This is a genomic window from Streptomyces sp. NBC_01216 (genome assembly GCF_035994945.1).
Lineage (GTDB): Bacteria > Actinomycetota > Actinomycetes > Streptomycetales > Streptomycetaceae > Streptomyces.
The window spans coordinates 115,344-1,032,436 of sequence record NZ_CP108677.1; the positions used below are offsets into that span (position 1 = coordinate 115,344).

Annotated in this window: 781 protein-coding genes, 3 tRNA genes, 31 pseudogenes and 2 riboswitches (2 of these 817 cut by a window edge); of the genes and pseudogenes, 405 read left to right on the plus strand and 410 right to left on the minus strand. The window is 72.0% G+C overall.

Going from position 1 to position 917,093, the window contains the following annotated elements:
* On the plus strand, window positions 1–3,490 hold the 3' portion of the coding sequence (gene eccCa / locus OG393_RS00460) for a type VII secretion protein EccCa (protein ID WP_327378268.1). 470 nt of this gene lie to the left of the window's left edge; the window shows 3,490 of its 3,960 coding nt (coding positions 471–3,960); the start codon falls outside the window, past its left edge; it ends in the stop codon at window positions 3,488–3,490.
* A 403-nt stretch (window positions 3,491–3,893) separates the two neighbouring features.
* On the opposite strand, the gene OG393_RS00465 is transcribed toward eccCa, so the two are convergent.
* On the minus strand, window positions 3,894–5,090 hold the full coding sequence (locus OG393_RS00465) for a S8 family serine peptidase (RefSeq protein ID WP_327372477.1): 1,197 nt from the start codon (window positions 5,088–5,090) through the stop codon (window positions 3,894–3,896).
* Between the two features lie 177 nt (window positions 5,091–5,267).
* Here OG393_RS00465 and OG393_RS00470 point away from each other — a divergent pair, with 177 nt between their 5' ends.
* The 3 genes from OG393_RS00470 to OG393_RS00480 all read left to right on the plus strand — a co-directional run bounded on the left by OG393_RS00470 (window position 5,268) and on the right by OG393_RS00480 (window position 10,620).
* Window positions 5,268–8,591: a right-handed parallel beta-helix repeat-containing protein gene (locus OG393_RS00470; protein ID WP_327372478.1), complete on the plus strand. Its 3,324-nt coding sequence runs from the start codon at window positions 5,268–5,270 to the stop codon at window positions 8,589–8,591.
* Window positions 8,592–9,635: 1,044 nt separating this feature from the next.
* Window positions 9,636–10,382 carry an RICIN domain-containing protein gene (locus OG393_RS00475; RefSeq protein ID WP_327372479.1) on the plus strand — a complete coding sequence of 249 codons (747 nt, stop codon included), beginning with the start codon at window positions 9,636–9,638 and terminating at the stop codon, window positions 10,380–10,382.
* A 100-nt stretch (window positions 10,383–10,482) separates the two neighbouring features.
* The gene (locus OG393_RS00480) at window positions 10,483–10,620 is read left to right on the plus strand and encodes a hypothetical protein (protein WP_327372480.1); all 138 of its coding nucleotides are present in this window, start codon (window positions 10,483–10,485) and stop codon (window positions 10,618–10,620) included.
* A gap of 6 nt (window positions 10,621–10,626) precedes the next feature.
* Here the strand turns inward: OG393_RS00480 and OG393_RS00485 are convergent, their stop codons facing one another.
* Window positions 10,627–11,244: a YbhB/YbcL family Raf kinase inhibitor-like protein gene (locus OG393_RS00485; RefSeq protein ID WP_327372481.1), complete on the minus strand. Its 618-nt coding sequence runs from the start codon at window positions 11,242–11,244 to the stop codon at window positions 10,627–10,629.
* Window positions 11,245–11,388: 144 nt separating this feature from the next.
* Between OG393_RS00485 and OG393_RS00490 the strand changes: the two genes are divergently transcribed.
* The 3 genes from OG393_RS00490 (at window position 11,389) to OG393_RS00500 (ending at window position 13,995) form a co-directional block, all read left to right on the plus strand.
* Complete coding sequence (locus tag OG393_RS00490; protein ID WP_327372482.1) at window positions 11,389–12,321, plus strand: helix-turn-helix transcriptional regulator; 933 nt, start codon at window positions 11,389–11,391, stop codon at window positions 12,319–12,321.
* 61 nt (window positions 12,322–12,382) lie between these two features.
* Entirely contained in the window at window positions 12,383–13,285 is a 903-nt protein-coding gene (locus OG393_RS00495; protein ID WP_327372483.1) for a LysR family transcriptional regulator, read from the plus strand.
* Between the two features lie 317 nt (window positions 13,286–13,602).
* A complete protein-coding gene (locus OG393_RS00500; RefSeq protein ID WP_327372484.1) occupies window positions 13,603–13,995 on the plus strand; it encodes an ATP-binding protein in 393 nt (130 codons plus the stop codon).
* A gap of 259 nt (window positions 13,996–14,254) precedes the next feature.
* Here the strand turns inward: OG393_RS00500 and OG393_RS00505 are convergent, their stop codons facing one another.
* Entirely contained in the window at window positions 14,255–15,469 is a 1,215-nt protein-coding gene (locus tag OG393_RS00505) for an RICIN domain-containing protein (protein WP_327372485.1), read from the minus strand.
* Complete coding sequence (locus tag OG393_RS00510; protein ID WP_327372486.1) at window positions 15,439–16,920, minus strand: sigma-70 family RNA polymerase sigma factor; 1,482 nt, start codon at window positions 16,918–16,920, stop codon at window positions 15,439–15,441. The genes OG393_RS00505 and OG393_RS00510 overlap by 31 nt, the downstream gene beginning before the upstream one ends.
* Before the next feature lie 292 nt (window positions 16,921–17,212).
* On the opposite strand from OG393_RS00510, the gene OG393_RS00515 reads away from it, so the two are divergent.
* The 3 genes and pseudogenes from OG393_RS00515 (at window position 17,213) to OG393_RS00530 (ending at window position 20,303) form a co-directional block, all read left to right on the plus strand.
* On the plus strand, window positions 17,213–18,079 hold the full coding sequence (locus OG393_RS00515) for a CAP domain-containing protein (RefSeq protein ID WP_327372487.1): 867 nt from the start codon (window positions 17,213–17,215) through the stop codon (window positions 18,077–18,079).
* A gap of 220 nt (window positions 18,080–18,299) precedes the next feature.
* Window positions 18,300–19,500 (plus strand): annotated as a pseudogene (locus OG393_RS00525) (ISAzo13 family transposase); the annotation flags it as partial.
* 311 nt (window positions 19,501–19,811) lie between these two features.
* The gene (locus OG393_RS00530) at window positions 19,812–20,303 is read left to right on the plus strand and encodes a DUF4142 domain-containing protein (protein ID WP_327372489.1); all 492 of its coding nucleotides are present in this window, start codon (window positions 19,812–19,814) and stop codon (window positions 20,301–20,303) included.
* A 1,115-nt stretch (window positions 20,304–21,418) separates the two neighbouring features.
* Here OG393_RS00530 and OG393_RS00535 read toward each other — a convergent pair.
* From OG393_RS00535 to OG393_RS00570, 8 genes are all read right to left on the minus strand, one after another.
* Window positions 21,419–22,519 carry an endonuclease/exonuclease/phosphatase family protein gene (locus OG393_RS00535; RefSeq protein WP_327372490.1) on the minus strand — a complete coding sequence of 367 codons (1,101 nt, stop codon included), beginning with the start codon at window positions 22,517–22,519 and terminating at the stop codon, window positions 21,419–21,421.
* Window positions 22,520–23,163: 644 nt separating this feature from the next.
* Window positions 23,164–26,160, minus strand: coding sequence for a condensation domain-containing protein (locus OG393_RS00540; protein ID WP_327372491.1), 2,997 nt, complete (start codon window positions 26,158–26,160; stop codon window positions 23,164–23,166).
* Window positions 26,150–28,036 carry a non-ribosomal peptide synthetase gene (locus OG393_RS00545; protein ID WP_327372492.1) on the minus strand — a complete coding sequence of 629 codons (1,887 nt, stop codon included), beginning with the start codon at window positions 28,034–28,036 and terminating at the stop codon, window positions 26,150–26,152. The genes OG393_RS00540 and OG393_RS00545 overlap by 11 nt, the downstream gene beginning before the upstream one ends.
* 1 nt (window position 28,037) lies before the next feature.
* Entirely contained in the window at window positions 28,038–29,972 is a 1,935-nt protein-coding gene (locus OG393_RS00550) for a non-ribosomal peptide synthetase (protein WP_327372493.1), read from the minus strand.
* Window positions 29,972–33,151, minus strand: coding sequence for a non-ribosomal peptide synthetase (locus tag OG393_RS00555; RefSeq protein ID WP_327372494.1), 3,180 nt, complete (start codon window positions 33,149–33,151; stop codon window positions 29,972–29,974). Before OG393_RS00555 ends, OG393_RS00550 begins: the two co-directional genes overlap by 1 nt.
* 211 nt (window positions 33,152–33,362) lie before the next feature.
* Window positions 33,363–34,658 (minus strand): condensation domain-containing protein, encoded by a 1,296-nt coding sequence (locus OG393_RS00560; protein ID WP_327372495.1) that lies wholly within the window; start codon window positions 34,656–34,658, stop codon window positions 33,363–33,365.
* 81 nt (window positions 34,659–34,739) lie between these two features.
* Window positions 34,740–36,137 carry an MFS transporter gene (locus OG393_RS00565; protein ID WP_327372496.1) on the minus strand — a complete coding sequence of 466 codons (1,398 nt, stop codon included), beginning with the start codon at window positions 36,135–36,137 and terminating at the stop codon, window positions 34,740–34,742.
* 370 nt (window positions 36,138–36,507) lie between these two features.
* Window positions 36,508–36,753: a hypothetical protein gene (locus OG393_RS00570; RefSeq protein ID WP_327372498.1), complete on the minus strand. Its 246-nt coding sequence runs from the start codon at window positions 36,751–36,753 to the stop codon at window positions 36,508–36,510.
* 119 nt (window positions 36,754–36,872) lie between these two features.
* Between OG393_RS00570 and OG393_RS00575 the strand changes: the two genes are divergently transcribed.
* Window positions 36,873–37,235 carry a DUF2255 family protein gene (locus tag OG393_RS00575; protein WP_327372499.1) on the plus strand — a complete coding sequence of 121 codons (363 nt, stop codon included), beginning with the start codon at window positions 36,873–36,875 and terminating at the stop codon, window positions 37,233–37,235.
* Here OG393_RS00575 and OG393_RS00580 read toward each other — a convergent pair.
* On the minus strand, window positions 37,197–39,860 hold the full coding sequence (locus OG393_RS00580; protein ID WP_327372500.1) for an ATP-binding protein: 2,664 nt from the start codon (window positions 39,858–39,860) through the stop codon (window positions 37,197–37,199). The genes OG393_RS00575 and OG393_RS00580 overlap by 39 nt on opposite strands.
* A gap of 142 nt (window positions 39,861–40,002) precedes the next feature.
* Here OG393_RS00580 and OG393_RS00585 point away from each other — a divergent pair, with 142 nt between their 5' ends.
* The 4 genes from OG393_RS00585 (at window position 40,003) to OG393_RS00600 (ending at window position 45,619) form a co-directional block, all read left to right on the plus strand.
* Window positions 40,003–41,286, plus strand: a complete 1,284-nt coding sequence (locus OG393_RS00585; protein ID WP_327372501.1) for an MFS transporter — start codon at window positions 40,003–40,005, stop codon at window positions 41,284–41,286.
* A 2-nt stretch (window positions 41,287–41,288) separates the two neighbouring features.
* Entirely contained in the window at window positions 41,289–42,653 is a 1,365-nt protein-coding gene (locus OG393_RS00590) for a carotenoid oxygenase family protein (protein ID WP_327372502.1), read from the plus strand.
* Window positions 42,654–43,117: 464 nt separating this feature from the next.
* Window positions 43,118–43,456, plus strand: a complete 339-nt coding sequence (locus OG393_RS00595; RefSeq protein ID WP_327372503.1) for an SCO0607 family lipoprotein — start codon at window positions 43,118–43,120, stop codon at window positions 43,454–43,456.
* A 297-nt stretch (window positions 43,457–43,753) separates the two neighbouring features.
* Complete coding sequence (locus OG393_RS00600; protein WP_327372504.1) at window positions 43,754–45,619, plus strand: HEAT repeat domain-containing protein; 1,866 nt, start codon at window positions 43,754–43,756, stop codon at window positions 45,617–45,619.
* A 251-nt stretch (window positions 45,620–45,870) separates the two neighbouring features.
* Here OG393_RS00600 and OG393_RS00605 read toward each other — a convergent pair whose 3' ends face one another.
* Complete coding sequence (locus OG393_RS00605) at window positions 45,871–46,377, minus strand: nuclear transport factor 2 family protein (protein WP_327372505.1); 507 nt, start codon at window positions 46,375–46,377, stop codon at window positions 45,871–45,873.
* Between the two features lie 73 nt (window positions 46,378–46,450).
* Complete coding sequence (locus tag OG393_RS00610) at window positions 46,451–47,482, minus strand: medium chain dehydrogenase/reductase family protein (protein ID WP_327372506.1); 1,032 nt, start codon at window positions 47,480–47,482, stop codon at window positions 46,451–46,453.
* A gap of 125 nt (window positions 47,483–47,607) precedes the next feature.
* Between OG393_RS00610 and OG393_RS00615 the strand changes: the two genes are divergently transcribed.
* The 6 genes from OG393_RS00615 (at window position 47,608) to OG393_RS00635 (ending at window position 55,386) form a co-directional block, all read left to right on the plus strand.
* Window positions 47,608–48,264, plus strand: a complete 657-nt coding sequence (locus OG393_RS00615) for a TetR/AcrR family transcriptional regulator (RefSeq protein WP_327372507.1) — start codon at window positions 47,608–47,610, stop codon at window positions 48,262–48,264.
* A 753-nt stretch (window positions 48,265–49,017) separates the two neighbouring features.
* Window positions 49,018–50,253 carry a cytochrome P450, cyclodipeptide synthase-associated gene (locus tag OG393_RS00620; protein WP_327372508.1) on the plus strand — a complete coding sequence of 412 codons (1,236 nt, stop codon included), beginning with the start codon at window positions 49,018–49,020 and terminating at the stop codon, window positions 50,251–50,253.
* A gap of 86 nt (window positions 50,254–50,339) precedes the next feature.
* On the plus strand, window positions 50,340–50,732 hold the full coding sequence (locus OG393_RS00625; RefSeq protein ID WP_327372509.1) for a nuclear transport factor 2 family protein: 393 nt from the start codon (window positions 50,340–50,342) through the stop codon (window positions 50,730–50,732).
* Window positions 50,733–51,030: 298 nt separating this feature from the next.
* Complete coding sequence (locus OG393_RS00630) at window positions 51,031–53,034, plus strand: ATP-binding protein (protein ID WP_327372510.1); 2,004 nt, start codon at window positions 51,031–51,033, stop codon at window positions 53,032–53,034.
* Between the two features lie 198 nt (window positions 53,035–53,232).
* Complete coding sequence (locus OG393_RS35380; RefSeq protein WP_442817237.1) at window positions 53,233–53,667, plus strand: MFS transporter; 435 nt, start codon at window positions 53,233–53,235, stop codon at window positions 53,665–53,667.
* Window positions 53,668–54,021: 354 nt separating this feature from the next.
* Complete coding sequence (locus OG393_RS00635; protein WP_327372511.1) at window positions 54,022–55,386, plus strand: carotenoid oxygenase family protein; 1,365 nt, start codon at window positions 54,022–54,024, stop codon at window positions 55,384–55,386.
* Between the two features lie 663 nt (window positions 55,387–56,049).
* Here OG393_RS00635 and OG393_RS00640 read toward each other — a convergent pair.
* Window positions 56,050–56,616 (minus strand): DUF3152 domain-containing protein, encoded by a 567-nt coding sequence (locus OG393_RS00640; RefSeq protein WP_327372512.1) that lies wholly within the window; start codon window positions 56,614–56,616, stop codon window positions 56,050–56,052.
* A 1,083-nt stretch (window positions 56,617–57,699) separates the two neighbouring features.
* On the opposite strand from OG393_RS00640, the gene OG393_RS00645 reads away from it, so the two are divergent.
* The gene (locus OG393_RS00645) at window positions 57,700–58,020 is read left to right on the plus strand and encodes a hypothetical protein (RefSeq protein WP_327372513.1); all 321 of its coding nucleotides are present in this window, start codon (window positions 57,700–57,702) and stop codon (window positions 58,018–58,020) included.
* A 258-nt stretch (window positions 58,021–58,278) separates the two neighbouring features.
* On the opposite strand, the gene OG393_RS00650 is transcribed toward OG393_RS00645, so the two are convergent.
* The 6 genes and pseudogenes from OG393_RS00650 to OG393_RS00675 form a co-directional block, all read right to left on the minus strand.
* The gene (locus tag OG393_RS00650) at window positions 58,279–59,760 is read right to left on the minus strand and encodes an alpha/beta hydrolase (protein ID WP_327372514.1); all 1,482 of its coding nucleotides are present in this window, start codon (window positions 59,758–59,760) and stop codon (window positions 58,279–58,281) included.
* A 131-nt stretch (window positions 59,761–59,891) separates the two neighbouring features.
* Window positions 59,892–60,398 carry a nuclear transport factor 2 family protein gene (locus OG393_RS00655; RefSeq protein WP_327372515.1) on the minus strand — a complete coding sequence of 169 codons (507 nt, stop codon included), beginning with the start codon at window positions 60,396–60,398 and terminating at the stop codon, window positions 59,892–59,894.
* A 73-nt stretch (window positions 60,399–60,471) separates the two neighbouring features.
* A pseudogene (locus OG393_RS00660) lies at window positions 60,472–60,660 on the minus strand (zinc-binding dehydrogenase); the annotation flags it as partial.
* 59 nt (window positions 60,661–60,719) lie between these two features.
* Window positions 60,720–62,084, minus strand: a complete 1,365-nt coding sequence (locus OG393_RS00665) for a carotenoid oxygenase family protein (RefSeq protein WP_327372516.1) — start codon at window positions 62,082–62,084, stop codon at window positions 60,720–60,722.
* Window positions 62,085–62,154: 70 nt separating this feature from the next.
* Complete coding sequence (locus OG393_RS00670; RefSeq protein WP_327372517.1) at window positions 62,155–62,595, minus strand: SRPBCC family protein; 441 nt, start codon at window positions 62,593–62,595, stop codon at window positions 62,155–62,157.
* 99 nt (window positions 62,596–62,694) lie between these two features.
* On the minus strand, window positions 62,695–64,161 hold the full coding sequence (locus tag OG393_RS00675; protein ID WP_327372518.1) for an MFS transporter: 1,467 nt from the start codon (window positions 64,159–64,161) through the stop codon (window positions 62,695–62,697).
* 260 nt (window positions 64,162–64,421) lie between these two features.
* On the opposite strand from OG393_RS00675, the pseudogene OG393_RS00680 reads away from it, so the two are divergent.
* Window positions 64,422–64,621: pseudogene (locus tag OG393_RS00680) on the plus strand (IS3-like element ISRhosp1 family transposase); the annotation flags it as partial.
* 148 nt (window positions 64,622–64,769) lie between these two features.
* Here OG393_RS00680 and OG393_RS00685 read toward each other — a convergent pair.
* Entirely contained in the window at window positions 64,770–65,162 is a 393-nt protein-coding gene (locus OG393_RS00685; protein WP_327372520.1) for a nuclear transport factor 2 family protein, read from the minus strand.
* A gap of 102 nt (window positions 65,163–65,264) precedes the next feature.
* Between OG393_RS00685 and OG393_RS00690 the strand changes: the two genes are divergently transcribed.
* Entirely contained in the window at window positions 65,265–65,708 is a 444-nt protein-coding gene (locus OG393_RS00690; RefSeq protein WP_327372521.1) for a MarR family winged helix-turn-helix transcriptional regulator, read from the plus strand.
* A 230-nt stretch (window positions 65,709–65,938) separates the two neighbouring features.
* Here the strand turns inward: OG393_RS00690 and OG393_RS00695 are convergent, their stop codons facing one another.
* The 4 genes from OG393_RS00695 to OG393_RS00710 form a co-directional block, all read right to left on the minus strand.
* Window positions 65,939–66,214 (minus strand): hypothetical protein, encoded by a 276-nt coding sequence (locus OG393_RS00695; RefSeq protein WP_327372522.1) that lies wholly within the window; start codon window positions 66,212–66,214, stop codon window positions 65,939–65,941.
* A gap of 96 nt (window positions 66,215–66,310) precedes the next feature.
* Window positions 66,311–66,661 (minus strand): SH3 domain-containing protein, encoded by a 351-nt coding sequence (locus OG393_RS00700; RefSeq protein WP_327372523.1) that lies wholly within the window; start codon window positions 66,659–66,661, stop codon window positions 66,311–66,313.
* A gap of 533 nt (window positions 66,662–67,194) precedes the next feature.
* Window positions 67,195–67,683, minus strand: coding sequence for a carboxymuconolactone decarboxylase family protein (locus tag OG393_RS00705; RefSeq protein WP_327372524.1), 489 nt, complete (start codon window positions 67,681–67,683; stop codon window positions 67,195–67,197).
* A gap of 743 nt (window positions 67,684–68,426) precedes the next feature.
* Window positions 68,427–69,374, minus strand: coding sequence for a hypothetical protein (locus tag OG393_RS00710; protein ID WP_327372525.1), 948 nt, complete (start codon window positions 69,372–69,374; stop codon window positions 68,427–68,429).
* Between the two features lie 364 nt (window positions 69,375–69,738).
* On the opposite strand from OG393_RS00710, the gene OG393_RS00715 reads away from it, so the two are divergent.
* From OG393_RS00715 to OG393_RS00725, 3 genes are all read left to right on the plus strand, one after another.
* The gene (locus OG393_RS00715; protein WP_327372526.1) at window positions 69,739–70,305 is read left to right on the plus strand and encodes a TetR/AcrR family transcriptional regulator; all 567 of its coding nucleotides are present in this window, start codon (window positions 69,739–69,741) and stop codon (window positions 70,303–70,305) included.
* Between the two features lie 148 nt (window positions 70,306–70,453).
* Window positions 70,454–71,491: an NAD-dependent epimerase/dehydratase family protein gene (locus tag OG393_RS00720; RefSeq protein ID WP_327372527.1), complete on the plus strand. Its 1,038-nt coding sequence runs from the start codon at window positions 70,454–70,456 to the stop codon at window positions 71,489–71,491.
* Window positions 71,488–72,063, plus strand: a complete 576-nt coding sequence (locus OG393_RS00725) for a peroxiredoxin-like family protein (protein WP_327372528.1) — start codon at window positions 71,488–71,490, stop codon at window positions 72,061–72,063. The genes OG393_RS00720 and OG393_RS00725 overlap by 4 nt, the downstream gene beginning before the upstream one ends.
* Window positions 72,064–72,175: 112 nt before the next feature.
* On the opposite strand, the gene OG393_RS00730 is transcribed toward OG393_RS00725, so the two are convergent.
* Both OG393_RS00730 and OG393_RS00735 read right to left on the minus strand, forming a co-directional pair.
* The gene (locus OG393_RS00730; RefSeq protein WP_442817389.1) at window positions 72,176–73,018 is read right to left on the minus strand and encodes an NPP1 family protein; all 843 of its coding nucleotides are present in this window, start codon (window positions 73,016–73,018) and stop codon (window positions 72,176–72,178) included.
* 667 nt (window positions 73,019–73,685) lie between these two features.
* Window positions 73,686–74,567 carry an SDR family NAD(P)-dependent oxidoreductase gene (locus OG393_RS00735; protein WP_327372530.1) on the minus strand — a complete coding sequence of 294 codons (882 nt, stop codon included), beginning with the start codon at window positions 74,565–74,567 and terminating at the stop codon, window positions 73,686–73,688.
* Between the two features lie 74 nt (window positions 74,568–74,641).
* Between OG393_RS00735 and OG393_RS00740 the strand changes: the two genes are divergently transcribed.
* The gene (locus tag OG393_RS00740; RefSeq protein ID WP_327372531.1) at window positions 74,642–75,118 is read left to right on the plus strand and encodes a MarR family winged helix-turn-helix transcriptional regulator; all 477 of its coding nucleotides are present in this window, start codon (window positions 74,642–74,644) and stop codon (window positions 75,116–75,118) included.
* A gap of 275 nt (window positions 75,119–75,393) precedes the next feature.
* Here the strand turns inward: OG393_RS00740 and gap are convergent, their stop codons facing one another.
* Together gap and OG393_RS00750 are read right to left on the minus strand one after the other, a co-directional pair.
* Window positions 75,394–76,392, minus strand: a complete 999-nt coding sequence (gene gap, locus OG393_RS00745; RefSeq protein ID WP_327372532.1) for a type I glyceraldehyde-3-phosphate dehydrogenase — start codon at window positions 76,390–76,392, stop codon at window positions 75,394–75,396.
* A 113-nt stretch (window positions 76,393–76,505) separates the two neighbouring features.
* Window positions 76,506–77,462: a GlxA family transcriptional regulator gene (locus OG393_RS00750; protein ID WP_327372533.1), complete on the minus strand. Its 957-nt coding sequence runs from the start codon at window positions 77,460–77,462 to the stop codon at window positions 76,506–76,508.
* Window positions 77,463–77,675: 213 nt separating this feature from the next.
* Here OG393_RS00750 and OG393_RS00755 point away from each other — a divergent pair, with 213 nt between their 5' ends.
* The 13 genes from OG393_RS00755 (at window position 77,676) to OG393_RS00815 (ending at window position 87,781) form a co-directional block, all read left to right on the plus strand.
* Window positions 77,676–78,500: a MerR family transcriptional regulator gene (locus tag OG393_RS00755; RefSeq protein ID WP_327372534.1), complete on the plus strand. Its 825-nt coding sequence runs from the start codon at window positions 77,676–77,678 to the stop codon at window positions 78,498–78,500.
* 165 nt (window positions 78,501–78,665) lie between these two features.
* On the plus strand, window positions 78,666–79,274 hold the full coding sequence (locus OG393_RS00760) for a DUF6230 family protein (protein WP_327372535.1): 609 nt from the start codon (window positions 78,666–78,668) through the stop codon (window positions 79,272–79,274).
* Entirely contained in the window at window positions 79,265–79,798 is a 534-nt protein-coding gene (locus tag OG393_RS00765; protein WP_327372536.1) for a DUF6114 domain-containing protein, read from the plus strand. The genes OG393_RS00760 and OG393_RS00765 overlap by 10 nt, the downstream gene beginning before the upstream one ends.
* 71 nt (window positions 79,799–79,869) lie before the next feature.
* Window positions 79,870–80,520, plus strand: a complete 651-nt coding sequence (locus tag OG393_RS00770) for a hypothetical protein (protein WP_327372537.1) — start codon at window positions 79,870–79,872, stop codon at window positions 80,518–80,520.
* Window positions 80,521–80,904: 384 nt separating this feature from the next.
* On the plus strand, window positions 80,905–82,548 hold the full coding sequence (locus OG393_RS00775) for a sensor histidine kinase (RefSeq protein ID WP_327372538.1): 1,644 nt from the start codon (window positions 80,905–80,907) through the stop codon (window positions 82,546–82,548).
* Window positions 82,545–82,946 carry a roadblock/LC7 domain-containing protein gene (locus tag OG393_RS00780; RefSeq protein ID WP_327372539.1) on the plus strand — a complete coding sequence of 134 codons (402 nt, stop codon included), beginning with the start codon at window positions 82,545–82,547 and terminating at the stop codon, window positions 82,944–82,946. Before OG393_RS00775 ends, OG393_RS00780 begins: the two co-directional genes overlap by 4 nt.
* The gene (locus tag OG393_RS00785) at window positions 82,943–83,296 is read left to right on the plus strand and encodes a DUF742 domain-containing protein (RefSeq protein WP_327372540.1); all 354 of its coding nucleotides are present in this window, start codon (window positions 82,943–82,945) and stop codon (window positions 83,294–83,296) included. The genes OG393_RS00780 and OG393_RS00785 overlap by 4 nt, the downstream gene beginning before the upstream one ends.
* On the plus strand, window positions 83,277–83,906 hold the full coding sequence (locus OG393_RS00790; protein ID WP_327372541.1) for a GTP-binding protein: 630 nt from the start codon (window positions 83,277–83,279) through the stop codon (window positions 83,904–83,906). The genes OG393_RS00785 and OG393_RS00790 overlap by 20 nt, the downstream gene beginning before the upstream one ends.
* Complete coding sequence (locus OG393_RS00795) at window positions 83,903–85,132, plus strand: cytochrome P450 (protein ID WP_327372542.1); 1,230 nt, start codon at window positions 83,903–83,905, stop codon at window positions 85,130–85,132. The genes OG393_RS00790 and OG393_RS00795 overlap by 4 nt, the downstream gene beginning before the upstream one ends.
* Window positions 85,129–86,370: a cytochrome P450 family protein gene (locus OG393_RS00800; RefSeq protein ID WP_327372543.1), complete on the plus strand. Its 1,242-nt coding sequence runs from the start codon at window positions 85,129–85,131 to the stop codon at window positions 86,368–86,370. The genes OG393_RS00795 and OG393_RS00800 overlap by 4 nt, the downstream gene beginning before the upstream one ends.
* A gap of 140 nt (window positions 86,371–86,510) precedes the next feature.
* Window positions 86,511–86,762, plus strand: a complete 252-nt coding sequence (locus OG393_RS00805) for an antitoxin MazE7 (RefSeq protein WP_327372544.1) — start codon at window positions 86,511–86,513, stop codon at window positions 86,760–86,762.
* 4 nt (window positions 86,763–86,766) lie between these two features.
* Window positions 86,767–87,144 (plus strand): toxin Doc, encoded by a 378-nt coding sequence (locus OG393_RS00810; RefSeq protein WP_327372545.1) that lies wholly within the window; start codon window positions 86,767–86,769, stop codon window positions 87,142–87,144.
* Window positions 87,145–87,178: 34 nt separating this feature from the next.
* A complete protein-coding gene (locus tag OG393_RS00815) occupies window positions 87,179–87,781 on the plus strand; it encodes a GNAT family N-acetyltransferase (RefSeq protein ID WP_327372546.1) in 603 nt (200 codons plus the stop codon).
* Window positions 87,782–87,808: 27 nt separating this feature from the next.
* Here the strand turns inward: OG393_RS00815 and OG393_RS00820 are convergent, their stop codons facing one another.
* On the minus strand, window positions 87,809–88,441 hold the full coding sequence (locus tag OG393_RS00820) for a DUF4232 domain-containing protein (protein WP_327372547.1): 633 nt from the start codon (window positions 88,439–88,441) through the stop codon (window positions 87,809–87,811).
* A gap of 186 nt (window positions 88,442–88,627) precedes the next feature.
* The gene (locus OG393_RS00825) at window positions 88,628–89,068 is read right to left on the minus strand and encodes a MarR family winged helix-turn-helix transcriptional regulator (RefSeq protein ID WP_327372548.1); all 441 of its coding nucleotides are present in this window, start codon (window positions 89,066–89,068) and stop codon (window positions 88,628–88,630) included.
* A 138-nt stretch (window positions 89,069–89,206) separates the two neighbouring features.
* Here OG393_RS00825 and OG393_RS00830 point away from each other — a divergent pair, with 138 nt between their 5' ends.
* Window positions 89,207–90,736 carry an MFS transporter gene (locus OG393_RS00830; protein WP_327372549.1) on the plus strand — a complete coding sequence of 510 codons (1,530 nt, stop codon included), beginning with the start codon at window positions 89,207–89,209 and terminating at the stop codon, window positions 90,734–90,736.
* Window positions 90,737–90,860: 124 nt separating this feature from the next.
* On the opposite strand, the gene OG393_RS00835 is transcribed toward OG393_RS00830, so the two are convergent.
* Entirely contained in the window at window positions 90,861–91,688 is an 828-nt protein-coding gene (locus OG393_RS00835; protein ID WP_327372551.1) for an alpha/beta fold hydrolase, read from the minus strand.
* A gap of 324 nt (window positions 91,689–92,012) precedes the next feature.
* On the opposite strand from OG393_RS00835, the gene OG393_RS00840 reads away from it, so the two are divergent.
* Together OG393_RS00840 and OG393_RS00845 are read left to right on the plus strand one after the other, a co-directional pair.
* On the plus strand, window positions 92,013–92,483 hold the full coding sequence (locus OG393_RS00840) for a cation:proton antiporter regulatory subunit (RefSeq protein ID WP_327372552.1): 471 nt from the start codon (window positions 92,013–92,015) through the stop codon (window positions 92,481–92,483).
* A gap of 4 nt (window positions 92,484–92,487) precedes the next feature.
* Window positions 92,488–93,750 carry a cation:proton antiporter gene (locus OG393_RS00845; protein ID WP_327372553.1) on the plus strand — a complete coding sequence of 421 codons (1,263 nt, stop codon included), beginning with the start codon at window positions 92,488–92,490 and terminating at the stop codon, window positions 93,748–93,750.
* Window positions 93,751–93,801: 51 nt separating this feature from the next.
* On the opposite strand, the gene OG393_RS00850 is transcribed toward OG393_RS00845, so the two are convergent.
* The 3 genes from OG393_RS00850 to OG393_RS00860 form a co-directional block, all read right to left on the minus strand.
* Complete coding sequence (locus OG393_RS00850) at window positions 93,802–94,587, minus strand: anti-sigma factor (RefSeq protein ID WP_327372554.1); 786 nt, start codon at window positions 94,585–94,587, stop codon at window positions 93,802–93,804.
* Entirely contained in the window at window positions 94,584–95,150 is a 567-nt protein-coding gene (sigK, locus tag OG393_RS00855) for an ECF RNA polymerase sigma factor SigK (protein WP_327372555.1), read from the minus strand. Before sigK ends, OG393_RS00850 begins: the two co-directional genes overlap by 4 nt.
* A gap of 149 nt (window positions 95,151–95,299) precedes the next feature.
* Window positions 95,300–95,860 carry an ATP-binding protein gene (locus tag OG393_RS00860; protein ID WP_327372556.1) on the minus strand — a complete coding sequence of 187 codons (561 nt, stop codon included), beginning with the start codon at window positions 95,858–95,860 and terminating at the stop codon, window positions 95,300–95,302.
* A 308-nt stretch (window positions 95,861–96,168) separates the two neighbouring features.
* On the opposite strand from OG393_RS00860, the gene OG393_RS00865 reads away from it, so the two are divergent.
* The 4 genes from OG393_RS00865 (at window position 96,169) to OG393_RS00880 (ending at window position 99,580) form a co-directional block, all read left to right on the plus strand.
* Window positions 96,169–96,552, plus strand: a complete 384-nt coding sequence (locus tag OG393_RS00865; RefSeq protein ID WP_327372557.1) for a hypothetical protein — start codon at window positions 96,169–96,171, stop codon at window positions 96,550–96,552.
* A gap of 252 nt (window positions 96,553–96,804) precedes the next feature.
* Entirely contained in the window at window positions 96,805–96,996 is a 192-nt protein-coding gene (locus OG393_RS00870) for a hypothetical protein (RefSeq protein WP_327372558.1), read from the plus strand.
* The gene (locus tag OG393_RS00875) at window positions 96,993–97,607 is read left to right on the plus strand and encodes a sigma-70 family RNA polymerase sigma factor (RefSeq protein WP_327372559.1); all 615 of its coding nucleotides are present in this window, start codon (window positions 96,993–96,995) and stop codon (window positions 97,605–97,607) included. The genes OG393_RS00870 and OG393_RS00875 overlap by 4 nt, the downstream gene beginning before the upstream one ends.
* Window positions 97,604–99,580 (plus strand): IclR family transcriptional regulator domain-containing protein, encoded by a 1,977-nt coding sequence (locus tag OG393_RS00880; protein ID WP_327372560.1) that lies wholly within the window; start codon window positions 97,604–97,606, stop codon window positions 99,578–99,580. Before OG393_RS00875 ends, OG393_RS00880 begins: the two co-directional genes overlap by 4 nt.
* Before the next feature lie 126 nt (window positions 99,581–99,706).
* Here the strand turns inward: OG393_RS00880 and OG393_RS00885 are convergent, their stop codons facing one another.
* Entirely contained in the window at window positions 99,707–100,045 is a 339-nt protein-coding gene (locus tag OG393_RS00885; RefSeq protein WP_327372561.1) for an ArsR/SmtB family transcription factor, read from the minus strand.
* A 195-nt stretch (window positions 100,046–100,240) separates the two neighbouring features.
* A complete protein-coding gene (locus tag OG393_RS00890; protein ID WP_327372562.1) occupies window positions 100,241–100,615 on the minus strand; it encodes a hypothetical protein in 375 nt (124 codons plus the stop codon).
* Between the two features lie 479 nt (window positions 100,616–101,094).
* Here OG393_RS00890 and OG393_RS00895 point away from each other — a divergent pair, with 479 nt between their 5' ends.
* On the plus strand, window positions 101,095–101,529 hold the full coding sequence (locus tag OG393_RS00895) for a hypothetical protein (protein ID WP_327378269.1): 435 nt from the start codon (window positions 101,095–101,097) through the stop codon (window positions 101,527–101,529).
* Window positions 101,530–101,687: 158 nt separating this feature from the next.
* Here OG393_RS00895 and OG393_RS00900 read toward each other — a convergent pair whose 3' ends face one another.
* Window positions 101,688–102,920 (minus strand): MFS transporter, encoded by a 1,233-nt coding sequence (locus tag OG393_RS00900; protein WP_327372563.1) that lies wholly within the window; start codon window positions 102,918–102,920, stop codon window positions 101,688–101,690.
* 113 nt (window positions 102,921–103,033) lie between these two features.
* On the opposite strand from OG393_RS00900, the gene OG393_RS00905 reads away from it, so the two are divergent.
* On the plus strand, window positions 103,034–103,597 hold the full coding sequence (locus OG393_RS00905; RefSeq protein ID WP_327372564.1) for a MarR family winged helix-turn-helix transcriptional regulator: 564 nt from the start codon (window positions 103,034–103,036) through the stop codon (window positions 103,595–103,597).
* 46 nt (window positions 103,598–103,643) lie between these two features.
* On the opposite strand, the gene OG393_RS00910 is transcribed toward OG393_RS00905, so the two are convergent.
* A complete protein-coding gene (locus tag OG393_RS00910) occupies window positions 103,644–105,467 on the minus strand; it encodes a glycoside hydrolase family 15 protein (RefSeq protein ID WP_327372565.1) in 1,824 nt (607 codons plus the stop codon).
* Window positions 105,468–105,637: 170 nt separating this feature from the next.
* Complete coding sequence (locus OG393_RS00915; RefSeq protein WP_327372566.1) at window positions 105,638–106,717, minus strand: alpha/beta hydrolase family protein; 1,080 nt, start codon at window positions 106,715–106,717, stop codon at window positions 105,638–105,640.
* A 98-nt stretch (window positions 106,718–106,815) separates the two neighbouring features.
* Here OG393_RS00915 and OG393_RS00920 point away from each other — a divergent pair, with 98 nt between their 5' ends.
* From OG393_RS00920 to OG393_RS00935, 4 genes are all read left to right on the plus strand, one after another.
* On the plus strand, window positions 106,816–107,454 hold the full coding sequence (locus OG393_RS00920; RefSeq protein WP_327372567.1) for a GNAT family N-acetyltransferase: 639 nt from the start codon (window positions 106,816–106,818) through the stop codon (window positions 107,452–107,454).
* Window positions 107,451–108,398, plus strand: coding sequence for a PaaX family transcriptional regulator C-terminal domain-containing protein (locus OG393_RS00925; protein WP_327372568.1), 948 nt, complete (start codon window positions 107,451–107,453; stop codon window positions 108,396–108,398). Before OG393_RS00920 ends, OG393_RS00925 begins: the two co-directional genes overlap by 4 nt.
* Before the next feature lie 225 nt (window positions 108,399–108,623).
* A complete protein-coding gene (locus OG393_RS00930) occupies window positions 108,624–109,943 on the plus strand; it encodes a radical SAM protein (protein ID WP_327372569.1) in 1,320 nt (439 codons plus the stop codon).
* A 102-nt stretch (window positions 109,944–110,045) separates the two neighbouring features.
* Entirely contained in the window at window positions 110,046–110,891 is an 846-nt protein-coding gene (locus tag OG393_RS00935) for an alpha/beta fold hydrolase (protein ID WP_327372570.1), read from the plus strand.
* A gap of 93 nt (window positions 110,892–110,984) precedes the next feature.
* On the opposite strand, the gene OG393_RS00940 is transcribed toward OG393_RS00935, so the two are convergent.
* Together OG393_RS00940 and OG393_RS00945 are read right to left on the minus strand one after the other, a co-directional pair.
* Window positions 110,985–111,671 carry a ribonuclease H family protein gene (locus tag OG393_RS00940; RefSeq protein WP_327372571.1) on the minus strand — a complete coding sequence of 229 codons (687 nt, stop codon included), beginning with the start codon at window positions 111,669–111,671 and terminating at the stop codon, window positions 110,985–110,987.
* A gap of 87 nt (window positions 111,672–111,758) precedes the next feature.
* A pseudogene (locus tag OG393_RS00945) lies at window positions 111,759–112,346 on the minus strand (dienelactone hydrolase family protein); the annotation flags it as partial.
* 565 nt (window positions 112,347–112,911) lie between these two features.
* A riboswitch (cyclic di-AMP (ydaO/yuaA leader) is annotated at window positions 112,912–113,096 on the plus strand.
* 3 nt (window positions 113,097–113,099) lie between these two features.
* Between OG393_RS00945 and OG393_RS00950 the strand changes: the two are divergent.
* Window positions 113,100–113,966: a transglycosylase SLT domain-containing protein gene (locus tag OG393_RS00950; RefSeq protein WP_327372572.1), complete on the plus strand. Its 867-nt coding sequence runs from the start codon at window positions 113,100–113,102 to the stop codon at window positions 113,964–113,966.
* 203 nt (window positions 113,967–114,169) lie between these two features.
* Here the strand turns inward: OG393_RS00950 and OG393_RS00955 are convergent, their stop codons facing one another.
* The 4 genes from OG393_RS00955 to OG393_RS00970 all read right to left on the minus strand — a co-directional run bounded on the left by OG393_RS00955 (window position 114,170) and on the right by OG393_RS00970 (window position 118,695).
* Entirely contained in the window at window positions 114,170–115,240 is a 1,071-nt protein-coding gene (locus OG393_RS00955) for a FecCD family ABC transporter permease (RefSeq protein ID WP_327372573.1), read from the minus strand.
* Window positions 115,237–116,274 carry a FecCD family ABC transporter permease gene (locus tag OG393_RS00960; RefSeq protein WP_327372574.1) on the minus strand — a complete coding sequence of 346 codons (1,038 nt, stop codon included), beginning with the start codon at window positions 116,272–116,274 and terminating at the stop codon, window positions 115,237–115,239. Before OG393_RS00960 ends, OG393_RS00955 begins: the two co-directional genes overlap by 4 nt.
* A 16-nt stretch (window positions 116,275–116,290) precedes the next feature.
* Window positions 116,291–117,343: an iron-siderophore ABC transporter substrate-binding protein gene (locus OG393_RS00965; protein WP_327372575.1), complete on the minus strand. Its 1,053-nt coding sequence runs from the start codon at window positions 117,341–117,343 to the stop codon at window positions 116,291–116,293.
* A 224-nt stretch (window positions 117,344–117,567) separates the two neighbouring features.
* The gene (locus tag OG393_RS00970) at window positions 117,568–118,695 is read right to left on the minus strand and encodes a hypothetical protein (protein WP_327372576.1); all 1,128 of its coding nucleotides are present in this window, start codon (window positions 118,693–118,695) and stop codon (window positions 117,568–117,570) included.
* Between the two features lie 365 nt (window positions 118,696–119,060).
* On the opposite strand from OG393_RS00970, the gene OG393_RS00975 reads away from it, so the two are divergent.
* Both OG393_RS00975 and OG393_RS00980 read left to right on the plus strand, forming a co-directional pair.
* Window positions 119,061–121,100 carry a phosphocholine-specific phospholipase C gene (locus tag OG393_RS00975; RefSeq protein ID WP_327372577.1) on the plus strand — a complete coding sequence of 680 codons (2,040 nt, stop codon included), beginning with the start codon at window positions 119,061–119,063 and terminating at the stop codon, window positions 121,098–121,100.
* 419 nt (window positions 121,101–121,519) lie between these two features.
* Window positions 121,520–122,440, plus strand: a complete 921-nt coding sequence (locus OG393_RS00980; RefSeq protein ID WP_327372578.1) for a universal stress protein — start codon at window positions 121,520–121,522, stop codon at window positions 122,438–122,440.
* A 46-nt stretch (window positions 122,441–122,486) separates the two neighbouring features.
* On the opposite strand, the gene OG393_RS00985 is transcribed toward OG393_RS00980, so the two are convergent.
* From OG393_RS00985 to OG393_RS00995, 3 genes are all read right to left on the minus strand, one after another.
* The gene (locus OG393_RS00985; RefSeq protein ID WP_327372579.1) at window positions 122,487–122,927 is read right to left on the minus strand and encodes a GNAT family N-acetyltransferase; all 441 of its coding nucleotides are present in this window, start codon (window positions 122,925–122,927) and stop codon (window positions 122,487–122,489) included.
* Window positions 122,928–123,027: 100 nt separating this feature from the next.
* Window positions 123,028–123,294, minus strand: coding sequence for a hypothetical protein (locus OG393_RS00990; protein ID WP_327372580.1), 267 nt, complete (start codon window positions 123,292–123,294; stop codon window positions 123,028–123,030).
* Window positions 123,295–123,447: 153 nt separating this feature from the next.
* Window positions 123,448–123,714 (minus strand): hypothetical protein, encoded by a 267-nt coding sequence (locus OG393_RS00995; RefSeq protein WP_327372581.1) that lies wholly within the window; start codon window positions 123,712–123,714, stop codon window positions 123,448–123,450.
* Window positions 123,715–123,965: 251 nt separating this feature from the next.
* Between OG393_RS00995 and OG393_RS01000 the strand changes: the two genes are divergently transcribed.
* Window positions 123,966–124,253 (plus strand): glutaredoxin domain-containing protein, encoded by a 288-nt coding sequence (locus OG393_RS01000; protein ID WP_327372582.1) that lies wholly within the window; start codon window positions 123,966–123,968, stop codon window positions 124,251–124,253.
* A 225-nt stretch (window positions 124,254–124,478) separates the two neighbouring features.
* Complete coding sequence (locus OG393_RS01005) at window positions 124,479–127,073, plus strand: SpoIIE family protein phosphatase (RefSeq protein ID WP_442817238.1); 2,595 nt, start codon at window positions 124,479–124,481, stop codon at window positions 127,071–127,073.
* A 36-nt stretch (window positions 127,074–127,109) separates the two neighbouring features.
* Here the strand turns inward: OG393_RS01005 and OG393_RS01010 are convergent, their stop codons facing one another.
* The 5 genes from OG393_RS01010 to OG393_RS01030 form a co-directional block, all read right to left on the minus strand.
* On the minus strand, window positions 127,110–127,325 hold the full coding sequence (locus OG393_RS01010; RefSeq protein WP_327372584.1) for a hypothetical protein: 216 nt from the start codon (window positions 127,323–127,325) through the stop codon (window positions 127,110–127,112).
* A 333-nt stretch (window positions 127,326–127,658) separates the two neighbouring features.
* Window positions 127,659–128,162 carry a peptidylprolyl isomerase gene (locus OG393_RS01015; RefSeq protein WP_327372585.1) on the minus strand — a complete coding sequence of 168 codons (504 nt, stop codon included), beginning with the start codon at window positions 128,160–128,162 and terminating at the stop codon, window positions 127,659–127,661.
* Window positions 128,163–128,306: 144 nt separating this feature from the next.
* The gene (locus OG393_RS01020) at window positions 128,307–128,525 is read right to left on the minus strand and encodes a hypothetical protein (RefSeq protein ID WP_327372586.1); all 219 of its coding nucleotides are present in this window, start codon (window positions 128,523–128,525) and stop codon (window positions 128,307–128,309) included.
* A 134-nt stretch (window positions 128,526–128,659) separates the two neighbouring features.
* Window positions 128,660–129,625: a YhjD/YihY/BrkB family envelope integrity protein gene (locus OG393_RS01025; protein WP_327372587.1), complete on the minus strand. Its 966-nt coding sequence runs from the start codon at window positions 129,623–129,625 to the stop codon at window positions 128,660–128,662.
* An 82-nt stretch (window positions 129,626–129,707) separates the two neighbouring features.
* Window positions 129,708–130,181 carry a winged helix-turn-helix transcriptional regulator gene (locus OG393_RS01030; protein WP_327372588.1) on the minus strand — a complete coding sequence of 158 codons (474 nt, stop codon included), beginning with the start codon at window positions 130,179–130,181 and terminating at the stop codon, window positions 129,708–129,710.
* Window positions 130,182–130,290: 109 nt separating this feature from the next.
* Here OG393_RS01030 and OG393_RS01035 point away from each other — a divergent pair, with 109 nt between their 5' ends.
* Window positions 130,291–130,779, plus strand: coding sequence for a PaaI family thioesterase (locus tag OG393_RS01035; protein WP_327372589.1), 489 nt, complete (start codon window positions 130,291–130,293; stop codon window positions 130,777–130,779).
* Between the two features lie 132 nt (window positions 130,780–130,911).
* Here OG393_RS01035 and OG393_RS01040 read toward each other — a convergent pair whose 3' ends face one another.
* On the minus strand, window positions 130,912–131,280 hold the full coding sequence (locus OG393_RS01040; protein WP_327372590.1) for a luciferase domain-containing protein: 369 nt from the start codon (window positions 131,278–131,280) through the stop codon (window positions 130,912–130,914).
* A gap of 663 nt (window positions 131,281–131,943) precedes the next feature.
* Between OG393_RS01040 and OG393_RS01045 the strand changes: the two are divergent.
* Window positions 131,944–132,285 (plus strand): annotated as a pseudogene (locus OG393_RS01045) (VWA domain-containing protein); the annotation flags it as partial.
* Between the two features lie 237 nt (window positions 132,286–132,522).
* Window positions 132,523–132,891, plus strand: coding sequence for a hypothetical protein (locus OG393_RS01050; RefSeq protein ID WP_327372591.1), 369 nt, complete (start codon window positions 132,523–132,525; stop codon window positions 132,889–132,891).
* Between the two features lie 66 nt (window positions 132,892–132,957).
* On the opposite strand, the gene OG393_RS01055 is transcribed toward OG393_RS01050, so the two are convergent.
* Window positions 132,958–133,161 carry a cold-shock protein gene (locus OG393_RS01055; RefSeq protein WP_327372592.1) on the minus strand — a complete coding sequence of 68 codons (204 nt, stop codon included), beginning with the start codon at window positions 133,159–133,161 and terminating at the stop codon, window positions 132,958–132,960.
* 192 nt (window positions 133,162–133,353) lie between these two features.
* Between OG393_RS01055 and OG393_RS01060 the strand changes: the two genes are divergently transcribed.
* Window positions 133,354–133,938 (plus strand): nucleosidase, encoded by a 585-nt coding sequence (locus OG393_RS01060; RefSeq protein ID WP_327372593.1) that lies wholly within the window; start codon window positions 133,354–133,356, stop codon window positions 133,936–133,938.
* Window positions 133,939–134,064: 126 nt separating this feature from the next.
* Here OG393_RS01060 and OG393_RS01065 read toward each other — a convergent pair whose 3' ends face one another.
* Window positions 134,065–135,126 carry a GlxA family transcriptional regulator gene (locus OG393_RS01065; RefSeq protein WP_327372594.1) on the minus strand — a complete coding sequence of 354 codons (1,062 nt, stop codon included), beginning with the start codon at window positions 135,124–135,126 and terminating at the stop codon, window positions 134,065–134,067.
* A gap of 52 nt (window positions 135,127–135,178) precedes the next feature.
* Here OG393_RS01065 and OG393_RS01070 point away from each other — a divergent pair, with 52 nt between their 5' ends.
* Window positions 135,179–135,613: a cupin domain-containing protein gene (locus OG393_RS01070; RefSeq protein WP_327372595.1), complete on the plus strand. Its 435-nt coding sequence runs from the start codon at window positions 135,179–135,181 to the stop codon at window positions 135,611–135,613.
* A gap of 55 nt (window positions 135,614–135,668) precedes the next feature.
* Here OG393_RS01070 and OG393_RS01075 read toward each other — a convergent pair whose 3' ends face one another.
* The 3 genes from OG393_RS01075 to OG393_RS01085 form a co-directional block, all read right to left on the minus strand.
* Entirely contained in the window at window positions 135,669–136,715 is a 1,047-nt protein-coding gene (locus OG393_RS01075) for a PP2C family protein-serine/threonine phosphatase (RefSeq protein ID WP_327372596.1), read from the minus strand.
* Window positions 136,716–137,016: 301 nt separating this feature from the next.
* A complete protein-coding gene (locus OG393_RS01080) occupies window positions 137,017–138,510 on the minus strand; it encodes an MFS transporter (RefSeq protein ID WP_327372597.1) in 1,494 nt (497 codons plus the stop codon).
* On the minus strand, window positions 138,507–139,265 hold the full coding sequence (locus OG393_RS01085; RefSeq protein WP_327372598.1) for a TetR/AcrR family transcriptional regulator: 759 nt from the start codon (window positions 139,263–139,265) through the stop codon (window positions 138,507–138,509). Before OG393_RS01085 ends, OG393_RS01080 begins: the two co-directional genes overlap by 4 nt.
* A gap of 331 nt (window positions 139,266–139,596) precedes the next feature.
* On the opposite strand from OG393_RS01085, the gene OG393_RS01090 reads away from it, so the two are divergent.
* The 3 genes from OG393_RS01090 (at window position 139,597) to OG393_RS01100 (ending at window position 142,517) form a co-directional block, all read left to right on the plus strand.
* Complete coding sequence (locus tag OG393_RS01090) at window positions 139,597–140,181, plus strand: TMEM165/GDT1 family protein (RefSeq protein ID WP_327372599.1); 585 nt, start codon at window positions 139,597–139,599, stop codon at window positions 140,179–140,181.
* Window positions 140,182–140,257: 76 nt separating this feature from the next.
* Window positions 140,258–140,875 (plus strand): TetR/AcrR family transcriptional regulator, encoded by a 618-nt coding sequence (locus OG393_RS01095; RefSeq protein WP_327372601.1) that lies wholly within the window; start codon window positions 140,258–140,260, stop codon window positions 140,873–140,875.
* Window positions 140,859–142,517: an acyl-CoA dehydrogenase family protein gene (locus tag OG393_RS01100; protein WP_327372602.1), complete on the plus strand. Its 1,659-nt coding sequence runs from the start codon at window positions 140,859–140,861 to the stop codon at window positions 142,515–142,517. Before OG393_RS01095 ends, OG393_RS01100 begins: the two co-directional genes overlap by 17 nt.
* Window positions 142,518–142,602: 85 nt before the next feature.
* On the opposite strand, the gene OG393_RS01105 is transcribed toward OG393_RS01100, so the two are convergent.
* The 3 genes and pseudogenes from OG393_RS01105 to OG393_RS01115 all read right to left on the minus strand — a co-directional run.
* Entirely contained in the window at window positions 142,603–142,944 is a 342-nt protein-coding gene (locus OG393_RS01105) for a DUF5713 family protein (RefSeq protein ID WP_327372603.1), read from the minus strand.
* A 192-nt stretch (window positions 142,945–143,136) separates the two neighbouring features.
* Window positions 143,137–144,876, minus strand: a complete 1,740-nt coding sequence (locus tag OG393_RS01110) for an FAD-dependent oxidoreductase (RefSeq protein ID WP_327372604.1) — start codon at window positions 144,874–144,876, stop codon at window positions 143,137–143,139.
* Window positions 144,877–144,913: 37 nt separating this feature from the next.
* Window positions 144,914–145,150 (minus strand): annotated as a pseudogene (locus OG393_RS01115) (diiron oxygenase); the annotation flags it as partial.
* Between the two features lie 44 nt (window positions 145,151–145,194).
* On the opposite strand from OG393_RS01115, the gene OG393_RS01120 reads away from it, so the two are divergent.
* Window positions 145,195–146,775, plus strand: coding sequence for a recombinase family protein (locus OG393_RS01120; RefSeq protein WP_327372605.1), 1,581 nt, complete (start codon window positions 145,195–145,197; stop codon window positions 146,773–146,775).
* 852 nt (window positions 146,776–147,627) lie between these two features.
* Here OG393_RS01120 and OG393_RS01125 read toward each other — a convergent pair.
* Window positions 147,628–147,828, minus strand: a complete 201-nt coding sequence (locus OG393_RS01125; RefSeq protein ID WP_327372607.1) for a hypothetical protein — start codon at window positions 147,826–147,828, stop codon at window positions 147,628–147,630.
* Between the two features lie 220 nt (window positions 147,829–148,048).
* On the opposite strand from OG393_RS01125, the gene OG393_RS01130 reads away from it, so the two are divergent.
* Window positions 148,049–148,393, plus strand: a complete 345-nt coding sequence (locus OG393_RS01130; RefSeq protein ID WP_327372608.1) for an HNH endonuclease — start codon at window positions 148,049–148,051, stop codon at window positions 148,391–148,393.
* A gap of 53 nt (window positions 148,394–148,446) precedes the next feature.
* Here the strand turns inward: OG393_RS01130 and OG393_RS01135 are convergent, their stop codons facing one another.
* Both OG393_RS01135 and OG393_RS01140 read right to left on the minus strand, forming a co-directional pair.
* Window positions 148,447–148,746, minus strand: a complete 300-nt coding sequence (locus OG393_RS01135) for an EF-hand domain-containing protein (protein WP_327372609.1) — start codon at window positions 148,744–148,746, stop codon at window positions 148,447–148,449.
* 913 nt (window positions 148,747–149,659) lie between these two features.
* Complete coding sequence (locus OG393_RS01140) at window positions 149,660–150,043, minus strand: hypothetical protein (protein ID WP_327378621.1); 384 nt, start codon at window positions 150,041–150,043, stop codon at window positions 149,660–149,662.
* 188 nt (window positions 150,044–150,231) lie between these two features.
* On the opposite strand from OG393_RS01140, the gene OG393_RS01145 reads away from it, so the two are divergent.
* Window positions 150,232–151,260, plus strand: a complete 1,029-nt coding sequence (locus tag OG393_RS01145; protein WP_327372610.1) for a methyltransferase domain-containing protein — start codon at window positions 150,232–150,234, stop codon at window positions 151,258–151,260.
* Here the strand turns inward: OG393_RS01145 and OG393_RS01150 are convergent.
* Window positions 151,153–152,022: an AurF N-oxygenase family protein gene (locus OG393_RS01150; protein WP_442817239.1), complete on the minus strand. Its 870-nt coding sequence runs from the start codon at window positions 152,020–152,022 to the stop codon at window positions 151,153–151,155. The two genes, OG393_RS01145 and OG393_RS01150, sit on opposite strands and share 108 nt — an antisense overlap.
* A gap of 222 nt (window positions 152,023–152,244) precedes the next feature.
* Here OG393_RS01150 and OG393_RS01155 point away from each other — a divergent pair, with 222 nt between their 5' ends.
* On the plus strand, window positions 152,245–152,562 hold the full coding sequence (locus OG393_RS01155; RefSeq protein ID WP_327372611.1) for a cupin: 318 nt from the start codon (window positions 152,245–152,247) through the stop codon (window positions 152,560–152,562).
* A gap of 62 nt (window positions 152,563–152,624) precedes the next feature.
* Here the strand turns inward: OG393_RS01155 and OG393_RS01160 are convergent, their stop codons facing one another.
* The 3 genes and pseudogenes from OG393_RS01160 to OG393_RS01170 form a co-directional block, all read right to left on the minus strand.
* A complete protein-coding gene (locus OG393_RS01160) occupies window positions 152,625–153,140 on the minus strand; it encodes a tetratricopeptide repeat protein (RefSeq protein ID WP_327372612.1) in 516 nt (171 codons plus the stop codon).
* A gap of 165 nt (window positions 153,141–153,305) precedes the next feature.
* A pseudogene (locus OG393_RS01165) lies at window positions 153,306–153,597 on the minus strand (AAA family ATPase); the annotation flags it as partial.
* Window positions 153,598–153,606: 9 nt separating this feature from the next.
* Window positions 153,607–154,092 carry an SRPBCC family protein gene (locus OG393_RS01170; RefSeq protein WP_327372613.1) on the minus strand — a complete coding sequence of 162 codons (486 nt, stop codon included), beginning with the start codon at window positions 154,090–154,092 and terminating at the stop codon, window positions 153,607–153,609.
* Between the two features lie 275 nt (window positions 154,093–154,367).
* Between OG393_RS01170 and OG393_RS01175 the strand changes: the two genes are divergently transcribed.
* The 6 genes from OG393_RS01175 (at window position 154,368) to OG393_RS01200 (ending at window position 158,937) form a co-directional block, all read left to right on the plus strand.
* The gene (locus OG393_RS01175) at window positions 154,368–154,940 is read left to right on the plus strand and encodes a PadR family transcriptional regulator (RefSeq protein WP_327372614.1); all 573 of its coding nucleotides are present in this window, start codon (window positions 154,368–154,370) and stop codon (window positions 154,938–154,940) included.
* Between the two features lie 46 nt (window positions 154,941–154,986).
* The gene (locus OG393_RS01180) at window positions 154,987–155,946 is read left to right on the plus strand and encodes a LysR family transcriptional regulator (RefSeq protein WP_442817240.1); all 960 of its coding nucleotides are present in this window, start codon (window positions 154,987–154,989) and stop codon (window positions 155,944–155,946) included.
* Between the two features lie 99 nt (window positions 155,947–156,045).
* Window positions 156,046–156,501 carry a peroxiredoxin gene (locus OG393_RS01185; RefSeq protein WP_327372616.1) on the plus strand — a complete coding sequence of 152 codons (456 nt, stop codon included), beginning with the start codon at window positions 156,046–156,048 and terminating at the stop codon, window positions 156,499–156,501.
* A 155-nt stretch (window positions 156,502–156,656) separates the two neighbouring features.
* Entirely contained in the window at window positions 156,657–157,052 is a 396-nt protein-coding gene (locus OG393_RS01190; RefSeq protein WP_327372618.1) for an SHOCT domain-containing protein, read from the plus strand.
* 155 nt (window positions 157,053–157,207) lie between these two features.
* On the plus strand, window positions 157,208–157,660 hold the full coding sequence (locus OG393_RS01195) for an RrF2 family transcriptional regulator (RefSeq protein WP_327372619.1): 453 nt from the start codon (window positions 157,208–157,210) through the stop codon (window positions 157,658–157,660).
* A gap of 80 nt (window positions 157,661–157,740) precedes the next feature.
* Window positions 157,741–158,937 (plus strand): globin domain-containing protein, encoded by a 1,197-nt coding sequence (locus OG393_RS01200; protein ID WP_327372620.1) that lies wholly within the window; start codon window positions 157,741–157,743, stop codon window positions 158,935–158,937.
* A 281-nt stretch (window positions 158,938–159,218) separates the two neighbouring features.
* Here OG393_RS01200 and OG393_RS01205 read toward each other — a convergent pair whose 3' ends face one another.
* Together OG393_RS01205 and OG393_RS01210 are read right to left on the minus strand one after the other, a co-directional pair.
* On the minus strand, window positions 159,219–160,004 hold the full coding sequence (locus tag OG393_RS01205) for a polysaccharide deacetylase family protein (protein ID WP_327372621.1): 786 nt from the start codon (window positions 160,002–160,004) through the stop codon (window positions 159,219–159,221).
* A gap of 327 nt (window positions 160,005–160,331) precedes the next feature.
* On the minus strand, window positions 160,332–160,709 hold the full coding sequence (locus tag OG393_RS01210; protein WP_327372622.1) for a hypothetical protein: 378 nt from the start codon (window positions 160,707–160,709) through the stop codon (window positions 160,332–160,334).
* Window positions 160,710–160,958: 249 nt separating this feature from the next.
* On the opposite strand from OG393_RS01210, the gene OG393_RS01215 reads away from it, so the two are divergent.
* Entirely contained in the window at window positions 160,959–161,459 is a 501-nt protein-coding gene (locus tag OG393_RS01215; protein WP_327378270.1) for a DUF6328 family protein, read from the plus strand.
* Between the two features lie 125 nt (window positions 161,460–161,584).
* Here OG393_RS01215 and OG393_RS01220 read toward each other — a convergent pair whose 3' ends face one another.
* Both OG393_RS01220 and OG393_RS01225 read right to left on the minus strand, forming a co-directional pair.
* Entirely contained in the window at window positions 161,585–163,132 is a 1,548-nt protein-coding gene (locus OG393_RS01220; RefSeq protein ID WP_327372623.1) for an ATP-dependent DNA ligase, read from the minus strand.
* A 100-nt stretch (window positions 163,133–163,232) separates the two neighbouring features.
* Window positions 163,233–163,646: a roadblock/LC7 domain-containing protein gene (locus OG393_RS01225; protein ID WP_327372624.1), complete on the minus strand. Its 414-nt coding sequence runs from the start codon at window positions 163,644–163,646 to the stop codon at window positions 163,233–163,235.
* Between the two features lie 135 nt (window positions 163,647–163,781).
* On the opposite strand from OG393_RS01225, the gene OG393_RS01230 reads away from it, so the two are divergent.
* Complete coding sequence (locus OG393_RS01230) at window positions 163,782–164,207, plus strand: PPOX class F420-dependent oxidoreductase (RefSeq protein ID WP_327372625.1); 426 nt, start codon at window positions 163,782–163,784, stop codon at window positions 164,205–164,207.
* A 157-nt stretch (window positions 164,208–164,364) separates the two neighbouring features.
* Here OG393_RS01230 and OG393_RS01235 read toward each other — a convergent pair whose 3' ends face one another.
* The 6 genes from OG393_RS01235 to OG393_RS01260 form a co-directional block, all read right to left on the minus strand.
* Window positions 164,365–164,976 carry a GTP-binding protein gene (locus OG393_RS01235; RefSeq protein ID WP_327372626.1) on the minus strand — a complete coding sequence of 204 codons (612 nt, stop codon included), beginning with the start codon at window positions 164,974–164,976 and terminating at the stop codon, window positions 164,365–164,367.
* Window positions 164,957–165,373: a DUF742 domain-containing protein gene (locus OG393_RS01240; protein ID WP_327372627.1), complete on the minus strand. Its 417-nt coding sequence runs from the start codon at window positions 165,371–165,373 to the stop codon at window positions 164,957–164,959. The genes OG393_RS01235 and OG393_RS01240 overlap by 20 nt, the downstream gene beginning before the upstream one ends.
* Window positions 165,374–165,402: 29 nt before the next feature.
* Window positions 165,403–165,840, minus strand: a complete 438-nt coding sequence (locus tag OG393_RS01245; protein ID WP_327372628.1) for a roadblock/LC7 domain-containing protein — start codon at window positions 165,838–165,840, stop codon at window positions 165,403–165,405.
* Entirely contained in the window at window positions 165,837–168,614 is a 2,778-nt protein-coding gene (locus OG393_RS01250; protein WP_327372629.1) for a sensor histidine kinase, read from the minus strand. The genes OG393_RS01245 and OG393_RS01250 overlap by 4 nt, the downstream gene beginning before the upstream one ends.
* A gap of 145 nt (window positions 168,615–168,759) precedes the next feature.
* Window positions 168,760–168,936, minus strand: a complete 177-nt coding sequence (locus OG393_RS01255) for a hypothetical protein (protein ID WP_327372630.1) — start codon at window positions 168,934–168,936, stop codon at window positions 168,760–168,762.
* Complete coding sequence (locus tag OG393_RS01260) at window positions 168,933–169,865, minus strand: MHYT domain-containing protein (RefSeq protein WP_327372631.1); 933 nt, start codon at window positions 169,863–169,865, stop codon at window positions 168,933–168,935. Before OG393_RS01260 ends, OG393_RS01255 begins: the two co-directional genes overlap by 4 nt.
* A gap of 151 nt (window positions 169,866–170,016) precedes the next feature.
* Here OG393_RS01260 and OG393_RS01265 point away from each other — a divergent pair, with 151 nt between their 5' ends.
* The 4 genes from OG393_RS01265 to OG393_RS01280 all read left to right on the plus strand — a co-directional run bounded on the left by OG393_RS01265 (window position 170,017) and on the right by OG393_RS01280 (window position 173,652).
* Complete coding sequence (locus tag OG393_RS01265) at window positions 170,017–170,616, plus strand: class I SAM-dependent methyltransferase (protein ID WP_327372632.1); 600 nt, start codon at window positions 170,017–170,019, stop codon at window positions 170,614–170,616.
* Window positions 170,617–170,722: 106 nt separating this feature from the next.
* A complete protein-coding gene (locus OG393_RS01270; protein WP_327372633.1) occupies window positions 170,723–171,046 on the plus strand; it encodes a hypothetical protein in 324 nt (107 codons plus the stop codon).
* Window positions 171,047–171,259: 213 nt separating this feature from the next.
* Window positions 171,260–172,138, plus strand: coding sequence for a hypothetical protein (locus OG393_RS01275; RefSeq protein ID WP_442817241.1), 879 nt, complete (start codon window positions 171,260–171,262; stop codon window positions 172,136–172,138).
* 137 nt (window positions 172,139–172,275) lie between these two features.
* Entirely contained in the window at window positions 172,276–173,652 is a 1,377-nt protein-coding gene (locus OG393_RS01280) for a tannase/feruloyl esterase family alpha/beta hydrolase (protein WP_327372635.1), read from the plus strand.
* Between the two features lie 182 nt (window positions 173,653–173,834).
* On the opposite strand, the gene OG393_RS01285 is transcribed toward OG393_RS01280, so the two are convergent.
* The 4 genes from OG393_RS01285 to OG393_RS01300 all read right to left on the minus strand — a co-directional run bounded on the left by OG393_RS01285 (window position 173,835) and on the right by OG393_RS01300 (window position 177,486).
* Window positions 173,835–174,017, minus strand: coding sequence for a hypothetical protein (locus OG393_RS01285; protein WP_327372636.1), 183 nt, complete (start codon window positions 174,015–174,017; stop codon window positions 173,835–173,837).
* 37 nt (window positions 174,018–174,054) lie between these two features.
* On the minus strand, window positions 174,055–175,185 hold the full coding sequence (locus OG393_RS01290) for a fatty acid desaturase family protein (RefSeq protein WP_327372637.1): 1,131 nt from the start codon (window positions 175,183–175,185) through the stop codon (window positions 174,055–174,057).
* A 516-nt stretch (window positions 175,186–175,701) separates the two neighbouring features.
* Complete coding sequence (locus tag OG393_RS01295; RefSeq protein ID WP_327372638.1) at window positions 175,702–176,451, minus strand: hypothetical protein; 750 nt, start codon at window positions 176,449–176,451, stop codon at window positions 175,702–175,704.
* Window positions 176,452–176,667: 216 nt separating this feature from the next.
* Window positions 176,668–177,486 (minus strand): bifunctional 5,10-methylenetetrahydrofolate dehydrogenase/5,10-methenyltetrahydrofolate cyclohydrolase, encoded by an 819-nt coding sequence (locus OG393_RS01300; protein ID WP_442817390.1) that lies wholly within the window; start codon window positions 177,484–177,486, stop codon window positions 176,668–176,670.
* Between the two features lie 119 nt (window positions 177,487–177,605).
* On the opposite strand from OG393_RS01300, the gene OG393_RS01305 reads away from it, so the two are divergent.
* A complete protein-coding gene (locus OG393_RS01305; protein WP_442817242.1) occupies window positions 177,606–179,009 on the plus strand; it encodes a GAF domain-containing protein in 1,404 nt (467 codons plus the stop codon).
* 45 nt (window positions 179,010–179,054) lie between these two features.
* Window positions 179,055–180,578, plus strand: a complete 1,524-nt coding sequence (gene exaC, locus OG393_RS01310) for an acetaldehyde dehydrogenase ExaC (RefSeq protein ID WP_327378272.1) — start codon at window positions 179,055–179,057, stop codon at window positions 180,576–180,578.
* A gap of 172 nt (window positions 180,579–180,750) precedes the next feature.
* Here exaC and OG393_RS01315 read toward each other — a convergent pair whose 3' ends face one another.
* Window positions 180,751–181,464, minus strand: coding sequence for a hypothetical protein (locus tag OG393_RS01315; RefSeq protein WP_327372639.1), 714 nt, complete (start codon window positions 181,462–181,464; stop codon window positions 180,751–180,753).
* 193 nt (window positions 181,465–181,657) lie between these two features.
* On the opposite strand from OG393_RS01315, the pseudogene OG393_RS01320 reads away from it, so the two are divergent.
* Together OG393_RS01320 and OG393_RS01325 are read left to right on the plus strand one after the other, a co-directional pair.
* Window positions 181,658–182,062, plus strand: a pseudogene (locus OG393_RS01320) (hypothetical protein); the annotation flags it as partial.
* A gap of 29 nt (window positions 182,063–182,091) precedes the next feature.
* Window positions 182,092–182,523 (plus strand): hypothetical protein, encoded by a 432-nt coding sequence (locus tag OG393_RS01325; protein WP_327372641.1) that lies wholly within the window; start codon window positions 182,092–182,094, stop codon window positions 182,521–182,523.
* A gap of 193 nt (window positions 182,524–182,716) precedes the next feature.
* On the opposite strand, the gene OG393_RS01330 is transcribed toward OG393_RS01325, so the two are convergent.
* The 3 genes from OG393_RS01330 to OG393_RS01340 all read right to left on the minus strand — a co-directional run bounded on the left by OG393_RS01330 (window position 182,717) and on the right by OG393_RS01340 (window position 185,886).
* Window positions 182,717–184,894: a hypothetical protein gene (locus OG393_RS01330; RefSeq protein ID WP_327372642.1), complete on the minus strand. Its 2,178-nt coding sequence runs from the start codon at window positions 184,892–184,894 to the stop codon at window positions 182,717–182,719.
* Window positions 184,891–185,595: an ABC transporter ATP-binding protein gene (locus OG393_RS01335; RefSeq protein ID WP_327372643.1), complete on the minus strand. Its 705-nt coding sequence runs from the start codon at window positions 185,593–185,595 to the stop codon at window positions 184,891–184,893. Before OG393_RS01335 ends, OG393_RS01330 begins: the two co-directional genes overlap by 4 nt.
* A gap of 84 nt (window positions 185,596–185,679) precedes the next feature.
* Entirely contained in the window at window positions 185,680–185,886 is a 207-nt protein-coding gene (locus OG393_RS01340) for a hypothetical protein (RefSeq protein ID WP_327372644.1), read from the minus strand.
* A gap of 161 nt (window positions 185,887–186,047) precedes the next feature.
* Between OG393_RS01340 and OG393_RS01345 the strand changes: the two genes are divergently transcribed.
* On the plus strand, window positions 186,048–186,437 hold the full coding sequence (locus OG393_RS01345) for a hypothetical protein (protein ID WP_327372645.1): 390 nt from the start codon (window positions 186,048–186,050) through the stop codon (window positions 186,435–186,437).
* A 166-nt stretch (window positions 186,438–186,603) separates the two neighbouring features.
* Here the strand turns inward: OG393_RS01345 and OG393_RS01350 are convergent.
* A pseudogene (locus OG393_RS01350) lies at window positions 186,604–186,993 on the minus strand (transposase); the annotation flags it as partial.
* 125 nt (window positions 186,994–187,118) lie between these two features.
* Here OG393_RS01350 and OG393_RS01355 point away from each other — a divergent pair.
* Complete coding sequence (locus OG393_RS01355; RefSeq protein WP_327372646.1) at window positions 187,119–188,330, plus strand: ISAs1 family transposase; 1,212 nt, start codon at window positions 187,119–187,121, stop codon at window positions 188,328–188,330.
* Window positions 188,331–188,340: 10 nt separating this feature from the next.
* On the opposite strand, the pseudogene OG393_RS01360 reads toward OG393_RS01355, so the two are convergent.
* Window positions 188,341–188,796 (minus strand): annotated as a pseudogene (locus OG393_RS01360) (transposase); the annotation flags it as partial.
* 292 nt (window positions 188,797–189,088) lie between these two features.
* Here OG393_RS01360 and OG393_RS01365 point away from each other — a divergent pair.
* The 4 genes from OG393_RS01365 (at window position 189,089) to OG393_RS01380 (ending at window position 192,781) form a co-directional block, all read left to right on the plus strand.
* A complete protein-coding gene (locus OG393_RS01365) occupies window positions 189,089–190,117 on the plus strand; it encodes an IS630 family transposase (RefSeq protein ID WP_327372647.1) in 1,029 nt (342 codons plus the stop codon).
* 117 nt (window positions 190,118–190,234) lie between these two features.
* A complete protein-coding gene (locus OG393_RS01370; RefSeq protein WP_442817243.1) occupies window positions 190,235–191,089 on the plus strand; it encodes an IS5 family transposase in 855 nt (284 codons plus the stop codon).
* Window positions 191,086–191,484 (plus strand): hypothetical protein, encoded by a 399-nt coding sequence (locus tag OG393_RS01375; RefSeq protein ID WP_327372649.1) that lies wholly within the window; start codon window positions 191,086–191,088, stop codon window positions 191,482–191,484. The genes OG393_RS01370 and OG393_RS01375 overlap by 4 nt, the downstream gene beginning before the upstream one ends.
* A 568-nt stretch (window positions 191,485–192,052) precedes the next feature.
* On the plus strand, window positions 192,053–192,781 hold the full coding sequence (locus OG393_RS01380; RefSeq protein WP_327372650.1) for a uridine kinase: 729 nt from the start codon (window positions 192,053–192,055) through the stop codon (window positions 192,779–192,781).
* A gap of 68 nt (window positions 192,782–192,849) precedes the next feature.
* On the opposite strand, the gene OG393_RS01385 is transcribed toward OG393_RS01380, so the two are convergent.
* Entirely contained in the window at window positions 192,850–193,026 is a 177-nt protein-coding gene (locus OG393_RS01385) for a helix-turn-helix domain-containing protein (RefSeq protein WP_327372651.1), read from the minus strand.
* Between the two features lie 367 nt (window positions 193,027–193,393).
* Here OG393_RS01385 and OG393_RS01390 point away from each other — a divergent pair, with 367 nt between their 5' ends.
* The gene (locus OG393_RS01390; RefSeq protein WP_327372652.1) at window positions 193,394–193,798 is read left to right on the plus strand and encodes an FKBP-type peptidyl-prolyl cis-trans isomerase; all 405 of its coding nucleotides are present in this window, start codon (window positions 193,394–193,396) and stop codon (window positions 193,796–193,798) included.
* A 329-nt stretch (window positions 193,799–194,127) separates the two neighbouring features.
* Here OG393_RS01390 and OG393_RS01395 read toward each other — a convergent pair whose 3' ends face one another.
* Both OG393_RS01395 and OG393_RS01400 read right to left on the minus strand, forming a co-directional pair.
* Window positions 194,128–194,379, minus strand: coding sequence for a DUF6308 family protein (locus OG393_RS01395; RefSeq protein ID WP_327378273.1), 252 nt, complete (start codon window positions 194,377–194,379; stop codon window positions 194,128–194,130).
* A gap of 1 nt (window position 194,380) precedes the next feature.
* A complete protein-coding gene (locus OG393_RS01400) occupies window positions 194,381–194,884 on the minus strand; it encodes a DUF6308 family protein (RefSeq protein ID WP_327372653.1) in 504 nt (167 codons plus the stop codon).
* 260 nt (window positions 194,885–195,144) lie between these two features.
* On the opposite strand from OG393_RS01400, the gene OG393_RS01405 reads away from it, so the two are divergent.
* Complete coding sequence (locus tag OG393_RS01405; RefSeq protein WP_327372654.1) at window positions 195,145–196,359, plus strand: metallophosphoesterase; 1,215 nt, start codon at window positions 195,145–195,147, stop codon at window positions 196,357–196,359.
* Between the two features lie 277 nt (window positions 196,360–196,636).
* Here the strand turns inward: OG393_RS01405 and OG393_RS01410 are convergent, their stop codons facing one another.
* Both OG393_RS01410 and OG393_RS01415 read right to left on the minus strand, forming a co-directional pair.
* Window positions 196,637–196,774 (minus strand): hypothetical protein, encoded by a 138-nt coding sequence (locus OG393_RS01410; RefSeq protein ID WP_327378622.1) that lies wholly within the window; start codon window positions 196,772–196,774, stop codon window positions 196,637–196,639.
* A 3-nt stretch (window positions 196,775–196,777) separates the two neighbouring features.
* Window positions 196,778–198,169, minus strand: a complete 1,392-nt coding sequence (locus OG393_RS01415; protein WP_327372655.1) for an NAD(P)-binding domain-containing protein — start codon at window positions 198,167–198,169, stop codon at window positions 196,778–196,780.
* Window positions 198,170–198,401: 232 nt separating this feature from the next.
* On the opposite strand from OG393_RS01415, the gene OG393_RS01420 reads away from it, so the two are divergent.
* Both OG393_RS01420 and OG393_RS01425 read left to right on the plus strand, forming a co-directional pair.
* Window positions 198,402–198,770, plus strand: a complete 369-nt coding sequence (locus OG393_RS01420; RefSeq protein ID WP_327372656.1) for an ArsR/SmtB family transcription factor — start codon at window positions 198,402–198,404, stop codon at window positions 198,768–198,770.
* The gene (locus tag OG393_RS01425; RefSeq protein WP_327372657.1) at window positions 198,767–199,273 is read left to right on the plus strand and encodes a GNAT family N-acetyltransferase; all 507 of its coding nucleotides are present in this window, start codon (window positions 198,767–198,769) and stop codon (window positions 199,271–199,273) included. Before OG393_RS01420 ends, OG393_RS01425 begins: the two co-directional genes overlap by 4 nt.
* A gap of 195 nt (window positions 199,274–199,468) precedes the next feature.
* Here OG393_RS01425 and OG393_RS01430 read toward each other — a convergent pair whose 3' ends face one another.
* On the minus strand, window positions 199,469–200,950 hold the full coding sequence (locus OG393_RS01430) for a condensation domain-containing protein (RefSeq protein ID WP_327372658.1): 1,482 nt from the start codon (window positions 200,948–200,950) through the stop codon (window positions 199,469–199,471).
* A 168-nt stretch (window positions 200,951–201,118) separates the two neighbouring features.
* Between OG393_RS01430 and OG393_RS01435 the strand changes: the two genes are divergently transcribed.
* Window positions 201,119–201,340 (plus strand): hypothetical protein, encoded by a 222-nt coding sequence (locus tag OG393_RS01435; RefSeq protein ID WP_327372659.1) that lies wholly within the window; start codon window positions 201,119–201,121, stop codon window positions 201,338–201,340.
* Here the strand turns inward: OG393_RS01435 and OG393_RS01440 are convergent.
* Window positions 201,337–202,533 carry an FAD-dependent oxidoreductase gene (locus tag OG393_RS01440; RefSeq protein ID WP_327372661.1) on the minus strand — a complete coding sequence of 399 codons (1,197 nt, stop codon included), beginning with the start codon at window positions 202,531–202,533 and terminating at the stop codon, window positions 201,337–201,339. The two genes, OG393_RS01435 and OG393_RS01440, sit on opposite strands and share 4 nt — an antisense overlap.
* Window positions 202,530–203,174, minus strand: coding sequence for a TetR/AcrR family transcriptional regulator (locus tag OG393_RS01445; RefSeq protein ID WP_327372662.1), 645 nt, complete (start codon window positions 203,172–203,174; stop codon window positions 202,530–202,532). Before OG393_RS01445 ends, OG393_RS01440 begins: the two co-directional genes overlap by 4 nt.
* A 191-nt stretch (window positions 203,175–203,365) precedes the next feature.
* On the opposite strand from OG393_RS01445, the gene OG393_RS01450 reads away from it, so the two are divergent.
* The 4 genes from OG393_RS01450 to OG393_RS01465 all read left to right on the plus strand — a co-directional run bounded on the left by OG393_RS01450 (window position 203,366) and on the right by OG393_RS01465 (window position 206,999).
* Window positions 203,366–204,769: a CBM96 family carbohydrate-binding protein gene (locus OG393_RS01450; protein WP_327372663.1), complete on the plus strand. Its 1,404-nt coding sequence runs from the start codon at window positions 203,366–203,368 to the stop codon at window positions 204,767–204,769.
* Window positions 204,770–204,855: 86 nt separating this feature from the next.
* Window positions 204,856–205,140, plus strand: coding sequence for a hypothetical protein (locus tag OG393_RS01455; protein WP_327372664.1), 285 nt, complete (start codon window positions 204,856–204,858; stop codon window positions 205,138–205,140).
* Window positions 205,137–206,213 carry a hypothetical protein gene (locus tag OG393_RS01460; protein WP_327372665.1) on the plus strand — a complete coding sequence of 359 codons (1,077 nt, stop codon included), beginning with the start codon at window positions 205,137–205,139 and terminating at the stop codon, window positions 206,211–206,213. Before OG393_RS01455 ends, OG393_RS01460 begins: the two co-directional genes overlap by 4 nt.
* A 288-nt stretch (window positions 206,214–206,501) precedes the next feature.
* Complete coding sequence (locus OG393_RS01465; RefSeq protein WP_327372666.1) at window positions 206,502–206,999, plus strand: hypothetical protein; 498 nt, start codon at window positions 206,502–206,504, stop codon at window positions 206,997–206,999.
* A 143-nt stretch (window positions 207,000–207,142) separates the two neighbouring features.
* Here the strand turns inward: OG393_RS01465 and OG393_RS01470 are convergent, their stop codons facing one another.
* Complete coding sequence (locus OG393_RS01470) at window positions 207,143–207,613, minus strand: hypothetical protein (protein ID WP_327372667.1); 471 nt, start codon at window positions 207,611–207,613, stop codon at window positions 207,143–207,145.
* 600 nt (window positions 207,614–208,213) lie between these two features.
* Here OG393_RS01470 and OG393_RS01475 point away from each other — a divergent pair.
* Window positions 208,214–208,888 carry a DUF4389 domain-containing protein gene (locus tag OG393_RS01475; RefSeq protein WP_327372668.1) on the plus strand — a complete coding sequence of 225 codons (675 nt, stop codon included), beginning with the start codon at window positions 208,214–208,216 and terminating at the stop codon, window positions 208,886–208,888.
* A 396-nt stretch (window positions 208,889–209,284) separates the two neighbouring features.
* On the opposite strand, the gene OG393_RS01480 is transcribed toward OG393_RS01475, so the two are convergent.
* Window positions 209,285–209,713 carry an SsgA family sporulation/cell division regulator gene (locus OG393_RS01480; protein ID WP_327372669.1) on the minus strand — a complete coding sequence of 143 codons (429 nt, stop codon included), beginning with the start codon at window positions 209,711–209,713 and terminating at the stop codon, window positions 209,285–209,287.
* 402 nt (window positions 209,714–210,115) lie between these two features.
* Window positions 210,116–210,820 (minus strand): response regulator transcription factor, encoded by a 705-nt coding sequence (locus OG393_RS01485; protein ID WP_327372670.1) that lies wholly within the window; start codon window positions 210,818–210,820, stop codon window positions 210,116–210,118.
* A 263-nt stretch (window positions 210,821–211,083) separates the two neighbouring features.
* On the opposite strand from OG393_RS01485, the gene OG393_RS01490 reads away from it, so the two are divergent.
* Window positions 211,084–211,566 carry a pyridoxamine 5'-phosphate oxidase family protein gene (locus OG393_RS01490; protein ID WP_327372671.1) on the plus strand — a complete coding sequence of 161 codons (483 nt, stop codon included), beginning with the start codon at window positions 211,084–211,086 and terminating at the stop codon, window positions 211,564–211,566.
* 94 nt (window positions 211,567–211,660) lie between these two features.
* Here OG393_RS01490 and OG393_RS01495 read toward each other — a convergent pair whose 3' ends face one another.
* Window positions 211,661–213,397 (minus strand): sensor histidine kinase, encoded by a 1,737-nt coding sequence (locus OG393_RS01495; protein ID WP_327372672.1) that lies wholly within the window; start codon window positions 213,395–213,397, stop codon window positions 211,661–211,663.
* Window positions 213,398–213,649: 252 nt separating this feature from the next.
* Between OG393_RS01495 and ppk2 the strand changes: the two genes are divergently transcribed.
* On the plus strand, window positions 213,650–214,453 hold the full coding sequence (gene ppk2, locus OG393_RS01500; RefSeq protein WP_327372673.1) for a polyphosphate kinase 2: 804 nt from the start codon (window positions 213,650–213,652) through the stop codon (window positions 214,451–214,453).
* 78 nt (window positions 214,454–214,531) lie between these two features.
* On the opposite strand, the gene OG393_RS01505 is transcribed toward ppk2, so the two are convergent.
* Complete coding sequence (locus OG393_RS01505) at window positions 214,532–215,800, minus strand: ATP-binding protein (protein ID WP_327372674.1); 1,269 nt, start codon at window positions 215,798–215,800, stop codon at window positions 214,532–214,534.
* A gap of 304 nt (window positions 215,801–216,104) precedes the next feature.
* Between OG393_RS01505 and OG393_RS01510 the strand changes: the two genes are divergently transcribed.
* From OG393_RS01510 to OG393_RS01565, 12 genes are all read left to right on the plus strand, one after another.
* Window positions 216,105–216,275 carry a thiazolylpeptide-type bacteriocin gene (locus OG393_RS01510; protein WP_112471283.1) on the plus strand — a complete coding sequence of 57 codons (171 nt, stop codon included), beginning with the start codon at window positions 216,105–216,107 and terminating at the stop codon, window positions 216,273–216,275.
* Between the two features lie 570 nt (window positions 216,276–216,845).
* Window positions 216,846–218,756: an AfsR/SARP family transcriptional regulator gene (locus OG393_RS01515; RefSeq protein ID WP_327372675.1), complete on the plus strand. Its 1,911-nt coding sequence runs from the start codon at window positions 216,846–216,848 to the stop codon at window positions 218,754–218,756.
* Window positions 218,757–218,883: 127 nt separating this feature from the next.
* Entirely contained in the window at window positions 218,884–221,154 is a 2,271-nt protein-coding gene (locus OG393_RS01520; protein ID WP_327372676.1) for a TOMM precursor leader peptide-binding protein, read from the plus strand.
* Window positions 221,144–223,090 carry a TOMM precursor leader peptide-binding protein gene (locus tag OG393_RS01525; protein WP_327372677.1) on the plus strand — a complete coding sequence of 649 codons (1,947 nt, stop codon included), beginning with the start codon at window positions 221,144–221,146 and terminating at the stop codon, window positions 223,088–223,090. Before OG393_RS01520 ends, OG393_RS01525 begins: the two co-directional genes overlap by 11 nt.
* Before the next feature lie 54 nt (window positions 223,091–223,144).
* The gene (locus OG393_RS01530) at window positions 223,145–224,776 is read left to right on the plus strand and encodes a nitroreductase family protein (RefSeq protein WP_327372678.1); all 1,632 of its coding nucleotides are present in this window, start codon (window positions 223,145–223,147) and stop codon (window positions 224,774–224,776) included.
* Between the two features lie 16 nt (window positions 224,777–224,792).
* On the plus strand, window positions 224,793–227,597 hold the full coding sequence (locus tag OG393_RS01535) for a lantibiotic dehydratase (RefSeq protein WP_327372680.1): 2,805 nt from the start codon (window positions 224,793–224,795) through the stop codon (window positions 227,595–227,597).
* An 8-nt stretch (window positions 227,598–227,605) separates the two neighbouring features.
* Entirely contained in the window at window positions 227,606–228,730 is a 1,125-nt protein-coding gene (locus OG393_RS01540; protein ID WP_327378274.1) for a lantibiotic dehydratase C-terminal domain-containing protein, read from the plus strand.
* On the plus strand, window positions 228,727–229,839 hold the full coding sequence (locus OG393_RS01545) for a M50 family metallopeptidase (protein WP_327372681.1): 1,113 nt from the start codon (window positions 228,727–228,729) through the stop codon (window positions 229,837–229,839). Before OG393_RS01540 ends, OG393_RS01545 begins: the two co-directional genes overlap by 4 nt.
* A 47-nt stretch (window positions 229,840–229,886) precedes the next feature.
* A complete protein-coding gene (locus tag OG393_RS01550; RefSeq protein WP_327372682.1) occupies window positions 229,887–230,849 on the plus strand; it encodes an ABC transporter ATP-binding protein in 963 nt (320 codons plus the stop codon).
* Window positions 230,846–231,601 (plus strand): ABC transporter permease, encoded by a 756-nt coding sequence (locus OG393_RS01555; protein ID WP_327372683.1) that lies wholly within the window; start codon window positions 230,846–230,848, stop codon window positions 231,599–231,601. The genes OG393_RS01550 and OG393_RS01555 overlap by 4 nt, the downstream gene beginning before the upstream one ends.
* The gene (locus tag OG393_RS01560) at window positions 231,598–233,556 is read left to right on the plus strand and encodes a TOMM precursor leader peptide-binding protein (RefSeq protein ID WP_327372684.1); all 1,959 of its coding nucleotides are present in this window, start codon (window positions 231,598–231,600) and stop codon (window positions 233,554–233,556) included. The genes OG393_RS01555 and OG393_RS01560 overlap by 4 nt, the downstream gene beginning before the upstream one ends.
* 69 nt (window positions 233,557–233,625) lie before the next feature.
* Window positions 233,626–234,960 (plus strand): amidohydrolase, encoded by a 1,335-nt coding sequence (locus OG393_RS01565; protein WP_327372685.1) that lies wholly within the window; start codon window positions 233,626–233,628, stop codon window positions 234,958–234,960.
* A gap of 117 nt (window positions 234,961–235,077) precedes the next feature.
* On the opposite strand, the gene OG393_RS01570 is transcribed toward OG393_RS01565, so the two are convergent.
* The 3 genes from OG393_RS01570 to OG393_RS01580 form a co-directional block, all read right to left on the minus strand.
* A complete protein-coding gene (locus OG393_RS01570; protein ID WP_442817391.1) occupies window positions 235,078–235,764 on the minus strand; it encodes a 4'-phosphopantetheinyl transferase family protein in 687 nt (228 codons plus the stop codon).
* 67 nt (window positions 235,765–235,831) lie between these two features.
* Complete coding sequence (locus tag OG393_RS01575) at window positions 235,832–236,089, minus strand: acyl carrier protein (protein ID WP_327372687.1); 258 nt, start codon at window positions 236,087–236,089, stop codon at window positions 235,832–235,834.
* Window positions 236,090–236,165: 76 nt separating this feature from the next.
* Window positions 236,166–237,023 carry a hypothetical protein gene (locus OG393_RS01580; RefSeq protein WP_327372688.1) on the minus strand — a complete coding sequence of 286 codons (858 nt, stop codon included), beginning with the start codon at window positions 237,021–237,023 and terminating at the stop codon, window positions 236,166–236,168.
* Window positions 237,024–237,540: 517 nt separating this feature from the next.
* Between OG393_RS01580 and OG393_RS01585 the strand changes: the two genes are divergently transcribed.
* Genes OG393_RS01585 through OG393_RS01600 form a run of 4 tightly spaced genes read left to right on the plus strand, consistent with a single transcriptional unit; the run spans window position 237,541 to window position 243,091 of the window.
* A complete protein-coding gene (locus OG393_RS01585) occupies window positions 237,541–238,662 on the plus strand; it encodes a phytanoyl-CoA dioxygenase family protein (RefSeq protein WP_327372689.1) in 1,122 nt (373 codons plus the stop codon).
* Entirely contained in the window at window positions 238,644–240,053 is a 1,410-nt protein-coding gene (locus OG393_RS01590; protein WP_327372690.1) for a DUF6271 family protein, read from the plus strand. Before OG393_RS01585 ends, OG393_RS01590 begins: the two co-directional genes overlap by 19 nt.
* Window positions 240,046–241,809: a condensation domain-containing protein gene (locus tag OG393_RS01595; protein ID WP_327372692.1), complete on the plus strand. Its 1,764-nt coding sequence runs from the start codon at window positions 240,046–240,048 to the stop codon at window positions 241,807–241,809. Before OG393_RS01590 ends, OG393_RS01595 begins: the two co-directional genes overlap by 8 nt.
* Window positions 241,802–243,091 carry an MFS transporter gene (locus OG393_RS01600; RefSeq protein ID WP_327372693.1) on the plus strand — a complete coding sequence of 430 codons (1,290 nt, stop codon included), beginning with the start codon at window positions 241,802–241,804 and terminating at the stop codon, window positions 243,089–243,091. The genes OG393_RS01595 and OG393_RS01600 overlap by 8 nt, the downstream gene beginning before the upstream one ends.
* Before the next feature lie 284 nt (window positions 243,092–243,375).
* Here OG393_RS01600 and OG393_RS01605 read toward each other — a convergent pair whose 3' ends face one another.
* A complete protein-coding gene (locus OG393_RS01605) occupies window positions 243,376–243,729 on the minus strand; it encodes an MmcQ/YjbR family DNA-binding protein (protein ID WP_327372694.1) in 354 nt (117 codons plus the stop codon).
* A gap of 167 nt (window positions 243,730–243,896) precedes the next feature.
* Here OG393_RS01605 and OG393_RS01610 point away from each other — a divergent pair.
* Window positions 243,897–245,358, plus strand: a pseudogene (locus OG393_RS01610) (DUF4139 domain-containing protein); the annotation flags it as partial.
* Between the two features lie 112 nt (window positions 245,359–245,470).
* Here OG393_RS01610 and OG393_RS01615 read toward each other — a convergent pair.
* Complete coding sequence (locus OG393_RS01615; RefSeq protein ID WP_327372695.1) at window positions 245,471–246,952, minus strand: glutamate--cysteine ligase; 1,482 nt, start codon at window positions 246,950–246,952, stop codon at window positions 245,471–245,473.
* 269 nt (window positions 246,953–247,221) lie between these two features.
* Here OG393_RS01615 and OG393_RS01620 point away from each other — a divergent pair, with 269 nt between their 5' ends.
* Complete coding sequence (locus OG393_RS01620) at window positions 247,222–247,536, plus strand: hypothetical protein (protein WP_327372697.1); 315 nt, start codon at window positions 247,222–247,224, stop codon at window positions 247,534–247,536.
* A gap of 108 nt (window positions 247,537–247,644) precedes the next feature.
* Here OG393_RS01620 and OG393_RS01625 read toward each other — a convergent pair whose 3' ends face one another.
* The 3 genes from OG393_RS01625 to OG393_RS01635 all read right to left on the minus strand — a co-directional run bounded on the left by OG393_RS01625 (window position 247,645) and on the right by OG393_RS01635 (window position 253,006).
* Window positions 247,645–249,843: a SpoIIE family protein phosphatase gene (locus OG393_RS01625; protein WP_327372699.1), complete on the minus strand. Its 2,199-nt coding sequence runs from the start codon at window positions 249,841–249,843 to the stop codon at window positions 247,645–247,647.
* Window positions 249,844–250,239: 396 nt separating this feature from the next.
* Window positions 250,240–252,000 carry a cation:proton antiporter gene (locus tag OG393_RS01630; RefSeq protein ID WP_327372700.1) on the minus strand — a complete coding sequence of 587 codons (1,761 nt, stop codon included), beginning with the start codon at window positions 251,998–252,000 and terminating at the stop codon, window positions 250,240–250,242.
* Window positions 252,001–252,085: 85 nt separating this feature from the next.
* Window positions 252,086–253,006, minus strand: a complete 921-nt coding sequence (locus tag OG393_RS01635; protein ID WP_327372701.1) for an aldose 1-epimerase family protein — start codon at window positions 253,004–253,006, stop codon at window positions 252,086–252,088.
* Between the two features lie 291 nt (window positions 253,007–253,297).
* On the opposite strand from OG393_RS01635, the gene OG393_RS01640 reads away from it, so the two are divergent.
* From OG393_RS01640 to OG393_RS01655, 4 genes are read left to right on the plus strand one after another with little or no spacing between them, the layout of a single operon-like run.
* Entirely contained in the window at window positions 253,298–255,118 is a 1,821-nt protein-coding gene (locus OG393_RS01640; RefSeq protein WP_327372702.1) for a glycoside hydrolase family 15 protein, read from the plus strand.
* A gap of 3 nt (window positions 255,119–255,121) precedes the next feature.
* Window positions 255,122–256,066, plus strand: a complete 945-nt coding sequence (locus OG393_RS01645) for a cyclase family protein (RefSeq protein WP_327372703.1) — start codon at window positions 255,122–255,124, stop codon at window positions 256,064–256,066.
* 36 nt (window positions 256,067–256,102) lie between these two features.
* Entirely contained in the window at window positions 256,103–256,717 is a 615-nt protein-coding gene (locus OG393_RS01650; RefSeq protein WP_327372704.1) for a gluconokinase, read from the plus strand.
* A 14-nt stretch (window positions 256,718–256,731) separates the two neighbouring features.
* Entirely contained in the window at window positions 256,732–258,312 is a 1,581-nt protein-coding gene (locus OG393_RS01655) for a GMC family oxidoreductase (protein ID WP_327372705.1), read from the plus strand.
* Window positions 258,313–258,368: 56 nt separating this feature from the next.
* Here OG393_RS01655 and OG393_RS01660 read toward each other — a convergent pair whose 3' ends face one another.
* The 3 genes from OG393_RS01660 to OG393_RS01670 all read right to left on the minus strand — a co-directional run bounded on the left by OG393_RS01660 (window position 258,369) and on the right by OG393_RS01670 (window position 261,746).
* Window positions 258,369–259,412 (minus strand): cytochrome d ubiquinol oxidase subunit II, encoded by a 1,044-nt coding sequence (locus OG393_RS01660; RefSeq protein WP_327372706.1) that lies wholly within the window; start codon window positions 259,410–259,412, stop codon window positions 258,369–258,371.
* Window positions 259,409–260,890, minus strand: a complete 1,482-nt coding sequence (locus tag OG393_RS01665; protein ID WP_327372707.1) for a cytochrome ubiquinol oxidase subunit I — start codon at window positions 260,888–260,890, stop codon at window positions 259,409–259,411. The genes OG393_RS01660 and OG393_RS01665 overlap by 4 nt, the downstream gene beginning before the upstream one ends.
* Window positions 260,891–260,957: 67 nt before the next feature.
* Complete coding sequence (locus OG393_RS01670) at window positions 260,958–261,746, minus strand: SDR family oxidoreductase (RefSeq protein WP_327378275.1); 789 nt, start codon at window positions 261,744–261,746, stop codon at window positions 260,958–260,960.
* Window positions 261,747–262,123: 377 nt separating this feature from the next.
* On the opposite strand from OG393_RS01670, the gene OG393_RS01675 reads away from it, so the two are divergent.
* From OG393_RS01675 to OG393_RS01685, 3 genes are all read left to right on the plus strand, one after another.
* The gene (locus OG393_RS01675) at window positions 262,124–264,496 is read left to right on the plus strand and encodes a SpoIIE family protein phosphatase (protein WP_327372708.1); all 2,373 of its coding nucleotides are present in this window, start codon (window positions 262,124–262,126) and stop codon (window positions 264,494–264,496) included.
* A 277-nt stretch (window positions 264,497–264,773) separates the two neighbouring features.
* Complete coding sequence (locus tag OG393_RS01680; protein ID WP_327372709.1) at window positions 264,774–265,808, plus strand: YihY/virulence factor BrkB family protein; 1,035 nt, start codon at window positions 264,774–264,776, stop codon at window positions 265,806–265,808.
* A 370-nt stretch (window positions 265,809–266,178) separates the two neighbouring features.
* Complete coding sequence (locus tag OG393_RS01685) at window positions 266,179–268,719, plus strand: discoidin domain-containing protein (RefSeq protein WP_327372710.1); 2,541 nt, start codon at window positions 266,179–266,181, stop codon at window positions 268,717–268,719.
* A gap of 135 nt (window positions 268,720–268,854) precedes the next feature.
* Here the strand turns inward: OG393_RS01685 and OG393_RS01690 are convergent, their stop codons facing one another.
* Window positions 268,855–269,538 (minus strand): DUF4230 domain-containing protein, encoded by a 684-nt coding sequence (locus OG393_RS01690; RefSeq protein ID WP_327372711.1) that lies wholly within the window; start codon window positions 269,536–269,538, stop codon window positions 268,855–268,857.
* Between the two features lie 303 nt (window positions 269,539–269,841).
* Here OG393_RS01690 and OG393_RS01695 point away from each other — a divergent pair, with 303 nt between their 5' ends.
* From OG393_RS01695 to OG393_RS01710, 4 genes are all read left to right on the plus strand, one after another.
* The gene (locus OG393_RS01695; RefSeq protein ID WP_327372712.1) at window positions 269,842–270,528 is read left to right on the plus strand and encodes a response regulator transcription factor; all 687 of its coding nucleotides are present in this window, start codon (window positions 269,842–269,844) and stop codon (window positions 270,526–270,528) included.
* Window positions 270,525–271,973: a HAMP domain-containing sensor histidine kinase gene (locus OG393_RS01700; RefSeq protein WP_327372713.1), complete on the plus strand. Its 1,449-nt coding sequence runs from the start codon at window positions 270,525–270,527 to the stop codon at window positions 271,971–271,973. Before OG393_RS01695 ends, OG393_RS01700 begins: the two co-directional genes overlap by 4 nt.
* A gap of 223 nt (window positions 271,974–272,196) precedes the next feature.
* Entirely contained in the window at window positions 272,197–274,428 is a 2,232-nt protein-coding gene (locus OG393_RS01705; RefSeq protein WP_327372714.1) for an MMPL family transporter, read from the plus strand.
* Window positions 274,425–275,186 (plus strand): hypothetical protein, encoded by a 762-nt coding sequence (locus OG393_RS01710; RefSeq protein WP_327372715.1) that lies wholly within the window; start codon window positions 274,425–274,427, stop codon window positions 275,184–275,186. The genes OG393_RS01705 and OG393_RS01710 overlap by 4 nt, the downstream gene beginning before the upstream one ends.
* Window positions 275,187–275,268: 82 nt before the next feature.
* On the opposite strand, the gene OG393_RS01715 is transcribed toward OG393_RS01710, so the two are convergent.
* Together OG393_RS01715 and OG393_RS01720 are read right to left on the minus strand one after the other, a co-directional pair.
* The gene (locus OG393_RS01715; RefSeq protein ID WP_442817244.1) at window positions 275,269–276,168 is read right to left on the minus strand and encodes an RNA polymerase sigma factor SigF; all 900 of its coding nucleotides are present in this window, start codon (window positions 276,166–276,168) and stop codon (window positions 275,269–275,271) included.
* Window positions 276,169–276,368: 200 nt separating this feature from the next.
* Window positions 276,369–276,800 (minus strand): ATP-binding protein, encoded by a 432-nt coding sequence (locus OG393_RS01720; protein ID WP_327372717.1) that lies wholly within the window; start codon window positions 276,798–276,800, stop codon window positions 276,369–276,371.
* Between the two features lie 319 nt (window positions 276,801–277,119).
* Here OG393_RS01720 and OG393_RS01725 point away from each other — a divergent pair, with 319 nt between their 5' ends.
* Window positions 277,120–277,347: a DUF5133 domain-containing protein gene (locus tag OG393_RS01725; RefSeq protein WP_327372718.1), complete on the plus strand. Its 228-nt coding sequence runs from the start codon at window positions 277,120–277,122 to the stop codon at window positions 277,345–277,347.
* Window positions 277,348–277,594: 247 nt separating this feature from the next.
* On the opposite strand, the gene OG393_RS01730 is transcribed toward OG393_RS01725, so the two are convergent.
* Both OG393_RS01730 and OG393_RS01735 read right to left on the minus strand, forming a co-directional pair.
* Window positions 277,595–279,325: an acyl-CoA dehydrogenase family protein gene (locus tag OG393_RS01730; RefSeq protein WP_327372719.1), complete on the minus strand. Its 1,731-nt coding sequence runs from the start codon at window positions 279,323–279,325 to the stop codon at window positions 277,595–277,597.
* Window positions 279,326–279,385: 60 nt separating this feature from the next.
* Window positions 279,386–280,009, minus strand: coding sequence for a PadR family transcriptional regulator (locus OG393_RS01735; protein ID WP_327372720.1), 624 nt, complete (start codon window positions 280,007–280,009; stop codon window positions 279,386–279,388).
* A gap of 177 nt (window positions 280,010–280,186) precedes the next feature.
* Here OG393_RS01735 and OG393_RS01740 point away from each other — a divergent pair, with 177 nt between their 5' ends.
* Window positions 280,187–281,026: a dienelactone hydrolase family protein gene (locus OG393_RS01740; RefSeq protein ID WP_327372721.1), complete on the plus strand. Its 840-nt coding sequence runs from the start codon at window positions 280,187–280,189 to the stop codon at window positions 281,024–281,026.
* A 24-nt stretch (window positions 281,027–281,050) separates the two neighbouring features.
* Here the strand turns inward: OG393_RS01740 and OG393_RS01745 are convergent, their stop codons facing one another.
* Both OG393_RS01745 and OG393_RS01750 read right to left on the minus strand, forming a co-directional pair.
* On the minus strand, window positions 281,051–283,096 hold the full coding sequence (locus OG393_RS01745) for a prolyl oligopeptidase family serine peptidase (RefSeq protein WP_327372722.1): 2,046 nt from the start codon (window positions 283,094–283,096) through the stop codon (window positions 281,051–281,053).
* 274 nt (window positions 283,097–283,370) lie between these two features.
* The gene (locus OG393_RS01750) at window positions 283,371–283,532 is read right to left on the minus strand and encodes a hydrophobic protein (RefSeq protein ID WP_327372723.1); all 162 of its coding nucleotides are present in this window, start codon (window positions 283,530–283,532) and stop codon (window positions 283,371–283,373) included.
* A 194-nt stretch (window positions 283,533–283,726) separates the two neighbouring features.
* On the opposite strand from OG393_RS01750, the gene OG393_RS01755 reads away from it, so the two are divergent.
* Window positions 283,727–283,900, plus strand: a complete 174-nt coding sequence (locus OG393_RS01755; protein ID WP_327372724.1) for a CsbD family protein — start codon at window positions 283,727–283,729, stop codon at window positions 283,898–283,900.
* Window positions 283,901–284,149: 249 nt separating this feature from the next.
* Here the strand turns inward: OG393_RS01755 and OG393_RS01760 are convergent, their stop codons facing one another.
* Window positions 284,150–286,318, minus strand: coding sequence for a glycoside hydrolase family 2 protein (locus OG393_RS01760; protein ID WP_327372725.1), 2,169 nt, complete (start codon window positions 286,316–286,318; stop codon window positions 284,150–284,152).
* Between the two features lie 1,151 nt (window positions 286,319–287,469).
* Here OG393_RS01760 and OG393_RS01765 point away from each other — a divergent pair.
* The 3 genes from OG393_RS01765 to OG393_RS01775 all read left to right on the plus strand — a co-directional run bounded on the left by OG393_RS01765 (window position 287,470) and on the right by OG393_RS01775 (window position 292,258).
* Complete coding sequence (locus OG393_RS01765; RefSeq protein ID WP_327372726.1) at window positions 287,470–287,958, plus strand: ATP-binding protein; 489 nt, start codon at window positions 287,470–287,472, stop codon at window positions 287,956–287,958.
* Window positions 287,958–289,184 carry an ROK family transcriptional regulator gene (locus tag OG393_RS01770; RefSeq protein ID WP_327372727.1) on the plus strand — a complete coding sequence of 409 codons (1,227 nt, stop codon included), beginning with the start codon at window positions 287,958–287,960 and terminating at the stop codon, window positions 289,182–289,184. Before OG393_RS01765 ends, OG393_RS01770 begins: the two co-directional genes overlap by 1 nt.
* Before the next feature lie 191 nt (window positions 289,185–289,375).
* On the plus strand, window positions 289,376–292,258 hold the full coding sequence (locus OG393_RS01775; RefSeq protein WP_327372728.1) for an AAA family ATPase: 2,883 nt from the start codon (window positions 289,376–289,378) through the stop codon (window positions 292,256–292,258).
* Between the two features lie 237 nt (window positions 292,259–292,495).
* Here OG393_RS01775 and OG393_RS01780 read toward each other — a convergent pair whose 3' ends face one another.
* The gene (locus tag OG393_RS01780; protein WP_327372729.1) at window positions 292,496–294,217 is read right to left on the minus strand and encodes an alpha-galactosidase; all 1,722 of its coding nucleotides are present in this window, start codon (window positions 294,215–294,217) and stop codon (window positions 292,496–292,498) included.
* Between the two features lie 565 nt (window positions 294,218–294,782).
* On the opposite strand from OG393_RS01780, the gene galT reads away from it, so the two are divergent.
* Window positions 294,783–295,889, plus strand: coding sequence for a galactose-1-phosphate uridylyltransferase (gene galT / locus OG393_RS01785; RefSeq protein ID WP_327372730.1), 1,107 nt, complete (start codon window positions 294,783–294,785; stop codon window positions 295,887–295,889).
* Between the two features lie 139 nt (window positions 295,890–296,028).
* Window positions 296,029–297,162 carry a galactokinase gene (gene galK / locus OG393_RS01790; protein ID WP_327372731.1) on the plus strand — a complete coding sequence of 378 codons (1,134 nt, stop codon included), beginning with the start codon at window positions 296,029–296,031 and terminating at the stop codon, window positions 297,160–297,162.
* A 275-nt stretch (window positions 297,163–297,437) separates the two neighbouring features.
* Here the strand turns inward: galK and pgm are convergent, their stop codons facing one another.
* A complete protein-coding gene (gene pgm / locus OG393_RS01795) occupies window positions 297,438–299,081 on the minus strand; it encodes a phosphoglucomutase (alpha-D-glucose-1,6-bisphosphate-dependent) (RefSeq protein ID WP_327372732.1) in 1,644 nt (547 codons plus the stop codon).
* Between the two features lie 1,146 nt (window positions 299,082–300,227).
* On the opposite strand from pgm, the gene OG393_RS01800 reads away from it, so the two are divergent.
* The 4 genes from OG393_RS01800 to OG393_RS01815 all read left to right on the plus strand — a co-directional run bounded on the left by OG393_RS01800 (window position 300,228) and on the right by OG393_RS01815 (window position 304,760).
* A complete protein-coding gene (locus OG393_RS01800) occupies window positions 300,228–301,277 on the plus strand; it encodes a substrate-binding domain-containing protein (protein ID WP_327372733.1) in 1,050 nt (349 codons plus the stop codon).
* A 196-nt stretch (window positions 301,278–301,473) separates the two neighbouring features.
* On the plus strand, window positions 301,474–303,057 hold the full coding sequence (locus tag OG393_RS01805) for a sugar ABC transporter ATP-binding protein (protein ID WP_327372734.1): 1,584 nt from the start codon (window positions 301,474–301,476) through the stop codon (window positions 303,055–303,057).
* Window positions 303,054–303,266, plus strand: a complete 213-nt coding sequence (locus OG393_RS01810; protein WP_327372735.1) for a hypothetical protein — start codon at window positions 303,054–303,056, stop codon at window positions 303,264–303,266. Before OG393_RS01805 ends, OG393_RS01810 begins: the two co-directional genes overlap by 4 nt.
* 102 nt (window positions 303,267–303,368) lie before the next feature.
* Window positions 303,369–304,760 (plus strand): IS1380 family transposase, encoded by a 1,392-nt coding sequence (locus OG393_RS01815; protein ID WP_327372736.1) that lies wholly within the window; start codon window positions 303,369–303,371, stop codon window positions 304,758–304,760.
* 124 nt (window positions 304,761–304,884) lie between these two features.
* Here OG393_RS01815 and OG393_RS01820 read toward each other — a convergent pair whose 3' ends face one another.
* Entirely contained in the window at window positions 304,885–305,028 is a 144-nt protein-coding gene (locus OG393_RS01820; RefSeq protein ID WP_327378623.1) for a hypothetical protein, read from the minus strand.
* Between OG393_RS01820 and OG393_RS01825 the strand changes: the two genes are divergently transcribed.
* Entirely contained in the window at window positions 304,964–305,755 is a 792-nt protein-coding gene (locus OG393_RS01825) for an ABC transporter permease (protein ID WP_327378277.1), read from the plus strand. The genes OG393_RS01820 and OG393_RS01825 overlap by 65 nt on opposite strands.
* 176 nt (window positions 305,756–305,931) lie before the next feature.
* Here the strand turns inward: OG393_RS01825 and OG393_RS01830 are convergent, their stop codons facing one another.
* The gene (locus tag OG393_RS01830) at window positions 305,932–310,098 is read right to left on the minus strand and encodes a beta-galactosidase (protein ID WP_327372737.1); all 4,167 of its coding nucleotides are present in this window, start codon (window positions 310,096–310,098) and stop codon (window positions 305,932–305,934) included.
* 613 nt (window positions 310,099–310,711) lie between these two features.
* Here OG393_RS01830 and OG393_RS01835 point away from each other — a divergent pair.
* Entirely contained in the window at window positions 310,712–312,760 is a 2,049-nt protein-coding gene (locus OG393_RS01835; RefSeq protein WP_442817392.1) for an NPCBM/NEW2 domain-containing protein, read from the plus strand.
* 138 nt (window positions 312,761–312,898) lie between these two features.
* Here the strand turns inward: OG393_RS01835 and hypE are convergent, their stop codons facing one another.
* The 19 genes from hypE to OG393_RS01925 all read right to left on the minus strand — a co-directional run bounded on the left by hypE (window position 312,899) and on the right by OG393_RS01925 (window position 331,361).
* Window positions 312,899–313,960, minus strand: a complete 1,062-nt coding sequence (gene hypE, locus OG393_RS01840; RefSeq protein ID WP_442817245.1) for a hydrogenase expression/formation protein HypE — start codon at window positions 313,958–313,960, stop codon at window positions 312,899–312,901.
* Window positions 313,953–315,098 carry a hydrogenase formation protein HypD gene (hypD, locus tag OG393_RS01845; protein WP_327372739.1) on the minus strand — a complete coding sequence of 382 codons (1,146 nt, stop codon included), beginning with the start codon at window positions 315,096–315,098 and terminating at the stop codon, window positions 313,953–313,955. The genes hypE and hypD overlap by 8 nt, the downstream gene beginning before the upstream one ends.
* The gene (locus OG393_RS01850; RefSeq protein WP_327372740.1) at window positions 315,095–315,370 is read right to left on the minus strand and encodes a HypC/HybG/HupF family hydrogenase formation chaperone; all 276 of its coding nucleotides are present in this window, start codon (window positions 315,368–315,370) and stop codon (window positions 315,095–315,097) included. Before OG393_RS01850 ends, hypD begins: the two co-directional genes overlap by 4 nt.
* Window positions 315,339–317,726 carry a carbamoyltransferase HypF gene (gene hypF / locus OG393_RS01855; protein WP_327372741.1) on the minus strand — a complete coding sequence of 796 codons (2,388 nt, stop codon included), beginning with the start codon at window positions 317,724–317,726 and terminating at the stop codon, window positions 315,339–315,341. Before hypF ends, OG393_RS01850 begins: the two co-directional genes overlap by 32 nt.
* Window positions 317,726–318,511: a hydrogenase nickel incorporation protein HypB gene (gene hypB / locus OG393_RS01860; RefSeq protein ID WP_327372742.1), complete on the minus strand. Its 786-nt coding sequence runs from the start codon at window positions 318,509–318,511 to the stop codon at window positions 317,726–317,728. The genes hypF and hypB overlap by 1 nt, the downstream gene beginning before the upstream one ends.
* A gap of 2 nt (window positions 318,512–318,513) precedes the next feature.
* A complete protein-coding gene (locus OG393_RS01865; RefSeq protein WP_327372743.1) occupies window positions 318,514–318,918 on the minus strand; it encodes a hydrogenase maturation nickel metallochaperone HypA/HybF in 405 nt (134 codons plus the stop codon).
* A 114-nt stretch (window positions 318,919–319,032) separates the two neighbouring features.
* The gene (locus OG393_RS35385) at window positions 319,033–319,137 is read right to left on the minus strand and encodes a DUF6893 family small protein (protein WP_442817246.1); all 105 of its coding nucleotides are present in this window, start codon (window positions 319,135–319,137) and stop codon (window positions 319,033–319,035) included.
* Entirely contained in the window at window positions 319,137–319,733 is a 597-nt protein-coding gene (locus OG393_RS01870) for a hydrogenase maturation protease (RefSeq protein ID WP_327372744.1), read from the minus strand. Before OG393_RS01870 ends, OG393_RS35385 begins: the two co-directional genes overlap by 1 nt.
* Window positions 319,730–321,163, minus strand: coding sequence for a hypothetical protein (locus OG393_RS01875; RefSeq protein ID WP_327372745.1), 1,434 nt, complete (start codon window positions 321,161–321,163; stop codon window positions 319,730–319,732). Before OG393_RS01875 ends, OG393_RS01870 begins: the two co-directional genes overlap by 4 nt.
* Entirely contained in the window at window positions 321,160–321,858 is a 699-nt protein-coding gene (locus tag OG393_RS01880) for a DUF6084 family protein (protein ID WP_327372746.1), read from the minus strand. The genes OG393_RS01875 and OG393_RS01880 overlap by 4 nt, the downstream gene beginning before the upstream one ends.
* On the minus strand, window positions 321,855–322,508 hold the full coding sequence (locus OG393_RS01885) for a DUF5947 family protein (RefSeq protein WP_327372747.1): 654 nt from the start codon (window positions 322,506–322,508) through the stop codon (window positions 321,855–321,857). Before OG393_RS01885 ends, OG393_RS01880 begins: the two co-directional genes overlap by 4 nt.
* Window positions 322,505–323,029: a hypothetical protein gene (locus OG393_RS01890; protein ID WP_327372748.1), complete on the minus strand. Its 525-nt coding sequence runs from the start codon at window positions 323,027–323,029 to the stop codon at window positions 322,505–322,507. Before OG393_RS01890 ends, OG393_RS01885 begins: the two co-directional genes overlap by 4 nt.
* Entirely contained in the window at window positions 323,026–324,810 is a 1,785-nt protein-coding gene (locus OG393_RS01895) for a nickel-dependent hydrogenase large subunit (RefSeq protein WP_327372749.1), read from the minus strand. The genes OG393_RS01890 and OG393_RS01895 overlap by 4 nt, the downstream gene beginning before the upstream one ends.
* 70 nt (window positions 324,811–324,880) lie before the next feature.
* The gene (locus tag OG393_RS01900; protein WP_327372751.1) at window positions 324,881–325,939 is read right to left on the minus strand and encodes a hydrogenase expression protein HypE; all 1,059 of its coding nucleotides are present in this window, start codon (window positions 325,937–325,939) and stop codon (window positions 324,881–324,883) included.
* Window positions 325,940–326,016: 77 nt separating this feature from the next.
* Window positions 326,017–327,786: a hydrogenase maturation protein gene (locus OG393_RS01905; RefSeq protein WP_327372752.1), complete on the minus strand. Its 1,770-nt coding sequence runs from the start codon at window positions 327,784–327,786 to the stop codon at window positions 326,017–326,019.
* A 200-nt stretch (window positions 327,787–327,986) separates the two neighbouring features.
* The gene (locus OG393_RS01910) at window positions 327,987–329,231 is read right to left on the minus strand and encodes a PP2C family protein-serine/threonine phosphatase (RefSeq protein ID WP_327372753.1); all 1,245 of its coding nucleotides are present in this window, start codon (window positions 329,229–329,231) and stop codon (window positions 327,987–327,989) included.
* 266 nt (window positions 329,232–329,497) lie between these two features.
* A complete protein-coding gene (locus OG393_RS01915; RefSeq protein ID WP_327372754.1) occupies window positions 329,498–329,902 on the minus strand; it encodes a VOC family protein in 405 nt (134 codons plus the stop codon).
* A 75-nt stretch (window positions 329,903–329,977) separates the two neighbouring features.
* Window positions 329,978–330,658 carry an NADPH-dependent FMN reductase gene (locus tag OG393_RS01920; protein WP_327378279.1) on the minus strand — a complete coding sequence of 227 codons (681 nt, stop codon included), beginning with the start codon at window positions 330,656–330,658 and terminating at the stop codon, window positions 329,978–329,980.
* 292 nt (window positions 330,659–330,950) lie between these two features.
* Window positions 330,951–331,361 (minus strand): Fur family transcriptional regulator, encoded by a 411-nt coding sequence (locus OG393_RS01925; protein ID WP_327372755.1) that lies wholly within the window; start codon window positions 331,359–331,361, stop codon window positions 330,951–330,953.
* Window positions 331,362–331,772: 411 nt separating this feature from the next.
* Here OG393_RS01925 and katG point away from each other — a divergent pair, with 411 nt between their 5' ends.
* Entirely contained in the window at window positions 331,773–334,001 is a 2,229-nt protein-coding gene (katG, locus tag OG393_RS01930; RefSeq protein WP_327372756.1) for a catalase/peroxidase HPI, read from the plus strand.
* A gap of 121 nt (window positions 334,002–334,122) precedes the next feature.
* On the opposite strand, the gene manA is transcribed toward katG, so the two are convergent.
* Window positions 334,123–335,331, minus strand: a complete 1,209-nt coding sequence (gene manA / locus OG393_RS01935) for a mannose-6-phosphate isomerase, class I (protein WP_327372757.1) — start codon at window positions 335,329–335,331, stop codon at window positions 334,123–334,125.
* A 635-nt stretch (window positions 335,332–335,966) separates the two neighbouring features.
* On the opposite strand from manA, the gene OG393_RS01940 reads away from it, so the two are divergent.
* Entirely contained in the window at window positions 335,967–336,662 is a 696-nt protein-coding gene (locus tag OG393_RS01940) for a type 1 glutamine amidotransferase domain-containing protein (RefSeq protein ID WP_327372759.1), read from the plus strand.
* A gap of 100 nt (window positions 336,663–336,762) precedes the next feature.
* Here OG393_RS01940 and OG393_RS01945 read toward each other — a convergent pair whose 3' ends face one another.
* The 8 genes from OG393_RS01945 to OG393_RS01980 form a co-directional block, all read right to left on the minus strand.
* Entirely contained in the window at window positions 336,763–337,158 is a 396-nt protein-coding gene (locus OG393_RS01945) for a nuclear transport factor 2 family protein (protein ID WP_327372760.1), read from the minus strand.
* Between the two features lie 100 nt (window positions 337,159–337,258).
* On the minus strand, window positions 337,259–337,990 hold the full coding sequence (locus OG393_RS01950) for a class E sortase (protein ID WP_327372761.1): 732 nt from the start codon (window positions 337,988–337,990) through the stop codon (window positions 337,259–337,261).
* 367 nt (window positions 337,991–338,357) lie between these two features.
* Window positions 338,358–338,531 carry a hypothetical protein gene (locus tag OG393_RS01955; RefSeq protein ID WP_327372762.1) on the minus strand — a complete coding sequence of 58 codons (174 nt, stop codon included), beginning with the start codon at window positions 338,529–338,531 and terminating at the stop codon, window positions 338,358–338,360.
* A gap of 52 nt (window positions 338,532–338,583) precedes the next feature.
* Window positions 338,584–339,864 (minus strand): sugar ABC transporter permease, encoded by a 1,281-nt coding sequence (locus tag OG393_RS01960; protein ID WP_327372763.1) that lies wholly within the window; start codon window positions 339,862–339,864, stop codon window positions 338,584–338,586.
* On the minus strand, window positions 339,864–340,640 hold the full coding sequence (locus tag OG393_RS01965) for an ATP-binding cassette domain-containing protein (protein ID WP_327372764.1): 777 nt from the start codon (window positions 340,638–340,640) through the stop codon (window positions 339,864–339,866). The genes OG393_RS01960 and OG393_RS01965 overlap by 1 nt, the downstream gene beginning before the upstream one ends.
* 71 nt (window positions 340,641–340,711) lie before the next feature.
* Window positions 340,712–341,806: a substrate-binding domain-containing protein gene (locus OG393_RS01970; protein ID WP_327372765.1), complete on the minus strand. Its 1,095-nt coding sequence runs from the start codon at window positions 341,804–341,806 to the stop codon at window positions 340,712–340,714.
* Window positions 341,807–342,103: 297 nt separating this feature from the next.
* Window positions 342,104–343,324, minus strand: a complete 1,221-nt coding sequence (locus tag OG393_RS01975) for an MFS transporter (protein WP_327372766.1) — start codon at window positions 343,322–343,324, stop codon at window positions 342,104–342,106.
* Window positions 343,325–343,470: 146 nt separating this feature from the next.
* Window positions 343,471–344,325, minus strand: a complete 855-nt coding sequence (locus tag OG393_RS01980) for a DMT family transporter (protein ID WP_327372767.1) — start codon at window positions 344,323–344,325, stop codon at window positions 343,471–343,473.
* 172 nt (window positions 344,326–344,497) lie between these two features.
* Here OG393_RS01980 and OG393_RS01985 point away from each other — a divergent pair, with 172 nt between their 5' ends.
* A complete protein-coding gene (locus tag OG393_RS01985; protein ID WP_327372769.1) occupies window positions 344,498–345,562 on the plus strand; it encodes an AI-2E family transporter in 1,065 nt (354 codons plus the stop codon).
* A gap of 245 nt (window positions 345,563–345,807) precedes the next feature.
* On the opposite strand, the gene OG393_RS01990 is transcribed toward OG393_RS01985, so the two are convergent.
* Both OG393_RS01990 and OG393_RS01995 read right to left on the minus strand, forming a co-directional pair.
* A complete protein-coding gene (locus tag OG393_RS01990; RefSeq protein ID WP_327372771.1) occupies window positions 345,808–346,854 on the minus strand; it encodes a M4 family metallopeptidase in 1,047 nt (348 codons plus the stop codon).
* A 232-nt stretch (window positions 346,855–347,086) separates the two neighbouring features.
* Window positions 347,087–347,422, minus strand: coding sequence for a hypothetical protein (locus tag OG393_RS01995; protein ID WP_327372772.1), 336 nt, complete (start codon window positions 347,420–347,422; stop codon window positions 347,087–347,089).
* A gap of 269 nt (window positions 347,423–347,691) precedes the next feature.
* Here OG393_RS01995 and OG393_RS02000 point away from each other — a divergent pair, with 269 nt between their 5' ends.
* Both OG393_RS02000 and OG393_RS02005 read left to right on the plus strand, forming a co-directional pair.
* Window positions 347,692–348,081, plus strand: a complete 390-nt coding sequence (locus OG393_RS02000; protein ID WP_327372773.1) for an STAS domain-containing protein — start codon at window positions 347,692–347,694, stop codon at window positions 348,079–348,081.
* Between the two features lie 32 nt (window positions 348,082–348,113).
* Window positions 348,114–348,587, plus strand: coding sequence for an ATP-binding protein (locus OG393_RS02005; protein ID WP_327372774.1), 474 nt, complete (start codon window positions 348,114–348,116; stop codon window positions 348,585–348,587).
* Here the strand turns inward: OG393_RS02005 and OG393_RS02010 are convergent.
* Window positions 348,532–349,440, minus strand: coding sequence for a SigB/SigF/SigG family RNA polymerase sigma factor (locus tag OG393_RS02010; RefSeq protein ID WP_327372775.1), 909 nt, complete (start codon window positions 349,438–349,440; stop codon window positions 348,532–348,534). The genes OG393_RS02005 and OG393_RS02010 overlap by 56 nt on opposite strands.
* Window positions 349,441–349,574: 134 nt before the next feature.
* Here OG393_RS02010 and OG393_RS02015 point away from each other — a divergent pair, with 134 nt between their 5' ends.
* Both OG393_RS02015 and OG393_RS02020 read left to right on the plus strand, forming a co-directional pair.
* On the plus strand, window positions 349,575–350,108 hold the full coding sequence (locus OG393_RS02015; protein WP_327372776.1) for an ATP-binding protein: 534 nt from the start codon (window positions 349,575–349,577) through the stop codon (window positions 350,106–350,108).
* Between the two features lie 120 nt (window positions 350,109–350,228).
* Complete coding sequence (locus OG393_RS02020; protein ID WP_327372777.1) at window positions 350,229–353,183, plus strand: hybrid sensor histidine kinase/response regulator; 2,955 nt, start codon at window positions 350,229–350,231, stop codon at window positions 353,181–353,183.
* Window positions 353,184–353,220: 37 nt separating this feature from the next.
* Here the strand turns inward: OG393_RS02020 and OG393_RS02025 are convergent, their stop codons facing one another.
* Window positions 353,221–355,572 (minus strand): SpoIIE family protein phosphatase, encoded by a 2,352-nt coding sequence (locus OG393_RS02025; RefSeq protein ID WP_327372778.1) that lies wholly within the window; start codon window positions 355,570–355,572, stop codon window positions 353,221–353,223.
* Window positions 355,573–355,770: 198 nt separating this feature from the next.
* Here OG393_RS02025 and OG393_RS02030 point away from each other — a divergent pair, with 198 nt between their 5' ends.
* Window positions 355,771–356,229, plus strand: coding sequence for a DUF3040 domain-containing protein (locus OG393_RS02030; RefSeq protein WP_327372779.1), 459 nt, complete (start codon window positions 355,771–355,773; stop codon window positions 356,227–356,229).
* 74 nt (window positions 356,230–356,303) lie between these two features.
* Window positions 356,304–356,627, plus strand: coding sequence for a plasmid stabilization protein (locus tag OG393_RS02035; protein WP_327372780.1), 324 nt, complete (start codon window positions 356,304–356,306; stop codon window positions 356,625–356,627).
* Window positions 356,628–356,765: 138 nt separating this feature from the next.
* On the opposite strand, the gene OG393_RS02040 is transcribed toward OG393_RS02035, so the two are convergent.
* Both OG393_RS02040 and OG393_RS02045 read right to left on the minus strand, forming a co-directional pair.
* Window positions 356,766–358,913 carry a SpoIIE family protein phosphatase gene (locus tag OG393_RS02040; RefSeq protein ID WP_327372781.1) on the minus strand — a complete coding sequence of 716 codons (2,148 nt, stop codon included), beginning with the start codon at window positions 358,911–358,913 and terminating at the stop codon, window positions 356,766–356,768.
* A gap of 315 nt (window positions 358,914–359,228) precedes the next feature.
* Window positions 359,229–360,980, minus strand: a complete 1,752-nt coding sequence (locus tag OG393_RS02045) for a S8 family peptidase (RefSeq protein ID WP_442817393.1) — start codon at window positions 360,978–360,980, stop codon at window positions 359,229–359,231.
* A 458-nt stretch (window positions 360,981–361,438) separates the two neighbouring features.
* On the opposite strand from OG393_RS02045, the gene OG393_RS02050 reads away from it, so the two are divergent.
* Together OG393_RS02050 and OG393_RS02055 are read left to right on the plus strand one after the other, a co-directional pair.
* Window positions 361,439–361,564 carry a hypothetical protein gene (locus OG393_RS02050; protein ID WP_327372783.1) on the plus strand — a complete coding sequence of 42 codons (126 nt, stop codon included), beginning with the start codon at window positions 361,439–361,441 and terminating at the stop codon, window positions 361,562–361,564.
* Window positions 361,561–361,755: a hypothetical protein gene (locus OG393_RS02055; protein WP_327372784.1), complete on the plus strand. Its 195-nt coding sequence runs from the start codon at window positions 361,561–361,563 to the stop codon at window positions 361,753–361,755. The genes OG393_RS02050 and OG393_RS02055 overlap by 4 nt, the downstream gene beginning before the upstream one ends.
* Before the next feature lie 283 nt (window positions 361,756–362,038).
* Here the strand turns inward: OG393_RS02055 and OG393_RS02060 are convergent, their stop codons facing one another.
* The gene (locus OG393_RS02060; protein WP_327372785.1) at window positions 362,039–362,317 is read right to left on the minus strand and encodes a hypothetical protein; all 279 of its coding nucleotides are present in this window, start codon (window positions 362,315–362,317) and stop codon (window positions 362,039–362,041) included.
* 578 nt (window positions 362,318–362,895) lie between these two features.
* Here OG393_RS02060 and OG393_RS02065 point away from each other — a divergent pair.
* From OG393_RS02065 to OG393_RS02075, 3 genes are all read left to right on the plus strand, one after another.
* A complete protein-coding gene (locus OG393_RS02065) occupies window positions 362,896–363,087 on the plus strand; it encodes a hypothetical protein (RefSeq protein ID WP_327372786.1) in 192 nt (63 codons plus the stop codon).
* 132 nt (window positions 363,088–363,219) lie between these two features.
* A complete protein-coding gene (locus OG393_RS02070; protein WP_327372787.1) occupies window positions 363,220–364,005 on the plus strand; it encodes a VOC family protein in 786 nt (261 codons plus the stop codon).
* An 89-nt stretch (window positions 364,006–364,094) separates the two neighbouring features.
* Window positions 364,095–365,042 (plus strand): oxygenase MpaB family protein, encoded by a 948-nt coding sequence (locus tag OG393_RS02075; protein WP_327372788.1) that lies wholly within the window; start codon window positions 364,095–364,097, stop codon window positions 365,040–365,042.
* Here the strand turns inward: OG393_RS02075 and OG393_RS02080 are convergent.
* Window positions 364,999–365,718 (minus strand): DUF6197 family protein, encoded by a 720-nt coding sequence (locus OG393_RS02080; RefSeq protein ID WP_327372789.1) that lies wholly within the window; start codon window positions 365,716–365,718, stop codon window positions 364,999–365,001. The genes OG393_RS02075 and OG393_RS02080 overlap by 44 nt on opposite strands.
* Window positions 365,719–365,961: 243 nt before the next feature.
* Here OG393_RS02080 and OG393_RS02085 point away from each other — a divergent pair, with 243 nt between their 5' ends.
* Window positions 365,962–367,494 (plus strand): GMC oxidoreductase, encoded by a 1,533-nt coding sequence (locus OG393_RS02085; RefSeq protein ID WP_327372790.1) that lies wholly within the window; start codon window positions 365,962–365,964, stop codon window positions 367,492–367,494.
* A 52-nt stretch (window positions 367,495–367,546) separates the two neighbouring features.
* Here OG393_RS02085 and OG393_RS02090 read toward each other — a convergent pair whose 3' ends face one another.
* The gene (locus OG393_RS02090) at window positions 367,547–368,026 is read right to left on the minus strand and encodes a carboxymuconolactone decarboxylase family protein (RefSeq protein ID WP_327372791.1); all 480 of its coding nucleotides are present in this window, start codon (window positions 368,024–368,026) and stop codon (window positions 367,547–367,549) included.
* Window positions 368,023–369,102: an NAD(P)H-dependent amine dehydrogenase family protein gene (locus OG393_RS02095; RefSeq protein WP_327372792.1), complete on the minus strand. Its 1,080-nt coding sequence runs from the start codon at window positions 369,100–369,102 to the stop codon at window positions 368,023–368,025. The genes OG393_RS02090 and OG393_RS02095 overlap by 4 nt, the downstream gene beginning before the upstream one ends.
* 204 nt (window positions 369,103–369,306) lie before the next feature.
* Here OG393_RS02095 and OG393_RS02100 point away from each other — a divergent pair, with 204 nt between their 5' ends.
* Together OG393_RS02100 and OG393_RS02105 are read left to right on the plus strand one after the other, a co-directional pair.
* Window positions 369,307–370,545, plus strand: coding sequence for a phosphodiester glycosidase family protein (locus OG393_RS02100; RefSeq protein WP_327372793.1), 1,239 nt, complete (start codon window positions 369,307–369,309; stop codon window positions 370,543–370,545).
* A gap of 163 nt (window positions 370,546–370,708) precedes the next feature.
* A complete protein-coding gene (locus tag OG393_RS02105; RefSeq protein WP_327372794.1) occupies window positions 370,709–371,506 on the plus strand; it encodes a VOC family protein in 798 nt (265 codons plus the stop codon).
* A 264-nt stretch (window positions 371,507–371,770) separates the two neighbouring features.
* Here OG393_RS02105 and OG393_RS02110 read toward each other — a convergent pair whose 3' ends face one another.
* The 5 genes from OG393_RS02110 to OG393_RS02130 form a co-directional block, all read right to left on the minus strand.
* The gene (locus tag OG393_RS02110) at window positions 371,771–371,965 is read right to left on the minus strand and encodes a hypothetical protein (RefSeq protein WP_327372795.1); all 195 of its coding nucleotides are present in this window, start codon (window positions 371,963–371,965) and stop codon (window positions 371,771–371,773) included.
* A 206-nt stretch (window positions 371,966–372,171) separates the two neighbouring features.
* Window positions 372,172–373,257 carry an acyl-CoA dehydrogenase family protein gene (locus OG393_RS02115; RefSeq protein WP_327372796.1) on the minus strand — a complete coding sequence of 362 codons (1,086 nt, stop codon included), beginning with the start codon at window positions 373,255–373,257 and terminating at the stop codon, window positions 372,172–372,174.
* The gene (locus tag OG393_RS02120) at window positions 373,254–374,441 is read right to left on the minus strand and encodes an acyl-CoA dehydrogenase family protein (RefSeq protein ID WP_327372797.1); all 1,188 of its coding nucleotides are present in this window, start codon (window positions 374,439–374,441) and stop codon (window positions 373,254–373,256) included. The genes OG393_RS02115 and OG393_RS02120 overlap by 4 nt, the downstream gene beginning before the upstream one ends.
* Window positions 374,438–375,406 carry an NADPH:quinone oxidoreductase family protein gene (locus tag OG393_RS02125; RefSeq protein ID WP_327372798.1) on the minus strand — a complete coding sequence of 323 codons (969 nt, stop codon included), beginning with the start codon at window positions 375,404–375,406 and terminating at the stop codon, window positions 374,438–374,440. Before OG393_RS02125 ends, OG393_RS02120 begins: the two co-directional genes overlap by 4 nt.
* An 81-nt stretch (window positions 375,407–375,487) precedes the next feature.
* Window positions 375,488–376,069, minus strand: coding sequence for a helix-turn-helix domain-containing protein (locus tag OG393_RS02130; protein ID WP_327372799.1), 582 nt, complete (start codon window positions 376,067–376,069; stop codon window positions 375,488–375,490).
* Window positions 376,070–376,163: 94 nt separating this feature from the next.
* Between OG393_RS02130 and OG393_RS02135 the strand changes: the two genes are divergently transcribed.
* Together OG393_RS02135 and OG393_RS02140 are read left to right on the plus strand one after the other, a co-directional pair.
* Window positions 376,164–377,129 carry an NAD(P)/FAD-dependent oxidoreductase gene (locus tag OG393_RS02135; protein WP_327378280.1) on the plus strand — a complete coding sequence of 322 codons (966 nt, stop codon included), beginning with the start codon at window positions 376,164–376,166 and terminating at the stop codon, window positions 377,127–377,129.
* A gap of 189 nt (window positions 377,130–377,318) precedes the next feature.
* Complete coding sequence (locus tag OG393_RS02140) at window positions 377,319–378,098, plus strand: VOC family protein (protein WP_327372800.1); 780 nt, start codon at window positions 377,319–377,321, stop codon at window positions 378,096–378,098.
* Between the two features lie 91 nt (window positions 378,099–378,189).
* On the opposite strand, the gene OG393_RS02145 is transcribed toward OG393_RS02140, so the two are convergent.
* The 3 genes from OG393_RS02145 to nadE all read right to left on the minus strand — a co-directional run bounded on the left by OG393_RS02145 (window position 378,190) and on the right by nadE (window position 381,769).
* Entirely contained in the window at window positions 378,190–379,494 is a 1,305-nt protein-coding gene (locus OG393_RS02145) for an alpha/beta fold hydrolase (RefSeq protein ID WP_327372801.1), read from the minus strand.
* Window positions 379,495–379,711: 217 nt separating this feature from the next.
* Window positions 379,712–380,665 (minus strand): class A beta-lactamase, encoded by a 954-nt coding sequence (gene bla / locus OG393_RS02150; protein ID WP_327372802.1) that lies wholly within the window; start codon window positions 380,663–380,665, stop codon window positions 379,712–379,714.
* A gap of 273 nt (window positions 380,666–380,938) precedes the next feature.
* Window positions 380,939–381,769 (minus strand): ammonia-dependent NAD(+) synthetase, encoded by an 831-nt coding sequence (nadE, locus tag OG393_RS02155; RefSeq protein ID WP_327372803.1) that lies wholly within the window; start codon window positions 381,767–381,769, stop codon window positions 380,939–380,941.
* Between the two features lie 241 nt (window positions 381,770–382,010).
* Between nadE and OG393_RS02160 the strand changes: the two genes are divergently transcribed.
* Window positions 382,011–383,537, plus strand: a complete 1,527-nt coding sequence (locus OG393_RS02160; protein WP_327372804.1) for a bifunctional phosphatase PAP2/diacylglycerol kinase family protein — start codon at window positions 382,011–382,013, stop codon at window positions 383,535–383,537.
* Window positions 383,538–383,738: 201 nt separating this feature from the next.
* On the opposite strand, the gene OG393_RS02165 is transcribed toward OG393_RS02160, so the two are convergent.
* From OG393_RS02165 to OG393_RS02215, 11 genes are all read right to left on the minus strand, one after another.
* Window positions 383,739–384,869, minus strand: a complete 1,131-nt coding sequence (locus OG393_RS02165; protein WP_327372805.1) for a sulfite oxidase — start codon at window positions 384,867–384,869, stop codon at window positions 383,739–383,741.
* Between the two features lie 139 nt (window positions 384,870–385,008).
* A complete protein-coding gene (locus OG393_RS02170; protein WP_327372806.1) occupies window positions 385,009–385,416 on the minus strand; it encodes an STAS domain-containing protein in 408 nt (135 codons plus the stop codon).
* A gap of 129 nt (window positions 385,417–385,545) precedes the next feature.
* Window positions 385,546–386,205: an alpha/beta hydrolase gene (locus OG393_RS02175; protein WP_327372807.1), complete on the minus strand. Its 660-nt coding sequence runs from the start codon at window positions 386,203–386,205 to the stop codon at window positions 385,546–385,548.
* On the minus strand, window positions 386,202–387,011 hold the full coding sequence (locus OG393_RS02180; protein ID WP_327372808.1) for a DUF1295 domain-containing protein: 810 nt from the start codon (window positions 387,009–387,011) through the stop codon (window positions 386,202–386,204). The genes OG393_RS02175 and OG393_RS02180 overlap by 4 nt, the downstream gene beginning before the upstream one ends.
* Window positions 387,008–388,294: a cyclopropane-fatty-acyl-phospholipid synthase family protein gene (locus OG393_RS02185; RefSeq protein ID WP_327372809.1), complete on the minus strand. Its 1,287-nt coding sequence runs from the start codon at window positions 388,292–388,294 to the stop codon at window positions 387,008–387,010. Before OG393_RS02185 ends, OG393_RS02180 begins: the two co-directional genes overlap by 4 nt.
* Window positions 388,291–389,598, minus strand: a complete 1,308-nt coding sequence (locus OG393_RS02190; protein WP_327372810.1) for a cyclopropane-fatty-acyl-phospholipid synthase family protein — start codon at window positions 389,596–389,598, stop codon at window positions 388,291–388,293. The genes OG393_RS02185 and OG393_RS02190 overlap by 4 nt, the downstream gene beginning before the upstream one ends.
* Window positions 389,595–390,356 (minus strand): DUF1365 domain-containing protein, encoded by a 762-nt coding sequence (locus OG393_RS02195; protein WP_327372811.1) that lies wholly within the window; start codon window positions 390,354–390,356, stop codon window positions 389,595–389,597. The genes OG393_RS02190 and OG393_RS02195 overlap by 4 nt, the downstream gene beginning before the upstream one ends.
* On the minus strand, window positions 390,353–391,609 hold the full coding sequence (locus tag OG393_RS02200) for an NAD(P)/FAD-dependent oxidoreductase (RefSeq protein WP_327372812.1): 1,257 nt from the start codon (window positions 391,607–391,609) through the stop codon (window positions 390,353–390,355). Before OG393_RS02200 ends, OG393_RS02195 begins: the two co-directional genes overlap by 4 nt.
* 249 nt (window positions 391,610–391,858) lie before the next feature.
* Window positions 391,859–393,934 (minus strand): ATP-binding protein, encoded by a 2,076-nt coding sequence (locus tag OG393_RS02205; RefSeq protein WP_442817247.1) that lies wholly within the window; start codon window positions 393,932–393,934, stop codon window positions 391,859–391,861.
* 30 nt (window positions 393,935–393,964) lie between these two features.
* Window positions 393,965–395,551: a molybdopterin-dependent oxidoreductase gene (locus OG393_RS02210; RefSeq protein ID WP_327372814.1), complete on the minus strand. Its 1,587-nt coding sequence runs from the start codon at window positions 395,549–395,551 to the stop codon at window positions 393,965–393,967.
* Between the two features lie 327 nt (window positions 395,552–395,878).
* Complete coding sequence (locus tag OG393_RS02215; protein ID WP_327372815.1) at window positions 395,879–396,472, minus strand: sigma-70 family RNA polymerase sigma factor; 594 nt, start codon at window positions 396,470–396,472, stop codon at window positions 395,879–395,881.
* A 133-nt stretch (window positions 396,473–396,605) separates the two neighbouring features.
* Between OG393_RS02215 and OG393_RS02220 the strand changes: the two genes are divergently transcribed.
* On the plus strand, window positions 396,606–397,649 hold the full coding sequence (locus OG393_RS02220) for a MerR family transcriptional regulator (RefSeq protein WP_327372816.1): 1,044 nt from the start codon (window positions 396,606–396,608) through the stop codon (window positions 397,647–397,649).
* Window positions 397,650–397,736: 87 nt separating this feature from the next.
* Here the strand turns inward: OG393_RS02220 and OG393_RS02225 are convergent, their stop codons facing one another.
* A complete protein-coding gene (locus OG393_RS02225; protein WP_327372817.1) occupies window positions 397,737–399,113 on the minus strand; it encodes a cryptochrome/photolyase family protein in 1,377 nt (458 codons plus the stop codon).
* 243 nt (window positions 399,114–399,356) lie between these two features.
* On the minus strand, window positions 399,357–400,982 hold the full coding sequence (locus OG393_RS02230; protein ID WP_327372818.1) for an SDR family oxidoreductase: 1,626 nt from the start codon (window positions 400,980–400,982) through the stop codon (window positions 399,357–399,359).
* A gap of 131 nt (window positions 400,983–401,113) precedes the next feature.
* Here OG393_RS02230 and OG393_RS02235 point away from each other — a divergent pair, with 131 nt between their 5' ends.
* Together OG393_RS02235 and OG393_RS02240 are read left to right on the plus strand one after the other, a co-directional pair.
* The gene (locus OG393_RS02235; RefSeq protein WP_327372819.1) at window positions 401,114–401,608 is read left to right on the plus strand and encodes a MarR family winged helix-turn-helix transcriptional regulator; all 495 of its coding nucleotides are present in this window, start codon (window positions 401,114–401,116) and stop codon (window positions 401,606–401,608) included.
* A gap of 298 nt (window positions 401,609–401,906) precedes the next feature.
* Window positions 401,907–404,042: an MMPL family transporter gene (locus tag OG393_RS02240; protein WP_327372820.1), complete on the plus strand. Its 2,136-nt coding sequence runs from the start codon at window positions 401,907–401,909 to the stop codon at window positions 404,040–404,042.
* An 88-nt stretch (window positions 404,043–404,130) separates the two neighbouring features.
* Here the strand turns inward: OG393_RS02240 and OG393_RS02245 are convergent, their stop codons facing one another.
* Window positions 404,131–404,772 (minus strand): fasciclin domain-containing protein, encoded by a 642-nt coding sequence (locus OG393_RS02245; RefSeq protein ID WP_327372821.1) that lies wholly within the window; start codon window positions 404,770–404,772, stop codon window positions 404,131–404,133.
* A 222-nt stretch (window positions 404,773–404,994) separates the two neighbouring features.
* Between OG393_RS02245 and OG393_RS02250 the strand changes: the two genes are divergently transcribed.
* Together OG393_RS02250 and OG393_RS02255 are read left to right on the plus strand one after the other, a co-directional pair.
* The gene (locus OG393_RS02250) at window positions 404,995–405,579 is read left to right on the plus strand and encodes a sigma-70 family RNA polymerase sigma factor (RefSeq protein ID WP_327372822.1); all 585 of its coding nucleotides are present in this window, start codon (window positions 404,995–404,997) and stop codon (window positions 405,577–405,579) included.
* 5 nt (window positions 405,580–405,584) lie between these two features.
* On the plus strand, window positions 405,585–406,331 hold the full coding sequence (locus OG393_RS02255; protein WP_442817394.1) for an anti-sigma factor: 747 nt from the start codon (window positions 405,585–405,587) through the stop codon (window positions 406,329–406,331).
* A 62-nt stretch (window positions 406,332–406,393) separates the two neighbouring features.
* Here the strand turns inward: OG393_RS02255 and OG393_RS02260 are convergent, their stop codons facing one another.
* The 5 genes from OG393_RS02260 to OG393_RS02280 all read right to left on the minus strand — a co-directional run bounded on the left by OG393_RS02260 (window position 406,394) and on the right by OG393_RS02280 (window position 411,436).
* Window positions 406,394–407,308, minus strand: a complete 915-nt coding sequence (locus tag OG393_RS02260) for an amino acid ABC transporter permease (protein ID WP_327372824.1) — start codon at window positions 407,306–407,308, stop codon at window positions 406,394–406,396.
* Window positions 407,305–407,970 carry an amino acid ABC transporter permease gene (locus tag OG393_RS02265; RefSeq protein WP_327372825.1) on the minus strand — a complete coding sequence of 222 codons (666 nt, stop codon included), beginning with the start codon at window positions 407,968–407,970 and terminating at the stop codon, window positions 407,305–407,307. Before OG393_RS02265 ends, OG393_RS02260 begins: the two co-directional genes overlap by 4 nt.
* 10 nt (window positions 407,971–407,980) lie before the next feature.
* On the minus strand, window positions 407,981–408,823 hold the full coding sequence (locus tag OG393_RS02270; protein ID WP_327372827.1) for a glutamate ABC transporter substrate-binding protein: 843 nt from the start codon (window positions 408,821–408,823) through the stop codon (window positions 407,981–407,983).
* A 43-nt stretch (window positions 408,824–408,866) separates the two neighbouring features.
* The gene (locus OG393_RS02275) at window positions 408,867–409,622 is read right to left on the minus strand and encodes an amino acid ABC transporter ATP-binding protein (protein ID WP_327372828.1); all 756 of its coding nucleotides are present in this window, start codon (window positions 409,620–409,622) and stop codon (window positions 408,867–408,869) included.
* A 134-nt stretch (window positions 409,623–409,756) separates the two neighbouring features.
* Window positions 409,757–411,436, minus strand: a complete 1,680-nt coding sequence (locus tag OG393_RS02280) for an IclR family transcriptional regulator domain-containing protein (protein ID WP_442817395.1) — start codon at window positions 411,434–411,436, stop codon at window positions 409,757–409,759.
* Window positions 411,437–411,784: 348 nt separating this feature from the next.
* On the opposite strand from OG393_RS02280, the gene OG393_RS02285 reads away from it, so the two are divergent.
* On the plus strand, window positions 411,785–412,225 hold the full coding sequence (locus OG393_RS02285; protein ID WP_327372830.1) for a protein-tyrosine phosphatase family protein: 441 nt from the start codon (window positions 411,785–411,787) through the stop codon (window positions 412,223–412,225).
* 339 nt (window positions 412,226–412,564) lie between these two features.
* The gene (gene rox, locus OG393_RS02290; RefSeq protein WP_327372831.1) at window positions 412,565–414,001 is read left to right on the plus strand and encodes a rifampin monooxygenase; all 1,437 of its coding nucleotides are present in this window, start codon (window positions 412,565–412,567) and stop codon (window positions 413,999–414,001) included.
* 185 nt (window positions 414,002–414,186) lie between these two features.
* Here the strand turns inward: rox and OG393_RS02295 are convergent, their stop codons facing one another.
* Window positions 414,187–416,556 (minus strand): collagenase, encoded by a 2,370-nt coding sequence (locus OG393_RS02295; RefSeq protein ID WP_327372832.1) that lies wholly within the window; start codon window positions 416,554–416,556, stop codon window positions 414,187–414,189.
* Between the two features lie 215 nt (window positions 416,557–416,771).
* Here OG393_RS02295 and OG393_RS02300 point away from each other — a divergent pair, with 215 nt between their 5' ends.
* The 8 genes from OG393_RS02300 (at window position 416,772) to OG393_RS02335 (ending at window position 425,766) form a co-directional block, all read left to right on the plus strand.
* The gene (locus OG393_RS02300) at window positions 416,772–418,151 is read left to right on the plus strand and encodes an aminopeptidase P family protein (RefSeq protein WP_327372833.1); all 1,380 of its coding nucleotides are present in this window, start codon (window positions 416,772–416,774) and stop codon (window positions 418,149–418,151) included.
* Window positions 418,152–418,282: 131 nt separating this feature from the next.
* A complete protein-coding gene (locus OG393_RS02305) occupies window positions 418,283–419,563 on the plus strand; it encodes an NAD(P)/FAD-dependent oxidoreductase (protein ID WP_327372834.1) in 1,281 nt (426 codons plus the stop codon).
* 44 nt (window positions 419,564–419,607) lie between these two features.
* On the plus strand, window positions 419,608–419,955 hold the full coding sequence (locus OG393_RS02310; protein WP_327378281.1) for a (2Fe-2S)-binding protein: 348 nt from the start codon (window positions 419,608–419,610) through the stop codon (window positions 419,953–419,955).
* Window positions 419,956–420,037: 82 nt separating this feature from the next.
* Complete coding sequence (locus tag OG393_RS02315; protein WP_327378282.1) at window positions 420,038–421,564, plus strand: FAD/NAD(P)-dependent oxidoreductase; 1,527 nt, start codon at window positions 420,038–420,040, stop codon at window positions 421,562–421,564.
* A gap of 141 nt (window positions 421,565–421,705) precedes the next feature.
* Complete coding sequence (locus OG393_RS02320) at window positions 421,706–422,569, plus strand: dihydrodipicolinate synthase family protein (protein ID WP_327378283.1); 864 nt, start codon at window positions 421,706–421,708, stop codon at window positions 422,567–422,569.
* Window positions 422,570–422,598: 29 nt separating this feature from the next.
* Window positions 422,599–423,600 carry a proline racemase family protein gene (locus OG393_RS02325; RefSeq protein WP_327372835.1) on the plus strand — a complete coding sequence of 334 codons (1,002 nt, stop codon included), beginning with the start codon at window positions 422,599–422,601 and terminating at the stop codon, window positions 423,598–423,600.
* The gene (locus OG393_RS02330; protein WP_327372836.1) at window positions 423,597–425,006 is read left to right on the plus strand and encodes an aldehyde dehydrogenase family protein; all 1,410 of its coding nucleotides are present in this window, start codon (window positions 423,597–423,599) and stop codon (window positions 425,004–425,006) included. The genes OG393_RS02325 and OG393_RS02330 overlap by 4 nt, the downstream gene beginning before the upstream one ends.
* A 73-nt stretch (window positions 425,007–425,079) precedes the next feature.
* Window positions 425,080–425,766, plus strand: a complete 687-nt coding sequence (locus OG393_RS02335; protein WP_327372837.1) for a GntR family transcriptional regulator — start codon at window positions 425,080–425,082, stop codon at window positions 425,764–425,766.
* 30 nt (window positions 425,767–425,796) lie between these two features.
* Here the strand turns inward: OG393_RS02335 and OG393_RS02340 are convergent, their stop codons facing one another.
* Entirely contained in the window at window positions 425,797–427,119 is a 1,323-nt protein-coding gene (locus OG393_RS02340; RefSeq protein ID WP_327372838.1) for an ROK family protein, read from the minus strand.
* A gap of 193 nt (window positions 427,120–427,312) precedes the next feature.
* Here OG393_RS02340 and OG393_RS35390 point away from each other — a divergent pair.
* Both OG393_RS35390 and OG393_RS02345 read left to right on the plus strand, forming a co-directional pair.
* A pseudogene (locus tag OG393_RS35390) lies at window positions 427,313–427,560 on the plus strand (sugar ABC transporter substrate-binding protein); the annotation flags it as partial.
* Window positions 427,560–427,771: pseudogene (locus OG393_RS02345) on the plus strand (sugar ABC transporter substrate-binding protein); the annotation flags it as partial. The pseudogenes OG393_RS35390 and OG393_RS02345, both read left to right, overlap by 1 nt.
* 326 nt (window positions 427,772–428,097) lie before the next feature.
* Here OG393_RS02345 and OG393_RS02350 read toward each other — a convergent pair.
* Window positions 428,098–430,296 carry a discoidin domain-containing protein gene (locus OG393_RS02350; RefSeq protein WP_327372839.1) on the minus strand — a complete coding sequence of 733 codons (2,199 nt, stop codon included), beginning with the start codon at window positions 430,294–430,296 and terminating at the stop codon, window positions 428,098–428,100.
* A gap of 270 nt (window positions 430,297–430,566) precedes the next feature.
* Between OG393_RS02350 and OG393_RS02355 the strand changes: the two genes are divergently transcribed.
* Window positions 430,567–431,532, plus strand: a complete 966-nt coding sequence (locus OG393_RS02355; protein WP_327372840.1) for a pirin family protein — start codon at window positions 430,567–430,569, stop codon at window positions 431,530–431,532.
* A gap of 90 nt (window positions 431,533–431,622) precedes the next feature.
* Here OG393_RS02355 and OG393_RS02360 read toward each other — a convergent pair whose 3' ends face one another.
* On the minus strand, window positions 431,623–433,077 hold the full coding sequence (locus OG393_RS02360) for a SulP family inorganic anion transporter (RefSeq protein ID WP_327372841.1): 1,455 nt from the start codon (window positions 433,075–433,077) through the stop codon (window positions 431,623–431,625).
* A gap of 64 nt (window positions 433,078–433,141) precedes the next feature.
* Entirely contained in the window at window positions 433,142–433,735 is a 594-nt protein-coding gene (locus OG393_RS02365; protein ID WP_327372842.1) for a carbonic anhydrase, read from the minus strand.
* Window positions 433,736–434,554: 819 nt separating this feature from the next.
* On the opposite strand from OG393_RS02365, the gene OG393_RS02370 reads away from it, so the two are divergent.
* From OG393_RS02370 to OG393_RS02380, 3 genes are all read left to right on the plus strand, one after another.
* Window positions 434,555–434,710 carry a hypothetical protein gene (locus OG393_RS02370; protein WP_327372843.1) on the plus strand — a complete coding sequence of 52 codons (156 nt, stop codon included), beginning with the start codon at window positions 434,555–434,557 and terminating at the stop codon, window positions 434,708–434,710.
* A gap of 121 nt (window positions 434,711–434,831) precedes the next feature.
* Window positions 434,832–436,088, plus strand: a complete 1,257-nt coding sequence (locus OG393_RS02375) for a hypothetical protein (RefSeq protein ID WP_327372844.1) — start codon at window positions 434,832–434,834, stop codon at window positions 436,086–436,088.
* A gap of 93 nt (window positions 436,089–436,181) precedes the next feature.
* Window positions 436,182–436,715, plus strand: coding sequence for a hypothetical protein (locus OG393_RS02380; RefSeq protein ID WP_327372845.1), 534 nt, complete (start codon window positions 436,182–436,184; stop codon window positions 436,713–436,715).
* 171 nt (window positions 436,716–436,886) lie between these two features.
* Here the strand turns inward: OG393_RS02380 and OG393_RS02385 are convergent, their stop codons facing one another.
* The 4 genes from OG393_RS02385 to OG393_RS02400 form a co-directional block, all read right to left on the minus strand.
* Window positions 436,887–437,471 (minus strand): HAAS signaling domain-containing protein, encoded by a 585-nt coding sequence (locus OG393_RS02385; RefSeq protein ID WP_327372846.1) that lies wholly within the window; start codon window positions 437,469–437,471, stop codon window positions 436,887–436,889.
* Complete coding sequence (locus OG393_RS02390) at window positions 437,468–437,842, minus strand: PadR family transcriptional regulator (protein ID WP_327372847.1); 375 nt, start codon at window positions 437,840–437,842, stop codon at window positions 437,468–437,470. The genes OG393_RS02385 and OG393_RS02390 overlap by 4 nt, the downstream gene beginning before the upstream one ends.
* 215 nt (window positions 437,843–438,057) lie before the next feature.
* On the minus strand, window positions 438,058–438,924 hold the full coding sequence (locus tag OG393_RS02395) for a 3'-5' exonuclease (RefSeq protein WP_327372848.1): 867 nt from the start codon (window positions 438,922–438,924) through the stop codon (window positions 438,058–438,060).
* A 29-nt stretch (window positions 438,925–438,953) separates the two neighbouring features.
* Window positions 438,954–440,405, minus strand: a complete 1,452-nt coding sequence (locus OG393_RS02400) for a dihydrolipoyl dehydrogenase family protein (RefSeq protein WP_327372849.1) — start codon at window positions 440,403–440,405, stop codon at window positions 438,954–438,956.
* Window positions 440,406–440,561: 156 nt separating this feature from the next.
* On the opposite strand from OG393_RS02400, the gene trxA reads away from it, so the two are divergent.
* Window positions 440,562–440,939, plus strand: a complete 378-nt coding sequence (trxA, locus tag OG393_RS02405) for a thioredoxin (RefSeq protein WP_327372850.1) — start codon at window positions 440,562–440,564, stop codon at window positions 440,937–440,939.
* A 114-nt stretch (window positions 440,940–441,053) separates the two neighbouring features.
* Here the strand turns inward: trxA and OG393_RS02410 are convergent, their stop codons facing one another.
* The 3 genes from OG393_RS02410 to OG393_RS02420 form a co-directional block, all read right to left on the minus strand.
* Window positions 441,054–442,241 (minus strand): thiolase family protein, encoded by a 1,188-nt coding sequence (locus OG393_RS02410; protein WP_327372851.1) that lies wholly within the window; start codon window positions 442,239–442,241, stop codon window positions 441,054–441,056.
* 198 nt (window positions 442,242–442,439) lie between these two features.
* The gene (locus tag OG393_RS02415) at window positions 442,440–442,709 is read right to left on the minus strand and encodes a hypothetical protein (RefSeq protein ID WP_327372852.1); all 270 of its coding nucleotides are present in this window, start codon (window positions 442,707–442,709) and stop codon (window positions 442,440–442,442) included.
* A gap of 166 nt (window positions 442,710–442,875) precedes the next feature.
* Complete coding sequence (locus OG393_RS02420) at window positions 442,876–443,898, minus strand: LacI family DNA-binding transcriptional regulator (protein ID WP_327372853.1); 1,023 nt, start codon at window positions 443,896–443,898, stop codon at window positions 442,876–442,878.
* A gap of 190 nt (window positions 443,899–444,088) precedes the next feature.
* Here OG393_RS02420 and OG393_RS02425 point away from each other — a divergent pair, with 190 nt between their 5' ends.
* Window positions 444,089–444,796, plus strand: coding sequence for an alpha/beta fold hydrolase (locus tag OG393_RS02425; RefSeq protein ID WP_327372854.1), 708 nt, complete (start codon window positions 444,089–444,091; stop codon window positions 444,794–444,796).
* A gap of 149 nt (window positions 444,797–444,945) precedes the next feature.
* Here the strand turns inward: OG393_RS02425 and OG393_RS02430 are convergent, their stop codons facing one another.
* The gene (locus OG393_RS02430) at window positions 444,946–445,116 is read right to left on the minus strand and encodes a hypothetical protein (RefSeq protein ID WP_327372856.1); all 171 of its coding nucleotides are present in this window, start codon (window positions 445,114–445,116) and stop codon (window positions 444,946–444,948) included.
* Window positions 445,117–445,373: 257 nt separating this feature from the next.
* On the opposite strand from OG393_RS02430, the gene OG393_RS02435 reads away from it, so the two are divergent.
* A complete protein-coding gene (locus OG393_RS02435) occupies window positions 445,374–445,838 on the plus strand; it encodes a type II toxin-antitoxin system PemK/MazF family toxin (protein ID WP_442817396.1) in 465 nt (154 codons plus the stop codon).
* Between the two features lie 46 nt (window positions 445,839–445,884).
* Here OG393_RS02435 and OG393_RS02440 read toward each other — a convergent pair whose 3' ends face one another.
* Complete coding sequence (locus OG393_RS02440) at window positions 445,885–446,709, minus strand: TIGR02452 family protein (protein WP_327372859.1); 825 nt, start codon at window positions 446,707–446,709, stop codon at window positions 445,885–445,887.
* A 131-nt stretch (window positions 446,710–446,840) separates the two neighbouring features.
* Here OG393_RS02440 and egtA point away from each other — a divergent pair, with 131 nt between their 5' ends.
* From egtA to egtD, 4 genes are read left to right on the plus strand one after another with little or no spacing between them, the layout of a single operon-like run.
* Window positions 446,841–448,100 carry an ergothioneine biosynthesis glutamate--cysteine ligase EgtA gene (gene egtA, locus OG393_RS02445; RefSeq protein ID WP_327372860.1) on the plus strand — a complete coding sequence of 420 codons (1,260 nt, stop codon included), beginning with the start codon at window positions 446,841–446,843 and terminating at the stop codon, window positions 448,098–448,100.
* Complete coding sequence (gene egtB / locus OG393_RS02450; RefSeq protein ID WP_327372861.1) at window positions 448,097–449,416, plus strand: ergothioneine biosynthesis protein EgtB; 1,320 nt, start codon at window positions 448,097–448,099, stop codon at window positions 449,414–449,416. The genes egtA and egtB overlap by 4 nt, the downstream gene beginning before the upstream one ends.
* Window positions 449,416–450,183 (plus strand): ergothioneine biosynthesis protein EgtC, encoded by a 768-nt coding sequence (gene egtC / locus OG393_RS02455; protein ID WP_327372863.1) that lies wholly within the window; start codon window positions 449,416–449,418, stop codon window positions 450,181–450,183. Before egtB ends, egtC begins: the two co-directional genes overlap by 1 nt.
* Window positions 450,180–451,145, plus strand: coding sequence for an L-histidine N(alpha)-methyltransferase (gene egtD, locus OG393_RS02460; RefSeq protein ID WP_327372864.1), 966 nt, complete (start codon window positions 450,180–450,182; stop codon window positions 451,143–451,145). The genes egtC and egtD overlap by 4 nt, the downstream gene beginning before the upstream one ends.
* Here egtD and OG393_RS02465 read toward each other — a convergent pair.
* From OG393_RS02465 to OG393_RS02475, 3 genes are all read right to left on the minus strand, one after another.
* Window positions 451,040–451,933: a lysophospholipid acyltransferase family protein gene (locus OG393_RS02465; RefSeq protein WP_327372866.1), complete on the minus strand. Its 894-nt coding sequence runs from the start codon at window positions 451,931–451,933 to the stop codon at window positions 451,040–451,042. The two genes, egtD and OG393_RS02465, sit on opposite strands and share 106 nt — an antisense overlap.
* The gene (locus OG393_RS02470; RefSeq protein ID WP_327372867.1) at window positions 451,930–452,787 is read right to left on the minus strand and encodes a GNAT family N-acetyltransferase; all 858 of its coding nucleotides are present in this window, start codon (window positions 452,785–452,787) and stop codon (window positions 451,930–451,932) included. The genes OG393_RS02465 and OG393_RS02470 overlap by 4 nt, the downstream gene beginning before the upstream one ends.
* A gap of 137 nt (window positions 452,788–452,924) precedes the next feature.
* Window positions 452,925–454,175 (minus strand): extracellular solute-binding protein, encoded by a 1,251-nt coding sequence (locus tag OG393_RS02475; RefSeq protein ID WP_327378284.1) that lies wholly within the window; start codon window positions 454,173–454,175, stop codon window positions 452,925–452,927.
* 253 nt (window positions 454,176–454,428) lie between these two features.
* On the opposite strand from OG393_RS02475, the gene OG393_RS02480 reads away from it, so the two are divergent.
* Complete coding sequence (locus OG393_RS02480) at window positions 454,429–454,644, plus strand: dodecin (RefSeq protein WP_327372868.1); 216 nt, start codon at window positions 454,429–454,431, stop codon at window positions 454,642–454,644.
* A gap of 22 nt (window positions 454,645–454,666) precedes the next feature.
* On the opposite strand, the gene OG393_RS02485 is transcribed toward OG393_RS02480, so the two are convergent.
* A complete protein-coding gene (locus OG393_RS02485) occupies window positions 454,667–455,155 on the minus strand; it encodes a phosphatase domain-containing protein (RefSeq protein ID WP_327372869.1) in 489 nt (162 codons plus the stop codon).
* Between the two features lie 151 nt (window positions 455,156–455,306).
* Between OG393_RS02485 and OG393_RS02490 the strand changes: the two genes are divergently transcribed.
* Window positions 455,307–456,335, plus strand: a complete 1,029-nt coding sequence (locus tag OG393_RS02490; RefSeq protein WP_327372870.1) for an LLM class flavin-dependent oxidoreductase — start codon at window positions 455,307–455,309, stop codon at window positions 456,333–456,335.
* A gap of 244 nt (window positions 456,336–456,579) precedes the next feature.
* Window positions 456,580–458,951 (plus strand): annotated as a pseudogene (locus OG393_RS02495) (ATP-binding cassette domain-containing protein).
* Window positions 458,952–459,084: 133 nt separating this feature from the next.
* Here OG393_RS02495 and OG393_RS02500 read toward each other — a convergent pair.
* Genes OG393_RS02500 through OG393_RS02510 form a run of 3 tightly spaced genes read right to left on the minus strand, consistent with a single transcriptional unit; the run spans window position 459,085 to window position 462,510 of the window.
* Window positions 459,085–459,834 (minus strand): succinate dehydrogenase/fumarate reductase iron-sulfur subunit, encoded by a 750-nt coding sequence (locus OG393_RS02500; protein WP_327372871.1) that lies wholly within the window; start codon window positions 459,832–459,834, stop codon window positions 459,085–459,087.
* Complete coding sequence (locus OG393_RS02505) at window positions 459,831–461,774, minus strand: fumarate reductase/succinate dehydrogenase flavoprotein subunit (protein ID WP_327372872.1); 1,944 nt, start codon at window positions 461,772–461,774, stop codon at window positions 459,831–459,833. The genes OG393_RS02500 and OG393_RS02505 overlap by 4 nt, the downstream gene beginning before the upstream one ends.
* Window position 461,775: 1 nt before the next feature.
* A complete protein-coding gene (locus OG393_RS02510) occupies window positions 461,776–462,510 on the minus strand; it encodes a succinate dehydrogenase (RefSeq protein WP_442817248.1) in 735 nt (244 codons plus the stop codon).
* A 72-nt stretch (window positions 462,511–462,582) separates the two neighbouring features.
* Here OG393_RS02510 and OG393_RS02515 point away from each other — a divergent pair, with 72 nt between their 5' ends.
* A complete protein-coding gene (locus OG393_RS02515) occupies window positions 462,583–463,482 on the plus strand; it encodes a LysR family transcriptional regulator (RefSeq protein ID WP_327372874.1) in 900 nt (299 codons plus the stop codon).
* Window positions 463,483–463,566: 84 nt separating this feature from the next.
* On the opposite strand, the gene OG393_RS02520 is transcribed toward OG393_RS02515, so the two are convergent.
* The 3 genes from OG393_RS02520 to OG393_RS02530 all read right to left on the minus strand — a co-directional run bounded on the left by OG393_RS02520 (window position 463,567) and on the right by OG393_RS02530 (window position 467,781).
* Complete coding sequence (locus tag OG393_RS02520) at window positions 463,567–465,732, minus strand: putative bifunctional diguanylate cyclase/phosphodiesterase (protein ID WP_327372875.1); 2,166 nt, start codon at window positions 465,730–465,732, stop codon at window positions 463,567–463,569.
* Window positions 465,729–466,541: an SAM-dependent methyltransferase gene (locus OG393_RS02525; protein ID WP_327372876.1), complete on the minus strand. Its 813-nt coding sequence runs from the start codon at window positions 466,539–466,541 to the stop codon at window positions 465,729–465,731. Before OG393_RS02525 ends, OG393_RS02520 begins: the two co-directional genes overlap by 4 nt.
* Window positions 466,542–466,809: 268 nt before the next feature.
* Complete coding sequence (locus OG393_RS02530; RefSeq protein ID WP_327372877.1) at window positions 466,810–467,781, minus strand: SCO0930 family lipoprotein; 972 nt, start codon at window positions 467,779–467,781, stop codon at window positions 466,810–466,812.
* Window positions 467,782–467,987: 206 nt separating this feature from the next.
* Here OG393_RS02530 and OG393_RS02535 point away from each other — a divergent pair, with 206 nt between their 5' ends.
* The 3 genes from OG393_RS02535 to OG393_RS02545 all read left to right on the plus strand — a co-directional run bounded on the left by OG393_RS02535 (window position 467,988) and on the right by OG393_RS02545 (window position 470,074).
* The gene (locus OG393_RS02535; RefSeq protein WP_327372879.1) at window positions 467,988–468,548 is read left to right on the plus strand and encodes a hypothetical protein; all 561 of its coding nucleotides are present in this window, start codon (window positions 467,988–467,990) and stop codon (window positions 468,546–468,548) included.
* A 24-nt stretch (window positions 468,549–468,572) separates the two neighbouring features.
* Window positions 468,573–469,337, plus strand: coding sequence for a bestrophin-like domain (locus OG393_RS02540; protein WP_327372880.1), 765 nt, complete (start codon window positions 468,573–468,575; stop codon window positions 469,335–469,337).
* 173 nt (window positions 469,338–469,510) lie between these two features.
* Window positions 469,511–470,074, plus strand: coding sequence for a hypothetical protein (locus tag OG393_RS02545; protein ID WP_327372881.1), 564 nt, complete (start codon window positions 469,511–469,513; stop codon window positions 470,072–470,074).
* A 122-nt stretch (window positions 470,075–470,196) separates the two neighbouring features.
* On the opposite strand, the gene OG393_RS02550 is transcribed toward OG393_RS02545, so the two are convergent.
* Complete coding sequence (locus OG393_RS02550) at window positions 470,197–470,724, minus strand: hypothetical protein (RefSeq protein ID WP_327372882.1); 528 nt, start codon at window positions 470,722–470,724, stop codon at window positions 470,197–470,199.
* Window positions 470,725–471,090: 366 nt separating this feature from the next.
* Here OG393_RS02550 and OG393_RS02555 point away from each other — a divergent pair, with 366 nt between their 5' ends.
* Window positions 471,091–471,750 (plus strand): class F sortase, encoded by a 660-nt coding sequence (locus tag OG393_RS02555; protein WP_327372883.1) that lies wholly within the window; start codon window positions 471,091–471,093, stop codon window positions 471,748–471,750.
* A 59-nt stretch (window positions 471,751–471,809) separates the two neighbouring features.
* On the opposite strand, the gene OG393_RS02560 is transcribed toward OG393_RS02555, so the two are convergent.
* On the minus strand, window positions 471,810–472,661 hold the full coding sequence (locus OG393_RS02560) for a polysaccharide deacetylase family protein (RefSeq protein WP_327372884.1): 852 nt from the start codon (window positions 472,659–472,661) through the stop codon (window positions 471,810–471,812).
* A gap of 316 nt (window positions 472,662–472,977) precedes the next feature.
* On the opposite strand from OG393_RS02560, the gene OG393_RS02565 reads away from it, so the two are divergent.
* The 3 genes and pseudogenes from OG393_RS02565 to OG393_RS02575 all read left to right on the plus strand — a co-directional run bounded on the left by OG393_RS02565 (window position 472,978) and on the right by OG393_RS02575 (window position 474,638).
* Complete coding sequence (locus OG393_RS02565) at window positions 472,978–473,535, plus strand: sigma-70 family RNA polymerase sigma factor (RefSeq protein WP_327372885.1); 558 nt, start codon at window positions 472,978–472,980, stop codon at window positions 473,533–473,535.
* 34 nt (window positions 473,536–473,569) lie between these two features.
* Window positions 473,570–473,953 (plus strand): annotated as a pseudogene (locus OG393_RS02570) (PaaI family thioesterase).
* Window positions 473,954–474,149: 196 nt separating this feature from the next.
* Window positions 474,150–474,638 (plus strand): hypothetical protein, encoded by a 489-nt coding sequence (locus tag OG393_RS02575; RefSeq protein ID WP_327372887.1) that lies wholly within the window; start codon window positions 474,150–474,152, stop codon window positions 474,636–474,638.
* A 66-nt stretch (window positions 474,639–474,704) separates the two neighbouring features.
* Here OG393_RS02575 and OG393_RS02580 read toward each other — a convergent pair whose 3' ends face one another.
* The 7 genes from OG393_RS02580 to OG393_RS02610 form a co-directional block, all read right to left on the minus strand.
* A complete protein-coding gene (locus OG393_RS02580) occupies window positions 474,705–475,916 on the minus strand; it encodes a sensor histidine kinase (protein ID WP_327372888.1) in 1,212 nt (403 codons plus the stop codon).
* Window positions 475,913–477,664, minus strand: a complete 1,752-nt coding sequence (locus OG393_RS02585; RefSeq protein ID WP_327372889.1) for a sodium/solute symporter — start codon at window positions 477,662–477,664, stop codon at window positions 475,913–475,915. Before OG393_RS02585 ends, OG393_RS02580 begins: the two co-directional genes overlap by 4 nt.
* Before the next feature lie 16 nt (window positions 477,665–477,680).
* The gene (locus tag OG393_RS02590; RefSeq protein ID WP_327372890.1) at window positions 477,681–478,073 is read right to left on the minus strand and encodes a hypothetical protein; all 393 of its coding nucleotides are present in this window, start codon (window positions 478,071–478,073) and stop codon (window positions 477,681–477,683) included.
* A 221-nt stretch (window positions 478,074–478,294) separates the two neighbouring features.
* Window positions 478,295–479,050 (minus strand): LytR/AlgR family response regulator transcription factor, encoded by a 756-nt coding sequence (locus tag OG393_RS02595; RefSeq protein WP_327372891.1) that lies wholly within the window; start codon window positions 479,048–479,050, stop codon window positions 478,295–478,297.
* A 56-nt stretch (window positions 479,051–479,106) separates the two neighbouring features.
* A complete protein-coding gene (locus OG393_RS02600) occupies window positions 479,107–479,979 on the minus strand; it encodes an Fpg/Nei family DNA glycosylase (RefSeq protein ID WP_327372892.1) in 873 nt (290 codons plus the stop codon).
* Window positions 479,980–480,016: 37 nt separating this feature from the next.
* Entirely contained in the window at window positions 480,017–481,366 is a 1,350-nt protein-coding gene (locus OG393_RS02605; RefSeq protein ID WP_327372893.1) for a wax ester/triacylglycerol synthase family O-acyltransferase, read from the minus strand.
* A 78-nt stretch (window positions 481,367–481,444) separates the two neighbouring features.
* Entirely contained in the window at window positions 481,445–483,550 is a 2,106-nt protein-coding gene (locus OG393_RS02610) for a SpoIIE family protein phosphatase (protein ID WP_327372894.1), read from the minus strand.
* A 714-nt stretch (window positions 483,551–484,264) separates the two neighbouring features.
* Here OG393_RS02610 and OG393_RS02615 point away from each other — a divergent pair.
* From OG393_RS02615 to OG393_RS02630, 4 genes are all read left to right on the plus strand, one after another.
* A complete protein-coding gene (locus tag OG393_RS02615; RefSeq protein ID WP_327378286.1) occupies window positions 484,265–485,155 on the plus strand; it encodes a YndJ family protein in 891 nt (296 codons plus the stop codon).
* Window positions 485,152–485,694 carry a DUF1990 family protein gene (locus OG393_RS02620; RefSeq protein WP_327372895.1) on the plus strand — a complete coding sequence of 181 codons (543 nt, stop codon included), beginning with the start codon at window positions 485,152–485,154 and terminating at the stop codon, window positions 485,692–485,694. Before OG393_RS02615 ends, OG393_RS02620 begins: the two co-directional genes overlap by 4 nt.
* Before the next feature lie 105 nt (window positions 485,695–485,799).
* Window positions 485,800–485,964 (plus strand): hypothetical protein, encoded by a 165-nt coding sequence (locus OG393_RS02625; protein WP_327372896.1) that lies wholly within the window; start codon window positions 485,800–485,802, stop codon window positions 485,962–485,964.
* 45 nt (window positions 485,965–486,009) lie between these two features.
* The gene (locus OG393_RS02630) at window positions 486,010–487,605 is read left to right on the plus strand and encodes a lipase maturation factor family protein (RefSeq protein ID WP_327372897.1); all 1,596 of its coding nucleotides are present in this window, start codon (window positions 486,010–486,012) and stop codon (window positions 487,603–487,605) included.
* A gap of 715 nt (window positions 487,606–488,320) precedes the next feature.
* Here the strand turns inward: OG393_RS02630 and OG393_RS02635 are convergent.
* The 4 genes from OG393_RS02635 to OG393_RS02650 form a co-directional block, all read right to left on the minus strand.
* Complete coding sequence (locus tag OG393_RS02635; protein WP_327372736.1) at window positions 488,321–489,712, minus strand: IS1380 family transposase; 1,392 nt, start codon at window positions 489,710–489,712, stop codon at window positions 488,321–488,323.
* A 121-nt stretch (window positions 489,713–489,833) separates the two neighbouring features.
* Window positions 489,834–490,004 carry a hypothetical protein gene (locus tag OG393_RS02640; RefSeq protein ID WP_327372898.1) on the minus strand — a complete coding sequence of 57 codons (171 nt, stop codon included), beginning with the start codon at window positions 490,002–490,004 and terminating at the stop codon, window positions 489,834–489,836.
* Window positions 490,005–490,298: 294 nt separating this feature from the next.
* Window positions 490,299–491,768, minus strand: coding sequence for an SDR family NAD(P)-dependent oxidoreductase (locus OG393_RS02645; protein ID WP_327372899.1), 1,470 nt, complete (start codon window positions 491,766–491,768; stop codon window positions 490,299–490,301).
* Between the two features lie 62 nt (window positions 491,769–491,830).
* Complete coding sequence (locus OG393_RS02650) at window positions 491,831–492,544, minus strand: (2Fe-2S)-binding protein (RefSeq protein WP_327372900.1); 714 nt, start codon at window positions 492,542–492,544, stop codon at window positions 491,831–491,833.
* Between the two features lie 326 nt (window positions 492,545–492,870).
* Here OG393_RS02650 and OG393_RS02655 point away from each other — a divergent pair, with 326 nt between their 5' ends.
* On the plus strand, window positions 492,871–493,857 hold the full coding sequence (locus OG393_RS02655) for a DMT family transporter (protein WP_327372902.1): 987 nt from the start codon (window positions 492,871–492,873) through the stop codon (window positions 493,855–493,857).
* On the opposite strand, the gene OG393_RS02660 is transcribed toward OG393_RS02655, so the two are convergent.
* The 3 genes from OG393_RS02660 to panD all read right to left on the minus strand — a co-directional run bounded on the left by OG393_RS02660 (window position 493,738) and on the right by panD (window position 496,212).
* On the minus strand, window positions 493,738–495,018 hold the full coding sequence (locus OG393_RS02660; protein ID WP_327372903.1) for a transglycosylase family protein: 1,281 nt from the start codon (window positions 495,016–495,018) through the stop codon (window positions 493,738–493,740). The two genes, OG393_RS02655 and OG393_RS02660, sit on opposite strands and share 120 nt — an antisense overlap.
* A gap of 403 nt (window positions 495,019–495,421) precedes the next feature.
* Entirely contained in the window at window positions 495,422–495,766 is a 345-nt protein-coding gene (locus OG393_RS02665; protein ID WP_442817249.1) for a GNAT family N-acetyltransferase, read from the minus strand.
* Window positions 495,767–495,786: 20 nt separating this feature from the next.
* On the minus strand, window positions 495,787–496,212 hold the full coding sequence (gene panD, locus OG393_RS02670) for an aspartate 1-decarboxylase (RefSeq protein WP_327372905.1): 426 nt from the start codon (window positions 496,210–496,212) through the stop codon (window positions 495,787–495,789).
* A 1,618-nt stretch (window positions 496,213–497,830) separates the two neighbouring features.
* Between panD and OG393_RS02675 the strand changes: the two genes are divergently transcribed.
* Complete coding sequence (locus tag OG393_RS02675; protein ID WP_327372906.1) at window positions 497,831–498,586, plus strand: transposase family protein; 756 nt, start codon at window positions 497,831–497,833, stop codon at window positions 498,584–498,586.
* A gap of 14 nt (window positions 498,587–498,600) precedes the next feature.
* Here the strand turns inward: OG393_RS02675 and OG393_RS35395 are convergent.
* The 3 genes and pseudogenes from OG393_RS35395 to OG393_RS02690 all read right to left on the minus strand — a co-directional run.
* A pseudogene (locus tag OG393_RS35395) lies at window positions 498,601–499,281 on the minus strand (IS701 family transposase); the annotation flags it as partial.
* A gap of 44 nt (window positions 499,282–499,325) precedes the next feature.
* On the minus strand, window positions 499,326–500,231 hold the full coding sequence (locus tag OG393_RS02685) for a universal stress protein (protein ID WP_327372908.1): 906 nt from the start codon (window positions 500,229–500,231) through the stop codon (window positions 499,326–499,328).
* A gap of 471 nt (window positions 500,232–500,702) precedes the next feature.
* Window positions 500,703–501,095: a cation-translocating P-type ATPase C-terminal domain-containing protein gene (locus OG393_RS02690; protein ID WP_327372909.1), complete on the minus strand. Its 393-nt coding sequence runs from the start codon at window positions 501,093–501,095 to the stop codon at window positions 500,703–500,705.
* A gap of 167 nt (window positions 501,096–501,262) precedes the next feature.
* On the opposite strand from OG393_RS02690, the gene OG393_RS02695 reads away from it, so the two are divergent.
* Window positions 501,263–501,556, plus strand: coding sequence for a hypothetical protein (locus tag OG393_RS02695; protein WP_327372910.1), 294 nt, complete (start codon window positions 501,263–501,265; stop codon window positions 501,554–501,556).
* A gap of 98 nt (window positions 501,557–501,654) precedes the next feature.
* Here OG393_RS02695 and OG393_RS02700 read toward each other — a convergent pair.
* Window positions 501,655–502,075: pseudogene (locus OG393_RS02700) on the minus strand (AraC family transcriptional regulator); the annotation flags it as partial.
* A 226-nt stretch (window positions 502,076–502,301) separates the two neighbouring features.
* On the opposite strand from OG393_RS02700, the gene OG393_RS02705 reads away from it, so the two are divergent.
* On the plus strand, window positions 502,302–503,762 hold the full coding sequence (locus tag OG393_RS02705; protein WP_327372911.1) for a hypothetical protein: 1,461 nt from the start codon (window positions 502,302–502,304) through the stop codon (window positions 503,760–503,762).
* A gap of 441 nt (window positions 503,763–504,203) precedes the next feature.
* Here the strand turns inward: OG393_RS02705 and OG393_RS02710 are convergent.
* Window positions 504,204–504,476 (minus strand): annotated as a pseudogene (locus tag OG393_RS02710) (alcohol dehydrogenase catalytic domain-containing protein); the annotation flags it as partial.
* Window positions 504,477–504,696: 220 nt separating this feature from the next.
* The gene (locus OG393_RS02715; protein ID WP_327378287.1) at window positions 504,697–505,326 is read right to left on the minus strand and encodes a hypothetical protein; all 630 of its coding nucleotides are present in this window, start codon (window positions 505,324–505,326) and stop codon (window positions 504,697–504,699) included.
* Window positions 505,327–505,597: 271 nt separating this feature from the next.
* On the opposite strand from OG393_RS02715, the gene OG393_RS02720 reads away from it, so the two are divergent.
* A complete protein-coding gene (locus OG393_RS02720; RefSeq protein WP_327372912.1) occupies window positions 505,598–505,942 on the plus strand; it encodes a hypothetical protein in 345 nt (114 codons plus the stop codon).
* A gap of 87 nt (window positions 505,943–506,029) precedes the next feature.
* On the opposite strand, the gene OG393_RS02725 is transcribed toward OG393_RS02720, so the two are convergent.
* The 4 genes and pseudogenes from OG393_RS02725 to OG393_RS02740 all read right to left on the minus strand — a co-directional run bounded on the left by OG393_RS02725 (window position 506,030) and on the right by OG393_RS02740 (window position 510,182).
* Window positions 506,030–507,787 (minus strand): sensor histidine kinase, encoded by a 1,758-nt coding sequence (locus OG393_RS02725; RefSeq protein ID WP_327378288.1) that lies wholly within the window; start codon window positions 507,785–507,787, stop codon window positions 506,030–506,032.
* Between the two features lie 120 nt (window positions 507,788–507,907).
* Window positions 507,908–508,033: pseudogene (locus tag OG393_RS02730) on the minus strand (type I glyceraldehyde-3-phosphate dehydrogenase); the annotation flags it as partial.
* Between the two features lie 210 nt (window positions 508,034–508,243).
* Window positions 508,244–508,942: a response regulator transcription factor gene (locus OG393_RS02735; protein WP_327372913.1), complete on the minus strand. Its 699-nt coding sequence runs from the start codon at window positions 508,940–508,942 to the stop codon at window positions 508,244–508,246.
* 298 nt (window positions 508,943–509,240) lie between these two features.
* On the minus strand, window positions 509,241–510,182 hold the full coding sequence (locus OG393_RS02740) for a universal stress protein (protein ID WP_327372914.1): 942 nt from the start codon (window positions 510,180–510,182) through the stop codon (window positions 509,241–509,243).
* Window positions 510,183–510,411: 229 nt separating this feature from the next.
* Here OG393_RS02740 and ppdK point away from each other — a divergent pair.
* The 3 genes and pseudogenes from ppdK to OG393_RS02755 all read left to right on the plus strand — a co-directional run bounded on the left by ppdK (window position 510,412) and on the right by OG393_RS02755 (window position 514,198).
* A pseudogene (gene ppdK, locus OG393_RS02745) lies at window positions 510,412–513,107 on the plus strand (pyruvate, phosphate dikinase).
* Window positions 513,108–513,241: 134 nt separating this feature from the next.
* Window positions 513,242–513,538 carry a hypothetical protein gene (locus tag OG393_RS02750; RefSeq protein WP_327372915.1) on the plus strand — a complete coding sequence of 99 codons (297 nt, stop codon included), beginning with the start codon at window positions 513,242–513,244 and terminating at the stop codon, window positions 513,536–513,538.
* A gap of 12 nt (window positions 513,539–513,550) precedes the next feature.
* A complete protein-coding gene (locus tag OG393_RS02755; RefSeq protein ID WP_327372916.1) occupies window positions 513,551–514,198 on the plus strand; it encodes a CBS domain-containing protein in 648 nt (215 codons plus the stop codon).
* 559 nt (window positions 514,199–514,757) lie between these two features.
* On the opposite strand, the gene OG393_RS02760 is transcribed toward OG393_RS02755, so the two are convergent.
* From OG393_RS02760 to OG393_RS02770, 3 genes are read right to left on the minus strand one after another with little or no spacing between them, the layout of a single operon-like run.
* Window positions 514,758–515,189 (minus strand): PRC-barrel domain-containing protein, encoded by a 432-nt coding sequence (locus OG393_RS02760; protein ID WP_327372917.1) that lies wholly within the window; start codon window positions 515,187–515,189, stop codon window positions 514,758–514,760.
* A complete protein-coding gene (locus tag OG393_RS02765) occupies window positions 515,189–515,746 on the minus strand; it encodes a PRC-barrel domain-containing protein (RefSeq protein ID WP_327372918.1) in 558 nt (185 codons plus the stop codon). The genes OG393_RS02760 and OG393_RS02765 overlap by 1 nt, the downstream gene beginning before the upstream one ends.
* The gene (locus tag OG393_RS02770) at window positions 515,743–515,889 is read right to left on the minus strand and encodes a hypothetical protein (RefSeq protein WP_327372919.1); all 147 of its coding nucleotides are present in this window, start codon (window positions 515,887–515,889) and stop codon (window positions 515,743–515,745) included. The genes OG393_RS02765 and OG393_RS02770 overlap by 4 nt, the downstream gene beginning before the upstream one ends.
* Window positions 515,890–516,247: 358 nt before the next feature.
* Here OG393_RS02770 and OG393_RS02775 point away from each other — a divergent pair, with 358 nt between their 5' ends.
* The 3 genes from OG393_RS02775 (at window position 516,248) to OG393_RS02785 (ending at window position 519,588) form a co-directional block, all read left to right on the plus strand.
* Complete coding sequence (locus OG393_RS02775) at window positions 516,248–516,823, plus strand: SRPBCC family protein (RefSeq protein ID WP_327372920.1); 576 nt, start codon at window positions 516,248–516,250, stop codon at window positions 516,821–516,823.
* Between the two features lie 192 nt (window positions 516,824–517,015).
* Complete coding sequence (locus OG393_RS02780; protein WP_327372921.1) at window positions 517,016–518,614, plus strand: radical SAM protein; 1,599 nt, start codon at window positions 517,016–517,018, stop codon at window positions 518,612–518,614.
* Entirely contained in the window at window positions 518,611–519,588 is a 978-nt protein-coding gene (locus OG393_RS02785; protein WP_327372922.1) for a class I SAM-dependent methyltransferase, read from the plus strand. The genes OG393_RS02780 and OG393_RS02785 overlap by 4 nt, the downstream gene beginning before the upstream one ends.
* Window positions 519,589–519,750: 162 nt before the next feature.
* On the opposite strand, the gene OG393_RS02790 is transcribed toward OG393_RS02785, so the two are convergent.
* A complete protein-coding gene (locus OG393_RS02790; protein WP_442817250.1) occupies window positions 519,751–520,908 on the minus strand; it encodes a S1 family peptidase in 1,158 nt (385 codons plus the stop codon).
* A gap of 322 nt (window positions 520,909–521,230) precedes the next feature.
* Window positions 521,231–521,674: an SRPBCC family protein gene (locus OG393_RS02795; protein ID WP_327372924.1), complete on the minus strand. Its 444-nt coding sequence runs from the start codon at window positions 521,672–521,674 to the stop codon at window positions 521,231–521,233.
* 452 nt (window positions 521,675–522,126) lie between these two features.
* Here OG393_RS02795 and OG393_RS02800 point away from each other — a divergent pair, with 452 nt between their 5' ends.
* A complete protein-coding gene (locus tag OG393_RS02800) occupies window positions 522,127–522,531 on the plus strand; it encodes a DUF427 domain-containing protein (protein ID WP_327372925.1) in 405 nt (134 codons plus the stop codon).
* Window positions 522,532–522,678: 147 nt separating this feature from the next.
* Here the strand turns inward: OG393_RS02800 and OG393_RS02805 are convergent, their stop codons facing one another.
* Complete coding sequence (locus tag OG393_RS02805) at window positions 522,679–523,935, minus strand: NAD(P)/FAD-dependent oxidoreductase (RefSeq protein ID WP_327372927.1); 1,257 nt, start codon at window positions 523,933–523,935, stop codon at window positions 522,679–522,681.
* 309 nt (window positions 523,936–524,244) lie between these two features.
* Between OG393_RS02805 and OG393_RS02810 the strand changes: the two genes are divergently transcribed.
* The 3 genes from OG393_RS02810 (at window position 524,245) to OG393_RS02820 (ending at window position 525,898) form a co-directional block, all read left to right on the plus strand.
* Window positions 524,245–524,475: a chaplin gene (locus OG393_RS02810; protein WP_442817397.1), complete on the plus strand. Its 231-nt coding sequence runs from the start codon at window positions 524,245–524,247 to the stop codon at window positions 524,473–524,475.
* A 341-nt stretch (window positions 524,476–524,816) separates the two neighbouring features.
* On the plus strand, window positions 524,817–525,386 hold the full coding sequence (locus tag OG393_RS02815) for a DUF4383 domain-containing protein (protein WP_327372929.1): 570 nt from the start codon (window positions 524,817–524,819) through the stop codon (window positions 525,384–525,386).
* A gap of 140 nt (window positions 525,387–525,526) precedes the next feature.
* A complete protein-coding gene (locus OG393_RS02820; RefSeq protein ID WP_327372930.1) occupies window positions 525,527–525,898 on the plus strand; it encodes a DoxX family protein in 372 nt (123 codons plus the stop codon).
* A gap of 111 nt (window positions 525,899–526,009) precedes the next feature.
* Here the strand turns inward: OG393_RS02820 and OG393_RS02825 are convergent, their stop codons facing one another.
* From OG393_RS02825 to OG393_RS02840, 4 genes are all read right to left on the minus strand, one after another.
* Window positions 526,010–526,753 (minus strand): hypothetical protein, encoded by a 744-nt coding sequence (locus tag OG393_RS02825; RefSeq protein WP_327372932.1) that lies wholly within the window; start codon window positions 526,751–526,753, stop codon window positions 526,010–526,012.
* A gap of 446 nt (window positions 526,754–527,199) precedes the next feature.
* Window positions 527,200–527,631, minus strand: a complete 432-nt coding sequence (locus OG393_RS02830) for an STAS domain-containing protein (RefSeq protein ID WP_327372933.1) — start codon at window positions 527,629–527,631, stop codon at window positions 527,200–527,202.
* Window positions 527,632–527,892: 261 nt separating this feature from the next.
* A complete protein-coding gene (locus OG393_RS02835) occupies window positions 527,893–528,744 on the minus strand; it encodes a SigB/SigF/SigG family RNA polymerase sigma factor (protein ID WP_327372934.1) in 852 nt (283 codons plus the stop codon).
* Window positions 528,745–528,964: 220 nt separating this feature from the next.
* Window positions 528,965–531,085, minus strand: coding sequence for a hypothetical protein (locus tag OG393_RS02840; RefSeq protein WP_327372935.1), 2,121 nt, complete (start codon window positions 531,083–531,085; stop codon window positions 528,965–528,967).
* Between the two features lie 380 nt (window positions 531,086–531,465).
* Here OG393_RS02840 and OG393_RS35400 point away from each other — a divergent pair, with 380 nt between their 5' ends.
* The 4 genes and pseudogenes from OG393_RS35400 to OG393_RS02860 all read left to right on the plus strand — a co-directional run.
* The gene (locus OG393_RS35400; protein WP_442817251.1) at window positions 531,466–531,975 is read left to right on the plus strand and encodes a helix-turn-helix domain-containing protein; all 510 of its coding nucleotides are present in this window, start codon (window positions 531,466–531,468) and stop codon (window positions 531,973–531,975) included.
* On the plus strand, window positions 531,972–532,637 hold the full coding sequence (locus OG393_RS02850) for an SDR family oxidoreductase (RefSeq protein WP_327372936.1): 666 nt from the start codon (window positions 531,972–531,974) through the stop codon (window positions 532,635–532,637). The genes OG393_RS35400 and OG393_RS02850 overlap by 4 nt, the downstream gene beginning before the upstream one ends.
* Window positions 532,638–532,780: 143 nt before the next feature.
* On the plus strand, window positions 532,781–535,702 hold the full coding sequence (locus OG393_RS02855) for a glycoside hydrolase family 2 TIM barrel-domain containing protein (RefSeq protein WP_327372937.1): 2,922 nt from the start codon (window positions 532,781–532,783) through the stop codon (window positions 535,700–535,702).
* 236 nt (window positions 535,703–535,938) lie between these two features.
* Window positions 535,939–536,523, plus strand: a pseudogene (locus tag OG393_RS02860) (glycoside hydrolase family 6 protein); the annotation flags it as partial.
* Between the two features lie 296 nt (window positions 536,524–536,819).
* Here the strand turns inward: OG393_RS02860 and OG393_RS02865 are convergent.
* Entirely contained in the window at window positions 536,820–537,860 is a 1,041-nt protein-coding gene (locus OG393_RS02865; protein ID WP_327372939.1) for a LacI family DNA-binding transcriptional regulator, read from the minus strand.
* A 419-nt stretch (window positions 537,861–538,279) separates the two neighbouring features.
* On the opposite strand from OG393_RS02865, the gene OG393_RS02870 reads away from it, so the two are divergent.
* From OG393_RS02870 to OG393_RS02885, 4 genes are all read left to right on the plus strand, one after another.
* The gene (locus OG393_RS02870) at window positions 538,280–539,608 is read left to right on the plus strand and encodes an ABC transporter substrate-binding protein (RefSeq protein ID WP_327372940.1); all 1,329 of its coding nucleotides are present in this window, start codon (window positions 538,280–538,282) and stop codon (window positions 539,606–539,608) included.
* Window positions 539,609–539,696: 88 nt separating this feature from the next.
* Complete coding sequence (locus tag OG393_RS02875) at window positions 539,697–540,704, plus strand: carbohydrate ABC transporter permease (protein ID WP_327372941.1); 1,008 nt, start codon at window positions 539,697–539,699, stop codon at window positions 540,702–540,704.
* Window positions 540,705–540,708: 4 nt separating this feature from the next.
* Window positions 540,709–541,602: a carbohydrate ABC transporter permease gene (locus tag OG393_RS02880; RefSeq protein WP_327372943.1), complete on the plus strand. Its 894-nt coding sequence runs from the start codon at window positions 540,709–540,711 to the stop codon at window positions 541,600–541,602.
* Window positions 541,603–541,695: 93 nt separating this feature from the next.
* Entirely contained in the window at window positions 541,696–543,138 is a 1,443-nt protein-coding gene (locus OG393_RS02885) for a GH1 family beta-glucosidase (protein WP_327372944.1), read from the plus strand.
* Between the two features lie 76 nt (window positions 543,139–543,214).
* On the opposite strand, the gene OG393_RS02890 is transcribed toward OG393_RS02885, so the two are convergent.
* Together OG393_RS02890 and OG393_RS02895 are read right to left on the minus strand one after the other, a co-directional pair.
* The gene (locus OG393_RS02890) at window positions 543,215–544,537 is read right to left on the minus strand and encodes a cytochrome P450 (protein ID WP_327372945.1); all 1,323 of its coding nucleotides are present in this window, start codon (window positions 544,535–544,537) and stop codon (window positions 543,215–543,217) included.
* A 51-nt stretch (window positions 544,538–544,588) separates the two neighbouring features.
* On the minus strand, window positions 544,589–545,116 hold the full coding sequence (locus OG393_RS02895) for a DoxX family protein (RefSeq protein WP_327372946.1): 528 nt from the start codon (window positions 545,114–545,116) through the stop codon (window positions 544,589–544,591).
* A gap of 385 nt (window positions 545,117–545,501) precedes the next feature.
* On the opposite strand from OG393_RS02895, the gene OG393_RS02900 reads away from it, so the two are divergent.
* Both OG393_RS02900 and OG393_RS02905 read left to right on the plus strand, forming a co-directional pair.
* The gene (locus OG393_RS02900; RefSeq protein ID WP_327372947.1) at window positions 545,502–546,122 is read left to right on the plus strand and encodes an HdeD family acid-resistance protein; all 621 of its coding nucleotides are present in this window, start codon (window positions 545,502–545,504) and stop codon (window positions 546,120–546,122) included.
* A gap of 127 nt (window positions 546,123–546,249) precedes the next feature.
* Window positions 546,250–546,672, plus strand: a complete 423-nt coding sequence (locus OG393_RS02905) for a DUF350 domain-containing protein (RefSeq protein WP_327372948.1) — start codon at window positions 546,250–546,252, stop codon at window positions 546,670–546,672.
* 54 nt (window positions 546,673–546,726) lie between these two features.
* On the opposite strand, the gene OG393_RS02910 is transcribed toward OG393_RS02905, so the two are convergent.
* The 5 genes from OG393_RS02910 to OG393_RS02930 all read right to left on the minus strand — a co-directional run bounded on the left by OG393_RS02910 (window position 546,727) and on the right by OG393_RS02930 (window position 552,364).
* Window positions 546,727–547,191 carry a hypothetical protein gene (locus OG393_RS02910; protein WP_327372950.1) on the minus strand — a complete coding sequence of 155 codons (465 nt, stop codon included), beginning with the start codon at window positions 547,189–547,191 and terminating at the stop codon, window positions 546,727–546,729.
* A complete protein-coding gene (locus tag OG393_RS02915; protein ID WP_327372951.1) occupies window positions 547,188–548,624 on the minus strand; it encodes a WGR domain-containing protein in 1,437 nt (478 codons plus the stop codon). The genes OG393_RS02910 and OG393_RS02915 overlap by 4 nt, the downstream gene beginning before the upstream one ends.
* Window positions 548,625–548,783: 159 nt before the next feature.
* Window positions 548,784–549,482, minus strand: coding sequence for an ABC transporter ATP-binding protein (locus tag OG393_RS02920; protein ID WP_327372952.1), 699 nt, complete (start codon window positions 549,480–549,482; stop codon window positions 548,784–548,786).
* Between the two features lie 36 nt (window positions 549,483–549,518).
* Window positions 549,519–550,967, minus strand: a complete 1,449-nt coding sequence (locus tag OG393_RS02925; RefSeq protein ID WP_327372953.1) for an ABC transporter permease — start codon at window positions 550,965–550,967, stop codon at window positions 549,519–549,521.
* Window positions 550,968–551,056: 89 nt separating this feature from the next.
* Window positions 551,057–552,364, minus strand: a complete 1,308-nt coding sequence (locus OG393_RS02930) for an ROK family protein (protein ID WP_327372954.1) — start codon at window positions 552,362–552,364, stop codon at window positions 551,057–551,059.
* A 292-nt stretch (window positions 552,365–552,656) separates the two neighbouring features.
* Here OG393_RS02930 and OG393_RS02935 point away from each other — a divergent pair, with 292 nt between their 5' ends.
* Window positions 552,657–553,874 (plus strand): FUSC family protein, encoded by a 1,218-nt coding sequence (locus OG393_RS02935; RefSeq protein WP_327372955.1) that lies wholly within the window; start codon window positions 552,657–552,659, stop codon window positions 553,872–553,874.
* Window positions 553,875–554,067: 193 nt separating this feature from the next.
* Here the strand turns inward: OG393_RS02935 and OG393_RS02940 are convergent, their stop codons facing one another.
* The 6 genes from OG393_RS02940 to OG393_RS02965 form a co-directional block, all read right to left on the minus strand.
* The gene (locus OG393_RS02940) at window positions 554,068–554,556 is read right to left on the minus strand and encodes an iron chaperone (RefSeq protein ID WP_327372956.1); all 489 of its coding nucleotides are present in this window, start codon (window positions 554,554–554,556) and stop codon (window positions 554,068–554,070) included.
* Window positions 554,553–555,044: a helix-turn-helix domain-containing protein gene (locus OG393_RS02945; RefSeq protein WP_327372957.1), complete on the minus strand. Its 492-nt coding sequence runs from the start codon at window positions 555,042–555,044 to the stop codon at window positions 554,553–554,555. Before OG393_RS02945 ends, OG393_RS02940 begins: the two co-directional genes overlap by 4 nt.
* A gap of 130 nt (window positions 555,045–555,174) precedes the next feature.
* The gene (locus OG393_RS02950; protein WP_327372958.1) at window positions 555,175–555,585 is read right to left on the minus strand and encodes a VOC family protein; all 411 of its coding nucleotides are present in this window, start codon (window positions 555,583–555,585) and stop codon (window positions 555,175–555,177) included.
* A 104-nt stretch (window positions 555,586–555,689) separates the two neighbouring features.
* A complete protein-coding gene (locus OG393_RS02955; protein WP_327372959.1) occupies window positions 555,690–556,733 on the minus strand; it encodes an SPFH domain-containing protein in 1,044 nt (347 codons plus the stop codon).
* A gap of 3 nt (window positions 556,734–556,736) precedes the next feature.
* Window positions 556,737–557,168, minus strand: a complete 432-nt coding sequence (locus tag OG393_RS02960) for an NfeD family protein (protein WP_327372960.1) — start codon at window positions 557,166–557,168, stop codon at window positions 556,737–556,739.
* Window positions 557,169–557,463: 295 nt separating this feature from the next.
* Entirely contained in the window at window positions 557,464–558,156 is a 693-nt protein-coding gene (locus OG393_RS02965) for a CDP-alcohol phosphatidyltransferase family protein (protein WP_327372961.1), read from the minus strand.
* A gap of 229 nt (window positions 558,157–558,385) precedes the next feature.
* On the opposite strand from OG393_RS02965, the gene OG393_RS02970 reads away from it, so the two are divergent.
* Window positions 558,386–559,735, plus strand: a complete 1,350-nt coding sequence (locus OG393_RS02970; RefSeq protein ID WP_327372963.1) for a nicotinate phosphoribosyltransferase — start codon at window positions 558,386–558,388, stop codon at window positions 559,733–559,735.
* A 129-nt stretch (window positions 559,736–559,864) separates the two neighbouring features.
* Here OG393_RS02970 and OG393_RS02975 read toward each other — a convergent pair whose 3' ends face one another.
* Complete coding sequence (locus tag OG393_RS02975; protein WP_327372965.1) at window positions 559,865–560,770, minus strand: universal stress protein; 906 nt, start codon at window positions 560,768–560,770, stop codon at window positions 559,865–559,867.
* Window positions 560,771–560,994: 224 nt separating this feature from the next.
* Between OG393_RS02975 and OG393_RS02980 the strand changes: the two genes are divergently transcribed.
* Window positions 560,995–561,852: a universal stress protein gene (locus OG393_RS02980; protein ID WP_327372966.1), complete on the plus strand. Its 858-nt coding sequence runs from the start codon at window positions 560,995–560,997 to the stop codon at window positions 561,850–561,852.
* 115 nt (window positions 561,853–561,967) lie between these two features.
* On the opposite strand, the pseudogene OG393_RS02985 reads toward OG393_RS02980, so the two are convergent.
* Window positions 561,968–562,165, minus strand: a pseudogene (locus OG393_RS02985) (DUF1918 domain-containing protein); the annotation flags it as partial.
* 637 nt (window positions 562,166–562,802) lie between these two features.
* On the opposite strand from OG393_RS02985, the gene OG393_RS02990 reads away from it, so the two are divergent.
* The 3 genes from OG393_RS02990 to OG393_RS03000 all read left to right on the plus strand — a co-directional run bounded on the left by OG393_RS02990 (window position 562,803) and on the right by OG393_RS03000 (window position 567,510).
* The gene (locus OG393_RS02990; protein WP_327372968.1) at window positions 562,803–563,660 is read left to right on the plus strand and encodes a universal stress protein; all 858 of its coding nucleotides are present in this window, start codon (window positions 562,803–562,805) and stop codon (window positions 563,658–563,660) included.
* Between the two features lie 164 nt (window positions 563,661–563,824).
* On the plus strand, window positions 563,825–564,571 hold the full coding sequence (locus tag OG393_RS02995; protein ID WP_327372969.1) for an ABC transporter ATP-binding protein: 747 nt from the start codon (window positions 563,825–563,827) through the stop codon (window positions 564,569–564,571).
* Between the two features lie 2 nt (window positions 564,572–564,573).
* Window positions 564,574–567,510: an ABC transporter permease gene (locus OG393_RS03000; RefSeq protein WP_327372970.1), complete on the plus strand. Its 2,937-nt coding sequence runs from the start codon at window positions 564,574–564,576 to the stop codon at window positions 567,508–567,510.
* Here OG393_RS03000 and OG393_RS03005 read toward each other — a convergent pair.
* The 3 genes from OG393_RS03005 to OG393_RS03015 all read right to left on the minus strand — a co-directional run bounded on the left by OG393_RS03005 (window position 567,500) and on the right by OG393_RS03015 (window position 572,067).
* The gene (locus OG393_RS03005; RefSeq protein ID WP_327372971.1) at window positions 567,500–568,648 is read right to left on the minus strand and encodes a PP2C family protein-serine/threonine phosphatase; all 1,149 of its coding nucleotides are present in this window, start codon (window positions 568,646–568,648) and stop codon (window positions 567,500–567,502) included. The genes OG393_RS03000 and OG393_RS03005 overlap by 11 nt on opposite strands.
* Window positions 568,649–569,125: 477 nt before the next feature.
* Window positions 569,126–569,773, minus strand: a complete 648-nt coding sequence (locus OG393_RS03010; protein ID WP_327372972.1) for a YbaB/EbfC family nucleoid-associated protein — start codon at window positions 569,771–569,773, stop codon at window positions 569,126–569,128.
* 206 nt (window positions 569,774–569,979) lie between these two features.
* A complete protein-coding gene (locus OG393_RS03015; protein ID WP_327372973.1) occupies window positions 569,980–572,067 on the minus strand; it encodes an RICIN domain-containing protein in 2,088 nt (695 codons plus the stop codon).
* A gap of 1,061 nt (window positions 572,068–573,128) precedes the next feature.
* On the opposite strand from OG393_RS03015, the gene OG393_RS03020 reads away from it, so the two are divergent.
* Together OG393_RS03020 and OG393_RS03025 are read left to right on the plus strand one after the other, a co-directional pair.
* Window positions 573,129–573,431, plus strand: a complete 303-nt coding sequence (locus tag OG393_RS03020) for a trypco2 family protein (protein ID WP_327372974.1) — start codon at window positions 573,129–573,131, stop codon at window positions 573,429–573,431.
* Between the two features lie 39 nt (window positions 573,432–573,470).
* Complete coding sequence (locus tag OG393_RS03025; protein ID WP_327372975.1) at window positions 573,471–577,097, plus strand: serine protease; 3,627 nt, start codon at window positions 573,471–573,473, stop codon at window positions 577,095–577,097.
* Between the two features lie 220 nt (window positions 577,098–577,317).
* Here OG393_RS03025 and OG393_RS03030 read toward each other — a convergent pair.
* Window positions 577,318–577,391 (minus strand) — tRNA-Pro (locus OG393_RS03030).
* A gap of 331 nt (window positions 577,392–577,722) precedes the next feature.
* On the opposite strand from OG393_RS03030, the gene OG393_RS03035 reads away from it, so the two are divergent.
* On the plus strand, window positions 577,723–578,250 hold the full coding sequence (locus OG393_RS03035) for a DUF309 domain-containing protein (protein WP_327372976.1): 528 nt from the start codon (window positions 577,723–577,725) through the stop codon (window positions 578,248–578,250).
* 55 nt (window positions 578,251–578,305) lie between these two features.
* Here the strand turns inward: OG393_RS03035 and OG393_RS03040 are convergent, their stop codons facing one another.
* From OG393_RS03040 to OG393_RS03065, 6 genes are all read right to left on the minus strand, one after another.
* Window positions 578,306–579,025: a LutC/YkgG family protein gene (locus tag OG393_RS03040; protein ID WP_327372977.1), complete on the minus strand. Its 720-nt coding sequence runs from the start codon at window positions 579,023–579,025 to the stop codon at window positions 578,306–578,308.
* Window positions 579,022–580,452 carry a lactate utilization protein B gene (locus tag OG393_RS03045; protein ID WP_327372978.1) on the minus strand — a complete coding sequence of 477 codons (1,431 nt, stop codon included), beginning with the start codon at window positions 580,450–580,452 and terminating at the stop codon, window positions 579,022–579,024. The genes OG393_RS03040 and OG393_RS03045 overlap by 4 nt, the downstream gene beginning before the upstream one ends.
* Window positions 580,449–581,165: a (Fe-S)-binding protein gene (locus OG393_RS03050; RefSeq protein ID WP_327372979.1), complete on the minus strand. Its 717-nt coding sequence runs from the start codon at window positions 581,163–581,165 to the stop codon at window positions 580,449–580,451. Before OG393_RS03050 ends, OG393_RS03045 begins: the two co-directional genes overlap by 4 nt.
* 85 nt (window positions 581,166–581,250) lie before the next feature.
* Window positions 581,251–582,492, minus strand: a complete 1,242-nt coding sequence (locus OG393_RS03055; RefSeq protein WP_327372980.1) for a cytochrome P450 — start codon at window positions 582,490–582,492, stop codon at window positions 581,251–581,253.
* Between the two features lie 139 nt (window positions 582,493–582,631).
* Window positions 582,632–583,009: a DUF488 domain-containing protein gene (locus tag OG393_RS03060; RefSeq protein WP_327372981.1), complete on the minus strand. Its 378-nt coding sequence runs from the start codon at window positions 583,007–583,009 to the stop codon at window positions 582,632–582,634.
* Window positions 583,010–583,159: 150 nt separating this feature from the next.
* Window positions 583,160–583,780, minus strand: coding sequence for a TetR/AcrR family transcriptional regulator (locus OG393_RS03065; protein WP_327372982.1), 621 nt, complete (start codon window positions 583,778–583,780; stop codon window positions 583,160–583,162).
* Window positions 583,781–583,927: 147 nt separating this feature from the next.
* Here OG393_RS03065 and OG393_RS03070 point away from each other — a divergent pair, with 147 nt between their 5' ends.
* From OG393_RS03070 to OG393_RS03105, 8 genes are all read left to right on the plus strand, one after another.
* The gene (locus tag OG393_RS03070) at window positions 583,928–584,776 is read left to right on the plus strand and encodes a phosphatase PAP2 family protein (protein WP_327372983.1); all 849 of its coding nucleotides are present in this window, start codon (window positions 583,928–583,930) and stop codon (window positions 584,774–584,776) included.
* Window positions 584,773–585,903, plus strand: a complete 1,131-nt coding sequence (locus OG393_RS03075; protein WP_327372984.1) for a DMT family transporter — start codon at window positions 584,773–584,775, stop codon at window positions 585,901–585,903. Before OG393_RS03070 ends, OG393_RS03075 begins: the two co-directional genes overlap by 4 nt.
* A gap of 176 nt (window positions 585,904–586,079) precedes the next feature.
* A complete protein-coding gene (locus tag OG393_RS03080) occupies window positions 586,080–587,084 on the plus strand; it encodes an SPFH domain-containing protein (protein WP_327372985.1) in 1,005 nt (334 codons plus the stop codon).
* A complete protein-coding gene (locus OG393_RS03085) occupies window positions 587,081–587,974 on the plus strand; it encodes a hypothetical protein (protein WP_327372986.1) in 894 nt (297 codons plus the stop codon). Before OG393_RS03080 ends, OG393_RS03085 begins: the two co-directional genes overlap by 4 nt.
* Before the next feature lie 464 nt (window positions 587,975–588,438).
* A complete protein-coding gene (locus tag OG393_RS03090) occupies window positions 588,439–589,314 on the plus strand; it encodes a GNAT family N-acetyltransferase (RefSeq protein ID WP_327372987.1) in 876 nt (291 codons plus the stop codon).
* A gap of 625 nt (window positions 589,315–589,939) precedes the next feature.
* Window positions 589,940–591,637 (plus strand): S8 family peptidase, encoded by a 1,698-nt coding sequence (locus OG393_RS03095; protein ID WP_327378289.1) that lies wholly within the window; start codon window positions 589,940–589,942, stop codon window positions 591,635–591,637.
* Between the two features lie 204 nt (window positions 591,638–591,841).
* Window positions 591,842–594,865 carry a helix-turn-helix transcriptional regulator gene (locus OG393_RS03100; protein WP_327372988.1) on the plus strand — a complete coding sequence of 1,008 codons (3,024 nt, stop codon included), beginning with the start codon at window positions 591,842–591,844 and terminating at the stop codon, window positions 594,863–594,865.
* A gap of 230 nt (window positions 594,866–595,095) precedes the next feature.
* A complete protein-coding gene (locus tag OG393_RS03105) occupies window positions 595,096–595,992 on the plus strand; it encodes a DNA/RNA non-specific endonuclease (protein ID WP_327372990.1) in 897 nt (298 codons plus the stop codon).
* Between the two features lie 117 nt (window positions 595,993–596,109).
* On the opposite strand, the gene OG393_RS03110 is transcribed toward OG393_RS03105, so the two are convergent.
* On the minus strand, window positions 596,110–597,561 hold the full coding sequence (locus OG393_RS03110; protein ID WP_327372991.1) for a glyceraldehyde-3-phosphate dehydrogenase: 1,452 nt from the start codon (window positions 597,559–597,561) through the stop codon (window positions 596,110–596,112).
* 373 nt (window positions 597,562–597,934) lie between these two features.
* Here OG393_RS03110 and OG393_RS03115 point away from each other — a divergent pair, with 373 nt between their 5' ends.
* The 3 genes from OG393_RS03115 (at window position 597,935) to OG393_RS03125 (ending at window position 600,321) form a co-directional block, all read left to right on the plus strand.
* Window positions 597,935–599,017 carry a baeRF3 domain-containing protein gene (locus OG393_RS03115; RefSeq protein WP_327372992.1) on the plus strand — a complete coding sequence of 361 codons (1,083 nt, stop codon included), beginning with the start codon at window positions 597,935–597,937 and terminating at the stop codon, window positions 599,015–599,017.
* Between the two features lie 75 nt (window positions 599,018–599,092).
* Entirely contained in the window at window positions 599,093–599,740 is a 648-nt protein-coding gene (locus OG393_RS03120) for an FxLYD domain-containing protein (RefSeq protein ID WP_442817252.1), read from the plus strand.
* A gap of 80 nt (window positions 599,741–599,820) precedes the next feature.
* Window positions 599,821–600,321, plus strand: coding sequence for a DUF1269 domain-containing protein (locus tag OG393_RS03125; RefSeq protein ID WP_327372994.1), 501 nt, complete (start codon window positions 599,821–599,823; stop codon window positions 600,319–600,321).
* 112 nt (window positions 600,322–600,433) lie between these two features.
* Here the strand turns inward: OG393_RS03125 and OG393_RS03130 are convergent, their stop codons facing one another.
* Entirely contained in the window at window positions 600,434–602,092 is a 1,659-nt protein-coding gene (locus OG393_RS03130) for an FAD-dependent oxidoreductase (protein ID WP_327372995.1), read from the minus strand.
* Window positions 602,093–602,344: 252 nt separating this feature from the next.
* On the opposite strand from OG393_RS03130, the gene OG393_RS03135 reads away from it, so the two are divergent.
* The 7 genes from OG393_RS03135 (at window position 602,345) to OG393_RS03165 (ending at window position 607,652) form a co-directional block, all read left to right on the plus strand.
* Window positions 602,345–603,469 (plus strand): SchA/CurD-like domain-containing protein, encoded by a 1,125-nt coding sequence (locus tag OG393_RS03135; protein ID WP_327372996.1) that lies wholly within the window; start codon window positions 602,345–602,347, stop codon window positions 603,467–603,469.
* Between the two features lie 68 nt (window positions 603,470–603,537).
* Complete coding sequence (locus OG393_RS03140; protein ID WP_327372997.1) at window positions 603,538–604,017, plus strand: cupin domain-containing protein; 480 nt, start codon at window positions 603,538–603,540, stop codon at window positions 604,015–604,017.
* Window positions 604,014–605,282, plus strand: coding sequence for a beta-ketoacyl-[acyl-carrier-protein] synthase family protein (locus tag OG393_RS03145; protein ID WP_327372998.1), 1,269 nt, complete (start codon window positions 604,014–604,016; stop codon window positions 605,280–605,282). Before OG393_RS03140 ends, OG393_RS03145 begins: the two co-directional genes overlap by 4 nt.
* The gene (locus OG393_RS03150) at window positions 605,279–606,526 is read left to right on the plus strand and encodes a ketosynthase chain-length factor (protein WP_327372999.1); all 1,248 of its coding nucleotides are present in this window, start codon (window positions 605,279–605,281) and stop codon (window positions 606,524–606,526) included. Before OG393_RS03145 ends, OG393_RS03150 begins: the two co-directional genes overlap by 4 nt.
* Before the next feature lie 26 nt (window positions 606,527–606,552).
* Window positions 606,553–606,813, plus strand: coding sequence for a phosphopantetheine-binding protein (locus tag OG393_RS03155; protein ID WP_327373000.1), 261 nt, complete (start codon window positions 606,553–606,555; stop codon window positions 606,811–606,813).
* Between the two features lies 1 nt (window position 606,814).
* On the plus strand, window positions 606,815–607,294 hold the full coding sequence (locus OG393_RS03160) for an SRPBCC family protein (RefSeq protein WP_327373001.1): 480 nt from the start codon (window positions 606,815–606,817) through the stop codon (window positions 607,292–607,294).
* Window positions 607,295–607,319: 25 nt separating this feature from the next.
* Complete coding sequence (locus OG393_RS03165; RefSeq protein WP_327373002.1) at window positions 607,320–607,652, plus strand: TcmI family type II polyketide cyclase; 333 nt, start codon at window positions 607,320–607,322, stop codon at window positions 607,650–607,652.
* Between the two features lie 79 nt (window positions 607,653–607,731).
* Here OG393_RS03165 and OG393_RS03170 read toward each other — a convergent pair whose 3' ends face one another.
* Together OG393_RS03170 and OG393_RS03175 are read right to left on the minus strand one after the other, a co-directional pair.
* Window positions 607,732–608,760, minus strand: coding sequence for a methyltransferase (locus tag OG393_RS03170; RefSeq protein ID WP_327373003.1), 1,029 nt, complete (start codon window positions 608,758–608,760; stop codon window positions 607,732–607,734).
* A 46-nt stretch (window positions 608,761–608,806) separates the two neighbouring features.
* On the minus strand, window positions 608,807–609,868 hold the full coding sequence (locus tag OG393_RS03175) for a right-handed parallel beta-helix repeat-containing protein (protein ID WP_327373004.1): 1,062 nt from the start codon (window positions 609,866–609,868) through the stop codon (window positions 608,807–608,809).
* Window positions 609,869–610,105: 237 nt separating this feature from the next.
* Here OG393_RS03175 and OG393_RS03180 point away from each other — a divergent pair, with 237 nt between their 5' ends.
* On the plus strand, window positions 610,106–611,140 hold the full coding sequence (locus tag OG393_RS03180; RefSeq protein ID WP_327373005.1) for an LCP family protein: 1,035 nt from the start codon (window positions 610,106–610,108) through the stop codon (window positions 611,138–611,140).
* Between the two features lie 162 nt (window positions 611,141–611,302).
* Here the strand turns inward: OG393_RS03180 and OG393_RS03185 are convergent, their stop codons facing one another.
* The 4 genes from OG393_RS03185 to OG393_RS03200 all read right to left on the minus strand — a co-directional run bounded on the left by OG393_RS03185 (window position 611,303) and on the right by OG393_RS03200 (window position 616,195).
* Entirely contained in the window at window positions 611,303–612,190 is an 888-nt protein-coding gene (locus OG393_RS03185) for a geranyl diphosphate 2-C-methyltransferase (RefSeq protein ID WP_327373006.1), read from the minus strand.
* 16 nt (window positions 612,191–612,206) lie between these two features.
* Complete coding sequence (locus tag OG393_RS03190; protein ID WP_327373008.1) at window positions 612,207–613,625, minus strand: family 2 encapsulin nanocompartment cargo protein terpene cyclase; 1,419 nt, start codon at window positions 613,623–613,625, stop codon at window positions 612,207–612,209.
* Between the two features lie 365 nt (window positions 613,626–613,990).
* Window positions 613,991–615,403 carry a family 2B encapsulin nanocompartment shell protein gene (locus OG393_RS03195; RefSeq protein ID WP_327373009.1) on the minus strand — a complete coding sequence of 471 codons (1,413 nt, stop codon included), beginning with the start codon at window positions 615,401–615,403 and terminating at the stop codon, window positions 613,991–613,993.
* A gap of 525 nt (window positions 615,404–615,928) precedes the next feature.
* Window positions 615,929–616,195, minus strand: coding sequence for a hypothetical protein (locus OG393_RS03200; RefSeq protein ID WP_327373010.1), 267 nt, complete (start codon window positions 616,193–616,195; stop codon window positions 615,929–615,931).
* Window positions 616,196–616,395: 200 nt separating this feature from the next.
* Here OG393_RS03200 and OG393_RS03205 point away from each other — a divergent pair, with 200 nt between their 5' ends.
* Window positions 616,396–616,719: a YkvA family protein gene (locus OG393_RS03205; RefSeq protein WP_327373012.1), complete on the plus strand. Its 324-nt coding sequence runs from the start codon at window positions 616,396–616,398 to the stop codon at window positions 616,717–616,719.
* A 194-nt stretch (window positions 616,720–616,913) separates the two neighbouring features.
* Here OG393_RS03205 and OG393_RS03210 read toward each other — a convergent pair whose 3' ends face one another.
* Window positions 616,914–617,654, minus strand: coding sequence for an NAD(P)-dependent oxidoreductase (locus OG393_RS03210; protein WP_327378290.1), 741 nt, complete (start codon window positions 617,652–617,654; stop codon window positions 616,914–616,916).
* A gap of 96 nt (window positions 617,655–617,750) precedes the next feature.
* On the opposite strand from OG393_RS03210, the gene OG393_RS03215 reads away from it, so the two are divergent.
* Entirely contained in the window at window positions 617,751–618,437 is a 687-nt protein-coding gene (locus OG393_RS03215) for a TetR/AcrR family transcriptional regulator (RefSeq protein WP_327373013.1), read from the plus strand.
* Window positions 618,438–618,773: 336 nt separating this feature from the next.
* Window positions 618,774–621,362 (plus strand): SpoIIE family protein phosphatase, encoded by a 2,589-nt coding sequence (locus tag OG393_RS03220; RefSeq protein WP_327373014.1) that lies wholly within the window; start codon window positions 618,774–618,776, stop codon window positions 621,360–621,362.
* Between the two features lie 397 nt (window positions 621,363–621,759).
* Here OG393_RS03220 and OG393_RS03225 read toward each other — a convergent pair whose 3' ends face one another.
* The 3 genes from OG393_RS03225 to OG393_RS03235 all read right to left on the minus strand — a co-directional run bounded on the left by OG393_RS03225 (window position 621,760) and on the right by OG393_RS03235 (window position 629,732).
* Window positions 621,760–623,976: a hypothetical protein gene (locus tag OG393_RS03225; protein WP_327373015.1), complete on the minus strand. Its 2,217-nt coding sequence runs from the start codon at window positions 623,974–623,976 to the stop codon at window positions 621,760–621,762.
* A gap of 348 nt (window positions 623,977–624,324) precedes the next feature.
* On the minus strand, window positions 624,325–625,212 hold the full coding sequence (locus tag OG393_RS03230; protein WP_327373016.1) for a hypothetical protein: 888 nt from the start codon (window positions 625,210–625,212) through the stop codon (window positions 624,325–624,327).
* The gene (locus OG393_RS03235; protein WP_327373017.1) at window positions 625,209–629,732 is read right to left on the minus strand and encodes a DEAD/DEAH box helicase; all 4,524 of its coding nucleotides are present in this window, start codon (window positions 629,730–629,732) and stop codon (window positions 625,209–625,211) included. The genes OG393_RS03230 and OG393_RS03235 overlap by 4 nt, the downstream gene beginning before the upstream one ends.
* A gap of 1,190 nt (window positions 629,733–630,922) precedes the next feature.
* Between OG393_RS03235 and OG393_RS03240 the strand changes: the two genes are divergently transcribed.
* Window positions 630,923–631,375, plus strand: coding sequence for a hypothetical protein (locus tag OG393_RS03240; protein WP_327373018.1), 453 nt, complete (start codon window positions 630,923–630,925; stop codon window positions 631,373–631,375).
* Window positions 631,376–631,504: 129 nt separating this feature from the next.
* Here OG393_RS03240 and OG393_RS03245 read toward each other — a convergent pair whose 3' ends face one another.
* Entirely contained in the window at window positions 631,505–632,308 is an 804-nt protein-coding gene (locus OG393_RS03245; RefSeq protein WP_327373019.1) for a class I SAM-dependent methyltransferase, read from the minus strand.
* A 165-nt stretch (window positions 632,309–632,473) separates the two neighbouring features.
* Here OG393_RS03245 and OG393_RS03250 point away from each other — a divergent pair, with 165 nt between their 5' ends.
* From OG393_RS03250 to OG393_RS03270, 5 genes are all read left to right on the plus strand, one after another.
* Window positions 632,474–633,142, plus strand: coding sequence for a GNAT family N-acetyltransferase (locus OG393_RS03250; protein WP_327373020.1), 669 nt, complete (start codon window positions 632,474–632,476; stop codon window positions 633,140–633,142).
* A gap of 110 nt (window positions 633,143–633,252) precedes the next feature.
* Window positions 633,253–635,805 carry a valine--tRNA ligase gene (gene valS / locus OG393_RS03255; protein WP_327373022.1) on the plus strand — a complete coding sequence of 851 codons (2,553 nt, stop codon included), beginning with the start codon at window positions 633,253–633,255 and terminating at the stop codon, window positions 635,803–635,805.
* 373 nt (window positions 635,806–636,178) lie between these two features.
* Window positions 636,179–636,535: a hypothetical protein gene (locus OG393_RS03260; protein ID WP_327373024.1), complete on the plus strand. Its 357-nt coding sequence runs from the start codon at window positions 636,179–636,181 to the stop codon at window positions 636,533–636,535.
* A gap of 111 nt (window positions 636,536–636,646) precedes the next feature.
* Window positions 636,647–638,503, plus strand: coding sequence for a hypothetical protein (locus tag OG393_RS03265; protein ID WP_327373025.1), 1,857 nt, complete (start codon window positions 636,647–636,649; stop codon window positions 638,501–638,503).
* Window positions 638,493–639,527: a hypothetical protein gene (locus OG393_RS03270; protein WP_327373026.1), complete on the plus strand. Its 1,035-nt coding sequence runs from the start codon at window positions 638,493–638,495 to the stop codon at window positions 639,525–639,527. Before OG393_RS03265 ends, OG393_RS03270 begins: the two co-directional genes overlap by 11 nt.
* A 2-nt stretch (window positions 639,528–639,529) precedes the next feature.
* On the opposite strand, the gene OG393_RS03275 is transcribed toward OG393_RS03270, so the two are convergent.
* Window positions 639,530–639,703 (minus strand): hypothetical protein, encoded by a 174-nt coding sequence (locus OG393_RS03275; protein WP_327373027.1) that lies wholly within the window; start codon window positions 639,701–639,703, stop codon window positions 639,530–639,532.
* Here OG393_RS03275 and OG393_RS03280 point away from each other — a divergent pair.
* A complete protein-coding gene (locus tag OG393_RS03280; protein WP_327373028.1) occupies window positions 639,689–640,690 on the plus strand; it encodes a JmjC domain-containing protein in 1,002 nt (333 codons plus the stop codon). The genes OG393_RS03275 and OG393_RS03280 overlap by 15 nt on opposite strands.
* A 61-nt stretch (window positions 640,691–640,751) precedes the next feature.
* Here the strand turns inward: OG393_RS03280 and OG393_RS03285 are convergent, their stop codons facing one another.
* Both OG393_RS03285 and OG393_RS03290 read right to left on the minus strand, forming a co-directional pair.
* Window positions 640,752–641,216 (minus strand): SAM-dependent methyltransferase, encoded by a 465-nt coding sequence (locus tag OG393_RS03285; protein WP_327373029.1) that lies wholly within the window; start codon window positions 641,214–641,216, stop codon window positions 640,752–640,754.
* 31 nt (window positions 641,217–641,247) lie between these two features.
* Window positions 641,248–642,471: a Tat pathway signal protein gene (locus OG393_RS03290; protein WP_327373030.1), complete on the minus strand. Its 1,224-nt coding sequence runs from the start codon at window positions 642,469–642,471 to the stop codon at window positions 641,248–641,250.
* Between the two features lie 218 nt (window positions 642,472–642,689).
* Here OG393_RS03290 and OG393_RS03295 point away from each other — a divergent pair, with 218 nt between their 5' ends.
* The gene (locus tag OG393_RS03295) at window positions 642,690–643,520 is read left to right on the plus strand and encodes an IS5 family transposase (protein WP_327372459.1); all 831 of its coding nucleotides are present in this window, start codon (window positions 642,690–642,692) and stop codon (window positions 643,518–643,520) included.
* On the opposite strand, the gene OG393_RS03300 is transcribed toward OG393_RS03295, so the two are convergent.
* The gene (locus OG393_RS03300; RefSeq protein WP_327373031.1) at window positions 643,438–644,004 is read right to left on the minus strand and encodes a hypothetical protein; all 567 of its coding nucleotides are present in this window, start codon (window positions 644,002–644,004) and stop codon (window positions 643,438–643,440) included. The genes OG393_RS03295 and OG393_RS03300 overlap by 83 nt on opposite strands.
* Before the next feature lie 479 nt (window positions 644,005–644,483).
* Window positions 644,484–644,798: a hypothetical protein gene (locus OG393_RS03305; RefSeq protein ID WP_327378624.1), complete on the minus strand. Its 315-nt coding sequence runs from the start codon at window positions 644,796–644,798 to the stop codon at window positions 644,484–644,486.
* On the opposite strand from OG393_RS03305, the gene OG393_RS03310 reads away from it, so the two are divergent.
* From OG393_RS03310 to OG393_RS03360, 11 genes are all read left to right on the plus strand, one after another.
* Entirely contained in the window at window positions 644,682–645,095 is a 414-nt protein-coding gene (locus OG393_RS03310) for an ATP-binding protein (RefSeq protein ID WP_327378291.1), read from the plus strand. The genes OG393_RS03305 and OG393_RS03310 overlap by 117 nt on opposite strands.
* Window positions 645,096–645,312: 217 nt before the next feature.
* Window positions 645,313–645,777 (plus strand): NUDIX hydrolase, encoded by a 465-nt coding sequence (locus OG393_RS03315; RefSeq protein WP_327373032.1) that lies wholly within the window; start codon window positions 645,313–645,315, stop codon window positions 645,775–645,777.
* A gap of 8 nt (window positions 645,778–645,785) precedes the next feature.
* Window positions 645,786–646,427 (plus strand): hypothetical protein, encoded by a 642-nt coding sequence (locus tag OG393_RS03320; RefSeq protein WP_327373034.1) that lies wholly within the window; start codon window positions 645,786–645,788, stop codon window positions 646,425–646,427.
* Entirely contained in the window at window positions 646,424–648,226 is a 1,803-nt protein-coding gene (locus OG393_RS03325; protein ID WP_327373035.1) for a DUF4254 domain-containing protein, read from the plus strand. The genes OG393_RS03320 and OG393_RS03325 overlap by 4 nt, the downstream gene beginning before the upstream one ends.
* A 47-nt stretch (window positions 648,227–648,273) precedes the next feature.
* The gene (locus tag OG393_RS03330; RefSeq protein WP_327373036.1) at window positions 648,274–648,846 is read left to right on the plus strand and encodes a phosphoribosyltransferase; all 573 of its coding nucleotides are present in this window, start codon (window positions 648,274–648,276) and stop codon (window positions 648,844–648,846) included.
* Window positions 648,843–650,021 (plus strand): glycosyltransferase family 9 protein, encoded by a 1,179-nt coding sequence (locus OG393_RS03335; protein WP_327373037.1) that lies wholly within the window; start codon window positions 648,843–648,845, stop codon window positions 650,019–650,021. Before OG393_RS03330 ends, OG393_RS03335 begins: the two co-directional genes overlap by 4 nt.
* Window positions 650,018–651,139, plus strand: coding sequence for a hypothetical protein (locus tag OG393_RS03340; protein WP_327373038.1), 1,122 nt, complete (start codon window positions 650,018–650,020; stop codon window positions 651,137–651,139). Before OG393_RS03335 ends, OG393_RS03340 begins: the two co-directional genes overlap by 4 nt.
* A complete protein-coding gene (locus OG393_RS03345; RefSeq protein ID WP_327373039.1) occupies window positions 651,124–651,885 on the plus strand; it encodes an SDR family NAD(P)-dependent oxidoreductase in 762 nt (253 codons plus the stop codon). The genes OG393_RS03340 and OG393_RS03345 overlap by 16 nt, the downstream gene beginning before the upstream one ends.
* The gene (locus tag OG393_RS03350) at window positions 651,878–652,480 is read left to right on the plus strand and encodes a histidine phosphatase family protein (RefSeq protein WP_327373040.1); all 603 of its coding nucleotides are present in this window, start codon (window positions 651,878–651,880) and stop codon (window positions 652,478–652,480) included. Before OG393_RS03345 ends, OG393_RS03350 begins: the two co-directional genes overlap by 8 nt.
* 53 nt (window positions 652,481–652,533) lie before the next feature.
* Window positions 652,534–653,019 carry a response regulator transcription factor gene (locus OG393_RS03355; RefSeq protein WP_327373041.1) on the plus strand — a complete coding sequence of 162 codons (486 nt, stop codon included), beginning with the start codon at window positions 652,534–652,536 and terminating at the stop codon, window positions 653,017–653,019.
* A 49-nt stretch (window positions 653,020–653,068) separates the two neighbouring features.
* Window positions 653,069–653,734, plus strand: a complete 666-nt coding sequence (locus OG393_RS03360; RefSeq protein ID WP_327373042.1) for a DUF402 domain-containing protein — start codon at window positions 653,069–653,071, stop codon at window positions 653,732–653,734.
* Between the two features lie 13 nt (window positions 653,735–653,747).
* Here the strand turns inward: OG393_RS03360 and OG393_RS03365 are convergent, their stop codons facing one another.
* From OG393_RS03365 to OG393_RS03375, 3 genes are read right to left on the minus strand one after another with little or no spacing between them, the layout of a single operon-like run.
* Window positions 653,748–654,521 carry a 2'-5' RNA ligase family protein gene (locus OG393_RS03365; RefSeq protein ID WP_327373043.1) on the minus strand — a complete coding sequence of 258 codons (774 nt, stop codon included), beginning with the start codon at window positions 654,519–654,521 and terminating at the stop codon, window positions 653,748–653,750.
* 52 nt (window positions 654,522–654,573) lie between these two features.
* A complete protein-coding gene (locus OG393_RS03370) occupies window positions 654,574–655,308 on the minus strand; it encodes an HAD family hydrolase (RefSeq protein ID WP_327373044.1) in 735 nt (244 codons plus the stop codon).
* Between the two features lie 2 nt (window positions 655,309–655,310).
* Window positions 655,311–656,825 carry a helix-turn-helix transcriptional regulator gene (locus tag OG393_RS03375; protein WP_327373045.1) on the minus strand — a complete coding sequence of 505 codons (1,515 nt, stop codon included), beginning with the start codon at window positions 656,823–656,825 and terminating at the stop codon, window positions 655,311–655,313.
* Between the two features lie 292 nt (window positions 656,826–657,117).
* On the opposite strand from OG393_RS03375, the gene OG393_RS03380 reads away from it, so the two are divergent.
* From OG393_RS03380 to OG393_RS03425, 10 genes are all read left to right on the plus strand, one after another.
* Window positions 657,118–657,312: a hypothetical protein gene (locus OG393_RS03380; RefSeq protein WP_327373046.1), complete on the plus strand. Its 195-nt coding sequence runs from the start codon at window positions 657,118–657,120 to the stop codon at window positions 657,310–657,312.
* A gap of 336 nt (window positions 657,313–657,648) precedes the next feature.
* Complete coding sequence (locus tag OG393_RS03385) at window positions 657,649–658,521, plus strand: hypothetical protein (protein ID WP_327373047.1); 873 nt, start codon at window positions 657,649–657,651, stop codon at window positions 658,519–658,521.
* Window positions 658,522–658,597: 76 nt separating this feature from the next.
* On the plus strand, window positions 658,598–660,133 hold the full coding sequence (locus tag OG393_RS03390; protein ID WP_327373048.1) for an amino acid permease: 1,536 nt from the start codon (window positions 658,598–658,600) through the stop codon (window positions 660,131–660,133).
* Window positions 660,133–661,578 carry a glutamine synthetase family protein gene (locus OG393_RS03395; RefSeq protein WP_327373049.1) on the plus strand — a complete coding sequence of 482 codons (1,446 nt, stop codon included), beginning with the start codon at window positions 660,133–660,135 and terminating at the stop codon, window positions 661,576–661,578. The genes OG393_RS03390 and OG393_RS03395 overlap by 1 nt, the downstream gene beginning before the upstream one ends.
* A 105-nt stretch (window positions 661,579–661,683) precedes the next feature.
* Window positions 661,684–662,157, plus strand: coding sequence for a hypothetical protein (locus OG393_RS03400; RefSeq protein WP_327373050.1), 474 nt, complete (start codon window positions 661,684–661,686; stop codon window positions 662,155–662,157).
* Between the two features lie 131 nt (window positions 662,158–662,288).
* Window positions 662,289–663,158 (plus strand): phosphotransferase enzyme family protein, encoded by an 870-nt coding sequence (locus OG393_RS03405; RefSeq protein WP_327373051.1) that lies wholly within the window; start codon window positions 662,289–662,291, stop codon window positions 663,156–663,158.
* A 107-nt stretch (window positions 663,159–663,265) separates the two neighbouring features.
* Window positions 663,266–664,750 (plus strand): NUDIX hydrolase, encoded by a 1,485-nt coding sequence (locus OG393_RS03410; RefSeq protein ID WP_327373052.1) that lies wholly within the window; start codon window positions 663,266–663,268, stop codon window positions 664,748–664,750.
* A gap of 46 nt (window positions 664,751–664,796) precedes the next feature.
* The gene (locus OG393_RS03415; protein WP_327373053.1) at window positions 664,797–666,068 is read left to right on the plus strand and encodes a methyltransferase domain-containing protein; all 1,272 of its coding nucleotides are present in this window, start codon (window positions 664,797–664,799) and stop codon (window positions 666,066–666,068) included.
* Window positions 666,069–666,126: 58 nt separating this feature from the next.
* Complete coding sequence (locus OG393_RS03420; protein ID WP_327378292.1) at window positions 666,127–666,495, plus strand: GFA family protein; 369 nt, start codon at window positions 666,127–666,129, stop codon at window positions 666,493–666,495.
* 189 nt (window positions 666,496–666,684) lie between these two features.
* A complete protein-coding gene (locus OG393_RS03425) occupies window positions 666,685–666,909 on the plus strand; it encodes a hypothetical protein (protein WP_327373055.1) in 225 nt (74 codons plus the stop codon).
* A gap of 835 nt (window positions 666,910–667,744) precedes the next feature.
* Here OG393_RS03425 and OG393_RS03430 read toward each other — a convergent pair.
* Window positions 667,745–668,614 carry a serine hydrolase gene (locus OG393_RS03430; protein WP_327373056.1) on the minus strand — a complete coding sequence of 290 codons (870 nt, stop codon included), beginning with the start codon at window positions 668,612–668,614 and terminating at the stop codon, window positions 667,745–667,747.
* Complete coding sequence (locus OG393_RS03435) at window positions 668,611–669,576, minus strand: LysR family transcriptional regulator (RefSeq protein ID WP_327373057.1); 966 nt, start codon at window positions 669,574–669,576, stop codon at window positions 668,611–668,613. Before OG393_RS03435 ends, OG393_RS03430 begins: the two co-directional genes overlap by 4 nt.
* 299 nt (window positions 669,577–669,875) lie before the next feature.
* On the opposite strand from OG393_RS03435, the gene OG393_RS03440 reads away from it, so the two are divergent.
* Both OG393_RS03440 and OG393_RS03445 read left to right on the plus strand, forming a co-directional pair.
* Window positions 669,876–671,504 (plus strand): penicillin-binding transpeptidase domain-containing protein, encoded by a 1,629-nt coding sequence (locus OG393_RS03440; protein ID WP_327373058.1) that lies wholly within the window; start codon window positions 669,876–669,878, stop codon window positions 671,502–671,504.
* A 51-nt stretch (window positions 671,505–671,555) separates the two neighbouring features.
* Window positions 671,556–673,034: a peptidoglycan D,D-transpeptidase FtsI family protein gene (locus OG393_RS03445; protein WP_327373059.1), complete on the plus strand. Its 1,479-nt coding sequence runs from the start codon at window positions 671,556–671,558 to the stop codon at window positions 673,032–673,034.
* Window positions 673,035–673,188: 154 nt separating this feature from the next.
* On the opposite strand, the pseudogene OG393_RS03450 reads toward OG393_RS03445, so the two are convergent.
* Together OG393_RS03450 and OG393_RS03455 are read right to left on the minus strand one after the other, a co-directional pair.
* Window positions 673,189–673,399 (minus strand): annotated as a pseudogene (locus OG393_RS03450) (fasciclin domain-containing protein); the annotation flags it as partial.
* Between the two features lie 55 nt (window positions 673,400–673,454).
* A complete protein-coding gene (locus OG393_RS03455) occupies window positions 673,455–674,219 on the minus strand; it encodes an LDL receptor domain-containing protein (protein WP_327373060.1) in 765 nt (254 codons plus the stop codon).
* 468 nt (window positions 674,220–674,687) lie between these two features.
* On the opposite strand from OG393_RS03455, the gene OG393_RS03460 reads away from it, so the two are divergent.
* Entirely contained in the window at window positions 674,688–675,020 is a 333-nt protein-coding gene (locus OG393_RS03460; protein ID WP_327373061.1) for a penicillin-binding transpeptidase domain-containing protein, read from the plus strand.
* Window positions 675,021–675,470: 450 nt separating this feature from the next.
* Here OG393_RS03460 and OG393_RS03465 read toward each other — a convergent pair whose 3' ends face one another.
* The 3 genes from OG393_RS03465 to OG393_RS03475 all read right to left on the minus strand — a co-directional run bounded on the left by OG393_RS03465 (window position 675,471) and on the right by OG393_RS03475 (window position 678,236).
* Window positions 675,471–676,697: a beta-ketoacyl-[acyl-carrier-protein] synthase family protein gene (locus tag OG393_RS03465; RefSeq protein ID WP_327373062.1), complete on the minus strand. Its 1,227-nt coding sequence runs from the start codon at window positions 676,695–676,697 to the stop codon at window positions 675,471–675,473.
* A 198-nt stretch (window positions 676,698–676,895) separates the two neighbouring features.
* Window positions 676,896–677,225 (minus strand): acyl carrier protein, encoded by a 330-nt coding sequence (locus OG393_RS03470; RefSeq protein ID WP_327373063.1) that lies wholly within the window; start codon window positions 677,223–677,225, stop codon window positions 676,896–676,898.
* Window positions 677,226–677,243: 18 nt separating this feature from the next.
* Entirely contained in the window at window positions 677,244–678,236 is a 993-nt protein-coding gene (locus OG393_RS03475; RefSeq protein ID WP_327373064.1) for a 3-oxoacyl-ACP synthase III family protein, read from the minus strand.
* Window positions 678,237–678,532: 296 nt separating this feature from the next.
* On the opposite strand from OG393_RS03475, the gene OG393_RS03480 reads away from it, so the two are divergent.
* Together OG393_RS03480 and OG393_RS03485 are read left to right on the plus strand one after the other, a co-directional pair.
* On the plus strand, window positions 678,533–679,456 hold the full coding sequence (locus OG393_RS03480) for an AurF N-oxygenase family protein (protein WP_327373065.1): 924 nt from the start codon (window positions 678,533–678,535) through the stop codon (window positions 679,454–679,456).
* Window positions 679,457–680,463: 1,007 nt separating this feature from the next.
* Entirely contained in the window at window positions 680,464–681,219 is a 756-nt protein-coding gene (locus OG393_RS03485; RefSeq protein ID WP_327373066.1) for a transposase family protein, read from the plus strand.
* A gap of 240 nt (window positions 681,220–681,459) precedes the next feature.
* Here the strand turns inward: OG393_RS03485 and OG393_RS03490 are convergent, their stop codons facing one another.
* On the minus strand, window positions 681,460–688,800 hold the full coding sequence (locus tag OG393_RS03490; protein WP_327373067.1) for a LamG domain-containing protein: 7,341 nt from the start codon (window positions 688,798–688,800) through the stop codon (window positions 681,460–681,462).
* 337 nt (window positions 688,801–689,137) lie between these two features.
* Between OG393_RS03490 and OG393_RS03495 the strand changes: the two genes are divergently transcribed.
* The 5 genes and pseudogenes from OG393_RS03495 to OG393_RS03515 all read left to right on the plus strand — a co-directional run bounded on the left by OG393_RS03495 (window position 689,138) and on the right by OG393_RS03515 (window position 694,081).
* A complete protein-coding gene (locus OG393_RS03495; RefSeq protein ID WP_327373068.1) occupies window positions 689,138–689,350 on the plus strand; it encodes a hypothetical protein in 213 nt (70 codons plus the stop codon).
* Window positions 689,351–689,544: 194 nt separating this feature from the next.
* A pseudogene (locus OG393_RS03500) lies at window positions 689,545–690,513 on the plus strand (methyltransferase, FxLD system); the annotation flags it as partial.
* Window positions 690,506–691,312 carry a PIG-L deacetylase family protein gene (locus OG393_RS03505; protein ID WP_327373069.1) on the plus strand — a complete coding sequence of 269 codons (807 nt, stop codon included), beginning with the start codon at window positions 690,506–690,508 and terminating at the stop codon, window positions 691,310–691,312. The pseudogene OG393_RS03500 and the gene OG393_RS03505, both read left to right, overlap by 8 nt.
* Window positions 691,313–691,377: 65 nt before the next feature.
* Entirely contained in the window at window positions 691,378–691,839 is a 462-nt protein-coding gene (locus tag OG393_RS03510) for a hypothetical protein (RefSeq protein ID WP_327373070.1), read from the plus strand.
* 466 nt (window positions 691,840–692,305) lie between these two features.
* Window positions 692,306–694,081 carry a reverse transcriptase/maturase family protein gene (locus OG393_RS03515; protein ID WP_327373071.1) on the plus strand — a complete coding sequence of 592 codons (1,776 nt, stop codon included), beginning with the start codon at window positions 692,306–692,308 and terminating at the stop codon, window positions 694,079–694,081.
* A gap of 129 nt (window positions 694,082–694,210) precedes the next feature.
* Here the strand turns inward: OG393_RS03515 and OG393_RS03520 are convergent, their stop codons facing one another.
* Window positions 694,211–695,050: a transposase family protein gene (locus OG393_RS03520; RefSeq protein ID WP_327373072.1), complete on the minus strand. Its 840-nt coding sequence runs from the start codon at window positions 695,048–695,050 to the stop codon at window positions 694,211–694,213.
* A 64-nt stretch (window positions 695,051–695,114) separates the two neighbouring features.
* Complete coding sequence (locus OG393_RS03525; protein WP_327373073.1) at window positions 695,115–695,570, minus strand: hypothetical protein; 456 nt, start codon at window positions 695,568–695,570, stop codon at window positions 695,115–695,117.
* Between the two features lie 388 nt (window positions 695,571–695,958).
* On the opposite strand from OG393_RS03525, the gene OG393_RS03530 reads away from it, so the two are divergent.
* The 11 genes from OG393_RS03530 to OG393_RS03580 all read left to right on the plus strand — a co-directional run bounded on the left by OG393_RS03530 (window position 695,959) and on the right by OG393_RS03580 (window position 711,990).
* Window positions 695,959–696,261, plus strand: coding sequence for a hypothetical protein (locus OG393_RS03530; RefSeq protein ID WP_037645701.1), 303 nt, complete (start codon window positions 695,959–695,961; stop codon window positions 696,259–696,261).
* A gap of 39 nt (window positions 696,262–696,300) precedes the next feature.
* The gene (locus OG393_RS03535) at window positions 696,301–696,696 is read left to right on the plus strand and encodes a hypothetical protein (RefSeq protein ID WP_327373075.1); all 396 of its coding nucleotides are present in this window, start codon (window positions 696,301–696,303) and stop codon (window positions 696,694–696,696) included.
* A 416-nt stretch (window positions 696,697–697,112) separates the two neighbouring features.
* On the plus strand, window positions 697,113–697,934 hold the full coding sequence (locus tag OG393_RS03540; RefSeq protein ID WP_327373076.1) for a class I SAM-dependent methyltransferase: 822 nt from the start codon (window positions 697,113–697,115) through the stop codon (window positions 697,932–697,934).
* 11 nt (window positions 697,935–697,945) lie between these two features.
* Entirely contained in the window at window positions 697,946–698,638 is a 693-nt protein-coding gene (locus OG393_RS03545) for an SDR family oxidoreductase (RefSeq protein WP_327373077.1), read from the plus strand.
* Window positions 698,639–698,880: 242 nt separating this feature from the next.
* Window positions 698,881–699,633 (plus strand): site-specific integrase, encoded by a 753-nt coding sequence (locus tag OG393_RS03550; RefSeq protein ID WP_327373078.1) that lies wholly within the window; start codon window positions 698,881–698,883, stop codon window positions 699,631–699,633.
* A complete protein-coding gene (locus OG393_RS03555; RefSeq protein WP_327373079.1) occupies window positions 699,630–699,869 on the plus strand; it encodes a hypothetical protein in 240 nt (79 codons plus the stop codon). Before OG393_RS03550 ends, OG393_RS03555 begins: the two co-directional genes overlap by 4 nt.
* A gap of 35 nt (window positions 699,870–699,904) precedes the next feature.
* Window positions 699,905–700,507, plus strand: a complete 603-nt coding sequence (locus tag OG393_RS03560) for a hypothetical protein (protein ID WP_327373080.1) — start codon at window positions 699,905–699,907, stop codon at window positions 700,505–700,507.
* Between the two features lie 790 nt (window positions 700,508–701,297).
* Complete coding sequence (locus OG393_RS03565; protein WP_327373081.1) at window positions 701,298–704,576, plus strand: DUF6603 domain-containing protein; 3,279 nt, start codon at window positions 701,298–701,300, stop codon at window positions 704,574–704,576.
* 6 nt (window positions 704,577–704,582) lie between these two features.
* A complete protein-coding gene (locus OG393_RS03570; protein WP_327373082.1) occupies window positions 704,583–706,814 on the plus strand; it encodes a hypothetical protein in 2,232 nt (743 codons plus the stop codon).
* Window positions 706,814–710,455 carry a hypothetical protein gene (locus OG393_RS03575; protein WP_327373083.1) on the plus strand — a complete coding sequence of 1,214 codons (3,642 nt, stop codon included), beginning with the start codon at window positions 706,814–706,816 and terminating at the stop codon, window positions 710,453–710,455. The genes OG393_RS03570 and OG393_RS03575 overlap by 1 nt, the downstream gene beginning before the upstream one ends.
* 26 nt (window positions 710,456–710,481) lie before the next feature.
* Window positions 710,482–711,990 (plus strand): hypothetical protein, encoded by a 1,509-nt coding sequence (locus OG393_RS03580; protein ID WP_327373084.1) that lies wholly within the window; start codon window positions 710,482–710,484, stop codon window positions 711,988–711,990.
* Window positions 711,991–712,028: 38 nt separating this feature from the next.
* Here the strand turns inward: OG393_RS03580 and OG393_RS03585 are convergent.
* A pseudogene (locus OG393_RS03585) lies at window positions 712,029–712,404 on the minus strand (transposase); the annotation flags it as partial.
* On the opposite strand from OG393_RS03585, the pseudogene OG393_RS35405 reads away from it, so the two are divergent.
* Window positions 712,399–712,543, plus strand: a pseudogene (locus OG393_RS35405) (IS5 family transposase); the annotation flags it as partial. The pseudogenes OG393_RS03585 and OG393_RS35405 sit on opposite strands and share 6 nt — an antisense overlap.
* Window positions 712,544–712,702: 159 nt before the next feature.
* Here OG393_RS35405 and OG393_RS03590 read toward each other — a convergent pair.
* A pseudogene (locus OG393_RS03590) lies at window positions 712,703–713,802 on the minus strand (IS3 family transposase); the annotation flags it as partial.
* A gap of 120 nt (window positions 713,803–713,922) precedes the next feature.
* Between OG393_RS03590 and OG393_RS03595 the strand changes: the two are divergent.
* Entirely contained in the window at window positions 713,923–715,314 is a 1,392-nt protein-coding gene (locus tag OG393_RS03595) for an IS1380 family transposase (RefSeq protein ID WP_327372736.1), read from the plus strand.
* Between the two features lie 120 nt (window positions 715,315–715,434).
* On the opposite strand, the gene OG393_RS03600 is transcribed toward OG393_RS03595, so the two are convergent.
* A complete protein-coding gene (locus tag OG393_RS03600) occupies window positions 715,435–715,650 on the minus strand; it encodes a hypothetical protein (RefSeq protein ID WP_327373085.1) in 216 nt (71 codons plus the stop codon).
* Between the two features lie 163 nt (window positions 715,651–715,813).
* Here OG393_RS03600 and OG393_RS03605 point away from each other — a divergent pair.
* The 6 genes from OG393_RS03605 (at window position 715,814) to OG393_RS03630 (ending at window position 723,017) form a co-directional block, all read left to right on the plus strand.
* Window positions 715,814–716,640, plus strand: a protein-coding gene (locus OG393_RS03605; RefSeq protein WP_442817398.1) for an IS5 family transposase whose coding sequence is annotated in 2 segments (ribosomal slippage) — window positions 715,814–716,165 and window positions 716,165–716,640 — 828 coding nt in all. Because the reading frame shifts where the segments join, the coding sequence is not laid out codon by codon here.
* Window positions 716,641–717,547: 907 nt separating this feature from the next.
* Entirely contained in the window at window positions 717,548–717,670 is a 123-nt protein-coding gene (locus OG393_RS03610) for a hypothetical protein (protein ID WP_327373086.1), read from the plus strand.
* Window positions 717,671–717,893: 223 nt separating this feature from the next.
* On the plus strand, window positions 717,894–719,264 hold the full coding sequence (locus OG393_RS03615; protein WP_327373087.1) for an IS256 family transposase: 1,371 nt from the start codon (window positions 717,894–717,896) through the stop codon (window positions 719,262–719,264).
* Window positions 719,265–720,067: 803 nt separating this feature from the next.
* Window positions 720,068–721,096 carry an IS630 family transposase gene (locus OG393_RS03620; protein WP_327373089.1) on the plus strand — a complete coding sequence of 343 codons (1,029 nt, stop codon included), beginning with the start codon at window positions 720,068–720,070 and terminating at the stop codon, window positions 721,094–721,096.
* 369 nt (window positions 721,097–721,465) lie between these two features.
* Window positions 721,466–721,780, plus strand: coding sequence for a helix-turn-helix transcriptional regulator (locus OG393_RS03625; RefSeq protein WP_327373090.1), 315 nt, complete (start codon window positions 721,466–721,468; stop codon window positions 721,778–721,780).
* A gap of 1 nt (window position 721,781) precedes the next feature.
* Entirely contained in the window at window positions 721,782–723,017 is a 1,236-nt protein-coding gene (locus OG393_RS03630) for a tyrosine-type recombinase/integrase (protein ID WP_327373092.1), read from the plus strand.
* A gap of 99 nt (window positions 723,018–723,116) precedes the next feature.
* Here the strand turns inward: OG393_RS03630 and OG393_RS03635 are convergent.
* A tRNA-Pro gene (locus OG393_RS03635) sits at window positions 723,117–723,190 on the minus strand.
* A gap of 223 nt (window positions 723,191–723,413) precedes the next feature.
* Here OG393_RS03635 and OG393_RS03640 point away from each other — a divergent pair.
* The 3 genes from OG393_RS03640 to OG393_RS03650 all read left to right on the plus strand — a co-directional run bounded on the left by OG393_RS03640 (window position 723,414) and on the right by OG393_RS03650 (window position 726,806).
* Complete coding sequence (locus OG393_RS03640) at window positions 723,414–724,064, plus strand: transketolase (RefSeq protein WP_327378294.1); 651 nt, start codon at window positions 723,414–723,416, stop codon at window positions 724,062–724,064.
* 33 nt (window positions 724,065–724,097) lie between these two features.
* The gene (locus tag OG393_RS03645) at window positions 724,098–724,991 is read left to right on the plus strand and encodes a transketolase family protein (RefSeq protein ID WP_327373093.1); all 894 of its coding nucleotides are present in this window, start codon (window positions 724,098–724,100) and stop codon (window positions 724,989–724,991) included.
* A gap of 615 nt (window positions 724,992–725,606) precedes the next feature.
* Window positions 725,607–726,806, plus strand: a complete 1,200-nt coding sequence (locus OG393_RS03650) for an acyl-CoA dehydrogenase family protein (protein WP_327373094.1) — start codon at window positions 725,607–725,609, stop codon at window positions 726,804–726,806.
* Window positions 726,807–726,918: 112 nt separating this feature from the next.
* Here the strand turns inward: OG393_RS03650 and OG393_RS03655 are convergent, their stop codons facing one another.
* From OG393_RS03655 to OG393_RS03675, 5 genes are read right to left on the minus strand one after another with little or no spacing between them, the layout of a single operon-like run.
* Window positions 726,919–727,488 (minus strand): GAF domain-containing protein, encoded by a 570-nt coding sequence (locus OG393_RS03655; protein ID WP_327373095.1) that lies wholly within the window; start codon window positions 727,486–727,488, stop codon window positions 726,919–726,921.
* Window positions 727,485–728,108 (minus strand): GTP-binding protein, encoded by a 624-nt coding sequence (locus OG393_RS03660; protein WP_327373096.1) that lies wholly within the window; start codon window positions 728,106–728,108, stop codon window positions 727,485–727,487. Before OG393_RS03660 ends, OG393_RS03655 begins: the two co-directional genes overlap by 4 nt.
* The gene (locus OG393_RS03665) at window positions 728,086–728,460 is read right to left on the minus strand and encodes a DUF742 domain-containing protein (RefSeq protein WP_327373097.1); all 375 of its coding nucleotides are present in this window, start codon (window positions 728,458–728,460) and stop codon (window positions 728,086–728,088) included. The genes OG393_RS03660 and OG393_RS03665 overlap by 23 nt, the downstream gene beginning before the upstream one ends.
* The gene (locus OG393_RS03670) at window positions 728,457–728,891 is read right to left on the minus strand and encodes a roadblock/LC7 domain-containing protein (RefSeq protein WP_327373098.1); all 435 of its coding nucleotides are present in this window, start codon (window positions 728,889–728,891) and stop codon (window positions 728,457–728,459) included. Before OG393_RS03670 ends, OG393_RS03665 begins: the two co-directional genes overlap by 4 nt.
* A gap of 7 nt (window positions 728,892–728,898) precedes the next feature.
* The gene (locus OG393_RS03675) at window positions 728,899–730,785 is read right to left on the minus strand and encodes a sensor histidine kinase (protein WP_327373099.1); all 1,887 of its coding nucleotides are present in this window, start codon (window positions 730,783–730,785) and stop codon (window positions 728,899–728,901) included.
* Window positions 730,786–731,422: 637 nt separating this feature from the next.
* On the opposite strand from OG393_RS03675, the gene OG393_RS03680 reads away from it, so the two are divergent.
* The 3 genes from OG393_RS03680 (at window position 731,423) to OG393_RS03690 (ending at window position 735,580) form a co-directional block, all read left to right on the plus strand.
* On the plus strand, window positions 731,423–733,747 hold the full coding sequence (locus OG393_RS03680) for a protein kinase domain-containing protein (RefSeq protein WP_327373100.1): 2,325 nt from the start codon (window positions 731,423–731,425) through the stop codon (window positions 733,745–733,747).
* A 338-nt stretch (window positions 733,748–734,085) separates the two neighbouring features.
* Window positions 734,086–734,874: a hypothetical protein gene (locus OG393_RS03685; protein WP_327373101.1), complete on the plus strand. Its 789-nt coding sequence runs from the start codon at window positions 734,086–734,088 to the stop codon at window positions 734,872–734,874.
* Window positions 734,875–734,914: 40 nt separating this feature from the next.
* The gene (locus OG393_RS03690; RefSeq protein WP_327373102.1) at window positions 734,915–735,580 is read left to right on the plus strand and encodes a hypothetical protein; all 666 of its coding nucleotides are present in this window, start codon (window positions 734,915–734,917) and stop codon (window positions 735,578–735,580) included.
* A gap of 6 nt (window positions 735,581–735,586) precedes the next feature.
* Here the strand turns inward: OG393_RS03690 and OG393_RS03695 are convergent, their stop codons facing one another.
* Together OG393_RS03695 and OG393_RS03700 are read right to left on the minus strand one after the other, a co-directional pair.
* Window positions 735,587–737,443: a hypothetical protein gene (locus OG393_RS03695; RefSeq protein ID WP_327373103.1), complete on the minus strand. Its 1,857-nt coding sequence runs from the start codon at window positions 737,441–737,443 to the stop codon at window positions 735,587–735,589.
* Between the two features lie 256 nt (window positions 737,444–737,699).
* Window positions 737,700–738,899: an MBL fold metallo-hydrolase gene (locus OG393_RS03700; RefSeq protein ID WP_327373104.1), complete on the minus strand. Its 1,200-nt coding sequence runs from the start codon at window positions 738,897–738,899 to the stop codon at window positions 737,700–737,702.
* A gap of 236 nt (window positions 738,900–739,135) precedes the next feature.
* Between OG393_RS03700 and OG393_RS03705 the strand changes: the two genes are divergently transcribed.
* The 6 genes from OG393_RS03705 to OG393_RS03730 all read left to right on the plus strand — a co-directional run bounded on the left by OG393_RS03705 (window position 739,136) and on the right by OG393_RS03730 (window position 745,316).
* A complete protein-coding gene (locus OG393_RS03705) occupies window positions 739,136–739,786 on the plus strand; it encodes a TetR/AcrR family transcriptional regulator (RefSeq protein WP_327373105.1) in 651 nt (216 codons plus the stop codon).
* 232 nt (window positions 739,787–740,018) lie between these two features.
* Window positions 740,019–740,978 (plus strand): STM4015 family protein, encoded by a 960-nt coding sequence (locus tag OG393_RS03710; RefSeq protein WP_327373106.1) that lies wholly within the window; start codon window positions 740,019–740,021, stop codon window positions 740,976–740,978.
* Window positions 740,975–742,102, plus strand: a complete 1,128-nt coding sequence (locus OG393_RS03715) for an STM4014 family protein (RefSeq protein ID WP_327373107.1) — start codon at window positions 740,975–740,977, stop codon at window positions 742,100–742,102. The genes OG393_RS03710 and OG393_RS03715 overlap by 4 nt, the downstream gene beginning before the upstream one ends.
* A gap of 62 nt (window positions 742,103–742,164) precedes the next feature.
* Window positions 742,165–743,079 carry an STM4013/SEN3800 family hydrolase gene (locus OG393_RS03720; protein WP_327373109.1) on the plus strand — a complete coding sequence of 305 codons (915 nt, stop codon included), beginning with the start codon at window positions 742,165–742,167 and terminating at the stop codon, window positions 743,077–743,079.
* A complete protein-coding gene (locus OG393_RS03725) occupies window positions 743,076–744,413 on the plus strand; it encodes an STM4012 family radical SAM protein (RefSeq protein ID WP_327373110.1) in 1,338 nt (445 codons plus the stop codon). Before OG393_RS03720 ends, OG393_RS03725 begins: the two co-directional genes overlap by 4 nt.
* A 9-nt stretch (window positions 744,414–744,422) precedes the next feature.
* Window positions 744,423–745,316, plus strand: coding sequence for an STM4011 family radical SAM protein (locus tag OG393_RS03730; protein ID WP_327373112.1), 894 nt, complete (start codon window positions 744,423–744,425; stop codon window positions 745,314–745,316).
* Here the strand turns inward: OG393_RS03730 and OG393_RS03735 are convergent.
* Window positions 745,303–746,097, minus strand: coding sequence for an SGNH/GDSL hydrolase family protein (locus OG393_RS03735; protein ID WP_327373113.1), 795 nt, complete (start codon window positions 746,095–746,097; stop codon window positions 745,303–745,305). The two genes, OG393_RS03730 and OG393_RS03735, sit on opposite strands and share 14 nt — an antisense overlap.
* Before the next feature lie 148 nt (window positions 746,098–746,245).
* On the minus strand, window positions 746,246–747,181 hold the full coding sequence (locus OG393_RS03740; RefSeq protein WP_327373114.1) for a M23 family metallopeptidase: 936 nt from the start codon (window positions 747,179–747,181) through the stop codon (window positions 746,246–746,248).
* Window positions 747,182–747,183: 2 nt separating this feature from the next.
* Window positions 747,184–747,340, minus strand: a riboswitch (cyclic di-AMP (ydaO/yuaA leader).
* Window positions 747,341–747,731: 391 nt separating this feature from the next.
* On the opposite strand from OG393_RS03740, the gene OG393_RS03745 reads away from it, so the two are divergent.
* Window positions 747,732–748,544 (plus strand): tyrosine-protein phosphatase, encoded by an 813-nt coding sequence (locus tag OG393_RS03745; protein ID WP_327373115.1) that lies wholly within the window; start codon window positions 747,732–747,734, stop codon window positions 748,542–748,544.
* Between the two features lie 2 nt (window positions 748,545–748,546).
* Here the strand turns inward: OG393_RS03745 and OG393_RS03750 are convergent, their stop codons facing one another.
* The 18 genes from OG393_RS03750 to OG393_RS03835 all read right to left on the minus strand — a co-directional run bounded on the left by OG393_RS03750 (window position 748,547) and on the right by OG393_RS03835 (window position 767,658).
* Window positions 748,547–748,702 (minus strand): DUF6126 family protein, encoded by a 156-nt coding sequence (locus tag OG393_RS03750; RefSeq protein ID WP_327373116.1) that lies wholly within the window; start codon window positions 748,700–748,702, stop codon window positions 748,547–748,549.
* 20 nt (window positions 748,703–748,722) lie between these two features.
* Window positions 748,723–749,373, minus strand: a complete 651-nt coding sequence (locus OG393_RS03755) for a helix-turn-helix domain-containing protein (protein WP_327373117.1) — start codon at window positions 749,371–749,373, stop codon at window positions 748,723–748,725.
* Window positions 749,374–749,486: 113 nt separating this feature from the next.
* Complete coding sequence (locus tag OG393_RS03760) at window positions 749,487–750,917, minus strand: aspartate aminotransferase family protein (RefSeq protein WP_327373118.1); 1,431 nt, start codon at window positions 750,915–750,917, stop codon at window positions 749,487–749,489.
* 204 nt (window positions 750,918–751,121) lie between these two features.
* On the minus strand, window positions 751,122–752,144 hold the full coding sequence (gene hpnH, locus OG393_RS03765) for an adenosyl-hopene transferase HpnH (RefSeq protein WP_327373119.1): 1,023 nt from the start codon (window positions 752,142–752,144) through the stop codon (window positions 751,122–751,124).
* A 7-nt stretch (window positions 752,145–752,151) separates the two neighbouring features.
* On the minus strand, window positions 752,152–752,817 hold the full coding sequence (locus tag OG393_RS03770) for a phosphorylase family protein (RefSeq protein ID WP_327373121.1): 666 nt from the start codon (window positions 752,815–752,817) through the stop codon (window positions 752,152–752,154).
* Window positions 752,817–754,802 carry a squalene--hopene cyclase gene (gene shc / locus OG393_RS03775; protein ID WP_327373123.1) on the minus strand — a complete coding sequence of 662 codons (1,986 nt, stop codon included), beginning with the start codon at window positions 754,800–754,802 and terminating at the stop codon, window positions 752,817–752,819. Before shc ends, OG393_RS03770 begins: the two co-directional genes overlap by 1 nt.
* Before the next feature lie 104 nt (window positions 754,803–754,906).
* Entirely contained in the window at window positions 754,907–756,007 is a 1,101-nt protein-coding gene (locus tag OG393_RS03780) for a polyprenyl synthetase family protein (protein ID WP_327373124.1), read from the minus strand.
* Entirely contained in the window at window positions 756,004–757,422 is a 1,419-nt protein-coding gene (gene hpnE / locus OG393_RS03785; protein ID WP_327373125.1) for a hydroxysqualene dehydroxylase HpnE, read from the minus strand. The genes OG393_RS03780 and hpnE overlap by 4 nt, the downstream gene beginning before the upstream one ends.
* Window positions 757,423–757,504: 82 nt before the next feature.
* The gene (hpnD, locus tag OG393_RS03790) at window positions 757,505–758,455 is read right to left on the minus strand and encodes a presqualene diphosphate synthase HpnD (RefSeq protein WP_327373126.1); all 951 of its coding nucleotides are present in this window, start codon (window positions 758,453–758,455) and stop codon (window positions 757,505–757,507) included.
* A complete protein-coding gene (hpnC, locus tag OG393_RS03795; protein ID WP_327373127.1) occupies window positions 758,452–759,369 on the minus strand; it encodes a squalene synthase HpnC in 918 nt (305 codons plus the stop codon). Before hpnC ends, hpnD begins: the two co-directional genes overlap by 4 nt.
* A gap of 372 nt (window positions 759,370–759,741) precedes the next feature.
* Window positions 759,742–760,437, minus strand: coding sequence for a TetR/AcrR family transcriptional regulator (locus tag OG393_RS03800; protein ID WP_327373128.1), 696 nt, complete (start codon window positions 760,435–760,437; stop codon window positions 759,742–759,744).
* A 159-nt stretch (window positions 760,438–760,596) separates the two neighbouring features.
* Window positions 760,597–761,397, minus strand: a complete 801-nt coding sequence (locus OG393_RS03805; RefSeq protein WP_327373129.1) for an ABC transporter ATP-binding protein — start codon at window positions 761,395–761,397, stop codon at window positions 760,597–760,599.
* Window positions 761,390–762,319: an ABC transporter permease gene (locus OG393_RS03810; RefSeq protein WP_327373130.1), complete on the minus strand. Its 930-nt coding sequence runs from the start codon at window positions 762,317–762,319 to the stop codon at window positions 761,390–761,392. The genes OG393_RS03805 and OG393_RS03810 overlap by 8 nt, the downstream gene beginning before the upstream one ends.
* Before the next feature lie 49 nt (window positions 762,320–762,368).
* Window positions 762,369–763,247, minus strand: coding sequence for a glycosyltransferase family 2 protein (locus OG393_RS03815; protein ID WP_327378295.1), 879 nt, complete (start codon window positions 763,245–763,247; stop codon window positions 762,369–762,371).
* A 20-nt stretch (window positions 763,248–763,267) separates the two neighbouring features.
* On the minus strand, window positions 763,268–764,047 hold the full coding sequence (locus OG393_RS03820; protein ID WP_327373131.1) for a CDP-alcohol phosphatidyltransferase family protein: 780 nt from the start codon (window positions 764,045–764,047) through the stop codon (window positions 763,268–763,270).
* On the minus strand, window positions 764,025–765,086 hold the full coding sequence (locus OG393_RS03825) for an iron-containing alcohol dehydrogenase family protein (RefSeq protein WP_327373132.1): 1,062 nt from the start codon (window positions 765,084–765,086) through the stop codon (window positions 764,025–764,027). The genes OG393_RS03820 and OG393_RS03825 overlap by 23 nt, the downstream gene beginning before the upstream one ends.
* The gene (locus tag OG393_RS03830) at window positions 765,074–765,811 is read right to left on the minus strand and encodes a phosphocholine cytidylyltransferase family protein (protein ID WP_327373133.1); all 738 of its coding nucleotides are present in this window, start codon (window positions 765,809–765,811) and stop codon (window positions 765,074–765,076) included. The genes OG393_RS03825 and OG393_RS03830 overlap by 13 nt, the downstream gene beginning before the upstream one ends.
* A complete protein-coding gene (locus tag OG393_RS03835; protein ID WP_327378296.1) occupies window positions 765,808–767,658 on the minus strand; it encodes a DUF5941 domain-containing protein in 1,851 nt (616 codons plus the stop codon). The genes OG393_RS03830 and OG393_RS03835 overlap by 4 nt, the downstream gene beginning before the upstream one ends.
* Before the next feature lie 443 nt (window positions 767,659–768,101).
* On the opposite strand from OG393_RS03835, the gene OG393_RS03840 reads away from it, so the two are divergent.
* Both OG393_RS03840 and idi read left to right on the plus strand, forming a co-directional pair.
* The gene (locus tag OG393_RS03840) at window positions 768,102–769,043 is read left to right on the plus strand and encodes a cation diffusion facilitator family transporter (protein WP_327373134.1); all 942 of its coding nucleotides are present in this window, start codon (window positions 768,102–768,104) and stop codon (window positions 769,041–769,043) included.
* A gap of 351 nt (window positions 769,044–769,394) precedes the next feature.
* Window positions 769,395–770,018, plus strand: a complete 624-nt coding sequence (idi, locus tag OG393_RS03845) for an isopentenyl-diphosphate Delta-isomerase (RefSeq protein WP_327373135.1) — start codon at window positions 769,395–769,397, stop codon at window positions 770,016–770,018.
* 148 nt (window positions 770,019–770,166) lie between these two features.
* On the opposite strand, the pseudogene OG393_RS03850 reads toward idi, so the two are convergent.
* Window positions 770,167–770,649: pseudogene (locus tag OG393_RS03850) on the minus strand (ATP-binding protein); the annotation flags it as partial.
* A gap of 212 nt (window positions 770,650–770,861) precedes the next feature.
* Here OG393_RS03850 and OG393_RS03855 point away from each other — a divergent pair.
* Window positions 770,862–771,605 carry an enoyl-CoA hydratase/isomerase family protein gene (locus OG393_RS03855; protein WP_327373136.1) on the plus strand — a complete coding sequence of 248 codons (744 nt, stop codon included), beginning with the start codon at window positions 770,862–770,864 and terminating at the stop codon, window positions 771,603–771,605.
* Here OG393_RS03855 and OG393_RS03860 read toward each other — a convergent pair.
* Both OG393_RS03860 and OG393_RS03865 read right to left on the minus strand, forming a co-directional pair.
* Window positions 771,589–772,269 carry a DJ-1/PfpI family protein gene (locus OG393_RS03860; RefSeq protein ID WP_327373137.1) on the minus strand — a complete coding sequence of 227 codons (681 nt, stop codon included), beginning with the start codon at window positions 772,267–772,269 and terminating at the stop codon, window positions 771,589–771,591. The two genes, OG393_RS03855 and OG393_RS03860, sit on opposite strands and share 17 nt — an antisense overlap.
* A 173-nt stretch (window positions 772,270–772,442) precedes the next feature.
* Window positions 772,443–773,420, minus strand: coding sequence for a GlxA family transcriptional regulator (locus tag OG393_RS03865; RefSeq protein ID WP_327373138.1), 978 nt, complete (start codon window positions 773,418–773,420; stop codon window positions 772,443–772,445).
* A gap of 188 nt (window positions 773,421–773,608) precedes the next feature.
* On the opposite strand from OG393_RS03865, the gene OG393_RS03870 reads away from it, so the two are divergent.
* Both OG393_RS03870 and OG393_RS03875 read left to right on the plus strand, forming a co-directional pair.
* Window positions 773,609–774,472 carry an SCO6745 family protein gene (locus tag OG393_RS03870; RefSeq protein WP_327373139.1) on the plus strand — a complete coding sequence of 288 codons (864 nt, stop codon included), beginning with the start codon at window positions 773,609–773,611 and terminating at the stop codon, window positions 774,470–774,472.
* 147 nt (window positions 774,473–774,619) lie between these two features.
* Entirely contained in the window at window positions 774,620–777,016 is a 2,397-nt protein-coding gene (locus tag OG393_RS03875) for a Tex family protein (RefSeq protein WP_327373140.1), read from the plus strand.
* 84 nt (window positions 777,017–777,100) lie between these two features.
* On the opposite strand, the gene OG393_RS03880 is transcribed toward OG393_RS03875, so the two are convergent.
* The 3 genes from OG393_RS03880 to OG393_RS03890 are packed head-to-tail and all read right to left on the minus strand — an operon-like array spanning window position 777,101 to window position 779,336.
* On the minus strand, window positions 777,101–777,508 hold the full coding sequence (locus tag OG393_RS03880) for a hypothetical protein (RefSeq protein WP_327373141.1): 408 nt from the start codon (window positions 777,506–777,508) through the stop codon (window positions 777,101–777,103).
* Window positions 777,505–777,699 carry a hypothetical protein gene (locus OG393_RS03885; RefSeq protein WP_327373142.1) on the minus strand — a complete coding sequence of 65 codons (195 nt, stop codon included), beginning with the start codon at window positions 777,697–777,699 and terminating at the stop codon, window positions 777,505–777,507. Before OG393_RS03885 ends, OG393_RS03880 begins: the two co-directional genes overlap by 4 nt.
* Entirely contained in the window at window positions 777,699–779,336 is a 1,638-nt protein-coding gene (locus OG393_RS03890; RefSeq protein ID WP_327373143.1) for an ABC-F family ATP-binding cassette domain-containing protein, read from the minus strand. Before OG393_RS03890 ends, OG393_RS03885 begins: the two co-directional genes overlap by 1 nt.
* A 133-nt stretch (window positions 779,337–779,469) precedes the next feature.
* Here OG393_RS03890 and OG393_RS03895 point away from each other — a divergent pair, with 133 nt between their 5' ends.
* Complete coding sequence (locus OG393_RS03895; protein ID WP_327373144.1) at window positions 779,470–780,426, plus strand: FAD-dependent oxidoreductase; 957 nt, start codon at window positions 779,470–779,472, stop codon at window positions 780,424–780,426.
* 98 nt (window positions 780,427–780,524) lie between these two features.
* Here OG393_RS03895 and OG393_RS03900 read toward each other — a convergent pair whose 3' ends face one another.
* The 3 genes from OG393_RS03900 to OG393_RS03910 all read right to left on the minus strand — a co-directional run bounded on the left by OG393_RS03900 (window position 780,525) and on the right by OG393_RS03910 (window position 784,460).
* Window positions 780,525–780,824, minus strand: coding sequence for a hypothetical protein (locus OG393_RS03900; protein ID WP_327373145.1), 300 nt, complete (start codon window positions 780,822–780,824; stop codon window positions 780,525–780,527).
* 337 nt (window positions 780,825–781,161) lie between these two features.
* Window positions 781,162–782,427, minus strand: a complete 1,266-nt coding sequence (locus OG393_RS03905) for a M14 family metallopeptidase (protein WP_327378297.1) — start codon at window positions 782,425–782,427, stop codon at window positions 781,162–781,164.
* A gap of 32 nt (window positions 782,428–782,459) precedes the next feature.
* Window positions 782,460–784,460 carry a Xaa-Pro dipeptidyl-peptidase gene (locus OG393_RS03910; RefSeq protein WP_327373146.1) on the minus strand — a complete coding sequence of 667 codons (2,001 nt, stop codon included), beginning with the start codon at window positions 784,458–784,460 and terminating at the stop codon, window positions 782,460–782,462.
* A gap of 240 nt (window positions 784,461–784,700) precedes the next feature.
* Between OG393_RS03910 and OG393_RS03915 the strand changes: the two genes are divergently transcribed.
* The 6 genes from OG393_RS03915 (at window position 784,701) to OG393_RS03940 (ending at window position 792,301) form a co-directional block, all read left to right on the plus strand.
* Window positions 784,701–786,248 carry a M1 family metallopeptidase gene (locus OG393_RS03915; RefSeq protein WP_327373147.1) on the plus strand — a complete coding sequence of 516 codons (1,548 nt, stop codon included), beginning with the start codon at window positions 784,701–784,703 and terminating at the stop codon, window positions 786,246–786,248.
* A gap of 214 nt (window positions 786,249–786,462) precedes the next feature.
* The gene (locus OG393_RS03920) at window positions 786,463–787,488 is read left to right on the plus strand and encodes a LacI family DNA-binding transcriptional regulator (RefSeq protein ID WP_327373148.1); all 1,026 of its coding nucleotides are present in this window, start codon (window positions 786,463–786,465) and stop codon (window positions 787,486–787,488) included.
* A gap of 167 nt (window positions 787,489–787,655) precedes the next feature.
* Window positions 787,656–788,960, plus strand: a complete 1,305-nt coding sequence (locus OG393_RS03925; protein WP_327373149.1) for an ABC transporter substrate-binding protein — start codon at window positions 787,656–787,658, stop codon at window positions 788,958–788,960.
* A 133-nt stretch (window positions 788,961–789,093) separates the two neighbouring features.
* Window positions 789,094–790,059, plus strand: a complete 966-nt coding sequence (locus tag OG393_RS03930) for a carbohydrate ABC transporter permease (RefSeq protein WP_442817253.1) — start codon at window positions 789,094–789,096, stop codon at window positions 790,057–790,059.
* Window positions 790,059–790,895 carry a carbohydrate ABC transporter permease gene (locus tag OG393_RS03935; RefSeq protein WP_327373150.1) on the plus strand — a complete coding sequence of 279 codons (837 nt, stop codon included), beginning with the start codon at window positions 790,059–790,061 and terminating at the stop codon, window positions 790,893–790,895. The genes OG393_RS03930 and OG393_RS03935 overlap by 1 nt, the downstream gene beginning before the upstream one ends.
* 38 nt (window positions 790,896–790,933) lie before the next feature.
* On the plus strand, window positions 790,934–792,301 hold the full coding sequence (locus tag OG393_RS03940) for a GH1 family beta-glucosidase (protein WP_327373151.1): 1,368 nt from the start codon (window positions 790,934–790,936) through the stop codon (window positions 792,299–792,301).
* Here the strand turns inward: OG393_RS03940 and OG393_RS03945 are convergent.
* The gene (locus OG393_RS03945) at window positions 792,273–793,247 is read right to left on the minus strand and encodes an oxygenase MpaB family protein (RefSeq protein WP_442817254.1); all 975 of its coding nucleotides are present in this window, start codon (window positions 793,245–793,247) and stop codon (window positions 792,273–792,275) included. The genes OG393_RS03940 and OG393_RS03945 overlap by 29 nt on opposite strands.
* 135 nt (window positions 793,248–793,382) lie before the next feature.
* Entirely contained in the window at window positions 793,383–793,871 is a 489-nt protein-coding gene (locus OG393_RS03950; protein ID WP_327373153.1) for a F0F1 ATP synthase subunit B family protein, read from the minus strand.
* A gap of 125 nt (window positions 793,872–793,996) precedes the next feature.
* Between OG393_RS03950 and sph the strand changes: the two genes are divergently transcribed.
* From sph to OG393_RS03965, 3 genes are all read left to right on the plus strand, one after another.
* On the plus strand, window positions 793,997–795,034 hold the full coding sequence (gene sph / locus OG393_RS03955; RefSeq protein ID WP_327373154.1) for a sphingomyelin phosphodiesterase: 1,038 nt from the start codon (window positions 793,997–793,999) through the stop codon (window positions 795,032–795,034).
* Between the two features lie 205 nt (window positions 795,035–795,239).
* Window positions 795,240–796,166: a MurR/RpiR family transcriptional regulator gene (locus tag OG393_RS03960; RefSeq protein ID WP_327373155.1), complete on the plus strand. Its 927-nt coding sequence runs from the start codon at window positions 795,240–795,242 to the stop codon at window positions 796,164–796,166.
* 272 nt (window positions 796,167–796,438) lie between these two features.
* Window positions 796,439–796,831 (plus strand): hypothetical protein, encoded by a 393-nt coding sequence (locus OG393_RS03965; protein WP_327373156.1) that lies wholly within the window; start codon window positions 796,439–796,441, stop codon window positions 796,829–796,831.
* A gap of 44 nt (window positions 796,832–796,875) precedes the next feature.
* On the opposite strand, the pseudogene OG393_RS03970 reads toward OG393_RS03965, so the two are convergent.
* Both OG393_RS03970 and OG393_RS03975 read right to left on the minus strand, forming a co-directional pair.
* A pseudogene (locus tag OG393_RS03970) lies at window positions 796,876–797,000 on the minus strand (enoyl-[acyl-carrier-protein] reductase FabV); the annotation flags it as partial.
* 15 nt (window positions 797,001–797,015) lie between these two features.
* Window positions 797,016–797,495: a hypothetical protein gene (locus OG393_RS03975; protein ID WP_327373157.1), complete on the minus strand. Its 480-nt coding sequence runs from the start codon at window positions 797,493–797,495 to the stop codon at window positions 797,016–797,018.
* A 404-nt stretch (window positions 797,496–797,899) separates the two neighbouring features.
* Between OG393_RS03975 and OG393_RS03980 the strand changes: the two genes are divergently transcribed.
* A complete protein-coding gene (locus OG393_RS03980; RefSeq protein WP_327373158.1) occupies window positions 797,900–798,688 on the plus strand; it encodes a MerR family transcriptional regulator in 789 nt (262 codons plus the stop codon).
* Window positions 798,689–798,785: 97 nt separating this feature from the next.
* Here OG393_RS03980 and OG393_RS03985 read toward each other — a convergent pair whose 3' ends face one another.
* Genes OG393_RS03985 through OG393_RS04000 form a run of 4 tightly spaced genes read right to left on the minus strand, consistent with a single transcriptional unit; the run spans window position 798,786 to window position 804,571 of the window.
* Window positions 798,786–800,960 (minus strand): 3-hydroxyacyl-CoA dehydrogenase NAD-binding domain-containing protein, encoded by a 2,175-nt coding sequence (locus OG393_RS03985; RefSeq protein WP_327373159.1) that lies wholly within the window; start codon window positions 800,958–800,960, stop codon window positions 798,786–798,788.
* A 38-nt stretch (window positions 800,961–800,998) separates the two neighbouring features.
* Window positions 800,999–802,216, minus strand: a complete 1,218-nt coding sequence (locus tag OG393_RS03990; RefSeq protein WP_327373160.1) for an acetyl-CoA C-acetyltransferase — start codon at window positions 802,214–802,216, stop codon at window positions 800,999–801,001.
* A gap of 55 nt (window positions 802,217–802,271) precedes the next feature.
* A complete protein-coding gene (locus tag OG393_RS03995) occupies window positions 802,272–803,414 on the minus strand; it encodes an acyl-CoA dehydrogenase family protein (RefSeq protein WP_327373161.1) in 1,143 nt (380 codons plus the stop codon).
* Window positions 803,411–804,571, minus strand: a complete 1,161-nt coding sequence (locus tag OG393_RS04000; protein ID WP_327373162.1) for a CaiB/BaiF CoA transferase family protein — start codon at window positions 804,569–804,571, stop codon at window positions 803,411–803,413. The genes OG393_RS03995 and OG393_RS04000 overlap by 4 nt, the downstream gene beginning before the upstream one ends.
* Before the next feature lie 179 nt (window positions 804,572–804,750).
* On the opposite strand from OG393_RS04000, the gene OG393_RS04005 reads away from it, so the two are divergent.
* On the plus strand, window positions 804,751–805,956 hold the full coding sequence (locus tag OG393_RS04005; protein WP_327373163.1) for a saccharopine dehydrogenase family protein: 1,206 nt from the start codon (window positions 804,751–804,753) through the stop codon (window positions 805,954–805,956).
* 256 nt (window positions 805,957–806,212) lie between these two features.
* On the opposite strand, the gene OG393_RS04010 is transcribed toward OG393_RS04005, so the two are convergent.
* The 4 genes from OG393_RS04010 to OG393_RS04025 all read right to left on the minus strand — a co-directional run bounded on the left by OG393_RS04010 (window position 806,213) and on the right by OG393_RS04025 (window position 808,727).
* Entirely contained in the window at window positions 806,213–806,596 is a 384-nt protein-coding gene (locus OG393_RS04010; RefSeq protein WP_327373164.1) for a VOC family protein, read from the minus strand.
* Window positions 806,593–806,733, minus strand: a complete 141-nt coding sequence (locus OG393_RS04015; protein ID WP_327373165.1) for a hypothetical protein — start codon at window positions 806,731–806,733, stop codon at window positions 806,593–806,595. The genes OG393_RS04010 and OG393_RS04015 overlap by 4 nt, the downstream gene beginning before the upstream one ends.
* Before the next feature lie 156 nt (window positions 806,734–806,889).
* Window positions 806,890–807,588, minus strand: coding sequence for an endonuclease V (locus OG393_RS04020; RefSeq protein ID WP_327373166.1), 699 nt, complete (start codon window positions 807,586–807,588; stop codon window positions 806,890–806,892).
* A gap of 377 nt (window positions 807,589–807,965) precedes the next feature.
* Complete coding sequence (locus tag OG393_RS04025; protein WP_327373168.1) at window positions 807,966–808,727, minus strand: SDR family NAD(P)-dependent oxidoreductase; 762 nt, start codon at window positions 808,725–808,727, stop codon at window positions 807,966–807,968.
* Window positions 808,728–809,012: 285 nt separating this feature from the next.
* Between OG393_RS04025 and OG393_RS04030 the strand changes: the two genes are divergently transcribed.
* The 3 genes from OG393_RS04030 (at window position 809,013) to OG393_RS04040 (ending at window position 810,365) form a co-directional block, all read left to right on the plus strand.
* Window positions 809,013–809,588 (plus strand): TetR/AcrR family transcriptional regulator, encoded by a 576-nt coding sequence (locus OG393_RS04030; protein WP_327373169.1) that lies wholly within the window; start codon window positions 809,013–809,015, stop codon window positions 809,586–809,588.
* 111 nt (window positions 809,589–809,699) lie between these two features.
* Window positions 809,700–809,978, plus strand: a complete 279-nt coding sequence (locus tag OG393_RS04035) for a transposase family protein (protein ID WP_327373170.1) — start codon at window positions 809,700–809,702, stop codon at window positions 809,976–809,978.
* 87 nt (window positions 809,979–810,065) lie between these two features.
* Window positions 810,066–810,365 carry a YciI family protein gene (locus OG393_RS04040; protein ID WP_327373171.1) on the plus strand — a complete coding sequence of 100 codons (300 nt, stop codon included), beginning with the start codon at window positions 810,066–810,068 and terminating at the stop codon, window positions 810,363–810,365.
* A 57-nt stretch (window positions 810,366–810,422) separates the two neighbouring features.
* On the opposite strand, the pseudogene OG393_RS04045 reads toward OG393_RS04040, so the two are convergent.
* Window positions 810,423–811,503 (minus strand): annotated as a pseudogene (locus tag OG393_RS04045) (WD40/YVTN/BNR-like repeat-containing protein).
* A 264-nt stretch (window positions 811,504–811,767) separates the two neighbouring features.
* Between OG393_RS04045 and OG393_RS04050 the strand changes: the two are divergent.
* The 3 genes from OG393_RS04050 to OG393_RS04060 all read left to right on the plus strand — a co-directional run bounded on the left by OG393_RS04050 (window position 811,768) and on the right by OG393_RS04060 (window position 815,410).
* Window positions 811,768–812,184 carry an SsgA family sporulation/cell division regulator gene (locus tag OG393_RS04050; RefSeq protein WP_327373172.1) on the plus strand — a complete coding sequence of 139 codons (417 nt, stop codon included), beginning with the start codon at window positions 811,768–811,770 and terminating at the stop codon, window positions 812,182–812,184.
* 259 nt (window positions 812,185–812,443) lie between these two features.
* Window positions 812,444–814,087, plus strand: coding sequence for an ABC-F family ATP-binding cassette domain-containing protein (locus tag OG393_RS04055; RefSeq protein ID WP_327373173.1), 1,644 nt, complete (start codon window positions 812,444–812,446; stop codon window positions 814,085–814,087).
* A 348-nt stretch (window positions 814,088–814,435) separates the two neighbouring features.
* Window positions 814,436–815,410: an acyl-ACP desaturase gene (locus tag OG393_RS04060; RefSeq protein ID WP_327373174.1), complete on the plus strand. Its 975-nt coding sequence runs from the start codon at window positions 814,436–814,438 to the stop codon at window positions 815,408–815,410.
* Between the two features lie 115 nt (window positions 815,411–815,525).
* On the opposite strand, the gene OG393_RS04065 is transcribed toward OG393_RS04060, so the two are convergent.
* The gene (locus tag OG393_RS04065) at window positions 815,526–815,783 is read right to left on the minus strand and encodes a WhiB family transcriptional regulator (RefSeq protein WP_327373175.1); all 258 of its coding nucleotides are present in this window, start codon (window positions 815,781–815,783) and stop codon (window positions 815,526–815,528) included.
* 415 nt (window positions 815,784–816,198) lie between these two features.
* Between OG393_RS04065 and OG393_RS04070 the strand changes: the two genes are divergently transcribed.
* Window positions 816,199–816,882: a TetR/AcrR family transcriptional regulator gene (locus tag OG393_RS04070; protein WP_327373176.1), complete on the plus strand. Its 684-nt coding sequence runs from the start codon at window positions 816,199–816,201 to the stop codon at window positions 816,880–816,882.
* A 207-nt stretch (window positions 816,883–817,089) separates the two neighbouring features.
* Here the strand turns inward: OG393_RS04070 and OG393_RS04075 are convergent, their stop codons facing one another.
* Entirely contained in the window at window positions 817,090–817,971 is an 882-nt protein-coding gene (locus OG393_RS04075) for an alpha/beta fold hydrolase (RefSeq protein ID WP_327373177.1), read from the minus strand.
* 153 nt (window positions 817,972–818,124) lie between these two features.
* Window positions 818,125–819,144 (minus strand): non-homologous end-joining DNA ligase, encoded by a 1,020-nt coding sequence (ligD, locus tag OG393_RS04080; protein WP_327373178.1) that lies wholly within the window; start codon window positions 819,142–819,144, stop codon window positions 818,125–818,127.
* A 372-nt stretch (window positions 819,145–819,516) separates the two neighbouring features.
* On the opposite strand from ligD, the gene OG393_RS04085 reads away from it, so the two are divergent.
* Window positions 819,517–819,729: a hypothetical protein gene (locus OG393_RS04085; RefSeq protein WP_327373179.1), complete on the plus strand. Its 213-nt coding sequence runs from the start codon at window positions 819,517–819,519 to the stop codon at window positions 819,727–819,729.
* 328 nt (window positions 819,730–820,057) lie between these two features.
* Here OG393_RS04085 and OG393_RS04090 read toward each other — a convergent pair whose 3' ends face one another.
* Entirely contained in the window at window positions 820,058–820,264 is a 207-nt protein-coding gene (locus OG393_RS04090) for a hypothetical protein (RefSeq protein ID WP_327373180.1), read from the minus strand.
* Window positions 820,265–820,275: 11 nt separating this feature from the next.
* A complete protein-coding gene (locus OG393_RS04095) occupies window positions 820,276–820,479 on the minus strand; it encodes a hypothetical protein (protein ID WP_327373181.1) in 204 nt (67 codons plus the stop codon).
* Window positions 820,480–820,654: 175 nt separating this feature from the next.
* Between OG393_RS04095 and OG393_RS04100 the strand changes: the two genes are divergently transcribed.
* The 5 genes from OG393_RS04100 to OG393_RS04120 all read left to right on the plus strand — a co-directional run bounded on the left by OG393_RS04100 (window position 820,655) and on the right by OG393_RS04120 (window position 824,551).
* Window positions 820,655–820,888 (plus strand): hypothetical protein, encoded by a 234-nt coding sequence (locus tag OG393_RS04100; protein WP_327373182.1) that lies wholly within the window; start codon window positions 820,655–820,657, stop codon window positions 820,886–820,888.
* Window positions 820,869–821,393, plus strand: coding sequence for a DUF6879 family protein (locus tag OG393_RS04105; RefSeq protein ID WP_327373183.1), 525 nt, complete (start codon window positions 820,869–820,871; stop codon window positions 821,391–821,393). Before OG393_RS04100 ends, OG393_RS04105 begins: the two co-directional genes overlap by 20 nt.
* A gap of 11 nt (window positions 821,394–821,404) precedes the next feature.
* On the plus strand, window positions 821,405–822,250 hold the full coding sequence (locus OG393_RS04110; RefSeq protein WP_327373184.1) for a helix-turn-helix domain-containing protein: 846 nt from the start codon (window positions 821,405–821,407) through the stop codon (window positions 822,248–822,250).
* Window positions 822,251–822,615: 365 nt separating this feature from the next.
* Entirely contained in the window at window positions 822,616–823,680 is a 1,065-nt protein-coding gene (locus OG393_RS04115; RefSeq protein WP_327373185.1) for an ATP-dependent DNA ligase, read from the plus strand.
* A 673-nt stretch (window positions 823,681–824,353) separates the two neighbouring features.
* Window positions 824,354–824,551 (plus strand): hypothetical protein, encoded by a 198-nt coding sequence (locus tag OG393_RS04120; protein ID WP_442817399.1) that lies wholly within the window; start codon window positions 824,354–824,356, stop codon window positions 824,549–824,551.
* Window positions 824,552–824,728: 177 nt separating this feature from the next.
* Here OG393_RS04120 and OG393_RS04125 read toward each other — a convergent pair whose 3' ends face one another.
* A complete protein-coding gene (locus OG393_RS04125; protein ID WP_327373186.1) occupies window positions 824,729–825,166 on the minus strand; it encodes a YchJ family protein in 438 nt (145 codons plus the stop codon).
* Between the two features lie 170 nt (window positions 825,167–825,336).
* Between OG393_RS04125 and OG393_RS04130 the strand changes: the two genes are divergently transcribed.
* Window positions 825,337–825,615 carry a hypothetical protein gene (locus OG393_RS04130; protein ID WP_327373187.1) on the plus strand — a complete coding sequence of 93 codons (279 nt, stop codon included), beginning with the start codon at window positions 825,337–825,339 and terminating at the stop codon, window positions 825,613–825,615.
* Window positions 825,612–826,016: a hypothetical protein gene (locus OG393_RS04135; RefSeq protein WP_327373189.1), complete on the plus strand. Its 405-nt coding sequence runs from the start codon at window positions 825,612–825,614 to the stop codon at window positions 826,014–826,016. The genes OG393_RS04130 and OG393_RS04135 overlap by 4 nt, the downstream gene beginning before the upstream one ends.
* A gap of 289 nt (window positions 826,017–826,305) precedes the next feature.
* On the opposite strand, the gene OG393_RS04140 is transcribed toward OG393_RS04135, so the two are convergent.
* The gene (locus OG393_RS04140) at window positions 826,306–826,698 is read right to left on the minus strand and encodes a VOC family protein (protein ID WP_327373190.1); all 393 of its coding nucleotides are present in this window, start codon (window positions 826,696–826,698) and stop codon (window positions 826,306–826,308) included.
* 17 nt (window positions 826,699–826,715) lie between these two features.
* Here OG393_RS04140 and OG393_RS04145 point away from each other — a divergent pair, with 17 nt between their 5' ends.
* On the plus strand, window positions 826,716–828,059 hold the full coding sequence (locus OG393_RS04145; protein WP_327373191.1) for a 6-phospho-beta-glucosidase: 1,344 nt from the start codon (window positions 826,716–826,718) through the stop codon (window positions 828,057–828,059).
* A 68-nt stretch (window positions 828,060–828,127) separates the two neighbouring features.
* Window positions 828,128–830,029, plus strand: a complete 1,902-nt coding sequence (locus OG393_RS04150; protein WP_327373192.1) for a M64 family metallopeptidase — start codon at window positions 828,128–828,130, stop codon at window positions 830,027–830,029.
* Between the two features lie 77 nt (window positions 830,030–830,106).
* Here the strand turns inward: OG393_RS04150 and OG393_RS04155 are convergent, their stop codons facing one another.
* The 3 genes from OG393_RS04155 to OG393_RS04165 all read right to left on the minus strand — a co-directional run bounded on the left by OG393_RS04155 (window position 830,107) and on the right by OG393_RS04165 (window position 832,100).
* Window positions 830,107–830,913, minus strand: a complete 807-nt coding sequence (locus OG393_RS04155; protein ID WP_327373193.1) for an SAM-dependent methyltransferase — start codon at window positions 830,911–830,913, stop codon at window positions 830,107–830,109.
* Between the two features lie 77 nt (window positions 830,914–830,990).
* Window positions 830,991–831,227, minus strand: a complete 237-nt coding sequence (locus OG393_RS04160) for a DUF397 domain-containing protein (protein ID WP_327373194.1) — start codon at window positions 831,225–831,227, stop codon at window positions 830,991–830,993.
* A complete protein-coding gene (locus OG393_RS04165; RefSeq protein WP_327373195.1) occupies window positions 831,228–832,100 on the minus strand; it encodes a helix-turn-helix domain-containing protein in 873 nt (290 codons plus the stop codon).
* 210 nt (window positions 832,101–832,310) lie between these two features.
* On the opposite strand from OG393_RS04165, the gene OG393_RS04170 reads away from it, so the two are divergent.
* Genes OG393_RS04170 through OG393_RS04180 form a run of 3 tightly spaced genes read left to right on the plus strand, consistent with a single transcriptional unit; the run spans window position 832,311 to window position 833,977 of the window.
* Window positions 832,311–832,784: an ATP-binding protein gene (locus OG393_RS04170; protein WP_442817255.1), complete on the plus strand. Its 474-nt coding sequence runs from the start codon at window positions 832,311–832,313 to the stop codon at window positions 832,782–832,784.
* A 5-nt stretch (window positions 832,785–832,789) separates the two neighbouring features.
* The gene (locus OG393_RS04175; RefSeq protein ID WP_327378301.1) at window positions 832,790–833,194 is read left to right on the plus strand and encodes a hypothetical protein; all 405 of its coding nucleotides are present in this window, start codon (window positions 832,790–832,792) and stop codon (window positions 833,192–833,194) included.
* 51 nt (window positions 833,195–833,245) lie between these two features.
* Complete coding sequence (locus OG393_RS04180) at window positions 833,246–833,977, plus strand: class I SAM-dependent DNA methyltransferase (RefSeq protein ID WP_327373196.1); 732 nt, start codon at window positions 833,246–833,248, stop codon at window positions 833,975–833,977.
* 21 nt (window positions 833,978–833,998) lie between these two features.
* Here the strand turns inward: OG393_RS04180 and OG393_RS04185 are convergent, their stop codons facing one another.
* The gene (locus OG393_RS04185; protein ID WP_327378302.1) at window positions 833,999–835,024 is read right to left on the minus strand and encodes a TolB family protein; all 1,026 of its coding nucleotides are present in this window, start codon (window positions 835,022–835,024) and stop codon (window positions 833,999–834,001) included.
* 2 nt (window positions 835,025–835,026) lie between these two features.
* Window positions 835,027–836,481: an MFS transporter gene (locus OG393_RS04190; protein WP_442817256.1), complete on the minus strand. Its 1,455-nt coding sequence runs from the start codon at window positions 836,479–836,481 to the stop codon at window positions 835,027–835,029.
* 563 nt (window positions 836,482–837,044) lie between these two features.
* On the opposite strand from OG393_RS04190, the gene OG393_RS04195 reads away from it, so the two are divergent.
* The 9 genes from OG393_RS04195 (at window position 837,045) to OG393_RS04235 (ending at window position 846,654) form a co-directional block, all read left to right on the plus strand.
* Window positions 837,045–838,187 (plus strand): hypothetical protein, encoded by a 1,143-nt coding sequence (locus OG393_RS04195; RefSeq protein WP_327373197.1) that lies wholly within the window; start codon window positions 837,045–837,047, stop codon window positions 838,185–838,187.
* Window positions 838,184–838,954 (plus strand): WecB/TagA/CpsF family glycosyltransferase, encoded by a 771-nt coding sequence (locus OG393_RS04200; protein ID WP_327373198.1) that lies wholly within the window; start codon window positions 838,184–838,186, stop codon window positions 838,952–838,954. The genes OG393_RS04195 and OG393_RS04200 overlap by 4 nt, the downstream gene beginning before the upstream one ends.
* The gene (locus tag OG393_RS04205) at window positions 838,954–840,210 is read left to right on the plus strand and encodes a nucleotide sugar dehydrogenase (protein WP_327373199.1); all 1,257 of its coding nucleotides are present in this window, start codon (window positions 838,954–838,956) and stop codon (window positions 840,208–840,210) included. The genes OG393_RS04200 and OG393_RS04205 overlap by 1 nt, the downstream gene beginning before the upstream one ends.
* Before the next feature lie 4 nt (window positions 840,211–840,214).
* Window positions 840,215–841,321, plus strand: coding sequence for a non-hydrolyzing UDP-N-acetylglucosamine 2-epimerase (gene wecB, locus OG393_RS04210; RefSeq protein ID WP_327373201.1), 1,107 nt, complete (start codon window positions 840,215–840,217; stop codon window positions 841,319–841,321).
* Between the two features lie 151 nt (window positions 841,322–841,472).
* Window positions 841,473–842,330, plus strand: a complete 858-nt coding sequence (locus tag OG393_RS04215; RefSeq protein WP_327373202.1) for a chain length determinant protein — start codon at window positions 841,473–841,475, stop codon at window positions 842,328–842,330.
* Between the two features lie 39 nt (window positions 842,331–842,369).
* Window positions 842,370–843,929 carry an oligosaccharide flippase family protein gene (locus OG393_RS04220; RefSeq protein ID WP_327373203.1) on the plus strand — a complete coding sequence of 520 codons (1,560 nt, stop codon included), beginning with the start codon at window positions 842,370–842,372 and terminating at the stop codon, window positions 843,927–843,929.
* A 1-nt stretch (window position 843,930) separates the two neighbouring features.
* Window positions 843,931–845,070 (plus strand): hypothetical protein, encoded by a 1,140-nt coding sequence (locus tag OG393_RS04225; RefSeq protein WP_327373204.1) that lies wholly within the window; start codon window positions 843,931–843,933, stop codon window positions 845,068–845,070.
* An 89-nt stretch (window positions 845,071–845,159) separates the two neighbouring features.
* Window positions 845,160–845,834 (plus strand): class I SAM-dependent methyltransferase, encoded by a 675-nt coding sequence (locus OG393_RS04230; RefSeq protein WP_327373205.1) that lies wholly within the window; start codon window positions 845,160–845,162, stop codon window positions 845,832–845,834.
* A gap of 28 nt (window positions 845,835–845,862) precedes the next feature.
* Entirely contained in the window at window positions 845,863–846,654 is a 792-nt protein-coding gene (locus tag OG393_RS04235; RefSeq protein ID WP_327373206.1) for a glycosyltransferase family 2 protein, read from the plus strand.
* On the opposite strand, the gene OG393_RS04240 is transcribed toward OG393_RS04235, so the two are convergent.
* Both OG393_RS04240 and OG393_RS04245 read right to left on the minus strand, forming a co-directional pair.
* On the minus strand, window positions 846,633–847,604 hold the full coding sequence (locus OG393_RS04240) for a glycosyltransferase family 2 protein (RefSeq protein ID WP_327373207.1): 972 nt from the start codon (window positions 847,602–847,604) through the stop codon (window positions 846,633–846,635). The genes OG393_RS04235 and OG393_RS04240 overlap by 22 nt on opposite strands.
* Window positions 847,604–849,646, minus strand: coding sequence for an O-antigen ligase family protein (locus tag OG393_RS04245; RefSeq protein WP_327373209.1), 2,043 nt, complete (start codon window positions 849,644–849,646; stop codon window positions 847,604–847,606). Before OG393_RS04245 ends, OG393_RS04240 begins: the two co-directional genes overlap by 1 nt.
* A 59-nt stretch (window positions 849,647–849,705) precedes the next feature.
* On the opposite strand from OG393_RS04245, the gene OG393_RS04250 reads away from it, so the two are divergent.
* Window positions 849,706–850,368: a hypothetical protein gene (locus tag OG393_RS04250; protein WP_327373210.1), complete on the plus strand. Its 663-nt coding sequence runs from the start codon at window positions 849,706–849,708 to the stop codon at window positions 850,366–850,368.
* Window positions 850,369–850,396: 28 nt separating this feature from the next.
* Here the strand turns inward: OG393_RS04250 and OG393_RS04255 are convergent, their stop codons facing one another.
* The 8 genes from OG393_RS04255 to OG393_RS04290 form a co-directional block, all read right to left on the minus strand.
* On the minus strand, window positions 850,397–851,005 hold the full coding sequence (locus tag OG393_RS04255; protein WP_327373211.1) for an acyltransferase: 609 nt from the start codon (window positions 851,003–851,005) through the stop codon (window positions 850,397–850,399).
* An 80-nt stretch (window positions 851,006–851,085) separates the two neighbouring features.
* Entirely contained in the window at window positions 851,086–852,132 is a 1,047-nt protein-coding gene (locus OG393_RS04260; protein ID WP_327373212.1) for a glycosyltransferase family 2 protein, read from the minus strand.
* 95 nt (window positions 852,133–852,227) lie between these two features.
* Window positions 852,228–855,488 carry a DUF4082 domain-containing protein gene (locus tag OG393_RS04265; RefSeq protein ID WP_327373213.1) on the minus strand — a complete coding sequence of 1,087 codons (3,261 nt, stop codon included), beginning with the start codon at window positions 855,486–855,488 and terminating at the stop codon, window positions 852,228–852,230.
* Between the two features lie 60 nt (window positions 855,489–855,548).
* Window positions 855,549–856,664, minus strand: coding sequence for a DegT/DnrJ/EryC1/StrS family aminotransferase (locus OG393_RS04270; RefSeq protein WP_327373214.1), 1,116 nt, complete (start codon window positions 856,662–856,664; stop codon window positions 855,549–855,551).
* Window positions 856,661–857,386 (minus strand): NeuD/PglB/VioB family sugar acetyltransferase, encoded by a 726-nt coding sequence (locus OG393_RS04275; RefSeq protein WP_327373215.1) that lies wholly within the window; start codon window positions 857,384–857,386, stop codon window positions 856,661–856,663. Before OG393_RS04275 ends, OG393_RS04270 begins: the two co-directional genes overlap by 4 nt.
* Entirely contained in the window at window positions 857,383–859,563 is a 2,181-nt protein-coding gene (locus OG393_RS04280; protein ID WP_327373216.1) for an aminotransferase class I/II-fold pyridoxal phosphate-dependent enzyme, read from the minus strand. Before OG393_RS04280 ends, OG393_RS04275 begins: the two co-directional genes overlap by 4 nt.
* Window positions 859,560–860,669, minus strand: coding sequence for a Gfo/Idh/MocA family protein (locus OG393_RS04285; RefSeq protein WP_327373217.1), 1,110 nt, complete (start codon window positions 860,667–860,669; stop codon window positions 859,560–859,562). The genes OG393_RS04280 and OG393_RS04285 overlap by 4 nt, the downstream gene beginning before the upstream one ends.
* 16 nt (window positions 860,670–860,685) lie before the next feature.
* Window positions 860,686–862,155, minus strand: coding sequence for a sugar transferase (locus OG393_RS04290; protein WP_327373218.1), 1,470 nt, complete (start codon window positions 862,153–862,155; stop codon window positions 860,686–860,688).
* A gap of 349 nt (window positions 862,156–862,504) precedes the next feature.
* On the opposite strand from OG393_RS04290, the gene OG393_RS04295 reads away from it, so the two are divergent.
* A complete protein-coding gene (locus tag OG393_RS04295) occupies window positions 862,505–863,482 on the plus strand; it encodes a glycosyltransferase (RefSeq protein WP_327373219.1) in 978 nt (325 codons plus the stop codon).
* A gap of 418 nt (window positions 863,483–863,900) precedes the next feature.
* Here OG393_RS04295 and OG393_RS04300 read toward each other — a convergent pair whose 3' ends face one another.
* The 3 genes from OG393_RS04300 to OG393_RS04310 all read right to left on the minus strand — a co-directional run bounded on the left by OG393_RS04300 (window position 863,901) and on the right by OG393_RS04310 (window position 866,459).
* Window positions 863,901–864,173: a hypothetical protein gene (locus OG393_RS04300; protein ID WP_327373220.1), complete on the minus strand. Its 273-nt coding sequence runs from the start codon at window positions 864,171–864,173 to the stop codon at window positions 863,901–863,903.
* A gap of 363 nt (window positions 864,174–864,536) precedes the next feature.
* On the minus strand, window positions 864,537–865,715 hold the full coding sequence (locus OG393_RS04305) for a sensor histidine kinase (RefSeq protein ID WP_327373221.1): 1,179 nt from the start codon (window positions 865,713–865,715) through the stop codon (window positions 864,537–864,539).
* Between the two features lie 93 nt (window positions 865,716–865,808).
* Entirely contained in the window at window positions 865,809–866,459 is a 651-nt protein-coding gene (locus tag OG393_RS04310; protein WP_327373222.1) for a response regulator transcription factor, read from the minus strand.
* Between the two features lie 789 nt (window positions 866,460–867,248).
* Between OG393_RS04310 and OG393_RS04320 the strand changes: the two genes are divergently transcribed.
* A complete protein-coding gene (locus OG393_RS04320) occupies window positions 867,249–867,629 on the plus strand; it encodes a hypothetical protein (protein ID WP_327373223.1) in 381 nt (126 codons plus the stop codon).
* Window positions 867,630–867,792: 163 nt separating this feature from the next.
* On the opposite strand, the gene OG393_RS04325 is transcribed toward OG393_RS04320, so the two are convergent.
* From OG393_RS04325 to OG393_RS04340, 4 genes are all read right to left on the minus strand, one after another.
* Entirely contained in the window at window positions 867,793–868,158 is a 366-nt protein-coding gene (locus OG393_RS04325) for a 6-pyruvoyl trahydropterin synthase family protein (protein ID WP_327373224.1), read from the minus strand.
* Window positions 868,159–868,237: 79 nt separating this feature from the next.
* On the minus strand, window positions 868,238–869,086 hold the full coding sequence (locus OG393_RS04330) for a GTP cyclohydrolase I FolE2 (protein WP_327373225.1): 849 nt from the start codon (window positions 869,084–869,086) through the stop codon (window positions 868,238–868,240).
* 871 nt (window positions 869,087–869,957) lie between these two features.
* A complete protein-coding gene (locus OG393_RS04335) occupies window positions 869,958–870,797 on the minus strand; it encodes a hypothetical protein (protein ID WP_327373226.1) in 840 nt (279 codons plus the stop codon).
* 474 nt (window positions 870,798–871,271) lie between these two features.
* A tRNA-Leu gene (locus OG393_RS04340) sits at window positions 871,272–871,359 on the minus strand.
* Between the two features lie 376 nt (window positions 871,360–871,735).
* On the opposite strand from OG393_RS04340, the gene OG393_RS04345 reads away from it, so the two are divergent.
* A complete protein-coding gene (locus tag OG393_RS04345) occupies window positions 871,736–873,037 on the plus strand; it encodes a DUF2254 domain-containing protein (protein WP_327373227.1) in 1,302 nt (433 codons plus the stop codon).
* Between the two features lie 59 nt (window positions 873,038–873,096).
* Here the strand turns inward: OG393_RS04345 and OG393_RS04350 are convergent, their stop codons facing one another.
* From OG393_RS04350 to OG393_RS04360, 3 genes are all read right to left on the minus strand, one after another.
* Complete coding sequence (locus OG393_RS04350) at window positions 873,097–873,822, minus strand: class F sortase (protein ID WP_327373229.1); 726 nt, start codon at window positions 873,820–873,822, stop codon at window positions 873,097–873,099.
* 143 nt (window positions 873,823–873,965) lie between these two features.
* Window positions 873,966–874,694 (minus strand): hypothetical protein, encoded by a 729-nt coding sequence (locus tag OG393_RS04355; protein ID WP_327373230.1) that lies wholly within the window; start codon window positions 874,692–874,694, stop codon window positions 873,966–873,968.
* A gap of 254 nt (window positions 874,695–874,948) precedes the next feature.
* Entirely contained in the window at window positions 874,949–875,896 is a 948-nt protein-coding gene (locus OG393_RS04360) for a beta-ketoacyl-ACP synthase III (protein WP_327373231.1), read from the minus strand.
* Window positions 875,897–876,222: 326 nt separating this feature from the next.
* On the opposite strand from OG393_RS04360, the gene fdhD reads away from it, so the two are divergent.
* Entirely contained in the window at window positions 876,223–877,071 is an 849-nt protein-coding gene (fdhD, locus tag OG393_RS04365; RefSeq protein WP_327373232.1) for a formate dehydrogenase accessory sulfurtransferase FdhD, read from the plus strand.
* A gap of 20 nt (window positions 877,072–877,091) precedes the next feature.
* On the opposite strand, the gene OG393_RS04370 is transcribed toward fdhD, so the two are convergent.
* The 3 genes from OG393_RS04370 to OG393_RS04380 form a co-directional block, all read right to left on the minus strand.
* Window positions 877,092–877,493, minus strand: coding sequence for a (2Fe-2S) ferredoxin domain-containing protein (locus OG393_RS04370; protein ID WP_327373233.1), 402 nt, complete (start codon window positions 877,491–877,493; stop codon window positions 877,092–877,094).
* Window positions 877,490–877,639: a hypothetical protein gene (locus tag OG393_RS04375; RefSeq protein ID WP_327373234.1), complete on the minus strand. Its 150-nt coding sequence runs from the start codon at window positions 877,637–877,639 to the stop codon at window positions 877,490–877,492. The genes OG393_RS04370 and OG393_RS04375 overlap by 4 nt, the downstream gene beginning before the upstream one ends.
* 216 nt (window positions 877,640–877,855) lie before the next feature.
* On the minus strand, window positions 877,856–878,902 hold the full coding sequence (locus tag OG393_RS04380) for a bile acid:sodium symporter family protein (protein WP_442817257.1): 1,047 nt from the start codon (window positions 878,900–878,902) through the stop codon (window positions 877,856–877,858).
* A gap of 306 nt (window positions 878,903–879,208) precedes the next feature.
* On the opposite strand from OG393_RS04380, the gene OG393_RS04385 reads away from it, so the two are divergent.
* The 3 genes from OG393_RS04385 (at window position 879,209) to OG393_RS04395 (ending at window position 883,353) form a co-directional block, all read left to right on the plus strand.
* Window positions 879,209–880,102, plus strand: coding sequence for a LysR substrate-binding domain-containing protein (locus tag OG393_RS04385; RefSeq protein WP_327373235.1), 894 nt, complete (start codon window positions 879,209–879,211; stop codon window positions 880,100–880,102).
* Window positions 880,103–880,529: 427 nt separating this feature from the next.
* Window positions 880,530–882,359, plus strand: coding sequence for an AMP-dependent synthetase/ligase (locus tag OG393_RS04390; RefSeq protein WP_327373236.1), 1,830 nt, complete (start codon window positions 880,530–880,532; stop codon window positions 882,357–882,359).
* Between the two features lie 199 nt (window positions 882,360–882,558).
* A complete protein-coding gene (locus OG393_RS04395; RefSeq protein WP_327378305.1) occupies window positions 882,559–883,353 on the plus strand; it encodes an aldo/keto reductase in 795 nt (264 codons plus the stop codon).
* Between the two features lie 190 nt (window positions 883,354–883,543).
* Here OG393_RS04395 and OG393_RS04400 read toward each other — a convergent pair whose 3' ends face one another.
* Window positions 883,544–884,512 (minus strand): NADP-dependent oxidoreductase, encoded by a 969-nt coding sequence (locus tag OG393_RS04400; RefSeq protein WP_327373237.1) that lies wholly within the window; start codon window positions 884,510–884,512, stop codon window positions 883,544–883,546.
* 279 nt (window positions 884,513–884,791) lie between these two features.
* Here OG393_RS04400 and OG393_RS04405 point away from each other — a divergent pair, with 279 nt between their 5' ends.
* Window positions 884,792–885,904 (plus strand): GlxA family transcriptional regulator, encoded by a 1,113-nt coding sequence (locus tag OG393_RS04405; RefSeq protein WP_327373238.1) that lies wholly within the window; start codon window positions 884,792–884,794, stop codon window positions 885,902–885,904.
* Between the two features lie 67 nt (window positions 885,905–885,971).
* Here OG393_RS04405 and OG393_RS04410 read toward each other — a convergent pair whose 3' ends face one another.
* Together OG393_RS04410 and OG393_RS04415 are read right to left on the minus strand one after the other, a co-directional pair.
* Complete coding sequence (locus OG393_RS04410) at window positions 885,972–886,928, minus strand: class I SAM-dependent methyltransferase (RefSeq protein WP_442817258.1); 957 nt, start codon at window positions 886,926–886,928, stop codon at window positions 885,972–885,974.
* Window positions 886,929–887,007: 79 nt separating this feature from the next.
* Window positions 887,008–887,940: an AraC family transcriptional regulator gene (locus tag OG393_RS04415; protein ID WP_327373239.1), complete on the minus strand. Its 933-nt coding sequence runs from the start codon at window positions 887,938–887,940 to the stop codon at window positions 887,008–887,010.
* Between the two features lie 530 nt (window positions 887,941–888,470).
* Here OG393_RS04415 and OG393_RS04420 point away from each other — a divergent pair.
* The gene (locus tag OG393_RS04420; protein ID WP_327373241.1) at window positions 888,471–888,938 is read left to right on the plus strand and encodes a DUF2785 domain-containing protein; all 468 of its coding nucleotides are present in this window, start codon (window positions 888,471–888,473) and stop codon (window positions 888,936–888,938) included.
* Between the two features lie 320 nt (window positions 888,939–889,258).
* The gene (locus OG393_RS04425) at window positions 889,259–890,110 is read left to right on the plus strand and encodes an NmrA family transcriptional regulator (protein ID WP_327373242.1); all 852 of its coding nucleotides are present in this window, start codon (window positions 889,259–889,261) and stop codon (window positions 890,108–890,110) included.
* Between the two features lie 186 nt (window positions 890,111–890,296).
* Here OG393_RS04425 and OG393_RS04430 read toward each other — a convergent pair whose 3' ends face one another.
* Window positions 890,297–890,602: a 4a-hydroxytetrahydrobiopterin dehydratase gene (locus OG393_RS04430; protein ID WP_327373243.1), complete on the minus strand. Its 306-nt coding sequence runs from the start codon at window positions 890,600–890,602 to the stop codon at window positions 890,297–890,299.
* A 301-nt stretch (window positions 890,603–890,903) separates the two neighbouring features.
* Here OG393_RS04430 and OG393_RS04435 point away from each other — a divergent pair.
* Window positions 890,904–891,720 (plus strand): annotated as a pseudogene (locus tag OG393_RS04435) (helix-turn-helix domain-containing protein).
* Window positions 891,721–891,933: 213 nt separating this feature from the next.
* Here OG393_RS04435 and OG393_RS04440 read toward each other — a convergent pair.
* From OG393_RS04440 to OG393_RS04455, 4 genes are all read right to left on the minus strand, one after another.
* Window positions 891,934–892,092 (minus strand): hypothetical protein, encoded by a 159-nt coding sequence (locus OG393_RS04440; protein ID WP_327373244.1) that lies wholly within the window; start codon window positions 892,090–892,092, stop codon window positions 891,934–891,936.
* 216 nt (window positions 892,093–892,308) lie between these two features.
* Window positions 892,309–892,749, minus strand: a complete 441-nt coding sequence (locus OG393_RS04445; RefSeq protein ID WP_327373245.1) for a hypothetical protein — start codon at window positions 892,747–892,749, stop codon at window positions 892,309–892,311.
* A 338-nt stretch (window positions 892,750–893,087) separates the two neighbouring features.
* Complete coding sequence (locus OG393_RS04450; protein WP_442817259.1) at window positions 893,088–895,172, minus strand: phage holin family protein; 2,085 nt, start codon at window positions 895,170–895,172, stop codon at window positions 893,088–893,090.
* Between the two features lie 129 nt (window positions 895,173–895,301).
* Complete coding sequence (locus OG393_RS04455; protein ID WP_327373248.1) at window positions 895,302–895,706, minus strand: hypothetical protein; 405 nt, start codon at window positions 895,704–895,706, stop codon at window positions 895,302–895,304.
* A 288-nt stretch (window positions 895,707–895,994) separates the two neighbouring features.
* On the opposite strand from OG393_RS04455, the gene OG393_RS04460 reads away from it, so the two are divergent.
* Both OG393_RS04460 and OG393_RS04465 read left to right on the plus strand, forming a co-directional pair.
* Window positions 895,995–896,768, plus strand: coding sequence for an MBL fold metallo-hydrolase (locus OG393_RS04460; protein ID WP_327373249.1), 774 nt, complete (start codon window positions 895,995–895,997; stop codon window positions 896,766–896,768).
* Between the two features lie 11 nt (window positions 896,769–896,779).
* Window positions 896,780–897,424 (plus strand): DedA family protein, encoded by a 645-nt coding sequence (locus OG393_RS04465; protein WP_327378307.1) that lies wholly within the window; start codon window positions 896,780–896,782, stop codon window positions 897,422–897,424.
* On the opposite strand, the gene OG393_RS04470 is transcribed toward OG393_RS04465, so the two are convergent.
* From OG393_RS04470 to OG393_RS04480, 3 genes are all read right to left on the minus strand, one after another.
* Window positions 897,404–898,432 carry an MBL fold metallo-hydrolase gene (locus OG393_RS04470; protein WP_327373250.1) on the minus strand — a complete coding sequence of 343 codons (1,029 nt, stop codon included), beginning with the start codon at window positions 898,430–898,432 and terminating at the stop codon, window positions 897,404–897,406. The two genes, OG393_RS04465 and OG393_RS04470, sit on opposite strands and share 21 nt — an antisense overlap.
* 43 nt (window positions 898,433–898,475) lie before the next feature.
* Window positions 898,476–899,729, minus strand: a complete 1,254-nt coding sequence (locus OG393_RS04475; RefSeq protein WP_327373251.1) for an aminotransferase class I/II-fold pyridoxal phosphate-dependent enzyme — start codon at window positions 899,727–899,729, stop codon at window positions 898,476–898,478.
* A 225-nt stretch (window positions 899,730–899,954) separates the two neighbouring features.
* Window positions 899,955–903,128, minus strand: coding sequence for an FG-GAP-like repeat-containing protein (locus OG393_RS04480; protein ID WP_327373252.1), 3,174 nt, complete (start codon window positions 903,126–903,128; stop codon window positions 899,955–899,957).
* 570 nt (window positions 903,129–903,698) lie between these two features.
* Here OG393_RS04480 and OG393_RS04485 point away from each other — a divergent pair.
* The 7 genes from OG393_RS04485 to OG393_RS04520 all read left to right on the plus strand — a co-directional run bounded on the left by OG393_RS04485 (window position 903,699) and on the right by OG393_RS04520 (window position 916,313).
* A complete protein-coding gene (locus OG393_RS04485) occupies window positions 903,699–911,480 on the plus strand; it encodes a ricin-type beta-trefoil lectin domain protein (RefSeq protein WP_327378308.1) in 7,782 nt (2,593 codons plus the stop codon).
* Between the two features lie 4 nt (window positions 911,481–911,484).
* Window positions 911,485–912,198 carry a DUF6193 family natural product biosynthesis protein gene (locus OG393_RS04490; protein ID WP_327373254.1) on the plus strand — a complete coding sequence of 238 codons (714 nt, stop codon included), beginning with the start codon at window positions 911,485–911,487 and terminating at the stop codon, window positions 912,196–912,198.
* A gap of 557 nt (window positions 912,199–912,755) precedes the next feature.
* The gene (locus OG393_RS04500) at window positions 912,756–913,586 is read left to right on the plus strand and encodes an IS630 family transposase (RefSeq protein WP_327373255.1); all 831 of its coding nucleotides are present in this window, start codon (window positions 912,756–912,758) and stop codon (window positions 913,584–913,586) included.
* On the plus strand, window positions 913,547–913,783 hold the full coding sequence (locus OG393_RS04505; protein ID WP_327373256.1) for a transposase: 237 nt from the start codon (window positions 913,547–913,549) through the stop codon (window positions 913,781–913,783). The genes OG393_RS04500 and OG393_RS04505 overlap by 40 nt, the downstream gene beginning before the upstream one ends.
* Before the next feature lie 556 nt (window positions 913,784–914,339).
* Window positions 914,340–914,876, plus strand: coding sequence for a GNAT family N-acetyltransferase (locus OG393_RS04510; protein ID WP_327373258.1), 537 nt, complete (start codon window positions 914,340–914,342; stop codon window positions 914,874–914,876).
* Between the two features lie 225 nt (window positions 914,877–915,101).
* A complete protein-coding gene (locus tag OG393_RS04515) occupies window positions 915,102–915,938 on the plus strand; it encodes a methyltransferase domain-containing protein (protein ID WP_327373260.1) in 837 nt (278 codons plus the stop codon).
* A 27-nt stretch (window positions 915,939–915,965) separates the two neighbouring features.
* Window positions 915,966–916,313: a VOC family protein gene (locus OG393_RS04520; protein WP_327373261.1), complete on the plus strand. Its 348-nt coding sequence runs from the start codon at window positions 915,966–915,968 to the stop codon at window positions 916,311–916,313.
* A gap of 65 nt (window positions 916,314–916,378) precedes the next feature.
* Here the strand turns inward: OG393_RS04520 and OG393_RS04525 are convergent, their stop codons facing one another.
* Window positions 916,379–917,093: the 3' end of a DUF5107 domain-containing protein gene (locus tag OG393_RS04525; protein ID WP_327373263.1), read on the minus strand. 1,235 nt of this gene lie beyond the right edge of the window; only the last 715 of its 1,950 coding nucleotides appear in the window; its start codon lies off the right edge, out of view; it ends in the stop codon at window positions 916,379–916,381.

Sequence of the window (917,093 nt, forward strand, 5' to 3'; positions counted from 1 at the left end):
CGAGGTGCGGGTGGCGGTGGGAGACCAGAAGCTGGGCCTGCGCCTGGCTCCGGTGACGGGCACCCCGGTCGAGGATCTCGAACCGCTCGCCGCACACGCGCTGCGCAGCTTCATCCGCGCCTACGGCGTCGTCCCCGACCAGCCCATCGCGATCTTCCTGCGAGCCTGGGCACGGGTGCTGTTTCGCGGCGACGAGGACCGCATCCGCGCGCTGGCCCGGTCGGTCGTCGCGCAACTCGCCGCGTTCCACTCCCCCGACGACCTCTGGATCGCCCTGTGCCTGTCGGACGAGCGGCGAGCCGACTGGGAATGGGCCAAGTGGCTGCCGCATCACCTGCACCCGCAGGAGAGCGACGGCGCCGGACCCACCCGGATGAACGGGTCGGCGTTCAACGAACTGGAGGACCTGCTGGGCGCCGAGTTCCTGGAGCGCCCGCCCTTCGACCCGGACGCCGTCCCCGGACGCGAGGAACCATTCACCGTGATCGTCGTCGACGGTGGCACCGTGCCCAGCGGCCACCGTCTGGACGGCCCCGGGATGCGCAACACCGTCATCCTGGACCTCAGCGGCACCCTGACCTGGCGGCCCGGCCGGGTCACCCTCCGCTTCGACGTGAACGGCGACGACTTCTCCCTGGTGCGCACCGACCGCGACCGCAAGGAGCAGTCCACCCGGCTGGGCCGCCCCGACGTCTTCGGCGTGCACGGCGCGACCGCGCTCGCCAAGCGGATCGCGCCCTATCGCATGGGCATGGCCACCGACAGCAGCGAACCACTCGCCACCGACGTGGAACTGACCACTCTGCTGGGCATTCAGGACCTGCACCGGCACGACCCGCGGACCCTGTGGCAGCGAAGCACCGGCCCCAGCCGTCTGCGGGTGCCCATCGCCGTGGGTGTGGACGGCCAGCCGGTGGAACTCGACATCAAGGAGTCGGCGCAGGGCGGCACGGGTCCGCACGGCATGCTGATCGGCGCCACCGGCTCGGGCAAGAGCGAACTGCTGCGCACCCTGGTGCTGTCACTGGCCCTGACGAACTCCTCGGAGACTCTCAACTTCGTCCTGGTCGACTTCAAGGGCGGTGCCACCTTCCTCGGACTGGACGAGTTGCCGCACGTGTCGGCCGTCATCACCAACCTCGCCGACGAGGCGGCGCTGGTGTCGCGTATGCAGGACGCCTTGCACGGTGAGCTGATCCGCCGCCAGGAACTGCTGCGCGCCGCCGGCAACTACACCTCCGCGCTGGAGTACGAGAAGGCGCGCGCCGCCGGCACCCCGCTGGCGCCGCTGCCCAGCCTGTTCGTGGTGGTCGACGAGTTCAGCGAACTACTCGCCGCACACCGCGAGTTCATGGAGCTGTTCGTGATGATCGGCCGACTCGGCCGAAGCCTGGGTGTGCACCTGCTGCTCGCCTCGCAGCGACTGGACGAGGGCCGTATGCACCAGCTGGAGAGCCATCTCTCCTACCGGATCGGCCTGCGCACGTTCTCCGCGATGGAGAGTCGCGGCGTCCTCGGCGTACCGGACGCCTACGAGCTGCCGTCGGCGCCGGGCAGCGGCTTCCTCAAGTCCGGGGTCGAAGCGCTGACCCGGTTCCGGGCCGCCTATGTCTCCGGGCCGTACCGGCACCGCCGCGGCAGCGCCAACCAGGCTCGAGCCGCGGGACAGACGGTGCCGTGGACGAGCGGCTACGTCGTACCGCGCGCCATGCCCGACCTGCCAGAACCCGAGCCGGAGGCCGAGGAGAGCGTGGAGACGCTGCTCTCGGTCGCCGTCGACAAGCTACTGGGAGCGGGCCCGCCCGCGCACCAGGTGTGGCTGCCGCCGCTGGATCTGCCCGCCACCCTCGACCAGGTGCTGCCGCCGCTCACCCCCGACCCCGAGCTGGGGCTCACTACCGTGGGCTGGCCGGACCGGGGCGGGCTGAAGGTGCCGATCGGGATCGTGGACCGGCCGTTCGACCAGATGCGCGACCTGCTGACCGTGGATCTGGCCGGCGTCGGCGGGCACATCGCGATCGCCGGCGGTCCGCAGAGCGGCAAGAGCACCATGGTGCGAACGATCCTCACCTCCCTGGCCCTCACCCACACCCCGCGGGAAGTGCAGTTCTACTGCCTGGACTTCGGCGGTGGCGCCCTGGCCGGTCTGGACGGCCTGCCGCATATGAGCGGGGTCGCGGCACGGCTGGACTCCGAGCGGGTGGGCCGCACGATCGCCGAGGTGAACACGCTGCTGGCGGCCCGGGAGAAGTTCTTCCTGGAGCAGGGCATCGACTCCATGGCCACCTTCCGGCGGCGCCGTGCCGCCGGCGAGTTCGCCGACCACGAGCACGGAGACGTGTTCCTGGTGATCGACGGCTGGTCCACGGTCCGCCAGGACTACGACCGGCAGATCTCCAACTTCACCGCGATCGCCGCCCGCGGCCTGAACTACGGTGTCCACCTCATCGTCACCACCGCCCGCTGGGTGGAGCTCCCCTCCGCGGTGCGCGACCAGGCGGGCACCCATCTGGAGCTGCGGATGGGTGATCCGATGGATTCAGAGATCGACATGCGGCGGGCTGGGACCGTTCCCCGGGTCCCGGGACGCGGTATGACCAGGGAGGGCAAGCTGCACTACCTCACGGCGCTGCCCCGCATCGACGGCGGCGAGCGGGCCGACGACCTCGGCGAGGGTGTCGCCGGACTGGTGTCCGCACTGGCCGAGAGCTGGCACGGCCCCGTCGCGCCCCGGGTGCGGATGCTGCCCACCGAACTGCCGGTGTCCGCACTGCCCGCACCAGAAGGAGACTTCCGCTTCCCGCTGGGTCTGGAGGAGGACGAACTGGGCACGGTGTGGCACGACTTCTCCGAGAGCCCGCACATGGTCGTGATCGGCGACACGGAGAGCGGCAAGACAAACCTGCTGCGGCTCACCGCCCAGGCGGTGATGCAGCGGTACTCCCCCGACGAGGCACGGATCATGGTCGTGGACTACCGACGTGAGCTGGTCGCGGCGATCCCCGACGAGTACCGGCTGGGCCACGCCGTCTCCATCGACGCACTGCGCGACCTGGTCGACGGGGCGGCACGGGCGGTGAAGACCAGGGTGCCGGGCCCCGAGATCTCCCCTGCCAGGATGCGTACGGCGGACTGGTGGTCCGGGCCGCGGCTGTTCATCCTCGTCGACGACTACGACATGATCGGCTCAGGGCCGATGAACGCCCCGTTCGAGCCGCTGCTCGACCAGTTGGCGCTCGGCTGGGAGGTGGGCCTGCACATGGTGGTGGCCCGCGCTGCCTCCGGCGCGAGCCGTGCCATGGGCGACCATCTGATGCGCAGGCTCCAGGAGGTCAACACACCCACGCTGATGATGTCCTGCCCGCCGTCCGAGGGCTATGTCATCGGCAACGCCAAGGGCCGCCTGCTGCCGCCGGGCCGCGCCAGCCGGATCGCCCGACGCCGAACGGTCCAGGTGCAGACCGCGTTCCTGGGATCCAGGGAGGACTGAGCGCTCCGTCCCAAGGTGCGGTTCCCTGGTCCTTGAGGAACCGCACCCGCGAGCATCCGGCCCGGGTCCTCCCGGGCCGGGCCGGATCCGCACGGGTTCCCGGGGCGTAGGTGTGCTCTGCCCGGCCGTCCCGCACTCCGCGGTGGACGAGCGCGGCGCCGGCGTCATGGGGCCTCGCCCCGGCGGAGTCAGGGGGTCGCGGAACAACCCACGTTGCCGCGCTCCTCACCCCCACAGGACCCGGCAAAGCCTGCCGGGACCCCGTCCGTCCGGGGCTCTACGGTCTCCATCGGCAGCCAGGTTGACCGCTGGCGCCGCCGAGGGTTCCGGAGCGGCTCCGCCCGTGGCGGGCGCGGGCGGGGCGATCGGAAGCTCCCGGCGCCCACGGTGCCACCGGCGCGGGTCAGTCCGCCGGCCGCCACCGGCGGGCTCGGCCGAGGGGGATCACCACGGCCGCGACCGCCACCAGCAGCACCAGCCCACCGGCCGCCGAGGCGACCAGCACGGCACGGTGCCGAGGGGCCGGGGAGGGCGACTCGGGCAGGCCGGCGGGGGGCTGCTTCGGCACCGTGCCGGCGGCGTCGGTGAGGACGGCCGTGAGCGCGCCGTAGACGTCCAGGCGCGGGGGCGACGCCGGATACGCGGTGCCCAGCAGGCGGCGCGTCACTTCGGCCGCGCTCAGCTCGGGATGACGCGCCCGGACGAGGGCCGCGGCCCCCGCCACATGAGCGGCGGCGAAGGAAGAGCCGGAACCCAGGTAGTGGCCGCTGCCCTTCGGCCCGTTCCCGACCACCCCGATGCCGGGGGCGGCGAGGTCCGCGGAGAGGGCCATCGGCGCGCCGGCGGGGCGGTCGCCACCGGCGCCGTAGTCCATCACCGAGAGCACGTCCGGCACCGCGGCGGGCCAGTACCAGAGAGGCGCGGCCTTCCCCTTTTCTTCCTTGCCCTGTTCTGCCTTGTCCTGCGGCACCGTGTCCGGGGCGAACGGGGCCACCACCAGGGCGTCACGTCTGGTCGCGTAGGCGACCGCGGTGGTCAGCTCCTCCCTGCCGGTGGGCAGCGCCCGGGCGACGTAGATCACCTTGGCGCCCTGGTCCGCGGCCTTCCTTATGCCGTCGGCGAGCAGATCCGGGGTGGTCGTGCCGCGCTCCTCGGTGCCCCGCACCGCGAGGATCCGTGCCGCCGGCGCCACACCCGCTGGGCCCACTCCCTTGGTCCGTGCCGCGGCGATGAGCCCGGCGGCGAAGCTGCCGTGCCCGACGCAGTCGTCGTCCGCGCTGCCCACCGTCTCCACTCGGCCGGCCAAGGCCGGAATCGAGGTGCCGACGCCGGTGTCCACCACCGCCACGGTCACCCCGGCGCCCTGGGACTGCTGCCAGGCACGGGACAGGCCGAGGGCGCGAATGGTCCAGGGTTCGCGCTCGGCGGGGCGTTCGGACGCCGCCGCGCATGACTCATTCGCCCTCAACTCCGCACGCGCAACGGGAAGTTCCACCGGATCGGAGTCGGCAAGCGCAGGTCCGGACCCGGCCAGGAGCAGGGGGAGAGTGGCCATCAGGACGGCCGCAGCCGCGCGTGCGGAGGTGGGGTCTCGTCGCATGGCGGGCATCCTATGGTGATCGCCCGAGCGTTACGACGAGCACCCGGTGCGCGACGTTCCACGGGAAGTGCGCTGTCCCGCCTGGAAGATGACGGTCTCGCTCACGTAGCCTGCACCGGTACGCGTCCCGACGTCCCACAGGGCCGAACAGTGGCGCCGGAGCCAGGAGGATCAAGCTTGTCACGGCAGTTGCTCATGGTCTGCCCGGAGCAGCCGGGAAGTTTCCGGACCATCGGTGAGGCGCTGGCTCAGGCGCGCAGCGGCGCGGTCGTCAGGGTACGGCCCGGCCGCTACCCGGAGAACCTGACCATCCGGACCCGGGTGACCATCGTCGCCGAGGGCGAACCCGGCAGTGTCGAGATATGCCCGCGCCGCGGCAGCGCCGTCGTGCTGGTCGCCGACGCGGTCATGCTCACCGACCTCACCTTGCGCGGTGGTTCCGAGGACGTGCCGGTGGTCGACGCGGCGCGCGGGCAGGTCGCCATGGACGGCTGCACCATCGCCGGCGCCGGCTGGACCGCCTTGCTGGCCCGGGAGTCGGGCTCGCTGGCTATGCGGGGCTGCCGGGTCAGCAACCCGGACGGGGCCGGCATCGTGGACACCACCGACACCGGCAGCGTGATCTCCGACTGCGTGATCGAGAACCTGGCCACCACCGGTGTCGTGATCAGTGCGAACGGCCGCACCTCGGTGCGGGAGTGCCGTATCCGCGGCGCCCGCGGCAACGGCGTGCTCGCCAACGGCGAGGCCCAGGGAGTCGTCGAGGACTGCGACATCTCCGGCACCGGGAAGCCCGCCATCGCCCTGGAGGGCGACAGCAGTACCCGGGTGCGGCGCGTGCGGGTGCACGACGCGGCGGTCGGTGTGTACGTCACCAGCAGCTCGCGTCCGGTGCTGGAGCAGGTGACGGTCAGTGACACGGCCGGTCCCGGTTTCGTGCTGGCGTCGGGGGCCGACGTGGAGGTGCTGCGCTGCCGCACGTCGCGTACCAAGGGCAACGGACTGGCCGTCACGGAGCGCTCACGCGGCACCTTCCGTGAGTGCGCGTTCGACACCTCGGGCGGAGCGGCGATCCGGGTGATCGGCTCCAGCACCCCGACTCTGACCGACACCACGGTCCGCGACTGCGCGGACCGGACGGGCGCCGTCCTGCTGGACGAGGAGTCGGCCGCCGAATTCGACCGGCTGGAGATAGTCGACCCGGCCGGTGTCGGCATCCTGATCCGCGGCGGCGGAAACCCGCTGCTCCGCCGTGCCCGGGTCACCAAGTCCGTTGGGCACGGTGTGGAGGTCGCGGACGACGGTCGCGGGCGGCTGGAGCACTGCGAGATCGAGAACGCCGGCGCGGTCGGCGTCCGGGTGTCCGGCGGTGGCAATCCGCACCTGCGGGACACCACCGTGCTCGGCGCGGCCGACGCCGGGATCCGGATCGGCGCGGAGGGGCTGGGCACCGTCCGCGACTGCCGGGTGCACGCCTCGGGCGCCTCCGGCATCGCCGTGGACAAGGGGGGCGAACTGTCGGTGCTGCGCACCGAGGTGACCGGCTCGGGGGCCCACGGTGTGATGGCGGTGGACGGGGCCCGGCTGAGCCTCAACGCCTGTGTGATCACGAGCAGTCTCGGCGACGGCGTCCGGATCGACACCGCCGAGCAGGTCACCGCGGCGGGCTGCACCGTGCGGGAGAACCAGGGCGCGGGGCTGAAGCAGACCCGCGGCAGCGACCGGTTGACGGTGGAGGACCTGACCAGTGGGGACAACGGCGCTCCTGACGTATGGGGAGCGGACGTCACCGGCGTCGTACCGGCGGGCGAGCCGGGTGGCCGAGGCGGGTCCGCGAAGGCCGCACCGTCGGGACCGCTTGAGGAGCTGGACTCGCTGATCGGCCTGTCCGATGTGAAGCACCAGGTCCGCACTCTGGTCAACCTCAACCAACTGGCGCAGCGCCGCGCCCGGCTCGGCATGCCGGTGCCGCCGATGAGTCGCCATCTGGTCTTCTCCGGTCCACCCGGCACCGGCAAGACGACCGTCGCCCGGCTCTACGGCGGCATCCTCGCCGAGTTGGGTGTGCTGGGCTCAGGGCACCTGGTCGAGGTCTCCCGGGCCGACCTCGTCGCCCAGGTCATCGGCGGCACGGCGATCAAGACGACGGAGGCGTTCAACGAGGCGCTGGGCGGTGTGCTGTTCCTGGACGAGGCGTACACGCTGCTGTCGGACGGCAAGGGCGGCGGCGCCGACTTCGGCCGCGAGGCGATCGACACCCTGCTGAAGCTGATGGAGGACCACCGCGAGGAGGTGGTGGTGATCGCCGCGGGTTACACCGGCGAGATGTCCGCCTTCCTCAACTCCAACCCCGGCCTGGCCTCCCGCTTCACCCGCACCATCGAGTTCGCCAACTACACAGCGGAAGAACTCGTCACGATCACCCAGCGGATGTGCGAAGCACACCGTTACGAGCTGGACCCGCGCACTCTGGACGCCCTCGCCGAGCACTACGGGCGGATGGAGCGGGGCGCCACCTTCGGCAACGGCCGCGCCGCGCGCCGGGTGTTCGAGGAGATGGTGGACCGGCAGGCGTTCCGGCTCGGCTCGATGGTGGACCCGGCCGAGGCCGACCTTTCGCTGCTGCTGCCCGCGGACGTCGGCGTCGAGCCCGGCGACGCGGCCCAGGCGGCGGGGAGTTCCGATGAGCTGCTCGCGAAGCTGGACGCCATGGTCGGCCTCGGGGCCGTCAAGCGGGAGGTGACCGATCTGGTGAACCTGCTGGCGACCATGCGGCAGCGGCAGGCGGCCGGACTTCCCACCCCGAGGATCAGCCAGCACCTGATCTTCTCCGGCCCACCCGGCACCGGCAAGACGACCGTCGCCCGCCTCTACGCCGAGCTGCTGCACTCCCTGGGGGTCCTGCCCAAGGGGCAGCTCGTGGAGGTCGCCCGCGCGGACCTCGTGGGCCGGTACGTCGGTCACACCGCGCAGATCACCAAGGAGGTCTTCGAACGGGCTTTGGGCGGTGTGCTGTTCATCGACGAGGCGTACACCCTCACTCCCGAGGGGTCGACGTCCGACTTCGGCCGGGAGGCGGTGGAGACCTTGCTGAAGCTCATGGAGGACCACCGCGACGAGATCGTGGTGATCGCCGCCGGGTACACCGCCGAGATGCACCGGTTCCTGGACTCCAACCCGGGCCTGTCCTCGCGGTTCACCCGCACCGTGGAGTTCGAGAACTACTCGACCGAGGAACTGGTCGGGATCATCACGGCACAGGCCGCTGACTCCGGCTACGACTGCCCACCGGAGACCGTCGGGGCGCTGGGCCGGTACGTGGCCGCCATCCCGCGCGACCGCGCCTTCGGCAACGCCCGTACCGGGCGGCGGCTGGTGGAGTCCATGATGACCCTGCAGGCCAGGCGTGTCGGCGCGATACCGGCGCCCGGCCTGGACGACCTGCGGCTGCTGCTCCCCGAGGACCTGCCGTCGGACGGCCCCGTCGGGACGGCGCGCTGAGACAGCCGTCGGAGGCGGGTTCAAGGCTCAAGCAGGTGGCGTCCGGCTTCTCCCGGCGGCACTTCCCCGGGCACTGAGCCCGCCCCTTCCTCGCGGGCCCCGGCGAGGAAAGGGGGTGGCGTACACCGCCCTCGCCGATGCGGTCCTTGTTGGCAAAAGCAGAAAGGCTGTGAGCGCGGTCGATGTGCAGCACTGCGTCGCCGCCGACCTTCCCGAGATCCGGCCTCCTCGATCGCTGACGAGAACACCTTCCCATCGACATCAACTACCCTGGCCCGAGCCACATAGACGTGTCCAAACTCCGGGGTCAAGGCCCGGCGCCCGCACGTGACACCGGTCGGTTCCCACCCACCGGTCTCGATCTGATCCCTCGTTGGCTACGCTTCGGCCTACGCGTTCGCCGGAGGGGAGAGCCGACGGCGAATCGGTTGCGCACCTCGACATCGGTGGTTCCTCCCGGGTTCCCGTCACCTGAGCCGCTGAGCACCGCGTACGCATCCCCCACAAGCCGACAACGGAGTACGGATGCCACCTCAGAACAACGGAGCCCAACCGGCTGCCGCATCGTCCCAGGCGACCGGTCCCGGCGCACCCAAGGTGCGCCAGGCGGTCGCCTTGCCCGCAGTCGCCTGCGAGGCGGGAGCGGAACTCACCCCCGCCGGCAGGCGGGGGCCTTCAGGTGACAGTGCCGGCGCGACAGAAGAGGCTTCCCCCAGGGAGACCGGCCGGGGGGACACGGGGACGGACGAGGCCGCCGAGGAGACAGCGGGGAGCGCGGGAACCGGCCCGTCCCGGCGGGCTGCGGCGTCGGGCGGTACCCGCCGGACCGGATCGGGCAACGCTTCCGGCCGAGCCGCCGCTACGGAATCCACGCCCGTTCCGGGGTCGGACCCGACTTCCGGACCAGACTCTGACGCTGCGTCAGGTCTCGTCTCCGGGCCCGCCGCCGAAGGCGCCGAGGCTCAGGCACTCTCCGGCTCCTCGGGAGGCCCGTCCTCCGGTACCGCAGCGGCGGGAACCGAGCCCGGACGTCCCAAGAAGCCGATGCTCGCGGCCGCGGTGATCGTCGGCGCACTCCTGGTCACCGTCCCCCTGGTGGTCCTGGCCAAGGACGACCGCGACGCCCCCTCGGCGAAGAACACCGCTGCCGCAGGGCCTGCCGACGACACCGTGCTCGGGGCGGCACTCCCGTCCGCTCCGGGCGACTACACCCCCAAGGCCCGGCCGGCGAAGGGCGCGGCCTCGCCGTCCGTCTCCGCTTCCAAGCCGGCGACGAAGGCGTCCCCGAGCAAGGGCGCCGGGGACGCCAAGTCGGCCGAGCCCAGCAGCAAGCCCAAGACCACGCCCAAGAAGTCGCCGCCGGCCAGCTCTCCTCCCAAGAGCGACGAGGGGAACGGCAAGAACTCGTCGAAGACCGGCTACTTCCTGATCGCAGGGGGTGCCGGATTGTGTCTGAACCCGTCCTCCGCCGGCAGCCAACTGCGAATCGCGAAGTGCAACGACCGGGACGAACAGCGCTGGGATCTCCGCTCGGACGGCACCGTCCGTGCCAAGGGGCTGTGCATGACTTCGGCTTCGTCGGCCAGCGGGGCGGCGATAGAGATAGCCCCGTGCAACGGCAGCCGAGGGCAGCAGTTCTATCTGAACAAGACGACCCACGACCTGGTCTCGCAGTCCAGCTCGAAGTGCGTGGTCGTCTACAACCTCGGGAAGACGGAGGGCACCCCGGTCATCGTGTGGCCGTGCGACGGCGCCGAAAACCAGAAGTGGTACCAGTGGATCGACCACTGAGGCTCCGCCAAGCTCGTTCCCGCGGTTCAGTGGGGCTGGTGAGGTCCTCACGCGGGTCTGAACGGTCAACGGTGCATCTTCGAAAAGGAAGTGACACCTGATGACCGACGTGATCGTCTCGGCTGAGGCCGTGAAGGAAGCACAGCTGGCCGGGCTGGCACCCGACGTACTTACACGGACGCCGCCGCGGGGGGGATCAGCCCGGCACGTCGCCTTCGAGGGCGCCTCCCGTCGCTGACCGAAGTCAGCGTCGAGCTGTCCCTGTGATCCGGGCGTGGCCGATGACGTGACCGGACATCGTGAACGAGGCGACGGTCGGCGGCGTCGACGCGGGCAGGTCCAGCGTGGGCACGTCCAGCGCGTACACCGTGATGTCGTAGTGGTGGGTGAGGTCGCCGCCCGGCGGGCAGGGCCCGAGGTAGCCGGCCTTGCCGGAGTCGCCGGTGCCTGCGACCGCGCCGGTCGGCAGCGCGCCGTCCAGACTGGTGTGAGTGGTGGGGATGTCCCAGACGAGCCAGTGCCAGAATCCGGATCCGGTGGGAGCGTCGGGGTCGAACATGGTGATCGCGTAGCTACGGGTGGCCTGCGGTGCGCCGCTCCATGACAGCCTGATCTGCCGGTTGCCGCCGGTGCAGCCGAAGGCGTCGGCCCAGAAGTCGGCCGGGAATGCCTCGCCGTCGCGCAGGTCCGGGCTGGCCACGGTGAAGCGCGCTGCGGAGTCGGGTACTCCCTTGCGTATCTCGGTGTAGCCGAATCCCGCCTGATCGACCGGGGCCGCCTTCGCCGCGGCGCTCTCGCATGCGGTCACGGCGGTGGGCGCGGTGACGGCCGCGGCCACGCCGGTGCGCAGGGACTTGTTCATCTGATCTCCTGAGATTCGAGGGTGGGCGAATCGATGTTCGGGATCCGGACAGAGGGGAGGGAAGGCCCTTGCGATGCTGGTAGGCGCCGTACCCCTTTCCGCTCTGGACGCGAAGGTACGGCGCGGGGCGATGATGGAGGCGTGGTGAATCGTCGAGCGGGACGCAACGAGGAGTTGGCGCAGTTCCTGCGGGCTATGCGGGCGCGGCTGAGGCCGGAGGATGTCGGGCTGCCGGACCGGGAGCGTCGCCGGACGCCGGGACTGCGGCGCCAGGAGGTCGCCCAGCTGGCGGCCGTCAGCGTCGAGTGGTATGTGCGGCTGGAGCAGGGACGGGCGAGCGCTCCCGGCGCTGCGGTGCTCGACGCTCTCGCCCGCGCGCTGAGGCTGTCGCCCGTCGAACACCGGCATCTGCACCTGATCGCCCGGGGGGAAGCGCCGGTATCCCGCCCTGTGAGCCTGCCCGTGAACAAGTCCCTGCGCGTCATGATGGACGGAATGCCGCTCCTGCCGGCCTATCTCGTCGACTTCAGGTTCGACGTCCTGGCCCACAACAGCGCCGCCGCGGCCTTGTTCGGCGAGGACTTCGGCTCAGGCGACGCGGACAACGTCGCTCGCATGCTCTTCCTGCCGTCCCATATGCGGGAGATGCAGCGGGACTGGGCCCGGGTGGCACAGGAGGCGGTGGGCAATCTCCGCGCCACGTTCGCACGCCACCCCGACGAACCGCGGTTGCTCGAGGTGATCAGAGAACTACGTTCGGCGAGCCCGGAGTTCGCGGTGTGGTGGGACGACCACACGATCGGTGAGCGGGCCCACGGCACCAAACGGATCAGCCACCCCTCGGTCGGCGAGCTGACCGTCCACTACGACACCTTGGCCACCCTGGACGGAGCCGGACAGAGCCTGATCGTCCTGACCCCGGCCGACACGGCGGCCGAGAAGTGTCTGCGCGTGCTGATGGTCGATCGCGCAGGAGCCCTGGGCGGCCCCGGTCTGCATGCCCTGCCCGCCCAGCACCGGCACCTCGAGGTGCCCGGCGGTGGCGCACGACCCGAGTCGGCTCCCCGCAGCGGGTGACGTCCCTCCCGCCCCGGTCCGCCACCGCCGCGCGATCGCCTCCTCCCCATAAGGTGGTTCCATGGAGATCCGCGAGTTGCAGTGGTTCGTGGCACTTGCCGAGTCCGAGCACGTGACCTCTGCCGCCGAACGCCTCACCATTGCCCAGCCCACCCTTTCCCGTGCCCTCGCCCGCCTGGAGAAACGAGTGGGTGTGGCGTTGTTCGACCGCCAGCAGAACCGGCTGCACCTCAACAAGTACGGCGAGGTGTTCCGGGCGCATGCCGTCCGTGCCATCAGCGAGATCGACCGTGCCGAACAACGCATCGCCACGCTGATCGATCCCGACACCGGGACCATCGCCCTCGGCTTCCTCCACTCCTACGGGACCTGGCTGATCCCCGGGCTGCTCGCCGGGTATCACGCCATCGCACCGGCGACCACGTTCGAGCTGCGCGGGAGCGCCGCCGACTCCGTCGTCGACGAGGTGCGACGCGGCCGGCTGGACCTCGGGGTCACCAGTCCCCGCCCCGCCGACGACACGCTGCGCTGGACCCCGCTTCAGGAAGAGCCGCTGTCTCTTCTCGTGCCGTTGGGCCACCGGCTGGCCTCCCGGCACCGGGTACGGATGGCCGAACTGGCCGCCGAGGAGTTCCTGGCGCTGCGGCCGGAGTTCGGCCTGCGCCAGGTCGCGGACCGGTTGTGCCAGGCGGCAGGGTTCACTCCGCGGATCGTCATGGAGTGCACCGAGCTCAGTACCCTCCGCTCACTGGTGTCCTCAGGGCTCGGTGTGGCCGTGGCGCCCGCCACCGGTGACGCGTCCGCCCGCCCGGCACGCACCGTCTCCGTACCCCTGGCGGATCCGAGGGCGTTCCGGACGATCGGCGTGATCGCGCCGGCCGGGGGCCCGCGTGCCGCGGTCGTGACGCGGTTCTACGAGTATCTGCGTTCCACCGCCCAGCCGTCCCCCAAGGACGTCCTGTAATCCCCGGTGGATCAGCGCGCGGCGTCCGATGTGGTGTGGCACGGCGGAGGTCCGTCCTCATGCCGGTACACCGTGCAGCTTCGCCCCGGTGACCTGGGAAGATGCTCACCGCGCATCAGGTCGCCGGATAAGCGTCATTTCACAGGGCGAATCCCGGGGCCGAGCATTGTTCCATGAACACTCCTACCACCACCGTGGCTGTGGAGCCGTGGGGAATCCGGAACCCGAGACGGGACCCGGCTTCCACGCCCGTTACAGCCGAAACAGTCCCGGCACCGAAGCCATGGTCCCTTGCACACCGGCGGGGAGCGGTCTTCGTGGCGGCCGAGAAGAGCATGGTCCGCGAGGTGCGGCAGTTCACCTCGTCCCTCCTGACCTCCTGGGGTGTGGCCGCCTCCGACCGCGAGTCGGCCCTCCTGATCATCGGCGAACTAGGCGCCAACGCAGCTCGGCACGGCGGTATGGAGCTCGCCGTATGCCTGTCCCTGCGGAATCAGAATCTCCGCATCGACGTACGCGACTCCGGCAGGCTCCCCACAGCCCGGCCGACCAGCTCCGCCCCCACGGCCCGGTCGGCCGGAGAAGGCGGCTGGGGGCTGGCCATCGTCGGTCACCTTGCCGACCGCGTCGAGACGTCGGTGTCCGAAGAAGGGCGTACGGTGCGGGCCGATCTGTGCCTCACCGCTCCCACTCCGGGCGGGGTCCTGTGATGCCCCTCGCTCCCCGTCACGCCCGCTCGTGGCTGTGCACTCCGGGCCGACCGACCCTATCGCTACCCCCGCGGGGACAGCCGCGGTGCGGAGGCCGTCGTTCTCGACCTCGAAGACGCCGTCGCCCCCCAACGGAAGGACCTCGCCCGCCACCGCCTCACCCGGCCCGGCGGCGTCGAGACACCGGTCAGGGTGAGGATCAAAGACCGGACCAGCGGCGCACGACCCGGCCGCCGCCCACGTCACCGGAGAACATGCGTCACGAGTCGGTGCGGAAGTGCAGTGACGGGGACGCGTAGTAGTGGCGCTGCGTCGTGATCAGCGAGTCGTGCGGTTCCCCCCGCGCGGCCGGTGCCCACTTCTTGAGTCCGAGGAACATCCTGTCGCTGGTGAAGATGGCGACCGCTCCGTCACCCCGGTGCTTCATCGTCCAGACCCGCAGGGGATCCCCGGGCACGCAAGGGGCCTGCCGGACGAACGCCCCGTCCTTGGTGGTGCCGGAGTGCGACAGGCACTTGCCCGTACCCGCGTTCCTGAGCACGACCTTCCGGGATTGCTCCTGCGCGACCACGTCCCAGTCCTGCCAGGCCGCTCCCGTGCAGGTCGACTCCCTTGGCTGGACTCCGTCGCTGCCGCTGCCCATGGGAATCCCCATGCACATCCCCGTGGAGTCGATGCGCAGCCTGGTCCTGTCCCCCGTGGGCGCCTCCTCGGACGCGTAGTACTCCGCGCCCGTCGCCGCGCGCGCCGACGGGGACGCACTCCCGCCGGGCCCCCGGTGGCGGAGGGCGCGGGCAGCGGTGATCCCGACGGCACGGGTGCGGACGGGGACGCGGAGGCCGGAACTGAACCGGAGGCGGAAGTGGAGACCGACACGGAAGCGCTGGCGGAGGCCGTCGTCCGTGCGGGAGACCGGGCGAACGCCGGCGCGGTTCGCCCGGGGTCCCGGCCGTCGGGCACAACGGCTCACGACCAGAACGTGACGACGGCGACCGCCGCGGCCTCGCCGCCCACCACCGCGGCCGTGGAGAGGCCACCGGAGGAGGCCCCCGCCTCGGGGAAGACGGCCTCCCCTTGGTACGGCGACCCTTCCAGCCCCCGAGCGCCGCCTCGCCGAGCAACTCTCCGCGTGCCGGTCGTGCCGCCACGCGTTCCGGGACCTGTCGGATGCTCTGGGGCGCCGAGGGGTACACCGCGTCGTACGGCAGTGCCGCGGTCGCGGCGACGGCACCGGCCAAGGACGTCCTCCATGAGTTCGATGCGCCGAGCGGTGTCCGTCCACTCCATCGCCGTGCGCCGCACCACGGTCAGCGGATACGGCCGCAACGGCCCGGTCGGCCCTCCGCCGACCAGCACCGCTTCGACCGTCCTGGTGAACGCCTCCGCAGCCAAGTCCTCGGCCGTGTGCGCGTCCCTGCAGCAGGTCGACGCCCGGCCGGCGTCTCAGGCGGGACCGGCCAGGGTCTGCACCCACACGGTGCCCTGCGGCCCCGGCACGGCCGCCAGCCCCATGTCCCGGTACCGGCAGTCGAGCATGTTCTCCTCGTGGATCGAGCCGTCCATCCAGTCCTCGACCACCGTGGCCGCGCCCCGAGGCCCCCGGTGCAGGTTCTCCGCCCACGGCCCCACGTCGTATCCCGCGGCAGCGATCCGGTCGTCCGCGTGCCGCCCCTCCGGGCTCTCGTGCTCGAAGTAGCCCCGGTCCACCATGTCGCGCGCGTGCGCGCGGGCCGCGGCCGTCAGCCGGTCGTCCAGGCGCAGCGGGGCGCACCTGGCCTCGGCCCGGTGGGCATTGACGAGGTCGGCCACCTGGCGCGCCAGGCTCGGCCGCGCGGCAGTGGAGGCGGGCGTGGGTCTCGCGCTGTGCGTCGGCGGCACGGCGGACGGCGACGGCGACGACGACGGCGCACGGGAGGGGGCCGGCGGGGCCGACCGCGCCACGGCCGGTGCTTCCTGCGGACCCGGCGCGGGCGGGGACGGGGCCGTCCCGGGCCACAGCAGTGCCATCGCCAGCGCGCCGGCCACCGCCCCGCCCGCGGCCGCGGGCGCCTTCCACCGCGCCCCCTCCCGTACCGTGCCGCCATCGGGCCCGCCCGGCGGAGCCCACCCCGCCTCGGCACCGGTGAACGCCGTGTCCGCCACCCCCCGCAGCGACGCGAACCCGGCCACGGGCACGACCAGCGCAAGACCGGCCAGCAGACCCTCCGCCGGGACCAGCCCGCAGAGGTGGCCCTCACACGCGCCGCACCCCCGGGCATGGCGGGCGACCCGCTTGCGCCACACCGAGGACGGACGGCCGTCCCACTCCGCCGTGAGATCGGCCAGACCAGGGCACATCGGCCGCGTCGCGAGCGCCCGGACCACCAGACGCCCCGTCTCCAACTGCGCCTTCATCCGCTGCACCCGCACCGCCGCATGGCGGTCGGAGACCCCCAGCGCCTCCGCCAGCTCCGCACGCGTCAGCCGCCCCGATGCCTCCTGCCACCACAGGGACAGCAGCGCCCGGTCGTCCTCGTCGAGCCACCGGGTGGCCTCGGCTACCTCATGGCGCTGCCCCGACAGCCCCAGCCGCAGGATCGTGAGGTCCACGAAGTCACCCGCGGGGTCCGGATGCTCTGCCAGCCGCTCCAGCGAGGCGGCGGCCGCCTGCCGCCGATCGGTCCAGCGCCGCCGTATCTGGTTCATCGCGATCGCGACCAGCCACGACCGGAACCGCGACGGCTCCCGCAGCCCGCCCAGCCCGTCCAGTGCCCGGAGCATCGTGTCCTGCACCACGTCGTCGACGTCGGCGTGCCCGTCCAGGGCCCGCCCCACGATGTTGTAGACGAGCGGGAGGTAGTCGGCGACGAGCAGCTCGCGCGCCCGGCCGTCACCCGCGCGTGCCGCGCTCACCAGCTCCCGGGTGTGCTCGCTGTCCGTGTGCATCCTTGCCCTGCCCGTCGTTTAGTACGTCCTGTCGTCGGGAGACCCGTCGGCGCGCCGGCGACAACAGAAAGAACAGCCGGACCCTACGCATCCCGGCGCGGGAACGAAAACCCCCTTCCGGCCTCCCACCCCCGGGGACACCACCCGCGCCGTGTCCGCGGCCCCCCGAGCGCCCGCGGACCGCAGCGCGCCCGGACGTCCGGTGGAAAAAACCGTTGTCCGGCCGCGGCCCGCCGGTCTCCCGGAGGCCGGGCACCGTGCCCGGCGGGTCCGCACCACCACGGAGCACAGCATGCACCTGCACGACGAGCAGCCCACCACAAAGACGGAGACCGCACACGAGGAGCCCCGCCGCCACCGCCACGGCAGGCGTCGCCGCCGCGCGGCGATCGGGGCGAGGACGGGCGCGGCGGCCCTGTGCGCCGCGGGGGTGGCCGCCCTGGTGGCCGGCGCGGTCGTGCTCACCCACGGGGACGACGACGCGGCGGACACGGCCGCCACCGCCCCCACCACCGCCTTCGCGGCCGCTCCCAAGGACCGGCTGCCGCTGTCCCGGACCGCCAGCCCGTCCGCCTCCCTGTCCCCGTCCGCGACCGCCTCGCCGTCGACCTCACCGTCCCCGTCCACCTCCCGGACCCCCACCCCCGCCCGCAGCCGCACCACGACCACCCGCCCCAAGAGTCCCTCACCGGCACGGACCACCTCCCCGAAGGGCGGCCCAGTCGGCCCCGACCCCAGACTCCCCGGCCCCCGAACGACGACCCAGAGCACCACCGAGGCGGAAGCCATGTCGCTCAAGCTGCTCAACGCCGAGCGCGCCACAGTCAACCTGCCGCCCCTGAGCCTGCGCACGGACCTGAGCGACTTCGCCCGGCGATGGGCCCGGCACATGAGCACCTCGGGCTTCGGCCACTCCGACGACTCCGACACGCGGTACCTGGTCACCGGCGGCCGCACCTGGATAGGCGAGAACATCGTTTGGTGGAGCGACAAGTCGATGACCGCCCAGGAGGCAGCCGAGAAGTTCCAGTCCATGTGGCGCCACAGCCCCGGCCACTACAAGAGCCAGACAAGCACCTCGTTCACCGAGGTCGGCATCGGCATCTACCACGACGACTCCGGCTGGTGGGGCGTGCACAACTTCTCCGACGCCCCCTGAGCCCCCGCACCCCCTCCCATCTCGGTTCGGATCGCAAGCGTGCAGTCCGCCTTGTGGTGAGGGCGGGCTACTCGGCCACGTTGTCGGGGTCGGGCCGCCGGGGTGGGAAGTGCCGCTCCAGGATCTCCGCCCATCGGTCCAGGACGACGAAGCCGGTGGTGTCGGCCTGGGCCTGGACCACCTCGGTGAGCGACGAACGGCTGGGCAGGCGTGTCCGGGGGCGCCCGAGCTGACGCGGCAGGGGCGGCCGGGTCGGCTCGGACACGGTGCTCTCACTGCTGAAGGCGGAGGGGTTCCCTTCGCCGAGCGCCTCGAGGAGCACCGAGGGAGCCCGGCACCCGGACCGGGACGCCCAGTTCCGTCACATCAACAACCAGGTCACGGCATACCTCGCCGACGGGCGGCCGGTCATCAGCACGGACGCCAAGAAGAAGGAGACGCTGGGCAGCTACGCGGCCATCGGACGCGCATGGCACCGCGCCGGGCAGCCGGTGCAGGTCCGCGCGCACGATTTTCCCGGGAAGGGCGCCCAGAAGGCGGTGTCCTGCGGAATCTACGACATCGGCACCGACGCCGGCTGGGTGTTGGTGGGCTGCGACGGGGACACCTCCCCCTTCGCCGTGGCCGCCTTGCGCCGTTGGTGGGACGGTGCGGGGCGACGCCGCTACCCGCACGCTTCCCGCCTGTTGGTCACCGCCGACGCCGGAGGCTCCAACGGCTACCGCGTGCGCGCCTGGAAGAAGGAACTCGCGGACTTCGCCTATGAGACGGGTGCCGAGGTGACGGTCTGCCACTTTCCGCCGGGAACTTCGAAGTGGAACAAAATAGAGCACCGGCTGTTCTCGCAGATCAGCGTCAACTGGCGCGGCAGGCCCCTGACCAGCCACGAAGTCGTCAGCACCATCGGAGCGACCACCACGCGCAATGGACTGTCCGTCCACGCCGACTTCGACCCTGGCACTTACCCCACCGGGGTCACCGTCCCTGACAGTGTCATGGACCGCCTGCCCCTCACGCCGCACGACTGGCACGGCACCTGGAACCACACCGAGCGCCCCGAACCCCTCGCCCATGAACCGCCCCCCGCCCAGTGCCGAGTTCGGGCACTTCCCGGCCGGTGACAGGCTGCCTGCCTGGCTGCGGCACCCCAGCCTCCCGGACTCGAGTCCGCCGCCTTTGACGATCTCGCCGTCCGCTACCGAGCCTGGTGCACCGAGCGCCCGCCGATCTTCCTGCCCGGCAAGCGCCCCGGCGGAGGCCCCGGCGCCGTCGGCAGGCGGCTCTCCATCGCCGACCAGCTCGTCGTCTTTCTCCTCAAGAAGCGCTGGTCCATGGACCAGGCACCGCTCGCCGAAGCAACCGGCCTGCCCAAGAGCAGGATCGGCGCGACCCTCCGGGAGGTCACCCCCGCTCTCGCCGCGCCCGTATGCGCGCGGACCGGGCGCCGACGTTACGTTCGCCCGGTGCATCCCGACACGCATCCGACACGCGGACCGATACGTTTGGGGCGTGAGTGAACGCGGGCCGCCCCGCATCCGTACGAGACGCCATGAACGCACACGCGCGAAGCCTCACCTCCCGGTACCCACGCGGTCTTGTCATGGCTGTCGTGGCGACGCTCGTCATGATTCTCGCCGCCGCGGCCCTATGGGCCACGCGCGGCAGCGCCAGCGCCTCGGAGCCGATAACCGCCGACTTTCCCAGTGCGGCGCCTGCCACCCCCGGTAGGGAGGTGACCACGGGTGGCGAGATCAGTGAGCTGGACAAGACACTGCTGACGAAGGTGCGGCAGGCCAATCTCTGGGAGGCGCCGGTCGGTCGGCTTGCCCAGACCCATGCGTCGAGTGAAGCGGTCAAGCGGGCCGGGCTCCACCTGATGGAGGGGCACAGCAAGCTCGACGGGAAGGTCCGCGAGGCCGCCCAGACCCTGAACGTCACCATCCCCGACGAAGCCACGCCCGAGCAGCAGGCCCTCGTACGGAAGCTGCAGAACGCCCGTGGCGCGGAGTTCGACAGGCACTTCGCCAACATCCTGCGCGCCTCGCACGGCAAGGTGTTCCTCACGATCGCCCAGGTCCGAGCCACCACCAAGAACTCGGTGGTCCGTGACTTCGCCAGCCAGACCAACCTCACCGTGCTCGACCACCAGAACGTACTGGACGACACGGGCCTGGTCAGTGACGCGACCTACGACGAGATCGCCGCGGCCGTCGTCCCGCAGTGATCCTGCGGTGTCCGTAGACGCGCCTGCGGTGCCCCGCAGTGATCTTACGACCGCCCGCAGCGCCCTACGGCCGTTACGGGCGGTCGTCCCACAGCGGTCGCTGCGGAAGATCACGCCGCGGACGTCGCCGCCGGGGGTGGCCGCTGCCATTTCGCGACGGTGTTCGCCGAGACCCGCCAGCCCCTGCGGACCAGCAGGATGAAGATTTTCGGTGATCCGTAGGTGCGACCGTCTCGTCGACCCCACTGGAGGTGGCGATCGGGGGCAACCGCGTCCAGTACAGCTCCCACTCGTCCTCTCCCCCGCGCTGGGCGGCGAGGGCATCGAGGTGGGCCAGACCGTCGGCGGGGCGGCCCTGGTCGAGGCACAGCTCGGAGAAAGCGTCGAGAATCCAGTCGTCGCCGTGATTGAACACTCCCTCCCGGTGCGGTTCAGCCGATGCCGTTGAGAGGGAGCGAGTGCTGAGCGACAGAACCAGGTCGACGTAGGTGGCGCGGTACGGGTCTCCCGCGTGGCGGATGAAGGCCCTCGCCTGGCACGGCCCCGAGACGCAGGCGGCCACCGCCTTCGCGGAGGGACGCTGGTCGCGGTGCGGACCGCCTGCGGCGAGGAGTCGGGGCGCCCCGTCGGCTGGGACGACCCCGCCTCCTATCGGGACGATCTGGAACGGGAGTACGAGGCGCCCTCCGAGCCGTGGACAGCCGGCGGTGGGCTGGCTGCCTGGTGGCGGCCCATGTGTTCCTCGCGATCTGGGTGAACGGACTCGTTGCCCTCTTCGACTGACTCAGGTCACCGTGGCCTGGAGCGCCGCGCAAGGTTCGGTGAGACCGTCCGGGACTGCCGTGAACGGGGATGCGGGCTGTGGGCGAACACCCACTTGTCGACGCGCTTGCCGGACTCATCCACGATGGTCACGTCATGGATCTCGGGCGCCCAGTCCCTTCCGACCTCGGTGGCCCCGAGCCGGGCCGCTTCTGCCTCGGTGTCGGCCAGCTGCTCGCGCCGCTACGCGGCGCGTTCTTCCAGCACCACCCGGCACTCCCGTCCGGGAGACGACCATCGCGGGAGGAGCATCTGTTCGGCATGCCGACAGCCGGAAGGTGCGGCGCCTCCGTTCAGCACGTGGACACCCGGAAGGTGCTGAGGACGGCCTTGTGGTCGCTCGGCCAGGTCCAGGTGGGCTCCCAGAACTTGTCCCTGCCTGACTCCCTCACCCGCTCGCTGCGCACGATGGTGCTGGACGGCCCGACGATCACACTGTCGAGCAGGTGGATCCGCCGGTCCGGGTGGTAGAAGACAAAGTCGATCCGGTCCCGCTCGTCAGCCTTGGGCGCCCAGGTGAGCTTCCCGATGCCGACGCCCGGATTGTCGCTCGGCCAGGTGAAGCCCGGCGTCCGGACGGGGTTGGGGTGTGCCGCGCGGTAGCTGTCGCGGAAACCGGCGTCCTCGATGGCCTTGGTTGTCGACCACTCGACGACGGCACCATTGTGGTCGAACAGGTTCCGCGTGCGGTGGCCCCAGTCCCGATGCGAGGGCTCGTTGAAGTCCCCGGCCAGCAGCGTCAGTCGCCCCTTGGCCCGCTCCTTCTCGGCGTCCGCGAGCACCGTCCGCGTCACCTTCGTACGCCCCGATGCCTCGTTGAGCCGCATGATCAGGTCGACGTCGGTGATCGGACCGGTCGGGATCTCGCCCCAGCCGTACTCCGAGGTCTCCAGGGGCGCCGGCGTGCCACCGCCGTAGGCGCGCGGCAGGTAGTTGGCGTAGTAGCGGTACTCCAGGTGCCCGGAGTATGCCGCCACCTCAGTGCCGTCGACAGAGACGACCGCCTTCGACCAGGACGGGAAGGAGGCGCGCTCAATGATCGGGTGGCGCGAGATCACTCCGGGATCGGTCGGGTTCTCGTTGTCGAAGTAGGTCAGCCCTCGCTCGGCAAGGTCGGTCAGGAGGTTGGCCACCCTGGTGGGGTCCGACTCGCTGAGCATTACCACGTCCGGCTCGACCGCGGCGATCGTGTCGGCTATACCTGCCCGACCACCCGGCACCTGGCTCCCGCCGTGCCAGATGTTGAACTGCATGACCTTGAGCGTGCGCTTCGAGGGACGGCGCCCCTTCCCTGCCCCCTTGCCCTGCGGCACGGCCTCGGCCGCGCCCGTCCCCAGCACTCCCACCGCCACGGTCGCACCGACCATCCCGAGCAGTTCGCGACGCCTGACCATCCATGACCTCCAGCTGTTGCCCCGACCATGGCCCAGGAACGATTCCGCACGGGCCAGGACAAGCGTTGAGGCACCTCGTGTATGACGCATGAACCCGGCCGCAACTTCGGATGATTGAACGATCAAAACCGCGCCCGCCACCCGGTCACCTATCCACTGCGGGCTGATCGGCGGCGGCTTGGCCGCCGGCTCCTGGAACCTCCGCCAGGTCGTCCCGCCGTCGTGTGTCTCCTCCGGCATCTCGCCGGAGGAGACACACGACGGCGGGATGACGGTGCTGGCCCAGGCGATCGGCTGGGAGAGAAGGTCACCGTCAAGGATGCCCAGGGCACCGTGAAAGGCGGCCATCGAGTTCGATCACGGCGCCGAACTCGTACGGGGCGATCTCCAGTACGCCGTCCGTCGGTGGTCGCCTCAGGGCTCCGCTTGAGGGCGAGGGCGGCGGCGCCGCAGGCACGGGGCCTGCTCGCGACCGGAGGCACCGGGGTGAAGGTGCTCGCGGTACTGTTCGCTTCTCCTCGACAGTCCGGCAGGTCCCCGAGCAGGGCAACCGGAGTGCGGCCGGAACAGCGCTCGCGAACAAGCGGTGCGGGCGGCGGGCCGGGCCCGGAACCCCCGCAGGGGCTCCGGGCGTGGCCGGTGGGTCAGGCGGTGTCGGGGGTCATGCCGCCGATCATCTCGGCCAGCACGGTCCGCCGGTCCTCTCCCGGCCGTGCCCGCAGGGGGCGGGCCAGGCGGGAGCCGTCGTAGTGCCAGCGGTGATCGAGGTCCCGGGTGACCTCCTCGGTGTGGCGGAGGTCGGCGCGGGTGTCGAGCAGTTCCGTGAGGTCGAGGGCCAGGTCACGCCAGGACACGTGGCCGCTCGCCGCGTTGGCGACCCCGTGCACGGGACGGACCAGGCTCTCGGCCACCGCGCGGGCCAGGGCGGCCGCGTGCACCCAGGCCACTCCGTACCAGGGGTGTCCACCGGTACCGGGCCGCGGTAGTTCGATCGGCCGGCCCTCGCGGGCGGACTGGTAGAGCGTGCCGATGGCACCCCAGCGCAACTGTTCGCGCAGCCGGTCGTGCGCTCCCCACACGATCGGTGACCGTACGGCGCTCGCGCCGCCGCGTCCCTCGGTTCCCGCGGCGCGCAGCAGCATGGCCTCGCAGCCGAGTTTGGCCCTGCCGTACGGGCTGACGGGATCGTGGGGCGGCGCTTCCTCGGCGACCCGGTCCGTGACGGGGTGCCCGTAGGCGTCGACGCTGCTGACGAAGACGAACGGTCCGCGCCGCCAGGCGTCGACCATCGTCTCCATCGCCGCCAGGTCCACGTCGTGCCGGGTGAAGGTGCAGGCGGAGTGGACGATCGCGTCGGCGTGCGCGACGGCGTCCCGCAGCCCGGCCAGGTCGGAGAGGTCGCCCTCGATGACGTCGACGCCCTCGCCGGCGATCAGGTGGGCGGACTCGGGCCGGGCCAGGGCCAGGACGCGGCGGCCCTGTGCGGCCAGTTCGCGTACGACGAACGCGCCGACGCCGCCCGTCGCGCCGGTGACCAGGACCATGCCCGGGCGGATGTCCCGGGAGCGCGGGGCCGGCCTGCTCGCGGCCTTCGCGGCGCTCTGCCGTGCCGCGCGTTCGTCGAGAAGCGTGGTCAGCGCCCGGGGCGTACGGGTCTGGAGGACGTCGAGTCCCGTGAGGGGCAGACCGAGGTCCGTACGGAGCCGTTCGGCGAGTTGTACGGCCTTCAGGGAGTGGCCGCCGAGGGCGAAGAAGTCGTCGTCGGGCGAGGGGAGGACACCGAGCACGGCGGCGAAGGTCTCCGTGACCACTTCGGCCCGGGGGTCGGACGGGGCGCTCGGCGTCGACGACCCGGGCAGCCGGCCGTGGTCGAGGGGCCCGGCGGCCAGGCGCGGGAGCGCGTCGAGCAGGGTGACCGTGGCGGGCACGGCCTCGGCGGCGAGCGAGCGGCGCAGCAGGCCGAGCAGTTCGTGGCCGGAGGGGCCGACGCTGTCGCGCAGGACGGCGTAGGCCACGGGCGGCCCCTGGGCGGGCCGCACCACCGTGGCGTCAGCGACCTGCGGGTGGGCGCGCAAGGCCCGCGCGGCCGGATGACCGTCGCCGTCTGGGTCTGCATTCGCTTCCCCGCTGTCCGGGCCGTCACCGTGGTCCGGTTCGGCGTCGGGGTCCGGGCCGGCCAGGGGCAGTTGGTCCAGGGCGTTTTCCGGGTCGGCCGCCACCGCGTGGAGCAGGGCCGCGTAGTCGCGTACAGCCGCCTCCGCCACGGTGTCGTCCAGCGTGTTCCCGTCGTACTGGACGAGCGCTACCGGCTGTGCGGCGTCGCCCAGGCCCAGGCCGTAGGAGAGGGTGAACTTCGCGCCGTCGGTGGCTACGTCGACGTACTCGGCCGACGTGCCCGGCAGGCGCAGGACCGTCGGCTCGCCGAGGACGTCGGAGGTGACGCGGATCAGCGCGGTGCCGTCGGCGCCGCGTGCCCCGGCGCCGAGGCGTTCGAGGACCAGGTCGAAGGGGATGTGCCGGTGGCTCTGGGCTTCGAGGAGTGCGGCGCGTACCCGGTCCAGCAGTTGGACGAAGGTCGGGTCGCCTGCGACGTCGACGCGTACGGGCAGGGTGTTGACGCACAGGCCGACCAGGCCGCGCATGGCCGTTCCGCTGCGGTGGGTGCCCGCCACTCCGATGACCAGGTCGTCGTCGCCGGTGAGACGGTGCAGTGCGGCGAAGGCCGCGGTGAGCGACACCGCGAAGAAGGTGGCGTTGCGCTCCGCGCCCAGCGCGCGCAGGGCGTCGGGCACGGCCGCGGCGAGGGGTACGGTGCGCACAGCCGCGGGCCGGGCGGCGGTGGGCGGCGCGGACGCCGTCGTTCCGGGCAGGCGCGGTGGCGCGGCGTCGGCCAGCAGGTCGCTCCAACGGCCCAGTTCCGTCTCGAAGCCGGGTAGGGCGTCGTGCTCGCGGCGTGCGTGGTCGGCGTACTGCGGTGGCGCGGCGAGCGCGTGCCGGCCCGTCCCGTCGGTGGCCGCCGTGTAGAGGGCGGTGAGTTCGGCGGCCACCGTCTCCAGTGAGCCGCCGTCCACCGCGATGTGGTGGAACGTCACCAGCAGGGTGTGGTCCTGCGGGCCGTGGCGCAGGACGAGGGCCCGTACGGCCTGGCCGGCCGCGAGGTCGAACGGCCGGGCCGACTCGCGCCGCAGCAGCCCGGGGGCGTGCTTCGCCTCGGTGTCCACGACAGGTACGGGGACCGTCCTCGGCGCCGGCAGCACCTCCTGGCAGGGCTCTCCCGCGCGCTCCGTGTAGCGGGTACGGAGGATGCCGTGCCGGGCCATCAGCGAGGTGAGGGCGTCGGTGAACGCGGCCACGTCGAAGGGGCCGCGTACCCGAGTGGCGAAGGGTACGTGGTACGAGTCGCCCGCGCCGCCGAGCCGCTCCATCAGCCACATGCGGCGCTGGGCGCGGGAGAGGGGGGCGCTGCCGGCCCACGGGACGGTACCGGAGGCGTGGCCGGTGTCCGGGGGTGCGGGGCCGGTCGCGCCGGCGGCGGGTTCGGCCGTCACGCGTCGGGCGGTTCCGGCGCGTGCCCGGCGCAGCAGTTCCCGCTGGAGATGCTGTTGGCGCTCGCGGGCCGCGGAGTCGGCGTCAGTGGACATCGCTGTGCTCCGGGGTCTCGGGGTGGAGGTCGCCGTGGGCGGCCAGGAGGGCTCGTTCGACCAGTTCGGCCTGTGCGGCGACCGTCGGGGCGGCGAAGAAGTCGGCGAGGGAGAGTTCCACGCCGAGTTCCTCGCGCAGGTCGTCGGTGACGGCGAGGGCGAGCAGGGAGTGGCCGCCGAGGGCGAGGAACTCCGCGTCTGCCCGGGTGACCTCGCTGCCCAGTTCCCGGCTCCACACGTCGGCGACGGCCTTTTCCAGCGGGGTCATCGGCTGCCCCGGCGCCTCGGCGGGCCTGCTCTCGGCCGCGTGCGCCGCCTGGGCGGTGAGCGCGCGTCGGTCGACCTTGCCGGCCGGGGTGAGGGGAAGCCGTTCCAGGACGGTGACCGCGTCGGGCACCAGGTGGGCGGGCAGGACCCTGGTGAGCCGCTCGCGCAGTGCTCCGCCGGACGGCACGGGGCCGGGCGCGGCGACGACGAAGGCGACGAGGGACGCCTCGGGGGTGCCGGCGGCGTCGACGGTGACGGCGGCGTCGTCCACGTCCGGCTGCTCGCGCAGGGCGTGTTCGACCTCGGCGGGTTCGATGCGGAAGCCGCGGACCTTCACCTGGTCGTCGTTGCGGCCGTGGAACAGGAGGATGCCGTCGGTCCGGAGGGAGACGATGTCGCCGGTGCGGTAGAGCCGGCCGGCGTTGGGCTGCTCGACGAAGCGTTCGGCGGTGAGTTCGGGCAGGCCCGTGTACCCGTGGGCGAGCCTGCTGCCGCCGATCCACAGTTCGCCCCGGTCGCCGTCGGCCACCGGCCGGCCGTCGGCGTCCAGGACGTGCGCCGTGGCCCCGGCGATGGGCCTGCCGATCGGTATCGGCGCTTCGCAGTCCTGCTCGGTGACCCGGTGGGCGGTGGCGAAGGTGGTGGTCTCGGTCGGCCCGTAGCCGTTGACGAGCTCCAGCCAGGGGAAGGCGGTGAGCACCTCACGGGCCTGTGTGGCGGCCATCGCCTCGCCGCCCACGACGACCGAGCGGAGCTGGGCGAAGACGCGGGAGCGGCGTGCGGCGAGCTGGTGGAAGAGGGCCGTGGTGAAGAACGCCACCGTCACGCCGTGCCGCTCGACGTGCCGGGCCAGGTCCTCCAGGGTGGGGCGCCGCTCGGTGCAGACGACGACCGCGGCGCCGTTGGCGAGGGCGGCCCAGATCTCGAACGTCGAGGCGTCGAAGGTCATGGGCGAGTGGAACAGGACGCGGTCGCGGCGGGTGAGGGTGACGTAGTCGGGTGCGGTGACCAGCTCGGCGATGGCACCGTGCGGCACGGCGACGCCCTTGGGGCGGCCGGTGGAGCCGGAGGTGAACATGACGAACGCCGCGCTGTCCGGCTCGGACTCGTCGACCGGTCGGCCGCTGGTGAGCGGCTCCTCGGACAGGGCGAGGACGCGGCCGGGGAGCCTGGCGGCCTCCAGCGGTTTCGCGTCGCCGACGGTGAGCGCCACCTCGGCGTCGGTGATCATCGCCTCGGTTCGCGGCCTGGGTTGGGCGGGGTCGAGCGGTACACAGACCGCTCCGGCGAGCCACAGCCCGAGCTGGGCCACGACCGTGCGGGACGACCGCGTCGTCAGCAGTGCCACCCGGTCGCCGCGCGCCACCTCGTGGTCGCGCAGGCGGGCCGCGAGGGCGTGGCCGGCCTGGAGGAGTCGGCCGTAGGTGAGGACACTGTCACCGTCCACGACGGCGAGGGCGTTCGGGGTGAGTTCGGCGTGCCACGCGACGAGCGCAGGCAGGGTGGCCGCCCGTGCCGACGGCGGTACGGGTGTGGTGGTACGGGCGGCGGGCGGCGACAGGGGCGTGCCGTTCGCAGGGTCGACGGGCCGCAAGGTGGTGGGGGTCATGTCAGGCTCCTTCCGGGCGCGGGGTCCGGCGCTGGTCGAGGAGGGCTGCGAAGGCCCTCAGGTCGGTGCTGAGGAGCAGCTCGTGGGCGCGCGGGCGTACTCCGGTCTCGCGTTCGACGATCGCCAGCAGCCGTGCGGCGACGACGGAGGTGCCGCCGGCGTCGCTGAAGTGGTCGCCGAGGGAGGTGGCGGGACGGCCGAGGAGGTCGCGCACGGACGTCAGCACGAGCCGCTCGGTGGTGGTGGCGTCGGCGAGGTCGTCCGTGTCGGCGGTCCGTGACGGCACGGGGAACGGGGCCTGGGCCTGGGCTGCCAGGGCTGCCCGGTCCACCTTGCCGTTGGCGTCGAGCGGGTGGCCGTCGACGATCCGTACGGCGGCGGGCACGGCCTGCTCGGGGAGCCAGGCACGGACCGCGGCGAGGAGGTCCTCGGTCGTGGGTGCGGCGCCGTCGGCGGGCCGTACGTGTGCGACGAGGCGGCTGTGGCCGGAGCTTTCGCACAGCACGGTGACGACGGCGCTGCGCACCCGGTGGTCCTGCTCGAAGGCGGCTTCCACCTCGGCCGGTTCGATCCGCACCCCGCTGATCTTCACCTGGTCGTCGAGGCGGCCGAGGAAGTCCAGGGTGCCGTCGGCGTTCATCCGTACGCGGTCGCCGGTGCGGTAGAGGCGGTCGATCCCGGACCGCGCCAGTTCGCGCGGAGCCTCGGTGAACCGGCGTGCGGTGAGTTCGGGGTCGAGGTAGCCGAGCGCCAGGCAGTGGCCGCCGACGCGCAGTTCACCGTCCTGCCCGCGGGCGACGGGCCGACCCTCGTCGTCCGTGACGACGAGGGTGACGCCCGGCAGCGCGGTGCCGATGGGCGGCGGTGTCGGGTCGCCGGCCTCCGGATCGGTGCCGCGCATGGCGTGGGTGGTGGTGACGACCGTGGCTTCCGCGGGGCCGTAGGCGTTGTGGACGGTGGCGGTGACGTCGGCGCCGGGGCGGCGGCGCATGCGGTCACCGCCGACGACGAGGTGACGCAACATCAGGTTCGGCGGCCACGGTCGGTCCAGGAGCGGTTCGATGGTGGGGGTGGCCGCCACGGCGTGGGTGAGGCCGGTGTCGCGCCACCAGTCGGTGAGCACGTGCGAGTCCCAGCGGGTGTCGTCCGGGGCCGGGACGAGGGCCGCGCCCGAGGTGAGGGCGGCCCACAGTTCCAGCAGGTGCGGGTCGAACGCGACACCGATGAGCAGGGACTGGCGGTCCCCCGGCGCCAGGGCGGTCTCGGCCCGGTACCAGTCCAGGGCGACGGACAGCGAGGGCTCGGCCACGGCGACCGCCTTGGGGCGGCCGGTGGAACCGGAGGTGAGGACGGCGTACAGGGCGCCTTCGGGCGCGCGCCGGGTGCCGCGGCCGGAGCCGGCGAAGGCGGCCACCGCTGCGGCGGGGGCGTTGACGCCGTCGGTGGGCAGCGGCAGCGGGGCGTGCTCCCCGCTCCGGTGTTCCGCAGGCAGGACGGCGGGGTCGCCGATGAGGCAGGCGACGTCGAGGTCCTCTGTGACGGCCTGGGTGCGGCGTTCGCCGGGGCGGGGGCCGAGCGGCAGGTAGACGGCGCCGATCCGGGCGAGCGCGACGGCGGTGACCACGAGGGCGGTGGAGCGGTCGAGGCAGACGCCGACCAGGTCACCGGGCCGTACGCGGTCGGCCAGGGCGGCGACGACCCGCGCGGCCGCCGCGTCGAGGTCCTGGTACGTCCAGGTCCGCGTTCCGTCGATCACGGCCGGGGCCTGCGGGTCGCGCCGGGTCTGCTCCTCGAAGCGGGCGAGGACACCGGTCGGTTCGGCGGCGGGGCCGTGGGTGACGCTCGGCACGGCGCCGGTGTCGGTGCCGTGCATGGTGGCGAGGCCGGTGTCGACGGGCGTGGCGGGCGCCACGGGAAGGCTCGGGGACTGGGTCATCACGACTCCGTGGAATGGGTGGTGGTGGCGAGGGCCTCGGCCTGGTCGGCGAGCACGGGGTTACGGAAGAGCACCTTCAGCGGCGGGCGCGTGCCCAACCGGGGCTCCAGCCAGGCGGCCAGTTCGGCGGCGAGCAGGGAATGGCCCCCGCTGTGGAAGAAGTGGGAGCGGGCGTCGAAACGGCTGTGGCCGAGGACCTCGCGCCAGCCCTCCGCGAGCAGCGCCGTCATCGGATCGTCGGACACGGCGGTAACCGCGGTCCCGGTTCCGGGACCGGGCTCGGAACCGGGTTCGTCCTCGGACGTCACGGCGTCGTCGGGGTCGTCGGGGTCGAGCGCCGCCGCGCGGCGGGACAGCGCCGTACGGTCGGGCTTGCCTCCGGCGAGGGTCGGCATGGTCTCCAGCCGTGCCCACCGAGCGGGTATGAGCGGGCCTGGGAGGCGCAGGCTCAGTTCGGCGTGCAGCGCCTTCTCGTCGAAGTCCGCGCCGCCGGCGCCGTCTTCGAGGAAACCGACGAGCCTGGGGCCGCCCGTGCGCTCACGGTCCAGGACGACGGCGCAGGACCGGCCGCCGAGCACCGCGCACGCCGCGGCCTCGATCTCCTCCAGCTCGATGCGGTGCCCGCGCAGCTTGATCTGGTTGTCTCGCCGCCCCAGGAAGTACAGCAGCCCGTCGAGACCGCGGTAGCCGAGGTCGCCGGTGAGGTAGACGCGCTCCCCGTCGAGCGCGTCGACGGGGACGAACCGGGATGCCGTCACCTCCGCGTTTCCCGGGTAGCCCTCGGCGAGACCGGGTCCGGCGACGGCGAGTTCGCCGACGGCGCCGGACGGCAACGGGCGGTGGTGGGCGTCCAGGACGAGGACCCGCTCGCCCGGGAGCTCGGTGCCCAGGGGGATCTCGGCGCCTTCGGCGAGGGCGCCGCGGGAGACCTCATGGACGGTCGAGCTGATCGCCGCCTCCGTGACTCCGTACACGTTGAGCACGGTCGCGTCGGTGTCGGCGAGGACGCCGCGCAGTGCCTCCGCGGGAAGGCGTTCGCCACCGAGGACCAGGAGCCTCGGCGTCCAGCTCTCGTCGCGCAGCGCGGGACGCAGGTCCTCGCGGATGGCGAGGAAGTAGCTGGTGGGCAGGTTGGCGACGGTGACCCTGGCGGACACGAGCAGTTCGGCGAGCTCCGCGCCCGTGGGCACCTCGTGCTCGGGCAGGACCAGGCACGCCCCGGCGTGCAGGGTCGGCAGCACCTCTTCCAGCGCCACGTCGAAGGACGGCTGGGCGAACATCAGGACCCGGTCCGAGGTGACGAGGCCGAACCGGTCGGCGGCCGCCGTCATGTGGTGCGTCAGCGCCGCGTGGCCGACGGCGACGGGCTTCGGCGTGCCGGTGGAGCCCGAGGTGTGGATGACGTACGCGGCGCCGGGGAGTTCGGCGCCCTCGCGCGCGGCGGGCAGTGCCGGGGCGTCGATCCGGGCGATCGGCAGTGCTTCCGGCAGGGCCGGGGCACCGTCACCGGTGAGGACCAGGGCCGGGGCGAGGCGCTCCAGCAGCAGTCCGAGGCGGGCCGGCGGGTCGGAGGGGGAGAGCGGGCAGTAGACGGCGCCGGTCCGCAGGCACGCGAGGAGGGCGACGACCGAGTCGGTTCCCCTGGGCAGGACCACGGCCACCGACCGGCCGGGTGTCACACCGGCGGCGCGCAGCCGCTCCGCGAGCGAGCCGACGCGGTCGTCGAGTTCGCCGTAGGTGAGGCGGCGCGCGCCGCACAGCAGGGCGGGCAGCGTCGGGTGGTGCGCGGCGACGGGGTCCAGCGGATCGCGGTCGGTCGGCACAGGAACCGTCTCGGCGGCCGGTTCCACGGCGGTCGGTGCCAGGTCGGCGAGCGGGATCTCGGGGCTGTCGAGGTAGGCGCGCAGCAGGTCCAGGAAGCGGCCGGAGAGCAGCCGGGCGACGTCCTCGCCGAGGAGGTCCGTGTCGTAGTCCCAGACCAGGGTCATGCCGGGCGCGCCGTGGCGCGGTGTGACGCCGCGCCGGTCGTCGGGGAGCAGCACCACGTCGAGGTCGAAACGGGTGGTGCCGGTGTTGAACCCCTCGAAGAGGGTGATGTCGAGACCGGGTACCTCGATCTCGGGCAGCGGTGCGTCGTGGGCGCTGAACATGACGGAGAACAGCGGGTTGTCGGCGCCGGAGGTGTGCCTGCCGAGCGCCCGAGTCAGCTCCTGGACCGGCACGTCCTGGTGCGGCAGGGCCCGGATGAGGGTGTCGGTGACGTCGTACATGGTCTCCTGGGCGGAGACGGCGCCGTCCAGGGCGAGCGGCAGCGGGATGGTGTTGACGAACATGCCCACGGCGTCCTCGTAGCCGAGGGGGCGGTTGCCGACTGCGGTGCCGATGACCATCCGGGAGCGGCCGCTGTGCCGGCGCAGGAGTTCGGCGAACAGCCCGAGGAGCGTGGCGAACGGGGTGAGACCGCGTGAACGGGTGTGGCCGCGCAGGCGTTCGGCGAGATCGGCGCCGATCGTCTGCCGCAGCTGGCCGCCGTTGTGCCGGCGACGGGCACCGGGGCGGGCGAGACCGGGCAGCGGCAGGTCGTGGGGCTGGTCGGCGAGTTCGGCCCGCCAGAAGTCCAGCGATTCGGGAGCGTACGCGGCCTCGTCCCGGGCCCGGACATGGTCCGCGTACGACGAGGCGGGCGGGAGCTCCAGGGTCTCGCCGAGGACGTGGGCGCGGTAGACGCGGAAGACGTCGTCGAGCAGGATCGCGAAGGAGTGCCCGTCGTGGATCAGGTGGTGCTCTACGTGAACCAGCCGGTGATGGCGCTCGGCCAGCCGCACGAGCGTCCAGCGGATCATCGGTGCCTCGAAGGTGTCGAGCGGTGTCTCGGCCTCGACGCGCAGGAGATCGGCGAACGCCGCCTCGGGGTCGGCCTCCGTGCCGAGGTCGATGGTGCGCAGCCTCGGCTGACACCGCGGCGCGACCCGCTGGCCCGGTACGGACCCGGCGGACGCGACGAGTTCGAGGCGCAGGCCGGGGTGGCGTGCCAGGGTGGCGGCGAGTCCCAGCCGCAGCGCCTCGGCGTCGAGCGGGCCCCACAGGTCCAGCGCGGCGGTGAAGTTGTAGGCGCGACTGCCGGGCTGCATCTGTTCGTGCAGCCAGACGATCTCCTGCGAGGAGGAGAGGGGGAGCATGGGCGATCCCTGAGGTTGTCGGGTCGGTTTCCGGTGCCGGTCACGGTTGTGTCCGGTGGTCGTGATAGCGGCTTCGCGGGTCGCGCGGTGCCCTTGCGGGCGTGGGGGGATGCCATGGGGGTGCGCGGCGGTGTGGGACGCGCGGTGCGCCGGTGCGGGGGCTGCGGCGCGGTGATGCCCGGAGGGGCCGGGGCCGGGGTCCGGGGCGGGGTCAGACCGCGGTGTGCGAGGCGGGGCGCAGCGCCTGGGTGAGCGCGTCGAACGCCCGGTGCGCGGCGTCGTCGTCGAGTACCGCGCGGTCCCACACCATCCGCAGGCGGATCTCCGCTCCCTGGGTGACGGAGACGGCGAAGGGACCGCGGACCGGTCTGCCGTCGACGTGGACCTCCCGTCCCTCGACACCGGCCAGTGTGAGGGGCGGGCGACGGCTGTCGTCGTCCACGGTGAGCAGTCCGTCGAGGCCGCCGGTCCAGCCCGAGCCGGCGGCCCGCACCGCGGTCACGACCGCGTCGAAGGGCATGTCGGCCCGGTCGAGGTCGTCCCACCAGGCGTCTGCCGTCGCCTCCGGGTCGGGTGCGGGTCCGGTGTCGGCGGGGAAGACGACGGTGTTGAGAAAGCAGCCGATGACAGGCTCCGCCCCCGGGGGACGGCCGCCCCACGGGTAGCCGAGCGGGATCACGAGGTCCGGGCCGTACAACGCGCGGGCCGCGGAGCGGCAGGCGTCGAGCAGTCCGGGGAAGGGTATGCCGCCGTGGTGCGCGGGCAGCCGGGTCTGCGCGGCGCCGCTGGACGACCCGCCGCCAGGCACGCGCTCCGGACGGGGTGCCGGGGCGTGGGCCTGGAGCGGACGCAGCCGGTCCGCCCAGTACGCGGCCGCCTCGGGCGTCTCCGCCCCTTCCTCGGCGGCGAGTTGCCGCAGGACCGTGTCCCGGTAGGCGGCGAGCTCGGCATCCGTCTCCCCCGGTGCGACGCGGGAGGCGGTGGTCTCCTCGCGGTACGCGGCTCCGAGTTCGTCGACGATCCGCGCCAGCGACTGGCCGTCGCAGGCGGCGTGGTCCAAGACGACGGCGAGGATGTCCTCCTCCCGTTCCTCGTCGTGTACGAGGAAGAGCCGCAGGGGGGAACCCTGTGCGTCCCAGGAGGCCAGCGCGCGCCGCAGCGTGTCGGCGGGCCGCCTCCCCGGCATCGGAGCCGGCCGGGCCACAGCCACGTCCGGATCGGCGACGCGCAGGACGGGAGTACCGCGCACGACGGCGGGCCGCGAGCGCAGGGCGGTGTGCCGTGCGGCGAGCCTGTGGGCCGCTGCCCGCAGGCGTTCGATGTCGATGGTCCCGTACGGGAAGGCGAAGAACATCGGCACCAGGTCGGGACGGCCCGACGGGTCCAGCGAACGCACCAGGAGGAAGCGGCGCTGTGCTCCGGTGACCGGCAGCAGGACGTCGGACCGGTCGCCGGCGGCGGTGAGACGCCGGTAACGGGCCAGGTACTGACTCGTGATGCTGAGCACGTGGTTCTCTCTGTCGAGGCCGCGGTCGCGGTCGCGCGGAAGGGTGTGGCGGTGCGGGTCGTCCCCGCGCGGTACGAGTGGTCAGCCGGTGGGTGCGGGGGCGGGCCGTTCGCCGCCGTCGGCGGTGGAGTTCCCCCGCGCCGTCTCCTCGGCGGCGCGGGCGCCGTCCTGCGGACGGGGGTCGTGCGGGGCCTCGTCCCGCGGACCGGGGTGCTGCGGCGCGTCTTCCTGCGGGTCGGGCAGGTCCCGCAGCCGGCGCAGCGGGGAGAGCAGCAGTGGCAGCGGTACGGCGAGGATGCCGACGGCACACCAGGCGAGTGCCGTGCGCGACCCGTAGGACTGGGCGAGGATGCCGCCGATGAGCGCGCCGAGCGGCAGGGTGCCCCACATGAGGAAGCGCAGGGTGGCGTTCATCCGGCCGAGCAGGCGTGGCGGGCAGAGCCCTTGGCGGAAGCTGACCTGGGCGATGTTGTAGACGACGGCGCCGAAGGAGACGACCGCCGATCCGGCGGCGAACAGCACCGCCCCGGAGAGGCCGTGCCCGGACAGGGGCCACAGCAGGGCGAACGGTCCGGTCACCAGGACGGACAGGAGGATGACCCGGGCCTGTCCCAGCCGGGCGGCTAGTCGTCCGGCGCAGAGGGCACCCAGCAGCCCTCCGACGGCGGAGGCGGACAGCACCAGCCCGAGCCCGCCGGGCTCCAGTCCGACGACGCGGACGAGGTGCACGGTCTGTGTCGCCATGAGGACGGCGGTGCAGAGGTTGGCGAGGCCGGTGGTGAGGGCGATGACCCGAAGCAGCGGATGGCCGAAGACGAAGCGGACGCCTTCGGCGATCTCCTTGCGCAGGGAGGCTCCGGCGGCGGGCTCGGGTGTCTCCTCGGGCTGCTTGACGCGCAGGAGGAACAGGGCGGAGAGCAGGTAGCCGATGGCGTCGGCGACGACGGCGAGGTGCGCTCCGACGAGCTGGACCAGTCCGCCGCCGACGCCGGGGCCGGTCACCTGGGCGGTGGAACGGACCGTCTCCAGCGCGCCGTTGCCGGCCACGAGTTGGTCCCGGGGCAGGATCTGCGGCAGGTAGCTCTGATGGGCGACGTCGAAAAACACGGTCGCCACGCCGATCACGAGCGCGACGACGTAGAGCTGGGCCATGGTCAGGGCGTGGGCGAGCGCGGCGGCGGGGATGCTCGCCATGGCCACGGCGCGGACCAGGTCCGCGCGGATCATGAGAGACCGCTTGCGCATGCGGTCGACGAGTGCCCCGGCGGGCAGCCCGACGAGCAGGAAGGCGGCGGTCTCCGCAGCGGTCAGGAGGCCCACCTGGAAGGCGGGGGCGTCGAGTTCGAGCACGGCCACGAGGGGCAGCGCCACAAGTGTGACCTGGGCACCGAGCTGCCCGGTGGCGGCTCCCGCGAGCAGCAACCGGAAATCGCGCACACGAAGGGGGCCACCGGCGGCGGCTCGGGATGTTTCGGACATGTGACCGACATTCACCGACCCACCGATCAGGAGTCAAAGCAACCCTGCCAGTTTCGGACTTCTTTTGCGTCACCGTGGGGGCAACTCAGGAAATCCTTCGCCCTACCCGGGGTGCGGCAGCGTGAATTCCTGCAGTTCGGGCTCGAACGCGGGACAGCTGGAGCAAGGGGGAGGCAAGGGGCGCGGGGAACACCCGAACGACCCACCTCACGCAGAGTGACTGGTTCGATCATGACCGAAAACGCTCGCCCATGATCACATCCCTCCGGAATCACTCATTCCGCCCGCTATGAACATCACGCACCGTCGATCAAGGCCGTATGGCGTCGACGCCGCGTCAGCGGAGGGTTCGCTGCCCGGCGGGGCCCGGTCAGTCCCAGAGGGAGATCGCCAGGGCAAGGACGGCAACCGGGACCAGCAGCCACGGCTCGGCCAGGATCAGGAGCCCCGTGAAGGCCAGGGCGAGGTACGCCAGTGCCTTGGCCATGCGCCGCCGGCCCTTGTTCCTCTTCGTGCCCTTGGTCTTCTTCGTGCCCTTGTCGTGAGACGCCTCCGGGCCGGGGGCCACCTCGAGCAGGCCGGTTGCGATTGCGGGGTTCGTGTCGTTGTTCGTCATGGCACTCAGCTTCGTCGCGTGAGCACCGCCCTCGCGTCGGCGATGCCCGCCTACGTAGGTGATGACCACCGACGCGTACGTAGTGGCGGCGCGGCGAATGTGGGTCCATGGACAGTGTCATGAATCGCTCGGAGATCGTTTTGTGGGTACGGGATGCGGACGGCCGGTGGTCGGCCAGGACGGTCTGGGTGGTGGTGCTCGGCGGGGAGGCGTATGTCCGCTCGGCCTTCGGACGGCGCAGCGGCTGGTACCGGCGGGTCCTGCGGAACGCGGCCACGGAAGTGGAGGTGGCCGGGGTCCGGCTTTCGGTGACCCTCCAGCCGGTGGCGGACCCCGCGCTCGTCCAACGCGTCTCCGGCGCCTACCGAACCAAGTACGGGCTGAGCTGGCCCGGCCCCGTGGAGTCGATGAACGGGCACGAGGCCGCGGCAACCACCATGCGGCTAGCGGATGTCGGGCAGGTCTCGCAGTTGCCTGCGTGAGGTGAGCCCGAGCTTGCGGAAGATGTTGCGCAGGTGCGCGTCGACCGTCCGCGGGCTGAGGAACAGCTTCGCGGCCACCTCCTTGGAGGTGGCGCCGTCGGCGACCAGACGTGAGATGTGCACCTCCTGCATCGTCAGCTGGTCGTATGCCTTCGTCGTACGGCTGCGGGCCTGTTCGCCCGTGGCGCGCAGCTCGCCGGCGGCGCGCTCGGCGAGCGCCTCCACGCCGAGGTCGGACAGCGGCTCGTGCGCCAGTCGCAGCGCTGAGCGGGCGTCACGCCGTCGGCCCTGGCGGCGCAGCCACTCTCCGAACAGCAGATGTGCCCGAGCACGGTAGACGACCAGTGTGCTGTCGTCGAGCAGGTCGATCGCCTCCCGGTAGGCGGACTCGTCTCCGGTGACCAGGGCCCGCGCGTATGCCTCGACGCCGAGGCCCCACGCCTGCCCGCCGGCCTGCGTGCGCTCCTGGAGTGACGCGAGGGCCGTGGCGGCGACCTCGGTCTCGCCGCACCGCGTGGCCGCCTCGACCAGCTCGGGCAGGGCCAGTCCGGCCGTGCCGACGGCCCCGTACTCGACCGCCAGCTTCGCCGCCTTCAGCGCGGCCGGGTAGTCGGCCAGGCCGTTGCTGAGGACGGCGGTCGCCCACTGCACGCTGAGACTCATGCGGTGGTCCACCGACACGAACAGTTCGACGGCGTCCGTGCGCCGCCCGCGTATCGCGGCCAGGTGAAGGCGTGGGTAGACCAGCGGCGCCGCGCCGGTGGCGTCGGCGATCGCCTCCTCCTCGGAGATCAGCTCCATCGCGGCGCCGAAGTCGCCCTTGTGCGCGGCCGCGGTGGCCTGCATGGCCAGTCCGATGGGCAGCGCGTGGAAGGAGCCCGACTCGCGACCGGCGGTGACGGCACGGGTGGCGATGGCGTGCAGGGCGTCGAAGTTCCACAGTTCGGTGGCCGCCATGAAGCCCAGTGACGGGCGCCTGACCCAGACCTCGTGGTCGGCGTCGCCGACGACGGGCCTGAGGATCTCCCCCGCAGCCCGGTGCCCGTCGCTGACCAGACTGATCAGACCGGTCAGGACCACCGCCGCGCCCGATGCCGGCTCGCCCGACGGCGGGGCGTTCCTGGCGGCCTCCACCACGTGGTCGAGGCCGCCGATCAGGAGGCCCATCTCGATGGCGTCCAGGTAGCACTCCCCTGACCAGGCGGGGTCGGTGGCGGCCAGCCGGGCGGCGGCGCGCAGCAGGTGCTCGGTGGGTCCTTCGTCTCCTCGGCGGCGGACGAAGGACAGCCTGCCGCGGAGGAGGTCGGCCCTGGCCGCCTGGCGGGGATCGTCGGTCCGGAGGGTGGTGAGCAGATCCGCCGACGTGTCGAAGTCGCCCACCGAGAGTTTCGCTTGGGCGGCGGCGAGGACCCGCTCGGCGCGTTGGACCGGGCTGGTCGTGAGGGCGGCCGAGCGTTCGAGGAAGGCCGCCGCCGCCGCGACGCCGCCGCGTTCCTGGGCACGGGTGGCGGAGGCTTCGAGCTCTGTGGCGACTTGCTCGTCCGGGCCGGCACTGGCCTGGGCGCGGTGCCAGGCCCGTCGGTCGGGGTCGGCGACCGGGTCGGTCGCGGCGGCCAGCGCCTCGTGCGCCCTGCGCCGATCCTCCGGGGCCGCGGCGCGGTAGGCGGCCGAGCGGGCGAGGGGGTGGCTGAATCGGATCCGGGTGCCGAGCTCGAGCAGCGGGACGGACTGCGCGGCGGCGGCCGCGTCGACACCGAGGAGTTCGGCCGCGCGCCACAGCAGGCCGGGGTCGCCGATCGGGTCGGCGGCGGCGATGGTCACCAGAAGCCGGGCGCCGGGCGGCAGGAGCTCCAGCCGGGTCCGGAAACTCTGCTCGATGACGCCGGGTACCGAGTCGGGCTGGGCGAAGCCGCCCGCCATCCCTGCGAGTCCGGCGGTCCTGGGGAGCTCCACCAGCGCGAGGGGGTTGCCGCGCGCCTCGGCCAGGATGCGGTCGCGGACGTGCTCGTCCAGCGGGGCGCGGACCGCTGCGGCCAGCAGCGCGCGGGCCTCCGATTCGCCGAGTCCCAGCAGTGTACGGCTGGGCAACTCGTCCAGTTCGGGCGGGCGGCCCGGCTCGCGCGCGGCGAACACGAGGGCGATCGACTCGGCCGGGATCCGGCGGGCCAGGAAGGCCAGGGCCTTGGCGGACGCCTGGTCCAGCCACTGTGCGTCGTCGACGACGCACAGGAGCGGGCGTTCGCGCACGGTCTCCGTCAAGAGGCCCAGCGACGCGACGCCGACCAAGAACGGATCGGGTGCACCGGTGTCGAGGCCGAAGGCGATCTCCAGCGCCTTGCGGTGCGGCGCAGGCAACGCCGCCAGCCGCCCGGTGACGGGCGCGAGCAACTGGTGCAGCGCGGCGAACGGCAGCTCCATCTCGAACTCCGCGCCGGACGCCTGCATGACGAGGAATCCGGTCGCGGCCTCGTCCAGTCGTCTCAGCAGCGCGCTCTTGCCGATGCCCGGCTCGCCGCGCAGGACCAAGGCGCCGCCCCGGCCCTCCCGTGCTGCTTGGAGCAGCGCGTCGAGCCGGCGCATCTCGTCCTGCCGGCCGATCAGCACATCCGTGTTCGTCTCGAGCATGTCCGAAAATCTATGCGGTCGTACGCGGCAGGGAAATCCGGGAACGCCCCCAGTCGCCCGAGGGCCTCCCCGCGGGCCTTCGTAGTCGTATAGGCGATGACTACCGACGCGAGCGGGAGGCGCCCCCTGCGAGTGTCCATCCATGACCCGCACCGCGATGCAACGGACCACCACCACCGGCTGGATGCCGCTGGCGGCCCTGGCCACGGCCCAGTTCCTGGTCGTGCTGAGCGCTTCGATCGTGAACGTCGCCCTGCCCCGGATCCGGGCCGGGCTCGAGCTGTCGGAGACGGGCCAGGCATGGACGGTCAACGCCTACGTACTGGTCTTCGGCGCACTGCTGCTGCCGGGCGGGCGGGCAGGCGACGTATACGGCCTTCGCCGCGTGTTCCTTGTCGGCACCGGCCTGTTCGCCCTCTCCTCCCTGGGCGCGGCACTGGCGCCGACGGCGGGCACCCTGATCGCCTTCAGGGCCGTGCAGGGAGTCGGGGCCGCACTGCTGGCACCCACGGCGCTGGCTCTCGTGCTGACGCTCTCTCCCGACGAGAAGCGGCGTGGCGCCGCGCTCGGAGTGTGGGGCGCGGTCTCCGGCGCCGGCGGGGCGGCGGGCGTGCTGCTGAGTGGGCTGCTCACCGACCTGTACGGCTGGCGTGCGGTGTTCGTCGTGATGGCGCCCCTGGCCCTGGCCGCGATGGCGGCCACCTGGCTGCTGGTCGGGGCCGACCAGCCACGCGGCGGAAGCCTGGACGCGCCGGGCGCGGTGACGGTGACGGCAGGTCTGGTCGCGCTCACCTACGGCCTGTCCGGCCCTTGGCCGCTCGCGGTGATAGGTCTGGCGCTGCTCGGCCTGTTCGCGGTGCTTCAGCGCCGTTCCGCCGACCCGCTGCTGCCTGCGCGTATGAGCGTGGTGGCGGCGTCCAATGTACTGATGGCGCTGCTGGGCGCGGTCTGGCTCGGCCTGTTCTACTTCCTGCCCCTCTACCAGCAGGGCACGCTGGGCTACTCGCCCTTGGAGGCAGGACTGACCCAGCTTCCCCTCGCCCTCGTGATCGCCCTCTCGTCGTGGGTCACGGGCAAGGTCTCCGGCCGCCCCGTACTCCCCGTGGGTCTGCTGGTCCTCGCGGCCGGGCTGGCATGGCTGTCCCGAGCACCGGCCGACGGAAGCTTCCCCGTGGACCTGCTCGGCCCGACGCTCCTCATCGGCACCGGCCTGGGGGTGGCCTTCGTCCGGCTCACCGCGATGTCCTCCACGGGCGTCCCGGCCGCCGACAGCGGCCTGGCCGGCGGGCTGGTCAACGCCACCCGGCAGATCGGCGGAGCCCTCGGTCTGTCCTTCCTGACCCTGCTCCCCTCCTCCGGCGCGGCCTTCCTGGCCTGCGCCGCCCTGACGCTGCTCATCTCGGCTCTCTCGACCCGGAAGGCATGACCATGACGCTGGAAAAGCCCTACATCAGCGGCCACTTCACTCCCGTCACCGACGAGATCACCGGCCACGAGCTGAAGGTACGCGGCACTCTCCCGCCCGAGCTGAACGGCCGCTACTTCCGCAACGGTCACAACCCGAAGCCTGGCATCACCCCCACCCACTGGTTCCGCGGTGAGGGCATGCTCCACGGCGTCCGCCTCAAGGACGGCCGGGCCGAGTGGTACCGCAACCGCTGGGTGCGCACCCCCTTCCTGGACGGCGTGCCGTTCACCGGAACCGAGCTCGACGTCAGCGCCGCCGCCACCAACATCATTTTCCACGGAGGCCGCTACCTGGCCCTGCAGGAGGCCAACCTGCCCTGGGAGGTCAGCGCCGGCCTCGACACGATCGGTGTCTACGACTTCGGCGGCAAGCTCACCAGCTCGATGACCGCCCACCCCAGAGAGGACCCGCAGACCGGCGAACTGCACTTCTTCAGCTACAGCCCCTTCCCGCCGTATCTGACCCACTACGTCGCCGACGCCTCCGGCGCCATCGTCAGCTCCCAGGTCGTGGACGGCTCCGGCCCGTCGCTGATGCACGACTTCGCCATCACCCGTGAGCACGTCGTCTTCATCAACTCGCCGGTGGTCTTCGACCACGCCGAGCACTCCGGCATCCCCTACCGCTGGCACGACGACGTCCCGCTGCGCATCGGCGTGATGCCGCGCGCCGGAGGCAGGACCACCTGGTTCGAGGCACCCGACCAAGCGGCCCTGCTGCACGTCGCCAACGCCTACACCGACGCGCAGGGCCGGGTCGTCCTCGAAGCACCGCGCTTCGACCGTTCCGCCTGGGAGAACTCGTGGAAGTGGTGGGTCGGTGCTCCCGGCTACGGCACCAGCCCCGACGCCGGCTCGACCTTCCACCGGTGGATCATGGATCCGGCCACGGGCAAGGTCACGACCGCGTCCCTCAACGACCTGGTCACCGAGTTCCCGTCGATCAACGACGTCCACACAGGCTCGGACTACCGCTACAGCTACGCCATCGCCTTCCCCGGCGCGGGCCTGTCGGGCTACCACACCGTCAGACTCGACTCCCGGACCGGCGAGCAGAAGCTGCTCGCGCACGGCGAGGGCCGGATGCCCGGCGAGGCCGTCTTCGCGCCCGCCGACGGCGGTACCGCCGAAGACGACGGCTACCTGCTCACCATCGTCAGCGACCTCAAGACCGACACCTCGGAGCTGCTCGTCCTGGACGCGAGCGATCTGAGCACCGTCGCCGCCGTCGAGCTCCCCCGCAGGGTACCCGCCGGCATCCACGGCGACTGGATCCCCGACTCCGAGACACCTGCCCGCCCCACCTCGGCCGAGATCACGGCCTGACCACCCCAGCCGCCCGGGCCGCCGCTGACTCCCCCGCAGCAGCGGCCCGGGTTCCTGTCCATCGAATCCACCGTCTACGCGGTCGACACAAGCGACGCCCCGCACCGCATCCTGCGGGGCGGCCCCGCGCACGCCGTCATCGGCGCGCACCAGTGGACCTTCGCCGAGGACGGCGACGCTGTCGTCGTCCGTACCCGGGAGTCCTGGGCGGGCGAGGCCGTCGACACCGACCGGGATCTTCATCCGCTGCCGCGCCGGGCAGAGGGAGAGAAGAGGGAAGGAGAGGGGGGCGGACTCCGCCCGGGGATGCTGACCCGCGGTGAATCACTCGGCCACCTTCGCGAGGTAGCCGTGCGCCATGTTGAGTATCCGCACAAACGTTTCTGAGCACGCGTACTCACGGTTCGACAGCCACCAGGCGGCGAGAGTGAGAACAGACCAAACAACGGGAGAAGATCGTGAGCATGCCCCACAGGACGAGCCGGCCTATCACCGCCTTCCGGCCGGGAAGGTCCCGCGTCGTTGCTGCTGCTCTTGTGAGCGTGGCAGCGGTCGCGTCACTCACCGGCTGTGCCGGTTTCAGCTACCAGGACGACATCTGCAGCAGCGGTGAGTACCCCGTCATGAGCGTGGGCGGAACCGGCTCCGCGTGCGTCTCGGACGGGACGGAGCCACCGGCGGGATACGTGCGCTACCCGGAGGGCAAGGTGCCGCAGCAGGTCGACGACACGTGGGACACGTACTGGAACACCCACACACTCGACAAGGACGGCAACATCATCGACGTACCGGACGCGGGCTGACCGGACGGGACGAAAGGCGGGAGAGCGCGGTACAGCGCGGCCTCGAGCGCGCTTCGAAAGTGCTGGTCGCAGCCACTCAGCTCAGCTCAGTTGGTGTGTCTCCCCACTCGCCGTCGAAGTCGAAGGGGAAGGGATCAGGCTCGGGCAGTATGAGCACCCATGACAGGTGGGAAAGGCGAGTTGATGGAGATGCCGCGGCGCGCCGGGCTGCGCGTCGCGGGTGACTGGAAGACCGAGGAGGTATTGCCTCCCCGTGCTGTGTGGCGCTCGGTCGTCGCGGGAGAAGCCAGGCCGACCGTGAGTGTGAGGGCAGACCGAGCGGACCTGGTCGCCGAGCTCAATGCGCAGTGGCACCGGCTCGGGACCGAGAGCGGGATCTTCGGCGGGAACGGTGTCTTCCTGATCGACGTCGCGGGCAACTGGACAGGCTGCGCGCCCAGGCCCTGGACGCGGGTGCAGCTCACGGAGCAGTGGGACCTCGCCGGAGTCTTGGGCGAGCGACCCGGGCAGCCGGAGTTCGTCACCCTCTCGATGGACGGGGACACCCTGCTGGGGGCGACGACCGAAGAAGACGAGGTATGGCTGATCGGCGTGAGGCATCTGCGAGAGCGGCAGGAAACAGCCGCTCTCGCGGCGGCCCAGGAGAGCCCGCAGGAGCGGGCAGCCGCTTGGACATCGCTGTTCCAGGCGCCGGGGCCTTCGGAGAGGGTGCGTGAGATGTGGGCGCACGGGCTCGCACTCAACTCGGCCACCCCCGATGACCTGCGTGCCCGTCTCCTCGGTGTGTCGCACTTCCTCCTGTGGCGGCGGCTGCCCGCGGCGGTCGTCGAGGCGGCCATCGTCCACCCTGACGGGAAGGTGAGGCAGCTGCTGGCCGAAGCCCAGCCGGACCTCACAGCCGAGCAGTGGACTCGCCTGGTCCTGGGTGAGCGGGAAGCCCGGTCCCGCTGGATCCTCACCCTGCTCGCGGCTGATCAGCGCGCCGAGCTCACCGACACCGCGTATGAGCAGCTCGCCGCGGATCGTTCCGTCCGAGTCCGCGAAGAGACAGCCCGCCTGCGCGGACTGCCCATACGGATTCTGACCGCGCTGGTCGGCGACGAGGATCCCTCCGTACGCGCCTCGGCCTGCCGAAGAGCCTGGCCTCATCTGGACGGCCCGGCGCGGCACAGGCTCCTGAGTGATCCTTCCGGCAAAGTACGTGTCGAGGCGCTGTTGCGGCACCATCGAGAGCACCCGATGCCCCGCTCGGTGTTCGATACCGAAGGAGTCGAAGAGCGCGCGACGGAGACCTGCCGCCTCGAACGCGGTATCGCCGAACACCTGGCCCGCCACGGAGAGCCGGCCCAGCGCAGCTCGCTCGCGGGCAACCCGCACCTGGACCCGGATCTGGTCGAACTCCTTGCCCAGGACCCCGATGAGAACGTCCGCTTCGTGGTGGCCACACGCGCGGACATCACCGAGGAGCAGCGGGCGGGCATCCCGATCGACTTCGACCCGCGCGGACACTACTACCCACTCGACTGGGTCATGGCACTGCACGAGGATCCCGGCGCCATGCGCCGCTTGGCCGCCTCGCCTCACCCCCTGATACGCAGGAGCGTCGCCCGAGCCCGGCACCTGCCTGCGGACGTCGTCGAACGCCTCGCCCGCGACGACGACCGCGTCGTCCAGCTCTTCCTCGCGGAATCCTGCGACGACGCGCCCGCCGACATGCTCCTGCGGGTGTGGCGGTGGTGGACCGGCAGCCTCAGCACCCCCGACCGCCCCCACGGCCACCCCAACTTCCCCCGACGCGACCTGCTCCGCTACGCCGACGACCCGAACGCCAGAATGCGCCAGCTTGCCCTGGACGACCCCAAGTCCACGCCGGAGCTGGTGGAGAGATTCAGCCGGGACAGCGACGCGGAAGTACGGCACCGGGCCGCGTCCGACCCACGCCTTTCGCCCGCGTCGGCGGTCCGACTGCTCGACGACCCGCACGAACGTGTCCGCTACGCCGCCGCCCTGCATCCCAGGCTGCCCGCCCAGGTGATGGTCCGGTTGCTGCGGGACACCGACACCGCGCAAACCGCGGCCCGAAACCCGGCACTGCCCGTCCCCGTCATGGAACGGATGCTCCAGCGGATCCAGCCGCCGGCCACGGCCACACCGGGACCGTAGGGGGCCGTTGTCAGCAGGAGCGGGGGCGGCGCCGACAGCAGGGGCGGGCGCGGGTACCCGGAGCCGGGGCGGGAGTGGGCGCGGCGCCCGGAGCAGGAACGGGGATGGAGGGGTGACGCGCGTCTGGTTGGCCGGGGTGGCCTGAGCCGCGGCCGCGGCTGTGAGCCTGTCTGCTGGTGACGTTGCTCTGGCGGGGGGGCGAGCAACCCGGCAGGGGCGAGCTGAACCGGTGAGTGTTCGGGAGCGTCGTCTCACGGGGTGGGCGGGGTCCAGTCGGCGGGCAGGCCGGACTGGGAGAGGACGGAGTTGAGGCTGTAGTAGTCCTGGTCGGAGGCGATCCGGTGGTGGGCGTCGAGGTCGAGGAGGGTTGCCATCGGCACGGCGAACGGCTTGGGCGCACCTTTCAGGTGGCCGGAGTAGACCGATTCGACGGTGATGTGGTCACCGTCGCGGTGGGTGGCCTTCACCGTGACGTGGACGTCGTCGATGAGGCTGTCGGTGCGGGCCTTCCAGCCGGAGACGTCCTGGCGGCCGTGGAAGGTGACGCCCAGGCCCTGGTCGGTGTAGGTGCCGTCCGCGGTGAACAGGTCGCCGAGCGCTTGGGGGTCGGCGCCGTTCCAGGCGGCGGCCCACGCGGTGACGGCCTTCGGCGGGCGCTCCTGGTCGGGCCACGCGACGGCGGCGGTGGTGCCGAGTACGGCGCAGACGGCCGTGGCGCTGATCAGCACGGTCAGGATACGGCGCGGGCTGGACTTCATGATGGGGCTCCTTCGAGTGGCGACTGTGGTCGAGGTGGCCGGTCGGGACAGGGGAACGTTCGATGAGTACGTGTCAGGGGACCAGGACGACCTTGCCGGAGACGGTGCCGGACTCGGCCAGCCGCAGCGCCTCGGCAGCCTCGACGAGCGGCAGTCGGGCGGCGATACGGGCCGTGACCTCACCACGGCGCACGGCCGCGAAAACCTCGGCGAGATCGGCGCCCGACCGAGCCCGGAAACGATCCCCACCCAGCACCCGGCCGGCCCAGATGTTGTAGAAGTGGGCGCGGCGTCCATTGGGCAGGGTGTTCCAGAGCCAGGTGCGGGCGAGGATCTTCAGGACGGGCCACTGCTTGGAGCCGGTGTCGTCGCGGGTGGAGGCGCTGCCGTAGGAGACGAGGGTGCCGCCGGGGGCGAGCAGGTGCCAGGAGTCGACGACGCTCCGGCCGCCGACGTGGTCGAAGACGGCGTCGACCCCGCCGGGTGCCAGTTCGCGGACCCGCGTGGGCACGTCGCCGGCACGGTAGTCGACCGGGAGTACTGCCAGTTCCCGCAGGGCTTCGTGGTGTCGGGCGGAGGCGGTGCCGATGACCTTCACGCCCGCCGCGCGGGCGAGCTGGACCAGGACCGAGCCGACACCGCCGCTGGCGCCGTGCACCAGGACGGTCTGTCCGGCCCGTACCCGGGCCTTGCGGTGCAGCATCTGCCAGGCGGTGATGCCGTTGACCACGACGGTCTCGGCCTCGGCGGCCGTGAGGCCCTCCGGGACTCGGACCGCGTCGTCGGCGTCGACGACGACGTGGCTGGCCCACCCGCCGACCTTCACCAGCGCGGCCACCCGCTGCCCGGTCAGGGCCGGGTCGACGCCCTCGCCGGTGGTCAGCACCCGGCCGACCAGGTCATAGCCGGGTACGAACGGGAAGGCCGGCTGGTCGTAGTAGCGTCCGCGGCGCATCTGCTGCTCGGCGAACGAGACGCCGGTCGCCTCCATGGCGACCACGATCTGCCCCCGGCCCGCCTCCGGAACGGCACTCTCGTGGATTTCCAGGCCCTCCGGCTCCACGATGCCCGGCAGGACGACCTCGATGCGACGTTCGGTGCTCATGACCGCCTCTTCCTCCTAGATACTTTCGCGTTCGTTAGAAGTTATAGCGCGACCAGGTCGCGAGAGTCAAGAACGATGGTGATAACCTCTAACCATCAAAGAGTGAAGAGAACGGAAGGCGGGTCATGAGCGAACCGGACACAAGGACACCGAGGGAGCGATACCGGGCGCAGGTGCAGGAGGAGATCAAGCGGCACGCCTGGGGGCAGATCGCCACCGCCGGCGCCTCCGCGCTGTCCCTCAACGCCATCGCCAAGCAGATGGGCATGAGCGGGCCGGCCCTCTACCGGTACTTCGCCAACCGCGACGAGCTGATCACCGAACTCGTCAAGGACGCCTACCGCGGCCTGGCCGACACCTTCGCCGCCCGCGTCGAGGCCGGCGCCGACCTCGACGACCTGGCGGACGCACTGCGCAGGTGGGCCCTGGACAACCCCCAGCGGTACTTCCTGCTCTACGGCACTCCCGTGCCCGGGTACCGAGCGCCCGGGGACACCACGCGCATCGCCGACGAGATCATGGCGCACCTCCTCGACGTCTGCGCCGCCGGGCAGCCGACCACCACGCCGCACCCACTCGACAGCCACGTCGCCGAGCACCGCGACGGGACCGACGAACGCCCGGCCCCGTCGCGGACGACCGGCAGCCGGGCCCTCGCCTTCTGGACCCGCCTGCACGGCGTCCTCTCACTCGAACTCGCCGGACACTTCACCGGCATGGGACTCGACCCCGCCGAGCTCTACGCCGACGAGGTGCGAGCACTCGGGGACCAGTGGGGCTGACACCGCGCTGCCGGCCGAGGCGAAGCAGCACCACACCAACGTCGACGGCGGCCCGCTTCGGGAGACCGCCCCCTGCACCCAGGGTGGTTCCACGCTCGCCGCTCCCGGGCCGGAGCGTGCGGCGAGGCGACGGCGCAGGCGTCCAGCCACGGACAGCGCGTCTTCGCCACCGGGCCCCTTTCGGGCACCGGCGCCGACGCCGTGTGTCCGGAAGCAGGGTGGAGAGCCTGACGCCGGAGCTCGGCGTGCGTACGCGTCCGGCACGGTGGGGACCGCCGGCGAGGCGGGCACGTGCCGATCTCCGCAACGCCCGGGGTGTTCGGCCCGGTTCGCGGCGTCAGGCTATAGTGCCCTCGGCGATCTCCACTGCGATCACCATCGAACCACTCCGAAGACGGCCCAAGCGGTCGGGCCGACGCAAAAGATGACAACGTTGCCCAGTACACGAGTTACCCCCCCGGTCGCGGCGCGGAAGACGGCGATCTCCCCTCGGCACGCTGCGCGCCGGGCCCGGGAGTGCCGCGCACCGACGAACGAGGCACGGTGTAACCTGCCCGGCTCCCGTCCGTTTTCCCCTCCGGTGCTGGTCACAGGAGACGGCCGAGCAGCCACCGCCGGGACCGGGAATCCAGCGGCGCATCCTCATCGGCCGGAGACGCCGTACACGGGGGTACGGCCGCCGAGCGTCGGCGTAGCCCCTTCTTCGCGCGGCGTCCCCCGTCGGCCCGTTCTCCCCGAGAGGTACCCGCGTCCATGGCCGAGTCCCCCTTCAGCATCCTGTCCGAGAGCTTCGGCGCCGCACCCGATCGGTACTTCAGCCGGCTGAGGGAGCAGTCGCCGGTGCACTACGAGCCGTCGATCGACAGCTACTTCCTCTCCCGCTACCGCGATGTGAAGCGGGTGCTGACCGACCATGAGGCGTTCACCACCGAGACGTTGCAGACGCGCGCCGAGCCGGTGATGCGCGGGCCGGTCCTCGCCCAGATGACCGGGGCGGAGCACACCGCCAAGCGGAAGGCAGTCGTCCGGTTCTTCACCGGGGAAGCGCTGCGGCATCAGGTACGCGCGATCCGGGCCAACGCCGCCGAGCTCGTCGCGCCCTTCCTGACCCGCGGGGAGATGGACCTCGTCAACGACTTCGGCAAGCCCCTGGCCGTTCAGGTGACGCTGGAGGTCCTCGGCCTGGACAAGCGGGACTGGCGGCGGGTCTCCGGGTGGCTCGACGGGGTCACCGAGTTCATCACCAGTGTCGCCCTCACAGCCGAGCGGCGCCGACACTGTCTGGAGCGCGCCTCCGCGCTGGAAGGCTACCTCGTCCCGATCATCGAGGAGCGTCGCCGCCGCCCCGGCGAGGATCTGATATCGGCCCTCTGCGCGGTCGAGTTCGACGATGTCGTCATGAGCAACCGGGACGTCACCGCGCTGATCACCAATGTTCTGGTGGCCGCCGTGGAACCCGCCGACAAGACCCTCGGCCTCCTCTTCCGACACCTGATCGAGCATCCCGGTCAGCTGGCGGAGGTCCGCAGGGATCCCGCCCTGCTGCCCGCCGCGATCGCTGAGACGCTGCGCTACACGCCGCCGGTGCAGCTCATACCCCGGCATGCGGAGAACGAGGTCGTGCTCGCCGGCACCCCCATCCCGGCCGGCGCCACCGTCTTCTGCATGATCGGCGCCGCCAACCGTGACCCCGACGCGTTCAGCGCCCCGGACACCTTCGACATCCATCGCTCGGACCTGGGCACCGCCCGCTCCTTCACCGCCGCCGCCCAGCACCTGTCCTTCGGCAGCGGACTCCACCAATGCGTCGGCACGGCCTTCGCGCGGGCGGAGATCGAGACGGTGGCCGCGTTGCTGATCCCCCTGCTCGACCAGGTCCGCTACAGCCCGGGTTTCCGCTACCGGGAGACAGGCATCTACACGCGCGGCCCCGCCGCCCTTCGGCTGGACTTCACCGCTTCCACGAAAGCGCTCGCGGCCCGTCCCTGACCGCTACCCTCACCCGGCTCCCCGGGCCGGGCCTCGCCCTTGACCACCACAGCCACGACCACCCGTACCTCCGGGAGGAGCACGCGATGACGCCGACCGACATCACCCGCGCGATCAACGACCTGCTGTTCACTCCGGGCCTCGATCTCGACACGGCCCTCGAGCGTCATTTCAGCACCGACTACCGCCAGCGCACCGACGGCGTGTGGAGCGACCGGTCCGCCTTCGCCCAGCACATCGACCGCCTCCGGTCCCTGATCCACAGCGGACACGTCGAGGTGCACGACGAGTTCCGCGACGGTCCACGCTACGCCGACCGTCACACCGTCACCCTCACGCTCCGCGACGGCCGTACCTCCCGCACCGAGGTGTACCTCTTCGGCCGCTTCGCTCCCGACGGACGCTTCGAGAGCGTCGAGGAGACCACCCTCCTGCTGTCCGGCAACGCCGAGGACAGGAAACTGGGATCGGTCAGATGACACCGAAAGAAACGTTCAGGCTGAATCGGGCCGCTCCGTCCGCCCCTCCGGGCGGTCCGGGTCCCCACGCGTCTGGACACCGCGGCGCAGGCCCCCACCGCGTCCACGACCGCCCGGCGGTTCCACCGGCCGCCGGCATGCCGGGTGCACCCGGCGCCCCGGTCAGAGGCCGCGCCTCGGTGGCCGCCCGCGCGGACCGACGCCGCGGCGATCGCGCCAGGCCCGAGGGCCTGACGCGAGGCCAGGCCGCCGAGGCGGCTCGCACCCGGCCCCGTCACCGCACAGAGGAAGGACCGTCATGGCGTCCGTCGAGAAGAGACTGAGCAGCGCACGTGTCCGGTTCTTCATCGCCCGGGAGGAGGAACTCGACCGCTTCGCCAAGGCCTTGGCCGGTGACGCGCAGGCGCCGTTCGCCTTCTGGCTCTTCGGACCGGGTGGCATCGGCAAGTCGACACTGCTGCGTCGCCTGGCCGACGACACGCGTGCCGAGGACCGGCCGCTCCTGGAGATCGACGGCCGCTTCGTGAGCCGCGACCCCGCCGATTTCGAACGTCTCGCCCGTCCTTTCCTGGAGGTACCCGGCACCGTCCTGTTCATCGACTCCTTCGAGCACTGCCAGTGGCTGGAGAGCTGGCTGTGGCAGCGGTTCCTGCCCCGCGCCGCCGACGACACCCTGGTGGTCCTGGCCGGCCGCCACGCACCGCAGCCCCAGTGGACCGCCGACCCGGCCTGGGCCGGGCTGCTGCACGTCCGTGAACTCGAACCGTTCTCCGCGGAGCAGGCCCGGAACATGCTGGCCACCGCGCAGGTGCCGCCCCCCTTGCGGGAGCGGATACGGCGGTTCGCGGGGGGCAACCCCCTGGCCCTGTCCCTCGCGACCGCCGCCAAGGCGGCGGACTGGAACCGGGAGGAGGTCTGGTCGCCCTCCGCCGACGTCCTGCGCACCCTGCTGTCAGGCCTGATCGGGGAGGTACCGAGCCCGGCCCACCGCCGTGCCCTGGAGGTGGCGGCCCAGTCCTACTCGACCTCCGAGGAGCTGCTCGCCGCGGTGCTCCCCGACGAGGACGCCCACCGGCTCTTCGACTGGCTCAGGAACCTGCCCTTCATGGAGCCCACCCACCGCGGGCTGCACCCGCACGACGCCGCACGCGAGACGCTCTCCGCCGACCTGCGCTGGCGTGCCCCCCACGCATTCCTGACGATGCGCCAACGACTCGCTGACGAGTACCTGCGTCTGCTGCGCGAGGCACCCGACGAAGAACGGGTGTGGACCGTCACCGACGAACTCTTCTACCTCTTCCGCGAAGGAGAGATCGTGGCGCGCCTGCGCACCTGGTCCCGTGAGGACGAGGTGCACGACCGGCCCCTCCACCCGGACGACCTGGACGTGGTGCTGCGCATGGCCGAGCAGACCGAGGGACCGGAGTCCGCCGCGCTGGTGCGCTACTGGGCACGACGCCAGCCACAGGCGTTCAGCGTGTACCGGCTGGTGAGCACCGGCAGGATCGTGGCGTTCACCGCCCGCCTCGCCCTGCCCGCTCCCGCCGACCCCGAGGACCTGGCCACCGATCCCGTGGTGGCGGCCGCCTGGTCGTACGCCGACGCCACCGCACCGGTGCGTTCCGGCGAGCACATCGGCATCAGCCGCTTCTCGGTCTACCCCGAGCGCTACCAGGTTCCGTCACGCGTCATCGACCTGAGCAGTTCCCGCGCGCAGGCGGAATCCGCCCGCGCCGTCGGACGCGCCTACGGCTTCGCCGTCTGGCAGGACGCCGAGACGTGGTCCGCGCGCGTCCGGGGCAGTCTCGCCGATACCGGTGCGCGGCCTCGGGTCGGCGCGCATACGTACGGCGTGTTCGCCGTCGACTGGCGCCAGGTGCCCGTGGAGACCTGGCTGCGTCACTTCATCGCGGACACCTCCATCCCCACCCAGGCCGGGCCGTCCGGCGTCTCGCGCGACATGTTCGACCAAGCCGTACGCGAGGCCCTCGCGCACTGGCGCGACAAGGGCGCCTTCGCCGCCTGCGCCCTGACGCGCACCCGTCTGGCGGCCGATCTCGGCGAACCCGCCGAGGAACTGCGCACCCTGCTCCGCCAGGCCGTGGACGACCTCGCGCACGACCCGCGCGGGGTGCGTGCCCGCGACGCTCTGACGGCCGGCTATTTCTCCGGTGCGCCCACCCAGGAGGCGGCCGCCCGCCGCCTGGGCTTGCCGTACGGCACCTACCGGCGCCACCTGCGCCAGGGTCTGGACCTGCTCAGCGAGGCGCTGTGGCAGCAGGAGTTGCACGGGCCCCGGTGACCGCGAGGAACCGGGAGCCGGTCGTATCGCCCTTGGAACGAGTGAGCAGGGGTGGACAGTGATGGACAGTGCCCGCCCGCTCCCGGCCTGGCAGGTGGACAGCGGTCGAGCCGAGTCTGTGTGCCATGAACGTCGGACGCACGCCGAGGGATTCGGCAGCCGCAGCGGGTCACCGGCCGAGCGTGCTGATCGCCGCGCGTGCCGTCCAGGGACTCGCCGCATCGGCGCTCGCCCCGGCCCTCGCTCGCCCCGGCCTTGGCCCGGTTCCCCTCCGAACCCGGGCGCGGCGAGGCGCTGGGTATATGGGGTGCGGTCACCGGGGCCGGCGGAGCGGGCGGCGTCCTGCTGGGAGGGGCCCTCACCCAGACGTGGGGGTGGCCCTGGATCTTCCACTCGGTCGCCCTCGGATCGGTGCTCGTCCTGGCCTTCGTGTCGGCCGCGGTCCCGCCTGGGGCCGGGCGAGGAGCGGGACGCGCTGCCGGGCGAGCGGCCGGGCGAACGGTCGGGCGAACGGTCGGGCGGTTCGATCTGACAGGCACCATCACCGTCACTCTCGCCCCGACGTGCCTGGTGGGGTGCCTGGCCACCGCGCGGAAATCCGGCTGGACGGAGGCAGAATGCTGGGCGCCGTGAGCTCCGCCGCCGTCCTCCTGGCGGCCTTCGCCGTGATCGAGGTCCACCGGCGGGACGCCCCGGTGTCGCCGCGGCTGCTCACCACCGGCCGGTGGCCGCCGGAGGGACGGTCCCAGCGGAGGCGTCACCGGCATCCACGTGCTGGCCGTTCGAACAGACCGGCGACCACGCCATCGTCCGCATCGAGGAGTCCTGGAGCGGTGCCCCGGTCGTCGCCGCTCCCGCCGCTCCGGGCAAGGCATCCACTACTCGCCGCTGGGGAGCTGGATCGGTCGACTCAGGACCCGTGCCGAGCAGGGTGTCTGACTCCCTGTCGCCACCCCGCGGTCGCCCGTGCACCGAAAGGTTCCCACCATGACCTCCTCCCAGCCGTACCTGACCGGCCACTACACTCCGGTCGCCGATGAGATCACCGTCACCGGTCTGACCGTCGACGGCAGCCTGCCGCCGGAACTGACCGGCCGCCTGCTACGCAACGGCCACAACCCCAAGCCGGGTGTGACCCCCGCGCACTGGTTCAAGGGCAGCGGCATGGTCCACGGCATCCGCCTGCGTGATGGGCGGGCCGAGTGGTACCGCAACCGGTGGGTCCACACTCCCGCCCTGGACGGCGCCCCCTACATGACCCCACACGGGCCGGACTTGACCGTCAGCACGGCCGGCACCCACGTCATCGAGCACGCCGGACGGCTGCTCGCCCTGTGCGAAGCGAACCTGCCCTTCGAACTCACCCGGACACTGGACACCGTCGGCGCCTATGACTTCCACGGAAAGCTGCGCACCGCGATGACCGCTCATCCCAAAGAGGACCCGGTGACCGGCGAACTCCACTTCTTCGGCTCCTCGCCCTTCCCTCCGTTCCTCACCTACCACGTCGCGGACGCCAAGGGCGAGATCGTCCACAGCGCGGAGGTGCCCGGCGCCACCGCAGCCCTCAAGCACGACTTCGCCGTCACCCGGCACCACGTGGTCTTCGTCGAGGGCAACGTCACCTTCGACCCGACCGATCGGTCCGGCATCCCCTACGGCTGGAGCGACCGGCAGCAGGCGCGCATCGGCATCCTGCCGCGCGGCGCCGACGGCGCCCGGCTCGTCCGCTGGTTCTCCATCGAGCCGGGAAACATGCCGCACATCGCCAACGCCTACGAGGACGGCCAGGGCCGCGTCGTCCTGGAAGGCCCCGCCGTGGACCGAGAGGGTTTCCGGCTCTCGTGGAACTGGTGGACCGGCGCACCCGGCCGCGGGGCCGAGCCCACCTCCCGCTCCTACACCCGCCGCTGGATCGTGAACCCGGTGGCCGGCAGCGTGGACGAACAGATCATCGACGACCTGCCCGTGGAGTTCCCCACCCTCAACGGGAACCGCCTGGGCTCCGAGCACCGCTACCAGTACGCCGTCTCCTTCCCGGACGAGGCGGGCTACGGCGGCTACGGCGTGGTGAAGTACGACCGGACCACGGGCGCCCGCCGCATCCACCAGGCCGGCGACGCCCGCATGCCCGGCGAAGCCGTCTACGTCCCCGCCGCCGGAGCCACACGGGAGGACGACGGCTATCTGCTCACCGTCGTCTCCGACCTCAAACAGGACGCCTCGCAACTCCTCGTCCTCGACGCCTCCGGCCTCGATCGCATCGCCACCGTTCATCTCCCCCGCCGCGTCCCCGCGGGGGTCCACGGCTCGTGGATCCCCGACGACGGCACGACCGACGATCAGAACTGACCCACCGCCGGTCCGAGCGCCTCCGGCACGACCCCACTCGCCCCGATCCCCCGGGCACAGTCCGATGACGCACGAGATATCTCCCGTGGAGAGCACCCCGAGGGCCCGCGGCTGAATCAGCCGTCTACTCGGACATACCCCGACGGTGGCCGTCGCGCGGGATCCGTCGTGGGCGGTCGCGGCTCAACCGGCACGGCTCTGTGTCCAGTCCTCGCGCGGGACGAGGCCGGACCGGCCGCCGCCGGCGTCAGCGCCGGGCGCGCTTGCGTCGGCCGGTCAGCAACAGGAAGGCGCCGAGGGCCAGCAGTGCGGCGCCCGCCGGGGAGCGCGGCCGGTACGCCGCCCGCACTCCCGGTACGCCGAGACCGCGGCCGCTGTGTACCCGGCGGCGTGCCCACCACGCGGTACACGGCAGCAGACCCGGAGGCCGGACGGCACGGTGCCGGATGCCGCGGAAGGCAGGGCAGGGTGAGGCCAGGTCACCAGTCGGTGCGGAAGTGCAGGGGCGGGGTTCGGACGGTCCGCAAGTCGCTCTCCAGATCGCCGGTGCGGCGCGCGTACTCCGGCGGGAGACCGCAGGCTCCGCGACCGACACGCCGTCAGCTCTTTCGATCTGGTGACCGTTGTCCGTGTCCGAGCGTTCCCGCGCTGTTGCTTCTTCCCCTACGGGACCGGTGGTCCGTGCAGGTAGTCCCCCCTCTCGTCGTAGGGCCAGGCGTTGGGATGACAGCCCCGCAATCCCTTGATCTGCTGCATCATGGCCGGTGCCGGCTGGTTCGGACCGGGACAGGTCTCATGGCCCCGGCCGATCTCGTGCCCCACCTCGTGGTTGATGATCAACGCCCGGTATTCCTCTATGGGGCCGTCGAACCGGGGTGAACCCCGCACCCATAGCTTCAGGTTGACCACCACCGAGTGATCGATACGGCAGTTGACGTTTCCCTTGCTGCTCGGCGTGGTCACGTGACAGAGCCGGTCGGTGGTGCCGGGGGTGGCGACGCGCACGGTGAAGTCCACAGGCCCGGACGCGACGAGCCGGAACCCGTACGCGGGGTTCCTGGTCCATCCCCGCCGGTCCCCGAGGACCGCGGCGACCGTCCGGGCGGCCTCGTCCGGATCGAGCGCGACGCCGTCCTCCACCTCCACCCGGTAGGTGCGGGCGCGCCCGCGCCCCTGCCGTTCGCCGGCGACGCGCGAGGCGGAGAAGGTGCCCGGTCCGTTCCGCGGCACGGGCACGGAGGGCGCGGGCCCGGAGCTCTCCGCCGGCGGAGTCGTATCCGGTGCGGCCGTCGGAACTGTCGGAACCGTCCGGCCCGGAGTCACCGGCGGGGTGCGGGAGGGGGTCGTGCCGGGCGGTTCCGCAGGCGGTGCGGACCGCGCCGCCCCGTCCTCCTGTCGCTGCGACACGGCCACACCGCCCGCACCGAGGAGCAGCGCGGCCACCGTGGTCAGCAGAACCCTTCTGTTGCGTCTTCGCCGGCGCCTTGCGGCTGTACGGGTGGTGCGAGAAGCGCGTCGGTTCATGGTGCCGTTCGCCGATGTCGAAGGAGGTACCCACGGACAAGATCGTGTTCTTGAAGGCCGCGGAGCCGTTTCCGCGGGAGCCCGCCGGGATGTACCCGCGGCCGCCCGTGAAACTGGTTCCGTGTACATGTGGAGGGTGTTATCCGTCGTGCGGTTCCGGTGGGAGGCGGTGTTGCTGTCGACCTTCTGGCGAGCCCAGCTCGGTGAGGCGTCCCCCGGAGTGTGGACACGGGGACTCGTGCCGCGCGTGTGAGCGTACGTGCTCTCCGCTGTTGTTGTTCGCATTCGGGTGCTGAGAGGTAGGGGCCTTCCCCGGAAGCGTGGACACTGTTCGCCACGCGGCACCGGCCGGCGTAACTGATCGCCGTTCAAAGGCGATCGGGCTGAGGCGGCCAAGCCTTTCGCTCCGTCAGGTGTTGTGGCGGGTGACCCACCGGAACACGACGAGACGGGCCGCACCCACCCCTGACCAGCGTTCCTTTCCTTGCGGGGTCTCCCTCCGACGGGCAGATACGTGATGTCGCCGACGAACTCGGTGTTCGGCCCGCCCGCGGTGAACTCACGCGGCAGCGGGCCCAGCCCCTGCTGGAGTACTGATGCCGCAACCGCAGGTGGGGTCGTGGCCGCGTCGTTGGTGGTGGCAGCGGCGGGCTTGGGCCTGACTGCGGCGCCGGATGTGCGACCGGTCCGGCCCGGTCCCGAGGAGCTTGAACGTCGGCCTTCGCAACCCGTTTCGACGCCCCGGCGTCCAACTGCATGACGAACGAGTGCGATCACCAGGGAGGGCACGTGGCGAAGAAGAACCTGACGGCGGACGCGGCGGAGGAGAGGGACCGCGAGAAGTGGATGGCGCGTTTCCAGGTACGGCTGGCCATGCAGCCGGGCGTGGACCGGGCCGTCGTGCTCCAGGCGGTCAAGGAGGTCACGGCCCACTGCGGGGACACGGGAGAGCACCCGCAGAGGGCCTTCGGCGACCCGGACGCCTACGCCGTACAGGCCGCCGCGCGGCTGGTACCGGCGGACAGGGCGGCGCGCACGAGGCGGCAGGACGCCGTGGTGGAGGCGCTCGGCTCCGCACTCAAGAAGGCCGGGGACGTCGCCGGTCTGTGACTGGTCGAAGTGACGTCCGCCCGGGCCGGGCGGCCCCATCGACGGGGCCGCACCGCGCTGGTTCGAGCGGTACCTCGACCCGGGAGAGGGCCTCTGCCTGCCGAGCGGCCAGGACGCCGCTTGTGACCCCTGGCCTGTGCAAGCAGCTCTCATGATGGAGGGAGCGGCGGAGCTGCCGGAGCCGGTTGGTGTGCCGTGTCGGCCGCCGTCACTCCCTCCAGGCGAGGTGGTGACGGCGACCGGCGGTGCGGGCCTGGTTCAGGTGGTGCATACGGTGCCGGGGGCGGGGAGTTCCCCGGTGGTCAGGTAGTGGTTGGTGGCTTTCTGGACGCACTCGGATGCCAGGAACATGCTGTAGTCGTCTCCTTCGTGGGCGAGGACGACGCTGCCGGGCAGCTGGGCGGCCATGGCCGCACCCGCCTGGAACGGTGCGAGGGCCTGGTGGGTGGACTGGAGGACCAGTGCGGGCGGAGCGCCGTGGATCGGGGCGCCCGCTGTGACGGTCTGGGCCGGGGTGGGCCAGCCGAGGCAGCCGGCGATGGCCTTGTAGGAGCGCACGGCACCGCCGAGGTGCGGGGATACCCGGGCGAGAGCCTTCCCCAGACGGGCCAGCTGGGCGAAAGTGCGCACAGGGCGGGCGGTGTCGAGACAGGCGGGCACCTGTACCTGGACCGGGTCGAGGGTGTCGTCCGGGTTGATGGTGAAGTCGGTCGAGTCACCCGACTGAGCCTTGACGATGGCGTTCGCGAAGTCCGGCCAGGTCCGTCCGGACAGGGTCAGGTAGTCCTGGGTGGCCTCACGGATGTCCTCACCGCTCAGCGGCTGGTGGGCCCTGCCCCCGGTCGGGATCGGGGCGCGGTCCGCACGGGCGACGAGGGCGTCGTACTCGGCCGCGGCGTCCTTGCCGTGCAGCGCGCAGTCCTTCGACGTGGCGCACCACGCGGTGAAGCGGTTGAAAGCCGTCTCGGCGGTGGCCGCCTCCTGGGTGACCCGGGTGAGAGGCGAGACGGTGTCGTCCAGAGCGGTGTCGAGGACCATGGTGCGCAGCCTGCCGGGGAACAGCTTGGCGTAGGTGCGCCCGAGCAGCGTGCTGTAGTGGATGCCGTACCAGTTCAGCTGCTTTTCGCCCAGCCCGATCCGCACCGCCTCGAAGTCCCGTGCGGTGCTGGTCTGGTCGACGTGGGCGGTGAGCCGGCCGTTCCGGCGCCCACAGTCCTCGGCGAAGGCCCGGTTGTGGTTCACCAGCGCCTTGAACGCGGCCTTGTCCTTCGGGAAGTGGCTCACTGAGGCGGGCTTGAGCGGTTTCGCGCAGAGGATCGGCGTGCTGTGCCCCACTCCACGCGGGTCCACCGCGACCACGTCGAAGTTCTGGGTCATGGCACCGGCGAAAGACGGGAAGTGGATGTGCATCGCCAGTCGCAACTGCTCGATGGAGGAACCGCCGGCTCCGTCGTTGAGAAGCAGGGTGCCCTGACGGTGCGCCTGGTCATCCGCCGGACGGCGGACCATGGCAAGGGTGGTGCTCCCGGCGCGGGGGCGGGACCAGTCCACCGGAACCTGAAGCGATCCGCACTGCATGCCCGCGAAATCAGTGTCCGCGCAAGGACGCCAGCTGATAGCGCTCGCGGATTGCCGGTAGTCGGCGTTCTCCGTCGTCGCGAGCGCCGGTACGGCGATGGTGGCTGTGAGCGCGGAGAGGACCGCGACGGTCCAGGCTGCGGTCTTACGGGTTCTTGTCATGGCGACTTTCCTTGGTCGGGGCCTCGTCCTGTGCGGATTCAAGGCGTTGTTCCGGGTGCTGTGGAGCGTTGTTCCGGGTGCTCGGGGAGGAGACGGGCGAGCTGAACCGGTGAGTGTTCGGGAGCGTCGTCTCACGGGGTGGGCGGGGTCCAGTCGGCGGGCAGGCCGGACTGGGAGAGGACGGAGTTGAGGCTGTAGTAGTCCTGGTCGGAGGCGATCCGGTGGTGGGCGTCGAGGTCGAGGAGGGTTGCCATCGGCACGGCGAACGGCTTGGGCGCACCTTTCAGGTGGCCGGAGTAGACCGATTCGACGGTGATGTGGTCACCGTCGCGGTGGGTGGCCTTCACCGTGACGTGGACGTCGTCGATGAGGCTGTCGGTGCGGGCCTTCCAGCCGGAGACGTCCTGGCGGCCGTGGAAGGTGACGCCCAGGCCCTGGTCGGTGTAGGTGCCGTCCGCGGTGAACAGGTCGCCGAGCGCTTGGGGGTCGGCGCCGTTCCAGGCGGCGGCCCACGCGGTGACGGCCTTCGGCGGGCGCTCCTGGTCGGGCCACGCGACGGCGGCGGTGGTGCCGAGTACGGCGCAGACGGCCGTGGCGCTGATCAGCACGGTCGGGATACGGCGCGGGCTGGACTTCATGATGGGGCTCCTTCGAGTGGCGACTGTGGTCGAGGTGGCCGGTCGGGACAGGGGAACGTTCGATGAGTACGTGTCAGGGGACCAGGACGACCTTGCCGGAGACGGTGCCGGACTCGGCCAGCCGCAGCGCCTCGGCAGCCTCGACGAGCGGCAGTCGGGCGGCGATACGGGCCGTGACCTCACCACGGCGCACGGCCGCGAAAACCTCGGCGAGATCGGCGCCCGACCGAGCCCGGAAACGATCCCCACCCAGCACCCGGCCGGGGCGGAGATCGACTCACGGGCCGGGCAGCTGCCCCGGCGGTGCGTCGTCGCTGTCGATCAGCCCTCGGCGGCCTCCAAGGCGGTGTCGGGGATCCAGGACCCGTGAATGCCGGCGGTCACACGGCGGGGCAGGTGAACGGTGGCGATCCGGTCGAGGCCTACGGCGTCCAGGACCAGCAGCTGTGAGGCGTCCTGCTTGAGGTCGGAGACGACGGTGAGGAGATAGCCGTCGTCCTCGTTGGTGGCACCGGCGGCGGGAACGAACACCGCTTCACTGGGCAGCCGGGCATCGCCGATCTGGTGGATGCGGCGGGCGCCGGTGGCGCGGTCGTACTTGACGACGCCGTAGCCGCCGAAGCCTTCCTGGTCCGGGAAGGACACCGCGTACTGGTAGCGGTGCTCGACACCGAGACGGTCCTCGTTGAGGGTCGGGAACTCCACCGCGAGGTCATCGATGATCTGCTCGTCGACCGTGCCGGCCACCGCGTCGATCACCCAGCGGCGCATGTAGGAGCGGGTGTTGGGCTCGGCGCCGCGGCCGGGCGCGCCGACCCACCAGTTCCACGAGAGCCGGAACCCCTCGCGGTCCACGGTGGGGCCTTCCAGGACGATGCGTCCCTGGCCGTCCTCATAGGCGTTGGCCGCGTGCAGCATGTTGCCGGGTTCGACGGAGTACCAGCGGATGTGCTGGGCACCTTCGCCTCCCCGGGGCATGACGCCGATGCGGGGCGGCCACTCGTCGCTCCAGCCGTACGGAATGCCGGAGTGCTCGGCGGGGTCGAAGGTGACGTTGCCTTCGATGAAGACCACGTGGTGGCGGGTGATGGCGAAGTCGTGCTTGAGAGAGGCGGTCGCTCCTGGGACCTCGGCGCTGTGGACGACCTCGCCCTTGGCGTCCGCGACGTAGTACGTCAGGAACGGCGGGAACGGTGAGGAGCCGAAGAAGTGGAGCTCTCCGGTCACCGGATCGACTTTGGGGTGCGCGGTCATGGCGGTGTTCACCCGGCCGTTGAAGTCATGGGCGCCGACCGTCTCCAGGCTCCGGGTGAGCTCGAAGGGCAGGTTGGCCTCACAGAGGGCCAACAGGCGGCCGGCGTGCTCGATGACATGGGTGCCGGCGGTGCTCGCGGTCAGGTCGGGCCCCCTGTCGGTCATGTAGGGGGCGCCGTCCAGGGCGGGAGTGTGGACCCACCGGTTGCGATACCACTCGGCACGGCCCTCGCGGAGCCGGATCCCGTGGACCATGCCGCTGCCCTTGAACCAGTGCGTCGGGGTGACGCCGGGCTTGGGGTTGTGGCTGTTGCGGATCAGGCGGCCGGTCAGCTCCGGGGGAAGGCTGCCTTCGACGGACAGATTGGTCGCGGTGATCTCATCGGTGACGGGGGTGTAGTGGCCGGTCAGGTAAGGCTTCGTAGCAGCCATGGCAGAGAACTCCCTCAGTGGATGCGAGGTGCGAGACGTGCGAGGTGTGTGGTGCACGGTGTGATGTTCGTCAGGCAAGTTGTTCCGAACGGGTCTTGAGGTGGGTGAGCCAGTTCTCCAGGGAGTCGTGAAGGGCCCTGCCGAGGTGGTCGGTCGCGGCGTCGACCGGTGCGCCGCTCCAGGACTCCTCGGTGCGGACGATGACGTGATCGCCGACCTGCTCGAATGTCCACACGTGGACGCCGGTGATGCCGTTGGCGGGACCGCCCCAGACGATCCGCTCGCCGGGGACCAGTTCGTGCACGGTGGAGGTGATCTCCAGGCCGTGGGTGCGCCAGCGGAAGGAGTCGCCTGGCACCAGCAGACCGTTGAGTTCGGCCTGGTCGATGTCCGTGTTCCAGGTGGGCCAGGCGGCGATGTCGGTGTGCAGGTCCCACACCGTCGCGAGCGGGGCGTTGATCACGATGCTCAGACGGACACGGACGGGGGCGGTCTCGTCGATGGTGAACATGACTGCGGGTTCCTCTCTCTGGATGACACGTTTCGGTGAAGCGGCTGATCCATGGCGCGGCTGGTCCGTCGATTCGGCCTGATCCGGATTTCCGGCGGTTCAGGCGGGTCGCGGGCCGGAAGCAGGGCCGGGTGTGGAAGCACCGGCCGTGGCGGTGATGGTGGTTGTGGTCCGCTGGCTGATGCGGCGGGTGAGGAACTGTGCGAGAAGGGCTGTCAAGGCCAGGACCCCGGCGGCGACGGTGAAGGCCGCGCGGTAGCCGGCGGTGAGGGCCTCCGGATGGGGTTGGCGGGTGGCCGCGTGGGCGGTGACGGAGCCGGCCAGGGTGGTGAGGGCGGCGAGGCCGATCGCGCCTCCGACCTGGCGGGTGGTGTTCACCAGCCCGCCGGCCAGCCCCGCGTCCTGTCGCGGAACGCCCTCCACGGCGAATGCGGTGAGCTGCACGAAGGCGATGCTCAGACCGAGGCCGATCAGGATGCTCGGGCCGAGGACGTCGGCGAGGTAGCTCCCGTCGGCGCTGATCCGTGACAGCCACAGCAGCCCGGCCGCCTCGGTGAGCAGGGCCGCCGTCACGGTCGCGGGGCCGCCGATGCGCCGGGAGATGCGAGGCGCCAGGGCGGCGCCGAGCATATTGGCTCCGGCGAGGGGGAGTTGGCCTGCACCGGTGACCAAGGGATTCGATCCGAGTACCAGTTGCTGATAAAGCGGCAGGAAGAAGAACAGGGCGATCCAAACAGACCCGAGCAGCGCCATGAGCAGGTTGCCCGCCGCGACCCTGCCGGTGGTGAACAGCCGCGGTGGCATCAGCGCGTCCGGTCGGCGAAGCTCGATCACCACGAAGGCACCGAGCAACGCGACGGCACCGAGGAGGGCCCCGAGGACCCGGGCGTCCGCCCAGCCGGCCCCGCGTGCGGTGGTCAATCCCCAGACCAGGCAGGTCAGGGCGAGTGTGACGGTGGCAGTCCCCAGCAGGTCGAACCGCCCGGCGTTCCGGCCGGCCGTCGCCCGTGGCACGAGGGTCGCCACGGCGACCAGGACCAGCGCCGCCCCGAGCGCGACGGCGTGGAAGATCCAGGGCCAGCCCCATGCCTGGGTGAGCAGACCGCCCAGCAGGACGCCGCCCGCCCCTCCCGCGCCGGAGACCGCGCCCCACACGCCCAAGGCCCGGCCACGCCCGGGGCCGGACGGATACAGGTCCATCGTCAGAGCGAGCGCGGCTGGGGCGATGGCGGCGGCTCCGAGGCCCTGTACGGCGCGGGCCGCGATCAGCACGCCCGGGGAGGCGGCCACGCCGGCCGCCAGCGAGGACACCGCGAACAGCGCGAGGCCGGCCATCAGCACCCGGCGGCGCCCGAGCAGGTCGGCCGTCCGTCCACCCGCCAGGAGCAGCGCACCGAACGCGAGGCCGTAGGCGTTGACCACCCACGTGGTGCCGCCGTCCGACAGGCCCACACCGGCACGAATCTGGGGCAGTGCCACGTTCACGATCGAGGTGGCGAGCATGACGGTGAACTGGGCCGCGGCGAGTGCCGCGAGCACGGCCGCCGGCCGAGGTGTCGGGGGCATCCGGCCCTTTTGTATGCGTCGGAGGTTCATGACGCAGAGCTTCGTGCCGAGCGCCGCCCACTTTCCAGGCCCGGCAGGCGCGGACACTGCCCACTCCTGTCCGCACCTGTCCGCCCGGCCCTGCCGGAGCCAGGCCCCTCACTGAGCCTTCGCCACCTTGAAGACGCAGGTCAAAGGGCTGGTGTGACCGGTCCTCGGGGTACTCGTGCTGGTCGTGGGCGGGAGACCACGGAGAAGATCACCCGTCAGCGGTTGAACTCGCCCAGTACAGCGCGGCCGCCTTCGCCGACGTCTGCCGCCGGCACGGCATCCGCCGCAGCATGGGCCGGGTCGGCTCGAGCTGTTCCGCTGGCTTTCGTACCGCCACCTGCGCCGTCGCCACTCCGAGCTCGGCTACCTCACACCAGCCGAGTTCGAACAACGACTGATCACGACACGTACGCGGTCACTCGTCGCATGAAACCCGGTGTCCGCTCCCAGGGATCAACCTCATGCTCGGCCTCGCCCGCCATCCCCACCTCGCTCTTGCCGGATAGCGGGGGAGAACGAGAAGCCCAGCCACAGAGCTGCCTGCCTCAGCTATTCGATCATTGCCGGACAAGCCTCAGCTAACGGGCGCTGCCGATCGTGCGGTCGACGCTGGAGCCCTGGAGCATCAGGGTGGTCTCCTCGATGCGGCTGAACCGGCCGTCAGCTGCCAGGTCGGCGAACACGTACACCTCCATGCGCACGCTCGTGCCGTCCTTCTTCGTGATGTGGGCGGTGTGCCGGTCGGCGTACCTGCTGCCGTCGTACAGCTCCTCGTGGACCTCGACATGGCCGTCGGCGACGAGGGTGCGCAGGTGAGCGATGTGCTCCAGGAACTCGGTGCGGTCCGCCCACACCCCGTCGGTGCGCTGGCGGTACTCCGGGGTGAAGTGGCGGTCGGCTGCCTCCCGCGGGGTGAGGTCGCCGTTGAAGAGCAGGTCGGTCAGAGCGGCCTTGATACCGGTGCGGGTCATGGGACTTCCTTTCGATAGATACGCACAGGAATGCGTGCGTCGCGCACGCTTCTTCTTGACCGTAGCAGCAAGTGCGTGCGCCACGCACGCTATTGTTGGGGAGTGGAGAAAGAAGTAGGACACGAGATCGCGGACGCGCTGGGCATCCTGCTGCGGCGCACCACCCGCACGAAGCTGCACAGGAAGCTGACCGAAGGCATGGGCGAGGCGGTGGACGAGCTCACTTACCCCGTGCTCAGCGCACTCGACCGGACCGGGCCCTGCAGCGCGGCCGACCTGGCGCCCGACGTGGGGCTCGACCGATCCGGCGTCACGCGCCGGGCCTCCCGGCTGGAGGACGCCGGCCTCATCCGACGCGAACCGGACCCCGTCGACCGGCGCGCGCATCTCCTCGTCCTCACCGAGCAGGGCAGGCTCACCGTGGCCGAACTGCGCGCACGCCTTGCCGCCCACATCATGGCGAGCCTGTCCTCATGGCCACCGGGCGAAGCCCAGGCGTTCGCCCGCCATCTGCGCTGCTTCACACTCGACGGCCCGTTCACCTGACAAGCCGACAGGGCGACACCCGACGGGAGCTGTTCGCCACCTGGGCACGTTCCCGCGTGCCTGGCCAGGATCCGGGGCCTGCCTCGAACGCCGTCGAGCTGACCGTTGACGAACGATCTGCTCCGCAGACCCTCGCCCACGACCAGCACGAGACTTCTGATGAGGGGCCTGACGACCGCCCGGCCCGGTGCAACGCCGGACTGGACCGCCGCGAGTTCGGTAGAGAGATCTCAGTTGGTGGTGCTGACCAGGGGTTTCGTGGTCGTCAGAAGCCGTATCCTCTGCGCGACGATCAGCCCGTCCTGGACCCGGGGACGGCACCCGCCGCCGCCTTTCCAGCGGATCTCCGCGTCCGGCTCCCCCAGCCACACGAGCGTCGTGTCCGGGGCGACGACCTGCCACAGTTCCAGCACCCGGCGGTGCTCGTCGTCCGTCCAGGCCCGGTGTGACCGGTCGTGCGGGCGAGATCCGGGTGCCCCCTCACGAGGGTGACGCCGTGTCCGCATCGACGGAGGGTGGCGTCCCTCCGTGTCGTGTCCGTCAGGCCCGCGGGCCGGCCACCCGGTGAAGCCAGGTGGCCCGTGTCATCCGGCTCGCTTCGGTCAGCAGGGGCGCACCGGCTGGTGGTTGTGGACGAATCGGGCCGATACCCATCCGTTGAAGCCGTGGATCCGATACCAGACGGGGTTGCCGTCCACCCATCCGCCTCGCTTCTGGCAGTCGAGCAGGATGCGCTGGTGCGGACGGAGCGCCTTGGCGATGTCCGCGGACATCGTGGGCTTGCGCCGCACGTTGAGAGACGCGTCGGAGACCACTTCACCGGTCGGGTACTTGGCCGCCGCGGCCATGGGCCGGGGGGTGGGTGCGGCCTGTGCGACTGCCCAGCCGGGGGAGGTGACCGGGCCGGCCCACACAGCGGCACCGACCATGAACACGAGTGCTGTCTTCTTCATGTCTTGGCTTCTTTCCCTCAGGCCGGCGCCGGGGGCGCGCCGGTGGGCGTGAACGGCCCGACGCCACGCAGCCACTATCCGCACGACCGCTCCGGCCGCCGGGCGGACACGCCCGGCGGCCACCGGATGGGACCATCGCGCGGGTCGGACGCGCACCCATAAGGGTCCTTCGCCGCGGGCAGGAGGGCCGTTCCCGGTCGGAGGAGCGCGGCCGGTACGGCACCCTCTGCGGCGGATGCGACGACGATGAGAACGCTGATCACGCAAGGTGTCGGGGTCACGGAAGCGTGCGTCGCCTGTGGCGGTGTACTGATCCGCGACCTCGGCCAGGTCATCGGTGGGGGACGGCTGAGGCGGGGGAGCTCTCGGGTGCCTGCCAGGCCCGCCCCCTCCTGGTGCGGAGGGGGCAGCGGTATCGCGACTCCCGAGGGGATACGGCAGGCACTCCTCTCGCAACACGGATCTTCCCGTCACGTCCCGCCCCTCCCCCTGCCCCGTTCCATCCCGTGCGGGGGGCCGGTTCAGGTCAGAGGTCAGTCCCACTGTTCGTCCGCGAGGGAGGCGACCGGCTGTGGCTTGCCGATGACGGCCAGGGCGATGAAGAAGTTGACCTGGCCGATCGCGATGGTGAGGGTGGCCAGCGCCTTCTCGTCGTAGTGCCGGGCCGCCTCCGCGTACAGTGCGTCGGGAACCCGCTCCTTGCCGTACGGGGCGGGCTGGAGCGTGGCTTCCACCAGGGCGAGAGCGGCGCGTTCCGCGTCGGTGAAGTACGGCGCGTCCTGCCAGGAGGAGACGGCGGTGATGCGCTCCTCGGTCTCCCCCGCCTTACGCAGGAAGGCGGTGTTCAGGATCGTCAGATAGGTGTTGCCGACGATCTGCCCGGCACGCAGGTGCATCAGACTCATCGTCGCGCGGGGGACGGAACGGTTGCCCGTCGCCCGGAAGAGAGCGGCGCTGACCTCGTGCAGTTCCGGCACGAACTCGGCGGGATTCGGCATCCGGGAGATCGAGACGTCGTTCATGATCGGTGCTCCTTCGCATCGGCCTGTATCGGCGGCTTCACAGCACTGACGGAACGGCCCGCCGAAACGTGACCGAGCCCCCGAAGAATCTTTCCGGCATGCCGTGTGCGTCCCGGGACAGCCGAGCCCTCGGCCCCCGCCGGAGCGGACCGGTACACCTGGTGCCGTGCCCCCGGACCCGGGTGCGGAGGTGCTTCGGCGGCACGGAACCGGTCGGAGGCACGTGCCCGCGCCGGTCCTGGGCCGTAAGGTGTCGGGGCGACGGGCGGAGCGGCGAGAGCCGGCGCACGGCCGCGAGGCGGAGCGCTCACTCGAGGACGGCGGTGGCCTCGATCTCCACCGGTTGGCCGGGGACGTCCAGGCGGCGCCCGTCCCCGACGATCCAGGGACGGCGTGAACTCCGCCCGGGTCAGGGCCGATGGACGGGCCGGTGAAGCGCGGGAGGATATCCGGTGGTGGCCCGGTCGCGCCGATGACAGGGTACGCACCATGCCGCGTCCCATGATCGATCCGGCGAGGATCGAAGCGGTGATCCGCCGTGTGGGCGAGGAGATCGGCCGCGCGTACGATCAGGCTCTCCGAGCCTGCCGGGTGACCTTCGATCGACAGACGGGCGCGGTCTGGTGCGTGCGATCCCAAGGCGCCGGGATGCCGCTACGGGGGAGTCACAGGGGCGTGTCGGCAACGCCGGCAGCGTGCGTGCCAGGGCGTGACCGCCCGGTCAGAGGCCACCCGACGGGCTCTCAGCCGAGAAAGACCCGGCCGCCGCAGACGGGACGTTCGTCCACCCCGTGCACGGAGGAGGAGTTGACGCTCCATCGGTACCCCGCGAAGACCCCGGTGACGTCGTCGGAGTAGAAGATCATGTGGCCGTAGCCGACGCCCGTGCCGTTGTCCCATCCCGTCACCGTCCCCTCCGGGTCGAGGACGGGTGTGAAGCGGGAGTCGGGGAACGCCTGGTAGTTGGCGAGATTTCCGTTGTCCGGGTCGCCGTGCGGCTGGTGGGTGCAGTCGATGATCTCGAAGACGCGCGGTGTGACGTCGCCTGTGAGCTTGGTGTCGACGGCGTGCCGGAAGACACCCTTGGCCTTGCGGATCATGACGATGTGTCCGGTGTAGGGGCTGCCGGGGTCGTCGTAGTCGATCGCGACCAGGTCACCCGGCCTGAGATTGGCCGGCTTGCGGACCCGCTGGATGTGGAGGATGTCCGCGGCGTTCTCGAAACCGGCGCGGTACTGCTCGGCGCTCGGTGCCCATTTCGATGCGTCCGGACCGGGCGGGCCCGGGAAGAAGTTGTCGCGGAAGTACTCCTTCGTCGCCCAGCCGGCGGAGGTACCTTCCCCGTACGCGCGCATCAGCGTTTTCGTCACGAACGTCGAGCACTGCGCCAGGGCCCGGTACTCCTCGGCGCGACCGGGGCCACCCCAGTTCAGGACGGTCGACCTGGTATCGGAAGCCAGTTTGTACTGGTTGCGGTCCGTGTCCCGCGCGTCGGACATCCTCAGATAGTCGATCATCTGCTCCGCTTCCGTCTGATGCGGGAGCGTCGGCAGGTACGGGTCGGCGGCGGGTGCCGGGGGCGACGCGGCGCGTGCGGTACCGGCGGCGGCCAGGGCGCCGCCCGCGGCCAGGCCCGCGCCACCGGTGATCAACGTGCGTCGGCCCAGCCGGGGGAGGCCATTCGAAGGCATGGCGGTGCTCCGATCGGTCGGTGAAGAAGGACGCGGCACCCGGACGAGGTGCTCGGCGCACGCAACGATAGAAGATCGATTCCGCGCCGCCCGGACCGAGGTACAGGGCCGGCCGTTCACCCCGGCATCGCGCCGTTCGCTCGCACGGAGGGCTCCGCCGTCCACGGGGAGCGGCTCCCGAGGGAGTTCTCCCGGGAGGCGGACGCGGCCCGACGGGCGCGGGCGTCCCGCACCGCAGGCGAGCGTGCCACCCCCGAACCCCCGCTCCGCCGCGCTCGGCGATCCGCCCTCTCCGGTCTCGGCCCGACAGGAGCGGGACCGTGCGGGGTTGACATCACCTCAGTTAGTCAGTTGACTAACTGACATGGTTCGAACGCAGACCGGAAAGCGCCCCCGCCTGGTGCAGGCCGCGGCGAAACTCGTGCATGAACAGGGCTTCCATCGGGCGACGCTCGCGGACATCGCCCGAGAGGCGGATGTCCCCCTGGGCAACGTCTACTACTACTTCAAGTCCAAGGACGAACTCGGACAGGCCCTGATAGACGAACAGGCCGAGCTCTACGAGGGCCTGTGCCGGTCGTGGGGGGCGTCCGGCGAGCCCCGCGCGGAGCTGGACTCCTTCATCCTGATGACGCTCGACAGTCGGGACTCGCTCGCGCGCAGCGGGTGCCCCGTGGGCACACTCTGCGCCGAACTCGGCAAGGAGGGAGGTCCGTTGGCCGAGCGGGCGGGCGGAGTCCTCGCGGGCATGCTCGGCTGGCTCACCGAACGCTTCCACGCCCTGGGGAAGGAACGGGAGGAGGCGCGGGCCTTGGCCGTGCACCTGCTGTCGGCTCTGCAGGGAGCCAGCCTGCTGACCCACACCTTCGGTGATCCGCGTCTCGTCGAGGGCGAGGCCGTACGCCTCCGCCGATGGGTGGCCGAGCTGTGAGGCGCACCGCCCGGCGCCCGGTCTCCGGCGCCGCGCCGCCCCTGACCCCTGCGGCGCGCCAGGGCCGGTGGAGCCGTCCGGGTGCCGCCTTCCCCGCCGCCGGACCCGCCGGCCTCGTTCCACGACGGAAAGACAGGGAAGTGATCGCGTGACCGGGCACGACGGCAGGACCCGGGTCCTGGTGACCGGGGCGACCGGATTCCTCGGTGGACAGGTACTCCGTGCGCTGGCGGCCGACCCCAGGGCCGAGCCGGTGGCGGCCTGCCGCACTCCTGAGCGGCTCCCGCCCGGCTTCCCGGGAGAGGTCCGGGCGGGAGACCTGAGGGACGCGGGCTATCGGCGGGCCGTGGTGCGCGACGTGGACGTGGTGTGCCATGCGGGGACGTGGGGGGCCTTCTGGGGCCACGCCCGGCAGGAACAGACACACTTCCTGGACCCCGCCCTCGACCTGCTCGAACAGGCGTGTGCGGCGCGGGTGCGTCGTTTCGTCGTGGCATCGACCGTGGCCGTCGGCACCCCGTCCCAGGACGGCGGGCCGGTGGACGACTTCTCAGCCCTGCGGTACACGGGATTCTGGCCGCACGCGGACAGGCTCATCGACCTGGACCACCACATGCGCGAGGCCGCCGGCCGGGGCACCGGCATGGTCGTCCTGCGGCTGGGGCACTTCGTCGGCGCCGGGAACTCCCTCGGCATGATCCCCGCCCTCGTGCCGCGGCTGCGGTCCCGCATGGTGCCCTGGCTCGCCGGCGGCCGCGCCCGTCTGGCGCTCGTGGCGGACACCGACCTCGGGCAGGGCATGGCCCTGGCGGCGCTGGCCGAGAGCCTGGACCCGTACGAGTCCTTCAACATCTGCGGTCCCGAGTTCCCCACCATGCGGGAGGTCCTGGAGTTCGTCGCGCGGGAGACGGGCCTGCCCCTGCCGCGCTTCAGTGTCCCGTACCGCGCCGGCTACGCCTTCGGTCGTCTGATGGAGGCGCTCCACCCCGTACTTCCGGGCCGGTCCCCGTTCCTGACCCGCTCCCTGGTGCACGTGGCCGAGGACTGGTACTGCGTCGGCGACCGGGCCGCGGAGAAGCTCGGCTACGTGCCGGTGAAGGACTGGCGCACCGCTGTGCGGGAGACCCTCGCGGTACGGGCACCGGACGGATTTCCCTGGCCATCGCTCGCTCAGGAGACAGCGTGAAGAACGTGTCGTCGATTGAGCGGCCCGCCGTGCGGTCCGCCCGCAGACTCACCCCCGGGGACGTGGTGAGCCCGAGGGCCGTGGAGACCATCACCGCGCGGACGACGCGTCTGCCGGACCCGGAATCCCTGGTACATCTCCAGTTCCGGCGTTTCGCGGGATGCCCCGTGTGCAACCTCCACCTCCGGTCGGTGGCCCGGCGCCACGACGAGATCCGCGCCGCCGGCGTGGTCGAGGTGGCGGTGTTCCACTCCCCCGTGGAGGCCATGCTTCCGTACCAGGGAGACCTGCCGTTCGCCACCGTCGCGGACCCGGACAAGAAGCTGTACGTGGCCTTCGGCGTGGAGTCCTCACCACGGGCCCTGCTCGATCCCCGAGCCTGGCCGGCGCTGGTGCGCGGTGCCCTCACCCGTCGGCCGGCCGGCCCTGACGAGGGCGGGGGCGGTCTCGGCCTGCCGGCGGACTTCCTGATCGGACCGGAAGGCGGCATTCGCGAGGTCCGCTACGGTCGGCACGCCGACGACCAGTGGCCGGTGGAGGAGCTCCTGCGCCTCGCCGCCGTCCACCGGTAGGACCGGTGGCGGTGACGGTCCTACCGGGGCCGGACGGCGAGGGAGCCACCGCGTCGCCTCCCGGCCCCGGCGATACCGGGCCGGGAGGCGCGGCGGGCCGCCGGTGGTCCCGCTACAGGTACGGGTCGAAGGGGATGCCCGCCGGTTTGGCCTTCGCCAGATGGGACGCGAAGGAGCCGTCCTTGAGTCCGAAGTGCGCGCTTCCGAAATCGGCCCCGGTGAGCTTGTCCCGTACCGTCGCCGGGTAGCCCGACCAGCCGACGAGCGTGGGGAACTGCCAGGCGCGGTGGTGGTTCTCGGGCGGCTCGTCGTTGCTGTTCGCCGCCCGGAAGCAGTGGGTGCCGATACCGTCCTTGTGATAGACGATCTTGGGGTGGCTGCCGTCCCAGCGGATGCGGTCGCGCGTATGGACGTCGAAGTCGCCGTGCGCGGAGGTCGCGACGTACTCCGCCACGCCGTCCCGTATCCAGACCACCACGTGCTCCCAGTCGTGCCGGTGCCCGCCGAGGCTGATGACGGGGAGGGCCTGGTCCTTCTCGAAGTACAGTGCGTAGATGACGGCACACCAGCCGTTGTTGCACTTCCAGCGGGAATAGCCGTTGGTGTTGTCGAGGTCGGAGGCGTCCCGGCAACCGCCGTTGAGGGCACCGGTGGGCTTGAGTCCGCCGTTCAGGGTTCCGTTCGCCGCGATGGCGGGCGTCGGATAGCAGCCGTCGGTGTCGTAGTCGTAGGCCGGTTGGAACGTCCGCTCGATCGCTTCTGCCTGGCCTGGCAGGGCCGGCGGTGGTGCGGCGAAGGCCGTCTGGGCCACGCCGACGACCAGCGCGAGCGCTGCGCCGACGACCACTAAAGGTCGGGTGATATGCCGGTTCGTCCGCAAAGGAGGGCTCCTGACCGATCGGTTCGGGGGTGGCGGGCGGGCCGCGACCGTCGTCGGCGGATACGCCCGGAGCATCATTCGCGAACCGAGGGCCTCACAGCAAGAGCCCCGGCGCCTCCTCTTGAGCGCGCCGGGATTCTCGTAGTACCGCATGACCGGGCAAAACTGACGATACGTCAACTAGGGGGTTCCTGAAGGGGTGACGAGAGACCGCCGTGGGCGCAGACGTCGCGCGCGGCCTTGGGCACCGCCCTTCGACGGGTCGGCCGCGACGAGCGGGGGGACTCCGGTGGGTGGCGCCGGCGGGCCGGCCCTCCACGGCGGCGGGGCCGACGTCAGGCGGAGTCGACCGCCTCCGTCACCGACCGAGGGTGTTCATCAGGATGATGGCCACGAGGTTTCCGAGGATGACGGCGACGACGCCACCGATCACGAGCCAGGCTCTGCGTGATTCGTCCATGCGTGCGCCACACCTCCCGGCTCGGTTCGGAAGCCTCGGTGGCGGCGATTCGGCGGCGACGGCTCGGCGGGTACCGCGCGCCACCGCCACACGGGCTTCCACCGGCTTCCACCGGCTTCCACCGGCTTCCACCGGCTTCCACCGGCCATGATGCCTTGGATCCGAGCGTGGCACAGATCGGCCCGGGGCCGCGCCACGACTCCGGGACGGCACACCACACCTCCCCCGCCCCGCGGAGGGGATGTCCTGCTGCGGCCGGCCCCAGCGGGCGCGACCGCCCCGTCAGGAGACCCAGGTCCGGGTCGTCCCCACGACGGCCGAACCATCCTGGTCAGCCAGCTTCAGGCCGGTGAAGTCACGGGCCCACGGCGAGGTCTGGATGCGGAAGGCGGGGGTTTCCGCGGTCAGCGCCTCCATGACGGACTCGGCGGCGCCGGCCGGACTCTGGGCCCCCTCCAGAAACCGGCCGGCGGTACGGTCGACATAGCGGCGCATCGCCTCCGCGTACGGGCCGGCCGCGGCCATACGGGCCTCGACGTCGAGTCCGATGTTGCCGACGAACTCCGAGGCCACGGCGCCGGGCTCGACGACGGACACACCCACCCCGACGGCGGCGGCCACGGGTGCCAGGCTCTCCATGTACCCCTCCACCGCGAACTTGGCCGCGCAGTAAGCCTCGTTGAAGGGCTGGCCGACGACGCCGCCGACGCTGGTGACCGTGATCAGGCGGCCTCCGGCGGTGCGCAGATGGGGCAGTGCCGCCTTGGTCACGTTCAGGACTCCGAAGAAGTTCACCTCCATGACCTCACGGACATCGGCGACCGTTTCGAGTTCGAGCGTGCCGACATGCCCGGCACCGGCGTTGTTGACGACCGCGTCGAGACGGCCGTAGTCCGCGATCACGCCGTCCACGGCGGCGGCCACGGAGCGCTCGTCGACGACGTCGAGCTGCCGGATGTCGAGCCGGACGCCCGCTTCGGCGGCGGCCGCACGGAGGCTCTCGGCCCGCCCGGTGTCCCGCAGGGTGGCGACCGTGCGCCAGCCGGCCCTGGCGGCCGCGATCGCGGCCGCCAGGCCGATGCCGGAGGAGGTGCCGGTGATCAGGACGGTGCGGGGGCGGTCGGAGGAAGCGGCGGAGCGGTCGGACACGAGAATGCCTTTCACGGAGGGGGAAACTATGTGCGTGCACACACACCATACGATTATGTGTACATACACACAACCTCTAGACTGCGGGAATGCCGAAAAAGCTCACCGAGGCCGCGATGCCGACGGCCGACTCCGCGTTCTACGGCCTGGTCTGGGCCGGCACCGTACTCACGGACCGCGTGGACCGGGCGCTGGTCAAGGCGCACGACCTACCGGTCTCCTGGTTCGAGGTCATGTTGTGGCTGTCTTCCAGCCCCGAACCCGTGCCCGCCTCCGTTCTCGGCAACAGCACCCTGCTCAGCCGCAGCCAGGTCTCGCGTGTCGTGGACGCGCTCGGGGCACGCGGACTGGTGACCCGTGCGCCGTCGGCCCGTGACGCCAGGTCCGTGGAGATCTCCCTGACGGACGCGGGACGAGAGGTGTTCGCCGAGGCCGACGCCACCCGGCGCGCGACTCTGGCTCCGGTGTTCACCGAACTCCTCGACGAGCGGGACCTGGAGTCGCTGGCCGGCGTGTGGCGCAAGCTGAAGGCCGGGAAGGACACGCGGCCCGGGAGTGGCACCTGATCGGAAGTCCGGAACGCGTGCCGTCGGGCGTGCCCCCGACGCACCGCGCTTCCGGTGTGCCGCCGTATCCTCCGCCGCGTCCCGGCACGCCCGCGGCGGTGATGGTCTCGGCCGGGGACCCGGGCCACTGTCGCGACGGAGTGTGGCGACGGGGCCGGGGTGTACGTGTGCCGTGAGGCGCCCGCGGCTCCGGCAGGACGGGGAGCGCCCGCCGGAGCGTCCGAGGAACCTCTCAGTCGGCCGGGCCGGGCCGGTGGGCGCGGCCCGGTCCGTCGTCAGTGCCCGGCGAGCAGTTCCAGCGTGTCGATCACACGGTTCGAGAAGCCCCACTCGTTGTCGTACCAGGCGACGACCTTGACGTGGCGGCCCTCGACGCGGGTGAGCTCCGAGTCGAAGATCGACGAGGCGGGGTTGCCGGTGATGTCGGAGGACACCAGCGGGTCGTCCGAGTACTCCAGCACGCCCTTCAGCGGGCCGTCGGCCGCGGCGCGGTAGGCCGCCAGCACGTCCTCGCGCGTCACGTCACGGGCGACCGTGGTGTTGAGCTCGACGATCGAGCCCACCGGAACGGGCACCCGGATCGAGTCGCCCGAGAGCTTGCCGTCCAGGTTCGGCAGCACGAGGCCGATGGCCTTCGCCGCGCCCGTCGTGGTGGGCACGATGTTCACGCCGGCGGCACGGGCGCGACGGGGGTCGCGGTGCGGACCGTCCTGGAGGTTCTGCTCCTGCGTGTAGGCGTGCACCGTCGTCATGAAGCCGTGCTCGATGCCGGCCAGTTCGTCCAGCACCGCGGCCAGCGGTGCGAGCGCGTTGGTGGTGCAGGACGCGTTCGACACGATCGTGTGCAGATCGGGGTCGTAGGCGTCGGTGTTGACGCCGTACGCGAGCGTGACATCGGCGCCGTCGGCGGGCGCGCTGACCAGCACCCGCTTCGCGCCGGCGTCGAGATGGGCGCGGGCGGCCCCGGCCGCCGTGAACCGTCCGGTCGCCTCCAGGACGATGTCCACACCGAGTTCGGCCCAGGGCAGTCGCGCCGGGTCACGCTCGGCGAGCACCTTGATGCGGCGCCCGTCGACGACCAGGGTGTCACCCTCGACGCCGACCGGACGGCCGAGGCGGCCGGACGTCGAGTCGTAGGCGAGCAGGCGCGAGAGGGCGACCGGCTCGGTGAGGTCGTTGACGGCGACGATCTCCAGGCCACTGTCGCGCTCCAGCAGCGCGCGCAGCACGTTGCGGCCGATGCGGCCGAATCCGTTGATGGCGATACGAGTCATGAGAGGTGTCCCTTCGGTTCGGAACCAGCGTCCCTCGCGGCGCCGCCGCCTCGACAGCGGCGAGATCGCCACCATCCGCAAGGATCACGCCACCACGGGTGGGCGGAGGACGGCTATTCGCCGCGGGCGAAGGTGCGCCGGTACTCGGTGGGTGACGTGCCAAGGATCCGCTGGAAGTGAAGCCGAAGGTTCGCGCCGGTACCCAGCCCCACGTCCGCGGCGATCTGTTCCACGCTCCGTTCGGAGCGCTCCAGGAGTTCGCGCGCCACATCGATCCGTGCGCGCATCACCCACTGCATCGGCGTGTAGCCGGTGTCCTCGACGAACCGCCGGGAGAACGTCCGTGCCGACACGCCGGCGTGTCGCGCCAGCACCTCGAGTGTCAGTGGTTCGCCGAGGCGGTGGAGCGCCCATTCGCGGGTGGCCGCGAACCGCTCACCGAGCGGTTCGGGAACGCTGCGCGGCACGTACTGCGCCTGGCCACCGCTGCGGTAGGGAGCCGCCACCAGTCGTCGGGCCGTGTGGTTGGAGGCGGCCACTCCGAGGTCGCCGCGCAGGATGTGCAGGCAGAGGTCGATTCCCGAGGCCGCGCCGGCGGAGGTCAGCACGCTGCCCTCGTCCACGAACAGGACGTTCTCGTCGACGCGGACCCGCGGGTGCCGGGCCGCGAGCGCCCGCGCGTAGTGCCAGTGCGTGGTCGCCCGCTTCCCGTCCAGCAGGCCCGTCGCCGCCAGCGCGAACGCGCCCGTCGAGATGGCGGCCAGCCGCGCGCCTCGGCCGTGCGCCGCGACCAGTGCCTCGACCACGGCCCGGGGAGGACTTTCCCGGTCCGGAAACCGGTAGCCCGGCACGAAGACGATGTCCGCCCAGCGCAGCGCCTCCAGGCCGTGCGCGACGAAGTACGAGAGGCCGTCGCCCCCGGTGACCAGGCCGGGCTCCGCTCCGCACACTCGCACCTCGTAGGGCATGCTCCCCCGCGTGGTGAACACCTGAGCAGGAATGCCGACGTCGAGGGGCTTCGCCCCTTCCAGGACGAGGACGGCGACACGAAACAAGGCGATATCCGGCACAGTCGCAAGACTACGCAGCCACGGCGGAGCCGCCGCCCGGCACGCGTCCCGGTCGGCCGGCGCGCCGCCCGGTCCGGGCGGTGTTCCGCCGCGGGGGCGAGCGGGGCGGGGCGAAGTCGGCCCACACCGAAGGGAGTCGGCCACGACGGCGTGCCCCGGGGGCCGTGTGCGAGGACACGACGGCCGCGCGGAGCACCCTTTAGGCTCGAGATCGTGAGCAGCGAAGTGGCAGGTCGGACGGCGGCGGACGAGGCGGCGGACGGAACGGTCGGCGTGGGGCCGGGGGCGGCGGAGGAGGCCGCCCGAGGTGACGGGGGCGTGCGCTACCGCCGTGAGGAACTGGCCACCGCGGCGGGTGTGAAGGTGCGCAACCTGCGCTACTACCAGGAGCGCGGGCTGCTGCCCGCGCCACGCCGGGAGGGGCGCGTCGCCTGGTACTCCGAGGAGCATCTGGCCCGGCTGCGGCTGATCGACGATCTCCTGGGCAGGGGCTACACGGTGAACGGCATCGCCGAGCTGCTCGCCACCTGGGAGCAGGGTGGGACTATCGCGCAACTCCTCGGGGTGGAGAGGGAGATGACGCGTGACTGGGTCCAGGAGGAGCCCGTCACCGTGAGCCTGGCCGAGCTCCGGCGGATGTTCGGGCCGGCCGCGACGCCGCGGGACACCCGGCGGGCCGCGGCGCTGGAGTACGTGCGGGTCGACGGCGACACCGTCACCTTCCCGAGCCGCCGGCTCCTGGAGGCGACACTGACGCTGGTGCGGCAGGGGGTACCTCTCGCGGAGATCCTCGACGCCGGGGACTTCGTCCAGACCCAGGCCGCGGCGCTCGCGGACCGGTTCGTCGCCCTCTTCCGCCGGCACGTCATCGGCCCCGAAGGTCTGGGCCGGCTTTCGGCCACCCAGTTGGATCGGGTCGCGGAGGCCGCGGGGGCCCTGCGGCCGGTGGCGGGGGAAGTCGTGGCCGCGGAGTTCGCCCGCGCGATGGCCCGGCGGGTGGAGGCCGAGGTCGCCGCGCTGCTGCGTACGGAGCAGTAGGACTTGACCGAAAGGGGACACTCACACAACCTTGCCAACCACCATTGGCACTCTTACATTCGACTCCACGGTCATACCGGTGAGTAACGATCACGTCTGTCATGGTCACCCCGGTGGTCGACCGGTTCGCACTCCACCTCATCCACCCGTCCGAGGGGATTCGACATGGAGCACGACTCAGACGACGGCCGCGTCAGATGGCGGCGCTTCGCGGTCCTGACGATTCCGGCCGTCGCCGTGACCGCCGGACTGGGCATCGCACTCGCCCAGGGAGCGCTCGCCGCCTCCTTCGCGGTGTCGGGCCAGCAGTTCAAGGTCTCCGCCGAGAGCCTGAGCGGCGAGGGTTTCGCCCAGTACGGCAGCGTGGACGTCAACGCGCGGGACGAACTCATCCCGGTCGCCGTCACCGCCATCAAGAAGGCCGAGCTTCACAGCCTCTGTCAGTCGGTGGTCACCTCGCTCCCGCTGATCGGCGACATCTCACTGAACCTGACCGCGGGCCGGAAGACGCCGGTCAAGGCGACGAACCTCTTCGTGGACGCCACGCAGCTCTCCGGCGACGCGAGCTTCACCGACATCGAGATCGGCCGGGACGCCTCGACCCTGGACAAGGGACCGGACGACGCCCAGGGCATGCAGGACCTGTTCGCGCAGCAGGCCGACACCGTACGCATCACCGACCTCAGGCAGACGGCATGGGCCACCAACGCCGGCACCTTCACCCTCTCCGGCCTGGACCTGAAGATCAGCAAGGGCAAGAAGGAATGCTTCTGACCGCCGTCCGGGCACGCTTCCGGAGGTGGCGCCGCAGCCGGCCCTTCTGGGGCGGCCTCTTCGCCACGCTCGCCGGGGCCGAGATCTGCGCCCTGCCGCTCGCCCCGCTGAAGGTGATGCTCACCCAGGGCGTGGCGGGCATCCCGTCCGTCCTGATGGGTCTCGTGGTGATCGTGCTCGGCATATCCGTCTGGTGCGCACCTCACTACCGCGCGCTCGCCGGGATCGTCACCACCCTCATCGCCACCGCGGCGCTGGTGCTGTCGAACCTCGGCGGCTTCCTGATCGGGACCCTGCTGGGCATTCTCGGCGGCGGACTCATGTTCGCCTGGCAGCCCCGCTCCCGCGAGCGCGGCGATTCCACGGCAGCCGGGACCGGGACCACCGGAGACCGGGGGCGGACGACGGACCCCGGACCGGCGACGGAACCGGTCACCACGGCGCCGTCTCGCGGGACAACGCTGTCAGAGCCGGAGGCGCCGGCCGCACCGCCGGCGGGTTCCGCCGGTACGGCGGGACCGTGAACGGCCGCCGCGCACTCCCCCCACGAAAGACACCACCCCACACCGCACGACCATCCCCAAGGAGCACCGACATGAGCCGCACACGCACGTCCATGGCCCTCGGCCTCGTCGCCATCGGCACGCTGACGCTCGGGGCCGCCGCCGCCACCGCCGCGCCGTTACCGGCGGCCGGCCCGACCACGGTCGCCCCGGCCGGCCACGCCTTCCAGGCCACCCTCAGCGGGAAGGCCACCCTCAAGGCCGGCTCGGTCACGGTGACCTGCGCGGTCTCCGTCTCCACGGGCAGTGTCCCGGCCGCCCCCGGCAACCACAACGCCTCCGGACCGGTCTTCTCGCCGATCTCCGCCCCGACGTACAGCTCCTGCAGGTCGAGCCTGCCAGGTGTCACCCCCACGGTGACGACCAGCGGGGCCTGGACGGTCTCGATGCAGCACGGCGCTCCGGTCACCGCCACCATGACCGTCCCGCCGGGCGGCCTCGTGGTCACCACGTCCGGCCTGGCCTCGTGCACGGTCGTCGCCGCGCCGGCCGCGGCGGCGAACGTTCCGGGCATCTGGGCCAACGGCACGCCGTCCACTCTGACCTTCACCAACGCGTCCGTCCCGGTCACGGTCACGGGCGGGTTCGGCTGCCCGACGAGCGCGACGAGTTCCACGTTCAACGCCGTCTACGACGTGGCCGACACCACCGATCCGGCGCAGCAGATCACCGTGACCCCGTAGGCCGTGGCCCCTCCGCCCCGTGCCGCGCGGGACCGCGCTCTCGGGGCGGCGGGGGTCCTCGGCGTCGTACGGATCCCTACCGGGTCCGTACGGCGGTCCGCCCTCCGGTAGCGGACACGTCGGATGAAAGGACGAGGCACGGGCGTCACGGAGCAGCGCCGCGGAAGGGCCGGCGGGTCACCCGACGGCCACTCAGGAATGCGGCATCGGAAGGGCTTTCCCCGAAACATGCGGCAATGGCCGCTCAGCGCACGCGCATTGATCACACGCAATCGAAGTTCCCTACCGATTCAGTCAGGAGAGTTCCTAACTGATCAACAACTCACTTATAGTGCCGTCGTTGCGACTCCCCTTCCTGTGTGCCCGCTCCCGAGAGTCTGGTCGATGTCGGCGTCACCCTCCCCCTTTCGTCCTGCCCTGACCGCCTCCCTGCTGACGGCCGCCGCTGGTGCCGCGCTGACCGCGGCCGCGGTCAGCGCGGCACCAGCCGGAATCCGTCCCACACTGAGCTGGTTCACCGTCTGCGGTGTCCTGCTGCTCTCCGCCGCGGCGTTCGCCGTGACCTGGTACGGGCGGACAGCGCGCACGCTGAACCGGCGGGCCGAGACCCTCGCCGCCGAGATCGCCTCCCGGGACGCGTACGCCGTCCGGCGCACGGAGGACCTCGAACGCGAGGCCGCCAGGCTGAAGGAGTGGTACGCGGCGGAGTCGGCGGCCGCGGAGGCGTCCTTGAACGCGCGCACCGAGGAACTGGCCCGGACCCACAGGGCCCAGACGGAAGCGCTGGTCAGGGAGAGGGCCGCCGATGTCGAACACCTGGAGTCCCGGCTGCGCCGCGCGGAGTCCGGGCGGTCCGCGGCCATGGCCGCGGCGGCCAACGCGGCCGGCCGGATGCAGGCACTCGCCACGAGCATGCTCGCCGACCTGCGGGAGATGGAACACCGTCACGCCGACGAGGACGTCCTGACGGACCTGTTGCACCTCGACCACCGCACCGCCCAGGCCGGCCGACTCGCCGACTCCGTCGCCGTGCTGACCGGAGCGCGTTCCGGGCGACGCTGGGCGCGTCCGATCGTCATGGAGTCGATCCTGCGCGGCGCCATGGGGCGGATCAGCGGCTACCAGCGCGTGCGGCTGCACTCCAGCAGCGACGCGGCCGTCGCGGGACACGCGGCCGAGGGTGTCATGCACGCCCTGGCCGAGCTCATGGACAACGCGGCGAACTTCTCGCCGCCCACCGCCGAGGTCCACGTCTACGTCGAAGAGGTCCCGGCCGGGATCGTCATCGCCGTCGAGGACAGCGGACTGGTGATGAGCGACGTGCAGCTACGCCGTGCCGAGGCCGCCGTGAGCGCCGCGACCCGCGATCTGGCCGGCCTGTCCGGCACCCGGCTCGGACTGGCCGTCGTGGGGCGGCTGGCGCGCAAGCACGGACTGACCGTGTCCTTCCGGCCCTCGGCGCGCGGAGGCACCGGCGCCCTGCTGATGCTGCCTCAGGAGCTCGTCACCCGTACCCCGGCGGAGCCTCGGGTTCCCGCGGCCGAGCCGCTGCCTCCCGTGGCGAGCCGCGGCGTGTCCGTGCCCACACCGGTCACGCCCGCGGACACCCCGGCCCCGGAAGCCGAGACCGTCCACGACACCGCGTCCGAGAGCACGGGCGAGCACCCGCGGTTCGGCGAGAGCGGCCTGCCGCGACGCCGCCGCGGCAGGGCGCTGGCCGCGGCGCACCCCGAGGGGCCGGAGTCCGCCGGCGAGAGGACCCCCAGGCCGGTTCCACGCACCCGCGCCGCGGCCGACGCGGCGAACCGGTTCGGCACCTTCCGCCAGGCCGTGCGCGCCGCCGGCCGGACGGACGCCGGGCCCGAGGGCGACACCCCGGCGACAGCCGACGGCCATCCGGTGCCCGGTAGCCCGGCCGCCCCCGTGCCCGACGCCCCGTCCGTACCATCCGACCCGGCCGGCCGGACGTCCGCCCCGCGGACGTCTCCGTCCTCGAACCCCTCGCACCCGGAAGGCAATCCGCAATGACCGGCACCACCACCGACGAGAAGCTCAGCTGGCTCCTGGAGGGTCTGCTGGAACGCACCCCGGCCACCCGCCACGCCCTGGTGCTCTCCCGCGACGGCCTCAAGCTCTGCCGTACCCCCGAGCTGTCCGTCGACCAGGCCGACCAGCTGGCCGCGATCGCCGCGGGAATCCAGAGCCTGTCGCACGGTGCCTCCGTGGAGTTCGGTGACGGCACCGGCGGGGTCCGCTCCGCGATGGCCGAGTTCTACGGCGGCATCCTGTTCATCGTCGAGGCCGGAGAAGGCGCCCATCTCGCGCTCGTCGCGGACGAGGACGCCGACGCGGGGCTCGTGGGCCACAACATGTCGGAGCTGGTCGAACAGTTGGGCGAGCACCTGGTGGCGAGGCCACGGGGATGAGCCGCGGCAGGCCGGGCCGGGACGATTCCCCCGATCGGCTCTACACCCTGACGGGCGGCCGGAGCCGCGCCGGGTCGGACGCCTTCGACCTGGTGACCCTCGTGGTCTCCGAGAGCGACCCGGCGCCCGGTATGCAGTCCGAACACGCCGCCATCCTGCGCCTGTGCCGCTTCCCCACGGCGGTGGTGGAGGTGGCGGCCGGACTCGGTCTGCCGGTGTCGATCACCCGGATCCTGCTGGCCGATCTGCACGACACCGGCCGGATCAGCGCCCGTCACCCCCGCACCTCGTACCGCCTTCCCGATCCCGACATCCTGGAGCAGGTGCTCGTTGGACTCCGTAACCTCTGAACAGCGCCGGACTCTGCACAGCACCGCCGACAACGGTCTGAAGATCGTCGTCGTCGGCGGTTTCGGAGTCGGCAAGACCACCATGGTCCGCTCGGTCAGCGAGATCCGTCCGCTGAACACCGAGGAGACGATGACGCAGGCGGGCGAGAGCGTCGACGACACCGAAGGGGTCGCCGGGAAGACCGCCACCACCGTGGCCTTCGACTTCGGCAGGATCTCCCTGGACGCCCGCAACGTCCTCTACCTGTTCGGCGCGCCGGGGCAGGAGCGCTTCTGGTTCCTCTGGGACCGGCTCTTCTCCGGGACGCTCGGCGCGGTCGTGCTGGTCGACACCCGTCGGCTCGCCGACTCCTGGTACGCGATCGACCGCCTGGAGCACCACGGCACGCCGTTCGTCGTCGCCTGCAACGACTTCGGGGGCCCCGCCCACACCACCGCCCAGATCCGCGAGGCCCTCGACCTCGCCGACGAGGTACCGCTGGTCCTGTGCGACGCCCGCTCGCGCGAGTCCAGCAAGCAGGTCCTGATCTCGCTCGTCGAGCATCTGAGGACCGTCGTCGCCTCGGACCCGCAGCAGAACCCTCAGCCGACCCCGGAGCCCGCCCCGTGACTTCCCCCGCGCCCCAGCCCGTCCTCCTGAGCGGGCCCCGGTTCCAGACCGATCCGGTCGAGCTGTACCGGCAGATCCGGCGCGAACACGGCGCCGTCGCGCCGGTCCTGCTGGACGGGGACGTGCCCGCCTGGCTGGTCCTCGGCTACCGCGAACTGCACCAGGTCACCAGTGACCCGGTGCTCTTCTCCCGCGACTCCGAGCTGTGGAACCAGTGGGAGAACATCCCGGCCGACTGGCCGCTGCTCCCCATGATCGGCCGCAAGCAGCCGTCGATCCTGTACACCGTCGGCGAGCGGCACCGCGAGCGGGCCGCCGTCGTCTCCGGTGCCCTGGAGGCGATCGACCCGTTCGTCCTCAGGGAGCGGGCGGAGCGATTCGCGGACGAACTCATCGACGGCCTGTGCGGCAGGGGCTCGTGCGACATCATCGCCGAGTACGCGATGCTGCTGCCGGTGCGCGTCCTCGCGAGCGTCTACGGCTTCGCCGACGAGCAGGGTCCGGGCCTGGTCACCGCCATGAATGACATGATCAACGGTCAGGAGGGCGCCCTGGAGGGCCAGCGCCACCTGGGCGAGTCGATGTTCGCGCTGCTCGCCGCGAAGTCCGAGCAGCCGGGCGACGACGTGGCCTCCCGGATGCTCGGCAACCGCTCCGGCTTCACGTTGGAGGAGGTCGCCCAGGACCTGATGGTGATGATGGCCGCCGGCCACCAGCCCACGGCCGACTGGATCGGCAACTCGCTGCGCCTCATGCTCACCGACGACCGGTTCGCCGCCTCGCTGTCGGGCGGACGCCACAGCGTCGGCGAGGCGATGAACGAGGTCCTGTGGGAGGACACCCCGACCCAGAACGTCGCCGGCCGGTGGACCTCGCGCGACACCCGTCTCGGCGGGCGGCGGATCGGCCGCGGGGACCTCCTCCTGCTGGGCCTGGCCGCCGCCAACTCCGATCCGCACGTCCGGGCCGACGCCGGCGCGCTGACCGGTGGCAACAACGCGTACCTCTCGTTCGGCCACGGCGAGCACCGCTGTCCCTTCCCCGCTCAGGAGGTCGCCGAGACCATCGCGCGGACGGGCATCGAGGTACTGCTCGACCGGCTGCCGGACGTGGACCTCGCGGTGTCCGCGGACGCGCTCTCCCGACGCCCCTCGCCCTGGCTGCGCGGCCTGTCCGCGCTCCCCGTGACCTACACCCCGACTCCCGCCCTTGGAGCCTTCCGATGAGCTGCCCGCACGATCCCGCCGCGTCCGTGACCGACGCTCTCGTCCTGGACCCGTTCGTGACCGACCTCGACGGGGAGAGCGCCCGGCTGCGCGACGCGGGCCCGCTCGCGCGTGTGGTGCTGCCCGGCGGGGTGGCCTGCTGGGCGGTCACGCACCACGCCGAGGCCCGGCGCCTGCTCACCGACTCCCGCCTGGTCAAGGACATCGACGCGTGGGGGGCCTGGCAGCGTGGGGTGATACCCCTGGACTGGCCGCTGATCGGGCTCGCCAACCCCGGCAAGTCCATGCTGACCGTGGACGGCGACGAGCACCGTCGTCTGCGCGCCCTGGTCGCGCAGGCGCTCACCGCGCGCCGGGTGGAGCGGCTGCGCGCGGGCATCGAAGCCCTGACGGAGAGCATGCTGGACCGGCTCGCCGAGCGCCCGGCCGGTGAGGTCGTCGACCTGAAGGCGGAGTTCGCGTACCCGCTTCCGATGAACGTGGTCGGTGAGCTGATGGGCGTCGACCGCGCCGACCACCCCCGGATGAAGGCCCTGTTCGACAGCTTCTTCTCCACGCAGACTCCGCCGGAGGAAGTCCCGCGGATGATGGCGGACCTCGGCGCGCTGTTCGCGGGAATCGTGGCGGAGAAGACGGCACGGCCGGGCGATGACCTCACCAGTGCCCTGATCGAGGCGTCCGAGGGCGGCGACCGGCTCAGCACGGAGGAGATCACCAACACCCTCCAGCTGATGGTGGCGGCCGGGCACGAGACGACGATCAGCCTGATCGTGAACGCCGTCGTGGCCCTGGAGACCCACCCCGAGCAGCGCGCCCTGGTCCTCAAGGGCGAGGTGCCGTGGGAGAACGTGATCGAGGAGACCCTGCGGTGGTCGACGCCGACGTCACACGTCCTGATCCGGTTCGCCACCGAGGACATCGAGGTGGGTGACCGGGTGCTGCCGCAGGGCGACGCCCTGATCGTGTCGTTCGGGGCGATCGGCCGGGACGAGCGGCAGCACGGTCCGACGGCGGGCGCGTTCGACGTGACCCGTACGCCGAACCGTCACCTCTCCTTCGGTCACGGCCCGCATGTGTGTCCGGGGGCCGCACTGTCCCGGCTGGAGGCGTCGGTGGCGCTCCCGGCGCTGTACGCGCGCTTCCCGGAACTCGGGCTGGCCGTGCCGCCGGCGGAGCTGCGCAACAAGCCGGTCGTCACGCAGAACGACCTGTTCGACCTCCCGGTCGTCCTGGCCTGACCTCGCGGCCCGCTCCGCCGACCATGCCCGCCCCTCGTCCCGGCCCCTCGTCCCGGCCCGCGGGCCGGGACGAGGCGGGGCGGCGGAGCGGGCGGACCGCACGGTAGCCGCGGCCGTATACCGTGCGGCATACTCGGCTCATGGCAGACACGACCGTCAAGATCGACGACACGACACGGAACCGGCTCAAGGCCCTGGCCGATGCCGTCGGCCTGTCCATGAAGGACTATCTGGCGCAGCTGGCCGTCGAGAAGGAACACGAGCGGCGGCTGGACACCGCGACCGCGGCGTTCCGCAGGGCCATCGGCGCCCCCGGGATCACGGACCGTTTCGACGCCGACTTCGGGGGTCTGCCGAAGCCCGTCGGCCACGCGACGTCCCGGGCGGCCTGAACCGGTGGAGCTGCATGTCGACCACCGCTGGCTGCTGGCGCGTCAGGAGGACATCCTGCGCGCCGACCTCACCGTCGACGACCTGTCCGTCCTGGTCGGCATGGCGGCCCGGCACCGCGTGAACACCCCGCGTCTCGACCAGGCCGACCCGGACGCCTTCTGGCGCGCCGCGGTGTTCCTGGAGGAATGCGTGCTGCTGCGCCCGCTGCCCGCCCGCAACGAGCTCTACGGGTACGGCCTCGCCGTCGCCTACCTGGAGGCTTCCGGGCACCGCGTCGACACCACGTACGAACCCTGGCGCGACCTGATCCGGGACATCCGCGCGCTGCGTGTGGACGTGTTCGAGGTCGCCGGGCGCCTGCGGGCGTGGCGGCTGCCGTAGCCGACGACCCGCGCTCGCTCCCGGAGGAGACTTGATGATCACCTGGCGTCGGCTGACCGAGGAGGACTTCCCCCTGCTCCGGAAGTGGCTGGCCGAGCCCCATGTGGCGCGCTGGTGGAACCACGAGACGTCCGCCGAGGCGGTCGCCCGCGACTTCGGTCCGGCCGCCCGTGGCGAGGAACCCTCGGAGGACTGGCTCGCGTGCGTGGACGGCGTGCCCGTGGGTCTGATGCAGCGGTGCCGCTGGGGGGACTACCCGGAGTACCGGGAGGAACTCGCCGCGGTGCTGTCGGTCCCGCAGGAGGCGACGTCGCTCGACTACCTGATCGGCTCCCCGGCACTCACCGGCCGGGGTCTCGGGCCCCGTGTGATCCGGGCGATGGTCGAACGCACCTGGCACGACCGGCCCCGCAGCCCGGCGGTCGTCGTGGCGGTCGTGGCAGCCAACCGGGCATCGTGGCGGGCGCTGGAGAAGGCCGGCCTGGAACGGGTCGCCGAAGGCGACCTGGAGCCGGACAACCCGGTCGACGATCCGCTCCACTACGTCTACCGGATCGACCGGCCGCAGGGGGCCCGGGACACCGGACCGGAGCGGCGGGGGAACGGAGCGGTGCCCCGCGGGACGGACACCCCCTGACCGGGCCGCGGCTCTCCGTGAGGTTTCCTAGAGGCTGAGCGCGTCCTCCGCGTTGTCCGTCCACACGGTCACGGAGTTCCTGTCGGGCGAGACGTGGAGCCCGGGGGTGGACACCGCGAGCGGCGACTGCTCCAGATCGGAGGCCGTGTACATCGTCATCGCGATGGAGTCCACGGTCCTACCCCTGCCGTCGTCGAGTCCACCCATCAGCCCGGCGTACGCCGACCGGCCGGGGGCGAGCGTGAGCGCGTCCGCGGGCCCGGGGGCCGTGCCCCGTTCGGTGGCCTGCCCGTCGAGGTCGCCGAAGGTGACGACGGGGTGGCCCAGCGCCTTGCACGGACGGGTGCCCCGGTTGGTGATCGTCAGCAGATAGCTGCTGGTCGTGGGCTCCGCCAGGGTCGCCGTGAAGGTGACGTCGGCGGTGCCGCACGGGTGGACGCCGGACGGACCGGCCGGGGAACCACCGCCACCGGAGGCGCCCTCGTCGGGGGTAGCCGAGGGCGGGGCCTTCGTGGGGGCCGCCGATGCCGTCGGCGTCGAGGGCGTCACCGGCGGACGTTCCTGACCGCCCGCGGCCCCGTCATCGCCGGGCCCGCAGGCGGTCAGGACGAGCGCGGACACGGCAACGAGGAGGGCTGCGGCTCTGCGAACGGTGCTCATGACGGTGACCCCCGAAGGTGTGACGCGCCCGGCACGATGCCGAGCGGAGCTCCAGGGTCGTGGAGAAAGTTCACAGCCCGGTGACGAGGTCTCGCCGAAATCACCACGGTCGCCGGGGGGTCGTCCCCCGCCCGAGGGCGGCGGGGGACGTTCCCCCGGAGGGCCGGCCGGGGCCGGAGGCGGGACTCAGGCGTTCTTCTCCATGGTGGGGCGCAGACGCTCGAGAAGGGCGAAGAGCGTCGCGCTCTCGTTCTCGTCGAGGATGTCCAGCGCGCTGTGGGTGGCCTGCATCTCCTCGCGCACACGGCGGATGGTCTCGCGGCCCTCGTCGGTCGCCACGACGTTCTTCACCCGGCGGTCCGACGGATCGGGCTCACGGCGTACCAGCGCACGGGCCTCAAGACGGTCCACGATCCCGGTGACGTTCGAGGCGTCGCACACCAGCCGGGTGGCGAGTCCCCGCATCGGGACCGGCCCGTCGAGCTGGGCCAGGACCTTGGCCTGGGTCGAGGTCAGACCGTGGCGCGCGGCGGCGGCCGCGAAGTCTCGCCACTGGGCGGTGCCGATGACGGCGAGCAGCTCCAGGAGCTGGAGTTTCGTCGGGGCGAGGGGGGCGCTGGCGCTCATGGTGGCCATCCTACGCAGGATGCTTCACATTATCAATTATTTACTTGACGACCTTAAATATGTACCTCTACCGTCGACGGAGTTGCTTGATGTACTCAAAGATCAACCCCTTGAATCGTCGAGAAGGACCTCCTCTTCATGAGCCCCGCCTCCCCCTCCGTCGCCACCGGGCGCAGAAGCGAGACGGTCATCGTCTTCGCCCTGAGCCTCGCCGCCATGGTCGTGTCGATGATGCAGACCCTGCCGGTCCCCATCCTGGGCCTGATCCGCCAGGACCTCGGGGTCTCGACCAGCGAAGTCAGCTGGGTCACCACCGCCACCCTGCTGTCCGCCGCCGTGTTCACCCCGTTGCTCGGCCGCTTCGGCGACCAGCACGGCAAGAAGCCCACTCTGGTCGGCGTGCTCGTGGTCATGGTGGCGGGCTCCGTCATCGCCGCGCTGGCGACCTCCCTGCCGTTGCTGATCCTGGGCCGCGTCCTCCAGGGCGCCGCGACCGCGATCTTCCCGCTGGCGCTGTCGGTCCTGCGCGAGGAAGTCCGGCCGCAGAAGCTCCCGGGCGCCATGGCCCTGGTCAGCGGGACCCTGGCATTCGGCAGCGGTCTGGCGCTCGTCGCCACCGGTCTGCTGACCTCCGGGTCCGGCGCCGACTACCGTGACGCCTTCTGGATGGCGACGGGCTTCGCCGTACTCGCCCTGCTCGCGGTGCTCGTCCTCGTCCCGGCCACCCGGCACAAGACCGGCGGGCGCACCGACTTCCTCGGGGCACTGGCCCTCGGCATCGCGCTTCTGCTGCTCCTGCTGGCCATCTCCCAGGGACACGAATGGGGCTGGGGCTCAGGCCGGACACTGGGCGCCTTCACGGGCTCGGCCGTCGTGACCGTGGTGTGGGTCGTCATCGAGCGCCGGGTCGCCGAGCCGCTCGTCGACATGCGCATGTTCGTCCACCGGCCCGTGCTGATGGCGAACCTGGCCGGTGTCCTGGTCGGCTTCGGCATGTTCGCGAACTTCCTCGGCGTCTCCTACCTGGTACAGATGCCCGAGGCGCTGACCGGATTCGGCTTCGACGCGTCCATCCTGCGGGCGTCCGTCGAGTTCCTGCTGCCCGGCGCCATCGTCTCGCTGCTCGCCTCCCCCATCGGCGGCCGGATCGTCCGTCATCGCGGTCCGCGGTTCGCCCTCGGTCTGGCCGCCGCCTTCGGTGCCGTCGGCTTCGGATGGCTGGCCCTCGACCACGGCCACACCTTCTCGGTGATCGGCGCCGGACTGATCGTCGGCGCGGCGGTCAGCTTCGGCTACGCCGCCATGCCCGCCGTGATCATGTCGAGCGTCCCGCACCACCAGAGCGGCATCGCCAACGGCATCAACTCGATCTCCCGGTCCACGGGCAGCGCGATCGGCAGCGCCGTCGTCACCACGATCCTGGCGTCGAAGACCGTCGAACACCTGCCGGCGGGGGTGCCGCCGCTGCCCGCCGAGTCCGGGTTCACGCTCACCTTCGGCATCGGGGCGGTCGCCTTCGCGCTCGTCGCGGTGATCGCCCGGCTCGGACTGCGCGGACAGCACGGCCCGCGGCCCGTCGCGACGGCCACGGGCACGACGTCCGAGGACGAGAAGGCCCCGGGGACGATGCCCGGCGGTGCGACGGCGGAGCCGGCCGCCGTCCGCTGACCCGCGCAACGGGGCGGGACGAGGACGGGGCGCCCCCGCCGGAACGGACGGAGGTTCCGGCCGGGGCGCCCCTTCCGCGCCCCGCTCGACGCCGTGGCGGACCGTCAGCGCCCGGCCGGCGGCGTCAGTCCTTCAGGAAGTCGAGCAGGTCCCGGTTGAAGCGCTCCTTGTGGCCCGCGACCATCGCGATCCCGTGCGAGCCCCCCTCGTACACCTTCAGCGTGGCGTCGGGGACGATGTCCACTGTCTTTCGGGCGGTCGCGTCGATGGGGACGATCCGGTCGTCGTCACCGTGCACGATCAGCGTGGGGACGTCGAACTTCGCGAGGTCCTCGTGGAAGTCGGTGTAGCCGAACGCGTCCACGCAGTCCACGGCGCCCTGGACGGTCTGGTGCATCGCCATGAACCAGAAGGCGTCCTGATTGCCCTGCGTGGCCGCGCTGCCTTGGCGGTCCGCGGAGAAGAACCCGACGGCGGTGTCCTTCCAGAACTGGGACCGTTCCCGGAGGATGCCCTCCTTGAGACCGTCGAACACCTCGCCCGGAACGCCCTCGGGGTTCCCCGGGCCCTGGAGCATCAGCGGCGGCACGGCCGACAGCAGCACCGCGGATCGGACCCGGAAGGTGCCGTGACGTCCGATGTACCGGGCGAGTTCGCCGCCGCCCATCGAGTGGGCCACGAGAGTGACGTCCCGCAGGTCGAGACCAGTGAGCAGGTCGTCGAGATCGTCGGCGAAGGTGTCGAAGTCGTACCCGTCGTAGACCGGCGCGGAGCGGCCGTGACCGCGGCGGTCGTGCGCGACGGCGCGGAACCCCGCGTCGGCGACCGCCTTCATCTGGTCCTGCCAGGCGTCGCCGTTGAGGGGCCAGCCGTGGAGGAAGACCACGGGACGTCCACGGCCCCAGTCCTTGTAGAAGATGTCCACGCTGTCGCGTGTCGTGTGGAACGGCATGGGCCTGTTCTCCTTGTGAGAGAGGCGGGAGGAGCGTCGTCCGGTCTTCCGGGAGCCGGTTTCCCGTGGTGGCCACGGACACCGCGGGACCTCACAGGGCGTCCGCGGCCACGCGTCCATCACACCCCCGCCCCCGCGAATCCGCATCCGCGCCGACGGCCGGACCGTCGCTCCCTCCTCGGGAGTCCGGGTCGGCGTGGCCGTCTCCTCGCGCGGGATGACACGATGGCCACGCCGCCCGCCCGACGTCGTCCGTCGGGCCGGGACCGCCGTACACGTACCCCGATCAGCGCTAAGGAGGGACGGGCCGTGCCCGCTCCGCGGATGAGAACGACACCCCTGCCCGGCATCGGTGTCCAGTACGACCTCACCACCCGTGAGCATCGTCATCTGTCGGTGATCGCGCACCGCGACGGAACCCGGTCGGTGAACGTGTACCGGTCGGACGACCCCGACGCCTGCGCACAGTCGTTGCATCTGACGGAGCCGGAGACGGAGTCACTCATCGACGCGTTGCTGCCGACGCACCACAGTCCCAGCGTGCTGCACACCACGGACCTGGGACTGGTCGCCGAGCGGATCGAGCTGTCCGCGCAGGCGCACTGGAACGGGCGGCTGCTGGGCGAGATGCGGATACGGACGGAGACGGGCGTGTCGATCGTCGCCGTGCTGCGGCGGGCCGAGGCGATCCCCTCCCCCACACCTGACTTCCGCCTGGCCGGCGGGGACACCCTGATCGTCATCGGCACCCGGGAGGGTGTCGACGCGGCGGCGACGATCCTCGGACGGGAGTGAGCGGATGCACTCCGCGGTCTTCCTGATCGAGTTCGGTGCGATCATCCTCGGCCTGGGCCTGCTGGGGAGGTTCGCGGGGCGCTTCCGGTTCTCGCCGATTCCGCTCTACCTCCTCGCCGGGCTCGCGTTCGGCAAGGGCGGTCTGCTGCCGCTGGGAGCCAGTGAGGAGTTCGTCGCGATCGGCGCCGAGATCGGCGTCATCCTGCTCCTGCTCATGCTGGGGCTCGAGTACACCGCGAGCGACCTCGTCTCGCAGCTGAAGTCCCAGTACCCCGCCGGACTGGTCGACTTCGCCCTCAACGCCCTGCCCGGCGCGCTCGCGGCCCTGCTGCTCGGCTGGGGTCCGGTGGGGGCCGTGGTCCTGGGCGGGGTCACCTGGATCTCGTCCTCGGGTGTGATCGCCAAGGTCCTCGGCGACCTCGGCCGCCTGGGCAACCGGGAGACGCCGGTGGTCCTGAGCATCCTGGTCCTCGAGGACCTGGCGATGGCCGTGTACCTGCCCATCGTCACGGCCTTGCTCGCGGGGGTGAGCCTCGCCGCGGGCAGTGTCACCCTGGCCATCGCCCTCGGAGTGGCCGGCGCGGTGCTCTTCGTCGCGGTCCGGTACGGTCGGCTGATCTCGCGCTTCGTCTCCAGTGAGGACCCCGAGAAGCTGCTGCTGGTCGTCCTGGGCCTGACCCTGCTCGTCGCCGGAATCGCCCAGCAGCTGCAGGTCTCGGCCGCGGTGGGCGCGTTCCTGGTGGGCATCGCGCTGTCGGGTGAGGTCGCCGAAGGCGCGCATTCCCTGCTCAGTCCGCTGCGTGACCTGTTCGCGGCCGTCTTCTTCGTCTTCTTCGGACTGCACACCGATCCGGCCAGCATCCCGCCGGTTCTGCTGCCGGCCCTCGCGCTGGCGGTCGTCACCGCACTGACCAAGATCGCCACGGGATACTGGGCCGCCCGGCGCGCCGGGGTCGGAGCGAAGGGCCGCTGGCGGGCCGGCGGAACGCTGGTGGCTCGCGGCGAGTTCTCCATCGTCATCGCGGGACTCGCCGTCAATGCCGGCGTCCAGCCAGCCCTGGGGCCGTTCGCCACGGCGTACGTCCTGATCCTGGTGATCGTCGGTCCGCTGACGGCCCGCTACACCGAGCCGGTCGCGACATACGTCCTCGGGCGCCTGCGACGTCCCGCCGTGGCCGGGCACCCGGACCGGGACGTGGTGTCCGCCGTCGTGCCCCGCGAGCCGGTGGGAGCCGGGGACGACCCGGGAGCGGCCGGCCGGCACTGAACGCCGGCGGGGAGGTCCCGGGTGCCGTCGTGGGCGGTGCGCCGCTACGGCTCAGGAGTCGAACGGGATGATGCCCAGGGGCGTGGAGGTGGGCTGAGCGGACCCGCCGGACGGCTCCACCGTCACGCCGACGGCGACGGCGTCGCCGAGCGGGCCGTCCAGGACCCGCGGGGCCGAGCGCCCGGTGCCGGGCAGCAGACCGGCGGGACGCAGGTCTCCCGACGCGGCCGCGTACCAGAGTTCGTACACGTGGCCGCCGGACAGGGGCGGCAGCCTCTGCGCCGTGAACGCCGCCCGGCCCTCGCTGCGGGAGACGACGACCGCGGCCGTGGAGCCGCCGGTGAGCGTCCGGGTGTGAAGGCTGGCGTCCGGGGCGGTGAGGACGGCATCGAAGGCGGCGGCCTCGGAGCGGGCCGCGACGGCCTGGGCCCTGACCCGGGCCGCGTCGTCCCGGGCGTCCTCGGCCCGCGAGAACTGCCACGCGGCGAGACCGCCGAGCGACACCGCCGCGGCGAGGGAGGCGGCCAGGGCCAGGTTCAGGGCTCGACGGCCGCGCGCCGCGGGCCCACGGCGCGCCGCCGGGGCCGGCGCCGGACCGGTCCGGCCCGGTTGCGGCACCCGGGTGATCCCGTCCAGGACGCGCGCCCGCAGGTCCCGTGGTGGTTGAACGAGGTCCGCGGCGCCGAGCAGCGCCGCTGTCTCCCGGAACTGCTCCACCTCGCGCCGGCATGCCTCGCAGCCGGCGAGGTGCCTCTCGAAGGCGGCCTCCTCGGCCGGCGGCAGGGCGTGGAGGGCGTACGCTCCCGCATCGAGGTGCGGGTCCCCGGTGGGGTTCATGGGCCCTCCTCCAGACAAGCGCGCAGATGCCGGAGCCCCGCGCGCATACGTGACTTCACCGTCCCCGTGGGAGTCGAGAGCGCTTCGGCCACCTCGACGTAGGTCATGCCCTGATAGAAGGCGAGGACGAGCGGCACCCGGTGCGGGCCTGTCAGGGCGGCGAGGCAGCGGTGGACGCGACGGCATTCGTCATGGCCCTCCACGGCGTCGGCCACCTCGTCGTGCTCCCGGTCGGGCGAGAGGCGCCAGGCCCGGGTCTCGCGCTCCGTACGTGCCTGGACCGAGCGGACACGGTCCACGGCCCTGCGGTGGGCGAGAGTCAGCACCCACGCCTTGGCCGTGCCCCGGTCGTGCCGGTAGCGCTCCGCCGTCCGCCAGACCTCGATCATGACGTCCTGGGTCACCTCCTCGGCCTGCGCGGCGTCCCGCAGGATGCGGCAGCTCATGCCCATCACCGTCTCGGCGAGCGCGTCGTACACCGCGGCGAACGCGGCCTCGTCGCCGTCGGCCGTGCGTCGCAGAAGCTCGCCGAGGTGACGGTCCGACTCGGATCCGTGCGGCACGCGATGCTCCTCTTCTCGTCCCCGGGGCCGGATCGCGGAGCGGCGTCTGCCGCCGGGTTCCGCGCCCGTTGCGATCGTGCGCCCGGAGCGGCGGTTCCGCAGCGGACCTCGGCCGAAAGGCGGAACAGCGCGTACGGGCGCGTGCGGCCTCATGACACCGCCTGAGGCGTGGCGAGGCCGCGCCGGTCGCCGGGGCGGGGTCCTGGACCGCCGCGGCCGGCGCCCCGGCGGTCCCGGCCGTGGGCGGCGTCGTGGCCGTGACCGCCGCCGAGCGGAAGGGCGAGGTCCAGCCGGACGTGAACGGTCTTGCCACCGAGCGCGGGCACGACGGTCGTCCTGCCGCCCAGCCCGCCGATCACCACCATGCCGAAGCCGCCCCGGGGGACCGGCTCGGTCCGGTCACGGTGCGAGGCCCGGTCCGCGGGCCCCGCCGGAAGCTGGGGCATCTCCTCGCTGCGGTCGGCCACGGCGATGTCCACAGCGGCGCCCCGCATCGCGAGGGTGAGGACGCAGGGTCCCCTGCTGTGCAGGACCGCGTTGGTGACCAGCTCCGAGACGATCAGTACCGCGTCCGCCGTCCGCTCCGGCCCGGCACCGGCCGACAAGAGCCATCGCGCGGTGACGCGTCGGGCGACGGCCGGGGTGTGGAGTCCGTGGGGCAGGGCGACGATGTGCCGCTCTCCGCTCGGTGCCGCTGTCCGGATGGTCATGATCGCTCCCCGAATCCGTTCCGTCGGGAGGAGAGGCCCTCACACGGGATTCGTAGCCGGACCCCTGACGGATGGCGCGGCGGGAGTCGAGGTGGCGGTGTTCCGGTCCTCCCGGGCTCCTGCCCGGGAGGACCGCCTCCGGAACGCCCGGAATCGACGTCCGGAAAGATTCTCCGCCACCGACGTCATCCGCGGCTCGATTCGTTTCGAATCCCCTGTGTCACGCCGATCCGGCGAAGTCCTCGTCCCCTTCCGGACGTCATCGCTTCGCCGGTACCACTGCCGCATCACGAGGGAAGTGCGTTTCGATGACACCCACCACGAAGATCCGCCGGCTCGTGGCCGGCGCCGCCTCGGCAGGTCTGCTCGCCGGTGGCGCCGCGCTCGGGCTGTCGGCCCCGGCGTCGGCGGCCCCCGCGCCGGCCTCCGTCGCCACCGTCGTCAGCCACGACAACGACCACCGCCACCACGACCGGTGCGTGTGGAAGAAGGGGCACTGGGACAAGCGCTGGGTCCCGGGACACTGGGAGAAGAAGGTCACCCACCACAAGACCTGGCACAAGGGCGACGACAAGCACGGCCATCCCCACAAGGGGCACTGGGACAACGACCGCCACTACAAGTGGGTCTACGTTCCGGGCCACTGGGACCACCACTGGGTGAAGGGTCACTGGGACTGCCACCACAGGTGACCGTCAGCGCGATCCGGGAGCGAGGCCGGGCACCGGGTGCCCGGCCTCACCGCTGCACGACGCCCTTCCGTTTCCCGGCGGTCGATGAACGAACACGATCGCCCCGTGTCCGAATGACGCCGCGTCGGATTTCTTTCGATCTCCCTGTGCACGCTGGGGCTGCGGGGCTCGCTGTCACCGGTGGAGGCAGCGGCCTCCAGTACCGCGGGAGGGGATGAGGGGCGGTGCTCGGAACCGGAGGGAGGGCGACGCATGCAGCACACCGGAGCGGAGTCGTGGGTGGAGGTCGCCGTGGTCGCGAGGGTGTTCGGAGCGGACGTCCTGCGCTGCGGGCGGCGGGTCCTCACCGCGCTCGTACACAGGGCCGTCGCCGAGATCGGTGCCACGGCGGCACCGCTCCGTCCGGGTGGGCCACGCGACGGACGGTGCGGGGTGCGGAGGTGAGCGATGTCGGTACCGAGGAGTCCGGCGGTCCGGCCGGCCCGCCTCAGCCCTCGTGCCCCGAGGCGGACTGGCCGCCGGCGATCGACGGACGCTACTGGGCGTTCCACGCGGCGCACTTCGAGCGCTTCCTCTCCTACGCCCGGTACGACCTGCGATCGGAGGAGGCGGCCGAGGCCGCGGTGGACGCCACGTTCCGGGATCTGATGCGGCTGTGGCCCCGGGTGGCCGCCATGGAGAAGCCGGCCGCCTACGCGTGGACCGTCCTCAAGAAGCGGATCATCGACCAGGGCCGACGGCGCGGACGCGATGACATCCCGGTGGACGGGGAACTGCTGCGGGGCGTCCTGGACGACCGGGCCACGGGGACCGATCCGTACGACGCGCTGACGGAGCGGATCGCCCTGCACGAGGCGATCGGACACCTGCCGGAACGTCAACGCGACACGGTCAGGCTCTGCTTCCTGCTCGACCAGCCGACCGACGCCGTCGCGGAGACACTCGGCGTCGACGAGGCCACCGTGCGGTCGCATCTGCGCCTGGCCAAGGCCCGGCTCGCGCGGCTCCTGCGCAAGCCCGTCTCGGATTCCGAGGGCGGGAGGGCCCGGTCATGAACCAGACGCAGGGCGGCTCCGGTTCCCTGGAGGAACTGCTGGCCGCGGCGGCGTCCGCCGTCCCCGTCCCGCGCACCGGCATCGCGGCCTCCCGGATGCGTCTGTCGCTACGGACGAACGACCCGGTGAGCTGGCCGGGCGCCTCGCCGGGGCCGGCGGGTAGCGCCGGGGCTTCCCGCGGAGGGGGCGGTTCCCTCACCCGGGGCAGCCCGACCGGCGGTGCCCCGGAGCGCGCGGTCGCGCCCGTCCGCGCGGGTACGCCGCTGGACGCCGAGGACGCCGACCGCGAACTCGAGGCGCTGAGCACGGCCATCGTGCTCGCTCCCGACGCGGGCGCGCATCTCGCCGTCTTCGCCGAGAACGCGGCGGCCTATCCCGAGGGCGCGCTGGTCTTCGCCTGCGTGTTGCACCTGGCGGGCGACGGCGAAGGAGCGACCTTCTGGTGGCGGCTCGCGGCGGGAGCGGAGCTGCACCGCGCGGTCTCCTGCCTGATCCTCGACCACACCCGGCGGGGCGAGTTCGAGGACGCCGACGTCTGGGCGGGGCGGCTGCCCGAAGGCCCGCCGTGCCCCGATCCGGACTGGCACGACCGGCCCTGTCTGACGGCCGAGGCGCGTCAGGCGCTCGCCCGCGCCCGGCACCGGGTGCGCCGGACCACGCACGAGGACCTCGGAGAGGTGCCGACGGCGGACACGAGCCTGGCGAAGGCGGTGTTCACGCTCGCCGTCCGCGCGGACCGGCCGGTCCGCGCGGACTGGATACTGGCCGCTCCGCGGACCGCCGCGCCTCCGCCCCGTACGGCCCGTTCCGTGCCGGGCGGCCCCGGGACCACCCGGCAGCCCGGCGGAACGACCCAGGCTCGGGCGGGGTCGCGGGCCGGGGCGGAAGGACGGGCGGGAGCGCCCGGAGGGCCGGAGGCGCCGCCCCCGGATGGCGGCGGCAGCGCCGTCTACGCGGCCGCACCCCTGCGGCACACCTCCCTCACCGCGCTCGCCCGACGGGTACCGCGGGCGTCCCCGGCTCCCGACCGCTGGGCCGAGGCCCTGCGGGTGCTGGACGTCCTGGACGCCGTGCTCCGGGCCCGAAGACCCCTCGGTACCGGGGAGATCGCGGTGGCGGCGCGGCTGCACCCCTCGCCGCTGGCACTCCTGCTGGACTGGTTGTGCGGCCACCTGCTGCTGGTGCGGCTGCCCGACGGCGCGTTCACCGCCGGACCGCTGTTCCGTCCGGACACCGGCGGCGATCCCGTCCTGCGGCGCGGTGCGCTACGGCAGGTGCTGGACGAGCTGCGGGAGAGCACCGGCGCGGCGGTCTACGTCAGCCGGTACGCCGCGGGAGAGGTCGAGATCCAGCACTGTGCCGACGGTCCCGACACCCCGGCCGTGCACCAGTGGGTCGACTTCCGCGAGGCCGCGCACGCGAGCGCGGTGGGCAAGTGCCTCATGGCGCAACTGGACTTCGGCGCGCGCATGGACCACCTCGCCCGCCATCGCCCGGTGCGGCTGACCGACCGGACGATCACCGACCCGGCCGCGCTGTTCCGTACGCTGGACGGCCACGGCCCGCACGCCGGTCAGTTCGACCTACTGGAGTACTCGCGGCACGAGGTCTGCGCCGCGGTCCCCCTCACCGTGGCCGGCCGGCCCGCGTGCGTCGCGCTGTCCCTGCCCGTGATCCGGGGCCACCGTCTGACGCGGGCGGCGCGCACCCTGTCCGACCGTTCGGGGCTGCTCCTGCTCACGCTGATCGCGGCGTTGCCCGTCGACGGGGACCCCGCCCGGTGGAACCCGCGGCCCGGGCCGCGGGGGCGTGCCGCCGACCCGACCGGCCCCTCCCCGGGCACCGCGTACACGGCCTTCAGTCCGTCCGTGGGGTCCGGATGGACGGCGGCGGCGTCCGGACTCGCTCATCCCGCGAGCCTGCTCGCACCCTTACCCGAACACGGTCCGGCGGAAGCTCGCCGGCCCCGGTAGGCGGACACCCGGGCCGTGCGCGCGGCCCGGCACCGCGGGGAGCCCCGAGCCACGCGCGCGAAAACCCGTCCCGTCGCGGGGACGGTGACGGGTGGCGGAACGGCTCCCGGGCGGGTCGCCGTCGCGTCATGCGGGCGCGTCGGCGTGCCGCAGTTCGGCGAGCAGTTCGCTCTGGCCGGCCAGGAGTTCGGTGAGGATCCTCCGGGCCGCGCGCAGGAGCTCGGCCACGTCGCCGCCCGCCAGCGCGTAGCTGACGGTGGAGCCGTCACGGATCGAGACCACGATGCCGGAGCGGCGCAGCACCGCCAGCTGCTGGGAGAGGCTGGAGGGTTCGATCTCGATGTCGTTCAGCAGTTCGCGCACCGGTAGCGGGCCGTCCTGGAGAAGTTCCAGAACACGGATTCGGACCGGGTGACCGAGCATGCGAAAGAACTCCGCCTTGGCCTGGTACAGCGGTACCTGCATGCAACAACGCTCCTGCCGGGGTATGGGCTGCTGGGTGGGGGCGGCGACCGGCAGTGCGCCGGGTCCTCCACGACCGTGTTCACGATCCTGCCGTGCCGGGACCCGCCCCCACCTGCAGCTGACCTTTTTTGGATGTGTCGAGTTGAAGATTTCTTCAACTCATGGGCACACGTGATCAGGCAGATCGACGAACGACTAGAGCTCGAGATCCTTCTCGATGCGGCGGAGTTGGTGGCGGGCCATCGCGAGATTGGCCCGTCCCTTGTCCAGGACGATGTACAGGAAAAGACCGTTGCCGCCCCGGCCCTTGAGGAGCCGGATGAGGTGGTACTGGCCGCCGAGGGTGATCAGCATGTCCTCGATCTCCTCCTGGAGACCCAGCATCTCCATGGCGCGGGTCTTCGCCCGGATCACGTCGGTGTTGCCCGCGGCGGCGACCGTCAGGTCGAGGTCCTTGCTGCCGCCGAGGGTTCCGAGCGCCATGCCGCTCGTGTAGTCGACGAGGGCGACGCCCACGGTCCCCTCGATCGAGGCCATCGCCTCCTTCAAAGACGTCTCCACATTCACCACAGCGCTCGCTCCCTCAACTCATGATGGTCCGGCCGGCGGTGGCCCCCCGGTCGGTCGGTGATCGAGACGCTACTGACCGGCGTCGAGGAAGGAGGAGGAAAGCGGCTGGTCGGCTGAAAACCGATCATCCCGCTCCGCACTCCGCCGTGGACGTGCCCGGTGACACCCCCGCTCTTCGCGTCTCCCCTCGAGCGGTGTGCCGGGACGCCGCGGCCTCCTTGCGGCACGCGGACCGGCGCCGGATCATCCGCCCCATGAGAAGACTCTCCGCGCGAATCGATTCCTCCGAGGTCGCACCGTACGGGCGGCGGACGTGGACGGCCGGTCCACCACCCACCGGTGACGTCCCGACGACCGCCGCGCTAGCCTCGCCGCGCCCCGCGAGCACGGGCGGAACCGGCGCCGGGAGCCGGATCGCTCCGCGCGGGCGGCGCGAGGAGTGCGGGGCGGCGGACCGCGCGGACGGGACGGCGCTCTACCTGCGCTTCGCCTCGCCGCTCCGCAACGAGCGGGGCCATTTCACAGGGGTGTTCGGACTGGTCAACAGGCTGGCACGGGAAGGACGCCTGTCCGCGGCGGAAGAGTCCTTCCGCCGGGCCGGCAACCGCTGGTACGACGCCGCCTACCCCGACCCGTCGTCGGTCGACCCGGCCGTCTACGACGCCGTGAAGAACCCCGGCGCCGCCGCCTGGTTCAAGCCATCGGCGCACCACCTCATCGAGCGCGTCGGCGGCTACCCGGCGATCCTGGCCGCCCACGCGGTCCCCTGCCGGCCGCTGCGCTGTGCGGACCCGGGCCGGATCGTCTACGAGGACGACGTGCAGATCGTGGTCGTGCCGTACGGCGTCTCGTCCCGCCGCCCCTGTGAGGTCGGGGGTGGGTGCCCCGCACGGGGCCGGTCCGGCGCCCCCTGAGGGCCTGTCGGGTGGCCTCCGACCGGGCGGTCACGCCCTGGCACGCGCGGGACGGATCCCGGCCGACCGGTGCGGTGGACGGGGCGCGGCACCGTCGATCCCGCGCGGCACCCCGGAGAAGCCCGCCCGGCCCGGTGCGTCGGGCGGGCGTGACGCCGCTACCGGGGCAGGGTGGACAGGGCCGCGAGCGCGGGGCCGAAGGCCCCGCCCAGCTGGTAACAGAGGTGGAACAGGCCGATCGCCGTGGGGCGCTGCGCCTCCGGTGCGACTCCGGCCGCGTAGGCGGCGAGCGTGGCGTTGCCGGCGGTCGTCGCGAGGGCCGACAGCGCGAACGCCGGCAGCAGGAGGGGGACCCAGGGGGTCAGATCGGCGGTGAGCCGCGCGAGCAGGCCGAGGCCGATCAGGAGCGCCACCACCCGGGCCCCGCCCATCCGGCCGGCAGTGGCGGCCAGGAGCCAGGAGCAGAGGGAGCCCGCGAGGAGGGCGACGAGCTGTCCGGCGCCGATGGCGGCGGTGGACCAGTCCGTTCGCGCCGCGAGTTGCCCCGGCAGGCCGAAGAGGAGGGTGAAGTACGAGGTGGACAGGGCGCAGGCGAGCAGTGCGCAGAGCGCGAACGCCGGAGTGCGCAGGAGTGCGGCCGGGAGGAATCCGTCGGGGCGGGCCCGGACGTGCAGCGCCAGCAGCGCGCCGCCCGCCGCCGCCGCGATCGCCGCCGGAAGCGGGTAGCGGGGGGTCAGCACCAGGAAGCTCGCCAGAGTGGCGAGCAGGGCCGCTCCCCGGGCGTCGAAGGGAGTGGTCGGGGCCGGCGGCGCGGGCGGCGCGGCACGCAGGGCCGCGGGGAGGGCCAGCAGGGCCGGGACGGAGAGCATCAGCGAGACGCGCCAGCTCAGCGTGTCGGCGATCAGCGACCCGAGGAGCGGGCCGACCGCAGCGAAGACCCCGAAGCCCATGGCGATGACGCCCATCCGCCGGACCGTACGGGCCAGGCTCATGGCCGAGGCGACGAGCCCGGCTCCGCCGAACGCCTGGGCCGCCCGGCCCGGCAGGGCGAGCGCCATCCAGGGGGCGAGCGCGACCGCCACCGTGCCCGCGGCGAGCAGGAGGGCGCTGACCCGAAGCGTGGTGCGGAGTCCCCGGCGGCGCAGCAGGCCCGCCATCAGGGGGGTGCCGACCGCCAGGGCCCACGCGAAGGCGGTGACGAACCAGCCGGCCGTCAGGGTCGTGGTCGCGAACGACCTGGCGATGTCCGGGAGGATCAGGACCGGGCTGTTGGCTCCCGCCGCCATGGGCGCCGCCAGCAGGGCGGGCCAGAGGGCCGGGATCTCGCGGCGCGGTGGGGCGGCGGGTGGTGAGTGCGCGGTGAACTCCGCGGCGGCGTCATGGGCAGGCACGACGGCTCCCTTGCTCAGAATTAAGAATCTCAACGTTAAGATAAAAGCAGGGAGCCCGGACGGTCGTCAATTGTCTTAGCATTGAGTAATTACTGCCTCGAAGGGAGTCACCCGTGGGCGACGCCGTGGACGCGATCACCGACCAGTGGACGAAGGAGCGGCCCGACCTGGCGGAACGTCTCTGGCCACTGCATGTACTGGGGCGGCTCCAGCGCCTCGGGCAGGTGCTGGACAAGGAGTTCAAGGCGTTCGCGGCCGGTCACGGACTCGAACTGGGCGAGGCCGACGTGCTGGCCACGCTGCGGCGGTCCGGATCCCCGTACGAGCTGACGGCGGGCGCGCTCCTCAGGGAGTCCATGGTGACGTCGGGCGCGATCACCCACCGCATCGACCGCATGGAGACGAAGGGCCTCGTGGAACGGGTGCGCCACGGGGGCGACCGGCGTACCGTCACCATCCGGCTCACCGATCACGGGCAGCGGCTCATCGACGACTACATCGCCGGCCATCTCGACAACGAGGCGCGACTGCTGCGCGCGTTCGGCCGGGAGGAGTGCGAGCGGCTCGGCGACGCGCTGCGCACCCTCCTCGAATCGCTGGGCGACACGGCCGAGGGCCGGCGCGCGCACTCCCGGACGCGGCGATCCGGCCTGAGCCACCCGGCGGACTCCGGGTGAGACCGCCTCCCAGGGGTCAGCGGGCGCGTTCGGCAGGACACGACGGTCAGCGCCGGTCGGCCTTGTCCAGCTCCTCGTCCAGGGCCATCGCCGCGGTGATCAGCGCGAGGTGGGTGAACGCCTGCGGGAAGTTTCCGAGTTGTTCGCCCGTCGGACCGATCTCCTCGGAGAACAGGCCGACATGGTTGGCGTAGGTCAGCATCTTGTCCATCGCGTAGCGAGCCTGCCGCACACGGCCCGCGCGTGCCATGGCGTTGACGTAGAGGAAGCTGCACAGCGAGAAGGTGCCCTCGGAGCCGCGCAGGCCGTCAGGCGACGCCTCCGGGTTGTAGCGGTACACGAGACTGTCGGTGACCAGCTCGCGGTCGATCGCGTCCAGGGTGGACAGCCAGTGCGAGGACTTCGGCGAGATGAAGCCGAGCAGCGGCATCAGCAGGAGCGACGCGTCCAGGACGTCACTGCCGTAGTGCTGCACGAACGCCCCGCGGTCGGGGTTCCAGCCACGCCTCATCACCTGCGTGAGGATGGCGTCCCGGGTGGCCGTCCAGCGCGTCAGGTCGGCCGGCCGGGCGTACTCGGTGGCCAGCCGGACGCCCCGGTCGAACGCGACCCAGCACATCACCCGGCTGAAGGTGAAGTCCCGGCGCCCGCCGCGGGTCTCCCAGACGCCCTCGTCGGGACGGTCCCAGTGCGCCGCGAGCCAGTCGAGGAGCGCCGCGAACCCCAGCCACCCTTCGTAACCGGCGAGTTCGGCGACGTCCGGGGAATGCGTGAGGCCGTACGCGAACTCCCCGTAGATGTCGAGCTGGAGCTGGTCCGCCGCCGCGTTCCCGGCCCGCACCGGGGCGGAGTCGCGGTAGCCGCTCAGGTGGTCCAGGACCTCCTCGGGGAGCCGGGGGTCGCCGTCGACGCGGTACATGATCTGGAGCGGCTCCCCGCCCGCCGCGCTGGTCGCCCGCAGGCACCCGCCGAGCCACGCGCGAAAGGCGTCGGCCTCCTCGACGTAGCCGAGGTCGATCAGGACCCGAACCGACAGCGACGCGTCCCGGATCCAGGTGTAGCGGTAGTCCCAGTTACGCTCCCCGCCGACCTGCTCCGGCAGACCCGTCGTCGGCGACGCGATAGGGGCGCCGGTGGGCGCGTAGATGAGGAGCTTGAGGGTGATCGCCGACCGGTTGACCATCTGCTGCCAGCGGCCCCGGTAGCGGCAGCGGCCCATCCAGTCGTGCCAGAACCCCATGGTCGCCTCGAACTCCGTACGGAAGCCCTCGACGCTCGCCGGCTGGGGCTCGGGAGACCCGGCGGCGCGGGTCTCCAGGAGGATTCCGGCACGCTCCCCCTGTCGCAGGGTGACGGTGGCCCGCACGTCCTGCCCGTCGGCCACGAGCGGGATGTCGCTCTGGAGGTGGATGTCGAGACCGGGCCCGCGGAAGACGGCCCCCTGTCCTTCGAGCGCGAGGGTGTGCGCGGCGCGGCCGTAGTCGAACCGCGGGCGGCACTCCAGACCGAAGGTGACGGTGCCGCGGACGACGCGCAGGACCCGCATCAGCCGGCGCCGGTCGTCGGCCACCTCGGGACGGTCGGCGACCGGCATGAAGTCGACCACCTCCCCCACCCCTTCCGGGGTCAGGAACCGGGTGACCAGCACGGCCGTGTCGGGAAGGTACAGCTGGCGCACGGTCGTGTCCTCGTGCAGCGGCGCGATCGTGAAGTGGCCACCGCGCTCGGCGTCGAGGAGGGCGGCGAAGATGCTCGGCGAGTCGAACCGGGGTGCGCACATCCAGTCGACGGAACCCCCGCCGGAGACCAGCGCGGCGCTCTGGAGGTCTCCGATCAGTCCGTGATCGGCGATCGGTGGGTACGCACGCATCAATGCCCTCGATTCCTTGGTCGGGACCGGGCGCGGCACACCGCGTCGCTCGCCCGCTCCACGCAACCCGCAGCGGCCGGCGGTGGCAACACGGACCGGCCGATCGGGTGAACCGCGGGACCGGTCCCGGCCGCGACCGCCGGCCCCTGCCCGCGCGGGGGCGTCGGCCGTCAGGGTGTGGCCCTCGTGGTGGCCGACGTCCGGAGGTACTCCGTCTGGTCGGCGAGGAACCCGGCGGCGAAGAGGCCGCGCGGGTCGAGGACGGCGGTCAGCAGCAGACGTGGCCGCGAGCGTTCGACGTCGTACTCCAGCAGGGAGTGCGTGGCGTGCGGATAGCGTGCGACCCGGAGGGCCGGGGCCGGCAGGAGCGCGCGGTAGCGGGACTCGGTGTCGGCGACGTCGACGTTGACGTCGTGCCCGGCCAGGACCAGGAGGACAGGCACACCGCGTACCGCACGGAGGTCGGCGGAGGCGTCGGCCGTGTGGTTCCTCGTGACGAAGCGCCAGCGGGCGGCGGTCATGTCCCGCACGTCGCCGACCGTGTCCCGGTACTCCTCGAATGACGCTCCGCGCCTCAGCAGGTCCAGTGTCGTCTCGCGCCGGCGCAGAGCGACGGCCGTCTCCTCCGGGGACGCACCCTCCTCCCGCAGTCGCGCCAGGAGGTTGTAGCGCCCCTGCTGCCGCCAGTCGACGGCGGGCGAGACGGCGATGACGAACTGGAGGCGTGGGTCCGCGGCCGCCACCTTGGGCAGGACCCAGCCCGCCTGACTGGCTCCCCACAGGCCGACGCGGCCACCATCGATGTCCGACCGGGCGCGCCCCCACGCCACCGCGGCCAGGGTCTCACGCGCCCGGTCTTCCATGCTCTGGTCGAGCCAGTCGCCCTCCGAGCCCGCCACCCCGGGCTTGCTGAACGACAGCGAGGCGTATCCGGCGCGGGCGAACGCCTCCCACAGGGGCCGGTAGAACGTCTCGTGCGTCGCGTCGACGGGCCCGTCTCCGTGGACGAAGACGACCAGCCCGAACGGCCCGTCGCCGCGCTCCGGCCGCGCGAGGACACCGTCGAGCGACCGGCCGTCGTGCCGGAGGGAGACATGCTCCTCCCGCAGCGCATAGGTGTTCCGCCAGAGCACCACGCCTCCCAGCGCGAGGGTCGTCAGCAGGACACCGACCAGTGTCCACAGCGTCAGGCGCCACCCGCGGCGGCCTCGTCGCGGGTGGTCGATTCCGCGTCGTCCGTCTCTTGTCATCCGGAGCCCCCTCATTCCGTTCAGTTCAATAACGCTCGTTTCAAGAATGAACGTATTAGACTCGATCGCGCAAGGTCGGACGAAGGAGGAGGAGCGCGATGACGACGGGAAACCCGGGAAGCGGGCCGGTGGTCCGCCGGGGCGTGCCGGAGGGGAGCGAGCGAGAGGTCGCCGCCCTCTACTGGGAGGCGTTCGGCCGCAAGCTCGGGGCGGCGCTCGGCCCGCCCGGCAAGGCGCGGGCGTTCCTCGCCGCGCACCTGCGGCACGACCGCGGCGTCACCGCGCTCGCCGGCGGCCGGGTGGTCGGCGTCGCCGGGTACCGGCTCGACGGACGGTCACTCACCGGCGGAGGCGCCGTGGACGTGCTCGCTGCCTACGGAGCACTCCGCGGGCTGCCGAGACTGGCGCTGCTCGCCCTCCTCGAACGGACCGCGGGCGACGCGGAGCTGCTGATGGACGGCATCGCGGTGGACGCCGCGCACCGGGGCGGCGGCATCGGCGGGCGCCTGCTCACGGAGATCGCCGCCGTCGCGGCCGAGCACGGCAGCCGGCACATCCGGCTGGACGTGATCGACGTGAACCCGCGCGCCCGCGCCCTGTACGAACGCCACGGCTTCGTCGCCACGCGGACCGAGCGGACCCCGTACCTGCGGCGGCTGATGGGATTCGGCGCGGTGACGACCATGCGGCGGCCGGTGACGGCCGCGGACCTCACCGGCGGGCGGGAGGCGCGATGACCGGCGGCGACGCGGCGGACCCGGCCGGCGGCGGCCGGCCGGAGAGACCGGAGATCCCGACCCGGCTGCTCGTGCACGCCCTCGTCCGGGAGGACGGCACCGTCGACGGCACGGACCTCTACGCGGTCGCCGGTGTCCTGGGCATGACGGACCAGCAGGTGCGGCTGTGCGTCAGACGTCTGGTGGCGGACGGCCGCTTCACCCAGGAGGGACGCGGACGCAAGGCCGTGCTCCGGGTCGTCGCCGATGAGACGGGCTCCCTCGCACCGGACGCCGACTACGTCCGCCACGCCTACCGGCAGGACCAGGGACTCGCCCCCTGGCAGGGCACCTGGTTCCTGTTCGGTTTCGCCGTCCCCGAGGCACGGCGGTCCGCACGCGACGCCCTGCGCGACACGCTGCTGCATCTCGGCGCCGCGCCCGTGCACGGCGGCCTGTACGTCACCGCCCATCCTGTCGGCGCACTCGTCCGGGCCCGCGCCCGGCACCTCGGAGTCCTCCCCTCGGTCACCTTCCTGACCAGCGGGGACCTCTCCGTGGGAGGGGTCGACGATCCGCGGGAGCTGGCCGCCACGCTGTGGCCCCTCGACACGATCGCCGCCGGCCACCAGCGACTCGCGGCGTTCGCCGGAGACTGCCTGGCCCGACTCGACGACGCGACGCCGCTGACGGGGACCGAGCGGCTCACCATGGCGGTGGAGCTCGCCGCCGTGTTCACCGACGCGATGCGTCCCGACCCGCTTCTGCCGCCCGAACTCCTGCCCCCCGCGTGGCCGGGCGCGCGGGCACGCCGACTGGCCGCCGACTGCTGGACCCGGCTCCTCGCCCGGAGCGCCCCCGGTCACGGGCCCGCCGACGGGCACCCCGACCGCTCCCCCGGGTCCACCCTCCGGCTCTTCGCGCTCTTCTCGGACGCGCTCCCCGGCGTCGGGACAGCGGTCTGACGGCCGCGGCCGAGGCCCCGGCGGCGCGGGGTGAAGAGTCACGACCGGGGCACCCGGGCGTGCCCGCACCGGGCACCCGCCGCAAGCCGGGCAAACGGCGGGGATACGCTTCCAGGAGACGGAAAAGACCGAAGCTCCCGGGGTGACCGCGGCGGCCCCAGCCACGCGGCGATCCTCCGGAGTCCGCGGCCCCGGGAGCTCGGGGACTCAGGGATGGAGCAGCACATGACGAGCCTCAGCCGCACCGCACTGGTCGAGGATCTGATGGGGCGTTTCCCGCACGTACCCCGGGAAGCCGTGATCAAGGAAGACCTCCTGCGGGGCGGCATGGCCTTCGACGAGTCGGCGCTGAGCGACACCGCCGACGGGGCGTCCGGAGACGTCAAACCGAAGTCGTACTTCATCTTCTCCTTCGACCACCGCACGCTTCCGGAGCTCGGTGCCGCGGCGCTCAACCGGCCACCCGAGGAGATCGTGCTCACCGGAGGCCCGTACGGGCTGCGGCGCACCGTCGTGTCCGTACGCGTCAACCCCGACTCCCCGTACGTCGTGCGCGGCGGCGAGGACGGGACGCTGGGCCTGTACCTGGACGGGGCTCGGATCGCGGACGTCGGCCTGCCGCCGATGCCGGAGTACTACCGGCACACGCTGTCGAACGGCAAGTCCGTCATGGAGGTCGCGCCGACCATCCAGTGGGGATACCTCATCTATCTGACGGTGTTCCGGGTGTGCCAGTACTTCGGCGCGAAGGAGGAGTGCCAGTTCTGCGACATCAACCACAACTGGCGCCAGCACAAGGCCGCGGGCCGTCCGTACACCGGTGTGAAGCCGGTGGAGGAGGTGCTGGAGGCGCTGGAGATCATCGACCGGTACGACACCGCGGGCACCTCACGCGCCTACACCCTCACGGGTGGCTCCATCACCTCCCAGGTGGGCGGCCGTGACGAGGCCGACTTCTACGGCCACTACGCCCAGGCCATCGAGGAACGCTTCCCGGGCCGCTGGACGGGCAAGGTCGTCGCTCAGGCGCTGCCCCGCGACGCCGTGCAGCGCTTCCACGACTACGGCATCCGGATCTACCATCCCAACTTCGAGGTCTGGGACCGGCGCTTGTTCGAGCTGCACTGCCCGGGCAAGGAGCGCTACGTCGGCCGTGACGAGTGGCACCGCAGGATTCTGGACGCCGCGGAGGTGTTCGGTGCGCGCCAGGTGATCCCCAACTTCGTGGCGGGGATCGAGATGGCCGAGCCCTTCGGCTTCACGAAGGTGAGTGAGGCGATCGAGTCGACCGCGGAGGGCCTGCGGTTCTTCATGTCGAAGGGTGTCGTGCCGCGCTTCACCACCTGGTGCCCGGAGCCCACGACTCCGTTGGGCAAGGCCAATCCGCTGGGCGCGCCGCTGGAGTACCACATCCGCCTCCTGGAGACGTACCGGGCGACGCTCGAGGAGTTCGGCCTGAGCTCGCCGCCCGGTTACGGTCCGGCCGGCCCCGGTCGCGCGGTGTTCTCGGTGAGCTCCTTCATGGACAGCCTCGAAGGACTCTGACGGAACCGGCCCCGACTCCGTGGCGGGTCCCGCTCCGGACGCCGCCGGGCGGCGGGGTAACCCGCTTGCCCGTCGCGCACGTCCCGTGTGAGGGTGCCGCGCATGCCTGCCTTCTCCGCTCCCGACGGGACCGAACTCGCCTACCACCGACGGGGGGACGGGGACGGTCCTCCCGTCGTCTGCCTCCCGGGCGGTCCGATGCAGGATTCCGCGTACCTGGGCGACCTCGGCGGTCTCGCCGCGCGTCGGCCGCTGGTCCTGCTGGATCTGCGCGGAACCGGCCGGTCCGCGACACCGGTGGACCCCGCGACGTACCGCTGCGACCGGCTCGTCGACGATGTGGAGGCGCTGCGGGAACATCTCGGCCTGGGCACGGTCGACCTGCTGGCGCATTCCGGCGGCACCAACCTGGCGGCGGCGTACGCGAGCCGCCACCCGGAGCGGATCGGCAGACTGGCGCTGATCACACCGAGCGTGCTGGCCTTCGGCGTGGCGGTCACCGCCGACGACCGGCTGGAGGCGGCACGGCTGCACCAGGGCGAGCCGTGGTTCCCGGAGGCGTTCGCGGCGCTCGAGGCCCTCGTGTCCGGTCAGGGTACGGCCAGCTCGTTCCAGGCCATCGCCCCTTTCCTGTACGGCCGCTGGGACGGGACCGCCCGCGCCCACCAGGCCGCGGCGGACGGACAGCGCAACGGGGAGGCCGCCGCGACGTACGGCGCCGAGGGTGCCTTCGATCCCCCGGCCGTCCGGGCCGCGCTCGGTCGCCTCGGGTCGCCCGTCCTCCTGCTGGCCGGTGAGGCCGACCTCAACTCCCCTCCGCGCGCCGTCGCCGAGGTGGCCGAGGTCTTCCCGCGCGCGGAACTCGTCGTACAGCGGGGGGCCGGACACTTCCCCTGGCTCGACGACTCCGAGCTGTTCGTGACGAGCACCGCGGCGTTTCTCGCGTGACGGAGCACCGGCGGCCGGGGGCACGGGGCCGGCGAGAGGGCCCTGTCCGTCGGCGGCGGACGTGCCGCGTACGGACTCGGTCGCCGACGTGCGTCAGGGCGTCGCGCAGGCCGGATGACCCCAGCCGTCGGGGTTCTTCGTGATCGTCTCGCCCTTGGCATAGGGGCTTCCGCAACGGCATCGGCCGGAGAACCTGGCCTTCAGGGAACCACCGCCCGTCGTGCGAGAGCCCGGGCGGCGGGCCGTCGGCCGGCCTCCGGCGCCGACGGGCCTCGCGGCGCCGCCGCCGGGTCCGGCGGGCGGCAGCTCGGAGCCGGCCGCCGAGCCGATGGCCTGCTGGGTGCGGGCGGCGTGGCCGGCCGCCCGGTCGGCGGCGTCGTTCAGACGGTCCCCGTCGACCTGGTGCGCCGGGGTGTGGACGAAGTCCACCTGGCGGCCGGCCAGGAGTTCGTCGATCCGCACGACCAGGTCCTTGTTCGCCACCGGGGAGCCCGAGGCGGTCTTCCAGCCCTTGCGGCGCCAGCCCGGCAGCCAGGTCGTGACCGCCTTCATGGCGTACTGGGAGTCCATCCGGATCTCCACCGGCGCCGCCGGGTCGAGGGCCTCCAGGAGTCTCTGGAGCGCGGTGAGTTCGGCGACGTTGTTCGTCGCGCTGCCCAGCGGACCGGCCTCCCAGGTCGCGACCTCGCCGTCCGTCCCGGCGACGACCCATGCCCAGGCCGCGGGCCCGGGATTGCCCTTCGACGCGCCGTCGCACGCCGCGATGATCTTCTGCACCATGCCACGATCCTGGCATGCCGGGGGCCGGAGGCACACACGCCGATCCGGTGGGCGCTCCCCGTCCCGGCCACCCGGGGCCCCACACCGCTATCCGGCGGCGCCGAGGAAGCCGAGCACCTGTTCGGTGAGCAGGGTCGCGGCGCTCGCGTCGTAGGACGGCAGGGTGCTGTCGGCGAACAGGTGCTCCTCGCCGGGGTAGAGGAAGAGCTCGGCCTTCCCGGTGCTCGCGACGAGCGCGCGGGCGGCGTCGAGGTCGCCCTCCCCGGTGAAGTACGGGTCGCCGTCCATACCGTGCACCTGCACCGGAACGCCGTCCGGCCAGCCGCCGAAGTCGTCCGCGGGGATGCAGGCACTGAAGAGGAGGGCCCCGGTGGCGCCGGGCCTGGTCTGCGCGAGCCGCTGCGCGGGGAGCACGCCCAGGGAGAATCCGGCGAGGACGAGCCCGTCCGGCAGCGACTCGGCGGCGTGGACACCGCGCTCGACGATCGTGTCGAAGCCGAGGGCCTGGGCGTGTCCGACACCCTCTTCGAGCGTGTCGAAGACGCGGCCCTCGTACAGGTCGGGCACGTGCACGGTGTGGCCGTGCCGGCGCAGTTCGCCGGCGAAGGCGGTGACGCCCGCCGTCAGACCGTGCGCGTGGTGGAACAGCAGTACCTCGGCCATGGGACTCCTTCTCGTGGGACGCCCGCCTCTGGCTGCGAGCGCACCCCTCGGTGAGCGTCGGCTGACGGGAGGGTCGGCGCCGCCACTCCCCTGGGGCGGGAAGGCGCCCGCCGGTCCGCCGGCCTCATGAGCCTAAGGCTGCTCTCGGGCGAGGTGTCCGGACGCCGGCTCTGTCGGGGAGGGGACATGCCTCGGGAACCGGGGGCAGGGGAGTCGAGGCCCACAGACCGGCCCGCGCTGTCGCCGCGCGCGCTCGTGGGGTCCGTCGCGGTGCGGCGGTCGGGTCACCGGCGGACTCTCGCCTCCGCACCGGGACCTCAACACGCGCATAAAAAGCCATAAAACGACCAGTTACCCTCCAAGGATCAATCTTCCTTTGCTCGCAATTATCGGATGATGTCGGACATTTCTTCCAGGTGACATGACTCACGGGCACGCGACCCGGTGACCCGCCCACGGACCCCATCTCCCAGCGTTTCAGGGAGATTCGGGGCCTCCTCCACCTTCGCGGCCCCGCCCGCCGGCCACTCGGAGCGTCTTGTTATCGACGGCATTTCTCGCCTACGGTCACCTCCATTCGGATGGAACGCCGAATCCTGCCACCATCCGCAATTCCCACTATTCACCGCCGGCAGGAGCGGGGGACCCATGTATTCGCCGGTCCGGACTCCGGAACGGCTAGGGGTGAAGTCGCACCTGTGCGACCGGGCATCTCCAGCCCGAACCCGACAGCTCACCCCGCAGGCGCCGGAGAGGAAATCCGTCATGCCTGCAAACGGTAAGCACCGACGCCCGAAGCGTCGCCCGCTCGCCCGTGGTATCGCCCTGATCAGCACGGGTAGCGCCGCCCTGACGCTTCCGCTGGTCGCGTCCGCCACCGCCCACGCGGCTCCCGAGATCACTCCTGCCATTGCCACGGCTAACGCCGCCGCAAATGTCTCTCAAAAGATCACGGAATCCCTTCCGGCGGCACCCGCCACCACCCCAAAGACGTACACCGTCGCGCCGGGGGACTCTCTCTCGATGATCGCTTACGAACAGGGCGTCCGAGGCGGTTGGAAGGTTCTCTACCGCGCCAATCACGACGCGGTCGGTGACAATCCGTCACTTATTCATCCCGGGCTCAAGCTGACGCTTCACCGGAATTCCACAGCGGCCAAGCCGAAGTCCTCCGCACCCGCGCAGAAGACGAAGACGAAGACGGCCGAGCCGGCACAGGCCACGTCCACCGACCGGGCCAGCCGATCCCAGCAGCGCACCACCCCCGCGCCGCAGACGCAGGCCGCCGCTCCCGTCGCGGCCAAGAACTACACGAACGACCTCGACGGCTGGATAAGGGAGTCGCTGGACGTGATGGCCCAGCACGGCATCCCCGGCTCCTACGAGGGAATCCACCGCAACATCATGCGCGAGTCCTCCGGCAACCCGCAGGCCGTGAACAACTGGGACTCCAACGCTGCGGCCGGCACCCCCTCGAAGGGCCTGCTGCAGGTCATCCAGCCGACGTTCCTCGCCTACCACGTGCCCGGTACGTCCATGGACCTGTTCGACCCGGTCGCCAACATCACCGCCGCCTGCAACTACGCGGCCGACCGCTACGGCTCCATCGACAACGTCTTCGGCGCCTACTGACCGGGGCGACGGCGCTTCCTGACGGGCGCGCCGCCTCAGAGCCTGTCGGGTGACCTTCGATCGACAGGCTCTCACCGCGACAGGAGGAAGGCCCTGACCGCTCGGGGGTCAGGGCCTTCCCCCCTGTCGTCCGCGCGCCCGCGATGCGGCGCGGGCCCCTCGGGACGCGGGTGGGGACGCACGCGGTGGCAGCGCCGCCCGGACTACAGCGTGCCGCGCCGCCATTCGCGGACCAGCAGGTAGCCGAGGTAAAGACCGCCGATGGCCATCGTGTAGATGCCCACCGGCAGATTCTCCAGGAGCGGCATCTGCTGGGCGGCGAGATCGGCCAGGACCAGCAGCAGCGCGCCCAACAGCATGGACAGCGCGAGCTGGGGGCCTGATCCGCGCGACAGCCGCTTGGCGATCTGGGGGGCCGTCAGGGAGATGAAGGCGATCGGCCCCGCCACGCTCACCGCACCGGCCGACAGCACGATCGCCAGGGTGACGGCGACGGTCTTGGTCCGGGCGGGCCGGCCGCCGAGCGCCGCCGCGGTGTCGTCACCCATCTCGCCGATTCCGATGTCCCGCGAGAGCAGCACGGCGAGCGGTACGACCCCGGCGAGGACCAGCCAGATCGTGGTCGCGTCCTCCCAGGAGCGGGCCGACAGGCTGCCGTTGACGTAGGCGCTGAGCACGGTCGCCTTGTCCCGCTCGACGGCGTAGACGACGTACTGGATGACGGCGACCGCCATGGCGGAGACGCCGATACCGGCGACGACGAGGCGCACCGGGTTACGGAAGCCGGTCCCGGTCGACACGTAGACGAGCACCATGGCCAGGACCGCGCCGAGGAGTGCTCCGGCGGATACCGGCACGGTGTCCGGCAGGAGCAGGGCGACGACGGCCGCGCCCGCGCCCGCGCCAGCGCCGAGTCCGATCACGTCCGGACTGCCGAGGGGATTGCGGGTGACCGACTGGAACAGCGCTCCGGAGAGGCCGAACGCGGCGCCCGTGCCGATGCCGACGACCAGTCGCGGGCCGCGCAGGCGGTTGAGGACGAAGGCGTTCTTGCCTTCCGCCCCGCCGAGCAACGCCGAGGGGAGATCGGGAAGCCGGATACCGAGGCGGCCCAGCGTGAGCGTGGCCGTCGCGGCGACGACGAGCAGGAACAGCAGGCCGATCGCCAGGAGGATCGTGGAGGTGCGTACGCGTACCGACACCGTGCCGCCGATCCTGACGACGCGTGTGCCCGAGGGCGCCCGGACGGGAGCCGGGGTCGGCTGGGCGCTCATGCGCTCCCTCTCATCCGGCGGACGGCCAGCAGGAGCGCGGGCGCTCCTATAAAAGCGGTGACGACGCCGACCATGACCTCCTGCGGGCGGAGCAGCACGCGCCCGACGACGTCGGCGCAGAGCAGGAGCGTGGGACCGGCCAGGGTCGAGAAGAGGATCTGGAGACGGAAGTCGACGCCGACCAGGGCGCGTACGAGGTGCGGAACGGCGAGACCGACGAACGCGACGGGACCGACGGCAGCGGTGGCGGCCGCGCTGAGGAGGGTGGCCGCGAGCAGTCCCGCCGCCTTCGTCCGCGCCGGGCCGGCACCGAGGGCGGTCGCCGCGTCGTCGCCCAGGGCCATCACGTTGAGGCCGGGCGCGATCACGAGTGCGAGGAGAAGCCCCACGGCGGCGAAGGGCAGGACGGACCAGAAGACCTCGAAGTCCCGCCCGCCCAGGGCTCCGACGACCCAGTAGCGGTAGCTGTCGAAGACCTTGGGTCTGGTCAGGGTGACGGCCTGGACGAAGGCCGCGAGGACGGCGGAGAGGACGGCTCCGGCCAGCACCAGGCGGGCCGGGCCGGCGTTCGTCCCGGCGGAGCCGATGAGGTGCACGACGAGTCCGGCGAGCAGGGCGCCCGGCAGAGCCCACCAGAGGGTGGCGGACCGCCCCGTGACGCCGAGGAACGCGGTCGCGGCGACGATGCTCGCCGAGGCGCCCGCGTTGATGCCCAGAAGTCCGGGCTCGGCGAGGGGGTTCCGGGTGACTCCCTGCATCAGGGTGCCGGCGACCGCCAGGCTCACGCCGGCGAGGACTCCGATCGCGGTCCGCGGGTAGCGGCTCTCGACGACGGTGGTCAGATAGGCGTCGCCGTGGCCCGCGAGGACATCCACGACCGAACGGAACGACGTGGTCTTGCTGCCGAACATCACGCTCGCGAGCATCGCGAGGACGAGGGCGGTCAGACAGATCGTCAGGGACAGCGCCAGCCGGGCGGCGCCGGCACGCGAGGTGCTGGTACCACCCGGCTCGGCGAGCACGGAGGAGGCCATGCGCAGGGAACCGTGTCTACTTCCCGGCCTTGGCGACGGCCTTGTCGATCAGGGGCAGGTAGCGCTCGATGCTCCACGGCACGGTGAGCGGGTTGATCATCGAGGAGGCCGTGACGAAGGGGGTGTCGTGGCTGTACACGATGGCGCCCTTCTTGACCGCGGGGATGGCGGCGTACAGCGGCTGGGCCTCGATCTGCTCGCGCGACTTCTCGTCCATGTAGAACGTGAACACGACGTCGCTGCCGGCGAGCTTGTTGGCGTTCTCCAGGCCGATGATCGCGGAGTCCGTACCCTCGGTCTCCTTGAACTCGTTGACGACCGGGTCGACCTTGAGGCCGAGGGACGTGAGCATCTCCACGCGCTGCTCCTTCGGCTTGAACACGCCGAGGGTGCCGGGGCCGGTGTTGTAGATGTAGGAGAACGTGACGTTCTTGTATTTCGACCGGCCGGCGGCGGCCCCGGCCAGCTGCTCACGGATCTTCGCGGTCAGCGCCTTGCCCTCCTCGGGCTCACCGAGGGCCTTGGCGACGATGTCGATCTGCTGGTCCCAGTCGGTGCTCCACGCCTTGTCGGGGTAGGCCACGGTCGGCGCGATGTCCTTGAGGACGTCGTACTGCTCCTTGGTGACGCCGGACCAGGGGGCGAGGATCACATCGGGCTCGAGCTCGGTGATGGCCTCGATGTCGAGCTCCTCCATCCCCTTGAACTGCTGGGGGAGCTTGTCGCCCGCCTTGGTGACGGCCTCGTGGATCCACGGCAGGTAGCCGGTCTTGTCGCTGCCCCAGGGATAGCTCTCGATGCCGACCGGTGTGTGGCCGAGCGCGATGGCGGTCTCGGCGGAGCCCTGTCCGAGGGTGACGATGCGCTGGGGCCGGCTGGTGATGGTCGCCTCGCCGAGCGCGCTCTTGATGGTCACGGGGAAGGCGCCGCTGCTTTTCTTCGCGTCGCCGGAGCCGACGGTGTCCTTCTTCTCGCCCGAGCCGCAGCCACCGACGAGGAGGGAGAGCGTTGCGGCGGCTGCCGTGGCGACGGCTGCGCGACGGCGGATGCGGGTCACTGCGAGGGGCATGGACGATCCTTCTCTGCGGGCAGTCGATGCGGAGGGGACCTGTGCGCGACGGACGCGCACAGGCCTGGTCCCGGCCCCGAAGCCGATAGGTACTTAGGTAAAGCTAAGTTAGGTTTCCCTTATCTCCAAATCAAGAGCCCGACGGGTGCGGGCCGCGATACCTCGCGACGGGACACCGCCCGGCCGGCACGGTGGCGGGCTCTTCCCCCGGCGGCCAAGGGAGTTCAGCACGCGAGCCGGAGCGGAGGACGCCAGACCCGGCCGTCGCCGGGTGTTCCGGGACTCGGCCGATACCGGAGCGGCACGAGATGAGTCGAGGCCGTCGTCTCGTTGCGGGTGCCGAGCCAGAGGTCGATGACCTGCCACGGCCGGCCGTCGAGCACCGCCACCGTGCGCGGCTGACCCCCACAGCTGTTGCCGTCGAAGACGCGCCGTCCGTACACGGGCGCGCCCCAGCCGACGTTTCCTGGGGCGCTCCAGCCCGAGTAGAGGCCGGGTGACGTGGCGTAACCGATGGGTGTGCCGGCGCAGTAGCCGCAGCCCTGGTCGGAGTAGGTCAGGACGTAGACGCGGTGCACGGGGTCCCAGTAACCCCCCGGGCCCTCCACGTGGGAAAGTCCCGCGATCTTGGCGACGCCGACACCGGGCTCTCCGCCGCTGCCCGTGCGGTCGAGTTGCTGGAGCGAGAGCGCTGCGGTGCCCGGCCGGGTGCAGACGAGAGCGGGCCGCCCGCCGGGCTCGCCTGACTCGATGAAGCCGAAGTCGCCGTTGCCCAGGCAGATGTCGAGAGCCGGCTTGCGGTACCAGCCGGACGGCGGACCGGCGGTGGGGCCGCACGGTCCGGCCGGGCCCGCGCACCCCATGGCGTTGTAAGCGTGCGGAGCGCCCAGGCTGTACTGCCGCGGGGCATTGAACCACAGGACGAAGGCGCCGTCGTCGGCACCCCAGCCGGACCGGCGGATCATCCGTGGGTTGAAGCAGCCCTGCCCGGTGCCTCCACAGGTCTCCTGCCAGCTCTGCCGGGTGGAAGGGTCATCCGATCCCGGGTCGAAGAGCAGCCTGGGCGCGGTCCAGGGGCCGGTGAGCGACGGGGCCGTGGAGACGCCGAATCCGCACCAGGGGGTGGAGCGGACGAACCATTCGTAGCCGCAGCCGTACATCGTCCCGTACATGAAGTAGGCGCCGTCGAAGCGAGCGATCACCCCGTCGTGCAGGTCCAGCCCGCGTACGGTCAGCGCGCTCGGCATCCGGCCACCGCCGGGTGCCGGTTCCAGACCGTGCGCCACCGGCGCGCACACGAACAGCGCGCACAGCGCGTACACCAGGGCGCTGAGGAGATTCCTGGCCCCCACGCGCACCCCCTTCCCTCCGTCTCGTGCCACAGGTCCCCATGAAATCCCATCAAGTATCTGAACATACTTTCATTTCATCCATATTCGCCCGTCCGGTCCGCTCCGTCAGCCCTCACACCCGCCCGGCGTACGCCGTCCGCGCGACGGCCGAATGCCATTGGTCCCTCGGGAAACCATTCGACGCAACACCTGACGCACACCGTCCGCCCTGCTTTCGGCCACTCCTGGAGACCAACGGCCGTCGGCCCGGAGACGCCCCCGAAGTTCATCCAAGGATTACTGGATGGCCGTATACCTTTGGGGCTGGTTCCCTCATCCTGTCCACGGCGTGCCGCGGGGGCCCGCCGTGACACGAGAGGCGGGGCATGACTCCCATCAGCCGCAGGGGATTCGTCGGCATCGGGGCAGGGCTCGTGGCCGGGGCGGCGCTGCCGTCCGGCGCCGCGACGGCGGCGCCCTCGGCCGCCGCGCGGGCCGCCGTCGGTGACCTCACCGACGTCCGCCACGTGGTGATCCTCATGCAGGAGAACCGCAGCTTCGACCACTACTTCGGCGCTCTGCGCGGCGTCCGCGGCTTCGGCGACCGCGCCGCCGGCACCATCCCCGGCGGCCGGGGCGTGTTCGAGCAACCGAACTGGGGCGGTCGGCAGTACCCCTGGAAGCTCAGCGCCACCCCGCCCGCCGGCGGTGTCGACGGGGAGACCCTGGCCCAGTGCAACGGCGACCTGCCGCACAGCTGGACCTCGCAGCACGCGGCCTGGAACAAGGGCCGGATGGACAACTGGGTCACCGGCGTCGGCAACACCCGCACCCTGGGACATCTCGACCGTGCCGACATCCCCTTCCACTACGCGCTCGCCGACAACTACACCATCTGCGACGCCTACTTCTGCTCGGCGCTCAGCTCCACGGGTCCCAACCGCACCTTCCTGTGGAGCGGCAGGATCGATGCCTCAAGCAAGGACGGCGGCGACGAGTCCGGGCTGAGCTGGGAGACGTACGCCGAGGCACTCCAGCGAGCCGGGGTGACGTGGAAGGTCTACCAGAACGCCCAGGACAACTACGGCGACAACGGCCTGGCCTACTTCACGAGGTTCACCGACGCGCGGCCGGGTGACCCGCTGTACGACCGCGGCATGGGCTCGGTCCCCGCGGTCACCGGCTCCACCCCCGACGACATCGCGGCCTCGATCCGCGCCGACGTCCTCTCCGGCATCCTTCCACAGGTCTCGTGGGTGGTCGCCGGCGAGGCGTTCTGCGAGCACCCCTACGCGCCGCCCGGCGACGGCGCCCACTTCGTCGACCTCGTCTACCGCGCCCTCGCCGCCGACCGCGAGGTCTTCGACTCGACCGTCCTGTTCCTCAACTACGACGAGAACGACGGCTTCTTCGACCACGTACCACCGCCGGTGGCCCCGCCGGGGACCCCGGGCGAGTACATCGGCAAAGTGCCGATCGGCCTCGGCTTCCGGGTCCCGATGATCGTCATGTCACCCTGGACCCGCGGCGGCTGGGTCAGCTCCGAGGTCTTCGACCACACATCCGTCCTGCGCTTCCTGGAGACCTGGACGGCGGCCCTCGGCACGCCCGCGGCCTGCCCCCACATCAGCGACTGGCGCCGGAGGGTCACCGGTGACCTGACCGGCGTGTTCGACTTCGCCCGCCCCGTCTACGGGGTACCCGCCGGCCTGCCCTCGACCGCGAAGGTCATCGGCCAGTCCACCTGCGCGCCACTGCCTAACCCGGTGCCCCAGAACAACGCGCTCCCCGAGCAGGAACCGGGCAACCGCCCCGCTCGCGCCCTGCCGTACCAGGTCAACGGCAACCTCGACCGCTTCGAGTTCGGCGCGGCGGGCAAGATCCTGGCCTGGTTCTCCATGACGAACGAGGGCCCGCAAGCCACCCGGCCGGCCCACTTCTCGATCCACCCGCACCAGTACCGCGACACGGCGGCCTGGCAGTACACCGTCGACCCGGAAAGTACGTCGACCGACTACTTCAACATCGGCACGGGCTGGGGCGGGGGCAGGTACGACCTCTCGATGATGGGCCCCAACCGCTTCCTGCGCCGCTTCACCGGCGACGCGTCCAAGGCGGGGAAGGAGATCGAGGTCGCGGCCCGGTTCGCGACCGAACCGGGCACCGGGAAGACGGCCGTCTACTTCCGGATGACCAACTCCTCCGGAAGCCCCGTCACCTTCACGATCCGCTCGAACGACTACCGCTCGGACGGCCCCTGGACCTACCCGGTCGCCGCACACTCCTCACGGGAGGACTGGTTCAACGCGGTGGCCTACACCGACGGCTGGTACGACTTCACCGTTCTCGCCGACATCGACGGCACCTGGTCGCGCCGCTACACCGGCCACATCGAGACGGGCGCTCCGAGCGTCACCGGCTCCTGAGAGCCGTCCCGTCGTCCACAGCGGGTCGACGCGGCGTGGGACGCGGCACGTCGCGGGGCGGCGGGTCGGCCTCGTACGGGGCGCACGCGATCCGACAACGCCGCGTGGTGCCGTGGCCGGCCTCGTGCGCCCTTCGGGGATGACGGGACAGCCCTGAGAGCCTGTCGGGTGGCCGTCGATCGCCAGGGCGTGATCGCCCGGTCAGAGGCCACCCGACAGGCTCTGAGCTGGCGACGGCTCCCCGACACCGGCAGGCCGACGGACCGGGCCGGGGAGCCCTGGCGGTGAGCGGGGCCGGTGAACCGGGAAGACGCGGGAATTCCTGGGCGGCAGGCGGGACGACGGCGGCATTCGACATTCGGGCGTCCACGCGCCGCGCGTTCCGCGACGGACATCCCATACGCGGTGATAATCCGCGTATGAGCGAAGAGGCGTCAGTCGTCGTCGGTGTGGACGGGTCCGAGCACAGCCTCCGGGCGCTCGGCTGGGCGCTGAGCGTCGCGCGCGACATCGGCGCTCCCCTGCTCGTCGCCCATGTGCGCTCCGACGCCCTGCAACTCGGATCCGCCCGGATCTCCTCCCTCGGCGGCATGCCCGAGATCCCCGACGCGGTCACCGACGGCGTCCGCACCTGGGTCGCGGGCCACGCGGCGGACGTGGCGGTGCGGTACGCCTCACTCGACGGCACCGTGACCGAGGCGCTGCTGACCTCGGCCCGCAACGCGCGGCTGTTGGTGATCGGCTCGCGCGGACACGGCGGATTCGCGACGCTGCTTCTCGGCTCGACCAGCCGGGCCCTGGCGTCGAGCGCCCCGTGTCCGGTCGTCGTCGTCCCGCACGAGGCACGCGCCGTGTCACTGGAGAGCGGCGCGGAAGCCGGCCGGGTCATGCTCGGGCTGCACACCGAGGAGACCGCGGACGAGGTGGTCGACTTCGCGTTCCAGGCGGCGGGGCGGCGGGGCGTGGCGCTCGAAGCGCTGACCGCCTTCCGGCTGCCGGCCTCTCCGGCGATGCTCGTCGGCCCGCCGGCACCGGCCCTGCAGATGCCCGGGCAGATGTCCATGGACGAGGCGTCGGATCTGGTGCGGGAGACCGAACGGCGCCAGGGCGAACGGCTGCGGCCCTTCACCGAGCGGTACCCGGGCGTCGAGGTCGTGCCGGCCGTCGTGCCCGCGGACGCGGCGGGACGCCTCGTCGAGGCGTCCCGCACCGCGGGACTCGTCGTCGTCGGCCGCCACCGGCACCGGCACCGGATGGAGACGCTGCTCATGGGGTCCGTCGCCCACGCGGTCCTCCACCACGCGCACTGTCCGGTCGCGGTGGTACCCGCCGCCCGCTGACGCGGGTGGCGGCACCGGCGGCACGGCCGACCCCGCGGCGGCCGGGTCAGGGCAGGCGCAGAGTGACCCAGGGAATGGTGTCGCCCGGCAGCAGGTACCGCTCGGTCTCCACGAAGCCGTGTGCCAAGGCGAACCGCAGACCGTCCTCGTTCGACGAGAGGACGACGGTCTCGATCGTCCGGGCACCTTTCTCGAGGGCTCGGGCCAGCCCCCGGGCGTAGAGGGCTTCCCCCACACCGCGCCCACGGTGCCCGGCGAGGGTCCGGGCGATCACCGTCGCCACCGCCTCGTCGTCGGCGGGTGGACGCACCGTCGAGCAGCCGACGAGGACGTCCCCCTGGTAGGCGACCTCCAGGTGGTTGCGGTGCAGCCTGACACGCACCTCGTCGAGGGTGAGGCGAGCCGTCGGGATGATCGCGTTGTGGACGTGTCGCCAGTCCTGGGCCATGGCGTCGCCGTCGACGGCGAGGATACGGAGTCCGGTCATGCCCGCATCCAACCCGGCGGAGGCCATCCGGTCCACCGGGTATCCCCCGCGCCGCCGCGGCATCCCGCGAGGGGTCCCCGGGGATGCCGCCGCCGGCGGTTCAGCGCGTGTCGCCCTCCCAGTCCCAGCGCAGCGAGTCGCCCTCACGCGGTCCGTACCGGGCGCGACCTCCCGGCCCGTAGGCCCCTATCTCGGTGCCGAGGGCCGCACCCTCGGTCAGTTCACGGCTCGTCCAGCCCGTCACGTCGAGCAGCAGCCCGTCCAGCGGCCCGGCCACCAACTCGCGGTAGTCACGCCCCGGTCTCGGGCCGGGATGGGGATCGTCGTGGTCAGCGCCGTACACGCGGCCTCGCATCAACTCGTCCATACCCGGCAGCATCGCACCCGGCACTGACACACGCCCGGCCTCGCGGGCGTACGGCGGTACGGCCGGACGACGCTTCCCGGGGAAGAAGCCACCGCCCCGCCTCGGAGCACCGTCCGGCGTCCCGGGACGGTCCGCTCGTTCTCCGGGACCCGCTCACTCCCCCGGTCTTTCCCGGCGCGCCGTGAGCGAGGCCACCACGACGCCCGCGAGACCCGCCCAGGCCGCGGCACCGGGTCCGACGGCCCCCCAGCCGACCACGCCCAGCAGGACGGCTACGGTCAGACCGGTACCGAGTGCACGGCGGTCCGTGACGAACGACCAGGCACGACGGCCGGCACCCGGCTCGCGCAGTTCCCGGACCGCCGCCCGGCACACCAGAGCCGCGGCGACGATCACCGCTGTCATGACGGTCGGGTCCATGGCACCTGCCTCTCCCCTGCGTGTTCTCCCGAATCCATGCTCTCCCGGAGCGCGACCACACGCCCCCGGCGGGCGGCTCCCCGTCGGCTGAGGTGTCCCCGCCCGCGGCACGTCAGCCGGAGTGAGGAAGGTGCCCACCGCACGGGGAACGGGGGTGGCGCCCGCCCCGCCACCGCCTCCTGTCACGCCTGGCATGGCCGAGGACCGCGGGATAGGGTCGGCGGCGAGTCACAAGGAGCAGGGGGAACGCCATGCGGGAGACGTCCGGCGAACAGACGGGTGTGGTGCTCTACTGGCGCCCGCTGTGCATGTTCTGCCTCAAGCTGCGTCTGCGGCTGCTTTTCAGCCCTCGCCGTCTGACGTACACGAAGGTCAACATCTGGCGGGATCCCGAGGCCGCGGCGTTCGTCCGCTCGGTCGCGAACGGGTTCGAGACGGTACCGACCGTCACCGTGGCCGGACAGGCCCTGGTGAACCCGTCCAAGCGACAGCTGATGGAGGCCGTCGAGCGGCTCGCGCCGCAGGCACTCGGACGCTGAGCGTCCACCGGGCCGGCCGGGGCGGGGATCCGGTCGGCGCGGCTGCCGGCCGTCGCCCCGGGAGCGGAGCCCCCGAGCCGGCCACGACACGCCTCACTCACGCATGGCGACCGTTCGGAGACCGAGCGTGGCGTGCGACGGCGGCCGGGGCGCCTGCGCCCACGGCCGTGCGGCGGTCCGCCGCCGGAGGCCCGGCCGCGCCGCGCCCTCCGATCCGCGCCCGAGATGCGCCGTGCGGCGGCGGGGGAGCATCCTGACTGTGTGACGTCCCACGGCGTGGCCGGGCCCGATCCGTCGGTGGGGGCCGGAGAGCAGTCCCCCACCGCGAACCCCGGTGGGCCGACACCTCGCGGGCGGCGACCTGAAGGGCCGCTCACCGGCGGCATGCGGGACACGCTCCCGCTGGTGCTCTCCGAGGCCGCTCTGCGGGCGATCGAGGCGGTCGGCGGCTACGCGGGAGGCGTCTACCTGCGCTCCGGCACGGCGGGTCTGCTGCGGCTCGCGGTGCTCGCCGGTCTGCCCGGTCCGCTGTTCCGCCCCTGGTGGCGCATGCACGTGAACCGGCCGTTCCCGGTGGCCGAGGCGTACCGTTCGGGGCAGCCGGTGCACCTGGCGGACGTCGAGGAGGCCATGCGGATGTTTCCGCAGTTCGTGGCCAGTCTGCCGTTCGCCTTCGGCTCGCTGTACGCACCCGTCGTCCACGGCCGGGAGAGGTACGGAGTCCTGGTGGTGCTGCGGGCGCCCAGTGCCGGTGTCCCCGTCAACGCCAGGGACCGGGGACGGCTGACGCGTGAGGCGCAACGGCTGGCCGCCGCCCTCGGAAAGCTGGCGTCGGAGGGCACGGCCGTCGAGTGGCCGTCCGAGCCGGTGTGCGTCCAGCTCCCTTCCCCCGGGACGAAACCTGTGCGGATCGGCTACTTCGACTGGGACCTCGACACCGGGGCCGTCACCGCCGACGAGGGGCTGCGCGCGATCATCGGCGACGGCGACGAGTTCCCCGGCACCATCGAGGCGCTGACCGCCCGGCTGGCACCGGAGGACACGTACGCGCTGTGGACGATGGCCCGCCGGGCGGCCGGGTCCGGCGGGGCGGTGGCGCGCAGAATCCGTCTGAAGGGGCCCGATGGTGGACTTCACCTCTTGGAGGTGTCCGCCCGGGCTTCGCCGGAGGCCGGGCCCGGGCACCGCAAGGGGCGCTTCCTCACCGGCTCCCTGGTCGATCTGGGCACCGGGCTGGTGGGATCGGACGCCACCGACCGGCTGCCCCGGGCCATCCTCGCGATCGACCGCCTGGGCCGGATCACGTATGTCAACCATCTCGCCGAGGCACTGCTCGGCGAGGCACGCGGCAGACTCGCGGGGCGAAGCCTGTGGCAGGTCATGCCCTGGTTCGACCAGGCCGCCCACGAGGAGGAGCTGCGGGCGGCGCTGCTGGCGGAGGAGCCCCGGCACTTCCAGGCACGGACCGCGTCCGGGCAGTGGTTGTCGGTCTCGCTCTACCCCGGTCACGACGGGGTGACCATCGTGCTCCTCCCGGACCGGGCGCCCGCCTACCAGCCCAGTTCCGTCACCCGCCGCGACGCGGGTCTCGGCTCAGCCGCCGACCAGGCGTCCGCGCTCTACCGCCCGGTGGCGCTCGCGATCGCCCTCAGCGAGGCCGTCACGGCTCGGCAGGTCTCCGCGGTGGTCACCGACGAACTGCTGCCCGCGTTCGGCGGTCGACAGCTGGCGATCTACCTGCTCAGCGAGCGCCATCTCTACCTTGCGTGGGAGACCGGCTTCCCCCAGGGTTTCCTGGAGCCCTTCGAGGGTGTCGGGCTCGACGCCCGGGTGCCCGGGGTGGAGACGCTCACGACGGGCCGTCCGATGTTCTACGAGTCGATGGAACAACTCGGCAAGGCATATCCGGGGCTTCCCCTCGACGCCGAGTCGGGCGCCCGTGCGTTCCTCCCGCTGATCGCCTCGGGGCGCCCGGTCGGCTCCTGCATCCTCGGCTTCGACCGGCCCCGGGGCTTCAGCCCGGAAGAGCGGACCGTGCTGACCGCGCTGGCCGGGCTGATCGCCCAGGCACTGGAGCGGGCCCGGAGGTACGACTCCGAGGCCGCGCTCGCCCGCGGGCTCCAGGACGCGCTGCTGCCGGGTCGGCTGCCGGTGCGCGACCGGCTCGACACGGTGGCCCGGTACCTCCCGGGCACACAGGGCATGGACGTGGGCGGCGACTGGTACGACGTGATCGACACCGGCGACGGACTGCTGGCACTGACCATCGGCGACGTCCAGGGGCATGGCGTCGCCGCCGCGGCCACGATGGGACAACTGCGAAGCGCCGTACGAGCCTTCGCGCTCGGAGGGCTTGCCCCTCAGGCGGTCGTCACCGGCACCAACCGACTCCTGATCGACCTCGATCCGGGCCAGTTCGCCAGTAGTTGCTACATCCTTCTCGATCCGGAGAACGGCCACTGCCAGGGAGTGCGCGCCGGGCACCCGCAGCCGTTGCTGCGGAGGCCGGACGGCACCACGGAGATCATGAACCTGGCGGGCGGACTGGTGCTGGGCATCGACAACGACGCCACGTACCCCGTCACCGAGTTCCGGATGGAACCGGGCGCCAGCCTCGCGTTGTTCACGGACGGTCTGGTGGAGGCGCCGGGAACCGATATCGACGAGGGGATGGAACGGCTTCGCCGGACCTTCGCCGTGACCGGTTCGGGCCCTCTCACCGAGACGGCCGACCGGCTGATCCGTCACGCGCGTCAGGCGACCGACCGTCCGGACGACATCGCCCTGCTCCTGGCGGCGCGTTGGAGCCAGCCCTCCTGAGAGGCCCCTGGTCACGGGCCCGCGGGGAGCCGATACTCAGAAGCGGTAGCTGTCCCCCATCGTCGGCGGCGCGCTGTGCGCCGCCCGGGACGAGAACGAGACGCGGTCACTGCTCGCCTGGAGCCGGCGGTCCTGCTCGATCAGCAGGCCGTCCGCGTTCTCCGTCCGTGTGCGGCTTCGCCGCAACAGGGTGACGATCAGCAGCGCCGCGGCGCCGCCGAGGACACCGAACAAGACCAGTACGGAACCCATTTCATACCCCCGTATCGTCAGAGCCGTTCCCCGGCCCGTCCAGTCCTCAAGGTAGGCGGAGACGAACGCGAGGATCAAGGCTTCCGCCGCGGGTCCTCTCGTGCCGTACGGCACCCCTCGCGTCCCCGACCGGAGCCACCTCGCCGGGGGGCGGTGGTCACCCGGTCGGCTGCGTGTCACTGGTCGCGGCCGTGGGGCGGGGCGAGGCTGGAGCAGCTGACACCGCCCCGGTGACGAGCGGTCGCCCCGCTTCCCGGCGCCGGACGCGCGACCGCCCCGGTCCGACGTGCGGGCGGGGCGGTCGGATGCACTCCGTCAGGGGTGCGAGGTCGCTCAGGCCTTGTCCTCGACGACGCCGGAGGCGGCGACGGCGATCTTGGCCGTGGTGGCACCGGAGCGGGAGCCCAGGGCCTCGATCTTCTTGACCAGTTCCTGGCCCTCGACGACCTCGCCGAAGACGACGTGCTTGTTGTCGAGCCAGTCGGTCACGACCGTGGTGATGAAGAACTGCGAGCCGTTGGTGTGGGGACCGGCGTTCGCCATCGACAGAAGGTACGGGCGGTCGTGCTTGAGCGTGAAGTTCTCGTCGGCGAACTTCTCGCCGTAGATGCTCTTGCCGCCGGTGCCGTTGCCCCTCGTGAAGTCGCCGCCCTGAAGCATGAACTGGGGGATGACGCGGTGGAACGGCGAGCCGGCGTAGCCGAAGCCGTGCTCACCGGTGGCGAGCTCACGGAAGTTCTTCGTCGTCTTCGGGACGACGTCGTCGAACAGCTGGAAGACGATCCGGCCGGCCGGCTCGTCGTTGATGGTGATGTCGAAGTACACGTTGTTGCTCATGGGGACATCCTGTCATTCCCGTCCCGCGCTCGCGCGCACGGGCTGCCGTGTGTGGGCAGGTACCCGTCCCGCGCTTCACCCGGCTGACCGATCGGCCGGGCAACACCGGTCCCCCGGCCGGGGGACCGGGCGCCCGAGGAGCCGTCAGGCCGATGCCTCGCCGCCGAGGACGTCCAGCGCGCCGCCCGCAGGAAGCGGAGCGGTCTCTTCCAGAAGGGAGCCGAGGGCGGTGTCGTTCTGGAGGAGACCCGTGGTTCCCGCGACGGCTCCGGTGTCGGCGGAGGCGTTCGGCGGCGGGGTGACGAGGGCCGTGACGACACCGGCCGCGAGGGAGGCGATGGCGAGCATGCTGCGCTTCTTCATGCCCTGGTCAACTGCCGAGGGGCCCCGGGGGTTACGGTCTCCTTCCGATCCGGTCGCCCGACGGAGAGCCCCGGTCACGATGACGCTCGTGAGACGGGACGTTCAGCGCCCGCCTCGGCCTCGGGCCGGCCGGGTCAGCCCCTCCCACCCCGGGGCCCGCGCCACCTCCGGGTGGGACCGCGGCCAGGTCCGGTGTCCGGGCCGCGCGGTGGCGTGTGCGTGGGGTCGATCGGCGGGTAGTCGGGCGGCAGGCGCACCAGCCGGCGCCGGATCAGACGCTCGTGGGCCAGACGTCCGACCATCGCACCCCCGTACACCACGAAGCCCACTCCGACGAGCCAGGATTGCAGGACCAGGACCGTGCCGAACTGACCGTAGGTCACCGCGTTGGAGGCGATCAACGGGGAGAAGACGAACTGGGAGAAGACCCTCAGGCCGAGCAGCCCGAGAGCCGTGCACAGCGCGCCCGGGGCCAGCGCGCGCCAGCGGATACGTCCACACAGCAGGAAACGCTGCGACCACCAGAAAAAGAGGAAGGTGCCCACCACGTCTCCGAGGGTGACGAGGACGGTGACCGCGGCGGGGACGTCCTCGGGTGGTGGGCCGGCGACGAAGAGCAGCAGGGCCGCGATCAGGACGGCGAGCCAGACGACGTGACGCCACATGGTGTGCCAGCGGGCGGTGGACAGGTCCCAGGCCCGCTCGTACCCGGTCTGGACGGCCGACCCGAAGGTGACGCCGAACGCGGCCAGCGCGGCGAGTCCGAAGGCGGTGGTGCGCTGCAACGCCTGGCCGGGCTTGCCGAAGAGTTGCTCGACCTCCTCCTGCGACACCTCCGAGACGCCGAGCCCCTGGACGAGCCAGCGGGCGAAGCCCTGCCCGCTGGAGAGGTCGGCGGCGGCCACCACGATGAGCAGCGGCACGAGGGTGAGCAGGCTGAGCGCCGCGAACCCCATCGACCGGTGCATGAGCTCCATCTCCCGCCCGCGGTTCCAGGCGAGCCCGACGACGGAGGTCCGGACGGCCCGGTGGTACCGCCGGAGGCGGTGACCGGAGTCGGCGGAGGGGCGGTCGCGGGAGGCGCCGGAGGTGGGGGGCATGCCACGGAGCGTTCCCGCCGGAAGCCGGGAACCCTCCGCGGTGCCGCCGAACGGGTGCGGCCGCCGTGCCGCGGGAGCGGATTCAGCGGACGAGGGGGCGGGCGGCGGGGCCGGGGCGGACCGAGACGTCGAAGGGGCCGAGGGCGGCACGCTCCTCGCCCTCACACAGGACGACGACCCGGACGGGCTCCCCGCAGCGCGTGTGCCGGATCTCCAGCGTGGGCCCCTCGGGGGCGCCGTGATGCGTGTCGCCCCACTGCGCGAGGGACAGCAGCACCGGCCAGAGGTCGCGCCCCTTGGCGGTCAGCCGGTACTCGGACCGGGTACGGGCTCCGGGCTCGCGGTAGGGCTCGGCTCGCAGGACGCCGGCGCCGACCAGCTTGCGCAGCCGGTCGGCGAGGACGGCCTCCGACAGGCCGAGGTGGCGCCGGAACTCGTCGTAGCGGCGGACGCCGTTGAAGGCGTCGCGCACGATCAGCAGGGACCACTTCTCGCCGACGACGTCGAGCGCGCGGCGGACCGGGCAGTTCTCGGTGTCGATCTCCAGCCACTCCATCAGCCCACCCTACCGGGCTGGCTTCGTCGTTGACAGTCAGCTGATGCGCCCTCTAACTTCGATCTTCACAGCCGACCGGCGCCGGTCGGGCGGAACGGAGCGAAATACCATGAAGCGGTCACGCACGGTCGAGTGGGAGGACGCCTCGGTCACCGCGAGCGCGGTGGGGACCATGGCGGGCCTCGACTTCCTGCGGGAGCTCGCGGCCGGCCGGTTGCCCGGCCCGCCCGTGGGAGCGCTGCTCGGTTTCACCCTGCTGGAGGTCGACCACGGCCGGGCGGTGTTCTCCTTCGAACCGGGCGAGCAGCACTACAACCCGATCGGCAGCGTGCACGGCGGGGTCTACGCCACCCTGCTGGACTCGGCGGCCGGATGCGCGGTGCACTCGACGCTGCCTCGGGGCACGGCGTACACCTCTCTGGACCTGTCCACCCGCTTCCTGCGCCCGATCACGACGGACACCGGCACGGTGCGCGCGATCGGCACGGTGATGAGCCGGGGCCGCCGCACTGCGCTCGCCGAGGCGGGACTGTACGACGCCTCCGACCAGCTCCTCGCGCACGCCACGAGCACCTGCATGCTGTTCCCCGTGGAGTGAGGCGGCGGGACCGGCCCGCACGGGAGGGAGCACGGCCGACGGGGTGAGCCGCCCCGGAGGACGCATCCGTGCGGATCGTCGCCCGCCGGCGCCGACGGGACGCTTCGCCGGCGGCCGGTCTCCGGCGCCCCGTCAGAGGCGGCCCAGCACGCGGCGGGTGCGCGTGCAGTCGTCCGGCAGGGTGTTCAGTCCGCGGGTGGATGCCTGGAGCGCGGCGCTGACCAGGGTGGCCAGCAGGTCGATGTCGGAACCCATGTCCAGATGGACCGTCACCCAGCCCGAACCCGCCCGGAGCCGTACGGCACTCGATCCCAGCAGGGCCGGCCGCAGTCTCGCGATCATGATCCGGGTGAGGTGCACGTCCGCCTCGTGTTCGCCGTGGAAGTGGACGATCTCCTGCGTGGCGGTGCGCAGACCGAGCTCTGCGCCGCACCGGGCGCGGTCGGCGGTCAGCGAGGGCCAGCTCATCAGACGTTCACTGGCGTGCCTGGCTGTGTTCATACCCAGGAGCGTGCCGGGACCGGGGACCCGACACAAGCGTCCTGGCGAAAGAATTCCGCCGAGGCGGGAATTCGACTGTCGTGACGTCACGGGGCGACACCGGAGCGGTGCGCACGGTTCCCGAACGCCCCTGTCCAGAGCCCGGATCGACCCTCCTGCCGGGCCACCGCAGGACGCGTCCGGACAGCTGTGCGAGACGGCCGGAATCCCGCCCCGGCTCCGGCGTCGGACCTGCCCGGCCCCCCCTCGCGCGGCGTACTCGGCGGCGCTCGTCCGCGACAGTCTGAGCGGGCTCCTCAAGTACCGGGACGACATCGTCAGGGCAGCCGCCGAGCTCGCCCTGGACGCGATGTGAGCGCGCCCGGCGGGACCGCCCGCGCGGCCCGACGGGATGTCCCGCCCGCGGGCGGAGGCGGACGGCGGGTCCGAGGCGCGGGGGCCCGGGGACCGGCTCACTGGTCTCGTGCACGCGCTGCGGGAGCACGGCGTCGCGGTCGGCACCGGCGAGACCGTGGACGCGGGGCGGCGCTGGAGGCGGTCGGGTTCGCGGACCGGGAGCGGATGCGGGAGGCCCTGGCGGCCACACTGCTGCACCGGGAAGGACAGCGGACACTCTTCGACCAGGTGTTCGACCTGTACTTCCCGGCGTCGACCGGTGGCCCGGCAGCGGGCATCCTCGCGGAGGCCGGGCTGACCGGCTGGCACGGGCAGAGCCACTACGGGACGGCACTGGCCGGATTCGCCGATCGGTACCCCGACGCGGTAGGTCCGCGCACCGCCGTCTTCATCCTGGGTGACGCCCGGACGAACAGCACCGACCCCCGCCCGGCCGCGCGGCAGATCGCGGACCGGGCCCGCATGGTCTGCTGGCTCAACCCCGAGCCCCGCTCGCCGTGGTCGACGGGTGATTCGGTGGCGCTTCTCTACGCCGAACCGGTCGAGATGCACCCGTGCCGGAACGCGCGCGAGCTCGGCGACCTCGTCGGCCGCGTGATGCCCCTCTGAGCAGCGGCACGAGCCTCCGTGGGCGGGTGGACTGCGGTGGCTCCGGATTCCCGGGTCGCCTCGCGCGGGTCCGGCCGGCTCCGGCCCGCTCTGGCACAGACGGCCGCTCGGACCGATCCTGGAAGGGAGGGGCGGGGAAGCCCGGGGCGGTGAAGGACAGGCCGCGGTGCGGAGCGTCGCGGCCGGGAGCATACGCGTTGGCCGGGGCGGCCCGGCGGTCGCGGTGGGTGAGGTGTGATGGCGCGCGTCGTGATCGACGACACGGACCTGGTGGTCCGGCTGTCCCTCCGCGAGACACTGGGAGCCCGCCGTCGCGAGGTACGGGTGCCCCTGGCGGCCCTTCGCGAGGTGTATGTCGAACCGGACTGGTGGCGGGCGCTGCGGGGCCGCTGCGGCAGAGGCATGTGGGTACCCGGTCGCCTGTGCGTGGGTGTCCGCCTCCTCCCCGACGGCAGGGACTTCGCGGTGGTCCGGGAGGGTGCCCCGGTGGTGTGTGTCGAACTGCGCCGGAGCGCGCCGTACGGCCGCCTGGCGGTCTCCGACCCGGACCCCGAGGGGGTGCTCGGCGCACTCCTGCCGCACGTCCCGGCCGACCGACTCGGGTGACCGACGCGGTCGGCCGGTCCGTCCGGACGCGACGGGCGGAACGGAGGTGGGGCGGGGCAGGGCGGTTCAGGCGGGGCTGACGTTCTCGGCCTGAGGGCCCTTCGGCCCCTGGACGACATCGAACTCGACCTGCTGGCCCTCTGCGAGTTCCCGGTACCCGGTGGTGGCGATGGCCGAGTAGTGGACGAACACGTCCGGGCCGCCGCCGTCCTGGGCGATGAAGCCGAAGCCCTTCTCCGCGTTGAACCACTTCACTGTGCCGGTTGCCATGATGATCTCCTTCTTGGGGCGGGAGCGACTCCCGCGGTGCGCGCCCGGCCGGCGGCCGCGGTTCGCGGCCCGCGGCGGACCGCACACCTCCATGGTCCCTCTTTCCGGCCGGGACGTTCCAGCGGCCGCTCCCGGACCTTCCCGTCCGGGACCGGCTGTACGGCGCGGGGCGGGCCGAACTAGCGTGGCCCCATGGAACTCATCGGAGAGATCGCGGCCGACCGACCCCTGCTCGTACTGGCCGTCAAGGAAGAGGCGCAGTTCCTCGACACGGACCTGCCGATCCTGCTCACCGGCATGGGCAAGGTGAACGCGGCCATCGCGCTCGCGAGCACCCTCGCCGCGGGTCCGCGGCCGACCGGAGTCGTCAACCTGGGCACGGCGGGCGCACTGCGTACGGGCTGGACCGGGACACATGTGGTGGGCACGGTGCTCCAGCACGATCTCGACGGTGAGCTCCTGGCGACGCTGACCGGTGAGACATACGGGGAACCGTTGACGCTGCCGGACGGGGGTGACGTCGTCCTCGCCACCGGTGACGCGTTCATCTCCGAGGAAGCCGCGCGCGTCCGGCTGGCCGCACGGGCCGCACTGGTCGACATGGAGGGGTACGCGCTGGCGACGGCCGCCGCCACGGCCGGCGTTCCGCTGCGGATCGTCAAACACGTCAGCGACGAGGCGGGCGACGGCGCCGCCCGGACCTGGCGGGAATCGGTGGCCGAGTGCGCACGGGCCCTGGCGGAGTGGGCCGAGCAGAACACCCCGTACCGCTCCTGAGGCAACCGCCCGCCCTGGCCTCCGAGCGGGCCCCGGACCGCACGCCGCGGCCGGGGGGGCGAGGCCGGCCGAGTGGGCGCGGCGGCGCGGGCGGGTGTCTACCGGTGCGCGGGGCGGGTGCGCGGCTCAGAGCCTGTCGGGGGACGGCCCGAAGCGGCGGCGGTAGTCCGACGGGGTCAGGCCGGTCACCCTGCGCATCAGCACCCGCAGATGAGCCGCCGTACCGATGCCGCTGGCGCGCGCCACCACGTCGAGGCGGACCTCTCCCCGCTCGATGATCCGGCAGGCCAGAGCCACCCGCTCGCCGGTGAGCCAGGCCAGGGGTGTGGTGCCGAGCTGTGCCCGGAAGCGCCGGTGGAGCGTCGCGGGACTGACGGCCGCGCGGGCCGCGAGGTCGGCCACGCCGAGCGGGGAGTCGAGGCGTTCCTGTGCCCAGGCGAGCAGCGGAGCGAGGGACTCGGCCCGCTGCTCGGGAACGGGGCGTTCCACGAACTGCCGTTGTCCGCCGTCCCGGTGAGCCGCGAAGACGAGCCTTCGGCTGACCGCGTTGGCCACCTCGGCACCGTGGTCGCGGCGCACGACGTGGAGTCCGAGGTCCAGGGCGGCGGCACTGCCCGCGGCGGTGAGGATGTCGCCGTCGTCGACGAAGAGGACGTCCGGTTCGAGCAGCACCGAGGGAAACCGGGCGCGGAACTCGTCGGCCCACTGCCAGTGTGCCGTGGCGCGGCGGCCGGCGAGGACGCCCGCCTCCGCCAGTGTGAAGGCGCCGCTGCAGAAGCCGATCAAGCGCGCGCCGCGCGTGTGGGCGCGGCGGATCGCGTCCAGGACGGCGGGGCGGCGGGGCACCTCCACGTCGGGACGGTTGGGGACGATCAGGGTGTCCGCCGTGTCGGCCGCGGCCAGCTCCGCGACGCCGGTGAGCGTGAAGAACCCGTCACGCATGAGGGTGCGGGGCGTAGGCGAGCAGAGCCGGAAGTCGTAGAGCTCACGGCCGATCTCGGGCCGGCGCAGGCCGAACACCTCGGTCACGCATCCGAGTTCGAAGGGGTTGGAGTTCCGGTCGACGAGGGCGACGACCCGGTGCGGGGCCGTGTGGTCCCCCGCGGCGGGACCTTCCCCGTTCGCGCTGCTCCCCCGCCGCCCCCTCCCCCGGCCCCGGGCGTGCTCGTGCGAGTATTCTTGCGCCATGTGCTCTTTCTAGCACTCGTGCGGGCCCGCCGCCCGACCCGACCATGGGCTCATGAACAGCGCCGACACCTCACACCGCGTCCCCGTCGATCTGGAAGCGGCACTCGCGACCTTCGACGCCCTGTGGAGCCCGCGCATCGTGACGCGGGTCAACGACTACGACGTGCGGATCGCCAAGGTGGCGGGCGAACACGTGTGGCACGCCCATGACGACACCGACGAGTTCTTCCTCGTCCTCGACGGGGAACTGCGCATCTCCCTGCGGGAGCCCGGAGCGCGGGACGACACGGAGACGGTGGAACGCACGGTGACGTTGCCTCGCGGCGCGGTCTTCACCGTGCCGCGCGGGGTGGAGCACCGGCCGTCCGCCCCGTCCGGCGCGTCCATCCTCATGCTGGAACCGTCCGGGACGTCGTCGGTCGGCGACCGGCACGAGGAGGTACCGGACCACGTCGACGCGACGACCGGTCACGCTCTCCCCCAGTGAGGACCGGTCGCGCGGTCGCGCACCCGGTATGCGAAGCGCTCGGTACGCGAACCGTTCAGGGGTGTTGCGCCGACGGCACCGGCGCGGGCAGTCGTTCGACGAGCAGGGCTGCCACGTCGTCGTCGAGCCGGCCGGTCCCGTAGGCGGTGAGGTCGGTGTGCAGGAGCTCCGGGATGCGGTCGCCCGGCTCGGAGACCCAGCCGGCCATCCGCCGCCTCAGCGGGTAGAAGGCTCCGGCGGTGTCGCGCGTCTCGCTCACGCCGTCGGTGAACAGCAGCAGCCGGTCCCCCGGTTCGAAGGCCACCTCCTCGATGTGGTGCCGTGCCGCGAGAAGCCCTGCCAGGTTGACCGGGAGCGAGGGGTCGGTGAAGTCGACGGGTGTCACCCGGTCGCCGTGCTGGAGCATGGGGCCGGGGTGTCCGCAGCTCAGGAGTCGTGCGACCGGGCGTTCGTCGGGAATCTCCACCAGCATGACGGTGGCGAACCGTTCGGCGGCGTCCGAGTCGGGGTCCCAGGCCGCGTACCGGCCGAGCCCCTCCTCGAGGCGGTCGGCCAGCGCGGCCAGGTCCGGGGCCTCGTTGACCGCGGCCCGGAAGGACCCGAGCAGGACGGACGCGGTCTCCACGGCCCCGAGTCCCTTGCCTTGGACGTCGCCGAGTATCAGCCGTACGGCTCCGGGGACGCGGACGGCCTCGTAGAAGTCGCCGCCGATCCGGGCCTTGGCCGCCGCCGCGACGTACAGCAGGTGCAGGCCGACGGAACCGAGCCGGGGCGGCAGAGGACGCAGCACGACCCGTTGGACGACGTCGGCGATGGCGGTGACCTCGCGCAGGTCGCGCTCGTAGCGGAGCCGGATGCGGCTGGCCCAGGCGGCGACGACGGTCACCGCCGCCAGGACCGCTTCGTTGAGGAGGAGGTCCGGGACGAGCGGTTCGCCCCGGTTCAGCGAGAGCACCACGCGCATGACCATGGCGACGAGGCCGATGACGACGGTACCCCGGACGCTCCAGGTCACCGCGGCGAGGGCGGGCGCTGCCGCCAGCAGTCGGTCGAAGCGTTCCCGGTGCGGGGTCAGCAGATCGACGGCGACGATGAGGGCCATGGCCAGGAGGGGAAGCGCTCGACCGAGGGTGATCTGTCTGCGCGTCCCGGACCGGGCAGTCCGACGGTCGCGATCTGAGGACATTGCGTGATCGTACGCAGCGGGGACGCCGGGTCCGGAGTGGCGCCACGCCCCTGGCGTGTCCCGCCCGCCCAGGCCGTCCGCCGGCGAACGGGTCGGCGGCGGAGGCGGGAGGGCGCGCCCGGTGGCCGGGAGCCTCCGGCGGGGTGGCTCGGACCGGGTCCTGGTCCTCGGAGCCCGGCACCTTGGTGCGGGCTCCCCGCCAGGGGCGGGTCGGCGTTCACCGGCGTTCCGGGAACTCGCGGGCGCCCTCGGCCGGCGGCGCTCGGTGTCCGGTCCCCGGGCCGGCGTCCTCGGGTGCGCGGTCTCGGGCGCCGGTGCCGGTGCCGGTCACCGTGGGCTCCGCGTTCCGCTCCGACGGTGTCCGGCCCGGCAGTGCGAGCGCGCCCACCGCGCCGAGCAGACCCAGCGTGGCCAGGGCGGTGAGGGCGGTTCCCATGGCCGGGACGAATCCGACGCCCGGGTCGAGCGTCAGCAGCAGGGCCGCTACGGCGACGCCCAGGGCGGGGCCGATGTTCATGGCGGTCTGCTGCAGACCGCCGGCGACCCCGGCGGCGGACTCGGGGGCCCGGTGGACGACCACCGCGGTCGCGGTGACCATGACCGTACCGAATCCGGCGCCGAGCAGGACGAAGCAGACGCCTGTCTGCGCAGCCGTCGTCGTCGCGTCGAGCCGGGAGAACAGCAGGACGCCGAGGGAGAGCAGCGCGGCACCCGAGACGGTGGTCCGGCGGGGGCCGGCGCGGCGCTGGAGAACGGCGGCGGCCGGCGCGCCGAGGATCATCAGGGCGGCGAGGGGCAGCGACCAGAGCGCGCTGTGGAGCGGATCGAGCCCGAGCGTCCCCTGGAGGAAGTGGGTCGCCACGAACAGCGAGCCGAAGAGGGCGGCGGACGCGGCCAGCAGTACGGCGATGGCGGCCACGACGGGCCGGGACAGGAGGACCTCCGGCGGGACCAGCGGATGGGCGGCGCGCGCCTCGTGCCGGACGAAGGCGACGGCGGCCGGGACGGCGACGCCGAGCACGAGCAGGTTCCCCGGCGTCGCACCGGATCGCGGGACCGTGACGAGCGCGTGCACCAGGCCGGCCAGGGTCACGGCGAGCAGGCAGGCGCCGGGAAGGTCCGGAGAGGGGCGCGCGGCGGAGCGCGGGTGCGCGGGACCGGGCGCGGGGCCGAAGAGGGCCGGCAGGCCGAGCATGAGAGCCGGGACCGCGGTGAGGGTGAAGACGGATCGCCAGCCGTACGCGCTGACCAGCGAGCCGCCGACGACCGGGCCGACGACGGCGGCGAGTCCGATGGCGCTGGTGCGCACGGCAATGGGCATGGCCAGCCGCACGGCGGGGAAGGCGGCGCGCAGCATGCCGAGGGTGGCGGGCTGGAGCAAGGCCCCGAAGACGCCCTGGACGACGCGCAGGGCGATCACCCAGCCGATGTCCGGGGCGGCTGCGAGGGCGGCGGAGGCGGCTCCGAAGCCGAGGGTGCCGAGCGCGAAGATCCGCCGGTGGCCGTAGCGGTCGCCGAGCCGCCCGGCGTAGACGAGCAGACTCGCGACGGCGATGAGGTATCCGGTGCTGGTCCACTGGACCTCGTCGATGCCGGCGTCGAGATCGTGCCGGAGCGCGGGCTGGGCGACGGTGAGGACGGTTCCGTCGAGGGCGACGAGGGCGGCGCCGCCGACGCTGCACACGAGGGTGAGGTGCCGGGAACGCGTCACCGCGCACTCCGCGACTCTCCGAGGTGGGCGTCGAGGATGGCGCGGAGCAGGGGCCCCACCTCTTCGGTGCGGGTGGCGAGGCGGAGGCTGCCCCAGCTCCAGAGCTGGGCGATGCCGTGCAGACCGGCCCACAGCGCACCGGCGACGACGGCGGGGTCGGACGCGGAACCCGGGTCACCGGCCCCGGTGTCCGCGCGGGGCTCGGCACCGAGGGCCGCGCCGGCGGGTACACCCCCTCCGGCGTCCACGGACGCGGGGCCGGAAGGGCCCTCGCCACGGACGCGGTCGACGAGGTCCGTCAGCGCCGCGAAGAGGGGCAGGCTGGTCTCGCGCAGGCCGAGCCGTCCGCTCTCCAGCAGGTCGTGCCGGAACATCAGCTCGTACATCCCCCGGCGAGTCAGCGCGAAGTCGAGGTACGTCCGGGCGAGAGCCTCCAAGCGGGCGCGGGCGTCGGCCGCGTCCTCCTGTTCCCGGGGAGCCGTCTCGGCCACACGGGCGGCCAGCTCGGCGAATCCTTCGCGGGCGATGGCGGACAACAGGTCGAGATGGGTGGGGAAGTGGCGCCGGGGTGCTCCGTGGGAGACCCCGGCCCGGCGGGCGATCTCGCGCAGGGTGAGGGCCTGCGCTCCCTCGGCGTGGACCAGGGCGACACCGGTGGCGATCAGCCGGCGTCGCAGACCGGCGTCGGCGGGGGATGCGCCCGTCGGCCCGGGGCGAGGCCCGGCGTCGGGGCCGGATGCGGAGGATACGGTCATGGACACTGTCTACCAATCACCTGTAGACAGTGTCTACCACGTGCGTGGACACTGTCTACGGAGTCCGGGGGCGGAGCTCGCGCCCGGTTTGGCTACACTGGCCCGCAACGAAGGGGAGTAGCCCTGCGAACCGGTCGTCGACACACTGGAACCCCCGGGTTCCCGGTGACCGGGTCCATGCGTGAGCGTGGGCGGGCGAGACCTTCGGCCAGGCATTCGCCGCGCCCGTCTCCCGGGTGCGGTCCGTCATGCCGGGCCGAGTGGTTCTCCCCGTCGCCCGTCGCGGTGCCGTGTGGATCCCGGGCCCGGTCCGAGCAGAGAGCTCCCGGGTATGCACCTCGACCCCTTCGCGGTCCTCACCGCCTTCGGCCTGATCTTCCTCGCCGAACTTCCCGACAAGACGATGTTCGCGTCGCTCGCCATGGGCACGCGCATGCGTCCGCTGTACGTGTGGTTCGGCACCTCGGCCGCGTTCCTCGCGCATGTCGCCATCGCCGTCGGCGCGGGCAGCCTCATCGGACTGTTGCCCGACTGGATCGTCAAACTGGTCTCGGCCGCGCTGTTCGCCTTCGGCGCCTTCATGCTCCTGCGCGGCGGGGACGGCAACGAGGACGACGCGGCGAGCGGCGCCACCGCGTCCGGATTCCGGCCCGTCTTCGCCACCGCGTTCGCGACCGTCTTCATCAGCGAGTGGGGCGACCTGACCCAGATCACCACCGCCAACCTGGCGGCCACGGAAGGCACCTGGTCGACGGCGATCGGGGCCGCCGCCGCCTTGATGAGCGTATCGGCTCTGGCCCTGGTCGCGGGCCGCTTCATCGCCAAGCGCGTGCCGCTGAGGACGGTCCAGCGGATCGGCGGCCTCTGCATGGCGGGCCTGGCGATCTGGTCACTGACGGAGATCTTCGTGGGGTGACGCCGCCCGCGCCCGACGCCCGGCGGGCCGTGCGCCTCCTCTTGATGAAGGAGTGAATCACTGCTTCACTCCTTCCATGCCCTACCGACGCACCCCCGCGACGCAGGCCCGGCTGGACGAACGGCGGGTGCGCGTCGTCGACGCCGCCGTCGAGCTGCTCGCGGAGCACGGCTACGCCGGCTGCAGCATGGCCGCCGTCGCCGCTCGCGCGGGAATCGCGACCGGCAGCGTCTACCGTCACTTCACCGGCAAGTCCGAGCTTGCGGTCGAGGTGTTCCGGACCGTGGTCTCGCGCGAGGTGGACGCCGTGGCCGAGGCGGCGGCCCGCCCCTCGCACCGGGACGCGGCCGACCGGGTCGTCGCGGTCATCGAGACCTTCGCGCACCGCGCGCTGAAGTCGCCGCGCCTCGCCTACGCCCTGCTGGCCGAGCCCGTGGACCCCGCCGTGGACGCCGAACGGCTGGTGTTCCGAAGGGCGTTCCGTGATGTGTTCGCCGAGCGGATCGCCGAGGGTGCGCGCCGCGGACAGCTCCCTCCCCAGGACGCCTCACTGACGGCCTCGGCACTGGTGGGAGCGGGAGCCGAGGCGCTCGTCGGACCGCTGAGCGAGGGATCGGCCGGGCCCGACACCGTACCTGCCCTGGTCACCTTCACCCTGCGAGCCCTGGGAGTACCCGATGCCGACCACACATGAGGTCACCAACCAAGTACCGCCGCTGACCGGTTACGACGTGGCGGCCGATCCGGCACTGCTGGAGAGCCTGCACCGGGAGGGCGCGGGCTGGGCCGAGCCGGAGGTGCGCGCGCTGGGCGAACGGGCCGGCGGCGAGGAGGCCCAGGAGTGGGGCCGGCTGGCCGAGCGCCACTCCCCGGTGCTGCACACCCACGACCGCTACGGTCACCGGATCGACGAGGTCGAGTTCCATCCGCACTGGCACGATCTGATGGACGTGGCGGTGCGGCACGGGCTGCACGGCGCGCCGTGGCGCGACGCGCGGCCGGGCGCCCATGTGGCGCGCGCGGCGAAGGTGTTCGTGTGGGGACAGGCCGACGCCGGTCATCTGTGTCCGGTCTCGATGACGTACGCGGCCGTGCCCGCGCTGCGTGCGCAGCGCGAGCTGGCCGAGCTCTACGAGCCCCTGCTCACCTCCCCCGTCTACGACTTCGGGCTGCGCGAGCCGAGCCGGAAGCGCGGGATCATCGCGGGAATGTCGATGACCGAGAAGCAGGGCGGCTCGGACGTCCGCGCCAACACGACCCGGGCGGTGCCGGCCGGCACCGACGGCCTCTTCGCGCTGACCGGCCACAAGTGGTTCACCTCGGCGCCGATGTCCGACGTGTTCCTCACTCTGGCGCAGGCGCCGGGTGGCCTGTCCTGTTTCCTGGTGCCGCGGGTGCTGCCGGACGGCTCGCGTAACGCGATCCGGTTGCAGCGTCTGAAGGACAAGCTCGGGAACCGTTCCAACGCCTCTTCGGAGATCGAGTACGAGGGGGCTCTCGGACATCTGGTCGGCGAGGAGGGCCGAGGTGTGGCCACCATCATCCGGATGGTGAACATGACCCGGCTCGACTGCGCGATCAGTTCGGCCTCCGGGATGCGCCTGGGACTGGTGCAGGCGGTCCACCACGCCTCGCACCGCGACGTGTTCGGGTCCCGGCTGGTCGACCAGCCGCTGATGACGAACGTGCTCGCCGACCTGGCGGTGGAGGCGGAGGCCGCGACACTGGCCGCGCTGCGGCTGGCGGGCGCGGTGGACCGGGCGGCGGCGGGCGACGCGGAGGAGGAGTCGCTGCGCCGGGTCGGTCTCGCCGTCACCAAGTACTGGGTGTGCAAGCGGGCCCCCGCGCACGCGGCCGAAGCGCTGGAATGCCTCGGCGGCAACGGCTACGTGGAGGACTCCGGGCTGCCCCGGCTCTACCGCGAATCGCCGCTGCCGTCGATCTGGGAGGGCTCGGGGAACGTCGCCGCGCTCGACGTGCTGCGGGCGATGGGGCGTCAGCCGCGGGCGGTCGACGCCTTCTTCGCCGAGGTCGACCGGGCGGCCGGGGCGGACCGCCGGCTGGACACGGCGACCGCCCGACTGCGCAAGGAGCTCACCGGTCTCGGTGACGACCCGGCCGCCGCGCAGTACCGCGCACGCCGACTCGTCGAGCACATGGCGCTGGTCCTCCAGGGTTCGCTCCTCGTCCGGCACGGCCATCCGGCGGTCGCGGACGCGTTCTGCGCCTCGCGTCTGGACGGCGACTGGGGAGTGGCCTTCGGCACGCTGCCGTCGGGCGTGGACACCGCGGCGATCATCGCGCGCGGGGCGCCTCGGCCCGCCGCCACGTCCTGACGGCGACGGTCGTGCACGCGGGGCGCCCCGGCCCGTGGCCCGCCCCGAGGCGCACGAACAGCGTCCGAGGCGCGCGCCGGGCCCCTCACCACTCCCGCAGGGCGATCAGCTCCTCGGCGTCGGCGTGCGGGAACCCGTAGGCCGACGCGACGAAGAAGAAGTCCTCGGCGATCTCCTCGCGGGCCACGGTCTCGATCTCGCTGCCGGCCGCCTCGAACTCCGCCTCCAGCGCGTTGAACTCCTCGGTGGCGGCGTCGGTGAGGGCGTAGAGCGCCGGCAGGTGCGCCGGCCGTTCCCGCTCGATCCGCTCGCACAGCCTCAGCAGGACCGACCGTCCCCGGTCGACGACATGGTCCGGGTAGTACCCGTCCTCGTACAGCGCGCGCAGAAAAGCGTGCCCCGCCACCCGTTCGTTCGTGATCGTCATGCGTCCCGTCTCCCGATACTCCGCGCCGGACGGGACCATCCTGCACCTGGCCACTGACAGCGGGCCCGGCGTCGTCGGGTCCGTGGGGAGTGGCGAGGGTGGTTCGCTCCGCGGCGTCGGGCACGGTGGCCGCCTCGCCCCGGGACGAGGGCAGCGGTGTGCCCGTCGCGCCGTCGGGGCCGGGGTCCCCCGTCAGGTCCCGCGGCGTCCGCCCTTCGCCGCCGCGAGCAGTTCCGGCACGGTGCCGAGTTTGACGCGCGGACGGCCGGCGTCGCGTCCCCGCGCCCGTTCGGTCCGGTCGATGGCGGCCAGCCCTCGCGCGTCGACCGCTCGGCGCACCCGGCGCCGCACCAGGCGCCGGAAGGCCCTGGCCGTGCCCGCGGGCGAGGGCGCCCGCAGTCTCCCGTCGACGGCGTCGGCGATCAGGGTGCCGATCGTCTCGGCCGCGCAGGTCCGGTTGGCGCCGATACCACCCGAAGGGCCTCTCTTGATCCATCCGACGACATACGTACCGGGCCGCCCCGTCACCCGTCCCGCGTCGTGCGGGACGGTGCCGGTCACCTCGTCGAACGGCAGGCCGGGGACGGGGAGCCCCCGGTAGCCGACGGCCCGCAGGAACAGGCCGGCGGGCAGGTCCAGCGGCTGCGTGCCTCCGGTCACCCGGACCCCGCGGACCCGGCCGCGGCCCTCGGTACGGGTGGTGCCGAAACCGCCTCCGCCCCCCGTGGGCGGACCGTCCCGGCGGGCTTCGGCACCGCCCTCGGCACCGTCGCCGAGTACCTCGGCCGGGGCGGAGTGGAAGCGGAGCACGATCCGCCGGCGCGCCGTCCCGGGTGCGGCCGTCCAGTCCACCGCCTCTCGGGGCACTCCGCGCAGCAGCGACGCCTTGCCACCCGGGGCCGCCTCGTCGATCGCCGCGCCGATGCGCGGATCGTGGTCATCGACGACCAGGTCCACACCGGACAGATGGCGCAGCGCGAGCAGCTCGGAGGTGGTGTACGCGGCGTGCTCCGGGCCGCGCCGGCCGAGGATCACCACCTCGCGCACCCGGGCGGCGCGCAGCGCGGCGAGCGCGTGGTCGGCGGTGTCGGAGGTGCCGAGCGCGACCGGGTCGCCGACCAGGACGCGGGCCGCGTCGAGCGCGACGTTGCCGTTGCCGGCCACGACCACCCGTTCGCTCGTCAGATCGACCGCGTCCGCGGCCACCTCGGGGTGCGTGTTGTACCAGGCGACGAACGTGGTGGCCGGGACACTGCCCTGGAGGTCCTCGCCCGGGACACCGATCCGGCGGTCGGCGGAGGCGCCCACGGCGTAGACGACGGCGTCGTGATGGGCGGCGAGTTCCTCGGCGGTGATGTCACGGCCGACGTCGACGCCGAGGTGCATCCGTACCCGGGGGTGGTCGTGGAGGCGCGCGAAGGTGTCGCCGACCTTCTTGGTGGCCGGGTGGTCGGGTGCGACGCCGTAGCGGACGAGCCCGCCGGCCACCGGCAGCCGGTCGATGAGGGTCACCTGGGCGTTCGTGTGGAGCAGCAGGTCCTCCGCCGCGTACATGCCGGCCGGCCCCGTTCCGACGACGGCGACCCGGAGGGGCGCGAAGTCGGAGGGGAGGTCGCGGGCGAAGACGGGCCTGCCCCAGGGGTGGAGGTCGGGTCCCGCGGGGGCCGGTCCCGGTTCCCGGCCGTCGAAGTAGGCCGCGTTGAGGGCGATGTAGTCCCTCGCCGGCCCCCGCAGGCTGTCCGCGGGGAAGATGGCGTCGACGGGGCAGGCGTCGGCGCAGGCTCCGCAGTCGATGCACGACGCCGGGTCGACGTGCAGCATCTCGGTGCTGCCGAACTCCCGTTCCTCGGGCGTCGGGTGAATGCAGTTGACGGGACAGACGGCGACGCAGGCGGCGTCGTTGCAGCAGGTCTGGGTGATGGCGTAGGTCATGTCGTCGGCTCGGGTCGCTCGCTGGGTGGGAAACGGCTCAGATCAGGTGGGCGCGCTTGTGGAAGGCCAGCGCCGGCCGGGTGAGGAGCCGGGCCGAAGCCAAGAACTCCATGAGGCCGGAACAGCTCGACCGCATCAGGGAGCGGTGGTGCTCGTTGGCCCGTGCCTCGGCGCGTGCCCGCCGGGCGTCCAGACCCGCTTTCGCGTACACGTTCCGGTTCACCATGCTGGTGACGATGAAGTACGAGGCGATCGCGACCGGGAGCGCCCGCAAAACGCACATGCGTGCGGAAGCGGAGTTCGCGCAAGATGGATCGCATGATTACGACGGAGTGCGACGGGTGTGGTAAGTGCCTGGTGGGAGTACGTCGCCTCTCTCGCAAGTCTGACTCCACCAACAGCCCGGAAAAGCAGCTCGGCCAGGTGCTCAGCGCCGTGGAAGCTGTCGGCGGGCACGTCATCGCGTGGGCGGATGACTGGGAGGTGTCGGGTGCGACCGACCCCGTGACGCGTCCGAAGCTCGGCCCGTGGCTCCGCGACGAGATGGGCCCGTACGACGGGATCGCCGGCTCGGCGGTCGACCGGATCGGGCGCAACCAGCGGGACGTACTGAACACGGCGTACATGGTCCACAAATCGGGCCGCCTGTTGATCACCTACGGCCACGACGGGCCGTGGAACCTGGAAGACCCCGTCGATGAGATGCGGCTTTCCATGGAGTCCTTCGGCGCGCAGATGGAGCTTCGCGCGATCCAGAAGCGCAACCGGGACGAGACGAAGCGGGCGCGCAGCGCCGGACAGCCGAAGCAGAAGAACCGGTACGGGTACCAGTTCGTGCGGCTCATTCCCACGGGCAACGTCGACCGGGTGGAACTGGACCCTGTGGCCTCCCTCATCCTCCGAGACGTCGCGGAACGCATCCTCGCCGACGAGACCGGAACGGTGACCGTCCACACCGAAGCCGCGCGTCTGAACCGCGCGGGCCTACTGTCGCCTGCCGACCACCGCGCTGTGATGTACGGACGCAAGCCCAAGGGCACCTTGTGGAACGCCAAGGCTCTCAAGCGGATGCTCACCAGCGAAGCGTCATTGGGCTACCTCATGCACGACGAGCGCCCCGTGATCGGCCCGGACGGGCACGCTGTGCGTATCGCCGATCCGCTGTGGGACCACGCCACGCGGGACGCGCTGATCAAGAAGGCCGCCCCGAAGTGGACCGGGACCCGCGCCCCGAAGGGGGTACGCCTGCTCTCGGGCATCGCGTACTGCGGCAAATGCGGGCAACGGCTCTACATGGTGGCCCGGACGGGACAGAACCCGTCCTACGGCTGCACGGCGCGCACGCGCGGCATTCCGTCGTCCGCCGGGTGCAAGCCCGCCCCCACCATGTCCGTCCCCATGCTGGACGAGCATGTGTCGACGTGGTTTCCGGCCGAGTACGGCGACCACCAGGTGATGCGCAAGGAGTTCGACCCTGGCACCGGCTACGCCGCTCGTATCACGGAGATCGAAGCGGACCGTACGCGGCTCCGTGGAGATCGTCAGTCGGGTCTGTACGAGTCGGAGAGCGACACCGAGTGGTACCGCACCGAGTACGCCCGGATGACGCGGGAGATCGAAGCTCTCAAGCGGCTCCCTGAGCGGCCAGCGGGGATGCGGTGGATGCCCCTGGGCCGGACGATTGCTGATGACTGGAAGACCGCTCCGGACGATGTCGCCCGTAGGGAGATCTTGAACGAGTACGACGTACGGGTGACGCTGCACCCGCGTGGCGCTAAGCACCGAGTGCGTGTGACCGGACTCGACCCGGAGCAGCGGGCGGCAGAACAGAGCACGGCGCGAGACCACGCCGAGACGGCTGCGTTGGCTGAGTTGGAGGATGCTCCGGAAGCCCTCTGATCACTGACGCCTCCACCCGTCGAAGCCCCGGTAGTCCCTCACAGACCGCCGGGGCTTTGCTGTGCCAGCAGCGGGGCCGACCAGCGGGCCGAGCCATGACGGTATGACGGTTCAGACTGTTTTTTCGTATGCACAAGAAAAAATAAGGAGAAAACCGAACCGTCTGTCGAAACGCCATCCCGTCATGAGACCCGGGAATCCGTCCGTCCCTACCTCTCCTGCAGGGGGTGGGCGGGGCGGCACGGGCTCGATGCCGGTCAGCCCGCGCGGGAATCTGTTGGTCCCCACAGCAGAGTGAGGGCCGAACGGGCTCCCAGAGCCCGCCGTACGGAACGTTCCGGGAATTCGCTGCTCCCTACTACACAGTGAGGGCGGAACTCTCGTTCACCCACTCCGAGGGCGGATCTCGGTGCGGGACTGTGCGCTGTTCTCACGCCATCGGCTCACCCTCGGGCGGGGCAGCCCTACAGCGGGGCGAGGAGGTGTTGAGAGTGACGAGTTTCGACACTTTTTAGAACGCATAGAAAAAATACAGAGAAAGAGAAACCGGGGTCTCTGTCGTCACCACCGACACCGCTCGGCACCCTCGGGACACCTTCGGTCCCTACTACTGGGGCAAGAGAGAGCGGGACTACCGCGCACCCACCCCGAGGGGGAATTCGGCGGACCGAGTGCCTGTTCTCTCGCAGCTCTACCCGTGCAGCACGCATCCTCACGGGGTGGCCGCAGTGGTCGTGAGGTAGAGCGCGGGGACCGCACCGCCCATGAGTAACCGCCCCTTGACCGGGGGCGCCGAAAGGGGTCGTAAGCGCGTGCGGTCCCCACATTGTCCCGCGAACGATTCCAAGGGAGCTACTTCTTAGGCGACGGCTCTTCGTCGTCCTCGGGAGCATCCCGCATCGCCGCGAGGATGTCTGCCTGACCGGCGTCACCAGCCAGTGTCGCCCCGTAGAGGCCATCAAGGCTTTCGAGCTTCGTTGTCTCGCTGTTCTTCGCCTTTGCCTCGGAGGGGTCTCCTTCGGGCTTAGGTGAATTGCTGTTGGGGGCGGCCATGGCAGTACCTCCGATGTTGCTGTCTGTGCCGTTAGTTGGATCAGCTACCCAGGCCGTCTCATCGCCTAACCCTTATGCAACCCGTGCGCCCCGCCTCGCTGGCGAGGACGTTACAAGCCCGCTGACCCAACGGCAGAGGTGCGCCGTACCCAATCGGCAGAGTTCCCCGGTTCGAGTCCGAGGGCGGGCACGCAGAAGCCGACGACATCGAGGGGCGCACATGCGCTGTATCGACTGCACGGAGCCGGCGACCCATCTGGGCCGCTGCAAGAGCCATCACGGGGCGTACGAGCGACGACCGACCGTCCGCACACGGCGAGCACGGAGCCGGCGACGAGCGGCCCGGAACGATGCCCCTGCACGGCTCCGCCGGATCATCGAGCGGAAGGGGACCGCGTGGTGTGACTGGTGCCTGAACGACTTCCCTGGGGCAACGGTCGACGTGGACCATGTGCGGCCCCTCTCGATGGGAGGGACCGACACGGACGGCAACGTCCAAGTGCTGTGCCGAGGGTGTCACCGGCTCAAGACGAGCACCGAGTTCGGTGTTGTCCGTGCCGCGTGACGCACCACCGCCCGGCACAGAGCCAGCGCGCTGTACTGGGGCCGAGGCGTGCGTTACGGGCGTGGTTCGTAAAAGCCCGGGAAGTCCTTCTGGAAATCGGACCAATGGTGCTCGTAGTACTCCACGAATTCACTGCTGCTGATCGTGCCGTTTCCGTTCGCGTCCCAGTCCCTGTCCTTCGCGTGCAGCAATGCCGCGATCTTGATGGCGGTCTTCCCGTCGGTGGCGGCTCGGATATCCAAGAGCGTGAGAGCGTTACTCCTGTCTTTGTCCAGGGATACGAACGCCTTGCCGATTGCTACCTCGGATCCCTTAGGCGCTTCGTCAGATACTTCTTTTACTTCATCAGACATTTCTTTCCCTTCATTGGGTGGACCGGCAGGGCAGCACGAGTCACCCTCCGCATTGACAAGAGCACACAAAGTCACACTAGCTGCATGTGCCTGCTACCCGAGTCCCAGTCGCGTCACACCCCGCCCCTTGGAGGTGATCCCCCATGCCCCGTAAGCCCCGCCCCCCCTTGCTCTGTACCCGGGTGCCCCGAGCTGACCGCCCGTGGTGGCCGCTGTGCCGAGCACCAGCGCGAGGCCGAGAGGTTGCGCGGTTCCTCTACTGAACGGGGCTACAGCACGCGTTGGCAGCGCGTCCGACGTGCGTTCCTGTACCGGCACCCGTGGTGTCTGCTGTGCGGTCGCACGGCCACGGTCGCCGACCACTTCCCCGAGTCGCGCCGTTCGCTGGTCGCTCGGGGTGTCGCCGATCCGGACGCGTTCTCTCGTCTGCGTCCGCTGTGCTCGACGTGCCACAACCGCGAGACCGCGCGGAACCAACCGGGTGGGTTCGCTGCGGAGCGCAGGTCTCACCGTGAGGCGACCGAGCGGCCGTCGTTCTGACCAGGGGGGTACTCCCCTCCCTCCGGCCGACAGATCGGCAGGGAGGCCGCAGTAGAAGTCGATACGGGTGCGGTAGACGGGCTGGAGACGGAGCAGTGGTAGCGCCCGGCATCCAGCTCGCGGGCCCAGATCTGGGCGGGAGGCAGTTCGGCGTACTCGCCCGAGTTCATCAGCTCCAGCACCGCCGCCCGCTCCGCGGGCGTGAGGGCCGAGGGCTGGACCTGCGGTTTCCTGGGCCTTCGCTCCGGTGGGGGCCGCAGCCGGCGGTAGTGGGTGGCCCTGGAGCGGCCGGTCAGCCGGCAGGCCGCCGTGATGCCCAGCTCGCCCTCGACGCCGGCGAACGCGTCGTCGGTGACCGGGTCGGCGGCAGCCCTCAGTCCGCGCCCTCGGAGATCATTTCCAAGAGCGCGGAAGCTTTTCCCATAACCTCCAGCGCGGCCTTGTTCCGGGCCAGCTCCCTCTCCAGCCGTTCCACCTGGCGGCGCAGTTTCTCGTTCTCCGCCTCGGCAGCCGGCTTCTTCGGCCTCGCCGGACTGGTCCGCTGGTCGACCAGCTTCTCCAGGGCCCCGGCATCCCGCGCGGCCCGCCACTCCGTGACGTGCGAGTGGTACAGGCGCTCGCGGCGCAGGACCGCACCCTTCTCACTCTTGGGCGCGGCGTCGTACTCGGCCACGATCCGCAGCTTGTACTCGGGACTGAACGTGCGGCGCTTCGGCCGGGGAGCCGGGTCGGATCCGGCGGGCTTGGTGCTGTTCATGAGGGGGTGGCTCTCCCGTCGTGCCCTCTCAGGCTAACCCGACAAATCAGGATGTCTCACCCAAGGCTGACAGAGAGGGGTCCGCCTTCGTCCCCGAGCGCGTCTTTCTGGGTGAGGGCCCGGAGCCGTACAACCGGGCGGACGCTCCGGAAACGTGGCTTCGCGCGGTCTACGCCGACGATTCCGTCGTGACGCAGATCAACGACGGCAAGGACCCCGGCGACGGCGAGCGGTGGGCGTCATCGTCCGCGAGCGCCCCGAGCATCGTGTTCCGGATGCTGCACATGCTCGACGTTCACGAGGGACACCGGGTCCTGGAGATCGGCACCGGAACCGGGTGGAACGCGGGTCTCCTGGCCCATGTCGCCGGCCCGGGGAACGTGACGACCATGGAAGTCGACCCCGTGTTGGCCGGGGAAGCCGGGGAGCGTCTGCGGAAGGAGGGGGTCACCGCTGCTGTGGTGACCAGGGACGGGGCCGAGGGGTACCCGGACAACGCGCCGTATGACCGGCTCGTGGCGACGTGCTCCGTAAGGTCCGTCCCGCGTCCGTGGGTCGACCAGGTGAAGCCCGGGGGCGTCATCCTCACCCCGTGGGAAAGTCCGTGGGTCTGCTACGGGCTGCTCCGCATGACCGTGGACGAGACCGGAAGCGCGTCGGGCCCTTTCTCGCCGCACTCCGCGTTCATGCTCATGAGGAACCAGCGCACAGACCTGCGGATCTTCCGCGATGTGGTGCGTGACGACCACCAGCCCGACGAGTCGACCACCACCCTGCCGCCATGGCGGGTGGCCGGTGACGACCTGGCCGCGCAGTTCGCCATGGGGCTACAGCTCCGTGACGTGTGGTGGACGTGGCACGACAACCCCGACGTGGAAGGAGTGGCGTCCAGGCTGTGGGTCGCGACGACCGACGCCACTTCGTGGGCAGCCGTGGACTGGGACGGGAAGTCGGACGACCGATTCACGGTGTGGCAGCACGGCCCGCGTCGGCTTTGGAACGAAGTGGAAGCCGCTTACGCCTGGTGGGTGCTGCACGACCGTCCCGGACCCGAGCGGTTCGGCCTGACCGTGAGCGCCACGGGAGAGTCCGCGTGGCTGGACCGCCGATCAGCCCGTTCCCGCGACCGGCTGACCCGCAAGACCGCCCCGCCTGTGCGCCGTACCCCGTGGCGTACGGGCGGGGTTTCCCTGTGCCCGGACACACCCTGTGGCTAGAGTGTGTGTTTGGAGGGTGTTCCTGACGACCAGCGCGTTGATGTGCCGACGCACCGTTCCGGCGTTCCGCAGGTGGTTGCGGGTCTCGTCGCGGGCGAACTTCATGTGGCGCGATTCCTCGACGACATGGATGTTGTTGATGGTGCGTACGAAGGGTGCCACCCGTTCGTCCCGCATCCAGTCGCGCTGCATGACGTCGAGGACTTCCTCGGCGACCAGGATCGACGCGTACGCGGACTCTCCGAAGGCGAGCGTCTTGAAGACACGACCGAGTTCGACCACGGCCCGGCGAGGCCGGTAGGCCGGAGCGCCCAGCTTGGCGGCGCCGCGCGCGAACATCACGGAGTGGCGGCACTCGTCGGCGATCTCGGTGAGCGCCCACTGGAACCGGGGCTGGGTCGGGTCCTTGCCGTAGATGTCCCGCAGCACCATCTGCTGGAGGATCATCTCGAACCAGATGCCGGTGCTGGCCACCGAGGCGGCTTCCTGCCGGGTGAGTTCCCTGCGCTGGGGCTCGGTCAGTTCGCTCCAGTAGGCCGTGCCGTAAAGGGTGCTCCACTCGGGGCTGGCGCCGTGGAAGTCCTTGTCGAGTGGGGTGTCCCAGTCCACTTCGGTGACCGGATCGTAGGACAGTCTGGCTGCCGAGTCGAGCAGTCGGCGGGCGACCTCGTGTTCGGCGGGCCTGTCGTGTTCCCGGCCCGGGGAGGAGTCCTGGCTCTGTTCCTGATCCCGGCTCTCCGGCCGAACGGTGCCGCCTGTCATGCTGCGGCTCCTTGAATCGAGGGATCGACCCGTCGGCTTGTTAGGCGTCACGTCTAGCAAGCTGTTAGACGGAACGTATAACAAGAGCCTCGGATGGGCCTACCCCCCGGTAGGAATTCGTGGCGGCAGTCCGCCGGAGGCGCCCGCCGGGTCTCGACTTGCGTCCCGCCGCACACACGCGAGGCTGGGACCGACAGCCCGCGTACCTCGCAGGGAGAAACGATGCAGGATCTCGCAGCCCTCGCCGACGAGCACCTGGCCAAGGCGCGCGCCGACGCACACGGCCGCAGCGCCCATGTGGTGGTCCACGACGGCGTGCTCCGGCAGAGCGTCATCGCGCTGGTGTCCGGGACCGCACTCGACGAGCACAACGCGCCGCCCGCCGCGAGTCTCCAGGTGCTGCGGGGGCGGGTGAAGGTGACAGCCGGCGCACGGTCCGAGGAGCTGTCGGCCGGGGAACTGCGCATGATCCCCAAGGAACGGCACGGACTGGCCGCGCTGGAGGACGCGGTCGTCCTGCTCACCGCGGTCAACGACTGACGCCACCCCGGCCGGGGTGATCCGACGCGGCGGCAGGCCGCCGCGCCCGGAGCCGCCGGCCCTCAGAGCGTCTTGTGCAGATCCAGGGCGTAGTGCTCGATGGCCGCCCGGTACCGGCGCACCGAGGCGTCCTCGCTCGTGGCCGCGAGCAGACGGAGCAGCAGTCGCGCGGACGCGTGGTGCTCCCCGGTGTTGAACAGGGCCATGGCCAGGAACGCCCGCAGCGCCCCGTCGTCGGGGAACTCCTCGGCCCCTCGCCGGAGGATGCCGACGGCGTCCTCGTAGCGGCCCAGGATCCGGTAGGTGCTGCCGAGGCCCAGCAGCGCGCCGCGACGGTCCTCCTCGGTCAGTTCCGTGCCGCTCGCGCGGAGCGCCCGCTCATAGAAGGCGACGGCTTCGGCCTCCAGACCGAGGACGTCGTGCGCCCAGGCGGTCTGGTACGCCACCTCGGCGTCCTCGGGGTGGCGCGCGGCGAGGGCGAGCAGACGGACCCGGGCCTCTTCCCGGTCGCCCCGCTCGCGCAGACAAACCGCTTCGGCCAGCAGGGCGTCCCGTTCACCGCTCGCGTGCTCGCTCATCTCCCCATCCTCGCAGGCCGGTGCGGCGGGCCGGGACGGAGGGGCGCCCGTGGCACGGTCCGTCCGTCGGTTCGGCACCCCGAGCGCGCCCGGCGACCCTCCCGCGTGGCGATTCCCGTGCCGGATGCGCGGGCCCGCCCGCCTCGAAGCGGCCGGATCGCCGGGTCAGGGACGCGTGAGGACCAGGTACCGCCGAGTCGCCCGGGTCATCGCGACGTAGCGGTCGACCGCCTCCATGCCCCCTCCCGGAATCCTGCGGGTCGACGAGGACGACCAGGTCGAACTCGAGCCCCTTCGACAGCTCCGGTGTCCGCGACCGGACGCGGGACGTCGCGCGGGACGTCGCGCGGAACGCGGGGTCGCCGATGACGCAGGCGCCCCCGTCGGCGTGCGTGGTGAGCCAGGCGTCGAGCACGGCGTCCCGTCGGCGCGGGGCTCCGGGACCGCGGCGGTCCGGTCGCCGGTGTCAGCGCGGCGGCTCGGGCAGTTCCTCGCCCGTCTCCAGCAGGGATTTGAGGCTGGAGAGGAGAGCCGGCCAGCCCTCGCCGATCATCTCGCGCATCACGCCGTCGGGCTCCAGGTCGTCGTGGGTGACGACGAGGCGGACCATCTCACCGGACGGTTCGATCTCGAAGGTCACCTTGGAGCGGCGTTCGTCGGCGAGCCGGGAGTATGCCTCGTCGCCGAGGCCGACCGCCTCCGCCCACTCGTGGGTGAAGGTGTGCCAGGTGTAGGCGAGCAGGCGGCCGGGCCGGGCGGCGAGCACGACCTGGGCCGGGTCGCTGGTCCGCCGTCCGTCCTGCTCCCAGACCATCGGTGATCCGGCCGTCCACGTCGTCTCGAACGCCACCCCCCAGTAGCGACGGGTGAAGGCGGCGTCGGTCAGGGCCTGCCAGAGCTCGTCCGGGGTAGTGCGGATGTACGTGGTGTAGACGAACGCGTTGCTGTCCATCGGGTCCCGCTCCCCTGTCGGCTCTCGTTCCGCCACGCCGCGCGGCGCGGCTGCCTTCCGGCTATCTCCACGGTAGGCAGCCGGGTGCCGGCCCGCCACGCCGGCGCGGGCGGGTTCGTCGGCTCCGGCGGGCCGACCGCCGCGCGTGGCCCCGGCCGCGTACGATCGGCGCGGCAGACGGATCACCCCGTGCATCCCCCCGGGCCTCCCCGTCCCGCCCTCGCACGTCGAATAGGTGCGGAAGAAGCTATTCAACAAACTGCTAGCGTGGCGGAATGTCGCTCAAGCACGCCGTTCTCGCAGCTCTTCTGGAGGGCGAGGCATCCGGGTACGACCTGGCCAAGATCTTCGACGTGTCCGTGGCCAACTTCTGGGCGGCCACCCCGCAGCAGCTCTACCGGGAGCTGGACCGGCTCTCCGAGGCGGGTCTGATCACCGCCCGGGTCGTGCAGCAGGAACGACGTCCGAACAAGCGGATGTTCACACTCACCGAGGCGGGTCGGGACGACCTCGTCGCCTACACGGCCAAGGCGCCGCGCCCCACGGCGATCCGCGACGAGCTGATGGTGCAGGTGCAGGCGTGCGACGCGGGTGACACCGAGGCGGTACTCGGCTTCGTCCGGGAGCGGATGGAGTGGGCGCGGGGGAAACTGGCGCGCTACGACAGGCTGCGGGACTGGCTGCTCGACGGCCGGGACGAGGTCGCCTACCTGCGCGAGGCGGAGCGGATCGGACCGTATCTGACGCTCATGCGCGGCCGTTCACTGGAGGAGGAGAACCTGCGCTGGGGCGAGCAGGTGCTGATGATCCTGGAGCAGCGCCAGGAGGCGGCGCGGCAGAAGGGCTGACACCGCCGTCGACCGCCTCGGCGTTGGGGCACGCCCCCGTCCCCCTATGCTCGGCGGCGTGACCGAGAGGGATTCCGAGGGCGCGCACGGCGACCGGACGGCGAGCGGGCCGCTGGACCTGTCCTTGCTGCGGACCTTCCTCGCCGTCCATCGCTCCGGTTCCTTCACCGCCGCCGCGCGGCTGCTGAGCCTGTCCCAGCCGACCGTCACCGCCCAGATCCGCGCGCTCGAACGAAGGCTGGAGCGGGAGCTGTTCGAGCGGCAGCCTCGGGGAGTCACCCCGACGCGGTTCGCCGACGGCCTGGCCGCACGGGTGGCGGAGCCGATCGACACGCTCGCCGCCGTCGCCGAATCCGGGCCGGGGGCACGGACGGTACCGCGGCCGGTCCACCTCGCGGGGCCGGCCGAGTTCCTCTGTGTGAGCGCCCTGCCCGCGCTCGCGCGGCTCGTCGAGGAGGGGGTCCGGCTCCAGGTGACCACGGGGCTCACCGACGAGCTTCTCGACGGGCTGCGCGCGGGGCACCACGATCTGGTGGTCTCGACGGTCCGGCCACGCGGGCGCACGCTGGCCGCCGTGCCCCTCGCGGACGAGGAGTTCGTGCTCGTCACCTCCCCCGACCGGGCCCGGCGGATCGACCGGGGTGCGCTCGCCACGGACGGACCGGCCGCGCTGCACGGCGTGCCGATGGTGATGTACGCCGATGACCTGCCGATCGCCCGCCGGTACTGGCGTCATGTGTTCGGCCGGCGGCTGACCGGTGAGGCGTCCGTCACGGTGCCCGATCTGCGGGGTGTCCTGGCCGTGGTCGTGGCGGGAGCGGGCTTCAGCGTGTTGCCGCGCTACCTGTGCCGGGCGGAGCTCGACGCGGGCCGACTGGTCACCCTGCTCGAACCGGAGGACCCTCCGATCAACACGGCGTACCTGGTGCGGCGGCCCGGCGTTCCCGAGAACCCGCATGTCTCGCTGGTGGGCGACCGGTTGCTGGCCGCCGCGCAGCGCTGGTGACGCGTTTCCCTACCCTGCGGTAACGTCGGCGGGGCCGACGGCCGGTGGGGCCGTCGGCGACACGGGGGCAGACGGATGCGCGGACGAGGGGCGGACCGGATGAAGATCGGTGACATCGTCGAGGACTTCACTCTTCCGGATGAAACGGGGGCCTCGCGGTCCCTGTCCGGGCTGCTCGCGGAAGGACCCGTCGTGCTCTTCTTCTATCCGGCGGCCATGACTCCCGGCTGCACGGCCGAGGCGTGCCATTTCCGTGACCTCGCGGGCGAGTTCCGGGCCGTCGGCGCGAGCCCGGTCGGCATCAGCTCCGATGACGTGGAGCGGCAGCGGGAGTTCGCCGGCCGCCACTCGCTCGGATACCCGCTGCTCTCCGACCCGAAGGGGGAGATCCGGGACCGGTTCGGCGTCACACGCGGCTTCTCGTTCGCGCCGACGAAGCGGATCACCTTCGTCATCGACCAGGAGCGCAGGATCCTCGAGGTCGTCCGCAGCGAGTTGCGGATGAGTGCCCACGCGGACCGCGCCCTGGCGGCGCTGCGCGCCCGCACCGCCTGACAGAGCGGAAGGCCCGCCCTCCGGGACCACCCCGGCGGGCGCGGCCGCCACCTCGTGTGCACCGGCGTTCCCGACATGCGGGTGCTCGCTTGTTCAGTGACACTCGCTCCTATGGCGGGGCCGAGAGCGCCCCGCTGTGGGAACGGAGTACAGGAATGGACGACTACCCCCTGCTCAACCTCTTCTGGACGATGCTCTGGTTCTTCCTCTGGATCATGTGGCTCTTCCTGCTGTTCAAGGTGATCACCGACATCTTCCGGGACCACGAACTGAACGGTTGGGCCAAGGCCGGCTGGCTGATCCTGTGCATCCTGCTCCCCTACCTCGGCGTCCTGATCTATGTGATCGCCCGAGGCAAGAGCATGACCCAGCGCGACGTGAAGCAGGCCAAGGAGAACGAGGCCGCCTTCCAGTCGTACATCCGCAAGACGGCGGGCGCGGACGGCGGCACGAGCCACGCCGACGAACTGGCCCGGCTCGCGGACCTGAAGAACTCAGGTGCCATCACGGACGAGGAGTTCGAGAAGGCGAAGGCCAAAGTCCTGGCCTGATCCACGCCGACGGGCCGTCCCGCGCCCACCGGTCGCCGCGGGACGGCCCGTCGGCGTGGGCCGCCCGGCTCTCCGACCAGCGGCCGGTCCGGAGAACCGGGCGTTCGCACCCCCCTTAATCAGTATTGCCGATGCTTATTTGATACCGTCATGCCGTGCGGTTGACGAAATTCACCGACCTGGCCCTGCGTGCCGTGATGCGCTTGGCGGTCCCGGGACAAGAGGTCTGCACCACCACACGCGAGGTGGCGCGGGACATGGACGTGCCCTACGCCCACATGGCGAAGGTGGTCGCCCAGCTCCAGCACCTCGGAGTCGTCGAGGCTCGGCGAGGCCGGGGCGGCGGACTCACCCTGACCGGGATCGGCCGCCAGGCATCCGTCGGCTGGCTGGTGCGGACACTCGAAGGCGAGGAGGAGGTCGTCGCCTGCGAAGGCGACCCGCCCTGCCCGCTCCGCACGGCCTGCCGACTGCGGGGCGCCCTGCGGGAGGCACAGGAGGCGTTCTACCGGACCCTCGATCCGCTGACCGTGGCGGATCTGGTGGAGCCGCCCACCGGACCCGTACTCCTCGCCCTCTCCTCCCCCTCCGCGCCGAGCCCGGACTGACGACACCCCGCACGACCATCCTCCGGCACTCCTTTCGCACACCTTTAAATACGCAGATCATCTACCACTTTGGAGTCACCATGCTGTCCCAGCAGGCCGTTCCGGTCGTCCGCGCGACCCTCCCCGTCGTCGGGGAGGCGCTCGGCGAGATCACCGCCCGCTTCTACGCGGGGCTGTTCGACGCCCACCCCGAACTGCTGCGCGACCTCTTCAACCGGGGAAACCAGGCCAACGGCGACCAGCGGCAGGCGCTCGCGGGCTCCATCGCCGCCTTCGCGGGCGCGCTCCTGGAGCACCCGGAGGAGCGGCCGGACGCGATGCTCTCCCGCATCGCGCACAAGCACGCATCCCTCGGCGTCACGTCCGCCCAGTACAAGCTGGTGCACCAGCACCTGTTCGCGGCGATCGTCGAGGTGCTCGGCGAGGCCGTCACCCCCGAGGTCGCGCACGCCTGGGACGAGGTGTACTGGCTGATGGCGAACGCCCTCATCGCCCTGGAGGCGCGGCTCTACGCGGAGACGGGCGTCACCGAGGGCGAGGTGTGGCACACCATGGAGATCGCCGACCGCCGCCAGGAGACGGCCGACACCGTCTCCTTCACACTCCGACGTGCGGACGGGCGGCCGGCACCGGCGTACCGGCCCGGCCAGTACGTGAGCGTCCGGGTCGGGCTTCCCGACGGCGCCCGGCAGATCCGCCAGTACACCCTTTCGGTGGCGCCCGGCCGTCCCGACCCGCGGATCACGGTGAAGCGGGTCGACGGAGACCCCGCCGGCGAGGTCTCGCACCGGCTTCACACGCACGCGCGGGTGGGCGACACCGTCGAGGTGTCCGCGCCGTTCGGTGACCTCGTCCTGCCGGGGGGCGACGGCCCCCTGCTGCTGGCCTCCGCGGGAATCGGCAGCACCCCGATGCTGGCCATGCTCGACCACCTGGCGGCCACCGGCTCCGGCCGATCGGTCACCGTCGTCCACGCGGACCGCTCCCCCGCCGCGCACGCCCACCGGGAGGAGCTGCGCCGCCTGGTCGACGCGCTCCCGCACGGCACGCTGCACCTCTGGTACGAGGATGGCGCCGAGCCCGGCCAGGGGGAGGCGCGGACCGGTCGCGCGGACGTCACCTCGATCGACCTGCCTCCGGGCGTGACGGCCTACCTGTGCGGCCCGACACCCTTCATGCGCGCGGTGCGCGGCGACCTGCTGACCCGCGGCGTGGCCGCCGCGGACATCCACTACGAGGTCTTCGGCCCCGACCTGTGGCTCGGCGCGGAGGCCTGACCACGGGGAGCCCGCGCAGGGGCGCCGCCGACCGGCGTCCGACACCGCGCACGACTGAGCCCCGGTGGGACGGGGGATTCCCACCGGGGCTCGTTGCCGTGACGGGTGAAGGGCGGTCGCCTCACGGGGGGACATGGGGACCGGACCCCTTCACAGCCACATATCAAGGAACGATAAATCTCCGACACTTGTTCCACATCACCCGAAGTGACCGATGTGAGTCACCTCACCCGAATTCGCCTCTCACGCCCCTTTCCCCGCGGGGCGCCGGGCACGGGCGGCTATGGGCGGTAGACGGCGCCCGGCTCGGCCGTGCCGGGAGCCAGCAACTGCGGAACGGTCACGAAGGTGAACCCCCGCCGCTTCAGCTCGTCGATGATCCCCGGCACGGCCGGAACCGTACCGTCATAGATGTCGTGCAGCAGGATGATCCCGTCACGCTGGGCCCCGTCGAGCACCCGTCGGCGTATCAGCTCGGAGTCGGTCGTGGAGTAGTCCTTGGCCGTGACACTCCAGAGCACCTGCGCGAGCCCCAGCTCGCGACTGACATCGGAGACGGTGCCGTCGGTCCGCCCCTGCGGCGGGCGCATCAGCGTAGGTTCGCGGCCGGTGATCGCCTTGATCGCCTCCTGGGTGCGGGACAACTCCTCGCGTACCTCGTCGGCCTCCAGGTCGGTCAGGATGCGGTGGGTCCAGGTGTGGTTGGCGACCTCGTGACCCTCGTCCGAGATCCGCTTGACGACTTCGGGGTAGCGGTCGACGTGCTTCCTGCCGAGAAGGAAGAAGGTGGCGGGGACCTGCTTCTCCTCGAGGATGTCGAGGAGGTGGGGCGTGTCCTTGCCGGGCCCCGCGTCGAAGGTCAGGGCGATGCACTTGACCTTGGCGCAGTCGACCGCCCCGGCCCGGCTCCCGGACCCCGCCTTGGCGTCGTCCGGGCCAGCCTTGCTCCGCGCGTCACGAGGGGCGACGGTCGACACCCCGCAGCCCCCCAGTGTGAGGATCAGAGAGGCCGCCGCCACAAGGGCGACGGCCGTGGCCCGGAGCGCATCCGGCCTGGTTCGGAACATGCTGAAACCCGCTTTCCCCGTAGTTCGCTTCGTTCGACCCTTCGCGCCTGGTCAGGGCGATGTCGAACGGCATGTCGAACACTCTACATACCGTGTATACACGGCATGCATAGGGGGTACGGGGAAGCACGGAGCGGGGCCCGACAGCCGGACGCCGCCCGGGATTCGCGGGACGGCCGAGGCCGGTCGTGCGCGGCGCGGGAAGCACGGTGAGCGGGCCGGGTTCCGGGGGTGGGACGGCTCCGGGCGGTCGCCGTCCGCTCCGCCCGCGGGCACCCGTGCCCACGGGACCGGCACGTCGGAGGGAGATCGCCGAGACGGCCGGGGTCAGCGGGAGGCGAGGAGCAGGCGCGCCTCGGTCTCCTGGTCCCCGGAGACCGACTGGAGGGAGCGGATGTCGAAGGTCGCGGCGAGCGTCTTCTCGACCTCGTCGACGGCGTGGTACCCGCCGGTGAGCACGGCACCCACCAGGGCCGACAGCGGCACGGGGGCGATCTCCTCACGCCGTCCCGCGGCCGTGTCGAAGGTGGCCATCCAGACGGTGGCGGCGGGCGCCGTGGCCGCCCGCGGTCCCGGCGCGGACATGTCCTCGAGTTCGTAGACGCGGTCGAGTACGTCGAAGACGGCCTGGGCGTCCTCGCGCCGGCAGTCACTCAGCTGCACGGTGACGTCCGTGTCGATGTGCGTGTCGTACACGTCGCTCATCTCCTCGACGCCCGCAGGGGCGCTCGTCGGGCCACGTCTCCAGCATCCCTCGCACGCGGCGGTCCCGCGAGATGCTGAAGGGATTCCGGCGCGCCGTGCGGTAGCGCGGTCGTGGTGACAGCCTGGAAACCGTCACTCCGGGACCGCGTGCCGGGGGCTTCGGGCGACGCGGGTGAGACGCAGGAGGTTTCCGTGTCGGAGCGCTCAGGGCCGCAGGGGCAGGGCGACGCGGGTGGTGGCGGGGAGGCACTGGTCCGCGGGCGACACGAGACGGCGGAGGAGCGCGCGGACCGCCGCTGGGTCGAACTGGTCCAGGAGATCAGGGTCGCCCAGACCGGGGTGCAGATCCTGTTCGGCTTCCTCCTGACGGTCGCCTTCACCGCGCGCTTCCCCGACCTGCGCCCCACCGACCGGACGATCTACATCGTCACCGTCTCGCTCGGCGCGGCGGCCACCGGGGCGTTGATCGGTCCGGTCTCCTTCCACCGGATCGTGGCGGGACGGCGGATCAAGCCCCAGGCGGTGGTGTGGGCCTCCCGTCTGACGTTCGTGGGCCTGCTGCTCCTGCTCGCCACCCTGGGCTCCGCGCTGTTGCTGGTCCTGCGGGTGACCACGGGGGCGGACTACGTGCCATGGCTGGTGGCCGGGCTGGTCGTCTGGTGCGTGCTGTGCTGGTTCCTGCTGCCCCTCTGGGCACGCCGCCGGTACACCAGCGGCCCCCCGGAGCCGCGCTCCGGAGCCGGGCGCTGAGCGGGGGCGCCGGCGGTCGGGCCCGGCCGGGTGGGCTCGGTCCACGGGACCGCGCGCCCGTCGCCGACGGTTCCCGGGCGACGCCGAAGACGTGCGTGCCAGGACGTGACCGCCCGACAGCCCGCTCAGGCGCCGCGAGTCACCGAGTGGACGGTGTCGGCCTGCGCCGCGGGCTTGTCGGGCCGGTGGCGGACGACCCGAGCGAAGCGCAGGGTGACACCGGCGGGGTAGCGGCTGGAACGCTGGAGGCCGTCGTAGGCGATCTCCACGACGAGCTGGGGGCGGACCCGCACAGTGAATCCGTCGTCCTCCAGGGCCAGTTCACGCAGTCTCGCGGTCTGCCAGCGGAGCATCTCGTCGGTGAGGCCCTTGAAGGTCTTGCCGAGCATCACGAAGCCGCCGTCGTCGGCGCGGGCGCCGAGGTGCAGGTTGGACAGCAGACCGGTGCGGCGGCCGTGGCCCCATTCGGCGGCGAGGACGACGAGGTCGAGCGTATGGACGGGCTTCACCTTCAACCAGGTGCGCCCCCTGCGGCCGGCGCTGTACGGCGCGTCGAGCGACTTGACCAGGACTCCTTCATGACCCCTGGCGAGGGTGTCGTCGAAGAACCGCTCGGCAGCGCCCGCCTGGGCGTCGGAACCGGGATCGGTGACGACCATGCGGCGCACCCGCGACGCCTCGGGCAGCAGCCGCGCCAGCACCTCGTGGCGCTCGCGCCCCGGGCGGTCGATGAGCGTCTCTCCGTCGGCGGCGAGGACGTCGAAGAAGCGGGGCGAGAGGGGCAGGGCGGAGCGTGCGCCGGCCACGTCCACCCGGGAGCCGACCCGGGAGGCGATGTCCTGGAAGGGCACGGGCCGGCCGCTGGCGGGTTCGACCGCGATGACCTCCCCGTCCAGGACGATCCCGTCGGCCGTCGCCTCCCGGGCGATGTCGACTACTTCGGGCAGCCGTCCGGTGATGTCGTCCAGCGAGCGTGTGAACACCCGGACCTCCCGACCGCTGCGGTGCACCTGGATCCGGATGCCGTCCAGTTTCTCCTCGACGGCGCAGGGGCCGAGGCCGGCGACGGCGTCCGTGACGGAGGTGGCGGTATGGGCGAGCATCGGGAGGACCGGGGTCCCCACCCTGAGTGCGAAGGTCTCCAGAGCGGCGGCACCGTCGGTGAGTACCGCCCGGGCCACCCGGGGCAGCGAGCCCTCCAGCATCACGGCCCGGCGGAGGTCGTCCGAGCGGACGGCGGCGGCCCGCGCGACGCCTTCGAGCGCGATGGCGTCGAGCGCCCCCTGGCGCACCTCGCCGGAGAGCAGCCGGAGGAGGAACTCCTGCTCGGGCAGCGTGGCGGCGGCCATCAACTCCCGGACGCGCCGGACCCGCTCGGTGCGGGAACCCGCGCCGGAGACGGCGGCCAGCGCGCTCATGGCGGCGTCGGTGCGGGAGAGGGTGAGCGTGGGCTGCCGCGCCGGGGGCACGGCGGGCGGGACCGCGTCCTTGAGGACGCTCCAGCCCACCCCGATCCGTCCTTGCGGCAGCCGCCCCGACAGGTAGGCGATCACCAGCGGGGTCTCCTCGGGCGCCGTGTCGGAGAACAGCCCGGCCAGCACGGCGATCTTCCGTGAGCGGGCGGATGACGCGGCGACCAGACGGGAGGCGTCCGCGAGTCGGGCCAGCAGCATGCGCCCATCGTCTCCCGCCCGGCGCCGCCACCGCACGTCGGAGGGGCGTGGACGGACCGGGCGCCTCGGGCGCGCAGGCCGCCGGTCCGTCCGAGAACGGTCAGAGCTCGGCGACGCCCATCCGGCCCGGCAGCCGGGCCGCCACCCCGAGGTGCTCGCCGACCCGGTTCACCAGCAGGGTCATCTCGTACGCCACCTGCCCCACGTCGGCCTCGGCTGCGCTCAGCACGCACAGGCAACTGCCCTCGCCGGCCGCTGTGACGAAGAGCAGCGCGTCGTCGAACTCCACCATCGTCTGCCGCGCCCGGCCCGCGCGGAAGTGACGTCCCGAGCCCCGGGCCAGACTGTGCAGACCCGAGGAGACCGCCGCCAGATGCTCGGCGTCCTCGCGCTCGAGGCTGCTGCTCGTGCCCGTCACCAGGCCGTCGTTCGACAGCACGAGTGCGTGCCGTATGTACTCGACCCGTTGCGTCAGGTCGTCGAGGAGCCAGTCCAGCCCCTTGTCCAACGCCATGTGTCGTCCTCCCCCTGTGTGGTGCGTCCCCGTCGACCCGTCGTCCCCGCGGTCCGCGTCCCCCGGTCAGCCTTACGCACGGTCGTGGCCGGGGCAAGCACCCCAGGCCGGCCTCTCGTACCGCAGGATGGACTCATGGCGATGATGACCGAGGATCAGTGGCGGGCCTTCGTGTCCGCGGGAACGCGTACCGGCAAGCTGGCGACGGTCCGTGCCGACGGCGGTCCCCATGTCGTGCCCGTCTGGTTCGTGCTCGACGGCGACGACGTCGTCTTCACCACGGGCCGCAACACGGTGAAGGGACGCAGTCTGGCGCGCGACGGCAGGGTCGCGCTCTGCGTCGACGACGAACGTCCGCCGTTCGCGTTCGTCATGCTCCGCGGCCGGGCCGAGATCAGCGAGGACCCGGAGGAACTCCGCCGCTGGGCGACGCGCGTCGGGGGCCGGTACATGGGCGAGGAGCGCGCCGAGGAGTTCGGCGCGCGCAACGCCGTCCCCGGCGAGCTGCTGGTCCGGGTACGGATCGAGAAGGTGACCGCGGAGGGTGCCCTCGCCGGCTGAGGGCCCGTCGGTCGAAGGCCACCGGCAGACTCTGAGCGCGGCGAACCGGGCGGCGGCGGGTCCACGCGGCTCGGGTGCGGGAGGGCCTGTCGGTACCCGAGGCCCACCGGTCACCCGTTCGGGCGGGTCCGGGTGCCTGTCGTCCCCGCCGGTGGCATCAGCCGACCGAGTCGAGCAGCCGGGCGGTGTGCATCCGGCCCGCGTACTCGACCAACCGGATGAGTACCTCCTTGCCCGAGTCCCGATCCCGCGCGTCGCACAGCACGACCGGCGTCCCTCGGTCCAGGTCGAGCGCCCGCGACACCTCGTGGGCGCCGTAGCTCCGGGCACCGGGAAAGCAGTTGACGGCGACGACGAACGGGATACGGCGGCGCTCGAAGTAGTCCACGGCGGGGAAGCAGTCCTCCAGCCGGCGGGTGTCGGCGAGGACGACGGCGCCCAGCGCGCCCTGTGACAGCTCGTCCCAGAGGAACCAGAACCGGTCCTGCCCCGGAGTCCCGAAGAGGTACAGGGAGAGTCCGGAGCGGATCGTGATGCGGCCGAAGTCCATGGCCACCGTCGTGGTGCTTTTCTGGTCGACTCCGCCCGTGTCGTCCACCGACTCCCCGGCGCGGCTGAGCCTTTCCTCCGTCCGCAGCGGCCGTATCTCGCTGACCGCCCCCACCAGGGTGGTCTTTCCGACGCCGAATCCGCCGGCGACCAGGATCTTCAGTGCGAGGGCGGTGGAGTCCGCGCCGCCGCCGGTGCTCTCAGAGCGCTCGTAGGCCATCGATTACTTCCCTCAGTATCCGTTCGTCGGGCAACTGCGCGGGCGGTACGGGCCTGCTCACCCTGACCAGGCCGGCTTCGAGGAGGTCGCCGAGGAGGACCCGTACGACGCCGACGGGCAGGCCGGCCTCGGCGGCGAGCTCCGCGACCGACTGGGTCTCGGCGCGGCACAGGGCGAGCAGCGTCCGGTGTTCCGGACCGAGGAAGGTCTCCTCTGCCCGGTCGGGCGGGTCGTCGTCCACGACGACGAGGGCGATGAGGTCGAACCGCACGTTGCTCGGCCCCGGTCGGGTGCGGCCGCCGGTCATCGCGTACGGGCGGACGAGCGGCCCGGCGTCCGCGTCGTACCAGTGTCCGCCCTGGGTTCCCGGTCCGTGACCGGTCGTGTCGTCGTTCATGTGGTGTCGTCGTTCACGGGTGCTCCCGGTCAGCCGACGGCCGGCGGGGTGGTGGCGGTGAGGCGGGGCGGTGTGTGCAGGTGCTCGCCGACCCGCTTCACCAGGCGGGCCATCTCGTAGGCGATGAGACCGATGTCGGCGTGCACCGAGCTGAGGACGGCGAGGCAGGAACCGTCTCCCGCCGCCGCGACGAACAGGAAGCCGTCGTCCATCTCCACCATCGTCTGGCGCACACCGCCGGTGTGGAACTGCCGGCCCGCGCCCTTGGCCAGGCTGTGGAACCCGGAGGCGATGGCGGCGAGGTGTTCGGCGTCCTCGCGGCTGAGGCCGCTGGAGGAACCGACGGCGAGCCCGTCGTCGGACAACACGACCGCGTGACGGACTTCGCGGACGCGGACGACCAGGTCGTCCAGGAGCCAGTCCGGTTCGCCGGAACGGTGGTGGGAGATCCTCTCGTGGTCGATCATGCGTGCTCTCCTTCACTTTCACTGCCGAATCCGGTTCCGAGGGGGCGTCTGGCACCGGTGACCGCGCCGCCTCCCCGCTCCCAGCCGTCGCGGTAGGCGGTCATGCGGTCTCTCACCTGTTCGGGGGTACGTTCGTCGTCGCCCCGCTCGTCTGGAGCGGGCACGGAATCGGCCTGGGGCGTCTCCCGCAACTGCGGGACGAGATGGGACTGGCGCACCCGGCGGGGCAGGTCGCAGGTGTCGTCCGCGGGCCCGGCCGGGGTGCGGGATGCGGGCGGGGACGCTACGGCCGGCGCCGGCACGGGCCCGTTCGTCCCCACCGGTCCGTTGTCGGGGGCGGGTGCTCGTGGCGGCTCGGGGCGGTGGTGTCCCGTCGACGGCGCGGGTATCCGGACGGGTCCGTGCGGCGGCGAGGCCGGGCGGCCGCGCGGGCGCAGCGAGGTGACTCCGGCGGGGGGCGACCCGACGGCGCTCGGGCGCGGTTCCTCGAAGTCCTCGGGGCGTACGTGCTGTCCGCACCGTTCGGACTCCTCGGGCGGGGTCGCGACGGGGGCGGGGCCCCGGGGGGCACGGGGCAGCGGCGGGGCGGTCGTGGGATCGGAGGGTGACACCGGCGCCGGGGAGGCGGGGGGCCGCGCGGACGCGTCCCCGGACGGACCCGGGCCGTCCGGCGTCGCGTGCCTGCCCCTGCCGGGCGGCAGCGCGCCCTGGAGCAGTTCGGTGGGGAGCAGGACGACGGCCGTCGTCCCTCCGTAGGGCGAGGTCCGCAGATGGACCTTGACGCCGTGGCGCGAGGAGAGCCGGCTGACGACGAACAAGCCCAGGCGGTCGCTGTCGAAGAGGTCGAGCGTCCCGGACTGCCGGATCCTCGTGTTGGCCTCGGCGAGCGTCTCCTCGCCCATGCCGAGGCCGCGGTCCTCGATCTCCAGGGCGTATCCGTTGCCGACCGGCTCGCCGCTGATCCGCACCTTGGTGTGCGGCGGCGAGAACTGGGCGGCGTTCTCGACGAGTTCGGCGAGGAGGTGGGTGAGGTCGGCGACGGCTCCGCCGACGACGGCCGCCTCGGCCAGTCTCCGTACCTCGACGCGCGCGTAGTCCTCGATCTCCGAGACGGCGGCCCGGACGACGTTGGTCAGGGGGACGGGCATCCGCCAGGCCCGGCCCGGGGCGGCGCCCGAGAGGATGATCAGGCTCTCGGCATGGCGACGCATCCGGGTGGTCAGGTGGTCGAGCCGGAAGAGGTCGCCGAGCTCGTGGGGGTCGTCGGCCCGGCGCTCCATGCTGTCCAGGAGGTTGAGCTGACGGTGGACCAGGACCTGGCTGCGCCGGGCGAGGTTGACGAAGACACCGGAGATGCCGTGGGCGAGTTCGGCGCGCTCGACAGCGGCGGAGAGCGCCGCGCGGTGCACGGTGACGAGGGCCTCGCCGACCTGACCGATCTCGTCCTCGGGCTCGGGGCCGGGCGGGATCTCGGCACGGACGTCGATCTCCTGCCCTGCTCTCAGCCGTCTCATGGCGGAGGGCAGTTCGCGCCGGGCGATGTCCAACGCCGTGTTGCGCAGGCTGATCAGCTCGACGACGAGACCGCGGCCGACGCGTACGGAGATCATGAGAGAGGCGACGACCGCGGCGAGTCCGAGCAGGACCGCCGCGCCCGCGGCCGACAGGGCGCCGCCCCCGAACGGGTCGGCGCGGTCGGCGGCGGCACGGCGCGCGTCGGCCTCGATCGCGAGCAGCCCTTCCCGCACGGCCGCGTGGGTGACGTCCCAGCCCGCGGAAGGGGACGCCTGGGCCGCCGGACGTCCGGGGGCAGCCTCACGGACCCGGTCCTCGGCGGCGGTGAGCCGCTCGTACGCGTCGCCTTCGGCGAGCCCGCGCCAGGCGGCCCGGTCGGCGTCGCGCAGCTCGGAACCGGCCGATTCCAGGAGGCCGCGGCGCATCTCGACGATGCCGGTGAACTGCCGGTGTCTCTCGGCGGTCAGCCGCCCGCGGAGGTGTGCGGTGCCGAGCAGGGCGTCCTCGCGGGCGAGCATCTCGCCGGCCCGGGCGAATTCGAGGAGGACGCGCGCGTCGGCGCCGGACCGGCTCTCCTCCACGGTGGTGAGCGTTCCGCCGACCGCGAAGGCCGCGCCGAGGGCAGCGGTGTACTCCTCGTACACCTGGTCGGTGTCGGCGCTCCCCTCGGCGGCCGCGACGCGCAACCTGACCAGTCCGTCGACCTTGGCGACGAACGTCCCGGTCCGGTCACCGACCTCGCGCGGAAGATCCCCGGTGTCCCCGACCGTGTGCCGCTCGCCCAGGCGGAGCCGGGCGACGGCCGCGTCGGTGCGCGCCATCCTGTCCCTGAGCGCCGCGGCGCGGGCGGCGCCGGGCGCGGCGGCCTGACGGACGGCCGCGGCGCGTTCTTCCTGCAGCGCGGTCAGGGCCGCCGCGACGGGCTCGCGGATCTCGGTGTCGACCCGCTGGAGCAGGCGCAGACGCGCGATGTCCTGGGCGGTGGTGACGGTGGCGAAGCCCCACAGCGCGAGCAGCGACACGACGGGGACCACCAGCAGCGACACGATCTTCGCGCGGACGGTGCGGGGGCGCGGTCCGCGGTGTCGGCGCGGAGCGAACGGGCCGGGCCGGGCCGGTCCGGCGGTTCCGGGCTCGGGTGCGGACAGCGACGGTTCGTCGGCGGGCGGCCCGGCGTGGGCACGCCGCCCGCGCGCCGTCTTCGCTCGCGGCGGTGCCGACGCGTCGGCACCGCCGTGGTTCCTGCGGGGGGTTCGCATGGCCTCCTCGTTTCCGGCTGCGTCGGTTGCTGTTCGGGGTTCGGGTCACAGACGTCCGATGGCGGTCCGCGGCGTCGACGACGCGACGCGGTGCCGGGCGCCGTCGAGCCGCTGGTCCCCGGGGCGCGTCGGGGCGGCCAGGGGGTCAGCCGTGGGGCGGCAGGTCACCGTCGGAGTAGCGGCAGGAGGCGCGGAGCACCGTGCGGGCGCCGGGGCGCGCGGCCGGTGTCCGCCGGGCGAGGCAGGCCGGGGCCGGGCGGGGCAACCGTCGCGGAGCGAGCCGGGGGCGCGAGCCGGCACGCCAGGCGCATCGGGCGGTCATGTGCGCGCTCCCCGTCGGAGGTCGCGGCCGTCGTCCACCGGGCCCGTCGGATGGGCGTACGGCGGAGGGGCGTGCGCGCCTCGTGCCGCCGGTGCCCCCCGTCCCGTGCCGGGGGTGGACATGGCCGCGGAGAAGCCGGGGGGAGCGACGTCCACCGCGCGTTCGTCCGGTTCGGTGAGCCGTCCGGCCGAGGCGTAGGCCGCGCGCTCGCGGGCGGTCGGTGAGAGCGCCACGAAGGCCGAGGTGATGAAGAGGTACGCACCGAGCCCCACGGCGAGCGGAAAGACGAACTGCATCGCCGAGGCTCCGGGGAGGTCCGCCGGCGAGGGGGCCACGTCGATGCGCACGGCGAGCATGCCCGTGTAGTGCATGCTGCTCACGGCTGCGCCCATGAGCGGCGAGGCGATCGCCACCGCGACCGGCGCGTGGATGTGGAGTGCCGCCCACAGGGCCGCCGTGGCCGCGACGACGGCGATGACGACAGAGAGTCCGACCAGGACCGGGTCGTAACGCACCTGTCCGTGCAGGCGCAACGCTGCCATGCCCAGGTAGTGCATGCTCGCGACGCCGACGCCGGTGGTGAGCCCGCCGACGAGGAGCGAGCCGAGACGGTCGCCGACGCCGACGACCGCGAAGACTCCGACGCCGACCACGGCCATGGCGATGAGCAGGCTGAGAACGGTCAGTGGTACGTCGTAGCGGATGTCCGTCCCCGTCACACCGAAGCCGAGCATGGCGACGAAGTGCATCGTCCAGATGCCGGTACCCAGGGCGGAGGCGGCGGTGAGCAGCCAGTTGCGACGCGACTGGCCGGTCGTCTCGAGTGCTCGGACGGTACAGCGCAGCCCGAGGGCGCCGCCGAGGCAGGCCATCGCGTACGACAGCACGGGTGTCAGCCACCCGAAGGTGGCGTGGTCCAGGTGTCCCATGGCTCAGGGACGCTAGTCCTGAGCAAGGGGCGCATTGGGGGCGCATTTCGAAACCTGATGGAATATGACACAGAGGTGTTCTTGAACGATCGTGCAGCGCTCGAACGTGCGCGCAGAGCGTTCGCCCCGAGGGGTGGGCAATCATGGACGCATGAGCGATGACCCGACCCGTGTCCAGGAATTCTTCGGCGCCCGCGCCGCCGGCTGGGACTCCAGGTTCCCCGACGACGGACCGGCGTACGCCGCAGCCGTGCGCGACCTCGGCCTGCGTTCCGGCGACGCCGTGCTCGACGCGGGCTGCGGCACCGGACGGGCCCTGCCCGCTCTGCGCGAAGCCGTCGGCCCCACCGGGACCGTCCTCGGTGTCGATCTCACGCCCGAGATGCTCGACGCCGCCGTTCGTGCGGGACGCGACGGCGCGGCGGCGCTGCTGCTCGCGGATGTCGCCCGGCTGCCGGTGCGCGACGGCACCCTCGACGCGGTGTTCGGCGCGGGTCTCGTGTCCCATCTGGCGGACCCGGCGGGGGGCCTGCGCGAACTCGCCCGTGTGGTCAGCCCCGGCGGCCGGCTCGCCCTCTTCCACCCCCTCGGCCGCGCGGCCCTCGCGGCCCGCCACGGGCGCCGGGTGACCGGGGACGACCTGCGCGCGGAGCACAACCTCGGTCCGGTGCTGGGTGGTTCGGGCTGGCGGATGGTCAGTTACACCGACCGCGCGGACCGTTACCTCGCGATCGCCGTCCGCGCGGACTGACGGACGGCCGCCGGCCTCCGCCCCGGACCACGCGCCCTACTGCCCCGGCCGATCCGTGTCTACGGTGGAGGTGCCGGGCTGCCGTGCCCGGGGAAGGCGGCAGAACGTGACGCGCGTCGGTGAACGATTCCGCAGGCTCTTCCCCTCCGCGCGCCCCGGATCGTCCTCGGGGCCTGGCGGGGCCCGGCCGCGGCGGACCCACAATCTCTTCGAGGCGGCGGCGGTGTACGTGGCGGCCGGCGCGGAGGACGACGACCGGCGAGCCGACGAGGCGGCGGCCTGGGTCTCCCCCGACGCCCTCGCCTTCGGGGTCAACGAGCTCGCCTGCCGGGCGGTGATCGCGCTCGCCAGGGAGCACGACCGGCCACCCGAGGCAGTGGCCCGCTCCCTGCTCGGGCTGCCGGACGCGCCGGCGGGCGGAGCCGGGTGAGCCGCGGCGCCGGAGCGCGCGGTCGGACCGCGCGGCACGCGAGCGGGCGGCGCGGCGGCCTCCGGTAGCACGTCGGCCCCCCCGGAGGCGGGGGGCCGACGGCCGGCCGTGCGGAAGGACACACGCCCCTTCGCCGTCTTCCCGCACGGAGACTCTCGACGCACGGGTTACCCACTGGCTATGGTGCGCCGACGACCAAAAGGGGAGGCTGCCGTGGGTGGGACGGAACCGACCGCCGACGACGACGCGCTCTACGTGCTGACGGCGGTCCTGCTGACGCCCGCGCGGTTCCCGAGCGTCCTCGGCGACGACTACCCCGCCGCGTGCTCGGCCCTCGGGCTCGAACCGCGCGCCGAGGGGTACGGACTCGTCCTCGGCCAGGATGGCACCGGGGCGCGCTGGAGCGTGATCGTCGACGACGTGTCGCTCGTCGCGGTGGCGATCGCGTCGTGGGACTGCGGCATGGCGTACGACCTCTCCCCCGACGAGCGCTCGGTGGTGGCCGCCCTCCCGGGCTGGCCGCTCCCCGTGGCCTCGGCGGCCCCCGGTCTCCCGGCCCCGCACGACCCGGAGCCCGAGGAGGGCGACCGGACGCCGCTCGCCCCGCCGTCCGAGGACGCCTGGGGCCCGGCGCAGCGCCGGCTCGGCGCCGACGAGGTGGCGCGGCAGTGGGCCGCGTGGCGCGCCCGGATGGACGAGCCCGCGCAGGAGGCGGGTGACGCCCAGGCCGCCCCCGGCCCGGCGGTGAAGGACGGCGGGAGCCCCGCGCCGGCTCCTTCCGGGAATCCCGGCGGCGACATCGCGACGGACCCGCGCACCGACCCCTACGACGGCGTGCGGCGGGCCCTCGCCGAACTGCGCGGCTATCTGGAGGAGGCACCTCCGGTCGGCCGGGTGCGGTCGAGTTTCGCCACCGGTGACGCGCGGATGCTGCGCGCCGACGGTCCCGGCTGGTCGCTGGTCGCGCGGACCGACGACATGGCGTTCGTCCTGCTCGACGACGAGCCACGGGACGTCCTTCCAGTGGCCCGCGGCCCCCGGCTGCCCGCCCTTCTGACGGCCCTGGACGCCATGGCCGTCAGGCCCTCCTGACCGGAGGCGCCACATGACGTCCGCTGCCGAGGTGTGGGCCGGGACCATGGCCGCGCGGGAGAGGCTCCGCGCACGATGAGGCCGCGCGCTCCACGGGGCGACGCGGTCCTGTCCCGCCGCCCCACCGGAGGCCGTCCATGCGCCCGATCCGAGGTGTCTCCCTGCTCACCGCGCTCCTGACGGCGCTGGCCCTCCTGGCTCCCGCCGCTCCGGCGGGAGCCGAGGACGCCGGGGCGCCGTCCTGCGCCCACCGGGACCGCCTGCGTGTGCCGGGAGCCGAAGTCCAGCGGTCGGCCTGTCTCACCGACCTGACGACCGCCGGTCTGGCCGGCACCGCGTACACCGACATCGCCGACCAGGCCGGACTGTCGGCACGGGGCACCGGCAACCCCTCCGGGGTGCCCGGCATCCAGATCGACGGCTACTTCCCCGACGACTCGCGGCTCAACGCCACCCACGGCTGGGCCCACGACTCCCAGTTCGTGATCCGGCTCCCGGCACGCTGGAACGGCGGTCTGGTCGTCACCGGGGCCCCCGGAACCCGCCGTCAGTACTCCACCGACGCCCTGATCTCCGACGACGTACTCGCCCGGGGTTTCGCCTACGCGGCGACCGACAAGGGCAACACCGGGCCGGACTTCTTCACCGACGGCCGGCGGCCGGGCGACGCCGTCGCCGAGTGGAACCGGCGGGTCACCGAGCTGACGAGGGCCGCCGCGCGGACCGTCCGGCAGCGCTACGGACGCGCCCCGCTCCGTACGTACATGACGGGCATCTCCAACGGCGGCTACCTGACGCGGTGGCAGCTGGAGAACCACCCGGATCTGTACGACGGCGGGGTCGACTGGGAGGGCGTCCTGTGGACCGTCGACGGCCCCCATCCGTTGACGAGCCTGCCCGTGGCCGTGGCCCACTCCCTCGGACGCGCCACCGACGAGGAGCTGACCGGAGCGGGTTTCGCCGCCGGTTCGGACTTCCTGTGGCCCTACCACGCGAAGGCGTACTGGGGTCTGACGCAGAAGGTGTTCCGCGCCGAGTTCGACCCCTCGTACGATCCGGAGTGTCCGGGCGGGACGGCCGGGAGAACCGTCGAGGAGATCCTCGCCCCGTGCGCCTCCGACGCCTCCTACGACTACGCCGCACGGCCCCGCTCGGTCCGGCGGGCCATCGCACGGATCTCGCTGACCGGCAGGATCGGCAAGCCGCTGATCACCCTGCACGGGGACCTGGACGCGCTGCTCCCCATCGGCACCGACTCGGACGTGTACGCACGGATGACCGCGTCGCGCGGCCGGGGTGACCTGCACCGGTACTACACGGTCGAGGGCGGCACCCATACGGACGGCCTGTACGACGTCCACCCGGACCGGCTGCGGCCCATCCTGCCCTGCTACCGCGCGGCGTTCACGGCTCTGACGCGGTGGGTGGAAGCGGGAAGGGTGCCGCCCGCGAGCCGGACGATCGCCCGGCACGCGGACGGTGACCCGGTCGGTTCCTGTGCCCTGGAGGAGTAGCGTCCCGGCGCGACGGCCCTCGGATGACGGCGCGGCCCCGGGCCCACGTGCCCGCGGGCGGTCCGCCGTTCGCCGGACCGCCCGCGGGCACGTCACCCTCCCCGTCCGCCCCGCCGCCGAAGCCGGCGGGGCGGGCGGCCCCGGACCGGCCGGACGCTCCAGGCGCGGCGGGGCGGGCGGCGTCAGCGGCGCAGCTCCTTCCGGGAGATCCGGCGCAGCCGTCGCCGCTGCTCGGGGTCCAGCGCCAGATAGGCCACGGCGGGAACGCCGATGACCACGAGCAGCGACAGCCAGAATCCGATGAGGGGCATGAGGAGTAGGCCGACGGCCACTCCCCCGATCACTAGCTTGGTGCGTGTCGTCATGCTTCCGACGCCTCCTTCTCCGGCCGCCGCCGACAGCTCAGGCTGTCGTACGAAGCGGCTCACCGACCTCGCGGAGATGACCGAGCGCCTGCCGGTAGGACTCGACGAAACCGGTCTCCGTGTAGGGGATACCCAGTGTGCGGCAGTGGGCACGCACGGCGGGCCGGGCGAGCCGAAGATGCGGCCGGGGCATGCTGGGGAACAGGTGGTGCTCGATCTGGTGGTTCAGCCCGCCGAGGAACCAGTCGGTGACGGGCCCGCCGCGGATGTTGCGGGAGGTGAGCACCTGGCGCCGCAGATGGCCCCAGCCGTCGCCGTCCGGGTGGCCGTCCGGCGTCTCCATGCCCTTGTGGTTGGGGGCGAAGGCCATGCCGAGGTGGAGGCCGAGGAGCATCTGGTGGAGGAGTGCGAAGACCAGGGCCTGGACGGGCGTGAGGGTGGTCAGGAGCAGCGTGGCGTATCCGGTGACGTGCGCCAGGAGCAGAGCCGCCTCGACGAGCCGCCCGCGCCCGGTACGCCGGGGCCCGTCCGCGGAGAGCAGCGCCCGGACGCCGTACACCTTGAGCGCGATGCCCTCCAGGGTCGTCAGCGGGAAGAAGAGCCATGCCTGGTGCCGGGTGAGGCGGCGGCGCAGCCCGGTGCGGCCCTCGGCCTGGTGCCGTGCGAAGACGAGGATGTCGGCGGCGACGTCCGGGTCCTTGTCCAGGTGGTTGGGGTTGGCGTGGTGGCGGTTGTGCTTGTCGTTCCACCATTCCTGGCTCATGCCGAGCAGCAGGTTGGCGTGGACGAGCTGGACGGCGCGGTCGAGCCGGCGGTCCGCACTGATCTGGAAGTGGCCGGCGTCGTGTCCCACGAAGGCGGCACGGGCGGAGAACACGGCGAGCGGGACGGCCAGCGGAAGGGCCCACCAGGTCGGGCCGGTCAGGACGAGCCCGACGGCCACCGCGGCGAGGGCGAGAAGGTTGACGGCGATCCCGCGGGCGTACCAGGCGGTCCGGCGCTTGAGCAGCCCCTGTTCCTTGACGGTGCGCAGCAGCGGTGCGAAGTCACTGCCACCGGGGCCGCGCGCGGCGGTCGCGGGCGGCGCTCCGCCGGGGCCGGTGCGGGCGGAGTGCGCGGGAGCGTCCGCTCCGCTTCCGGTGAGCGTCGTGTCGGTGGCCTGAGGCATGGAGGTCTCCCGTCCGTGGCGGCGATGTCCGCGGCGGCCTTGCGCCCGGTGCGCGGCCTGACTCGAACGTACGGATCGGTGATCGTCCGCAGCCATGGCGTCACCCCCCGGAATCGCCGGGGGCGGCCCGGGTGAGGGGGGTGGGGCCATCCCCACCCTCCCCTCACCTCGATCGCGGCACCCCGATCACGGCGCGCCGACCGTGACACGACCGGGATCACGCCGAACCCCTTCGCACCGCGTCTCTCGCCGTCCTGGAGGGCGAGACCCCGGTCCGGATGCTCTCGCCCGCGCCCGGTCGCCGCTCGAACGGGCCTGGGCTGCCGGTACCGGATCACGGCCGGTCCCGCGGAGGGCCGGGAACGGGCGCCGAACGGTGGCCGGTGAGCGACGGCGGGGCGCGCGGGGTGAGCGCCGGGGCCTCGGACGGAGCGTTGCGCGCCGGCGCCCCGGGCGGGCTCCCGACCGCCGGGGACCCGCGCCGGGAGGCGGGTAGTGCCGCCGGGGTCCGCGCCGTCAGCGCAGCGGGGCGGTGAGCTTACGGACCGCCCCCGGCCTGGTGCCGGACCCGGGGGTGGTGATGCGGCCCTCGCTCGCATCGGTCGCCGTGCCCGCGTTCACGGCGAGGCTGCATGCCACGGTGTCGGCACCGAGCAGGTAGCTCGTGCGGAACGGGTACTGGACGAAGGTCGTCCACCGGGTGCCGCGCGGCTGCGCGGCGGCCTTGCGGCGCAAGGGTTCGCGGCACAGGCGCGCGGCCCCGTCGCGTACGTCCCGGTCGGAGGCGAAGTCTCCGGTCAGCCTGAGCAGGGCGACGGCCTGGGCGTCGTGCGGCCGGTCGCAGGCGCGGCGCGTGACGGTGCCGGGCGCCGACCGGTCGATGTCGAAGCACTCCCCCGCCGTGAGCCGGTGGAAGGGCACGGCCGACGGCGTCGACGGTGTGGTGGAGGGCCGCCGGGAGGTGCGGGGGGAGGCGGATGCGGTCAGGTGCGGCCGAGTGTGCGAAGGCGACGGTGCGGGGCTGGGCTCGCCCGAGGGATCTCCCGTCGCGAGCCCGCCCTGGGCTGCGGGCCGCCGCCCGCCCGCCTGGGTGGTCCCGGCGTTCTCGGGCGAACCGCGCCGTGCGGCGTCTCCGGCCCCGCGGTCCCCGGGTTCGTCACCGCCCGCGAGGAGAGCCGCCGCCCAGAGGGCGACGGCGAGCAGGGTGACGAGCGGCACGAGAAGGTACCGGAGGAACGACGGCTGGTCGGCGGAGAGCGGGGCCATGGCCACCAGCCTCACCGCGGAGCGGTCATCCGACACACTGTGCGCACGAGTTGAAGCCAGGCTCATACAGAACCGTGACATCCGGCCGGACCGTGAAGACGGCGAGGCCGTCCGTCGGCGATCGGAGCGCGCGGCGGGCCTGTGCCCCCGCAGCGTGCGTGCCAGGGCGTGACCGCCCGGCCAGAGGCCAACCGCCAGGCTCTCACGGGGCGGCGGTCAGACGTCGAGCAGTCGCTCGGCCGCCTCGACGGTCTGGGCGAGGAGCACCGCGATCGTCATCGGGCCCACACCGCCGGGTACCGGGGTGATCAGGGATGCCCGCTCGGCGGCCGACGCGAAGTCGACGTCACCGGTGGTGCCGGCGTTGTACCCGGCGTCGATGACGACCGCGCCGGGCTTGATGTCCTGCCCTTTGATGAAGTTCGGCCGGCCCACCGCCGCCACGAGCACATCCGCCTCACGGACCACGGAGGAGAGGTCGGTGGTGCGCGAGTGACAGTACGTCACGGTGGCGTCGCGACCGAGCAGCAGCAGCCCGGCCGGCTTGCCGAGGATGGCGGAGCGGCCGACGACCACCGCCCGCTTGCCGCTGAGCCCGACGTCGTAGGCGTCGAGGAGACGCATGATGCCGCCCGGGGTGCAGGAGACGAACCCGGGGAGTCCGAAGCCCATGGCGGCGAACGAGGCCATGGTGACGCCGTCCACGTCCTTCGCCGGGGCGATGGCCTCGAAAGCGGCACGCTCGTCGATGTGCGGGCCGACCGGATGCTGCAGCAGGATGCCGTGGACCCCGGGGTCCACGGAGAGCGCGGTGATCGCGGTGATCGCGGCGACGAGTTCCCCGGTCGTGGTCTCGGCGGGGAGTTCGACGTGCCGGAAGCGGATTCCGGCCTTCGCGCAGCGGTTGCGCTTCATCTTCACGTAGGTGACGGAGGCGGGATCAGCGCCGACGAGCACGGTGGCGAGGCACGGCGTGACGCCGGTGCGACGGAAGACCTCCGCGGCGCGGGCCGGGCCGAGGGCGGAGACGGACAGGCGGCGAGGACGAACACCGGCCGGGGTACGGGAGCCGGGACGTCCGGACGCTTGTCGACGGCCCGCGCACACCTCACGATGACTCTCACGGAACGGACGACCTCACCGGGGAGGCCGAGTTGACCGATGCCTGGGTGGCGGCGCACGTCGACGCGCGGGGAGCGGCGCCGCCGGACGCCGGAGCGGTACGCAGGGCGCACGAGGCGTTCACAGCGCGCGGCCGGACGCGACTGTCCCCGGTCCGGCCGCTGGTCGCGGAGTCCTGGCGGCGCTCGGCACGCGCACGGGTCAGTCCGGACGGGGTCGCCGGGGTCGAGCTGGACGAGGAGGAGCTCGCCGGGCAGCGCGAGGACCACCCGCTGTCCGCCGCGATGCCGGTGATCCGCGAGCTGATGGGCGCGTACGCGCGGGACGGGGAACATCTGCTCGCGGTCTGCGACGCGGCGGGGCGGATGCTGTGGGTGGAGGGGCACGCGGCGACGCTGCGCCGGGCGCGGGCCATGAACTTCGTCGCCGGGTCCCGCTGGTCGGAATCGGCCGTCGGGACCAACGCGCCGGGAACCGCGATCGTGACGGACCGGCCGGTGCAGGTGTTCACCGCGGAGCACTTCCGGCGGCAGGTCCAGGCATGGACCTGCGCCGCCGCTCCCGTTCACGATCCGCACACCGGGCGTCTGCTGGGCGCCGTCGACATCACCGGCGGAGAACGGCTGAACCACCCGCACAGCCTGGCGTTCGTCCAGGCGGTGGCGCGGGCCGCCGAAGGCCACCTGGCCCTGCTCGGACCCGCTCCGGCCACGGACCGGGTCCGGCTCACGGCGCTCGGCCGCGACGAGGCCCTGCTGACGACGGCCGGCCGCGGACTCCGCCTCGGCCGCCGCCACAGCGAGATCCTGGTGGTGCTCGCCCACCATCCGGAAGGGTTGACCGGCGACGAACTCCTGGTACGGCTCTACGAGGACGAGTCGATCACCCCGGTCACGCTGCGCGCCGAGCTGTCCCGGCTGCGCGGGCTGCTGGGCCCCGAGGTGCTGCGCTCGCGCCCGTACCGTCTGGCCGGGCCGGTGGACGCGGACTTCACGATGGTGGACCGGCGGCTCGGTTCCGGTGCGCTGTCGGCCGCGCTCGGCTCGTACGCGGGCCCGTTGCTGCCCGGTTCGCGCGCTCCCGCCGTCGTACGGATGCGCGAGCGGCTTGCAGGCCAGCTGCGCGCGGCGCTGCTCGACCGGGCCGATCCGGCGCTGCTCGCCGACTGGACGTACAGCCCGTGGGGTGAGGACGACGTGGAGGTGTGGCGGGCGCTGTCCAGGGTGGTCCCGGCGTCGGTACGTCCGCCGGTACTCGCCCGGCTGAACGCTCTGGACGAGGAACTGGGCACCGGGACGGCCGCTTCGACGGGTGCGACCGGGACCCCGGAGGGATCGCCGGGCGGGACGGGGACAAGGGGTGGGACGAGGAGGTCCGGCGGGAACGTCCGCGGCGCAACGGGGTCGCAACGTCCCGGTCCGCAGACTCGGCGGTGAGCGCCTGCCAGGGACGGCCGGCGCTGTCCGAGGGAGGCCATGTCCATGACCCGTTACGCCGCACCCGGTACCGAGGGCGCGATCATGTCGTACCAGGCCCGCTACGACCACTGGATCGGCGGGGAGTTCGTCGCCCCGGTCCGCGGCGGGTACTTCGAGAACCCGAGCCCGGTCGACGGCCGTCCCTTCACCGAGATCGCCCGCGGCACGGCCGAGGACGTCGAGCGGGCTCTGGACGCGGCCCACGCGGCGGCTCCGGCGTGGGGACGCACCGCTGCGAGCGAGCGGTCAGGCGTCCTCCTGCGGATCGCGGACCGGATGGAAGCGCATCTGGAAGAACTGGCGGTCGCCGAGAGCTGGGAGAACGGCAAACCGGTCCGCGAGACACTGGCCGCCGACATCCCCCTGGCCATCGACCACTTCCGCTACTTCGCCGGGGCGTTGCGCGGTCAGGAGGGCACGCTCAGCGAGATCGACGGCGACACCGTCGCCTACCACTTCCACGAGCCGCTGGGCGTCGTCGCGCAGATCATTCCGTGGAACTTCCCGATCCTGATGGCGGTCTGGAAGCTGGCTCCGGCGCTCGCCGCGGGCAACGCGGTCGTGCTCAAGCCGGCCGAACAGACTCCGGCCTCCGTGCACTTCTGGATGAGCCTGATCGCCGACCTGCTGCCGCCCGGCGTGGTCAACATCGTCAACGGCTTCGGAGCGGAGGCGGGCAAGCCGCTCGCCTCCTCACCGCGCGTCGCGAAGATCGCCTTCACGGGCGAGACCACGACGGGGCGGCTGATCATGCAGTACGCCTCGGAGAACATCAAGCCCGTGACGCTGGAACTGGGCGGCAAGTCGCCGAACATCTTCTTCGACGACGTGTGGGCGGAGGACGACGACTTCCGCGACAAGGCCCTGGAGGGATTCACGATGTTCGCCCTGAACCAGGGCGAGGTCTGCACGTGTCCGTCCCGGGCGCTGATCCAGCGCGGCCACTACGACGAGTTCCTGGAGGCGGCGGTCGCCCGCACGGAGAAGATCCTGCCGGGCCACCCCCTGGACACCGACACGATGATCGGCGCTCAGGCGTCGAACGACCAACTCCACAAGATCCTCTCCTACATGGACATCGGACGGCAGGAGGGCGCCAAGATCCTGACGGGAGGCCGCCGGATCGAGTACGACGGCGAACTGGCGGGCGGCTACTACGTCGAGCCGACCATCTTCGTGGGCGACAACCGCATGCGGGTCTTCCAGGAGGAGATCTTCGGCCCGGTCGTCGCCGTCACCCCCTTCACCGACTTCGACGACGCGATCCACACGGCGAACGACACCCTCTACGGCCTCGGCGCGGGAGTCTGGACACGCGACGCCGGCACCGCCTACCGCGCGGGCCGCTCGATCCAGGCGGGTCGCGTCTGGACGAACTGCTACCACGCCTACCCGGCCCACTCCGCTTTCGGCGGCTACAAGCAGTCCGGCATCGGCCGCGAGACGCACAAGATGATGCTGGACCACTACCAGCAGACGAAGAACCTGCTGGTGAGCTACTCACCGAAAAAGCTCGGCTTCTTCTAGCTGCACGAAAGATGGCGCCTGACCTGGGGTTTTCCCCGGGTCAGGCGCCTTCTTGGAGTGCACGGCCCCTCCCATGGGGGAGGTGTCGAAATACCCCCCTTCTTCCAGTTCATCCCACCGGTATCCCAGTCCTGACCGGCAGTTCCGGGCCATACACGGGCCAGATTGCGGCTCAGCCCTTGGGGCTGCTGTCTTCGCTGCGCCGGCTCCACTCCTGCATCGACTCCTCGATGAGCCGGTTGGAATGCTCCTGAAGACCGTCCAGAAACTTGGCGTAGTACTGGAAGAGCACTTGGATGCTCTGGCCGGCCCGGCGCGCGCATTCGGCAGGATCCACGCCGGAGTGCAGCCAGAACGAGATCCCGGCGTGCCGGAGGTCATAGGGCCTCTTGGCGAGGAGCGTCGGCTGCTCATGGGGAGTCAGGACCTTCTTGCGGGCCCGCTCCCACGTCTTGCCGTAGGCCGCTGCATCAACGTAGCCGCCGGCCTCATTGCGAAACACTCGGCCATCGGGCGCCACGTCGAAGCGATCGACGTGTTTTCGCAGTGTGTGCACGAACGACGGCGGTACCGGCACGGGACGTGTGGCCTTGATGGCTCGCCGCTTCAAGGAGTGCACTTCGTGGACCGAGCCATCGTCCGTCCACTCCTTGCCGGCCGTGACGACACCTCCGCTCAGGTTGAGCATGCCCCAGCCGCTCTTCGGTAGATGGCACTGTGAGATCTGCAGGTGGATGACCTCCGCCGGACGCATGGCCGCGTAGTACATGCAGCCGAAGAACGCCTCAAGGTGCGGGCCGCGGCCCTGTTGTTTGCCAACAGCGGTCAGCAGGCGAGCAACCTGGGTCGGGTTCGGCACGCAGGCCGGGTCCACTTCCTCGCTCACCCCAGGAGCCTGCCACTTGACCCTTGCGAGCGGATTCTCCGCGAAGTATCCCTTGTCGACGGCAGTTCCGAGGACTCGCTGAAGGCCGATCGCTTCCGCAGGGCGGTCTTCGCCGCGGCGGACTCTCCGTCGATCTTCCGGCCGAGCGCGTCCAACGCCCTGCGCACGACGTCTGGTTCCATCAGCTCACTGACGGGCAGGGAGTGCCCCCGAGGTGTCGCTGCAGGAACTCATCCGGGACATCGTCGAGTCCCAGCAGGCCGGTGACGCGTCCAACGCGCTCCTCGGCTCCGTCCAGCGCGGCCACGACGCGGGCCCGATGGTCCGCCTCCAGGAACTACTTGAAACCGGCGCCCAGTTCGCCGGTGCGCTGGAGACCGTGCAGGGCCGGCAGATCGCCGTCCGGCTCGCCGCACTCGGTCGGCAGATCGAGTTTCTCACCCGCGAAGTCGAAGAGGCGGCCGAGGACCTCGGCGCGACCGTCGCCGTCCTGCCGCCGCACCGCACTCCCGTGCCGCGCTTCCGCCCCCGACCTGCCGTGGACACCACCCCGCCCACGCCGCCGCCGCGCACCAGCACGGCCGCCCGCCACCGCTGAGGCGTCGCCTCCCTGAGAGAAAGCCCTTCTTGTCCCTGACCGCACCCCCGGCCCCCGCCCCGCGCATCACCTACGGCGCAGTGCTGGGCAGCCCGTACGTCACCCGCCTGCTCGGCGGCACCCTCGCCAGCCGCCTCCCCAACGGCATGGCACCCGTCGCCATCCTCCTGTGGGCCACCACGAACGGCGGCAGCATCGCCTTCGGCGGGCTGCTCAGCGCCCTGTACGGGCTGTCCTCCGCGCTGGCCCAGCCGGTCAAGGGACGCCTCATGGACCGCACCAGCGAGGCGTACGCGTGGCTGATCCTGGCGATCGGCACTGGGCAGTCCGTCGGCACCGCCCTGGCCGGACGCCTCGCCGAGCAGCCCCTCACCACCGCAGCGCTCCCTGCCGCCGGCGCGGCCTTCGCGCTCGTCGTCCTGCTCGCCGCACGTCGGCGCCTCGGTCCCGCGGCCGCTTGAACCGCCGTGGTCGGCACCGCCGCCCGCTCGGGGTTCGGCACAAGACGCCCTGATCCAGGGCGCCCCCAAGTTCCAACCGTTTTGAGGAGATCTTTCCATGGCCGTTATCGGTAAGCCCGGCTATCGCTGGACGCGGAATACCACTGGCCAAGCAGTCAGTGATCAGCGCCCGAGTCCATCTCGTCGAGGGGCGTCAATCGCCGGTGGGACGCCACGTACGAGCGCGGCGCACGGCGATCTCACCGCAGACGACGGCGACGACGAGGCCGCCGAGGGCGATGAGAAGGGAGCCGGTGGCGACGAGGCCGGCGGAGAGTTCGCCGCCGTCGCCGATGGATAGGAGCATTTGTCCGAGCACGTAGGTGGCAGCACCGGCTCCGACGCCGACGACTGCGAGCGGGACAGAAAGGTTCCAGAAGGCGACCTGCACGTAGAAGCGTCGGTCGTTGCGGAACGAGGCGATCGGGCCGAGACCACGTGCCTGGTCGTCGAAGACGGATGCTGCACCCACCACCCCGGCAAGGACGAGGGCCGCAAGGCCGATGAGTGCCGCGTCCAGGACCCATTTGACGTATCCGGCTCGTGCCTGTGCCCCCAGCATTCCGGCCTCCACGGGCACGTCGAGCATGGGCATGCCCAGGGTGCGATAGGCGGCTTCCCAGACACGGTCGGCTCCCGCGTCGCCCTCCGTGTTGAAGACGACGAGCGAGACCTTCTCGGGATCCGTGATGCCCGGGTGGCTGGACGTGACATTCACCCTGTCCGGGGTGAGCCCGAGGACGGCCAGCGCTCTCTGCGGTCCAGGTCCGATGTTCTTGATGACACCGGTCAGTGCAGTGCTCTTCTTGGGGCAGGTTGTCATCGGGCCGAAGAAGGCCAGGGACGTGCAGTTGCCGGAGAACACGACCCTGTCGTTCTCCGAGTACAAGAGAACCGAGGGCTGTCCGGGAAGATCCTTGCGGAGCCGGTCGAACCGGGAGGGGTCGCCGGAGGCGTTGATCAGGATCGCGTTGCGGTCCGTTGCGCCAGCCAGTTGCTTGGCGACGATTTCCGGTCCTTCGAGCTGGCTGGTGACGACCTGCCCCAGTGTTGTCAGTCCCAGTCCCACGATCATGGATGCGCTGAGCACAGCGAGGACGACCGGGCGGGCCGCGAGCCACCGTCCGGCGATCAGCCCAGCAGGGCCACCCCGGCGAGCGGAGAAGGACGCAATGGCCGAACCCAGCGCACCCGACAGACGCCCCCCGAGGCTCGGCAGGACACCAAGTACGAGCACGGCGCCCAGGAAGAACACGACCCTGCCTGGACCGTCCGCGCGCCATGTTCCGTACAGGCACAGTGCGGTTCCCGCCCCGCACAGGATCCAGGTCGTTCGGCCCGATGCCGTCTTGGTCTGTTGGGGGCGCGTGGAGGTCCGCTTGGGCGGCCTGGCGTACCGCAGGGCGCTGACGCCCGCGATGAGTGCGGCCGTGGCCACGATCAGGACAGGGAGCCAGGGGCGTACACGGGCCAGATCACCAGCGGCGACGGTATGCCCCGTGAAGGGAAGGCGGATGTCCCAGAACGTCGTCGCCCAGGCCGTGGCCGCGGCCAGCAGTGAACCCGCGGCCACGGGGACAGCGGCCTCACCGATCACCACGAGGAGGCGCGACAGGCGAGAAGCACCGAGGGCTTCGAGCATGGAGATACGGCGGTCCCGCAGCTCCGAGCCACCGCGCACGACGACTACGAGAGCGGCTGTCGTCGGCAGCACCGTGAACAGCAACAGCAGCACCCACAAGTCCACCGGGGATCGCTCGAACTGGTGACTGACCGTGAAATAGTCGAGGAACTGAGATCCCGGACGCCCGAAGCCAGAGATGAAGGTGTTAAGGGTCGTCTCATCGAAGATCCCCTCGATGGGGGAGCGGGTGTAGACGAGCAGCTCATCGGGCTCGGTCAGGCCCTGCCGCCCGATGGTTCCCGCCATGGTGCCGTAGCGAGAGACGAGCACCCCGTCGGCATGCCTGGCAGCCTGCGGGGACAGGAACACCTCGCCCTTCTCAGGCCACCGGTCAAGGCCGGGAGGAGGGGCAGCGGAGGCGCTCAGAGGCTCGGTGAAGATCACGGACACCGCTTCGCCATCCGCGTAGTCCGGACGTTCAAGCCATCGGGCCACGGCTTCCTGCCGCTGGTCGGTCAGGACCGGAGAGCGGGCATCCTGCCTCTCCTGTCTGGCCTCCAGGCTGGCATCCACCGCCAGGAGACTCCAGGTCACCATCAGGACAAGGAAGGATGCGGCGAAGAGCCCGAAGCGGTGCACCAGTCCGGACGCACCACTCGCCCGCCCCACGCGGTGTCCCAGACGGAGCATCGCCAGATGCCTGTTCACCTGGCCTCCCCCGAGTCGGCGATCAGCCGGCCTTCCGCCAACTCAAGGGCCCGGTCGGCGCGGTCCGCGATCTGTGGGTTGTGCGTGACAACGATCAAAGCGCACCCGAAGCGAGCAGGGAGACCGAACAGCAGGTCGGCCACCACGTCCCCGGTTCGCTGGTCGAGCGATCCAGTGGGTTCGTCCGCCAGCACCACCGAGGGCTTGCCAATCAGCGCCCGCGCGACGGCGACACGCTGGCGCTCCCCGCCCGATAGCGCTCCCGTCGTCTTGGACGACGCACCCTGCACACCGAGCTCGTCCAGCAGCTGCTGTGCGTCGGCGTACGCGCCCTTTGCGCTGCCGCCGGCGAGGAGGACGGGCAGGGCCGCGTTCTCCAGCGGGGACAGCTCTGGGATCAGTTCACCGAACTGATACACGGTCCCCACAGTCCGCAGTCGCAAGGCGGCACGCTCACCTGCGGATGCCTGCGTGATATCGACACCACCAACGCGCACCACGCCTGAGGAGGGGCTGATCAAGCCACTCAGGCAGCACAGGAGCGTCGTCTTCCCCGAGCCGCTGGGGCCCGTGACCGCAACGGACGACCCGGCAGGCACGTTGAGGGTCAGGCCATCGAGAAGGCGGCGATCGCCGATGCTGTAACGCAGGTTCTGGACTTCCACCGCGGCCGTCTTCCGGCTGTGCAACTCGGTACTCACATATCCTCTATCTACGCCGGGCGGCGCGGAGCCGACGCCCTCTGATGAGAGGCATCGGCTCGGCGCGGTGACTTACCTAGTTGATCAGACCCGGTACATCCAGGGACCGTACGGGTCGGTGGCCCAGTCACGGATCTGCTGCGAGCGGTGCTTGGTCACGCGGTTCGTGGTGCTGGCCTCGCTGTGGGTGCAGTTGTAGATACCGCGTTCCTCATGGATGCTGCGCGACACGCCGTCGTCACGCGTGTAGTGCGCCTTGACGGAGTTGCCATCCCTGTCGCCGTCACACACGACGACCTTTCCCCACAACGTGAAGATGTATAAACGGCGTGTGCGCGCTGTTTGCGCCATCGTCGGGTTCCGGCCATTCCCCCGGGAGTGCCTGCCCCGTGGTGATCTTTGATGGAACGCTCTGACCAGGAAGGCAGGGGGCCATTCTGTGAGGAGAGACCATGTCTGACGCCACGCCCGAAGTGACGGACCTCGGCGCGATCCCCGGCTCGGGGGACGGTCCCGCGGCCCCTGCTCTGGGCTCGATCCCGGTGACCGAGATTCATCCGGAGGCCGACAGCGGCCTGACCGTGGTTGCCCCGGCCGACGTCAAGGCGGAAGACGTGGGCATGTTCAGCGTCCGCTACAAGGGGTCGGTGCCCACGCTCGTCCTCACCGGCGGCACGATCGTCCCCTCCCTGATTACCGTCGTGGACGGGTCCGGGAACATTCTGGCGGAGTACGAGGCACGCCCTGCCCCGATGCGGATCGCGAGCCGCATGCTTCCCAACGACCAGAACGAAATCGTCTGCGCCACCCCTGACTGCAAGCCCATCAGCCTGGCCAGGTAGGCCCCACGGCCGGGTCTGACGCAGCCCGGCACCGGCCGTGGGGCGGGGAGCCTTCGCGGCGCTCAGTCGGGCCCCGGTTCGGCGAGCGCGGCTGGCTGTGCCCGGTCGAGCCGGTCACGGCGGGCTCTGAGAGGGCATTTGATCTAGACGTATTGCCCTGTATGCCCTAGTAGGTTCCTCGCCAGGTTGGTGTGGTCTCGTCCGTTATGCGCTTGGCGAGGTTGTCGATCGAGGCGATGTGGATCATGGCTACGGAGCTGGTGTTGAGGGTCTCGTAGTCGCGGGCGAGGCGCCTGTGGAGCATGAGCCATCCGAGACTTCGCTCGACAACCCAGCGCCTTTTGACGACGTGAAATCCGCGAACTCCCGGGTTTCTGTTGACGACTTCGACGTCGATTCCGAGCTGGGCCCCGTGCTCGACGACGGCGTTCTTGAATCCGGTGTCGACCCAGCTTTTGGTGATGGTCGGGTAGGTCTGCTTGGCCTGGTCGAGGAGGCGTATTCCGACGGCGTTCTCGGAGAGGCTTGCGGCGGTGACGGTCGCGGCGAGGATCAGGGCGTGCGCAAGTTCCCGGAATCCCCCAACTGACGTGAGGCTGCTGCGGGTTGGGGTGGATGACAGAGCGGACACGGGATCCGTGATCATTCAGGTGTCTAAGCCAAGTGATCAAGAAGGTTCCCGTGTCCGCTGTCTCATCTTCCCCGATCCCCTCCGTGTTGGCCAAGCTGGGTCCCCTCAACCCGGATGATGCAGCTGACCTGCGTGTCTTCCTGGAAACGGTGCCCGATCCGCGCTCGCGGCGGGGCCGCTGGTACTCGCTGACCTCGATCCTGCTGATCTGCGCGGCAGCCGCGCTCTCGGGAGCGAAGACCATCGACGAACTCGCCGAGTGGGGAGCCCGCGCCGACGCCGGGCTGCTCACCGGACTCGGGGTGCGCCGTCATCTCCTGAACTGGCGGCACGCGCCGTCCCGCTCAGCGATCGGGAGGGTCCTCGATCGCCTCGACGCCGACGCGCTCGACGCGGCCGTCAGTGCCTGGCTCGCACGCCGCCACGCGGACACGGCGGCTCCGGCCGGGCGGCGGGTGATCGCTGTGGACGGCAAGGCACTGCGCGGCTCCGCCCGCCTGGACCAGTCCCGCCGGCACCTGCTGTCCGCCGTCACCCACGGCCTCGCGGTCACCCTGGCCCAGGCCGAGGTCGGGTCCAAGACCAACGAGACCCGGCACTTCCAGTCCTTGCTCGCGCCCCTCGACCTGGACGGGGACGTGCTCACCTTCGACGCGCTGCACTCGGTGAAGGCCAACGTCACTTGGCTGGTGGAGACGAAGAACGCGCACTACGTTGCCGTGATCAAACCCAACCAGCCCACCGCCTGGACGCAGTTGGACGGCCTCGCCTGGAACGCCGTGAAGGTCCAGCACACCGCCTCGAACAAGGGGCACGGCCGCCGTGAGTCCCGCTCGATCAAGACCCTGGCCATCGCCGACAACCTCGGCGGAATCGCCTTCCCCTACGCGAAGCTCGCCATCCGCGTCCACCGCCGCCGCAAAGCCACCGGCATGAAGGAGACCCGCGAGACCGTCTACGCGGTCACCAGCCTCGACGCCCACGAGACGAAACCCGCAGACCTCTCCTCCCACCTGCGCGGACACTGGACCGTGGAGGCCCAGCACCACATCCGCGACCGAACCTTCGCCGAAGACGCCTCCACCGTCCACTCCGGCAACGCACCCCGCGCCATGGCCACCTTCCGCAACCTCGCTGTCGGCGCCCTCAAGACCCTCGGAGCGACCAATATCGCCAAGACCACCCGCGCCATCCGCGACCAACCAGAACGAGCCCTCCTCATCCTGGGCATCACCCCCAAGCACGACCTCAACGGAACTTGATCAAGCCCTGGGCGAGGATCAGGCCGATCGTGTCGGTCAGGATGCCCCGCTTCCTGCCGACGATCTTCTTGGCCGCGTCCGTTCCCTGGCTGGCCAGAGGTGCGTTGGTGGAGGTCTTCACGCTGGGTGTCGAGGACGGAGGCGGTGGGCTCGGGCTTGCGTCCTTCCTTCACGCGGGCCAGGCCGGTGAGGTCGTAGTTGAGCTGGGCGAAGATTCCCTCGTCGCGCCAGGCGGCGTAATAGAAGTAAACGGTGCCGTGGCCCGGGAAGTCGTGCGGGAGGTATTTCCAGGGGATTCCGGTGCGGTTGACGTAGAGAATCGCGTCGAACACGTCACGGAGGTCGACTTTGGCTGGCCGGTGGGCCGGCGGTCGAGCCGGGCTTTCCTCCAGGCTGTCAACGTCGGCTCGATCAGGGCCCATCGGGCGTCGGACAGGTCGGTGGGGTACGGCTTCCGCTGGCTCACGTCGCAGCGTGATCATGGACGCGGCGGATGGTGCTGTTCCGCTGCTGCTGGGCGTTTCTGCCCCATCTTCGAATTAGACGGACTTTGTGCGCGAGGAGCGGAGCAAACGGGCGGCCTCGTCAGCGACTCGACGGACGCAGGGACGCATGTATGGGGCGAACACCTCAAGTCTGGCAGTCACGAGAAGTGCCTATCGGGGTGAACCATCTTTTAACGCCCTCTGAGTGGGCGTTATTGAGCCGAAACTCATCGGTTGCCTGGTCGTTGATCGGGTGTGATCGAGGGTGGGGATATGCGTCGGCTGTCGCCGGATGCGCAGGAGGATCTTCGGCTGCGGGTGGTTGCGGCGCTGGAGTCGGGGCGGGTGGCGACGTACGGCCGGGCCGCGGAGATGTTCGGCGTGTCCGAAAGGTCGGTGGGCACCTGGTGGCGGGCCTTCAAGGCTGGTGGCAGGCCGGCGCTGCTGGCGGCGGAGCGTGAATCGCGGGCGGGGAAAGGCGAGTTGCTCGATAGCTGCGCACGCGGTGCGGTGTTGCGGGCGATGCGGGACTACACCCCGGCCGACCTGGGGCAGAACGGGGTGATGTGGACCCGTGCCTCGACGAGAGCCTTGATCCGGCTGGTGTGTGGGGTGTCGATGACGGAACAGGGGGTGGGCAAATGGCTGCGTCGGCATGGCTTCACGCCGCAGCGTCCCGCCCGCCGCTCCTACCGGCAGCAGCCCGCACAGGTGCGGGCCTGGCTGGAGGAGGAGTACCCGGCGATCGCCGCACGGGCCCGACGGGAGAAGGCCGAGCTGGTCTGGGCCGACCAGTGCGGCCTGCGGTCCGACACCGCTCCGCCCGGACGCTCCTGGGCCCCCGCCGGGCACACCCCGATCGTGCGGGTCAACGGCCGCCGCTTCAGGGTCAACATCATGTCCGCGGTCGCTTCGCGGGGCGCGCTGTGGTTCACCGTCTTCCCCGGGAAGTTCACCGCGAAGGTGTTCTGCGCGTTCCTGGACCGCCTCGCCGCGCAGGCCCGCCGGAAGGTTCATGTCATCGTCGACCGGCACCCGGTCCATCGCAGCAAGGCCGTCAAGGAGTGGCTCGTCGAGAACGCCGAGCGGATCGAGCTGCACCTGATGCCCGGCTACAGCCCTGAACTCAACCCCGACGAGCTGCTGAACGCCGACCTCAAACACCACATCCACGCGGCCCGCGCCACCTCGATCGACGACCTCGCCCGCGAAACCCGGCGCTTCCTACACCGCCGACAGCGCCAACCCCACATCGTGTCCGGCTACTTCCACGGCCGCCACGTCCGCTACACGATCCAGTAGGAAACCCATCAGTTTCGGCTCAATAAGTCCGATCTTCCTCGGTTCGTGATCGCTCGATCGTGGTACTGATCGCCGTACGAGCGGCCTGGTGGGCATGTCCATGTTGAGATGCGGGGTGTGAAGAGAGAGCCGTACCTCAGCGACTTATCGGACGAGCAGTGGTTGTTGATCGAGCCGATGATCACTGCCTGGAAGCAGGACCGGGTGGCGCGGTCGGCGACCGGCGATCCCGGTTCCTGTGACCTGAGGGAGGTCGTGAATGCGATCTTCTACCAGAACCGGACGGGCTGTCAGTGGCGCTACCTGCCGCATGATCTACCGGCCTGGTCGGCGGTGTTTTACTACTTCAGACTGTGGCGCGAGGACGGCCTCGACCAGCGGATCCAGGAACTCCTGCGCTGCCAGGTGCGCGAGAGAGCCCGGCGATTAGAGGACCCGTCCCTCGTGATCCTCGACACCCGGTCCGTGCGTGCGGCCGCGGGTGTCCCGAAGACCACGACGGGGCTGGACGCCAACAAGAAGGTGTCGGGGCGCAAGCGGGGACTGGCCGTGGATGTTCTGGGGCTGATCATCGGCGTCGTCGTCCTGGCTGCCTCGGCCCACGACAACGCCGCCGGCACCGCCCTGCTCGACCAGGCCGCCGAGCGGTGCGGGATGCGCCTGGAGAAGGCCCTGGTGGACCAGGGCTTCAAGGACGAAGTCGTCATCCACGGTGCGTTGATGGACATCGACGTCGAGGTCGTCCGCCGCAACCCCGCAGACCAGGGCAAAGACTTTGTCCCGCAGCCGAAGCGGTGGGTGGTGGAGCAGACGAACGGCACGCTGCTGCTGCACCGGCGTCTGGCCCGTGAGTACGACCACCGGCCCGACACCTCCGTCTCGCGCGTCTACTGGGCCTCCACCGCGAACATGACCCGCCGCCTCACCACACCGAGTCCCGCCTGGCGTGACTGCCTGGGACTGGCCGCGTGAACGTCGCCGAACTCCTCGCCGGCCTCCAGGCCCAGCACGACGAGGTCACCGCCCGAGCCGCAGAGCTACGCGGTCAGATCGAGCACTTGACCGCTGCCCTGCGCGAGACCGAGCCTCGACTCGCGGACCTGGACACCGCCCGGAAGGTCATCGCAGAGGTCGCGCCGGCAGGAGCCGAACCCGACCCGCCCGAGACGGGCACCGCCTACCAGGCCATCGTCAACGCCTTCAACCAGCACCCCGGCCAGGTGTTCAGAGCCCGTGAGCTGCACGAACTCCTCGGCATGCCCACCGACGAGGCATCCGTCAACGTCACCCGCAGCCGCCTCGGACGCCTCGTCCGCCAAGGCTTCCTCACCCAACCCGGACGAGGCCGCTACCAAAAACGGACTTAACGCCCACTGAGATCACGCAGAAACATGCGGGCGCCGCTTGCGGCGCTCGCCGTGAGCGTCGTGCTGGGAGGGTTCGGACCGGACCCGACCGTGGGGACCTCCCGGCCCTCCGGCGGCGCCCGCCGGGCCGGACGCCCAGCGCACCGCCGCCCTGGGAGCGGTGCGCGGCGAGATCAAACAGGGCGAAGTGTTCCTCCAGTGAGCTGAGCCTCCCGCCGCGCCCGGGCGGATGGCATGCTCACAACAACTTCCGGTCAGAGGCGAGACGGTCCGCTCGCATCGCCGACAGTCGCACCGTGATCGACACGAGGTGGGCCGGGCGGCACACGCCCGCCCGTTGTCCCGTCTCATTGGAGCTTGCTTCCGTGGGGCCTGCTGACCAGCGATGATGCTCCTTGGTGTGAGAGGAGAGCACGCCCGTGCCTCATCTCATCGTGCCCGCGCTGAGTAGATGCCGACGGCTGTCTCACTTCATCGTGTCTGTTGGTCTGGAGGACAGCCGCGGCGGGTCGGCTGACTGCTGATCGGTGATCTTCCTGGCCGTTGGGCCAGCCGATAGGTTCACCCCATGAGATCACCACAGGCAGATGTGCATCATTCGGCTTCGTCCTGGCGGCAGCCCGGCCCTCCGGCGGCCTCCGTCGAGCGCAGCATGCTGGTCGAAGAGATCTCCAAGCGCATCCTGAATCTCGGGCAGGGCCGTCTGCTCGTGGGGATTGACGGCTTCACCGCTGCTGGGAAGACGAGTTTCGGACATGAACTGGCTGAGTGGATCAGTGCAGCGGGGCGGCCCGTGCTCCGGGCGACTCTCGACGATTTCAAGAAGCCGTGGAGGGACCGGCATCTGTATGATCGGGAGTCTGGCGAGGGGTACTACCGCAACGCGTATGACTATGAGGCTGTCAAGCGCCTGCTGCTGGATCCCTGCCGGTCATCGGAAGCGACATCCTCCTGCGTGCTGTGCAGCATCGACCCGCTGACCCAACGAGATCACTCATCGGAAGCGACGCCACTTGCGGCGGACGCCGTGCTGATCGTGGATGGTGTCTTCGCGTTCCGACCTGAGATCAATGAGTACTGGAACTTCCGGATCTGGTTGCAGGTGGATGCGGAGCTGTCCGTTCGGCGAGGTGCCGAGCGTGACCAGAACTGGGCCGGGTCTGAAGCCGAGTCGATTCACCGCAACAGGTATCTGGTGGCCGAGGGCATCTATCTTCAGCGAGTCGACCCGCTGCCGATGATGGATGTTGTCATCGACAACTCGGCGTTCGCACGTCCGCAGATCGTGACACCGTGACGCCGGCATGGTGTTGACGGGTGGTCGAGTGAGCACAGGCAATGAGCATGCTGGCTGCCCCGCGGCTGTCAGTTCGCTGCTTTGGGTGTGATGTAGCGGTAGATCGTGGCGGGTGCCGGCTTGAAAGTGCGGGCGATCTTCGGGACGGGGGTGCCGGAGTCGTAGAGCTGCTGAGCCTGTTCGACCTGTTCAGGGGTGAGCCGTGGGGGTCGTCCGCCGTGCGTGCCGATCGTGTGCCGCTCCACAGCCGAAGGGGCGAGCACGTGCGAACGCGCCCTCGCCCGCGTGTGCGTCCACGCACCGGAGACCCGCCGGGGATACACGGCACAGCTCCTCCGGGCGATACGGCCGGCGCGCGTCGGCCGGGCAACTGGCGGCACGGCCGCTGCCGACCGCGCCGGCGCAGCCCGGTGTCGTCGCCCTGGTCGCCTTCACGCACGAGACCGATGACCGAATCCACCGCGGACAGGTAGCGGCATGGACCGTCGCTCCCGCATCGGACACGCGGCCCGATCGTCCGCGAGACAGCGACCGGAACACCATCAACTACGCTTACAGCAGCCGCATGACCCCTGTCCAGGACTCGGGGTAAGCCCCAGTGACGAGGCTGTGATGAGTGAACCCACGAAACCCAGGGTCGACGTTCCGGAGGGTGACGCTCCCACCGAGCTGACCATCCGGGACCTGGTCGTCGGGGACGGGGCCGAGGCGAAGCCGGGCATGGTGGTCAGAGTCCACTACGTCGGGGTGGCCTTCGAGTCCGGCAAGGAGTTCGACGCCTCCTGGGACCGGGGCGAGCCGTTCAAGTTCGCCGTGGGCGGTGGCAGGGTCATCAAGGGCTGGGACCGGGGGGTGAGAGGGATGAAGGTCGGCGGTCGGCGCGAGATCATCGTTCCCCCGCGTCTCGGCTACGGCAAGCAGTCACCCTCACCGTTGATCCCGGCGGGATCGACCCTGGTCTTCGTCGTGGACCTGCTGGACTCCTACTCCGGCACAGCCGGGTGGAGCAACGCGTAGAGAACGTCCTCCGCTCCTACGGCCGTCTGCTCGATGGCGGGCTACGGTCCGGGCGCGCGTGGGGCGTGTCCGGGCGACCGAGGCGGTCGGGCCGGCCCTTCCGGGGCATGCCGGTGGCGCAGCGGACGGGCGGGCTCGGTCACGTCTCCAGTCAAGCACCGCCCGCCCCCGGACGGGGTGCGTTCGACGGGACGGGACCCCCACGAGACCAACGGAATCCTGTTCCCCGCAGCGTGGTCAGGGCTGGCCGACACTCGGTCTTCCCGGTGCGGCGCCGGACCTTGGGTACCTGTCGGATTCGGGCTTCTCCTAGGCAAGGCCGCATATGATCAGCCGTTCGTCCGGAGCCCGGTGGAACGCGACGCGCGTGTGGTGTTCCGAGCCGCCCGCCGGCCCTGACGCATCCAGGCGATGACGTCGAACACCCGCAGGACGCCGATGTCCTCACCGATGCCCGCCTTGTCACGGAGACGGACCAGCCGGTCGTGGAAGGCGCCGTTGTCCGCGCGCAGTGCCGCAGCCGGCGCGGCCCAGAAGGAGTGGTCCGTCTTCGGTCGCTCGAAGAGCTGTTTGACGCGGATGTCACGCGGATGTCACGCGGATGTCGTAGACCGGGACGCGGTGAGGGCGCTTGCGGGCCGGCAGCTTGCCCGCGACCACCGGGCCGCTGCCGTCCGGCTGGCCGGGGGTGGGTGCTGTCGGCCAGTCGTGCCACAGCTCCCACGCGGGTCCGCCGTCCTCGATGAACGCGTCGCTTCCGGGGTGTTCCAACCGTGCGTCACGCGGGATGAGCGACAGCAGGCGTGCCCCGTGCCCTTCGGGGTCGGTCAGCAGATTGATCGCCCCGTGCGGCTTGAGGGACACGCTGAGCACGGTGACGGCCACCAGGTCGTCGCCGTCGAAGCGGTCCGCGCGGCATTCGGCGTCCCCTCCCCCGCCCAGACGCTCGAAGTACGCGCCGGAATAGAACGGGCCGCCGCCTGAGCGTCGTCGGGCGAAGCATTCGCACAGCAGACGCACGGCCTCTTCGTCGTCCCCGAAGATCTCCGGGATCTTCAGTTCGACCACCGAGAAGCCCGCCGGCACGCGCGTCCGTACGACGCCGTTCCGGGTGTCGGACCTCTTCTGGAACCGATCCGGGCATGGGCTCGCCAAGGACCCGGGCAGCCCGCGGGGGCGCCGTCGCAGAGGATGGCCGTGCGGGTGACTGAGGTACCCCCGGGGGGCTCCTGTCGCCCCGTGGAGCACTCTTCGTGCCAAGGGACCGCACTATGAACGCCCTCCGGCCGCCCCGAGGACGACCGGATACAGTGCGCGGGACCGCAGCCTGGTTGAGGAGGGGAAGCGTGACCCACACCGGCAACACCCGACCCGCGGACGGGGAAGCGCGAGCGTCGCGGCGGAGGCGACTGCAGAGGCTGCTGCGCTACGTCCCCCTGGTCGCCCCCGTCCTGCTGTGGGCCGTGCCCTGCTGGGTACTCCTTTACACCGGCCAGCGCTGGCCGGTGCCCGTCACCCTGGCCGGCACCGTCCTGTTCGCCCTCGCTCTCATCGGTATGCCGCTCGCGATGACGCGCGGCCACGGCCGGCGTCAGCGGGACCGGGCGGCGATCGTCGGTGACACGCTGCTGGGCGTCGGGTGGGTGATGTTCACCTGGTCCGTTCTGCTCGGTGTACCGCTGCGGCTCGTCCTGACCGTGGCCGGCGTCGGCGACGGTCAGGGACGGGCCCGAATCGTCACGTGGGCTGCCCTAGGTGTCACCTCCGTGCTCCTCGCCTGGGGATACGGCGAGGCCCGCCGCGTGCCGCGCGTGCGCCGGGTCGACGTGCAGCTCCCGCGGCTGGGGGCCGGTCTGGACGGTGTCCGCGTCGTCCTCATCACCGACACCCACTACGGCCCGCTCGACCGCGCACGCTGGTCGGCACGGGTATGCGAGACGGTGAACTCCCTGGAAGCCGACCTGGTCTGCCACACAGGCGACATCGCGGACGGAACGGCGGAACGCCGCCGGGCCCAGGCCGCCCCGCTCGGTACCGTGCGGGCGACCCGGGCCAGGGTCTACGTCACCGGAAACCACGAGTACTACAGCGAGGCCCAGGGCTGGGTCGACCTGATGGACGAACTGGGCTGGGAGCCGCTGCGCAACCGCCACCTGCTCCTCGAACGCGGAGGCGACACCCTCGTGGTAGCCGGTGTGGACGACGTCACCGCCGAATCCTCCGGCCTGGCCGGCCACCGCGCCCACCTCGCCGGAGCCCTCGACGGCGCCGACCCCGACCTGCCGGTCCTGCTCCTGGCCCACCAGCCCAAGTTCGTCGACCGGGCCGCGGCGGGCGGCGTCGACCTCCAGCTCTCCGGCCACACCCACGGCGGCCAGATCTGGCCCTTCCACCACCTCGTCCGCATCGACCAGCCCACCGTCGCCGGCCTCAGCCGCCACGGCTCCCGCACCCTCCTCTACACCAGCCGTGGCACGGGTTTCTGGGGCCCGCCGTTCCGCGTCTTCGCCCCCAGCGAGATCACCCTGCTCGTACTCCGCTCCCCGCGCCCCTCCTCCTGACCCCGTACGTCCCGTCTCGTTCCCGTCCACGTCCGGCCCGGCCGAGGGGCCACCACGGTCCACGGGTCAGACCTCGCGCCACCTGGCCTTTCCGGCGGAGAAGGCACCGAACCGCACCAGGCCCGACGCCACCGCCATCAGCAGCCGCGGTCCCGGAAGGTCTGGGCGAACGAGCGGAACGCGTCGTCCGTGCCCTTGGCCCGGCCCGGATCGGAGGTGACCGGCGCCTTCAGACCGAAGACGCCGACAGCGTGCGTGCCAGGGCGTGACCACCCGGTCAGGGGCCACCCGACAGGCAGAGGTGGACGATGCCCCAGCTGGTGATCTGGGTGAGGCAGAGGGCGGGCAGGACGGCACGTGGCCGCGTCCGGTCCCCTGCTCCGGGCGCGGCCACACCGGCCTGGGTGCCGGGCATGGTTCAGCAGCCTCCCCCGGACTCCGTCCGAGGGGACCCCAAGGAGGAGGTGGGGGTGCCGCTGAGGGTGAGGGTGTCCGGAGCGGCGCAGCAGCCGCCGGCCGCCTCGGCGGCCTCGGGCTCGTCGAAGAGACCCGCGCCACCGCACACGCCCGTCTCGGGGAGGGTGAGTTCGACGCGTTCCGCGGCTTCCTGGTCGCCGGCGAGTGCGGCGGCGATGGAGCGCACCTGCTCGTAGCCGGTCATCGCGAGGAAGGTGGGGGCGCGGCCGTAGGACTTCATGCCGACGAGGTAGACGTCCTTCTCCGGGTGGGAGAGCTCGTTCACACCGTGCGGGTAGACCGTGCCACAGGAGTGCTGGTTGGGGTCGATCAGCGGGGCGAGGGCGCTGGGGGCCTGGAGGCGTTCGTCGAGACCGAGACGCAGCTCGTCCAGGAGGCCGAGGTCGGGGCGGAAGCCCGTCAGGACGATGGCCTCGTCGACCGGGCGCAGGCGGCGGCCGTCCTCGGCGACGAGGATCAGGCGGCCATCGTCGTCGCGTTCGACGGCGTCCGTGCGGAATCCGGTGACGGCGTCCACGTGGCCGTCGTCGACGGCCTTCTTCGCGGCCAGGCCGAGAGCGCCGCGGGCGGGGAGCTGGTCGGCTTCGCCGCCGCCGAAGGTGGAACCGGAGACGCCGCGGCGCAGGATCCAGGAGGTGTGCGTGCCGCGGCCGTCCTCTGACATGGCGAGCCGGGCGAGTTGGGCGAGGGCGGTGAAGGCGGAAGCGCCCGAGCCGATGACCGCGATCCGCTTGCCCGCGTACCGGGCGCGGACGGCGGGGTCATCGAGGTGGGGGACGCGGTAGGTGATGCGCTCCGCGGCCTTCCTCTCGCCGAGGGCGGCCAGTCCGCTGCCGCCTGCGGGGCTGGGAGTGGACCAGGTGCCGGAGGCGTCGATCACCGCGCGGGCGAAGAGCCGGTGCTCGCGGCCGTCGGTGGTCTCGTACCGGACGACGAAGGGCTGGGCGGCGCGATCGGCGTCCACGACGCGGTCCCGGCCGGCGCGGGAGACGCCGGTGACGCGGGCGTCGTAGCGGACCCGGTCGCCGAGGGTGTCGGCGAGGGGCTGGAGGTAGCCGTCGGCCCAGTCCCCGCCGGAGGGGTAGGTGCCCTCGGCGGGCTTGGTCCAGCCGGTCGGGGCCAGGAGCTTCTCGGCGGCCGGGTCGACGAGCTCACCCCAGCGGGAGAACAGCCGTACGTGCGCCCACTGACGAACGGCGGCTCCGGCGGTGGGGCCGGCCTCCAGGACGAGGGGTTCGACACTGCGGTCGAGGAGGTGGGCTGCGGCGGCGAGACCGATCGGGCCGGCCCCGATGACGACGACGGGCAGATCGGTGGTGGCGGGCGCGTTCACGATCGACTCCCCCTTTGTTTCGATGTTTGTCTATGGCTTGCGCCGTCAGCATGGCACCTGTTTCGACATGCGTCAACATAGACATCTATCGAATCGCATCGAATCGAGACTCGCCACGGAACAGAGAAGCGGACGCCACCGCCACCCCAGGAGACCGGGCCGACCTCACCGCCGCCCGCCTGTGTCGCACCTGCCCCCCGCCCATTGGTTCGACATGTGTCAACATAGATATATGTCGAACGCGAAGGTTCTGCCGCTCCTGGACTCCGACGTCGTGACACCCTGCTGCCCGCCGCTGAACGAAGGCCCCATGTCCGCGGGGGAGGCCGAGGTGGCGGCGATGATGTTCAAGGCCCTCGGCGACCCCGTACGCCTGCGACTGTTCTCCGCCGTCGCCTGCCACGAGGGCGGCGAGGCGTGTGTGTGCGACATTTCGGATGTCGGTGTCTCCCAGCCGACCGTCTCCCACCATCTCAAGAAGCTCAAGGAGGCCGGGCTGCTGTCCTCCGAGCGCCGCGGGACCTGGGTCTACTACCGCGTCGAACCCGCCGTCCTCGCCTCCATGGGCGCGCTGCTGTCCGGCGCCGCGAAGACCGCGTGAGCGGCGCGAGCGGCGTACGGATCGAGGCACTGGCGCCCGAGCATGCCGCGCAGGTGCTGGGCATCTATCAGGCGGGGATCGACGGGGGCGACGCGACCTTCGAGACGAGGGCCCCCGACTGGGCCGCTTTCGACGGGGCGAGGCTGCCCGGCCACCGGTTCGTCGCCCTGGACGGCTGCGGCCGGGTGGTGGGCTGGGTCGCGGTGAGCGCCGTATCCGAACGGTGCGCGTACGCGGGTGTGGTCGAGCACTCCGTGTACGTCCACCCCGACGCCCACGGCCGCGGGATCGCGGCCGCCTTGCTGCAGGCGCTGATCGGCTCGACGGAGGCCGCCGGGATCTGGACCGTCCAGTCCGGGATCTTCCCCGAGAACACCGCCAGCCTCGCCCTCCACGCACGCGCCGGCTTCCGGGTCATCGGCACCCGTGAACGCGTCGGCCGCCGCGACGGCGTGTGGCGGGACGTGGTCCTGCTGGAACGCCGGAGCCCTCTGATCGAGTGAACGAAAGCCGGTGGCCGCCCTGCCCCGGAGAGGGAGGTGCGCCGGCATTCCGCGGGTGAGTCTCGGCGGACCCGGTCGTGACGGATCTGAGAGCCTGCCGGCCGAAAGCCACCCGACAGGCTCTGAGCCGGCCGAAAGCGTCCGACCTGGGCGCGTGCGCGGGTCGGACGCTTTCGGCCGGCGAGGCCGTGCCCGTCAGCGGTGGTGGGCGGAGGCGGTCACGTCCGCGGGCGTCTCCACCGGGCGGCGTGGCCGGGTCAGCGCGATGGCGCGCCGGAAGGAGCCGTGCCGCGCGATCTCCTGCGCCGTCAGCCGGAGCGCTTCCTGGAAGTCGCCCATCGTGCGGCGGGCCGCCGGGGTGTCGACGTACAGGGAGTTCATGTGGATCCCGTCGGCGTCCCGCTGGAACCACGAGCAGGCGCCGTTGGCGCGAGCGGACCACACGTGACTGGCGGGCCGCCACCCGGCGTGCCGCTCGGCACCCCGGCACTTGCGCATGTCGATGTACGAGAAGAAGTTCACCGGGTACGGCCAGGCGCGCGCCGCGAACTCCTCGGGTGCCAGCAGCTCCCACGCCCGGACGAACGGTACGTCGACATGGCCGATCATCTCTGTGAACCCCGTCCGGACCGATGCCATGACCTCGGCGAAGTCCCGGCCGGAAGAAGCGTCGAACTCGATGGGCATGGTGTTGACGAACCAGCCGACCGAGTCCTCCCAGACACCCCGGCCGCGCTCACTGACCGGCATGAACCCGCGGTAGACGCCCGGCCCGCCCGCCTCCCGCAAGCAGACGGCGACGGCGGCGAGCACTCCCATGAAGGGCTTCCCGCCGGTCTCCAGACAGGTCTTCTCGAACACTTCGGCCTCCGCGGCGTCCAGCAGCACGGATGCCTCGTTGACGATCGGGTACATCCGGCCCGGCTCCACACCCAGGTCGAGCGGGAAGCGCGGGAAGAACGTCCCGCCGCGACGGACGAACTCCTTCCAGTAGGCGAGGCGTTCGTCGTCCGCGCCGATGGCCAGGTAGCGTCCGCGCTGCTCCTCGGCGAAGTCGAGGTAGCTCGGCGCGGTGTCGGGCAGTCCGGGGCGCTCACCACGGCACAGCGCTTCGTAGGACGTCAGCACCTCCCGGACGACGATCGGCATCGACATGCCGTCGCAGACGATGTGGTCGAAGGCGAGATAGACCGTGGCGGAGTCCTCGCGGACCACCGCGCCCATGGTGAACAGCGGCCACGACAGCGTGTCGATGCTGCGCTTGAACCTTTCGAGGAGGAAGTCGTTCAACGGCCCGGAGTCCTCGAACTCGCCCGCCGGCTCGACGTCGAGGGAGAGTGAAGCAGGGTCGAACGGCGCGCACGCGACCTCCCCGGCCAGGCGGCGGAAGGCACAACGCAACACCTCGTGCCGTTTGACGAACGCCAGCAGCGACTCGCCCAGGGCCGCCTCGTCGAGTCGACCGGCCACCTCGAAGGTGACCGCGAGCCAGGACGCCACGGGGTCGTCGGCGGCGCGGCTCTCCTCCGCTACGGTGAAGTGCTTGTCCTGGTTGAAGGACGCCTTCCTGCCCGCCGAGCCGACCGGTTCGTCCGCCTCCGGCACCGCGACCCGCAAGCGCCACTCGACCACCCGCCCAGCTGCCACCTCACGCATTTCCAGAGGAAACTGCCGCATGCCGCCATCCCTTCGCCCCCAGGTCACCCCTCGGCCCCTCAACGACCCCCGGGGCGGAGAAGTGACGCGGCGGGGATTCGTCCATGTGATCACCCCGCCGGCCGAGGACGGACGCGTCGTGCACGGCGCGCGGCGACGCGGGGAACCCGGGGAGGAAGGCGAGGTGTCGTGACGCGACGGGACGACCTCCGCGGGACGGCCGTCGGGCTGAACCCGCTGCGGAAGCGCGCCCTGGCCCGGGAGGCCGCGCGTGCACGGCACCTCCTCACCGCCGGGGAGTGGCGCCCCGCCCCGTCGGACTCCGCGGCGGCGGCCGTCCTCGCACGCCTCGCCGCCCCGCTCCCGACCCGGCGGGCGGCGACCCGCGAAGTCCCGAACCGACCGGGCTAGCGGACGGAGCCCCGGTCGCCGCCCGCGGTCTCACGGGCCAGGACGGCGGGCTTGCCGGACAGCGAGCGGGCCACGATCCTCCCCAGTCCGGGCAGCCCGGACAGTCGCATGGCCGCACGCCTGACGTGCAGGCGCGATGCCGATGTGGGCAGGAACCACTCGGCGGCCGCCCGGCCGGCCGCCTGCTTCTCCTCGGCCACGGGACGCCAGCGCTCCTCGTAGGCGGCGAGCCCCGCCTCCACGGATGACGCGTGCCCGAGCTCCTCGGCCAGGACGTAGGCCCCCGCGACCCCGAGCGAGGCGCCCTGGCCCGCGAGCAGGGACACCGCGTAGGCGGCGTCCCCGACCAGCACGGTGCGACCCCGGCTCCAGCGGTCCATCACGACCTGTGCCACCTGGTCGTAGTACACCTCGCCGCTGGGCGGGCACTGGCTCAAGGCGCGCGGGACGACCCAGCCGAGGCCCGCGTAGGCGTGGCGTACCGCCTCCCGGGTGTCCGGGGGCAGGTCTCCGTGCTCGGCCCGGTGCACGCCGAAGGCCGCGACCCGTCCGTCACGCAGACCGTAGAGGCCCATCTGGCGGTCGACGGTGTCCGTCAGACAGAAACGGTCCCGCACCTGCCCGAAGATCTCCGGATCGTCGAAGACGTAGGCGGTGGTGTGGAATCCCCGGAACCTCAGGAAGTCCGCCTCGTCGCCGAAGACCAGCCGGCGCACGGTGGAGTGCACGCCGTCGGCGCCGACCAGGAGGTCGGCACGTTCGACACCTCCGTCGACGAGGGATACCAGGACCCCGTCCGGGGTCTCCTCGACGCCGGCCGGCCCCGTGCCGAACCGCAGCTCCACCCCAGGCGGAAGCGCGTCGCGCAGAGCCTGTTCCAGATCGGGCCGCATGAGGCTCAGGAGTCTGCCGCCGACGGCCTGGGAGAACCGCGTGTAGTCCAGACCCGCCCGGCGGCGGCCGTGCTCGTCGACGAAGCTCGCCTCGTCGATCCGGTAGGCCCTTTCCTTCAGGTTCGGGAGGAGCCCCATGGCCTCGGCCGAGTCGTACCCGGGCCCGAAGAAGTCGACCATGTACCCCTGGGTTCGGGGTCCGGGTGCCTTCTCCAGCACCACGACGTCCCAGCCCAGGGCGTCCAGACGCCGCGCGAGGGCGAGCCCCGCGATCCCCGCCCCGCAGACCACTGCCTTCATTCCGTGTCACCCGCTTCCTCGGCGGCGAGTCCCCCGCCGTATACGGCCATTACTTCCGGCGTCCAGCGTTCGAGCCCGGCCGCGGAGAGCGGATCGACCCCGAGGACCTCGGTCAGCCGCGGGCGCAGGAGCAACAGCGCGAGGTCGTTGACGAGCAGGAAAGCGGCCCGCACGTGTGGATCCCGGCCGCGCACCGCCTGTCCGGCCCGTGCCATCTCCTCCAGCGTCCGCAGACTGAGCTGGTGGAGCCGCTGGAAGAGGGCTCGGGCGGCCTCGGATTCGGACAGCAGCAGCCGTCCCAGGTAGGCCGGGATCGGCGAGCCCTCGGGCAGGTGGCGCAGTACCGCCTCACCGAGTGAACGTGCCTGTCCCGCTCCTGGTTCGCCTTGCTCCGGTGCCCGCACGGCCGCCTCGGAGACGACCGCCTCGAAGACGGACAGCACGTGCCGGTCGATGTCCTGTCGTAGCCCGTCCTTCGAGCCGAAGTGGTGCAGCACGAGCCCCGGGGACACTCCGGCGGCCTGGGCGATCTGACGCACGGACACCGCGTCCGGCCCCGACTCCGCGAAGAGCCGGAGCGCCTCGTCGCGCATCACGGCCCGGCTCGTCCGGTCGTCGCCATCTCTCATCACTGAACGCATGTTCAAAACATTAAACGATCGTTCAGCAGGGAGCAAGTGCGGCGACCGCGCCCCTCGCCCGCTCCCCTCATCCGGCCGAGGTCCTGGCGTTCATCCGTCGGCCACCGGACGAACCTCGGCGCATCACCGGACGGCAGAACGGAGAGGCTACGTTCCGTGACGCCCTCGTTCCGCAAGCGAAAGGGTTTCGCATGCTTCACCGGAAGGCCACCGCGGTGGCCCTCGTCGGCGTCCTCGCCTCAGCCGCCCTGGCCACACTGGCCCTCACGGACCTCACCCCCACGGCCTCGGCCGCCGGCACCGCGTTCAGCCCGAGCGCGGACACCTACGTCGACAGCGGCAAGGCCGGTACCAACTACGGCACTTCGCACCAGCTCGGCGTGGATCACAGCCCGGTCAAGCAGATGTTCCTGAAGTTCACCGTCTCCGGCGTCAGCCAGCCGGTGACCCGCGCGACACTGCGGATGCACGTCGACGACGTGTCGGGCGCGCAGAGCGGCAACGGCGGCACCTTCCAGGCGATGTCGAACACCACCTGGTCCGAGACCTCCGTGACGTACAACAACAAGCCCTCCGTCGACGGCGCCGTACTCGGTTCCCTGGGCGCCGTGAGCCGCAACACCTGGTACGAGGTCGACGTGACCTCGTACGTCACGGGCAACGGCACGTACAGCGTCGGCGTCACCTCCACCAGCAGTGACGGCGCCGACTACGACTCGCGCGAGTCCGGGGCCACCGCCCCGCAACTGCTCGTCGAGACCGGCTCCTCGCCCACGCCGACCCCTTCCACCTCCACCACCCCGCCCTCCGGCGACCCGGTCCTGGTCGGCGCCGGCGACATAGCCACCTCCGGCTCCGGCGACAGCGCGACCGCGAACCTGCTCGACGGCATCCCCGGCACGGTGTTCACGACCGGCGACAACGCCTATCCCGACGGCACGGCCTCCGACTTCGCGAACTACTACGACCCGACATGGGGCCGCCACAAGGCACGCACCAGGCCGGCGCCGGGCAACCACGACTACCACACGTCCGGCGCGTCCGCGTACTACAGCTACTTCGGAGCCAACGCGGGTACGGCGGGCAAGGGTTACTACTCCTACGACCTCGGCAACTGGCACGTGGTCTCGCTCAACTCCGAGGTCGGCATGTCCGTGGGCTCCGCCCAGGAGCAGTGGCTGCGCGCCGACCTGGCCGCCAGCACCAAGCCGTGCACCGTCGCCTACTGGCACAAGCCGCGGTGGACGTCGAGTTCGAGCCACGGGCCCGACGCCTCCACCGGACCCCTGGTGCAGGCGCTGTACGACCACGACGCCGAGCTGATCCTCACGGGCCACAACCACCAGTACGAGCGCTTCGCCCCGCAGAACCCGAGCGGGCAGCTCGACGCCACCCACGGCATCCGGCAGTTCGTCGCCGGGATGGGCGGTGCCAGCCACTACGGATTCGGCACCATCCAGGCCAACAGCGAAGCACGCAACAGCGACACCCACGGCGTGCTGAAGCTGACCCTGCACGCCGGCGGCTACGACTGGGAGTTCGTCCCCGAGGCGGGCAAGACGTACAACGACAGCGGCACCGGCACCTGTCACTGAGCCCTCCCCTCGCGCCGGGAGCCGCCGCCGTCCCCACGCACGGCCGGCGGCGGCCTCCGGCCCTCCTCACCGGAGGTCGTACCCCCGTGGACCTCTCCACCATCGGCAGGACCGCCCGGTCGGCCGGCCACGCGCCGGCCAAACTCGGTCTCGTGACAGCGGGCGCCGCCTGCCTCCTCGGCTCGTCCGTGCTGTTCGGACTGGCCTGGCAGGCATGGGGGCCCGCCGCCGCGAGTCGCGGGGCCGCCGTCGGTGCCGTCCTGGCGGCCGTGGCCACCGCCGTGTTCCTCTCCCCGCGCCCCGACGGGCGAGGCGGTACGGACGGCGGCACCGGACCGACCGCGCACCGAGCCCCCGGAGTCGCCTCGTGACCGGCATCACCCAGCGCGCCAGAATCCTGGTCCTCGCCGTCGCCACGCTTCTGCTCGCCGCCCTGGCCACCGTCACGCTCCTCCGCGCCCGGCAGGCCGGAGTCCAGGGATCGCCCGGCGACGTTCCCCGCGCGCCCGCCGCCGCCGTCGGGGACGACGGCCTTCGTGCCGGGCCGCGGCTGACGGTGCTGAGCGACGGGCTGCTCTCCTCGGTGTCCATCACCGATCCCTCAGGGCCGCGCGACGTCACCTCGCAACGGTGCGACCGCGCCTACACGGCGGGCGGTACCACCGCCTGCCTGACGCCGGTGGGGGCGCTCGGGACCACCCGGCTCCTGGTCCTCGACCCGGACCTGCGCACCCGGCGCAGCGTCACCCTGACCGGGTTCCCCAACCGCACCAGAGTGTCCGCCGACGGACGCATGGTCGCGTGGACGCTGTTCGTCGGCGGGCACTCGTACTCCGGTGGAGGGTTCTCGACCCGGACCGGCATCCTCGACACGCGCAGCGGTGAGCTGACCGGTTCCCTGGAGGTCTTCACGGTACTGCGGGACGGCCGCCGCTACCGTGCCCCGGACGTCAACATCTGGGGCGTGACCTTCGCCGCGGACGACGACCGTTTCTACGCGACGCTCTCCAGTTCCGGCACCCGCTCCCTGGTCGAGGGGAGCGTGTCGGCCAGGACGCTGAGGATCCTGACGGAGAACGTCGAGTGCCCGTCGCTGTCACCCGACGGGACACGGGTCGCCTTCAAACAGGCCGTCGACGCCGACCCCGCCAAGGGATGGCGGCTGTCCGTGCTCGACCTGACCACACTCCACCGCACCGGACTAGCGGAGACCCGGTCGGTGGACGACCAGGCGGCCTGGCTCGACGACGGGACGGTGGCCTACGCCATCCAGCGCAGCGACGGCGTCGACGACGTGTGGACGGTACCCGCCGACGGCACCGGCGCCCCGCGTCTCCTGGTCAGCGGAGCCGTCTCGCCCTCCCCGCCGGTGGCGAGCGCCCTCGGGCACGGAACCCGCGCGGATGCCGTACCCGAAGGCGACGGTGTTGATCCTTCCGGGTGAGCGCGGCGCCCGCCGTCGGCGCGTCGGACGCGGCCCCTCCTACCGTGTTCGGCATGGAGAACACCCGATCGTCCCCGTCGGCGCGGCCACCCGGGCCGTTCCGCACGAGGGCGCCCTCCGCGCTCCTCGCCGGCGGACGCACGGTCCGCGAGGTGCGCGTCGGCTGATCCCACACGAAGGCGAAGGGCAACCCCACTGCCCGGCCGCGACGCGACGCGTGCCTCGCCGCCCGGCTCACCCCGGCCCGTCCCGACGGAGTACACCCCCTCGTTCTCGAAGGACCCTTGTATGCGTACCGGTTCCGGATTCGCCCGTGTCGCCGTGTCCCTCCTCGGCGCCCTCGTCCCGATCCTCACCGGCTGCGCGGGGCCACCGGCCGCGTCCGGCGCCGACGCGTCCGCACTCGCGCACGCCGCCGGCGCCCGGGTGGGTGCCTCGCGCTCGCCGTCCCAGGTGACCGAGGAACAGTACCGAGCGGCGTTCACCGCCTACGCGGACTGCATGCGGGAGAAGGGGTTCCCGTTGCGGATCACCACCGACGCGGGCCCGCTCGTGCGGTACGGCGTCCCCGAGGGCGCGACGGATTCGGGCGCCGACGCGTCCTGCTACGCCGCGTTCCTGCCCGTCGACCGGGGATGGCACGCCGTGAACGAACGCCCCGAGGACCGCGCCGCACGGATCCGCGCCTGTCTCGAGGCGCACGGCGTCAAGGCACCCCTGTCGATCCGGAGGGCCGAGGCGCTGATGGACGAACACCACCTCACGGACGTCTGCACCTTCGCGTAGACGTTCCCGGCCGGGGCCGGGCGGCTCGACCACGGCCGGAACGGCTCGGCGGGGGTCCCGGCGGCCCTTTCAAAGGCGGGCCGTCACCGCCGGGGCGATCCGTCCGGCCTTCCCCGGGCCACCGGCATCGTCTCTCCGCTGGTTCAGCTCTCCTCGGGGCAGGGGGAGACGGAGCGTTCGGACCTGGACGAGGGGACGACCCCACGGGTGACCGGGCGCGGCAGCAGAGGCATCTGCATGCCCTGGAAGACGATGTCGTAGACCTGCCCCTCGCGCAGGGTCCCGTACTGTTGTTCGGCCTTCTTCGCCGGTACGTCACCGAGCCGGAAGTCACCTTCGCCGGTGTGGATGACCCAGTCCTCGCCGTCCTGCTCCTTCCCGCACAGGACGGCCGTCACCACACGGATCTCCTCGCGCTTGGCGAACTCGTCGACGAGGAACCAGACGGTGAGAGCCAGCATGGCCACCAGGATCAGGCAGCCCCAGCCGAGACAACCGCAGCCCGAGGACGCCGAAGATCCCCCCGAGGCGGCGATACGATCCGCCGCCTCCTTGTCACGCAGCCGCTCCTCCTCGCGTCGCAGTTCCCGGAAATACTCCTCGGACTCCCCCACATCCCCCTCCTCCGACATGCGCGCGGACCGGCCCCGGGGAGGGTCCGCTTCCGGCCGGGCGCCTCCCGTGGGGAGCCCCCGGTGGTCTCCCGCCACCCCGGGATTCTTCTCGGGGACGACCGCCGTCACACCTGTGGCGGCCGGGCGGACGTCCGTCACGCGCACGGGGACGCCGGTCGCGGCCGACCGGCGCCAGGGCGCGGTCTCCGTCCCCGCCGGCCAGGGAGGAGGCGGCGCTCACATGGCCCCGGGGAGGCCGCCGCCGCGGCCCGGGTGGGCTACGAGCCGTGGCCCGGGTGGGCGAGGGGGGCGATCCTGGGATGTGGGGGCCGGACGCAGGCGTGGGAGGTGGTGCGCGATGAGGCACGGCGGCCTCCGCAAGCCCGAGGGCATCCGGGTCGGCGCGCGGGAACATCGCGCCGCCCCCGGAGCGGCCCGGCCTCGCCGGAACGCGCCGCGTCGACGAGCGGTACCGGCCGCCCCGAGCGGCCGGCGAACGGGAGTCCGGTGCGCCCCCGCGCGACCTCGTGGAGCCACACGACGACGCCGAAGGCGCGACCGGCCGTGTCCACCCCCCAGACGACCTTCCGAGGAGTGACGATGATGGAAACTCCGGGTGCCCATCGGCGGCCCGTGTCGGTGACGGCCACGCTCGACGCGCCGCTGTCCCGCTGGTTGTGGCTGGTCAAGTGGATCCTGGTGATCCCGCACGCGATCGTGCTCTTCTTCCTCTGGATCGCGTTTCTCGTCGTCTCGGTGATCGCGTTCTTCGCCGTCCTCTTCACCGAGCGCTACCCGCGGGGCCTCTTCGACTTCAACCTCGGTGTGCTCCGCTGGTCCTGGCGCGTCTCGTACTACGCGTACGGAGCCCTGGGCACCGACCGGTACCCGCCCTTCAGTCTGGGCGCCGAGCCCGACTATCCGGCCCGGCTCGACATCGTGTACCCGGAACGGCTCTCGCGCTCACTGGTCCTGGTGAAGTGGTGGCTGCTCGCCATCCCTCACTACCTGATCCTCGCCTTCTTCACGGGAGGCATGCGGGGCAACTGGTGGGGCGGCGGCCTGATCACCCTGCTGGCGGTCATCGCGGGCTTCGCCCTGGCGTTCACCGACCGGTATCCGCGTGATCTGTTCGCTCTCGTCGTCGGGCTCAACCGGTGGGTGCTCCGTGTCGTGGCCTACGCCTGCCTGATGACGGACGCCTACCCGCCCTTCCGCCTCGACCAGGGCGATTCGGAGACGAGCGGTGTCTCCGGTGACGCCGGGACCGCATGACAGCGAGGGCGGCCGGTCACGTGCGGGCCCCCGGCCGCCCGTCCCGCCCCTCGGAAGCGACGCTGCGCTGCTCCGCCCGTAGCGTGCTGTCACTGATCGGCTCAGGATGCATGCGGTGACCTCCACTCTTCATCCTGCCGCGCCAGAAAGCGGAACGGCGCCCACGGGCCGACGGCATCCCGGGCCGAGGCCGTCGTGCGGATGCCCGGAAGGTGCCAGGACGCCCCGCTGAGAGCCTGTCGGGCCCTCGGCGCGGACGGGTTCCCCGTCGGCCGTGTGCCCGGCTCGGCCGGGCGGAGGCAGCCCGCTCCCTTCCGCGAGCGGTGTGCCGGACGGCGGACACGGCCGCGTGCCGGTGTCGCCGGGGTCCGTCCCGGGACGTCCTCCGGGTCGTGTTCACCGGGACGACCGGCCGATACTCTTCAGCTCGGCCTCGAGATGCCAGCGGAAACAGGGGTGTTGTTCCTCCCCGCCGATCGGCACCACCTCGCCCGTGCGATCGAGGAACGCCACCAGGGAATCCGCGTCGGTGGCGAACCTCGCCTCCCGCTCACGCACCCGGAACCGGATCAGCACCTGGCCGGGCCGCCCGTTCCCGACCGGCGCGATCCGCACGTCCCCTTCACCGCACGAGCGGTCCACTCCCTCGGCCAGCAGCTCCCTGGCGAAGACCCAGGTCACGGAGGAGTCGTCGGGAAGGGGGATCGTGAGTTGGACCGCCAGCGGGTCGCAACTGTTGTACCGCATACGTACCGTGACGCGACACGGGTGCTCGTCCGGCGGCAGGAAGTCCATGGGGACCTCGGCGTCGACGGTGTCCTGCATAGGGGTTTCCTCTCTGCCTTCTTCGTCTTCGTGAGACCGACGGGCCGGCATACGGCCCGGGGCCGGTCGCCGGTGCGCGCGGTTCACGTGACGAGGCGGCCACGCGACACCGGGGCTGACCGGCCCGTGACCACCGTCCGGGGGGCGGAAGAGGCCGGTATGCGGAATCCGGTGGGGGAAGCCCGGGGCCGGAGGAGGGGCGCCGGATCGGTCCGGTGTGCGGCATGGTCACGTGACGACCAACGAAAGGTGTCCCGCCGTGTCACGGCCGAGTCGGGGAGGCGACGGGCGCGGCGTCCCGTCGCTCCCGGCCTCGGCGGCGGCGCCGTCCGGGAGGCGCTCGGCCCCCGCGCGGGCACGAGCGCCCGTCCCCGGCCCGCCGGCGGAGCTGAGGGGCGACCGTCAGGTGGTCTGCCCGGGGGCCCGGCCAGGCGGAGCGATCGTGTGGCTGGCGATCACTGCCGCCTGGACCCGGCGCTCGACCCCGAGCTTGGTGAAGAGCCGCGAGACGATGTTCTTGACCGTCTTCTCTGCGAGATACAGCCGGCCGCCGATCTCGCGGTTCGTCAGGCCCTCGCTGACCAGGATCAGGATCTCCCTCTCCCGGTCCGTGAGTCCGGGCAGCTTCACGGCCTGGCCACCGGACGGGGTGTCCCCACGCATCCGCGCCATGATGCGGGCGGTGGCACCGGGGTCGAGCATCGACTTGCCCGAGGCGACGGTCCGTACCGCGGTCACCAGATCGGTGCCGCTGATCTGTTTGAGGACGTAGCCGGAGGCACCCGCCATGATCGCGTCCAGCAGCGCCTCCTCGTCGTCGAACGAGGTGAGCATCAGACAGGCCAGATCCGGCATGCGGGAACGCAGTTCACGGCAGACCGAGACGCCGTCCCCGTCCTGGAGCCGGACGTCGAGCACCGCCACCCTGGGGCGCAGTGCCGCCACCCGGACGAGGGCCTGCTCGGCGGTGGCCGCCTCCCCCACGACGCTGATGCCGGGCTCCGCGTCCAACAGGTCGTACACGCCTCGGCGGACGACCTCGTGGTCGTCGAGGAGGAAGACGGTGACGAGCTCCTCCTCGACCGCCGCCGGGCCAGTGTCGGTCATCTCGTACTCCTTCTTCGGGATCGGCCACAGCGGGCGCGCGACGCGCCCATCGTGACGTGTCGTCGATACTCCGGACAGGGCCGATCGGCCCTGCTTCCGGCGGCGGCACGCGACCACCCCACGACGACGGGCCGGGGCAGTGAGCCGGGGCTCGGATGAGGACCGTTCGGCCCTGGTGACACGGAACGGCAGGGGGCACGCTTCTGATCACGGATCGGCTCCCGTCGATTCGTGAACCGGGAACGATCGGAAAGGGGCGCGATATGGCGGTTCGGACAGGCGAGTCGACGCACGGCCCCCGCCCGTCCGTGACGGCTGCCCCTGCCGTGCTGCCGTTGACCCCGAGTCAGTCGCTGTCCCTTCTCCAAACGGTCTCGCTGGGCCGGCTGGTCTTCACCGAGCACGCGCTGCCCGCCGTGCGGCCGGCCGCCCACGTGCTGCGTGGGGAGGACGTGGTCGTCCACATCGACGGCGAGGGGGCTCCGACGGCGCTCACCGCGCCGGACGGGGCGCCCGGAGTCGTCGTGGCGTACCAGACGGACGAGATCGACCCCCTCACCCACCTGGGCTGGAGCGTGGTCGTCACGGGCTATGCCCGCCTCGTGACCGACCTGGAGGAGAAGGCCCTGCTCGGGGCGTCGTCACACGCCCGGGTGGGCCCGCACCCAGGTTCCCTGGTGTGCGTCCGGCCCGATATCGTCCGGGGTTTCCGGCTGGCCGAGCGCGCTCCGCACCAGGGGCGCTGACACCGGCCTCCCTGAGAGCCTGTCGGCCGAAGGCCACCCGGCAGGCAGGCTCCGAGGTGGGCGGAGCCGTGATCCGGGCAGCGTCCCGCACCGCTCAGAAGGTCCCGTCAAGGGCGGGTCCCGACGACGGGATGGGCGCCTGCCAGACCAGTCTGCTGCCGCCTTCGGACAGCCTCTCCAGACGGAAGTCCCCGCCGACGCTCCGGGCCCGTTCGTCGAGATTGGTCAGACCGGACCGCCGGCCCTGTTCCGGGACCCCCACGCCGTTGTCCGCGACGCTCAGCACGACGTCGCCGCCGAGGGTCTCCAAGGTGACGGCGACCCGGGTGGCTCCGGAGTGCCGTGCCGCGTTGCTGAGGAGCTCGTTGAGGGCGGCCACGACGTGGTCGGCGATATGCGCCGGTACGTCGGTGTCCAGCAGCCCCTCCATGCTCAGGCGCGGCGGATGGCCGAGCAGGGTGGCCGCGTCGCCGACCGCCTGCGCGGCGCGGGCCCGCAGCCCCGCGCCGCCTTCCCGGTCCCTCGTCCGCAGCCCGAAGATCGTCGATCGAATGATCTTGATGGTCTCGTCCAGGTCGTCCACGGCGCGTGAAAGCCTCTGCGAGGCGTCCGCGCGGTCCACCAGGCGGGCGGCACTCTGCAGTGTCATTCCGGTCGCGAACAGTCGCTGGATGGCCAGGTCGTGCAGATCGCGGGCGATCCGGTCACGTTCCTCCAGCAGGGCGATCTGTTCGGCGTCACGACGCCGGTCGGCCAGCTCCAAGGCGAGGGCCGCCTGTCCGGCGAAGGCCAGCAGCGGTTCGAGTTCGGCGTCGGTGAACACCGGGTCGCTCGGCCCCCGGGCGAGGAAGAGCACACCTCGGCCGGACGCGTCCTCCGAGCTCAGCGGGACCGCCGCGGCCGGCCCCCACTCCTGCGGGAGCTGCACGTCGGCCGCGCAACGGGGATCCGTCGCGGCCTTGGCGGTGGTGACGGGCGCCCCCGAGGAGTACGCGGCACCGGGCATCGTGCCCTGGACGGGCAGCACGAGTCCCTGCCGCACCTCGTCCCCCCTCCCGGTGGCCGCCTCGACCAGCAGCCCCTCGCCGCCGGGCACGGCGGTGGCGATCTCCGCGGCGGCGGACCCGGTGATGTCCTGTGCCCGGCGGGCGATCAGCTGCAGCACCTCGGCGCGTGGGCTCCCGGACAACAGGTTGCCGGTGATCTCGGCGTTGGCGCGGAGCCAGCGCTGCTGACGCTGGGACCCCTCGTACAGGCGGGCGTTGTCGATGGCCACACCCGCGGCGACCGAGAGGGTACTGATGACCGATTCGTCTTCCGTGTCGAACTCCAGCCCACTCCGCTTGTCGGTCAGATAGAGGTTGCCGAAGACCTCGTCGCGTACGCGGATGGGCACGCCGAGGAAGGTGCGCATCGGCGGGTGGTGTTGCGGGAAGCCGTGCGAGGAGGCATGTGCTCCGAGATCCGCCAGCCGAAGCGGCTCGGGGTGGCGGATCACCTCGCCGAGCAGGCCGTGGCCGGCCGGCAGCGGCCCGATCCGGCCGCTCTCCCGTGCCGTGACGCCCACGGTGAGGAACTGCGACAGGGTCCGGCCATCCGGTCCGATCACACCGAGCGCGCCGTACTCGGCGTCCACCAACAGCGCCGCCGCCTCGACGATGCGGCGGAGCACCTGGGAGAGTTCGAGTTCCCGCCCGACGGAGACGACCGCCTCCAGCAGGCTGTGCACGCGGTCCCGGGTCCCCCGGGCCGCGTCGATCCGGGCCTGGAGCTCGTCGAGCAGCTCGTCCAGCCGCATCCGCGGCATCTGCGACAACAGGTCCCCCACCATGGCCTTATCGACTCCCGTACTTCGTCCGGTCGAAAGACTACCGGCCCGACAGGCCGAGGGAGGCCCGTACTTCACACCCCGTGACCGGTTCACCACGTCTCGTTCCCGCGTGACCGCCGGCCGGAGGCGGGCGAGGACCGCCGGTACGGCCGCGTGCCTGCTCCATCCCGGCCCCCGCCTGACGTAGGGTCAGCCCGGAGGCAGGCCGGCCGGAATCGCGGCCGGGCGGCGACGCACACCCGGGGAGGCGGCATGACCGACAAGAAGGCGGCGCGCCTTCCGCGCTCCGTGTACGAGAAGGAACTGTTGCGCCTGCAGACGGAGTTGGTGAAGCTCCAGGAATGGGTGCGGGCCGAGGGTGCCCGGCTGGTGGTCGTCTTCGAGGGACGCGACGCGGCGGGCAAGGGCGGCACCATCAAGCGGGTCGCGGAGCATCTCAATCCGCGCGTGGCACGCATCGCCGCACTGCCCACACCCACCGAACGACAGCGCACCCAGTGGTACTTCCAGCGGTACGTGGAGCACCTGCCGGCCGCCGGGGAGATCGTGCTCTTCGACCGTTCCTGGTACAACCGCGCCGGCGTCGAGCGCGTCATGGGTTTCTGCGGCACGCAGGAGCACCGGGTCTTCCTGCGTCAGTGCCCGGTCTTCGAACGGATGCTGGTGGAGGACGGGATCCTGCTGCGCAAGTACTGGTTCTCGGTGAGCGACACCGAGCAGCAGGAACGGTTCCGGCGACGGCTCGAGGACCCGCTGCGGCGCTGGAAGCTGTCGCCGATGGACCTGGAGTCGATCACGCGCTGGGAGGCGTACTCACGCGCCAAGGACGAGATGCTCGTGCACACCGACATCGCCGAGGCGCCCTGGTACGTCGTCGAGAGCGACGACAAGCGCCGGGCACGGCTGAACATGATCGCTCATCTGCTGGGCTCCGTCGCCTACCACGAGGTACCGCCTCCCGTGCTGGAGCTGCCTGACCGGCCGGCGTCGACCGGCTACGAGCGCCCGCCGCGTGATCTGCAGACCTATGTGCCCGACCACGCGGCGACCCTCTGAACGGCCCCCCGCCGCGGCGGCCGTCGCGGGGCGGGTGCGGCCGGCCGGCGCCGGCCGGCTCGCGTGGGCCGGGGACGCTCACAGCCGGGCGAACCTCTCGATCTGCGCGGCGAACTCCTCCGCGGCCGCGGAGCTGACCGTGGCGTGCGTGCGGCGGACGGTCCGCAGGTAGTCGTCGGTGGTCGGCCGGGCGCGGGTCCCGGTGTCATAGGTCCGCTCGAACATGGCCTGGGAGACGGTGCGGGCCACGTGGGCGATGTCGGCGGGGGTGAATCCCTCACTGGCCTCGACGAGCGCGGGGATGTCGGCCCGCGCACCGCCGCGCGCCAGGTAGCTCTCCCACAGGGCGGCTCGGGCCGCGGGGTCGGGCGGGCCGATCGGCATCACGTAGTCGAAGCGTCCGTGCCGCAGGAACGCCGGGTCGAGAACGGTCACGTTGTTGGTGGCGCAGACGAGCAGCCGGCCGTCGCGGGCCCGGAACCGGACGATCGCCTTGAGGAGTTCGTTGACGACACCGACGGCGGTCGCGTCGGCTCCGATGCGCTCGCCCGCGACTTCCTCGACCTCGTCGATGAAGACCAGGACGTTGGCGAGGCGGCCGGCCTCCTCGAAGCTCCTGCTCAGCCCGGCGGCGAGGCCGTGCTCGGCCGCGAGCCGGGCGGGGAAGAGCTCCAGGAACGGCCATCCGAGGCGCCCTGCGACGGCGTGAGCGAAAGTACTCTTGCCCGTGCCCGGCGGTCCGAACAGCATGACCGCCCGGGGCAGCTCCACTCCGTGCTCGGAGGCCAGCTCCGGCCGGGCCAGCGGCAGCACCAGACGGCGCTCGATGAGACGCTTCTCCCGCTCCATGCCCGCGACCCGGCCCCACAGGGCGGTGGGCGGGAGTTCGGCGCCGATCGCCGAGAGCACGCTGTCCGCCTCCGCCGTGACGGGGGCGCGTTTCTCGAAGAAGACGAGACCGGAGCGCTCCTCGAAGGTGCGGTTGCGGAGCGCGACGACGCCGGTCTCCTCGTCGGGCATGATCGCGTACAGGGTACGTACGCCGGACCCGAAGAGACGCCGCTCCAGTGCGGCGAGGAGCGCGCTGCCGAGTCCCTGACGCCTCCAGGCGGGCGCGATGACGATGCGCAGGATCCAGGCCCGGTCTCCGTCCACCCGGCTCACCACGGCACCCACGACACCGCCCTCGGCGAGGGCGACGACGGCCGGGTGGAGCGCCTGGAGCGCGGCCACGGTGTCGGAGAGCCGGAACAGCGCGGGTTCGCCGGTGGTACCGCTCTCGCCGTCGAGGCGCACGACCTTCTCGAGATCGTCGGCCGTGTAGTCCCTGATCTGCCAGCCTGCCATGATCGTCTCCGCAGCGACGGCCCCTCCCCCATCATCGGCGGGCGGGCGCCGCTTGACGAATCGCGGGCGGGCCCGGACGCGCTCCCCGTGCCGCCCGGTGGGGACGGAACCGCGGGAGCGGGCGCGCCCGAGGCGGCGGCCCCGGAAGGGACCGGGGGGCGCGGAAGCCGTGCGTCAGCGGGATGCCAGCGAGGTGTCAGCGGGAGACCTGCCGGGCGGTGAGCGCGGGCCGCTGGAATGGTGCCCTACCCACCACGGCGGTGACGGCCGGCCACGGCGGTCACCCTGAATCCCCGGAGGCACCATGAGCAAGGACCTGAGCACCCTCGCGGACGAGATCCTCGAGCTCGAGGCCGAGACCTTCGAGATCTCCGACTACTCGGACGCCAGCGAGGTCGTGCTGGCCGGCTGCACCAGCACCAGCTCCACGTCGACGTCGAGCTCCACCTGCAGCACCACCTCCTGCTCCGCCTGACCCGACGTCCGGCGAACCGGAGCCCGGTCGTGCCCGTCTCCCTTCCTGAGGCGCGCGCGAACCGGGCTCTTCCGCTGTCCGGGGACGGGGCGCGCGTCCGGGAGACCGGCGCTCCGGCCGGAAGGACCCGCGGCGCCCGGCGGGATCGCGGCGACGGACGCGGCGGACACGCCGTGGGCCATGGTCCCGTGGCACGACGCCATGGGTGGGCGGAGAGGTGCCGGCCGAGGTCGAGCCTCCAGCATCTCATAGGCTCTTGGCTCGAACTCCCTTGGTTTTATTGCGTGTTGAAGTATCGATGATGAACGGTCCCGCCGTCCGCAAGCGTTTCGCGACACCTCTTGACCACCCGATCTACGCCAGTAGAAACTCACCACTGCCACACGACCGGATCCATCGCGGGTGACGCCTTCACACCGTCCGTCACGTGGGCACCAGAGGGGAGGCCAGGGGCTTGTGCGAGCCGTACCGGTCCCGGCAGGGGACCTCACGGCGACAGGACGCCGTGTTCCCGGAGGTGCCGTGGGTGTGCCGGTCCGGCAGGTGTTCGACGGTCTACGGGAGAACTCCGTGCGCTTTCAGTTACTCGGCCCGCTCAGCATCACCGACGGGCACGACGTGGTCGTCCTTCCGCCGGCCAAACCGACGTCGCTCCTCGCGGCACTGTTGATCCGCCCCGGGGAAGTGGTCCCGACCGCGCGTCTCCGGCGGGCCGTGTGGGGGGAGGAACAGCCGGCGACGGCGAAGGCGGCCCTGCAGAGCTGCGTCCTACGGCTGCGCCGCCTCTTCGCCAAGTACGACATCGAGGAGCAGGCCGTGGTGGCGGTCGCCGGCGGCTACCGCCTGCCGGCCGACGGCGACACCCTGGATCTGCTGCACTTCCGCCGCCTGGTGTCCGAGGCGGACGGTGCCGGGGATTCCGAACTGCCCCTGCTGCGGACGGCGCTCGGCCTGTGGAGGGGCCCACTCCTCGCCAACGTGCCTTCCGAGCTCCTGCACCGCGACGAGGTGCCGCGGCTCGACGAGGAACGCCTGCGTGTCCTGGAGCGTGTCTGCCGGATCCAGCTGGACCGGGGACTGTGCGGCGAGGCCCTGGTGGACCTGTGGGAAGCCACCCGGACCCATCCCCAGCACGAAGGGCTGGCCGCCCAGCTGATGCGGGCGTTGTACCGGGTGGGACGGCAGATCGAGGCGCTCGGCGAGTACCGGAGGATCAGGGCGCACCTCAGGGACGAACTCGGTGTCGACCCCGGCGCGGAACTGCAGAACCTGGAGCTGTCCATCCTGCGCGGCGACGAGCCGCTCGGCCCGTCCTTCGAGGCCACGTCCCTCGCGCCGCCGCGGCGGCCGGCCCCCGCCGCGGGTGACGGGCCGGTCTCCCCGCTCGCCGCGGCGCCCGGGGGGACCGGCGCGGCCGTGCCCGACATGTCCGAGGGCGGCCGGCCCGCTCCGGACTCCTGCCGGCCGGGGACCCGGCTGCCCCACGTCCCCGGCTTCACCGGGCGTGAGCGCGAGACCGCCGAGCTGGTGGACCGGCTGAGCGGCGGCGGCCGGCGGGACGGGGGTGCGGGCGGCGCGCCCGTGATCGCGGTGCTCTCCGGCGGACCCGGCATGGGCAAGACCGCCCTGGCCCTGCACGCCGCACGGCTGGTGGCGGACCGGTTCCCCGCGGGCGGCGTGCTGGTGCCGCTGACCGGAACCGATGGTGTACCGCGGCCGGTCGACGAGGCCGCCGCCGCACTGCGGTCCTCCCTCCCCTCCGGCGCTTCCCCCGAGTCGTGCCTGGCGATACTCGACGACGTCGTGCACCCGGACCAGGTACGGGGGCTGCTCGACGTCACGGGCTGCGGGGCGGCCGTCGTCACCAGCCGCATGGGGCTGGCCGCCCTGGTGGCGACGCACGGGCCGTCGGTGACACGGCTCGGAGCCCTGTCACCGACGGAGTCCCGCGCGCTCCTCACCGGCGTCCTGGGCCGGGAGCGGGTGGACGCCGAGACCGAGGCCGTGCGCAGCCTCACGGACACGTGCGGGCACGTCCCGCTGGCCCTGCGCATCGTGGCGGCCCGGCTGCTGACGCGACCGAAGCTGCGCCTGGCGGACTACGCCGCATGGCTCCGGCGCGACCCGGCGGCTCCGCTGATGCTGCCCGACGACCCCCGGATGTCCGTCCCGCTGGCCCTCGACGGAGCCCTGGACCGGCTGCCCGACCCCTTGCCCAGCGCCCACCTGCGCCTGGCGCGGCTGGACGGACAGTTCACCGCTCCGGCCGCGGCCGCCGTCCTGGCCGTCCCCGAGACCCATGCCTGGGACCTGCTCGCACGGCTGCTCGACACCGGACTCCTCGACGAGGAACAGCCCGGGACGTTCCGCATGAACACCCTCATCCGCGCGCACGCGTTGCGCCGGTCGGCCCGGACCGGCGGTCTCCCGCAGGCCGTCGTCGCCGCGGCCCGGCGCGCGCTTCCGTCCGGGGCGCCCTGACGGCCCTGGCATGACGCGAAAGAACAAAGAACACGGTCCGGCCGGCGTAGGCGCCCGGACCCCCTCCTTCCCGAACCGTTCAGACCCGAGAGGCCGACAGGCCCCGAACCGGAGGTGCGACCCCCGCATGCCCACGACGCCGTACGAGGAGACCGCGGGCACCCGGCCGAGGGTGCGCCGCGACGTGCTGTTCACCAGGACGCCCCAGGGCGTGATCTTCCACAACGCCGAGGGCGGCTTCCAGCTCAGCTCCCCTTCCGCCTACCGGTTCGCCACCCTGCTCGTCCCCCACCTGGACGGGAGCCGCACCGTGGCGGAGATCTGCGAGGGCTTCAAGGACCCGCAGAGGGCCATGGTGGGCGGCCTGGTCAAGGCGCTGTACGCCCGCGGATTCGCCCGGCCGGTCCCGGACCCCTCCGTGCCGGGTCCGGGACCGGCCGTGGAGCCCGCGGTCGCCGCCCGCTTCGCGCAGCAGATCGCCTACATCGACCACTACGCCGACGACGCCGCGTCCCGGTTCGCCGCGTTCCGCGGGACCCGCGTCGCCGTACTCGGCGACGGTCCGGTGGCCGGCCGGTGCGCGCTCTCCCTGATCCGCAACGGGTGCGCCCACGTCGGTGTGACGACCGCGTCGGCCGAAGGCCCCTCCGCCGCGGCGGAGTTCGGTGCGCTGCGGTCCGAGGCCGCGGAGCTCCGCGCGCAGGGCAGTCCGGCCGAGGTGACGACACTGCCCGGCGCCGGGCCCGGCGGGACGGGCGACTGGAGCCGGTACGAGGGGTACGACGTGGTGGTCGCCGCCTGTGGCCGGGACGCGTTCGGGACGGCGACGGCCCTGCTCGGCCGGGGAGTGCCGGAAGGCCGTCTGCTGCTCCCCGCCTGGACCTTCGGTGGCCGGGCGGTGGTCGGCCCGGTCGGCACCCCACGGTCCGTCGGGTGCGCCGCCTGCGCGGCGCTGCGCCTCGGCGCGAACGGTGACGCGGCGGAAGCGGCGGAGCTCTGGAGCGGCCTGGCACTGGGGACCGGCACCGGGACGGAGCCGCGCGGACCGCTCGCCGCGATCCTCGGTAATCTGCTCGGCTTCGAGGTGTTCCGGCTGGTCACCCAGGTGCTGCCGGCCGAGTCCTCGGGGCAGGTGCTGATCCAGGACATGGCGTCCTTCGACGTCCTGGCCGAGCGGCTGCTGCCGCATCCGCGCTGCCCGCACTGCCGGACCCGGCCGGTCCCGCCTGAGCCGGTCGACCTGACCGCGGCCCCCGAGCGGCCCGCGTTCCGGCCGGTCGTCGCCGCGCCGCCGGAGGACGGTGCCACCGAGGGGCCGCTCGCCGAGCTCGACCGCCGGTCGCTCGCGGTCCGCCCGTCGGTCGGCGTCTTCACCCGGTACGCGGACGAGCCGGTCACCCAGACGCCGCTGAAGGTCGGCGCCGTGGAGGTCGGTCTGGGCGCGGCCGGGACCCGGACCATCGCCGCCTTCGACGTCCAGCACACCGCTGGTGCCCGCCTGCGTGCCCTGAACGCCGCCGCCGAGGTGTACGCCGAGTACGTGGTGCCGGGACTCCTCCCCCTGGACGGCTCCCCCTCGGCGGGCCGGCCGGACGCGGCGCCCCGGGTGTCGCCGGAGACGCTGGTCACCGCCACCGGGGCCGGGGGTGATCCGGTCGTCTCCTGGGTCCCGGCCGTGTCGCTGCTGACCAAGGAACCCGCGCGGGTACCGGCGGGCGCCGTGCGGCCGTTCGGCCCGGACAACCGGGACCGCCTGTTCGAACCGTCCCGTGCCGGCGCCGGTGCGGGCGGCGGACTGCCGGAGGCGGCGGCGGCCGGTCTGCTGTCCGCCGTCGCCTACGACGCGCTGCGCCGGTCCGTGCGGGGTACGGGACGCGTCACGGTACTCTCCCCGGCTCAGCTCGAGGGCGACCCCGAGGCGGGATTCCTGCTTCGGGCCGCCGGGCACATGGAGCGTGACGTCGAGCTTCTCGACCTCGGTGAGGCCGAGCGCACCGGGGTGTCCGTGGTGCTCGCCAGGACCCGGCCCACGGAGCCGGGTGAGCCGGTCCGCTGGGCGGCCGGCGCCGCCCTGGACCGGTCGGCGGCGGCCGTCGACGCGCTGCGCGACCTGCTCGGCACGGTCCAGCTCGCCGCGGAGGGGGTCCTGGGCGTGCCCGACACCGGCGGCCCGCTGCTGGCCGACCTCGACGCGGCGCTGGTAGCGGTCACGGCTCCGGGCGACGCCGTCGGCCCCGGTCCCCACCGGACCGCCGTGACCTGGGCGGATGTGCTGGGGAGGCTGGCCGCCTCCGGGCGGGACGCCCTGGTGGTGCCGACGCACGCCGCCGACCTGCCAGGCGCGGGGATCCACACCGTCCGGGTGCTGCTCACGAAGGCGGCCGACGATGACCGCTGACCTCGCCGAGGCCACCGCCGCGGGAGCCGAGGAGGTGCGGAGCGCGTCATGCCGCCACTTCGCGCAGGACCTGCGCCGGGCGCTGGCGGAGCTGCCCGGAGACCCGGACCTCCGGGTTCCCGACGTGTCGGTCTCCGCCCTGGGCGTGCGGGACGCCTTCGTCGCGCCCGCCCGTACCCCGCACGCCGCTCTGCCGGTGCATCTCTACGGCCGGCAGGTGATCGTCGGTCCCTGGCCGCGGAAGGGACGGGCCGGCTGCGGTGACTGTCTGCGCCGCCGCTGGCAGGGGGTGCGCTCGGTCGGCCTGCGGGAGGGTCTCGAACTGGGCGGTGACACCCGGGAGGCGGGGCCCTGGCCCTTCCGGGTGCCGTTCGCCGCGGAGCACGTCGCCGCGCTGATCGCCCGGCTCGCCGCCTCGCACCGGGAGGATCGGGGCCCGTTCCCCGAGGTGTGGCTGATCGATCTGGAGCGGCTGACCGTCCGTCGTCATCCGCTGGTGCCGGAGCCGGACTGCCCCGGCTGCGGGACGCCGGAACCGGTGACCGCCGAGTCGGCCGCCGTCGTCCTGCGGCCCGCGCCGAAGTACCGTACGGGCGTCGGAAGGGTGCGGCCGGTGGACGCGTACGACCTGCCGGTGGACGCGTTCGCCAATCCTCACTGGGGTGCCGTCGGACCCTCGGTGGTGTGCGACGTCACCTCGCCGACCACCTCGGCGACGGTCGGATGCTTCTCCAGCCGTTCGGGCGACTACCTGCGCGAGACGTTCTGGGGCGGTCACGCCGACACCTACCACGTGAGCACCCGGATCGGAATCCTCGAGGGGCTCGAGCGTTTCGCCGGGACGCGGGCCCGGGGCCGCGCCGTCACCCTCACCGCCTGCCTGGACGACCTCGGTCCGCGCGCCGTCGACCCGCGCGAGACCGGCCTCTACACGGACGCGTTCCACCGCGCCCACCCCTGGGTGCCTCCGTTCGCTCCGGACCGTCCGATCCCCTGGGTCTGGGGATGGTCGCTGCGCGACGCGGCCCCGCGTCCCGTCCCGGAGGTCCTCGCCTTCTACCACAAGCCCGGGATCGCGCACCGGTTCGTCCAGGAGAGCTCCAACGGCTGCGCCTCCGGGGGAAGTCCGGAGGAGGCCGTGCTCAGCGGCCTGATGGAGGTCCTGGAAAGGGACGCCTTCCTGCTGGCCTGGCACGGCATGCAGCCGCTGAGCGAGATCGACCCGGCGACCAGCGCCGACCCGCGCACGCGGGTCATGGTGGACCGGATGGCCATGTACGGCTACCGGGCCAGGTTCTTCGACACCCGGATCTCCTTCCCGGTTCCCGTGGTCACCGGGGTCGCCGAGCGTCTCGACGGCGGGCCCGCGCGGATGTGCTTCGGGGCCGGGGCGGCCCTCGACCCGGAGGCCGCGCTCGCCGCGGCACTGTGCGAGATCGCCACCGACTCCGTCCAGCTCCTCCAGCGGTTCCGGCGCGACGAGGCCGGGTACCGTGCCATGGCCGGGGACTTCACGAAGATCACGAGCCTGCACGACCATCCCCTGGTCTACGCGGTACCGGAGATGGGCCGCCACGCCGACTTCCTGCTCCGTCGGCCCGCTCCTCCCGAGCCACTGCGCGTGGCCGATCTGCGATGGCCCCGGGCGGACGGCTCAGGTCCGGACGTGCGGGAGGACCTGCTCGCCGCGGTGGAAGCCGTGACGGGCGCCGGGTTCGACGTGGTCGTCGTCGACCAGACCCTCCCCGAGCAGCGCGCTCTCGGTCTGTGCACCGTGAAGGTGCTGGTCCCCGGCCTGCTGCCGCTCGACTTCGGCTGGACACGGCAGCGTGCCCGGCACATGCCGCGTACCCGGACCGCGCTGCGCGAGGCGGGGCTGCGGCCGGACGACCTGGCCGACACCGACCTCAACCCCGGCCCGCACCCGTTCCCGTGACCGGCCGTCCGCACCCGGCGCGAGCGCGCCGAGAACCCAGGAAAGGGGGATCCCGTGGGGTACGCCCATGAGTACGCGCAAGCCGTACTGCACCGCGGCCGCGTCCCGATGGAGCCCACCGACCACGTCGTCGACTGGGCCGACGGCCCGCGCAAGACCAAGTTCTACCCGGACGCCGAGCCGTTCGCCCTGCCCGACACCGAGGACCTCGCCGACGTCCCGGTCGGTCCGGGCCTGCTGCCCGACGCCGGCGCGGGCGGACGGGGCGCCGGCGGACCGGCCGGGTTCGGGCTCCCGCTGCTGGCGGCGATGCTCAAGGACTCCTACGGACTGACCGGGCGCCGCCTCGGCATCCAGGCCAACACCGACCTGGCCGGACTGCCCTTCCACACGCACGCGAACTGGTCCCGCGGCACCGCGGGCGGAGGCGGACTCTACCCGGTGGGCATCCACTGGGCTTCCGGCCCGTCAGGCCCCCTGCTGCCGGGCCTGCACCACTACGACGTCCAACGGCACGCCCTGCAGCGCCTGCTGGCCGGTGACGTCACGGACCGGGTGCGCGAGGCGCTGGGACCGGACGCGCCCCGGGAGGCGCTGGACACCGACCAGTACCTGATCCTCGGCGTCAAGTACTGGCAGAACTCCTTCAAGTACAACAGCTTCTCGTACCACGTGGTCTCCACCGACCTCGGAACGCTCGTGCAGAGCTGGCGGATCTGGGCGGCCGCGCGCGGCCTTCGGCTCGCGCCGCTGCTGTGGTTCGACGAGCCGCTCCTGAACGAACTGCTCGGCATGGCGGACGGGGAGGAGACGGTGTTCGCCGTCGTCCCGCTGCGCTGGGACGGGGCCGCGCCGGCTCAGGACGCCCCGCGCGCGGACCCGCGCCACCGGCCCGCCGTGCGGCACCGGGACGCGGAACGCTCCCGCACCCTGCTGGACTTCACCGCGCTGCGCGCGATGCACGCGGCGACGCTGGACGGCGCGGCCGACCGGCCGTCGCCCGGCGCGCTGGCCACCGCGGCGGCCCGGACCGACGGTGACGACGACGGCGGCGGTGTCCGGGTGGCGCTGCCCGCGCCCGCCTTCCCCGGCACGGGTGTCCGCCGGGCCCTGCGTGAACGCCGTTCCAGCTTCGGGAGGTTCGACGCCCGGCGCCGGACCTCCGCCGAGCACCTGTCGGCGGTCCTGGCGGCCGGCGCCCGGACCCGGCTGGCCGACGACACCGACCCCTCCGGCGACAACCGGCTCGCCCGGCTGTACGCCTTCGTCAACCACGTCGACGGCGTGCCGCAGGGCGCGTACGCGTACCTCCCCGACCGGGACGAACTACGCCTGGTCGCCGCCGGCGCGCAGGGCTCGTTCCTCCAGGAGAACTACTTCCTGGCCAACTACAACCTGGAGCAGGCGGGAGCGGTCCTGGTACCCACGGTGCGGACCACCGCCGTCCTGGACGCCGTCGGCGACCGCGGGTACCGGCTCGCCGTCGGCACCGCCGGAGCCGTCGCCCAGAGCTTCTACCTGGCTGCCTCCGCCCTGGGCCTGGGGGCCGGGGTCGCGCTGGGATTCGACAACGTCTCGTTCGTCGAACGGCTCGGGCTGACGGGCGGCGACGAGGCGCCGCTGCTCGTCATGGCCCTCGGTCACGAACGGCCCGACCCCGCCGACTTCCGCTACGACATCGCCTGACGGCCAGAGGAATCCCATGACACCCACAGAGTCAGGCGCCACCGGCACCGGCCCGGGCGCCACCGCGGAGACCGGGACCCACTGGGAGCCCGGCGGACGCTTCGTCCTGCGCGCGGCCGGTCTGCCCATCGAGACCACGCACGCGCTGCGCTGCCCCGGCGTCCGCCGCTGGGCCGACGCGGTGCTGGACGAGGAGGAACGCCTCACCGCGGCCGGCGCGGACCTCAGCGAACTGCTGCACACGCTGGTCAAGTCGACCCTCGGCGACGAGGCGGGCCCCGAGGACGCCGCCGTCCGCCGCGGTCTGCTCGCCCTGCGGCGGCAGATCTTCAACAACCGTCTGCCGGCGGAGCCCGGGAACGCGGTGCGCCTGGTGACGGAGGCGGACGCGGACACCGGCCGGCACACCGCCCGGTGGCTTCGGGACCGCACGCGTCTCGAGGAACTCCGCGCGACCGGAGCGGACCTGTTCGACCGTGAACTGCGCGCGAGCCGGACCGCGTTGCGGCGTGTTCTGGCCGACGGCCGGCTGCGTCTCGGGCTGCTGCTCGCCTCGCCCGCTCTCGACGGGCGGCTGGACGCCTATCTGCGCGACACCGGCCCACGGCCGGGCAACCGCCTGCGCAAGATCGAGCGTTCCGCGCTCACCTACCTGTACCGCACGGCCTGCAAGACCAGTCCCTTCAGCACGTTCGCCGGCATCGGCCTCGGCACGTTCGAGGGAGACCCGGCGGACGACGGGGCCGAGCTGCGCACCGGAGAGGACTGGGTCGGCCACGTACGGCTGAACGTGGTCGCGCTGGCCCGGCTCACCGAGCTGATCACGGCCGATCCCGGCCGCCGCCAGGATCTGCCGGTGGCCCTGTCCCCCGGCTGGGGGCGCGAAGCCGACCGGATCCGATACGTGCGCCATGTGATGACGGCGGGCGACGACAACGCCTCGGTCACCTTCGACTCGGTCCGCGACCGGCTGTTCTTCCTCCGCAGCAGCGGCACGCTGGAGCGGCTGCTCGAGTGGCTCGACAGCCGCGACGCGCCGGTGCGCCACCGTGACCTGGTGGACTGGCTGGAGAGCGAGCACGACGCCGGACGCGAGGCGTGCGAACGGTACGCGTCGGCTCTGCTGGACCTCGGAATGGTGCGGGCGCCGACGCTCCACACGGACGTGCACGGTCCGGACCCGCTGCGCGCCTACCAGGACGCCCTGCGCTCACTGGGCGTCGCGTGGGCCGACCGGCTGGCGGGACTGCTGGACGGCGCCGCCGTCCGCCTCTCCCGCTACCCGGAGGCCGGCGTCGACGAGCGCCGCGCCCTGCTGGGCGCGCTGCGCGGCCTGCTGCTGGACGCGCAGCGGGAGCTGGGGGCGACCGAGCCGAACCTGCCGCGGACGCTCGTGTACGAGGACGTCGCCGCGGAGGACGACCTGGTGTGCGGGCCCGCCGTGCTGGGCGGCGAGACCGGCAGGGCGCTGCGGGCCGTGGAGGGCGTGCTGCCGCTGTTCGACCTGACGCTCCCCCAGCGGATCACCCTGCTCGGCTTCTTCCTCGCCCGGTACGGCCGGGGCGGGCGCTGCGACGACCTGCTCGGCCTGGTCCACGACTTCCACGAGGACTTCTTCGACCAGTACGTGTCCTTCACGTCCCGGCGCGTCCCCTTCGACGAGCAGGGCACCTACCGCCCAGAGGAGAACTGGCTCGGGCAGGAGGAGATGACGGCCCTCGACCGGGCCCGGTGCCGCTTCCACGCGGGGATGCGCGCCCTGTGGCAGAGCGGCGGGGAGGATGCCGAGATCGAGCTTCCGGCGGCACTGCTGTCCGGCACGGCCGAGGAACTCGCCCCGATCACCCACCACTTCACCCCGCAGAGCCATCACGTCCAGTTGTCCCGGCCGGACGGCGGGCGACCGCTGGTCGTCCTCAACAAGTCCTACGGTGGACTGGCGTTCCCCTTCAGCAGGTTCACCCACCTCTTCGACGGCACACCGGACGCGGATTCACCGGCACCCGGCCTGTCCCGCCTCCTGCGCGCGGAGACAGCGGCCCGCGCTCCGGCCGACGCGGTGTTCGCGGAGGTCACCGGGGGCCCGGTCACCAGCAACCTGAACCTGCACGGCCGACTGACGGATCACCAGATCGTCTGTCCGGGAGAGAGCAGCACCGTGCCCGAGGAGGCGCGCATCCACCTCGACGACCTCTCCGTCGAGCACGACGAGACGGCGGACCGTCTCGTGCTGCGCTCCCGGCGCCTGGGCCGCGAGGTGGTGCCGGTCTACCTGGGCTACCTCGTCCCGATCGCCCTTCCCGAGATCCCCCGCACGCTGCTCCTGCTGTCCCCCAGCACCATGGCCCCCTTCGACGTCTGGGCGGGCGTCCCGGAGGGCGAGGCGCGGGACGGCGTCACCCGCAGGCCCCGGGTCCGGCACGGGAACGTGGTGGTCAGCAGGCGCAGCTGGACGGCGGACGCGGCCGTCCTGCCCGTCCGCGGCCCCGGAGCCGGGGAGGTGGAGCACTATCTGGGCTGGGTACGGTGGCGGCGCGCCCACCGTCTGCCCGACCGGTGTTTCGCCACGGTCTCCCACCCGGGCCGGGGCCCGGTCGGGGCCAAGCCCGTGCACGTCGACTTCGACAGCCCGCTGTCCCTGGCCGCGTTCGACGCCCTGGTGGAACGCGAGCCCGGCACCCGGGTGACCTTCCGGGAGATGCTCCCCGCCGAGGACGGGCTCCACCTGTCCTCGCGTCGCGGCCGGCACGTGGCCGAACTCGCCGTGGAGACCTTCACCACCCGCCGTCCGCCGCAGCCTCGCCCGGAGGTAACACCGTGATGCCCGAGATGACCGAGCCCGCGTCGTTCCGGCCGGACCCCGGGGGCACCGGGCCGTCGCCCTGGCTGGCGCTGCACGTCTTCTACGCGGCCAGTCCCCGTCCACTGCTGGTCGAGTGCGTCCGCCCGCTGGTCGACCGGCTCACCGAGGAGGGCCTGCTGGCCGGCCACTTCTTCATCAACTACTGGCTGGAAGGGCCGCACGTGCGTCTGCGGCTGCGCCCGAGCGGACCGGACGCCGAGGCCGAGGTCAGCCGACGGGCCGAGGAGGCGGTGCGGCGCTTCCTGCGGACCCGGCCCGCGCTCTACCAGGTCGACTCGGGATTCCTGAAGGACTTCTACGACTCCCTCTTCGACATCGAGTTCCCGGGCGAGGACCGGGCGGCGTACCTCGGCGCCGACGGACGGATGAACCTCAGACCGAACAACTCCTTCTCCTACGAGGTCTACGCGCCCGAGTACGCCAAGTACGGCGGCCCGGCCGGGGTGGACCTCGCCGAATGGCACTTCCGGCACTCCAGCGACCTCGTCCTGGAGGCGTACCGGAGCATGAACCTGCACCTGCGGACGGTTCTGCTGGGGACCTCCGCCCAGCTGATGATGGTGATGGCCGGTTGCTTCCTCCCCGAGGAGGAACGGCTCGCGGACTACCTCGACTCCTACTACGCCTTCTGGCACCGGCTGTTCCCGGGGACCGGCTTCATCGGGTCGACCGAGTACGAGCGTGCCTACGAGCGGATGGCGCCCACGCTGGGCGCCCGGTTCGCACGGATCCGGCAGAGCATGGCGAGCGGCGAGCTGCACCGGCTCCCGGCGTTCCTGCGGCACTGGGCGGAGCACTGCCTGGAGCTGCGTGCCCGGGTGGTGGACCTCACCGGCCGCGGCATGCTCGCGTTTCCCGCGTGGGACGGTCCGGCCCGAGAGGACACCGGGCAGGTGCGTTCCGAGGAGCGTGACGCGGCTCCGCTGGTGACCGTCACCCATGCGCCGGCGGTGCTGCCCCGCCTGCTGTCGCCGTACATGCACATGACCAACAACCGGTTGCACGTGACGATCCGGGACGAGGCGTACCTGTCCTACGTCCTGGGGAGGGTCCTGCGCGAGCAGACCGCCACCCGGCGGGACCTCGCGTGAGCGCCACCGACCGCTCCGCCGCCGTCCGCGCGTACCGGCCCGCGCTGCGGCCGGGTGTGCTGATCGGCCCACCGCTGCTGCGCGGCCCGCGCACCGTGCACCTGATCAAGCATCCGGTCAGCGGTGCCGCCTTCGAGGTCGGCCCCAAGGAGCACTTCGTCATCAGCCGGCTCGACGGAACCCGCACCGTCGACGACGTCGTGGCCGCGTACGCGGACCGGTTCCGCCGCAGGCTCCCGGAGGAGCAGTGGACCCGACTGCTCGGCCTGCTCGGCGCCCGGGGGCTGCTGGCGGGCTCCCCTGATCCCGCCCCGCCCGAGCCGCCCCCGGCGCGCACCGGCACCTTCTGGAAGGGCAGCCGACGGACCGTCGGCGACGCGCACGCGACGACCGGACGCCTCCACCGGCTGCTGCGTCCACTGCTCCGTCCGTGGGTGCAGCTCCCTCTGGTGGCGGCCGTACTCGTGATGGCCGTCGCGGTGTTCTCGGCTCCCACGGCACTCCTGGACGGGACGCTCGCCCTGTTGACCAGTCCCCTCGCGCTGATCCCGTTCGCGGTGTTCCTGTGGTTCAGCGTCTGCCTCCACGAACTCGCCCACGGGGTCGCCGCCCGGCACTACGGCGGTGTGGTGACCGAGATCGGGCTGCGCTGGCGGTTCCCCGCGATGATGATGTACTGCACGGTCGACAACTACCTGTTCCTGCCGGGACTGCGGGCGAAGCTGGTGGTCGCCGTCGCGGGCGCGTACGTCAACCTGCTGCTCCTGCTGCCCCTCGCGCTCTGGCGGGCGCTCCTGGAGCCGGCCGACCCGGTCCGCGCGCCGCTCGCCGGGATGCTCTTCGTCGGCATGGCGCAGGCACTGAGCAACCTGGTCCCGCTGCCGCCGCTGGACGGGTACCGCATGCTCGGACACGCCCTGGGCGCCGCGCACCTCGCCCCGGAGACCCGGATCTACCTGGCCCTGCGCCGGCAGGGACGGGAGGCCGTCGCCGGCTACCCGCGGCGCGCCCGCCGACTCCACACGTCCTACGCCGTCACCGCGGGGGGCTTCGTGCTGCTCGCGGTGGTCGGCGGCTGCGCCCTCGTGGCCGCCCTGCTGTCCCGATGACCCTCCCGACCCCGAAGGACCACGTCACCCATGAATGAGGTACCCGCATGAGTTCCACCTCCCCCACCACCGGTCGCGAGGGGCCGCCGGCCGTCGAGGTCGTCGACGTGACCAAGAGCTACGGGGACCGGCGGGCCGTCGACGGGGTCTCCCTGCGCATCCGGCGCGGCGAGTTCTTCGGACTGCTCGGTCCCAACGGGGCCGGGAAGTCCACCCTGGTGGAGATCATGGAAGGGCTGCGCAAGGCCGACTCCGGATCGGTCACCGTGTTCGGGGCGTCGCCCTGGCCGCGCGACACCCGGCTGCTGCCCCGCATGGGGGTGCAGACCCAGTCGTCGGCCTTCTTCGTGCGACAGACCGTCCACGAGCATCTGCGGACCGTCGCGGCGCTGTTCGGTGCCGCGGGCGAGGCCGTCGGCTCCACCTTGGACTCGGTGGGCCTCGCCGGACAGCGCAACGTCCGCGTGGACAGCCTCTCCGGTGGTCAGCGGCAGCGGCTCGCCATCGCCTCCGCGCTGGTTCACGGCCCCGAGCTGATCTTCCTCGACGAGCCGACCGCCGCACTCGACACGGAGGGCCGCCGCGATCTGTGGGAGGTGCTGCGGGGACTCAAGGCGGAGGGCCGCACCATCGTGTACACCACCCATCACCTGGACGAGGCGGAGGCGCTCTGCGACCGCGTGGGCATCCTGGTGGAAGGCCGACTCGTCGTCACCGACGAACCGCGGCACCTCATCGGCACGTCCGCCTCGGCCGCCCGGCTTCTGGTGCCGCTCGGCCGCATCGACGAGGGCGCCGCCGCGGCGCTTCCCGGTGTGGACGGCGTCGCCGTTCAAGGCGGTTACCTCGTCCTGGAGACCCGGGCCACCGGCCGGGTGCTCGCCGCGCTCGACGCCGTCGCCGGTCTGGACGGCGTGCAGACGCGCACGCCGAGCCTGGAGGACGTCTACCTCGAACTCACCTCCCAGCGGCCCCCGTCCACCTCGGCATCCCAGGAGCACCAGGCATGAGCGCCTACACCGCGCTGACCGCGGCGGGTTACCGCGCGCAGGTCCGTGACAAGACGACCCTCTTCTTCACCTTCGCCTTCCCGCTGATCTTCCTCGTGGTCTTCGGGCTCGTCTTCCGGGGCCGCGACGTCGAGGAGAGCGGCTTCTCCTACCTCTCGTACACCGCCGCCGGGGTCCTCTCCTGGGGTGTCGCCAACGCGGCGGTCTTCGGCATCGGGTTCACGCTGATGCAATGGCGCGCGGACGACATCCTCCGGATGATCCGTATGTCGCCCGCCCCGCTCTCCGCCGTCATCGGCTCGCGCTACGTCCTCGCGCTCGGCGTGGGGCTGGTCCAGTCGGCCCTTTTCGTCGGGGTGGCGATGCTGCCGGGTTTCGGCCTGGTGCCCGCGTCGCGGTGGCCGCTGCTCTTCCCCGTCCTGCTTCTGGGGATCACCACCTTCCTGCTGCTCGGGGTGATCATCGGCAGCATCGCCGACACACCCGAGTCGGTCGCCGGCATCGCCAACTTCCTGATGCTGCCCATGGCTTTCCTGTCCGGGTCGTTCTTCCCGCTGGACGCGATGCCCGCATGGCTGCGGACGGTCTCGCTGGTGCTGCCGCTGCGCTATCTCAACGACGCCGTGTCCGCCGCCCTGACCGGCCGCGGCGACCTGTCCGACATCGGTGTGGGATGTGCCGGACTCCTCGCCTTCGCCGTCGTCTTCGGGGCCGTCGCGGCACGCGTCTTCCGCTGGACGAAGACCTCATGACGCCCGCGCCCCGACCGCTCCCGCATCCGATGGAAGCGGCACGTGACACCCTCCGGGCCAGGCTGCTCGACCACTTCGGCGCCGACGCGCCCATGGTCGTACCGCTCGGCGCCGTCGGTGCGGAGGACGGGGACACGGGCGCGGTGGACCCCTGGGCCTCCGACCGGGCTACGGCCCTGGTCCACCTCACCGCCTCGGCGGTCCTGTTCGGCCCCTGGGGAGGCGACGGCGGCGCGCCCGCCTGCGGCCGCTGCCTCGCCGTCCGGTGGCAGCGGCTACGGAGCCGCAGCGAGCGCAACGCCCTGGAGACGGGCGGCCCCGAAGGACCTCGCCCGGCCGGAGCCTGGCCGCTGCTGCCCGGTCACATCGGCGACACCGCGGTCGCACTGTGCGAAGCGCTGCTGCGCGAGCCCCGCCCGGAGTCTCCCGCCGTCCTCGCCGCGGATCGCGCCCTGCCGCGGGTGACACGGCTGGACCTGACGAACCTGCTGATCAGGACGTACCCGCTGCTCGCCGACCCGCTCTGCCCCGGCTGCGGTCCCCGCGGCCGGGCGCAGGCGTCGCACGAGGTCCGGCCGCTCAGCCTCGCACCGCGCCCCAAACCGGACCCCGACGCCTACCGGCTCCGGTCGGCCTTCGCGTACCCGCTCCCCACGGAAGCCCTGGCCAATCCGGTGTGCGGCGCGCTGGGCGCCGGCACCTGGACCGACGTCACGTCCTCCACGACCGCTCCGGTGGCCGGCAGCGCGTTCGTCCGGGGGTACGCGGGACTTCACGACGTCACCTGGAGCGGCCAGGAGAACTCCTTCGCGACCAGCCGCCGTCTCGCGTTCCTCGAAGGTCTGGAGCGGTACGCGGGGACCCGCCGGCGTGGCGGCTCCGCGCCGGTCGTCGGCTCCTACGACGCGCTTCGGGACGACGCGGTCGATCCCGCCGCGTGCGGCCTGTACAGCCCCGAGACCTACCGCGAGGACCCCTTGGCGGAGCCGTTCGACCCGGGCCGGCCGATTCCCTGGGAGTGGGGCTGGTCGCTGCGGGACGAGCGTCCGGTGCTGGTGCCGTCACGGCTGGTCTACTACAGCATCCCCTCGGCCGACGACAACTTCGTCTTCGAGTGTTCCAACGGCTGTGCCATCGGCGGCTGTCTGGAGGAGGCGGTCCTCGGCGGCCTGCTCGAACTCGTGGAGCGGGACTCCTTCCTGAACGGCTGGTACGGAGCGGCGCGGCTCCCCCGCATCGACCTGGGGACGGTCGGCGGCGCCACGGCCGCCGCCATGGTCGAACGGGCCGCGCTGCAGGGGTACGACGTGCTCGCCTTCGACAACCGGATCGACCTGGCGGTCCCGGCCGTCACCGTGGTCGGCGTCCGCCGGGACGGAGGTCCGGGCACCCTGTCCTTCGCCGCCGCGGCCTCCCTGGACCCGAGGTCCGCCGTCGAGGGTGCCCTGTCCGAGGTGCTGAGCTACATCCCGCACCTGGCCCGGCAGACCGCCGAACGCCGTGGTGAGCTGGAGGCGATGGCCGACGACTTCTCCCGGGTGCGTCACCTGAAGGACCATCCCCAGCTGTACGGGCTGCCCCGCATGGCCGGATACGCGCACGCGTACCTGGAGCCGTCCGAGGCGCGCCCCTTCGACGCGGTGTACCGGGACTGGGAGCGCCGGGTCCGCCCCCGCACCGGCGATCTGCGGGACGACGTCGCCGTGGTCAGGGACGCGCTGGTCGGCGCCGGTCACGATGTCGTCGTGGTCGACCAGACCTCGCCCGAACAGGAACGGATGGGGCTGCGGACGGTCTGCACGGTGGTGCCGGGACTGCTGCCGATCGACTTCGGCTGGAACCGGCAGCGGGCCCTGCTGATGCCGCGGCTGCGGACCGCGCTGCGGCGCGGCGGTCACCGGGCCCGTGATCTCACCGACGCGGACGTCCACCGGGCCCCGCACCCCTTCCCCTGAGTCCCCGCCGTCCCTCCCCGGGCCAAGTCGTGACCTCGCGGTGGCCCGGCCGTCCCCCGGAGGCCGCCGATGCGCCCGCCGTCCCACGACCGCCCGTTCCCGCCGGCCGGGCGGACCGCCCCGTTCCCGGCCGGTCACGACGCCCCGGTGGGCGGGGGCGACCTCCTGGTCCGCGCCGGGAAGGTGCTGCGGCCCGCCCTGGAGCTCTACCTGGACCTGCACGCGCATCCGGAGACGTCCGGACGGGAGGCCCGCACGGCGGACCGCTTCGGCCGGCGTCTCGCGGCGGCGGGCTGCGCCGTCACGCACGGGGTGGGCGGCCACGGTGTCGTGGGGGTGCTCGGCAACGGAAACGGGCCCCGCGTGTGGCTACGGGCGGAACTCGACGCGCTGCCGGTACGCGAGCGGTCGGGGCTGCCGTACGCCGCGCGCGGCGAGGCCATGCACGCCTGCGGGCACGACCTGCACCTCGCCGCGGCGGCGGGCGCCGCGGACCTGCTCGCCCGGATGCCCGACCGCTGGCGGGGCACCTTGGTGGTGGTGGGGCAGCCCGCGGAGGAGACGCTCGCCGGGGCCGGGGCCATGCTCCGTGACGGGCTGTACGACCGCTTCGGCGACCCCGGTGTCGTGCTCGCCCAGCATGCCGCGCCGCTGCCGTCGGGTACGGTCGCGCACGCTGCGGAGCGGGTCCCGATGGCGGCGGCCGGCGCCGTGCTCGACGTGGTGCTGCACGGACGGGGCGGTCACGCGGCGACTCCGCACCTGGCGGTGGATCCGGTCGTCGCCGCGGCGGCCGTCGTGACCCGGCTGCGGGACGTCGTCGCCCACGAGACCCGGCCCACCGACCAGGTGACGCTGAACGTGGGCACGCTGCGGGCGGGGACGGCCGCCAACGTCATACCGGACCGCGCCGCGCTCGGCATCGGGGTCCGGGCCACGAGCGAGGCGTCCCTCGACCGGGCGCTGGCCGCCGTGCGCCGGGTCGTCCTGGAGGAGAGCGCCGCCGCGGGGGCGCCCCGGGAGCCCGAGATGACCGTCGTCTCCCGCTCGCCGGTGCTGCGGTGCGACCCGGACGTCACCGATGCGGTCCGGCGTGCCCACATCGGGCTCCTGGGGGCCGGCAGGGTGCTGCCGTGGCCGGGGTCGATGGCCACGGAGGACTTCCCTCTGTTCGGGGACGCAGGAGCCGGGGTCCACGGGCGGCGCGGAGTCCCCCTGGTGTACTGGATGGTGGGGGTGGTGGGCGCCGACGCGTGGCGGGAGGCCGCGCCGGGCGGGCCCGGCCCCGGTACCGCGCCGGCCCCGAACCACTCCCCGCACTTCGCTCCCCACGTCGGCAGCGCCCTGCGGCCCGCGATCGCCGCGCTGACGGCCGCCGCGCTGGACCGGTTCGCCGCCACGTGACCGCGCGGCGTCCCCGGGCGGGACGGACGGCGGGGAGGCGAGGGACCGCGGTCCAGGACACGGTGTGTGCCCGCCGTGCCCACGTCCCGGGCACCGGCCGCGCGCCCTCCGCACCGGTCAGCGGGACGACGCGGAGTGGAGGCCGGCCGGGGGCAGGACGGCGGACAGGGAGAGAACGGCCACCGGGAAGGTGCCGGCCACGGCCACCACGGCCGCCCGGTGGCCGTCCGTCCACTCCAGCAGGGGCAGGTCGTCCCGGCCCGCCTTGAACAGGGCTTCCCTGCGCACCCACAGCCGGAGCAGCGCGGGGCCGGGGTCGTCGGCGGTGGCCGCCGCCCGCAGCTCGGTCTCGGGCAGCAGGCGGGCCAGTACCCGTGGCGGGCCGGGGCGGCGGGCCGCGGGTTCCACGTCGACGCCGACCGGCCCGGGGCCGACGGCGGCGGCCACCAGGCCGTCGGTGTGGCTGAGGCTGACGCCCCAGCCGGGACGGCCGGGCACGTGGGGGCGGCCGTGCCCGTGCCGCCCGCAGGCGTCGCAGCGCTGGGCGAGCGCCACGCTCCGCGGGGGCAGGCCGGTGACACGGGCGAGGCACAGCCGCAGGAGCAGCCGCGCCGCGACGACGTCGTCGCGGCGGCGGGGCGTCCTGATACGGGTCAGGCGCCGTCGCTCCCAGGGCGCGAGCAGGTGCTCGCCCAGCCCCGGACGGGCGAGCACCTCCGCGGTGGCCGCGAGGACGGCGACGGTCTCCCGCGGGGTCCGGTCCGCGCCAGGCGCCGGGCGCGCGTCGTCCGGCGGGCCTCCCATGTGGTTCCGGCCGACGGCGGGCACCGGGCCGTCGCCGGCCGGCGGAGCGGTGTTCACGGCCGGCGGGTCACCCGGCCGTCGCCTCTACGGCGTCGGGTCCGGTGCCGCTCAGGAAGCATTCCCGTACGCGGTCCAGCGTCCGGAAGTCGTCGATCGTGACGTCCTGGAGGTCGATGCCGGTGCCGGAGATGTCCTCCAGGAGGTCGATGAACTCCAGGAAGTCCATGGAGTCGATGAGCCGGGCCTCGATGAGGTCCTCGTCGCCGTCGATGGGGCCTTCGAGGCCGGGGTTCTTCTCGTAGAGCCACTCGGCGATGCGTTCCATGGTGCGGGGAGCTCCTTGCTGTCGGGGGGATCGCGGGGGCGGACGGGCGGAACGGAAGGCGAGCGGGGCCGGCGCCTCAGGCTCCGGCGTCGCGAAGTCTTGCCAGGGCCTGTTCGGGCGTGCCGTGGGCGAGGATCATCGCGTGGACCCAGCGTTCGACGCCGAAAGCGACGCACGCGCTGTACGCCGGCCCGTGGGAGCCGGCGCGGATGCCGAGTCGCTCGCCGAAGAAGTTGCGGTGCCGGTTGACCGAGGAGACGGCCGTGCCGTCGGGGGCGCTGAACTCGTGCTTGACGGGGTCGAGGGCCATCAGACGGGCCCGGGAACCGCCCTTGTCGTAGAACGGGTCGTCGGCCGTGGCCCGGGTCAGGACGAGGCCCAGGCGTCCGGCCAGCCCACGGACGAACTCCGCTCCCTGCTCAAGGTGTTCGAGTGCGCCGTCCTTGGTGCCGAGGTAGAGGACCTCGCGCATGTGGAAGCCCCACAGGCGGCGCAGTCCGTCGTAGTGGGTCTCGTTGCGGAAGCAGCGGCCGGTCGCGGACAGCCGCAGTCCGGTGTCGCCGACGTCCCGGCCCTCGAGCGAGAGCAGCAGTCCGTAGCAGGTGGCCGAGGGCAGGAGGTGTCCGGTCGGCCGGAGCGGGAGATCCGCGGGCGGTTCGCCGGCGGCCAGGCCGTCGAGGGCCTCCGGGGTGAACCGGCCGGCGGAGACACCGAGGTGGGGGAAGTTGCGGAAGAAGTCCAGGCGCGCCAGCGCCTCCACGGACAGCAGGGGAGGTCCGACCACCTCGGGCGCGGCGAGGCGTGCCGCCAGCCCGGCGAGCAGGCCGTCCAGACCGTGCAGCAGGGCGGTGTGGACCGGGTCCAGCGTGATCAGGCCAGGGCCGGGGTTCCGCAGACCTCCCGCGGGCAGGACCGTGATGCCGGGTGTGCTCATGGAAACCGTTCTCTCTCGGCGTGGACGAACAGGCGAGGGCGTCGGACGGAGTGGACGGGGTGTGCGCCCGGGCGCGACCGCGACGGCACGAACAGCCGTGCACGTGGCCGCCGTCGGCGGCGTGCGGGGAGGCCGGCCGGTGTGTCGTCGAAGGCCATGGCCGCGCATGGGGACCCTAGGCCAGCCGTTCACCTGTTGTCTAGACCAGAGCCGATGACCCAACGAGCATGGCCTGAAAGCTGTTTCGATGCGCGGCCGGATACCTCCGCAGCACGGTCCGGCACTTGACAAGTATCTTGGTCTACACCAATTCTGCTGATCACCGCCGTTACGGCCACCAGCCGTCGCGGCGATCGCTTCCACCGTCCACGCCCGCCACCCGGCACGGCGTGCGCCGTCCACGCCCGACCCTCCCCTGAGGGTCGCCCCGCGCCGCCCGCCCGCCGAGGAGCAGCGCTCTCCCGGAACCGCGACCACCACCGAGCCTCCTCCCGCGGCTCCCGCCCGAAGGGACCCCATGCCGACATCCGCCCCGCTCCGACGCCCGCGCCGCCCCTATCTGCACCGGGCCGCCTCGGACCGTCCGTACTTCAGCGCGGACGGCGAGTCCTATCTGGCCCAGACCACGCTGCGGGAACTGACCAAGTCTCGGCCGTTGCGGGTGCTGTCCGAGGACGACTTCGCCCACTGGCAGACCTTCGGATACGTCGTCGTGCGGGAGGCGGTCCCGGCGGACGCGGCGCGGCGCCTGCTCGACTTCACCTGGGAGTTCCAGGGGCTCGACCCGGACCGCCCGGACCGTTGGCACGAGGACCGGCCGTTCCGCAACGAGCTGGACCGGCAACTGCACGTCTACGGCTTCGTGGAGGCATACCACCACCAGCTGCTCTGGGACAGCAGGCAGGCCCAGCGCGTGTACGACGCCTTCGTCGACGTGTGGGACTGCGAGGAACTGTGGGTCACCCTGGACCGGCTCAACCTCAACCCGCCCAACATCGGCAACCGTGACCGCGCGCTGATCGAACCCACCGACCGGGGCTTCGACATCGAGCTGCACTGGGACATCGACACCACGCTGGAGGTCCCGCCACAGCGCGTCCAGGGGATCATCGCGCTCGACGAGACCCGGCCGGAGACCGGCGGGTTCCAGTGCTGCCCCGAGCTGTTCCGGCGGTTCGAGGAGTGGAAGACCGGCCGGCCGGCCGACCGGGACCCGCTGCGTCCTTCCGTGGACCGGTCGGAGTTCCCCGTCGCCCGGCCCGAACTGCACCCCGGTGACCTGCTCATCTGGAACGGACTGCTCGCCCACGGCGTGGCGCGCAACACCTCGAAGGACCAGGTCCGGGCGGTCCAGTACCTGTCGATGATGCCGGCGCTGGAGGAACACGAGCGGCTGCGCGCGTCGCGCGTCGGCTCCTGGAGGCACCTGCGCACCCCGCGCTGGAACCGGACGCTGGTCGGCGACCCGGTCCTGCACGAGTCGAAGCGGTACCCGACGGCCGAACTCGACCCGCTCGGCAGCCGGCTCCTCGGCCTGACCTCGTGGCAGGACGCCGAGAGCGACACGGACGCGTCGTCGGGTCCGGCGGCGGCCGTCGCCGGACGGAGCGGGGAGTCGTCGTGCGCCGCGTCTGCCTGACCCTCCCCACCAACAGGGCCTGTTCCCCGACCATCACGGCCGTCGCCGAGGAAGCCGCGTACGGGGCCCGCCGTTTCGGCGTCGAGGTGATGCTGCTGATCCTGGACTCCTCCGAGGACCCGGTGCTCGCCGAGCACCGGCAGGTCGTGGAGGCCCTGCCGGCCGTGCCCGGCGTGATCGTGCACCACGTCGACGAGGCCGGGCAGCGGAGCTTCCTGCGCGAGGTGACCGCCCGGTCCGGGATCGCCGCGCCGGACCGGGTCCTCGACCTGATGCTGCCTCCCGCCGTGTCGTACGGTGCCTGCACCAACCGCGCGTTCCTGTTCGCGGAGGCCCTGGGCTGCTCGTCCGTGCACCGCCGGGACTCGGACAGCCGCTACCAGACTCTGGACGGCGAGCCGGTCTTCCCGCTCCACCACGAGCTCGCGTCCCTGGGCCGTCCCGCCGCCGACCTCGCCGGTCAGGTGACCCGGCGCCGGCTCGACCCGGGCTGCGCGGACCGACCGGTGTCCCTGGTCGGCGCGTCCTTCGTCGGCGCCATGTCCGTGGACGTCGAGGAGATCCGCAGGCTCGACCCCGGCGTCTACCGCGACGTGGTCGGCCTCTCGGTCCCCACGGGCTACCCGGAGATCTGGCGCGAGCACCTGATCGAGGAGTCCTTCCGCGGTGCCGGCACGGCCTCGTTCACCGGCGACCGCACCACCCTCACCTCCGTCAGCCCGACCCGCGTGGACATGTGCAACATCGGTCTGGTCCGCGAGGTCTACGGCCGGGTGCCGCTGCCGCCCGCCACCGACACCATCGGCACCGACTACTTCCTGATCCATCTCGTCCACGACGCCCGGCTGCCCGGCGTCCTGCACAACCGTCACATCGTCAACTTCCACACCGACGAACGCCGTAGCGACGCCGGCTTCCTCGCCTACCACCTCCGGCTCGCGAAGTTCCTGCTGGCGACCCCCTACCTGGACGCCGTGTACGCCCGGACCGCGGCGGCCGGCGAGGACCTCCTCGACACGGAGGGCCGGGTCCGCGCGTCCACCGTCGCCGGCTACGTCCGGGAGAGCGGGGGCACGGCCGGGGCGCGAAGCGCCGAACGGCTCGGCCTCCTCGAACGCTCCTACCGCACCCTGGGCGGCCGTTACTCCGCGGCGGCCGACGTCTTCGCCGCCCGCCGGGACCGCCTCCTGACGGAGGCGCGCGACGACATGCGGGACTTCGCCCTCCTGATCGACGCCTGGGACGCCCTCGTCCGCGCCGCCGCCCGTCACGGGGTGCCGCCACACCACCATCCCCGCCCGTTCCGGAGCCTCCGCGAAAGCCGTCCGATGCGTCCTTCCCCCGGACCGGTCCCCGCGCACGGGGCCCGGCACGCCCGAGCCGGTGAGTGAGCCGGCCTCCTCGCGACCGAGGAGCACCCAGATCCGCACCGTGTCGTACGCGGGCGGCACGGCCGGCCGGGGCCCCCTGACGATGGGGCAGGCCAACATGATCCGCTGCATCCTCAGGGACGACCCCGAGCAGATCAACATCCACGCCGCGTGGAACGTGCCGGCCGGAACCTCGATCGAGGCGGCGATCGACGCACTGCGCACGCTCGTGATCCGGCACGAGGCCCTGCGCACCACCTTCCCGCACGCCCCGGGCGCCGCACCCTCCGAACAACTGGTCTCGGCGGAGGGAGAGTTCACGGTGAGCGTGCTCGACCACGCGGAGCTGCCCGGGGACCCGGCGGAGTACGCCGACACGGTCGCCCGCCGGTTCCGCGACGTCCGCTTCCGCCTCGACCGGGACTTCCCCCTCCGGGCCGGCCTCGTCTGCCGGGAGGGGGCACCGGTCTTCGTCGCCCTGGCGTCCAGTCACGCCGTCACGGACGGCAGTGCGCTCGCCGTCCTGCGGGACGAGTGGCTCGGCCTGCTGGCCGGCGGGACGCTCCCTCCCCTGACCGCCCTCACACCGCTCGGGCTCGCCTCGGAGGAGGCGAGCCCGGCCGGGGTCCGGAAGTCGGAGGCGTCCCTGCGGTACTGGGAACGGATCATCCGCACCGGTCCGCAGGCGATGTTCGCGGAACCGGGAGCATCGGGCACCGAGGGCCCGGTCCCCCGGCTCACGCTGCGGTCCCGACGCGGCGCCCTGGCGCTGGCCCGGGTGGCCGAGCGCACCGGCGGCCTGCCGTCCACCGTGCTGCTGACGGCCTGGTGCGCGCTCGTGGCCCACCGCGCCGGCCAGACCTCGTGCGTCGCCGCCGTACCGACCTCCAACCGGTTCCTGCCGCGGCTGGCCCGTTCGGTGAACACCGTGTCCCAGGACGCGCTGCTCTCCCTCGACATGGGCGTTCCGTCCTTCGACGCGCTCCTCGGCAAGGCGTGGGGAGCGGCGCTCAACGCCTACCGGCACAGCCAGTTCGACGCTCTGCGCCTGTGGGACATGATCGGCCGGGTCACCTCCGAGCGCGGCAGCCACTTCGCCCGCGACGTCGTCTTCAACGATGTGAGCGCGCTCCCCTCCTCCTCCGCCGGCGGCGCCCTGGAAGCCGGAGACCCCGAGCCGGAACTGAGCTGGGGACCGGATCAGTCGCTGCCCACCCGGCTGCTGGCCTTCGTCCACCGGACGGCACCGCTGCTCGAGATCCGGATGTGGGCCGACCCGGGGCTCTTCACCCGGCAGGAGGCCGAAGGCTTCCTCACCGGTCTCGTCCGGCTGCTGGAGGCCGCCGCCACCGAGGACGTGCCGCTGGACGCCCTCGGCGAGGTGGCCGGGGTGCGGCCGGTCGTCCGCGGCCCGGACTGGACGCGGGTGGACGGCTGCTGGATCTCGCCGCCGGCCGTAGCGGACCGACTGAGCCACGCCCTCGGGGGCCTCCCCGTCCACGTCACCGTGGACACCGCTCCGTCGGGCGGACCATCCGCGCGGGACTCCGCTCCGGCACTCACCGCGTTCATCGCCGCGGGCTCCTCGCCGCTCACACCGGCGGCGGCGCACGCCGCGATGATGGACGCGCTCCCCGGCCGTCCCGGACTACTGGCCCCGCGCCGGTACGTGATCGTCCAGGACCCGCCGACGACAGCCGACCGGAGCAGTGCATGGCTTCGGCGACGAATCCTCACCGAAGGGAACGGCCGAGACCGGCGGAACCGACATGGATGACGTGACCGTCCGGCCGAAGCCGGACACCTTGCCCAGCCCGTGGCGGTCGAGCCGCTTCCGCCTGTTCTTCCTCGCCCGTAGCGCCTCGCTGCTGGCCGACGGCATGCTGATGGTCTCGCTCACGACAGCCGTGCTGGGGGCCGGCTACGGCGCCGGCGGAGTCGGGTACGCGCTGGCCGCCTGGATGGCGCCGATCGCGCTGCTGGTGCTCTTCGGCGGCGTTCTGGCCGACAAGTTCACCCCGCAGGTCATGATGGTCGGCGCCGACGTGGTGCGGATGGTGGCCATGCTCGCGCTCGCGGCCCTCCTGGTCGGCGGCGACGCGCGGCTGTGGCAGATCATGGCGCTGATGGCGCTCAGCGGCGCGGCGACCGCCATGTTCCAGCCCGGTCTGGCGAGCATGGTCCCGCAGGTCGCCGAGGACATCCAGCGGGCCAACGCCCTGCTGCGGATCTCCGAGGCGATGAGCGCGCTGATCGGCCCCGGTCTCGCCGGACTACTCGTCGCCTACTGGCACGTGGCGGGGTCGTTCCTGTGCATCGCCGCGGCCTTCGCGCTCAGCGCCCTGGGTCTGGCGCCGCTGCGCAAGCTCAGCACGGCCCGGGATGAGAGCGACGACCCGATGTGGCGCAGACTCGCCACAGGCTGGCACGAGTTCCGGTCCCGTTCCTGGCTGTGGGGGGTCATCGCCGTCTGGGCGGTCTACGGCCTGTTCGTCTTCGGCCCCGCGCTGCCGCTGGGCGCGGCTCTCCTGACCGAACAGCACGGGGCCAGCGGATACGGCTGGATCGCCTCCGCGGACGGGGCCGGCACCATCGTGGGCGGTCTGCTCGGCATGCGGGTACGGCCTCGCCGGCCGCTGGTCGCCGGAGCCTGTGCCATGTTCTGCTTCTCCCTCAATCCGCTGGCACCCGCCTTGGGCTGGTCCTTCACCGTCACTGCGGTCACCGGTGTCCTGGCCGGCTGCGGGTTCGCCTTCTGGGGGGTGATGTGGGCGACGAGCGTCCAGTCCCATGTCCCGCTCGCCGCGCTCAGCCGCGTCTCGGCGTACGACGTCGCCGGATCGATCATGGTCATTCCGCTGGGCCGTGCCCTGGCCGGCCCGGCGGCCGAGGCCGTCGGCGCCGACCGTGTGCTGCTCTTCTCGTCCGTCATGGGCGTCGTGTGCCTCGTCGCGATGCTCTGTGTACCGGCCATCCGCCGCCTGGGCCGGGGGCCGGCGACATCCGGCGGTGCCGACGGGGCCGGGGCGCCGGACACGGTCGGCCGTCGCGCGACCTGACGACGTGACGGCCGGGGCGTGACGGCCGGGGAGCGGGCGTCCGTGGGGTGTGCTCCGGCCGATGGGTCCGGATGGGGGCGGTCACGGCCGCGCCTCGCGTGATTGACTACGCCGCATGGACGAGGTGCGGGTGCCGCTTCCCTGCCTGTACTACCTGCACGGAGGCGGGATGGTCCGGGACGCGCACGAGGCCCGTCTCCGCTGACTGCGGCGGGTCCTCACCCGGTCCGGCGGCCAGGACAAAGGACCCGGCCGCTGAGTCCGCACGGCCCCAGGGGGCTCCGTCACGCCGGGGCCGCGAGGTCGGGGTGGTCTCCCAGCAGTCGGGCCGAAGCAGCCTGACGCCAGGAGTCGACCACGATCGCGCGGAGTTCGTCGGCGTCGTCGAGGGCGGCGAGCCGGACCCGCACCCAGGCGAAGGAGGACTCGTGGTCCGCCACCCAGAACTTCCCGGGTTCGGCGAGGACCAGTTCGTCACGCTCCTCCCTGGGGCAGCGGACGGCCATCGACGTCTCGTCGTCGGGCAGGGTGAGGAACATCTTCCCGCCGACCCGGAAGGTCGGCATGGACCACGCCTCCTTCTCGGTCGTCTCGGGCAGGGCGAGGGCGAGTTCGCGGACTTCGTCGGACGTGCACACGCCCCGACCGTACGACAGGTCACTGACATCGACGCCGGTACCCGGGCTCCGGAGGCCGTGGCCCCGCCGCCGGCCGACGCGTCATCAGAACTCGGCTCGGGCCCGCGGACGGTCCGGGCGTAGGCTTCGCCCGGCGGGAACGGGCGGACGGGACGAGGGCGGGGCGGATGGCGACCGGGACGGCACAGGGGTGGGGATCGAGCCTCGACTCGGTCGTGGTCTACGCGCGGGGCGCGCTCTGCCGCCGCCTCGCCCGGGGCGTCGTGCCGCCGGACGCGCGCGTACGAGTGACGGGACTGCCCCGGTCGATGGACCCGGGGTCGCTCCGGGCGCGGGTCCCGGGCGGTGCGGGCGTACGCGTCGTGGAGGCCCGCGTCGAGGTCGGGGCCGCGCCGCTCGGCACCGGCCGCCCCGCGTCGCTCGCCGACGAGGTCGACCGGCTGCGGGACGCCGTCGCCGCGACACGGGAGCGCCGGGACCGCGGGCTGCGACTGATCGAGGAGGTCCGGGCCCTGCAACCCGTCCCTCCGGCGCGCGAGCGGGACGACCCGCACCGGCGTACCCCCGTCGACGCGTGGCGGGGACTCGCCGACTTCGTCGACGAGCGTCTGACGGGACTGCACACCCGGCTCGCGGGAGCTGGAGGAGGCCCTGCGCGAGGCGGAGCACGCGCTCGACGTCGCCGCCGACCGACTCGCCCGCGCCTCGACCGACGGGCCGTCGGCGCATGTGGACACCACGGTGTCGGCGGTGCTGGCCCTCGCCGCCACCGGCGACACGCCCCTGGTGGACACCGAGCTGGACCTGGAACTGGAGTACGGGGTGCCGGGCGCCGTCTGGGTGCCCGGCTACCGTCTCACGTACCGCCAGGACGGCGACGACGGCCGTCTGGTCCTGCGTGCCTCGGTCGCGCAGCGTACGGGCGAGGACTGGACGGGCGTGCGCGTCGCCTTCGCCACCGCCGACCTGCGGCGCCGCACCGACCTGCCCGTGCTCCGCTCGATCCGCATCGGACGCCGCCAGCCCGCCCCCGCCCCGTCCGGCTGGCGCGAGCCGCCCCGGGGGCTCGCCGACCTGTTCGCCGACTACGACGCGGCCCGCCCCCGCGGCGAGGCGACCGCCATGGCCGGAGCCGGCCCGCTCGGCGAGTCCGTCGGCGGCGCCGTACCACCGCCACCGCCGTCACCTGGCTACGAAGGGGCGGCCGCGCCGGTGCTCCCGGCCCCCGGCGGCCCCTCCCCGGCACCGCCCGGCCGGCTGCCCGAACCCCCGCGCCCGGCCCGTTCGCGTGGGGCCGCGGGCGGACGTCCCCGTGGCTTCGCTCCCGCTGCTCCCACGGCGCCCGGCCGACCCGCGCCGGAATCGGAACCGGCGGCGGAAACGGCGGCCGGTGCGCCGCGACCGGCCGCCGCCGATCTGGACTACGCCGCCCTCCTCCTGCACGGCCCGGAGGAGCCGGACACCCGGCGGGGTCTGCTCCGCGTCGGCTCGCCCTCCGATCCGGTGACGGCCGAGTACCGCCGGCGTGCCGAGGCCGTGTCGGCGCTGCCCCTGCCCGGACACGCTGTGCGGCCCCGTGAGTCGGCGGGCTCGTTCGACCACCGGTTCGACGCCCGGTGGACGACAGACGGTCGCCCTGGCCTACACCCTGGTGGCGAAGGGCCGGGTCTCCGGCCTCTGAGGGCCTGTCGGGTGGCCTTCGGCCGACAGCTCCGGGCCGGAGACGACGCGGGAGCGAGGGTCAGTCGACCGGCCAGGTGTGCGCCGGAGCGTTGAGGTGCATGTAGTCGATGTACTGCAGGGTCATGCGTCTCAGTGCCTGGTGCCGGTCCGCGACATGGACGATGTCCTGGATGTGGTGGAACATCTCGGACTGCCACACCGCGCCGTTGCGCCCGGTGACGCACCGCTGCTCGATGATCCCGAGCAGCGGCTCCCGCCAGGCGGCGTCCATGCCCAGCCGCTCCAGGCCCCGGTCGGCCAGCGGCAGCAGCCGCCGCAGCACCAGTTCGGTCGCCGGGACCTCTCCCACTCCGGGCCAGTAGAGCTGCGCGTCGATCCCGCGGCGCGCGGCGGCGTGCAGATTGTCCTCCGCCGCCGCGAACGACATCCGTGACCAGACGGGCCGGTCCTCGTCGACCAGGGCGCGGACCAGGCCGTAGTAGAAGGCGCCGTTCGACAGGACGTCGGCCACCGTGGGGCCCGCGGGCAACACCCGGTTCTCGACCCGCAGATGGGGTACGCCGTCGACGACGGCGTAGACGGGGCGGTTCCAGCGGTAGACCGTCCCGTTGTGCAGGGTGAGTTCGGCCAGACCGGGAATCCGGCCGGCGTCCAGCGTCTCCCGCGGGTCCTCGTCGTCACACAGCGGAAGCAGCGCGGGAAAGTACCGCGCGTTCTCCTCGAAGAGGTCGAAGACGGAGGTGATCCACCGTTCGCCGAACCAGACCCGCGGCCGCACGCCCTGCACCTTGATCTCGTCCGGCCTGGTGTCGGTGGCCTGCTCGAACAGCGGGATGCGGGTCTCGTGCCACAGTTCCTTGGCGAACAGGAACGGGGAGTTCGCCGCCAGGGCGACCTGCACGCCGGCGATGGCCTGTGCGGCGTTCCAGTGGGCCGCGAACGTGTCCGGGGAGACCTGGAGGTGGAACTGGGTGCTGGTGCACGCCGCCTCGGGCGTGATGGTGTCCGCGTAGGTCCGCAGCCGCTCCACGCCGTCCACGGCGATCAGCAGGTCCTCGCCACGCGCGGAGAATATCTGCTCGTTCAACAGGTGGTAGCGGGGATTCTCGGACAGCGCCGCCGCGCCCACGTGCGAGAGCTCCAGAGTCGGCAGGATCCCGATCATGACCAGGTGCGTGCCCATCGCCGCCGCCTTCTCCTCGGCGTGGTTGAGCGCGTCCCGGATCTCCTGCTCCCAGGAGTCCGGGCCCCCGGCGGTGAGGCGGCGCGGCTCGATGTTGATCTCCAGGTTGAAGCGTCCCAGCTCGCTCGACCAGGCGGGGTCCGCGATCGCCTCCAGGACGTCGGCGCTGCGCATGGCGGGGTCGCCCGCGGCGTCGACGAGATTGAGTTCGATCTCCAGGCCGACCTGGGGACGCTCGAAGTCGAAGCGTGCCTCCCGCAGCATGCGCGCGAAGACGTCGAGGCAGGTGTGCATCTTGTCCCGGAAGCGCCGTCGGTCGTCACGGGTGAACACCAGCGCCGGTACATCGCGTCCCATGCGGCCCTCCCGATTCCCGTCGGCACGGACTTCTCCCTTCAGCGTCCCACTCCGCGGGCGAGCCAACCACCGAGCGGGGCCCCGCCGTCCCGCACCGGCCGGGAGGCGCGGCCGGTGCGGGACGGGTCCATGACCGCACCGGAGCGGGTGGGCGGCAACCCGGCCGTCCGCGGCAGCGCGCCGACTGGCCGCATGGTCTCGGATGCGTCACACTCGGTCACCGGCCCCGCACCGCACACCCGGCTCATTCCGGGGCCAGGGAGGCGATCATGGTCATCAGCCACACCCTGCGGGAGAACGTGCTGCGCGTGCGGCTCCCCCGCGAACTCGATGTCACCAGCCGCGCCGCCGCCGCTCTGGAGATCGAGGCCCTCGTGGCCGCCCACCGCCCCGGCCGTGTCGTGGTCGAACTCCCCAGTCCGGCCCCGTCGCCCGCCACGCTCAGCGCTCTCGCGCGGGCACACCGCATGTGCCAGAGCCTGGGCATCCCACTCACCACCAGCGGGCCCGGCGCGCCCGGTATCGACGACGCGGTCCCCGAGTCGCCCCGGCGGCTGGAGACCGGGGCGCAGCGCGACCGATGAGACGCTCCGGGCCGCGACGGGCCACCGGCGACACCCGGGCCTCCGGCCTGCGTGATCTCCGGCCGGGCGGCCACGCCCCTCCCTGGCTCGGACGCTCGCGGCCGAAGGTCACCCGGAGGACCCACCGCCGTCCGCGGGCGGCATTCCGCGGCCCTCGTCGTCGTAGCGGACCAGGAGCAGGGCGATGTCGTCGGTCCGGTGGGTCGTGCCCTCGGCCTGCCGGACGAGGTCATCGGCCAGCCTGTCGAGGTCCTGGACGTCGCTCCGCGCGAGGTGCCGCGCCAGGTCGGCGATGGCGTCCCCGATGTCGGCGCCCGGGACTTCGACCAGTCCGTCCGTGTAGAGGGCGAGCAGGGAGCCCTGCGGCAGCGGCATCTCGCTGACGGGGTACTCGGACCGCGGATCGATCCCGAGCAGCAGTCCGGGCGGGACCACCGGGATGTCGGTCCGGCCGTCCGGCCCGCGGAGCAGTGGCGGCGGGTGACCGGCGGTGGCGAAGCGCACCCGCCCGCGGGCCAGGTCGAGTTCGGCGATGAGGCAACTGGTGAAGAGGCCGGGGTCGAGATCGGTCAGCATCCGGTTGGTGCGGGCGAGGATGTCGCCGGGGGAGGCACCCGCGGTGGCGTGGGCGTGGACGGCCGTGCGGACCTGGCCCATGAGGGCCACGGCCGTGGTGTTGTGGCCCTGGACGTCACCGATGACGGCGGCCGCGGTGGTGGGGGTGGCGTGGATCAGGTCGTAGAAGTCCCCGCCGATGTCCATCCCGCGGCCGGCGGGGAGGTATCGGACGGCGACGTCCAGCCCGTGCAGGGCGATCAGCTTCTGGGGCAGCAGACTGGTCTGGAAGGTGCGGGCGAGGGTGCGTTCGGCGTCGTAGAGGCGGGCCCGGTCCAGAGCCTGGGCGATCAGACCGGCCAGCGAGGTGAGCAGGGCGCGCTCGGCCGGGGGGAAGGGCCGCTGCCGGTCGTAGGAGAGGATGAGCGAGCCCACCGGCCGGCCGGAGGCGATCAGCGGCAGGAAGGCCCAGGCGCTGCGCGTCCCGAACCGGGGGGCGCTCGGATGGGCTCGACGCAGGTCGTCGACGGTGGGGAAGAAGACGGGCACCCCCGAGTGGAGCACCTGGGCGTCGGCGACCTCGGCGGTCAGCGGCGTCCCGTCGTAGCGGTCGATGAAGTCCTGGTCGTACCCCCGGTGTCCGATGATGCGCAGGCGTCCCTCGTTCACCGTCATGAGCACGAGGCCCTGCGGTCCGAACGCCGGGACGATCTGATCGGCGACGAGTTCGACGACATCACGTACGCCGGCGGCCTCCGTCAGGGCCGCCGCCAGGTGCATCAGGTGGTACAGGGCGGTGGCCCCCACGGGCTCGGCCGCGGGGGGAGGGGTGGGGGCGGGAGGCGTGCCGGGCGCGGCCGGTCCGTCGGCGGGCGTGTCCGCGGCGGGTGTGATGTGGACGCTGATGCCGGTGTCGTCCGGGTAGAGCCGGAAGCGCAGGCTGCGGTCCGGAGCGCGCCGGACGACGAAGGAGACCGGCCGTCGTGAGATCACCGCGGCGCGGTAGCGGTCCTCGAAGAGCGGGTCCCTCATCCACGCCAGCGCCTCCCACGGCCGGCGTCCCAGCAGGGAGGCCGGCCCGGCGTCGACGAGGGTGGCGCCGGCGGCGTTGATGAAGGAGACCCGGCCGTCGAGGTCCAGGGCGCAGCACCCCACGGGCAGGCGTTCGGCGAACGCGAGCGCGGCCGTGCCGAGCGTGGGGTCCGCCGTCGAGGGCGGCGCCGGGCGGATGACCCGGGGATCGTGCGGGGACGACGGCGTGCCGCCCCGGTCGGCGTGCCGCTCCAGCAGGCCCGCCGTCCGGGCTCCGAAGCGGCGGATCGCCTCGCGTTCCCGTACGTCGAGTCGCGGGGGTTGCCAGGTCGGCCGGAGCAGTACGACGCCACCCCACACCCGGTCCCCGCCGAGGACGGGGGCGGCGGCGAGCATGAAGTCGTAGGGGAGCACGATTCCGAGCCGTGGGTAGCGGCGTGCCACCTCCTCACGGCCGCACAGCCACACCAGTTCCCTGGCGCGGACGGCGTCCGCGAGCGGGAGCGGCGCGTCCGTCCGGACCCGGATCCAGGGGGCCGTCAGGAGCCGGGGGGCGCCGGACACGAGGGCCAGGCGCAGCAGCCGGTCCTCCGGCACGAGGAGATAGACCAGCCCTACCGACGCGCCGGTCTCCAGCATGACGTCGGCGAGCACGGCGTCCATCCGGCCCGTGTCGAACGCGTCTCCGGCTCCGTACTCCGAGCCGGCGGTCCGGGGCATGTCACCTGCCTGGGGAGATCCGCACGGTCGGCCAGGACGGACGTGCCGGTCCTCCGGGGCGACGCCGGGACGCCCCGGATCGTCGGTACGCGGGTCCGTGGCACGGCCTGACGAGGGCGGCGGGGCCTCTCAGCGCGGTCACCGACCACCCGCAGCACTTTTCCTCCATATCGCGACTTTACGCCCATGCATGGGCGGAGGCGCGTCACATCCCCGGGGCGGTCCCGAGCGGTGGGCGGGGGTGCCGAGGTGCCGGGCGCGTACCGCGACCCTGTACGCGGGGAAGGCACGCGGCGATGCCGCGGTCCGCACCGTCTTCGGACCCACCGGCTCCGCGAACGCGCGGCCGGCACAGCTCTACCGTTCGCGTTCCGACTCGCCGCCGAAGGCCGCGGGTCACCCGACGGGCTCCGATGCCATCAGCACCACGCGGTCGCCGGGCCCCGGCCGCGGGGTGCCGTCCGCCACGACCGGGTCGAGGCGGCCGTCCGGCCGGATCAGGAAGAGCGGGTCGCACGCGGCGGTCCAGGCGGCGTCGGCGGGCCGCACCTGGACCGTCGCCCCCCGCGCGTGACGGCGGGAGAGGGTCTGCCAGGTGACGCCCGGACCGAACAGGGCCCGGTCGCCGAGGAACGGCGCCACCACACCGCGGCTCTCCGGCGGAGCGGCGAGCCGGTGTACCGGTCCGGTGACGCCGCCCCGCATGATCTCCGCGGCCAGCGCGTTGAAGTCGTCCTCGGCCGTGAGGAAGTACACCGCCGTGATGCCCTCCAGGTCGCCGCCGGTGGCGGTGGCGGCGGCCAGCAGCTCGCCGGGGGCCAGTTCGAGCCCGGACCGCGCGATGCGCTCGCGCTGCTCCTCCTCCCCCGCCCACATCAGCACCTCCAGTCCGGCGGCCCGCAGCGCGACACCCAGATCGACCGCCCAGGGGTCCCCGCCGACCAGGAGGGGACGCGACCGGGACGTGCGCACGACGCCGAGGCGCCGGGCCACCGGTGCGGCGGTCAGCCCGTAGAGCGTCACGGTCGCGACGATGACGACGAAGGTGGCGGGCAGGATTCTGGCGGCGCCGCCGACTCCCTGGGCCACCAGGCCGGCCGAGAACGTGGAGGCGGTGGCCGCGGCGACGATGCCACGGGGGGCCATCCAGCCGATGAAGCCCCGCTCGCCGCGCGTGAGATCGGTGCCGAGGGTCGCGACGGCGGCGACGAGCGGCCGGGCCACCAGCACCAGGGCGGCGGCGATCCCGAGCGCGGGAAGGATCACGTGCCGGAGCGACTGTGGCGTGACGGTGGCGGAGATGGAGACGAAGAGCACGCCCAGGATCAGGCTCACCAGGGCCTCGAAGAACGGGGGGCGCGCGGGGCCCTCGATGCGGGGCAGGTTGGCCATGGCCAGACCCATCACCACGGCCGCGATGAGCCCCGTGTCGTCACGCAGCACGTCGCAGAAGGCCGCGACACCGATCACCAGGGCCAGCTGTGCGGTGGTGCCGAGGATCTCGCTCGGCCGCACCACCCGGAACAGCACCCACAGCAGGGCCGTACCCACCGCGGCGCCCGCCGCTCCGATCCCGAGGCTGGCGAGGAAGCCGGTCACCGCCCCGCCCGCGCGCGGGCTCGCGCCGGCCCCGACCGCGTGGAAGACCAGGGCGCCCAGGATCGCCCCGACCGGGTCGATGAGGGAGCCTTCCCAGGCGAGTACGTGCTGGAGCCGTTCCCTGGGCCGCACGATGCCGAGCAGCGGGCCGACGACGGTCGGACCGGAGACCACGAGGATCGCGCCGATCATCACCGCCGCGCCCCGGGACATGCCCAGCGACGGCCCGGCGACCGCCGCGGCCACGAACCAGCCGACCAGGACCCCGATCCAGATCAGCCGCACCACCACACGGCGGTCGTGGCCCCTCAGCCGGGCCACGTCCAGTTCGAGACCCGCGTCGTACAGGATCACGGCGACGGCCAGCGAGACCAGCGGGGAGAACGCCGGTCCGAGCAGCCGCTCGGGGTCGACGTCGTCGAAGAGCGCGCCGGCGGTGAAGCCGACCGGCAGCAGCACGAGCAGTGCGGGGATGCGCAGACGACCGGCCAGGAGCTGCGATCCGACGGCGAGGAGCAGGATGAGGCCGACGCCGGTGAAGACCTGGTCCGTCGTCAAAGGGCCGTCCCCCGGGGCCGGTCGGCGCGGTGCGCGGGGCCGGGGGCAGAGACCCCGTCGTGCCGCGGCCCGGCACCGGCGCCCGTCACCCCCACGGCGTGAGGCCCCAGCGGGCGACGTGCCGCTCACCGGGCCCGAGCCGGACGAGCCCGGTGCGGCTGTTGAAGGCGTCCGGCGGGCAGGTCATCGGTTCCACGGCGAGCGCCGTGCGCCGCTGCTCCGGTGGCAGCGCGTCGCCGGTGTAGAGCTGCACGTGGTCGACGCCCTCGCCGAGCCAGACGTCCGTACCGTGCGTGCCGGAGGGGTGCGCCAGACGGATGACGGCCCGGCCGTCGGCGCCGCGGTCGAGGCCGGTGAACGGGGTGTCGAGCCGCAGTGCGCCCACCACCCGCGGCGTCCTCAGGTCGTAGGCCGTACCGTCGACCGGTTCGGCCGCCGCCCCGGGCAGTCCGCGCTCGTCCGTCGGCAGCCAGGTCCGGGCCGGGACCGTCAGGACCGCCTCGTCGACGAACCCGGTGCCCGCCGTGAGGTAGGGATGCTGGCCGAAACCGTACGGCGCCGGGCGGGTGTCGGGGTTGTGTGCGGTGACGGCGACCTCGAGTCCGTCGTCCCCGAGGGTGTACACGGCGCGCAGGCGCAGGCGGAAGGGGTAGCCGGGCTGCGGCCACAGTGGTACCTCGAGGACGGCCTGGTGCTCGCTCGCCTCCACCACCTGCCAGGAGACCCAGCGCAGCAGGCCGTGGATGGCGTTTCCGGCGGCCGGCTCGTTGAGCGGCAGCCGCTGGTCCCGGCCCTCCCAGCGGTACCGCCCGTCGCGGACGCGGTTCGGCCACGGCGCCAGGATCTGGCCGTGTCCGCCGGTGATCCGGTCGTGGGCGGCGAATCCGGCCAGTACGGCGCGTTCCCCGAAGGTGTAGGACCGCAGCGCGGCGCCCAGTTCGACGACGACGGCCGTGTGTGCGCCGTGGCGGAGGGTCAGCTGCCGCCCGGTCCGGCTCTGCTGCACGTGTGGCCTCCTCGTCCCGCCCGCCGCGCTGTTCGGGCCGGGGCTCGTGGGTGGTGACGCCGTACCGGCGTCCCGTTGGGGAGGGTGCGGCGCCGTGCCGCGCCGGTCAAGCACGACACGGCGCCGGGGCGCGGCCCGCACGCCCGGTTCACCCGGTGGGGCCACGGGCGGCGCGGGGACGGCGGGCGGGCCTCCGTCCCCGCGCCGACGTGGCGCGCGCTCCCGGACCGCCGGATAGTGGACGTACGGCCCCTTCCCGAGGGGACCTCCACCGAGGTGTTCGGAGCCGCCATGGACCGCTACCCTCCCATCGCCGATCACGGCCTGGTGGGTGACCTGCAGACCGCGGCGCTCGTCTCGTCGCGGGGAGTCGTCGACTGGTTCGCGGCGCCGCGGTTCGATTCGCCCAGCGTCTTCGCCGCCCTGCTCGACCACGACGGCGGAGGCTGTCTGCGCCTGGCGCCCGAGCATCCGGAAGGCACCTGCCGACAGCTCTACTACCCCGACACCGCCGTCCTGGTGACGCGGTTCATGTCACCGGACGGGGTGGGCGAGGTGATCGACTTCATGCCGCCGGACCGGAAGGGCGTCGCCACCGACCGGCACGCGCTGTTCCGTCTGGTGCGTACGGTGCGGGGGACGGTCGACTTCACGCTCGAGTGCCGGCCGCGCTTCGACTACGGCCGGGCCACACACACCCTGGAAGTCGACGGCGACCGGGCCGTGTTCCGGGCCCCCGGCATCGACGGGCACCTGCAGGCCACCTTTCCGTTGCGGCGGGACGGTGTCGACGTACGGGGACGGCTGACGCTGGGGGCGGGCGAGTCCGGCGGCGTCGTCTTCACGGTCTGCGCGCCGGGGGGTGCGGCTCCCCCGCCCGTCACGGTGGACGGACTCGCCGCGCGGATGGACGAGGTCGGCCGGTTCTGGCAGCACTGGCTGCGGCAGTCCCAGTACCGGGGGCGGTGGCCCGAGCTCGTCCACCGCTCGGCCATCACGCTGAAACTCCTCACCTACGCCCCCACCGGCGCGCTGGTCGCGGCGGCCACGACGGGGCTCCCGGAACAGATCGGCGGGGAGCGGAACTGGGACTACCGCTTCACCTGGGTGCGGGACGCCGCGCTGTCCGTGCGGGCCATGCTGGACCTCGGATTCGTGGACGAGGCGACCGCCTTCGTCCACTGGCTGGCCGACCGGCTGCGGGAGCGCGAGGGCACAGGCGAGGAACCGCTCCAGACGATGTACCGGGTGGACGGCGACCCCGACCTGCCGGAGGAGACGCTCGGCCACTGGGAGGGCTATCGCGGCTCCGCCCCCGTGCGCATCGGCAACGGCGCCGCCGGCCAACTCCAGCTGGACATCTACGGCGAGGCGCTCTACGCCGTCTCCTGGGGACGCGAGATCGCCCAGCAGGCCAGCTACGAGGGCTGGCGGGCCATCGCCGACGTGCTGGACTGGCTCACCGACGCCTGGGACCGGCCGGACGAGGGCATCTGGGAGACCCGGGGCGGCCGTCAGGACTTCACGTTCAGCCGGGTCATGTCGTGGGTCGCCTTCGACCACGGACTGCGGCTGGCCGATCACTTCCGCCGACCCGCCGACGTGGCCCGCTGGCGCCGTGCGCGGGACGCCGTGTTCGAGCAGGTCATGCGACGTGGCTGGAGTGAGGAGGCACACGCCTTCGTTCAGCACTACGACGGTGACGTCCTGGACGCCTCACTGCTGCTCATGCCGGCGGTCGAGTTCGTCGCGCCCCGGTCCGGGGCCTGGCTCAGCACGCTCGACGCGATGGACCGCACCCTGGTCTCCGACAGCCTCGTCTACCGGTACGACCCCGCGGCGTCACCGGACGGGCTGCGCGGCTCCGAGGGAACGTTCAGCCTCTGTACCTTCCTGTACGTCGACGCGCTGGCGCGGGCGGGGCGGGTGTCCCAGGCCCGGTACACCTTCGAGAAGATGCAGACCTACGCCAACCACGTGGGGCTGTTCGCCGAGGAGATCAGCCCGAGCGGCGAGCAACTGGGCAACTTCCCGCAGGCGTTCACCCACCTGTCGCTGATCATGGCCGCCCTGACCCTGGACCGGGCACTCGACGCGGAACGCGGGAGCTGAGCGGTGGGCACGTCCGGAGCCGCGGCGCGGCCCCCACGGCTGGGCGCAGCCGAGTTCGACGCGCTGTACCGGCGCCTGCGGGCCCGCAACGCGTGGGCCTCGGGCGACCGGGGAGCGCTGGCGGCACTCACCCCGGCCGTCGTGACCGCCGCCGCCCGGGAGGTCCGCGGGGGCCGGACGGTCGGTCTCGCCGCGCCGATCGGGACGGTGAGCGGCCCCGACGACCCCGAGCCCGCCCGGCACTGGATGATCGGGCGGCCGGGCGGGAGCGTCGCCGACGGACTGGACTTCGCCCGGGACGGTTTCGCCATGAACGTCCACGGGGACGCCGACAGCCATCTCGACGCGCTGTGTCACGTGATCTACGACGGCACGCTGCACGGTGGTGTACCGGCGGACAGCGTCACGGCGGGCGAGGCCACGGCGCTCACCGTGGACGTCGCCCGGGACGGCATCGTGGGACGTGGGGTGCTTCTCGACATCCCGCGCCTGCGTGGCGTCCCGTGGCTCGAACCGGGTGCGTACGTGACCACGGGCGACCTGCTGGCCGCGGAGCGGACTCAGGGTGTGCGGGTGCGCGCGGGCGACCTGCTGTTCGTCCGGGTGGGTCACCGCTTGCGCCGCGACGAACTGGGCCCCTGGCCGGCGGCGCGGACGCGTGCGGGCCTGCATCCGTCCGCCATGGAGTTCCTGGCGGAGCGACGCGTCGCGGTCCTCGGCGGGGACGGGAACAACGACACCGCCCCGAACGCCACCGAGGGCGTGGACTTCCCGGTGCATGTGCTGGCCCTCCACGCCATGGGGCTGCATCTGCTGGACTACCTTCGGTTCGAGGACCTGGCGCCGGTGTGCGAGACGGAGCGGCGCTGGTCGTTCCTCTGTGTGATCGCGCCGCTCCGGCTGCCCGGCGCCACCGGGTCCCCGGTCAATCCGATCGCCGTCCTCTGAGGTCCGCGAGCCTCGGGCCATCCGGGAGGAGGCACAGTGCCGGCACAGGCGAGGGGCCCGGCCGTCGTGGTGGTCGTGGGCGTCTCGGGATCAGGGAAGTCCACCGTGGGCGGGCTGCTCGCGCGGCGGCTCCGGGTGCCCTTCCTGGAGGGGGACGACCTGCATTCCGCGGCGAACCGCGCCAAGATGGCAGCGGGCCGGCCGCTCGACGACGCGGACCGCGGACCGTGGCTGGATTCCCTCGCCGACTGGATCCGGGAGGCCGACGCCTCGGGGCGGGGCGGGGTGGTGGCGTGCTCGGCGCTCAAGCACGCCTACCGGGAGCGGCTCCGCGCGGCGAACCCCGGCGTGTGGTTCCTGTATCTGCGGGTCGAGCCGGCGATCGCCGTCCGCCGTGTCGCACACCGGGCCGGCCACTTCATGCCGGCCCGGCTGGTGGCCCCCCAGTACGCCGATCTCGAACCGTTGCGGCCGGACGAGCCCGGACTGTCCGTGGACGCGACCGCCGACCCGGTGTCCCTGGCCGACCGCGCGGCGCGGGCCGTGACGTCACCCGACGGTCCGGTCACCCGTTCGGAGGCCGGTGGGTCGCCGGGTCCGGGACGGCCGCCTAGCCTCGGACGGGGGCAGCGGACGAATCCCGACTCCTAGAACGGGACCCTCGCATGGCCGACGACCGGCAGTACGACGTCATCGTCATCGGTACCGGAGCGGGCGGCGGCACCCTCGCTCACCGGCTGGCCTCGACCGGCCGGCGCATCCTGATCCTGGAACGCGGCGACTACCTGCCGCGGGAACGGGACAACTGGGATTCCACCGCCGTGTTCGTCAAGGGGCGCTACCGAGCCCCCGAGTTCTGGTACGACAAGCACGGCAACGCCTTCCCGCCGGAGGTGAACTACTACGTCGGGGGCAACACGAAGTTCTACGGCGCGGCGCTCTTCCGCCTCCGCCCGGAGGATTTCGGCGAACTGCGCCACCACGACGGGATCTCGCCGGCCTGGCCGATCCGGTACGAGGACCTGGAGCCCTACTACACCCAGGCGGAGCAGCTGTACCTGGTCCACGGGCGACATGGCGAGGACCCCACCGAGGGGCCGGCCGGCGGCCCGTATCCTCGCCCGCCGGTCGCGCACGAGCCACGCATCCAGCAGCTGAGCGACGACCTGGAGAAGAAGGGGCTGCACCCCTTCCACCTGCCGATCGGCGTGAACCTGACGCAGGACGACGACGGCCGGGCCACCCGGCACAGCGCCTGCATCCGCTGCGACCGGGTCGACGGCTTCCCCTGCCTGCTGGGCGCCAAGTCCGACGCCCAGGTGATCTGTGTCGATCCCGCCCTGCGCCACGACAACGTCACGATGATCACGGGCGCCCATGTCCGGCGGCTGGACACCGACCCGAGCGGCCGCACCGTCACCGGCGTCGTGGCCGAGTTCGAGGACGGCACGACCCGGGTGTTCGGCGCCGACATCGTGGTGGTCTCCTGCGGCGCGGTCAACTCGGCCGCCCTGCTGCTGCGCTCCGCGAACGACCGGCATCCCGGCGGTCTGGCCAACAGTTCGGACGTGGTGGGCCGTCACTACATGCGGCACAACAACCTGGCGCTGATGGCGGTGTCGAAGGAACCCAACCCCACCAGGTTCCAGAAGACGCTCGCCCTGCACGACTGGTATCTGGGCGCGGACGACTGGGACTTCCCGCTCGGCGGCATCCAGATGCTGGGCAAGTCGGACGCCGACCAGGTGCGCGGCGAGGCGCCGCGCTGGGCGGGCGCCGCGCTGCCCGACATGCCCTTCGAGACGCTGGCGCACCACGCGGTCGACTTCTGGCTGTGCGGGGAGGACCTGCCGCTGCCGGAGAGCCGCGTCACCCTGGACAAGGACGGCGCCGTTCACCTGGCGCTCGACGAGAAGAACAACATCGCCGGGCTGCACCGGCTGCGGCACCGGCTGCAGGGAATGCTCGGCCATCTGGGCATGCACGAGCAGCATCTGCTGCCGCGCAGCATCTACCTCCACAAGGGCATGCCGATCGGGGCCACCGCGCACCAGGCCGGCACCGTCCGCTTCGGCGCGGATCCGAGGTCGTCCGCGCTGGACCTCACCTGCAAGGCCCACGACCTGGACAACCTCTACGTCGTCGACACGTCCTTCTTTCCGAGCATCGGTGCGGTGAACCCCTCGCTGACGGCGATGGCCAACGCCCTGCGGGTCGGCGACCACCTCGCGGCCCGCCTGGGCTGAACCCGGAACGCCGGGCGGCGCGGGGTGTTCCGCCGACGCCCTCTCGCCGGGGACGCTCAGCGACCGGTTCCCGGGGCGGGGGCGTCAGGGGCGGAGGTCTCGGCGGGCGGCTCCAGGTCACCGAGCGTGTCCAGCCGGTAGAGCAGCACGAGCGCCGGGCCGACGAGGACGACCGCGACGAGGGTCACCAGCCCCAGCCAGCGCATGGTGGGCGCGGCGCCGGCCGCCTCCGTCACGGTCAGGGAGGTGGGCAGGACGTAGGGCCGCTGCGCCAGCCCCCAGGCTCCGACCGTGAGGGCCACGCTCGCCACAGCGGTCCAGCGGGACCAGTCCTGGGACCGGCGCACCAGCAGGAACACCGTCGCCGCCCCGCAGGCGGCGGCCGACACGATCAGCAGCAGCCCCCAGCCGCCGGTGAGGCCCTCCCAGACGTAGCGGGCGTCGCCGTGGGTGACGGGCAGGGCCACGAGGGCGAGGGCCACCACGGCGGCGAACGCGAGCAGTGCCCGCAGCCGGAAGTAGTCGACGAGGTCGTCGGCGCCGAACCGGCGCGCGTCGCACCACAGGAAGACCGCTCCGAGGAACGCGGTGGCCGCGATCGCGAGGAGACCCGTCAGGACCGAGGTCGGGTTCGCCCATGCCTCGGCGTCGGAGGTCGTGCCGATCGCGACCCGGCCGGAGGCGATGCCGCCGAGGACCGCCCCGAGGAAGAACGGGGTGAGCAGCGAGGAGACGGCGAACGCCGCGCCGTAGACACGGCGCCGGGCCAGGCTGCGGGCCGGTTTGCGCAGGGCGAAGCCCGCGCCGCGGAGCACCAGGCCGACGGCCGCAAGGGCCAGGGGGAGCCACATCGCCTCGAAGACGGCCTGGAACATGGCCGGGAAGCCGGTCCACATGAGGATGAAGACGAAGATCAGCCAGACGTTGTTGACCTCCCAGACCGGGGCCATCGCGTGGTCGATGAGCCGCCGGGGCCGCTCGCCGCGTTCGGCTCCCCCCGCCAGGAGGTCCCAGAAGCCCGCGCCGTAGTCGGTGCCCCCGGCGCAGGCGTAGGCGGCGACCGCGAAGACCATCACCCAGGCGACGAACTCGGCCGTCATGACGCGCCTCCGGTCGTACGGCCGGACGTGCCGCCCGGCGTGTTGCCGACGGCTCCGTCCTGCGGTGCTCTTCTGGGCCCGTACGGCGTGTCGGTCTCGGGCGTCGGCGCGACGACGGGTGCCGTGTTCGCGTCGGCGGCCCGCCAGCGGGTGCGCATCTTCAGGAGCGTCGCGAGGAACCCTCCGAGAACCGCCGTGTAGACGACGACCACGAGGCCGAACATCGTCCAGAGCGCGCCGGCGTCGGTGTCGGTCACCGCCTCCGACACCCGCATGTGCTGGTAGACGATCCAGGGCTGGCGGCCCACCTCCGTGGTGATCCAGCCGCACTCGACGGTGACCAGGCAGGCCGCTCCGGCGACCGCCGCGCAGCGGAGGAACCAGCGGCTGCGCGGGAGGTCCCGGTGGCGGAACCAGCACCAGGCGTACCAGAGTGCGAGCAGGACCAGCAGGCTGCCGACGGTGACCATGATGTCGAAGGCCCAGTGGGCGAGGGTGGCCTGGACGGCCGTGGGGCGGTCGGACGCCGGTACCGAGGTCAGTCCGGTCACCTCGGTGCTCGGCTTGAAGCCGGCGAGGATGGAGTCCAGTTGCGGGATCTCGATCCCGCCGGAGACCGTCCCGTCGTCGTTCAGCCAGCCGAACAGGTATTCGGGCACGTGGGTGTCCGTCTTCCAGACGAGTTCGGTGGCGGCGAACTTGACCGGCTGCTGGTGGAAGACGGCTCGGGCGGTGGAGTCGCCGATCATGAACTGGACCGGGGTGAGGATCGCCGCGACGGTGAACGGCAGCGTGAAGCCGAGCCGGTGGTACCGGTCGCGGCGCCCTCGGAGCAGGCCGACGGCGTAGACCCCGGCGACCACGAATCCCGCGGTCATGAACATCGCGACCACGAAGTGCCAGTACTCCGGGCCGAACATGGGAGTGAAGACGGCCTGCCGCACGTCGACGCCGACCGGGTTTCCCCGCGCGTCGAGCGAGAAGCCCCGCGGTGTGTTCATCCAGGCGTTGGCGGCGATGATGCCGAACGCGCCCATCAGCGCCGCCAACGGGAGCGGTACCCCCAGCCAGAAGTGGGTCCAGGGCTTCAGCCGGCGCCATCCGTAGAGATAGATCGCGATCAGGACGGCTTCGAGGAAGAAGGCCCATGCCTCCACGCCGAACCCGAGTCCGAAGACGTCGCCCCAGCGTCCCAGCATGCCGGGCCAGAGCAGCCCGAGCTCGAACGACAGCACCGTGCCGGTGACGACGCCGACGGCGAACTGCACCGCCATCACCGCCGACCAGCGCCGGGCGAGCTTCAGCGCGACGGGGTCGGCGCGGCGCAGCCCACGGTGGTGCATCAGCAGCGTGAACGCCGGCAGCGCCACCCCGAAGGGGACCAGCAGGATGTGCGCGCCCAGGGTGAAGGCCATCAGTTCGCGTGCGGGCAGGAGCTGGGACGGCGCGTCCGCCGCGTGGATCACGGTGCCGAGCATGGGTGCCTCGCATGGTCCGTGCGGCCGGCGGCCCGCCGGCCGGGAGTGGCAGGGTCGTGGCCGGCGTTCAGCCTCCGGTGGCGAACCCGGGGAAGAGCGTCATCCCGCCGTCGACGAACAGCGTCGTACCCACGACGTAGTCGAGCAGGTCGGAGGCGAGGGCGACGGCCGCGTGGGCGATGTCCTCGGGGTCGCCCACCCGGCCGTACGGGATGAGCCGCAGGAGGTCGGCTTCCGCCTCGGGGGTGGACCAGGCGTCATGGTTGATGGGCGTACGGATCGCGCCGGGCGCGATCGCGTTGACCCGGACCCGGTGGGGCGCCAGCTCCTGGGCGAGGGTCTCCATCATCATCCCCACGCCCCCCTTGGAGGCGGCGTAGTTCACGTGTCCGGCCCAGGGAATGACCTGGTGCACCGAACTCATGCAGATGATCTTCCCGGCCGACCGGGACACGTCCTCCACCACGCCACGCCGCAGGAACTCCTTGGCGGCCTCGCGCGCGCAGAGGAACTGCCCGGTGAGATTGACGTCGATGACCTTCTGCCACTGCGCGCGCGTCATCTCCGTGACCGCCGCGTCCCGCTGCAGGCCGGCGTTGGCGACCATGATGTCGATCGTGCCGAATTCCTCGACCGCGCGGTCGACCATGGCGACGACCTGGTCCTCGTCGGACACGTCGGCCTGGTGGGCGTAGGCGCGGACTCCGAAGCCCTCGATCCGGGCGACGACCTTCGCGGCCTCCTCGGCACCCGCGACGTAGTTCACCACCACGTCCGCGCCCGCCCGGCCCAGAGCGACGGCGGTGGCCAGGCCGATACCCGAGTTGGCGCCGGTGACCAGCGCCTTCTGTCCCATGAGCAGGTGCGCGGGCACGATCGTACGGCTGTTGTCGGCACCGGTTGCCACGTTCACTCCTTCGACGCGTTCCGACGGCGCACCGGCCCGCGGGCTCCACACGGTCCGGTGACGCGAGGGGAGGCCGGCCTCGGCGGTGGGCCAGGAAGACTCCACCGGGACATCGCCCGCCTGGGCACAGACGAAAGCACCCGCCGCCGCGGCGCGGGGGACCGGCGCGCGCGGAGGTGGGGTTTCCTCCGCGCACGTCACACCGGCGGACCAATGTCGCGGGAGGCGACGGGGGCGCCACCCGGCGCTCCCGAGGTGCCCGGCCCCACGACCGAGAGCATGCTGACAGGGAGAAGTGAATCCTCCTGGCCGACGAGGGGGCCCTCGTGGAACCCAGCAATGAGGCGGACCGCCCCGGCCTCCGCGCGCAGGGCGGTTCCGCCCTCGAGGGCGTCGCCGCCGCGCTGCTGGACGAGCACGGCCGGATCTCCTGGTGGTCGCGGACCGGACAGGAGATCCTCGGCTGGACCGGCCACGAGGTGACCGGCCGGCCTCTGCGGGAGCTGCTGGCCGAGAGCGGCCCGGACGACTTCCCGGGCGTGGCGGCCGGAGTGCGCAGGGTGCGGATGCGGCACCGGTCGGGCCGGTCGCTTGAGGTCGACGTCCGGCTCACGGACGCGGATGCCTCACCCGGTTGGCTGGTGCTGATGCTGGCGCCCGGCGGGCCCCACGACTGGGACAGGGACCGGGATCTCGCGCGGGCCCTGCTGGCCCAGGACGGCATCGGGATCACCCAGCTCGACATGGAGCTGCGTCCCGTGCGCACGAACGCCGCGATGGACGCGCTGCGGCCGGTGGGAGCGGGGGACGACTGGCTGGACGGGCTGACCGCACGGGACGACGGCGGCAACGCGCGCACCGCCTTCGAGCAGGTGTCCGTGACCGGCATGCCCTTCGTCGGGCATGTCTACGACTCCGGCCCGCCCGGCGGTCCCTCGGCCCTCGCCCTGTCCTGCTTCCGCACCGACGACATCCTGGGCATGCCGGTCGGCGTCGTGGTCGAGGCGGTGCGGGTCACGGAACCCGGTCCGCTGCGCCTCACCGACGCGTACCGTCGCGCCTTCGAGACCAGCGGCTCCCTGGACGTCATCCAAGTGGCCCAGGACCTGGCCACCATCCTGGTGCCGGCCCTCGGCGACTTCGCCACGGTGGACTACCCCGAGGACGTCCTCCAGGGCCGCGACCCGGTACAGGGCTACCGTGGCCAGGAGGCGTCCGCGCCCCGGCGGGTGGCGGTGAAGGCGTTCGACGGCAGGTGGCCTCCCGGGCTGATCCAGGTGGGCGAGCCCATCCCCCGGGTACCGGAGAGTCCCGAGACCGCCGCCAAGGGCATCGGCGGGGTGGTCGTCGCCGACGCCCAGACGGCGCGCCGAATCCTGGGCGAGGACCCGGTGCTCATCCGGCGCTTCACGCCCGAGGGCATGCACGACTCACTCGGCTGCCCGCTCTACCGGCGCGGCCGGTTCTTCGGCTACGCGCAGGTCTACCGCACCCGGACCGCGGACGCGTTCGACGAGAGCGACGTCAAACTGATGCACGACCTGTGCGCGCGGACCGCGACGAGCATCGACAACGCCTTCCGCTTCATCCGCGAGCACCAGGCGGCCGTGGTGCTCCAGCGCAGCCTGCTGCCCCCGGCGTCGACGAGCAGTTCGGCGGCCGAGACGGCGGGCATGTACCTGCCCGCGGGCGGGACCGTGAGTGTCGGGGGCGACTGGTTCGACGCGTTCGGCCTGTCCTCGCTGAGGATCGGGCTCGTCGTCGGCGACGTCGTGGGACACGGGCTGGAGGCGGCGGCGACCATGGCCCGCCTGAGGACGGCCGTACAGACGCTCGCCGATCTCGACCTTCCTCCCGAGGAGCTGCTGACGCGGCTCGACGACCTGGTCCAGCGCATGCAGGTGGAGGCCGAGGAGCCCGACGGCGTGGGCGGATCGTGTCTGTTCGCCGTCTATGATCCCGTCAGCCGCGTCTGCCGCATGGCCTCCGCGGGCCATCCGCCGCCGGCTCTGGTGACCCCGACCGGAGAGGTCGGCTTCCCGCCTCTCGTACCGGGCCCGCTCCTCGGGGTGGGGGACAACCCCTTCGAGGTGTCGAGCGTGACGCTGCCCCCGGACAGCGTGCTCGTCTTCTACACGGACGGCCTGCTCGGGCGCGACTCGACGGCGGGAACGACACGGCTCACGTCGGACCTCGCCGAACTCTGCCGCCCCGACCGGTCCCTCGAGGCCATCGGCAACGGACTGCTCACCCGCCATCCGGACGTGGACCACCCGCCCGACGACATCACGCTGCTGCTCGCCCGGACCCGTGCCGTCTCCGCCCGTAACACGGCCACCTGGCAGTACCCGCCGGACCCCGTCGCCGCGCACGAGGCTCGCCATCACGTCACTGCCCAACTGGAGGCGTGGGGACTGCACGACCTGCTGTTCAGTACCGAACTCATCGTCAGCGAACTCGTCACCAACGCGATCCGCTACGCCGGGGGCCCGGTCACGCTGCGGCTGATCCACGATCGCGTCCTGGTCTGCGAGGTGTCCGACCCGAGCAACACCCAGCCCCGGCTGCGCCGCGCGCTGAGCACCGACGAGGGAGGCCGGGGCCTGTTCCTCGTCGCCCAGCTCAGCACCCGGTGGGGCAGCCGCTACACCGACCGCGGCAAGACCATCTGGACCGAACAGCAGCTGCCGGACGTGTGAGGGAAGCGCCGGCGCCCTCACCCGGGGTGCCGGGCCGGCGCGGGACCCACCGGTCGCGAGGGCATGCGGGGCGCGCGGACCGTTCCGCGGCCGGACCATCGGTCGCGGGGCCGTCCGCGCTCGGCCCCGCCGGCCGGGCCACACTGCCGGCCGGATACGCTGCGGCCCCGGGCCCTTCAGGCGAACACCGTCACGGTTCCCGACGGGCGCGCGGTCCGGCCCGCCCCGTCGTGGGAAGACGGAGACGGAGGCCCCCCTCCCCACCTGGAAGCGACCGATGACGACTCCCGGCACCCGGCTGGTCCACCGCGCGGCCCGCCGCGCCCGCGCCGCGCGCTCGGCCGCGGTCCACTCGGTGCGCGCGGTGTGCCGCTCGGCCGCGCGCCGGTGGCCGGCGCTCCGGGCGACGCCCGTGGCGCTGTGGCGCGACGACGTGGCCGACTGGGCGGCGGCCCTCACCTACTACGCGATCCTCGCCCTGGTACCGGCACTGCTGGTGGCGGTGACGCTGACCGGCCTGGTGAGTCCGGACGGTACGGACCGGCTGATCGTCCTGGTGTCGTCCTGGGCACCCGCCGAGTCCGGCGCCACGCTACGGGAGACGCTGCGCGAACTCGCGGCGGAGCGGTCGGCCGCATGGGTGCTCATCGCCGCCGGTACGGTCAGTTCGCTCTGGTCGGCCTCCAGCCATCTGGCCGTCTTCCGGCGCGCGCTGCACGCCATGCACCGGGTCGAGGACCGCCGGCCGGCGCTCCACACCGCGCCGCTCATCGTCCTCAACGCCGCACTCCTGCTCGCGCTTCTGGTGACCAGTGCCGGGGTGCTCGTCTTCACGGAGCCGGTCGCCCGCGCGGTCGAGGGCCTGTTGGGAGTGCACGTGATGTCCGCCCGCGCGTGGACCCTGCTGCGCTGGCTCGGGCTGCTCACCCTGGTGACGCTCCTGGTGCTGGTGCTCTTCCGGACCGGCCCGGCGGTGGCGAAGACCCGTGCGCACGCGGCACCCGGCGCGGCACTCGCGGTGCTGCTGTGGCTGACGGGTTCGGCCGCGTTCTCGCTGTACGCGACGAGTTTCGGGACGTACAGCAGGCTCTACGGTTCGCTCGCCGGAGTGGTCGTCTTCCTGGTCTGGCTGTGGAGTTCGCATCTGTCGCTGCTGGCGGGGGCGCAGTTCGCGGCCGAGTCGGCGCGCGTCACCGGCCGTCCTCGCGAGGACGCCGGGGACCCGGTCCGGACAGGGGAGCCGGACCCGGCCACGGAGCGGGCGGCGGTACCGGCCGGGAAACGGGCGGCGGAACAAGCCGAAGAACGCTGAGACCGGCACCGGGTACGGGCACGGCCGCCGACCGGGTCCGCCGGATCGCCTGCGTCCGTCGCACGTCGCCGACTTGACGGACCCGCGGCCCGGCTCGCACTCCGCCACGGCGGCGGCGCGGTCACCCGGCGGCCTGCGGGTTCCGGGCCGGGTCGGGCGTCCCTGCGGGCTGCTCGCTCCATACCGCCTCGATCGAACCCTTTGTCCGTATTCTTCGTGCGCCGCAGCGTTGAGGACACCTCCCGCGTGGGTGGCCGGCACCGAACGACCAGTACGCTTTCGCGCCAATAGTCTCCTCGCACAGATGATTTAATCTCTCGCCGGTCTAAGTTCCATGACACAGGTGCCGGTTCATCCCAGGAGGTCGGATTTGCAGTTCGGACGTTCCCATGCCCGTCGCCGGGTGCCCCGACGCTCGCACCTGCTGATCGCCGCGGGGCTCGGTTCGCTGCTGGTCGGGATGACGCCCTGGCTCGGGCTCGCGGGCCAGCCGTCGGCGGCATCCGCCCCGAAACCCACGCCGTTCCTGCAGCAGGCCGGCACGACGCCGCCGCACCACGGCGTCGTGCCGGCGAACGCCAAACGCAGTTCGGCTCCCCTCCTCGACCGGACCGGCTGGACCGTGACCGCGAGCGACGAGGAGACCACCGGCGAGGACGGCCGCGCCACCCACGTCCTCGACGGCGACGACAGCACCATCTGGCACAGCAAGTGGAGCGGCACGCCCGCCCCGTTCCCGCACACCCTCACCATCGACATGCACCGCACGGCGGTCGTGTCGGCGATCCTCTACCGTCCGCGGTCCGGCAGCGCCAACGGACGCATCGGCGAGTACGGCATCAGCCTCAGCACGGACGGGCGGAACTGGGGGACCCCGGTCGCCACCGGCACGCTCTCCGACGACGCCGGCAGCAAGTCGCTCGCCTTCGCCCCGCGGGGGACCCGCTACGTCCGGCTGACCGCGCTCAGCGAGGCGGGGGGCCGCGGCCCCTGGACCGCCGCCGCCGAGATCAACCTGCTCGGTGACCCGGGGACCCCCGCCGCCACCGTCAGCCTGCCGCGGACCGGCTGGACCGCCACCGCCAGCGACGAGGAGACCACCGGCGAGGACGGCCGCGCCACCCACGTCCTCGACGGCGACGACGACACGATCTGGCACAGCAAGTGGAGCGGCACGCCCGCCCCGTTCCCGCACAGCATCACCATCGACATGCACCGCACGCAGCCGGTCTCGGCCCTCACCTACCAGCCCCGCCAGGAGAAGGCGAACGGCCGGGCGGGCGCCTACTCCATCACCACCAGCACCGACGGCGCCAACTTCGGCAATCCGGTGGCGATGGGCTCCTGGCGGGACGACGACACCGTGAAGACCGCCACCTTCACGCGGACCAGGAGCGCCCGCTACATACGCCTGACCGTGACCAGCGAGGCCGGCGGGCGCGGTCCGTGGACCTCGGCCGCCGAGATAGGTCTGAGCGGTCCGGCCGATCCCGCCCTTCACGGCTCGTGGGGGCAGATCACCGGCTTCCCCCTGGTGCCCGTCGCGACCGCCGTGCTGCCCGGTGACAAACTGCTGGCCTGGTCGGCCTACGCGACCGACCGCTTCGGCGGGAGCAGTGGCTACACCCAGACCGCGATCCTGGACCTGAAGACCAACAAGGTCACCCAGCGACGCATCGACAACACGGGCCACGACATGTTCTGCCCCGGCATCGCCATCCTCGCCGACGGCCGCGTCCTGGTCACCGGCGGCAGCAACGCGGAGCGGGCCAGCATCTACGATCCGGTCCTGGACGACTGGTCGTCCACCACCGACATGAACATCGCCCGCGGCTACCAGGCGATGACCCTGCTCTCCACCGGCGAGGCGTTCGTCCTGGGCGGATCGTGGAGCGGGGCCGCCGGCGACAAGGCGGGCGAGGTCTGGTCGCCGGAGACCCGCACCTGGCGCAAGCTCCCGGGTGTACCCGCCTCTCCCGCCCAGACGGCCGACCCGGCCGGCCCGTACCGCGCCGACAACCACATGTGGCTGCACGCCACGTCCGGCGGCAAGGTGCTCCAGGTGGGCCCGAGCAAGCAGATGAACTGGATCACGACCACCGGCGACGGCAGCATCACCTCCGCCGGCACCCGGGGCGACAGCGCCGACGCCATGACCGGGAACGCCGTGGCGTACGACATCGGCAAGATCCTCACCCTGGGCGGCTCCCCCGCCTACGAGAAGGTGCCCGCCACCCGGCGCGCGTACACCGTGAGCGTCTCGGGCGACCAGGTCCAGGCGTCCCGCACGGGCGACATGACGCACGCCCGCGGCTTCAGCAACAGCGTCGTCCTGCCGGACGGCAAGGTCGCCGTGTTCGGAGGACAGGGCTACCCGGTACCGTTCAGCGACGCGACCTCCGTGCTGGCTCCCGAGCTGTGGGACCCGGAGACCGGTTCCTTCACCCGGCTCGCCACGATGGCGGTGCCGCGCAACTACCACAGCGTGGCGAACCTGTTGCCGGACGGACGGATCTTCTCCGGCGGCGGCGGCCTGTGCGGCGACTGCGCCACCAACCACGCCGACGGCGCCGTGTTCACGCCGCCGTACCTCCTCAACGCGGACGGCTCGCCCAAGCCGCGTCCCGTGATCTCGGGCGGCGTACCGTCGCGCACCACGCCCGGCGCGTCGCTGACGGTGGACACGGAGGGCCCGGTCGCCTCCTTCGTCCTGATGCGGGCCTCGGCGGCGACCCACTCGACGGACAACGACCAGCGACGCGTGCCGCTGGCGTCGACCGCCAACGGCACCGGCACGTACACGGTGAAGATCCCCTCGGACTCCGGCGTCGTGCTGCCGGGGACCTACATGCTCTTCGCCCTCGACGCGCAAGGGGTGCCGAGCGTCGCCGAATTCCTGACCGTCTCCTGACGGTCACGCGAAGGTGCCCGGTCCTCCTGGTGCGGGGGGCCGGGCACCTTCGCGTGTCCGGGGCTCGCGGGGGCCGCCCGGAGGTGGTCGCCGCTCGGAGCCCGGCGGGTGACCTTCGGCCGACAGGCTCTCAGCTCAGACGTAGGTGACCGTGACCTGTTCGAAGCCCAGCGCGCGCAGCAGCCCCTGGAGCATGGCGGTGGTGTTCTTCTCGGCCCGCGACGGCAGGTCGCTCTCCCGCGCGGCGTCTCCGATGCGCTCGGCCGCGAGCGTGCGGACGGCCCGCTCGTCCGCAGGGTTGTCGGAGAAGAGGTCGCCCAGCCGGTCCAGCAGACCGCGCTGCTTGGACACCGCGTACGACCGCTCGGGGTCCAGCGCCGGGCCGGCCAGCCGGGCGTGCGGCAGCCGCAGCGCGGCCGTGGTGCGGGGGGCGTCCACACTCACGCTGTCGGGGCCGATGCCGCCGAGGTCGACGTAGGCACCCACGGTGCCGCTCGCGACGTAGAGGGTGCGGGTGCCCTTGATCGAGTCCGGCAGGAAGCGTGCGTCCTTCTCCAGGTCGACCACGACCTGGAAGGTGCCCGCGGCGCCCTCGTAGCGGTTCATGTCCTGGATCGACTTCAGCAGCGCGGGGCCGGAGCGGTCCACGGTGTCCTCGCCGAACACGTCGCCGAGATCCGGCAGCGGGTCGAACCGTCCGAGGAGCACCAGCGCCGCGACCGCCGCGAGGAGCGCGACGGCCACCCAGGGCCGGCGTCGAGCTCCCCGGGCGCGCGCCGGGGCCGTGAGCACAGGCGTCTCGTCATCTTCGGCTCGCATGTCGTGCTGGTGCCCTCCCCGGCCTCGTCCACTCCTCAACGACCTCCAAGGGCAGGAAGGTTGACAGAGAAGTGATGCCGGAGACTCCGGTGACGACCCGCCGCGGCGGACCTCCTGAGGGCCGGGGCCGGGCTCCTCCCCCGTATCTCTCGCGGCGCGGACCGTGCGCGAGCCGGGCGGTGCAAGCCGCGGGGCCGGAATGTTCGGGGACTGTTCGGGCGAAGGCGGCGCCCGCCGTCGAGCGGGCGGGCCGCGGTTAGCATCGACGGGGCCGACCGGTCCTCCCCCGCGTGAAAGGCAGTGATGACGGAGTCGAAGGGCCTCGTGCTGATCGTCGAGGACGAGCGCCACATCTCCGAGGTACAGCGGCTCTACCTGGCGCGCGAGGGCTTCGGTGTCCATGTGGAGGCCGATGGAGCGAGCGGGCTCGCGGCGGCGCGGCGCATGCGTCCGGTGGCGATCGTGCTGGACGTCGGGCTGCCGAGCCTGGACGGCATCTCCTTCTGCCGTGCCCTGCGGGACGCGGGCGACTGGACGCCGGTACTCCTGGTGACCGCGCGCGGCGAGGAGGCGGACCGGATCCTCGGTCTCGAACTGGGCGCGGACGACTACCTGACCAAGCCGTTCTCGCCGCGCGAGCTGGTCGCGCGGGTCAAGACCGTGCTGCGCCGGACGGCGCCTCCGCCGGGACGGTCGCCGCTGGGCATCGGCCGGCTCAGCATCGATCCGGCCGCCCGCACCGTGCGGCGCGACGGTGAGCCGGTCGACCTCACCGCGACCGAGTTCAACCTGCTGGTGTACCTGTCGGAGCATCCGGGGCAGGTATTCACCCGCGAGCAGTTGCTCGCGCGGGTATGGGGCTATCCGGGCTATCGCGACACGCGGATGGTGGACGTCTTCGTGTCACAGGTGCGGGCGAAACTCGGTGACGCGAGCCCGATACGTACGGTCCGCGGCGTCGGGTACAGCGCGATGGTCCCCGTCACGTGAGCCGCCGCGCACCCGGCACACGTCCCGGCTCCCTCGCGCGCAAGCTCGTGGCGCTGACCACGGTGGTCGCGGCGCTCGCCGTGACGCTGACGGGGATCGTCGCCTGGCAGACCGCCGCCCACGGCGCGGAGGACCGTGAACGCGACCAGCTGCGGCGCCAGGCGACCGTACTCAGCCGGCTGCCGGTCCTGACCGAGGCCCTGTTCAACGGCGCGCGGCTGCTCGGCGGACCGAACGGGGTGGAGCTGGCGGTCATCGCGCCGGACGGCACCGTGAGCGGCACCGCCACGCCCGCCGTCGACACGGCGTCGAAGGCGGCGCTGCTGGCGGGACGGCCCGTCTCCACCCGCGGCGTCCTCGGGGGCCGGGAGGTGCTGCTGGTGGGACAGCCGGGCGTGCGCGGCGGGGCGGTCGTCCTGACGGAGCCGTACGCGATCGTCACCGAGAACACCACGCGGGTCCGCCGCAGCGTGGTCGTGCCGCTGCTCGTCGGCATGCTCGGCGCCGCGCTGGCGGGTGCGCTCCTGGCCCGCCGCATCGCCCGTCCGCTCACACGCGCCGCCCGGGTCGCGCACCGCCTCGCCGACGGTGAGCGCGGCGTCCCGGCGCCGGTCGACGGCCCGCGGGAGACAGCGGAGATCGGACACGCTCTCAACGTGCTCGACGCCGCACTGACCCACAGCGAGAACCGGCAGCGGGAGTTCCTGCTCTCCGTCTCGCACGAACTGCGCACGCCGCTGACCGCGCTTCAGGGATACGCGGAGGCCCTCGCCGACGGACTGATCGAGCCGGAGCGGCTGCCCGAGGTCGGCGGCGTTCTGGCCGACGAGACCCGTCGCCTGGACCGCTTCCTCTCGGATCTGCTGGATCTGGCCCGGCTGGAGGCGGACGACTTCCCTCTCGCCCTGGCCCCCGCCGACCTGTGCGCGGTCCTCACCGAGGCCGCCGCCTTCTGGACCGCGCCTTGCGAACGCGGCGGGGTCACCCTCCGCGTCGAGCGCGCGGAGACGACCGGAGCGGAGGGACGGCCCACGGCGGCCGGGAAGGCGGGCCGCGACACACGGGCCGGGCGGCCCGTGGTCGTGGAGACGGACGCCTTCCGGGTCCGGCAGCTGATCGACGGCCTGGTACGGAACGCCCTCCGGGTGACGCCGGAGGGCGCACCCGTGGTGCTGTCCGTGCGGGCGGCGGCCGACGGCGGGGCCGAACTCCAGGTGCGTGACGGCGGCCCCGGTCTCTCGGAGGACGACGTACGCGTCGCCTTCGAGCCCGGAGTACTGCACGCCCGCTACCGGAGCACCCGCCCCGTCGGCAGCGGCCTGGGCCTGGCCATCGCCCGCCGCCTGGCCGAGCGGCTCGGCGGTGCTCTCCGCGTCGACGGGCACGGCCCGGAGGGCGGTGCCCGCTTCACCGTCACACTGCCGTCGTCGGTCGACGCGGGCTGATCCCGGCACCGCTCACCCTCCCGGGACACGGACCGCGCGGCACACGGCGAGGTGCCTGTCCGGCCGGGCTCCGCGTCCGCGACGCGGCGGACCGGCCGTGCGCCGGTCCGCCGACGGACCGACCGCACTTCTCCGCCCGCTTCCCGCGCGGTCCACCCGGGCCCGTACATTCCCCGAACACAGAGCCGACAGCCGCCTTACCCGCGGCGTGCACGGTGAGCGCATGAACGATTCGACGGCCCCAGGGCCCGGACTCCTCCACCGCGCCGGGCGCTGGTGTGCCCGCCGCGCCTGGCGCGTGATCGCCCTGTGGGCGCTGTTCCTCGTCGCTCTCGGCGCGGCCGACCACGCGTGGGGCGGATCCTTCGCCGACTCCTTCTCGCTGCCGGGGACACGTACCCAGACCGGCGCCGACCTGCTCGCGGCCCACACGAACACGTCCGGAGGCACGACGGCCCCCCTGGTGCTCCGGTCCGGGCGGGGGACGGTCGCCGATCACGGCGAGGCGATCGCGGTGGCGGTCGGGGAGCTGCGGCGCCTGCCGGACGTCCTGGCGGTGGCCGATCCGCTGACCACGCCGGGGGCGGTGTCGGCGAACGGCACCATCGCGAAGGTGACCGTCCGGTTCGGCGACGATCCGGCGGCCTTCGACCCCACCTATCTCGCCGGGGTCGACCGTGCCGTCCGGCCGCTGCGCGCAGAAGGCATCACCGTCGAGTACGGCGCACCGCTCGGTCGGCTCGCCGCGCCCAAGTCCGCCGACCGCGTCTCGGAGGCGATCGGCCTGGCGGTCGCCGTGCTCGTGCTGCTGATCGGTTTCGGGAGCGTCGCCGCGACCGGACTGCCGCTCCTGACCGCGGTGGCCGGCCTCGCCGTCACCCTGTCGGGGCTCGGCCTGCTGGCCGGTCACTTCGGCTTCGGCCAGGCGGCGCCGACGCTGGCCGCGATGATGGGGCTCGGCGTCGGCATCGACTACGCGCTGTTCCTGACGACCCGGTACCGGGCCATACTGCGGGCCGGAGCGGAACCGGCCGAGGCCGTCGGACGCACCGTCGCGACCAGCGGCCGTGCCGTGCTGGTCGCAGCCGCCACCGTGGCCATGGCCTTGGGCGGACTCTGCGTCTCCGGCGTGGATTTCATCGGCACGCTCGGCATCGCGGCCGGCCTCGGTGTCGCGGTGGCCGCCGCCGCGTCGGTCACCCTCGCCCCCGCCCTGCTGGGGCTGATCGGTCACCGTGTCGACCGCCTCCACGTACGCGCGCCGGTCGCCGAACCGACGGGCGAAAGGGATGTGTGGCACCGCTGGGCCGACACGGTCAGGCGGCGCCCCTGGCTCTTCCTGGCCGCCGGTCTACTCCTGCTCGGTTTCCTCTCGCTCCCCGTCGCCTCCCTGCGGCTCGGCCACATCGACGCCGGGGCGCAGCCCGCCGAGAGGACCGACCGCCGCGCCTACGACCTGATCAGCGAGGGCTTCGGCCCCGGGGCCAACGGTCCTCTCACGGTCGTCGTCCACCTCGACAGCCGCCTCGTCGCGGACCCCGCCGAGCGCGGGGAACTCGCCGCCTCGCTCCGGCGGGACCTCCGTTCCGCGCCGGGCGTCGCCTCTGTGACACCACCGGTGCCGAGCCCCGACGGGGTCCTGCTGGTCACCGAGGTCACCCCCGCCACCGGCCCACGGGACCAGGCCACCGCCGAGCTGGTGCACGCCGTGCAGGACGACGTGGTGCCGCGGACGCTGGCGGGCACCGGCGCCACCGGATACGTCACCGGGCCGACCGCCGCCGCCCAGACCTTCACCGACGTCCTGCTTGCCAAACTGCCCCTGATCATCGGCGTGGTGGCCGCTGCCGCGTTCCTTCTGCTGCTCACCGTCTTCCGCAGCCCGCTGATCGCGGCCAAGGCCGCGCTGCTCAACCTGCTGTCCATCACCGCCGCCTACGGCGTGGTCGTGGCGGTCTTCCAATGGGGCTGGGGCGGGGCGCTGTTCGGCGTCACCGAGAAGGTTCCCGTGGAGTCCTACGTACCGATGATGATGTTCGCGATCGTCTTCGGGCTCTCCATGGACTACGAGGTCTTCCTGCTCTCCCGTATCCGGGAGGCGTGGCTCCTCGGGATGGACGACGACGCGGCCGTCGCTGACGGCCTCGCCGCCACGGCGCGCGTGATCACCTGTGCGGCGCTGATCATGACGAGCGTCTTCCTGGCGTTCCTGATCTCGACAAACGTCGCGGTCAAGATGCTCGCGCTCGGTCTCGGCGTCAGCGTCGTCGTGGATGCCACGGTGGTGCGGCTTCTCCTCGTACCGGCGTCCATGTACCTCCTCGGGCGCGCCAACTGGTGGCTCCCGCGCGGGCTCGACCGGATCCTGCCGCGCTTCGATCCGGAGGGAGCCGTCGTCAGGCCGACGGCGTCTTCCGCGCGGGCCGCCGCCACGGCCCGGGGATCCGCCCGATGAGCCGGCGGACGGGCCGTTCCCCGAAGCCCGGTGCGGGACGGGCCGGCGGTGCGGGACCGGTCCGCCGGGTATTGCGGCGCCATCTCGTCCTGACGGTCTCGGCCGTCGTGGCCTTGGTGTCCGTGGTGGTCGTGGGCGCGGCCGAGTACACGGCCCGGGCCGTGATCCGGCACCGGATCACCGAGGCCGCCCCGGCGTTGGGTGACGACGTGGTGATCGGGACGGGCGGCGACTGGGCCGCGTGGCATCTGGCACGGCGGAGGATTCCGCGCCTGCTCGTCAGCAGCGACGACGCGGTCATCGGTCCGCTCCCCCGCGTCCGGGTCCGTGTCCGACTCGACGGGGTGCGCCTCGGCGAGCGGGCGACCGTCACCGCCACGCACGCGCGGGTCTCCGTCCCCACGGAGTCCCTCGCCGCCGCGATCCGCACCGTCGTACCGTCCGTGGCGGTGCACGAGGTCACCACGGACCCGGCCAGAGGAACGGTCCTGGCGGCCGTCGGTCCGGGCGGCGCGGGGCAGCTGACGCTGCGTCCGGTGCTCGCGGACGGGAGGGTCACTCTCGCGGTGGACGGTCTCCGGGTGTTCGGCCGGTCCGTGCCCACCGACCGGCTCGTGACGGACGGGGCCGGCCTCGGCTCCCGGGCGGGGACGCCCCGGACGTACCCGCTCGGACTCCGTGCCACGTCCGCGCGGGTCCGGTCGGAAGGGCTGGAGGTCACGCTGGTGGGAGGCCGGAGCGCGCTGGACGGCGCGTGAGGCGGCGGGCGGCCGGCGGACGCGGCCCGGCCGCGCCGCCGGGCGCTCAGAGCCTGTCGGGTGGCCTCCGGCCGACAGGCTGTCAGCCGTCGACGGAGTCGAGCATGCCCGCGCGCAGGCTTCGCAGGTTGCGGGCGAGCAGGCGGGAGACGTGCATCTGGGAGATGCCGATCTCCTTGCCGATCTCCGACTGCGTCATCTCCTCGACGAACCGCAGATGGAGGATGCGGCGGTCCCGCTCGTCGAGCCGGTCGAGCAGGGGGGCCAGGGCGTGGAAGTCCTCGAAGAGTTCGAGCGCCGGATCCTCCGCGCCCATCAGGTCGGCGAGCACCGTGTCGCCGTCCTCTCCGTCGCCGCCCCCGACGACGGCGTCGAGCGAGGAGGAGTGGTAGCCGTTGGAGGCCAGCCGGGCCTCGATCACCTCGTCCTCGGTGAGGTCCATCAGCGCCGCCAGCTCCGCCACCCGGGGTGCGCGGCCCAGACGTGAGCTCAGTTCCTCGGTCGCCTTGGCCAGCTCCACACGTGCCTCCTGGAGCCGCCGCGGGACGTGGACGGCCCAGGAGGTGTCACGGAAGAATCGTTTGATCTCCCCCACGATGTAGGGGACGGCGAAGCTGGTGAACTCCACCCGTCGGGAGAGGTCGAAGCGGTCGATCGCCTTGATCAGGCCGATGACGCCGACCTGGACCACGTCCTCCATGTCGTCGCCGCGGCCTCGGAACCGGCTCGCCGCGTAGCGGACCAGCGACATGTTCATCTCGATCAGCGTGTTGCGCGCGTACTGGTGCTCGGCGGTGCCCTCCTCCAGGACGGCCAGCTCGTCGAAGAACACCTTCGACAGTTCGCGCGCGTCTTTCGGGGCCACCTCTCGCGGTGCTTCGACCAGCGGCAGGTTCCCCACCGGTGTCGGCGCGCCGGCCCTCGTCTCCGTGGTCACCGTTGTCGGCACTCTGAAGCCCTCCTTCGGCTCTCGGCGGGACATGTTGCCGTGTGTGCGTGGAAGTCCCGTCTACCCCCGGTTCCCCGATCCATGCGCACGGATCGCCGGGGTGGCCCGGTGCCGGCGGTGGGCGTCACGGGTCGAAGGGCTTCCCGGGCCGGCGGCCACGGGCCTGGAGAGTGACGGCCGGGGGCGGGCACCGGTCCGACGGAGCGTGCCGAGGCGGCCGGGCGCGGGCCTCGCTACAGGGGGAGGCGCGCCCTGACCCGCTTCCCCGACGGCTGGGGTTCCACGGTCACGCTCTCGCACACGGCCACGACGATCTCGACGCCGTGCTGGCCGACGCGCTCCGGGTTGTGTCCCCGGGGTATCGGGGACGCCTCCCGTCCGTCGTACACCGAGATCTCCAGAACCCCGGTGAAGAGCTCCAGCGCGATCCTGCAGGTGCCCGGCGCGTGCCGTACCACGTTCGTCACCAGTTCGCTGACGACCAGACGCGCCAGGTCGACGCTCTCCACCCGCACCGGAGGGTGGCCCGCGGCCGGGGCGGAGGCCAGGAAGTCGGCGGTGAAGTCGCGAGCGGACGCGATCATGTGGTCACCGCCGGTGTAGGCGACGCTCGCCGACAGCACGGGCCGCCGGGTCGCGCTCCGCGCGGCGATCGCGTTCCTCATCGTCGCCTCTCCTCTTTCGTGCGGCTTCCTGTGTGTCGCCTCGTCCTGCCCGCTTTCCCCCGTAGACGCATTCCACACCGCCCGGCTCCCACGGGACGGTACGCCACGTTCCGCGACGCGGTCGCGCCGGAGCCCCCGGACGGAGGGACCGGGCCGGAATCCGGGCCGCCGGGCTCCGGCGCGGGGGTGCGGAGACGCGTCCGGACCGGCTCGGGCGCCCCGCGGTGACCGCCGGGATCGCGGGCATGCCGCCCGGGAAGCAGGGTAGGCGGCGGGCGAACCGGGCGGCAGGCGCCCGGACGACGAGGAGAGATCCACTGTGCTGATGGCCCATCCCGCGGTACTGGTCAACCTGCTCGAACAGTACGAGGCGCTCCGGCTGCTGCACGCGGGCGACGGAAGTGCGGAGGTGCGGCGACGCATGGACGACGTGGCCTACACCCTGTGTGTCTCGACGGGCACCCGTGACGTCGACGCGGCGTTGATCGCCGCCCGCTTCAGGCTGCCCGGCGCGCGCCCGGAGGACGACTCGGTACTGATGGTCTGAGAGCCTGTCGGGTGGCCTCTGACCGGTCGGTCACGCCCTGGCACGCACGCTGTCGGCCGAAGGCCGCCCGACGGGCTCTGAAGCGCGAAGGTCCCCCGACCGGCTTCGACGGGCGGCGCGCAAGGTGCCTCCCCGCGGCGTCGGGCGCCGTGCGGGAGACACCGGCCGGCGTCCGGACCGGGCACCGGGCCGGGTCCGGACGCCGCCGGGCCGGGAGCCTGGTGGCGGAAGCGGGACGGTACGGGGGTCAGGGAGCCATCTCGTACGCGCCGGCCAGTGCCTCGACCCGCGCCCAGACCCGTCCGGAGCGCTCCTCGTCGACGACCGGACGCCGGACCGACCCCAGCGCCCACAGCTGCTGGGCCTCGTTAGCGGAGTCCTTGCCGTGCAGTTCGACCGCGTGCGCCGAGAAGTCGCGGACGAGGGTGGCGAACAGCTCGTCGAGGACGTCCGTGTCGAGCCCGGTCTGTGCCGCTTGCTCCAGGACCAGCTGGCCGTGCACGACGAGCGCGAAGAGCTGTCCGACGGCCAGGAGGAGGTCCAGGTCGCGGCTCTGCTCCTGGTCGGGGGCGGCGGTGGCGACGAACGCGCAGAGGGCGTCTGCCTGTTCGCGGAAGCGGGCGACGTTGGGCAGGTGCCCGTAGGCGTCGTAGGCGGCACGCCAGTCGTGGAAGCGCACCGAACCGAGGCCGCGGGCCGGACCCTGCCGGAAGAGGAAGGTGTCGTCGGCCGCGTCCAGGCGCGCCGGGACCGGCTCGTACGCGACAGGTTCGAGCAGGTGGTTGCGCATGAACTTCAGGATCAGCGCCAGGTTGACGTGGACGGTGCCCTCCAGCTTCGGCAGTCCGCGGATCTCCACGGCGGCCTGGGCGAAGTAGTTGTCCTTCTCGAAGCCCTTGGCGGCGATGACGTCCCACATCAGGTCGATGACCTTCTCGCCCTCCGTGGTCACCTTCATCTTCGTCATCGGGTTGAACAGGAGGTAGCGGCGGTCGTCGGGACCGGCGGAGCGGAAGTAGTCGACGGCGCGGTCGCTGAACAGCTTCATGCCCACGAGCCGGACGTACGCGTCGGTCAGCTCGCGCCGTACGTGCGGGAAGGCGGTGACGGGACGGCCGTAGAGGATGCGGCCCCGGGCATGGGTGACGGCCTCGTACATCGCGTGCTCGCAGATGCCGATCGACGCGGTGCAGAGGTTGAACTTGCCCACGTTGACGGTGTTGAGAGCGGCGTCGAAGGCGGCCCGGCCCGTGTGCAGGACGTCCTCGGCGGTGACCGGGTAGTCCTCCAGACGGAACTCGCTGACGAACTTCGACGAGTCGACGACGTTCTTCACCAGGTGGTACGAGGGGTGACGGCTGTCGGCGGCGAAGAAGACGTACCCCTCGGGTCCCTCGACGTCGGTGCGCCGGCCGAAGACGGAGACGAGTCCGGCGGCGTTCCCGTTGCCGATGTAGTACTTGGATCCCGTGGCGCGGAAGCCACCCTCGCCGTCCGGCTCCAGGAGCATGTCCGTGGAGTAGATGTCGGCGCCGTGGGCCTTCTCGGACAGGCCGAACGCGAACACCTCGCCCCGCGCCAGGAGTTCCGCGGCGCGCGCACGCGCGGCGGCGTTGTCGCTCTGCCAGACCGGGCCCAGGCCGAGGATGGTCACCTGCCAGGCATACCAGTAGTCCAGACCGTAGAAGCCGAGGATCTCGTTGAGCGCGGCGATCCGGGCGGTGTCCCAGCGCTTGTCCGTCGAACCCACGGAATCGTCGGCATCGGACGACGGGGTGAGGAAGGTGGCGAACAGACCTTCCTTGGCGGCGAAGGCGAGGAAGTCGCCGAGCCAGGCCCGGGAACGGTAGTCCTCGATCAGCCGCCGCTTCCCGCGCTCCTCGAACCAGTCGACGGTAGCGCGCAGCAGCCGGCGGGTCTCGGGATCGAACTGCGCGGGGTCGTAGGTGCGCGGATTGAACAGCAGCGGGTCGGCCATGGTCGCCGCCTTTCGGTTGGAAGGTGGGAAGGACGGGAGGAGAAGGCGTTGGTGGCGCGGTCAGCGCTCCGGGCGGAACCGATCGAGAGTGGCGAGGACGTCGTCGAGCCAGGCCAGCATCATCCGTTCGTAGGCGATGCCGCCGCGCAGGACCACGTGCTGGAGTTCGCGTTCGGCGTCCAGCGGCGCCGGACCCGGGGGCCGGGCTCCGGCGTCCCGGGCGTCGGCGTCCTGGACGGGCGCACCCCGGACCTGGTTCTCCGGCGGCTCACCGAAGTCCCGTGCCTGGCCCGCGAGGTAGTGGGCCAGACGCGCCGCGTGCGTCTCCTTGTGCCGTTCCACCTCGCGCACCAGCGCTCCCGGATCATCGAAGGCCGCGCCGCGGATCCTCACCGCGAGGTCGTGCCGGACGCTCTCGGGCTCGATCGGCTCCCGGAGCCATGAGGACAGCGCGGCGCGGCCCAGATCGGCGACGGAGTACTCCCTCTTGTCCGGCCGGCCGTGCTGCGCCACGTCCCGGACGTCCACCCAGCCGTCGTTCTCCATGCGCTTGAGCACGCGGTAGATCTGCTGGTGGGTCGCGGTCCAGAAGTACCCGATGGAGCGCTCGAACCGGCGGGCCAGCTCGTAGCCGGAGCCCGGTTTCTCCAGCAGGGACACAAGGATCGCGTGTTCGAGCGCCATGCCGCCGATCCTTCTATGCAACTCGTTGCATAGACAAGTGCCGGCGCGCCGGTGAGACGCGGCTCACCCGACCCCACACCCCGAGCCGTCGCGCGGGAGGACCCGCTGTTGACCCACCCGCCCTACCTCGCGGTAACTTACCGTCGGCGCAGCAGAGTCCAGCGAGGGGGCAGAAGCGTGGCCGACCATGATCTCACCGGCTTCACCCAGGGCACGTTCACCCACGGCGGGGTCACCCACCGGGTTCTGCGCCGGGGCTCCGGCCCGGCCGTGATCGTCCTCGCCGAGATCCCGGGCATCACCCCCAAGGTCCTTCAGTTCGCCGAGCGCGTCGCCTCGACGGGCTGTACCGCCGTCCTTCCGGTGCTCTTCGGTACTCCCGGCCGGGATCCGGACCCGGCGGCCCACGGCTGGGCGAGCGCCGCGCGGGTGACCGCCTCGGCACTCTGGCGGGTGTGCGTGAGCCGGGAGTTCACCCTCCTCGCCACAGGCAGGAGTTCCCGTGTGGTGTCGTGGCTGCGCGCGCTGGCCGCCGCCGAACACGAACGGTGCGGCGGGCCCGGGGTCGGCGCCGTCGGCATGTGCCTGACCGGAGGATTCGCCCTCGCCATGGCCACCGACGAGCGGCTCCTCGCCCCGGTCCTCTCCCAGCCGTCACTGCCGCTCGCCTGTACGCCGGGCCGCGCGGGAGGCATCGACATCAGCCCGCGGGACCTGGCGGTCGTCCGGGGACGCTGCGAGCGGCGGGAGCTGCGGGTCCTGGGCCTGCGCTTCCGGAGCGACCGGCTGGTGCCATACGACCGGTTCGCCTTCCTCCGGCGGGAACTCGGTGACGCCTTCGTCGCTGTCGAACTGCCCGACGAGGCCGCCGCCCCCGAGGCCCGGCTGCCGCCGCATTCCGTCCTGACCGAGCACCTGGTCGACGCACCCGGCCAGCCCACCCGCGAGGCCCTGGACATGGTCCTGGAACTGTTCCGCACCCGGCTGCTCGGGGAGCGTCCCGGCACCGCCGTGTGACGCCCGGACGCCGACCCCCGAACGTCAGACGCCTTCCGCGCCGGCCTCCCGCCCGCCCAGGTGCTGCCACAGGAAGGTGTACACCAGGGCCTGGTTGTGGGCGGCCTGCTCGTTGTCACCGGCGCCGGCGTGGCCGCCCCCGGTGTTCTCGTGGAACAGCACGGGGTGGCCGAGTTCGCGCAGCCGGGCCGCCGTCTTGCGGGCGTGCCCGGGATGGACGCGGTCGTCCCGGGTGGAGGTCATCAGCAGGACCGGCGGGTAGGCGCCGTCCGGGGTCAGCCGGTGGTAGGGCGACAGGGCGCTGAGGTGGGCGCGGTCCGCCTCGTCGTCCGGGTCGCCGTACTCCGCGATCCAGGACGCGCCGGCGAGCAGCCGGTGGAACCTGAGCATGTCCAGCAGCGGCACCTGGGCGACGAGTGCGCCGAACAGCTCCGGGTAGCGGGTCAGCATCGCGCCCATGAGCAGGCCGCCGTTGCTGCCGCCGACCGCCCCCAGCATGCCGGGCGTGGTGATGCCCCGCGCCACGAGGTCGGCGGCGACGGCCGCGAAGTCGTCGAAGGCGCGGATGCGGTCGGCGCCGAGCGCCGCCTGGTGCCACGCGGGGCCGTACTCGCCGCCGCCGCGGATGTTCGCGACGACGTGGGTGCCGCCCCGCTCCAGCCACGCCCGGCCGGTCACGGCGCTGTAGAAGGGGGTGAGGGAGACCTCGAAGCCGCCGTATCCGTAGAGCAGCGCGGGTCCCGGACCGGCGACGGTGTGGTCGGGGCCGACGACGAAGTACGGCACGCGGGTCCCGTCCCGGGAGGTCGCGAAGAACTGCTCGACCGACAGGCCGGTCGCGTCGAAGCGGGCGGGCACCTCCCTGAGGATCTCGCTGTCGTCGCCGATCACCCCGCGGTGGAGCGCGGAGGGCTGCAGGAAGCCCGACACGTCGAGGAAGAACTCGTCGGAGACGTCCGGGTCCGTGTCCACCACACTCACCGCGGACAGGGCGGGGACGTCCGTGCGCGGCGCTCGGGTCCAGCCGCCGTCGGGGAGCGGGGTCAGGATCTCGAGGTGTGTGGTGACGTCGCGCAGCGTCTCCAGGATCAGGTGGCGGCGGGTCCAGGAATGACCCGCGAGTGCCGTCCGCCGGTCCGGGGTGAACAGCACCTCGGCGGTGCGGTCGCCGGCCAGGAAGGCGTCGAAGCCGAAGGCCAGCAGCGTGCCCGACGGGTGGCCGAGCCAGTCGGACTTCAGGGTGACGATCAGGTGGCGGCGGTGGGCGTACGCCTCGGCGTCGTCCGGCACGTCGATCCTCAGAAGGGTGCCGTCGGCGGTCAGCAGGTGCTGCTCGCCGCGGAAGAAGTCCAGGGAGCGCCCCACGAAGTCGCGTTCGTAGCCGGGGGTGCTGTCGTGGCTGCCCCAGGCCGACACGTCGGACCGGTCCGCCTCGAAGACCAGCGGCGCGTCCTCCAGCCGGGTTCCGCGGCGCCAGCGGCGCACCGTGCGGGGGTATCCGGCCTCGGTCAGTGATCCCGGCCCCAGGTCGGCGCCGACGAAGACGGTGTCGGCGTCGATCCAGCCGATCCGGGTCTTGCCCTCGGGCACCTCGAAGCCGTCCTCGACGAAGGTCCCGGTGGCGAGGTCGAATTCGCGGACCACGACCGCGTCGCCACCGTCGCGGGACAGGCACACCAGGGCCCGGTCGTGCTCGGGGCTCCGCACCCGGGCACCGGCCCACATCCACTTCTCACTCTCGGCCGCGGCGAGCGCGTCGACGTCCAGCAGGACCTCCCACTCGGGAACGTCCTTGCGGTACTGCTCCAGTGTCGTGCGCCGCCACAGGCCGCGCACGTGGTCGGCGTCGCGCCAGAAGTTGTAGAGGTGCGCCCCACGGCGTGTCGTGTACGGGATGCGGTCCGAGGCGTCGAGCACCTCCCGCAGTCGCTCCCTGAGCGGCGCGAAGCCGGCGCCCGCGGTCAGCGCGGCGCTCGTCTCCGCGTTCCGCTCGGCCACCCACGCCAGCGCGGCCTCGCCCTCGACGTCTTCCAGCCACAGATACGGGTCGTCTTCGCTCACACGCCGCATTGTGCAGGTCCGACGGACGGCGCGGCCACCTGGCCCCCTTCGCCGTCCCTTCGCCGTCCCGAGGCGGGACTCTCGGGGCACGGCCGCAGGCCGGGTGGCCGCGGCGTCGGCGGATCGCGTCGAGAAGGCACGGCGAAGGCCGGCCCGGGGAGGGACCCCGAGCCGGCCGTGACACGGCGGCGGTCATCCGCGCCTCGCTCCTCGACACGCGGATGACCGCGTGACTCCGTCGCGCCGGGCCCGCCCGCCTCCGCGGCAGCGGTGGCCGTGTGGTCTACCAGCGGTACCAGCGGCCGGAGCCTCCCTTCGGACGCGCCAGGAAGCCCAGCAGCCAGATGACAAGCACGATCAGCGCGACCCACCAGAGCACCTTCAGCGCGAAACCCGCGCCGAAGAGAACCAGAGCGAGAAGGAGAACCAGAAGAAGGGGAACCATCTCTATCAACCTCCGGACTGCCGCGTACCCGCGTTCACCGACACCATTCACGGCGGACCCGGTGTTTCCGTGGAATATTTCCGGGAATGCGGGGCCGGTTCTCCCGGTGTTTCACCGCTCTGTGTTTAGCGCGGCGATTTCAGGTCAGGTGCTCCGACGTCAGACAAGATGCGACACACAAGGAGTGATCAGCCGTGTCCGGTGAGGAAAAGATGAAGGCCAAGGCAGAACAGGCCAAGGGCAAGATGGCGGAGGCCGCGGGACGCGCGACGGGAAACGAGCGCCTGACGGCGAAGGGAAAGGCCGAACAGGCCAAGGGCGACGCCCGTGACGCCAAGGAGAAGACGAAGGACGTCTTCAAGCACTGAGGCTTTTCCCGCGTTTTCCGCCATGGCCCGGCGATGAGGCGCGGGAACGCACGTGGGCGGAGCCTCCGGCGGATGACTCTTCCGACAGGAAGAACCGTCACCATCAGAGGCTTCGCTCACTTGTTCCCCCGAACGGAGTTCCCAGCCGTCCGAGCCGGGCGCGTCGGCGCCACGCCCGACGATGCCACTGATACCGGGGGCGAGACTCGCTCGGGATGCGCGGGCCCCCGGCAGAACGGCCAGGTCAGGTCAGGTCAGGGTCCACGTCACGGTGTCGGTGACCCCGTTCGATCCGGTGGCCTGCAGGGTGTTCGTGCCCGGGTCCAGGGTCACGCCGAGGGTGAAGACGTGGTATTCGGCCGCCTTCATGGCCCCGAGATCCCTGCCGTTGAGGGTGAGGCGGACACTGGCTCCAGTGGAGTAGACCTTGACGGTCGTGTTCGCGTCGGTGCGGTCGGTCCAGCGGCGGCTGGTGATGTGGGTCGTGCTCGCCGTGGTGTTCCAGTTCGCCTTGTAGAAGTAGAAGGCGTCCTTGCGGACCGTACGGTCGTAGGTGACCAGGCCCTTGTCGTTGCGCCCTCGGGTGTCTCCCTCGTCTCGCCAGTCGGAGGCGAAGTCGAACATGTTCCACACGAACGAGCCCCACAGATAGGTCCGCGGGGCGATCACGGCCCAGTTCTCTTCGTGGACCTTGGCCTGGTACTCCTCGGAGTGGAAGTTCGAACCGGGCCTGGTCTTCGAGAACATGGGGTTCTCCTCGTGGTGGTGGATACTGGCGCCGGCCCCGTACTCGCTGATGGCGAGCTTGCGGTTGGGCTGGGCCTTGTGGAGGCTGTCGGCCCAGCCCGCGAAGGTGTATGCGCCTTGCACTTCGTAGTACCAGTCGAAGTACTTGTTGTAGGCCGTGGTATCGGTGTGCTTGACGAACCCGGCGTTGTTGTTGAAGGAGTTGCAGGCGTAGGTGCTGATGCGGTCCGGGTCCTCGGCCTCGACGACGTTGGCGAGTGCGGCCAGCAGGGTGTTGGTGGCCGTGTTGTCGTAGCGTTGTTCGTTTCCGATGCTCCAGAAGGCGATCGAGGGGTGATGGTGGTTCTGCCGGATGAGTTCCCTCATCTGCTGCTCGGCGTTGGCGGTGAAGGCGGCGCTGTCGGTGACCAGGTCGACGACCGGGACTTCCGCCCAGACGATGTATCCGCGCTGGTCCGCCAGGTCGTAGACGGTCGGTGCCTGCTGGTAGTGGGCGGTCCGCAGTGCGTTGACGCCCATCTCGTCCATCAGGTCGAAGTCCTGGACGTGCTGGGCGTCGCTGACCGCCCAGCCCTGGTTCAGGCGGTCCTGGTGGGCGTTGACGCCGTGCAGCGGCAGATTCCTTCCGTTGAGCGAGAAGCCGGTGTCGGGGTCCACGGCGATCGACCGCAGTCCGAGGGTGACGGCCACGGCGTCTCGAACCGTGCCGGAGGCGCCCCCGAGGTCCAAGAAGCCGACCGAGGTGTCGAGGACCTCGGCGGTGACCGTGTACAGGTAGGGATCGTCCGTTCCGTCCCAGAGGTGCGGCGCGCTGATGGTGAGCTGCTGCTCCACGACGCGGCCCTTACCGCCCTCGACCGAGGCGAAGGACGAGGTGCCGGTGGCCACGACCTCCCCGGCGGCGTCCGTGATGACGGTACGGACCGCGACCGACCGAGAGGAGCGGTAGTTGTTCCATGTCTTGGTGGTGACGGCGACGGTGGCGGAGGACGCGGAGAGGGACTGCTGGCGCACGTAGACGCCGGGGCCGCCGAAGTCGGTCATGCGGATCATCAGAGGATCGGTGACCACCAGGCTGACACCGCGGTAGATACCGCCCCCGACAGGGAAGTCGGCACTGAGCGGCGGCACGTCGGGGAACGCCTCGTTGCTGACCTTGACCGCGATGACGTTGTCCTGCCCGAGGACCAGTGCCTTGGAGGCGTCGAAACGGAACCGGCCGAAGCCGCCCCGGTGTTGGCCGAGGTGGACGCCGTTCACGTAGACGTCGGCGACCAGGCTGACCGCGTCGAACTGCAGCCACAGCATGGAGCCGGAGTACGACGCGGGCGGGGTGTAGTGACGGCGGTACCAGGATGTGCCGCGGTAGTAGCCGTCGGAGTTGGTGGACTTGCTGCTGCCGCCGTCCTGGGCGTCCAGGTTGTTCCAGGTGTGCGGCACCGACACCGGCATCCAGGACGAGTCGTCGAAGCCGGGATACTGCGCGCCGGCCGCGTCGCTGCGCAGGAACCGCCAACCGGCGTTCAGGTCGACCTGCGGCCGCGTCACCGAGGAAGCCGAGGTCGCCGCTTGCGCGGAGGTGGACGCCGTGCCCCATGCGCCCGCGGCGACCGCCAGGCCCAGAGACGCGGTGAGCAAGGACCGTCTGGGCAGACCTGAGGAAGGGGTCATGACCGTGCTCCTAACAGTCGTCCGAACGAGCGGGATGCGGGTGCGCTGTTCGGCGTGATCGCTGATGTGGTGTCAAGGGCGGGGAAGCGGCCCGGGACGGGTTCGGGCACGGGTAGGCATGGGTGCCTTCCCCGTGCGGAAACCGCACCGGTGACAGTCGACCGGCGGTTCGAGGTCCCGCGGATGGCGGGACGGCTCGCGACCGCCGCGGCTTCGGCGGTGGAACGCCTGGGAGCGGCGGTCGAAGCGTCGCGCGGACGGTGCCCATGAGGGCGACTCGGGATACCGGGGCGCATCGCCGGCCTGCGTCGGACTGGGAGGTCCCGACGGGTGAGACGACGAGGACACAGACCCGAAGGTGGACGAGTGTGCGTCTTGGCGATTGAGAGTGTGCGATGGAGACATGCCGCTGTCAAGGAATCCCACAGAAAACAACAACTGGCTTCGTTCGGGATGGACTTCCGCGGGCTGCACTCCGCGCGCGCGATGCGATGCGCACGACATTCCGCCGCGACAGGGCTCCCGGAGCCCGCCGAGTGACTCCGGTCGGGCGGTGACGCCCTGGCGCACACACGTCCGGAGAGACGCGACGCCTGCGGGGTGCGCTTCGGCGTGATCCGTTGCGGCGCCGGAGCCCTCGGCCGCCTTCCCATCGGCGCGCGGCCACGGACGTCGGGATGGACGGGCCGCGGGGCGCCGACGGACGCGGGGCGCGCGGGTGCGCACTTCCCGTCGGCGCCGTCGTGACTACCCAGTGACTACCTACTCCCCGCCGGGTGCCTACCCTGACGCTCCGCGGCCGGGACACTCCCCTCCCCCATCCATGGGGGCGAACCCCTCTGTGCACCCGCACAAGTCGCGTGAAACGAGACCGGAATCAAGCTCTCCGGCCATGGATTCGGCACCCGATTCAGCCTTTTCCTGGAGCTATGCCAGGAAACCCGTTCGTAGATGAGATTCGGCCACTCCGGCGACGAGGCCACGTTGTGTCCCTCGCCCGCCGGGAGCGCGTGGCATCTCACCGCCGCGGTGCCCACGGCCTCCGATGCCCCGCTTCCGCCGTACCGGACCTCCCAGGCCCCCAGGTCGGCCGCGCGCTGCCGGACGCCCCGCTCCGCGACCCCACCAGCATGACGCCGGGGAGGCTGACCATGATCACCACCAGTGCTCGCGTACCCGCGGGCGACCGTACGGACCGCGCACCCACGAAGTGCTCCAGGGCGCTGTGCGTCGCGGCCGCGAGCGCATCCTCCGTACGACGGATGCGGCATTTCGTCCGGTACTGCGTCCGGCGTCTCGGGCTGCCCGAGAGTACCTGCGACACGGCGTGTCTGGTCGTCAGCGAGCTCGTGACCAACGCCGTCCTGCACAGTGGCAGCCGCTCGGTGGCCGTCCTGGTGGGCATCGGGCCCGGACACCTGTTGATCACGGTGCGCGATTGCGGTCGGTGGCGGGAGCGGGACGGTGCACGACGGAGCACCGTCGACGACGACGCCCCGTGCGGCCGGGGCCTGGAGCTCGTGCGGGCGCTCACCGACCGCTGCACGGTCACCTCCGGTAGCGGTGGGACCGTGGCCGTGGCCCGGGTGCGCCTGACACCCGGGACAGCCGTCCCGGCGACGGCGGTAGCGGTCCGGTGATGGCCGCCGACACGAGCGGCGAGCGCCTCGGCACGTGCGGGCCGACCCGGCTGCGGGCGCGCCACCGGGCCCTCCTGCTCGCCCTGCTCCGGCACCACGGACCGACGACGCGGCAGGAACTCGTCCGGCGAAGTGGCCTGTCCGCGACCACCGTGTCCAGCCTCGCCGCCGAACTGGAGTCACAGGGCCTGGTCACTCAACGCGCCCTCGCGCACGGCGGGCCCGGACGCCGGCCCGTGCTCGTCTCCTTCGACCGGTCCGCGGGCACCGCCCTCGCCGTCGAGGTCGGCCCCCGTCACCTGGCCGTGGCGGCGGGATGCCGCTCCCGTCCTGTGGCGGAACGCAGGGTGCTCCGTACCTCCGGGTCCGACGCACGGGACGCGGAGCGGCTGTTGGCCACCGCGGAGCAGGCCCTGGCGGACTTCGCGGCCGGACCGCAGACCCTGCTGGGGGCGACCGTGGTGGTGAGCGCCGCGGCCCCGCCCGACGGTGCCGGCCGGCCGGCTCCCCGGCCCGGGGAGGACGGCCTGCGGCCGGCCGAGGTCGCGCGGCTGCTGGGCGACCGCTGGCAGATCCCCGTCACCGTCGAGAGCGGCGCGGCCCTCGGCGCTCTCGCGGAGTTCTGCCGCGGCGAGCAGGCCGGCGCGCACACGATACTCAACGTGACCTGCGGCGAGCGGGTCGAACTCGGCATGACGATCGGCGGCGCCCTCCACCGCGGTCGCACCGGGCAGGCCGGTAACCTCGGCCACCTGACCGTGTGCCCCGGCGGACGGCGCTGCGGGTGCGGACGGTCCGGATGTCTGGACGCGTACCTGGACGGCGCGGCCCTGCGAAGGCTGCTCGGCCGCGATGGGAGGGCCGCCGACAGCGACCCCGGGGGGCCGCCCGGCCGGGCCGGACTCCCGGACCTTTGTGGGGACCCCGTCTCCCTGCTCGCCGAGGCGGTGACGGCGGCAACTCTGCTCATCGACCCCACGGTCATCGTGCTCGGTGGCGCCTTCTCGTCCCCCGGGTCGGGGCTGGTGGAGCCGCTGCGGTCCGTACTGCGCTCGCTGCCGTTCTCCACGGCGCCCGTCACGTGCTCGGCGCTGGGGCGCAGGGCGCCGCTGCTGGGCGGTGTCGACCTGGTGTTGTCGGAAGGGGGACATCCGGAGCCTCGGCCCGCCCCGGCCCTGGGGGCGGCGGCGCGTCGAACCATCCCCTCGCAGACCCGGGGCGGGTGAGGGATGCCTGGAAGCGAAGGGCGCTCCGTCTTCCTCGGCCGCCCCGTCGGCGGACACACCGGGGCGGCGTCGCCCGCCGTTGCCCGGTGGCGAGGGTCTCCTGTGCGGGGACAGCTTCGTTGGTCGGCCGCCGGGCGGGGTGGGACAATGAACATCCGTATATGTGCGAACTGGTGAGTCCGGGAGGCGGTATGCCGGGGGAGCGCGTCGGCAGACCCGGCCTTGACCAACGAGCGGGTTTCGCGTTCGTGGGACGCGAGGGCGAGATGCGCGCGCTCATGGCCGCTCTCCGTGACGGACCTTCCGTCGTCTTCGTCGAAGGCGAGGCCGGGGTGGGGAAGTCGCGGCTGCTGCGCGAGGTCGAGCATCGTCTGGAGGCCGCGGGCACGCTGGTCCTCAAAGGCGCCTGCCACCCGCTGCGCGAACCGTTGCCGCTCGGCCCTGCCGTCGACGCGCTGCGGGCCGCGTGGCCCCTGATCGGGCCCGAGACCCGGTTCGGCCCCGCCACCGCCGTTCTGGCCCCCTACCTCCCGGAGATCACCGACCGACTGACCTCCGCCGCCGGCCCGGAACCCCGGGAGGACACGCGCAGCCAGCTCCTGATGCGCGCCGTGCACGAGACGCTCGCCGCCCTCGGCCCCGTCGTCCTCATGGTGGAGGATCTGCACTGGGCCGACGAGGCCACCCGCGACCTGCTGCTCCTGCTCGCCCGCAACCCACCTGACCGGCTGCGTCTCGTCCTCACCTACCGGGCCCGCGACCTGCCCGGCAACGGGAGCGTCCTGGGCTCGCCCTACCGGCGGCCTGTCGGCATCGGCGGCACCGAGGTCTCCCTCGGGCTCCTCACCGAGGCGCAGGTCCGCGAACTCGCCACCTCCGCCATCGGGCGCGCCGCCACCGGGCCGCTGTGCCGGGAACTGTTCGCACGCAGCGGCGGCCTTCCCCTCGCCGCCGAGGAAGACCTGCTCGTCATCGCCGACCGCGCCAGCCGCTCCCCCGGCGGGCAGGTACCCCTGGGCCTCGACGGCCTCGCGGTCCCGCGCGCCCTCCAGGAAGCCGTGAACAGCCGGGTCGCACCGCTCGGCGCCGACGCGGCGGCCGTGATCGACGCCGCCGCCGTCCTGTCGGTCCCCGCACACGAGGAACTGCTCGCCACACTGGCGGCACTGGACGAGGAGCGGGCGGAGCACGCCCTCACCGCGGCCCTGGAAGCCAACGTGCTGATGGAGAGTGAACCCGGCCGCTACGGCTTCCGCCACGTCCTGGCCCGCCGCGCCATGTACGACAGGATCCCGGGCCCGCGCCGCCGGCGTCTGCATTCCCGGGCGGTCGACGTCCTGTCGGTCCAGCATCAGCCGCCGCTGGTGCAGATCGCCCACCACAGCCGTTGTACCGGCGATATCGCCGCCTGGCTGCCCAGGGCCCTCGCCGCCGCCGACCACGCGATGGCCGTCGGTGACGACGGCGTCGCCGGTGACCTCCTGGGGTCCCTGCTCGCCGAGCCCACGCTCCCGCCGGACGAGCGCGTCCGCAGCGCCCTGGCCCTCAGCACGATCGCGTCCTTCCGGGCCGATCCGGCGGCCAGCGTCTCGGTCCTGCGCCGGATCGTCGCCGACCCCGGCCTGCCGACCGGCATCCGCGGCGAGATCCGTTTCCACCTCGTCCGGACCCTGACCAACGTCGACGCCTACTGGCACGATCTGGGAGAGCTGGACCAAGCGATCCACGAGCTGGACGGCAGGCCCGCGCTGGAAGCGGCCGCCGTGTCGAGCCTGGGCCTCTATTCCGGCATCGGTGAAGGAGACCGTCCCCTCGCGGCGGACCTCGCCCTGATAGAGCGGGCGACCCGGCTCGCCGCCCACAGCGGCGACCTCGTCGCGCAGGCGGACGTCCTCGCGAACCGGATCGCCCTCCTGGAGGTCGTCGGCGACCCACAAGGCCGCGCACTGCTGGCGAGCCTGCCCCGCCGGACCACCGATCGCGGCGTGCTCCGCCACTGCGCCCGCGCCCTGCACAACGCGGCCTACTACGAGATGGCGCGCGGCTGTGACGAGACGGCGCGCGGGCTGCTGGGAGAGGCGGAGGAACTCGGGCGCCGCACCGACTCCCAGGTGATCGAGCTGGGGTGCGCGGCGATTCGGCTGGGCCTCGATCTCACGGCCGGGCACTGGGACGGCCTCGACCAGAGGATCGAGGCCATGGCGCAGGAGACGCCCGAGCGCAGCACGATCCGGCTCGCCCTGGTGGTGGCCGGCGCGACCCTGGACACGGCGCGGGGGCAGTGGGCGCGGGCCAGGCAGGCCCTGGTCCCCCTCACGTCCGCCGCCAACGCCGACATCGGCCCGCTGGCGCTCACCTCCCTCGCCCGGCTCGACCTTCTGGAGGGCGACGCGCCGAGCGCGTGGGAGCGGGCGGGGCGGGTGGCGGCGGTCCGACGCCACAAGGGTCTGTGGGCGCGGCCCGTCGACCTTCTCCCGACCGCCGTCGAGGCCGCGCTCGCCTGCGGCCTGCGTGACGACGCGCGCCGGCTGGTCGACGAGGCCGCACAGGGCATCAGGGGCCTGAACGCCTCCGGGGTCGCCGCCGGAGTGCAGTGGTGCCACGGTCTGCTCGCCGCCGATGCCGACCCGGAAGCCGCCCTCGCGTATCTGGGGCGTGCCCGTTCCGAGTTCGAGGCCATCGGGCGCGCCCACACCGCGGCCCGGGTCGCCGAACAGGCCGGCCTGCTGGGGCTCGCGCGGGCCGCCGGCCGGTCCGGCGGCGCCGCCCATGACCTGCATCACGCCCTGGACGTCTTCGTCCGTCTCGGCGCCACCGCGGACGCGGCCCGCTGCGAGCAGGCCCTGCGCAACAGCGGCTGGTCACGGCCGGGACCACGGCGGCGCACCTACGGCTCCGACCTCTCCCCACGAGAGCGGCAGGTCGCCGAGCTGCTGGCCACAGGGGCCGCGAATCGGGACATCGCCCGTGTTCTCGCGATCTCCTCCCGTACGGCCGAGCACCATGTCGCCAGCACCCTGAAGAAGCTCGGTGTCACCCGCGATCGCGTACGGGAGGTGCTCGACACCCGCTGACCCCGTCGCCGGTGGTGGGGCCGCCGTCTCCCGGAGCCGCCCGGACAGCCGTCGGGCCTGGCGGGGCGTGCCTCGGCGGACATGGCGGTACCCCGCCCACGGGGCGGGGTACCGCTCAGGAAGCGACGTCGAAGCCGGTCGTGACCGGGCATCAGGGGGAGCGTCCCGTGCGACGGACACGGGCACCCGCCCGGCGGACGGCCTCGGGTCGTCCGCCGGGACGGATGGTCCGCGCGGTCAGCTGGTACGGATGAAGGTCCAGGTCTGGTCGGACGCGGAGCCCTGCTGGGTGAGGGCGGAACCCCTGGTGGTACCGGAGGCGGTGACGGCCAGACCGCTGTTCTGGGCGACCAGCTTGTACGCATGGGCGCCGACGGGCTGGAGGGAGAACTTCTGGTTGGACTTGCCCGAGCCGCAGGGCCACTGGATGACGGCGGTGCCGGCCGTGGTGAAACTGCCGCGGATATCGAGGCACAGGCCGGATGCCTTGTTCTTCACCGCGTAGGTGCCGTCGGCGTTGCGCGTGAGGATCCAGCGCTGGTTGGTCCCGTGCTTGCGGTCCCACACGATCATCTGGGTGTTGTCGGCACCGGAGGAGGCGGGGTCGTCCATGACCTGTGCCGGGGTGTCCGCCAGGGCGATCTCGAAGGTGCCGTCGGTCGGCGGGGCCTGGACGGGGTCGATCGGGCCGCCGGGCGTGATGCGGTACATGGCGGTCGCGTGCGAGGCCAGGGTGGCGGACAGGGTACCGTTCGTGGCCGTGGTGGTCCCGCTCCAGAGTTCCCTGACGGTGTAGGTGGATGCCCCGGCGATACCGAGCTCGGCGACCGAGGTGGTCACGGTGACGGGCCCGGCGCTGGTGTTGGTGAGGGTCACCGACCAGTCACCGCCCTCCAGCTCACGCACGGTCAGCAGCTGGGTGTCGGACTGGGTGACGATCCTGGCGGCCTTCCCGAGACCGTCCTGGTCGACGGCTATCACTTCGTGGTTGGTCAGGATGTCCCTGATCTCGGGCGTCAGATCGGCGAGCTTGTTCCCCGCCATGAGAGGAGCGGCCATCTGGGCCCACAGGCTGAAGTGAGAACGGTACTCCTCCGGCTTCATGGACCCCACGCCGACTTCCATCATGTCGGGGTCGTTCCAGTGACCGGGGCCGGCCTGGCTGCCCAGGGGGCCGTTGATGCGGGTGATGTCGAGGACACCCATGCCGTAGGCGTTGACCCTGTTCCTGTCCCACGCGGGCGCGATGTCCTCGGTGGTCCGCCACAGGTTGGCGATGGAGGACCAGTCGTAGGTGGCGCCGGTCTTCTCGTGGAAGCTGTTGGGGTTGATGCTGTACACGATCGGGCGGCCGGTGTCAGCCAGTGCGTCGCGCATCTTGGCGAAGCCGGCGATCTGCTCGTCGAGGGTACCCTCGGAGGAGCACCAGTCGTACTTGAGATAGTCGACGCCCCAGGAGGCGAAGGTGTTCGCGTCCTGCTGCTCGTGCCCCTGGCTGCCCGTGGCGCCGGGGTACGCGTGGTTGCGCTGTGCGCAGGTCAGTGCGGTGGGCACCTGGTAGATGCCGAACTTCAGTCCCTTGGAGTGCAGGTAGTCGCCGAGTGCCTTCATTCCGCTGGGGAAGCGGTCCGGCGCCGCCCGGAGGTTGCCCGCGGCGTCGCGCTGCGGATCGAACCAGCAGTCGTCGATCACGACCGTGTCGTAGCCGGCGTCCTTCATGCCCGAGCTGACGAGTCTGTCGGCGGAGTCGCGGATGAGCTCCTCGTCTATGTGGCAGGCGAAGGAGTTCCAGGTGTTCCACCCCATGGGCGGGGTGAGGGCGACGTCGTTGTCCACGGCGGCGGCCGACGGGGCGCCGAGGGTGGAGAGGGGCACGACGGACAGCACGAGCGCCGTGGCCAGCAGTGTGGCCCTCCTGCGGCGGGGGGAGGTGCGGGGGGAGAGGCTGGGAGTGAACATGAGTCCTCTTCAGGTCGGCTGGGGATGGTCGCCCTGTGCCTTCGGCGGGCTGTGCGATCCGGTGCTCGGGCCCGCGACGGCCGACCGTCGGCGGGACGGCGAGGCGTGTGCGAGAGGCCCGCACGAGACAGCGGGCATGGTGTGAATCGGCTCAGCGTCGACTGCGCCACACAGGTCATCGGAGCGACAGAATTCAACGTGATGGCGCACATATAAACAGCAGGTATCAGGGCAGTCAAGAGCTCCGCACAGACCGTGAAAACTCGTCCGTTTCCACGCCGCCGACCAGGGAGCAAGGGCGCCCGTCGGGGTCTCGCCATGAGGCCCCGCCGCCCGGCGCGAGCCGCACACAGCGAAGCCCCCACAGCCCCGTCGGGCGATCTGCGGCCGGGCGGCGAGACCCACCCGCTCCTTTGCCGGCGTCGCGGAGGGACGATTCCACTCAGGGGGCGGCCACAGGAAGCCGACCCCTCTCCAGACCGTTGACTATTGTTGTTTTCTGTTTGAATATGCTCATCGACTTGTCGGTTCGCGCAGAACAGGGCCAGCCCCAGGGAAGGAAGTCATGAACAAGACCTCGGTCAAGCTCGCGGACGGCCGTGAGCTCATCTACTACGACCCGGAGGGAGCGCCTCCGCGTGTCGGAGCCGCCGATCCCCGTCCACTCGAGCCGGCGGCGAGCCGGTCCGAGATACGCCGCGATCCGGTCACCGGAGACTGGGTGACCATCGCCGGGCACCGACAGGCGCGCACGTACCACCCGCCGGCTGACGAGTGCCCGCTCTGCCCCTCGCGCGAGGGGCGGCTCAGCGAGATCCCGGACGCCGACTACCACGTGGCCGTCTTCGAGAACCGGTTTCCGTCCCTGGCCGCCGACGCCTCGGTCCAGGGCACGGGTCTCGCGCACCCGGTGGCCAGGGCCGCGGCCGGCACGGGCCGTTGCGAGGTCGTCTGCTTCACCGCCGCACACGCGACCTCCTTCGCCGACCTGTCCGAGCCACGGGCACGCCTCGTCCTCGACGCGTGGACGGACCGTACGGCGGAACTCTCGGCGCTGCCCGATGTCCAGCAGGTGTACGTGTTCGAGAACCGCGGCGCGGAGATCGGCGTCACCCTGGCACACCCCCACGGGCAGATCTACGCCTTCCCGTTCATCCCGCCCCGCACTGCCCGCGTGATCGAACAGGCCGGGAGGTACCGCGCCGCCACCGGCCGCAACCTCTTCGAGGACCTGCTCGCCGCCGAACGCGCGGACCCCGTACGCGTGGTGCTGGCCGGAGAACACTGGACGGCCTTCGTCCCGTTTGCCGCCCGCTGGCCTCACGAAGTGCACGTATACCCGAACCGGCGGGTCCCCGACCTGACCGCGCTCAGCGAAGAGGAGCGCGCGGAGTTTCCCCGCCTCTACCTGGAGCTGCTGAAACGCTTCGACAGGCTGTTCGTCGAAGACGGACGGCATGGGGAGGCGCAGCCGACCCCCTACATCGCCGCGTGGCATCAGGCGCCCGCCGGCCACCGGCAGGAGGTGGCCCTGCACCTTGAGCTCTTCACCATTCGCCGCACCGCGGGGAAGCTGAAGTACCTCGCCGGAGTGGAGTCGGGCATGGACGCCTTCGTCAACGACGTGGTGCCCGAGGCGGCGGCACGGCGTCTTCGTGAGGTGGCGTCGTGAGCGGGTGCCTCATGGTCGCCCAGGCCACCCGCCCGCGCGAGGGACGCGCGTGGCGAGCGAGCCACGGGAGACCGGACGACCTCGTCGTCGACGCCTCGACCTTCACCCGGAATCCGAGCACGAGAGGGCCGCACGGCTGATGCGTACCATCCGAGAAGACGCAGCCGCAGGCGTCGGGGCCGGGGTCTGGAGAGCCCCCGGCCGGGTCAACGTGATCGGTGAACACACCGACTACAACGACGGTTTCGTCCTGCCGATCGCCCTGCCCCACGCGGCCCGCGCGACGGTCAGGGCGAGACAGGACGGGGTGCTAAGCCTGTACAGCGAGCAGGGCCAGGGGCCGGCCGTCGAACTGGACGTCCGTACGCTCACGCCGGGTGGCGTGGACGGCTGGGCCCGCTATCCGGCCGCCGTCGTCTGGGCGCTGCGCGAGGCCGGGTACCCCGTCGGCGGGGCCGACGTGCACATCGACAGTGATGTGCCGACCGGAGCCGGCCTCTCCTCCTCGGCGGCGATCGAGTGCGTGGTGGCCGCCGCCTTCAACGACCTTCACGGTCTCGGCCTCGACCGCCCCGAACTGGCACGGCTGGCCCAGTACGCGGAGAACGCCTTCGTCGGCGTTCCCTGCGGAATCATGGACCAGATGGCGTCGGTCTGCGCCCGGCGGGGAGCGGCGCTCTTCCTCGACACCCGTGATCTCTCCAGCCGCCACGTCCCGTTCGACATCGAGAGCGCGGGCTTGCGGCTGCTGGTCATCGACACCCGGATGAAGCACGACCTCGCCGATGGCGAGTACGCGAAGCTGCGTGCCGCGTGCGCGCGTGGCTGCGGTCTGCTCGGGCTGCCCTCCCTGCGTGACCTGGACCCCCGGGATCTGCCGGCGGCACTGGCCCGGCTGCCGAGGGACCTGGTCCCGCTGGTGCGGCACGTGGTGAGCGAGAACACGAGGGTGGAGCAGGCGGTGGCCCTGCTCGACGCCGGTGAGCCACGGGCCCTGGGGCCCGTCCTGACCGCCGGACACCTCTCCCTGCGTGACGACTACGGTGTCTCCTGCTCGGCGACGGACCTGGCCGTGGACGCGGCGGTGGAAGCCGGCGCGCTCGGGGCCCGGATGACCGGCGGTGGATTCGGTGGCTCGGTGCTGGCCCTCGTCGACACCGGCACGGCTCTCACCGTCGCCGGCGCGGTGAAGAGGGCCTTCCGGCGAGCGGGCCGCAGGATCCCGCGGATCTTCGCCGCCTCCGCCTCCGCCGGCGCACGGCGCATCACCTGACGAGCCGAGCCCGCCGGTGCTCAGCGGCCCCCGGCCGGCGCCGACCGTCCCCGCCCCCTCCCGGCGGGGCGGGAGGCTCCCGCGCGGGGGCCTTCCGCGTCTCCCCCGCGGACGCCACCGGGACCGGACGCGCGGTGAGCGCCCCTCCCCCGCGGGGTGCCGTGGGGGTCCACGTCTCCGTGGCCGTGCCCGCGCGCCGGAGGACGCCTCGTTTCCGGGGAGGGTGTCGCCCTTCGGTGTGCCCGCGTACGCGTGCGCCGGGCCCGGCCGGCTCTCTACGCCGAGGCCAGGGCACCGGTGACGAGCGCGCGCGCTTCTGTGACCAGTTGCGCGAGGTGGTCGGGGCCGATGAAGCTCTCGGCGTAGATCTTGTACACGTCCTCAGTTCCGGACGGACGTGTCGCGAACCAGGCTTTGTCGGTGCACACCTTGAGGCCGCCGAGGAGAGCTCCGTTGCCCGGAGCCTCGGTGAGCACCGCGGTCACCTTCTCCCCCGCGATGCGATCGGTGCGGACGTGCGTGGCCGACAGCGCCGTCAGGGCGGCCTTCTGGGCGCGGTCGGCCGGGGCGTCCACGCGTGTGGAGGCGGGTTCGCCGAACCGGCTGGTGAGGTCGGTGTAGAGAGCGGACGGGCTGCGGCCGGTGACCGCCGTCATCTCCCCGGCGAGCAGGGCGAGCAGGATGCCGTCCTTGTCGGTCGTCCACACCGAGCCGTCCCGGCGCAGGAAGGTCGCGCCGGCGGACTCCTCCCCGGCGAAGGCCATCGCGCCGCGACCGAGACTGTCGGCGAACCACTTGAACCCGACCGGGACCTCCACGAGGCCGCGGCCCAGGTCCGCCGCCACCCGGTCGATCATCGAGGAGGTGACGAGGGTCTTCCCGATAGTCGCCTCCACCGGCCAGCCGTCGCGATGCCGTCCCAGGTACGCGAGGGCGACGGCGAGGTAGTGGTTGGGGTTCATCAGGCCCCCGTGAGGGGTGATGACGCCATGGCGGTCGGCGTCCGCGTCGTTGCCTGTGCAGAGGTCGTAGTCGTCCTTGCGCTCGGCCAGCGGGGCCATCGCTTGGGGAGATGAGCAGTCCATGCGGATGGCGCCGTCCCAGTCGAGCGCCATGAAGCGCCAGGTGGGATCGGTGACCGGGTTGACGACCGTCAGGTCCAGGCGGTGCGTCTCGGCGATCCTGTGCCAGTAGGCCAGGGACGCGCCGCCGAGGGGGTCGGCTCCGATGCGCAGGCCGCAGGCACGGACGGCGTCGAGGTCGACGACGGACGGCAGGTCGTCGACATAGGCCCCGAGATAGTCGTGGCGGACGGTGGCGTCCCGCACGGCACGCGGGTAGGGGATCCGGCGCACGTGCTCGAGTCCGGCGGCGATCAGCGTGTTGGCACGGGCCTCGATCCAGGCGGTGGTCCGGGAGCCGGCGGGACCCGCGTGCGACGGGTTGTACTTGAACCCCCCGTCGCGAGGCGGGTTGTGCGAGGGTGTCAGCACGATGCCGTCGGCCGGTGGGGCGCCGCGGCGGCCTCGGTTCCAGCGCAGGATCGCGTGGGATACCGCGGGTGTCGGAGTGGCTCCGCCCTCGCGGTCCACCATCACGGTGACCCCGTTGGCTGCCAGGACCTCGATCGCGGTGACCCGGGCCGGCTCGGACAGCGCATGGGTGTCGGCGCCGAGGAACAGTGGCCCGGTGACGCCGTGGGCCGCCCGGTAGTCGCAGACGGCCTGGGTGGTGGCCGCGACATGGTCCTCGTTGAACGTCGTGTCCAGAGACGAGCCGCGATGCCCGGACGTGCCGAACGCGACCCGCTGCGCCGCCAGCTCCGGGTCCGGCCGCAGGGTGAAGTACGCCGTGATCAGTGACGGTACGTCGATCAGATCGTGTGCGAGCGCGGGCTTTCCGGCTCGGGGATGCGTCATCGCGAGGTCCTCGGTGGGGTGTCGGCGGGTGCGCCCGTGAAGGGCGTGCTGGATGGGGCGAACGCGTCGGGGGACGACCGGAAACGCCCTCGGGGCGAGCCGCCGACGAGTGGGGCGGCCGGACTCAGGGACGTACGGGCGCGACCGCCCGGCCCAGGGCCGGCTCTCAGGGAGCGGGACGACGCCCGGAGAGCCGGGCGGAGGAGCCGACGGCCGAACCCACTCGCTCGCCGGCGGACTGAGATTATTCAACGTAACTCACCATAGTCAAACATTCGGTGAGTGCGCCGCCCCGGCTGTGGCAGGCCGCACCGCTCGCACTCCCGAGCCCGCCGGGTGGAACCGGCGGGTCCGGCGACCGGCGCGCGGGCCCGTTCCCCACCCCGGCCACGCCCCCCCACACCGCCCCGACGGGCTACCCGGCGGACTACCTATCCGTCATGCCTCCCCAACCCCCCACACTCCCCGGACGAGACCGAAACGTCACCACAATCCCCTCCCGGCGACACGGACCCGGCGACAGGCACAGGGAGACCATGGGCGGGCCACCGGAGGAACGCCACACGCGAGCCCTCCGCCGGACGCGCGGCACCCCCGGGCCCCCGCCCCGCGGCCTTCCCCCGCCGCGCCCGAAGGGCGCCACGCCATGACACCGGGAGAAAGACACGTGACCGTCCCTCACCACCGCGCCGGCCCGCACCCCCTCCTCTGCCGAGTGAGCATGAGCGCGTCCGGAAGGAGTCCACGCGCGGTTCGCACCGGGGTCAGGCGGGAGGTCCGACGTGGACGCCACTCCGGGGAGGTACCCCTCCCGCACCGGGCGGATCCGCCGACTGACGACCAACCACGCCCAGGAGCAGTGGAACTGACGTCTCCTCAGGAAGGAGTCGCCGGCCGTCGGCACGACCACCCCGCCGGATGGTCACAAGGTGATTTCGGCCGACGTATCGACTTGACGTCGGCCGGTAACCCGGCTGTCATATGTTGCATCACGTTCGAACATGTTGATTCGTGGGTGATTTCTGTGTGGGATCGGTGTACGCGTAGCCGATGGTGTCCCCTCCCGCTCACGGCCTGGCGTCGCAGCGACGCCATCTTTCCCCCGCACCACGCGCCGTCTCCGGCGTACGCTCGAAGGAGCTCTCCATGATCCGCACCACCGCCAGCCGCGCCGTCATCGCGACGGGCCTGCTGCTCACTCTCGGCCTGACCACCGCCTGTTCCACCGGTCAGGAGTCAGCCAAGGGCGCCGACGACGCCTCTCCCGCCACGGTGAGCGGCACGATCTCCATGACCTACCTGCAGAAGCAGGGTGACCAGGAGTACTTCGTCGGCGAGGCAGCCGGAGCGAAGGCGAAGGCCGCCGAACTGGGCGTGGACCTGAAGGTCGTGAACCTCGGAAACGACGCCAACAAGACGATCAGCGAGGTCCAGGCGGCCATCGCGCAGAAGACCGACGGCATCATCGTCGTCGTGCCGGACCCGGCGGTCGGCCCGCAGGTCGTCCAGGCCGCGAAGGACGCGAAGGTGGCCCTGCTGACCTCGGACGACCAGATCTGCACCAACGGCCCCGACCCGTCGGCGTGCGCGAAGGAGGACCTGGTGCCGCGAATCGGCTTCTCCGGTGAGCAGATGGGCGGCGAGGTCGGCAAGCGCGCGGCCGAGGAGTTCCGCAAGGCCGGCTGGAACCCCGCCGAGACCAGGACCATCTCCGCCTGGAAGCAGGACGTCACCGTCTGCGGCGACCGCGTGAAGGCCGCCAAGGAGACGTTCTCGGCCGCTGTCCAGGGCGTGCGGAACATCGACGTCGCCACCGACAACACTCCCACCGGCGCCCAGGACAAGATCGCCGCGACCGTCACGGCCAACCCCACCGTCAAGAACTGGGTGATCTGGGGCTGCAACGACGAGAACGTCCAGGGCGGCGTCACAGCGATGGAGAACGCCGGCATCGGATCCGACCGGGTGATCGGCGTCGGCCTCGGCGCCTACCTCGCCTGCAAGAACTGGGACGGCGGCAAGCCCTCCGGTATGAAGGCCGCGCTGTTCATCAACGGCAAGGACGTCGGTGCCCTCGCCGTCCAGACGATGTACGACAAGATCAAGAACGCCAAGGCATTCCCGCAGGAGGCGTTCGCGCCGACCACCATGGTCGACGCGGTCGGCTGGAAGTCCGCCGGCGTCACCTGCAGCTGACGCCTCCGAACGGGCCCGCCCCGACCCTCCCCCGTCGGGAGCGGCCCTCGCCCCTCCGGCCCCGGTTCCCTGCACAGCCGGGGCCGGAGGCGGCACCACCCTGCCGACCCGCCCTTCGAGGGGACGTGCCAGCGGACGCGGCGCGCTCCTGCACGACGGGCCCTGCCACCCTCCCGCACGACCGAAGGCAGCCATCATGAGTAGAGCTCACGACACGAACCCGTATCCCCGCCCGCCCACCGCCCCGCAGTCCCCCGCCGGCGCCGGCGCCGGCGTACGGCACGTCTCCAAGCGGTTCGGTGCGGTGTGTGCTCTGGAGGACGTCACCCTCGACTTCCCGGCCGGTCAGGTCACCGCCCTGATGGGCGAGAACGGTGCGGGGAAATCCACCCTGCTGAAGATCCTCGCGGGTGACCACCAGCCGACCGAGGGCAGTGTCGTCCTGGACGACCGGGCCGCCCAGCTCTCCTCTCCCACCGACGCCCGCCGTCTGGGCATCCGGATCATCCCTCAGGAACCGGAGATCATCCCGCATGTGTCCGTCGCCGAGAACGTCTACGCGGGTCTTCTGCCCCGCAGAGCCGGGCGTCGTCTGGACCGCGCCGAACTCCGCCGCCGCGTCACCGCCGACCTGCGGCGGCTGGGTTTCGACAAGGTCCTCGACCCGGACCGGCTCGGTTCGCGTCTGACGCCCGCCCAGCGCCAACTCGTGGAGATCCTGAGGGCCCTGACCGGGGGTGCGAAGGTCATCGCCTTCGACGAGCCCACCTCCTCGCTCTCCGAGCACGAGGTCGAGGCACTGTTCACGCTGATCCGCCGGCTGCGGGACGAGGGCGTCGCCGTCGTCTACGTCTCCCATCGCATGCAGGAGATATTCCAGCTCGCCGACCGCATAGCGGTCCTGCGCGACGGCACCGTCGCCGGAGTGCAGAAGGCCGCCACCACGAACGAGGGCGAACTCGTCCGACTCATGGTCGGCCGTGACCTGTCCACGATGTTCTCGCGCACACGTGTGCCCACCGGCCGCCTGGTGCTGGACGTCCGCGGCCTCACCACCGACGACGTCACCGGCATCGACCTGCGGATCCACGCCGGGGAGGTCGTCGGCCTGGCCGGGCTGGTCGGCGCGGGACGCTCCGAGATGGCCCTCGCGCTCGCCGGCGACCGGCCTGTCCGCTCCGGCACGGTCACCCTCGACGGCAAGGTCCTGCCCTCCGGTGATCCTGGCGCTGTCATCCGCGCGGGCCTCGGTCTGGCCCCCGAGGAACGCAAGGCACAGGCGCTCTTTCTGCACCGCTCGATCCGCGACAACACGTCCACCGTCGTCCTCGAGCGCCTGCGTCGGCTGCGTTTCGTCCGGCGGGGCGCGGAACGCGAACTCGCCCAGCGATACACGGATCGCCTGCGGGTACGCACCCCCTCCATCGAGCACGAAGTACGCAAGCTGTCGGGCGGCAACCAGCAGAAGGTCGTCCTCGCCCGCTGGCTCGCGCGCAAGCCCAAGGTCCTGATCCTCGACGAGCCCACCCGCGGCATCGACGTCGGTGCCAAGGCCGAGATCTACCACATCATCGCCGACCTCGCAGCCGAGGGCATCGCCGTTCTGGTCATTTCCTCCGAACTCCCCGAGGTGATCGGCCTCGCCGACCGCGTCGTCGTCATGCAGAACGGACGCGTCACCGGCGAACTCGCCCGGGACCAGGCCACCGAGGAAGCCATCCTCAACCTCGCCATGGCCGACGACCTCGCCTCTGCCCCCACCTCTGGAGCAACCTCATGAGCGCCACCGCCAAGACCCCCACGACCGCGGGAACACATCGTGGCCCCGCCCCGGGCCGGTTCGCGTTCCTGACCGCGTCGGGAGGCGGGCAGAACCTCAGCCTGATCGGCGCACTGGTCGTGGTGCTGGTCCTGTTCGGCGTCCTCAACGACAACTACCTCAGCGTCTCCAACGTGCAGGTCATCGCTGAGCCCGGATCCACCGGTTGATGTGCGGCGGTGACGTTGCCGGGAACGAGGAAGTGCCCTGTGACCTGCGATGATGGGAGTTCTCACGCTTCCAGCACGCACGACCAACAGGGCACTTCTGAGATGCAATCTTCCCATGCCGCGGCGAAGGTCTCCGCACGGTTCGATGATCCGAATCTGATCGCGTACGGCGGGCTCGCGCCGCTGGTGCGCCTGGCCGAGCGGTGCGGCCTGCCCGGCCTGGTCGGCGAGATGATGCGGCTGCCGGCCTCGAAGAACGGCACCGGTTCCTTCCCGGCCGCCAAGTCGATGGCGCTCATCGCGGGCATGGCCGCGGGCGCGGACAGTATCGACGACATGGACCGGCTGCGGCACGGCGCGATGCGGCGCCTGTTCACCGGGGTCCGCGCCCCGTCGACCCTCGGCAGCTTCCTGCGGTCCTTCACCCACGGGCACGTGAAGCAACTGCACGCCGTCGCCCGCCGGTTCCTGCCTCGCCTGGCCGCGCACACCCCGCTGCTGCCCGGCGCCGACACGGTCGCCTACCTCGATCTGGACGACACCATCAAGCCGGTCCACGGCTATGCCAAACAGGGCACCGGTTACGGATACAACAAGGTCAAGGGCCTGAACGCGCTGATCGCGACGCTGTCCACGCCGCTGGCCGCCCCGGTGATCGCCGCAACCAGGCTGCGCAAGGGCAGCGTGAACTCGGTGCGCGGAGCCGGTTCGTTCGCCGCCGAGGCGGTCCGCACCGCCCGCGCGTCCGGTGCGACCGGGATGCTGACCGTGCGGGCGGATGCGGCCTACTACGCCGCCGAGGTGATCGCCGCCTGCCGCGCGCTCGGCGCCCGCTTCTCCGTCACGGTGCGGATGAACGCCTCCGTCAAGCAGGCCATCGCCGCTATCGACGAGACGGCCTGGACGCCGATCAAGTACCCCAAGGCGGTGTGGGACAGCGAGGAGGAACGCTGGATATCGGACGCCGAGATCGCCGAGATCGAGTACACCGCCTTCACCTCGAAACCGAAGAAGCAGCAGGTCACCGCCCGTCTCATCGTGCGACGCGTCAAGCGCCTGAACCCCGCGACCGTGCCCGGGGGCCAGGGCGAGCTGTTCACCGCCTGGCGCTACCACGCCGCGTTCACCGACAGCACGCTGCCGCTCATCGACGCCGAGCGTGACCACCGGCGCCACGCGATCGTGGAACAGGTGATCTCCGAGCTGAAGAACGGCCCGTTCGCACACGCCCCCTCGGGCAGCTTCCAGGCGAACGCCGCCTGGCTCGCGCTGGCCGCCCTCGCCTTCAACCTGACCCGCGCCTGCGGAACGCTCGCCGGCACCTTTCACGCCCGCGCGACGTGCGCGACCATCCGTGATCACCTGGTCAACGTGCCCGCCCGTCTGGCCCGTTCGGCCCGCCGGCTCACCCTGCACCTGCCCGAACGCTGGCCCTGGCACGACGCCTTCGAAGCCCTCTTCAACACCTTGCACACCCCGCCCCAACCGACCTGACCTGCCCGTATCTGACCCGCCCGCCAGGGCCCGAGAGCTGTGGACATGTGGAAAAGCTGGGCAGACCAGCGGCCACCCCATGCCCGCCGCCAGACGCATCGCCTCGATCACCGAAAACGATCACTCACGAAACGAGCCGGTGGATCCGGGCTGAGGCGGCCACCATCACGGGCCTGCTCGCCATCGTCCAGACCGTCGTCATCATCTGCGGCGGCCTCGACATCTCGGTCGGCTCCCAGACCGGCGTCGCTTCCGTCGTCAGCGCCATGGCCTTCACCGCCACCGGGGCCAACGCCTACCTCGGCGTGGCCGCCGCCATCGGCGTCGGCCTCCTCATCGGTGTGCTCAACGGCCTGGTCATCGTCTACGGGCGTGTCAACCCCACCATCGCCACCCTGGCCGGCCTCGCCGCCTACAAGGGTCTCGCTCAACTCCTCTCGGACGGGCGCGCGCAGGGCTACGTCCTCAACGACGGCATCTTCGTCTTCCTCGGACGCGGCAAGATCGCCGGAATCCCGGTCATGGTCTGGATCCTCATCCTCACCGCCCTCGCCGTTCACGTGCTCCTCAAGTACACCGACATCGGCCGCAACCTGTACGCCATCGGCGGCAACGACACCGCCGCGCGCCTGGCCGGCATCAACATCAACAAGTACCTGATCGCCGTCTACGCCCTGATCGGCATCGTGGCCGCCATCGCGGGCATCCTCCTCACCGCCCGTACCGGGAGCGGCCAGCCCGTCTCCGGCAGTGAGGGCCTCGAGCTCAAGGCCATCACCGCCGCCGCTCTCGGCGGCGCCGCCCTGAAGGGCGGCAAGGGCGGCATCGGCGGCACCCTCCTCGCCGTCGCCCTCCTCGGTGCCCTCGAGAACGGACTCACCGTCCAGGGCATCAACTCCTTCTGGCAGAACGTCGCCCAGGGCGCCCTGCTGGTGATCGCCGTCGTCATCCAGCAGCGTCGCAGCGGTGAGCGCGCGATCGGCCTGCCCGCCTGACCGCCGCCCCGACGGGGTGGGGTCGCCGAGGGTCGACCCCACCGCCGAAGGCTGCCGGGCCCGGTAGGGCCCGGCAGCCGCACATCCGCGCCCCGACCGCCCTGTCCTGTCCAGACGCGCGGCCTGCCGGCCAGGCGATACGCGCCCGGCCGACAGGTGTCCGCCTACCTCGGGTGTCAGGAGCACCACACTCGGGCGTCGGCCCAGTCCGCGTGGTCGGATCCGATGCTCCCGTCGGAGTCCTCGACACGGAGCCGCAGGAGTTCCGCTCCGGTGGTGTCGACGTCGACGGTCGCCGCCACCTGGCCACCGACGAGCTTCGGTGTGGCGGTTCTGAACGTACTGTCGGTCCAGACCTTGAAGATCACCGATCCGTTGTCCCCGACCTCGTCATCGACACCGACGGTCGCGGTGAAGCGGGTGCACCGCCGGCCCAGATAGATCAGCACCTCGCTGGTGGCGTGCGCACCGAGCCCTCTGGCATAGGGGACGCCGCCGATCCGCAGCGGCCGGCCGTCGTGGGCCCTGTCGCCGCCGTTGCTCGTGTCGCGCTCGACCGGTCCGTAGCCGTTCCTCTCGACGAGGAAGGGCAGCGTGCTGACATGGGTGTCCGACGTGGGTGCTCGCAGACCGTCCGCCGGGTTGGCCACGATCCTGGTGTCGGACAGCCGTCCGCCGGTGCTTCCCTCCTGCCGGTAGGTGGCGTCGGCGGTGAAACGGGTGACGCCCGGGAGCGTCCCGCCGGGGGCGGTGACATTCCACGTGGCGGTCAGCGAGTCGCCCGCCGCGAGGTGTGCGGCGGTGACGGCGCCGACGGCCTCAGCCGTCCAGCCGGGCGGCAGGTCCAGGCCGAGTCCGACGTCGGAGACGTCCCGCCGTCCGACGGGCACGGAGAAGGTCGCGGAGACGCCGACGGTGCCGGAGGCCGCGGCGGTGTCGGGGGCGTCCAGGACGAGTGCGGCCGTGCGCTCCCCCGGCATGCCGTAGGTCGCGGCGTCGTAGCCGGGGCCGGCGACCGGTTCGGGGTCCAGCGGGGAGAGGGTCGTGCCGAGGTTCTCCAGGGTCACCGTGCCCAGGCCGCCGCCGGCCCCGTCCTCGTTCCCCACGGCGATGGCGATGGTGTTCTCGCCGTGGGGCGCCAGGATGCCGTTGGGGAGCGGGAAGACGTGCTGCGGCCCCCTGTGGTTGATGTAGGTGCCGAGGAGCCAGCCGTTGACGTAGATCAGCGCCCGGTACCTGCGGCCCGGATCGTCGACGATCTTCAGTCCGACGGAGGTGTCCTGACCGGCGGGCAGGTCGAGGGCGGCCGTCGTGCGGTACCAGGAGACGCCGGGGGTGGCGTCGCGGGTGGCGGGTCCGGTCGTGCTCCAGTCGCCGTCCGGGAACCCGGGCAGGGTCCATCCGGCCCTCTCGCCGTACAGCCCGCCGGTGTTCATCGGGCCGCGCGCGGTGTCGACGAGGCCCTCGCCGCCCCGGGCGCCCTGGATCCGCCAGGTCACGGTGGGCACGGGCGATCCGCTGACGAAGGCTCCGGTGAGACCGCGGGCCTCCTTGTGGTAGTCGTTCGTGCCCGGGTTCTGGTTGTGACCGTTGTTCGAGACCAGTACGGACACCACGTTGTCACCCGATGTCCTCAGCACGCCGTGCGGGAAGGCGAACTTCCGGGGACCGGCGCCGGCGCTGCCGAGGAACGTGCCGTTCAGCCATACCGAGAAGACACCGCCCCCACCGGTCTGCGCGAAGAGCGTGACGCCGTCCACACCCGTGCCCTCCCCCGCCTTGAAGCGGCCCCGGTACCAGACGTCGCCGTAGTGGAAACCGTAGTCGTCGCAGAACAGCACGGGGAGCGTGGCCGGCTTGGTGATGCTGTGGGACGTGGTCTTGTCGGCCACCTTCCAGGCGGCGTCGTCGAACCCGGGCTGCGCCTCGGGTGAACCCGCCCGGTGCTTCCATCCGGTGAGCGCGGGGAGGGTTACCGGGGCCGGACCGGGCAGCCTGCCGGCGGCGGAGCCGCCGGGGCCCGGCCGGGTGGCCAGCGGTGCTCCGTTCCAGGTGATCGGCGCGCTTCCGTTCGCATAGACCTCGACGGGCTGGGCCGAGGAACTGTCGCCGGTCAGGTCGAGGCCGCCGGATCGCGCGGTGGCCGTGCGCAGCAGGTCGCCGCCGTGAACGAGGACGGGTCCGTTCGCGGTCTGGGCCCGCCAGAACGTCTCGGCGTTCCGGTCGTCGCCCAGCAGCAGCAGGAGGGGCCGGGGGCCGCCGGTGACCAGGACCCGGGAGAGGCCGGTGTGGGTGTAGTTCAGGCGCAGGTCTCCGGTGGCGGTGTCCCAGGTGTGCGCGACGTCCCCGGCCAGGACCTGGACGGCCGGCCGTCGGGGAAGGCTGAGAACGGTCTCCCCGTCCTGGCCGTGCCTGCCGTAGAGCACGGCGACGTCGCGTCCGCCGATCTGTGCGTGCGTCATGATCTCGGAGGTGGAGTACTGGAGCCGGGTGTCGCCGAGCCGGTAGTCGGCCACGAGGATCTTGGAATCGCGCCCGGCGAGGGTGATCGAGGTCCCGGCCTTCTGCGGGACGGTCGTGTACGCCCGGCTGCCGGTCGCGTCGACGGCGTCGACGGAGACGAAGGAGCCGATGGCCGCGGGGTTGTGCGCCCCGGTGACCACGATCTTCAGCTGGTGGTCACCGGGGCTGAGGCCGTCCTTGGCGAAGAGCACCCTGTCCTTGGCCTCGGGCCTGCCGTAGGTGTCGACGGAGGCGGTCCTGACGCCGTCGACGTAGACGTCGGCGATCCCGTGGTTGGCGGCGAGGGAACCGATCCAGCGCACGGCGGTGCCGGTGAAGGGCACGGTGAGGCTGTCGCCGGCCCTGTTCGAGAAGGATTCGGTGCGCAGGAACTCGCCCGCCGTGTAGCTCATCTCGTCGCCGACGTGCCGCCAACCTCCCGTGTACCGGAGCCGGTCGGTGTCGCTGTCGTCGTGGGTGTACCCCGAGCCCCGCCCGCTGGTGGTCAGCTCCATGTGCGTGGCGGCGGTCGCGGCCGAGGTGGAGTCGGTGTGGCGCAGGACGTGGAACCGGGTGGCGGTGTCGGGGTTGACGCGGACGGTGCCGGTGACCGCCGGGTCGGTCAGCGTGGCGGCCGGCGCGGCGTCGGTCTTGGCGAGAGGGCTGACGCTCTGTAGGAAGTAGCCGATCAGCTTGTTCTGCCGGTACCGGTCGGTGAGCTGCCGGGGCTCGGTGATCGCGGCCCCGTAGTCGTACGAGGTGTAGGTGCCCGAGACGGCCTGGCGGCCCCAGTTGGTGCCGCCGTACAGCATGTAGAGGCTCTGCAGGGTGGCACCGGCGGCGATGTTGTTCTTGTAGAAGACCGAGGCGAAGTCGGCGCCCATCTTCTCGCGGCAGGTGTCGCCGTCGGAGCCGCCCCAGTAGGTGATCGAGCCGCCCTGGAACTCGGGGAGGTACAGCGGCTTGCCCGGTCGGCGGTAGCCGGCCATGTCGTCCTGGACCGGCTTCCAGTCCGGGTCTTCGCAGTCGAACCCGAGCGGGTACTTGTCGACGCCGTCGATGTCGAGCGCACCCGTCCCCTCGTTGTACGACGCGTAGTTCGCCGGGTTCGCGTTGAAGTGGATGTGGTTGCCGGTCAGCGGCACGGTGATCCCGTCGGCGCGGGCCTTGTCGCGGAGGTGTGCCACATAGGCGCGGTCGGCTTCCGTGTAGTGGTAGAACTCGTTCTCGACCTGGTAGGCGATGACGGAGCCGGTGCCGTTCTCCAGCTGGTGGCGGGCCAGGATCGGGTTGATCCGGTCGAACCACTCGTCGACGGCTGCCAGGTAGTCCGGGTCGGTGCTCTTGCCGCGCCCCGGCTCGACGCCCAACCACGCGGGGAATCCGCCGCTGTCGACTTCCGCCTGGATGTAGGGTCCGGGCCGGGCGATGACGTACAGGCCGACCTCATCCGCGATGTCGAGCAACTCGTCGACGTCGCGGACACCGGTGAAGTCGTATACGCCCTTCGAGGGCGAGTGGTACGCCCAGTCGAAGTAGAGGGAGACGGCGTTGAATCCGCCGGCCTTCATCTTCTGCAGCACGTCCCGCCACAGGTCTGGGCTGGGGAGGCGGAAGTAGTGGAACTCGCCCGCCCAGATGAAGGTGCGACGACCGTCGATCATGAGCGAGTAGCCGTCGTAGCCGACGTCGTGGGCGAGGGCCGGGTCCGCCGACACGGCGGTGACCGCGGCGACCGCGGCCGGGGCGGACCCGGGGGCCGCGGTGCCCGCGAGGCAGCCGGCGGCCAGGGCCGCGCTCATCAGCAGGGCGGTCATCACCCTGGGGTTGGTTCCGGGCATCAAGCCTCCTGTGGAAGAGGGAGAGCGGGCCGAGGGCGTGCGAGGCCGCCACGCCGGACCGTGCCCGACGCGGGTTCCCGGGGTTCCGAGGGGGATCGAGCAGACGATCGCCCGGCGGTGGGGGCACCCTCGGCCGCGGCACGCGGATGGCCGCCGCCGCGGTCCGCGTGACGGAGGGAAGGTCCCCTCAGGCGGCCTACCCACGAAAACGAACGAACAAATACCAACGCGGTGGTGGAATGATGAGAGCGTGACCGCCAGCGCGGCGTCAAGGGGGCGTGCCGCGGGGAGTGCTGACTCCGCGGATGCCCCTGTGCGGGTCCGCACACCGCGCCACACCCGGGGAATCCCGCGAAAGAGCCCTTGAGCTGTGTCGTTCCCAAGCATCGGCGATGAGGCACCCCGGTCCGGTTCTGGGAGGGGGTGATGGGAAGCGCCGCTCACCCTTGACAGTCGCAGCGGTCACGGCGACGCTCTTCACTGCTCGATTCCGTTGGATTCGGTGCCTTTATGTGCCGTCCGTGTCCCGGAGGATCTCTTGGCTCTGATCACCCGCAAGAACCCGCGCGCCCTCGTCGGCCTGGCGGCCGGCCTGGCCCTGGTGAGCGGCCCCATGGCCGCCGCCGTCGGTATCGACCTGGCGACCGCCTCCCCGGCCGCCGCGCTCCAGAACTCGCTGGCCCGCACGCCCCAGATGGGCTTCAACAACTGGAACTCCACGCACTGCCGCGCGGACTTCGACGAGGCGATGGTGAAGGACATCGCGGACCTGTTCCTCTCACAGGGCCTGAAACAGGCCGGCTACACCTACGTCAACCTCGATGACTGCTGGGCGCTGCCGAACCGTGACGCCCGCGGCGATCTCGTCGCCGACCCTGTGCGGTTCCCCCACGGCATCAAGGCGCTGGCCGACTACGTCCATTCCAAGGGCCTGAAATTCGGGATCTACTCCAGCGCCGGCACCCGGACCTGCGACCGCAACGGCTTCCCCGGCGGACTCGGACACGAACAGCAGGACGCCAACCTCTGGGCGTCCTGGGGCGTCGACTACCTCAAGTACGACAACTGCAACAACGAACAGCTCGACGCCGAGACGCGCTACCGGGCCATGGGCGACGCCCTCAGGGCCACCGGACGCCCCATCCTCTACGGCATCTGTGACTGGGGTGGAAGCACGCCCTGGACCTGGGCCGGCGACGTCGGCAACTCCTGGCGCACCACGGGTGACATCTCCGACAACTGGCAGAGCATGATCGCCATCGCTCACCGGAACCAGCCCCTCGCCGCCTATGCCGGCCCCCACTCCTGGAACGACCCCGACATGCTGGAGGTCGGCAACGGGGGCATGACCGACACTGAGTACCGCACCCACTTCAGTCTCTGGGCCCAGATGGCGGCGCCGCTCCTGATCGGCACCGACCTGCGCGAGGCGACCCCGGCCACCTACGAGATCCTCAAGAACGCCGACGTCATCGCCGTCGACCAGGACCCGCTCGGCCGGCAGGGCACCGTCCTCTCCGACGCCGGCGGCCTGGTGGTCATGAGCAAACCGCTCGCCGACGGCAGTCGCTCTCTCACCCTCACCAACGAGACCGACACGGCGCGGACCATCTCCACCACAGCCACCGCGGCGGGAATCGGCGGGGCCAGGTCGTACGAGGTGAAGGACCTGTGGTCCAGGGAGGTCACCACCTCCCGCGGCACCATCAGCGCCACGGTGCCCTCCCACGGCACCGCGATGTTCCGGGTCACCCCGACGTCACGCACCGCCCTGCCCGCCGGGGTCTTCGACCTCGGCGACCTCGCCTGGACGAAGGCGGACAACGGCAGCGGCCCGGTGGAACGCGACCACAGCAACGGCGGGCGGGCCCCCGGCGACGGCAGGCCGCTCACCGTCAACGGCGTCGTGTACCGCAAGGGCCTGGGTGTACGGGCCGGTTCGGACATCTCCTACCACCTCGGCGGCACCTGTCGCAGGCTCACCGTGGACGTCGGTGTCGACGACGAGGTGTCCACCGGACGGGTGCGCTTTCGCGTCTACCGCGACAGGACGCTGGTCGCGGACAGCGGACCGCGCACCGCCGCCCAGCCCGCGCTGCGCCTGACCGCGGACATGACAGGCGGCAGGAAACTGCGCATCGTCGCCACCTCCCCCGGCGGAAAGCGCACCGGCCACGGCGACTGGGGCAACCCCCGGCTCGCCTGTGGCAACGGACCGGTCCCCGGCACGCACGCCCTGAGCGGCCTGGACTGGACCTCCGCGACCAACGGCTGGGGGCCGGTCGAGCGGGACCGGAGCAACGGGGAGACGAAGGCCGGCGACGGCGGTGCGCTGACCGTCGGCGGCACCGTCTACGCCCAGGGCCTCGGCGTCAACGCCCCCTCCACCCTCACCTACTACCTCGGCGGCACGTGCACCGGCCTGACCACCGACGTCGGCATCGACGACGAGGTCGGCGCGAGGGGCTCGGCCGTGTTCCGGATCCACGTGGACGGCCGTGAAGTCGCCGCCAGCGGCCGGCTCACCGGCGAAGACGGTTCCGTCCGGCTGACCGCCCCGCTCACCGGCGCGTACGAACTCACCCTCCAGGTCACCGACGGCGGTGACGGAAACTCATACGACCACGCAGACTGGGGAGCGCCCCGCCTCACCTGCTTCTGACCGGCGCACGACACCGGCCGCCCGCTCTCGCCGAGGCGGGAGCGGGCGGCCTCCACACGGTCCCGCACGCCGAGAGGGCCGCTCCGAAACCACGGCGGCCGTCTCGGCGTGGAACCCACCGGGCCCACCCCGGCCTGCTCAGCAGATACGCGGCAGTTGTTCGCCGAGGGGAAGGTCGACCACCCGTGTCCCGCCGAAGCCGGTACGGGCCACGACGAGACCCGGGTGCGCCTCGACCGCCTCGCCGATGACGGCCGCGTGGCGGCCCAGTGGGTGGGCGCGCAGCGCGTCGAGCACGGCGTCGGCCTGTTCGCGCGGGACGAAGGCGACCAGCTTGCCCTCGTTCGCGACGTACAGCGGGTCCAGCCCGAGGATGGCGCAGGCGTTCGCCACCGCGGGCGGCACCGGGACCTTGGTCTCCTCGATGACCACCCCGGTCCCCGAGGCCGCCGCGATCTCGTTCAACGAGGCCGCCAGGCCGCCCCGGGTCGGGTCCCGCAGCACATGGACGTCCGGGGTGACGGCGAGCATGGACCTGACGAGTCCGCCGAGCGCGGCACAGTCGCTCTCGATGTCCACGCCGAACTCCAGGCCCTCACGGACGCTCATGATCGCCACTCCGTGCAGGCCGATCTCGCCGCTGACGATCACGACGTCACCCGGTCGGACCCGCTGGGGACGCAGGTCGACGCCGTCGGGGACGACACCGATCCCCGCGGTGTTCAGGTAGATCCCGTCGCCGTGTCCGGCTTCGACGACCTTGGTGTCGCCGGTGGCCACCTCCACGCCCGCGGCGCGCGCGGCGGCTCCGAGGGCCTCCGCGACCCGGGCCACCACGGCGACCTCGACGCCCTCCTCGAGGATGAACCCGCAGGACAGGTAGGCCGGTTCGGCCCCGCTCATGGCCAGGTCGTTCACCGTCCCGTTGACCGCCAGGTCGCCGATGCTGCCGCCCGGGAAGAACAGCGGCCGGACCACGTACGAGTCGGTGGAGAAGGCCAGCCGGGCGCCGCCGAGGGTGAGGGTCGCGGAGTCGCCCATCTGGGAGAGCAGTTCGCCGCCGAAGGCCGGGGCGAAGAGGTGCTCCACCAGTTCGGCTGAGAGCGCGCCGCCGCCACCATGCCCCATCACGATGCGGGGCCGGTCGCGCAGCGGGGCCGGGCACGTCCAGCCGGTGATGTCGAGTGTGGTGTCAGACAACGGGGCTCGCCTCCCTGGACGTCGGGGCGCCGGAGGCCGCGGCGGGGGTGAGGCCGAGCCGGCGGTAGAGGTAGTACGCGGCGCAGGCGCCCTCGCTGGACACCATGGTGGCGCCGAGTGGCGTGCGCGGGGTGCAGCGGGTTCCGAACGCCTCGCACTCGTGCGGCTTCAGCAGCCCCTGGAGCACCTCCCCGCTGCGGCAGTCGGCGGGTTCGCGGGTGTCGATGCCGGTCACCGAGAAGCGGTGCTCGGCGTCGAACTCCCGGTACGCCGGAGACAGGCGCCAGCCGCTGTCGGGAATCACCCCGATGCCGCGCCAGGCTCGGTCGGTGACCTCGAAGACGTCCTCCAGCATGGCGAGGGCGGCCGGGTTGCCCTCGGGGCGCACGGCGCGCTCGTAGGCGTTGTGGACGGTGTACTCGCCCCGTTCCAGCAGGTGCACCGCCCGCCGTACGCCTTCCAGGATGTCGAGCGGCTCGAAGCCGGTGACCACGATGGGCACCTGGTGGCGCGCCGCCAGCTCCGGGTACTCGCCCGTCCCCATCACACTGCAGACGTGCCCGGCGGCCAGGAAACCCTGCACCCGGCAGCTCGGCGAGCGCATGATCGCCTCGATCGCCGGAGGGACCCGGACATGGGACACCAGCAGGCTGAAGTTGACGATGCCGAGCTTCCTCGCCTGGTACACCGTCATGGCGTTCGGCGGGGCGGTGGTCTCGAAGCCGATCCCGAAGAACACCACCTCACGCGTGGGGTTCTCCCGGGCGATCCGCAAGGCGTCGAGCGGGGAGTACACGACCCGTACGTCGCCGCCCTCGGAACGCACCTGGAACAGGTCACGGCCGGTCCCGGGCACCCGGAGCATGTCGCCGAAGGAACAGAAGATCACCTCGGGGCGGGAAGCGATCTCCAGTGCCTTGTCGATGACCTCCAGCGGGGTGACGCACACGGGGCAGCCGGGACCGTGGATCAGCTCCACCCGGTCCGGGAGGATCTGGTCGATGCCGTGACGGATGATGGTGTGCGTCTGGCCGCCGCAGACCTCCATCAGGGCCCAGGGGCGCGTGACGGTGGCGTGGATGTCGTCGAGGAGCCGGCGGGCGAGGTCGGGGTTCTGGAACTCGTCGATGTACTTCACTGCCGCGCCTCCGACGCCTGCTCCCACGGGTCCGCGAACTCTTCCTGGAGCAGGCCCAGTTCCTCGAAGAGCGCGAGTGTCTTGCGGGCCGACTCCTCGTCCAGCCGCTGCAGCGCGAAGCCGACGTGGACGATGGCGTACTCGCCGACCCGGAGGTCCGGGAGGTACTCGAGGCACACGTCCTTCTTCACTCCGCCGAAGTCGACGGTGGCCATCCGGGTTCCGTCTCTGTCCGTGATCTCAAGCACTCTGCCGGGTACCGCCAGGCACATGGACCTCTCCTCGCTGTGGGTGGGATGCGGTGACGTGCTCGGTCGCCGCCACCATGAGCTGTCCGAGGGACAACCCGCCGTCGTTGGGCGGGACGTGACGGTGGCGCAGCACGATGAAGCCGTCCTCGCGCAGCGTGCGGGCGCAGGCCGAGGAGAGCAGGGTGTTCGCGAAGACGCCGCCGGTGAGGGCGACGGTGTCGGTGCCGTGCCGCTCGCGCGCGTGCCGGCACAGGGTGGCGACGAGCCCGGCCACGGACCGGTGGAAGCGGGCGGCGATCGTCGCCGGGTCCGTGCCGGCCCGGACGTCGGCCACCACGGCGGCCAGGACGGGCCCGGGGTCGGCCCGCAGCGGTCCGGGACCGACGGGGGCGGCCAGGCCGAACGCGTAGCCGCCGTCCGGGCCGGTGCCGCTCGCGCGGAGCGCGGCGCCCTCCAGTTCGATCGCGGCCTGGGCCTCGTAGCCGGAGTGATGGCACACGCCGGCCAGTGAGGACACCGCGTCGAAGAGGCGGCCCATGCTGGAGGTCGGGACGCAGTGCAGACCGCGCTCCAGCTGGCGTTCCAGTACGCGCAGTTCGCCGGGCGGGCAGGCGGCCGTGCAGGGCAGGTCGGCGGCCCGCTCGATTCCCGCGGCGCGCAGGTGGGACAGGGCCATGCGGTAGGGCCGGTGCACGGCGGCGTCGCCGCCCGGCAGTGGCACGTAGGCGAGGTGGGCGAAGCGCTCGTACCCGGCGTAGTCGGCCAGCAGGACCTCGCCGCCCCAGACGGCCCCGTCGTCCCCGTAGCCGGTCCCGTCGAACGCGACGCCGATCACCCGCCGGTCGCCGTCGAGGCCGTGCTCGGCGAGGGCGGACGCGATGTGGGCGTGATGGTGCTGCACCCGCACCAGAGGGAGGTCCCGCTCGGCGGCACGACGCCGCGCCCGGCCCGCGGACCGGTAGCCGGGGTGCCGGTCGGCGGCCAGGAGCGTGGGGGTCACCCCGGTGATGGCCTCCAGCTGGGCTTCGGCACGGTCGTGGGCGTCCTGCGTGGCGAGGTCGTCCATGTCGCCGACGTGCGCGGAGAGCCAGGCGCGGCGCCCGTCGCCGAGGCAGAAGGTGTTCTTGAGGTCGCCGCCGACGGCGAGGGAGGGCGGCACGGGCAGCGGCAGGGGCAGCGGGAGCGGGGCGTGCCCGCGGGACCGGCGCAGGACCATCGGCTCGTCGTCGCAGACACGGACGACCGAGTCGTCGCAGGGCACCTGGATCGGCCGGTCGTGGGTCAGCCAGGCGTCGGCCAGGCCGGCCAGCCGCTCCAGGGCCTCGGCGTCGTCGGCGACGATCGGCTCCCCGGAGAGGTTGCCGCTGGTCATGACGAGGAGGCACGGGCCGGGCGGGTCGCCGGGCAGTCCGAGCAGCAGATGGTGGACGGGCGTGTACGGCAGCATCACGCCGAGATCGGGGCAGCGTGGGGCGACGTCCACGACCTGGCCGGCGGCGTCGGCACGGCGGCGCAGCAGCACGATCGGGCGCGCCGGCCCGGTGAGGAGGCTCCGTTCCAGGGGGCCGAGGTGTGCGAGGCGCTCCACGTCGGCGAGGTCCCGGGCCATCAGGGCGAACGGCTTGTCGCCGCGGGCCTTGCGGCGCCTGAGTGTGGCGACGGCGTCCTCGTGGGCGGCGTCGCAGGCGAGGTGGTAGCCGCCGAGTCCCTTGACGGCGAGGACCGCCCCCGCTTCGAGCAGCCGGCGGGCCTCGGCGACGGGATCGGCGTCCGGCACCTCGCGGGGCGGGTTCCCGGCGAGCAGCAGCCGCATCCGTGGTCCGCAGGCCGGGCAGGCGACCGGCTGGGCGTGGAAGCGGCGGTCGGCCGGGTCCGCGTACTCCCTGGCGCAGTCGGGGCACATCGGGAAGCCGGCCATGGTGGTGTGGGCGCGGTCGTACGGCACTCCGGTGACGATGGTGAAGCGCGGGCCGCAGTGGGTGCAGGTGATGAAGGGGTGGCGGTGGCGCCGGTCGGCGGGGTCGGCGAGTTCCCGGAGGCAGTCGGCGCAGGTCGCGGTGTCCGGTGAGACCAGTGTCCTGGGCGGGCCGCCCGTGCGGGAGGGGACGATGCGGAAGCCGGTCCCGCCCGCGAGGGGGACCTGGCGGTGGTCGACGGCGTCCACCACCGCCAGGGGAGGCGCGTCGGCGGCGAGGCGCTCGCAGAACTGCAGCACCGCGGCGGCGGCTCCCTCGACCTCGGCGACCACGCCCTCCGGTGTGTTGGTGACGTGACCGGCGAGGCCGAGTCCGGTGGCGCGGGTGTAGACGTAGGGGCGGAAGCCGACGCCCTGCACGACGCCGCGCACGGTGACCCGGCGGCGTTGGAGGGCCTCCATCAGCGGGTCTGCGCCATACGGTGGTCGTGCTCGTGGCCGTCGTGGCCGTGGCCGTCCTGATGGTCGTCGTGGTCGTGCTCGTGGCCGTCGTGCCCGTGCCGGTGGCGGGCCATCACCGGGGCGTGCGTCGCCCCGCCCGCCGCGGCCTCGGCCCGGTCGAGCAGGGCGCCCACGCCCTCTCCGGTGCGGGCCGAGGTCAGGACCACCTCGACACCCGGGTTGACCCGCTGGACGTTCTCCCGGAACAGCGCCTCGTCGAAGTCGACGGCGCGGGCGATGTCCGTCTTGGTGACCACCACCACCTGGGCGAGCCCGAAGGCGGTCGGGTACTTCAGCGGCTTGTCCTCGCCCTCCGTCACCGAGGCGAGGACGACCCGCAGCGCCTCGCCGAGGTCGTACGAGGCGGGGCACACCAGGTTCCCGACGTTCTCGACGAAGAGGAGACGGGCGTCGTCGGGAAGCCAGCCGTCCAGGTACCCGCCCAGCATCTCGGCCTCCAGGTGGCAGAGGCCGTCGGTGAGCACCTGCCGCACCGGGACCCCGGAGCGGGCCAGGCGGGTCGCGTCGTTCTCGGTGGCCAGGTCCGCCGTCAGCGCCGCCACCGAGAGGCCACGCTCACGGGCCATGCCGAGTTCGAGCTCCAGCAGGGCCGTCTTCCCGCTGCCCGGACTGGACAGCAGATTCACGACAGTGGTGCCACGGGCCGCGAGCCCGGTGCGCAGCGCGTGGGCGGCGGCGTCGTTCTTGGCGAGCACCGCCTGCTGCAGGTCGACGACTCGGCACATGCTCAGGCCTCCTCGGGGATCGGTTCACGGGTAAGGGGGGCGACCGGCTCGGCGGCATCGTCCTCCCAGGTCACGCTCAGAATGCGGAGTTCGCGGCCGGCGAGGAGGCGCACGTCCGCGGCCTCGCCGCAGCGGGTGCAGCGCAGTTCAGGGGGCATGCCCACGGACCACTCGTACGCGCAGGACGCGCAACGGGCGCGGGCTTGTTCGGTACGGGTGACGAGTTCCGCGCCTTCCAGTACCGTTCCGGCGCAGGCGAGCCCGAACGAGAAGGCCAGCGCGTCGGGGACCACGCCGGCCAGCTCGCCCACCTGGAGGTCCACGCGGGTGACCGCGCTCGCCCCGTCGCTACGGGCCGCTTCTTCCACCTGGGCCACCACGGCCATGGCGATCGACATCTCGTGCATCGGACTCCGTCCTGCCGGGGCCATTACATCGACGGGGCGGGGGCGACACGGTCGGGCACGCCGAAGGGGCCCGCCCCGCGTCCGCCATTCGGGCGCGGCCCCTCGGCCGGGAGGTCACATCCGCCGCATGCGCAGGTAGCGCCTCACATCGGGCAGGAGCTGCAGGGCCACCACGAGCGCGACGGCGGCGGCGGCGCCGCCGATGACCGACTTCTTCATCAGGATCTCCTCAGTTCGTGGAGGGGGCGCTGGTCCGCGCCCCCCGTTTCGTCCCGGAGCAGGTCGCGGAGCATGGTCACGGCTCGCGGCACCGCCTCGGTCACCGGGCCGCTCAGGCCGATGCCCTCCTCGACGCGGGCGGGTTCACAGCCGACGACGAAGGTCCGCCGGGGCGGGGTGGCGCCGGTCCCGGCGCACAGGGTGCCCAGCAGGGCGAGGACGGCGTCGGGCGACATGTGGTGGCCGTCGAGCACGGCTCCCCCCGGTACGCCTCCCGCGGTCCCGCCGGGCTCGGCGTCGCCGGCCGGGTCACCGGTGCCCTCCCGGGCTTCGCCGCCTTCGCCTTCGCGGGCGTCGGCGTCGATGAGGTAGAGCGTGCCCGGGGCGCCGCCGCGCGCGGTGGCGTCGACGAGGACGAGGGTGTCGTAGCCGTCGAGCAGCTGGTACGCGAGGTGGACTCCCCGGACGCCGAAGTCGGTGACCTCGACGCCGGCGGGCAGGGGGTGCGCGGACAGGGCGCGCACGGTCTCCACGCCGAATCCGTCGTCCCCGAGGAAGACGTTGCCGATGCCGGCGACCAGGGTCCTGCTGCTCACGCCTCCTCCAGTGGGGTGACCTCGTCGGGCTGGAAGTAGAGGAAGCGGCCCTGCTCGCGCCGGATGTCGGCTCCCGGATCGCCCTCCACGGTGACGGCGAGATGCACTCCCCCGTCGACGTCGTGCAGGACGGCCTCGACGCGGGCGGCGCTCCCCTGGAGGAAGAGGTCCTGGGCGTCGGTGCGTCGCAGTCCCGGTCGGAGGAGGACCCGGCTGCCGACACCCACGGAGACTCCCTCGACGGTGATCCGGTCGCCCGACGGGTCCGCCGGGTCCGCCGACGCCGGGTCCCACCAGGGTGTGTCGGGCCGGAACACCGCTTCCTGCGCGGGAGGTGTGGTGAGTTCGGCCGGCATGCCGGGGCCTCCCGGAGTATCCGGGCCGGTGATCTCGCGCAGCGCGCGCACCGCGCCGTGCAGCCGTTCCAGCACCTCGGGGGGCATGGAGTCGGCGAGGTCGATGACGGCGGCGGCGCGGGCGTCGGTCCCCCGGGCCTCGCGCTTCTCCTGCTCGGTCAGAGCGGCGGTGCGCAGGGCGAGGATCTCGTCGATCTCGGTGGAGTCGTACATCGCGCCGACGCTTTCCGGGGCGATGGACGGGTGGTCCTCCAGGATGATCGGGGAGGACAGGACGACGTCGGTACGGCCGGGTCCGCCGGCCAGGACGGGCCAGGTGTGCTCGTTGACGCACGCGGCGACCGCTCCCCGGGCCCACTCGGGCGGGTCGGTCATGGAGAGGAAAGCACCGGTGTGGAGGCCGAGCAGGAGGTGGGCGGCGACCAGGGAGCGGGCCAGTGCCGCGTCACGGTCGGTGTCGGCGGGCCGTGGTGTCCAGGGGCTGGTGTTCTCCACCACCGCGGTGAGCCTGGACACCCGGTAGGGGCCCGGGACTTCGGTCGCCGTGAGCGTGATGGTGCCGTCGACCCGCTCGGTGCGGCGCACCAGCCGGCCGACGCACCGGCCTCGCTCGTCGAGGACGGGCTCGGTGTCCTCGCGGGCGGGCCGGTGGAAGGGCCGGCGGACACCGGCTCCCGACAGGGCGTCGATGTCGACGTGGAGTTCGACGCGCTCCTCGGTGCCCTCGTCCCAGGGGACGAGCACCCGGTCGGGGAGGTGCAGTGCGGAGACCTCGCGGAAACCGCCTTCGGGGAGGGCCTGTTGCACCGTGCGTCGCTGAGCGTGCAGGAAGCGGAGTTCCACGGCCAGCGAGGTCCCGGCCTTCGGTTCCATCAGGATCTCGGTGCGCTGGCGGGTGTGCTCCCCCTGGCGCGGTCCCCAGGAGGGCGGGACCAGGACGCCGAACTGCCAGCGCAGCCGGTTCTTGGCCGCGGAGGCACGGTAGGGGTAGAGCACGTAGCCCTCGAACAGGACGGCGTCGGCCACCTGGCGTGCGGTGTCGAAGGGCGACTGTGGCGCGGCGGTCGTGGTCATGGCGCCGTCCTCTCGGTGACGCGGGGCCGTGCGGTGCCCAGCCGGAACGGGGGCGGTGCGGACGCGCCGTCGGCGGCCCGGTCGAGCAGCGCCCGCACCGTCGACTCCCAGGAGGCGAGCGCGTGGCGGGAGCGGAAGGCGAGCAGTTCGGTCATCGTGTCCCGGGGCAGTCTGAGCCAGGCGGTGCCGGGGAAGTGCTGCTCCACCATCTCCCGCCAGACGGTGACCGGCATCCGGAAGGGAGCTTCGCGGTCCCAGGGCACGGGCTCGACACGGAACCCTCCGTCGCCGGTGAAGGCGGTGCCCGAGAACAGCAGCAGCAGGGGCGCCTCGCCGTCCTCGAGGGCGTCGAAGTACCGGGTGGCCGCGATGTCCATGTCGTAGGTGCAGGGCACGGACAGGTCGGTCTCGGTCTCGCCGCTGAAACCGGGCACCATGACCGGCACCTGTGCGATCTGGACGGGCTTCAGGGTGGTGCCCCAGCGGGCTCGTTCGCCGAACAGGTCGGCCAGGGCCTCCGCCTCACCGGTGCCGTAGGACCGCAGGGCCGGTTCGGCGCGGATCTGGCAGCGCAGCGCCAGGGCGTGCACCCGGGTGTCGTCGGAGGCCGTGATCCGCAGCCGGAAGACGAGGGTGGGGCCCGCGGCGTACGGGTCGGCGCGCACCCCGGTACAGCTGAAGGTCAGCTCGGTCATGAGGGTCTCGCCTCCGCGGGGGTCTTGGCCCGGCCCTCGACCCGGTCGAAGAACGCGCGGAGCGCGGAGCGGGCTTCGGCGCCGCCGTCGAAGCCCTGCCAGAGCAGCCGCATGCGCCCTACGAGTTCGTAGCAGATGTCGATGGGAACGAGGTGGCAGGTGGTGCGGCCGTCCGCGTCCCGGTGGAGCAACAGGGCCTCGACGTCGGGCTCCAGCAGGCCGGCGAGCCGTCCCGGCCCGAGGACCCTCTGCCAGGTCTCCGGGTCGAGTTCGCTCTCGGTGGCGCCCGCCGGGCTCGGGTAGAGCGCGACGAGCCGGCCGAGGGCGGCGTTGCGGAAAAGGAAGGCGACGGAGACGGGGATCTGGAGGAGTTCCCAGGCGGCGTCGTCGATGCCGTGCGCGGGGTCGGCGAGATAGCGGTCGGGGACGGCACGGTAGCGGCCGGTCCGGGTGCCGGGGCGGTCGAAGAGCAGCGCGCAGGCGGTACACGCGCAGACCAGCGACCGCTGTTCGGTCTCCACCAGGTGGCGGTGGCCGTCCGGCGGGACGGCCAGGCCGCAGAGTTCGCAGGTCTCGGGCCGGGGCGTCCGGGGGCCCGCGAACCGCCGCAGCCCGCTCGGGCCGGCCGCCCGGACGGAGGGGCCGGTCACGGCACCCGCACCGAGGAGTGGGGACGGACGCCGATCTGGAGCAGGGGCGGCTCCGGCGGCGGTGCGGGTTCCGTCTCCACCGCCGTCACCTCGGGGGCGAAGGCGGCGAGCACGTCCTCCAGTCGTCGGGTGCCCGCCTGTTCGCCGCCGGAGCAGCCGCAGCCGCCCTCGTCCGCCGACGGGCGCAGCCGCAGCACGCCGGTGGTCTCGTCGTAGCCGGTCTGCTCCAGCGGCTCGGCGACCGCGTCGAGGGCGCGGGCGATCCGGGTGCGCACGTCCTCGGGGTGCAGCGCGTGGAGGGTCAGCAGGCCCGCCACCAGTTCGTCGGCGAGCAGCGGCTGTGGCAGCCCGTCGCCGAGGGCTCCGACGATGCGGGCGAGCCCGGCACCGTAGAAGTCCATCAGCACCCGGACGAGTTCCTCGGCGGCGGCGCAGGCGTCGCGGTCGCCGGTGGCCGCGAGGCGGTCCAGCACTTCCTCGACCCGGCGTCCGGCCAGGGTCGCGTCGACGGTCTCGGTCATCCGCCCAGTCCGCTCAGTCCGGTGGGCACGTGCATCGTCTTCACGGTCTTGCCGCCGCCCACATACATGTGGACGCCGCACGGCAGGCAGGGGTCGAAGCTGCGCACGGCCCGCATGATGTCGATGCCCTTGAAGTTCTCCGGGGGGTTCTCCTCGAAGATCGGGGTGTTCTGCACGGCGTCCTCGTAGGGGCCCGGGGTGCCGAAGGTGTCGCGCGTGCTGGCGTTCCACGGGGTCGGCGGGTACGGGTGGTAGTTGGCGATCTTGCCGTCGCGGATGACCATGTGGTGCGACAGCACACCGCGTACCGCCTCGGTGAAGCCGACCCCGATCGACTCGTCCGGCACGTCGAACTTCTCCCAGGTCTGGGTGCGTCCGGCGCGGACCTCGGCGAGGCCCTTCTCGGCGCAGTGCAGGGCGATGGCGGCGGCGTACGCCTGGAAGTAGGTGCGGGCGCGGTTGCGCTCCAGGGCGTTGCTCCACTTCGGGATCTTCCACTCGAAGCGGGTCTCGGGCTTGGTCATGGTGCGGGGCAGGTTGATGACGACGCTGTGCCCGGTCGCCTTCACGTAGCCGACGTCGACGAGTCCCGACAGCGCCGTCGACCAGAGGCGGGCGATGGGGCCGCCTCCGGTGTCGAGCGCGAGGTGGTCCTTGCCGTCGAACCACCGCGGCGACATCACCCAGCTGTACTTGTCGTCGAAGTTCCGCTTCTGCGGAGCCGGCAGCGTGTGCTGGTTCCACGGATGACGGGGGTCGACGGGGTTGCCGAGCGGGTCGTGCGTGACGAACTGCTCCTGGCCCGCCCAGTCGTCGTAGTACGAGCTGCCGAGGAGGATGCGGATGCCGAGGTTGATCTCGGTGAGGTCGTTGGTCACCAGCTTGCCGTCGACGACGACGCCCGGGGTGACGAACATCTTCCGTCCCCAGTCGGTCATGTTGGCGTAGGTGAAGTCGCAGTGCTCGGGGTCGTTGAGCGCGCCCCAGCAGCCGAGCAGCACGCGGCGCCTGCCCACCTCCTCGTAGCCGGGCAGGGCTTCGTAGAAGAAGTCGAAGAGGTCGTCGTGGAGCGGGACGACGCGCTTCATGAACTCGACGTACCGCATCAGGCGGCTCATGTAGTCCGTGAAGAGCTGGACGGAGGCGACGGTGCCGACACCGCCCGGGTAGAGCGTGGAGGGGTGCACATGGCGGCCCTCCATCAGGCAGAACATCTCCCGGGTGTAGCGGCTGACCTGGAGCGCCTCGCGGTAGAACTCGCCCTCGATGGGGTTGAGGGAGCGCATGATGTCGGCGATGGTGCGGTAGCCGTGCTCGCCGGCGTGCGGTGCCTCGGTCCGTTCGGCGAGCTCCAGGACGCCCGGGTTGGTCTCGCGGACCATCTTCTCGCAGTAGTCGACCCCGACCAGGTTCTCCTGGAAGATGTTGTGGTCGAACATGTACTCCGCGGACTCGCCGAGGTTGATGATCCACTCGCCGAGATGCGGGGGCTTCACCCCGTACGCCATGTTCTGCGCGTACACGGAGCAGGTGGCGTGGTTGTCGCCGCAGATCCCGCAGATGCGGCTGGTGATGAAGTGCGCGTCACGGGGGTCCTTGCCGCGCATGAAGACGCTGTATCCGCGGAAGACCGACGAGGTGCTGTAGCACTCGGCGACTCGCTTCTGCTTGAAGTCGATCTTCGTGTGGATGCCGAGGCTGCCCACGATCCGGGTGATCGGATCCCAGGCCATCTCCACCAGGCCGCTGCCGTCGCCGGCTGTCTTCGTCTTCGGTGTCATCGTCTGTGCCGTGGCCCTTCATGTGCGGGGAGGTGCGGGGTGCTGATCGGTGTGGGGGTTCGAGCGGTGGTCACCAGGGCGGCCGGTAGCCGGTCGTCAGCTTCTTGCCGCCGTGCCGCCACTTGGGTTCCTGGTCGACGGTGTGCGTGGTGACCGACCGGAGACGCCGGACCACGGAGCCGTACGCGCCACTGGCCTTGCTGGACAGCTTGGCGCCGGGGGGTTCGTCCATGAACGGCATGAACTTGTCGGGGAAGCCGGGCATCGTGCAGGCGATGCAGATGCCGCCGACGTTGGGACAGCCGCCGATGCCGTTCATCCAGCCGCGTTTGGGCACGTTGCACTTGACTACCGGGCCCCAGCATCCGAGCTTGACCAGGCAGGTGGGCGAGTCGTACGTCTTCGCGAACTGGCCCTGCTCGTAGTAGCCGGCCCGGTCGCAGCCCTCGTGGACGGTCGCGCCGAACAGCCAGGACGGACGGAGCTTGTCGTCCAGCGGGATCATCGGGGCCGAGCCCGCCGCCTGGTACAGGAGGTAGGTGAGGGTCTCCGAGAAGTTGTCGGGCTGGATGGGGCAGCCGGGCACGCAGACGATCGGGATGCCGGCCTGGGAGGTCCAGTCCCAGCCCAGGTAGTCGGGCACGCCCATGGCACCGGTCGGGTTGCCCTCCATGGCGTGGATGCCGCCGTAGGTCGCGCAGGTGCCGATGGCGACGACGGCGAGCGCCTTGGGTGCCAGCCGGTCGATCCATTCGCTGGTGGTGATGGGCTGGCCCGTCTCGGGGTCGTCGCCGAATCCGCACCAGTAGCCCTCGGGCTTGATCTTCTCGTTGGGGATGGACCCCTCGACGACGAGGACGAAGGGGTCGATCTCGCCGCGCTCCCCCTTGAAGAACCACTCGATGAAGGTGTCCGCCCCACCGACGGGGCCGCATTCGAAGTCGATCAGCGGCCAGTGCACAGCGATCTTGGGGAGCCCGGGCAGGGTACCCGTGACGATCTCCTCGATGCTGGGCTGCATCGCCGCGGTCAGGGAGACGGAGTCACCGTCGCAGCTCAGCCCCGCGTTGATCCAGAGGATGTGGATCGTGGGGTCCTCGGCCGCCGTCTCCGGCGTTGTTGCGGTCATCGGGTTGCCTCCTTGGGGAGGAGTTCGGGGAGGGGCCGGCCTGGTCGGGTCGGTGGCCTCGGGCCCCACCCCTCTTGCTAGCAGCCCGCCGCCCGGAGGGCCTCGTCTTGTACCGCCAGTCCAGTGACGTTCCGCGGGCGGGACGCCGGCGAAGCGGGCGGTACACCACAGGTGAGGTAGGACGGGGTGCCGGTGGCGGGCTCCTTGCGGACGAACGCGCGGCGCAGCGCGTGGTAGGGGGCCCGCGGGTCGTCGAAGATCCGCCGCATCCGGACCAGCTCGGCTTCCCGGTAGGCCGCCAGCGGGCGTTCGGCCTCGTCGCGTTCGCGGCGGCCCTTCTTCCGGGCGACCCGGGACGCGAGGGACGGCAGCGCGGCCAGGTGCGCGGCGAGCCGGGCCGTCTCGTCGGCGAAGGCTCCGGGACCGCAGGGGAGCGTGCGGTCGACGAGGCCGGACGACAGCGCGGCGGCGGAGCTCACCGGCAGGGCGTCGGTGGTGAGGCGGGCCGCGGTCTCGGCTCCGGTCCGGCGGGGCAGGGTGTAGGTCCAGTACTCCGAGCCGTACAGCCCCATCAGACGGTAGTGGGGGTTCAGCACGACGCCTTCGCGGCACCAGACCTCGTCGGCGGCGAGGGCCAGCATGACGCCGCCCGCCGCCGCGTTCCCGCCGAGCGCGGAGACGACGAGACGGTCGGTGGTCGTGAGGACGGCCTCGACGAGGTCGTCGATGGCGTTGATGTTGGCCCAGGACTCGGCGGCCGGGTCCGCGGCGGCCTCGATGACACCCAGGTGGATGCCGTTGGAGAAGAAGTCGCGGGCACCGCCGAGGACGAGGACCGAGGTGGGACGCGACAGCGCGGTCCGGTACGCCGCCAGGAGACGCCGGCAGTGCGCCGTGCTCATCGCGCCACCCGGGAAGGAGAACGTCAGGAAGCCGACGTCGCCCTCCTCGCGGTAGCCGATGTCGGCCCAGGGCGCCGTCGCCGCGGGGAACGGCGCCGCGGTGAGGGGGGCGGGCCGCTCGGGCAGTGCGGGGAGCTGGTCGGCGAGGGCCGCCGTCGCGGGCAGCTTGACCTCGCCGGGCCCGCCCGGGGTACGGCGGGCCCGCAGTTCGGGAATCCAGACGGCTCCGTCGACGGTGGCCCGGCAGACCGCTCCGTCCCTGGTCGCGAGGAGTTCCCCGGGCCGACCGCGCAGTCCGTGCTCGGCGTGACCGCCGTGCAGGAACCACACCCCGCCGAGGAGTTCGTCCCGCACGCCCGGCCGCGAGTCGGCGGCCCGCAACAGCCGAAGCACGCGCTCGGTGGAGTCCGTCGCCCAGTCGACGCGCCGGTCCTCCTGGCGCAGAACGGGCCGGGTGCGGTGGCTGGTCTGCGGCCCGGGGGTGAACGTGCCGGAGGCGAAGCGGCGTACGGCGAGGTGCACGGCCCGCATCGCCGCGTCGGCGATCTCCCCGCGGTAGAGGTCGCTCTTGCCGACCGGGGGCAGGGGGCACTCGACGCTCGCCCAGACGTCGCCGGCGTCCATCTCCGCCACGGCCTGAAGCACGGTGACGCCCCATCGGGTCACGTTCTCCTGGACGGCCCGGTCGAGGGAGGAGGGCCCGCGGTCGCCGACGGGTCCGGGATGGACGATCAGGCAGGTGTGGGCGGACCACACCTCCTCGGGGACGGCCGTTCGCAGCATCGGGGCGAGGATCAGGTCCGGTGCGTGCCGTCGTACCGCTGCGGTCAGGTCGACGTGCGGCAGGGCGAGTTCGACCGTGACCGCGTGTCCGTGGTCGCGCAGTTCGGCGTGGGCGCGCTGGGTCAGGCTGTTGAACGAACTCGCGACGAGCAGGATACGCACGTGACCTCCCGGCGGCGGGGGCGGAGCCACACGAGGGCGGCCGGCCCGGACGGCAGTGGCTGCCGGTGTGTTCGACCGGTCGCCTGCGATGCTGGGGCATGGGGCCGGTCCCGGCCCGCAGCCGTACGGTCATGTCACCTGAAGAGCGGACCGGCGGGGGGCCACTCGGCGGCGGCATCGCGTCCGCGGCCCCGATGCGGTCACGCGGTCAGACGTACCACGACGAGCGCGATGTCGTCGCGGACGCCTCCGGCGACGCCGAGCCGGTCCAGCAGGGCGTCCGCCAGGCGTTCGGGGCCGAGCGCGCCCAGTTCCGCCAGAGCCTGGGTGAGACGCCCGAGGCCGGCGTCGATGTCCTCGCCGCGGCGCTCGATCAGGCCGTCGGTGTAGAGGATCAGCGTGTCGCCGCCGCGGTAGGAGATGCCCGCCTGCGGACGCGGCACGTGGTCGGGACGGGCTCCGAGGGGCGGGTCGGTGGCCTGGTCCAGCAGTTCGGAGGAGCCGTCGGCGTGCAGCAGCACGGGCGGCGGATGACCGGCGCTGGAGTAGACGATCAGCCGCGACCGCCAGTCGACGAGGACGCTCACCGCGGTGGCCGCGAGGGCTCCCTCGACGGAGCGGGCGTACACGCCCAGGATCTCCAGGGCCTGCGCGGGGCCCGCGACCGCCCGGCCGGCCGCCGACAGGGCGCTGCGGAGCATGCCCATGACGGTGGCGGCCTCCAGTCCGTGTCCGACGACGTCGCCCACCGCGAGGGTGCAACGGCCGTCGGGGAGGTCGGCGGCGTCGTACCAGTCGCCGCACACGTTCAGCGAGCCGATCGCGGGCAGGTACCGCACGGCGATGTCCTGGTGATGGGCCAGGTCGGGTGAGCGCAGCATCGCTTCCTGGAGGGTGACGGCGACCTCCCGCTCCCGGGCGTGCGCGGCGCGCAGTTCCTCGTTCAGTCGCTGGAGTTCGCGGGCCCGCGCGTACAGCTCGGCTTCCATGCCCTGCTCACGCTCGGTCCGGTCCCGGTCGGAGCCGCCCAACCGTCGGGAGCGGAGGAAGGCCGTGACGTCCTCGACGCGGTGGATGATCCAGGCCACCCGCCCGTCCGCGTCGAGGACGGGCGTGTTCACCGGTGACCACCAGCGCTCCTCGAAGACTCCGGGCCGTTCCACCAGGGGGATGTCGTATTTCTGGACGGCCATCGTATCGGCCCGGCCCGTGGCGAGCACACGTTCCAGGGAGGCGCCGAGGTTGCGGACCCCGTCCGCGTCGGGGTCGGCCGGGTTGTCGGGGAATGCCTCGAACAGGTGCTGCCCGAGGAGTTCCGCCCGGCTGCGGCTGGTCGCCCGCAGATAGGCTTCGTTGACGTCGACGATCACCAGATCGGGCGCCAGCACCAGGTACGGGCTGGGCGTCGCGGCGAACAGCGCCCTGTAGTCCATCTCCCGCGTCACGTGCTCACCGGCTCCTCATGTCCGGCCGAGGAACGGCCTTACCGCCAACGTACGCACCCGGCGCGCGGTCCGCGCGTCGTGCCCTCCCCCGGCCCGTTCGCCCCTCTCCGGGACGGAGGGAGACCCGCGGGTGACGGCGAGGGCCCGGCCGCGCCGTCCGGCGGTCCCGGCACCGGCCTCCCCCACCGTGACCGGACGGTCCGGTCCGCTGCCCGACGCGCCGCGGCAGCCCGTCCGGCACCGCCTTCGCCGCCGTGGGTGGAGCGTCAGCCCGCCTGGCTCAGTTCCAGCAGGTGGCCGTCGGGGTCCCGGAGGAAGCAGCGCACCTCGACGCCGTGGTCCACCGGCGGGGTGAGGAACTCCGCGCCCCTCGCCACGAGCGTCTGGTACGCGGCGCGGCAGTCGGCCACCCTGAAGGTCATGGCGTGGCTGACCGCGTCCGGGTCGCCCGGGGCCGTGAAGGTGACCGTCGGCTTGTCGTCGCTGGGCCCTCCTCCGGTGACCAGCAGCAGCCAGGTGCCGCTCAGACGCAGGACGGCGCTGGTGCCGCCGTACTCGCGCACGACCTCGGCACCGACGACGTCACGGTAGAAGTCGCGGGACCGGTCGACGTCCCCCACCACCAGGATGTGGGTCAGCTCGGTACCTTCGGGGAATTCCCTGGTCGTCATGCGCGGCTCCGTGGGGGCGTGGGGTCGGGATGCCGGGTGCGGCCGTCCGTCCGGGCCCGGCCTGGCCCGGAGGGTTCAGTCCTGGGCCCGTGCGGTCACGGGCGCGTCACTGCGGTCGCCCAGGAACTCGTACCAGCGGCGCTGCAGGCAGAGATACCGGGTGTCGGCCTCCGCGAGGCCGAGGAAAGACCCCACGGTGGCCGCGAGCCTCTCCTGGAGCCCCGCGTCGGCGAGCGCTCCTTCCTCGGTGAACGCCTCGTGTGCCCTCGCCAGGCTGAACATGTCGGGATAAACGCGGGCGCCGAGGTGCTCCAGCGGGACGCGCAGCGCCCACAGGCCGCGATTGCCGCCCACCATCGACGGGGAGGCGGAGACCAGTAGGGCCTGCTTGTCCTTGAAGGGCTGCGGCCGGAACCGCGAGACCCAGTCGACCGCGTTCTTGACCACGCCCGGGACCGAGGCGTTGTACTCGGGAGTGGCGATGATCAGCGCCTGCGCCTCGGCGACGCGGTCGCGCAGCGCGACGGCTCCCGGCGGCGGGCCGTGCTCCGCCTCCGCGTCACCGTCGTAGGGCGGCATGCCGAAGTCCCGGAGCCCCGCGGAATCGGCCGTGGCACCGGCGTCGACCACGAGCCCGGCGACCAGGGCGGCCAGTCGCGCGTTGACGGAGCCGGCGCGGGAGGACCCCGACAGGACGAAGACGCGAAGCGGCGTCTCGACGGGGGTCCCGGGCGCACCCGGGGAGCTCTCCGACAGGTGCCGGGCCTCGGTCGCGCTCACGCCGCCTCCTCGCGGGGTCCGGTCCGGTGGGGTTCCGCCGGGCGGGCCGGCCGGGCCGGCTCTGCCGCGGCGGGCACGGGGCCGACCGTACGGCACCGGGGTACCGGCGGGCCGCATTCCGTGCCCCCCGCGCGCCGCGGGGGCGCTGACGGGCCTGACGGCGGGGACGGGCCGGGGGCGTCAGAGCGTACTGGCCCGCGGGTGCGGGTCCCGCCCTGCCCACGGTGAGGAGGCCGCCCGGCGCGGGACGCAGCGGGTCGGACGCGGGTCAGAGGCAGGACGGGCAGAGGCCCCGATAGGTGATCTCCACCTCGGAGACGTCGAATCCGTACCGCTCGGCCGCCGCGAGACCGGCCAGTGGATCGCCGGTGGGGTGGACGTCGCGGATCAGGCCACAGCCGGAGCAGACCAGGTGCTGGTGAGGGCTGCGCGCGTTGGGGTCGTACCGCTTCGCCCGGCCATGGGTGGTGACCTCCAGGACCTCGCCGAGGGAGACGAGCTCGCCGAGCGTGTTGTAGACGGTCGCCCGCGAGATCTCGGGCAGCCGTTCCGCCGCGCGGGCGTGCACCTCGTCGGCCGTGAGGTGCACGTGGTCACCGTCGAGGACCTCGGCGACGACGCGCCGCTGCGAGGTCATGCGCCAGCCGCGCCCGCGCAACCGCTCCAGCAAGTCGCTCATATCGGCTCACCCATTCAGGTTCGGCGGAATTCCCGGCGGCCCGGACGCGCGTCCGGCACACTGACGGGCGGGGATTTGGCGTCCTTCTTGACTTGGATTCCGTCCATCGTAGGATCGGTTCTGTTGACAGCCAAGGGGACGGAACGAATCCAGTACGGCAGGAGGCAGCGAGGTGAGGGCCACCGCCGGAGTACCGCGCGGCACCGGCCTGCCGGACGCGCCCCGCGCCGAGGTGCCCGAGACCGGCAACCGTCGCTCGCACGCCGGGCTCGGCTCCCTGTCCCGCACCGTTCGCGGCCCGAGACTTCTCAGCCGAACAGGCCGAGGTCACGCACGGGGGCGCACGCCCCGCCCGTTCCACCACCAGCAGTGCCTGAGCACCGTGAAACGCCTGGTCCGGAGGGATTTTCCATGTCTGAGAACCACGACGCCATCGTTACCGACCCGAAAGCGGAGGGCGGCGGTGGCTGCCCGGTCGCGCACGGTCGCGCACCGCACCCCACCCAGGGCGGCGGGAACAGTCAGTGGTGGCCGGAACGCCTGAATCTGAAGATCCTCGCCAAGAACCCCGCGGTGGCGAATCCCCTGGGCGAGGACTTCGACTACGCCGAGGCGTTCGAGTCGCTGGACCTCGCCGCGGTGAAGCGCGACATCGCGGAGGTGCTCTCCACTTCGCAGGACTGGTGGCCGGCCGACTTCGGCCACTACGGCCCCTTCATGATCCGCATGGCCTGGCACAGCGCCGGCACCTACCGGATCAGCGACGGCCGCGGCGGCGCGGGGGCCGGTCAGCAGCGCTTCGCCCCGCTCAACAGCTGGCCGGACAACGGCAATCTCGACAAGGCCCGCCGCCTGCTCTGGCCGGTGAAGAAGAAGTACGGCCGCGGTCTTTCCTGGGCCGACCTCATGATCCTGACCGGCAACGTCGCCCTGGAGTCGATGGGCTTCGAGACCTTCGGCTTCGGCGGTGGCCGCGCGGACGTGTGGGAGCCCGACGAGGACGTCTACTGGGGCCCCGAGACCACCTGGCTCGGCGACGAGCGCTACACCGGCGACCGGGAGCTGGAGAACCCCCTCGGCGCCGTCCAGATGGGACTCATCTACGTCAACCCCGAGGGTCCGAACGGGACTCCGGACCCCCTCGCCGCTGCCCGCGACATCCGTGAGACGTTCCGCCGGATGGCGATGAACGACGAGGAGACGGTCGCCCTGATCGCGGGCGGTCACACCTTCGGCAAGACCCACGGCGCGGGCCCGGCGGACGCGGTCGGCCCCGACCCCGAGGCCGCCCCGATGGAGCAGCAGGGTCTGGGCTGGAAGAACACGCACGGCACCGGCAAGGGCGGGGACGCGATCACCAGCGGTCTGGAGGGCATCTGGACCGACACTCCGACGGAGTGGGACAACAGTTTCTTCGACATCCTCTTCGGCTACGAGTGGGAGCTCTTCCAGAGCCCCGCGGGTGCGCACCAGTGGCGGCCCAAGGAGGGCGCCGGGGCGGGCTCCGTGCCGGACGCGCACGACCCGTCGAAGCGCCACGCCCCCACCATGCTGACGACGGACCTGTCACTCCGCTTCGACCCGGTGTACGAGCCGATCTCGCGCCGCTTCCGCGAGAACCCCGCCGCGTTCGCCGACGCCTTCGCGCGGGCCTGGTACAAGCTGACCCACCGTGACATGGGCCCCGTCGCACGGTACCTCGGCCCTGAGGTCCCCTCCGAGGTGCTGCTCTGGCAGGACCCGCTCCCCGAGGCCGCGCACGAGCCGCTCGGCGCCGCGGACATCGCCGCCCTCAAGGAGAAGGTCCTCGCCTCGGACCTCACGGTCTCCCAGCTGGTGTCGACCGCGTGGGCGTCCGCCTCCTCCTTCCGCGGCAGCGACAAGCGCGGTGGCGCCAACGGCGCCCGGATCCGTCTCGAACCGCAGCGCGGCTGGCAGGTCAACGAGCCGGACGAGCTGGCGTCGGTGCTGCGCGTGCTGGAGAGCGTCCAGGCGTCCTTCAACTCCGACCGGCCCGGCGGCAAGGGCGTCTCGCTGGCCGACCTCGTCGTACTCGCCGGCTCCGCGGCGGTGGAGAAGGCCGCCGCAGACGCCGGATACGCCGTCGAGGTGCCCTTCACCCCTGGCCGCGTGGACGCCACGCAGGAGCAGACGGACGTGGACTCGTTCGCCGCGCTCGAACCGTCCGCCGACGGCTTCCGCAACTACCTGGGCAAGGGCAACCGGCTTCCGGCCGAGTACCTGCTGCTCGACAAGGCGAACCTGCTGACGCTCAGCGCCCCCGAGATGACGGTCCTGGTCGGTGGTCTGCGCGTGCTGGGCGCGAACCACCAGCAGTCCTCGCTCGGTGTCCTCACCTCCACCCCCGGAACGCTGACGAACGACTTCTTCGTCAACCTGCTCGACCTGGGCACGGAGTGGAAGGCCACCTCCGAGGACGCGCACACCTTCGAGGGCCGCGACCTCGCCACCGGCGAGGTCAGGTGGACCGGCAGCCGCGCCGACCTCGTGTTCGGGTCCAACTCCGAACTGCGGGCACTCGCCGAGGTCTACGCGAGCGACGACGCCAGGGAGAAGTTCGTCAGGGACTTCGTCGCCGCCTGGAGCAAGGTGATGGACCTCGACCGGTTCGACGTCTGATCCCGGCGTCCGGGCCGGCCTTCACCGGCCGGTCCGGACGCGCGTCCCGCCGTCGTGAGTCCCACCGCCGGCCCGGCGGCCCCGCTGCGGCGCCCGGTCAGTGACCGGTGGAGGCGTCGGGTCAGTGACCGGCGGAGGCGTCCGCCGGGTCCGCCACCCCGGCACTGAACACCGTGGCGTGGCCGGTCAGGGTGACCGGTTCCCAGGCCGGGACGTAGACGGCTCGGCCAGGCCCGATCCGTACGGCCTCGTCCGCCGAGGTCAGCAGGGCCTCGCCCTCGGTGCACAGGACGATGCGCGGTGCGCCGGCGCGCAGCGGACGCGCGGGGTCCCCGGAGCGGGCCGTGATCCGGGTGAGCCGGAAGTCGTCGACCGGCGCGGGGTAGTGGTGTGCGCCCGCCGCCTCGACCCGTGGTGTCAGGGTCCGGTGGGGCGGCGCGGTGAACCGGACGACCTTGAGGAGCTCTTCCGCGTCCACGTGCTTGGCCGTCAGTCCGCACCGCAGGACGTTGTCGGAGCCGGCCATCACCTCCACGCCCAGTCCGGACAGGTAGGCGTGCGGGACGCCGGCTCCCAGGAAGAGCGCCTCCCCCGGTTCGAGCCGGACGTACCGCAGCATCAGCGCGGGCAGCAGCCCGGTGTCGCCCGGATGCGCGCGGGCGATCGCGCGATAGGCGGCCCAGTCCGCCCGGTGGGGGCCCTCCCGGCCCGCCGCGTGCGCCACGGCGCCGGCGGTGGCGTCCAGGAGCCCCGGAGCGGGGGCGAGGAGGCCGGTGAAGACCGACTGGAGGGCGGCCTCCTCGGGGCCGGTCCGCAGGACCTCGGCGAAGGGGCGCAGGCCCGGCACGCCCAGGTCGTCCAGGAGGGCGGCACTCTCCCCGGGTGCCCGGAAGCCGCACAGCCCCTCGAACGGGGTGAGGGCGACGATCATCTCCGGCTTGTGTCGGCGGTCGCGGTAGTTGCGGTGCGGCGCGTCCAGCGGGACTCCCCGGGCGTTCTCGGCCGCGTAGCCCGCCTCCGCCTGGGCCGCGTCCGGATGGACCTGCAGGGAGAGCGGGGCGTCGGCCGCGAGCAGCTTCAACAGGAAGGGCAGCCGCGGACCGAAGCGCCGCAGCGCGGGCGCGCCCAGTTCCCTGCCCGGATCGGCGGCGATGACACGGTCGAGCGGAAGGACGGCGCCCTCGCGCTCGATCAGGGAGGGCGCCGCCGGGTGGGCGCCCAGCCACAGTTCGGCCTGCGGCTCACCGGTCACGGGCAGGCCCATCAGCCGGGGCAGTGCGGTCGGCGAGCCCCACGCGTAGGGCTGAACGGTGGCGGAGAGGAGATCCATGGACTCTGTTTCCTGGGCGAAGACGACGTGCGGGCGAACACGGGTCCCGGTGGAGTGGGACAGCGGACGAACACCGTCCGCCGGCGCGCGGACCGGCGGACAAGGTGCGTTCCGACGGCCCCGCGAGCGGCTCGGGAGGCGCCGGCGCCCCTTCACGCACCGGCGGAGCTCGCGTGTGCGGACACTCTGCCCGTCTGTGACAACGTTGTCCAGCGTCCGTCCCGCCCGGCGCGGGACACGGTCCGACATCACTGAGACTGAGGCGACATACACCGGTCATGTCTCGTTCGCGTGACCCGCTCCCCGACCGCGACGGGGCCTGACCGACGGCGGATGGCCTCCCGGGCGGCGGGCGCGCTGTCTCCGCGCGGGGCGCCCGTACTGCATCCCGTGGACGGGACCCTGGACTCGCTTCCGTGGGTCGCGCCCCGCCGTACCCATCGGGATTCCGATGACGGACATCGGATTCACCATTGGTGAGCCGAGGGACACCGGCTTACGGTCGAGGACGTGGCCGCACCGGCCGTCCGCGCCGGGAGCGTCTCTTCCCCGCCGCGTGCACCCGTGTGCGCGCCCCCTGTTCAGGGGCCCGGCCGGGCCCCTGTCCCACGCCCACCTCCCGGAGTGAACACACCATGTCGAAGATCCTTTTCGTGATGACCGGCGCCGACCACTGGACGCTCGCCGACGGCACGAAGCACCCGACGGGCTTCTGGGCCGAGGAGGTCGTGGCTCCCTGTCGGGCGTTCACGGCGGCGGGCCACGAGGTCGTCGTCGCGACTCCGGGCGGCGTCGAGCCGACCGTCGACCGCGGCAGCCTCGCCCCGGAGGCGAACGGCGGTCCGGAGGGGGCCGCGGAGGTCGCCGCGGCGCTCGCCTCGATGGCGGCGCTGCGGCAGCCGGTCCGGCTGGAGGACGTGCTCCTCGACGACTACGACGCGGTCTTCTACCCGGGCGGCCACGGCCCGATGGAGGACCTCGCCGTGAGCGCGGACTCGGGCCGGCTGCTGATCGCGGCCCTGAGGTCGGGGAAGCCGCTGGCCGTGGTGTGTCACGGCCCGGCCGCGTTGCTCGCCGCCGTCGACCAGGACGGGAAGAACGCGTTCGCGGGTTACCGGGTCGCCGCGTTCAGCAACGCGGAGGAGACCCAGGCCGGTCTCGCCGACAAGGCGAAGTGGCTGCTGCAGACGCGCCTGACGGAGGCCGGTGTCGACGTCCGGGTGGGCGAGCCGTGGGCCCCGAACGTCGTCGTCGACCGCAATCTGGTGACCGGCCAGAACCCGGCCTCCTCCGCTCCCCTCGCGGCGGAGGTACTCGGGAAGCTGGCCTGACGACGCGCTCCCGCGGCCAGGGCGGACGGCGGTCCACCGCCCCCGGCCGCGGCCCGCCCCGCCGCCCGGCACCGGGGGCCCGCGCCGCCGGCGGCCGGGCTCACGCGCTGTCCGCGGCCTCCCGGGCGATCCGGTCGAACTGGGCGCCCATCGCCTCCGACAGCGCCTTCGCGGCGGACAGCGGTCGAACCATGACGGTGAAGTCGTCGATCCTGCCCTCCTCGTCGAAGTGGAGGAGGTCGCAGCCCTGGACGCGCTTGCCGTCGACGGTCGCGGTGAAGACGAGGGCGTGGTCGCGCCCGTCCGGGTTCGCGATCTCCCGCACGTAGACGAAGTCCTCGAAGACACGCATGACCGCGCGCAGAATCGCGGCCGTGACGGCCCTGCCTTCGTAGGGCTTGAAGGCGACGGGGCTGGTGAAGACGACGTCGGTGGCGAGCAGCGCCTCCAGGGCCTCGGCGTCGCGGTTCTCGACTGCCTTGCGGAACGGGTGCATCGAACCCTCATCTACTCAACTAATTGACTAGTTTCGTTGGAGGGTACGACGGGGCTGCGGGCCTGTCCAGGGCGGGGACACGCGCCATCGGCGGGGGCGGTCAGGACGCCGGACGGGTCGACGTCAGCACGCCGATCTTGTCGATGCGGTGCTCCGGGTTGCCCTGGGCGTCGCGCCAGCGGTTGCCCGCGGCGTTGTCCTCGGGCGTCGCGCACGTGGAGAGAGTGATCATCGCCCGGCTGGGGGTCCGCCCCGGCTCGCCCGGAACGGCGGCGCGCTGTTCGGCGAGGGAGCGGGCGGACCGGAAGGACGTCTCTCGCGTGCCGGTGATCGTGTACACGTAGACGGTGTCACCCTGGGTGACCTGGACGGAGTCTCCGACGCCGACCGCGGGCAACTCCCGCAGGGGCCCGCCGGCGGAGAGCCGGTGGGCGGTCACCAGATAGTTGCCCACCTCGCCTGGCCCGACCCCGCCGTTCTTCCCGTAGGGGCTCGCCGCGACGCCCCGGTCCTGTATCCGGGTACCCGCGGCGTCGTCGGTCGTCCCCTCGTACGGCACGATCCGCAGCGCGGTGAGGTCGATCGCCGGTATCGCCAGCTCGGCGGACCGGCTCAGCGCGGTCGGCTCGGGATCGGGCGCCGGAGCCGCCACCCGGGTGGGCGGGGCGGGAATCGGGGCCGCGGACGTGGAGGCCACGGCCGACGGGACCGCGTCACGCAGGGAGGACGGATCACCGGCCGGAACGCCCGCACCCGTCCCGACGGAGCAGCCGACGAGCAGACCGACGGTCATCGCGGCCAAGGCGGTGGAAACGACTCGAGGACTCGGCATGGCATTCCCCAGGGGGTTCGTCACTGTCGGTCACTGCCACGAGGGCGTACCCAGGGCAGCCCACGAAGACCGCTTCAGCCAGGAGAACCGCCGGAATCAGCCGCGCATTCCCCTCCCGGCAGGCGATCTCGGCAGGGCTGCGGCGGGTTCGGTGACCGCGCTGGTGCCGCGTCGGGCGGGGTTCGCCCGTCACGGCGGGCTTCACTCTGGGCTTCGGGCTCGCCCGCGGAAGTGACGGGATGACCGGGGAGGCCGCGTCCGGAGCCCTCCGCCCCGCCGGGGAGAGGTGCGGGCGCGTCGCGCTGCCGCCGGAGGGGTGTCGTGCCCGGTCAGGCCGCCTGGCCCCCAGGTGTCCGCCCCGACCTCCTCAGTCGGGGTCGCGCGCGGTGTCGCGACGGTGCAGCAGATCGGCTTCCGGATGCAGGTCGAGGAGGTCGAGGAGGGTGGCCAGATCCTCGGCGTCGGTGGCGTGCTTGGCGACGGTCAGGCGGGCCGAGCGCCGCTGGGCGATCGCCGGCTCGCGTCCTTCTGCTCGCTCCATGTGCACGATGCGACCACGACCTGGCCGTCCGCGCAGCGCGAGCACGGGCCGTTCAGGCGCGCCCCGCGGCCTTCTGGGTCCTGCGGGACAGCGAGTCGACGACCACGGCCGCCAGCAGGACGGCTCCGGTGATCATGAACTGGATGGCGTTGCTGACGCCCATGATGTTCATGCCGGACTGGATGGATCCGATCACCAGGGCTCCGAGCAGCGCGGACCAGACGGTGCCGCGTCCACCGAACAGGCTGGTGCCGCCGATGACCGCCGCGGCGATCACGTTCATCAGCAGGTTGCCGCCGCCGGATGTCTGGCTCGCGGACTGGATCTGGCCGGCGAGGAAGATGCCTCCGACCGCGGCCATCGTGCCCGCGATCGAGAAGACGCTCATGCGGACGAATGGCACGCTGATGCCGGCCCGGCGGGCGCCCTCGATGTTGCCGCCCACCGCGAAGACCCGTCGGCCGTACGTCGTGCGGCGCAGGACGAAGTCGAGCACCACCAGAAGGATCAGGAAGACCAGGAGTGCCAGCGGCAGCCCCTGGTACTGGTTGAGGATGTAGGCGGTCACGAAGGCGATCGCGGCGATGACGGCCGTGCGCAGCACGATCTCGGCCACCGGCCGGGCCGGCACCCCGGCCACGCGTCGGCGTCTCGCGTCCAGCAGCGAGGCGGAAAGGAAGAGACCGACGCCGACGGCCGCGGTCAGGTACGCGGCGGCGGGACTGTGGAAGATGGTGGAGTACAGCTTGGAGACGATGCTCTCACTGGGGATGTTGACCGTGCCGCTGGTGCCGAGCACCTGGAGCATCAGGCCGTTCCAGGCGAGATTGCCCGCCAGGGTGACGACGAAGGCCGGTACGCCGACCTTGGCGAAGAAGAAGCCCTGGATGAGCCCGACGGCCGCACCGCCGGCGATGGCGACGAGCAGGGCCAGCCACTGGTTCATGCCGTTCTGGACGTTGAGCACGGCGAAGATGGCCGCGCACAGTCCGCTGACGGAGCCGACGGAGAGGTCGATCTCGCCGAGCAGCAGGACGAAGACGATACCGACGGCGATCATGCCCGTGCCGACGATCTGCTGGCTGAGGTCGGAGAGGTTCTGGGCGGACAGGAAGGTGCTGTTGAGGCTGCCGAAGACGGTCCAGATGACGATCACCGCGAGGACGACGGGGAGGGAGCCCAGCTCACCGCTGCGCAGCTTGCGCCGGAATTCGTCCAGGTAGCCTCTGACGCCCTCTTCCCGGACCAGCAGCCGGGAGTCGACCGCGGGGGTGGCGCCCTCGGCCGGCTGCCGGGAGCCGCTTTCGTCGGGGCCTCGTTCTCGACTGCTCATCACCCCTCCTCCCGCTTGCGGGCCTGGCGGCGGGTGACGGCGCTGTCGGTGGCGCCGGTGATGGCGGAGATGATCTCCTCCGCGGAGGTGGCACGTTTGTCGAAGAAGCCGTTGTTGCGGCCGAGCCGCATCACCGCGATGCGGTCGGCCACCGCCATCACGTCCACCATGTTGTGGCTGATCAGGATGGTCCCGAGGCCCTGGTCGCGGAGTCGTTCGACGAGGTCCAGGACCTCGGCGGTCTGCTCCACGCCCAGGGCCGCGGTGGGTTCGTCGAGGATCACGACCTTGGGCTCGCCGATGAGCGAGCGGGCGATCGCGACCGTCTGACGCTGGCCGCCGGAGAGGGAGGCGACCGGGATGCGGACACTGGGGATGCGGATGGACAGGGTCTGGAGCAGTTCCCGGGCCCGCTGGTCCATCCGGACTTCGTCGAGTACGCCGAAGTGGCGCAGTTCGCGCCCGAGGAACAGGTTGCCCACGACGTCGAGGTTGTCGCAGAGGGCGAGATCCTGGTACACGGTGGCGATACCGAGGTTCTGGGCGTCGTGCGGCCGGTTGATGGAGACCGGCCGCCCCTGCCATGTGATGACGCCTTCGTCCGGCGGGTTCACGCCCGCGATCGTCTTGACCGCGGTGGACTTGCCGGCGCCGTTGTCCCCGACGAGGGCCACGACCTCACCGGGACTGACCTCCAGGTCGAAGTCGGAGAGTGCCTGGACGGCACCGAACCGTTTGGAGATCCCCCGGAGTGTGAGCACGGGTGTTTCCGTCAACGAAACCGCCTCCTCCGCTCGCCCGCTGGTACGGGTCACCTCGCCCCCGCCGGGATGAAACGCTCGGGCGGTCAGGTGAGACCGGCCTCCTTGCAGGCCGCGGAGTAGGTCGGGGTGCAGATTTCCTCGACCGTGTACATCCCGTCCTTGACGACCGTGTCGCCGATGTTGTCCTTGTCGACGACGATCGGTGTCAGCAGGGTGGCCGGGACCTCGTCGCCGCTGCCACTGGTGACGGTCACCGGGGTCAGCGACTCGGGGAGTTCCTTGCCCTCGGCCAGGTCCACCGCCATGGTGGCGGCGACATCCGCCTCCGGCTTGTACGGCTTCTGGACCGTGATCGTCTGCGTGCCGAGCAGGATGCGCTGGATGGCGTCGAGCTGGGCGTCCTGGCCGGTCAGCGGCACGTTGATGCCGGACGCCTTCAGGGCGGTGGCGATGCCCGCGGCCAGACCGTCGTTGGCGGAGTAGACGCCGTCGATGTTGTCCTTGCCCAGCGCGCTGATCGCGCCGGACATCTGCTGGTTCGCGTTGTTCGGGTCCCAGTTGGGAGTGTCGTACTCCTTGCCGATCTTCACCTTGCCGTCGAGGACCGAGTGGGCTCCGGCCTTGAACTCGGCCGCGTTCGGGTCCGTCGGCGAACCGTTGTGCATCACTATCTGGCTGCCGGCGGCGTCCGCGCCGAGCGCGTCCAGGAGCGCCTGGCCCTGCAACTCGCCCACCTTGCGGTTGTCGTAGGAGACGTAGGCGTCTACGGGCCCCTGCGCCAGCCGGTCGTAGGCGACGATCTTCACGCCGGCCGCGTTGGCCTTCTCGACGGAGGACTGGATCGACTTGGCGTCCACCGCGTCCAGGATGAGCACCTGGTCACCCTTGGCGAGCGCCGTGTTGACCTGCTGCTGCTGGGTGGTGGCGCTCTCGGCGGCGTTGTAGTAGTCGATCTGGGCGTCGGGAGCGAGCTCCCTGATCTTCTGCTCGATGTACGGCCGGTCGAATTTCTCGTACCGCGTGGTCTTGCTCTCCGGCAGCAGCAGGCCGATCTTCACCTCGTCCTGCTTCGCCGGCGCCCCCGGACCGGAGTCGGCGGCACTGCTGGTCACCACCATGCTCAGAGAGAGGGCCGCGGCTCCGGCCAGGGCTATCGCACCCCGCAACACACGGGTCATCGGAGGCTCCTTTCGCACTCTCCCACCCCGGGGCACCGGAGAGGTGACGGGACGGGAGTGCACCTGTGGCCTATATATCGACATTAACCGCCACCCGGACACCGGCAAGCGGGTGACCTCCCCCACCGTCCGGGTGACCTGCCCTGACCTGCGCGGACCTGCGCGGACCTGCGCGGACCACGAAACGGTGGTCGGTTCCGTGGATCGCCCGGACCTGTGCGAGCGCGCGGCGGCCCGTCCCCGGGAAGGTCGTGCGGTGGCGCGCCATGGAGACGGTCCGGTCGGCCGGCAACCCGGTCAGCGCGGCTCCGCGACGGGCGGCCGAAGACGGAGGTAGAGGCCGGCGGACGCGGCGAGCACCGTCACGCAGGCGGTGAACGTCAGGCCGGCCGTGTCCAGTCCCACCCACATCGTGAGGGCACCGACGCCCACGACCGGCAGCGAGATGCCCGCGTAGGCGACGACGAAGAAGGAGGAGATCGTGGCCGCCCGGTGCGCGGGCGGTGCCGCGTCGCCGACCGCGCTCAGGCCGGCGCGGAAGGCGAGCCCCTGGCCGAGTCCGCCGCACACCCCGCCCGCCACCAGCAGCGGCAGCTCCTCCGCCCACAGGGACGAGCCGACCAGCGCCAGACCCAGCACCAGGATCAGACAGCCGAGGGGCAGCGCGGTGCCCACCGGCATCCGCCCGGTCAGCGACTGCCCCGCGGTCGAGGCGAGGAACACCGAGAAGACCACGACCCCGGTGACGGCCAGGTCGGAGATATCCAGGGTCTGCGAGACGAAGCTGGGCGCCACCGCGGTGAAGAGCCCGAGCAGCGAGAATCCCGCGAAGGCGGCGAGCGCCGCCGGGGCGAAGACCCCGCGGACCCGCGCCGGTACGTAGAGGCCCGGCGGCTGCGGCCGGGCGCGCGGTCGCGGCTCGCTGACCGTCTCCGGCAGCAGCAGGACGACGACACAGGCGACGGCCACCGACCCGAGATGCACCAGGAAGGGGAGCGTCAGCGGCTTCGGCGCGTACTGTGCCAGTATCCCGGCAAGGAGCGGACCGCAGCCGAGGCCGCCCATGTTGGCGGCGGTCGCTGCGAATGCCGCGCGGGAACGCTGCTCGGGGCGCGCCAACTCCCGTACGGTGACCGTGCCCGCGCCGCTGAGCAGTCCGGCCGATAAGCCCGACAGGAGGCGCCCGGCGAAGAGCAGGGGCAGGCCCCCCTCTGCGAGGAAGCACACCGCGCTCGCCGCGGCCAGACCCAGCGCGCACAGCAGGACGGGACGGCGCCCCACGACGTCCGAGTGGTTTCCGACCAGCAGCAGGGTGGCGATCACGCCCACCGCGTAGCTGGCGAAGATCACCGTCACCATCAGCTCGGAGAAGCCGAGTTCCTCGCGGTAGAGCCCGTAGAGCGGTGTGGGCAGCGTCGTCCCCGCCATGCCGATGGCGAAGACCGTGGCCGCCGCGAGGTAGCCGGGGTGCCGGGGGAGGGGTGGGCCGAGCCGGGGGTGCCGCGATCCACTGGTCATAGCCGTCACCCTAGGGCCGTTCCCGACCGGCCGACCTCCAAGGAGGCGCCGCCCGCCGCAACGCCCGCACGCGTCCCGTGAGGTGCCGCCCGCGCGGCGGAGACCCCCGGGGCGGGCGGCCCGGTGCCGCGCCACCCGGCAGGCTCTCAGGCGGAACTGACGCCGCTCCGCGCCAGGGAGAACACCCCGAAGACGATCAGTCCGACGCCCACCGCCTCCGGGAGCAGCCACCAGCCGCCGTGGACGTGCTCCTCGTACAGCAGCACGCCCAGCGCCAGGCTCAGTGTCGCGTCGCCGAGGGTCAGCGCGGGCTGCGAGGCGACCAGCGGTCCGCCCTGCATGGCGTGTTCGAGCAGGAGCAGCGCCGCGATGCCGGTCAGCCCGAACGCGTACGTCTGCCAGGTGGTCAGAAAGGCGCTGAGACCTCCCTCGTCCAGGATGTGCACGGCCGACTTCATCAGGGCGGCGGTCAGCGCGTAGCAGATCGCGGTGGCGGCCCCGAGACAGCCGGCGCGGGCCCGGCCGGGCGGTCTGCGCAGTCCGGCCGCCGCCAGGAGGACCGCCGCGGCGCCGCAGGCCGCCAGGGCCGGGAGCCAGCGGTCCAGCGCCACGTGCGTCCGGTTTCCCTCGGGTGAGGCGGCCACCATGGCGAGACCGAGGCCCGCCACCACGCACGCCACCGCCGCCCACTGGCCGCGGGGCAGCCGCTCCCGGGCCGCCAGGGAGCCGATCAGCAACGCGAGCGGGAGTTCCAGGACGAACAGCGGCTGGACGAGTGACAGCGGACCGGTCGCCAGGGCCACCGCCTGCCCGACCCCGGCCGCGATCACCGCGGCGATGCCCGCCAGCCAGAGCGGGCGCCGCAGCAGGTCGGCGATCAGACCGAGCCGGAACGAGTCCGACTGCGGGACCGTGAGCGCGGCACGGCGCTGGAGCACCGTGGCGAGCGCGTTGCTGAGCGCTGCGAAGCAGGAGAAGAGGACCGGCAGGACGACGCCCATCCTCCGATCCTCCCCGGACCGGGCCCGTGGTGCGGCGACGACACCGTCCCGGGCCCCGCCCGGTGACCGCATTCGCCCATCCGGACGCCGGTCGGAGCAATGTCGGCGGTGGCCGGGCGAATGTCCGGTGCCGGGCGTGGGCCGCCGGGCCCGCGGTGGTACGTCGTCGGCCATGCAGCCAGCCTCGCCACCGCCGGTGGTCCCGTTCCTTCGTACCGCCGCCGCGTACGCGTGGCGACTGCTGGTCGTCGGAGCACTCGTGTACAGCCTGTTCGCCCTGCTGGGCCGTTTCCACGAGATCGGGGTGGCCGTCTTCCTCGGCCTGGTCGTCACCGCGCTGCTGCGTCCGGTCGCGGACCTGCTCGCCCGATGGCTCCCCCGCCCGGCGGCGGTCACCCTCACTCTGCTCGGCGGCATCGCGCTGGTCGTCGGGGTGCTCACGCTGGTCGGCGAGGCGGTGGAGGGCGAGCGGACGACCCTTGTGCGGGAGTTCCGGGCGGGTGTGGGCCGCCTGGAGGATTGGCTGGAACGGCCGCCGTTCCGCCTGGACCCGGACGCGCTCACGGACGTCCAGGCGCGGATCGGACAGTTCCTGTCGAGCCACCGCTCGACGGTGGTCAGCGAGGCGCTGAGCGGCGCCCATCACCTGGTGGCGGTGCTCACCACGCTGGCCCTGGCCTTGTTCAGCGCGGTGTTCTTCATCCATTCGGGAGACCGGCAGTGGGCGTGGCTGACGGGGCAGTTGCCGCGGTCCGTGCGCGGCAGGGCGGAGATCGGGGGGCGGGCGGCCTGGCGCACCTTCACCGGATACACGCACGGCATCGTGCTGGTGGCCGCGGTCAACGCGGTTCTCGTCGGCGTCGCGCTGTGGCTCCTCGGAGTCCCGCTCGCGGTTCCGCTCGCGCTGCTGGAGTTCATGGCCGCGTTCGTCCCGCTCATCGGGTCGCCGGTCGCCCTCGCGGTCGCCGCGGTCGTCGCCCTGGCCACGAAGGGCCCGCTCGTGGCGGGGATCGTGGTCGCCCTGATCGTGGTCATCGGCCAGATCGAGGGGCATCTGCTGCACCCGCTCGTGATGAGCTGGGCCGTGCGACTGCACCCGCTGGTGGTGGCGATCTCGGTGATCGCGGGATCGATCGCGGCGGGCATCGTGGGCGCGGTGGTCGCCGTGCCGATGGTCTCGGTGGTGTGGTCGGTCCGTACGGCGCTGCGGGACTCGGGCGAGGCGCCCCGCGCCTGAGAGCCTCTCGGGTGGCCTTCGACCGGCAGGCGGACGCGGTCTGGTGTGTGCGATTCCAAGGCGTCGGGAGGTCACCGTAGCGGCGGGGCTACCGGGCATCCCGGCAACACCGGCAGCGTGCGTGCCAGGGCGTGACCGCCTGGTCAGAGGCCACCCGGAAGGCTCTGAGCCGCGCCGTTCGCGAGCGGGTGGTCCCGGGGGCGCCCGGCGGGGCCCCGGTCGACCGCGCGGCGCGGCCGGTGGCCCTACCGGAGGCCGGGGATCTGCCGGGCCTGGAACGCCGCGCGCACCGCGGCCTCCGCGTCCGTGCCGTACATCTTCCGGGCGGTCTCGATCGTCCGGTTCGCCGCGTCCGTGAAACTCGTGTCGGGCGCGAAGCCGAACTGGGCGTTGACGATGACACGGTCCGCGGTCCGGGCTCCGAGGGCGTCGCGGATGTCGAGCAGGGCGCGGGACCAGATCTCGCCGTCCGCGTGTACTTCGCCCACACGGTCCGCGTACACCTTGGTGCCGTCGATGCGGCGCAGGCAGTGGGGTGCGGCGCTGTAGGGAACGGAGTCCCAGTCGGCGACGCACGCCTCGTCGGCCTTCAGCGGCCAGCCGTGACGGGCCGCGGCGGACGAGCCGACCTCGACGGCGAGGTAGTCGCCGAACGCCTCACCGATCGCGCCGGCCTCCGGCGAGGTGCCGAAGCCGGGGACCTGGGCGTGATGCACCGCGTGGCCGTACTCGTGGACGATCACCTCGGCGTCCTCTGCGTCGTCGACACCGCCCTTGCCGAAGCGGATCTCGGCCTTCTTGTCGGTGAAGAAGGAGTTGTCCGCGCCCCACTGGTTGATCCGGACCGGCTGCACGCGGTCGTTGGCGCCCGGGAGTTCGCTGCCGAAGCCGAGACCCTGCAGGTACTCCTGCGCCTCGTTGACCCAGAAGTAGGCCATGACCTGCTCGAACTGGTCGTCGTGCCGGTCGTAGGCGGCGGCGTCGGCGACTCGCGCGGCGCCGCCCGTGTGGGAGCTGACGGAGGCCCACCGTCCGGAGAGGGCGCCGGTTCCGTCGAGATTGCGCAGGCCGACGGTGGCGTAGGCCGATGCGGGGACCGCGTCCGCCGCGTCCTTGCCGTCCGCGAGCGACTGGTCGCCCGTGGACTGGACGGGGTTGACCATGAAGATCCGCGCCTGCGGCGCGGCCGGCACGGCACCGGCCGCCGAGGCGGCTCCGGCCGGAGCGATCAGGGCCACGGTGGCGGTGGCCGTGGCGAGGGCGAGCAGACCGCGGGGTATGCGGCGAGCCATGTGCGTCCTCTCATCGAGGGGTGAGGGCGAGGTGGTGCGGGCGTGATCCTTGCGCACGTCACCCTGCTTTGGCCAGGCCCTGACAGAGGATGAGTCCCGCGTCGTCCATGCCGCCCCGGGCCCACCCGTCCCTCCGGGGCCCGCACGGTCCGGCGCCGAAAGCGCGTGCCGCGTGGTCCCTCAGCCGTGAGCGGAGCGCCGCCGGCCTCCGGCGGCGCTCCGCTCGGCGTGGTCACGCGACGCGGGTGATCCATCGCTGGAGCGCGAGGTGGGTGGTGTCGTCGAGTCCGCACAGTTCCTCGATGGCGTCGAGGTCGCCCGGCAGCGGCGCGATGCCGGCCGTGGTCAGGGCGGCGTGCAGTTCGAGGCGGCGACGGTCGGCCGGCCGCAGGGGAACGGACAGTCGACTCTCGGGCGAGGGCGCGGGCACATGGTCGAGGTCCACGCCCGGTCCGCGGGGCGACGGAGCCTCCTCGGGCAGGCCGTCGACGAAGAGGGCGGGGAAACGGTAGGGGTCGAAGTCGAGCCGCGAGGTCGGGGCGGTGATGTAGTCCGGGAACCGCGTCATGGGAGCCTCCTCGGGGGTGTCGTGCAACTGACGGTGAGGAGTACGCGAAGAGTACGGACGGTTGCGGCGCGTCACTCCCACCACCCGAATGCCGCCAACTCCATTTCGTCACACGAAAGGCGGGCCACGCCGTGCCCGCGGGGCCGCCCGGCTCACCCGTCGGCCGCCCGTCGGGTGCATCCGCCTCGGCCGAGGAGTCGCAAAACGTGGAAAACAGGGCAAGAGTCACCTAGGAGCTACTACCGTGACCCACGAGGAGGCGGACGGCGATGGAAGCCGGAAGCGGTGCCGGAGACCAGAGCGCGCCCGAGGCGCACCGGTTCCTCGTGGAGAGTCGGCCGGGTGCGCCTGGTGTCGTCGTCCTCTCCCTGAGCGGCGAACTCGACCACGACACGGCGCAGCCGCTCCAGGACGCGCTGGAGGAGCACGACACGGCCGGCCGCGTGGTGGTCGACTGCGCGGGGCTGCGCTTCTGCGACTCCACGGGGCTGAACGTGCTGCTCAGGGCGCGACTGCGGCTGCGTGACACGGGCGGGCACCTGGATCTGGCCGGCTTGGGACCACCAGTGGATCGCATGTTCGAAATCACCGGCGCCCGGACGGTGTTCCGGGTGTACGACGACGTCGCGGACGCCCTCGCGGACCGGCGGCCGGGATAGCGGCACGAGGGCGGGCGACCATGGAGGCGGTCATGGGCGGACAGGACGGGGAGAGAGAGCAGGTGCGGCGGATCGGACTGTCCGGGACCGAGGGCGTCGTCACCCGTTGCCGCGACTTCACCGCGGCTGCCTTGGCGGACTGGGGCTGGATCCCGGCGGAGAGCGAGGAGGACGGGGAGCGGGTGGACGACGTTCTGCTGCTCGTGTCCGAGGTGGTCACCAACGCCTGCCTGCACGCGGGCGGGCCGGAGGAGCTGGTTCTGCGGCACACGGCGGGACGCCTGCGGGTCGAGGTCGCGGACGCGAACCCCGAACTCCCGCGTGCCTACGCCCCGCGGTCCCCGTCGCTGCCCGGCGGGCACGGTCTGATGGTTCTGGACCGGCTGGCCGGAGACTGGGGTTCCGAGCCCAGGGGTGGGGACGCGACGGGCAAGGTGGTGTGGCTGGAGGTCAGCCGTCCGTCCCGTCCTCCGTGGCAGCGGGTTCGGCGAGCAGGCCGTCCCTGAGTTCGTGGAGGATCCGCGCGAGCAGACGGGAGACGTGCATCTGGGAGAGCCCGAGGCGCGCCCCGATCTGCGCCTGCGTGAGGTCCTCGCCGAAGCGCAGCGACAGGATCGTGCGGTCGCGGGCGTCGAGCCTTGCGAGCAGCGGCTTCAGTGACTCCAGGTACTCGATCAGCTCGTAGGAGGGCTCGGCGGTCGCCAGGTGGCGTGAACCGGCGCCCGGGTCGGCTCCGGCGTCGCCGCAGGGCGCGTCCAGCGAACGCGCGACGTAGCCGTTGGAGGCCAGTTCGCCCTCGGCCACGCCCTCCTCGCTGAGGTGCAGATGGTCGGCGAGTTCCGCCCGGCTGGGGCGGTGCCCGAGCTGCTGCTCCAGGGTGTCCACCGCCTTGGCGACGTCGATGCGCAGCTCCTGGAGCCGCCGCGGCACCCGCACCGCCCAGCTCGTGTCCCGGAAGTACCGTTTCATCTCGCCGATGACCGTGGGGAGGGCGAAGGCGGAGAAGTCGGTGCCGCGCTCGGGGTCGAAGCGGTCGATCGCCTTGATCAGGCCGATCGTGCCGATCTGCACGATGTCCTCGGCCGGCTCGGCCCGGTTGCGGAAGCGGCGGGCGGCGAACCTCACCAGGCTGATGTTGAGCTCGATGAGGGTGTTGCGGACATAGGCGTGCTCGGGCGTGCCCTCCTCCAGTTCCGCCAGGCGTACGAAGAGCGCGACGGAGAGTCTCCGGGCGTCGTCCGTGGACACGGTGGCCGGCCGGGCGATGTCGGGCAGTCCGTGCAGTGCTTCGTGGCGCACGGCGGCGCCGTCCGGGAGCGGATCCGGGCCGGTGGCGGTGTGTCGTCGAGCGGTGGCCATGTCGTTCCTTCGACGGTGGCGAGAGGCCCGCGCCCTGCCCTCGGGGGCTCGGCGGGGTCGTCGATCGAGTGCCCTGCCAGACAGATGCCCACTATCGGGTGGTTTGACACGATATCCAGGGGAAGCGGCAGTGTATGACCTCGCGCGATCGCACCACGGACGACCGGACGCGGACGTACCCACTGACCCAGGGGTCCGGGATGGTGCGTCAGTGCCGCGACGTCACCGGGCGGGCGTTGAGCGAATGGTTCGGACCGGCGGGGGCGCCGGAACGGCTCTGCGCGCAGGACGCCCTGCTGCTGGTGTCGGAGGTGGTGACGAACGCGTGCACGCACGGTGGTGTCCCCTACGAGCTGCGGCTGGACCGGACCGGTGACCGGCTCTGGGTCCAGGTCAGCGACACCAGCCCGGTACGGCCCCGGCCCCACGGTCCGCACCGGGCCGACCGCACCTCCGGGCACGGGCTCTACCTGCTGGAGCGGCTTTCCGTCGCGTGGGGATCGGTGCCCCGGCCGGGGGGCAAGGCGGTCTGGTTCGAGGTGGAGGTGCCGCCCGGCTCAGAGCCTGCCGGGTGGCCTCTGAGGCCACCCGGAGCGAGGACCTGGAGCGCCGCGTCAGACGACCTTCGCCCGTCGCGACGCCCGCGCGGTACGGGCCCCGGGCGCTGAGGGCCGGACCACGGGCCGGGCGGGGGTTCGAAGCCTCGGCCTAGAGTGGAGACGTGGTGCGGATCGTCGCGGTGCACCCCGCATCCCGGCCGCGCCGCGACCGCCCGTGCGAGGTCTCCCATGGCACAGAGCACCCCCTCCTCCGGCGCCGGGCCCGCGCCCGGGAAGTTCGGCGAGGACGGACTCCGGCAACTGTTGGCCGGGCTCACCGCCGTACGGGACGGAGACCTGTCCGTCCGACTGTCAGGCGCCGCCGGCGGCATCCACGGCGAGATCGCCGGGGTCTACAACGACATGGTCGACCAGCTGTCGCTGGTCACCTCCGAGGTCACCCGGGTCGCGGGCGAGGTCGGCGGCCAGGGCCTACTCGGGGGCCGGGTCCGCGAACCACGGGCCCGCGGCGCGTGGCAGGAGCTGACGTCGGGCGTGAACACGATGGCCGACAACCTCACCTCACAGGTGCGGTCGATCGCGCAGGTAGCGACGGCCGTCGCCCGCGGTGACCTCACCCAGAAGATCCGGGTGGACGCGCGCGGGGAGATCCTGGAGCTCAAGGAGACCATCAACACCATGGTCGACCAGCTGTCCTCCTTCGCCGAGGAGGTCACCCGGGTGGCCCGCGAGGTCGGCACCGAGGGAAAACTCGGCGGCCAGGCCACGGTGCGGGGCGTGTCCGGCACCTGGCGTGACCTCACCGACAACGTCAACTCCATGGCCGACAACCTGACCAACCAGGTGCGCAACATCGCCCAGGTCACCACGGCCGTCGCCCAGGGCGACCTGACGAGCCGGATCGACGTCTCGGCACGCGGCGAGATCCTGGAACTGAAGACCACCATCAACACCATGGTCGACCAGCTGTCCTCCTTCGCCGCCGAGGTCACCCGGGTGGCCCGCGAGGTCGGCACCGAGGGAAAACTCGGCGGCCAGGCGGAGGTCGAGGGTGTCTCGGGCACCTGGAAACGGCTGACCGAGAACGTCAACGAGCTCGCCGGGAACCTCACCCGGCAGGTCCGCGCCATCGCCGAGGTCACCAGCGCCGTCGCCGAGGGCGACCTCACGCGTTCCATCACGGTCGAGGCACCCGGAGAGGTCGGGGAACTGCGGGACAACATCAACTCGATGGTCGAGTCGCTGCGGGCCACCACCCGGGCCAACGAGGAGCAGGACTGGCTCCAGACCAACCTGGCTCGGATCACCGGTCTCCTCCAGGGCACCCGGAGCCTTCCTCAGATCGCCGAGCTGAGCATGACGGAGGTACCCCCGCTCGTCTCCGCGCAGTACGGTGCCTTCTTCCTCGCCCGCGAGGACGAGCGGGGCACCGAACTCGTCATGACCGCCTCCTACGGCTCCCCCGACGACCCGGACGCACCGCGACGCCGGTTCCGTATCGGCCAGTCCCTCGTCGGACAGGCCGCCCACGACCGGCGCCCCCTCGTCGTCGAGCGGGTCCCCGCCGGGTACGCCACCATCGCCTCCGGGGTGGGTTCCGGTGAGCCCGTGACCCTGGTGGTGCTGCCCGTGGTGGTCGAGGAACAGGTCCTCGGTGTGGCCGAGTTCGCCACCCTCCATCGCTTCACGCCCATCCAGCGCGACTTCCTCGACCGCTTCGTGGCCAGCGCCGGGGCCGTTCTCAGCTCACTGTTCGCCAACCTACGCACCGACGAACTCCTCGGGCAGTCGCGCCGGCTGGCCGACGAACTACGCTCCCGGTCCAAGGAGTTGCAGGCGCGCCAGCAGGAACTCCAGCGCTCCAACGCGGAACTCAAGGAGAAGGCGACGCTGCTCGCCCAGCGCAACAGGGACATCGAGTCCAAGAACCTGGTCATCGAGCAGGCGCGCCAGGAACTGGAGGCGCGGGCCCAGCAGCTCTCGCGCACCTCCATGTACAAGTCCGAGTTCCTCGCCAACATGAGCCACGAGCTGCGCACCCCCCTCAACAGCCTGCTCATCCTGGCCCGGCTGCTCGCGCAGAACCCGCGGGGAAACCTGACGGAGAAGCAGGTGGACTACGCGGAGGTGATCCACTCCGCCGGCTCCGACCTGCTCCAGCTGATCAACGACATCCTCGACCTGTCGAAGGTCGAGGCGGGCAAGATGGAGATCCGGCACGAGGCATTCGCCCTGCGCGAGCTCCTGGACTACCTGGAGGCGACCTTCGGGCCGGAGGCCGACGAGCGCGCGCTGGACTTCACCGTCAAGGTCTCCGCCGAGGTACCCGGGCAGCTCACCACCGACGAGGCACGGCTCCGGCAGATCCTGCGCAACCTGCTCTCCAACGCGCTGAAGTTCACCGACGAGGGCCGGGTGGAGCTGACCGTCGACCGGGCGGCGCCCGAGGAGACACCGGTGGCCCTGCGCGACGGCGGGCTGGTGCTCGCCTTCCGCGTCGCCGATACCGGCGTCGGTATCCCCGCCGAGCGGCTGGAGAACATCTTCGAGGCGTTCCAGCAGGGCGACGGCACCACCGCGCGACGGTACGGGGGCACCGGGCTGGGACTCTCCATCAGCCGGGAGGTGGCCGGGCTCCTCGGCGGCGCCATCGAGGCCGAGAGCACGCCCGGCCGGGGCAGCCGCTTCACCTTCTTCCTGCCCGCGCCGGGGACGGCGGCGGACACCCGGCCGGACGGGGTCCCGGCCGCGGACGCCGAGCGGACGGCCGGCGACCGGACCTCCGCCACCGACGGCGTCGCCCCGGGGACGGACGGCGAGACGGTGCTGGTCGTCGACGACGACGCCCGTAACGTCTTCGCGCTCACCGAGGCTCTCGAGGGCCACGGACTGCGCGTCCTCACCGCGGACGGCGGACGGGCCGGGCTGGACCTGCTCGGCGCCCACGAGGAGATCCGGCTCGTCCTGATGGACGTGATGATGGCCGGTATGGACGGCTACACCACGATCGAGGCTCTCAGGAAGCTGCCGGGCCGGGCCACGCTCCCGGTGATCGTGGTGACCGCGAAGGCCATGCCGGGAGACCGGTCCCGGGCCCTGGAGGCGGGCGCCGACGACTACGTGGCCAAGCCGGTGGACGAAGCCGAACTGGTGGCCAAGATCCGCTCCTGGCTGACGGACTGAGCCGCCGGGTCGGCGGCGCCGCCCACGGCGGGCGGCGTCAGCGCGTCCGGGGCCGTCCGCGCACCCCGACGGCGACGAGGCTGGTGTCGTCGTCCGTGTCCCCCACCGCCGTACTGAGCAACCCGTCCACCAAACGGTCCGGTGGCCGGCCGGACAGCCGCTCCGCCTCCCGGGCGAGCCGTTCGAGCCCGGCTGCCAGGTCGTCGTGACGGCGCTCGACCAGGCCGTCCGTGTACAGCAGCAGCGTGTCCCCGGGCCGCAGTCCGGTCCGCCGCTCGTGGTAGGCGTACCCGGGCTCCGCGCCCAGCAGAAGATCGAGCGGCGGACCGAGAAGCCGCGCCCGGCCGTCCCTGAGCAGCAGCGGAGGCAGGTGGCCGGCGCTCGACCAGACCAGGCCACGGTCCCGTGGGTCGTACAGGGCGCACACGGCGGTGGCCGTGGTGCCGCCACCCGTGCGCAGGGTGACCTCGTTGAGCCACCCCATCAGGTGTCGCGGCGGATGCCCGGTGAAGGCCAGCGCCCGCTGGGCGTTTCGCAGGGCGACCATGCCGGTGACGGAGTCGATCCCGTGTCCGGCGATGTCGCCGACCGCCACCAGCACCTGACCGTTCGGCAGCCGCAGGACGTCGTACCAGTCGCCGCCGACGCGGTATTCCTCGGCGGCCGGCCGGTAGCGTGCGGCGACGACCAGGTCACCGGGGAGCTCCTGCAGGCCGGGGACCTCGGGGATGATGGCCTGCTGCAGCTGGAGGGCCATCTGGTGGCGCATCTCCGCCTCGTTGCGCACCTCCGTGAGGTGGTCGAAGGTCGCCGTCAGCGCCATCTCGGTGCGCCGGCTGTCCGAGACGTCCTGGAACACCCCGACGATGCCGGTGACCGTGTCCCCGGTCAGCAGCGGTTCGGCCGCGACCCGCACATGCCGGACGGTCCCGTCGGGCAGCACGATCCGGAGGACCGTCTGCGCCCCCGTCTGCCGCTCCCTGAGGGTGGTCAGCAGTTCGGTGAGCGCCTCGCCGTCGTCCCGGTGCACCCTCCCGCGCAGGCCCGGCAGGGGCACCGGCTGCTCCGTCCGGTCCATGCCGAACATGGCGTACGCCTGCTCCGACCAGACGGTCCCGCCGCCGTCCGGGGTGTCCTGGAAGGTGGCGACGCTCTGGAGTCTCGCCACGGCCCGGCCGGTGGCCATGCCGACGTCGCCGACGGTGTGCCACAGGACGACCGCGCGTCCCCCGCCGGCCGGCAGTACGCGGACGTCGAGAAGCGGCGTCGTTTCGCCGGGGCGGGCCGAGGCGGGGAGCCGGGCGGCGCGTTGGGTGCGGGTGGTGGCGACGGCGCGGCGCGCCAGATGGGCCAGATCGGCGTGGACCAGCGGGAAGGCACGGGAGAGGGAACGGTCTCGGGCGGGGGGCGCGCCGCCGAGTGTCGCGGCGGCCTCGTCGTTGAGGTGGATCACGGTCGGCGCCCCGGAGCCGGGGCCGCGGCCCAGCAGCATCGCGGGGCGGGCCAGCGCGTCGAGGACGTCCACGAGCACCGGCGCGTCCGGCTGTTCCGTCTCGGCGCCGCCCAGCACCGCGCCTGCCACGTCCACCAGGCCGGTGAGGGCGCGTCTGACCGTCGCGTCGAGGGCGGTGGGGCCCGGCCAGCCGACCAGGGCCAGGCCGACCAGGGCCCGGCGCCGGTGCAGCGGCAGCAGGGCGCGCGCCGCGTGCGCCGAGGCCCCGGGGAGCGGCAGACCGGTGGGCGGGCCGTCGTCGAGCCAGACGGGCACCCCGTCCTTGAGGACCGCGCGGAAGGGCTCGGGGGCCGCCGGGGGGATCCACTGCCAGGCGACAGCCTCGGAGGCTCCCACGCCGGCGTGTCCGACGAGCCGCAGGCACCCGGCCTCGGTGCCACGCCACAGCCACAGGCTGTCCGCCCCGTGCGGGGCGAGGCCGCCCTCCAGCAGGGTGCGGGCCGCCTCGTCGACGGTGTCCGTGGCCTCGGCCGCCGCGACGACGCGCCGCGCCCGGCGGGTCTCACCGGGATACCGGGCGGAGGAGGCGATCCGGAGCCGGGTGCCGAACGTCTCGGGCGGGCCGTCGGCCGCGGCCGTCCACGGACCGCCGGGCATGGTCGCGGCGCCCTCGCCGACGGCGTCGACGATGTCTGCGGCGAGGTCCGCGGGAGCGAGGCCGGTCGCCTGGGCGAGGGCTTCAAGGTGCTCGGCGGCGTCGGTCGGGGACAGCCGCAGCTGCGCGGCGAGCATGCCCGTGGCGAGGTCGAGGAGATGCCGGTGCGCGGTGCGTCCGCGCAGCCATTCGATCTCGGCGGCGAGACCTCCCGCGCTGGTCAGGCCGGTCTCCGCGCCGACACCGGCCGGCGGCGGGGTGGAGTTTCCGGAGTCGGTCAAGAGGACCCCCGTTGCGCCGTCGAAGGGACGTCCGGAGCACCTGCGCCTACCCGCTCGGAATTCTACCCGCGCGTCCGTCTCCGTTCCCTGCGCCCGCCCGGCGGGCGGGCACGCCGGCGACGGGACGCCGACGGCCTTCCTCGTCCTCGGGAGGACTGGACCGGCGGTCTGAGGCACGCTTGAACAGGGGGTCGGTACGTGCGAAGGCCGAGCGTCGCCCGCGAAGGGCGCGGCGACGGAGCGGAGGAGGTGTCGACGATGGACGGACCACGGCTCTCCCCGCGCGAGCGGCGCGTCCTGGCCGAGATGGAGGAGGACCTCCGCAAGAACGTCCTGGCCCGCGATCCCCGTAAGCCCCACCGCGGTCGTCGGCTGCCGGTACCCCGCGCCCGCGGGGAACGCCGGCGTCCCTCCGGAGTCGTCCTCGCGGTGCTCGCCACCGCGGCCCTGGTCCTGCTGATCCTCGGCATCGTCACGGAACGCGCCGGTTTCATCTGGGCGTTCACGGCCGTGTGGGTGCTGACGCTGATCTGGCTGCTGCGCCTGGTGATCCACTGGACGCGGCGGCTCCAGGAACGCCGGAGCGGCGCCGAGGGGCCGCGGGGCGGCGGCGGACACGAGGACGGCCGGTCCGGTGACGGTCCGGCCGGCGTATGAGGGGGCGGAGTGCGGGCACGGGACCGCGGTGAGTCGGCAGAGGCGAGCCGGCACGGTGCGGAGAGGAGCGGACTATGCCCCGTGGATCGAGCGCCAAGCGTGAGCGGCAGTACGAGCACATCCGGGAGAGCGCCCTGGACCGGGGCGAGAGCGAGAAGCGCGCCGAGGAGATCGCCGCGCGCACGGTCAACAAGGAGCGGGCCCGGGCGGGCGAGTCCGAGGCCGCCGGCAGGAGTTCACTCGACGACATGTCGTCCGCGCGCCGCGGCGGACGACGCTCGCACAGCGGCGCGCGGGGGCCGACCTACGACCAGTTGTACGCCGAGGCGCGACGACGCGGCGTCAAGGGCCGCTCGTCGATGAACAAGGCCGAGCTGAAGCGCTCTCTGGGCCGCTGACGGCCTCGCCCCTGCCCGGCCGACGCCGGCCCGGCACGCCGTCGGCCGGGCTTCCGGGACGGGTGCGCGGGGCGGGGCAGGAGGGGCGGACGGCAACGGCGCCGGAGGGTGGACGGCCGCGGGGGCCTGAGTTCGCCGTCAGACCGTCATGGGCGCATCAGGGGTGCCGGGGACCCCGGGAGCGCCGGAGGTGTCCGGGCCGGGGGTGTCCGGGGTGTCCGCTTCGGCGATGAGCAGGGCGATGTCGTCGTCGCTGTCCGGGTCGGGCAGGGTGGCGATCAGCTCGTCACAGGTCGTCTCCAGGGGCTGCGGGGTACCGGTGAGGTGGCGCAGCAGGGCGTCCATGCGGGAGTCGAGCGACTGGTGGCGGCTCTCCAGGAGCCCGTCGGTGTACAGGAAGAGGCGGGCGCCGGGCGGGAGGTCGATCCCCGTCGTGGTGAAAGGCACGTCCTCCGCGGCCCCGAGGGGCGCGCCGGGCGGCAGCTCGAGCAGGAGGGGAGGCCGGCCCGGCCGGGTCAGGGCGGGGGGCGGGTGGCCGGCCAGCGCGATGTGGCAGCGGCCGATGCCGGGGTCGTACCGGGCGTACACGCAGGTGGCGATCATCTCGTCGAGTTCGCCGGTGAGCACGTCCAGATGGCGGAGGATCTCGTCGGGGGCGAGGCCGAGGCGGGTGAGGGTGCGGGTGGCGGTACGCAACTGGCCCATGGTCGCGGCGGCGTTGATGCCTGAGCCCATCACGTCGCCGACGACCAGGGCGGTGGTGCCGTCGGTCAGGGGGATGACGTCGAACCAGTCGCCGCCGGCGTGGCCGGCGGTCCCGGCGGGCTGGTAGCGGCAGGCGACCTTGAGTCCCGGCGGGTCGGGGGGCGTGCGCGAGAGCAGATGGCGCTGGAGGGTGGTCGCCGCCTGGAGCTGTGTCTGGTACCAGCGGGCGTTGTCGATGCAGACGGCGGCGCGGGCCGCGAGTTCCTCGGCGAGCAGGATGTCGTCCGTGGTGAACGGCATCGGGTTGCGGGCCCGCTTCAGGTCGAGCGCGCCGAGTACCTCGCCGCGGGCGATCAGGGGCACCGCCAGGTACGAGTGGACGCCCGCGTCGGCCAGGAGCGTGGCCGCGGTGTCGTCCCGGGCGATCCGGGGCAGGTCGTCGGGGCGTACCCGGGCGAGGTGGACGGTGCGGCCGGTGGTGGCGCAGCGGGTGACGAGGCGGTCGGCCTCGTAGCGGGTGATCTCGCCGATGGGGTCGGCCGCGTCGGTGGCGGTGGTGGCGTAGGCCGCCTTCACGGCCAGGGCCCGGAAGGCGGTGCGGGCCGTGGGGGCCCGGTGGAGGGTACGAGGGTGCAGGGCCGCGTCCAGGACGTCGACGGCGGCGATGTCGGCGAGGTCGGGAACGACGGTGTCGGCGAGTTCGCGCGCGGTCTGCTCCAGGTTGAGCGTCGTCCCGATGCGGGTCGACGCCTGGGCGATCACGGCCAGGCGGCGGCGGGCGTGGGCGCTCTGCCGGTCCGCGTGGTACTGCTCGGTGACGTCCAGGACGGTCGCGACGACGCCGATCACCCGGCCGACGGAATCCTCGAGACGGTAGTAGGAGACCCGGCAGGCCCGGTTGCCGTTCTGGCCGTCCCGGGCGCGTTCGGTGGCGAAGCGGTCGAGCCGGGGCGTGCCGATGGCCAGTACCTCGCGCATCGTCTCCTCGACGGTCTCACGCTCGCCGAACGGCAGGTTCTCGGCGGCTTCGCGGCCGAGAACGCCCTGCGCCGAACAGCCGGTGATGCGTTCGAAGGACGGGTTGACCAGGACGAGGCGGAGATCGGTATCGGCGACCGCCACCCCGGTGGGCGACTGGGCGACCAGTTGCGCCGACAGCGCCAGGTTGCGTTCGATGCCCCGGACGACCTCCTCGTCGGCGGCGATCCCGAGCGCGTACCGGCCGCCTGCCTGGTCCGTCAGGCGCATGTTGCGGAACTCGACGGGGCGGGAGCTGCCGTCCTTGTGGCGGACCGGGAAAACACCGGCCCAGCTTCCGCCACCGGTCATGACCTGCGCGAACAGGTCGAGGACGAGTGCGGCGTCCTCCTCGGCGACGAGCAGTCTGGCCGCGTACCGGCCGAGGGCCTCATCGGCGGTCCAGCCGAACAGCCGCTCCGCCTGCGGACTCCACAGCGTGATACGCCCTCCGGCGTCCAGGACGATCGCGGCGACGCCCAGCATGTCCAGCAGGCCCCCGGGCGCCGCTGAGGCGAGAGGGCCGGAAGGCCGCACGGTCCGGTGGGCGTCGGCCGCGTCCATGGCGGGTCCTCCCTTACACGTGCCGGGCTGCCGGGGGCTGCGCGCGGGGCCCAACCGCTTCCATCGTCCTCCCGGTCGCCCGGACGGGCAGCCCGGGGCCGCGCGACGCCTCCGCCGACCTGGGCACGGGAATCGTTCCCACCAGGTGCCGGGAGGCGCTCCGAGGCTCCTCGGGGACCGAGCGTGACCTGCGTGATCCGCCCCTGCGGGGCGGTCGCGGCCGTCGCCGCGCGCTTCCCCGCGCATGCCGGTGGGCGGAGCCGTGCGGCTCCGCCCACCGGGTGTTCGGGACGATCCGGCCGGGTGGCCGCGGCGTCAGAAGGTGAGGTTCCAGGCGTCGATCCTGCCGGTGTCCTGCCGCGCGTTGTCGTTCACGCGGAGCTTCCAGACCCCGTTGGCGGTCTCCGAGGAGGCGTTGACCGTGTATGTCCGGACGATGTCGTCCGCGCTTCCGCCGGTGCGGTTGTGGAGCGTGTACACGCTGCCGTCCGGGGCCACCAGGTCGACCTTCAGGTCACCGATGTAGGTGTGCTTGATGTCCACGCCCACCTTCAGCGCGGCCGGGGCGTTGCCCGTCACGCCGGTGACCGTGATCGCGCTCTCGACCGTGGTGTTGTCGGAGATCGCGACGTCGGTGAGGTTCTCGAAGTACGCGCCGGACGGCGGGGTGCTGCCGCCGACCGCCTTGAGCGCGTCGACCTGGCCTTCGCCGAAGAAGCCGTTCTTCGCGGTGGTGCCCTTGCAGCGGCTGTCCGAGGGGCAGGCCGTGTCGTTCGCCTGGGTGTTCAGCCGGGCCCGGATGTCCGCCGGGGTGAGCGTCGGGTCGACGCTGGCCATCAGCGCGGCGACGCCCGCCACGTGCGGGGACGCCATCGACGTGCCGTTCTTGGTGCCGTACTTGCCTCCGGGCAGCGTCGAGTAGACGCCCGAGGAGCCGTCGCCGCCGGGGGCCGCGACGTCGATGACGCCGTTGCCGAAGTTGGAGTAGGAGGCCTTGACGTTGCCGTTGCCCATCGCCGCGACCGTGACGACGCCCGGCAGCTCGGTCGGGATGTCGACGCAGTCGTTGGTGAGGGTGCGGTACACCGGCGTGGAGTCGTTCGGGCTGGAGCTGTCGGTCGTCTTGTTCGCCAGGTCGTAGTTGGAGTTGCCGGCGGCGGCGACCTGGAGCGATCCCTTGCCCTCGGCGTACGCCTGGGCACGGCGGACGCCCTCGATGATCGCGGCCTGGTCCAGGTTGTCCGGGCAGTTGAACTGCCACGGGTCCGTGTAATAGCTGTTGTTGGTGACCTTGAAGCCGTGGTCACCGGCCCACATGAAGCCGCAGACGGTGTTCTCGGCGAAGAACAGGGTGCTGTTCGGCTCGGCGATGCGGACCGAGGCGATCTTGACGCCTGGCGCGACGCCGATCACGCCCTTGCCGTTCTTGGCCGCGGCGATGGTGCCGGCGACGTGCGTGCCGTGGGTGTCGACGTCCCGCCAGGCGCCGGAGCGGGTGTCCGCCTTTCCGTAGGCGCAGGAGACGGAGTCGGCCGCGTCGAAGTTGGGGGCGATGTCCTGGTGCTGGTCGTCCACCCCCGTGTCGAGGACACCGACCTTCACCGACGCGGAGCCGGTGGTGACGGCCCATGCCTGGTCGGCCTTGATCTGGGTCATGTCCCAGCGGTTGGACTCGTTGAGCGTGGTCGTCGACTGGGACGGGTTCGCCGGCAGCGCCGGGTTGTAGGCGTCGGCCGGGACGTCGGAGGTGCGCGTGGCGCCGACCTGCTGGACGCCGCTCACGGAGCGCAGGGTGGACGCGAAGGCCGCCGAGGTCGAGTGCGCCACGACCACGCCGATGGCGTCGTAGGACGCGAAGACCGAACCGCCGTTGTTCACGACGGCGTTGCGCGCGAGGGAAGTGTCACCAGGGGCGGTGATCACCAGGTACGCGCGGGTGCCGGCCGCCCAGGCCGCGGTGGTCGTCGCCGGTGCCGCCACGGTGGCCGTCCGCGCCGAGGCGGAAGAGGGCTCCGGAGTGGTCGTCGGCGCCGCGTGGGCGAGTCCGGCGGGTGCGGCGAGGGCCATGGTCGCGCCGAGAGCGGCGATCGTGATGGCGGAAAGTCTCAGCCGGCTCGATATGTGGGAAAACAATGCGTCCTCCGATAACCCGGTGACGCGGGTGGCGCCGACCGGGTCCTGTGATGTGTGGGGTGGACGCAAGATCCCAGACCAGAGGTGCGGAAGGAAGCGTTCAGTCCGACAAGCCCGTTGGCGTTACCCAGTGTTGACCTGTCGTGTCACCGATCGATGGGGGCTTCCACCGGGATGCCCCGCTTCGTTCCGCGCGGGGTCGGCGTGCGCACCCCGCGTGGACCACCGGGCCCGCGTTCCGGGCCACACGGGGTGTGCACGTGCGGTCGCCGCAGCGGCTGAGAGCCTGTCGGATGGCCTTCGACCGACAGGCGGACGCGGTCCGGTGCGTGCGATTCCAAGGCGCCGGGATGCCGCTGTAGCGGAGCCACCGGCGCCGGAAGGGTGGGACCATGCGCCGACTCCTGCTGATCGCGGCGCTGTTGCCGTTCACCGGCGCCTGCGGAATGGTGCGGTCCTCCGGGTACGCCGTGCCCTCGCCGCGCTGGACCTGGATCCGGCGATCCGTACCGAGGTGAAGGCGGAGGGCGGCCGGGTCGGCGCGCTGCTGTCGGTGAAGGGCAACGGCTTCGACGCGCGGAACTGCCTGCTCGCCCGCGTGGGTCCCGGCGCCACCGAGGTGCGGGTGCCGCCCCGGATCCAGCCCATGCCCGGCGAGGGCGGCTGCAGCGTCGGCAAGGCCCTGGACCCGATGCCGCCGCCGCACTGAACGGGGCGCCTGACCCCGGCGAGACGCCTCCCGCTTCCGCGCCCGGGAGGCCGGGACCGCCGATTCGACCGCCCCGAAGCCGCGGCGGCACCGGCCGCGCGGCAAGCGGATCGCCCGCTTGCCGACGGGTGTCTCGACGGCCGGTCCTGTGCTGGTCGTCGCGCTACCGAGGAGGGCGGGGGCTCCGGAGTGAACGGACCGGGGCCGACCGCTGCCTCAGCTCAGGACATCAGGGGCGTCCGGGCCGCATCGGCCTCGGCGGCGGTGTCCCCGCACCTGCTCGTCAGTACAGGCGCGGGGACATGACATGGGGTTCGGTGCCGGGTACCTCGAGCACGCAGCGCGGGATGCCGGGGCCGGGCAGGGCGCGGACCACCGCCTGGGTCGGCGGTTCGGTCGGGAGTTCGATCGGGACGACGACCGGCCGGTCGCCGGCGGTCGTGGCGTGTCCCGTCTCCTTTCCGTCGACCAGGACCTCCACCACCGCGGTGTGACCGGTCTGGAAGGTGACACTGACCGAGTGCCCCGCGTGGTCGATGTGGAAGTGGTGGCGCCGTCTCATGAGTCGCTCCCGCCGGGCACGTGCCTGCACCCCGCTCCAGCGTAGCCATCCCCCGTCCCGACGGCCTGCGCAGCGCCACGCCCTCCCCGCGCCGCGCCGGGAAAGGGGAGTGCGACACGGCCGTGGCCGTTCCGGCGGCCCGGGGACAACCGGGGCGCGCGCGGGAACGGGGCGTACTCCGGTGGCCTCCGGGGCGACCGTACCGGGTCCGCCCGCCGACGGCCGGGTGTCCTCCCGTGCGGCGCGCGGCGCCACCGCGACGGCCGGTCCGGGCCCGACTCCGCGACGCGGGGACATGCCTGAGGGGCCGTCAGCGATCCCCCGGGAACGGCTCGGGTGCCGCCGCGGTTGCGGCGGCGAGGGCGCGCGCTCGCACGGAGACCTCCCGGTCCGGGCCTCCCGGCGGGTCCGGTCGGCGCCACGCCGCACCCCGACACCTGATCGTTTCCTTATCCACGCAGGTCACAGCGTGTGCACTGGTCGACCCCTCACCCGAACAGCCGCCTCCGGGCGTACATCCGCGCCCCGCGTCCGGTGCACTGGAAGAGCACACGTCCGCCGAGCATGGAGACAGGACCATGTACGAAATGCACGTCGGCATCGCTTCCTCCGAAGGCGACTTCGTCTGGCACGTCGCCGCCATGGGCACGGCGACGGCCCTGTGCGGGCAGTCCCTGCACGCGGAGCCCCTCGAAGAGCGTGACCGGACCGACCGCCACTGCACGCCCTGCATGAGCTCCTTCCAGCAGCTCATGAACGATCGGCGCTGACCTGGCCACGCGGGGGGTGCGGCCCATGCCGAGACCCCCGGCCGATCGCCCGGAGCAACGGGAGCGTCCGCACTGGCGATCTTGCCGGGGGTGCGGTGGGATGGACAGCGGTCAGGCGTCCACGACGGATGGATGAAGGTTGTGTCGACCTCGAGTCACGCGGTGTTCGGCGCCCCCTGCTGGGTCAGTCTGATGACCCGCGACCTGCGAGCCGCGGAGGCCTTCTACAGCGCTCTGTTCGGCTGGACGTTCCGGCCGACCAGGCTCGGCAAGGAGTTCTCCGTGGCGCTGCGCGACGGGGCGCCGGTGGCCGGCATCGGCGCCGTGGCCCCGCGGCTGGCGGTGGCCGTCGCCTGGACCCCCTACTTCGCGGTGGACGACGCCGACGTGACCGCGGCCCGCATCCGTGAGCGCAGCGCCACGGTGGCCGTCGGCCCGCTGCGCTTCGGTACCGGACGTGCGGCGCTCGCCTCCGACCGGGAGGGGGCCGTGTTCGGCATCTGGGAGGGCGAGATCATCCCCGACTGGAGCGTGGGACGGGGCGGGGCGCCCGCATGGCTGGAACTGCACACCCGGAACGCCTTCGACGCGGCGATCTTCTACGGCGAGGTCCTCGACTGGGCCGGCGACAAGCCGGGCTGCTGTCAGGTCGCCTACGCGGACGACACGGTGATCCTGAGCCATCGGGGCACGACCGTCGCCCGTATCGTCGGTGGAGCGGTGGAGGCCGCGCCCAATCCCCAGGTCCGGCCCCGCTGGCACGTCCACTTCCGGGTCGAGGACGTCGAGGCGGCCATGGCGACGGTCAAGCGGCTCGGTGGCGGTGTCGTCTCCGAGGTCACCTCGTCGGGTCCGGGCCGCCGTATCACCCTGCACGATCCGGACGGCGGGTTGTTCACCGTGGCGGACGGGCTGTAGCGCCCGGCCGCACGCGCCGCACCAAACCGGGCACGCCCCGGTGCGGCGCGCGCCCCTCGCGCGAAGCCGTCCGGGCGCATACTGTTCCCATGGGATGGTCCCCTCCGACCGTCGACGAGCTGCGCGTCCGGCTCGGCGCCACGATATTCCGGCGCGTGGCCGGGCCGTCGGGGTCACGGACGCGCGACCGCATCCACGGCACTCCGGGTCCGCGCTGGTTCGGTCCCGACAGTCCGATCCGCACCGTGCACGGGGACGCCTCGATGTTCGCGGGGGGTCTGGCGGCGCTGCTCGTCCAGTCGCTGCATCCGCTGGCGATGGCCGCGGTCGCGGCCCACTCCGGGTTCCGGGGCGACCCGTGGGGGCGTCTGGAGCGCACCAGCACCTTCCTCGCCGTGACGACCTTCGGAACGGCCGACGACGCGCGGCTCGCCGTGGAGCGGGTACGGCAGGTACACGCCCGGCTGCGGGGCCGTACGGCGGAGGGCATGCCGTACCGGGCGTCCGATCCGCACCTGCTGGGCTGGGTCCACGTCGCGGAGGTCGACAGTTTCCTGCGGGCCCATCGGCGCTACGGCGCGGCGCCGCTCGACCGGGCGGGCTACGACGGGTACGTCGCGGACGCGGCGAGGATCGCCGAGGCGCTGGGCGTGGAGCGTCCGCCGCGCACCGTCGACGAGCTGGCGGAGCGGATGGACGGGTACCGGTCGGAGCTCCGGGCCACGCCCGCCTGTCGGGAGACGGCCCGCTTCCTGCTGCTGTCCCCTCCGATCCCGTGGCAGGCGCGGGCGCCTTACGCTCTGCTGGCGGCCGGGGCGGTGGCGCTGCTGCCGTCGTGGGCGTACGAGCCCCTGGGGCTGCCCGCTCTCCCGGCACCGGTGCGGGCGGGTGGCCGGGCGGGCGGGCGTCTGGCGACGGGGGTGATCCGCTGGGCGATGGGCCCGCCGCCGACCGGGGACGAGCGGAGGACGGACGACGGGCCGCGCCGGACCGTCACTGACCGGCGTGAGCGGCCCGGCGGATCGTCGCGTCGATGAGGGCCAGGGCCTCCTCCGCGGTCCGGCCGGGCGCCCTGTTCCAGGGGCCGATCAGGCCGTTCCAGCCCTGGGCGCGGAGCTCGGTGACGATCCAGGCGGCGGCCCGGTTCATGGTGTCGACGCTGCCGTATCCGAGGCGGTGCGCGGTGAGGAGGGCGCCGCACACGCAGCGGGCGCCCCGGATGTCGCGGAGCCGGTAGGGCCGGTTCTGCCAGCCCCATTCCACGAGAACGCGGCGGGCGTGGGCGAGGTGGACGGAGGGGGTCACCTCGGGCTGCCCGACGCGGCGCCAGACGTGCAGCCGGTCGGGCAGTACCGCGCCGACGCGCCCGGGAAGCCGGCGCTCGGCCGGCGGGGGTGCGGGGAGGGCTTTCAGGGCGGTGGCGACGAGCTGGTCGACGGGGACCGAGAGGAGGCCGCGCCATTCCCCTTCGGCGGTGAACGGCGCGGCCTCGGTCCGGTCCGCCCCGGGGGAACCCGAGGCGGACGGGGCGGGTGACGCGTGCGGCGCGACCGGGAGGTCCCAGAGACGCACGATCTCCTGCCAGGCGGCGGAGTCGTGGAGCCGGGCGCCGGCGCGGTCGACGGTCTCGGGCGCGGCGGTGTCGGATGGCGCGGTGACGGCGGACGGGGCGGGACCACGGCGGGGCGCGGCTTCGACAGCGGTGGTGGGCATGGGCGGGCGTGCTCCTGGGTCGACGAAATCCCCCCTCTAAATGAAATGTCGGCTTTGTGGCGCTTTGACTTGAGGGCACCCGCCACCCAAGACACTCGTTCCGGCCACAAGTTACCCATCGGTATGCCGTGACTTCCCAGGACGGCGGCAGTAGAACTCGTTCCCCTTCCCTTCACAGATGAGGAACATCACGTGGTCTCTCGCCGAAGGTTCATCATGGGAACAGGTTCCATTCTCGGGGCAATGGCGTTGCCGGTGCCCTCCGTTTCGGCCGCCCCCCTCCCCCCGGGAACACGCCTCCCCGTTCTCGTCATCGGCACCGGGTACGGCGGCTCCGTGGCCGCGCTCCGGCTCGCCCAGGCGGGTGTCGACGTGCACATGGTGGAGATGGGCATGTCCTGGGACACCCCGGGTCCCGACGGCCGGGTCTTCGCCAACACCACGAGGCCCGACTACCGCTCGTTCTGGCTGCGCACCCGGACGAAGCAGCCGCTCAGCAACTTCCTCGGCTTCCCGCTCGACAAGGACGTCCCCCGCTACACCGGCGTCCTCGACGCGGAGGAGTTCGGCGGCATCACCGTCTACCAGGGCCGCGGCGTCGGCGGCGGCTCCCTGGTCAACGGCGGGATGGCGGTCACGCCACGGCGGGAGAACTTCGGCGCCGTGCTGCCCACCGTGAACGCCGACGAGATGTACGAGGTGTACTACCCGCGCGCCAACGCCGGGCTCGGCGTCAACCAAGTCGACCCGGACTGGTGGGAGAGCGCCCCGTGCTACCAGTACGCGCGGGTCGGCCGCAAGCACGCCCGGCGCTCCGGGTTCCCCTTCGTCTTCGTGCCCAACGTGTACGACTGGGACTACATGGAGCGGGAGGCCACCGGGGCCGTGCCCAAGTCCGCTCTGGCGGGCGAGGTTCTCTACGGCAACAACCACGGCAAGAAGACCCTGCGCAAGACCTATCTCGCCGAAGCCGAGGCGACCGGCAGGGTCTCCGTGTCAGCTCTCCACAAGGTCACTTCGGTGGCCCCGGCGCCGGGGGGCGGCTACACCGTCCTCATCGACGAGCTCGACACCACCGGCGCCACCACGGCCACCAAGTCCGTCACCGCGGACCGGGTGTTCTTCGCCGCGGGCAGTATCGGCACCAGCAAGCTGCTCACCCGCCTGAAGGCCACCGGGGCGCTACCCGGTCTCAACGGCGAGATCGGCAAGGGCTGGGGGGACAACGGCAACGTCATGTGCGGCCGGGCCAACCATCTGTGGGACCCCACCGGCAAGCTCCAGTCGTCCATGCCCACGGCGGGCATCGACAACTGGGAGGCGGGCGGCGCGTTCGCCGAGGTCGCGCCGCTGCCGACCGGGATCGAGACGTACGCCTCGTTCTACCTCTCCATCACCAAGAACCCGCACCGTGCCGAGTTCACCTGGAACGCCGCCGCGGGCCGTGTCGAGCTGAACTGGCAGACGGCCTGGAAGCAGCCCTCCATCGATATGGCGAAGACCATCTTCGACAAGATCAACGCCAAGGAGGGGACCATCTACCGGACGGACTTCTTCGGCTTCTACAAGATCTGGGGCGACCACCTCACCTACCACCCGCTCGGTGGTGCGGTACTCGGCCGGGCCACCGACAACTACGGTCGGCTGCACGGGCATCCGGGGCTGTACGTCATCGACGGCGCGCTCATCCCCGGCAACACCAGCGTCAACCCGTTCGTGACCATCACCGCGCTCGCCGAACGGAACATCGAGACGATCATCGCCGCCGATCTGTGACGCGCGCGAGACCGGGGCCGGCCGGGATCACCCCGCGGCCCCGGAGCCGGGCTCACCCACCCGGCAGGACGCACACGGAGTCGAGGCCGAGCACGTGATTGAGGCGCCCGAAGGCCAGCCAGGAGCCGATGCTCATGCTGAGCTCCACGATCTCGGCCTGGCTGTACCGCGCCGTCATCCGCGCCCAGAACTCCTCGTCGAGGCCGTGGTGGTCAAGGGCGTACCGTTCGGCGTACTCGGCGGCGAGCCTGGTCCGTTCGTCGAAGTCCCCGGTCGTGCGCCACGCGGTCACCGCGGCGGCGAAGGACTCCTCGACCCTGACCCCGTCCCGCTCGGTGCGCCAGTCGAGGCAGAAGACGCAGCCGTTGATCTGCGCGATCCGCAGCCGGGCGGCCTCGAACTCCCGGAGCCCCAGGGTGGTGTGCTCGTAGACCGAGAGCGAGAAGTGGGCGGCTGCCGTCCCGATGCCGGGGACCATCTCGCCCCACACGTATCCGATCGGTTCCTGACCTTCGGGTATGTCGATGATCACGGTTGTCTCCTTCCGAGTTTTCCCACGGCCGGCCGCAGGGGCACGTCGAGCGCGTCGTAGAGTCCGGGCGTGGCGGCCGCCAGCCAGTCGACGGCGTTCACGAGGCGCCCGACAGCGGTGGCGTTCCCGCCGGCGGACCGGTTCTCCCCCTCGTCGGTCGCCTCGACGGTGACCTCGATGCGCGGGCGTCCCTCGACGATCACCCGGTGGGCACCGGCGCCGTCGGGCGGGCTGGGCCAGTCGGGTGCGCAGGAGGGATGGATCCGGGTGACGTGCTCGACCACGATGCGGGGTTCGCCGTCGACGATGCCCTGCACCTCGAAGCGCACGGCACCCTGGGTACCCGCCTCGAACAGACCCATCGTCCGGGTGGTCACGGAGGCGTCGAGGGCGCGCCGGTCGACGGTCTCCCTGATGTCGTCCAGCGCGACGCCCAGGGCGCGGGCCATCAGGCGTATCTGGCCGCCCCACACCATGGTCGGCACCGACGGCGCGAGCATCGGCGGCGCGTAGTCCAGGGGCAGCCCCATGCCGACGAGGTGCCGGACGGAGTCCTCCTGCTCGTAGGTCGAGTAGTCGAAGATCTCCTGGCAGCGGATGGCGTCCACGGTGGAGCCGAGACCGCTCGTCAGCAGCGGCAGCACGTCGTTGCCCCAGCCCGGGTCGACGCCGGAGACGAAGAGCGACCCGCCGCCCTCCGCGATCGCGGCGAGGACCGGTTCACGGAACTCCGCCGGTGCGTTGAGCTGGTCATAGAGGGGATAGAGCGCCGGGGTGACCACGACGGCGCCGGCGCGGATCGCGGCGCAGACGTCGGCGAGGGCCTCGTCGGGACGGAGGTCGCCGGAGGCCGCGTACACCAGAGCGCGCGGGCGGGCCGCGAGGACGGCATCGACGTCGTCGGTCGCCGTGATCCCCAGCGGGCGGCCGAGGGCCGCGAGTTCGCCGGCGTCCCGCCCGGTCTTGGCCGGGTCGTGGACGATCACGGCGGCGAGTTCCAGCGCCGGGTGGGCGTCGACGGCCCGGACGGCCGCGCGCCCGACGTTCCCGGTGCCCCAGACAACGGTGGGAATCATGCGCGGAGGGTATACTGACGAACCGTCAGTTCCTAGGGGCGTGGCAGAACCCGCTCCCCGGACGGGCCCCTTCTACGGCGGTGATCACGGCGACGGGGTCCGGGCATCATGCCCCGTCGGGGCCGGACCGAGGCGGTTCACCGCATTGGCGGTTGGGCCGCTCCGCGTGGCTTGGCAGAGTCGGCGGGACCCCCGGGAGAGAACATGCCGGTACCGCCGCTGTCCGCACGCGCGATCCTCGTCGCCCTGCTCGCCTGGTGCGCCGTGTCGGTCGCCGCGCCCGCCGGAGCGGCGAAGGCCGACGCCGACTCCCCCGCCGCGGGAACGGAGCCGGCGCCCGGGGTCGGCTACCGGTCCTGGGGCGTGACCGGGTCCCACGGGCCCGCCCGGGTCCACCTCGTCACCGTCGACCTGCGCGACCCCGGGGTCAGGGTGGACCTGCTGACGCCCGGCACCGTCGGGGCGCGCGCGCCGCTGTCCGCCCTCGCGGACGCCCGCGCGGCGGTGGCCGCGGTCAACGGCGACTTCTTCGACATCTCGGGGCCCGGCCATCCCGGGGTGGAGCCGACCGGCGCGTCCGTCGGCCCGGCCGTCGGGGGCGGCCGGCACGTCAAGGCGGCCGTGCCGGAGGGACAGCGCTTCGGGTCCGCGCTGCCACCGGGCACCGGCACCCGCGAAGTGCTGGGAGTCGGGGTGGACCGGCGGGGCCGCCTGGGCCGCCTCACCCTCGACGGCTCGGTGACCGCGTCCGGCGGCACCCTCTTCCCGCTGGAGGGACTGAACCAGTACGCCCTGCCGGTGGACTCGGTCGGTGTGTTCACCGCGGACTGGGGAGCGGCGTCACGGGTGCGCGCGACCTGTGGCACGGACCAGGACCGGGCGGCGGCGTGCAGCCGCGACACGTACGAGGTGACCGTGCGGGCCGGACGGGTCGCCGCGGTCGCGCGGGTGCCCGGGGCGGGCGTCATCCCCCGGGGAACCGAGGTCCTGGTGGGCCGGGAGCGCGGTGCGCGGAGCCTGCGCGGGCTGACCGTCGGCGACCGGGTCTCGGTGCGGCACCGCCTGGTGGCGGAAGGCTCCCCGATCCCCTACCACTTCGCCGTCGGCGGATACCCGGTCCTGCGCGCGGGGGCCCCGCTGCCCGGTCTGGACCGGCTCACCTCCGCCGTGCGCTCCGCGGCCGGCCTGGCCGACGGCGGGAGGACGCTGCTGCTGATGGCCCTCGACGGGAGCCTCGCCTTCCGCTCGGGCCTGACGGTCGCCGAGGTCGCGGCGCTGATGCGGGATGCCGGCGCCGAGGACGCGTTCAGCCTGGACGGCGGTGGCTCCTCGACGCTGGTCACCCGAAGCCCCTCCGGCACGGCGGTCACGGTGCGCAACCACCCGAGCGGAGGGGCCGAGCGGCCGGTGGCGAACGGCATCGGCGTCTTCCGGCGGCCTTGATCCGTCACTGCCCCGCCCACACCGTGCGTGGCGGCCGGGCATCGCCCGACCGCACCACGTCACCGCGCGGAGTACGGGTGGCCTGGCTACCGTGACTCCGGGAAGCCCCTGGGACGCGGGACCTCCCTCGAAGAGCATGATCGACCGGAAGAGAGTCAGCGACATGGCCGCACGACCTGAAGGCACGCCGGTCTGGACCGACGCGATGTTCACCGACGTGGAGGGCGCCAAGAAGTTCTACGGCGAGGTCCTGGGCTGGACCTTCGGCGAAGCCTCCTCTGAATTCGGCAACTACACCCAGGCATACCGGAACGGGAAGGCGGTCGCGGCCGTCGTCCCGCCGATGCCGGGCCAGGACTCCCCACAGTCGGCCTGGTGCCTCTACTTCTCCTCGCCCGACGCGTCCGCCGCGGCGGAGAGGATCAGGAACGGAGGGGGCACGCTCCTGATGGAGCCGATGCAGGTGGGCGACTTCGGCTCCATGTGCCTGGCGCAGGACCCGACGGGCGTCACGTTCGGCGTATGGCAGCCGGGTACCCACGAGGGCTTCGAAGTCGAGGGCGAGACCGGTTCGTACGCCTGGGCCGAGGTCTTCACCCGCGAACCGGAGCGGTCCGACGCCTTCTTCGCCTCGCTGTTCGGCTACCGCACGAAGCGGATGCGGGACGACAGCGTCGACTACAAGACCTTCGACCTGGGCGGCGAGATGCCGGTCCTGGGCCGGATGACGATGACGCCGGAGGACTTCCCCGCCGAGATCCCCGCGTACATCCAGATCTACTTCGCGGTCGACGACTGCGACGAGGCGCTCGCGAAGGCCGAGAAGCTGGGAGGCCGGAAGGTGTTCGGGCCGATGGGCAGCCCGTTCGGCCGTTTCGCGGCGATCGTGGACCCCCAGGGAGCGCCCTTCGCCGTGATCGACCCGACGACCACCGAGGGCGAGATGCCGGAGTTCGTCTGAGCTTGACTCTGTCGGGTGGCCTTCGAGCCCGCGCACCGCCTCAGAGCCTCCCCGTGGTCGTGCCCGGGACCTCACCCGGTCCCGGGCACGATCCTGTCCCGGAGAGGTGCGTGATGCGGGCGGGGGTGGTCATCGCGGCTCCTCGGGGGCCCGCGTCGCTCGCGCCGGCGGCGGACCGTGGGCCCGGGAGCACGAGACCTGCGGGCGGGCGGACGACACCCCTGTACCCCGGGGGACTTCACGGGCGCGACGGGCGCCGGGACGTCAGGGCCTGAGGCCGCTGACGACGTTCGCGGTGGCGGCGACACCGTTCTGGATGGTCGGCGCCATGCTCGTCCCGGCCAGGAAGAAGCCGAGGAGCGCGCAGACCAGCGCGTGGGAGAACTTGAGCCCGCCGTTGCGCAGGAAGACCACCGCCAGCACGAGCAACAGCACCACCACGGAAATGGAAACGGCCATGGCCACACCCTCCTCGCACCGCACGGGAATTGCGGCGTCCGGCGGCCAGTGTGGCGCAGCGGAGGCTCCGTCCGGGCGAACGGCATGCCTGCCGAACGGGTGACGTCGCCGGCAGCCGTCCGCTGGGAGGTGCGGGCGAGGTGGCCGGGCGGTCGTCGTGCCCGCACCTCTTCGGGAGGCGTCGTGGTGCGGGCTCGACGGACTTCTCAGACTCCCGCGGCGGGGGCCGGGAGGCCGACCAGGGACGCGATCGTGTCCTGATGACTGCCGGCCGAACCCAGGGCGACCTGAGCGGACTTGGCGCGCTTGAGCGCCAAGTGCGCCGGATGCTCCCAGGTCATGCCGATGCCGCCGTGCAACTGCACGCACTCCTCGGCCACATGGACGGCGACCTTCGCGCAGTACGCCTGAGCGACGGCCACGGTCAGCGCGGCGTCCGGGTCGGCGGTGGCCAGCGCGTCGGCGGCCGCGCGGGCCGCCGCACGGGCGTTCACCACCTCCAGCCAGCACTGCGCCATCCGGTGCTTGAGCGCCTGGAAGGAGCCGACGGGCCGGTTGAACTGGTAGCGCTCCCGAGTGTGCCGGACGGTCTCCTCCAGACACCACTCGGCGAGCCCGAGCTGTTCGGAGGCCAGCAGTCCGGCGCCGGTGAGCAGTCCTCGGCGGATCGCCGCACGGGCGGGACGCTCGTCGGCCAGCCGGGTTCCCGCGACGCCGGACGTGTCGACAGCGGACAGGGGCCGGGTGAGATCGAGCGGCGTCAGCGCCTCGGTCCGCGCGCCGGCCGCGGGGACGGCGTAGAGGCCGTCGGCCCGCAGGACCAGCAGGACGTCCGCGCAGGCGGCGTCCGCGACAGCGGTCACGGTGTCCGTCGCCTCCGGCTCGGCGGCGGGGGCGGTGGAGAACGGGACGGCGAGCACCGCCACCGTGCGGCCGTTCGCGAGGGCGTCGAGCAGTTCGGCGACCGGGGCGCTCTCGGTGTCGAGGGCGAGCAGGGTCTCGGTCGCCATCACCGCCCCGGTGAGGAAGGGCACCGGGGTCACCGCGCGGCCCAGTTCCTCCAGGACCACGGCGGCCTCACGGTGGCTCGCGCCCTGACCGCCGAACTTCTCCGGGACGAGGAGGCCGGCCGTGCCGATCTCTCCGGCGAGGGACTTCCACAGGCCGGGCACATAGGGGTCGCCGGTCTCGATCCGGCCGAGCAGCACCTGTGGTCCGGCCCGGTCGGCGAGCAGCGAGCGGACCGTGGCGCGCAGATCGTCCTCGGTCCCGGAGTAGAGCAGATCCGTCATCGCGCGAGGTCCTTCCAGGCTACGTCCTTGTCGTCGCGGGGCTCGGCGGGCAGTCCGAGCACGCGTTCGGCGACGATGTTGAGCAGCACCTCGGTCGTACCGCCCTCGATGGAGTTGCCCTTGGACCGCAGGTACCGGTACCCGGCGTCGCGGCCGGTGAAGTCGACCAGGTCGGGGCGGCGCATGGTCCAGTCGCCGTACAGCAGCCCCTCCTCGCCGAGGAGTTCCACCTCCAGGCCGCTGATGGCCTGGTTGAGCCGGGCGAAGCCGAGTTTCATGGCGCTGCCCTCGGGGCCGGGCTGGCCGGCCACGAGCTGCTGGCGCAGCCGTTCCCCGGTCAGCCGGGCCACCTCGGAGCCCACCCAGAGGTCGAGGAGGCGCCGGTGGAGTTCGTGGGTGCGCAGCTCGGGGCGTTCGCGCCAGGTCCTCGCGACCGGACCGATCATGCCGCCCTCGCGGGGGATGCGCGCACCGCCGATGGACACGCGCTCGTTCATCAGGGTCGTCTGGGCGACGCGCCAGCCGTCGCCGGGCTCGCCGAGGCGGTGGGCGTCGGGGATGCGCACGTCGGTCAGGAACACCTCGTTGAACTCCGCCTCGCCGGTGATCTGGCGGAGCGGGCGCACCTCGACGCCGGGGTCGGTCATGTCGCAGACGAAGTAGGTGATGCCCCGGTGCTTGGGAACGTCCGGATCGGTGCGGGCGATGAGGATGGCCCAGCGGGCCACGTGCGCGCTGGAGGTCCACACCTTCTGGCCGTTGACGACCCAGGTGTCTCCGTCCCGGACCGCGCGGGTGCCGAGGGCGGCGAGGTCGGAGCCCGCGCCGGGTTCGCTGAAGAGCTGGCACCACACCTCCTCGCCGGCCCAGAGCGGCCGCAGGAAGCGCTTCTTGACCTCCTCGGTGCCGTAGGCGAGGAGGGTCGGGGCGGCCATGCCGAGGCCGATGCCGATCCGCCGCGGATCGTTGTCGGGGGCGTCGGCGGCCTGGAGTTCGGTGTCGACGACGGCCTGCAGGGAGCGGGGGGCGCCTAGTCCGCCCAGGCCGACGGGGTAGTGCACCCAGGCGAGCCCGGCGTCGAAGCGGGCCCGGAGGAAGTCGGCGCGCGCGGTGCGGGCGGGCGGGTGCGCGGTGAGCAGTTCCCGGGTCAGGGCGCGGACCGCGGTGGCGTCGGGCGCGGTCATCGGGCGGCCCCTTCCGGGAGGACGACCAGGCGGCCGGTGGTGGTGCCGTCGGCGACGCGCTGCACGGCGTCGGCCGCCTCGGAGAACGGGACCCGCTCGCCGACGAGCGGCCTGATCAGGCCCTTGGCCGCGTACTCGGTGAGTGTCTCGTGACAGCGCAGGACGGCGGCCCGGTCCTTCGCGTTGTACAGGCCCCAATGGAGGCCGAGGATCGAGTAGTTCTTGACGAGGGCGTGGTTGAGCGCGGGTGCGGGGATGGAGCCGCTGGCGAAGCCGACCACGACGATGCGGCCCTCGAAGGCGACGGCCTTGGCGGACTGCGCGTAGGCCCCGCCGCCGACGGGGTCGTAGATCACGTCGGCGCCCCGGCCGCCGGTGGCCTCCTTCACGACGGCGACGACGTCCTCGGCATGCCGGTCGATCACGAGGTCGCAGCCGAGTTCCCGGGCGACGGCCGCCTTCTCCGGTCCGCCGGTGACGCCGATGACGGTGGCGCCGGCCGCCTTGCCGAGCTGGACGGCGGCGCTGCCGACGCCGCCCGCCGCGGCGTGCACGAGCAGGGTCTCACCCTCCCGGAGCGCGGCCCTGCGGTGCAGTCCGAACCAACCGGTCTGGTAGCCGATGTGGAGAGCAGCGGCCTCCGCGTCGTCGAGCGCCTCGGGGGCGGGCAGGACGGTCGTGCCGTCGGCGAGCGCGTACGTCGCCATGCCACCGTGCGGCAGGGCGGGGGTGGCGATGACCCGGCGCCCGTCCTCGGTCTCGGCGCAGACCTCCACGCCGGGGGTGAAGGGCAGCGGGGGCCGCACCTGGTACTGGCCCCGGCAGAGCAGGGCGTCGGGGAAGTTGACGCTCGTGGCGCGGACCTTGAGCAGGACCTGCCCCGCGCCGGGCGTGGGGCGGTCCACCTCCTCGCACCGCATCACCTCGCCCGGCTCGCCGTTCTCGTGCACTCGCCATGCCTGCATGGAGTTCCTCCACCAGCCGTCGTCCGTACTGCGCGGTCGGTCGCATACTAAGCGGTCGCTTGTCGCGGTGGAACCGTGCGCTCAGGACTTCTTCGGCCGGGCCCGGACGTGCATGCGTTCCCCCTGGGGCCCGAACAGGCTCAGAAACTCCACCGGACCGTCCGGCGTAGGCCCGAACCAGTGCGGCACCCTCGTGTCGAACTCGGCCGCCTCGCCGGCCGCCAGCACGACGTCGTGGCCGCCCAGGACCAGCCGCAGCCTCCCGGACAGGACGTACAGCCACTCGTAGCCCTCGTGGACGCGAGGGTCGACCGGCTCGGCCTTCTCCTGCACCACCTTGTACGCCTGGAGGCCGCCGGGCTGGCGGGTGAGCGGCAGCATCGTGCGGCCGTTGCGCACGATCGGCTTGGCGCGGACCCGGGGGTCGCCGGTGGGCGGCGCGCCGACCAGTTCGTCGAGCGCGACCTGATGGGCGCGCGCGATGGGCAGCAGCAGCTCGAGACTCGGCCGGCGCTGCCCGGACTCCAGCCGGGAGAGCGTGCTCACCGAGATTCCGGTGGAGGCGGCCAGATCGCCCAGAGTGGCTCCGCGCTCACGCCGGATGCGGCGCAACCGCGGTCCGACCTCGTTCAGCACGTCGTCGATGCGTTGGTCCTCACTCATGCGTCCATTGCAGAAACAGCAAGTTCGTTTGTCAAGCGGGTCCCGGCGGGGCCAGGCTCGGGGCATGGAAACGAACGAGCGCCACAGCCCCGCCATGACGACGAGCACGACCGCCACCACGCCCCCGGGCGGGCGGTACGACGCGGTGGTGGTCGGCGGCGGAGCCGCGGGGCTCAGCGCGGCCCTGGTCCTGGGCAGGGCCCGGCGCCGGACCCTGGTCGTCGACGCGGGTGCGCCGCGCAACGCCCCTTCGGCCCACATGCAGGGCTACCTGTCCCGGGACGGAATGAGCCCGGCGGACTTCCTGGCGGCCGGGCGGGCCGAGCTGACGGCCTACGGGGTCGAGCGCACCGAGGGCGAGGTGACCGAGGCGGTCCCCGACGGGGCCGGCGGCTTCGTCGTCCGCCTCGCCGACGGACGCACGGCGCGAGCCCGGCGCCTGATCGTGACGACCGGTCTGGTCGACGAGCTCCCGGACCTCGACGGGCTCGCCGCGCGGTGGGGCCGGGACGTACTGCACTGCCCCTACTGCCACGGCTGGGAGGTCCGCGACCGCGCCTTCGGGGTGATAGCCCACCCCGTGGCGGGGGCACACCAGGCCCTGATGGTGTCCCAGTGGTCCGGGGACGTCACCCTCTTCCTGCACACGACCGGCCGGCTCCCCGAGGAGCAGCGCGCGCGGGTCGCGGCGGCGGGCATCGAGGTGGTGACGGGCGAGGTGGCCGGCGTCGTCGTCGAGGGCGACCGCCTGACGGGCGTCCGGATGGCCGACGGCCGGGTGGTCGCCCGGTCCGTCGTCTTCACCGGCACCCGGATGATCCCGAGGGACGGGCTGCTGACGGCGCTCGGCGCGGCCACCCGGGACACCCCGCAGGGAGCGCTCGTCGCCGTGGACGAGACGGGCCGGACCAGCGTGCCGGGCGTCTGGGCGGCGGGGAACACGACCGGTTTCGCCGAGCAGGTGGTCAACGCGGCGAGCGGTGGCTACCGGGCAGGGACGGCGGTCAACGCGGACCTGCTCTTCACCGACCTGGACCGGGCGGTCGCGGCGACGGCCTGACCGCGCGCCCCCGCCCCCCTTCCCGCCGTGCCCGCGGCCCGTCACGGCCCGGGGGCCGGCGGGAGCGGGGCGCTGCGCCAGGCGGATGAACACGTGTGCCTGCGGCCGCGTGGGCGGAGCCGAGCGGCGAGGATCGGCCATGGTGGCCGGACGTCGACCTCACAACAGCGGAAAGGCAGGGCACAGCGCATGCTCGGTACGGACTTCACGACGGGATCCCCCAGCTGGCTCGACCTCGGAAGCCCCGACGTCCAGGCCGCCGCCGCGTTCTACAGCGGCGTCTTCGACTGGGAGTTCGTGTCGGCGGGCCCGGACGCCGACGGGTACGGCTTCTTCCGGCAGGACGGCCGGACGGTCGCGGCGATCGGCCCGCTCACCGCGGAGGGGGCCACCTCCGCCTGGACGGTCTACTTCCAGACACCCGACGCCCAGGCCACCGCGGAAGCCGCCGCGAGCGCCGGCGGGACGGTACGGGTCGCTGCCTCCGACGTCATGGAGGCGGGACGGATGGCCTGCCTCACCGACCCGGGCGGCGCCGAGTTCGCCGTATGGCAGCCGGCCGCGGTCAAGGGTCTGGAGCGGACCTCGGAGACCAACACCCTGGTCTGGGCCGAACTGCACGTCGACGACCCGCGGGCCGCCCTGGACTTCTACGGCCGGCTGTTCGGCTGGCGCTCGACGGAGATGGACACCCCGGGGATGGCGTACCAGGTGCTGTCCACCGCGGAGGGCGACCAGCAGGACGCCTCCTTCGGCGGGGTCGCACAGCTCCAGGAGGGCGCGGACAAGGCGCGCTGGATCCCGTACTTCGCGGTCCGGGACGCGGACGAGACCTCCGCCAGGACGCAGGGCAACGGCGGCTCGGTGCTGATGCCCGCCGCGGACATCCCTGACGTGGGCCGGATCGCCTGGCTGGCCGACCCCTTCGGCGCGCCGTTCGCCGTCCTCAAGCCGTCTCCGCGGATGTGAGGACGCGCCCTCCCGCGGTCCCGTGCGGCGGCCGGCCGCCCGCGCCCGCGCGGAGGCGACCGGCCACCCGGCGTGTCCCGTACCCGGAGGGTCAGACCCCGCCCCGCGCGAGGGCGAGCAGGCGGTCCAGCACGCGGGGGCCGTCCACCCGGATCCCGTCGTGTTCCAGCTCGTCCGTCACCCAGGTCCGCAGCCCCCGGATCGCGCGGGCGGTGCGCAGGGAGTGGGCGGTGTCCACGTAGAGGTCGTCGTGGTAGACGGCAGCGGCGACCGGGACCTCGTTGGCGGCCAGCCGTGCCGGGTCGTACAGCGCGGGCCAGTCGGCGCGCCCGGCGAGGAGCGCGGCGGTCTCGCGCAGCGGGCGCAGTGCCGGGTCGCTGTCGAAGTGCCAGGGATGGACGGTCTCCCCGGTGAGGAGCAGGGGTCCGTCGCCCGCCAGCGTCTTCGCGGCGTCGAAGCCCGGGAACTCGGCGCGGACCCGTTCGGCCGCCCAGGCGGTGGGACCCCGCCCCTGGGCGTAGATCGCCTCGTGGAGCACGGCGTACAGCGGATGCCCGGCGTGTGAGAGGACGGCCTGGACGTTCTCCAGGAAGGCGTCCGAGAGCGCGGGACCGCCCATGGCCGGGACGAAGGCGTCCTCCAGCAGGAGATGGAGTTCGTGGGTGCCGTCCCCGCGGCCGAGAAGGATGCCGAGCGACTGGAAGCACTCCGCGGTGAGCAGACCGCCGCCGGGCAGGGCGGCCGGTCGTTCCAGCAGGTGGGCGGCGATCCGGCGGGCACGTTCGACGTCCTGCGGGTAGCGGGTGTAGTGGGCCTCGGTCTTTCGGCTCATCCGCGGATAGGCGGCCCGGTAGACCTCGTCGGCGGGGGCGTCGAGCGAGGGCAGACCACCGGTCACCAGGACCGTGTGCAGACCGTCGGGCGCGGCGCAGAGGTAGTGCGTGGCGCAGAAGCCGCCGAAGCTCTGGCCGAGGACGGTCCATCGGGCGCCGCCGGTGAGCCGCTTACGGATCAGCTCGCAGTCCTGGACGATGGAGTCGGCGCGGAAGTGAGCGAGGTAGTCGGCCTGTTGCCGCGGAGTGCCGCGCAGCGGCAGGGTCTGGCGGTTGGCCGGGGTGGAGTTGCCGGTCCCCCGCTGGTCGAGGAGGAGGACGCGGAACTCCCGGACGGCCCGTCCGAGCCACTGGCGGACGGTGGATCCGGTGAAACGGCGGGCTCCGAAGCCAGGCCCGCCCTCCAGGTACAGCAGCCAGGGCAGGTCCGCTCCCACGCTGCCACTGGCGACGGCCTCGCGGGCGAACACCTCGATCTGCTCGCCGCCGGGGTCCTCGTGGTCGAGGGGCACGGCGAAGCGGCGGTCGGTGAGGACGAGGCCGGGCAGACGGTAGCTGGTCAATGCTGCTCCTGTTCCGTACGCCCCCGAGCGGTGCCGCGCCCCCGCCTGACAGTGGATCACAGGGTGCGGCGCGGGGCGCTGTGAGCGCGCTCGGCCGAGGGGCGGGGCGCGTCCGGCTCCGCGACGGGTGCGGCGCGGGCGGGGCGGCGAACGCCCGGGGGACGGGGCGTCACCCCGGGGCGGGTGCGGCGTGGACACCGGTCCCGGGGATACCCGCTCAGGGCGTCAGGCCGAGTGCGCGGACGAGGACGGCCGCGGTCCGGGCGACGGCGACGCTGTCGGGAGCCTCGGTGGCGCTCGTCCGGCGGGTGTAGACCGCGATGACCACCGGTGCCCCGGACGGTGGCCGTACCACCGCGATGTCGTGGGCGCCGCCGTAGGAGCCCGAGGTACCGGTCTTGTCACCGACGTCCCAGCCCTCCGGCAGGCCCGCCCTGACGCGCTCGCCGCCGGTGGTGGTGGCGCGCAGCCAGTCGATCAGCCGTGCCCGGTCGGCGGGCACCAGCGCCGGGCCGAGCGTCACCCTCCGGAGCGCTCGGCCGATGGCCGCGGGCCGGGTGGTGTCGCGCGGCTCCCCGGGCCGCCAGTCGTTGAGCTCCGGCTCCCAGCGGTCCAGCCGGGTGACCCGGTCGCCGAGCGAACGGTGGTAACGGGTCAGGCCGGACGGGCCCCCGATCTCTTTCAGGAGCAGGTTTCCGGCGGTGTTGTCGCTGCGGGTGACGGCCGCCCGGCACAGCTCCGCCACCGTCATGCCGGTGGCGCCTCGGCCCGCGGTCGTGGGCGAGTCGGGGACCTCCTCGCTCGTCGTCCAGTGGACCGTCCGGTCCAGCAGGCCGGGTGACACACGGCGGGCCTTGTCGAGGATCGCGGCGGCCACGAACGCCTTGAAGGTGGACAGCACGGGGAAGTCCTCCTCCCCGCGGTAGGAGACGGTCCGGCCGGTACCCGTGTCGTACGCGTAGGCGCCGACGCGCACCGCGCGGTCGGCCTCCAGCCCGCGTAGTTCGGCGGCGAGCGACGCTTCCTGGGCGGCGGAGGGGCGCGGCAGGGCGGCGGCGGTCCCGGCGGCCGGTGCGGGGGCGCAGGCGGTCGGGGCGGCGAACAGTAAGGCGAGGGCGGCGGCGGCGGCCGCGCGCAGGGGGCCCCGGGTAGGGGCGGAGGTCCGGTTCATGGCGGCAGCTCACCAGCCCCGCCGCGGCGTTGTCCAAGAGCCACACGCCGAACGGTGCCATGCCGGAACAGCTATGACGCCTGTTCGCAGCGGGTCCGGTGGCCGGGGCGGGGTGCGCGGTGCCCGGCCGAGGCGGAGGCGGTGTCCACCCGCGCGCGTGACGGTCGTCGGGGGTGGCGGGTCGTCGCGGGGTGGGCATGGCCACCGGTCCAGGCACCCGCCGGGCCCGGTCCGTCGGCTTCGGGGCGCGACGGGCCGGGTCCTCCGCCGGGTTCAGGGGGCGACGGGCAGTCGGCGCTTGTGGTCGGTCAGCCGGTAGCGGCGCACGATCGACGCGAACGCCGCCTCGCTCACCGGCTTGCCCTCCAGGAAGTCGTCGATGTCGTCGTACGTGACACCGAGCGCGTCCTCGTCGGGCTTGCCGGGGTCGAGGGTCTCCAGGTCGGCGGTCGGCGTCTTCCAGACCAGCTGGGCCGGGGCGCCGAGGGTGTCCGCGACGGCACGCACCCGGCGCTTGGTCAGGCCCGTGAGCGGGACCAGGTCGGCCGCGCCGTCGCCGAACTTGGTGAAGAAGCCGGAGACCGCCTCGGCCGCGTGATCGGTGCCGACGACCAGGGCGCCGTGCGCACCCGCGACGGCGTACTGCGCGATCATCCGCTGACGGGCCTTGATGTTGCCGTGCACGAAGTCCTGGTGGTGGGCGTCACGGAAGGTGACGCCGCCGTCCCGGCAGGCCGCGAGGGCCGCGTCGCTCGCCGGCCGCACGTCGACGGTCAGCACGTGGTCGGCCCGGACGAAGTCGAGCGCCAGCTGGGCGTCCTTCTCGTCGGCCTGCACGCCGTAGGGCAGCCGCATCGCGTGGAAGGCGGCCTCGTGCCCGGCGGACCTGGCCCGCTCCACGGCGAGCTGGCAGAGCCGGCCCGTGGTGGTGGAGTCCACGCCGCCGCTGATCCCGAGAACGAGACCGCGCAGCCCCGTGCTGGTGAGTCGCTCGGCGAGGAAGGCCACCCGGCGCTCGATCTCGACGCGCGGGTCGAAGGTCTCGGAAACCTCGAGTTCCCGGGCGATCTGCTGCTGCAGGGCGATGGACGCCGGGTCGGTCACGGAGTGCTCCTCGGGAAGGTCGGCCGGTGGTTCGTCGGGCGGGCGGGGTCACGTGGCGCGGCGGGCCGCCGTGGCCCCGGGCCCGGGTCGACTCTATGCGGCGCGGGCCCGCGCCGCGCCGCCGCCCTCGGGCGGGAGGCTCCGGAACCGGTCGCCCCGGACCGGGGACCGGGTACGCCGACCGCGCGGCGGGACGCGCCGCCCGCCGACTGCGGACCGAGACTCGGGGTAGGAGGCCGTCATGAACACGAGGACGAGCGGGCGACTGCGCCAGGTGCTGGGACGTGCGGACCTGAGGCTGTTCGAGCAGGTGGCGAGGCGGTCGTGGCCGGGCGCCGACCGGGTCCTTCCCCGGCTGAGCAAGAGCGCGGACCACGGGCTGCTGTGGTTCGGCGTCGGCGCGGGCATGTGGGCCGTGGGCGGCGTGCGCGGCAGGCGGGCGGCGGTCCGCGCGGTCGCCTCGCTCGCCCTGGCATCGGCGACGGTCAACACCCTCGCCAAGGGCGCCGTGCGACGCGAGCGCCCGCTGATCGACGTGGTGCCGGTCGTGCGACACCTGGCGCGCCGGCCGATCACCAGTTCCTTTCCCTCGGGGCACTCCGCCTCGGCCGCCGCCTTCGCGGCGGGTGCGGCGCTGGAGTCCCGGGGCTGGGGAGCGGCCCTGCTTCCGGTCGCCGCGTCGGTGGCCTTCTCCCGTGTGTACACCGGGGTGCACTACCCCAGCGACGTCGTGGTGGGCGCGCTGCTCGGGGTCGGGGCGGCGGCGGTCCTGAAGGGCCCGTCGCCGAACCACACCCGGCAGCCCCCGCCGGCCCGGCCGCGGGTGGACGCTCCGGCGCTGCCCGAGGGCGAGGGGCTCGTCGTCGTGGTCAACCCGTCCTCCGGCTCGCAGCCCCAGTTGACGGAACCGGCCCGGCAGATCGAGACGTCGCTGCCGAAGGCGGAGGTCGTCCGCTACGACGAGTCGGCCGGGCCGCTGCCGGAGGTACTTGACCGTGCCGCCGCGGACGCGGCGGCACGGGGCGGCGCTCTGGGGGTGTGCGGTGGGGACGGCACGGTGAACGCCGCCGTGGCGCCGGCGCTGCGGTACGGTGTCCCGCTGCTCGTGCTGCCCGGCGGGACGTTCAACCACTTCGCCGCCGACCTGGGGGTGGAGACGCTCGTCGACGGGTGCGCGGCCGTGACGGCGGGGCAGGCCGTCCAGGCGGACGTCGGGCGGGTGCGGCGGCTGTCGCCCGCGGGCGTCGCCCCGAAGGGTGCGCCGGATGATCCCGACTACTTCCTCAACACCTTCAGCCTGGGCGTGTACCCCGAGCTGGTCCGGCTCCGCGAGCGCTGGTCGCCCCGGATCGGCGGGACGGCCGCGGCGGTCGTCGGCACGGTGAAGGTCCTGCGTGGAGCCCGCCCGCTGAGGGCCTCGGTGAACGGCGTGCCGCGTTCGATGTGGCTGCTGTTCGCCGGCAACGGCGCGTACCGGAGCATCGGTCTCGCCCCGGTGCGCCGGGAGGAGATGGCCGACGGTCTGCTGGACGTGCGCGTCGCCCACGGCGGCCGGTTCGCCCGGACCCGGCTGCTGGCCACGGCGCTCGCGGGCGGGGTGGCCCGGACGCGGGTGTACGCGTCGGCGCGTCCGCACCGCGTGAGGATCACCGGACTGCCGGCGGACACCCCGATGGCCTGTGACGGCGAGGTGATGCCCGCGCCCGCGGACATGCTGATCGACAAGCTGCCGAAGGCGCTGACCGTCTACCGCCCCGTGGACGGCTGAGAGCCTGTCGGGCGGCCTTCGTCCGACAGGCGGGCGCGGTCCGGTGCGTGTGATTCCATGGAGCCGGGATGCCGCTGCAGCGGAGCCACCGGGGCATGTCGGCAACGCCGGCAGCGTGTGTGCCAGGGCGTGACCGCCCGGTCGGACGAAGGCCGCCCGACAGGCTCTGACGGGGTCGCGGCAGAGAACCGGCGGCGCGGCCTACCCGGCGTCCGGCTCCTCGGGGGCGCACAGCACTTCGACGCGCTGGACCAGGTTGTTGCCGAATCCGCCGCGGTTCCACGGCTCGGTCAGCGGTTGGGTGTTCCCGTCGGCATCGGTGGCGCGGACGGTGAGATGGCGTATCCCGGGGGTGGCGTTCCAGAGGGCGTGCCAGGCCGACCAGGCCCAGGGGTGGCCGGGCTCCGCGGTGAGTTCGGCGTCGGTCCAGAAGGCGCCGCCGTCCGCGCTGACCTGGACCCGCGCCACCGGCGCGTGCCCGGACCAGGCGCGGCCGACGAGGCTGACGGGGCCCGGCCGGACCACCCGGGTGCGGGACATGAAGTCGGGGAAGCCGGGAGGGACCATCAGCGCGCGGGGCGCGATGGTGCGGACGGGCTCCCCCGGCTCCTGCGGGGTGGTCCGGTACCGGTATGCCTCGGCCTGCTGGAATCCGGTGAACGGGCGGTCGGTGAGCGTGATGTCGCGCAGCCACTTCACATGGGCCATGCCGTACCAGCCGGGGACGACGAGCCGGACGGGGTGGCCGTGCTGCGGGGGAAGCGGGCCGCCGTTCATCGCGTACGCCACGAGGACCTCCGGCGCGGTGCCGAGGGCGACGTCCAGCGGGAGGCTCCGGCGGTAGTCCTGTTCGACTCCGCGCTCCACGCCGTGGTCGGCGCCGGTGAAGACGGCCTCGACGGCTTCCTGTCCGACCCCCGCCTCGGCGAGCAGGACGCGCAGCGGGACACCCGTCCATTCGGCGGTGCCGACGGCCTCGACGAGCCAGGGCTGGCTGACCGGGCGCGGCGAGAGCAGTGCCCGGCCGTTGCCCGCGCATTCCATCGTGACCCGGTGGGTGACGGCCGGGAGGGCCCGCAGGTCGGCGAGGTCCAGGGTGAGCGGCTCGCGGACCCGTCCGGTGACGGTCAGCCGCCACGAGGTCTCGTCCAGGACCGGAATGTCGTAGTGGACCAGGACGTAGTGCAGGCCGGGCGGGGTGAGCCGGTAGTGCAGCGCCTCCAGCGGCATTCCGTGGTTCCGCGTGGCGAGAGCGAGTTCGTGGGCACTGATGCCTTCGTGGGGGTCGGCCAGTCGCCCCGCTGTGCTGATCTCACTGAGGGGTCCGTCCATGCCCCCATGGTGCGCCGCCGCCCGGTGCCGGGCATGTCGACGCGGGTCCGGTCCACGGCCGGGGCGCGGGCGGGATGCGCGGTGCGAAGGAAGGAGAGGCCGCCGGACGCCGCGCCGCCGGGTGCCGGGACCCGGCGGGTCAGCGTCCGGCGGACCCCGACGGGGTGCGCGGCGGGGGCCGCAGGGTGCCCGCGGAGGCTCGCAGCAGTCGCAGGACGGGCGGGGGCGGCGCGTCGATGCGGTAGGTCCCGCCCATCGCGGTCCACTGGTCCAGGACGCCGAGGAGGCCGGAGTCGCAGAACGTCACCCGGGCGACGTCCAGGACCAGTCCGGTGACGCCGGCCCCGGCGGACGAGGCGAGTATCGCCCGCAGTGGGGCACAACTGTGGTGGTCGACTTCCCCCGCCAGGCGGACCAGGAGGCCGGTGGTGCCGATGCCCGTACAGGACTGGACGGCTATGACCCCGGGCGCGGTGTCCGCGCCCGGGGCGCACAGGACGGGCAGGGGGATGGCGGTCAGTATCGGCGCGCTGCTCGTGGTGCTCACCCCTCCATCAACGCCGGTCGGCGCGTTCACCGGAACACGGCGCGCCGGGCGGTCACCCCGGAGCGTGGCAGTGATCCACTTCCGGAGGACACAGTCTGGCCGCGAGGGGCGTGACGGTCCGCGGTCCGGTCAGCCCGACATGAGCAGACCGGCGGCCAGTTCGGCCGCGCGCCGGTGCCAGGCGCCCGCGCCCCGGAGCATGGCGTGGCCGCCCGAGGCCATCGGGATGCCGACGGCGTCGGCGCCCGCGAGGCGCGCGCGGCGGACGAAAACCCAGGACTCGGCCGCGGAGGTGATCCGGTCGCGTTCGTCGTGGAGGAGGAAAAGCCGGCGGCCCGCGAGGTGGTCCACGGGCTCGCCCGGCGGGCACCAGGGGGCGAGCGCCACCACCCCGCGGACCAGCGGGTCGGCGGCGGCGCTGAGCGCCGCGCGGCCGCCCATCGAGTGCCCGACGAGCACGACGGGCACCTCTCCGGCCCGTTCCCGCAGACGGGCGAGCGCGGCCTCCGCGTCACGGGCGGCGTCGCGGCGGTCGCCGTTCCAGCCGCGATGCCGGTAGCGCACCTCGGCGACCAGGACGTCCCGGCCGCGCGTGGCGCGGGTGATCGCCGCCGCGAAGGGCCGCATCCGCAGCGCGGCGAGGCCGAGCGGCGACGGCCTCTCGAGGCCGTCCGCGCGCCCGCCGTGCAGCAGCAGCACGGCCGCCGACGGAACGGCGGGAGACGTGCGGGGAACGAGCGGCCGGCCGCGGCCCGCCGACGCCTCCGTGTGATCGGCCCCGGCTGTCATCCGGCCTCCCGGCGGGGCGGGCGCGGGAAGAAGCCACTGGTGCGGGCCGCGTACTCGGCGAAGCCCGGACGGTTCGCCATGTGGGCCTCCAGCAGGCGTTTCCCGCTGCCCCAGATCAGCAGGCCGCTCATCACCAGGGGTGAGACGAGCGTGAGGGCGGCGGTCTGCCAGCTCGCGCAGGCCAGCAGGTAGACGCCCCACCAGACGAGGAAGTCTCCGAAGTAGTTGGGGTGCCGCGTCCAGCTCCACAGCCCTCGGTCCATGATCCGGCCGCGATGGGCGGGGTCGGTCTTGAAGCGCGCGAGCTGGTGGTCTCCGACCGCCTCGAAGAGCAGACCGGTGGCCCACAGCAGCAGGCCGAGCGCGGCCGTCGGCCCGAGCGCGTCGGGGAGGTAGGCGGCGGCCTGCACGGGCAGCGAGACCAGCCAGACGAGGGCGCCTTGGAGGAGGTAGACCTTGCGCAGGGCGTACAGCCGCGGGTCGCCCGGGGCGCGGGCGAGCATCCGGGCGTAGCGCGGGTCCTCGCCGTGACCGCGTCCGCGCCGGGCGATGTGCACGGCGAGGCGCAGTCCCCACACGGCGGTGGCGAGCGTGACCGCGAGCCGTCGGCCCTCGTCGCCGTACCCGGCCGACAGCAGCCAGCTGGTGAGCGCGACCGCGGCGAAAGCGACTCCCCAGGCGACGTCGACGATCCGGTGCAGTCCCTTGACGGTGGCGACGGCGAAGGTGACCAGCATGACGGCGAGCGCGGCGCCGGCCGAACCGGCGAGATTCCAGCCGAAGGCGTCCCAGTCCAGCGGGGTCATCGTCCGTCTCCGGGTGTGTGCCAGACCGGTGTCGCGGGCAGGCCGCCGGCGCCGCCCGGTTCCGGGCGGACCGCGAGGATCTGGTCGACCCCCATGCGGTTCTGGGCGAACGCCAGGCCGCTGCCGACGAGGTAGAGTCGCCACACCCGGGCGGTGGGCGCGCCGACGAGGTCGACGAAGCGTTCCCACCCCTCCTCCAGGGTCCGATGCCAGGCGTCGATCGTCCAGGCGTAGTGCTCCCGCAGGGATTCCGCGGAGCGGACTTCGAGACCGGCGGACTCCAGCAGCTGCAGCGTCTGCCCGACCGGCCGCATGTGCATGTCCGGGGCGATGTACGTCTCGATGAAGGCGCCGCCGCCGGGTCGGTTCGCGCCGCGGGACATCTGCTGGACCAGCAGTCGCCCGCGGGGCCGGAGCAGGCCGTGCAGCTGCGCCGCGAACGCCGGGTACTCGGCGTCGCCGACGTGTTCGCCCATCTCGATCGCCGAGACGGCGTCGTAACCGCCGCCCGGGATGTCGCGGTAGTGCATCAGCCGGACGTCGACCTGGTCGGCGAGCCCTTCGCGGGCCACCCGGTCCCGGACGGCGTCGCGCTGGCGGGCCGAGAGAGTGACGGCGGTGACCTCGGCCTTGTAGGCGCGGGCGGCGTGCACGGTCAGCGATCCCCAGCCGCAGCCGATGTCGAGCAGACGCGTACCGGGTTCGAGGCCGAGCTTGCGGCAGACGAGGTCGAGCTTGTCGCGCTGGGCGTCGGCGAGGCCGTAGCCAGGCGACTCGGGGCGGGTCCAGTAGGCGCAGGAGTAGGCCATCGACGGGTCGAGAAGGGCTTCGTAGAAGTCGTTCGACAGGTCGTAGTGGTGACTGATGGCGGCGCGGTCGCGGGCGGTGGAGTGCGGCCGGCCGCGGAGTTCGGCACGCGGGGCGGTGGGTGGGGCGGGCCTCGGGCCGAGGGCGCCGAGGCGCAGGGCGACGCCGGCCGCGCGGGCGAGGTCGGCGGGACGGGGCCGGACGGTGCCCTGCTCCCGTACGTACTCCCACACCTGGGTGAGGCTGTCGCCGAGGTCGCCGTCGACGTCGATCTCACCCGCGATGTACGCCTCGGCCAGGCCGAGTTCGCCTGGCTGCCAGAGCAGTCTCCGCAGCGCGCGCGGGGTGCGGACGAGGACCAGGGGGGCGTCGCCGGGGCCCGCCTCGCTGCCGTCCCAGGCGCGCAGCCGGACGGGGAGCGGGCCGGGGAAGACGGGCGCGAGGGCACCGGCCAGGAGCTGGGCTGCAGAGGTCATCGGACGGTCTCCGGCGTGGGGTCGGCGCTGAGCAGGATCTGGCGGACGTCGAGGTAGCGGGAGCGGAAGCCGGCCTCGGAGTAGGCGAGGTAGAAGTCCCACATGCGGCGGAAGACGGCGTCGAAGCCGAGCGCGGCGACGGAGGCGGCCTGGCGGTCGAACTCCTCGCGCCACAGGCGCAGGGTCTCCGCGTAGTGGTCCCCGTAGCCGATGTCCTCGACGATCGTCAGTCCGGCCGCGGCGCTCTCCCGGGCGATGGCCTCGCGCGAGGGGATCAGACCCCCGGGGAAGATGTACTTGCTGATCCAGGTGTGGGTGCGGGAGGTGACGAGCATCCGCTCGTGCGGCATGGTGATGGCCTGGAGGGCCACCCGTCCGCCGGGGGCGAGGAGCCCGCGCAGGGCGGAGAAGTAGGCCGTCCAGTACTCGGCGCCGACGGCTTCGATCATCTCGACGCTGACGACGGCGTCGAAGGAGCCCTGGACGTGCCGGTAGTCACGGAGTTCGACGGTGACACGGTCGGACAGGCCGGCGGCGGCGACGCGTCGGCGCGCCAGGTCGCGCTGTTCCTCGGAGAGGGTGACGGTGAGCACCCGGGCGCCCCGGGCCGCGGCCCGGATGGCCAGCTCGCCCCAGCCGGTGCCGATCTCCAGGAGCCGGGTGCCCGGTCCGACGTCCGCGAGGTCGAGCAGCCGGTCGATCTTGCGGTGCTGGGCGGCGGTGAAGGTGGCCGGCGAGGCCGGGAAGGCGGCGAAGACCGCGGAGGAGTAGGACATGCTCGGGTCGAGGAACAGGGTGAACAGGTCGTTGGACAGGTCGTAGTGGCGGTGGATGTTGTCCCGGGCGCCCTCGGGCGTGTTGCGGTGCTGCTCGGGCCGGCGGCGCGCCCAGGCTCCGCGCAGGCGGCGCAGCGGGGCCGGGACGAGGTCGTCGACGTGTGAGGCGAGCACGGTGAGGGTGCCGACGAGGTCGTCGGTGTCCCATTCGCCGGCCATGTAGGACTCGCCGAAGCCGATGAGGCCGTCCGCGCCGATCCGGCGGTGGAAGAGCTCGGGCCGGTGGAGGGTGAGCGTGGGCAGCGCGCCCGTCTGGAGGGGGACCCCGCCGGTGGGGTGTCCGTCGCCGCCGTGCCGTATCCGCAGCGGGATCCGGGTGAGGGCGCGTTCGATGATCCGCCGGGCGACGGCGGTGCGCGGCGCCGACGCGCGGGGCGGGTGGGCGACGTCCGGCCAGCGCTCCGGGTCGACGGCCCACGGTGCGGGCGGGGCGGCGCTCTGGTGCGTCGGGGAGTACGAGACGGTCACAGGATGCCTTCTTGCGTGGGGTGGGCGGGGCGGGGGCGGACCGGGAGTCCGCGGAGGAACAGCAGGACGCCGTGGAAGCGGATGCCGGCCGACACGGCGGCTGTCGACCAGGGATGGGTCAGGGCGAGCCGGAGCAGCGCGCGCGGTCCGGCGGGCCGGTGCCTGCCCCGTACGGTCGCGGTGAAGGGGCGGGTGCCGTCGTCGTGCCGCAGCTGCACGGTCAGGTCGAGCCGGTCGCCGGGGAGCGGCAGCCGCATGCGGTACGAGCCCTCGACGGCGAAGAAGGGGGAGACGTAGAAGTCCTTCGGGACGTCGGCGGCGCCGTGCTCGTCGGGGCGGAGCAGATAGCAGTGGCGTTCGCCGTAGGTGTTGTGGACCTCGGCGACGACGCAGACGGGTGTTCCGGCGCGGTCGTGGCACCAGTAGAGCGTCAGGGGGTTGAAGACGTGTCCGAGGACCCGGGCGTGCGCGAGCATGACGACGGGCCCGTCGGCGTGGGTCATGCCCTGGGCGCGCAGGAACGACCGGAGCCCGGCCCGCAGGGTGGGGGCCTTCCCGCCGAAGTGGTCGCGGGCGTCGAAGCGGGCCAGCGGGCGCAGGACGCGGGGCAGCCGGGGCAGGTCGTCGATGTCCACCAGCCACAGGTAGGTCCGGCGGCGGAAGGCGTGGCGGACGGGGCTGACCCGGGCGTGCGCGACGGTGCACTCGTAGAGCGCGGGGACGCGGGCCGCGAGCGACCGGGCGGGGAGGGCGGTCACCAGCGCACCCCCAGGCTCTCGGCCGCGGCGACACCGGCGCGGCAGCCGTCCTCGTGGAAGCCCCAGCCGTGGTAGGCGCCGGCGAAGGCGGTGACCGGGGTGTTGAGGAGGGGCAGTTCACGCTGCGCGGCGACGGACCGCGGGGTGTAGACGGGGTGTTCGTACACCATGCGGGCGATGACGGCGGAGGGGTCGACGCGGTCGCCCGCGTTGAGGGTGACGATGTGCGGTTCGGCGGTCGGCAGCCGCTGGAGCCGGTTCATGTCGTAGCTGACCTGGACGGTGTCGGGCCGGGCGGCGCAGGAGGGGAGCCAGTAGTTCCAGGAGGCCCGCGCGTGCTCCGAGCGGGGCAGCAGCGAGGTGTCGTGGTGCAGCACGGTGGGGTTGCGGGAGTAGGTGAAGGCTCCGAGGACCCGGCGTTCGTCCTCGGTGGGGTCCGCGAGGAGCCGCAGTGCCTGGTCGGGGTGGGTGGCGACGACGACGGCCGCGTACTCCCGGGTGTCGCCGTCGTCCGTGGTGACGTGGGCGAGGCCGGCGGACCGCGTGACGGCGCGGACGGGGGTGGCGGTGCGGACCGCGGTGAGTTGTTTCGCCGCGCGCGCGACGTAGGTGGCGGACCCGCCCGCGACCGTCCGCCACCGCGGCGACCCGGTGACGGACAGCAGCCCGTGGTGGGACAGGAAGCGGAACAGGTACGAGGCGGGGTAGAGCAGGGCCGTGTCGGGGGCGCAGGACCAGACGGCCGAGACCAGCGGCACGACGAAGTGGCCGACGAAGTAGGGGGAGAACCGGCGCCTTTCGAGGAACTCGCCGAGGGTCTGCGTGGTGTCGCCGGATTCGAGCAGTCGTCGTGCGGCGCGGTGGAAGCGGGGCACTTCGGCGAGCATCCGCAGATGGCGTCCGCGCCGCAGGTTGCCGCCGCCGAACAGTCCCGCGGGTCCGCGGGCTCCCGCGTACTCCAGGCCGCAGCCGTCGCACCGGACGGACATGCTCATCTCGGATTCCCGGGTGGTGACGCCGAGTTCGCGGAAGAGGCGGAGCAGATGCGGGTAGGTGCGCTCGTTGTGGACGATGAAGCCGCTGTCCACGTGGACCGTGCCGCCGTCCCGGGTCGGCAGTTCGTGGGTGTGGGCGTGGCCGCCGAGGCGGTCGTCCGCCTCGTACAGCACCACGTCGTACGCCTTCCGCAGCACGTGTGCGGCCGTCAGCCCCGCCACGCCCCCGCCCACCACAGCGACTCTCCGTCGGTCCATGTCCCTCAGCCCCTCGCGGCTCGCGGCCCCTCGCACGGTCTGCGTGTGCGGGGTGCCTCACCGGTACTTCGGAGCCGGTCGTCCGCCGGATGGGAATCTCCTTCCATGGTCCGAGATCGGCTCCTCGGCGCAACCGGACGGGGCGTCGGCGCCGAAGGGTACGTTCCGCGCGGGCCGACGGTTCAACGGCGGGGCCGAGACGCCGTCCTCCGGCGGGCCGGGCCGCCGGGTGCGGTCGCGGTCCACAGGTCAGTGCTGCGGCACTCCGCGCAGGGCCCGGTCGAGCCCGTCCTGCGGGAGCCCGGACAGGGCGCGCAGGAATATCTCCTCGTAGGTGGGGGAGCCGATCGTCGCGCGGGCCGTGGTCTCGTACTTGAGGCGGAGGTCGCGCATTTCGGGCATGCCGCGCTGGGGGTGGCCGGTGGAGCGCCAGTACGCCTCGCTGGTACCGGAGACGTCTGCGGCGAGTTCGCCGTCCCCGTCGGCGGCGAGCGCGGCGGCGAGGACGTCGAGGCCGAGGGCGACGCCGAAGCTGTCGCCGAGCAGCCGCTTGCCCTCGAGCATCTCGCGGGCGTGGCGGACCGCGGACGCGGGCTCCCCGCCGAGGAGGCCGGTCAGGGCGAGCTGGTAGTCCAGGCAGGCACGGGTCCAGTGCTCGTCCAGGTCGAGGCAGACCGCCCGGAGGGCGAGCGCCTCGGCGCGTGCCTCGTCGAGGCGGCCGAGTCCGGTGAGGCCGAAGACCCGGACCAGGTGGCAGCGCATCCGTGCCGCCGAGTCGGCGGGGGCGCCGGGCGCGGCGGCGAGGACGTGCCCGACCACCACGAGCGCGGCCATCGGACGGCCGGTGAGCAGCGCTATCAGCCCCGCGAGGTAGGCGGCGTCCAGGGTGCGCTCCCCCGGCCCGGTCCGGTCGTCGTACTCGGCGTGCCGCGCCTCGCGGGCGCACCGCTCGCTGACGTCGTGAGCGAGTCCGAAGTCGCCCTGGAGGGTCAGGGTCACCCCAAGCGCCCACAGCGCTCGGGCCCGGTCGGGGCCGCGGGTCTCGCTGAGCAGCAGCGCCTGCTCAAGGTAGTCTCGGGCCTCCCGCAGCCGGCCGCAGCAGGACCAGAAGAACGCGGCGGAGCCGACCAGCGCGAGCGCGTCGTCCGGGTCGGTGCGCAGCAGACGGTCCAGGCCGGTGCGCAGGTCGGTGTGGCGCTCGTCGAGCGTCTTGTACCAGGAGAGCTGCCGGGGACCCAGCCATTCGGCGTCGGCCCGGCGGGCGAGCTCCAGGCAGGAGGCGGCGTGCCGGTCGGCGACCCGTTCCGTCTCTCCGAGGCGTTCCAGCCAGCCCGCCCCGTACTCGCGGATCGTGTCGAGGAGCCGGTAGCGGTTGCCTTCCCGGCGCACCACCGAGCAGCGGACCAGCGCGTCGAGGGCGGCGGGCAGGGTCTCCGGGGTGAGTGGGCCGCCCTGGCAGACGAACCCGGCGGACGCGAGGTCGAAGGGGCCGCGGAAGACGGTCAGCCGGGCCCAGAGCAGGCGTTCCAGCGGCTCGCACAGTTCATGGCTCCAGCCGATGGCGGCGCGCAGCGTCTGGTGGCGTTGCGGCCATACCCGTTCCTCGTGCACGAGGAGGTCGAAGCGGGAGTCGAGCTGGGCGCGGACCGCGTCGACGCCCTGGATGCGAATCTGGGCCGCGGCGAGTTCCAGGGCGAGGGGGATGCCTTCCAGCCGTACGCAGATCTCGGTGGCCGGACCGGCGCGCCACTGGCCGGGTAGGCGCGCGGTCCCGCCGCGCTGCTGTCCGGTCGCGCGCCGGCGCAGCAGGCTCACGGCGTCACGGCCGCCGGACGGCAGGGGTTCGAGCGTGAACACCCGTTCGCCGTCCACGCCCAGCGGGCGCCGGCTGGTGACGAGGACGGTGAGTGCGGGTGCGGCGGCGAGCAGGTCGGCGAGGAGTCGCGCGCAGGGCTCGGCGACATGGTCGCAGGAGTCGAGGACGAGCAGCAGCCGCTGGGGGGCGAGCCATTCCGCCAGGGCGCCCGACGGCATGCCGGGTGTGTGGTCCGACAGGTCCACGGCGTCGGAGACGGTCGCGACGAGCAGCCGGTCACCGTCCAGGGCGGTCAGGTCGGCCCACCAGGCGCCGTCGGGGAAGCCCCCCGCGGCCTGGCGGGCGACATGCAGCGCGAGCCTGGTCTTGCCGACCCCGGCGACCCCGGTGACGGTGATCAGGCGATGCTCGGTCAACTCGGCGGAGAGCCGATCCAGTTCCGCGCGACGTCCCACGAAGTCGGTGTTCTCGTCCGGTAGATGTCCACGCACGAGAGCAGTGTCCCTCATGACGCTCCCGAGCGGAGGCCGCTCCCCCGGTCATACGACGTTCACGACCACGGAGTGCCAGCCGGTGGCCCCGTCGGGCACGGTGCCGGCACGCCGCTCGGTCTGCACCTGTCCGGTGCCGTCGGTGGCACGGACGGTGAGGGTGTGCCGGCCGGGTTCGGCCTGCCACCGGTACACCCACTGGCGCCAGGTGTCCCGGCTGTCCTCGGCTCCGAGTTCGGCCTCCTGCCAGTGGCCGTCGTCGATCCGTACCTCCACCCGCCGGACACCCCGGTGCTGCGCCCAGGCGACGCCGGCGACCGGGACCGTGCCCGCCTCCGGGCGCGCGAAGGACCTCGGGGTGTCGATCCGGGCCTGGGTCTTGACGGGTGCGCGGGCCGCCCAGCCTCGGGGGACCCAGTAGGCGTCGTACGCGTCGAAGGTGGTGAGCTCGATGTCCACGATCCACTTGCAGGCGGAGACGTATCCGTAGAGTCCGGGCACGACCATGCGGACGGGGAAGCCGTGCTCGAAGGGGAGCGGGGCGCCGTTCATCCCGAAGGCGAGGAGCGCGTCCCGGCCGTCCAGCACCGCTTCGACGGGGGTGCCGATGGTCATGCCGTCCGCGGAGCGGGCGACGATCTGGTCGGCCGGGCCGCCCTCGGAGGGTGCCTTGACACCGAACTCGCGCAGGAGGTCGGCGAGCCGTACGCCGAGCCAGCGGGCGTTGCCGACATAGGGTCCCCCCACCTCGTTGGAGACACAGGCGAGGGTGATGTCCCGCTCGACGACCTCGCGGCGGAACAGGTCGTCGAGGCTGAGCATCGGTTCGCCTGTCACGCCGAGGCCGTTGATCCGCAGGCGCCAGCCGTCGGCGTCGACCTTCGGGACGATGAGGGCGGTGTCGACCCGGTAGAAGTCCTTGTTCGGGGTGACGAAGGGGCTGATGCCCGGGACCCGCAGCTGCGCGCCGGCCGGGACCGCCGGGGCGGCGGAGGCGGGGCGCGGCAGCCGGAGGGTGTCGCGCGAGGTGACGGCGTCGCGGCTTCGGGTGCCGCCGAGGGCGCGGCCCAGCGCACCGGCGACGGTGGCGGCGACGGCCGTGGAGGCGGCGACCAGCAGGAATCCGCGGCGGTCGGCTGACGCGGCCCGATCCGGCGAGGTCCCGGGTCGCGGGGCGAGTAGCCGCCCGATCAGCGCGTACAGCAGCGCCGCGCCGGCCACGGCGCCGATCAGTGAGGGCAGCGCGTCCGTGAAGGAGTCGGAGTCCGGGCGGTTCACGGCGGCGACCGCGCCGACCACTCCGAAGGCGAGGACGGCCGCCGCCCCGGCGAGGCGGTGGCGCAGGGCGAGGACTCCGACCAGCGCGGCGAGTACGGCCAGCACGGTGAGGATGCCGGTCTGGAGGACGATCTTGTCGTTCTCGCCGAAACTGCGGATCGCCCAGTTCTTCAGCCCCACGGGCGCGAGGTCGATGGCCGCCCCGCCGACGGCCGCGACGGGGCTCGCCTCCGGCCGGGCCGCGGCAACGACGAGTTCGGCGACCGCCAGCGAGACGAAACCGGACAGGAGACCGCCGAGCGCGGCGAGGAGGCGGTCAGTCGGGGTCGGCTCACGGGGGGATGCTGAGGTGGTCATGCTGGAAGGTACGGCACCGGAGGAGCCGCGGCGAGGTGGAATCACCCGCGAGGTGTACCCGATCGGCGCGCGAGTGGTCCAGCCGGAGCACGGCACGCCGGGGGCGCCGCACGCCGGGGGTGGGCGAGAGCGGGCCGGGCGGGACGCGCTCTCCTCCTCGGGAGCGCCCGGCCGGGAGCGCCTGGGCCGGGTCCTGGGCGCGGCTCCGGCAGGGGTTTCCGCGACCGTCGGGAGGGCCCGGCCACGCGGCCGGGCCCGGCACCCGAGGCACTCCGATCCGGTACGCACCGATCGCGCAGCGCTTCATGGGGCGAGCGGGGCCGCGACTCACTGTCCGGGCTGCGCGGCCAGGCAGTGGCGCAGCCGGTGGAGCCCTCGCCGCGCGTGGCTCTTGACGGTGCCGAGCGGCATGCCGGTGCGGGCCGCGATCTGCGTCTGGGTGAGGTCGCCGTAGAACGCCATGGCCAGGACCTCCCGCTGGACATGCGGGAGCTTGGCCAGCTCTCCGACGACGAGGACCCGGTCGAGGGCGCTGTCGGGACGGGCCGCGGGGTCCTCGGCCTGAGGGAGGGCGGCGCCCGCCGCGGCGACCAGCTCGCGCCGCCGGGTGCGGGCGGACAGGGCGTCGGCGATCTTCCGGCGGGTGATGCCGACCAGCCAGCCGGGCAGCGGTCCCCGCTCGGGCCGGTACCCCTCCCGGCCGCGCCAGGCGGCGAGGAAGACCTGCTGGGTCACGTCCTCGGCCTCCCGGAGGTCTCCGAGGCTGCGGGCCGCGAGCGTCTGCACGAGACCTCCCCAGCGCCGGTAGGCGGCGGCGAGGCACTCTTCGTCGCCCCGCACGAACCCGGCGGCGACCTCGTGGTCGAGCAGTTGTTCCTCGTCCTCGGGCGACGGCTGGATGGTGATGCAGGGTGCGGTCATGGTGACGGCTCCTTGGACAGGGACCGGAATCCACCGGTCGGCTGACGCGTCCCGAACACCGGAACTCCTCCAGACTCCGTCGCACCATCCCTCCCATACCACTCGCAACGATTCTGCGTCGTATGGTGGAACCATGACCGAGCACGCGCATGGCATCACCAGCGGGGCCGTGGCACGGCGTCTCGGGGTCGCCCCGACGACCCTGCGCTCCTGGGACCGGCGGTACGGCATCGGTCCGGCGGCCAGGGAGGACGGGCGGCACCGTCGGTGGACACAAGCGGACATCGCCGTCCTGGAGGAGATGTGCCGCCTGACCGCCTCGGGCGTCCCTCCGGCGGAGGCCGCGCGCGCCGCGCGGGCGGGTACGGGACCGGGCCCGGAACCGCGGCCGCTGCCGGTCGCCGAGCCGGCGCCCGTCCCGCGGCCCTCCGTTGCGCCGTCGCTCCCGGCCCGGACGGTACGCGGGTCCGGAGCCGGCGGCGGCCTGCCGCTGGGGCGGGCCCGCCAGGAGTGCCGCGGCCTGGGCCGAGCGGCCGTCCGGCTGGACGCGCAGGCCATGGACGAGATGCTGGGGACACTCATCGAGGAGTACGGACTGGTCGCGGCCTGGGAGGAGGTGATGGCACCGGCCCTGCACGCGGTGGGACGCAAGTGGGAGACCTCGGAGGACCGGTACGTCGAGGTCGAGCATCTGTTGTCCTGGCACGTCTCGACCGCGCTGCGCCGCGTGAGCACCGCCTCCCGCCCGTCGCTCCGGGCGGGTGTTCCTCCGGTCCTGCTGGCCTGCGTGCCCCACGAACAGCACACGCTCCCGCTGGAGGCCCTGACCGCCGGGCTCGCCGAACTCGGCTTGCCCACACGGATGTTCGGCCCCGCGGTGCCGCCCGAGGCGCTCGATCAGGCGGTACGCCGCACCGGTCCGGCCGCCGTCGTCCTGTGGGCCCAGGCCCGCTCGACCGCGAACCACCCGCTGGCCCGGCACGTCGCCGACACCACCTGGGGCGTGAAGGGCGCCCGGACACGGACGACCGTCCTGCTCGCGGGCCCCGGCTGGGCCGGCCCGCCCGCAGGCCCCGGCATGCTGCGCCCCGGCGGGCTGCGCGAGGCGCTCGCCCTGCTGCGCACCCTGTGCGAGGCCGCGAACACCGGCTCGGGGCCCGCCCCGGCCGGGCTCTGAACCCTGCCGAAGGCCCGCGAATCCGGGACCGGAGCCGTCAGGGGCGCGGGAAGGCCCAGGCGGGGCCGACCGCGCCGCACCGCGCGTTCAGTCCCTGCCGCGGGCGTGCCGGAAGCGGGCCAGTCCGTCGGCGAGTTCCACCAGCGGGTCGGGGTAGTCGTAGCGCGCGCGCTCCAGACCGGGCAGCTTCCAGGGTTCGTGGACCGCGGCGCCCTCGATGCCGGCGAGTTCGGGGACCCAGCGCCGCACGTACACGCCGTCGGGGTCGTACCGCTTGCCCTGGAGCACCGGGTTGAGCACCCGGTTGGGGCGGCTGTCGGTGCCGGTGCCCGCCATCCACTGCCAGTTGAGCTGATTGTTGGCCACGTCGCCGTCGACCAGCAGGTCGAGGAAGTGCCGTGCGCCGGCGCGCCAGTCGATGTACAGCGACTTGGTGAGGAAGGACGCCGCGAGCAGCCTGCCCCGGTTGTGCATCCAGCCCTCGTGGGCGAGTTGCCGCATGGCCGCGTCGACGACGGGATAGCCCGTGCGGCCTTCCTTCCACGCCTTGAGATCGGCCTCGGCCTCGCTTCCCCGGCGCCAGTGGTCCTCCTGCCCCCGGTAGTCCTCCACGGCCGCTTCGGGGCGGGCGGCGAGCACCTGGTGGTGGAAGTCCCGCCAGCAGAGCTGCCGTACGAAGGCGTCCGCGCCCGCGCCGCCGCGCGAGCGGGCCCGGTCGACGGCCTCGGCCGCGGAGAGCGCACCGAAGTGGAGGTACGGGGAGAGGCGGGAGGTGGCGTCGCCGGGAAGATCGTCGTGTCGCTCCTCGTAGGCGTCGGCGTGCCCGCTCAGCCAGGACGTCAGGCGCTTGCGGCCCTCGCCCTCGCCTCCCCGTGCCAGTCCCGGCGACAGGGTCGCGGGGTCCGGCCGGGCCGGCAGTGGCTCCGAACCGATTCCGGTCGGCACCGGGACCCGGCGCGGCGCGGCCAGGGGTTCGCGCAGCCCCTCGGCCGACCAGCGTCTGAAGTAGGGGGTGAAGACGGCGAAGTGGTCGGATCCGCTGGGTGTCACGGCGCCGGCGGGCAGTGCGGTGACCACGCCGTCGTGGACGTACAGGCGTCGGCCGTCGGCCTCCAGGCCGCGGCGCAGCCGATCCTCGCGATCGCGTGCGAAGGCGCTGCCGCCGGCCGCCATGTGGACCTCGTCGGCATCGGCCTCCCGCACCACCTCGCAGACCACCTCGACCAGTTCGCCGGTGCGCAGGACCAGCCGGCCGCCCCGCTCCCGCAGCCCGGCGTCGAGGCCGGCCAGGCAGTCGGCGAGGAAGGCAAGCCGGTTGGGCACGGCGAAACCGGCGCGGTCGACCGCCGGGTCACGGACGAAGAGCGGCACCACCTCGTCGCCCGCGCCGCCCAGCGCCGCCCTCAGCGGTGGATGGTCGTGCACCCGCAGGTCCGAGGTGAACAGGACGACCGAGACGTTCATGGTGCCACTCCTGGCTGCTCGTTCACCGGGCGGTGCTCGGCGCTTCGCGTCGCCCGCTGATCGGATTGCGCTGACATGTGCGTTGCCCCTTCGGCACGGCGCACGAGGCCGGATGCGGACGGGGCGCGGCGAGCGGGAGGGGACGGGGGCAGGGCGCCCGCGGCAGGGTTCCGTCCGTGTGTCCTGCCCCGCGTCTCAGAGCCTGTCGGGTGACGACCCGATCAGAGGCCACCCGACAGGCTCTCACCGTCCGGTCCCGGTCGGCGGGCGGGACCCGCCCTCCCCCGTCCGGTCGGCGCCGGCGGCGGTGGGTCCGGTCCACGCACCCGTGCCCGCCTCCGTCGCGGGCGCTTCGTCGCCGCCGGCCGCGGCCTCAGCGGCCTCGGCCGTCCGCGCGATGTTCCGTGCCATGCCTCCGAAGACCACGGTGTGGAAGGGCGAGACGCTCCACCAGTACGCGTGGCCGGCCAGGCCGTGCGGATGGAACAGGGCGCGCTGCCGGTAACGGGTCCGTCCCCGGCCGTCGCGCTCCGCGTACATCTCCAGCCAGGCCAGGCCCGGAAGCCGCATCTCGGCACGCAGCCGTAGCAGCCGTCCGCGCTCGATCTCCTCGACCCGCCAGAAGTCGAGCGAGTCCCCGACCCTGAGGTGGGAGGCGTCCCGGCGGCCCCGGCGCAGTCCGACGCCGCCGACCAGGCGGTCGAGCCACCCCCGGACGGCCCAGGCGAGCGGGAAGGAGTACCAGCCGTTCTCGCCTCCTATGCCCTCGATGACCCGCCACAGCGCGCGCGGCGTCGCGTCGACGAAGCGCTCCCGCTCGTCGGCGTACAGGCTGCCGCCGGCCCAGTCGGGGTCGGTGGGCAGCGGGTCGCTCGGCGCTCCGGGCACCGCGGCGGAGGACCAGCGGGTGGTGACACGGGCCTCGCGGATCCGCTGGAGCGCGAGGGCGAGCGCCGTGTCGAACGAGAGGGGGGTGCCGGGCGGGTCGGGAACGTAGACGGCGATGTCGTGCTCGTCGCAGACGACCTCGTACCGCAGTGACTCCGCCAGCGGGCGCGCGATGGACCGCGGTACCGGGGTGACCAGGCCGATCCAGTGACTGGACAGGCGGGGGGTGAGGACCGGCACGGGGAAGATCAGCCGCCGGGGCAGCCCGGCGACGGACGCGTATCGGCGCATCATGTCGAGGTAGGTGAGGACGTCGGGGCCGCCGATGTCGAAGGAGCGGCTCACCTCGGGCGGCATGCTCGCGCTGCCGACGAGGTAACGCAGCACGTCCCGCACACCGATGGGCTGGATCCGGGTCCGGACCCAGCTCGGGGTGACCATGACGGGCAGTCGCTCGGTGAGGTAGCGGAGCATCTCGAAGGAGGCCGAACCCGAACCGATGATCACGGCGGCGCGGAGCACGGTGGTCGGCACCCCGGAGTTCGCGAGGATCCGGCCGACCTCGGCGCGGGAGCGCAGGTGCGGCGAGAGTTCCCGCTCGGGGATGCCGCGCGGGGAGAGGCCGCCGAGATAGACGATGCGCCGGACACCGGCGGCCCTGGCCTGTTCGGCGAAGGTGTGCGCCGCCCGCCGGTCGGTGCGCTCGAAGTCGCCACCGCCGCCGAGGGCGTGCACCAGGTAGTAGGCGACGTCGATGTCCCGGAGGGCGCGAGCCAGCGACTCGGCGTCGGTGACGTCCCCGCGGACGATCTCGGCCTCACCCGCCCAGGGATGGTCGCGCAGCTTGGCGGGGGTGCGTGCGAGGCAGCGGACCCGGTGACCCGCGGCGAGCAGTTCCGGGACGAGACGTCCGCCGATGTACCCGCTGGCCCCGGTGACCAGGCAGCGGAGGGGAGTCGGGGTGCTTTCCGCGTCGTTCATGGGCAGCTCCGTTCCGAGGGCGGAGGTGACGGGGCGGGTACCCCGCCACGGTCGGTCGCGGGCGCCTCACCGGGCTCTTCCCGGCCAGGCGCCGCGGCGGATGCGCGGACCGGCTTCTATAGGCTGGTCGTGTGGCCAGCACTGACGAACGAGAGACCGGCGGAGCCGGGTCCGAGGGCGAGCCGGGAGACCTGCAGCGTTTCGCCGTCGAGCTGCGGCGGACGAACGGGGAGATCAACCGGCTCGTCCACGGTTTCGCACTCGCGCAGGGACTGCATCCCACGGACGTCCAGGCCCTCTCGGTCGTCCTCGACAGCACGGAGCCGCTTACACCGGGCCGGCTGCGGGAGCGGCTCGGGCTGACGTCGGGCGCCGTCACCGCCTGTCTCGACCGGCTCGAGCGGGCCGGGCACATCCGGCGGTCGCGGGAGAGCGCCGACCGCCGGGTCGTCCATGTGCACTACGTGGAAGGCGCTCGGGCCGCCGCGCGCAGCTACTTCATGCCGCTGGCCCAGGCGACGGACCGGGCGCTGCACCGGTTCGACCGGGACGAGCTGGCCGTGGCCTTGCGATTCCTCGGCGCGCTGAACGAGGAACTCGGGGCGCTGACACCGCCGCGCCGCTGACCGCCGGTCCACCTCACTCCCCCGCATGAGTTGAGAGCCTGCCGGGTGGCCTTCGACCGACAGGCGCCGAGGCGTCTCCCGCCTCCCCGCCTCCCCGCCTTCCCATCGCCTCCGGGCGATCCGTGCCCGCCGCCCGCATCCGCCTGTGCCGTCGGGGCGGAAGCGGCGCCGGACAGGGGCCGAGTTCCCCGGTTCGGCGGCGGGATCGTGGCACGATGCCGTGTCGTCAGGTCGCCGTGGTTCAATCTCTCTCAATCATTGAGATTGTTATTCCTTGAGATACATGCCTGGAGCTCCCATGTCTACCGCCGCACGCTGGGCTCGACGCCTGTTGCCCCTCGCCCTGCTGATCGTCTGGCTGGCCATCGGCGGCGGGCTCGGCCCATACGCCGGCAAGCTCGGCGAGGTCGCCACCAACGACCAGGCCGCCTTCCTGCCCCGCAGCGCCGAGTCCACCCAGGTGATCGAGGCGCAGCGGGCCTTCCGCCAGGACGAGACGCTGCCCGCGATCGTGGTCTGGACGGCGGACGACGACGCCCGGCTCGACGCCGCGCGGCAGGCCGCCGCCACCCGCGCGCTCGCCTCGCTCGACGGCCTGCCGGGGGTCGTCGGCACGCCGTCACCGGCGCTCCCCTCCGAGGACGGCCTGGCCCTGCGCGGCGTGGTCCAGCTCCGCACCGACCTCGGGGAGGAACTCGCCCCGACGCTCGACGCCATCGAGTCCGCCGCCGCGTCCGTGCCGGGCACGGAGGTGTGGCTGGCGGGACCGGCCGCCACCCGGGCGGACCTGTCGAACGCCTTCGCCGGCATCGACGGGCTCCTGCTCGCGGTGGCACTGACGACCGTGCTGCTGATCCTGCTGCTCGTGTACCGCAGCCTGCTGCTCCCGCTGGTCATCATCCTCGGCGCGGTGTTCTCCCTGGGACTGGCCTGCGCGATCGTCTACGTCCTGGCCGATCACGGGGTCGTCCGGGTGGACGGCCAGGTCCAGGGCATCCTGTCGATCCTGGTCATCGGCGCCGCCACCGACTACGCGCTGCTGCTGGCCGTCCGGTACCGGGAGGAGCTGGCGGCGAGCGACGGCGACCGCTACCCCGCGATGCGGTCGGCGCTGCGTCAATCGGTCGGCCCCATCACCGCCAGCGCCGCGACCGTGGCGCTCGGCCTGCTCGCCCTGCTGCTCAGCGACCTCACCAACAACCGCGCGCTCGGGCCGGTGGGCGCCATCGGCATCGTCTGCGCGGTGCTGAGCGCCCTCACCTTCCTGCCCGCGGTCCTGGTACTGCTCGGCCGGGCCGCCTACTGGCCCGCCAGGCCCCGGACGTCCGGGGCCGACCAGGGCGGCCAGGGAATCTGGCGGACCGTGGCGGCCCGGGTGGACCGCGCGCCGCGCAAGGTGTGGGCGGGCACCCTGGCCGTACTGCTGGCCTGCGCCGTGTTCGCCCCGGCCCTGGAGTCCAAGGGGGTCCCGCTGGACGAGATCTTCGTCGACGACGCGCCCTCCGTCGCCGCCCAGGAGACCCTCGGCCGCCACTTTCCCGGCGGGGCCGGGAACCCGGCCGTCGTGATCGCCGACGCGCCTTCGGCCGATCGGGTGATCGCCGCCGCCGAGGCGGTGCCCGGGGTCGACTCCGCCGCCGCCGTCACCGCCTCGGGCCGCCCTGGTGCCGGCGAGCCGCTGGTGGTGGACGGGCGGGTCAGGATCGACGTCACGCTCGAGGACGCCGCGGACAGCGTCCGGGCGGAGTCCGCCGTCGCCGCGCTGCGCGAGAGCGTGCACGCGGTGCCCGGAGCGGACGCCCTGGTCGGCGGCTACACCGCGCAGCGCTACGACACCCAGCGCACCGCCGAGCGCGACCGCATGCTGATCGTGCCGGTGGTGCTCGTCATCATCCTGGTGATCCTGGTCGGGCTGCTCAGGTCCCTGCTGCTGCCCGTCCTGCTGGTGGCGACGGTCGCGCTGAACTTCCTCGCCACGCTCGGCGTCGCGGCCCTCGTCTTCGAGCACGTCTTCGGCTTCACCGGCACCGACCCCTCGGTCCCCCTGTACGGGTTCGTGTTCCTCGTCGCGCTCGGGGTGGACTACAACATCTTCCTGATGTCCCGGGTCCGCGAGGAGTCCCTGCGGCACGGCGTCCGCGAGGGCGTGCTACGCGGTCTGACCGCGACCGGTGGCGTGATCACCTCCGCCGGTGTCGTCCTGGCCGCCACCTTCGCGGCCCTGGGCGTCATCCCGCTGGCGTTCCTGGTGCAGATCGCGTTCATCGTCGCCTTCGGTGTTCTCCTGGACACTCTGGTGGTGCGCTCGTTGCTGGTACCGGCCCTGGTGCGGGACCTGGGCCGCGTCGTGTGGTGGCCCGGCTCCCTCAGCCGCGGCACGAAGGCCGGGACTCCCACGCCCGAGGCGGCGAGCGGCACGCGTCCCCCGGCGTGACACGCACGCCGTCGCCGCGTGGTCCCCGGAGTACGCGGGACCACGCGGTGACACGGCGGAGGCGGCGCGCCCGGCGCCGGTCCGCGTGTTACTTCGGCATCAGGACCGTGTCGACGATGTAGACCGTGGCGTTGGCCGTCGGAACGTTGCCGCAGACGACCTTGGAGGAGTCGTTGACGGTGTAGCTCTCACCGGAGCCGCTGGTGGTGATCTCCCCCTTCTCGAGGGTCTCGAAGGAGCCGTTCTCCAGCTGCTGCGGCGTCAGCTTCTCGCCCACCACGTGGTAGGTGAGGATCTTGGTGAGGGTCTCCTTGTCGGCGAGCACCTTGTCCAGGTCCGCCTTCGGGATCTTGGCGAAGGCGTCGTTCGTCGGCGCGAACACCGTGATGTTCTCGGCGGTGTTCAGGGTGTCCACCAGACCGGCCTGCTTGACCGCGGCGACCAGCGTCGACAGCGCGGGGTTGTTCGACGCCGCGGTCGCCACCGGGTCCTTGGCCATGCCCTCGAAGCTTCCCGCGCCGTCCTCCGGTACGGAGGCGCAGGCGGGACCGAACGGACCGTCCATCGGAGTGTCGGACGACGCCGCGTCGGCCGACGTCGAAGCGACCGCCTCCGGCGCGGCGGCCTGCGAGGACGTGTCACCCGAGTCGGAGCACGCCGTGAGAGCGAGCGGCAGGACGACGGCGGCTGCGACGGCGACGGCGGCACGGCGGAAGATCTGGACGTTCATGGTCACTCCTCAGTCATGGGGCCTCACCCATCGGCGAAGCACACCCCCAATTCGGCGCACACCCCGCGTCCGGATGGGTCTGTCGCCCGAAAGAGTGGTGCGAACACGTGCGACCAGCCGGTTTCCCGCGTGCCGGGAAAAAGCGCGCCGTCCGGCCCATCCGGCTGCCCGTCGGCTCCGAATCAGTCCCGTATCCGAGTAACTTCCTGGAGGATCTCCCCGGTGAGAGAGAACGTGCACATCGGCAGGGCGCCGTCCGCGGCTCCGGACCTGCCGGAGCTGATGGGACGCGTCGCCCGCGGCGACCAGCAGGCGTTCACGGCCGTCTTCGAGGCCGTGTCCGGACCCGTGCTGGGGCTCGTCCGCACGGTGCTGCGCGACCCGGCGCAGTCGGAGGAGGTCGCCCAGGAGGTGATGGTGGAGGTCTGGCGGACCGCCGCCCGCTACCAGCCCTCGAAGGGGACGGTCATGAACTGGGCCCTGACCCTGGCGCACCGCCGCGCCGTCGACCGCGTCCGGTCCGAACAGGCGTCGTCCGACCGGCAGAAACGAGTGGCGCTCCTGGACCACACCACGGCCTTCGACGAGGTGGTCGAGCAGGTGGAGACCAGACTGGAGCGTGAACAGGTACGGCGCTGCCTGCGCGGACTCACCGAGCTGCAGCGCCAGTCGGTGAACCTCGCCTACTACCGCGGCCTGACCTACCGTGAGGTCGCCGAACTGCTGTCCCTGCCGCTCGGCACCGTCAAGACACGGCTGCGCGACGGCCTCATCCGGCTTCGTGACTGCCTGGGGGTGGGCGCGTGAACACCATGGAGCATCCGCACACGCTGACCGGCGCCTACACACTCGACGCCCTCGACACGGAGGAGCGCGAGGCGGTCGAGCGCCATCTGACGGACTGCGCCTCGTGCGCCCAGGAGGTCCTGGAACTCTCCGAGACCGTCACCCGGCTCGGGCTCGCCGTCGCCGCGTCCCCGTCCGCCACGATGCGCGCCGAGGTGATGCGGCGGATCGCGACGGTGCGGCAGGAACCCCCGGCGACCGCGGCGGCCCGCTCGGCATCCGGACGGCGGCGGTTCGGCGGCCTGTCGCACTGGGCACTCGCCGCCTGCCTCGCGGGCGCCGTCGCCCTGGGCGGAGTGTCCGTGTGGCAGTACCAGCGGGCGGAGGACGCGCAGCGCGAGGTCCAGCGGGCGCGCGGCGCGAGCGACGCGGTCGCGGCGGTGCTGGCCGCGCCCGACGCCCGGGTGAGCACCACCGCGCTGGACGACGGCGCGGTCGGCACGGTGGTGGTCTCCGCCTCGCTGAACCAGGCCGTGTTCGCGGCCTCGGGCATGCCGGCGCCGCCCAGTGGCAAGGTCTACCAGCTGTGGTACGACGACGCCGGAACGATGCGGTCGGCGGGTCTGATGGACGCGGACGCCCCGGCGGCGGCCCGGCTGCTGGCCGGACCGGTGAACCAGGCGTCGGGCATGGGCGTCACCGTCGAACCGGCGGGCGGCTCACCGCAGCCCACCTCCGAGCCGGTGGCCCTGATCGCCTTCCCGTCCACCTGACCGGACGGGCGGCGCGAGGAAGGCCGGACGACCGCCGGCGTCCTTCGCGGGACGGGGCGACGTCACTTCGTGTCGTCGCCCCGTCCGACGTGCTCGCCCGGTGTGGCGAGTTCCGCGACGGCGTCGGCGCCGACGACCGCGCCCGTGGACTTCCTCGCCCGGCGCAGCCGCCGTTCGAGCCGGCCCGCGAAGGTGGTGAGAGCGAAGTTCAGGGCGACGAACACCACCGCGACGACCGTGAAACTGGCGATGGTGTTCGCTCCGTAGTTCGCGCTCATCGGCCGGACCGAGGCCAGCAGCTCGGAGAACCCCAGCATCGCGCCGCCGAGCGCGGTGTCCTTGACGATCACGACGAGCTGGCTGACCAGCGCCGGCAGCATGGCGGTGACCGACTGCGGCAGCAACACGTACGTCATGGTCTGGCCCTTGCGCATGCCGATCGCCTTGGCGGCGTCGGTCTGGCCGCTCGGCAGCGCGAGGATGCCGGCCCGCACCACTTCGGCCAGAACGGACGCGTTGTAGAGGACGAGGCCGGTGACGACCGCGTACAGGGGGCGGGTCTCGGGACTGATGTCGGTGAACTCCGCGTAGGCGGCGTTGGCGAAGAGCATCAGGATCAGGACCGGGATGGCCCGGAAGAACTCGACGACGGTGCCGGCCGCGCCGCGCACCCACGCGTGGTCGGAGAGCCGGGAGATACCGAGCAGCGCGCCGAGCGGCAGCGCGATGACCATCGAGAGCGCCGCGGCGATCAGGGTGTTCTTCAGCGCGGGCAGCAGGAAGGTGGTCCAGGTCCGGGAATCCGTGAAGAACGGCGCCCACTTGGACCAGGCGAGCTGGTTCTTGTCGGCGAGGCCCGCCACCACCCACCAGACGAGGACGGCGAGGCCCAGCAGGAAGACGACCGTGTAGAGGACGTTGCGCCGTCGGCCCCGCGGGCCGGGGACGTCGTACAGGACGGTGGGCGACTCCTTCATCGCTTCACCGCCACCTTCTTGCTGACCCAACCGAGGAAGAGGCCGGTCGGCAGCGTGAGGCAGATGAAGCCGAACGCGAAGATCGCCGAGATCAGGATCAGCTGCGCCTCGTTCTCGATCATCTCCCGCATCAGCAGGGCCGCCTCGGCGACGCCGATCGCGGCGGCGACGGTGGTGTTCTTGGTGAGGGCGATCAGGACGTTCGCCAGGGGACCCACGACCGACCGGAACGCCTGGGGCAGGATGACGAGACGGAGGGTCTGCGAGAAGCCGAGCCCGATCGCGCGGGCGGCCTCGACCTGTCCGAGCGGCACGGTGTTGATGCCGGACCGAAGTGCCTCGCAGACGAACGCCGCGGTGTAGGCGGTCAGCCCCAGCACGGCCAGGCGGAAGTTGATGGTGGTGAAGTCCTCGGCGCCGAGACTGACGCCCAGCGTCTGGAAGAGGCCCAGGGAGGTGAAGACGATGATCACCGTCAGTGGGATGTTCCGGACGATGTTGACGTAGACGGTGCCGAAGCCCCGCATCAGGGGGACGGGGCTGACGCGCATCGCGGCCAGCAGCGTCCCCCAGATCAGGGAGCCGATCGCGGCGTAGACGGTGAGCTGCACCGTCACCCAGAACGCTCCCAGCAGGTCGTACCCTTCGAGGAAGTCGAACACGGCGGCCCACTCACTTGACGACGACGCCGATCTCCGGTGCGGGTTCGTTCTGGTACTCGGCGGGACCGAAGTTGTCCGTCACCGCCTGGTCCCAGGAGCCGTCGGCGACCATCTGCTCCAGAGCGTCGTTGATCTGGTCGGTGAGTTCGCTGCCCTTCTGGACGCCGATGCCGTAGTTCTCGTTGCTCATCTTGAAGCCACCGAGCTTGAACTTACCCTCGTTCTCGGGCTGTGAGGCGTAGCCCGCCAGGATCGAGTCGTCGGTGGTGATGGCGTCGATGACTCCGTTCTCCAGGCCGGTCAGGCACTCCGAGTAGCCGCCGTACTCCTGAAGCTGGGCCTGGGGCGCCAGTCGCGTCTTGACGTTCTGCGCGGAGGTGGAGCCGGTGACCGAGCAGAGCTTCTTGTTGTTGAGGTCGGCCGGCTTGGTGATGGAGTCGTCGTCGGCGCGGATCAGCACGTCCTGGTGGGCGAGCAGGTAGGGACCGGCGAAGTCGACCTTCTTCGCCCGCTCGTCGTTGATCGAGTAGGAGGCCGCGATGAAGTCCACGTCGCCTCGCTGGAGCAGGGTCTCGCGGTCGGCGCTCTTGGCCTCCTTCCACTGGATGTCGGCGGGGTCGTAGCCGAGCTGCTGGGCGACGTAGGTGGCCACGTCGACGTCGAAGCCGGTGTAGGTGCCGTCCGGTGTCTTGAGACCGAGGCCGGGCTGGTCGAACTTGATGCCGACGGTGATCGTGCCGTCGCCGCTGCCGGAGTCGCCTCCGCCGTCGTCGCTGCAGGCGGCCAGGGAGAAGGAGAGCGCCATCGCGGCGGCGACGGCGACGCCGGCCTTGGTGAGCTGATGCGTGTTCATGATCATCACCCTTGGGGGCTCCGGTGCGCGCGGATGGCCGCGCTCAGTGATGGAGGATCTTCGACAGGAAGTCCTTGGCGCGGTCGCTTCGCGGGTTGCTGAAGAACTCTTCGGGTGTCGTCTCCTCCACGATCCGGCCGTCGGCCATGAAGACGACGCGGTTGGCGGCGGAGCGGGCGAAGCCCATCTCGTGGCTGACGACGACCATGGTCATCCCCTCCCGGGCGAGTTGCTGCATGACCTCCAGCACCTCGTTGATCATCTCGGGGTCGAGCGCCGAGGTCGGCTCGTCGAAGAGCATCACCTTGGGTTCCATGGCGAGCGCGCGGGCGATCGCCACCCGCTGCTGCTGGCCGCCCGAGAGCTGCGCGGGGAACTTGTCGGCCTGGGAACCCACTCCTACCCGGTCCAGCAGCGCCCGGGCCCGCTCCTCGGCGGCCTTCTTCGGCTTCTTGCGGACCTTGATCTGGCCGAGGGTGACGTTCTCCAGCACCGTCTTGTGCGCGAAGAGGTTGAAGGACTGGAACACCATGCCGACGTCGGCACGCAGCGCGGCGAGTTCCCGGCCCTCCTCGGGGAGCGGTTTCCCGTCGACGGAGATCTCGCCGGAGTCGATGGTCTCCAGGCGGTTGATCGCACGGCAGAGCGTCGACTTGCCCGAGCCCGACGGGCCGATGACGACCAAGACCTCGCCGCGACCGACGGTGAGGTCGATGGACTGGAGCACATGGAGCGGACCGAAGTGCTTGTCGACGTTCCTCAGCACGACAAGCGCGTCACCACCCTCCGAAGCGGGCATGGCACCCTCCTGGATCACCGGCCCCCGTCACCGCCGCCTCCCCACGTTCATGCTCCGCCCTGCGCCGGGCCCGCGCACCCCGGAAGGGCCGCCCGGTGGGTCGGTCCGCCGGGGCCGGTGCGGCTCGGCGGTGCTCAGACCTCGGGCACGCGGGCGAAGCGTCCCGCCGTCCGGAGGTCCTGTTCGATCCGGGCGACCGCGTCGCGCAGCTCGGGCAGGACCTGGGTGACGCATTCCCCGGCATCGCGGCGACTGCTGTGCATGGCCACGTTGACCGCGGCCACGACCGTCCCGGTGCGGTCCCGCACCGGGACGGCGATCGAACGCAGCCCCTGCTCCAGTTCCTCGTCGACGAGGGCGTACCCCTGGTGCAGGACCCGGTCCAGGATCGCGGCGAGCTCCCGGCGCGCGGTCACCGTGTGCGGGGTGAGGGCCGCCGGCTCGATGCCGGCGAGCCACCGTGCGCGGTCGGCGGGCGGGAGTCCGGCGAGCATGACGCGTCCCATCGACGTGGCGTGGGCGGGGAAGCGCGTCCCGACGGTGATGTGGACGCTCATGATCCGCCGGGTGGCCACGCGTGCGGTGTAGCGGATGTCGTCGCCCGCGAGGACCGCGAGGGAGGCCGAGTCGTGTACCCGCCGGGACAGCTCGGCGAGGTGGGGTGCCGCGATCTGGGGCAGTGACAGCCGGGCGAGCGCGGGGTAGCCAAGGGCGAGGACCCGGGGGGTGAGCCGGAACAGACGCCCCTGCGCCTCGACGTAGCCGAGGTGCCGGAAGGTGATCAGGGCCCGCCGAGCGGTGGCCCGCGCCAGTCCGGTCGCCACGGCCACATCGGCCAGTCCGAGTGCGGCCCGCCCGTCGCCGAAGGCCGTGAGGACCGTGAGCCCCCGGGCCAGGGACTCGACGAATCCCCGGCCGAGCTCCTGCTTCGACGCGCGCGTCCAGCTCGCCAGGCCCGAGGGCGGCAGGGCGGGCGGACGGACCCGAGGTGTCCGGCGCAGCACCTCCTCCCAGCTCCGGGCCGCTGCCACGAGCCGGGGCAGCACCTTCTCGCGCAGCGACGACGCGCTGTGCCGGCTGGTGTGACTGACCACCCCGGCGGCGCAGACCACGGCTCCGTCGGGCCCGTGTACGGGGACGGCGAGGGCGATGAGACCGGGCTCGATCAGCTGGTCGTCGAGCGCCCAGCCCTGGTCCGCCGCGCGCCGGGCGCGCTCGGCGAAACCCTCCTCGCCCGCGCCGCCGTCCGTGAGCCGCGCCTCGGGGGTGGTGGTGTGGCGTCGTGCCCAGTCCTCCGGGGTCCATCCGGCGGCGAACACGGCTCCGGGCGCGGTGCGCTCGGCGGGCAGCAGGTCGCCGATGCGGAAGCTGAGGGACATCGCGCGGCGGCGGGTGGACTGGTGGACGAAGCGGATGCCGTCGCCGTCCGCGACCGCGAGCGAGACGGACTCGTCCAGCTCCTCGGCGAGGGCATCGGCGTGGGGTCCGATCAGATCGGGGAGGCGCAGGCCGGCCAGGTAGGCGTTGCCCAGCTCCATGAGACGCGGGGCCAGGAAGACCTGACGTCCGTCGAGGCGGACGTACCCCATGCGGGCGAGCGTGCCGGCCACCCGGTCGACCGTGGCGCGCGCCAGTCCGGTGCCGCGCTCCAGCTCACCGAGACCGAGCGTGCCGTCGGCCTCGGTGAGCAGCCGGAGGACGCTGATGCCGCGCAGCAAGGGACCGACGGCCTCCGGAGGGATTCCGGCACGGGAGTCCGTCTCGGTCCCGGAGGCTCCGGCGGCCTCGGGCACGGACGGGGACGCGGGCAACATGACGGACGCGCGACCGGAGGCCGCCCCGGCGCCGTCGGCGGAGCGGGCACCGGGCCGCTCGGCGGAGGCGTCGCCGGAAAGGGCGTCGGGTGTGGTCCGCCTGGTCGTGGTGGTGGGGACGGACTCCGGCGCGGGTTCCGCGGGCGGTGCGGACTCGGTGGCTGGCATGGGATCTCCCTGACGGATCGTGGGGACACCGTAGTGAAGACCGGTGGCAGGGGGTCGCGGGTGTCCACGCGGGGCGGTCTCGGCCGGGTTCGTCGTCCGCCCGAGCCACGGCCGCGGATGCCGTCCGGGCGCCGCTCCCCTACGGACACGGCGCGCCAGGCGCGGCAGTAGGGTGAACGCGTGATCGCCACCTGGGACGAGACGGGGACCGGTGTTCTGCCGCTGCCTTCCGGGCGGCTCGTCCGCGGGCGCGGACTGCGTCGCCCGCTTCCGCCGGGTGCGACGCCCCACTTCGCCGTCCACCTCCTGGGCAGGCCGCCGGCGGGCGGGGTTCCCTGGGAGGTCCGGTGGCTGCGCTGGCCCGACTTCCGGTTGCCCAGCAGCCCCGCCGACGCCCGGACGGTGCTCGCCGAGAGCTGGGAGCGGGCGGTGGACCGGCGCGTGGAGATCGCCTGTGGCGGCGGTCGCGGCCGGACCGGCACCGCCCTGGCCTGCCTGGCCGTCCTGGACGGTGTCCCGCCCGATCGGGCCGTGGCGTACGTGCGGCGGCACTACCACGCTCGCGCGGTGGAGACCCCGTGGCAGCGGCGCTATGTGCGCCACTTCGCCGACCGGGTGTGAGGGCCGGCACCCGGCCGTGGCTCCCCGCCGTGGCGGTGGTTCCGGCGCGGCACGGCGGACGACCGCGAAAGAAAGGGCAAGGACCTCACATGCTCCTCGCCACTCTCAACCTATAGCGCACGGGGGGCCTTGCGACAAGGCCCCGGTGCTGCCGCAGAATGGCCGACCGAAGCCGGAGCCCCGCGGAGCCGACGGCCGAGCGGTGCCCCCGTCCGTCCCCGGGGACACGCGTGGCGTACGTCGGGCACCCGCGGGCGTGCGGCGGCGCAGCGCGGGCGGGCGCGACGCCGGACCGTACGCCGGGGAGGCGGCACCCCTCTTCCTCGAATGGATGTGTACATGATCGATGTGATCGTGGTCGGCGGCGGACCGACCGGGCTGATGCTGGCGGCCGAACTGCGGCTGGCCGACGTGCGGGTGGTCGTACTGGAGCGGCTCGCGGAGCCGACGGGACAGTCCCGCGGGCGTGGCCTGCACGCGCGGAGCGTCGAGATCATGGACCAGCGTGGCCTGCTGGACCGTTTCCTCGCGGTCAGTGAGACCTTCCGGGTGGGCGGGCTGTTCGGCGGCGTCCACAAGGCGTGGCCGGAGGGGCTGGACACGGCGCACCCCTATGGTCTCGCCACGCCACAACCGGTCACCGAGCGGCTGCTGGAGGAGCACGCCCGGGGGCTCGGTGCCGAGATCCGGCGGGGCCATGAGGTGGTCGGGCTCAGCCAGGACGAGGACGGGGTGACCGTCGGGCTGGCGGAGGGGACACGGCTGCGCTCGCGCTTCCTCGTCGGCTGTGACGGTGGCCGCAGCACGGTGCGCGGGCTGGCCGGCATCGGGTTCCCCGGTCAGCCCGCCACGGTCGAGACGCTGCTGGGCGACATGGAGGTGTCCGAGGAACCGGCGACGGTCGCCGCCGTCGTCGAAGAGGTCCGCAGGACCCAGTTGCGGTTCGGCGCGATCCCCGACGTGGACGGAAACGAGGGGGTGTACCGCATCATCGTGCCCGCCGAGGGCGTGTCGGAGGACCGCTCGGCCGCCCCGACCCTCGAGGAGTTCAGGAACCGGCTGCGGGCCGTCGCGGGAACCGACTTCGGCGTGCGCGCTCCTCGGTGGCTCTCCCGGTTCGGCGACGCGACCCGCCAGGCCGAGCGCTACCGGGCGGGCCGGGTGCTGCTGGCCGGGGACGCGGCGCACATCCACCCTCCGACCGGCGGACAGGGCCTCAACCTCGGTGTCCAGGACGCCTTCAATCTGGGGTGGAAGCTGGCCGCGGAGGTGAACGGCTGGGCGCCGGACGGACTTCTGGACAGCTACCACGCCGAACGGCACCCGGTGGGTGCCGACGTGCTGGACAACACCCGGGCGCAGATCACGCTGCTCGGGACCGATCCGGGTGCGGTGGCGCTACGGGACCTGTTCTCGAAGCTGATGGACTTCGAGGAGGTGAACCGGTACGTGACCGGGATCATCACCGCGGTCGGAGTGCGCTACGACGTCGGCGAGGGCCATGAGCTGCTCGGGCGGCGGCTGCGGGACGTGCGGCTGAAGCGGGGGCGTCTCTACGAACTGATGCGCGGCGGACGGGGCCTGCTGCTGGACCGGACGGGCCGGCTCTCGGTGTCGGGCTGGGCGGACCGGGTGGATCACGTCGTCGACTTCGGCGAGGACCCGGACGTGCCCGCGGCGCTGGTGCGGCCGGACGGTCATGTCGCGTGGGTCGGCGAGGACCAGGAGGATCTCCGGGCCGCCCTGTCCCGGTGGTTCGGCGCCGCCGCCGGCTGAGTACCCGGCCCCGGACGGGCATGCCAACGCCGGACGGAAGCGGGCCCCCGGATCAACGCACGCCCTGGGGACGGACCGCCGCCGGACGGACGTCGTCGCGACCGGAAGCCCGGCGGCCCCGCCCCGCACCCTCCCGGCGAGCCCCGGGAGGGGCGGCCGGGCGGGGCAGGGGACGACGCGCCCGGTCAGCTGCGCAGCGGGCCTTCACAGGTGAAGTCCGAGGTACCGGCACGGCGGTCGGACCAGATGGCCACCGGGCCGAAGGCGCAGTTCATGTCGTCGAAGTTGTCCCCGCCGGCGAGGCTCCGGTCGAGGACGAAGTAGTCGACGGTCTCCGACATGTCCTTGAACACCCGGTCGGGGTCGCCTGCGTCCGCGAGGTTGGCCGTGATGCGCCCGGTGCACCGGAACCGGGGCAGGGCCGGGTCGGCACTCTTGGTGCAGGTGGGGGTGACAGCGGTGGCGGCGGCGAACGCGGAACGTATCCTTCCGGGCGTGGCGTGCCGCAGTCCGGCCGTCGGCCGGTGACCGGTGTCCGGCACGAACAGCTCGTCCACCCGGGCGATCTGCCGGTCGAGGAAGGCGTCGTAGTCGCGCTGGGTCCCGGCGTCCGCGCCGATCAGGTCGCGCCAGGTGTCGAAGCCGCGCACGTCTCCGGCGCGGAGATAGCCGTACATGGCCTGGAGCAGCGCGGGGCGCTCCGTCCAGAGGTACTCGAAGAACGTGCCGGCGTAGCTGTAGAAGCGGAATCCGTCGCCCTCGTAGGTGGCGTGCAGGATCCGGTCGACGCTCATGCGCGGGCCGCCGCCCGCGGTGTCCCTGATGACGCCCTCCACCAGGGACTTGCGCACGGCGATGCCGTCGTCCCGGGTGGCGCCGTCGAAGAACTCGGCCGTGCCCTCGTCCATGGCGGTGGTGCGGTCGTTCTCGTACCAGGGGCCCTCGCCGAAGAATCCGGGAACGGCATAGCGGCCGTTGAGGTAGTGGACGTACTCGTGGCGGAAGAGCTCTTCGAGGGTGAGACGGGAGTCCTGGGGCACGCGGCGCTGGTACGTGTAGAAGGTGGCGCCGCGTTCGATGTAGACGCCGCCGTTCTCGGTGCCCATGCCGGTGAGGAGGGGGTGGTACGTCTCGTAGTCCCGGCGCGAGGCGTACAGGACGACGCTGAGGACGTCGTTGGGGTCTCCGGCCAGCGGCTGTTCGGTGCCCAACACCCGGTGGAACTGCGCTTTGACCTGCTTGCTCGCGTAGTAGAGCTGGTCGACGGTGGCCCGGTCGAGTCCGGTCCTCACCGTGATGGCGCCCTTGTCGTAGGTGTAGGTGTACGGGAAGATCCGCGCCTCGATGTCGGCTTTGCAGACGTCGTACGGCGCGCAGGCCCCGAAGTAGTCGAGCCAGCCGACCAGGGAGGCCCAGGGAGCGCTGCCCAGGCCGAAGCCGCTCTCGACCGGGCCGAGCAGCGCGCCGAGGTCCGCGACGATCTCGTCCCTCAGGCTGTCGATCCGGCCGAAGCGTCCGTACTCGCCGAGGGCGTCGCGCACCAGCCACGCGTTCGGCGTGTCCTTGAGATGGGTGTGGCCGGCGAAGGACTTGAAGGCGGCTCGGTATCCGGGGTCGCGGGCCACGGCGGCGCGGAAGGCGGCGTCCTGGTTGCCGGGGTAGAGGCCGAGGTAGTTCACGGAGAGCGCGGCGAGCGCGGCGCCGGCCCAGGCGGTGTCCCCGGAGGTCGCGGGGTGGCCGGCGTCCATCCGGGCCAGGACGTCCTCGATCAGTCCGAGTTGGTGCTCGCGCAGGCCGGGCGCACTGCCCGCGTAGAGGGCCTCGCGGAGGGTCCGGGCGTTCTGGGGAGTGACGTCGAAGGTGTGCGGGGCGGCGGCGAACGCGGCGATCGCGGCGCGCATGGCCTCGACGGTGGGCGCGTCGGTGATGTCGATCTCGGGGCGGCCGAAGTCGTGGTAGGCGACGGCGTGGAGGTAGGTGAACATCTCGGGGAGATGGGTGGAGCCGGTGCCGTCGTGCCCGGCGGAGAGGGAGGTGACGCGGGCGGCCACGGCCTGGACGTGGGCGTCCGACATCACGGGGGCGAGGCGTGCTTCCCAGGTCCAGAGGAGGGTACGCAGACAGCCCTCGGCCTGGACGGCGGGGTCGGCGAGGAAGTCGGCCAGCTGGGCAGGCGTCAGACCTGTGACGCCGTCGAGCGTGCAGGGGACGCCGGCGGCCGTGACGGGCGCTCCGGCCGCGGTCCGCGCGGTGTCCGAGGCGATTCCGGTGTCCGGAGCGGGCCGGAGGCCGGGCACCCGTCCGGCGGTGACGCCACGGGGCGCGGCGCCGGGCTTTCCCGGGGTGGCGGGGGCCTTCGCCAGGCGCTCGACCTCGTCCCGCGGGTCCGAGGCGTGGGCCGGGCGTGCGGCGGTGACCGGGGCGGCCTTCCGCGCGGCGAAGGCGGCGGGGACGCCGGGGTCCGCCGCGTGGGCGCTCTGCGCGAGGGGTGCGGTGAGGGCGACCGCGAGCGCGGTGGCGAGGAGGGAGGTGCGCATGGCTCTGTGCTGGGACACGAGGTCTCCTGACATGGGGGGTGATGAGAGCCGAACCGCCCCGACGGACAGCGCCGTTGGTCTGCCCGGGCGACGGCATGGCGTGTAACATAGCAATGTGAAATTGCACTGAGAAGCCCCAGGCGCCGTCAGTTTTCGCGTCCGCCACGACGGACGCCCCACCCGGCTTCCGTCCCGTGCCTCCACCCACACCACCCCTCTCACCCGGAGCTCTCATGACCGAGGCGTCCGCACGCCCGCACACCGTCAGCCACGATCTCCAGGTCCCCCCGGACCTCGCCGCCTTCATGGCGGAGGGCTGGGCGCCCTCCCCCCTGCCGGACGGGGCACGCGTGCCCGGAGCCGCGCTCACGCCCGCCCGCCGCGCGCGGCTGTCCGACCGGTTTCCCGGAGAGCGGCTGATCGTCGCCGCCGGCGAGCTGCGGGTCCGGTCCAACGACTGCGACCACCGCTTCCGCCCGCATTCGGCCTACGTCTGGCTCACCGGCCTGACCGGGGAGGACCAGGCCGGTCACGTGCTGGTCCTGGAGCCCGACGGCACCCGGGGGCACGAGGCCGTGCTGTACGTCCGGCCCCGCTCCCCACGCGACGGCGGCGAACGGGGGGAGGAGTTCTATCGCGACCGCCGCTACGGCGAGTTCTGGGTCGGTCGCCGCCCCGACCTCGCCGAGGCCGAACGCCTCACCGGCATCCGCTGCGCCCACCTCGACCGCCTCGGCCTGCTCGGCCCCGGCCGCGACGCCGCGACCGACCCCGAGCTCGCCACCGCCCTGAGCGAGCTGCGCCTGGTCAAGGACGCCTGGGAGGTCGCGCAGCTGCAGTCCGCCGTGGACCACACGACGACCGGGTTCGAGGACGTCGTACGGGCCCTGCCCCGGGCGCTCGCCCATCCGCGCGGCGAGCGCTGGATCGAGGGCGTCTTCGACCTGCGGGCCCGCGCCGAGGGCAACGGCACCGGCTACGAGACCATCGCGGCCTCCGGAGCGCACGCCTGCGTCCTGCACTGGACCCGCAACGACGGCCGGCTCCACCCCGGCGACCTGCTGCTGCTCGACGCGGGCGTGGAGACGGACACCCTCTACACCGCCGACATCACCCGCACGCTCCCGCTGTCCGGACGGTTCTCGTCCGTCCAGCGCCAGGTGTACGAACTGGTCCTGGCCGCCCAGGAGGCCGGGATCGCCGCCCTGCGCCCCGGCGGCGCCTACGGCGACTTCCACCGGGCCTGCGTCCGGGTGGTCGCCGAGGGCCTGGCGGACTGGGGCGTGCTCAAGAACCCTCGGGGCGAACTGCACCGGCGCTACACCCTCTGCAACAGCGGCCACATGCTGGGCCTGGACGTCCACGACTGCGCCCAGGCACGGTCGGAGACCTACGGCGAGGGAAGGCTGGAGGCGGGCCAGGTCCTGACCGTCGAACCCGGGCTCTACCTCCAGCCGGACGACGAGACGCTGCCCCCCGAGCTGCGCGGCATAGGCGTCCGCATCGAGGACGACCTGGTGATCACGGAGGACGGAGCGCGGCTCATGTCCGGCGCCCTGCCCCGCACCCCCGACGCGATCGAATCCTGGATGGGCGCGCTGACGGACGGCTGAACCAGGTGCCGGGAGCCCCGTACGCCCGGCGGTGCACGCGGGAGGCGCACCGCCGGGCGGGACGAAAACCGCTGCGGAGAGGGCGCGTCGGAAGCCTTGGCAAGCTCAGTGGCATGTGAAATATTACAGACGTGCCCACGAGACACTCCTCCGCGGCGCCCGACGTCATCGTCGTCGGCGCCGGCATGATCGGCTCCGCCTGTGCCTACTACGCCTGCCGCGCGGGCCTCTCCGTCACCGTGCTCGACCGGGGTCCGGTCGCGGGCGGTACGACCGGGGCGGGCGAGGGCAACCTCCTCGTCTCCGACAAGGCACCCGGCCCGGAACTCGAACTCGCCCTGCTCTCGCACCGGCTGTGGCACGAACTGCCGCGGGCCCTGCGGGCGGGGGCCGAGTTCGAGCCCAAGGGGGGCCTGGTGGTCGCCTCGGACGTGACGGGTCTGGAGGCGCTGCGCCACTTCGCCCAGGATCAGACCGGCTGGGGCGTCGCGGCGCACGAGGTCCCCGGCGACCGGCTCCACGACCTGGAGCCGCACCTCGCCGGGGGCCTCGCCGGTGCCTTCCACTACCCCCAGGACGCCCAGGTGCAGCCCGCGCTGGCCGCCGCCGCGATGCTGCGTGCCTCGGGGGCGGTGCTCCGGCTGGGCGAGGAGGTCACCGCGCTCCTCACCGGTCCGGACGGATCGGTGCGCGGGGTCCGCACGGCCTCCGGGGCCGAGGTGCACGCCCCCCACGTGGTGAACGCCGCGGGTGCCTGGGGCGGGACGCTCGCTCGGCTCGCCGGAACGGACCTGCCGGTCCTCCCCCGCCGCGGCTTCGTGCTGGTCACCGAGCCGCTGCCACCACTGATACGGCACAAGGTGTACGCGGCGGACTACGTCGCCGACGTCGCGAGCGACTCCGCGACGCTGCAGACATCGCCCGTCGTCGAGGGAACCCCGGCGGGCCCGGTGCTCATCGGCGCGAGCCGCGAACGGGTCGGGTTCGACCGCACCTTGTCCACGGAGGCACTCGGCCGTCTCGCCGCGGGCGCCGCCCGGCTGTTCCCGGTACTCGCCGGGGTGCGGGTCATGCGCGCGTACACGGGCTTCCGCCCGTACCTTCCGGACCATCTGCCGGCCATCGGCCCCGATCCCCGGGTCCCGGGGCTGCTGCACGCCTGCGGACACGAGGGCGCCGGGATCGGGCTGGCACCGGCCACCGGGCTGCTGATCTCCCGGTTCCTGACCGGGTCCGCCCTCGGGACGGACCCCCGCCCGTTCCGGCCGGAACGCTTCTCCCCCGGCTTCCCCGGGCCCCCTGACTCGCCCCGCCCGCCTGGCTCCGTCGCCGCCCCCGGCTCAGCGCACGCTCCGCGTCCCGAGGGTCCGGCGTCCGCCCCGGCCCCGGACGAGCCCGGGGAGCGGGCATGAACCCCGAGGTCCCGTCCACCGTCCTCCGAAGGCTGGGAGAGAGCATGTTCCGTCGGTCCGCACGCCGCGCGCGCCGCCCCCGTACCCCAGGGTCGCTCGTCGACGCGAGGCCGGTCGCGCCCATCCCGTTCACCTTCGACGGGCGGGCGGTGGACGCCCTGCCCGGCCAGTCGCTCGCCGCCGCGCTGTGGGGCGCGGGCATCACCGCCTGGCGCACCACGCGGATCGGCGGACGGCCGCGCGGCGCGTTCTGCGGGATCGGCCAGTGCTTCGACTGCCTGGTCACCGTCAACGGCGCCCCCAACCGCCGGGCCTGCCTGCTTCCGGCCGCGCCCGGCGACACCGTCACCACCCAGAAGGGACACGGCCGTGACGCCCTCGACACCCCCTGACGACGACTCCGTCCACCCCGGCCACGCGCCCTCCGAAGGCACGCCCGGCTCCCCGGGCACCACCTCCGCGCCGTACGACCTCGTGGTGGTCGGAGCGGGGCCCGCCGGACTCGCGGGAGCGGTCACGGCCGCCGAGCGAGGGCTCTCGGTGGCACTGCTCGACGGGGACGCACGGCTGGGCGGCCAGTTCTACCGGCATCCGGCTCCGGCCCTCGGGGCGGCGCGGCCCGACGCGCTGCACCACGACTGGCGGGCCTTCGCCGCGCTGCGCCGTCGGTGGGAGGCGGGCGACGGCGTCCACCTCGCGGAACACCACGTGTGGACGGTGGCGTCCGAACGGCTCGCCACCCCCGGCACAGGAGCCGCCGGAGCGTGCTGGGCGGTCCACGCGGTCACCGGCCCCGACGGGGACCGGGGGCGTCCGGTGACTGTGCGGGGGCGGGCCCTGCTGCTGGCGACCGGAGCGGCCGAACGTCATCTGCCCTTCCCCGGCTGGACCCTGCCCGGCGTGGTGGGTGCGGGCGGCGCACAGGCCCTGCTCAAGGCGGGGCTCGTCCTGCCCGGACGGCGGATCGTGGTCGCGGGCAGCGGCCCGCTGCTGCTCGCGGTGGCCTCGTCGCTGACGGCCGCGGGCGCCCGTGTCCCGGCCGTGGTCGAGGCGTCGGGCTATCTGGGCTACGCCCGCGCACCGGGAGTGGTGGCCTCGGTGCCCGAGAAGGCGGCCGAGGCCGTCGCACACCTCGCACCCCTGCTGCGGCACGGCGCGCACCCCTTTCCCCGGCACGCGGTGATCCGCGCGCACGGCGCGGACCGGGTCGAGGCGGTGACCGTCGCCCGGCTGGACCGCGACTGGCGACCGGTGCCCGGTACCGGACGCCGCCTCGACTGCGACGCGGTCGCCGTGGGACACGGGCTGGTGCCCCGGATCGAACTGGCCTCGGCGCTCGGCTGCGCCGTGCGCCGTGCCGCGGACGGCGCGGAGGCCCTCGTACTCGACACCGGGCAGGCGACCTCGGTGCCCGGAGTCTGGTCCGCGGGCGAGACCGCCGGCCCCGGCGGCTCCCGGCTGGCCCTGGCCGAGGGCGAGCTGGCGGGCCTGGCGGTGGTGCGGCGACTGCGCGGCACGGGGACCGGCGTGCCGCCCGCCCGGCTGCGGGCGCTGCTGCGCACCCGGGCGAGGCTCCGGGCCTTCGCCGGGCTGATGACGCGCGCGCACGCGCCGGGCGAGGGCTGGCCGGAGTGGCTCGACGACGCGACGGAGGTCTGCCGCTGCGAGGAGGTCACCGCCGGCCGTATCCGCGCGGCCGTCGACGGGCTCGGCGCCGGTGACGCCCGGTCGGTGAAGCTCCTCACCCGGGCCGGGATGGGCTGGTGCCAGGGACGGGTGTGCGGGGCGGCCGTCGCCTGCCTGGCGCGCCCGGGAACCGCGGGGCGGGCTCGGGGCGCGGCGGCGCTGCCCGCCTCACCCGAGCGGCGCACCCCGGCCGTGCCCGTGACGCTGGGCACCCTGGCGTCCCTGGCACCGGCGTCCCCACCCGGCCCCGCACCCGACCGGGACGGCGCGCCGGCCGACGAGCCGCTTCCGGCGCCGCGGCGGCCACACCACTGACCTCTCCGACGACAGCCGCCGGCCGCCGGGCACCCCCTCGGCGATCCGGCACCCCACCTTCCAGAAGGGCACCTCGTGACCGCCTCCCCCTCTTCCCCCGCCTCCCCGCGCTGGGCTCCTTCCCGGCCCTGGCGCGGCATCATGGTCGCCACCACCCTCCCCTTCAGGGGCGACCTCTCCGTCGACTTCGACGCCTACGCCGAGCACGTCCGGTGGCTCCTCGACCACGGCTGCGACGGGGTGGTGCCGAACGGTTCGCTCGGCGAGTACCAGACGCTGACCGCCGAGGAGCGGGCCCGGGTCGTCCGCACGGCCGTCGAGGCGGCCGGCGACGGCGCCCGGGTGATGCCGGGCGTCGCGGCCTACGGCAGTGCCGAGTCGCGCCGCTGGGCCGAACAGGCCGCCGAGGCGGGCTGCGGCTCCGTGCTGCTGCTGCCGCCCAACGCCTACCGCGCCGGCCCCGCGGCCGTCCGTGCCCACTACGCAGAGGTGGCCGCCGCGGGACTGCCGGTCGTCGCGTACAACAACCCGTACGACACCAAGGTCGACCTCACCCCGGACCTGCTCGCCGAACTGCACACCGCCGGGCACATCGTGGCGGTCAAGGAGTTCAGCGGTGACGTCCGCCGGGCCTACGAGATCGGCGAACTGGCCCCGGACCTCGATCTGCTGATCGGCGCCGACGACGTCCTGCTCGAACTGGCCGTCGCGGGCGCGGTCGGCTGGGTCGCCGGCTACCCGAACGCCTTCCCCGCCTCCTGCGCGGAGCTGTACCGGGCGGCCGTCTCCGGCGACCTGGAGCGGGCCCTGCCGATGTACCGGGCCCTGCACCCGCTGCTGCGCTGGGACTCCAAGACGGAGTTCGTGCAGTCGATCAAGCTCTCCATGGACATCGCCGGCCGACCCGGCGGCCCCTGCCGTCCGCCGCGCTCGCCCCTCGAAGGCGCGGTGGCCCACGAGGTGCGGGCCGCCAGCGAGAAGGCCGTCGCCGACGGCCGGCACTGAGCCCGCACCGGACCGAGAGGAGTCCCACGTTGCGTACCCGTCATGTGTTCCACGCCGTCGACTCGCACACCGAGGGCATGCCCACCCGGGTCGTCACCGGGGGCGTCGGGGTGATCCCCGGGGCCACGATGGCCGAGCGGCGACTGCACTTCACCGAGCACCTCGACCACCTCCGCACCCTGCTGATGTACGAGCCGCGGGGCCACGCCTCGATGAGCGGGGCGATCCTCCAGCCGCCCACGCGGCCGGACGCCGACTACGGCGTCCTCTACATCGAGGTCTCCGGACTGCTGCCGATGTGCGGGCACGGCACCATCGGAGTGGCGACCGTGCTGGTGGAGACGGGCATGGTCCCCGTCGTCGAGCCGGTCACCACCGTCCGCCTCGACACGCCGGCCGGTCTGGTACGGGCGGACGTACGGGTCGAGAACGGCGCCGCGAAGGCCGTGTCGCTCACCAACGTGCCCGCGTTCTGCGCCGCCCTGGACCGGGAGGTGAAGGTTCCCGGCCTCGGCACGGTCCGCTACGACCTGGCCTTCGGAGGCAACTTCTACGCCTTCGTCGAACTGGACGCGCTCGGCCTGCCGTTCGACCGTGGGCGGAAGGACGAGCTCCTCACGGCCGGGCTGGCGATCATGGCGGCGATCGACGAGACGGACCGGCCCGCGCATCCCGTCCACCCGGACATCGCCGGCGTCAGACACGTCTACCTCGCCGCGCCGGGTTCGGACGCCGTGCACTCGCGGCACGCCATGGCCATTCATCCCGGCTGGTTCGACCGGTCCCCGTGCGGCACCGGCACCTCCGCGCGGATGGCGCAGCTCCACGCGCGCGGACTGCTGCCGCTGGAACGGGACTTCGTCAACGAATCGTTCATCGGTACCCGGTTCACCGGCCGGCTGACCGAGGAGACCGAGGTGGGCGGGGCACCCGCGGTGGTGCCCGTCATCACCGGGCGGGCATGGATCACCGGCACCGCCCAGTACTTCCTCGACCCCGAAGACCCGTTCCCCGGAGGATTCCTGCTGTGACGTCCACGACCACCGTCCCGGGCTCCGGCTCCGGCTCCGATGTCATCCGGTCCGTGAACCCGGCTGACCCCTCCGACCTGGTGGTGGAGTGCGCCGCGTCCGGTGCCCGCGCCACCGTCGGCGCCGCCGAACGGGCGGGCGTCGCCCAGGCCGGCTGGCGGGCCGCCGGCGCCGGGGTCCGCTCGGCCGCGCTGGGCCGTGTCGCCGCCGCGGTCGAGGCCGCCGCCGAGGAGCTGGCCGCGCTCGCGGTCCGTGAGGTGGGCAAGCCCGTGGCGGAAGCCCGCGCCGAGGTCGCCCGGACCGTGGCGATCTGGCGGTACTACGCCCAGCTCGCGCACGATCCCGTCGGCGAGGTCCACGAACCGGCGCTCGGGCCGGGCCTGCTGATGACACGCCGTCGCCCCCGGGGAGTCGCCGGGCTGATCACCCCGTGGAACTTCCCCTACGCGATCCCCGGCTGGAAGGCGGCACCGGCCCTGGCCGCCGGCAACGCCGTCGTCCTCAAGCCCGCGCCGGAGGCGACGGCCTGCGCGCTGCGTCTGGCCGAACTCGTCGGGCGGGAACTGCCGGACGGGGTGTTCACGGTCGTGCCCGGCGGGGCGGCCGAGGGAGCCGCCCTGATCACGGCCTGCGACGCGCTCTCCTTCACGGGGTCCACGGCCGCCGGCCGCACCGTGATCCGCGCGGCGACCGAGCGCGGTGTGCCCGTGCAGGCGGAGATGGGCGGGCTCAACGCGGCGATCGTGCTGCCGGACGCCGACATCGGCCGGGCGGCGGCCGATCTCGCCGCCGCCGTCGCCGGGTACGCGGGGCAGAAGTGCACGGCGACCAGCCGGGTCATCGCGGTCGGCGCCGCCCGGAAGCCTCTGCGGGAGGCGCTCGTGGAGGCACTGCGCGGTCTGCCGGTGGGCGATCCGGCGCATCCGGCCACCGTCTGCGGCCCGTTGATCGGCCGGGCGGCCCGGGACCGGGTGCGGGCAGCCCCCGGCGGCCTGTCCGATCTCCTCCGGTGCGAGGGCCCGTCCTCGCCCGGCTGGTACGCGCCGCCGGTCCTGGTGGACGCGCCGGGGCCGGACCACGCGCTGCTCCGGGAGGAGGTCTTCGGCCCGGTGGCGGCGCTGCTGGCCGCGGCGGACCTCGACGACGCGGTGCGTATCGCCAACTCCGTTCCGTACGGACTGGTCACGTCGGTGCACACCTCGGACCTCGACGCGGCCCTGTACGGTCTGGACGGGCTCGACACCGGGATGGTCCGCGTCAACGCGCCGTCGACGGGTGTCGACTTCCACCTCCCGTTCGGTGGAACGAAGTCCTCCGGCCACGGGCCCCGTGAGCAAGGCAGGTCCGCGCTGGAGTTCTACACGTCCAGTCGCACCTACACTCTGTCACCCACCGTGAAAACGTGACATTGTACGCTGGTGCGGCGTCCGCCCCGAGAGCCGGGCGTCGGCGCGACGAGCGGAAGTCGGAGAACGGCACATGGGCCATCTGAAGCAGAGCCACCTCATCACCACCCGCGAGCGGCTGCGCGACCAGGTGGCGCACGCCCTGCGGGCCGCGTTGATATCGGGTGAACTGAAGCCGGGCCAGGTCTACTCGGCGCCGGGCCTGGCGGAGGACTTCGGGATCTCGGCGACCCCGGTCCGGGAGGCCATGCTCGATCTGGCGCGCGAGGGTCTGGTCGAGCCGGTGCGCAACAAGGGCTTCCGGGTCACCGAGGTCGACGAACGCGATCTCGACCAGTACACCGACATCCGGCTGCTCATCGAGGTGCCGACCGTCGGTCGGGTCACCCTGACCGCCGACCGGGAGGACCTGCGGGCGTTGCGGCCGATCGCCGAGGACATCGTGGCGGCGGCCCGTGCGCACGACCTCATCGGCTATCTGGAGTCCGACCGGCGCTTCCACCTCACGCTGCTGGGTCTGTCGGGCAACGAGCGGCTGGTCGAGACGGTCGGGGACCTGCGCAAGCGGTCCCGGCTCTACGGTCTGACGGCGCTGGACGAGCGGGGCGAGCTGCTGCCGTCGGCCGAGGAGCACCTGGAGCTGCTCGACCTGATGCTGGCGGGCGACGCGATGGGCGCGGAGGCGTGCATGGTCCGGCACCTCAGCCATGTCCGCTCGCTGTGGGCCCGGGGCGGTGCCGCTCGGCCGCCGGCGGAGTGACGCCGACGGTCCGGGGCGCTCCCCGGACGCTCAGTGGACCGCCCGCTCCCGGAGTGTGGACCGCCAGGCCGGAACGGGTTCCTCCGGGTCCGCCTCCGCTCCGCGTCCGCCGCGGGCGAAGAAGTCGGCGAGCGGCAGGAGCGCGGCTCCGACGGTGACGGCGTCCGGGCCCAGGGTGCCGAGCGCGACGCGGACCCGGGCGGCGGGGTACGCCAGGGCGTAGGCCGTGGCGTGGGCCCGGACGGCGTCCAGGAACCGGACGCCCAGCTGGATACCCGCCCAGCCGCCGACGAGGATGCGCTCGGGCTGGAAGAGGTTGATCAGGTCCGAGAAGCCCGCGCCGAGGTACTCGGCGGTCTCCTCCAGCACGGCGAGGGCCGTCGCGTCGGGCTCGGGGGCGGCGCCGCCATCGGCCGGGGACGGGTACGCGGCGGCGAGCATCGCGGTCAGCGCGGTCTCCTCGTCCGCGCCGGCGGGCGGCTCGCCGCCCGCCTCCACCCAGCGTTCCACGAGGGCCTCGGCTCCCGCGTACGCCTCCAGGCACCCGCGGGCACCACACCGGCAGCGCCGGCCGCGCACCCGCACGGTCAGGTGCCCCCACTCCACCGCGCGACCGGACCGCGTGTCGTCGGTGACGACGCACGCGCCGACACCCGAGCCGAAGAGCACCACCACGGCGTTGTCCGCGCCGCGCCCGGCGCCGAACCACATCTCCGCCTGGCCGAGCGTCTTGGCTCCGTTGTCGATGTAGTACGGCACGCTCTCGGGCAGCCGCACGGACGCGCGGAGCAGCCGCTCCAGCGGCACCGCGTCCCAGCCGATGGTCTGGCCGTGCACCACGGCGCCGTCCTCGGGCGTCCCGGCGACGATGCCGGGCACGCCGACGCCCACGCCGAGGAGCCGGTCGGTCTCGATCCCGGCCAGGTCGAGCACCTCGGCGATGCCCTCGCGGAGATGGCCGACGACGACACCGACGTCGTAGCGGTCCGTGCGGCGCGGCCCGTCGGACTCCAGGGGCCTCTCCACCCGGGCGAGTTCGGTGAGGGCGAGGTCGAAGAGTTCGACGCGTATCCGGGTCTCCCCGACGTCGACGCCGATCATGTAGCCGCTGTCCGGTCTGATCCGGAGCAGCGTGCGGGGGCGCCCACCCGCGGAGTCGACGCTTCCGGCCTCCTCCACCAGTCCCTCGGCGACCAGTTCGGCCACCACGTTGCTCACGGAGCCCGAGCTGAGTCCCGTGACGGGGCCCAGCGAGAAGCGACTGAGCGGCCCGTCGAAGTACAACCGCCGCAATACCGCGGTGCGGTTCTCACGCCGCAGGTCACGCACCGTACGACCACTGCGCACTGTCACCGCGCCCCCTCGTCTTGAGTCCTTGCAGGCAACATACCGCTGTCGCACCCCTTGGCGCGACCTTCGCTTGACGTTTAACTCACATCCTAAATTAAGCCGTGAGAGACTTCGGGAACCGAACGCGGGAATGACGCGGGACGACGCTCCCGTCCCTCCCCGGTGATCCGCCACTCCACGAAAGGCCCCTGGAGTCATGCGCAGAATCAGAGCCCGGCAGCCGGCGCCGTCACCCTCTCCCTCGTCCTCACCGCCGCCGCGTGCGGAGGCGGCACGGGCGGCACCGACGCGGCCGGCGGACGGTCCGGCACCCTCACCTACTGGGCCTCCAACCAGGGGGCCGGACTGGAGGTCGACAAGCGGGTGCTGCGGCCCGAACTCGACCGGTTCGAGAAGGAGACGGGCATCAAGGTGCGGCTGGAGGTCATCGCCTGGCCCGGCCTCAGCAGGACCCCGCCTTCGACACGCCCGCGCTCGCCGTCCTGCGCGACACGCTCGCCTCCAGCGCCGCCGCCCTGCCCCAGGTCCCGGAGGAGTCACAGTTCGAGACCGTCGTGGGCACCGCCGTCAAGGAACTCTTCGCGGACGCCGCGGCCGGCCGGTCACGACCGAGTCGGTGCGCGCCAAGCTCGACAAGGCCCGGCAGCAGATGCCCGGGACGCGACCGCGGCCGCCACGGCGCCGCGCGTGGCGGCCGGGCCGCGTCGCCCTTCCTGCTCGTGTTCGCTCGGCACCCGGGGCTGAGCGCCCGGCGGTCCGGGTCCGGGCCCCTGCCCCGCTCCCGCGGGGGTAGGGGCCCATCTCGGCGTGCGGTGAGCCGGACCTGTCGGCGGGTGACGGCCTGTCGGGCCGTCCGGGGCCGCTTGTCCGGCGGACATGCGGAAGCCTCCGGCCCGAGGGCCGGGGGCAGGGGGCAGGGGTGCGAGCTGTGGACGGGGCGGGGCCCGGGGCCAGGGGGCGTGGTGCCCCCGGCCGTCGGGGTCAGGGAGAGGAGACGACCGTGGACGGCACCGTCGACGTGCCCGAGGTCGGGGCGCCGGTGTCGTTGATGACGTGGTCGTACTGGCCGTTCCCGCTCAGCGAGACGACGAGCAGGCTGTGGAAGCGGACTCCGGGTTTCACCGGCGCCTTGAACCCATGGGCCTGACGGATCGTCGGGTCCACGTTGTAGTAGCAGTAGCTGCCCATACCCCAGCCCTCGTGGGTGTCGACGGAGTCGTCGACCCGGTACGCGGCGTATCCCCTCGTCGTTCCGTTCTGGACGGCGGCCTGGTCGGGCGCGTCGTACGCCTTCTCGTTCTGGAAGAAGATCGTCCGGCCGCGTTCGCCGTACCAGTCGACGTCGTACTTGTTGAAGTGTTCGACGAACAGGCCGGTGGCCAGCACGTCGTCACCTTCGACGCGTACGCCGTAGTCGGCCCGGTTGGTCTCCCAGCCGACGCCTTCGCCGTGATCGGCCCGCCACACCCAGGTGTGGTCGATGATGGTGTCGTCGCTGTTGACCACCATGCCGGTCGTGGCCTTGCCGGGACCGGCGCCGCCGACGCGGATGTAGACGTCCTGGACGGTGGTGGGGTCGGCCGCGTGGTCAACGGAGGCGTTCGCCGGACCGATCTCCAGCAGGGTCGGGGAGTTGACGGGACCGGCGTCGACGAGGAAGCCGGCGAGGCGTACCCCGTCGACGTCGGCTACGCGCATCGCGGTGACCCCGTTGTCCGGGATCAGGGTGGCGAGGCCGAGGCCCAGGACGATGGTGTTCGCCCGGTTCACCTCGATCGTCCGGTCGACGTGGTAGATCCCGGGTGTGAACAGCAGGTGCAGTCCTTGCGCGAGCGCCGTGTTCATGGTGGCCGCCGTGGTGCCCGGTTTGACGACGTAGAACCGGCTCAGCGGGATCGACGCGCCTGGCGGGTTGCCGTCGGCCCAGGTGGTGCCGCGCGCGTTGACGCGCTTGGTCGGGGCGAAGACCTTGAACTCGTCTCCGTCGAGGTAGAGGAAGGGCTTCTCCCGCGAGACCGGCGTCGTGTCCAGGGTGGTGTAGCGCGGCTCGGGAAAGCTGGTGGCGGGTGCGCCCTCGACACCCGAGAAGGTCATGTTCCAGACGCTGTTGGTCCAGCCCCCGACCGTACTGTCACGGGTGTACCACTGCTGCTGGGAGTACGGACCGACGGTGCCGTCGATCCTGCTGTCGGCGATGTAGCCGCCGCTCGCCCAGCCGTATCCGGCGGGAGCGAGGTTGAGGCCGCCCTTGACGTGCATGCGGCGGAAGGAGGCCGCCTGGGCGACCGCCCAGCGGTTGGTGCCGTTCACCGGGGCGACCGCCAGGTTCTCGGCGGAGCGCCAGAAGTTCTGGGTGGCGTTGCCGCCGAACCAGCCCGCGTCGACCGTGACGTCCCCGTTGATGGTGGTGTCGTCCGGACGCAGACCGAGGCCGGCGATCTGGGTGTAGAAGCCGATCTGGGCGTTGAGGTTCCCGTAGGTGCCCGGCTTGAAGAGGAGCGCGTGCCGGCCGCTGCCGAACTGCGCCGTCTCCTGCTCCTGGAAGATCTGGTCGAGCGTGCCCTGGATGCCCGGCGTGGACGGGTCGAAGACGTGCACGTGGGGACCGAGGTCGCCGCCGCCGGGCAGGGTGGGGCCGCCGCCCGTGGTGCCGTAGACCTGGAACTCCCAGAGGGAGTAGCCGTATCCGGTGGCGCGGGTGGTGCCGTGGACGCGGACGTGTCGGGCGGTCCCGGAGACGGCGATGCTCTCGGTGCCGCCGGTCCCGGTGGTGGTGGAGTAGGCGGTCGTCCAGCCGGCGCCGTCGGTGGACAGCTCGACGCGGTAGGCCGTGGCGTACGCGGTCTCCCACCGCAGCTCGACCCGCTCCACGGCGGCGGGGGCGCCGAGGTCGACCTGGATCCACTGTGGGTCCGAGAACGCGCTGGACCAGCGCGTTCCGTTGTCGCCGTCGACGGCGGCGGCAGCGGGGGTGCCGCCGTTCTCCTGGCTGGAGGCCGTGACGGGCCTGCCCTGGGACAGCAGGACGGGCGCGGCCTGTGCGGCGGGCACCGGCAGCAGGACGAAGAGGGCGGCCACGAGGACGCCGACGGCGACGAGGGCGAGGGCGAGTACACGGCGCCTTGGGGCGCGTGATCCGCGTGGCGGTTCGGCCACCGCGTGGATGCCGAGGGAAGGCATGAAGGAGGCTCCTTGGAAAGGGAGTTCGGGGATCGGCGGAGGTGCGGGAGAGCGCTCTCCTGGCACCTTGCCCGGCCTCCCAGTCCGGGTCAATGAGCCGACACGGCTTTTCTTATGTCTTTCATTAAGCCGGTGACCGCTGGGGGCGGAAGGCGCCGGATCGACCTCGTAGGCGGGGGCCTGCTCGGTTGATGCGGCAACGCCGCGAGCCGCCGTGCCGGGTTTCGGGACAGGGCGCACCTCACCTGACGCGGCGCTAGGTTGTGCGGCATGAGCAACCTTGACCGTCAGGCGGAACCGAGCGTGTGCGGGGGGCGCGGCTTCGTCGTCGCCGAACCCGTCCGTGAGCTCCTGAGCCCCCGCCGCGTACAGCTCGGCGAGTCGACGGAAGTCCGTCGCCTCCTTCCGAACCTCGGCCGCCGCATGATCGGGGCCTGGGCCTTCGTCGACCACTACGGTCCCGACGACATCGCCGACGAGCCGGGGATGCAGGTGCCGCCGCATCCTCACATGGGGCTGCAGACCGTCAGCTGGCTCCATGACGGTGAGGTCCTCCATCGGGACAGCACGGGCAGCCTCCGGACGATCAGGCCGCGTGAGCTGGGCCTGATGACCTCGGGCCGGGCGATCTCACACTCGGAGGAGAGCCCCCGGCCGCACGCACGTCTCCTGCACGGCGCACAGCTCTGGGTCGCCCTGCCGGACGCGCACCGGCATGTCGAACCGCACTTCGAGCACCACGCCGAACTCCCCACCGTGACGGCCCCGGGCCTCACGGTCACCGTGATCCTGGGCGACGTCGACGGCACGACGTCACCGGGGACCACGTACACCCCGCTCGTCGGGGCCGATCTCACACTGGCGGCCGGCACCGAGACGCGACTCCCCCTGGTGCCCGACTTCGAGTACGGCGTGCTGTCGATGTCCGGGGAAGCGCACGTCGACGGAGTACCGGTGCTGCCCGGTTCGATGCTCTATCTCGGGTGTGGGCGGGGTGAGCTGCCGCTGCGTGCCGCCTCGGACGCCGCGGTCATGCTGCTCGGCGGTGAGCCCTTCGAGGAGGAGCTGATCATGTGGTGGAACTTCGTGGGGCGCACGGACGAGGAGATCCGCCAGGCCCGCGAGGACTGGATGACGGGCCATCGCTTCGGCGAGGTCCGGGGTTACCAGGGCGCCCCGCTCCCCGCGCCGGAGCTCCCCACGACGCGACTCAGGTCCCGCGGCCGGGTGCGCTGAACCGCGGCTCCCGCCCTGGCGCCGTCCCACGGCGCCCCAGGGCCGCCCCGCGCGGACGCGCGCGGCGGCCCTGGGGCCCGTCGCGGGCTCTCAGGCGTTCGTCAGCATGGCGACCGACGTGCCGCGCCGTTGTGCCCAGGTGTCGAGTGCGGTGGCGCAGGCGTGGTCGAGGTGGCGGACCTCGGTGAGGTCGAGTGCGACGGGCCTGTCCCGCGGGACCGCCTCCAGCGTCTCCAGCAGCCGCGGCAGGCGCAGGAACGTGGCCGACCCGGTGATGGACACGATGAGGCGGCCGTCGGGCAGTTCGCGCACGCCGACCTGGACCTGCGAGGTTTCCCAGGCGCACTTGACGACGGCCAGCAGCAGGCCGAGGAGCACGCCCTCGAACATGCCGACCGCGACGATGGACAGGGCCGTGGCGGTCAGTACCAGCACCTCGCCCCGGTGCCCGCGCCACAGCGCAAGGAGGTCTCCGGTGGGGACGAGCTTGCAGCCGGCGTGGACCAGGACTCCGGCGAGCGCGGCCAGCGGGATGACGCCGATGGCCGCCGGGAGCAGGGCCGCGAACAGGACCAGCCACAGTCCGTGGAGGACACGGGAGAGCTTCGTCCTGGCACCGGCCTGGACGTTCGCGGAGCTGCGGACGATGACGGCGGTGAGCGGCAGTGCGCCGAGCGCGCCGCACAGGGTGTTGCCCACTCCCTGTGCCATCAGTTCCTTGTCGTATTCGGTACCCCGGCCGTCGTGCATCCGGTCGACGGCGGCGGCGCTGAACAGGCTCTCGGCCGAGGCGATCAGGGCGAAGGCGAGCACGGTGCCGAGCGCGGCGAGGCTCGCCAGCGAGGCGAAGGCGGAGGTGCCGGGTGGCTGCACGGCCGAGAGCAGCCCCTGCACCTGGACCCGGGGTACGGACCAGCCGGCGAGCGTGGCGACGGCCGTGGCCAGGGCCACCGCGGCGAGGGGCGCGGGGACGACCCGGACGCGACCCGGCAGCTTCTTCCAGAGGACCAGGACGGCGATGGTCCCCAGGCCGAGTGCCGAGGCGGTCAGCGCCCGCGGGGAGGCGAGGGTGTCGACCAGCAGCCCGGGGACGCCGAGGATCTTCTCGAAGCCGGACCGGGGCTGCTCCAGGCCGGCCATCGTGTAGAGCTGGCCGAAGATCAGCACGAGGCCGATCCCCGCGAGCATGCCCTGGACGACGGACACGGAGATGGCGCGGAAGACGCGGCCGAACCGCAGCGCCCCCAGACCGATCTGGACGAGTCCGGAGACCAGGACGATGGCCCCCAGGGCGGCGAGGCCGAAGGTCTGCACGGCCTCGTGGACGAGCACGGTCAGACCCGCGGCCGGGCCGCTGACCTGGAGGCTGCTGCCGGGCAGGACTCCCACGACGAGCCCTCCGACGATGCCGGTGATCAGGCCCAGTTCGGCGGGGACTCCCGAGGCGACGGCGACACCGACGCACAGAGGCAGGGCGACCAGGAAGACGACCAGGGACGCCAGGACGTCACGGCGTACGCCGGCGTCTGTGAGAGGGAATGACATCAGCGGCTTTCCTCGGGGTGCGGAGGTGGGAGGGGGCTGCGGCGGCAGGGCGCGGGCGACGGGTTCACAACGGCCGGAAGGAATCGCCGGCGGCGTCGTAGGCCCGCACGGAACCCGTGTGGACCTCGTAGTACCAGGCGTGCAGCGACGGGGCTCCCTCCGTGACCCGCTCCGCCACGCGGGGGTGCGCGCGCAGGCGCCGGAGCTGGTTGAGCGCGTGGTCCTGCACGGACGCGGCGAGATCGGGGAGGTGGTCAGGGCCTCCCGCGGGGCGCGGGGTCGCGTGCTCCAGCCAGCCCCGGACGGCGGGGACGGCGGAGAGGTCCTCGGACCGGACGAGCGCCCCGACCGCTCCGCAGTGGGAGTGGCCGCAGACGACGATGTCCCGGACTCCGAGCACCTCCACCGCGTACTCGATGGTGGCGGCCTCCGCGCAGGGCCGGCCGGCACCGTACTCGGGCACGACGTTGCCGGCGGTGCGGAGTTCGAAGAGCTCGCCGGGCCGCGCGCCCGTGATGAGCGAAGGCACCACCCGCGAGTCGGAGCAGGTGATGAACAGGGCCTCGGGGCTCTGGCCCGACTCCAGGGCGCGGAACTCCTCGGCGTGGTCGGCCACATGGGCGGTGAAGGAACGCGCCCGGTCGAACAGGGATGTCATGGGGACCTCTCCAGGGGTCGGTGTGTGCGGGACGTACGGTGCGAGGAAGCGGGGGATTTCCGCCGTCACCGGGCAGCGGCATATTCGCTCGGGAAAGGCTTCGGTCGGTGCGCCCCCGCACTCCGCTCCCGGTGCCGCGTCAGGCAGCCTTCGCCCCGTCGCGCGAACGTCTCCTGACACGGCACCCGCGAAGGGAGCACACGGCGGGGCGGGCGCCCCGGGGCGCGGAAGACGCCCTGAGACGGGTGCGCACCGGGGAATTCCGGCGGAGTACGGATGCACGGTTCCGGAGGATGTCTCAAAAACGCGGAGATCTGTCGCATTCTCACGTGCACCGCCGCCACGGTGGCCGACAACCGTCGACCTTTACGCATCTATGGCCGAAAGAATGCGAAGGCCGATCAGCCGCGACCAGAGACGAGTGCTTTACCCACAGATTACCTTGCAGTGCAGGTCAAGGGATCGTCAAGTACCCTGTGGATCGCGGCATTTTCCGGTGGATCGTCTGAGCATCCGCAGGGATCCCGCCCGTCCCGCTCCACGGCCCGCCGCAGACTCACAGCACCCATCGCGACGCATGCCGACCCGAGAAACCCCTGATCGAAGGGGACTCGCGACAGCGGGCGGAGTGGAGCGGCACGGAGGGCGACAAGGGGACCCGGAGACGCGAGATCTGTCTCAAATCGCCCCGCCGGACCGCACTTGTGTCTTGATGGCATCGCCCGCATTGCCCTTCATTGACAGTGACTTGGTCTGGGCTTTACCGTCTGACACCGCACCATGCTCGATACCACACTGCATTCTCCTCCGGAGGTCCACATGGAAAAGCTGATCGCGAAGATGTCCCAGGACACTGTCTGGCAGAAGTGGGTGACGGTGAACTCGGCCGAGAACGCGGCCAAGTCGGGATGCATCAGCTCCGCGCCCAAGGCCGGATGCATCAGCGTGTCCAGTGCCCCGGGCCGCATCTCCTGATCCCCCTGACGGGAACCGGAAAGGGGCCGGGGTCCGCTTTCAGGACCCCGGCCCCTTTCCCGGCCACCTCGTCGACATCGCGTTCTTCCCTCCGACAACCGGTCCACAGGGGGTGCTCGCCGTGTACGGCCAGCCGCCGGCAGAATTCATCGAACAAGTCCGAGACATACCGATCTACCGCGACTCGGTCGCGACGGGCCGCTTCCCCGTTCTCGAGAAGCCGGAGATCGCCCGTGGGTTCCCCGACAACTGGATGACGCCGCGGCTGGCCAAGGCACTCGCCGAGGGCGAGGCGGAGTACGTGCTCTCCACAGGCACCAACCACGCCAGGATGCAGATCATCAGGCCCCCGTACTTCCTGCTGCACTCCTACTACCGGCTCTGGAGCGAGCACCCCGACATCGCCTTCACCTGGGAAGAGGGCTGCGCACGCGTCTCGCTGACCACCGTGCTGGCGACCGAGCACGTCGCGCGCGTCAACGCCGCGAAGCGCGGCGCGCGGCCCGACCCGGTGCCCTCACTCCACGACCGGAGGCTCGACGGCCGCACCGTCTACCTCAATCTCCGCCTCGACCCGGCCTCGTGGGAGCGCGCCGACGTCGAGCGGATGGTCGCGGAGGTACACGAGGCCCGGCGGGCACACCCCCGCGGCCGATACCACCTGGACTGCTCGGGATACCACCTGGCCCACCTGGTCCTCAAGGCCCGTCAGTGGGGCCTGTGGGAGCACTTCCCACGCCCGGCGAGCATCGTCCACGCCTACGAGTACACGCCCGTCAACGTCCGCCGCTTCCTGGAGCGGCACTTCGACTGCCCCGTCGTCGACCTCTTCGGCAGCACCGAGCTCGGCTACCTCTACTACAGCGACCGCCACGGCCGGTACCACCCCCATCTCGACCGGATGAACGTCGAACTCCTGCCCGTCGCCCCGGGGAGCGATATCCACAGCCTCATCGTGTCGAGCGTCCGCAACCCCTACATGCCGCTGATCCGCTACCGCTCGGGCGACTGTGTGCGAACCCTGGACGGGACTCCCGACCCGGACAGGATCGAACGCTTCTGCGGACGGGAGCAGGAACTTCTGGGCGCCGGTGCGCTGCGCGCCGGCGCCCACGGACCCGTCTCCCAGGGAGACCTGGACGACTGCGTCGCCGGGATCTCCCCGGCCGTCTTCCTCCACCGGCTCCGTGTGAGCGGTGACCTGGAGGCCCGCCTTTCGTACACCACCTTCGACAGCGCCCCGCTGACGGCGTCCGCCGCCATGGAGCTGGCGGGAGCGGTCGGGTCGCTGACCGGGCGCCGCTGCGTCCTCGAACACCGTCGGCACATCCCCGTCGGGAGGTCCGGCAAGTACGCCTGGCTCGACGGGAACCGCTGACCGTCCGGCTCCGCCCGGCACCGCACGCATCCGGCAGCGCCACCCGCGCCCCGGTACCGGCGTGCCGAGGCCACCGCACCGCGAGGGAGAGACATGAGCGCACCACAGCAGACGACGGACGAGGATCTCCGGGCCCTCCTCGGCACCGCGCTCCACGAGGAGGTCGTGGCCCATTTCACCGCAGGGGGCGGCCTCCCGGAGGAACTCGTCGAACGCCGGGTCCTGGAGTGCCTGCGCTATCTGTACCTGGTCTCACTCCATCGCGACCGGTTGGCGGGCCTGTTCCTCCCTGTCGAGCAGGCCGTGGACGAGATCTGGCACTACCTCATCCTCCAGACCCGCGAGTACCGCGCTTTCTGTGAGGAGCGGCTTCCCGGCGGCTACTTCATCGAGCACCGCAGCATCGCCTACCAGGACTACCGGCAGGAGCCGGGACGCGAGCGGGTCCTGGAGGAAGCACTGCGGTGGATCCCCCTGTACCGCCGCGCGTTCGGCCCCTTCGACGAGGAAGCCCTGCCGCACTGGACCGTCGTCCGCTTCCTGCACCGGCACCTCGGGATGTCGCTCGCGGAGATCGCGGCACTCGAACCGCTGGAAGCCGAGCAGCCGCGCGGTTGCCTGGCCTGAGCGGCTCTCCGAGCCTGTCGGGTGGCCTCCGGCGGGGCCGTCACGAACTGGCGCGACGCTTCCGTCGTTCCCGCCGTGTCCGAGTGGCTCCGACGAGGACCTCCCGGCGCCTCGGCATCGCACGCGCCATGCCTCGCCCGACGCGCCGGCCGAAGGCCACCCGACAGGCTCTCAAGCGCGGCGGACCCTCCAGAGCCATGCCGAGACGCCGGCCAGCAGGGCGATCGTGACCAGGTTGGCCACCAGGGACGGGGTGCCGCCCGGGACACCCGACAGGTTCCAGGTGGCGATGACGACAGTCGGCAGGACGGCGGTGAGCAGTACGCCGGAGGTCTTCTGCACGGCGGTCCAGTGCACCGAGGTGCAGAGGAGCACCGCGCCGGTGACGCGGAAGAGGACGCCGAACAGCGGCCCGGGGAGATCGGGGAAGAGCACCATGAAGGGCAGCGAGAGAGTGAGCATCAGCAGCGGGACCAGGGGGTGCACCTTGCCGCGCCGGCTGCCCGCGCCGTTCCGCGCCGAGACCCCGACGGCACCGGCTCCCGCCTCGGCCAGGGCCGTCGCCGCGATCGTGCGCGGGTCCCCCAGCTCCGCGAGGATCTCGCCGATCGGGGCGTCGGGACGCTCGGCACGCGTCACCTCGATGTGCTCGGCGAGGTCGGCGAGGAGTTCCTGGCGCCGGTCCGCGGGGAGTGCGGAGCCCTCGCGCTCGACGGCGGACAGGTAGTCGCCGGCGAGGTCGGCAGAAGTCTTCATACGAGGTCTCCGGTGGAGGGGTGCGGGATGGTCAGGAAGGCGTCGACGGCGTCACGGAAGCCGGGCCAGACGCGGGTGAACTCGTCCAGCGCGGCCCGGCCGCCGTCGGTGAGCGCGTAGTAGCGGCGGGGCGGCCCGGCGGCGGATTCCTGCCAGGTGCTGCTGACCAGGTCGTCGCGGCGGAGCCGGGAGAGCAGCGGATAGACCGTGCCCTGGCTGGTGGCCAGGGCACCGGAGCCCTCCAGGGCGCGAAGGAGTTCCACGCCGTAGCGAGGCCGGTCCCGCATCAGGGCGAGCACGCAGTACTCCAGGACGCCCTTGCGCAGCTGGGCGGCCGCCCGGGCCTGCTTGGTCGAATCACCTGGTTCCATGCGATGCAAGATACCTGGTGAGACAAACGCGTGACCAGGGGGGGGTCCCTTCGACCCGGAACCCGCGTCCCCCGCGCCGGAGGTGGCCGCCCCCGCGGGGTCACCTCCGGCGCGAGGCGTCTCCGGCCGTTCGGCCGACCCCGCGTGGGAGGCCGGTGCCGTGCGCGGGGGACGGAGCGGGACGAGCGGGACACGGCAGCGCAGGAGCCCGGACGTCAGCGCCGGGGCGGGTCCCGCCAGGGCAGCGGGTCGAGAGCGGTGAACGGCCAGTCCGGGGCGTCCGGGTGACGGCGGGTCCGGTCGGCGTTCCAGCGGATCTGTTCGGTGTGCAGGGCCGGCCGGGACAGGCGGGCGAGCGCGGGATGGCAGGCCGCCAGGGTCCGGGCGAGGACGAGCGTGGTCTCGGCGTCGGAGGCCGCCTCACCCGGGCGGGCGTGCGGGATGCCGTACCACTCGGCGACCGCTTCCAGCGAGCGTCTCCCCGGGCGGTAGCGGTCCGCGTGCCGGTCGAGCACCAGGGGGTCGCAGACCGGGGCCACCCCGGCGGGGAGCCGCTCGGTCAGCGTGGGCACGCCGTGGCGCAGGAGTTCGGCGTGCAGGGTGCCCAGGACGTGCGGGGCGAACCACACCACCAGGACCTCGCCCGACGCCAGGTGTCCGGCGAGCCGCCCGGCGATCGCGTCGAGGGCCTCCGCCGCCGGCATGCCCTCGGCGCGAGCCCGTGCGAGCGTGACGCCGTGGCCCTTTCCCGGCGCCACGGACAGGGGGCCGGGGCCGGGGTCCAGCATCCAGTCGCCGTCGCCTGCGGTTCCGCGGAGGGCGACGGAGAGGATACGGTCCACCGCCGCGCGGTTGCCGGTGGTGGCGATGTCCAGGGCGAGCAGGGCGCGCCGGTGCCAGCCGGGGCGTGCGCGGCGCGGGGGCGGCGCCGGCTCCCTCGCGTGACCGGGGTGGTACACGTCCCAGCCGCCGCCGTGACGGTGCCGGAGCACTCCCGTCCCGGCCGGAACCGGCGCCCCGCAGCCGGCGCACGGGCCTTCGTAGTCGTTGACGGGCCCGCCCGGTCCTGCCCCGCTGCTCATCTCACGCCGCTCCGTTCAGGGCTCCCTGGTCATGAGGTCCCGGCGCCGTCGCGGTACGCCTCCAGGAGCCTCAGCCACGCTTCGCTCAGCGTGGGGTAGGCCGGGACCGCGTGCCACAGCCGCTCGATCGGGACCTCGCCCGTGACGGCGATCGTCGCCGAATGGAGGAGTTCGCCGATGCCCGGCCCGACGAAGGTGACCCCGAGCACCGTCTCCCGGTCCAGGTCGACGACCATCCGGGCGTGTCCACGGTATCCGTGCGCGTACAGCCCGGCGCCGGCCACGGCCGTGAGGTCGAGGTCGACGGCCCGGACGCGGAGTCCGGAACGTTCCGCTTCGGCCAGCGAGAGGCCGACCGCCGCGGCCTCGGGGTCGCTGAACACGACCTGGGGCACGGCGACGTGGTCGGCGGTGGCCGCGTGCGCGCCCCAGGGTCCGGTCCGCGGGCCGGGGCCGTCCGTCGCGCGCGCGACGATCGCGGCGCCCGCGATCCGCGCCTGGTACTTGCCCTGGTGGGTCATCAGGGCCCGGTGGTTGACGTCTCCGACGGCGTACAGCCAGTCGCTGCCGCTGACCCTCAGGCTGTCGTCCACGGACAGCCAGGAGCCGGGCTCCAGGCCGACGGTCTCCAGGCCGATGTCCTCCGTCCGGGGGTGGCGGCCGGTCGCGAACAGGACCTCGTCACCCTCGATCCGCTCGCCACCTTCCAGGACCACGGTGACCGGGCCGGTGCCGCCGTCGCGTACCACCGCGGCGACGGAGACGCGCGTCCGGACGTCCGCGCCGCGCTCGGTGAGCGCGGCGGCGACGTGCTCACCGACGAAGGGCTCCATCCGGGAGAGCAGCCCCGTGCCCCGTACCAGCAGCGTCACCCGTGCGCCGAGGGCCTGCCAGGCGGTGGCCATCTCCACCGCGACCACTCCCCCGCCGACGACGACCAGCCGCTCCGGCACGCGGTGCGAGCTGGTGGCCTCACGGCTGGTCCACGGCCGGGCGCCGGCCAGGCCCGGCAGTTCGGGCAGGGCGGCGCGGCTGCCGGTGCAGACGGCCACGGCGTGGCGGGCGGTCAGGAGACGGCGCTCCCCCTCGGGCCCCTCCACCGTGACGCGGCGGGTGCCGGACAGCCGCCCGTGGCCGCGGTACAACCGGGCGCCGATGGAGTCGAGCCAGCCGACGGCGCCGTCGTCCTTCCAGTCCGAGACGTAGTAGTCGCGGTGGGCGAGCACCGCCGAGGTGTCCAGCGGGCCCTGGACCGACTGCGCGAGGCCCGGGACCTTGCGCGCGTCGGAACGGGCGATCGCCGGCCGCAGCAGCGCCTTGCTGGGCATGCAGGCCCAGTAGGAGCACTCGCCGCCGACCAGTTCGCCCTCCACCACCGCCACGCTCAGCCCGCCGGCGCGGGCCCGGTCGACCACGTTCTCCCCCACCGGTCCCGCTCCCAGGACCACCACGTCGTACTCGTGCTCCACCGCTCGTGTCATGGGCCCAGTCTGGTGGCAGGTGTAGGGCGGATGCCACAGGGAAGGCGCGAGGGCGACGCCGGAATAGCACGGCTCGATCCGCCGTTGTGCGGGGCGAGTCCCCAGGGGACCGTGAGGACGAGGCACGACCGTCCGGGACCCGGAAAGGTAGGAAGAATGAGCACCGTTGAGCTCACCAAGGACAACTTCGACCAGATCGTGAGCGAGAACGACTTCGTTCTGATCGACTTCTGGGCTTCCTGGTGTGGTCCGTGCCGTCAGTTCGCGCCGGTCTTCGAAGCGGCCTCGGAGCGGCACGGGGATCTGGTCTTCGCCAAGGTCGACACAGAGGCGCAGCAGGAGCTGGCCGCCGCCTTCGAGATCAGCTCCATCCCGACGCTGATGATCGTCCGGGACAACGTGGCCGTGTTCGCCCAGCCGGGGGCGCTCCCGGAGACCGCGCTGGAGGACGTGATCGGCCAGGCGCGCGAGCTCGACATGGACGAGGTGCGCAAGTCCATCGAGAGCGCGAAGCAGAAGGCGGCGGAACAGTAGGAAGCCGCCGAGGGGGCGGTACGGGTCGGCCGTACCGCCCCCTCGCGCACGGCCGTGGCCGTTCCCCGCGCGCGAGAGGTCCGCGGCAGAGGTCAGGCAGGGCGGGTGCCGGAGTCAGCGCTCCAGGACCAGCGCCAGGCCCTGTCCGACGCCGATGCACAGCGCCGCGAGGCCCGTACCGGAGCCCGCCGCGGCCAGTTGGTGGGCCACCGATCCGGCCAGCCGCGCACCGGAGGCGCCCAGCGGGTGGCCGAGGGCGATGGCTCCGCCGAGCGGATTGACGATCTTGGGGTCGAGGTCCGGCCACTCGGCGAGGCAGCCCAACGACTGCGCGGCGAAAGCCTCGTTGAGTTCGAAGGTGGTGAGATCGGCGAAGGACCGGCCCGCCTTGTCCAGGGCACGGCGGACGGCCTCGACCGGCCCCAGGCCGAAGAACTGCGGCTCGATGCCGGTGACGGCCGAGGCACGGATCCGGGCGAGCGGTTCGCGGCCCGTCTCGCGCAGCCCCTCCTCGTCGACGAGCAGCAGCGCCGCCGCGCCGTCGTTGAGCGGCGAGGCGTTGCCTGCGGTGACCGTGCCCCCGTCCTTGCGGAAGGACGGCCTCAGCCGCCCGAGGGCCTCCATCGACGTGCTGTCGCGGACGCACTCGTCACGCGACAGGTCCACACCCCCGTAGGGCACGACCTCCGCGTCGTAGCGCCCCTCGGCCCAGGCCGTGGCCGCCTTCCGGTGGCTGTCCAGGGCGAACGCGTCCTGCTGCGCACGGGTGATGCCGTGCCGGTCGGCGATCAGTTCCGCTCCTTCGCCGAGCGAGACGGTCCACTCGGCCGGCATCCGCGGGTTCGTCATGCGCCAGCCGAGCGTGGTGGAGTACATCTGCTGGTGACCGGCCGGGAAGGCGCGCTCGGGCTTCTGGAACACCCAGGGCGCGCGGGACATCGACTCGACCCCGCCCGCGATGGCCACCGAGGCGTCGCCGAGCGCGATGGCCCGTGCGGCCTGGACGACGGCCTCGAGTCCCGAACCGCACAGACGGTTGAGGGTGACGCCGGGGACGGAGGCCGGGAGTCCGGCGAGCAGCACGGCCATCCGGGCCACGTCCCGGTTGTCCTCGCCGGCGCCGTTGGCGTCACCGAAGTACACGTCGTCGATCCGCGCCGGGTCGAGGGCGGGCGCGCGGTCGACGAGCGCCCGGACGACGTGGGCGGCGAGGTCGTCGGGGCGAACGGAGGAGAGGGCGCCTCCGAACTTGCCGATCGGGGTGCGGACGGCGTCGACGATGTACACGTCGCGGATGCTCATCGGTTCTCTCCCACGGGACCTGCGGTCGTGACCTTCGGTTCGAAACGCCCAGCGCGTTCGCCTGGTGAACTTTCGTTCATGGGGCGCGCGCCGAGTGTCCGTCCCCCGGGGCATCCTGTCAACGGCCTCCGGCGGGCGGCGCACGCCGCTGCGTGGCTGATACACGCGTTCGCCCGGAGTCGGGCCCGGGGCGTCCCGTCACGAACCGGACGGATGCCGGATCAGCGCCGTCAGGCCGTAGTCGAGCTCCCGGCCGTCCACCAGCAGGGCCTCGACCGTGCGGGTCTCCGGGTCGATCTCGGCCACGATGCCGTGGCCCTCGTAGCGGGGATAGCCCGATGCCCCCTGCCGGCCCGTGGCCTCGACCACGGCCGAACGGACCGCGCTGTCCTCGACGGAGGCGCCGCCGCGGCTCTCCACGTGCTCGGGGACCAGCAGGATCTCGAAACGCTTCGGAACGGTGCTCATGCACCGACGCTAGGTCGTCCCCGGCCAGACTCCGCGGACCGGCGCGCGGCACGGCGCAGTCCCGGCCGCCGGGACCCTGCCCCGTACCGGGCGCGACGTCGACGGCCACGGGGACGCGCCCCCGACCCTCGGGCCCGGACAGGTCCTCCCGGACCGGGTTCCGGGGTCAGCTGGACTCCCGCCGGACGACCCGGGACGGCATGAGCTCCCGCACCTCGGGCACCGCCTCCGGTTCCCGCACCGCCCGGTCCACGAGTTCCGCCAGGTGCTTGCCGATCACCATGTCCATCCGGACGGTGCTCAGCCGGGGCCGCAGCAGCCGACCGAGGAGCAGGTCGTCCGAGCCCACGACCGCCGTGTCCCCGGGGACCGAGAGCCCGGCGTCCTGCAGAGCCCGCATCAGCAGCATCGCGTACTCGTCGTTGTAGGCGAACACCGCGTCGAGGTCCAGCTCCCGCCAGCGCGCGGCCAGTTCGTCCGCCGCGTCCTCCTCGTACCGCAGCGGCAGCGGGACGACCACCGCCTCCGTTCCCTCGACGGCCTGCCGGGCGCCTTCGAGGCGCGGGCCGGAGAAGAGTCCGAGGCCGGGCTCCTCGGGCACCACCACACCGATGCGGCGACGGCCTCGCTCGACGAGATGCGCGACGGCGGCCCCACCGATCCGGGCCTGGTCGATGACCAGAGCGTGCGCTCCCTCGACCCGCTGCGGACCCACGGTGATCACAGCCTTGGCACCCGAGCGCTTGAGGGTCTCCACGCCGCGCGGGGTCAGCTCGATCTCGCCGAGCGAGATCACGGCGACCGGGCGCAGCTCCGCCCAGGCCCGAGCCGCCTCGTCGGCCTCCAGGCCGACGCTGCTGTACTGCACCACGGTGTAGTCGAGGTGGCGCAGCGCCCACTGGAGTTCGTCGAAGAACCGGCTGTACAGCGGGCCGATCGGCACGTGCGGGGTGGGCAGCAGGACCATCCGGCTGTGGCCGGCGCGCAGGCTGCGGGCCGCGGCGTGCGGTACGTAGCCCAGTTCCTCGGCCGCTTCCCTCACCCGTCGACGGGTCGGCTCGCTGATCCGTACGGCCGCGGTGTCGTTCAGCACGTACGACACCGTGGCGCGGGAGACCCCCGCGAGCCGCGCGACGTCGGCACTGGTCGGGACGGGATGCGCGGCGGACTGTTCGGTTGGCTTCCTCATCGCTCCGGCATCCTTCCAGACCGAGCGGGGCCGGGTTCCGGCGGATGGCCTGATGCGCGTGCCGCACCGTGGTCGCACGCGTTCCGGACACGCGCGATCCGCTCCGGCCGTACGGTCGGTGCTCGGGGTGCCGGATAGGCGCCCGATCCGCGGCGCGCTTCGAGCGCACCCGAAGAAGGAGGTTTCCCCCGTGCGGCTGCACACCACGACCTGGGGTTCCGGGGACCGGATCGCGCTGCTGGTCCACGGCATCATGTCCGACCATCGCACCTGGCGGCGGGTGGGACCGGCCCTGGCGGAGCGCGGCTACCGGGCGGTCGGGGTGGACCTGCGCGGCCACGGTGCCAGTGGTCGCGCCGAAAGACCGGAGGAGTACACCCCCTGGGACCACGCCGACGACCTCGTCGAGACGCTGCCCGCACGGGCCGAGCTGGCGATCGGGCATTCGCTCGGTGGCCTCGCCCTGGCCTACGCGGTGGAGCGGCTCGCGCCGCGGCGCGCCGTCTACGCCGACCCCGCCTGGCACCTCCCGGCCGGGGAGGAGGGCTACCGTCCGGAACTCTTCACCCAGGGCAAGTCCCTCACCCGTGATCACATCCGGATTCTCAACCCGCGCTGGGCGGCGGAGGATCTGGACATCGAGACGGAGACGATCAGGCTCTGGGACGAACGGACCGCCCACGGTCTGGTGCCGAGTGTCGGAGCGGATCTGTGGCCCGTGAAGCCCGCCGTCCCCTCGCTCGTCCTCCTGGCTGACCCGAGCGTGCTGGTCAGGCCCGAGGACGCCCGGACGCTCGAGGAGCGGGGTTTCCGCGTCCGCTCGATCGCCGGTGCAGGGCACACCCTCCACCGCGACGACTTCGACGGGTTCATGACCGCGTTGGACGAGTGGATCTGAGCGGGGGAGCCGCTTCGCGACGGCGGGACCCCGCCATGCCGTCCGCGCGCCGTGGGCCGGGACCGGGCGCCGTCACGCGCCCGGTCCCGGCTCTCGGCGCGTGGTGTGCTGAGGTGCCGGGACGCGAGGTGTCCGGCGACGGAGCGCGGTCAGTTGTGACCGAACTTCCGCTCCTTCTTGTGGGCGACCTGCTGGACGAGGGGGCGAGGGGTCTCCCCCACCGCCGAGGTGGCCGCCTGTTCCTTCGCCGTCGTGTCGGTCCGGTGCTCGTGGCCGCCCGTACGGGCGCCGTGGTTCACCCGGGTCTGTTTCTTGCCCACGATCGTGCCTCCTGTCGCGAAACATCGGACGCTGGGGCGTTCCCAGCCTCGCACGTGGGTACGAACGCCGCACGTCAGGGACCGCGGGTGCCCTGGCCGAGCACCGGTCCGGGCGCCGGCTCCCGGAGGTTCCGGCTCGCTCCGCCCGACCCGCTCGGGGCGGCACGAGGGCGGGGCGGTGCGCGGCAGGTCCCCGTACCGGACGGGGGCCACCCCGCGGGCCGGGCGGTCCGGCCTCTACCGTGGTGCCCGTGACCATGTACCCGCAGTCCCCGCAGTCCCCGCAGTCCCCGCAGTCGGCGCAGTCGCCGGATCCCGCTCACCTCACCGTCGAGGCCGATCCCCGTGAGGTCGGCGCGGTCCGCACCTCGTACGCGCCCGACCGGGACGGTGATCCGGACCCGGGGGAGATCGTCTGGACGTGGGTCCCGTTCGAGGAGAACGACGGGCGGGGCAAGGACCGCCCGGTGCTGGTGGTGGCGCGGGAGGCGGCGGGGACGCTGCTCGCGGTGCAGCTGTCCAGCAAGCCGCACGACCACGACCACGAGTGGGTGGCGATCGGAGTGGGTGCCTGGGACAGTTCCCGGCGCGAGTCCTGGGTGGATCTGGACCGTGTGCTGCGGGTCCACGAGGCGGGCATGCGGCGTGAGGCATGCGCCCTGGACCGGCCGCGGTTCGACCGGGTGGTGGAACGGCTCGTCGAGCGCTACGGCTGGTCGTAGGCGACCCGCGCGCGGGGTCCGGCGGCGCCGCGCCGCGGACCCGCGGTCAGCCTCCCTCGACGACCCGGCGGAACGCGCCCAGGGTCGCGCGGTCCCGGGTGCGGTCCAGGACCGCGAAGACGATCTCGTCGAAGTGGCCCGCGAACCGGCCGCCGCCGGTCAGGAGCCGGGCGAACGCTCCGGCGACCTCCGCGGGGTCGTTCCGGAAGACGCCGCAGCCCCAGGCGCCCAGGACGAGACGCCGGTAGTCGCCGGCCACGGCCGTCTCCAGGACCCGCTCGGCGCGGGCGGCGAGGGCGGCCGGGATACGGTCGGCGAGCTCCGGCGTCCGTCGGCGGATCACGCCCGCGTTGGGGGCCGGGGAGGTGAGGAACCCGACCGTGAACGGCTCCTCCAGGAGCGCGCCCCGGTCGTCGCGGAAGACCGGGACGCCCGGGGAGTGGATGACCCGGTCCGAGTAGAAGGCGTCCCGGTCCGCGCGGTGGTGCGCGTAGGAGGCCGGGGCCGTGAGCAGCGTCGTGTAGAGCGCGGAGTCGCGGCACAGGGCCTCTTCCTGGGCCTGCGCGCCGTTGAGGTAGCCGCCACCGGGGTTCCGGGCCGAGGCGAAGTTCAGGACGGCGACGGGTGCGGCGTCCGTCCCGGCGAGCCGGCGGGCGGCGGTCAGACTGCTCTCCCCCGTCACCTCCATGGCGGTGTCGCGACCACGGTCCGGAACGACCGCCAGGGGCTCGGGGCCGAACAGCGCGGTTCCCGCCACCGCCGCGGCCAGTTCCGTCTCGATGGACACCATCCGGCCGTCGGGGGCCCGGTAGTGGCCCGCCTCGACGATCTCCTGGGTCTGTTTCGCGATTCCCCGTAGCCGTGCGCTCATGCCCGTCACCCTGATCGACGGTGTGACGGCGGAGCAACGGGTTTTCGAAAGGGGCCGACGAGGCGGTCTTGCACGCCCGTCGGTGGTGGCTTTAGGTGGAATCAGCGCCGTCCCGAACAGGAGGTTCCGACATGTCGCCGAGCGGCATACCGCACAGCGGCCCACCCCTCACCGAGAACGAGGCGGAGGATCTGCTGCGATGCATCTGTTTCAAGACGGGCCCGCCCCGCACCCTGGGGGTCGAGGTGGAATGGTTCGTCCACGAGCTGAGTGACCCCCGGCTCCCCGTCGCCCCGCCCCGCCTGGCCTCCGCGATCGACACCGTGCGGTCCCTGCCGCTGGCGTCGGCCCTGACTCTCGAACCCGGCGGTCAGCTGGAACTCAGCTCTCCGCCCACCGCCTCCCTGACGGAGTGCCTCGACACCCTCTCGGCCGATCTGCGCGCCGTGCGCGCCGGGCTCGCCCCGCTCGGACTCACCCTCGGCGGCTACGGGGTGGACCCCTGGCACACACCCCGCGAACGGGTGCTGCGCGAGCCGCGCTACGACGCGATGGAGGCAGCTCTCGACCGCACCGGCCCGGCCGGCCGGGGCATGATGTGCGACTCGGCGTCGGTGCAGATCTGCCTGGACGCCGGCACCGAGGAACCGGGGCCGCTCGGCTACCACCGGCGCTGGCGGCTGGCCCACCTGCTGGGCGCGGTCATGGTGGCCGCGTTCGCCAACTCCCCCGTCCACCTCGGTCGGCCGACCGGCTGGCGCTCCACCCGTCAGGCGCTGTGGACCGACCTCGATCCGAACCGGGCGCTGGCGCCGCGGCAGGACGGCGACCCGCGGGCCGCCTGGGCCGCGCACGTGCTGGACACGCCGGTGATGTGCGTCCGGTCCCCGGAGGGACCCTGGCAGGTCCCGGAGGGGCTGACGTTCCGGAAGTGGCTGCGCGGCGGAGGCCCCTATCCGCCGGGCGAGGACGATCTGCGCTACCACCTGACGACCCTCTTCCCGCCGGTACGGCCGCGCGGCCACCTGGAGCTGCGGATGGTCGACGCGCAGCCGGGCACCGACGGCTGGATCGTGCCGGTGGCCGTGGCCACCGCGCTCTTCGAGGACCCGCAGGCCGCGGAGAGCGTGTACCGGGCGGTCAAGCCGCTGGCCGAGTACGCCGGCGATCATCAGGCGCCGCGCAATCCGCTCTGGCGTGCCGCGGCCCGCGACGGACTGGCCGATCCCGAGTTGCACGCCGCCGCGCTGGTGGCGTTCCCCACGGCCCTGGAGGCGCTGCCGCGGCTCGGGGCCGGCGCCGCCGTCCAGGACGCGGTGGCCGCCTTCCACGAGCGCTACGTGATCCCCGGCGGCTGCCCCGCCGACGACCCGCAGGAGGTGCGGTCGTGACCGTGACCGACGACCCGACGACCCTGCGGCGACGGGCGCTCGACGCCCTGACCGCCGCGCGCGACCGGACAGCGCTGCTCACCGCCTGCGTCGACGACGAGGAACTCCAGGCCCAGCACTCCCCGTTGATGTCCCCGCTGGTCTGGGACCTGGCGCACATCGGCAACCAGGAGGAGCAGTGGCTGTGGCGGGCGGTCGCCGGCCGGGACGCGCTTCGGCCGGAGATCGACTCGATCTACGACGCGTTCGAGCATCCGCGCGCCAGCCGCCCGTCCCTGCCGCTGCTGCCCCCGGCCGAGGCCCGCGCCTACGCCTCCGACGTGCGTGGGCGGGTCGTGGACATCCTGGCCGGGCTGCCGCTGGAGGGAGGCCGGCCACTGGTCGAGTCCGCGTTCGCCTTCGGGATGATCGCCCAGCACGAACAGCAGCACGACGAGACGATGCTGATCACCCATCAGCTGCGCAAGGGGCCCGCGGCCCTGACCGCGCCCCCTCCGCCGGCGGCCGACAGCGACCCGCTGCCCGCCGAAGTGCGGGTTCCAGGCGGCCCGTTCACCATGGGCACCTCGGACGAGCCGTGGGCGCTGGACAACGAAAGGCCCGCGCACACCAGGGTGGTGCCCTCGTTCTTCATCGACACCGTGCCCGTCACCAACGGCGCCTACATGGCGTTCGTCGCGGACGGCGGCTACGCCGACGAGCGCTGGTGGGAGCCGGAAGGCTGGGCACAGGTCCGACGGCACGGCATCGGCGCTCCGCTGTTCTGGCGGCGCTCGGGCGGACAGTGGCTGCGGCGCCGCTTCGGGGTGACCGAGCCGGTTCCCGAGGACGAGCCGGTCGTGCACGTCAGCTGGTACGAGGCGGACGCCTACGCCCGCTGGGCCGGACGGCGGCTGCCCACGGAGGCCGAGTGGGAGAAGGCGGCCCGGCACGACCCGGCGACCGGCCGCTCCCGGCGCTATCCGTGGGGCGACGCGGACCCCGGTCCCGAGCACGCCAATCTCGGCCAGCGGCACCTGCGTCCGGCGCCGGCCGGCAGCTATCCGCAGGGCGCCTCGCCGCTCGGCGTGCGGCAGCTGGTCGGAGACGTGTGGGAGTGGACGGCCAGTGACTTCCTGCCGTATCCGGGTTTCACCGCGTTCCCGTACAAGGAGTACTCGGAGGTGTTCTTCGGGCCCGCGCACAAGGTGCTGCGCGGAGGTTCGTTCGGTGTCGACCCGGTGGCCTGCCGCGGCACCTTCCGCAACTGGGACCTGCCGGTGCGCCGCCAGATCTTCTCCGGTTTCCGCACCGCGCGCGATGCGGAGCTCTCCTGATGTGCCGGCATCTGGCGTACGTCGGAGAGCCCGTGGGCCTCGGTGAGCTGCTGGTGGAGCCGGAGTTCTCGCTGTACCGGCAGGCGTGGGAGCCGCGGTTCCAGAACAGCGGTGTGGTGAACGCGGACGGGTTCGGCGTGGGCTGGTACGTGCCCGGCGACCCGGTTCCGGCCCGCTATCGCCGCGCGGTGCCGCTCTGGTCCGACCTGTCCTTCACCGACCTCGCGCGGGTGCTGCGTCCCGGGGCGCTGCTGGCCGCCGTCCGGGGCGCGACGCTGACCGGCGCCGACGGGGAGGCCGCGGCGGCCCCGTTCGCCGCCGGTCCGTGGCTGTTCAGTCACAACGGCGCCGTCGGCGGATGGCCGGGCTCGCTCGCGGGCCTGGCGGCGACGCTGCCGGCGGAGGAGCTGCTCCGGCTGGAGGCGCGCACGGACTCGGCCCTTTTGTGGGCGCTGGTGCTGCACCGCCTGCGGGCCGGGGACACGGCCGGGCGGGCACTCGCCGACACCGTGCGGGAGGCCGCCGGCGCGGCCCCCGGCTCCCGGCTGAACCTGCTGCTGACCGACGGCGCCGAGATCGCCGCGACAGCCTGGGGCACCTCCCTGTGGTACCTGACGGGGCCCGGTCCGAGCGGTGCGCCGCGCACGGTCGTGGCCTCGGAGCCCTACGACGACGATCCCCTCTGGCGCGAGGTGCCGGACCGCACCCTGCTCTCCGCCGACCGCACCGATGTCACCCTGACCCCGCTCAAGGAGCCCTCCTCGTGAGTCCGTTCCAGCTGACCCGCACCCTGCCCGAGGACGCCACGGACGCCGCGCTGCGCGCCGACGTGCTCCACGGTCTGACCCACACTCCCAAGGAGCTGCCGCCGAAGTGGTTCTACGACGCTCGCGGCAGCGAACTGTTCGAGGAGATCACCCGGCTCCCCGAGTACTACCCGACACGCGCCGAGCGGGAGATCCTCATCGCCCGGGCGCACGAGATCGCGGCGGCCACCGGCGCCCGCACCCTGGTGGAGCTGGGGTCCGGCTCCTCGGAGAAGACCCGGTTCCTGATCGACGCGCTGCTGCCCGAGCTGGACAGCTACGTGCCGGTGGACGTGAGCGAGTCCGCGCTGACCGGGGCGGCGCGCGCGCTGCGGGAGGAGCGGCCGGGACTGCGCATCCACGCGCTGGTCGCGGACTTCACCCGCGGCCTCGTCCTGCCCGGGACGCCGGGGCCGCGTCTGGTCGCCTTCCTGGGCGGCACGATCGGCAACCTGCTTCCCGGAGAGCGCGCGGTGTTCCTCCGCGCGGTGCGCACCATGCTCAGCCCGGGTGACGCGCTGCTGCTCGGCACGGACCTGGTGAAGGACGAGGCGACCCTGGTCGCCGCGTACGACGACGCGGCGGGGGTGACGGCCGCCTTCAACAAGAACGTCCTCGCGGTGATCGCGCGCGAGCTGGGGGCGGACGTGCGGCCGGAGGACTTCGACCACGTGGCGCTCTGGGACCGGGGCCACGAGTGGATCGAGATGCGGCTTCGGGCGCGGCACGCGCTCACGGTGAAGATCCCGGAACTGGATCTGGTGGTGGCGTTCGAGAAGGGCGAGGAGATCCGGACGGAGGTGTCGGCGAAGTTCCGTCAGGCCGGTGTGCGCGCCGAGCTGGCCGAGGCCGGGCTCGAACTGACCCGCTGGTGGACCGACGAGAAGGAACGATTCGCCCTTTCGCTGGCGACCGCGCGCTGAGCGGCTCGGGCCAGCGAGCGGCGGTCCGTGTACGCACCGCCGGGCAGCGGATCGAGGATTCGTAGTTCGGCGGTGAGCGCGCGGGCCGTCGCGATCCGCCAGAGGGAGGCGGCCAGCGGGTCGTCCGCCACGAAGGCGGCGGGGCCGTCGGGCCGGTAGCCGATCCGTACCGGCTGGACGGCCGCGCCGGCGTCGAGCGCGGCCTGGAAGGCGGCGGGCCGGAAGACGCCCGTCGCCCGGCCGCACCAGGTGGACCCCTCGGGGAAGACGATCACGCGGCCACCGCCCGTGAGGACGGTACACATGGCCCGCACGGTGCCGGGAAGGGCCCGCAGGCGGTCGCGGTCGATGAAGAGGGTGCCGCCGCGGGCGGCGAGCGGCCCCAGCACGGGCCAGGACCCGACCTCCGTCTTGGCCAGCATCCGGCCCGGCAGCGCCGCGGCGACGAGCGGGATGTCCAGCCAGGAGACATGGTTGGCGACGACCAGGAGCGGACCGTCCGCCGGGACCCCCGTGATGCGCGTCCGCACGCCGAAGGCGCGCAGGACCGCCCGGCACCACCGCCGGGCCGCGGCCCGGCGGGCGGCGGTCGGCAGGAGGGCCGTGGCGGGCGCGAGCAGCACTCCCGCCAGCACGGCCGACAGTCCCGCGGCGAGCCGGAGGACGGCCAGGGCCGGCGGGACGGTCCCGGCGTCGGGGCCGGGGTGTTCGTCGCAGCGGCCCGGGGTGCAGGGCGCCGTCGGGAGCCATGGCGAGGCGGCCGTCGGCGGGGCGGGGGCGCGGTTCACGGCGCGGGCGCGAGCGAGAGGAAGTGGCGCAGGTAGCGGGGGTTGGTGTCGCGCAGCGACAGCAACACGTAGAGGTCGGCGACCCCGAAGTCCACGTCGTGGGCGGGGGCTCCGCAGACCCGCGCACCGAGGCGGAGGTAGCCGCGCAGCAGCGGCGGGATTTCGACGCGTTGCCGGGGACGGGCGACGCCCTCGGGGCTCCAGAGCTTGTGCGGGGTGACCCAGAACTCCTCGGGGGCGAGGTGCCTGGCCCTGACGGTGTCCCAGGTGGCGGCGGCCAGCGTGCCGCCGTCGGCGAGCGGGATGGAGCAGCAGCCGGCCAGCCAGTTGTGGCCGGTGCGGGTCATGTAGCGGGCGAGCCCCGCCCAGATCAGCGCGATGACGGCGCCGTTGCGGTGGGCCGGGTGCACACAGGAGCGACCGACCTCGACGAGGTCGTCGCGGACGGGGGCCAGCCGGCCCAGGTCGAACTCGCCCTCCGAGTAGAGCCGCCCGGCGATCCGGGCGCGCTCCGGCGGGAGCAGCCGGTAGGTGCCGACGACCTCGCCGGTCGCCTTCTCGCGCACCAGCAGGTGATCGCAGTGGGCGTCGAAGGCGTCGATGTCCAGGCCGGGCTCGGGCCCGTCGAGACGGGCGCCCATCTCGCCGGCGAAGACCTCGTGCCGCAGCCGCTGGGCGGCGCGGACGTCCTCCTGGTCGTGCGCGAGACCGACGGTGTAGCGCGGGGTGCCCTCGCCGCCGGGCGTGTCCGGGGCCAGGCTCCGGCGTGGTGCCGGCGGTCCGGTGCGCGCCGGGACGGAGGGAGCGCTCGGCGGGACGACGGGGACGGCGACTGCGGACGACGGTGCGGGCATGTCGGGCTCCTCCGGCGGACGGAAGGGGACGGTGAGGGCCGGACCGCGCGGGCGGTGGACCGGCTCCTTACTTCTTCCGTGACCGGCTGGATTCGACGTGACCGTTCGGAGGCAGGCGGGTGTGGAGGCGCTGAATGCTATTCGGCGAGCGTCGAGCTGATCTTCGCCGAGGCTGCGGCGGCCGCGGCCTTCGGATCCTCGCCCCGCAGGACGGCCGTCATGTAGGGCTTGATGGGGTTGTCCGCCTCGACGTCGGCCCACTGCGGGGAGTTGGGCGTGGCCCGGCCGCGTGCCGCTCCGACGGCCATGGCCGCGGTGGCCTCCTGCCCCTCGACGACCGAGGCCAGGCGGGGCTTGTTGGGGACGTAGTTCATGGCGCGGGCGAGTTCGGCCTGCCACTTCTCCCCGGCCAGCGCCTTCACGACCTCCAGGGCCGCGCCGCGCTGGGGGGCGTTCTCCGGGATGATCAGGTCCGAGCCGCCGGTGAAGACGGCGCAGGGCTGGTCGACCTGCTTGCCGGGTATGGGGAAGAAGCCGAGTTTGTCCTCGATCGCCGGGTTGACCTTGGTGATGGCGGCGACGGCGCTGGGTGCCGCGATGATCTGGGCGACGTCGCCGCGCGCGAAGACCTCGGCCTGCGGCGGGGTCTGTTCGTCGGCGTCCCTGGGTCCCGAGCCCAGGGACTGGAGGTGCTTGTAGAAGTCCATACCGCGCAGCGCCGCGGGGGTGTCCAGGGCTCCGTCCCAGGCGCCGCTGCGGTCGACGGCGAGTTCGCCGCCCTCGTCCCAGATGAACCCGGCGAGGGTGTACCAGTCCTGGCCGGCCAGGTAGATGCCCTGGTTGCCCTTGTCGTTGAGCTTCTCGGTGTCGGCGAGCCACTTCTCCCGGGTGGCCGGGGGCTTGGTGATGCCGGCTTCGCCGAAGAGGTCCTTGTTGTAGATCACGATGCGGTTGGCCGCGTACCAGGGGATGCCGTACTGGGCACCGTCGATGCGGCCGGGCTCGGCGAGGCCGGGCAGCCATTCCTCGCCGCCGAGGTCGCGCGCGGACTCCAGGGTGAGGTCGTAGAGCTTGTCGGTGTCCGCGTACTGGGCGACCTGGGTGTTGCCGACCTCGATGACGTCCGGGCCGCCCTCGCCCTTGATCGCCTCGGTGACCTTCTTCCCGATACCCGTCCACTCCTGGAAGGTGACCTGGAGCTCGACACCCTCGTGCTCGGCCTCGTACGCGGTGGTGAACCGCTTGAGGAAGTCCTCGCTGACGCTGTCGCGCATCAGCCAGATGCTGACGGTGCGGGTCCCGTCGGCGTCGCCGGGGAGGAGCCCGCAGCCGGCGAGCGCGAGCGCGGTCGCGGCGGCCAGGGGACAGACGAGATGGCGGTTCTTCACGTAGGTCACCTTCTGCGTTCCATGAGAGGAGTGCGGCATGGGGGAGCAGACCCGACGTGGGGGGACCGAACGGGGTGTTCGCGCGGGTATGTGGCCTGGATTCTGGTCTGGACCAACCGGGTGGTCAAGTCCTGGACCATCTCGGCGGGGGCCTCCGGGGCGCCCCGGAGGCCGCTCCGGACGCCGACGTGTCGCGGACCGGGGCGTGTTGGGGCACCGTGGAGTGAACCCCACCGAGAGGAGTTCGACCCCCATGTCGAACCACACCTATCGCGTCACCGAGATCGTCGGCACCTCCCCCGACGGAGTCGACCAGGCCATTCGCAATGGCATCGGGCGGGCCGCCCGGACGCTGCGGTCCCTCGACTGGTTCGAGGTGACGCAGGTCCGCGGTCATATCGTGGATGGTGCGATCGAGCACTACCAGGTCGGCCTGAAGGTCGGCTTCCGCCTGGAGGAGGACGAGTAGGGCCCGTCGACCGGGACCGGCCTCAGGTACGGCCCTCCCGCTCCTGAGCGTCCTCCAGCTCGGCGGACGGTGTCGCCCACCGGGCCCGTACGACGGTGAATCCGGCTTCCTCGGCCGCGTCGCAGACCAGCTCGTCGTCGTCGACGAGCATCCGGACCTCGCGTTCGCGGCCGATCCGGCGCAGGATCTCCGTCTTCGTCAGCCGCGCCGGCCGGAAGTCCCGGTTGCCCCGCATGTGGATCGGGCCCTGCGGCAGCCCGTGGGCGGCGAGCCATTCGGCGGTGTCCCGGCGGCACCGTTCCGGGCGTCCCGTGAGGTACACCACCTCGCACTCCCGGGCCGACTCCCGGCACAGGGCGACGCCTTCCGCGAGCGGCGGGTCGTCGGGGGCCGCGGCGAAGAAGGCCGCCCAGTCCCGGGGGCGGGACTCCAGGTGGTGGCGGCGGTGCGCCGTGTCGGCGAGGGTGTTGTCGAGATCGAAGACGGCCACGGGCCTGCTGGGGTGCGTCACCCGCCCAGTCTAGGAGCCTGTCGGGTGGCCTTCGATCGACAGGCGCTCAGCACGGGGCCCGACATCCGCGGAGCGCCCGCCGGGGACGACGGCGCGGCACCTGGGGGCCGCCCGCCGGGAATCGTCCCCGCGCCCGTGCGTTGAACCCGGTGTGACCGCTTCTCTCCATGGCATCCGGTTCTCCGTCCTCGACCGCTCCCGCATCCGGGAGAGCGAGGGCGCTCCCGCCGCTCTGCGCGACACGGTGCGTCTCGCGCGGGAGGCCGAGTCGCTGGGCTACCACCGCTTCTGGGTCTCCGAGCATCACGGCGTGCCGGGGGTGGCCGGCTCCGCGCCGACCGTACTGGCCGCCGCCGTGGCCGCGGCGACGTCCTCCATCCGGGTCGGCACGGGCGGGGTGATGCTCCCGAACCACCGGCCGCTGCTCGTCGCGGAGGCGTTCGGGGTGCTGGAGTCGCTGTTTCCCGGCCGGATCGACATGGGCCTGGGCCGCTCCGTCGGCTTCACGGACGGCGTCCGGCGTGCGCTGGGCCGGGGCAAGGAGGACGCCGAGCGGTTCGCCGACCAGCTGGCCGAACTGCTCGGCTGGTTCACCGGCGCGCAGACGGCCCACGCCGAGGTGCACGCCCGCCCCGCCGAGGGTCTGCGGGTTCCGCCGTTCGTCCTCGCGACGGGCGAGGGCGCGTCGGTCGCCGCGGAGGCCGGGCTGCCGCTCGTGATCGGCGACCTGCGCGACCGTGAGCGACTGCGGGCCGCCGTCGACACCTACCGGACGGCGTTCCGGCCCTCGGTCTGGGCCGAGGAGCCGTACGTCGTCGTCTCGGGCACGGTGGCCGTGGCCGGGAGCGAGGAGGAGGCCCGCCGGCTGCTGGTCCCGGAGGCATGGTCGCTGGTGTACGCACGCACCCAGGGCGAGTTCCCGCCGCTGCCGCCGGCCGAGCGGGTGGAGGCGCTGGCGATGACGGAGCGGCAGCGCGACCTGTACGAGGCAGCCCTGACGGGGCACGTGTACGGCACCGAGGAACAGGTGGGCTCCGCGCTGGAACAGGTGGTGGCGGAGACGGGCGCCCAGGAGGTGCTGGTGACGACCAGCACCCACGACCGAGCGGCGCTGCGCGACTCGTACCGCCGCCTCGCCCGCCTCTCCCACCTGGCCGACGGGGCCGCGCGACGCCGCTGACACCCGGAGAGCCGGACGAGCCCGGACGTGTGGGGCCGTGGTGGAGGCGGGCGTGGGCCGCCCGGCGGGCGGCCCGGGATGAGAGAGGGGTCGTCCATGGCGTGCCAGGCGGGTTCGGCCCGCCGCGAGGGGCGGCACGACACCTCGCTCGGTTGCCGGACCGGCCGGGCGGCCTCACGACCAGGTCGATCCGGCGCCGTGCGCCGACCCGCCGCGGAGGAGGGGCAGCCCTTGGCATCGAGGGATGCCCGAGCGCTCCGTCGACCGATTCGTCCGCGTCCGCGGCGCACGTGAGCACAATCTGCTCGGCGTCGACGTCGACATCCCGCGCGACGTGCTCGCCGTTTTCACGGGGGTGTCCGGGTCGGGCAAGTCCTCCCTCGCCTTCGGCACGATCTACGCGGAGGCACAGCGGCGGTATTTCGAGTCGGTCGCCCCGTACGCCCGGCGGCCGATCCATCAGGTCGGCGTGCCGAAGGTCGGGGAGATCACCGGGCTGCCGCCCGCCGTGTCCCTGCAGCAGCGCCGTTCTTCGCCGAACGCCCGCTCGTCGGTCGGCACGGTCACCACGCTCTCCAACTCCCTGCGCATGGTCTTCTCACGCGCGGGCACTACCCACGGGGGGCCGAGCGCCTGGACTCGGACGCGTTCTCGCCGAACACCGCCGCCGGGGCCTGCCCCGGGTGTCACGGTCTGGGCCTGGTCCACCGCACCAGCGAGGAACTGCTCGTGCCCGGCCCCGGCCTGTCGGTGCGCGAGGGGGCGATCGCCGCGTGGCCGGGCGCGTGGCAGGGCAAGAACCTCCGCGACGTGCTGGACGCGCTCGGCCACGACGTGGACCGGCCCTGGCGCGAGCTCGCCGCGAAGGACCGCGAGTGGATCCTCTTCACGGACGAGCAGCCGGTCGTCACGGTCCATCCGGTGCGGGAGGCGGGGCGGATCCAGCGCCCGTACCAGGGGACGTACACGAGCGCCCGCCGCTATGTGCTGCACACCTTCGCGGAATCCAGGAGCGCGACGCTCCGGGCGAAGGCGGAACGTTTCCTGACCGCCGCGCCCTGTCCGGTGTGCGAGGGTTCCCGGCTGCGGCCGGAGGCCCTCGCGCTGACCTTCGCGGGACGGACGATCGCCGAGCCGACCGCCCTGCCGCTGACCGCGCTGGCCCGGACGCTCGGCGCGGCGGTCGCCGGAGCGGCCGGGGGCGGGCCGGAGGACACCGGCGGGAGCGCGCGTGTGCTGACCGAGGACCTCCTCGCCCGGATCGCCACCGTCACCGAGCTGGGCCTCGGCTATCTCAGCCTGGACCGGGCGGCCCCGTCGCTGTCGAGCGGCGAGTTGCAGCGGCTGCGGCTGGCCACCCAGCTGCGGTCGGGCCTGTTCGGAGTGGTGTACGTCCTCGACGAGCCGTCCGCGGGACTGCATCCGGCCGACACCGAGACGCTCCTGGTGGTCCTGGACCGGCTGAAGGCGGCGGGCAACTCGGTGTTCGTGGTGGAGCACCACCTCGATGTCGTCCGGCACGCCGACTGGCTCGTCGACGTCGGCCCCCGGGCCGGGGTGCACGGCGGCCGGGTGCTGTACAGCGGCCCTCCGCGGGAGCTGGCGTCGGTCGAGGAGTCCGCCACCCGCCGCTTCCTCTTCGACCGCGCCCCGGTACCGCCGCGTGCGGCACGGTCCCCGACCGGGTGGCTGCGGACCTGCCCGGTGACCCGGCACAACCTGCGGGGGCTGGAAGCGGAGTTCCCGCTGGGCGTCCTGACGGCGGTGACGGGTGTCTCCGGCTCGGGGAAGTCGACGCTGGTGGGAGCGCTGACCGGGGAACTACCGGGGGTGGGGAGACTGGTGACGGTCCACCAGAAGCCGATCGGCGGGACCCCGCGATCCAACCTCGCCACGTACACCGGTCTGTTCGACGTGGTCCGCAGGCTCTTCGCCGCCACCCCGGAGGCACGGGAACACGGCTACGCGGTGGGGCGGTTCTCCTTCAACGTGGCCGGCGGGCGGTGCGAGACCTGCCAGGGCGAGGGATTCGTCTCGGTCGAACTCCTCTTCCTGCCTCGTACGTACGCCCCCTGCCCGGACTGCCACGGCGCCCGGTACAACCCGCGGACGCTGCGGGTCCGGCTGCGCGGCCTCACCATCGCGGAGGTCCTCGACCTGAATGTGGAAGCCGCCGCCGCGTTCTTCGCGGACCATCCGGCCGCGGCGCGCGCGCTGGGCGCCCTGCTCGATGTCGGCCTCGGCTATCTGTGTCTCGGCCGGCCGGCGACGGAACTCTCCGGCGGGGAGGCGCAACGCATCAAGCTCGCCGCCGAACTCCAGCGCCCGCGACGCGGTCACGCCCTGTACGTCCTGGACGAGCCGACGACCGGGCTGCACGCGGCGGATGTCGAGGTCCTGACGCGCAGGCTGCGCGACCTGGTCGACGCCGGCCACTCGGTGGTCGTCGTGGAGCACGACATGGATGTGGTCGCCACCGCCGACTGGGTGCTCGACCTCGGGCCGGGAGGCGGCGACGAGGGTGGGCGGATCGTCGCCGCCGGGCGGCCGGGCGAGGTGGCGCGGTCGGCCGCGAGCCGCACCACGCGCTATCTCGCGGCCCGGCTGGACGGCTGAGCGCCTGCCGGGGGGCCTCCGGCGGCGAACGCCGCTTCCTCCGGCCCGCGCACGGCGCCCGGCCTCACCCGACGCACCGGCCGCGCCGGACGCGCCGGACGCGCCGGACGCGGCCGACTCGCCCGGCTCAGGCTCAGCGGCGGGCGGCCTTCCGACGGGCCCGCAACCACTCCTTGTTCATGGCCGCGATCGAGGGGAGCGGGATTCCCTTGGGGCAGGCCGTCGCGCACGCTCCGGTCAGGGTGCAACCACCGAAGCCCTCGGCGTCCATCTGTCCCACCATGTCGAGGACGCGCGTCTCACGCTCGGGCGCGCCCTGCGGAAGGACGTTGAGGTGGTTGATCTTGGCGGAGGTGAAGAGCATCGCCGAGCCGTTGGGGCAGGCGGCCACGCACGCCCCGCACCCGATGCACTCGGCGTGCTCGAAGGCCGCGTCGGCGTCGGCCTTGGGTACCGGGGTCGCGTGGGCCTCGGGCGCGGCGCCGGTGGGGACGCTGATGTAGCCCCCGGCCTGGATGATGCGGTCGAAGGCCGAGCGGTCGACGACGAGGTCCTTGACGACGGGGAAGGCGGCGGCACGCCAGGGCTCGACGTCGATGGTGTCGCCGTCCCGGAAGGACCGCATGTGGAGCTGGCAGGCCGTGGTCCGTTCCGGGCCGTGTGCTTCGCCGTCGATGACGAGGCTGCAGGCGCCGCAGATGCCTTCGCGGCAGTCGTGGTCGAAGGCGACGGGATCGTCGCCGCTCAGGAGGAGTTCCTCGTTGAGGGTGTCGAGCATCTCCAGGAACGACATGTCGGCGGAGACGCCGTCCACCTCGTACGTGGACATGGCGCCTTCGGCGTCGGCGTTCTTCTGACGCCAGACGCGCAGGGTGAGCTTCATGCGTAGCTCCGCTGGGTGGGTTGGACGTACTCGAAGACGAGGTCTTCCTTGTGCAGGACGGGGGCGTCGCCTCCGTTGAACTCCCAGGCCGCCGTGTACGAGAACTCCTCGTCTCGCCGTGCCGCCTCGCCGTCCGGCGTCTGGGACTCCTCGCGGAAGTGGCCGCCGCAGGACTCGCTGCGGTGCAGGGCGTCGAGGCACATCAGTTCGGCGAGTTCGAGGTAGTCGACGATCCGGTTGGCCTTCTCCAGCGACTGGTTGAACTCCTCGCCGCTGCCGGAGACCTTGAGGCGGTTCCAGAACTCCTCGCGGAGGCGCGGGATGCGGGCCAGGGCCTCGCGCAGCCCGGCCTCGGTACGTGCCATGCCGCAGTGCTCCCACATCAGGTCGCCGAGTTCGCGGTGGAAGGAGTCGGGGGTGCGGTCGCCGTCGACGGCCAGCAGGAGGCTCAGCCGGTCCTCTGTCTCGGCGACCACCTCCCGCACCACCGGGTGGTCGTCGTCGAGCGGTTCACCGGAGGGCTGCCGGGCGAGGTAGTCGGTAAGCGTGGCCGGCAGGACGAAGTAGCCGTCGGCCAGTCCCTGCATCAGCGCGGAGGCGCCGAGGCGGTTGGCGCCGTGGTCGGAGAAGTTGGCCTCGCCGATGGCGAAGAGGCCGGGGACGGTGGTCCGGAGGTCGTAGTCGACCCAGAGGCCGCCCATCGTGTAATGCACGGCGGGATAGATGCGCATCGGAGTCTCGTACGGGTTCTCGGCGGTGATCCGCTGGTACATCTCGAAGAGGTTTCCGTACTTCTCCGCGACGGCCTCGCGGCCGGTCCGCGCGATGGCGTCGGCGAAGTCGAGGTAGACGCCATGTCCGCCGGGGCCCACGCCCCGGCCCTCGTCGCAGACGTTCTTGGCTGCCCGCGAGGCGATGTCCCGGGGGACGAGGTTGCCGAAGGAGGGGTAGAGGCGCTCGAGGTAGTAGTCGCGTTCCTGCTCGGGGATCTCGCCCGCGGGCCGCCGGTCACCCGGTGTCCGGGGTACCCAGATCCGGCCGTCGTTGCGCAGCGACTCGCTCATCAGGGTGAGTTTGGACTGGTGGTCGCCGGTGCGCGGGATGCAGGTGGGGTGGATCTGGGTGAAGCAGGGGTTGGCGAAGTGGGCGCCGCGCCGGTGGGCGCGCCAGACGGCGGTGGCGTTGGAGTTCATGGCGTTCGTCGAGAGGTGGAAGACGTTGCCGTAGCCTCCCGAGGCAAGGACCACCGCGTCGGCGTAGTGGGTGGAGACGGCGCCGGTGACGAGGTCCCGGGCGACGATGCCGCGGGCGCGCCCGTCGACGACGATGAGGTCGAGCATCTCGGTCCGGGCGTGCAGTTCGACCCCGCCGGCGGCGATCTGCCGGGACAGCGCCTGGTAGGCGCCGAGGAGGAGCTGCTGGCCCGTCTGTCCCCGGGCGTAGAAGGTACGGGAGACCTGGACGCCGCCGAAGGAACGCGTGTCGAGGAGTCCGCCGTACTCGCGGGCGAAGGGCACGCCCTGGGCGACGCACTGGTCGATGATCTCGACGGAGATCTGGGCGAGCCGGTGGACGTTGGACTCGCGGGCGCGGAAGTCGCCGCCCTTGACGGTGTCGTAGAAGAGCCGGTGGACGGAGTCGCCGTCGTTGCGGTAGTTCTTCGCGGCGTTGACGCCGCCCTGCGCGGCGATGGAGTGAGCCCGGCGTGGAGAGTCCTGGTAGCAGAACTGGACGACGCGGTAGCCCTGTTCGGCCAGGGTGGCACCGGCGGAGCCGCCGGCCAGTCCGGTACCGACGACGATGACGGTGTGCTTGCGCCGGTTGGCGGGGTTGACCAGCCGGGCCTGGAAGCGCCGGGTGTCCCAGCGCTCGGCGATGGGCCCGGCGGGGGCCTGGTGGTCGACGGCGGGCTCGCCCACCGTGTAGTCGAGGTAACTCATGTCAGCTCACCACTCCGGTCATGACGGCGACGGGTACGGAGACGAATCCCGCGGTCAGGGCGAGTGCCAGCCCGTCCGCGAGGCCGCGCAGGAGACGCTCGCGGCGGGCGTTGCCGACACCGAGGGTCTGGGCGGCGCTCCAGAAGCCGTGACGGACGTGCAGGCCGACAGCGAGCATGGCGACGATGTAGACGAGGTTCCCGTACCAGGTGGAGAAGGTGTCCACCACGTTCTGGTACGGATGCCCTTCCTGGAATCCGCCCGGGTGCGCGGTGCCGGTGGTCAGGTCCAGGATGTGCCACACGAGGAAGAGGGCGACGATCACGCCGCCCCAGCGCATGGTGCGGGTGGCGTAGGAGGAGCGCCCGCGCCGGTGGACGTAGCGGGTGGGGCGGGCCCGCACGTCGCGCCGGCTGAGCTGGTAGGCGGAGACGGCGTGGGCGGCGACGGCGGCCAGCAGCACGATCCTGACCAGCCACAGGGCCCAGGAGTGGTGCAGGACGGGAGCGCCCATGACGCGCAGCCAGTGACCGTACGCGTTGAACTCCTCCGGTCCGAAGAAGACCTTGAGGTTGCCCAGGACATGGGCGACCAGGAAGCCGAGCATCAGCAGGCCGCTGACGGCCATGACCGTCTTCTTGCCGATCGTCGATCCCCAGAATCCGCGCGGGGGTGGCGGGGAGGGCGGCCGACCGGTCCCCCGTCCCGCCGGGTTCGTCTTCGTTGCCAGTGCCATGCCGTCGACGCTAGGGCCGCGGAGCCCGAGAGGTCCAAGACATGGTGCGGCTCATCTCGATAGGCTGAACCTATGCAGTTCCAGCAGCTGGTCTACTTCGTCGCGGTCGCGGAGACCCTTCACTTCACCCGGGCCGCGGAGCGGGTGCACGTCTCCCAGCCCTCGCTCTCGCAGCAGATCCGCGCGCTGGAACAGGAGCTGGGCGCCGAGCTCTTCAGCCGTGCCCGCGGCAACATCGCGCTCACCGACGCCGGGGAGGCGCTGCTGCCGCTGGCCCGCCGCATCCTCGCCGACACGGACACCGCGCGGCACGAGGTGCAGGAACTGGTGCAGCTACGGCGCGGGCGGGTGCGGCTGGGCGCGACGCCGAGTCTCTGCACCGGTCTGCTGCCGGACGTCCTGCGCGCCTTCCACGATCTCCATCCAGGTATCCGACTGCTGATCGAGGAGGGTGGCTCGCACGACCTCGTCCGCGAACTGGCGCGCGGGGCGCTCGACCTGGCGCTGGTGGTGCTGCCGCTGCCGACCCCGTCCCCCGCGCTGACGACGGTGGACCTGCTGACCGAGGACCTGGTGGTCGTCTCGTCGGCCGCCGCGCCCGCACCGCGCCGCCCGGTGCGGATCACCGATCTGCGCGAGCATCCCCTCGTGATGTTCCGGCACGGCTACGACCTGCGGGAACTGACCGTGGCGGCCTGCCGGGCGGAGGGTTTCGAGCCCTCGTTCACGGTCGAGGGCGGCGAGATGGACGCCGTCCTGGGTTTCGTACGGGCCGGGCTGGGAGTCGCGGTGGTGCCGGCCATGGTCGCGGCGCGCACGGGCCGCGACCTGCGCGTCACCGCGCTGGCACGCCCGGGGCTGCGCCGCACGATCGCACTCGCCCACCGGAGCGACGTGGCCCCGCCGCGCGCGGCCCGGGAGCTGCGGAGACTGCTGCTGCGTGCCGGGGCGGGACCGCGAGGCCGGGGGTGACCCCACGGGTCCACGCGCGGACGGACCCGCCGCTCCGGTGCCGCGGACGGTCGCGGGAGCCGCCGACGGGGCCCCGACCGGTCGTCACACCGCGTCCGCGAGGAGCAGGGAGTGGATGCGGTCGGGCGCCCCGGGGCGGGCGTAATACCAGCCCTGAGCCGTGTCACAGCCCAGCTCGCGCAGTTGCCGGGCCTGGGCTCCGGTCTCGACGCCCTCGACGGTGACGGCGAGCTTCAGGCTGTGCGCGAGGGACACGATGCCCTCGACGATCTTGAGGTCCACCGGGTCCGCCGGGTGCTGCTGCATGCCCCGGGTGAAGGAGCGGTCGAGTTTGAGGACGCTCACCGGCAGGCGCCGCAGGTTCGCCAGGTTCGAGTAGCCCGTCCCGAAGTCGTCGAGCGCGATGTCCACGCCCATCTCGGCGAGCTGCCGCAGCGGCTTGAGCAGGTCGTCGTCGGCGCCGATCAGCGCCGACTCGGTGACCTCCAGGCACAGGGCGCCCGGAGCGAGCCCGGAGCGCTCCAGCACGTCGACGGTGTCGGCGACCAGGCGGGGATGGTGCAGCTGGGTCGGCGAGAGGTTGACGTTGATCCGCAGCGGGCCGCCGTCGGCGTGCCGGGCGGGCCAGAAGCGCGCCTGACGTACGGCCTCCTCCAGCACCCACCGGCCGAGTGGCACGATCAGGCCGGTGTTCTCGGCCAGCGGGATGAAGCGGTCGGGGCCCAGCACACCGTGCTGGGGGTGGCACCACCGTACGAGGGCTTCCGCGCCGTGCACGGTGCCGTCTCCGAGGTGCACGAGCGGCTGGTACTCGATGAAGAACTCGCCGCGTTCCAGGGCGGCCGGCAGCGCGGTCGTCAGCCCGTGCCGGGTGATCGCCCGTGCGTCGGCCTCGGCGTCCGCGAACTCGAAGCGGTTGCCGCCCGCGGACTTGGCCCGGTACATGGTGATGTCGGCGCTGCGGAGCACCTCGGCCGCGGTGCGCTCCCCGGCCGGCCCCTCGACCACGCCGACACTGCCGCGCACCGTCAGTTCACGGCTGTCGACGCCGATCGGGGAGGCCAGGGCGGCGAGCATGCGGTGCGCCAGCTCGACGACACCGCGCTCGGTGTCGGGGCCGGTGGTCAGGGCGACGAACTCGTCGCCGCCGAGCCGGGCGACCATCTCGCCGGGCGCGGTGGCGCAGCTCTGGAGCCGGTCCGCGACCTCGACGAGCAGTCGGTCGCCCGCCGAGTGGCCGAGGCTGTCGTTGATGGCCTTGAAGCCGTCGAGGTCGAGGTAGCAGAGCCCGAAGCGGGCTCCGTCGGCCGGGGCGAGCGCCTTCTCCAGGCGCTCGAAGAAGAGGGTCCGGTTCGGGAGTCCGGTGAGGGCGTCGTGGGTGGCCTCGTAGCGCAGCCGCAGGTTCAGCAGCCTCCGCTCGGTGGTGTCCTCCAGCAGAGCGAGCTGGTACTGCGGGAAGCCCTCGGCGTCCCGCAGCAGCGAGACGGTGAGGTTGGTCCACAGGACGGTGCCGTCGCCCCGGTAGTACGGCTTCTCGACGCGGTAGTGCTCGCGCTCGCCGCGGACCAGTTCGTCGTAGAGCCGCCACACGTGCGGGGCGTCCTCGGGGTGCACCCACTCGCTGACGTTGCGGCTGCGGACGTGGTGCTCCAGCCCGCCGAACATCCGGGTCAGGGTGTCGTTGATCTCCAGCACGTTCCCCTTCAGGTCCGCGATGGCTATGCCGATCGCGGCGCCTTCGAAGACCGCGCGGAAGCGGGTCTCGGTGGCGTGCAGGGCGACTTCGGCCGCGCTGCGGGCGGAGAGGGAGGAACGGGCGATCGCCTCCTGTTCGGCGAGTGTCCGCTCACGCAGGGCCTGGGCGAAGCCGGCGGCGAGCGCGTGCTGGAGCCGTGAGCAGCGGGCGCGCAGTTCCTCGCCGGACACCTCCACCTGGGTACCGCAGTACAGCACCAGGTACGAGTCGATCACGCCGAGCGTCCGGCTGAGGGCGTCCGGGTCCGTGCAGTGGGCGGCCACCAGGGCGGCGCCGGCGCGATGGGCGGTCGTCGTGTCGAAGGACCGGTCGTGCAGCGCGGCGCGCAACTCACGGGCGAGCGGCAGCAGACGCCCCTCGAACTCGGCACGGGTCAGTGAGGTGGCCGTGACCGGGAAGATGGCGCGGCTCCAGATGGTCACGAACCGCCTGAGTCGGTCCTCCAGGCCGTCCGGTTCCGCGCCGGAACCGGACGGCTGCGACGGCACCTTCACGCCTTGCGCCCCACCCCTGCGAAGCCCGAGAAGGCGTAGGGATCCTCCTCCTCGGACGGACTGTCGGGCCGCCAGTCCGGCATGGACACCAGCCCGGGGTCGAGGAGTTCGCAGCCGTCGAGGAAGCGGGCTATCTCGGCGTGGGAACGCATCACCAGGGGGTTGCGGATGGTGCGGTAGACGCCGACGGCGCCGCCGGCCTCCTCGTCCGTGACGGGGATTCCCTCGTAGGAGGCGTGCGTGAGGATCAGCAGGCTGCCGGGGGCGAGCGCGCCGACCAGTTCGGCGACGGCCCGCTGCGGCTCGTCCTCGTCCTCCAGGAAGTGCAGGACGGCGACGAGCAACAGCGCGACGGGCCGGCGGAGGTCGAGGAGACCGGTGACCTCGGGACTGCTCAGGATCTCCTGCGGCCTGCGCAGGTCGGCCGCGAGGACGGCGGCGCCGGCGTTGCCCTCCAGGACGGCGCGGCTGTGCGCGACGGCGACCGGGTCGTGGTCGACGTACACCACGCGGGCGTCCGGGGATGCCTCCTGGGCGACCTCGTGGACGTTGCCGAAGGTGGGTATGCCGGAGCCTATGTCGAGGAACTGGGTGACGCCCTCGTCGACGGCGTGGCGCACCGCGCGGCGCATGAAGGCCCGGTTCGCCTGCATGACCTTGGGGAGTCCCGGCATGAACTCCATGGCTCTGCGGGCCGCTTCCCGGTCGACCTCGAAATTGTGCGAGCCGCCCAGATAGAAGTCGTACATACGGGACACGCTCGGCACCGAAATATCGATACCCGGCGGGGCCCAGACGGGACGCTCCATCAAAGTCTCCAACAAGTCGCCACGGGGGATGCGGCCGTGTACGTGCGGCCGGTGTTCGAGCCGAGGCTACTGATCGCCCGCCAAGAGAGCGAGTAGAAACGGAAATTCGCGGTCCGTTCTTGGTCACACGCCATTGGCACGTGCGGGGGGAACGAAGAGATCACGCCTTGCGCCCGTGCATATTCACGTGCATGCGGACGTGCGTCCGGCCCGCCGCCACCGGTGGGGTGACGGCGGGCCGACCGGCCGGAAGCGCGGCGCGGGGGACCTACTTGGGCGCTCCGACCAGCTTTCCCTGGGGGGTCACGGCGTACCAGGTGCCGCCCACCCCCTGGCCGTTGGTGTCTCCGGGCTCCTCGTCGCCCGCGAAGGTGTAGAGGGGCCAGCAGTCCATCGTCTGCTGCTTGACGCCGTCGGGCCGGTTGAAGGTGACGAAGCCCTTCTTGCTGATGCCCTCGGTGTCGTTCTTGTCGACGGGGGCGACAACCGGCCACTTCTCCAGGCAGGCGCCGACACAGGCGGATTTCATGGGCCAGGCGGAATCCTTCTTGAAGCGGTAAACCGTCATTCCGCGCGAATCGACCACGATGTCACCGAGCTTGGCGTCCTTTCGCGCCGAGAGCCCGGCGAGATCCGAACCGGAATCCTCACTACCGCCCTCGTTCGCGCCGGGCGCGGCCTTCTTCCCGTCGGGGGCCGCCGCGTACCAGGTGCCCCCCACTCCCTGCCCCTTGACGTCGCCCGGCTTGGTGTCCTTGGCGTATCGGTACATCGGCCAGCCGCCGAGCGTGAGCTGCTTGGTTCCGTCCGCCCGGGTCACCTGGCCGACCTTCGAGGCGTCGACCCCGGTCGGCGGCTCGGCACCCTCGGCACTCACCACCGGCCACGTCTTCGCACAGTCTCCCTCGCAGGTGGCCCGGGGCGGACTGGCCGCGTCCTTGTCGAACCGGTAGAGGGTGTACCCCTCGTCGTCGGTGACCACCTCGCCGAGCTTCGCGTCCTCCTTGACCTGCAGTTGCCCGGCGGACTTCGCCTCGGCTCCCGCGTCACCCGACCCGTAGCCACCGGAGCCGTAGGCATCGCCGCCGTACGCGTTCTCGGCGGGAGCCCCGGCCGGCTTCGCGGCCCCGGCGGGCTGACCCCCCAGCGTCGGGTCGCCCTGCTCCTGGCCGCACGCCGTCGTGAGTGCGAGTACGGCCGATGCCGTCACCGCGAGTGCGGCGTTCCTCCAGGTCTTCATGTCAACTCCCGTTGCTTCATCGCTTGTCGGAGTGGCGTGGGCTGCCGTTCCTGGCATGGAATACGGAGCGGACGGGGGCCGTACTCAACGAGCGGCGCGGGATTTCCGGAGAGACGTGAAACCAACACACGCCGAAAACCCCTCCATCCGGGGAATCCGGGCCGTTTCCCGGCACGCAGGCGGGTCCTGTGATCATGATCGTCGGCGTGTCTCCGTACGGATCCCTCCTCACCCGGCCGCTGGCGGCCACCGCCCTGATGTGGCTGCTGGCCATTCCGGCGCCCGCCGCCGCCGACGCCTGCGCCTACGCCGTGACCGGGCCGGGCGGCTCGAACACCTCGGTCGCGGTGGCCGGACCGGGCGCGTGTTCGCCCACACCCACGCCACCCCCTCCCAGCCCCACACCGAGCGAGCCACCGGAGCCCGCACCCCGGCCCACACCGAGCGAGCCACCGGAGCCCGCACCCCGGCCCACACCGAAGCCCCCGCCACCGGTCCGCACGCCCGCGCCGACACCGCCGCCGCCCGCACAGCCGGCGCCGAGAAGGCGAGCGGTACCACCCGCGCCGGCACCGGAGCCTCCTCCGCCGCCGTCCCCCACGCCGCCTCCGGCCACCCGGCCGTCCCCGCCGGCCGTCGCCCTGCCGTCCTACCGTCGCGCCGCGCGGCCCGAGCCCAAAGGTCGCCGCTCCCTCGTCTCCATGACGCTCGTCGTCATCGCTCCCGCTGTGCTCGCGACCGCCATCCTGCGCGCCCGCTCTCGCTGAGTTCCCCCGAAAGAAGACCACTCCATGTCCGAATGGCTCGTCCTCACCCTCGCGATGGCCGCCGCCTGCGTCGTCGTGCTCACCATCGTCGTCATCAACCACCGGAGAATCACCGACGACGACGACCCCAGCGAAACCCCCGACGTCATCGAGTACATGACGATGATGATCGGCGTGGTCTACGCCATCGTGCTCGGCCTCGCCATCGCGGGCGTCTGGGAGGCGCGCGGAGCCGCCCAGGAGACGGCGCGTCAGGAGGCGCAGGCCCTGCACGAGATCTCGGAACGCGTCGAGGTGTACCCGGCCGACGTCCGCACCCGTATCCGCGCCGACATCGACGCGTACGTCTCCTACGTGGTCGACGACGAATGGCGCCACACGTCCGAGCGGGGCGAGCTGAGCGAGCGGGGCACCGAGCTGCTCGACCGCCTTCGCCGTGACGTCACCGACTACCGGCCCGCGGACGACCACGAGGGGCAGGCGTACCAGCCCCTCGTGGACCAGGTGGCCGTGGTCGACGACGCCCGCGGCTCCCGAGGGCAGAGCGCGGGGGCGACCATGCCGGGGGTGGTGTGGTTCGGCCTGGTCACCGGCGCCCTGGTCACCGTCGGCCTGATCTTCACCCTGCAGATCCGGCGCACCGGCCGCGAACTGCTGCTCGCGGGCCTGTTCAGCGCCCTCATCGCCTTCCTGCTCTTCCTCATCTGGGACTTCGACGCGCCGTACGGACGGGGCATCTCGGCGACGGCGACCCCGTTCACCGATCTCTTCCCCCACCTGACGGGCTGACGGCGGCCCGACCCCGACACGGTGTAGGCCGACCAGGGGACAGTGGTGCCCCATTCGCCCCTCTGGGATCGCGGATGTGGTAACGGGCTTCTAGCGTTTCCGGCATCGAGGTGCATACCAGGACATTCGCGGAAACTTCCGCAGCTGCTCCTCGGGGACCCGGAGGATTCACCATGCGCGCGATACGTGCCGCTTCCCTCGCCCTGCTGGGGGCGGCGGCCCTCTCCCTGACGGCTCCCGTCGCCTCGGCGGCGGACGGTGCAGCCGTGCCCGGTCCGAAGGCCGCACCGGCGAAGGCGCCGGGCGACTTCGTCGTCTCCCCCTCACTGGTCGCACCCGGCGGACGGGTGACGCTGAGCGCGCCGGGCTGCGCCAGCACCGCGACCGCGTCAGCCGGCATCTTCGACACGGCGACGATCCCGCCGGGCTCCACGGCCACCGCCACGGTGGACGCGGACGCCAAGCGGGGAGCCGTCTACACGGTCTCGTTCAACTGCACCGGCGGAGTCCAGGACACCGTCACCCTCACCATCACCGGTACCTCCACCGCCACGCCCACCATCGGCTCGACGGTACTCACTCCCCCGCGCGGAGTACAGGGCGGCCTGGGCGGCTCCGTGGACGGGATCGACACCGCGACGCTGGTGATCGGATCGGGCCTGGTCGTCGCCGCCGCCACCGGTCTGATGCTGGTCGTGCGGCGTCGTACACAGCCCGACCGGAGCCGGCGCCACTGACCGGACCTCCGCATCGGCCCCCACCCGGGCCGCGCGGGCGGGTCCCGCCCGCCCGCCGAACGCCCGTCGCCCCCGGTTCCTGTGCGTCAGGAACCGGGGGCGACGGGCGTTCGGACGGCCGGTCAGGCCGCTCCGCCGCCCACGCGGCGACGACGGGCGATGAAGAGACCGCCGCCGAGCGCCGCCGCGGCGACGAGCGAGCCACCGACGGCCATCTCCGTCGAGGACGGCGCGAGCGAGCCGCCGAGTCCGCCCTGCGAGCCCTGGCCGGCCAGCACGCGGAAGGACTGGGTGAGCGTCCGGCCGTTGCAGTTCACGGCCAGGTTGTACTGACCCGGCGTGGCGTTGTTGTGGACGCGGGCGGTGGCGGTGGAGACGCCGTTGTTGTTTCCGGAGAGGGTGGTCGTCGGGAAGGCGTTGGACGTGACCGTGCCGCCGGCGCAGCCCCTGACGCTGATCGTGAGGGTCGACCCCTGGTGGACGGCGTGGGGAGTGACGGTGACGCTGTTGGCTCCGTCACCGCCCCGGTCGAACTGGAAGGAACTGACGCCGACGCCGCCGGGTCCGGGCGTGGCGGCGGCGAGGGGGGCAGCGAGCCCGACCGCCGCGAAGGCGGTGGCGGTCACCGCCAGAGTGCGTGCAGCACGCATGGTTGAACCTCCAGTGGAAGACGCCCCGAAGCGGTGCTCCGGGAGATTCGACGAGTACGTCTTCCATGACGAACCCTCACAAGACAGGGCGATCCACGCATGTCGACACTGGTCCACCCCGGTGAGACGACACGCCGGGATTCGCATCCGAATCTGATGGAGTCGCAGGTCACGGACTATCAGGTGGCTTATCTGACGATTACTCGGATGGGTCATCGCGGAGGCTCACCCGTGCCGCCGCCGGGGTGGCGGCACGGGGCCGGTACGGCGGGGGCCCGGAGCGTGGCCGCCACCCGTTCGCTCCTCCCTGATCGCCGGCCGGAGCCACCGCACTTACCGTTCTCACGACGCCACGAAGGGAGAATCATGGGCCCCAAGGACTTCAGCGTCTTCGAGCCGAGGAGGCGCCAGCCGTGGGGAGTGCTGGCGCTGGTGATGCTCTCCGGCCTGGCGATGATGCGCAATGGAGTCGATGTCGAGGCCGGCCCGCCGCAGCCGGCTGCGGCAGCCCGCCCCGACACCCGGCCGATCGGGGTCGCGCCCTCCGCTCCCGAAGGTCTGGAGCCCCTGCCGTACGCCCCGGCCTCACGGGTGAGGATCCCGGCGATCAGCGTCGCCGCCCCCATCATCGATGTGGGCCTGGACGCGGACGGCTGGATCGAGGCCCCGCCTCCGCAGGACGCCAACCTTGCCGGGTGGTACCAGAACGGCATCGCGCCCGGACAGCGGGGCACCTCCGTCATCGTGGGCCACGTCGACAACACGGCCGGTCCCGCGGTCTTCTACGGACTCGGCTCGCTGGAGAAGGGCCGGCACATCGAGGTCGAGCGCTACGACGGACGGATCGCCGTCTTCGAGATCTACGGCGTGGAGGTGTACGCCAAGGCGAACTTCCCCGGCGTACAGGTCTACGCCGACCACGGCGTGCCGGAACTGCGGATCATCACCTGCGGCGGCGGATACTCGCGGGCGCACGGCTACGAGGGCAACGTCGTCGTCTACGCCCGCATGATCGGCTCGCGCTGATCCGACGGGGGGGGAGGGCCCCGAACGCCGAACGGCGTTCGGGGCCCTCCCCCGTCGGATCAGCGTCGCGGCACGGTGATGTCGTATCCGGCGTCGAGGAGTTCGGGCAGGTACCTGCGCAGTGCGGCCACGGTCTGCGAGCGGTTCCCGCCCGCGTCGTGGTGGAGTACGACGACACCGGGTGCGGCCCCGTCCAGGGCGCGGCGGACGATGGCGTCGGTACCGGGCTCCTTCCAGTCGAGGGTGTCGACGGTCCAGGCGAGGGGCTCCATGCCGAGTTCCGCGGCGATCTCGAAGGAGAGCTTGTTCCAGGCGCCGTAGGGGGCCCGGTACCAGAGCGGCGCGGCACCGAGGACCTGCTCGACGACATCGCTCGTGGAGCCGAGTTCCGCGCGGATGCGGGAGGGCCGCAGCCTGGTGACGAGCGGATGGGACCAGGAGTGGTTTCCCACCACGTGCCCGTCCTCCGCCATCTCCCGGAGCAGGTCACGGTTGTCGGCCGCCATCTCCCCGCAGACGAAGAACATCGCCCGGCAGCCGTACCGGCGCAGGGTGGCGAGGATCTCCGGGGTGTACCGGGGGTCGGGGCCGTCGTCGAAGGTCAGCATCATGGAGCGGTCGGTGGCGCCGGGCATCCGGAGGAACGGCCTGCTCCGGACCGGTGGGACACTCCGGCGGAAGGCCGGTGGCGCGCCCGCCGTCATCGGCCGCAGCCGGTACGCGGCGGGGTTCTGCCGGTAGCCGGCCGCCTGGGGCCCGGCTGCGGGCGTGTCGCCCGCGGCCGTCGCCGGCAGATCCTCCGGCGTCCCCAGCCGGTCGGAGGTGAGGGCCCCGACCGTGGCGGTGGCCCCCAGGGCGGCGGCGAGGCGCAGGACCGCCCGGCGCCCCGCTGGCTTCTCATCCTTTTTCATGACTAATAGCTCGCATGGCGGAAGGGCCGAGGCGCTCTTCCACACCGGCCGGCCACCCGAAAACACCCGATGGGCCCAAAGCCCTTCGGGGTCCTCGTGCCGGCGCACTCCCCCTGCCCGGTCCGGAGGACCGCCCGGGGACACGGCACGGTCATGCGGCGAGCCGGTCGCGGCGACGGCCGTCGACCGCTCACCGCACCACTCGCCGCTCGGTGCGACCGTTCGTCGCACACCGTCGTCCGGTCCCTGTCTCTCGCCGCCCGCATGCGTTCGGATACGCCCCGTGGGACCAAGAGCCGCAGGAGAGGTGTGGAACATGGTGACGGCGACGACCGACGAGAGGGCCCTCGCGGAGCTGCAGCGTGAGCACGGACCGGCGCTGCTCGGCTTCCTGAGCGGTCTGACCTACGGGGACCAGCAGCGCGCCGAGGATCTCGTGCAGGAGACCCTGGTCCGCGCCTGGTTGCACCCGGAGGCGTTCGACGGGCCCTACGCCTCGATGCGCCCGTGGCTGTTCACCGTGGCCCGCCGCCTGGCCATCGACGCCCGCCGCTCGCGGCTCGCCCGGCCCGCCGAGATCGGCGACGGGGTGCTCGCCGCCACCCCCGACCCGGCCGACGTCACCGAGTCCGCGGTGGCCGCTCTCGACGTGCGGGCGGCCGTCCGGGGGCTCAGCCCCGAGCACCGGGCGGTGCTGGTGCGGCTCTACTTCCACGGGCTGACGGTGAACGAGGCCGCCGCCGAACTCGGCATCCCGGCGGGCACCGTGAAGTCCCGCTCTCACTACGCGCTCCGGCAGCTCGGGCACCGCCTGCCCGGATACCGGCCGGGCCGCGGGGGCGTTACCCGGCCCCGCGCCGGGGCCGCACAATGACCACGAGACCCTCACTCCCGCCGCCGCGGACAAGGTGCTCGCCGACAACTTCGCCCCCTGGGTGCTCGATCTGGGGCTGACCGTGATCGCACTCGACGACCCGGGGGGCCGTGCTCGGGCTTCCCTGGTCCGACCGCCTCGCCCGGGAGGGCGGCGGGCTCAGCGGCCAGGCGCTGATGGCCGCCGCGGACGGTGCGACGGTCATCGCGGTCGCCGCTCTGCGCGGTGGCTTCGTACCGATGACGACCGTCCGGCAGTCGATCAGCTTCCAGCGCCGGTGCTGGGCACGGACGTGCTGGTGCGGGCCCGCCTGACCAAGGCGGGCAGGCGGATGGCGCTCGCCGTCATCGCGATGACGGCCGAGGACACGGAGGAGACGGACGCCCACGCCACGGCGGTCTACGCGCTGCTCGGCTGAGGCTCGCCCCCGCGGCGGTCCCGCCCGTCCCCGACGTCACGCGTGTGCCCCGGCTCCCCACCGGTACCGATCCGGCGGGGAAACGTATCCGAAACCACACGGGTGAGTTGAGTAAAGAGCGACCCGCAGGCGTCTTCCTCGGTGGAGGCTCGTCCTCGGGGTCCTCGCATTCTGCGTCCGGGAGAAGGTGGGAGCGTTGCTGCCCGACAGCACGAACGGCACCAGCGGCGGCGGTCTCGCCGTCCCGATGGCCTGGCTGTGTGCCGAGTTCATAGCGGACGACCTGCTGCGTGCGGGTTGTCTGGTCGAGCCCGGTTCACTGGAGTACCGGGCAGGACGCCAGACCCTGGCGCTCACCATCCACCTCTGCGAGGGCGCGGACGCGCCGTCCGGGGCGCGGACGGCGGGCCGCGTCGACGAGTGGTTGTCGCGGACCGCCTACGACCATCCCTGGCCCGAGTGGGTCCGCGCACGGCTCGCCGAGCGGATCGGCTCAGGCGAGGAGAGCCCCGATCTGGATCTGGCCCGGGAGACCTGGCGGCTGCTGGAGGAGACCCGGTTGTGGGCCGTGGATCTCGGCGGGCCGGCGGTGGGCGGGGCCGCGATCGACGAGACGGCCCACGCGTGGCTGCCCGCCTGGAAGCTGGGACTTCCGCTCGGGCACCTGGCACTGCACCTCTACTGAGCCGGCCGGCCGCGGGCTGCCGAGCACCCGCCGCCCGGCGTCCGGACCGGCGCACCGGGCGTCACTTCACGGAGCGGTGGCCGTGCGGTGCACTCCCGCGCGGTACTTGGGGATCCGCACCGTCACCTTCATCCCGGCGTCGATCGCGGTCTCGATGACCAGGCCGTACTCCGCACCGTAGACCTGACGCAGCCGTTCGTCGACGTTGGACAGGCCGATGCCCGACGCGGACGGCCGCTCTCCCCGCAGGATCGCCCGCAGGGCCGCCGGGTCCATCCCCACGCCGTCGTCCTCGATCGTCACCACGGCCTCGGCGCCGGCGTCCCGGGCGGCGATGGTGACCCGGCAGACGTGCACGGAGTCTTCCAGGCCGTGCTTGACGGCGTTCTCCACCAAGGGCTGGAGGCACAGGAACGGCAGCGTCACCGGCAGCACCTCGGGGGCGATCTGCAGGGTGACCTGCAGCCGTTCGCCGAAACGGGCACCGGCCAGGGCCAGATACTGCTCGATCGAACACAGTTCGTCGGCGAGCTGCGCGAACTCCCCGTGCCTTCGGAAGGAGTAACGCGTGAAGTCCGCGAACTCCAGGAGGAGTTCGCGGGCCCGCTCGGGTTCGGTCCGGACGAAGGAGGCGATGGCGGCGAGCGAGTTGAAGATGAAGTGCGGGGATATCTGGGCGCGCAGGGCGCGGATCTCCGCCTCCACGATCCGGGTCCGCGAGCGGTCCAGTTCGGCCAGTTCCAACTGGACGGAGACCCAGCGGGCGACCTCGGTCGCGGCCCGCACCAGGACGGCGGACTCCCGGGAGCCGTAGGCCACCAGAGCACCGAGCACGCCGTCCTCCCCGGTGAGCGGGGCGATCACCGCCCAGCGCAGCGGGCAGTCGACGTCCACGCAGCCGGTGTGCGCGGACCGGCTGCGGCCGGAGGTCAGGACGGCGGCCACCTGGTCCATGACATGGGCTCGGTGGTGGCCGTCGCCCGGACCGTCCCAGGCGAGGACGGCGTTCCGGTCGGTGAGGCACAGCGCCTCGGTGCCCAGCAGCGAGCGGAGTCGGCGGGCGGCCTTGCGGGCGGTCTCCTCGGTGAGCCCGGCGCGCAGCGGCGGGGCGGCGAGCGAGGCGGTGTGCAGGGTGTGGAAGGTGGCGCGTTCGACGGGGGTGCCCAGATCGAGGTCGGCGGCGCGGGCGTGACGGCGGGCGGCGAGGTACCCGAGGGCGTAGCCGGAGGCGAGCAGCAGTGCGGCGCCGACGGCGGCGGCCCCGGCGATCCCGTTCACCGGCCGGCTCCGGGGCGCGGATGGCCGGGGACGGGGCCGGGGCCGCCGGCGAACTCCTCGGGCAGATGGAGCCGGGCCAGCAGCGCGGGCGTCCCCCCGGGAATGTGCCGGGGGGTGGCGAGCGAGACCAGGACCATGGCGAGGAAGCCCAGCGGCACGGACCAGACGGCCGGCCAGGCGAGCAGCGTGCGCGGCCAGCCGTCGGGAGGCAGGTCGGCCCGGGTCGCCATCACGGCGGTGAGCGCGGAGCCGCCGCCGAGCACCAGTCCCGCCATCGCGCCGGGCGGGGTGAGCCGCCGCCACCAGATGCCGAGCACGAGCAGCGGACAGAAGGAGGAGGCGGAGACCGCGAAGGCCAGAGCGACCGCGTCGGCGACCGGCACCTTCGAGGTGGCGATCCCCAGGCTCAGCGGGACCGCGGTGGCGAGCAGGGTCGCGAGGCGGAAGTGCCGCACGCCCCGGGAGGGCAGGACGTCCTGGGTGAGGACGCCGGCGACGGACATGGCGAGTCCGGAAGCGGTGGAGAGGAAAGCGGCGAACGCCCCGCCGGCGAGCAGCGCGCCCAGCAGGTCGCCGGTGAGCCCGCCGATCATCCGGTCGGGCAGGACGAGGACGGCGGCGTCCGCGGCGCCGGTCAGGGCGAGTTCGGGGGCGTAGATCCGGCCGAGCGCGCCGTACACCGGCGGCAGCAGGTAGAACGCGCCGATCAGGCCGAGTACGACGAGGGTGGTGCGGCGCGCGGCGCGGCCGTGCGGGCTGGTGTAGAAGCGCACGGCGACATGAGGCAGGCCCATGGTGCCGAGGAAGGTGGCGAGGATCAGTCCGTAGGTGGCGTACAGCCGTTGGCTCCCGCGCCCTTCGGCCGGTGGCTGCGACCAGTCCGGGGGGCCGGCCCCCGGGTTGGTGTGCGCGGGGACCGGGGTCCCGGGCGGGAAGGCGAGTTCGGTGCCGCCTTCGACGTGATGGGGCCCGGGAGTGAGAGTGACGGCCGCCTCCTCGTAGGCGGTGCCGTCGATCCGGCCGGTGGCGGTGAGCGCGAGCGGTGCCTCGATGTCGATCCGTACGGTGTCGGCGACCTTCACGACAGCGTGCTCGCGGAACACCGCGGGGGCGTCGAAGGTGACCCGGGGCGCGTCGTCCGCGGTCCAGGCGGCGACCAGGAAGAGCGCGGGCACGAGCAGGGCCGTCAGCTTGAGCCAGTACTGGAACGCCTGGACGAAGGTGATGCTGCGCATGCCGCCGGCCGCGACGATCCCGGTGACGACGACGGCGACGATCACTCCACCGGCCCAGCCGGGCGCTCCGGTCAGGATCTCCAGGGTGAGGCCGGCGCCTTGGAGCTGGGGCAGGAGGTAGAGCCAGCCGATGCCGACGACGAAGAGGCTGGCCAGGCGGCGGACCTGCGGGGACTCCAGCCGGGCCTCGGCGAAGTCGGAGAGGGTGTAGGCCCCCGAGCGGCGCAGGGGGGCGGCGACGAGGACGAGCAGCACGAGGTAGCCGGCGGTGTATCCGACGGGATACCAGAGCACGTCCGGGCCTTGGAGGAGGGCGAGTCCGGCGATGCCGAGGAAGGAGGCGGCCGAGAGGTACTCGCCACTGATGGCGGCGGCGTTGAGGCCGGGCCGGACGGTGCGGGAGGCGACGTAGAAGTCGGAGGTGGTGCGGGATATGCGCAGGCCGAGCGCGCCGATGAGCACGGTGGCGAGGACGACGGCGGTGACGGCGGTCACCGCGTAGGCGTGGTTCACGTCCGCTCTCCCGCGCTCAGCGGCCCTCGACGAGGCCGGTGAAGTCGCGCTCGTTGCGCTCGGCGCGGCGGACGTACCAGCGGGCGATGCCCCAGATCACCGGGTACAGCCCGGCGCCGAGCACGACCCAGACGACGGACTCGGGGACGGGCGCGGCGAGCAGCGGCGGCAGGGCGCCGACGAGAAGGGCGAGGGCCCCGAGCGCGGAGAGCGCGGCGCGCAGCTGGCTGCGCATCAGGGAGCGGACGTAGGTGTGGCCGAGGGTGGTCTGTTCACTGATCTCGGACCGCGCGGGCGGATGTCCGGCCCGCGGCTGCGGCGCCCCGGCGGGCCGGACGTCGCCGCTCACGGCAGAGGCGTACGTGACCGTCTCACGCCGGGGCCGAAGCGGCGGCTGCTGCTCGGACATCGGTGTCCGCTCCGGCATCTGTCGACCTCGCAGGGGCTGGTGAGCGTCCAAGGAGTCTACGCAGCGGGGCCTGGGCGCGGTAGATCCGGCCGACGCCGGGAACCGGCGCTTCGGTGGGTGTGGCCGGGCTGCTGGACCGGTGACGCGGGCGGGCGGGCGGGGCGGCCGCGCGGGGCCGCCGGGGGCGCGGTCCCGGGGGGGCGGGGGGCGGCGAGCGTGGGTCAACCGCCCGCGCGCCGCATCAGCAGGTCGCGCAGTTCGCGCGCGTGGCGGCGGCTGACGGCGAGCTCCGCGCTCCCGACGCGGACCGAGGTGGCTCCCGCGTCCAGACGGAGTTCGTCGATCCGCCCGAGGGCGACGAGGTGGCTGCGGTGGATACGGACGAAGCCGCGGGAAGCCCAGCGTTCCTCCAGCGTGGACAGCGGAACGCGGACGAGGTGGCTGCCCTCGTCCGTGTGGAGGCGGGCGTAGTCCCCCTGGGCCTCGACGTAGGCGATGTCGTCGACGGACACGAAACGGGTGACACCGCCCCGTTCGACGGGTACCTGTTCGGGAGCGCCGACCGGCGTGGCGGGCACGGGGCCGGCGTGGACCAGGCCGTGGACCCGGCGGACCGCTTCGGCGAGGCGTTCGCGGCGGACCGGCTTCAGGACGTAGTCGACCGCCTTGAGGTCGAATGCCTGGACGGCGAACCCCTCGTGGGCGGTGACGAAGACGATGAGCGGCGGCCGTGCGAAACCGGCCAGCAGCCGGGCGACGTCGAGACCGGTGAGTCCGGCCATGTGGATGTCGAGGAAGACGACGTCGACGGCCTCCTCGCCGTCGGGGCCCGCGTCCAGCGCACGGCCGATCCGCCGCAGCGCCCCGGTCGCGTCGGTCGCGCCCTCGGCGCTGCGCACCCGGGGGTCCGCTCGCAGCAGGTAGAGGAGTTCCCCGAGGGCCGGCTCTTCGTCGTCGACGGCCAGTACGCGCAGCATGCGGCGGATTCTAAGGGCTGCCGCGCCCGTGGGCCCGTGGCTGTTCCAGCGGGTGCCTATTTCATCAGGCGCGACAGGCGCCGGTCGGCCAGCGGTCTGCCGCCCGTCTGGCAGGTGGGGCAGTACTGGAGCGAGGAGTCACTGAAGGAGACCTCGCGGATCGTGTCGCCGCACACGGGGCAGGGTCGACCGGTCCGTCCGTGCACGCGCAGGCCGCTCTTCTTCTCCGCCTTGAGCCGGCCCGCCGCGACGCCGTGCGTGCGGGCGACGGCGTCGCGCAGCGTGGTGCGCATCGCCTCGTAGAGGGTGGCGGTCTCCTCGTCGGTGAGCCCGCCGGCGGGCTTGAAGGGGGACATCCTCGCCGCGTGCAGGATCTCGTCGCTGTAGGCGTTGCCGATGCCGGCGATGAGGCTCTGGTCGCGCAGCGCTCCCTTGATCCGGCGGTGATCTCCGGCGAGCAGAGCGGTGAAGGCGGCGAGGTTGAAGCCGTCCGCCAGCGGGTCGGGGCCGAGCCGTGCGACGCCCGGGACGTCCCGGGGCGCGTGGACGAGGTGGACGGCGAGGCGTTTGGTGGTGCCCGCCTCCGTGAGGTCGAAGCCGTCGCCGCCGGTGAGGGCCGCCCGCAGCGCGAGCGGGCCCTTGCCTGGGCGGGGCGCGCCCGAGGGCAGCGGGTCGTGCCACCGGAGCCAGCCGGCCCGCGCGAGATGGACGAGGAGGTGCAGTTCCTCGCCCCCTCGGACGGCGGTGACGTCCAGGAACTTGCCGTGCCGGTCGACGCCCGTGACCTCGGCGCCCTCGATCGCGCTCAGGGGCGGGTCGTAGGTCTTGAGCACGCTGACGGCGACGGGCAGGACGCGGGCGATCTCCTTGCCCACGAGGTGCGCGTCGAGGAACTCTCGGAGTGCTTCCACCTCGGGCAGTTCGGGCATGGCTCCACCCTGCCGCACGGGCCCCCGGGTCGCGCGTTCAGCGGCCTTCGCCGGAGGGGTCGAGCAGCTCCAGCTCGTCCGCGAGGGACACGGCGAGGGCGTCGAGGTCGGGCACCGCCTCACCGTCGGCGACCAGCCCCACATGGACCCGGCCGCCGTACGGGGACATGGCGACGGCCAGCGACTGTCCGCGGGCGAGCGGGGCCATGGGGAAGAGCGCGCGCAGGGGTGCGCCGCCGAGGGAGAGGGCGGTGCGGGGCAGGGGCACCTGGGTGACCAGGAGGTCGAAGAGCAGCCGGGCGGCTCCGGAGGCGATCGGGGCGCCGAACCGGTGGGCGAGCGGGGGCAGCCGGTCGGCCAGTACGGCGACGGCGCCCGCTCCCCGCAGGGGGCCGGCGGCTTTGTTGCGGTCCATCGCCCGCCGTACCGAGGCCAGCCGGAGCGACGGATCGGCTTCGGTGACCGGCAGGTCGACGAGGTAGGCGGAGAGGCTGTTGCCGGAGGTGGCCGGGCCGCCGGGCCGCCGGCGGGAGACGGGGACCAGAGCGCGCGGATCGGCGCCGGGGGACGCGTCGCCGCGGGCGTGGAACCAGCGGCGCAGGGCCCCGGACACCAGGGCGAGCAGCACGTCGTTGGAGGTGCCACCCGCGCCACGGCGGATCCGCTGGATCCGCTCCAGTTCGAGGGTGGCGGTGGACACCCGGCGCGTGCCGCTGGAGAAGGCGGCGAGGGCGGCGGTCCCGCGGGCGTCGAGCCGGCTCGCGCGGACGACGGATGCGCCCACGTCGACCGCGCGGCCGAGATCCTCGATGCGGTCGCGGGCGGCGCCGACGAGGCCGGCCGGGCCGGGCAGCCAGGAACGCGGGGGCGCGGCGCGAACGGGGCGCCGGGGCGTAGCGCGTCCGCGGGCCACGGTGGCGATCTCGTCGAAGATCCCGGCGCCGATGGCGACGGCCCGCATGCCGTCGGCGAGTGCGTGGTGGAGCTTGACGAGGACGGCGAAGGAGCCGTCGGGGGCTCCGGTGAGAAGGTACATCTCCCAGGGCGGCCGGCCCCGTTCGAGGGGGCGTTCCATCAGCTCGCCGGCCAGCCGGGCGGTCTCGGTGCCGAAGTCTGTGCCGGACAGGCCGATCTCGCGGACGTGCCGCGCCACGTCGAAGGCATCGTCCGCGGCCCAGGCGGCGCCGCCGACGGGCAGCCAGACGTCCCTGACCCTCATCCGCAGGCGTGGGATCGCCGCGGCGCGGTGTGCGAGGAGGCCGGGGATGCCCGCCGGATCGCCGGGGGCGGGACCGAAGTGGGCGAGCGCGCCCAGGTGCATGGGGTGGTCGGTCGATTCCAGGTGCCAGAAGGCCAGGTCAAGAGGGGTCAGCAGCTCGACGCTCAACGGGTGCCTCGTGTCCTTGGGAGCGGCAGATGACCGAAGTCAATCGCGCACGGTCGGTTACGGTCAAGTACGATCAGATCACTCTGCGTTAATACCGTGTTGCTCGATGATGAACTCGCACCAGACGCACTTGCCGCCGCCACGCGGCTCCACGCCCCACACGTCCGAGATCATGTCGACCAGCAGCAGTCCCCGACCCGAGACGCCCGCGTCCCCGGCCTCCCTGCGCCGCGGCAGCGCGCTGGAGCGGTCCTCGACCTCGACCCGGAGCCGTCGCTCGGGGCCCGCGAGCATGCGGAGGGTCACGATCGCCCCGCCGTCGGTGTGCATCAGCGCGTTGGTGATCATCTCGTCGGCGACCAGTTCGATCTCGTCGGACCGCTCCCCCGCGCCCCAGGCCCGTACGGCGGCCCGGATCATATGCCGCGCCGAGCTGAGCGCCTCCGGGTCGCTGGGGGCGACGTGCTGCTGGAGCCTGCCACCGGACTGCGGGAAGTACACGCCCCGGCGGCGCAGCAGCAGGATCGCCACGTCGTCCTCGCCTCCGCGCTCGTCGACGACGTCGCACAGGTGGTCGACGAGGTCCTGGAGGTCGCGGGGTCCGCCGCGGACGAGCGCGGCGAGCCACTTCATGCCCTCGTCGAGGTCGGAGCCGCGCTGCTCCACCAGACCGTCGGTGTACAGCAGCAGGGTCTGGCCGGGGTCGAGTTCCAGCGTCGTCACCGGGAAGTCGAGCCGGCCGAACTCGGCCGACAACCCCAGCGGCAGTCCCCCCTCCACCGACACCCGGCGACAGGTGCCGTCGGTGTCCTGGAGCAGGGGGTCGATATGCCCGGCGCGGACCACCTGCACGACACCGGTGGACAGGTCGGCCTCGGCGTAGGTGCAGGTGGCGAAGCGGTCGGTGTCCAGTTCATGGAGGAAGACGGACGCGCGGGCCATGACGGTCGCGGGGGTGTGCCCCTCGGCCGCGTAGGCGCGCAGCACGATCCGGAGCTGCCCCATGACGGCCGCGGCGTGGGTGTCGTGTCCCTGGACGTCCCCGATGACGGCACCGACCCGGCCGCCGGGGAGCGGGATGACGTCGTACCAGTCGCCGCCGATGTCCCGGCCGAGCCGGGCGGAGCGGTAGCGGACCGCTATCTGCGCGCCGGGCACGTCGGGGATGCGGCGGGGCAGCATGGCCTGCTGGAGCCCTTCGGCCAGGTCGTGCTCCTGCTCGTAGAGCATGGCGCGCTGCAGGCTCTGGGCGATGCTGCTGCCGAGGGCGACCAGCAGGTTGCGTTCGTCGGCGCTGAACCCGGTCTTGTCGTTGTAGAGCAGGCCGAGTGCGCCGATCGGCCGGGCCTGGGCGATCAGCGGCAGATAGGCCGCCGAGGTGATGCCGAGCCCGCTGATGTGCGGCCACAACACGGGATAGGAGCCGGAGAAGTCCTCCGGGGACTCGATGAAGCGGGGCGCGAGTGTCCGGATCACCTCGCTCATCGGGTAGGGCTCGTCCACCCGGGTGAAGCGGGTGCCGGGAACGAAGGCGCCGTCGGGCCCTTCGGCGACCAGGTGGATCCGGCCGGCTTCCAGCAGTCCCATGACCAGGCTCGTGGCACCGAAGTACTCCAGGCCGTGCGAGTCGTTGAGGAGATCGATGACGTCCTGCACGGTCCGGGCGTGCGCGAGGGCGGCGGTGGTGCCCTCCACGACGCTGGTGCGTTTGCGACGGCCCTCGTCGAGGCCGAGCCGGGCGGCGTGTTCGGAGACCTCCTCGGACGCGTCGCGGATGATGCCGACGATCCGGCGGGGCCGGCCGGTCGCGTCGCGCTGGATCAGCCCCTGGGTGTGGGTCCACTGCGGTCGCCCGTCGCGCAACCGGACGCGGAAGTAGGCCCCGTAGTGGCCGCTGCCGTCCTTCAGGGCGTGCGTGACCAACGCGTCGAGCCGGGAGGTCTCGTCGGGTGTCACGCGCCTGGCGAGACTCGCGGGGTTGCCGTCGTACTCGTCCGGGCGCATGTCGAACACCAGCAGCGCACCGGAGTCCATCGTCATGAGACCGGTGTCCAGGTCCCAGTCGAAGCTGCCCATCCGGAACTCCGTGCCGAAGTCCCGGAGGAAGCAGCACGGCGCTCCCACGGCCCCTGGTTCGCAGCGGCACCGCTCGGCCGCCTCACCACCCCCGCTGCCCGCGCTCATGGGGCCAACGCTAGGCGCACGCCCCGCCGTGCGCACGGCGGACCTCACCCGTCGAAGGTCTCCGGCTGCCCGACAGCGGTGCCGGCCGGGAGGAGGTCGTCCGGGAAGGGTACGTTCGGCCCCACGGAGGGCGGCGGGAACAGGGCCGGGCTCGTGCAGTCCGGCGGTCGCGGGGTACCCGAGGCGCCCGGACCCGCGGGCTCGCCGGGCGGGGTGGGCGCCCGAGGGGTCGACGGTCCGGAAGGGAAGCCGGTGGCCGGGGGCGGCGGGGGATCCTCCGCGCCGGGCGGCCTTCGCGTCCCGTCGTCCGCCGAGGGCGAGTCGGTCGGGCTCGTCGGGAGGGGGCCGGCCACAGGAGGATCGGCCCCGGGGCGGCGGCCGTCCGCTCGCTGCCGCCTCCCCCGCCGTTTCCCCGGAGCGAGCAGCCGGCCACGGTGAGTGCCACGACCAGCGCGGCGGCAGCGCCGGCGAAGGCGCGTCACGAGCGGAGCGAGCGGCGCGGGGACGCGCGCATGGGTGTCTCCCTCCTTTCCCCACCCCGGACTCCTGTCTGTCGCGTCGGGGCGGAGCCCGCAAACGGGATACGCCCGTCCGGGGGGAGGTGCCTTCGGTCGGCGCGGACGACCCGACAGCGACACCGACTTGAACACGTTCAAGGAAGCCTCTACGCTCGGACCCATCAAGTTGAACGCGTTCAATCAGGGGGTGGGTGTGGTGTCCACACTGGTCGATCCGATCGTCATGCTGGGCATGTTCGTCATCGTCCCGGTGGGCCTGCGGCTGATCGACGGCCCACAGCCCGCCACGCTCTCGCTGCTCCGCCGCCTCTGGCCGCTGCTCGCCGTCCCGGGCGCCGTGTCCCTATGGCTGCCGCGCTCCACCGCCGCCGCCGCGGCTGCGGCGGTCTACGCCCTGGCCACGTCTGCGCTCGCCCTGCACGTCCCGGCCCGTCTCGCGGGCGCCCTGTCGCGGGGCGCCTGCGGTGACCCGCCCGCCCCGTACGGCCCATGGCCGGCCGAGATCGCCGTACTCACCGCGCTCGTGACACCGTCGGTCGCCGGCCTCGCCCTGGTCTTCGAACGCGCGGGGCACGAACTCTTCGGCTTCGACCTGGACATCCTGGCGCTGACCGTCCCCCACTTCCACTTCGCGGGCTTCGCCGCCGCGCTGGTGGCCGGGCTGGTCTGCCGGGCCGACGACGGTCCCGCCGCCCGGTTCGCGGCGCTCAGCGTCCCGCTCGGCACGCTGCTCGTCCTGCTCGGCTACTTCGTGGACGACTGGGCCGAGCTGATGGGCGCGCTCGTCCTCACCGCCGGGATGTGGGCCGTCGCCCTGGCGACCTGGCGGGACGTCCGCGCCTCCGCGCCCGACCCGGCCACCCGCGCGCTCCTCGCCGTCTCGGCCGCCGTCCTGGTGGCCACCATGACGCTCGCCCTGAGCTGGGCGCTCGGCGAGGCCACCGGCCTGCCCCACCCGAGCGCGACCTGGATGGCCGCCACCCACGGTCTGGGCAACGCCCTCGGATTCGCGCTCTGCTCGGTCCTCGCCTGGCACCGGCTGCGCGCCCGCTCCACCCGCCCCCTCCGAACGGAGAACGCAGGATGACCCGCCTGATCCGGAGCCTCTCCGGCACCGCCACGTCCTTCAACTACCCGGAGACCGGCGCCACCGGCGGCGGCCGTCTGCCGGCCGGCTACCACCACCTGCACCACGTCGCCCGGATCGGCCGGGGCAGGGACGCCTTCGAGACCGCGGGGGCCGCGGTCACCACCTGGCGCATGCACCGCGCCTCGGGAGCCCGGGTCCACAGCGAGGCCGTCCGCGCCCGGCCGGGCGTCCGCGTCGTGATCTCCGCGGGCGCCGGCCCGGTCAGGTTCACCGCGCCCTGCGAGGTGGTCTGGACGGCGTACGAGGAGACCCGCACCGGCTTCGCGTACGGCACCCTGACCGGACATCCGGAGCGCGGCGAGGAGTCCTTCGTCGTCGATCTCCACCCCGACGGCTCGGTCTGGTTCACGGTCACCGCGTTCAGTCGCCCCGCCGCCTGGTACACCCGCCTCGCGGGCCCCCTGGTCCCGGTCCTCCAGCGCGCCTACGCCCGCCGGCTGGGCCGCGCACTGGAGCGGATCGCCGCGGGCCGCTGAGAACGGACCGCCCTGTCCCGACCGGCGTTACGCTCCTTCTGTACGGATGTGCACCGGAGTCGGGCGCACCCGGCTCCGGGACGCGCGCCGATCGAGGAGGCAGCCATGAGCCGGTACGACGAGTACACGAGCCCCTCGCAGGCCGAGGGCGAGCGCCTCGACGAGGACATGGACGCGCGCGAGCGGATGCAGCGCCATCCGCCGACGACGCGCACGACGCCCTCCCAGGCCGAGGGCGAACGTGTCGCGGACGACGAGGAGAAGGACTGAACCGGCGGCCCGGACCCACCGCGGCCCGGGCCGACCCGCGACGCGATGGAGTGGTTCACCGCACCCGACTACTGGCTGAGCCGGATCGTCTTCCAGCGCGGGCTCGCCGGGATCTACCTGGTGGCCTTCCTCGCGGCAGCCCTCGAGTTCCGGGCCCTGATCGGCGAGCGCGGCATGCTGCCGGTACCGGACCACCTGCGCCGGATGGACTCGCGCCGGACGCCCAGCCTGTTCCACCGGCACTACTCGGACCGTCTGTTCGCCGCGGTCTCCTGGACCGGGGCCGTCCTCGCCCTCGCCCTGGTGGCGGGCGCCGGGGACGCCGTGCCCCTGGCCGTGTCGATGCTGCTGTGGGCGCTGCTCTGGGGGCTGTACCTGTCCATCGTCAACGTCGGCCAGACCTGGTACGCCTTCGGCTGGGAGTCACTGCTCCTGGAGACCGGATTCCTCGCCGTCCTCCTCGGCAACGACGACATCGGCCCGCCCCTCCTCGTGCTGGTCCTGCTGCGCTGGCTGCTCTTCCGCGTGGAGTTCGGCGCGGGGCTCATCAAGATCCGCGGCGACCGGTGCTGGCGCGATCTGACCTGCCTCTACCACCACCACGAGACCCAGCCGATGCCGGGCCCACTGAGCTGGTACTTCCACCGTCTGCCCCGGCCCCTGCACCGGGCGGAGGCCGCTGCCAACCACGTCGTGCAGCTCTTCGTCCCGGTCCTGCTCTTCGCACCGCAACCGGTGGCGACGGTCGCTGCGGGACTGATGGCGGCGACCCAGCTGTGGCTCGTCCTGTCCGGGAACTTCGCCTGGCTGAACTGGCTGACCATCGTCCTCGCGCTCTCCGTGATGGACGGTTCGGCGCTCGTCGGCAACCATCCGCGGCCCGCCCCGCCGCTCTGGTACGTGACCGTGGTCTGCGCCGCGACCGCGCTGGTCCTCGCCCTCAGCTACCGTCCGGCGCGCAACCTGGTCTCCCGCCACCAGGCGATGAACCGCTCGTACGACCCGTTCCACCTGGTCAACTCCTACGGCGCCTTCGGCACGGTGGGGCGTGTCCGCCACGAGATCGTCGTCGAGGGCACGGACGAGCCCGCGCCGGGGCCCGACACGGTGTGGAAGGAGTACGGCTTCAAGGGCGAGCCCGGTGATCCACGTCGCCTGCCACGCTCCTTCGCCCCGTACCGCCTCAGGCCGGACTCCCGCCAGGCGGATTGGTACAAGGAGCGCAGCAGGGCCGGTGAGCTGGTCCTCAAGCGCGCTGACCGGGAAGTCTCCCCTGCCGCGGTGTGGCGGGAGTACGGGTTCAGGGGCAAGCCGAGCGAGCCTGGGCGGTGGCCTCGGCAGTACGCGCCCTGGCACTTGCGGCTTGACTGGTTGCTGTGGTTCGTGGCCCTGTCGCCCTCGTACGGGACACCGTGGTTCGACGGCTTCGTGCTGCGGCTGCTGCTGAACGACGAGGACCTGTTGAAGCTCATCCGGCACAACCCGTTCCCGGATTCCCCACCCACGTACATCCGCTGCCGGCTGTACCGGTACCGCTTCACGACGTGGCGGGAGCTGCGGGAGACACACGACTGCTGGCACCGGACGTACATCCGGGACATGATCCCGCCGGTGCGGCTCCGCCCCCCGCCCGAGCCGTAGGCACGACGCCGTGCAGACGTGACGCTCCGGTGCCACCCTCTCGGGTGCGGTGAGGCACGGCGTAGGCAGCCCCGTCCCACCCCCGTGCGGCAGCCGGCGGCCCGCGAACCGGCCGATGCCCACCCGCCCGCCCGGATCACCCGCTCCCTGGCCCCGGCAACCGCCCCCGAATCCCGGACCTCCCGGATGCCGGACGGTTCATCCGGCATCCGCGACCTGGGAGGCCGTCCCGCCCCGCCTCCCCCGCTCCGGCCGCCGACTTCCGCGTGATGTCGTGGAACGTCCGCGCGAACCACGACTCCACCTGCGGGTGCCCGCGCCGGGGCCGTCGCGGTCGGCCGACGTCGTCACGCCTCGGCTGCTCGCCCAGCCCGTAGCGGATCTTGAATCCGGTCAGACCATTCCGATGCCTGGACCGGCTCATGTGGTTCGCCGCGCTCTCACCCGCGTACGCGCACGGCCGGAGGCGGGGAGCCGATACCGGGCGGCCGGGCCGATACCGCCCTGTACCCCCGGAGCCGTGGAGGCCGAGGGGGTACAGGGTGAGGCGACCGGTACGACTCAGCCCGGATCCACCGGCTCGTTTCGTGAGTGATCGTTTTCGGTGATCGAGGCGATGCGTCTGGCGGCGGGCATGGGGTGGCCGCTGGTCTGCCCAGCTTTTCCACATGTCCACAGCTCTCGGGCCCTGGCGGGCGGGTCAGATACGGGCAGGTCAGGTCGGTTGGGGCGGGGTGTGCAAGGTGTTGAAGAGGGCTTCGAAGGCGTCGTGCCAGGGCCAGCGTTCGGGCAGGTGCAGGGTGAGCCGGCGGGCCGAACGGGCCAGACGGGCGGGCACGTTGACCAGGTGATCACGGATGGTCGCGCACGTCGCGCGGGCGTGAAAGGTGCCGGCGAGCGTTCCGCAGGCGCGGGTCAGGTTGAAGGCGAGGGCGGCCAGCGCGAGCCAGGCGGCGTTCGCCTGGAAGCTGCCCGAGGGGGCGTGTGCGAACGGGCCGTTCTTCAGCTCGGAGATCACCTGTTCCACGATCGCGTGGCGCCGGTGGTCACGCTCGGCGTCGATGAGCGGCAGCGTGCTGTCGGTGAACGCGGCGTGGTAGCGCCAGGCGGTGAACAGCTCGCCCTGGCCCCCGGGCACGGTCGCGGGGTTCAGGCGCTTGACGCGTCGCACGATGAGACGGGCGGTGACCTGCTGCTTCTTCGGTTTCGAGGTGAAGGCGGTGTACTCGATCTCGGCGATCTCGGCGTCCGATATCCAGCGTTCCTCCTCGCTGTCCCACACCGCCTTGGGGTACTTGATCGGCGTCCAGGCCGTCTCGTCGATAGCGGCGATGGCCTGCTTGACGGAGGCGTTCATCCGCACCGTGACGGAGAAGCGGGCGCCGAGCGCGCGGCAGGCGGCGATCACCTCGGCGGCGTAGTAGGCCGCATCCGCCCGCACGGTCAGCATCCCGGTCGCACCGGACGCGCGGGCGGTGCGGACCGCCTCGGCGGCGAACGAACCGGCTCCGCGCACCGAGTTCACGCTGCCCTTGCGCAGCCTGGTTGCGGCGATCACCGGGGCGGCCAGCGGCGTGGACAGCGTCGCGATCAGCGCGTTCAGGCCCTTGACCTTGTTGTATCCGTAACCGGTGCCCTGTTTGGCATAGCCGTGGACCGGCTTGATGGTGTCGTCCAGATCGAGGTAGGCGACCGTGTCGGCGCCGGGCAGCAGCGGGGTGTGCGCGGCCAGGCGAGGCAGGAACCGGCGGGCGACGGCGTGCAGTTGCTTCACGTGCCCGTGGGTGAAGGACCGCAGGAAGCTGCCGAGGGTCGACGGGGCGCGGACCCCGGTGAACAGGCGCCGCATCGCGCCGTGCCGCAGCCGGTCCATGTCGTCGATACTGTCCGCGCCCGCGGCCATGCCCGCGATGAGCGCCATCGACTTGGCGGCCGGGAAGGAACCGGTGCCGTTCTTCGAGGCCGGCAGCCGCATCATCTCGCCGACCAGGCCGGGCAGGCCGCACCGCTCGGCCAGGCGCACCAGCGGCGCGAGCCCGCCGTACGCGATCAGATTCGGATCATCGAACCGTGCGGAGACCTTCGCCGCGGCATGGGAAGATTGCATCTCAGAAGTGCCCTGTTGGTCGTGCGTGCTGGAAGCGTGAGAACTCCCATCATCGCAGGTCACAGGGCACTTCCTCGTTCCCGGCAACGTCACCGCCGCACATCAACCGGTGGATCCGGGCTCAGTCGATGCCGGGCAGAATGTGCGGCTCCGCGAGGTCGTCCTCGTAGCCGGCCAGCCGGATGGGGGCCGCGTGCGCCCACACGTCCAGGCTGCCCAGCTCCCCGGACCTCTTCGGCCGGTCCGTATGTTCGGCCGGCCGCTTTTCCTGCTTCGTCAGTTCTGGTGTCACCGCGCACTCCTTCGTGTCGCGTGCCTATGAGGACATGGCCTTCGGTCGCGGTGGCGCCGTTCTCCGGGCGGGACCGCGGCCTTGGTGGCAGGCCAGTCCCCGGGCCGGCCGTGAGGGTTTGGTGAAACCCCGGTGGCCGACCGTAGGCATCAGAGTAACCAAATGAGCGGCCGCATGCTCTATGGGGCTCAGAAGTGTGACGCGATCGGGTGACTTCCGGACAGACGGGCGAACGGCGCGGTGTGGCCCACGCCTGGCGGGATGACCGGCCGGACCGGCCGGGTGACCGAGGACCTACCAGTTCGCCGGGGCGTAGTCCTTGAGGAAGCAGCCGTAGAGATCCTCACCGGACTCGCCGCGCACGATCGGGTCGTACACCCGGGCCGCACCGTCGACCAGGTCGAGAGGGGCGTGGAAGCCTTCCTCGGCGAGGCGGACCTTGTCCGGATGCGGACGCTCGTCGGTGATCCAGCCCGTGTCGACGGCGGTCATCAGGATGCCGTCCGACTCGAACATCTCCTGCGCGCTGGTGCGCGTCAGCATGTTGAGCGCGGCCTTGGCCATGTTGGTGTGGGGGTGGCCCGCACCCTTGTAGCCCCGGCTGAAGACACCCTCCATCGCCGACACGTTGACGACGTAGGCGCGCTTCGCCGCAACCGCCGCCATCGCCGGTCGCAGGCGGCTGATGAGGATGAACGGCGCGGTCGAGTTGCACAGCTGCACCTCGAGCAGCTCGACCGGGTCGACCTCGGAAACCGTCTGGATCCAGCTGTTGCTGTCGTGCAGGTCGGGAACGAGGCCGCCGGCGTCGATCGCCGTCCCGGCGGCGATCCGCTCCAGCGAGGCCGAACCGCTCACCAGGGCGAGGTCGGTGACCTCCTGGGCGGTCAGGGCGTCACCGGCACGCGCGGACGGCAGGGCGGGGATGTGGTCCACTGCGCCGGAGCCAAAGGTACCGATGACCTCGGACGGCGGCAGCTCGCCCGCGGGCAGCGGGCCCGACTCGGCCGCCACCAGCTCGCCGTACGCCTGCGGGGAGCGGCGCACCGTCTGGGCGGCGTTGTTGATCAGGATGTCCAGCGGCCCCTCGGCGGCCACCGAGTCGGCGAGCGCGACGACCTGCGCCGGGTCCCGCAGGTCGATGCCGACGATCTTGAGGCGGTGGATCCACTCGTCGCTGTCCGGCATCGCCTTGAAGCGCCGGATCGCGTCGTTGGGGAACCGGGTGGTGACGGTCGTGTGGGCGCCGTCGCGCAGCAGCCGCAGCGCGATGTACATGCCGATCTTGGCCCGGCCGCCCGTGAGCAGCGCGCGGCGGCCGGTGAGGTCGGTGCGGGCGTCCCGGCGGTTGCGGTTCTCGACCGCGCAGTTCCGGCACAGCTGGTGGTAGAAGTAGTCGACCTCGACGTACCGGGTCTTGCAGATGTAGCAGGAACGAGGACGCTGGAGTATCCCGGCGATCCGCCCCGCCTCGGTCACGGAGGAGGGCAGGATGCCCTCCGTCTCGTCGTCGATGCGCTGGGCGGAGCCGGTGGCGGTGGCCTCGGTGACCGCCTTGTCGTTCGCGGTCTTGGCGGCGCGGCGCTCCTGACGGCGGCGCTGCTTCACGGTCCGGTAGATGCCGGCGGTGGCACGTCGTACCGCGACGGCGTCGGGGTGGTCCACGTCCAGCTTGTCGAGCTCGTCGAGGACGCTCAGGCAGACGGCCAGGCGCTCGGGGTCGACACCCGGCCCGTACTCCTGGGTTTCTTCGGTCACCGTCATGGCGTCTGTCGTTCCTCGATCACTCGTGCGCTCACGCGCTCCCGTATCCCAAAAGCGGAATTTTACGGAGCGGAGGGCCGTGTCTCCAAACCCGCCGCCGGTGGGTGATCGAACACACAGTCGCCGCAGAGCCCGCCGGCGGGCGCGCGGTAGTAGAGGCAGCACGACGCCCGACGCAGCGCCGGACCGCGGACGGTGCCCGCCAGGCCCGGCAGGGCGAGGAGTCCCCCGACGAGGGCAGCGGCCCGTTCGGCGACCTCGGCGCGCCCATGGTCGCGGGACCAGCGGACCAGCTCCCGCAGCGCCCCCGCGAGGGCGGAACCGGCGTTGCCCCACAGCAGCCGCGGCGAGATCCGGCCGTCGGCGCGGAAGGCATCGGCCAGCGGGACCAGGTGGGCCTCGACGACGGCTTCGGCCATGTCCTCCACAGTGGCGGGCCGGGTGTCGGTCCCGGCCCACCAGAGATCGTCGGGCGAGGACAGCGACCCGTCCCAGTGCAGTTCGGCGGGGGTCAGGGCGGGGAAGCGTCCGTGGAGGCCGGCCGGGCCGAGAGCCGTCGACCACAGGCGCGCGGCGAGCCCGAGATGGGCGATCGACGCGGCGACCCTGCGCTCCGGGGCGCGCAGCCGGGCGGCGACCCGGTCGACGCGGGCACCGAGCGGTGCAGCGTCCCCCGCGTACAAGCGTGCCAGCGGCAGGTGCGCGCCGCCTTCGGGCAACGGAGCCGTCCGCAACGCGAAGAAGCCCCCCACCGATCCGCTCTCGACGAGATCCACCGTCGCCCCGCCCCTCTCCCGCAGTCGCTCGGTCCTGGACCCGGCGCGGCGCCGAGGTCCGCGGCCCACGGTATCGACGGCTCCCGGGGCGGGCCAATGTGGCCCGGACGGGACACGGACCGGCTCGGATCGAGTCCGCGCGCCCGGATGGGGCGGAGACGCCCGGTACGGCACCGTATGCCGAGAAAACCACGTCGTCCCCGTCCTGACCTGCCCGGGTGTACGTCTCCCGGGGTACGGAGCCGGCTCGTACTACGAGAGAAGTACGGCCGATGGGGTTCCCAGGTACGACGACGGAACCGCCGCGAGGAGAGATCGTTGTAGGTATGAGTCCCCTCGCGCTGTCCGTCCTCCTGTCACTGGTCTCGGCGGTCGCCTACGCGTCCGCCGCCATCGTGCAGGAGCGGGTCGCGGCCTCCGGCACGAACCGCACCTACGCACCGCTGCGCAGCCCGGCCTGGTGGGGGTCCGTGCTGCTCAACGGCCTCGGTGCGGCGCTGCACGTGGCGGCGCTCGCCTACGGCCCGCTCAGCCTGGTCCAGCCGCTCGGCGCGCTCACCATCGTCTTCGCGCTGCCGCTGGCGGCACTCTTCGTCGGCCGCCGCGCGGGCCGCACCGCCTGGCGGGGCGCGATCACGGCCACGGTGGGCCTGGCAGGGCTGCTCAGTCTCACCGGGAACGGCACCTCCCAGGCGCTGGGCGGGGCCGAGCGATGGCTGCTCGCCGCCGGCACGGCGGGAGTGGTGACCGCGCTGTTCACCGTCGCGCACCTGGTGGGGCGTCCGGTGCTGCGCAGCGTGGTCCTGGCGGGCGCGGCGGGTGTGTCGTTCGGAATCGCCTCGGTCTTCACGAAGACCGTCGCGGTGGAGTGGACGGCGAGCGAACCGTTCGCCCAGTGGCCGAGTCTGCTGGTGCTCTCGGCGCTGGCCGCCACCGGCCTGCTGCTCTCGCAGGCCTCGTACCGGGGCGCGGGGCTGGCCGCGCCGCTGGCCACGCTCACGGTCGTGAACCCGGTGGTCGCGGCGGCGGTGGGTCTGACCCTGTTCGGGGAGAGCTTCCGCTACGGAACGGCCGGTTCCGTAGCGGCGCTGATCTGCGGGGCCGTGGCGGCGGGCGGGCTGGTCCAGCTCACGGCCGACCGCCTGACGACCCCGCGGGAGATCCGGTCACCGGCACCGGCGCCGGACAGGCGATCAGATGGAGACGCCGCGGGCCCTGAGGTAGGCGAGGGGGTCGATGTCCGTGCCGTATCCGGGCCCCGTCCGCATCTCGAAGTGGAGATGCGGACCCGAGCTGTTGCCGGTCGACCCTGAACGGGCGATGCGCTGGCCGCCGCCGACCCGCTGCCCCTCGCGCACGGACAGCGCGGAGAGGTGTGCGTACTGGCTGTAACGGCCGTCGTGGTGCCGGATGACGATCTGGTACCCGTACGCACCGCCCCACCCGGCGGAGACCACCGTGCCGCCCGAGACGGCCTTGACGGAGGTGCCGGTGGGGACGGGGAAGTCGACGCCGGTGTGGTAGCCGCTGGCCCAGGAGGAGCCGGCGGTGCGGTAGCGGGTGCCGATGGACGCGGAGACGGGAGCGCTGAACCCCTCGCCACGCGGAGCGGCGGCGGGCTTCGGAGCCGTCTTCGCGGCGGAGGTCGCGGCCGGCTTCGGAGCGGGCTTCGCGGCCGGGCGGGCGGCGGGCGTGGTGTCCGCGGGCTTCTTCGGGGCGGGCTTCGCCGCGGCCGGCGCCTCGTCGGCCGGCTTGGTGGTCGACTTGGGAACGGGCTTGGTGACGGGTTTGGCGGTGGGCTTCGTCGCGGGCTTGGCTGCGGGCCTGGCGGGTGCGGTCATCCTCAGGGTGAGCTTCTGACCCGGGTGGATGAGGTCGGGGTCGCTGCCCACGACGGTGCGATTGGCCTCGTACAGGCGTTGCCAGCCGCCCTTCACCCGTTCCTCGTGGGCGATCCGCGAGAGCGAGTCGCCGGGGGTGACGGTGTACGACTCGCGGACGGTCGGGACGGTGGTCGGTGTGGCCGCTGGGGTCTTTCGCCCGTCGGCGACGCGCTGCCCGGGTAAGGAGGCGGCGCGGACGCCGGAAGCGTCCTGTCCCGCCGACAGCCCTGCCCGCGGCGCGCACGCCGGCCAGGCATCGGGCCCCTGCCCCTTGAGGACCTTCTCGGCGACGGCGATCTGCTGGTCCCTGGAGGCGAGGTCGGCACGCGGCGCGTAGTGCGTTCCGCCGTAGCGTTCCCAGGTCGCCTGGCTGAACTGGAGGCCGCCGAAGTAGCCGTTCCCCGTGTTGATCCGCCAGTTCGACGAGGATTCGCAGGCCGCGACCTTCTCCCAAACATCGAGCGAGGCCGCCTGCGCCCCGCCCGCCCCCATGAGGGGCAACGCGATTCCGGCACCGCCCGCGGTGACGGTGAGCGAGGCTCTGTTGATACGGCTCGGCTGCTGTCGGCGGTGTCGTCCGCGTGCGGCCATGGGTCCCCCTCGAACGCTTCGGCAGTCGCCCAAGGTAAGGGACAGTCACAGGCCGTGACAAGGGGCACCGGGAAATCTCCCCCTCGTGTATGTAGATCAGACAACCTTCAGGGACCGGCCGGGCCCGGCTGGGGCTGAGGCTCGGGTTCCGGTACAGGGGTGGGTCGGGGAGGTTCCGGTACGGGGCTCGGCGGCGGCACCGGCGCCGGCTCGGGGCTCGGCACCGGTCCGGGTACGGGCGGGGGCACCGGGGCCGGCGGCGGCACCGGAGACGGGGGCACCGGGTCGGGGTACGGGTGGGTCATGGCGCACCTCTCGGTCGACTGGTCCGTTCTGCACCAGGTTCTCCCGCTGCGCGTGCCCTCGCCCGCCGGATCCATTCGTCCGTGGCGGCGAGGAGCCGTCACCAGAGTGCGGGCGTGCCCTTCAACTGGAGCCTGGCGGCCCGGACCACCTCGGCGGGCGGCACGGGGGCCTCCGCCGGATGCTTCCCGGCCCACTTCGCGGCGTACGGGCACAGCGGCACGACCGGTACACCCTCACGGGCGGCGACGGAATAGAACTCCCGGACGAGGGTGCCGGCGATGCCCTTGCCCTCGCGCCCGGCCTCGACGACCGTATGGACGGCCACCAAGGCGTGTGGTTCCGCCGCCAGCACGAAGTAGACGATGCCCCCGGCGTACTCGTCGCCCTCGAACGCCTCCAGGCGCCCCTCGCGCCGGTCGTCACGCATCACCGGATCCACCATGCCCGTGACCCCGTCCCGCCTCAGAAGCCCGCCGGTACGGCCTGCGGGCTGCGCCGCTGCCCGCTCCCCGGTACGGGCGCGGAGGCGTCCGTACCAAGGTCCACTATCCGGTTGTCCGCGTCGACGTGCACCACACGCGGCACCAGGGCACGCGCCTCGGCGTCCTCGACCTGCGCGTAGCTGATGAGGATGACCAGGTCACCGGGATGCACCAGGTGGGCGGCGGCCCCGTTGATCCCGATCACGCCGGAACCGCGCTCGCCCTCGATGACATAGGTCTCGAGCCGGGCGCCGTTGTCGATGTCGACGATGTGGACGAGCTCACCGGGCAGAAGATCGGCGGCCTCCATCAGCTCGCCGTCGATCGTGACGGAGCCGACGTAGTGGAGATCGGCCTGGGTCACGGTGGCACGGTGGATCTTGGACTTGAACATTGTACGCATCATCGAGGTACTCCTGGAGCTAGGCTCCCTGCCTGCGTTTTTGCAGGTCAAGGGCGGTTTCCCTACCTTACAACGAGTCGCATGTCCAGTCAGCTTTCACTGGGTTCTTGAGGACTGATGCTGACCAATCGCCGACTCCCCTGACGGACCATCAGTCATATCGAAGATCATCCACAGGCAACCGGCCGCCGGACGCCGCGTCCGCCTCGCCGAGGCGAGGTCAGCCTACGCAACCACCGACCAGGACGCGATCAGGGCCACCCAAACAGTAAGCCGTCGACTCCTGTGCGCGAGGCGACGCATCCTTCACGACCCTGCTCGCGTCGGCTGTGTGCTCTCCCCGGGGTGGGCGGTTGGCTTGGATACGCCTGCTGACGAGCCGCGTTGTCCCGTCGTGCCCCTGGTGGGGGGTCTGTGGTGTTGGCTGTACGGGCGGGCACGGGCCGTGTGCCGTCGGGTCGCCGGCCGCGCTGACCGCCCCGGGCCCGTCCCTTCCGGGAAGGCCCGCGATCGCCCCGGAAGGGCGACCCCGCACCCCGGGGTGCGGGGTGCGGGGTCGGGGTCGGGGTGTGAGGGTCACGGTCCCCGGGTGGGGTGGTCGGGAGGGTGCCGGGTCGGTGGGGGTGGCGGGTCGGCCGTTGCACGTGGCGGTGTATCGGCAGGGAAGGGCGGCCAGTACGGCCTGGGCCTGCGTGACGCCCTCGCTGTAGTCCCAGGGGGTCCGGGGCGTCCGCCACCGGGTCGTCCGCGTGTGTCCACTCGTGGTGGTTGATCTCTTGGCTGGGTGAGGGGTACAGCTCGAGGAGCAGGAGTTGTCCGGGGCGACGCTCACACGCACCGGGATGGTCTCCCACCGGGCAGTGGTCCTGGAGGAACTGCGCGGCCTGTGCTGCTTGATCGCCGGCCGCGAGCAGCCCGCGCACCTCCTGCTCGCGGATCCGGCCAGAGGCAGCGGCTACGAGGTCGTCGGCCGACGCGCCGCGCCGGTGCGCGGTGCGGATTTACTCCCGCAGGTCAGCACGGACCTGGTCGTACCCGCGGTGTTGCCAGGTAACTGCGGGCCAGGCGCGCGGGATCAGCAACGTGGGTGAGGGCGGCAGAGCCGTCCTGCGGCGCGGCCGGGTCGGCTGGGCACCGGCGGACCCGGACGTCCATGGTGCCCTCGCGGACGACGCGCGCCAGGTACTGCTCGTCGATCACGATGTCGAGCGCCTCGTCGAGATCCCGCTCGGCGCACTGTTGGGAGTGGGTCTGTCAATCGAACGGATGATCAGCGGACCGGGCGGACCGGTCGCTTGCCCCATCCAGCTCACCCGAGGAGCGACGACCGCCGGCGTGGATCAAGCTGTGCTCGACGGAGTCCCTCGCTCTGCACCTCGGACCGAGGGACATGTTCGAAGACATCGGCAACGCGTGAGCAGCCGGGGACTTCCTTGGACGTCGTTCCCACGGATTGGGGACGGCAGTCGGCCATCACGCCGCCCCGGGCAAGCCGTGATTCTGCATTGAGCCTTTTCCAAGCTGGTTTCGTTGACCGCGAGCTGGACAGTCCTGCGCAACGACGAAGCTCCTGGTAGACGGGTTCTCGACCAAGATCACCCGTGTCTGCCAGGAGCTTCGCGTGCTTGTCTATCCGTCTTCGATCGATCTGTCCAGCCGCACCTTGCGGTTCCTGACCGGGCGGCTGACCGCCAGACGGCAGGAGATCGGCACGCGGTGGCGGCGGCTTCCCGCCTTGCGACAGGCTCTGCTGGCCCTGGCCCACCTGCGGTGTGGTGACACCTATGCCCAACTCGCGGCCGGTTTCGGCATCGGGATCGCGACCGCCTTCCGCTACATACGCGAGGCCGTCGACATCCTGGCCGCTCTGGCCCCGTCCCTGGCCGAGGCGATGAGGACGATCCGGACGAAGGCGTTCGTCATCCTCGACGGCACTCTGCTGCCGATCGACCGCATCGCCGCTGACACCCCCTACTACTCGGGGAAGCACAAGCGCCATGGCATGAACGTCCAGGTCCTCACCGACCCGTTCGGACGGTTGCTCTGGGCCTCGCCGGCGCTGCCCGGATCGACTCACGACCTCACCGCCGCACGACAGCACGGCATCATCGAAGCCCTCACCGAAGCAGGACTCGAATGCTGGGCCGACAAGGCGTATCAAGGCGCCGGCGGACCCGTCCGGGTACCGTTTCGCGGCCGTCGCCTCAAGCGATGGAAGCACCGCCACAACACCACCCATGCCAAGATCCGCTGCCTCGGCGAGCAGGCCATGGCCACCCTCAAGGGCTGGCGCCTCCTGCGGAAGCTCCGCTGCAGCACCAACCGCATCACCGACGTGGTGAAGGCCGTCCTCGTCCTTCACCACGCATCAGCGTGAGGTTGGAAAACGCTCAGTGACCAGCGCATCCAGGAGTTCCAGCACGTCACCTGTCCCTGGTCCAGGCCGGTGAAGCCCTTGGCGAGTTGGAACGCCTCCTCGATCCGCCACCGGCGACAGATGATCTCCACGAGTGTCGGCAGGACCGTGCGGCCGGGGCCCGGCAGCGGAAGTAGGAAGGCTCGCCGGTGTAGCGGTGGCGGCGGGTGACGAGGACGCTGGTGCCCGCCTCCGGTCCTTCGGGGGCGTCGTCGGTGCGGATGTCCAGCCAGGCCCAGTCGTAGTACTCGCCTGTGCCCTTGGTGCCGTGGCCGGTGGTCAGGCGCATCCACTGCTAGAGCCGCACCTTGTCGAGCATCTTGCGCGCTTCCCACCGGCGACCGGAGCCCGCTGTGACCTGGCGCGCGCGTTGCCGGGACGCCGATTCCGTAGGCGAGGTTCAGCGCGCGGACGTCCCGGCATTCACGCCTGCGGTACACCTCGTCGGCGGCGAACCAGCGGGGCCGTATCCCCGCTGCGAGGGCCCTGGTGACCATCGCTACCGCCTGCTGCGGCTTGGTCGCGAACTCGCGCTCTTCGGGCACCCCGGCCACCGTGTGGCGTTCCTCGTCCGCCGCCCAGTCCGCGGGGAGGTACAGAGCCCGGTCGATGACCACACGGGTGGTAGCGGTGACGGCCGCGAGGTGGACGGCGATTGGCGCGTGGAGGACAGGTCGTTCTTCCGTCCGCGACTGGCGGTTCAGCCGTGCGCGACGACGGCGACCGGGGCGACGGCGTGATGCATGACCGCGTGAGCGACGGACCCGATGTGTACGCCCAGCGGATTGCGGCGACGGCGCCGCCCGACAACGACGAGGGAGGCGTCGCGGGAGAAGTCGACGAGGAGGTTCGCGGCGCTGCCGGGGCGGGAGACCTCGGCGACCTCGACGTCCGGGTACTTCTGCCGCCAGGGCCGCAGCGCCTCGGTGAGTGCGGTGGCCTCGGCTCGGGCGAACTCCTCGTGTGCCTCGAAGCCCGCGCCCATGGTGTAGACGGCGTAGGGCGACGTGTCCCAGCCGTGTACGACGGTCAGCGGGGCCTGTCGGCACCTGGCCTCCCTCAAGGCGAAGTCGAGCACGGTCTCGTCGGGACTGGAGGCGTCCAGGCCCAAGACCACGGGCCGGAACGCGGTGGCGACGGACGGGACGCCGGCGGAATCCCTGACGTGTTCGTCCGCGGCCTGCTCCCCGGCGCGTACGAGGACCACGGCCGTCTCGGTGCGGGCGACCACGCTCTGCCCGGTGGACCCCACCAGGAAGCCTCCGAGGCCGCTCAGGGCACGGGAGCCGAGGACCAGCAGTTCCGCGTCGCCCGCCGCCTCCAGGAGGCCGTCGGTCCGCGAGCCGGTCAACTGCTCGACGCCCACTTCGACATCCGGGTAGCGCAGCCGCAGGCCCTCGGCGGTCTCTCGCGGAATCCGCTCGGTCCAGTGCTGGTGGGTCTCTGCGCCGAGGAGCGGAGCCTGCGCCATGCGTGCGGGTACCGGTTGCCACACGTGAACCAGCTTCACCGCCAACCCCCGCAGGGCGGCCTCGCGGGCGGCCCAGTCCGCTGCGGCCCGGCTCTCCAGCGAGCCATCCAGTCCCACGATGATCGTACCGGGCATGTAGCCCACCTCCTGTGTCGGGGTACCTGCTATGACCTTGTCGTTCCGCGGCTTCCGGGGACAGGGGCCGATGGGCTCGGACGGGGGCCGACCGGCCCCATCGGCAGGTCGACTCCGGGGCGGGAGGACGACTCCCGTGAACACGGCCGCACTCGGCGTCCGCGTCCGGAGGTGGCCGTTCTTGGTGGCGATGACCGTGCCCTTCAGGCACAGTCCCGACATTTCACCGAACGGGCGATTGCCCTTCCGTGTGACGGGGCCGCCGTGGCCCGCGGGGTTCGGGCCCATCGGCCCGACGGGGCTCAAGAGCGGGGCGTCCGGTCGACCGCGCGTGTCCGAGACCGTCACGTCCTCACCGACGGGCAGGGGACATCCCACTCGAGGTGGAACGGCGGTCGAACCCGCAAGTGGCCGACCGGATCGCCCGTGATCACCTTCTCGGGCCCCGCGGCGCGGGTAGGTGCTGGGATCTCACGGGGTCGGTCTCCGTGCTGCGCGCCGATCGTGTCGTGTGTGTGCGGCCCGCCAGCCGTGTTCGGTCAGCAGCACGGTGAGGGCGGTGGCGAGGCAGATCGCCCACTGCGTCGGGCTGAGAGCGACGGTGTCGAAGTTTCCTTGGGCGACCGGCGCCTGTACGGCGACGACCTGGAGGGTGAGGACGGCGGCCAGACAGATCCACAGGGTGCGGTTGCGCAACTGATGACGTCCGAGGACGGGGCCGTCCTCGCTGCGCGCAGCGAGGGCGTTGCAGAGCTGGAAGAGGACGAACGTGGTGAAGGCCATGGTGGCGGCGGTCGCGGTGTCGGTGAGGTGGCGGACCCCACCACCAGCTCGGCCACGCGACCCCGACGACGAGACGCTCACCTGACGCTACCCCAAGCGGGCCGGGGAGAATCTGGAGTTCGGCTATCCGCTCCTGCGGCTGCTGGCCCTGGTCGAGTGCGGCACCCGCGCGCTCATAGCCGCCGCCTTCGGGCCGGAGTCCGAGGGCGAACTCCCCTATGCCAACGGCTTGTGACCGCACTGGACAAATGGAACGGATCAGTTTCACCGTCCTGCTGGCCGCCGCAACCGACACGGTCACCGCAGCCCACGGAATCTTCCCCGGCACCCTCATCGACCTGGTCGGCACGATCGGCCACGCCGCCCTGCGCGGCCTCCTGCCCGCCCACCGACGGCAACGAGTGAAGGCCCGCACCCGCAAGAACCCCACCAGCAAGTACGGCCCGAACGCCGGACAGCACCCCCGGAAGGCCCAGAACTACACCGTCCACACCACCGTCACATTCTTCGCCCACGGCCTCAACAGCCGCTCACGGCGCTAACGCAACGGTGTTGGCGTTGGCTTCGAGGTTGGTGAGGACGACCAGAGCCTCGGCGAGAGCCAGTTCGCTGCAGCGGTGAGCATGGGACGGACACGCCCCCAGGTCCGGCGCGCCCGGCGGCCGTCGAGTACGCCTGCCTCGGCCAGGGCGAACGCGCCGCTGCAGAAGGAGACCAGCCGGGCGCCCCGCCGGTGGGCGCGGCGTATGGCGTCCAGTACGGCGGGGTGACGGGGTCGGCTGACGTCCGGTCTGCTCGGGATGATCAGGGGTGTCGGCGGTGTCGGCGGTGTCGAGGCGCGCTGCCTCGGTGAGAGTGAAGAAGCGGTCGCGCATGACCGTGCGGTCGTGGGGCGTGCAGAGCGTGAAGGTGTAGAGGTCACGGCCGAGATCGGGCCGGGGCGGCCCGAAGAGTTCGGTGGCGCGGCCGAGTTCGAAGGGATTGGTGTCCTCTTCCACGATGACTGCCACCCGGTGTGGTTGGAGCCCGCAGGAAGCCTCTTGGAAGGATTCTTGCGTCATGCGCCACTTCTACCACTCACACCCGGTGATGCCGGTGGCAAAGGATGATGCCTGGTGAACGGCGGGGCCTCTTCGTCCATGGATGCCTGGCATGCCCCGGCCGTTCCAAACCGTGTGGGCTTTGATGAGAGGAGTATGGGCAATGCGCCTGTTTTCTTGGCGTACTTCCGCGATGAGAGTAACCGTGGCGGGTGCATGGGGGGACGCGAGGAGCGGAAGGGGCGCCGTGCCGTCGGGACGACGATGGCGAGTACGGCTGACCGCGCTCCTGGTCACCCTGCCGAGTGCGGTAGCGATGCCGCTGATCACGGCACAGCCGGCTGCCGCAGCGACTGGTAGTACGGTCTGCTCGCGGTCGCCGGACGGTGTCTTCCGCTGGGACGGTGGCACGTCCTGGACGCAGATCAGCGGGCCGGGAACAGCCGACCAGATCTACGGGGGTGGGGCGGGTCTTCTCCGGGCCGCTCCGGACGGCAGTGGTGTCTACCGCTATCAGGGTTCCGGGCAGAACTGGCAGCGGATCGGTACCACCGGTCCGGGCTCGCAGTGGGTGGTCACGGACAGTGCCGTCTTCGGGCGATCACCCGACGGTGTCTACCGTTGGAACGGTGGCACGTCCTGGACGCAGATCAGCGGGCCGGGAACAGCCGACCAGATCTACGGGGGTGGGGCGGGTCTTCTCCGGGCCGCTCCGGACGGCAGTGGTGTCTACCGCTATCAGGGTTCCGGGCAGAACTGGCAGCGGATCGGTACCACCGGTCCGGGCTCGCAGTGGGTGGTCACGGACAGTGCCGTCTTCGGGCGATCACCCGACGGTGTCTACCGTTGGAACGGTGGCACGTCCTGGACGCAGATCAGCGGGCCGGGAACAGCCGACCAGATCTACGGGGGTGGGGCGGGTCTTCTCCGGGCCGCTCCGGACGGCAGTGGTGTCTACCGCTATCAGGGTTCCGGGCAGAACTGGCAGCGGATCGGTACCACCGGTCCGGGCTCGCAGTGGGTGGTCACGGACAGTGCCGTCTTCGGGCGATCACCCGACGGTGTCTACCGTTGGAACGGTGGCACGTCCTGGACGCAGATCAGCGGGCCGGGAACAGCCGACCAGATCGCGCCCTGTGCCGCCGTCAACACAGCGGTAGGCTGGACCACTTACTCCGCCGACAGTGACCACGGCAAAGCCGCTCTCGAGATATGCGCGGGTTCCCAGGCGGTCTGCACCATGACCTACTCGCCCCGGAGCTATCGGACCTCTCCGGGGGAGGAACATCTTGTCGGAGACCGCGTCTTCAATTACACCTCGCAGACCGAGAATCACGCCCTGACCTGGTCGGACACCGTGGAGAGCTCGGACACGCTCGAGGTGAGCGCGTCCGCCAAGGCCACCATCTGGGGAGTGGCGGAAGTGGGAGTGAACACGACCTACAGTCACACCTGGGGCAGGTCAAGCACTGTGTCGGAGACCGAAAGTCTGCCAGTTCCAGGGTGCAGTGTGGGGTGGCTGGCCCGTGCTGCGGAACTTGGCACTGCCTCAGGAGACATCCACCTGCATTTCGCCAAGGGGACGCACCTGGATGGCCACCGGGACTTCATGATCACCAACGCTGTCTTCACGGCACCGACCGGAAGCGGTTCCATCGTCGCCCGTTCTCGACCCATGACCGCGTCTGAAAGCACCTCGTGCTCCTGAGGCTGTCCGGGGATCCGAAGTCCCAACCGGTTCCGTACCACCCAGGTCCGGGGTTGAAGCGATGTGATGCGGTACCCGCGGTTCGCTCGCCAGGCAGCGTTGGGATGGCCGTCACCCCGGCGACGGCACCGGACCGACCTTCCGTCCTCCCGTCGTAACGTGATGCCGCCGACGAAGTCGGCGGCATCTTCGCGGTTCGTGCCCGCAGCGGTCCGACGGCCCGTACGATCCGCTGCTTGCCGGATCCCGAGCCGCTGGAACGGATCACCACGCGACGTGCGGAACTGGACGACCTCGAAGCACAGCTGGTCGAGCAGCTGGCCAGGGTTCGATCCGCGCGGGACGAACTCGCCGTCGCTGAGAGAGTCCTCGAGCGAGTGAGCGAAGAGATAGCAGGCGAGCATGCCTCAACCTTCCCGGCGTCCGGCCAGGTGGCCGGGCGGCCTTGCCGAGCCAGGAGACGGCGACGCGTTGTCCGACGACGAGGTGGGTCACACCGTCACCCAACTCCTCGACCAGGCCGACGCCCTCGTGCCCGGGGACGAACGGCAGGGTGGGCTTGACAGGCCAGTCGCCGTGCGCCGCATGGATGTCGGTATGGCAGAGACCGGATGCCTCGACGGCCACGAGCACCTGCCCCGGACCGGGCTCCGGATCGGGCCTCTCCTCGATGACCAGGGGCCTGCCGAACTCCCGGACGACCGCTGCCTTCATGGTGCCCGCTCCTTCCGTGTACTTCTTCGGTGGGCCGCGTCAGTCGTGCGCGACGACGGCGACGGCGGTGGTGCGTGGGCGACAGCGCCGATGCGCCCCGTTTCGGGGCCACGAGAAAGGCCACGGGGCAGGGGCCTGTGGTCCCGGAATGGGGCCGACAGTCCCTGTCGGCAGGCGGGTGGGGCGGGAACCTGTGGTGGGCCCGCCCGACCTGCCGTGTTCAGCGCAGCCACGCGTGGTCGCGCACGATCGGGAGCCGCGCCCACAGTCGGCCCAGACCCAGCGCGTCACCGGCCGACACCGCGGCCAGCGCGACCAACACCACCGCGTACACCAGGTGGTAGTCGGCGAACGGGTTCGTCGACATGCTCGCCGACCCGTCCGACAGGTGCTTCGCCGGCGGCCACTCCGCCACCCACATCAACGCCATCATCACCGTCCCCGCGAAAGCGGCCGGGCGCAGCGCCACCCCGGCCGTCAGCGCCAGCCCGATCCCGAGCAGGCCCATCATGAACAGCCAGTCCGCCCAGGTCGCCCCGGCCCACGAGTGGAACGTCGATTCCATAGGGCCCACCGCGACGTGCCCGAGGAAGCCCTTCGTGGGCGAACCACCTTCGACCCAGCCCTTTCCGGACGCGGTGGCGTAACCGAGGCCGAACGTCTTGTCGAGGAATGCCCACAGGAAGACGAACCCCATCAGCACACGGGCCGAGGCGAACACGTAGGCCCGGACGGTGAGCGTGCCGGCCTCCGCCGACCCGGCCGCCCCCGGCGCGGAATCGGCGTGGTTTCGGCGGAACGGCGGCAGGTGGAAACCCGAACTACGGTGCGTGGGCTGGTGCACGGCCATGACGGTGACCCCTTCGGAGAAGATCCGGTCGGTTCCTGACGCCACTCACTCTCCCGGCCCGCACCACCCCGCACCCGATGCCGAAGGTCCGCACCTCGGGGCCTCAACAGCCCCAATCCACAGGGACCTTCGGCCACCATCGGACGAAAAAGGCCGACCGGTGCCGGGCGGTGCCCGCACGGCCCCTTACGCGCACGTCGGCGGGGACCAAGGCCGGGAAGGGTTCACCCACCAGCCCAGCCGGCCTCGGACGCGGGCGGGAAGGAGTCCGATGAGCTCGTCAACCCTCGACGCCCCGGCCCTGGAACGGCTGGTCGCGACGGCTGTGGCCGCACCGTCCCTGCCCGACACTCAGCCCTGGCGCTTCCGGGTCGATACCGACACCCGCACCGTACGCATTCCTGTCCGCGCCTTCGAGACGCGCCCGACGCTCGCGCTGCTGTCCACGGCACACGACCGGCGGACGGACCGGCTGCGGACCGGCCAGGCCCTCGAACGCGTACCTCTGCCGGCCCCCCGCGTGCGAGCGCAGATGGTCATCCGGGTCGGGCACGGCCCCGAAGCACCGGCCTCGCCGCGCCGTCCGATGGAGAAGGCGATGGACGGCGACGTGTGATCACGTGCCGCCCAGGTGAGCGTCCGGCCTCGTTCGGCGGGGGCCTCAAGGACCGTCAAGGTGCCGCTCGCCCGCCGACGACGTGCGTCAGCGGGCGGACCGGCCGCTCTCTGTCGTGTCCGGGCATTGAGTCAGCGGCGCGTACCACACCAGCCGTGTCCCCTTTCCGCCGGGGCTTACCAACTCCATACCGCCGCCGAGCTTCTGCGCTCGCTCGGCCATGTTGGTCAGACCGCTCCGGCGGCCTCCGTCCGGGACGCCGACGCCGTTGTCCGTGACCGTCAGGCGGACCTGCTTGCCGTCCGTCTCCAGCACGACGTCGGTGCGGTCGGCGCGGGCGTGCCGGGCGACGTTGCTCAGGGACTCGGTGAGGACGGCCATGACGTGGTCGGCGGTCTGGCCGGGCACGTGCGTGTCGAGCAGGCCCTCCATGCGCACGCTGGGAGCGAAGCCCAGGAGCGGAGCGGCTTCGCCGATCGCGCGCACCGCGCGGGAACGCAGGCCGGGCGCCGCGTGGTCGTCGCGGGAGCGCAGACCGAAGATCGTCGACCTGATGATCTTGATGGTCACGTCGAGGTCGTCCACCGCCCGCTGGATCCGCTCGGAGGCCATCGAGTCCTGGACGCGGCGACCGGCGCTCTGCAGGGTCATGCCGGTGGCGAAAAGCCGTTGGATGGCGAGGTCATGCAGGTCGCGTGCGATGCGGTCGCGGTCCTCCAGCAGGGCGATCTGTTCGGCGTCCTCGCGTCGTTCCGCCAGCTCCATCGCGACGGCGGCCTGCGCGGCGAAGACCTGGAGTGGCTCGGTCTCCTTCTCGGAGAACTCCCGGCCGCCCGACTGCCTGACCAGCAGCACCACACCGCGGGCCTCGCCGCCCGTGCCGATCGGCACGGCGACGGCCGGTCCGAGCCCCTCGAAACGTGGCGGACCGACTGAAACCCGGGAGTCGCGTGAGACGTCCGGGCTGCTGGCAGGCGTTCGTTGGACGAACGCCTGCCCCATGAGCGTGCCCTCCGTGGGAAGTACGATCCCGCGCCATACGTCGGCCTCGTGGCCGATGGCGAGTTCGACCGCGAGGTTGTCGGTTCCGCTCACCGGCATGGCCACCACGCTCAGGGCGGACGCGGTGATCTCCCTGGCCCGTTCGGCGATCAGCGGCAGCACCCCGCCCTGGTCCGCGCCGGACATCAGCGCGTGGGTGATCTCGGCGTTCACCTGAAGCCAGCGCTCGCGCAGCCGGGACTCCTCGTAGAGGCGGGCGTTGTCGATGGCCACGCCGGCCGCCACGGCCAGCGTGGCCAGCACCGACTCGTCTTCCTCGTCGAACTGCTGCCCGCCGCGCTTCTCCGTCAAGTACAGGTTGCCGAAGATGCGGTCGCGCACTCGGATCGGAACTCCGAGGAACGTGTTCATCGGCGGGTGGTGGGCCGGAAACCCGTAGGACATGGGGTGATCGGAGAGCTTGGTCAGGCGCAATGTCTCGGGGTGGCGGATCAGCTCGCCCAGGATGCCGTGGCCCTCCGGGTAAGGGCCGATGCGCGCGATCTGCTCCGCGTCGACGCCCACCGTGTGGAAGGCGGAGAGCCGCTTGCCGTCCGGGCCGATCACCCCGAGCGCCGCGTACTCGGCGTCCACCAGCGCCGCCGCGGCCTCCACGATGCTGCGCAGCGCCTGCTCCAGGTCCAGCTCGCGGCCGACCGACAGCACGGCCTCCAGGAGACTGTGCACCCGGTCCCGGGTACCGCGCGCCGCGTCCAGCCGGGCCTGCAGTTCCTCCAGCAGTTCGTCCAGCCGCAGCTGCGGCAGTCGTACCCGTGCCTCGCGGGCCTCCTCGGCGTTCCCCACCATGCTCCTCCAACGCCTCACCGCCCGCCGGCAGCCCTTACCGTGCGCCTGCCACGGTAACGGCTCGAACAGGGAGACGACAGGAGATCAGGGCGCCGCGGGGTCGACTGGCCGGAATCGTCAGCTCCGGGGTGGTCGAGCCGCGAGGTACGAGGTGAGGTCGAGCAGGCGGTTCGTGTACCCCCACTCGTTGTCGTACCAGCCGAAGACCTTGACCAGGTCGCCGTGCGTCCGGGAGAGGGGGTCCACACGCCGGCGGGCCAGGCGGAGGATGGCCTGGGCGTGGGTCTTGCCGCGTGCGCGCCCCTCAGATCCCGTCGGGCGACCTTCGATCAACAGATATATGCGGATCGGTGCATGCAATTCCAAGGGGATGCGGGCTGTGCGGGGGTGGGATGCGAGGACCTTTGGTCCCCTGGGGGACCGGCTGCGGGGCCGACCGGCGGGCCGATCCCGCTACCGGCCTGCGGAGCGCATCCGGTCCCGTGCCTGGGTGGCGATGACGGCGGCCTGGATACGGCGTTCCACGCCGAGCTTGGCGAGCAGCCGGGAGATGTGGTTCTTGACCGTCTTCTCGGCCAGGTAGAGCCGCTGGCCGATCTGCCGGTTGGTCAGCCCCTCGCCGATCAGTTCCAGGATCTCGCGTTCCCGGCCGGTGAGACCCGGCAGCATCTCCGGCTCCTCGGCCGGCTGCTGTCCTCCGCCCCGCAGCCGTGCCATCAGCTTGGTCGTGGCGCTGGCGTCCAGCAGCGACTGGCCACGGGCCACCGTGCGCACGGCCGAGACCAGGTCCGAGCCCTGGATCTGCTTCAGGACGTATCCGGCCGCACCCGCCATGATCGAGTCCAGCAACGCCTCCTCGTCGTCGAAGGAGGTCAGCATCAGGCAGGCCAGGTCCGGCATCTTCGACCGCAGCTCGCGGCAGACGGTCACGCCGTCTCCGTCGGGCAGACGCACGTCGAGGACGGCGACATCGGGGCGCAGGGCGGGGACCCGTACCAACGCCTGTTCCACCGTCGCCGCTTCTCCGACCACGGTGATGTCCGGTTCGTCGTCCAGCAGGTCGTGCACCCCGCGTCGTACCACTTCGTGGTCGTCCAGGAGGAAAACCCTGATCGGGCTTCCCGTGCTGTCGCCCTGCTCGCTGTGCGCCATCGAATGCTCCTCGCAATGCCTCGGCCTGTGTCGGAATCCTTTCTTCACAGGATGGCCGAGGTCCAGGGCCGATCGGCCCCGATTGCGCGGTGTCAGCGCGCCATGAGACCACGCTCGCGGAACTGGCCCCGTACCCGGTCCACCAGTGTCGTTTCGGGGACAGGGGCATCGCCCAGGGGAAAGGGGGACGGTCGTACCCGGGCACGGCCGTCGCGGCGCCGATGTCCCTTCGCGCTCTGCGGGCAGCCACTGACCGGCCGGCTCGGCTGGCCGGGCACAGGCCGGCTGGTGCGCGGTGTCAGTCGTGCGGGACGACGGCTACGGGACATCCGGCGTGGTGCAGTGCGGCGTTCGTGACCGGCCCCGCGTAGACACCGACCTGGTGATCGATGCCGCGGCGGCCCACCACCAGGAGGCCCGCGTCCTGGGCGGCCCGCACCAGGACGGCCGCGGCGCGTCCCTCGATGACCGCCTCGGTCACCGGGACGGTCGGGTACTTCTCCCGCCAGGGGCGCAGCACCGCCGTCACGGTGCGCTCCTCGTCCCCCGGCGCGTCGTCCCGTGGCCACGGGACGGGAGGCGGGCCCTCCGGGGCCGCGGACACCAGGGGCACGGACGGAACGGCGGGCCGGAAAGCGGTCCGGAAGGCGTGGACCACTCGCAGGCCGGTGCCACGCCGGCGGGCGGCGTCGAAGGCGAACTCGATCAGTTCGTCGCAGGGACGGTCCGTCCGCAGCCCGAGCACCACCTGGCGGTAGGGCGTTTCCGGTATTTCCTCCGGGGCGACGCCGTCCGTGGCCGGCAGGTGGTCGTCGGCGGCGGAACGTCCCGCGCGGACCAGTACGACCGGGCGGGCGGACCGGCCGACGACGCGCTGGGACACGGAGCCCGTGAGGAAACCGCCCAGGGCTCCGAGGCCAGGGGAACCGAGGACCAGCAGGTCGGCGTCGGCCGCGGTCCTGAGCAGGCCGGCCACCGTGGCGTCGCGGACGAGTCGGTCGGTGATCCGTAGTCCCGGGTGGGCGGCACGGACGCTGCGTACGGCCTCGCGCAGGAGCTGCTCGGCCCAGTCGCGCTCGGTGTCGTCCACGGGGACGTGCGGCGCGGGGTGGGGAGGGCGGTGCCAGACGTGGATCACGCTGAGTCCGGTTCCTCGCCGCTGAGCCTCCTGGGCCGCCCAGTGCGCGGCGGCGAGTCCTTCGGTCGATCCGTCGATCCCCACCACGATGTCACGCGGCATGACGTGTCCTCCCTGGTCGTTGCATTCCGATGATCTCGAGCCTCGTCCCGGCCGTGCTGATGGTCCACGGGCCGTACAGTCCCGGCAGGGCGCCGATGGTCCCTCCGGAACGCCGGGCGCGAATCTGGGCCGACCGGTCCCTCACGCGGGACGGCCGGCACCTCGCGTCGAGCCCGCCCCCGTCCGACGCTGGGATCATCACGCCCCAACGCTTGAGGAGCGCAGCGTCATGGTCCGTTACGTGTACGACTTCACCGAGGGCGGCCGTGACCGGGCCGATCTCCTCGGCGGCAAGGGATCGAACCTGGCGGAGATGACCCGACTCGGCTCCCCGTGCCGCCGGGATTCACCCTCACCACCGAGGCGTGCCGCGCCTTCCTGGACACGGGCAGCGAACCCGCGGGCCTGTGGGAGGAGGTCTCCGCACACCTGTCGGCCCTCGAAGCGTCCGCCGGCCGGGTCCTGGGGCAGCCGGACGATCCGCTGCTGCTGTCCGTCCGCTCCGGCGCGAAGTTCTCCATGCCCGGCATGATGGAGACGATCCTCGACATCGGCCTCAACGACGACTCCGTCCTCGGCCTGGCCAAGGTCTCCGGCAGCGAACGCTTCGCCTGGGACTCCTACCGCCGCCTCGTCCAGATGTTCGGCAGCACGGTCATGGGCGTCGAGTCCTCCCGCTTCGAGCGGTCCCTCGCCCTGCTCAAGGACCTGCGCGGCGTCCAGGACGACGTACACCTGACGGCATCCGACCTGACCGAGCTGGTCGAGACGTACAAGAACCTGATCCGCCTGGAGACGGGTGGCCACTTCCCCCAGTCCCCCGTCGAGCAGCTGCGCCGGGCGGTCCTGGCCGTCTTCGAATCCTGGAACGGCGAACGCGCCCGCCTGTACCGGCGCCGCGAGCACATCGCCGACGACCTCGGCACCGCCGTCAACGTGCAGCGCATGGTCTTCGGCAACCTCGGGGCGGACTCCGGCAGCGGCGTCGCCTTCACCCGCGACCCTGCCACCGGACGCCCCGGCCTGTACGGCGACTACCTGTCCGACGCGCAGGGCGAGGACGTCGTCGCCGGCATCCGCAACACCGTACCGCTGGCCGAGCTGAAGCACCTGGACGCCACGTCATACGACGGGCTGCGCACGCACATGCGCACCCTGGAACGCCACTACCGGGACCTGTGCGACATCGAGTTCACCATCGAACGCGGCACCCTGTGGATGCTCCAGACCCGCGTCGGCAAGCGCACCGCCGAGGCCGCCTTCGTCCTCGCCGCCGAGCTGGCCGACGAGGGGCTCATCACCCCGGACGAGGCGCTGGCCCGGGTGAGCGGTGAGGGCCTGGCCCGGCTGATGTTCCCGCGGTTCGACACCTCCGCGAGCGGTACCCCGCTGGCCCACGGTGTCCCGGCCTCTCCTGGTGCGGCGGTCGGGGCCGTGGTCTTCGACTCCGCCCAGGCCGTACGCCGCGCCGCGACCGGCGAGAAGGTCGTCCTCGTCCGCCAGGAGACCACCCCCGACGACCTGCCCGGCATGATCGCCGCGCAGGCGGTCCTCACCAGCCGGGGTGGCAAGACCAGCCACGCGGCCGTCGTCGCCCGCGGCATGGGCAAGGTCTGCGTGTGCGGCGCCGAGGAGCTCACCGTGGACACAGAGGCCCGGCGCTTCACCGCTGCGGACGGCACCGTGGTCGAGGAGGGCACCGTCGTCTCGGTGGACGGCTCCACCGGAGCGGTGCACGCGGGCTCGGTGCCGCTGGTGGACTCGGCGGTCATCCGGTATCTGGAGGACGGCCGGGGCGACGGTGGCGCGCAGGCCGTGGTCGACGCGGTGGCCCGGGCTCTGGCCCGCGCTGACACCGTGCGGCACCTGGAGGTGCGGGCCAACGCCGACACCCCGGAGGACGCCGCACGGGCCCGCCGGTTCGGAGCTCAGGGCGTCGGACTGTGCCGCACCGAGCACATGTTCCTCGGTGAGCGCCGCAAACTGGTCGAGCAGATGATCCTGGCCGGCACGGATGACGAGCGCGAGCAAGCCCTGGCGGACCTCCTGCCCCTTCAGCGGCAGGACTTCGTCGGCATCCTGGAGGCCATGGACGGTCTACCGGTCACCATCCGGCTGCTGGACCCGCCGCTGCACGAGTTCCTGCCCGACCACACCGAACTGGCGGTGCGGATCGCCTCCGCTCGGACCCACGGAGGGGAGTCGGACGCGCACGACGTCGAGTTGCTGGGCGCCGTGAACCGCATGCACGAGGAGAATCCGATGCTGGGGCTGCGCGGTGTGCGCCTGGGGCTGGTCGTGCCCGGCCTGGTCGCCATGCAGGTCCGGGCGATCGGTGAGGCCGTGGCCGAACGTCTGCTGGCCGGTGGCGCGCCCAAGGCGGAGATCATGGTCCCGTTCGTCGGTGACGTCCGTGAACTGCGCCTCGTGCGCGAGGAGGTGCGGCGGGTGCTGGCCGAGGTCTCGCAGGTGGCCGGGGTCACCCTCGACTGCGCGGTCGGCACCATGATCGAGCTGCCCAGGGCCGCCCTGACGGCGGGCCGGATCGCCGAGGAAGCCGAGTTCTTCTCCTTCGGCACCAATGACCTGACCCAGACAACCTGGGGTTTCTCCCGCGACGACGTCGAGGCGGAGTTCTTCTCCGCCTATCTGGACAAGGGCGTCTTCTCGACTTCCCCCTTCGAGACGCTCGACCGCGAAGGGGTCGGCCGGCTGGTGGGCATCGCCGTCGCCGAGGGCCGCGCCACACGCCCGGACCTCAAGATCGGAGTGTGCGGTGAACACGGCGGCGACCCCGACTCGGTGCACTTCTTCCACACCGTCGGACTGGACTACGTCTCCTGCTCGCCGTTCCGGGTGCCGGTGGCGCGACTGGAGGCAGGCCGGGCGGCGCTGGAGGGGACCGAGGGGAACGACAGCAGGTGAGCCACGGGGCGGGGCCGCTCGGCCCTCAGGCCAGGGACCGACCGCTCCTCGCCTGGGGCCGGTCGCCTCTGGGACGGGAGCGACGAGCGCGGCAGTCTTGAGGCGTCGCAGAACGATCACAGGGAGTGGAGCACATGCCCGCCAAGGACATCGGTGCCCGTGAGACCACCGCCACCGTACGAGTCCGCGCCGACGGGGAGGTGGACGAGGAATCCCTCGCCTACTTCCGCGAGAAGGTCGCCGCCACTCTGGACCGGCCCGGCCTGCCGCTCGCCGACCGGCTCCACGCCCGGCTGCGCTCCGCCACCGAACGCGTCGCCCACCGCGGCGACACCACCCGCCGGACGGCCGCGCCGCCCCGTGGCGTGGCGGCCCGCAGAAGTAGGCGCCGCAGGACGCCGGCCCCGGCTCCGGCCCTCCCCCGCCCGTGAAGGAGATCCGTCGTGACCGCTCACATCGTCGGCGAGGTAATGACCAGGGACGTCGTCCAGGCCCGCCGAACGACACCGTTCAAGGAGGTCGTGCGGTTGCTCGACCACCACCGGATCAGCGGACTGCCGGTGGTCGACGCCGACGACAAGGTCCTCGGCGTCCTGTCCTCCAGTGACCTGGTGCGTTGCCAGGCGCACCGGGACGGCCCCGCTCCGTCGCCCGCCGTGACGGCGGGCGACGTGATGTCGAGCCCCGCCATCACCGTGCACCCCGAACAGACCGTGCCGGACGCCGCCCGGCTGATGGAGCGCCGCGGCGTCGAGCGGCTGCCCGTGGTCGACGAGGCCGATCGTCTCATCGGCATCGCCACCCGTCGCGACCTGCTGCGGGTCTTCCTGCGGGCGGACGACGACATCCGCCGCCAGGTGACCGAGGAGGTCGTCGTCGCCGCGCTGAACCTGCCGTCCGACGCTGTCCGCGTCTCTGTCCGCGACGGCGTCGTCACCCTCGATGGCCGGGTGGAAGCGCGGAGTCAGGTGCCGGAGCTCGTTCACGCCGTCTGGCGCCTCGATGGTGTGGTCGGCGTGGTGAACGGACTGCGCTTCCGCATCGACGACCGCGAGGCGCCCATCCCGTCCCACCGGACCGGGAGCCCGTGAGCGCAGCGGCCGGCGCTGCCGTGCGGCGGCTCGATCGGGCCGTAGTACACCGTCTGGTAGCCGCTGCCCTGGATCGACCAGTAGGGGAAGGCCATGGCGAGTGCGGCCACGGTGGCGTCCCGGAGCAGTCGGCCGAGAGTGAGGCCGTCCCGGCCACGGACACGGCGTCCGGGGCGCCGCGTGAACGGCAGGCGCATCGGCCATGTCGGGCGCGGGCGCGACATCCGCGGCGTCGCTCGCCGCGAGCGCCACTCGCGACCCCGCCGGACGCGAAGGCGAAGCCGGCCCCACGGCGATCGCATGGCGGCGTTCCCCGGCGTGCGGTGATCCGGCGGCCTCCCGAACGGACCGACCGCACCTGGGCGGGGCCCCGGTCAGCGTGGATCGCGGCGCGGTACGGGGATCATCGCGAACGGTCCCGCGGCGCGAAGGTTCCCCCGGCGGGCGGGACGGCCGCGAGGTCGTGTGCCGGGGAGGGTCACGGTGCGCCGCACCCGGCTGCCGGGCTTCGGGTTGCGGCGCACCCGTGCGGGGCGCGGGGATGGGGCCGGGTGCGGGGTCAGGGGGCGGCGATGACGACGGCGTAGGTGCCCGCCCCGAGGAGGCTCTCCCCCGGGTACTCCTGGCCACCGGCGATGAGCCGGTCGACCCGTCCGGTCGTCTCGTCGAAGTCGATGTCGTCGAGCGTGCCGAGAACCTGCCCCGTTTCGGTCAGGAGCCGCTTGCCGAGGGGATCGAGGCGCTTGTCCGCCAGTGCCTCCGAAACGTCCTCACCACTCTGGATCCTGTCGGCCGAGCGCACGGTGACCGCGTCGGGCCCGAAGGACTGGACGCGGTCCCACGCGATCGCGGTGCCCGGTCCGCGCATCTTGAGCCGGAGGCCGGCCACGCGGGCGGGCGAGGGGGCGACGGCGAAGCCGGCGATGGTGGCGATCGTCTCGGCCGTGGCGAGACTGACGACTCCGCGTCCCGCGGCCTCGCTGAACAGCATCACTTCTCCTCTTCCAGTCGCGCCCGCAGCCCGTGCGACGCCTCGGCGAATCCCGTGAGATCACCGGCGGTGAACTCGGCGGTGGCATCGGGCACCACGACCATCTCGCCCGAGACGGCCACCGGCTTGGCCACCGGAAGCAGCACCCGGTGTCCCTCGGTGGCGGACTCGACGTCGTAGCCGACCACGACCGGCTTGCGTCCTGATGCGATGACGACGTCGACGATCCTGCCCAGGTCGGTGCCGCCCTCGGTCATCATGCGGGCACCCAGCACATTGCCGCCGGTCGAGCGCGCGTCCTTGGCGGCCTGGTCGTCGTCGGCGAGCGCGTCCTCGTTGCGGATCATCACGGCGTCGGGCCCCAGTGCGTGCACACGGTTCCAGAGCAGGGCCCGTCCGAGCGGGCCTGACAACAGGCCGCGACCGCTCAGGGTGAAGCAGCGCACGCTGCCGGTGGAGGAGTCGAAGACGATGTCCTTGATCTGGGCGACGTCCTGGCCGCCGAGTGTCACCACCGGCAGTTTCGCGATCTCGGCCGCTCGCACGTATCCGGTCATGAGCGCGACCCCTTGCCCCGGCGCGGGCGCCTGCCGCCCGCGATGACTCCGCCCGTGCGGCGACGTGCCTGCACAGCGAGGGCGGACGCCGTCAGTACGACGACCACCGCCACGGCGACGATCAGCCAGATCCACCAGTCCATGCGCGGAACCTCCCGGTGCCTTCGGTGTTCCCTGTCCAGGCCCTGATGTCAGTATCCGCCGGAAGCGCCGACGACGGCACCTCGGCCGACGGCCGGCCTCGGAGCGCCGTGGGGAAGTGGACGGGACGGCCCGATGACCACCCGGCCCGCTTCCGCGCCCGCGCGGTCGACGAGCCGGGCGCGGAATTCTGCGTACCGTGGCATGAGGAGGACGTACGAGCGGTTCCGTCGGGTGTGAGGAGCAGGCCATGGTGCGGGCTGACCGGGACGGCACGGTGATCACGGCGGCGGGCCACGGGGGGCGGGCCCGCGGAGTGACCACGGAGGGGGGCCGGTGCGGCCGGCCGGTGGGCGGCCGGTGACCCGCCGGCTGATCCGGGCCGCCGTCTTGACCGCCGGGGCGGCGGCGACCGCCGTCGGGGGCTACGCCGGGCTGGTCGGCGGCGCGCTTCCCGTCGACATCGGGCTGGGCCGGCGGGTGCGGCGGCTGGGTCCGCGGACGGTGGACATCCGCGCACCTCGGGAGCTCGTGTTCGAGGTGATCGCGCAGCCGTATCTGGGGCGGGCGACGCGGGCGACGCGGGAGAAGGTCCGGGTGCTCGAACGCGGCGCCGACATGGTGCTGGCCGCCCACACCACCCCGCTGCACGGCGGCCGGTTCACGGCGGTCACGGTGGAGACGGTGCGCTTCACGCGGCCCCGGCGGGTCGACTTCCGCCTGGTGCGCGGCCCCGTTCCGTATGTCGTCGAGACGTTCACCCTGACCGAACGGGAGACGGGCACCCGCCTGGTCTACCAAGGGGAGATGGGCACGGACCTGTGGGCGGTCGGAGCCTGGTGGGGGGCGGTGGTGGCGCGCCGCTGGGAGCAGACCGTCGCCGCCTCGCTCACCACGCTCGGGGTGGAGGCCGAACGCCGCGCGGGCCCGCCGTGAGCAAGCGGTTCACCCGTCCGGTGAGCACGCCCGGCACCGGGCGTGGCGAGGACAGCCCGCTCGCGCGCAGGCGCCCCGAAGGTCGGCCGGCGCGGGTGCTCCCGTCGCCGACCGTCGTGTCGTCGGCCGGAACGGGGGCGACGGAGAACGCGGACCGGTCGAGAAGAGGCGCGGTGGAGGAGAGGAGTCCCCATGACGCAGGCGCCCGTGCCACGGCGAAAGACGGACCGGGACGAGGTGTTCGTGGAGTTCACCAGGTCGATCTGCCCGATCTGCAAGGTGCCCGTGGACGCCCAGGTCAACATCCGCGCCAACAAGGTGTACCTGCGCAAACGCTGCCGTGACCACGGCGGGTTCGAGGCCCTGGTCTACGGGGACGCGGAGGAGTACCTGTCGTCGGCGCGGTTCAACAAGCCGGGCACGCTGCCGCTGGTCTTCCAGACGGAGGTGCGGGACGGCTGTCCCTCGGACTGCGGGCTGTGTCCGGAGCACAAGCAGCACGCCTGTCTGGGAATCGTCGAGGTGAACACCGGCTGCAACCTGGACTGTCCCGTCTGCTTCGCCGACTCCGGCCACCAGCCGGACGGCTATTCGATCACCCCCAAACAGTGCGCGTCGATGCTCGACGCCTTCGTGGAGTCGGAGGGCGAGGCGGAGGTGGTGATGTTCTCCGGCGGGGAGCCCACCATCCACCGGCACATCCTCGACTTCGTCGACCTGGCGCAGGCCCGCCCCATCCGCAACGTCACCCTGAACACCAACGGCATCCGCCTGGCCACGGACCGGGCCTTCGTCGCCGCGCTCGGCGAGCGCAACCGGGTGCCGGGTCGGTCGCTCACCGTGTACCTGCAGTTCGACGGCTTCGAGGAACGCACCCATCGCCTGATCCGGGGCCGTGACCTGCGCGCGTTCAAGCAGCGGGCGCTGGACCACTGCGCCGAGGCCGGGCTGACCGTCACCCTGGTCGCCGCCGTCGAAAGGGGTCTGAACGAGCACGAACTCGGCGCGATCATCGAGTACGGCATCGAGCACCCCGCCGTGCGCTCCGTGGCCTTTCAGCCCGTCACCCACTCCGGCCGGCACGTCGCCTTCGATCCCCTGGACAGGCTCACCAACCCCGACGTCATCCGGCTGATCAACGCGCAGCGGCCGGAGTGGTTCCGGGACGGCGACTTCTTCCCCGTGCCGTGCTGTTTCCCGACCTGTCGGTCCGTCACCTACCTCCTGGTGGACGGTGAACCGGGCGACCGCACGGTCCTGCCGATCCCGAGGCTGCTCGATATCGAGGACCACTTGGACTACGTCACCAACCGCGTCCTTCCCGACCCCGGGGTGCGCGAGGCGCTGGAGAAGCTGTGGTCGGCCTCCGCCTCGATGGGAGCGGCCACGACACAGGACCGGCTCCGGGCGACCGCGGAGGCGCTGGACTGCGGCGGCAACGCCTCGGGGTGCGGAGGTTCCGGAGGCGCCTGTGGCATCGATCTCCCCGAAGCCGTGGCGCAGTTGAGCGAGAAGGCGTTCATGATCGTCGTGCAGGACTTCCAGGACCCTTACACCCTCAACGTCAAACAGCTGATGAAGTGCTGCGTCGAGGAGATCACCCCCGACGGGCGGCTCATCCCGTTCTGCGCCTACAACTCGGTCGGATACCGGGAGCAGGTCCGTGCCCGGATGTCCGGCGTGCCGGTCGCGGACGTCGTGCCGAACGCGCTGCCGCTCGTGGGGCGGCTGGCCGACACCCCTTACGGCTCGAAGACGTCGCGCGGCGAGAGTGACGGGCGGCACCCGTGAACGAGGAGGAGATCAAGAGCTGTTGCGCCGACGCCTACGCGAAGGACGTGGTCGCGCTGCTGCTCGGCGAGTCCTACCACCCCGGTGGCACCCGCCTGACACTGCGCCTCGCCGATCGTCTCGGGCTCGCCCCGGGCATGCGGGTCCTCGATGTCGCCTCGGGTCGCGGCACCACCGCGCTCCTGCTCGCCGACCGCTACCAGGTGCGCGCGGACGGCGTCGACTACGCGCCCACCGGCGTCGCTCTCGCCCGGGAGGCGGCCGAGGCAGCCGGGCTCGCCGACCGGGTCTCCTTCACGACCGGCGACGCCGAACGGCTGCCCTACGGGGACGCGGTGTTCGACGCCGTGGTGTGCGAGTGTTCCCTGTGCGTCTTCCCGGACAAGGCACGAGCCGCCGGCGAGTTCGCGCGCGTACTGAAACCCGGTGGCAGGGTCGGCGTCACCGATGTCATCGCCCGGCCCGACCGGCTGCCGCCCGAACTGCGTGGCCTGGGCGCCCGTATCGCCTGCGTCGCCGACGCCCGTCCGCAGTCCGCGTACACGGCCATCCTGGCCGCCGCGGGGCTGCGCACGGTCGCGACCGAACGTCATGACCGGGCGATGGTCCGCTTGATCGACCAGATCGAGGCGCGCCTGGCTCTGGTGCGCCGCACCGCACCGACGCGTCTCGCCGCGTCGGGCGTGGACCCGGCCTCGGCCCGGGACGTACTGGACGCGGCGCGCGCCGCCGTCGCGGGCGGCGACCTCGGCTACCTCCTGCTGACCGCCGTACGGCCGGCCCGGCCCGCCACGACCGCCGGAGCGAGGCCCCCGGATGGCGGGGCGCTTCGTTCGTGTGAGGGCGGCGGGGGCACGCCGGCCCGGCCGCCTGACGGCCCGGAGGGGGCTTCGCCACTCCGACAGTGCGGACCGGCACGCGGTACGCCCCCGCTCCGGCCCCAGGAAACCTCACCCCCGGGCCGGGGGCCGTGACCGGGGCCCCGTGCTCAGGTCCTCGGCCGGGACCTGGGCCCTGATGTGCGGCCCGGGGGCCTGAGCCCGGCGTCGAATCCGGGTGTCCGGGGTCAGGGTCCGGGCCCGGAACCCCGGGGCCCCGGGTCAGGGCCCGGAGTCACGCCTCGGGCCGCTCGCCGATCAGGCGGTGTGCAAGGTGAGGCCGTATCGCCGGAGGATCTCGTTGATCGGCTGGAACCACGTCTCGCCCCCGGATGAGCAGTTGCCCCAGCCACCGGAGGTGACACCCTGCGCCTGGTCTCCACTGATGAACGCGCCGCCGGAGTCACCGCCTTCCGCGCAGACGCTGGTCTTCGTCATCTGGTGGACGGCGCCCTGGCTGTAGTTGACGGTCTGGTTCTTGGCCAGGACGGTGCCGCAGTGCCAGTGGGTCGTGGAGCCGGAGCGGCAGATCGACGCGCCCACGGGGGCCTCGGCCGAGCCACGGACCAGTCGGTCGGAGACGGTTCCCCAGCCGAGCACCACCGGCACCGTCCACCAGCCACTGTGGATGCCGACATACGCGTAGTCGTCACCGGGGAACGAGGAGCCCTGGAACGTGCCCATGGCGGACCCGTCCCAGCCGCGCACCGCCGCCCCGGCCCGACCGCAGTGCCCGGCGGTGACGAAGCCGCCGTACACCGAGAAGCCGATCGAGCAGCGGACGTTGCCGGTGTAGTACGGGTCTCCGCCGACGGTGCCCGCCGCGTAGGTACGAGGTGCGGCGGCCGTCTCGGTGACGGCCACGGGCCCGGTACGACGAGCCTGTTCCACGAAGGCGCGCACCGCGGGCGCGGCGCGGTCGGCGCGCACCACGGTGACCACGAGGCTGTTGGCCTTGGGGTCGACATGCCAGCCGGTCACTCCGGCCGGGGCGGGAACGGCGTCCAGGCGCGACTTGGCCCGGTCGAGCGCGGCGGCGCTGTGGCGGACGATCCGGGTGTCGGCACCCAGCGCACGGACCTCGGGCTCCTCGGACCGGTCGGTCAGGGCGACGACCAGCCGCCCCGTGGACGGCTCGAACCACGAGCCGCCGTAGGTGCCTCCGGCGACCCGCCGCGCGTCGGCCTCGACTTCCGCGGCGTGCCTCTCGGCACGTAACCGCTCTTCCGCCTGGCGCGCCGTGAGCCCGAGGTCGTGTCGCATGGCTTCGAGTAGACCGGCCGAGGCCGCGGGTGGGTCGGCGACGGATGCGGCGGTCGCGACTCCGGCGTGGGTGCCGCCGAGCCCGACGGCGAGCAGCAGGGCCGCCGACGCGGCCCGCAGAGAGGTGGTGCGCCGAGCGATGGTGCGTTTCACGAGACCTCCTGGTATGGGGACGCACATCTGAGAGCGCTCCCAGAGAGCGCTCTCAGATGTGCGGCGTCGGCGGCCACGCTAGCGGTACACGCTTGTCAGGTCCAGACCAAGGAACGACTGCTTCGGCGAACCGGACGGCGACGCGGGGTGGCGAGGCCGGGCGGAGGTGCCGGCGACAGGGGGTACGGTAAGCACCGGCCGGCTGCACCCGGGCCCCGCCGCCCATCGGCCGGACGGTCTCGGCGTCCTGCTCGGCTACGGGGTGTGCGGCGGGGTACGCGTCGCGCCGGTGTGTGCGGGGCCGGCCGCGCGGGGGCCGGTCTCAGGAGGTGCCGTGCTCCGCGACCGCCGCCGGAAGGCGTCGCGCGACCTCGTCCGCGAGGCGCTCGAACTCCGCCCGCAGGAAGGGGCCGGCCAGGCGCGCGAGGCCCTTGAACCGGAGGGCCGCCCGGTAGGTCAGCCGGGTGACCGCGGGCGACCGGGCTTCGAAGAGGAGTTCGTCCCTGGCGGTGACGGTCTTGTTCTCGCCGATGAACACGAGCCGGTCGGACTCGCTGCTGACCAGCCGGTACAGGAGTTCCGTGGTCCGTCCGCGGAAGCGCGACGTGTTGCGCCAGGTCGTTCCGGGCCGGACCGGGCCGTCTCCGATCCGGACGCAGCGGACCGTTCCGGGATCCCAGCTCTCGGTGTGGCCGAAGTCCTCCAGGTAGGCGACGAGTTCGGCCTGGGGAAGGGCCACGAGAAAGCTCCGCTCCACCTTGATCACTGCGCTGTCCTCCCGCCCGCGGCCCACCGGCCCCGTCCGCCCCGCTCCCTGCGTCTGACGGACATCCTTCTCTCGCCACGGCTCCGGCGGATGCGCGCCGCGACGCCGAAGCGAATCCCCGCCCGGGACGACCGCGGGACCCGCGACACGCCACCGGACCCCCGGGTGCATCCCGGGACCGCCCTCGCGACGAAACAGGAAGGAGACGTAGAGACGGCAGGAGACGGCAGGAGCGAAGAGAAAGTGGGGGCCCGCGGGACTGGGCGGGGTACGGCGGATTCGATCCGGCACCGACGGGCCGTGAGGAGCGGGAGAGACCGGAGGGGGCCGGGAAGGGAGGACCGGCCATGGAGGCGTCCCAACGAGAAGGCCACGAGGCGGGCGGCGCCCGGCGACGGGAGTCGGTGTGGGATTATCCACGCCCGCCACGGACCGAACGCGACACGCGCCGGGTGACGGTACACCACGGCGGCGCGCTGCTCGCCGACAGTCGTCACGCGCTGCGTGTCCTGGAGACGAGTCATCCGCCCGTGTTCTACCTCCCGCGCGCGGACGTCCGAGTCGACCGGCTGACCCGGTCGGCGGCCAGGACCTTCTGCGAGTGGAAGGGCGTGGCCGTGTACTGGAGCCTCCGGGCGGAGGGACCGGCGGGGCCGGACGTGGCCTGGAGCTACGAGGAGCCCTCCCCCGGGTACACGGATCTCGCCGGGTACGTCTCCTTCTATCCGGGACGGGTCGACGTCTGCACCGTCGACGGCGAGCAAGTCCGGGCCCAGCCGGGTGACTTCTACGGTGGCTGGATCACCCACGAGATCCACGGGCCCTTCAAGGGCGTTCCCGGCAGTGCGGGGTGGTGAACCCGCCGCTCTCGCCGGGGCGGGCCGCGCACGGACGATCGCACGACGGCCGCTCGGCCGCGGCCGTTCCGGCGCATGGCCCCGGTCGCGCGGTGTCCGCCGCTCGGCCCGGTCCCGGTCGCGCGGGGAGGTGCCGACGTGGCGGGGTCAGAGTGCGGCGGAAGGCCGCCGCAGGTCGGCCAGGACCTCGCGGGCCGCTCGGGTTCCCGAGGCGAGGGCCCCCTGCAGCGAGCCCGTGGCCCGGTGGTCGCCGCACACGTAGCGGCCGGGGGCGAACCGCGTGGTCCGCGAGAGCGCGAGCGGCGGGGGCATGGCCGGGAGCGCGTCGCGCACCACGACCCGGTGCACGAGTTCCCAGGGCCGGGTGTCCGCTCCGTAGACCTCGGCGAGCGCCGCCAGGACGGCGGCCTCCTGCCCGGGGCCGGGGTCGCCGAGGACGGAGGTCGACACCAGGGCCCGGCCGTCCACCGCGTAGCCGCGGTGCACCTCGGTGAGGACACAGGTGTGGAGAAACCGGCGCCGCGTGTCGACCATCAGCGTCGGTTCGGCCAGTGGGGAGCCCTGCGCCGCATGGTACAGGGTGGTGACCACTCTGCCGCGCGGTACCTGGAGGCCGGGCAGGAGGCGGGCCGCGGCGCTCTGTCCGGTGGCGACGACGACCACGCGAGCGGTGTGGTGACCGCCGTCGGCCGACGCCACCCCGCGGTCGGTCAGGGAGGCCACGGGAACCCCGGTCCGCAGGACGCCGTCGGGAAGTCCGGAGGCCATCTGGGCCGGTACGGCACCGATGCCGTCGGTCGGCAGGCACAGGGTGCCGCGCAGCATGGTCCGCCAGACCAGGTGGAAGAAGCGGGCCGAGGTCTCCAGCTCGTCCTCCAGGAACACGCCGGACAGGAACGGCCGGAAGAAGGTCTCCACCAGCTCCGGTGAGATTCCCGCGTTCGCGAGGGCGGTGAGTGTGGTCGAGTCGGGTCTGGTACGCAGGTGTCCGGCCGGGGCGAGGACGTCACGCGCGGAGAGCGTGCCCAGAGCGAGCAGGTCGCGGGCCGAGGCGAGCCGGCCGGGAATCAGGTCACGGCTCTCACGCGGCCGGCGGGAGGGATCGGTGAAGCGGCGTGGCCCGTCGTCGGTGTGCACCAGCACGCCCGGGGTGAAGGGCCGAAGCCGCAGGGCCCGCAGGTCCAGGCGCCGCTTCACCTGGGGGTAGGCCGTGTTGAAGACCTGGAAGCCGCGGTCGACGGTGAATCCGGCGAGCCGGTCGGTGCGCATCCGGCCGCCGACGGTGTCCTCGGCCTCCAGCAGGACCACCCGAAGGCCGGCGGCGGCCAGATCGGCCGCGCAGGCCAGACCAGCGGCTCCCGCTCCGACGACCACCACGTCGCCGCCGTCTTCCGTCTGCGTCATGAACGCCGTCACTCCTCACGTGCCGTGGCCCCGGCCTCCGGACCGCCACGTTACGCGAGACCTCCGGTGCGCAGCGTCACCCGGGACGTCCGGACCGCCTCGACGGCACCCGCCGCCCGTTCGGAGCACGGGAGGACGCACAGGCGTTCCCCCTCGTCCCCGGCGGGCTCACCTCATCGGGTGAACACCGGCCGACGGACCGATCCCCCGGGGCCGTCGCAGCGAACCAGCGGGTGGAGGGCACCTCGGCCCTCCCCCGCCCGGACCCGGGCGGGTCGGATCAGAAGAAGGGTGCACTCCATGCAGCACATGCTGAAGACCGCCGGGCTCGCACTGGCCGCCGGAGCCGTCGTGGTCGGCGGTTCGTCGACGGCGATGGCCGACTCCGGGGCCGAGGCCGTCGCGGCCCACTCCCCCGGCGTGGCGTCGGGCAACGTCCTCCAGGCCCCGGTCCATGTGCCGGTGAACCTGTGCGGCAACACCGTCAGCGTCATCGGCCTGCTGAACCCCACGTTCGGCAACACCTGCGTCAACCACTGACTCCGCGTTCGCGGCCCGGCCGTCGGCCGCAGGGCGGCACGCCGGGCTGAGCAGCCGCCGTGCGGGACGGGATGACCGGCACCGTCGCTCCTCGTCCCGCACGGCACTCCCCTCCGCCGACGCGTGCGCGGGCCCGCGCACGCGTCGGCGGTCCCGTCACCCCGGGCTGAGCTCACCGGCTGACCACGGGCGCACCACGGCGGGAAAGGCGCGAGAGGCGTCCGGGGGCCGTCTCGGCGAGAGGCATTCGGCGTAAAGCCGCGCCCTCCGCATCCATAGCGGACCAATCGTCTGAAAACGTCGACATCGGCGCAGGGTGCGCCCAGGACGACGGAGGCGTGATGAAGCTACGAGACGAGCTCCCGGTCGATCACCATCTGGCGAAGGTCTACCGCACGGGTGCCGCCCTCTGCGGCCTGATCCTCATCGCCTTCGGCTGTCTCGGCCTCGCCGACGCGCTCAGCCCCTTCGACACCTCCGGGGACCGCGTCCTCGGGATGACCACGAACACCACCCTGAGCATCCTGTCGCTGGTCTTCGGGCTCGCGCTGGTCGGCGGCGCCGTCATCGGGGGCAACGTGGCCTCGACACTCAACATGGCCGTAGGGACGCTGTTCCTCCTCAGCGGTTTCGGTCACCTCTTCGTCCTGGACAGGCCCGCGAACTTCCTCGACTTCGGCATGACCAACGTGATGTTCAGCTTCGTCATGGGGCTGCTGATCGTGACGTTCGGCATGTACGGACGGGTGTCGAGCAAGCTTCCGCACGACAACCCCTACTGGCAGCGCCGCCACCCCGGGCACGCCGGACACGCGGGGGAGGCGGAGCAGGGCGGCCGGGGCGCGGACGACGGCCCCCGCGGCGCACTGCCGGCGGGGGAACGCGAGCACGGCGCCATCGACGCCACGTGATCCCCCGCCCCCCGCCGGAGAGCGGGACCGGCCCGCGACGTGACGGGGAATACGGTCCGGACCGGCTCCGCGAGGGGCCCTCGGCGGGCATACTTACCGCCTGGTAACTCGCCAGTCACGTCCGGCATCCGGAGGAATCCATGTCCCGGCCCGCCCGCTCCGCCCTTCTGCTCGCCGGCCTTCTCGCGACGGCCGGCACGGCCCACTTCGTCGCGCCGCGGCAGTTCGACGCCATCGTGCCGCGCGCCCTGCCGGGAAGCCCCCGAGCGTGGACACGGGCCAGCGGAGTGGCCGAACTGGCGCTCGCCGCCGGCCTGGCGCTGCCGACGACGCGCCGGGCGAGCGCCCGGGCAACGGCGTTGTTCTTCGCCGCCGTCTTCCCGGCCAACGTGAAGATGGCGTACGACTGGCGCGATCGTTCGGCCGCCGCCAAGGCCGTGGCCTATGCCCGTCTTCCGCTTCAGGTACCGCTGATCGTGTGGGCCGGACGGACGGCCCGCGCCGAGCGCTGATCGCGCGCGAGCCGAGACCGGGCGAGCCGTCGGCCGGCTCCGCTCGCCCCGCCCTGCACCTCCCGGCCGGTCCCGACGAGTCTCGATGGGTCTCGATGAGCCCCGACGAGATCAGCCGGCGGGTGCCCCGCTCCCGGCGGGGGCGAGATGGCGCCGGAGCAGGTTCTCGTGACGGCCGGGAAGAGCGAGTTCCAGCCGGTGCGGCAGGCGTCCGCCGACGGTGGCCGCCGACGCGCGGGCCCAGGAGAAGTACAGGACGGTCCGGCCCGCCGGACCGTCGGAGCCATTGTGTCCGCCTCCGTCGGGCTGGAGCCGGCACCCGTCACGGACCAGGGTGTACAGCCGGGGCAGACGTGGGGCCGGCAGCCCGGTGGTCACGGCGAGGTGATCCTCGAGGCGGTGAAGCCGCTCGTCCCGGGCGAGGGCGTCGAAACGGCGCTGGGGGTCGGTCAGGACGAACACCTCGATCTCCCGGGGGCAGCCCCCCGGGCCTGCCAGCGGGATGGGCAGGACATGCACCGCCGGTGCGGTGGACGACGCGGAGCGGCGCCGCACGCGTTCGCGGACGACGGTGCTGGGGAACGGCGGGCGGCCGTGCATTCCCCGGCGTGTGAGTGCGGCACGCGCCGCGTCGAGGCCGGTGGCGAAGACCATCAGGGCGATGTGGTCGATCCGGCAGGCCGCGGCGAGGCGGTCGAGCGCCTGCGGCGGCGTGGTGTCCGGGAGGGCCCCGGTCAGCAACTCCCGGGTGTCCAGGGTGCGCAGGAGCCGGGAGGCCCGCTCCAGGTGGAGGAGGTCCCGCTCGTCGAGCGGCGCCCCCTCGACCCGGGCGGGGGCGGCGGGGTAGGAGGTCATGAAGCTGAGTCCTTGGAGAGGAGGCCGACCGGTTGAGCGGTGAGGTGGTGGCCTGGCGACCTCTCGGTCAGCCGCCGGGCCGCAGGGCGACGGTGTCGGTGGCGCCGGTAAGACCCGTGAGGACGATGCCGGGATGGGGAGACGCGGCGTGGACCCCGGTGCCGCGCGGTTCGCATCCGGGCCGTCTCCCTCGGGTCTCGCCGGGCCCGTGATCGAGATCCGAGGGGAGACGGCCCCGGGTTCACGGGGCGACCACCGGTGGTGCCGTGGACGTCGGGGAGGTTCTCAGGGGCGCGTCCGCCGGTGGATCACCCCCGATCGGGACGAGGAGGCACGCCGTCCGGAGCGGCGACGCCGTCGTCTCCGGTTCGGGGGCCGCTCGGGGGAGCCTCCCCGGAGAAGGCGGACCGTCGGCAGGCAGGGCACCGGGACGAGGAGGCAGAAGCTCACGCTCCCTCCCCGAGCGTCCCCTTCCCGGTCGGGGCGCGTCCCGCGCGCCCTGGTGGCGGCCCCCAAGCGGCGGCCCGCAGCCGCTGCATCGCGGGCGTGACGCCGGTCAGACGCAGCCACCGCCCTTCTCCCGTCCAGCCCCGCAGGATCCGCAGCAGGGCGGAGTCCGCGAAGGTGACGCGCGAGGTGTCGAGGACGAGACGGCGGTAGCCGTACACCGAGGCGACGGCCAGCAGCACCCGGAGCGGTCCCGCGCTGTAGTGGTCGACCTCACCCTGGAGTGCGACGCGCAGGGTCTTCCCGTCGTCGGCGCTGCAGGAGCGGACGCTTGTTCCGCACGGAGCGGCGTCGGCGCCCTGGTCGTGGGGTTCCGGCGCCGAGGGGGCGGCGGGGTCGGTCAGTATCGGAGGGTTCTGTGCGGTACTCACGCCTGTGCAACCGTCGGGCTCCGCCGCCCGGCACGGTCCGTCACTCCCTTGGAACGGCATTGCGCGCGTGAGAGGGTATTCCGTCACCCGTCCGAGCCAACCCCGCATCCGGCCCGTGCCGTTCGCACCGCCCACGGACCCCGGGGGATTCCCGGTGCCCCGGGGTCCCGCGCGGTTCCGGGTCCTCCGGCTCGGGAGCGGGGGCAGCAGACGATCGTGACGGCCGAGCCGATCCCCTCGGGTCCTGAGCGTGCCCTCGCGTCAGGTCCGGAGCATTCCCTCGCGCAGGCGGGCCAGGTTCCGTGAGAGCAGCCGGGACACCTGCATCTGCGAGACACCCAGGAGCTTGCCGATCTCGGACTGCGTCAGCTCTTCCACGAACCGCAGGTGCAGCAGTCGCCGGTCCCGCTCGCCGAGCCGCTCCAGCAGGGGTGCCAGGGTGTGGAAGTCCTCGAAGAGCTCGACCTCGTGGTCCCGCACGCCGATGAAGTCGGCGAGCGAGGTGTCGTCCTCGCCCTCGTCGCCGATGGCCGCTTCCAGGGACATGGAGTGGTAGCCGTTGGAGGCGAGACGTGCCTCGACGACCTCCTCCTCGGAGACCTCCATGTGCTCCGCCAGCTCGGCCACCCGCGGCGAACGCCCCAGCCGGCCGCCGAGCTCCTCACCGGCCCGTGCCAGCTCCACTCGTGCCTCCTGGAGACGGCGCGGCACGTGCACGGCCCAGGAGGTGTCACGGTAGTAGCGCTTGATCTCCCCCACGATGTACGGGACGGCGAACGTGGAGAACTGCACCTCGCGGGACAGGTCGAACCGGTCGATCGCCTTGATCAGACCGATCGCGCCGACCTGGACGATGTCCTCGTACTCGTCACCGCGCGAGCGGAAGCGCCCGGCCGCGTAGGACACGAGGGACATGTTCATGTCTATCAGCGTGCTGCGGACGTACTGGTACTCGTGCGTCCCCTCCTCCAGTACCGCGAGCCGCGCGAAGAACAGCCTGGACAGCTCGCGTGCGTCCTTAGGCACGACCTTGTCGGGGGCTTCGACGACCGGCAGGCCGCCCGGCCCGGTCTCGACACCCGTCCTCGTCTCCGTCGTGACCGCAGTCGGCACTTCGATGACCTCCTTCTTCGTATGGCGTGGCTCGTGTTCCCGGCAGGACGGGGCGCCTACCCCGCCTGTCCGCGGACATGCCTGCCCTTTTCCCGCCCCTCCGTCCCACCGTCCTTTTCCGGAAGCGGAGTTGAGGTCCAGCCCCGGGCGGGGAAACCGTGGTGGCAGGACGGAGTGGACCACCCTCGGGGGCGCCGGGAAGGTGCGCGAGACCCCGCGTTCAGCCTCCCCAGCCGCGGAGTTCCGCTCCGTCGGACAGGCGCCCCGTCAGCCGTACCGGGCCGTCCGCGCCGGACCGGACGGCGAGGGCCGGTCCGCGCGCGGTGGCGGATACGGCACCCCGGACGGTGACCGCGGTCAGGTGCCGGCTGCCCGCGGCGAGGTAGTAGCGGACCCCGGACGGAGCGGTCCAGTACGTTCCCGCGAGCAGGTGCTGTCCGAACCGGCCGCACGCGGCGGTGTCCCCCGTCGGCGGCGGTGTGCCCGTCACCGGTCGGTTCCGGCCCGTCGGCTCTTCCAGCGCCACGGTCACCCGGCCGCGCCCCGCCCATGTGTCCGCGCGGACGCAGGTCCACGTCGCCGCGCCCGCCCGCTCCGGGAGGGACTGCCGGGCGAACTCCCACCGGTTGACCGCCCGCACTCCCGTCCCCCGCATCCCGGGCAGTACGCAGGCCGTCCGTGCCCATGCCCGGAGGCCGGCGGCGGAGGTCGCCTCCCTCGGCTGACGGGCGGGCGCTCCGGTCCCCGGGGCCGGCGTCCAGGTGAGATGGACGGGGGTGACCTCCCCCAGGTCCGCCAGCAGGAAGGAGTGGTCCTCGACGATCCGCGTCGAGGAGCGCAACTGGAGCACGGGGGCCCGGTCGCAGCCGGCCGGTGCCCCCGGAACGGGCTCCGTGACGCCGTCCCGGGAGACACCGAGCCGCCTGGCCGGCGAGTCGGGCCGCAGGAGGTCGCGTACGGAGCTCTCCGCGATCCAGGGCGCGAGCAGGAACCGCACGCCCTCGGGCGACCTGCCCGCCACCACGGCCGCACCGGTGGTGACGTCGGCGTCGTCGGACCGGGCGAGGTCGAACGCCACGGGTCCCCGCCCGGACAAGGGCTCGGCGTAGCGTGCGAGCCGGACGCCGTCGTGCAGGAGCACCACGGCGTGCGCGTCCACGTCCCCGGCGAAGAGCAGCCGGGCCGGCCCCATGGGGGGCGTGGCTCGGGTGTCCGCCGCCGCGCTCAGCCGGAGGCCCGGCGGTCCGGCCCGCCCGCCGGCACCCCGAACCCAGGCGTCCAGCGCGCGGGCGAGCAAGGCCCTGTCGTCGGCCCGTGCCCCACGGGCGGGCCAGGCCGTGAAGTCGACCCGGCCGGTGTCGGCCCAGCGCTCCTCGGGGGCGCGGACCAGCCGGTCGGGGTCCGCCGCACGGGCGAGCGCGGCGACGGCGACGGGTTCGGTCGGCGCGCCCTTCGCCGGGCCGGGCGGGAGAAGCGCCGCCGTGGTCGCGGCCCCTGCGAGGAGGACGACGGCGCCGACCGCGACGAGCCGGACGCGCCTGCGCCGGCCCAGCAGGTCCGTGGGCCGCGTCTGCACGGTGCAGGGGTCGAACTCGGCGCCCTGAAGCAGCGGTTCGGCCTCGGGACCGACGGTGGCGCGCAGGCTCTCGGCCCCCCGCAGGGCGGCGTCGGGGTCGGCGACCCCGGCCGTGGCGAGCAGCTCGGCCGTGCCGCGCTCCGTGAGTCCTTCGAGGACGCGAAGGGCGAAGGCGGCCCTCACCTCGGGTGTCGCGCGGGCCAGTTCGCGGTCGAGGGCGAGTTCGTCGGCTCCGCCGGCCCGGGGGAAGAGCCGGAGCCCGAGGACGGTGGGGAGCGGCGACACGGGCCGGAACCGCGAGGAGCGGCGGGCGGCGCGCAGCGCGGCTTTCACCACCTGTTCCCGCAGCCAGGCGTGGGCGTCCTCCGCCGTACGTCGTCGGACCTGCCGCGGTTCCGGCGGATGCGGAACCACGCTCGCCCGGTCCCGGTCCGTTCCGTCACCCGGCATGTGCGTACCGGCCGCCCCGCTTCGGCGTACGGGGCCGGGGTCCGCGTGGATCGGCCGGTCGGGGGCCCGCTCGGCTCCGCCGCGCGGGGCGGGCACGGTCCGTCCCGGCCTCGTACGGCGAGCGCCCGACCAGGACTTCTGTAGGAGCGCGTGCGTGGCGAGGACGCGACGGTGCCGGCCGAGCGCCGGCGGCAGGATGAGGTGGGCGAGCCGGGCGAGCCGCGCGTAGTGCTCGACGAGCGCCGCCTCGGCGGCCACCCGGGTGGGGCGGTTCGGAGATATGCCGGTGCCGGCGAGGGTGGAGTGGGACTGCATGACCGTCCAACGAATCGGGCGGTGCCCGGTCACGTCGGACGGGTGACCGGAGGTCTCCCGGCACGGTGGCGGGGCACAGGGAACGCGTGGCCGGTCCTGTTCCCGCGGCAGGGGCCCGGGGACGCGGAGCGCCCGCGAGGCGGCCGAGGACCGGAGCGAGAGAGCGGCGGCCCCGGAGAACGTGGTGGCGGGGAACTCCGCGGCGCACGCTCCCCCGTGCGCGCCGGACCATCACGCCGGACCCGCGCACGACAGAGAGCCCGGCCGCGTGAGGGCGGCAGGCGCTCGGGGCCGACACCGCTCCGGACCGCGCCGCTCCGCGCGCACACGGCCGGTCATTCTGCCGATGCCCTGGGTCGCCCGGTGCCCCGACCGTGGCCGTGCCGGCTCCCACCGGCGCGGCGGGCGACCGGTGGTGCGGTGGGGCCGCCGGGTCACCCGGGGCCGCCGGCGGACTGACCCCGCAGCAGCAGCGCGTCGCGGTGCTGGTCGCGGCGGGGGCGACGAACCGTGAGATCGCCGACCGGCTGTCGCTGAGCCCGCGGACGGTCGACCACCACCTGCGCGACGTGTTCGCACGGCTCGGCGTCCGCTCCCGCGTCGAGCTCTCGGGCGTCCTGAACCGGGCCTCCCATGGCGACGACCGCGCCCGCGCCGTGATGCGCGTCGGCGCGGCGCGTCCGAGCCGACGGATACCCGTGGCCGGCGGCACCGCGATACCCGAGCGCCTCCGAGGCAGGCGACGCCGGACTTCCCCGGAACCGCTGCCCGGGTCACCGCATCCGCCGACGGCACAGACCGCGAAGTGGGGTCGAAGCCGTACCGGCGGCCGGAGCCGTACCGGCGGGTTGACGGGTCGAAGGTGGACCGGCGAAGGAGCGCTGCGATGACCGTGAGGGGCGTACGGGTGCTGGTGGTCGGGGCCACCGGCGAGATCGGCGGCGTGGCGGCCCGCCAGTTGACCGGGCAGGGCGCGGTGACGGCGCTCGCCGGCCGCGACCGGCGGCGGCTCGCCCGGACGGCCGAGGAACTCGGCGGGCGCCCGTGGCAGCCGTTCGACGCCTACGACCTCGACGGCGGCGCGGGGCTCGCGGGCTGGGCCGAGACGGCGCTCGGTGGGCTGGACGCCCTGGTGGTGGCCGTCGGCGTGGCCGGCTTCGGCCCGGCGACGGACGTGTCGGACGCCTCGTGCGAGCACCTGTTCACCGTGAACGCCCTGGCCCCTATGGCCGTCGTCCGCGGCGCGCTGCCGGTGCTGTCGGCGGGTGGCGCGGTCGTCGTGGTGACGGGGGAGATCGTGGACCGCCCGATGGTGGGCATGGCCGACTACACGGCGGCCAAGGCCGCGCTCGCCGCCTGGCTGGGCGTCGTGGGACGCGAGGCGCGTCGCCGCAGGGTCAGGGTCACCGACGTACGCATGCCGCATCTGGATACCGGCTTCGCCGGACGCGCGGCCGTGGGAACCCCGCCCGAACTGGGTCCGGGCGCCGACCCGGAGGACGCGGTCAGCCGTCTCGTCGTCGCGCCGGCGCTCGCGTCTGGGCCCCACTGACCCCGCGTCCACCTGGCCTCCCTTTCCGCGCGGAGTCCGCGCGGGCGGCGCGCCGCACGGGTCGCACGGTGCATGACTCCTGGACGGGGTGGAAGGAAAGCCGGTGACCGCCCGCCCCGCGCCCTCTGCGACAGGAGTTCCGCTTGTCCGCCCCTTCCTGGTACGAAGACGTCACACCCGGCCGCGGCGTCCTCCCGCCCCGCGCCTGGTACGCCCACTCCGACACCGCCGCCCTCTCCCTCGACGGAACCTGGCGCTTCCGGCTCTCGCCCACCGCCCTGGCCGACACGTCCTTCGCCGCCGAGGGGTTCGACGCCGGCGGCTGGCGCGAGATCACCGTGCCCGGACACTGGGTCCTCCAGGGGAAGGACCTCGGCACTCCCGCCTACACCAACGTCGTGTACCCGTTCCCGGTCGACCCGCCGCGCGTGCCCACGGAGAACCCCACGGGAGACCACCTGCGCCACTTCGACCTCCCGGACGAGTGGCCCGGCGTGGGCGGGGCCGTGCTGCGGTTCGACGGCGTCGAGTCCTGCGCGCGGGTGTGGCTCAACGGCGCGGAGCTCGGGGAGTTCAAGGGGTCGAGGCTCCCCCACGAGTTCGCCGTCGGGCCGCTGCTGAAGGCACGTGACAACGTGCTCGCGGTCCGGGTCCACCAGTGGTCCTCGGGTTCGTACCTGGAGGACCAGGACCAGTGGTGGCTGCCGGGGATCTTCCGGAGCGTGACGCTGCTGCACCGCCCCGAGGGCGCCCCCGGTGACTTCTTCGTGCACGCCTCCTACGACCACACGGCCGGTACCGGCACCCTGCGCGTGGAGTGCGACGTGCCGGGCCGGGTCACGGTGCCGGAACTCGGCGTCGACACGGCGACCGGGGAGGCCGTGACCGTGCGGGTCGCCCCGTGGACCGCGGAGACACCGCGACTGTACGGAGGCACACTGACAACGGCCGCCGAGCGGATTCCGCTGCGCGTCGGTTTCCGGACGGTCCGCGTCGAGAACGGTGTCCTCACGGTGAACGGGCGTCGTGTCCTCTTCCGTGGGGTGAACCGGCACGAGTTCCATCCCGACAGCGGACGGCGGATCGACCCGGAGACCATGCGCCGGGACGTGGAACTGATGAAACGCCACAACGTCAACGCGGTACGCACCGCGCACTATCCGCCGCACCCGGCCTTCCTCGACCTGTGCGACGAGTACGGCCTGTGGGTGATCGACGAGTGCGATCTGGAGACCCACGGCTTCCAGCGGGTCGGCTGGCGGGGCAACCCCGTCGACGACGCCCGCTGGACGCCCGCTCTGCTCGACCGCGCCGCGCGGATGGTGGAGCGCGACAAGAACCACCCCTCGGTGATCCTGTGGTCGCTCGGCAACGAGTGCGGAACGGGTGCCGGACTCGGCGCGATGGCCGACTGGATCCGGGACCGCGACCCCTCCCGGCTCCTGCACTACGAGGGCGACCGGTCCTGCGCCGACACCGACGTCTACTCGCGCATGTACGCCACGCACGACGAGGTCGACGAGATCGGCCGCCGCGCGGACGACGGTCCCGCGGCCCGGCGTTCGCTCCCCTTCCTCCTCTGTGAGTACGCGCACGCCATGGGCAACGGACCCGGCGGGCTCAGCGCGTACCAGAGACTCTTCGAGACGCACGAACGCTGCCAGGGCGGATTCGTCTGGGAATGGATCGACCACGGCCTGTCCCACCCGGTGTACGGCTACGCCTACGGAGGCGACTTCGGTGAGGAACTCCACGACGGCAACTTCGTCTGCGACGGTCTGCTGTTCCCCGACAGGACGCCGTCACCCGGCCTTCTCGAGTACAAGAAGGTGATCGAACCCGTCCGTATCGCGGGGGCCGGGAGCGGGACGGGTAACACCGAGGGCGGGGCCGGCGACACCGTGCGCGTCACCAATCTGCGGGACTTCGCGGACCTCTCGGACCTCGCCTTCACCTGGTCCTACCAGATCGAGGGGGAGACCGTGGCGAGCGGGCCGCTGCAGGTACCCGCGCTCGCCGCCGGGCAGAGCGCGGACGTCCCCCTGCCCTCTGCGCCGGAGCGCGTCACGGCCGGGGAGCGGACCTGGACGGTCCGGGCCGAACTCGCCGCGGACGTTCCCTGGGCGTCCGCGGGCCACGAGGTCGCCTGGGGCCAGTCGCGCGTGTCGGAACCCGTTCCCCCCACGCCGGCACGCGGCGCACGGGCTGACGGAACCGGCGGGCGGATCACTCTGGGGCCGGCCGCCTTCGACGCCCGCACCGGCGAACCGCTCACGATCGGCGGGATTCCGGTGACCGGCCTGCGGCTCGACGTGTGGCGCGCGCCCACGGACAACGACAACGGCTCGGCCCGGCGTCCGGACGAACGCTACGGGCCGCTGTGGCGCGAACTCGGACTGCACCGGGTGCGGCACCGGACCGACGCGGTGTCCCTCGACGCGGAGGACGCGGCCGACCCCGGCGGTGACACGCTGACCGTGGTGACCCGGGTGGCTCCGGCCGCCCGGGATCTGGCACTGCGCACCGTGTACCGCTGGACCTCGGACGGTACGAGGCTGAGGCTGACGGTCTCCGTGACACCGGAGGGCGAATGGCCGCTGCCCCTCCCCCGACTCGGTATCGCGCTCGGCCTGCCCGCCAGGATGCGACGGGTCGACTGGTTCGGCGGCGGTCCGGACGAGGCTTATCCGGACACCCGGGCCGCCGCGCGGCTCGGTCGCTGGCACCGCACGGTCGAGGAACTCCAGACGCCCTACGTCCGCCCCCAGGAGAACGGCGCCCGGATCGACACCCGATGGGTCGAACTCGGCGACGGAAAGAGCGGGTTGCGGATCGAGGGGGACCCCGCCTTCTCGTTCTCGGCCCGCCCGTGGACGGACGAAGCCCTCGACGCGGCGAACCACCGGAGCGACCTCGTCCCCGGCGACACGGTCCGGCTCCACCTGGACCACGTGCAGCAGGGCATCGGCTCGGCTTCCTGCGGTCCCGGCGTCCTGCCCGAGTTCCTGGCGGTCCCCGTCCCGGCCGAGTTCGGCTTCACGTTCACGGCGCCCGGCACTCCCTGACCGGGAGCCCGCGCGGCGCCGGGCCGAGGGAGGGCACCTTGTCCGTGAGGGGCGGGGCGGACCCGCGGAAGCGGGTCCGCCCCGCCCCGTCCAACGCGCCGCCACTCCCGACGGCCGGGGTGGTGGCGTCGGGTCATACGGGTGGACCTCCTCGGGGCTCCGGGGAGACGGGATACGCGCAGGACGTGAGAACAAGCTCCGAACCAGTGGGAGCGCTCCCACCGTGACGACGCGGGGCGAGCGCGTCAAGGTGCGTGAAGAGTCGAAGCCAATCGACGAGGAATTCCGTCGACGCCACCGCCAACTACAGCGCCCTCAAGGAGGACCACTTCGCCATCGGCGACACCGTCAACGGCGTGTCCGTACGCCAGTCGAAGTGGGTCGACTGGAACCGGTATACCGACGAGCTGTCGTATGCGCAGGCCATGCGCGCCACACTCGTCTCCCAGGGCTTCGACCCGGGCCTCGGCATGCTGGTCGACACTTCCCGCAACGGCTGGGGCGGCACCGCCAGGCCCACCGCGCCCGGACCCGGGAGCACGGTCGACACCTATGTGAACGGCGGGCGCCCGCAGGCCGCTCCGGCCGCCGGCATCGACGCCTACGTCTGGATCAAGCCGCCGGGCGAGTCGGACGGGGCCAGCGACGAGATCCCGAACGACGAGGGCAAGGGCTTCGACCGGATGTGCGACCCGACCTACACGGGCAACGCGCGCAACGGCAACAGCATGTCGGGGGCGCTGCCCGACGCACCGATCTCGGGGCAGTGGTTCTCCGCGCAGTTCCAGGAGCTGCTGAAGAACGCCCACCCGGCACTCTGACGGCCGGCCCGGCCCGCACCGGGACCGTACGGCCCACCGGGCTCCGTGCGGTCCCGGCTCGCATCAGGCCCCGGCACGACTCCGGACGTGCGCGGCCCGCGCGAGCACGGCCGGTAGGACGGCACCGCCCTTGGGTCGGAGGGCCTCTGACCGGGCGGTCACGCCCTGGCACGCACGCTGCCGGTGTTGCCGACATGCCCTGGTAGCTCCGCTATGGTGACCTCCCGTCTGGGAATCGCACGCACCGGACCGCGTCCGCCTGCCGAGGGCCACCCGGCGGCTCTTGGCCGCCCCGCTCAGGAACTCGCCCGCACGATCAGCTCCGTCGGCAGCACCCGGTGCGCCTCCGCCTCGGACGACGGTGTGCCATCGGCGGCACCGGCGATCTTCCGGAGCAGCAGCCGGGTCATGGTGCGTCCCATCTCCTCGATGGGCTGGCGCACGCTGGTCAGCGGCGGGTCCATGTGCCGGGCCACGGCCGAGTCGTCGACGCCGACGAATGCGACGTCCTCCGGCACGCGGCGGCCCGCCGCGCGCAGCACCGAGCGCGCGCCCGCCGCCATCACGTCGGAGGCCGCGAAGACCGCGTCCAGCTCGGGCGCGCGCTCCAGGAGTTCCCGCATCGCCCGACGCCCGCCCTCCTCGGTGAAGTCCCCCGTCGCCACCAGCGACGCGTCGGGCACGAGACCGACCTCCGCCAGACCCGCCCGGTAGCCGTCGAGCCGGCACCGGGCGACGTACATGTCGAGCGGGCCGGTGACGGTGGCGATGCGACGGCGACCCCGCCCGGCGAGATGCGCGACGGCGGAACGGCCCGCGCCGACGTTGTCGGAGTCGACGAAGTCGACGGGTTCGGATTCCGCCCTCCGCCCGTTCATGACCAGGGGCAGCCCCAGCGCGGCCACCCGGTCGGGCAGCGGATCGTCGCGGTGCACGGACGCCAGCAGGACGCCGTCGACCCGGTGGGCGGCGAGGTACTGTTCGAAGCGCTGCCGCTCCTGCTCGGTCCGTACGAGGGTGAGCAGCAGTTGTCTCTCGGCGTCGGCCAGTTCGGCACTGGCCCCGCGCATCAGGCCCATGAAGTACGGCTCCGCGAACAGCCGGGCCTCCGTCTCGGGGATGACCAGGGCAACCGCGTCGGTACGACGGCCCGCCAGCGCGCGGGCCGCCTGGTTGGGCACGTAGCCGAGTTCGGCGACGGCCCGTTCGACGGCCGTCCTCGCCTGCTCGCTCACCCGGGGCGAGCCGTTGATCACCCGCGAGACCGTGCCGCGCCCGACCCCGGCCCTGGCCGCGACCTCCTCCAGGGTGGGTCTGTCGCTGCGTCGATCGTTCACGCTCCTCGAACTCCCTCTGTACCCGGCCGTGTTCCGCACCCGTCCCGGTCGCCGCCGGCGTGGGGGCCCGAGGGCATCTCCGCGCCCCCATACCGGCGGAACACGGCCCACCAGGATCTGGGAGCGCTCCCACACTAGGTGAACGAACCTTCCGGCGCCAAGCCCGCGCCCAGAAGGTGACGGCACACCCCGGCGGCGAACCGGTCCGAAACCCCGCGCACACCTTCCGGTAACGAATCCGCGTTCATGCCTTGACACCCACACCCGCCAGGCAGCAACCTTCCGGCAACGACGTGGGAGCGCTCCCATCCGGGATGCGAGAACGACCCCATCAGGTCCGGGCGGGCCCTCGCCGAGCCGCGAACCGTCCGCCGGGCCATCGGCGCACAACGAGCACCACCTTGGACGAGGAGAGTGGAATGCGCACTTCCAGCAGCAGACGCGGGCACACCGCCATCGCCGCGGTCGCCGTCCTCGCGACCGGCACGGCCCTGCTCACCGGCTACGGGGGCGGGAACGACGACGCGGCCGGCGACGGGACGATCACGCTCCGGATCGGAACCTTCGGTTCCTTCGGCTACGACGACGAGACCGGCGCGAAGCTCTACGCCGAGTACGAGAGGACCCACCCCGGTATCAAGATCGAGGAGTCGAACGTCGCCGACGGCCAGAAGTACTGGGACACCCTGAAGTTGCGCCTTTCCCGAGACAGCGGCCTGGCGGACATCCAGGCCCTGGAGGTGGGCTACATCGCGGAGGCGACCGGCCCCGCGATGGCCGGCAAATGGGTCGATCTCGCCAGGACGGGCGGTGCCGACCTCGGCGCGTTCCTCGACTGGAAGGTGCAACAGGCCACCACCGCCGACGGTTCGGTGATCGGCCTCGGCACCGACATCGGCCCGATGGCCATCTGCTACGACAAGGACCTGTTCGCCAAGGCCCAACTGCCCACCGACCGCGTCGAGGTCGCCGCGCTCTGGGCGGGCGACTGGTCGAAGTTCCTCCAGGTCGGCGAGACATACCGGAAGAACGCGCCCACCGGCACCTCCTTCCACGATTCCGCCAGTGGCCTGTTCAACGCCGTGGTCTCCAGCCAGCCACTCCAGTACGCGAACGCCCAGGGCGAACTGGACTACCAGAACAGCCCCGGTGTGAAGAAGGCATGGGACACCGCCGTCGCGGCGGCGCGGAACGGACTGACAGCCAAACTGCGCCAGTTCGACGAGAAGGGCACCTGGAACGCGGCCTTCAAGAACTCGAGGTTCGCCACCGTCGCCTGCCCGAGCTGGATGACGGGCATCATCAAGGATCAGGCCGGCGCGGGGAACCAGGGCAAGTGGGACATCGCAGCGCCGCCCGTGGCGGGCAACTGGGGCGGTTCCTTCCTCGCCGTCCCGAAGGCCGGCAAGCACGTCGAGGAGGCCGCGGAGCTCGCCGCCTGGCTGACCGCCCCCGCACAGCACGCCAAGGTCTTCGGTGTGAACGGCAACATCCCCTCCTCCAAGGACACCCTCACCTCCCCCGTCGTCCAGGACGCGAAGCTGCCGTACTTCGGCGACACCCCGGTGGGAAAGATCTACTCGGAGGCCGCCGCGGGCATCACGCCCGCGGCGGTCAGCCGCTGGGACGGGCAGGTGAAGACCTTCATCACCGACAACGGCATCCTCGACATCGAGCAGCGCGGCACGGACCCGGACGCGGCCTGGCGGAACGTCAAGAAGCTGGTCGACGACAAGATCGACCAGTAGCGGGGACCGTGTGACGGCCCGCCGCCGCCCGAGGGGCGGGCCGTCACCGTCCACACCACCGCACGCATCGACCTGGAAGGACGCCCCCGTGGCCACCTCCGTTCGGGCGACGAGCGGCGACTCCCCGCCCCCCGTCGCACCCCCGCCCTCCTCCCCGCGCTCCCGCTCGCGTGCGGCCGGCCGCACCGGCCTGCGCGGCACGCTGTACCGCTGGGACCTGAAGGCGGTCCCGTACGTCTTCATCGCCCCCTTCTTCCTCACCTTCGCGGCCTTCGGGCTCTTCCCGCTGCTGTACACGGGCTGGCTCTCGCTCCACCGCGTCGAACTCGGCGGCACCGCCCAGTGGCGGGGACTGGAGAACTACAGCTCGCTCGCGACCAGCGAGTTCTTCTGGAACGCCCTCGCGAACACCTTCACCATCGGTGTGATCTCGACCGTCCCACAGCTGCTGATGGCGCTGGTACTGGCCCATCTGCTCAACTACCGGATGCGCGGGCGTGGCTTCTTCCGCGTCGCGGTCCTCGCCCCGTACGCCACGTCCGTCGCGGCGGCGACGCTGGTCTTCGCCCAACTTTTCAACACCGACTACGGCCTGATCAACACGGCTCTGGGCTGGGCCGGCTTCGCCCCGGTCTCCTGGGAATCGTCCAAGTGGCCCTCGCAGATCGCGATCTCGGCGATCGTCACCTGGCGCTGGACCGGCTACAACGCCCTCATCTACCTGGCCGCGATGCAGGCCGTGCCGCGGGATCTGTACGAGGCCGCGGCGCTGGACGGCGCCTCACGCCTCCGGCAGTTCCTCAGCGTCACCGTCCCGTCGATCCGGCCGACGATCCTCTTCACCGTCGTGGTGTCCACCATCGGCGCCACCCAGCTGTTCGGTGAGCCGATGCTCTTCGGCGGAAGCGTCGGCATCAGCGGCGGCAGTGGCAACCAGTTCCAGACCCTGAGCCTGCTGATGTACGAGAAGGGCTGGGTGACCGGCGCGCTGGGCCAGGCGTCCGCCATCGCCTGGGTGATGTTTCTGCTTCTGCTCCTGATCGGCGCGGCACGGACGCTCGTCACCCGGGCCCACCGCAAGAAGACGGGGGCCTGACCTCATGACGCACATCCTCGACGCGACCCGCTCCGGTACCCGCGGGCGCGGCGGACGGCGTTCGGCCGCCGGCCGCCCGCACCACGCCGGACCGCTGACCTACGTCCTGCTCGGGCTGACCTCCCTGGTCTCGCTCTTTCCGCTTTACTGGAACCTCGTCGCCGCCTCGCACTCGGGCGAGCGCGTGGTCGCCGCTCCCGCGCCCCTCCTTCCGGGTCCGCGGCTTCTCGACAACCTCACCTTCGCCTGGAACCAGGTCGACATGGGCGAGGCGCTGGTCAACACCACCGTCGTCGCGAGCCTGGTGGCCCTGTCCACCGTCCTGTTCTCCACGCTGGCGGGCTTCGCCTTCGCCAAGCTCCCCTTCAGGGGCCGAGGCGCCCTGCTGGCGCTGGTGGTGGCGACGATGACGATCCCGCCGCAGCTCAGCGTGATCCCGCTCTACCAGATCGTCACCGATCTGGGGTGGGTCGACCAGCTCCAGTCGGTCGTCCTGCCGTCCCTGGTCGCTGCCTTCGGCGTGTTCTTCATGCGGCAGTTCCTCGTCGAGGCGCTGCCCGTGGAACTCGTCGAGGCGGCGCGCGTGGACGGCGCGCACAGCCTGCGCGTCATCTGGCACGTGGTGTTCCCGGTGGCCAGACCCGCGATGGCGGTGCTCGGGATGCTCGTCTTCGTGCAGGCGTGGAACGACTTCTTCTGGCCGTTCATCGCGCTGACTCCGGACGGCAGTCCGACCCTGCAGGTGGCCCTGGCCGGTCTCGGCGCGGGCAACCACTCCGTCGACCAGGCGATCGTGCTGACGGGTGCGCTGATCTCCACGCTGCCGTTGCTGCTGGTCTTCGCCGTGCTCGGCAAGCACATCGTGGGCGGGATCACCGCGGGCGCCGTCAAGAACTGAGCCGCAGGCCCTTCCCCGCTCCCGTCCCTCCCCGGCCGATTCCGTCCCCGGCCGTACCGCATCCGCATCCACCGCCTCGCGTTGGGATTCCCTATGACCGCGTCCGAGACCCGGCCGCTCACCGCCGGCCGTCCCTTCCCCGCCGACTTCCTGTGGGGCTCGGCCACCGCCGCGTACCAGATCGAGGGCGCCGTCCGCGAGGACGGCCGGACGCCTTCCATCTGGGACACCTTCTCGCACACCCCGGGCAAGGTCTTCGAGGGTCACACCGGTGACGTGGCCGTCGACCACTACCACCGCTTCCGCGACGACGTCCGGCTGATGGCCGACCTCGGCCTCAACGCCTACCGCTTCTCCGTGTCCTGGTCCCGCGTCCAGCCGACCGGGCGCGGCCAGGCCGTGCAGAAGGGCCTGGACTTCTACCGCCGGCTCGTCGACGAGCTGCTCGCCGCGGGCATCGAACCCTCCCTGACCCTCTACCACTGGGATCTGCCCCAGGAGCTGGAGGACGCGGGTGGCTGGCCCGAGCGGGCAACGGCCGAGCGTTTCGGCGACTACGCCGCCCTCGTCGCCGAGGCGCTCGGGGACCGGGTAAAGCGCTGGACCACGCTCAACGAGCCCTGGTGCAGTGCCTTCCTCGGCTACGGCTCCGGCGTCCACGCCCCGGGCCGCACCCACCCCGTCGCCGCCCTGCGGGCCGCGCACCACCTCAACCTCGGTCACGGGCTCGCCGTCCAGGCCCTCGGGACGTGCCTGCCCGCGAGCCGTCTCCTGTCGGTGTCGCTCAACCTCCACGAGATCCGTCCGCTGACCCCGTCGCCGGAGGACCGGGAGGCGGCTCGGCGCATCGACGCCGTCGGGAACCGTGTCTGGCTCGGTCCGATGCTGGAGGGCACCTACCCCGGGGACCTCCTCGCGGACACGGCGCACCTGACCGACTGGTCCTTCGTACGGGACGGCGACACCGCCACCACACACCAGCCGCTGGATCTCCTGGCGGTCAACTACTACGCGCCGACGGTCGTCTCACGGGTCGGGCCGGGTGCGCGGAAGCCGCGGGACGACGGTCACGGCGGCGGCGCGCACTCGCCCTGGCCGGGCGCCGAGGACGTCGCCTTCCACCGGGCGCCGGGCGAGCGGACCGCCATGGGCTGGCCGGTCGACGCCACGGCGCTCCACGACCTGTTGACTCGCACCGCCGCCCGGTACCCCGGCCTGCCGCTGGTCATCAGCGAGAACGGCGCGGCCTACGACGACGAGGTCGGCCCGGACGGCACGGTCCACGATCCCGAGCGCGCCGCCTATGTCCACGCCCATCTGGACGCGGTGCACCGCGCGATCGCCGACGGAGTGGACGTACGCGGGTACTTCCTCTGGTCGCTGCTCGACAACTTCGAGTGGGCGTACGGGTACGCGAAGCGGTTCGGCGCCGTCCACGTCGACTACGAGACGCTGAAGCGCACGCCCAAATCGAGCGCCCGCTGGTACTCCCGCGTCGCGCGGACGGGTGAGCTGCGGCCGCCGGGAGACCTGTGACGTGCGGGGAACACGGGCGGGACGGCCGGCGGACGGAGACGTGGAGCCCCGTGTGGGGACGGCCGGTGCGGGCGGTTCAGCTCCCTACGACCGGCACGCTCAGCGGGGCCCGGAAGGACAGCAGGCCGAGCATCGGCGGCTGCCCCGGTGCGGCGGTCCCCGTCGCTTCCGGGTCCGTCGCCGGGCGGACGCGGGGGAGGCGACGGGCCACCGCCCGGAGCGCCACCGCGGCCTCGGTGCGTGCCAGTGAGGCGCCCGGGCAGCGGTGGCGGCCGGCACCGAAGGCGAGATGGTGCCGGGCGTTGGGACGGTACGGGCACATGGTCCCGGGGTCGGAGAAGACCTCCGGGTCGGAGCCGGTTCCCATGAGCATCAGCAGCAGCGGCGCACCGGCGGGAAGCGGCACCCCGCCGAGTTCCACGGAGTGCGGGGCGACGCGGCGCCAGGTGGTCACCGGCGGTTCGCGCCGCAGCACCTCCTCCACCCATGCCTCGGCCAGGCCGGGTTCACGGGCGAGACGCGGCCACAGGCCGGGTTCGGCGAGTGCGCGGTGCAGCACGGTGGAGATGAGCTGTCCTGTCGTGGACTGCCCCGCGATGAAGACGAAGAAGCAGGCCCCGACGGCGGTCGCGACGTCGAGCGGCCGACCGTCGGGCAGCCGGTGACGGGCCAGCGCTCCGATGAAGGAGTCGGGCGCGGCTGCGGCCCCGCGCACGGTCGCGGTGAGCCACTGGTGGAACTCTCCGGCGAGCACGGCCAGCTCGTGCCGGCGTTCGGGTGCGGGCCGGCCCCAGAAGAGCTCCAGCGAGGCGTCGCTCCAGCGCACCAGGGTGGCCGGGTCGATGCCCTCGATACCGAGGAGTTCCATGAGGACCCGGCAGGGCAGGGTCTGGGCGAAGGAACCGAAGAGGTCGCATGAGCCGGTGGCGGCGATCCGCGCCGCCGCAGTGTCGAGCAGTTCGCCGGAGACGCGCTCGATCACCGGAACGGCGGCGGCGACGCGTGCGGCGTTGAAGAAGCGGGTGACCGTGCGGCGCAGTCCGTGGTGGCTGGGGGTGCCGTTGTTGGCGAGGGCGGGCGGAAGACGGAAGCCGGCTCCGGCGAGCACCCGCAGGACGGGGACGGGCAGCGGATCGACGGCGTGCTGGGCGTTGTCGGGATGGAACGCGACCGGATCGAGCAGGACGCGGCGAACGTCTTCGTAGCGGCTGACCAGCCACAGGCCGGTTCCCGGGTCGAGGTGGACGGGCGCCTCGGACCGCAGCCTGGCCAGCGAGGGGTAGGGGTCGCGGACGAAGCCGTCGCCGAAGAGGTCGAGGAGACCCAGCGGGTCGCGTCCGTCGCCGGCCTCCCGCCCGCCGGGCGTGAGCGGGGCCGTGTCCAGGGCCGAAAGATTCACCGCCGGACGCTAACACGCGGGCGGGGCCCTCTCACGCACGGGTGCGCGGCGTCACGCGAGGTCGTCGGGTTCGTCGTCGGGCCGGGCGGCGGCGCGGCGGCCGACCACGGCCGCGGCGGCGAGCGCGCTGCCGAGGAAGGCCGTGGCGACGACCCAGGGGCGGTCCAGCACGTGGCCGGTGGCGTGGTCGAGGGAGTAGCGGCCGGGGCCGGTGATACCGATGGCGGCGGCGGCGAAGCCGAGGAAGGCGGGGTACTCGAATCCTCCGGACTGGGCGAAGAACCCGGCCGGGGCATGCACGGAGACGGCGCCCGCCATCGCGCCGGCCGCGGCGGCACCGGCGGCCGGGGTGGCGAGGCCGAACACGAGCAGGGCCCCGCCGCCGGCCTCGCCGAGGCCGGCGGCGACGGCGCTCTCGCGCGGCGGGTGGAAGCCCATGGCCTCCATGGCCTTGGTGGTGCCTTCGACACCGCCTCCGCCGAACCAGCCGAAGAGCTTCTGGGTGCCGTGCGCGGCCAGTACGGCGCCGGTGCCGACCCGGAGGACCAGCAGGCCGAGGTCGCGTCGGTTGAGGTTCATGAGGACTCCCGGTGCGTGGAGGAGCGGAACCGCGTGCGGGACGCGGGGCGTCGGCGGTGACGGTGGGGACGCCGGGCGGGCGGATCACGGGACGTGCACCTCCACTCTTGCCGCGCGACGTGCGCGGTCCTGCCTGTTGCTGGACCATTCGAGGCACCTTTTGCGAGTTATGCCCCCTGTTGCTTTAGTGGGAGCGTCGCCGTCGAGCGCGGCCGACCCGACGGAAGGGGTACCGATGGTCACCGGCTCCCCTCCGGACCGCGGCTTCACCGGAGACCGCCGCGCCGATGGCCCTCGCCGAGGCGCTGTTTCTCCGTACGCGCACGACCCCGCGCCGGCCGAACGCCCCTCGTCCGGCCGCCGGACCGACGACAGGAGGACCCCGATGACCCAGACTCACGCCCGGCCGCCCGAGCCGCCGGGTCCTCACGGACGCGACGTCCCGGCGGGCCCGCTGCGCGCGCTCGCCGACGTCGCCTGGCAGGTCCTGCTGACCGCCGCATTGGCCTCCCTGGCGCTCGGTGTGATCGTGCTCGCCTGGCCGGACGCCTCGCTCCGGGTCGCGGGCGTCCTGTTCGGGCTCTATCTGCTCCTCAGCGGTGTGACACAGTTGGTGGCGGCCTTCGGCACGCATGCCGCGACCGCGCCACGCGTGATGGCCTTCATCAGCGGCGCCCTGTCGATCCTGCTGGGTCTGTTCTGCTTCCGGGGCGCGATGCAGTCGACCCTGCTGCTCGCGCTGTGGATCGGCATCGGCTGGCTGTTCCGGGGCATCATGCAGACCGTGGCCGCTGCGTCCGACGAGGCCATGCCGGCGCGGGGCTGGCAGGTCTTCCTCGGCGTCGTGAGCGCGCTGGCGGGCGTCGTGCTGATCGTCTCGCCGCTGGAGTCGGCCAAGGTGCTGACCGTGCTCGTCGGTGTCTGGCTGCTCGTGATGGGAACGGTCGAACTGGTCACCGCCCTGCGGGTGCGGGCACGGGCGAGGGCGCTTCCGCCCGGCGCATGAGTACCGTTCGCGCCGGGTCGCCCTGAACGACGTCGCCCCGCGGCCGGGCCCCACGGCGCATGCGCTACATTTTGCCGGTCCTTGACCACGATCACTCATGATCACTTCTCCTCGGAGCCGGCGACCCATGACCGACATCGTCAACGGCCTCGGCCGGGCAACCTCTTACGGCGCGCTCGGCGTGGTGCTGCTGATCCTCGGCATCGTCCTCGTCGACGTGCTGACCCCGGGCAAGCTCGGCCGGCTGATATGGGAGGAACGCAACCGCAACGCCGCCCTGCTGCTCAGCTCGGCCCTGCTGGGCATCGGCGGCATCGTCTTCACCTCCATCTGGACGACCTACGACGACTTCGGCAAGGGCCTTCTCTCCACGGCCGCGTTCGGACTGCTCGGCATGGTGATGATGACGGTGGCGTTCCTGGTGGTGGACCTCATCACGCCCGGCAAGCTCGGCGCGATCCTCGTGGACCCCGCGCCGCATCCCGCGGTCTGGGTGACGGCCTCCTGCAACATCGCCGTCTCCGCCGTCGTGTCCGCCTCCATCGCCTGAGAGCCTGGCGGGTGCCTCTGAGAATCTCCAGGCCGTAGGCCGCCTGGCGGGCTCTCAGCCGCGGAGGGGTGCCACCTCCAGGAACCTCCGGCGGCGGGGCCCCCGGTAGAGCAACGCCTCCCAGCCGAGCCGTTCGAGCACCGGGACGCAGGCACCGAGCGCGGACTCCTCCTCCCGCGCGGCCCCGCCACCGGGCGGCCCGAGCCACTCCACGACGACGGTTCCGGGCCGTTCGCCCGCGCGGACCCGGTAGCCGGTCGCCACCCGGGCGCCGGAGGCGTCGACGGCCGAGACCGCGGTCCGCGATGCCTCCAGCACCAGGGCGACCGACCGCACCGGCTGTGCTCGCTCCCAGTCGGCCGGGGCGGCCCGAGGGTCGCCGCCGCCGGTACGCGTCAACCGGCGGATCTGCAGCAGTCCGTCCAGCGCGGCCCGTACGTCCCGGGACCGCTGCTCGGCCGCCTCCGGCGGCAGCGGCGGTCCGTCACCCGTGGCCGGTGCGAACGTCCCGCCGGTCACAGCAGCCGCCGGATGTCGCCGCGTACGCGGTAGAAGCCGCCCGAGGCGGCGTGCAGCGCGTCGACCGCGTAGCGCGCCCCCGGTTCCCGGATCGCCCGCGGGAACTGCACGTTCCAGGACGTCTCGTAGCCCTCGGTCACCACGTGCACCCGGGTCCTCCCGCCGTCCCGCACGCATTCGACCACGACCGAACCGGCCGGGGCGGAACGGACCGAGGCCACCGACCGGACCGTCGTCGCCGGCTCGTAGGTGGGGAGGGCGGCGGCCAGTTTCACGTCCCTGGCGACCGGGACCGTCCCCCGCTGGGCCGCCGTGATCGCCGCCTCGCTCGCGTCCACGCAGACCAGGGAGCCGTCGGTGGTCACCAGGTAGAGCCGCTCGTCGCGGTACTGCATGGAGAGCGCCGAACCGCCTCCGGTGCCCAGCTTCCACAGCCGGGTGCCGTCCTCGGCGAAGCAGTACACCGACGACGCCGAATCGCCGGCGAAGACGAACCGTCCGCCGGGCGAGGTCGCGCACGAGTACACCGGGCTGTCACAGGCGTAGACCGCCTCGGTCCGGCCGTCCTTCTTGGCGAGGCGCTGCACCTTCCTCCGGGCCGTGCCCGCGTACACCGCGTCGTTCTCCTGCCAGCCGAAGAGGACCCCGCCCTCGGTGACGGTGTGCCAGAGCTCGCCGCCTCCGTCCGGGTCGTACGCCGTCACACCCTTGCTGTGCCCGTGGTAGACGGCGCTGTCGTCGGCCCGCACCATCCAGGCGTGCTCTCCACGGCCGGTGCGTGACCACTGGTGCTCGTCCTCGTGGTCGATCACGGTGAGCCGGCCCGAGCGGTCGGCGACGTCCAGGACGCCCTCGTGGATGTCGAGCCAGAAGATGTCGACGTCCGCGGCGATGTCGTAGGCGGCGAACGGCAGCTTGGACGACAGGTCGTACACCCGGCCGTCGTCGCAGCCGGCATAGATCCAGAAGTCGTCGGCGACCAGGCACTTCACGCCGTCGGGGAGACTGAAGCGGGCCTGTACCTCACCCGTGTGACTCAGCGTGTAGACGTCCCCGGACTGGTTGCCCACCCAGCAGCGCTCGTCGTCCACATGGATGCCGAAGGCCGAGGAACCGGTCCGGAACCGCCACAGGACCGGGGCGACCGCGCGGGCGGTGGAGGGCGCCGAGGCGACCTCCCGACGAGTGACCGAACGGGCGGCCCGCACGCCCTGGACCGCCGGGGCGTATCCCTTGCGGACCTTCTCCGCTATCTTCCTGGCCGCCGCTGCCTCGGCCTTGTCGGCCGTGGCGAAGCTGGAGGTCTGGGTCTGCCCGGCGGCGCCGATCCGTCCGTATCGGACCGACACGACCATTCCCTCGACTGTCACTTCGTAGAACTTGTGCGCGCCGCCGCCATCCTGCGACAGCTCCAGATAGGTCTTCGTCGTCATGTCGAGAACGTTAGGGGCCGGCACTGACATCCCGCCTGCGCCCATGTCCCGTCCGGACCTCCCGCCCGTCCGCTGGGGCGGCCCCGGCGGACAGCTGGACGGCCGCCCCTCACCCCCCACGCGGCAGCAGGGTCCGGCGGGCCGCAGGCACGGCACCTGTCAGACCTCGACGGCGTCGGCCGGGCGGTTCTCCTTGAGCGTGATCCGCCCCTTGCGGATGGTCGCGAGACGCGGGGCACGACGGGCGATGACGCTGTCATGGGTGACCATGACGAACGTCAGGCCGTGCTCCTTCCACAGCCCTTCGAGGAGATCGACGATCTCGTCGCGCATCGACTCGTCGAGGTTGCCCGTCGGCTCGTCGGCGAGGAGCACCTTGGGACGCTTCACCAGCGCGCGGGCGATCGCGACGCGTTGTTGCTGGCCGCCGGACAGCTCCGACGGCAGGTGCCCGAGGCGTTCCTCGAGGCCGACCGACTCCAGGGCCTCCGCGGCGCGGGCGCGCCGCTCGCCCGCCTTGAGGCCGAGCGGGACGAGCGCCGTCTCCACGTTCTCCTGCGCGGTGAGCGTGGGGATCAGGTTGAAGCTCTGGAAGACGAAGCCGATGTTCCGGCCGCGCACGGCGGTGAGCCGGCGCTCGGAGAGCTTCGCCAGATCGGTGCCGTCGAGCATGACGCTGCCCGCCGTGGGCCGGTCCAGACCGCCGAGCATCTGCAGCAGCGTGGACTTGCCGCCGCCCGTCGGGCCCTGGATGACCAGGCGGTCGCCCTCCTGGATGGTGAGGTCGACGCCGTCGAGGGCGTCGACTCTCTCCTGACCCCTGCGGTACTGCTTGGTGACTCCGGTGAGTTCGTACATGGGTGCAACTCCTGCGATCCGTAGAGGGGGGTCGGGCTACTCGACGCGGCGCAGCGCGTCGGCCGGGCGCAGCCGGGAGGCGCGCCAGGCACCGAAGCCGCCCGCGACCAGGCCGCCGCCGAGGGCGAGGAGGACGGCCAGCCCGACGGTCGCGACGCTGACGGGCGCGGTGAGGGCGATGTCGAGGGTGTTTCCGCCGCCCGCGGCGGCCATGCGGCCGGCGAGTCCGCGGCCGCCACCGGGCCCGGTCGCGAGGGCGCCGGAGCCGAGTTCGGCGGTGAGGGTAGGGCTGATGGCGGTGACGAGGTAGGCGCCTGCGAGGCCGACCCCGATCCCGAGGGCGCCGCCGATGAGACCGTTGACGAGTGCCTCACCCATCACCTGCCGGGTCACCCGGCCGCTCTTCCAGCCGAGCGCCTTGAGCGTGCCGAACTCGCGGACCCGGCGGCTGACGGCCGAGGAGGTGAGCAGGCCGGCGACCAGGACGGCGGCGACGAGTACGGCGTAGGAGAGCCACTTGCCCACGTTGGTCGCCAGATCGGAGGCCGTGTCGAGGGAGCCGGAGACGGTGGCGGCGAGATCGGCGGAGGTGGTGACCGTGGTACCGGCGACGTTCTTCTGGATGGCGGTCTTGACGCTGTCGATGCGGGTGGAGTCGGTCGCCTTCACATAGACGGTGGTGACCTTGTCCTCCGAGCCGGACAGGGTCTGGGCCTGCTTCAGGGGCAGATAGACCTGCGCGGCGGCATCACCGCTGTCGGCGGTGGCGATGCCGATGATCTTGAACGCCACACCCTTGACGGTGAGGTCCTCGCCGACCTCGAGACCCTCCTGCTGGGCGTAGGCACTGTCGACGACGGCGACCTTCGCGTCGGTCTCGGTGGTCGTGAAGGTGCGGCCGGTCGAGACGGTGGAGCTGGTGAGGGGGCCGAGGTCGGGGACGGTGACGTCGGTGCCGTAGATCGAGAAGGAGTCGACGTCGAAGGCGGCCCCGCCGCCGGTGACGCTGTCGCTCCGCCCGGAGCCGCCGCCCGGGCCTCCGGGCTGGGCACTGCCGCCACGCTGGATCTCGCCCCGTTTGAACTCGCCGTTGATCTTCAGGTTGGTGAGGCTGAGCCCGCCGACGGCCTCGGCCACGCCGTCCTGCTCGGCCACGGTGGCCACGGTGGAGGCGGCGAGGGTCTGGAAGCCCTGGACCATCAGGCGGTCGCTGCTCTGTTCCTCACCGTCGCCCTTGCCCTGGAACTCGAACCGGGGCCGCGTCGGCCGTTCCCCTTCCTTGGGCTCCTCCCGCGCCTTGGTGACGGTGAGGTCGGTGCCCAGGCCGTACAGGGACTCCAGGACCTGGGTCTGTGCCTGCTTCATGCCGGAGGCCACCGAGTTGACGACGATGACCAGCGCGATGCCGAGGGCGAGCCCGGAGGCGACGACGAGCGCCGCCTTTCTGCGACGGCGCAGCTCGCGCCGGAGATAGGTGAAGAACATGGCGCGAACGTAGGCACCCGGGGTGACGGCCGGGTAAGGCCCGGGTGAGAGCGGGATGAGAGTCGGACGCGCCGTGGCCGGGCGGATCGTCAGGGCGCGTACGACAGGGGGTCCGCGAGGACCTGGCGGAGGACGACGGCCGCCGCGCCCCGGGCCGCGTCGGCCGATTCGGAGGCGGCACGCAGGCGGCCGGTGCCGCGGCTCCACAGGCCGGAGACCACGCGGCGTTCGAGTTCCGCCTCGACGGCCGGGGCGAGCCGCGACATCAGGCGTGGATAGATGCCGCCGAGGACCACCGTCTCCGGGTCGAGCAGGTTCACGGCGCCGGACAGGGCGAGTCCGAGCATGCGTCCGGCCTCCTCGACGGCGGCCACCGCGCGCGTTTCGCCGGCCTGGACGCGGCGGGCGAGCTCGGCGACCCCCGCGGGGGCGGCTCCGGCCGGCCTCGCCCCCGAAGCCCACTGACCGTAGGGCTCGTTCCCCGGCTCCGCCGGCTCCCCGGCGGCCGGGGCGAGGCCCGCCGCGCGCAGCAGCGCTGCCTGTCCGGCGTACTGTTCGAGGCAGCCGTACGAGCCGCAGCGGCAGCGGCGGCCCTCCGTCGCGACGACCATGTGGCCGATCTCCCCGGCGAAGCCGTGCGCGCCGCGCAGGAGTTCCCCGTCGACGACGATCGCTCCTCCCACCCCGATCTCACCGGTGAGGTGGAGGAAGGTCCGGGTCTCCCCCGCGGTGCCGAACCACAGTTCCGCGAGGGCCGCCGCGTTCGCCTCGTTGTCCGAGGCCACCGGCAGCTCCGGACCCGGCCGCAGCGCCGTCAGCGCGGCGGCGAACAGCCGGTCCGCGGCCACCTGGTTCCAGCCGAGGTTGGGTGCCTGGCGGACGGTTCCCCCGGAGACGAGACCGGGCAGGGCCAGGCGCACGCCGGCCGGGTGCAACGCGTCGCGCGCCGCCTCCTCCAGGGCGCGCGCGGCCAGGGACGCGGCCCGTTCCAGGACGCGGGCGGGGCCGGCCGCGCGGTTGTCGAGGGGTTCGGTCAGCCGGACCCGGTCGGCACCGGTGAGGTCGACGACACAGACCGACACGTAGTCCACGTTGATCTCGGCTCCCAGCCCGGCGGGACCTGTGCCGGCGGGCTTCAGTACGGTGCCGGGTCGTCCCGCCTGGCCGCTGAAGGTCTTGCCCGACTCGACCAGGAAGCCGCTCTCCATCAGCTGCTCGACCAGCGAGGAGACGGCTGCCCGGGTCAGCCCGACGCGGGCCGCGACCGCCGCCCGGGTCGTCTCGCCGGCGGCGTGGACGGTCCGCAGCACGAGGCTGAGGTTGTGCCGCCGCACGCTCGCCTTGTCGGCCTTGGGCTCCACCGGCTGGGGGCGGCCGGTCCCGGGAGTGTTCGTCATCGTGGGCCGAGCCTAATGGCCTCGCGGAACGGTTCCGTCACACCACGGCCACGGGCCGGGGCGTCCCGCAGTCCCGGGGGTCTCCCCTTCGCCGCGATGCCGCGGGACGGGTCCGGGCGTCGTTCCGCGGGGGCTCGGGGACGCGCGCGTCCGGGCGGTGTCCCGGCTCCACTGATTCGGCCGCGGCGGAGCGGGAAAAGGATGCGTCGTCCCGGACCCGTGCCCCGAGGAGGCGCATGCCGACCCGCTCAGTCTCGTGCCCCGTGCCGACCCGGCCGCGCCGGGAGCGGGCGTGGACTCCGTAGCCGAGGGGCTGCGGGAGGCGTCGGCCGCCCTCCGGCGGTGGCGGCGTGATCCCGTGGTCGTCCAGACCTTGCGGTCCACGGCCGCGGCGACCATCTCGTACGTGGTCGCGCTCGGCCTCAGCAGCGAGCCCGCGCCGCTGACCGCGCCGCTCACCGCCCTGCTGGTCGTCCAGGTGACGTTGTACGCCACGCTGACCACGAGTCTGCGCCGGGTGAACGCCGTCGTCGTCGGTGTCGTGATCGCCATCGCGTTCAGCGTCCTCGTCGGTCTGACGTGGTGGAGCCTCGCCCTGGTCATCCTCGCCTCGCTGGTGGTGGGACGGTTCGTCAGGGTCGAGGAGTTCGTGCCCGAGGTCGCGATCAGCGCGATGCTCGTCCTCGGCGTGACACAGGTCGCGAACACCGCCTGGGACCGGGTCCTGGAGACGCTCATCGGCGCCGTCGTCGGCCTGCTCTTCAACGTCGTCCTGGTGCCGCCCGTGTGGGTGGACACGGCCGGGGAGTCGATCGCCGACCTGGCCCGGCGGATGCGGCTGCTGCTGCTCGACGTCGGCGAGGAACTGACGGCGCCCGCACCCGTCGAGCGGGCGGCGGCGCGGCTCCACGAGGCGCGGCGGCTCGACAACGACATCGCGGACGTCGACGCCGCGCTGCGCCAGGCGGAGGACAGCCTGCGCCTCAACCCCCGGGTCAAGGAGGGCTTCCTGCACCGGATCGTGCTGCGCACGGGGCTCGACACCCTGGAGATCTGTGCCGTGGTGGTGCGTGTCCTCACCCGGACGCTGGCCGACCTCGCCAAGCGACGCCAGGGCCAGGTGCTGTTCCCGCGCGAGACGGGCCTCGCCCTGGAGGAGACGGTGCAGTACCTCGCGGGCACCCTGGTGAGCTTCGCCGTGCTCGTCACCTCGCTGTCCAGCGGCGGTTCCGCCACGGCGGAGGCACGGCTCGCGGCGGAACTCGAGGCGGCCGGCGCGGCCCGAGAGCGTGCGGCGCGGCTCCTGTGGGACCAGGCGCGCGAGGACCCTGAACTGTGGCATCTGTACGGGGCGATGCTGGCGGAGATCGACCGGGTCCTGGACGAGCTCGACCCGGACCATCGCGGGCGGCGGCTCATGGAGGAGCTGGACCGGCACGCTCGTGACCAGCGGGCGCGGCGCCACCGTCTCAGGTCGCTGGCCCGGCCCCGGAGCGCGCCGCCGCGGTGAGCCGCCTCCGTGGGCCGCCCCTCCCGGACGTCTCGGTCTTGTCGTACCCGTGTGTGCGGGGGCACGGGACCGGTGGCGTCGGGGCGACCGGGCCGCCGCGCTCCTCGCGCCACGGGACCGGCGGGCGGCGCCGTCCTCCGCGGGAGCGACGCCGCCTCCGTGCCTGCCGGTCGGGCCTTCGATCGTCCGGAGGTCACCCGGCGGGCTCTCCGCCGGCCGCCTTCCTGAGGAGCGTGCTGATGACCTCCTCGTCGGCAGGGGTGATGTCCGTGAGGGCGTAGCTGGTCGGCCACATGGTGCCCTCGTCCAGGGCCGCCCGATCGCTGAAGCCGAGGGTGGCGTAGCGCGAGCTGAACTTCTGCGCGCTCTGGAAGAAGCAGACGACCTTGCCGTTGTCGGCGTACGCGGGCATTCCGTACCAGAGCTTCGGCTTCAGGCCGGGCGCGGCGGCCTTGACGAGGGTGTGCACCCGTTCGGCCAGGACCCGGTCCGCTTCCGGCATTTCGGCGATCTTCGCGAGCACATCGCCTTCGGTGTCCGCCTTCGCTCCGCGAGGGCCGCGACGGGCGGCCTTCTTCAGCTCCTGGGCGCGCTCCTTCATGGCGCCGCGTTCCTCGTCCGTGAATCCGTCGTACGTCGCGTCGGCGGCGGACCTCCGGGCGGACGACTGCGTGTTGTTCATGACGGGTTCCTCTCCGCGGGTCGGTGGTCAGGGTGGTGCGAGGCCGGGGGCCGGCCGTGGCTCAGGAGGGCGCGAGGCGTGGAGTACGTCGTGGGGCCGCTCGGGGAGGTCTTCCGGCGACGCCGGTGTGTGGCGGCGGGCGCCGTGCCGGTCAGTTCGGTGACGCGGGTGCGGAAGATGCCGGGGGACGGGAACCCGACCGTGAGCGCGGCCTCGGCCTCGGTGACAGTGAGGTCTCGGCGTCGCAGCAGCGCGGTCGCGTGCTCGACGCGCCGTGCGGTCAGATAGGCGTAGGGCGCCTTGCCGTAGGCGAGCCGGAACTCGCGGCCGAGTCGACCGGCCGGCATGTTCGCCTCGTGAGCGAGCGCCTCGACGTCCAGTGGTCGCGCGTACTCCCGGTCGATCCGGTCGCGGACGCGGCGCAGACGAGCGAGGTCGCTCAGCCGTCGCGCGGTCGTCAGCGCTCGGCCCCATGCGGGCTGACACATGCGGGAACCCTTTCCTCGGTGTCGTAGGAGACGCGGGTGCGGGCGGGCCGGGACAGCGGCGTGCCGCCTTCCCGCGCCGGGTGGCCGTGCGTCGCGCGGACACCCGGGCGGTCGGCCCGTCCGGGACGGATCAGCGGAGTTCCTGGATGCGGATGAGGTTGCCGGCCGGGTCGCGGAAGGCGCAGTCGCGGACCCCGTACGGCTGCTCGGTCGGCTCCTGGACGACTTCGGCGTCGCCGGCCTGCACCTTCTCGAAGGTGCCGTCGAGGTCCCGGGTGGCCAGCAGGATCCAGCCGTAGGTGCCCTTGGCCATCATCTCGGCGATGGTGCGTCGCTCGTCCTCGGTGACTCCGGGGTCGGCGGCCGGCGGCGCCAGGAGGATGGACGTGCCGGGCTGGTCGACGGGGCCGACCGTGATCCAGCGCATGGCGCCCTGTCCGACGTCGGTGCGGACCTCGAAGCCGAGGACGTCTCGGTAGAACGCGAGGGAGGCGTCCGGGTCGACGTGCGGAAGGGCCGTGGTGTGAATGGTGATGTCCATGACCGTCACGTTAGAGGCGCTTGCCGGTCACCGCTTCTCGATTCCTGACCGGTCCGGCACCGAAGGGTCCGGTACCGGTCGGCCCACGGCGGTGCTTGCGGGCGTCAGCCCCCGCCGGTGAGTGGATCGACCGGGAAGGCGCCGGAGGCTCCGTCGGCCTCGGCCGCGTCGGCGAGCGCCTCGGCGGCGGCCTCGGCTGCCTGGGCCGCGTCGTCCGCGGCCTGGGCGGCCCGGTCGTCCGAGGTCTTCTCTCGGGTCGCCGGTGACTGGGGGAGCACCTCGCTGAACGCGCGGGACACTCCTTCCAGGGCGGAGGTGACCTCGCTGGGGATCACCCAGAACGTGCTGCCCGGACCCTTGGCGAGCTGCGGCAGGGTCTGCAGGTACTGGTAAGCGAGCACCTTGGGGTCAGGGTCGTTGCGGTGCACGGCCTGGAACACCTCGTCGATGGCCCGTGACTGGCCTTCGGCCTTGAGGATCTCGGCCGTGCGGTTGCCCTCCGCACGCAGGACCGCTGCCTGCTTGTCGCCTTCGGCCGTGAGGATCTGGGACTGGCGCTGCCCTTCGGCGCCGAGGATCGCCGCCCGCTTGTCGCGCTCGGCCCGCATCTGCTTCTCCATCGCGTCCTTGATGGACTGCGGCGGGTCGATCGCCTTGATCTCCACCCGGTTGACCCTCAGCCCCCATTTGCCGGTGGCCTCGTCCAGCACGCCGCGCAACTGGTTGTTGATGGTGTCACGGGAGGTCAGCGCCTTCTCCAGGTCCATGGAGCCGACCACGTTGCGCAGGGTGGTGACGGTGAGCTGTTCGACCGCCTGGAGGAAGTTCGCGATCTCGTAGGCCGCCGCGCGCGGGTCGGTGACCTGGAAGTACAGGACCGTGTCGATCTCCACGACCAGGTTGTCCTCGGTGATCACGGGCTGGGGTTTGAACGAGACGACCTGTTCGCGCAGGTCGATCACGGGATGGACACGGTCGATGTAGGGGATGACGACGTTCAGTCCGGGGTTCAGGGTGCGGTGGTATCGGCCGAGCCGCTCGACGTTGCGCGCGCGGGCCTGCGGCACGATGCGCACCGCCCGGAGCACGGTGAAGACCGCGAAGAGCGCGACGATCAGCCCCGCGACGAGGAGCGCAGAGACTTCCATGGTTCATCCCTGGGGGTAGACGAGTGCGGTGGCGCCGCTGATCTCCACCACGTCGACGGTCGTGCCGGGAGGGATCACCAGTGCCTCGTCATAGGCGCGGGCCGTCCACTCCTCGCCGCCGATGCGGACCCTGCCACCCACTCCCGTGACCTCCGAGACGACGTAGGCGCTCCTGCCGATCAGGGCGTCCACGCCGAAACGCTCCCGCTGCGGCCGGGTCACGGTGCGCAGGACGAGGGGACGGACGAACAGCAGGGTGGCGGCGGCGACGATCGTGAACACGAGGAGTTGCAGGGGCAGCGGAAGCCCGAGCGCCGCGAACCCCGCCGTGATCAGCGCGGCCCCTCCCAGCAGGCCCAGTGCGGCCGTGAGAGTGAAGATCTCGGCCACGGCCAGCACTCCCGCGATGATGAGCCAGATCAGCCATAGGTCCATGGCCCCTCCTCCCGCGTGTGCCGCAAGGGTGACCGGTCGACGCCCGGTTCCGCGTGGATCGGACAGCCGCTACCTCCGAGTATCACCGATGAAGCTCCGATTCGTGAGGAACATCGCGAATGATGCTTTTGAAGCATTCGGTGTGAGGTGCGAACCGACACGTCGCTCGGGAAGGCCCCCGTGTGGTGGACAGGGCGGCGACGGGGCCGAGGAAGACTCGCGACGGCCCCGGCACCGGTACCGGCACTCGGCGCCGGAGCCCCTCTCCCGCACCGCGCCGCGGGGCGGTGCGGGATCACCCCGCCGGAGCCGCCGGGGAACGGCGGCGGAGGTGCCGCACGGCGAGGAGCAGCTGCAGGGCAGCGGCGGGGCGCAGCAGTACGGGCCGGGGCCGCTCGGGCATCCGGCCCGCGCGGACGGCGTCGGCGGTCACGGCGGCGACCGGAAGGAGCCACGCGCCGACAGCCGCGAGCCGCACCGTCCGGCCGGGTTCGTGCCGCAGCGCGAGCCAGGTCCAGAAGGCGGCGTCGGCGATGCTGTCCGCGTGCTCGCCGAACGGGCTCACGGTGCCGCGCCGGCGGGCCGTGCGGCCGTCGGCGAAGTCCAGGGCGACCGCCAGCAGCCCCGACCAGCGGCCGGCTCCGGCGGCCAGCGCGGGAAGGTTGCCGCGCAGCAGGGTGAACACGTCCGCGAGCGCCAGGCGGTCGCGTCGCTCCAGAAGGCCCAGATGGAGGACGCCGAGGGTCCAGCTCGCCGTCACCCAGGTCACGCCGGCGCGGTCGGGGGCCGCGGCGAGCAGGACCGAGTGCAGGGCGGTGAGCTGTCCGACGGCCCGCGGCCGGAATGTCGCCTGCGCCAGGGACCGCCCCGCGGCCAGCCGCAGGAAGCCGGCGACGGCACGGGGCCGCCCGCGGCCCGCCGAGAGCGTCCGGAGCAGGGCGTCGGTGGCGGCGCGGGAGTCTGCGAGGTCGGATACGGACACGGACACGCGGGCGTCCCTCCTTCCGGGTGCGCCGTCGATGACGGTTCCACCGTAGGCGCCTGACCTCGCGCGGGCCGAGGCCGCTCGCGGGCGGCCGTCCACCGGGATTCCACGTGACCGAGCGGGCCCCGGGCCCCGGCGACGAGTCCGTGCGGACCGGACGGCGGACCGTTCGGGCCTCGCCGCGTCCGGCCGTCCCGATGCGCGTCGCGCGGCCGTCACGCATGATCGAAGCGTGTCCCAGGTGACGACCACCGACCTGTACGAGGTCACCATGGCTCTCTCGTACCTGCGGGAAGACCTGCGCGCGCCGGCCACCTTCAGCCTGTTCGCACGCGAGCTGCCCCCGGGGCGCGGCTTCCTCGTGGCCGCCGGGCTCGAGCCCGCGCTCGACTACCTCTCCCGCTTCCGCGTGGGGCGCTCGGACATCGCGGACTTCGCGGAGGTGCTGCGCAGGCCCGTCGAGGAGCTCGAACCGCTGCACGGGCTGTCCTTCGACGGGCAGGTCCGGGCCGTGCCCGAAGGTCGGCTCGTCCTCGCCGGGGAGCCTCTCCTGGAGGTCACCGCCCCGCTGCCGCAGGCGCAGCTGGTGGAAAGCTTCCTGCTCTCCCTCCTCTGCCATCAGACGACGATCGCGTCCAAGGCGGCCCGGTGCGTGCTCGCCGGCGCGGGCCGCCCCCTGGTGGACTTCTCGCTCCGCCGCGCCCACGGCGCGGAGGCGGGCACGCAAGCGGCTCGGGTGTGCGGCCTGGTCGGCTTCGCCGGGACCAGCAACGTCGCCGCCGCGCGCCGCTACGGCATCCCCGCGGCGGGCACGATGGCCCACTCGTACGTCGAGACCTTCGGCTCCGAGGAGGCGGCGTTCCGGGCCTTCGCCCGCGCCCACCCGGGGCCGGTGACCTTCCTCGTCGACACCTACGACACCGATCGGGGCGTGGCGACCGCCGCGCGCGTCCTCGCGGACCTCGGGCTCGGTCCCGGATGCGGGATCCGTCTGGACAGCGGCGACCTGGGCGCCCTGGCCCGCCGGGCACGTGCCGCCCTGGACGCGGCGGGGCTCGGGGAGGTGCGGATCGTCGCGAGTGGCGGACTGGACGAGTACCGCGTGGACCGGCTGGTGCGCCAGGGGGCGCCGATCGACGCGTACGCCGTGGGGACGAAGGTCGGCACGTCCGCGGACGCCCCCTTCCTGGACGCGGCGTACAAGATGGTCGAGTACGACGGCCGGCCCGTCATGAAGCTCTCATCGGCGAAGGTGACGGCTCCCGCGCCGAAGCAGGTCTTCCGCGGTCCCGGGCTGCGAGACGTCATCGGCCTGGCGAACGAGGAGCCGCCCGCGGGCACGGAGCCGCTTCTGCGGACCGTGATGCGTGGCGGGCTCCGCACCGGGCCGCCCGACACCCTGGGCGCCGCCCGCGCCCGCTTCGAGGCGGACGTCGCGGAACTGCCGGAGGAGGCGCGGCGTATCGAGGCTCCCGTGGCGCCGCTGCCGGCCGTGTCGACGCGGCTGACGGCCCTGACGGCGGTCGTGCGGCACAGGCTGGAGGCGCGGTCACCGGAGAGCGACGGGCGAGGTGACGGGTGATGAGGCGCCGCACCGGGCCTGGCGGACGCCGCGGCTGACCGAGGCGCGTGCGTCGGCGGGGGCGCGTGCGTCGAGGCGGTGTGGGACTCGCGTCGGTCCGGTCACGCCGCTGCCCCGCACGGGCACCGTTCACATCCCCTCGTCCGGCTCCGGTGCGGAGGGCGGGACGATCTCGACCGGGCAGTGGGCGTGGTGGATCAGTGTGTGTGCGACACGGCCCAGCGACGGTCCCACGCCCAGCGCGCGACGGTCGCGGCCCATCACGACGAGGTCGGTGTGGCTGCTGGCCTGGATCAGGATTCCGGGTGTGCTCGTGCCCGTCTCCACGTGGTGCCCGACGATGAGCCGGGGGTAGAGCGCGCGGACACGGTCGGCGAGTTCCTTCACCTCCTGAACGCGCTGGCGGGCGATCCCGTCGAGGTCGTCCAGCATGGTGGCGACGCTCCCGATGTGGGTGAGCACGTTCCAGACGCTCACCAGGCGCAGCGCCGCCTTGCGGGCGTCGGCCTCGGCCGCCGCGTGGAGCAGCCACCTCAGATCCGCGGCGTCGTGCACGGCCGCGGTCACCGAGCCCGTGTCGGGGCGCCGCCCCTCACCGCGTACGACGATCACCGGCACGTCGGCGCGGGCGGCCACGCCCAAGCCGACGGAGCCGAGCATCAGGCTGGAGAATCCGCCGAGCCCCCGGTTGCCGACGACGATCGTTCCCCGGTGGCCGGCCGCCGCCCGGAGAGCGGCGACCGGCTCCTGACGGCTCAGTTCCCTGGTGACGGCGAGGTCCGGGAAGCGGTCCCCGACCTCGCGCGTGGCTTCGGCCAGCAGGTCGCGGCCCGCCTCGCGCACCGCCTGGAGCGTCTCGGCGTTGGCGTAGAGGGCGCGACGGTCGGTGTCGGAGGCGTGCACGAGACGCAGGGGACGCCCCCGGCGGTCCGCCTCGGCGGCGGCCCACAGGACGGCCGCCCGCCCGGAGGGCGAACCGTCGACGCCCACGACGACATGGCCGAGCTCCGGCCGGGCGGGGGTCTCGCTGTTCATGGCTCCTCCTCCGGAGTACGCCCGGGTCCCCGGGCGGCACGCCCGAGGGGCGACACCTCCACGCTGCCACCGCGGCGGGCCGTCCGGGAGGGGCCGATCGGTCCCGATCACGGCCTGCCCGGCCCTGCCGCCGGAAGGCGCGGGACCTCCAGCCTGGTGACAGGCACGTCCCGTCCGGCACGGACCCGGGACGGGGCCCGGCGACTCGACGGAGGAGGCGTGTCATGACAGCCGCGGTCATGGTCGGCATGGACGGTTCGAGGGAGTGCCTCGCCGCGGCGGGGTGGGCGGCGGCGGAGGCGGCGTCCCGGAGGATGCCGCTGAGGCTGGTGCACGTGGCGGAGTGGCCGAGTACTCCGGAGGTGCCCGCGCCGTACGGCCGTGCCGTGGACGAGCGGGCGGGGCGTCTGCTGCGGGTGGCGGCGGACCGCGCCCGGCGTGACCATCCCGGCCTGGAGGTGGTCACGGAACGTGCGCGCGGCCGGGTGGCGGAGGAGCTCACGGCGGCGGCGGACGAGGCGGATCTGACGGTCCTCGGCTCGCGCGGGCTGGGAGGCGTGTGGGGTTTCGTCGTCGGTTCGGTCTCGCTGTCCGTCGTCGGCTCGGCGCGACGGCCGGTCGTCCTGGTACGCGCCGACGACGGCCACGTGGTGTCCGAGGACGGGATCGTGGCGGGCGTCGACATCGACCAGCCCTGCGAGGCCCTGCTGGCGTTCTCGTTCGACGAGGCCGCCCGGACCGGCATGCCGCTGAGATGTGTCCACAGCCGGACGCTTCCCGCCCCGTACGGCTACGCGGCCGTCGTGGACCCGGAGATCGGCGAGGAACTGCGCGGTCGTCTCCTCGGGGTACTGGACGAGCTGCTGGAACCGTGGCGGAAGCGGTACGGGGAGGTGAAGGTGGCGGCCGAGGTGGTGGTGGGCCCGGCTGCCTACCAGCTGGTCGAGGCGTCGCAGACCGCCCGGCTCGTCGTCGTCGGGCGCCGCAGCCGCCGGCTCCGGCTCGGTCCGCGTCCGGGCCATGTCGCCCACGCGGTCCTCCACCACAGCCCCGCGCCGGTCGCCGTGGTCCCGTCGGCCTGAGCACCTCGCGCCCTTCCCGGTCCGTCGCCGGGCCGTCACGGTCGGTGGGGGCCGACCGCGCGCGTCGGCGGGGAGGTCACGGCCGGGGAGCGGGCTCCGCGGGTGGTGGGTCGGTCGGGCCGAGGGGCGGGAGATGCCGGACCCTCGCGTCGGGGCCGGGGAACACCAGTGTCACCCGCCCCGTGTCGGACCATCGGACGTCGTAGGGCGGTGTGCCGTCGGCATGGTGCAGTCCGACGATCTCACCGTCCCGCCCCACGTCGCCGACCGTGGCGCCCCCCACGATCAACCGGTCGCCGAGACGGGCCCACAGCCCGGCGCGGGGACGCTCCTGACCGTGCTGTCGTGCTCCGGTCGCCGTCATGGTCCTCGCCTCCCGGCCCGGGGGTCCGGCCGCGGCCCTGCCGCGGTCGCCGTTCTCACGTCTCCACGGTGCCCCCGGCCGGCCGGTCCCGACAGGGGCCAACTGTCCCCGAAGGGGACCGTTCGGCACTGCCCGGGGCCGGCGCTTCGCAGGAAGGTGGCACAGGACGGCGGGAGCCGTCGGGCGTCGCGTCCCGTGGAGGAGGACCGTCATGGAGCACCACGGGACGGCGTGGTGCCGGCGCACGGGCGGGCCCCCTCCCGTACCGGCGGCCGTGTCCGCGCGGGGCGGGCGGATGATCACTCGCGCCCACCACGCCGTCCCGGCGGCCGGCGCGGGCCGGGGGCCGCGGGATGACGAGGGGATTCCGCGGGGAGACCATGGAGGGCGGGAACGGTGCGGTACGCCGTACCGCACCGTTCCCCGGGCGGGCGGTATCCGGCGGGCCGTCCTTCCGGGGCGCGGTTCCCCGGGACGCGGGGCCGGTGGTCCGGCGACTGCGCGCGGCTCTCGGCGGCCGGGTCCCGGTGGACGGCACCCGGCTCACGTACGACGGCGACGACACCGAACGAGGAGGTGCACGATCATGGCGCGGAGCATCGTGGTCGGCCTGGACGGCACGGAGCAGGCGAGAGCCGCGGCGGAGTGGGCGGCGGAAGAGGCGCGGCTGCGGGAGACCGCACTGCACCTCGTGTACGCGAAGGAACCGGTACCGGAGGCCCTTCTGTCGCTGGTGACCCGGGAGTCCGAGGAGGACTGGGCCGAGGAGATGCTGGTGCGCACCGCCGCCGCACTGCGTGCACGTCATCCCGCGTTGTCCGTGACCACGCGCCTGCTGCCGGCGGGCCCCGTGCCGGAACTCGTCGCCGTCGCCGAGGAGAGCGAACTGCTCGTCCTCGGCTCGCGGGCACTCGGAAGCGTGGCCGGCTACCTGCTCGGCTCGGTGGGCCTGGCGGTCGCCGGCTCGGTCGAACGGCCCGTCGTACTGGTCCGGGCCGTCGGCCGGGTCACCGCCTCGCGGGGCACCGTCGTGGTCGGCACGGACGTGCGGCAGCCCATGGACGCCGTACTGGGATTCTCCTTCGAAGAGGCCGCACGGCGCGGTGCCCGGGTCCAGGTCGTGTACGCGCAGCAACTCCCCCTCTACGCGGGTCTGGGGCCGGCGATGGTGCCCGACGTCCGGGCGGCCGCGGCTCCGGAGGTCCGGCGCTGGCTCGACGAGCAGCTGGAACCCTGGCGGGCGAAGTACCCCGAACTCGATACCGCCGCCCGGGTGGTGGCGGGTTCGGCCGGCCTCGCACTGGTCGAGGCCGCCGACGACGCCGCGCTCGTGGTGGTGGGCCGGCGGAGTCGCCGCTCGGCGCTGGGTGCTCGCCTCGGCAGCGTGGCCCACGCCGTCCTGCACCACAGCCCGGTGCCCGTGGCCCTGGTACCCCACGACTGAGCTGAGAGCCTGTCGCGTGGCCTCTGACCGGGGCGGCGGCGGACCGCCCGAACGCGGCCGTGAACGTCCCTCGGGGCCGGGCGGCGGCGGCCCGGCCATGGGGTCCTTCGGTCCCTTCCTCGGGACCGGGTGGCCGTAGCGCCGGGGGCCGTAGGGAGGTTGGTATGGAACACATGAACACCGATCGGCCGATCCTCGTCGCCACCGGGGTACGCAAGACCTACCGCACGGGGTCCGTGGAAGTCGCCGCCCTGGTCGATCTGGACCTCCTCGTGCGTCACGGCGAGATGGTGGGGGTCATGGGTCCTTCGGGTTCGGGGAAGACCACGTTGCTGAACTGTCTGTCCGGGCTCGACGACATCGACGGCGGCCGGGTGGAGGTCGGCGGCCACGACCTGTTCGCGATGTCGGACGCGGCTCGCACGGAACACCGGGCCCACACCATGGGTTTCGTCTTCCAGGCGTTCAATCTCATACCCGTCTTCTCGGCGGTGGAGAACGTCGAACTTCCCCTGCTGCTCGTGGGCACCCGTCCGCGTGAGGCCCGGCGCAGGGCGCTGGACATGCTCGACCGGGTGGAGCTCGGCCACCGGGTGGAGCACCGGCCGAACGAGTTGTCCGGGGGTGAGCAGCAGCGGGTGACCATCGCCCGTGCGCTCGCCGCGCGCCCGGCCGTCGTGTGGGCGGACGAACCGACCGGCAATCTGGACAGCACGATGGCCGAGCAGGTCATGGACCTGCTGTGCGAACTCAACCGGGACGAGGGCCAGACGATCGTCCTGGTCACCCACGACGGTGCCATCGGCGCGCGTGTCCCCCGGCTGATCCGGATGCGTGACGGGCACCTGGTCGGCGACGTCCGCCGGTCCGTTCCCGCCCCGCCCGCGACCCGCGACGTCCCCTCGGGCTGACCATGTACCCGGGCCTCCTTCTCCCCCTGCTCACTGTTCTCGGGCTCGCGCTCGCGGCCCTGGTGCTGGTCGCCGTCCGGCAGCCGGTGTCACGGAGGCCGGCCTTCCGGCAGGTCGCCCGCCGGCGCACCGAGGCGGCGCTGGTGATCGGCGGATCGATGCTCGGCACGGCCATCGTCATCGGGGCCCTGGTCGTCGGCGACACCCTGAACTTCTCCGTGCGGCAGGAGGCGTACCGGACCCTGGGGCCGGTGGACGAGCGCGTGGTCGCGCCGCCCGGACCGGCCGGGAGCGCGGTCGCCGAACGGCTCGCCTCCCTGGCGGACGGCCCCGACGTCGACGGTGTACTCAGCGCCCGGACCACCCAGGCATCGGCCGTCAGCGAGGCCGACGGCCGCACGGTCGCCGAACCGCGCGTGCTGGCCTGGCAGATGGACTTCGACGAGGCGTCGCGCTTCGGTGCGGCGGGGGGAGACTCCGGGCTCGGCGGTCCGGTCCCCCCGCCCGGCGCGGCGGTGATCAACGAACCGCTGGCCCGGTCCTTGCGTGTGGGAGCGGGGGATCCGGTCACGCTGTACCTGTTCGGAGCGCCGCGCAGCTACCGGATCGAGCGGGTGGTGCCCGAACAGGGCCTCGCCGGCGTGGGTCTGGGCGGCAGGTCGAGCCGTAACGTGTTCCTGCCGCCCGGAGACCTCGACTCCGCGGCCCGGACCGCGGGGGCGGAACCGTACGCGGTCACCTTCGTGTCCAATCGCGGCGGTGTCGAGGGCGGCGACGCCCTGACGGAGCGGGTGACGGCCGGCATCCGGCAAGCCCTGGGGCCGCTCGCCGACGGGACGACGGTCGAGACGCCGAAGCACACGGTCCTGCGGGACGCGAAGCAGGCCGGGGACTCCCTCGGGGCCCTCTTCCTCATGATCGGCAGCTTCAGCATCATCGCGGGCGCCCTGCTGCTGGTGAACATCTTCGTCATGCTCGGCGAGGAGCGGAAGTCCCAGATGGGCATGGCACGGGCCGTGGGCATGAAGCGTTCGCGGCTCGTCGGGTCCTTCACCCTCGAGGGAGCCGTCTACGCGGTCTCGTCCGCGCTGCCCGGCGCGGCCATCGGCGTCGCGGTCGGCTGGGGCGTCGCGGTGGTGGCGGCGGAGATCTTCCGAGGATGGTCGGTCGGTGGCAGCAGCATCCGCGTCGTGTTCGACGTCACGCCCACGAGCGTCCTCAACGGGCTGGCGATGGGCCTGCTCATCGCCCTCGCGGCGATCCTGGCGACCAGCGTGCGCATCAGCCGGTTCAACATCATCGCCGCGATCCGCGATCTGCCGGCCACGCCCGGGAAGGGGCCGCGCCGCCGCCTGCTCGCCGTCTCCACCGCCCTGGCCGTCCTGTGCGCGTGCGTGGCCGTCCCGGCCGTGGCCGGCAGCTCGCCCGAGGCGACGTACCTGCTGCCGGCGCTCGCACTCGTCTTCGCCACTCCGGCGCTGCTGCTCGTCCTCTCCCGGCACGCGGTCACCACGCTGGTCGCGGGAACCGTCCTGGCCTGGACGCTTCTGGCCCCTGTGGTCCGCCCGGGGATCTTCGACACTCCCTCCATGGCGGTGTACGTCATCCAGGGTGCCCTGGCCGCGTTCTCCGCGGTGGTCCTCGTCAGTGACAACCAGCGGACGCTGCTCCTCCCGGTGCGCAGGCTTCTCCGACGCCCGACGGAGAACGGCCTGGCGGCCCGCCTGGCTGTCGCGTACCCCTTGGCCAAACGGTTCAGGACCGGTGCGACGCTGGTGATGTACACCCTGATCGTCTTCGTCCTCGTGCTGCTGACGGAGATTTCGGGCGTTCTACGCGCCGGAGTCGACGGGGTCGTCGCCGACGCCACCTCCGGATACTCCCTGCGCCTGGACTACAACCCGCAGGTCGCCGGAGACCGGCTCCTCACCGAGCTCCGCGACGGCCGGTCCGCTGCCGGGATCTCGGCCGTGACACCGCTCCTCACCGCCAGGGGGCGGGCCACCGATCCGGGACACCGCACCACCCGGCCGCTGGACGCCGCCGTCGTCGGCGTGCCCGACGGGGCGATCACCGGCATCACCTTCCGGGAGCGGCTGCCCGGCCTGGCCGACGACGCCGCGGTGTGGCGGGCTCTCGCCTCCGACCCGCGCTACGTCGTGCTCGACGCGTTCTTCGGCAGCACCGGCGGCCCGGCCGGTGACTTCTACGATCCCGGGGACACCCTCACCCTCACCGACCCCGGGACGGGCCGCGAGGAGCGGAAGGTCATCGCCGGAGTCCTCAGCAACGGGCTGGTCTTCTACCCGGGCACCGGCGCCGGTTCGACGACGTACCCCGTCGTACAGAGCGAGCGGGCCACGCGTGAGCTCTTCGGCGCCCAGGCGCGGAACGCCTCCGCGCTGGTGCGGACCGGTCCCGGAACCTCCCCCGACGCCCTGGCCACCCGGCTGCAGGGCGAGCAGCTCGCGTCCAGCCTGGTCGCCACCCCCATCGAGTCGGACCTTCGCCGTCAGTTCGACTCCAGCACCGCCTTCTTCCGGCTCATGCAGGGCTTCCTCGCTCTGGGTCTCGGTGTGGGCATCACCGGTCTCGGCGTCGTCATGGTCCGGGCCGTACGCGAACGCCGCCGCACCCTGGGCATTCTGCGGGCTCTCGGCTTCCGGGCGCGCACCGTCCGGCGGTCCTTCCTGTGGGAGAGCGCCTTCATCGCCGTCGAGGGAATCGTGCTGGGTTCCCTGCTGGGTGTGCTCACCACCTGGCTGATGTACAGCAACAGCGCCGCGTTCGAGGGCCTGGAAGGCGGCTTCCCGGTCGAGTGGACCAGCATCTGCGTCCTGGCCGCGGCCACCTTCGTCGCGTCGCTCCTGGCCACGACCGGGCCGGCACGGCGCGCCGCCGCCATCCGCCCGGCCCTCGCGGTCCGCGTCAGCGAATGACCGGACGCGCCGGGGGCTCCGGCGCCCCGTGCGCAGGTCCCGCTCCCGGAGCGGTGGGCGGCGTCGGAGGGGACGGCGGGGTGAACTCCACCAGCAGCAGCGCGGAGTCGTCGTCGGGCGGCGCCCCGGTGAAGGCAGCGACGTCGGCGCGCAGCCGTTCCAGAGCCGTCTCGGGGCAGGTCTCCCGCAGCAGCGGTCCCGCTCGCTCGGCCACCGGATAGAAGCGTCCCGCGGCGTCCCGGGCCTCGCTCAGGCCGTCGGTGTAGAAGAGGAGGCGGTCCCCCGCGCGCAGCGCGAGGCCGGTGACACTGTCCCGCTGCTCGCCTGGTCCGGCCAGCGCGGTGAGTCCGAACGGTGGTACGGGGCCGGCCGGTTCGACGTCTTCGGTCCTGCCGTCGGAGGCGAGCAGCAGCGGAGGCGGATGGCCGTGGCTGAACACGACGAGGTGTCCGCTGGGGGTGATCTGGGCGAGGAGACCGGTCACGAAGCGCTCGCCGTCGGTCCTGAGCCCCAGCGCGCTGTCGATGCGGCGGCCGACCTCAGCGAGGTCGGCGAGTTCGGGAGCGGATTCCCGGAACGCGGCCAGCACCACGGCCGCGCAGCGAACGGTGCCGAGCCCCTTGCCCTGGACGTCGGCGATGACGAGGCGGACGCCGTGCGGGGAGGGCACCGCGTCGTACAGGTCGCCTCCGACACGGGTGGCGCGGCTCGCCGAGACGTACGAGGCGGCCAGGCGGACGGGGCCGATCGTCGGCGGTACGGGGGCGAAGAGCACGTCCTCCAGAGTCTGGGCCACCTCCTGGACGTCCACCAGGCGCCGCTCGGTCCTCAGCCTGGCCCAGGCCGCGTACACGGCGGCCAGCGTGACGTAGCCGATGGCGACCAGGGCCACGTGCATCCGCAGGGCGCCCAGCCGTTCCGCCTTCGCCGCGAACACGACGCACAGGAGCGCGGCCACGCATCCCATGACCAGGACGTTCGGTACCGAGCCCCGAGCGGCCGCGATCGCGGGGCCCGCGGCGTACACCGGCAGCAGGTTGAACTCCGCACCCGTGGCCATGTCCACGACGGCCACCCCCAGCATGACCGCGAGCGGCAGGGCGCTCGGTGAAACGGCCGCCGCCTTGATTCGGCGCATCACCACGGCTGTACCTCCCGCACTCGCCGACCCGGACGTCCGCTGTCGACCCACTCCGGGATGACGCGGACGGACCGCGACGAGGCGGTGCCTCCGCCTCTCGTCCCGCCCGCCCGTCTCAGCATACGAAGGGCAGGGGGTTCGGACGAGGCGGAGCGGATCACGCCGCGCCGTCCGGCTTCGGCCCGACGTCCCGGGCCACCGGGCGGGCGGGCGCGGGGCGGGCAGGCCGGCCGGCCGACGGCCATGAGTGTGAGCACGGCCGCCGTGCCCGGCAGCGCGAGCCACCACCGGACCCGTCGCGTCCGATGCCCGGCACGCCCGTGACCCCGTCCTCGGCGCGGGTCCGTCCCCTCGCCTCAGCCCCAGGGCCCCGGTCCTGTGCGACCTCGGAGGTACGCGACCGGCGCAGCTGCCACCCGGGGCACACAGGGCCGCGCTCGCCCCGGGTACCCTCGCCGGCGGGCTCCCCCGCGCTCAGCTCCGGCCGGCGCGGGCCTTCCGCAGGAGCAGGCCGGCCGCGACGGCGGCGAGCGAGATCCCGGCCAGACCGATCACGGACCACCAAACCGTACGGTCGGCCCCGTCACCCGCAGCGCTCGAGGAGGGCGCGGGCGAAGCGGACGAGGGTGTGGCGGAGGCCGGTGCCGGCGCGGAGGGCACCGGTGCGGACTCGGTGGGGGTCGGAGCGGGCCCGGTGACCGGCGGCGTCGTGCCGCCGGGCGGAAGCGGATCGACGACCGGGACGGCGATCTCCCCCTCACCGTGGCCGAGCGAGGGGAAGCCCACGTCGACGGTGACCTTCCAGGTACCGGGGGTGAGGACTTCGGCGGTGCTCCAGCCGGTGCGGGTACCGGGGTCGCGGACCAGTCGCCAGGGCCCCATGGCGCGGGTTCCATCGGGACTGGTCGCGTTCACGGTGGCGGCGACCGTCTCCTCGACGGCGTCGCCGTCGTCCTCCCAGGTGATCTTCGTCGTGATGTGACCGTCCCGCTGCCCGGTCACCTCCACCTTGACGGTGTCCCCGTGGGCTTGGGCGGTGACCGGGAAGGCCAGTGTCCCGGCGCAGAGGGTGAGGAGGAATCCGAGACCCGTGAAGGCACGGAGAGCAAGGCGTGTCGGCATCGTGTCGGTACTCCTGGTGCGTGAGATGCGGTGGGAACGAGGTTCAGCGAGGACGAAGCGCCGGCGATGGGCGCTGTCGGGACGCGCGCCGCGGTGGCGGACCTGCCGTGGAGAGCCCGGGGTGTCGGTGGACGGTCGCACGCGGCGGCCGTCCACCGACGCCGGATCAGGGGACCGGGGCCCGTCGGCCCCGGTCCGACGCGAGGTCAGGAGCGCTTCTGGACCGTCCACGCCTGCGTCGCACGGCCGTCCGCGCGCTGGAGGTCGAGCAACCAGCTTCCGTAGTAGGGGCGGTTGCTCACCGTCAGGGCGTAGGTGCCGCCCGGGTCCGTCACCGTGACGGCTCCGTTGCGGGGGGACAGCTTCCACTTCTGCGCGGTGGCGGTGCCGCAGGGCTGCTGGGCGACCCACATGCCCGCGGCGGGCGCGCCGCCCGTCTGCAGGCACTTCCCGGAGACCGCCGAACGGATCCGGACGAGGCCGCCGCCGGCGTCGTCGAACAGCCACTGCTGCTGGGTGTAGCCGTTGGCCCGCGCCCCGACGAGTACCGTCCCGTTGGCGGAACGTCCGCCCCACACCTCGGCAGCCATTCCGGTGCCCGCGTTGCCGAGGGTGTAGCGGCTGCCGGGAGCGGTCGTGCCGCCTCCTGCGCCGGCCGTACGGAAGGAGGTCGTCCGTCCGGCTCCGCTGTCCCGGCCGGACCGGTCGCGGACCGAGACGGCGACCTTGTACTCGGTTCCGGGCCGGAGGTTGTAGACGCGCAGCGCCTGCGACTGGACCCAGGTCAGGTGCCTGCCGTTCAGAAGGACCTGGTACCAGGCGGCGCCCTCGACCTTGGGCCAGCTCACCACCGCGGCCGTGGACTGGATCTGGCTGACCGTCACAGTCGGTCCGCCGGTGGGCTGCTTGGTGGGGGTCGGCGTCGGGGTCGGGGTCGGGGTGGGCGTCGGGCTGGGGTTCGGGTCGGGGGTCGTGCCGCCGCCCTCGGAACGCATCAGGAACTGGTTGTCGGCGATGTTCCAGTGCGTGGCCAGGTAGCTGCCGGCCTTGGGATTGGTGTGGAAGTAGTCGTCGTGATTGCAGTCGAGGATGTTCTCCGCCGCCGTGTTGGAGCACACGTACCGCATCTTGGGGTAGTACGGGCTGTCCGAGTAGCACATGACGTCGTACTCGTCCGTGCAGTGCGCGCCGCGACTGGTGTTGGGGGCGCTGTTGTTGACCGCGCCGAGGTTGTGGCCGAGTTCGTGGGCCGCGGTGTGACCGCCCCAGCAGCCGGCGTCGGTGCGCCCGTAGGAGGGGCCGAAGTTGCTCTGGTTGTTCTGGCCGGGGCGTTCGTCGCCGGCGAAGGTACCGATGCCGCAGTAGACCTTGGCGTCCGCGAAGATCATGTACTTGCGGTCACGCCGGTCGAGGCCCTTGCCCGCGAGGGCCCGGTTGGTGGCACTGAACTCGGAGAGCGCGGACGCCGGGAGCTCGATGTTGAGCACAGTCGGAGTGCAGTCCGCCGCGGTCACGTAGCGGATGTGACGCACGCCGCCCGTTTCCTTGGCGCTCGCCGAGTAGATGAGGTCGGCGTCGGCCGCCCACCTGCGGAACGAGGCGACGTACTCGGCGTAGCGGTCCCGGTCGGGACCGTGCACGTACACGACCTGCACACGGTTGCCGGCGCTTCCGTCGCCGTCACACTGGACGGTCTGGCCCGCGGGACCGGCGGCGACGGCCTGCCCGCCGGACGAGGCGCCCGGCTGCGGCGCCGCCGCGGCCGAGGTCCTGGCACTTCCGGCGTCGACGGCGGGAGCGTCCTGGGGGCGTCCGCCGCCCTTCGCGGCGGCCGCGTCCCCGGACGCGGGCTTCGCGGGGTCGGCCGCGGCGGCCTTGGCGGCCACGACGGGCGCCACCTCGGCCTTGATGTCCACGCCCTTGGGCGGGGCGTCCGGCCCGTGGGTGCACAGTCCGGTGTCGGTGCGGTAGACGCCCGTGCAACGGTCACCCTTGGTGGCCACCTTGAGGCCGTCGTAGACCATGCCGCGGCGGGTGTCGTTGGCGGGCTCGCCGACGAGGGGCTTCGGCTCCTCGTCCTTCGCCGGGGCGGCGGCCGGCGCGAGGGCGCCCGGCGCGGCTCCGGTCCGCACGGGCGTGGGAGCCTGTGCGCGCGTTCCCGTCTGAGCGCCATCCCCCATTCCGGCGTAGGCCATGCCTCCCGCGATCACCGCCGCCGAGGCGATGGCGGCGGTGACGAGTATCAACCCCTTGCCCTTGCCCCGATGTTCGCGCTTCCTGCGATGTCTAGTCATGCGCACCTCAAATCCTTGGTCGGAGGAGTGGGTTCGCGGAAGCCTGCCAGACCATGGCCGGGGAGAATTCGGGCAAACGGGAATAGCCGTTGAGATATCTGACCGTTACCTTCCCGTTTGATTTGATGAACCCTCAACTCCGTTACGAGGGAGGGTAGTTACGCGCACAGACACCAAAAGGTCCGGACCTTCCCAGGGATCTCGTTATGGAATCGAGATATACGAGGTGCCCCTATTGACGGGAATTCAGTAAGAGGTTCGCCCCTATTGCTACCTCCTGAATCCCCCTCGTCACAAGCCGTGAGAAATCGTTTGCTCCTGCAGAGGAGCGAGTCGGCCGGCTGTACGCGGCACCGGGCAACCGCCCCTGCCCCACGCCCCCTTCGGGGGTCTCACGCGTGACGCCTGGTGCGGCGATCGGGAGACGGGGCACACGGCGGGCGTTCACCGCGCCGGTGAATCGTTCCGGGTTTCGACACCGAGTGGGCCGCGATGAAAGCGGTCGCCGCGAAACTCGGCATCGGCACGACCGAGACGCTTCCGAAGTGGCTGCGGCGCGACCAGGTCGACGCCGGCGTACGTCCGGGCGTCACGTCCGAGGAGTCGGCTGAGCTGAAGCGTCCGAACAAGGAGAACGCAGAGCCGAAGCGGGCGAACGAGATCCCGAAGGCCCGCGGCGTCATTCTTCGCGGCCGAGCTCGACCGGCCACACACGCGCTCGTAGGGTTCATCGACGAGCACCGGGACCGATTCGGCGGTGTCGAGCCGATCTGCCGCGTGCTGACCGCACACGACTGCAAGATCGCCCCCTCCGCCCATCACGCTCACCACGAACTCCAGGCCGCGCCTGGGCCAGGACCGTGCGGGATGCCGAGCACCCGCCGAATGCGAGAACAGCCACTACCTCGCAACCACGAAACCCCAGTTCACAACCAACATCTGCGATCTCTTCCGAACCCGGGGCGGTTCACTACCATGGTTGGTGATCACGTAGGCCGTCTCCACCACCATCGTCTTACGGACACGATGGCGGCCGGGAGCGGTTCGGAAGAGGGGGACTGGTGGAGATCGGCCTGGCGGAGACAATCAAGGCACTGCGTGGTGAGTTGGCGCAGGCGATGGCGGACGGCGAGGGTCAACCGGTCCGGCTTCGAGTGCAGTCGGTGAAGCTGGACGTACAGGTCGCGGTGACAGCCTCGGCAGAGGCCCAGGGCGGGGTCAAGTTCTGGGTGCTGTCGGCTGGCGGCAAGGCGACCGGGGGCGTCTCCGCCACGCACACCGTGTCGTTGGAACTCTCGGCCGAGACGGCCAACGGCGGCTCCGTCCTGACGGATTCGGGGCGCGAAGCCGTCCTGGAGGACTGACCTCGTGGATGAGTCGGTCCTCCGAGAGTGGCGTCGGCTGTGGCTGATCTGATCGCCGCGCAGCAGCCCCTGGAGCGCGTGGCCATGGTGGTGCGCCGCGGATCCGACGGCATCCCTCGATTCAGTGCTTCCGGATTCATGCTCGCCTCACGGCTGGCCATCTGCGCTGGCCACGGCTTTACCCATCCCGGTGACAGCTATGAGGTGAGACTTCCAGGGCGGTCGACTAAGAGGCTTCCGGTCACCGCGGTGCTGCGGCACCGGATCGACGATGTGGACCTCGCCCTCCTGGTTCTCGGGGAGGGCGGGCCTGTCATTCCTCCCGCCCGGTGGGGCGTCCTGCCCCGAACCGTGGAGTCGGTACCGTTCATCGCGATCGGGTTCCCCGACCATGCGTCGCGTCAGGACGTGCCGAAAACCCGTCAGTTGACCGGGGCGATCCTTCTGGGCTCCTTCCTGGGGAGCCACGAGGTGGAGCTGTCCCTCAGCAGCCCTGCGCCGCAGGAATCAAGCGGATCTCCCTGGCGGGGGCTGTCCGGGGCAGGGGTCATCACGCAAGACGGCGTTCTCGTCGGCGTATGCACGAGCCACCACGTTCCGTCCGGCGCGGCGAGCCTCACCGCAACCAACCTCTCCCAGGTGTCCCGGGATCCTGAATTCGTGCGTCTGCTGGCCGAGCACGGGGTGGAGCCGGTGCTACCGGGGGACATCATGCCGATGCCGTTCGATCCAGCCGTGCGCGGCCTCGTACGCACCCATGCCGAGGTCATGCGGCGCCTGCTCGGACGGCGGAGCTTCCTCGACGAGGAGCACTTGCCCTTCATCCATCCGGGGATGGACCACGTATCGCATCCGGACCGCCTGTTCGCCCAGCTGAGCACTGGCCGTTCACGAGGGGCACTGCTGGTAGGACCAGCCGGTTCGGGCAAGACGCGGACATGCTTCGAGGTTGCGCACCGGGCGGACCGCGCGGGCTGGCAAGTCCTGCACGTCCAGCCCGACAGCGCCGTGACGGTCGACGACGTGGCCGCATCCGTCGTCTCGTGCGGGCACCGACGGGTGCTACTGATACTGGACTACCTCGATGCCTGCCCACAGGTCGACCTGCGCGTCCTCGCCGACGTGCTGATCCCCGAGGCCAGGCGACGTGGCGCGACGGTGGCGTGCCTGGCCTCCGTGCGGCCCGGCTCCCTGCACACGGTTCAGCTCCGTGGCAGCAGCCGGGTGCTTGACGAGATCTATCTACGAGAGGACTGGCCACACCAGTCCGCGATCATCGACCAGGTAGTCCACCGCGCGGCACCCGAAACCGTGCGCCGATGGGGGAACGAGGCACTGTCCCAGATCTGCGGGCGGCGTCCGGTAATCGCACTGCTGATCGCACGGGCGATCGAGGAGCAGGGGCTGGCCCAGCACACACCGGGAGTGGCGGTATCGGTCCGGCCCGGCGAGCTGCTGGACTGGCTGCGCGAGGGCATGCGCCGGGACGCGCTCGCCAAGGAACCCGCACTCAGCCCCTCCCCCCTGGGTATCACCACCCCTGCTATCGAGCAGCTGGCCTTCACTGTGGCGGTCGCGGCGAGCCCGCAGCCCCGAGTGGTCGTCGAACAGACCATCGACACCTTCCTCACGGTGGCCGGTGGGCTGGCCGTTCCATTTGGAGGGCGGCACGTCGTCGACACGCTGATCTCACTTGGGTGGCTCGATGAGGTCGGCGGACAGCTGATCGTGGTCCACGACATCGTCACCGACGAACTCCTGGTGCAGTCACTGATGCCATCTCCCGGATGGAGCATCGACGCAGCTGCTGCCGGTGCGCTCTTTGCCGCGTTCACGCGGCATGCACGTACGTTCTCCGTGTTCACCGGCCATCTCCGACGGCTGGCCGTCGACATGGCCGCGCATGGCCCCGCCCATCGGATCGCCGCCCTGGAACGCTTTTGCGGGGAATGGCTCACGGCCCAGGTGGAACCGCTCGGCCGCCTCTTGGCGGGCGCCGGTGACGACGGCGGCCACGCGCTGCTGACGATGGTGGCGAGCCGGCCCTGGCAAGGGTTCGACCGCTCCGTGTGGAACACGCTGGTTGCTCCCTGGCTCTCCCGCGCCGAGACCGACCACACCGCGCAGCCGTTCCTCACCGCCGCCCTGAGAGGTATGGATCCCGCTCCCGCGTTCCTTGTCGAGGCTTCCGTCGGATGGCTCGTCCGCCGGGGCGGACAGACCGACACGGAGCATCTTCTGCTCGCACTGATCGAGCGCCCCGACCTTTCGCCGAGGACCGAGGACCTGGTGGTCGACTGCACCCTCGCATGGGTGTCTTCCCGTCCCGACTGGCGTCACACGCCCGCGCTGTTGAAACGCCTGCTGGCCATGGACCACTCCAGGGATCGACTGGAGAGAGTGATCGCGGGCGTACTGGCGTGGCTCACTCCGTACCGGTCCCTCGGAGTCGCACCCGTGATCCGTATGTTTCTGCAGCGTGCGGACATCGACGCGGTCGCCCGCCGGAAACTCGTGGACCACGGCCTCGTATGGTTGCGCTCCGATCTGCGCCCGGGCGTGAACATCGGTCCGGAACTGTGTGCTCTGCTTGAAGACGGCCACCTCCCGGACCCGGACCGCGCGACATTGATCCGAAGCGCGCTGGACTGGCTGGAGACGGGGCGGGTGTACCCGAGCACGGGCCGGGTCGTGCACAGACTCCTGTCCATGGACGGGAGTCCGCCGGAGCTGCGCCCCAGGGTGATCGCCGTCGCCCGTCGGTGGGCGGCTGAGGGCCCTGCCGGCCACCCGGCAGGCTCCCGTGTCCTGGGCACGCTGCTGTCCACCGACAGCGTTGCGGACGCCGCCGCCCTTCTCCTGGAACGACTGAGGTCGCAACCTGACGCCCAGTCCGGCCCAGCCATACTCCTTCGCCTGCTCATCCACTACGAGGAACTCACCCAGGACCAGGCTCGGACCGCCGTCACGCTCGCCTACACATGGCTCGACAGCCGCCCTGAGCACGAGGCCGTCGGTGCCGTTCTGGGCGCCCTCCTCCGCGTGCCGGACCTGCCGCCCGCACAGCTGCAGCGTGCCATCCGTCTCGGATGCGCCGCGCTCCTCGCACGTCCGGATGATCACGTGCTCATGGCCGTCATGCTCAGCCAGCTCCATGGGCTGACGCGCGATCAGGCACGGTCGATCGCGGACGTCAGCCTGCGGTGGCTCGCCTGCCACGGCGGCAAGGTCCAGCGCCCGGTGCTCGCTTCCTTCCTCACACGCCCAGACCTGTCCGTCGAACAGGCACGCATCGGCATCGACATCGCTCTGGCCCGACTGAGCACCGACCGGTCGATGAAGTCCCGCTCCGTGCTCTCCGGTGTCCTGCGCCACCCGGCCCTCGACGAGGACCTACGATCCCGCGCCGTCGACAGCGCCCTGAGCTGGCTCGAAGAACACGACATGGGGCCGAAGGCACGTCTTGTCATCGAGGATCTGCTCTCTCTCCCGGCGCTCCCGCCGAGCCAGAGATTCCACGTAATGCGTCTGGCAGCCGGCTGGTTGACCCGGCACGAAGAACTGCCGTACGCAGATCGCCTCCGCTCGGCGCTCGACGCCGAGACGCGGCGCGACGCCTCGCGGGAACGACCCGGAGCGGACTCAGGACCGCCTGCCCGGCGCTGACCGGCCTCGAAGCCTCTGCGGCAAGGCCGCCACCGCCTACAAAGCCGAAATCACCTGGCCAACATCGGCAGGCGCTCCGTCCACGCCGCCGGCTTGTGACCCGTAGCGCACCTTGACTGGGTCAAGAAGCGTCGCGGGAACCGGAGGCTGGTCCCCAAAAACGACCAAGGGGCCGTCTTGGATTGCTCCAAAACGGCCCCTGACCTGCGACTCTTTCGAGTCGGGACGACAGGATTTGAACCTGCGACCCCTTGACCCCCAGTCAAGTGCGCTACCAAGCTGCGCCACGTCCCGATGCTCGCCCCACCGGTGTTCCCGGTATCGGCCTGCAAGAGAACATTACCTCACTCCATGAGGTGGAGTGAGCGTGGGCCTTCGCCGCGTCGGTGGGGCGACGGGATCGGCGTCACAGGTGGTGGACCGGGCCGTCACCCCGTTGACGGTGAGGTCTCTTCCGGACCGGACCCGGGTGTCACCGAGGCGGACCGGGCCGGCCGGGGCGAGGGCGGGCGGGCCAGGTGCACGGTCGCGAGCAGGGCCGAGCCGTCGGGCGAGGAGGTGCGGAAGCACCGGCGACCACGGGAGTCACGGGCACCACCGGGCGGGTGACAATGGAGGTGTGGACATGGGACCGAGGGATCGTGACGAGGCGGGGCGGGCACGGAGCGCGCGCCCCCGGGACGCGCTCGGGCGGCCGCTGCCGTACGGCGCGGAGGGTGTCGCCCGGCAGCCCGAGGGGGTCGCGCGCACACCGGCAGGCACTCTCGGCGAGGCGCAACGGCTGCTCGACGCGGGGAGGCCGTTCCACGCGCACGAGGTGTTCGAGGACGCGTGGAAGACCGGTCCCGCCGGAGAGCGGGACCTGTGGCAGGGGCTGGCCCAGCTCGCGGTCGGACTGACCCACGTCGCCCGGGGCAACGCGCGGGGCGGCGCCCGGCTCCTGTCGCGCGGCGCCGACCGCATCGGACAGCAGGAGCCGCGGCGGCAGGCCGCACAGTACGGCATCGACGTCGCCGGACTGGTCGCTTGGGCAAGGGAGTTGGCCGACCACCCGGACCGGGTGAAGGACGCTTCCGCCGAGGCGCCGCGCCTGCTGCTCGGCGGAGGCCCGTCTCGTCGACCCGGGGCCGCGGGACGCCCGCCGGAGATGTGACGGCCGCCTGTCGGGACCGGTGGGGCGTCCGGTGTTCCGGGCACGGCGGGTACCGTCACGCGGGCCCCGACGGCGGTCGGCACAGGAGGACGACGTCCAGCGCACGAGGGCCGTGGACCCCTTCGACGCGGTCGAGTTCGATGTCGCTGGTGGCGGAGGGGCCGGAGATCCAGGTGAGCGGGCGGGTGGGGTCGAGACGGGTCAGTGCCTGAGGGACGGACGCCACGATCTGGTCCGGTACCCGGACGACGCAGACGTGGTGGTCGGGAACGAGGGTGATCCGGCGGCGCCCCTGGCCGGGGCCGCCGTCGAGCACGATCGTCCCGGTCTCGGCGATGGCCAGCGCGCAGCCGGTGACGACGCTGTCGACGGCGTCGAGTTCACGTGCCGTCGAGGCGGCCCGGTCGTGGATCCGGGTGATGTCGATCCGGGTGGCGTCGGTCCTCGGCAGCCACTGCGGGGGCAACCCGGACGGGACCAGCACGGTGTTCGACCCGCGGTCCGCCAGCAGCCGCAGAAGCAGGGCCGGGAGTCCCTCCGCGTCGGTGCGGTGGACGACGGCCCGGTAGTCGGTCAGGTTCTCGTGGAGCAGTTCGGTCAACGCGGCCGGGTCGTCGGGGACATGGCCGCGAAGGTAGGCGCGCTCGGTCTCGGGTGGCCGGGGCGCGCCCGCGAGGGCGCTCCGGACACGGGCGAGGATGCGGTCGCGCGAGGAGGACCCCAGCGGCGCCCCGCCTTCGTTTCCGTACGGTGGGCTCGCATGCGGTGTGTTCACGTGCGGTTCTTCTTCCACCAGGCACGGAAGGACTCCGCGGGCGGCTCGGGCAGGTCACGGCTCTCGCTCCAGGGACCGGCCCCGGGGACCCAGCCGGGCACGCGCCGGGGGTGCAGGCCACGGGTCGCGGAGGCGAGCCGCTCGGCCGCCGCGAGGGCGGTCGGCCGGTCGAGGAGCCAGCCCGCCGCCCTGACGGCGGCCTTCTCCAGCCGTTGCCCCTTGTCGCCCGCCTCGGTGACCCTCTCGCGGAGGTGGACGAGGACCTCGGGGATGTCGATGGCCACCGGACACACCTCGTAGCACGCGCCGCACAGCGAGGAGGCGTACGGCAGCGAGGCGTCGATGCCGCTCGTCGTCCCGCGCAGCTGGGGCGTGAGGACGGCGCCGATCGGCCCGGGGTAGACGGAGCCGTAGGCGTGGCCGCCGGCGCGTTCGTAGACGGGACAGACGTTGAGGCAGGCCGAGCAGCGGATACAGCGCAGGACCTGACGGCCGATGTCGTCGGCGAGCGCCGCGGTGCGGCCGTTGTCGAGCAGGACGAGGTGGAAGTCGCGCGGGCCGTCCCCGTCCGTGGTGCCGGTCCACATCGAGGTGTACGGGTTCATGCGCTCCGCGGTCGAGGAGCGGGGCAGGGTCTGGAGGAAGACCTCCAGGTCCTGCCAGGTAGGCACGGTCTTCTCGATGCCGACGACCGAGATCAGCGTCTCCGGGAGGGTCAGGCACATCCGCCCGTTGCCCTCGGACTCGACGACGACCAGGGTGCCGGTCTCGGCCACCATGAAGTTGGCGCCGGAGATGCCGACCTTGGCGCGCAGGAACTTCTCCCGCAGGTGCAGCCGGGCCGCCTCGGCGAGTTCCGCCGGGCTGTCGGAGAGGCCGTCCGGCGCGGGACGGCCCCAGTCCCCCATCCGGTTCCGGAAGATGTCGCGGATCTCTCCGCGGTTGCGATGGATCGCGGGGACCAGGATGTGCGAGGGGCGGTCCTCGCCGAGCTGCACGATGAGTTCGGCGAGGTCGGTCTCGTAGGCGCGGATGCCCTCGGCTTCGAGCGCTTCGTTCAGCCCGGTCTCCTGGGTGGCCATCGACTTGACCTTGACGACCTCCGTCTCCCCGGTCGCCTTGACGAGTTCCGTGACGATCCGGTTCGCCTCGGCCGCGTCCTCGGCCCAGTGCACCGTTCCACCCGCCGCGGTGACCGCTTGCTCCAGCCGGAGCAGGTGCCGGTCGAGGTCGCGCAGGGCGAGGTCCTTGATCTGCTTGCCCGCGCGGCGCAGTTCCTCCCAGTCGGCCAGCTCCGCGACCGCGCGGGCGCGTTTGGCCCGGATGGTGTGGGTGGCGTGGCGCAGGTTCGCCCGCAGCACGGGGTCGCCGACGGCCTCGCGTGCCGCGTCGGGGAAGGCCGGCATCCCGACGAACGTCCCGTTCACCGGGCCGGCTCCGGCTCCGTGCCGGCGAGGATCTCGGCGAGATGCAGCGTCCGCAGGGGTTGGCCCTCCCGTCGCAGGATGCCGTCCAGGTGCATGAGGCAGGCGTTGTCGGCGCCGCAGAGCACCGTGGCACCGGTGGACAGCGCGGAGGCGACCTTGTCGCGGCCCATCGCCGCCGACACCTCGGCGTTCTTGACGGCGAAGGTGCCCCCGAAGCCGCAGCACTCGGAGGCTCCCGGGAGTTCGATCAGGTCGAGGCCCTCGACCGCCTCGAGCAGTCTGCGCGGGCGGTCGCCGAGCCCCAGGCCGCGCATGCCGTGGCAGGAGGGGTGGTAGGTGACGCGGTGCGGGAAGTACGCGCCCACGTCCGTCACTCCCAGCACGTCGACCAGGAACTCGGTCAGCTCGTACGTCCGCGGTCCGAGCCGGGCGGCGTCGGGGCCGAAGCGGGGGTAGTGGTGACGCACCGTCGTGGCGCAGGAACCCGAGGGGGTGACGACGTGGTCGTACCCCTCGAAGGCGTCGACCGTGCGCCGGACCAGTGGTGCGGCCTCACGTCGGTGACCGGTGTTGTACGGGGGCTGCCCGCAGCAGGTCTGCGCCGCCGGGAAGTCGACCTCGACACCGAGGCGTTCCAGAATGCGGACGGTTGCCACGCCTGTGGAGGGATACAGGGCGTCATTGACGCAGGTGACGAAGAGTGCGACGCGCATGCGCGCAGGATATGCCCGGGGAGGGCGGTCGGGAACCTGCCGGCTACCGGCAGATGCCGCGGCGCCTCCCCCGGCCGCCCCGTGTTCACCATGTGAGATGGAGCTGCTGGGGTGAGCGGTGGATCAGGGTCGGTCTCATCTCCACGGGACGCTCCTCGGACAGCCGCAGCCTGGGGAAGCGCCGGGTGAACAGCTCCAGTGTCAGCCGGAGTTGCATGCGGGCGAGCTGTGCCCCGGGGCAGCCGTGGGCGCCGTGGCCGAAGGCGAGGTGCCGGGTGGGTGTCGCGGGTCGGGTGATGTCGAAGACGTCGGGGGCCTCGTGGCGCGATGCGTCGCGGTTGGCGGAGCCGTAGGCGACGAAGACGGTCGCCCCGGCGGGTAGTTCGGTTCCGGCCAGGACGACGGGGCGGGTGGTGGTGCGTCGGAATCCCTGGACGGCGGTGTCGAAGCGGGCGGCTTCCTCCACTGCCCCGGGTATCAGCTCGGGCCGGTCGCGGAGCAGCTCCCACTGGTCGCGGTGGCGCAGGAGGTGCAGGAGGGTGGTTCCGATGAGGGCCGTGGTGGTGAGGTGTCCGGCGATGAGCAGGTTCTGGAGCTGGGCGACGAGTTCGGCGCGCTGGTCCACGGTGAGCCCGCCCCGGGCGGGTCCGGGTTCGGCGGCCGGGGCCAGTGCGGCGACCAGGGCGGAGCACAGGTCGCCGCGCGGCCGGGCGTGACGGTCGCGTGCGTAGCGGTCCAGCAGGTGATGGAGGGCGACCACGTCCTCGGCGGCGGCGAGCTGTTCGTCCTCGGGCATCGGACGGAAGAGGAGTCGCTCGGCGCGGTGTCCTCCCCGCACCGCGGCGGGGACGTCCTCGGGTGTGATGCCGATGAGCCGGCCTATGACGGCGCCGGGCAGCCTGCCGGCGTACGCGCCCATCACTTCGGCCCGGCCGTCGGACGCGAAGGAGTCGGCCAGGGAGGTCGCGACCTCGGTGGCGTGGGGGACGAGCGAGGTGATCCGTGCCGCGGACAGTCCGGTGTTGAGCGGCGCGCGGTGGCGGCGGTGGGCGGCGCCGTCGGTGGAGACGACGGTGGGCCGTCGGCCGAAGCCGCCGGCGAGGACGGCGAGCACCGCGGGAGAGGGCATGACGTCCGGCCGCAGGGCGTGCGCGGAGGAGAACTCCTCGGGACGCAGGAGGACCTCGCGGACGTCGGCGTCCCGGGCGACCAGCCAGGCGTCGAGTTCGGGGACGAAGGTCAGCCCAGGGGCGCGACGCGCCGTGGCGTAGAGCGGGTACGGGTCACTCTGCAGGGTATCGAGCCGTTCGTGCGCTCTCGCGTCCACGCGGCGCCTCCGGAGGGGAGATGGTGCGGAACTCGGTGTCCGGGCCATCGTGACCGGCGCGTCGTGTTCCTGGCTACGGCCGGGGGCGCTGGCGTTCCGGGGTCGGCCGGAATCCGTCGGGTGCCGCCGCGGTCACGCGCTACCCGTCGCCGTGCCGCGTCAACGCCCGCCGCAGTACGGCGGTGTGGCTCAGCTCCGGGTTCCTGGCGGCGGTGAGGAGGGTCACCCGGCCGGCGGCGGCGAGGACACGCAGGCGGTCGAGGGCCTCGGCGGCGGCGGGTGCGGTGAGTTCGGCCTCGTAGCGCCGGCGGAACTCCTCGTAGCCGCCCTCGGTGTCGTGGTACCAGCGCCGCAGTTCGGTGGAGGGCGTCAGCGCCTTGGGCCATTCGTCGATGCGCGCGTCGGTCCTGGCCAGGCCGCGCGGCCACAGGCGGTCGACGAGGACCCGCAGACCGTCGTCGGGGCCGGGGATCTCGTAGACGCGGCGGACGCGTACGTCGGGGGTGGTGGCGGACATGCCTCCAGGGTGGCGGAGGCGCGTGTGGCGCACATCTCGGCGCGCGGGGGCGTCGGGGACGGTGGCCCGACCGGTGGGGGCCGCGAGCGCTGCCGGGTCGGGCGGGTACGCGGGGCCCCGGGGGACGGGCGGGCGCGCCGGCCGGGCTTCTCAGGTCTCGACGCGGAGCGCGGGCAGCAGGACGCCGTCCACGAAGGTGCGCAGTGTGGCCCCGTCGGCGAAGCGCTCCTCGAAGAGCCGCTCGACGCGGAGCATCCCCAGGAAACAGGGCGCGACGAAGCCGATCGCCGGGTTGTCCTCGTCGATCTCGCCGCGTCCCACCGCGCGTCGCAGCATCTCGTCGAGTGCGGCGGCCTCGGGATGGATGACGGTCTCGCGCAGCGCCGCCCGCAGGTCGGGGTGCTGGATGTACGCCTGGCTGACCGCCTCCATCAGTTCGGCGTCCCGGTCCCGGCGCGTGGCGGCGAGGTGGGCGGCCTCGCGGAGGTCTCCGGCGAGGGAGCCGGTGTCGATGCCGGCGAAGAAGGTGCAGCGCTGTTTGGCGAGGGCGGCCGTGACCAGCTGCGCCTTGGTTCCCCACTGGCGGTACAGCGTGGCCTTGCCGCATTTGGTGCGGGCGGCGACGCCCTCCATGGTGACCGAGTCGTAGCCGCGTTCGCGAAGGAGGCAGAGCACGGCCTCGTACAGCTCCGCCTCGCGTTCGGGCGTGATCTTGCTGCGGCGGGCGGCAGCGGTGGCGGCCTGCGTGGACGTCGTGGCCTGCGTGGTCATCGATTCCTCCCGGACAGCACTCTGCACCTACGAGAGTAGGGGGTACACAATCGAGACGCAAACGTATCGAGACGCTTGCGTCTCGATGAATTCGGATCTAGGCTGCCTCCGTTTGTTGCCGGTTTGACGGAAAAAGAGGGCCGCGCCATGGCTGCCGGGATAGGTGGGACACGTCCTGCGGGACCGGGGCCGACCGCTACCCCGAGACCGCCGCTGGTGCGCGAGCTGCTGCTCGTCACCGCCCTGTTCCTCGTCTACAAGTTCGGCCGCCTGTTCGCGAACGGACACGAACCACGCGCCTTCCGCAACGCCGACCGGATTTGGGACGCCGAGCGGGCCGTCCACCTGCCGGGCGAGGGCTCGGTGCAGGCGCTGCTGCTGCACGGCGACACGCTCGTCCGGGTCGCCAACACCTACTACGCGGCCGTGCACTTCCCCGCCACGATCGCCTTCCTCGGCTGGCTCTACCTACGCCGCCCCGCCCACTACCTGTGGTCCCGGCGGGTGCTCACCGTCGTCACCTCGGCGGCACTGGCGCTGCACCTGCTGATACCGCTCGCGCCGCCCCGGATGCTCACGACCGCCGGACTCGTCGACACGGCGCAGGTCTACGGACCCTCGGTGTACGGCGCGACACCGGAGACGGACTCGATGGCCAACCAGTTCGCCGCGATGCCCTCGCTGCACTTCGGCTGGGCGCTGATGGTCGCCATCGGCCTGATCGCCGCGACCCGGAGCCGGCTGCGGTGGCTGTGGCTGCTGCACCCGCTGGTGACGCTCCTGGTCATCGTCGGCACGGCCAACCACTACTGGCTCGACGCGCTGGCGGCGGCGGCGCTGCTCGCCCTCGCCTTCACCGTCGTCCGCGCACCGGACACCGGCCACGCCGCGCCCGGCGGCCCGCCCGGCCCCGGGGCTCCCGCGGCCTCCGACACCACCGCCGCCCCGGTCGCGCCCCGCGCCGGCGCACCCCGCCCCGCCGGAGCCCTGCGATGACCCCCTTCGACGGCACCGCGCTCGCGGTGCTCCTCTCACTGGTCTCCGCCGCCGGGTACGCCCTCGCCGCGGTCGCCCAGTCCCGGATCGCGGCCTCCTCGGACGGCGGACGCGGCTCCCTTCGCACCCTGCTCGCCCGCGGACAGTGGTGGTGGGCGGTCGGGCTGAACGCGGCCGGCGCGCTGGCGCACGTGGTAGCCCTCCACTACGGCCCGCTGACCCTGGTTCAGCCGCTCGGCGCGCTCACGCTCGTGGCCGCGCTTCCCCTGGGGGCGCACCGCGCGCGGCGGCGGGTCTCCGCGGCGGAGTGGCGCGGGGCACTCTGGACGCTGGTCGGCCTGGTCGGCCTGGTCTCGGTCACCGGGCCGGTGCGGCCCGGTGAGTCGCTGAGTCTGCGGGAGGCGCTGGCCGTCACGGCGGCGACGACGCTGCTGATCACGGCCCTCGCCTCGGGACGGATCTCCGGGCGGACCGGCCGGGTCGGGCGCGGCGGTCCCGGCGCGGCCGGCGGCGTCGGCCGGGCCCGGGGTCTCGGCCATGCGACGGCCTCCGGAATCGCCTCGGGAGTCGCGTCCGCGCTGACCCAGACGCTGACCGCGGCGCTCGCGCTCGAACTACCGGGCGGCGCCCTGAACTGGTGGCAGACGACGCTCGTCGCCGTACTGATCGCCGGCTTCGCCGTCAGCGGTCTCCTGCTCTCACAGGCCGCCTACCGGGGCGGCCTCGCGGCCCCCCTGGCCGTGGTGAACCTCGCCAACCCGGCAGCCGCCGCGGTCATCGGGGTGGCGCTGCTCGGCGAGACGTTCCGCGCCGGGGCCTGGGGCTGGCTCGTCGCGGCGGCCGCCGCGACGGTCGCGGCGCGCGGGGTCGTGCTGTTGACGAGCGGCCCGGGTGCGCCCCCGTCCACGTCGGCCCCCGACGCGACGGGCACCGGGCCGACGGCCGTGAGCGCCGGCGCCGCGACGCCTCCCCCCACGGTGGCGCGGACCCGCCGAACGGCGCGCCCCCGCACCGCTCCGGCGACGCCCTCCACGGCTCCGGCGCTCACGGCCCGCACGGCCCACGGCGCCGTCCGGACGACGCTGCCCGCTCCCCCGGTGCCGGCCGGCGGCCGGCGCACGGGATGACGGCGCCCCGGGAGCCGACCCTCCGCGGGGCACCGACATCCGGGCGCGGCGCGGCACGTCGCGGCGCGGTGGCACGCGGCGTCTCCCTCGCCACCACCCCGGGAAATTAATTTCGTCATCTTGACGACAAAGAAGACCCACCACTATCGTCACGATGACGAAAAGGGGGCTTTCCCATGGCCGACATCACCCGGCGCGCCGGCTGGCGCCACCTGCGTTCCGCACCCACCGCGCACGTCCGCCACCACCGTCGCGGACGGCTCGTCCACGACGGCACGGGCCTCAGCTTCTGGTTCAGGTCGCTGTCCGCCGCGCTCTCCGAGGTACCGGTGAACGACCGCGAGCTGGCGATGGCCTTCCATGCCCGCACCGCCGACTTCCAGGACGTGAGCGTGCAGTCGACCGTCACGTACCGCATCAGCGATCCGGCCGCCGCGGCCACCCGGCTCGACTTCTCGATCGACCCGGACACGGGAGCCTGGCGCGGCGCGCCACTGGAGCAAATCGCCACCCTGCTCACGGAGACCGCACAGCAGCACGCGCTCGACGTGCTCGCGCGCACGCCGCTCGCCGCGGCGCTGGTCGACGGCGTGGCCGCCGTGCGGGAACGGACGGCCGTGGGCCTGGCGGCCGAGCCGAGGCTGCCGGACACCGGGATCGAGGTGGTGGCGGTGCGCGTGGTGGCGATCCGGCCCGAGCCGGAGGTCGAACGTGCCCTGCGCACGCCCGCGCGGGAGCAGATCCAGCAGGAGGCCGACCGGGCCACCTACGAGCGGCGGGCCGTCGCCGTCGAGCGTGAACGGACCATCGCCGAGAACGAACTCGCGAGCAGGATCGAGCTGGCGCGCCAGGAGGAGCGGCTGGTCGACCAGCGCGGCACCAACGCGCGGCGCGAGGCGGAGGAGAGCGCGGCGGCCGACGCCGTACGGGCCGAGGCCGAGGCGGTGCGCACGGTCCGGCTGGCGCAGGCCGAGGCGGAGGCCGCCCGCGAGGTCGGCGAGGCGCGCGCCCAGGCGCAGGCGGCCTGGCTGCGGGTGCACGGAGAAGCCGACGCGGCCACCCTGCACGCTCTGGCGGTGACCCGGGTCGCGGAGAACCTGCCTCGGATCGAGAACGTCACCCTTTCGCCGGACGTCCTGACCGGGCTGCTCGCGAAGCTCGGCGGAGGGAGCGGATCGTGAGCCTGGCGACCCGGGCGGTCCTGGTCCACCGTACGACGGAGTACGAGGAGTTGCTGGCCCGGCACGGCACGCACGGTCAGGCGGCCTTCTTCCTCGCCGAGCGGGGGCGGAGCGTCGAGGAGGTACGGGAGCGGCACGAACGCACCCGACGGGCGCTGGCCGAGGTCGCCGGGGCGGTACCGCTGCACTGGCGGCAGACCCGGGTGGAACGCGCCGATCTGGACCGGTTCCTGTTCGCCCCCGAGGACGTGGTCGTCGTGGTCGGTCAGGACGGTCTGGTGGCCAACGCGGCGAAGTACCTCTCCGGGCAGCCGGTCGTCGGCATCGACACGGACCCCGGACGCAACCCCGGCGTCCTGGTACGTCACCGGGCAGGTCGGGCCCGCACGTTGCTGGCGTCGGCCACCCGCGCCGAGGCGGACGAACTGACGATGGCGGAGGCGGTCACGGACGACGGGCAGCGACTCCTCGCCCTGAACGAGATCTTTCTCGGGCCGGCCGGTCACCAGACGGCCCGGTACACCCTCGATCCCGGCATCACGGACACCGCCCCCGAGGCCCAGGCGTCCTCGGGGGTCCTGGTCGGCACCGGCACCGGGGCGACCGGCTGGCTGCGGTCGCTGTGGCGACAGCGTCCCGACCGGCCGGCCCTGCCGGCGCCGTCCGACTCCCGGCTCGCCTGGTTCGTCCGCGAGGCATGGCCCTCGCCCGCCACGGGTACCACGTGCGTGGAGGGCACCCTGGGGCCGGGCGAAGCCCTGCGCCTGACCGTGGAGACGGACCGTCTGGTGGCCTTCGGCGACGGCATGGAGGCCGACGCGCTGGAGCTGACGTGGGGACAGGCGGTGCGCGTCGGGGTGTCGGAGACGACTCTGCGCCTGGTCGGCTGAGGAACCGCGCGGAACCAGCCGTTCCGGGTGGTGGGGCCCGGAGCGCGCGGCGACCGGGTGGGCAGCTCCGGGAGAGCCGTGTGGCGCCGGGAGTGGGGGGACGACGCGAAGGCGCGACGGCACGCGGGCGCACGCGCGACCGCGGAGGAGAGGCCGGCCGGGCCACCGGAGGCCCGACAGGACGGCAGGGGCCGTCGGGGGCAACCGGTTTGCCCGCGTCCACGCTCCTGCCGGCTTGTCCACGCGGGCAAACCGGGCGGGAGGGCGGCGGACGGGGTGGGGCACCCGGAGCGTGCGCGGCGCCCGGGGGCGGGCGTACGGTGCGCGGCGCGCCCGGCCGGAAACCATCGCCGGGGACGCCGGAGCCCCGGAACCCTGGTTAGGATCGGGGCGCTTCGCCCGGATTCACCCCCGCCGCGTAAGCCTTCCGTGTTCCCGCCCGCACCGGTCGCCGAAGGAGCCCCGTGACCTCCGCCACCCCCGGCCCGCTCGATGTCTCGCCCGCGACTCTGCGGGACTGGGCGCTGGTGCGCACCTGGGCGGCGGACGAGGGATGGAACCCGGGCGTGTCCGACGCCCCCGCGTTCTTCGCCCAGGACCCCGGCGGCTTCTTCCTCGGCCGCCTCGACGGGGAGCCGGTCTCTGCCGTCTCGGTCGTCAACTACGGCGAGCGGTACTCCTTCCTCGGTTTCTATCTGGTCCGGCCGGACCTGCGCGGGCTGGGGCACGGCATGACCACCTGGCGGACCGCTCTCGCCCATGCCGGGGACCGCACCGTCGGACTCGACGGGGTACCCGCCCGGCAGGACGACTACCGTCGCTCCGGATTCGTGCCGGCCCACCGCAACGCCCGCTACGTGGGCGGGATCCCGCTCACCGAGGGCCGCCCGGTCCCGGTGGACGGCATCGTGCCCGCTTCCCGGGTGGACCCGGCCGCACTCGCCGCGTACGACAGCGTCTGCTACCCCGCCGACCGCCCGCGTTTCCTCACCGCCTGGCTGAGCACCCCCGGCCACCGGGCCCTCGTGCGGCTCGTCGACGGCCGCCCGGCGGGATACGGGGTGGTCCGGCCGGCGCAGGAGGAGGCCCGGGTCGGCCCGCTGTTCGCCGACACGCCGGAGGACGCCGCCGTGTTGCTGGACGCCTTGGCGGCCGAGGCCCGGTCGTTCGGCTCGGCACGGATCGCCGTCGACATGCCGGAGGCCAATCCCGCGGCGGCGCGGCTGGCCGAGGAGCGGGGCCTGCGGCCGACGTTCGAGACGGCCCGGATGTACACCGGCCCGCTCCGGCCGGTCGCGCAGGAACGGACCTACGGGATCACCACCCTCGAACTGGGCTGACAGCGCCGTCATCGGCTCCGGCGCCGCGGCGCGGGAGCCGATGACGGCGCTGTCAGCCCAGTGTCTCCCGGCCCGCGGAACACGCCCGTGCGCCTCACGAAGTCCCGTTGTTTCGGGCATGTTTCGGCGAGGGGTGCGGGCCGGCCCTCCCGGCACTCGCCGCCCCGTCCCGCAGGGGGCCACCCCCACCCCCCTCGGGGGGTGACAAGGGTTTTCCCCGTATCGGGTTCATCTCGGATTTCCCTACTGTCTGCCGCACCGGCAGATCCCATCCCCCGAACCGCACCTCTCCGGTGCTTCGAGCCCTGTCAGGTGCATGCGGAGGGTGGGATCTGCCGGGGACGGCCTTGACCCGGGCCGTCGCGCCGGTGGCGGCGCACGGGCCCCCCAAGCCCAGGGAGCAGCGGACCGCGACCCCACTTCGCGTCCGAGGCTCCCGCGCCGCCGCCACTGCTCCGCACCTACGTCGTGCTCGAAAGGGAACACCTTGAACAGTTCCAGGCGGAGAGTCATATCCGTCGTGGTCGCGAGCGCCGCGATCCTCGGCGCCGCTGCCACGTCCACCGGGGCGTTCGCCGCCGCTCCGGCCGCTTCCACTCCGAAGCCCGCTCCGGCTTCGCAGGCGATGACCGCGCTCCCCAGCGCTCCCGTCGAGAAGGTCATCGTCACCTACAAGTCCAGGACCGCCGAGGCCGGTTCCGACGCCGCCGCGAAGAGCGACGCGGCCTCGAAGGCCGCCGAGACGGGCGAGGCCGTCTCCTTCGAGCGCCGTCTCGCCGGCGGCGCAGCGCTGGTCGACCTGGGTGACAGCGCCACGCACCAGGACGTGGCCGAGGTCATGGACGCCTTCCGCGCCGACCCGCAGGTCGCCTCGGTGGAGCCCGACATCCGCGCCTACGCGATGGCGGTCACCCCGAACGACACCGACTACGCGAAGCAGTGGGACCTCTTCGAGCCCACGGGCGGCATGAACGTCCCGGCGGCCTGGGACAAGACGACCGGTTCGGGCGTCACCGTCGCCGTCATCGACACCGGATACGCGGCCCACTCGGACCTGGCGGCCAACATCGTCTCCGGCTACGACTTCATCTCCTCCTCGGCCGACGCCCGCGACGGCAACGGCCGTGACGCGGACGCCCGCGACGAGGGCGACTGGAACGCCACCGACGGCGAGTGCGGCACCGGTTCGAAGGCGAGCGACTCGTCCTGGCACGGCACCCACGTGGCCGGCACCATCGGTGCGGTCACCCACAACAGCAAGGGCATCGCGGGCATCGCGTACCACGCGAAGGTCCAGCCCGTGCGAGTGCTGGGCAAGTGCGGCGGCTCCTCCTCGGACATCGCCGACGCCATCACCTGGGCGTCCGGCGGTTCCGTGCCCGGTGTGCCGGCCAACCCGACCCCGGCCAAGGTCATCAACATGAGCCTGGGCGGCGCCAGCTCCACCTGCCCGAGCGTCTACCAGAACGCGATCAACGGCGCCGTCTCACGCGGTACCACCGTCGTCGTCGCCGCGGGCAACAGCAACGCCAACGCGTCCGGCTTCACTCCCGCCAACTGCGCCAACGTCATCACCGTGGCGTCGACCAGCCGCGAGGGCAACCGTTCGTTCTACTCGAACTACGGCTCCATCGTGGACGTGGCGGCTCCGGGCGGCGAGACCCGCCGCGGCACCGACACGCCCGGCACCGTCACCACCCCCGAGAACGGCATCTACTCCACGCTGAACTCGGGTGCGACCACCCAGTCGGCCGAGACCTACGAGCCCTACCAGGGCACCTCGATGGCCGCGCCGCACATCGCGGGTCTGGCCGCGCTGCTCAAGTCGGCGAAGGGCACCCTCACCCCGGCCGAGATCGAGTCCGCGATCAAGTCCAACGCGCGTCCGCTGCCCGGTACCTGCACCGGCGGCTGCGGAACCGGCATCGCCGACACGGCCAAGACGGTGGACGCCGTCACCGGCACGACCCCGCCGGCCGGCAACGTCTTCACCAACACCACGAACGTGACGATCTCGGACTACACCACCGTGTCCTCCGCGATCACCGTCACCGGCCGCAGCGGCAACGCGCCCGCCGACCTCAAGGTCGGCGTGGACATCAAGCACACCTGGCGCGGGGACCTGGTCATCGACCTGATCGCCCCCGACGGCACGGTGCGCAACCTGAAGGCGTCCTCCTCCCGGGACAGCGCCGACGACGTCCTGGCCACCTACACCGTCAACGCGTCGAGCGAGCCGGCCAACGGCACCTGGAAACTCCAGGTGCGCGATGTGGCCGGGGGTGACACCGGCTACATCGACTCCTGGAGCCTCACCTTCTGATCCACCCCTGATCCACCCCCCACAACAGCATTATTGCTGGTCAGCGACGCGCTCGTGGTCTATACCACGGGCGCGTCCTGGCATGTTGACACGAAATCGTTGTCCGAATGCCGGACAACGGGCCTGGACTGCGCGGGTACTCTCCGTATTCTCTGCCCCACGGGGCTCACGGGGCCGGGCCCGAGCAGCGAGGGTGGTGATGACGTGACGACCGCACCGCACCGCCCTGCGCCGGTGGGCCGCGAAGAACTCCTCGGCCGTCTCGAACGCGTCCTGCAGACGCGGGGCCGCGCCCTGCTCACCGGGCCGGCGGGCGTCGGCAAGACCGATGTCGCCCTGGCGGAGGCGGCCCGGGCCGAAGCCCGCGGCGAGACCGTGCTCTGGCTCTCGACCCTGCCCGCCGACCGCGACATACCCGGGGCGGTCGCCGCCTCGCTCGTGGCCTCGGTGGCCGCGACCGTGACCTGGCCGGTATCCGGCGCCGCCGGACCGGACGACGCGCCCCCGGAGCCGGTCCACGGAAAGGGACGCAGCCAAGGGCCGGGACCCGAGCCGGCCGTCGGCGCCGGTCCGAACCCCGCCCTCGGGGGGGGCCAGATCCCCGGCCAGACCCGCGGCGGAGGCGCAGGTCACGGCGGCCCCGGCACCGCCTCCGACACCGGGACCCCCGCGTCCGCCGCGTACACGGGGGCCGGTTCGCTCGCCGTCACCTCGTCCGGGATCTTCGAGGCCCTGCCCGGACCGCAGCGCACCGCGGTCGCCATGCTCTGCCGCGAGGCCCCCCTGCAGGACGGTGGCTGGGATCCGATCGCCCTGCGCCTCGGCATCGCCCGGATCCTGCGGGCACTCACGTCCCGCGGACCGGCGCTGCTCGTCGTCGACGGCGTCCAGCACATCGACGCCGACAGCGCCGATCTGCTGCGCTTCGCCCTGCACCTGGCACCGCCCGCGCTCCGCGTCATCGCCGTCGAGACCCCGGAGGCGTACGGCTCCGAGGACGCGCACGACACGCACCTGTGGGTGCCCTCGGAGGCCGACATCCTCCTCGTGGCGCCCCTGCACGCCGACGAGATCGCCGAGCTCCTCATCCACCACCGGCTGCCCTCCCGGATGGCCGGACGCATCCACAAGGCCAGCGGCGGCAATCCCCGGCTGGCGCTGGCGGTCGGCCGCTCGCTCGCCGACGCCCGGACGCCGGTCCACCACGCCGAGGCGCTCACGCTCTCCGGCCGCGCCCGCGACCTGGCCCGGCAGCTCCTCGGTGCGGCGCCGCCCGCGGTCCGCGCGACGCTCCTGTTCGCGGCACTCGCGCTGCGTCCCTCCGCCGCGCTGATCCGCCGGGCCGGACGGCCCAACGCCGAGGCGGACCTCGCCGCGGCCGAACGCGCCGACCTGGTCTCGCTCTCGGAGGACGGCGCGGTCACCTTCACGGCCGGGCTGCTCCCCTCCACCCTCGTCCACGACGCCTGCTGGGCCGAGCGCAGCGCCGGCCACGCCGCGCTCGCCGGGGTGGTGGACGACCCCGTGGAGGCGGTACGGCACCGGGCGCTGGCCACCGACATCCCCGACGGGACCCTGGCCGCCGAGGTGGCCGAGGCGGCGGACCTCGCCCGGCGGCGCGGCAACAGTGCCCTCGCCGCCGAGCTGGCCCTGCTCGCCGCCGAGTCGACGCCCGTCCAGGAAGGCCCCCAGCGGATCACCCGGCTGGTCGACGCCGCCGAGGAGGCCGCGCGGGCCGCCCGGGCCGACCTCGCCATGCGGGCCGCCACCGACCTACTGGCGCGGGACGCGGCGCCCACCGACCGGGTCCGAGCCCGGCTGGCCGTCCTCGACACCGCGGGACAGGGCCTCACCGATCTCGACGACATGTACGTGCACGCGATGGAGGACTCCGAGGGCCATACCGCCCTGCGGGCGGCCGTCCAGCTCAGACTGGCCGTCAAGTACGTGCTGGCCGACGGCGATCCGCTGCGCTCGCGGGCCGCGGCGGTCGAATCGGCCGCGCTCGCCGCCTCGGTGGGCGACCTTCGGACGGCGACCCAGGCCCTGACCGTGCAGGCCCGGATGGACCGGGCCCTCGGGGTACCCGACGCGGAGTCGGTGCTGGCCCAGGCGCGGGCCCTGGAGCTGGCCGAGCGCCCGCTCGGCATCCGCAACGCCGCCCAGATCCTGACGATCCGTCACGCGCTGTTCGACGACCGGCTGGGCGACGCCCGCGACCAGATCCACGCCCTGCTGCCGCTGGTCCAGCGACGCGGCTCGGTGGAGGACCGGATCGAGCTCTCCCACACCCTGTCCGCGGTCGAGTCCCGGATCGGTGCCTGCGCCTCCGCCCTGGCTCACGCCGGACGCTCGCTCGCCCTGACCCTGGAGGCCGGGCTCTCCCCCGGCCCCGCCTGGTACACCCTCGCGCTCGCCGAGACCGCGGGCGGCAGCTTCGGTCGGGCGGCGAGCTACGCCCGGCGCAGCGTGCAGGCGTCCGAGGAGGAAGGCGACCGGGTCTTCCTCTCACGCAGCCTCTACGCCCTGGGCCGAGTGCAGCTGATCAACGGAGACGTCGCATCCGCCCTGGAGACGCTGCGCCGGGTGCAGGCCGACGAACGCGCCCAGTCGACCGTGGACCCGTCCATGCTGCGCTGGCACGAGGAGCTGGCCGAGGCGCTGCTGGCCAACGACGCCGCCGACGAGGCGATCGACCTGCTGGCCGAGGTCCGTCCCGTGGCGGAGCGCCTGGGCCGGGCGACGGTCCTGCTCGGATGTGACCGCGCGTACGCGCTCACCCTGGCGGCGGGCGGGAAGACCGACGAGGCGGCGGAGCTGCTGACCGTCACGGCCGACCGGTTCGGCAAGGCCGGGCTGCCGCTGGAGCGCGGCCGGGCGCTGGTCGCGCTGGCCCGGGTGGAGCGCCGACGGCGGCGCAGGTCGGCGGCGCAGAGCGCCCTCCAGGCGGCGGCCTCGGTGTTCGAACGGGCGGGTGCGGTCCCGTGGCTGGCGCTGACGACCGAGACGCGGGCGGGCGAGAACGGCGAGGACTCCCGTCCGGTGCTCTCCTCGCTCACTGAGGCGGAGCTGCGGCTGGCCCGGCTGGTGGGACAGGGCGCCAGCAACCAGGAGGCGGCGGCCAAGCTGTACCTGAGCGTGAAGACGGTCGAGGCGCGGTTGACCCGGATCTACCAGAAGCTGGACGTCCGCTCGCGCTCCCAGCTCGCGACCGCGCTCAGAAGCTGAGCCGGAGCCGGTCCGAGGCCGCTCGGCGCACGGCCGCGGGCTTCCCCGCCCGGGGCCCGGCCGCCCGTCTGCGAACCCGCCGGCGTCGGCCGCGGCCCGCACCGCTCGGTCCGCGCTCCCGCTCAGCGGGGCGCGCGAGGAGAGCGGGGCACGCGGGCCCCGAGGCGTCTGAACGAGTGGCCTGCGGCCCGCCGCCGAGCGCGTTCCGCGCCGCGCGGTACGTACCTCCTATGAACCCAGCCGACCCATCCCCCTCCCCGCCGCCGCCCCGCGCGGGCCGGCCCCGGCAGGACGCGCTCGACGACCGCGCCGGCTACGACGTGTCCTTCCTCGGCCCCCTCGTGCCCATGCCGTCGCCCGCGCGGACCTCGGTGGAGACGGTGCCTCTGCCGTACACCCACTTCACCGTGCTCTTCCGGCCGGACCGCAGGCTCGCCGCCGCGACGGCCGTCTGTGTCGAGGGACGGGAGCTCCCGGAGGAGGTGCCGCGGCACGAGACCTGGGCGTACGATCCGCGGCTTCCCCGGGAGCAGCAGGCCGGCGAGGAGTTCTACCGCGACAACAGCCTGGAGCACGGGCGGTTGGTGCACCGGCTGGATCCGGCGTGGGGTCCGGCGACCGAGGCGAGCCGGGCCGTCGCGGACACCCTCCACTACACGAACGCCGTGCCGCGGGGCGACGGGCTCAACCGGGCCAAGCGGCTCTGGCAGGGCCTGGAGAGCCATTTCCTGTCCCACACGCCCGAGTCCGAGCGCCGGCTGGCCGTGTTCACCGGACCGGTGCTGCACGACGCCGACCCTCCCTACCGAGGGCTCCAGGTGCCGCTGCGGTTCTGGAAGGTGATCGCCTTCCTGCAGGACGGCGTGCTGGCGGCGACGGCGTACGTCCTCGACCAGAGCCCCGACATGAGCCGGGACGCGGACCGGGCGCTGGCCGGGGCGAAGCCGGGCGCGCCACCGCCGCTCGGCCCGTTCCGTACGTACCAGGTGCCGGTCCCGGACGTCGCCGAGCTGACCGAGCTGGAGTTGGGGGCCCTGCCCGACGTCGATCTGTTGCAGTCCGCGCGGACACCGGAGGAGCGCTGGCGGCGCCTGGAGTCGTACGACGACATCGTGGCCCAGGCGTGAGCCGCGGCGGGCCGCGCGGGGAACGGGCGCGGGCCGTCCCCCCGGAGGCGGGGGAACGGCCCGTGTACCGAGGGGATCGGCCTGCGCGCGCCGACGGGTCCCGTCGGCCTCGGCGGATCAGACCGCCGGGGCCGGGAAGGTCGGGTACTCGACGCCGGAGACGTGCTGGACGACCCGGATGACCTGGCAGGAGTAGCCGAACTCGTTGTCGTACCAGAGGTACAGGATCGCGTTGTCGCCGTCGACCTTGGTGGCACCGGCGTCGACGATCGAGGCGTGGCGCGAGCCGATGAAGTCGCTGGAGACCGCGTCGGGGGCCGTGGTGAAGTCGATCTGCCGCTTGAGCGGCGAGGTCAGCGAGACGTCGCGGAGGTGGTCGAGGACCTCCTCGCGGGTGGTCTCGCGGCCGAGGCGCAGGCTGAGGATGGCGATCGAGACGTCCGGGACCGGCACGCGGATCGAGCTGCCGGTGATGGGCGCCTTCAGCTCCGGGAGCGCCTTGGCGACGGCCGAGGCGGCGCCGGTCTCGGTGATGACCATGTTGAGCGGCGCGGAGCGGCCGCGGCGGTCGGCCTTGTGGTAGTTGTCCAGCAGGTTCTGGTCGTTGGTGAAGGAGTGGACGGTCTCCACGTGTCCGCGCAGGACGCCGTACTCGTCGTCCATCGCCTTCAGTGGCGGCACGATGGCGTTGGTGGTGCAGGACGCGCAGGACAGGACCCGCTCGTCCGGCTTGATCGTGTCGTGGTTGACGCCGTGCACGATGTTGGGGACGTCGCCCTTGCCCGGGGCGGTCAGGACGACCTTGTCGATCCCCGGGCGCAGGTGCAGCGACAGGCCCTCGCGGTCGCGCCACTTGCCCGTGTTGTCGATCAGGATGGCGTTGTCGATGCCGTACGCCGTGTAGTCGATCTCGGAGGGGTCGTCCGCGTAGATGACCTTGATCTCGTTGCCGTTGGCGACGATCGTGCTGTTCGCCTCGTCGACGGTGATGGTGCCGTGGAACTGGCCGTGGATCGAGTCACGGCGCAGCAGCGAGGCACGCTTGACGAGGTCCTCGGTGGCCCGGCCGCCCCCGCGGACGACGATGGCGCGCAGCCGCAGACCGTTGCCGGAACCGGCCTTCTCGATGAGGAGGCGGGCGACGAGCCGGCCGATGCGACCGAAGCCGTAGAGGACGACGTCGCGGGCCTCGCGGCGCTCGATCTTGTTGGCGCCGGTGGCGCCGGCGACGGCCTCGGCGGTGAACTCCTGCACCGACAGGCCGCGGTCGTCGTCGCGGTACGTCGCGGCGAGCATGCCGATGTCGATCTGCGAGGGGCCGAGGTCGAGGGTGGTGAGTGCCTGGAGGAACGGCATCGTCTCGGTGACCGAGAGCTCCTCACCGGCGATCTGCCGGGCGAAGCGGTGGGTCTTGAGGATGCTCACCACCGACTTGTTCACCAAGGAGCGGCTGTGAAGCAGGACGGTCACGTCCCGCTCGCGGTGCATCTTCCCGATGATCGGGATCATCGACTCCGCGATCTCCTCGCGGTTCTTCCAGTTGGTGAACGAGTCGTCTTTGACAGTCACAGGTTTATCTTTCGAGCTAGGCGGCGCTCATATGCTAACCCCTCCCCCTTTCGGCCCTGCGGACGGTGCCCCCTTCCCGCGGTCCCGGCGCGCCGCAGGGCCGCCCCGGGCCCCGACGCGCCCGGGGCGGCCCTGCGGCGCGAGAGGAGCATCTGGCTCGCGGGTACGGATATAGCGGGAGAAAATGACTCACTGTGACCCGTCATCATCCCGGTGCGCCTCCCGCCGAACGGGAAGGCGCGCGACCGGCCGGTGGGTGCGGTACCCGGCGGCGGACCGTGGCCGGGTACCACACCACCCGCCGGCCGGGCCGCCGGTCCGGCCGACCGCTCCCCACCGCCACCGCTCTCCCCGCATCCGAGAGGCCCTCCCCATGCGCCCTTCGCTCACCCCCGACACCCTCGCGAAACTGCGCCAGCCCCGCCCCTATCCGGCGCTGTCCCTGACGATGCCGACACACCGCGGCAGGCCGGACAACGACCAGGACCCGGTGCGGCTGCGCAACCTCCTCGCGGAGGCCGGGCGGGTGCTGGAGAACGACCCCGCGGTGACCCGGGAGCGGCGGACCGACGTACTGGCACAGCTCGACCAGGCGGTGGCGGACCTCGATCCGGCGCACGCGGAGGACGGCCTGGTGGTGTTCGCCGCACCCGGCGAGCACCAGGTGTGGACGGTGGCCCGCGGCACAACCGAGCGAGTGGTCGTCGCCGACACCTTCCTCACGCGCAACCTCGTCGCCGCGCAGGCCGCCGAACAGCCGTTCTGGGCCGTGGCCCTCGCGGCGGACCGGGTGTCGCTGTGGAGCGGCGACGCGGAACGGGTCAGCGAGCACACCGGGGACGGTTTTCCGCTCACCCGGAGCCTGGAGGACACGGACGTGGAGCGCGAGGAACGGATCGGTGACCTCCCGAGCACCTTCCGGGACGAGCAGACCCGCCAGTTCCTGCGCGAGGCCCACCATCGGCTGCTGACGGTCCTGAGCTCCCATCGCCGGCCGCTGTACCTGATCGGTGAGGCCGCCGCCCTCGCGCTGTTCGAGGAGATCGGCTCTCCGGCGCAGGACACGATGAGCGTCCAGCGCGGCGGCCTGGCCCAGGGACCGGGCGAGGCGGTCCGGAAGGCCGTCCAACCCCTGCTCACGGCCCGGGAGGCGGCCGTGGTGTCCACGGTGCTCGCCGAGCTGGACACGGCCCGGGGGCGCCGGGAGTTCGCGGCCGGGCTCGACGAGGTCTGGGAGGCCGCCAGAGCCGGACGGGTCCGTCTGCTCACCGTGGAAGAGCACTTCCGGGCGGTCGTCCGGGGCTACGGCGACCACCTGGCGCCCGCCGAGCCCTCCGATCTGGACGCCCGTGACGACATCGTCGAGCAGGCCCTGGAGACGGGCGCCGAGGTCCGCTTCGTACGGGACGGAACGCTCTCGGACATGGACCGGATCGCCGCCGTGCTGCGCTTCTGACCACGACTCCGCACACCGCCCCGCACCCCCTGGGTGCCACCCGCGAACGTTCCCGCACAGAACAGGAAGCCACCTGTGAACCCTCAAACGTCCCACAGATCCCGCCCGTCGGCCCGCCGCCGGGCGACGGGGGCCGTCGTGGCCGTCGTCGCGGCGTCCCTCGGCGCGGCCGGCCTCGTCGCGTGCGATTCCGACGGCGACGGCACGAGCAGCAGCCCGTCGTTCAGCGACCGGCCCTCGCCGCCCGACACCGCGTCCTTCTCGGGCTCGCCGCCCTCCGCGCTCGCCTCGGCGGCCGAGTCGGCCGAGGCCGCCGCCCGCGCCTCGGCGTCCGCCGCCGCCGCCTCGGCCTCGGCCCTCGAGGCATCCCGCCAGGCGTCGATCGGCGCCGAGGCGGAACGCTCCCGACAGGCCGCGCAGGACGCGCTGAAGGACGTCCAGGGCCGCGGGAACGCGCTCGACGAGGTCGCGATGACCGGCAAGCCGCGCTCCGATACCGACGGGCGGCTCGCGGTGGTCGTCAGCGTCCGGAACACCACGGACGCGACGGCCTCGTACGCCGTCCAGGTGGACTTCCTCGACGCGTCCGGCAAGGTCGTCGAGACCCGCTACGTCGGCGTGGAGGACCTGCCTCCGGGAGAGCGGAAGCAGCCGCTCGTCATCAGCCGGAATCCCCCCGAGCCCGTCCTGACACCGAGGCTCGCCAAGGCCCAGCGGTACTGAGGGCCTCGCCGGGTCAGGATGCCCGCCCCGGGAACCGGACCTGTCGTTCGTCATGCTGATCAGGTATCAAGGAGGACCGGATGTCCGAACTCATCGTCGTCGGATACGACGCGCGCTCCACCGCGCACCAGGCGTTCAAGGTGGTGCAGGAGCTGGAGGGGAACCACGTCCTGCGGCTGAGCGGGATCGCCGTCGTCTCGGTGGACGAGGAGGGCGAGACCCATGTGGACACCCCCTCGCGGAGCGAGAAGGTCGCCGTCTCCGCCACCGCGGGCGCGCTGTGGGGCCTGGTGTTCGGCATGCTGATCCTCACGCCGGGTATCGGGGTGGTCGGGGCCGCGATCGGCGGCCTCATCGGGAAGCTGAGCCGGATGGGCGTGGACAGGGACTTCCGGGAGAAGGTGCAGTCGCTGCTCCGGCCCGGCTCCTCCGCCCTCGTCGTCATGGCCACGGAGATCACCGAGGACCGATTCGCCGCCGCCCTGCGGCCCTTCGGCGGCACCGTGCTGAAGACCTCGCTCGCGGAGCAGAGCGAGCGGGAGCTCGCCGAACAGCTCACGGGCGGCGCGGCCGAGGACTGAGACCGGCGGACCACCCGGCCGGGGACCACCCGACGGGCTCCGTGACCGGACACGCCGCCCGGAACCCCGGAGGGGCGGGCCGCACCGGCCCGCCCCCGGGTGACTCGTGCGCTCAGCGGCGGTCCAGCAGCACCGCGAGGACCTCCCGCAGGGTCGCCGCCGGGTCGGCCACCGCCGCCTCCGACCGCCAGGCGACGAAGCCGTCGGGACGCACCAGCACCGCGCCGTCGCGCGTGACGCCGTGCGTCCCCGACCAGTCCGTGTCACCTTCGGGGACGAGCTCGGCGTCCGGGCCGTCACCGATCCGGTAGGCGTCCAGGGGGACGGCCAGTTCCCCCGCGACGTCGAGGGCCGCCTCGTGCCACGCTCCCGCGCCGTCCGCGGCGCTGAGGAGGACCAGGGAACGCTCGTACAGATCGAGGGTCGACACCCGCATACCGTCGCGGTCCAGCCACAGGTGGGGGGCCCGGCTGCCGGGCTCCCCCGTGAGCCGCAGGCCCTCCGGGACGGCCGGCGTCGACGGGTCGGCTCCGAGCACCGCGCCGTGCGGATAGCGGTGGCCGAGTACCACGTCGAGGATGCCGCCGTTCCGGCCGCCGGCGCCGCCGGCGGCCGGGCCCGGCGTGTATCCGGGGTGGCTGTGCTCGACCGACCGCGCCGAGGCGCGGGCGCTCGTCGCCTCGGCGACCGGCCGGCGCTCCGCGTCGTAGGACCGCAGAAGTCCGGGGCCGGCCCACCCACCGAGCACCGCGGCGAGCTTCCAGGCCAGGTTGTGCGCGTCCTGGATGCCGGTGTTGGAGCCGAAGGCACCGGTCGGGGACATCTCGTGCGCGGAGTCACCCGCGAGGAACACCCGCCCGTCCGCGTACCGTTCGGCGACCCGTTCGGCCGCGTGCCAGGGGGCCCGCCCGGTGATCTCCACGTCGAGGTCCGGCACGCCCACGGCCCGCCGGATGTGCGCGACGCACCGCTCGTCGGTGAACTCCTCCAGCGTCTCGCCGTCCTCGGGGTGCCAGGGGGCGTGGAAGACCCAGCGTTCCCGGTTGTCGACCGGCAGCAGCGCGCCGTCGGCGTCCGGATCGGTCAGGTAGCAGACGACGAAGCGCCGGTCTCCGACGACGTCCGCCAGGCCACGGGAGGTGAACGTGATGCTCACGTTGTGGAAGAGGTCGCCCGCGCCGCCCCGGGCGATGCCGAGGCGCTCCCGGACGGGGCTGCGCGGGCCGTCCGCCGCGACCAGGTAGTCCGCCCGAATGGTGGTGTGCTCACCGGTCTCGCGGCTCTTGAGGCGCGCCGTCACACCGTCGGAGTCCTGATCGACCGACATCAGCTCGGTGGAGAACCGGAGATCCCCGCCCAGTGCCGCGGCACTCTCCACCAGCACGGGCTCCAGGTCGTTCTGGCTGCACAGGCACCACGCGGCAGGGCTCAGCCGGGCCAGCCCGCCGCCGGGGTCGATCTCCCGGAAGAGCCACTCACCCGCTTCGCCCGCCAGGCGGGGGGTCTGCAGGATGCCGTTGTTGCCCGACAGGACCGAAGCGGCCTCCTCGATGCGCTGCCGCACACCGGCCACCCGGTACAGCTCCATGGTCCGCACGTTGTTGCCGCGCCCCCGCGGATGGACCGAGGTGCCCGAGTGCCGCTCCACCAGGACGTGCGGCACCCCCAGGCGGCCAAGGAACAGCGAGGTGGACAGGCCCACCAGCGAGCCGCCGACGATCAGGACGGGCGTGTGGTGACCGTCCTCGCCGGGCTCTTGGTACGGGTTCATCGATTGCCTCCAGTGTCCCTCGGGGACGCGAGTCAGGATGGGATGCACATGCCTGCCCTGCGAGGGGCGTGTTCGCGCACCCGGAGCACCCGGTTGACGCGCAGTTCACTCGTCCGCCCCGTGGGGCTCGCGCGCCACGGGACGCGCGTCAACGATCGGCTCATGGCGACCCCGGCCCGACGGCCGCGTGCCGGTCGCCCATCGCCTTCCGCACCGTCCCGGCTTCCACGAAGAAGAGGAGAGGTACGCCGGATGACCATCACCAGTCGCATCTCGCAATCCGCGTTCGACGGGTCCAGGCTGCGCGTGATCCTGCTGCTGGACCTGTACGAAGGAGCCCAGCAGCAGTTTCTCGACGCCTACGAACTCATGCGCAACCAGGTCGCCTCCATCCCGGGGCACATCAGCGACCAGCTCTGCCAGTCGATCGAGAACCCCTCGCAGTGGCTCATCACCAGCGAGTGGGAGAGCGCCCCGCCCTTCCTCGCCTGGGTGAACAGCGAGGAGCACGTCGAGACCGTCCGGCCGATGCACAGCTGTGTCCGGGACACCCGGTCGATGCGGTACAGCATCGTCCGCGAGACCAACCCCGCACAGCAGGCCGGGCGGTCCCGCGGGCCGGCCGCCGCAACGCCGGCCGCGCGGACCGGCGACGGCGTGGCGCGCCACGCCCTCACCTTCACCGTGAAGCCCGGCTCCGAGTCGAAGGTCGCGGAGATCCTCGCCGGGTACGAGTCGCCCAAGGCCCAGGTCGACGACACCACCCGGCTGCGCCGGACCTCGCTGTTCATGCACGGCAACCGGGTCGTACGGGCCATGGAGGTGGAGGGCGACCTCATGGCGGCCCTGCGCCACGTCTCCCGCCAGCCGGAGGTCCGGGCGGTCGAGGAGGCCATCAACCCGTACCTGGAGCAGGACCGGGACCTCACCGACCCCGACTCCGCGCGGGTCTTCTTCACCCGCGCCGCGCTGCCCGCCGTGCACCACGTGGTGTCCGGCCGGCCCGCTCCCGCAGAGCTGCGGCGCCACGCGCTGTACTACCCGGCGAAGGAGGGCCGCGGGATGGACCTCGCACGTCTCCTGGCCCATCAGGACGAGGCCGCGGCCGAGGACCCGGACGGCCCCGTCCACGCCAGCACCGTCTTCCAGCGCGACGACACCGTGGTGCGCCTCGTCGACATGACGACCGAGCTCGACCGCGACCCCGTCGCCGCGCTCGGCCTCAAGGGCAGTGGCAGGGCCGCCGAGCTGGAGGCTCTCCTCGACGGCGCCGCGATCGGCGTCGAGGGCTCGCTGGAGACGGACCGCAACATCAACCGGCTGCTGTCGCACGCCGACATGATGCCGATCACCGACCGCAGGTCCGCGGATTCCTGACGGAGTGGCCGCGGCGCCCGCCGCGCCCACTCCCCCGGCCGTCACCGCCACACCCGGAGGTATCAACCATGCTCAAGCAGGCTCCACGCATCGTGAACCTGAGCGACACGGAACCCAACCGCAGGCGCGGAGGTGACCTGCGGGCCATGCTCACCCCGGCCACCGTGGGCTCCACCAGCGGCTTCATGGGACTCGCCATCGTCCAGCCCGGCGAGCGCATCGGCGAGCACTACCACCCGTACTCCGAGGAGTTCGTCTACGTGGTCTCCGGCGCCCTCGAAGTAGACCTGGACGGCGAGACGTTCGCCCTCCGACCGGACCAGGGCCTCCTCATCCCCATCGACGTGCGCCACCGCTTCCGCAACGTCGGCGACGTGGAGGCCCGCATGGTCTTCCACCTCGGGCCGCTCGCGCCCCGGCCGAGCCTCGGCCACGTCGACACGGAAGCGGCCGACGACGAGTCGAGCCCGCATGTCGTCGTGTCCGCCCCGCACCCGTCCGCGCGGGATCACGGACAGCCGTCCGAGCGAAGCGGGGCCATCGAGTGAACCGCCGGGTTGCCATCACCGGCATCGGTGTGGTCGCTCCCGGCGGCACCGGAGCGGCGGCGTTCTGGGACCTGCTGGCCGACGGCCGCACCGCGACCCGCGGCATCACCCTGTTCGATCCGGCGGGCCTGCGTTCACGCATCGCCGCCGAGTGCGACTTCGACCCGCTCGACCACGGCCTGGACCCGGAGACCAGCCAGCACACCGACCGGTACATCCAGTTCGCCCTGGTCGCCGCCGGCGAGGCCGTCCGCGACTCCGGTCTCGACACCGGACGGGAGGACCCCTGGCGGGTCGGCGTCTCGCTCGGCAGCGCCGTCGGCGGCACCACCCGGCTGGAACACGACTACGTCCGCGTCAGCGCGGGCGGCACGCGCTGGGACGTCGACCACCGCCCGGCCGAGCCGAAGCTGCACATGGCCTTCTCACCGAGCACCCTCGCCTCCGTCGTCGCCGAACGGTTCGGCGCGCGCGGCCCCGTGCAGACCGTCTCCACCGGATGCACCTCGGGCCTCGACGCGGTCGGCTACGCCTTCCACACCATCGAGGAGGGCCGGGCCGACGTATGCGTCGCGGGCGCGTCCGACTCCCCCATATCCCCGATCACCATGGCCTGCTTCGACGCGATCAAGGCCACCTCGCCGAACAACGACGACCCCGCGCACGCCTCCAGGCCCTTCGACGCGGACCGCAACGGCTTCGTGATGGGCGAGGGTGCGGCGGTCCTCGTCCTGGAGGAGTACGAACACGCCCGCGCCCGCGGTGCGCACATCTACTGCGAGATCGGCGGCTACGCCACCTTCGGCAACGCCTACCACATGACCGGACTGACCGGTGAGGGACTGGAGATGGCCAGGGCGATCGACACCACGCTCGACCAGGCCCGGCTCGACCCCACCCGGATCGACTACGTCAACGCGCACGGCTCGGGCACCCGGCAGAACGACCGGCACGAGACCGCCGCGGTGAAGCGTTCCCTCGGTGCCCACGCCTACGACACCCCCATGAGCTCCATCAAGTCGATGGTGGGGCACTCGCTCGGCGCGATCGGCGCGATCGAAGTCGCCGCCTGCGTCCTCGCGCTGAAGCACCAGGTGGTGCCGCCGACGGCGAACTACGAGACTCCCGACCCCGAGTGCGACCTGGACTACGTGCCGCGCACCGCCCGCCCCCGGAAGCTGAGGAACGTGCTCTCCGTCGGCAGCGGGTTCGGCGGCTTCCAGTCCGCGGTCCTCCTCACCGGGGCCGGCGGGAGGACACCATGAGCACGCAGCGCCCACGGAACGCGGTCGTCACCGGAATCGGTGTGATCGCCCCCAACGGACTGAGCGCCGAGGCGTTCTGGAAGTCCACGTCCGAGGGTCTCGGCGTACTGGACCGGATCACCCGCGAGGGGTGCGCACACCTGCCGCTGCGCGTCGCGGGAGAGGTGCGGGCCTTCGACGCCTCGTCCCTCATCGAGGAACGCTTCCTCGTCCAGACCGACCGCTTCAGCCACTTCGCCATGGCCGCGGCCTCACTCGCCCTCGACGACGCCGGTCTCGGCCGCGACGCTCCGGAGGAGCCCTTCTCCATCGGCGTCGTCACCGCCGCGGGCTCCGGCGGCGGCGAGTTCGGCCAGCGGGAGCTCCAGAAACTGTGGGGTCAGGGATCGCGGTTCGTCGGCCCCTACCAGTCCATCGCCTGGTTCTACGCCGCCAGCACCGGCCAGATCTCCATCCGGAGCGGATTCAAGGGGCCGTGCGGTGTCGTCGCGAGTGACGAGGCGGGCGGCCTCGACTCCATCGCCCACGCGGCCCGCGCCGTCCGGCGGGGCACCGGGACGATGGTCGTCGGAGCCGCGGAGGCTCCGCTCGCTCCCTACTCGATGGTCTGCCAGCTCGGCTACCCCGAGCTGAGCACCGTCGAGGAACCCGACCGCGCCTACCGCCCCTTCACCACCGGGGCCTGCGGATTCGTGCCCGCGGAGGGCGGTGCCATGCTCGTCGTGGAGGACGAGTCACGGGCCCGCGCGCGCGGGGCGACCGTCCGTGCCACCGTGGCGGGTCACGCCGCCACCTTCACCGGCGCGTCCCGATGGGAGGAGTCCCGGGAGGGACTCGCGCACGCGATCCGCGGCGCGCTCGACGAGGCCGGCTGCGCACCGGAGGAGATCGACGTCGTGTTCGCCGACGCTCTCGGTGTGCCGGAGGCGGACCGCGCGGAGGCGCTGGCCATCGCCGACGCCCTCGGCGCGCACGGCACCCGGGTCCCGGTCACGGCGCCCAAGACCGGTACGGGCCGCGCCTACTGCGGGGCCCCGCTGCTGGACACCGCCGCCGCGGTGCTCGCCATGGAGCACGGCCGGGTACCCCCCACCCCGCACGTGTACGACATCTGCCACGACCTCGATCTGGTGGTGTCCCGCGCTCGGCCCGCCGAGCTGCGCACGGCCCTGGTCCTCAGCCGGGGACTCATGGGATCCAACGCGGCGCTGGTTCTGCGCCGCGGTGACGTAGCCGCCCGGTAGGACCGGGCGGGAAGGAGAACACCCGCATGATCACCACCGAAGTGACCTTCGACGAACTGGCCTCTCTGATGAAGAAGGCCGCCGGGGTCACCGTGGCCCCGCGCGACCTGGAGCAGGCCGCGGACGTTCCGTTCAGCGCGCTGGGCCTGGACTCGCTCGGCCTGCTCGGCATCGTCGGCGAGCTGGAGAACCGGTACGGCCGGGCCCTGCCCACCGACGCGGAGCGGTGCAAGACGCCCGATGAGTTCCTCGGTCTGGTCAACAACAGCCTGAAGACGGGAGTCTGACGTGTCCGGGCACACCGACAACAGCGTGACCATCGACGCTCCCCTCGACCTCGTCTGGGAGATCACCAACGACATCGAGAACTGGCCGGGGCTCTTCAGCGAGTACGCCGCCCTGGAGGTCCTCTCCCGCGAGGGCGACACCACGACCTTCCGCCTGACCATGCACCCGGACGAATCCGGCAAGGTCTGGAGCTGGGTCTCGCAGCGGACCGTGGATGTCGAGAACCGGACCGTGCGGGCGCACCGCGTCGAGACCGGGCCGTTCGCGCACATGGACATCCGGTGGGAGTACACCCGCACCCCGGCAGGCACGCACATGCGCTGGGTACAGGACTTCGCGATGAAGCCCGACGCGCCGGTCGACGACGACTGGATGACGGACAACATCAACCGCAACTCCCGCACCCAGATGGCCCTCATCCGGGACCGCATCGAACAGGTCGCCCGCGACCGTCGGCGCGCGCCCGTCCTGCCCGCCTGAACCCCGGTCCCAGGAAGGACACTCGATGCACCACGCCCTGATCGTCGCCCGCATGGCGCCCGACTCGGCACCGGCGATCGCCGACGTGTTCGCCGCCTCCGACCGCGGCGAACTCCCGCGCCTGGTCGGAGTCAACCGGCGCAGTCTCTTCCAGTTCGGTGACGTCTATCTCCACCTCATCGAGTCCGAGGAGGACCCCGCGCCCGCGATCGCGAAGCTGACCGGGCACCCGGAGTTCCGGAGCACCAGCGAACAGCTGTCGGCGTACGTCAGCGCGTACGACCCGAAGACGTGGCGCGGCCCGAAGGACGCCATGGCGCACTGCTTCTACCGCTGGGAGCGGGACGCCGGCTCCTGAGGCGCTCCGTGTAGGACCGAGGCCGCCGGCTCCGCGAACGAAAGCGGAGCCGGCGGCCTCGGTCGTGGCACGGGCGGTGTCAGCCGGGGACGGTGCACTCGAAGGCGTGGAGGTACGCGTTGACAGGGCGGACGTCGCCGATGACCAGGCCCGCGTCCGTCAGGCGGTCGACCATGCTCTGCCGGGTGTGCTTCGCCCCGCCGACGTTGAGGAGGAGAAGCAGGTCCATGGCCGTCGTGAAGCGCATCGAGGGCGTGTCGTCGACGAGGTTCTCGATGACCACGACACGGGCGCCCGGCCGCGCGGCCTTCCTGACGTTGGCGAGGGCCCTGCGGGTGCTGTCGTCGTCCCACTCGAGGATGTTCTTGATGATGTAGACGTCCGCCGCGACCGGGATGTCCTCACGGCAGTCTCCGGGAACGACGCGGGCCCGGGAGGCGAGCGCGCCGCCGTCCCGCAGGCGCGGATCGGCGTTCTCCACGACGCCCGGCAGGTCGAGCAGCGTGCCGCGGGCCTCCGGGTACTTCTCCAGGAGACCGGCCAGGACGTGTCCCTGCCCGCCGCCGATGTCGGCGACCGTGGAGACGCCGCTCAGGTCGAGGAGTTCGGCGACGTCCCTGGCCGACTGGCGACTGGAGGTGGTCATGGCCCGGTTGAAGACGTGCGCGGACTCGGGCGCGTCCTCGTTGAGGTAGGTGAAGAACTCCCGACCGTACACGTCCTCGAAGACGTTGCGTCCGCTGCGGACCGCCTCGTCGAGCCGGGGCCAGACGTCCCACGTCCACGGCTCGGTGCACCACAGGGCGATGTACCTCAGGCTCTGCGGATCGTCCTCGCGCAGCATCCGGGACATCTCGGTGTGGGCGAAGGTGCCGTCGGGGAGCTCCGTGAACACTCCCTGGCAGGACAGCGCGCGCAGCAGCCGCCGCAGCGTGCCGGGCTGGGTCTTCACCGCCCCGGCCAGGTCCTCGACGGTCATGGGGGTGTCGTCCAGGGCGTCCGCCACACCGAGGCGGGCGGCCGCGCGGACGGCGGCGGCGCCCGCCGCCCCGAAGACGAGCTCCCTGAGCCGCATGGGCGGCGGGGGAGCCGGGTCGACTGTGGTCATCGGTTTCCTTGCCTTTGCTGTCGTCGAGTGGTGGCGGCCGGAGTGCTCAGCACATTCCGGCGGGCTCCGAGAGGGTGCAGGTGTTACCGCGGAAGGTGTTGCCCCGGCCGGTGTCACGGTCGGCGAGGTCGGCCGTGCTGTTGCGCAGGACGATGTTGTCGAGGATCTCGTTGCGCTCGTTGGGGGCTCCCACGAAGCTCTTGAACAGCACGATGCCGCCCGAGAGCGGGGAGGTGCCCACGTTGTCCACGACCCGGTTCCGCGTCACCCGGGTGTCCTCGGCGCCGGTCAGGACGATGCCGACGCCCTGGAGGAAGGGCAGCCGAGGGGTCTTGGGGCAGTACTTGTTGTTGGCGTGGATGTCGTTGCGGTGCACGGTCATCGCACCGGCCCGCGGGGTGGACTCGTCGCCCACCACGAACAGCGCCGCGCAGTTACCGGTGGCCTCGTTGCGTTCGACGGTGAGGTTCCGCAGGCGCCGGACCGTCACTCCGATCCGGTTGCCGCTCAGCCGGTTGCGGCTGATCACCATGCCGCGGGTGTCGGCCGCGCCGGCTTCCTGGTCGATGGTGTTGGCGACGAACAGGCCGGCGTCGCCGTTGTCCCGGGCGGTGTTCCGACTGAAGACGCCGCGGACGGACCTCTCCTGGGCGATGCCCCACTGGCCGTTCTTCTCGGAGGTCACCTTCTCGACCGTCAGGCGGTCGGTCCAGGCGGACCACAGCCCGTTCTTGGCGAAGCCTCTCAAGGTGAGGGAGCGCACGGTGACGTCGGAGAGGAGACGGCTCTGCGTCCCGGTCACGCAGAGGCCGTTGCCGGCCGCGGCGCAGGTGTCGCCGGGCGCGGCGGTGCCCGGCTCGATCACGGTGGGAAAGAGGCCCGACCCCCGCAGGGTCAGGCCCGGTGTGGTGATGCGGACGCTCTCCCGGTAGGTGCCGGGGGCGAGAAGGACCGTGTCCCCCGGTCTCGCGGCGTCCACGGCCTTCTGGATCGATTCGCCGGGCCGTACCCGGTGCACCGTTCGTTGGTCGGCCGACGGGGCGGCGCCCAGGCCCGTCACCACGACGGCCGCGGTGCAGGCGAGGAGTGCGATCTGTCGTCTGGTCATATGCCGAAGCTATGAGCGCCGCTGTCTGCTCGCCACCATTGATCCCCCAGGTGGGCAGCGTCTCTCCGGGTGGCGGAACCGGGCCGGGGGCCAGGCCGTGCAACGGTTGCGCGGCGCCGCGCGCCGGTCCGGGCCCGCGCCGGGAAGCGGTTCGTCCTCCTTCGGAGAGCGGGTGTCGCCGGGCAGGCCGACTGGCTATTCTGACGGACCGGTTCGAGGGGGACGGAGCAGCATCGGATGAGCACGTCAGAAGCCACAGGGGAGTCGGAAGCGGCGTCCGGCGTACGTCCGAGGCGCCGCCCCCGGCCGAGAACCGTCCTGCTGGCCGCGCTCGCCCTGCTCGTCGCCGCCGGGCTGCTCACGGCAGGGACCGGATACTGGGCCTACGAGCACTACACCGGCCGCGTCCAGCGCATCCCCCGGACCTTCCCCACGAACGCGCCGGTGCCGCCCCCTTCCCGGGGCGGGAGCAACTACCTCCTCGTGGGTATCGACACGCGTTCCCCCGTCGCCACGACCGGCAACGACGCCAAGGGGGCGCTCTGGAAGTACGGCGACCAGCGCAGTGACGCCATGATGCTCGTCCACATACCCGACGACCGTTCCACGGCGTACGTCGTGTCACTGCCCCGCGACTCCTGGGTGGAGATCCCCGGCCACGGCCGGGCGAAGCTGAACGCCGCGTACTCCTGGGGCGGTCCTCCGCTGCTCATCGACACGGTCCAGCGGCTCACGGCCGTCCGCGTCGACCACTTCGCCGTCATCGACTGGAACGGCTTCCGGAAGCTGACGGACGCCGTCGGCGGGGTCGACATGCTCATGCCCGACGGCGAACGCAGGCACATGAACGGCGAACAGGCCCTGGCCTACGTCGGCGAACGCAAGAGCCTGCCCAACGGCGACCTGGACCGGGCCCACCGTCAGCAGAACTACCTGCGCACGGTGCTGGAGAAGGTGACGGCCTCCGCCTCGCTTGGCGACCCGCTCCGGCTGAAGGAGACGCTGGACATCTTCACCGACACGATCAGTGTCGACGAGCGTTTCACCGACACGGACATGCGTGAGCTGGTGTGGGAGATGAAGGGAGTCCGCGCCGGGGACATGACCTTCATGAACGCCCCCGTGAAGGGCACCGGCACGGAGAAGGGCCAGTCGGTCGTCCACCTGGACGCGGCGGCCTGCGCGGAACTGTGGACCGCGTTCAAGGAGAGCACGATGGCCGCGTACCTCGCAGGCCACCGCGTCGACCGGCTGCGCGCGGCCACCAACTGAGCCGCCGGACCTCCGCGCGCCACTCGACGAGGCGGTACGCGTGGGGGCCCCGCGGTGTTCCCCCGCGACCGGGCGGACGGCACGGACCGTTCGGCCGTGGACCGTGGCGGTGTGCCCTCCGCGGACCCGCCGCGCCGGTCGGGGGGCGGAGCGGTCAGTCGCTCACACGCGGTCGGCCGCGATCAGGACGTACTGGAAGGACCCGTCCCTGTAGGAGTTGATGAACGCCTCCTCGATGCCGGTGACCAGCGAGGACGTCGCCCGCAGCTCCCAGTAGGGCAGGGTGTCGGGCGTGAGGTCGACGACCGCCTGCGGGACGAGCCGGTTGTCGGCCATCGCCCGCAGGTACTCGCGGCGGGAGTGGATGTTGCACTCGAAGTGCGCGTTGATCTGGGAGACCCACTTCGAGGGCTGTCCGTAGCGCGGGTTCCAGCACCCGGTGATGGTGACGTAGCGTCCGCCGACCGCGAGGACCCGGGAGTGCTCGGCGAACAGGTCGTGGAGGTCGACGTACATGCTCGACTCGTTGTTCCACGAGGCCGCCGCCCCGCCGGTCTCGAAGGGGGTGGAGAGCATGTTGCACACCCGGGCGCGGACGTGGTCCTCGATGCCGAGCTCCTGGGCCCGCCCGTTGGCGAAGGCCGCCTGCTTGGCCGACAGGGTGACCCCCTCGACCGTGCAGCCGAAGCGCTGGTGGGCCATCACCATCGAACCGCCCCGGCCACAGCCGGCGTCCACGAGCGTGTCGTCCCGCCCGACGGGGCCGAGGTGGTCGAGGAGGACGTCGGCCTGCGCCGATTCGAGGCGGTGGAGTTCGGCGATCAACTTCTTCTCGTAGGTGCTGTCGGCGGGGTCTCCGAGGGCGGCGTGGTCGACGTCGCCGATGCCGTAGTGGTGGTGATAGAGGCCGTCGACGTCACCGAGGCGCAGGTTGACCGGCCTGGCCTCGCCGTCCCAGTAGCGGGCGATGTCCCCCTGGTACGGCGACGCCGGGGCGGGGATGAAGGCCGAGGTGGAGGTGTCCAGGGTGGTGAACTCGGTGCTGGTCATGGATTTCCCATCTTCTCTACCAGAAATCGGGCAGGCTGTACCGATAGGTGTTGGTCTGGTGCCAGTAGTGGTTGCCGTCGATCCAGACGGCCACGCCCCGCAGGAAGCGGAGGACGCTCGGGACGGGGCAGGAGGCGGCCAGGGAGGCGGCGGCGGCCTCGAAATCGCGCATCAGGTCGTTGTGGACGTCGACCGCCTTCAGGTAGGCGTCCCGGTCGGAGATGCCTTCGCGTGCGGCGATCACCACGGGCAGGTTCAGGTGGCGGCCGGGTGCGGCGAGTTCCTTGGTGTAGGAGTAGAGGTCGTTGACGATGGTGCTGGCGTTTCCCGCGAGCGCCAGCACGCGCTGCATGGCGGCCTGGGCGTGCAGGTCCGCGGGAAGCTCGTAGCCGCCCACCGTGTCGGTGATGGTCGGGCACGGCCGGAAGTTGTTGAACTGCCGCATGGCGAGGTACTCCCACACGTCCGGCAGGTGGTCCGTCTCGGCCCAGGCCGCCTCCGCGAGGTACCCCAGGTGCAGCCGGGCCATGTCGTGCCGGTACCGGTCGGCCTGGGAGGGGGTGGACTGGCGCACGAAGTAGTCCATCGCCGAGCGGTAGGCGCGGCGCGGGGCGTCCGCGTGCAGCGACCGCTCCCACTCCGGCTGGTACTCCTCGGTGGTGTGCAGGGCGTCGAGGGCGGTGTGCGCCAGGAGCAGGCGACCGCCGAGTCCGACGGGGGAACCTCCGTGGTCCTCGCAGTAGCAGTCGTCCACCGCGTTCTCGGCGACCATCAGACGCGTGGCGATCATCAGGTGGTCGAGGGTGGGGGCGTCCGGATGGCAGGCGACCATGTAGCGGCCGACGGAGAAGCCGTCGAACTGGCCCTCCCACTCCTCCGGGTAGAGCTCGACCTCGTCCACCGCCCAGTCCTTGATCCGGCGGCTCACCTCGGCCACCCGCTCCGGGTCGGGCTCCGGAACCGGGTGATGGTAGAGGCCCGGGATCGGGATTCCCTCGGGCGGGGATTCCGGCGTCGGTGCCCCCGTGGCCGTCCGGGATTCCCCGGGCCGGAAGGCCGCCGAGGCGACCGACGGGGCGGCGGGGCGGGGAACGGGCACGCCGCCAGGCGGGGTGTCGGGCACATGTGCGGACGGGTGGGTCCGCACTCTCCGGCCCGGGTACAGACCGGTGGTGCCCAGTCCGCTGGGGCCACGCAGGACGCGCGCCAGGCCCGGCTCCACCGGCAGCGCCTCGACGGCGCCCGGCGCGGGTTCGCCCGCGGCGCCGGGCAGGAGCGGGGAAGGCGGGCCCGGGAGGCCGCGCGAGGCGGCGGGGACGGAGGGGAGGGAGGGATCGGCGGCGGAGCCGGCCGCGGCGGCGAGGATGTGGGCACCGAAGCGGGCCGCCGCGGCGGGCAGGCCGGACTGCAGGGGGGAAGGCCCGGGATCGGGCATCCATGGCTCCTTGGGGGAAGGGGTGATCTGTCACGGACACGGCGAGGACGCCGGTCCGGCGGAGACGGGCCGACTCCACCGGACACGACCCCCACACGGACGGGATCGGGCCGGCACGGTACGGGGCGATACCGGAAGGTTCGGGTCGCCCCGTCCGTCGGAGGTGTCCCGCCGTGCCAGAGCGTCGGTCCGGTCACGGGGCAAGGTGCCGACGGGCTACGGGGCGGCGCGTGGCGAGGTACGGGACCCCGGTACCGCGCGGGTGACCGCCGGTCCCGGACCGCGGCGCCGGCTCCCCACCCGTGCGCCGCGGGTGCCTCGCCGCGCTACGGTCCGCGCGAACGGGACGCCGGGCTGGGCTTCCGCTACGCGTGCCTGCGCGCGATCTGTACGTTCTCCAGGACCCCGAGCGCGTTGGGCACCAGAATCGCCGCGGAGTAGTAGGTGGTGACCAGGTAGGAGATGATCGAGCGCTCGTCGATCCCCATGAAGCGCACCGATAGGCCCGGTTCGTACTCCTCCGGCAGCCCCGTCTGACGCAGGCCGACGACGCCCTGGTCGTCCTCGCCGGTCCGCATGGCCAGGATGGAACTGGTGTTCTCCTTGCTGATGGGAATCTTGTCGCAGGGCAGGATCGGGACGCCGCGCCAGGCCGGCACCCGCTGTCCGCCGAGGTCGACGTGGTCCGGGTAGAGCCCGCGGGCGTTGAGTTCGCGCCCGATCGCCGCGATCGTCCGGGGGTGGGCGAGGAAGAGCTTCGTACCGCGGCGGCGGCAGAGCAGCTCGTCGAGGTCGTCCGGGGTCGGCGGGCCGGAGTGCGGCTGGATCCGCTGCTTGTAGTCGGCGTTGTGCAGCAGCCCGAACTCGCGGTTGTTGACGAGCTCGTGCTCCTGGCGCTCGCGCAGCGCCTCGATGGTGAGCCTGAGCTGCTCCTCGGTCTGGTTCATCGGACCGTTGTAGAGGTCCGCGACCCTCGTGTGGACCTTCAGTACCGTCTGGGCGACGGAGAGTTCGTACTCGCGCGGCTTCAGCTCGTAGTCGACGAAGGCGCCGGGCAGCGAGACCTCGCCGTGGTGTCCGGCGGACAGGGCGATCTCGGCTTCACCGTGCCGGTTCTGGCGTTGCCGGGGCAGCGAGCCGAACGCGTGGATGTGTGCCCGGAGCCCCGGCGCCGCCGACATCACTTCGGCGAAGTCGGCGCGGGAGAGGGTGAGCAGGGTGCCCGCGGTCTCGGCGGTCGCGGTGTAGTCCCATCGGGCGTCGCCGTCCAGAAGGGCGTTCTCGCCGAACCGGTCCCCGTCGGCGAGTACGGCGACGGCCACCTCGTCCCCGTACCGGCCGAAGGAGGTCTGGCCGACCCGGCCGTGCGCGATCAGGTGGATTCGTTCGGCCGGGGTGCCGCGCTCGACCAGCACCTCCCCGGCTCGGAAGTCGCGCCGGGCACACCGGTCGGCGAGCGCGGTGAGCACCTCCACGTCCTCGTAGCCGCGCAGCAGGGCCAGTTCGCCGAGTTCCCGGGGGATCACCCGGATGTCGCCGCCGTCCTGGAAGAACTCGACGCGCCCGTCACCGACGGTGTGACTGAGCCTGCGGTTCACGCGGTAGGCGCCGCCCTTGGTGTCCACCCAGGGAAGCATCCGGAGCAGCCAGCGGGAGGTGATCTCCTGCATCTGCGGGGCGGACTTGGTCGTGGTGGCGAGGTTGCGGGCAGCCGCGGTGCTCAGACTGGACTGCCGGGGCGGCTCCGACTGCGTGTCCGGGCCGGTCTCAACGGTCATCGGGCGGGGGCTCCTTCGCGGGGCTGGTGGTCGGCGTACGCGCACGCCGAAGGGTGGAGAGGAACAGGGCCGGGTGCCGGGGCCGGTCGGGGCTGAGTTCCGGAGACAGGGGGACAGTAACGGCCGGTACACGGAGTTCGCCCGACCGATCCGCCGGTATTACCTCGATGAAGTGACCTTGCCCCGAACGGTGTTTATCCGGGCCACCGACGACATTCGCGCCAGGTCGGCGCCCTGTGCGCGGGCGGCGCGCCGGGGACCCGGACGGCGGTGACCGGCGGCGGGAGCGAGGGCACCGGTCCGTGACCGGGAAGGCGGCCGGGCGATATCGGCCGCTCGGCACACGGCGGGACGGGCTTCGGGGTCGCCGCTCCCGGAAGAGTCCGTCATGTCCCCGCGACGGAACGCCGGAGGCTCGGCCCGAGCAGGGCGCCGTGGCGCGGAGCCGGGCACAAGGGGCGGGAGCGGCGCGGCACGGGCTCCGGCGGGCGAGGTCCCGCAGGGGGCGGGAGACACGCGGTCGTTTCAGTGGCCGGCGGCGGCTTTGACCAGGGCGGCGGCGCAGACCAGGAGGAGCGGACCGACCGCGGACAGCAGCAGGGGTCCGCTGACCCAGAGCATCCGGCGCAGCTCCGCGCCGGTGGCGAGCCTGCCGTGGACCACACGGTGCGCCTGCTGATCGGCGGCGAGCGAAGCGAGCCACAGGCCCACGGCAGCGGTCAGCACGGTGGCGGCGGCTCCGGCGGGCTCCGCGTGCCGGGCCGCGGACAGTCCGACCACCACGGAGATCATGGTGATGGTGGCGTACAGGCGTTCCTTGAGCCGCTCGGCCGAAGCCTGCGGGTCGTGGTCCGCCGTGACGAGCCGCCCGCCGTGCCGGAGGGGCGACGCTCCGGGTATCCGGGATCACGGGGTGTCGCGCGGTGACGCGCCGACCGAGTCCGACCGGCGTCCGGCGCACTGGAAAGCCGTCAACGGGGTAGAAACGTCGCATGGACAGCACACCATGGTTCATCGCGGCCGTCGTTCTGGCCGTCGTCACGGCGGCGGGCGCGGCCGTTCTGCTCGTACGTGTCTTCCGGGCCCGCAAACTGCTGCTGGACGCCGGAGTTCCGTTGCGGTCCAAGGCGCTTTTCTGGGCGGCGGTGCTGTACACGGTCTCGCCGGTCGACCTGATCCCGGACCCGGTCTACCTGGACGACATCGGCGTGCTCCTGCTGGCCCTGCGCGCGCTGCACTCGGCCGCCTCGTCCGTCCGGTCCCCCGGGTCGGTGCGGTCCGAGCGCGAGGGCCTGCCGGGGCCCGACTACCTGTGACGCGGCTCGCGCGGCTCGCCGCGCGCCTGGCCGCGACCCCTCGGCACGTCACCCCGCCTCCCGGCACCGTTCGCGCCGCCGCACACCGGGACCGCCGTCCGCCCCGGGGCGGACGGCGGCGTCACGGGGCATGACCCCGGGGGCGGGGCGGCGGTCGCTCAGAGACTGTCGGCCGAAGGCCACCCGACAGGCTCTCAGGCGGCACCCCCGGCCTCGGCGTGGGCGCGGGCCGAGGGAGTGAGGCGCCCGACGATCGCGGGAGCCTCCCGGACCAGTTCCTCCCGCTCCAGCGCCTCGACCATGAACAGCGCGAAGTCCACGCGCCGGGTCCGGTTGCTCGCCAGGACCGGGTCGCCGACGTGGCGGCTCCACACGGGCGTGCCCTGGCTCTCGCCTTCTTCCAGGTCGCTGCCGCGCACCACGGTCCAGCGGGTGTCGCTCGCGAAGATCCTGCGGCACGCCTCCACCTGGTCGTCGATGTCGACCGCCCTGACGAGCCTGGCCAGGGGGGTGACGACTGCCAGCAGCGCCCTGAACCTGAGCGGGTAGACGTCCTTGCCGTCCCGTGTGATGTGCCAGCCGCAGGAGAACACCAGGCGGGCACCGGGGCGCGCGTGATCGAGGACGGCCCGCGCCGTGCCGGAGGAGTACTGGTGCACTCCCCACGGCACGAGGACCGTGAGAACGGCGTCGCACCCTTCGACGGCGCGGGCGATGACCGCGGGGTCGTCGGTCGCGCCCGGCACGACCGTCACGCGGTCCCCGAAGTCCGCGAGTTTGCCCACGCTCTGCGCCCGGCACACGCCCACGACCTGATAGCCCCGGTCCAGCGCGTGCCGCACCATGTAGCGCCCGAGTTTCCCGGACGCTCCGACGACGCACACCTTCTTTCCTCGCCCCACCGCACCGACTTCGCCTTGGACCACCTCGTCCATGTTCCCCTCGCCTTCCACACCGGTTCCTTACGCTGTAAGGCCACCTTACACGGTAAGGTGGCCGGGAGCCATGGGACCGAACCGAGGAGGGCTTGGTTGTCCACACAGGAACCCCAGGCGTCGGCCCGCCGGCGCGGCACGCCGCTGAGCCGGGAGACGGTGCTGAGCGCGGCGGTCGAACTGGCCGACGAGACCGGTGTCGGCACGCTGACCATGCGGAAGCTCGCCGAGCGGCTCGGCGTCGAGGCCATGTCGCTGTACCACCACGTGGCCAACAAGGAGGCGATCCTCGATGGCATGGTCGATGTCGTCTTCGGCGAGGTCGAGCTGCCGGCGGACGCACTCGACTGGAAGACCGCCATGCGACGGCGGGCGGTTTCGCTGCGTGACGCCCTGACGCGCCATTCCTGGGCGATCGGCCTGATGGATTCACGGACCGACCCCGGACCCCGGACTCTCCGCCACCACGACGCCGTCATCGGCAGTCTGCGATCAGGCGGCTTCACGATCGCCGGGGCGGCACACGCGTTCTCACTGCTGGACAGCTACGTCTACGGCTTCGCACTGCAGGAGGCCAACCTGCCGTTCGACTCCTCCGGGGAGGATGCCGGAGACGTGGCCGGTGCGATTCTCGACGGGTTGTCCCCCGGCGACTTCCCGCACCTCGCCGAGATGGCCGTCTCACACGCCATGAAGCCGGGGTACGCGTACGCCGACGAGTTCGTCATCGGCCTCGGCCTGATCCTCGACGCCCTGGAGACGCGGCGCGACCACTGGCCGTAGCACCGCAGGTCATGGCAGCACGCCCGCGAGGACCCCGCGGGACGACGAGCCCGCCGGAGCGGACGCAGCCGTCCCGCCCGGCCGGGAGACCGCACACCCCCGGTCATGAACGCTCGTCCAGGACCACGGGGCGCGGCCCCTCCCCCCGGCCGCCCCGGTGACGAAGACCGTCCGTGCCGTCCCCGACGCGTACCGTGAACCCTGGGAGCCCGCGCGCCGGGGAAGTGTTACAACTGGGGTTGTGAGCCCGTCCCGTTCCCCGCACGCGGCCTACCGGTGCCGTCGAGCCTAGGCAGAAGATCCGGAAGCGTCGCCGGGCAGGTCTTCGTCCTCCAGGTGGCGATCGTGGTGCTGCTCGCCGCCGGAGCGCTGCTGGCCTTGGTGCTGCAGTCCCGGCACGACATCGACCGCGAGGCACGCAACCGGTCGGTCTCCGTGGCGCAGACCTTCGCGCACTCCCCGGACCTGCAGGAGATCCTGACTTCGCCGGACCCTTCCGCCGTCCTGCAGCCCCTCGCCGAGCAGACACGCAAGGCCGCGGGGGTGGACTTCATCGTGGTGATGGACACCGACGGCATCCGCTACAGCCACCCTCAGCCCGACCGCATCGGCCAACGGTTCGTCGGCACGATCGAACCCTCGATCGAAGGCAAGGTGCACACCGAGAGCGTGCAGGGCCCGCTCGGCAAGGAGATCCAGGCGATCGTGCCGGTCACCTCCCCCGAGGGCGATGTCGTCGCCCTGGTCTCGGCGGGCCTGACCGTGGACAGTGTGGCCGGCATCGCCGACCGCCAGCTTCCGGTCATCCTCCTGTCCCTCGCCGTCGGTCTGGCCCTGGCCACCATCGGCACGGCACTGATCAGCCGCCGGCTGCGCCGCCAGACCCATGGGCTCGGCACGCAGGAGATGACCCGGATGTACGAGCACCACGACGCGGTGCTCCACGCCGTCCGCGAGGGAGTGCTGATCACCGACGGCGAGGGACGGCTGCTCCTGGCGAACGACGAGGCCGGACGGCTGCTCGACCTGCCGGACGACGCCGAGGGACGCCCCGTCGACCAGGTCGGCCTGGACCGCCCCATGGCGGAACTGCTGCTGTCCGGCCGGGTGGCCACCGACGAGGTACTGGAGGCCGGGGACCGGCTTCTGGTCGTCAACCAACGGCCCACCCGACCCCGGGGCCGCCCCCAGGGCTCGGCGGTCACCATCCGCGACTCCACCGAGATGCAGCTCCTGAGCAGCCGGGCGGAGACGGCCCGCCGGCGGCTCAAGCTGCTGTACGACGCGGGAGGTGACATCGGCACCACCCTCGACGTGGCGCGCACCGCGGAGGAACTGGCCGACGTCGCCGTTCCCCAGTTCGCGGACTTCGTCACCGTCGATCTGTCCGACCGGGTACTGAAGGGCGAGGAGCCCGGTCCCGGCGCGGACATGCGGCGCACGGCGGTCAGCGGTATCCGCTCCGATCACCCGCTCTACCCGCTCGGCAGCCTGATCGCCTTCCTGCCGTCCACACCGCAAGCCCGCGGATACGGCACGGGCACGGCCGAAATCGTCCCCGACCTGCGCGACGCGCCGGGCTGGCACGCCCAGGACGCGCCGCGGGCATCGGCGATCGTCGGCTACGGGATCCACTCGCTCATCGCGGCGCCGCTGAAGGCCCGGGGCGTCGTGCTCGGGGTGGTCAACTTCTGGCGGTCGCAGAAGCCGGAACCGTTCGACGATGACGACCTGTCCCTGGCCGAGGAGCTTGTCGGCCGCGCCGCGGTCACCATGGACAACGCCCGCCGCTACACCCGCGAACACAACCTCGCCGTGACGCTCCAGCGCAGCCTGCTGCCGCAGGATCTGCCCGAGCAGAGCGCCGTGGACGTCGCGCACTTCTACCAGCCCGCCCAGTCCGGGGTGGGCGGGGACTGGTTCGACGTGATCCCGCTGCCGGGCAGCCGCGTCGGGCTCGTCGTCGGAGACGTCGTCGGGCACGGCCTGCACGCCGCGGCCACCATGGGGCGGCTGCGCACCGCCGTACACAACTTCTCCTCCCTGGACCTGCCGCCGGACGAACTCCTCGCCCGTCTCGACAACCTCGTCCAGCGCATGGACCAGGAAGGCGACAGCACCGCCACGAACGGCGGCGTCCTGGGCGCCACCTGCCTGTACGCCGTCTACGACCCGGTCTCCCGGAACTGCACGATGGCGCGGGCCGGACACATGCCACCGCTCGTCGTCGCCCCGGACGGCACGACGACGATCTCGGAACTGCCGGCCGGCCCCCCGCTGGGGCTGGGAGGCATGCCGTTCGAGACCATGGACGTGCGCCTGGCGGAAGGCAGTCAGCTCGTCCTGTACACCGACGGTCTGATCGAGGAGCGGAGCCGGGACATCTCCGAGGGCCTGGAGAAGCTGCGGACCGCGCTGAGTCACCCCGGCCGGGACCCGCGCGCCAGCCGCAGCGCCGTACTCGACGCGCTGCTCCCCAGCCAGCCCTCCGACGACATCGCGCTGCTCATCGCCCGGACACGGACACTGGGCCCCGACCGGGTCGCGCAGTGGGACGTACCGTCCGACCCGAGCGAGGTCGGCGCCGTCCGCAGTCTGGCGGCCGAGCAACTCGAGAAGTGGGGCCTGGCGGACCTCGCCTTCACCACGGAACTGATCCTCAGCGAGCTCGTCACCAACGCCGTACGGTACGGCGCCGCGCCGGTCCGGGTCCGTCTGCTGCACGACCGCACCCTGACCTGCGAGGTGTGGGACGGCAGCAGCACCGCACCGCACCTGCGGTACGCCGCCACCACGGACGAAGGCGGCCGCGGACTGTTCCTGGTGGCGCAGCTCAGCGAGCACTGGGGCACCCGGTACACGCCGGAGGGCAAGGTCATCTGGGCCGAACAGCTCCTGCCCGACGCCGCGGACGGCCCTCCCTGAGGGCGTCCCGTCCTCCCCCGCGGCATGGGTCGGCTGCTCGTCGTCGAGGAGCACCGTCGGCCGGCACGGCGGAAGTCCGGGGTGGCGCGTCGCCGCGGCTCTCGCGGGGGCCATGAACGAGAGAGGGGCCGTGTCAGATTGCTCTGACACGGCCCCTCTCCTGCGACTCTCTCGAGTCGGGACGACAGGATTTGAACCTGCGACCCCTTGACCCCCAGATCGATGGGTCGGAGGAAAAATCATGACATAAGCCATAATTTGAGGGCGCACAGCGTGCACATCCATACATGCTGTGCGCCCATCAACGTGGACGCTGGTCCCCAACTGGTCCCCAAGGGGCGCCACCTGGCCCTCGGGTCCGCCAAGCGTCACAGACGGCCACCTGGGGAAAAGTGGCTCAGGAAGCGGTGTGCCGCCGCTTCCGTTCAGCTCGGCGTCGCAGGTCGCGGACGACCTCGCGCCAACGCCAGGAACCGTCCCAGTCGCAGCCCTCGTGCCCACCGGGCTCCCAGTCCGCAAGCTCTTCCAGCTGCTTGAGCAGGGCATCCGGATCGACAGGTACACGGTGCGTACGCTCGTCGTCGAGCTGCCCTGCGATGGCGTGCAGCCGGTGAGCAGCACGGTAGTAGGACAGCTGGGTGTCGGTCAGCCGGCGTACGGCGTAGCCGCCGCACTTGCTGCACCAGTCCCAGTCGTCACGGGCCAGCAGGTCGGCCAGGGTCAGGAGGTCGTCGCTCGCCGCGAGGCCTCGATCCCGTGTGTGCCTGCAGAGGGGTGAATGCCCCTTGCCTTCGAACGTGGGATCCGCGTTCGCGGCGTAGATCTGCGCCTGCCCCAGGACACCCAGCGGCAGGCTGCTACCACTGAGCCAGCGGTCGGCACTGGGCGGCCGGAACGGCGTGAGGTCCAAGGGGCCGGACGCGAGCAAACCCTCCCACACCGCAAGGGGCATCATGCTGGAGCGACCGGTGTCGAGACTCCGCAAATCGGGGACGCCACGCGCCGCGGCGAGCAGGCGCAGATTCTGCTCCTTCGCGCGCTCCCCCTGCGCCCACCGGACAGCTACCTGAGCCCCGGCCGCAAGGCCCACGTCAGCGCCGAAGCGGTCATCCTGCCTCGTGCTGTCGCGGCCCGGGTGAGGTCCCTCGTGGACCTCCGGCGTAAGGCCGACCTCCTTGATCCACGGACTGATCACGCTTTCGGGAAGGTCCGACGCGCCGGCGACAATGACGCCGAGCCAGCCCTGCGCGACACGCTTCTCGATGGCGTCGAGGGGCAGAACCTCCGCTCCTCCGCTCGTCGAGAAAACGATGTAGAGCTGGTGTGCGGCGTACGAGAAGTTCCGCAGCGCCCGCAAATGATCAGGGGTAACGGGCTGGCGGTCGAAGACAGCGGTGTCGTCGAAGACCCCGGGCCGTACGGAGCCGGGTTGCGCGTGAGGGACAGCCTCAGCCGACGCGGCTTCGGCTCCCCGCTCGCATGCGAGGGCGCTCGAGGATGCAAGGAGTCTGTCGGCGACGAGGGTGGGGACCTTCAGCGTCAAGGTGCGTCGGCTCCAGTCGGCGCTCACGGTCCAGGTCACCACCACCCCGAGGGTCCACCGATCCAGGTCGTCCAGGACATCACGTGTATCCCCGCGCGAAGGCTCCTCCGTGTCCTCCGGCAAGCGTGCCGTGACCCACACCGTCGGTGTTGAATCCGTCGCCGCAGCAGCGGCGCGGGCCTCGTCCTCCCATGACTGGATCAGGCGGGCAGCTCCTTCCAGGGCTTCCGTGTGCCCCTTCTTGTTGGACCTGATGCCCTCGACGAGGTCATAGCGCCTGATCGCGCGGGATGCCGGTCCCTCCCAGCCCCGCTCGGCCGAGTACTGCCACCTGCGCCATAGCGTGCTCAAGCCTGTGGAGATCTGGCTGCGGTTGCCGAGCACCGCGAAGGCAGGATCGTCGGCGGGCAGTGGGGGCGTTTCCAGTGTCGCTGCTGCAGCGGCTACGACGAGACCGGCCGGCTCCACGAAGAGGGCCGCCTGCGCCCGCAGGGTCTCGAGGTAGCCCTCCTTCGCCAACAGCTTCGGCCGCGCCCATTCCGTCAGCCAAGGGAAGTGGGCGATGACGGCCTGCGCTCGGTGAAGGCTCCCGCAGGCATGACGCCAGAGGGACAAGACCTGTTCCTGCAGCTCGTCGGCCTCCCTGCGCGTTTCCCACCGCCCGTCGTCGTCCTCGTCGTCTTCGTCATCCTCGTCCGCAGCATCCCGCTTCGAACGCAGGAGCTCGGCTGCGGCCCGCACTTCGCCCTGAGTCCAGTACACGTCCTCGTCCGGCTCGACATAAGCCTGCAACTGGTAAAGCAGTCCCAGGCCGCCGAGCGCCCCCATGAAGATGCCCAGCCCGGACGTCGGCCGCGCCCTCGGGCCCCAGTCCGCGCAACCTGAGCAGAACCTGCCCACCACGTCCGCGTTCAACGGGACCTCGGTCGTCGTCACGTTGGCCGTGCGGAGCTGGCCGCATTCCTTCCGGACATGCAGTCTGGTGTTCTTGCCCTTCGCCGAGTAGACGGTGATCTTGGTGCCCTCGAACGGCCCGAGCGGTACGTCGGCTGTCAGCATGCGGTCGCGCACTAATTCTCCCCCTTCTCCTGCCTCGCGAGCTTAGAGCCGAGCAGTGACACATGCCGCCCAACGATGAATCTCCAGCCCTTCCGGTCGACTGGTGTACAAGTGCAGTTGCCTGTCGGCGAGAGTGGCAGCGCTGCGACGCCCGCCGACACCAGACGGCTCCGATGTCGGTTCGCGACCGTCTCGGGGCCGTGGGAGGACGCCCGAAGCGGACCAGGGCCTGGAAGCGGGCCTTGCGGGCGGCGCGGCGGCAGACCGTGAGGATGGCTGGGCCGAGATACAGACCAGGGTGATGGCGTACTGGACCCTCCGTTCTGTCGCAGATTGCGGTTCAGGGCGGTGTTTCTGCCGCTATGCCGAGGTACTGGCTGCGGTGATTCGGTTGCGGAGGTCCGCGATGTCGAGGCCGAGGCGGTCGGCGATTTCCGGGATGCAGGTGTGCGGGATTCGGGCGGCGAGCCGGACGGCGTCCTCGTCCCAGGCGCATTCGAGCGGGGTTCCGCCGCGGAGGAAGTCCCTGGCCTGGGTCGCGGCATCGTTGACGAGGGCGTGCAGGTGCTCGGTAGTGGGTGCGGGAGGGGGAGGCGGAGACCAGGCTGGGGGGCCGGGCGGCGGCTCGTTGGAGAGTGAGGGCGAGTACTTGGGAATCGGCGGCAGGTCGGGGCATTCCCTGTACCAGGCCCAGGCGTGGTGTGCCGAGATCCGGGTCTTCGGCCTGGTGTCGGTGCTCGCGCCTGCTGCGGGGAGGTCCTGGGCTGGGTGTGGCGGCTGGCGCAAGCCGCGCAGGGCGGCGAGGTCTTCTGGGTGGGTGCGGAGCCGGTCGATGAGTGCGTGGGCCAGGGCGGCTGCGTGCCGGCAAGGCGAGGTCGCTGGGCAGGTGCAGATGAAGCTGAGCTCGGCGGGCTCGGACAGTAGCGTCACGCCACCCGTGTGGGCGGGATCTGCCAAGCACTCGGGTAGTGCGCCGTCGTCGGCTTCGTGCTGCTCGCACTGGGGCGTTGCTGTGCGGAGGGCGGCCGCCTGGTCGGCGGTGAGGACCGGCAGGGTGATGGCGGCATGGAGTTCCGCGCCGGTGTTGCGTGCGGTCACGAGGCCGGAGATGCGTCCGGGTGAGATCAGGAAGCGCTCGATGCCGAGCTCGTCCAGGTCCGCTCGGCCGCCGAGGAAGACTTCCTGGTCGGTGATGGCAGCGCGCGCGGCGGCACCGAAGCCGTCGGCCCACATGCTCGTCTGGTTCATCGGCTGGCTCCCAGGGCGATCAGCTGGCAGATTTCGTCGTCGCTGAGCTCGCTGAGGGCGGAGCTGTCGCTGGTGAGGATGGCGTCAGCCAGGGCGCGTTTGTGGCGGAGGAGTTCGTCGACCCGGTCTTCCAGGGTGTTCTCGGTGGTGAGCTGGTGGACGGTGACGGTCCGGGTCTGGCCGAGGCGGTGGGCCCGGTCGATGGCCTGGCTTTCCTTGGCCGGGTTCCAGGGTCGGTCGAAGAGGATGACGTGGCTGGCCTGGGTGAGTGTGAGGCCCGTTCCGCCGGCCTTGACGGTGATGACCATGGTCTGTCCGGGACGAGTCTGGAAGCTGTCGATGACGCGCTGCCGGTCGCGGCCAGCGGAGATGTCGCCGCTGAGATAGAGCGGACTGATGCCGTGGCGCTGGAGGTGATGGACGAGGCGGTGGGCCATCGCCCGGTACCGAGTGAAGATGAGGCACGACTCGTCCGGGTCGCTGAGCAGGGGCAGGAGGTCGTCGAGGGCTGCCAGTTTGCCCGATCGGGCGGCGGCGCGTTCGGGGTCGTAGGAGTCGTCGAGCGGTTCGGCGAGGAAGTGCTCGGGTGCGTTGCAGATCTTCTGCAACTGGTCGAAGAGCTTGAGCAGGAGGCCCTTGCGCGCGATGCCTTCGGCGGCACGGATCTCGCGAAGGGTTTCGTCGGCGACGTGCTGGTAGAGGGCGGCCTGCTCGGGAGTCAGCGCGACGATCCGGGGGCTGTGAACCTTGGGCGGGAGATCGGGTAGGACTCCTGGGTCGCTCTTGCGCCGTCGGAGCATGAAGGCTTTGAGGAGGCTGGAAAGCCGGTCGGTCAGCTCTGTGTCGGTGATGTTCTCCTCGATTGGCTTGCCGAACTGGTCCCGGAAGGTCCTCAGGGTGCCGAACAGCCCGGGGTTGAGCCAGTCCATCAGAGACCAGGCGTCGGAAAGGCTGTTCTCGACGGGGGTCCCGGTCAGGGCGACGCGGATCTGGGACTGGATACGGCGCATGGCCATGGCCGTGGCTGTCCGGTGATTCTTGATCAGCTGTGCTTCGTCGGCGATAACGAGGTCGAAGGGGTGTGTGGCCAGGACGTCGATGTCGCGGCGGACGGTCTCGTAGGTTGTGATCACCACGCTGCGGTGCGTCGTTTCGTCCAAGGTCCGGTCCGGGCCGTGGTACCGCACGGTGGGCACCGTGGGGGCGAATCGCTGTACCTCGCGTTCCCAGTTGATCACCATGGAAGCCGGGCAGACGATCAGGGAGGGTCCGGCGGGGCGGCTGGTGCGGTCCCGGCGGTGCAGGTGGAGCGCGAGGGCGGTGAGGGACTTGCCGAGTCCCATGTCGTCGGCAAGGAGGGCTCCGAAGCCGGCGTTGGTGGTGTTCGCCAGCCATGCGAGGCCAAGCTTTTGATAGTCGCGCATCGTGGCCGACAGCCCGTGGGGGGAGTTCACCGGGGCGCTGCGGGAGCCGGCGCGCAGGAACTGCACGAGCTCGGCGAGGTCTCCGGCCGGCTCGCAGTCGAAGGTGTCGCCGTCGATGCTGATCTGCCCGGTCAGAGAGGCCCGCAGCGCCTGATCGGCGGCGACGGGCGGCATTACGCGGTCTCCTGCACGCTGGGCTGTCTCCTCGTCGACGAGCACCCAGTGGTCGCGGACCTTCGCCAGCGGTACAGGAGTCTTCGCAAGGTCGTCCATTTCGCTGTCGGACAGGTCGGTGCCGGCCACCGACAGCTGCCAGCGTCCGTCGAGTACGTCGTTCAGGGCGAACCGGGGGCGAGCCGCGGAGACCGGGGCTGCCGGGCGGCGCTCCAGGACCGCGCGGGTTCGCAGACGGTCCGTCCATCCGTGGTGCCATTCCACGCGCAGCCCTGCTCGCTCCAGTTGATGGGCGACCCGCCCTCGCAGCAGGACGGCCTCGGCCGCCCGCAGGGTGAAGGTGTCGGGGGTGGGACGCTCCAGAAGCCGTTCGGCGGGCGCCCACTCGGCCGCGATGTGACGGAGCCGGCGGCGCAGGAGGGCAACGAGCTGGGGGTCGGACGCGATGTCCGCCGCAGGGCGCCAGTTGCGTTCATGTTCCGTCGGGGCATCCGGCATGCGCAGCCGAAGGTCTGCCCAGAGCAGCTCAGTGTCGTGCGGGCTGTCCTTCTGCGGAGCGCGGACCGACAGGACCAAGTCCAGCGTCTCGGCGGCCGCACCGTCCCGCAGACCATCACCCCACTGCACGAGCGCGGGCGCGTGCTGCTGCCGGGGCACCGCCCCGGTGAAAGGCCCGTGGCCGAGCACGGTCGGCGTACCCGGGCCGCGGAGCATCGCCTCGGCAACTGCGTTGAGCCCGGCGAGAATCGCGACCCGCGGGGCCCACAACCGGTGCGGTTTCGTGTCCGTGACCATGCCGCAGTTCGCCGACGGTACGAGGGCATCGGCGAGTCGCCCGACCCACTTCTCCTCTTCGCCAGTCAGCGGGCCGGCCCGCCACACGTCCGTCCCGTCGTCGGCCAGCTCCGGGAAGACTCGGCCGTCGGCCACGACAGCCAGCCCTAGACGGATCACCTGACGCCACACGCCGACCGAATGCGCCTCCTTGCCCCGTTCCTCCTCAGAGGCGAGCACGTTGGCCAACAGGCGCAGCGGGACGTGCCAGCACTCCACGAGCCGAAGTTGGATCGCACATCCCTGCGTCGGCAGGATCAGTGCGGCCGTACAGGTGCGGATCGGACGACGGGGCGTCCCCTGTACCGGCAGCCCGTCGGGGCTGTAGAGCAGGAAGCGTGCACTCCCGCCCTGGATGTCGATGGTGAGGTCCGCGCCCTGCCGCAGCAGCGCCGCCAGTGAGACTTCCGCTGCGGTGATGTCGGCGGCTCCTGCGACCGGTCCAGCGGGCCCGTGCCGGACGCGGTCATCATGGATGTCCGGCGTCGGCTCCGCCTGAGCAGCCTGGGGTGCCGCGCCAGGTGGAGCAGCCAGTAGCTCCACCATGGCCTTTGCCGCGTTGCGCTGGGCGGGCCGCCTCTCCGCTCCGGCCGCCTCAACCCGCAGTTCCTGCCCCGCAACCTTGCAGGTCACCGTCGCGAGGTACCCGGACCCTGGTTCGAGCCGCGGTTGGCCGATGACCAGCTTGGCGATCCGGCCCTTCTGCTTGAGTGAATTCAGCACCTGGAGGGCGGTCATCTCGTTGATGGCCGGCACGTTCTCCTGCCCCGGCCAAATACGGAGCGCGGGCGCCGTCGACCGCCTCCACTCGCTCAGCAGGTGCTTGGCCGCTTCGAGGCGGGCTCCGGACCTTCCCACGCCGCGGCCTGTGCCCGAGAGCACCTGCCCGTTGCTGACGCAGGCGGCCACGCACACGAACAGAGGCTCCAGCCCTGTGATGCTCGGTTGCTCCTTGAAGGTCAGCTCGCTGATCAGACCCCCCTCCTGCATCACAAGGAGCCGCTCCTGTGGGCCGGGAGCGGCCGTCTTCACCGCAGGGGCAGGGGCCTGGGCCGGCCGCGGCGGGGGAACCTCGACGGGGAGGCCGGCGAGATCGGCCAGAACGCGCAGTGCGACCACGCCCCGGGCATCGCGCTTGTTGCTGCGCCACGGACCGGTCACGGTCGCCGTCTCGCCGCCGGTCACGTACGTGACGCGTGACCGGAACAGCACCGCGCCTCCGGACTGTTGCTCCTCGTCGAACTCCGGGACGGGCTGGTTCCGAACGGAGTGGTACAGCGTCAGCACGGCGACGGCGGCCCCGGGCGTCTCGGCAGCAGCGCACAAAACCGCCTTGCGGGCAGGGTCCCAGGCGGTCGCCGCAGCATCGAAGAGCACGGCATGAAGGTCGCGCGGGATCAGCGCACCCGCGGCGATCCGGGTGGCTACCTCGGCCACCACGGCCGGGGCCACGACCGGTTGCGCGAGGGCGCGCAGCAGTCGCGACGCGAAAGTCGGGTCAGCGGCTGCGGCTGCCGAACCGGCCGAATACCGGGCCGCTGGCAGCCAGCCCTTCCCGGCGAAGTCAGCCTGCTCCACCGGTTCACAGCCGGACATGTGACCGAGAAGGCTGACCACGGCGCCTTGCAGCGCAGCCTTCTTCGTCCCGCGGGTGACGGCGGCGCCGTGGAGCTGCCGGACCTGATCACGCCAGCCAGCCTGCACGACGAACAGCTCAGGACCACCGGTATTCAGATCCCGGACTACGAGCGCGGTCGGGACACCGCTGTCCTGGGCATGGGAGTGCAGCACCGACGTGGCGAGCTCGGGCCTTGCCCTCACCACCGCCCAGGCCGCCGCCGTCGCCTGCTCGGCGAGGCGGGATCCCTTGAACCGGAGAAGGAGTAGACGCAGCTCTTTAACGCCCAGCCGGCCGTTTCCGGCACGGACGGCTGCCTCGGCAGCAAGCTCAGAGGTGAGGTGCCGGGCTTCATGCGCCTTCTCCAGCAGCCGGGAGAACACCGAGGGCTCGAGGGCGCTGAGGTCTACCCGGGAGGGGGGCGAGGGGCGCGGAACCCGGGCTGACTGAGCGGAGGGGAGAGTCGCCATGACGAGCCTTCACGAGAGCGTAGAACCTCCCCAGACCGGAGAGAGGATCACTAACAGTGGCCGATGATTACAGTCCGTATGTAACCGTGGTGGTCCACGCCGAGGCGGCAGCGCCGTGAATAACCCGGACGTGTGTACGCAGAGCTGACGCCTTGACGGGGCATCGCCTACGGGCATCCGGTACCCCAGCTCGACGGTGCCCCTGCACGGCGTCACGACGACGCTGGCACCGACGCAGCCTCTGCCGCTGCAGCCGCCACGGTGACCCGCCTGCGCTTCGGAACCCCACAGCGCCGCGCCTGAAGCTGTGGGCCCCGCTCCCACGGCCACAACTCGGCGTCGGGCACCGTCAACATCGACCGCCTCACCGTTGGCGCACTGGTCCCCCGGACGCCCAAACACCCATGCGACTCCCATGCCCCAAGGTCACATAACCGCGATCACTCGAGCCCCATCGCCGTTACTGGGGATTCGATCCAAAAATACGTGCCCCGCACACTGGTCCCCAGGACTGGTCCCCAAGCTCGAGCCACTTGCACCGCCGCCTGAACCCGGCACGCGTCACCACGGAAATCAGTCGCCACCCCAAGAGACGACCGCCAGCAGGGACCGTCGCGGCAGTCGTCACGGCTAACGTGGCAGGGGAACGGCCGCACCCGTGCACGACCGCCACACGGCACCCAAGAGGCCGAGCCGCCGCCAGAAATCCGTGGCGAGTGCCATGGCGACGCGCCCCCGTCACCAACGGGCGCTGCTCGACCAATCGTCCGGCGCACGTAGCGTCTTCCGGCATCAGCCAGCGGAGCCAGGCCAGCAATGGCAGCATCCAGGAAATGACGGCACACCCGATCTTCAGCGCCACCCACGTCCCGGCGCTTGAGCCCTACCTCGCACGAACGGGCACCATCTTTCGCACGTTCGCTGACCAGGACTCCGGCTGCATCTCCTACGGGTTCATGGCGGCCGGGCAGCGCTGGTTCGTGAAGGGGGCCTCGACGCCCGATGGCGTCTGGTCCCTGCGACGGGCCATCTCGGTACACAAGGCCGTCGCACACTCGGCCATCGTGCCCCTGTTGCACTCGTTCAGCACCAACGAAGGCCTGGCGCTCGTGTACCCGTGGATGGCTGGCGAGGTCCTTTATCACCCGACTCGATCCCACCACGGAGGGAGGGCCGCACCTGGCAGTCCTATGACGAAGTTCCGACAGCTCCCCCTTCCGCAGGTTCACGCCGCCCTCGACTCACTCCTGAGTGCCCACCTTGCTGTGGAGCAGGCTGGCCTCGTCGCCGTCGACCTCTACGACGGCTGCATGCTCTACGACTCCGAAAATCACCGGCTGATGCTCTGCGACCTGGACGAGTACCGACCCGGGCCGTTCACGGTGGAGACTGAGCGGCTGCCCGGCTCTTCCCGCTACATGGCCCCGGAGGAATTCGTACGGGGCTCGGTCATCGACATCCGGACAACCGTGTTCACCCTGGGCAGAGCCCTCCGTCTTCTCCTCGACGCCGGCGACGAGGAGAAGCAGTGGCGCGGCACCTCCGGACAGCTGGCCGTCATCGAGAAGGCAACGGCCGCCGCCCCGGAGTGCCGGTTCCACTCGGTGCACTCACTCGTCAACGCCTGGCACGCGGCCACCTAGGCTTTCGGAGCCCGCCTGCGAGGCGATGAGCACACCGGCTCCTCCTGAACCTCGGAGGGCACGATCCCGGCCGGCCTTACACCCCCGCCCGTCCCTGCTCACGCGCAGGACGCGAGGAGGCGGGACAGCTCAGGCCGAGCCAACGACAAGCATGTGCGCCGATGCATCGTGGAACACACCGTGCTCGTCGGCGAGGCGGGCCGTCGCTATCGCATCCGTGACGAGCGCTCCCGCCTCTTCCTGGCCCGCACATCGGCCGGCCGCGACGACGTACGCCCATCCCGGGCCCTCGATCCCGTGGACGCGCACAGCGCCCAGCCCCGCTTCGCTGGCCTCCTGAGTCAACTCTGCAGCGGTATGGAAGTGCACAACCGTGAACCCCCTGCTGCCGTCGTAGGAACCCGTACGAACCACCTGCGAGACCTCGCCCGCGAGCAGCTCCGGGGACAGGCCCGCGCTCACGGTGTAGTCCTGCATCAGGGAGTACCGGGAGATCCCCGCGGCCGCCACCACACCGCCTGGTACGGCGACCCGGCGGGCCTCCCTCAACGCCGCGAGCCGGTCTCCGCGCTCCGCCAGGTGGTACAGCGGGCCCAGCAGCAGCACCGCGTCGAAGGTGCCGGCCTCCACCTCCAGGTCGCGGGCATCCCCCAGCTGAGCAACACACCGCGGCGCGCGCTCACGTGCCTGCTCCACGTGCTTTGGCACGGGGTCCAGGAGGAGCACCTCGTATCCCTCTTCAGTGAGCCAACCGGCATGCGTACCCGGACCACCGCCCACGTCCAGCACCCGAGCGGGTGCTGGAGGCAGGTAGCGACGTAACAGCTCCTGGGTCCGCTCGAACTCCAGACGGCCCGTCGCTGTGGAATGCAGCCGGGACGCCTCGTCGTACTCCGTGTAGAAGCCCGCGATCCGTGGGTCAATGGTCGTCATACCCGGCGAGAGTAGGGCCGAGCGAAGCAGCCCGTCACCCGGATATCCGGCGCGGGCGCCGCTGCAGGTCCACCTGGACGGCGAGGGGCAGAAGAGCGCACAGGCTCCACCCCATTGGGTCTAACCGGAGTGGCCGGGCGCATGCTCCCGTGACCAAACTGGATCGTGCTGATCGACTACTGGCCACTGCTCGGTCTGCGGCTGACGACGCCCCGCCTGGAGCTGCGCCTGCCCCAATCGGACGAGCTGGCAGCACTGGCCGATCTCGCACGCGACGGCGTTCACGACCCGTCCCAGATGCCGTTCAGCAGTGGCTGGACCGACCTGCCCGAGACCGAGCGGGCTCGCGCCGTGGTCCAGCATCACTGGCTGCGGCTCGGAAACTGGAGGCCGGAGGACTGGTCCATCAATCTGGCCGTCTTCCTCGGTGGCCGGCCTGTGGGCATGCAGGCCATGGCGGCCAAGCGCTTCGCGCTGGTGCGAGAGGTCAACACAGCTTCTTGGCTCGGGCTGTCGTATCAGAGTCAGGGCATAGGCACAGAGATGCGGGCTGCCGTGCTCCACCTGGCATTTGCCGGGCTGGGCGCCGAGGAGGCAACGACAGGGGCGTTCGCCGACAACGCGCAGTCCTTGGCCGTATCCAGCAAGCTCGGATATGTCCCGGACGGAATCGAAAGGCGGGTGGTGCGCGGGGAGGTCGTGATCTTGCAGCGGCTTCGCCTCCCCCGGGGTCTATGGCGGCCAGCGCTCGCGAAAGGGACCGAGATCACGGGGCTGGTCCCGTGCCTGCCGCTGTTCGGATTGGTGGCCGGGGAGACCACAGACCCGTCCTGACGGTCTGGACATGGATTCGACTCCCGCTCATCCGATAGTCACACATGGCCTGAACTCGACTACGCAGTAAGGGAATTACCACACCACCAAGGCCGATACCATCTACCGTCATGACGACCGCATCTCCTCGCCAGGGCGTACCCGACAAGCCCACACTCGACGGCCTTGAGGCCAAATGGGCTCCGACCTGGGACGAGCAGGGCGTATACGTATTCGACCGCACCGCGCCACGGGAGCGGGTGTACTCGATTGACACGCCGCCGCCCACCGTGAGCGGCTCCCTCCACGTCGGACACGTGTTCTCGTACACCCAGACGGATGCACTCGCCCGCTTCCACCGGATGCGCGGCAAGGCCGTCTTCTACCCGATGGGCTGGGACGACAACGGCCTGCCGACCGAACGTAGGGTGCAGAACTACTTCGGTGTCCGGTGCGACCCCTCGCTGCCGTACGACCCGGACTTCACTCCCCCCTCGTCCCCGGGCAAGCAGCAGATCCCCGTGTCCCGCCGCAACTTCATCGAGCTGTGCGAGCGGCTCACGGTGGAGGACGAGAAGGTCTTCGAGAGCCTGTGGCGCCGGCTGGGGTTGTCCGTCGACTGGAACCACACCTACCAGACCATCGACAGCCGGGCCCGCGCCATCTCACAGCGAGCCTTCCTGGCCAACCTCGCCCGGGGCGAGGCGTACCAGGCCGAGGCCCCGACGCTGTGGGACGTGACGTTCCAGACCGCTGTAGCCCAGGCCGAGCTGGAGGACCGCGAGCGGCCCAGCGCCTACCACCACCTTCTGTTCCAGTCGGATGCGGGGGCGGCGCTGGAGATCGCCACCACGCGGCCCGAGCTGCTGCCCGCCTGCGTGGCCGTCGTGGCGCACCCGGACGACGAGCGCTATCAGAAGCTCTTCGGTACCACCGTGCGCACTCCGGTCTTCGGTGTAGACGTGCCGGTGGTGGCTCACCGCCTGGCCGACCCCGAGAAGGGCACCGGGGCGGCCATGATCTGTACGTTCGGCGACACCACCGACGTGGTGTGGTGGCGTGAGCTCGACCTTCCCACCCGCTCGGTGATCGGACGCGACGGCCGCTTCGTGCGCGAAGCGCCCGCCGCGCTGGAGTCCGAGGCCGCGAAGGCGGCGTACGCGCAGCTCGCCGGCGCGACACCGCACACCGCCCGGGAGCGCCTGGTGGAGATGGTGCGCGCGGAGGGCAGTCTGGTCGGCGATCCGCGGCCCTTCAACCACATGGTCAAGTTCTACGAGAAGGGCGACAAGCCGCTCGAGATCGTCACCAGCCGCCAGTGGTACCTGCGCAACGGCGGACGCGACGCGGAGCTCCGGCAGAAGCTGCTGGAGCGCGGCCATGAGCTGAACTGGCACCCGGACCACATGCGCAACCGGTACCAGTCCTGGGTGGAGGGACTTGCCGGGGACTGGCTGATCAGCCGTCAGCGCTACTTCGGCGTACCGGTACCGGTGTGGTACCAGCTGGACGCCGACGGCAACCCCACCGACGAACTGATCGTTCCCTCGCGGGAGTCGCTGCCCGTAGACCCCAGCAGCGACACCCCGCCCGGCTTCACCTCGGACCAGCGGGACGTCCCGGGCGGCTTCACCGGCGACCCGGACGTGATGGACACGTGGGCGACGTCCTCGCTGACACCGCAGATCGCCGGCGGCTGGGGCCACGACGACGACCTCTTCCAGCGCGTCTTCCCGATGGACCTGCGTCCGCAGGCCCACGAGATCATCCGCACCTGGCTCTTCTCCACCGTCGCCCGCGCCGAGCTGGAGCACGACGCGCTCCCCTGGGCTCATGCCGCCATCAGCGGCTGGATCCTCGACCCTGACCGCAAGAAGATGTCCAAGTCGAAGGGCAACGTCGTCACCCCACTGGACCTTCTGGACCAGCACGGGTCGGACGCAGTCCGGTACTGGGCCGTATCAGCCCGGCCGGGAACGGACACCGCCTTCGAAATCGGCCAGATGAAGATCGGCCGACGTCTCGCCATCAAGATCCTCAATGTGTCGAAGTTCGTGCTCGGTCTGGGTGCGGCCGAGCGGCGGTCCGCCGTGACCAACCCGCTCGACCAGGCACTCCTCGCGCGACTCGCGGACGTCGTGGACGAGGCGACGGCCCAGCTGGAGGGGTACGACTACGCCCGCGCACTGGAGACCATCGAGCGGTGCTTCTGGGCGTTCTGCGACGACTACGTCGAGCTGGTGAAGACGCGTGCCTACGGCGGCGGAGGCGAGGAGGCTGCCGCGTCTGCTCAGGCCACGCTGTCGACGGCCCTCTCCGTGTTGTTGCGGCTCCTCGCTCCCTTCGTTCCGTTCGCCACCGAGGAGGCGTGGAGCTGGTGGCAGCAGGGCTCGGTGCACCGGGCGCAGTGGCCCAGTGGAACGGAGCTGCGGGAACAGTCCCTGAAGGGGGACCCCCAGCTCCTGGACGTCGCCGCAGACGCCATCGCCGCCATCCGGAAGGCCAAGAGCGCAGCCCAAGTCTCCATGCGGGCCGAGGTCGCCCGAGTCACGGCGCGCGGGCCGGCTCCGCTGGTTGCGACACTTCGCCAGGTGAGCGGGGACGTGCAGTCCGCGGGAAACATCGGCGACGTGGAACTCGAAGTGGCTGAGAGCGAACTCCTCACCTACGAGATCACCATGTAGCTCGCATCAAACGAATGACGGCGTTGCCGCCCCTCACACGCTCGCGTGAGGGGCGGCAACGCCGTTTTGCTATGCAGGACAAGCGAGTTGACCCGTCGGATCGATCCGCAGTGGAGGGATTCGGCCATGTCGGGTAAGGGCGCCCAATGCACTGCACAAGGCACAGATGTTCGTACTAGAGTCTCCGCTCTGTGACAGTCAGTCACCACACGTGTGTGCGCCAACGGCTGGGCGGCGCGCGGATGGGCCTCGGGGCCTGCGTGTGCAACCGAAACTCCAGCCCACGGCTGACATGTCACGAACCACGCCGCAGTGTGTCTGGATCCGCCAGTCCCTGCGGTCGACCTGTGGGAAGGTGCCTGTGAAAATCGCGGTGCAAGACCCCGGAAAGAACGCCACGTACATACTCGACCCGGAACTACTGGGTGAGTTCACGGTCGGACCTGCGCAGCTCGGTGAGGGCGCCGACGTCGTGTTCGTACTGCCGTCTAAGACGCTGTGCGAGCAGGTCCCCGTCGTCTCGGGGAGCGGCTCGGCCGACCCCTCCATCCTGATCTCCGACCCCGACGGTGACCGCCGGTGGCTGCTGACCCGCTCCGACCTGGAGCGCTTCGCGGCCAGCGACCAGCCGCCCACGGACGCGGTCTGGTTCTCGATGCCCGACGCGAGCGCCGGCATCTACGCCGCGGTTCCCCTGTTCCGCCGCGCCCTCGTGCAGAACAGCTCCTGAGGCAACGGGCCCGCGGCAGCCACGGCTGCCGCGGGCCCCCGCCGTCCTTGATCCGGCACCTCACGAGGGACTTCGACAATGGACAGGGTTCGAGTATTTCCCGCACGGGCCATGGCTCCTCAGATACAGGCCGACGCTCGATGGGTCGCCATCAACGCCGCAACCCGCCAGGCGTACGTCCTCTCCGGCAAGGATCGGGAGTGCGCACTGCTCTCCTGGATCGCCCAAGGCGAGGGACGCGAGGCGAATCGAGAATTCGAAGCGGCCGCGACAGCCCTTGGCATATCCGGCTCCTGGGCGACTCCGGAGCCGCCCGACTTCCTGGCCCACTACCGCCGCCTCAACCTCGACTACCCCTTCCTGGACTACAGCGTCGAGGCGAGCCACGAAGCCGACCAGGCACTCATGGACGGCTATGCGGTGCACGGAGCACCGCCACCGGTCACGACACAACGCCCCGGTTCGAGCACCGTGTTGCCCGAGGCGTCGCTCCCGGACGGTCCTGCAGGTCTTCCGAGCGCTGACCTTCTAGCCGCCTGGCTGGCCTCGGCCGGCCGGATCACCGGCCGCCGCCAGGGCCGACACGGCCCCATCGTCCTCAAGACAAGTCCCTCCGGCGGCGCCCGGCACCCGACGGATCTCGGCGTGATCGTCGGTGACGGGTGGCCAGCGCCGCTGCGCGGCTCCTGGTGGTACGACGGCGACCACCATGCGCTCGTCCGCGCGGAGGCCGGGTTGCCTCTGACGGCGTCCCTCCCACCGTTCGGTGTGGCGTTCGTGCTGTCCAGCCACGTCGAGCGGGCCATGTGGCGGTACCGGGACGTGCGGGCCTTCCGTCCGGTGCTCATCGACGCCGGCCACGTTCTGGAAACGCTGGACCTGGCGCTGCACTCCACCGGCTGGTCCACCGCCTGGCTTCCGATGCCGGCGTTCACCGGCCCCGACCCCGTTCTTGGGCTTCTCCTCGCCACTCCAGAACCAGCCTTCGTGGAAGGTGAGTTCATACCGTCTCCGAGGTCCGGACCTTCAGTATCGAGCGCCGAGTACCGCACCAACCCGCTCCTGTCCCTCGTCCCCCGGGTGAACGGCCTCTACGCCCGGGTCCACTCCGAAACGCAGGGCCTGACGGCGCTCACGCCCGAAGCCGTCACCGCCCTCGCCTACGCCAACCCCAGTACGCGCGGTGACCGGCCTTCCGGGATGACCGAGATCTGCGAGAGCAGCGGCGTATCCCTGGCAGAGGTGGAGAAGCTGATCTCGGCTCGGGCACTTCTCCCTGCCGAGGAAGCACTGGCGCTGTGGGAGCAGGTACGACCCTGGATCGAGTCCAGCTGGTTCCCGTCGTTGCTGGTTCACGCCGAGGCAGCCGGCGAAGCTCGCCTGAAGAAACACCGGACGACCACCACGGCCGACGCGAAGCCGCCGCTGCCATGGTCCCAGCTGCCTGCTGCCCTTGCCGCGCGTCGCACCCACCGCTCCTTCTCCGAGCGTCCGCTGTCCAGCGGAGCAGTGGACACTCTGCTCGAGATCCTGACGACCGTACGGAGCGAAGTCCGGCTGAGCCTGCTGCACCCGAACCATGTCCTGGGCGCAGGCACATACAAGCTCGGCGTCGAGGGCTGGATCCGGGTCGGGCCGGCACCAACCCCCGAGGCTATTCAACGCGCCGCCATCGGCCAGACCTGGACCGCCGGCATATCGGCGGTCGCGTGGCTCGTGCCTCGCCCGGCGGAGCCTGGCGCCGTGCCATGGCAGACCGCGCTCATCCAGTGCGGACGCGACGCACAGCGCATCGCCCTGGGCCTGGCCACCGATCCGTCATGCGGGGTCTTTCAGAGCCCTGCCCTGGTCGAGCATCTGCTGGAGCCGCTGACGGGACTCGGCACGGCCCACGACGGTGCGTACCTGGTGGGCGTGGGAACCATCCGGAGCGGCGGAGCGGGTGGAGGTGACACAGGTGATCACTGATTCTGCGTCGTGGGTTGCCCTCGAACGACCAGACGGTACGTGGGACGTTGTCGAGAACGCGACGAGCACCATCTACCAGGTCAGCAGCGCCCTCGGCACCCGGCTCTGGCAGCAGGACGAACTGTGGCCGGTTCCGCTGCACCAGGCCCTCGACACAGCCTCCGGCCAGGCCTCTTCCAGCGATACGGAGGAGGCGTCGTTCGTCGACCTTGCCCTCGCAGGGGCGATCGTCCGCTACCACGCTGCCGACCCCGCTGTGCTGAACCAGCTCCGGACCGGTCTCGCGGCCGCAGTACCTGACCGCCGGCGGACGGCAGACGTCCTCGTACGGCTCGGCTCCGAGGCTCGGGCCGACATGCTGCACCGCTCGTTCGCCGGTGACCGGCCCGGTGTCGATTACCGCATGCCCTGCGACCCCCAGTGGCATGCTCTGACGGGCGACCTGCCCGCCCTGCCCCCGCTCGCCACTCCCCCGTACGGCGAGCGGTTCATCGCACTGCACGCTGCACTGCTCGTGCTGCCCTCCGGCCAGGGCCTCCTCGTCTGCGGCAACCAGAAGGCCGGCAAGACGACCGCCGCGCTCTGGGCCCGGGAGGCCGGGCTCGCCTCCATCGCCACCGACGAGGTCGTGCTGTTGGACTCGCTGACCGGCGTGGTCTTCGGCGTACCGCTCGCGGTTGCCGTGCGGTCCGGCGACCAGCGGACTGCGATGCCACTGCCACCGGGATCGACCACGTACCTCGGCGCCGCCCTGCCCGCTGCCGTGGTGATCCTCGTCCCGGCGGAACCGCTGAGCCTGTCGGGCTCCGTCGAGACGGCCGATAGCGAGGAGGAGGCGATGTCCTGGCTGGCGGAGCATCTCCGTGACGGGGGAGCAAGCCCGGCGGCCATGCATGGGAGTAGCCGTGGGCTGGTCTCCGGGATCCCGGTACACCGCCTCGGCGTATCCCCGTGGCCCGGACTCGTCGCCGACTTCGAGTCCGGCCTGTCCTGCGTGCTCAAGACCATGGAGCGTTGCCCATGACATCACACTCCGTACATCGACTGGACGAAGTCGACCGACTGGCCATCCGCGAGGGCCGCCTGCCCGATGACCTTGTATCCCTCATCGACACAGCCAACAGCGCTGCCGTCGAGCGTGCCGCCGCACGCCTTCGGCCTCTTCTCGGAGACACCGTGGTGACGGTGCTCGAACGGCATTGCGAGGCCCCCGCCCTCGGAAGCGCTGGCAATGACTTCGGGCGGCTGCCCGGCCGTACGGAGTTCGAACGCTGGCTCACGGCGGAGCCGCGCCTGGTAGCCGGACCCGGCACGGGAGCCAACGCGGACATGGAGCTCCGTGATGCCGACGGGAAGCTCCCCGGCGAACGATTCGGCAACCGACTGGAGCCCGACTCCGACACCTTTCAGATGGACATTCACCGGGTGCGGCGCGTGCTGAACGAAGGGGTCACACTCGGGATTCGGCAGTTCGACCGCTGGTCGCCGACCCTGGCATCGCTGATGGACGACATCGTCGCCGTGTCCGGAGCCGATGTGTTCACCAAGCTGTTCATCTCTGCCGGCACTACCAGCGTCACCGGCTGGCACTCGGACCGCCAGGACGTCATCGCCCTGATGCTCTGGGGCAGCAAACGCTTCCAGCTGGGCGGCTGGGACACCCCCGAAGGAGGTCCGGCTTCCAGCATCGTCCTCGATGAGCTGCTCAAGCCCGGGGACTGCCTGCTCTTCCCTGAGGGCCACCCCCACCAGGCAGTCCCGCTCGGCGACGACAGCGGGCTCCTCTCGATCGCCCTCCTCCGCCGTCACAACTGGATCTCCCGGGACCAGGTGCCCACCCATCTCGGCGTTTCCGAGTTTCCGCCGAGCGAGGTCACCTACCGCCGGCTACTCCGCTCAAGGCTGCCGCTCGCCGCGGAGTCGCCGTACCTCGCCGACAGCACGCAACTCCGCACGCGGATACCGGGAGGCGTCGAGCTTCTCGGCTCCACCCCCGACGGGCAAGTCGCGTTCGCCGCGGCGGGCGGCGTCTTCGCCGCGAGCCCGGACACCACGGCCCTGCTCGCCTCTGTGCACGCATCGTTCCCGGTCACACTGGGCGAGGTGCCCCTGTCCGGGGACCCCGAGGCAGCGGCCCAGCAGACTCGCTCCCTCGTCGAGATGGGGCTGGTGATCACCACCCCGTAGCTTCAAACGCACAGCCTGCGGCTCCCCGTTCGAGTACCGCGCGGGGCGGACTGCCGTCACTTCATTCCCAGTAGTCCACGAGCATCTCGGCCGGCCAGCTCGGCTCCCGTACCTCCCCACGCGGTCCCATCTCGCGGAAGTAGGGCGCGACATCGAAGATGGGTGTGCCGTCAATCGCGTCGAGGTCTACGACGTGAAGGTCCAGACCCTCGACCTTCACGAGTCGCGGGAAGGACTGCGCGAGCTGGTTCGGTCGACGGTGGTTGCGGTGGACGAAGGTTCCGGTGGGCGGCCAGTCCGGGTTGTTACGGGGGCTTCGCGCGTGGAGGGCGACGTCGGTCGGGGATGCCTTGTGGAAGTGCCACACCACCACGAGATGCGAGAACTCCTCCAGGCCCTTGACCACGTCCGCCGGGAAGTCGGGGTTCAGCCGAATGATCGCGGGACCACCCCAGTGATCGTCCGTGGGCTCGGTCCGGCCTCCGACGACAATGCCGATCGGTTCGATTTCCAGCGACTGTGCCATGCGCTTCCCCTCGTGCCTCGTCGTGACCCGGTCAATGTACTTGGACGAGGTATGCGGCGGCCCGGGCGTCCAGGCTGGCAACGGCCGGAATGCCTCGGCGTCGGTACGGGGAGAGCAGGCGTCGCATGTCGACTACGGCCTGGCGGGCCCGTCCCGAGTAGATCCCTTCCTCCATGGCGTCAAGGACTGTGCTCCATGTGGCGCATGCCTCCTCGACGTGCCCGTCGGCGACCTGCACGGAGCCGAGGTATCCCAGTGTCACGGCATGCGTTCGGCGGAATGCCGAACCCCTGGTCCGTACGCTCCGCTTGAACTGGTGAATCGCGCCCTGCCTGTCACCGGAGTCACGCAGTGTGCATGCAGTTTCATGGGCGAGGGACGCTTCCGCGAAGAAGAACGTCCTGTTCGGCTCCGGGATGTCCTCACTGGCTGTGGAGAGATCATCCTCCGCGCGAAGAAGTGCCTTAGCTGCGGCTTGTCGCTGCCCTGTGGCTGCGAGACCCCGGGCGTGGACCACGCCGAGCAGAGCGCGCTCTCGTGGCGTAGCGCTCGTGTAACGCTGGCCTTGGATCGATGCGGTCGAGAGCCGCAGACCTTCGTTGATGAAGCCCAGATCGATGGCCTGGTGGGCCATCGCCCGCAGAATGTGGCCAGTGAGCGGGGCGTCGTCCGCACGGGCTGCGAGCTTGATGCCGAGGTGGAAGTAGTTCTGCGCGAGGGCGTGCTCCCCATTGTCGAAGGCCATCCAGCCGGACAGGTACGACAGTTCGCCTGCCGCGGCAAGCATGCCGCGGCGGATCTCATCGTTGGGGAAGGCCGCATGTAGGAAGCCACGTACGTCCGAGTGGAGGTACTGGACCAGCGCTTGGCGTCCGTGGCCGCCACCGCGGCTCTGGTCCATGCGGGAGAAGGCTGCCGTCATCTCCCTCACGGCCGCTACGTCTGAGCGCCCGGCTCTTCGCGTTCCCGCCGCTGATTCTGCCGGGGCCGCCGCGGCCATCTCCTCCCACCACGACTCCCCCGGCAGGGCGAGGCCGGCGATCGAGTACACCGCGCCGGTTAGCAGCTTGCGCCGCTCGACGTCCAAATCGCTTCTCCCCAGGTCGGTGAGGGTCAGTATCGGGTCGACGGTCCAGTCCAGCGCCCCTTGCCCCGATGGCGAAGCGGCTGCAAAGCCAAGTTCGTCTGGCGTGATGACTCGCCCTAAGTGCGTTGTGGCAAACCGGATCTTGTTCGAGTGGCAGCGGGTGATCATCTGGACGGAGGTTCGGGTGCGGTCGCGGGCATGAGAGAACGGGCCCCTTGGTAGTGACGCGGTTACGACACCAGCACGACCAAGGAAGCCCGTTGCCTGATCAGTTGAGCAGTATCTCTGTGCATGCGTCCACCGCGGTCACCCTTGGGTGTGACTGCTACGTGCACCGGTTCGGTTCGATCGCTCCGGGACGGCGGGCAGGCTGCTACCCCAGTGACATGACGGATGCGGAGTGGGCCGAGGTCCGCGCCGCGATGCCGGTGCCGGCGTGGCTCCTCAAGCTGGGCGGGCGTCCGGAGGCGTTTTGCCACCGCGAGATGCTTGACGCGGTGCGCTACCTCGTCGACAACGGCGTGAAGTGGACGGCTCTGCCGGTCGATTTCCCGTACTGGCGGGCGGTCTACGACTTCTTCCGCCGCTGGCGGGCCTACGACTACGCGCGTGAGCTGTACGAACGCCTGCGACGTTCGGCGAGGGAACGTTCAGGCCGCAACGCCGAGCCCAGCGCGGGAGTCATCGACAGTCAGTCGGTGGACGCCTCCGAGACCGTCGGCGAGGACAGTCGCGGATACGACGGCGGCAAGTCACGTGATGGGCGCAAGCGTCACATCCTGACCGATACCGAGGGTCTGCTCCTGGAGGTGACCGTGACCACGGCCGATGTCCACGACTCCAAGGCCGCCCCCGCCCTGCTGGAGACGTTCATGGACCACCCGGGTCGGCTGCTGAAACTGGTGTGGGTCGACAGCGCCTACCAGGGCTCGGCCCTGGCCAAGGCGTTCGCCCGTCACGGAGTCCGGATCGAGGTCGTGCGCCGATCCGACGGACACCGCGGATTTGTCGTACTGGCCCGCAGATGGGTCGTGGAACGAACGCTGAGCTGGCTCTCCCGCTCACGCCGCCTCAACCGCGACCACGAACGCCGCCCCGATCACCACCAGCAGATGGTGTGGTGGGCAGCCACGATCAGGCTGTCGCGCCAGGTGGCCGGCGATGCCCCGCGCTGGCCGGAGAAGCGTCCCGGCCGACGGCCCCGGGCACAGGCATGAACCGTCCATTCTTCTCCCGCACCAGCCAGCCCCGCTTCTCCAGCGCGTAGGCACGGTGACGGATCTTCTCCACCTCGTTCTTGATCTCCGCCTCACGGCCCACCACGCGCGTCAACTCCACCCCGCTCACCGGCCCCGAAGCGGCCACCACCGCGGCGAACACCTCCCGATACAGGCCGCTGAGCACCTCCTCGCCCATGCCCGACCGCCACACCGGCGGCCGCTCGCCATGCACCGCGTCGGAGCCGCTCGAACCCATCACGGCAGCCGCCTCACCACCAGACGCCACGGAAGCCGGCGTATTCACCGCACTCTCCTCGGCCAGCACCGACACGAGCTCCTCACGCCCCACACGGGCCCGCTCGACTCGCTCTCGCGCAGCATCCACCTCCGCCTGAGCCTGCTCCAGGACCTCCGTCCAGGACTCCAGCTCCTGCCTCGCCCGCGCCTCACGCCGTTCCATCAACCCCAGCACCGACGGCATCGCGCCCTCCTCGATCCACAACAAGCCGTCCGCTGCCTGCCCCTACCCCTCCGCGAACATGCCCCGCACACGAAGAAACCCCTGCTCATCGAACAGAGACTCCCTTTGCCACAACGCACTAAGCGACGCGTCAGCGCCTGGCTCAAGATTACGGGCGACGCACCCGACGCTTCCGTCCCACCGACCCACATGCTGATGTGGGAACGGCCGATCGCCCTGTAACCGACGAGGTTGTTCTCCTGCGCAACGCGATTGAACGCACTGGCCGCTTGCGCCCGCGACCAGCCAGCTTCCTCCAGGATGGCGGCGAGCCGTTCATTCCGCTTGTGAGTCACGAGGCACTCCAGCGAGCAAGACGATCTTTGATCACTTTGATCGGGTCATCCGCGGGGGTGTGCCCGCTGACCCACCAACACGGTAGGGCCCAATGAACCCTCCTCCACCAGCAATTGGCACGATTCGACCCTCCAGGGCCACCCTCAGAAACGATCTTTGACCACTTTGACCACGCAGGACAGGTTGACGGCGTACCGGATCAGCTCCCCAAGAGGTTTCCTCGATGTCACCGCGACAGGACCGACTCGTCGAAGGAGATGCCCATGCGCCAGACCGCACTCAGCGTGCTCCACACCGAGACGGTCCGCCTTCACGATCAGACGGACCCCGAAGTCGATCAGGTGACTCTGACCTTTCATCGTCATTGCGACCCCCGTCACACCGCGGCCGACGTCAGTCAAGCCGACGCCCGCCTCGTCGGAGAGATCCGAAGCGTCGTTCACGGGTGGCTGGCTCACCGCGGGCTCCTCCCCCTTATCGATTCGGCGTGCCTCTTGACCAGCGAGGTCGTTACCAATGCGCTGGTCCACGGAGGCGGAAGCAGCCTCAGGTTTGCCATGGAGCGCCAGCTGGCGACTGTCGGCATCAGGGTTGCTGACGGGTCCCCAGGGAGGCCTCGGGTTCGGAAGCCGGCAACCGACGAGGAGTGCGGCAGGGGCATGCTGATCGTCGAAGCCCTCGCGGACGAGTGGGGCGTCAGCGAGGACGGCACGGAGACCTGGTTCACGCTCAGTTCGCCCGCGGCCGACGGATAGCCCCGGGTCATCTCTCGCGGGGCCCAGCGCGACAGGGTCAACTCCCCTCCACGCGGCCGTGATATCACCGCCGCGATATGCGCGAACAGCACCTGTAACTCAGACTCTGAAGATCCCCGACGTCCAGTCGGTAGCGGGGCACCGATTACGACAACTCACAGGCGAATCAGCCGATATGTCGGCATCGCCACGAACTAATCCCAGAGAGGCACGGGAGATGACGATCATCAAGCGGAATGCCAGGGCCATCCTGTTGGACGGCGACGACCTCGTGCTGATCAAGCGCACCAAGCCGGGCCGGGACCCGTACTGGGTGACGGTGGGCGGCGGTGTCGAGGCCGAGGACGCGAGCATCGAGGACGCGCTGCACCGCGAGGTGTTCGAGGAGCTCGGGGGCAAGCTGAGCAAGGCAGAGCTCGTGCACCTGATCACCGACTCGCTGGATGGCGGCCTGGGTGTCCAGCACATCTTCGCCGCGCGCTTGGAGCAGATGGACCTCGCTGCACGCACGGGCACCGAGTTCGACAAGCCCGAGCGGGGCGACTACGAGGTCGTCCGCGTGCCGTTCACGGCGGAGGCGGTCCGGCAGCTCAATCTGATGCCGCCCGAGCTGGCCGACTTCACGACCGGCAACGTCGAGGCGATCAAGGCCGTGCTCGACACGCAGATCCGCGCGTCCTGACCACCGCCATGTTCATCAGCCTCAACGGCCCGGACAACGTCGGCAAGACCACGCACCTACGACGGCTCGCCACTCGCTTCTCCAACATCCAGCTGCTCGGCTCAGTTCACGAGCACAATGCTGCCGCCTGGGAACGCGTTGCCGGCGAGGATTACGCCGCATGGTGGTTCGAGCGGTCCACCACCGCCGAGCTGACGGGGCTGCTCCTCGACAGCTACGACAAGCGGTCGGCCGCGCTCGAACCCGGCCGCTTCGGCCTCCTCGACCGCGGGATGCCGATGCTGATCGCCGTCAGCGCGGCGACGGCCTCGGTCAAGGAAGCCTCCTCCCCAGCTGAGGCACTCGGCGCGGTGGAGCGGATCGCGGCCTCCCGCACCCCGACCCGGGAGATGTCCGTCCTCCTTCTCCCATCACTCGACGCCGACCGCAGTTACGAGATCACCAGCGCGCGTGAGGGCCGGCCCTGGACCGGTGTCTATCCGACGTACCAGCGGGCGCTGCACGGGGTCTTACTCCACCAGGTGGAGCGGGGGGCGTACGCCGGGGTCGTCGACTGCGAGGGCAAGTCCATCGAGCAGGTCCAAGCCGAGGTGATGTCCATCGCGGGCCCGGTCCTGTCCCCTTCCACGTACGCGGAGGACTCCAGATGACAACGCACGTACCTTCTCTCGCCCTTCCACCGGGCCTGATGCTGGCCGCGGCAGCGCTTCCGCCCAAGGACCAGCAGCGGCTGGATGACACCCTCACTCGCTTGCACGCGACCAACTCCCATCTGTGGCTCGCCGAGGACCGCGTGCGCGGCGGACTGAGCGAATCCCAGGTCGCCGACTGCAAGCGCGAGATCGACCAGCTCAACGCCGAACGCAACAACCTGGCCGAGCGGGCGGACGAGGTGCTGGCCGCCTTGGCCGGCCCTCCTCTGCTCGGCGCCGTTCGCCACACCGAGACGCTCTCCTCCGCGTTGGACCGCCTCTCCGTGCTCACCCTGCGCATCTGGCACAGCGAGGAAGCCGCGACGTTCGACTCGGCCGTGGCTCAGCGAATACCCCTGCTACATAAGCAGCGTGCGGCTCTGTCGGACGCGCTGGACAGCCTTGCCGCCGACGTGGCCGCGGGAACCCGCCTGCTGCCGACCCCCGCGCGCTTCAAGCTGTATGGCGGCAATGCTCAGACGGACGAGACCGTCACTCCCAGCCGACACCTTCAGCGGGTGATCGCGTTCGGCGGGCTGAGTGAGTCCGGTAAGAGCACGGGCGCCGACTACGTACGCCAGCTCGCCGGCGCCCAGCGCTTCAAGATCGGATACCTGCTCCGACAGGCCGCGCACCACCATGGGCTCGCCGACCCGTACCGGCTCTCGGCCCGTCGGCAGGCGGAGCTGCTCCTGGAGGAACTGAACCGCTTCGCCGAAGCGCACGTCGAGGCACGGCTGTTCACGATCGAGTCGGTGCACGACAACGAGTCGATCGCGGAACTGAAGGCCCTGCTCGGCGATCGCCTCCAGGTGGTTTACCTCTCCGCCCCGTTCGATGTTCGTGTGGCCCGGTCCGGGACGCCTCCGCACGCCGTGGCCGCGAAGGACGCGGTGAAGATCCAACGAGGCGCGGACAAGGTCGAGGCCATGGCCGACCATGTCATCGACAACTCCGGCAGCGTGGTCGACCTGCGGGCGCGATTGCGGAGGATCGCCGAGACTTCCCAGCTCATGGCGCGGGTACAGGTCGGAGACGTTTCCGCGCTCGGACTGCCGACCGCAGTAGCGGAGGCCACCGCCGCCTTCGCGAGGGCCATGCGTTCGGCCGGAGCCCCGGTCCGGCTCGCCGCGCTGACGGGAAGCCCGAGCACGGGTCCGTGGGTCGCCGGCTGGTCGGACATCGACCTCTTCGTAATTTCCGAACATCAGGGCTCCGAGCAGGTGTCCGTGGCGCTGAAGACCTACCAGGCGGCACTGGATGGTCTGGCCACCGTCGGCCTCACCCTGGTGACCCCGGACGAGCTGACCGCTCGTCGGCTCACCCCACGACTCGCGTTCGTACTCCACCAGATTCAGGACGGACAGCCGGTCCTCCACGCGGCGCCCGGACTTGAGCTGCCCGTGATCACACGCCGCGACCTGGTCCTGGCCGGTGCACAGGACCTCCCCCAGGTCATCCTCACGATGCGCCGACTCCGCGCGGGGGCCACAGCCGGCGACCTCCGTCCGCTGTACCGGCATCTCGTGCTCACCGTCCGACTGCTTCTGCGTGAGCAGGGCGTGTGGGCCAGCGGCCCCGACGAGATCCTCACCGCCGCCGCACAGCTGCCCGGCCTCCCGCCGCTCGCGGTGCCCACCCTGGCCAGCGTCGTCGACGAATGGCTGCATCGTGGCACGGACGGCGCCCTGCAGGCCGTCAGTGCCGCCGTTGATCACCTGCTGGCCTGGTACGCCGTCCAGGTATCCGCCGCCTGAGAGCCAGCGTCTCTCTTCCTTCAACGACCCATTCAAGGAGCTTCGCCATGCCCGAAACCGCCACGTTGCCGTTCTCCGCACGGATCGTCGAGCGCCTGTCCATCGGCCCCCAGAGCCGCCGCGAGCGCATCATCCACTCGTTGGACGGTGTCGAGGCCGCGGTCTCGCCGTCCGAGCTGGCAGGTGTGGGCAAGGAGCTGTGGTCCCTGGTCTGGGAGGAGGTCGGTACCGAGCTCGACTCGCTCGACTTCCTGCTTGGCCTGGATGCCGGCGGCATCCTGCCCACGGTCACGCTCGCCAGCGCCGCGGCGCTCCCCTACAAGATCGCGTGGAAGCTCCACCTTCCGCTTGCCGGAGCCGTCCACTTCAGCGAGCCCCACGCGATGCGCACCGATGTGTACGCCTACGGCATTGCCGAGGGCCAGCGGATGCTGCTGGTCGACGACGAGGTCACCACCGGACACACGCTGGCCAACCTCGCCCAGAGCCTGCGGGAGGCCGGCGCCGCTCCCGTGGCCGCCGCCTGTCTGGTGGAGGACACGACGCGGGGCGCGCGCGAGCTGCTGGCCACTCACGGCGTCCCTCTGATCTCGCTGACCACGATAGGGACGTCTCGTTGACCGCCGACGATTCCGGCGGAATCCGTTTCATCGACGGCCGCGAGTCCGCCACCCGCCAGGTCGTGCACAGCACCCCACTGGGATACAGCCGGGAGCTCCTGCAGGTGGGTGAAGCCCTTCCGATTCCTGGCGTCGCGGAGCTGGTCGACCGGCTGGACGCCCAGACATCGGTGACCGTGGCACTCAATGGCAGCCTGGGCGACTCGCTGCTGGCGCTGTCCGCCGTCCGGGCGGTGTTGGAGTGGCTGAGGCTGAGACACCCCTCCCGCACCATCCCCGTGGCAGTTGAGGGCCGGCATGCCGCTCTCATCCGGCGCGCTGTCCCGTCCGGTGCGGTGGAGCCTGCTCCCGGCTCCACCGTTCTCGTCGCGGACCGCCCCACCGTCGAGCAGCGCACCAGCGGCTTCGTCCCGATCCTGTGCGACCCGGCCGCGCCGCCCTGTTGGGCATCGAGCTGGCGAGTCCACGCGGACCTGCCCGCCCGCTACTACCTGGCCCTGGAGCGCCGACTCGGGGTACGGCTTCCCGCGGACCGCGACTTCGGCCCGCTCCTACTCGCCCCGGCACCCCCAGCCAACCCGACGGTCCGAGCCCTCCAAGCGGACAACTGGTTCACGGGGCCCGTGATCGCAGTGATCACCGCAACCAGCCGGCCCGAGCTCAAGGACTACACCGTCGCGCGGTACCTGCAGGTGGCCGAGTGGGTGGCCGAGCTCAGCGCCACGGAGGTCAAGCTCCTCGTCGTCGGGGGCCACGCCCCATCGCCCGAGATATCGAGGATCGACACCACAGGTCCGCGGGTCCGCGCTCTGCGTCTCGACGGCGTTCCCGCAATCGACCTCGCCGACGTGTTCCCGCTGTGTGACCTGGTGATCGGCAACGACACCGGCCTGACACATCTGGCTGCCCTCTCCCGGCGGCCGAACGGTGAAGGGCCCGCGGTCCTGGGCTTGTACGCCCGGCACAGCTACAGCAAGTGGACCACCGGCCTGGCCCACCACCATGCCGTGGCCACCGAATTCTCCGAGCGCATGCACCAGGGAGACCTGTGCCCCGTACGGGACGCCCTCAGCTCACTGTCCGGCAACGACCTGGCCACCATCACACCGGAGTACCTGGCAGGCCTCGCCGTCGACCTCCTGCGCCGAAACGACCACCCCGGCGGCACCAGGTGATCCGGATAGGGCGCCCGCGCCGCTTCACCCGCAACCTCGTTATCCCCGTCGACCTTGCCGGGCGACAGCTGCTGGTGAAGTACAACCGCAATCTGGAGGAGGCGCAGCAGGAACAGATCGGACACAGGCTCCTGCGTGCTCGGTACCGGGTGCCCACACTGCACGCCTCGGTGCGCGTGCCGGGCGGCTATCTGATGACGTACGAGTGCTGGGCCGGCGGCCGGAACCACGGACTGCTCGTCGACCTGCTCAGCGCCAACCAGGTCGGGAACGAGCTCACCCACTACCTGGACTCGCTCACCGACACCTACCGGGAAACCATTCTGGCAACAGCAGTGCTGACGGACCCAGTTCGCGTGGTCCGCAAGCTGTACTGGGACCGTGCCGCCTCCGGCGGACGCCTCGACACGTACTACGCCGAGACGGGCCCTTCCCTAACCGTGGCCGATATCGAGATCCCCTTCGACGACCTCGGCGAGTGGGCGCTGACCATCAACGGCCAGCAGGCCAAGCTGGACTGGCAGACCGCCCTCAAGGACCTCCGGGTGCACTTCGAGAACACCGGGCCGGTCTGGGCCGCGCTCACCCAGGGCGACCCGACGGACGTGAACCTCGCCGTACCGCTCGCCTGGTTCGACTACGACACCGCCGGGATGAACTGCGTACTCGGGGAATTCGCCAACTTCCTCACCTACGTCACGATCCTCGGCGGTTGGCTGGTCCCCACCTACAACCCGGCCGCCTTCGCCGATCACCCCTCGGCCATCGAGCACCGACCGGACAACACGCCGGTCATCACCGCCCAGGCCGTCGATGCCGCCCGCCGGTCCGCGCACATAACGTACGAGCGGCACCTGTCTGCCCCCCGTCGGGCCGCCGCTGCGGCGTACTGGCACCGGCTCGTCAAGCCCGTCGCCGCAAGGCTGTGGCCCGGCCAGGACCTGACAGCCCTCCTCCGTCCGTACGTGGCGATGCGGCTCATCGCCGTCTACAACCTCGGCGACCTGACGCCCAACGACAGGCTGCTCGTCATCATCCGGCTTGTCGAGGCGCTTTCCCCATCCTTCGATCCCACCGTGTACTTCCACATCGAGGAGGCCCCGTGTCTGCCCCACTGACCGGCAGAACCGCTCTGGTGACTGGTGCCACGGGCGGCATCGGCACCGCCGTCGTCCAGCAGCTCGCAGCCAACGGTGCGATCGTCGTCATTGCGCACCACAACGAGCCCAAGGCCGCGGCCGAGCTGGCCGTCGACATCGGCGCCGGCGGCGGACGGGCGTTCGCCCTCGAAGCCGACCTCCGCGACAAGACCGCGGTCGACGAGCTGTACGCACAGGCCACTGCACGCGTCGGCGCGATCGACATCCTCGTCAGCAACGCCGGCTCCTACCCCCGCACCGCCTGGGCCGAGACGACACCCACGGTGTGGAACGACATGCTCTCGATCAACCTCACCAGCCACTACCTACTCGCCCGAGCCGTCTCGCCAGCCATGGCCGCGCAGGGCCGGGGACGCATCATCACGATGGGGTCTGTCCTCGCCACCGTCGGCCGCCAGGAGCTGTCCGCCTACATCAGCGCGAAGGCCGGCGTGGAGGGCCTGACCCGGGCGCTGGCCCGCGAACTCGGCCCTTCCGGCATCACAGTGAACTGCGTCGCTCCGGGCTCGATACAGGTGCCTGCCGAGCAGACCGTGGTCGATGACCCCGAAGCCATGACCGTCAGGCAGCTCGCACGGCAGTGCATCAAGCGCCGCGGCGCACCCACCGATGTCGCCGCCGCGGTCTTCTTCCTCGCCGGCGAGGACGCCGGATTCATCACCGGCCAGACCATCCACGTGGACGGAGGCTGGGTCCTTGGCTGAGATCTGGCTCATGCGTCACGGCGCCTACGAAGGCCACCGCCCCGGACATCACGCCCCGAGGGACGTCCCCCTCTCCGAGGCCGGCCGCACTCAGGCCGCCATGACGACCCCGTTGCCCACCGGCGTGTCGGCCATCGTGACCAGTCCTCTTCCGAGGGCGGCGCAGACCGCTGAGATCGTCAGCCGTCTGACCGGCCTGCCCGTCATCGTGAGCAGCGACCTGCTGTCCGAGTGGCGTGCCCCGAGCGCGGTGATCGGCCGGACAGCCGACGACTACCCGCCCGCGTACGTCGACTGGCGTCGGCAGCGCGCGCAGAACCCGGCCGTCGCCTTCGAGGACGGCGAAAGCCTGGCCCAACTGCACGACCGGGCGTGCCGCGCCGCCGAACACGTTGCGGCACTGGCCCGCTCGTACGGCAGCGGACTGCTCGCGGTGTCCCACAAGCTGCTCCTCGGCGTCCTGTGCGCCCTGGATGACGGCCCCGTCGCATTCGAACATGCCGCCCGAGCCGACTGGGGCTTCGCGGAGATCCGACCCTTCCGCGACCCCGACGCCCCTCACTCCCCTTCGTTCCGGTCAGCCCGGCAGAGCTGACCAGCATACCGCACTCCACCCCCAGCGCTCCGACGTACGAGAGGACCGATCCCATGGCCGGACGCCCCGGCATCGCCACCCAACTTCTCACCCCCGCCCAGCTGCGCATCGCTGAAAGAGTCGCCCTGGGGATGTCCAGCGCCCAGGTTGCCGCCGAACTGGCGCTCTCCAAGGCCACGGTCGACGTCCAGATGTCCGACAGCAACGCGAAGACCGGTGTGACGACCCGAACCGCGCTCGTCCACGCTTGCTACGTCACCGGCCAGCTGGCCCGCCCCGAACTGATCACACCGGCACCGGTGGCGGACGAAGTCGAGCGGGAGATCCTCTGGGGGCTGGCCCTGGGCGCTGAGCTGGCGGAGACCGGTCGCCGGTGCCACTACTCCGCCGACGCCGTCGGCAAGAGGCTGCGCGCTCTGAGGAAGCAGTGGAACGCCTCAAACGATCCCCACCTCGTCACGCTGGGCTGGCAGTACGGCGTGCTTGACGACTCCCGTGGCTCGGCCGGCTTTGCCGCACGCTCCCCTATCCGCCGCTGACCCGCAGTTCCAGGGGTAATTGATCATCAGAGAGCGGCATGATGGTCGAATGAAGCGGTTTGCTGTTGGGGAGACCGTGGTCCGCCGCGATGTCTACCGCGGGAAAGTGTGGAGCGCGCATTCTCTGCACGCCGTATCGGATACGGACGAGGCCCTGGTGGCAGGTTGTCGTCCCGGGGCACACGGGCTGGGACCCACCAGCTGGGTCGAGTCGACGAAGAGCGGCGCCAAGGCGGTGCGAAGGCAAGCAGTTCCCGACCTGGCCGCCGGTCAGTGGGAACTGAGCTCGTGGCGGTGGCAGGAGACCGCGGTATTGCTCTGGAACCCTCCAGGAACGTATTTCAGCATCAACGCCTTCTACGACCCAGCGCTCGACCATCGGCTCCTGCGCTGGTACGTCAACTTCCAGCGCCCACTGCGACGAACCTCGATCGGATTCGACACGTTCGACCTCTTCCTCGACCTCATCGTCGATCCGGGCTTGTCGCGCTGGACCTGGAAAGACCACGATGAATATGCGCATGCCAGACGGCTGGGTGTGGTCAACGATGACGACCACCGAGCTGTCGACCAGGCGCGCGATCAGGTGCTCGCGATGGTGGCCGCCCGCGAAGGCCCGTTCCAGCCCGAAGCCGGCTGGGCAGGCTGGCGCTCGGATCCAGGTTGGCCTGAGGCGGAGCTTCCCCCAGACGTCCAGATGGTGGATCACACCTGATCTCCACCAGGCGCTACAGAGCGGGATCCAACGTCAATGTGTGCACGACCTCCCAAAGGTAGGCGCGTTGCTCTCTGCGTAGCTCCACGAGGTGCACTTCGGTGATCGGCACCGCGACCGGGTCCATGTCCCGAAGTGGCAGCAGCCTGTCGCGTACGGATACGGCGGGCAGTCTTCGATTGCAGTAGGCGATCCCGATATGGGGCCTGAACACCGCCGTGCGCTTCCGGGGCGGGATTCCCACTGCGGCGCCGGCGGAGGTGAGCGCAGCATGCAGTTCCAATACCGGCTTCCACGGAGCGACGGAGTATCGGAGCGCCCCTCGGGAGGCTGTCAACGGCACTGCCTGCAGGGTGAATGCACTTCGGATTGTCCGGCGGGCAATGGCGGCGAGGGTGGCCAACTCGCTGGCTGCAACCTCTCGGACAGGCCCTAATCGGGCCACGGTGAGGTGCAGGCCGTCGTGACCGATGTCGTCGAAGGCGAGGTGCCTCAGCGTTCGCTGGCAGTGCTGAGCGTGGGGGACCAAGGCGGAGTCGGCTGGGATCGCGATCAGCCAGTAGTAGGCACGCGTCGCGTCACTCCAACCCGGCCGGTCCCAGTGGTTGACCATTTCGTCCACGGCGTCGAAGGCGGCCCAATCATGAGCGGCGATCGCAGCGACCTCAGTAGTGCTAGGCGGCGGCGTGGGCGGAAACGCCGCCGGGTCCGACATCAAGTGCACGATCCACCCCAGTCCTCGGCACGCGGAACGTGGCAACGGCTCCGCGCCCTGCTCGTCGTCCATCTGGTGGCAGCCGAGCGCTCAAGGGCAGATGTATCGCGACGGTGCTCGATGGTTATGACCGCCCGCTCGTGGTCGTGAGCTCGGAGATGCCGTCCAGCACCCGTGAGACGTCTGAGAGCGAGTCGAGTACGAGGTCGGCACCGGCCTCAGCCAGTTCGGCGGCCGTGGTCTTTCCCGATGCGACACCGATGACGGGGGCACCGCCTTCGAGGCCCGTACGGACGTCCTCGAGGGAGTCGCCGATGATCACGGTGTTCGACCGGTTGAAGGCCCTGCCGTGCTTGGCCTCGGCTCGCGTCTGTGCGACCGCGACGAGCGCCGGCCTGTGGTGGTCGTCGGATGCGAATCCGCCGATCTCCGTATCGAGTAGACCGTCCAGCTCGAAGGCCGCCAGCTTGAGTAGGGCGTTCGGTTTGAGGTTTCCGGTCACGGCTGTCGGAATGAAGTTGGGGTGGTCGTGCACCGCACGGAGAGCAGCGATGGCTCCGGGCATCAGGACACCCTGTTCACGTAGATCCTGCGTGTGAGAGGCGAGCTGCTTCGGTAGGAGTTCCACCATGCGCGGCAGCAGTGCGGCGACATCGGCTTCCAGAACTCCGTTGTCGATGAGGAGCGATCGGATCGCCAGCGGCATCGTGACGCCGGTACCGCGGGCCGGCAGGTGCTCCGCTGGCCGACCGACAACTTCTGCGAAGGTCTCCCGGTAGACCTGCCGGTCGATGTCCCCGACATACAGCAGTGTGCGGTCGATGTCCCACAGCACGAGGACCTGCTGGGCCTGCGTCACGTTCAGCTCCTTGTACCGGTCACGAGAGCGGCGCGGTCGATCAAGTCCCGAGCGTACGGGCTTCGGCTGACCGGGGCGAGCTCGCCGAGCATGGCTTCGATGTGCTCGTTGAGCCGGGCCGACTGGAGCTGTTCGGCAAGGTCGAGCGCCTGGTGCGCCGTGGCACACCCCGCTTCGAGCTCGCCCTTTCTGAGATATGCAGACGCCGCACGGGAGAGGAACAGCGCGTTGGTGCGCTGGTCCGCAGGGTTCAGGGCCTTTCGTGCCTCGGTGAAGCTGACGGCGGCATGACGCGGATCGCCCAGGTCGAGATAGGCGCTGCCAGTCTGGCCGTGGATCTCGCCTTCGTTGATCCAGTACAGCCAGTGGGGGTCCAACTCGGAACGCCCTTGGGCACAGAGTTCGGCGGCCTCGCCGAGCGCGGCGAGTGCCGCCTTCCCTTCGCCGAGCTTGGCGTGCCCCCGTGCCTGCCGGGTCAGCAGCATGGCCTCCAGGGCGGGGGTGCCCAACGTTCTGATCTGCTCGCGGGCGGCTCGAGCTGCGGTGACCGCGCTGCGTGGCTGCCCGGTGGAGTAGCCGTGAATGGCCAGGTAGGAAAGGGCTCCAGCCCCAAGCCGGTCGTCGCCGGAGATCTTGGCCGCCCGTAGCGCCGCGAGCAGGTAGCTCTGCGCGTGATCATGTCGCCCCGAGTCGAAGGCGAACCAGCCGGTCTGCGTGGCGGTGTCGGCCACAATTCCGGCCAGCCGGCGACCGATGTCTTCGGTGTACGACGCCTTCTGCAGAAGGCGTTTGAGCAGCTCCAGGTGTGCGTCGCCCAGCTCGCTCAGGGTGCCGCTTCCGGCGCTCGCGTCCATGATGCGCAGGCGGTCGGTGGTCGCCTGCAGGTTGTCCAGCAGTTCCGGGGAGAGCTGGCTTCCGTCTGCGGCGCGTTGGAGGGGCTCGGCCTCGGCGGTGCCCCAGTGGTGGACGAAGGCGGTGAGCGCGATGCCGCTCACCGTGAGGAACTGCCGGCGGCCAATCACGTTGCCTCCCACCGCTTGGTCCAGTGCAGCCACCATACGGGCCGCGGTCCAAGGGAGGGTGGGGTCGAGGTCGCCTGCCGACTGGTCCGAAGACCGCGGAATCGACCTGCCCGCTGGCTGAGGGAGCGGGATCTGGAGGAGCTCGGCGGGGGCTCCGAGGCCTGCAACGAATTCGATGATCTTGTCGATGTTGGTGAGGCGTCGGCTGCCGGACTCCAGCATGGATAAGAACGCCTGGCTCAGTCCCGTGAGCTGGGCCATGTCCTCCTGGCGCAGCGAGCCTCGTTGTCTGATCAGGCGGCTGGCCTTGCCGAAGTCCAACGCCGCGAGGGCCTCCCGGACACCGGCGTCGTGCCACACCCGGTCCGGAACAGCAGGTAATGCTGGGGCGGCAGGAATGAGAGCTCGGGCACACGCCGCACAGAGCCCGTCCGGGTTGTACTGGCTGAGCCGGCAGCCGCACTGATCGCAGTGTCGCAGCGCGTGCTGGGCCACCTTTACCTCCCCACCGAGAACGCGCCAGGCGACTGAACAGCCCGTCGAAGTCCGAGATCACCCCAGTGATATCACTCGCGGAATGTGCGCGCCGGATGTTTCCCGGTCACCCTTGTGCCTCAATCAGCCGCTGCCAGGGCCGATTGCCACTTGTAGCACCAGCTCGTCCGATCCGCTGCACCGCTGACGCCCATTCGTCGGCATGCGGCCCGGGAGGGCGTCGGGAGCTCCTTGGCCAGGGTTTGGACAGGCGCATCGAGTCTCATCTGCCGTCGGGGAGGGGGTGCACATCGTGGCGGTCAACGTCTCCGCCGTCGTGCTGCTCGCGGTTCTCGTTGTCGTGTTCGTCAAGAAGGGCGGGTTGAAGGCTGGCCACGCTGTCGTGTGCACCCTCCTGGGGTTCTACCTGGCCAGTTCCTCGATGGCTCCCGCGATCTCCGAGGTCGCGGCGAACCTCGCACGCCTGATCAGCGGCATCAAGTTTTAGGGAGAAGCCGGTCCCCGACTGCTCCCTGCTGCGCAGCAGTCCCGTCCACCACCAACGTCGCTCTTCGCCAAGGAAGCATTCGATGACCGAGAAATGCATGGCTCTCCCCCGCGCCACGGGCGAGGGCATGAGGCTTCAGTCTTCCCGGCTGTCGGCTGCGAGCGGCGACCACCGTGGTCTCGAGGCGCGCTGATGCGCCCGGTGTACCACCCGGCCGGCACTGACGAGTCCCTCGGCATGGCCATGGTCGAGTTGCAGGCCGGTCGGTGGAGGCCGGCGCGCGACTTGCTGACCGTGACTGGTGAGCGTTGGGCTCTGCGAACCTCGCGTACGCAGGTGCTGGCAGTCGCGGCAGCCCACTCCGACATCGTGGGGGTGTGGCTGGCGGAGGAGCCGGACAGCTACGACGCGCAGGTGATGCGTGCCCGCGTTTCGGTGGAGCGGGCCTTGCGCGCCCATCACCAGCGGCACGTAAGTGCTGTGGCGCTGGAGGAGGCAGGACGGCACGCCGCCCTGTTGGCAGCGCATCGCGAGCCTCGGGACCCCGTGCCGTGGGTGTGTCTGCTCGCCCTCGCCCAGGTCGACGAGGGCCAGTTGCGGCGGGAGCACCGTGAGCACTCGGCGGAGCCGATGCTGCCGACCGGGCCATGGGGGCTGCTGCACGGGGTCAGTCAGCGCGATCCGTATAACCGGGAGGCGTTCCACCGGGTGCTGCAGTTCATGCTGGCCCGTCCTGTCCCCGCAGCAGCCTCCCTCGCCTCGGTGTTCGACTTCGGCCGCTGGGTGGCCTCGTGGACTCCGGCGGGCTCTCCGCTGCTGCTTTTGCCGTTGTACGCGTTGGTCGAGCAGTGTCGGCAGCGATCCGACTGGCACCGCACCGATCCGCTGTGGCGGCGGCAGTGGGCTGATGAGCCAACGATCACGTACACGCTCAAGGCGTTTCACCACTGGTTCCGGGAGTCGGACGCTGCTGTGCGGTCGGTGATGGATCTACATCACCTCGCGTACGCCTTGTGGGCGGGCCACCGGTTCGTGGAGGCCGCCGAGGTATTCATGGCGGTAGGCGCGTACGCCGCCCGCGAGCCGTGGGCGTCCGTCCACGAGCAGCCGAGTCGGCCCGATGGCGGCGAAGCGCTACTACTGCGGGCCCGCCGGGAGTCCTTGTCCTTCGCTTGTACCCATGCACCTCGTGCCGGGCCATCGCTCTGACTTGGGCAGACCGCGCCGCTTGGCGCACTCCTGAATTCCCGTACCCGTTCAACCTATCTCCTACGGAGGCCCCCCAGTGTTACCAATACGCCGGTCTCACCGCGCCACCGGGAACACCGCCGACGACGCGTACCTGCGGGAACTGGGCTACGAGCCGGTACTGGCCCGCCGCATGGGCCCGTTCGGCAACTTCGCCATCAGCTTCTCAGTGATCTCCGTGCTGAGCGGCTGCATGACCCTGTACGGCTTCGGTCTCGCGACCGGGGGCCCCGCCGTGATGATGTGGGGCTGGATCGCCGTCGGCGCCATGGTGATGCTCGTCGGAGCCGGCCTCGCTGAGGTCACCTCCGCGTACCCCACCTCCGGCGCCCTCTACTACCAGGCCGAGCAGCTCGGTGGCCGCAAATGGGGCTGGTACACCGGCTGGCTCAACCTGCTCGGTCTGCTCGGTGCGATCGCCGGCATCGACTACGGCGCCGCGCTGTTCACCGGCGCCTTCTTGAACCTGCAGTTCGGCTTCGTCCCGACGCCGGGCAAGATCATGGCGATCTACTTCTGCATCCTCGCGCTGCACGCCACGCTGAACCTCTTCGGTGTCCGGCTGGTAAGCATCTTGAACTCCATCAGCGTGTGGTGGCACTTGGGCGGGGTCGCCGTGATCGTCGGCGCGCTGGCGATCGTGCCATCCCACCACCAGTCGCCGTCCTTCGTCTTCGGGGAGTTCGTCAACAACACCGGCTGGTCCGGCTCGCTGTACGTAGTGCTGATCGGGCTGCTGCTCGCCCAGTACACCTTCAGCGGGTACGACGCCTCCGCGCACCTGTCAGAGGAGACCACCAACGCGCAGGTCTCCGCCTCCCGCGGAATCATGCGGGCGATCGGCTGGTCGTGGCTGGCCGGGTTCGTGCTGCTGGCCGGACTGACCTTCGCCATCCAGGATTACGCCGCCACCCAGGCCAGCGCCACCGGGGTGCCGCCGGCGCAGATCTTCCTCGACGCCCTCGGCGTCGCCGGCGCGAAGGCCCTGCTGCTGGTGGTGATCGTCGCGCAACTGTTCTGCGGCAACGCCGAGACGGCCGCAGCCAGCCGGATGGTGTTCGCCTTCTCCCGCGACGGGGCACTGCCCGGGTCGAAGCTGTGGCGTCACGTCGATGCCCGCACCGGCACCCCGACCCGCGCGGTGTGGCTGTCGGTCGGCGCTGCCGCGGTCCTGGCGCTGCCGTCGCTGTACAGCCCGACCGCGTACGCCGCCGTCACCGCGATCAACGTCATCGGGATCACGCCCGCCTACGCCATCCCCATCTATCTGCGGATCCGCAACCGCCACCGCTTCCAGCCCGGCCCCTGGAACCTCGGCCGCTGGGGCGTGCCCGTCGGCGCGATCGCCGTGACCTGGGTGGTCTTCGTGACCGTGCTGTTCTGCCTCCCCCAGTCCCGGCCCGAGACCGGTCTCGTCTCCGTGACCACGTTCAACTACGCACCCATCGCCCTGCTGGTCGTCCTCACCCTGGCCACCGTGTGGTGGCGCGTTGCGGGACGCGACTACAAGGTGCCGACCGCGACGGCCGACGCGGGCTCGGGCATGGCCCGCATCCAGGAAGAGGTCGTGTGATGACCACTCTGTCCACCCAGACCGGAGCAACGCCGCGCCCGAGCAGCCCGCCGCAGAGTGAAGCCGATACCGCCTCGAACGCCCCGCAGCGGCCGGCCCGGGCGTTCAGCGTCGACGAGCTGCGCAAGGCCGTCGCAGCTGGCGTGATCGACACCATCCTCCTCGCCGTGCCGGACCTGCAGGGCCGCCTCAAGGGCAAACGGTACGGGGCGCGGCACTTCCTCGACCGCGTCCTCGACGGCGGTGCGGAAATGTGCGCCTACCTCCTGGCCACCGACGTCGACATGACGCCCGCCGACGGATTCGCCCTCACGTCCTGGACGAGCGGGTACGAGGACATGACGGTCGTACCGGACCCCTCGACGTTGCGGACCCTGCCGTGGATGCCGCGCACCGCGCTCATCCTCGGCAACGCGATCGGTCTCGACGAGGAGCCCATCGAAATTGCGCCGCGGCAGATTCTGCGCCACCAGCTGACCCGGCTTGCCGCCCACGGGCTGCACGCCCAGGCCGGCCTGGAGACCGAGTTCATGCTCTACCGCGGCACCAACACCCCAACCGCCGGCATCGGCCCTGGCGGACTCACGCCGGTGACCGAGGAGAACCTGGACTACGCCCTCGACCACACGCCAGACACCGACCGGCTCTTCCGCCGCCTACAGGGATCGCTGTCCAAGGCGGGCATGCCCGTCGAGGCGATCAAGACCGAAGGCGCCCCGGGTCAGGTCGAGGTCACCTTCCCCTACGGCCCCGCGCTGCCCGCGTGCGACAACCACCTCGTCTTCAAGCACGCCGTGCGCACCCTTGCTGGCCGCTCCAGCATGACGGCCACGTTCATGGCCTCCCCCCAGACCGGGCTGGCCAGCGGTCTCCACCTGCACATCTCCCTCACGCGCAGTGGTAACCCGATGATCACCGATCCGACCGGACGGCTGTCGGAGATCGGCGAGCAGGCCATCGCCGGGCTGCTGACAGCGCTGCCGGGGCTCGCCCCGCTCTACGCGCCGAACGTCAACTCCTATAAGCGGTACGTGCCGGGCTCCTTCGCCCCCACTCGCATGACGTGGGGGTGGGACAACCGCACCTGCGCCGTGCGGGTCACTGGCCACGGGCCGGGCGTGCACCTGGAGATACGCGTGCCGGGAGCGGACGCGAACCCGTACCTCGCTCTCTCCGCCGCGCTCGCTTCGATCATCCACGGCATCGAGCGGCAGCTCACCCCGCCGGCACCCTGCACCGCCAACGCCTACGAGGCCACCGACGCGGCTCTCCTGCCCCTCACCCTCGATCAGGCCCGCTCCGCGTTCCGACACAGCCCCATCGCCCAGGAGGCGCTCGGGAAGGACGTGGTCGAGCACTACGCCCACCTCGCGCAACTCGAACTCGACCACCACCGCGGCATCGTCACCGACACGGAACAGGCTCGCTGGTTCACCCGCGCCTGATCCCGCCGCACCAAGACCAGACTCCGGCCGGGAGAGTTCCCCCTCGGCCGGGGTCTGCCCCACCGGCACCACCACCACGCCGCCGCCGAAACGAAAGGCCCGTTCATGCCCGCACGGCCCGCCACGGCCGCCTCACATCCGACCCCGGCACAGGTGAAGATCGCCGGAACCCTCGCCCAGGGCATGAGTACCGCCAAGGCGGCAGCCGAACTGGGCCTCGCCGAGGGCACCGTCGCGATCCAGATGTCGCACGGGAACCGGAGGGCCGGAGTACGCCACCGTCACGCCCTGGTCCACGCGTGCTACGTCACCGAGCAGCTGCCTCGGCCGGGGCCGACAGCACCACCGCCCGGCGGTATCGACGACATCGAGACCAAGATCCTCTGGTCGCTCGCCCTGGACGGTACGTACGCCGAGATCGCGCAACACTGCGGCCTCCCCCACGACTCCATGAAGAAGCGGATCCGAGCGCTGCGCGCACGCTGGGGCGCCGAGCACGACCCGCACCTGATCACCCTCGGCTGGCTGTTCGGCGTACTCGATGCCTCCCACGGAACCGGCGGCCACCAGGTGGCATAACCGCAGACTGGCCACGTTGTCAGCGGCCCTTGGCAAGCTACTCCCCCACACAACAAGACGACACTGCGCACCCGATCCATCACTTCGTGTGATCACTCTGGGTGGGTGGCCAATTGGAAGGGTGCATCGGCATGACCGACATCCCCGCGAGGGTCGAAGACCTGATCACCACGGTGACCGGCCCCTTCGAGTTCATCGCCGAGCATTCGTGGCCGGGCCCCGACCGCCCCCGAGTCTGGGAAGTACGAGGCAGTGACGGCCAGCGGCGGTTCGTGAAGCGGCATGCCGGTCCGCAGGGGCACCGCCGCGAGGTTGAGGCCTACCAGCGGTGGACCCACTGCCTCGGTGCGGGGCGCGCTCCCACGCTGGTCGCGGCCGACACTGAAGCGCGGGCCATCGTGATCACGCCGGTCGCCGGCCGCAGCGTCCGCAGCCACCCTCTGGACGGCAAGGAGGAGCTGGAGGCATACCAGCAGGCCGGCTACCTGCTGGCACTGCTCCATTCAGTTCCCACCGGCACGGCCTCGCACATAGCCGGGGGCGAGGACGAGTGGGAGGCAGCCGTGGAGAAGATGCTCACCGGCGCCGCGCTCTACCTGCCGGCCGATGTCGGCTTGATGCTCCGCGACCTCACCCGGGAGCGCCCCGGCGAGCTGCCGGCGCACGTGTCCCATGCCGACTACCAGCCCAGGAACTGGCTGTGGGACAGCACCACCCGGACCCTACGCCTGATCGACTTCGAGCGGAACCGGCCGGCGCCAGCCGTCGAGGACCTCGTCCACCTCGCTGCAGGGGCCTGGAGCGAGGACCCCGCTCTGCGGGACGCCTTCCTCCACGGCTTCGGGCGCGCACTGACCGGACGCGAAGAAGGTGCCCTTCGGTACCTGACCGCTCTGGACGCCGTGAGCGGCCTGGTCCGAGGCCATGACTCCGACGACGACTTCCTGAGAGCACGTGCCCGCCGAACCCTGAACCTGCTCATCCAGGAAGGTCGCCCATGACCTGACCGAGGGTCCTCCCCCGGCCCGCCCAGCCCGCGCCCCTCACGGGACCAGAAAACCCGTCAGCCCCGTTCTCGGCCGTCCCACCCACTCCCTGCGAGGTCACTTTGCCGCCTTCCCCCGCCCATATCCGCGAGGTCCTCACCGCCTACCTCGCCCGCAACCCCGACGAAGTGCCTCAGCTGGCCGGCCTGGCCCAGGCTCTGGAGACGGGCGGCGAGCTCACGAGTAGGAGCACGCTCCCCGGGCACATCACCTGCAGTGCGATCGTCATCGACTCGAGCAGCAGCGTCCTGCACGTGCATCACAACGCCAGCGGGAAGGTGCTGACCCCTGGCGGGCACATCGAGAACGAGGACCGCACCCTGTTTGAGGCGGCCCTTCGTGAGGTTCACGAGGAGACTGGGATCCCGCCCGGCGCGCTGTGTGCTACCGCCGCGTACGGGCACGAACCCTTCGACATTGACGTGCACGACATTCCCGCCAACCCGGCCAAGGGCGAACAGCCGCACCTGCACTACGACATCCGCTTCGTGTGCCACCTCGTCGACGGCCCCGTCGACATCGTGCTCCAGCCCGAGGAAGTCTCCGGCGTGGAATGGCTTGCCTTCGAGGACGTGACGGCGCCGACCCTGCGCGCCAAGCTGCTGGCTTCTGGTCTCGACGGCGAGATCACGCCGGTGAACGCCTCCACCTTGATCCATGACGGCCGGGGACGGTACCTCCTTCACCTTCGTGATGACGTCCCGGGCATTTGGGAGCCGGGTTCCTGGTCTCTGCTGGGCGGCGGTCGCGAGGCGGGGGACGTGTCGCTGGAGGCTACGGCCCGCCGGGAGCTGTGGGAGGAAGCCGGCCTCGCCCTGTCCATGGTGGAGCCCTTCGCCGTGGAGCAGGCCACCGGCACCAATGGCATGACCGTCCCCGTCCAGATCTTCAGCGGCGAGTGGACCGGCGACCCGGCCTCCCTCGATCTCCAGGAAGGGGTCATGCTCGCCTGGTTCCACCCCGAGACGATGACCCGCCTCAGGATGAGCCCCTCCACCCTCGACCTCGTACGCCGCCACGCGGCCGCCCCGGCAGTCGCCGTCCACGCGGGCACCGGGCAGGCGGCCGTCGGAGAGCAGCGCACCCCATCGCGGGCCGGCAGCAGCAGCGTCCCGCACATCGTCGGTGTCCACCTCTACCTCCAGCGCGAGAAGGACGGGAAGGTCCTCCTCGGGCTCCGTCACCCCGACTCCGCGTACGCCGCCTCCACGCACCATCTCCTCGCAGGCCACTGCGAGCAGGAGTCCGCAGTGGCCTGCATCGTGCGGGAAGCCGAGGAGGAGGCAGGGCTGCTGATCGACCCAGACGATGTCGAACTCGTCCACGTGGTCCACATGATCGACAAGCCCGGAGCCCAACCGCGGATGGGACTGGTCCTTCGCGCTCACAGGTGGCAGGGCACACCCGAGGTCCGCGAACCCGATCGCTGCACGTCATGGGGATGGTTCGACCCGACCCAGCTTCCCGAACCCATCGTCCCATACACGGCGGCCGCCATCGCCGGTATCCAGGCCGGAAGGAGCTACACCGAGCTCGGCTGGGCCTGACCCCCGACCCGCCCCGAACCGTCCCCTACCTCCGGGAGGAATCTCCATGCCCGAAGCCGCCCACGCAGGCCGAACCGACGTGGTCGTGCCGCACCATAACTCCGGGCTGCCGCCGGATCCGGTGGAAGCCCGGGCGGCGATGGTCGCCCGACTCGAAGACGAAGGAGCCCTTCACCCGGGGCCGGTACGTGACGTGCTGCTGGAGTTGCCCCGTGAGGTGGTGATGCCGCAGGGGTACGCCCGGCGCACGGCCCTGGAGGAGCTGCCGGTGCAGTGGCAGCTGCTGGACTGGTCGGTGCCCGCGGACCGGCCGGAGTACCTCGAGGTCCTGCACTGCGGGGAGAGCGTTCTGGTCCAGCACGACGGCGAGCGCATGCTCGGGCGGACCGCCGGGCTGCGGCAGACGGGCGGCACGATGACGTCGCTGTCCAGCGGGATGTTCATGACCGCGGTGTTGATGGAGCAGCTTCAGCTGCGGCCCGGGTTGCGGGTCGCGGACATCGGCACCGGGGCCGCGGTGACGTGCGCGATTATCTCCAGCATCTGCGGGGACCAATACGTGGTTTCCATCGACCGCGACCCGCACGTCACCGAGGCCGCCCGCCACCACCTCGCCGCTCTCGGCCTGCATCCCACGCTCGTCACCGGCGACGGCGAGGCCGGCTGGCCGGGCGAGGCACCCTTCGACCGGATCTTCGCCTCCTACTCCTTGCACCGCGTACCGGCACCCTGGCTGGAGCAGCTCGCCCCGGACGGTACAGCGTTGCTCCACCTGACCACCGGTTCGCCGTCCTGGCCCGCACTGGCCGTCATCTCCAAGGGGCCGGCCGGGCAGGTCACCGGTGAGCTCCGGCCTGTCCGCTACGGGCACCGAGCCGGACACGGCCTGGACTGGATCTTCCTCAAGAAGCCCTTCCGGGACCGGATCGAGGCACGCGAGGGTGCCACCCTCACCCACGGCCGCCACGCTCCGCCCCCGGACACCGCGCGCGGATTCTGGCTCGCCCTCAACTTCCTCAACCCGGGACTGGTCCGTAACGGGGCTGCCGAGGACCTCGTGATCGGTGCGCCCGAGTGCGGATCCTGGGTCGCCGCCCGACCCGACAGCACGGGGACGGGTAGCTGGGAGGTCGCCTCGGCCGGTCCACGGGACATCTGGGAGGAGATCCATCACACCGCGAGCCGCTGGGCGGCAGCCGGCTCCCCCGGCTCCTACCAGCTCCACTTCGCAGCCGATGGCCAACAGCACCTGAGCGCCGGAGCAGACCGAGGCGAGCTCCTCTGGACACTGCCCGACGTGACCTTGCCGGCCCCGTGACCTCGCCAGCCCCCGAACTGATCCGTACAGCGCCCGCCACCAGGAGGTACTCATGACCATGCCGTCCAGCCCGCAGCCGCGTACGGGGCACTGCCAGTGCGGGAACATCCAGTTCACGGTCTGCGGGGAGGACGATTACGTTCACCTGTGCAGCTGCGAGGACTGCCAGTCCCTGTCCGGCGGTCCGGTGATGTCCTGGGTCTCCTTCCCCCTGGCCGGTCTGAAGTGGACCGGCGCCGGCGGTGAGCCGGCCTGGCACTACACGTGGCCGGACTCCCGCCGGGGCTTCTGCCCGAACTGCGTTATGCAAGCGGAACACGTGTCCAGGCACGTTGTGTCTCACGGATACCCAGCCTCGATGAGGACAACGGGCACGAGCCGGGGCGAGAACTCGCCGTCTGCACGGGTGCTCAAGGCCAGCCGATGATCACCGCTGCGCAGGAACGCCCAGGGCTTCATGCCTGCCTTTGCACGGGGCTCCGGGTCGGCTGCGGCCTGCCTTCATGGTGATCTCGGCAGCGATGCTCGCCGGGTTCACCGGCCTCCTCGTCGCCCCGGTGGCCCTGCCGATCGTCTGGCCGTACTGGTTGGGCTGGGACTGTGTTCCTTTCCCTTGGTGCTGGCCGTGATCGGCAACAGTGGCAGTAGCCCCGCCGAGACCACCGCCATCTCCAGCCTCTCCCAGTCCCTCGGCTACCTCGTCGCCGCCCTCGGCCCCCTCGCCGTCGGCCTGCTGCGCAGCACCTCCGGCGGCTGGACCCTGCCGATGGCCGCGCTGCTCGCAACGGCAGCCGCACAGCTCGTCATCGGCATGGCGCTCTCCGGCCGCCGAGGTGACTAGAAGCCCGGGCATCACTGTTCGCTGCGGACGTGGGGCCTTCGTAGCCTGACTTGGGCTGGCCGCGGTGCTGGCCGACGCCCACGCCACGTTCGCCGCAGGGTGGGTCTGCGGGCCGGACTGGTCGGCCCAGCCATGTGTCCCGGTCAAGGAGCGCGGCGCCCAGTGCGCCTCCGGGCTCGTTCAGCCTGGAAGCCCGCCAACCCGCGGGAGGTGATCGTGAAGGAGAAAGCGGGCCGGCCCGGAGACCGAGCCACACCCCAATGGATGCCACCTCGTGCAGTGCAGAAGGTGTTCGGTGAGGCTGGTGACTGGCTGACGGGAGTCTGCCGCTGCCTTAGTGAAGGGAATGCCTCCATGCGCGTTCTGAAGTCCACCGCCCTGGGCCAGACGCTTCTTCTTGCCGCAGCCATCACCGCCGGCATGAGCAGCCCTGCTGCCGCATCTCCGTCGTCTCCGGCTTCGTTGTGCCGTACGGACACCCAGGTTCCATGTGTTCCCGTGGAGGATTGCGCGAGGCCGTACGGCGCCAGCCCGACCGATGTTCTTGAATACGGTGTCCTTCTCCCGTGCCTTCGTCTTGGCACCGTCCGCTGCCTGGATCATGTAACCCATCGCGCTTCCGAGGGCCACGCATAGGGGCTCATCGGGATCAGAGACAGCGGTCGGCGAGGACCATCTACTCCTCAACTGCCGGCCCAGCACCACGCCCAGTCCAGCCGGAGGGCGGCCCCGAGCTCGGCGGGTTGTCACCGGATCCCTCGCCCCGTCACGTGAGCCCCCCGCTCACCTGCTCATCCTGAAGCAAGGGAGCCGCCCGGGGGCCGAAGCTCCGGACCTATCGGATGCGGAGGGCGTCGACGGCGATGCGGGCGGTTGTTCCGATGACGGTGTCGATGGCGGGGAGGGCGGCCGCGGGGTTGGCGGCGCGGGTGAAGACGGCGATGGCGTAGCGGCCGCCGTCGGGGTATTCGATGACGCCGACCTCGTTGCGGAGGGTGGGCAGAGTGCCGGTCTTTCCGGCGACGTGGACGTCGTCGAAGGGGAATCCGGAGGCCATGCGGTGGGGCCAGACCTGGAGGCCGAGGAGGCGGCGGATCGCGGCGCCGTGTTCGGGTGTGCATGCCTCGTCGCGCCAGATCGCGGTGAGCAGGCGGGTCATGTCGCGTGGGGTGCTGTGGTTGGTGCGGGCGGGGTCCAGTGCGCGTAGGCGGGCGATGACGTGGGGGTCGCTGAGGGCCTGCGCTCCGGCCGGGCCTGCGTCTTCGCGGATGGTGGCGAGGGTCTGGGCGAAGGTGTGCGGGGCGTGGGTGGCGGTGAGGCCCAGGCGCCGGGTCGTGGTGTTGACGGCGTCCAGGCCGACTCGTTCCAGGAGGAGTTCGGCGGCGGCGTTGTCGCTGACGGCCGTCATGAGGTAGGCGGCGTCGCGCAAGGAGATCCGGACGGTGTCGAGCATCGCGGCCAGCCCGGTCGGGCCTGGAGTGCGTCCGGTGGGCGGGCAGTCGAGTGCTTCGGTCAGGTCCAGGGCACCTCGTTCGGCGTGCTGGTGGAGGGTGAGGAGCAGGCAGAGCTTGTGGACGCTGGCGGTGACGACGCGCTGGTCGGCGCCGGCGCCGATCTCGGCGCCGGTGTCGATGTCGACGGCGTGGAGCCAGCCGGTGGCGCCGGCTTCGGTGAAGGCGGTGCGGATGCGTGCCAGGGGTTTCACAGCCAGTACTCCGATGAGGGACGCAGGTGCAGGGGGCTGGTGGGCATGTCGGCGAAGACCCCGGCGGTGTTGTGCAGGACGTCGAGGGCGGTGTCGGTGAAGGCGGTGACGGCGGCGCTGGTGCGGTCCTTGGGCCAGGCGGTGGAGAAGCGCAGTGAGAGGGGTGCGCCCGTGAGCGGCCGCCAGACGATACCCGGGCCGCTGGCGTCAGCCGGGTGCGTGGGATCGGGCGGGGCGAAGGCCACGGCGTGGACCGAGTCGATCAGGCCGCGGACGAAGCGGTCTCCCTGCCCGTGGCGGACGGTGGCGGGGGTGTAGCCGCCGCGTGCGCAGGTGGTGAGGAGTTCGTCGTAGACGGCCGGGGCGTCCGCGCGGGGAAAGAGGACCAGGTCGTGCCCGGTGAGAGCGGACAGCGGCACGTCGACGTGTGCAGCCAGGGGTGACTCCGGTGGCAGGAGCACACCGAGTTCACGGCGCAGTACGGGGCCCAGCGCGAGTCCTGACGTGTCGCAGGGGTGGTGGACGACCCCGGCGTCGAGTTCGTGGGCCGCGATACGGGCGAGCTGTTCGGTGGTGGACAGCTCGTGGAGTTCGACCTCCAGCCCGGGCTGGAGGCGGTGCAGGCCGGCAAGGACCGCGGCGACGGGCTCGGCGGCAGTGCCGGAAGGGAGCGCGGCCCGCAGCAGTCCGGTGCGGCCGTCCCGGACGCGGCGGGCAGCGGCCAGGAAGGTGTCAGTGCCGGCGAGCAGGGCGCGTGCGTGGTCCAGGAGGAGGGCGCCGCCCGGGGTGAGGGTGACGCTGCGGCTGGTGCGTTCGAAGAGCCGTACGCCGAGCTCCTTCTCCAGACGCTGGATGCGCTGGGACAGGGGCGGCTGGGCCATGCCCAGCACGGAGGCGGCCCGGCCGAAATGTCTCTCCTCTGCAACAGCAACAAAACAACGCGCATGTCCGACTATGTCCATAAGCAGCAATAATATCAAAAACGCATCGTTGGTACTTTGATTGCGATATTGGACACGGCGGTGGGGCGGATGCTCATCTCGGCACATGCTTACGTCCACGTTCCCAGCGTCCGTGCCCCTCGTCCTGCTGCTCGCAGTCGGCCTGACCGCCTGCACCTTGGCGTGCGCGCCGGGCACCGAGCCCAACCCGACGACACGACACCGGCCCGACCGACCTCCAGCAGCCCACCCCGCGGAGGGCGAACGCCTCCACGAAACCGACACCCCGCGGCCGCGCCGCACGCGCGAAGGAGCCTTCGATGCCTGAATCGCCCCACCCCGCCCCTACCCTCCGCCGACGTCCCCGCATCCTGCGGATGGCTGTGGCGACGGCTGCCGCCACAGCCCTGGCCGCGACGGCCGGCGCGTACGCCACGCAGTGGGGACCGTTCGAGCCGGACCAACCGGCCGTCCATCCGGACGCCGTGGCCCAGGCGAAGGCGTTCCTGGCGGACTGGGCCAGCGGCCGTGCCGACAGTGCGGCCGCCCGCACCACCAGCCCCGCCCAAGCGCAGACGACCTTGCGGAACTTCACCACCGGACTCGACATCACCGAGCCGGACCTTACGGCGGGCGCGGCAAGCGCAGCGAAGGACGGCACCGTCACCCTGGCCTTCTCCGCAAAGATGCCGGTCATCGGCCTCGGCACCTGGTCCTACGACTCGCAGATACCCGTACGGCGCCAGGAAGACGGAGCCTGGAAGATCGCCTGGGACATGTCGCTGGTCCACCCGCACCTGAGCAGCACCGAGAAGTTCCGCCTCCAGCGCGAGGACACGGGCGCCTCCTCTGTCACCGATCGCACCGGAAAGCCCCTCGCCCCAGACACCAGCCCTTCCCTCAAGCCGCTGCTCGCCCAGATCGCGCAGCGCGCGGGCGCCGGCCCGCGCGGCGCCATCGAACGCGTCAACCGGGCAAGCGGACAGGTGACCGCAACCGAGGCCCGCTTCGGCAAGGAAGGCGCCGCGGCCGGGCAGCACATCCGCAGCACGCTCGACTCCCGATGGCAGGCGGCCGCCGATCAGGCCCTGGCCGCCAAGGCCGGCGGCAAGGACGCCGCACTCGTCGCCCTGCGCATCGACAACGGCGAGATCCTGGCCGCGGCAAACTCACCGGCCGCCGGATTCAACCGCGCCCTGTCCGGCACCTACGCCCCCGGCTCGACCTGGAAGATCGTCACCACCACGGGACTGCTGCTGGACGGCGCTGTGAAGCCGGACGACATCGTGGACTGCCCCAAGTACCTGACCGTCGGCAAGCAGTTCCACAACGTGGAGACCTCCGAGTTCCCCGGTGCGACGTTCACCAAGAACTTCACCGAGTCCTGCAACACCGGATTCATCAGCCTGCGCGGCAAGCTCGGCGACGGCGAACTCGGCGAGGTCGCCGGCAAGTACTTCGGCATCGGCCAGAAGTGGAACGTGGGCCTTCCCACCTTCGACGGATCCGTACCCGCCCCCGGCGACCAGACCGAGAAGGCCGCCTCGATGATCGGCCAGGGCCGCGTCCTGGGAAACCCCCTGACCATGGCCTCCGTCGCCGCCACCGCCGCCTCCGGCACCTTCCACCAGCCCACCATCACCCCCGACACCGAAGACAAGACCACCACCACCGCGCTGCCCGCCGAAGTCGTCACCCAACTGCGCAAGCTGATGAGGGCCGCAGTCACCGACGGCACCGCACGCGGCCTGGCCGGCCTGCCCGGCAACGTCGGCGCGAAGACCGGCACCGCCGAAGTCAGCGAGAGCGCCCCGAACAACGGCTGGGTCGTCGCCACCCGCGGCAACGTCGCCGTCGCCGTCGTCGTCGAAGGCGGCATCACCGGCGGATCCTCCGCCGTACCGGTCGTGCACCACCTCCTGGAAGCCCTCCCACAGGACGGGGCCTGACCCCGTCGGCTCCCTGACCACTCACTCGTGCACGGACCTTCGAAAGTGAACATGAACAAGACCCTCCGCCATGCAGCAGTCTTCTTCGGGGTGCTGTTCTTCGCCCTGCTCGGCCGGGCGACCTGGATCCACGCCGTATCCGGCGAGAGCCTGGCCAAGGACCCCAACAACCGCCGGATCCTGATCGAGGCGTTCAGCCGCCCGCGCGGCGACATCATCGTCGCCGGACGCCCCATAACCGGCTCGATATCCACCCCGGGCTCCGACCTGCTGTACAAGCGCACCTACGTCGACGGGCCGATGTACGCGCCTGTCACCGGCTACCTCTCCCAGGCCCAGGGGGCCACCTTTCTTGAAGGTGTCCACCGCGACATCCTCGCGGGCACGGACCTCCGTCTGCAGCGCGGCGTCTTCGACACCTTGATCGGAAAGAAGACCGATGGTGGTGACATCGTCACCACCATCGACCCCGAGGCACAGAAGGCCGCCTACCAGGGGCTCACGGACCTCGGTGCGAAGGGTGCGGTCGTCGCCCTCGACCCCCGCACCGGGAAGATCCTCGCCCTGGCCAGCACCCCGTCCTACGATCCGTCCGTGTTCACCGGGAACTCCATCAAGGAGGGCGAGGAGTTCACCCGCCTCGACCAGGACAAGGACAAGCCGCTCAACAACCGGGCGATCCGCGAGGCGTACCCGTCCGGCTCCACCTTCAAGATCCTCACCGCGGCCGCCGCCCTCGAGCACGGTACGGTCACCGACATCGACACATCCTCCGGCCTGCCCGCCCGCTACACGCTGCCACAGAGCAGCAGCACAATCGGCAACGTCGTACCCGACGCCCAGTGCGACAAGGTGTCGATGAAGACGGCCATGCAGTGGTCCTGCAACAGCGTCTTCCTCGACGCGGCTCTGAAGACAGGCGTGGAGAAGATGCGCGAGACCGCGGAGAAGTTCGGCTTCAACAAGGAGCACTTCACGCCGGTCCGCACCGCGGCCAGCTCCTACCCCGAGCGGCTCGACCGGCCGCAGACCGCCCTGACCGGCATAGGCCAGGGAAGCCTGACCAGCACCCCGATGCAGATGGCCATGGTCGCGGCCGGCATCGCCAACGACGGCAAGGTGATGAAGCCCTATCTGGTCGAACAAATAAACGGGCCTGACCTGTCCGTGCTGGAAAAGACCGAACCCGAGCCCCACGCCCAGGCCGTCTCCGAGGCCACCGCCCGCAAGGTGCAGGACATGATGGAGCACACCGTCCGCGAAGGCACCGCCGGCCAGGCGCAGATACCCGGCGTGACCGTGGGCGGGAAACCGGGAACCGCCGAACACGGCGTCGATGTCCGAGACAATCGCCCCTACGCCTGGTTCGTCTCCTACGCCAAACAGAGCGACGGGACCTCCCCAGTCGCGGTCGCCGTCTTCATCGACCCCAGCGACATGGACATCCCCGAATCCGAGATCGGCGGCGGCCGCCTCGCCGGACCCATCGCCAAAGCCGTCATGAACGCCGTCCTCAAACGGGGCGCGTAGAGAGAACACCCTGTCAGCAGGGCAGTTCGGAATCGCCGTCCCGCGACCCCCGGGGTTTGTGCAGGGCCTGTACGTCGAGGCCCCACCTGCACACGAAGTCGCAGACCTGCAACACCTGGTGCGGCGCACGCCTGGCACACCACGCGCTCGACGCGGTGCCCCCGTGCTGGTGCTTGGAGGTGAGCTTCTGGCCGACGGCGTGGTAAGTGAGGGCTTGGCTGAGCGTCGCCTTGTCGGCGAGGATCTTGTCGAGGTCGGGCCTTCTGAATCTTGGCGAAGGCGTTGTTCGTCGGGGCGAAGACGGTGATGTCCTTCGCGTTGTTGAGGGATTCGACGAGACCGGCCTGCTTGACCGCGGCGACCAGACGGCAGATGCAGCGGACGCCGTGCGACGGGAAGGCAGTATGCGCGGGCGGGATATCAGTGCTCCGGACACGGCACGCCGGCAGTCTGGCCGCAAAAGGTTTCGTCGCTACCGTCGGCGCAGTCCTTCTGCCCGTCGCACACCTGGGCAGCGGGAATGCAGACCCCGTCGCCGCACGCGACGAAGCCGGCCGGGCACGTGTGCTCGTCCGGCGTGACGAGGGGGCCACAGGTGGCCGAGCCGATGACAAGATCGGCGGAACCGTCCAGTGCGCGTGCGTGCAGTGCGTTGACGGTCAAGGCTCCACGGGCGGTCGACTGCTCGTTGACCGTCAGTTCGAACACGGGCGCGGCGGCGGGATACCGGATCACGGTGTTGGGGGCTGGGCTCGAGGGCAGCTCGGTGGTTCCCACCGAGGCCCGGGTGAGCGTGGCGACGCCCTGCGTTCCCGAGTCCCTCTGGGCGCGGCAGGTGACGGAAACCTGCTGGGCGGTGATGCGCCCGATCACCGCGTAGATACTGACGTCAGCAACGGTCGCCTCGGCGCGCTCCATGTCGCTGTCGTAGGAGACAAAGGCTGAGGCAGCCCCGGTGGAAATGCGGTTCGGTCCTCGTCCGATGCGGATTCCCGCGGTCGAGGCGCTGGGGCGGGTACTGGTCGCCAGCGGGGTCGGTTCGACCTGGAGACCCGCCAGCTGGCCGCCTACGCCGTAGGCGCGGAGGGTTTCAGGCACTGCGGTGCCCGCCTCCTGTGCGGCAGCGGTCGGCAGAGCGAGGCCGAAACTCGCCGTCAGGGCCAGCGTCAGTACACATCTGCGCATCTGCGTTCCTCATCTCGGTCTGTACACGGGGCGCAGGCAGTCTCCCCCGCCACCTGAGGCCGCTACCGAAGTACCGCCGGATGGCGGCGCCGAGGACGGGGCAGGTCGCCACGCGGCGAGCAGCGGGGATGAGGACGTGATGGAGCAGGCTGCTTGGCGGCATGGGCGTGATCCGGCCTCCCTGTGTGTCGGCGGCAGCGGGTGACCTGTCCGTCCCGTGGCGGCCGAAGAGGGTCCGCGTGGTGACCAGTGGCCGGCACCAGTGGCCACATCAGAGTTGTGGTCCTGGCGGTCGTCCGGAAGGACATAGTGGCTCAGGGGGCGGCGCCCTCGAACACCGATGCCGGCGAGTGGTCAGCCATCGAAGGGCCCAGACCGGTCCGAGGTCGTGCAGCGCTTGACGACATAGGAGCTGCCGGTGGTAGCGGTGAAGGACTGTGGGAGACCCTAGTCGGCCTCGGCCCAGGCGTGCCGGCCCTGGGGCTGCCAGGCACCGGCCCGCCGCTGGTGCCCGACGCCCAGTGCGACAAGGTCTCGATGAAGACGGCCATGCGGTGGTCCTGCAACAACGTCTTCCTCGACGCGGTGCTGAAGACAGGCAACGCCAAGATGCGTCAGGCCGCCGAGAAGTTCGGCTTCAACCAGGAACACTTCGTGCCCGTGCGCACCGCTGCCGGCACCTACCCCGACCGGCTCGACAGGCCGCAGACCGCGCTCACCGGCAGGGGCCAGAAAAGCCTCACCAGCACCCGATGCAGATGGCCGTGGTTGCCGCAGGCATCGCCAACAACGGCGCCGTGATGAAGCCCCACCTGGTCGAGTAGATCCAGGCACCCGACCTGTCCGTCATCGAGAAGACGAAGCCTGAGGCTCACGGCCAGGCCGTCTCCGAGGACACCGCGAAGAAGGTGTAGGCCATGATGGAACACACCGTGCGGGAAGGTACCGCGAAGCGGAGCCCACATCCCCAGGGTGAGGGGTCGGCGGGAAGCCCGGCACAGCCGAGCACGGCATCGACGTACGCGACGAAAGGCCCTACGCGTGGTTCGTCTCCTACGCCAAGCAGGATGACGGAACCTCCCCCGTTGACGTGGCCGTCTTCGTCGATTCCAAGGACATGAACATCTCCGACGCCGACATCGGAGGCGGCAAGCTCGGCGCACCGGTCGCCAAGGCAGTCATGAACGCCGTACTCAAATAGCCGTCGGCCCATGCCCATCCGCACGGCGGGGGCAGGTGGATGCGCTGCAATTACGGTGTTGTGAGCAGGAGTACTGAGTTCCGGCCACCGAATCCGAATGAGCAGGTGATCGCGGTGTTCATGGCGACGGGGCGGGGCGTGCCGGTGACAATGTCGAGTTTGTGAGGGCCGTCCTGGACCTCGAAGTTGGCGGTGGGCGGGACCTGTTGGTGCTGGAGGGCCAGGACGGTGTAAGCCGCCTCGATGGCTCCCGCAGCGCCGATGGCATGACCGATGATGCTCTTGGGCGCGGTGACCGGGGGCAGGTGGGGGCCGAAGATGTCGGTGAAGGCGGCTGCTTCCGCGGCGTCGTTGTGCCGGGTAGATGTGCCGTGCGCGTTGATGTGCCCGATGTCGCGAGGGCTGCAGCCGCTGTCTTGCAGCGCGATGCGCAGGGCTCGTGCGGCGCCGTCCCCGGTGGGGTGCGGCGCGACGGGGTGGTGGGCGTCCGTGGTGGTGCCACAGCCCCGCAGGAGCGCCTTGATGGGTGCGCATCGCGCCTTGGCCGTAATGTGGCGTTCCAAGACCAGAACGGCTGCGCCTTCTCCTAGGACGAGTCCGTCACGGTCGGCATCGAAGGGGCGGCAGGCCTGGTGGGGCTGGTCGCGGCGCCGGGAGATGGCCCCCATCTGAGCGAAGCAGGCGACAGTCATGGGGGCGAGAGGCGATTCACTGCCGCCGGCAAGGACGATGTCGCAGGCGCCCGCGCGCAGGAGGTCCCGGGCGGTACTCAGAGCGACGGCCCCTGAGGCGCAGGCGGCGGCAGTAGCGAAGGACGGCCCTTTGGCGCCGAGGTCAAGGGCGACTTCTCCTGATGCCGTGTCCGGCAGGCTGCGGGGCAACGCCAGCGGTGACACCCGGGAGGGATGGCCGTCAAGGAGTTGGGAGAACTCGCCGTTGTAGTTCTGCATGCTGTTGGAGGCGGTACCCAGGACGACGCCGACGCGTTCACCATTCCATGTCCGCGAGTCCAGTTGGCTGTCCATGACCGCTGCGCGGGCCGCGATCAGAGCGAAGTGACCGAAGCGATCCAGTCGCCTGGCACGAGAACGGCCGAACAGTGCGGCGGCGTCGAAGGCCGGGACCTGGCAGGAGAAGTCGCTGGGCAGCCCGGACAGACGCGGATCCCGAGTGGCCAGTGACCGCCCCTGGCACAGCGCAGACCAGTTGTCCTGGACGGTGAGTCCGGCCGGCGTGACGAGCCCGATGCCGGTCACCGCGATGGCGTCAGCGCGCATGCCCGGCACCTTGACGTGGGGGGACGAATGGCCGAGCCGAGAGGACGGCGATTGCCTCAAGAAGTCCGCCGCGATGCCGGCAAAGACGGTCGCGGCCCATGCCGGCGTCCGAGCCTGAGCCGTCCCATGCGCGGGGCGTACGGATCAGTTGCCTCGAAGGCTTCATATCTGGCGCGGTGACGCTCAGCGCAGTGGCTCTCATACGGCCGCTCCGTCGGGCTCAGTCGAACCCTGGGCGGAGTGGATGTGTCGGTCGAGGGCAGCGGCGACATCCCCGACGGTCAGAGCCGAGCTGAGGTCTACGCCGAGTTCGGAAAGCGTCACGCCCAGCCTTTGATGGACTACCACCAGCATTTCCATCAGGCCCAAGGAATCCAGCCCGAGGCTTTCGAAGGTGACGTGCGGAGTCAGCATGGTGGTATCGACATCGTCGAAGTGCGTGGACAAGAGGTCGCGGATCGTCTCGAAGCCGTTCGCATACGGGGCCATGGTGACGTTCTTCCAAACAGGGCAGGTGGCAAGAGCCACGGAGGGTGACGGTGGGTGTTAGAGGCGAAGGGCGAGAGCACCGAGGCTGACCCCGCTCGCCATGCCCAGGAGCACCACCGGGTCACCGGGATGCAGACGGCCAGCCTCGACCTCCAAGGCGAGTTGCATGGGCAGGGTGGCGGCTGCGGTGTTTCCGTGGGTTTGGATCGTGGTGGACACCCGTGAGGCAGGAATATCAAGCGATTCCAGGATCCGGTCGGTCCAGCGCTGCGTCGGAAGGTGCATGCAAAATCGGGCGACATCGTCGAATGACATCCCGATAGCAGGCTCCACGACCGTCCTGTCGATGGCAAGGGAGCGACCCGCTCGCATCATGGCTTCCAAGCTGTTGGTCCATTCCCACTCCGGCGCGGAGGGAATAGGGATGACGGTGGCGCCCCAGGCCTTGGACTGCGCGAAGAAGCGCGCGCCGAGGATGCCTGGTTCGGCGGCGGCTTCGATCCACATGGCGGCCCCGGCATCCGACATGGTGTAGCTGACCATGGCGTGTGCGAACTCTCTGGGCGTGGCGACGCACAGTCGTCTGGTCTTCTGCCAGGTCTCACCACAGCACAACAGGATGCGTTCATACGCACCCGTCCGGATCAGCGCATCGGCGACCTCGAGGCCGTTGAGGAAACTGTTGCAGGCGTTCTTCACGTCGAATACCGGGCACTGTGCGCCGAGCTTGGACGCCACAATGTGCGCGGTCGCAGGCTCGAGGACATCCAACGAGGTCGCGGCGAAGATGATGAGATCTGCGTCCTGAATGCTCTGCCCGGTTTCGGCAAGAAGCTTCTGTGTGGCGGCGACCGCAAGGTCTGACGGACACTCATCCGGCGGACTGATGTACCGGTGTTGCACGCCGGTCACACTCTCAATCGATCCAGCAGGAACGGCGAAGCCCGGGCTTTGCCGGGCGATTTCCTCCTCAAGGTCGGTTGTCGAGATCCGCTTCTCGGGAAGATAGGCGGAAACTCCTGCCAGACGGCTGAACCGGGGCGCGTTCACACTGGAAACATATCGGGCTGCATCGCACTCCGTGGGCTTCGCGCGGCGCTCAGATCGTGCGCCCAGACCGGTTCACCCGAACGGACCCCACTCATGTCCATGAGCGGTCCGGCAGAGGCCGGCAACCCGGCTTCCGAAGAACAGCTACCCGGGCGGCAGGACCCGACCCCAAAACACCAGCCTTGCTTGCCTTCCCTACACCTGGGCGAGTGAATCCAGCCGCCAACCGTTGTGTTGGCCGTCGGCACCGCGAACGCCCGCACCAGAGTGCTCCCCGGAAGGGTCCTCAGCAGCGCGTGAACACGGGAGTAGACACCATGGACACCCGCCCGACAACGGCGCCGCCCGAAGGCGCATCCCACGACGTCGCCCGGCGGTTGCTGCAGGCATCTCCACCGCTCGACTCCCAGACTTCCATCACATGGGACACGACCGCCCCGGATGATGCCTGGTACTGCGTGCCCGAGCGCCTGCCGCTCTTCGGAACACCACTGTGGCAGCGCATGAACGACAAGCAGCGCCGGGAGACGTCCCGCCGTGAACTCGCCAGCATGATGGGCTTGGCTCTGTGGTCCGAGCTCCTTTTGATGGAGACCTTCGCCCGGCACCTCACCCGACGCGACCCCAAGGACCCCCGCACCCAATACGCACTGACCGAAATCTCCGAAGAGGCCCGGCACTCCGCCATGTTCAGCAAACTCCTGGACCGGCTCGACTGCCCCGACTACCGCCCCCCAGCGGCACTCCACCGTGCAGCGGCGTGCTTCCTGCCCTCCCGCGACGACCTCACATTCGCCACACCGCTCATCTTCGAAGAAGTCCTCGACCGCTTCCAACGTGAGGCGGCCCGCGACGACCGGGTCCACCCACTCGTCCGCCAGGTATGTCAAATCCACGTCGCCGAAGAAGCCCGGCATATCACCTTCGCGCGTTCCGCCATGCGGGACGCGGTCAGACGCACCTCACCCGCACGCCTTGCCGTTCAACGGCAACGGATGGGTGTGCGCGCCATGGCAGCCACCAGGCTCCTGGTCAACACCCACGTCTATCGCGACATGGGCCTGGACCCACGCGCCGCCCGCAGCCAGGTACGCGCCAACCCGCACTTCCGAGAGACGCTGCTGTGGAGCGGAGCCAAGGTCGTTCCCTTCCTGACAGACATCGGCATGATCACATCGACGGAAAGGCACTGGTGGAGGCACGCCGGGCTTCTCCAGTAGGCCCCGGCCCGGGCCGGCGCGACGCTGCGGACGCCGCCCGAATGCCAGTAGCTGCCGGCTTCGGTCCGCCCCACGCGCAGGATCATGTCAGTGATGCCGGGCGGGCGCAGCGCCGAAATGACTTGACCGGCGAGGACCGCGGCTTGCACACCTGCCGACCATGCCTACGGAACCTGCCGATAAACCTATAGCTCATGTACCGACAGGAGTTGCGCCACACGGCCCAAGCCAGCGTGCTCAATCCCCCGGCTCCGTTTCGGATTGGCAGTGAGCGTCTCTTCGACGTCAGGGAAACTGGAGGATTCAATGCGGACAACCATCCGGAAAGTCACCCTCGCCGCAGGCACCCTACTTGCCCTTTCCGGCCTGGTGACGGCCGCAGCCGCTGAGCCCCTGGCCGCATGCACACCGATCAGTCAGCCGACAGCCCGCGGGGTCTGTCTCCCTCTTGGCAGCCTGGGGAGCCTTGGCTTGGGCATGCTCTTCTCCAGGTCACCCGACTGCGCGTCAGACGAGTTCTGCGTCTTCCCGCCACTGCTACGCAACCCGGAGGTTCCCGCCCTGCGCAACGACTGAGCCGCCGTAGCCACCGGAACCCTTTGCGCGGGCGCCCCGGGTCAGCGGCGTTGCCCTACCACCGGGCGGGTGCCTCCTCCGAGCTGGGCTGCGCTCGTTTCGCAGCGGCTACACCGTGGCTCGTCCGAATGGCCCGTGCCCGGGGCCATCCGGGGGTCTCATCCGTGCCCGGTCCCTGTCCGCCGCCTCGTCACCCTGTCCCGTATGTAGGGTTTCACCCATCGAGGACGGGGGTGCCATGGAGGCGTGGGAAACCGCGTGCGGTACCGGCAAGGTCCAGGTGGCGCGGACACGCGAAGCGTTCGCCTACTGAGCCTTTTCCAACCTGACCGCGATACCGAGCTGTTGGGGGTCAAGGGCTGTACGCAACGACGAAGCTCCTGGTAGACGGGTTCTCGACCAAGATCACCCGTGTCTGCCAGGAGCTTCGCGTGCTTGTCTACCCGTCCTCGATCGATCTGTCCAGCAGCACCCTGCGGCATCTGACGCGACAGCTCACCGCGAGGCGACGGGAGCTCGGTACACGGTGGCGGCGACTGCCCGCCGACCGCCAGGCCCTGCTCGCCCTGGCCCATCTGCGGTGCGGTGACACCTACGCCCAGCTCGCCGCAGGGTTCGGGATCGGTATCGCGACCGTCTACCGGTACATACGTGAGGCGATCGAAGTCCTGTGCGTCCTCGCACCGTCCCTGGACGAGGCGATGGAGAGGGCCCGGACGAAAGCGTTCGTGATCCTGGACGGCACCCTGCTGCCGATCGACCGGATCGCCATCGACACGCCGTACTACTCGGGGAAGCACAAACGGCACGGCATGAATGTGCAGGTCCTCACCGATCCGTTCGGCCGACTGCTCTGGGCCTCGGCCGCTCTGCCAGGCTCCACCCATGACCTGACGGCCGCCCGAAGCCACGGGATCGTCGACGCGCTCGCCGCCGCGGGACTGAAATGCTGGGCGGACAAGGCCTACCAAGGCGCCGGTCGGCACATCCGAGTCCCCTTCCGGGGCCGCCGGCTGAAGCGATGGAAGCGACGTCACAACAGCAGCCACGCCAAGATCCGGTGCGTCGGCGAGCAGGCCATGGCCGTCCTGAAGGGCTGGCGCCTCCTGCGGAAGCTCCGCTGCAGCACCAACCGGATCACCGACATCGTCAAGGCCGTACTCGTCCTTCACCACGCCGCAACATGAGGTTGGAAAAGGCTCACTGAGGACACAGCCATGGACTACCTCGCGTCAGCCCATCCCGAGAGATTCCCCACCGATCCCATCGCGCCGTAGTCCGCTCCTCCTGGCAGCAAGATGCCCAGTTCAAGATGAGCGGCGTTCTGTGGCGCGGACCGCAGGAGGGGGGCAGTTGTGCACTGGGGGGCGGTGGCTGCGGCGGTAGAGGGGCCCGGCCCTCCGGTGTGGTGGAGGGCCGGGCGGCTGTCAGTTCTCCATGCCGAAGTAGCGGCCGAGGTACCTGATGATCTCGGCGCTGTGTGGGAGCAGTTCGGGCAGCTGGGCGGCCAGGGTGTCGCGGGTGGCGGTGGCGAGGGCGGCGCTGCTGGTGGCGGCGGGGCGGACGTACGGCTCCAGGCGCTTGATCAGTTCGTAGTTGCTGTCGATGTTCTCGGCGCGCATTGCCTTCTCCAGCGGCGGCGCTCCGGGCGGCGGGACGGGTGCCAGGACCCGGCTGATGTAGGTGACGCGGTGCAGGATGCGCCAGCACGGGGGTTTCGCGGAGTTCTGGCGGGTCTGGCGCAGTGCGGCGGCGTCGGAGGCATTGCTGCCCGAGAGCCAGGTCGGGTCGACGACCTTGTGGTAGAAGTCGTCGAAGTTGGCGCTGTTCTCGCCGAGGTAGAAGGTGAGGAAGCGGTAGGCGTCGACCTTGCCCGGCACCAGGGCCGGTTTGCCGGCGATGTCGTAGACCAACTTGCCCTCCTTGTCGCGGCGTTGCAGGTCGCCGGAGGGCGCGCACTGGACGTTCAGGCCGAAGGAGCGGGAGGCGTCCTTGCCCTTGGCCCGGGTGGTGCTGAAGCCGCCGCCCACCGAGGCGTCCATCTGGCCCCAGAAGCCAAGGCCGAGGGCGCCGAAGCTGACCCCCATGCTGGCGCCGAACTTGCCGCTGAAGGCGTAGGAGCCGGAAGTGGTCTCGCTGACGGCGTCGGTGGCCTCGGTGGTCTCGGCGAAGAAGCCGCCCTTCGCGGTCCAGACGTAGGTGTTGACCAGGTCCCGGTGCGAGAAGCCGTTGGCGGCGGCGCTGCCGGCGGTGTTGCGGGCGCTCTCTTGCTGCCCGGCGGACATCCCCATCGATTGCAGCACTGCGGTGGCCTGGGTCTCGGCCGGGTCCCGGCGGTGCGGGTCGGTGGAGATCGACTCGTAGAAGGCGTGCAGACGCTGCTGGTCGCGGGTGATCCGGCGCTTGAGCGCGTAGGCGTCGCCCGGTTTGAAGTAGCTGTACTCGCCGTAGTTGGCGGCGGTGGGGTAGTCGGGGTCGAGGACCTTGCCCCGGTCGTCGAAGCCGACCGCGCCGTCCAAGGTGCCCTGCTTGGTGTAGCGGGGGTTCAGGGGGAAGTGGATGACGTTCCAGTCCCGCGGGATGTCGGGGTTGGGCAGCATCCGGTAGGCGACCAGGGCGCCGGTGTGCGCCAGGCGCAGGGCGAAGACGTCGGCGGTCTGGGACTGGACCAGTGCCAGGCCGGTGTTGGCGGGCACGTACCGCCGTCCGATCGCTGCGTTCAGCACCTTGGCGGGGTCCTCGGGGTGGCCGGTCAGCGCCAGGCTGGTCTTGCGGGCGGTGTTCTTGCCCTGGCTGACCCTGGTGTCCTGGCTCCATGTGTTGGCGTACTCCAGGCTGCCGGAGACGCCGAGCTTCAACTGGCCCTCGGCCAGCGGGGTGGCGGTGCCGAAACCCAGCGGCGCCGAGATCGCCATGACGCTGGCGTCGGTCTCCATGCCCAGGGCGAAGCTGAATGCGGCGTTCACGCTGCGGGTCTTGCTGGAGGACAGGCTCTGCACCACCTGGTCGGCCTCGGCGAACTCCACCGAGGAGGCGCCAGCGTAGCCGTCCCCCTTGTCGGTGAGGTTCTCCGAGGGCACCGGCGGGGCGCCCTCGACGTAGCCCATGAGCTGCGGGTCGAACTGGGCCTGGCCGACCCACTCGGTGACCAGGTCGCCCACCTTGTAGCCGGTGACCAGGTGCCAGCGGCCGCCCCGGACGAACCCGTAGCAGCGTTTGAGGACGCCGAGGGCCTCGCCCTTGGCGTCGAACTGGAGGTCCGCGTACTCGGTGGCGCCGGGTGCACCGGCGATGGTGTCGTGGAAGGGGGTGCGGACGTCGGCCAGGGCCGAGCGCACCTGGGCGGTGTCGGTGGACACCGGCGCGGTGGAGAGCAGGATGCGCGGCCGCTTGGCGGAGAAGCCCAGGTCGTTGCCGCGCAGGCCCTCGTCGCGCACCGTGGTGGTGCCGGGCGTAGTGGAGTCCCGGTCGAAGGGCCAGTAGCCGAGCAGGTCCTGCTTGCCCCCGTGCAGGCGGGTGAACAGGTTGTCGGAAATTTGCTCCCGGGTGCGGACGGTACGCCAGATCCGCACCTCCTCCAGAGTTCCGGCCAGCAGCTCGGTGGGCTTGCCGGCGTCCAGGCGTGCGCCCAGGGTGAGCTGGGCCTCGCCCCAGGTGCCGGTGTCCTGCGCGGTGGGCACTCCCTCGGACAGCGGCTCGCCGTTGCGGTACAGCCGCAAGGGACTGGCCGTGGGGTCGGGGTCGCGGGTCCAGCGCGCTCCCCGCAGCTTCGCCGGGAAGGAGCCGGAGGCATCCAGGGTGACGTTGCCGGCGTTCTCGTTGAAGGCCCAGCGGGCCACGAGCCCCTTCTCGCGCGGGGTGACCGGCAGGCCGAGCTGGACGGCCGGCCGCGCGGCGTTCCACAGCCGCACCTCGCCCATCACGCCGCGGAACCCGCGGCCGATCTCCAGCTCGCTGCTGTTGGACTGCGCGCCGGGGCCGCTGTACACGTGGCTGCCGGCCGCAATGCCGTCGAGGTAGAAGTGGATGTCCTGCTCGGGCTGGCTGTTCGCGCTCGCCGCGGTGGTGGCGGTGGCGGCGGTGACCTCGGACTTGCGGCGCTGGCGCACCACGCTGACGCGCTGGAAGGCGCCGGCGGTGACGGCCCGCGCGGAGGTGTACCGGACGGCCTTGCCGTCGGCCTCGGCGAAGGCGAACTCCACCTTGCCGTCCGCCAGCACGCTCAACTGGTACGGGACGCCGTCCCGGCCGCCGTTGACGACGGTGCCCTTGGCGAGCAGGCCCACCGGCGCACCGAGGCGTTCGATCTTGACGAACGCCTCGATGGTGAGGTCCTCCAGGACGTCCAGCGAGTTCTGCGGGGCGACCGACAGGCCCTCGCCACCGTCCAGGCGCACGGCCCAGGACTGGGAGAAGGTGGCGGCGAGATGCGCCCACTCGTTGCAGGGGAAGCGTTCCGCGGAGCGCAGTACCCGGTCGCCGACCCGGGCCACCACCTGGTAGCCCTTGATCGGCGAGGCAGGGGTGCTGGGCCCCTCGAAGGTCCAGTGCCCCAGAAGTCCCGGCTCCCGGCCGGAAAGGCGCTGGTGGCGCTCGGCGGAGATCTCCTGCTGGGTGCGTACCCGGCCGAAGACGCGGACCTCGTCGATCTGGCCGTCGAGGTAGGTGCCGGTGAAGGGCTGGTGGCCAAGGATCAGCTGCCCGTTGCCGGTGTAGGGCCCTGCGGAGGTGCCGCGGGCGACCTCCGTGCCGTCCCGGTAGAGGACCAGCTCACGGGTGGCGTGCTTGTACACCGCGGCCCAGTGGTGCCACTCCAGGTCAGGGTAGGGCTGAGCGGTCGTCACGGCGTCGCCGTACAGGGCGAACATGAAGGTGTCGTTGGGCTCGAAGCACAGGTGCAGGGTCTGGTTGGCTCGGCCGTCCATGGCACCGTGGGTCAGCAGCGGCTCCCGGCGGCCCCGGGACTGATTGCGCTTGGCCCACAGCTCGATGGTGAAGTCGCGGTTGGACAGGTCGAGGGAGCCGGTCAGCTCCATCTTGGTTTCGGCGATGAACTGCTTGACGGGCAGCCCGACGGGGGCCAGTGCCAGGGAGTAGGCGGACTCGTCCGTCTTGGCGTGGATGATCCGGCCCTGCCCGGCGTCGGGGTGGACCCAGGCTTCCAGGGTCACGTCGCCGGTCGGGGTGACGCTGGGCAGTTTGGCGGCGGGCAGCGTCAGGTACTGGTCCTTGCCGTCGAGCAGGAAGGCCCGGCCGGGCATCTCGGCGCGCCAGCGGCAGCCGCGGCCGGTGATGCTCGCCCTGGCGGTGCCGTTGGGCACGGAGTCGACGCCGCCCGTGGTCAGGGAGATCAGCCGGGAGCCGGTCGAGAGCAGGACCCCGGGGCGGGTGGACTCGGCCCGGGCCCAGTCGTAGCCCACCAGGCTGACCTTGTCGCCGGGCTTGATCGCGGTGCCCGCCGTCGAGAGGGTGAGCGTCTTGGAACCGGTGGGGGTGTCCGCGTCCACCGCGTACCCGGCGCTGCCGATCATGAGGTGGGCCTTGGCCAAGAGCGGGGCGGGGGTGGCCGCGGTGAGCTCCACGGTGCTGCCGCTCACGCGGGCGACCGCGCCCACCGTCACCGGCCGGCCGGGGCTCCCGGCCAGCGCGGCCACCATCTGGTCGGCCTTGCGGGGCAGGGACTTCCAGGTCTCGGTGTCGGTGCCGACGGTGACGGTCAGGTCGCAGCGGCCCGGGGCGTCGCCGTTGCTGACCTTGATGGTGGCGCCGTCCAGGGTGATGCCCGGGTCGCGGGCACCGAAGGTGAGCACGCCGCCGTCCCCGGCCAGCGTCTGGGCGCCGCGGACGACGGCGGTGTCGTAGTACACGGCGAAGAACTGGTCGTCGGACCCGCGGAAGTACAGCACGACGTTGCCGGTGCCGCTGTCCAGCAGTGCGGGCCGGTCGGTGCCGCGGGCGAATTCGAGCAGGGCGCCGGACAGGCTCAGACCGGTGCTGTCCACCGCGAGCAGCGGCATCGCCACCGTCAGGTCGTCGTCGCCCTGAAGAGCGCCCGACAGGCGGGCCAGCCGGTCCTGGGCGTCCTGCAGTTCCGCCTGCTTGGCGGTCAGCGTGAGCCTGTGTTCGGCGACGCGCTGCTGGGCGGTCTTCGCCTCCTGGAGCAGGGCGCGGGCGGCGTCCATCTTCTCCTTGGCCGCGAGGTACAGCACGTCCAGGCCCGAGTGCATGGACAGGCGCGTCAGGCGGAACAGGCCCGACTCCGCCTTGAGGTGTTCGCTCGACTGAACCGGGAGGACGTCTTCGGCGGTGGAGGGGAGGCCGATCGCGAGGCGGCTCCGGCGGTTGACGATGCGAACGTACTCACCCTCGAAAACCAGCTGGAATTGCTCGGACGGGTTGCTCCACTCGCGGGAGAGAGCCGTGACCAACCGGGCCTTCTCCGCAGTGGAGTTGCCTGCCACGCGCAGGTTCGCGTTGCGATCGTGGGAGACCAGGAGGTAGCAGGGCCGACCGTCCTGAGTATCGCTGACGGCCTCCACCCGCCAGGTCATCCACTGGCCGGTCGTGCTGGCAGGGACGAGAATCACCCCGGACTCGTTCGACGGGGAATTGACGGCGTAGAGCCGCTGCGCTGTCGTGTCCTTCAGCTGGCGCGGAGTCTTGAGCTCCACGTGGTGAATCCAGGAAGTGACCAGGTCCTTCTCATCGAAGTAGCGTCGCTCCAGGTCGTCGAAACTTGCCTTCAGCCGGTCGTGTTCCGCCTGCCGCTCGGCCACCTTGCCCGCCGTGGCGTCCAGCCGGGCGATCTCCGGCGGCAGGGCCGCGACCTCCGGCTCCAGCCGCCTGATCACCTGCTGGAGGGCGCTTACCTGTTCCGAGTCCTGGCCCTTCGTCGGCCGCTTGAGCAGCGCCGGGTCCAGTACGTCCGGCACCTGGGCCAGCCGGCCGTCGCGGCCGACCGCGAAGTCAAGGCTCGCCAGGCACGGGTTCTGGCCGTACTTGGCGGCGAACGCCAGCAGCACCCGGGCCTGCCGCTTGGCGGGCTTGGGGTCGGGGCGGTACCCGGCGACGACGTTCTCCTGCTGGTGGTAGAGCACCGCCGACATGCCGGACACCACCGAGCGCCCCTTGAGCGCGAAGCTGTCACGCCGCACCCCGGGGTGGTCACCGACCGGTGCGTCCGAGCCGGTCCACTGCGCATCGGCGCTGAGCGTGCCGTGTAGGGCGTTGTCCGTCTGGTCGTAGGCGGTGGTGCCCGTGCCCTCGTCGAAGCGGTAGTAGGCCACCAGGCCCGGCTCGTTGCCGATCAGCCGGTAGTTCATGTCCTCGGTGAGCTCGGCCGCCGAGCGCGCCCGGTTCCAGATCCGGACCTCGTCGACGTCACCCTTGAAGTAGCCGATCGTCCGGCCCTGGTGGACCTTCTTGCCGATCAGCGCGACTGAGCCGGCGTCATCGACGAACGGCATGTCCCCGCTGCCGGACAGCCGGCCGTTGACGTACACCCGCGCGGTCTTGCCGTCGAAGGTGCCGGCGATGTGGCTGTACACGCCCTTCTCGATCTTGTCGCTGGAGCTGATCAGCCACGGGCCGGCGTTGTGGGCCAGGTACACCGTGCCGTCAGGACTCAGGGCGAGCTGGTACGCCGAACCCCTGGCCAGCACGGGGCCGTTGAGCTCCTCGGGCTTGACCCACGCCTCGATCGAGTACGGCTTCCCGCCGAACCGCAGCGCCGCCCGATCGCCCAGATCGACGTAGGGGTCGGTGCCGGCCAGCCGCACCGCGGTCTCCGCGTAGCCGTCGGTGCCCGTCACGGGCACCAAATCGCGCCCGGTGAACGGGCAGGTCCCGGGGCTGCGCTCGAACACCGCGTCCCGGTAGAGCGGGTCCGGACTGGTGTAGAAGCGGGTGCCCTGGGTGTTGAACAGGCCCTGCGCACCCTGCTCGACGTTGAAGGAGTCGATCCGCCCGGTGGCGTCGTTGTGCGCGAACAGCTGCCATCGCTGCGCACCGCTGATCGCGGTCGGCACGAGCACCGCGGCGAACCGGCCCTGGGTCAGGTTCCGGACGAACGACAGCTCTTGGGTCGGCTCGTAGAACGGGCGGTCCTCCATGTCCTCGGTGCCCAGGCTGTCCTTGGCGGACTCCGGAAGCGTGGCGTGCCGGCTGCGCTTGTAGCGCACCTCCAGGACCGGCTTGAGCTTGCCGTCCACCAGCAGGAACCGGTCGCACAGCAGGGTGTCGCACACCAGCGGCACCTTCTTCGTGCCGCTGAGCACGTAGTCGGTGCGGGACGCGTCCGCTGAGCTGCCGCCGCTGAGCAGCTTGAACACCGTGCCGGGGTGGGTCTCGTTGATCGACTGCCGCAGGACCACCACGTACGTGCCGTCGGATATCACATGGAACGGGGCGTCCGCGGTCAGCCGCGCGGTGGTGGACAGGAAGGAGTCCGTCTCCACGGCCGTCGGCCGCTCAGTGGCGGCCGCCTCGGCCCCGCCCCGCTTGACCGTCGGCATCGCCGTCGCACCGACGACGGCGTACCCCACCTCGGCCAGTTCCCGCGGGAAGGGCAGTTCGGCCGGGTTCTCGCTCCAGTACGCGGCATCCGCTTCCCCCTTGGTCGAGGGTCCGGACAGGTCCAGCACGGAGTAGACGATCCGAAGGGACGCGTCCATCGCGAACGCGATGGTCGTGCCCTGATGCCGCGTCATGGTCACGTGCCGGTACGACCGGTCCCCGTACACCTTGAGCAAGGAATCCTGAGATGCCACCGTTCCCCTCCCACGAGCATGAACGCCGGGCCTCCGGTTCCCCCTGCGGTCCGGAGCGGCGATGGACTTGCGATGCAGCCCTCGGGATGCGCCGGTCAGTTTGACATGTGTGGCTTCGATGGAGAGACAGTTGCGAAATTGTCAATGATATATGACTTGATGATGCATCAGATGGCTGGACTTCGACGCCCCCCACCCTGGCTGGACAGTGCCGCCCCAGCCCACTCCGGGCCCAGCCGAACGCCCACCCGGCCGCCCGGCGAGGTCACCTGTGACCAGGAACCGGGGGCCCAACTGACTCTCCTCCGAGAAACCGGGTGTTCTCTACCATCAGGCGTTGAACGACGTTGCGCAGCGCCGACAGGTCCGCTTCTCCTCTTCGAGCGGCAGCCAGGGCCTGGTCTCATTCCCCGCGCAAGACCTCGACCTCGGGGTTCACGTCCAGGGTCGCCACCTGCTCGCCCCGCGCGCAAGGTATCCCCTTCCTTCCGCAGGCGAGGAGCCCGGCCACAATGCGGTTGGTCGACAGAAGGTGCGCCGCCTGCTGTGACCGTGCTCGAACTCCTCGCCTCCGGCCCACGCGAACCCGTCGCGAGACACCCGGAAGCAGCGGTGGCACCCGAACTCTTCTGCTTAGCCAGCGAACCCACGCGTCAGCGGAAACAATTGGCGAGATGTCCCCCGGGTTCCCGCAGCTTCCCCTTCGAGATTCTGTAAACCCGTCGGTTTCTCGGCTCCGGCGGCTACAACGCGGAGCTCCTGGCCCACATCGTTGGGGAACGCGGCCGGGTGGTGACCGTGGACGTCGACCCGTACGTGGTGCACCGCACTCGGAGGCTGTGCGCGGAGGCCGGCAGCGGCCGGGTCACCGCCGTCCGCGGCGACGGCGGCCTCGGCGCGCCAGACCACGTGCCGGCCGGCGGGTTCGACGGGATGATGATCACGCACAACGCGTCCGACATCGCACCAGCATGGCGGGAGCAGCTCGCCGAGGGGGCCCGGCTGGTCGTGCCCCTCGAGATGGGCGGCTACACCCGCTCCCTCACCCTGGTCCGACGCGGCGACGTGCTGCACTGCGAGCACTGGACGTACTGCGGGTTCGTACGCGACCGCGGCGCCGCCGCCCGTACCGCCCCGGCCGTGCGGCTGGCCGACGGCGACGTCACGCTGCGCTGGGAGGACGGGACGCCCGGCGACACCGCTGGCCTCGACGAGGCGCTGCGCGGGCCCCGGCACGAGCTCTCCACGGGTCTCATCGTCCGGGGAATCTTCAACTTCGAGACGTTGCAGGTCTATGCCGCGACCACGCTGCCGGGCTTCTGCCGCCTGACCGCGCCGAAAGGGTCCGCGCTCGTGGCGCAGCAGGACGCGGCTGCGATCCTGGCGAACGGCTCGCTCGCCTACCTGACCTACCGGCAGGTTAAGGAAGCCCCGGAGCCGGCCGACCGCATCACGGAGTTCTTCATCCACGCCTACGGCCCAGCTGCCGAAGAGGTGGCGGAGCGCTTCGCCGAGTGCGTCCGCGTCTGGGACCGCGAGGTGCGCGAGAGCGGCTATCCGCCGATGACCGTCCACCCGGCCACAACACCCGACGACCAGCTGCCGCCCGGCGATGTACTCGACAAGCCCAGCGCACGGCTCGTCTTCCAGTGGCCGGGCCGAACCCCCGCTGACGTACTGAGCCTCTCGGCTGCTGGCGGACAGCGTGCCTGACTCCCACGAACCGGTCCCCGCGAAGGCGGCGTCCTCCGCCTTGCCGTCCCTGCTCGGCGTGTTCGCCCATCCCGACGACGAAAGCCTCCTCGCCGGCGGCGTCCTCGCCCAGCACGCCGCCGCGCACGCGCGCACCGCCGTCGTCACCATGACCTGGGCGCCCGATAGCCTGCGGGCTCCCGAACTCGCCGACGCCTTGCGAGCGCTCGGCGCGGGCGCACCGCGCATGCTCGGATACGGCGATGCCCGCAACGAACGGGCGGCCCCTGGCCGTCCCCGGCTCGTCGACGCACCGCTCGACGAGGTGGTCGCCGCCCTGGTCCAGCACATCCGCTCGTTCCGCCCCGACATCATGGTCACGCACGACGCCCTGGGCCAGCTGACCGGCCACCCGGACCACCGCCGTACCCACCAAGCCGCTCTCCTCGCCGCTCAGGACGCGGGGCTCGCACATCTTCACCCCGAGGCCGGTGAGCCCTGGCAACCGCGCGCCGTGTACTGCGCCACGCACCCCGAGTCTGGCGTCGGAGAGCTCGGACCACTGCTGGAAGCCGTTGGCAAAGCCGTGCTCGCGGTCCCGGACGCCTACGCCACCACCGCCGTCGACGTCACTCCGTACCTGGCGCAGAAGTGGCAGGCGATCCTCGCACACCGCGGGGAGGTCGCCCGCGAACGGCCGCTACCCGGGATCCTCGCCCGCCTGCCGGGGGAGATCCGGAGCAAGGTCATGGCGACTGAGTACTTCACCCGCCTCACCCCCGGTCCCACACAGGGCGACCCGACCCAGCTGAGCATCTGACACCCCGGCTACTTGCCGACCACGCCTTCACCGCCCACGAGCAAGCACTCACCGATCGGAGAACGATGGCCACCACTTCTGCACCCGAGGAACGTCCCCGTGGGATCAGGACATTGCGGCTGGCGGTCGCGCAAAGCACGGTGCCGGAGGACCCCACTGATCAAGGAGCACTACGGGCCGCCGGGCAGGAGATCCGGGCCCTGATGGTCGAGGCCTCCGAGGCGGGTGCGCGGCTGGTGCAGTTCCCCGAGGGGGCGATCACCTACCCGAGCAAGCACGTGATGGCGGCAGGCCCGACCGGTGAGCTGTTGCCGGCTGACTGGAGCCGTGCCGCATGGGATGTGATGCGCGAGGAAGCGGAGTCGATCACCGCGCTGGCGGGAAGGCTCGGCCTATGGACGGTGTTCGGATCGCTCCACCCGCTCACACCGCCGAACCGACCGCACAACAGCCTCTCTGCGCCACGAGGCGCAGTGCCGTATCGCCCGCGCAGCGGGCAGAGATTGGAGGAATGTCTCTGGATCTGATGGCTTACCCAAGATCCGAAAGGTGAAGGGAACAGCAGCATGCCAGGAAACCGGCGACCGTGCCCAGGCGTATGGGGCGGTGCGTCGGGAGATCCGCGTGATATGGCGAAAGCTGAATTGCCTGAATCCCAGTTCCAGAAGGTGTAAATGTTGTCACCCGCCGGAAAGACGCCTGAAACCGGCGCCGGCCCCTACGGCAGGATGTAAAGGCTTCTGTTGCAATTCTCCGGGGCGCGGGAGCGATGCCCAGTCAGGGCATTTAAGGAAACGAACGGGACGCCTAAGTCACGCTAGAACGTACGGCACTGACGAACGTGGGATCGCCTAAGGGACGCGAGTCCTATGGCGACAGAGTGCCCGTAGTAGTCGCAGGGGTAACGTCCTGCCAATCTGGAGACCGGGAGAGCCGGATCACAGGGCGAAGGGGCACAGGTGATGGACAAAATGGAACCGCGAGGTATGCGAAATGCAAGACGCCGAAACGGTGCTTTCTGTCCTCCGCGAACGCGGCAAGAAGGGCTTGTCGTGCAGTGAGCTCTACAGGCAGATGTTCAACAAGGATCTGTACTTGCTGGCCTATGGTGGCATCTACTCAAACAAGGGTGCGATGACTCCGGGAGTCAGTGAAGAAACCGCTGATGGCATGTCCGAAGGGAAGATCGACCAGATCATCGAAGCAATGCGCGGCGAGCGATATCAGTTTTCTCCGGCCCGCCGTGTATACATCCCGAAGAAAAACGGGCGGCTTCGTCCCCTTGGCTTGCCTTCATGGGGAGATAAGCTTGTCGGTGAAGCGGTACGTCTTCTATTGGAAGCGTTCTACGAGCCGCAGTTCTCTCCCCGATCGCACGGTTTTCGGAAGGGGCGCGGGTGTCACACCGCGCTTGGCGAGGTGCAACGCACCTGGTCCGGAACCGTGTGGTTCATCGAAGGTGACATCTCCGACTGCTTCGGGTCAGTTGACCACGAAATCCTTCTCGGGATACTGGCGGAGAAGATCCACGATAACCGATTTCTCCGGCTCGTCCGTAACATGCTCAAAGCCGGGTACATGGAGGAATGGGTATACCAAGAAACGCTGAGCGGTACTCCGCAAGGCGGCGTTCTCTCCCCCCTGTTAAGTAACATCTACCTCGACAAGCTCGACGCATTCATAGAGGGGACTCTTATCCCCGAATACACACGGGGAAACCGCCGAAAGGGCAACACTGAGTACTTCAGGTTGAAAAGTCGGCGGCTTCGTGCGGTGCAACGCGGCGACCGGGTGCAAGCCCGAGAACTGCAAAAGCAGACGCAGCGCATCCCGGCAACGGACCCGATGGACCCTGGCTATCGAAGGCTGACCTATGTACGGTACGCCGACGATCACTTGCTGGGCTTCATAGGGCCGAAGGCTGAGGCTGAGGAGATTAAGGAGAGACTGGCACAGTTCCTTCGGGAGACCCTCGGGCTGGAACTGAACCAGGACAAGACCCTGATCACACACGCTCGCACACGTGCGGCGCGGTTCCTCGGCTACAACGTCATCGTCCAGCACGACAACACGAAACTCTCTCGGGGCCGCCGTTCGGTCAACGGGACAATCGCGTTGCGCGTGCCAACGGATGTGATCAAAGCCAAGTGCGCCCCTTACCGGAAACACGGAAAGCCGTGGCACCGGGGAGAGCTCCAGAATCTGGACGACTACGAAATCGTGCGGATCTACGGGGCTGAATACCGGGGCGTCGTGAACTACTATTTGCTCGCCCAGAATGTGTCACAACTCGGCATGTTGTGCTGGAACGCCCAGACATCAATGCTGAAAACACTGGCCGCCAAGCACCGCTCAACCGTCAGGAAAATGTCAGCCCGCTATCGGGTCAAGACTGAAACCAAAGACGGGCTGCGGATCTGCTACGAGGCCAGAAAGACACGCCCGGACAAGCCAGATCTAGTGTCACGATTCGGTGGAATACCTCTCAAACATGACAGGCGTGCGAACGTCCACGACCCGGCTCCGGTCCACGTTCGCCCTCCGCCCAAGGAGTTGATCCACAGACTCCGAGAGCGGCGATGCGAACTGTGCGAGCAAGGTGCGACGGTGGCAGTCCACCAGGTCGCCAAGCTCGCGGATCTGGGGACACGGGGGCCGGACCAGCCCGCATGGGCAGCCCTGATGGCCAGGAAGCGGCGCAAGACGCTCGTTGTCTGCCACGGATGTCACCAGCACATCCACGCCTCCTCAGCAGCGAACGCGGCATAGTCACGGGAGAGCCCAATGCATTGAGCAGTGTGCATCGTGAAAACTGCACGTCAGATGGTCTGGTGTGCGTAGGCGTCGGGACGCTCGGCGAGGTCCGGGGCGGTAGTCCAGCGACAAGATCATCGGTCATCAGCGGGCGACTTCCTGGTTTGTCAGCACCAGCAGGGCCCGCACCAGCGTGGTCGCCCACCTCGGATCCGTGCGGACCTTGCCCAGGACTCTCCAGTTCTTCAGGTGGGCGAAGCCGTGCTCGACCGGGGCACGGACCGTGGCCAGCGCTTTGTTGGACAGTTTCTGGCCGCGGGTCAGGGGCCGGTTCCGGGCGGCCTTGTAGCCGGTGATCACCGCCGGGTCGGTGTCCGGGCCGCTGTCGTCGAGGCCGATGAACCCCAGGTCGGCGATGGCTCCGAGCCCGGCGGCCCGCAGGTGGGCGGTGAGCTTGTCGTGACGGGAGGCGGTGATCTCCGAGGTGCGTCCGGGACGTGCGGCGGAGACCCAGATCAGCCGACCCTTGTCGTCGGTGAGTGCGATCACCAGCAGGCCATGATGTTTGTGCTTGCCGGAGTAGTTCTTCCGGTTCGCCGTGCCGGTGCGGCGCCGGGTGCGGATCAGGGAGCCGTCCAGCAGTACGATTCCGCCACCCTTTCGGGCGATCTTTTTCAGCGCGCGGTCCAGGCGCGGGGCGCGGGCGGCGAGCAGGCCGACGACTTCCCGCACCCAGCGGGTGACGGTGGTGCGGTGGATGCCGTTGCCGCCGGCCAGGTCGCCGGGCCGCTGGTCACAGCGCAGTACTGCCAGCACGATGCCGGCGATCTTCCCGGCGGGCAGCGCCCGCCACCTGGAGCCGATCTTCTTGCAGTGGCCGCGTATCAGGTCGGCGAGCCAGTTCAGGGTGGCGCTCGACAGCGGCAGGCGGGCGGTGTAGACAAGGCTGTCAGGGCCCTCGGCGGACCCGTTGTTTTTCTTCACACCAAACTCAACTGCCGCCGGGGGCCTGTAGGTTACGCCCCTTGCCGTCCCCGGTCCGGTACTGCTACAGGCGCGCGGTGAACTTCCCGTCGGGCCGTTTGTGCAGCCAGCCACGATCGGCGAGCTTGGTCATCTTTGCCCGCAGCGGCTCCAGCTTCCCGCGCAACCCCACCTCAAGCCCCAGCTCCTCGCCCACCGACTTGACCTGCACCGGGCCGCCGGCGGCCCGCACGATCGACAAGATCCGGCGGTAGTCACCGGGCAGCGCGGCCTCGTCGCCGGTCTCACCGCGGTGCGGGATCAGCAGCACCGCACGCCCCGCCACCTGCGCTTTCATCGGGGCTTCCACCCCGGCGGCCTCCGTATCGGCCCGGTCCTGTTCGGCCAGACGGCGCAGGACCCGTTCAGCGATCCCCAGCTCCTCCCGCTCGGCCTCGACCTCCCCAAGCCGCTTCGCCAACTCCTCGGCGAGCGCGTCCAGTTCGCTCCGGCGAGCCGTGATCCGCTCCAGATCGGACATCCCCACACCCTCCTCACGATCTCCGGCGTACCGGCACGGTGACGGATCGTAGGCGGCCCGCTGACGCAGGCGCAGCAGAACCAGAGAACCCTCCTGGCCGACCAGTCAGGCGATCTTCACCACGGACACCCGCCACCGACCAGCCCGAGCACCCCCGACCCCGCGCACACCAGCCCGCCCGACCTGCACTTTTCACGATGCACACTGCTCATTCGCCCAGCTCACGTTGCTGCCAGCATTCGAGAGGCACGGGATCAAGGCTGGGATCCAACCCGGGTCGGTTCTCCTTTCCAGCTCGACCGATGCGCAGGATTCATCGCCCAGTCATGAGATAGAGCGGAGTAGGGCGGCGCATCTGGCCCGGCATCATGGCCGGGTGACCACATGGATGCGCTGCTACTGGGACGAGGAAGACACCTGGTTCTACTTCGAGGTCGACGCCGAAGGCTGGGTGATCCGGCAGGTCGAACTCGAAGGGCCAGAGCTGATCCCGATCGCAGCAGCTTCCCTCGCCGAGTGGCAGCGGGCCCGCGACGCAGGCCGCCTCGGTGATTACGACAGCAGATTCGGGATCACCGCCGAGCTGCCCGTTTCGGAATGGGAAGGCCACGACCCCGAACAACTCACCTTCGAGGAGTTCGAGGACGTCTGGGGCCCTGCCCGTCAGCAGATCGCATCCCGGCCCAGCTGACCTCTCGGCGCCGCACTGGCTTCTTGGCATCATCGCGACATGACCCCGACCCTTCCCCGCACCATCCGAGCCGTCGACACCGCTCAGCTCCTGGACCTGGCCCAGGAGGCCGCCATGCATGGCTTCAGCCAGCGGCTCCCGGTCGACTGGCTACGAGAGCACCTCGCCGCAGAAGCGACGCACTACCTGTTCCCGACACTCGTGCAGCGGCTCACGCACCGTCCCGAGGTGCCGCTGCAGTGGAGGTGCCAGCAACTGCTGACCGTCAGCACCGGCGAGCAGATCTGGGGTCTCCTCGACGTCCTTCCCGACACCTTCGACAAGATCCCGGAGACCTTGGACACGGCGTCCAAGAAGGACATCGTCAACCGCATCGAGCAAGCAGTGAAGGTGCGGAAGTGGATGGAACGGACGGCTGCCGATGCAGGTTCATGAGGTCCGGCGCAGCCGGCTGGGCAGTCTGAGGAAATGACATCGATCTGAGACAGCCGCTTGCCGACACGTCGTGAGACTGGAGGGGAACGTCCAGGTCATAGCGTCGGCGCCTGACATCGAAAGTGAGAACCTACACTGGCAGGTCGGCTGCCCCTCTCCCCCATACCTGAGCGTTCACAGCTGAAGCAACGTTCGCCCAGCGCCCCCGTGCGGGGTCGCTGGGCGCTAGTTGATCAGCTGCTGCTGTTGATCGTGCTCGCGTCCCAGGTCCGGCGGACCCGAGTCGCCCTCTGCCCCACCGTCGGTCCCTACTCGCGGGTGGACTCGCAAGGCTCCGAAATTCAGGATGATCACTCCCTTCGCTCCCCTACCCTGCCGACACCGACAACCCCTCTCGACGAGGAGTGAACTCCCCGATGACGAGCAACCCCGCGGTGCGCCCAGAGATTATCGAGTTCTACACCCGATCCAACGAAGCCGCACGGCTGCGGACCACCGCTACCGGCACCCTGGAGTTCACGCGCACCCGCGAGTTACTCCGCCGCCACCTTCCACCCGCACCAGCCCGCGTACTCGATGTCGGTGGTGGTCCCGGAGTCCACGCCCGGTGGCTCGCCGACGACGGCTACACGGTGCACGTCGTGGACCCCGTCCCCAAGCACGTCACCCAGGCAGTTGCCATCGAAGGCGTCACGGCCGAGCTGGGCGACGCACGTCGTCTCGCCGCCACAGCCGACACGTACGACGTCGTACTGCTCCTCGGACCGCTCTACCACCTCCACGATCAGCACGACCGGATCTCCGCGCTGACCGAAGCCGCCCGCGTAGCCAGGCCCGGTGGAGTCATCGCCGCGGCGGCGATCTCGCGCTATTCGCCCCTCCTCGACTACATCGCGACCACCGGCATCACCGAGTCCGGGATCCAGGACGGCGTCCGCGACACCCTGGCCCAGGGCCGCTATGCCGGACAGCGCGGCTTCACGGTCGCCTACTTCCAGACCTCCAGCGAACTGCGCGCGGAGATCACGGACGCGGGTCTCACCGACCCAACCCTCTACGGAATCGAAGGACCCGGCTGGGTGGCAGTCAAGGCAATCGAGAAGTACACGGGCGCCAACCTCATGGGCACCCCCATGTACGAGGCGGCCCTCGCTGCGGCGCGCATCGCGGAACCGCACGCCGCCCTCACCGACGCCTCTGCCCACGTTCTCGCCATCACCGGGCCCGGGCCGGTCTAGGGTGTCACCTCATGACGCTGCTGATCGCGGGTGGGTCCGGGCTCCTGGGTACCGAACTGGTCCGGCGAGCCGTCGCGGCCGGGCACCCGACGGCCGCAACCTACGCGACCAGACCCGGGGGTACCCCGGAAGTCGCCTGGCACCACCTCGATCTACGCAACCCCAGTAGCGGCGCAGCGGTCGTGGCCGAACTCAGCCCGCGCGTCATCATCAACGCGTCTAGTGGAGGTGCGGACTGGGCGGTCACGGCCGAGGGGCCCATCCGCCTCGCCATCGCCGCGGCGAAGGCCGGCAGCAGGATGATCCAGGTCTCCAGCGACGCGGTGTTCTCCGGCAAGACCCGCGTGCACTACGACGAACACTGCCGACCCGACCCCATCACCCCGTACGGAGCCGCGAAGGCGGCAGCGGAGACGGTGCTCCTCGTCCATTCGGACGCCGTCGTGGCCCGCACGTCCCTGATCATTGGTGACGGGCAATCCGGACACGAACGAACCGTCCACGAACTCGCCACCGGCACCCGCGAAGGTGTCCTCTTTACGGACGACTTCCGTTGTCCGGTGCACGTGAGCGATCTGGCCGCAGCCCTCCTGGAACTCGCATGGGGCGACACCACCGGCATCCATCACCTCGGCGGCAGCCAGGCCATCAGCCGTCACGTTCCCTGTCAAGTTCATCTGTTCGCATTCTGTGGAGTGCTCTGAGGATCCGAGACGCTGTGACTGATTCCCAATCGTCGTTGTCAGTCGTAGGGTTGTGCGGGAGAGCGAGCTCGCGGTCAGGGACGTGCATCTTGGTGGTCCTCAGTGCTGACGCCGAGGGCGGCTCGGGCCACCGCCAGGCGCTCCCTGGACTCGGATATCCACCCTTCACCTGGTGTTCGACTGCCTTCAGTGGCACGACATCGACGTGGAGAACCCGGACGGGACGGTGCGCCGCCGGCCCGATGCAAAAGGTCCGCCGGCGGCACAAACTCCCGCTCCATCCCAGCGACGCCCAGGTCATCACCTGCCAGCAGGACCACCTGCGGCGCCATTCCCCGCACCTGCTCCATGAAGACGGACGGCCCCGCTCGACCTGCATGGTGCTGTTTCCCACCCCGCGCCGCTCCCGCGCCAACGCGCTCGGCGAGCGGCCCTACGACAGCAGCACGATCGGTTACTGGCTTCAGACCTGGCTCGACCAGTTCGCAGTGACCGACGAACAAGGCAAGCCCTTCGACCCGGCACGGGTGCTCCCCTACGCCTTCCGGCACACCTATGCCCAGCTCCGCGCCGACGCCGGCGTCCCGCTCCACATCCTGCAAGTCCTCATGGCCCACCAGGACCCCTCCACCACCCAGGTCTACTACCGGCCCTCGCACCCCCGGCGGGTGGAAGCGGTGCGCGCCATCGCCGCCAAGTACCAGTTCGACCTCACCGGCGGCCGGATCCGCGCCCGCATCCCCGACGACGACATGGCCGACCGGATCCGCGCGGGCGTAGGCTCGGTGCCCGTCCCCGCGGGGCGCTGCCACGAGATGAACAACGTCCGCGCCGACGGGCACGGCTGCCCGGTGTACAACCGCTGCTTCTCCTGCACCTTCTACACCACCGACTTCACCCACCTGCCCGAGCTGCGCCAATTGCGCGCCGGGAAGGCGGAGCAGCTCGCTGCGCTGGAGAGGCCTACGGCGGCGTGCTTACCGCGGGACCGTTGAGCGCGGCGAGCCTGGAGCTGCTGCGCCAGGAGGTTCAGCAGATCGACGAACGCGTCGGCAAATGCGAAGCCGACATCAGCTCCCTCACTCCCGAGAAAAGGACCACGGTGGAATCCTGGCTCCACACCAGAGACTGGTTTCTCACCGTCATCCCCGTGGCGGCGGTTCTGGCCGGGCAGCAGCGTCTAGACCAGCCGACCGTCGACCCGATCGTCACCGAATCGACGACGGGATGACGCGCCCGGCCACCCCGCACAGGCAACCAGGCCGGGTGCCAATCCCCGCCCGTCGGGCCGAAGTCCTCGACGCGGGCAGGGCGGCCGCCGTTCAACGGCGCCGTGCCGACAGCGAACAATGCCGACAGCGGGTCCTCGCCGTCCTGGCCGCGATGCGCAAGAGCCGCCAGGCCCTCTCCGACGCGGAGATCACCCGGCGGGTCGCCGTCAACTCGCAGTACCTTCAACGCCGCCGCGATCTCAAAGTCACAGCCGAGGCCGTCCGCGCCCATCTCGCTCAGGACCCGTCACGAGCTGCGGCAACTGCAACCGCCCATAAGGAGGCAGCACTCGAAGTCGAAAACCGCATGCTGTTGGAACAGAACGCCGCCCTGCAACGGACCCTTCACGAGATCCAGAACGAGCTACGCACGCTACGCGCCAACGACCTAGGTGCCCGCCTCCGCGACGGCATGAACGCCCCCTCGCCGCGGGACTCGGAGATGGAGGAACTGCGCGCGCAACGAGACGCAGCACTCGCAACCGGCCGTCAAGCAGAGACTGCCATGCAGGCACTCCGTAACGTCAACCAGCGGCTGATGGTCGAGAACGGCCGGTTGATCGCCGCGGATACTGCAGAACCCCTGATCAATCAGTAGATGCCTGTCAGGCACGGTTCGCTGCGGGCTACTTACCTCCCACGCGCCTGTCGCATCTCTCGCACCCAAGGTAGTGCTGACAGCGTGGACGAGGTTCCGGTTCACGGGCATCGAGCACCTGGAGTTTGACCTGTAGCAGCACCCCGACGGAGGTTCCAGAACGTCGACCCCGCCCACCACCTGCGCGGCACCGTCGTCTACCTGCTGGAACAGCGTCACGCCGACTGCGCCCTGTCGGCCAAGGGTAACCAGGCGGCCCCGCTCGCCTGGGTCCACGCAGTTCTGCCACCCGCGGTCCCCGAAGCGGAGGAGCACGTCCAAACCGAGCGTTCCCGGTCGGATCATCCGCTCGTCGGTCTGGACCGCCCCGCTACCTGATCAACTGACTTTGACGCTGCCCTGGGGGCACATGGCCGAATTCCGCGATTCGGCTATTCAGTCGAGACGGCGGATGGCGAAGTGGAGCGGGCTGCGGGCAGCGGGCTCGGTCGTCTACAAATGCGCCGACTAAATCGATTCTCCGAATGGCCCTTCGATTAGGTGTCCGCTTTCGGCGGCCCGTAAAATACCTGAATCCCCGCACATGAAAGCGCGTTTGATGGGCGAGAGGTGACCATTTCCAGGTTCCTGGTCGGTGTTTTCCAGACATTATGGCCGGATGGCTGTGCCACACGCACGTTCCGTATTGATGTTTCCGTGCCCCACGCCTACTTTATTTTCCGTAACGGCACAGGGGCCCCGCATTTCCGCGGGCGCCTCACCCAACCGTGTCCACAGGCGGGGGTCACCCATGGCGCTGACGGTCGACGAGCTGGTTGCACTGTTCCCGGCGGGGGGTGCCGGTACGTTCGAGCTCGACACCGGGCGGCTCGGGCTGACCGGCGAGGCCGAGTCCCTGGAGCACCTGCCCAGCGGCATTCTGACCCTCACTGAGGCGACTGCCGACAGCGCCGCTCTGACAGTGACCGGCAAGGTCACTTTGGCCGGTGAGGAGATGCCGGCCAGCGCCCGGTTCTTCGCCACCGGCACGGCGGTCGACGCGCTGCTCTTCGAGGCGAGCCCGGCGACCTGGCTGCTCCAGACCGCCGTCGCCCGCGTCGACCTGTCCGGACTGTCCGGCGGCCGGTCACTGAGGGTCCTGCTGGCCGCCGGACAGGTCGCGGCCGCGGCCGGACGGTGCCCCGGCACCGGGCCCTGGGTGGGCTTCCAGCTCGGTGGGGCGGTCGCCGACCCGCTGGAGTTCCGCGCCGAACTGCGCAAGGACTCCATCGGCGCGGCCCAGCCCCTCGACGGACCGCCGCTGCTGATCACCCCGCTGCTCGAGGCCCTCGGCGAGTACGGCGTCGAACTGCCCGGACCGCTGGTCGACTGGCTGGAGCGGGTCCAGCTGCACCAGCATCCGATGGGCAAGACGGACAACCTGATGGTCACCGCCGAAGCGCCGGTGGACCACGGCACCGGCGCGAACCCAGTGGAACTGCTGGTGCTGCGGACCACGGCGCTCGGCCGCACCGGCCAGGACGGCAAACCCAAGGCCACCACCGTCGCCATGGTCCGGGTCCGCACGGACTGGGACGGTTCCGGGCTGCCGGTGGTCGGACCCATGATCGGCAACGGACTGCTGTCCCTGCCCGCGCTCCAGGTCATGTATGTCTCCGAGAATCTCGGCGCCGAAGACGTCATCAAGATCAACCGGGTCGTCACGGAGTACGACCTCGGCCCGCTCCAGCAGTTGCCGGTGGTGAACGCGGCGGCAGGGGTTCCGCTGGGCAAGAACGTGAGTGCGGCGGTCTACCTCGCGGTCATGGGCAATCCGACGCCGGCGCTGGTGATCACCGTCCCGCCGAAGTTCGGCCCGGATCCGCAGAGCCCGGAGAAGCCGAAGCTCGAATACGAGTTCGTGATCGGCAAGCAGTTCGGGCCGGTCTACCTCTCGTCGATCGTATTCCGCTACGACCGCAAAAAGGGCTTGCTGATCGAGCTCCAGGGCCAGGTCACGATCGGTTCTCTCACCTGGCAGGTCGCCGGACTCGGCTTCTACGTCGGCATGAGCGGCGGCTTCCCGCTGCTGCCCTTCCTGCACGGCATGAACATCGAAGCCACCGCCGCCGACGGGCTCATCGGCTTCAAGGGCGGACTGCTCAACAAGACACCCGACGACCCCGCCCTCGACTTCGAACTCGCCGGGCTGATCCTCGTCCAGGCGATGGCGGTCGAACTCGGCGCCCAGGCGGTGTGGGCACGCAGCGTCGAAGGCTGGCACTCGGTCTTCATCTACGGCGAGATCTCCCTCCTCGGCGGCGCCTCCGTCTTCGGCCCGCCGCCCTTCACCGTCACCGGCTTCTCCGCCGGATTCGGGATCAACAGCTCCTTCAAGAAGGTCCCCACCGGCGCCGAGATCGCCGAATTCCCTCTGGTGGCACGGCTGGACGCGGCCCAGGCCCTGCCCGGCATGCCGGCCCCGACGCCTTACACCCCCGAAGACGCGCTCAAGGCCCTCACCGGACCCACCGGCTGGATCCGCCCCGCCGAGGGCCAGTACTGGATCGCCGCCGGAGTGAAGTTCACCAGCTTCGGCTTCATCGAGACCAAAGCCCTCGCCGTCATCGAATTCGGCGACTCCGTCAAGGCCATGCTGCTCGGCCGCACCTCCGTCAGCCTGCCGCGCACCCTCGACCCGAAGGCCCGGGCCATCGCCAGGGTGAACATCGGTCTGAGCCTCGGCTTCAGCTCCGCCGAGCACTGCCTGTCCATGGACGTGGCTCTGCTGCCCGGCAGCTATGTGCTCGATCCGTCCATCGAGCTCACCGGTGGCATCGCCGTCTACGTCTGGACCGGCGGCGGCCGCGCCGGGGACTTCGCCATCAGCCTCGGCGGCTACCACCCCGACTACAACGTCCCCGCCCACTACCCCCGGCCCAAGCGCCTCGGGTTCGTGTGGTCGCCGGCCAGCGACATCACCGTGCGGGCCGAAGCCTACGCCGCGATCACCCCCGCCGCGTTCATGTTCGGCGGGCGCCTGGCCGCCGTCTACGACAAGGGCATCTTCTCCGCGTGGTTCACCGCACACCTCGACGTGCTGGTCCAGTGGAAACCCTTCTACCTCGATGTCCGGCTCGGCATCAGCATCGGTGTCGCGGCCACCATCAAGGTGTGGTTCGTCCGGGTCCGCATCTCCGTCGAGGTCGGCATCGACCTCCACCTGTGGCTGCCGCCCTTCGGGGGCCGGGCCACCGTCAAACTCTGGTTCATCTCCTTCAGCTTCGGCTTCGGCTCCTCCCGCGACAACACTCCCACCGTGGACTGGCCCGAATTCCGCACTCAGATCCCCGCACCCGCCCGGGTCATCCCCAACGAGGGCCTGCTCGCCGACGCCGACCAAGGCGAGATCGCCCGGCGTGCGGCCGCCAAGGAACCGACCCTCGTCTCCTCGGCCGGATTCACCTTCACCACCGAATCCGGCATCCCCGCCTCGCACCTGTACATCAACGAACGGCTGATCAAGCAGTCCGACGAGGGGACCATCGACATCCGCCCCATGCGGAAGACCGGTGTCACCTCCGCCCACCGGGTCACCATCACCAAGGACGGCACGACCTTCCACCCCACCGACCACCACTGGGTGGTCAAGCCGGTCACCGGCACGGTCGCCCCCGGCCTGTGGGGCAAGCCCCTGGCCAAACCCGGTGATGCGCTCGACGGCGACCAACTGCTCGAAAACCGCCTCACCGGACTGAGGATCACCCTCCCCGAGCCGGACTACGGCACCGACACCGGGCCCGTCACCTCAAAGGCGCTTTCGTACGACGGACTCCCTGACGGTCGCATGCCCCTGCGCGTGTCCGACCCCGCCGGGCCCGAGCCGCGGGCCGACCGCCAGAGCGTCCGGACCATCGTCGACACCGTCGCCGCCGACACCGTCAAGGACCGCCGCACCGCCGTGCTCAGCACCCTCGCCCGGCTCGGCGCGGGACCCGGCGCCGACACCGACAGCCCGCTCACCGGCTACGCCGCACTCGCCGGCCGCAGCCTGACCACCCCGCCCCTGACCACCACCGCGACGAGGTGACCGGCCGTGCCCGCTGAACCGGATCTGCGCATCCACTTCCTCGACCACCTGATCCCGCGTGCCACCCCCGGCGACTACCGGGTCGTGGTCAAGAACACCCTCAGCGACCCCGGCGGCGAACTGGACGCCCAGGACAAGCTGCTCCCGTCCGAGGAGACCTTCGAGATCAAGGCCGTCCGCTTCGTGCTCAGCGAAGCGTCCGTCCACGCCCACTACCCGCCGCGCGAGAGCACCGGCGCCTACACCAGGACCCTGCCGCACATCACCCTCAGCCGGTCGATCCTGCCCTGGGAACGCAACCTCGCCGGAACCCGCGCCGAGCAGCCCCCGGCCCGCCCGCCCTGGCTCGCCCTGCTCGTCTTCGGCGAGAACGAACTGCCCGACGACCCCGCCGCGTCCGGGGACACCGTGCTGCGCACCGTCGAGGAGCTCCGCAACCCTGCCGAGGCGGGGGTCAAGGGCCCGAACCTGCCGTCCGGCGGCGTCGACGAGGCCGAGGCCCGGAGCAAGTGCCGGACCATCGACGTCCCGGCAGACCTCTTCAACGCGATCGCCCCACGCGACGACGAGATGTACTACCTCGCCCACGTCCGCAAGGTCGTCGACGCGAACAAGCCCCGGGCGGCCGACGGCGAAGTCTTCGTAGAAGGGGAGTACGCGGTCGTCAACGCCAACCGCTTCCCTCACAACCCCGGTAACTACGCCGTCCACCTCGTCTCCCTCGAAGGCTTCGAGGGCCGCTTGTCCGGCACCCTGCCCGGCACCACCACGGCCGTTCGCCTGTGCTCGCTGCACAGCTGGAGCTTCACCAGCAGCGAAGGGCCCGCCGCCGACCCCGGAGCGCTGCTGGAGAACCTCGTCGCCCACGGCGCCGAGGACCCCGAAGAGCTCGCCCTGCGTCTGCCGGTGACGGCACCGGTCACCGACGATCCCGAGGACGACTACGTCCGCGACCGCCTTGCCCGCGGCTACACCGCCGTCCCGCAGCCGACCCTCTCCGGCGAACGCACCTTCGCCTGGTACCGCGGCCCGGCCACCCCTGTCACCGCTTTCGCCGTGCCCACCGAGCACAGCCCCGGCCCGCACACCACCTCCGACCACGCGCTCATCTACGAGCCCGAGCACGGGATCTTCGACGTCAGCTATGCCGTCGCCTGGACTCTCGGTCGCACCATCGGCCTGGCCGACCCCGAATACACCACCGCCGTCGGCCGGGCCCGCCGCGAACTCGCCAACCGGGCGACGACGCTGATGGCGCTGGCCGGAGATCCGGAGCGCGCCTCGGTCGACCCGGATGCCCCGCCCGCCCTCGGCGCGCTGCGCGAACTCGCCTCCGCCGGCTTCCGCGAGCGGCTCAGCACCGGCCTCACGAGCACCCAGCTCCCGGACGACGCCGGACGCAGGATGCCGCAGCCGAGAGTGACACGTACACAGTCAAGGTCCGTGCTCGCAGAAGAACGCGCCGTCTCCCTGCTGCGGACCACCGCGGAACGCAACGCCGAGGCCATCGCCGCCTGGCAGGCCCGCCTCGGCCTGCTCCAGGGCGTGCCGTTCCACCACCTCGTGCCCGATCCGCGGATGTTGCCCCTGGAATCCCTCCGGATGTTCCGCCTCGACCAGGGCTGGCTGGACGCGCTCGTCGCCGGAGCCGCCGACGTCGGCGTGCACACCTCCGTCGACAGCCGCCTCGCCCCCGAACTCAACCGGGCCACCGCCCGGTCGGGCAGCACGAAGCGAGCCGCCGGCGGGCTGCTCATCCACTCCGAACTCATCCCCGCCTGGCCGGACATCAAGGTCAACGCCTACCTCAGGGACGGCACCGTCCTCACCGAGCTGCGCCGCGCCAAACCGGACGAGAGGATCCTGCTCGTCCTCTGGGACGGCGTACCCGACAAGGTCGTCATCCGCGAACCGGGACAGGGCATCCACTACGGCATCGACTCCGGGAACCGCCTCGGCCTGCGCAGCCTGGCCGCCGACCCGCCGATCGGCACCCCGCTGGAGACCTTCTACCCCGCCACCGGCAGCCTCTTCGACCTCCACCTGCGCTCCGACCCGGACACCGGACCCGCGGTGCTCCAGATGTTCGGCACCGGCGGCCTGGTGCCCGCCCTGGCCCGGGAGTTCGGGCTCACCGACCTGGACCCCGGACAACTGGCCCTGGAACTCGTCAACGCCCCGCTGGAACAGGAAATCCTCAGCCCCACCGGCACCGCTGCCCGGACGGAGACCGCCTGATGAGCGCCACGGACCTGATCGTCCCCGTCAAGGTGAACGCCCTTGTCGTCAACCGGCTGACCCGCACCGCCGAGACGTTCAACCGGTGGACACCGAACTTCGACGCCATGATCGAGGAGGGCACGGGCGCGGAACCGCCCCCCGGCGTCGGCACCGAGACCATGGGCCCGGACAGCGAAGGTGTCTACGTCCAGTGGCAGCTGCCCGAAGCGCTGGCCAACGGGCACTACGACCAGACGACGGGGGAGACGACCTTCCCCTTCGTCCCCAACCGCTGGCTGGTCGTGCGCTACAGCACCACAGCGGCGGCGGCGGACCGCAAGGCCGTCGGCTGGATCGTGCAGAGCGACTACCTGGAGAGCCGCCCGGTCCAGGACGCCGACGGCAACGACATCTACGGCACCAACAAGCACCCGAACCCCGATTCACCGGCGGGCGCTCCGCTGGAGCTGACCTTCCTCGGCCGCCGCCACGACCTCGCCCAGGCGCCGTGGACCGAACCACCCGCCCAGAAACCGCACCTGACCGCGGCCGGGCCCGGACTGCCCGGCTTCGCGGCCTACCAGCCGTACAACAAAGACGTGTTCTCCCTCCACGACACCCTTGAGGACCTCAAAGGCGACCTGGACAACTACCCGCCCGACGCGACGCTGAGCTACTTCGTCGTCGGCTGGTACAGCGACGACGCCCTCGACTACCTCAACCGCGCCGCGTCCGTGCCCGGCCTGCTCCCGCCGGACGCGGACGGGACGGCCGATCTCCTCGAAGCCCTCGGCTGGGCCACCCCCGAAGGCACCGCCGCCGATGCCCTGGACCGCACCCTCTACAGCGGCTCGGCGCTGGGAGTCGACTGGCAGCGCGAAGGCGCCACCCATGAGTCCGACAAACCGAGCAACATCGAGCTCAGCAAGATCCTGACACTGGGCAGCAGCAGCGCCGAAGCCCTCGGCCGGCTGGCCGCCCGCCAGACCCGGTCCGCGCGCACCGGGGACCTCGTACGCTCGCTCTTCCACGGCACCCTCGAAACACTCGACACCGCCGACGGCGAAGAGGACCTCGACACCCTCACCCATCACTCCTGGTTCTCCGGCTCCGACGGCGGCTACGTGTGGAAGGTGACGGCGCGCCCCGTCGAAGGCGACGACGAGCTGCCGCCCCCGCCGCCGGAACCCGGATGGCTGACCGAACTCAACGATGTCCAACGGCAGTACGACGACCTCACGCCCAGGCTCCGCCGCTCGCAGCAGCGCCTGTGGAACATCTGGTGGCTGCGCAACAAGCCGGTTCCCCCGTTCACCCCTGAGCACCCCGCCGGGTTCGACGCCGCAGCTGATGTCCAGCTCAACGAGAGCGATGCGACGAGTCTGGCCGGGCGGACCAAGGCTCTGCTCGACGAACAGTTCGTGCTGTCGAGGCAACTGCCCACCGGCGGCACCCCGGAGGAACTCGCGGCCGACATCGGGAAGTACGCGACCGAACGCGGACTCGACCCGCGCTACCAGCTGGAGCGCACCGCCCGCGAGTCCTACTACCGCCCCGCCGACCCGGTCGTGCTCATCAAGGACACCGGCGCCAAGGAACCCCTCACCCGGGACACCCCGCTGCCCTGCCGCCTTCCCGAGGCCCTGATCACCCGGATCACCGTCGGCGGCACGACCTACGACCGGCCCACGACTCCGCCCAGCCCGGGACTGGCCGGACTCCCCGACGCCTGCACCCCGCTCCTCGCGGAGTTCGCCCTCCTGGACCAGGTGGCCCGGGTCCCCGGCGCTCTCGACGCGGCGCTGAAGGACCCTGCCGCCGTCGCCGGGCCCGTCCCCGAGCACACCGCGCCGTGGCGGCAGCCCTGGCTGCCCATGCACCTCGAATACGAACTGAAGTACTGCCCCACGCCCTTCCAGGCCGGCGACACCACCTACTGGACCTTCAACGGCAGCCGCTACGAATGGTCCGGCCGGGGAGCCCAGCCCGGCGGCGGCGAAGCCGACCTGCGCTGGCTCACCTTCAAGAACCGGGCGTTCCTCACCCCGAGCGTGCCGTGGGTCCTGCAGAAGCAGATCGACCGCTACCTCGACACCTACTCCGGCGCTCCCACCGACGGCCTGCTCGCCCTGCGCGAGGAACTCGGCCACCCCGGAATGCTCTCCCAGCGCCTCGACGGCTTCCACGACTGGCTCGTCCAGCAGGACTCCACCGCCAGGACCACCGTGCACGTCCCCGAGGCCGTCGCCCGGCTCGTCGGCGACATCCAGAGCGTCCCGGAAGGCGGCCCGCTCGAACCGCCCGCCGACGACCCCGGAACACCGTTCCAGCCGGTCCGTGCCGGCCAGTTCACCTTTCACGACCTGCGCATCGTCGACCGCTTCGGCCGCACCTACGACATCGTCAACAGCGGCAACTACGAACAGGTCTCCCTCACCCTCGCGGAGAGCGTTGCCCCTGATGAGGTCCTGCACGAGGACCTCATCGGCACGGCCCGCTTCGTCCAGCTCGGCCCGCGTCTCCTCCAGGGCGCCCGCGTGCGGCTGGAGACCGTACGTGCCGTGGACGGACAGCGGCTCTCACCGATGGCTCGCGCGGCCACGACGGAAAACCCCCTGGCCGGCTGGTTGCTGCTCAACCATCTCGACCAGACCCTCGTCGTCCACGGACCCGACGGCGTCTGTCTCGGCGAACTCCGCGTCGTCAAGGACATCGACGGCGCGGACGACAGCGTGTGGCTACCGCTCCCCGGCTCGCCCCATCCCGACGTCGACGCCCAGGAGTTCGAGGACGCCATGCCGCACCTGGCCCGGTTCGTCCGCACCCTGAAGGACAAACCCGCCGCCGCGCTGACCGGCCTGCTCGACACCATCGACCAGACCCTCGACACCATCCTCGACGACGCGGCCCAGGAGGACGGCTCTCCGCTGCGGCTCATCGGCCGTCCGCTCGCGCTGGTGCGCGCCGATCTGGGCGTCGAGCTCGAAGGACCGCTGCTGAGCAATCCGAGCTGGGACCAGGTGCTCGGGGAGTCGGAGGAGGAGTACGACGGATATCGCTGGCCGGTCCGGCTCGGCAACGAGAAGCGGCTCGGCGACGGCCTCATCGGATACTTCGCCGGGGCGACCGGACCCGACCAGGAGACCTCGTACGAGCTCTTCCACGCGGTCATGCCGAAGGGCGGCGGGGGCTACCTGACCCCGATCGACAAAGGCCACGGCCTGGCCGTGCCCGCGCGCACCCCGGACCAGCCGGTGACGCACCACCTGACGCTGCTGATGGATCCGTACGCGGCGGTGCACGCCACCACGGACATCCTTCCGGTGACCAAGGTCCAGCTGCCCGACGACCTGGTGTCCGAGGCGATGCGGCGGATCCGGGCGTCCTTCCGGCTCGGCCCACTGCTCGCGGCCGAGCGGGTCGACAAGGCCGAGGAAGTCAGGCGGGCACGGGCGGGAGAGGAGCCGACGGAGGCAGGTGTGGTGCTGCCGCAGCCCGCGTCGTGGCACGGAGCGTGGAGCTGGGCCGAGCCGCGCGGGTCGGAGACCGAGTGGGTGGAGCTGCCGATCGTTCCGGCTGACACCGCGGCGCACTTCGGGGATCCGCAGGCGGAGGCCCGCTATGGATACCTGCTGCTCGACGCGACCGAGAAGTCCTGAACCTCCGTTAACAGAAGGGCTGTTGCATGAGCGTTGTCATGGTGAACGCCACCAACCTGCTGCCGTACGAACCGTCGACCGACCCGACGCCGTTGCGGGTGAGCTCCGCCGAGGAAAACGAGTACGGCTCCGTCAACATCAATGTCGGCGGCGGGATCACCACGTCGGCCTGGTGCAACAAGATCACCGTCCGGGTGCCGGTCGGCGCGGGGGCCGAGCACCTCACCACCGAGGGCGCCGACATCAAGACCGGTGCCAGCACCGGCTGGACGCCGTCCGCCCCCGCCGTCTCCGGCGGCTTCGCGGTCATCACCTTCACCCCGGCCCGCGCGGTGCAGTTCACCGGGCAGATCGTCACCCTCACCCTGTCCAACATCGCGGTCAACCGCACGGCGGGTCAGGTCTCCATCGCGATCGTCGAGAGTTCGTCAAGGACGAACGGGAGCTTCACCAACAAGGACGCCGAGGTCATGGTGGACAAGTTCCCCGCCGGGTTCGTGTTCCGGAATTTCGCGCCCGAGAAGATCATGGTGGAGAACGGTGAGGTCGCCGTGCTCCGCTGGGAGGGCTCGGACGCGAAGTACACGATGCACTGGGGCGACACCCCCGCCGGAGTCTCCCTCGACAAGGAACGTGTCTGGCCCACCCCGCGCGGTCTGACCACCGTCACCGGCTTCATGCTCCGCGCCGAAGTCACCGCCGGCGGCGTCACCCTCACCCACACCCTGACCACGGCGGTCACCGTACGCATTCCTGACCTCGTCGTCAGGAACCTCACCGTCCAGGGCCCGGCCACATTCGCCGACAGCGTCAGTCTCAGCAACACCGCCAAGGACCTGACAGTCGCCGGATCGGTGCGCGGCGCGGGCAGCAACCCGCTGCGGGTCAGCCAGAACGCGGGCCTGAAGGTCGACGCGGCCCTGAACGTCACCGGGGCGAGTACGTTCGCCAACAGCGTCAGCCTCACCAACGCCGCCAAGGACCTGACGGTCGCCGGATCGGTGCGCGGCGCGGGCAGCAACCCGCTGCGGGTCAGCCAGCCCGCGGGCCTGAAGGTCGACGCGGTCCTGAACGTCACCGGGGCGAGCACCTTCAACAACAGCATCACGACCATCGGCGACGTCACCGTCGGGGGCACGCTCACCGCCAACGGCAACCTCAACGCCGTCGGGACAGGGACCGTCCGAATCGCCGACCTCCGCGGCCCGTACGGCGAACCGCTCAAAATCAACAGCCACGTCAACGTCTTGCCCGGCAACAACGTCACCATCACTGACAATCTCACCGTCGGCGGCAAGCGGGCTATCCGCGCCGGTGACCGCATCAAGCTGGAGGTCAACAGCCACAACAAGGAGCTTTATCTCTACTGTGAGACCGGTAACAGGGACAACGTCTACGGGGGCAGTAGGAACTACTCCAACGCCACCTGGCGAGTTCATTACTACGACTCCCGCAGCAGCGTGAACGATGCTTCGGACGGCCAAGGAACCATCGCTGAACCCGACGGAGGCGACATCCGCTCGGCGGATGACTGACTGAGCGTTTCGCCCTGTGAGGTGTGTTTGATCCCAGGTCAGGTTCCGCGCCAGTTGGGGGTGGCTTCGCCGGTGAGGCGGCGGGCCATGAGGTCGATCATCGCGAAGTGGACCATGGCTTCGAACCGGTGCGGGTGGGTTTCGTAGTCGCGGGCGAGTCGGCGGTGGTGCATGAGCCACCCGATGCTCCTCTCGATCGTCCAGCGTCTGGGAATGACCGTGAACCCCTTGACGCGCCCCGGGGCGTTAGACGGGGTGGACGTGGATGCCCAGGCGGGCGCCGTGGTCGATGGCGGTGGTGCGGTAGCTGCCGTCCACCCAGACCTTGGTGACGCGCGGGTGGGCGGCGGCGATGCGGGTGAGTAAGGTGACACCGGCCGCGGTGTCGGAGGCGCTGGCGGCGGTGACCAGGACTCCACCGCTGGCCGCACCCTCCTGGAGCAGGCCGCCGCCGACCACCCCAGCCTTCGCAAATCTGGGTCGACGGGGCTACCGCAAGCACTTCGTCGAGCACGCAGCCGCCCTAGGTATCGACCTCGGAATCCTCCAACGTGCCAGACGCAGAGGAGCCGCCCCGGTGTGACGGTGGCCGGGGCGGCTCTGTAGGCGGAGTGGTCAGCGGTTCGGTGGTCGGAATGGGACGACGTTGTCCGCGACGGGAGAAGGCTCGCTCTCGGATTCCTTCTGAACCGTTCCGGGTTCGGTAGAGATCTCAGATGTTGGTTGTGACCTGGGGTTTCGTGGTTGCTCGGTAGTGGTTGTTCTCGTATTCGACGGGCGGGACGTGGCCTATCTCACCGTGGAGTCGTCGGTGGTTGTACCAGTCGACGTACTCGGCGGTGGCGAGCTCGACGTCGGACAGCGTCTTCCATGGCCGTCGGGGCTTGATCAGCTCGGTCTTGAACAGGCCGATCGTGCTCTCCATCAAAGCGTTGTCATAGGCGTCGCCGACCGAGCCGATCGAGGCGGCGATGCCGGCTGCGTCCAGGTGCTCGGCGAGCCGGAAACTCGTGTACTGCGACCCGGCGTCCGAGTGATGGATCAACTCGCCTGGCTGAACGGGGTGTTGGTCGCGGTCGCGCTGCCAGATCGCCATCTCCAGGGCGTCCAGCACGAAGACCGTCTCCTTCACGGTGGCCGCGGACCAGCCGACGATCCGGCGGGAGAAGGTGTCCACGACGAAGGCGACGTAGACGACGCCGGCCCAGGTCTTCACGTGGGTGAAGTCCGCGACCCAGCAGCGGTTCGGGGCGCCGGCGATGAAGTCCCGGTCCACAAGGTCGGGGGCCCGGTCGGCCTGGCCGCCGGGAAGCGTGGTGATCACACGTCTGCCGCGGACCGCTCCTGCGATGCCGAGTTCCCGCATCAGGCGCTCGACGGTGCAGCGGGCCACCGTGACGCCCTGCCGGTTCAGCTCCCGCCAGATCTTCCTCGCCCCGTAGACGCGGTAGTTGGTGTCGTAGACGTGCTGGATCAGCTCTTTCAGCTCGCTGTCCCGCACGGTCCTGGCGGACGGTGCGGCCTGGCGTTGGTGGTGGGCGTAGTAGGTGGAGGGGGCGATCTTGCAGTCGTGCATCGTCAGCACGCGGCAGATCGGCTCGACACCGCCGAAGCGGCCCTTGTGCTCGTCGATGAACGCTACGAGCGTGTGTGTGGCCGGTCGAGCTCGGCCGCGAAGAAAGACGCCGCGGCTTTCAGGATCTCGTTCGCCCGCTTGAGCTCGGCGTTCTCCTTCTTCAGTCGCTTCAGCTCGGCCGATTCCTCGGTGGTCACGCCAGGACGCACTCCGGCGTCGACCTGGTCCTGCCTCACCCCGGATCCACCGGTTGATGTGCGGCGGTGACGTTGCCGGGAACGAGGAAGTGCCCTGTGACCTGCGATGATGGGAGTTCTCACGCTTCCAGCACGCACGACCAACAGGGCACTTCTGAGATGCAATCTTCCCATGCCGCGGCGAAGGTCTCCGCACGGTTCGATGATCCGAATCTGATCGCGTACGGCGGGCTCGCGCCGCTGGTGCGCCTGGCCGAGCGGTGCGGCCTGCCCGGCCTGGTCGGCGAGATGATGCGGCTGCCGGCCTCGAAGAACGGCACCGGTTCCTTCCCGGCCGCCAAGTCGATGGCGCTCATCGCGGGCATGGCCGCGGGCGCGGACAGTATCGACGACATGGACCGGCTGCGGCACGGCGCGATGCGGCGCCTGTTCACCGGGGTCCGCGCCCCGTCGACCCTCGGCAGCTTCCTGCGGTCCTTCACCCACGGGCACGTGAAGCAACTGCACGCCGTCGCCCGCCGGTTCCTGCCTCGCCTGGCCGCGCACACCCCGCTGCTGCCCGGCGCCGACACGGTCGCCTACCTCGATCTGGACGACACCATCAAGCCGGTCCACGGCTATGCCAAACAGGGCACCGGTTACGGATACAACAAGGTCAAGGGCCTGAACGCGCTGATCGCGACGCTGTCCACGCCGCTGGCCGCCCCGGTGATCGCCGCAACCAGGCTGCGCAAGGGCAGCGTGAACTCGGTGCGCGGAGCCGGTTCGTTCGCCGCCGAGGCGGTCCGCACCGCCCGCGCGTCCGGTGCGACCGGGATGCTGACCGTGCGGGCGGATGCGGCCTACTACGCCGCCGAGGTGATCGCCGCCTGCCGCGCGCTCGGCGCCCGCTTCTCCGTCACGGTGCGGATGAACGCCTCCGTCAAGCAGGCCATCGCCGCTATCGACGAGACGGCCTGGACGCCGATCAAGTACCCCAAGGCGGTGTGGGACAGCGAGGAGGAACGCTGGATATCGGACGCCGAGATCGCCGAGATCGAGTACACCGCCTTCACCTCGAAACCGAAGAAGCAGCAGGTCACCGCCCGTCTCATCGTGCGACGCGTCAAGCGCCTGAACCCCGCGACCGTGCCCGGGGGCCAGGGCGAGCTGTTCACCGCCTGGCGCTACCACGCCGCGTTCACCGACAGCACGCTGCCGCTCATCGACGCCGAGCGTGACCACCGGCGCCACGCGATCGTGGAACAGGTGATCTCCGAGCTGAAGAACGGCCCGTTCGCACACGCCCCCTCGGGCAGCTTCCAGGCGAACGCCGCCTGGCTCGCGCTGGCCGCCCTCGCCTTCAACCTGACCCGCGCCTGCGGAACGCTCGCCGGCACCTTTCACGCCCGCGCGACGTGCGCGACCATCCGTGATCACCTGGTCAACGTGCCCGCCCGTCTGGCCCGTTCGGCCCGCCGGCTCACCCTGCACCTGCCCGAACGCTGGCCCTGGCACGACGCCTTCGAAGCCCTCTTCAACACCTTGCACACCCCGCCCCAACCGACCTGACCTGCCCGTATCTGACCCGCCCGCCAGGGCCCGAGAGCTGTGGACATGTGGAAAAGCTGGGCAGACCAGCGGCCACCCCATGCCCGCCGCCAGACGCATCGCCTCGATCACCGAAAACGATCACTCACGAAACGAGCCGGTGGATCCGGGTTCAGGGTTGGATTGCCAGGCGATCACTTGCCGTAGGCCAGCTCGCAGCTGCTCCTCATCGGCTTCGGAGCGCGAGCGAACGCCCATGGCGTGGTTGATGCGAATCTGAACGTCGATGATTCTCTCCCCTACAGCACGGGCGAGTGGTCCTACTCTGCTGGCGATCTCGCGCTTCAGGCCGGTCATGTCCTTCGCGTCGATCTCGTCCTCGGACAGCCTGCTCTGGGAGAGGGGCACAGGGAACGAGGAGGGATCGCTCAGCCATTCTTCGGTATGGGCCAGTCCGCGAATGAGGAGTTCCAGGGTGACTTGGAGGGTGTCTCACGTGGTGTGACGCCGGTGCGGCATGATGCTGGTCGTGGGTGCTGATCTGTCGCAGCGGCTGGTTCCTGATGGTCTGTGGGAGCTGGTCGCCCCGTTGATGCCGTCGTTCAAGTGCCGTCCGCAGGGCGGCGGGACTGCCCCGTTGGACGAGCGGGCCGTGTTCACGGCGGTGGTGTACGTCCTGGCCAGCGGGTGTGCCTGGCGGCATCTGCCGGAGACGTTCGGTGTCTCGCCCGCCACCGCGCACCGCCGGTTCACCGCGTGGACGAGGGCGGGGCTGTGGCGTTGTCTGCACCGGGCGGTCCTGGACGAGCTCAGTGCCCGGGGCGAGCTCGACTGGACCTCCGCGATCGTCGACGCCGCCTCGGTGCGGGCGAAAAGGGGGGTTCGCTGACCGGGCCGAACCCGGTCGATCGCGGCAAGAAGGGCAGCAAACTGCACGTGCTGTCCGAGGCGCGGGGCATCCCCCTGGCCGTCGCCGTGTCCGGAGCAAACACCCACGACAGCCAGGCCCTCAAGCCGCTGATCCGAGGCATACCCGCCATCCGCTCCCGCCGCGGGCCACGCCGGCGCAGGCCGGTCAAGCTCCGCGCGGACAAGGCATACTTCTCCGCCCACCACCTGGCCTGGCTGCGCGAACGCGGAATCATCCCGCGTATCGCCCGCCCGGGCATCGAGTCGAGCGAGCGGCTCGGCCGACACCGTTGGAAGATCGAGAGGTCGATCGCCTGGCTCTTCGGCTACCGCCGCCTCACCGTCCGATACGAGCGAAAGGGCTCCCACTTCCTCGCCTTCCTCGGCCTGGCCGCCGCCCTGACCTGCTACAAGAAGCTCGCGAAACTCACCACGTGAGACACCCTCTTGGTCCCGGTAGCGAATGCCCATGGCGTCGTTGATGACGGGGTGGATGACGCGGAGCGGCTGCTTGAGTTTCCTGCCGACCTCGGCGGCGAGATCGTTGAGCAGGCGGCGGGCGCGGCTCTGCGTCAGTACCGGTACGGCCTGGCAGACCCAACAGGGGATGCCGGCCGATGCCGCCGGGCGCTGGCTGCACAGGGAGCAGACGAATCCGGGGCACGCTTCGCACAGCATGTCGGCGTGTTCCTCGGTGTAGGCGCCGGCTCCCGCCTCACGGAGTTGGTCGCCGATCGAGCGGCAGGATCTCACGCAGAGCCGGTTCGCCTCGGCTGCGCCGGTCTGCGGGGAGAGGCCGGTGAAGGACACGCGACCCCCGTGGGTTGTCAGCCCTTCATGGCGCGCTTCCCGGTAGGCCTGGAGTAGCTGGCGGGCGCTTGCGCCTCCCAGGCTTTCCTGGCGTCCCGCGCATGCACAGGGAAGTCGGTCGGCGTAGCCGCAGTACTCCGCGCCGAACAGGCCGCATTGGGGGCAGAGCGTCCACTGGTACAGGGCATCGGCGTAGGTTTCCATCCCGCAGGTCTCGTGGTTTCGCCACGGCCCCTCGGCGAGGCTGTCTCCGAAGCAGATCCACTCCGGAATGGGCCCGGTGGCCAGGAACGCTCGGCCCTGCCACTCCTCGTCGAGGGCCACCTCGTCGTCTGAGGCGATGTCGTCCTCGGGGTACGCCGAGTGGCCGGGCCCTGCGACGGCCGCTGCGAAGTCCCCCCACCAGGAGGGGTCCTCTACTCCGGATTCCTGAGCGTGGAACCAGAAGCACTCACGAGGCAACCAGAAAGTCGGGGTGAAGGTCACACCCCTCGCCGTGGTGAACGCGGCAGGTTCGTAGGTCCATGGGATCCCCATGTCTGAGAAGAAGATCGCCCAGCGGGCGTGGAGTTCGGTTTGGAACTCGAAGGTGATCAGCTCGTACGCCATGATGGAGCGCTCCCGAAGGGTCGGCCGACTCGGCTGCGCCCCACGATGACGCGCACGGGACGCGTGGCGGCGGCTGCGTCACCGGTCCGGAGCAGTGGCGTCGCCCTGATGGGGCCACCACCGATCACGGGGTGTACCCCGCAAGCTGACGAACGGGCCCCGGAGGCCCATCGGGGCTCCGGTCCGGGTCGCGTCCAGAAAGTGGTGTAAAAGGCGACGAGCGTAGGTTTCGTACTGAACCGACCAAAGTTCGTACGGAAGGACCCACGCTCGTGCACCATCGAGTATCCCCGACCGAGACCATCCGCGGCGAGATCGACGCCGTGTTCGCCGAGGGCCGGCCGCTGGCCGACTGCCTCGAGGACGTCGCCCGCCTCGGTGCCCGTCTGATCATCCAGTCCGCGCTCGAGGCCGAGGTTGACGAGTTCCTGGGCCGCGCCCGCTACCAGCGCGCCGACGCGGTCCAGGGTCAGGACCAGGCCCCGGCGGCGGACGCCCGGCCGGTGCCCGCTGCGCGGGCCGGCCACCGAAACGGTCACCGCGAGGTGACTGTCAAGACGACGTCTGGGCCGGTGAAGATCAAGAAGCCGAAGCTGCGCGGGACCACGGAGAAGTTCGCCTCGCGCCTGTTCGGGGCCACGGTGACGCGGACGAACGCGCTGGAATCCCTCGTCATCGCCTCGTTCGTGCGGGGCCTGTCCACCCGCGACGTGGAGAACACCCTCGCCGAAGCATTGGGCTCAGACGCCGCGCTGTCGAAGTCGACGGTCTCCAATATCTGCCAGAACATCCGTACGGACTACGACAGTTGGCGTCAGCGAGACCTGTCCCACGTCACGCTGGACTACCTGTTCATCGACGCCTCCCATTTCCGGATGCACCCGAACGCCCCCGCCGAACCGGTCCTCGCCGCGTGGGGCATCGACACCGACGGCAAGCCCGTCTTCCTCGGCCTGGAAGCCGCCGGCTCGGAGTCCCACGACGCCTGGGCCGACTTCCTGACCGGCCTGCTCGAGCGCGGGCTCACGCCGCCGCTGCTGGTGATATCCGACGGCGGCGCTGGACTGATCTCCGCCAGCGAGCTCGTCCTGGGCCGCAGCCTGCGCCAGCGATGCCTGATCCACAAATGCCGCAACGTCACCTCCAAGGTCAGCCGCCACGACCTGGAAGCGGTCAAGAAGGACTTCTGGGAGATCTTCGACACCGCCACACTCGGGATCCCGCCCGGCCAGCAACTGGTCGACGCCGTCCAGCGCCGCATCGACGACTTCGCCACGAAGTGGGGGAAGGCTTACCCCGCAGCCGTCAAATCCCTTCTCACGGACCGGAGTTCACTCACCGCCTACCTTCGCTTCCCCGTCGAACACCACAAGCGGATCCGCCACTCCAACTTCATCGAGCGGACCTTCGGCGAGACCCGCCGACGGGTCAAGGTCATCGGCCGCTTCCCCGGCGAGACCAGCTGCGTCTCCCTCGCCTTCGCCGTCCTCGACCGCGCCGCCACCGGCTGGCGCGGCTTCACCACCACCCCCGCCACCGCACGCCAGCTCGAACGCATGCGCCGCGGCCTGCTCCACCCCGCCGAAGCAGAAGTGATCCACCTCGCAGCACCGGCCCGCGTGTCCCTCACCAAGGCCGCGTAACATCGACCACCACGAAACCCCTCGTCGAGCTTTTACACCGCTCCGAGGACGCGACCCCGGTCCGCATGGACCTCGCCGGGGAGGGTGTCGATGCGGTACGTCTGCCGGCCTGTGCTGCTGGAGTTCGCGCCACCCGCAGGTGGCGTGGTCCGGAAGCGGCGTCGTAACGCTGGACGGCATCTCACCCGCAGGCTACCCAAAGCCCGGCTGAGCGCAGAAGACACTTGCCTTGAGGCGAGCCGCGCCCGACCCGACGGTTATCGGGGTGAAGAGGTCGGCGTCGTCGCATACCCGCCGGTGGGCTGGCGCTTGGGCCGATCCGGTGCGTGTCGGCTACCGGTTCCCCGGGAGCCGAGCCGTCAGGAGGAGCTCGGCGGTCGCGCGGGCGGTCAGGGCGCTGTCCGGGGTCCGGTCGAGGTGCGCGGCGGTGACGGGCCCCGTCGCAGAGCCGTACAAGGGCTGCGACGAGTCCGCTGTCCGTGTCAGCGCCGAGCGGCGCCAAGAGGCGTGTGAAAAGGGCGGGCAGTCAGGCACGGTCATCGGCGATGGGCGCCCGGATTCCTCGTGGTGGGGGTACTCCGCCGCGGCGTTGGTGAAGGGGCAGCCGCGGAAGCCGGGCTCCTTCACCCGACTATGCGGCCGATGCACGGCGGAATATAGCTGCAAATCCCCGGTTTCCGAAACCGGGGATCGTGTAGATGATCGAAACTCCACCGCCGCTTCCCTGCACTCGAGTCGAAAGGTATTGAGCCGAAACTCATCGGTTGCCTGGTCGTTGATCGGGTGTGATCGAGGGTGGGGATATGCGTCGGCTGTCGCCGGATGCGCAGGAGGATCTTCGGCTGCGGGTGGTTGCGGCGCTGGAGTCGGGGCGGGTGGCGACGTACGGCCGGGCCGCGGAGATGTTCGGCGTGTCCGAAAGGTCGGTGGGCACCTGGTGGCGGGCCTTCAAGGCTGGTGGCAGGCCAGCGCTGCTGGCGGCGGAGCGTGAATCGCGGGCGGGGAAAGGCGAGTTGCTCGATAGCTGCGCACGCGGTGCGGTGTTGCGGGCGATGCGGGACTACACCCCGGCCGACCTGGGGCAGAGCGGGGTGATGTGGACCCGTGCCTCGACGAGAGCCTTGATCCGGCTGGTGTGTGGGGTGTCGATGACGGAACAGGGGGTGGGCAAATGGCTGCGTCGGCATGGCTTCACGCCGCAGCGTCCCGCCCGCCGCTCCTACCGGCAGCAGCCCGCACAGGTGCGGGCCTGGCTGGAGGAGGAGTACCCGGCGATCGCCGCACGGGCCCGACGGGAGAAGGCCGAGCTGGTCTGGGCCGACCAGTGCGGCCTGCGGTCCGACACCGCTCCGCCCGGACGCTCCTGGGCCCCCGCCGGGCACACCCCGATCGTGCGGGTCAACGGCCGCCGCTTCAGGGTCAACATCATGTCCGCGGTCGCTTCGCGGGGCGCGCTGTGGTTCACCGTCTTCCCCGGCAAGTTCACCGCGAAGGTGTTCTGCGCGTTCCTCGACCGCCTCGCCGCGCAGGCCCGCCGCAAGGTTCATGTCATCGTCGACCGGCACCCGGTCCATCGCAGCAAGGCCGTCAAGGAGTGGCTCGTCGAGAACGCCGAGCGGATCGAGCTGCACCTGATGCCCGGCTACAGCCCTGAACTCAACCCCGACGCGCTGCTGAACGCCGACCTCAAACACCACATCCACGCGGCCCGCGCCACCTCGACCGACGACCTCGCCCGCGAAACCCGCCGCTTCCTACACCGCCGACAGCGCCAACCCCACATCGTGTCCGGCTACTTCCACGGCCGCCACGTCCGCTACACGATCCAGTAGGAAACCCATCAGTTTCGGCTCAATACCTGTCGTCCGATGGCACAGCTTCGATCCCATAATCCCTAGCGCCGCCCTGCTCCGGGAGCGCCACGGCGCCCAAGACTCGTTCCGGAAGCCAACCACCGCCCCACAGCCCGAACGGGGATGCCACGCGCCTTCCACCTCGGGGCGGAATCGTCTCGGGCTAGGCGCATTGATCACTCAGTGAGCCGCGGCCCTCGAGAGCAAACCGCTGCCTCGGATGGACCCTCAGCCAGCCGCACCCACCAGCGGAGTTGTTCTCCGTGTGCGAATCCGGCGGTCTTTCGCTGGACTTTTCAAACGTTCCCCCTATGGTCGTCGTCCCACCATTCCTCCACACAGGGGAGCGTGACCGACCTGTCTCTTGCACCGACTCGCCCGATCGGCGTTCTACGCCATCGCAAGGACCCCATGTCATCCCAGGAATCCGCGAAGAGCGGACGAAACGTTTCCCCCGATCTGGTCACCGGCAAATGGCTAACGACCGATGAACTCGCAGGCATCTTGAACGTCGATCCCTCCACACTCCGTCGCTGGCGCACCGCCCGCCCCCTGCAGGGGCCGCCGTTCGTCCCTGTGTCCGATCGCGTCACCCTCTACAGCGCGATCGACGTCGAGCACTGGCTGCGCAGTCGCCGCGTCGACCCTGAACAGGCGGCCTGACATGGCGATAGCGACACCCACCGCCGCTGTCGAAGCCGTTCCGATCGGGGTCCGTCTCACCGCTGATGTCGAGTACCGGCCGAATCGCCCTTCGCCCTACCGGGCACGCGTGCGCTGGTGGGACCCCGAGACCAAGTCCCGCAAGTCCGTCTCTGAGGCCAAGGAGACCGAGGATGAAGCCCAGGAGTGGATCTCTGCCCTGGTCGAGGCCGCCCAGGCCGGCATCAACCCGTCGCTTGCCACCATGCCGCTGGCCGACTACGGCACCGCAAACATGGACCTCGCGCTTCGAGGGCTGGAACTCAAGACACTCGACCCCTATATGGCCGGTTGGCGTCTGCGCGTAGTGCCCTCCCTCGGGCACCTGCCGGTTCGAATGATCACCAACGGTGCAGTGGACCGCACCGTCTACCGGTGGATCGCTGACGAATACAGCCGCTCCACCGTGAAGAACACCATCGCCGTCCTCGTTCGCGTCATGGAGCAGGCCGTTCGCGACGGGCTCATCAAGGTCAACCCCGCCCGGGTCAGCGGCTGGCAGCGCCAGTACCAGCAGGTCGAGGACGAACTGAACGACCCGCGTGCGCTTGCCCTGCCGGACTGGGAGACCCTCCGGGCCCTCGCCAAGGCCCTGGTCGCTCGCTCATACGGCCAATACCAGGGCTGGGGCGACGTGGTCACCTTCGCCGCATCGACAGCAGCCCGCATCGGCGAGGTCTCCGGAGTCCGCGTCAAGGACATCGACACCGACAACTGGATCTGGACCGTACGACGGCAGACCACCCCCGCCCAAGGCGGTCTCGTCGACAAGGCCACCAAGGGAAAGCGCGCCCGCAAGGTACCCCTCATCGAAGAAGTACGGCCGATGGTCGCCCAGCGGCTGCTGGCCGTCGGCAATGACCCCGATGCCCGGATCTTCTTCGGACCGCGTGGCGGTCGCATCTCCACCGCGGTCCTGCGCGACGCCACTCACTGGGACGACGTCGTCACGGAACTCGGCTTCGAACACCTCCGACGGCACGACCTGCGCCACACCGGACTGACCTGGTTCGCCGACGCCGGCGTGCCGCTCCACGTCCTGCGCAAGATCGCCGGGCACGGCTCGCTGACCACCACTCAGCGCTACCTGCACCCCGACGCCGGCCAGATCACCGCAGCTGGTGCCGCGCTGTCTGCGCACCTCATGGTGCTCCGTGCACCTCGTTCGCTGCCAGTCACGGCCGTCACCGCAATCTGACCCGCACTGACCGCCCTGGTCCCCAACTGGTCCCCAAAAACGATCAAGAGGCCGTTTTGGATTGCTCCAAAACGGCCTCTGACCTGCGACTCTTTCGAGTCGGGACGACAGGATTTGAACCTGCGACCCCTTGACCCCCAGTCAAGTGCGCTACCAAGCTGCGCCACGTCCCGATGCCCGTCTGACCTGGGGTTTCCCCTGGCCGAACGCGCATGAGAACAATACCGCACTTCCCCCGGTGCTCACGAACCACTTCCCGGGCTTGACCTCAAGTCCACTTGAGGTAGCACGGTGGCTGCCATGACGAACACGGTCGACACCCTCGCCTCGCACGCACCGCGGACCCCGCGGGTCCGCCACGACTCCCGGGCCGGCCTCGACCGGCTGAACCGGCTGATGGCCCTCATGACCGGCGACGAGAAGCACTCGCCGGCCGCCACGTCCACGCTCGACGCGCTGTGGGTGCTGTACGACCGGGTGCTGCGGGTCACGCCGGAGAACATCGGGGACCCGGGGCGAGACCGCTTCCTGCTGTCCAAGGGCCACGGACCCATGGCTTACTACGCCGTCCTCGCGGCGAAGGGGTTCTTCCCGGAGGAGCTCCTCGCCGGCTTCGGGTCGTACGACTCGCCGCTCGGGCACCACCCGGACCGGACGCTCGTGCCGGGCGCGGAGATCGGCAGCGGGTCGCTGGGGCACGGGCTGCCCCTGGCGGTGGGGAGCGTGCTGGGGCTCCGGGCACAGGGCCTGTCCGAGCCTCGGGTATGGGTGTTGATCGGCGACGCCGAACTGGACGAGGGCAGCAACCACGAGGCGCTCGCCTACGCCGGCCCCGCCGGCCTGGAGCAGCTGCACACCGTGGTGATCGACAACGGTTCCGCCACATACGGCCGGCCCGGCGGGATCGCGTCGCGTTTCGAGGCCGCCGGATGGTCCACGCAGACCGTCGACGGCCGTGATCACGAGGCGCTGCACGCCGCCTACACCGCGCCGCACCCCGGGCGACCGCGGGTCGTCGTGGCCCGTGTCGAGCCCAAGCACGCCTGAACCCCACCGTACCGGACCGAGGAGCACCTTTCCGTGGACACCATGCGCGACCGTTTCGTCTCCACCACCAGCCGACTGCTCGACGAGGACCCTCGCCTCGCCGTCGTCCTCGCCGAGATCAGCCGGGACGGTTTCCGGGAGGCCGAACGACGACACCCTGACCGGGTGATCAACGTGGGGATCCGCGAGCAGCTGCTGGTCGGCGCGGGCGGCGGACTCGCCCTGACCGGCATGCGTCCGTTGCTGCACACCTTCGCGAGCTTCCTCGTGGAGCGTCCCTTCGAGCAGCTGAAGCTGGATTTCGGCCACCAGGGTGTTGCCGGGGTCCTGGTCAGCGCCGGCGCCTCGTACGACTGGCCGGCCGGCGGGTTCACCCATATGTCTCCCGGTGACGTGGCCCTGCTCGACACCCTCGACGGCTGGACGGTCCACGTGCCCGGCCATCCGGACGAGGCGGAGGAGCTGGTGCGCCGGGCCGTCCGGGGCGACGACCTCGTCTATGTCCGGCTCTCGACCCAGTCCAACGCCGCGTCCCGAACCGCCACCGGTGGCTTCACCTCGGTCCGTGCGGGCCGGGACGGCGTGGTCGTCGCGGTCGGTCCGATGCTGGACGACGTCCTCGCGGCCACCGAGGGCCTCGATGTGACCGTCCTCTACACGGCCACGATCCGTCCCTTCGACGCCGACGGTCTGCGCCGGGCCGTGGACGTCTCCCGCCCGGACGTCGTCCTGGTCGAGCCGTACCTCGCCGGCACGTCCACGTCCGCGGCCGACGACGCACTGATGGACCTGCCCCACCGCGTGCTCGGCCTGGGCGTCGCGCGGCGCGAGCTGCGCAGGTACGGGAGCGTCGAGGAGCACCTGGCCGGCCAGGGGCTGGACGCGGCCGGGCTGAGGGGGCGGATCACGGCCTTCCTCGGCCAGTGACCAGCCCCGGACCCGGGGAGAGAGCAGCGCCACCGCCCCGGTACGCCGTCGGCCCCCGCCCCGGTCCGGCTGCGGCACCGCCGGCGCCGCGGAGGGCAGCTCCCGCTCGACGGCGGAGCCAGGCGCGCGCCGCGGCGGACACGACGGGCCGCACGCCACTCACTCCCCGTAGCGCTCCTCGCGCTCCCGCGCACCCTCCTGCGCCGGTCCCGCTGCCGGACCGAAGGCCGCGCGGGCCCGGGAGGCCCGTCGTCGCGGCCTTCGCAGGGCACGGCATCAACTCCGGCATGCCGAATCTTTGATGAAGAAGTGACTGATGTAGTGAATCATCCGTCCTGATCGGCATACTTCCGCGCACTGATCGCCAAGGACAGGTGGCAGAAACGCGCCCAAGGGGAATGTCCCGTTCGCCGGACCGACTAGGCCAAGACCATGCGAAACACAGTCGGTTCCAAACGTCAATCAGTCCTGTTTCGGACAAAGTCCGTGGCGATATTGCTCCGGTCTCGAAAGATCAACACCATGTGGTGGTCGGCCTGTTCGGGACGGGGTCACTGCCGATGCACCACCTGTTCGAACAATCACGCGAACAGGCGTTTCGCAGGGAGGACTCGTATGGACGGCTACTTCACCAGCCGACTGCATCATCAGCTGCGGTCGAGCGTCCGGGACTTCGCGGAGCGTGAGGTTCGGCCACGCATACCCGAGATGGAGGCGGCACGTTCCGTCCATCACGAACTGTCGCGGCTGATCGCCGAACAGGGCTGGCTGGGAGCGACAATCGGCCACGAGTACGGCGGCATGGCGGCCGGCCATCTGGCCAAGACCATCATCATCGAGGAGCTCTCCCGGGTCAGCGGTGCGATGGGCGCCATGGTCCAGGCATCCCAGCTCGGCACCGCCAAGATCGTCCACTTCGGCAGCGACGAGCAGCGCAAGACGTGGCTTCCCGCCATCGCCGCGGGCGCGTGCCTGCCGACCATCGCCGTCACCGAACCCGGCTCGGGCGGTCACGTCCTCGGGATGACGGCGAGCGCGGTCCGCGACGGGGACGACTACGTCCTCAACGGCAGCAAGGTCTTCGTCGGCAACAGCCACGTCGGCGATCTCCACGGCGTGGTGGTGCGGACGGGCCCCGGCTCCAAGGGCCTGACGGCCTTCCTGGTCGAGTCGGACCGTCCCGGCTTCCGTACCGGCCCCCAGCAGCAGGCCATGGGCCTGCACGGCTTCAGCTTCGGCGAGCTGATCTTCGAGAACTGCCGTGTCCCCGCAGCCAACCGGCTCGGCGACGAAGGCGAGGGCCTCGCCGTCGCGTACTCGTCGAGCGTGCTGTACGGACGGGCCAATCTGACGGCCGTCTCCCTCGGCATCCACCAGGCGATCATGGAGGAGACCACGCAGTTCGCCACCGAACGGCACCGCTACGGGAACCCGCTCCACGAACTGCCCACCGTGAAGCTGAAGCTGGGCCAGATGCAGTCCCGCCTGATGACCGCGCGGCTCACCGCCTACCACGCGGTCCACCTGCTCGACCAGGGCGTGTCCTGCGACGCCGAGCTGATGAACGCCAAGCTCGTGAACGTCGAGTCGGCCCTCGACTCGGGTCGCAACGCGATGGAGGTCCACGCCGCCGCCGGGCTCTTCACGGACCGCCCGATCGAGCGCTACCTGCGGGACGCCCACCACATCTTCGCCCCGGCCGGCACCTCCGACATCCAGCTGCTGCGCCTCGCCGAGGTGGCCCTGGGCACCGCCAAGGGCAGCTGGTCCGAGCGGCTCTCCGACCTGGTACGAAGGGAGCCGGCCCACGCCTGATCGCAAGGATCGCGTACCTCCTCCCCCCTCCCCCGGGTCCCCACGCACACGCGCCCCGGCCCGGCCGAAGCCGTTCCGGGGCGCCGCTCTCGTGCCGGGGTGCGTAAGTCCCTCAGAGCAGTCCGTCCTCACGGCGGTGGATCTGCTCCACCAGCTCCGCGGCCAGCGTCTTGATCGTCTCGAGACCGGCCCGGCCCCACGGCCGGACGTCCGTGTCGACCACGCAGATCGTGCCGAGTGCCACGCCTGTGCGGTCGATCAGCGGCGCGCCCATGTAGGAGCGGATGCCGATCTCGTCGACGACCGGATTCCCCGCGAAACGCGGGTAGTCGCAGACGTCCTCCAGGACCAGGGCCTTGCGTCGCACCACCACGTGCGGGCAGTAGCCGTGGTCGCGTGCCATGAACCGGCCCACGTTGCCGCCGGCAGCCGCCGCACCCAGGTCACTGCCCGAGTGGGTACCGGCCGGGGTGTGCAGCCCTGCGAAGAACTGCTGGTGCTCGTCGATGAAGTTGACCATGGAATAGGGGGCGCCGGTCACGTCCGCGAGCCGGTGGGCGAAATCGTCGAATGCCTGCTCCGGCCGCTCCCCCAGACCCAGTTCGCGCAGCCGCTGCACACGGACGGGCGCCTCCCGGTCGACGGGGGTCAGCAGCAGATGACCGGTCGGGTCGTAGGTCATGTCGTGGCTCCGTAGCTCGGCACGGTGGCCGGGGTGGTGGTGAGCAGATGCTGGACGAGGGTGAGGAGGGTACGGATGCCGGCGCTGGATATCCGGGCGTCGCACAGGACGACCGGCACCTCGGGTCTCAGGTCGAGCGCGGACCGGACCTCGTCCGGCTCGTATCGGTACGCGCCGTCGAACTCGTTGACCGCCACGACGAACCCGATGCCCCGCCGCTCGAAGAAGTCGACCGCCGAGAAGCAGTCCTCCAGGCGGCGGGTGTCGGCCAGGACGACCGCCCCGAGGGCACCCTCGGAGAGTTCGTCCCACATGAACCAGAAGCGTTCCTGCCCAGGAGTACCGAACAGGTAGAGCACGTTCCGGTCGTCGAGGGTGATGCGCCCGAAGTCCATCGCGACGGTGGTCGTGGTCTTGCCCTCCACGCCTACCAGGCTGTCGGTGGCCGCGCTGACCTGGGTCAGCAGCTCTTCGGTACTCAGCGGTTCGATCTCGCTGACCGCGCCCACGAAGGTCGTCTTGCCCACGCCGAAGCCGCCCGCCACCAGGATCTTCAGTGCGGTGGGGAAGGGGTCGGCCGCGAGACCGTCGTGGCGCTCAGAGCCGTTGTCGTAGGCCATCGAGCACTGCCTCCAGCAGGGAACGGTCGGTTGGGTTGGTGTGGAAGCGGGGCGCCCGGGCGGTGAGCGCCCCGCAGTCCACGAGGTCGGAGAGGAGGACCTTGGTGACGACGGCCGGGAGCCGTAAGTGCGCCGCGATCTCCGCCACCGAGGTGGGCCCGTCGCACAGCCCGAGAGCGAGACTGTGCTCGGGGCCCATGTGGCCCTGCGGAGAGGAACCCGTGGCCATCACCATCGACAGGAGGTCCAGCGCGGTGGTGGGTTTGGTCCGGCCACCGCTCACGGTGTAGGGACGGATAAGCCGCCCCGCCGCGTCGTCGAGCCAGGGCCCCTCCTGGGACGTCACGCTCACCGCCCCGTGCTGCCCGCCGCGCCGGCGGCCTGTCTGGCCGGTGTCGCCAGGTACGGCCGGACGCTCTTGACGAGCATGGCCATCTCGTAGCCGAGGACGGCGGCGTCCGCCTCACGCCCGGCGAGCACGGCCAGGCAGGTGCCCGAGCCGGCGGTCGAGACGAAGAGCAGGGTGGAGTCGAGTTCGACGACCACCTGCCGGACCTCGCCGCCGTCGCCGAACCGCGCGCCGGCGCTGCGTCCGAGCGAGTACAGCCCGGAGGCGAGCGCCGCCATGTGGTCGGCTGCGTCGGTGTCGAGGCCGTGGACCGATTTGACCAGGCCGTCGGAGGAGAGCAGAACCGCGTTGCGGGTGTAGGGGACCCGCTGGACCAAGCCGGTCAGCAGCCAGTCGAGATCCGAGGAATGGCCGGTCGGCGCATTGCTCGCCATGGTGCATCTACTCCTTGTGCGCGTCGCCGGGACGCTGGGATTCATGGGCCGCGGACTGGGATTCCGCCAGTCCGATGCCTCGCTGGAAGGCGGCCATCAGGCCGGGGTCGTGCAGGGTGTGTTCCTCGGGTGCGCGGGCCGGGGGCTCGTCACGTAGCTGCGGGACGAGGTGCTCCTGGGCGCGCCGCTTCGGGAGCAGGGGGCGGCCCGGTGCCTGACGGCGGGGGGCCGGGGGCGCCGCCTGGGTCTTCGGGGACCCGGGTCCGGCACCGCTACGGACGTGTGCGGTGTGCTCGCCCCGTACGGGGAGGGGGCCGGCGTCGTACGTGGGGGGCCGGGTCCCGGGGTTGTCGTTCGCCGGCCTCGGCTGGAATCCGGGGGGCGAGGTGGTGTAGGTCTGCGGCACGTGGGCGGCGGGCCGCTCCGGTGCCGGAGTGCGCGGTGCGCCGTCCCCGTACGGGGACGGCGCGGCCGGGGGCGCCGCGTTCGGTGTGTGCCGGGGCGACGGTACGGCCTCGGGTGCGGGCCGCGCGGGCGGCACGGCGGGGACGGCCGCTTCGGCGGCGACCGGGGGAACCTGCGCCTGCGACTGGGCCTGGGCCTGGGCCGCGGCACCGGTCTGGGGTTCGCTCTGGGGGAGCCGGTCCGGCTCGGAGCCGAGCAGCCCCTGCGGCAGGACGAGGACGGCCTGGACGCCGCCGTAGATGTTCGACTGGAGCCGGACGGCGATGCCGTGGCGCCGCGCGAGGGCGGAGACCACGAAGAGGCCGATGCGGCCGTCCTGGAGCAGGTGGGCCACGTTGACCTGGTCGGGGTCGGCGAGCAGCGCGTTCATCTTGTTCTGCTCGGTGACCGGCATGCCCAGGCCGCGGTCCTCGACCTCGATGGCGAGCCCGGCGGTGACGTACTGGGCCCGCATCAGCACGGTGGTGTGCGGGGCGGAGAACAGTGTGGCGTTCTCGACCAGTTCGGCGAGCAGGTGGATGACGTCGGCGACGGCGTGGCCGCGGAGCGTGCCGTCGATCGGTGGCACCAGCTTGACGCGCGGGTACTGCTCGACCTCGGCGATCGAGGAGCGCAGCACCTCCGTCATGGTGACCGGATTCGACCACTGACGCCGGGAGATGGCGCCGCCGAGCACGGCGAGGTTCTCGGCGTGCCGGCGGATGCGGGTCGCGAGGTGGTCGACGTGGAAGAGGCCCTTGAGGAGTTCGGGGTCCTCGACCTCGTTCTCCAGCTCGTCCAGGAGCTGGATCTCGCGGTGAACAAGGGACTGGAGGCGCCGGGCGAGGTTGACGAAGACCTCGACCTTCTGTTCGTTGCCGACGCTGCTGGACAGGCGGGACGCCTGCACCACGGCGGCGACGGCGGCCTCGTGGGACCGGCCGAGCTCCTGTGCGAGTAGGTCGAACTCATCACCGGAGGCGGCACCGGACGGCGGGGCCGGGCGGGCCGGCGGGCCCTCCCCGCGGCGCAGTTGCTCGACGACCGCGCGCAGTTCGCTCTGCCCTCGGGCGCTGGAGCGGCGCAGGGCGTTGCAGCGGTCCAGTACGGACTTGGCGGCCCGGTCGGCGCCGAGCGCCGCCGCGGTCACGGAGGCGACCGTGAGGGCCGCGGCTCCCGTCAGCGCGGCCCAGAGGCCGGGCGACGGACTCGCTCCGGTGGAGCGGAGGGTGAAGAGGACCGCGGCCGCTCCGCCGAGTGCGACGGCGACGGCGGGAAGGACCGAGGTGCGCAGGAGTTGGGGGCGGATACGGGCTTCCGCGGGATGGGGGGCGGAACGCTGTGCGGGGTCGGGAGCCCCCGCACCGGGAGCGGGACGGGCGCCCGACCGGCCGTGGCGCCCGCCCTCGCGGCGGTCGGACCGCGTGGCAGGTGCGCGAAGTTGAGACATGAGTGTCCTTGGTACGTGCCCGGGTATCGGCGTAACTACGGGGGGACGACGGGGGGCGTACTGACATGGGTGCGATGAGCCTACCGATGATCACCAAGTACCCACTGTAGTCGTCAACCGTTCGGGTGGGGTGCGCAGTTGGCAAACTTACCCGTAGAACGCCCCGCTCTGGTATCGGCCTTCGCGTGACAGGCCGAGAACATTCGGCCGGTTCTCGACGCAACGGCGAGGGGATCGCTGAGCGGAGGAGCGGCCAGGCGCCCGCACACCCGCGCGCGTCACGGAATCACGCCGTGACCGGAATCGACCCACACCCTTCCGCGTCGCGGCCCACAGCCGTCCGGAACCGGCGACGCCTCCGCCACGCTCCCCTCCCTCCTCTTCCTTCGGAGTGCGGCCGTCCGCACCGCCCCGCGCCCGCCGTGCGACGGTTCGCATCGTCACCCTTGCGAAGGGGCCGTGACCGTCCGTAACGGTTCGGACCCTCACGACCCAGTGCGTGGCACGTCGTCCCGTTTCGCCCCGGCGCGGGCGCCGGGCGGCCGGGGCGACACCGGGCCCGGCTTGACTGTCCGACGCCGTGGCCGGTAATGACATGCAAGCACCCACGCACGGTGCGGAACGGGGATGCACTTCCATGAAGCCACTGATACCGGGCGATCCCGCCTCGGTCGGCGACGGCCGCTACCACCTGACCCACCGACTGGGCCAGGGCGGCATGGGTGTGGTCTACCTGGGCCGCTCCCCCTCCGGCCGCGCCGTAGCGGTGAAGGTCGTACGACCCGAGCTGAGCACCGAACCCGGATTCCGGCGCCGGTTCGCCGACGAGGTGGCGGCGGCGCGCCGGGTGAGCGGCTTCCACACCGCACCGGTCGTCGACGCCGACCCGGACGGGGACCCCGCCTGGCTGGTGACGGCGTTCGTACCCGGACCGACGCTGGCCGCCGTCCTGGACCGGGTGGGAGCCCTGCCGGCCGACACGCTCACGGTGCTGGCCGCCGGGCTCGCGGAGGCCCTGGAGTCGATCCACCGGGCGGGGGTCGTCCACCGGGACCTCAAACCGGCGAACATCATCGTCGCGGAGGACGGGCCGCGGGTGATCGACTTCGGCATCGCGCGGGCCCTGGACGGCACGGTGCTGACCCAGACCGGCTTCCAGGTGGGCACCCCCGGCTTCCTCGCTCCCGAGCAGCTGACGCGGGGCATCGTGACGCCCGCCGTGGACGTCTTCGCGCTGGGCGTGGTGCTCACCCAGGCGGCGGGCGGCTCGCCCTTCGGCGACGGTCCGTCGATGGCCCGCCACTACAAGATCGTGCACGAGGAGCCGGACCTGACCGCGGTGCCGGACGGGCTGCGGACGCTGGTCGCCGAGTGCCTGTCGAAGGACCCGGCGGGCCGCCCCTCACCCGGCGACTTCCTGCGTCGGCTGGCGGTCCGCCATCCGGAGGGGGACGACTGGCTGCCGGAGGCGGCGACGGTCCTGCTTCCCCGCGGCGTCCGGGACCGGTCGCCCACGGCGGGGACGGAACGGGCTCCGGCGTTCCGCACCGGGTCTCCGGCAGCGGAAGCGCCGCCTTCGGGGACACCTCACCCAAGGGACCCCGGACAGGACGGTGCCGGGCCGGCCGACGCGGCGACGCCGGACCCGCGCGGCACCGCGCCGTGGAACGCCGGCCCCCGGACGATCGACCCGCGGACGGTGGACCCGCGCGCCGCGGACCGGCCGAGCGGCCGGGACGCACGACCCCCGGCCGGGGCCACCACGCCCACCCCGGTTCCGCCCGCGACCGCCCCCGCCGGGGCGGCACCGCCCGTCCCTCCGGGCCCGGAGGGACGGCACGGCTCCCCGACGGTGACGGCGGCGCCCGACGGGCGGCCCGGCACGCAGGCGGACACCACGCCGCCGGGCGGGCGAGGAGCGGACTCCGCGGCGCCCGGCGCGGGGGGCGGACCGGGTGCGTTCGGCGGGCCGGGAACGGGCACGCCGCGGCGGACGCCCGCGCTGGTCGCCGCCGCCGTGGTGCTCTCGCTGTCGGCGGTCGGCCTGTCGCTGTGGCACCCCTGGTCGGGGATCTCCACCGGCGACAGGAAGGGGGCCGACGGCCCGGTCACTCCGACGGCCACCGGTCCGGCTCCCTTCCCCACCGGCCCGGTACTGATCCGCGAGGACACCGAGCCGGGCTGGCCGAAGAGCTGCCACGGGTCGATCGCGCGTCGCGACCCCGGCAACGCCACTCCCGTCCGGCTGATCACCGGGGATCCCTGCGTCATGCTTCCCCAGTGGTCGCCGGACCACCGCTCGTTCGCCTACACCCGGGTCGCCGAGGACGGCGCGTCGGTATGGCTGGCAGACGCCGACGGCTCGAACTCCCGGCGCCTCGCGTCCATCGCCGGGGGACGGGTGTCCTGGTCGCCCGACGGGACCCGGCTCGCCGTGCTCCGGACCGCGAAGGGCGTCCAGCAGCTGTTCGTGGTGGACATCGCCGACGGTGCGGCGCGGCAGCTCACCACGGGCACCGGCCGGGTCGAGGACCCCGCCTGGTCACCCGACGGCACCCGCATCGCCGTCTGCATGCAGGCGGGCGACGCGGGCTGGCAGATCCACCTGGTGGACCCTGCCGCCCCGGGCTCCGCCCCCCGGCAGCTGACCCGGCTGCCGCACCCGGCCTTCGACCCGGTGTGGTCGCCGGACGGCCGCACCTTCGCCTACACGGCGGGGAAGTACGGCGAGGGCACCCAGGGCGACATCCGGCTGATCGGTACCGACGGGACCGGAGACCGGGCGCTGGTGGCGACCGGAGCGCACGAGATGGACCCCGCCTGGTCCCCGGACGGCAGCTGGCTGGCCTTCGTCCGCGGCCCGTACGAGCGGCCATGGGTGTGGGCCGTCCGCGCGGACGGCACCGGTGCGTACTCCCTCTCCCCCGCCTCCTCCTCGGAGGGCCACCCCGCCTGGCGCTGACGACCACCGGCCCTGCGGCTCTGTGCCGTCCCAGTCTGGACGGCACAGAGCCGCAGGGCCGCATCACCGCGGGCGGCGACGTTCCGGGCTTCGCGTCGCCGCGAGGCGCCGACGGCGCCCGCCACCCCGCCGGAGTGCCCGGAAGCGGCACCCGAAGACCCCCACCGGGCGGCGCTCCGGCGTGCCCCGGCCGGGCGACGGCACAGGTTGAGACGGCATTGAGACTTCCGGGGCACGAGGCCCGGATACCTTCGGACTTCCGTGCACGGAACACGCGGTGCGGCCCACCAGGTGACAGGACACAGGTGACGGGGGAACGGATGACAGGGGGAAGCAGCATGGGCGGACGACTCGGATCACGCCTGGCCGTACTCGCCGGGGCGGTCGCGGTCGTGGCCACCGGACTGACCGGCTGCGCGGAGGGCGGCTCCGGGAGCGCGCCGTCCGACGCGTCGGCGAGGCCGTCGGGTGGGGCGGTCTCCACCGCCCCCGGCGGGGACACGGAGACCGGCGCGGCGGGGACGGGCATGTCCGAGTCGTGCGCGAAGCGACTCGCCGAGCCGGGCGACCCCGTCCCGGGCGCGGTGTTCGCCGAGTGCCTGGTGAGCGCCACCGACCTGGCCGGGACCGCACGGATGACCACCACGTACCCGGACTCCTCCGCCGGCGGACCGGTGAGAATGCGCAAGCCCTTCGAGCTGTACCTGAAGCTGTCGGACGGGCGGGAACTCCTCATCCGGGAAGAGCGGGGCTGGCTGAAGGGGCCCGGCGGCTGGACCGAGGCCAAGTCGGGTGGCACCGCGCAGGAGACGATGGCCGACGCCGTGGTCAGGTCCTACCTGGCGCTCACCGACCCGCGCGTGCGGAAGGAGTTCTTCGCCAGCTCCGACTGGCAGCCGGCGTCCTCCTCCGTGGAGACCGTGAACAGCCGCCGGACGATTCGCTACACCGGTCACCCGAAGCTCGGGGACGTCGCCTACGACGACTACCAGATCTGGGTCGACACGAGGTTCCTGCCGATGCGCACCGTGTCCACCGTGACCCTTCTGGGCCGTACGGAGACGGGACGCCAGGACTACACGAACTGGGGCAAGCCCATCCGGTTGCCGTCCGATCTGCCGCGCTGACCCGACGCCGGAGCAGCACATCGCCCTTGGGGGAGCACCGTTGACCATCGAACGATTCACCCGGACCGCACGCACCGTCGCGGTCATCACCCTCCTGCTGCCGCTCGGGGCGGCCTGCGGCGGAGGAGACACGGCGGACCACGCGTCGGCCTCACCGACGTCCACGGCCGCGCGTTCCTCCGCCCTCTCGGAGGAGGACCCGGGAAGCCCGTCACCCGACGCGTCCGCGGGCACGTCCGCCTTCGACCCGGCGGCGGTGCCCCTCTCCGAGGCACCCCTGGGCGACTTCCCCTACCTCACGATCCCGGAGGGCTTCGAGAACCCGAACGCGCCGATCCCTGTCGTCCCGCACGGCCGTGTCCCGTTCTGGACGGGCGACCGTCTGGAGTGGGTCGAGGGCAGGGTCCACCAGTCGCCGGTCTACGCACGCAACGGCAGGGAGTTCTCCGGGCCCGAGCTGACGGCCGCGGTCGGCTCGGCGGTCACCGCGCTGGGTGGGGTCCGCGTCACCGACTCGCCGATGCCGGGCGAGATCAGGGACTCCATCCCCCGCGAGGTGCGCGTCGACTACGCCGAGGGCTTCGGGGACATGTACAACAACCCGGTCAGCACATACGTCATCCGTCGGGCCGACCGGCTGATCTGGATTCACCTCTGCGCCGACTCCGCGGGCGCGTCCTGGCTGATCGCCGAGTCGACGACCTGACTCCCGTCATTCCCCGGCCGCGGTGAACCTGGCGCCGATGACGGAGAGTCCGTGCCTCAGCCGGCGGAAGTACGTGGCCCGGCTGAGGTGCAGACGGGCCGCCGCCTGGTCGTGGCTTGCGCACCGCTCCAGGTAGTAGGTCCGCAGTACCCGGCCCGCCTCGGCCTCCGTGGGGGACGGGCTCTGGGCGAGCGTGCGGACGGCGTCGTCGAGCCAGGCGCGCAGGCCGGCCACACCGGCGATGTGCGGTGCGGCGAGCAGCGGACTGCGCGCCAGTGCCACCGGGTCGCCGATCCGCCGCAGCGCGCGGCCGACGAGCCGGGGATCGGGGCCGGCGGCGACAGACGCGGTGCCGTCGGCGTCGGCGTCGGCGTCGGTCAGCCTGCCCAGCCAGGCCGGGAGTTCATGGGGGGTCATGTCACCGCTGAAGACGCGCGGGGGGTGTCCGCCTCCGTAGACGTCGTCACGGACGGCGCCGTGCGGGCGGAAGCGCAGGCCGCCGAGGAGGCTCTGGTAGTCGGGGCTGGCGGTGGAGACGACGGACCGGCCGTACCGGACGGCGAGCGTCAGGGTGTGCCGCAGGATCTGGGCGCGGATCACCGGGTCGGGACAGAAGGCCGCGCCGATGAACAGGCCGGCGGGCTCGGCTCCGGCGAGGAACCGGTCCGCGTGCTGCTGGAGCAACGGCTCGGCCCCGGAGAGGGTCCGCTCCTCGATCACGGTGAGGTTCGCGACCCCGACCGGCCGCCCCTCCTCGTCCCGGGCGATGACGAAGTCCGCCGTGCCCTCGCCGAGCCACCGCTCGGCCAGGCGGTCGGAACGGCGTGGGTCGAAGCCGTTGTGCAGCGCCCACTGGTGCAGGAGCGCGCCGACGGCGTCGGCGTCGGCGGCGACGGCGGGCCGGATCGAGGCCGGGGAGGGCGCCATCGGCCGCAGGAGCCGGCGGACGGACGGATCGCCGGCGAGGAAAAGCCCCTGCTCCACGAGACGGAGGCGCTCGACGGGGGTGCGCGCCGCCCGCAACTGGGCGGCGCGGTATCCGGCGGCACGGGTGCGCAGGGTGCCGTGTTCCACGGGGCGGCGCCAACGGTAGGCCAGTTCCATGACCTGGCGGTAGGGGTCAGGCAGGGCCAGGCCGAGGGCGGTCCGCCGCACCAGGCTCAGTGCCGCGAGTCCGGTGAAGAGCTCGGGCCCGGCCCGCAGCAGCCTCTCGTCGCCCGCTCCCACCGTGGCGAGCAGCCGCAGCGCGTTGCGCCGACGGATTCCGGGCAGCTCCCGGCCGAGTCGGCGCAGGATGTCCTCGGTGACGTGGTCGGCCACGGCGCCGGGCACATCGGGGGGAACGCCGTCGTGGAGGGCGCGGCAGGCCGACTCGGCCAGCAGCGGAACGCCGCCGGCCAGCGAGGTCACCAGCGCGCGCCCGGCCGGGGAGTCGATCCGCGCCGCCGCCGCGAGTGCCCCGACCTCCGCGTCCGGCAGCGGGTGCACGGCGACGGTGACCACCTCGGAACCGGCCCAGCCCGGGGCGGACAGCAGCGGCTTGCGGCTGAGCACCAGCACGGTCGGACGGGTGTCCCCCGCCTGGTCCAGGGTGTCGCGCAACGATCCCAGGTCCTCGCGCCGGTCCGCGTTGTCGATCACCAGGAGGCGGGCGGAGGGTGCGCCGAGTTCCCGGGCCAGCGCGTCGAGCGCGCCCGGACGGTCCAGCTCGACGCGGGCCGCGGGGCCGAGCCGGGCGGCCATCCAGGTCTTGCCCGAGCCAAGAGGTCCGGTCAGGTTCACCAGCCGGTGGGTCGCCACCGTCCGTTCCAGCGCGGTGAGCTGCGCCGTTCCCGGTCGTGCCGCTCCGCTGGTTCCACCCATCCCTCCCACCACCCACCCCTGCGTGTCAGTCCACGCGGCGCCCCGCCTGGACTGACACGCTACGAGACGACCGTCGGCCGCGACAGCCCCTCGCGGGCGGGCGAGGGCTCGGATCGCCGGGCGCCGCCGCGCCCTCCGGGAACGGACCGCGACCTCACGGCCCCGGGATGGCGCGGCGTGCGAACGGCGCTCCCCGGGGTCCGTTCCCCCGTCGTGGGCGGGTCCGGCGGCGCACGGACGGTCTACCCGTGCGGCGTCAGCGTTCACCCGCGAGGTCGAGATCGCCGCTGCGCGTCCCGGCCCCGGTCCCGACGCGCCGGGTGCCGCTCCACGGGTGCGCGAGCGGGTGGGACACCCCGCGCCACCAGAGCTCCGCGGGCAACTTCCCCGCGGGCTCGAAGGGCTCGCCCGGCCGCGGGAACGCCACCGCCTGGCCGGCCTCCTCGGCCGCGTCCTGCGTCCACTCCCCCGGCTCCGCCCACGCGTGCAGTGCCAGGTTGAAGGTGCCCCAGTGGATCGGCAGCAGCACACCGTGCGGACGTCCGCCCTGCAGATCGAGGTGGGCCCGCATGCCCTCGGCCGGGGTCATGTGGATGTCGGGCCAGTACTCGGAGTAGGCGCCGATCTGGATCATGGTCAGGTCGAAGGGACCGTGCGCGGCGCCGATCTCGGCGAAGCCGGGGAAGTACCCGGTGTCGCCGCTGTGGTAGATCCGGTGCTCGGGTCCGGCGACGACCCAGGACGCCCAGAGGGTGTGCTGCTGGTTGCGCAGGCCCCGGCCGCAGAAGTGACGGGCGGGCGTGGCGGTGAGCCGCAGCTCGCCGACGTCGGTGGTCTCGTTCCAGTCCAGCTCCCGCAGGCGCGCGGCGGGCACGCCCCAGCGCTCCAGGTGGGCTCCGACGCCCAGCGGAACCGCGAAGACCGTGTCGGTCGAGGCCAGCGCCTTGATCGTGGGCAGGTCGAGGTGGTCGTAGTGGTCGTGCGAGATCACGACGACGTCGACCGGCCCGAGCTCGGCGAGGGGCACCGGAACGGAGTGGAGCCGCTTGGGCCCGACGAACGGGAAGGGGGAGCAACGCTCGCCCCAGACCGGATCGAAGAGCACCCGGCGGCCGTCGATCTCGACGAGGACGCTGGAGTGCCCCATCCAGGTGACGCGCAGCCCGGAGGCCGGCGGCCGGGCGAGGTCGGCCAGGGTGGTGGCGTGGACCGGGATCGGGGCTCGGGGGGCCCGGTGCACCCGGGCTTCCCTCTCGAAGTAGACCTTGGCGAACTCGACGGTGGAACCGGAGGGTCGGTGGCGGGCCGACACGGGGTTCTGGAAGACGCCGTCCGCGAAGTTCGGCGAGCGGCGGATGCGGTCCAGTCGCGCGCCTGTCGGGTCGGCGCCGAAGGCCTCCGGACGCAGGGCGCGCAGACGGGCCCGCAACGTACGGTCGGAGCCAGTGCCGGTCACAGGACCTCCTGAGAGTCGGGGGATCGTTCCATTATGAGCGGATCCGGGCTTTCCCGGTCGACCAGAGGCCCTGACTGATCGCCACGCGGCCGATCTCTGTCATGTCACCGACGGCGCCGGTGTCCGGGCCGGTCGTCGCCGTCCGGCGGAGGGCGGCCGGACCGGGCGTCGGCGCGCACGGTCGATCAGTGCCGCGTCGTGGGTTCACGCAGGCCACACGGCGTAGGCTGCCCGGCGTGACGAGAGTGCGGTTGAGCGTGGCGGAGCGACGGGAGGAACTGCTGCGGGCAGCGGTGGAGCAGATCGAGGCGCGCGGATGCGCGGCCGTTCGGATCGCCGACGTCGCCTCCGCGCTCGGGGTGAGCAACGCGCTCGTGCTGTATCACTTCTCGACCAAGGAGAAGCTCGTCACCGAGGCGTTCGCCTACGCGGCCGAGAGCGATCTCGGCCGTTTGCGCAAGGTGCTCTCCCGCCGCACGTCGGCGGAGCGGCGGCTGCGCGCGGCGGTCCGCTGGTACGCGCCGTCCGGCCAGGCCAAGGGCTGGCGGCTGTGGATCGAGGGCTGGGCGGCGGCGCTGCGCGACCCCGCGCTGCGCGAGGTCGCCAAGGGGCTCGACCAGCAGTGGAAGGCGGCGTTGACCGGGGTGATCGCCGAGGGCAGGGCCGCCGGTGAGTTCGTCTGCGAGGACCCGGCCGCCGCGGCCTGGCGGCTGACGGCGTTCCTGGACGGGCTCGCCGTACAGATGACCTCCTATACGGGCTCGCTCTCCCGGGCGGCGATGTTGGAGTGGGCCGACGACGCGCTCTCCCGCGAGCTGGGGCTCTCCGCCCCGGACGGGGGTACGGCGGACGCCGGTACGACGGACGGGTCCCGGCCCGTCCGGTAGCGCGGCCGGGAAGCGGGACGGCCGGGACCGGCCTGTTCCGCGCACCGGCGACGGGCCGCCGACGGGCCCCGGGGCGGGCGAGTCCGCGTCTCGACGCATCCGCTCGGCCACCGTCCCGGCCGCGGACGGGTCCGCCGCGACCACCCGGCCGCCCCGGCGCACCAGGCTGTCAGTGGACCTTGGTAGAACTCTGACGACAGTTGATCGACGCCGCCCGGCCCCTGGAGCACTCATGACGATTTCGGACCGACTCCGGGAGTTGCACGGTCTGCCCGTGTACGAATTCCCCGGCCCTGACTCCACGGCCCTGCTGCCGGACCCGGCCTCCGTCGCCTGGCGCCTGTCTGCATCGACGTACTGTGAGGACGGCGACGAGCAGTGGGCGGAGATCTTCGACCGCTTCCTCGCTCGGGTCGACGTGTCCCGGGTCCGCGCCCTGGTCGTCGGCGGCTGGGACGAGGCGTACGAGGACTCCTCGGCGGACATCGTCACCTCCCTCGTCGGCGCGGGTGACCGTCTCACCGCGCTGGACGCCCTCTTCCTCGGTGACATGACCGGGGAGGACTGCGAGATCTCGTGGATCCAGCAGACCGACGTGACGCCGCTGCTCGCCGCCTACCCGCGGCTGCGGGAGTTCGGTGTGCGCGGCGGGAGCGGTCTGCTCTTCCCGTCGGTCCGGCACTCCGGACTCCGCACCCTCGTGGTCGAGTCTGGCGGTCTGGGCGCCGAGGTCGTGCGCGGCATCGCGGGCAGCGACCTGCCCGCCCTGGAGAACCTCGAACTCTGGCTCGGCACCGACCAGTACGGCGGCGACAGCACACCCGCCGACCTGGAACCGCTGCTCGCCGGCACCGGCTTCCCCGCACTGCGCCGGCTCGCGCTGCGCGACAGCGACGTCCAGGACGCGATAGCCGCCGCCGTGGCGGCCTCTCCCGTGGTCTCGCGGATCGCACACCTCGACCTGTCGATGGGCACGCTCACCGACGAGGGCGCGGCCGCGCTGCTGGCCGGACGGCCGCTGACCCACCTCGGGCGCCTCGGCCTCGCACACCACTTCCTCTCCGAGGAGATGGGCGAGCGGATCGTCGCGGCCCTCGCACCGCACGGTGTGGAGGTCGACGTCTCAGACCGGCAGCTGCCGGAGACGTACGGCGACGGGGAGACCTACCGGTACGTCGCGGTCGCGGAATGACCTCCGCCCCGCGCCTCGCCGTCGTCGGCAATCCGGGCAACCGCCGTGTCGCGTTCTTCCGCGACGCCGTGCGGGCCGCCGGGCTGCCCGAGGCACGGGTCGTGCCGTGGGCCGACGTCCTGCGGGGCCGGGCCGGGTTCCGGGCGGGCGAGACGGTCCGGCTGGACTCGCCCGGTGAGGACCCGGACGTGGAGCGGATGTTGCGCGGTGCGGACGATCCGACACGGGTGGAGGGCACGGCCCGCTGGTACCGGGCGTTCACCGTCGCCGCGGCGGATCTCGCCCGGTCGGCCGCCACGGCGGCGGCGGTACTGCTCGACGACCCGGCCGAACTCGCCGTGCTGTTCGACAAGAGGCTGGCCCACGCGCGGTTGAGGGAGGCAGGGGTCCCGGTGCCGGACTCGCCCACCTCCGGGCCGCACGCGCCGCCGGTGGAGAGCTGGGCCGACGTCCGGTCCCTGTCCTCGGCCGCCGGACTGCGCCGGATCTTCGTCAAACTCGCCCACGGCTCCTCCGCCTCGGGGGTGCTCGCCGTGCAGACGAACGGCGCGGGCCGGGTGCACGCCACCACCTCCGTGGAGCGCGGGCCGGACGGCAGGCTCTTCAACTCCCTTCGGGTGCGCCACTACACGACGGAGCGGGAGGTCGCCGCCGTCGTGGACGCGCTCGCCCCGGACGGTCTGCACATCGAGCGCTGGCTACCGAAGGCGACGCAGGAGGGCCGCGCGGCCGATCTGCGGGTGGTGGTGGTCGACGGCCGCGCCACCCATGCCGTCGTCCGCACCAGCCGTTTCCCGATGACCAACCTCCACCTGGGCGGCACCCGGGGCAGCCTGGGCGCGGCGCGGGAGGCGGTGGAGCGGGCCGGAGCCCGCTGGTCCGACGCGCTCGGCGTGTGCGAGCGGGCGGCGGCGTCCTTCCCCGGGACCCATTGCGTCGGAGTGGACCTGCTGCCCTCGGTCGGCTGGCGCCGGTTCGCCGTGGGCGAGGTCAACGCCTTCGGCGATCTCCTGCCGGGCCTCACCGGGCTGCCCGGCAGCGGCGCCGAGGGCCTGGACACCTACGCGGCGCAGGTGGCCGCCCTCCTCCGTACTCCCCGCACCACAGGAACGAGCACCAGGTGAATCCCCCGACGGTCCGTCCCGCACCGGACACGGCCTCCGCGGCAGGCACGCGCGAGCCCGACATGAACACGGTCGTGGGCAGCCACGACCTCCTGCTGGTCACCCTCGACACCCTGCGCCATGACGTGGCCGTCGAACTGGCGGCCTCGGGCCGCATCCCGAACCTGGCCCGGCACCTGCCGGGCGGCCGGTGGGAGCGCCGGCACGCTCCGGGCAGCTTCACGTACGCCTCGCACCAGGCGATCTTCGCCGGCTTCCTGCCCACCCCGGCCGTGCAAGGTCCCCATCCGCGGCTGTTCGCCGCCCGGTTCGCGGGCAGTGAGAGCACGGCCGACGGCACCTTCGTCCTGGACACGCCCGACCTGGTCTCGGGCCTCGCCGCGGAGGGCTACCGGACGGTCTGCGTCGGCGGAGTCGGCTTCTTCGACAAGCGACCGCCGCTCGGCGCGGTCCTGCCGGGGCTGTTCCAGGAGAGCCACTGGGAGCCCGCGTTCGGGGTCGCCTCCCCGGTGTCGTTCGAGGCCCAGGTGGACCGGGCCGAGGAGGTCGTGGCCGCGCTGCCGGCCGGCCGGCGCCTGTTCCTCTTCGTCAACGTGTCCGCGCTGCACCAGCCCAACTGGTTCCACCTGCCGGGCGCGACGCGCGAGGACGGCGACACGCGTGCCACGCACGCCGCGGCCCTCGAGTACGTCGACCGGCACATCGGCCGGCTCTTCGCGGCCATGAGCAGCCGCCGCCGCTGCTTCGCGATCGTCTGCTCGGACCACGGCACGGCCTACGGAGAGGACGGCTTCACCGGGCACCGGCTCGGCCACGAGGTGGTGTGGACCGTGCCGTACGCGCAGTTCTTCCTGGACGGTCCCGCCACCGGTAAGGCTTCGGACCCCGCCCCCGCGGGAGCCCCGGACGCGGGGTCCGCGGACCCCGGCCCCGGCACGCCGGGTGCCGCCGGTCCGCGCGAGGAGGCGGCGGCATGACGCGCCCCGAGCCCCCGCGCCCGTACCAGAGCTACGTGTACGCCTATCCCCACAAGACGGCGTACCGGAGGCTGCCCGACCCCGCTCCCTCGCTCGCCGCTCTGTGGGCGCACGAGCCCAAGGACGCGCTCTCCCTCTACGCGCACGTGCCGTTCTGCGAGGTCCGCTGCGGTTTCTGCAATCTCTTCACCCGGATCGGCGCCCCGGACGAGCTGACCACCCGCTATCTCGACGCCCTGGACCGGCAGGCGTCCGCCGTCCGCGAGGCGCTCGGGGAGCGCTCCCCGGTCCGTTTCGCGACGGCCGCCTTCGGCGGAGGCACGCCCACCTTCCTGACCGCCGGCGAGCTGGAACGCCTCTGCGACATCGCCGAACGGCGGATGGGCGCCGACCTGCGGGCCGTGCCGCTGTCGGTGGAGACCTCGCCGTCGACGGCGACCGCCGACCGGCTCGCGGTGCTCGCCGACCGGGGCGCGACGCGCCTGAGCATCGGGGTACAGAGCTTCGTCGAGTCGGAGGCGCGGGCCGCTGTGCGTCCGCAGCGCCGAGCGGAGGTGGAGGCCGCGCTCGGCCGCATCCGGGACACCGGCGTACCGGTGCTCAACATCGATCTCATCTACGGCATCGACGGGCAGACCGAGGAGAGCTGGCGGCGCTCGCTGGACGCGGCCCTCGCCTGGCGCCCCGAGGAGCTGTACCTCTATCCGCTGTACGTCCGTCCGCTCACCGGGCTGGGCCGGCTCTCGCCCGACGCCGACCCGGAGTGGGACGAACAGCGACTGCGCCTGTACCGTCACGGCCGGGACCACCTCCTCGCGCGGGGCTACGAGCAGGTGTCGATGCGGATGTTCCGCCGCGCGGGCGGCCCGCCGCAGGGTGGCGCCGATCATGCCTGCCAGACCGACGGCATGGTCGGTCTGGGCTGTGGCGCCCGTTCCTACACCTCGACGCTGCACTATTCCTTCGACTACGCCGTCGACATGCGCGAGATCCGCTCGATCATCGACGTGTACACGGGCACCGCGGACTTCGGCCACGCCCGGGTGGGCCGACCGGTCGACGCGGGCGAGGCGCGCCGGCGCCATCTGCTGCAGTCGCTGCTGCAGGCCCGGGGCATGCCCGTGGCGGAGTACACGGGACGGTTCGGCTCCTCGCCTCACGCGGACTTCGCCGAGGAGCTGGCCCGGTTCGAGTCGCTGGGCTGGCTGGACCAGGAGGCCCCGGACGGGCTGCTCCGGCTCTCCGCCGAGGGGCTGGCGCACTCGGACGGGATCGGTCCGGAGCTGTTCTCCCCGGCGGTGCGGGCGGCCATGGCGGCCTACGAGCCGAAGTAGGGGGGCCGCGTGGACCTGACGATCCTGTACCGGGGGCCGCTCGCCTCCTGCGACTACGACTGCCCCTACTGTCCCTTCGCCAAGCGACGTGACAGCCCCGAGCGGCTGCGCGCGGACCGGGCGGCGCTGGAGCGGTTCGCGGCCTGGGCCGCCGCGCAGACCGGCGACCGGCTGCGGATCCTCTTCACTCCGTGGGGCGAGGGCCTGGTGCGGTCCTGGTACCGGCGCACGCTCACCGAACTGTCCTGGCTGCCGCATGTCGAACGGGTGGCGATCCAGACCAACCTGAGCTGCCGCACCGACTGGACGGCCGGGGCCGATCCCGGCACGCTGGCGCTCTGGTGCACCTACCACCCCGGCCAGACGCCCTACGAGCGGTTCCTCGCGAAGTGCGGCGAGCTGACGGCCCGGGGGACGCGGTACAGCGTCGGGATCGTCGGGCTGCCCGAGCACCGGGAGGACGCCCGGCGGCTGCGGGCCGCTCTCCCCCCGCGGGTCTATCTGTGGGTGAACGCCGCCGAAGGGCACACGTACACCGACGAGGAGGCCGAGGACTGGACCGCCCTCGACCCCCTCTTCCCGTACAGCCGCCGGCCGCATCGCTCCGCCGGTCTCCCCTGCCGGACCGGCGAGTCGGTGATCTCGGTGGACGGCGACGGCACGGTCCGGCGCTGTCACTTCGTCAAGGACGAGCTGGGCGGTCTGTACGACGGCTCGTACCGCGCGGCCCTGACTCCCCGGGCGTGCCCGCTGGCCGTCTGCGACTGTCACATCGGCTACGTCCACCTGGAGACGCTGCCGCTGTACGACGTGTTCGCGGGCGGTGTGCTGGAGCGGATCCCCGTGTCCGTGCCGCCGTCTCCCCCGGGGGCGCCCTTGTCCCGGCCGCCTACAGGGGCATGAGGTCGGGGCGCTTGGCCGCCACGTGATCGCCCGAGCTCTCGCCCCGCAGCCGACGCCCTATCCACGGGACCAGGTACTCCCGGGCCCAGTGGATGTCGTCCCGCCGCACTTCGAGGGTGCCGCGCGGCGGCAGCGGGGGCCAGGGCTGGTCGGGGTCGGCGGGCACCTCCATGCCGAGGACCTGGGCGGCACGGAGCGCGACCCGGGTGTGGCCTTCCGGCGACAGGTGCAGCCGGTCGTCGTCCCAGGCCCGCCGGTCCTGGACGGACCGGAGGGACCACAGGTCGAGCACGGGACAGCCGTAGCGGTCGGCGACGGCCCGGACATGCGCCGTGTAGGTGGCGATCTTGCCGCGCAGGTGCCGCAGCACGGGAACGTCACGGGTGTCGAACCCGGTCGTCACCATGACCGTACCGACGGCCGAGGTCAGGTCGGCGACCGCGTGCTCGAACCGCTCGGCCACGTCGTCGGGGTCGGTACCGGGGCGGATGATGTCGTTGCCGCCGGCGCAGAAGGTCACCAGGTCCGGGGCGAGCTCCTTCGCGCGCGGCACCTGCTCCGCGACGATCTGGTCGAGGAGCCGGCCGCGCACGGCCAGGTTGGCGTAACGGAATGCGTCGTGCTCCGGCCGTTGATCGGCGAGCAGGACCGCGAAGCGGTCCGCCCAGCCGAGGTACTTCCCGTCGGGCCCCGGGTCTCCGACGCCCTCGGTGAAGCTGTCACCGATCGCCGCGTACGACCCGAATGCGTGGATGTCTGTTGATCTCGAATCGTCTGCCACGGGAGCATTTTTCCCCCGGGGGTGTGACCTACGCGACCGTAAGGAGGGGTTGACGACAGGTGAGATACACCACCGGTCAAGATTGCGCCAAGCCGGAATACGCCGAGGCCCGGCACGCGGGGTGCCGGGCCTGACGGAGCGTCGGTGATCAGATGGCGGCGCCGTGCGCGCGCAGGTAGGCCAGCGGGTCGATGTCCGAGCCGTAGCTGGGGGTGGTGCGGATCTCGAAGTGGAGGTGCGGCCCGGTGGAGTTGCCGGTCGAACCGGACAGGCCGACCTGCTGGCCGCCGGTGACGGTCTGTCCGGCGGAGACGGACAGCGAGGAGAGGTGGGCGTACTGGGAGTACGTGCCGTCGGCGTGCCGGATGACGACCTCGTTGCCGTAGGCGCCGCTCCAGCCCGCGGAGTAGACGGTGCCCGGACCGACGGCCTTCACGGAGGTGCCGGAGGAGGCGATGAAGTCGACGCCGGTGTGGTAGCCGGAGGACCACATGGAGCCGGAGGCGCGGTACGGGGTGGAGATGCCGCCGCCGACCGGCGCGACCCAGCCGGAGGAGGAGGCCCGCGAGGACTGCGGGGCCGCCGGGGCGGCCTCCACCGCGGTGCGCTCGGCGCTGCGGGTGCCTCGGGTCTCGGCCGAGCCGGCGGAGGACTTCTTGGCCGCGGCCTTCGCGGCGGCCTTCGGGGCGGGAGCCTTGGCCGTCGACTTGGCGCCGAGGGTGAGCTTCATGCCCGGGAGGATCAGGGAGGGGTTCTCGCCGACGACCTGGCGGTTGTCGGCGTAGAGCTTCTTCCAGCCGCCGGCGAGGTGGTGCTCGGCGGCGATCTTCGACAGGTAGTCGCCGGGGACGACGGAGTACGTGCGGGGCTTGGCCTTCGCGGCCGGGGCGGCGGCAGGGGCCTGCGTCGCGGCGGCGGTGACGGCCTGCCGGGGAGCCGCGGCCGGAGCGGCCTGCTCGGCGGCGTGGGCGCCGGTCGCACCGAAGAGCGGCAGGACGACGACGGCGCCACCGGCTCCGGCGGCGACGAATCCGCGGGTGATCGGGTTGGCCTTGGGACGGCGGTGCTTACCCTTCGCGGGCATGGCGAATTCCTCTCCGTCGCCTGCGAGGTGAGCTGTCGGGTTCGGACTGGAGATGTCCGGTCGCGCTCTCACGCGACTTCACCCCGAGCCGTCCTGGACTGAAGGACCGGCGTACTACCTGGGTCCCCCGCTCCTGCCACACGTGGGTGGGTGCGAATTCCGGACGGTGGCAGGATTCGGCGGTCCGACCGGATTGAGCGTGACCGTAGACGAGCGGGGTCGGCGGGAACAAGCCGCCGCATTCCGCGGACATTCCGGCCTTCGATATCCGAAGGGAATTTCCGGTCACCCTGCGTGGATGACGACCCTTCTCCCTCCTTTCGCCGCAGGGGTGTCGCGAAAGACGATCAGGCACGGTCCGTCACGGCTATGACGCTGCTCACGCACCCGCCCCATCTCCCCCACAACCAGGGCGTGTTACCCCTAATGCATTAATTCGGACACAACGCCCATTACCGTCCCAGGGGTGTGTGGACCAGCCACATGCCGGGATGATTGCGCCAGGAACCGATCGCGCACGATCGAAGATCGTCAACACTCAGGAGCACTCGTGACGCAGCAGCTGCCACAGGTCCCGTCGACCGAACCCGAGCTGAGCGGCGTACGCAACTTCCGCGACGTCGGCGGCCTGCCCGCCACGGACGGCCGGTCCGTGCGGTTCGGGCGCCTCTTCCGCAGCGGCCACCTCGCACACGCCACCGGGGAGGACGCGACCTTCCTGACGACACTCGGCCTGCACACGGTCTTCGACTTCCGCAATCACGCCGACCGCAAGATCGAGGGCCCGGACGTCGAACTCCCGGGCGTACGGAACGTGAACATCCCGCTCAACGACCCGGCCGACGGCAAGGACTTCTGGAAGCTCGTCAGCCAGGGCGAGCTGCACCAGCTACGCGAGGCGCTCGGTGACGGCAAGGCGGCCGCCCGCATGTCCGCTTCGTACCGAAAGATGATTGTCGAACGCACGACGGAGCACAGCCACGTCCTGCACGCGCTGGCCGAGGACAGCGTCCCCGCCCTGATGCACTGCGCGGCGGGCAAGGACCGCGCGGGCCTGTCCATCGCGATCTCACTGCTCGCGGTCGGCGTGGAGCGCGAGGCCATCGAGGCCGACTACCTCAAGTCGAACGATCCGCACCGCCGCTACAAGGTGCGCCGCAGCTCCACCGCCGCGGACGCCATGTCGCCCGAGGTGATGGAGCTGCTGCGCCCGCTGTTCGACGCGCGCCTGGAATACATCCGGGCCGCGTTCGAGACGATCGAGCAGACCTGGGGCACGGAGGAGAGCTATCTCACGGACGGACTGGGACTCTCCCCGGAGACCCGCGAGCGGCTGCGCGCACGCCTGCTCACCGAGGCGTAGCCCTACTGGTTCTGCCCGCCGAGCAGGAAGAGCAGATAGAGGAAGCCCGCGAAGAGGTGCCCCGCCACCAGGTAGGCGAAGAGGCGCAGCACGAGCCCTTTCGGGAACTTCCCGGCCTCACGCTCCTCGCCGGTGACAGGTACAGACTTTTCGGACATGACGGCCCCTTCCGATGGGCTCAGCGCTGATGCGGTGCTCTTTCGCCGAGACACAGCTCGGCCACGGGGCTCTGCATCAGCGTGTGGACGAAGAGCAGTTCGGCGCCGTCGCGGGTGGCGGCGCCGATGCGGTGCGGGGTCAGCGAGTCGAAGTGCGCGCTGTCCCCCGGGTCGAGCACATGCACGGCCTCGCCCAGGGCCAGGCGCACCCGGCCGCCGAGGACGTGCAGCCACTCCTCACCGGGATGGACCCGCACGATGTCGGCTCTGGTGGCGTATGGCACGTGGACGCGGAGCGCCTGCAGGGCGCGGCCGGGGCCGCCCGCCTGGCGGTAGACCCAGCCGTCGGCCTCGACCGGTTCGGAACGGCCGGCCCGGACGATGGGATCACGCTCGGGCGGGGCCTCGCCCAGCAGCTCCGAGACCGTCGTACCGTAGATGCGGGCGAGGGCGAGCAGCATCGGCAGCGAGGGCTGCCGGCGGCCCGTCTCGAGACGGGAGAGATGGGCCGGAGAGAGCCCGGCCCGCTGGGCGGCGGCCTCCAGGGTGACCCCCCGGCGTCGGCGCAGGCCGCGCAACTGGGGGGCCACGTCGGGCAGTGCGGGCGGGGCGTCCTGGCCGGCGAACGGCGGCGCCGGGTCCGAGGACCGCTCCTCGGGGAGGTGCTCCATGCACCCATTGCGCCAGGAACTTTCCTCTGGGGCAAATTTATTGCCTCACAGGCAAATATCCCCGGCCCTGACCGGGGGCGCCGAAACGCGCGGCACGCCCCGGGACCGGCCCCTCAGCGCTGCGCCACCGCCTGCTTCACCAGCGTCTTCCCGAAGTCCCACATCAGCCCGCCGCCGCCGTGGGCGTCCTCCATCACCGCCGTGAAGGCGGTCACGAAACGGTCCACGTCCGCGTCGTCGAGGACCAGGGGCGGGATCAGCTTGATCACCTCCAGATGATCCCCGGACACCTGGGTCAGAATCCGGTGCCTCTGCAGGAGCGGTACGACGACCATCTGCGCGAAGAGCCCCTTGCGGGCGGCCTGGAGCATGGTCCACCGGCTGCGCAGCCCGAGCGAGGACGGCCGGCCGAACTCGATGCCGATCATCAGTCCACGACCACGTACCTCGTGGAGCAGTTCGTAGCGGGGCACGAGCGCCCTGAGCTTCGAGGACAGCAGCTCGCCGGTGCGGCGCGCGTGCGCCACCGTCCCCTCGGACTCCATGACCGAGAGCACGGCGAGTCCGGCCGCCATGGCCTGCGCGTTCGATCCGAAGCTGGCCGAGTGGACCAGGACCCGGTCCATGGACGAGTAGACCTTCTTGAAGATCCAGTCCTTGCCGAGGGTGGCGCCGACGGGCACGTAGCCGCCGGAGAGCGCCTTGGCGACGCAGACCAGGTCGGGCTCGACTCCCTGCTCGTGCTGGTAGGCGTAGAAGTCGCCGGTCCTGCCGAGTCCCGTCTGCACCTCGTCGGCGATCAGCAGAGCACCGTGCCGGTGCAGCAGGTCCTGGGCCGCGCGGAGGAAGCCGGGCGGGGACTCGTGGACACCCTTGCCCTGGATCGGTTCGACGACGAAGGCGGCGACGTCGCCCCGGCGCAGCTCCCGCTCCAGAGCGTCGAGATCGCCGAGTCCGATCTCGGTGTCGGGCAGCAGGGGGCCGAAGCCGTTCCGGAAGCCCTTCTCGCCGTTGACCGACAGGGAACCGGTGGTCAGTCCGTGGAAGGCGTGGGAGCAGTACAGGACCCTCGGTCTGCCGGTGGCGTAGCGGGCGAACTTCAGCGCCGTCTCCACGGCCTCCGTGCCGCTGTTGCCGAAGAAGACCCGGTCGAGGTGGGGGCTGTGGGAGAGCAGGCGTTCGGCGAGGAGGCCGGGGAGGGGCTGGCAGTCGAAGCGGGTGAGGTCGGCGAGGGAGGCGTCGAGGACGTCGTGGAGCGCCTTGCGGACGACGGGGTGGTGCCGTCCCAGGCCCATGACGCCGAAGCCGGCCAGCATGTCGAGGTAGTCGCCGCCCTCCGCGTCCCAGAAGTGGGCTCCCTCGGCGCGCTCGTAGACCTTGTCGAAGCCGATGGTGCGGAGCATGCGCGGCAGTTGGTGGTTGAGGTAGGCGGTGTGCAGCGCGTAGCGTTCGGCGCCGCGTTCCGCGAGCAGGGTCGCCAGGTCGAACTCCCCGGCCGCCGAAGGTCCGGGCCTGCTCACCACGGGTTCGGGCTCCTTGCTCATCGGGCGTTCTCCCTCACTGACCGTTGTCCTTGTGTGCCGGGGCGACGGCGGCCGGGGCCGGGGGCGCGACGGGCGCCGCCGGTCCTCCGGTCGCGCGTCGGCTCAGAGCCTGTCGGGTGGCCTTCGGCACCGGGGCATCCCGGCAACGCCGGCAGCGCGCGTGCCAGGGCGTGACCGCCCGGTCAGAGGCCACCCGACAGGCTTTCAGCGCTTGTCGCCGGACACGGTCTCGCGGACCGCGCGGAGGGACTCCTTGAGCGAGCCCATCGTGGCGAGTACGGCGGTGGGCTCGTAGCCGCAGTGCGCCATGCAGTTGGCGCAGCGCGGGTCCTTGCCGCGGCCGTACTTGTCCCAGTCGGTTTCCTCGATCAGTTCCCGGTAGGTGGGCACGTATCCGTCGCTCATCAGGTAGCAGGGGCGCTGCCAGCCGAAGAGCGAGTAGTTCGGGATCGCCCACGCCGTGCAGGGGAAGTCGGCCTTGCCCTCCAGGAAGTCCAGGAAGAGCGGGGAGTGGTTCAGTCGCCAGCGCCGGCGGTTGCCCCCCGCGAAGGACTTCTTGAAGAGTTCCCGGGTCTGCTCGACGCCCAGGAAGTGCTCCTGGTCGGGGGCCTTCTCGTAGGCGTACGCGGGCGAGATCATCATCTCGTCGACCTGGAGGTCGTCGTTGAGGTAGTTGAGCACCTCGATGACGGTCTGCGGGGTGTCGGTGTTGAAGAAGGTCGAGTTGGTGGTGACACGGAAGCCCTGCCGCTTGGCCTCCTTGATCGCCGCCACCGCTTCGTCGAACACGCCCTCCTTCGCCACGGACTCGTCGTGGCGCTCGCGGAGCCCGTCGATGTGCACGGCGAAGGCGAAGTACGGCGAGGGGGTGAAGTCCTCCAGCTTCTTGCGCAGCAGCATGGCGTTGGTGCAGAGAAAGACGTACTTCCTCTTGGCCACCAACTGCCGGACGATCTCGTCGATCTGAGGGTGCATCAAGGGCTCGCCGCCGGCGATGGAGACCATCGGCGCCCCGGACTCCAGGACCGCGCCGACCGCCTGGGCGACGGGCATGCGCTGCTTGAGCACACCCGCCGGGTGCTGGATCTTCCCGCAGCCCTCGCATTTGAGATTGCAGGCGAACAGCGGCTCGAGTTCGACGATCAGCGGGAACTTGTCCCGCTTGCGGAGCTTCTGTTCGAAGAGGTAGGTCCCGACCCGGATGGACTGACGGAGCGGCATGGCCATAACTCGCTCACCTCCTGGGGAGCAGCAAAGAACGGTGCCATTCGAAGAATGCGGGAAGGACGGCACGGAGGACGCGGAATGCCGATATTCCACCGCGGACCGTGCCGATCCGGACCAGTTCGTGCTCTGGAGCGTCCACGACCACTCGGACGGCCGCAACCGGGCGGGGTCCGGCCGCCAGCGCGGTGCGCAGGGTGGCGGCCGATTCCATGTCCACCGCGAGGGCTCCGGTGGCCAGCAGCTCGGACCGTTCGTGGCCGCGGACGACGTGGTCGGTGCCGGCCAGCGGGCCGGTGTGGACGGTGCGCCCGGGGACCGTCCTCGACAGCGCCTTCACCAGCAGTTCCGGCCCGGTGCAGGGGAGGGCGCCGGCCGGACCCGTCGCAGCGCCGAAGGTCTCCTCGGCGACGACGAGGTCTCCGGGGTGCATGCCGGGGGCGAGTCCGGCGCAGAAGCCCGAGGCGACGACGACGGCGTCCCGCCAGGGCTCCTGGCCGAGTGTCCGGGAGACGGCGCGGCGGGCTCGTTCCGGGCCCATGCCCGTGCGCAGGACGGTGAACGGGACCGGGGCCCCGGACCGGCCGCCGCTGCGCAGGGCGAGCTGTTCGATGCCGAGCGCACAGGCGATCAGCAGGGGCGGCGCGGACCGCTCGGGCCCCGGGTCCCCGTCCATCAGCGCTCCCTGTAGAGGGTCGGCTCGCCGTTCACGTAGCGGCCGAGCGCGGTGAGCGGGAACACCTGTCGGTAGAGGTGGTAGTTGATGGAGAAGTCCCAGGGGAATCCGGTGCCGGTGAAGTACGGCTCGTCCCAGGAGCCGTCCTCGCGCTGGGTCCCGGCGAGCCAGGCGACGCCGCTGCGCACGGCCGCGGATGCGCGTTCGCCGGCCGCGAGCAGGGCCAGGAGCGCCCAGGCGGTCTGCGAGGCGGTGGACGTCCCGTGGCCAGACCAGGACTTCTCCTGGTAGGAGCGCAGGTCCTCGCCCCAGCCGCCGTCGTCGTTCTGTACGGATTCCAGCCAGGCGACGGCCCGGCGGATCGCCGGGTGGGACGTGGGCAGTCCGGCCGCGGTCAGGGCGGGTACCACCGAGCCTGTGCCGTAGACGTAGTTGACGCCCCAGCGTCCGAACCAGGCGCCGTTGGGTTCCTGTTCGGCGAGCAGCCAGTCGATTCCCTTGCGGGTGCTGGGGTGTCGGGACATGCCCTCGAAGGCGAGCATCTCGACGACGTGCGCGGTGACGTCGGCCGAGGGCGGATCGACCACCTCGCCGAAGTCGCAGAACGGCAGCCGGTTGGGCAGGCGGCTGGTGTTGTCGGCGTCGAACGCCGCCCAGGCGCCGTTCCTCGACTGCATGCCCAGGTTCCAGCGGGCGCCGCGGGTGATCGCCGCCTCGACCCGGGCGGGATCGGGATGCTTGACCCGGCGCAGGGCGAGGATGACCTCGGCGGTGTCGTCGATGTCCGGGTAGTTGTCGTTGTGGAACTCGAAGGCCCAGCCGCCGGGCGGGAGTCCGGGGCGGCGTACGGCCCAGTCGCCGCGCTTGGCGATCTCCTCGCCGAGCATCCAGTCGGCGGCCTTGACGAGGGCGGGATGGTCCGCCGGGAGGCCGGCGTCGGCGAGCGCGATGGTGGCCAGGCAGGTGTCCCAGACCGGGGACTGACATGCCTCGATCATCCGCGAACCGTCCTCCCGCCAGACGGCGAAGCGGTCGAGGGACTCCAGTCCGGCCCGCATGACGGGGTGCTGGAGGTCGTAGCCGAGCAGGTGGAGAGCGATGACCGAGTAGACGGCGGGCGGCTGGATGCCGCCCCAGCAGCCGTCGTTCTCCTGGCGTTCGATGATCCAGCGGGCGGCGACGTTCATCGCGGCCCCGCGCAGCCGGCGCGGGGCGACCCGGTGATAGAGGTGCATCGCCTTGTCGAGGCGTTGGAAGAGGCCGTCCCACGTGGTCGGCGGCGCCGGTGGTCTGGGCGGGTTGGGCCGTGCCGGGTCGGTGTGCAGCTCGTCCAGCGGGAAGGGCGCGGGACGTACCGGCCGCTTGGCGGAGACCACGGTGAGCGGGACGATGGTCTGCCGGGCCCAGCAGCCGAAGTCGTAGATGTTGAGCGGGAACCACCTGGGCAGGTAGATCAGCTCGGGCGGCAGCTCGGGCAGGTCCTCCCACCGCCACCAGCCGAAGAGGGCGAGCCAGATCCGGGTGAAGACCCGGGCGGCGGCGATTCCTCCCCGGTCGCGGATCCAGGCGGAGGCGCGAGCCATGTGGGGTGCGTCGGGCGGGTCCCCGGCGAGCCGGAGCGCGACGTATGCCTCGACGGTGGCGGAGAGCTCGCCGGGCCCGTCGTGGAAGGTGGACCAGGTGCCGTCCTCCTGCTGCCGTCCGCGGATGTGCAGGGCGGCGGCGTGTGTGGTGCCGGCGTCCAGGATGCCCAGGAACTGGCGCAGCAGAAGGTCCTCGGCGTCCATGGTGACGTTGGTCTCCAGGTCGCCCTTCCACCAGCCCTCGGCGTCCTGGCGGCCGAGGAGATGTGTGATGGAACGCTCCGCGGCCCGTGCGGCGGCCTCGTCGAGACCGTCCCGCGCGTGTGCGGTACCGGATGTTTCGCTGGCCGAGGCCGCCCGGGGGCCCACGGCCCCGGCGCTTCCGTCGGTCGTCGCTGTCATGGCTTCCCCTTCGTGCAGTCGGATTCTGCTTCTTCGGGTCTGCCGTCGGCCGGCGCCGGGTGGCACCGGACGGCGACTGCGAACTCATATCAGGGTGATGGTGATCATCTCTTCCGTACGACGACGAAGTCGGCGAGTGCGGTGAGCTGGTCCCTGACGCGTGCGGGCATGTCCACCTCGTGCAGCGCGCCGATGGCCACGGCGTGCTGGCGACGGGCCTCCTGGGAGGTCCACTCCCGGCCGCCGGCCTCCTCGATGAGGGCCGCCCGGGTGGCGAACTCCTCCTCGGAGAACAAGTCGAAGTCGTTGCTCTTGGCGTCCGCGGCGAGCAGTTCGCCGAGCCGCTCCGAGGCCGGCCCGCCGGCGGCGAGGGCGGCGACGACCGGCAGGGACTTCTTGCGCTGGCGCAGGTCGCTCCAGGTCTGCTTGCCGGTGGACTCCGGGTCGCCCCAGATGCCGAGCAGGTCGTCGACGGCCTGGAAGGCGAGGCCGAGGTGGTGGCCGTACTCCTCCAGCTTGTCGGCCGTGCGGTCGTCGGCGCCGCCGAGGACGGCGCCGATGGAGACGGCGCAGGCGAGCAGGGCGCCGGTCTTGTTGCCCTCCATCTCCAGGCATTCCTCGACGGTGACCCGCTCGCGGTGCTCGTAGGAGATGTCCTGGGCCTGGCCGTCGATGAGCTTGCGGCTGGCGGTGGTCAGCCGGCGGGTCGCGCGGCCGGCCTCGACGGTGCCGAGCTCCAGCAGCAGCTCGTTGGCGAGCGCGAACAGGGCGTCGCCGACCAGGATGGCCTGGGCCGGGCCGTGCACCTTCCAGACCGTGTCGCGGTGGCGGCGCTGCTCGTCGCCGTCCATCAGGTCGTCGTGCAGCAGCGAGAAGTTGTGGACCAGCTCGACGGCGACGGCGCCGGGTACGCCGACCTCGGGGGCGGCTCCGGCGGCCTCGGCCGAGAGCAGCGCGAGCGCGGGGCGGACGGCCTTGCCGCCGTCGCCGTCCGCGGGGTTGCCCTGTGCGTCGATCCAGCCGAAGTGGTAGGCGGCCACGGTGTCCATGGGCGGTGCGAGCCGGGCGACGGCCGCCCGCAGCACGGGGGCGGACAGGGTCCTCCCCCGCTCCAGCAGGGCGGTCACGTCCGCGGTGTCGACGGCCGGATTCACCGGGGGCACGGTCGGCACGGTTTCTCCTCTTGTTCCAGTACTCACACTCATACCGCCTCCTGCAGCGGGTGTTCATGGCGGCGGCCGAGGGCGGAGAGCGCGGCGTCCGCGGCGCTGAAACCGCTGCGGACGGCGCCCTCCATGGTCGCGGGCCAGCCGGTGGCGGTCCACGCGCCGGCCAGGTACAGGCCGGGGGTGTGGGTGCGGGCGCCGGGGCGGAGCCGGCCGACGCCCGGGGTGGGGGCGAACGTGGCGGTCCGCTCCCGGGTGACGAAGAAGTCCCGGACGCCGGCGCCGCGGGCCGCGGGCAGCAGGCGTTCCAGTTCCGGGAGGTAGCGTGCGCGCAGGGCGGCGACGGGCTCCTCGATGTCCTCCTGGGCGGCGGACTGGGAGACGGCGAGGTACTGGCCGCCGCCGGTCAGGCCGGAGGACCCGGTGCGGTCGAAGACCCACTGGACCGGGGAGCCGAGCGCGGTGAAGAACGGCTGCCGCAGCACCTTGCGGTCGTAGACCACGTGCAGGTTGAGGATGGGCGCGGTGCCGATGCCGAGAAGCCGGTCGGGGTCGTCGAGCGCGCCCTCGGGCAGGAGTTCGCGGGTCTCCCGCTGCGGTACGGCGAGGACGACGACGTCGGCCTCGATCCGCTCCCCCGGTACGTCCACGGTCCAGCGCCCGGCCTCGGTGCGGGTGATCCGCTCGGCCTTGGTACGCAGGGCGGTGCGCACGCCGAGGGAGTCGAGGGCCTTGGCCGCCAGGGTGTCGTGCAGTTCGCCGAGCGGGACGTGGGCCCAGCCGATGTCGGCGGCGCCCGGCTCTGAGAGCAGACCGGTCTTGAAGACCATGGCGGCCAGCCCCATGGAGGCGTGCGGGGCGGTGGCGTTCAGGGTGGCGACGCCGACCAGGTCCCACAGGGCCTCGACGGTCCGCGGCGACTGGCCGTGCCGGCCGAGCCAGGTGCCGAAGTCGATGGCGTCAAGGGCGGGGTCGGCGGGGTCGAGCCGTTTGAGCGCGAGAGCGGCGCGTCCGACGCTCGCCCGCTCGGCGAGCGAGAGGTGCGGGTAGGTGGCGAGGCTCCGGGCCAGGTGCAGCGGCACCGGGAGGCCGGTGCGGCGCAGTCGTCCGAGCCGGGGGCCGCGCGGATGCGCGACGTCGAGGACGGGGACGTCCAGGCGCGGCTGGAGCGGCGCCAGCTCCGCGCCGTCGACGCGGTCCAGGAACCAGCGGTAGGCGGTGCAGCAGCGCAGGTAGACGTGCTGTCCGTTGTCGACGGTGAGGTCGCCGCGGCGGAAGGAGAAGGCGAGTCCGCCGAGGCGGGGCCGGCCGTCGAGCAGCGTCACGCGCACGCCGCTGTCGGCGAGCCGGAGGGCGGTGGTGATGCCGGCGAGTCCGCCGCCGACGACGACGGCGTGCGGGCGGTCCCCGGGTGCCGGCGCCCCGGGGTGGCGGGCGCTGCCGTCGGTCGTCATACCGTCTCCCCTCGGGCCGTCGCAGTCTGGGACGCCGTCGCGCGGCACGGGGTTGCGTGGTGCCGGAGCCGGTGCGGGCGCATCAGGTACGCCTCCTGACGGACCGCCGGGAGAGGTGACGGGTGTCGAGCCCGGACAGGCCGCGGACGGCGACATATGCCTTCTCGTGGCCGGGCAGGGACACCCGGCCGCGCAGCACGGCCTCGGGGTCGCGTTCGATGCGGTCGAGCAGACGCCGGTAGATGCCGGCCATCGCGGCGACACAGGCGCCGCTGCGCCGGTCGAGCATGGGAAGGAGCCGGTACCCCTCGGCGAACAGGGCCCGAGCGCGCCGGACCTCGAAGTGGACGAGGCCGTCGAAGTCGGCGCCGGCCGGCGGGGTGTCGCGGTGGAAGCCGTCACCGCAGCCGAACTTGGCCAGGTCGTCGGCGGGCAGGTAGGTCCGCCCGTTGCCGGCGTCCTCCCGTACGTCGCGGAGGATGTTCGTGAGCTGGAGCGCCAGTCCCAGGGTGTCGGCGTACTCGGAGGCGCGGTCGGCGCCCGGTGCGCCCGGCTGGGTGCCGAAGACGCCGAGCGAGAGTCGTCCGATGGCGCCCGCGACGCACCGGCAGTAGACCTTCAGGTCGTCCCAGGTCTCGTAGGTCGCGCCGCGCACGTCCATGAGGACCCCGTCGATCAGCTCGTCGAGGCCGCCGAGCGGGATCGGGAAACGGCGCGCGGCGTCGGCGAGGGCGACCGCGACGGGGTCGGTGTCGTCCTCGTCGATCGCGCCTTCGCGGATCCGTCCCAGGAGTGCGCGGGTCCCTTCGAGCCGGTCGTGCTTGGTCTCCGGCGGGAGACCGCCGTCGCCGATGTCGTCGACCCGCCGGGAGAACGCGTACAGGGCCGACATGGCCTGCCGCTTCTCGGCCGGCAGCAGGCGGATCCCGTAGGCGAAGTTACGGGCCTGCTGTCCGGTGACGGCCTCGCAGTAGCTGTACGCGGCCTGTACCGGCGCGGACATCTCCGTCTGTCCCTCCACGGTCCGGCTCACCCCTCTCTCCGCGCCGTGAGCAGGACCGTTCCGGCTCGGCGCATCAGACTCGGTTTGGTGGGCCTGGGCGGCCCCGTCAGGACGTCGAACCCGCCTCCGGCGGCGGCGACCGCGTCGAGCGCGGCGTGCCCCCCGGCCGTGAACCCGGCGAGCAGCAGGCGCAGCCTGCCGTGGACGCTGCCGACGAGCGGGGTACCGTCGTCCAGCAGCGCGCGGGCGCGGGCGGCCTCGAAGGCGATCAGGGCCCGCACGGACGCGCAGGCGGTGGGGCGGGCGAGGTCGTCCTCGGTGACGTGGAAGCGCTTCATGTCCTCGGCGGGCAGGTAGATCCGGTCGCGGCCGAGGTCCTCGGCGACGTCCTGGAGGTGTTCGACGATCTGGAGGGCGGTACAGATCGCGTCGGAGCGGCGGACCCGCTCCGGGGTGGCCGTCCCGGTGATGCCGAGGACGAGGCGGCCGACGGGGTTCGCGGAGAGCGCGCAGTACGCGAGGAGGTCGTCGTAGGTCTCGTAGCGGCGGACCAGCTGGTCTTGGCGGTTGGCGGCGACCAGGCCGAGGAAGGGCGCGGGGTCCAGCGCGTGACGCCGCACGGTCGGCTGGAGGGCCCGCAGCAGCGGGTGGCGCGGTGTGGAGGCGAAGACGCGGCGCAGGTCGGCCTCGAAGGCGTCCAGCATCGCGAGCCGGTCCTCGGCCCGCTCGGGCGGGACACCGAGGTGACGGGCGTCGGCGCCGCCGGGGGCCAGGTCGCCGTCGCCGATGTCGTCGACCAGGCGTGCGAAACCGTAGACCGCCATGAGGTCGTCGCGCCAGGCCCGCGGCAGGAAGAAGGGGGCCACCGGGAAGTTCTCGTCCGCGGCCTTGTCGAGCGTGGCGCGCGGGGAGGCATCGCGGCGCGCCTGCCGGATTCGCGTCACGGGGCGCTGCCCGACGCGGGGACGGCGACACCCTCGTGGAGCTGGAGATTTCGCGTCATGGCCGTCACATCTCCTGTTCTACACTGCCGATCCGATCCATCCTATTTCGGACACGCCACCGGCTTCCCTGGAGGGATCACCGCCTGACGGCCGGGATGCCTGGTGCCGCGTCAGGCGACCTTCGCCCTGTCACGACGCCCGGCACGGCGACTCGCGGCCTTGCCGGATGCGGCACCAGGGAGTATCGCCCCACTTGCCACGAATCAGCACCGGTACAGCTTACGTGGTACAGCGCCCGGTGCCGCGCCGGGGTCGCGGACTCCTTGCCAGGACATCACATGCCGGACCAACGCTCCCACCCAGCGCGGGAGTTCACCCGTCCGTGGTTTCGGTTCGGGCTTCGCACGCGGTGCGCCCGGCCCGTACACCGGAGACGACCATGGCGAGGGTGCTCTCGACGACGTCGTCGCGACGCCACGCCGGCAGCCGCCGCAGCGGGCCGTCCAGCAGCAGGAGTGACAGTCCGTGCACGGCCGAACACGCGGCGGCCTCGGTGTCCGGGCGGGACGCCGGCGGGACATGGCCGGCCCGTGCGAGGGTCGCCAGGGCGTCCGCGAGCAGGGTGAACGCTCGGATCTCCGGCTCCGGCTTCGACACGCGTCCCCCGGTGGCCCACGCCTCCCCGCAGGCGGGCCGCGGGGTGCAGAAGGCCGCCCGGTAGAGGCCCGGCTGGTCCAGTGCGAAGCCGACGTAGGCGCGGCCGAGCGCGGCGAGCCGGACTTCGGCCGCCACGGCGGGGTCGTCCGCTCGGCAGACGCGGGCGGCGGCGGCCCGTTCCATGGCGTCGGCGAGCTCCCGCTGGGCATGGATCTTGACGGCGCTGAGCAGCTCGCCCTGGCCGTCGAAGTGCCGGTAGGCGGCGGTGGGCGAGACACAGACACGACGGGCGGCCTCGCGCAGGACGACCCGCTCCGGGCCGCCTTCGCGGGCGAGGTCGACGGCCGCGCAGATCAGCGCGTTGCGCAGGTCGCCGTGGTGATAGGACTTTCCTCCCGAGATCGCTGCCATGGCGTCATCCTGCCCGATGTTGACCCCATGAACATTCCGGGCGGGTCAGGACGCGCCCGGAACCGGACACCCCCCTCCGGCCGGGGCCGGAGGGGGGTGGGTGGGGCAGGGCGGGGAGGGTTTCGCGCCTGGGCCCGGCCGGAACGGACCGGGGTCCGGCTACTTCCCGGTCTCCCGCTCGTAGGCCCGCAGGACCTCCTCGGTGGGGCCGTCCATCAGCAGCTCGCCCTTCTCCAGCCACAGGACCCGGTCGCAGGTGTCCCTGATCGACTTGTTGCTGTGGCTGACCAGGAAGACCGTGCCTGCCTCCTTGCGCAGCTCGCGGATGCGCTCCTCGGAACGGATCTGGAAGGCCCGGTCGCCGGTGGCGAGCGCCTCGTCGATCATGAGGACGTCGTGGTTCTTGGCCGCGGCGACGGCGAAGCGAAGGCGGGCTCCCATGCCGGAGGAGTAGGTCCGCATCGGCAGGCTGATGAAGTCGCCCTTCTCGTTGATGCCGGAGAAGTCGACGATCTGCTGGTAGCGGCTGCGGATCTCCTCGCGGCTCATTCCCATGGCCAGGCCGCCGAGTATCACGTTCCGCTCACCGGTCAGATCGTTCATCAGCGCCGCGTTGACACCCAGGAGCGAGGGCTGGCCGTCGGTGTAGACCTTGCCGTGTTCCGTGGGGAGGAGGCCGGCGATGGCCCGCAGCAGCGTCGACTTGCCGGAGCCGTTGGTACCGATGAGACCGATGGCCTCGCCGCGGTAGGCGGTGAAGGAGACCCCGCGCACGGCGTGCACCTTGCGCACGCCCCGGGCGGCCGACGGGGCACTCCCCTTGCGGCGGCGGCCGAGTATCCGGCTCAGTGCGGCCGTGGCACTGCCCTTGCCGCCGCTGCCGCCGTTGACCCGGTAGACGATGTGGACGCCGTCCGCGATGACGGTGGGAACGCGTTCCCCGGTGACGTTGTCAGCCACGGCCGTACCTCTCCTCGGCCTTCCAGAAGTAGACGAAACCGGCGAGGCCGACCAGCACGGCCCAGGCCAGCGCGGCGATCCAGACGTGTGGCGGCAGGTTGGACGAGTCGTATTTGTCGATCAGCGCGAAGCGGATCAGGTCCATGAAGAGGGCCGCCGGGTTGTACATCAGGACGTCGGCGATCCAGGCCGGCTTGTCCGCGAGCATCACCGGGATCGAGAACATGACACCGGAGCCGTACATCCAGGTGCGCATGATGAACGGCATCAGCTGGGCGAGGTCCGGGGTCTTGCTGCCCAGCCGCGCCATGATCAGGGCCAGGCCCACGTTGAAGACGAACTGGAGCCCCAGGGCGGGCAGCAGGAGCAGCCAGCTCAGCGAGGGGTAGCTGCCGAAGGCGACCGCGATGGCGATCAGCACGACCATCGAGAACAACAGCTGCTGGAGCTGTTGGAGCGCGAAGGAGATGGGCAGCGAGGCCCGGGGGAAGTGCAGCGCCCGTACCAGGCCGATGTTGCCCGAGATGGCCCGGACACCCGCCATCACCGAGCTCTGGGTGAAGGTGAACACGAAGACGCCGGTGACCAGGAACGGCACATACACGTCCCGGGACATGCCCCGGTCGGCGTTCAGGATGAGACCGAAGATCAGGAAGTAGACCATCGCGTTGAGGAGCGGGGTCACCACCTGCCACAGCTGCCCGAGCTTCGCCTGGCTGTACTGGGCGGTGAGCTTCGCCTGGGAGAAGGCCAGGATGAAATGGCGCCGCCCCCACAGCTGGCGGATGTATTCCAGGAGCCCCGGCCGGGCCCCGCTGACAGCCAGGCCGTACTTCGCGGCCAGCGCGGCCGGGGACAGGCCGTCGTCAGCGGACGGCGGGGCGCTCGTCGCGACCGCGCCGTCGTGGGTCGTGTCACTCACAAGTCGAAACTTTCGTATCCAAGATGCGCGGCAAGGCGGGAGCACGCCGTCAGACGACGGGCGGGCGTCCCAGTCGGGTCAGCCGCCACACCGTACGCCACTTCATGGGACGGCGCGGCCCGCACGAGGCGGTCCAGCCTTCCCTGAAGCCGCCGAACCACGCCTTGAGGGCGGGAAAGGAGGGCCGTCGCGCCAGAGTGAGCAGCAGCCAGACGCCGAGGTAGACCGGCACCAGGGGTGCGGGCAGATTGCGGCGTGCCAGCCACACTCGGTTGCGAGCCACGTTGTAGTGATAGGTCGCGTGCCGGGACGGCGGAGTGGTGGGGTGGAGCAGCACCATGTCGGAACGGTAGTCGATCATCCAGTCCGCGTCGAGGGCCCGCCAGGCGAGATCCGTCTCCTCATGGGCGTAGAAGAACGTGTCCGGGAGCCCTCCGACCTCGGTGAACACCTTGCGGCGGACGGCGTTGGCCCCGCCGAGGAAGGTGGTCACACGCGAGGAGCGCATCGGGTCGGCGGCCCGCAGCCGGGGCACGTGCCGGCGCTGGGTCAGTCCGGTCTCCGGGTCCGCGATCCGGAAGCTGATGATGCCGAGCCGGGGGTCGGCGGTGAACGCCTGGCGGACCAGTTCGGCCGTGTCGGCGTGGGCGAGCAGTCCGTCGTCGTCCAGGAACAGCAGGGCGTCCACGGGACCGCACGGGCCGTCGGGGCCGAACGCCTGGATGCCGACGTTGCGGCCCGCGGGGATGCCGACGTTCTCGGGCAGGTCGATGGTGTGGACGCCGTCCGGGACCCCGGTGACGGGGGCGCCGTTGCCGACGACCACGACCTCGACCGGGTCGCCGTCCTGTTTGGCGACCGAGTCGAGAAGAGCGCGCAGGTCGTCGGGCCGGTTGCCCATGGTGATGATGACGGCGCCCAGTTTCATCGGGGTACTCACGCGGGTCCTCACTTCAGCCGGCTCGACGCCAAGATCGACACGAGGTGCAGCACGGTCTGGAGCATCGCGATACCGGCGAGCACGGCGACACCGAGCCGCGTGAAGAAGAGATCGCCGCGCACCTGGTCCACGACCGCCAGGGCGAGGATCAGCAGGGACGCCTCGACCCCGAGCACCAGTCGGTGGAACTTCAGCGCGGCGGCGGCCTTGCGGGCCAGTGCCATGCCGGACGAGCGCGGCTCGGACGCCGCCTCCTGCACGGGCGGCAGCCCGCCCTGGTGCCGGGCCACGCCGACCAGGTCGGTCTCGGCCTTGATCAGGATCGCGCCGAGGGCCGCGAGCGTGCCGAGGAACGCCCAGAGCCAGTCGATCCGTCCGGTGCCCCACAGGTCGGCGGCGCGCAGGCCGAAACCGACCAGGACCGCGGCGTCGCACAGGTAGGCGCCGACCCGGTCAAGGTAGACGCCGCCGAGCGAGAACTGCTGCTTCCAGCGCGCGACCTCGCCGTCGACGCAGTCGAGCAGCAGGTAGAGCTGGACCATGAGCACGCCGAGGACCGCGCCCCAGACACCCGGCACGAGGAGGGCCGGGGCGGCGAGGACGCCGAACAGGGTCATCAGGTAGGTCAGCTGATTCGGCGTGACCCGGGTGTTCACCAGGTGGCGGTCGACGCGCAGCGAGATCTCCCGCATGTAGAGCCGGCCGGCCCAGTGCTCACCGCTCCGCCGGTCCTTCACGCCCGGAGGGTGAACGACCGGCCGGAGCTCAGCTACCGATGGCTTTTGCATAGTCGGCGTACGCGTCCCTGATCTGGTCGTCGGACAGGTCGAGGTGTTCGAGGATGGTGAAGCGGCCCGGCCGGGTCTGCGGGGCGAAGGACACCGCGCGGACGAACTCGTCCACGCTGAAGCCGATCTCCTCCGGCAGGACGGGGAGCCCGTGGCGGCGCAGCGTCTCGACGATCCGCAGCGAGCCGTCCGCGGCACCGCGCAGGTGCATCGCGAAGGCCGCGCCGAGGCCGCACTGCTCGCCGTGGCTGGCCGCGCGCTGGGGGTACAGCAGGTCGAAGGCGTGGCTGATCTCGTGGCAGGCGCCGGAGGACGGGCGCGTGTCCCCGCTGATCGACATGGCGATACCGGACATGACCAGGCCCTCGGAGAGCGTGACCAGGAAGTCGTCATCGCCGACGCCGCCGGGGTGGCGGAGCACCGCCTCACCGGCGCTGCGGGCCATGGCCGCGGCCAGACCGTCGACCGGCTCGCCCGTCTCCCGGTGGGAGAGTTCCCAGTCCGCGATGGCGGAGAGATTGGACACGGCGTCGCCGATTCCGGAGCGGACGAAGCGCGCCGGGGCGTCCCGGATCACGTCGAGGTCGATGACCAGCGCGATCGGGGTCGGTACGCCGTAGGAGCCGCGGCCGTTGTCGTTGTCCAGGGTGGAGACCGGCGAGCAGATGCCGTCGTGCGACAGGTTCGTGGCGATGGCGACCAGCGGCAGCCCGACCCGGGCCGCCGCGTACTTCGTCACGTCGATGATCTTGCCGCCGCCGAGGGCCACCACGGCGTCGTACCGCTTGCCGCGCATGGCGTCGGCGAGCTTGACGGCGGCGTCGATGGTGCCGCCGCCGACCGGGTACCAGTCGGCACCCGGGAGCTCCGGGGCGAACCGGTCACGCAGTTTCAGGCCGGAGCCGTCGCTGATGGCGACGGCGATGCGGCCGTTGCTGGAGATCCGCTGGTCCGCCAGGAGCGCCGACAGGTCGTCCAGCGCTCCTCGGCGGATGTCGACGACGACCGGCGACGGGATGAGCCGGGTCAGTACTGGCACGCGATGTCACGGCCCTTCGCCAGGTCGTCGTGGTTGTCGATCTCGACCCACTTGACGTCGCCGATGGGCTCCACGTCGATGGTGACGCCGCGGTTCACGAGCTCCTGGTAGCCGTCCTCGTAGTACAGGTCGGGGTCGCGCTCGAAGGTGGCCTTGAGGGCGTCGGCGAGCTCCTCGGCGGCCTCGGGCTCGATGAGGGTGACACCGATGTACTCGCCGGTCGCGGTCGCCGGGTCCATCAACTTGGTGATCTTCCGGACGCCCTTGCCCTCGGCGGTGATGACCTTCATCTCCTCGTCGGCGAGGTTCTTCACCGTGTCGAGGGCGAGGATGATCCGCCGGCCCTCGCCGCGCGCGGCGAGCAGGGTCTTCTCGACGGAGACCGGGTGCACGGTGTCGCCGTTGGCGAGGATGACGCCCTTCTTCAGGACCTCACGGGCGCACCACAGGGAGTAGGCGTTGTTCCACTCCTCGGCCTTGTCGTTGTCGATCAGCGTGATGCTGACGCCGTACCGGGCCTCCAGGGCCTCCTTGCGGTCGTACACGGCCTCCTTGCGGTAGCCGACGACGATGGCGACCTCGGTGAGGCCGACCTCCGCGAAGTTCTTCAGGGTCAGGTCGAGGACCGCGGTGTCGCCGTCGACCGGCACGAGGGCCTTCGGGAGCGTGTCGGTGTAGGGGCGCAGACGCCGTCCGGCACCGGCTGCCAAAACAAGGCCAATCATGCTGTTTCTCCTTCGTCATGTACGGCGGGTGCTCCGGAGGACACCCAGAAGCGGATGGACTCCGCGAGCACCACCAGCGCGATGGCGACCGCGAGAGCGGTGAGCGCCAGGGTGAAGTCGTCGCCGCGGCTCGCGAGCAGGGCGGCGAGGACGGTCACCACGAGGGTGCGGCCCTCGTGACCGCCGAGGGTGCGCACCAGCCAGGCGGGCGGCGCGCCGGTGCCGCCGCGGATGCGGTACACCGTGTCGTAGTGATGGTAGGCGACCGCCGCGACCAGCCCGAATGCGGCGGGCAGCACTCCGTCGGCGTCCGCCTTCACGGCGAGGACCAGGACGGTGGTGTACTCGGCGGCGCGGAAGAACGGGGGGACGAGCCAGTCGAGGGCGCCCTTCAGGGGGCGGGCCACGGCAAGGCCGGCGGTCATGGCGTACAGCACGGCGACGGCGATCAGGCGCGGGTCGCCGAAGGGGACGAAGAGCGCGCCGCCGACCATCAGCAGGGCGCCGAGCGCGGCGACGTAGAGCGGGCCGGCGGCGCCGGTCCGGCCGTGCAGCAGGCGGGCCTGGAGCTCGGCGAGGGGTCCGGAGTCGGCGAGGTCCGCGAGGGCCCGGGCGGCCCGGTCCGTCCGCCCGCGGGCGGGACCCCCCGTCTTCCGGGGCAGGGAACGCAGGACGCGGCCGGCGGTGGTGTAGAGGGCGCCGAAGGCGCAGCCGACGAGGAGCACCCAGAAGACGATCCGCGGGGTGGTGAGGGCGGTGAGGACCGCGATCAGCGCCCAGCGCTCGCCGATCGGCAGGATGATCATCCGGCGCAGCCAGACGGTCCAGCCGACGTCGTCCAGCCGGCTGGAGAGGGCCGCCGTGGGGCTCGTGTTCGCCGTGGCGTCGTGGTTGGCCTCGTTGAAGGAGAAGTCCACGACGTGGCGGCAGGTCATCAGGATCATCGAGCCGAGCGCCAGGGCCCAGACGTCGCCCCCGTCGCGTGCGGCGCCGAGGGCGAGTCCCGCGTAGAACGCGTACTCCTTGACGCGGTCGAAGGTGGCGTCGAGCCAGGCGCCCATCGTCGAGTAGCGGAGCGCGTAGCGGGCGAGCTGCCCGTCGGTGCAGTCCAGGACGAAGGAGACCAGCAGCAGGACGCCGGCGGCGACGTAGCCGCCGCGCTCGCCGGTCGCGGCGCAGCCCGCCGCGATCAGCGCGGTGACCAGTGAGGCGGTGGTGACCTGATTGGGGGTCAGTCCGTGACGGGCGCACCAGCGGGCGATGTAGCGCGAGTAGGGGCTGACGCAGAAGGTCGTGAAGAAGCCGTCGTGGGCCTTCACGGCGGAGCGCAGGCGCACGGCCTCGTCGTCGACGGCGTCGACGGCGGCGCGGGCGGCGTGAGCGGCCCCGGCGTCGGCCGGGACGGCGGCGACGAGGGTGCCGAGCGCGGGCCGGTGGACGGGGACGCCGTCGGCTTCGAGGGCGGCGGCGACACCACCGGGCAGGCTGTCGTCCGGCGCGTCCTGCCCGGCGGCCGGGGCGGGGGTGGCGGCGGGGCCGGGTACGGCGACGGGGGCGCCGGTCAGCGCGCGGGCCAGCGCGGCACGAGCCTCGGGCCGCGCGCCGAGCACGCCGGGTACGGCGGCGGCGGGGAAACGGGGGTCGGTGAGGGCCAGACGCAGGGCGTGGCGGTGTCCGACGAACCGGGGGTCGACGAGCGCGACCCGCTCGCCGGCCGGGACGGTGGCCAGCAGCACGGTCGCCTCCTGCGGACCGGAGGCGACCTTGACGTCGAAGCCGAGCGACCTCAGATCGCCGTCGAGCGACGATCCGGGTGCCGGCTGGCCGGTGAGGATGGCGGTCGACAGGACGAACTCACTCCTTGGAGCTGACGGGCGGACCCTCGGGGCCACGGGCGGACGGCCTCGGGCACGGTGATGCGGCCCGGCACCGGGCGGCGGCACGTCGGCTGAGGCTATCGGATGGACGAAAGCGCGAGTTCACCGAGGCTTTGCGGGGAGGACTCCCCGGGGCTTCCCGGCATCGGCCCGGGTACGCGTCTCCGTACGGCGATCATCATGAGCGATCGGCGCCCCGCCTCACAAACCACGCCCGGGTCCCGCCCTGCGTCGGCGGCTTCGGGTACGGCTCCCGGTGTCGCGGCGGGAGGTCGCCGGACCGCCGACCTGTGTCCGTCTCCGCAGGTCAGAGCATATGACAACGGTGTTCAGTGCCGTGTTGCAGATACCCCCCACCCGTAGTTCACTTGCGAGTCGGGGCACGCGGACGAACACGACCGGGAGGCGTTGGCATGGGGGCTGGACACGACCACGGGCACCAGCACGGAGGGCCGCCGCCGACCGGCACGGCCGCCGCCGCCTACCGGGGGCGGCTGCGGATCGCGCTGGCGATCACGCTCTCCGTGATGGTGGTCGAGATCGTCGGCGGACTCGTGGCCGACTCGCTGGCGCTGATCGCCGACGCGGCACACATGGCGACGGACGCGGTCGGCCTGGCGCTGGCGCTGCTGGCGATCCACTTCGCCAACCGGCCGCCTTCGGCGAACCGCACCTTCGGCTTCGCGCGGGCCGAGATCCTCGCGGCACTGGCCAACTGCCTGCTGCTGCTCGGCGTCGGCGGCTACGTGCTGTACGAGGCGGTCCAGCGGTTCATCGAACCGGTGGAGACCCGAGGCGGCCTGACGATCGCGTTCGCGCTCGTCGGCCTGGTCGCCAACATGATCTCGCTCTCGCTGCTGGTGCGGGGCCAGAAGGACAGCCTCAACGTGCGCGGCGCCTACCTGGAAGTGCTCGCGGACGCGCTCGGCTCGGTGACGGTGCTCATCTCGGCGGGCGTCATCCTGGCCACCGGCTGGACCTACGCGGACCCGATCGCCTCGATCGTCATCGGCCTGATGATCGTGCCGCGGACGGTGAAGCTGCTGCGCGAGACGTTGGAGGTACTGCTGGAGTCGGCACCGAAGGGCGTCGACATGACGGAGGTCCGGGCGCACATCCTGGCGCTGCCGGGCGTGGAGGACGTCCACGACCTGCACGCCTGGACGATCACCTCCGGGATGCCCGTGCTCTCCGCCCACGTGGTGGTGGACCAGGCCGCGCTGGACGCGGTGGGGCACGAGAAGATGCTGCACGACCTCCAGGGTTGCCTGGGCTCGCACTTCGACGTGGAGCACTGCACCTTCCAGCTGGAGCCGGCCGGTCACGCGGCGCACGAGGCCGGGCTCTGCCTCTGAGAGCCTGGCGGCCGAAGGCCACCCGACAGGCTCCGAGGCCCGGCGCCGCCCCGGCCGGGCGGAGGGTCCGGGTTCGCACAGCTGTCCGCATACGGGATCAGGCCAGTTTCCGGGGGTTCGGCCCTGCCATGATGGGGGGCACCCCCGGGCGGCTCCGTTGCCCGGCCAGGGGGAACCGCGCACGGTCCGACGGCGTCCGGCGCCCGGGTCCACCGCCGCTCCGGTCCGGCCCGATGTACTCCGGTGGGGGCGGGAGCGGTGATGTCCGGCCGCCGAAGTACGGACAAGCCGCTTTTGTACGGCAGACTGAGGGGGCCTCACCCGGGCCGAGGACCGAAGCGAAGGATGGGTATGCCGACCACACCAGCCACCGCGGCACAGAGCTCGCCGAACGGACTCCCGTCGAACGCGGCGTCCGCGAAGGGCGCCGAGGCGCCGATCATGCTGGAGCTGGTCGACGAGGACGGCAACACCGTCGGGACGGCGGAGAAGCTCGCCGCCCACCAGGCTCCGGGGCAGCTGCACCGGGCGTTCTCCGTCTTCCTCTTCGACGCGTCGGGGCGGCTGCTGCTCCAGCGCCGCGCCCTGGGCAAGTACCACTCCCCCGGGGTCTGGTCGAACACCTGCTGCGGACACCCCTACCCGGGCGAGGCGCCGTTCGCCGCCGCCGCCCGGCGCACCTACGAGGAGCTGGGCGTCTCGCCCTCGCTGCTCGCGGAGGCGGGCACGGTCCGCTACAACCACCCGGACCCGGCGTCGGGCCTGGTGGAGCAGGAGTACAACCACCTCTTCGTCGGCATGGTGCAGGCCGAGCCGAGCCCGGACCCCGAGGAGATCGGGGAGACCGCGTTCGTGACGGCCGGGGAGCTGGCCGAGCGCCACGCCACCGCACCCTTCTCCGCCTGGTTCATGACGGTCCTGGACGCGGCGCGCCCGGCGGTCAGGGAGCTGACAGGTCCGGCCGGGGGCTGGTGAGACCGGACGGAACGTTTCCCGGACCGGCGGGTCCGGGACCGGCGGGTCCGGGGGCCGCGTCGGCCACCGGTACGGCCCCGGGGGCGGGCAGCGCCCCCGGCTCCGGAAGCGTCTCCGGCACCACCGCGGACGCGGGACCCGGCTCGCGCGGGACCAGCGGCAGCGCGGCCCAGATGATCTTTCCGCCGCTCGCGGTGTGCTCGACGTCACAGACACCGCCCGCCGCCAGCGCGGTCTCCCGCACCAGGAGCAGGCCCCGGCCACCGGTCTGTCCGTAGTCCGCCTCCAGCGCCTTGGGCCGGTAGGGATGGTTGTCCTCGACGGACAACCTGATCCACTCGGCACCGATGGCCACCTCCACCGCGACCTCCGGGGAGAGCAGGGCTGCGTGCTTGACCGCGTTGGTGACCAGCTCCGAGACGATCAGGAGCAGCCCCTGCGCGGTGTCCTCGTCGACGGGGACACCCTGACGGACCAGGAGGTCGCGCACGGCGCGCCGGGCCTGCGGAACGGAGACGTCGACCGCGGGAGCGGTGAAGCGCCAGACCCCTTCGTAGGACGGTGGCCGCGCGGGAACGCTCCCGCGGCTCCCCGTGGTTCTGCTACCGCCCTCGTGCTCGATTGTCGCCACGGGGTCGAGTCTTGGGAATGCTCGGGGCCAGACCGGCATACTGACCAGAAGTAAAAACTTATCGACCGATTTCGACCAGGTGCGTGTGGCCGAGTCAGCTGTTCGACCGTTCCTGAGCTGCTTCTGACGGCTTCGGAGGACCGTGGTACCGGCGCGAGAGGCGTGACCATGCCCACGATCCGCCGTACGGGCTGTCCGGATAGCATCCGGCCATGGAGCCGCAGTTGAAGCAGCGCGTCGCCGACGGCGTCGCCACCCTCGTCATCTCGCACCCCGCGAAACGGAACGCGATGACGGCCTCGATGTGGCGGGCGCTTCCCGAGCTGCTCGGCCCGCTCGCCGCCGACCCCGCGGTCCGGGCCCTGGTGCTGACCGGTGAGGGCGGGACCTTCTGCGCCGGCGCGGACATCTCGACGCTGCGGGAACCGGGTGACGAGCAGCAGGCCCTCGCCGTTCGGGCCGAGGAGTCGCTCGCGCGGTTCCCCAAGCCGACGCTCGCGGCCGTCCGCGGCTACTGTGTGGGCGGCGGGAGCCAGCTCGCCGCGGCCTGCGACCTGCGGTTCGCCGAGGAGGGAGCACGGTTCGGCGTCACCCCGGCGAAGCTCGGCATCGTGTACCCCGCCTCATCGACCCGACGCCTGGCCACGCTCGTCGGGCCGTCGACGGCCAAGTACCTGCTGTTCTCGGGCGAACTGATCGACACGGAACGGGCGCTGCGCACCGGACTGGTCGACGAGGTGCTGCCCGCCGGTGGACTGGACGAGCGGGTGGCCGGCTTCACCCGTGTCCTGGCCGCGCGCTCACGGCTGACCCAGGCAGCGGCCAAGGAGTTCGCGGACGGCCGTACGGACCGCGACGCGCACTGGGCGGAGCAGGCGCGCCACAGCGGCGACACCGCGGAGGGGGTCGCCGCCTTCCTGGAGCGCCGCGCGCCCGACTTCACCTACGGGACGTGACCCCGGCCCCGGACCCGAGCGGGTCCTCCCGGGCGAGGACCCGCTCGGCACGGTCACGCCAGCGCGACACGATCGCGGCCGGTGCCTTGTCGGGCGAACCGGCGTCGTAGGGCGGCTGCGGGTCGTATTCGGTCAGGAGCTGCACGGTCTGCGCCGTGGCGTCGCCCGCGATCCGGCCGAGCAGGTGCAGGGCCATGTCGATGCCGGCGGAGACACCCGCGGCGGTGACGTACTTACCGTCGAAGACGACCCGCTCCCCGGTGGGTTCGGCGCCGAGCGGAACCAGCTCGTCGAGCGCGAGCCAGTGGGAGGTCGCCCGCCGTCCGGACAGCAGGCCCGCACCGGCCAGGACCAGCGAGCCGGTGCAGACCGAGGTGGTCCAGGTGCTGGAGGCGTCCGCGTCACGCAGCCAGTCGAGGATCTCCGGATCGGCCATGGCCTCGCGCGAGCCGGGGCCGCCGGGCACCAGGACGATGTCCGGATCGGGGACCTCGGCGAGGGACCGGTCGGCACGCAGGGCGAGGGTGCCCTGGTCGTTGCGTACGGCGCCGGTCTCCTTGGCGACGAACACGCACTCGGATCCGGGGAGACGGGCGAGGAGTTCGTAGGGGCCGACGGCGTCGAGGGCGGTGAAGCGGTCGTACAGCAGGACGGCGATGCGCATGGCTGGCCTTTCGGGCTTCGGGCTTCGGGCTTCGGGCTTCGGGCTTCGGGCTTCGGGGCAGCGGGCTTCGGGGCAGCGCGCACCGCCACCGGGTGTCCGGTGAGCACCGTGCGGGGCGGTCGCCGCGCGGGTGCGGCAAACGACGGACGGGGCGGGCTTCGGCCCGCGCGCGGTCAGCGAGCGGTCGCCACCGGGGCGTGGAAGCGGCGACGGTACTCCCCCGGCGTGCTGCCGAGGGCCTTCGCGAAGGCGCGGCGCATGGCCTCGGACGTGCCGTATCCGGCGGCCCTGGCGACCTCGCGGACCCCGTCGGAGGTCTCCTCCAGAAGCCTCCGGGCGTGTTCGATCCGGACCCGGTCGACGTAGCGGCCGGGGGTGACGCCCGTCTCCGCCTGAAAGGCGCGGGCGAAGTGGCGGGGAGACAGCCGCACCCGGGCGGCCAGCGACTCGACGGAGAGGTCGTCCCCGGGGTGTTCGGTGATCCACTGCTGGAGGTCGCGCAGCGGTTCGCGCCGAGCGGTCTGGGCGGCGAGCTGGGCGCTGAACTGCGCCTGGTTGCCGGGGCGGCGCAGGAACACCACCAGGTGGCGGGCGATGGCGAGCGCCGAGTCGCGACCGAGATCCTCCTCCACCAGGGCGAGCGCGAGGTCGATGCCCGCGGTGACACCGGCCGAGGTGGAGACCGATCCGTCCCGGACGAAGATCGGCTCCGCCTCGACCGCGACCCGTGGATAGCACCGCGCGAGGTGGTCGCAGACCGCCCAGTGCGTGGTCGCCCGGCGGCCGTCGAGCAGTCCGGCCCCGGCGAGCAGCAAGGCGCCCGAGCACACCGACACCAGACGCTCGGCGCGCGGGGCGTTCTCCCGCAGCCAGTCGATCAGCCGCGGGTCGGGACGCCGGGTGCCCTCCCCGCCGGGAACGAGCAGGGTGTGCGGCGCCTCACCGTCCGCCGCGCCGGCGAGGGTGGTGTCCGGGAGCAGCCGCAGGCCGCTCGTGGTGCGGACCGGGCCGCCGTCGAGCGAGGCGGTCCGGATCGGGTACACGTCCCGTCCGGCATGGCGGCCGGCTCCGGCGAACACCTCCACCGGTCCGGTGACATCCAGGCTCTGCACGTCGTCGAAGAGCACGGCGAGCACGGGTCGCTTCGTCATGGCTCCATCCTTCGCCGCGGGAGTGGACGGCCGCAATGACGAACAACCCACCTTTCCTGCCCTCGCCGGCGGGCGCCGCGAGGCCCGGGGCGCCGCCTCCGGCCACCCCAAACAGGTCGGCCCCGCCCCGCAGCCCCAGTCCCACCCCAGGGGTTCCGGTCATACCAACCAGTCGGTAACGTGCGGACATGACCTCTCTGCCGCCCCGCGCGGGACGCCGCTGCCACCACGTCCTCAATCCGCTGCACTCCACGGTGTACTTCTCGCCCGACCTGGACCGGGAGTTCCAGGCCCTCGGCTTCGAGGACGCGTCGGCGATGCGGCTGGCCTCGCGCAGCGCCGCGATGGGCGCCGTGGGCGCGGGCACCGTCGCCGCGGCCTTCTACAACTACAACGTCGAGCTGCTCGCCCGGCACCTGCCGTCCGTGTGGGACGTCGCACCGCCGCGGGAGGTGCTCGCGGCCCGGCTGCGGGCCGCGGACAGCACCCTGCGGCGCCTGCTCGGCAAGGAGACGATCGCCTCGCCGGAGATGGCCGAGGCCGCCGAACTGGCCCTGCGCGCCACCGATGCCTGCAGCCGGCATGCCCGCCCGCTCTACTCGGGCCACGCCGATCTCGAGGTGCCCGAGGAACCGCACCTGGCGTACTGGCACGCCGCCACGCTGCTGCGCGAGCACCGCGGGGACGGTCACCTGGTGGCTCTTGTCAACGCCGGTCTCGACCCGCTGGAGGCGCTGGTCAGCCACACCGCCACCGGCATGGGAATGAACCCGCGCTGGGTGCTCGGCAGCCGTGGCTGGAGGCGCGCCGACTGGGAGGCTGCGGCCGGACGGCTGCGGGAGCGCGGGCTCCTCGGCGCCGAGGGCGAACTGACGGCCGAGGGCGCCGCGCTGCGGGACGCCGTGGAGGAGCACACCGACCGCTTGGACGCCGCACCCTACGAGCGTCTCGGCGCGGCCGGGGTCGAGCGCCTGACCGCCCTCGGCAAGGCGTTCCGCGACACCGCCTTCCTGGCGGGCGCCTTCCCCTCGGACCTCAACGGCAAGGGCTGAGCACGGCCGCCTCGCGGGGCGGGGTCGTCCCGGGACGGCGGGGCGGGCGGGCGCCGCGCGCGGAACGGGGTGTGTGCGGCATTCCGGCGGGCGACCCGGCAGAATGCAGTCGCAAGCTTGAGGCACGAGAAGGCGAGTCGGGACACCGTGACGACGTCCATCGAAAGCAGGATCGCCGAGGAACTCGGCGTACGCGAGCGACAGGTGAGGGCGGCCGTCGAACTGCTCGACGGCGGCTCGACCGTGCCGTTCATCGCGCGCTATCGCAAGGAAGCGACCGAGATGCTCGACGACGCGCAGCTGCGCACGCTCGAGGAGCGGCTGCGCTACCTGCGGGAGCTGGAGGACCGGCGGACCGCCATCCTCGAATCCGTCCGCGAACAGGGCAAGCTGACGGCGGAGGTGGAGGCGCGGCTGCGCGAGGCCGAAACCAAGGCCCGCCTCGAGGACATCTACCTGCCCTTCAAGCCCAAGCGGCGCACCAAGGCGCAGATCGCCCGTGAGGCGGGCCTGGAGCCGCTGGCGGAGGGGCTGCTCGCCGATCCGTCGGTGGCTCCGGCCGCCGCTGCGGCGGCCTTCGTCGACGCGGACAAGGGCGTCGGTGATCCGCAGGCCGCGCTGGACGGGGCCCGCGCCATCCTGACGGAGCGGTTCTCCGAGGACGCGGATCTGATCGGCGAGCTGCGGGAGCGGATGTGGGCCCGGGGCCGGCTGGCGGCCCGGGTCCGCGAGGGCAAGGAGGAGGCGGGCGCGAAGTTCGCCGACTACTTCGACTTCGCCGAGCCGTTCACCGCACTGCCCTCGCACCGGATCCTCGCGATGCTGCGCGGCGAGAAGGAGGACGTGCTCACGCTCGAGCTGGAGCCCGAGGAGCCGTCCGACGTGCCCGGCCCGTCCTCGTACGAGGGGACGGTCGCGCACCGCTTCGGTGTCGCGGACCGCGGGCGTCCCGGTGACCGGTGGCTGCTGGATACGATCCGTTGGGCCTGGCGGACCCGGATCCTGGTGCACCTCGGCATCGACCTGCGCCTGCGCCTGCGCACCGCGGCGGAGGACGAGGCGGTACGCGTCTTCGCCGCCAACCTGCGCGACCTGCTGCTCGCCGCCCCGGCCGGGACACGGGCCACGCTGGGCCTGGACCCGGGCTTCCGTACGGGTGTGAAGGTCGCCGTGGTCGACGCGACCGGCAAGGTCGTGGCCACGGACGTCATCCACCCGCATGTACCGGCCAACCGCTGGGACGAGGCGCTGGCGAAGCTCGCCCGGCTGGCGAAGGAGCACGCGGTCGAGCTGGTGGCCATCGGCAACGGCACGGCCTCCCGCGAGACCGACAGGCTGGCGGGCGAACTCGTCGCCGCGCATCCGGAGCTGAACCTGACCAAGGTCATGGTCTCGGAGGCGGGCGCCTCGGTGTACTCCGCGTCCGCGTTCGCCTCGCAGGAACTGCCCGACATGGACGTGTCACTGCGGGGCGCCGTCTCGATCGCGCGGCGGCTCCAGGACCCGCTGGCGGAGCTGGTGAAGATCGACCCGAAGTCGATCGGGGTCGGGCAGTACCAGCACGACCTGTCCGAGGTGAAGCTGTCGCGCTCGCTGGACGCGGTCGTCGAGGACTGTGTGAACGGCGTCGGCGTCGACGTCAACACGGCCTCCGCCCCGCTGCTCTCGCGAGTGTCGGGCATCGGCGCGGGCCTGGCCGAGAACATCGTGGCGCACCGGGACACCAACGGCCCGTTCCGTTCGCGCCGGGCCCTGAAGGACGTGGCACGGCTCGGCCCGAAGGCGTACGAGCAGTGCGCCGGCTTCCTGCGGATCCGGGGCGGCGACGACCCGCTGGACGCGTCGTCCGTCCACCCGGAGGCGTACCCGGTGGTGCGGCGGATGGTGAAGTCGACGAACGCCGAGGTCGCCTCGCTGATCGGCAACGGCGCGGTGCTGCGGTCACTGCGGGCGGGCGACTTCGTGGACGAGCACTTCGGTCTGCCGACGGTCACGGACATCCTGCGCGAGCTGGAGAAGCCGGGCCGGGACCCGCGGCCGGCCTTCCGGACGGCGACCTTCAAGGAAGGCGTAGAGAAGATCGGCGACCTGGTGTCCGGAATGGTCCTGGAGGGCGTGGTCACGAACGTCGCCGCGTTCGGTGCCTTCGTGGACATCGGCGTCCATCAGGACGGGCTGGTGCACGTCTCGGCGATGTCGAAGACCTTCGTCAAGGACCCTCGGGACGTGGTGAAGCCCGGCGACGTGGTGAAGGTGAAGGTGCTGGACGTGGACGTCCCGCGCAAACGGATCTCGCTGACGCTCCGCCTGGAGGACGAGGCGACGGCGGACGCGGGGGCGGGCGCGCCCCGACGCGAGCGCGGCGAGCGCGGTGGCCGGCCGCCGCAGCAGCGCCGCTCGGGCGGCGGGCGTCAGGGCGGCCAGGGCGGCGGGCAGGGCCGCACGGGCCAGGCCGCGGCCCCGGCGAACAGCGCGATGGCGGACGCCCTGCGGAAGGCGGGTCTGCTGAACGAAGGCGGCGGGGGCAAGCGGCAGGGTCGCTGACGCCGGGTCGACGGTGCCGCGCGGCGCCGTCGCGGTACGGGAGCGGGGCCCGGCCGGTCGGCCGGGCCCCGCGAGCCCGAGGCCCTACGCGTCCGGGAGGAAGCGCAGCGCCCATTCGGCGCGGTGGGCGACCGACAGGTCGTCGTCCCGCGTCAGGGGGCCGAGCAGGGCGCGCGAGCGCCGCGGATCGGACTGGACCAGTTCGACGATCTCGGCCGCCAGGGCGTCCTGGTCGTCCCCGAGGTCGACCACCGAGGCACGCAGCAGTGCCGGGAGGGCGTCCGGGCCGCCGATCGCGGCCAGGACGCCGCCCAGCAGCTCACGGGCGTAGGCGTTGCGGTCGGCGAGCGAACGGTCCAGCTCGGCCTGGAGCCGGGGCAGCAGCGCGGCATCGCCCGAGGCGGCGATCTCGTCGGCCAGGTCGATGGTCTCGTCGACGTCCGCGTCCAGGTCGTCCAGCATCCCGGTGAGCCGGGTCAGTAGGTCGGTCATGATGCTGCCTCCTGGCATGCGCCGTCCGTCGGGACGGGAACGGTGTCCGGGGCGTCGGCCCCGGCGGCCACCGCCACGTCCTGCGGGTAGCCGTACTCGTACAGTTCACGCCCCGGAGCGCTCGGGCGCACCAGCGCCCCGGCGCGGCCGGGCGGGGCGGGGACCGGCCCCCGTCCGGCGGACGCGGGCATCAGAGTTCGGTCACCTTGCCGTCGGCCACCTCGACGCGTCGGGTGACGCGGACCGCGTCGAGCATCCGGCGGTCGTGGGTGACCAGGAGCAGCGTGCCGTCGTAGGTGTCGAGGGCCTGCTCCAGCTGCTCGATGGCGGGCAGGTCGAGGTGGTTGGTCGGCTCGTCGAGGACCAGCAGGTTCACACCCCGGCCCTGGAGCAGTGCCAGGGCGGCGCGGGTCCGTTCGCCCGGGGAGAGCGTGGTCGCCGGGCGCAGCACGTGGTCGGCCTTGAGCCCGAACTTGGCCAACAGGGTGCGGATGTCCGCGGGCTCGGTCTCGGGAACGGCCGCGCAGAACGCGTCCAGGAGGGACTCCGGACCGTGGAACAGCTTGCGCGCCTGGTCGACCTCGCCGACGACGACGCCCGAGCCGAGCACCGCGTCTCCCGCGTCGAGCGGGAGGCGGCCGAGGAGGGCGGCGAGCAGGGTCGACTTGCCGGCGCCGTTGGCTCCGGTGATGGCGACCCGGTCGGCCCAGTCGATCTGGAGGGTGGCCGGCCCGAAGCGGAACTCTCCGCGCCGCACCTCGGCCGAGCGGAGCGTCGCCACCACCGAGCCGGAACGCGGCGCGGCGGCGATCTCCATCCGCAACTCCCACTCCTTGCGGGGTTCGTCCACCGTGTCGAGCCGTTCGATCATGCGCTGGGTCTGGCGGGCCTTCGCGGCCTGCTTCTCGCTGGCCTCGCCGCGCAGCTTCCGGCCGATCTTGTCGTTGTCGGTCGCCTTGCGACGGGCGTTGCGTACGCCCTTGTCCATCCAGTTGCGCTGCATGAGGGCGCGCCCTTCGAGGGCGGTCCTCTTGTCGGCGTACTCCTCGTAGTCCTCCCGCGCGTGCCGACGCTCGGTCTCGCGCTCCTCCAGGTACGCCTCGTAGCCGCCGCCGTAGAGCGTGATCCGCTGCTGGGCGAGGTCGAGTTCCAGGACCTTGGTGACGGTACGGGCGAGGAACTCGCGGTCGTGGCTGATGACGACCGTCCCGGCGCGCAGGCCCCGCACGAAGGACTCGAGACGCTCGAGACCGTCGAGGTCGAGATCGTTGGTGGGTTCGTCCAGGAGGAAGACGTCGTAGCGGGAGAGCAGGAGGGAGGCGAGTCCGGCGCGGGCTGCCTGGCCGCCGGAGAGCGAGGCCATCGGCTGGTCGAGGCCGATGGTCAGGCCGAGGGAGGCGGCGACCTCCTCGGCCCGCTCGTCGAGGTCGGCGCCGCCCAGGCCGAGCCAGCGTTCCAGGCCGACGGCGTAGGCGTCGTCGGCGCCGGGCGTACCGTCGACGAGACCCTGGGCTGCCGTGTCCATGGCTTCCTGGGCGGCGGCGACACCGGTGCGGCGGGCGAGGAAGTCCCGGACGGTCTCGCCCGCGCGGCGCTCGGGCTCCTGCGGCAGGTGCCCGACGGACGCGGTGGGCGGGGACAGCTTCAGCTCGCCGTCCTCGGGGGTGTCGAGCCCGGCGAGCATCCGCAGCAGGGTCGACTTGCCGGCGCCGTTGACACCGACGAGGCCGATGACGTCGCCGGGGGCGACGACGAGGTCGAGGCCGGCGAAGAGGGAGCGCTCGCCGTGGCCGGCGGCGAGTTCCTTGGCGACAAGAGTGGCAGTCATCAGGAGACGAATCCTAGTGCCGCCCCGGGCGATGTCCGCCCGTCGAGGGGGGCGACTGGTGGTTCACGGCGGGCGGGCCGGGGCGCCGGGGTGCGGATGGCCCCGGCCCGGTCGGTCCGGGTACGGTCCGGCCATGAACGTCGACGCGATCGTGGTGGGGGGCGGGGTCGTCGGTCTGACGACGGCGGTGACGCTGGCGGAGCGTGGCCGACGGGTGCGGGTGTGGTCGCGGGACCCGGCCGGATCGACGACCTCGGCCGTGGCGGGAGCCCTGTGGTGGCCGTACCGGATCGAGCCGGAGGCGGCGGCGGGAGGCTGGGCGCTGGAGACGCTCCGGGTGTTCCGCGCACTCGCGGCGGACCCGGAGTCGACCGGGGTACGCCTGGTGCCCGGGGTTCACGCGGACACGGTGCTCGACGGGCTGGGCGCCTGGGCGCGGGAGGTGCCGGGGCTGCGGCAGTTGCCGCCCGATCAGGTGCCGGGGCCGTACGAGGTGGGGCTGGCCGCACGGCTGCCGCTGGTCGACATGCCGGTCCATCTGGCGTGGCTGCGGACCCGGCTGGAGGCGGCGGGCGGGACGGTGGAGCGGCGCACGGTCGCCTCGTTCGCCGAGGCGGCGGCGCACGCCCCGGTGGTGGTGGACTGCACGGGGCTCGGAGCACGGGAGCTGGTGCCGGACCGGCGACTGCGTCCGGTGCGGGGGCAGTTGGTCCTGGTGGAGAACCCGGGGATCACCGAATGGTTCGCGGCTACGGGAGACGGGGACCGGGAGACGACGTACTTCTTCCCGCAACCGGGGCGGCTGCTCCTGGGTGGCACGGCGCGGGAGGGCGACGAGCGACTCGACGCCGATCCGATGACGGCGGCGCGGATCGTGGCGCGGTGCGCACGGATCAGGCCGGAGATCGCGGAGGCGCGGGTGCTGGGTCACCGGGTCGGGCTGCGCCCCTCCCGGGTGGGCGGGGTGCGGATCGAGGCGGAACGGCGAGCGGACGGCGGACTGCTCGTGCACCACTACGGACACGGTGGTGCCGGGGTGACGGTCGCCTGGGGCTGCGCCAGGGAGGCGGCGGATCTCGCCCGCGGCTGAGAGACTGTCGGGTGGCCTCTGAGGACGTCGGGCGCGTCGCTCTGCGCGCGATCCCCGTTCCCCCGGGTACCGGTGCCGGCCGGAGCACGGTGTGGATCTCAGTGCCAGGGCTTGTGGTTGTCGTCGGCGGCGATACGGCCGCGGACCCGGCGGTCAAGGGCGTCGGCCTGCGCGCGGGCCTTGCGGGCCTCGGACGTGGCGCCACGACGCTGGAGCTTGTTCGCCCTCGTCCGCGGGGAGGCCGCGTCCCGGCGCATCTCGTCGACGTGGCAGACGATCTTCCTTCCGGCCGCGGTGGCGGTCGGAGCCGTCGCCGTCTGGACGAACAGCAGCCCCCCGGCCAGCAGTGTCGTCGCGGTGAGTGCCGTCAGGGTACGGCGGAGCGGTGTCGCGTGCATCGTGGATCTCTCCCTGACTTCCAGACCGCGAGGGCCCGTTCGAGGCATGGTCAGTACCAGTCGTTAACCTTAGCGAAGATGATCGATTCGCTCCACCGGACGTACCAGCTCCCGGACATCGGGCCCCGTGTCATCTGACGTACCCTCTCCTCCCTTTGACAGAGCGGTACTTCGCCGCCCTACGCCCCACCCCGCGCCGGGTACGGGCCGGAGATCCATGGACCCCTCCGACAGGGGCGAGGCGTTCCTCCGGCCGTCACGAGCGCGAACATCCCGTCCGGCACCTGGTCGTCGACGATGGGTCGGCGGTCGATGCCAGGGCTCCACCGACGGTCAGTCAACAGGCGTCCACCGCACGCCCGGTGGTGAGCCGGTTCGGGGCCCGGCCGTCGAGGAGAAGGGACACCAGCGCGCGCCGGGACTGCCTCAGGGGCACGATCCACCCGTCCGCCTCTCGGCGCACGACGATCCCGTGCAGGGCCAGTTCGTCGCCGGACTCGGCGTACTGGGCCGCGGTCAGGCGGTAGCCGCAGGGCGGGTCCCGCAGGACCTCCGACGGGGGCGCGGGGTCGTTGTCCGCACCGCCGAACAGCACCGGGCCGCGGTCCGCGAGACCGGCACGGCGAGCCGCCGCCGTCGCCGCGCCGACCGCCTCGCGCCGCTCGTCGCTGAAGGCGAACACGCCTTTCAGAGCGGTGCGCTGTGCGTGGACGCGGCGTCGTCGGTTGAGCGCGTCGTCGCCCTTCTCGGCGTCCGTCAGCGCGTCCGCCCGGGTCTCGACGAGCAGGCTCACGGAGTGTTTGACGCCGGCCGCGTTGCGCAGGATCCGCTCCTGCCCGTCGCCCGCCACCTGCCGGATCGGCCGGCCGATGAGGGGGTCGGTCCAGATGCCGTAGACGCCGTTGCCGAAGCCGGCCGCCCCGGCGGCGGGCCGGACGTACGACTCCGAGAGGGTGTGGGCCTCGTCGTGGACACGGGCGTCGGTGTTGGGATTGCGCGGCCAGAGCGTGAGCAGGTCCTTGTCGTAGTACGGGGAGGTGGCGTCGTATTCGTGCAGGTCGACGAGCACCTCGGGGCGGTGGTCGCGGAGGACGGCCGCCACGGCCCGGCCCTCGGCCGTCGCGAGGGCGATGTGGTCCCGGTTGACGTCCGTGCCACCGGCGTTGCCGCGCGTGTCCGCCTCCCGGCCGTCCGGATTCGCCGTGGGCAGGACCAGCACGGTGGTGCGGGCCAGGAAGCGGAGGGTCGCCGGGTCCTCGGCGTACGCCAGGTCGCGCACGGTGCCCAGGCACGCCTCACGGCCTGACGGTTCGTCACCGTGCTGGGCGCAGACGAGGAGCACGGTGAGACCGGCGTGGTGTCCTCCGCCCACCGTGACGAGCCGCAGCGGACGGCCTTGTGGCGTGGCGCCGACCGACCGGATCGCGACCCGGTCGCTGCCGCGCTCCACGGCGGCCAGGAAGTCGCGTTCCTCGGCCTCGGTGGTCCAGGCCGCGCCCCGGCTCGTCTCGAAGCCGGTGTGCGGCAGCGGTGACGGGGCGGCGCCGCCGGCCGCCTCGGCGGGAAAGCCGAGGAGCGGCAGTCCGGCCGCCGCGACGGTCATGGCGAGGGCGACGCGACGCCGGTTCCGGCGCGTCACCGGAGGGCGCCCGAGGGGATCGGGTGGCCGGCGCGTGGCGGGACGCCGGCGCCGGCGGGCGGCGGGAGGGCCGGTGCCGGTCGGACGGCCGCGATTCCCCTCGTGGCCTGGGCGAAGGCCGCGGCGCCTCCGACGAGGGGCAGTCTCGCCGAGGTGCGGGCGAGATCGAGGATGAGCGTCGGCGTGGTCGAAGGCGGGTCGAGCAGACCCTTGTCGGTACCGCCCACGATCAGGGCGAGCCGGTGCCCGGCCGGCACCACGTGGTCGGCCGCGGCCAGCCTCAGGGTGAGCGTGTACGCCCGGCCCGGGGTCAGCGGGTGGCCCTCGCGCGGATCGGCCCAGGTGCCGAGGTCCGCCCAGCCACGGCTGACGACCGTGTGACCGACGTCGACGGTACGAGCCCGGGTCTCCCTGAAGCAGGAGCTGTCGCCGGTCGTGTCGGCGCCCCAGCAACTGCGCTCGGTGAGCGTGGTGATGCCCTCGCCGGCCGCCGCGTAGTCCCGGATGGTGTCCGGCCCGAGGTCCACCAGGACGGCGGTCAGATGGGCCGTCCGGGTGCTCGGGGTCGCGGTGACGGTGACCTTCGACGGTCCGGACAGCCGCAGGGCCCGGGTGAGCGGACGGGTGACGAAGCCGGCCTTGGCGGGAGTCGGCGTGTCGATCGACGCCGCCCAGTCCGTCTCGCCCAGGGCCGGATCGTCGGTGAAGCGCTCGGTGCTGCCCGGGGCGGCCGGGGTCCGGCCGAGGGTCCCGACCCCGGGTACCGCGCCGGGGCCGGGGCGCAGGGTGACGGTCCCGGTGGCGCGCGGCGGCCAGATCCGGTCGGTGCTCCAGCGATCCGGGGCACGCTCGATGTCGGCCACCGGCTCTCGGTCGATGCCGTTGTCGTAGCCGAGGAGGTAGTGGTCGAACCAACGGTGCAGGGTACGCACCCAGTCGCCACGACGGAAGTCGAAGGGGTCGACGTGGCCGGTCTGCGAGAGCCAGATCTTGCGCTCGACACCGTGCGCGGCCAGCGCGTCCCACCACTGTCCGAACTGGTCGGCGCGGACGTTGAGGTCCTGCTGCCCGTGGACGACGAACACGCTGGCCTTCACCTTCGAGGCGTCCGGCAGGTAGTTCCGCTCACTCCAGACACGGGTCCAGTCCCCGCTGTACGGGGCGCCGGCGGCGATGCGGTCCTGGACGGCGCCGCACCGGTACCGGGCGTCGGAACTCGCGACGTAGTCGGAGAGCCAGCTGGGGTCGGCGTCGTAGAGCGGGGCGCCCTGGGAGTGGAAGTAGTCGTACCAGGAGGAGATCGCGCCGATCGGGACGATCGTCTCCAGCCCCTCGACGCCGGTGGCGGCGACACCGTTGGCGATGGTGCCGTCCCAGCTCTTGCCGATCATTCCGACCCTGCCGGTGGACCAGCCGGTGGCACGGGCCCGCTGTTCGCCGGTGCGGGTGGTGTAGCCGCGGGCGCGGCCGTTGAGCCAGTCGACGACGGCCTTGGCGGAGCGGATGTCGGAGCGGCCTCCGACGTCGTCGCAGCCGTCGGAGCGGTTGGTACCGGCCAGGTCGACGGCGACGAAGGCATAGCCGCGCGGCACGAAGTAGTTGTCGTAGAAGAGCGGGAAGCCGACGGGGTCGCCGTCGGCGTCATAGGTCTTCTTCTGGCTCTCGTTGCCGCGTCCGCAACAGGAGTAGTACGGGCTGGCATCCATGACGACCGGGATACGGCGGCCGGCCGCGGCCGGTTCGCGGGGGCGGACGATGTCGGCCGCGACCCGGTCGGAGCGGCCGTCTCCGTCACCGTCCAGGCCGGTGTCCACCCAGACGGACTCGCGGATCGCGTCGGCGTAGGAGTGGACGGGGCGTGACTCCCGGGGGGCGGGGTCCGCCCGCGCGCCGGCCGACGGGAGCAGCGCGGTCGACAGGGCGGCCATGGCGGCCGGCACGGCCAGGAACGCGCGCGACGGTCGGACGCGTCGGATTCTGCGCACTCGTATCGGCATGGGGCAGGAACGTACCCGGGTCGGCTCCCGGGCAAAAGAGCGCGGTCGAGACCGGAGCGACGCATGTCGGCCGAATGACGCGCACGGGGCGGGAGGGCCCATGGACAGGACGCCGGGGCGAGGGTCTGATGGCCGACGGCAAGGACCGACGACCACCCGCGCGTCCTACGGCCCGGGGACGGAAGGCAGTCAGCTCCGTCCGCTCCGCGGCCGTCGCGCTTCCTCACCTCTGGAGCCCGCGTGCACCGCAGAATGCTCGTTCCGAGCGCCCTCGCCGCCTGTCTGCTCATGGCGATCCCGGCATCGGCGGCCGACTACGTCCCGGGCGCCCCGGGCATGGGCGACTCCTACTATCCGTCCGGCGGGAACGGCGGTTACGACGTCTCGCACTACGACCTGAGACTGACCTACCAGCCCGCCACCGACCTCCTGCAGGGGACGGCGACGATTCTCGCCACCACGACGCAGAACCTCTCCCGCTTCAACCTCGACCTGGGACTGCGGGTCAGCGAGGTACGGGTGAACGGTCGGAAGGCGACGTTCGGCACCTCCGGCGAACAGGAGCTGGAGATCACCCCCGCCGTGCCGCTGAAGAGGAACCAGCCGGTCTCGGTGGTCGTGCGCTACGCGGGCAAGCCCTCAGAGGTACGGATCGGCGGCTGGACGGCGTGGCACCGCACGCCCGACGGCGGTGTCGCGGCCCAGGAACCGGAATCGGCCGCCTGGTGGTTCCCGTCCAACGACCACCCGCTGGACAAGGCCACCTTCGACATCTCGGTCGCCGTCCCGGACGGGACGCAGGCGATCAGCAACGGGGTGCTCAGGTCGCAGTCCTCGAAGCTCGGCTGGACCCGCTACAACTGGCGGTCCGACAAACCCCAGGCGACGTATCTGGCCACGCTCGCCGTCGGCAGGTTCGACATCACGACCGACACCACGGAGAGCGGCCTGCCCGTCCTCAACGCCTACAGCCGGGACCTCGGTGACAACGCGGGCGCGGCGCGGGCCAGCGTGGAGCGCACCGCCGAGGTGGCCGAGTGGCTGGAAGGCGTTTTCGGCCCGTATCCCTTCGGCGCGCTCGGCGGATACGTGCCGAACGTGACGAGCGGCTACGCGCTGGAGACCCAGACCCGGCCGTTCTACAGCCCGCGGCAGTTCGCCAACGGGTCCAACGTCTCGGTGGTCGTGCACGAGCTGGCCCACCAGTGGTACGGCGACAGCGTGTCGGTCCACCACTGGAAGGACATCTGGGTCAACGAGGGCTTCGCCCGCTACAGCCAGTGGCTGTGGTCGGAGAAGGAAGGCGAGGGCACCGCCCAGGAACTGGCGGACCACGTCTACGCGACCCGTCCGGCCGAGGACCCCTTCTGGACGGTCGCCCCCGGTGATCCGGGCCCGGACGACCAGTTCCACATCGCGGTGTACGACCGGGGTGCGCTGGCGCTCCAGGCGCTGCGCAACGAGATCGGCGAGGAGGACTTCTTCGCCGTTCTCCGGGGCTGGCCGACGGAGTTCGCCTACGGCAACGCGAAGGTCGGGGACTTCGTGAGGTACGCGGAGCGGGTCTCGGGGCGTCCGCTGGCGGAGCTCTTCGACACCTGGCTGTACCGGCCGGTGAAGCCGGCCGCTCCGGCGGCGGCCGGGGTGGGCGTCGGTCTGCGGCCGGCCGGGGTGGAGGCGAGGGCCTCCGCCGCGGGGCCGGCGGAGCCCGCGTCCTGGAAGAAGATCGCGGAGACGAACACCGTCCACGACCGGGAGGCGACGGCACGCGGGCACGGCACACGCTGAGCCGGCGTCCCGTAAGACCGCGGTCCCGGACGCCAGGGTGACGGGACCGGCCGCGGTGCGGTCGCCGGCCCCGCCGCCGGGCGAACGGGTGCCCGGGGGCGGGGGCCGGCGCCGCGGCTGAGAGCGCTTTCCCCGGATGGTCCGCGCGCCCTGGTCACCCGATACCCTCGTCCCTGTCAGCACCGTCCCGCCCCGTGCCCGTGAGGAGCCCGCCTTGAGCGATTCGCCGTCCGGGACGCGCCCCACCCTGGAGGCCGTCGCCGCGCGCGCCGGAGTCTCCCGGGCGACGGTGTCCCGCGTCGTCAACGGCGGGGCCGGGGTGCGAGCGCCCCTGGCGGAGAAGGTGCGCGAGGCCGTCGAGGAGCTCGGCTACATCCCCAACCACGCCGCGCGGACACTGGTGACCCGGCGTAACGGCGCCGTGGCCGTGATCATCGCCGAGCCCGAGTTCCGGATCTTCTCCGATCCGTTCTTCGAGCAGCAGGTACGCGGCATCAGCCGGGAGCTCACGGCGTACGACGCCCAGTTGGTGCTGCTCTGGGTGGAGGGTCCGGGCGACCACGAGCGGATCGCGCGCTACCTGGGCGGCGGTCATGTCGACGGGGCACTGGCCTTCTCGCTGCACACCGACGACGAACTGCCCACACTCGTGCGGCGCGTCCAGGTGCCGACGGTCTACGGCGGCCGGCCTGGGTGGACGGGACCGGCCGACGAGCCGGCGGTCGCCTATGTCGACTGCGACAACCGTGGCGGGGCCCGCGCCGCGGTCCGCCATCTGCGGTCCCTGGGCCGTCGGCGGATCGCCCACATCACCGGCCCTCTCGACCAGACCTCGGCGATGGACCGGCTCGACGGATACCGGGACGAACTGCCCGACGCCGACCCGGTACTGGTCGAGGACGGAGCCTTCACGGAGGAGAGCGGGGCGCGGGCGATGGCCGCGCTGCTGCGGCGACGGCCGGGCCTGGACGCGGTCTTCGCGGCCAACGACCTGATGGCCTCGGGCGCGCTGCGGGTGCTGCGGGAGCAGGGCAGGCGGGTGCCGGAGGACGTGGCTCTGGTCGGTTTCGACGACATGGTCCCGGTCGCCGAGGGCACCGACCCCCCGCTCACGACGGTCCATCAGGACGTGGAGGGCATGGGGCGGCTGATGGTCCGGCTCCTCATGCGCACGCTGGACGGCGAGGCCGCGACACCCGTGGTCACTCCGACCCGGCTGATCCGGCGCGCCTCCACGTAAGAAGGGTGTATCCGGGAGCGAACGCCCCGGATACACCGAGCTGTTACGCGTTCGACTCTTGACGGGAACCTCACCGGGCGGGCACGCTCCAGACGCATTCCTGAGAGCGCTCTCAGACCGCTCTCGGCGGCGCTCTCGACGGACCCCGAAGCCAAGGGAGGCTTCTCATGCCCACTGCCCGAGCCGCCAGCAAGGCCGCACTCCGACTCGGTGCGGCCGTCCTCACCGGGGCGCTCCTCGCCGCCTGCGGATCCGGTGGATCCGACGGCGCCTCCGACGAAGCGGGCGGCAAGGTCACGCTCACCGTGGATCTGTTCGGCTCGTTCGGCTACAAGGAGGCCGGACTCTACGCCGCCTACGAGAAGGCGCACCCGAACGTCACGATCAAGCAGACCGACACCGAGGACGAGCAGGACTACTGGAAGTCGCTGCAGACCCGGCTCGCCGGTGGCGGCGGACTCGCCGACGTCCAGGGCATCGAGGTGGGTCGCATCGCCTCCGTCACCCAGCAGCAGGCCGACAAGTTCGAGGACCTGACGGCGTACGGGGCCGGTGGGCTCGAGACGGAGTTCGCGAGCGCCACCTGGTCCGCGGCCACCACCGAGGACGGCAAGGTCCTCGGACTGGGCACGGACGTCGGCCCCGAGGCCATGTGCTACCGCCGTGACCTCTTCGAGCAGGCGGGCCTGCCGACCGACCGCACGGAACTGGCGCGGAAGTGGTCCACCTGGGACGGCTACCTGGCGCTCGGCAAGCAGTACCAGGCCAAGGCTCCGGCGAAGAGTGCCTGGCTGGACAGCGTCGGCAGCCTCTACACCGTCATGGTCGGCCAGGAGAAGGAGCGCTACTACGACGCCTCCGGCAAGCTGATCTACGCCGACAGCCCGGCCGTGAGGACCGCCTGGGACACCGCGACCGCCGCGGCGGCGGACGGCCTGAGCGCCAAGCTCGACCAGTGGTCCCCACAGTGGAACCAGGCGTTCTCCGCCGGCTCCTTCGCCACCCTGCCGTGCCCGGCGTGGATGCTCGGCTACATCAAGGGCCAGGCCGGTGACGCCGGCCAGGGCAAGTGGGACATCGCCGCGCTACCCGGCGGCGCCGGGAACTGGGGCGGCTCCTACCTGGCCGTCCCGCGCGCGGCGAAGCACAAGAAGGAGGCGTACGAGCTGATCCGGTGGCTGACCGCCCCCGCCCAGCAGGCGGCCCTCTTCAGGAAGCAGGGCAACTTCCCGTCCTCCACCGGCGCCATCGCCCAGGTGGAGACGGCGACGGACCCGTACTTCTCCGGAGCGCCGATCGGCCGGATCTTCGGTGACGCGGCGAAGGCCGCTCCGGTGCAGGTGCTCGGCGTCCACGACAAGAACGTCGCCGACCAGATCACCAACGCGCTGAGCGAGGTGGAGCGCAAGGGCGTCACGCCCGAGAAGGCATGGTCGAACGCCCGGAAGGGCGTGGCGAACGCCATCGGCTGACGCCCGGCCCGGGGACGGGGCGGGTGGCGGCCGACCCGCCGGCCCCGGCTCCGAGCCCCTCGCCCGCACCGCACCCCACGTCCCTCCCGCGTCACCCCGTAGCGTATTCCCGACCGACCCGAAGGGCCGCACCGTGACCCTCACCGCCTCCGGAGCGACGACGGCGCCCGTCCCGCCGTCGCCACCCCGGTCCGCCGGCCGCCCGGCACGCCGCCGGTGGCACGCCCTCACTCCGTACGCCTATCTCGCCCCGTTCTTCACCCTGTTCGCCGCCTTCGGACTCTTCCCGCTGCTCTACACCGCCTTCGTCTCCCTCTACCGGGTGGAGCTCCAGACACCCGGTGAGATGGAGTGGCGAGGGCTCGGCAACTACACGGCCCTCCTGACCGACGAGTTCTTCTGGACCGCGCTGCGCAACACCTTCACCATCGGGGTGCTGTCCACCCTCCCGCAGCTCGCCATGGCCCTGGGGCTCGCGCACCTGCTGCACTTCAAGCTGCGCGGCCGGACCTTCTTCCGCACCGCGATGCTGCTGCCGTACGCGACCTCCGTGGCAGCCGCCACTCTCGTCTTCGCGCAGCTCTTCGGCCGGGACTTCGGCCTGGTCAACTACGGCCTCTCGCTGATCGGCGTCGATCCCGTCGACTGGCAGAACGACACGGTCGCCTCGCAGCTCGCCGTCTCCTCGATCGTGATCTGGCGCTGGACCGGGTACAACGCGCTGATCTACCTCGCGGGCATGCAGTCCATCCCTGGTGAGCTGTACGAGGCGGCGGAGATGGACGGCGCCTCGCGCCTGCGCCAGTTCCTCCACGTGACACTGCCCGGCCTGCGCCCCACGATCGTCTTCACCGCCGTCGTCTCCACCATCGGCGCCACCCAGCTCTTCGGCGAGCCGCTGCTCTTCGAGGGCTCGGTGTCGGGCGGCATCTCGCACCAGTACCAGACGCTCGGTCTCTACCTGTACGAACAGGGCTGGGGCTTCTTCCACCTGGGCCGGGCCGCCGCGATCGCCTGGCTGATGTTCCTGCTCATCCTGCTGCTGGTCGGGGTCAACGCCCTGATCGTCCGGCGGCGTTCGCTCAAGGGAGTCAGGTGATGGCCGCACGCGCCGCCCGTACGGGTCACGGTGGCGGGATCACGTACGCGATCCTCGTCCTGGCCGTCCTCGTCTCCGCCTTCCCGTTCTACTGGACGATCGTCGCCGCCAGCCGGTCCAACGCGGACCTGGCCCAGGTGCCCCCGACACTGCTGCCGGGACCGAACCTCCTCCGCAACATCGAGGCGGTGCTGGAGGAGGCGGACATCGGCAAGGCCCTCCTGAACTCGCTGATCGTCTCCGGCTCCGTCACCGTCGGGACGGTGCTGTGCTGCACGCTGGCCGGGTTCGCCTTCGCCAAGCTCCGCTTCCGGGGCCGGGGCGCGCTGCTCGCGCTCACCGTCGGCACCATGATGATCCCGCCGCAGCTGGGGGTCATTCCCCTGTTCATGCTGATCGCCGAGCTGGGCTGGGCGAACCGGCTCCAGTCGGTGATCCTGCCGGGCCTGGTCTCGGCCTTCGGGGTCTTCTTCATGCGCCAGTTCCTGGTGCAGGCGCTGCCGGACGAGCTGATCGAGGCGGCCCGGGTCGACGGCGCATCCTCCGCGCGGATCTTCCGGTCGATCGTGGTACCCGTCGCCCGGCCCGGTATGGCCGTGCTGGGACTGCTCACCTTCATGGCCTCATGGAACGACTTCTTCTGGCCCGTCGTCGCCCTGTCCTCGCAGGAGCCCACCGTGCAGGTCGCCCTGCGACAGCTCGGCGGCGGATACGTCCACGACCAGTCCGTGATCATGGCCGGCACCCTGCTCGGCACGCTGCCCGTGCTCCTCGTCTTCGGCCTGCTCGGCCGGCAGATCGTCGGCGGCATCATGCAGGGCGCCGTCAAGGGCTGACCCCCATCCTCTTTCCTTCTCACGGGAGTTCCTTCCTGATGAACGCTCTCTTCCCTGCCGGATTCCGCTGGGGCTCGGCCACCGCCGCGTACCAGATCGAGGGCGCGGCGGCCGAGGACGGCCGCACCCCGTCGATCTGGGACACCTTCAGCCGTACGCCGGGCAAGGTGCGCAACGGCGACACCGGGGACATCGCCGCCGACCACTACCACCGGGTGCGCGAGGACGTGGCCCTGATGAAGTCCGTCGGGCTCACCGACTACCGTTTCTCCCTGGCCTGGCCCCGTGTCCAGCCGACGGGGCGCGGACCGGCCGGGCAGAAGGGGCTGGACTTCTACCGCTGCCTCGCCGACGAACTGCTGGAGGCGGGCATCCGCCCGGTCGCCACGCTGTACCACTGGGATCTCCCGCAGGAGCTGGAGGACGCGGGCGGCTGGCCGGAGCGGGCGACCGCCGAACGGTTCGCCGAGTACGCGGGTCTCGCCGCCGAGGCGCTCGGCGACCGGATCGGTACCTGGACGACGCTCAACGAACCCTGGTGCGCGGCCTTCCTCGGGTACGGCTCGGGTGTCCACGCCCCCGGGCGCGCCGACGACCAGGCCGCGCTGCGTGCCGCGCACCACCTCAACCTGGCGCACGGGCTGGCCGTCCGGGCGCTGCGGGACGCGCTGCCGACCACCGTGGAGGTCTCGCTGACCCTCAACCTGCATGTGGCCCGGCCCCTGACCGACACGCCGCAGGACGTGGACGCGGCCCGCAGGATCGACGCCGTGGGCAACCGGATCTTCCTCGATCCGGTCTTCCACGGGCGGCTGCCCGCCGACCTGGTGGCGGACACCGCACACCTCACCGACTGGTCCTTCGTGCGGGACGGCGACCTGACGGCGATCTCCGCCCCGATCGACTCGCTCGGGGTCAACTACTACTCCCCCGCCCTCGTGGCCGCCGGCCGTTCGGAGTCACCCTCCGCCTGGCCGGGCGCGGCGGACCACGTGCGGTTCCTGCCCGCGCCGGGGCCGCGGACGGCGATGGACTGGCCGGTGGACGCGAGCGGTCTGCACGAACTGCTGCTCCGGCTCCGCGACGAGTTGCCCGGAGTGCCCCTGCTGATCACCGAGAACGGCGCCGCGTACGACGACTACGCCGACCCGGAGGGCGCGGTCCACGACCCGGAGCGCGTCGCCTACCTGGACGCGCACCTCGCGGCCGTGCGCCGAGCGATCGACGACGGCGCGGACGTACGCGGCTACTTCCTGTGGTCCCTGCTCGACAACTTCGAGTGGGCCTACGGCTACGGCAAGCGCTTCGGCATCGTCCACGTGGACTTCGCGAGCCAGCGCCGTACGCCCAAGGACAGCGCGCACTGGTACGCGGAGGTCATCGCGCGCGGCGGGCTCCCACGCTGAGCCGTGCCTCCCGGCGCGCCGTCCGGGCCGCCGGGAGGTAGCGCCACCGCTCGGGGAGTACGGGAACCACGGCCCGTACGACCCGGGTGAACCGGCGCAGCCGGCGCTCCTGGGTGCCGGTCCACGCCAGGCCGAGCGCCTCGCGGGCGTCCGGGGGTATCAGGCCGACGGTGACGAAGCGGCGGAAACGGGCCAGCGGCGGCAGGAGCAGGGGCCAGAGCGCGGTGAGCAGCAGGCGCAGTGGTAGCGGACCGCGGTCGGGGGGCGGCACGGGCCGGTCGGTGGCGACCAGCTCCCGCAGGACGGCCGTGGGCTCCAGCCCGTCCTGGAGCATCGCGCGGTAGTAGGGCCAGAACTCCTCGACCGTCTGCGGCATGTCCCGGTCGTGGATGCCGAGGATCCTGCCGACCTGGAGCCACTCGGCGTAGAGCCGCCGGTCCTGCGCCTCGGTCAGCGGGCGGAAGAGATAGCGCAGGCCGTGGTGGTACACGGGGTAGCCGGTGGCGTGGACCCAGGCGTAGTTCGCGGGGGTGAGGGCGTGGTAGGGGCGGCCTCGGGTGTCGGTGCCGCGGATCGTCTTGTGGAGCCGGCGCAGCCTGCGCCCTTCCTCGGCGGCGGCCTCGCCGCCGTACACCCACAGCAGGGCCGAGCGCAGTGACCGTTCCCCGCGGCCCCACGGGTCGGTGCGGAAGACGGAGTGCTCGTCGACACCGGCACCGACCGCGGGGTGGGCGACCTGCAGAGCGAGCGCGGCGGGCAGCATGAGCAGGCCGCGGACGTCGCCGGCGACGGTCCAGAGCACACCGCCGGGCGGGGGTGGCGCTGGGTCGTCGTCGGGGCGGGGCACGCGGGCGCCTTCACCGCGTTCTTCCCGGCCCTCCGGACCCACGCCGGCCGCCGACCGCCCCTCGGCCTCTCGTCGGTTCTCGTCGCCTCGCGACCTCATGCGTCCTCGCAGGTCCTCGTGTGTCCTGATGCCCTCAGCCTGCTCCGGCCGTGGGCCTCGGGCAAGGTCCGGTCATGGCTCGGGGCCGTGTCCCGGGCGGCTGCCCGGGACACGGCCCCGTCCTCGCGGTGGGTGTCAGCCGCGGCCGGCGCCGACCGGCTCGCCGACGATGCGGCCGGCCAGGGCGTGGGCCCAGGCGTCGACGTCGGCGTTGAGGTCGCGCTCGGCGGCGGCGCGCTCGGCGGCGATGCGCTCGGCTCCCTCGGCCAGGATGGCCTCGCGCTCGCGGATGCCCTCGGCGCGAGCGGCGGCGATGGCCGCGGCACCCTCCTCGGTGGCACGGGAGCGGATGCGGGCGGCCTCGTGGCGGGCCTCGGCGAGCTCGGCCTCGTACTGCTCACGGATCTGCGTGGCCTCGGCCCGCAGGTCGTCGGCGCGCTCGGTGCCGCCGGCGATGGCGTCCTCGCGCTCGGCGAGGGTGCGGTTGATCTTCGGCAGGATTCCCTTGGCCAGGATGAGGAAGGTCAGGCCGAACACCACGAGGCCGAGGATGAGCTCGGCCGTCACGGGGTTGAGGGGACCGAGGTCCATGTCGAAGATCGTCGAATTCTGCGCGAGGGTCATGCGCGCATGATACCTGGTCCCGATTCCGACAATTCGCGCACCTGCTCGATAGTTGGCACGTTCTTGCGGGGCGGGCAAGATTCCCGGCACCTGATGGCTACCGAAAGGTAACTACGGCTGCTTTGATGTGCGGCGCCGGTCCAACCCCCCACCCTCACTTGGGAGTTCCAGTGCAGTCTGCCGCGCTCCGCCGGATCCACGGCGTCACCCTTTCCCTGGCGCTCGCCGCCGCCACCCTGACCGCGACCGCGACCGCCGCCTCCGCCGCCCCGGCCGCCGGGACCCCGGAACTGAAGGTGCTCACGTACAACACCTTCCTCTTCAGCAAGACCCTCTACCCGAACTGGGGACAGGACCACCGGGCCAAGGCGATCCCGGCCACCTCGTTCTTCCGGGACAACGACGTCGTCGTGCTCCAGGAGGCATTCGACAACTCCTCCTCGGACGCGCTGAAGGCCGCGGCAACGGCCGAGTACCCGTACCAGACGCCGGTCATGGGCCGCAGCAAGAGCGGCTGGGACGCCACGGGCGGCTCCTACTCGGCGCTCACCCCTGAGGACGGCGGGGTGACGATCCTCAGCAAGTGGCCGATCGTCCGCAAAGAGCAGTACGTCTACAAGGACGCCTGCGGGGCCGACTGGTACTCCAACAAGGGCTTCGTCTACACGGTGCTCGACGTGAACGGCACCCGCGTCCACGTGGTCGGCACCCACGCCCAGTCCACCGACCCCGGCTGCTCGTCGGGCCAGGCGGCGCAGACGCGCAGCCGGCAGTTCAAGGCCATGGACGCCTTCCTGGACGCCAAGCGGATACCGGCGGGCGAGCAGGTCCTGGTCGCCGGCGACTTCAACGTCGACTCCCGGACCCCGGAGTACGACACGATGCTCGCCGACGCGGGCCTGGTCGGCGCGGACGCCCGCACCGGACACCCGTACTCCTTCGACACCGCGCTCAACTCGATCGCCTCGGACCGCTACCCGGACGACCCGCGCGAGGACCTGGACTACGTCCTGCACCGAGCCGGACACGTCCGCCCGACGGGCTGGACGAACAAGGTGGTCCTCGAGCAGAGCGCGCCCTGGACGGTCTCCAGCTGGGGCACCAGGTACACCTACACGAACCTGTCGGACCACTACCCCGTGACGGCCTACCCGGCCGGCTGACCCGGACCGCGCCCGCCGGTGCCTCCCGTGACGCCGTTCACACGGAGGCACCGGCGGCGCACTCCCGCGCGGCCCCAGGCGCCGCGCGCACCGCCGCTCCCGCCCCCGCTCCCGCTCCCGCTCCCGCTCCCGCCCAACGACCGCATCCTGCGGCGACCGCGAGTGAACTATCTTGGGCGACAGTGGGGACGAAGGGAGACACTCCGTGCCATCAGACCAGCAGGCGCGCGCCCAGGCGGCGGCGATCACCCCCGGCAGACGCTCCGGAGAGACAGAAGAGGCGACCCCCGTGGAGCGGGTACGCGCCCTCTTCGGCGGGCACCGCCTCTCACCCGGGCAGCGGCGCATCGCCCAGTTCCTCATCGACCACCTCACGGAGGCCGCCTTTCTGTCGATCACCGAACTCGCGGAACGCGTCGGGGTGAGCCAGCCGTCCGTGACGCGCTTCGCGTCCTCGCTCGGCTTCAGCGGGTACCCGGCCCTCCGGGAGGCACTCCAGCCGATCGCACTCAGCGCCATCGGCGGAGCGCGCGAGGGGCGCGAGGAACAGCGCCCGAACGAGCTCCAGGAGGCGGTCGACGCGGAGATCCGCAACCTGGCGTCCCTGCGCCGCACCCTCGCGGACGCCGACCGGATCCTCGGCATCGGCCGCGAGCTGGCCCACTCCGTCCCGCTCACCGTGCTGGGCCTGCGCATCTCCGTGGGGCTGGCCGAACACTTCGCCTACGCGGCCCGGCGCATCCACCCCGACGTCCGGGTGGTGACACGTGGCGGGAGCGTCGCCTACGACGCCCTGCTGCAGTCGCGCGAGGCGGGCGGCACCTGGGTCCTGGCCTTCGCGATGCCCCGCCACGCGAACGAGACCCTGGCCGCCGTGCGCGCCGCCCGGAGCACCGGGCTGAGAGTCGCGCTGATCACGGACCTGGACCTCGGGCCGCTGACCCACGAGGCCGACGAGGCATTCACCGCCGGAACGGGATCACGCCTCGTGTTCGACTCCTACGCGGCCCCGGGGGTGCTCTCGGCGGCGATCCTCCAGGCCATGGCGGACGCCGATCCGGAACGCACCCAGGCCCGCCTGGAGAAGTACGAGCACGCCTCGGAGCTGTACGACTTCTTCCTGGAGGACTGAGCCGGTCCCGCGCCGCGGTACCGGTCTTTTTTCGCCCCGCGGACGAATGAATTTTTTCATGCCCTTGCTTACTCGACGGTATATATATTTACTACCAGTACCCCCGAGGACTCGAACAGAAAACCGACGGGTCGCCCCCTCCTCCTCGCGACCCCGACTGTTCCCCCGGGGCACTCCGCGCTCGCGCGGGTCCCCTCCGCGGCGGCTCCGGTCAACCCCTGGGCCGGGGCCGCCGCACCCCTGTGAACAGGCCCCCTCCGAAGGCGACAACGATGTCCCACCACCGCACTCAGGTCAGCGCCGACTGGCCGTACTCGGTCATGACCCCGGTCAGTCACAACTGGGAGAGCACGGCCGTCCGCTGGCTCCGCGAGCTGCTGCCGACCCGGTACAGCGGGTACAGCACGCTCACGCGCCATCCGGTGCTGCTGGCCCGACACACCCAGCTCCAGATCGAGCACGAGATCCGCGCGGTACGGGTGGCGATGCAGACCTGCCGGGCCGAGCTGCCGCCACTCGGCGTGTCCGACCCGACGATCGAGTGCACGATCAGGATGTACGCCGCCGAGCTGGAGCAGCTGAACCGGCTCGCGCGAGGGGTACGTCTCGTCAAGGATGCGCTGCTCACCAGCGGTGACGGGGCGCGGCGGCGGGCACGGGTCTGACGCTCCTGACACGCCCGCCCGGGGCGACGCCGCCCGGCGGTCGTCCCGAGGACACCGCACAGCAGGCCCGTGCGCGAGGCGATGCCGGGACGGCGGTGGACGACTGGGTGACGGCGGCGCCGTTGACGCAGTTCAGGGCCCGTCCGCGTACCGTCCTGCCGAGCCGCTCGACGCCGGCGGAGTGTCAGAGCGCGCCGCCGAAACGGGCGTAGACCCACAGCCCGACGGCACCCGCCACACAGAGCAGGACCAGCCATGAGCCGATGCCGGTGTGCCTGCCACGGCGGGGCGGCCGGGTGCGCGCGGGCTTCGGCCGACGGGCCGTGCGCCGTTCCCGGGCCGGGCCGCCGGCGCCCGCGGCCGGGCCGGTATCGGCGGCGGTGACGTCCGCGAGGAGGCGACGGCAGACCGCGGCCAGTTCACTCGTCCCGACGGTGAGGTCCACCACGGCCTCGGAGCGGGCGGGCGCCGTGGTCCCGCCGTCGAGCAGGCGTCCGGCCCGCACCCGGGCCTGGTCCTTCCCCCCGGTCGGCGCCAGACTGAGCCAGCGGCCCACGTGCTCGCCCCGAATCACCACACCCCCGCCGCGCTCGCGGTACACCGTGTGCTCACGCCACAGCAGGCCGGCCAGCTCGGTGGCCGTCTCTCTGAGTTCCGTGTACATGCCTTCCCCTCCCCGTCCCCCCGATTCGAACAGGCAAGTGACTCTAGCGACAGGTACACGCCAGTCGGTACGCCGGGGCGGTCCCAGGCTCTGAGAGCGAAGCGGCCTCGGAGCGGGCGGGCGCCGCGAGACCCGGGCAGGCCCCCGGACGGTGCCCGACCCGCGCGGTCGTGCACCGTGACCGGTCTCCCGCGCGCCACCAGGCGGGCGGTGACCAGGTGTTCGACCCGCTGCCCCGTCCCCCCGGTCGGACCGCGGCCGATCCTCGACATGTGCACGGCGGCGTCCGTCATGCCCGTCACCCCTCCGGCCCGCCACCGACAGCACCCGGACCTTTTACAACGCCGGTGAGACAGCAATACTGTTGCACCGACGGGCGACGCACGGGAAGCGAGGCATCTCAGATGGCCACCGAGACCGAGGAGCAGCCACCGACGTTCACCGTCGACGAACTGGCCGCCCGTGCGGGCGTCACCGTGCGCACGGTCCGCTTCTACGGGACCCGGGGGCTGCTGCCACCGCCCGTGATCGGCCCCCGCAGGGTCGGCCACTACGGCTCCGAACACCTCTCGCGCCTGGCCCTGATCGAGGAGCTCCAGCACCAGGGCATGACCCTGGCCGCGATCGAACGGTACCTGGGACAGCTGCCGCCCGACCTGAGCGCCCAGGATCTGGCCATCCACCGGGCGCTGGTCGCCTCCTGGGCTCCCGAGTCGGCCGAGGAGACCACCCGCCGCGAGCTGGAGCGGCGGGCCGGACGTGCCCTGACCGACGAGGACGTGGACCGTCTCGCGGCGATGGGCGTGCTGGACCGGGGCCCCGACCCGGAGGTCTTCCGGCTCGACGGCACGCTGTTGCGGCTGGGCGTGGAGCTGCTCGACGTGCCCATCCCGCACGAGACGATCCTCGCCTCCCGCACGGTCCTCCTGGAGCACGCCCGCGCGGCGGCTCAGGAACTGTCGCGGCTGTTCCGGGAGGAGGTGTGGAACCCCTACCGGGAGCGGGAGGCCGACGCCGATCACGTGGCGGCGATGCGGTCCCTGTCGGCGCACATGCAGCCGATGGTCGTGCAGTCCCTGGTGACCGCGTTCCAGCGGTCCCTCCGGGAGGAGCTGCGGGCGGCGTTCGGCGCCGGGACACCCACCGAGGCCCGCCCCACCGGGAGCACCGGCCGAGCGGTGCGCGGCGGGTAGCGCCGCGTGCCCCGTCGCACCGTCCGGCCGGAGGGCCGGGAGGCGGTGCGACGCGACGACGCGGGCCGGCGGGACGTCCGGCGCCGTGCGTCAGGTGTCAGGCGTCGCGGAAGACCTCGCCGCGCTCGGCCTTCGCGACCAGCAGGGCCGGCGGAGCGAAGCGGTCGCCGTACCGCTCGGCCAGTTCGCGCGCCCGCGCCACGAAGCCGGGCAGGCCGCCCTCGTACCCGTTGATGTACTGCAGCACGCCGCCGGTCCAGGCAGGGAAGCCGATGCCCATGACGGAGCCGATGTTGGCGTCGGCGACCGAGGTGAGGACGTTCTCCTCCAGGCAGCGCACGGAGTCCAGCGCCTCGGAGAAGAGCATCCGCTCCTTCATGTCCCGGAAGGGGATCGTCACGTCGGCACGCGTGAAGTGTGCGCGCAGGCCCGGCCAGAGGCCCACCCGCTTGCCGTCCTCGCCGTACTCGTAGAAGCCGCCGCCACCGCTGCGGCCGGGCCGGCCGAACTCGTCGACCATGCGGTCGATCACCGCGTCCGAGGGGTGCCCGGTCCAGGTGCCGCCCGACTCCTCGACCGCGCGCCGGGTCTCGTCGCGGATCTTGCGGGGCAGTGTGAGCGTCAGCTCGTCCATCAGCGACAGCACCTTGGCCGGGTAGCCGGCCTGGGCCGCCGCCTGCTCGACGGAGGCCGGGTCGGCGCCCTCGCCGACCATCGCGACGCCCTCGTTGATGAACTGGCCGATCACGCGGGAGGTGAAGAAGCCGCGTGAGTCGTTGACCACGATCGGCGTCTTGTCGATCTGCCGCACGAGGTCGAAGGCGCGGGCGAGCGCCTCGGGACCGGTCCGCTCCCCCTTGATGATCTCGACCAGCGGCATCTTGTCGACGGGCGAGAAGAAGTGCAGGCCGATGAAGTCCACGGGCCGGGAGACCCCTTCGGCGAGGACCGTGATGGGCAGCGTCGAGGTGTTGGAGCAGAGCAGCGCGTCCGGCTCGACGACGTCCTGGATCTCCTGGAACACCTTGTGCTTGAGGCCGGTGTCCTCGAAGACGGCCTCGATGACCGCGTCGCAGCCGGCCAGGTCGGCCGGATCGGCGGTCGGCGTGATCCGGGCGAGCAGCGCGTCGCGCCGGGCCTCGGTGGTGCGACCTCGGGCGAGAGCCTTGGCGAGCAGTTTCTCCGCGTACTCCTTGCCGCGCGCGGCGGCCTCCGCCGAGACGTCCTTGAGAACGACCTCGATGCCCGCGCGGGCGCAGGAGTAGGCGATGCCCGCGCCCATCATGCCCGCGCCGAGCACGGCGACCTTGCGGACCGGCCGGGGTTCGACACCCCGGGGCCGGTTGGCGCCGGAGTTGACGGCCTGGAGGTCGAAGAAGAACGCCTGGATCATGTTCTTCGCGGTCTGGCCGGTGACCAGCTCGGTGAAGTAGCGGGCCTCGATGGTCAGCGCGGTCTCGAAGTCGACCTGTGCGCCCTCGACGGCGCACGCCAGAATGTTGCGCGGCGCGGGGTAGGGGGCTCCGTTCAGCTGCTTCCTCAGGTTGGCGGGGAAGGCCGGGAGGTCGGCCGCGAACCGTGGGTTGGCGGGGGTACCACCGGGGATCTTGTAGCCCTTGACGTCCCAGGGCTGCCGCGACTCGGGGTGGGCGTCGATGAACGCGCGCGCCTTGGCCATCAACTCCTCGGGCGTGGCGGCCACTTCGTGGACCAGGCCGTTCTCGAGCGCCCGCCGCGGCGAGTACCGGTTGCCCTGGAGGAGGACCTTCAGCAGCGCGTCGGCGATGCCCATGAGCCGTACGGTGCGGGTGACGCCGCCGCCCGCCGGAAGCAGACCGAGGGTGACCTCGGGCAGGCCGATCCGGGAGCCCGGCGCGTCGAGGGCGACGCGGTGGTGGGAGGCCAGGGCGATCTCGTATCCGCCGCCGAGCGCCGCGCCGTTGACGGCGGCGACGACCGGCTTGCCGATCGTCTCGATGGCCCGCAACGATGCCTTGATGGCCGTGCCGGTGTCGAAGACCTGCTGGGCCTGCTCGGGCCCGACCCTCATCATGTCCTTGAGGTCGCCGCCCGCGAAGAAGGTCTTCTTGGCGGAGGTGTAGATGATGCCGCGGATGGAGTCCCGCTCGGCCACGACGCGCTCGGCGACCGCCGCGATGGACTCCCTGAACGCCTGGTTCATCGTGTTCGCGGACTGGGTGGGGTCGTCGAGGACGAGGGTGACGATGCCGGTCTCGTCCTGCTCCCAGCGGATGGTGGTGCTCTCGGTCATGGCGATGTCTCCGAAGAAGGGAAGGGAGGGAGGGACGGTCAGACGCGTTCGACGATCGTGGCGATGCCCATGCCGCCGCCGACACACAGCGTGGCCAGGCCGTAGCGCTTGTCCTGGCGCTCCAGCTCGTCGATCAGGGTGCCGAGGATCATCGCTCCGGTGGCGCCGAGCGGGTGGCCCAGGGCGATCGCGCCGCCGTTGACGTTGACCTTCTCCAGGCTGATGTCCATGTCCCTGACGAAGCGGAGCACGACGCCGGCGAACGCCTCGTTGATCTCGACCAGGTCGATGTCGTCCATCGTGAGCCCGGCCTTGGCCAGGGCCTTGCGGGTCGCGGGCGCCGGGCCGGTGAGCATGATGGTCGGCTCGGAGCCGGAGACGGCCGCGGCCACGATGCGGGCGCGGGGGGCGAGTCCGTAGCGGGCGCCGACCTCCCGGGAGCCGATGGCGACGAGCGAGGCGCCGTCGACGATGCCGGAGGAGTTGCCGGCGTGGTGGACGTGGTCGATCCTCTCCACCCAGTGGTACTTCTGGAGCGCGACCGCGTCGAAGCCGCCCAGGTCGCCGATCGCGGCGAAGGAGGGCTTGAGGGAGGCGAGCGAGTCCGCGGTGGTGCCCGGCCGCATGTGCTCGTCGTGGTCGAGGACGAGCAGGCCGCTGCGCCGGTCGGTGACCGGGACGACGGAGCGGTCGAAGCGGCCGTCCTTCCAGGCGGCGGCGGCCCGCTCCTGGGAGAGCGCGGCGTACTCGTCGACATCGCGGCGGGTGAAGCCCTCGATGGTGGCGATGAGGTCCGCGCCGATGCCCTGGGGGACGAACCCGGTCTCGTAGTTGGTCATCGGGTCGGCGAACCAGGCGCCGCCGTCCGAAGCCATCGGGACCCGTGACATGGACTCGACACCGCCCGCGAGGACGAGATCCTCCCAGCCGGAGCGGACCTTCATGGCGGCCATGTTGACGGCTTCCAGCCCGGAGGCACAGAACCGGTTCTCCTGTACGCCGGCGACGGTGTCGGGCAGCCCGGCGGCGATGGCGGCGATCCGGGCGATGTCGGAGCCCTGGTCGCCGACCGGGCCGACGACGCCGAGGACGATGTCGTCGACGGCGGCCGGGTCGAGGGTGGGGAAGCGGCGCCGGATCTCGTCGATCAGGCCGACGACCAGGTCGATGGGCTTGGTGCCGTGCAGGGCGCCGTTGGCCTTGCCGCGCCCGCGCGGGGTGCGGATCGCGTCGTACACGTACGCTTCGGTGCTCACGGGAAGCCTTTCGGGAGGAACGGGAGGTGCGTGCGGGTGGGTGGCCGGGCGGGTCTCAGCCGAGCAGGGAACGGCCGATGATCTCCTTCATGATCTCGGTCGTGCCGCCGTAGATGGTCTGGATACGGCCGTCGGTGAAGGCGCGCGCCACCGGGAACTCGGCCATGTAGCCGTATCCGCCGTGCAGCTGCAGGCAGCGGTCGGCGACCCGCTTCTGGAGTTCGGTAGCCCACCACTTGGCCATCGAGGCGTGCACCGCGTCGAGCCGTCCGTCCGCGTGGTCGGCGATGCACCGGTCGAGGAAGGCACGGGTGACGGCGCACTCGGTGGCCATCTCCGCGATCTCGAAGCGGATGTGCTGGAGCTTGGCCAGCGGACGGCCGAATGCCTCGCGCTCCTTGACGTGGCGGGTGGTGATCTCCAGCAGGTGCTCCGCGGCGGCGATGCCGGCCACGGCGATGGCCATCCGTTCCTGGGCGAGGTTGGTCATCAGGTGGACGAAGGCGCCGTGGAGCTCGCCGAGCAGGTTCTCCTTGGGTACGCGGACGTCGTGGAAGAACAGCTCGGCGGTGTCCTGGGACTTCTGTCCGATCTTGTCGAGGTTCCGGCCGCGCTCGAAGCCCTCCATGCCGCGCTCCACCACGAGGAGTGACAGTCCGTGCGCCCCACCCTCGGGTGTCGTCCTCGCGACGACGATCACCAGGTCGGCGAGGATGCCGTTGGAGATGAAGGTCTTGGAGCCGTTGAGGACCCAGTGGTCGCCCCGGTCCTCGGCGCTCGTCCGGATGCCCTGGAGGTCCGAGCCGGCGCCCGGCTCGGTCATCGCGATGGCGGTGATCAGCTCGCCCGAGCAGAAGCCGGGCAGCCAGCGCCGCCGCTGTTCCTCGGTGGCCAGCGAGGTGAGGTACGGGCCGATGATGTCGTTGTGCAGTCCGAGCGCGATACCGGGGGCGCCGGCCCGGGTGAACTCCTCGGCGAGGACGGCGCTGTAGCGGAAGTCGGCGTTCCCGCCACCGCCGTACTCCTCGTCGACGGCCAGTCCCAGCAGTCCCTGGCGTCCGGCGGCGCGCCACGCGTCGCGGGCGACGATGCCGTCCTTCTCCCACTGCGCGTAGTGCGGCAGGACCTCCTTGGCGAGGAACGTCCGGACGGTCTCGCGGAACGCCTCGTGGTCTGCGGTGTAGAGCTGACGCTTCATGCCTGCGGCTCCTGCGGTGCCTCGGTGCGGGTGGTCAGGGCGGGGACGGCCCAGTCACGGGCCACGTCGGCGGTGTCGGCGCCGGGCAGGGCCGGGCCGCCGCGGACGGTCGCGGGGGTGGCGGAGAAGCGGGGCGCGGGCGCGGGCTGGGTGAGGCCGCCGTGCTCGACGAAGGTGCCGCGGGCGGCGAGGTGCGGATGGGCCGGCGCCTCGCGCGGCGAGAGGACCGGCGCCACGCAGGCGTCGGTCCCGGCGAACACCTCGGTCCACTCCTCGCCGGTGCGGGTGCGGAAACGCTCCGCGACGACGGCCCGCAGCTCGTCCCAGCGGCCGGCGTCCCCTCGCGGGGGGACGGTGTCCTCGATGCCGAGCAGGCGCACGAACTCGTCGTAGAACGGCTGCTCCAGGGCGCCGACGGCCATGTGCCGGCCGTCGGAGGTCTCGTAGGTCCCGTAGAAGGGACAGCCGCCGTCGAGCAGGTTGACGCCCCGGCGGTCCTGCCAGCCGCCGGCCGCCAGCATGCCGTGGATCATCGTGGCCAGATGGGCGGCGCCGTCCACGATCGCCGCGTCGACGACCTGGCCCTCGCCGTGTTCGCGGGCGTGCCGGAGCGCGGCCAGGACTCCGACCACGAGGTAGAGGGAGCCGCCCGCGTAGTCGCCGACGAGGTTGGCGGGCACGGTGGGCGGACCGTCGGGGTCGGGGCCGATGAGGGAGAGCGTCCCGGTGACGGCGATGTACGCGATGTCGTGTCCCGCGGTGGCCGCCAGCGGCCCGTCCTGGCCCCAGCCGGTCATCCGGCCGTAGACCAGTCGCGGGTTGCGGGCGTGGCAGGCGTCGGCTCCGACTCCGAGACGTTCGGCCACGCCGGGCCGGTATCCCTCGATGAGGATGTCGGCCCGCTCGGCCAGCTCGAGCACGGTGGCGGGTCCGTCCGCGGCCTTGAGGTCGACGACCACCGAGCGCTTGTTGCGGTTGGTGAGGTCGAAGGCGGGGTCGATGCCGAGCCCCGGGCCTCCGGGGCGGTCGACCCGCACGACGTCGGCGCCGAGGTCGGCGAGGAGCATGGCGGCGAAAGGACCGGGACCGATACCGGCCAGCTCGACCACGCGCACCCCGGAGAGCGGGCCGTTCCGGGCGTTCCGCGTCTCTGCCATGAAGCCCCCAGCACTGTGTGACACCAATGATGTAACACCGGTGATGCTAGGAACGTGTTCCACTCCGCACAAGACCCCGGGCCGAGCAAGCGCTTGGAAATTGTGCTTCCGGCGCGTTCCGCTAGGCTCCGCCGACGACGAGCGCCCGGATGGCGGCGCGAGCGGAGGGGAGGGGCTGGATGGAGACAGGGGCCGGCACGGTACGGGACGGCGCGCAGCGGCCGTACGACCTGGTGCTCTTCGGTGCGACGGGGTTCGTGGGCGAGCTGACCGCGGAGTACCTCGCCGCGCACGCGCCGGACGGGTGCCGCTGGGCGCTCGCGGGGCGCAGTCGCGCGAAACTCGAGGCCTTGCGCGAACGGCTGGCGGCCCGCCGGCCGCACTGCGCGGATCTGCCGCTGGTGGTCGCCGACTCCGCCGACCGGGAGGCGATGCGCGAGCTCGCCGAGTCCGCCCGGGTCGTGGCGACGACGGTCGGCCCGTACGTCTGGTACGGCGAGGTCCTGCTGGCGGCGTGCGCGGAGGCGGGCACGGACTACGCGGACCTGACCGGCGAGACCGAGTTCATCGACCGGATGTACGTGCGGCATGACGGCCGGGCCCGGGAGACGGGGGCCCGGCTGGTGCACGCCTGCGGCTTCGACTCGGTCCCGCACGACCTGGGGGTGTACTTCACCGTCCGGCAGCTGCCGGAGGACGTACCACTGCGGATCGACGGCTTCGTGCGGGCCGGCGCCGTGTTCTCGGGCGGTACCTTCGCCTCCGCCCTGACCGCGATGGGACGTGGCCGGGAGGTGCTTCGGGCCGCCCGCGAACGGCGCCTGTACGAACCGCGGTTGGTCGGACGCCGCGCCGACGCTCCGTTCGCGGGGCCGCGGTTCAGCCCGCAGACGGGCACCTGGGCGCTGCCCCTGCCCACCCTCGACCCGCAGGTGGTGGCCCGGTCCGCGGCCGCGCTGGAGCGGTACGGCCCGGACTTCCGCTACCGGCACTACGCCTCGGTCAAGACCCTCCCGATGGCGCTCGGTGGTGCCGCCCTCGTCGGTACGAGCCTGGTGGCGGCGCAACTGCCGCCGCTGCGGCGCTGGATGATGGACCGATACGAACCGGGTCAGGGACCGAGCGCCGCACGGCGCGCGCGAAGCTGGTTCTCGGTGCGCTTCGTCGGCGAGGGCGGCGGACGCCGGGTGTTCACCGAGGTCTCGGGTGGCGACCCGGGGTATGACGAGACGGCCAAGATGCTGGCGGAGTCGGCGCTCTGCCTCGCCTTCGATCCGCTGCCGAAGACGGCCGGCCAGGTCACCACCGCGGTCGCCATGGGCGACGCGCTGCTCGGCCGGCTACGGGCGGCCGGCATCCGCTTCCGGGTGGCCGACGCACGCTGACACGGCTCCGGGCCGGAGCCTTTCCGGTGAGACCCGTCTCAGAGCCCGTCGGGTGGCCTCTGGCCGGGCGGTCACGCCCTGGCACGCACGCTGCCGGCGTTGCCGATGCCCTGGTACTCCGCTACAGCGGCATCCCGAAGCCTTGGAATCGCACGCACCAGACCGTGCCCGCCTGCCGATCGAAGGCCATCCGACAGGCGCTCAGAGCCCGTCGGATGACTTTCGACCGCCCGGTCGGAGGTCATCCGACAAGCGCTCAGTGTGCCGCGTGGCGCACCAGGCAGAAGGGATGACCGGCCGGGTCCGCGTAGGTGCGCCACAGGCGGTCCTGGCCCCCGTCGTCGAGCTGCCAGGCCCCGAGCGCGAGCACCGCGTGGTGCGCGGCCTCCAGATCGGCGACCTGCACGTCCAGATGGAACTGCTGCTCGGGCGCTCCCCAGACCGGAGGGCGGTGGTCGGCGACGCCCTGGAAGGCGAGCACCGGCGCGCCCGCGGCGTCGTGGAGCGTGGCCCAGCCCTCGCCGAGCGCCCACCGGGAGTCCGGTCGGTTGATCTCGCCGCCCAGCAACCGCTGGTAGAAGCGGGCCAGTTCCGTCGCGTCGGGGCAGTCGAGGACGACACACTGCAGGGTGCCGATCACGATGTGGCCACCATCCGGGCGACGACGGTGAGGCGTACGACAGGGAGCCCTTCCGGGGTGCGGGGGCCCGTGAGGAAGGGCATCGTGGTCGTGCCGCGCTCGACCGGTCGCGGCGGGGTGGGATCGGGGGTTGTCATGCGCCCACTGTGCCGACCTTGATCGCCGCGGGACATCCGTACTCGTACTCACCTCGGCACCCGGGTGGTGGTCCGCGCCCTGAGCACGCGCGGACGCCGCCCTCGCGCCCGACGGCCGGCGAGACGGGCACGGGCGGGTGGCAGGGGCGGGCCGGCTCACGGCGCGGCGCCGAGCGCCTCCTCGAGGGCGCGGCGACACAGCGCGTCGGCACGCCGGGTGGTCTCGGGTATCCGATAGCGGGGCGCGAGGAGCAGGGTGTGCGCGCACGCCCGCTCCAGGGACACCCGGTGCCCCACGGAGACGAAGACGGGTTTCACGTCCCGCTGGGTGCGCAGAGCCCGTCCGACCTCCTCGCCGTCGGCGAGCAGCGGAGTGGAGTCGCCGCGGCCGGGCCCGGGGGGTGCGTAGCCGGCCGTGAAGGCGTTCTTCGCGACGCCGATGGACGGCAGCCCGGTGAGGACGCCGAGGTGACAGGCGAGTCCGAAACGGCGGGGGTGGGCCAGCCCGTGGCCGTCGCAGACAAGGAGGCCGGGATCGTGGCGCAGGGTGTCGAGCGCGGCGCGCACGGTCGGGATCTCACGGAAGGCGAGCAGCCCGGGTACGTACGGGAAGGAGACCCGGCCGACGGCTGTGGCCTCCTCGACCACGTCGAGGGTCGCCGCGTCCAGCACCACGGCCGCCGCCGCGACGAGGTCCCGCTCGTCGTCGTAGGCCACGTCGAGGCCCGTGACGTGTCCGGTGCCCGGTTCGGGGCCCTGCTCGTCGAGTACGAGCCGCGCGCTCAGTTCCCGCTGAAGGCGCCGGGCGGCGGACTCGTCGGCCGGCCAGCCCTCCGGAGTGTCGATGATGCTCATGGTGCCGGCCAGTCTAAGAGCCTGTCGGGTGGCCTCTGACCGGGCGGTCACGGCAGGGCACGCACGCTGCCGGCGCTGCCGACATGCCCCGGTACTCCGCTACAGCGGCATCCCGAAGCCTTGGAATCGCACACACCAGACCGCGCCCGCCGGTCGATCGAAGGTCACCCGACAGGCTCTCAGCGGTCGGCGGTCGAAGCCCCTTCGGGGTTGACTCGGGAGCCGCTGCCGCGCCTGACAGTCGGTCAGATCCGGGGCATGGCGAGGTAGAGGCCGCAGGCGTTCTCCAGGGCGCCCTCGGGGGTGCCGGCACATCGCCGCGATGCGCCAGGCGGGGGCGGTCCGGCCGGGTGGGCCGGACCGCTGGACAGGGTGGCTCACACCTGTGCCATGCCGCCGTCCGCGAAGAGTTCGACGCCGGTGATGAAGCTGGAGGCGTCGCTGGAGAGGAAGACCGCGGCCTTCCCCATCTCGCTCGGGTCGGCGATCCGTCCGGTCGGGTTGCCCACTCCCATGGCCTCGACGGCGGCGTCGACGCGGTCGGCTCCCTGAGCCATCGCCAGTGCGCTGCGCAGGGAGTCGGTGTCGACCGCGCCGGGGCTGAGGATGTTCATTCGGACGCCCGATCCCTTGGTGTCCTGGATCCAGGCCCGGATGAAGTTGCGTACCGCGGCCTTCGAGCCGCCGTACAGGCTCATCCCGCGCGGCGGCTGGATGGACGCCGTGGAGCCGATGATGACGACGGTGCCGCCGGGCGGCAGCAGTGCGAGCGCGGGCTGAACGGTGAAGAGGACACCCTTGGCATTGACGTTGAAGGTCCGGTCGAACTGCTCCTCGGTGATGGCGCCGAGCGGGGCGTGCGCGCCGATCCCGGCGTTGGCCACGACCGCGTCGAGTCGCCCGTGACACTCCTTCACCTGTCGGTAGGCGGCCTCCATGTCCACGAGCCTGGTGACGTCGGCCACGATCCCCGAGCAGTTCGGCCCGATCGCCGCGACCGCCTCGTCGAGCGCCTCCTGGTGCAGGTCGATGATGACCACGCGGGCGCCGTTGGCAACAAACTCCTGGGCGATGCCCAGGCCGACCCCGGACGCGCCGCCCGTGACGACGGCGACTTTTCCTGCGAGCGAGAGACTCATCTTCTTCTCCTCTGAATGAGTGGATTGCCATGCGCCGCGTTCGCAGCGGGAGTCGTGCGGAATGTGAAAACCCAGGGCGTGACGGGGCCGGGGGCTGGTGACCTACCCGTGGTTCCCGGGACCGTGGCCGCGCTACGTCGGAAATGCGGAACGGAGGCCCGCATCCGCTCGTGTGCGGCGGATGCGGGCGCGTATGCCCTAGAGTGGAACTGGAGGCGCCTCCAGTTCCCTCACTGTAAGTGGAGGCGTCGCCGGTTAGCAAGCCGGGACTACAGGAGACCGCGGATGGCCAGAGAGACAGGGCGCCCGCTACGGGCCGACGCGCAGCGCAACCGGGACAAGATCCTCTCGGCCGCGGTGCGCGTCTTCGCCGAAGAGGGACTGGAAGCGCACCTGGAGCGCATCGCCAAGGAGGCCGGCGTCGGCTCCGGCACGCTCTACCGCAACTTCCCCACCCGGGAGATCCTCATCGAGGCCGCCTACCGCAACGAGCTGGTCCGGCTGTGCGACGCCGCCCCCGACCTGCTCGCCGCGCTGGCCCCGCGCGAGGCCCTACGCGCCTGGACGGGCCGCTTCATCGACTACGCGACCGCCAAACTCGGCATGGCCGACGCCCTGCGCGCCCTCGTCGAAACCGGTGCCAACCCCTACGCCCAGAGCCACGAGATGATGATGGCCGCCCTCACCTCGCTCCTGGACGCCGGCATCGAAGCCGGCACCATCCGCTCCGACATCAGCGCCACCGACATGTTCGCCGCCCTCACCGGCATCGCCCTCACCTCGGGGAAGCCGGAACAGCGAGAGCAGGCCGAACGCCTCCTCGACCTCACCCTGGACGGCCTGAGCACCGACCGGCGCTGACGGGCGGAAGCACCCACGACCTCACCGCCTCCGCGAGGGCCCACTCGCCGACCCGGTCGAACAGGGCGGAGGAGCAGGACTACGTCCTCGGACGCCCGTGGCCGATCCCCGGTGAGGCAAGCAGTTTCCGGGCGCGGGGGCGCCCTTGGTCGACTCCGGCACGTCGGCACCGGCTGCGCGGCCGGCCGAACCCACGAACCGACCTCGGGACAGAAGGAGGCCAACCGCGTCCTCGCCGTCGGACGCGCACCGGTCGAACACGGCATCGCCCGCCTCAAGACCTGGCGGATCCTCACCGAACTCCGCACCGACCCCGCCCGCGCCACCCGGCTCCTGCGAGCTCGGCTCGTCCTGACGAACCTCGAATCCTCCGTCGCACCCACAGCATGATGGCCCCCGAGGGACTTCCGGCGGCGCCCGTCGCGGGCCCGGGACGGCTCCCGGGGGCGCCCGCGCCGCCCAGGTAGCCTGGCGATCATGTTCGTACTGGAATTGACCTACACCGCGCCCGTCGAGCGCGTCGACGCCCTGCTGGACGCGCACGTCGAATGGCTCGACGCTCAGTACGCCGCCGGGGTGTTCCTCGCATCCGGTCGCAAGAATCCCCGCGATGGCGGGGTGATCATCGCCGCCGGGGTCGACCGCGAGGCGATCGAGCGGATCGCCGCGGCCGACCCCTTCTCCACCGAGGGGGTGTGCGCCTACCGGATCACGGAGTTCTACGCCACCAAGACGGCGCCCGAACTCGACTCCTACCGGGAGCAGTTGCCCGCGTAGCCGGCCGCGAAGGGTGCGCGGCGGCGGAAGGGCCGGGAAATCCGGCCGGAAGCGACCTCAGCGACGCCCCCACCGGGCGATCCGCCCCCGCTCTCCGGAGGCCCAGCAGGCGCCGTCGCGGGTGCAGTCGACGGTGTCGTACGAGCCGTCGTCGACCGTGCGCCAGGTGTGGCCGCCGTCGGTCGTCAGGTCCGTGCCGGTGGGCCCGACGGCGAGCGCGGCCGAACGTCCGCGCGGGAGCCAGGCGACACCGGAGCGGTAGGCGGGCGGTGGCGCGGCGGCCGGCCGCCAGCTGCGCCCGGCGTCACCGGTGACCGCCGCCGCCCGGGGTGAGGGCTGGTCCGCCCGGTAGTCGCCGCCGACCGCGAGGCCGTGCCCGCGGTCGCGGAAGGCGAGCGCGAAGACGCCCCGGGCCGGTTCGCCCGCCGGGATCGTCGACTCCACCGCCCTCCAGGTCAGCCCGCGGTCGGCGGAGTGCAGGACCCGGGCGGCGGCCCCGCCGCCGGTCGCCAGCCAGACGTCCGCGGGCCCGGAGGAGACCAGGCACTGGCCGCTCGCGGCGAAGCCCGCCTCGCCGGGCTGCGCGGCCGGCATCCCGCGGTCGGGCAGCACCCGCCAGGACCGTCCGCCATCGCGCGTGGCCAGGACGCGGAACTTCCCCTCGACGGGGTCGCTCATGGCGAGGCCGTGCCGACGGTCGAAGAAGGTCATGCAGTCGTAGAAGGCGCGCGGGTCGGTGTTGCGGAAGGACTCCGTCCAGGTGGCTCCGCCGTCCTCGGTCCGCAGCACCCGCGACGCCTCCCCCTCTCCGATCGCCAGGACCACCGCGCGCCGGGCGTCGAACGCCTCGACGTCGCGGAACTCCAGCGCCTCCGCTCCCGGTGGTGAGACGTCGCGCCACGTGCGCCCCGCGTCGGTGGTGCGCAGCACCGTCCCCTTCGAGCCCGCGGCCCAGGCCGTCGCCCGGTCGACCGCCGCGAGGCCGCGGAAACGCGCGTCCGTGCTCGTCGTGGTGAGCTGCCAGCCGGCCGCGGCCGTGGGTCTCCCCGGCCTGCGCGGGGAGAGGCGTGGCCAGGGCGAGTGCCGCCCCGGTCAGCCCCACCGACATCGTTCGTCTCGTCTTGCCCATAGGCGTCATGGCGCCGGAAGCTAGCCGACCGCGAACATCCCGTCCAGGGTGCCTCCCCCGCCACACGTGCGGGGTGGCGGGGGCGCGCCGTTCCCGCGTCGCGGCCCGCGTCGGGCACCTTGTCGATGGGCGGACCCGGGCGCAGGCGCGAGACCGCGAGGCCGGTGACACAGCTCACGTGCCACCGGAGTGCACGTTCCGCTTCGATCGTTCGTCTTCCTCGTTGTCAGGGAAGACGACAGGAATCCGAAGCCGCGCGACAGGAGCTGGCCCTTGCCCACCGTCATAGAACAGGCAGTCCAGGCGCGACTGGTCGCCTCCGCACCGAGGATGGAGACCGTCCCCGCCATGCTGCGGTACGACCGCGGCGACCCCTACGCGGTGAGCATGATCTTCCCGCCCCGGGCGACGCTGGTGGATGTCGAGGTGGCGTGGGCCTTCTCCCGCGAACTGCTGGTCCAGGGTGTGGAAGGACCGGCCGGCGAGGGGGACGTACGGGTGCGCCCCTACGGGTACGACCGCACCGTGGTCGAGTTCCACGCCACCGAAGGCGTGGCCGTCGTGCACATCCGTACCGAGGAGCTGCGCCGCTTCCTGGAGCGTGCGCAGCATCTGGTGCCGAGCGGCCGGGAGCACCACTACCTGGACTGGGACCAGGACCTGGCACAGCTCCTCGACGGCTACACCTGACGGAGCCCGTCGGCGGCGGTCCGGCCGCTAATTCGATTGCGGCGCCCGTCGGGCCCTGCGTACCGTCCTGACCTGGCCCTGTTGTCGCCCGATCGGAGAAGGCCGTTGCTCGTCTGAGGTTCGAGACACCGTGCCGCGCGTGCCCTGTGTGCCGCGTGTGCCGTCTTCGACCTCGGCGTACGAGCTTTCCACCGCCTGCCCGCGCCCTCGGTGTCTCACCCGTTGCCCCAGCCCACGCTCTTGCAACAGGGAGGCCCTCGTGGCAGTCCGACCCACGTTCATCACCTGCTCGTCCCTTTCCTTCTCCTGGCCGGACGGCACGCCCGTCCTGGACGACTTCCGGCTCACCGTCGGCCCCGGCCGCACCGGGCTCATCGGTCTCAACGGCTCCGGGAAGTCGACCCTCCTGAAACTGATCGCCGGGGAGCTGCCACCCACCGCCGGCACGGTCCGCACGGTCGGCGAGGTCGGCCATCTCCCGCAGAACGTGGTCCTGGACACCGCGCTGCGGGTCGACGAGGCCCTCGGCATCGCCCGCGTCCGGGCCGCGCTGCACGCCATCGAGTCCGGTGATCCGGCCGACGCGCACTTCGCGACGGTCGGCGACGACTGGGACGTGGAGGAACGGGCCCTGGCCACGCTCGACCAGCTCGGCCTCGGTCAGATCGGTCTCGACCGCACCGTCGGCGAGGTGTCCGGCGGCGAATCCGTCCTGCTGCGGCTCGCCGCGCTGCTGCTCGCGCGGCCGGACGTCCTGCTGCTCGACGAGCCGACCAACAACCTCGATCTGCGGGCACGCCACCGGCTGTACGAGGCGGTGGACGCGTGGGCCGGGGTACTGGTCGTGGTCAGCCACGACCGTGAACTCCTGGAGCGCGTCGACCAGATCGCCGATCTGCACGACGGCGAGGTCACCTGGTACGGCGGCGCGTACTCCGCGTACGAGGCGGCACTCGAAGCCGAACAGGACGCGGCACAGCGCATGGTGCGGGTGGCCGAGGCCGACGTCCAGCGTCAGAAGCGCGAACTGTCCGACGCGCAGATGAAGTTGGCGCGGCGCAAGCGATACGCGCAGAAGAGCGCTCAGAACAAGGTGGTACCGAAGATCGTCGCCAACGGCCGCAAGGCCGAGGCCCAGGTGTCGGCGGGCAAGCACCGTACCCTGCACGCCGAGCGGCTCGACGCGGCGCGGGAGCGGCTGGACGCGGCGGTGGAGGCGGTGCGGGACGACGACGAGATCCGTGTCGAGCTGCCACGCACCGTCGTCCACCCGGGGCGCGAGGTCCTCGGCCTGCGTGACCTGGAACTGTCTTACGGGGCGCGGGTGAAGGGAGAATGGGAGCTGCGCGGACCGGAACGGATCGCGCTGGTCGGGCGGAACGGAGCCGGTAAGACGACGCTGCTGCGGACCATCGCGGGGGAACTGGAACCGCTGGCGGGCGAGGTGGTGGCCAAGGTCCCGTTGCGTTTCCTGCCCCAGCGGCTCGACCTGCTCGACGAGGAGCTGAGCGTCGTGGAGAACGTCGCCCGCTTCGCGCCCGGCGCGACGGTCAACGAGGTGCGGGCGCGGCTCGCGCGGTTCCTCTTCCGGGGAGCGCGGGCGGACCGGCCGGCCGGGACCCTGTCGGGCGGCGAGCGCTTCCGCGCGACGCTGGCCGCCCTGCTGTTGGCCGATCCGGCACCGCGACTGCTGTTGCTGGACGAGCCGACGAACAACCTGGACATGGCGAGCGTCCGGAAGCTGACGGCGGCGCTGGAGGCGTACGAGGGAGCGCTGATCGTGGCCAGTCACGACGTGCCGTTCCTGGAGTCCCTGGGGATCACCCGGTGGCTGCTGCTCGACGGCGAACTGGGGCCGACGACGGCGGCGGCGGTGCGGCAGGGCCTGCCCGTACCACGCTGAGCCGCGGGCGTGCCGGGGACGGCGGCCGGGCCGCGGCGGCGCCGTGGCCCGGCCGCCGGGAACGCCGCGGGCGGTTCCCCTCCGGACCCGGGGCGTTCCGGCTCGGCATTCACGGTTCCGGTGACAGTGCCGCTTCGCGCGATCACTGGCGGGGGGTCGCCATGCGGAGGGCTTCAGGGCGGGACAAATCGCCGCGCCGACCCTCCCGAGCTGCACACATAACGCAATGTAAGCGGACATCGCGGAGACGGGCTTGGCCCAGCCCTCACGCGGCCTTTAACCTACGGTTTCGTAACCTACGAGTGCGTAGGTAATTCCGCTTCCCCTTCTCCGCCCCCAGGAGTCCCCGTGACACTCACCTCTCCCCACCTCGGCAGCCCGACCGGGTGGACCGACGCGCGGCTCCTGTACGCGCTGGAAGAGGTGGTGGAGAAGGAGCTGAACCGGCACCTCAAGGTCACCAAGGACTGGATGCCGCACGAGTACGTTCCCTGGTCGGACGGCCGCAACTTCCCCGGCTACTTCGAAGACGGCGAGGCATGGGACCCGTCCCAGTCGAAGGTCACCGACATCGGCAAGATCGCCCTGGTCGTGAACCTGCTGACCGAGGACAACCTGCCCAGCTACCACCACGAGATCGCCAGCCTCTTCGGCCGTGACGGCGCCTGGGGCACCTGGGTACACCGCTGGACCGCGGAGGAGGGCCGGCACGGCATCGTGATGCGCGACTACCTGCTGGCCTCCCGGGCGGTCGACCCGGACAAGCTGGAACAGTTCCGGATGGCGCACATGAGCGAGGGCTTCGAGTCCGACAACCGGCACTCGATGCTCCACTCCGTCGCGTACGTCTCCTTCCAGGAGCTCGCGACCCGCATCTCGCACCGGAACACCGGCCACCAGTCGGGCGACCCGGTCTGCGACCGGATGCTGGCGCGCATCGCCACCGACGAGAACCTGCACATGGTCTTCTACCGCAACCTGCTGGGCGCCGCGTTCGAGCTCGCGCCCGACCTGACGATGCAGGCCGTGCGGGACGTCGTCGTGAACTTCCGGATGCCCGGACACGGCATGCCCGGCTTCGAGCGGGCGGCGGCGCAGATGGCGATCGGCGAGATCTACAACATGCGCATCCACCATGACGACGTCCTCCAGCCCGTGCTCCGCTTCCTCAAGGTCCTCCAGATCGAAGGCCTCGGCCCGGAGGGTCTGAAGGCGCAGGAGGAGCTGGGACTGTACATGGACGGCCTGGACAGCGAGGCGAGCAAGTTCGACGCGAAGCTCGCGGCCCGCAAGGCCCGTATGGAGGCGCGCGCCGCGGGCTGAGCGAGCGGTTCGCCGCGCCGCCCCGTGCCCGGCTCGCCGCGGCGAGCCGGGTAAGGCGGGGCCGGACGCGGACCTCGTCGGCCCAGAGCCTGCGAGGCGGCCTCCGACCGGGCTCTCAGCCCTGACGCCGCTTGAGGCGGACCCGCTCCTTCTCCGAGAGCCCGCCCCAGACGCCGAAGCGCTCGTCGTGCGCCAGCGCGTACTCCAGACACGCCACGCGCCCCTCGCAGGCCCCGCAGAGCTGCTTCGCCTCACGGGTGGAGGAGCCGGGCGCCGGGAAGAAGAACTCAGGACCGGCCTGGGCGCACAGCGCGTTCTCCTGCCAGGACATGTCGGGCTCCGGTGCGGTCAGTACGGTGGTGTCGGTCTGCATGACACCCACGGTGCCCATGGGGCCTAAACGAGCCATCAACGTTTGATCAATGCGGCGCGCCGAACGAGGCTGTCGCGGGTCGTCGGCATCGGCCGGCATGAACGTGACGGGGCCGGAACGGACCGTCCCACGCGGACACCTCACTCCTCCCGTCGGGGACGGACCCCGTATGTGGGGCCGGGCGGCCGACCGGACCGACCGGCCGGCGGCGATCGGTCCGCGCCCGCCCCGGGACCCACCGACCGCATGAAACAGGCCAGGCGCGGAGCCACGACGCGCTCCGCCGCGCCTTCGGTCCTTCGCGTCGGGAACGCGACGGTGCTCCCTGCGCATGGCCGCGACCGGCGCCGCTCCGGGGTGCGGGGGCCCGCCTGAGCTCTGCCCGCACGACCGTGCGTTCAGTAGGATGCGGGGTATGAGCGGGAGCAGCGGGACCAAGCCGGACGGGCGCGTCGAGCGCGGCAACCAGACACGGCGGCTGGTGCTCGGCCGCACGATGGACATCGCCTCGATCGAAGGGCTGGAGGGCCTGTCCCTGGGGCGGATCGCGAACGAGCTCGAGCTGAGCAAGAGCGGGGTGTTCGCGCTGTTCGGCTCGAAGGAGGAGTTGCAGCTCGCGACCGTCCGGGCCGCCGCCGCGGTCTTCGCCGACCGGGTGGTCGCCCCGCTCGGGGACCTGCCCGCCGGCCCCGGGCGGGTCTGGGCACTGTGCCGGAACTGGCTGGACTACTCGGCCGGGCGGGTCTTCGCGGGCGGATGCTTCTTCTACGCGGTCTCGGCCGAGTTCGACGCGCGCAGCGGCCCTGTCCACGACGCGATCGTCCGGGCCCGGCAGGACTGGACCGCCTATGTGGAAGGCGAACTGGAGGGGGCTCGGAGAGCGGGCGGTCTGCTGCCGGACGCCGACGCACCACAGCTGGCCTTCGAGATCATCGCCCTGATGGAGGCGGCCAACGCGCAGTCCGTCCTGCTCGGCGAGGACGGCGCGTACACACGGGCGGCCGGGGGCATCGCCCGCCGCCTGCGGGCGGAGACGGCGAGTGAGGCCCTGGGTGAGATCGACGCCTCCGGGGACCGCTCGTCCGCGCCTCCCGCCTGAGGAGCGCCCGGCGGGTTCCCGCGGCCGGTCCGAGGAAGGCACCGCGCCCGTTCGGGTACGGCCGGCCGCTCAGGTGCGGGACCGGGCCGGGCCGGCTCGGCGGTCCCGGCCACCAGGCCCGTCCCGGCGGTCCCGCTCACCCTGGTCTTCTCCACCCCCTCCCGGCCGGGATGTCGCGGCACCCGCCGAGGCGACGTCCGGCCGGCGTCAGCCGGCCCTCCGCGCCTCGCTCCGGCCGTGCACCGGTTCCATGACGAAGCGGACGGCCGCCGCGACGACTTCCGGATCGGCGAGGATGCGGCGGTGCCCGAGTCCGCTGGTGACGACCAGGCGGGCGCGCTCGCCATGGGCCTCGGCGATGGCCCGGGACTGGGCGGGCGACACCACCTCGTCCTCGGTGTCGTGGAACAGCAGGACGGGCGCGTCGAGGTCCCCGGGAGCCCAGGTGGCGCTCAGACGTCGCCAGATGTCGGGTTCTCCGGAGAACAGTCCCTCTTCGATATGGAGACGCATCCGGTGGATGACCCGTTGGTCGAGGCCGAGTCCGGTCCGGAAGCTCTCGACGAGCCAGTCGAAGCGGCCGACCCCGCCGATGCCGACGAACCGCTCGGTCCGTACGCCGTCGCGCAGCGCGAAGAGCGCGCCGAGCACCCCGAAGGAGTGGGCGACGACGGCCTCGAAGTCGCCGTGCTCGGCGTGCAGCCGGCGGATGATCTCTCGGTAGTCGCGGATGTCGGTGGCCCGCCCCTCCGAGGCTCCGTGCCCGGGGCCGTCGAACAGGACCGGGCTGTATCCGCGCTCCCGGAGGGCCTCCACGAAAGCGGCGAGGCGTGAACCGCGCGACGACCATCCATGGACGAGGAGGACGGGGCGGGAGCCGTCCCCCCAGGCGTAGGTGACGACGCCCTTGCCGTTGACGGTCAGCCGGCCGGTGCGTGCCTGGGCGAGCAGCCGCTCCTCCTCCGGACGCAGCCGGGCCCGGCCCAGAGGGCGGACGAAGAGGTGGAAGGCGGCGCGTCCGGCCGGCCCCGGGGCCAGGCGGGAGGCGAGGTTCAGGGAGGTGCGCAGGAGTGGTACCAGGGGATGCATGCCGGATCTCCTCGGTCGGCCGGAGCGATGAGAAAATGCTAGCACGATCGTTCGTACTGTTTTGGTCTCAAGCGCGCCCACCCGGAGCCATGGGCGCGGATTCCAGGGTGGCGCCGCTCGGAGCCTGCCGATCGAAGGCCACCCGACAGACTCTCAGCCGGACTTCTTGGCCCGACTGGGCTGGACCCGCTTCGGCTCGCCCGGCATCTTGGGATACTCCGGCGGATACGGCAGGTCCCCCATGCCGTGCTCGGCCTCGTCGCGCCGGGCCAGTTCCAGCAGGCTCTCCAGACCGAAGCGCCGGTCGTCCATGTCCGCGTGGACGTCGCCGAGTTCGGCGTAGCGAGCGGGCATCGTCCTGATGTCGAAGTCCCGCGGCACCGCGTCGTCGAGTTCCTCCCAGCGCAGCGGCGCCGAGACGGGCGCGTGCGGGCGGGGCCGCACCGAGTAGGCCGAGGCGATGGTGCGGTCCCGGGCGGTCTGGTTGTAGTCGACGAAGATCCGCTCCCCGCGCTCCTCCTTCCACCACTTGGTGGTGACATGGCGGGGCATCCTGCGCTCCAGTTCCCGGCCGCAGGCGATGGCGGCCCGACGGACCTGAGTGAAGGTCCAGTGGGGCTCGATGGGGACGAAGACGTGGAGCCCTCGACCGCCGGAGGTCTTGGGCCAGCCCCGCAGCCCGGCCTCGTCCAGGACGGCACGCAGTTCGTGGGCGGCGCGCACCGCGTCGGCGTAGTCCGTGCCGGGCTGCGGGTCGAGGTCGATGCGTAGTTCGTCGGGGTGATCGGTGTCGTCCCGCCGCACCGGCCAGGGGTGGAAGGTGACGGCTCCCAGGTTGGCGGCCCACAGCACGGCCGCCGGCTCGGTCGGGCACATCTCGTCGGCGGACCGGCCGCTGGGGAAGGTGATGTGCGCGGTCGGGATCCAGTCGGGCATGTACCTGGGGGCCCGCTTCTGAAAGAAGGACTCGCCCGTCACCCCGTCGGGGTAGCGCTCCAGGGTCGTGGGCCGGTTCCGCAGGGCGCGGGTGATGCCGTCGCCGACGGCCAGGTAGTAGCCGACCATGTCGAGCTTGGTGTAGCCGGGTTCGGGAAAGTACACCTTGTCGGGATGGGACACCCGGACCATCCGGTCCCCCACTCGCAGTTCCGTCGCTGCCGCCTCGCCTGCCATGCCCGCCAGCGTAGAGCTAGCCGACATTCACCGCATACCGGACAATCACTCCATGGATCTGCCGGTGATGCCGCCTGTGAAGCCGATGCTCGCCAAGGCCGTGAAGAAGATCCCGCCCGGGATGCAGTACGACGCGAAGTGACCGCACATGCGGTGTGAGCTGGGAAGACAGCCCGGCCGCGCGACCTCCAGGGCACTTACAGGGCACACAGCCCAGGGGCTCCGGCCAACGTGCAAGAGTCGCCCCTCAAGCGGGGACGGATCTTGCACGAGCCGCAAGCTACTGACGAGGTTTGCAACAAAACACCTGGTCAGAGGCCCATTTGGCGGCGTAGCGTGGAACGCCAGAACCCGACCAAGAGGGTGATCGAAATGACGCTTCCCGACCTCTCCGGAGCCATCGCCTGGATGGATCACGAAGACCTCGCCGACCTGGCTGACGTACTGCCCTCCATGAAGTGGCAGACCCCCGAAGGCAGCGAGCGGCGCGCCTGGGCGGACGGCCTCATAGATCAGGTGATCGCCGCCCAGGAAGCTCGTGAACGGACAGCTACCGGCGGCCGAGGCGCGACAGGAAGTTGTTGACGAACTTCTGCACCTCCGCCTTCTCCATGGTGTCCCGCACGTCCAGACGGTCAACCCATTCGACCCCGGCATTGATCAGGAGACGGGTTCGGCTGTGATCGTTCGAGGCTCGCTTGGGGCCCTCATGGTGGGGCCCGTCCACCTCGATCACACCTGCCCGCCCCTTGTGAGTGATCAGGAAGTCAGGTTCCCGCGTGCAATGGCGCTGTTCTGCGGAGCGTCAAGGGCGAGGGACATGTCAGGCGAGAGCAACTCATGACTCATGGGTGAGATTGTCGCACCAGGCACCGACAATCAGGGTGCATCGCAGTGGAGTTGGGCGCGGGACCTATTCGCCGGCCCTGATGGCTTCCGCGATCCGCTCGGCGGCGTCGGCGCGCACCATGCCCAGGTGCACGTACGGCTTGCCGCTGTGGGTCACCATCGGCCGCACACTGCCCCACACCCGCTCCGGCAGGCCCAGCCCGACCAGGGCGGCACGGATGGCCTCCGCGGCGTTCGCAGCCGCCTCACGGCCGTCCCGATAGGTCTGCATGTCCATCCCCATCAGTGCCTCCCGGCGGCGTGCTCGCGGACCTTCGCGGCGCGCTTGGCGGCCTGGTCGATGTCCCCGGCCTCCTTGGCGATCGTGAGGCTCCGCCACTCGGCCTGACACGTCCCGCAGCCGGAGACTGGGGCGCAGTCCAGCAACCACGCGTTGAAGCCCACCGGCAGTACTACCGGCGGCTCTTGGGTGGCCTTGTGGCGCATCGTGTCTCCCCAGGGGTTCTCGGCAACCGGAGCCCGACTGTAGAGAGACGGGAAGGGCACCGTCCACGAAGTTGCACGCGGTTGCACACACGCGTTGAACAGCCTTGACGCCCAGACTTGACACCATGAAGTTGCGTGCAACCGACTGCAACCCGGATGGACTTGAGGAGGGGCCATGGGCCTACGGTTCGTAGGGAAAGACCCGGAGTCCGGAGATCACGGCTGCCCGGCGGTGTGGGTGGACGAGGAATCGCAGGATCTCGTCATTCAGGGCGTGGCGGCCGATGCCGACACAATCGCCCGGACCGTCAAGGACAGCCCGCTCCCCGCCCACGAGAGCGTGGTGCGGCTGCCGCAGCGCATGATTCCGCTGCTGAGGGAGGCACTTGATGGCGCAGAGCCTGAGTAACTTCACCGATCTGATCCGGTCGGCTGAGCGATCCGCCGTTCACTTGGAGATGCGCGACGTGTACGCCATCCCGAACGAGAACGAGCGCTTCACAGCGTGGCGGCAGGGCCACCGGCTCGATCCCGACGACCGCGAATCGTGGTGGCGTCCCTGGCTCGACGTGGTGCAGGAGATCACCGCCAAGGGGGTGCGGCTACGCCGGGCCCGGATCGTGAGCGAACCGCCCAGCGAGTACATCCGGTACGAGCACTCGTTCACCTTCACCAACATCGCCGCGGGCGAGGAAATCCGCTGGCTCCCACGCCGGTTGGCGTCCGGCCTCGCTCTTCCCGGGAACGACTTCTGGATGTTCGACGGCAAGCTGGTCCAGTTCAACGTGTTCGACGGCGATGGACATTGGGTCCACACCGACCAGACCGACGACCAGACGACAGCCGGCCTCTGCGCCGACGCCTTCGAGGCTGTTTGGGACCTGGCCACCCCGCACGACAAGTACACGATCTGAGATACCAGTTCATGCCCACATCGCCGCTGTCCACCGCCCAGGCTGCTCGCTCGGCCATCGCTGCCCAACTGGACGGCATACGACGGGACGCCGGACTCACAGGGCATGAACTGGCCGCGCGGTGCGGGTGGCACAAGTCGAAAGCCTCCCGCATCGCACGCGCCAAGACGGCCCCCTCCGATGCCGACATCCGGGCCTGGTGCCAAGCCTGCGGAGCGGAGGACCAGACGGCCGACCTGATCGTCGCGTCCCGTACCGCCGAGTCCATGTACGTCCACTGGCGGCAGATCCACCGGGACGGGATGCGTCGGGTCCACGAGAAGACCGTTCCCCTGTACGAGCGGACGACTCACTTCCGCGTGTACGCCTCCAACCTGGTGCCGGGGATGCTCCAGACCGCCGACTACGCCACAGGGGTCCTGCGCTCCATCACCGCGTTCCAGGGCACCCCCGATGACGTGGCCGACGCCGTACAGGCACGCCTCAACCGGTCCCGCGTCGTGCATGAAGGGAACCACCGGTTCGGGCTGCTCCTCGAAGAGGCCGTTCTCTACTACCAGGTGTGCGGCGTAACCGAGTTGGCTGGACAGCTCCGGTACCTCCATGAGGTGATGTCCCGGCCGAACGTGTCCCTGGGGATCATCCCGTCAGGGGCTCGGCGTACCGTCTGGCCCCTGGAAGCCTTTTACGCGTTCGATGACGCCCAGGTAGCCGTAGAAACCCTGACGGCAGAGGTCAATATCACCGCCCCAAGCGAAGTGCACACCTATCTAAGGGCGTTCGCGGAACTGGCCCGGGTCGCCGTTTACGGGGCGGAGGCGCGCGGCCGTATAGATGCAGCCCTGGCGACCCTGTGAGGCAGAACTCGACGTGCCGACAGGGCTTCAGGAGCGCATCATGACCCCATGACCGAGAATCGACCGGCCATCACGGTGGAAGAGTTCACGCGTCACTGCTGATCAAGCACGGGGAGTCGGTCATGGTGGTGCAGAAGCGGCTTGGCCACTCGTCAGCGGCGATCACGCTGGACACGTACAGCCACCTCTGGCCGGACTCGGCCAGCACCACCCGGCTGGCCGTTGAGCAGGGACTGAGCGGACTCCTGGGGCAGCCGAGGCAGGGCACATCTCAGGGCACAAACCAAGCAGAATCCACCGGAACGGACGGGAAGTGACGGGAACGGATTCCTGATCACTGACAGTAATAGAGACAGGTGAGCCCCATGGATCTGCCGGTGATGCCGCCTGTGAAGCCGATGCTCGCCAAGGCCGTGAAGAAGATCCCGCCCGGGATGCAGTACGAGGCGAAATGGGACGGCTTCCGGGCCGTCGTCCACCGCGACGGTCCGGAGCTCGTCATCGGCAGCCGCACGGGCAAGCCGCTGACGCGTTACTTCCCCGAACTGGTCGCGGCACTGCCGTCCCGGCTGCCGCAGCGCTGCGTGGTCGACGGGGAGATCGTGATCGAGCACGACGGGCGCCTCGACTTCGACCGGCTCACCGAGCGGATCCACCCCGCCGCCTCGCGGGTGCGGATGCTGGCCGAGACCTCTCCTGCCCGATTCATCGCCTTCGACCTGCTCGCCCTCGGCGACGAGTCGCTGCTCGACGCTCCGCTGAGCCGCCGCCGGGCGGCCCTGGAGGAGGCGCTGCGCGGAGTCGACGCACCGGTCCACCTGGCACCGGCGACGAGGGATCCGGAGGTGGCCGCACGCTGGTTCGAGCAGTACGAGGGAGCCGGACTGGACGGGGTGATCGCCAAGCCGCCCGACCTGCCGTACCGGCCGGACGCCCGACTGATGTACAAGATCAAGCACGAGCGGACGGCCGACGCGGTGGTGGCGGGGTACCGCTTCCACAAGAGCGGTCCCGTCGTCGGCTCACTGCTCCTCGGCCTGTACGACGCCGCCGGGCGGCTTCAGCACGTCGGCGTCTGCGCGGCCTTCACCGCCCAGCGGCGCGCGGAGCTGGCCGCCGAGCTGGAGCCGCTGCGGATGGACCCTCCCCGGGGACATCCGTGGGCGGCGTGGGCGGACGAGTCGGCACATCAGGGCGCCCGGCTGCCGGGGGCCCCGAGCCGCTGGTCGGGGAAGAAGGACCTGTCGTGGGTGGCGCTGCGGCCGGAGCGGGTCTGCGAGGTGGGCTACGACCACATGGAGGGCGACCGGTTCCGGCACACGGCCCAGTTCAGACGCTGGCGTCCGGACCGCGATCCCCGGTCCTGCGGATACGGGCAACTGGAGGAGCCGCTCTCCTACGACCTGGCGGAGGTACTGACCCCCGGGTGACATCGACGCCAGGACACCTCGCGCGGCGGCACGCCGGGAACCGCGGCGCGGGGGACGCACCCGCTCACCGCCCCGGGGGGATCGACTCCGGGCGGATCGGCTCCGGGCGCCCGGCGGCTGACGCACCGCCGGCTCCCGGCGACACACCACGGCCCCTTTCCGGGCCGGCCGCTCCACCCACCCGTAGTCCCGCGCCCCACCTGTCCGCACCCGCCGCGACAGCTCGCCGTCCACCCCGAAGTCGTCCGGGTCTCAACCGTATCGGCGCGCGATCAAACCCGAAGTCGCCCTGGGGGGACGTGAGATGCTTCACATTCACCGGCGGGGTGACGAGCCCTCGACACCCCTTTCCCGGCCTCGCGTTCGACGAACATCCACGCGATCCACCGCCGGGGGCGGCCGGGAAGATCGCGCCCCGTCCGCCGCACCTGCGGGAACACGGTGAACCGCCCGCGTGCCGTCACGGCACCCCGGTCCGCGGCCGGGCCGCATACCGCGCCGGGGGCCCGCGCGTCGTCGCCGGGCCGGGACATCCCCGTCGACGAACCCTGAACCGCATCCGGTACGTATGTAGAGGAGAGACCCCACCTCGGCACCGGACCCACAAGGACTACCCGTGATCACCTCGCCCTCGCCCCTCGTCCCCGTCCCGATTCCCGACCGCGTGGCCGCCATGATCGGTTCATGCCTGCCGCTGCACGTCCTGCAGGCGGAGGTCGACGCCGACAGCGCGGCACGTGAGGTGTACCGGTTCCGCGGGCCGCTCTGCGCGGAGGACCGGGCGGACCGTGAGCACGCCCTCGCGGCGCTGGCACGCGCGAACAAGATCCTGGCCAAGCACCATCCGCTGCTGCCGGTGCGCCCGAGGTAGTCCACCGGCCTTCGCCCGGGGACCGCGACGCCCCACGGACGAGGAGGCCCGCGCGCGGGGCCGGCCACAGCGACGTCCCACCGGTCCGCCGGCCCCCACGCGCCCCGCGCCGTCCGGTGCGCGCCGCGGGGGTGCCCGCCCCCGGCGAGGCGGCGGCCCCGGGCACCGGAGCGGCCCTCACTCCAGGAAGTCGCCGTCCACGTAGACCCAGGCACCGTCGTGACGTTCGAAGCGGCTGCGCTCGTGGAGCACGCCCTCCTCACCGCCGTGCGCGTACCGCGCGACGAAGGTCACCGTGCCGTACCGGTGGAAGGCGGTACCGTCCGTCGTCTCCCGGATGTCGAGTCCGCCCCAGCGCGGGGCCGGGTCGAAGCCGACGTCGCCGGGGCGGGTCCGTGGAGCCCAGGTGCGCAGCAGGTACGCCTCGTCGCGGACGACGAAGGCGCTGTAGCGCGAACGCATGAGGAGCGCGGCGGTCGGGGCCGCGGCCGTACCGGCGTGGAAGCGTCCGCAGCACTCCCCGTAGGCGGCGGGGAGACCGCAGGGACAGGGCGCGTCCGCGCTGATCGCGGGGAGGGAGGACCGCCGGGGGCGGCGGTTGGCGCGTCGGGACATGCCGCCATTGTCCCCGGCCCAGGGCGAGGCCCACGACCCGGGCTGCTCCGTGTCCGGCCCCGGGGCCGGACCGCACGTCTCGCTCCACTGAACGGCCTGACCGGGCCCGCCACCCAGCCGTGGCCCGGGATGCTGCGGAGCATGCTCAACCGGAAGTCGATCCCCCGACCGTGGCCGCGTACACCCACGAGGTCCCGACGGAGCGGATGAACCGCTTCCGCGACATGCTCCCCGCCGCGATCCTGGAGGCGCGGGAGGCCGCGCTGCTCGACCCCGCGAACCCGGGACCGTGGGTCGTCATGGTCACCGCCGCCCGCGGAGCCCAGTACGGCCACGACCGCTTCCGGCCCCTGTGGGAAGGGCTTGTCGCCCGCGCCCCCACCACGAGGGGCACTGGCAGGCGCTCCGGTACTGGTGCGCCACGTGGTTCGGCAGCGACCGGCGGATGATGCGGTTCGCCCGCGACGCGGTCCGCAAGGCCCCGGCCGGCAGCTCGCCGGCCGGGATCTCCCTGCACGCCCTGAGCGAGCTGACCTGGCGGTCCGGCCCTTCCGTGTTGTCCGCCACACCCGCGGCGAGGGCACGCCTCGGGGAGATCGCGCGGCCGTTCGCCGAGGTGGCTCCGGACGACGAGCGCCTGCCCGCCCTGCGCCACCTGCCGGCGCGCTTCATGCTCCGGTCGAGGATGTACGCCGCCGCCCTGGAGCAGTTCCGCCTCATCGGTCCCTGGTGCGGTGCCGGCCCCTGGCGCGAGGGCGGGACCCCGTGGCGGCCTTCGAAAGCGCGCGCGGCACCGCGGCGAAGCTGGCCCGCGCCACCGCCACCCCGAGAGCGCAGCTTCACGGGATAGGCCACCGAGCACCGCACGCGAGTCCCGAACCACGGTCCGCTTCGGCGGGGGAGCTCAGTCGTACGGGCCGGGTACCCGGAAGCGGATCCGGTCGCTGCGGCGCTCGACATCACAGGCTGGTCGAGTGACCGCCGCCGTCGCGCGCCGCATCCGACCGGGTCCACTGCGGACTCCCGGTGCCGCTGACCCCTGAGCGGCTCCTCGAACCGCGGAGAAGACGTCGGCCGGTCCCTCGGGGACGAAGGCGCCACGGTCGGCCCTCCCCCGCCGGCGGGATGCCCGTCGCGGGTCAGAGGCCCGGCCGAAAGCGGAGCGGGTGTGCCTCTGGTACCTCCACGACGACGATCCGCACCCCGTCCGGGTCCGCGATCCACATCTCGACGAGGCCCCAGGGTTCGGTGACCGGTTCCCGGAGGACGACGACGTCCTCGCCGCGCAGTTCCTCGCGCGCCGCGCGCACGTCGTCGACCTGGAGCCAGAGCCGGAGCTCCGGCGTGGGCGGCGGCGCGGCGGCGCGCCCGGAGACCTCGAGGAAGCCGCCGCCCAGGAAGTAGACGGTGCCCCGCTCGGCGCCGGTGCCGAACTCGCGGTACACGGCGAGCCCGAGCGTCTCGCCGTAGAAGCGCCGGGAGCGCTCGGGGTCGGCCGGCCGCAGCAGGATCCGGCTGCTCAGTACGTGCATCCCGGTAGCGTACGACCATGAGACTGACGATTCTCGGAGGCGGCGGTTTCCGGGTGCCCCTGGTGTACGGAGCGCTGCTCGGCGACCGCGCCGAAGGGCGGGTCACCCGTGTCACGCTCCACGACCTCGACTCCGGCAGGCTCGCGGCGATCTCCCGGGTCCTCGCCGAGCAGGGCGAGGGGGTGCGGGACGCCCCGGAGGTGGTGGCGACCACCGATCTGGACGAAGCCCTGCGCGGAGCCGACTTCGTCTTCTCGGCGATCCGCGTCGGCGGGCTGGAAGGCCGGGCGGCGGACGAGCGGATCGCGCTCGCCGAGGGCGTGCTCGGGCAGGAGACCGTCGGGGCGGGCGGTGTCGCCTACGGGCTGCGGACGGTGCCGGTCGCGACCCACATCGCACGGCGGATCGCCGCGGTGGCGCCCGGCGCCTGGGTCATCAACTTCACCAATCCGGCCGGTCTGGTGACCGAGGCCATGTCGCGCGTCCTGGGCGACCGGGTCGTCGGCATCTGTGACTCCCCGGTGGGTCTGGGCCGCCGGGTCGCCCGGCTGCTGGGCGCGGACCCGGACGAGGCGTGGATCGACTACGTGGGACTCAACCACCTGGGCTGGCTGCGGGGCCTGCGCGTCGGGGGGCGGGACGAACTGCCCCGGCTCCTCGGGGACGAGCGGGCGCTCGGCTCCTTCGAGGAGGGCAGGCTCTTCGGCCCGGAATGGCTCCGCTCCCTGGGCGCGATCCCCAACGAGTACCTGCACTACTACTACTTCAACCGCGAGGCCGTGCGGGCGTACCGGCAGGCCGAACGGACGCGGGGCGCCTATCTGCGGGACCAGCAGGCGGGCTTCTACCGGGAGGCGGGCGAGCCCGGCACGGGGGCGCTGGCGGCCTGGCGGTGCACGCTGGCCGAGCGCGAGGCGACGTACATGGCGGCGAACCGGAAGGCCGCGGGTGTCGGGGAGCGCGCCGAGGAGGACCTGGAGTCCGGAGGGTACGAGAAGGTCGCCCTGGCGCTGATGCGGGCCGTCGCCCGCAACGAACGCGCCACGCTGATCCTCAACGTCCTCAATCGCGGCACGCTTTCGGTGCTGGACGACGACGCGGTCGTCGAGGTGCCCTGCTTCGTGGACGCGACGGGAGCCCACCCCGTGACGGTGGCTCCGCTGCCGTACCACGCGGTGGGTCTGGTGACGGCGGTCAAGGGCGTGGAACGCGAGGTCCTGGCGGCGGCGGAGAGCGGATCACGGGCGACGGCCGTCAAGGCCCTCGCGCTGCATCCGCTGGTCGACTCGGTGTCCGTGGCCCGCAGGCTGCTGGACGGCTACACCGCCGAGCATCCGGGTCTTGCCTATCTGCGAAGCTGACGTGGACGGCCGACGTCGGCCGACGGACGTCTTTACGAGGCTCGGGACACGCCATACGCTCGCGCCCCATGACCTCATGTGGCTTGGGTATCCGGCGCGCGCGAGGGGTGGTCGCCAGACTCCTCGCGGGCTGTCTGCTGGCCGTGGGGCTGGTGGGAGCCGGGCCCGCGGTCGTCGCCGCCCCGGCGGTCACCGACGCCGCCACCGTGGTCCCCCTCCAGAACACCGGCCCCGCCGCACAGCGGTTCAACCTGGTCGTCATGGGCGACGGGTACACGGCCGAGGAGATGCCGGTGTTCCGCGCCGACGTCGAAAGACATCTGAACGTGCTGTGGAGTGTGGAGCCGTTCGCCTCGTACCGCTCGTACGTCAACGTCTGGGCGGTGGAGGTCGCGTCCCGCGAGTCCGGCGTCGACTGTGATCCGGGGCTGGACGCGCCGCGTCGCGACACCGCCCTGGGCATGGGCTTCTGGGGCGGCTGCGACCCGGGCAGCGTGCGCCGGCTGCTCACCGTGGACGGCCGGCTCGCTGGCGACCTCGCCGATCTCGTCCCCGGGACGAACGCCGCGAACCGGCAGATCGTCGCCCTGGCGCACAGCGACACCTACGGCGGCGCGGGCGGAAGGTACGCCACCGCCTCGGGCGGGAACGCCCTGTCGTCCCTCATCACCCCGCATGAGATCGGACATTCGCTCGGTGGGCTGCAGGACGAGTACGACTACTACGCGCGGGGCGTGCCGGGAGAGAGCTACGCGGGTCCCGAACCGTCCTCCGCGCATCACACGCTGCTGAGCGAGGAGGAGATGCGGGCGCGGGGGGCCAAGTGGTGGCGCTGGCTCGGTGAGGAGAGCGCCTCGGGCGGGATCATCGGCCGCCACGAGGGCGGGATGTACAGCACCCGGGGTGTCTGGCGGCCGAGCCGGCACTCGCTGATGAAGACCCTCGGCTACGCCTTCGACCAGGTGGAGCGGGAGGTGATGGTCCAGGCGATCTCGGCGAGGGTGGATCTGGTCCAGGGCCACACGGACGACTCGGCTCCGTTGGGGACCGACCGGACCGTCTGGGTGGACACCCTGCATCCCGTGGGCGGTGAGCTCTCGGTGCGGTGGCGGCTCGACGGACGGCCGCTGGCCACCCGCAACGCCCGGAGTGTGGATCTGCGGCGTCTGCGCCTCTCCCCCGGCGACCACACGCTCACCGTGACGGTGAGCGACCCGACGCCGTTCGTGCGCGATCCGGCGGTGCGCGCCTCGACGGCGCTGACCCGTACCGTGACCTGGACGGTGAACCCCTCCCGGACGACGCCCCGGGAGAAGGTCCCGGCCGCCTTCACCGGCCACACCCCGAGCGGGAACCCGGTCGGCGCGCGATCCGTGGTGTACGCCGACACCACCCATCCGACGGACCGCGTGCTCACGGTGCGCTGGAGTCTCGACGGCCGTCCCCTCGCGAATCCGGGAAACGACCGTGACCTCGACCTGCGTTCGCTGCGCCTCGCGCCGGGTACGCACACCCTGACGGCCCGTGTCCCGGGCGTCCGGGGCGCGTTGCGGTGGACGGTGGACGCCCGCCCGGCGACGGCCGGGTACGCGTTGTCGGAGCCACTGCGGACCGTGCGCCGGCCGGGGCGGCCCGTGGAGTACGTCTACGACGGGCCGTTCACGATGCGGCTGACGGCGCGCGACGACCACCCGGGGTCCGTGGTGCGTCAGTTCCGGGTGGACGGCGACGGGTGGTACACCTACTACGGCTGGCCCACGGACGCCGACGCGCCCTTCCGCTTCTCGCCGAGCGGCACGCTCATCGACGGTCTGGTCTACGGCAAGCTGGGACGGAGCCGGGCCGTGCCGTGGGATGACGCGGCACCGGACTACGGCACCCACACGGTGGAGTACCGGACCGTCGACGCGGCGGGCAACGTGAGCGCCCCGTCCGCCTTCCGGGTCACGCTGGTGAAGCCGGCCTCCTGAGAGCCTGTCGAAGGGAGAGGCCCGCCGCCCCTCACGGTCCGCGGGCCTCTCCCGTCACGGGGCGGGCGGAGGGACGGTCAGAGCTTGCGCCCGACCGCGGCCCAGCCCGGGATCGGGTCGTCGCCGGCGACCGGAACGGGCTCGCCCAGTTCCGGATGCCACTCCGCGGTGAGGGAGACGCCGGGCTCGACGAACTCCATGCCCTCGAAGAAGGCGGCCAGTTCGTCGCGCGAGCGGGGTCGCAGAGTCAGTCCCCTCGCCCGGTACATGCCGGCGGCCTTCGCCGCGCCCTCCGGATCGAAGTCCCCGGTGACGTGGGAGAGCACGAGGTAGCTGCCGGGTGCGAGCTTCTCCACCAGCTTGGCGACCAGCTCGTAGGCTCCGTCCTCGTCCCCCACGAAGTGCAGCAGAGCGAGCATCGAGAGGGCGATTGGCTGGTCGAAATCAAGGACCTTTCCGGCCCTTTCGAGGATCATCTCAGGCTCGCGGGCGTCCGCCTGGATGTACTCCGTGGCCCCCGCGGGGGTCGAGCGCAGCAGGGCGGCCGCGTGCGCGAGCACGATCGGGTCGTTGTCGCAGTAGACGATCCGCGAGTCGGGCGCGACCTGCTGGGCGATCTGGTGCAGGTTGGGCTCGGTCGGGATGCCGGTGCCGACGTCGAGGTACTGCCGTACGCCGTGGGCGCTGAGCCAGCGGATCGCGCGGTGCATGAAGGCCCGGTTCACCCGGGCCATGTCCCTGCCCCGGGCGTCGACGGTCAGGAGCTGCCTGGCCATCTCCTCGTCGACCGGGTAGTTGTCCTTGCCCCCCAGGAACCAGTCGTACATCCGCGCGGGATGCGGCTTGCTGGTGTCGATCCTTGCGGCTGCGGGGTCCTGGGTCATCGGGGCTCCTGGTCGGCGGAGAGAACTACTGGCACTGCAGCAAGAGTTACGCGACGAGCGGGGTGTGACGGAAGAGGTCAGGTGAGCAGGAAATCTGCCTGACCTGATTTCGCCCCCTGGATGAAGGCGGCGATCTCGCCATGGGTGTAGATGAGCGCCGGTCCCTCGGGGTCTGCGGACTGTCGCACGGCGACTCTGCCGTCGGCCAGCTTCATGGCCTCCACGCAGTTGCCCCCGTTCCCGCCGCTCCATGGCTTGTGCCATCCCTCGACACCGAGATCCGCGGCGGGCATGCCGTTGTATACGCGATCCATTCACAGCTCCTCGCGGAGATTCCTGAGAATCTCCTTCGTGCGTTGCGCAGTCGCGGCCTGCGCCGCCATGCGGTCCATGACCTCGAGGTGGGAGGCCACCTCCGGGCGCGCGTCGAGATAGACCGCGCCGGTCAGGTACTCGCTGTAGACCATGTCCGGGAGTTCGGGCATGGCGAAGCGGAAGAGGACGAACGGTCCGTAGGTGCCGGGGTGGTGGCCGGACGCGAACTCCGCGATCTGCAGGGTGACGTTCGGCAGCTCGGACGCTTCGAGCAGCCGGTCGAGCTGGTCGCGCATCACCTCGGGCCCGTCGCCGACCGGTCGGCGGAACACCGTCTCATCCATGATCACCCAGAACTTCGGGGCGTCGTCCCTGGTCAGCAGGGACTGGCGCTCCATCCGCAGGGCTACATGCCGTTCGGTGTCCTCGTCGTTCTCGGCATTCCTGCCGCCGACCGCCCCGCTGCGCAGAATGGCGCGGGCGTATCCCTCGGTCTGGAGCAGGCCGGGGACGAACTGCGGTTCGTAGGCCCGGATGAGGGCGGCGGCCCCCTCCAGGCTGACGTACATGGAGAACCAGGCGGGCAGCACGTCATGGAAGCGCTGCCACCAGCCGGGAAGGTTGGCCTCCTCGGCGAGGGCGACGAATCCCTCGGCCTCGGAGTCGGTGATCCCGTATTCCTTGAGCAGGAGTTGCACGTAGGGGATCTTCAGCGCGACTTCCGCGGTCTCCATGCGCCGGATGGTGGCCGGAGCGACACGGAGGACCTTGGCGGCCTCCTCCCGCTTCAGGCCGGCCCGCTCGCGGAGATCCTGCAGACGCTTGCCGAGAACGACCTGTCCCACTGTGGGGGCGGACCGCGGCTCGCTCACTCTCAGACCTCCCCGACGCGCTGTTTCGACCGAGTGTGCCATGAACAGCGCCAGAGAGAACACAGCACTCTGGAATTTTCAGAGTGCCACTTGCCAAGTGTCTCCGTCGGGAGCACAGTATTCCGGTGAACCAGTACGTGCTGCTGTCGTGCTCCGTCACGGCCGTCGCGATGTACGGCACTGCTTACCCACTGTTGTGAGGAACCGGTCGTGGCTTCTGGTAACGCGCTCCCCCCAGGTCTCATGGGCCCCCGCGTCATGACCCAGCGCCCGCATCCCGTCTCCAGCCGGCGTTTCACCTTCGAGCTCCCGGCCAGCACGGAATCGGTCTCCCGGGCCCGCAGGCTGGCCGAGGAACGCCTGATCCTCTGGGGTTGTGACCCCGGGATACGCGACACGGTGATGTTGATCGTCTCCGAGCTGGTGACCAACGCCGTCGTCCACACCGCGAGCAGCCATGTCATCTGCGAACTGCGCGAAGGGGAGGAGCAGCTGCGGATAGCGGTACGGGACGAGGGAGGCGAGGGCGACCCGCGGGTACGCGACTGCGGCGAGGACGAACGGGGCCGGGGACTACTCCTGGTCGACGACCTGTGCAGCGCCTGGGGCGCCGACCGCACCGGCCACGGCACGGCCAGGGTCGTCTGGGCGGAACTCGCCCACGGCATGGGGGCCCCGTGCTGAGGACGATGGCGACCCTGCTGTCGTCCAGGGCCCGCGGCCCCGCGGGCTCCGAGTCGACCCGCCTGATCGTGCCCACCGGCCTGAGTACCGCGCTCGGCTGCGACGCCGTCGGCGTGCCCGCGCGGCACGGATTCCGCGTCCTGTCCCGCCTGCCCGCCAAGGGCTGCGTCTACGCGGACACGGACTGGTGGTGGTGGCTCGTCCCGGCGGGCTCCGACCTGGACCTGGCCTGGCCGCTGCCGGCCTGCTACGCCCCGGGCGCCGAGATCCCCGACCGGCGGCCCCGCCTGATCCACCGGCCCGACGGCACCTCGCCGTACACCCCACCGATCCCGCTCTACCTGCTGACCTGCCAGCTCACCGGGATCACCCCGTCCTGGAGCCTGCCGCCGGTACGCAGCGCGCTGTAGCGGACACGCGGAGCGATTCCGCACCCTCGGAAGGCGGCGTAGGGTCGGGACATGTTCACCCCCCAGGGCCCGACCCTCCGTGAGCTGACCGTCCAGGCGTTGTCCTCGGTGGAGCACGGCTACGACCTGCTCGCGGCGAAGTTCGACCGGACGCCCTTCCGTACCTCGGCGCGCCTGCTGGACGCCGTGACGGACACCCTGCGTCCGCTCGGGCCCTTCGGGACGGGACTGGACGTGTGCTGCGGTACCGGGGCCGGCCTGTCGGTACTGGAGCCCCTGTGCACCGGCCGGATCACCGGCGTCGACTTCAGCGCGGGCATGCTGGCCGAGGCCCGCCGGGCCCGTCCGGAGGCCGGACTGGTCCGGGCGGACGCCCTGGCGCTCCCGTTCACGGCGGCCTTCGACCTGGCGGTCAGCTTCGGCGCCTTCGGACATTTCCTCCCCCGGGAGCAGACCCGGCTCTTCGCCCGGGTCCACACCGCGCTGCGGCCGGGCGGCACCTTCGCCTTCCCCCTGCCGGCGCCTCCGCGCGTCGGCTCGCGTCCGTACTGGACCCTGATGGGCTTCGACGGCGTGATGCGGGTACGGAACATGGTCCGGCGGCCACCCTTCGTGATGTACTACCGGACCTTCCGGCTGGCGGACGTACGGAGGCGCCTGGAGACGGCGGGCTTCGCGGTGGAGACGCTCCCCGCCCGGACCCTCGGCGTCCGTGAGGACGGCGCTCCCCGGTGCCGGGTGGTGGTGGCGCGGAAGGCCCCGGGCCCGACCGGAGCGGCCTGACCGGGCGGGCGGTACGGGGTCTCAGCTCAGACGCGACGGGGAGAGCGCGTCCTGGACCAGCAGCCGGGGGCTGCCGCCGCCGTCGGCCGGGACGGTCCACACGTCGTGGCCGTCGGGTTTGCCCTCGGCCGGCAGGGCGTAGGCGACGGTACGGTCGTCGAGCCACAGCGCCTGGTCGTCGACGCTGCGGCGCTCGGCGAGCGGCGTCGAATCGAGGGTGCGCAGGTCGAGCACGTGTTCCCGCCAGAGCGAGGCGCGTCCCAGGACCCGCTTCTTGTAGGCGATCCGGGTGCCGTCCGGGGAGAGCGAGGGGCACTCCACGTTCTCCGTGAGGCTGGTGACCGTGCGCCGCGTGAGGGAGCCGCGCACGAGATAGGTCTGCTCGCCGGTACTCAGCGTGGCGTAGAACGTGTCGTCGTCGGCTGCGAAGGTGACCCCCCAGAAGTTGACGTCCGCCGCACGGTAGGGCCGGCCGTTCAGCTCGACGGAGAACTCCTCGAGGCTGGGCACCAGCGTCCCGCCGCGGGTGTCCAGGATCGCGGTGCGGGTACTGAAGAAGGCGGCGCCGTATGACTCGCCGTTGACGAAGACGGTCCAGGCGATCAGGTGGCCGCTGGGCGAGACCCGGGCGCGGCTGGGGACGCCGGCGAGCGGATAGGTCCTCACGGTCCGCAGCCGCGCGTCGAGGACCCGGGCGCGGTACTTCTGCTGGGCCACGCCGGTGGCGGACTCGAGGCAGATGCCGGTGCCCGCGGCCGTGTGGAAGCGCAGGCAGCTGACGCCGGAGGCGGTCCGCGGGGCACCGGCCGGATCGGTCGACGGGACGGTGACGATCTCGTCCCGGTGCGGGCCGGTGGCCGTGTTGCGGAAGACCAGCCGCTCGGCCTGACCGAGCGTCACCTTGCCCTCGGTGACGACCGGTCCGCCTGCCCGGGGCTCGTTCCGCCGGTCGGCCTCACCGGCGGCCCGCAGGACCGACCAGGCGCCGACACCCCCCAGAAGCACGACGGCGAGGGCCAGGATCAGCAAGCGGCGCTGGGGTGTCAGGGTCATCGGGTCTCTCCGGTCGGCCGCAGGGCGACCCCGGCGACGGTGGCGCAGCACAACAGTCCCAGGGCTGCGGCGGCCAGCGCCGGGCCGTCGCCCCACGCGGTCCACGCGGCCCCGAAGGCGAGCGAGCAGCAGAGGCGGGCCAGGGCCTGGCCGGTACCGACCAGAGCGAGGCCGCTGGCGCGCAGCCGTTCGGGCACGGCGGCGGCGACGGCGGCGGGAAGTACCCCGTCGGTGGCGGCGTAGAAGGAGCCGTGGAGCAGCAGGACCAGGTACGGCAGGGCGGGCGTCGACGGCGCCCAGAGGAGGAGGGCGTAGGCGAGGAGAAGGGCCGCGTGGCCGCCCAGGAAGACGGTGCGCCGGCCGATGCGGTCGGCGAGGCGGCCGAGGGGCATGGCGAGCAGCAGGAAGACGGCGGCGGTGCCGAGCGGCAGCAGGGGGAACCACTGCTCGCCGATCCCGGTGCGGCGCTGCACGAGGAGGTAGAGGAAGGCGTCGCTGACGGTGGTGAGGCCGAGGAGGACGGCACAGGCGGACAGGGCGCGGAGCCGCCGCGAGCGCAGCAGTCCGAGGGCGGCCCGCAGGTCGGTGCGTGGAATGCCGGGGGCGGCCGGGGCGGCGCCTGGGATCGCGGGTTCCTCGCTCCGGCGGGTGGCCGGGACGCCGGGGGCCGGAGTCATCTCCCGGGCGGGCGGCACCTCCTGGGCCGGGGAGGGAGCGGAGGGCGGGGTGCGTCCGGGGGCCGGGGAGGGGCCGTGGGCGGCACCGGGTCGCGGGGCGCCGGTCGCCGCAGGGCCCTGCCGGCCCGGCACGAACAGCACCAGGACCAGGACCCCGAGCGCCGCGACACAGCCGCTGACGGCGAAGACCGCGTCGTAGCCGCCGACGGCCACGCCCAGGATGAGGAAGGCCAGGACCGGTCCGAGCAGCGCGCCGGTGGTGTCCATCGCCCGGTGCACGCCGAAGACGCGGCCCTGCCGTTCGGGCGGGGCGGACAGCGAGATCATCGCGTCGCGCGGGGCGGTGCGCAGCCCCTTTCCGATGCGGTCCATGGTGAGGGCCGCGCCGAGCGCGCCGAGGTCGGCCGCCAGCAGCAGGGGCTTGCCCAGGGCGGACAGGCCATAGCCGATTCCGGCGATCAGCTTGTGGTTGCGTACGCGGTCGGCGAGATGCCCGCCGGTCAGCTGGACCAGGGCGCTGACACCGTTCTGGAGACCGTCCAGCACGCCGAAGCCCAACGGGCTGAGCCCGAGCCCCACGACGAGGTAGAGCGGCAGGACGGCGGTGACCATCTCGGTGGACACGTCGGTGACCAGGCTGACGGTGCCGAGGGCCAGCACGGTCGGGGGTACCGCCCGGAGCGGACCCCGTCGTCGTATGCCGTCGGGCGTGGCGGGCGACTCCCCGGAGGTCTCGGGGGCCTCGCGGGGGGTCGGACGATCGGCCAGATACACAGTCGAGAACTCCAGCCGCGGTGATGCCGACGTGGTCGGACCGCTCTCTTCGAGCGGGCGGGGCCCCACTCTATCCGCTGCGCGGGTGCCGGACCGGTGGTTCGCGTGCGGCATACCGACTGCTTGGCACCAATTCTTCGAAAGGCCTCATCATCACCGTGTTGGGAGCCTATCTTGCGGTTGTACGCTGCGAGTTGAGCACAGCACCTGCTGTGCGCTGGGGGTGTTCGTGGGGGGTTTACCGGCAGTGGGCCGGGGTGTTCGCGCTCCGTGGCCGACTGTCCTGTCCGGCGTGCCCGAGTCCGGGCGGCCGACGGCGCACAACGCCGAGCGCGGGCCCACGTCCGCCGGTCCCGACGGCCCGTCGCCGACCCACGGACGATCACGCGCCGCGTCCTTTCCGCAGAAGTGCTCTTCCGCAGCAACACCTCGTCCAACAGCAAGCAGATCCGGGGCGGTTCGCCCGCCCCGGGACCGACCCGAGGGGGGTGGGTGTGTCAGCTCGTCATGGCTCGGACACGCACAGACCGGGCGATCCCGCCAACACACCTGACAGTTCACGGATGCGGGCGCTGGCCGGCACCGACCCGGCGCTTCACGGTCTCGCGGCGCGCCTGCTCGACCTGGCCGAGACCGGCCTGCCGTCGATGCTGCTGCCGGCGGGCGACGGCTTCGTCTTCACCAGAGTGGGCACGGCCGCGGGGGACGGTTCGTGGTCGCTGGAGCAGCGGGGCACCAGCCTCCGATACGCGGCCATCACCGCACTGGGGGTGCGTCAGCTCCCCCTCGACCGCCAGCGCGCGGTCCTCGGCGGGCACAGCGCGGAGGAGTTCACCGGGCTGCTGATCCAGCGGCTGCCCGCGGTGACCAATCTCGGTGACGCGGCGCTGGTGGCCTGGGCCGCGGCCGAGACCGGCCACCTCAAGCTGTCGGACGCCCTGGATCGGGTCGCCGCGCTGGACGCCGACGACCGGCCGCGGTACACGGTGGAAGCCGCGTGGGTGCTGTCGGCACTGGCCGCGGCACGCCCGACGCTGGACGTCGAGAAGCGTCTGGCCGCGGCCCGCGACCGCCTGCTGCGGGCGCGGACCGACGGCAGTCCGCTGTTCCCGCACGCCACCGGACCTGGGCTCAACCCCTGGTACCGCTCGCACATCGGCTGTTTCGCCGACCAGACCTACCCGCTCCAGGCGCTGGCGCGGGCGCACGCGAGCGGCGACGATCCGGAGGCGCTGGCCGCCGCCGACGCGTGCGCCGCCCGGATCTGCGCCCTCCAGGGCGAAGGCGGGCAGTGGTGGTGGCACTACGACGCGCCCCGGGGCGAGGTCGTCGAGGGCTACCCGGTGTACAGCGTGCACCAGCACGCGATGGCGCCCACCGCCCTGCTCGACCTGGCCGAGGCGGGGGGCACCGACCACGGCGCGGCCGTCCGGCGGGGCCTGCGGTGGATGACCGAGGTCCCGGAACTCGGCCCCGACGGGGAGACGCTGATCCTCGACGAGCTCGGCGTCACCTGGCGCAAGGTCTACCGCGGCGATCCGAAGAAGGCGGTTCGGGCGGCTCGCGGCCTCAGTACCCGGGTGGCCCCGGGTCTTAGACTCCGGCCGCTGGAACGGGTGTTCCGTCCCGCGTCGGTGGACCGCGAGTGCCGGCCCTACGAGTTCGGCTGGATGCTGTACGCGTGGCTGGGAGGTCTCCCGGCATGACACAGCGACAGACCCTGTTCGGGGTCGAGATGGACGCCCTGACCATGGACGAGACCCTGGGGCGCTGCCTGACCGCGGTGCGCGAGGGGCGGCGGCTCGAAGTCGGCGTGGTCAACGCGGCGAAGCTCGTGAAGATGCGCCGGGACCCGGCGCTCGCCCGTGCGGTGACCGGCTGCGACCTGGTCCTGGCCGACGGGCAGGCCGTGGTGTGGGCGGGGCGGCTGCTGCGCCGTCCGCTGCCCGAACGCGTCGCGGGCATCGACCTGTTCATGCGCCTGCTCGCCGAGGCCGAGACCGCGGGCTTGTCCGTGTACTTCCTCGGTGCCCGGCAGGAGGTGCTGGAGCGGATGCTGCGCGAGGTGGCCGCGCGCTTTCCCGCGCTGCGCGTCGCCGGCAGCCGTCACGGCTACTTCGACGACGCCGAGCAGCCCGGGATCGCCGACGCCGTGGCCGAGAGCGGCGCCCAGCTGCTCTTCCTCGGCATGACCTCGCCCAAGAAGGAGATCTTCGTCGCCGGGTACGGCGAGCGCAGCGGTGTCTCGCTCGTCCACGGGGTGGGCGGCTCCTTCGACATCCTGGCCGGGGTGACCCGCCGGGCGCCCGAACGGTGGCAGCGGCTGGGACTCGAGTGGTGCTACCGCGCGCTGCAGGAGCCGCGCCGGCTGGGCAGGCGCTACCTCACCACCAATGCCTCCTTCGTCCTCATGACGGCACGGGAACTGTTGCGTCCCACCCCGTCGATCCGTACCGCCAGCAGGGAGTCGTGATGCGCGTCGTCGTGGTTGGACAGGGATACGTCGGGCTGCCGCTGGCCATCAGGGCCGCGGAGGTCGGACATCAGGTGATCGGGTACGACGTGGACGCGGAGCGGGTGAAGAGCCTGGCCGCGGGCGAGTCGTACGTCGAGGACGTGTCCTCGGAGCGCATCCGGGCGGCGACGGACGCCGGTACGTACCGGCCGACCGACTCGGCCCGGGACTGCGGCGGCTTCGACGTCGCCGTGGTGACCGTGCCGACCCCGCTGCACGAGGGCGCGCCGGACCTCCGCTACATCGAGGAGTCGGCCCGGACACTGGCGCGGTACCTGCGCCCCGGGGCGACGGTGGTCCTGGAGTCGACCACGTATCCGGGCACCACCCAGGAGTTGTTCGCGCCGCTGCTCGAGGAGGGCTCGGGGCTGGTCGCGGGGGCGGACTTCCACCTCGGATACAGCCCCGAGCGCATCGACCCGGGCAACCCGGTCTGGGGCTTCGAGGAGACTCCGAAGGTCGTCTCCGGGGTGGACGACGCGTCGCTGAAGGCTGTCCAGGACTTCTACGGGCAGCTCGTGGAGACCACCGTGCCGGTCGGCTCGCCGAAGGAGGCCGAGCTGGCGAAGCTGCTGGAGAACACCTTCCGGCACGTGAACATCGCGCTGGTCAACGAGATAGCGATGTTCGCCCGTCATCTCGACATCGACGTGTGGCAGGCGATCGACGCCGCGTCCAGCAAACCCTTCGGCTTCATGCGGTTCACTCCCGGTCCGGGCGTCGGCGGCCACTGCCTGCCGATCGACCCGTCGTACCTGTCCTGGCGGGTGCAGCGCGAACTCGGGCAGAGCTTCCGTTTCGTGGAGCTGGCCAACGACATCAACAACCACATGCCCGAGTACGTCACCCGGCGGCTGATCCACGCGTTCAACGCCCGCCGCCGGGCGGTCAACGGCTCGCGCGTCCTGCTGCTGGGCCTGGCGTACAAGAAGAACACCGGCGACGCGCGGGAGTCGCCCGCGCTGCGCATCTCGCAGCTGCTCCTCGACATGGGTGCCGAGGTCCGTGCGGCGGACCCGCACGTCGTGGAGGGCCACCGGGTGGACCCGCGGCTGGTCAGGACCGAACTGACCAAGGACGAGCTGGAGTCGGCGGACGCCGTCGTGCTGCTGACCGACCACGACGCCTTCGACTACACGCTGGTCGAACAGCACGCCCCGTTCGTGCTGGACACCCGGCGGCGGTTGACCGGACCCAGGATCGAGGTGCTCTGAGAGCATGATGCGCATCGTCTGCGTCGCGGGGGCGCGGCCCAACTACATGAAGATCAAACCGGTGATGGACGCCCTGGAGCGGCGAGGCGCCGAGGTGGTACTGGTGCACACCGGGCAGCACTACGACCCGGCCATGAACGACGTCTTCTTCGAGGACCTCGGCATCCGTCCGCCCGATCACTTCCTCGGGGTCGGCTCCGGCAGCCACGCCGCCCAGACCGGGCGGGTGATGGAGTCGTTCGAACCGCTGCTGGAGCGGTTGTCCCCCGCTGTGGTGGTCGTCGTAGGGGACGTCAACTCCACCCTGGCGTGTGCTCTGGTGACGGCGAAGGGCGGGCCGCTGCTCGCCCATGTGGAGGCCGGTCTGCGCAGTCGCGACTGGTCGATGCCGGAGGAGGTCAACCGGGTCGCCACGGACCGGCTGAGCGACTATCTGCTGGCCCCCTCGCCCGACGCGGTGGACAACCTGCGCGCCGAGGGCTACCGGGAGGACCAGATCCACCTGGTCGGCAACGTCATGATCGACTCGCTGCTGGCGAACCGGGACCGGGCCGCGCGCTCGGACGTGCTGGAGCGGCACGGGCTGACCGTCGGCGGATACGGTCTGGTCACCCTGCACCGGCCGGCCAACGTGGACGACCCGCGGGTCCTGGCCGGCCTGCTCAAGGCGCTCGGGGAGGTCGCCGGGCACTGCCCGCTCGTGCTGCCCGTGCATCCGCGGGCGGCGGACCGGCTGAACGAACTCGGTGTGCCCGGTGGCATCCGGCTCGTCCCGCCCGCCGGGTACCTCGACTTCATCGCGCTCCAGGCGTCCGCCCGGATCGTGCTGACGGACTCGGGCGGCGTGCAGGAGGAGACCACCGCCCTGGGCGTGCCGTGTGTGACGCTCCGGGACAACACGGAACGCCCGATCACGGTCGAGGAGGGCACCAACGTACTCGCGGGCCGTGATCCGGAGCGGATCGTGTCCACGGCCGTCCGGCTGCTCGACGACCCGCCCGCGCCCCGTCGCCCCGCCCTCTGGGACGGCGGCGCGGGCGAGCGCATCGCCTCGGTCCTCCTGGACGGGGGAACGGCGCAGGGCCGTCCGCGGCCCACCGACCACGGGTGATCGAAGGACTGGTGATCGAGAACTGTTCTCGTGGGGTCCGGATCCCGCCTATCCTCGTCTCCGGTACGGCTGTTGCCGTCCGGAGGCGAGTCGCCACAGCAGCCGACGCCCGGGGCGCGACAGTCAGAGAAAGGGCGCAAGGGGGAACGCCATGGACCTCGCGGAGATCTTTCGGGTCATCTGCCGACGCTGGTATGTCCTGTTGCCCGGACTGCTGTTGACGGCCGCCGTCACCACCGGTGCCGGCCTGACGGTACCGACCTCGTACGAATCGCAGAGCACGGTGGCGCTGCTGAACTCCAAGCGGGGGACGGCCGCCGACGGCAATCCGTACCTGAGCATGGTGCCGGCGCTCACCGGCATGGCCGACAGCCTGGCCCGCAACCTCAACTCCGATGCCTCGGTGGCGGATCTGAAGGAACGGGGCGTCACCTCCCCCTACGAGGCGAAGATCGCGGACAACGCACAGGGGCCGTTGCTGTGGCTGACCGTGTCCGGCGAGGACGCGGACGAGGTGCTCCAGGCGAACCAGACGCTCATGGAGTACGCGGCGGAGCGCCTGAAGGACCTCCAGGCGGACCAGGCGGTGCCGGCGGAGTCGATGATAAGGATGACGACCATCGTGCCTCCGCAGCGTCCGGAGGCACAGCTCAAGAGCAAGATCCAGAATCTGGTGATGGCCGGAGCGCTGGGGCTCGTCCTCAGCCTGGTGGCCTGCTTCTTCGTCGAGGCGCGTCGCCGGTCCGCCTCGCCCGCGGGCCGCCGGGGCCGCCCGCGGGGCACCGGCGGGGAAGGCGGGGAGGAGACCGGGGGCCACCCCGGCGAGGACGCCGCGGTGACCGGCCTCCCGGGCGCGGGTGCCTCCGGTACCGGCCGGCACGGCTCCGAGGGAGCCGGCGCCGAGGGACCGCTGGACGACCGGCAGCTCGACCAGCCGACCGTGCAGTTGCCGCTCCTCCCGACGTCCGAGCGGGCCCCGGCCAAGCGTCCACCGTCCTGGGTGAAGTGAGCCCCACCCGTCACGACCCGTTCGACGAGGAGTCCTCGCATGGACACGGCTCCGACCACCGGGACCGAGAGCGCTCCGGCGTCACTGGGCACGAAGGTCCGCTCGGCCGCCCGGTGGAGCCTGATCAACACCATGGTGATGCGTCTGGGCAACTTCGCCACCGGCATCATCCTGGCGCGTTTCGTCCTGGACCCCGCGGCCTGGGGCGTGTACGGGGTGGCCCAGACCGTCCTGATGGTCCTGCTGGCGGCGAACGAACTCGGCGTCACCCTCGCCGTCGTGCGCTGGGACGGCGACGTCCGTTCCTTCGCACCGACGGTGCTCACCCTCAGCACCATCTCCAGTGGCCTGCTGTACACGGCACTGTTCGCGGCGGCGCCGGCCGTGGCCACACTGCTCGGCTCCCCCGAGGCGTCCGGCGTACTGCGGGTGATGTGCGTCTGCCTGGTGCTGGACGGCCTGTCCCAGGTCCCGGCCGGTGTCCTCACCCGTGAGTTCGCCCAGGGCAAGCGGATGGTCATCGACGCCCTCAACTTCGCCCTCAGCACCTCGGTGACGCTGTTCCTGGCTCTGCAGGGCTGGGGGGCGATGAGCTTCGCCTGTGGTGCCGTGGCGGGCAACGTGGTGGCACTGGCGGGCTGCGCCCTGGCCGCCCCCGGCTATCTGCGCTTCGGCTGGAACCCCGCCCAGGCACGGGCCCTGCTCCGTTTCGGACTCCCCCTCGCCGGGGCGAGCATGCTGTCCCTGGCGGTCGTCAACGCCGACGCCATGGTCGTCGGCGCCACCCTGGGCAACGTCTCCCTCGGGTTCTACATGCTGGCCTTCAACATGGCCGGCTGGCCCGTCCGGGTGATCTCCGAGGCGGCGCGGCGCGTCTCCTTCGCCGGCTTCTCCCGCCTGGCCGGCTCGCCCAAGGCCCTCTCCGAGGGCTTCGGCCGCGCGCTCGCGATCCTGGTCACCTGCACGGTCCCGGCCTGTGTGCTGCTCGGCGCGCTCGCCGGGCCGGCCGTAGGGCTCCTGTACGGCGCCAAGTGGCTGCCCGCGGCCGAGGCACTGCCGTTCCTGATGGCCCTCGGTCTGGCCCGGATCGCCGCCGAGCTGACCTACGACTGTCTGGTCGCCGTCGGCAGACGCCGTTCCCTCGTCCTCATCCAGGCGCTGTGGCTGGTGACGCTGGTACCGGTGCTCGTCTTCGCGGCGAGGACCGGAGGAATCGCCTCGGTCGCCGCCGGACATGTGCTGGTCGCCGGCGTCGTCGTGCTCCCCGCCTTCGTCGTCGCGCTGCGCCGCGGCGGGATCGCCACCCGGTCGCTGGCCCGCGCCTGCGCCTGGCCGGTGCTCGGCGGAGTGGTGATGGCCGCGGTGGTCGTCCTGCTCCGGCAGCGCCTGGGCGAGGGGTTCCTCGCCCTGTGCGCCACGAGTGTCATCGGACTCGTGTGCTACGCGGTGTGCGTGCTGCCCAGCCGCAGACTGGTGCGGGGTTCGCTCCCCCGGAGCCGCCGGAGCCGGGGGGAGGGCGAGGGTGTCCCGACCGCGCCTCCCGCCGTCCCCGCCGTTCCGGCACAGGACAAGCCGGCCACACCGGCTCACGAACGATGAGGTGAGTTCCCTGGCCCGAACCGGCCGCCGCAGACTCCTCGGAGGACTGCTGCTGACCTTCGTCCTCCTCTTCGCCCTGGTGACCTGCGCGGGGGTCGGCGGCAAGGCGATCTGCCTGGGGGGTGCCGCGCTCTGCGACTCCCGCGCGATCGCCTCCCCCGGCACGGCCTCCACCGCACCGCCCCCGTCGGCCGAGCCGCGTACGCCGGTGCTGCCGCCGGCCACCTCGGCCACCGCGCCCGAGTCACCGAGCGCCCCGGGCACGCCTCCCGCCACGTCGAGCAGGCCACCCGCCCGCTCGGACAAGCCGCCCGCGGCGAAGGGCTGCTCGCACCCGCGCGCCTGCGGCTACCCCGACGCGAGCACCACGGGGCCGCGGATCGCCCTCACCCCGCAGAGCACCGGAAACGTGTCCATCCGCACCGACGGCACCGTCATCAAGGGCTGGGACATCACGGGCTCGCTCGACATCTACGCGAACGACGTGACCGTGATCGACAGCCGTGTCACTTCCACGAACTGGTGGGGGATCAACCTGCGCCCCGGCTACTCCGGGCTGCGGATCCTGCACAGCGTGATCCGCGCCGTCCCCGGCAAGGGCCCGAACAACGGCGGCTCCGACTACGCCGTGTCGAACATGGGGACCAGTTCGATCGAGGTCGGCTGGTGCGACGTCTCGGTGTTCGGCGACGCCCTGTCCATGGGCCAGGGCAATCTGCACGACAACTACGTGCACGACATCCGCCCGTTCAAGAACCTCGACGGGGAGTGGCAGCACACCAACGCGGTGATCTCCAACGGCGGGGGCAAGGGCAAGCTGATCATCCGTCACAACACGCTGATCAACGCGACGCCCGTGGACAGCGGCGCCTCGGCGAGCATCGGTCTCTTCGCCGACACCGCGCCGGTCACCCACACAGTCGTCGACGACAACTGGCTGGCCGGCGGGGCGTACTCGTTGTACGCGGGCGGCGAGGGCTCAGAGGGGATCGAGGTGACCGACAACGTCTTCTCCCCGGAACTCCACCCCAAGGGCGGCGCGTACGGCCCGGTCGCCTACTGGCACGCGGCCGGCAGCGGAAACCTGTGGCGTGGCAACCGTATGGCGGACGGCACCCCGGTGGTGCCGGAGCCTTCCTGAGGGCATCCGATCACCTGATAAATCCCCACTTCCCGGCTACCGTTGACCGAGACGTCCCCGTAGGCCCGAAACCCCAGGTGGTTGATGCGATGCCGCTCACCCGTGCTCTCCGCAACCGATTCGTCGACGCGCCCGACTCACTCGGCGAACGGTTCCGCGCGGCCCGCTGGGAGCGGTTCCGGTGCTGCTTCCCCCGCATCGCCGACCTGCGCGTGGTGGACCTGGGCGGGACGGCGGACAACTGGCTGCGATCGCCTATGCGCCCCAAGCACGTCCATCTGGTGAACCTGGAGGAGCACCCCGCCGAGCTGCCCGAGTGGATCACCGCCGAGATCGCCGACGTCACCGACCCGTCGGTCCCGGCCGCCCTGGGCGAGTTCGACCTGGTGGTGTCCAACTCCACGATCGAGCACGTGGGCGGTCACGCGCAGCGCCGTCGCTTCGTCGCGGCGATCGAGGCGCTCGCCCCGCTGCACTGGGTACAGACGCCGTACCGCTACTTCCCCGTGGAGCCGCACTTCCTGGCACCCGGCTTCCAGTTCCTCCCGCTGGCCGCCCAGGCCAGGCTGGTGCGCCACTGGCCGCTCACCCACAGCCGCCCCGGCAGCCCGGAGGAGGGTATGGACGCGGTGATCAACATCGAACTGCTCACCCGGGCCGAGATGCGCTACCTCTTCCCGCACTCCGTGATCCTCAGCGAGCGGGTGGCCGGACTCACCAAGTCCCTCACGGCCGTCCGCACGGAGGCGTTCGCCGGCCGGTGAACCCGGCCGGGACGGGAGGGACACCGCGATGCGCCGGATGATCCGGGGCCCCTGGGAGCTGCTCAAGTGGCTCTTCGGGTGGCTGGTGCTGTTCGAAGTACGCAACAAGGTGCTGCTGTCGCCCACGGCGGTGCGACTACGGCGCTTCGAGAACGCCGAGGTCGCACGCCTCTCGACACGCTGGGAGGAGCCACCCCGCGCACGGGTCGTGACAGTGATCGCCACCCACCGGCGCCCGGAGCAGTTGCTCCGGGCGGTCGGCTCGGCCCTGAAGCAGTCGGTCCGGGACCACCTCGTGATGGTCGTCGACGACGGCGCCGGGCTTCCCGAACTCCCCTATGACCCCAGGCTGTTCGCCGTCTCCCTGGCCCGCAACACCGGCGTGGCCGGGGTGGTCCGCAATGTCGGCATCCGGCTGACCCGCTCGCGGTACGTCGCCTTCCTCGACGACGACAACCTCTGGGAACCGGACCATCTGCGACAGGCGTTGGCGGTACTCGAAGCCCCCGGCGGCCCCGACGGCGTCTACACGGCGCTGCGCCGCGTCCTGCCCGACGGCACGGACCGGGACGTGCTGTCCGTGCCCTTCGACCGGCGCAGGGCGGCGCGCGAGTCCTTCCTGGACACCAACGCCTTCGTGGCCCGCCGCTGCCGGAGCCTGCACTTCAGCAGGCTCCGACGCCGCCCCGAGGTGATGCCCCGGGAGGACTGGGAGCTGGTCCGCCGCTACAGCCGCGGACGCCGGGTGGAGCACCTTCCGCTCCCCACCGTGCGGTACCTGGTCAACCCCGGCAGCTTCTACACCTCCTGGCGGGACTGACCTCCGGAGGGCAGGCCGGTCGCGGGGGCGCCGAGCAGAGCGGCCACGGCCGCTCTGCTCGGCGCCCGGCCGAGGGCGGACCGTGAGAGCTCCCGCAGCAGCACGGCCCCCCGGAAAGCCACCCCCGCCGCGAATCCGTGCCGGCGCCGGTAGAGACGCACCCGGTTGACGGTCAGCAGGGACCACAGGCGTGGGGAGACCCGGGAGTCACCGCCGAGATGGACGGCGTGCGCCGAGGGTTCGATGCGGGTGGCCAGCCCGAGGTCCCGGGCGCGCAGACAGTAGTCCGTCTCCTCCGAGTAGAGAAAAAAGGACTCGTCCCACGGGCCGCAGGCGTCCAGGCAGTCCTCGGACAGCGCCATCAGCGCCCCGGTCGCCCAGTCCGCGCGGGTCCGTCCCGTGTAGGCGGCGGGATCGGTGACGAGTTCGCTGAGGGCGGGGAACCGGCCCGCCCGGCGATTGCCCAGGACCGCTTCGCCGAGCGCCCGGCCCACCCGTGACTCGCGGCGCAGCGAGTGGATGAGCGACAGGTCCTCCTCCCGCAGCACCGGCACGGTGATCCCGACGCGTGCTCCGTCGGGCAGGGGGGTGCCCAGGGCGTCCACCAGCGTCGCCGCGCAGCCCTCACCCATACGGATGTCGGGGTTGCACACCAGTGCCGCCCGGAATCCTCCCTCCCACGCGGCGGCGGCCCGCAGGGCCGCGTTGACCCCGAAGGCGTAGCCGCCGTTGCGGCCGGTCTCCACGACGGTGGCCTCGGGCGCGAGCTCGCGGACCACGGCGACGCTGTCGTCCGAGGAGTCGTTGTCGGCGACGACCAGCCGCCAGTCGAGGCCCGCCATGCCCTGAGGGAGCGCGGCGAGGAACCCGGGCAGCACCGCGGCGCTGTTCCAGGTGACGACGAGGACGGCGACGGGTCCGCGGTCCGCGGCCTCGTGCTGAGGGTGCATCAGATCTCCACAAGATGGGGTGGGGCGTCGGGTGCGGGCTGCCGAGGTGGCGCCTCGGCCTTCCGGGCGGCGGCCTCCCCGGTCTCCGCCTCGCGCCGGACGAGGCCGAGGCAGCTGCCTCCCAAGCCGAGCAGCAGGAAGAACACTCCGGCGAACATCGGGAAGCTGAGGGTGTCGAAGGTGGCGCTGATGACCAGGGCGACGAGGGCGGACGCGAAGAACGCCTGGCCGAGCTCGCGGTCGGACTCGGTGCGCGCGAGCCGGCGGATCGCCCCGCCGTTGTGCACGCCTATGAGTCCCATGACGAACAGCGCGAAGACGCCGAGGGCGCCCAGTTCGGCCAGGGTCAGCAGGTACTGGTTGTCCGTGAAGAAGTACCGCTCGGGCGTGAAGGTGCCGAAGCCGCGTCCGAGGAAGGGGTCCTCCATGAAGTACTCGGCGATCTTCGGGTACTTGATGGTGCGTGCCTGGGTGCTGCTGTCGGCGTTGTTCAGACTGCCGGAGAACAGCCCGGTGATGGTGCCGATCAGTCCGGGGACCAGCACCTTGAACACGGCCACGGCGCCCAGCAGGACGCCGATGGCCGTCCAGCGCCGCTGGGGCTTCCAGCGCGGCACCATGACGAGGACGACGACCAGCAGTCCGACGATCGACGTACGGGACACCGTGAGGGGCAGCCCGCCACCGAGCAGGACGACCGGGGCCCAGCGGCGGAAGCCGCTCAGGTGCGCCCGCGCCGGGTCGAATGCCTGGGCGATGGCGAACGGAAGCAGGATGGCCAGCATCCCGCTGAACTCCAGCGGATGGGCGGTGAGCGAACGGGGCCGGGTGAAGGAGCCCCGGTCGAGGACGGCGACGTTCGCCACGCTGGAGTTCAGTCCGGGGATGCGCAGCGAGTCGGCGATGTTGGTGCCGGTGAAGAAGTCGTACAGACCGAGCACGGCGACGACCGAGCCCATCACCACCAGACGGCGCATCAGCACGTCGAACCGGGCCCGGTCCTGGATGCCCGCGGTGGCCAGGACGACCAGCGCCACCCACACCAGAAGCACGATCAGACCCCGGTCGGCCGCGAGGACCTCCTTCTGGGAGCTGATCCGGGCCGTGTTCGCCACGTAGGAGACCAGCACCACGATCCCGAGCACCAGGACCGCGGTGCGCACCGTGCGGGTGCCGGGGGCCGGCGCGATCCGCCCCATGCACCAGGTCGCCAGGTACCAGAAGAGCCCGAGCAGGGCGAAGACGTTGGCGGGGGTGCCCGCGCCGCCCAGCGCGGGCAGCGCGAGATTGGACGGCAGGAAGAGGGCGAGGGCCAGATAGCCGGTGAGGACCGCGGTGGCGTCCAGGGGCCTGGTCAGCTGGCGGCGCAGACGGGAGGCGCCCGGCGCGGGTCCCCGGGGGCCTTCGTCCGGGGCGGGCAGTCCGCGGCGCCGGCGGCGCGCCAGCGCCCACACGTCCGTCACGAAGGAGAGCAGGAACGCGCTGGTGAGGCAGAGGACCAGGACCGCGGCGACCTTCTGGTAGCGGGACTTGGGCTGCGACACCGGCTTCTGCGGTAGGACGATGGGTGCCGCCCGCACGGAGTAGTCGGGCGGCACCTGCGCCACCATCTGGAGGGCCAGGAGCTGCTCGGCCGCGAAATCGGTGATGATCCTCGTCTCGGCGAACACCTCGTCCCGGTCCTCGCCGGTGACGCTGAGGGTGAGCAGCGGACCCTCGGCCTTCTCCGCGAAGTCGACGGTGTAGGCGTCGGTGACACCGTGCCCGCGCAGCGCCTCGGCGGACTCCGGGGACTGCAGCGCCCGGATCAGCACGTCGGCCGTACTGATCAGCGAACCGCTCGCGTAGGCCAGCGGATTGCCGTAGCTGGGAGCGGGCTTGGCCACCTTGCGGGAGTTCATCAGCGTGAGCTGGCTCTGCGACTGGTAGGTCACCGGCACGGTGGAGTAGAGGAATCCGCCGGCGAGAAAGCCGAGCAGCGTCAGCGGCGCCATCACGTACCACCGTCTGCGCAGCACGCGGAAGATCTCGGCGATGCTCACGAACCCTCCCCCGGTTGCTCTTCGTGCTGCCAGTATCGGTTCTGATGAAAGGAGATGTCTTGTCGCCCGAAGGACTCGTCGGCGTGCTGCTCCGCCGCTGGTACGTGCTGCTCCTGGTGCTGCTCGTCACGACCGCGGCCTGCTATCCGGCGCTGCGCCCCGAGCAGCGTTTCGTGAGTTCGGCCGTGCTGGTGGTCAAACCGCCGCGGACCGAGAACCAGCCGAACCAGCTGACCAACCTCCAACCGGCGCTGGCGGCCGTCTCCTACGCCGTGGTGCAGCAGTTGCTCTCTCCGGAGGGCCGGGCGGAGCTGCGGGCGGACGGCGTGCACGGCACGTACCGGCTGACGCCCCGGAACAGTGGCACCAGTGCCACCCCGTTCTACTCGATTCCCACGCTGCAGATCGAGGCGGAGCAGCCGGAGGCGACCGAGGCCGACCGGGTGGTGCAGCTGATCATCGCGGCCTACGGACGGCATCTGCGGGCGCTGCAGGCGGCTCAGCAGGTACCGGAGACCTCGCAGATGAGTATCGACCTGGTCCATCGTCCCGGCACCGTCGCGCTGCCGCCCAACAGGAGCCGGGCGCTGGCGGGGGTGGGCGCGCTGGGCCTGCTGTCCGGAGTGACGATCACGCTGTGGAGCGAGCGGTGGGCGGTACGGCGCGGGCGCCGGGTCGTGCCGGGCCCCCGGACCGGGCCGGCGGCGAGGCAGCCTGCCTGAGGGGCGGGGCGTCGCGGCGGCGGGGGTCTCAGCGCTCCGCACGGTGTTCCGTGAGGCGCCCGTCCGCTTCCTCGTACAGCGCTCCGGTCCGCGGGCACTCCCACACTCCGGGACGCTCCGGATGCTGGGTGAGCGGGACGCCGGCCCGGCCGACCCAGCCCGTCTGCCGGGCCGGGACACCCTTCACGAGGGCGAAGTCCGGGACGTCCCGCGTCACCACCGAGCCGGCCGCGACGAGCGCCCAGCGGCCGATGTCGACGGGGGCGACGCACACCGAGCGGGCGCCGATGGCGGCGCCCTCGCCGACCGTGACGGCGACCGGGTCCCAGTCCCCGCCGCGCTTGAGCGTGCCCTCGGGGTCCACGGCGCGCGGATGGTGGTCGTTGGTGAGGACCGCGGCGGGTCCGATGAAGACGCCGTCGGCCAGCACGGCCGGTTCGTAGACCAGGGCGTGGTTCTGGAGCTTGCAGTTGTCGCCGATGACCACGCCCGGTCCGACGTATGCGCCGCGGCCCACCACGCAGTCGGTGCCGAGACGGGCGTCCTCGCGGATCTGGGCGAGTTCCCAGATGCTGGTGCCGTCGCCGATGGCGGCGCTCTTGTCGACATCGGCGGTGGGCTGGACCCGATGGTTCACGGTGGTGCCTTTCTTCTCAGGGTGCGGGGGCGGCGGGCGCGGTCTCAGCGCCTGTCGGGTGGCCTTCGGCCGACCGGCGCTCAGATGCCGCGGCGCTCCCAGGAGCGCCACCAGAACCATTCGCGGATCCGGTCGCGTACGGCCGACAGCACCAGGGGCTGGAGGTACGGCATGGTCCGGGCTCCGATCCGGCGGCGCAGGCGCAGGGCCCGGTATTCGGGGAGCCGCTCGGCGTCGGGCCGGCATTCGAGGGCGAGGGCGAGGAGTTCGTCGACGGGTACGACGTCGGTGCGTCCCCGGTCGTAGGCTCGGTAGGCGCGCCGGAGCGCCTGGCGGGCGAGGCTGGTGTCGACCAGCGCCGACAGCCGGCCGGCCTGCGGGAGCCGGTCGGCGCACTTGTCGAGGACGGCGGTGAACGCGGCCCTGCGCTGCCGGATGTCGTCGAGCTGGCCGCCGAAGTCCGTGGTGGACATGTTGTCGCCGTGGACCCGGTAGTACGCCTGGTCGGCGCCCTTGACGTAGCCGACGTCGGCGTGTGCGGCCAGCCTCATCCACATCTCGATGTCGCCGGCGTGCGGGAGTCGCGGGTCGTAGCCGCCCACCTTCCGTTGGAGGGCGGTGCGGACGACGACCTCGGGTGAGGTGATGCAGCCGGTGCCCTCGCGGAAGCGTCGTTCCAGCCACCAGTGACCGGGGTAGACCACGGACCCGGTGCCGCGGGTCCGTGCCCGGGGCGGCGGCCCGCCGTGCTGGAAGCGCAGCGGCCTGCCGTAGCAGAACCCGGCCTCCGGGTGGGCGTCGAGGAGGGCGACGGCGCGGACCAGGGCACCCGGCACCAGCCGGTCGTCGGCGGACAGGAGGACGACGTAGTCGCCGTCGGCCCACTCCAGCAGGCCCTCGTTGTACGTGGCGATGTGGCCCCGGTTCCGCTCGTGGACCCGGACCTCGATCCTCGGGTCCGCGGCGGCGAGCTTGTGCGCCGTCTCGGCCGAGTCGTCCGGTGACGCGTCGTCGATGATCAGCACCCGGACCTCGAGTCCGGGCTGTTCGTCGAGCACACTGCGCACGCAGTCGGCCAGGAAGTGGCCGTACTTGTAGCAGGGAATCACGACGCTGACGGAACTCATGGCTGGGCGGCCCAATCCTCGGTGTTTTCCGGTGTGTTCGTTACGGAGAAGTGCGCCGTACCGGGTCGTCCGGACCCGGTACGGCGCACTCGGTGTCAGCCGGCGTCGGTCGTGAAGACCGGACCGACCCAGTAGTTCGTGGCGTTGTAGGAGTAGGTCGGGAAGCCGGAGGTACTTCCGTACCGGTAGAGGCCGTTGGGGCGACTGCCGGTGTCGGCGGGCGCCGAGAGCGGGTAGGACAGGTGCGCTCCCGCGAAGTAGCCCGAGTCGGCGGCGTAGTTGCCTTCCGGCGCGTGGTAGGACACCACGTAGCGGGTGCCGGCCGTGATGGTGGCCGGTGTGGCGAAGGTCAGGGTCTGCCAGCCGGTGGCCGTCTCGCCGGAGAAGGTGCCGGTGGCCAGCAGGTCGCCGTCCTCGGTCCACAGGTTGCCGGTGTGCGTGCCGGTGTTGCCGGTGCCCTTGTAGAAGGTGACGCCGGTGACCCGGCCGTTCAGCGCGGACTGGAAGCGGGTGCCGAGCTCGAGGGGGTTGGTGTCGGCCGTGACCGCGGGGGTCGCGGGCACGCTGTCCGGGCCCCACAGGGTGCACGGGCAGGCGGCGGGCGGCGGCGTGGCACTGGTGGTGAAGGTCCACGTCACCGGTTCGGCCATCGCGTTGCCCCACAGGTCGGCGGCCTGTACCGACGCGGTGTACGTGGTGCCGAGGGCGAGCTGGCTGGAGAGGGTGAAGGCCGCGGTCTTGCCGTCGCCGCTCAGCGCGGCGCTGCCCGGGACGGTGGTGTTGTTCGGTCCCTTCACCGTGAACACCAGGTCGCTGCTGTCGATGCTCTGGCTGAAGGTCGCGGACAGCGGTGCGTTGATCGCCACGCCGGTGGCTCCGGCGCCGGGGGTCCGGCCGGTGACCGTGGGTGGTTCGGTGCTGGCCGAACCGGTCTCGAGGATGGCGTCGACCCAGTAGTTGCTGCCCGAGGAAGCCTGGGACGGGAAGGCGCTGGTGGAGGTGTAGCGGTAGACGCCGTTGCCCCCGTCGGTGCCGGACTTCAGCGCGGTCAGCGGAGGCAGGCCGGCCTCCTTGTCGGCGAAGTAGCCCGCGTCGAAGGAGTAGCCGCCGTTCGGGGCGAAATAGGAGGCGATGTAGGTGGTGTCGGCCTTCACCGGGACCGGCGTGGTGAACATCAGCTGCTGCCAGCCGGACGCGGTCTCGTTGCCGAAGGTACCGGTGGCCAGCAGTTGCCCGGAGCTGCTCCAGAGGCTGCCCTTGTGGGTGCCGGTGTTGGCGGTGGACTTGTAGAAGCGGACGCCGGTGACCGTGCCGGGCACGGAGCTGCGGATCTTCACGCCGAGCTCGACGGAGCTGCCGTCGCCGCCGTTCGCCTTGGCCGGCGCGGTGGAGGACGGCCAGACCGTGCAGGGGCACTTCTGCGGTTCGATGGTCAGGGGCAGCGTGGTGGCGGCGCCCATGTTGACGCTGTCGTCGATGGCGCGGACCTTGATCTGGGCGGCGCCGGTGGCCATCGGGGTCCAGGTGTAGGTCCAGGTGGCGGTGCCGTCGGCCGCGTGCCAGGTGGTGCCGCCGTCGGTGGAGACCTCGACCCGGGCGACGACTCCGCCTCCGGAGTCCGCGGCGGTTCCGGTGACGGTGGCCTGCTGGAGGGCGTAGACAGAGCTGCCTGAGGCCGGGCTGGTGACCGTGGCGGTGGGGCCGGTGGTGTCCGAGGAGGCCGCCGCGGCGACGAGTCCGGACTGCAGGGTCTTCGGCTGGATGCCCATGTCGGCGAGGATGTTCACCGTGGCCTGCTGCATCCGCTTGTCCTCGGTGACCACGCCGCCGCCGGGGTCGGCCGTGGGGACGTTGGTGAGGCCCCAGGACCACTGGACGGTGCCGGTGCCGAACACCAGGGCGTTCGAGGTCTGGTCACGGAAGGCGACGAGGCTGTGCGTCGCGGTGCCGTTTCCGTAGTTGTTGCCCCAGTCGAGCAGGTAGTTGCCGTCGGTGATCGGCAGGGTGGTGGAGGACATCCGGATCTGTCCGGCCGGACGGCTGGCGTTCTCGACGTCGCTGTCCCACTCGTATCCGAGGGTACCGGTCGGGAAGGTGGCGACCTGGCCGCCGGTCAGGTTCGCGACCGTGGTGTCGCGCCACAGTCGCATCCTGGCGAAGGCCGCGGGCACGGTGATCGCGTCGTTGCGGTAGCCGTTCACCTGGAAGAGCGAGCCGGTGAGGATGTTCTGCGGTTGGTACGGCGCGCCTTCCTTGGTGCTGTCCGGGTCCATCCAGGTCCCGGTCCACTCGGTGCTCGGGTCGGGGACGCCGTTCGGCGTGGGGAACTTGAGTTTGGTCTCCTTGTAGCAGACCAGTGTCCGGTCGGCGGTGCCGGTGCCGTCGATGCTCGGCTCCAGGCGGGTCTTCCAGAAGATCTCGTTGCCCGCGAAGTAGGTCTGGTGCTGCCCGGCCTTCCGCGCGTTGAGCACGTTGGTGAACTGTTCCTGCGTCCAGTACTCGTCGTGGCCCTGGGACATGAACATCTTGTGGTTCGCCAGCAGGGAGGCGCCGCGGGTGGCGGTGTCGATGCCGGAGACGTAGCTGGTGTCGTAGCCGTTGCGCTCCAGCCAGGCGACCATCTCGAACTCGGAGCCGTAGATGCCGTTGTCACCGCCGATGTCCATCGGCCGGTTGTAGCTGACCTTGTAGGCGCGTCCGTCCGGAGCGGGACCCTGACCGTCGTAGAGGTTGGTACCGCCCCAGTCGTTGTACGCCTGCCAGGTCTGGTCCGAGGTCTGCACGAGGACGTCGGAGTGGCTGGAGTCGTCGCGCACGACGAAGGGGTAGGGCATGAGGCCGTTGCCGTCGGCCTGGTCGAAGTTGACGATGTAGAGGCCCGAGACGGCGTCGGACGGCACGGTCCAGGTCGCGGTGGTGGGCCAGTTGCCGCAGTCCATCAGGCCGGTGGGCTGGTTCGTGAGGCAGTCGGCGTGCTTCGTCGTGTAGTTGGCGGGGTAGGTCTGGGCGGCCTGTGCCGGCGTGGACATCTGCCGGGCGCCGTCGCCGCCGTACCAGCCCAGCCGGTAGATGTCGACGCGGTAGGCCGACGGGGACTGGACCTTGAACGAGAGGGTCTCGCCCGCCTGGACGCTCATCTTGGTCGGGAAGCCCGCGATGTCGCCCCAGGCGTTGCCGGCGAACCAGTCGGGCATCGGCGTGCCCGCTTTGGAGTTCTCGCACACGATGGGGTTACTGCCCGCTCCACAGGGGTCGGTGAGGGCGCTCGCGCTCCCGACCGGTGGCAGGACGATCGATATCAAGGCCGCGGCCAGGGCGAACAGGGCGCCTCTGGCCCGACGGAGGTGGTTCTGCATCGCTGTACCTTTCGGGGCAGTACAGGTCCTGGCCTACCGGCCGGGGGTGGTGAATGAGCGTCAGCTCAGTGCACCCGCGAGAGCCTCCACGACCCGCTGCTGCTGGTCCTGGGTGATCTGCGGGAAGAGCGGCAGCGAGAGGATCTCGTCGGCCGCGCGTTCGGCGTGCGGGAAGTCCCCGCGGTGGTACCCGAGATGACGGTACGCCGGTGTGAGGTGGACCGGGGCCGGATAGTGCACACCCGCTCCCACACCGCTCGCGTTGAGCTTGCCCACCACCTCGTCCCGGTCGGCTCCCGGGACGCGCACCACGTACAGGTGCCACACGTGCGTGTTGCCGTCGACGGTCGTCGGCCGCACCACGCGGCCCGCCGCGGCGAGCCCTTCCAGCAACGCGCCGTAGCGCGCCGCCGCCGTCCGCCGGGCCTCGTTGCCGGTGGCGAGCCGGCGCAGCTTGGCGCGCAGCACGACCGCCTGCAGACCGTCGAGCCGGCTGTTGAAGCCGGGCAGGTCGTGCCGGTACTTGTGGACGCCGCCGTGGTTGGCGGTCGCCCGTACGACGGCGGCCGTCTCGGCGTCGTCGGTCAGCACCGCGCCGGCGTCGCCGTACGCTCCGAGGTTCTTGCCCGGGTAGAAGCTGGTGGCCGCGATCCCGGCCCGGCCGGCGGGACGGCCGTCCCGGGTTGCGCCCTGGCTCTGGGCCGCGTCCTCCACGACGCGGACGGAGTCGGGCAGCCCGGCGGTCAGCGCCGCGACGTCGGCGTTCTGCCCGTACAGATGGACCGGCACCACCGCGCGGGTGGCCGAGCCGACGGCGTCGAGCGCGGCCTGTCCGTCGATCAGCAGGCTGTCGGGGTGGCAGTCCACGAGCACCGGGCGGGCGCCCGCCCTCGCGACCGCCCCGGCGGTGGCGATGAAGGTGTTGGCGGGGAGCACCACCTCGTCGCCCGGCAGGACGCCGCTCGCCCGCAGCGCCAGCTCCAGGGCGTCCGTGCCGTTCGCGACGCCGACGCAGTGGGCGACGTCCGCGAACGCGGCGTACTCGCGCTCGAACGCGCGGACCTCCTCGCCACCGATGAAGGCGGTGCCCGCCAGGACGCGGTCGAAGCCCTCCCGGACCTCGTCCGCGACCTCGGCGTGGGCCGCCTTGAGGTCGACCAGCGGAATCTGGTTCATCTGCCCTTCACTTCCCTTGCCTCGGCCTGTCGTGCGAGGCCGTCGGAGTCGTCTGGCCGGAGCTGCTCCAGCGCCGTGGGGCCCGCCGCGCGCAGCCGGCGTGCCGGGCTGCCGACCCAGACCTCGCCGGGTGGCACATCGTCCAGGACCGCGCTGCCCATGCCGACCAGTGACCAGGCACCGATCGTCGTGTACTCGCGCACCACGGAGCCGGCCCCGAGGTACGCCCCGCGGCCGAGCCGGGCGCCGCCGCCGAGCCGGACCCCGGAGGCGAGGGTGCAGTGGTCCTCCACCTCGTCGTCGTGGGTGAGCACGGTGTGCGGCATGACCGCCACATGGCTGCCCACGCGTACGGCGGCCGTCAGGACGGTGTACGCCAGGATCACCGAGCCGGGCCCCACCGAGCAGCCGGAGGGCACGACGGCGCTCGGGTGCACCACGGTGGCGTAGCGGTCGGCGGGCAGGCCGAGGCGGCCGACCAGTCGGGCGCGGGCGGCCTGGTCGCGGGGGCTGCCGACGCAGACCACGAAGGACGCGTCGCGCAGATCGTGCGCCAGGTCGCAGCCGCCCAGGACGGGGACTCCGTCCAGCTCGGCGCCGTGCAGCGCCGGGTTGTCGTCGAGATGGCCGATCAGCCGCCGGCCACCGGCTCCGGCGTCCCGCACGGCCTGGGCGGTCTCCCGTGCGAGACCGCCCGCGCCGATGATGACCAGGTCGTTCACGCGCGGCCCGCAGCCGCGCGCAGTACCTCGACCACCCGGTCCTGCTGGGTTTCGGTCATCGTGTGGAAGAGCGGCAGGATCAGCGAGTCGCGGCTGATCCGCTCGGTCACCGGAAGGGGGCCCGCGGGGTGCCCCTGGTAGGCGGGCTCCAGGTGGGCGGCCATGATCCCGCGCCGGGCGGAGATCCCGGCCTCGGCGAGCACGGTGAGGAGCGCGTCGCGGCCCGCCGGGAAGTCCTCGGACAGCAGGACCCAGTAGGACTGGAAGTTGCCCTGTCCGTGTCCGGGGTCGCGGACCGGGTCCAGGCCGGGGATGCCGCTCAGCAGTTCCGTGTAGCGGGCGGCGAGGGCGCGGCGGCGGGCCACCATGGCGTCGAGCCTGCCGAGCTGCACCAGGCCGACCGCCGCCTGGATGTCGGTCATCCGGTAGTTGAAGCCGGTCTCCAGGTAGTTCTCCAGGACCGGTGTCCCGCTCGCGTGGCGCTCGGCGGCGGAGACGTTCATGCCGTGCTCGCGCAGACGGCGCAGACGGGCGGCCCAGTCGGCGTCGTCCGTGGTGACCATGCCGCCCTCGCCGGTGGTGAGGAGCTTGCGCGGGTGGAACGACCAGGCGGCGAGGAGCGCGCCGCGTCCGACGGGGGCTCCGTCGACGGTGGAGCCGATCGCGCAGGCGGCGTCCTCCACCACGGGCAGGCCCCAGTCGGCGCACGCCGCCCGGACGGCGCGCACGTCCGCGGGCACGCCGCCCTGGTGGACGAGTACGACGGCCTTGGTCCGCGGGGTGCGGACGGCGTCGATGGTGTCGGCGGTGAGGTTGGCGGTGGCGAGGTCGACGTCGGCGAAGACGGGTTCCGCGCCGACGTACCGCACGGCGTTGGCGGTGGCGATGAAGGACAGCGAGGGCACCACGACCTCGTCCCCCGGCCCCAGGTCGAGGGCGAGCAGGGCGAGGTGCAGGGCTGTCGTGCAGGAACTGACGGCGACGGCGTGCGCGGCGCCCACCCGCTCGGCGAAGGCACGCTCGAACGCGGCGACCCGGGGTCCCTGGGCGACCCAGCCGGAGCGTACGGCCTGCGCCGCCGCCTCGGCCTCCTCCTCGCCGAGCCACGGCACCATGACCGGGGTACGGGCGGGTCCGGCCGCCGGAGCCGGGGCGACGGGGGCCGGGGCGGACGCGGTCGCGGGAGCGGAGACGGCCGTCGCCGGCGCGGACCCGGCGGCTCGCTCGGCCCGCCACCAGGCGACCAGGTCCTCGAGACCGGTGCGCAGGTCGATCTCCGTCTTGAAGCCGAGCCGCTCCTCGGCCGCGCTGGTGTCGGCGAGTCGGCGGGTCACCCCGTTGACGGCGCGGGCGGGGCCGTGCACGGGTTCCAGGTCGGCGCCCATCACCTCGATGAGGTTCAGGGCGAGTTCCCTCAGCGAGGTCTCGGTCGCGCTCGCGATGTTGAACACCTCGTCGGTGAGGTCCGCCTGGGCGGCGAGCAGGTTCGCCCTGGCGATGTCCCGGACGTCGACGAAGTCCATGGTCTGGGTGCCGTCGCCGAGGATCAGCGGCGGCTCGCCCGCCTCGATGCGCTCCATCCAGCGGATCAGGACCTCGGTGTAGAGGCCGTGGATGTCCATGCGGGGCCCGTACACGTTGAAGTAGCGCAGCGCCACGTAGTCGAGGCCGTACATCGCCTGGAAGCTGCGCAGCATGCCCTCGTTGAACGCCTTGGCCGCGCCGTAGAAGGTGTCGTTGTTGTACGGGTGGTGGCGCTCGGTCGTCGGGAAGGACTCCGCGAGCCCGTAGACGGACGCGGAGGACGAGGCGATCACCTTGCCCACGCCGGCCGCGGCGGCGGCCTCCAGTACGTTGAAGGTGCCGTCGACCATGACCTCGTTGGCGAGCCGGGGTTCCTCCGCGCACTGGGTGATGCGGATGGCCGCGAGGTGGAAGACGAGGTCGGCTCCCTCGGTGACCCGGCGCACGGTCGCGGCGTCGCGGATGTCGCCCTCGACGAGCCGGACCGGGCCGTTCTCCAGGGCGTGGGCGAGGTTGGCCCGGCGCCCCCGGACGAAGTTGTCGAGGACGACGATCTCTCGCGCGCCGCCGTCCACGAGAAGGTCGGTCACATGGGAACCGATCGTGCCGGCACCGCCGGTGACCAGGACCTTCTTGCCGTGAATGTCGCTCAACGCCGTTCTCCTACAGAGTCGTTCACCGTACGAAGGGACCGGCCGGCGCCGGTCCGCAGCCCGACGACCGCGCCGCGGAACTCCAGGCTCCGCGACGCCGCCTCGAGAATGTCCAGGACACGCAGGCCCGCCCGTCCGTCGGTCAGCGGGGCCCGGTGTTCGCGGATGGCGGCGGCGAACTCGTCGACCATGCCGCGCAGGGCTTCCTTCTCGCCGATCGCGGGGGCCACCATGTCGCCGCTGCGGTAGGAGATCAACGCCTGGCGTCGCTCGTCCGCGCCGAGCTCCTGCGGGGTCGCGAGGTCCACTCCCCGGTCGAAGACGGCGATGCGCTGCGCGGGGTTCAGGTCGTCCCAGATCAGAGTGCGCTTGGCGCCGCCGACCATGGTGGTACGCACCTTGGTGGGCGAGAGCCAGTTGACGTGCACATGGGCGATGGCGCCGGTGTTCAGCTGGAGCGTCAGGTAGGCGATGCAGTCCTGACCGGCGCCGATCGGGTCCGCGCCGTGCGCGGCGACCGCGACGGGCTCCACGTGTTCGGGAAGGATGAAGTCGAGGATGGACAGGTCGTGCGGCGCGAGGTCCCACAGCACGTCGACGTCCTTCTGGACCAGCCCGAGGTTGATCCGGACGGAGTCGACGTAGTGGATCTCGCCGAGTTCTCCGGAGCGCACCAGTTCACGAATCCGGCCCACGGCCGGGGTGTAGCAGTAGGTGTGGTCGCACATGAGGGTCAGGCCGCGCTCCTCCGCCTCGGCGACCAGGCGCGCCCCGTCGGCGTACGTGGTGGCCAGCGGCTTCTCCACCAGGACGTGCTTGCCCGCGCGGAGTGCCGCCAGCGCGACGTCCAGGTGCGTCCCGGCCGGGGTGGCGACGGCGACGGCGTCGACCGAGGGGTCGGCGAGTATCGCCTCGAAGTCGTCGGTCGCCTGGACGGTGGAGTATCCGCCGAGCACCCGCTGGGCGCGCGTGATGTCCAGGTCGCAGAGCGAGCGTAGCCGGAACCGGTCGCTGGACTGGAAGTTGCGCACGAGGTTGGGTCCCCAGTAGCCGGCGCCCACGACCGCGACTCCGAGCCGCTCGTCGGACCGATCCACGTCCTTCACTTTGTTCCCCTTCATTTCAGTAAGCCCCCGTTCCGCGCAGCACGGCCGGGCCGGTGCGCAGCAGAATCGACGCGTCCAGTCCGAGTGACCAGTTGTCCACGTAGGTCAGGTCGAGGCGGACCGCCTCGTCCCATGGCAGATCCGAGCGTCCGCTGACCTGCCACAGGCCGGTGAGGCCCGGTTTGACGAGCAGGCGGCGCCGCACCTCGTTGCCGTAGCCGGCGACTTCCTCGGGCAGCGGCGGACGGGGACCGATCAGCGACATCCGGCCGCTCAACACGTTGATCAGCTGAGGCAGTTCGTCGATCGAGTAGCGGCGGAGCGTGGCGCCCACACGCGTGACGCGTGGATCGTCCCGCACCTTGAACAGCAGGCCGTCGCTGTTGTGGTTGGCGTGCTCGAGTTCCGCCCGGCACGCCTCGGCGTCCGGCCGCATCGTGCGGAACTTCAGCATGGTGAATTGCTTGCCGTGCAGGCCGACTCGGCGCTGCCGGAACAGTGCCGGACCACTGCTGCCGAGCCGTACGGTGACCGCGACCACGCAGAGCAGGGGCGCGAGCAGCAGCAACAGCGTCGCGGCGGTGAGCCGTTCGGCCAGTTCCTTGGGCAGCCGGGCGGTGCGCGACAGCCGGGGCGCCCGGACGTGGACCATCGGGACTCCGCCGACGGGCCGGACGGCCACGCGCGACGGGGCCGTCTCGCCCAACGCGGGGGCCAGCAGGAAGTCGCAGCCCGCGGCGGCGGCGGTCCAGGCGAGCCGGCGCAGCTGGGCCGCGTCGAACTCCTGGGTCGGCAGGACCACGAGGGCCGTGCCGCCGTGGGCGCGGAGAGCTCCGGGCACGTCCGCGACACCGCCGAGCACGGGTATCCCCAGTTCGGCGACCGCCGCCGCGTTCACCGGGTCGGTCAGACAGACGCCGGCGATGTCCATACCCCGCAGGTCGGGACCCACGGGGGCGAAGCCCTGGCCGCGGCGCCACAGGGCCTCGACCAGTTCGACGGCGCTCGCCGAGGAGCCGACGAGGACCGTCGTGGTCCGGTACCGCCCCTGGGCCCAGCGGCGGTGCAGCCAGCGGCGGCACAGGAAGCGGGCGGCCAGGGCGGCCAGAGCCGTCGGCGGCGCCGCCAGGATCATGTCGTGGAGCAGGTCGAGGTCGCCGGCGATGCCCCAGCCGATGGCCGCGGCCAGGGCCGGCAGCACCAGTGCGCCGCGCAGCACCCGCCGGTACAGCTCGGCCCCGGCGCCTAACGCGCTGTGCTCGTAGGCGTGGTGGCCGTACATCATGGCGATCCAGGCCGGCGGCAGGGCGAAGAGGACCTGCCAGCGGCCCACTGTTTCCAGGACCAGTATGGAGGCCGCGCCGGCCGCGGCCAGATCGGCGATCAGCAGAACGATCTGATGTCTCCGTTTCCACCACAGCCGGTGGACGTCGAAGTGTGTGGATTCAACACGATGCCGCTCATGTGTGACCGGCAGGACGGTCATCCATTCCCCCCAAGGGCGCTTCGCGCGTGCCCCGTTGAGCCATGCCTGCCGTGGTCCCGCACCCGCGAGCGCACAACTCACGGGCAAGGGACGGGCATCGATGGCGCGCAGAGGGTACGCGGTTCTTCCGCCTGACCAAACGGTACGGTTCGATCGCAAGAAGCCCCCCCGCGACCGAGGTTCCGCACAACGGCGCAGAATCCACCCGTCGCGAGGGATGCTCACGTCCGTATGGATCCGGCAGCGCTCAATCTAGAGCAACTAGGGCAGGTCATGAAGGAGTTGTGGAAAACTCCCACCGTGCGTCAAAGATTCTGTGAGCACGGCGTGGGTTCGTCATACTGGCCCGGTGCCCAGCATCGTGATCCCTGCCCACAACGAAGAGCGCACGCTCGGCCGGCTCCTGGACGCGCTCCTGGCCGTTCCGGAGGGGCCTCCTGGGCCCTCCGGGCCCGCTGACGCCTCCGAGCCCTCCGTCGTCGCGCCGGCTCCGGGCCTCGCCGCCGGGGGCGAGTTCGACATCGTCGTCGTGTGCAACGGCTGCACGGACGACACGGCGGGGGTCGCCGCCGCCCGCGGCGCGCGCGTCCGGGTGGTCGAGATCCCGGTCCCGTCGAAGCACGCCGCGCTGCGTGCCGGTGACGAGCACGCGCGCGGCTTCCCCCGGTTGTACGTGGACGCCGACGTGGTGCTCGGGGCGGCCGACGCCCGTGCGCTGGCCGACGCGCTCGCCGGACCGGACGGCGCACTCGCCGCGGCCCCGGCCCGCGAACTCCCGATGACCGGCTGCGACTGGCGCGTCCGCGCGTACTACCGCGTGTGGCAACGGCTGCCCGCGGTGCGGGAGGGACTGTTCGGCCGGGGCGTGATCGCGATGTCCGGCGCGGGTCACGCCCGTATCGCGGCCCTGCCGCCCCTGATGGCGGACGACCTGGCCGCCTCGCTGGCGTTCTCCCCCGAGGAACGGACGGTTGTCGATGCGGCCCGCGTGGTGGTCCGCCCTCCACGCACCTGGTCCGACCTGATCAGACGCCGGGTACGGGCGGCCACCTCGACGGCGCAGCTGGAGAGCGAGCAGGCCCGGCCGGCTTCGGCCGCCGCGGGCGGGGTACTCACCCGGAGCGCGCCGGACACACCGTCACGCCCGCCCTCCGCGCGCACCAGCGTGAGCGACCTCCGGGCCCTGGTGCGGGCCGAACCGGGTCTACTGCCGTCCGTCGTCGTCTTCATGTCCGCCGCGCTCGCGGCCCGTCGGGGCGCGAGGAGGGCGATCCGGTCGGGCGACTTCCACACATGGCTGCGCGACGAGAGCAGCAGGCAGGGCTGAGGGCGACGCGCGCCGGGCCGGCACCGGCAGCCACGCACGCCGCGGTCCGGTCCGTTGGTGGGGAGCGGTCCCGCGTGGTCTCCGTCGGCGCGTGGTCTGGTGCGGTGCGACCCGATCCGGTGCGGTATCCAATCACGCGGCGCGCCCGCGGCCGTCGGTCCCGGCCCGCGACCGTTCTGTCCGCGCCCTTGCCCGGACATGCGAAAGACCCCAGATCAACTGGGGTCTCAGCTGGTGCCCGAGGTCGGTCGCGCATCCTGCTGTTTCGGGCCGCTGGTTGGTCATGCGTCCGGTGCACTCCACGGCCCCTCCTCCGCACCGTACCTGTCGGCCCGCCCGGCACGGACAGCGGCTCAGGACTCCGGGCACGGCCGGAATGCAGGAGCTTTCCGGCCGTGCCCGGCGGAGGTATGACGCCTCAGGCCTTCAAGTGCATACTCGGGGCGATCGGCTTGTCGTCACCGACCGCGACCACCGCGACTTCCGACTCCGGCGCCTGCGCCACCGCGACCCACGGCTTGGCGTCATCGGCGGAGGCGACTCGCACCACGCTGTCGGTGCCATCGCTCTTGGCTACGGCCGTCCGGATCCTGGTGTCGCCGTTGTCCTGTGCGCTGGCGATCGAGGCGCCTCCGAAAGCGAGTGCTCCGCCGGCAGCGGCGACGACGGCGGTCTTGGTGAAGACGTTCATGATGGTGTTCCTTCCTTGAGGAATGGTCCGCGAGGCCGGTCCGGTTCAGCTCCCGCAACGCTGTTGCCGCGGATGCCGGTGGGCGAAGCCTCCGGTTCACTCATGCGGGCGGGTTGCCCGAGGTGGCCGGTCCGATGACCGTGACGTATCCGTAAGTCCTCGGCCCGGCGCCGACACCCTTCGTTGTGCTTCTCAGGCGGCGACAACTCCACAGTGACTCTTGGGACGGGCCTCTCGGCACCACCGATCGGCGCATCGACCGGTGGAAGGCCGTTCCCCCTGTCGGGGGAACCGCGGCGCCGGCCGACCGGGACGCTGCGGTGCGGGACGCGCCGCAAGGCACCGGGGCGGGAGGGCCGCAGGTCAGTCCCCAGCCGGCACGAGGGGGAGCTCCACCAGAGCGGACGTACCGCTGGGAAGGCGGGGTTCCAGCAGCAGACGCCCTCCCGCACTCTCGATCCGGACGCGCAGCGAGGCGAGGCCGATGTGCCCGCGGCGCACGCTGTCGGTCGTGGCACCGGGAGGAAGCCCCACGCCGTCGTCCTCCAGCAGCATGCTGACCCTGCCGTCGGCCGCGTGCAGCCGAATCCGCACGTGGCGGGCTTCGGCATGTTTCACGATGTTCCCGAGGAGCTCTCGGGCCGCGTCGAAAGCGAGGTTCTCCAGGCGGAACCGCGGCACGGGCGCGTATTCCGCGCGGACGTCGAACTTGCCCCGGCCCCTGGCACTGCCGACGAGTGCCTGCACCGCCTGGACCAGGCCCAGCTCCTTGAGGACCGCCGGGTGCAGCTCCCCGACGATCGAGCGCATCTGCTGCGCGGCCTCGGCGAGGGCAAGGTCAGCGCGCCCGAGAGCCTCCTGCCGGTACGGCGGGGAGCGCCCCTCGTCCACGTCGTGGCGGGCCGCGAGTACGTTCTGCAGGGCCTCGTCGTGCAGCGCTTCGGCGAGGCTCCGGCGCTCGCGTTCCTGAGCGTCCATCGCTTGCCCCAGCAGCGCGTGACTCTGCGCCATCAGCTTTTCGACGGTTCGGACCCGATCGCTCTGCACCCAGGTCAGCGAGGTGCAGACCGCTCCCAGCAGGAGCAGGCTCAGGACGTGGAGGGCGACGGAGGCCCAGCCGAGATCTCCGCGTGACAGGGCAAGGGCCAGCAGGTACGCGAGAGCGGTGGCGCAGGTCATGACGCTGGTCACCCGGGGCCGCAGCTGGAAGGCCGCAAGTACCGGCACCAGGAAGAACGCGTCGTCGGCCGGCGGTCGGGCGCCGGCCGGCGCGGCGAATCCCTGGGAAACCACCAGCAGCGAGGCGACAACGAGCAGGTCGAGCCAGAGGAAGTGCCACGTCCAGCGCGTTCTCTGACGGTCGGACCAGGCCATCTCGACCAGAAGCAGTGACCAGAGCGTGTAGCCCGCGACGAGCGCGCCGCAGGCGGCCTTGTGCTCGTGCGGCGGAAACCAGAGCAGCTGCACGAGGAGCAGCACCACTATCAGGAGGCGCGCGAGCACCTGCATCCTCAGGGACCGCCGGGATTGCGAACGGGTCACGGACCGCTCCCGGTAGCCCTCGGGTGCGTCCGGCCGAGGTTCACCTCCACCTGGCACGGTGATCATCCTCCGCATCCCGGGCCGGGGAAACACTCATTCGAGGAGACCGCGGCGCATCGCTTCGGCCACCGCGGCGGCCCGGTCTCCCACTTCGAGCTTCTCGTAGAGCCGCTGGGTGTGTGTCTTCACCGTGCTGGGAGCGAGGAACAGTTCCTCGGCGATCTGCGGGATGCTCTTGCCTTCGGTGAAGGCGCGGAGCACCTGCAGCTCGCGTTCGCTGAGCAGCACCCGGTCGTTCCCGCCGGCGCGCAGCCGTACCTGTTCCATGAGGCCGGTGGTGAGGTCCTCGGGCAGCGCGGTGCCACCCCGTGCGACGCGCATCACGGCGTCGATGATCTCGTTGCGGGTCGCATCCTTGGCCAGATAGCCGGCAGCGCCCTCCTCGATGGCCCGGAAGACCAGGCCGTCGTCCGTGTAGGCGGACAGGATGATCACCCGCACGGGCAGGCCGTCGCGTACGACGGCGTGCAACACAGCGATGCCGTCCAGCCGGGGCAGCCGTTGGTCGACCACGGCGACATCCGGTCGGTGCTTGCGTATGTGTTCGAGGGCCTGCGCACCGTCCTCCGCCTCGGCCACCACTTCGGCCTGTCCGCTCTGAGTCAGGGCTCGAACGACGCCCTCGCGGTAGATCGGGTGATCGTCGGCGACGATAACGCGCACCCTCGTGCCGTCTGCGTGCATGCCAGACCATCCCGTCGGACCTAGGTCCTGTCGTCAACGTGGCGCCGGTCAGGCCGACGTGTTGCGGTGCCGGTCGTCGCGGGCCGACTTCGACCCGGGACCGGTGCTCGACACCTCCTCCATTGTCCCGCAGTCTGCTGCGGACGCCTGTGAACCGCGGCCCCGCCTTGCGGCACGGCCGTGACCACCGCCGTGGTCTGAAAGGTGATCTCCTGACCGATCCTGGGCCTCCAGTCGTGCCGGCGGGGCACCGAAGCAGCCGTGGATGCCACTCCCCATCCCGAGATGCCGGATGTCCTTGCGGTCCGGGCCGGCGGTCCGGGTTCTCGAACCGCTTCGGGTCGGTTGGCGTAGTCGATGATCTCCGCAGGATGGCTCGTGCCATGGCAGCTCCTCGTACTCCTCGATGGCGGGCGCGCCTGGTTCAGTGGTGCGCGGGGTTGAACATCACCTTCCGGTCAGCCGGCGAGTGCCCGCTGAGCACGCGGGAGCTGAGCCCTACCGGTCAGTGGCCAATTGCGGGAGAGCCCTGGGACATCCCCACACGGCCCCGCCCGAGCGACGCTCCTGCGCGAACCCGTCCACCCGGTCGAGAGCCTCCGCGCGAGCGGTGGGCAACCGGGTCCGGCGGCCGGCCGCCGGTACGACGGGCACGGGCCGCAGCCGCGCCGTAGAGTCGCTGCTGAGAGGCCGTGGCGCGGGGACGGCACGGGAACAGACGAAGAGGCCCGCGCAGGCGGTCGGAGGTCCGCTGTGCCCGGATGAGCGGGTGATCGGAGGTTCCACACCATGGCCGGTCCGCAGGAACCAGTCCCCGAGGCTGCCTCGATCTGGGTGGAACAGCGCCTCCCCGGGTTCCACCGCTGGCCCGAGGCCCCGCCCGAACGCGACTATCTGGCCAGTCGCCACCGCCACCTCTTCAGAGTGCGGGTCGACCTGCTCGTCGCGCATGACGAACGCGACCTGGAGTTCTTCGATGTCGCCGACCTGGTCCGCGAGTGGTGGGGGCCTGGCGAGCACGAGTTCGGGCCGGCGTCCTGCGAGGCCATGGCACGCGAGCTGGGACAGTGGCTCATCGGGCGTCGCCTGCCCGTGGCCGAGACCGCCGTCGCGGCGGACGACGAGGGCGGATCCCGGCTGATCTGGCGCATCTCCCCTCCCTCCAGCTGAAGGGGACCCGCTCCCGCTGTGCCGTGGCGCGTGGCCCGGATGTGGCAGCGTGGCACGCCGCTTGCGGGACAGGACACCATCCGCCCACGCCCCGGTGGCGCTTGCCCGGGCGGCCCGGGGCTTCGATGTTGCGGCGGGCCAGGCGCGCACCGCACCGCCGCGGTCAGTTGGGACGGTACTCCGCCCAGGTCTTCGGGGTTTCCGAAACACGCACGGCGGTGAGTTCGGGCAGCCGCTGCGACCACGTCTCGTGTACCCACATGGCGATCTGTTCCGCGGACGGATTGCGGTCGGCGATGCTGTCGTTCAGGTGCCGGTGGTCGAGGTGGGTGTCGATCCAGTCCTTGAGGTCCGCCAGGTCCCGGTAGTCCCGGACGAATCCCGCCTCCGTCAGTGCGTCGGAGGCGGCCGACAGCTCGACGACGACGATGTAGTTGTGCCCGTGCATACGAGAACAGGGGTGGTCCGTCGGCAGATGGGCGAGCTGGTGGCTCGCCGAGAAGTGGAATTCCTTGGAAATGGTCAGCATGAGGTGTCTCCGTTCGTTTGCCGTGGCGGATCGGAAGCCGACGCCGGCTGTGGGACCGTTCGCTCGGCTGCCCGCGGAACTAGCCGGTCACCACGGCGATGGCGTCGTGGCTGTGAATGCTCTCCAGATTGCGGACCGCGACGCGGTGGACGAGGTCCCGGCGGCGGCACGCGGCGGACACTTCGCGTGCCATGTCCTCCACGAACACCGGGTTGTCATATGCCTGCATCGTCAGGACACGCTCGTCGGGGCGTTTCACCAAGGGCACGACGGGCGCGGAGGAATGCGAGGTCGCCAGCTTGATCAACTCGCCGACGGGCAGCGGGTACGGTGTGTCGCCCTGCCCCGTCACGGTGAGGGTGACCTGGCTGCGCTGGTTGTGGGCACCGTAGTCGGAGATGTTCTTGGAGCAAGGACAAAGGCTGGTGACCTCACAGGTGACCGACGTGTCCAGGAGCACCTGACCTTCGTCCCAGTTCATCTCGAACGCCACGTCGTGCACGGCCCAGGACGTGATCCCACTGGCGGGCGCCGTGACCTCGGTCGCCACGTCCATGGTCAGGTGCACCGACAGCCCCGGGGCGTCGAGGGAACCGGCGCCTGTCTTGAGGAGGGTGCCGACGGCCCTCGGGTCGAAGTCGCGCAGGGCGTCGTGGACCAGGGCGACCATGCGGCTCATGTGTGTACCCCGGCGGTCGTGCTGCAGACGCACGCTGACGGTCGCCTCCGCGATGCCCTGATGACGCAGCTTCCCGTCGTCGAGCACGATCGGGTACCGCAGACCGCTGATGCCGACCATGTCGATCTCGATGCCGCGCCGGTCGTACTCGTTCTGAACATCGTGCAGATCCCGCTGTGCGGGCGCGGCGAGCATCTGTGAGGACCCGGAGCCGCTGTCGGGACCGGCGGTGTCAGTACGGAGCGTCATCGTGTTTCCCTTCGTCGGGGGAGGGACGTCGGAACGTCCCTGCAGGGCTGCCACCCGACTGGGCGGCTGACCGAACGGCCATGCCTCTACACTCGCGTGGGCCCACCGGCCCGGGTACACCCGAACGGGCCGGGTACCGGACGAAGCGCCATCCCCTGATCGGAGGAGCCGCATGGCTCCAGGCGGCCCGCACGGCGCCATGCGGCTCCTGCGGGCTCGTATCCGAGACACGAGCAGGCGGAGCGAACGCGGTCAGGTGACCCCCGGAGCGTGGACAAAGGGGCTCATGCCGCGAATACAACGTCGATGACGTCGTGCTCGACACCATCACCATCAGCGGCGAGCCGGTGACCATCCAAGCCGCCGCGACGACCGGCCGCGCCGCTTGTCCGGGCTGCGGAACCGGCTCGACACGGGTACACAGCCGGTACGTGCGCCGCCTGGATGACACCGCGGCCGGCCGATGCCGCCTGATCATCGAGTTGCGGGTCGGCCGGTTCCGGTACCGCCGGTTCCGGTACCGCCGAAAGGCATGTCCCAGCCTGCGTTCGTCGAGCAGGTGCCAGGGCTGACCTTCCGTTGTGGACGGCGGAGTCAGGGACTGCGGACCGCCCCCGGCACGTGGCGCCCATGCTGGCCGGCCGTACGGGCGCCGGGCTCGCTGATGCTTTTGAAGCACTGTCCCGGCCAGCGGAGCGAAGAAGAGCCCCGAGGCGACCGGGGCTCGCCCGGTGCGGACAAGGCGGCGGGCGACGAGTGGTCCGGCCAGGCTGACGCAGAGGGGCAGCGCGAGGACGCGCAGCGCGTCCTCCCATGGGGGGACTCTCCCCGCCGAGAGCCCAGACGGCGCCCATGGCCGCCTGCGGCAGTCTCAGCCGGCACGCGTACAGACCCGGCCACCGCAGTTCCTCCCGGCCCCGCCGCTCGGCGCGGACGCCTGGCACGGCGGCGCCACCGAATCCGGCCGACGGCCCAGTCGGGGGGCGCCGCCGCCCCGTGAATCCCGGGTGGAGGAATTGCCTGCGGGTGAGAGCGGCGGCCTGTCGACCGGGGCGAGTGAAACGCGGTGCATCCGGATCATGACCGCGGTGAACACTCCCACAGCCAAAACCGCGGCGGCCGCGGTCGTGGCCAGGACCGCAGCCCCACTCCTGGTGGAGAGGAACTCCCAGTCGTCGATCATCAGCAGCACGACGAAGGCGAGTCCCGCGACCATGGCGACCACGAGCGCGCGCACTGCCCCGGGCCGGCCGCGGTGGTCGGCGCATGCCCGGGCCGCTCGCTTCAGTGCGAGAGTCCAGAGCACGGCCGTCACCGCACACATCACCGTCAGGAAGGCCGCGTGGTAGATCCCGGCCGCGTTGAAGTGGTGAGGCTCGGGGTGTGCCCAGGTGAGCTGGTGGGCTTCGTCCTTCCACCGGACCAGCTGGGTCAGGGCTCCGGCCGCGCCTCCGGCCGTGGCCGACGCCGCCGCGTGCCCGCTTTCTGGCGCTGCCTTGGGGAGGGCGGCAACCGTGAAGACCAGGGCGCCTGTCATGACCGGCAGAGCCAGGGCGTCGCCCCAGGTCTCGCACAGATCCCCGAACATTCCCGGCAACCGCGAGTCCCTGTCCATTACCAGGTGGAAGACGAAGAGGGCGCCGAATCCGGCCAGCAGCACGGCCAGCCCGGCGGCTACGGCCCTTCGGGCCGGCGTAGCAATCGCGTTCATCGGATGACAGATCCTCACAGGTGACTCGGTGGCCGGCCCGTACAGCAGGCGGCCCGGTCCGGGTGCCGGAAGAGGTCCCGCGCCGAACAGGTCGCGCGCCGAGTACCCGTGGAAGGCCCGCCGCGCGAGCGGAGGCCGGACAGTGGCAAACAGCCACTCGCCGGAGCCCACATGACGCGCTCTGTTGCAAAGCCCGGCGCGGGTGCGGGGCACCCGCATCTCCACAGTGGCCGGGCGCGCCACTCTGACGCCACAGTCGATCGGGGGACGGACCGGTTGAGGTCCGCCCCCCGTCGGGGGAACGAGCACCGCAGTACGCCAGGGGAACGTCAGCAGGCGGAACGCAAGCGGTTTGGTGCTGCCTGGGTGGCTTCCCCAGTCCGACCTGGGGATTCGCCGGTCTTGTTGGTCACGCGGTTGGTCACGCCGCCGCCCGGAAAACGCGAAAGACCCCAGATCGACTGGGGTCTCTGCTGGTGTCCGAGGGGGGACTTGAACCCCCACGCCCGATAAAGGGCACTAGCACCTCAAGCTAGCGCGTCTGCCATTCCGCCACCCGGACAAGGTGTCTGTCGCTCCGGGGTGTTCCCCGCGGCGACATGGACAACTCTACCAGGGGTTCGAGGTGCCTTTCACCCACGTTTCCCGTGGTCAGTGACGTGCGGTGCCCTTCACTCGCCCGATCCCGCATCCGTTGACCCGCCGGGTGTGCGTGAGGTGGCGATTCATCCACGGAGAGTGCGTTCAGCGGCTTCGGGCGCCCGAGGGCTGTCCCGCGATCCCCGGCGGGCGCGCGGCGCCGGCTGCGGCACCTCGCCGCGTTGTCGGATCGCCCGGATACCCCCGGTACGAGTGCGGCCCTCCGCCGTGCGACGCACCGCATCCGACGCCGCGCGCCGTCCCACCGCGGACTACGGGGCGGGCCATAGCCTGCCCCGGTGAACTACTCCGAGTACCGCAGGCCCCGGATTCTGTCGCCCTTGCGGGAGCATCTGCGGGATAGCTTCTGGTTCGCACCGGTGGCCGCCATGGTGGCGGTGTTCGCGCTGTGGAGCGCCACCGACACGGCGGACCAGGCGATCGTCGCGCATCTCCAGAGCGAGGGGGCGTACGACGACGTCGCCGATCTGATCAAGTTCGCCGAGGACGCCAGGACGATCGTGACGACGATCAGCTCCGCGATGATGACCTTCATCGGTGTGGTGTTCTCGATCTCGCTCGTCGCGCTGCAGATGGCGAGCGGGCAGCTCAGCCCTCGGGTCGTGCCCATCTTCGTCAGGAACCGCATCACCAAGGCGACCTTCTCCGTCTTCCTGGCGACGTTCGTGCTCTCGCTGCTGGTCCTGTCCGCGTACGAGAGCGAGCCCGATCCCCGGGCCGTCTCCAATGTGCCGCTGTTGCAGTCGATCCTGACACTGCTGATGGTGGGTCTGAGCCTGCTGCTCTTCGTGGCGTACGTGAACTCGACGCTGCGGCTGATGCGTGTGGGGTATGTCGTGGCCCTGATCACCAACGACTCGTTCCGGGTGCTGGCGAGACAGCCGCGGCACGAGGGGGAGACGGAGGATCTGGGGCCCACGACCGCGTTCCTCACGCACCGGGGCGAGGCCGGCGTACTACGGGACGTGAACGTGGCCCTGCTGGTGCGGTCCGCCCGGCGGCACGGAGTGGTGCTGCGCCTGCTTCCCCGGATCGGGGACTTCGTGCTGCCGGGTTCCCGGGTCGTCGCCGTGCACGGCGACGGGCACGTTCCCCGCCTGCTGTCGTCGGCTCTGTCCGTCGGTGTCGAACGGGGTTTCCGCCAGGACCTCTCCTTCGGGCTTCGCCAGCTCGCGGACATCGCGCTTCGGGCCCTGTCCCCCTCGCTGAACGACCCGACGACGGCGGTGCAGTGCCTGGACCGGATCACCCAGATCCTGGCCGCTCTCGCGGACCGGCCGCTGGGGTCCGTCCGCTATCGCGACCGGAAGGGAACCGTCCGGCTGGTGCAGGACGTGCCGGGGTGGGCGGACCTGGTGGATCTCGGTTTCACCGAGATCCGGGGCTGTGCGGAGGGCAGCCCGCAGGTGGTCCGCCGGCTGGTCGCCGGGCTGGACGACCTGCTGGCCCTCGCTCCTCCCGCGCGCCGGGAAGCGCTGCTGCGACACCGCGCGCTCCTGGTCCAGCGGGTGGAACGGACGGCGCAGGAGCCCGCCGACCGCGAATTCGCACTGGAGGCGGACCGGCAGGGAATCGGCTGAGCAAGGTGGCCGCGGCGCCGGAGCATGGCGCCGCGCGGGCTGCGTCACGGAGGCGGGAGTCACGCAGGCGGAGGCGCCGTCGGCCGTCCGGAAGGCCGCACGGCGGCCCTCGGCCCGGACGGGACGTCGGCGGCCCGGCGGACCTCGGTCAGGCGGGCGAAGACGACGAGGTTGCCGTCGTACCCGCGGCCTTCCGTGAAGTCGCCCCCGCAGGTGAGGACGCGCAGTTCGGGCACGGCGGCGGCCCGGTAGACCCGTTCGGCCGGAAAGCCGTCCTGCGGGACGACCTCGACGCCGTACACGGAGAACACGGCGGTCCGGCCGTCCTGGCGGGCGATCTCGATGCGCCGGCCCTTGCCGAGGGCCCCGAGGCCGAAGAAGACACCCCGGCCGGCCGGGGTGTCGACGTGCCCGACGACGACGGCGGTGCCCTTCTCCCCCGGGGTGACGGCGCCGGTGAACCAGCCGGCCAGGTTCCCCTCCCGGGCCGGCGGGGTCCCGATGCCTCCGTCGGTGTCCAGCCCGACGCCGACGACCGGGGCGTCGATGCCGACGGCCGGGACACGGACGCGCGCCGGACGGGAGGCGGGCAGCGGGCCGGGCACCGCGCCGAACGCGGTGGTGGCGGGGGTCCGGTGGTCTGGCGCCGCCGCGGCGAGGGGCCGCGGCGGGTGCTCCGTCCGCCACTCCGCCGTGCCGCTGCGCACGAGGTGCACCCCGACCAGCAGGACCACGACGAGGATGCCCCAGGTGCCGCGCCGGCCCACACCGTTCTGCGCCTCCACGACCTGTTCCGTTTCCTTCCTGTACCGGTGGGAGCGGAGCACGTGTACGGGCCGCGCACCGCCGGACGGGCTGACGCCCCTCCGCCCCGGACCTCGCCACTCCGGAGTGAAGGGGCCGTTTCGTCGCCCCTCGGACCCGGCCCTCAGCCGCGGCCGGTGCCGCGGCGCCGCCGGGCGGCCAGCAGCACGCCGCCGCCGAGCGCACCCGCGACCAGGGCCGAGCCCGCCACCACCTCGGCGGTGCCGAGCCCCCCGGTGTCACCGCCGAACCCGGCTTTGACGCCTCTACGGGCGACCGTGCCGCCGGAGTCGCCCGCCCCCGTGCCGGTACCGGACGTGCTGTGGCCGTCCTTCCCGCGGGCGACGGTGAGCATGGCTGTGCCGCGCTCGCCCTTGCAGTCGAAGGTCACCTCGTACTGCGCGTCCACCCTGGCCTCGACGTCGACGGTGGCCGTGCCCTGGCGGCCCTCGACGAGCGTGATGGTGTCGAAGACGCCTGAGGAGACGGTCACGGAGGGCACCTCGCAGCCGTCGGACTTCAGTGCGACGGTGCCGCCGGGGGCCACGGTCGCGGGAGTGACGGAGTATCCGAACGACGTGACGCCCTTCCCCGTCCCGTCGCTTCCGGGCGCACCGCTGTCCACGTACCCGGGAAGGCCGGGCCCGGCCCCAGCCGCACCGTCACCCTCGGCACCGACGTTCCCCGGCACGTCGCCCACCGGCGTCGCGTCGTTCGCCGGGACGTCGTCCGCCGGCAGGCCGTCGCGCGTCGGGAGGTTCGCGGTCGCGTCGTCGGCCACGGCGGCCGGCATGGCGAGGGACAGCGCGACGGACGTGAGCAGGGCGGCGGTAGCGACGCGGATCGCGCGCATGACGGTCCTCCAGATCACGCGAGGGTCCCGTGCGGGCGTTTTCCGCATACGGGAGGAAACGACCCTCACCGTGATCGAAGCTAGGCCGCGCCCCGGCCTGCCGCCACCGGGCTCCGCCGGACGGAGGCACCGCGCGGCCGGCGCACCGGCCGGAAGCGGAGAGCGGACCGGACCGACGGCCGAGCGGAGTCCGGTGATCCGCCGCGACAGACCTCAGAGCCTGCCGGTCGAAGGCCGCCCGGCAGGCTCTCAGCTCAGGGGACGCGGACGACCTGCCCCGCGTAGGAGAGGTTGCCGCCGAACCCGAAGAGCAGGGCCGGGGCGCCGGAGGCGAGTTCACCACGCTCGACGAGCTTGGACAGGGCCATCGGGATCGAGGCGGCCGAGGTGTTGCCGGACTCGACCACGTCACGGGCGACGACCGCGTTGACCGCGCCGATCTTGGCGGCGAGCGGCTCGATGATCCGCAGGTTGGCCTGGTGCAGCACGACGCCCGCCAGGTCCGCGGGAGTGAGTCCGGCGCGCTCGCACGCCTGCCTGGCGAGCGAGGGCAGCTGCTGGGTGGCCCAGCGGTAGACCGACTGGCCCTCCTGGGCGAACCTCGGCGGAGTGCCCTCGATCCGCACGGCGTGGCCCATCTCCGGGACCGATCCCCACAGGACAGGCCCGATACCGGGCTCCCGGCCGTCCCCCGTCGCCTCGACGATGGCCGCGCCGGCGCCGTCACCGACCAGGACACAGGTGTTGCGGTCGGTCCAGTCCACCACTTCGGTCATCTTGTCCGCGCCGATGACCAGGGCCCGGCGGGCCGCGCCGGCGCGCACGGTGTGATCGGCGGTCGCGAGCGCGTGGGTGAATCCGGCGCAGACGACGTTGAGGTCCAGGGTGGCGGGCGACGTCATGCCGAGCCGGGCGGCGACGCGGGCGGCCGTGTTGGGCGAGCGGTCGATCGCGGTGGATGTCGCGACGAGGACCAGGTCGATGTCGTCGGGGACGAGACCGGCGGCGGCGAGCGCCTTGCCCGCGGCGTGCGCGGCGAGCTCGTCGACCGGCTCGTCCGGGCCGGCGACATGGCGGGTGCGGATGCCGACCCGGCTCCTGATCCATTCGTCGCTGGTGTCCACGAGTGTGGCAAGGTCCGCGTTGGTCAGCGTCTTCGCGGGCTGGTAGTGCCCGAGCGCGGCGATACGAGTGCCCGTCATGCCCGGGACCCCCTAGGAGTTCGAAAGTGCAGGAACCACACAGTCTTGCCAGCGACTCATCGGTAACAGGACACGTAAACCACCAAGATTCACCCCTGCCTGTTGGGTGACCGTGACAACGGGCCCGCTCGGGCGGTCCGGGCCGGACGGACCCCGCGCCGTCCCTCGGGCCCGCTCGCGCGGCGCCCGGCCGGCTCGTCCGTCCGTCCGTCCGTGCGGGAGAATGTGTCCCCGAGGCCACCGCCGCTCGATGCCCGGTGCCCCGGCAAGCTCCGCAGCGAGCGCGGCTCGGTCCGCCCTCACATACAGAATCGGGTGTCATCACCATGGGACGGGTCACCGAACGACGGCGCGTCATACGGATCCGGGGCGGCGCCGTGAACGAGCGTCCCGACACGCTCGTGGCCGAGGAGCCCCTGGAGATCCGGCTCGACGGCCGGTCCCTGGCCGTCACCATGCGCACCCCGGGCGACGACTTCGACCTGGCGGCCGGGTTCCTGGTGAGTGAGGGAGTGCTGGCCCGGGCCGACGACCTGCGCACCATCGTGTACTGCGCGGGCGCCAGGGACGACGGCACGAACACGTACAACGTGGTGGACGTGCGGTTGGCTCCCGGCGTTCCCGTCCCGGACATCACGCTGGAACGGAACGTCTACACCACCTCGTCGTGCGGACTGTGCGGGAAGGCCAGTCTCGACGCCGTACGCACCACGACGCGCTTCGCGATCGGTGACACTCCCCCGGTGCGCCTCACGCCCGAGCTGCTGTCCGGGCTTCCGGACCGGCTGCGGTCGGCACAGCGGGTGTTCGACCGGACGGGCGGCCTGCACGCCGCCGCGTTGTTCTCGGAGGACGGCGAGCTGCTCGACGTACGGGAGGACGTGGGCCGGCACAACGCGGTGGACAAGCTGGTGGGGCGGGCCCTGCGAGAGGGCCTCCTCCCGCTGGAACGAGCGGTCCTGCTCGTGTCGGGGCGGGCCTCCTTCGAGCTGGCGCAGAAGGCGGTGATGGCCGGTGTCCCGGTGCTCGCGGCGGTCTCCGCGCCGTCCTCGCTGGCGGTGGACCTGGCGGCGGAGACGGGCCTGACCCTGGTCGGCTTCCTGCGCGGCGCGGACATGAACGTGTACACGGGCGAGCACCGCATCGCACTCGGCGCCGGGGCCTCCCTCGGCTGACCGCCCGGTCACGGCGTGGTTCAGCGGGTGCGGCGCCTGGCCTCGGCCGGCGGGTCGATCATCTGGAGGGCGAGACCGTCCGGCGGCTCCGCGACGCCTGGGCCGCCCGCGGCCGTCCAGGCGAGGATGTCGTCGACGCAGTCGTCGTCGACGGTGAAACCGATCCAGGCCGCCCGGCCGCCGCGGCGTCGGCCCTCGGTGGAGGGCTGGACGACCACGACGTTGGCCTGGGCGCAGGGACCGAGGCAGTCGCTGACGCGGAGGGCGAGCAGGCCGCCCGAGTCGGCGGCGGCACGGCGGAGCCGGGCGAGCTGACCCGCGTGGTCGATGCCCGGGTTCTTGCGGGCGTCGCCGCAGCAGCAGCCACGGCAGACGACCAGCGAGCAGGGGCGGGCGCCGTAACGTATCGGGGTGGGACTCACCACGTGCTCCCGTTCGAGACGGTCGGCGCGGTCGAGACGGTCGGCGCGGTCGGCGTGGCGGTACCGAGACGGGGAAGCGGCGCCACGACGCGCTTCGTCGGGTCGGCGAGGACGATCGCGGCGCCACGGGGATCGAGTGCGGTCATGGCAGCACCGTAGCGGTCGCGTTGATCTTCGTGTGCGGCGCCGTACGCGATCCCGCCACCGTCGGCGGCCGGGGCTCGGCGGGCGGGAGGGGTCCGGCGAACGGTCGGGACCCGACGGGCCGGCCGGGCTCCGGCGGGACGGCCGTTCCGTTCGGGCGGGCGTGCCCCCGGCCGCGGGTCCGCTCGGGTGGTCGGTTTCCGCCGGACGGCGCTCCGTCACGACGCGGCCGAGGCGTTCCGTGGCGTCGGCGAGGACCGGGGGTCCGCCCCCGGCCTTTCCCCGGGGTCCCGGGCCCGGCGCCCGGCGATCACCGCGCAGACCATGAGCTGCATCTGGTGGAAGAGCATCAACGGCAGGACGACCGGCGCCGCCTGGGCGCCGAAGAGCACGCTCGCCATCGGGAGTCCGGCGGCCAGGCTCTTCTTCGAGCCCGCGAACTGGATGGCGACGCGGTCCTCCCTGCCGAACCCGAGCCGTCTCGCCCCGTACCAGGTCAGCGACAGCATCACCGCGAGCAGCACGGCCTCGACGGCCAGCAGCAGACCCAGCCGGGCGGGGGTGACCTGGTGCCAGACGCCGGCGACGACGCCCTGACTGAACGCGGAGTACACCACCAGCAGGATCGAGCCGCGGTCGACATACCCGAGCGGCTCGCGGTGCCGCGGGAGGAAGGTCCTCGCCCAGGGCCGCACCAGCTGCCCGGCCAGGAAGGGGACCAGCAGCTGGAGCACGATCCTGAGCAGTGAGCCGGCCGAGAAGCCGCCGACGCCGCCGGCGAGGAGCGCCGCCGCGAGCAGCGGGGTCAGCAGGATGCCGGCGAGGGAGGAGAAGGAGCCCGCGCAGATCGCGGCGGGCACGTTCCCGCGCGCGATCGAGGTGAAGGCGATCGAGGACTGGACGGTGGACGGCGCCAGGCAGAGGAAGAGCAGACCGCTGTGGAGGGCGGGCGTCAGCACGACCGGCACCAAGCCCTTCGCCGCGAGACCGAGCAGCGGGAAGGCCACGAACGTGGCGGTCAGGACGGTGAGGTGGAGACGCCAGTGCCGTAGGCCGTCGAGGGCCTCCCGGCTGGACAGCCGGGCGCCGTAGAGGAAGAAGAGCAGCGCCACGGCGACCGTCGAGGCGCCCTCCGCGAGTCGGGCGGCCGTCCCGGAGGCGGGGAGCAGGGCCGCGAGACCCACTGTGCCGAGCAGCGCCAGGACGTACCGGTCGAGGGGTGGCCAGGAGGGCGGGAAGGACGTACGGCGGTTCAAGCGCTCCACAGCTCTTCTCGGTCGGGTCCGTCCCGCTCGGGTCGGCTCCTCTGGCGGGTTCGAGCGTCCCGACGGGGTCCGGACGGGGCAGCGGAAGGAGTGGGCCGCTCGGCCGGACACGCTCCCGCCGTCCATCCTGCTCGGTCGGGCGGCGATCGGGAATCCCGCACAACGCTCTCATTGTCATCGGGGATCGTGATGACGGACCTGCTTCGCAGCGCACGCCGGTCCCGCCCGCGTGGGTCACGCCGGTGCGTCCCGCCGGTGGGTCCCGCCGTCCCGCCCAGCGCGAGTGGGGCGGGGCGCCACCCGCGGATGCCGGAGATCGATAGCCTCGGAGACGTGTACGAACCCTCCCAGCTGCGCACCTTCCTCGCCGTCGCCCAGACCCTGAGCTTCACCCGGGCGGGGCGCCGGCTGGGGCTGCGCCAGTCCACGGTGAGCCAGCACGTGCGGCGACTGGAGGAGGCGACGGGAAGGCCGCTGTTCACCCGGGACACCCACAAGGTGGAGCTGACGGAGGACGGTGAGGCGATGCTCGGCTTCGCCCGGACGATCCTGGAGGCACACGAGCGGGCCGCGGTCTTCTTCGCCGGGACCCGGTTGCGTGGGCGGCTGCGGTTCGGGGCCTCGGAGGACTTCGTGGCGACCCGGCTGCCGGAGATCCTGGAGGCGTTCCGCAGGGAGCACCCCGAGGTGGATCTGGAGCTGACGGTCGGACTGTCCGGGACGCTGAACGCCCGCCTGTCGGCGGGGCGGCTGGATCTGGTCCTGGCGAAGCGGGGGCCCGGGGAGAGCGGCGGGGACCTGGTGTGGCAGGACGCGCTCGTGTGGATCGGCTCGCCTCGGCTGCGGCTCGATCCGGACCGTCCGGTGCCGCTGATCGTCTTCCCGCCGCCGGGCATCACCCGAGCGCGGGCGCTCGAGGCGCTGGAGGCTCAGGGGCGGGCTTGGCGGATCGTGTGTACGAGCACGAGTCTGAGCGGCACCGTGGCAGCGGCCCGCGCCGGTCTCGGCGTGATGGCCCACACGCGCGGCCTGGTCCCGCCGGGTCTCACGACGGTGCCGGCCCGGGCGGGACTGCCGGATCTGGGCGAGGTCGAGTTCGTCCTGCGGCCGGGGCGCCGGCCGGGAGCCTCCCAGGAAGCGGCGGACGCCCTGGCCGCGGCGATCCTGGCGGGCGGCGACCGGCTCCACCGCCCCCACTGACCAGGCGCCGAGTCCGGGCGTCTTGGTCCCGCCGCGATCCCCCTCGCGTCCGCCGCTATCCCCCTCCGGTGCGGCCCGACGGCGGTCACCCACCACGGCACGCCGGGCACCCGTCCACCCCCTTTCTTCGCGCCCCCCTTCGCGCCCCTCTTCGCGCTCCATGCCGCGCCCCTGTCCGCGTCCCCTCCCGGGCCCGGGAGGGGGCGTGGGCGCCCGGTACGGATTCGGTGGAGATTCCGCCGCCCCCTGCTTACCGAACGGTCAGTAACGGACCCTCGCCGCTCCCCGGTTCCTCGCCCTCCCGCCCCTGACCTGTGCGAACACCCAATGTCCCGGCTTGGTGAAGGGCCTCCCGCGTGACAGTCGGGTGGGGTACCGTCACCCGCGCCGTACGGAGCGCGACAGCGAGCGGTCGAGGAGCAGGTCATTGCGCGAGTTCACCGTGCCGCCCGTCGAGGCGGCGCCTCAGGTCGGCGGTCTGGCGGACGCCGTGTTCGACCATGCCCGGCGGGACCCGGACCGGGTGGCGCTGGGCCGCAAGGACGCGTCGGGCCGGTGGCGGGATGTCACGTCCGCGCAGTTCCGCGATGAGGTGCTGGCCCTCGCGAAGGGGCTGATCGCCCAGGGGGTGCGATTCGGCGACCGGGTCGCCCTGATGGCCAGGACCCGCTACGAGTGGACCCTGTTCGATTTCGCGCTGTGGGCGCTGGGCGCGCAGTCCGTGCCGATCTACCCGACCTCCTCCGCGGAGCAGGTCTTCTGGATGCTGCACGACGCCGGGGTCACCGCGTGCGTGGTGGAACACGAGGACCACGCCATGACGATCGGGTCGGTCGTCGACCGGCTGCCGCACCTCAAGCGGCTGTGGCAGCTGGACGCCGGCGAGGGCGCGGTCGCCGAGCTGGTCGCGGCGGGCGCGGAGATCGACGAGGAGGTGGTGCACCGGCACCGGCGGGCGGTCACGCCCGACTCCGTCGCCACGGTCATCTACACCTCGGGCACCACCGGCCCGCCCAAGGGCTGTGTCATCACCCACTCCAACCTCATGTTCGAGACGGACATGCTGATCGGCCGCTGGGAGCCGGTCTTCCACACGAAACCGGGTGACGAGGCGTCGACGCTGCTCTTCCTGCCGCTGGCGCACGTCTTCGGCCGGATGGTGGAGGTGGCGGCGATCCGGGGTGGGGTGAAGCTGGGGCACCAGCCGGCGCTCGCCGCGTCCGCGCTGCTTCCGGACCTGGCGGCGTTCCGGCCGACGTTCGTCCTGGCCGTCCCGTACGTCCTGGAGAAGGTCTTCCACGCGGCCCGGCGCAAGGCGGAGACCGACGGGAAGACGGGCCCGTACGACAAGGCCGTCGACGTGGCGGTGAAGTACGCCGAGGCCCTGGAGCACAAGGCGTTCGGACTCGGTCCGGGGCCGTCGGCGGCGTTGCGGATGCAGCACCAGTTCTTCGAGCGGACGGTCTACGGCAAGGTCCGCGAGGCGATGGGCGGCCGGGTGCGGCACGCGATGTCGGGCGGCTCGGGCATGGACCGGCGGCTGGGCCTGTTCTTCGAGGGGGCGGGGGTGACGGTCTTCGAGGGCTACGGCCTGACGGAGTCCTCGGCCGCGGCGACGGCGAACCCGCCCGAGCGGACCAAGTACGGAACGGTGGGGCAACCGGTCCCGGGGACGACCGTGCACATCGCGGAGGACGGGGAGGTGTGGCTGCACGGAGCCCACGTCTTCTCGGGCTACCTGAACAATCCGCAGGCCACCGCCGCCGTACTGAACAACGGCTGGCTCGCCACCGGCGACCTGGGGATGCTCGACGAGGACGGCTATCTGACGATCACCGGTCGGAAGAAGGAGATCCTGGTCACCTCCGGTGGCAAGAGCGTGTCGCCGACCGCGCTGGAGGAGCGGGTTCGCGCGCACCCGCTGATCGCGCAGTGCATCGTCGTGGGCAACGACCGGCCGTACATCGCCGCGCTGGTGACGATGGATCAGGAGGCGGTGGAGCACTGGCTCTCCATCCAGGGGCGGCCCGCGATGTCACCGGCGGAGCTGGTACGGGACCCGAGCCTGGAGACGGAGATCCGGCGGGCGGTGGTGGCTGCCAACACTCTGGTCTCCCAGGCGGAGTCCATCCGCACGTTCCGGATCCTGGCGCATCCCTTCAGCGAGGAGCAGGGACTGCTCACGCCCTCGCTGAAGCTGAAGCGCAAGGCCATCGAGAAGGCGTACGCGGTCGAGGTCGAGGCGCTGTACGGCTGAGAGCCTGCCGGTGGCCTTGGACCGACAGGCTCTGACGCGGCGCCGCAGTACGGCACCCGGGCCACCGGTGTGCCCCCGGTGGAATGTGCGGGGGCTCCCGATCGTTGACACTGGGAGTATCACCCGACGACGTTAGGACCGACCCCTCGTGAGCACGGACAACAAGGTCCCCTCCCTCACTCTGAACAACGGCGTGGAGATGCCGCAGCTCGGATTCGGCGTCTGGCAGGTGCCGGACGACGAGGCGACGCGAGCCGTGGCCACGGCCCTGGAGGCCGGCTACCGCTCCATCGACACAGCGGCGATCTACGGCAACGAAGCGGGCACCGGCCGGGCGCTCACCGGCTCCGGGATCCCCCGCGACGAGCTTTTCGTGACCACCAAGCTGTGGAACAGCGAGCAGGGCTTCGACTCGACCCTGCGCGCCTTCGACGCCTCGCTGGAGAAGCTGGGGCTCGACTACGTCGACCTGTACCTGATCCACTGGCCGCTGCCGGCCAAGGACACCTACGTCGACACCTACCGCGCCTTCGAGAAGATCCACGCCGACGGCCGCGCCAAGTCCATCGGTGTCTCCAACTTCCTCCCCGAGCACCTGGAGCGTCTGGTCGGGGAGACCTCGGTCGTCCCCGCGGTCAACCAGATCGAGCTCCACCCGCATCTCCAGCAGTACGAGTCCCGCGCGGCGCACGAGCGGCACGGGATCGCCACCGAGGCGTGGTCGCCGCTGGGTCAGGGCGGCAGCCTGCTGGAGGTCCCCGCGCTGGTCGCGATCGCGCAGAAGCACGGGCGTACCCCGGCTCAGGTGGTGCTCCGCTGGCACGTCCAGACCGGGAACGTCGTGATCCCCAAGTCGGTCACGCCGTCGCGCATCCGGGAGAACATCGACGTGTTCGGCTTCGCTCTGGACGACGAGGACATGGCGGCGGTGGCCGCCCTGAACGAGGACCGGCGGATCGGCCCGGACCCGGCGGAGTTCAGCGTCGGCGCGTGAGGGCCGTCCGGGCGGCCCGCGGTCGGGACGGCGCCCGCGCCCAGGCGGTCCGGTACGAGCACCCGTGCCGTGGGTCGACTCGGAGCCTGGCGGGTGGCCTTCGGCCGACAGGCTCCCAAGCGTCGGCTCCCGGGCCGCGAGGTACCGGCCGGCGCGGTGCGGGGTCGTCCCGCGCCGCGCCGGGCACCGCTCAGACGACGGCCAGGACGATCTTCCCGCGGGTGCGGCCCGACTCCCCGAGCGTGTGGGCCCGCGCCGCCTCGGCGAGCGGGAACACCGTCTCCACCTCCGGGCGCAGCCGGCCCGTCTCCACCAGTTCGGCCAGGCCCAGCAGACCGGCGTAGTCCGGTTCGACGAGGGTGAAACCGGTCCGGACGCTCTTGGCGGCGGTGTCCTCCGGCGCCGGTACGGCATCCGGCGAGGGCAGGGTCACCAGGGTGCCGCCCTCGCGCAGCACGGCCAGCGAACGCGTGCCGTAGTCGTCGGCTCCGTAGGCGTCGAGGACGATGTCCACGTCCCGGACCGTCCGCGCGAAGTCCGTCGTCGTGTAGTCGATCGGTTCGTCCACGCCCAGTCCGCGCAGGAAGTCCTGCTTCGCGGGCCCGGCCGTGCCCAGGACGTACGCCCCGCGGGCCTTGGCGATCTGGACGGCCAGGTGCCCGACGCCACCCGCCGCCGCGTGGACGAGGACGCGCTGCCCCGCGCGCACACCGGCCGTGTCGACGAGCGACTGCCAGGCCGTGAGGCCCGCCAGCGGCAGTGCGGCGGCCTCCACGTGGGTGAGGGAGGCGGGCTTGCGGGCGAAGTGGCGCGCCGGCCCGGTGACGTACTCGGCGTAGCCACCGGCCTGCTGCGGGAACTGGGGCATGCCGAAGACCTCGTCACCCGGCGCGAAGAGGGTGACCCCCAGTCCCACGGCCTCGACGACACCGGAGACGTCGTAGCCGAGTACCGGCGTCTCGCCCCACATGCCGAAGCCGCCGGAGGCGCGGGACTTCCAGTCCACGGGGTTGAGGCCGGCCGCGTGGACCCGCACGAGGATCTCGGTCGGGCCCGGCACGGGGCGGGTGATCCGGGTCTCGGTGAGGACCTCGGGGCCACCCCACTCGGTGGCGACGACGGCCCGCATGGTCACGGGGTCGGTGGCGGTCTCGTTCATGGGGTTGCTCCTGGTGGGGCTCGTCGGTCGTGGCCGGCCCGGCGGCGGCCGGGAGGCGCTGGACAGCGGTCGGACAGCGGGCCGGGCGACGGCGGGCAGCCGTTGTCGTTCCGTCGTGTCCGCGGGGACCGGAGACCTGTCTTTGCAGGCCGTCCCCGGTGCGGTGGCCCTGCGGGTCGCCAGGGCGTCCGCCGCCGGTGTCCATCGGTGCTTTCAGCTTCCGGCAGTGTGGAGCCGCGCGATACTGGCCGGATAGCCAGGATGTGACAGAATCAGGCCATGACCTTTCCCGCCGCGCGACCCCACCGGGTCGCCGTTCTCGCCCTGGACGGCGTGATTCCCTTCGAGCTGGGCATCCCGTCCCGGATCTTCGGCTGCGCCGTCGCCGAAGACGGTTCCCCTCTCTACGACGTACGCGTCTGCACCGTGGACGGCGGGCCCGTCCGGACCGCCGACGGCTACACGATCGTCGCGGCGCACGACGCCGAGCAACTCGCCGAGGCGGACACCGTGATCGTCCCGCCCACCCACGAGCTGCGCACCCTCGCCGAGGAGGGGTCGCTGGGCGCGCTCATGGCCGAGGCACTCGGCCGGGTCCGTCCGGGCACCCGCGTCGTCTCCATCTGTACCGGCGCGTACGCGCTCGCGGCGGCCGGCATGCTGAACGGCCGCCGCGCCACCACGCACTGGTGGGAGGCCGGGCACTTCCAGTCCCTCTTCCCGGACGTCAAGCTCGACGAGGACGTGCTGTTCGTCGACGAGGACGACGTGCTCACCTCGGCGGGGGCCGCCGCCGGCGTCGATCTCTGCCTGCATCTGGTGCGCAAGGACCACGGCAGCGCCACCGCCAACAAGGTCGCCCGCAGCTGCGTGGTCCCGCCGTGGCGGGACGGCGGCCAGGCACAGTACATCGAGCGCCCGGTCCCGGAGCCGACCGCTACCACGACGACGGCACCCACCCGCGCCTGGGCCCTGGAACACCTCGACCGGCCACTGTCCCTGGGCGAACTCGCGCGGCACGCGCGGATGAGCGTACGGACCTTCACCCGCCGCTTCCGCGACGAGGTGGGGACGACACCCGGCCAATGGCTCACGGCCCAACGGCTGGAGCTCGCGAAGCAGTTGCTGGAGACGAGCGATCTGACGGTCGATCACATCGCGGACCGCACCGGCTTCGGCAGCGGGAACTCGCTGCGTCAGCACATGCGCAGCCTGGTCGGGATCTCGCCGGCCGCCTACCGCCGTACCTTCCACCGGACGGCGGACACCGCTCTGCCGCCCGGCCCCGCGCCGACGGCCGTCGGCACTCCGCGGGGGAACGCCTCGCCGGGTGGCACCCCGCCGGGAAAGGGCACCGACCGGGCGGCGGCCGTCCGCGCGCCCGCCCGGTGAACAGGGGGGGCGCCGCAGTCCGCGGACGGCGCCGTCAACCGGTGGGCGGGGCGGTGTAGGGCTCGCGTCAGCCCTTGCGGGCCGTGTGCACGGTGCGGGCGGCCAGGTGGAAGAGGTCGGTGCGCCGGTGCAGGGACATCGGGTCCGCCGGGTCGAGAAGCCGGTCGAGGACCTTCACGTCGTCCTCGGCCAGCCGCTCGGCGAGGCCCTCACGCTGCCGGGCGAAGGTGGCCACGACCGTCTCCCGGACGACCGGCGGGACGGGCGCGGGGACGTCGACCAGGAACGAGCGGGTGCCGCTGGGGGTGAGGCCCGCTCCGGCGAGGAGCGCGCGATAGTCGTCGACCTCGTCCTTGCTGTCACGCAGCGAGGTGCGCATCTCGCCGAACCAGTCGGCGACGACGGCGTCGATCCGGGCCTCCAGTCCTGGCCGGCCGACGCCGATGTTCCACGGCAGGTGGCGGGCGGGCAGTCCGCCCTCGACGAGCACCATCAGCCCGCCGGGCCGTAGCAGTTCGGAGAAGGCGGCCAGGGCGGCACCCTGGTCCCCGATGTGGTGCAGGGAGTTGCCGGCCCAGATGACGTCGGCCTCGCCCAGTTCGGCGATGGCCTCCGGGAGTTCCGCGTGCAGGGTGGAGACCCGTGCGCCGAGCCTGCGGGCCTCGGCGCGGGCCCTCGACATCTCCAGCAGTTCGGGGGTCCCGTCGACGGCGACGACCTCCGCGGCCGGGAACGCCTCGGCGAGGAGCGCGGTCAGCACACCCGGACCGCTGCCGACGTCCAGGACCCGGCGGACACCCGCGACGGGCACCAGCTCGGCGAGCCAGGCCGCGGCCTGCATGTAGGCGGGGCTCTGGATCTCGGCCTGGCGCTCCAGAAGCGTGGCCATCTCGGCCCACGGCATGTGGGCGCTGTCGTGGTGGTGCCCCGGTCCGGCGCCGTGGGCGTGGGCGGCACCGTGGCCCGCTTCGTGCGGGTGGCCGGCTTCGTGCCGGGGGACGGGCTGCTGCTCGTGTCGACTCATGGCCCCAGGTTCCGGCGGGTGGACGGAAAGCGCCAGAATCTTTGCCACTTCGGCAAGCCGCGGCGAGGACGGGCGTCGCTCATGCCCGCGTGCGGTGCTCCTGCGGACTGACACCGCGTACCCGCTTGAAGGAGGCACTGAGCGCGAAAGCGCTGCTGTAGCCGACCTGCCGGGCCACGGACTCGACCGTGGCGTCCGTCTCCCGCAGGAGGTCGGCGGCGCGTGCGAGACGCCAGCCGGTGAGGTACGCCATGGGCGGTTCACCCACCAGCTCGGTGAAGCGGCGGGCGAGCGCGGCCCGTGACACCCCCGCCCCGGCCGCGAGCGAGGCGACGGTCCACGGACGGGCCGGGTCCCCGTGGAGCAGGCGCAGGGCGCGGCCGACGACGGGGTCGGCCATGGCGTTGTACCAGGCGGGCGGGCGAGCACCGGGGCGCGCGAACCAGGCGCGCACGGCGGCGATCAGGAGCAGGTCGAGGATGCGGTCGAGGACGACGCTCTGGCCGGGTTCGTCGCGGGCGATCTCCTCGTCCAGGAAGGGCACCAACGGGCACCTCCACGCGTCCGCCGGCAGGTGCAGCAGGGATGGCAGCGCGTCGAGGAGCCTGCGGCCCACCTCGCCGTCCATGGGGTACGTGCCGACGAGGAGGGTGCTGCCGCCGTCGAGGGCGTTGCCCCAGGTCCGTACGCCGAGGTGCATGGACTCGGAGAGCGACGCACCGCTCAGGGTGGTGCAGACACCGCCGGGCCCGATCATCGCGGTCGGCGGGGCCTGCGGGTCGTGAGCGACGGTGTACGGCTCCGGACCCCGGGCGATGGCGATGTCACCGGGGCGCAGCAGCAACGGTTCGCCCCGGTCGGGCATGATCCATGCCTCTCCCTCGGTCACGCACATCAGGCAGAGCGGAGCACGGTCCTCGACGCTGACGGACCACGGCGGCTCCATGACCATCCGGAGCAGGAAGGCGCCCCTGACCCGGGGCCCGTCGAGTAGTCCGGCGAGAGCGTCCATGGGCAGCAACCCTAACGACGCGTGGGGGGCGGACCCGCGCCCCGGTGCCATCGATCCGCGGTTCGGCCCCTTCCGCCCCGGCGTAGGCGAACAGCGCCGACTCCCGTGAGGATGCCTGCCACGCGGGTGCGGGTCTTCGAGCAACTCGCCGACGTGTGCACGGGGGACGCCGGTCAGGGCGGGAGGGGAGCAGGCCCTCGATGTGAGCCTCGCCGATCATGCATCGACAGGGGAAGATCTCCTGGGCGAGTGCGCTGTTGACGATGCTCCTGACGGCGCGGTCGTGCAAAGGTCCCGTGCGCATATCCCCGCTGCCATCCAGTCGGACCGACGCTCCCCTTGAGGGCCGTCCCGCAAATGATCTCCGCGTCGCGAAGGCGGTCGTGGCGTTTGATCTTCGTCACGCGATGGGGTCGAGACGGCGGCGGCCGTGATCGGGCACGGTAGGGTCCGCGCCGCGACGATCGACTGGTACGGCCTCTGTGCCACCGGCTTCGCCGTGCCCGCGCGCGGATCTCGACGAGCTCACGGTGCGACTGGCCGGCTGCCTGCGCGCCCCTGACCCCCAGGTGCGCGACGGCGCGCCGTACGTGGTGCTGCGGACCTGGATCGCGCGCGATGTCATCACTGGTTCCCCTCGGCTGCGGCTGGGCGACGAGATGACGCGCCGGTTCACCGACGGCGAGATCCAGGCCCGTACGTTCGCCCCGATGGTCCTCGACATGATCGTCACCCGGGGTGACTTCCGGCAGCCCTGGCTTGACGCCTTCAGGACCTGGTTTCCCGCGAAGACCGACCTGCGCGGCCACGATCCGAAGCTGGGCCGGCTGCACGCCGTCGCGCTCGGGGCGGACCTGTTGGGAACTTCGGCACTCACCCGGACGTCGACCCCGCGGCGATGCTCGCCCTCGCGGCCGAGCGCATGCTCGCCCGTGACGACCGCGTCTGGGACCAGCAGGAGGACGACCGACTCGCGGGCGCGATCGCCAGGGTCCTGACCCGACCGGAACTGAGCGCCGAGACGGCGACCGCCTCGTGTCCGTGCTCGACATCGTCTTCGGGCACCCGCCGGTCAAGAACTTCCCGTCCGGGATGTGACGCTCGGCCAGGCCCACGTGGCCCTGGGGTGATCCACGGGGGCGGGCTCGTCCACGGTCGCCGGGGCGGCCGTGGGATCCGTCCGCCGCCGGTCCCGTGGATGTACCGTCCCGGACCGTCCTCGTGCGGCGTTCCCCGGCGGGCGGAAGCTGGACGCCCGCGTATGGAGGTGAGTTCCTGGAACATGGCAGGCGGGCTCACGGCACGCGAGTCTGAGGACATGACGACACGGACACAGACCGACGACACGCACGGCACGGACTCCGCACGGACGTTCCTGGTGACGAGCGCCACCGGCAAGACCGGGCGCCGGGTGGCCGAGCGCCTCGGCGCGCGCGGGGCGACCGTGCGAGCCGGCTCCCGCACGGGGAGGGTCCGCTTCGACTGGGAGGACACCACGACCTGGGGCCCCGCACTGCGAGGCGTGGACACCGCGTACGTGAACTACTACCCGGACCTCGCCGCTCCCGGGGCGGTCGCGGCGATGGAGACCTTCGGCCGGCTCGCCGCGGAGCACGGGGTACGGCGACTGACACTGCTCTCCGGACGCGGAGAGCCCGAAGCCGTGGGGGCGGAGGATGCCTTGCGCTCCTGCGGCCTCGAACTCACCGTCGTGCGCGCCTCGTTCTTCGCGCAGAACTTCAACGAGGGCCCGATGGCCGAAGGGGTGGCGGCAGGGACGCTGGCGTTCCCCGCGGGCGGGACGGCCGAGCCGTTCGTCGACGCCGACGACCTGGCGGACGTCATCGTCGAGACCCTGCTGCGGGACGGCCACGCGGGACGGGTCCACGAGGTCACCGGGCCGCGGCTGCTGACCTTCGCCGAGGTGGCGACGGAGATATCCCACGCGTCGCGCCGCCCGCTGGTGTACGTCCCCATGAGCGAGGGCGAGTACGCGGCGCTGCTGACGGGGGCCGGCCTGCCGGCGCCCGAGGCGCAGTGGCTCGCGGCGCTCTTCGCCGGTCTCCTCGACGGCCACAACGCCTCCGTGACGGACGGGGTGAAGCGCGTACTGGGCCGCGAGCCGAGGGACTTCGCGGCCTTCGCGGCCGAGGCGTGGAGGGACCGGTAGTCGGGACGAGGCGGTGCACGGCGTCGCGGCGGGCGCGGGGGACGCCGCCGCGCGTCTCCTCGTAGCGGTCGGCCTCGGCGTCCCAGTCCAGCGGGGTCTCGGTCATTCCCGGGAAGGTGACCGGGTGTCGGGCGCCCGCCGGCGTGGGAACGTGCGTCCGTACGGCGGTACCGTGCGGCCCGTGTGTCAGTGGGCTCCATGCCCGGCGGCGATGTCCTCCACACGGGTGGCGAGTTCGAAGTCCTTGTCGGTGACCGCGCCGCCCGCGCTGTGCGTGTTCACCTCGAGAGCGACGGTGGCGTACCCGAGGGTCAGGTCGGAGTGATGGTTCAACTCCTGCTGGATCTGCGCGACATGGACGACGAGCGCGGTGGCGGCGAAGTGGTCGCCCAGCCGGTACTCGCGCCGGATGCGGTCACCGGACAGGGACCAGCCGGGAAGTTCCCGCAGTCGGTCCTCGATCTCCTTCTGCGACAGCGGCTCTGTGGGCATGCGCGGACTCCCTCCGGTCACGGGTCGCGACGGCGACGACGATGCGGGCGTCGGGGGCGCCGTCCGGGAGGACGACGCCGCCGACGTTGCCGGTGACGATACGGTCTCCGGACTCCGTCCACGGGTCAACACAGCGAAGGGTCCCGATCGGCGGAAAGGCCCGGACCACCATCACGTCGACCGGACAGGCCCGCGAGGAGGCCGGACCGAGGTCTCACGGTCCGGGGTCTCGCGGGCCCCGGCACCGCACGCCGTTCACCGACCGGGCCCGTCTCGCCCGTCGCGGCACTATCGTCCTCCCATGACGACGATCGCCGCCACGGGCGCGGGAGTAGGGCCACTGTTGCGGGGCTGGCGCGAGCGGCGTCGGCTGAGCCAACTGGAACTGGCGCTGCGGGCCGATTCCTCCGCCCGGCACATCTCCTTCGTCGAGACGGGCCGTGCCCGGCCGAGCGAGGAGATGATCCTGCGGCTGGCCGGGCACCTGGAGGTACCGGTACGGGAGCAGAACGTCCTGCTGCTCGCCGCGGGCTACGCGCCGCGGTTCACCGAGTCGACGCTCGACGAACCGCGGCTCGGGGCCCTGCGGGAGGGAATCGAGCAGCTCCTCGGAGGCTACGAGCCGTACCCGGCACTCGTCGTGGACGGTACCTACACGGTGGTGGCGGCCAACGGCGGCATCGGCGTACTGCTGGCGGGACTGCCGGACCATCTGCTGACTCCCCCGATGAACGCGATGCGGATCACGCTGCACCCGGAAGGGCTGGCGCCACGCATCCTGAATCTGCCACGGTGGCGCGGGCATCTGCTGGCACAGATGCGGCGACAGCTCGCGCTGTCCCGCTCGGAGTCGGGCGCTGTACGAGGAGGTCTCCGGGTACCCGCTACCGGAGGCGGCGGAGGGTGTGACCGCCCCGGTCGGCCCGGAGGACGGCGACGTGTGCCCGTTCTTCGCACTGCCGATGCGCATCGATCACGACGGGCGGGTGTTGTCGTTCGTGTCCTCGATCTCGACGTTCAACACGCCGATGGACGTGACGGTCTCCGAGCTGGCCATCGAGACGCTGCTCCCGGCCGATCCGGCGACGGCCGCGTACCTGCGGTCGCTCGCGGGGTGACGGGGACACCGGGGCCACAGGGCCTGCCGCCCCGAGCGCGGCGAAGCCGACGACGACCGTTCGGGGCCGCACGGGCACGGCGACGGACCGTCCCGGCAGGTGCGGCCTCGCCCGGACGGACGGGACCCAGGAACCGGCGGACGGGTCGGACCGGCGGGACGCGCGGGTGCCCCGGCCCGCCCGGAGGGCGGCCGGGGCACGCTCCGGGCGGGGTCAGCGCGCGGGATGTTCGCCCCGGACCGGGGCGGGCGCGGGGTCGGTCCGCTCCCGGCGGACGGGTTCCTCGCGTTCCGGCACGGTCCGGGAGCCGGCGGTGCGGGCGGCTTCGGCGCGCACGAGGGCGGAGAGCACGGCGAACGGGTCGATGGGCATGACGGAACTCCTCGCGGTGGTGGTGTGGTGACGTCGCGAGAGGACGGGCCTCTCAGACTGTCGGGTGGCCTCTGACCGGGCGGTCACGCCCTGGCACGCACGCTGCCGGTGTTGGCGACATGCCCCGGTAGCTCCGCTACGAGAGCACGCCGTGCGCCTTGGAATCGCACGCACCAGGCCGCGTCCGCCTGTCGTCGAAGGCCACCCGGCAGGCTCTCAGCAGCGCATCACCACGCACCGGCGCGCGGCGTCGCCCTCGGGGAGCGGTACGCGCGTGGGTGCCCCGGCCGCCGGAGCGCCCCCGGGCGGGGCGGGACGCCGGGTGGGGCGGTGGGCTCCCCGGTGCCGTGGGACGGCCCTCCGGGGGGCGGTCGCCTCGGTCTCGGACACCTCGAACGTCTCGCCGCCCGGATCCGGGACGGCGCTCGCGGCGGGCCGCTGCTCTCCGGCCACCGCTCCGGCCGCTCCGCCGCCCGCGCCGAGGAGGGCGGCGAGCACCAGCCCCAGGATCAGGCCGACGCGGCGGGCACGGCGGAGGCCCGCGGTCCGGGACGCGGCGCGCGGGACCCGCCGCGTCCCGGGGTCCGGACACACCGCCCCGGCCGCCGGGGCGGCCGGGGCGGCCGGGGCGGCACGGTGCGCGGGGGCGGGGCTCATGTAGGTGCCTCCTGCCCCCGCGCGGCCCCGACGTGCCGGGCGGTCCGCCGGATCCCCCCGGCCGGCCTACGCCGACGCCGCCGAATTCACCGCCCTGGCCGCCCCGTCACCGGTCCCCCGTGTGGTCTCACCGACCGGACCGGCGGCCCTTCGGGCGCCACTCCGGGACCTGCGCGGCCCCGGGACCCGCGCCGCCGTCCGGGCGCCGCACTCCCCCGGGCGCGCGGCCCCGTAATCCGCGACCGCGCGCCCGGAGCCGTACTCCGCGACCGTGACGGGCCCTCCACGCCCCGGCACGGCGCCTCACACCGGACACCGGACACCGCGCCGATCCCCGGTCAGTCGCGGGCCTCGCGGACGACCCGGCCGTCCGCCGGGAAGCCCTCCCGGACCGCGCCCGGCGGCGGCGCGATCTTCAGCGGGACCTGCGGACCGGCGCACTCCCGCAGCCAGCCGCGCAGCACCCGGTGCACCCGCTCCGCTCCCACCAGGTCCTCGGGCGGCGCCGAGAGGTCCGTCGGCGACATCAGGAAGGGGTGCCCCTGTTCGCCGCCGAGCCCGCCGTGCGAGCCGATCTGCTCCTCGAAAGCGTGGACGGTGCCCGTCGCCGGGTCGTACATCGAGTTGACCATGATGTCGGCGACGTGCGGGAAACGGTCCGTGCGCCGGACCGCCTCCGCCGCCCCCGGGCCGAACACCGCGAGCGGTCCGTCGTCGCCGAGTTCGGCGACCGGCACCTCCGCGCCGTCCGGGCCCAGGACGACCGAGCCGTGTTCCTCGCTCGCGACGAGCAGGAAGCCGACGCCCGGATGGCCGGCGAGCGTGCGCAGCAGCGCGGGGTGGACGCGGTCGATCTCCTCGCGGGTCATCCGGTGCGGCACCCCCGGGAAGGAGACGAGGCCCAGGTTGCCGGAGGCGAGCACGACCGGCTCGGACGGCCGTCGGGTGTCGACCTCGGCGGCCTCTCCCGCGTCGTCCTCGAGCGGCCGGTGCAGAGCGCTGCGCAGCGCGTCGCGGGCCGCGTCTCGTGCCTCCGAGCCGCTGCGGGTCCGTCGTACCCGGCGGGACACGGGCAGCCCGCACCCGGCCCGCACGAGATCCTTGAGCGTCAGCCCGTACACGGATGCGAAGGTCGGGCCGGGGCTCTGGCCGTGGTCGGAGAGCAGTACGACGCGGTACGGGCGCGGCGCGTGCGTGGCGACCTCGGCGATGAGCGCGATCGAGCGGTCGAGCCGCGCCAGCACGCGGTCGGTGTCGTGACCGTGCGGCCCGGAATGGTGGGCGACCTCGTCATAGGCGACGAGGTCGGCGTAGACGGCGGTGCGGCCCGCCAGCATGTCGCCCATGACCGCGGCCACGACCACGTCCCGTTCCACGACCGTGGCGAAGGCCCGGATGAAGGGATACGCACCGCCCCGGGAGACACGGGGTTGCTGTCCTCGCACCCGGGCCCGGGTCGACTGGGCCATCTCGCGGACGGCCTCGGCGACGAAGGAACCGGCCGTGCGGACCGCGTTTGCGGGGTCCGCGAAGTAGGCGAAGTACCCGGAGCGCGAGCGGTTGCGCCGGCCGCGGCGGGCGGCCACCGACAGGACCAGGGCGAGCTGGTCGGCACCGCCGCTGAAGAGGTTTCCGCGGGAGGCGCCGTCCGCGGTGAGCAGTCCGCCGTCCCGGGTTCGGGCGACGGCACGCCGCTGCAGCTCAGCGGCGGCGGCGGGCCGGTTGCTGACCATCAGCCGGCCGGTGTCCTTCTCGTACCAGCGGAAGGCGGGCACGTCCTCGTTGGTGCCGTGCAGGATGCCGAGTTGGCTGGCACCGGTCTGGCTGGACCAGTCGGTGCGCCAGGGGGTGAGCCGGTGGGTGGTGTCGAGCCACTGGGCCACGGTCGGCATGAGGCCACCGACGACCGCCTCGCGGAGCACCCGGTGGCCGACGCCGTCGAGTTGCAGGAAGACGGTGCCGTGGGCGGGCCCGGGAGCTCCTTCGGCTGTGCGGCCCCGGGGGCGGGTGCGGGAGGCGAGCCGGTACAGCCGGCGACGGTAGGCGTCGTCGTCGCGTACCGCGAGGGCGGTGGCAGTGGCGGACGCGACGGCGGACATCACCGCGGCGACGGCGACCGCGGTCTCCGGTTCGGCGGCGGCCCCGCTCTCGGGAACCAGCCAGAGCGCGATGAGCAGCAGCGAGCCGTTGAGGAAGAACACCAACAGGCCCAGCACGAGGGCGGGCACGAGCAGCAGGGCCCGTACGATCACCGGCCACACCAGGGCACCCAGCAGGCCGAAAGCGCCGGCTCCGAGGGCGGCGGTGACGGCGGTGCGGGTGAGGCTCTCGCCGTCGGCCGACTGGAGCTGGAAGTCGGGCAGCAGCCCGGCCAGGACGAGCAGGGTCAGGGTCGACACCCCCCAGACCACGATCACGCGCAACAGGGCGCTCCCCGCGGTCCGCCAGCGTCCGGCGGTTCGCCCTCGCCCGTCACCCACGCCCGGTTCACCTTTCACCCGTTTCCCGTCTCAAGCGTGGCACATCGCCCGCCGGGAGGGGCGTGGGAGCGGTCAGCAGCCGTTGTATCCGGCGGTGGGCATCGACAGACGGCGATGCACGCCGGCCTTGCCGGCCGCGTCGTACACGGGCTCGTCCAGGCCCACGGTCTCCAGCCGGACACCGCGCCGCTCGCACTCCGCGAAGAAGCCGGAGACGTCGGTCAACGCCCGGTTCAGGACGCGTTCGTTCGGGGCGACGAAGAGGTCCACCTCGCCCGCCTCGACATCGGCCCAGAGCGCGTCGTGGTCGGGGCGGATACCGTAGAAGAGCAGTTGCCGCGCCACCACGTAGCCCTTGTCGTGGACCCAGCGGGCACACATCGCGTGCTGGCTGCGGGTGTCGACCAGGAAGGGGTCGCTGTCGAGTTCCTCGAGCGGGGTGAGGCTGGCGATCGCCGCCACCCGAACATCGTCCATGGGACGACCCTACTCTCCGCGATCCGCGCGCAGGAGGGGGAACGGGGGGGCGCACGGCAGTGGTCCCGAGCGCCCCGGGCGCCGGAGGCGGGGTGGTCCCAGCACCTGCCGGGCCCGGGGCACGCCGCTCGCCCCCATGCGGCCCCGGGACCGCCCGCATCACCGGCCGGGGACCTCTACCCTCGTGGGAGGAGCCTCGCGAGGGGAGTCCCGTGGGCGAGCCCTCGTGAGGCCGGTCCTCGTGAGCGGAGTGCCGAAGGCGTCGACGGCGGGAAGGCGGGCGTACCGGTGGAGATCACCTGGTGGGGTCATGCCACGTGCACCATCGAGGACTCCGGGGTGCGTCTTCTCACCGATCCGCTGTTCGCTCGCCGGCTCGCGCATCTGCGCAGGCGGCGGGGTGCGCTGCCGCCGCCGGAGGCCGCGGTCGCCGAGGCGGTGCTCGTGTCCCACCTGCACGCCGACCATCTGCATCTGCCCTCGCTCGCGCGGCTCGCGCCGGGCACCCGGGTGTTCGTGCCGCGTGGCGCGCCACGCGCCGTGCCGGCGCTGCGGAGGCTCGACGGCCGGGGGCTGCGGCTCACCGAGATGGAGCCGGGCGACGAGGTGACGGTGGGCTCCGTGACGGTACGTGCGGTGCCGGCACTGCACGATGGGCGCCGGCTGCCGGTGGGGCCGCACCGCTCCCCCGCGCTCGGGTACGTCGTCCAGGGCGAGGCGCGGACGTACTTCGCCGGGGACACCGGCCTCTTCGACGCGATGGCGGACGCGGTCGGCCCGGTCGACGTGGCCCTGCTGCCGGTGGGCGGCTGGGGCCCCTACCTGGGGCACGGCCATCTCGACGCGGGACGGGCCGCACGGGCACTGGCGGAGCTGTCGCCCGCGGCGGCGGTGCCGGTGCACTACGGCACGTACTGGCCCATCGGTCTCGACGCGGTACGACCGCACGAGTTCCACGCGCCGGGCGACGACTTCGTCCGGCAGGCGGCGCGCCTCGCGCCGAAAGTCGCGGTACACCTGCTGGGTCACGGGGAACGGGTAAGGCCCGAGGTCGCCCGGTGATCGACGGAGTGATGCGGGTGGTGCGCGAGCTGCCGCCCGAGTCGACGCAGCAGGCGGTCGGCTATCCCTCGCTGTTCCTCCTGGTGGCGTTCGGCGCGCTGGTTCCGGTGGTCCCGACCGGCGCGATCGTCAGCTCGGCGGCCGTGGTCGCCTTCCACCACGGCACCCCGTACACGCTGTTCCTGGTCTTCGTGGTGTCGGCCTCCGCCGCGCTGCTGGGCGACGTGACGCTGTACTGGCTGGGGCAGCGCGGAGTCCGTTCGAGGAACGGCTCACGGTGGCTGGCGGCGCTGCGCGGACGGGCCGCCCCGGACCGGCTGGCCCAGGCACAGGCGCGGCTGGACACCCATCAGGTGTCGGTGCTGGTGCTCTCGCGGCTGCTTCCGGCCGGACGGATTCCGGTGATGCTGGCGTGTCTGCTGGCGCAGATGCCGCTGCGCCGATTCGTCCGGGGGGATCTTCCGGCCTGTCTGGCGTGGGCGGCGACGTACCAGCTGATCGGCATCCTGGGCGGCTCGCTGTTCCCCGAGGCGTGGCAGGGCGTGGTGGCGGCGGTGGGACTGACGGTGGTGATCAGCGGTGCTCCCGCACTGTGGCGGCGGCTCCGGGGGCCGCGCCCGGATCCGCCGGGGTCGTCACGGGGCGAGCACCCGTGAGCCGCCCACCGGCAGGTCCCACAGCTCCTCGCGGGGCAGCCCGGCCCGCTCCCAGGCGGCCCTGACCCTGGTCAGAGGTTCGAGGACCGGCTCGGAGGAGAGGACGAACGTCGCCCAGTGCATCGGCGCCATCCGGCGCGCTCCGAGGTCCTGGAAGGCACGGACGGCCTCTTCGGGGTCGGTGTGGACGTCGCTGAGCCACCAGCGCGGGTCGTAGGCACCGATGGGCAGGAGAGCGAGATCGATACCGGGGTGGCGGCGGCCGATCTCGGCGAAGCAGGGGCCGTAACCGGAGTCGCCGGCGAAGTACACCTGGCGTGCGGAGCGGTCGGTGAGCAGCCAGCCGCCCCACAGCGAGCGGCAGGTGTCGAGGAGGGTCCGCTTGGACCAGTGATGGGAAGGAACGAACTCGAAGCGGACACCGTCGAGTTCGGCGGCCTCCCACCAGTCGAGTTCGGTGACCCGGGTGTAGCGGCGGCGGGTGAACCAGCGGCCGAGTCCGGCGGGGACGAACAGGGGCGTGTCCCTGGGAAGGCGCCGGAGGGTGGGGGCGTCCAGGTGGTCGAAGTGGTTGTGGCTGATGACGACGGCGTCGACGGGCGGCAGGTCCTCCCAGCGGACACCGACCGGGGTGATCCGGGCGGGGGTGCCCAGGATGCGCCGGGACCAGACGGGGTCGGTGAGGACGGTGAGGCCGCCGGCGCGCAGGATCCAGCTGGCGTGGCCCGCCCAGGTGACGGCGAGGGTGTCGGGCCCGGCGGCGGGCAGCGGCCCGGGTTCGAAGGGCAGCAGCGGGATGTCGCGCAGCCCGTCGGGGCGGGGGCGGACGGCGCCCTCGCGGGCGAGGCGGGCGAGGGCCCGGACGCCGGGGAGGGGTGCGGTGAGCCGGTCGGCGAAGTCGCGGGGCCAGTCGTACCGGATCCGGCCGAGGGGCTGGAGCACGGGGGCGGTGTGACCGTGGCGGACCGTCCGCGGGGGCCGGCCGGGCCGGGCTGTCTTCTCCGTCATCTCCCGGGCTCCGTTCTCCGTGTCCGGCCGGATCGTCGAGGTGCTACGCAGGGGTGTGTGGTGCTGTCGCCAGCTCCTCCAGAGCGGCCCCGAAGGATCTCAACGCCGCTGCCACGTGCGGGAGTTCCACCGGATGGTCGGAGCCGAGGGATTCCCTCCGCTGCTCCTCGGTCGAGCCGAGGAGCGGTCCGGTGTCGAAGCGGACCCGCAGGGCGCCGAGTTCGTCCCCGAAGCGGTGTCCGCCGGGGACGGGGGTGCCGAGCCTCTCGGTGAGGTGGTTCTCCAGTTCCAGCGAGTCGGTGACACCGCGGGCGGCGAGGCCGGCCCGCAACGGGCCGAGGTCGGCGTAGAGATGACGGCCGGCCCGCGGGGGCCGGGCGAGAGCGCCGGCGCCGAGGACGACCCGGTGGGCGGCGGCGGCCACCCGCCCGTGGAGGGCGCCCGCGGCGGCGACGCGGACGGCGACGTCCTCGGGTTCGTCGAGCGCGTACGCGGCCGCGGGACCGAGGGGGCCGGCGACGACGGCGCCGAGGGCCGTGAGGGCGTCGAGGGTGCGGGCGCGGCGGTCGGTGTAGCGGTCGGCGCGGGACGGGTCGGTGGGCGGGAAGCGGGCCACGGCGCAGGGCCAGGCGGCGGGCGTGAGGGCGGCGCCGAGGTCGTACAGGACGGTGACGTCGTCGGGGCACATCTCGGCGGGGCTGAGGATGACGGTGTCCCGGGGCCGGTGGAGGGTGTCCCGCCAGGTCTCGTCACTGATGATGTGCAGGCCCTCGGCGACGGCCGCCTCGCACGCCTCGCGGACGAGTTCGGGCGGGGGGACGGTGGCGGTGGGGTCGTCGGCGACGGAGAGGAGCAGCAGCCGGGGCCGGCCGCCTTCGGCGCGGACCCGGCGGACGGTCTCCAGGAGGGCGTACGGGTCGGGCACGCCGCCGCACTCGGCGGGGGTCGGCACGTGGTAGGCGGGGCGGCCCAGGAGCCGTGCCTGCGGCGTCCACCAGGTCGGGCAGGGCCTCGGCAGCAGGATGTCGCCGCCGTGGGCCGCGATCAGGGCGAGGAGCAGCGGCTGGGCACCGGGGGACGCGGCGACGTCCTCGGCGTGGGTGCGCAGGCCGCGACGCCACCAGTATCCGGCGGCGGCCTCACGCAGGACGGGGCCGCCACCGGGAGGCTCGACGTGGGTGCGGTCGGCCGCCGCGGCGAGTACGGCGGCGAGTCCGGGGAGCACGGGCAGGTCGGGCTCGGGCGCCGGCGGTCCGAAGCGCACGGGCCCGCGGCCTTCCGGAGCGGTCTGCCGCATGTCCCGTACCTCCTGAAGCACCGGGCGGCGCCTCGTACGGCGCCCCAGTGCCTTTATACGAAGGTTCGGGGCGGTCCGCCCTTCAGGAGGGGTGTTCAGGGGACACGCGCGCGCGGCGGGGCGCGTGCGGACAGACCGGTGCCCCGGCCGTCAGGACCCACGGCGGGGTCCGTCCGGGCCGGGGCACCGGGCCGAGTTCCCGCTGGTCAGCGGGCCGTGCGCGCGTCAGCCGAAGGACCTGATGGTGTTCCAGTCGACGGAGAGGACCGTCTTGGCGGGTCCGTTCGTCTGCGTGGTGGAGGGGTAGTAGACGGTGATGTGGCCGTTGGAGGCGTTGCGGGCCCAGATGTCGGGGATCTGGTCTCCGTTGACGTCGGGGATGCCGATGGCCGCGGAGATGGTTCCCGCGTCCCAGCCGGTTCCGTAGGAGACGTCGCCGCCCAGTGAATTGGCGGCGAGCTTCAGGGAGTCCAGGTCGACGCTTCCGGCGCCCGCGCCGGGCTTGCCGTGACGGACCTTGATGCCGCCGCCGGTCAGGTCGCGCCACAGCAGGTCGGGGGTGCCGTCCTTGTTGATGTCGCCGACGTTGACGATGTCCCGCCCGGCCCAGGCTCCACCGTTCATGAGGGTGGCCTGCTGGAACGTGGCTCCCGTGTAGCCGGTGAGAACCCAGAACGCGGTGCCCGCCCGCAGGAACAGGTCGGGCAGCTTGTCACCGGTGACGTCGCCGACGGCCTTGATCTGGGTCCAGGTCGACGGGTCGGGCGTGCCGGCGGGCAGTTCGATGTCGAGGCGCTGGTTGACGTTGAAGCTGCCGTAGCCGTCGCCGGGGTAGAGGTAGAAGCCGCCGTCGGGGGTGACGGCGAAGAGGTCGGTGGAGCCGTCGCCGGGGTAGACGTCCTGGAAGTGGGAGATCAGGGCCGCCTTGCCGGTCGCGGGGTCGTACCAGTGCCCTGCGGGGTCGAGTTGCTTGTCCTTGGTGTAGGAGCCGGGCATGCCGGCGTACAGCTCGCCCCCGGCGCTGCCGGACATGCTCTGCAGTTTCCCGTCCGCGGTGATGACGAGGAGGTCGACGATGCCGTCTCCGCCGAGGTCACCGGGGCTGTCGGCCGCGTCGCGGGGCGGCACGTAGAAGGTGTAGTAGGTGCCCGTGCTCTGGTTGCCGGAGGCATCGAGGGCGAACGCCTGCAGTCCGTTCGGACCGGCGTGCGGAGGCTTGACGCCCGGCACCGTGGCGGTGCCGTTCGAGGCGGCCACCTCGGTGAAGCCGAGTCCCTCGAAGCCGTACTTGAACTTCGTGGCTCCGGCGGAGGTGAGGGTGAGGGAACCCGTTCCGCCGAACTTCACGGTCGCCCAGGTGGCACCGTCGGCTGTGGCCGCGGGGAAGTCGGTACTGGTCACCGTCGGCGGTGCCGGGGCCGAGGCGTCGACGGTCATCCGGCAGGGCTCGGCACCCGGCGGGAGGAACGTGGAGACGGCGCCGGCGGTGTCCTCGGAGCGCACGTCCCAGGAGTAGGTCGTCTGGTCTTCCAGCGGAAGGGTGCTGGGGATGACCAGACTGGCCCAGCCGTTCGAGTTCGGCGTCACGAGGGTGCCGGCAGGCACGGTCCCTCCCGTCTTCCAGAAGCGGAAGCGAAGGCCCTTGAGATTGCCGTCGGCGTCGCTGGCGTTGGCCGTCAGGGTGATGTTCGTCTTGCCGACCGTCACTCCGGCGCCGGGGCCGGGAACACAGGGGCCACCGGGTGACGAGGTGCCACTGGTCGGTTCCTTGGGGGCCCGGTTGTAGTCGACTTCCAGGACCGCTGACGTGGCACGGAACTTGCGCCAGGTCTGTGTGTCGCCCTCGCTGGAGGCCCGCATTCCGAAGGTGAGGCTCGACCAGCCGCTGTCCGCGCCTCTCTGTGCCGCCGCCTTGACGTCGAACGCCTCGTAGGAGTCGGGGCAGGACGAGGACGACCAGCCGTGTGCGAAGGACTTCTTCTGCAGCAGCGTGGACCAGCTGGGCTGGGCGTTCCAGGTGGTGCCGGACGAGATCGCCCCGGTCAGGTAGAACTGGAACTCCCGTGCCGAACACGACCAGGAATGGTTGTTGAGGACCTTGAAGGTGGCGCGGCTCACCGTCGCGCCCTTGATGCTGCTGGAGTAGCCCATGCGCCAGAAGGAGCGGGCGGTTCCTCCGGTGTCGGACTCGTGACCCACCCGGGCGTCGGACGTGCCGGAGGAGAAGTTGGTGCCGTTGTAGAAGCTGCTGTTCGGGTAGGGCTTGTACGCCGTCGTCCAGGCCTGCCAGCCGCTGTTGAGTGTGGGGTCGACGAAGACGGGGAACTTCACGGTCGTGTCGGTCAGGAGCCTGGTCGCGGCCACGTCGAGGTGCAGGCGGGCCACTCCGGCGGCGTCGCTGTCGAAGCGCAGCGGCATCGGAGCCTGACGGGCGCCGGGTTCCATCCCGCTCAGTCCGGGCAGGCGCAGGACGTCGTCCGGAGTCCGGACGGAAGCGGGCGTCTCCTCCCCGGGACCTTCCGGGTCCCGGCCGCTCGAGTCCCAGGCGAAGGGCGTCGGAATCGAGCCGATCTCCACTCCGTTCGCGTCCTCGACCAGCACACGGCTCGTGCCCGCTTCGTGGCGGAAGCGGGCCGTCGCCGAGCGAAGCCCGTACGACACCGTCGCCAGCGCCTTGTTCCGGGCGGCCTCGGGCGTCTTGACGATGAGGAGCTGCGCGAATCCGCCTTCCTCCCGGGCGACGACCAGGAGGTCGACACCGGGAAGGACGTCGGGGTAGAGAGCGCGGGGACCGGAGAGCACGGGCTCGGGGAGCGGGCCGGGCCAGGTGTACGAGACGGCGTTGCCGTGGATCACGACCTCGGCCAGGACGCTCTCGCCGGCGGGAACGTCCTCGGTCCGCGGCGACAGCGGCGCGCGGCGATAGGAGCGATCGCCGCGCGAGGCCGAGGGACCACCGCTGGAGAAGCGCACCGGAGCCACCGCGTTGACCGGCACGACGCCGAGTCCGTCGGGGGCCCCGTTCACGCGCTTGAGCGTGTTGTCGACGGGCGCCCATGCGCCTTCGGCGTTCTTCGCCCGCTGGGGAAGCGCGTGCGTCTGCGTGCGCAGCTGCCCGCCGGGAAGCGCCCACGTCAACGATGTCGACGTGGTGGCCGTGTCCACCAGGACCTTCTTGCCGCTGCGCGCCGCCTCGGCGACGGCCGCGGATTCGTCCCGAGGCCCGGTCGAGGCCCGTTTCGCCTCGGTCGCCTGACGGGTCTCGCGTGCCGATGTGTCGTCAGGCTGCCACCACCACGGCACGAGAACGACTGCCAGAGCGGCCAGGACGAGGCCGATGGTCACGGACAGTCTGGCGCGCGTGCGCACGAAAGGACTGAGAAGGCGAGGAGCGGTCACGGCGGTCTACTCCCGTGTGGACCAGGCGGATGTGGGAACGCGCGGCCCCGAACGGCAGACCGCGGGGCGGAGGCGCCCACACCGTCACACGTCTCACACAGTCCGTCCACAGAACCAGAGGTTGCGAATTCGTGACCTATGGCGTGGAACCATCCACACGGGCAAGGGATTTCAGGTGATTCACACCTTCCAGCCCCTGCTTTCGCGCTGAATGCAGCGCCCTTTCCGATCTTCACGAAAGATCATCCATCGGGCCACTTCGCCCCGATTCGACCGGTGACGAGCCTCACTCGGTCACTCCTGTCCGCCTTTGCGTGATCTTGTGAAGGCCACAGACATCACTCAGGATTCGCACACACGCCCGCTCGATGGGCGTGTGCTTCGTGGTGCCGTCGCACCGCTCTCGATCATTTCTGGGTTCGTACGTCTTCGGGGTGGGAGTCAACGCGTATGCGTGCTTCAGGTTCGCTGTCATGGATGGGGCGGGGACGCCTGGCCATGACGGTTTCGCGTCGTCGTCAGCGGCGGCGAAGCCGCACGGCGACGGTTCTGCTGCTGTCCTCGACGCTGATGGTGACGAGCCTGAGCGCACAGGCGTGGGCCATTCCGGGGCCCGGCATGAACCGCGCGGAGGAGACGGGACAGGTCGACCTTCCTCCCTTGCCCGAGGGCACGACGCTTCCTCTCGACGAGTCCGCCGAGAAGGACCTCACCACCTCGCCGGAGAAGCCCGTGGAGGTGTACGAGCCGACGGCCGTGACGCCTTGGCAGGAGAGCTCCGGAACCGCCACGCTCACGGCCGAGACCGAAGACGGCACCAGCGTCCCGGTCACGAACGATCTGCCGATCGCCGTCGGCGTACCCCTCGAAGCCGATGCGACGGCCCTCGCCGGAGACTGGACGGTCGACCTCACCGCCCCGGAGACCTCCCAGGAAGTGGGGGTCTCCGGCCTGATCATGAAGGTCACCCCGCCGCCCTCGGTCGACCCCGAAGCCGAGGTGACGCTCACCGTCGACACCACCGCTTTCGCCGATCTCTACGGACCGCAGGCCGCGAGTCGCTTCGGCCTGGTCCTGCTGCCCGACTGCGTAGTCGACTCTCCGGACACAGGCGACTGTGCCACCGACGACGGCACGACCACGATGGCCGGACAGAGCGACCCGGAGTCCTTCGAGCGCCTCAGCAGCTCGGTGACCGTGGTACCGGCGAAGGACGCGCCGACGAGAAGCAGGGTGGCGAAGAACCCCCCGACCCGCGACGTCCTCACCGGAACGGTTCCCGTCGCCAAGCTGCTGGGCGGCAGCGCCGAATCCGCGGTGACCGGAGCGTCGACGCGGACCGCCGCCGTCCAGGCGGCGAGCGCGACCGGCCGGCGGGTCGTCGGGGCGCTCGACACCGGTTCGTCGGTGCAGGGTGACTTCACCGCTTCGCCGCTGTTGTCGGCGGGTTCCTGGTCGGCCGGCGCGTCCTCGGGCGCGTTCACGTACGGCTACCAGGTGCAGACCCCGGAGACCGCCGGCGGTCTGATGCCGAAGGTCGCGCTGTCCTACTCCTCGCAGTCGGTGGACGGCCGTACCTCGTCGACGAACAACCAGGCATCCTGGATCGGTGACGGCTGGGACTACAACGCGGGCTCCATCACCCGTACGTACGTCAACTGCCGTCAGGACTCCAAGAAGTCCGGCTCGAACAACGCCACGCACAAGACCGCGGACCTGTGCTACGGCTCGGAGAACGCCACGCTGTCGCTGGGCGGGATGACGACCGAGCTGGTCTGGGACGAGTCGAAGAACAAGTGGTTCACCGCCAACGGTGACGGTTCGAAGATCGAGCGGATCAAGGACACGTCGACCGACCCGCGCTCGGGGATGAAGGACGCGGACGGCGAGTACTGGGTCGTCACCACCAAGGACGGCACGCGCTACCACTTCGGCCTGAACAAGCTGCCGGGCTGGTCGGACAACGGCAGTGCCGCCGACGACCCGTACACGGACTCGGTCCTCGCGGTGCCGGTCTACGGCAACCACCCGGGCGAGCCCTGCTACAAGGCCGGTGACTGGGCCCACTCCTACTGCAACCAGGCATGGCGCTGGAACCTCGACTACGTCGAGGACATCCACGGCAACGCCATGTCGCTGTGGTGGAAGCGCGACACGAACCACTACGCGCGCAACTTCAACTTCAAGGCCCCGGTCGAGTACCACCGCGACGGCTACCTCGCCCACATCGACTACGGCCAGCGCAAGGACAGCATCTTCTCCGCGGCGGCCCAGGCCCGGGTCACCTTCGACGTCGCCGAACGCTGCTACACCGTCGGTTCCGTCACCTGCACGGAGGCCAACTTCACCTCCAAGGACCCGGGCAAGTACCGCGTCTGGTTCGACACCCCGGCCGACCTGCGCTGTGAGGCCGGCAAGAAGTGCTGGAACGCCGGTCCGACGTTCTGGACCCGCAAGCGCCTGGACAAGATCACCACGTCGGCCCAGCGCCTGCCCGGCACCACCGCCCGCCAGGCCGTCGACCAGTACCAGCTCGCCCAGAGCTTCGCCGAGCTGAAGACCGGACCGAACACGGCCCTGTGGCTGGAGTCGATCCAGCGCACCGGCTACGGCCGCAACGGCCTGACGGACGATCCCGTCACTCTCAATCCGGTCCGGTTCGAGCACAACACCGATGACATGCCCAACCGTGTCACGGCGGTGCACCCGGAGCGTCCGGGCTTCTCCCGGCTGCGGATCGGCCGTGTGATCAACGAGTACGGCGGCGAGACCTTCGTCACCTACCGGCCCATCACCGGTAAGTGCGCATCCGGTGTCGGCCTGCCGTCCAAGACGGACACGGCGGGGCTCAAGGCGAACACGGAGCTCTGCTACCCGTCGTTCTGGAACCCGGACCCCGAGGTCGAGGACATCGACTGGTTCCACAAGTACGTGGTCTCCAGCATCGAGGAACTCCCGAACATCGACGACGCGTACCCGACGACGACGACATACGGGTACAAGAACGCCGGCTGGAAGCTCGCCCAGGGCGAGTTCTCCAAGAAGTCGACCCGCACGTACTCGCAGTTCGCGGGCTTCGAGCAGACCACGGTCATCACGGGTTCGGAGAACGCGGCCACCGGCAGCAAGCCGACGAAGGCCGTCACCCGCTACTTCCGCGGCCTGGGCGACACCGTCCCGGTCAACGACATCACCGGCACCGAGATCGCCAAGGACGAAGAGCCCTTCGCCGGCCGGGTCGCCGAGCAACTCACCTACACCGAGGCGACCGACGCCGACACCGACTGGCTGACACGCAGCGTCACGACTCCCGAGGCGACCGAGCTGGCCCGTCGGGACCGCGGTGACGGCCTGCCCCCGCTGCGGGCCTGGCGCGTGACCGAGCCGCGGACGGTGTCCTCCACGAAGTCCTCGGGCACGAACGCCGACGACCCGCGCACCCTGCGCCAGATCCGGACGACGACCACCTTCGAGCCGACGTACGGTCTGCCGACCCTGGTGGAGTCCGAGGGTGACACCGGCAAGACCGGTGACGAGTCCTGCGTCAAGTCCGAGTACCTGCACCGGACCGACCGGAACATCATCGGTCTCACGAAGCAGGTCCTCGTCTCGCCCACGCTGTGCGCGAACGCGAACTGGAGCGACCTCACCACCCTGAGCGGCGCCACCCGCACCGCCTACGACGGCGCCGCCTACGGCACCGCGCCCGCCGCCTCGACCCGTGGCCTGGCCACCGAGTCCTGGTCGCTCAAGGGTGACGGCAGCGGTTTCCAGTCCGCGGGCACCACCGGCTTCGACGCCATCGGCCGGGTCACCCGCGCCACCGATCCGGACGGCGAGTCCTCCACGATCACCTACGACCCGCCCACCGGGCAGGTCTTCAAGGTCACCCAGGCGAACGCCCTCGGGCACACCCAGGTCCAGGAGCTGGAGCCGGGCCGGGCGGTCACACTGAAGACGACCGACGCCAACGGACACACCAGCGAGGCCACATACGACTCCCTGGGCCGTCTCGCGGAGGCGTGGGCGCCGGGCCGTGCTCCCTCGCCCGGATCGGTGCCGGACTTCCGGGCCGTCTACACCATTCCCCCGATCAAGCCGGCCGACCCGGACGACCCGGGCAAGACCACCCGCACTCCCCCTTACGTCAGCACGTTCACGCGCGGTCACAAGGACCGCGTGGAGCAGTCCGTCACCATCTACGACGGCCTCGGCCGTGAGCGGCAGACGCAGGAGGAAGCCACCGGCGACGGCTGGCTGATCACGGACACCCACTACAACCAGTCCGGTGAGATCTGGGAGACGTACAACGCCTACCACACCGACGAGGTCAGGCCCGGGGAGCTGTTCAAGCCCGAGTCCGACACCGTGGTACCCAACATCACCCGATACGCCTACGACGGTCTCGGCCGCGTGGTGTCGGAGACACCCTGGCTGAACACCGTGGCCGACGGGGGTACGGAGACCGTCTCCCAGGAGTTCGCCGAGCGGGCCACCCGGTACGAGTACGGCACCGACTGGTCCAAGGTGATCAACCCGCAGGGAACTTCGTCGTACCGCATCTACACCGACGCGCTCGGCCGCACCTCGCGCGTGGACACGTTCAACCCCGCGGCTCCCGGCGGCATCACCTCGACGCGCTACCAGTTCGACGCGCGCGGGCAGCTGGTGAAGGCCACCCCCTCCGCCGATCCCACGCACTCATGGTCCTGGACCTATGACCATCGCGGTCGTATGGAGACGGCCACGGACCCCGATTCGGGCACCACACGGACGACGTACGACCACCGCGGTCGTCCGCTCACCACGACCAACGCCCGTGGCGTCACGGTCTGGAACGGCTACGACAAGCTGTCGCGGCCGACGCAGCAGCGCCTGAACGACGCCGACGGTGACGTCCTCTCCGACCTCACCTACGACACCGTCGCCGGCGGCAAGGGCATGCCCGCCTCCGCCACCCGCTACACCGACGGCCAGGCATACACCCAGAAGGTCAACGGCTACACGACCGACTACCAGCCGACCTCGACCACTCTCAGCCTGCCGCACTCCCTCGCCGATACCTGGGGCCTCGCCAGGGAGTACACGTACGAGAGCACGTATTCGGACACCGGGCAGCTGAAGGGGACGAACCTTCCCGCGGTCGGCGCTCTGCCCGCCGAGAAGATCGTCGTCCGCTACGACGAAGAGGGCATGCCGCTCTCGGTCTCGGGCAAGGACTGGTACGGCGCCGAGACCGTCTACTCCCCCTACGGCCAGGTCATGCGCTCCACGCTCGGCGCGCAGCCCTATCGCGTATGGACCCAGAACACCTATGAGGAGGGCAGCGGAGAGCTCAGGGACCAGCAGGTGTACCGGGAGCAGACCGGCGACAAGAGCCTGGTCGGTGGCAACCTGGTCTCCCACCGGGCCTACACCTACGACCCGGCCGGCAACGTCACCTCGGTCCAGGAGAAGTCCGTCGGGATCGAGGAGCGTCAGTGCTTCGCCTACGACCCGCTCGGCCAGCTGAAGACGGCCTGGACCTCCAAGGACCAGACGGCCTGTGGCACGGCACCGTCCGCCGCCACCGTGGCGGCCGGCGGCGACAGCTCCGGCTACTGGCAGGAGTACGAGTACGACCTGCTCGGCAACCGCACCAAGCTGACCGAGAAGGATCTCACCGGCGCCACCGCCAAGGACGCCACCACCACCTACCAGTACGGTGTCGGTGCGGCGAAGAGCCAGCCGCACACCCTGACCAAGGTCACCAAGAGCTACACCACCCCCGCGGGCGCGCAGGTCACGTCCGAAGCAGAGCGTCTGTACGAGCTGACGGGTGAGACCAAGTCCGTCACCTCGCTCCAGAACGGCGACAAGCAGGAACTGACCTGGACCTACGACGGCCAGGTCGACCGGATCACCGGCCAGGGCACGGGCGGCAAGACCCCGTACGTGGGCCTGGCCGACAAGTGCCTCGACGTCAAGTCGAGTCTCGCGGTGGCCGGTCAGCCGGTCCAGCTCTACGCCTGCAACTCCTCGCTGGCGCAGAAGTTCGCCTTCACTCCCTCTCCGGGCGCGACGCAGGCCGACCCCGACCGGGGCACCCTGTCGGCCTTCGACACCTGGTGTCTGCAGCCCGCCGCACACACGGCCGGGTCCGCGCTGCGGATCCAGAAGTGCGACGGCTCGGCCGGACAGGAACTCAAGCGCAACACCGGCGGTCAGCTCACGCACCTCGCCTCCGGACTGTGCCTCGCGGTACAGGGCGGTGTGGACACGAGCGGAACGCCGGTCGTGCTCACCGCGTGTGACGGCGACTCCGCCGCGCAATCGTGGGCGCCGCAGAACGACACCCGTCACATCTACGGCCCCGACGGCAGCCATCTGCTGACCATCAAGGGCAAGCAGGCCACGCTGCACCTGGGCGAGGCCGAGGTCACCGTCCAACAGGGCGGCGTCCTCGTCAGCACCCAGCGCACCTACTCCGCCCCCGGTGGAGCGGTCATGCGCTACGCCGAGGGCACCGGCTCCCAGCGGCTGGTCGCGCTCACGACCGACCACCAGGGCAGCCCGTACGCGGAGGTCTTCCTCGGCAGTGGCATGGCCGTGCAGATCCGCAAGCAGGACGCCTTCGGCAACCAGCGGGGAACCGCGGCCACGGCGGGCGCCCTCAAGAGCCACGCCGGATTCCTCGGCGGCACACGCGACGACGCCTCCGGCTACCAGCCGTTGGGCGCCCGGCTGTACGACCCGGTCGTGGGGCGCTTCCTGTCCGCCGACCCGATGCTCGACCTGAACGACCCGCTGCAGTCCAACGGCTACACCTACGCCCACAACAACCCCGTCACCCACTCCGACCCGACCGGCCTGGCGATCAGCCTGACCGCGTCGGAGCGGGCCGCCGCCCTCGCGGGCGCGGGCCTGTCGGCGGCGGAGGTCGCCCAGGCACAGGCGATGCAGGGCAAGTCCCTCAGCTCGGTGATCCTCTCGATCGCCTGGGCGACACTGAAGGACTTCATCGGCATCAACGACGCCATGGCCTGCTTCGGTGGCGACATGTGGTCCTGCGGCAGCCTGATCATCGGCGCCATCCCGTGGACCAGGCTCGGCAAGATCCCCTCGGTACTGCGGGCCATCGACCGCACCATCAGCGCCATCAAGGCGTTCCGCGCGGCGAAGAAGGCCGCCGAAATAGTCCTCAAGGTCGCCAAGGCAGCGGAGGAAACAGCCCTCGCAGCCAAGAAGGCGGCCATCGAGAAGGCCAAGAAGGCGGCCCAGGCGGCCAAGAAGAAGGCCGCCGACAAGGCCAAGACCACCAGCAGCAAGGCGGCCAACTCAACCAAGAAGACCGGAAACCCGGTCCAGAAGCAGGCCCAGGCCAAGGCCGCGCCCAAGGCGTCATCCCAGGCCGGCTCGGGCAAGGGGGGCGGCGGCAGCAAGGACGGCGACAGCAAGCCCGGCGGCAGCTCCGGCGGCTCCTCCCGCGGTGAGGGTGGATCGAGCGGCGGCGGTAACTCCGGCAAGGCCGACGGCGCTGGCTCCTGCCCCGACAACAGCTTCGTGCCGGGCACGAAGGTCCTGATGGCCGACGGCACCACCAAGCCGATCGACAAGGTCAAGACCGGCGACAAGGTCGTCGCGACCGACGAGAAGACCGGGGAGACCCGGATCGAGACCGTCACCGCCGAGATCAAGGGCGAGGGCCTCAAGCACCTCGTCAAGATCACCATCGACACCGACGGCAACAAGGGCACGAAGACCGCTCAGGTCACCGCGACCGACGGCCACCCCTTCTGGGTTCCGGAAATCGGCAAGTGGATCGACGCCACCGACCTGAAGTCGGGCCAGTGGCTCCAGACCAGCGCCGGCACCTACGTCCAGGTCTCCTCGGTCCAGCGCTGGACCAGCCAGGGCGCCACCGTCCACAACCTCACCGTCTCCGACCTCCACACGTACTATGTGGTGGCGGGGGCTACTCCAGTCCTGGTTCACAACTGCAATGTGGCGCTTGGGCAGAAGGCCGAGGGGACCTATGAGTGGGCCGAAAAGATGGACTATAAGCACTTTGGCGGGGTCGAGGATTGGCAAGGGCCGGTAGAGGCCGCTATCAGGGATACCGGTAATATCCTTCATGTGAATATGAAGGGGGTTGGATCTTTCGCTGATGCCGCAAGGGACGGGCTCAAGCCGGGCCACCCCTATGCCACCGATATCGAGATGGGAATGATCGCAAGATCGGTCGTTCACGGTGGGCGTTCATGGGATACTGTGAAATTCTACCGACCAGGCAAAAACGGATCCCTCGTTGAATTCTCGGTACCCGAGCCTGATTGGGGATCATTCGGCAGAATCCGACCCTTCATAGATTGAACATGTGGACGGCGTGATAGTAATGGGCGAGATCAACCCTAGTCTCTATCCGGAGATTCAAGAGTTTGGCTCACTCTCGTCGGCCGTGGCCTACGAGGCGAACAGTAGGGGCCTTGACCTGGGAAGAATTTGCAGCCAAGCCGAGGCTGGTGCGGGGTTGATCTACACCGCGCAGATGGAGTCGAGTCGTGGCAAGATCCAGGTTTGGCTCGCCGAATCCGACAGGGCCTTCTTTGTTGGAATCCAGGAGGGTCGGTTCGTCTGGGCGGAAGGCGCGACCAGCGATCTCGCCACCCTGGTTGCTGCGTCTGCAGCGTGGCGCGATGGTATGCCGGTAGTAGAATTCGCAGAGAACTTTTCGTTCATGGCGCTGACTCGACTTGCCGCGGCGCGAGAGGCGGGTGACCCGATCCCGACTCAGTGGGACTGGCTGCTTAATTCGGATATCTTCGAAGAAGAGCGCCCTCTCGTGGCGGCGGTGCATGCCGATGGTCGCTTCCGGCGCCTCTTTCCGAATCTTAGTCATGGGGTATTGAGGCTTAGCGTGAATCTCGGTATGCAAGGATCTCGTGAGATTCACATTATCCCCCTAGGCGGCGGACTTTACCGAGTAGAAGACACCGCACTCCCAGGTTCGCAGGCCACCGTAGGCGGCTTGAACGAGGCGGTCGAGGCTGCCGGTGAATTGCTTGACCGTGGCCAGGGTTTCGAGGGCTGAAGCGCACAGCTTGGCCGGGTCGGCGGCGTGCCCCTTTGCGAGACCAACCTACCCATTCGCGCTAGCGAATGGGTAGGTTGGTCTCGTGGTTGATATCTGCAGTTATGTACCCCCCTGACGGCAGTAGCTGACGGCAACGGCGGCGGACACCAGGGGCGGTCGAGAGTCGCGCTGAGGGTGTCGAGGGCCTGCCTCTGGAGGCGTACGTGGGCGTAGGCTGTGGCGGTGGCGCCGATGCGGGCGTGGCCCAACAGCTCTTTGATGGTGCCGAGTTCGAGGCATCCTTCACTGTGGGGAGGCGTCAAGGCGCCCGCGCCCTCACTCCAGGATCACCGGCCCGCGTGCGGCCCTCGGAGCCGATCCGGTGCCTTGTCCGGTGCCTGCGATGCTCAGAGTTTCTTTACTGGGTGTCAAGGCGGCCCGCTGTCGCGGGCCGCGCGCGCCCGCCGACACAGCGAACCACTTCGTAGGGTCGGACCGAGGCGCGGTACTGGTGTTATTGAGCCGAAACTCATCGGTTGCCTGGTCGTTGATCGGGTGTGATCGAGGGTGGGGATATGCGTCGGCTGTCGCCGGATGCGCAGGAGGATCTTCGGCTGCGGGTGGTTGCGGCGCTGGAGTCGGGGCGGGTGGCGACGTATGGCCGGGCCGCGGTGATGTTCGGGGTGTCCGAGCGGTCGGTGGGCACCTGGTGGCGGGCCTTCAAGGCTGGTGGGAGGCCGGCGCTGCTGGCGGCGGAGCGTGAATCGCGGGCGGGGAAAGGCGAGTTGCTCGATAGCTCCGCACGCGGTGCGGTGTTGCGGGCGATGCGGGACTACACCCCGGCCGACCTGGGGCAGAGCGGGGTGATGTGGACCCGTGCCTCGACGAGAGCCTTGATCCGGCTGGTGTGTGGGGTGTCGATGACGGAACAGGGGGTGGGCAAATGGCTGCGTCGGCATGGCTTCACGCCGCAGCGTCCCGCCCGCCGCTCCTACCGGCAGCAGGACGCACAGGTGCGGGCCTGGCTGGAGGAGGAGTACCCGGCGATCGCCGCGCGGGCCCGACGGGAGAAGGCCGAGCTGGTCTGGGCCGACCAGTGCGGCCTGCGGTCCGACAGCGCTCCGCCCGGACGCTCCTGGGCCCCCGCCGGGCACACCCCGATCGTGCGGGTCAACGGCCGCCGCTTCAGGGTCAACATCATGTCCGCGGTCGCTTCGCGGGGCGCGCTGTGGTTCACCGTCTTCCCCGGGAAGTTCACCGCGAAGGTGTTCTGCGCGTTCCTGGACCGCCTCGCCGCGCAGGCCCGCCGGAAGGTTCATGTCATCGTCGACCGGCACCCGGTCCATCGCAGCAAGGCCGTCAAGGAGTGGCCGTCGAGAACGCCGAGCGGATCGAGCTGCACCTGATGCCCGGCTACAGCCCTGAACTCAACCCCGACGCGCTGCTGAACGCCGACCTCAAACACCACATCCACGCGGCCCGCGCCACCTCGACCGACGACCTCGCCCGCGAAACCCGCCGCTTCCTACACCGCCGACAGCGCCAACCCCACATCGTGTCCGGCTACTTCCACGGCCGCCACGTCCGCTACACGATCCAGTAGGAAACCCATCAGTTTCGGCTCAATAGCTTCGCGAAGATATACAGAAGCCCCGTCGGATCAACCTCCGGCGGGGCTTCTGGGCGTCATGACGGCAGTAGTTGACGGCAACGTCAGCGGACGAGGGCGGCGGTTCATCGCCGTCGGAGCGTGCCGTCTCGGTGGTCTCCGGGCTGCCGAGCGCGGTGCTGAGGGTGTCGATGGCTTGGCGTTGGAGGCGGAGTCGGACGTGGGCGTGTCCCAACAGCTCCTTGATCACGATGAGGTCAACGCCTTGTTCCCGGTGAGCTGTTCAGAGTTTCTTTACTTGATCAAGGCGGCCCGCTGACGCGGCCCGCGCGCGCTCCGGCCCTGCGGGGCCGCCGCCCGCCCCTGGCGGACCTGGCGCCAGACGTGACCCGCCTCGCTCGCCCCGGTGCCGCACCGCGCTGACCCACCCGACTCCCGTCCCTGCCGGGCGCAGCCGATCGAGGCTCCTTGACGCTGAGGATGAAAGAGTGGGGCCGACGTTGACCAGTCCGCCCGGTTTCTGCTCGGATGAGCGCATGGGCAGGAACGCATGAGCGACCACGTCACCGTCCCTCTCCGGAGCGAGCGCCTCGATCTGGAGCCGCTGCGGATCGAGCATGCCGCCGAGATGGCCGTGGTGCTCGGAGATCCGTCGCTCCACACCTTCATCGGCGACGCTCCCGCGAGTGAGGACGCGCTGCGGGCGCGGTACGCGCGGATGCTCGCCGGTTCACCCGATCCTGAGGTGTCCTGGTGCAACTGGGTGCTGCGGTCGCACGCGGAGAGCGTGCTCACGGGAACCGTCCAGGCGACGCTGTTTCCGGCCGCGCCCACGTCGCCTTCGGGCGGTCGCTCGGCCGAGGTCGCCTGGGTGGTGGGTACCGACTGGCAGGGCAGGGGGTTCGCCTCCGAAGCCGCGCGGACGCTGGTCGCCTGGCTGCGTACGAGGGACGTGACCCTGGTCGTCGCCCACGTGCACCCCGCCCACCGCGCCTCGGCGGCCGTCGCCGCCGCGGCCGGGCTCTCCCCCACGGACGTCCGGCAGGACGGCGAGGTTCGCTGGGAACTGTGCCTGCCTCGCGGCTGACATCCCGGTCGGCGGCACGCCTTCGCGTACCGCTGCGCACTGTTTCCGCGTCGCCTCCGTGCTGGGCTTCCTGTCCGGGCTTGCAGGCCGGTCTCGTGAGATCCCCTCTCCCGAAGCCCTGTCGCTGTTCACGCCGCATCCCGTGCCCGCATCCTGAGATGGAGGTCTCACTATGCGGCGCGCGGGCGTACCGTGGCCTACCCACCCATACGAGGGAGTCCGGTCATGACGCATGCCTCGGAACAGTCCACCCCCGGTGAGACGGCCGTCTACACGCACGGTCACCACGAGTCGGTACTGCGGTCGCACACGTGGCGCACCGCGGCGAACTCGGCCGCGTATCTGATTCCGGAACTGCGACCGGGGCTGGACGTCCTGGACGTCGGCTGCGGGCCGGGCACCATCACGGCCGATCTCGCCGCACTGGTCGCGCCCGGCCGGGTGACCGGGGTGGACGCGGCGGAGGGCATACTGCGGCAGGCACGCGCCGCCGCCGCCGAACGGGGCCTGGGAAACGTGGAGTTCACGGTGGCGGACGTCCATGCCCTGGACTTTCCCGACGACTCCTTCGACGTCGTCCACGCCCACCAGGTCCTGCAGCACGTCGGGGACCCGGTCCGGGCCCTACGCGAGATGCGACGGGTGTGCCGCCCCGGCGGAGTGGTCGCCGCGCGGGACAGCGACTACGGGGGCTTCGTCTGGTACCCCGCGACCCCGGCGCTGGACGCGTGGCAGGACCTGTACCGGCGGGTGGCGCGGGCCAACGGCGGCGAACCGGACGCGGGCCGGCGCCTGTTCTCCTGGGCGCGCGAGGCCGGCTTCACGGAGATCGTGACTACGGCCGCCACCTGGTGCTTCGCCCGACCGGAGGAGCGGGCCTGGTGGAGCGGTCTCTGGGCGGAGCGGACGACCGAGTCCGTGTACGCACGCCTCGCGGTGGACGGCGGCCACGCCACCTCCGGGCAGCTGGCGGAGATCGCCGAGGCATGGCGGGAGTGGAACCGGTGCGAGGACGGCTGGTTCCTGGTGCCGCACGGCGAGATCCTGTGCCGGGTGTCCTGACCGAGCTCTTCAACTAGGCTGTTTCGTATGGAGATTCTTGGCACCACGCTGCGTATCTGCGTCGATGATCTCGATACGTCCGTGGCCTTCTACGAACGGCTCACCGGCGGCACGGCCCAGCGTTTCGAGCGCGGTGGCGTGTCGGTCGCGGCGGTCGGCTGCTTCCTCCTGATGAGCGGCCCGGAGGCGGAGCTGGAGATCCTGCGCAAGGTGGCGGCGACCATCTCCGTCGAGGACGTGGACGCCGCGTTCACCTCACTGACCGGGGCGGGGGCCAAGGTCGTCGCCGGGCCGGTGCCGACCCCGGTGGGCCGCAACCTGATCGCGATCCACCCGGACGGCACGGTCTTCGAGTACGTCGACCGCCGCTCCTGACCCGCCGCAGCTCCCCCACCGCTCCCGGCCCTCGCCGGGGCCGGCACCTCGGCGAGGGTCAGCCCTCAGGGACACATCCGGAAGTCGTAGCGTTCCGGAAGCGGGGCGTCGGTCAGGGCCGACCAGAGTTCGCCCAGCTCTTCGGCGCCCTCGCGCAGGTCCGCCACCTCGAAGCCCTCGTCGAAGACGGTACGGGCCTCGTCCGGCCGGCCTTCAGCGAGGAGCAGGCGGGCCTCCAGGAACCGGAAGGCCCCGCGCTCCCGGGCCCGCTCCGGCAGCCGGTGCCACAGGGCGCGCGCCCGCGTGACGTCCCCGACGGCGAGGTGCGCGGCGAGCACCTCGCGGCCGAGCGGCGCCGTCACCGTCTCCTCGTCCTCGGGCAGGCTGTCGAACGCCTCCGCGAAACGCTCGGCGGCGCGCACCGGATGCCCGCCCTCCTGGTCGGCCACGGCGAGGCAGTACAGCAGCGGCCAGCGTACGGTGGCACGGCCGAGGCCGCGTTCCCAGCTGCGGACGGCCTGGGCGAGATCGCCGGCGTGCCACTGCGCGAGACCCAGGTGGTATTCGGTCCAGGGTTCCGCCGGCGCGGTCTCCAGCATGTCCCGCCACGCGTCCGCGACGAGGGACGGGCCGGGCACCGCGGACCGCCCCCAGGGCGGGAGGACGCCGGTGCGCAGCAGTTCCAGCCAGGGCTTCTGCTCCTCGTCGAGTGTCGACGCGGGGAACGGCGTGCCGGGCAGGTCATGTCCGGCACGCAGGGCTTCGAGCGCGCCCCAGCCC

Excerpts from the sequence above, each read along its gene's own strand:
- OG393_RS00865 (WP_327372557.1), top strand. The coding sequence starts at position 96,169 with ATGACACCCACCACGAAGATCCGCCGGCTCGTGGCCGGCGCCGCCTCG.
- OG393_RS03175 (WP_327373004.1), bottom strand. The coding sequence starts at position 609,868 with ATGACCAGACGACAGATCGCACTCCTCGCCTGCACCGCGGCCGTCGTG.
- OG393_RS01260 (WP_327372631.1), bottom strand. The coding sequence starts at position 169,865 with ATGGGACACCTGGACCACGCCACCTTCGGGTGGCTGACACCCGTGCTG.
- OG393_RS02095 (WP_327372792.1), bottom strand. The coding sequence starts at position 369,102 with ATGATTCCCACCGTTGTCTGGGGCACCGGGAACGTCGGGCGCGCGGCC.
- OG393_RS04355 (WP_327373230.1), bottom strand. The coding sequence starts at position 874,694 with ATGCGCGCGATCCGCGTCGCTACCGCCGCCCTGCTCACGTCCGTCGCG.
- OG393_RS03365 (WP_327373043.1), bottom strand. The coding sequence starts at position 654,521 with ATGGACGACGAGCAGGGCGCGGAGCCGTTGCCACGTTCCGCGTGCCGA.
- OG393_RS02960 (WP_327372960.1), bottom strand. The coding sequence starts at position 557,168 with ATGGACCTATGGCTGATCTGGCTCATCATCGCGGGAGTGCTGGCCGTG.
- OG393_RS02735 (WP_327372913.1), bottom strand. The coding sequence starts at position 508,942 with ATGGCGCACAGCGAGCAGGGCGACAGCACGGGAAGCCCGATCAGGGTT.
- OG393_RS02695 (WP_327372910.1), top strand. The coding sequence starts at position 501,263 with ATGGAACGGATCAGTTTCACCGTCCTGCTGGCCGCCGCAACCGACACG.
- idi (WP_327373135.1), top strand. The coding sequence starts at position 769,395 with ATGCCGACCACACCAGCCACCGCGGCACAGAGCTCGCCGAACGGACTC.
- OG393_RS03130 (WP_327372995.1), bottom strand. The coding sequence starts at position 602,092 with ATGAACCCGTACCAAGAGCCCGGCGAGGACGGTCACCACACGCCCGTC.
- gap (WP_327372532.1), bottom strand. The coding sequence starts at position 76,392 with ATGACTCGTATCGCCATCAACGGATTCGGCCGCATCGGCCGCAACGTG.
- manA (WP_327372757.1), bottom strand. The coding sequence starts at position 335,331 with ATGGATCTCCTCTCCGCCACCGTTCAGCCCTACGCGTGGGGCTCGCCG.
- OG393_RS01440 (WP_327372661.1), bottom strand. The coding sequence starts at position 202,533 with ATGAAGGCAGTGGTCTGCGGGGCGGGGATCGCGGGGCTCGCCCTCGCG.
- OG393_RS02940 (WP_327372956.1), bottom strand. The coding sequence starts at position 554,556 with ATGAACAACACGCAGTCGTCCGCCCGGAGGTCCGCCGCCGACGCGACG.
- OG393_RS00845 (WP_327372553.1), top strand. The coding sequence starts at position 92,488 with ATGCACTCCGCGGTCTTCCTGATCGAGTTCGGTGCGATCATCCTCGGC.
- OG393_RS01690 (WP_327372711.1), bottom strand. The coding sequence starts at position 269,538 with ATGCGAGCCGAAGATGACGAGACGCCTGTGCTCACGGCCCCGGCGCGC.
- OG393_RS00670 (WP_327372517.1), bottom strand. The coding sequence starts at position 62,595 with ATGTTCACCATCGACGAGACCGCCCCCGTCCGTGTCCGTCTGAGCATC.
- OG393_RS01580 (WP_327372688.1), bottom strand. The coding sequence starts at position 237,023 with ATGAGCACACCCGGCATCACGGTCCTGCCCGCGGGAGGTCTGCGGAAC.
- OG393_RS03435 (WP_327373057.1), bottom strand. The coding sequence starts at position 669,576 with ATGGACATAGTCGGACATGCGCGTTGTTTTGTTGCTGTTGCAGAGGAG.
- OG393_RS02820 (WP_327372930.1), top strand. The coding sequence starts at position 525,527 with ATGTCCCGGCCCGCCCGCTCCGCCCTTCTGCTCGCCGGCCTTCTCGCG.
- OG393_RS02050 (WP_327372783.1), top strand. The coding sequence starts at position 361,439 with ATGCGCCGACTCCTGCTGATCGCGGCGCTGTTGCCGTTCACCGGCGCC.
- OG393_RS02720 (WP_327372912.1), top strand. The coding sequence starts at position 505,598 with ATGAGCTCGTCAACCCTCGACGCCCCGGCCCTGGAACGGCTGGTCGCG.
- OG393_RS01200 (WP_327372620.1), top strand. The coding sequence starts at position 157,741 with ATGCTGTCCCAGCAGGCCGTTCCGGTCGTCCGCGCGACCCTCCCCGTC.
- OG393_RS00785 (WP_327372540.1), top strand. The coding sequence starts at position 82,943 with ATGAGCCGCGGCAGGCCGGGCCGGGACGATTCCCCCGATCGGCTCTAC.
- OG393_RS02270 (WP_327372827.1), bottom strand. The coding sequence starts at position 408,823 with ATGAACACGCATCAGCTCACCAAGGCCGGCGTCGCCGTCGCCGCCGCG.
- OG393_RS01990 (WP_327372771.1), bottom strand. The coding sequence starts at position 346,854 with ATGGCTCGCCGCATACCCCGCGGTCTGCTCGCCCTCGCCACGGCCACC.
- OG393_RS03550 (WP_327373078.1), top strand. The coding sequence starts at position 698,881 with ATGCAAAAGGTCCGCCGGCGGCACAAACTCCCGCTCCATCCCAGCGAC.
- OG393_RS01230 (WP_327372625.1), top strand. The coding sequence starts at position 163,782 with ATGGCGATGATGACCGAGGATCAGTGGCGGGCCTTCGTGTCCGCGGGA.
- egtC (WP_327372863.1), top strand. The coding sequence starts at position 449,416 with ATGTGCCGGCATCTGGCGTACGTCGGAGAGCCCGTGGGCCTCGGTGAG.
- OG393_RS02415 (WP_327372852.1), bottom strand. The coding sequence starts at position 442,709 with ATGAGCACCGTTCCGAAGCGTTTCGAGATCCTGCTGGTCCCCGAGCAC.
- OG393_RS03285 (WP_327373029.1), bottom strand. The coding sequence starts at position 641,216 with ATGGCACAGTCGCTGGAAATCGAACCGATCGGCATTGTCGTCGGAGGC.
- OG393_RS04075 (WP_327373177.1), bottom strand. The coding sequence starts at position 817,971 with ATGCATCCCCTGGTACCACTCCTGCGCACCTCCCTGAACCTCGCCTCC.
- OG393_RS00605 (WP_327372505.1), bottom strand. The coding sequence starts at position 46,377 with ATGAAGTCCAGCCCGCGCCGTATCCTGACCGTGCTGATCAGCGCCACG.
- OG393_RS03680 (WP_327373100.1), top strand. The coding sequence starts at position 731,423 with ATGAAGCCACTGATACCGGGCGATCCCGCCTCGGTCGGCGACGGCCGC.
- OG393_RS01620 (WP_327372697.1), top strand. The coding sequence starts at position 247,222 with ATGGTCATCAGCCACACCCTGCGGGAGAACGTGCTGCGCGTGCGGCTC.
- OG393_RS02850 (WP_327372936.1), top strand. The coding sequence starts at position 531,972 with ATGACCGTGAGGGGCGTACGGGTGCTGGTGGTCGGGGCCACCGGCGAG.
- OG393_RS04325 (WP_327373224.1), bottom strand. The coding sequence starts at position 868,158 with ATGCTGACCATTTCCAAGGAATTCCACTTCTCGGCGAGCCACCAGCTC.
- OG393_RS00630 (WP_327372510.1), top strand. The coding sequence starts at position 51,031 with ATGGCGTCCGTCGAGAAGAGACTGAGCAGCGCACGTGTCCGGTTCTTC.
- OG393_RS03840 (WP_327373134.1), top strand. The coding sequence starts at position 768,102 with ATGGGGGCTGGACACGACCACGGGCACCAGCACGGAGGGCCGCCGCCG.
- OG393_RS01430 (WP_327372658.1), bottom strand. The coding sequence starts at position 200,950 with ATGCGGCAGTTTCCTCTGGAAATGCGTGAGGTGGCAGCTGGGCGGGTG.
- OG393_RS01070 (WP_327372595.1), top strand. The coding sequence starts at position 135,179 with ATGAACAGCGCCGACACCTCACACCGCGTCCCCGTCGATCTGGAAGCG.
- OG393_RS04085 (WP_327373179.1), top strand. The coding sequence starts at position 819,517 with ATGACGCTTCCCGACCTCTCCGGAGCCATCGCCTGGATGGATCACGAA.
- OG393_RS02350 (WP_327372839.1), bottom strand. The coding sequence starts at position 430,296 with ATGCCTTCCCTCGGCATCCACGCGGTGGCCGAACCGCCACGCGGATCA.
- OG393_RS04155 (WP_327373193.1), bottom strand. The coding sequence starts at position 830,913 with ATGACCCAGGACCCCGCAGCCGCAAGGATCGACACCAGCAAGCCGCAT.
- OG393_RS03405 (WP_327373051.1), top strand. The coding sequence starts at position 662,289 with ATGACCGACATCCCCGCGAGGGTCGAAGACCTGATCACCACGGTGACC.
- OG393_RS02070 (WP_327372787.1), top strand. The coding sequence starts at position 363,220 with ATGAAGGTTGTGTCGACCTCGAGTCACGCGGTGTTCGGCGCCCCCTGC.
- OG393_RS01105 (WP_327372603.1), bottom strand. The coding sequence starts at position 142,944 with ATGACGATCACGAACGAACGGGTGGCGGGGCACGCTTTTCTGCGCGCG.
- OG393_RS03415 (WP_327373053.1), top strand. The coding sequence starts at position 664,797 with ATGCCCGAAGCCGCCCACGCAGGCCGAACCGACGTGGTCGTGCCGCAC.
- OG393_RS01505 (WP_327372674.1), bottom strand. The coding sequence starts at position 215,800 with ATGGCAGGCTGGCAGATCAGGGACTACACGGCCGACGATCTCGAGAAG.
- OG393_RS00765 (WP_327372536.1), top strand. The coding sequence starts at position 79,265 with ATGCTTCTGACCGCCGTCCGGGCACGCTTCCGGAGGTGGCGCCGCAGC.
- hypB (WP_327372742.1), bottom strand. The coding sequence starts at position 318,511 with ATGTGCCGAGTCGTCGACCTGCAGCAGGCGGTGCTCGCCAAGAACGAC.
- OG393_RS00575 (WP_327372499.1), top strand. The coding sequence starts at position 36,873 with ATGAATCGCTCGGAGATCGTTTTGTGGGTACGGGATGCGGACGGCCGG.
- OG393_RS03895 (WP_327373144.1), top strand. The coding sequence starts at position 779,470 with ATGAACGTCGACGCGATCGTGGTGGGGGGCGGGGTCGTCGGTCTGACG.
- OG393_RS03075 (WP_327372984.1), top strand. The coding sequence starts at position 584,773 with ATGACCCCCTTCGACGGCACCGCGCTCGCGGTGCTCCTCTCACTGGTC.
- OG393_RS02355 (WP_327372840.1), top strand. The coding sequence starts at position 430,567 with ATGAGCAACCTTGACCGTCAGGCGGAACCGAGCGTGTGCGGGGGGCGC.
- OG393_RS01015 (WP_327372585.1), bottom strand. The coding sequence starts at position 128,162 with ATGAGCAACAACGTGTACTTCGACATCACCATCAACGACGAGCCGGCC.
- OG393_RS00815 (WP_327372546.1), top strand. The coding sequence starts at position 87,179 with ATGATCACCTGGCGTCGGCTGACCGAGGAGGACTTCCCCCTGCTCCGG.
- OG393_RS00840 (WP_327372552.1), top strand. The coding sequence starts at position 92,013 with ATGAGAACGACACCCCTGCCCGGCATCGGTGTCCAGTACGACCTCACC.
- fdhD (WP_327373232.1), top strand. The coding sequence starts at position 876,223 with ATGGGACGGGTCACCGAACGACGGCGCGTCATACGGATCCGGGGCGGC.
- OG393_RS03740 (WP_327373114.1), bottom strand. The coding sequence starts at position 747,181 with ATGCCCGCGAAGGGTAAGCACCGCCGTCCCAAGGCCAACCCGATCACC.
- OG393_RS00940 (WP_327372571.1), bottom strand. The coding sequence starts at position 111,671 with ATGGTGCAGAAGATCATCGCGGCGTGCGACGGCGCGTCGAAGGGCAAT.
- OG393_RS01960 (WP_327372763.1), bottom strand. The coding sequence starts at position 339,864 with ATGAGCAGTCGAGAACGAGGCCCCGACGAAAGCGGCTCCCGGCAGCCG.
- OG393_RS03230 (WP_327373016.1), bottom strand. The coding sequence starts at position 625,212 with ATGAACCAGACGAGCATGTGGGCCGACGGCTTCGGTGCCGCCGCGCGC.
- OG393_RS01285 (WP_327372636.1), bottom strand. The coding sequence starts at position 174,017 with ATGACGACACGCACCAAGCTAGTGATCGGGGGAGTGGCCGTCGGCCTA.
- OG393_RS03165 (WP_327373002.1), top strand. The coding sequence starts at position 607,320 with ATGCACCACGCCCTGATCGTCGCCCGCATGGCGCCCGACTCGGCACCG.
- OG393_RS01875 (WP_327372745.1), bottom strand. The coding sequence starts at position 321,163 with ATGACCACGACCGCCGCGCCACAGTCGCCCTTCGACACCGCACGCCAG.
- OG393_RS02930 (WP_327372954.1), bottom strand. The coding sequence starts at position 552,364 with ATGACGAACACTCCCGGGACCGGCCGCCCCCAGCCGGTGGAGCCCAAG.
- OG393_RS02600 (WP_327372892.1), bottom strand. The coding sequence starts at position 479,979 with ATGCCCGAACTGCCCGAGGTGGAAGCACTCCGAGAGTTCCTCGACGCG.
- OG393_RS01475 (WP_327372668.1), top strand. The coding sequence starts at position 208,214 with ATGATGGAAACTCCGGGTGCCCATCGGCGGCCCGTGTCGGTGACGGCC.
- OG393_RS02005 (WP_327372774.1), top strand. The coding sequence starts at position 348,114 with ATGGGCGGACAGGACGGGGAGAGAGAGCAGGTGCGGCGGATCGGACTG.
- OG393_RS04105 (WP_327373183.1), top strand. The coding sequence starts at position 820,869 with ATGGCGCAGAGCCTGAGTAACTTCACCGATCTGATCCGGTCGGCTGAG.
- OG393_RS01130 (WP_327372608.1), top strand. The coding sequence starts at position 148,049 with ATGCGCTGTATCGACTGCACGGAGCCGGCGACCCATCTGGGCCGCTGC.
- panD (WP_327372905.1), bottom strand. The coding sequence starts at position 496,212 with ATGATGCGTACAATGTTCAAGTCCAAGATCCACCGTGCCACCGTGACC.
- OG393_RS01695 (WP_327372712.1), top strand. The coding sequence starts at position 269,842 with ATGACGGAGTCGAAGGGCCTCGTGCTGATCGTCGAGGACGAGCGCCAC.
- OG393_RS01135 (WP_327372609.1), bottom strand. The coding sequence starts at position 148,746 with ATGTCTGATGAAGTAAAAGAAGTATCTGACGAAGCGCCTAAGGGATCC.
- OG393_RS02545 (WP_327372881.1), top strand. The coding sequence starts at position 469,511 with ATGCGCGCGATACGTGCCGCTTCCCTCGCCCTGCTGGGGGCGGCGGCC.
- OG393_RS02470 (WP_327372867.1), bottom strand. The coding sequence starts at position 452,787 with ATGCCCGCACCGTCGTCCGCAGTCGCCGTCCCCGTCGTCCCGCCGAGC.
- OG393_RS01100 (WP_327372602.1), top strand. The coding sequence starts at position 140,859 with ATGCCGACCACACATGAGGTCACCAACCAAGTACCGCCGCTGACCGGT.
- OG393_RS02205 (WP_442817247.1), bottom strand. The coding sequence starts at position 393,934 with ATGAGGGACACTGCTCTCGTGCGTGGACATCTACCGGACGAGAACACC.
- OG393_RS01110 (WP_327372604.1), bottom strand. The coding sequence starts at position 144,876 with ATGACCTACGCCATCACCCAGACCTGCTGCAACGACGCCGCCTGCGTC.
- OG393_RS02035 (WP_327372780.1), top strand. The coding sequence starts at position 356,304 with ATGCCCCGTGGATCGAGCGCCAAGCGTGAGCGGCAGTACGAGCACATC.
- OG393_RS01465 (WP_327372666.1), top strand. The coding sequence starts at position 206,502 with ATGCGTACCGGTTCCGGATTCGCCCGTGTCGCCGTGTCCCTCCTCGGC.
- OG393_RS03675 (WP_327373099.1), bottom strand. The coding sequence starts at position 730,785 with ATGTCTCAACTTCGCGCACCTGCCACGCGGTCCGACCGCCGCGAGGGC.
- OG393_RS00985 (WP_327372579.1), bottom strand. The coding sequence starts at position 122,927 with ATGACCGGACTCCGTATCCTCGCCGTCGACGGCGACGCCATGGCCCAG.
- sph (WP_327373154.1), top strand. The coding sequence starts at position 793,997 with ATGTGCGGCGCCGGTCCAACCCCCCACCCTCACTTGGGAGTTCCAGTG.
- OG393_RS01020 (WP_327372586.1), bottom strand. The coding sequence starts at position 128,525 with ATGAAGAAGCGCAGCATGCTCGCCATCGCCTCCCTCGCGGCCGGTGTC.
- hpnE (WP_327373125.1), bottom strand. The coding sequence starts at position 757,422 with ATGACGACCGACGGCAGCGCCCGCCACCCCGGGGCGCCGGCACCCGGG.
- OG393_RS01010 (WP_327372584.1), bottom strand. The coding sequence starts at position 127,325 with ATGGGTTCCGTACTGGTCTTGTTCGGTGTCCTCGGCGGCGCCGCGGCG.
- OG393_RS04520 (WP_327373261.1), top strand. The coding sequence starts at position 915,966 with ATGGAGATTCTTGGCACCACGCTGCGTATCTGCGTCGATGATCTCGAT.
- OG393_RS01205 (WP_327372621.1), bottom strand. The coding sequence starts at position 160,004 with ATGTTCCGAACCAGGCCGGATGCGCTCCGGGCCACGGCCGTCGCCCTT.
- OG393_RS03710 (WP_327373106.1), top strand. The coding sequence starts at position 740,019 with ATGACGATTTCGGACCGACTCCGGGAGTTGCACGGTCTGCCCGTGTAC.
- OG393_RS02075 (WP_327372788.1), top strand. The coding sequence starts at position 364,095 with ATGGGATGGTCCCCTCCGACCGTCGACGAGCTGCGCGTCCGGCTCGGC.
- OG393_RS00515 (WP_327372487.1), top strand. The coding sequence starts at position 17,213 with ATGCACCTGCACGACGAGCAGCCCACCACAAAGACGGAGACCGCACAC.
- OG393_RS01925 (WP_327372755.1), bottom strand. The coding sequence starts at position 331,361 with ATGAGCGACTTGCTGGAGCGGTTGCGCGGGCGCGGCTGGCGCATGACC.
- OG393_RS02020 (WP_327372777.1), top strand. The coding sequence starts at position 350,229 with ATGGCACAGAGCACCCCCTCCTCCGGCGCCGGGCCCGCGCCCGGGAAG.
- OG393_RS02395 (WP_327372848.1), bottom strand. The coding sequence starts at position 438,924 with ATGAGCAGCGGGGCAGGACCGGGCGGGCCCGTCAACGACTACGAAGGC.
- OG393_RS02530 (WP_327372877.1), bottom strand. The coding sequence starts at position 467,781 with ATGAAGACCTGGAGGAACGCCGCACTCGCGGTGACGGCATCGGCCGTA.
- hpnH (WP_327373119.1), bottom strand. The coding sequence starts at position 752,144 with ATGGCCATGCCGCTCCGTCAGTCCATCCGGGTCGGGACCTACCTCTTC.
- OG393_RS01055 (WP_327372592.1), bottom strand. The coding sequence starts at position 133,161 with ATGGCAACCGGCACAGTGAAGTGGTTCAACGCGGAGAAGGGCTTCGGC.
- OG393_RS02275 (WP_327372828.1), bottom strand. The coding sequence starts at position 409,622 with ATGCCCGCTTCGGAGGGTGGTGACGCGCTTGTCGTGCTGAGGAACGTC.
- OG393_RS00780 (WP_327372539.1), top strand. The coding sequence starts at position 82,545 with ATGACCGGCACCACCACCGACGAGAAGCTCAGCTGGCTCCTGGAGGGT.
- OG393_RS03095 (WP_327378289.1), top strand. The coding sequence starts at position 589,940 with ATGACCGCGCTCCCCAGCGCTCCCGTCGAGAAGGTCATCGTCACCTAC.
- OG393_RS03210 (WP_327378290.1), bottom strand. The coding sequence starts at position 617,654 with ATGGACGAGGTGGTCCAAGGCGAAGTCGGTGCGGTGGGGCGAGGAAAG.
- OG393_RS04180 (WP_327373196.1), top strand. The coding sequence starts at position 833,246 with ATGTTCACCCCCCAGGGCCCGACCCTCCGTGAGCTGACCGTCCAGGCG.
- OG393_RS01120 (WP_327372605.1), top strand. The coding sequence starts at position 145,195 with ATGATTACGACGGAGTGCGACGGGTGTGGTAAGTGCCTGGTGGGAGTA.
- OG393_RS01175 (WP_327372614.1), top strand. The coding sequence starts at position 154,368 with ATGTCGCTCAAGCACGCCGTTCTCGCAGCTCTTCTGGAGGGCGAGGCA.
- OG393_RS04025 (WP_327373168.1), bottom strand. The coding sequence starts at position 808,727 with ATGAGTCTCTCGCTCGCAGGAAAAGTCGCCGTCGTCACGGGCGGCGCG.
- OG393_RS02135 (WP_327378280.1), top strand. The coding sequence starts at position 376,164 with ATGACGACGAGCACGACCGCCACCACGCCCCCGGGCGGGCGGTACGAC.
- OG393_RS01945 (WP_327372760.1), bottom strand. The coding sequence starts at position 337,158 with ATGCACCCGTTCCGCAAGGCAGTCGAGAACCGCGACGCCGAGGCCCTG.
- OG393_RS00955 (WP_327372573.1), bottom strand. The coding sequence starts at position 115,240 with ATGAGCGCCCAGCCGACCCCGGCTCCCGTCCGGGCGCCCTCGGGCACA.
- OG393_RS03655 (WP_327373095.1), bottom strand. The coding sequence starts at position 727,488 with ATGACCTACGACCCGACCGGTCATCTGCTGCTGACCCCCGTCGACCGG.
- OG393_RS04175 (WP_327378301.1), top strand. The coding sequence starts at position 832,790 with ATGGCGACCCTGCTGTCGTCCAGGGCCCGCGGCCCCGCGGGCTCCGAG.
- OG393_RS01815 (WP_327372736.1), top strand. The coding sequence starts at position 303,369 with ATGCAATCTTCCCATGCCGCGGCGAAGGTCTCCGCACGGTTCGATGAT.
- OG393_RS00620 (WP_327372508.1), top strand. The coding sequence starts at position 49,018 with ATGGCCGAGTCCCCCTTCAGCATCCTGTCCGAGAGCTTCGGCGCCGCA.
- OG393_RS02915 (WP_327372951.1), bottom strand. The coding sequence starts at position 548,624 with ATGACGACGAAGACCTATCTGGAGCTGTCGCAGGATGGCGGCGGCGCG.
- OG393_RS03315 (WP_327373032.1), top strand. The coding sequence starts at position 645,313 with ATGACGATCATCAAGCGGAATGCCAGGGCCATCCTGTTGGACGGCGAC.
- OG393_RS00730 (WP_442817389.1), bottom strand. The coding sequence starts at position 73,018 with ATGCTCCGGGCGTATCCGCCGACGACGGTCGCGGCCCGCCCGCCACCC.
- exaC (WP_327378272.1), top strand. The coding sequence starts at position 179,055 with ATGACCCGTTACGCCGCACCCGGTACCGAGGGCGCGATCATGTCGTAC.
- OG393_RS02945 (WP_327372957.1), bottom strand. The coding sequence starts at position 555,044 with ATGTGTCAGCCCGCATGGGGCCGAGCGCTGACGACCGCGCGACGGCTG.
- OG393_RS00655 (WP_327372515.1), bottom strand. The coding sequence starts at position 60,398 with ATGAAGTCCAGCCCGCGCCGTATCCCGACCGTGCTGATCAGCGCCACG.
- OG393_RS01090 (WP_327372599.1), top strand. The coding sequence starts at position 139,597 with ATGCACCTCGACCCCTTCGCGGTCCTCACCGCCTTCGGCCTGATCTTC.
- OG393_RS03595 (WP_327372736.1), top strand. The coding sequence starts at position 713,923 with ATGCAATCTTCCCATGCCGCGGCGAAGGTCTCCGCACGGTTCGATGAT.
- OG393_RS01995 (WP_327372772.1), bottom strand. The coding sequence starts at position 347,422 with ATGACGCGGTTCCCGGACTACATCACCGCCCCGACCTCGCGGCTCGAC.
- OG393_RS02500 (WP_327372871.1), bottom strand. The coding sequence starts at position 459,834 with ATGAAGCTCACCCTGCGCGTCTGGCGTCAGAAGAACGCCGACGCCGAA.
- OG393_RS03360 (WP_327373042.1), top strand. The coding sequence starts at position 653,069 with ATGAAGCGGTTTGCTGTTGGGGAGACCGTGGTCCGCCGCGATGTCTAC.
- OG393_RS03890 (WP_327373143.1), bottom strand. The coding sequence starts at position 779,336 with ATGACTGCCACTCTTGTCGCCAAGGAACTCGCCGCCGGCCACGGCGAG.
- OG393_RS04475 (WP_327373251.1), bottom strand. The coding sequence starts at position 899,729 with ATGCGGCAGACCGCTCCGGAAGGCCGCGGGCCCGTGCGCTTCGGACCG.
- OG393_RS03115 (WP_327372992.1), top strand. The coding sequence starts at position 597,935 with ATGCGCCCTTCGCTCACCCCCGACACCCTCGCGAAACTGCGCCAGCCC.
- OG393_RS03800 (WP_327373128.1), bottom strand. The coding sequence starts at position 760,437 with ATGGCAGCGATCTCGGGAGGAAAGTCCTATCACCACGGCGACCTGCGC.
- OG393_RS03565 (WP_327373081.1), top strand. The coding sequence starts at position 701,298 with ATGGCGCTGACGGTCGACGAGCTGGTTGCACTGTTCCCGGCGGGGGGT.
- OG393_RS00775 (WP_327372538.1), top strand. The coding sequence starts at position 80,905 with ATGTCGGCGTCACCCTCCCCCTTTCGTCCTGCCCTGACCGCCTCCCTG.
- OG393_RS03755 (WP_327373117.1), bottom strand. The coding sequence starts at position 749,373 with ATGGAGCACCTCCCCGAGGAGCGGTCCTCGGACCCGGCGCCGCCGTTC.
- OG393_RS02900 (WP_327372947.1), top strand. The coding sequence starts at position 545,502 with ATGACCCAGACTCACGCCCGGCCGCCCGAGCCGCCGGGTCCTCACGGA.
- OG393_RS02335 (WP_327372837.1), top strand. The coding sequence starts at position 425,080 with ATGGGCCATCTGAAGCAGAGCCACCTCATCACCACCCGCGAGCGGCTG.
- OG393_RS02825 (WP_327372932.1), bottom strand. The coding sequence starts at position 526,753 with ATGACCTCCTACCCCGCCGCCCCCGCCCGGGTCGAGGGGGCGCCGCTC.
- OG393_RS02085 (WP_327372790.1), top strand. The coding sequence starts at position 365,962 with ATGGCGTTGCCGGTGCCCTCCGTTTCGGCCGCCCCCCTCCCCCCGGGA.
- OG393_RS03420 (WP_327378292.1), top strand. The coding sequence starts at position 666,127 with ATGCCGTCCAGCCCGCAGCCGCGTACGGGGCACTGCCAGTGCGGGAAC.
- OG393_RS01005 (WP_442817238.1), top strand. The coding sequence starts at position 124,479 with ATGCGCCGTGCGGCGGCGGGGGAGCATCCTGACTGTGTGACGTCCCAC.
- OG393_RS04110 (WP_327373184.1), top strand. The coding sequence starts at position 821,405 with ATGCCCACATCGCCGCTGTCCACCGCCCAGGCTGCTCGCTCGGCCATC.
- OG393_RS00585 (WP_327372501.1), top strand. The coding sequence starts at position 40,003 with ATGACCCGCACCGCGATGCAACGGACCACCACCACCGGCTGGATGCCG.
- OG393_RS01390 (WP_327372652.1), top strand. The coding sequence starts at position 193,394 with ATGAGTGAACCCACGAAACCCAGGGTCGACGTTCCGGAGGGTGACGCT.
- OG393_RS04385 (WP_327373235.1), top strand. The coding sequence starts at position 879,209 with ATGCCGGAGATCGATAGCCTCGGAGACGTGTACGAACCCTCCCAGCTG.
- OG393_RS02780 (WP_327372921.1), top strand. The coding sequence starts at position 517,016 with ATGACGCAGGCGCCCGTGCCACGGCGAAAGACGGACCGGGACGAGGTG.
- OG393_RS03940 (WP_327373151.1), top strand. The coding sequence starts at position 790,934 with ATGAACGCTCTCTTCCCTGCCGGATTCCGCTGGGGCTCGGCCACCGCC.
- OG393_RS04030 (WP_327373169.1), top strand. The coding sequence starts at position 809,013 with ATGGCCAGAGAGACAGGGCGCCCGCTACGGGCCGACGCGCAGCGCAAC.
- OG393_RS01615 (WP_327372695.1), bottom strand. The coding sequence starts at position 246,952 with ATGGGACGCGATGTACCGGCGCTGGTGTTCACCCGTGACGACCGACGG.
- OG393_RS01000 (WP_327372582.1), top strand. The coding sequence starts at position 123,966 with ATGCGGGAGACGTCCGGCGAACAGACGGGTGTGGTGCTCTACTGGCGC.
- OG393_RS02715 (WP_327378287.1), bottom strand. The coding sequence starts at position 505,326 with ATGGCCGTGCACCAGCCCACGCACCGTAGTTCGGGTTTCCACCTGCCG.
- OG393_RS01550 (WP_327372682.1), top strand. The coding sequence starts at position 229,887 with ATGAGTTCCACCTCCCCCACCACCGGTCGCGAGGGGCCGCCGGCCGTC.
- OG393_RS02635 (WP_327372736.1), bottom strand. The coding sequence starts at position 489,712 with ATGCAATCTTCCCATGCCGCGGCGAAGGTCTCCGCACGGTTCGATGAT.
- OG393_RS02080 (WP_327372789.1), bottom strand. The coding sequence starts at position 365,718 with ATGCCCACCACCGCTGTCGAAGCCGCGCCCCGCCGTGGTCCCGCCCCG.
- OG393_RS00715 (WP_327372526.1), top strand. The coding sequence starts at position 69,739 with ATGGTTCGAACGCAGACCGGAAAGCGCCCCCGCCTGGTGCAGGCCGCG.
- OG393_RS00615 (WP_327372507.1), top strand. The coding sequence starts at position 47,608 with ATGAGCGAACCGGACACAAGGACACCGAGGGAGCGATACCGGGCGCAG.
- OG393_RS00760 (WP_327372535.1), top strand. The coding sequence starts at position 78,666 with ATGGAGCACGACTCAGACGACGGCCGCGTCAGATGGCGGCGCTTCGCG.
- OG393_RS02560 (WP_327372884.1), bottom strand. The coding sequence starts at position 472,661 with ATGAAAAAGGATGAGAAGCCAGCGGGGCGCCGGGCGGTCCTGCGCCTC.
- OG393_RS03685 (WP_327373101.1), top strand. The coding sequence starts at position 734,086 with ATGGGCGGACGACTCGGATCACGCCTGGCCGTACTCGCCGGGGCGGTC.
- katG (WP_327372756.1), top strand. The coding sequence starts at position 331,773 with ATGTCTGAGAACCACGACGCCATCGTTACCGACCCGAAAGCGGAGGGC.
- OG393_RS02360 (WP_327372841.1), bottom strand. The coding sequence starts at position 433,077 with ATGTCATTCCCTCTCACAGACGCCGGCGTACGCCGTGACGTCCTGGCG.
- OG393_RS04200 (WP_327373198.1), top strand. The coding sequence starts at position 838,184 with ATGACACAGCGACAGACCCTGTTCGGGGTCGAGATGGACGCCCTGACC.
- OG393_RS03060 (WP_327372981.1), bottom strand. The coding sequence starts at position 583,009 with ATGTCCGCCACCACCCCCGACGTACGCGTCCGCCGCGTCTACGAGATC.
- OG393_RS02420 (WP_327372853.1), bottom strand. The coding sequence starts at position 443,898 with ATGAGGAAGCCAACCGAACAGTCCGCCGCGCATCCCGTCCCGACCAGT.
- OG393_RS01035 (WP_327372589.1), top strand. The coding sequence starts at position 130,291 with ATGAAGCGGTCACGCACGGTCGAGTGGGAGGACGCCTCGGTCACCGCG.
- OG393_RS02840 (WP_327372935.1), bottom strand. The coding sequence starts at position 531,085 with ATGCAGTCCCACTCCACCCTCGCCGGCACCGGCATATCTCCGAACCGC.
- OG393_RS04020 (WP_327373166.1), bottom strand. The coding sequence starts at position 807,588 with ATGAGCATCATCGACACTCCGGAGGGCTGGCCGGCCGACGAGTCCGCC.
- OG393_RS02000 (WP_327372773.1), top strand. The coding sequence starts at position 347,692 with ATGGAAGCCGGAAGCGGTGCCGGAGACCAGAGCGCGCCCGAGGCGCAC.
- OG393_RS00555 (WP_327372494.1), bottom strand. The coding sequence starts at position 33,151 with ATGCTCCCCCTCTCCTCCTCGCAGGAGATCGTCTGGCTGCACGAACAG.
- OG393_RS04230 (WP_327373205.1), top strand. The coding sequence starts at position 845,160 with ATGCCGCTCACCCGTGCTCTCCGCAACCGATTCGTCGACGCGCCCGAC.
- OG393_RS00610 (WP_327372506.1), bottom strand. The coding sequence starts at position 47,482 with ATGAGCACCGAACGTCGCATCGAGGTCGTCCTGCCGGGCATCGTGGAG.
- OG393_RS02885 (WP_327372944.1), top strand. The coding sequence starts at position 541,696 with ATGACCGCGTCCGAGACCCGGCCGCTCACCGCCGGCCGTCCCTTCCCC.
- OG393_RS02555 (WP_327372883.1), top strand. The coding sequence starts at position 471,091 with ATGGGCCCCAAGGACTTCAGCGTCTTCGAGCCGAGGAGGCGCCAGCCG.
- OG393_RS01560 (WP_327372684.1), top strand. The coding sequence starts at position 231,598 with ATGACGCCCGCGCCCCGACCGCTCCCGCATCCGATGGAAGCGGCACGT.
- OG393_RS00510 (WP_327372486.1), bottom strand. The coding sequence starts at position 16,920 with ATGCACACGGACAGCGAGCACACCCGGGAGCTGGTGAGCGCGGCACGC.
- OG393_RS02040 (WP_327372781.1), bottom strand. The coding sequence starts at position 358,913 with ATGGACGCGGCCGACGCCCACCGGACCGTGCGGCCTTCCGGCCCTCTC.
- OG393_RS03695 (WP_327373103.1), bottom strand. The coding sequence starts at position 737,443 with ATGGGTGGAACCAGCGGAGCGGCACGACCGGGAACGGCGCAGCTCACC.
- OG393_RS02625 (WP_327372896.1), top strand. The coding sequence starts at position 485,800 with ATGAGCCGGTACGACGAGTACACGAGCCCCTCGCAGGCCGAGGGCGAG.
- OG393_RS03185 (WP_327373006.1), bottom strand. The coding sequence starts at position 612,190 with ATGACCAGCACCGAGTTCACCACCCTGGACACCTCCACCTCGGCCTTC.
- OG393_RS01240 (WP_327372627.1), bottom strand. The coding sequence starts at position 165,373 with ATGAACGACGACACGACCGGTCACGGACCGGGAACCCAGGGCGGACAC.
- OG393_RS02750 (WP_327372915.1), top strand. The coding sequence starts at position 513,242 with ATGCCCGCCAAGGACATCGGTGCCCGTGAGACCACCGCCACCGTACGA.
- OG393_RS02410 (WP_327372851.1), bottom strand. The coding sequence starts at position 442,241 with ATGAGCATCCGCGACGTGTACATCGTCGACGCCGTCCGCACCCCGATC.
- shc (WP_327373123.1), bottom strand. The coding sequence starts at position 754,802 with ATGACAGCGACGACCGACGGAAGCGCCGGGGCCGTGGGCCCCCGGGCG.
- OG393_RS01290 (WP_327372637.1), bottom strand. The coding sequence starts at position 175,185 with ATGCCTCAGGCCACCGACACGACGCTCACCGGAAGCGGAGCGGACGCT.
- OG393_RS02805 (WP_327372927.1), bottom strand. The coding sequence starts at position 523,935 with ATGACGCAGACGGAAGACGGCGGCGACGTGGTGGTCGTCGGAGCGGGA.
- wecB (WP_327373201.1), top strand. The coding sequence starts at position 840,215 with ATGATGCGCATCGTCTGCGTCGCGGGGGCGCGGCCCAACTACATGAAG.
- OG393_RS04160 (WP_327373194.1), bottom strand. The coding sequence starts at position 831,227 with ATGGATCGCGTATACAACGGCATGCCCGCCGCGGATCTCGGTGTCGAG.
- OG393_RS01850 (WP_327372740.1), bottom strand. The coding sequence starts at position 315,370 with ATGTGCCTGGCGGTACCCGGCAGAGTGCTTGAGATCACGGACAGAGAC.
- OG393_RS01480 (WP_327372669.1), bottom strand. The coding sequence starts at position 209,713 with ATGCAGGACACCGTCGACGCCGAGGTCCCCATGGACTTCCTGCCGCCG.
- OG393_RS03180 (WP_327373005.1), top strand. The coding sequence starts at position 610,106 with ATGAGCACGTCAGAAGCCACAGGGGAGTCGGAAGCGGCGTCCGGCGTA.
- OG393_RS03660 (WP_327373096.1), bottom strand. The coding sequence starts at position 728,108 with ATGGCCTACGACAACGGCTCTGAGCGCCACGACGGTCTCGCGGCCGAC.
- OG393_RS02740 (WP_327372914.1), bottom strand. The coding sequence starts at position 510,182 with ATGCCGCGTGACATCGTGGTGGGGATCGACGGATCGACCGAAGGACTC.
- OG393_RS04000 (WP_327373162.1), bottom strand. The coding sequence starts at position 804,571 with ATGGCAGAGACGCGGAACGCCCGGAACGGCCCGCTCTCCGGGGTGCGC.
- OG393_RS01485 (WP_327372670.1), bottom strand. The coding sequence starts at position 210,820 with ATGACCGACACTGGCCCGGCGGCGGTCGAGGAGGAGCTCGTCACCGTC.
- OG393_RS02760 (WP_327372917.1), bottom strand. The coding sequence starts at position 515,189 with ATGCTGTTCAGCGAGGCCGCGGGACGCGGAGTCGTCAGTCTCGCCACG.
- OG393_RS01495 (WP_327372672.1), bottom strand. The coding sequence starts at position 213,397 with ATGGTGGGGGACCTGTTGTCGCAGATGCCGCGGATGCGGCTGGACGAG.
- OG393_RS03525 (WP_327373073.1), bottom strand. The coding sequence starts at position 695,570 with ATGTCCGATCTGGAGCGGATCACGGCTCGCCGGAGCGAACTGGACGCG.
- OG393_RS01890 (WP_327372748.1), bottom strand. The coding sequence starts at position 323,029 with ATGACCGAGACCGTCGACGCGACCCTGGCCGGACGCCGGGTCGAGGAA.
- OG393_RS02510 (WP_442817248.1), bottom strand. The coding sequence starts at position 462,510 with ATGGCACTGGCAACGAAGACGAACCCGGCGGGACGGGGGACCGGTCGG.
- OG393_RS03575 (WP_327373083.1), top strand. The coding sequence starts at position 706,814 with ATGAGCGCCACGGACCTGATCGTCCCCGTCAAGGTGAACGCCCTTGTC.
- OG393_RS02665 (WP_442817249.1), bottom strand. The coding sequence starts at position 495,766 with ATGGTGGATCCGGTGATGCGTGACGACCGGCGCGAGGGGCGCCTGGAG.
- galK (WP_327372731.1), top strand. The coding sequence starts at position 296,029 with ATGCGTACCATCCGAGAAGACGCAGCCGCAGGCGTCGGGGCCGGGGTC.
- OG393_RS03190 (WP_327373008.1), bottom strand. The coding sequence starts at position 613,625 with ATGCCCGATCCCGGGCCTTCCCCCCTGCAGTCCGGCCTGCCCGCCGCG.
- OG393_RS00920 (WP_327372567.1), top strand. The coding sequence starts at position 106,816 with ATGACGACGGGAAACCCGGGAAGCGGGCCGGTGGTCCGCCGGGGCGTG.
- OG393_RS03870 (WP_327373139.1), top strand. The coding sequence starts at position 773,609 with ATGACCTCTCTGCCGCCCCGCGCGGGACGCCGCTGCCACCACGTCCTC.
- OG393_RS01095 (WP_327372601.1), top strand. The coding sequence starts at position 140,258 with ATGCCCTACCGACGCACCCCCGCGACGCAGGCCCGGCTGGACGAACGG.
- OG393_RS03670 (WP_327373098.1), bottom strand. The coding sequence starts at position 728,891 with ATGGCGAGCAATGCGCCGACCGGCCATTCCTCGGATCTCGACTGGCTG.
- OG393_RS03720 (WP_327373109.1), top strand. The coding sequence starts at position 742,165 with ATGAACACGGTCGTGGGCAGCCACGACCTCCTGCTGGTCACCCTCGAC.
- OG393_RS02610 (WP_327372894.1), bottom strand. The coding sequence starts at position 483,550 with ATGAGCGCGGGCAGCGGGGGTGGTGAGGCGGCCGAGCGGTGCCGCTGC.
- OG393_RS02010 (WP_327372775.1), bottom strand. The coding sequence starts at position 349,440 with ATGGCCACCGCTCGACGACACACCGCCACCGGCCCGGATCCGCTCCCG.
- OG393_RS02995 (WP_327372969.1), top strand. The coding sequence starts at position 563,825 with ATGGAACACATGAACACCGATCGGCCGATCCTCGTCGCCACCGGGGTA.
- OG393_RS01765 (WP_327372726.1), top strand. The coding sequence starts at position 287,470 with ATGATCACCACCAGTGCTCGCGTACCCGCGGGCGACCGTACGGACCGC.
- OG393_RS02505 (WP_327372872.1), bottom strand. The coding sequence starts at position 461,774 with ATGAGTTACCTCGACTACACGGTGGGCGAGCCCGCCGTCGACCACCAG.
- OG393_RS00595 (WP_327372503.1), top strand. The coding sequence starts at position 43,118 with ATGCCCCACAGGACGAGCCGGCCTATCACCGCCTTCCGGCCGGGAAGG.
- OG393_RS03150 (WP_327372999.1), top strand. The coding sequence starts at position 605,279 with ATGAGCACGCAGCGCCCACGGAACGCGGTCGTCACCGGAATCGGTGTG.
- OG393_RS04145 (WP_327373191.1), top strand. The coding sequence starts at position 826,716 with ATGAGACTGACGATTCTCGGAGGCGGCGGTTTCCGGGTGCCCCTGGTG.
- OG393_RS03155 (WP_327373000.1), top strand. The coding sequence starts at position 606,553 with ATGATCACCACCGAAGTGACCTTCGACGAACTGGCCTCTCTGATGAAG.
- OG393_RS04310 (WP_327373222.1), bottom strand. The coding sequence starts at position 866,459 with ATGCACGCAGACGGCACGAGGGTGCGCGTTATCGTCGCCGACGATCAC.
- OG393_RS00825 (WP_327372548.1), bottom strand. The coding sequence starts at position 89,068 with ATGAGCGCCAGCGCCCCCCTCGCCCCGACGAAACTCCAGCTCCTGGAG.
- OG393_RS04090 (WP_327373180.1), bottom strand. The coding sequence starts at position 820,264 with ATGCAGACCTATCGGGACGGCCGTGAGGCGGCTGCGAACGCCGCGGAG.
- OG393_RS00565 (WP_327372496.1), bottom strand. The coding sequence starts at position 36,137 with ATGTCCGAAACATCCCGAGCCGCCGCCGGTGGCCCCCTTCGTGTGCGC.
- OG393_RS02565 (WP_327372885.1), top strand. The coding sequence starts at position 472,978 with ATGGTGACGGCGACGACCGACGAGAGGGCCCTCGCGGAGCTGCAGCGT.
- OG393_RS01190 (WP_327372618.1), top strand. The coding sequence starts at position 156,657 with ATGGACGACTACCCCCTGCTCAACCTCTTCTGGACGATGCTCTGGTTC.
- OG393_RS00475 (WP_327372479.1), top strand. The coding sequence starts at position 9,636 with ATGCTCGCGGCCGCGGTGATCGTCGGCGCACTCCTGGTCACCGTCCCC.
- OG393_RS01585 (WP_327372689.1), top strand. The coding sequence starts at position 237,541 with ATGCCGACATCCGCCCCGCTCCGACGCCCGCGCCGCCCCTATCTGCAC.
- OG393_RS04360 (WP_327373231.1), bottom strand. The coding sequence starts at position 875,896 with ATGACGGGCACTCGTATCGCCGCGCTCGGGCACTACCAGCCCGCGAAG.
- OG393_RS02165 (WP_327372805.1), bottom strand. The coding sequence starts at position 384,869 with ATGGACGGACCCCTCAGTGAGATCAGCACAGCGGGGCGACTGGCCGAC.
- OG393_RS00800 (WP_327372543.1), top strand. The coding sequence starts at position 85,129 with ATGAGCTGCCCGCACGATCCCGCCGCGTCCGTGACCGACGCTCTCGTC.
- OG393_RS01830 (WP_327372737.1), bottom strand. The coding sequence starts at position 310,098 with ATGCCCGGAACCAACCCCAGGGTGATGACCGCCCTGCTGATGAGCGCG.
- OG393_RS01245 (WP_327372628.1), bottom strand. The coding sequence starts at position 165,840 with ATGATCGACCACGAGAGGATCTCCCACCACCGTTCCGGCGAACCGGAC.
- OG393_RS03275 (WP_327373027.1), bottom strand. The coding sequence starts at position 639,703 with ATGCCGTTCGAGCACCGTCACCACGGTGTCTCCGAGAAGAGGCCGAAG.
- OG393_RS00675 (WP_327372518.1), bottom strand. The coding sequence starts at position 64,161 with ATGCCCCCGACACCTCGGCCGGCGGCCGTGCTCGCGGCACTCGCCGCG.
- OG393_RS02245 (WP_327372821.1), bottom strand. The coding sequence starts at position 404,772 with ATGAACGTCCAGATCTTCCGCCGTGCCGCCGTCGCCGTCGCAGCCGCC.
- OG393_RS00535 (WP_327372490.1), bottom strand. The coding sequence starts at position 22,519 with ATGGTCAGGCGTCGCGAACTGCTCGGGATGGTCGGTGCGACCGTGGCG.
- OG393_RS35385 (WP_442817246.1), bottom strand. The coding sequence starts at position 319,137 with ATGAAGAAGTCGGTCATCGGCGGCGCCGCCGCCGCCGTCGCGCTCGTG.
- OG393_RS01180 (WP_442817240.1), top strand. The coding sequence starts at position 154,987 with ATGCTCGGCGGCGTGACCGAGAGGGATTCCGAGGGCGCGCACGGCGAC.
- ligD (WP_327373178.1), bottom strand. The coding sequence starts at position 819,144 with ATGGCAGGCGAGGCGGCAGCGACGGAACTGCGAGTGGGGGACCGGATG.
- OG393_RS03235 (WP_327373017.1), bottom strand. The coding sequence starts at position 629,732 with ATGGCGACTCTCCCCTCCGCTCAGTCAGCCCGGGTTCCGCGCCCCTCG.
- OG393_RS00995 (WP_327372581.1), bottom strand. The coding sequence starts at position 123,714 with ATGGACCCGACCGTCATGACAGCGGTGATCGTCGCCGCGGCTCTGGTG.
- OG393_RS01895 (WP_327372749.1), bottom strand. The coding sequence starts at position 324,810 with ATGACACCGAAGACGAAGACAGCCGGCGACGGCAGCGGCCTGGTGGAG.
- OG393_RS02920 (WP_327372952.1), bottom strand. The coding sequence starts at position 549,482 with ATGTACGAACTCACCGGAGTCACCAAGCAGTACCGCAGGGGTCAGGAG.
- OG393_RS04320 (WP_327373223.1), top strand. The coding sequence starts at position 867,249 with ATGGCCGGTCCGCAGGAACCAGTCCCCGAGGCTGCCTCGATCTGGGTG.
- OG393_RS04115 (WP_327373185.1), top strand. The coding sequence starts at position 822,616 with ATGGATCTGCCGGTGATGCCGCCTGTGAAGCCGATGCTCGCCAAGGCC.
- OG393_RS01750 (WP_327372723.1), bottom strand. The coding sequence starts at position 283,532 with ATGGTTCCCCTTCTTCTGGTTCTCCTTCTCGCTCTGGTTCTCTTCGGC.
- OG393_RS00480 (WP_327372480.1), top strand. The coding sequence starts at position 10,483 with ATGACCGACGTGATCGTCTCGGCTGAGGCCGTGAAGGAAGCACAGCTG.
- OG393_RS01365 (WP_327372647.1), top strand. The coding sequence starts at position 189,089 with ATGCGTCGGCTGTCGCCGGATGCGCAGGAGGATCTTCGGCTGCGGGTG.
- OG393_RS03610 (WP_327373086.1), top strand. The coding sequence starts at position 717,548 with ATGTCTGAGAAGAAGATCGCCCAGCGGGCGTGGAGTTCGGTTTGGAAC.
- OG393_RS03455 (WP_327373060.1), bottom strand. The coding sequence starts at position 674,219 with ATGCGCAGATGTGTACTGACGCTGGCCCTGACGGCGAGTTTCGGCCTC.
- OG393_RS02400 (WP_327372849.1), bottom strand. The coding sequence starts at position 440,405 with ATGACACGAGCGGTGGAGCACGAGTACGACGTGGTGGTCCTGGGAGCG.
- OG393_RS03200 (WP_327373010.1), bottom strand. The coding sequence starts at position 616,195 with ATGATCTCCGTGGTGGTCGGACTGTCCGCGGCCCGGCACGCGGAGCCC.
- OG393_RS02380 (WP_327372845.1), top strand. The coding sequence starts at position 436,182 with ATGAGCGCACCACAGCAGACGACGGACGAGGATCTCCGGGCCCTCCTC.
- OG393_RS00695 (WP_327372522.1), bottom strand. The coding sequence starts at position 66,214 with ATGCGGACACGGCGTCACCCTCGTGAGGGGGCACCCGGATCTCGCCCG.
- OG393_RS02130 (WP_327372799.1), bottom strand. The coding sequence starts at position 376,069 with ATGAGTGAGGACCAACGCATCGACGACGTGCTGAACGAGGTCGGACCG.
- OG393_RS01775 (WP_327372728.1), top strand. The coding sequence starts at position 289,376 with ATGCCGGGGGAGCGCGTCGGCAGACCCGGCCTTGACCAACGAGCGGGT.
- OG393_RS04440 (WP_327373244.1), bottom strand. The coding sequence starts at position 892,092 with ATGCCCATCGACCCGTTCGCCGTGCTCTCCGCCCTCGTGCGCGCCGAA.
- OG393_RS01970 (WP_327372765.1), bottom strand. The coding sequence starts at position 341,806 with ATGACCCGTGTGTTGCGGGGTGCGATAGCCCTGGCCGGAGCCGCGGCC.
- OG393_RS03580 (WP_327373084.1), top strand. The coding sequence starts at position 710,482 with ATGAGCGTTGTCATGGTGAACGCCACCAACCTGCTGCCGTACGAACCG.
- OG393_RS01835 (WP_442817392.1), top strand. The coding sequence starts at position 310,712 with ATGGCCGCCGCCGTCGGTATCGACCTGGCGACCGCCTCCCCGGCCGCC.
- OG393_RS02955 (WP_327372959.1), bottom strand. The coding sequence starts at position 556,733 with ATGGAAGTCTCTGCGCTCCTCGTCGCGGGGCTGATCGTCGCGCTCTTC.
- OG393_RS03515 (WP_327373071.1), top strand. The coding sequence starts at position 692,306 with ATGCAAGACGCCGAAACGGTGCTTTCTGTCCTCCGCGAACGCGGCAAG.
- OG393_RS04400 (WP_327373237.1), bottom strand. The coding sequence starts at position 884,512 with ATGAACGAGACCGCCACCGACCCCGTGACCATGCGGGCCGTCGTCGCC.
- valS (WP_327373022.1), top strand. The coding sequence starts at position 633,253 with ATGACGACCGCATCTCCTCGCCAGGGCGTACCCGACAAGCCCACACTC.
- OG393_RS04195 (WP_327373197.1), top strand. The coding sequence starts at position 837,045 with ATGCGGGCGCTGGCCGGCACCGACCCGGCGCTTCACGGTCTCGCGGCG.
- OG393_RS01140 (WP_327378621.1), bottom strand. The coding sequence starts at position 150,043 with ATGAACAGCACCAAGCCCGCCGGATCCGACCCGGCTCCCCGGCCGAAG.
- OG393_RS01985 (WP_327372769.1), top strand. The coding sequence starts at position 344,498 with ATGCAGCCAGCCTCGCCACCGCCGGTGGTCCCGTTCCTTCGTACCGCC.
- OG393_RS03640 (WP_327378294.1), top strand. The coding sequence starts at position 723,414 with ATGGCCCTCATGACCGGCGACGAGAAGCACTCGCCGGCCGCCACGTCC.
- OG393_RS03290 (WP_327373030.1), bottom strand. The coding sequence starts at position 642,471 with ATGATCACCCGCTGCCACTCGAACAAGATCCGGTTTGCCACAACGCAC.
- OG393_RS03010 (WP_327372972.1), bottom strand. The coding sequence starts at position 569,773 with ATGCCGACACGCCTTGCTCTCCGTGCCTTCACGGGTCTCGGATTCCTC.
- OG393_RS03830 (WP_327373133.1), bottom strand. The coding sequence starts at position 765,811 with ATGATTGGCCTTGTTTTGGCAGCCGGTGCCGGACGGCGTCTGCGCCCC.
- OG393_RS04470 (WP_327373250.1), bottom strand. The coding sequence starts at position 898,432 with ATGACGGAGAAGACAGCCCGGCCCGGCCGGCCCCCGCGGACGGTCCGC.
- OG393_RS00910 (WP_327372565.1), bottom strand. The coding sequence starts at position 105,467 with ATGCGTGCGTACCCACCGATCGCCGATCACGGACTGATCGGAGACCTC.
- OG393_RS04465 (WP_327378307.1), top strand. The coding sequence starts at position 896,780 with ATGCGGGTGGTGCGCGAGCTGCCGCCCGAGTCGACGCAGCAGGCGGTC.
- OG393_RS01670 (WP_327378275.1), bottom strand. The coding sequence starts at position 261,746 with ATGGGACAGAAGGCGCTGGTCACCGGCGCCAACTCGGGTATCGGCCTG.
- OG393_RS01655 (WP_327372705.1), top strand. The coding sequence starts at position 256,732 with ATGGCCGACGACCGGCAGTACGACGTCATCGTCATCGGTACCGGAGCG.
- OG393_RS03205 (WP_327373012.1), top strand. The coding sequence starts at position 616,396 with ATGGACAGCACACCATGGTTCATCGCGGCCGTCGTTCTGGCCGTCGTC.
- OG393_RS04415 (WP_327373239.1), bottom strand. The coding sequence starts at position 887,940 with ATGGACGCTCTCGCCGGACTACTCGACGGGCCCCGGGTCAGGGGCGCC.
- OG393_RS02370 (WP_327372843.1), top strand. The coding sequence starts at position 434,555 with ATGGAAAAGCTGATCGCGAAGATGTCCCAGGACACTGTCTGGCAGAAG.
- OG393_RS04330 (WP_327373225.1), bottom strand. The coding sequence starts at position 869,086 with ATGACGCTCCGTACTGACACCGCCGGTCCCGACAGCGGCTCCGGGTCC.
- OG393_RS01250 (WP_327372629.1), bottom strand. The coding sequence starts at position 168,614 with ATGCGAACCCCCCGCAGGAACCACGGCGGTGCCGACGCGTCGGCACCG.
- OG393_RS04270 (WP_327373214.1), bottom strand. The coding sequence starts at position 856,664 with ATGAACCAGATTCCGCTGGTCGACCTCAAGGCGGCCCACGCCGAGGTC.
- OG393_RS02140 (WP_327372800.1), top strand. The coding sequence starts at position 377,319 with ATGCTCGGTACGGACTTCACGACGGGATCCCCCAGCTGGCTCGACCTC.
- OG393_RS03980 (WP_327373158.1), top strand. The coding sequence starts at position 797,900 with ATGGCCACCGAGACCGAGGAGCAGCCACCGACGTTCACCGTCGACGAA.
- OG393_RS01235 (WP_327372626.1), bottom strand. The coding sequence starts at position 164,976 with ATGGCCTACGAGCGCTCTGAGAGCACCGGCGGCGGCGCGGACTCCACC.
- OG393_RS04135 (WP_327373189.1), top strand. The coding sequence starts at position 825,612 with ATGATGCGGTTCGCCCGCGACGCGGTCCGCAAGGCCCCGGCCGGCAGC.
- OG393_RS02515 (WP_327372874.1), top strand. The coding sequence starts at position 462,583 with ATGCAGTTCCAGCAGCTGGTCTACTTCGTCGCGGTCGCGGAGACCCTT.
- OG393_RS04430 (WP_327373243.1), bottom strand. The coding sequence starts at position 890,602 with ATGCCCACAGAGCCGCTGTCGCAGAAGGAGATCGAGGACCGACTGCGG.
- OG393_RS01295 (WP_327372638.1), bottom strand. The coding sequence starts at position 176,451 with ATGGCCCCGCTCTCCGCCGACCAGCCGTCGTTCCTCCGGTACCTTCTC.
- OG393_RS03325 (WP_327373035.1), top strand. The coding sequence starts at position 646,424 with ATGACAACGCACGTACCTTCTCTCGCCCTTCCACCGGGCCTGATGCTG.
- OG393_RS04510 (WP_327373258.1), top strand. The coding sequence starts at position 914,340 with ATGAGCGACCACGTCACCGTCCCTCTCCGGAGCGAGCGCCTCGATCTG.
- OG393_RS01025 (WP_327372587.1), bottom strand. The coding sequence starts at position 129,625 with ATGCCCCCCACCTCCGGCGCCTCCCGCGACCGCCCCTCCGCCGACTCC.
- OG393_RS03935 (WP_327373150.1), top strand. The coding sequence starts at position 790,059 with ATGGCCGCACGCGCCGCCCGTACGGGTCACGGTGGCGGGATCACGTAC.
- OG393_RS03540 (WP_327373076.1), top strand. The coding sequence starts at position 697,113 with ATGACGAGCAACCCCGCGGTGCGCCCAGAGATTATCGAGTTCTACACC.
- OG393_RS02225 (WP_327372817.1), bottom strand. The coding sequence starts at position 399,113 with ATGAACGTCTCGGTCGTCCTGTTCACCTCGGACCTGCGGGTGCACGAC.
- OG393_RS00495 (WP_327372483.1), top strand. The coding sequence starts at position 12,383 with ATGGAGATCCGCGAGTTGCAGTGGTTCGTGGCACTTGCCGAGTCCGAG.
- OG393_RS02060 (WP_327372785.1), bottom strand. The coding sequence starts at position 362,317 with ATGAGACGGCGCCACCACTTCCACATCGACCACGCGGGGCACTCGGTC.
- OG393_RS02065 (WP_327372786.1), top strand. The coding sequence starts at position 362,896 with ATGTACGAAATGCACGTCGGCATCGCTTCCTCCGAAGGCGACTTCGTC.
- OG393_RS02015 (WP_327372776.1), top strand. The coding sequence starts at position 349,575 with ATGACCTCGCGCGATCGCACCACGGACGACCGGACGCGGACGTACCCA.
- OG393_RS01510 (WP_112471283.1), top strand. The coding sequence starts at position 216,105 with ATGAGCAAGGACCTGAGCACCCTCGCGGACGAGATCCTCGAGCTCGAG.
- OG393_RS04445 (WP_327373245.1), bottom strand. The coding sequence starts at position 892,749 with ATGAGCCCCGCCCCCGCGCACCGTGCCGCCCCGGCCGCCCCGGCCGCC.
- OG393_RS00465 (WP_327372477.1), bottom strand. The coding sequence starts at position 5,090 with ATGCGACGAGACCCCACCTCCGCACGCGCGGCTGCGGCCGTCCTGATG.
- pgm (WP_327372732.1), bottom strand. The coding sequence starts at position 299,081 with ATGACGCATCCCCGAGCCGGAAAGCCCGCGCTCGCACACGATCTGATC.
- OG393_RS02120 (WP_327372797.1), bottom strand. The coding sequence starts at position 374,441 with ATGACCGCGCCCGACGCCACCGCGGTCCGCGCCCTGACCCGGGAACTG.
- OG393_RS01030 (WP_327372588.1), bottom strand. The coding sequence starts at position 130,181 with ATGGAGTGGCTGGAGATCGACACCGAGAACTGCCCGGTCCGCCGCGCG.
- OG393_RS01760 (WP_327372725.1), bottom strand. The coding sequence starts at position 286,318 with ATGACCCCTTCCTCAGGTCTGCCCAGACGGTCCTTGCTCACCGCGTCT.
- OG393_RS03000 (WP_327372970.1), top strand. The coding sequence starts at position 564,574 with ATGTACCCGGGCCTCCTTCTCCCCCTGCTCACTGTTCTCGGGCTCGCG.
- OG393_RS02925 (WP_327372953.1), bottom strand. The coding sequence starts at position 550,967 with ATGTTCTTCACCTATCTCCGGCGCGAGCTGCGCCGTCGCAGAAAGGCG.
- OG393_RS04455 (WP_327373248.1), bottom strand. The coding sequence starts at position 895,706 with ATGGACGATGTTCGGGTGGCGGCGATCGCCAGCCTCACCCCGCTCGAG.
- OG393_RS02480 (WP_327372868.1), top strand. The coding sequence starts at position 454,429 with ATGTCGAACCACACCTATCGCGTCACCGAGATCGTCGGCACCTCCCCC.
- OG393_RS03910 (WP_327373146.1), bottom strand. The coding sequence starts at position 784,460 with ATGCCGATACGAGTGCGCAGAATCCGACGCGTCCGACCGTCGCGCGCG.
- OG393_RS01420 (WP_327372656.1), top strand. The coding sequence starts at position 198,402 with ATGTCGAACGCGAAGGTTCTGCCGCTCCTGGACTCCGACGTCGTGACA.
- OG393_RS02435 (WP_442817396.1), top strand. The coding sequence starts at position 445,374 with ATGTACCCGCAGTCCCCGCAGTCCCCGCAGTCCCCGCAGTCGGCGCAG.
- OG393_RS01540 (WP_327378274.1), top strand. The coding sequence starts at position 227,606 with ATGACCGAGCCCGCGTCGTTCCGGCCGGACCCCGGGGGCACCGGGCCG.
- OG393_RS01710 (WP_327372715.1), top strand. The coding sequence starts at position 274,425 with ATGAGCCGGCGGACGGGCCGTTCCCCGAAGCCCGGTGCGGGACGGGCC.
- OG393_RS01150 (WP_442817239.1), bottom strand. The coding sequence starts at position 152,022 with ATGACAGGCGGCACCGTTCGGCCGGAGAGCCGGGATCAGGAACAGAGC.
- OG393_RS00965 (WP_327372575.1), bottom strand. The coding sequence starts at position 117,343 with ATGCCCCTCGCAGTGACCCGCATCCGCCGTCGCGCAGCCGTCGCCACG.
- OG393_RS03070 (WP_327372983.1), top strand. The coding sequence starts at position 583,928 with ATGGCTGCCGGGATAGGTGGGACACGTCCTGCGGGACCGGGGCCGACC.
- OG393_RS03750 (WP_327373116.1), bottom strand. The coding sequence starts at position 748,702 with ATGTCCGAAAAGTCTGTACCTGTCACCGGCGAGGAGCGTGAGGCCGGG.
- OG393_RS02975 (WP_327372965.1), bottom strand. The coding sequence starts at position 560,770 with ATGAACAGCGAGACCCCCGCCCGGCCGGAGCTCGGCCATGTCGTCGTG.
- OG393_RS03620 (WP_327373089.1), top strand. The coding sequence starts at position 720,068 with ATGCGTCGGCTGTCGCCGGATGCGCAGGAGGATCTTCGGCTGCGGGTG.
- OG393_RS04070 (WP_327373176.1), top strand. The coding sequence starts at position 816,199 with ATGAGCGGGAGCAGCGGGACCAAGCCGGACGGGCGCGTCGAGCGCGGC.
- OG393_RS01225 (WP_327372624.1), bottom strand. The coding sequence starts at position 163,646 with ATGGCGTTGGACAAGGGGCTGGACTGGCTCCTCGACGACCTGACGCAA.
- OG393_RS01565 (WP_327372685.1), top strand. The coding sequence starts at position 233,626 with ATGCGCCCGCCGTCCCACGACCGCCCGTTCCCGCCGGCCGGGCGGACC.
- OG393_RS02230 (WP_327372818.1), bottom strand. The coding sequence starts at position 400,982 with ATGAACGACGCGGAAAGCACCCCGACTCCCCTCCGCTGCCTGGTCACC.
- OG393_RS01380 (WP_327372650.1), top strand. The coding sequence starts at position 192,053 with ATGAGATCACCACAGGCAGATGTGCATCATTCGGCTTCGTCCTGGCGG.
- OG393_RS03975 (WP_327373157.1), bottom strand. The coding sequence starts at position 797,495 with ATGTACACGGAACTCAGAGAGACGGCCACCGAGCTGGCCGGCCTGCTG.
- OG393_RS03445 (WP_327373059.1), top strand. The coding sequence starts at position 671,556 with ATGAACAAGACCCTCCGCCATGCAGCAGTCTTCTTCGGGGTGCTGTTC.
- OG393_RS03355 (WP_327373041.1), top strand. The coding sequence starts at position 652,534 with ATGGCCGGACGCCCCGGCATCGCCACCCAACTTCTCACCCCCGCCCAG.
- OG393_RS04515 (WP_327373260.1), top strand. The coding sequence starts at position 915,102 with ATGACGCATGCCTCGGAACAGTCCACCCCCGGTGAGACGGCCGTCTAC.
- OG393_RS04040 (WP_327373171.1), top strand. The coding sequence starts at position 810,066 with ATGTTCGTACTGGAATTGACCTACACCGCGCCCGTCGAGCGCGTCGAC.
- OG393_RS00650 (WP_327372514.1), bottom strand. The coding sequence starts at position 59,760 with ATGACAAGAACCCGTAAGACCGCAGCCTGGACCGTCGCGGTCCTCTCC.
- OG393_RS01735 (WP_327372720.1), bottom strand. The coding sequence starts at position 280,009 with ATGGCGCTCGAACACGCGATCCTTGTGTCCCTGCTGGAGAAACCGGGC.
- OG393_RS04015 (WP_327373165.1), bottom strand. The coding sequence starts at position 806,733 with ATGACAACCCCCGATCCCACCCCGCCGCGACCGGTCGAGCGCGGCACG.
- OG393_RS02160 (WP_327372804.1), top strand. The coding sequence starts at position 382,011 with ATGAACACGAGGACGAGCGGGCGACTGCGCCAGGTGCTGGGACGTGCG.
- OG393_RS00915 (WP_327372566.1), bottom strand. The coding sequence starts at position 106,717 with ATGACAAGAGACGGACGACGCGGAATCGACCACCCGCGACGAGGCCGC.
- OG393_RS01665 (WP_327372707.1), bottom strand. The coding sequence starts at position 260,890 with ATGCTCGGCACCGTGATCCACGCGGCGGACGCGCCGTCCCAGCTCCTG.
- OG393_RS03770 (WP_327373121.1), bottom strand. The coding sequence starts at position 752,817 with ATGGACGGGGACCCGGGGCCCGAGCGGTCCGCGCCGCCCCTGCTGATC.
- OG393_RS03925 (WP_327373149.1), top strand. The coding sequence starts at position 787,656 with ATGCCCACTGCCCGAGCCGCCAGCAAGGCCGCACTCCGACTCGGTGCG.
- OG393_RS01950 (WP_327372761.1), bottom strand. The coding sequence starts at position 337,990 with ATGCCGAGTCCTCGAGTCGTTTCCACCGCCTTGGCCGCGATGACCGTC.
- OG393_RS03240 (WP_327373018.1), top strand. The coding sequence starts at position 630,923 with ATGACGAAGTTCCGACAGCTCCCCCTTCCGCAGGTTCACGCCGCCCTC.
- OG393_RS03015 (WP_327372973.1), bottom strand. The coding sequence starts at position 572,067 with ATGACTAGACATCGCAGGAAGCGCGAACATCGGGGCAAGGGCAAGGGG.
- OG393_RS02210 (WP_327372814.1), bottom strand. The coding sequence starts at position 395,551 with ATGACCACCTCAGCATCCCCCCGTGAGCCGACCCCGACTGACCGCCTC.
- OG393_RS00850 (WP_327372554.1), bottom strand. The coding sequence starts at position 94,587 with ATGAACCCCACCGGGGACCCGCACCTCGATGCGGGAGCGTACGCCCTC.
- OG393_RS04140 (WP_327373190.1), bottom strand. The coding sequence starts at position 826,698 with ATGCACGTACTGAGCAGCCGGATCCTGCTGCGGCCGGCCGACCCCGAG.
- OG393_RS03760 (WP_327373118.1), bottom strand. The coding sequence starts at position 750,917 with ATGAGCAAGGAGCCCGAACCCGTGGTGAGCAGGCCCGGACCTTCGGCG.
- OG393_RS03195 (WP_327373009.1), bottom strand. The coding sequence starts at position 615,403 with ATGACCGTTGAGACCGGCCCGGACACGCAGTCGGAGCCGCCCCGGCAG.
- OG393_RS03105 (WP_327372990.1), top strand. The coding sequence starts at position 595,096 with ATGAACCCAGCCGACCCATCCCCCTCCCCGCCGCCGCCCCGCGCGGGC.
- OG393_RS00820 (WP_327372547.1), bottom strand. The coding sequence starts at position 88,441 with ATGAGCACCGTTCGCAGAGCCGCAGCCCTCCTCGTTGCCGTGTCCGCG.
- OG393_RS03965 (WP_327373156.1), top strand. The coding sequence starts at position 796,439 with ATGTCCCACCACCGCACTCAGGTCAGCGCCGACTGGCCGTACTCGGTC.
- OG393_RS01975 (WP_327372766.1), bottom strand. The coding sequence starts at position 343,324 with ATGACCAGTGGATCGCGGCACCCCCGGCTCGGCCCACCCCTCCCCCGG.
- OG393_RS04260 (WP_327373212.1), bottom strand. The coding sequence starts at position 852,132 with ATGAGTTCCGTCAGCGTCGTGATTCCCTGCTACAAGTACGGCCACTTC.
- trxA (WP_327372850.1), top strand. The coding sequence starts at position 440,562 with ATGAGCACCGTTGAGCTCACCAAGGACAACTTCGACCAGATCGTGAGC.
- OG393_RS00835 (WP_327372551.1), bottom strand. The coding sequence starts at position 91,688 with ATGCCGTTCCACACGACACGCGACAGCGTGGACATCTTCTACAAGGAC.
- OG393_RS04425 (WP_327373242.1), top strand. The coding sequence starts at position 889,259 with ATGACGACACGGACACAGACCGACGACACGCACGGCACGGACTCCGCA.
- OG393_RS00545 (WP_327372492.1), bottom strand. The coding sequence starts at position 28,036 with ATGACCCCCACCACCTTGCGGCCCGTCGACCCTGCGAACGGCACGCCC.
- OG393_RS03330 (WP_327373036.1), top strand. The coding sequence starts at position 648,274 with ATGCCCGAAACCGCCACGTTGCCGTTCTCCGCACGGATCGTCGAGCGC.
- OG393_RS01280 (WP_327372635.1), top strand. The coding sequence starts at position 172,276 with ATGCGCCCGATCCGAGGTGTCTCCCTGCTCACCGCGCTCCTGACGGCG.
- OG393_RS02320 (WP_327378283.1), top strand. The coding sequence starts at position 421,706 with ATGGTCGCCACCACCCTCCCCTTCAGGGGCGACCTCTCCGTCGACTTC.
- OG393_RS01980 (WP_327372767.1), bottom strand. The coding sequence starts at position 344,325 with ATGGGCGTCGTCCTGCCGGTCCTCTTCTCCTGCTTCGCAGCGCTCAGC.
- OG393_RS02125 (WP_327372798.1), bottom strand. The coding sequence starts at position 375,406 with ATGCAGGCATGGCGAGTGCACGAGAACGGCGAGCCGGGCGAGGTGATG.
- OG393_RS01715 (WP_442817244.1), bottom strand. The coding sequence starts at position 276,168 with ATGTCCCGCCGAGAGCCGAAGGAGGGCTTCAGAGTGCCGACAACGGTG.
- OG393_RS02110 (WP_327372795.1), bottom strand. The coding sequence starts at position 371,965 with ATGGCCGTTTCCATTTCCGTGGTGGTGCTGTTGCTCGTGCTGGCGGTG.
- OG393_RS00590 (WP_327372502.1), top strand. The coding sequence starts at position 41,289 with ATGACGCTGGAAAAGCCCTACATCAGCGGCCACTTCACTCCCGTCACC.
- OG393_RS03650 (WP_327373094.1), top strand. The coding sequence starts at position 725,607 with ATGGACGGCTACTTCACCAGCCGACTGCATCATCAGCTGCGGTCGAGC.
- OG393_RS03125 (WP_327372994.1), top strand. The coding sequence starts at position 599,821 with ATGTCCGAACTCATCGTCGTCGGATACGACGCGCGCTCCACCGCGCAC.
- OG393_RS04120 (WP_442817399.1), top strand. The coding sequence starts at position 824,354 with ATGATCGGTTCATGCCTGCCGCTGCACGTCCTGCAGGCGGAGGTCGAC.
- OG393_RS01125 (WP_327372607.1), bottom strand. The coding sequence starts at position 147,828 with ATGGCCGCCCCCAACAGCAATTCACCTAAGCCCGAAGGAGACCCCTCC.
- OG393_RS03905 (WP_327378297.1), bottom strand. The coding sequence starts at position 782,427 with ATGACCGTCGCGGCGGCCGGACTGCCGCTCCTCGGCTTTCCCGCCGAG.
- OG393_RS01900 (WP_327372751.1), bottom strand. The coding sequence starts at position 325,939 with ATGACCGCAACAACGCCGGAGACGGCGGCCGAGGACCCCACGATCCAC.
- OG393_RS03820 (WP_327373131.1), bottom strand. The coding sequence starts at position 764,047 with ATGCAAAAGCCATCGGTAGCTGAGCTCCGGCCGGTCGTTCACCCTCCG.
- OG393_RS01730 (WP_327372719.1), bottom strand. The coding sequence starts at position 279,325 with ATGGCCGACCCGCTGCTGTTCAATCCGCGCACCTACGACCCCGCGCAG.
- OG393_RS01210 (WP_327372622.1), bottom strand. The coding sequence starts at position 160,709 with ATGAGCGACGTGTACGACACGCACATCGACACGGACGTCACCGTGCAG.
- bla (WP_327372802.1), bottom strand. The coding sequence starts at position 380,665 with ATGAACCGGACCTCCGCCCCTACCCGGGGCCCCCTGCGCGCGGCCGCC.
- OG393_RS04375 (WP_327373234.1), bottom strand. The coding sequence starts at position 877,639 with ATGACCGCACTCGATCCCCGTGGCGCCGCGATCGTCCTCGCCGACCCG.
- OG393_RS00935 (WP_327372570.1), top strand. The coding sequence starts at position 110,046 with ATGCCTGCCTTCTCCGCTCCCGACGGGACCGAACTCGCCTACCACCGA.
- OG393_RS03880 (WP_327373141.1), bottom strand. The coding sequence starts at position 777,508 with ATGACCGACCTACTGACCCGGCTCACCGGGATGCTGGACGACCTGGAC.
- OG393_RS04240 (WP_327373207.1), bottom strand. The coding sequence starts at position 847,604 with ATGCACCCTCAGCACGAGGCCGCGGACCGCGGACCCGTCGCCGTCCTC.
- galT (WP_327372730.1), top strand. The coding sequence starts at position 294,783 with ATGAACAAGACCTCGGTCAAGCTCGCGGACGGCCGTGAGCTCATCTAC.
- OG393_RS02185 (WP_327372809.1), bottom strand. The coding sequence starts at position 388,294 with ATGACCTCTGCAGCCCAGCTCCTGGCCGGTGCCCTCGCGCCCGTCTTC.
- OG393_RS02180 (WP_327372808.1), bottom strand. The coding sequence starts at position 387,011 with ATGACCCCGCTGGACTGGGACGCCTTCGGCTGGAATCTCGCCGGTTCG.
- ppk2 (WP_327372673.1), top strand. The coding sequence starts at position 213,650 with ATGACCGACAAGAAGGCGGCGCGCCTTCCGCGCTCCGTGTACGAGAAG.
- OG393_RS01660 (WP_327372706.1), bottom strand. The coding sequence starts at position 259,412 with ATGACGGCCGAGTTCGTCGCCTGGGTGATGGTCTTCGCGGTCGCCGCC.
- OG393_RS01720 (WP_327372717.1), bottom strand. The coding sequence starts at position 276,800 with ATGAGGAACGCGATCGCCGCGCGGAGCGCGACCCGGCGGCCCGTGCTG.
- OG393_RS03860 (WP_327373137.1), bottom strand. The coding sequence starts at position 772,269 with ATGCGCATCGCCGTCCTGCTGTACGACCGCTTCACCGCCCTCGACGCC.
- OG393_RS02895 (WP_327372946.1), bottom strand. The coding sequence starts at position 545,116 with ATGAACCTCAACCGACGCGACCTCGGCCTGCTGGTCCTCCGGGTCGGC.
- OG393_RS01865 (WP_327372743.1), bottom strand. The coding sequence starts at position 318,918 with ATGCACGAGATGTCGATCGCCATGGCCGTGGTGGCCCAGGTGGAAGAA.
- OG393_RS03630 (WP_327373092.1), top strand. The coding sequence starts at position 721,782 with ATGGCGATAGCGACACCCACCGCCGCTGTCGAAGCCGTTCCGATCGGG.
- OG393_RS02990 (WP_327372968.1), top strand. The coding sequence starts at position 562,803 with ATGGCGCGGAGCATCGTGGTCGGCCTGGACGGCACGGAGCAGGCGAGA.
- OG393_RS03320 (WP_327373034.1), top strand. The coding sequence starts at position 645,786 with ATGTTCATCAGCCTCAACGGCCCGGACAACGTCGGCAAGACCACGCAC.
- OG393_RS03135 (WP_327372996.1), top strand. The coding sequence starts at position 602,345 with ATGACCATCACCAGTCGCATCTCGCAATCCGCGTTCGACGGGTCCAGG.
- OG393_RS02220 (WP_327372816.1), top strand. The coding sequence starts at position 396,606 with ATGACCGAGCACGCGCATGGCATCACCAGCGGGGCCGTGGCACGGCGT.
- OG393_RS01805 (WP_327372734.1), top strand. The coding sequence starts at position 301,474 with ATGAGTAGAGCTCACGACACGAACCCGTATCCCCGCCCGCCCACCGCC.
- OG393_RS01160 (WP_327372612.1), bottom strand. The coding sequence starts at position 153,140 with ATGAGCGAGCACGCGAGCGGTGAACGGGACGCCCTGCTGGCCGAAGCG.
- OG393_RS01770 (WP_327372727.1), top strand. The coding sequence starts at position 287,958 with ATGGCCGCCGACACGAGCGGCGAGCGCCTCGGCACGTGCGGGCCGACC.
- OG393_RS04395 (WP_327378305.1), top strand. The coding sequence starts at position 882,559 with ATGCCGCAGCTCGGATTCGGCGTCTGGCAGGTGCCGGACGACGAGGCG.
- OG393_RS04265 (WP_327373213.1), bottom strand. The coding sequence starts at position 855,488 with ATGCAGAACCACCTCCGTCGGGCCAGAGGCGCCCTGTTCGCCCTGGCC.
- OG393_RS00705 (WP_327372524.1), bottom strand. The coding sequence starts at position 67,683 with ATGAACGACGTCTCGATCTCCCGGATGCCGAATCCCGCCGAGTTCGTG.
- OG393_RS01955 (WP_327372762.1), bottom strand. The coding sequence starts at position 338,531 with ATGGAGCGAGCAGAAGGACGCGAGCCGGCGATCGCCCAGCGGCGCTCG.
- OG393_RS01170 (WP_327372613.1), bottom strand. The coding sequence starts at position 154,092 with ATGGACAGCAACGCGTTCGTCTACACCACGTACATCCGCACTACCCCG.
- OG393_RS00685 (WP_327372520.1), bottom strand. The coding sequence starts at position 65,162 with ATGACCCGCACCGGTATCAAGGCCGCTCTGACCGACCTGCTCTTCAAC.
- OG393_RS01265 (WP_327372632.1), top strand. The coding sequence starts at position 170,017 with ATGAGCGATGACCCGACCCGTGTCCAGGAATTCTTCGGCGCCCGCGCC.
- OG393_RS01345 (WP_327372645.1), top strand. The coding sequence starts at position 186,048 with ATGTCTGACGCCACGCCCGAAGTGACGGACCTCGGCGCGATCCCCGGC.
- OG393_RS01820 (WP_327378623.1), bottom strand. The coding sequence starts at position 305,028 with ATGGCGCTGACGACGGAAGCGACGCCGGTCTGGGAGCCGACCGAGATG.
- OG393_RS03245 (WP_327373019.1), bottom strand. The coding sequence starts at position 632,308 with ATGACGACCATTGACCCACGGATCGCGGGCTTCTACACGGAGTACGAC.
- OG393_RS03065 (WP_327372982.1), bottom strand. The coding sequence starts at position 583,780 with ATGACCACGCAGGCCACGACGTCCACGCAGGCCGCCACCGCTGCCGCC.
- OG393_RS01040 (WP_327372590.1), bottom strand. The coding sequence starts at position 131,280 with ATGAACACAGCCAGGCACGCCAGTGAACGTCTGATGAGCTGGCCCTCG.
- OG393_RS02880 (WP_327372943.1), top strand. The coding sequence starts at position 540,709 with ATGACGCACATCCTCGACGCGACCCGCTCCGGTACCCGCGGGCGCGGC.
- OG393_RS02810 (WP_442817397.1), top strand. The coding sequence starts at position 524,245 with ATGCTGAAGACCGCCGGGCTCGCACTGGCCGCCGGAGCCGTCGTGGTC.
- OG393_RS02175 (WP_327372807.1), bottom strand. The coding sequence starts at position 386,205 with ATGACAGCCGGGGCCGATCACACGGAGGCGTCGGCGGGCCGCGGCCGG.
- OG393_RS04485 (WP_327378308.1), top strand. The coding sequence starts at position 903,699 with ATGGTGACGAGCCTGAGCGCACAGGCGTGGGCCATTCCGGGGCCCGGC.
- OG393_RS01445 (WP_327372662.1), bottom strand. The coding sequence starts at position 203,174 with ATGCGTTCAGTGATGAGAGATGGCGACGACCGGACGAGCCGGGCCGTG.
- OG393_RS00570 (WP_327372498.1), bottom strand. The coding sequence starts at position 36,753 with ATGACGAACAACGACACGAACCCCGCAATCGCAACCGGCCTGCTCGAG.
- OG393_RS01915 (WP_327372754.1), bottom strand. The coding sequence starts at position 329,902 with ATGACGACCAGGGAATTCCCCGAAGGTACCGAGCTGACCCACATCCTG.
- OG393_RS02215 (WP_327372815.1), bottom strand. The coding sequence starts at position 396,472 with ATGACCGCACCCTGCATCACCATCCAGCCGTCGCCCGAGGACGAGGAA.
- OG393_RS00625 (WP_327372509.1), top strand. The coding sequence starts at position 50,340 with ATGACGCCGACCGACATCACCCGCGCGATCAACGACCTGCTGTTCACT.
- OG393_RS02655 (WP_327372902.1), top strand. The coding sequence starts at position 492,871 with ATGAGTCCCCTCGCGCTGTCCGTCCTCCTGTCACTGGTCTCGGCGGTC.
- OG393_RS02240 (WP_327372820.1), top strand. The coding sequence starts at position 401,907 with ATGTCTACCGCCGCACGCTGGGCTCGACGCCTGTTGCCCCTCGCCCTG.
- OG393_RS02590 (WP_327372890.1), bottom strand. The coding sequence starts at position 478,073 with ATGTCCGAGCAGCAGCCGCCGCTTCGGCCCCGGCGTGAGACGGTCACG.
- OG393_RS02905 (WP_327372948.1), top strand. The coding sequence starts at position 546,250 with ATGACCGACATCGTCAACGGCCTCGGCCGGGCAACCTCTTACGGCGCG.
- OG393_RS01705 (WP_327372714.1), top strand. The coding sequence starts at position 272,197 with ATGAACGATTCGACGGCCCCAGGGCCCGGACTCCTCCACCGCGCCGGG.
- OG393_RS04205 (WP_327373199.1), top strand. The coding sequence starts at position 838,954 with ATGCGCGTCGTCGTGGTTGGACAGGGATACGTCGGGCTGCCGCTGGCC.
- OG393_RS03545 (WP_327373077.1), top strand. The coding sequence starts at position 697,946 with ATGACGCTGCTGATCGCGGGTGGGTCCGGGCTCCTGGGTACCGAACTG.
- OG393_RS03900 (WP_327373145.1), bottom strand. The coding sequence starts at position 780,824 with ATGCACGCGACACCGCTCCGCCGTACCCTGACGGCACTCACCGCGACG.
- OG393_RS01880 (WP_327372746.1), bottom strand. The coding sequence starts at position 321,858 with ATGACCGAGCTGACCTTCAGCTGTACCGGGGTGCGCGCCGACCCGTAC.
- OG393_RS03535 (WP_327373075.1), top strand. The coding sequence starts at position 696,301 with ATGACCCCGACCCTTCCCCGCACCATCCGAGCCGTCGACACCGCTCAG.
- OG393_RS01680 (WP_327372709.1), top strand. The coding sequence starts at position 264,774 with ATGACGACTCCCGGCACCCGGCTGGTCCACCGCGCGGCCCGCCGCGCC.
- OG393_RS01255 (WP_327372630.1), bottom strand. The coding sequence starts at position 168,936 with ATGACCGCCCGATGCGCCTGGCGTGCCGGCTCGCGCCCCCGGCTCGCT.
- OG393_RS02620 (WP_327372895.1), top strand. The coding sequence starts at position 485,152 with ATGACCCGCCTGATCCGGAGCCTCTCCGGCACCGCCACGTCCTTCAAC.
- OG393_RS01745 (WP_327372722.1), bottom strand. The coding sequence starts at position 283,096 with ATGCGGCGTGTGAGCGAAGACGACCCGTATCTGTGGCTGGAAGACGTC.
- OG393_RS04405 (WP_327373238.1), top strand. The coding sequence starts at position 884,792 with ATGACCTTTCCCGCCGCGCGACCCCACCGGGTCGCCGTTCTCGCCCTG.
- OG393_RS00710 (WP_327372525.1), bottom strand. The coding sequence starts at position 69,374 with ATGCCTTCGAATGGCCTCCCCCGGCTGGGCCGACGCACGTTGATCACC.
- OG393_RS02685 (WP_327372908.1), bottom strand. The coding sequence starts at position 500,231 with ATGCCCGGTACGATCATCGTGGGACTGGATGGCTCGCTGGAGAGCCGG.
- OG393_RS02645 (WP_327372899.1), bottom strand. The coding sequence starts at position 491,768 with ATGACGGTGACCGAAGAAACCCAGGAGTACGGGCCGGGTGTCGACCCC.
- OG393_RS03465 (WP_327373062.1), bottom strand. The coding sequence starts at position 676,697 with ATGCGCGCTGACGCCATCGCGGTGACCGGCATCGGGCTCGTCACGCCG.
- OG393_RS01625 (WP_327372699.1), bottom strand. The coding sequence starts at position 249,843 with ATGCCCCGGACCGCCGGCTCGGAGTACGGAGCCGGAGACGCGTTCGAC.
- OG393_RS00980 (WP_327372578.1), top strand. The coding sequence starts at position 121,520 with ATGAGCGAAGAGGCGTCAGTCGTCGTCGGTGTGGACGGGTCCGAGCAC.
- OG393_RS01780 (WP_327372729.1), bottom strand. The coding sequence starts at position 294,217 with ATGTTCACTCCCAGCCTCTCCCCCCGCACCTCCCCCCGCCGCAGGAGG.
- OG393_RS02200 (WP_327372812.1), bottom strand. The coding sequence starts at position 391,609 with ATGGACCGACGGAGAGTCGCTGTGGTGGGCGGGGGCGTGGCGGGGCTG.
- OG393_RS03440 (WP_327373058.1), top strand. The coding sequence starts at position 669,876 with ATGCCTGAATCGCCCCACCCCGCCCCTACCCTCCGCCGACGTCCCCGC.
- OG393_RS02115 (WP_327372796.1), bottom strand. The coding sequence starts at position 373,257 with ATGACGGATCTGCTCTACTCCGGGACCGAGGACGATCTGCGCGCCACG.
- OG393_RS04235 (WP_327373206.1), top strand. The coding sequence starts at position 845,863 with ATGCGCCGGATGATCCGGGGCCCCTGGGAGCTGCTCAAGTGGCTCTTC.
- OG393_RS03865 (WP_327373138.1), bottom strand. The coding sequence starts at position 773,420 with ATGACGAAGCGACCCGTGCTCGCCGTGCTCTTCGACGACGTGCAGAGC.
- OG393_RS01185 (WP_327372616.1), top strand. The coding sequence starts at position 156,046 with ATGAAGATCGGTGACATCGTCGAGGACTTCACTCTTCCGGATGAAACG.
- rox (WP_327372831.1), top strand. The coding sequence starts at position 412,565 with ATGATCGATGTGATCGTGGTCGGCGGCGGACCGACCGGGCTGATGCTG.
- OG393_RS00770 (WP_327372537.1), top strand. The coding sequence starts at position 79,870 with ATGAGCCGCACACGCACGTCCATGGCCCTCGGCCTCGTCGCCATCGGC.
- OG393_RS01600 (WP_327372693.1), top strand. The coding sequence starts at position 241,802 with ATGGATGACGTGACCGTCCGGCCGAAGCCGGACACCTTGCCCAGCCCG.
- OG393_RS01575 (WP_327372687.1), bottom strand. The coding sequence starts at position 236,089 with ATGGAACGCATCGCCGAGTGGCTCTACGAGAAGAACCCCGGCCTCGAA.
- OG393_RS03295 (WP_327372459.1), top strand. The coding sequence starts at position 642,690 with ATGACGGATGCGGAGTGGGCCGAGGTCCGCGCCGCGATGCCGGTGCCG.
- OG393_RS01085 (WP_327372598.1), bottom strand. The coding sequence starts at position 139,265 with ATGACCGTATCCTCCGCATCCGGCCCCGACGCCGGGCCTCGCCCCGGG.
- OG393_RS03530 (WP_037645701.1), top strand. The coding sequence starts at position 695,959 with ATGCGCTGCTACTGGGACGAGGAAGACACCTGGTTCTACTTCGAGGTC.
- OG393_RS03945 (WP_442817254.1), bottom strand. The coding sequence starts at position 793,247 with ATGAGGTCGCGAGGCGACGAGAACCGACGAGAGGCCGAGGGGCGGTCG.
- OG393_RS03035 (WP_327372976.1), top strand. The coding sequence starts at position 577,723 with ATGGGACCGAGGGATCGTGACGAGGCGGGGCGGGCACGGAGCGCGCGC.
- OG393_RS04500 (WP_327373255.1), top strand. The coding sequence starts at position 912,756 with ATGCGTCGGCTGTCGCCGGATGCGCAGGAGGATCTTCGGCTGCGGGTG.
- OG393_RS04150 (WP_327373192.1), top strand. The coding sequence starts at position 828,128 with ATGACCTCATGTGGCTTGGGTATCCGGCGCGCGCGAGGGGTGGTCGCC.
- OG393_RS02525 (WP_327372876.1), bottom strand. The coding sequence starts at position 466,541 with ATGGAGCGTCCCGTCTGGGCCCCGCCGGGTATCGATATTTCGGTGCCG.
- OG393_RS04300 (WP_327373220.1), bottom strand. The coding sequence starts at position 864,173 with ATGAACGTCTTCACCAAGACCGCCGTCGTCGCCGCTGCCGGCGGAGCA.
- OG393_RS01065 (WP_327372594.1), bottom strand. The coding sequence starts at position 135,126 with ATGGCGCAAGAATACTCGCACGAGCACGCCCGGGGCCGGGGGAGGGGG.
- OG393_RS03050 (WP_327372979.1), bottom strand. The coding sequence starts at position 581,165 with ATGCGCGTCGCACTCTTCGTCACCTGCGTCAATGACGCCCTGTATCCC.
- OG393_RS01810 (WP_327372735.1), top strand. The coding sequence starts at position 303,054 with ATGAGCGCCACCGCCAAGACCCCCACGACCGCGGGAACACATCGTGGC.
- OG393_RS04290 (WP_327373218.1), bottom strand. The coding sequence starts at position 862,155 with ATGACCGTCCTGCCGGTCACACATGAGCGGCATCGTGTTGAATCCACA.
- OG393_RS01490 (WP_327372671.1), top strand. The coding sequence starts at position 211,084 with ATGGCGGTTCGGACAGGCGAGTCGACGCACGGCCCCCGCCCGTCCGTG.
- OG393_RS02390 (WP_327372847.1), bottom strand. The coding sequence starts at position 437,842 with ATGGAACCAGGTGATTCGACCAAGCAGGCCCGGGCGGCCGCCCAGCTG.
- OG393_RS01555 (WP_327372683.1), top strand. The coding sequence starts at position 230,846 with ATGAGCGCCTACACCGCGCTGACCGCGGCGGGTTACCGCGCGCAGGTC.
- OG393_RS04065 (WP_327373175.1), bottom strand. The coding sequence starts at position 815,783 with ATGCAGACCGACACCACCGTACTGACCGCACCGGAGCCCGACATGTCC.
- OG393_RS01075 (WP_327372596.1), bottom strand. The coding sequence starts at position 136,715 with ATGGCCCTCATCGTCGCCGTCGATCTGCTGACCCCGCACCGGGAACGC.
- OG393_RS02950 (WP_327372958.1), bottom strand. The coding sequence starts at position 555,585 with ATGGACATCACCATTCACACCACGGCCCTTCCGCACGTCGACCCGGAC.
- OG393_RS02870 (WP_327372940.1), top strand. The coding sequence starts at position 538,280 with ATGCGCACTTCCAGCAGCAGACGCGGGCACACCGCCATCGCCGCGGTC.
- hypF (WP_327372741.1), bottom strand. The coding sequence starts at position 317,726 with ATGGAGGCCCTCCAACGCCGCCGGGTCACCGTGCGCGGCGTCGTGCAG.
- OG393_RS00885 (WP_327372561.1), bottom strand. The coding sequence starts at position 100,045 with ATGCAGGTACCGCTGTACCAGGCCAAGGCGGAGTTCTTTCGCATGCTC.
- OG393_RS03995 (WP_327373161.1), bottom strand. The coding sequence starts at position 803,414 with ATGAAGCGTCAGCTCTACACCGCAGACCACGAGGCGTTCCGCGAGACC.
- OG393_RS02100 (WP_327372793.1), top strand. The coding sequence starts at position 369,307 with ATGCCGGTACCGCCGCTGTCCGCACGCGCGATCCTCGTCGCCCTGCTC.
- OG393_RS01155 (WP_327372611.1), top strand. The coding sequence starts at position 152,245 with ATGCAGGATCTCGCAGCCCTCGCCGACGAGCACCTGGCCAAGGCGCGC.
- OG393_RS03400 (WP_327373050.1), top strand. The coding sequence starts at position 661,684 with ATGCCCGCACGGCCCGCCACGGCCGCCTCACATCCGACCCCGGCACAG.
- OG393_RS00485 (WP_327372481.1), bottom strand. The coding sequence starts at position 11,244 with ATGAACAAGTCCCTGCGCACCGGCGTGGCCGCGGCCGTCACCGCGCCC.
- OG393_RS02440 (WP_327372859.1), bottom strand. The coding sequence starts at position 446,709 with ATGAGCGCACGGCTACGGGGAATCGCGAAACAGACCCAGGAGATCGTC.
- OG393_RS00880 (WP_327372560.1), top strand. The coding sequence starts at position 97,604 with ATGAACCAGACGCAGGGCGGCTCCGGTTCCCTGGAGGAACTGCTGGCC.
- OG393_RS00740 (WP_327372531.1), top strand. The coding sequence starts at position 74,642 with ATGCCGAAAAAGCTCACCGAGGCCGCGATGCCGACGGCCGACTCCGCG.
- OG393_RS00830 (WP_327372549.1), top strand. The coding sequence starts at position 89,207 with ATGAGCCCCGCCTCCCCCTCCGTCGCCACCGGGCGCAGAAGCGAGACG.
- OG393_RS02980 (WP_327372966.1), top strand. The coding sequence starts at position 560,995 with ATGACAGCCGCGGTCATGGTCGGCATGGACGGTTCGAGGGAGTGCCTC.
- OG393_RS00550 (WP_327372493.1), bottom strand. The coding sequence starts at position 29,972 with ATGACCCAGTCCCCGAGCCTTCCCGTGGCGCCCGCCACGCCCGTCGAC.
- OG393_RS04335 (WP_327373226.1), bottom strand. The coding sequence starts at position 870,797 with ATGAACGCGATTGCTACGCCGGCCCGAAGGGCCGTAGCCGCCGGGCTG.
- egtA (WP_327372860.1), top strand. The coding sequence starts at position 446,841 with ATGTCGCCGAGCGGCATACCGCACAGCGGCCCACCCCTCACCGAGAAC.
- OG393_RS00975 (WP_327372577.1), top strand. The coding sequence starts at position 119,061 with ATGACTCCCATCAGCCGCAGGGGATTCGTCGGCATCGGGGCAGGGCTC.
- OG393_RS02045 (WP_442817393.1), bottom strand. The coding sequence starts at position 360,980 with ATGGCCCTCGCCGCACCCGCCGGACTCGCCCACGCGGCGCCGACGACC.
- OG393_RS04215 (WP_327373202.1), top strand. The coding sequence starts at position 841,473 with ATGGACCTCGCGGAGATCTTTCGGGTCATCTGCCGACGCTGGTATGTC.
- OG393_RS03950 (WP_327373153.1), bottom strand. The coding sequence starts at position 793,871 with ATGACCCTCGCGCAGAATTCGACGATCTTCGACATGGACCTCGGTCCC.
- OG393_RS02105 (WP_327372794.1), top strand. The coding sequence starts at position 370,709 with ATGGCCGCACGACCTGAAGGCACGCCGGTCTGGACCGACGCGATGTTC.
- OG393_RS02280 (WP_442817395.1), bottom strand. The coding sequence starts at position 411,436 with ATGTTGCCCGCGTCCCCGTCCGTGCCCGAGGCCGCCGGAGCCTCCGGG.
- OG393_RS03985 (WP_327373159.1), bottom strand. The coding sequence starts at position 800,960 with ATGACCGAGAGCACCACCATCCGCTGGGAGCAGGACGAGACCGGCATC.
- OG393_RS01525 (WP_327372677.1), top strand. The coding sequence starts at position 221,144 with ATGACCGCTGACCTCGCCGAGGCCACCGCCGCGGGAGCCGAGGAGGTG.
- OG393_RS02300 (WP_327372833.1), top strand. The coding sequence starts at position 416,772 with ATGACCGAGGCGTCCGCACGCCCGCACACCGTCAGCCACGATCTCCAG.
- OG393_RS01640 (WP_327372702.1), top strand. The coding sequence starts at position 253,298 with ATGGACCGCTACCCTCCCATCGCCGATCACGGCCTGGTGGGTGACCTG.
- OG393_RS03600 (WP_327373085.1), bottom strand. The coding sequence starts at position 715,650 with ATGACCGGCCTGAAGCGCGAGATCGCCAGCAGAGTAGGACCACTCGCC.
- OG393_RS04220 (WP_327373203.1), top strand. The coding sequence starts at position 842,370 with ATGGACACGGCTCCGACCACCGGGACCGAGAGCGCTCCGGCGTCACTG.
- OG393_RS04125 (WP_327373186.1), bottom strand. The coding sequence starts at position 825,166 with ATGTCCCGACGCGCCAACCGCCGCCCCCGGCGGTCCTCCCTCCCCGCG.
- OG393_RS03265 (WP_327373025.1), top strand. The coding sequence starts at position 636,647 with ATGGCTCCTCAGATACAGGCCGACGCTCGATGGGTCGCCATCAACGCC.
- OG393_RS02660 (WP_327372903.1), bottom strand. The coding sequence starts at position 495,018 with ATGGCCGCACGCGGACGACACCGCCGACAGCAGCCGAGCCGTATCAAC.
- OG393_RS00700 (WP_327372523.1), bottom strand. The coding sequence starts at position 66,661 with ATGAAGAAGACAGCACTCGTGTTCATGGTCGGTGCCGCTGTGTGGGCC.
- OG393_RS00870 (WP_327372558.1), top strand. The coding sequence starts at position 96,805 with ATGCAGCACACCGGAGCGGAGTCGTGGGTGGAGGTCGCCGTGGTCGCG.
- OG393_RS02385 (WP_327372846.1), bottom strand. The coding sequence starts at position 437,471 with ATGAAGACTTCTGCCGACCTCGCCGGCGACTACCTGTCCGCCGTCGAG.
- OG393_RS03395 (WP_327373049.1), top strand. The coding sequence starts at position 660,133 with ATGACCACTCTGTCCACCCAGACCGGAGCAACGCCGCGCCCGAGCAGC.
- OG393_RS01050 (WP_327372591.1), top strand. The coding sequence starts at position 132,523 with ATGGCGCGCGTCGTGATCGACGACACGGACCTGGTGGTCCGGCTGTCC.
- OG393_RS02815 (WP_327372929.1), top strand. The coding sequence starts at position 524,817 with ATGAAGCTACGAGACGAGCTCCCGGTCGATCACCATCTGGCGAAGGTC.
- OG393_RS02550 (WP_327372882.1), bottom strand. The coding sequence starts at position 470,724 with ATGCGTGCTGCACGCACTCTGGCGGTGACCGCCACCGCCTTCGCGGCG.
- OG393_RS00860 (WP_327372556.1), bottom strand. The coding sequence starts at position 95,860 with ATGACCATCCGGACAGCGGCACCGAGCGGAGAGCGGCACATCGTCGCC.
- OG393_RS03715 (WP_327373107.1), top strand. The coding sequence starts at position 740,975 with ATGACCTCCGCCCCGCGCCTCGCCGTCGTCGGCAATCCGGGCAACCGC.
- OG393_RS04095 (WP_327373181.1), bottom strand. The coding sequence starts at position 820,479 with ATGCGCCACAAGGCCACCCAAGAGCCGCCGGTAGTACTGCCGGTGGGC.
- OG393_RS01570 (WP_442817391.1), bottom strand. The coding sequence starts at position 235,764 with ATGGGAGGCCCGCCGGACGACGCGCGCCCGGCGCCTGGCGCGGACCGG.
- OG393_RS00665 (WP_327372516.1), bottom strand. The coding sequence starts at position 62,084 with ATGGCTGCTACGAAGCCTTACCTGACCGGCCACTACACCCCCGTCACC.
- OG393_RS03855 (WP_327373136.1), top strand. The coding sequence starts at position 770,862 with ATGGAGCCGCAGTTGAAGCAGCGCGTCGCCGACGGCGTCGCCACCCTC.
- OG393_RS00930 (WP_327372569.1), top strand. The coding sequence starts at position 108,624 with ATGACGAGCCTCAGCCGCACCGCACTGGTCGAGGATCTGATGGGGCGT.
- OG393_RS00960 (WP_327372574.1), bottom strand. The coding sequence starts at position 116,274 with ATGGCCTCCTCCGTGCTCGCCGAGCCGGGTGGTACCAGCACCTCGCGT.
- OG393_RS02765 (WP_327372918.1), bottom strand. The coding sequence starts at position 515,746 with ATGACCGGATACGTGCGAGCGGCCGAGATCGCGAAACTGCCGGTGGTG.
- OG393_RS01535 (WP_327372680.1), top strand. The coding sequence starts at position 224,793 with ATGACACCCACAGAGTCAGGCGCCACCGGCACCGGCCCGGGCGCCACC.
- OG393_RS00990 (WP_327372580.1), bottom strand. The coding sequence starts at position 123,294 with ATGGACGAGTTGATGCGAGGCCGCGTGTACGGCGCTGACCACGACGAT.
- OG393_RS02770 (WP_327372919.1), bottom strand. The coding sequence starts at position 515,889 with ATGGACTGGTGGATCTGGCTGATCGTCGCCGTGGCGGTGGTCGTCGTA.
- OG393_RS03005 (WP_327372971.1), bottom strand. The coding sequence starts at position 568,648 with ATGCGCCGAATCAAGGCGGCGGCCGTTTCACCGAGCGCCCTGCCGCTC.
- OG393_RS03725 (WP_327373110.1), top strand. The coding sequence starts at position 743,076 with ATGACGCGCCCCGAGCCCCCGCGCCCGTACCAGAGCTACGTGTACGCC.
- OG393_RS00580 (WP_327372500.1), bottom strand. The coding sequence starts at position 39,860 with ATGCTCGAGACGAACACGGATGTGCTGATCGGCCGGCAGGACGAGATG.
- OG393_RS00950 (WP_327372572.1), top strand. The coding sequence starts at position 113,100 with ATGCCTGCAAACGGTAAGCACCGACGCCCGAAGCGTCGCCCGCTCGCC.
- OG393_RS02310 (WP_327378281.1), top strand. The coding sequence starts at position 419,608 with ATGTTCCGTCGGTCCGCACGCCGCGCGCGCCGCCCCCGTACCCCAGGG.
- OG393_RS00805 (WP_327372544.1), top strand. The coding sequence starts at position 86,511 with ATGGCAGACACGACCGTCAAGATCGACGACACGACACGGAACCGGCTC.
- OG393_RS01940 (WP_327372759.1), top strand. The coding sequence starts at position 335,967 with ATGTCGAAGATCCTTTTCGTGATGACCGGCGCCGACCACTGGACGCTC.
- OG393_RS00925 (WP_327372568.1), top strand. The coding sequence starts at position 107,451 with ATGACCGGCGGCGACGCGGCGGACCCGGCCGGCGGCGGCCGGCCGGAG.
- OG393_RS03885 (WP_327373142.1), bottom strand. The coding sequence starts at position 777,699 with ATGCCCGCGTCCGCCGGACGGGGGCCGGTCCCCGCCCCGCCCGGCCGC.
- OG393_RS03080 (WP_327372985.1), top strand. The coding sequence starts at position 586,080 with ATGGCCGACATCACCCGGCGCGCCGGCTGGCGCCACCTGCGTTCCGCA.
- OG393_RS00635 (WP_327372511.1), top strand. The coding sequence starts at position 54,022 with ATGACCTCCTCCCAGCCGTACCTGACCGGCCACTACACTCCGGTCGCC.
- OG393_RS04100 (WP_327373182.1), top strand. The coding sequence starts at position 820,655 with ATGGGCCTACGGTTCGTAGGGAAAGACCCGGAGTCCGGAGATCACGGC.
- OG393_RS02595 (WP_327372891.1), bottom strand. The coding sequence starts at position 479,050 with ATGCTGCGCGTACTGGCCGTCGACGACGAAGAGCCGGCCCTCGGGGAA.
- OG393_RS03300 (WP_327373031.1), bottom strand. The coding sequence starts at position 644,004 with ATGCCGTCGGTGCTGGGGTTGATGGAACGGCGTGAGGCGCGGGCGAGG.
- OG393_RS01060 (WP_327372593.1), top strand. The coding sequence starts at position 133,354 with ATGGAACTCATCGGAGAGATCGCGGCCGACCGACCCCTGCTCGTACTG.
- OG393_RS01220 (WP_327372623.1), bottom strand. The coding sequence starts at position 163,132 with ATGCTGCTGGCCCGACTCGCGGACGCCTCCCGTCTGGTCGCCGCGTCA.
- OG393_RS02365 (WP_327372842.1), bottom strand. The coding sequence starts at position 433,735 with ATGACATCCCTGTTCGACCGGGCGCGTTCCTTCACCGCCCATGTGGCC.
- OG393_RS03140 (WP_327372997.1), top strand. The coding sequence starts at position 603,538 with ATGCTCAAGCAGGCTCCACGCATCGTGAACCTGAGCGACACGGAACCC.
- OG393_RS02630 (WP_327372897.1), top strand. The coding sequence starts at position 486,010 with ATGGAGTGGTTCACCGCACCCGACTACTGGCTGAGCCGGATCGTCTTC.
- OG393_RS04410 (WP_442817258.1), bottom strand. The coding sequence starts at position 886,928 with ATGAGTCGACACGAGCAGCAGCCCGTCCCCCGGCACGAAGCCGGCCAC.
- OG393_RS04005 (WP_327373163.1), top strand. The coding sequence starts at position 804,751 with ATGGAGACAGGGGCCGGCACGGTACGGGACGGCGCGCAGCGGCCGTAC.
- OG393_RS02255 (WP_442817394.1), top strand. The coding sequence starts at position 405,585 with ATGGAGCATCCGCACACGCTGACCGGCGCCTACACACTCGACGCCCTC.
- OG393_RS01800 (WP_327372733.1), top strand. The coding sequence starts at position 300,228 with ATGATCCGCACCACCGCCAGCCGCGCCGTCATCGCGACGGGCCTGCTG.
- OG393_RS02260 (WP_327372824.1), bottom strand. The coding sequence starts at position 407,308 with ATGAAGGAGTCGCCCACCGTCCTGTACGACGTCCCCGGCCCGCGGGGC.
- OG393_RS01450 (WP_327372663.1), top strand. The coding sequence starts at position 203,366 with ATGCTTCACCGGAAGGCCACCGCGGTGGCCCTCGTCGGCGTCCTCGCC.
- OG393_RS03510 (WP_327373070.1), top strand. The coding sequence starts at position 691,378 with ATGGCCACCACTTCTGCACCCGAGGAACGTCCCCGTGGGATCAGGACA.
- OG393_RS01410 (WP_327378622.1), bottom strand. The coding sequence starts at position 196,774 with ATGCCCGGCACCCAGGCCGGTGTGGCCGCGCCCGGAGCAGGGGACCGG.
- OG393_RS01520 (WP_327372676.1), top strand. The coding sequence starts at position 218,884 with ATGCCCACGACGCCGTACGAGGAGACCGCGGGCACCCGGCCGAGGGTG.
- OG393_RS02540 (WP_327372880.1), top strand. The coding sequence starts at position 468,573 with ATGTCCGAATGGCTCGTCCTCACCCTCGCGATGGCCGCCGCCTGCGTC.
- OG393_RS03170 (WP_327373003.1), bottom strand. The coding sequence starts at position 608,760 with ATGACCACAGTCGACCCGGCTCCCCCGCCGCCCATGCGGCTCAGGGAG.
- OG393_RS03780 (WP_327373124.1), bottom strand. The coding sequence starts at position 756,007 with ATGAGTGTGAGTACTGGAACAAGAGGAGAAACCGTGCCGACCGTGCCC.
- OG393_RS00540 (WP_327372491.1), bottom strand. The coding sequence starts at position 26,160 with ATGTCCACTGACGCCGACTCCGCGGCCCGCGAGCGCCAACAGCATCTC.
- OG393_RS03815 (WP_327378295.1), bottom strand. The coding sequence starts at position 763,247 with ATGAAACTGGGCGCCGTCATCATCACCATGGGCAACCGGCCCGACGAC.